At 59.9% G+C, this 920,511-nt stretch carries 818 protein-coding genes, 13 tRNA genes, 3 rRNA genes, 1 other RNA gene, 8 pseudogenes and 1 riboswitch (1 of these 844 running past the window's edge); of the genes and pseudogenes, 352 read left to right on the top strand and 491 right to left on the bottom strand.

The features are described from left to right. Positions 1 to 119: 119 nt before the first annotated feature. A complete protein-coding gene (locus tag AC0IYN_RS18155; RefSeq protein WP_457240223.1) occupies positions 120 to 866 on the top strand; it encodes a 3-oxoacyl-ACP reductase family protein in 747 nt (248 codons plus the stop codon). A gap of 93 nt (positions 867 to 959) precedes the next feature. Here AC0IYN_RS18155 and AC0IYN_RS18150 read toward each other — a convergent pair whose 3' ends face one another. After that, positions 960 to 1,646 (bottom strand): HAD-IA family hydrolase, encoded by a 687-nt coding sequence (locus tag AC0IYN_RS18150; protein ID WP_122687253.1) that lies wholly within the window; start codon positions 1,644 to 1,646, stop codon positions 960 to 962. Between the two features lie 109 nt (positions 1,647 to 1,755). On the opposite strand from AC0IYN_RS18150, the gene AC0IYN_RS18145 reads away from it, so the two are divergent. From AC0IYN_RS18145 to AC0IYN_RS18130, 4 genes and pseudogenes are all read left to right on the top strand, one after another. Continuing rightward, the gene (locus tag AC0IYN_RS18145) at positions 1,756 to 2,121 is read left to right on the top strand and encodes a DUF2784 domain-containing protein (RefSeq protein ID WP_406599518.1); all 366 of its coding nucleotides are present in this window, start codon (positions 1,756 to 1,758) and stop codon (positions 2,119 to 2,121) included. Between the two features lie 54 nt (positions 2,122 to 2,175). After that, complete coding sequence (locus AC0IYN_RS18140) at positions 2,176 to 2,754, top strand: DUF4337 domain-containing protein (RefSeq protein ID WP_471842400.1); 579 nt, start codon at positions 2,176 to 2,178, stop codon at positions 2,752 to 2,754. Positions 2,755 to 2,971: 217 nt separating this feature from the next. Beyond that, positions 2,972 to 3,488 (top strand): annotated as a pseudogene (locus AC0IYN_RS18135) (M24 family metallopeptidase). Positions 3,489 to 3,497: 9 nt separating this feature from the next. Then, positions 3,498 to 3,773 carry a gamma-glutamylcyclotransferase gene (locus tag AC0IYN_RS18130; RefSeq protein ID WP_471842399.1) on the top strand — a complete coding sequence of 92 codons (276 nt, stop codon included), beginning with the start codon at positions 3,498 to 3,500 and terminating at the stop codon, positions 3,771 to 3,773. A 163-nt stretch (positions 3,774 to 3,936) separates the two neighbouring features. On the opposite strand, the gene AC0IYN_RS18125 is transcribed toward AC0IYN_RS18130, so the two are convergent. After that, positions 3,937 to 4,026: transfer RNA gene (locus tag AC0IYN_RS18125), tRNA-Ser, on the bottom strand. 320 nt (positions 4,027 to 4,346) lie between these two features. Here AC0IYN_RS18125 and AC0IYN_RS18120 point away from each other — a divergent pair. The 3 genes from AC0IYN_RS18120 to AC0IYN_RS18110 all read left to right on the top strand — a co-directional run bounded on the left by AC0IYN_RS18120 (position 4,347) and on the right by AC0IYN_RS18110 (position 7,077). After that, on the top strand, positions 4,347 to 5,039 hold the full coding sequence (locus AC0IYN_RS18120) for a crotonase/enoyl-CoA hydratase family protein (protein WP_406599508.1): 693 nt from the start codon (positions 4,347 to 4,349) through the stop codon (positions 5,037 to 5,039). A gap of 212 nt (positions 5,040 to 5,251) precedes the next feature. Beyond that, the gene (locus AC0IYN_RS18115; RefSeq protein WP_457267399.1) at positions 5,252 to 5,974 is read left to right on the top strand and encodes a 1-acylglycerol-3-phosphate O-acyltransferase; all 723 of its coding nucleotides are present in this window, start codon (positions 5,252 to 5,254) and stop codon (positions 5,972 to 5,974) included. A gap of 131 nt (positions 5,975 to 6,105) precedes the next feature. Beyond that, entirely contained in the window at positions 6,106 to 7,077 is a 972-nt protein-coding gene (locus AC0IYN_RS18110; RefSeq protein WP_028617543.1) for a magnesium and cobalt transport protein CorA, read from the top strand. Here AC0IYN_RS18110 and AC0IYN_RS18105 read toward each other — a convergent pair. From AC0IYN_RS18105 to AC0IYN_RS18095, 3 genes are all read right to left on the bottom strand, one after another. Then, complete coding sequence (locus AC0IYN_RS18105; RefSeq protein ID WP_078049820.1) at positions 7,074 to 7,799, bottom strand: amidotransferase; 726 nt, start codon at positions 7,797 to 7,799, stop codon at positions 7,074 to 7,076. The two genes, AC0IYN_RS18110 and AC0IYN_RS18105, sit on opposite strands and share 4 nt — an antisense overlap. 84 nt (positions 7,800 to 7,883) lie before the next feature. Beyond that, positions 7,884 to 10,031 carry a 3-hydroxyacyl-CoA dehydrogenase NAD-binding domain-containing protein gene (locus AC0IYN_RS18100; RefSeq protein ID WP_471842398.1) on the bottom strand — a complete coding sequence of 716 codons (2,148 nt, stop codon included), beginning with the start codon at positions 10,029 to 10,031 and terminating at the stop codon, positions 7,884 to 7,886. 16 nt (positions 10,032 to 10,047) lie between these two features. Continuing rightward, a complete protein-coding gene (locus AC0IYN_RS18095) occupies positions 10,048 to 11,253 on the bottom strand; it encodes an acetyl-CoA C-acetyltransferase (RefSeq protein ID WP_406599505.1) in 1,206 nt (401 codons plus the stop codon). A 648-nt stretch (positions 11,254 to 11,901) separates the two neighbouring features. Here AC0IYN_RS18095 and AC0IYN_RS18090 point away from each other — a divergent pair. Then, on the top strand, positions 11,902 to 12,708 hold the full coding sequence (locus tag AC0IYN_RS18090; RefSeq protein WP_471842397.1) for a c-type cytochrome: 807 nt from the start codon (positions 11,902 to 11,904) through the stop codon (positions 12,706 to 12,708). Positions 12,709 to 12,772: 64 nt separating this feature from the next. Here the strand turns inward: AC0IYN_RS18090 and AC0IYN_RS18085 are convergent, their stop codons facing one another. The 14 genes from AC0IYN_RS18085 to AC0IYN_RS18020 form a co-directional block, all read right to left on the bottom strand. Then, positions 12,773 to 13,576: a transglutaminase family protein gene (locus AC0IYN_RS18085; protein WP_471842395.1), complete on the bottom strand. Its 804-nt coding sequence runs from the start codon at positions 13,574 to 13,576 to the stop codon at positions 12,773 to 12,775. Further along, positions 13,573 to 14,523 (bottom strand): alpha-E domain-containing protein, encoded by a 951-nt coding sequence (locus AC0IYN_RS18080; RefSeq protein WP_071493927.1) that lies wholly within the window; start codon positions 14,521 to 14,523, stop codon positions 13,573 to 13,575. Before AC0IYN_RS18080 ends, AC0IYN_RS18085 begins: the two co-directional genes overlap by 4 nt. 4 nt (positions 14,524 to 14,527) lie before the next feature. Further along, positions 14,528 to 15,937, bottom strand: a complete 1,410-nt coding sequence (locus tag AC0IYN_RS18075; RefSeq protein ID WP_406599503.1) for a circularly permuted type 2 ATP-grasp protein — start codon at positions 15,935 to 15,937, stop codon at positions 14,528 to 14,530. Between the two features lie 405 nt (positions 15,938 to 16,342). Next, the gene (locus tag AC0IYN_RS18070) at positions 16,343 to 16,684 is read right to left on the bottom strand and encodes a ribonuclease E inhibitor RraB (protein WP_010208429.1); all 342 of its coding nucleotides are present in this window, start codon (positions 16,682 to 16,684) and stop codon (positions 16,343 to 16,345) included. Between the two features lie 213 nt (positions 16,685 to 16,897). Continuing rightward, positions 16,898 to 17,134 (bottom strand): hypothetical protein, encoded by a 237-nt coding sequence (locus AC0IYN_RS18065; protein ID WP_100492315.1) that lies wholly within the window; start codon positions 17,132 to 17,134, stop codon positions 16,898 to 16,900. A 103-nt stretch (positions 17,135 to 17,237) separates the two neighbouring features. Then, entirely contained in the window at positions 17,238 to 17,843 is a 606-nt protein-coding gene (locus AC0IYN_RS18060; protein ID WP_214497322.1) for an START domain-containing protein, read from the bottom strand. A 41-nt stretch (positions 17,844 to 17,884) separates the two neighbouring features. Continuing rightward, a complete protein-coding gene (locus tag AC0IYN_RS18055) occupies positions 17,885 to 18,139 on the bottom strand; it encodes a YkgJ family cysteine cluster protein (protein ID WP_100492313.1) in 255 nt (84 codons plus the stop codon). 162 nt (positions 18,140 to 18,301) lie between these two features. Further along, the gene (locus AC0IYN_RS18050; protein WP_471842394.1) at positions 18,302 to 18,787 is read right to left on the bottom strand and encodes a translation initiation factor 2; all 486 of its coding nucleotides are present in this window, start codon (positions 18,785 to 18,787) and stop codon (positions 18,302 to 18,304) included. Positions 18,788 to 18,891: 104 nt separating this feature from the next. Next, positions 18,892 to 20,331, bottom strand: a complete 1,440-nt coding sequence (locus AC0IYN_RS18045) for an aminotransferase-like domain-containing protein (protein ID WP_078049829.1) — start codon at positions 20,329 to 20,331, stop codon at positions 18,892 to 18,894. A gap of 277 nt (positions 20,332 to 20,608) precedes the next feature. Beyond that, positions 20,609 to 21,424: an OmpA family protein gene (locus AC0IYN_RS18040; RefSeq protein WP_406599501.1), complete on the bottom strand. Its 816-nt coding sequence runs from the start codon at positions 21,422 to 21,424 to the stop codon at positions 20,609 to 20,611. Then, a complete protein-coding gene (locus tag AC0IYN_RS18035) occupies positions 21,421 to 21,783 on the bottom strand; it encodes a DUF4398 domain-containing protein (RefSeq protein WP_406599500.1) in 363 nt (120 codons plus the stop codon). Before AC0IYN_RS18035 ends, AC0IYN_RS18040 begins: the two co-directional genes overlap by 4 nt. Before the next feature lie 9 nt (positions 21,784 to 21,792). After that, on the bottom strand, positions 21,793 to 22,608 hold the full coding sequence (locus AC0IYN_RS18030) for a substrate-binding periplasmic protein (RefSeq protein ID WP_406599499.1): 816 nt from the start codon (positions 22,606 to 22,608) through the stop codon (positions 21,793 to 21,795). Positions 22,609 to 22,779: 171 nt separating this feature from the next. After that, positions 22,780 to 23,709 carry an electron transfer flavoprotein subunit alpha/FixB family protein gene (locus AC0IYN_RS18025; protein WP_458375780.1) on the bottom strand — a complete coding sequence of 310 codons (930 nt, stop codon included), beginning with the start codon at positions 23,707 to 23,709 and terminating at the stop codon, positions 22,780 to 22,782. A gap of 2 nt (positions 23,710 to 23,711) precedes the next feature. Continuing rightward, positions 23,712 to 24,461 carry an electron transfer flavoprotein subunit beta/FixA family protein gene (locus AC0IYN_RS18020; protein WP_028617555.1) on the bottom strand — a complete coding sequence of 250 codons (750 nt, stop codon included), beginning with the start codon at positions 24,459 to 24,461 and terminating at the stop codon, positions 23,712 to 23,714. Positions 24,462 to 24,983: 522 nt separating this feature from the next. On the opposite strand from AC0IYN_RS18020, the gene AC0IYN_RS18015 reads away from it, so the two are divergent. Then, positions 24,984 to 26,648: an electron transfer flavoprotein-ubiquinone oxidoreductase gene (locus AC0IYN_RS18015; protein ID WP_406599497.1), complete on the top strand. Its 1,665-nt coding sequence runs from the start codon at positions 24,984 to 24,986 to the stop codon at positions 26,646 to 26,648. Positions 26,649 to 26,694: 46 nt separating this feature from the next. On the opposite strand, the gene AC0IYN_RS18010 is transcribed toward AC0IYN_RS18015, so the two are convergent. Then, a complete protein-coding gene (locus tag AC0IYN_RS18010) occupies positions 26,695 to 28,026 on the bottom strand; it encodes an IS4 family transposase (protein ID WP_471841429.1) in 1,332 nt (443 codons plus the stop codon). A gap of 223 nt (positions 28,027 to 28,249) precedes the next feature. Continuing rightward, positions 28,250 to 29,143, bottom strand: coding sequence for an AraC family transcriptional regulator (locus AC0IYN_RS18005; protein ID WP_078049832.1), 894 nt, complete (start codon positions 29,141 to 29,143; stop codon positions 28,250 to 28,252). Positions 29,144 to 29,323: 180 nt separating this feature from the next. Here AC0IYN_RS18005 and AC0IYN_RS18000 point away from each other — a divergent pair, with 180 nt between their 5' ends. Continuing rightward, on the top strand, positions 29,324 to 30,376 hold the full coding sequence (locus AC0IYN_RS18000; protein WP_457249271.1) for an NAD(P)-dependent alcohol dehydrogenase: 1,053 nt from the start codon (positions 29,324 to 29,326) through the stop codon (positions 30,374 to 30,376). Here the strand turns inward: AC0IYN_RS18000 and AC0IYN_RS17995 are convergent, their stop codons facing one another. From AC0IYN_RS17995 to AC0IYN_RS17970, 6 genes are all read right to left on the bottom strand, one after another. Further along, positions 30,377 to 31,180, bottom strand: coding sequence for an IclR family transcriptional regulator (locus AC0IYN_RS17995; RefSeq protein ID WP_406598185.1), 804 nt, complete (start codon positions 31,178 to 31,180; stop codon positions 30,377 to 30,379). Positions 31,181 to 31,363: 183 nt separating this feature from the next. Next, positions 31,364 to 32,329, bottom strand: a complete 966-nt coding sequence (gene araH, locus AC0IYN_RS17990; RefSeq protein ID WP_028617559.1) for an L-arabinose ABC transporter permease AraH — start codon at positions 32,327 to 32,329, stop codon at positions 31,364 to 31,366. A gap of 17 nt (positions 32,330 to 32,346) precedes the next feature. Beyond that, positions 32,347 to 33,846, bottom strand: coding sequence for an L-arabinose ABC transporter ATP-binding protein AraG (gene araG / locus AC0IYN_RS17985; protein ID WP_457240069.1), 1,500 nt, complete (start codon positions 33,844 to 33,846; stop codon positions 32,347 to 32,349). Beyond that, the gene (locus AC0IYN_RS17980) at positions 33,843 to 34,823 is read right to left on the bottom strand and encodes a substrate-binding domain-containing protein (RefSeq protein ID WP_457267615.1); all 981 of its coding nucleotides are present in this window, start codon (positions 34,821 to 34,823) and stop codon (positions 33,843 to 33,845) included. The genes araG and AC0IYN_RS17980 overlap by 4 nt, the downstream gene beginning before the upstream one ends. Positions 34,824 to 34,855: 32 nt before the next feature. Next, on the bottom strand, positions 34,856 to 35,677 hold the full coding sequence (locus AC0IYN_RS17975) for an SDR family oxidoreductase (RefSeq protein ID WP_471842393.1): 822 nt from the start codon (positions 35,675 to 35,677) through the stop codon (positions 34,856 to 34,858). 172 nt (positions 35,678 to 35,849) lie between these two features. Beyond that, complete coding sequence (locus tag AC0IYN_RS17970; RefSeq protein ID WP_034099874.1) at positions 35,850 to 36,329, bottom strand: GNAT family N-acetyltransferase; 480 nt, start codon at positions 36,327 to 36,329, stop codon at positions 35,850 to 35,852. 195 nt (positions 36,330 to 36,524) lie between these two features. Between AC0IYN_RS17970 and AC0IYN_RS17965 the strand changes: the two genes are divergently transcribed. Genes AC0IYN_RS17965 through AC0IYN_RS17955 form a run of 3 tightly spaced genes read left to right on the top strand, consistent with a single transcriptional unit; the run spans position 36,525 to position 38,457 of the window. After that, a complete protein-coding gene (locus AC0IYN_RS17965) occupies positions 36,525 to 37,772 on the top strand; it encodes an MFS transporter (protein WP_368945027.1) in 1,248 nt (415 codons plus the stop codon). 34 nt (positions 37,773 to 37,806) lie between these two features. Further along, positions 37,807 to 38,139 carry a hypothetical protein gene (locus AC0IYN_RS17960; RefSeq protein ID WP_095017287.1) on the top strand — a complete coding sequence of 111 codons (333 nt, stop codon included), beginning with the start codon at positions 37,807 to 37,809 and terminating at the stop codon, positions 38,137 to 38,139. A 51-nt stretch (positions 38,140 to 38,190) separates the two neighbouring features. Continuing rightward, positions 38,191 to 38,457: a hypothetical protein gene (locus tag AC0IYN_RS17955; protein WP_471842392.1), complete on the top strand. Its 267-nt coding sequence runs from the start codon at positions 38,191 to 38,193 to the stop codon at positions 38,455 to 38,457. Positions 38,458 to 38,614: 157 nt separating this feature from the next. On the opposite strand, the gene AC0IYN_RS17950 is transcribed toward AC0IYN_RS17955, so the two are convergent. From AC0IYN_RS17950 to AC0IYN_RS17855, 20 genes are all read right to left on the bottom strand, one after another. After that, positions 38,615 to 39,532: a PfkB family carbohydrate kinase gene (locus AC0IYN_RS17950; RefSeq protein ID WP_471842391.1), complete on the bottom strand. Its 918-nt coding sequence runs from the start codon at positions 39,530 to 39,532 to the stop codon at positions 38,615 to 38,617. Next, on the bottom strand, positions 39,525 to 40,991 hold the full coding sequence (locus tag AC0IYN_RS17945) for a purine-cytosine permease family protein (RefSeq protein WP_025854160.1): 1,467 nt from the start codon (positions 40,989 to 40,991) through the stop codon (positions 39,525 to 39,527). Before AC0IYN_RS17945 ends, AC0IYN_RS17950 begins: the two co-directional genes overlap by 8 nt. Before the next feature lie 179 nt (positions 40,992 to 41,170). Further along, entirely contained in the window at positions 41,171 to 42,172 is a 1,002-nt protein-coding gene (locus AC0IYN_RS17940) for an ADP-ribosylglycohydrolase family protein (RefSeq protein WP_471842390.1), read from the bottom strand. Continuing rightward, entirely contained in the window at positions 42,169 to 42,882 is a 714-nt protein-coding gene (locus AC0IYN_RS17935) for a GntR family transcriptional regulator (protein ID WP_100492307.1), read from the bottom strand. Before AC0IYN_RS17935 ends, AC0IYN_RS17940 begins: the two co-directional genes overlap by 4 nt. 70 nt (positions 42,883 to 42,952) lie before the next feature. After that, positions 42,953 to 43,513 (bottom strand): DUF1285 domain-containing protein, encoded by a 561-nt coding sequence (locus AC0IYN_RS17930; protein WP_078049844.1) that lies wholly within the window; start codon positions 43,511 to 43,513, stop codon positions 42,953 to 42,955. A 16-nt stretch (positions 43,514 to 43,529) separates the two neighbouring features. Beyond that, positions 43,530 to 44,135 carry a DUF4823 domain-containing protein gene (locus AC0IYN_RS17925; RefSeq protein WP_099493648.1) on the bottom strand — a complete coding sequence of 202 codons (606 nt, stop codon included), beginning with the start codon at positions 44,133 to 44,135 and terminating at the stop codon, positions 43,530 to 43,532. A gap of 201 nt (positions 44,136 to 44,336) precedes the next feature. Further along, positions 44,337 to 45,305 carry a GTP 3',8-cyclase MoaA gene (locus tag AC0IYN_RS17920; RefSeq protein ID WP_078049846.1) on the bottom strand — a complete coding sequence of 323 codons (969 nt, stop codon included), beginning with the start codon at positions 45,303 to 45,305 and terminating at the stop codon, positions 44,337 to 44,339. A gap of 115 nt (positions 45,306 to 45,420) precedes the next feature. After that, positions 45,421 to 46,074: a TetR/AcrR family transcriptional regulator gene (locus AC0IYN_RS17915; protein ID WP_028617572.1), complete on the bottom strand. Its 654-nt coding sequence runs from the start codon at positions 46,072 to 46,074 to the stop codon at positions 45,421 to 45,423. Between the two features lie 445 nt (positions 46,075 to 46,519). Continuing rightward, positions 46,520 to 47,305 carry a TatD family hydrolase gene (locus AC0IYN_RS17910; protein WP_457240061.1) on the bottom strand — a complete coding sequence of 262 codons (786 nt, stop codon included), beginning with the start codon at positions 47,303 to 47,305 and terminating at the stop codon, positions 46,520 to 46,522. Between the two features lie 63 nt (positions 47,306 to 47,368). Further along, complete coding sequence (locus AC0IYN_RS17905) at positions 47,369 to 48,358, bottom strand: DNA polymerase III subunit delta' (RefSeq protein WP_214497331.1); 990 nt, start codon at positions 48,356 to 48,358, stop codon at positions 47,369 to 47,371. Beyond that, positions 48,351 to 48,983, bottom strand: coding sequence for a dTMP kinase (gene tmk, locus AC0IYN_RS17900; RefSeq protein ID WP_078049849.1), 633 nt, complete (start codon positions 48,981 to 48,983; stop codon positions 48,351 to 48,353). The genes AC0IYN_RS17905 and tmk overlap by 8 nt, the downstream gene beginning before the upstream one ends. A 19-nt stretch (positions 48,984 to 49,002) precedes the next feature. Continuing rightward, positions 49,003 to 50,148, bottom strand: coding sequence for an endolytic transglycosylase MltG (gene mltG, locus AC0IYN_RS17895; RefSeq protein ID WP_406598173.1), 1,146 nt, complete (start codon positions 50,146 to 50,148; stop codon positions 49,003 to 49,005). A 1-nt stretch (position 50,149) separates the two neighbouring features. Then, entirely contained in the window at positions 50,150 to 50,965 is an 816-nt protein-coding gene (pabC, locus tag AC0IYN_RS17890) for an aminodeoxychorismate lyase (RefSeq protein ID WP_406598172.1), read from the bottom strand. Continuing rightward, positions 50,965 to 52,209, bottom strand: a complete 1,245-nt coding sequence (fabF, locus tag AC0IYN_RS17885; RefSeq protein ID WP_068935423.1) for a beta-ketoacyl-ACP synthase II — start codon at positions 52,207 to 52,209, stop codon at positions 50,965 to 50,967. Before fabF ends, pabC begins: the two co-directional genes overlap by 1 nt. Before the next feature lie 128 nt (positions 52,210 to 52,337). After that, positions 52,338 to 52,574, bottom strand: coding sequence for an acyl carrier protein (gene acpP, locus AC0IYN_RS17880; RefSeq protein WP_003175607.1), 237 nt, complete (start codon positions 52,572 to 52,574; stop codon positions 52,338 to 52,340). A 191-nt stretch (positions 52,575 to 52,765) separates the two neighbouring features. Further along, positions 52,766 to 53,509, bottom strand: coding sequence for a 3-oxoacyl-ACP reductase FabG (gene fabG, locus AC0IYN_RS17875; RefSeq protein WP_005790544.1), 744 nt, complete (start codon positions 53,507 to 53,509; stop codon positions 52,766 to 52,768). 24 nt (positions 53,510 to 53,533) lie between these two features. After that, positions 53,534 to 54,472, bottom strand: coding sequence for an ACP S-malonyltransferase (fabD, locus tag AC0IYN_RS17870; protein ID WP_406598171.1), 939 nt, complete (start codon positions 54,470 to 54,472; stop codon positions 53,534 to 53,536). Positions 54,473 to 54,598: 126 nt separating this feature from the next. Next, on the bottom strand, positions 54,599 to 55,609 hold the full coding sequence (plsX, locus tag AC0IYN_RS17865) for a phosphate acyltransferase PlsX (RefSeq protein ID WP_406598170.1): 1,011 nt from the start codon (positions 55,607 to 55,609) through the stop codon (positions 54,599 to 54,601). Positions 55,610 to 55,613: 4 nt separating this feature from the next. Beyond that, positions 55,614 to 55,796 (bottom strand): 50S ribosomal protein L32, encoded by a 183-nt coding sequence (gene rpmF, locus AC0IYN_RS17860; protein ID WP_003179396.1) that lies wholly within the window; start codon positions 55,794 to 55,796, stop codon positions 55,614 to 55,616. A 13-nt stretch (positions 55,797 to 55,809) separates the two neighbouring features. Beyond that, positions 55,810 to 56,340 (bottom strand): YceD family protein, encoded by a 531-nt coding sequence (locus AC0IYN_RS17855; RefSeq protein ID WP_010566563.1) that lies wholly within the window; start codon positions 56,338 to 56,340, stop codon positions 55,810 to 55,812. Between the two features lie 105 nt (positions 56,341 to 56,445). Here AC0IYN_RS17855 and AC0IYN_RS17850 point away from each other — a divergent pair, with 105 nt between their 5' ends. Beyond that, positions 56,446 to 57,024 carry a Maf family protein gene (locus AC0IYN_RS17850; RefSeq protein WP_406598169.1) on the top strand — a complete coding sequence of 193 codons (579 nt, stop codon included), beginning with the start codon at positions 56,446 to 56,448 and terminating at the stop codon, positions 57,022 to 57,024. A gap of 133 nt (positions 57,025 to 57,157) precedes the next feature. On the opposite strand, the gene AC0IYN_RS17845 is transcribed toward AC0IYN_RS17850, so the two are convergent. From AC0IYN_RS17845 to rluC, 3 genes are read right to left on the bottom strand one after another with little or no spacing between them, the layout of a single operon-like run. Next, on the bottom strand, positions 57,158 to 58,141 hold the full coding sequence (locus tag AC0IYN_RS17845) for a S49 family peptidase (RefSeq protein WP_457231590.1): 984 nt from the start codon (positions 58,139 to 58,141) through the stop codon (positions 57,158 to 57,160). Positions 58,142 to 58,162: 21 nt separating this feature from the next. Beyond that, positions 58,163 to 58,825, bottom strand: coding sequence for an HAD-IA family hydrolase (locus AC0IYN_RS17840; RefSeq protein ID WP_406598167.1), 663 nt, complete (start codon positions 58,823 to 58,825; stop codon positions 58,163 to 58,165). Further along, complete coding sequence (gene rluC / locus AC0IYN_RS17835; RefSeq protein WP_028617584.1) at positions 58,812 to 59,771, bottom strand: 23S rRNA pseudouridine(955/2504/2580) synthase RluC; 960 nt, start codon at positions 59,769 to 59,771, stop codon at positions 58,812 to 58,814. Before rluC ends, AC0IYN_RS17840 begins: the two co-directional genes overlap by 14 nt. A gap of 759 nt (positions 59,772 to 60,530) precedes the next feature. On the opposite strand from rluC, the gene rne reads away from it, so the two are divergent. Next, entirely contained in the window at positions 60,531 to 63,707 is a 3,177-nt protein-coding gene (gene rne / locus AC0IYN_RS17830; protein WP_471842389.1) for a ribonuclease E, read from the top strand. Positions 63,708 to 63,871: 164 nt separating this feature from the next. On the opposite strand, the gene AC0IYN_RS17825 is transcribed toward rne, so the two are convergent. From AC0IYN_RS17825 to AC0IYN_RS17815, 3 genes are all read right to left on the bottom strand, one after another. Further along, entirely contained in the window at positions 63,872 to 64,462 is a 591-nt protein-coding gene (locus tag AC0IYN_RS17825; RefSeq protein WP_471842388.1) for a nucleotidyltransferase family protein, read from the bottom strand. Continuing rightward, positions 64,459 to 65,445, bottom strand: coding sequence for an XdhC family protein (locus AC0IYN_RS17820; RefSeq protein ID WP_471842387.1), 987 nt, complete (start codon positions 65,443 to 65,445; stop codon positions 64,459 to 64,461). The genes AC0IYN_RS17825 and AC0IYN_RS17820 overlap by 4 nt, the downstream gene beginning before the upstream one ends. A gap of 262 nt (positions 65,446 to 65,707) precedes the next feature. Continuing rightward, positions 65,708 to 67,039: a dicarboxylate/amino acid:cation symporter gene (locus tag AC0IYN_RS17815; protein ID WP_028617588.1), complete on the bottom strand. Its 1,332-nt coding sequence runs from the start codon at positions 67,037 to 67,039 to the stop codon at positions 65,708 to 65,710. 338 nt (positions 67,040 to 67,377) lie between these two features. Here AC0IYN_RS17815 and AC0IYN_RS17810 point away from each other — a divergent pair, with 338 nt between their 5' ends. After that, positions 67,378 to 68,376, top strand: coding sequence for an AraC family transcriptional regulator (locus AC0IYN_RS17810; RefSeq protein ID WP_368945035.1), 999 nt, complete (start codon positions 67,378 to 67,380; stop codon positions 68,374 to 68,376). Between the two features lie 55 nt (positions 68,377 to 68,431). Here AC0IYN_RS17810 and AC0IYN_RS17805 read toward each other — a convergent pair whose 3' ends face one another. Genes AC0IYN_RS17805 through AC0IYN_RS17795 form a run of 3 tightly spaced genes read right to left on the bottom strand, consistent with a single transcriptional unit; the run spans position 68,432 to position 70,779 of the window. Continuing rightward, on the bottom strand, positions 68,432 to 69,778 hold the full coding sequence (locus tag AC0IYN_RS17805) for an ATP-binding protein (RefSeq protein WP_406598163.1): 1,347 nt from the start codon (positions 69,776 to 69,778) through the stop codon (positions 68,432 to 68,434). Further along, positions 69,775 to 70,452: a response regulator transcription factor gene (locus AC0IYN_RS17800; RefSeq protein ID WP_015885446.1), complete on the bottom strand. Its 678-nt coding sequence runs from the start codon at positions 70,450 to 70,452 to the stop codon at positions 69,775 to 69,777. The genes AC0IYN_RS17805 and AC0IYN_RS17800 overlap by 4 nt, the downstream gene beginning before the upstream one ends. A gap of 18 nt (positions 70,453 to 70,470) precedes the next feature. Further along, on the bottom strand, positions 70,471 to 70,779 hold the full coding sequence (locus AC0IYN_RS17795; protein WP_471842386.1) for a hypothetical protein: 309 nt from the start codon (positions 70,777 to 70,779) through the stop codon (positions 70,471 to 70,473). Positions 70,780 to 70,916: 137 nt separating this feature from the next. On the opposite strand from AC0IYN_RS17795, the gene AC0IYN_RS17790 reads away from it, so the two are divergent. Further along, positions 70,917 to 71,633, top strand: a complete 717-nt coding sequence (locus AC0IYN_RS17790) for a 4'-phosphopantetheinyl transferase family protein (RefSeq protein ID WP_406598162.1) — start codon at positions 70,917 to 70,919, stop codon at positions 71,631 to 71,633. 77 nt (positions 71,634 to 71,710) lie between these two features. On the opposite strand, the gene AC0IYN_RS17785 is transcribed toward AC0IYN_RS17790, so the two are convergent. Then, positions 71,711 to 73,321, bottom strand: coding sequence for an ATP-binding protein (locus tag AC0IYN_RS17785; RefSeq protein ID WP_471842385.1), 1,611 nt, complete (start codon positions 73,319 to 73,321; stop codon positions 71,711 to 71,713). Further along, complete coding sequence (locus AC0IYN_RS17780; RefSeq protein WP_406598160.1) at positions 73,318 to 74,043, bottom strand: response regulator; 726 nt, start codon at positions 74,041 to 74,043, stop codon at positions 73,318 to 73,320. Before AC0IYN_RS17780 ends, AC0IYN_RS17785 begins: the two co-directional genes overlap by 4 nt. 717 nt (positions 74,044 to 74,760) lie before the next feature. On the opposite strand from AC0IYN_RS17780, the gene AC0IYN_RS17775 reads away from it, so the two are divergent. After that, the gene (locus AC0IYN_RS17775; protein ID WP_065909250.1) at positions 74,761 to 77,655 is read left to right on the top strand and encodes a ribonucleoside-diphosphate reductase subunit alpha; all 2,895 of its coding nucleotides are present in this window, start codon (positions 74,761 to 74,763) and stop codon (positions 77,653 to 77,655) included. Positions 77,656 to 77,757: 102 nt separating this feature from the next. Here AC0IYN_RS17775 and AC0IYN_RS17770 read toward each other — a convergent pair whose 3' ends face one another. From AC0IYN_RS17770 to AC0IYN_RS17740, 7 genes are all read right to left on the bottom strand, one after another. After that, on the bottom strand, positions 77,758 to 78,798 hold the full coding sequence (locus tag AC0IYN_RS17770; RefSeq protein ID WP_457239415.1) for a hypothetical protein: 1,041 nt from the start codon (positions 78,796 to 78,798) through the stop codon (positions 77,758 to 77,760). 175 nt (positions 78,799 to 78,973) lie between these two features. Then, the gene (gene flgE / locus AC0IYN_RS17765) at positions 78,974 to 80,278 is read right to left on the bottom strand and encodes a flagellar hook protein FlgE (RefSeq protein ID WP_471842384.1); all 1,305 of its coding nucleotides are present in this window, start codon (positions 80,276 to 80,278) and stop codon (positions 78,974 to 78,976) included. 31 nt (positions 80,279 to 80,309) lie between these two features. Next, entirely contained in the window at positions 80,310 to 81,035 is a 726-nt protein-coding gene (gene flgD / locus AC0IYN_RS17760) for a flagellar hook assembly protein FlgD (RefSeq protein ID WP_406598157.1), read from the bottom strand. Positions 81,036 to 81,051: 16 nt separating this feature from the next. Next, entirely contained in the window at positions 81,052 to 81,495 is a 444-nt protein-coding gene (flgC, locus tag AC0IYN_RS17755; protein WP_076949604.1) for a flagellar basal body rod protein FlgC, read from the bottom strand. 3 nt (positions 81,496 to 81,498) lie between these two features. Continuing rightward, positions 81,499 to 81,906 (bottom strand): flagellar basal body rod protein FlgB, encoded by a 408-nt coding sequence (gene flgB / locus AC0IYN_RS17750; RefSeq protein ID WP_010208346.1) that lies wholly within the window; start codon positions 81,904 to 81,906, stop codon positions 81,499 to 81,501. Positions 81,907 to 82,218: 312 nt separating this feature from the next. Then, a complete protein-coding gene (gene cheR / locus AC0IYN_RS17745; RefSeq protein ID WP_016979774.1) occupies positions 82,219 to 83,046 on the bottom strand; it encodes a protein-glutamate O-methyltransferase CheR in 828 nt (275 codons plus the stop codon). Between the two features lie 44 nt (positions 83,047 to 83,090). Next, entirely contained in the window at positions 83,091 to 84,023 is a 933-nt protein-coding gene (locus AC0IYN_RS17740; RefSeq protein ID WP_033901287.1) for a chemotaxis protein CheV, read from the bottom strand. Between the two features lie 81 nt (positions 84,024 to 84,104). On the opposite strand from AC0IYN_RS17740, the gene flgA reads away from it, so the two are divergent. From flgA to AC0IYN_RS17720, 4 genes are all read left to right on the top strand, one after another. Next, a complete protein-coding gene (gene flgA / locus AC0IYN_RS17735; RefSeq protein ID WP_078049869.1) occupies positions 84,105 to 84,869 on the top strand; it encodes a flagellar basal body P-ring formation chaperone FlgA in 765 nt (254 codons plus the stop codon). A gap of 142 nt (positions 84,870 to 85,011) precedes the next feature. Next, positions 85,012 to 85,335 (top strand): flagellar biosynthesis anti-sigma factor FlgM, encoded by a 324-nt coding sequence (flgM, locus tag AC0IYN_RS17730; protein WP_038846372.1) that lies wholly within the window; start codon positions 85,012 to 85,014, stop codon positions 85,333 to 85,335. Between the two features lie 48 nt (positions 85,336 to 85,383). Further along, the gene (locus AC0IYN_RS17725) at positions 85,384 to 85,854 is read left to right on the top strand and encodes a flagella synthesis protein FlgN (RefSeq protein ID WP_471842383.1); all 471 of its coding nucleotides are present in this window, start codon (positions 85,384 to 85,386) and stop codon (positions 85,852 to 85,854) included. 96 nt (positions 85,855 to 85,950) lie between these two features. Continuing rightward, positions 85,951 to 86,700, top strand: a complete 750-nt coding sequence (locus AC0IYN_RS17720; RefSeq protein ID WP_078049871.1) for a flagellar brake protein — start codon at positions 85,951 to 85,953, stop codon at positions 86,698 to 86,700. Between the two features lie 59 nt (positions 86,701 to 86,759). Here the strand turns inward: AC0IYN_RS17720 and AC0IYN_RS17715 are convergent, their stop codons facing one another. Together AC0IYN_RS17715 and AC0IYN_RS17710 are read right to left on the bottom strand one after the other, a co-directional pair. Then, a complete protein-coding gene (locus AC0IYN_RS17715; RefSeq protein WP_457239416.1) occupies positions 86,760 to 88,139 on the bottom strand; it encodes an MFS transporter in 1,380 nt (459 codons plus the stop codon). 269 nt (positions 88,140 to 88,408) lie between these two features. Then, positions 88,409 to 88,485 (bottom strand) — tRNA-Arg (locus AC0IYN_RS17710). Positions 88,486 to 88,810: 325 nt separating this feature from the next. Between AC0IYN_RS17710 and AC0IYN_RS17705 the strand changes: the two genes are divergently transcribed. The 3 genes from AC0IYN_RS17705 (at position 88,811) to AC0IYN_RS17695 (ending at position 89,948) form a co-directional block, all read left to right on the top strand. Further along, a complete protein-coding gene (locus AC0IYN_RS17705; protein ID WP_457239417.1) occupies positions 88,811 to 89,038 on the top strand; it encodes a hypothetical protein in 228 nt (75 codons plus the stop codon). Positions 89,039 to 89,049: 11 nt separating this feature from the next. After that, positions 89,050 to 89,229: a PA3371 family protein gene (locus AC0IYN_RS17700; RefSeq protein ID WP_406598137.1), complete on the top strand. Its 180-nt coding sequence runs from the start codon at positions 89,050 to 89,052 to the stop codon at positions 89,227 to 89,229. Between the two features lie 392 nt (positions 89,230 to 89,621). Continuing rightward, complete coding sequence (locus AC0IYN_RS17695; RefSeq protein ID WP_003175643.1) at positions 89,622 to 89,948, top strand: Arc family DNA-binding protein; 327 nt, start codon at positions 89,622 to 89,624, stop codon at positions 89,946 to 89,948. Between the two features lie 169 nt (positions 89,949 to 90,117). Here AC0IYN_RS17695 and mgtE read toward each other — a convergent pair whose 3' ends face one another. The 8 genes from mgtE to ltaE form a co-directional block, all read right to left on the bottom strand. After that, a complete protein-coding gene (mgtE, locus tag AC0IYN_RS17690) occupies positions 90,118 to 91,560 on the bottom strand; it encodes a magnesium transporter (RefSeq protein ID WP_058427502.1) in 1,443 nt (480 codons plus the stop codon). A 340-nt stretch (positions 91,561 to 91,900) separates the two neighbouring features. Further along, positions 91,901 to 91,977, bottom strand: a tRNA-Arg gene (locus AC0IYN_RS17685). A gap of 72 nt (positions 91,978 to 92,049) precedes the next feature. Beyond that, positions 92,050 to 92,126, bottom strand: a tRNA-Arg gene (locus AC0IYN_RS17680). 108 nt (positions 92,127 to 92,234) lie between these two features. Beyond that, positions 92,235 to 92,325 (bottom strand) — tRNA-Ser (locus AC0IYN_RS17675). Positions 92,326 to 92,387: 62 nt separating this feature from the next. After that, entirely contained in the window at positions 92,388 to 92,576 is a 189-nt protein-coding gene (gene csrA, locus AC0IYN_RS17670; protein ID WP_003175645.1) for a carbon storage regulator CsrA, read from the bottom strand. 174 nt (positions 92,577 to 92,750) lie between these two features. Next, entirely contained in the window at positions 92,751 to 93,992 is a 1,242-nt protein-coding gene (locus AC0IYN_RS17665; protein WP_010208327.1) for an aspartate kinase, read from the bottom strand. A 94-nt stretch (positions 93,993 to 94,086) separates the two neighbouring features. Further along, positions 94,087 to 96,705, bottom strand: a complete 2,619-nt coding sequence (alaS, locus tag AC0IYN_RS17660) for an alanine--tRNA ligase (RefSeq protein ID WP_100492277.1) — start codon at positions 96,703 to 96,705, stop codon at positions 94,087 to 94,089. Between the two features lie 146 nt (positions 96,706 to 96,851). Beyond that, positions 96,852 to 97,856 carry a low-specificity L-threonine aldolase gene (ltaE, locus tag AC0IYN_RS17655; protein ID WP_471842382.1) on the bottom strand — a complete coding sequence of 335 codons (1,005 nt, stop codon included), beginning with the start codon at positions 97,854 to 97,856 and terminating at the stop codon, positions 96,852 to 96,854. A gap of 191 nt (positions 97,857 to 98,047) precedes the next feature. Next, positions 98,048 to 98,217, top strand: a riboswitch (FMN riboswitch). Between the two features lie 96 nt (positions 98,218 to 98,313). Here ltaE and AC0IYN_RS17650 point away from each other — a divergent pair. Further along, complete coding sequence (locus AC0IYN_RS17650) at positions 98,314 to 98,826, top strand: 6,7-dimethyl-8-ribityllumazine synthase (RefSeq protein ID WP_078049878.1); 513 nt, start codon at positions 98,314 to 98,316, stop codon at positions 98,824 to 98,826. A 152-nt stretch (positions 98,827 to 98,978) separates the two neighbouring features. Next, on the top strand, positions 98,979 to 100,478 hold the full coding sequence (locus AC0IYN_RS17645; RefSeq protein ID WP_471842381.1) for a M91 family zinc metallopeptidase: 1,500 nt from the start codon (positions 98,979 to 98,981) through the stop codon (positions 100,476 to 100,478). Here the strand turns inward: AC0IYN_RS17645 and astE are convergent, their stop codons facing one another. The 7 genes from astE to AC0IYN_RS17610 form a co-directional block, all read right to left on the bottom strand. Continuing rightward, positions 100,479 to 101,483, bottom strand: a complete 1,005-nt coding sequence (gene astE / locus AC0IYN_RS17640; protein ID WP_406598134.1) for a succinylglutamate desuccinylase — start codon at positions 101,481 to 101,483, stop codon at positions 100,479 to 100,481. A gap of 11 nt (positions 101,484 to 101,494) precedes the next feature. Continuing rightward, positions 101,495 to 101,785, bottom strand: a complete 291-nt coding sequence (locus AC0IYN_RS17635; RefSeq protein WP_003214319.1) for a hypothetical protein — start codon at positions 101,783 to 101,785, stop codon at positions 101,495 to 101,497. Positions 101,786 to 101,823: 38 nt separating this feature from the next. Then, positions 101,824 to 103,170, bottom strand: a complete 1,347-nt coding sequence (gene astB, locus AC0IYN_RS17630; protein WP_471842380.1) for an N-succinylarginine dihydrolase — start codon at positions 103,168 to 103,170, stop codon at positions 101,824 to 101,826. A gap of 188 nt (positions 103,171 to 103,358) precedes the next feature. Next, complete coding sequence (gene astD, locus AC0IYN_RS17625; protein ID WP_458376826.1) at positions 103,359 to 104,828, bottom strand: succinylglutamate-semialdehyde dehydrogenase; 1,470 nt, start codon at positions 104,826 to 104,828, stop codon at positions 103,359 to 103,361. Continuing rightward, positions 104,825 to 105,850: an arginine N-succinyltransferase gene (gene astA / locus AC0IYN_RS17620; RefSeq protein WP_078049883.1), complete on the bottom strand. Its 1,026-nt coding sequence runs from the start codon at positions 105,848 to 105,850 to the stop codon at positions 104,825 to 104,827. The genes astD and astA overlap by 4 nt, the downstream gene beginning before the upstream one ends. A 51-nt stretch (positions 105,851 to 105,901) precedes the next feature. Next, a complete protein-coding gene (aruF, locus tag AC0IYN_RS17615; RefSeq protein ID WP_005790628.1) occupies positions 105,902 to 106,921 on the bottom strand; it encodes an arginine/ornithine succinyltransferase subunit alpha in 1,020 nt (339 codons plus the stop codon). Positions 106,922 to 107,127: 206 nt separating this feature from the next. Beyond that, positions 107,128 to 108,348, bottom strand: a complete 1,221-nt coding sequence (locus tag AC0IYN_RS17610; protein ID WP_406599870.1) for an aspartate aminotransferase family protein — start codon at positions 108,346 to 108,348, stop codon at positions 107,128 to 107,130. Between the two features lie 290 nt (positions 108,349 to 108,638). Here AC0IYN_RS17610 and AC0IYN_RS17605 point away from each other — a divergent pair, with 290 nt between their 5' ends. Then, on the top strand, positions 108,639 to 114,548 hold the full coding sequence (locus tag AC0IYN_RS17605; RefSeq protein ID WP_471842379.1) for a dermonecrotic toxin domain-containing protein: 5,910 nt from the start codon (positions 108,639 to 108,641) through the stop codon (positions 114,546 to 114,548). 3 nt (positions 114,549 to 114,551) lie between these two features. Here AC0IYN_RS17605 and AC0IYN_RS17600 read toward each other — a convergent pair whose 3' ends face one another. From AC0IYN_RS17600 to acs (AC0IYN_RS17570), 7 genes are all read right to left on the bottom strand, one after another. Next, positions 114,552 to 115,532, bottom strand: coding sequence for a GlxA family transcriptional regulator (locus AC0IYN_RS17600; RefSeq protein WP_016979802.1), 981 nt, complete (start codon positions 115,530 to 115,532; stop codon positions 114,552 to 114,554). Positions 115,533 to 115,759: 227 nt separating this feature from the next. Then, on the bottom strand, positions 115,760 to 116,524 hold the full coding sequence (locus tag AC0IYN_RS17595; RefSeq protein WP_008435257.1) for an ABC transporter ATP-binding protein: 765 nt from the start codon (positions 116,522 to 116,524) through the stop codon (positions 115,760 to 115,762). A gap of 27 nt (positions 116,525 to 116,551) precedes the next feature. Continuing rightward, positions 116,552 to 117,664, bottom strand: coding sequence for a succinylglutamate desuccinylase/aspartoacylase family protein (locus tag AC0IYN_RS17590; protein ID WP_471842378.1), 1,113 nt, complete (start codon positions 117,662 to 117,664; stop codon positions 116,552 to 116,554). Between the two features lies 1 nt (position 117,665). Continuing rightward, the gene (locus AC0IYN_RS17585; RefSeq protein ID WP_471842377.1) at positions 117,666 to 118,364 is read right to left on the bottom strand and encodes an ABC transporter permease; all 699 of its coding nucleotides are present in this window, start codon (positions 118,362 to 118,364) and stop codon (positions 117,666 to 117,668) included. After that, positions 118,361 to 119,050, bottom strand: a complete 690-nt coding sequence (locus AC0IYN_RS17580; RefSeq protein WP_010208305.1) for an ABC transporter permease — start codon at positions 119,048 to 119,050, stop codon at positions 118,361 to 118,363. Before AC0IYN_RS17580 ends, AC0IYN_RS17585 begins: the two co-directional genes overlap by 4 nt. Positions 119,051 to 119,141: 91 nt before the next feature. Continuing rightward, entirely contained in the window at positions 119,142 to 119,927 is a 786-nt protein-coding gene (locus AC0IYN_RS17575; protein WP_406599867.1) for an ABC transporter substrate-binding protein, read from the bottom strand. 650 nt (positions 119,928 to 120,577) lie between these two features. Next, complete coding sequence (gene acs, locus AC0IYN_RS17570; RefSeq protein ID WP_406599866.1) at positions 120,578 to 122,533, bottom strand: acetate--CoA ligase; 1,956 nt, start codon at positions 122,531 to 122,533, stop codon at positions 120,578 to 120,580. A 413-nt stretch (positions 122,534 to 122,946) separates the two neighbouring features. Between acs (AC0IYN_RS17570) and AC0IYN_RS17565 the strand changes: the two genes are divergently transcribed. The 3 genes from AC0IYN_RS17565 to AC0IYN_RS17555 all read left to right on the top strand — a co-directional run bounded on the left by AC0IYN_RS17565 (position 122,947) and on the right by AC0IYN_RS17555 (position 127,138). Further along, a complete protein-coding gene (locus AC0IYN_RS17565; RefSeq protein WP_471842376.1) occupies positions 122,947 to 123,216 on the top strand; it encodes a DUF2790 domain-containing protein in 270 nt (89 codons plus the stop codon). 565 nt (positions 123,217 to 123,781) lie between these two features. Further along, entirely contained in the window at positions 123,782 to 125,032 is a 1,251-nt protein-coding gene (locus AC0IYN_RS17560; RefSeq protein ID WP_032879817.1) for a ribonucleotide-diphosphate reductase subunit beta, read from the top strand. A gap of 603 nt (positions 125,033 to 125,635) precedes the next feature. Next, positions 125,636 to 127,138 carry a DNA cytosine methyltransferase gene (locus tag AC0IYN_RS17555; RefSeq protein WP_471842375.1) on the top strand — a complete coding sequence of 501 codons (1,503 nt, stop codon included), beginning with the start codon at positions 125,636 to 125,638 and terminating at the stop codon, positions 127,136 to 127,138. Between the two features lie 140 nt (positions 127,139 to 127,278). Here AC0IYN_RS17555 and AC0IYN_RS17550 read toward each other — a convergent pair whose 3' ends face one another. The 5 genes from AC0IYN_RS17550 to AC0IYN_RS17530 all read right to left on the bottom strand — a co-directional run bounded on the left by AC0IYN_RS17550 (position 127,279) and on the right by AC0IYN_RS17530 (position 137,056). Next, positions 127,279 to 129,051, bottom strand: coding sequence for an AIPR family protein (locus AC0IYN_RS17550; RefSeq protein ID WP_471842374.1), 1,773 nt, complete (start codon positions 129,049 to 129,051; stop codon positions 127,279 to 127,281). Next, entirely contained in the window at positions 129,048 to 130,055 is a 1,008-nt protein-coding gene (locus tag AC0IYN_RS17545) for a PD-(D/E)XK motif protein (RefSeq protein ID WP_078049893.1), read from the bottom strand. The genes AC0IYN_RS17550 and AC0IYN_RS17545 overlap by 4 nt, the downstream gene beginning before the upstream one ends. Then, complete coding sequence (locus AC0IYN_RS17540) at positions 130,039 to 132,915, bottom strand: Z1 domain-containing protein (protein ID WP_471842373.1); 2,877 nt, start codon at positions 132,913 to 132,915, stop codon at positions 130,039 to 130,041. The genes AC0IYN_RS17545 and AC0IYN_RS17540 overlap by 17 nt, the downstream gene beginning before the upstream one ends. Beyond that, on the bottom strand, positions 132,915 to 134,405 hold the full coding sequence (locus tag AC0IYN_RS17535; RefSeq protein ID WP_471842372.1) for an ATP-binding protein: 1,491 nt from the start codon (positions 134,403 to 134,405) through the stop codon (positions 132,915 to 132,917). The genes AC0IYN_RS17540 and AC0IYN_RS17535 overlap by 1 nt, the downstream gene beginning before the upstream one ends. A 164-nt stretch (positions 134,406 to 134,569) precedes the next feature. Then, positions 134,570 to 137,056 (bottom strand): sigma-70 family RNA polymerase sigma factor, encoded by a 2,487-nt coding sequence (locus AC0IYN_RS17530; protein WP_471842371.1) that lies wholly within the window; start codon positions 137,054 to 137,056, stop codon positions 134,570 to 134,572. Positions 137,057 to 137,680: 624 nt separating this feature from the next. On the opposite strand from AC0IYN_RS17530, the gene AC0IYN_RS17525 reads away from it, so the two are divergent. The 3 genes from AC0IYN_RS17525 (at position 137,681) to AC0IYN_RS17515 (ending at position 139,931) form a co-directional block, all read left to right on the top strand. After that, on the top strand, positions 137,681 to 138,130 hold the full coding sequence (locus AC0IYN_RS17525) for a very short patch repair endonuclease (RefSeq protein WP_471842370.1): 450 nt from the start codon (positions 137,681 to 137,683) through the stop codon (positions 138,128 to 138,130). Between the two features lie 358 nt (positions 138,131 to 138,488). After that, the gene (locus AC0IYN_RS17520) at positions 138,489 to 139,013 is read left to right on the top strand and encodes a BRO-N domain-containing protein (RefSeq protein ID WP_471842369.1); all 525 of its coding nucleotides are present in this window, start codon (positions 138,489 to 138,491) and stop codon (positions 139,011 to 139,013) included. A 273-nt stretch (positions 139,014 to 139,286) separates the two neighbouring features. Further along, entirely contained in the window at positions 139,287 to 139,931 is a 645-nt protein-coding gene (locus AC0IYN_RS17515) for an HAD-IB family hydrolase (protein ID WP_122728393.1), read from the top strand. A gap of 106 nt (positions 139,932 to 140,037) precedes the next feature. Here AC0IYN_RS17515 and AC0IYN_RS17510 read toward each other — a convergent pair whose 3' ends face one another. After that, positions 140,038 to 140,997 (bottom strand): LysR family transcriptional regulator, encoded by a 960-nt coding sequence (locus tag AC0IYN_RS17510; RefSeq protein ID WP_471842368.1) that lies wholly within the window; start codon positions 140,995 to 140,997, stop codon positions 140,038 to 140,040. A gap of 193 nt (positions 140,998 to 141,190) precedes the next feature. Between AC0IYN_RS17510 and argH the strand changes: the two genes are divergently transcribed. From argH to AC0IYN_RS17475, 7 genes are all read left to right on the top strand, one after another. Then, the gene (gene argH / locus AC0IYN_RS17505; RefSeq protein WP_457240546.1) at positions 141,191 to 142,618 is read left to right on the top strand and encodes an argininosuccinate lyase; all 1,428 of its coding nucleotides are present in this window, start codon (positions 141,191 to 141,193) and stop codon (positions 142,616 to 142,618) included. 114 nt (positions 142,619 to 142,732) lie between these two features. Then, positions 142,733 to 143,611, top strand: coding sequence for an amino acid ABC transporter permease (locus tag AC0IYN_RS17500; RefSeq protein ID WP_016979819.1), 879 nt, complete (start codon positions 142,733 to 142,735; stop codon positions 143,609 to 143,611). A 24-nt stretch (positions 143,612 to 143,635) separates the two neighbouring features. Then, a complete protein-coding gene (locus tag AC0IYN_RS17495; RefSeq protein WP_471842367.1) occupies positions 143,636 to 144,400 on the top strand; it encodes an amino acid ABC transporter ATP-binding protein in 765 nt (254 codons plus the stop codon). A gap of 25 nt (positions 144,401 to 144,425) precedes the next feature. Beyond that, a complete protein-coding gene (locus AC0IYN_RS17490) occupies positions 144,426 to 145,247 on the top strand; it encodes an ABC transporter substrate-binding protein (RefSeq protein ID WP_406599617.1) in 822 nt (273 codons plus the stop codon). A gap of 118 nt (positions 145,248 to 145,365) precedes the next feature. Beyond that, entirely contained in the window at positions 145,366 to 146,535 is a 1,170-nt protein-coding gene (locus AC0IYN_RS17485; RefSeq protein ID WP_406599616.1) for an MFS transporter, read from the top strand. Positions 146,536 to 146,589: 54 nt separating this feature from the next. After that, entirely contained in the window at positions 146,590 to 147,537 is a 948-nt protein-coding gene (locus AC0IYN_RS17480) for a hypothetical protein (protein WP_471842366.1), read from the top strand. Between the two features lie 94 nt (positions 147,538 to 147,631). Next, positions 147,632 to 148,012, top strand: a complete 381-nt coding sequence (locus tag AC0IYN_RS17475; RefSeq protein ID WP_457240093.1) for a helix-turn-helix domain-containing protein — start codon at positions 147,632 to 147,634, stop codon at positions 148,010 to 148,012. Between the two features lie 72 nt (positions 148,013 to 148,084). Here the strand turns inward: AC0IYN_RS17475 and AC0IYN_RS17470 are convergent, their stop codons facing one another. Continuing rightward, positions 148,085 to 149,023: a GlxA family transcriptional regulator gene (locus AC0IYN_RS17470; protein ID WP_406599613.1), complete on the bottom strand. Its 939-nt coding sequence runs from the start codon at positions 149,021 to 149,023 to the stop codon at positions 148,085 to 148,087. Positions 149,024 to 149,137: 114 nt separating this feature from the next. Between AC0IYN_RS17470 and AC0IYN_RS17465 the strand changes: the two genes are divergently transcribed. Continuing rightward, the gene (locus AC0IYN_RS17465; RefSeq protein WP_406599612.1) at positions 149,138 to 149,941 is read left to right on the top strand and encodes an SDR family NAD(P)-dependent oxidoreductase; all 804 of its coding nucleotides are present in this window, start codon (positions 149,138 to 149,140) and stop codon (positions 149,939 to 149,941) included. Here AC0IYN_RS17465 and AC0IYN_RS17460 read toward each other — a convergent pair. The 3 genes from AC0IYN_RS17460 to AC0IYN_RS17450 all read right to left on the bottom strand — a co-directional run bounded on the left by AC0IYN_RS17460 (position 149,925) and on the right by AC0IYN_RS17450 (position 153,450). Next, a complete protein-coding gene (locus tag AC0IYN_RS17460; protein WP_471842365.1) occupies positions 149,925 to 151,427 on the bottom strand; it encodes an amidase family protein in 1,503 nt (500 codons plus the stop codon). The genes AC0IYN_RS17465 and AC0IYN_RS17460 overlap by 17 nt on opposite strands. Positions 151,428 to 151,563: 136 nt before the next feature. Further along, positions 151,564 to 152,121, bottom strand: a complete 558-nt coding sequence (locus tag AC0IYN_RS17455) for a hypothetical protein (RefSeq protein WP_471842364.1) — start codon at positions 152,119 to 152,121, stop codon at positions 151,564 to 151,566. Between the two features lie 270 nt (positions 152,122 to 152,391). Beyond that, positions 152,392 to 153,450, bottom strand: a complete 1,059-nt coding sequence (locus AC0IYN_RS17450; RefSeq protein WP_406599609.1) for an MBL fold metallo-hydrolase — start codon at positions 153,448 to 153,450, stop codon at positions 152,392 to 152,394. 128 nt (positions 153,451 to 153,578) lie between these two features. On the opposite strand from AC0IYN_RS17450, the gene AC0IYN_RS17445 reads away from it, so the two are divergent. The 4 genes from AC0IYN_RS17445 (at position 153,579) to AC0IYN_RS17430 (ending at position 157,631) form a co-directional block, all read left to right on the top strand. Beyond that, positions 153,579 to 154,205, top strand: a complete 627-nt coding sequence (locus AC0IYN_RS17445) for a TetR/AcrR family transcriptional regulator (protein WP_078049908.1) — start codon at positions 153,579 to 153,581, stop codon at positions 154,203 to 154,205. A 189-nt stretch (positions 154,206 to 154,394) separates the two neighbouring features. Beyond that, a complete protein-coding gene (locus tag AC0IYN_RS17440) occupies positions 154,395 to 155,453 on the top strand; it encodes a diguanylate cyclase (RefSeq protein WP_099494354.1) in 1,059 nt (352 codons plus the stop codon). A 263-nt stretch (positions 155,454 to 155,716) separates the two neighbouring features. Beyond that, positions 155,717 to 157,036, top strand: coding sequence for a methyl-accepting chemotaxis protein (locus AC0IYN_RS17435; RefSeq protein WP_457240098.1), 1,320 nt, complete (start codon positions 155,717 to 155,719; stop codon positions 157,034 to 157,036). A gap of 76 nt (positions 157,037 to 157,112) precedes the next feature. Further along, a complete protein-coding gene (locus tag AC0IYN_RS17430) occupies positions 157,113 to 157,631 on the top strand; it encodes a DUF1003 domain-containing protein (RefSeq protein ID WP_406599607.1) in 519 nt (172 codons plus the stop codon). Here the strand turns inward: AC0IYN_RS17430 and AC0IYN_RS17425 are convergent. Beyond that, positions 157,628 to 158,506, bottom strand: coding sequence for a LysR family transcriptional regulator (locus AC0IYN_RS17425; RefSeq protein ID WP_406599606.1), 879 nt, complete (start codon positions 158,504 to 158,506; stop codon positions 157,628 to 157,630). The two genes, AC0IYN_RS17430 and AC0IYN_RS17425, sit on opposite strands and share 4 nt — an antisense overlap. A gap of 80 nt (positions 158,507 to 158,586) precedes the next feature. Here AC0IYN_RS17425 and AC0IYN_RS17420 point away from each other — a divergent pair, with 80 nt between their 5' ends. Both AC0IYN_RS17420 and AC0IYN_RS17415 read left to right on the top strand, forming a co-directional pair. Beyond that, a complete protein-coding gene (locus AC0IYN_RS17420) occupies positions 158,587 to 159,288 on the top strand; it encodes a CTP synthase C-terminal region-related (seleno)protein (RefSeq protein WP_406599605.1) in 702 nt (233 codons plus the stop codon). Continuing rightward, the gene (locus tag AC0IYN_RS17415; RefSeq protein ID WP_028617643.1) at positions 159,285 to 159,608 is read left to right on the top strand and encodes an antibiotic biosynthesis monooxygenase family protein; all 324 of its coding nucleotides are present in this window, start codon (positions 159,285 to 159,287) and stop codon (positions 159,606 to 159,608) included. The genes AC0IYN_RS17420 and AC0IYN_RS17415 overlap by 4 nt, the downstream gene beginning before the upstream one ends. Here AC0IYN_RS17415 and AC0IYN_RS17410 read toward each other — a convergent pair. Continuing rightward, complete coding sequence (locus AC0IYN_RS17410; RefSeq protein WP_032891062.1) at positions 159,605 to 159,928, bottom strand: DUF2025 family protein; 324 nt, start codon at positions 159,926 to 159,928, stop codon at positions 159,605 to 159,607. The two genes, AC0IYN_RS17415 and AC0IYN_RS17410, sit on opposite strands and share 4 nt — an antisense overlap. A 232-nt stretch (positions 159,929 to 160,160) precedes the next feature. On the opposite strand from AC0IYN_RS17410, the gene AC0IYN_RS17405 reads away from it, so the two are divergent. Together AC0IYN_RS17405 and AC0IYN_RS17400 are read left to right on the top strand one after the other, a co-directional pair. Further along, entirely contained in the window at positions 160,161 to 161,288 is a 1,128-nt protein-coding gene (locus AC0IYN_RS17405) for a glycerophosphodiester phosphodiesterase family protein (protein ID WP_471842363.1), read from the top strand. Beyond that, entirely contained in the window at positions 161,289 to 161,942 is a 654-nt protein-coding gene (locus tag AC0IYN_RS17400) for a helix-turn-helix transcriptional regulator (protein ID WP_406599603.1), read from the top strand. It begins immediately after the preceding gene. On the opposite strand, the gene AC0IYN_RS17395 is transcribed toward AC0IYN_RS17400, so the two are convergent. Continuing rightward, positions 161,934 to 162,797, bottom strand: coding sequence for a sterol desaturase family protein (locus AC0IYN_RS17395; RefSeq protein ID WP_457240101.1), 864 nt, complete (start codon positions 162,795 to 162,797; stop codon positions 161,934 to 161,936). The two genes, AC0IYN_RS17400 and AC0IYN_RS17395, sit on opposite strands and share 9 nt — an antisense overlap. A gap of 153 nt (positions 162,798 to 162,950) precedes the next feature. Here AC0IYN_RS17395 and AC0IYN_RS17390 point away from each other — a divergent pair, with 153 nt between their 5' ends. Next, positions 162,951 to 163,259, top strand: a complete 309-nt coding sequence (locus AC0IYN_RS17390; RefSeq protein WP_406599601.1) for a PepSY domain-containing protein — start codon at positions 162,951 to 162,953, stop codon at positions 163,257 to 163,259. Positions 163,260 to 163,433: 174 nt separating this feature from the next. Beyond that, positions 163,434 to 164,606 carry a GAF domain-containing sensor histidine kinase gene (locus AC0IYN_RS17385; RefSeq protein ID WP_406599600.1) on the top strand — a complete coding sequence of 391 codons (1,173 nt, stop codon included), beginning with the start codon at positions 163,434 to 163,436 and terminating at the stop codon, positions 164,604 to 164,606. Here the strand turns inward: AC0IYN_RS17385 and AC0IYN_RS17380 are convergent, their stop codons facing one another. After that, the gene (locus AC0IYN_RS17380) at positions 164,607 to 165,311 is read right to left on the bottom strand and encodes a methyl-accepting chemotaxis protein (protein ID WP_457232407.1); all 705 of its coding nucleotides are present in this window, start codon (positions 165,309 to 165,311) and stop codon (positions 164,607 to 164,609) included. 228 nt (positions 165,312 to 165,539) lie between these two features. After that, positions 165,540 to 165,650 (bottom strand): annotated as a pseudogene (locus AC0IYN_RS17375) (hypothetical protein); the annotation flags it as partial. An 846-nt stretch (positions 165,651 to 166,496) separates the two neighbouring features. Here AC0IYN_RS17375 and AC0IYN_RS17370 point away from each other — a divergent pair. Beyond that, on the top strand, positions 166,497 to 167,519 hold the full coding sequence (locus AC0IYN_RS17370; RefSeq protein ID WP_078049920.1) for a transporter: 1,023 nt from the start codon (positions 166,497 to 166,499) through the stop codon (positions 167,517 to 167,519). Positions 167,520 to 167,744: 225 nt separating this feature from the next. Beyond that, positions 167,745 to 169,361 carry an inorganic phosphate transporter gene (locus AC0IYN_RS17365; protein ID WP_457267625.1) on the top strand — a complete coding sequence of 539 codons (1,617 nt, stop codon included), beginning with the start codon at positions 167,745 to 167,747 and terminating at the stop codon, positions 169,359 to 169,361. Between the two features lie 125 nt (positions 169,362 to 169,486). On the opposite strand, the gene AC0IYN_RS17360 is transcribed toward AC0IYN_RS17365, so the two are convergent. From AC0IYN_RS17360 to AC0IYN_RS17350, 3 genes are read right to left on the bottom strand one after another with little or no spacing between them, the layout of a single operon-like run. Then, on the bottom strand, positions 169,487 to 170,461 hold the full coding sequence (locus AC0IYN_RS17360; protein ID WP_406599599.1) for a 5-oxoprolinase subunit C family protein: 975 nt from the start codon (positions 170,459 to 170,461) through the stop codon (positions 169,487 to 169,489). Further along, positions 170,458 to 171,336, bottom strand: a complete 879-nt coding sequence (locus AC0IYN_RS17355) for a 5-oxoprolinase subunit B family protein (protein ID WP_471842362.1) — start codon at positions 171,334 to 171,336, stop codon at positions 170,458 to 170,460. Before AC0IYN_RS17355 ends, AC0IYN_RS17360 begins: the two co-directional genes overlap by 4 nt. A gap of 57 nt (positions 171,337 to 171,393) precedes the next feature. Next, positions 171,394 to 172,152: a 5-oxoprolinase subunit PxpA gene (locus tag AC0IYN_RS17350; protein WP_457248883.1), complete on the bottom strand. Its 759-nt coding sequence runs from the start codon at positions 172,150 to 172,152 to the stop codon at positions 171,394 to 171,396. A gap of 213 nt (positions 172,153 to 172,365) precedes the next feature. Here AC0IYN_RS17350 and AC0IYN_RS17345 point away from each other — a divergent pair, with 213 nt between their 5' ends. Next, positions 172,366 to 173,283 carry a LysR family transcriptional regulator gene (locus AC0IYN_RS17345; RefSeq protein WP_406599725.1) on the top strand — a complete coding sequence of 306 codons (918 nt, stop codon included), beginning with the start codon at positions 172,366 to 172,368 and terminating at the stop codon, positions 173,281 to 173,283. Here the strand turns inward: AC0IYN_RS17345 and AC0IYN_RS17340 are convergent. Beyond that, on the bottom strand, positions 173,280 to 174,176 hold the full coding sequence (locus AC0IYN_RS17340) for a LysR family transcriptional regulator (RefSeq protein ID WP_471842361.1): 897 nt from the start codon (positions 174,174 to 174,176) through the stop codon (positions 173,280 to 173,282). The genes AC0IYN_RS17345 and AC0IYN_RS17340 overlap by 4 nt on opposite strands. Before the next feature lie 106 nt (positions 174,177 to 174,282). Here AC0IYN_RS17340 and AC0IYN_RS17335 point away from each other — a divergent pair, with 106 nt between their 5' ends. Together AC0IYN_RS17335 and AC0IYN_RS17330 are read left to right on the top strand one after the other, a co-directional pair. Further along, entirely contained in the window at positions 174,283 to 175,041 is a 759-nt protein-coding gene (locus tag AC0IYN_RS17335) for an SDR family NAD(P)-dependent oxidoreductase (RefSeq protein WP_471842360.1), read from the top strand. Positions 175,042 to 175,091: 50 nt separating this feature from the next. Then, on the top strand, positions 175,092 to 176,030 hold the full coding sequence (locus tag AC0IYN_RS17330) for a LysR family transcriptional regulator (protein ID WP_406599721.1): 939 nt from the start codon (positions 175,092 to 175,094) through the stop codon (positions 176,028 to 176,030). On the opposite strand, the gene AC0IYN_RS17325 is transcribed toward AC0IYN_RS17330, so the two are convergent. Further along, the gene (locus tag AC0IYN_RS17325; RefSeq protein ID WP_406599720.1) at positions 176,002 to 176,439 is read right to left on the bottom strand and encodes a multidrug/biocide efflux PACE transporter; all 438 of its coding nucleotides are present in this window, start codon (positions 176,437 to 176,439) and stop codon (positions 176,002 to 176,004) included. The genes AC0IYN_RS17330 and AC0IYN_RS17325 overlap by 29 nt on opposite strands. Positions 176,440 to 176,527: 88 nt before the next feature. Between AC0IYN_RS17325 and AC0IYN_RS17320 the strand changes: the two genes are divergently transcribed. Continuing rightward, positions 176,528 to 177,382 (top strand): LysR family transcriptional regulator, encoded by an 855-nt coding sequence (locus AC0IYN_RS17320; RefSeq protein WP_406599719.1) that lies wholly within the window; start codon positions 176,528 to 176,530, stop codon positions 177,380 to 177,382. A 111-nt stretch (positions 177,383 to 177,493) separates the two neighbouring features. On the opposite strand, the gene AC0IYN_RS17315 is transcribed toward AC0IYN_RS17320, so the two are convergent. After that, positions 177,494 to 178,336, bottom strand: a complete 843-nt coding sequence (locus tag AC0IYN_RS17315) for a LysR family transcriptional regulator (RefSeq protein WP_457240330.1) — start codon at positions 178,334 to 178,336, stop codon at positions 177,494 to 177,496. 111 nt (positions 178,337 to 178,447) lie between these two features. Between AC0IYN_RS17315 and AC0IYN_RS17310 the strand changes: the two genes are divergently transcribed. Beyond that, entirely contained in the window at positions 178,448 to 179,173 is a 726-nt protein-coding gene (locus tag AC0IYN_RS17310; protein ID WP_099494335.1) for an SDR family oxidoreductase, read from the top strand. 65 nt (positions 179,174 to 179,238) lie between these two features. Here the strand turns inward: AC0IYN_RS17310 and AC0IYN_RS17305 are convergent, their stop codons facing one another. From AC0IYN_RS17305 to AC0IYN_RS17290, 4 genes are read right to left on the bottom strand one after another with little or no spacing between them, the layout of a single operon-like run. Then, a complete protein-coding gene (locus tag AC0IYN_RS17305) occupies positions 179,239 to 180,462 on the bottom strand; it encodes an RNA polymerase sigma factor (protein ID WP_457240329.1) in 1,224 nt (407 codons plus the stop codon). After that, positions 180,459 to 180,938 carry an SRPBCC family protein gene (locus AC0IYN_RS17300; protein ID WP_078049934.1) on the bottom strand — a complete coding sequence of 160 codons (480 nt, stop codon included), beginning with the start codon at positions 180,936 to 180,938 and terminating at the stop codon, positions 180,459 to 180,461. Before AC0IYN_RS17300 ends, AC0IYN_RS17305 begins: the two co-directional genes overlap by 4 nt. Before the next feature lie 32 nt (positions 180,939 to 180,970). Continuing rightward, positions 180,971 to 181,315: a YciI family protein gene (locus AC0IYN_RS17295; protein ID WP_457249113.1), complete on the bottom strand. Its 345-nt coding sequence runs from the start codon at positions 181,313 to 181,315 to the stop codon at positions 180,971 to 180,973. A gap of 42 nt (positions 181,316 to 181,357) precedes the next feature. Next, positions 181,358 to 181,777, bottom strand: a complete 420-nt coding sequence (locus tag AC0IYN_RS17290) for a YybH family protein (protein ID WP_406599715.1) — start codon at positions 181,775 to 181,777, stop codon at positions 181,358 to 181,360. A gap of 147 nt (positions 181,778 to 181,924) precedes the next feature. On the opposite strand from AC0IYN_RS17290, the gene AC0IYN_RS17285 reads away from it, so the two are divergent. Next, positions 181,925 to 182,413 (top strand): GNAT family N-acetyltransferase, encoded by a 489-nt coding sequence (locus tag AC0IYN_RS17285; RefSeq protein WP_406599714.1) that lies wholly within the window; start codon positions 181,925 to 181,927, stop codon positions 182,411 to 182,413. A gap of 20 nt (positions 182,414 to 182,433) precedes the next feature. Then, the gene (locus tag AC0IYN_RS17280; RefSeq protein WP_406599713.1) at positions 182,434 to 183,039 is read left to right on the top strand and encodes a pyridoxamine 5'-phosphate oxidase family protein; all 606 of its coding nucleotides are present in this window, start codon (positions 182,434 to 182,436) and stop codon (positions 183,037 to 183,039) included. A gap of 43 nt (positions 183,040 to 183,082) precedes the next feature. Here AC0IYN_RS17280 and AC0IYN_RS17275 read toward each other — a convergent pair whose 3' ends face one another. After that, positions 183,083 to 183,565 carry a GyrI-like domain-containing protein gene (locus AC0IYN_RS17275; protein ID WP_406599712.1) on the bottom strand — a complete coding sequence of 161 codons (483 nt, stop codon included), beginning with the start codon at positions 183,563 to 183,565 and terminating at the stop codon, positions 183,083 to 183,085. A 196-nt stretch (positions 183,566 to 183,761) separates the two neighbouring features. On the opposite strand from AC0IYN_RS17275, the gene alaC reads away from it, so the two are divergent. Next, positions 183,762 to 184,973 (top strand): alanine transaminase, encoded by a 1,212-nt coding sequence (gene alaC, locus AC0IYN_RS17270; protein WP_406599711.1) that lies wholly within the window; start codon positions 183,762 to 183,764, stop codon positions 184,971 to 184,973. Between the two features lie 157 nt (positions 184,974 to 185,130). On the opposite strand, the gene AC0IYN_RS17265 is transcribed toward alaC, so the two are convergent. Together AC0IYN_RS17265 and AC0IYN_RS17260 are read right to left on the bottom strand one after the other, a co-directional pair. After that, positions 185,131 to 186,483 (bottom strand): GntP family permease, encoded by a 1,353-nt coding sequence (locus AC0IYN_RS17265; protein WP_069078116.1) that lies wholly within the window; start codon positions 186,481 to 186,483, stop codon positions 185,131 to 185,133. Positions 186,484 to 186,567: 84 nt separating this feature from the next. Beyond that, a complete protein-coding gene (locus tag AC0IYN_RS17260; RefSeq protein ID WP_406599710.1) occupies positions 186,568 to 187,101 on the bottom strand; it encodes a gluconokinase in 534 nt (177 codons plus the stop codon). A 223-nt stretch (positions 187,102 to 187,324) separates the two neighbouring features. On the opposite strand from AC0IYN_RS17260, the gene gntR reads away from it, so the two are divergent. From gntR to AC0IYN_RS17245, 3 genes are all read left to right on the top strand, one after another. Then, positions 187,325 to 188,356: an HTH-type transcriptional regulator GntR gene (gene gntR / locus AC0IYN_RS17255; RefSeq protein ID WP_471844799.1), complete on the top strand. Its 1,032-nt coding sequence runs from the start codon at positions 187,325 to 187,327 to the stop codon at positions 188,354 to 188,356. A 99-nt stretch (positions 188,357 to 188,455) separates the two neighbouring features. Continuing rightward, entirely contained in the window at positions 188,456 to 189,088 is a 633-nt protein-coding gene (locus AC0IYN_RS17250; RefSeq protein WP_406599709.1) for a glutathione S-transferase family protein, read from the top strand. A gap of 15 nt (positions 189,089 to 189,103) precedes the next feature. Beyond that, entirely contained in the window at positions 189,104 to 189,841 is a 738-nt protein-coding gene (locus AC0IYN_RS17245; protein ID WP_406599708.1) for an NAD-dependent epimerase/dehydratase family protein, read from the top strand. Positions 189,842 to 190,031: 190 nt separating this feature from the next. Here AC0IYN_RS17245 and AC0IYN_RS17240 read toward each other — a convergent pair whose 3' ends face one another. After that, positions 190,032 to 190,478, bottom strand: a complete 447-nt coding sequence (locus AC0IYN_RS17240; RefSeq protein ID WP_406599707.1) for a hypothetical protein — start codon at positions 190,476 to 190,478, stop codon at positions 190,032 to 190,034. Between the two features lie 282 nt (positions 190,479 to 190,760). Here AC0IYN_RS17240 and AC0IYN_RS17235 point away from each other — a divergent pair, with 282 nt between their 5' ends. The 4 genes and pseudogenes from AC0IYN_RS17235 to AC0IYN_RS17220 form a co-directional block, all read left to right on the top strand. Next, complete coding sequence (locus AC0IYN_RS17235; RefSeq protein WP_471842359.1) at positions 190,761 to 192,176, top strand: MFS transporter; 1,416 nt, start codon at positions 190,761 to 190,763, stop codon at positions 192,174 to 192,176. 271 nt (positions 192,177 to 192,447) lie between these two features. Continuing rightward, entirely contained in the window at positions 192,448 to 192,879 is a 432-nt protein-coding gene (locus AC0IYN_RS17230; RefSeq protein WP_471842358.1) for a hypothetical protein, read from the top strand. 141 nt (positions 192,880 to 193,020) lie between these two features. Beyond that, a complete protein-coding gene (locus AC0IYN_RS17225) occupies positions 193,021 to 193,542 on the top strand; it encodes a hypothetical protein (protein ID WP_406599704.1) in 522 nt (173 codons plus the stop codon). Positions 193,543 to 193,653: 111 nt separating this feature from the next. Further along, positions 193,654 to 193,878: pseudogene (locus tag AC0IYN_RS17220) on the top strand (glutathione S-transferase N-terminal domain-containing protein); the annotation flags it as partial. A 20-nt stretch (positions 193,879 to 193,898) separates the two neighbouring features. Here the strand turns inward: AC0IYN_RS17220 and AC0IYN_RS17215 are convergent. The 4 genes and pseudogenes from AC0IYN_RS17215 to AC0IYN_RS17200 form a co-directional block, all read right to left on the bottom strand. After that, complete coding sequence (locus AC0IYN_RS17215) at positions 193,899 to 194,321, bottom strand: hypothetical protein (RefSeq protein ID WP_457240278.1); 423 nt, start codon at positions 194,319 to 194,321, stop codon at positions 193,899 to 193,901. A gap of 263 nt (positions 194,322 to 194,584) precedes the next feature. Further along, positions 194,585 to 195,010: pseudogene (locus AC0IYN_RS17210) on the bottom strand (methyl-accepting chemotaxis protein); the annotation flags it as partial. A 117-nt stretch (positions 195,011 to 195,127) separates the two neighbouring features. Beyond that, positions 195,128 to 195,904 (bottom strand): annotated as a pseudogene (locus AC0IYN_RS17205) (PAS domain-containing protein); the annotation flags it as partial. A gap of 167 nt (positions 195,905 to 196,071) precedes the next feature. After that, on the bottom strand, positions 196,072 to 196,941 hold the full coding sequence (locus AC0IYN_RS17200) for a LysR family transcriptional regulator (RefSeq protein WP_471842357.1): 870 nt from the start codon (positions 196,939 to 196,941) through the stop codon (positions 196,072 to 196,074). A gap of 96 nt (positions 196,942 to 197,037) precedes the next feature. Between AC0IYN_RS17200 and gstA the strand changes: the two genes are divergently transcribed. After that, entirely contained in the window at positions 197,038 to 197,640 is a 603-nt protein-coding gene (gene gstA, locus AC0IYN_RS17195; protein WP_406599701.1) for a glutathione transferase GstA, read from the top strand. 76 nt (positions 197,641 to 197,716) lie between these two features. On the opposite strand, the gene AC0IYN_RS17190 is transcribed toward gstA, so the two are convergent. The 9 genes from AC0IYN_RS17190 to AC0IYN_RS17150 form a co-directional block, all read right to left on the bottom strand. Continuing rightward, positions 197,717 to 199,105, bottom strand: a complete 1,389-nt coding sequence (locus AC0IYN_RS17190) for an aromatic amino acid lyase (RefSeq protein ID WP_471842356.1) — start codon at positions 199,103 to 199,105, stop codon at positions 197,717 to 197,719. Then, positions 199,102 to 200,106 carry an ornithine cyclodeaminase family protein gene (locus AC0IYN_RS17185; protein ID WP_471842355.1) on the bottom strand — a complete coding sequence of 335 codons (1,005 nt, stop codon included), beginning with the start codon at positions 200,104 to 200,106 and terminating at the stop codon, positions 199,102 to 199,104. The genes AC0IYN_RS17190 and AC0IYN_RS17185 overlap by 4 nt, the downstream gene beginning before the upstream one ends. 2 nt (positions 200,107 to 200,108) lie before the next feature. Then, entirely contained in the window at positions 200,109 to 201,035 is a 927-nt protein-coding gene (locus AC0IYN_RS17180; protein WP_471842354.1) for an aliphatic sulfonate ABC transporter substrate-binding protein, read from the bottom strand. Further along, positions 201,035 to 202,048 carry an ABC transporter substrate-binding protein gene (locus AC0IYN_RS17175; RefSeq protein WP_406599874.1) on the bottom strand — a complete coding sequence of 338 codons (1,014 nt, stop codon included), beginning with the start codon at positions 202,046 to 202,048 and terminating at the stop codon, positions 201,035 to 201,037. The genes AC0IYN_RS17180 and AC0IYN_RS17175 overlap by 1 nt, the downstream gene beginning before the upstream one ends. A gap of 95 nt (positions 202,049 to 202,143) precedes the next feature. Next, a complete protein-coding gene (locus AC0IYN_RS17170; RefSeq protein ID WP_406599875.1) occupies positions 202,144 to 204,780 on the bottom strand; it encodes a TonB-dependent receptor domain-containing protein in 2,637 nt (878 codons plus the stop codon). A gap of 241 nt (positions 204,781 to 205,021) precedes the next feature. Further along, positions 205,022 to 205,966, bottom strand: a complete 945-nt coding sequence (locus AC0IYN_RS17165) for a FecR domain-containing protein (protein WP_471842353.1) — start codon at positions 205,964 to 205,966, stop codon at positions 205,022 to 205,024. Then, positions 205,963 to 206,472, bottom strand: a complete 510-nt coding sequence (locus AC0IYN_RS17160) for a sigma-70 family RNA polymerase sigma factor (RefSeq protein WP_406599877.1) — start codon at positions 206,470 to 206,472, stop codon at positions 205,963 to 205,965. Before AC0IYN_RS17160 ends, AC0IYN_RS17165 begins: the two co-directional genes overlap by 4 nt. Positions 206,473 to 206,580: 108 nt before the next feature. Further along, entirely contained in the window at positions 206,581 to 207,372 is a 792-nt protein-coding gene (locus AC0IYN_RS17155) for a phosphate/phosphite/phosphonate ABC transporter substrate-binding protein (protein ID WP_471842352.1), read from the bottom strand. Between the two features lie 9 nt (positions 207,373 to 207,381). Then, positions 207,382 to 208,311 (bottom strand): fatty acid desaturase, encoded by a 930-nt coding sequence (locus AC0IYN_RS17150; RefSeq protein ID WP_471842351.1) that lies wholly within the window; start codon positions 208,309 to 208,311, stop codon positions 207,382 to 207,384. 302 nt (positions 208,312 to 208,613) lie between these two features. On the opposite strand from AC0IYN_RS17150, the gene AC0IYN_RS17145 reads away from it, so the two are divergent. After that, a complete protein-coding gene (locus AC0IYN_RS17145; protein WP_471842350.1) occupies positions 208,614 to 209,051 on the top strand; it encodes a GNAT family N-acetyltransferase in 438 nt (145 codons plus the stop codon). A gap of 59 nt (positions 209,052 to 209,110) precedes the next feature. Next, on the top strand, positions 209,111 to 209,929 hold the full coding sequence (locus AC0IYN_RS17140) for a class I SAM-dependent methyltransferase (RefSeq protein ID WP_406599881.1): 819 nt from the start codon (positions 209,111 to 209,113) through the stop codon (positions 209,927 to 209,929). Positions 209,930 to 210,114: 185 nt separating this feature from the next. Here the strand turns inward: AC0IYN_RS17140 and def are convergent, their stop codons facing one another. The 3 genes from def to AC0IYN_RS17125 all read right to left on the bottom strand — a co-directional run bounded on the left by def (position 210,115) and on the right by AC0IYN_RS17125 (position 211,964). Continuing rightward, a complete protein-coding gene (def, locus tag AC0IYN_RS17135) occupies positions 210,115 to 210,654 on the bottom strand; it encodes a peptide deformylase (protein WP_028617688.1) in 540 nt (179 codons plus the stop codon). Between the two features lie 3 nt (positions 210,655 to 210,657). Further along, positions 210,658 to 211,608 carry a YihY/virulence factor BrkB family protein gene (locus AC0IYN_RS17130; RefSeq protein ID WP_034108996.1) on the bottom strand — a complete coding sequence of 317 codons (951 nt, stop codon included), beginning with the start codon at positions 211,606 to 211,608 and terminating at the stop codon, positions 210,658 to 210,660. 170 nt (positions 211,609 to 211,778) lie between these two features. Continuing rightward, positions 211,779 to 211,964 (bottom strand): CsbD family protein, encoded by a 186-nt coding sequence (locus AC0IYN_RS17125; RefSeq protein WP_122541624.1) that lies wholly within the window; start codon positions 211,962 to 211,964, stop codon positions 211,779 to 211,781. A 200-nt stretch (positions 211,965 to 212,164) separates the two neighbouring features. Here AC0IYN_RS17125 and AC0IYN_RS17120 point away from each other — a divergent pair, with 200 nt between their 5' ends. After that, the gene (locus AC0IYN_RS17120) at positions 212,165 to 212,542 is read left to right on the top strand and encodes a hypothetical protein (RefSeq protein ID WP_471842349.1); all 378 of its coding nucleotides are present in this window, start codon (positions 212,165 to 212,167) and stop codon (positions 212,540 to 212,542) included. Between the two features lie 138 nt (positions 212,543 to 212,680). Here AC0IYN_RS17120 and fadD1 read toward each other — a convergent pair whose 3' ends face one another. Continuing rightward, positions 212,681 to 214,372 carry a long-chain-fatty-acid--CoA ligase FadD1 gene (gene fadD1 / locus AC0IYN_RS17115; protein ID WP_078049961.1) on the bottom strand — a complete coding sequence of 564 codons (1,692 nt, stop codon included), beginning with the start codon at positions 214,370 to 214,372 and terminating at the stop codon, positions 212,681 to 212,683. 366 nt (positions 214,373 to 214,738) lie between these two features. Beyond that, the gene (fadD2, locus tag AC0IYN_RS17110) at positions 214,739 to 216,427 is read right to left on the bottom strand and encodes a long-chain-fatty-acid--CoA ligase FadD2 (RefSeq protein WP_406598775.1); all 1,689 of its coding nucleotides are present in this window, start codon (positions 216,425 to 216,427) and stop codon (positions 214,739 to 214,741) included. Positions 216,428 to 216,649: 222 nt separating this feature from the next. Here fadD2 and AC0IYN_RS17105 point away from each other — a divergent pair, with 222 nt between their 5' ends. Together AC0IYN_RS17105 and AC0IYN_RS17100 are read left to right on the top strand one after the other, a co-directional pair. Continuing rightward, positions 216,650 to 217,594: an alpha/beta hydrolase gene (locus tag AC0IYN_RS17105; RefSeq protein WP_406598774.1), complete on the top strand. Its 945-nt coding sequence runs from the start codon at positions 216,650 to 216,652 to the stop codon at positions 217,592 to 217,594. 69 nt (positions 217,595 to 217,663) lie between these two features. Then, positions 217,664 to 218,134, top strand: coding sequence for a MaoC family dehydratase (locus AC0IYN_RS17100; RefSeq protein WP_010208208.1), 471 nt, complete (start codon positions 217,664 to 217,666; stop codon positions 218,132 to 218,134). Between the two features lie 56 nt (positions 218,135 to 218,190). Here the strand turns inward: AC0IYN_RS17100 and AC0IYN_RS17095 are convergent, their stop codons facing one another. Further along, positions 218,191 to 218,658, bottom strand: a complete 468-nt coding sequence (locus AC0IYN_RS17095) for a ferritin-like domain-containing protein (protein WP_406598773.1) — start codon at positions 218,656 to 218,658, stop codon at positions 218,191 to 218,193. Between the two features lie 204 nt (positions 218,659 to 218,862). Here AC0IYN_RS17095 and AC0IYN_RS17090 point away from each other — a divergent pair, with 204 nt between their 5' ends. Beyond that, positions 218,863 to 219,099, top strand: coding sequence for a DUF3820 family protein (locus tag AC0IYN_RS17090; RefSeq protein ID WP_003213031.1), 237 nt, complete (start codon positions 218,863 to 218,865; stop codon positions 219,097 to 219,099). Between the two features lie 9 nt (positions 219,100 to 219,108). Then, positions 219,109 to 220,290 carry an aminotransferase class V-fold PLP-dependent enzyme gene (locus tag AC0IYN_RS17085; RefSeq protein WP_471842348.1) on the top strand — a complete coding sequence of 394 codons (1,182 nt, stop codon included), beginning with the start codon at positions 219,109 to 219,111 and terminating at the stop codon, positions 220,288 to 220,290. A 183-nt stretch (positions 220,291 to 220,473) separates the two neighbouring features. On the opposite strand, the gene AC0IYN_RS17080 is transcribed toward AC0IYN_RS17085, so the two are convergent. The 3 genes from AC0IYN_RS17080 to zwf are packed head-to-tail and all read right to left on the bottom strand — an operon-like array spanning position 220,474 to position 223,323. Beyond that, complete coding sequence (locus AC0IYN_RS17080; protein WP_026013852.1) at positions 220,474 to 221,139, bottom strand: bifunctional 4-hydroxy-2-oxoglutarate aldolase/2-dehydro-3-deoxy-phosphogluconate aldolase; 666 nt, start codon at positions 221,137 to 221,139, stop codon at positions 220,474 to 220,476. 17 nt (positions 221,140 to 221,156) lie between these two features. Beyond that, positions 221,157 to 221,870: a 6-phosphogluconolactonase gene (gene pgl / locus AC0IYN_RS17075; RefSeq protein ID WP_406598771.1), complete on the bottom strand. Its 714-nt coding sequence runs from the start codon at positions 221,868 to 221,870 to the stop codon at positions 221,157 to 221,159. Next, entirely contained in the window at positions 221,857 to 223,323 is a 1,467-nt protein-coding gene (gene zwf, locus AC0IYN_RS17070; protein ID WP_025858439.1) for a glucose-6-phosphate dehydrogenase, read from the bottom strand. The genes pgl and zwf overlap by 14 nt, the downstream gene beginning before the upstream one ends. 219 nt (positions 223,324 to 223,542) lie before the next feature. Between zwf and AC0IYN_RS17065 the strand changes: the two genes are divergently transcribed. After that, on the top strand, positions 223,543 to 224,403 hold the full coding sequence (locus AC0IYN_RS17065; RefSeq protein ID WP_174555598.1) for a MurR/RpiR family transcriptional regulator: 861 nt from the start codon (positions 223,543 to 223,545) through the stop codon (positions 224,401 to 224,403). 204 nt (positions 224,404 to 224,607) lie between these two features. Here AC0IYN_RS17065 and AC0IYN_RS17060 read toward each other — a convergent pair whose 3' ends face one another. From AC0IYN_RS17060 to AC0IYN_RS17015, 10 genes are all read right to left on the bottom strand, one after another. Next, complete coding sequence (locus AC0IYN_RS17060; protein ID WP_406598770.1) at positions 224,608 to 225,453, bottom strand: D-hexose-6-phosphate mutarotase; 846 nt, start codon at positions 225,451 to 225,453, stop codon at positions 224,608 to 224,610. Positions 225,454 to 225,629: 176 nt separating this feature from the next. Beyond that, positions 225,630 to 226,976, bottom strand: coding sequence for a carbohydrate porin (locus AC0IYN_RS17055; protein WP_406598769.1), 1,347 nt, complete (start codon positions 226,974 to 226,976; stop codon positions 225,630 to 225,632). Positions 226,977 to 227,109: 133 nt separating this feature from the next. Beyond that, the gene (locus AC0IYN_RS17050) at positions 227,110 to 228,273 is read right to left on the bottom strand and encodes an ABC transporter ATP-binding protein (RefSeq protein ID WP_406598768.1); all 1,164 of its coding nucleotides are present in this window, start codon (positions 228,271 to 228,273) and stop codon (positions 227,110 to 227,112) included. 2 nt (positions 228,274 to 228,275) lie between these two features. After that, positions 228,276 to 229,121: a carbohydrate ABC transporter permease gene (locus AC0IYN_RS17045; RefSeq protein ID WP_060754130.1), complete on the bottom strand. Its 846-nt coding sequence runs from the start codon at positions 229,119 to 229,121 to the stop codon at positions 228,276 to 228,278. Then, positions 229,114 to 230,022, bottom strand: a complete 909-nt coding sequence (locus tag AC0IYN_RS17040; protein ID WP_028617701.1) for a carbohydrate ABC transporter permease — start codon at positions 230,020 to 230,022, stop codon at positions 229,114 to 229,116. Before AC0IYN_RS17040 ends, AC0IYN_RS17045 begins: the two co-directional genes overlap by 8 nt. A gap of 178 nt (positions 230,023 to 230,200) precedes the next feature. Then, a complete protein-coding gene (locus AC0IYN_RS17035; RefSeq protein WP_061449338.1) occupies positions 230,201 to 231,487 on the bottom strand; it encodes an ABC transporter substrate-binding protein in 1,287 nt (428 codons plus the stop codon). 104 nt (positions 231,488 to 231,591) lie between these two features. Further along, positions 231,592 to 232,851 carry a D-mannose isomerase gene (locus AC0IYN_RS17030; RefSeq protein WP_471842347.1) on the bottom strand — a complete coding sequence of 420 codons (1,260 nt, stop codon included), beginning with the start codon at positions 232,849 to 232,851 and terminating at the stop codon, positions 231,592 to 231,594. A gap of 115 nt (positions 232,852 to 232,966) precedes the next feature. Next, positions 232,967 to 233,812 carry an ATPase gene (locus tag AC0IYN_RS17025; protein ID WP_457239820.1) on the bottom strand — a complete coding sequence of 282 codons (846 nt, stop codon included), beginning with the start codon at positions 233,810 to 233,812 and terminating at the stop codon, positions 232,967 to 232,969. Between the two features lie 114 nt (positions 233,813 to 233,926). Then, positions 233,927 to 234,925, bottom strand: a complete 999-nt coding sequence (locus AC0IYN_RS17020) for an NAD-dependent epimerase/dehydratase family protein (RefSeq protein ID WP_099494303.1) — start codon at positions 234,923 to 234,925, stop codon at positions 233,927 to 233,929. 52 nt (positions 234,926 to 234,977) lie between these two features. Beyond that, on the bottom strand, positions 234,978 to 235,871 hold the full coding sequence (locus tag AC0IYN_RS17015) for a LysR family transcriptional regulator ArgP (RefSeq protein WP_078049975.1): 894 nt from the start codon (positions 235,869 to 235,871) through the stop codon (positions 234,978 to 234,980). Positions 235,872 to 235,972: 101 nt separating this feature from the next. Here AC0IYN_RS17015 and AC0IYN_RS17010 point away from each other — a divergent pair, with 101 nt between their 5' ends. The 7 genes from AC0IYN_RS17010 (at position 235,973) to AC0IYN_RS16980 (ending at position 243,914) form a co-directional block, all read left to right on the top strand. Beyond that, a complete protein-coding gene (locus AC0IYN_RS17010; protein WP_457239819.1) occupies positions 235,973 to 236,374 on the top strand; it encodes an ACT domain-containing protein in 402 nt (133 codons plus the stop codon). Between the two features lie 5 nt (positions 236,375 to 236,379). Then, positions 236,380 to 236,979 carry a LysE/ArgO family amino acid transporter gene (locus tag AC0IYN_RS17005; RefSeq protein WP_457239818.1) on the top strand — a complete coding sequence of 200 codons (600 nt, stop codon included), beginning with the start codon at positions 236,380 to 236,382 and terminating at the stop codon, positions 236,977 to 236,979. A gap of 178 nt (positions 236,980 to 237,157) precedes the next feature. Then, complete coding sequence (locus AC0IYN_RS17000) at positions 237,158 to 237,754, top strand: superoxide dismutase (RefSeq protein WP_078049978.1); 597 nt, start codon at positions 237,158 to 237,160, stop codon at positions 237,752 to 237,754. 128 nt (positions 237,755 to 237,882) lie between these two features. Beyond that, entirely contained in the window at positions 237,883 to 238,086 is a 204-nt protein-coding gene (locus tag AC0IYN_RS16995; RefSeq protein ID WP_406598763.1) for a hypothetical protein, read from the top strand. Positions 238,087 to 238,313: 227 nt separating this feature from the next. Then, positions 238,314 to 240,365, top strand: a complete 2,052-nt coding sequence (locus AC0IYN_RS16990; protein ID WP_406598762.1) for a putative bifunctional diguanylate cyclase/phosphodiesterase — start codon at positions 238,314 to 238,316, stop codon at positions 240,363 to 240,365. 127 nt (positions 240,366 to 240,492) lie between these two features. Further along, on the top strand, positions 240,493 to 241,836 hold the full coding sequence (locus tag AC0IYN_RS16985) for an imelysin family protein (RefSeq protein WP_457239817.1): 1,344 nt from the start codon (positions 240,493 to 240,495) through the stop codon (positions 241,834 to 241,836). Between the two features lie 623 nt (positions 241,837 to 242,459). Further along, positions 242,460 to 243,914 (top strand): TrkH family potassium uptake protein, encoded by a 1,455-nt coding sequence (locus AC0IYN_RS16980; RefSeq protein ID WP_078049982.1) that lies wholly within the window; start codon positions 242,460 to 242,462, stop codon positions 243,912 to 243,914. Here the strand turns inward: AC0IYN_RS16980 and AC0IYN_RS16975 are convergent. Further along, positions 243,871 to 244,929 (bottom strand): AraC family transcriptional regulator, encoded by a 1,059-nt coding sequence (locus AC0IYN_RS16975; protein ID WP_406598760.1) that lies wholly within the window; start codon positions 244,927 to 244,929, stop codon positions 243,871 to 243,873. The genes AC0IYN_RS16980 and AC0IYN_RS16975 overlap by 44 nt on opposite strands. A 160-nt stretch (positions 244,930 to 245,089) precedes the next feature. On the opposite strand from AC0IYN_RS16975, the gene AC0IYN_RS16970 reads away from it, so the two are divergent. The 4 genes from AC0IYN_RS16970 to AC0IYN_RS16955 all read left to right on the top strand — a co-directional run bounded on the left by AC0IYN_RS16970 (position 245,090) and on the right by AC0IYN_RS16955 (position 247,238). Next, positions 245,090 to 245,401, top strand: coding sequence for an Mpo1-like protein (locus AC0IYN_RS16970; protein ID WP_471842346.1), 312 nt, complete (start codon positions 245,090 to 245,092; stop codon positions 245,399 to 245,401). A 147-nt stretch (positions 245,402 to 245,548) separates the two neighbouring features. Beyond that, entirely contained in the window at positions 245,549 to 245,677 is a 129-nt protein-coding gene (locus AC0IYN_RS16965) for a hypothetical protein (protein ID WP_256581662.1), read from the top strand. A 74-nt stretch (positions 245,678 to 245,751) separates the two neighbouring features. Further along, positions 245,752 to 245,934, top strand: a complete 183-nt coding sequence (locus tag AC0IYN_RS16960; RefSeq protein ID WP_406598758.1) for a hypothetical protein — start codon at positions 245,752 to 245,754, stop codon at positions 245,932 to 245,934. A gap of 107 nt (positions 245,935 to 246,041) precedes the next feature. Then, positions 246,042 to 247,238: an MFS transporter gene (locus AC0IYN_RS16955; RefSeq protein ID WP_406598757.1), complete on the top strand. Its 1,197-nt coding sequence runs from the start codon at positions 246,042 to 246,044 to the stop codon at positions 247,236 to 247,238. Here AC0IYN_RS16955 and arfB read toward each other — a convergent pair. Together arfB and AC0IYN_RS16945 are read right to left on the bottom strand one after the other, a co-directional pair. Further along, the gene (gene arfB / locus AC0IYN_RS16950) at positions 247,235 to 247,648 is read right to left on the bottom strand and encodes an alternative ribosome rescue aminoacyl-tRNA hydrolase ArfB (RefSeq protein WP_016975416.1); all 414 of its coding nucleotides are present in this window, start codon (positions 247,646 to 247,648) and stop codon (positions 247,235 to 247,237) included. The two genes, AC0IYN_RS16955 and arfB, sit on opposite strands and share 4 nt — an antisense overlap. Positions 247,649 to 247,757: 109 nt before the next feature. Continuing rightward, positions 247,758 to 249,179, bottom strand: a complete 1,422-nt coding sequence (locus AC0IYN_RS16945) for an amino acid permease (protein WP_406598756.1) — start codon at positions 249,177 to 249,179, stop codon at positions 247,758 to 247,760. Positions 249,180 to 249,817: 638 nt separating this feature from the next. Here AC0IYN_RS16945 and AC0IYN_RS16940 point away from each other — a divergent pair. Both AC0IYN_RS16940 and AC0IYN_RS16935 read left to right on the top strand, forming a co-directional pair. After that, on the top strand, positions 249,818 to 249,955 hold the full coding sequence (locus AC0IYN_RS16940; protein WP_003175756.1) for a hypothetical protein: 138 nt from the start codon (positions 249,818 to 249,820) through the stop codon (positions 249,953 to 249,955). Positions 249,956 to 250,028: 73 nt separating this feature from the next. Next, on the top strand, positions 250,029 to 250,988 hold the full coding sequence (locus AC0IYN_RS16935; protein WP_471842345.1) for a M29 family metallopeptidase: 960 nt from the start codon (positions 250,029 to 250,031) through the stop codon (positions 250,986 to 250,988). Positions 250,989 to 251,112: 124 nt separating this feature from the next. Here AC0IYN_RS16935 and AC0IYN_RS16930 read toward each other — a convergent pair whose 3' ends face one another. The 7 genes from AC0IYN_RS16930 to AC0IYN_RS16900 form a co-directional block, all read right to left on the bottom strand. Further along, entirely contained in the window at positions 251,113 to 252,042 is a 930-nt protein-coding gene (locus AC0IYN_RS16930; protein ID WP_471842344.1) for a tyrosinase family protein, read from the bottom strand. Between the two features lie 185 nt (positions 252,043 to 252,227). Further along, positions 252,228 to 253,439, bottom strand: coding sequence for a 23S rRNA pseudouridine(2605) synthase RluB (gene rluB / locus AC0IYN_RS16925; RefSeq protein WP_025858414.1), 1,212 nt, complete (start codon positions 253,437 to 253,439; stop codon positions 252,228 to 252,230). 144 nt (positions 253,440 to 253,583) lie between these two features. Beyond that, complete coding sequence (locus AC0IYN_RS16920) at positions 253,584 to 253,775, bottom strand: DUF1289 domain-containing protein (protein ID WP_406598753.1); 192 nt, start codon at positions 253,773 to 253,775, stop codon at positions 253,584 to 253,586. Between the two features lie 148 nt (positions 253,776 to 253,923). Next, positions 253,924 to 254,856, bottom strand: a complete 933-nt coding sequence (gene scpB, locus AC0IYN_RS16915; RefSeq protein ID WP_406598752.1) for an SMC-Scp complex subunit ScpB — start codon at positions 254,854 to 254,856, stop codon at positions 253,924 to 253,926. Between the two features lie 12 nt (positions 254,857 to 254,868). After that, the gene (locus AC0IYN_RS16910) at positions 254,869 to 255,567 is read right to left on the bottom strand and encodes a segregation and condensation protein A (protein ID WP_164365898.1); all 699 of its coding nucleotides are present in this window, start codon (positions 255,565 to 255,567) and stop codon (positions 254,869 to 254,871) included. Between the two features lie 120 nt (positions 255,568 to 255,687). Further along, positions 255,688 to 256,317, bottom strand: coding sequence for an L-threonylcarbamoyladenylate synthase (locus AC0IYN_RS16905; RefSeq protein ID WP_016975422.1), 630 nt, complete (start codon positions 256,315 to 256,317; stop codon positions 255,688 to 255,690). A 13-nt stretch (positions 256,318 to 256,330) separates the two neighbouring features. Further along, positions 256,331 to 257,194, bottom strand: a complete 864-nt coding sequence (locus tag AC0IYN_RS16900; protein WP_406598751.1) for a PHP domain-containing protein — start codon at positions 257,192 to 257,194, stop codon at positions 256,331 to 256,333. 87 nt (positions 257,195 to 257,281) lie between these two features. Here AC0IYN_RS16900 and AC0IYN_RS16895 point away from each other — a divergent pair, with 87 nt between their 5' ends. The 7 genes from AC0IYN_RS16895 (at position 257,282) to AC0IYN_RS16865 (ending at position 262,790) form a co-directional block, all read left to right on the top strand. Then, on the top strand, positions 257,282 to 257,878 hold the full coding sequence (locus AC0IYN_RS16895; RefSeq protein WP_078049991.1) for a septation protein A: 597 nt from the start codon (positions 257,282 to 257,284) through the stop codon (positions 257,876 to 257,878). A gap of 1 nt (position 257,879) precedes the next feature. Next, positions 257,880 to 258,179 carry a YciI family protein gene (locus tag AC0IYN_RS16890; protein ID WP_015885584.1) on the top strand — a complete coding sequence of 100 codons (300 nt, stop codon included), beginning with the start codon at positions 257,880 to 257,882 and terminating at the stop codon, positions 258,177 to 258,179. 106 nt (positions 258,180 to 258,285) lie between these two features. Continuing rightward, positions 258,286 to 258,693: an SH3 domain-containing protein gene (locus tag AC0IYN_RS16885; RefSeq protein ID WP_099494295.1), complete on the top strand. Its 408-nt coding sequence runs from the start codon at positions 258,286 to 258,288 to the stop codon at positions 258,691 to 258,693. Positions 258,694 to 258,700: 7 nt separating this feature from the next. Beyond that, positions 258,701 to 259,378, top strand: coding sequence for a response regulator transcription factor (locus tag AC0IYN_RS16880; protein ID WP_003193803.1), 678 nt, complete (start codon positions 258,701 to 258,703; stop codon positions 259,376 to 259,378). 145 nt (positions 259,379 to 259,523) lie between these two features. Next, the gene (locus AC0IYN_RS16875; protein ID WP_032890971.1) at positions 259,524 to 259,988 is read left to right on the top strand and encodes an LTXXQ domain protein; all 465 of its coding nucleotides are present in this window, start codon (positions 259,524 to 259,526) and stop codon (positions 259,986 to 259,988) included. Positions 259,989 to 260,056: 68 nt separating this feature from the next. Continuing rightward, positions 260,057 to 261,400 (top strand): sensor histidine kinase, encoded by a 1,344-nt coding sequence (locus AC0IYN_RS16870; RefSeq protein WP_406598750.1) that lies wholly within the window; start codon positions 260,057 to 260,059, stop codon positions 261,398 to 261,400. A 40-nt stretch (positions 261,401 to 261,440) separates the two neighbouring features. Then, complete coding sequence (locus tag AC0IYN_RS16865; protein WP_471842343.1) at positions 261,441 to 262,790, top strand: CoA transferase; 1,350 nt, start codon at positions 261,441 to 261,443, stop codon at positions 262,788 to 262,790. 97 nt (positions 262,791 to 262,887) lie between these two features. Here AC0IYN_RS16865 and AC0IYN_RS16860 read toward each other — a convergent pair whose 3' ends face one another. Further along, on the bottom strand, positions 262,888 to 263,751 hold the full coding sequence (locus AC0IYN_RS16860; protein ID WP_457267979.1) for a DNA-3-methyladenine glycosylase family protein: 864 nt from the start codon (positions 263,749 to 263,751) through the stop codon (positions 262,888 to 262,890). After that, positions 263,748 to 265,175: an arginine-ornithine antiporter gene (gene arcD / locus AC0IYN_RS16855; RefSeq protein WP_457240414.1), complete on the bottom strand. Its 1,428-nt coding sequence runs from the start codon at positions 265,173 to 265,175 to the stop codon at positions 263,748 to 263,750. Before arcD (AC0IYN_RS16855) ends, AC0IYN_RS16860 begins: the two co-directional genes overlap by 4 nt. 448 nt (positions 265,176 to 265,623) lie before the next feature. On the opposite strand from arcD (AC0IYN_RS16855), the gene arcD (AC0IYN_RS16850) reads away from it, so the two are divergent. The 12 genes from arcD (AC0IYN_RS16850) to AC0IYN_RS16795 all read left to right on the top strand — a co-directional run bounded on the left by arcD (AC0IYN_RS16850) (position 265,624) and on the right by AC0IYN_RS16795 (position 280,056). After that, positions 265,624 to 267,051 (top strand): arginine-ornithine antiporter, encoded by a 1,428-nt coding sequence (gene arcD / locus AC0IYN_RS16850; protein ID WP_406598746.1) that lies wholly within the window; start codon positions 265,624 to 265,626, stop codon positions 267,049 to 267,051. 33 nt (positions 267,052 to 267,084) lie between these two features. Continuing rightward, positions 267,085 to 268,341: an arginine deiminase gene (arcA, locus tag AC0IYN_RS16845; RefSeq protein WP_471842342.1), complete on the top strand. Its 1,257-nt coding sequence runs from the start codon at positions 267,085 to 267,087 to the stop codon at positions 268,339 to 268,341. A 69-nt stretch (positions 268,342 to 268,410) separates the two neighbouring features. Continuing rightward, positions 268,411 to 269,421: an ornithine carbamoyltransferase gene (locus tag AC0IYN_RS16840; protein ID WP_071484378.1), complete on the top strand. Its 1,011-nt coding sequence runs from the start codon at positions 268,411 to 268,413 to the stop codon at positions 269,419 to 269,421. A 140-nt stretch (positions 269,422 to 269,561) separates the two neighbouring features. Further along, positions 269,562 to 270,491: a carbamate kinase gene (arcC, locus tag AC0IYN_RS16835; protein WP_068935003.1), complete on the top strand. Its 930-nt coding sequence runs from the start codon at positions 269,562 to 269,564 to the stop codon at positions 270,489 to 270,491. Positions 270,492 to 270,509: 18 nt separating this feature from the next. Continuing rightward, on the top strand, positions 270,510 to 270,872 hold the full coding sequence (locus AC0IYN_RS16830) for a DUF5064 family protein (protein ID WP_406598744.1): 363 nt from the start codon (positions 270,510 to 270,512) through the stop codon (positions 270,870 to 270,872). Between the two features lie 184 nt (positions 270,873 to 271,056). Next, entirely contained in the window at positions 271,057 to 272,568 is a 1,512-nt protein-coding gene (locus AC0IYN_RS16825) for a sigma-54-dependent transcriptional regulator (RefSeq protein ID WP_406598743.1), read from the top strand. Positions 272,569 to 272,952: 384 nt separating this feature from the next. Beyond that, positions 272,953 to 273,336, top strand: a complete 384-nt coding sequence (gene gcvH, locus AC0IYN_RS16820; RefSeq protein WP_124387957.1) for a glycine cleavage system protein GcvH — start codon at positions 272,953 to 272,955, stop codon at positions 273,334 to 273,336. Between the two features lie 10 nt (positions 273,337 to 273,346). Beyond that, positions 273,347 to 276,193: an aminomethyl-transferring glycine dehydrogenase gene (gene gcvP / locus AC0IYN_RS16815; RefSeq protein WP_457240502.1), complete on the top strand. Its 2,847-nt coding sequence runs from the start codon at positions 273,347 to 273,349 to the stop codon at positions 276,191 to 276,193. A 132-nt stretch (positions 276,194 to 276,325) separates the two neighbouring features. After that, complete coding sequence (locus tag AC0IYN_RS16810) at positions 276,326 to 277,702, top strand: L-serine ammonia-lyase (protein WP_099494287.1); 1,377 nt, start codon at positions 276,326 to 276,328, stop codon at positions 277,700 to 277,702. A gap of 39 nt (positions 277,703 to 277,741) precedes the next feature. Continuing rightward, positions 277,742 to 278,866: a glycine cleavage system aminomethyltransferase GcvT gene (gene gcvT, locus AC0IYN_RS16805; protein WP_457268039.1), complete on the top strand. Its 1,125-nt coding sequence runs from the start codon at positions 277,742 to 277,744 to the stop codon at positions 278,864 to 278,866. A 394-nt stretch (positions 278,867 to 279,260) separates the two neighbouring features. After that, complete coding sequence (locus AC0IYN_RS16800) at positions 279,261 to 279,473, top strand: cold-shock protein (protein WP_003365337.1); 213 nt, start codon at positions 279,261 to 279,263, stop codon at positions 279,471 to 279,473. A gap of 94 nt (positions 279,474 to 279,567) precedes the next feature. Then, positions 279,568 to 280,056, top strand: a complete 489-nt coding sequence (locus AC0IYN_RS16795) for an RDD family protein (protein ID WP_457240542.1) — start codon at positions 279,568 to 279,570, stop codon at positions 280,054 to 280,056. Between the two features lie 75 nt (positions 280,057 to 280,131). Here the strand turns inward: AC0IYN_RS16795 and nadA are convergent, their stop codons facing one another. The 20 genes from nadA to AC0IYN_RS16695 all read right to left on the bottom strand — a co-directional run bounded on the left by nadA (position 280,132) and on the right by AC0IYN_RS16695 (position 296,837). Next, the gene (nadA, locus tag AC0IYN_RS16790; RefSeq protein WP_100492226.1) at positions 280,132 to 281,190 is read right to left on the bottom strand and encodes a quinolinate synthase NadA; all 1,059 of its coding nucleotides are present in this window, start codon (positions 281,188 to 281,190) and stop codon (positions 280,132 to 280,134) included. 256 nt (positions 281,191 to 281,446) lie between these two features. Next, on the bottom strand, positions 281,447 to 282,733 hold the full coding sequence (locus tag AC0IYN_RS16785) for an OmpP1/FadL family transporter (RefSeq protein ID WP_078050007.1): 1,287 nt from the start codon (positions 282,731 to 282,733) through the stop codon (positions 281,447 to 281,449). Positions 282,734 to 283,049: 316 nt separating this feature from the next. Then, positions 283,050 to 283,125 (bottom strand) — tRNA-Lys (locus AC0IYN_RS16780). A gap of 63 nt (positions 283,126 to 283,188) precedes the next feature. After that, complete coding sequence (gene queC, locus AC0IYN_RS16775; protein WP_406598825.1) at positions 283,189 to 283,878, bottom strand: 7-cyano-7-deazaguanine synthase QueC; 690 nt, start codon at positions 283,876 to 283,878, stop codon at positions 283,189 to 283,191. 1 nt (position 283,879) lies between these two features. Further along, positions 283,880 to 284,527, bottom strand: a complete 648-nt coding sequence (gene queE / locus AC0IYN_RS16770) for a 7-carboxy-7-deazaguanine synthase QueE (protein ID WP_010208116.1) — start codon at positions 284,525 to 284,527, stop codon at positions 283,880 to 283,882. 164 nt (positions 284,528 to 284,691) lie between these two features. After that, positions 284,692 to 285,525 carry a tol-pal system protein YbgF gene (ybgF, locus tag AC0IYN_RS16765; RefSeq protein WP_016975447.1) on the bottom strand — a complete coding sequence of 278 codons (834 nt, stop codon included), beginning with the start codon at positions 285,523 to 285,525 and terminating at the stop codon, positions 284,692 to 284,694. A gap of 6 nt (positions 285,526 to 285,531) precedes the next feature. Then, positions 285,532 to 286,032, bottom strand: coding sequence for a peptidoglycan-associated lipoprotein Pal (pal, locus tag AC0IYN_RS16760; RefSeq protein WP_003209827.1), 501 nt, complete (start codon positions 286,030 to 286,032; stop codon positions 285,532 to 285,534). 55 nt (positions 286,033 to 286,087) lie between these two features. Beyond that, positions 286,088 to 287,368: a Tol-Pal system beta propeller repeat protein TolB gene (gene tolB, locus AC0IYN_RS16755; RefSeq protein WP_033898484.1), complete on the bottom strand. Its 1,281-nt coding sequence runs from the start codon at positions 287,366 to 287,368 to the stop codon at positions 286,088 to 286,090. A gap of 17 nt (positions 287,369 to 287,385) precedes the next feature. Further along, entirely contained in the window at positions 287,386 to 288,459 is a 1,074-nt protein-coding gene (gene tolA, locus AC0IYN_RS16750; RefSeq protein WP_016975448.1) for a cell envelope integrity protein TolA, read from the bottom strand. Further along, positions 288,459 to 288,911 (bottom strand): protein TolR, encoded by a 453-nt coding sequence (gene tolR / locus AC0IYN_RS16745; RefSeq protein WP_161634127.1) that lies wholly within the window; start codon positions 288,909 to 288,911, stop codon positions 288,459 to 288,461. Before tolR ends, tolA begins: the two co-directional genes overlap by 1 nt. Positions 288,912 to 288,934: 23 nt before the next feature. Then, complete coding sequence (tolQ, locus tag AC0IYN_RS16740; RefSeq protein ID WP_010208111.1) at positions 288,935 to 289,630, bottom strand: protein TolQ; 696 nt, start codon at positions 289,628 to 289,630, stop codon at positions 288,935 to 288,937. A gap of 1 nt (position 289,631) precedes the next feature. Further along, positions 289,632 to 290,087, bottom strand: coding sequence for a tol-pal system-associated acyl-CoA thioesterase (gene ybgC, locus AC0IYN_RS16735; RefSeq protein WP_015885610.1), 456 nt, complete (start codon positions 290,085 to 290,087; stop codon positions 289,632 to 289,634). A 139-nt stretch (positions 290,088 to 290,226) separates the two neighbouring features. Continuing rightward, positions 290,227 to 291,285, bottom strand: a complete 1,059-nt coding sequence (gene ruvB, locus AC0IYN_RS16730; protein ID WP_003193867.1) for a Holliday junction branch migration DNA helicase RuvB — start codon at positions 291,283 to 291,285, stop codon at positions 290,227 to 290,229. After that, a complete protein-coding gene (gene ruvA / locus AC0IYN_RS16725) occupies positions 291,286 to 291,897 on the bottom strand; it encodes a Holliday junction branch migration protein RuvA (RefSeq protein WP_003175802.1) in 612 nt (203 codons plus the stop codon). Between the two features lie 65 nt (positions 291,898 to 291,962). After that, complete coding sequence (gene ruvC, locus AC0IYN_RS16720) at positions 291,963 to 292,487, bottom strand: crossover junction endodeoxyribonuclease RuvC (RefSeq protein ID WP_016975450.1); 525 nt, start codon at positions 292,485 to 292,487, stop codon at positions 291,963 to 291,965. 170 nt (positions 292,488 to 292,657) lie between these two features. Beyond that, a complete protein-coding gene (locus tag AC0IYN_RS16715) occupies positions 292,658 to 293,404 on the bottom strand; it encodes a YebC/PmpR family DNA-binding transcriptional regulator (RefSeq protein ID WP_406598826.1) in 747 nt (248 codons plus the stop codon). 148 nt (positions 293,405 to 293,552) lie between these two features. Beyond that, positions 293,553 to 295,328, bottom strand: a complete 1,776-nt coding sequence (gene aspS / locus AC0IYN_RS16710) for an aspartate--tRNA ligase (RefSeq protein ID WP_021491234.1) — start codon at positions 295,326 to 295,328, stop codon at positions 293,553 to 293,555. Positions 295,329 to 295,435: 107 nt separating this feature from the next. Then, positions 295,436 to 295,657, bottom strand: a complete 222-nt coding sequence (locus tag AC0IYN_RS16705) for an FmdB family zinc ribbon protein (protein ID WP_010208103.1) — start codon at positions 295,655 to 295,657, stop codon at positions 295,436 to 295,438. 208 nt (positions 295,658 to 295,865) lie between these two features. After that, positions 295,866 to 296,183: a ribbon-helix-helix domain-containing protein gene (locus tag AC0IYN_RS16700; RefSeq protein WP_406598827.1), complete on the bottom strand. Its 318-nt coding sequence runs from the start codon at positions 296,181 to 296,183 to the stop codon at positions 295,866 to 295,868. 180 nt (positions 296,184 to 296,363) lie between these two features. After that, on the bottom strand, positions 296,364 to 296,837 hold the full coding sequence (locus AC0IYN_RS16695) for a Dps family protein (protein WP_003193874.1): 474 nt from the start codon (positions 296,835 to 296,837) through the stop codon (positions 296,364 to 296,366). Positions 296,838 to 297,252: 415 nt separating this feature from the next. Here AC0IYN_RS16695 and AC0IYN_RS16690 point away from each other — a divergent pair, with 415 nt between their 5' ends. Further along, positions 297,253 to 297,855, top strand: coding sequence for a cold-shock protein (locus AC0IYN_RS16690; protein WP_025854767.1), 603 nt, complete (start codon positions 297,253 to 297,255; stop codon positions 297,853 to 297,855). Positions 297,856 to 297,934: 79 nt separating this feature from the next. Here AC0IYN_RS16690 and AC0IYN_RS16685 read toward each other — a convergent pair whose 3' ends face one another. Both AC0IYN_RS16685 and AC0IYN_RS16680 read right to left on the bottom strand, forming a co-directional pair. After that, the gene (locus AC0IYN_RS16685) at positions 297,935 to 298,141 is read right to left on the bottom strand and encodes a SlyX family protein (RefSeq protein ID WP_015885618.1); all 207 of its coding nucleotides are present in this window, start codon (positions 298,139 to 298,141) and stop codon (positions 297,935 to 297,937) included. 3 nt (positions 298,142 to 298,144) lie between these two features. Beyond that, positions 298,145 to 298,570: an HIT domain-containing protein gene (locus AC0IYN_RS16680; protein ID WP_406598828.1), complete on the bottom strand. Its 426-nt coding sequence runs from the start codon at positions 298,568 to 298,570 to the stop codon at positions 298,145 to 298,147. 873 nt (positions 298,571 to 299,443) lie between these two features. On the opposite strand from AC0IYN_RS16680, the gene AC0IYN_RS16675 reads away from it, so the two are divergent. Next, positions 299,444 to 300,742, top strand: coding sequence for an OprD family porin (locus tag AC0IYN_RS16675; RefSeq protein WP_406598829.1), 1,299 nt, complete (start codon positions 299,444 to 299,446; stop codon positions 300,740 to 300,742). A gap of 192 nt (positions 300,743 to 300,934) precedes the next feature. On the opposite strand, the gene AC0IYN_RS16670 is transcribed toward AC0IYN_RS16675, so the two are convergent. Both AC0IYN_RS16670 and AC0IYN_RS16665 read right to left on the bottom strand, forming a co-directional pair. Next, positions 300,935 to 301,777 carry a mechanosensitive ion channel family protein gene (locus AC0IYN_RS16670; RefSeq protein ID WP_100492222.1) on the bottom strand — a complete coding sequence of 281 codons (843 nt, stop codon included), beginning with the start codon at positions 301,775 to 301,777 and terminating at the stop codon, positions 300,935 to 300,937. A gap of 135 nt (positions 301,778 to 301,912) precedes the next feature. Next, the gene (locus AC0IYN_RS16665; RefSeq protein ID WP_010208088.1) at positions 301,913 to 302,398 is read right to left on the bottom strand and encodes a YajQ family cyclic di-GMP-binding protein; all 486 of its coding nucleotides are present in this window, start codon (positions 302,396 to 302,398) and stop codon (positions 301,913 to 301,915) included. A 123-nt stretch (positions 302,399 to 302,521) separates the two neighbouring features. Here AC0IYN_RS16665 and AC0IYN_RS16660 point away from each other — a divergent pair, with 123 nt between their 5' ends. From AC0IYN_RS16660 to AC0IYN_RS16650, 3 genes are read left to right on the top strand one after another with little or no spacing between them, the layout of a single operon-like run. After that, positions 302,522 to 303,439, top strand: coding sequence for a putative 2-dehydropantoate 2-reductase (locus AC0IYN_RS16660; RefSeq protein WP_471842341.1), 918 nt, complete (start codon positions 302,522 to 302,524; stop codon positions 303,437 to 303,439). Positions 303,440 to 303,485: 46 nt separating this feature from the next. Further along, entirely contained in the window at positions 303,486 to 305,522 is a 2,037-nt protein-coding gene (locus AC0IYN_RS16655; RefSeq protein ID WP_406598831.1) for a sensor histidine kinase, read from the top strand. Between the two features lie 2 nt (positions 305,523 to 305,524). Further along, on the top strand, positions 305,525 to 306,103 hold the full coding sequence (locus AC0IYN_RS16650) for a cob(I)yrinic acid a,c-diamide adenosyltransferase (protein ID WP_457267598.1): 579 nt from the start codon (positions 305,525 to 305,527) through the stop codon (positions 306,101 to 306,103). 126 nt (positions 306,104 to 306,229) lie between these two features. On the opposite strand, the gene AC0IYN_RS16645 is transcribed toward AC0IYN_RS16650, so the two are convergent. The 3 genes from AC0IYN_RS16645 to secA all read right to left on the bottom strand — a co-directional run bounded on the left by AC0IYN_RS16645 (position 306,230) and on the right by secA (position 311,271). Further along, positions 306,230 to 307,174: a Nudix family hydrolase gene (locus AC0IYN_RS16645; protein WP_471842340.1), complete on the bottom strand. Its 945-nt coding sequence runs from the start codon at positions 307,172 to 307,174 to the stop codon at positions 306,230 to 306,232. Between the two features lie 20 nt (positions 307,175 to 307,194). Continuing rightward, entirely contained in the window at positions 307,195 to 308,412 is a 1,218-nt protein-coding gene (argJ, locus tag AC0IYN_RS16640; protein ID WP_122685517.1) for a bifunctional glutamate N-acetyltransferase/amino-acid acetyltransferase ArgJ, read from the bottom strand. A 123-nt stretch (positions 308,413 to 308,535) separates the two neighbouring features. Further along, positions 308,536 to 311,271: a preprotein translocase subunit SecA gene (gene secA, locus AC0IYN_RS16635; RefSeq protein WP_406598834.1), complete on the bottom strand. Its 2,736-nt coding sequence runs from the start codon at positions 311,269 to 311,271 to the stop codon at positions 308,536 to 308,538. Between the two features lie 306 nt (positions 311,272 to 311,577). Between secA and AC0IYN_RS16630 the strand changes: the two genes are divergently transcribed. Continuing rightward, complete coding sequence (locus AC0IYN_RS16630) at positions 311,578 to 312,033, top strand: DUF721 domain-containing protein (RefSeq protein WP_471842339.1); 456 nt, start codon at positions 311,578 to 311,580, stop codon at positions 312,031 to 312,033. A gap of 4 nt (positions 312,034 to 312,037) precedes the next feature. Here AC0IYN_RS16630 and AC0IYN_RS16625 read toward each other — a convergent pair whose 3' ends face one another. After that, on the bottom strand, positions 312,038 to 313,516 hold the full coding sequence (locus AC0IYN_RS16625; protein WP_406598836.1) for a helicase HerA-like domain-containing protein: 1,479 nt from the start codon (positions 313,514 to 313,516) through the stop codon (positions 312,038 to 312,040). Positions 313,517 to 313,720: 204 nt separating this feature from the next. Here AC0IYN_RS16625 and AC0IYN_RS16620 point away from each other — a divergent pair. After that, positions 313,721 to 314,752: pseudogene (locus tag AC0IYN_RS16620) on the top strand (HAMP domain-containing protein); the annotation flags it as partial. Positions 314,753 to 314,845: 93 nt separating this feature from the next. Continuing rightward, positions 314,846 to 315,610, top strand: a complete 765-nt coding sequence (locus tag AC0IYN_RS16615; protein ID WP_457267539.1) for a methyl-accepting chemotaxis protein — start codon at positions 314,846 to 314,848, stop codon at positions 315,608 to 315,610. Positions 315,611 to 315,623: 13 nt separating this feature from the next. Here AC0IYN_RS16615 and AC0IYN_RS16610 read toward each other — a convergent pair whose 3' ends face one another. Both AC0IYN_RS16610 and purU read right to left on the bottom strand, forming a co-directional pair. Continuing rightward, positions 315,624 to 315,794: a hypothetical protein gene (locus tag AC0IYN_RS16610; protein ID WP_406598837.1), complete on the bottom strand. Its 171-nt coding sequence runs from the start codon at positions 315,792 to 315,794 to the stop codon at positions 315,624 to 315,626. An 85-nt stretch (positions 315,795 to 315,879) separates the two neighbouring features. Next, positions 315,880 to 316,728, bottom strand: a complete 849-nt coding sequence (gene purU / locus AC0IYN_RS16605) for a formyltetrahydrofolate deformylase (RefSeq protein ID WP_078050022.1) — start codon at positions 316,726 to 316,728, stop codon at positions 315,880 to 315,882. 350 nt (positions 316,729 to 317,078) lie between these two features. Here purU and mvaT point away from each other — a divergent pair, with 350 nt between their 5' ends. After that, the gene (mvaT, locus tag AC0IYN_RS16600) at positions 317,079 to 317,453 is read left to right on the top strand and encodes a histone-like nucleoid-structuring protein MvaT (RefSeq protein WP_005790963.1); all 375 of its coding nucleotides are present in this window, start codon (positions 317,079 to 317,081) and stop codon (positions 317,451 to 317,453) included. A gap of 90 nt (positions 317,454 to 317,543) precedes the next feature. On the opposite strand, the gene sbcB is transcribed toward mvaT, so the two are convergent. After that, positions 317,544 to 318,971 (bottom strand): exodeoxyribonuclease I, encoded by a 1,428-nt coding sequence (gene sbcB, locus AC0IYN_RS16595; RefSeq protein WP_457239267.1) that lies wholly within the window; start codon positions 318,969 to 318,971, stop codon positions 317,544 to 317,546. Positions 318,972 to 319,137: 166 nt separating this feature from the next. On the opposite strand from sbcB, the gene AC0IYN_RS16590 reads away from it, so the two are divergent. From AC0IYN_RS16590 to AC0IYN_RS16565, 6 genes are read left to right on the top strand one after another with little or no spacing between them, the layout of a single operon-like run. Next, complete coding sequence (locus AC0IYN_RS16590) at positions 319,138 to 319,830, top strand: RDD family protein (protein WP_100492218.1); 693 nt, start codon at positions 319,138 to 319,140, stop codon at positions 319,828 to 319,830. Continuing rightward, positions 319,827 to 320,807, top strand: coding sequence for a stage II sporulation protein M (locus AC0IYN_RS16585; protein ID WP_406598839.1), 981 nt, complete (start codon positions 319,827 to 319,829; stop codon positions 320,805 to 320,807). Before AC0IYN_RS16590 ends, AC0IYN_RS16585 begins: the two co-directional genes overlap by 4 nt. Next, entirely contained in the window at positions 320,794 to 322,323 is a 1,530-nt protein-coding gene (locus tag AC0IYN_RS16580; RefSeq protein WP_406598840.1) for a DUF4129 domain-containing protein, read from the top strand. The genes AC0IYN_RS16585 and AC0IYN_RS16580 overlap by 14 nt, the downstream gene beginning before the upstream one ends. Further along, complete coding sequence (locus AC0IYN_RS16575; protein WP_471842338.1) at positions 322,320 to 323,489, top strand: DUF4350 domain-containing protein; 1,170 nt, start codon at positions 322,320 to 322,322, stop codon at positions 323,487 to 323,489. Before AC0IYN_RS16580 ends, AC0IYN_RS16575 begins: the two co-directional genes overlap by 4 nt. Beyond that, entirely contained in the window at positions 323,486 to 324,481 is a 996-nt protein-coding gene (locus tag AC0IYN_RS16570; protein WP_471842337.1) for an AAA family ATPase, read from the top strand. Before AC0IYN_RS16575 ends, AC0IYN_RS16570 begins: the two co-directional genes overlap by 4 nt. Before the next feature lie 7 nt (positions 324,482 to 324,488). Continuing rightward, positions 324,489 to 325,820, top strand: coding sequence for a DUF58 domain-containing protein (locus tag AC0IYN_RS16565; protein ID WP_471842336.1), 1,332 nt, complete (start codon positions 324,489 to 324,491; stop codon positions 325,818 to 325,820). A 63-nt stretch (positions 325,821 to 325,883) separates the two neighbouring features. On the opposite strand, the gene AC0IYN_RS16560 is transcribed toward AC0IYN_RS16565, so the two are convergent. Then, positions 325,884 to 326,243, bottom strand: a complete 360-nt coding sequence (locus AC0IYN_RS16560; protein ID WP_457239263.1) for a PilZ domain-containing protein — start codon at positions 326,241 to 326,243, stop codon at positions 325,884 to 325,886. A gap of 226 nt (positions 326,244 to 326,469) precedes the next feature. Beyond that, positions 326,470 to 326,844: a tol-pal system YbgF family protein gene (locus tag AC0IYN_RS16555; protein WP_100492212.1), complete on the bottom strand. Its 375-nt coding sequence runs from the start codon at positions 326,842 to 326,844 to the stop codon at positions 326,470 to 326,472. Positions 326,845 to 327,017: 173 nt separating this feature from the next. On the opposite strand from AC0IYN_RS16555, the gene pyk reads away from it, so the two are divergent. Beyond that, on the top strand, positions 327,018 to 328,469 hold the full coding sequence (gene pyk, locus AC0IYN_RS16550; protein WP_406598845.1) for a pyruvate kinase: 1,452 nt from the start codon (positions 327,018 to 327,020) through the stop codon (positions 328,467 to 328,469). Positions 328,470 to 328,570: 101 nt separating this feature from the next. On the opposite strand, the gene AC0IYN_RS16545 is transcribed toward pyk, so the two are convergent. Together AC0IYN_RS16545 and AC0IYN_RS16540 are read right to left on the bottom strand one after the other, a co-directional pair. After that, the gene (locus AC0IYN_RS16545; protein WP_406598846.1) at positions 328,571 to 329,320 is read right to left on the bottom strand and encodes an enoyl-CoA hydratase-related protein; all 750 of its coding nucleotides are present in this window, start codon (positions 329,318 to 329,320) and stop codon (positions 328,571 to 328,573) included. A gap of 30 nt (positions 329,321 to 329,350) precedes the next feature. Then, positions 329,351 to 330,283: an iron-sulfur-binding ferredoxin reductase gene (locus AC0IYN_RS16540; protein WP_471842335.1), complete on the bottom strand. Its 933-nt coding sequence runs from the start codon at positions 330,281 to 330,283 to the stop codon at positions 329,351 to 329,353. Between the two features lie 228 nt (positions 330,284 to 330,511). Here AC0IYN_RS16540 and AC0IYN_RS16535 point away from each other — a divergent pair, with 228 nt between their 5' ends. The 5 genes from AC0IYN_RS16535 to AC0IYN_RS16515 all read left to right on the top strand — a co-directional run bounded on the left by AC0IYN_RS16535 (position 330,512) and on the right by AC0IYN_RS16515 (position 337,581). Then, complete coding sequence (locus AC0IYN_RS16535; RefSeq protein ID WP_027605509.1) at positions 330,512 to 332,035, top strand: fumarate hydratase; 1,524 nt, start codon at positions 330,512 to 330,514, stop codon at positions 332,033 to 332,035. A 103-nt stretch (positions 332,036 to 332,138) separates the two neighbouring features. Continuing rightward, positions 332,139 to 333,905, top strand: coding sequence for an ATP-binding protein (locus AC0IYN_RS16530; RefSeq protein WP_406598851.1), 1,767 nt, complete (start codon positions 332,139 to 332,141; stop codon positions 333,903 to 333,905). Continuing rightward, positions 333,899 to 335,224: a sigma-54-dependent transcriptional regulator gene (locus AC0IYN_RS16525; protein ID WP_100492209.1), complete on the top strand. Its 1,326-nt coding sequence runs from the start codon at positions 333,899 to 333,901 to the stop codon at positions 335,222 to 335,224. Before AC0IYN_RS16530 ends, AC0IYN_RS16525 begins: the two co-directional genes overlap by 7 nt. Before the next feature lie 255 nt (positions 335,225 to 335,479). Then, a complete protein-coding gene (locus AC0IYN_RS16520) occupies positions 335,480 to 336,799 on the top strand; it encodes an MFS transporter (protein ID WP_406598848.1) in 1,320 nt (439 codons plus the stop codon). A 149-nt stretch (positions 336,800 to 336,948) separates the two neighbouring features. After that, positions 336,949 to 337,581 (top strand): flavin reductase family protein, encoded by a 633-nt coding sequence (locus AC0IYN_RS16515; RefSeq protein WP_457268057.1) that lies wholly within the window; start codon positions 336,949 to 336,951, stop codon positions 337,579 to 337,581. A 125-nt stretch (positions 337,582 to 337,706) separates the two neighbouring features. Here AC0IYN_RS16515 and AC0IYN_RS16510 read toward each other — a convergent pair whose 3' ends face one another. Beyond that, positions 337,707 to 337,985: a hypothetical protein gene (locus AC0IYN_RS16510; RefSeq protein WP_471842334.1), complete on the bottom strand. Its 279-nt coding sequence runs from the start codon at positions 337,983 to 337,985 to the stop codon at positions 337,707 to 337,709. Positions 337,986 to 337,996: 11 nt separating this feature from the next. Continuing rightward, complete coding sequence (locus tag AC0IYN_RS16505) at positions 337,997 to 338,338, bottom strand: antibiotic biosynthesis monooxygenase family protein (RefSeq protein ID WP_065925866.1); 342 nt, start codon at positions 338,336 to 338,338, stop codon at positions 337,997 to 337,999. Between the two features lie 326 nt (positions 338,339 to 338,664). Between AC0IYN_RS16505 and AC0IYN_RS16500 the strand changes: the two genes are divergently transcribed. Continuing rightward, positions 338,665 to 339,594, top strand: a complete 930-nt coding sequence (locus tag AC0IYN_RS16500; protein WP_078050038.1) for an AraC family transcriptional regulator — start codon at positions 338,665 to 338,667, stop codon at positions 339,592 to 339,594. 93 nt (positions 339,595 to 339,687) lie between these two features. Here the strand turns inward: AC0IYN_RS16500 and AC0IYN_RS16495 are convergent, their stop codons facing one another. From AC0IYN_RS16495 to edd, 4 genes are all read right to left on the bottom strand, one after another. Then, positions 339,688 to 341,157 (bottom strand): ATP-binding protein, encoded by a 1,470-nt coding sequence (locus AC0IYN_RS16495; protein ID WP_457240352.1) that lies wholly within the window; start codon positions 341,155 to 341,157, stop codon positions 339,688 to 339,690. Next, the gene (locus AC0IYN_RS16490) at positions 341,147 to 341,881 is read right to left on the bottom strand and encodes a response regulator (protein ID WP_015885655.1); all 735 of its coding nucleotides are present in this window, start codon (positions 341,879 to 341,881) and stop codon (positions 341,147 to 341,149) included. Before AC0IYN_RS16490 ends, AC0IYN_RS16495 begins: the two co-directional genes overlap by 11 nt. A gap of 153 nt (positions 341,882 to 342,034) precedes the next feature. Further along, the gene (locus tag AC0IYN_RS16485) at positions 342,035 to 342,991 is read right to left on the bottom strand and encodes a glucokinase (RefSeq protein WP_471842333.1); all 957 of its coding nucleotides are present in this window, start codon (positions 342,989 to 342,991) and stop codon (positions 342,035 to 342,037) included. Next, positions 342,988 to 344,814, bottom strand: coding sequence for a phosphogluconate dehydratase (gene edd / locus AC0IYN_RS16480; RefSeq protein ID WP_471842332.1), 1,827 nt, complete (start codon positions 344,812 to 344,814; stop codon positions 342,988 to 342,990). The genes AC0IYN_RS16485 and edd overlap by 4 nt, the downstream gene beginning before the upstream one ends. Positions 344,815 to 345,035: 221 nt before the next feature. On the opposite strand from edd, the gene gap reads away from it, so the two are divergent. The 7 genes from gap to AC0IYN_RS16445 all read left to right on the top strand — a co-directional run bounded on the left by gap (position 345,036) and on the right by AC0IYN_RS16445 (position 353,984). Beyond that, positions 345,036 to 346,037 carry a type I glyceraldehyde-3-phosphate dehydrogenase gene (gene gap / locus AC0IYN_RS16475; protein ID WP_015885658.1) on the top strand — a complete coding sequence of 334 codons (1,002 nt, stop codon included), beginning with the start codon at positions 345,036 to 345,038 and terminating at the stop codon, positions 346,035 to 346,037. Positions 346,038 to 346,199: 162 nt separating this feature from the next. Further along, on the top strand, positions 346,200 to 346,718 hold the full coding sequence (locus tag AC0IYN_RS16470) for an RNA polymerase sigma factor (protein WP_314567128.1): 519 nt from the start codon (positions 346,200 to 346,202) through the stop codon (positions 346,716 to 346,718). Positions 346,719 to 346,792: 74 nt separating this feature from the next. Beyond that, positions 346,793 to 347,761: a FecR family protein gene (locus tag AC0IYN_RS16465; RefSeq protein ID WP_406599938.1), complete on the top strand. Its 969-nt coding sequence runs from the start codon at positions 346,793 to 346,795 to the stop codon at positions 347,759 to 347,761. A gap of 115 nt (positions 347,762 to 347,876) precedes the next feature. Further along, a complete protein-coding gene (locus tag AC0IYN_RS16460) occupies positions 347,877 to 350,441 on the top strand; it encodes a TonB-dependent receptor (RefSeq protein ID WP_406599939.1) in 2,565 nt (854 codons plus the stop codon). Between the two features lie 138 nt (positions 350,442 to 350,579). Further along, positions 350,580 to 351,188, top strand: coding sequence for a biliverdin-producing heme oxygenase (locus tag AC0IYN_RS16455; protein WP_406599940.1), 609 nt, complete (start codon positions 350,580 to 350,582; stop codon positions 351,186 to 351,188). 116 nt (positions 351,189 to 351,304) lie between these two features. Continuing rightward, complete coding sequence (locus AC0IYN_RS16450; RefSeq protein WP_406598663.1) at positions 351,305 to 351,706, top strand: YbaN family protein; 402 nt, start codon at positions 351,305 to 351,307, stop codon at positions 351,704 to 351,706. A 139-nt stretch (positions 351,707 to 351,845) separates the two neighbouring features. Then, positions 351,846 to 353,984 carry a methyl-accepting chemotaxis protein gene (locus tag AC0IYN_RS16445; RefSeq protein ID WP_471842331.1) on the top strand — a complete coding sequence of 713 codons (2,139 nt, stop codon included), beginning with the start codon at positions 351,846 to 351,848 and terminating at the stop codon, positions 353,982 to 353,984. 102 nt (positions 353,985 to 354,086) lie between these two features. Here the strand turns inward: AC0IYN_RS16445 and AC0IYN_RS16440 are convergent, their stop codons facing one another. Further along, complete coding sequence (locus tag AC0IYN_RS16440) at positions 354,087 to 354,650, bottom strand: NAD(P)H nitroreductase (RefSeq protein WP_053135698.1); 564 nt, start codon at positions 354,648 to 354,650, stop codon at positions 354,087 to 354,089. A gap of 139 nt (positions 354,651 to 354,789) precedes the next feature. Here AC0IYN_RS16440 and AC0IYN_RS16435 point away from each other — a divergent pair, with 139 nt between their 5' ends. From AC0IYN_RS16435 to AC0IYN_RS16415, 5 genes are all read left to right on the top strand, one after another. Further along, entirely contained in the window at positions 354,790 to 356,217 is a 1,428-nt protein-coding gene (locus AC0IYN_RS16435; protein WP_457239971.1) for a di-heme oxidoreductase family protein, read from the top strand. 31 nt (positions 356,218 to 356,248) lie between these two features. Next, positions 356,249 to 357,313 (top strand): imelysin family protein, encoded by a 1,065-nt coding sequence (locus AC0IYN_RS16430; RefSeq protein WP_071489310.1) that lies wholly within the window; start codon positions 356,249 to 356,251, stop codon positions 357,311 to 357,313. A 2-nt stretch (positions 357,314 to 357,315) separates the two neighbouring features. After that, complete coding sequence (locus AC0IYN_RS16425; protein WP_078050051.1) at positions 357,316 to 358,413, top strand: DUF1513 domain-containing protein; 1,098 nt, start codon at positions 357,316 to 357,318, stop codon at positions 358,411 to 358,413. Between the two features lie 204 nt (positions 358,414 to 358,617). After that, positions 358,618 to 359,748 carry an efflux RND transporter periplasmic adaptor subunit gene (locus tag AC0IYN_RS16420; RefSeq protein WP_471842330.1) on the top strand — a complete coding sequence of 377 codons (1,131 nt, stop codon included), beginning with the start codon at positions 358,618 to 358,620 and terminating at the stop codon, positions 359,746 to 359,748. Positions 359,749 to 359,751: 3 nt separating this feature from the next. Continuing rightward, a complete protein-coding gene (locus AC0IYN_RS16415) occupies positions 359,752 to 362,778 on the top strand; it encodes a multidrug efflux RND transporter permease subunit (protein WP_457239969.1) in 3,027 nt (1,008 codons plus the stop codon). A 60-nt stretch (positions 362,779 to 362,838) separates the two neighbouring features. Here AC0IYN_RS16415 and AC0IYN_RS16410 read toward each other — a convergent pair whose 3' ends face one another. The 5 genes from AC0IYN_RS16410 to colR form a co-directional block, all read right to left on the bottom strand. Beyond that, on the bottom strand, positions 362,839 to 363,066 hold the full coding sequence (locus AC0IYN_RS16410) for a hypothetical protein (RefSeq protein WP_406598639.1): 228 nt from the start codon (positions 363,064 to 363,066) through the stop codon (positions 362,839 to 362,841). After that, the gene (locus AC0IYN_RS16405; RefSeq protein ID WP_406598640.1) at positions 363,063 to 363,782 is read right to left on the bottom strand and encodes a lipopolysaccharide kinase InaA family protein; all 720 of its coding nucleotides are present in this window, start codon (positions 363,780 to 363,782) and stop codon (positions 363,063 to 363,065) included. Before AC0IYN_RS16405 ends, AC0IYN_RS16410 begins: the two co-directional genes overlap by 4 nt. A gap of 4 nt (positions 363,783 to 363,786) precedes the next feature. Next, entirely contained in the window at positions 363,787 to 364,467 is a 681-nt protein-coding gene (locus AC0IYN_RS16400) for a class I SAM-dependent methyltransferase (protein WP_078050056.1), read from the bottom strand. Positions 364,468 to 364,655: 188 nt separating this feature from the next. Beyond that, complete coding sequence (locus AC0IYN_RS16395) at positions 364,656 to 365,936, bottom strand: sensor histidine kinase (protein WP_099494256.1); 1,281 nt, start codon at positions 365,934 to 365,936, stop codon at positions 364,656 to 364,658. Then, positions 365,926 to 366,609, bottom strand: coding sequence for a two-component system response regulator ColR (gene colR, locus AC0IYN_RS16390; protein WP_406598641.1), 684 nt, complete (start codon positions 366,607 to 366,609; stop codon positions 365,926 to 365,928). The genes AC0IYN_RS16395 and colR overlap by 11 nt, the downstream gene beginning before the upstream one ends. A 201-nt stretch (positions 366,610 to 366,810) precedes the next feature. On the opposite strand from colR, the gene AC0IYN_RS16385 reads away from it, so the two are divergent. Beyond that, positions 366,811 to 368,760 (top strand): LTA synthase family protein, encoded by a 1,950-nt coding sequence (locus AC0IYN_RS16385; RefSeq protein WP_471842329.1) that lies wholly within the window; start codon positions 366,811 to 366,813, stop codon positions 368,758 to 368,760. A 70-nt stretch (positions 368,761 to 368,830) separates the two neighbouring features. Here AC0IYN_RS16385 and groL read toward each other — a convergent pair whose 3' ends face one another. The 5 genes from groL to AC0IYN_RS16360 all read right to left on the bottom strand — a co-directional run bounded on the left by groL (position 368,831) and on the right by AC0IYN_RS16360 (position 373,458). Further along, a complete protein-coding gene (gene groL / locus AC0IYN_RS16380; RefSeq protein ID WP_078050058.1) occupies positions 368,831 to 370,477 on the bottom strand; it encodes a chaperonin GroEL in 1,647 nt (548 codons plus the stop codon). A gap of 50 nt (positions 370,478 to 370,527) precedes the next feature. Next, positions 370,528 to 370,824: a co-chaperone GroES gene (locus AC0IYN_RS16375; RefSeq protein ID WP_071496483.1), complete on the bottom strand. Its 297-nt coding sequence runs from the start codon at positions 370,822 to 370,824 to the stop codon at positions 370,528 to 370,530. A gap of 246 nt (positions 370,825 to 371,070) precedes the next feature. Beyond that, positions 371,071 to 371,547, bottom strand: coding sequence for an FxsA family protein (locus AC0IYN_RS16370; RefSeq protein ID WP_025854816.1), 477 nt, complete (start codon positions 371,545 to 371,547; stop codon positions 371,071 to 371,073). A gap of 66 nt (positions 371,548 to 371,613) precedes the next feature. After that, on the bottom strand, positions 371,614 to 372,345 hold the full coding sequence (locus AC0IYN_RS16365) for a HugZ family pyridoxamine 5'-phosphate oxidase (RefSeq protein WP_471842328.1): 732 nt from the start codon (positions 372,343 to 372,345) through the stop codon (positions 371,614 to 371,616). Positions 372,346 to 372,450: 105 nt separating this feature from the next. Next, the gene (locus tag AC0IYN_RS16360; RefSeq protein ID WP_406598643.1) at positions 372,451 to 373,458 is read right to left on the bottom strand and encodes a DUF481 domain-containing protein; all 1,008 of its coding nucleotides are present in this window, start codon (positions 373,456 to 373,458) and stop codon (positions 372,451 to 372,453) included. A gap of 193 nt (positions 373,459 to 373,651) precedes the next feature. Here AC0IYN_RS16360 and AC0IYN_RS16355 point away from each other — a divergent pair, with 193 nt between their 5' ends. The 4 genes from AC0IYN_RS16355 (at position 373,652) to AC0IYN_RS16340 (ending at position 378,413) form a co-directional block, all read left to right on the top strand. Beyond that, a complete protein-coding gene (locus AC0IYN_RS16355) occupies positions 373,652 to 373,966 on the top strand; it encodes an MGMT family protein (protein WP_223204549.1) in 315 nt (104 codons plus the stop codon). A gap of 43 nt (positions 373,967 to 374,009) precedes the next feature. After that, positions 374,010 to 375,542, top strand: coding sequence for an AmpG family muropeptide MFS transporter (locus tag AC0IYN_RS16350; RefSeq protein WP_406598644.1), 1,533 nt, complete (start codon positions 374,010 to 374,012; stop codon positions 375,540 to 375,542). A 181-nt stretch (positions 375,543 to 375,723) separates the two neighbouring features. Continuing rightward, positions 375,724 to 377,439: a proline--tRNA ligase gene (locus AC0IYN_RS16345; RefSeq protein ID WP_078050063.1), complete on the top strand. Its 1,716-nt coding sequence runs from the start codon at positions 375,724 to 375,726 to the stop codon at positions 377,437 to 377,439. Between the two features lie 20 nt (positions 377,440 to 377,459). After that, on the top strand, positions 377,460 to 378,413 hold the full coding sequence (locus AC0IYN_RS16340) for a hypothetical protein (protein ID WP_471842327.1): 954 nt from the start codon (positions 377,460 to 377,462) through the stop codon (positions 378,411 to 378,413). Between the two features lie 130 nt (positions 378,414 to 378,543). Here AC0IYN_RS16340 and dinB read toward each other — a convergent pair whose 3' ends face one another. After that, positions 378,544 to 379,602, bottom strand: a complete 1,059-nt coding sequence (gene dinB, locus AC0IYN_RS16335; RefSeq protein WP_406598646.1) for a DNA polymerase IV — start codon at positions 379,600 to 379,602, stop codon at positions 378,544 to 378,546. A 279-nt stretch (positions 379,603 to 379,881) separates the two neighbouring features. Between dinB and AC0IYN_RS16330 the strand changes: the two genes are divergently transcribed. The 4 genes from AC0IYN_RS16330 to AC0IYN_RS16315 all read left to right on the top strand — a co-directional run bounded on the left by AC0IYN_RS16330 (position 379,882) and on the right by AC0IYN_RS16315 (position 384,436). After that, positions 379,882 to 379,958, top strand: a tRNA-Met gene (locus AC0IYN_RS16330). Positions 379,959 to 380,151: 193 nt separating this feature from the next. Beyond that, positions 380,152 to 380,228, top strand: a tRNA-Met gene (locus AC0IYN_RS16325). A gap of 279 nt (positions 380,229 to 380,507) precedes the next feature. Further along, a complete protein-coding gene (gene mprF / locus AC0IYN_RS16320) occupies positions 380,508 to 383,150 on the top strand; it encodes a bifunctional lysylphosphatidylglycerol flippase/synthetase MprF (protein WP_078050065.1) in 2,643 nt (880 codons plus the stop codon). Further along, positions 383,150 to 384,436, top strand: coding sequence for a virulence factor family protein (locus tag AC0IYN_RS16315; protein ID WP_471842326.1), 1,287 nt, complete (start codon positions 383,150 to 383,152; stop codon positions 384,434 to 384,436). The genes mprF and AC0IYN_RS16315 overlap by 1 nt, the downstream gene beginning before the upstream one ends. Before the next feature lie 77 nt (positions 384,437 to 384,513). On the opposite strand, the gene recJ is transcribed toward AC0IYN_RS16315, so the two are convergent. Then, on the bottom strand, positions 384,514 to 386,223 hold the full coding sequence (gene recJ / locus AC0IYN_RS16310; protein WP_406598648.1) for a single-stranded-DNA-specific exonuclease RecJ: 1,710 nt from the start codon (positions 386,221 to 386,223) through the stop codon (positions 384,514 to 384,516). Positions 386,224 to 386,421: 198 nt separating this feature from the next. Beyond that, a complete protein-coding gene (locus AC0IYN_RS16305) occupies positions 386,422 to 386,964 on the bottom strand; it encodes a YaeQ family protein (protein WP_003193952.1) in 543 nt (180 codons plus the stop codon). A gap of 148 nt (positions 386,965 to 387,112) precedes the next feature. On the opposite strand from AC0IYN_RS16305, the gene AC0IYN_RS16300 reads away from it, so the two are divergent. Further along, a complete protein-coding gene (locus AC0IYN_RS16300) occupies positions 387,113 to 388,312 on the top strand; it encodes a CaiB/BaiF CoA transferase family protein (RefSeq protein WP_406598649.1) in 1,200 nt (399 codons plus the stop codon). Further along, positions 388,312 to 389,184, top strand: coding sequence for a TIGR02285 family protein (locus tag AC0IYN_RS16295; protein ID WP_406598650.1), 873 nt, complete (start codon positions 388,312 to 388,314; stop codon positions 389,182 to 389,184). Before AC0IYN_RS16300 ends, AC0IYN_RS16295 begins: the two co-directional genes overlap by 1 nt. A 170-nt stretch (positions 389,185 to 389,354) precedes the next feature. Here AC0IYN_RS16295 and AC0IYN_RS16290 read toward each other — a convergent pair whose 3' ends face one another. Further along, positions 389,355 to 389,639, bottom strand: coding sequence for a DUF3509 domain-containing protein (locus AC0IYN_RS16290; protein ID WP_406598651.1), 285 nt, complete (start codon positions 389,637 to 389,639; stop codon positions 389,355 to 389,357). Positions 389,640 to 389,953: 314 nt separating this feature from the next. Here AC0IYN_RS16290 and AC0IYN_RS16285 point away from each other — a divergent pair, with 314 nt between their 5' ends. Beyond that, entirely contained in the window at positions 389,954 to 390,154 is a 201-nt protein-coding gene (locus AC0IYN_RS16285) for a hypothetical protein (RefSeq protein ID WP_406598652.1), read from the top strand. An 86-nt stretch (positions 390,155 to 390,240) separates the two neighbouring features. Here the strand turns inward: AC0IYN_RS16285 and thrC are convergent, their stop codons facing one another. The 10 genes from thrC to ffh form a co-directional block, all read right to left on the bottom strand. Next, positions 390,241 to 391,650, bottom strand: coding sequence for a threonine synthase (gene thrC / locus AC0IYN_RS16280; protein WP_099494250.1), 1,410 nt, complete (start codon positions 391,648 to 391,650; stop codon positions 390,241 to 390,243). Between the two features lie 67 nt (positions 391,651 to 391,717). After that, on the bottom strand, positions 391,718 to 393,022 hold the full coding sequence (locus AC0IYN_RS16275; RefSeq protein ID WP_010207988.1) for a homoserine dehydrogenase: 1,305 nt from the start codon (positions 393,020 to 393,022) through the stop codon (positions 391,718 to 391,720). Positions 393,023 to 393,151: 129 nt separating this feature from the next. Further along, entirely contained in the window at positions 393,152 to 393,883 is a 732-nt protein-coding gene (locus tag AC0IYN_RS16270) for a thioredoxin fold domain-containing protein (RefSeq protein ID WP_010207987.1), read from the bottom strand. 154 nt (positions 393,884 to 394,037) lie between these two features. Then, entirely contained in the window at positions 394,038 to 394,934 is an 897-nt protein-coding gene (xerD, locus tag AC0IYN_RS16265; protein ID WP_058423323.1) for a site-specific tyrosine recombinase XerD, read from the bottom strand. A 152-nt stretch (positions 394,935 to 395,086) separates the two neighbouring features. Next, positions 395,087 to 395,500, bottom strand: coding sequence for an acyl-CoA thioesterase (locus AC0IYN_RS16260; RefSeq protein WP_016977715.1), 414 nt, complete (start codon positions 395,498 to 395,500; stop codon positions 395,087 to 395,089). Positions 395,501 to 395,582: 82 nt separating this feature from the next. Beyond that, on the bottom strand, positions 395,583 to 395,933 hold the full coding sequence (gene rplS, locus AC0IYN_RS16255) for a 50S ribosomal protein L19 (protein ID WP_003175895.1): 351 nt from the start codon (positions 395,931 to 395,933) through the stop codon (positions 395,583 to 395,585). 45 nt (positions 395,934 to 395,978) lie between these two features. Further along, a complete protein-coding gene (gene trmD, locus AC0IYN_RS16250; protein ID WP_016977714.1) occupies positions 395,979 to 396,752 on the bottom strand; it encodes a tRNA (guanosine(37)-N1)-methyltransferase TrmD in 774 nt (257 codons plus the stop codon). Beyond that, the gene (gene rimM, locus AC0IYN_RS16245; RefSeq protein WP_053135622.1) at positions 396,734 to 397,270 is read right to left on the bottom strand and encodes a ribosome maturation factor RimM; all 537 of its coding nucleotides are present in this window, start codon (positions 397,268 to 397,270) and stop codon (positions 396,734 to 396,736) included. Before rimM ends, trmD begins: the two co-directional genes overlap by 19 nt. Positions 397,271 to 397,275: 5 nt before the next feature. Beyond that, entirely contained in the window at positions 397,276 to 397,527 is a 252-nt protein-coding gene (gene rpsP / locus AC0IYN_RS16240) for a 30S ribosomal protein S16 (RefSeq protein WP_003175899.1), read from the bottom strand. Between the two features lie 251 nt (positions 397,528 to 397,778). Continuing rightward, positions 397,779 to 399,155, bottom strand: a complete 1,377-nt coding sequence (ffh, locus tag AC0IYN_RS16235) for a signal recognition particle protein (RefSeq protein ID WP_003193965.1) — start codon at positions 399,153 to 399,155, stop codon at positions 397,779 to 397,781. Between the two features lie 220 nt (positions 399,156 to 399,375). On the opposite strand from ffh, the gene AC0IYN_RS16230 reads away from it, so the two are divergent. The 3 genes from AC0IYN_RS16230 (at position 399,376) to AC0IYN_RS16220 (ending at position 403,121) form a co-directional block, all read left to right on the top strand. Next, the gene (locus tag AC0IYN_RS16230) at positions 399,376 to 400,188 is read left to right on the top strand and encodes a cytochrome C assembly family protein (RefSeq protein ID WP_078050073.1); all 813 of its coding nucleotides are present in this window, start codon (positions 399,376 to 399,378) and stop codon (positions 400,186 to 400,188) included. 12 nt (positions 400,189 to 400,200) lie between these two features. Next, positions 400,201 to 401,439, top strand: coding sequence for a transporter associated domain-containing protein (locus tag AC0IYN_RS16225; RefSeq protein ID WP_406598655.1), 1,239 nt, complete (start codon positions 400,201 to 400,203; stop codon positions 401,437 to 401,439). A 371-nt stretch (positions 401,440 to 401,810) separates the two neighbouring features. Then, positions 401,811 to 403,121, top strand: a complete 1,311-nt coding sequence (locus tag AC0IYN_RS16220; protein ID WP_471842325.1) for an MFS transporter — start codon at positions 401,811 to 401,813, stop codon at positions 403,119 to 403,121. Positions 403,122 to 403,215: 94 nt separating this feature from the next. Here the strand turns inward: AC0IYN_RS16220 and purT are convergent, their stop codons facing one another. From purT to AC0IYN_RS16195, 5 genes are all read right to left on the bottom strand, one after another. Further along, positions 403,216 to 404,397, bottom strand: coding sequence for a formate-dependent phosphoribosylglycinamide formyltransferase (gene purT / locus AC0IYN_RS16215; RefSeq protein ID WP_122489091.1), 1,182 nt, complete (start codon positions 404,395 to 404,397; stop codon positions 403,216 to 403,218). A gap of 69 nt (positions 404,398 to 404,466) precedes the next feature. Next, positions 404,467 to 404,934, bottom strand: a complete 468-nt coding sequence (locus tag AC0IYN_RS16210) for a VUT family protein (RefSeq protein ID WP_010207975.1) — start codon at positions 404,932 to 404,934, stop codon at positions 404,467 to 404,469. 161 nt (positions 404,935 to 405,095) lie between these two features. After that, a complete protein-coding gene (locus AC0IYN_RS16205; protein ID WP_406598657.1) occupies positions 405,096 to 405,311 on the bottom strand; it encodes a DUF1289 domain-containing protein in 216 nt (71 codons plus the stop codon). Then, a complete protein-coding gene (locus AC0IYN_RS16200) occupies positions 405,308 to 405,832 on the bottom strand; it encodes a gamma carbonic anhydrase family protein (RefSeq protein ID WP_010207972.1) in 525 nt (174 codons plus the stop codon). Before AC0IYN_RS16200 ends, AC0IYN_RS16205 begins: the two co-directional genes overlap by 4 nt. Before the next feature lie 36 nt (positions 405,833 to 405,868). After that, complete coding sequence (locus tag AC0IYN_RS16195) at positions 405,869 to 406,471, bottom strand: CoA pyrophosphatase (RefSeq protein WP_071489281.1); 603 nt, start codon at positions 406,469 to 406,471, stop codon at positions 405,869 to 405,871. A gap of 146 nt (positions 406,472 to 406,617) precedes the next feature. Between AC0IYN_RS16195 and AC0IYN_RS16190 the strand changes: the two genes are divergently transcribed. The 7 genes from AC0IYN_RS16190 (at position 406,618) to nagE (ending at position 415,104) form a co-directional block, all read left to right on the top strand. Next, the gene (locus AC0IYN_RS16190; protein ID WP_252992998.1) at positions 406,618 to 407,166 is read left to right on the top strand and encodes an NUDIX hydrolase; all 549 of its coding nucleotides are present in this window, start codon (positions 406,618 to 406,620) and stop codon (positions 407,164 to 407,166) included. A gap of 20 nt (positions 407,167 to 407,186) precedes the next feature. Further along, positions 407,187 to 407,690 (top strand): L,D-transpeptidase family protein, encoded by a 504-nt coding sequence (locus AC0IYN_RS16185; RefSeq protein ID WP_078050079.1) that lies wholly within the window; start codon positions 407,187 to 407,189, stop codon positions 407,688 to 407,690. A gap of 263 nt (positions 407,691 to 407,953) precedes the next feature. Then, a complete protein-coding gene (locus AC0IYN_RS16180) occupies positions 407,954 to 408,712 on the top strand; it encodes a GntR family transcriptional regulator (RefSeq protein WP_016977704.1) in 759 nt (252 codons plus the stop codon). A gap of 10 nt (positions 408,713 to 408,722) precedes the next feature. Further along, the gene (gene nagA, locus AC0IYN_RS16175) at positions 408,723 to 409,829 is read left to right on the top strand and encodes an N-acetylglucosamine-6-phosphate deacetylase (protein ID WP_406598658.1); all 1,107 of its coding nucleotides are present in this window, start codon (positions 408,723 to 408,725) and stop codon (positions 409,827 to 409,829) included. Continuing rightward, positions 409,810 to 410,832, top strand: a complete 1,023-nt coding sequence (locus AC0IYN_RS16170) for an SIS domain-containing protein (protein ID WP_406598659.1) — start codon at positions 409,810 to 409,812, stop codon at positions 410,830 to 410,832. Before nagA ends, AC0IYN_RS16170 begins: the two co-directional genes overlap by 20 nt. 29 nt (positions 410,833 to 410,861) lie before the next feature. After that, positions 410,862 to 413,372 (top strand): phosphoenolpyruvate--protein phosphotransferase, encoded by a 2,511-nt coding sequence (gene ptsP / locus AC0IYN_RS16165; RefSeq protein WP_471844793.1) that lies wholly within the window; start codon positions 410,862 to 410,864, stop codon positions 413,370 to 413,372. Between the two features lie 25 nt (positions 413,373 to 413,397). Continuing rightward, positions 413,398 to 415,104: an N-acetylglucosamine-specific PTS transporter subunit IIBC gene (gene nagE / locus AC0IYN_RS16160; RefSeq protein ID WP_406598660.1), complete on the top strand. Its 1,707-nt coding sequence runs from the start codon at positions 413,398 to 413,400 to the stop codon at positions 415,102 to 415,104. A 98-nt stretch (positions 415,105 to 415,202) separates the two neighbouring features. On the opposite strand, the gene AC0IYN_RS16155 is transcribed toward nagE, so the two are convergent. Next, on the bottom strand, positions 415,203 to 415,514 hold the full coding sequence (locus tag AC0IYN_RS16155; protein WP_015885716.1) for a YqfO family protein: 312 nt from the start codon (positions 415,512 to 415,514) through the stop codon (positions 415,203 to 415,205). Positions 415,515 to 415,518: 4 nt separating this feature from the next. Beyond that, positions 415,519 to 419,415, bottom strand: a complete 3,897-nt coding sequence (gene purL, locus AC0IYN_RS16150; RefSeq protein WP_406598661.1) for a phosphoribosylformylglycinamidine synthase — start codon at positions 419,413 to 419,415, stop codon at positions 415,519 to 415,521. A gap of 287 nt (positions 419,416 to 419,702) precedes the next feature. On the opposite strand from purL, the gene mltF reads away from it, so the two are divergent. Then, positions 419,703 to 421,163: a membrane-bound lytic murein transglycosylase MltF gene (gene mltF / locus AC0IYN_RS16145; RefSeq protein WP_406598662.1), complete on the top strand. Its 1,461-nt coding sequence runs from the start codon at positions 419,703 to 419,705 to the stop codon at positions 421,161 to 421,163. A gap of 78 nt (positions 421,164 to 421,241) precedes the next feature. Here the strand turns inward: mltF and AC0IYN_RS16140 are convergent, their stop codons facing one another. The 5 genes from AC0IYN_RS16140 to treP all read right to left on the bottom strand — a co-directional run bounded on the left by AC0IYN_RS16140 (position 421,242) and on the right by treP (position 428,670). Further along, positions 421,242 to 421,532, bottom strand: a complete 291-nt coding sequence (locus tag AC0IYN_RS16140) for a PTS sugar transporter subunit IIB (RefSeq protein ID WP_457240132.1) — start codon at positions 421,530 to 421,532, stop codon at positions 421,242 to 421,244. Between the two features lie 2 nt (positions 421,533 to 421,534). Further along, positions 421,535 to 424,051, bottom strand: a complete 2,517-nt coding sequence (gene ptsP, locus AC0IYN_RS16135; protein ID WP_471842324.1) for a phosphoenolpyruvate--protein phosphotransferase — start codon at positions 424,049 to 424,051, stop codon at positions 421,535 to 421,537. A 49-nt stretch (positions 424,052 to 424,100) separates the two neighbouring features. Then, positions 424,101 to 425,321, bottom strand: a complete 1,221-nt coding sequence (locus AC0IYN_RS16130; RefSeq protein ID WP_457267318.1) for a maltoporin — start codon at positions 425,319 to 425,321, stop codon at positions 424,101 to 424,103. Positions 425,322 to 425,473: 152 nt separating this feature from the next. Next, positions 425,474 to 427,120: an alpha,alpha-phosphotrehalase gene (gene treC, locus AC0IYN_RS16125; protein WP_471842322.1), complete on the bottom strand. Its 1,647-nt coding sequence runs from the start codon at positions 427,118 to 427,120 to the stop codon at positions 425,474 to 425,476. A 107-nt stretch (positions 427,121 to 427,227) separates the two neighbouring features. Beyond that, positions 427,228 to 428,670, bottom strand: a complete 1,443-nt coding sequence (treP, locus tag AC0IYN_RS16120) for a PTS system trehalose-specific EIIBC component (protein ID WP_471842321.1) — start codon at positions 428,668 to 428,670, stop codon at positions 427,228 to 427,230. A 241-nt stretch (positions 428,671 to 428,911) separates the two neighbouring features. Between treP and treR the strand changes: the two genes are divergently transcribed. Beyond that, a complete protein-coding gene (gene treR / locus AC0IYN_RS16115; RefSeq protein ID WP_046035242.1) occupies positions 428,912 to 429,616 on the top strand; it encodes a trehalose operon repressor in 705 nt (234 codons plus the stop codon). A gap of 46 nt (positions 429,617 to 429,662) precedes the next feature. On the opposite strand, the gene AC0IYN_RS16110 is transcribed toward treR, so the two are convergent. Continuing rightward, the gene (locus AC0IYN_RS16110; RefSeq protein WP_471842320.1) at positions 429,663 to 430,388 is read right to left on the bottom strand and encodes a Fic/DOC family protein; all 726 of its coding nucleotides are present in this window, start codon (positions 430,386 to 430,388) and stop codon (positions 429,663 to 429,665) included. Beyond that, positions 430,381 to 431,178, bottom strand: a complete 798-nt coding sequence (locus tag AC0IYN_RS16105) for a hypothetical protein (protein WP_471842319.1) — start codon at positions 431,176 to 431,178, stop codon at positions 430,381 to 430,383. The genes AC0IYN_RS16110 and AC0IYN_RS16105 overlap by 8 nt, the downstream gene beginning before the upstream one ends. Positions 431,179 to 431,250: 72 nt before the next feature. Here AC0IYN_RS16105 and AC0IYN_RS16100 point away from each other — a divergent pair, with 72 nt between their 5' ends. After that, positions 431,251 to 432,021, top strand: coding sequence for an APH(3')-II family aminoglycoside O-phosphotransferase (locus AC0IYN_RS16100; RefSeq protein WP_471842318.1), 771 nt, complete (start codon positions 431,251 to 431,253; stop codon positions 432,019 to 432,021). A gap of 79 nt (positions 432,022 to 432,100) precedes the next feature. Here AC0IYN_RS16100 and guaA read toward each other — a convergent pair whose 3' ends face one another. From guaA to AC0IYN_RS16080, 4 genes are all read right to left on the bottom strand, one after another. Next, positions 432,101 to 433,678: a glutamine-hydrolyzing GMP synthase gene (gene guaA / locus AC0IYN_RS16095; RefSeq protein WP_028617834.1), complete on the bottom strand. Its 1,578-nt coding sequence runs from the start codon at positions 433,676 to 433,678 to the stop codon at positions 432,101 to 432,103. A gap of 80 nt (positions 433,679 to 433,758) precedes the next feature. Continuing rightward, positions 433,759 to 435,228 (bottom strand): IMP dehydrogenase, encoded by a 1,470-nt coding sequence (gene guaB / locus AC0IYN_RS16090; protein WP_252993003.1) that lies wholly within the window; start codon positions 435,226 to 435,228, stop codon positions 433,759 to 433,761. A 220-nt stretch (positions 435,229 to 435,448) separates the two neighbouring features. Continuing rightward, a complete protein-coding gene (locus AC0IYN_RS16085) occupies positions 435,449 to 435,997 on the bottom strand; it encodes a hypothetical protein (RefSeq protein WP_025859262.1) in 549 nt (182 codons plus the stop codon). 135 nt (positions 435,998 to 436,132) lie between these two features. Beyond that, on the bottom strand, positions 436,133 to 436,900 hold the full coding sequence (locus tag AC0IYN_RS16080; RefSeq protein ID WP_406599074.1) for a sulfite exporter TauE/SafE family protein: 768 nt from the start codon (positions 436,898 to 436,900) through the stop codon (positions 436,133 to 436,135). 99 nt (positions 436,901 to 436,999) lie between these two features. On the opposite strand from AC0IYN_RS16080, the gene AC0IYN_RS16075 reads away from it, so the two are divergent. The 5 genes from AC0IYN_RS16075 to leuA all read left to right on the top strand — a co-directional run bounded on the left by AC0IYN_RS16075 (position 437,000) and on the right by leuA (position 445,771). Then, positions 437,000 to 437,890 (top strand): LysR family transcriptional regulator, encoded by an 891-nt coding sequence (locus tag AC0IYN_RS16075; RefSeq protein WP_406599073.1) that lies wholly within the window; start codon positions 437,000 to 437,002, stop codon positions 437,888 to 437,890. A 30-nt stretch (positions 437,891 to 437,920) separates the two neighbouring features. After that, positions 437,921 to 439,300, top strand: a complete 1,380-nt coding sequence (gene xseA, locus AC0IYN_RS16070; RefSeq protein ID WP_078050094.1) for an exodeoxyribonuclease VII large subunit — start codon at positions 437,921 to 437,923, stop codon at positions 439,298 to 439,300. 3 nt (positions 439,301 to 439,303) lie between these two features. Beyond that, complete coding sequence (locus tag AC0IYN_RS16065) at positions 439,304 to 440,125, top strand: peptidoglycan DD-metalloendopeptidase family protein (RefSeq protein WP_406599072.1); 822 nt, start codon at positions 439,304 to 439,306, stop codon at positions 440,123 to 440,125. 91 nt (positions 440,126 to 440,216) lie between these two features. Further along, positions 440,217 to 443,726 carry a membrane-targeted effector domain-containing toxin gene (locus tag AC0IYN_RS16060; protein WP_471842317.1) on the top strand — a complete coding sequence of 1,170 codons (3,510 nt, stop codon included), beginning with the start codon at positions 440,217 to 440,219 and terminating at the stop codon, positions 443,724 to 443,726. Between the two features lie 365 nt (positions 443,727 to 444,091). After that, positions 444,092 to 445,771 (top strand): 2-isopropylmalate synthase, encoded by a 1,680-nt coding sequence (gene leuA / locus AC0IYN_RS16055; RefSeq protein WP_406599070.1) that lies wholly within the window; start codon positions 444,092 to 444,094, stop codon positions 445,769 to 445,771. A 164-nt stretch (positions 445,772 to 445,935) separates the two neighbouring features. On the opposite strand, the gene AC0IYN_RS16050 is transcribed toward leuA, so the two are convergent. The 21 genes from AC0IYN_RS16050 to trmJ form a co-directional block, all read right to left on the bottom strand. Beyond that, complete coding sequence (locus AC0IYN_RS16050) at positions 445,936 to 446,727, bottom strand: amidohydrolase (RefSeq protein WP_406599069.1); 792 nt, start codon at positions 446,725 to 446,727, stop codon at positions 445,936 to 445,938. Beyond that, entirely contained in the window at positions 446,715 to 447,863 is a 1,149-nt protein-coding gene (locus tag AC0IYN_RS16045) for a pyridoxal phosphate-dependent aminotransferase (RefSeq protein WP_078050097.1), read from the bottom strand. Before AC0IYN_RS16045 ends, AC0IYN_RS16050 begins: the two co-directional genes overlap by 13 nt. A 114-nt stretch (positions 447,864 to 447,977) precedes the next feature. Continuing rightward, positions 447,978 to 449,447, bottom strand: a complete 1,470-nt coding sequence (gene der, locus AC0IYN_RS16040; protein WP_078050098.1) for a ribosome biogenesis GTPase Der — start codon at positions 449,445 to 449,447, stop codon at positions 447,978 to 447,980. A gap of 134 nt (positions 449,448 to 449,581) precedes the next feature. Further along, a complete protein-coding gene (gene bamB, locus AC0IYN_RS16035; RefSeq protein WP_078050099.1) occupies positions 449,582 to 450,733 on the bottom strand; it encodes an outer membrane protein assembly factor BamB in 1,152 nt (383 codons plus the stop codon). Beyond that, positions 450,726 to 451,367: a YfgM family protein gene (locus AC0IYN_RS16030; RefSeq protein ID WP_078050100.1), complete on the bottom strand. Its 642-nt coding sequence runs from the start codon at positions 451,365 to 451,367 to the stop codon at positions 450,726 to 450,728. Before AC0IYN_RS16030 ends, bamB begins: the two co-directional genes overlap by 8 nt. Positions 451,368 to 451,408: 41 nt before the next feature. Then, positions 451,409 to 452,698: a histidine--tRNA ligase gene (gene hisS / locus AC0IYN_RS16025; RefSeq protein ID WP_471842316.1), complete on the bottom strand. Its 1,290-nt coding sequence runs from the start codon at positions 452,696 to 452,698 to the stop codon at positions 451,409 to 451,411. A 21-nt stretch (positions 452,699 to 452,719) separates the two neighbouring features. Beyond that, positions 452,720 to 453,829, bottom strand: a complete 1,110-nt coding sequence (gene ispG / locus AC0IYN_RS16020) for a flavodoxin-dependent (E)-4-hydroxy-3-methylbut-2-enyl-diphosphate synthase (RefSeq protein ID WP_025859271.1) — start codon at positions 453,827 to 453,829, stop codon at positions 452,720 to 452,722. Positions 453,830 to 453,831: 2 nt separating this feature from the next. After that, positions 453,832 to 454,839: a RodZ domain-containing protein gene (locus tag AC0IYN_RS16015; RefSeq protein WP_406599067.1), complete on the bottom strand. Its 1,008-nt coding sequence runs from the start codon at positions 454,837 to 454,839 to the stop codon at positions 453,832 to 453,834. Further along, positions 454,839 to 455,597, bottom strand: a complete 759-nt coding sequence (gene pilW / locus AC0IYN_RS16010; protein WP_471842315.1) for a type IV pilus biogenesis/stability protein PilW — start codon at positions 455,595 to 455,597, stop codon at positions 454,839 to 454,841. The genes AC0IYN_RS16015 and pilW overlap by 1 nt, the downstream gene beginning before the upstream one ends. A gap of 12 nt (positions 455,598 to 455,609) precedes the next feature. Then, complete coding sequence (gene rlmN / locus AC0IYN_RS16005) at positions 455,610 to 456,758, bottom strand: dual-specificity RNA methyltransferase RlmN (protein ID WP_025859274.1); 1,149 nt, start codon at positions 456,756 to 456,758, stop codon at positions 455,610 to 455,612. Positions 456,759 to 456,787: 29 nt separating this feature from the next. Continuing rightward, entirely contained in the window at positions 456,788 to 457,213 is a 426-nt protein-coding gene (gene ndk, locus AC0IYN_RS16000) for a nucleoside-diphosphate kinase (protein WP_003175956.1), read from the bottom strand. Positions 457,214 to 457,305: 92 nt separating this feature from the next. Beyond that, positions 457,306 to 457,506: a Fe-S cluster assembly protein IscX gene (iscX, locus tag AC0IYN_RS15995; RefSeq protein ID WP_003238461.1), complete on the bottom strand. Its 201-nt coding sequence runs from the start codon at positions 457,504 to 457,506 to the stop codon at positions 457,306 to 457,308. 14 nt (positions 457,507 to 457,520) lie between these two features. Beyond that, complete coding sequence (fdx, locus tag AC0IYN_RS15990) at positions 457,521 to 457,862, bottom strand: ISC system 2Fe-2S type ferredoxin (protein WP_015885743.1); 342 nt, start codon at positions 457,860 to 457,862, stop codon at positions 457,521 to 457,523. A gap of 3 nt (positions 457,863 to 457,865) precedes the next feature. Next, positions 457,866 to 459,728 carry a Fe-S protein assembly chaperone HscA gene (gene hscA, locus AC0IYN_RS15985; protein ID WP_457267312.1) on the bottom strand — a complete coding sequence of 621 codons (1,863 nt, stop codon included), beginning with the start codon at positions 459,726 to 459,728 and terminating at the stop codon, positions 457,866 to 457,868. 53 nt (positions 459,729 to 459,781) lie between these two features. Next, the gene (gene hscB / locus AC0IYN_RS15980; RefSeq protein ID WP_078050105.1) at positions 459,782 to 460,303 is read right to left on the bottom strand and encodes a co-chaperone HscB; all 522 of its coding nucleotides are present in this window, start codon (positions 460,301 to 460,303) and stop codon (positions 459,782 to 459,784) included. A gap of 8 nt (positions 460,304 to 460,311) precedes the next feature. Further along, entirely contained in the window at positions 460,312 to 460,635 is a 324-nt protein-coding gene (gene iscA, locus AC0IYN_RS15975; protein WP_003209680.1) for an iron-sulfur cluster assembly protein IscA, read from the bottom strand. A 28-nt stretch (positions 460,636 to 460,663) separates the two neighbouring features. Then, positions 460,664 to 461,050, bottom strand: a complete 387-nt coding sequence (iscU, locus tag AC0IYN_RS15970) for a Fe-S cluster assembly scaffold IscU (protein ID WP_003175965.1) — start codon at positions 461,048 to 461,050, stop codon at positions 460,664 to 460,666. 99 nt (positions 461,051 to 461,149) lie between these two features. Continuing rightward, positions 461,150 to 462,364: an IscS subfamily cysteine desulfurase gene (locus AC0IYN_RS15965; protein ID WP_017530022.1), complete on the bottom strand. Its 1,215-nt coding sequence runs from the start codon at positions 462,362 to 462,364 to the stop codon at positions 461,150 to 461,152. A gap of 50 nt (positions 462,365 to 462,414) precedes the next feature. Continuing rightward, a complete protein-coding gene (iscR, locus tag AC0IYN_RS15960) occupies positions 462,415 to 462,906 on the bottom strand; it encodes a Fe-S cluster assembly transcriptional regulator IscR (RefSeq protein ID WP_003194020.1) in 492 nt (163 codons plus the stop codon). A 287-nt stretch (positions 462,907 to 463,193) separates the two neighbouring features. Beyond that, a complete protein-coding gene (gene cysE, locus AC0IYN_RS15955) occupies positions 463,194 to 463,979 on the bottom strand; it encodes a serine O-acetyltransferase (protein ID WP_099494227.1) in 786 nt (261 codons plus the stop codon). A gap of 2 nt (positions 463,980 to 463,981) precedes the next feature. Beyond that, complete coding sequence (trmJ, locus tag AC0IYN_RS15950; RefSeq protein ID WP_406599064.1) at positions 463,982 to 464,752, bottom strand: tRNA (cytosine(32)/uridine(32)-2'-O)-methyltransferase TrmJ; 771 nt, start codon at positions 464,750 to 464,752, stop codon at positions 463,982 to 463,984. A gap of 145 nt (positions 464,753 to 464,897) precedes the next feature. On the opposite strand from trmJ, the gene suhB reads away from it, so the two are divergent. After that, the gene (suhB, locus tag AC0IYN_RS15945) at positions 464,898 to 465,713 is read left to right on the top strand and encodes a type III secretion system regulator SuhB (RefSeq protein ID WP_003175971.1); all 816 of its coding nucleotides are present in this window, start codon (positions 464,898 to 464,900) and stop codon (positions 465,711 to 465,713) included. A gap of 207 nt (positions 465,714 to 465,920) precedes the next feature. Here suhB and AC0IYN_RS15940 read toward each other — a convergent pair whose 3' ends face one another. The 6 genes from AC0IYN_RS15940 to queA all read right to left on the bottom strand — a co-directional run bounded on the left by AC0IYN_RS15940 (position 465,921) and on the right by queA (position 471,995). Beyond that, positions 465,921 to 466,463 carry a glycine zipper 2TM domain-containing protein gene (locus tag AC0IYN_RS15940; RefSeq protein ID WP_406599063.1) on the bottom strand — a complete coding sequence of 181 codons (543 nt, stop codon included), beginning with the start codon at positions 466,461 to 466,463 and terminating at the stop codon, positions 465,921 to 465,923. Between the two features lie 124 nt (positions 466,464 to 466,587). After that, positions 466,588 to 467,502, bottom strand: a complete 915-nt coding sequence (secF, locus tag AC0IYN_RS15935) for a protein translocase subunit SecF (protein WP_065908613.1) — start codon at positions 467,500 to 467,502, stop codon at positions 466,588 to 466,590. 9 nt (positions 467,503 to 467,511) lie between these two features. Next, a complete protein-coding gene (gene secD, locus AC0IYN_RS15930; protein ID WP_406599061.1) occupies positions 467,512 to 469,380 on the bottom strand; it encodes a protein translocase subunit SecD in 1,869 nt (622 codons plus the stop codon). A gap of 62 nt (positions 469,381 to 469,442) precedes the next feature. Then, positions 469,443 to 469,781, bottom strand: a complete 339-nt coding sequence (gene yajC, locus AC0IYN_RS15925; RefSeq protein ID WP_003175975.1) for a preprotein translocase subunit YajC — start codon at positions 469,779 to 469,781, stop codon at positions 469,443 to 469,445. A 43-nt stretch (positions 469,782 to 469,824) separates the two neighbouring features. Then, the gene (tgt, locus tag AC0IYN_RS15920; protein WP_003175976.1) at positions 469,825 to 470,940 is read right to left on the bottom strand and encodes a tRNA guanosine(34) transglycosylase Tgt; all 1,116 of its coding nucleotides are present in this window, start codon (positions 470,938 to 470,940) and stop codon (positions 469,825 to 469,827) included. A gap of 5 nt (positions 470,941 to 470,945) precedes the next feature. Then, a complete protein-coding gene (gene queA, locus AC0IYN_RS15915) occupies positions 470,946 to 471,995 on the bottom strand; it encodes a tRNA preQ1(34) S-adenosylmethionine ribosyltransferase-isomerase QueA (protein WP_457232694.1) in 1,050 nt (349 codons plus the stop codon). A 108-nt stretch (positions 471,996 to 472,103) separates the two neighbouring features. On the opposite strand from queA, the gene AC0IYN_RS15910 reads away from it, so the two are divergent. Next, positions 472,104 to 472,188: transfer RNA gene (locus AC0IYN_RS15910), tRNA-Leu, on the top strand. Between the two features lie 94 nt (positions 472,189 to 472,282). Beyond that, complete coding sequence (locus AC0IYN_RS15905; protein ID WP_457266759.1) at positions 472,283 to 472,612, top strand: hypothetical protein; 330 nt, start codon at positions 472,283 to 472,285, stop codon at positions 472,610 to 472,612. 6 nt (positions 472,613 to 472,618) lie between these two features. On the opposite strand, the gene AC0IYN_RS15900 is transcribed toward AC0IYN_RS15905, so the two are convergent. Then, positions 472,619 to 473,254 carry a LysE family translocator gene (locus AC0IYN_RS15900; RefSeq protein WP_457238767.1) on the bottom strand — a complete coding sequence of 212 codons (636 nt, stop codon included), beginning with the start codon at positions 473,252 to 473,254 and terminating at the stop codon, positions 472,619 to 472,621. Positions 473,255 to 473,411: 157 nt separating this feature from the next. On the opposite strand from AC0IYN_RS15900, the gene AC0IYN_RS15895 reads away from it, so the two are divergent. The 4 genes from AC0IYN_RS15895 to AC0IYN_RS15880 all read left to right on the top strand — a co-directional run bounded on the left by AC0IYN_RS15895 (position 473,412) and on the right by AC0IYN_RS15880 (position 475,998). After that, entirely contained in the window at positions 473,412 to 473,783 is a 372-nt protein-coding gene (locus AC0IYN_RS15895; protein ID WP_043046807.1) for a PH domain-containing protein, read from the top strand. A gap of 243 nt (positions 473,784 to 474,026) precedes the next feature. Beyond that, complete coding sequence (locus AC0IYN_RS15890) at positions 474,027 to 475,190, top strand: S-type pyocin domain-containing protein (RefSeq protein ID WP_471842314.1); 1,164 nt, start codon at positions 474,027 to 474,029, stop codon at positions 475,188 to 475,190. Between the two features lie 15 nt (positions 475,191 to 475,205). Continuing rightward, positions 475,206 to 475,493, top strand: a complete 288-nt coding sequence (locus AC0IYN_RS15885) for a colicin E3-like toxin immunity protein (protein WP_406599058.1) — start codon at positions 475,206 to 475,208, stop codon at positions 475,491 to 475,493. A gap of 4 nt (positions 475,494 to 475,497) precedes the next feature. After that, entirely contained in the window at positions 475,498 to 475,998 is a 501-nt protein-coding gene (locus tag AC0IYN_RS15880) for a hypothetical protein (protein WP_471842313.1), read from the top strand. A 10-nt stretch (positions 475,999 to 476,008) separates the two neighbouring features. Here the strand turns inward: AC0IYN_RS15880 and AC0IYN_RS15875 are convergent, their stop codons facing one another. From AC0IYN_RS15875 to AC0IYN_RS15865, 3 genes are all read right to left on the bottom strand, one after another. Continuing rightward, positions 476,009 to 476,584: a hypothetical protein gene (locus tag AC0IYN_RS15875; protein ID WP_406599056.1), complete on the bottom strand. Its 576-nt coding sequence runs from the start codon at positions 476,582 to 476,584 to the stop codon at positions 476,009 to 476,011. Between the two features lie 205 nt (positions 476,585 to 476,789). Then, positions 476,790 to 478,142 carry an ATP-binding protein gene (locus AC0IYN_RS15870; RefSeq protein WP_471842310.1) on the bottom strand — a complete coding sequence of 451 codons (1,353 nt, stop codon included), beginning with the start codon at positions 478,140 to 478,142 and terminating at the stop codon, positions 476,790 to 476,792. Then, on the bottom strand, positions 478,139 to 478,801 hold the full coding sequence (locus AC0IYN_RS15865) for a response regulator (RefSeq protein WP_457238763.1): 663 nt from the start codon (positions 478,799 to 478,801) through the stop codon (positions 478,139 to 478,141). Before AC0IYN_RS15865 ends, AC0IYN_RS15870 begins: the two co-directional genes overlap by 4 nt. Positions 478,802 to 478,948: 147 nt before the next feature. Between AC0IYN_RS15865 and AC0IYN_RS15860 the strand changes: the two genes are divergently transcribed. The 5 genes from AC0IYN_RS15860 to AC0IYN_RS15840 all read left to right on the top strand — a co-directional run bounded on the left by AC0IYN_RS15860 (position 478,949) and on the right by AC0IYN_RS15840 (position 483,751). Next, complete coding sequence (locus AC0IYN_RS15860; protein WP_033896240.1) at positions 478,949 to 479,215, top strand: PepSY domain-containing protein; 267 nt, start codon at positions 478,949 to 478,951, stop codon at positions 479,213 to 479,215. Next, entirely contained in the window at positions 479,215 to 479,760 is a 546-nt protein-coding gene (locus AC0IYN_RS15855; RefSeq protein WP_406599053.1) for a cytochrome b/b6 domain-containing protein, read from the top strand. Before AC0IYN_RS15860 ends, AC0IYN_RS15855 begins: the two co-directional genes overlap by 1 nt. A gap of 21 nt (positions 479,761 to 479,781) precedes the next feature. After that, positions 479,782 to 481,050, top strand: coding sequence for a sialidase family protein (locus AC0IYN_RS15850; protein WP_471842302.1), 1,269 nt, complete (start codon positions 479,782 to 479,784; stop codon positions 481,048 to 481,050). Continuing rightward, complete coding sequence (locus AC0IYN_RS15845) at positions 481,050 to 481,661, top strand: hypothetical protein (protein ID WP_471842299.1); 612 nt, start codon at positions 481,050 to 481,052, stop codon at positions 481,659 to 481,661. Before AC0IYN_RS15850 ends, AC0IYN_RS15845 begins: the two co-directional genes overlap by 1 nt. A 68-nt stretch (positions 481,662 to 481,729) precedes the next feature. Continuing rightward, on the top strand, positions 481,730 to 483,751 hold the full coding sequence (locus AC0IYN_RS15840; protein WP_458375876.1) for an LTA synthase family protein: 2,022 nt from the start codon (positions 481,730 to 481,732) through the stop codon (positions 483,749 to 483,751). Here the strand turns inward: AC0IYN_RS15840 and AC0IYN_RS15835 are convergent, their stop codons facing one another. After that, entirely contained in the window at positions 483,752 to 484,126 is a 375-nt protein-coding gene (locus AC0IYN_RS15835) for a c-type cytochrome (protein WP_457238758.1), read from the bottom strand. A gap of 183 nt (positions 484,127 to 484,309) precedes the next feature. On the opposite strand from AC0IYN_RS15835, the gene AC0IYN_RS15830 reads away from it, so the two are divergent. The 3 genes from AC0IYN_RS15830 to AC0IYN_RS15820 all read left to right on the top strand — a co-directional run bounded on the left by AC0IYN_RS15830 (position 484,310) and on the right by AC0IYN_RS15820 (position 487,740). Continuing rightward, a complete protein-coding gene (locus tag AC0IYN_RS15830) occupies positions 484,310 to 484,690 on the top strand; it encodes a response regulator (RefSeq protein ID WP_078050116.1) in 381 nt (126 codons plus the stop codon). Between the two features lie 195 nt (positions 484,691 to 484,885). Then, a complete protein-coding gene (locus AC0IYN_RS15825) occupies positions 484,886 to 485,500 on the top strand; it encodes a biliverdin-producing heme oxygenase (protein WP_471842291.1) in 615 nt (204 codons plus the stop codon). Next, on the top strand, positions 485,497 to 487,740 hold the full coding sequence (locus AC0IYN_RS15820) for an ATP-binding protein (RefSeq protein WP_458375877.1): 2,244 nt from the start codon (positions 485,497 to 485,499) through the stop codon (positions 487,738 to 487,740). The genes AC0IYN_RS15825 and AC0IYN_RS15820 overlap by 4 nt, the downstream gene beginning before the upstream one ends. Before the next feature lie 533 nt (positions 487,741 to 488,273). Here AC0IYN_RS15820 and AC0IYN_RS15815 read toward each other — a convergent pair. Then, positions 488,274 to 489,593, bottom strand: coding sequence for a sensor histidine kinase (locus tag AC0IYN_RS15815; RefSeq protein ID WP_471842285.1), 1,320 nt, complete (start codon positions 489,591 to 489,593; stop codon positions 488,274 to 488,276). Next, complete coding sequence (locus AC0IYN_RS15810; RefSeq protein ID WP_406598385.1) at positions 489,590 to 490,300, bottom strand: response regulator; 711 nt, start codon at positions 490,298 to 490,300, stop codon at positions 489,590 to 489,592. Before AC0IYN_RS15810 ends, AC0IYN_RS15815 begins: the two co-directional genes overlap by 4 nt. 164 nt (positions 490,301 to 490,464) lie before the next feature. Here AC0IYN_RS15810 and AC0IYN_RS15805 point away from each other — a divergent pair, with 164 nt between their 5' ends. From AC0IYN_RS15805 to AC0IYN_RS15795, 3 genes are all read left to right on the top strand, one after another. Beyond that, positions 490,465 to 491,253, top strand: coding sequence for an MlaA family lipoprotein (locus tag AC0IYN_RS15805; RefSeq protein ID WP_406598386.1), 789 nt, complete (start codon positions 490,465 to 490,467; stop codon positions 491,251 to 491,253). Between the two features lie 445 nt (positions 491,254 to 491,698). Continuing rightward, positions 491,699 to 493,588, top strand: coding sequence for an alkaline phosphatase D family protein (locus tag AC0IYN_RS15800; RefSeq protein ID WP_457266746.1), 1,890 nt, complete (start codon positions 491,699 to 491,701; stop codon positions 493,586 to 493,588). A 140-nt stretch (positions 493,589 to 493,728) separates the two neighbouring features. Beyond that, complete coding sequence (locus AC0IYN_RS15795) at positions 493,729 to 494,742, top strand: diguanylate cyclase domain-containing protein (protein WP_406598388.1); 1,014 nt, start codon at positions 493,729 to 493,731, stop codon at positions 494,740 to 494,742. 12 nt (positions 494,743 to 494,754) lie between these two features. Here the strand turns inward: AC0IYN_RS15795 and AC0IYN_RS15790 are convergent, their stop codons facing one another. Continuing rightward, entirely contained in the window at positions 494,755 to 495,783 is a 1,029-nt protein-coding gene (locus tag AC0IYN_RS15790) for an amino acid ABC transporter substrate-binding protein (protein ID WP_457238753.1), read from the bottom strand. 144 nt (positions 495,784 to 495,927) lie between these two features. On the opposite strand from AC0IYN_RS15790, the gene AC0IYN_RS15785 reads away from it, so the two are divergent. Further along, complete coding sequence (locus AC0IYN_RS15785; protein WP_252993018.1) at positions 495,928 to 496,821, top strand: LysR substrate-binding domain-containing protein; 894 nt, start codon at positions 495,928 to 495,930, stop codon at positions 496,819 to 496,821. Positions 496,822 to 496,910: 89 nt separating this feature from the next. Next, complete coding sequence (locus AC0IYN_RS15780; RefSeq protein WP_471842272.1) at positions 496,911 to 498,161, top strand: 2-aminoadipate transaminase; 1,251 nt, start codon at positions 496,911 to 496,913, stop codon at positions 498,159 to 498,161. On the opposite strand, the gene AC0IYN_RS15775 is transcribed toward AC0IYN_RS15780, so the two are convergent. Then, positions 498,158 to 500,182 carry a c-type cytochrome gene (locus AC0IYN_RS15775; protein WP_406598391.1) on the bottom strand — a complete coding sequence of 675 codons (2,025 nt, stop codon included), beginning with the start codon at positions 500,180 to 500,182 and terminating at the stop codon, positions 498,158 to 498,160. The two genes, AC0IYN_RS15780 and AC0IYN_RS15775, sit on opposite strands and share 4 nt — an antisense overlap. Before the next feature lie 229 nt (positions 500,183 to 500,411). On the opposite strand from AC0IYN_RS15775, the gene AC0IYN_RS15770 reads away from it, so the two are divergent. From AC0IYN_RS15770 to AC0IYN_RS15755, 4 genes are all read left to right on the top strand, one after another. Further along, positions 500,412 to 500,666, top strand: coding sequence for a type II toxin-antitoxin system prevent-host-death family antitoxin (locus tag AC0IYN_RS15770; protein ID WP_406598392.1), 255 nt, complete (start codon positions 500,412 to 500,414; stop codon positions 500,664 to 500,666). Beyond that, positions 500,663 to 500,917 (top strand): Txe/YoeB family addiction module toxin, encoded by a 255-nt coding sequence (locus tag AC0IYN_RS15765; RefSeq protein WP_135309690.1) that lies wholly within the window; start codon positions 500,663 to 500,665, stop codon positions 500,915 to 500,917. Before AC0IYN_RS15770 ends, AC0IYN_RS15765 begins: the two co-directional genes overlap by 4 nt. Before the next feature lie 69 nt (positions 500,918 to 500,986). After that, a complete protein-coding gene (locus tag AC0IYN_RS15760; RefSeq protein WP_406598393.1) occupies positions 500,987 to 501,490 on the top strand; it encodes a DUF6622 family protein in 504 nt (167 codons plus the stop codon). Positions 501,491 to 501,560: 70 nt separating this feature from the next. Then, positions 501,561 to 502,283: a hypothetical protein gene (locus tag AC0IYN_RS15755; RefSeq protein ID WP_406598394.1), complete on the top strand. Its 723-nt coding sequence runs from the start codon at positions 501,561 to 501,563 to the stop codon at positions 502,281 to 502,283. A gap of 47 nt (positions 502,284 to 502,330) precedes the next feature. On the opposite strand, the gene AC0IYN_RS15750 is transcribed toward AC0IYN_RS15755, so the two are convergent. The 10 genes from AC0IYN_RS15750 to hmpA form a co-directional block, all read right to left on the bottom strand. Further along, a complete protein-coding gene (locus AC0IYN_RS15750) occupies positions 502,331 to 503,530 on the bottom strand; it encodes an MFS transporter (RefSeq protein ID WP_458375882.1) in 1,200 nt (399 codons plus the stop codon). A 173-nt stretch (positions 503,531 to 503,703) separates the two neighbouring features. Next, positions 503,704 to 504,396, bottom strand: coding sequence for a helix-turn-helix transcriptional regulator (locus AC0IYN_RS15745; protein WP_406598396.1), 693 nt, complete (start codon positions 504,394 to 504,396; stop codon positions 503,704 to 503,706). Positions 504,397 to 504,538: 142 nt separating this feature from the next. Beyond that, entirely contained in the window at positions 504,539 to 505,630 is a 1,092-nt protein-coding gene (gene ptaA / locus AC0IYN_RS15740; protein ID WP_457248381.1) for a pyoverdine biosynthesis transaminase PtaA, read from the bottom strand. 144 nt (positions 505,631 to 505,774) lie between these two features. Next, positions 505,775 to 506,662 (bottom strand): heme o synthase, encoded by an 888-nt coding sequence (gene cyoE / locus AC0IYN_RS15735; protein ID WP_003194050.1) that lies wholly within the window; start codon positions 506,660 to 506,662, stop codon positions 505,775 to 505,777. 11 nt (positions 506,663 to 506,673) lie between these two features. Continuing rightward, positions 506,674 to 507,015, bottom strand: coding sequence for a cytochrome o ubiquinol oxidase subunit IV (cyoD, locus tag AC0IYN_RS15730; RefSeq protein ID WP_010206434.1), 342 nt, complete (start codon positions 507,013 to 507,015; stop codon positions 506,674 to 506,676). After that, the gene (locus tag AC0IYN_RS15725) at positions 507,015 to 507,641 is read right to left on the bottom strand and encodes a cytochrome o ubiquinol oxidase subunit III (RefSeq protein WP_010206435.1); all 627 of its coding nucleotides are present in this window, start codon (positions 507,639 to 507,641) and stop codon (positions 507,015 to 507,017) included. Before AC0IYN_RS15725 ends, cyoD begins: the two co-directional genes overlap by 1 nt. A 3-nt stretch (positions 507,642 to 507,644) precedes the next feature. Then, complete coding sequence (cyoB, locus tag AC0IYN_RS15720; protein ID WP_016979642.1) at positions 507,645 to 509,663, bottom strand: cytochrome o ubiquinol oxidase subunit I; 2,019 nt, start codon at positions 509,661 to 509,663, stop codon at positions 507,645 to 507,647. A 3-nt stretch (positions 509,664 to 509,666) separates the two neighbouring features. Further along, positions 509,667 to 510,608, bottom strand: a complete 942-nt coding sequence (gene cyoA, locus AC0IYN_RS15715; protein ID WP_135289859.1) for a ubiquinol oxidase subunit II — start codon at positions 510,606 to 510,608, stop codon at positions 509,667 to 509,669. A gap of 792 nt (positions 510,609 to 511,400) precedes the next feature. After that, positions 511,401 to 511,907, bottom strand: coding sequence for a disulfide bond formation protein B (locus AC0IYN_RS15710; RefSeq protein WP_406598398.1), 507 nt, complete (start codon positions 511,905 to 511,907; stop codon positions 511,401 to 511,403). A gap of 223 nt (positions 511,908 to 512,130) precedes the next feature. Further along, entirely contained in the window at positions 512,131 to 513,312 is a 1,182-nt protein-coding gene (hmpA, locus tag AC0IYN_RS15705) for an NO-inducible flavohemoprotein (RefSeq protein ID WP_406598399.1), read from the bottom strand. Positions 513,313 to 513,460: 148 nt separating this feature from the next. On the opposite strand from hmpA, the gene norR reads away from it, so the two are divergent. Next, a complete protein-coding gene (gene norR, locus AC0IYN_RS15700; protein ID WP_406598400.1) occupies positions 513,461 to 514,984 on the top strand; it encodes a nitric oxide reductase transcriptional regulator NorR in 1,524 nt (507 codons plus the stop codon). Positions 514,985 to 515,024: 40 nt separating this feature from the next. Here norR and AC0IYN_RS15695 read toward each other — a convergent pair whose 3' ends face one another. Next, the gene (locus tag AC0IYN_RS15695; RefSeq protein WP_406598401.1) at positions 515,025 to 515,927 is read right to left on the bottom strand and encodes a DMT family transporter; all 903 of its coding nucleotides are present in this window, start codon (positions 515,925 to 515,927) and stop codon (positions 515,025 to 515,027) included. A gap of 137 nt (positions 515,928 to 516,064) precedes the next feature. On the opposite strand from AC0IYN_RS15695, the gene AC0IYN_RS15690 reads away from it, so the two are divergent. Beyond that, a complete protein-coding gene (locus AC0IYN_RS15690; protein WP_471842249.1) occupies positions 516,065 to 516,940 on the top strand; it encodes a helix-turn-helix domain-containing protein in 876 nt (291 codons plus the stop codon). On the opposite strand, the gene AC0IYN_RS15685 is transcribed toward AC0IYN_RS15690, so the two are convergent. The 8 genes from AC0IYN_RS15685 to AC0IYN_RS15650 all read right to left on the bottom strand — a co-directional run bounded on the left by AC0IYN_RS15685 (position 516,937) and on the right by AC0IYN_RS15650 (position 527,324). Beyond that, positions 516,937 to 519,438 carry a LuxR C-terminal-related transcriptional regulator gene (locus tag AC0IYN_RS15685; protein WP_457238750.1) on the bottom strand — a complete coding sequence of 834 codons (2,502 nt, stop codon included), beginning with the start codon at positions 519,436 to 519,438 and terminating at the stop codon, positions 516,937 to 516,939. The two genes, AC0IYN_RS15690 and AC0IYN_RS15685, sit on opposite strands and share 4 nt — an antisense overlap. Before the next feature lie 258 nt (positions 519,439 to 519,696). Then, a complete protein-coding gene (locus AC0IYN_RS15680) occupies positions 519,697 to 521,055 on the bottom strand; it encodes a DUF1329 domain-containing protein (protein ID WP_406598403.1) in 1,359 nt (452 codons plus the stop codon). Between the two features lie 26 nt (positions 521,056 to 521,081). Further along, positions 521,082 to 522,872 (bottom strand): DUF1302 domain-containing protein, encoded by a 1,791-nt coding sequence (locus tag AC0IYN_RS15675; RefSeq protein ID WP_099492602.1) that lies wholly within the window; start codon positions 522,870 to 522,872, stop codon positions 521,082 to 521,084. A gap of 482 nt (positions 522,873 to 523,354) precedes the next feature. Beyond that, the gene (locus AC0IYN_RS15670) at positions 523,355 to 524,266 is read right to left on the bottom strand and encodes an SDR family oxidoreductase (protein WP_078050142.1); all 912 of its coding nucleotides are present in this window, start codon (positions 524,264 to 524,266) and stop codon (positions 523,355 to 523,357) included. 172 nt (positions 524,267 to 524,438) lie between these two features. Further along, positions 524,439 to 525,344 carry an alpha/beta fold hydrolase gene (locus tag AC0IYN_RS15665; RefSeq protein ID WP_471842242.1) on the bottom strand — a complete coding sequence of 302 codons (906 nt, stop codon included), beginning with the start codon at positions 525,342 to 525,344 and terminating at the stop codon, positions 524,439 to 524,441. After that, the gene (locus tag AC0IYN_RS15660; protein ID WP_406598406.1) at positions 525,344 to 526,126 is read right to left on the bottom strand and encodes a class II aldolase/adducin family protein; all 783 of its coding nucleotides are present in this window, start codon (positions 526,124 to 526,126) and stop codon (positions 525,344 to 525,346) included. Before AC0IYN_RS15660 ends, AC0IYN_RS15665 begins: the two co-directional genes overlap by 1 nt. A gap of 150 nt (positions 526,127 to 526,276) precedes the next feature. Beyond that, on the bottom strand, positions 526,277 to 526,963 hold the full coding sequence (locus AC0IYN_RS15655) for an LrgB family protein (RefSeq protein WP_406598407.1): 687 nt from the start codon (positions 526,961 to 526,963) through the stop codon (positions 526,277 to 526,279). Next, the gene (locus AC0IYN_RS15650) at positions 526,953 to 527,324 is read right to left on the bottom strand and encodes a CidA/LrgA family protein (RefSeq protein ID WP_406598408.1); all 372 of its coding nucleotides are present in this window, start codon (positions 527,322 to 527,324) and stop codon (positions 526,953 to 526,955) included. Before AC0IYN_RS15650 ends, AC0IYN_RS15655 begins: the two co-directional genes overlap by 11 nt. A 98-nt stretch (positions 527,325 to 527,422) precedes the next feature. Here AC0IYN_RS15650 and AC0IYN_RS15645 point away from each other — a divergent pair, with 98 nt between their 5' ends. Then, positions 527,423 to 528,319 carry a LysR family transcriptional regulator gene (locus tag AC0IYN_RS15645; RefSeq protein WP_099492597.1) on the top strand — a complete coding sequence of 299 codons (897 nt, stop codon included), beginning with the start codon at positions 527,423 to 527,425 and terminating at the stop codon, positions 528,317 to 528,319. On the opposite strand, the gene AC0IYN_RS15640 is transcribed toward AC0IYN_RS15645, so the two are convergent. Further along, positions 528,300 to 528,755, bottom strand: a complete 456-nt coding sequence (locus AC0IYN_RS15640) for a flavodoxin (RefSeq protein WP_406598409.1) — start codon at positions 528,753 to 528,755, stop codon at positions 528,300 to 528,302. The genes AC0IYN_RS15645 and AC0IYN_RS15640 overlap by 20 nt on opposite strands. 137 nt (positions 528,756 to 528,892) lie before the next feature. Here AC0IYN_RS15640 and AC0IYN_RS15635 point away from each other — a divergent pair, with 137 nt between their 5' ends. Both AC0IYN_RS15635 and AC0IYN_RS15630 read left to right on the top strand, forming a co-directional pair. After that, a complete protein-coding gene (locus AC0IYN_RS15635) occupies positions 528,893 to 529,360 on the top strand; it encodes a PAS domain-containing protein (protein ID WP_406598410.1) in 468 nt (155 codons plus the stop codon). Between the two features lie 62 nt (positions 529,361 to 529,422). Beyond that, positions 529,423 to 530,028 carry a hypothetical protein gene (locus tag AC0IYN_RS15630; RefSeq protein ID WP_406598411.1) on the top strand — a complete coding sequence of 202 codons (606 nt, stop codon included), beginning with the start codon at positions 529,423 to 529,425 and terminating at the stop codon, positions 530,026 to 530,028. 2 nt (positions 530,029 to 530,030) lie between these two features. Here the strand turns inward: AC0IYN_RS15630 and AC0IYN_RS15625 are convergent, their stop codons facing one another. Continuing rightward, on the bottom strand, positions 530,031 to 530,981 hold the full coding sequence (locus tag AC0IYN_RS15625) for a MerR family transcriptional regulator (protein ID WP_406598412.1): 951 nt from the start codon (positions 530,979 to 530,981) through the stop codon (positions 530,031 to 530,033). A 217-nt stretch (positions 530,982 to 531,198) separates the two neighbouring features. On the opposite strand from AC0IYN_RS15625, the gene AC0IYN_RS15620 reads away from it, so the two are divergent. The 6 genes from AC0IYN_RS15620 to AC0IYN_RS15595 are packed head-to-tail and all read left to right on the top strand — an operon-like array spanning position 531,199 to position 534,133. Beyond that, entirely contained in the window at positions 531,199 to 531,759 is a 561-nt protein-coding gene (locus AC0IYN_RS15620) for an antibiotic biosynthesis monooxygenase (protein WP_406598413.1), read from the top strand. 57 nt (positions 531,760 to 531,816) lie between these two features. Then, positions 531,817 to 532,527, top strand: coding sequence for a dihydromonapterin reductase (gene folM, locus AC0IYN_RS15615; protein WP_406598414.1), 711 nt, complete (start codon positions 531,817 to 531,819; stop codon positions 532,525 to 532,527). A 20-nt stretch (positions 532,528 to 532,547) separates the two neighbouring features. After that, complete coding sequence (gene folE / locus AC0IYN_RS15610; protein WP_025858052.1) at positions 532,548 to 533,108, top strand: GTP cyclohydrolase I FolE; 561 nt, start codon at positions 532,548 to 532,550, stop codon at positions 533,106 to 533,108. Between the two features lie 2 nt (positions 533,109 to 533,110). Further along, positions 533,111 to 533,482: a dihydroneopterin triphosphate 2'-epimerase gene (gene folX, locus AC0IYN_RS15605; protein ID WP_026140129.1), complete on the top strand. Its 372-nt coding sequence runs from the start codon at positions 533,111 to 533,113 to the stop codon at positions 533,480 to 533,482. Between the two features lie 23 nt (positions 533,483 to 533,505). Continuing rightward, a complete protein-coding gene (locus AC0IYN_RS15600; RefSeq protein WP_010206472.1) occupies positions 533,506 to 533,802 on the top strand; it encodes a DUF1244 domain-containing protein in 297 nt (98 codons plus the stop codon). Next, complete coding sequence (locus AC0IYN_RS15595) at positions 533,795 to 534,133, top strand: HopJ type III effector protein (RefSeq protein ID WP_406598416.1); 339 nt, start codon at positions 533,795 to 533,797, stop codon at positions 534,131 to 534,133. The genes AC0IYN_RS15600 and AC0IYN_RS15595 overlap by 8 nt, the downstream gene beginning before the upstream one ends. Before the next feature lie 187 nt (positions 534,134 to 534,320). Here AC0IYN_RS15595 and trxB read toward each other — a convergent pair whose 3' ends face one another. Continuing rightward, on the bottom strand, positions 534,321 to 535,283 hold the full coding sequence (trxB, locus tag AC0IYN_RS15590) for a thioredoxin-disulfide reductase (protein ID WP_016976180.1): 963 nt from the start codon (positions 535,281 to 535,283) through the stop codon (positions 534,321 to 534,323). Positions 535,284 to 535,566: 283 nt separating this feature from the next. Between trxB and cysZ the strand changes: the two genes are divergently transcribed. Next, positions 535,567 to 536,334 (top strand): sulfate transporter CysZ, encoded by a 768-nt coding sequence (gene cysZ, locus AC0IYN_RS15585; protein WP_028617904.1) that lies wholly within the window; start codon positions 535,567 to 535,569, stop codon positions 536,332 to 536,334. A gap of 54 nt (positions 536,335 to 536,388) precedes the next feature. Beyond that, complete coding sequence (locus tag AC0IYN_RS15580) at positions 536,389 to 537,591, top strand: glycosyltransferase family 4 protein (RefSeq protein WP_457238745.1); 1,203 nt, start codon at positions 536,389 to 536,391, stop codon at positions 537,589 to 537,591. On the opposite strand, the gene AC0IYN_RS15575 is transcribed toward AC0IYN_RS15580, so the two are convergent. The 7 genes from AC0IYN_RS15575 to rplU all read right to left on the bottom strand — a co-directional run bounded on the left by AC0IYN_RS15575 (position 537,560) and on the right by rplU (position 543,255). Next, positions 537,560 to 538,663, bottom strand: a complete 1,104-nt coding sequence (locus AC0IYN_RS15575; RefSeq protein ID WP_406598418.1) for an NADH:flavin oxidoreductase — start codon at positions 538,661 to 538,663, stop codon at positions 537,560 to 537,562. The two genes, AC0IYN_RS15580 and AC0IYN_RS15575, sit on opposite strands and share 32 nt — an antisense overlap. Positions 538,664 to 538,936: 273 nt before the next feature. Further along, positions 538,937 to 539,419 (bottom strand): glutathione peroxidase, encoded by a 483-nt coding sequence (locus tag AC0IYN_RS15570; protein ID WP_406598419.1) that lies wholly within the window; start codon positions 539,417 to 539,419, stop codon positions 538,937 to 538,939. A gap of 101 nt (positions 539,420 to 539,520) precedes the next feature. Next, complete coding sequence (locus AC0IYN_RS15565) at positions 539,521 to 539,985, bottom strand: CreA family protein (RefSeq protein WP_015885841.1); 465 nt, start codon at positions 539,983 to 539,985, stop codon at positions 539,521 to 539,523. Between the two features lie 15 nt (positions 539,986 to 540,000). Beyond that, positions 540,001 to 541,119 carry a glutamate 5-kinase gene (gene proB, locus AC0IYN_RS15560; protein WP_005791305.1) on the bottom strand — a complete coding sequence of 373 codons (1,119 nt, stop codon included), beginning with the start codon at positions 541,117 to 541,119 and terminating at the stop codon, positions 540,001 to 540,003. Between the two features lie 111 nt (positions 541,120 to 541,230). Next, positions 541,231 to 542,454, bottom strand: coding sequence for an Obg family GTPase CgtA (cgtA, locus tag AC0IYN_RS15555; protein ID WP_015885843.1), 1,224 nt, complete (start codon positions 542,452 to 542,454; stop codon positions 541,231 to 541,233). A gap of 194 nt (positions 542,455 to 542,648) precedes the next feature. Then, positions 542,649 to 542,906: a 50S ribosomal protein L27 gene (rpmA, locus tag AC0IYN_RS15550; RefSeq protein WP_003176049.1), complete on the bottom strand. Its 258-nt coding sequence runs from the start codon at positions 542,904 to 542,906 to the stop codon at positions 542,649 to 542,651. A gap of 34 nt (positions 542,907 to 542,940) precedes the next feature. Further along, the gene (gene rplU / locus AC0IYN_RS15545) at positions 542,941 to 543,255 is read right to left on the bottom strand and encodes a 50S ribosomal protein L21 (protein WP_007950961.1); all 315 of its coding nucleotides are present in this window, start codon (positions 543,253 to 543,255) and stop codon (positions 542,941 to 542,943) included. A gap of 239 nt (positions 543,256 to 543,494) precedes the next feature. On the opposite strand from rplU, the gene AC0IYN_RS15540 reads away from it, so the two are divergent. The 3 genes from AC0IYN_RS15540 to AC0IYN_RS15530 all read left to right on the top strand — a co-directional run bounded on the left by AC0IYN_RS15540 (position 543,495) and on the right by AC0IYN_RS15530 (position 545,403). Further along, on the top strand, positions 543,495 to 544,463 hold the full coding sequence (locus tag AC0IYN_RS15540) for a polyprenyl synthetase family protein (protein WP_406598420.1): 969 nt from the start codon (positions 543,495 to 543,497) through the stop codon (positions 544,461 to 544,463). 179 nt (positions 544,464 to 544,642) lie between these two features. Beyond that, entirely contained in the window at positions 544,643 to 544,984 is a 342-nt protein-coding gene (locus AC0IYN_RS15535; RefSeq protein WP_078050159.1) for a zinc ribbon domain-containing protein YjdM, read from the top strand. 161 nt (positions 544,985 to 545,145) lie between these two features. Then, positions 545,146 to 545,403: a PA4570 family protein gene (locus tag AC0IYN_RS15530; RefSeq protein ID WP_003194088.1), complete on the top strand. Its 258-nt coding sequence runs from the start codon at positions 545,146 to 545,148 to the stop codon at positions 545,401 to 545,403. A 138-nt stretch (positions 545,404 to 545,541) separates the two neighbouring features. On the opposite strand, the gene AC0IYN_RS15525 is transcribed toward AC0IYN_RS15530, so the two are convergent. Next, entirely contained in the window at positions 545,542 to 546,159 is a 618-nt protein-coding gene (locus tag AC0IYN_RS15525) for an FKBP-type peptidyl-prolyl cis-trans isomerase (protein ID WP_078050160.1), read from the bottom strand. A gap of 238 nt (positions 546,160 to 546,397) precedes the next feature. Between AC0IYN_RS15525 and AC0IYN_RS15520 the strand changes: the two genes are divergently transcribed. The 3 genes and pseudogenes from AC0IYN_RS15520 to AC0IYN_RS15510 all read left to right on the top strand — a co-directional run bounded on the left by AC0IYN_RS15520 (position 546,398) and on the right by AC0IYN_RS15510 (position 554,165). Next, complete coding sequence (locus AC0IYN_RS15520; RefSeq protein WP_471842215.1) at positions 546,398 to 552,091, top strand: membrane-targeted effector domain-containing toxin; 5,694 nt, start codon at positions 546,398 to 546,400, stop codon at positions 552,089 to 552,091. Positions 552,092 to 552,245: 154 nt separating this feature from the next. Continuing rightward, positions 552,246 to 553,310 (top strand): annotated as a pseudogene (locus AC0IYN_RS15515) (methyl-accepting chemotaxis protein); the annotation flags it as partial. Beyond that, positions 553,302 to 554,165, top strand: a complete 864-nt coding sequence (locus AC0IYN_RS15510) for a methyl-accepting chemotaxis protein (protein WP_371923957.1) — start codon at positions 553,302 to 553,304, stop codon at positions 554,163 to 554,165. The pseudogene AC0IYN_RS15515 and the gene AC0IYN_RS15510, both read left to right, overlap by 9 nt. A 179-nt stretch (positions 554,166 to 554,344) precedes the next feature. Here the strand turns inward: AC0IYN_RS15510 and AC0IYN_RS15505 are convergent, their stop codons facing one another. The 4 genes from AC0IYN_RS15505 to AC0IYN_RS15490 are packed head-to-tail and all read right to left on the bottom strand — an operon-like array spanning position 554,345 to position 558,444. Beyond that, positions 554,345 to 554,713, bottom strand: coding sequence for a glyoxalase superfamily protein (locus AC0IYN_RS15505; RefSeq protein ID WP_406598422.1), 369 nt, complete (start codon positions 554,711 to 554,713; stop codon positions 554,345 to 554,347). Positions 554,714 to 554,742: 29 nt separating this feature from the next. Then, positions 554,743 to 556,206 carry an N-acyl-D-amino-acid deacylase family protein gene (locus tag AC0IYN_RS15500; protein WP_471842210.1) on the bottom strand — a complete coding sequence of 488 codons (1,464 nt, stop codon included), beginning with the start codon at positions 556,204 to 556,206 and terminating at the stop codon, positions 554,743 to 554,745. Between the two features lies 1 nt (position 556,207). Next, positions 556,208 to 557,068: a MurR/RpiR family transcriptional regulator gene (locus tag AC0IYN_RS15495; RefSeq protein ID WP_406598424.1), complete on the bottom strand. Its 861-nt coding sequence runs from the start codon at positions 557,066 to 557,068 to the stop codon at positions 556,208 to 556,210. Between the two features lie 26 nt (positions 557,069 to 557,094). Next, the gene (locus tag AC0IYN_RS15490; RefSeq protein ID WP_099492621.1) at positions 557,095 to 558,444 is read right to left on the bottom strand and encodes a GntT/GntP/DsdX family permease; all 1,350 of its coding nucleotides are present in this window, start codon (positions 558,442 to 558,444) and stop codon (positions 557,095 to 557,097) included. Positions 558,445 to 558,692: 248 nt separating this feature from the next. Between AC0IYN_RS15490 and AC0IYN_RS15485 the strand changes: the two genes are divergently transcribed. Continuing rightward, positions 558,693 to 559,073 (top strand): lysozyme inhibitor LprI family protein, encoded by a 381-nt coding sequence (locus AC0IYN_RS15485; protein ID WP_406598425.1) that lies wholly within the window; start codon positions 558,693 to 558,695, stop codon positions 559,071 to 559,073. Positions 559,074 to 559,135: 62 nt separating this feature from the next. On the opposite strand, the gene AC0IYN_RS15480 is transcribed toward AC0IYN_RS15485, so the two are convergent. The 5 genes from AC0IYN_RS15480 to AC0IYN_RS15460 all read right to left on the bottom strand — a co-directional run bounded on the left by AC0IYN_RS15480 (position 559,136) and on the right by AC0IYN_RS15460 (position 564,190). Next, positions 559,136 to 560,581 carry a SulP family inorganic anion transporter gene (locus AC0IYN_RS15480; protein WP_471842200.1) on the bottom strand — a complete coding sequence of 482 codons (1,446 nt, stop codon included), beginning with the start codon at positions 560,579 to 560,581 and terminating at the stop codon, positions 559,136 to 559,138. A 209-nt stretch (positions 560,582 to 560,790) separates the two neighbouring features. Continuing rightward, positions 560,791 to 561,684: an NAD-dependent epimerase/dehydratase family protein gene (locus AC0IYN_RS15475; protein ID WP_471842196.1), complete on the bottom strand. Its 894-nt coding sequence runs from the start codon at positions 561,682 to 561,684 to the stop codon at positions 560,791 to 560,793. A gap of 103 nt (positions 561,685 to 561,787) precedes the next feature. Then, on the bottom strand, positions 561,788 to 562,684 hold the full coding sequence (locus AC0IYN_RS15470) for a LysR substrate-binding domain-containing protein (RefSeq protein ID WP_458375895.1): 897 nt from the start codon (positions 562,682 to 562,684) through the stop codon (positions 561,788 to 561,790). Positions 562,685 to 562,714: 30 nt separating this feature from the next. Further along, complete coding sequence (mdaB, locus tag AC0IYN_RS15465) at positions 562,715 to 563,305, bottom strand: NADPH:quinone oxidoreductase MdaB (protein ID WP_406598429.1); 591 nt, start codon at positions 563,303 to 563,305, stop codon at positions 562,715 to 562,717. A gap of 120 nt (positions 563,306 to 563,425) precedes the next feature. Then, on the bottom strand, positions 563,426 to 564,190 hold the full coding sequence (locus AC0IYN_RS15460; protein WP_471842191.1) for a sulfite exporter TauE/SafE family protein: 765 nt from the start codon (positions 564,188 to 564,190) through the stop codon (positions 563,426 to 563,428). A gap of 182 nt (positions 564,191 to 564,372) precedes the next feature. On the opposite strand from AC0IYN_RS15460, the gene AC0IYN_RS15455 reads away from it, so the two are divergent. After that, on the top strand, positions 564,373 to 565,263 hold the full coding sequence (locus AC0IYN_RS15455; RefSeq protein WP_406598431.1) for a LysR substrate-binding domain-containing protein: 891 nt from the start codon (positions 564,373 to 564,375) through the stop codon (positions 565,261 to 565,263). Here AC0IYN_RS15455 and AC0IYN_RS15450 read toward each other — a convergent pair. Together AC0IYN_RS15450 and kynU are read right to left on the bottom strand one after the other, a co-directional pair. Next, the gene (locus AC0IYN_RS15450) at positions 565,209 to 566,615 is read right to left on the bottom strand and encodes an amino acid permease (RefSeq protein WP_471842187.1); all 1,407 of its coding nucleotides are present in this window, start codon (positions 566,613 to 566,615) and stop codon (positions 565,209 to 565,211) included. The genes AC0IYN_RS15455 and AC0IYN_RS15450 overlap by 55 nt on opposite strands. Before the next feature lie 134 nt (positions 566,616 to 566,749). Next, on the bottom strand, positions 566,750 to 568,000 hold the full coding sequence (gene kynU / locus AC0IYN_RS15445; protein ID WP_457240500.1) for a kynureninase: 1,251 nt from the start codon (positions 567,998 to 568,000) through the stop codon (positions 566,750 to 566,752). Between the two features lie 144 nt (positions 568,001 to 568,144). Between kynU and AC0IYN_RS15440 the strand changes: the two genes are divergently transcribed. Continuing rightward, positions 568,145 to 568,618, top strand: a complete 474-nt coding sequence (locus tag AC0IYN_RS15440) for an Lrp/AsnC family transcriptional regulator (protein WP_016974903.1) — start codon at positions 568,145 to 568,147, stop codon at positions 568,616 to 568,618. A gap of 109 nt (positions 568,619 to 568,727) precedes the next feature. Here AC0IYN_RS15440 and catA read toward each other — a convergent pair whose 3' ends face one another. From catA to AC0IYN_RS15425, 3 genes are read right to left on the bottom strand one after another with little or no spacing between them, the layout of a single operon-like run. After that, positions 568,728 to 569,657, bottom strand: a complete 930-nt coding sequence (gene catA, locus AC0IYN_RS15435) for a catechol 1,2-dioxygenase (RefSeq protein ID WP_471842184.1) — start codon at positions 569,655 to 569,657, stop codon at positions 568,728 to 568,730. Between the two features lie 41 nt (positions 569,658 to 569,698). Then, the gene (gene catC, locus AC0IYN_RS15430; protein WP_457240496.1) at positions 569,699 to 569,989 is read right to left on the bottom strand and encodes a muconolactone Delta-isomerase; all 291 of its coding nucleotides are present in this window, start codon (positions 569,987 to 569,989) and stop codon (positions 569,699 to 569,701) included. Positions 569,990 to 570,001: 12 nt separating this feature from the next. Continuing rightward, positions 570,002 to 571,129, bottom strand: a complete 1,128-nt coding sequence (locus AC0IYN_RS15425; protein WP_471842182.1) for a muconate cycloisomerase family protein — start codon at positions 571,127 to 571,129, stop codon at positions 570,002 to 570,004. Positions 571,130 to 571,243: 114 nt separating this feature from the next. Between AC0IYN_RS15425 and AC0IYN_RS15420 the strand changes: the two genes are divergently transcribed. Then, entirely contained in the window at positions 571,244 to 572,134 is an 891-nt protein-coding gene (locus AC0IYN_RS15420; RefSeq protein WP_471842179.1) for a LysR family transcriptional regulator, read from the top strand. A 69-nt stretch (positions 572,135 to 572,203) separates the two neighbouring features. Here AC0IYN_RS15420 and AC0IYN_RS15415 read toward each other — a convergent pair whose 3' ends face one another. Continuing rightward, positions 572,204 to 573,187 (bottom strand): AraC family transcriptional regulator, encoded by a 984-nt coding sequence (locus tag AC0IYN_RS15415; RefSeq protein WP_406599927.1) that lies wholly within the window; start codon positions 573,185 to 573,187, stop codon positions 572,204 to 572,206. Between the two features lie 310 nt (positions 573,188 to 573,497). On the opposite strand from AC0IYN_RS15415, the gene antA reads away from it, so the two are divergent. The 4 genes from antA to AC0IYN_RS15395 all read left to right on the top strand — a co-directional run bounded on the left by antA (position 573,498) and on the right by AC0IYN_RS15395 (position 577,975). Next, complete coding sequence (antA, locus tag AC0IYN_RS15410) at positions 573,498 to 574,889, top strand: anthranilate 1,2-dioxygenase large subunit (RefSeq protein ID WP_406599928.1); 1,392 nt, start codon at positions 573,498 to 573,500, stop codon at positions 574,887 to 574,889. After that, the gene (gene antB, locus AC0IYN_RS15405; RefSeq protein WP_406599929.1) at positions 574,889 to 575,380 is read left to right on the top strand and encodes an anthranilate 1,2-dioxygenase small subunit; all 492 of its coding nucleotides are present in this window, start codon (positions 574,889 to 574,891) and stop codon (positions 575,378 to 575,380) included. The genes antA and antB overlap by 1 nt, the downstream gene beginning before the upstream one ends. Before the next feature lie 117 nt (positions 575,381 to 575,497). Continuing rightward, positions 575,498 to 576,505 carry an anthranilate 1,2-dioxygenase electron transfer component AntC gene (gene antC, locus AC0IYN_RS15400; protein WP_471842172.1) on the top strand — a complete coding sequence of 336 codons (1,008 nt, stop codon included), beginning with the start codon at positions 575,498 to 575,500 and terminating at the stop codon, positions 576,503 to 576,505. Positions 576,506 to 576,577: 72 nt separating this feature from the next. After that, entirely contained in the window at positions 576,578 to 577,975 is a 1,398-nt protein-coding gene (locus AC0IYN_RS15395) for an amino acid permease (RefSeq protein ID WP_471842170.1), read from the top strand. A 132-nt stretch (positions 577,976 to 578,107) separates the two neighbouring features. Here the strand turns inward: AC0IYN_RS15395 and kynA are convergent, their stop codons facing one another. Both kynA and kynB read right to left on the bottom strand, forming a co-directional pair. Further along, positions 578,108 to 578,965, bottom strand: a complete 858-nt coding sequence (gene kynA, locus AC0IYN_RS15390) for a tryptophan 2,3-dioxygenase (RefSeq protein ID WP_028617933.1) — start codon at positions 578,963 to 578,965, stop codon at positions 578,108 to 578,110. Next, positions 578,962 to 579,612, bottom strand: a complete 651-nt coding sequence (kynB, locus tag AC0IYN_RS15385) for an arylformamidase (RefSeq protein WP_308908003.1) — start codon at positions 579,610 to 579,612, stop codon at positions 578,962 to 578,964. Before kynB ends, kynA begins: the two co-directional genes overlap by 4 nt. A 375-nt stretch (positions 579,613 to 579,987) precedes the next feature. On the opposite strand from kynB, the gene AC0IYN_RS15380 reads away from it, so the two are divergent. After that, positions 579,988 to 580,332 (top strand): cupin domain-containing protein, encoded by a 345-nt coding sequence (locus AC0IYN_RS15380; protein ID WP_010206533.1) that lies wholly within the window; start codon positions 579,988 to 579,990, stop codon positions 580,330 to 580,332. A gap of 48 nt (positions 580,333 to 580,380) precedes the next feature. Here AC0IYN_RS15380 and mmsB read toward each other — a convergent pair whose 3' ends face one another. Together mmsB and AC0IYN_RS15370 are read right to left on the bottom strand one after the other, a co-directional pair. Next, entirely contained in the window at positions 580,381 to 581,268 is an 888-nt protein-coding gene (gene mmsB / locus AC0IYN_RS15375) for a 3-hydroxyisobutyrate dehydrogenase (RefSeq protein ID WP_338575286.1), read from the bottom strand. 15 nt (positions 581,269 to 581,283) lie between these two features. Continuing rightward, the gene (locus tag AC0IYN_RS15370) at positions 581,284 to 582,801 is read right to left on the bottom strand and encodes a CoA-acylating methylmalonate-semialdehyde dehydrogenase (RefSeq protein WP_471842166.1); all 1,518 of its coding nucleotides are present in this window, start codon (positions 582,799 to 582,801) and stop codon (positions 581,284 to 581,286) included. Positions 582,802 to 582,933: 132 nt separating this feature from the next. On the opposite strand from AC0IYN_RS15370, the gene AC0IYN_RS15365 reads away from it, so the two are divergent. Then, positions 582,934 to 583,884, top strand: coding sequence for a LysR family transcriptional regulator (locus AC0IYN_RS15365; RefSeq protein WP_123477878.1), 951 nt, complete (start codon positions 582,934 to 582,936; stop codon positions 583,882 to 583,884). Between the two features lie 205 nt (positions 583,885 to 584,089). Then, positions 584,090 to 585,007 carry an HNH endonuclease gene (locus AC0IYN_RS15360; RefSeq protein WP_471842162.1) on the top strand — a complete coding sequence of 306 codons (918 nt, stop codon included), beginning with the start codon at positions 584,090 to 584,092 and terminating at the stop codon, positions 585,005 to 585,007. Positions 585,008 to 585,105: 98 nt separating this feature from the next. Here AC0IYN_RS15360 and AC0IYN_RS15355 read toward each other — a convergent pair whose 3' ends face one another. Beyond that, a complete protein-coding gene (locus tag AC0IYN_RS15355) occupies positions 585,106 to 585,483 on the bottom strand; it encodes a hypothetical protein (protein WP_471842160.1) in 378 nt (125 codons plus the stop codon). A gap of 473 nt (positions 585,484 to 585,956) precedes the next feature. Between AC0IYN_RS15355 and AC0IYN_RS15350 the strand changes: the two genes are divergently transcribed. Next, complete coding sequence (locus AC0IYN_RS15350; protein WP_471842158.1) at positions 585,957 to 586,247, top strand: DUF3077 domain-containing protein; 291 nt, start codon at positions 585,957 to 585,959, stop codon at positions 586,245 to 586,247. A 160-nt stretch (positions 586,248 to 586,407) separates the two neighbouring features. Here AC0IYN_RS15350 and yfiB read toward each other — a convergent pair whose 3' ends face one another. From yfiB to mrcB, 20 genes are all read right to left on the bottom strand, one after another. Next, on the bottom strand, positions 586,408 to 586,899 hold the full coding sequence (gene yfiB / locus AC0IYN_RS15345) for an outer membrane lipoprotein YfiB (protein WP_471842155.1): 492 nt from the start codon (positions 586,897 to 586,899) through the stop codon (positions 586,408 to 586,410). Between the two features lie 4 nt (positions 586,900 to 586,903). Beyond that, complete coding sequence (dgcN, locus tag AC0IYN_RS15340) at positions 586,904 to 588,166, bottom strand: diguanylate cyclase DgcN/YfiN (protein ID WP_457240033.1); 1,263 nt, start codon at positions 588,164 to 588,166, stop codon at positions 586,904 to 586,906. Further along, on the bottom strand, positions 588,163 to 588,738 hold the full coding sequence (yfiR, locus tag AC0IYN_RS15335; RefSeq protein ID WP_406599923.1) for a regulatory sequestration protein YfiR: 576 nt from the start codon (positions 588,736 to 588,738) through the stop codon (positions 588,163 to 588,165). The genes dgcN and yfiR overlap by 4 nt, the downstream gene beginning before the upstream one ends. A 141-nt stretch (positions 588,739 to 588,879) precedes the next feature. Beyond that, complete coding sequence (gene recD / locus AC0IYN_RS15330; protein ID WP_471842148.1) at positions 588,880 to 590,949, bottom strand: exodeoxyribonuclease V subunit alpha; 2,070 nt, start codon at positions 590,947 to 590,949, stop codon at positions 588,880 to 588,882. Beyond that, a complete protein-coding gene (gene recB / locus AC0IYN_RS15325) occupies positions 590,946 to 594,620 on the bottom strand; it encodes an exodeoxyribonuclease V subunit beta (protein WP_471842145.1) in 3,675 nt (1,224 codons plus the stop codon). Before recB ends, recD begins: the two co-directional genes overlap by 4 nt. Next, complete coding sequence (recC, locus tag AC0IYN_RS15320; RefSeq protein WP_471842142.1) at positions 594,617 to 598,066, bottom strand: exodeoxyribonuclease V subunit gamma; 3,450 nt, start codon at positions 598,064 to 598,066, stop codon at positions 594,617 to 594,619. Before recC ends, recB begins: the two co-directional genes overlap by 4 nt. 143 nt (positions 598,067 to 598,209) lie before the next feature. Then, positions 598,210 to 598,325 (bottom strand): 5S ribosomal RNA (rrf, locus tag AC0IYN_RS15315). Between the two features lie 157 nt (positions 598,326 to 598,482). Beyond that, a 23S ribosomal RNA gene (locus AC0IYN_RS15310) occupies positions 598,483 to 601,374 on the bottom strand. Between the two features lie 249 nt (positions 601,375 to 601,623). Next, a tRNA-Ala gene (locus AC0IYN_RS15305) sits at positions 601,624 to 601,699 on the bottom strand. Between the two features lie 30 nt (positions 601,700 to 601,729). Next, a tRNA-Ile gene (locus AC0IYN_RS15300) sits at positions 601,730 to 601,806 on the bottom strand. A gap of 82 nt (positions 601,807 to 601,888) precedes the next feature. Beyond that, positions 601,889 to 603,425 (bottom strand): 16S ribosomal RNA (locus tag AC0IYN_RS15295). The 16S, 23S and 5S rRNA genes sit together here with 2 tRNA genes alongside, the layout of an rRNA operon. Positions 603,426 to 603,970: 545 nt before the next feature. After that, complete coding sequence (gene msrQ, locus AC0IYN_RS15290; protein WP_471842140.1) at positions 603,971 to 604,591, bottom strand: protein-methionine-sulfoxide reductase heme-binding subunit MsrQ; 621 nt, start codon at positions 604,589 to 604,591, stop codon at positions 603,971 to 603,973. Further along, positions 604,591 to 605,604: a protein-methionine-sulfoxide reductase catalytic subunit MsrP gene (gene msrP / locus AC0IYN_RS15285; protein ID WP_471842137.1), complete on the bottom strand. Its 1,014-nt coding sequence runs from the start codon at positions 605,602 to 605,604 to the stop codon at positions 604,591 to 604,593. Before msrP ends, msrQ begins: the two co-directional genes overlap by 1 nt. Before the next feature lie 63 nt (positions 605,605 to 605,667). Continuing rightward, positions 605,668 to 606,525, bottom strand: coding sequence for a CDP-diacylglycerol--serine O-phosphatidyltransferase (gene pssA / locus AC0IYN_RS15280; RefSeq protein ID WP_078050193.1), 858 nt, complete (start codon positions 606,523 to 606,525; stop codon positions 605,668 to 605,670). A gap of 144 nt (positions 606,526 to 606,669) precedes the next feature. Next, positions 606,670 to 607,686 (bottom strand): ketol-acid reductoisomerase, encoded by a 1,017-nt coding sequence (gene ilvC / locus AC0IYN_RS15275; protein WP_003176099.1) that lies wholly within the window; start codon positions 607,684 to 607,686, stop codon positions 606,670 to 606,672. 47 nt (positions 607,687 to 607,733) lie between these two features. Beyond that, the gene (ilvN, locus tag AC0IYN_RS15270) at positions 607,734 to 608,225 is read right to left on the bottom strand and encodes an acetolactate synthase small subunit (RefSeq protein ID WP_003176102.1); all 492 of its coding nucleotides are present in this window, start codon (positions 608,223 to 608,225) and stop codon (positions 607,734 to 607,736) included. A gap of 2 nt (positions 608,226 to 608,227) precedes the next feature. Further along, entirely contained in the window at positions 608,228 to 609,952 is a 1,725-nt protein-coding gene (locus AC0IYN_RS15265) for an acetolactate synthase 3 large subunit (protein WP_025857141.1), read from the bottom strand. A 431-nt stretch (positions 609,953 to 610,383) separates the two neighbouring features. Beyond that, positions 610,384 to 610,713, bottom strand: coding sequence for a YqcC family protein (locus AC0IYN_RS15260; RefSeq protein ID WP_078050194.1), 330 nt, complete (start codon positions 610,711 to 610,713; stop codon positions 610,384 to 610,386). Beyond that, positions 610,713 to 611,447 (bottom strand): tetratricopeptide repeat protein, encoded by a 735-nt coding sequence (locus AC0IYN_RS15255; RefSeq protein ID WP_099490967.1) that lies wholly within the window; start codon positions 611,445 to 611,447, stop codon positions 610,713 to 610,715. The genes AC0IYN_RS15260 and AC0IYN_RS15255 overlap by 1 nt, the downstream gene beginning before the upstream one ends. A gap of 16 nt (positions 611,448 to 611,463) precedes the next feature. Then, positions 611,464 to 613,788, bottom strand: coding sequence for a penicillin-binding protein 1B (gene mrcB, locus AC0IYN_RS15250; RefSeq protein ID WP_078050196.1), 2,325 nt, complete (start codon positions 613,786 to 613,788; stop codon positions 611,464 to 611,466). Between the two features lie 118 nt (positions 613,789 to 613,906). Here mrcB and AC0IYN_RS15245 point away from each other — a divergent pair, with 118 nt between their 5' ends. The 3 genes from AC0IYN_RS15245 (at position 613,907) to AC0IYN_RS15235 (ending at position 616,367) form a co-directional block, all read left to right on the top strand. Continuing rightward, positions 613,907 to 615,463: a bifunctional aminoglycoside phosphotransferase/ATP-binding protein gene (locus tag AC0IYN_RS15245; protein WP_406597551.1), complete on the top strand. Its 1,557-nt coding sequence runs from the start codon at positions 613,907 to 613,909 to the stop codon at positions 615,461 to 615,463. 93 nt (positions 615,464 to 615,556) lie between these two features. Further along, positions 615,557 to 615,901 (top strand): pentapeptide repeat-containing protein, encoded by a 345-nt coding sequence (locus AC0IYN_RS15240; RefSeq protein ID WP_406597552.1) that lies wholly within the window; start codon positions 615,557 to 615,559, stop codon positions 615,899 to 615,901. 193 nt (positions 615,902 to 616,094) lie between these two features. Continuing rightward, positions 616,095 to 616,367 carry a TfoX/Sxy family protein gene (locus AC0IYN_RS15235; RefSeq protein WP_071490018.1) on the top strand — a complete coding sequence of 91 codons (273 nt, stop codon included), beginning with the start codon at positions 616,095 to 616,097 and terminating at the stop codon, positions 616,365 to 616,367. A gap of 258 nt (positions 616,368 to 616,625) precedes the next feature. Here the strand turns inward: AC0IYN_RS15235 and AC0IYN_RS15230 are convergent, their stop codons facing one another. The 3 genes from AC0IYN_RS15230 to AC0IYN_RS15220 are packed head-to-tail and all read right to left on the bottom strand — an operon-like array spanning position 616,626 to position 619,305. Beyond that, positions 616,626 to 617,393 carry a heme ABC transporter ATP-binding protein gene (locus AC0IYN_RS15230; protein WP_471842123.1) on the bottom strand — a complete coding sequence of 256 codons (768 nt, stop codon included), beginning with the start codon at positions 617,391 to 617,393 and terminating at the stop codon, positions 616,626 to 616,628. Then, positions 617,393 to 618,430 carry a FecCD family ABC transporter permease gene (locus AC0IYN_RS15225; protein WP_406597554.1) on the bottom strand — a complete coding sequence of 346 codons (1,038 nt, stop codon included), beginning with the start codon at positions 618,428 to 618,430 and terminating at the stop codon, positions 617,393 to 617,395. Before AC0IYN_RS15225 ends, AC0IYN_RS15230 begins: the two co-directional genes overlap by 1 nt. Further along, on the bottom strand, positions 618,427 to 619,305 hold the full coding sequence (locus AC0IYN_RS15220; protein ID WP_457239935.1) for a heme/hemin ABC transporter substrate-binding protein: 879 nt from the start codon (positions 619,303 to 619,305) through the stop codon (positions 618,427 to 618,429). Before AC0IYN_RS15220 ends, AC0IYN_RS15225 begins: the two co-directional genes overlap by 4 nt. Before the next feature lie 157 nt (positions 619,306 to 619,462). Between AC0IYN_RS15220 and AC0IYN_RS15215 the strand changes: the two genes are divergently transcribed. After that, complete coding sequence (locus AC0IYN_RS15215; RefSeq protein WP_368982820.1) at positions 619,463 to 619,780, top strand: Rieske (2Fe-2S) protein; 318 nt, start codon at positions 619,463 to 619,465, stop codon at positions 619,778 to 619,780. Here the strand turns inward: AC0IYN_RS15215 and sfsA are convergent. After that, positions 619,777 to 620,487 carry a DNA/RNA nuclease SfsA gene (sfsA, locus tag AC0IYN_RS15210; RefSeq protein ID WP_471842119.1) on the bottom strand — a complete coding sequence of 237 codons (711 nt, stop codon included), beginning with the start codon at positions 620,485 to 620,487 and terminating at the stop codon, positions 619,777 to 619,779. The genes AC0IYN_RS15215 and sfsA overlap by 4 nt on opposite strands. Beyond that, complete coding sequence (locus AC0IYN_RS15205; RefSeq protein WP_457239934.1) at positions 620,487 to 621,659, bottom strand: pyridoxal phosphate-dependent aminotransferase; 1,173 nt, start codon at positions 621,657 to 621,659, stop codon at positions 620,487 to 620,489. The genes sfsA and AC0IYN_RS15205 overlap by 1 nt, the downstream gene beginning before the upstream one ends. A gap of 319 nt (positions 621,660 to 621,978) precedes the next feature. Here AC0IYN_RS15205 and dksA point away from each other — a divergent pair, with 319 nt between their 5' ends. The 14 genes from dksA (at position 621,979) to AC0IYN_RS15135 (ending at position 641,538) form a co-directional block, all read left to right on the top strand. Beyond that, the gene (gene dksA / locus AC0IYN_RS15200) at positions 621,979 to 622,422 is read left to right on the top strand and encodes an RNA polymerase-binding protein DksA (protein ID WP_025857127.1); all 444 of its coding nucleotides are present in this window, start codon (positions 621,979 to 621,981) and stop codon (positions 622,420 to 622,422) included. Positions 622,423 to 622,505: 83 nt separating this feature from the next. After that, positions 622,506 to 623,393 (top strand): tRNA glutamyl-Q(34) synthetase GluQRS, encoded by an 888-nt coding sequence (gluQRS, locus tag AC0IYN_RS15195; protein WP_406597557.1) that lies wholly within the window; start codon positions 622,506 to 622,508, stop codon positions 623,391 to 623,393. Between the two features lie 62 nt (positions 623,394 to 623,455). Continuing rightward, the gene (locus tag AC0IYN_RS15190) at positions 623,456 to 623,632 is read left to right on the top strand and encodes a hypothetical protein (protein WP_003176118.1); all 177 of its coding nucleotides are present in this window, start codon (positions 623,456 to 623,458) and stop codon (positions 623,630 to 623,632) included. Continuing rightward, complete coding sequence (locus AC0IYN_RS15185) at positions 623,616 to 626,570, top strand: sensor histidine kinase (RefSeq protein WP_177409493.1); 2,955 nt, start codon at positions 623,616 to 623,618, stop codon at positions 626,568 to 626,570. Before AC0IYN_RS15190 ends, AC0IYN_RS15185 begins: the two co-directional genes overlap by 17 nt. Positions 626,571 to 626,592: 22 nt before the next feature. Next, positions 626,593 to 628,023 carry a sigma-54-dependent transcriptional regulator gene (locus AC0IYN_RS15180; protein ID WP_034107044.1) on the top strand — a complete coding sequence of 477 codons (1,431 nt, stop codon included), beginning with the start codon at positions 626,593 to 626,595 and terminating at the stop codon, positions 628,021 to 628,023. 709 nt (positions 628,024 to 628,732) lie between these two features. Further along, entirely contained in the window at positions 628,733 to 630,136 is a 1,404-nt protein-coding gene (locus AC0IYN_RS15175; protein ID WP_457239933.1) for a polynucleotide adenylyltransferase PcnB, read from the top strand. Between the two features lie 2 nt (positions 630,137 to 630,138). Then, positions 630,139 to 630,624: a 2-amino-4-hydroxy-6-hydroxymethyldihydropteridine diphosphokinase gene (folK, locus tag AC0IYN_RS15170; protein WP_406597559.1), complete on the top strand. Its 486-nt coding sequence runs from the start codon at positions 630,139 to 630,141 to the stop codon at positions 630,622 to 630,624. Between the two features lie 366 nt (positions 630,625 to 630,990). Further along, positions 630,991 to 631,791 (top strand): 3-methyl-2-oxobutanoate hydroxymethyltransferase, encoded by an 801-nt coding sequence (gene panB, locus AC0IYN_RS15165; protein WP_368944935.1) that lies wholly within the window; start codon positions 630,991 to 630,993, stop codon positions 631,789 to 631,791. Then, on the top strand, positions 631,788 to 632,639 hold the full coding sequence (gene panC, locus AC0IYN_RS15160; RefSeq protein WP_406597560.1) for a pantoate--beta-alanine ligase: 852 nt from the start codon (positions 631,788 to 631,790) through the stop codon (positions 632,637 to 632,639). Before panB ends, panC begins: the two co-directional genes overlap by 4 nt. A gap of 224 nt (positions 632,640 to 632,863) precedes the next feature. Beyond that, complete coding sequence (gene pgi / locus AC0IYN_RS15155) at positions 632,864 to 634,528, top strand: glucose-6-phosphate isomerase (protein WP_471842105.1); 1,665 nt, start codon at positions 632,864 to 632,866, stop codon at positions 634,526 to 634,528. Between the two features lie 105 nt (positions 634,529 to 634,633). Then, positions 634,634 to 636,571 (top strand): acetate--CoA ligase, encoded by a 1,938-nt coding sequence (gene acs / locus AC0IYN_RS15150; RefSeq protein WP_471842103.1) that lies wholly within the window; start codon positions 634,634 to 634,636, stop codon positions 636,569 to 636,571. A 16-nt stretch (positions 636,572 to 636,587) separates the two neighbouring features. Then, entirely contained in the window at positions 636,588 to 637,457 is an 870-nt protein-coding gene (locus tag AC0IYN_RS15145) for an oxygenase MpaB family protein (RefSeq protein ID WP_471842101.1), read from the top strand. A gap of 57 nt (positions 637,458 to 637,514) precedes the next feature. Next, the gene (locus AC0IYN_RS15140) at positions 637,515 to 638,531 is read left to right on the top strand and encodes a class I SAM-dependent rRNA methyltransferase (protein ID WP_471842099.1); all 1,017 of its coding nucleotides are present in this window, start codon (positions 637,515 to 637,517) and stop codon (positions 638,529 to 638,531) included. A gap of 88 nt (positions 638,532 to 638,619) precedes the next feature. Further along, positions 638,620 to 641,538, top strand: a complete 2,919-nt coding sequence (locus AC0IYN_RS15135) for a DUF748 domain-containing protein (protein ID WP_457238887.1) — start codon at positions 638,620 to 638,622, stop codon at positions 641,536 to 641,538. 273 nt (positions 641,539 to 641,811) lie between these two features. On the opposite strand, the gene AC0IYN_RS15130 is transcribed toward AC0IYN_RS15135, so the two are convergent. From AC0IYN_RS15130 to rlmE, 16 genes are all read right to left on the bottom strand, one after another. Beyond that, positions 641,812 to 642,432 carry a BON domain-containing protein gene (locus tag AC0IYN_RS15130; protein WP_457247865.1) on the bottom strand — a complete coding sequence of 207 codons (621 nt, stop codon included), beginning with the start codon at positions 642,430 to 642,432 and terminating at the stop codon, positions 641,812 to 641,814. A gap of 295 nt (positions 642,433 to 642,727) precedes the next feature. Beyond that, positions 642,728 to 644,833 carry a polyribonucleotide nucleotidyltransferase gene (gene pnp / locus AC0IYN_RS15125; protein WP_017528788.1) on the bottom strand — a complete coding sequence of 702 codons (2,106 nt, stop codon included), beginning with the start codon at positions 644,831 to 644,833 and terminating at the stop codon, positions 642,728 to 642,730. 195 nt (positions 644,834 to 645,028) lie between these two features. Further along, positions 645,029 to 645,298 carry a 30S ribosomal protein S15 gene (rpsO, locus tag AC0IYN_RS15120; protein ID WP_003177875.1) on the bottom strand — a complete coding sequence of 90 codons (270 nt, stop codon included), beginning with the start codon at positions 645,296 to 645,298 and terminating at the stop codon, positions 645,029 to 645,031. A 115-nt stretch (positions 645,299 to 645,413) separates the two neighbouring features. After that, on the bottom strand, positions 645,414 to 646,331 hold the full coding sequence (gene truB, locus AC0IYN_RS15115; protein ID WP_025857114.1) for a tRNA pseudouridine(55) synthase TruB: 918 nt from the start codon (positions 646,329 to 646,331) through the stop codon (positions 645,414 to 645,416). A gap of 3 nt (positions 646,332 to 646,334) precedes the next feature. Then, positions 646,335 to 646,730 (bottom strand): 30S ribosome-binding factor RbfA, encoded by a 396-nt coding sequence (gene rbfA / locus AC0IYN_RS15110; protein ID WP_016973761.1) that lies wholly within the window; start codon positions 646,728 to 646,730, stop codon positions 646,335 to 646,337. 159 nt (positions 646,731 to 646,889) lie between these two features. After that, a complete protein-coding gene (infB, locus tag AC0IYN_RS15105; RefSeq protein WP_078050216.1) occupies positions 646,890 to 649,415 on the bottom strand; it encodes a translation initiation factor IF-2 in 2,526 nt (841 codons plus the stop codon). Positions 649,416 to 649,442: 27 nt separating this feature from the next. After that, the gene (gene nusA, locus AC0IYN_RS15100; RefSeq protein WP_025857112.1) at positions 649,443 to 650,924 is read right to left on the bottom strand and encodes a transcription termination factor NusA; all 1,482 of its coding nucleotides are present in this window, start codon (positions 650,922 to 650,924) and stop codon (positions 649,443 to 649,445) included. Between the two features lie 47 nt (positions 650,925 to 650,971). Continuing rightward, positions 650,972 to 651,430: a ribosome maturation factor RimP gene (gene rimP / locus AC0IYN_RS15095; RefSeq protein ID WP_003235029.1), complete on the bottom strand. Its 459-nt coding sequence runs from the start codon at positions 651,428 to 651,430 to the stop codon at positions 650,972 to 650,974. A 140-nt stretch (positions 651,431 to 651,570) separates the two neighbouring features. Continuing rightward, positions 651,571 to 651,647: transfer RNA gene (locus AC0IYN_RS15090), tRNA-Met, on the bottom strand. 96 nt (positions 651,648 to 651,743) lie between these two features. Further along, positions 651,744 to 651,829 (bottom strand) — tRNA-Leu (locus tag AC0IYN_RS15085). A gap of 21 nt (positions 651,830 to 651,850) precedes the next feature. After that, positions 651,851 to 652,234 carry a preprotein translocase subunit SecG gene (gene secG / locus AC0IYN_RS15080; protein WP_010206600.1) on the bottom strand — a complete coding sequence of 128 codons (384 nt, stop codon included), beginning with the start codon at positions 652,232 to 652,234 and terminating at the stop codon, positions 651,851 to 651,853. A 4-nt stretch (positions 652,235 to 652,238) separates the two neighbouring features. Continuing rightward, positions 652,239 to 652,994 carry a triose-phosphate isomerase gene (tpiA, locus tag AC0IYN_RS15075; RefSeq protein ID WP_003194193.1) on the bottom strand — a complete coding sequence of 252 codons (756 nt, stop codon included), beginning with the start codon at positions 652,992 to 652,994 and terminating at the stop codon, positions 652,239 to 652,241. A 66-nt stretch (positions 652,995 to 653,060) separates the two neighbouring features. Further along, on the bottom strand, positions 653,061 to 654,398 hold the full coding sequence (gene glmM / locus AC0IYN_RS15070; protein WP_078050218.1) for a phosphoglucosamine mutase: 1,338 nt from the start codon (positions 654,396 to 654,398) through the stop codon (positions 653,061 to 653,063). A gap of 16 nt (positions 654,399 to 654,414) precedes the next feature. Next, entirely contained in the window at positions 654,415 to 655,266 is an 852-nt protein-coding gene (folP, locus tag AC0IYN_RS15065) for a dihydropteroate synthase (RefSeq protein WP_471842079.1), read from the bottom strand. A gap of 8 nt (positions 655,267 to 655,274) precedes the next feature. Further along, positions 655,275 to 657,185 carry an ATP-dependent zinc metalloprotease FtsH gene (ftsH, locus tag AC0IYN_RS15060; RefSeq protein WP_010562674.1) on the bottom strand — a complete coding sequence of 637 codons (1,911 nt, stop codon included), beginning with the start codon at positions 657,183 to 657,185 and terminating at the stop codon, positions 655,275 to 655,277. Between the two features lie 200 nt (positions 657,186 to 657,385). Next, on the bottom strand, positions 657,386 to 658,036 hold the full coding sequence (gene rlmE, locus AC0IYN_RS15055) for a 23S rRNA (uridine(2552)-2'-O)-methyltransferase RlmE (RefSeq protein ID WP_010206606.1): 651 nt from the start codon (positions 658,034 to 658,036) through the stop codon (positions 657,386 to 657,388). Between the two features lie 106 nt (positions 658,037 to 658,142). Here rlmE and yhbY point away from each other — a divergent pair, with 106 nt between their 5' ends. After that, positions 658,143 to 658,451: a ribosome assembly RNA-binding protein YhbY gene (gene yhbY / locus AC0IYN_RS15050; RefSeq protein ID WP_028617972.1), complete on the top strand. Its 309-nt coding sequence runs from the start codon at positions 658,143 to 658,145 to the stop codon at positions 658,449 to 658,451. A 20-nt stretch (positions 658,452 to 658,471) separates the two neighbouring features. Here the strand turns inward: yhbY and AC0IYN_RS15045 are convergent, their stop codons facing one another. The 8 genes from AC0IYN_RS15045 to grpE all read right to left on the bottom strand — a co-directional run bounded on the left by AC0IYN_RS15045 (position 658,472) and on the right by grpE (position 668,940). Next, a complete protein-coding gene (locus AC0IYN_RS15045) occupies positions 658,472 to 658,876 on the bottom strand; it encodes an MFS transporter (protein WP_406597570.1) in 405 nt (134 codons plus the stop codon). 28 nt (positions 658,877 to 658,904) lie between these two features. Next, the gene (gene greA, locus AC0IYN_RS15040; protein ID WP_003235048.1) at positions 658,905 to 659,381 is read right to left on the bottom strand and encodes a transcription elongation factor GreA; all 477 of its coding nucleotides are present in this window, start codon (positions 659,379 to 659,381) and stop codon (positions 658,905 to 658,907) included. Then, positions 659,378 to 662,599: a carbamoyl-phosphate synthase large subunit gene (carB, locus tag AC0IYN_RS15035; RefSeq protein ID WP_010206612.1), complete on the bottom strand. Its 3,222-nt coding sequence runs from the start codon at positions 662,597 to 662,599 to the stop codon at positions 659,378 to 659,380. The genes greA and carB overlap by 4 nt, the downstream gene beginning before the upstream one ends. Before the next feature lie 105 nt (positions 662,600 to 662,704). Beyond that, positions 662,705 to 663,841 carry a glutamine-hydrolyzing carbamoyl-phosphate synthase small subunit gene (carA, locus tag AC0IYN_RS15030; RefSeq protein ID WP_025857106.1) on the bottom strand — a complete coding sequence of 379 codons (1,137 nt, stop codon included), beginning with the start codon at positions 663,839 to 663,841 and terminating at the stop codon, positions 662,705 to 662,707. Between the two features lie 259 nt (positions 663,842 to 664,100). Continuing rightward, a complete protein-coding gene (dapB, locus tag AC0IYN_RS15025) occupies positions 664,101 to 664,907 on the bottom strand; it encodes a 4-hydroxy-tetrahydrodipicolinate reductase (protein WP_406597571.1) in 807 nt (268 codons plus the stop codon). Between the two features lie 10 nt (positions 664,908 to 664,917). Beyond that, a complete protein-coding gene (gene dnaJ / locus AC0IYN_RS15020; RefSeq protein WP_016976814.1) occupies positions 664,918 to 666,042 on the bottom strand; it encodes a molecular chaperone DnaJ in 1,125 nt (374 codons plus the stop codon). Positions 666,043 to 666,360: 318 nt separating this feature from the next. Next, entirely contained in the window at positions 666,361 to 668,277 is a 1,917-nt protein-coding gene (gene dnaK, locus AC0IYN_RS15015) for a molecular chaperone DnaK (protein ID WP_406597572.1), read from the bottom strand. 102 nt (positions 668,278 to 668,379) lie between these two features. Next, positions 668,380 to 668,940, bottom strand: a complete 561-nt coding sequence (gene grpE, locus AC0IYN_RS15010; RefSeq protein ID WP_025857103.1) for a nucleotide exchange factor GrpE — start codon at positions 668,938 to 668,940, stop codon at positions 668,380 to 668,382. A gap of 254 nt (positions 668,941 to 669,194) precedes the next feature. Between grpE and recN the strand changes: the two genes are divergently transcribed. Then, positions 669,195 to 670,868 carry a DNA repair protein RecN gene (gene recN / locus AC0IYN_RS15005; protein WP_406597573.1) on the top strand — a complete coding sequence of 558 codons (1,674 nt, stop codon included), beginning with the start codon at positions 669,195 to 669,197 and terminating at the stop codon, positions 670,866 to 670,868. Positions 670,869 to 670,954: 86 nt separating this feature from the next. Here the strand turns inward: recN and fur are convergent, their stop codons facing one another. Continuing rightward, the gene (fur, locus tag AC0IYN_RS15000) at positions 670,955 to 671,359 is read right to left on the bottom strand and encodes a ferric iron uptake transcriptional regulator (protein ID WP_003194220.1); all 405 of its coding nucleotides are present in this window, start codon (positions 671,357 to 671,359) and stop codon (positions 670,955 to 670,957) included. 98 nt (positions 671,360 to 671,457) lie between these two features. Between fur and AC0IYN_RS14995 the strand changes: the two genes are divergently transcribed. Further along, positions 671,458 to 671,985, top strand: coding sequence for an outer membrane protein assembly factor BamE (locus AC0IYN_RS14995; protein ID WP_016976810.1), 528 nt, complete (start codon positions 671,458 to 671,460; stop codon positions 671,983 to 671,985). A 64-nt stretch (positions 671,986 to 672,049) separates the two neighbouring features. Here the strand turns inward: AC0IYN_RS14995 and AC0IYN_RS14990 are convergent, their stop codons facing one another. Together AC0IYN_RS14990 and AC0IYN_RS14985 are read right to left on the bottom strand one after the other, a co-directional pair. After that, positions 672,050 to 672,349: an RnfH family protein gene (locus AC0IYN_RS14990; RefSeq protein ID WP_078050225.1), complete on the bottom strand. Its 300-nt coding sequence runs from the start codon at positions 672,347 to 672,349 to the stop codon at positions 672,050 to 672,052. After that, the gene (locus tag AC0IYN_RS14985; protein ID WP_025857099.1) at positions 672,342 to 672,776 is read right to left on the bottom strand and encodes a type II toxin-antitoxin system RatA family toxin; all 435 of its coding nucleotides are present in this window, start codon (positions 672,774 to 672,776) and stop codon (positions 672,342 to 672,344) included. The genes AC0IYN_RS14990 and AC0IYN_RS14985 overlap by 8 nt, the downstream gene beginning before the upstream one ends. Positions 672,777 to 672,944: 168 nt before the next feature. On the opposite strand from AC0IYN_RS14985, the gene smpB reads away from it, so the two are divergent. Then, positions 672,945 to 673,427, top strand: coding sequence for an SsrA-binding protein SmpB (gene smpB, locus AC0IYN_RS14980; protein WP_005791513.1), 483 nt, complete (start codon positions 672,945 to 672,947; stop codon positions 673,425 to 673,427). 36 nt (positions 673,428 to 673,463) lie between these two features. Here smpB and AC0IYN_RS14975 read toward each other — a convergent pair whose 3' ends face one another. Next, positions 673,464 to 674,231 carry a GntR family transcriptional regulator gene (locus tag AC0IYN_RS14975; RefSeq protein ID WP_078050226.1) on the bottom strand — a complete coding sequence of 256 codons (768 nt, stop codon included), beginning with the start codon at positions 674,229 to 674,231 and terminating at the stop codon, positions 673,464 to 673,466. Between the two features lie 250 nt (positions 674,232 to 674,481). Here AC0IYN_RS14975 and AC0IYN_RS14970 point away from each other — a divergent pair, with 250 nt between their 5' ends. The 5 genes from AC0IYN_RS14970 (at position 674,482) to AC0IYN_RS14950 (ending at position 681,415) form a co-directional block, all read left to right on the top strand. Next, positions 674,482 to 676,176, top strand: coding sequence for a lactate permease LctP family transporter (locus AC0IYN_RS14970; protein ID WP_406597576.1), 1,695 nt, complete (start codon positions 674,482 to 674,484; stop codon positions 676,174 to 676,176). A 69-nt stretch (positions 676,177 to 676,245) separates the two neighbouring features. Then, a complete protein-coding gene (locus tag AC0IYN_RS14965; RefSeq protein WP_471842055.1) occupies positions 676,246 to 679,056 on the top strand; it encodes an FAD-binding and (Fe-S)-binding domain-containing protein in 2,811 nt (936 codons plus the stop codon). Positions 679,057 to 679,193: 137 nt separating this feature from the next. Continuing rightward, positions 679,194 to 679,472: a hypothetical protein gene (locus AC0IYN_RS14960; protein ID WP_010206635.1), complete on the top strand. Its 279-nt coding sequence runs from the start codon at positions 679,194 to 679,196 to the stop codon at positions 679,470 to 679,472. Between the two features lie 104 nt (positions 679,473 to 679,576). After that, positions 679,577 to 679,973, top strand: a transfer-messenger RNA (tmRNA) gene (ssrA, locus tag AC0IYN_RS14955). A 185-nt stretch (positions 679,974 to 680,158) separates the two neighbouring features. Beyond that, a complete protein-coding gene (locus tag AC0IYN_RS14950) occupies positions 680,159 to 681,415 on the top strand; it encodes an integrase domain-containing protein (RefSeq protein WP_471844789.1) in 1,257 nt (418 codons plus the stop codon). Positions 681,416 to 681,517: 102 nt separating this feature from the next. Here the strand turns inward: AC0IYN_RS14950 and AC0IYN_RS14945 are convergent, their stop codons facing one another. Next, positions 681,518 to 684,103 carry a DEAD/DEAH box helicase gene (locus tag AC0IYN_RS14945; protein ID WP_471842051.1) on the bottom strand — a complete coding sequence of 862 codons (2,586 nt, stop codon included), beginning with the start codon at positions 684,101 to 684,103 and terminating at the stop codon, positions 681,518 to 681,520. 247 nt (positions 684,104 to 684,350) lie between these two features. Between AC0IYN_RS14945 and AC0IYN_RS14940 the strand changes: the two genes are divergently transcribed. The 4 genes from AC0IYN_RS14940 to AC0IYN_RS14925 are packed head-to-tail and all read left to right on the top strand — an operon-like array spanning position 684,351 to position 688,159. Continuing rightward, positions 684,351 to 685,007, top strand: coding sequence for a hypothetical protein (locus AC0IYN_RS14940; protein WP_471842048.1), 657 nt, complete (start codon positions 684,351 to 684,353; stop codon positions 685,005 to 685,007). Then, on the top strand, positions 685,007 to 686,380 hold the full coding sequence (locus tag AC0IYN_RS14935) for a 7-cyano-7-deazaguanine synthase (RefSeq protein WP_471842045.1): 1,374 nt from the start codon (positions 685,007 to 685,009) through the stop codon (positions 686,378 to 686,380). Before AC0IYN_RS14940 ends, AC0IYN_RS14935 begins: the two co-directional genes overlap by 1 nt. Next, positions 686,377 to 687,546, top strand: a complete 1,170-nt coding sequence (locus tag AC0IYN_RS14930) for an XRE family transcriptional regulator (protein WP_218482295.1) — start codon at positions 686,377 to 686,379, stop codon at positions 687,544 to 687,546. Before AC0IYN_RS14935 ends, AC0IYN_RS14930 begins: the two co-directional genes overlap by 4 nt. Next, the gene (locus tag AC0IYN_RS14925) at positions 687,521 to 688,159 is read left to right on the top strand and encodes a PIN domain-containing protein (protein ID WP_397449922.1); all 639 of its coding nucleotides are present in this window, start codon (positions 687,521 to 687,523) and stop codon (positions 688,157 to 688,159) included. Before AC0IYN_RS14930 ends, AC0IYN_RS14925 begins: the two co-directional genes overlap by 26 nt. Positions 688,160 to 688,208: 49 nt before the next feature. Here AC0IYN_RS14925 and AC0IYN_RS14920 read toward each other — a convergent pair whose 3' ends face one another. From AC0IYN_RS14920 to AC0IYN_RS14905, 4 genes are all read right to left on the bottom strand, one after another. Continuing rightward, the gene (locus AC0IYN_RS14920) at positions 688,209 to 690,308 is read right to left on the bottom strand and encodes a UvrD-helicase domain-containing protein (RefSeq protein WP_471842039.1); all 2,100 of its coding nucleotides are present in this window, start codon (positions 690,306 to 690,308) and stop codon (positions 688,209 to 688,211) included. Beyond that, complete coding sequence (locus AC0IYN_RS14915; RefSeq protein WP_471842036.1) at positions 690,305 to 696,637, bottom strand: DEAD/DEAH box helicase; 6,333 nt, start codon at positions 696,635 to 696,637, stop codon at positions 690,305 to 690,307. The genes AC0IYN_RS14920 and AC0IYN_RS14915 overlap by 4 nt, the downstream gene beginning before the upstream one ends. 132 nt (positions 696,638 to 696,769) lie before the next feature. Then, entirely contained in the window at positions 696,770 to 701,692 is a 4,923-nt protein-coding gene (locus AC0IYN_RS14910; RefSeq protein ID WP_471842033.1) for an Eco57I restriction-modification methylase domain-containing protein, read from the bottom strand. Positions 701,693 to 701,706: 14 nt separating this feature from the next. Continuing rightward, positions 701,707 to 704,571: an SNF2-related protein gene (locus AC0IYN_RS14905; RefSeq protein ID WP_471842030.1), complete on the bottom strand. Its 2,865-nt coding sequence runs from the start codon at positions 704,569 to 704,571 to the stop codon at positions 701,707 to 701,709. Between the two features lie 853 nt (positions 704,572 to 705,424). Between AC0IYN_RS14905 and AC0IYN_RS14900 the strand changes: the two are divergent. Continuing rightward, positions 705,425 to 706,240, top strand: a pseudogene (locus AC0IYN_RS14900) (cache domain-containing protein); the annotation flags it as partial. Positions 706,241 to 706,309: 69 nt separating this feature from the next. Beyond that, positions 706,310 to 707,098, top strand: coding sequence for a methyl-accepting chemotaxis protein (locus tag AC0IYN_RS14895; RefSeq protein ID WP_471844787.1), 789 nt, complete (start codon positions 706,310 to 706,312; stop codon positions 707,096 to 707,098). 334 nt (positions 707,099 to 707,432) lie between these two features. Here the strand turns inward: AC0IYN_RS14895 and AC0IYN_RS14890 are convergent, their stop codons facing one another. The 5 genes from AC0IYN_RS14890 to AC0IYN_RS14870 all read right to left on the bottom strand — a co-directional run bounded on the left by AC0IYN_RS14890 (position 707,433) and on the right by AC0IYN_RS14870 (position 713,548). After that, entirely contained in the window at positions 707,433 to 708,338 is a 906-nt protein-coding gene (locus tag AC0IYN_RS14890) for a LysR family transcriptional regulator (protein ID WP_471842026.1), read from the bottom strand. 134 nt (positions 708,339 to 708,472) lie between these two features. Continuing rightward, complete coding sequence (locus AC0IYN_RS14885) at positions 708,473 to 709,810, bottom strand: OprD family porin (RefSeq protein WP_471842023.1); 1,338 nt, start codon at positions 709,808 to 709,810, stop codon at positions 708,473 to 708,475. Between the two features lie 381 nt (positions 709,811 to 710,191). Further along, positions 710,192 to 712,093 (bottom strand): solute symporter family protein, encoded by a 1,902-nt coding sequence (locus AC0IYN_RS14880; protein ID WP_471842020.1) that lies wholly within the window; start codon positions 712,091 to 712,093, stop codon positions 710,192 to 710,194. After that, positions 712,080 to 712,424, bottom strand: coding sequence for a DUF485 domain-containing protein (locus tag AC0IYN_RS14875; RefSeq protein ID WP_168426229.1), 345 nt, complete (start codon positions 712,422 to 712,424; stop codon positions 712,080 to 712,082). The genes AC0IYN_RS14880 and AC0IYN_RS14875 overlap by 14 nt, the downstream gene beginning before the upstream one ends. After that, positions 712,421 to 713,548, bottom strand: a complete 1,128-nt coding sequence (locus tag AC0IYN_RS14870) for a M20 family metallopeptidase (protein ID WP_218180479.1) — start codon at positions 713,546 to 713,548, stop codon at positions 712,421 to 712,423. Before AC0IYN_RS14870 ends, AC0IYN_RS14875 begins: the two co-directional genes overlap by 4 nt. Before the next feature lie 353 nt (positions 713,549 to 713,901). Here AC0IYN_RS14870 and AC0IYN_RS14865 point away from each other — a divergent pair, with 353 nt between their 5' ends. Next, a complete protein-coding gene (locus AC0IYN_RS14865; protein ID WP_177054715.1) occupies positions 713,902 to 715,242 on the top strand; it encodes an aminotransferase class I/II-fold pyridoxal phosphate-dependent enzyme in 1,341 nt (446 codons plus the stop codon). A gap of 90 nt (positions 715,243 to 715,332) precedes the next feature. Here the strand turns inward: AC0IYN_RS14865 and AC0IYN_RS14860 are convergent, their stop codons facing one another. Beyond that, on the bottom strand, positions 715,333 to 716,052 hold the full coding sequence (locus AC0IYN_RS14860) for a DJ-1/PfpI family protein (protein ID WP_177054716.1): 720 nt from the start codon (positions 716,050 to 716,052) through the stop codon (positions 715,333 to 715,335). A gap of 220 nt (positions 716,053 to 716,272) precedes the next feature. On the opposite strand from AC0IYN_RS14860, the gene AC0IYN_RS14855 reads away from it, so the two are divergent. The 8 genes from AC0IYN_RS14855 to AC0IYN_RS14820 all read left to right on the top strand — a co-directional run bounded on the left by AC0IYN_RS14855 (position 716,273) and on the right by AC0IYN_RS14820 (position 727,075). After that, a complete protein-coding gene (locus AC0IYN_RS14855) occupies positions 716,273 to 717,781 on the top strand; it encodes a sigma 54-interacting transcriptional regulator (protein WP_471842015.1) in 1,509 nt (502 codons plus the stop codon). A 322-nt stretch (positions 717,782 to 718,103) separates the two neighbouring features. Further along, on the top strand, positions 718,104 to 718,487 hold the full coding sequence (gene gcvH, locus AC0IYN_RS14850) for a glycine cleavage system protein GcvH (protein WP_177054718.1): 384 nt from the start codon (positions 718,104 to 718,106) through the stop codon (positions 718,485 to 718,487). Between the two features lie 9 nt (positions 718,488 to 718,496). After that, positions 718,497 to 721,346 carry an aminomethyl-transferring glycine dehydrogenase gene (gene gcvP / locus AC0IYN_RS14845; RefSeq protein ID WP_471842010.1) on the top strand — a complete coding sequence of 950 codons (2,850 nt, stop codon included), beginning with the start codon at positions 718,497 to 718,499 and terminating at the stop codon, positions 721,344 to 721,346. 20 nt (positions 721,347 to 721,366) lie between these two features. Further along, positions 721,367 to 722,623: a serine hydroxymethyltransferase gene (glyA, locus tag AC0IYN_RS14840; protein WP_177054720.1), complete on the top strand. Its 1,257-nt coding sequence runs from the start codon at positions 721,367 to 721,369 to the stop codon at positions 722,621 to 722,623. A 176-nt stretch (positions 722,624 to 722,799) separates the two neighbouring features. Then, positions 722,800 to 724,176, top strand: a complete 1,377-nt coding sequence (locus AC0IYN_RS14835; protein ID WP_177054721.1) for an L-serine ammonia-lyase — start codon at positions 722,800 to 722,802, stop codon at positions 724,174 to 724,176. Positions 724,177 to 724,210: 34 nt separating this feature from the next. Next, positions 724,211 to 725,335, top strand: a complete 1,125-nt coding sequence (gcvT, locus tag AC0IYN_RS14830) for a glycine cleavage system aminomethyltransferase GcvT (RefSeq protein WP_471842005.1) — start codon at positions 724,211 to 724,213, stop codon at positions 725,333 to 725,335. Between the two features lie 31 nt (positions 725,336 to 725,366). Further along, positions 725,367 to 726,347 (top strand): lipoyl synthase, encoded by a 981-nt coding sequence (gene lipA / locus AC0IYN_RS14825; RefSeq protein WP_471842001.1) that lies wholly within the window; start codon positions 725,367 to 725,369, stop codon positions 726,345 to 726,347. Positions 726,348 to 726,787: 440 nt separating this feature from the next. Further along, positions 726,788 to 727,075 (top strand): c-type cytochrome, encoded by a 288-nt coding sequence (locus AC0IYN_RS14820; RefSeq protein WP_177054724.1) that lies wholly within the window; start codon positions 726,788 to 726,790, stop codon positions 727,073 to 727,075. 88 nt (positions 727,076 to 727,163) lie between these two features. Here AC0IYN_RS14820 and AC0IYN_RS14815 read toward each other — a convergent pair whose 3' ends face one another. From AC0IYN_RS14815 to AC0IYN_RS14800, 4 genes are all read right to left on the bottom strand, one after another. After that, on the bottom strand, positions 727,164 to 729,341 hold the full coding sequence (locus tag AC0IYN_RS14815; protein WP_177054725.1) for a TonB-dependent siderophore receptor: 2,178 nt from the start codon (positions 729,339 to 729,341) through the stop codon (positions 727,164 to 727,166). Between the two features lie 97 nt (positions 729,342 to 729,438). Beyond that, positions 729,439 to 729,852: a DUF2946 domain-containing protein gene (locus AC0IYN_RS14810; protein ID WP_177054726.1), complete on the bottom strand. Its 414-nt coding sequence runs from the start codon at positions 729,850 to 729,852 to the stop codon at positions 729,439 to 729,441. Next, positions 729,852 to 730,490: a putative natural product biosynthesis protein gene (locus AC0IYN_RS14805; RefSeq protein WP_177054727.1), complete on the bottom strand. Its 639-nt coding sequence runs from the start codon at positions 730,488 to 730,490 to the stop codon at positions 729,852 to 729,854. Before AC0IYN_RS14805 ends, AC0IYN_RS14810 begins: the two co-directional genes overlap by 1 nt. 610 nt (positions 730,491 to 731,100) lie before the next feature. Continuing rightward, on the bottom strand, positions 731,101 to 731,832 hold the full coding sequence (locus AC0IYN_RS14800) for an SDR family NAD(P)-dependent oxidoreductase (RefSeq protein WP_025110493.1): 732 nt from the start codon (positions 731,830 to 731,832) through the stop codon (positions 731,101 to 731,103). Positions 731,833 to 732,587: 755 nt separating this feature from the next. Between AC0IYN_RS14800 and AC0IYN_RS14795 the strand changes: the two genes are divergently transcribed. Further along, positions 732,588 to 733,088 (top strand): GNAT family N-acetyltransferase, encoded by a 501-nt coding sequence (locus tag AC0IYN_RS14795; RefSeq protein ID WP_177054728.1) that lies wholly within the window; start codon positions 732,588 to 732,590, stop codon positions 733,086 to 733,088. A gap of 317 nt (positions 733,089 to 733,405) precedes the next feature. On the opposite strand, the gene AC0IYN_RS14790 is transcribed toward AC0IYN_RS14795, so the two are convergent. The 4 genes from AC0IYN_RS14790 to AC0IYN_RS14775 all read right to left on the bottom strand — a co-directional run bounded on the left by AC0IYN_RS14790 (position 733,406) and on the right by AC0IYN_RS14775 (position 740,899). Further along, positions 733,406 to 734,911 (bottom strand): efflux transporter outer membrane subunit, encoded by a 1,506-nt coding sequence (locus AC0IYN_RS14790; protein ID WP_471841996.1) that lies wholly within the window; start codon positions 734,909 to 734,911, stop codon positions 733,406 to 733,408. A 14-nt stretch (positions 734,912 to 734,925) separates the two neighbouring features. Further along, positions 734,926 to 738,111 (bottom strand): efflux RND transporter permease subunit, encoded by a 3,186-nt coding sequence (locus AC0IYN_RS14785; RefSeq protein WP_016973805.1) that lies wholly within the window; start codon positions 738,109 to 738,111, stop codon positions 734,926 to 734,928. A gap of 175 nt (positions 738,112 to 738,286) precedes the next feature. Continuing rightward, positions 738,287 to 739,462 (bottom strand): efflux RND transporter periplasmic adaptor subunit, encoded by a 1,176-nt coding sequence (locus AC0IYN_RS14780; RefSeq protein ID WP_080520268.1) that lies wholly within the window; start codon positions 739,460 to 739,462, stop codon positions 738,287 to 738,289. A gap of 162 nt (positions 739,463 to 739,624) precedes the next feature. Next, a complete protein-coding gene (locus tag AC0IYN_RS14775) occupies positions 739,625 to 740,899 on the bottom strand; it encodes an MFS transporter (RefSeq protein WP_177054729.1) in 1,275 nt (424 codons plus the stop codon). Positions 740,900 to 741,255: 356 nt separating this feature from the next. Between AC0IYN_RS14775 and AC0IYN_RS14770 the strand changes: the two genes are divergently transcribed. The 4 genes from AC0IYN_RS14770 to AC0IYN_RS14755 all read left to right on the top strand — a co-directional run bounded on the left by AC0IYN_RS14770 (position 741,256) and on the right by AC0IYN_RS14755 (position 744,705). Further along, positions 741,256 to 742,245, top strand: coding sequence for a GlxA family transcriptional regulator (locus tag AC0IYN_RS14770; RefSeq protein ID WP_016973808.1), 990 nt, complete (start codon positions 741,256 to 741,258; stop codon positions 742,243 to 742,245). 264 nt (positions 742,246 to 742,509) lie between these two features. Continuing rightward, positions 742,510 to 743,250, top strand: coding sequence for an SDR family oxidoreductase (locus tag AC0IYN_RS14765; RefSeq protein ID WP_016973809.1), 741 nt, complete (start codon positions 742,510 to 742,512; stop codon positions 743,248 to 743,250). A gap of 367 nt (positions 743,251 to 743,617) precedes the next feature. After that, on the top strand, positions 743,618 to 744,223 hold the full coding sequence (locus tag AC0IYN_RS14760; protein WP_016973810.1) for an SCO family protein: 606 nt from the start codon (positions 743,618 to 743,620) through the stop codon (positions 744,221 to 744,223). Further along, positions 744,223 to 744,705, top strand: a complete 483-nt coding sequence (locus tag AC0IYN_RS14755; RefSeq protein ID WP_177117560.1) for a copper chaperone PCu(A)C — start codon at positions 744,223 to 744,225, stop codon at positions 744,703 to 744,705. The genes AC0IYN_RS14760 and AC0IYN_RS14755 overlap by 1 nt, the downstream gene beginning before the upstream one ends. A gap of 339 nt (positions 744,706 to 745,044) precedes the next feature. On the opposite strand, the gene AC0IYN_RS14750 is transcribed toward AC0IYN_RS14755, so the two are convergent. Further along, positions 745,045 to 745,431, bottom strand: a complete 387-nt coding sequence (locus tag AC0IYN_RS14750; protein WP_016973812.1) for a nuclear transport factor 2 family protein — start codon at positions 745,429 to 745,431, stop codon at positions 745,045 to 745,047. Between the two features lie 433 nt (positions 745,432 to 745,864). On the opposite strand from AC0IYN_RS14750, the gene AC0IYN_RS14745 reads away from it, so the two are divergent. Next, positions 745,865 to 746,833, top strand: a complete 969-nt coding sequence (locus tag AC0IYN_RS14745; protein WP_016973813.1) for a GlxA family transcriptional regulator — start codon at positions 745,865 to 745,867, stop codon at positions 746,831 to 746,833. A gap of 296 nt (positions 746,834 to 747,129) precedes the next feature. Here the strand turns inward: AC0IYN_RS14745 and AC0IYN_RS14740 are convergent, their stop codons facing one another. Beyond that, positions 747,130 to 747,861 carry a DJ-1/PfpI family protein gene (locus tag AC0IYN_RS14740; protein ID WP_177117559.1) on the bottom strand — a complete coding sequence of 244 codons (732 nt, stop codon included), beginning with the start codon at positions 747,859 to 747,861 and terminating at the stop codon, positions 747,130 to 747,132. Between the two features lie 68 nt (positions 747,862 to 747,929). Between AC0IYN_RS14740 and AC0IYN_RS14735 the strand changes: the two genes are divergently transcribed. The 6 genes from AC0IYN_RS14735 to radC all read left to right on the top strand — a co-directional run bounded on the left by AC0IYN_RS14735 (position 747,930) and on the right by radC (position 753,544). Beyond that, positions 747,930 to 748,931: a helix-turn-helix domain-containing protein gene (locus AC0IYN_RS14735; RefSeq protein ID WP_310863768.1), complete on the top strand. Its 1,002-nt coding sequence runs from the start codon at positions 747,930 to 747,932 to the stop codon at positions 748,929 to 748,931. A gap of 557 nt (positions 748,932 to 749,488) precedes the next feature. Beyond that, positions 749,489 to 749,818: a hypothetical protein gene (locus AC0IYN_RS14730; protein WP_471841983.1), complete on the top strand. Its 330-nt coding sequence runs from the start codon at positions 749,489 to 749,491 to the stop codon at positions 749,816 to 749,818. Between the two features lie 66 nt (positions 749,819 to 749,884). Continuing rightward, a complete protein-coding gene (locus tag AC0IYN_RS14725; RefSeq protein ID WP_016973816.1) occupies positions 749,885 to 750,853 on the top strand; it encodes a DUF932 domain-containing protein in 969 nt (322 codons plus the stop codon). Positions 750,854 to 750,965: 112 nt separating this feature from the next. Beyond that, entirely contained in the window at positions 750,966 to 751,970 is a 1,005-nt protein-coding gene (locus AC0IYN_RS14720; protein ID WP_169893880.1) for a YqaJ viral recombinase family nuclease, read from the top strand. Positions 751,971 to 752,076: 106 nt separating this feature from the next. Then, on the top strand, positions 752,077 to 753,000 hold the full coding sequence (locus AC0IYN_RS14715) for a recombination directionality factor (RefSeq protein WP_169893878.1): 924 nt from the start codon (positions 752,077 to 752,079) through the stop codon (positions 752,998 to 753,000). Between the two features lie 46 nt (positions 753,001 to 753,046). After that, a complete protein-coding gene (gene radC, locus AC0IYN_RS14710; protein WP_016973819.1) occupies positions 753,047 to 753,544 on the top strand; it encodes a RadC family protein in 498 nt (165 codons plus the stop codon). A gap of 99 nt (positions 753,545 to 753,643) precedes the next feature. On the opposite strand, the gene AC0IYN_RS14705 is transcribed toward radC, so the two are convergent. The 3 genes from AC0IYN_RS14705 to AC0IYN_RS14695 all read right to left on the bottom strand — a co-directional run bounded on the left by AC0IYN_RS14705 (position 753,644) and on the right by AC0IYN_RS14695 (position 755,128). Then, on the bottom strand, positions 753,644 to 754,300 hold the full coding sequence (locus AC0IYN_RS14705) for a YagK/YfjJ domain-containing protein (RefSeq protein WP_047335636.1): 657 nt from the start codon (positions 754,298 to 754,300) through the stop codon (positions 753,644 to 753,646). Between the two features lie 358 nt (positions 754,301 to 754,658). Next, a complete protein-coding gene (locus AC0IYN_RS14700; RefSeq protein ID WP_008436723.1) occupies positions 754,659 to 754,859 on the bottom strand; it encodes a helix-turn-helix transcriptional regulator in 201 nt (66 codons plus the stop codon). 104 nt (positions 754,860 to 754,963) lie between these two features. After that, entirely contained in the window at positions 754,964 to 755,128 is a 165-nt protein-coding gene (locus tag AC0IYN_RS14695; RefSeq protein WP_177054734.1) for a hypothetical protein, read from the bottom strand. Positions 755,129 to 755,275: 147 nt separating this feature from the next. Here AC0IYN_RS14695 and AC0IYN_RS14690 point away from each other — a divergent pair, with 147 nt between their 5' ends. Continuing rightward, on the top strand, positions 755,276 to 756,124 hold the full coding sequence (locus tag AC0IYN_RS14690; RefSeq protein WP_177054735.1) for a hypothetical protein: 849 nt from the start codon (positions 755,276 to 755,278) through the stop codon (positions 756,122 to 756,124). A 300-nt stretch (positions 756,125 to 756,424) separates the two neighbouring features. Here AC0IYN_RS14690 and AC0IYN_RS14685 read toward each other — a convergent pair whose 3' ends face one another. Next, positions 756,425 to 756,577 carry a carbohydrate porin gene (locus tag AC0IYN_RS14685; RefSeq protein WP_471841975.1) on the bottom strand — a complete coding sequence of 51 codons (153 nt, stop codon included), beginning with the start codon at positions 756,575 to 756,577 and terminating at the stop codon, positions 756,425 to 756,427. 900 nt (positions 756,578 to 757,477) lie between these two features. Between AC0IYN_RS14685 and AC0IYN_RS14680 the strand changes: the two genes are divergently transcribed. Next, positions 757,478 to 757,729: a DUF6124 family protein gene (locus tag AC0IYN_RS14680; protein ID WP_471841971.1), complete on the top strand. Its 252-nt coding sequence runs from the start codon at positions 757,478 to 757,480 to the stop codon at positions 757,727 to 757,729. Positions 757,730 to 757,771: 42 nt separating this feature from the next. On the opposite strand, the gene AC0IYN_RS14675 is transcribed toward AC0IYN_RS14680, so the two are convergent. The 3 genes from AC0IYN_RS14675 to AC0IYN_RS14665 form a co-directional block, all read right to left on the bottom strand. After that, a complete protein-coding gene (locus AC0IYN_RS14675) occupies positions 757,772 to 760,180 on the bottom strand; it encodes a TonB-dependent siderophore receptor (RefSeq protein WP_471841968.1) in 2,409 nt (802 codons plus the stop codon). Between the two features lie 109 nt (positions 760,181 to 760,289). Continuing rightward, positions 760,290 to 761,258, bottom strand: coding sequence for a DUF4880 domain-containing protein (locus AC0IYN_RS14670; RefSeq protein ID WP_457266822.1), 969 nt, complete (start codon positions 761,256 to 761,258; stop codon positions 760,290 to 760,292). Next, complete coding sequence (locus AC0IYN_RS14665) at positions 761,255 to 761,764, bottom strand: sigma-70 family RNA polymerase sigma factor (RefSeq protein ID WP_457238870.1); 510 nt, start codon at positions 761,762 to 761,764, stop codon at positions 761,255 to 761,257. The genes AC0IYN_RS14670 and AC0IYN_RS14665 overlap by 4 nt, the downstream gene beginning before the upstream one ends. Before the next feature lie 406 nt (positions 761,765 to 762,170). On the opposite strand from AC0IYN_RS14665, the gene AC0IYN_RS14660 reads away from it, so the two are divergent. The 4 genes from AC0IYN_RS14660 to AC0IYN_RS14645 all read left to right on the top strand — a co-directional run bounded on the left by AC0IYN_RS14660 (position 762,171) and on the right by AC0IYN_RS14645 (position 765,837). Next, positions 762,171 to 762,758, top strand: coding sequence for a DUF433 domain-containing protein (locus AC0IYN_RS14660; RefSeq protein ID WP_457238890.1), 588 nt, complete (start codon positions 762,171 to 762,173; stop codon positions 762,756 to 762,758). Beyond that, a complete protein-coding gene (locus AC0IYN_RS14655) occupies positions 762,755 to 763,162 on the top strand; it encodes a PIN-like domain-containing protein (protein WP_071493603.1) in 408 nt (135 codons plus the stop codon). The genes AC0IYN_RS14660 and AC0IYN_RS14655 overlap by 4 nt, the downstream gene beginning before the upstream one ends. Positions 763,163 to 763,254: 92 nt before the next feature. After that, positions 763,255 to 764,280 carry a hypothetical protein gene (locus tag AC0IYN_RS14650; RefSeq protein WP_457238869.1) on the top strand — a complete coding sequence of 342 codons (1,026 nt, stop codon included), beginning with the start codon at positions 763,255 to 763,257 and terminating at the stop codon, positions 764,278 to 764,280. 123 nt (positions 764,281 to 764,403) lie between these two features. Then, positions 764,404 to 765,837, top strand: a complete 1,434-nt coding sequence (locus AC0IYN_RS14645; RefSeq protein ID WP_457238868.1) for an ArnT family glycosyltransferase — start codon at positions 764,404 to 764,406, stop codon at positions 765,835 to 765,837. 15 nt (positions 765,838 to 765,852) lie between these two features. Here AC0IYN_RS14645 and AC0IYN_RS14640 read toward each other — a convergent pair whose 3' ends face one another. Then, positions 765,853 to 766,341: a TIGR00645 family protein gene (locus AC0IYN_RS14640; protein WP_010206662.1), complete on the bottom strand. Its 489-nt coding sequence runs from the start codon at positions 766,339 to 766,341 to the stop codon at positions 765,853 to 765,855. Positions 766,342 to 766,504: 163 nt separating this feature from the next. Between AC0IYN_RS14640 and AC0IYN_RS14635 the strand changes: the two genes are divergently transcribed. Continuing rightward, positions 766,505 to 768,328, top strand: a complete 1,824-nt coding sequence (locus tag AC0IYN_RS14635; RefSeq protein WP_471841955.1) for a hypothetical protein — start codon at positions 766,505 to 766,507, stop codon at positions 768,326 to 768,328. A 3-nt stretch (positions 768,329 to 768,331) separates the two neighbouring features. Here AC0IYN_RS14635 and AC0IYN_RS14630 read toward each other — a convergent pair whose 3' ends face one another. After that, on the bottom strand, positions 768,332 to 768,640 hold the full coding sequence (locus tag AC0IYN_RS14630) for a PA4575 family protein (protein ID WP_457238866.1): 309 nt from the start codon (positions 768,638 to 768,640) through the stop codon (positions 768,332 to 768,334). 272 nt (positions 768,641 to 768,912) lie between these two features. Continuing rightward, positions 768,913 to 771,351, bottom strand: a complete 2,439-nt coding sequence (locus AC0IYN_RS14625; protein WP_457247877.1) for a Lon protease family protein — start codon at positions 771,349 to 771,351, stop codon at positions 768,913 to 768,915. 267 nt (positions 771,352 to 771,618) lie between these two features. Here AC0IYN_RS14625 and AC0IYN_RS14620 point away from each other — a divergent pair, with 267 nt between their 5' ends. From AC0IYN_RS14620 to AC0IYN_RS14605, 4 genes are all read left to right on the top strand, one after another. Next, positions 771,619 to 772,107: a DUF3015 domain-containing protein gene (locus tag AC0IYN_RS14620; protein WP_015885974.1), complete on the top strand. Its 489-nt coding sequence runs from the start codon at positions 771,619 to 771,621 to the stop codon at positions 772,105 to 772,107. A gap of 92 nt (positions 772,108 to 772,199) precedes the next feature. After that, complete coding sequence (locus tag AC0IYN_RS14615; RefSeq protein WP_471841947.1) at positions 772,200 to 774,053, top strand: Lnb N-terminal periplasmic domain-containing protein; 1,854 nt, start codon at positions 772,200 to 772,202, stop codon at positions 774,051 to 774,053. A 191-nt stretch (positions 774,054 to 774,244) separates the two neighbouring features. Next, positions 774,245 to 774,601, top strand: coding sequence for a hypothetical protein (locus tag AC0IYN_RS14610; RefSeq protein WP_406597603.1), 357 nt, complete (start codon positions 774,245 to 774,247; stop codon positions 774,599 to 774,601). A 70-nt stretch (positions 774,602 to 774,671) separates the two neighbouring features. Next, complete coding sequence (locus AC0IYN_RS14605; protein WP_457238863.1) at positions 774,672 to 775,169, top strand: GreA/GreB family elongation factor; 498 nt, start codon at positions 774,672 to 774,674, stop codon at positions 775,167 to 775,169. On the opposite strand, the gene gdhA is transcribed toward AC0IYN_RS14605, so the two are convergent. Together gdhA and ettA are read right to left on the bottom strand one after the other, a co-directional pair. Further along, a complete protein-coding gene (gene gdhA, locus AC0IYN_RS14600; RefSeq protein WP_457238862.1) occupies positions 775,166 to 776,503 on the bottom strand; it encodes an NADP-specific glutamate dehydrogenase in 1,338 nt (445 codons plus the stop codon). The genes AC0IYN_RS14605 and gdhA overlap by 4 nt on opposite strands. A 246-nt stretch (positions 776,504 to 776,749) precedes the next feature. After that, complete coding sequence (gene ettA, locus AC0IYN_RS14595) at positions 776,750 to 778,414, bottom strand: energy-dependent translational throttle protein EttA (protein ID WP_406597606.1); 1,665 nt, start codon at positions 778,412 to 778,414, stop codon at positions 776,750 to 776,752. Between the two features lie 159 nt (positions 778,415 to 778,573). Here ettA and AC0IYN_RS14590 point away from each other — a divergent pair, with 159 nt between their 5' ends. From AC0IYN_RS14590 to glyA (AC0IYN_RS14580), 3 genes are all read left to right on the top strand, one after another. Continuing rightward, a complete protein-coding gene (locus tag AC0IYN_RS14590) occupies positions 778,574 to 779,185 on the top strand; it encodes a LysE family translocator (RefSeq protein WP_406597607.1) in 612 nt (203 codons plus the stop codon). A 116-nt stretch (positions 779,186 to 779,301) separates the two neighbouring features. Beyond that, positions 779,302 to 783,153, top strand: a complete 3,852-nt coding sequence (locus AC0IYN_RS14585) for a bifunctional diguanylate cyclase/phosphodiesterase (protein WP_406597608.1) — start codon at positions 779,302 to 779,304, stop codon at positions 783,151 to 783,153. Positions 783,154 to 783,376: 223 nt separating this feature from the next. Beyond that, the gene (gene glyA / locus AC0IYN_RS14580; protein WP_017737423.1) at positions 783,377 to 784,630 is read left to right on the top strand and encodes a serine hydroxymethyltransferase; all 1,254 of its coding nucleotides are present in this window, start codon (positions 783,377 to 783,379) and stop codon (positions 784,628 to 784,630) included. A gap of 187 nt (positions 784,631 to 784,817) precedes the next feature. Here the strand turns inward: glyA (AC0IYN_RS14580) and yjiA are convergent, their stop codons facing one another. From yjiA to AC0IYN_RS14565, 3 genes are all read right to left on the bottom strand, one after another. Beyond that, positions 784,818 to 785,777, bottom strand: a complete 960-nt coding sequence (yjiA, locus tag AC0IYN_RS14575) for a GTPase (RefSeq protein WP_457240464.1) — start codon at positions 785,775 to 785,777, stop codon at positions 784,818 to 784,820. 125 nt (positions 785,778 to 785,902) lie between these two features. Then, the gene (locus AC0IYN_RS14570) at positions 785,903 to 786,100 is read right to left on the bottom strand and encodes a YbdD/YjiX family protein (protein WP_003176208.1); all 198 of its coding nucleotides are present in this window, start codon (positions 786,098 to 786,100) and stop codon (positions 785,903 to 785,905) included. Between the two features lie 15 nt (positions 786,101 to 786,115). Continuing rightward, on the bottom strand, positions 786,116 to 788,182 hold the full coding sequence (locus tag AC0IYN_RS14565) for a carbon starvation CstA family protein (RefSeq protein ID WP_471841934.1): 2,067 nt from the start codon (positions 788,180 to 788,182) through the stop codon (positions 786,116 to 786,118). Positions 788,183 to 788,356: 174 nt separating this feature from the next. Between AC0IYN_RS14565 and AC0IYN_RS14560 the strand changes: the two genes are divergently transcribed. Next, positions 788,357 to 788,725, top strand: coding sequence for a PilZ domain-containing protein (locus AC0IYN_RS14560; protein ID WP_406600004.1), 369 nt, complete (start codon positions 788,357 to 788,359; stop codon positions 788,723 to 788,725). A 100-nt stretch (positions 788,726 to 788,825) separates the two neighbouring features. Here AC0IYN_RS14560 and radA read toward each other — a convergent pair whose 3' ends face one another. The 3 genes from radA to katB all read right to left on the bottom strand — a co-directional run bounded on the left by radA (position 788,826) and on the right by katB (position 792,417). Beyond that, a complete protein-coding gene (gene radA, locus AC0IYN_RS14555; protein ID WP_016976768.1) occupies positions 788,826 to 790,193 on the bottom strand; it encodes a DNA repair protein RadA in 1,368 nt (455 codons plus the stop codon). 35 nt (positions 790,194 to 790,228) lie between these two features. Next, positions 790,229 to 790,768, bottom strand: coding sequence for an ankyrin repeat domain-containing protein (locus tag AC0IYN_RS14550; protein ID WP_406600003.1), 540 nt, complete (start codon positions 790,766 to 790,768; stop codon positions 790,229 to 790,231). 107 nt (positions 790,769 to 790,875) lie between these two features. Next, entirely contained in the window at positions 790,876 to 792,417 is a 1,542-nt protein-coding gene (katB, locus tag AC0IYN_RS14545; protein ID WP_457267957.1) for a catalase KatB, read from the bottom strand. A gap of 287 nt (positions 792,418 to 792,704) precedes the next feature. Here katB and mscL point away from each other — a divergent pair, with 287 nt between their 5' ends. Beyond that, positions 792,705 to 793,124, top strand: a complete 420-nt coding sequence (gene mscL, locus AC0IYN_RS14540) for a large-conductance mechanosensitive channel protein MscL (protein ID WP_078050265.1) — start codon at positions 792,705 to 792,707, stop codon at positions 793,122 to 793,124. Between the two features lie 44 nt (positions 793,125 to 793,168). On the opposite strand, the gene AC0IYN_RS14535 is transcribed toward mscL, so the two are convergent. Then, the gene (locus tag AC0IYN_RS14535) at positions 793,169 to 793,945 is read right to left on the bottom strand and encodes a ferredoxin--NADP reductase (protein WP_457267958.1); all 777 of its coding nucleotides are present in this window, start codon (positions 793,943 to 793,945) and stop codon (positions 793,169 to 793,171) included. A 378-nt stretch (positions 793,946 to 794,323) separates the two neighbouring features. Between AC0IYN_RS14535 and AC0IYN_RS14530 the strand changes: the two genes are divergently transcribed. Further along, a complete protein-coding gene (locus tag AC0IYN_RS14530; protein WP_457248712.1) occupies positions 794,324 to 795,034 on the top strand; it encodes a helix-turn-helix transcriptional regulator in 711 nt (236 codons plus the stop codon). A 157-nt stretch (positions 795,035 to 795,191) separates the two neighbouring features. Continuing rightward, a complete protein-coding gene (locus tag AC0IYN_RS14525) occupies positions 795,192 to 796,316 on the top strand; it encodes a methyltransferase (protein ID WP_471841928.1) in 1,125 nt (374 codons plus the stop codon). A gap of 65 nt (positions 796,317 to 796,381) precedes the next feature. Here the strand turns inward: AC0IYN_RS14525 and AC0IYN_RS14520 are convergent, their stop codons facing one another. The 3 genes from AC0IYN_RS14520 to AC0IYN_RS14510 are packed head-to-tail and all read right to left on the bottom strand — an operon-like array spanning position 796,382 to position 799,010. Next, complete coding sequence (locus AC0IYN_RS14520; RefSeq protein ID WP_010206690.1) at positions 796,382 to 796,549, bottom strand: DUF2474 domain-containing protein; 168 nt, start codon at positions 796,547 to 796,549, stop codon at positions 796,382 to 796,384. 12 nt (positions 796,550 to 796,561) lie between these two features. Continuing rightward, complete coding sequence (gene cydB, locus AC0IYN_RS14515) at positions 796,562 to 797,569, bottom strand: cytochrome d ubiquinol oxidase subunit II (protein ID WP_078050270.1); 1,008 nt, start codon at positions 797,567 to 797,569, stop codon at positions 796,562 to 796,564. A 1-nt stretch (position 797,570) separates the two neighbouring features. Further along, positions 797,571 to 799,010 carry a cytochrome ubiquinol oxidase subunit I gene (locus tag AC0IYN_RS14510; RefSeq protein ID WP_071489952.1) on the bottom strand — a complete coding sequence of 480 codons (1,440 nt, stop codon included), beginning with the start codon at positions 799,008 to 799,010 and terminating at the stop codon, positions 797,571 to 797,573. 318 nt (positions 799,011 to 799,328) lie between these two features. On the opposite strand from AC0IYN_RS14510, the gene AC0IYN_RS14505 reads away from it, so the two are divergent. Then, on the top strand, positions 799,329 to 800,567 hold the full coding sequence (locus AC0IYN_RS14505) for an MFS transporter (RefSeq protein ID WP_078050272.1): 1,239 nt from the start codon (positions 799,329 to 799,331) through the stop codon (positions 800,565 to 800,567). A 75-nt stretch (positions 800,568 to 800,642) separates the two neighbouring features. Here the strand turns inward: AC0IYN_RS14505 and AC0IYN_RS14500 are convergent, their stop codons facing one another. From AC0IYN_RS14500 to AC0IYN_RS14485, 4 genes are all read right to left on the bottom strand, one after another. After that, entirely contained in the window at positions 800,643 to 802,826 is a 2,184-nt protein-coding gene (locus AC0IYN_RS14500; protein ID WP_457239769.1) for a xanthine dehydrogenase family protein molybdopterin-binding subunit, read from the bottom strand. Continuing rightward, complete coding sequence (locus tag AC0IYN_RS14495) at positions 802,823 to 803,812, bottom strand: FAD binding domain-containing protein (protein WP_406599463.1); 990 nt, start codon at positions 803,810 to 803,812, stop codon at positions 802,823 to 802,825. The genes AC0IYN_RS14500 and AC0IYN_RS14495 overlap by 4 nt, the downstream gene beginning before the upstream one ends. Further along, positions 803,809 to 804,315, bottom strand: coding sequence for a (2Fe-2S)-binding protein (locus AC0IYN_RS14490; RefSeq protein WP_471841921.1), 507 nt, complete (start codon positions 804,313 to 804,315; stop codon positions 803,809 to 803,811). The genes AC0IYN_RS14495 and AC0IYN_RS14490 overlap by 4 nt, the downstream gene beginning before the upstream one ends. 96 nt (positions 804,316 to 804,411) lie before the next feature. Further along, the gene (locus tag AC0IYN_RS14485) at positions 804,412 to 804,858 is read right to left on the bottom strand and encodes a DUF4879 domain-containing protein (RefSeq protein WP_406599464.1); all 447 of its coding nucleotides are present in this window, start codon (positions 804,856 to 804,858) and stop codon (positions 804,412 to 804,414) included. Between the two features lie 173 nt (positions 804,859 to 805,031). On the opposite strand from AC0IYN_RS14485, the gene AC0IYN_RS14480 reads away from it, so the two are divergent. Together AC0IYN_RS14480 and trmA are read left to right on the top strand one after the other, a co-directional pair. Continuing rightward, complete coding sequence (locus tag AC0IYN_RS14480) at positions 805,032 to 806,327, top strand: NCS2 family permease (RefSeq protein WP_457239768.1); 1,296 nt, start codon at positions 805,032 to 805,034, stop codon at positions 806,325 to 806,327. Next, positions 806,324 to 807,403, top strand: a complete 1,080-nt coding sequence (gene trmA, locus AC0IYN_RS14475; RefSeq protein ID WP_406599466.1) for a tRNA (uridine(54)-C5)-methyltransferase TrmA — start codon at positions 806,324 to 806,326, stop codon at positions 807,401 to 807,403. The genes AC0IYN_RS14480 and trmA overlap by 4 nt, the downstream gene beginning before the upstream one ends. A gap of 89 nt (positions 807,404 to 807,492) precedes the next feature. Here the strand turns inward: trmA and AC0IYN_RS14470 are convergent, their stop codons facing one another. The 7 genes from AC0IYN_RS14470 to AC0IYN_RS14440 all read right to left on the bottom strand — a co-directional run bounded on the left by AC0IYN_RS14470 (position 807,493) and on the right by AC0IYN_RS14440 (position 817,117). Next, complete coding sequence (locus AC0IYN_RS14470; protein WP_458375949.1) at positions 807,493 to 808,809, bottom strand: TolC family outer membrane protein; 1,317 nt, start codon at positions 808,807 to 808,809, stop codon at positions 807,493 to 807,495. Beyond that, positions 808,806 to 810,131 (bottom strand): HlyD family type I secretion periplasmic adaptor subunit, encoded by a 1,326-nt coding sequence (locus AC0IYN_RS14465; RefSeq protein ID WP_471841916.1) that lies wholly within the window; start codon positions 810,129 to 810,131, stop codon positions 808,806 to 808,808. The genes AC0IYN_RS14470 and AC0IYN_RS14465 overlap by 4 nt, the downstream gene beginning before the upstream one ends. After that, entirely contained in the window at positions 810,128 to 811,864 is a 1,737-nt protein-coding gene (locus tag AC0IYN_RS14460; protein WP_406599469.1) for a type I secretion system permease/ATPase, read from the bottom strand. The genes AC0IYN_RS14465 and AC0IYN_RS14460 overlap by 4 nt, the downstream gene beginning before the upstream one ends. Positions 811,865 to 812,025: 161 nt before the next feature. After that, the gene (locus AC0IYN_RS14455) at positions 812,026 to 812,646 is read right to left on the bottom strand and encodes a heme acquisition protein HasA (protein WP_123475707.1); all 621 of its coding nucleotides are present in this window, start codon (positions 812,644 to 812,646) and stop codon (positions 812,026 to 812,028) included. 81 nt (positions 812,647 to 812,727) lie between these two features. After that, positions 812,728 to 815,385 (bottom strand): TonB-dependent receptor, encoded by a 2,658-nt coding sequence (locus tag AC0IYN_RS14450; protein ID WP_471841913.1) that lies wholly within the window; start codon positions 815,383 to 815,385, stop codon positions 812,728 to 812,730. 148 nt (positions 815,386 to 815,533) lie between these two features. Next, positions 815,534 to 816,532, bottom strand: coding sequence for a FecR family protein (locus tag AC0IYN_RS14445; RefSeq protein ID WP_471841910.1), 999 nt, complete (start codon positions 816,530 to 816,532; stop codon positions 815,534 to 815,536). A gap of 63 nt (positions 816,533 to 816,595) precedes the next feature. Continuing rightward, positions 816,596 to 817,117 (bottom strand): RNA polymerase sigma factor, encoded by a 522-nt coding sequence (locus AC0IYN_RS14440; RefSeq protein ID WP_471841907.1) that lies wholly within the window; start codon positions 817,115 to 817,117, stop codon positions 816,596 to 816,598. Between the two features lie 207 nt (positions 817,118 to 817,324). On the opposite strand from AC0IYN_RS14440, the gene aroQ reads away from it, so the two are divergent. Then, positions 817,325 to 817,774 carry a type II 3-dehydroquinate dehydratase gene (gene aroQ, locus AC0IYN_RS14435; protein ID WP_406599473.1) on the top strand — a complete coding sequence of 150 codons (450 nt, stop codon included), beginning with the start codon at positions 817,325 to 817,327 and terminating at the stop codon, positions 817,772 to 817,774. Beyond that, positions 817,771 to 818,619, top strand: a complete 849-nt coding sequence (locus AC0IYN_RS14430) for a shikimate dehydrogenase (protein ID WP_078050287.1) — start codon at positions 817,771 to 817,773, stop codon at positions 818,617 to 818,619. Before aroQ ends, AC0IYN_RS14430 begins: the two co-directional genes overlap by 4 nt. Positions 818,620 to 818,703: 84 nt before the next feature. Here AC0IYN_RS14430 and AC0IYN_RS14425 read toward each other — a convergent pair whose 3' ends face one another. Together AC0IYN_RS14425 and quiC are read right to left on the bottom strand one after the other, a co-directional pair. After that, positions 818,704 to 819,345, bottom strand: a complete 642-nt coding sequence (locus AC0IYN_RS14425; protein ID WP_078050288.1) for a TetR/AcrR family transcriptional regulator — start codon at positions 819,343 to 819,345, stop codon at positions 818,704 to 818,706. A gap of 77 nt (positions 819,346 to 819,422) precedes the next feature. Continuing rightward, the gene (gene quiC / locus AC0IYN_RS14420) at positions 819,423 to 821,324 is read right to left on the bottom strand and encodes a 3-dehydroshikimate dehydratase QuiC (protein WP_471841903.1); all 1,902 of its coding nucleotides are present in this window, start codon (positions 821,322 to 821,324) and stop codon (positions 819,423 to 819,425) included. Between the two features lie 221 nt (positions 821,325 to 821,545). Here quiC and AC0IYN_RS14415 point away from each other — a divergent pair, with 221 nt between their 5' ends. Next, a complete protein-coding gene (locus AC0IYN_RS14415; protein ID WP_099491020.1) occupies positions 821,546 to 822,880 on the top strand; it encodes an MFS transporter in 1,335 nt (444 codons plus the stop codon). A gap of 1 nt (position 822,881) precedes the next feature. Here the strand turns inward: AC0IYN_RS14415 and AC0IYN_RS14410 are convergent, their stop codons facing one another. Next, entirely contained in the window at positions 822,882 to 823,760 is an 879-nt protein-coding gene (locus tag AC0IYN_RS14410; RefSeq protein ID WP_034109392.1) for a DMT family transporter, read from the bottom strand. Positions 823,761 to 823,938: 178 nt separating this feature from the next. Between AC0IYN_RS14410 and AC0IYN_RS14405 the strand changes: the two genes are divergently transcribed. The 3 genes from AC0IYN_RS14405 (at position 823,939) to AC0IYN_RS14395 (ending at position 826,388) form a co-directional block, all read left to right on the top strand. Continuing rightward, the gene (locus AC0IYN_RS14405; protein WP_078050292.1) at positions 823,939 to 824,355 is read left to right on the top strand and encodes a membrane lipoprotein lipid attachment site-containing protein; all 417 of its coding nucleotides are present in this window, start codon (positions 823,939 to 823,941) and stop codon (positions 824,353 to 824,355) included. Between the two features lie 155 nt (positions 824,356 to 824,510). Beyond that, positions 824,511 to 825,398: a KPN_02809 family neutral zinc metallopeptidase gene (ypfJ, locus tag AC0IYN_RS14400; protein WP_400527381.1), complete on the top strand. Its 888-nt coding sequence runs from the start codon at positions 824,511 to 824,513 to the stop codon at positions 825,396 to 825,398. Next, positions 825,399 to 826,388 (top strand): alpha/beta hydrolase, encoded by a 990-nt coding sequence (locus AC0IYN_RS14395; RefSeq protein WP_457267613.1) that lies wholly within the window; start codon positions 825,399 to 825,401, stop codon positions 826,386 to 826,388. A 130-nt stretch (positions 826,389 to 826,518) separates the two neighbouring features. Here AC0IYN_RS14395 and AC0IYN_RS14390 read toward each other — a convergent pair whose 3' ends face one another. The 3 genes from AC0IYN_RS14390 to AC0IYN_RS14380 are packed head-to-tail and all read right to left on the bottom strand — an operon-like array spanning position 826,519 to position 828,580. After that, entirely contained in the window at positions 826,519 to 827,106 is a 588-nt protein-coding gene (locus AC0IYN_RS14390; protein WP_471841891.1) for an HAD family hydrolase, read from the bottom strand. Next, positions 827,103 to 827,972, bottom strand: coding sequence for an acyl-CoA thioesterase II (gene tesB, locus AC0IYN_RS14385; RefSeq protein ID WP_025858197.1), 870 nt, complete (start codon positions 827,970 to 827,972; stop codon positions 827,103 to 827,105). Before tesB ends, AC0IYN_RS14390 begins: the two co-directional genes overlap by 4 nt. Positions 827,973 to 828,010: 38 nt before the next feature. Then, positions 828,011 to 828,580 carry a GNAT family N-acetyltransferase gene (locus tag AC0IYN_RS14380; RefSeq protein ID WP_471841885.1) on the bottom strand — a complete coding sequence of 190 codons (570 nt, stop codon included), beginning with the start codon at positions 828,578 to 828,580 and terminating at the stop codon, positions 828,011 to 828,013. A 75-nt stretch (positions 828,581 to 828,655) separates the two neighbouring features. Between AC0IYN_RS14380 and AC0IYN_RS14375 the strand changes: the two genes are divergently transcribed. The 3 genes from AC0IYN_RS14375 to AC0IYN_RS14365 all read left to right on the top strand — a co-directional run bounded on the left by AC0IYN_RS14375 (position 828,656) and on the right by AC0IYN_RS14365 (position 834,429). Continuing rightward, entirely contained in the window at positions 828,656 to 829,576 is a 921-nt protein-coding gene (locus AC0IYN_RS14375; protein WP_457240356.1) for a histone deacetylase family protein, read from the top strand. Between the two features lie 229 nt (positions 829,577 to 829,805). After that, positions 829,806 to 833,129, top strand: coding sequence for a type III effector HrpK domain-containing protein (locus tag AC0IYN_RS14370; RefSeq protein ID WP_457240355.1), 3,324 nt, complete (start codon positions 829,806 to 829,808; stop codon positions 833,127 to 833,129). 73 nt (positions 833,130 to 833,202) lie between these two features. Next, on the top strand, positions 833,203 to 834,429 hold the full coding sequence (locus tag AC0IYN_RS14365; RefSeq protein ID WP_406596905.1) for a TIGR03862 family flavoprotein: 1,227 nt from the start codon (positions 833,203 to 833,205) through the stop codon (positions 834,427 to 834,429). Between the two features lie 132 nt (positions 834,430 to 834,561). On the opposite strand, the gene AC0IYN_RS14360 is transcribed toward AC0IYN_RS14365, so the two are convergent. After that, complete coding sequence (locus AC0IYN_RS14360) at positions 834,562 to 835,896, bottom strand: DEAD/DEAH box helicase (protein ID WP_406596904.1); 1,335 nt, start codon at positions 835,894 to 835,896, stop codon at positions 834,562 to 834,564. A 48-nt stretch (positions 835,897 to 835,944) separates the two neighbouring features. Then, positions 835,945 to 836,841 (bottom strand): drug/metabolite exporter YedA, encoded by an 897-nt coding sequence (gene yedA, locus AC0IYN_RS14355; RefSeq protein ID WP_406596903.1) that lies wholly within the window; start codon positions 836,839 to 836,841, stop codon positions 835,945 to 835,947. Positions 836,842 to 837,001: 160 nt separating this feature from the next. Here yedA and AC0IYN_RS14350 point away from each other — a divergent pair, with 160 nt between their 5' ends. Next, complete coding sequence (locus tag AC0IYN_RS14350; RefSeq protein ID WP_010174823.1) at positions 837,002 to 837,463, top strand: Lrp/AsnC family transcriptional regulator; 462 nt, start codon at positions 837,002 to 837,004, stop codon at positions 837,461 to 837,463. Between the two features lie 88 nt (positions 837,464 to 837,551). Here the strand turns inward: AC0IYN_RS14350 and AC0IYN_RS14345 are convergent, their stop codons facing one another. The 3 genes from AC0IYN_RS14345 to AC0IYN_RS14335 form a co-directional block, all read right to left on the bottom strand. Beyond that, entirely contained in the window at positions 837,552 to 838,163 is a 612-nt protein-coding gene (locus tag AC0IYN_RS14345) for a 3'-5' exonuclease (protein WP_406596902.1), read from the bottom strand. Between the two features lie 25 nt (positions 838,164 to 838,188). Next, positions 838,189 to 838,665 (bottom strand): LabA-like NYN domain-containing protein, encoded by a 477-nt coding sequence (locus AC0IYN_RS14340; RefSeq protein ID WP_010206743.1) that lies wholly within the window; start codon positions 838,663 to 838,665, stop codon positions 838,189 to 838,191. A 117-nt stretch (positions 838,666 to 838,782) separates the two neighbouring features. Continuing rightward, the gene (locus AC0IYN_RS14335) at positions 838,783 to 839,538 is read right to left on the bottom strand and encodes a DUF2076 domain-containing protein (protein WP_406596901.1); all 756 of its coding nucleotides are present in this window, start codon (positions 839,536 to 839,538) and stop codon (positions 838,783 to 838,785) included. Positions 839,539 to 839,714: 176 nt separating this feature from the next. Here AC0IYN_RS14335 and AC0IYN_RS14330 point away from each other — a divergent pair, with 176 nt between their 5' ends. Together AC0IYN_RS14330 and AC0IYN_RS14325 are read left to right on the top strand one after the other, a co-directional pair. Further along, positions 839,715 to 840,374 (top strand): YciC family protein, encoded by a 660-nt coding sequence (locus AC0IYN_RS14330; RefSeq protein ID WP_078050307.1) that lies wholly within the window; start codon positions 839,715 to 839,717, stop codon positions 840,372 to 840,374. Between the two features lie 40 nt (positions 840,375 to 840,414). Continuing rightward, on the top strand, positions 840,415 to 841,503 hold the full coding sequence (locus tag AC0IYN_RS14325) for an endonuclease/exonuclease/phosphatase family protein (protein ID WP_406596900.1): 1,089 nt from the start codon (positions 840,415 to 840,417) through the stop codon (positions 841,501 to 841,503). An 85-nt stretch (positions 841,504 to 841,588) separates the two neighbouring features. Here AC0IYN_RS14325 and AC0IYN_RS14320 read toward each other — a convergent pair whose 3' ends face one another. The 3 genes from AC0IYN_RS14320 to hrpB form a co-directional block, all read right to left on the bottom strand. After that, positions 841,589 to 842,233, bottom strand: a complete 645-nt coding sequence (locus tag AC0IYN_RS14320; RefSeq protein WP_457240168.1) for a DsbA family oxidoreductase — start codon at positions 842,231 to 842,233, stop codon at positions 841,589 to 841,591. Beyond that, positions 842,230 to 842,445, bottom strand: a complete 216-nt coding sequence (locus AC0IYN_RS14315) for a tautomerase family protein (protein WP_457240167.1) — start codon at positions 842,443 to 842,445, stop codon at positions 842,230 to 842,232. The genes AC0IYN_RS14320 and AC0IYN_RS14315 overlap by 4 nt, the downstream gene beginning before the upstream one ends. 147 nt (positions 842,446 to 842,592) lie before the next feature. Continuing rightward, positions 842,593 to 845,100, bottom strand: coding sequence for an ATP-dependent helicase HrpB (hrpB, locus tag AC0IYN_RS14310; RefSeq protein ID WP_457240166.1), 2,508 nt, complete (start codon positions 845,098 to 845,100; stop codon positions 842,593 to 842,595). A 226-nt stretch (positions 845,101 to 845,326) separates the two neighbouring features. Here hrpB and AC0IYN_RS14305 point away from each other — a divergent pair, with 226 nt between their 5' ends. Together AC0IYN_RS14305 and AC0IYN_RS14300 are read left to right on the top strand one after the other, a co-directional pair. Further along, positions 845,327 to 845,746: a polyribonucleotide nucleotidyltransferase gene (locus tag AC0IYN_RS14305; RefSeq protein ID WP_471841864.1), complete on the top strand. Its 420-nt coding sequence runs from the start codon at positions 845,327 to 845,329 to the stop codon at positions 845,744 to 845,746. Positions 845,747 to 845,761: 15 nt separating this feature from the next. Beyond that, the gene (locus AC0IYN_RS14300) at positions 845,762 to 846,655 is read left to right on the top strand and encodes a cation diffusion facilitator family transporter (RefSeq protein ID WP_099491063.1); all 894 of its coding nucleotides are present in this window, start codon (positions 845,762 to 845,764) and stop codon (positions 846,653 to 846,655) included. Here AC0IYN_RS14300 and AC0IYN_RS14295 read toward each other — a convergent pair. Beyond that, positions 846,652 to 847,728, bottom strand: coding sequence for a DUF6515 family protein (locus AC0IYN_RS14295; protein WP_471841861.1), 1,077 nt, complete (start codon positions 847,726 to 847,728; stop codon positions 846,652 to 846,654). The genes AC0IYN_RS14300 and AC0IYN_RS14295 overlap by 4 nt on opposite strands. A gap of 397 nt (positions 847,729 to 848,125) precedes the next feature. Between AC0IYN_RS14295 and AC0IYN_RS14290 the strand changes: the two genes are divergently transcribed. Further along, the gene (locus AC0IYN_RS14290) at positions 848,126 to 848,605 is read left to right on the top strand and encodes an Lrp/AsnC family transcriptional regulator (RefSeq protein WP_003194418.1); all 480 of its coding nucleotides are present in this window, start codon (positions 848,126 to 848,128) and stop codon (positions 848,603 to 848,605) included. Between the two features lie 191 nt (positions 848,606 to 848,796). Further along, positions 848,797 to 849,006: a DUF2788 domain-containing protein gene (locus tag AC0IYN_RS14285; RefSeq protein WP_025999909.1), complete on the top strand. Its 210-nt coding sequence runs from the start codon at positions 848,797 to 848,799 to the stop codon at positions 849,004 to 849,006. Here the strand turns inward: AC0IYN_RS14285 and AC0IYN_RS14280 are convergent. The 4 genes from AC0IYN_RS14280 to AC0IYN_RS14265 all read right to left on the bottom strand — a co-directional run bounded on the left by AC0IYN_RS14280 (position 849,001) and on the right by AC0IYN_RS14265 (position 855,353). Further along, positions 849,001 to 849,636: a pseudouridine synthase gene (locus AC0IYN_RS14280; protein WP_028618052.1), complete on the bottom strand. Its 636-nt coding sequence runs from the start codon at positions 849,634 to 849,636 to the stop codon at positions 849,001 to 849,003. The genes AC0IYN_RS14285 and AC0IYN_RS14280 overlap by 6 nt on opposite strands. Before the next feature lie 71 nt (positions 849,637 to 849,707). Beyond that, positions 849,708 to 851,180 carry an AMP nucleosidase gene (amn, locus tag AC0IYN_RS14275; RefSeq protein WP_161634128.1) on the bottom strand — a complete coding sequence of 491 codons (1,473 nt, stop codon included), beginning with the start codon at positions 851,178 to 851,180 and terminating at the stop codon, positions 849,708 to 849,710. Between the two features lie 66 nt (positions 851,181 to 851,246). Then, positions 851,247 to 852,893: an acyl-CoA dehydrogenase family protein gene (locus AC0IYN_RS14270; protein ID WP_471841856.1), complete on the bottom strand. Its 1,647-nt coding sequence runs from the start codon at positions 852,891 to 852,893 to the stop codon at positions 851,247 to 851,249. Positions 852,894 to 852,962: 69 nt separating this feature from the next. Next, positions 852,963 to 855,353 (bottom strand): hybrid sensor histidine kinase/response regulator, encoded by a 2,391-nt coding sequence (locus tag AC0IYN_RS14265; RefSeq protein WP_471841853.1) that lies wholly within the window; start codon positions 855,351 to 855,353, stop codon positions 852,963 to 852,965. Positions 855,354 to 855,630: 277 nt separating this feature from the next. On the opposite strand from AC0IYN_RS14265, the gene AC0IYN_RS14260 reads away from it, so the two are divergent. The 4 genes from AC0IYN_RS14260 to AC0IYN_RS14245 all read left to right on the top strand — a co-directional run bounded on the left by AC0IYN_RS14260 (position 855,631) and on the right by AC0IYN_RS14245 (position 859,151). After that, a complete protein-coding gene (locus AC0IYN_RS14260; protein ID WP_049711392.1) occupies positions 855,631 to 856,428 on the top strand; it encodes a hydroxymethylpyrimidine/phosphomethylpyrimidine kinase in 798 nt (265 codons plus the stop codon). An 18-nt stretch (positions 856,429 to 856,446) separates the two neighbouring features. Further along, on the top strand, positions 856,447 to 857,076 hold the full coding sequence (gene thiE, locus AC0IYN_RS14255) for a thiamine phosphate synthase (RefSeq protein WP_406596893.1): 630 nt from the start codon (positions 856,447 to 856,449) through the stop codon (positions 857,074 to 857,076). Positions 857,077 to 857,087: 11 nt separating this feature from the next. Then, entirely contained in the window at positions 857,088 to 858,371 is a 1,284-nt protein-coding gene (gene hemL / locus AC0IYN_RS14250) for a glutamate-1-semialdehyde 2,1-aminomutase (RefSeq protein WP_406596892.1), read from the top strand. A 225-nt stretch (positions 858,372 to 858,596) separates the two neighbouring features. Continuing rightward, on the top strand, positions 858,597 to 859,151 hold the full coding sequence (locus AC0IYN_RS14245; protein ID WP_010206766.1) for a tetratricopeptide repeat protein: 555 nt from the start codon (positions 858,597 to 858,599) through the stop codon (positions 859,149 to 859,151). 90 nt (positions 859,152 to 859,241) lie between these two features. Here the strand turns inward: AC0IYN_RS14245 and AC0IYN_RS14240 are convergent, their stop codons facing one another. Next, a complete protein-coding gene (locus AC0IYN_RS14240; RefSeq protein ID WP_003194436.1) occupies positions 859,242 to 859,568 on the bottom strand; it encodes a DUF1820 family protein in 327 nt (108 codons plus the stop codon). 131 nt (positions 859,569 to 859,699) lie between these two features. Between AC0IYN_RS14240 and miaB the strand changes: the two genes are divergently transcribed. The 5 genes from miaB to lnt all read left to right on the top strand — a co-directional run bounded on the left by miaB (position 859,700) and on the right by lnt (position 865,122). Beyond that, positions 859,700 to 861,028: a tRNA (N6-isopentenyl adenosine(37)-C2)-methylthiotransferase MiaB gene (gene miaB, locus AC0IYN_RS14235; RefSeq protein ID WP_100492092.1), complete on the top strand. Its 1,329-nt coding sequence runs from the start codon at positions 859,700 to 859,702 to the stop codon at positions 861,026 to 861,028. Positions 861,029 to 861,253: 225 nt separating this feature from the next. Continuing rightward, positions 861,254 to 862,258, top strand: coding sequence for a PhoH family protein (locus AC0IYN_RS14230; protein ID WP_406596891.1), 1,005 nt, complete (start codon positions 861,254 to 861,256; stop codon positions 862,256 to 862,258). Beyond that, positions 862,251 to 862,709, top strand: a complete 459-nt coding sequence (gene ybeY / locus AC0IYN_RS14225; RefSeq protein ID WP_126570779.1) for an rRNA maturation RNase YbeY — start codon at positions 862,251 to 862,253, stop codon at positions 862,707 to 862,709. The genes AC0IYN_RS14230 and ybeY overlap by 8 nt, the downstream gene beginning before the upstream one ends. A gap of 41 nt (positions 862,710 to 862,750) precedes the next feature. Next, positions 862,751 to 863,590 carry an HlyC/CorC family transporter gene (locus tag AC0IYN_RS14220; RefSeq protein ID WP_010206772.1) on the top strand — a complete coding sequence of 280 codons (840 nt, stop codon included), beginning with the start codon at positions 862,751 to 862,753 and terminating at the stop codon, positions 863,588 to 863,590. A gap of 8 nt (positions 863,591 to 863,598) precedes the next feature. Next, complete coding sequence (lnt, locus tag AC0IYN_RS14215) at positions 863,599 to 865,122, top strand: apolipoprotein N-acyltransferase (RefSeq protein WP_457239201.1); 1,524 nt, start codon at positions 863,599 to 863,601, stop codon at positions 865,120 to 865,122. 117 nt (positions 865,123 to 865,239) lie between these two features. Here the strand turns inward: lnt and AC0IYN_RS14210 are convergent, their stop codons facing one another. Then, positions 865,240 to 866,001: a YdcF family protein gene (locus AC0IYN_RS14210; protein WP_471841843.1), complete on the bottom strand. Its 762-nt coding sequence runs from the start codon at positions 865,999 to 866,001 to the stop codon at positions 865,240 to 865,242. A 114-nt stretch (positions 866,002 to 866,115) separates the two neighbouring features. Continuing rightward, positions 866,116 to 866,433, bottom strand: coding sequence for a hypothetical protein (locus AC0IYN_RS14205; protein ID WP_457249110.1), 318 nt, complete (start codon positions 866,431 to 866,433; stop codon positions 866,116 to 866,118). A 262-nt stretch (positions 866,434 to 866,695) separates the two neighbouring features. Between AC0IYN_RS14205 and leuS the strand changes: the two genes are divergently transcribed. The 5 genes from leuS (at position 866,696) to AC0IYN_RS14180 (ending at position 872,819) form a co-directional block, all read left to right on the top strand. Then, positions 866,696 to 869,302 (top strand): leucine--tRNA ligase, encoded by a 2,607-nt coding sequence (leuS, locus tag AC0IYN_RS14200; RefSeq protein WP_471841841.1) that lies wholly within the window; start codon positions 866,696 to 866,698, stop codon positions 869,300 to 869,302. 88 nt (positions 869,303 to 869,390) lie between these two features. Continuing rightward, positions 869,391 to 869,996, top strand: coding sequence for an LPS-assembly lipoprotein LptE (locus AC0IYN_RS14195; protein ID WP_406596887.1), 606 nt, complete (start codon positions 869,391 to 869,393; stop codon positions 869,994 to 869,996). Positions 869,997 to 870,035: 39 nt separating this feature from the next. Further along, complete coding sequence (gene holA / locus AC0IYN_RS14190; RefSeq protein ID WP_078050328.1) at positions 870,036 to 871,073, top strand: DNA polymerase III subunit delta; 1,038 nt, start codon at positions 870,036 to 870,038, stop codon at positions 871,071 to 871,073. 194 nt (positions 871,074 to 871,267) lie between these two features. After that, positions 871,268 to 871,432, top strand: a complete 165-nt coding sequence (gene arfA, locus AC0IYN_RS14185) for an alternative ribosome rescue factor ArfA (RefSeq protein ID WP_003176285.1) — start codon at positions 871,268 to 871,270, stop codon at positions 871,430 to 871,432. A 61-nt stretch (positions 871,433 to 871,493) separates the two neighbouring features. Then, the gene (locus AC0IYN_RS14180) at positions 871,494 to 872,819 is read left to right on the top strand and encodes a lytic murein transglycosylase (protein ID WP_078050329.1); all 1,326 of its coding nucleotides are present in this window, start codon (positions 871,494 to 871,496) and stop codon (positions 872,817 to 872,819) included. A gap of 103 nt (positions 872,820 to 872,922) precedes the next feature. On the opposite strand, the gene AC0IYN_RS14175 is transcribed toward AC0IYN_RS14180, so the two are convergent. The 13 genes from AC0IYN_RS14175 to AC0IYN_RS14115 all read right to left on the bottom strand — a co-directional run bounded on the left by AC0IYN_RS14175 (position 872,923) and on the right by AC0IYN_RS14115 (position 885,420). Then, the gene (locus AC0IYN_RS14175; RefSeq protein WP_471841837.1) at positions 872,923 to 873,840 is read right to left on the bottom strand and encodes a S66 peptidase family protein; all 918 of its coding nucleotides are present in this window, start codon (positions 873,838 to 873,840) and stop codon (positions 872,923 to 872,925) included. A 181-nt stretch (positions 873,841 to 874,021) separates the two neighbouring features. After that, positions 874,022 to 875,023 (bottom strand): lipoyl synthase, encoded by a 1,002-nt coding sequence (gene lipA, locus AC0IYN_RS14170; protein WP_057444888.1) that lies wholly within the window; start codon positions 875,021 to 875,023, stop codon positions 874,022 to 874,024. 26 nt (positions 875,024 to 875,049) lie between these two features. Then, positions 875,050 to 875,697 (bottom strand): lipoyl(octanoyl) transferase LipB, encoded by a 648-nt coding sequence (gene lipB / locus AC0IYN_RS14165; protein ID WP_010206783.1) that lies wholly within the window; start codon positions 875,695 to 875,697, stop codon positions 875,050 to 875,052. Continuing rightward, positions 875,697 to 875,972 (bottom strand): DUF493 domain-containing protein, encoded by a 276-nt coding sequence (locus AC0IYN_RS14160; protein ID WP_015886061.1) that lies wholly within the window; start codon positions 875,970 to 875,972, stop codon positions 875,697 to 875,699. Before AC0IYN_RS14160 ends, lipB begins: the two co-directional genes overlap by 1 nt. 84 nt (positions 875,973 to 876,056) lie before the next feature. Next, positions 876,057 to 877,214 (bottom strand): D-alanyl-D-alanine carboxypeptidase family protein, encoded by a 1,158-nt coding sequence (locus tag AC0IYN_RS14155; RefSeq protein ID WP_015886062.1) that lies wholly within the window; start codon positions 877,212 to 877,214, stop codon positions 876,057 to 876,059. A 180-nt stretch (positions 877,215 to 877,394) separates the two neighbouring features. After that, positions 877,395 to 878,393, bottom strand: a complete 999-nt coding sequence (locus AC0IYN_RS14150; protein WP_406596885.1) for a septal ring lytic transglycosylase RlpA family protein — start codon at positions 878,391 to 878,393, stop codon at positions 877,395 to 877,397. After that, the gene (gene mltB / locus AC0IYN_RS14145; RefSeq protein ID WP_078050334.1) at positions 878,393 to 879,403 is read right to left on the bottom strand and encodes a lytic murein transglycosylase B; all 1,011 of its coding nucleotides are present in this window, start codon (positions 879,401 to 879,403) and stop codon (positions 878,393 to 878,395) included. The genes AC0IYN_RS14150 and mltB overlap by 1 nt, the downstream gene beginning before the upstream one ends. A gap of 17 nt (positions 879,404 to 879,420) precedes the next feature. After that, positions 879,421 to 880,524, bottom strand: coding sequence for a rod shape-determining protein RodA (gene rodA / locus AC0IYN_RS14140; RefSeq protein WP_042570827.1), 1,104 nt, complete (start codon positions 880,522 to 880,524; stop codon positions 879,421 to 879,423). 31 nt (positions 880,525 to 880,555) lie between these two features. Then, positions 880,556 to 882,454 (bottom strand): penicillin-binding protein 2, encoded by a 1,899-nt coding sequence (gene mrdA / locus AC0IYN_RS14135; protein WP_406596884.1) that lies wholly within the window; start codon positions 882,452 to 882,454, stop codon positions 880,556 to 880,558. Positions 882,455 to 882,469: 15 nt separating this feature from the next. Further along, positions 882,470 to 882,937, bottom strand: a complete 468-nt coding sequence (gene rlmH / locus AC0IYN_RS14130) for a 23S rRNA (pseudouridine(1915)-N(3))-methyltransferase RlmH (protein ID WP_003176297.1) — start codon at positions 882,935 to 882,937, stop codon at positions 882,470 to 882,472. Between the two features lie 9 nt (positions 882,938 to 882,946). Next, on the bottom strand, positions 882,947 to 883,441 hold the full coding sequence (gene rsfS, locus AC0IYN_RS14125) for a ribosome silencing factor (protein ID WP_010206793.1): 495 nt from the start codon (positions 883,439 to 883,441) through the stop codon (positions 882,947 to 882,949). Positions 883,442 to 883,510: 69 nt separating this feature from the next. After that, on the bottom strand, positions 883,511 to 884,155 hold the full coding sequence (gene nadD, locus AC0IYN_RS14120; RefSeq protein WP_471841829.1) for a nicotinate-nucleotide adenylyltransferase: 645 nt from the start codon (positions 884,153 to 884,155) through the stop codon (positions 883,511 to 883,513). Then, complete coding sequence (locus AC0IYN_RS14115) at positions 884,155 to 885,420, bottom strand: glutamate-5-semialdehyde dehydrogenase (protein WP_471841828.1); 1,266 nt, start codon at positions 885,418 to 885,420, stop codon at positions 884,155 to 884,157. The genes nadD and AC0IYN_RS14115 overlap by 1 nt, the downstream gene beginning before the upstream one ends. 174 nt (positions 885,421 to 885,594) lie before the next feature. Here AC0IYN_RS14115 and AC0IYN_RS14110 point away from each other — a divergent pair, with 174 nt between their 5' ends. Next, positions 885,595 to 886,278, top strand: a complete 684-nt coding sequence (locus AC0IYN_RS14110) for a DNA-3-methyladenine glycosylase (RefSeq protein ID WP_471844783.1) — start codon at positions 885,595 to 885,597, stop codon at positions 886,276 to 886,278. Positions 886,279 to 886,383: 105 nt separating this feature from the next. Beyond that, positions 886,384 to 887,700: a bifunctional DedA family/phosphatase PAP2 family protein gene (locus AC0IYN_RS14105; protein ID WP_406596882.1), complete on the top strand. Its 1,317-nt coding sequence runs from the start codon at positions 886,384 to 886,386 to the stop codon at positions 887,698 to 887,700. On the opposite strand, the gene AC0IYN_RS14100 is transcribed toward AC0IYN_RS14105, so the two are convergent. Continuing rightward, the gene (locus tag AC0IYN_RS14100; RefSeq protein WP_406596881.1) at positions 887,694 to 887,909 is read right to left on the bottom strand and encodes a hypothetical protein; all 216 of its coding nucleotides are present in this window, start codon (positions 887,907 to 887,909) and stop codon (positions 887,694 to 887,696) included. The two genes, AC0IYN_RS14105 and AC0IYN_RS14100, sit on opposite strands and share 7 nt — an antisense overlap. A 98-nt stretch (positions 887,910 to 888,007) precedes the next feature. Then, complete coding sequence (locus AC0IYN_RS14095; RefSeq protein WP_457239207.1) at positions 888,008 to 888,598, bottom strand: LON peptidase substrate-binding domain-containing protein; 591 nt, start codon at positions 888,596 to 888,598, stop codon at positions 888,008 to 888,010. Between the two features lie 219 nt (positions 888,599 to 888,817). On the opposite strand from AC0IYN_RS14095, the gene AC0IYN_RS14090 reads away from it, so the two are divergent. Together AC0IYN_RS14090 and AC0IYN_RS14085 are read left to right on the top strand one after the other, a co-directional pair. After that, positions 888,818 to 892,279, top strand: coding sequence for a phage tail tape measure protein (locus tag AC0IYN_RS14090; protein WP_471841823.1), 3,462 nt, complete (start codon positions 888,818 to 888,820; stop codon positions 892,277 to 892,279). A 46-nt stretch (positions 892,280 to 892,325) separates the two neighbouring features. Then, a complete protein-coding gene (locus AC0IYN_RS14085) occupies positions 892,326 to 893,996 on the top strand; it encodes a hypothetical protein (RefSeq protein ID WP_471841821.1) in 1,671 nt (556 codons plus the stop codon). On the opposite strand, the gene AC0IYN_RS14080 is transcribed toward AC0IYN_RS14085, so the two are convergent. Beyond that, positions 893,993 to 894,709: an LrgB family protein gene (locus AC0IYN_RS14080; protein WP_457239210.1), complete on the bottom strand. Its 717-nt coding sequence runs from the start codon at positions 894,707 to 894,709 to the stop codon at positions 893,993 to 893,995. The two genes, AC0IYN_RS14085 and AC0IYN_RS14080, sit on opposite strands and share 4 nt — an antisense overlap. Continuing rightward, positions 894,706 to 895,059, bottom strand: coding sequence for a CidA/LrgA family protein (locus tag AC0IYN_RS14075; RefSeq protein ID WP_015886074.1), 354 nt, complete (start codon positions 895,057 to 895,059; stop codon positions 894,706 to 894,708). The genes AC0IYN_RS14080 and AC0IYN_RS14075 overlap by 4 nt, the downstream gene beginning before the upstream one ends. A 164-nt stretch (positions 895,060 to 895,223) precedes the next feature. Here AC0IYN_RS14075 and AC0IYN_RS14070 point away from each other — a divergent pair, with 164 nt between their 5' ends. From AC0IYN_RS14070 to AC0IYN_RS14060, 3 genes are all read left to right on the top strand, one after another. Further along, on the top strand, positions 895,224 to 895,679 hold the full coding sequence (locus tag AC0IYN_RS14070; RefSeq protein WP_010206803.1) for a MaoC family dehydratase: 456 nt from the start codon (positions 895,224 to 895,226) through the stop codon (positions 895,677 to 895,679). Between the two features lie 214 nt (positions 895,680 to 895,893). Continuing rightward, positions 895,894 to 897,612 (top strand): C13 family peptidase, encoded by a 1,719-nt coding sequence (locus tag AC0IYN_RS14065; RefSeq protein WP_406596877.1) that lies wholly within the window; start codon positions 895,894 to 895,896, stop codon positions 897,610 to 897,612. Between the two features lie 29 nt (positions 897,613 to 897,641). Beyond that, the gene (locus AC0IYN_RS14060; protein ID WP_078050342.1) at positions 897,642 to 898,283 is read left to right on the top strand and encodes an oxidoreductase; all 642 of its coding nucleotides are present in this window, start codon (positions 897,642 to 897,644) and stop codon (positions 898,281 to 898,283) included. 116 nt (positions 898,284 to 898,399) lie between these two features. Here the strand turns inward: AC0IYN_RS14060 and AC0IYN_RS14055 are convergent, their stop codons facing one another. The 5 genes from AC0IYN_RS14055 to AC0IYN_RS14035 all read right to left on the bottom strand — a co-directional run bounded on the left by AC0IYN_RS14055 (position 898,400) and on the right by AC0IYN_RS14035 (position 903,794). Beyond that, a complete protein-coding gene (locus AC0IYN_RS14055; RefSeq protein WP_406596876.1) occupies positions 898,400 to 898,684 on the bottom strand; it encodes a YceK/YidQ family lipoprotein in 285 nt (94 codons plus the stop codon). Beyond that, the gene (gene ubiX / locus AC0IYN_RS14050; RefSeq protein WP_028618086.1) at positions 898,677 to 899,306 is read right to left on the bottom strand and encodes a flavin prenyltransferase UbiX; all 630 of its coding nucleotides are present in this window, start codon (positions 899,304 to 899,306) and stop codon (positions 898,677 to 898,679) included. Before ubiX ends, AC0IYN_RS14055 begins: the two co-directional genes overlap by 8 nt. Beyond that, positions 899,303 to 900,652, bottom strand: a complete 1,350-nt coding sequence (gene mpl / locus AC0IYN_RS14045) for a UDP-N-acetylmuramate:L-alanyl-gamma-D-glutamyl-meso-diaminopimelate ligase (protein ID WP_471841811.1) — start codon at positions 900,650 to 900,652, stop codon at positions 899,303 to 899,305. The genes ubiX and mpl overlap by 4 nt, the downstream gene beginning before the upstream one ends. 97 nt (positions 900,653 to 900,749) lie before the next feature. Beyond that, positions 900,750 to 901,484, bottom strand: a complete 735-nt coding sequence (locus AC0IYN_RS14040) for a hypothetical protein (protein WP_406596875.1) — start codon at positions 901,482 to 901,484, stop codon at positions 900,750 to 900,752. Positions 901,485 to 901,868: 384 nt separating this feature from the next. Beyond that, positions 901,869 to 903,794, bottom strand: a complete 1,926-nt coding sequence (locus AC0IYN_RS14035) for a sigma-54-dependent Fis family transcriptional regulator (protein ID WP_458375964.1) — start codon at positions 903,792 to 903,794, stop codon at positions 901,869 to 901,871. 273 nt (positions 903,795 to 904,067) lie between these two features. Between AC0IYN_RS14035 and exaC the strand changes: the two genes are divergently transcribed. The 9 genes from exaC (at position 904,068) to AC0IYN_RS13990 (ending at position 913,495) form a co-directional block, all read left to right on the top strand. Continuing rightward, on the top strand, positions 904,068 to 905,588 hold the full coding sequence (gene exaC / locus AC0IYN_RS14030) for an acetaldehyde dehydrogenase ExaC (RefSeq protein WP_034109459.1): 1,521 nt from the start codon (positions 904,068 to 904,070) through the stop codon (positions 905,586 to 905,588). 224 nt (positions 905,589 to 905,812) lie between these two features. Beyond that, a complete protein-coding gene (gene eat / locus AC0IYN_RS14025) occupies positions 905,813 to 907,246 on the top strand; it encodes an ethanolamine permease (RefSeq protein ID WP_471841804.1) in 1,434 nt (477 codons plus the stop codon). 52 nt (positions 907,247 to 907,298) lie between these two features. Next, positions 907,299 to 908,693, top strand: a complete 1,395-nt coding sequence (locus AC0IYN_RS14020) for an ethanolamine ammonia-lyase subunit EutB (protein WP_099491085.1) — start codon at positions 907,299 to 907,301, stop codon at positions 908,691 to 908,693. Continuing rightward, positions 908,690 to 909,523: an ethanolamine ammonia-lyase subunit EutC gene (gene eutC, locus AC0IYN_RS14015; protein ID WP_078050351.1), complete on the top strand. Its 834-nt coding sequence runs from the start codon at positions 908,690 to 908,692 to the stop codon at positions 909,521 to 909,523. Before AC0IYN_RS14020 ends, eutC begins: the two co-directional genes overlap by 4 nt. Positions 909,524 to 909,615: 92 nt before the next feature. Then, the gene (locus AC0IYN_RS14010) at positions 909,616 to 910,074 is read left to right on the top strand and encodes a GNAT family N-acetyltransferase (protein ID WP_017528964.1); all 459 of its coding nucleotides are present in this window, start codon (positions 909,616 to 909,618) and stop codon (positions 910,072 to 910,074) included. Between the two features lie 311 nt (positions 910,075 to 910,385). Then, positions 910,386 to 911,042, top strand: coding sequence for a DedA family protein (locus AC0IYN_RS14005; protein ID WP_078050352.1), 657 nt, complete (start codon positions 910,386 to 910,388; stop codon positions 911,040 to 911,042). Positions 911,043 to 911,048: 6 nt separating this feature from the next. Then, positions 911,049 to 911,864, top strand: coding sequence for a M90 family metallopeptidase (locus tag AC0IYN_RS14000; RefSeq protein WP_457267326.1), 816 nt, complete (start codon positions 911,049 to 911,051; stop codon positions 911,862 to 911,864). A 109-nt stretch (positions 911,865 to 911,973) separates the two neighbouring features. Next, positions 911,974 to 912,501, top strand: coding sequence for an inorganic diphosphatase (gene ppa, locus AC0IYN_RS13995; protein ID WP_003219382.1), 528 nt, complete (start codon positions 911,974 to 911,976; stop codon positions 912,499 to 912,501). 214 nt (positions 912,502 to 912,715) lie between these two features. Further along, entirely contained in the window at positions 912,716 to 913,495 is a 780-nt protein-coding gene (locus AC0IYN_RS13990; RefSeq protein WP_406596871.1) for a LexA family transcriptional regulator, read from the top strand. Between the two features lie 326 nt (positions 913,496 to 913,821). Here AC0IYN_RS13990 and AC0IYN_RS13985 read toward each other — a convergent pair whose 3' ends face one another. From AC0IYN_RS13985 to AC0IYN_RS13950, 8 genes are all read right to left on the bottom strand, one after another. Then, positions 913,822 to 914,979 (bottom strand): glutathionylspermidine synthase family protein, encoded by a 1,158-nt coding sequence (locus AC0IYN_RS13985; protein WP_457239216.1) that lies wholly within the window; start codon positions 914,977 to 914,979, stop codon positions 913,822 to 913,824. A gap of 12 nt (positions 914,980 to 914,991) precedes the next feature. Continuing rightward, positions 914,992 to 915,702, bottom strand: coding sequence for a DUF1190 domain-containing protein (locus AC0IYN_RS13980; RefSeq protein WP_406596869.1), 711 nt, complete (start codon positions 915,700 to 915,702; stop codon positions 914,992 to 914,994). Between the two features lie 18 nt (positions 915,703 to 915,720). Further along, positions 915,721 to 916,149, bottom strand: coding sequence for a DUF350 domain-containing protein (locus AC0IYN_RS13975; protein WP_078050357.1), 429 nt, complete (start codon positions 916,147 to 916,149; stop codon positions 915,721 to 915,723). A gap of 15 nt (positions 916,150 to 916,164) precedes the next feature. Next, a complete protein-coding gene (locus AC0IYN_RS13970) occupies positions 916,165 to 916,839 on the bottom strand; it encodes a DUF2491 family protein (protein ID WP_457248389.1) in 675 nt (224 codons plus the stop codon). Next, positions 916,826 to 917,860, bottom strand: a complete 1,035-nt coding sequence (locus tag AC0IYN_RS13965; protein WP_457239218.1) for an ion channel — start codon at positions 917,858 to 917,860, stop codon at positions 916,826 to 916,828. Before AC0IYN_RS13965 ends, AC0IYN_RS13970 begins: the two co-directional genes overlap by 14 nt. A 72-nt stretch (positions 917,861 to 917,932) precedes the next feature. After that, a complete protein-coding gene (locus AC0IYN_RS13960; RefSeq protein ID WP_457248390.1) occupies positions 917,933 to 918,493 on the bottom strand; it encodes a rhomboid family intramembrane serine protease in 561 nt (186 codons plus the stop codon). Between the two features lie 85 nt (positions 918,494 to 918,578). After that, on the bottom strand, positions 918,579 to 919,277 hold the full coding sequence (locus AC0IYN_RS13955; protein WP_078050361.1) for a PspA/IM30 family protein: 699 nt from the start codon (positions 919,275 to 919,277) through the stop codon (positions 918,579 to 918,581). Positions 919,278 to 919,294: 17 nt separating this feature from the next. Next, positions 919,295 to 919,876, bottom strand: a complete 582-nt coding sequence (locus AC0IYN_RS13950) for a YjfI family protein (RefSeq protein ID WP_071493700.1) — start codon at positions 919,874 to 919,876, stop codon at positions 919,295 to 919,297. Positions 919,877 to 920,246: 370 nt separating this feature from the next. Here AC0IYN_RS13950 and ycaC point away from each other — a divergent pair, with 370 nt between their 5' ends. Next, positions 920,247 to 920,511: the 5' portion of an isochorismate family cysteine hydrolase YcaC gene (gene ycaC / locus AC0IYN_RS13945; protein ID WP_406596864.1), read on the top strand. It continues 368 nt past the right edge of the window; only the first 265 of its 633 coding nucleotides appear in the window; its start codon is at positions 920,247 to 920,249; the stop codon falls past the right edge of the window.

The following is a 920,511-nucleotide window of genomic DNA, read 5'->3' as shown; positions in this document are numbered from 1 at the left end:
CACTCTAAACTTTTGGTTTACACAGACTATAGCAATCACGGTCTACCGGGAGGGGCTGGCGAGGTCGATACTCGGTTCCAACAACAAGGCATCCCGCCTTGAACAGCTAGGAGATCGACATGACCACACAGAACCTCAGCGGCAAAGTCGCCTTGATTCAAGGCGGTTCTCGCGGCATCGGCGCCGCCATCGTCAAACGCCTCGCAGCACAGGGCGCCGCCGTCGCCTTTACCTACGTCAGCTCCGCTGCCAAGGCCGAAGCACTGCAGAACAACGTGATCAGCGAAGGCGGTAAAGCCCTGGCGATTCACGCCGACAGCGCCGACGCAGCGGCAATCCGCAATGCGGTCAACGCCACCGTCGAAGCGTTTGGGCGCCTGGACATCCTGGTGAACAACGCGGGCGTGCTGGCCATCGCGCCGCTGGAAGATTTCAAGCTGGAAGATTTTGACCAGACTCTGGCGATCAACGTACGCAGCGTGTTTATCGCGACCCAGGAAGCGGCCAAGCACATGGGTGACGGCGGTCGTGTGATCAATATCGGCAGCACCAATGCCGAGCGCATGCCGTTTGGTGGCGGTGGCCCGTATGCAATGAGCAAGGCGGCGCTGGTGGGATTGACCAAAGGCTTGGCGCGTGACCTGGGGCCGCGTGGTATCACCATCAACAACGTACAGCCTGGGCCGGTGGATACCGACATGAACCCGGCCAACAGCGATTTTGCCGAAAGCCTGATCGGGTTGATGGCGGTGGGTCGGTATGGGCATGTGGAAGAGATTGCCAGCTTCGTAGCCTACCTGGCTGGGCCAGAAGCCGGTTACATCACCGGCGCAAGCCTGACCATCGATGGTGGCTTCAGCGCCTGACGGAACTGTAGGAGCCCGGCTTGCCGGCGATGGCGTCTTCAAGACCGCCATCGCCGGCAAGCCGGGCTCCTACAGTTTTTTACCGCGTTTGATTCAGCGAAGAGGTGGCAGGCCGTAGGCTGCCAGGTCGAAGTCCGCAAGCTTGCGGATGATCTGGTCGGCATGGTGGTATTTGCTGTCGGCCATGGCTTCATCCGGCACGGCGATGGCAGTCATGTGCGCGGCTTTTGCGGCGGTGACGCCAAACGGCGAGTCTTCGAACACCAGGCAATCCTCGGGCGCAACGCCGAGGCGGCGGGCGGCGGTGAGGAAGATGTCCGGCGCGGGCTTGGCGGCGCCGACTTCCGGGTCGTCAGCGGTGACGATGGTGTCGAACAGGCCAAACCATTCGCGGTGCAAGGTGGTCTTGTGGCCAAACGAATTGCGCGACGAACTGGTGCCCACGGCAATCGGGATGTTATGTGCCTTCAAGTGCCGCACCAAGGCTTCAGCGCCGGGCATGCCCAAGGCTTTTGGGAAGCGCTCGCTCATCAGCGGTTCACGGATCGTCAGGAATTCGGCGGGCGTGATTGGAAGATCCAGCGCCTTCACCACGTAGTCAGCCAAGTCCTGGGCGCCGCGCCCGATGATGTGCTGCTTGATGCTCCAATCGTAGGTCCGGCCGTAGCGTTCGGCGATGATCTGCGTGACTTCGGTGTAGATGCCTTCAGTATCCAGCAACAACCCGTCCATATCGAAAATCACAGCCTTGATTGGGCCGACTCTACGCGGTGCGTTCATCAAAACAGATCCTTGGGAGGAAGGACTAAAAGGATTCAGCACAATAACGGCCACACTTGTCAGCAAGCAACCCTTTAGACTGTGAACCTCACCTTTCAAAGTACCCGCAATGCTTTATCGTCTAGCTGCCGACAGCCTCGTGCTATTTCACTTGAGCTTCATCCTCTTTGTCCTGTTCGGCGGGTTGCTTGCGCTGAAATGGCGCCCGGCGATCTGGCTGCACCTGCCCGCCGCGGCATGGGGCGTGGCGGTCGAAGTGTTCCACCTGCCCTGTCCACTGACTCGCTGGGAGAACCTGTTTCGTCACCTCGCCGGGCAGGACGGCTATGGCGGTGGATTTATCGAGCATTACATTCTCACGCTGATCTACCCCGCCGGCCTGACTCCGCAGATCCAGTTGGGCCTGGGCGCGTTGGTGCTGGTGATCAACATCGCAGTATACGGATGGTTGATCCGGCGTTATGTACAGGATTGAGACAGCTTCGCTGGTGAAGAATCAGAGTCCCTCAGTCCCTTCACAGACGCCCCCATGTCCGAAGCATTCGAAGTCCCCAGCCCCCACGAAAAACACCTCGAACACACCACCGAACATGCCCACGGCCGCGGCGACAATTTCGCCAGTCGCATCGCCGTGATGACCGCCCTCATGGCGACCCTTGGCGCCATGCTCAGCTACCAGGCCGGCTCGACCGAAAGCGAAGCGGCGATGGACAAGAACAACGCCGCCATCTTCAAGACCGAAGCCGCCAACCAGTGGAACTACTACCAGGCCAAGTCCAGCCGGCAAAACCTTGCGGAACTGGCCACTCACATTCCCGGTGTGGACGCGGTGCATTACAAGGAAGAAATCGAGCGCTACAAGAACCAGAAGGAAGACGTGCGCAAACAGGCCGAGAAGCTTGAAGCCACGTCGAAGGAATGGGATGAAAAATCGGAGCAGGCGCTGCACCAGCATCATCGCTGGGCCCAGGCTATGACTGCGATTCAGATCGCGATTTCGTTGGCGGCGATCACGCTGCTGACGCGCAAGGAACGGCTCAAACGCCTGTCGTACACCGCCGGCGGCGCCGCTGTAGTGCTGGGCAGCCTGGCGTGGCTGCATATCTAAAAACCCACCGAACGTAGGAGCCGGCTTGCCGGCGATGGCGGTGGTGCAGCAGACATTAGTGTTATCTGATCCACCGCGATCGCCGGCGAGCCGGCTCCTACAGTTGTTTTCAGCGGAAAAAGTCGTCGCTCAGTCGCTTTACGCTTTGGCTGGGCCAGCGCCGCGCTATATAGTAAAACGCATAACGAACGAGACTGCCCAATCCGAGGAAAAGCCGGTGACTGCACAACCCAAAGAAGCCGTGGGCGCCGACTACAGCATCGAATCCATGCGCTACGCCCAAGCCATGACTTGGCAAGCCATCGAGCAACTCTCTCAACGGCGACCCGGTGCTGGGCGAAAACGACATCTTCTTCATCGACATGGGCGCGGTCTGGCAAGGCCACGAAGGTGACGCCGGCGCCACCTTCGCCACCGGTAACGACCCGTAACTGCACGCCTGTGCCAGCGCCGCCAAGGAACTGTTCGACCGCGTACAGGCCCGTTGGAAAAACGACCACGTCGTCGGGCTGGAGCTTTATCGCTACGCCGAAGAACAAGCCCAGGCCATGGGCTGGCGACTCAACCTCGACATCAAGGGCCACCGCGTCAGCGACTTCCCCCACGCCATCCATCGCGGTGGCGACCTGGGTGATTTCGAACACTACCCGAATGCCGCGCTGTGGATCCTGGAAATCCAGATCGCCCACCCGAGCAAACCCTACGGTGCTTTCTACGAAGACCTTCTCGCTTAAGGAACTGAAATGAACCGCTCCACCGAACACCCCGTGCTGTTGTTTTCCTACGGCACGCTGCAAGACCAATCCGTACAACTGGCCAACTTCGGCCGCGAGCTCACAGGCCAACAGGATGCGATGCTGGGTTACTCGCAAAGCTGGGTGGAGATCACTGACCCGCAAGTACTGGCGAGCAGTGGCAAGACGCATCACCCGATCGTGGCGCCCAGTGCCGAGCATGGCGCCAGGGTTGAGGTGGGGTTGGCTTCGGGGTTGAGGGCTTGGGTGTATGTGAGGGCTTGAGGCGCTTAAATCCCATTGCGGCGTAAGGGCGACTTGCTGAAGGTCATAGAGCGACACACGGATGTGCCGAGCCCATGATTTGATAAAGGTAAGATTTTCGAACCCCAGAAATCACAAAACCCCTGGTTTCTCTCGAAACCAGGGGTCTTGTTTACATCGAATGTGGCGGTGAAGGAGAGATTCGAACTCTCGATACAATTTCTTGTATACACACTTTCCAGGCGTGCTCCTTAAGCCACTCGGACACTTCACCGTATCTCGTCAAACCAGTTCAGTCTGTCGAGGCGCGCTAATGTAGTCGAAAGCCTTTCTGATGGCAAAGGTTTTTTTCAGAATATTCATGCGGTTAGCCCGTTATGCCGTTCAACGCCCGGCAAGGGGTGGTGATTGTGCCATTCTCAGGCATCGGCGGTGTGCGTCTGGGACGGTGATTGCGCCCTGTGTCTGGCACTCCCACGCCCGGTGCGGGGGAAATCCCTGACTGGTCAGTCAGTCACAGCGCTTTACCGGGGCGGGCGTGGTGGGTAACGTCTGCTGCATACTTCTATAACAAGTCCTACAAGGAACCGCGTCATGAGTGACCTGATTGCCTACCACCTCGAAGACGGTATCGCGACCCTGACCTTGAGCAACGGCAAGGTCAATGCCATTTCTCCGGCGGTGGTCAGTGCGTTTAATGAAGCGCTGGACCAGGCGGAGAAGGACCGGGCGGTGGTGGTGATCACCGGTACGCCGGGGATTCTGTCGGGTGGTTATGATTTGAAGGTGATGACCGCCGGCCCTAAAGAGGCGATCGGTCTGGTGACTTCCGGCTCGACGTTGGCGCGTCGCCTGTTGTCGCACCCGTTCCCGGTGATTGTGGCGTGCCCTGGGCATGCAGTGGCCAAGGGCGCGTTCCTGCTGTTGTCGGCGGATTACCGGATTGGCGTGGAAGGTCCGTTCAGCATTGGCCTGAACGAGGTGGCGATTGGCATGACCATGCACCACGCCGGTATCGAGTTGGCGCGGGATCGTCTGCGCAAGTCGGCGTTCCATCGCTCTGTGATCAATGCCGAGATGTTCGACCCACAGGGCGCGTTGCAAGCCGGTTTCCTCGACAAGGTGGTGGCACCGGACGAGTTGCACGCCGCAGCGCTGGAAGCCGCGCGTCAGTTGAAGAAGCTCAATATGAACGCTCACAAGCACACTAAATTGAAGGTGCGTAAGGCGTTGCTGGAAGCCTTGGACGACGCCATCATCCAAGACCAAGGGCATATCCTGAGTTAAGCCCTACACCTGTTACGCCAGAGCCCGATCTTGAGTCGGGCTTTTTCTTACAAAGAATTCCGATTCTTCTACAGCCGCTCTAGCGTGCCCATGTCGGTAGATGTTGAAACATGCTCTTAAACATCGCCTATCTCCGAGCTGTACCGGGGTAATTGCCGAATACAGTGCACAACCGTACACTGCGCCACCTTTTGTCCCGATGGGCCGTGTCGATGCTTTTTCTGTTACGTATGTTGTTGATGGGCCTGCACTTTATGCTCGCCGGTGTGCTGGGCGTGCTGGTCGGTCTGTGCCGGCCGTTCAATCCGGACAACAGCCGTCTGTGCGCACGCCTCTACGCGTTGCCGGCCATGTGGATCCTGCGGCTGAACGTAAAGGCCGATGTGGACTCGCTGCGCAACAAGCCTGGCACCTGCGTGATCATCGCCAACCACCAGTCCAACTATGACCTGTTTGTGTTCGGTAACGTGGTGCCGCATCGCACGGTGTGCATCGCCAAGAAAAGCCTGAAATGGGTGCCGCTGTTCGGCCAGTTGTTCTGGCTGGCGGGCAATGTGCTGATCGACCGGGGCAATGCGCACAAGGCACGCCGCGCGATGCTCACCACCACCCACACATTGCAGCATGAGGACACGTCGATCTGGGTGTTCCCGGAGGGCACGCGCAACCTGGGTAAAGGGTTGCTGCCGTTCAAGAAAGGCGCGTTCCATATGGCGATTGCGGCCGGTGTGCCGATTGTGCAGGTGTGTGTCAGTAACTACGTGACACACATGCAGCTCAATCGCTGGAACAGTGGGGATGTGCTCATACGGTCGTTGCCGCCGATTCCTACGACTGGCCTGACTTCGGATGACATCCCGGCGTTGATGCAGGCGTGTCATGTGCAGATGGATGAATGCATCGCTCAGATGGACCGCGAGTTGCGAGCTGTCTGAACATTCTAGGGGCGCTTCGCCCCCCGGCGCGAGCAAGCTCGCTCACCACAAAAAAGCTTGGCGCTACGACGGAACGCCATTCAGGCTAAGCTGCCCAACACCTGTCCTCCCAATAAGAAGCGATCAGCACCATGGGTAGAGTTGTTGCAGCCGCCGTCTACAGCGCCGGTAAGAAAGTCACTGATATCACCCTTGATGAAGGCGCGGCCTGGGCCGCCAAACCCGACCACTTTGTGTGGATCGGCCTGGAAGAACCCGATGCCCAGGAGCTGGCCAACCTGCAACGCCAGTTCAACCTGCACGAATTGGCCATCGAAGACGCCCTGGAAAAACACAGCCGCCCCAAGCTGGAAACCTTCGGCGATGCGCTATTTATCGTCACCTACTCACCGGTGCGCGAGAACGGCAAGCTGGAGTTCATCGAAACCCATATCTTTGCCGGCAACGGCTACATCATCACCGCACGTAACGGTCACTCGGCGTCCTACGGTTTTGTGCGCCAGCGTTGTGAGGCGCGGCCGCTGTTGCTGGAGCATGGGGAAGATTTCGTACTCTATGCGCTGCTGGATTTCGTCACCGAGAACTACCAGCCGGTGAGCGAAGCGATCCATGCCGAAATCGATGAGCTGGAGCGCAATGTGCTGTGCAGTTCGTTGAGCGAGCGCGATATCCAGAAGATCCACGGCCTGCGCCGCGACGTGCTGCGGCTCAAGCGCTACGTGGCGCCGATGGTGGAGATCAGCCAGGAGCTGCAAAAGCTCAGCTTTCCGTTTATCGACAAGAACATGCGCCCGTATTTCCGCGACGTGCAGATTCACGTGACGCGCCAGATGGAAGACCTCACTACCCTGCGCGATATCGCCAGCCAGACCATCGAGATCGGTGTGCTACTGGAGGCTTCGCGCCAGAGCGTAGTCCAGCGCAAGTTCGCCGCGTGGGCAGCTATCCTCGCGTTCCCCACCGCGGTGGCGGGGATCTACGGGATGAACTTCCAGAACATGCCCGAGCTGCAATGGCACTACGGCTATTTTGCGGTGCTCGGGTTTATTGCGGCGGGCTGCACGGGTTTGTGGGCGAGTTTCAAGCGTTCGGGTTGGCTTTAAACCCGGGCCTCGGGCTTGTGTGCCACAAAACGCATCATCCATTCCGCCACGGTTGCACCGTGGTGGTCACGCTCCAGGCTGGCGACGCCGTTGGTGTAGACCTTTTCGCCCAAGGTTGTCTGAAGGATCTCCAGCAACTCGCGAGAATAGTCGTGGATAAATTCCGGATGCCCCTGGAAGCACAGCACCTGGTCGCCGATGTGGTACGCCGCAAACGGGCAGAACGCGCTGGATGCAATCACCGTGGCGTTCTCCGGCAGCGTGGTCACCTGGTCCTGGTGGCTGATCAACAGCGTCAGCTCTTCCACTTCCGGGCTCATCCACGGCGCCTTGGCATCGAGCTTGTAGTCGTGAATGCCCATGCCCCAGCCCTGGCCGGCGCGTTCGGTCTTGCCACCCAGCAGCAGTGCCAGCAACTGGTGGCCGAAGCAAATGCCGAGCAGCTTGTCGCCGCGCTCGTAACGTTCGAGCAGGTAGGTCTTGAGGGTCTGGATCCATGGGTCAGTGCCGAAGGAATCGGCCTTGCTGCCGGTCACCAAGTAAGCGTCGAACACTTCGTCGTCGGACGGGTATTCACCGTTCACCACGTTATAGACAACAAACTCGGCGGGAATCGGTTGCTTGGAGAACAGGCGCTTGAACATCTGCCCGTACCCTTGGTATTGATCGATCAAGCCTGGACGCAGGATATCGGTTTCCAGGATACAGACGCGTAGCGACATAAAAAATACCTGACACGGTGATGGGAATAATGCACACCCCAGAGCCTGCCTTGAAATGCCCCTTCAAGGCAAGCCCCTCCTGCGTCACCGGAACACGTCACCTTGCGCCGCTTTCTCCAGCAACAACGCCGGTGGCGTGAAACGTTCGCCATATTGCTCGGCCAGGTAACGAGCGCGGGCGATGAAGTCGTTCAAACCGTACTGGTTGATGAACTGCAACGCACCGCCGCTCCAGGCCGCGAAACCAATGCCAAAGATCGAGCCCACGTTGGCGTCCGCCGTGGACATCAACACCCCCTCCTCCACACAGCGCACGGTCTCGATGGCCTGGATAAACAGCAAGCGGTCGCGCACATCCTGTGGCGAGATGCGTTGGTCGGGCCGTTCAAAGCGGCTTTTCAGCTCTGGCCACAAGTACTTCTGCCCGCCGCTGGGGTATTCATAGAAACCGCCCCCCGCCGCCTTGCCCACGCGTTTGTATTCGTTGACCAACAGATCGATCACCGCCGTTGCCGGGTGTATCGGCACGGCCTTGCCTTCGGCCTGCAGATCCTTGGCCGTCTGCTGCCTTATATGGCTCATCAGGCTGAGCGAAACTTCATCCGACACCGCCAACGGCCCCACCGGCATACCGGCCTTGCGCGCTTCGGTCTCGATCATCGGCGCGGCAACGCCTTCGCCAAGCATGGCGATGCCTTCGTTGGTGAAAGTGCCAAACACCCGCGAAGTGAAGAAGCCACGGCTGTCGTTGACCACGATCGGGGTTTTCTTGATTTGCAGTACGAAATCGAAACCACGGGCCAGGGTTTCGTCGCTGGTGTGGGAACCCTTGATGATTTCCACTAGGGGCATCTTGTCCACCGGGCTGAAAAAATGCAGGCCGATGAACTTGGCTTGATCCGGCACTGCCGTGGCCAGGCCGCTGATGGGTAAGGTGGAGGTGTTGGAGGCGATCACGGCGTCGGCGCCGACTACGTTTTGCGCGGCGGCTGAGACCTTGGCCTTGAGTTCGCGATCTTCGAACACCGCTTCGATGATCAGGTCGCAACCGGCCAGGTCGTCATCGCTGGCCGTAGGAAGAATCCGCGCCAAGGTGATTTCCCGCTGTTCGGCGGTCAGTTGCCCACGGCTGACTTTCTTGTCCAGCAACGCCGCCGAATGCGCCTTGCCCTTCTCGGCGGCCGCAAGATTGATGTCCTTGAGCACCACCTCAATTCCCGCGCTAGCGCTGACGTAAGCGATGCCTGCGCCCATCATCCCGGCACCGAGCACGCCGACTTTGCGTGTAACGTTGGGCGCAAAACCTTGCGGCCGAGAACTGCCTGCGTTGATCTCATTGAGCTGAAACCAGAACGTGCTGATCATGTTCTTCGCCACTTGCCCCGTCACCAGCTCGGTGAAATAGCGCGTTTCGATCAGGTGTGCGGTGTCGAAATCCACTTGGGCGCCTTCGACGGCGGCGCAAAGGATTTTCTCCGGAGCGGGGAAACAGCCCTGGGTTTTACTGCGCAAAATCGAAGGCGCAATCGCCAGCATCTGCGCAACTTTCGGGCTCGATGGTGTACCACCGGGAATCTGGTAGGCCTTGTTGTCCCACGGTTGCTTGGCGTCCGGATTGGCCAGGATCCAGGCGCGGGACTTGGCCAGCAGTTCATCGCGATCCGCCGCCAGCTCATTCACCAGCCCGGCTTGCAGCGCTTGTTGCGGCCGCACTTTCTTGCCTTCCAGCAAATACGGCAGGGCCTTTTCCAGCCCCAGCATGCGCACCATGCGCACCACGCCACCGCCGCCCGGCAGCAGGCCCAGGGTGACTTCCGGCAAGCCAAGCTGCACCGACTTGTCGTCCAGCGCGACACGGTAATGACACGCCAGGCAAATCTCCCAGCCGCCCCCCAGCGCCGCGCCATTGATGGCGGCCACCACCGGTTTGCCGAGGGTTTCCAGGCGCCGCAGCTGTGCTTTCAACACCAGCACGCTGTCGTAGAATTCCTTGGCGTGAGCCTTGTCGACCTTGATCAGTTCATTCAAGTCGCCACCGGCAAAAAATGTCTTCTTGGCCGAGGTAATCACTACCCCGGCAAGGCTGTCTTTTTCCGCCTCCAGGCGCTCCACCGTGGCCGCCATGGCCTCGCGGTACACGCTGTTCATGGTGTTGGCGCTCTGGCCGGGCATATCGAGGGTCAGCACGACGATGCCGTCCTGGCCTTTTTCGTAACGAATGGCTTGGGTCATGACAGATTCCTTGGGCTCAGAGGCGTTCGATAATGGTGGCGATGCCCATGCCACCGCCGACACACAAAGTGGCCAGGCCATAGCGCTGCTGGCGCACTTCCAGCTCGTCGAGCAGGGTGCCAAGGATCGCGCAGCCGGTGGCGCCCAGCGGGTGGCCCATGGCGATGGAGCCGCCGTTCACGTTGACCCGCGCCGCGTCGATGCCCATGTCCTTGATGAACTTGAGCACCACCGAGGCAAACGCTTCGTTGACCTCGAACAGGTCAATGTCTTCAACACGCAGCCCAGCCTTGGCCAGGGCCTTGCGTGTGGCAGGCGCGGGGCCGGTGAGCATGATGGTCGGGTCGGTACTGGTGACCGCCGTGGCGACGATACGCGCGCGGGGTTGCAGGCCCAGTTCGCGGCCCTTGGCCTCGGAGCCGATCAACATCAACGCGGCGCCATCGACGATGCCGGAGCTGTTGCCCGGTGTGTGCACATGGTGGATGCGCTCCACATGGCTGTAGACCCGTAGTGCGGTGGCGTCGAAGCCCATCTGCCCCATCATTTCAAAACTGGGCTTGAGCTTGCCAAGGCCTTCGAGGGTGGAGTCGCCGCGAATGAATTCGTCGTGGTCGAGCAGCACAATGCCGTTCTGGTCCTGCACCGCAATCAGCGACTTATTGAAGGCACCGGCCGCGCGGGCCCTGGCCGCTTTCTGCTGCGAATGCAGGGCAAAGGTGTCGACGTCCTCGCGGGTGAAACCTTCCAGGGTAGCGATCAGGTCTGCACCGATACCCTGGGGGGTGAAATGGCTGTGCATATTGGTCTGGGGGTCGAGCACCCAGGCGCCACCGTCGCTGCCCATGGGCACGCGGGACATGGACTCGACGCCACCGACCACCACCAGGTCTTCGAAGCCGGAGCGCACCTTCATCGCGCCCAGGTTGACCGCTTCCAGGCCTGAGGCGCAGAAGCGGTTGATCTGCACGCCGGCGACGCTGATGTCCCAGTCCGCCACCAGCGCGGCGGTCTTGGCGATGTCGGCGCCTTGGTCGCCCACGGGGGTCACGCAGCCGAGCACGATGTCGTCGACCTGATGGGTGTCGAGGTCGCTGCGTCGGGCCAGGGCGGTGAGCAAGCCGGCCACCAGGTTCACTGGCTTGACGCTGTGCAAGGCGCCGTCGGGCTTGCCTTTGCCACGGGGCGTGCGTATCGCATCAAAGATCAAAGCTTGGGTCATGACGTCCTCGAACCGCTGTGCATGTGTGCCTCTACCTTAGGCCCGATTGACACGGTTTCAATGACGAATGCGCTCATTGCTTTTGACCCCCTCGCTCGGACGAACGGTAGCCAACGTGGGCGATTACCTGATTAATCGTTTTAGCTGTCTAGCCAAGGCATTGGCGCCAAGATGGCGATATGCCTCATGCCTTTTTAAGCTCAAAAGTTGATTAGCTGATATGAAATGGGTCTAAGCCACGAAGAACGAGGGCTCTAAGGTTCAATCAGTAAGAAGTTGCTGCCGGGTTTTGCTGGAGCAGCTGTAAGAAAAGCGACACGTCATCTCGCCAAACTGAAATAAAAACCGGCACGCATTTGACGCTCAGGAATAACAACAAAAGGCAGTCAGCCATGTTCAAACATTCGAAAGTACGTCAGGCGGGACTCATTCTGTTCGCCACCACACTGATTCTGATCTTGCCCAACTTAACCAAGGTTATTGGGTGACCCCTCCACGCCCACATTCCGTGCCATCACAGCACAGGGTTTGCAGCTTTTGGCAGCACCTGCCGGGACATTGTGCATAGCGGTCCTGCAGGGGCTGCCTTTTTGCGTGTCGAATTCCGGTATCGTTAGCCTAAATACACCTTTGATTCGAGCCTGCGTCTTGAAATCCATCCTCGCCCTCGTCGCTGTGCTGATCACGCTGCCCGCTGCGGCCGCGCAATTGACCATCGAACTCGACCACACCCGCAAGACCTGGCAGACCGCCGACTTGCTCAAGCACCCACAAGCGCAGTCGGTACAGATCGTTGATGACGTGTCTTACAAGCGCACCCTGACCTATCGCGCCGTGCCGCTGGCAGTGCTCCTACCGGGGTTGAAACCTGAGAGTCACCTGCAAGCCGTTGCCCTTGATGGATTCGCCGCCGAACTCACGGCTGCGCCGCTGCTGGAGACCCACGGTGCACGCGCCTGGCTGGCGGTGGAAGATCCCGCCCAGCCATGGCCTGCGCTGGCCGACGGTAAACCGAGTGCCGGGCCGTTCTACCTGGTGTGGACCGACCCGCAAGCCGGGCACATCAGCCCGGAGCAGTGGCCGTTCCAGATTTCGGCGATCAAGCAATTGAAGACCGTCGCGGAACGCTTTCCGGCGCTGCTGCCCGACCCGAAACTGGCGGCCAATGACCCGATCAACCAAGGCTTTGCGCTGTTCCAGAAGAATTGCCTGGCCTGTCATCGTCTCAATGGCGCCGGTGATGCTCAGGTGGGGCCGGACCTGAATATCCCCTACAACCCCACCGAGTATTTCGGTGGGGATTTCCTCAAGCGCTATATCCGTGACCCGCAGAGCCTGCGGCATTGGCCACAGGCGAAGATGCCGGCGTTTGCCGCCAGTGTGTTGCCCGACAATGAGCTGGATTTATTGGTGGGGTATTTGAAGCATATGGCCGGGCGCAAGCAACAACCCTGATCTTGACGTTGCCCCTGTAGGAGCCGGCAAGCCGGCGCCTACAGTTGATCTGCGGTGTTCTGGGTTATTGCTGCTGGACAGAAATCACCGGCGTCGGCGCCACGAACACCTTGGCATGCATCTGCTCATGCCCGCCGCCACGGCGCATGCCGCGTACCGGGCAGGCGTCGAGGTAATCCAGCCCCACCGCCAGCTTCAAATGCCGCTCCGGGCGGGCCAGTTGGTTGGTCACGTCAAAGCTGTACCAGGCGTCATCCAGCCAGGCTTCGGCCCAGGCGTGGCTGGCCAGGTGCGTGCTGTCCTCCGAGTACAAATACCCCGACACATACCGCGCCGGAATCCCCAGGCTGCGTGCGCAGGCCAGAAACGCATGGGTATGGTCCTGGCACACGCCTGCACGACCAGCGAAGGCTTGCGCGGCGCAGGTGTCGACCTCGGTCGCGCCAGGCATGTAGACCATCGTCTGGCTGAGCGCATGCATCAGGTCGATCAGCGCCGTACGGTCGCGACGCTGATGGCAATGCTGGTCGGCAAACCCGCGCAGGGCTTCATCGGGCTCGGTGAGGCGGGTACAGCGCAGGAATGGGAACGCCGATTGGCTCTCATGCTCGGCCTCGTGCAATTCGTCGATGTCCACCTGGCCACGGGCGCCGATGATTATGGCGTCATGGGGTTCATCCAGGGTCAACACATGCAGGATGTTGCCGAACGGGTCCACTTGGGCGCGCACCGGACGCGGCAGGTCAAGCTGCCAACTCAGTACGTGCTGGCGCTCGCTGTCGTGGGGCGTGAGGCGCAGGTATTGGATGCTGGCGCGCACTTGGTCTTCGTAGTGGTAGGTGGTTTCGTGGCTGATGGAGAGTCTCATGCCGCCTCCAGGTAGGAACTGTAGATGGCGTCGCCCAACTGGCGGACCAAGGGAATAAAGTCGGTCAGCCAGGCGTGCAGGCCTTCCTCAAGGATTTCATCGATGGCGGTAAAGCGCAGGCGCGCATCCATCTCGGCCGCCAGGCGCTGTGCTGGGCGGCCATTGATGCCAGGCAGGCTGGCGAGGATCTGGTCGATCTCCTCACTGCAGGCCCGCAGTGAGCGCGGCACATCGGCGCGCAGCAGCAACAACTCGGCGACTTGCCGCGCGCCGGGGGCGTCGCGATAAATCTCGGTGTAGGCCTCGAACGACGACAACGCACGCAGCAAGGCGCTCCATTGATAGTAGGCGTGGGCCGTGCCATCGGTGACTGCTTCGGCACGGTCACCGGCCATTTCGTAGCGGGCGTCCAGCAGGCGCAGGGTGTTGTCGGCACGTTCGATAAAGGTGCCCAGGCGAATGAAGCGGAAGGCATCGTTGCGCATGATGGTGCCGTAGGTGGCACCGCGGAACAGATGGGACCGCTCCTTGACCCACTCACAGAACCGGCTCATGCCATAGCGGCTCAGGCCTTGCTGGGCGATGTCGCGGATATCCAGCCAGGTCGCGTTGATGTTTTCCCACATGTCAGCGGTAATCCGCCCACGCACCGCATGGGCGCTGGCCCGCGCCGCGCCGAGGCAGCTGTAGATGCTGGCCGGGTTGGCCGCATCCAGGGCAAAAAAGTGCAACAGGCGCTCGGCGTGCAGTTCGCCGTGGCGTTCGTGGTAATCCTCCAAGGTGCCGGTGATCAACAGCGGCATGGCCAGTTCATGCAGGCCATCACCGCGCCCGTCCTGGGGCATCAGCGACAGCGAATAGCTGACATCGAGCATGCGCGCGAGGTTTTCCGCACGTTCCAGGTAGCGCGACATCCAGTACAAATCCGAGGCAGTTCTACTCAACATGGCATCAGTCCTCGACCACCCAGGTGTCTTTGGTGCCGCCACCCTGGGACGAGTTGACCACCAGCGAGCCTTCGCGCAATGCCACGCGGGTCAGGCCACCGGGGACCACACGGGTTTCCTTGCCGGACAACACGAACGGGCGCAGGTCGATATGACGTGGCGCAATGCCGTTTTCGACAAAGGTCGGGCAGGTGGATAAACACAGGGTTGGCTGGGCAATATAGGCGTGGGGCTTGGCCTTGATACGCGCACGGAAGGCTTCGATTTCCGCCGCTGTGGACGCGGGGCCGACCAGCATGCCGTAGCCGCCGGAGCCCTGGGTTTCCTTGACGACCAGGTCTGGCAAGTTGGCCAATACGTGGGACAGTTCGTCGGGCCTACGGCACTGGAATGTAGGAACGTTCTTCAGGATGGGTTCTTCGTCCAGGTAAAAACGGATCATCTCGGTGACAAAGGGGTACACCGACTTGTCATCCGCCACCCCAGTGCCGATGGCATTGGCCAGCACCACATTGCCGGAGCGATAGGCCGCGAGCAGGCCGGGCACGCCAAGCATGGAATCCGGGTTGAAGGCCAAGGGATCGAGGAAGGCGTCATCCAGGCGACGGTAAATCACGTCCACGGCCTTGGGGCCATCGGTGGTGCGCATGAAGACGCGGTCATCGCGCACGAACAGGTCGGCGCCTTCCACCAGTTCCACGCCCATTTCACGGGCAAGAAAGGCGTGCTCAAAGAACGCGCTGTTGAAGCGGCCCGGGGTCAATACCACCACACTGGGGTTGTCCAGGGGGCTGGAGCTTTTCAGGGTGTCCAGCAACAGATTGGGGTAGTGGTCGATGGGCGCGATGCGTTGGGCGGCGAACAGCTCGGGGAACAGGCGCATCATCATCTTGCGGTCTTCAAGCATGTAGCTCACGCCGCTGGGGGTACGCAGGTTGTCTTCCAGCACGTAGTACGTGCCGTCGCCATCGCGTACGAGGTCGATCCCAGAAATGTGGGAATACAGGTCGCGGTGCAGGTCCAGGCCCTGCATCGCCAATTGGTATTGCTCGTTGGCCAGCACCTGTTCGGCGGGAATGATCCCGGCCTTGATGATGCGCTGTTCGTGATACAGGTCGGCGAGAAACATATTCAGCGCCTTGACCCGCTGGATACAGCCGCGCTCGACAATCCGCCATTCGCTGGCGGGAATGCTGCGGGGGATGGTGTCGAAGGGAATCAGGCGCTCGGTGCCCTGCTCGTCCCCGTACAGGGTGAACGTGATCCCGGCGCGGTGAAACAGCAAATCGGCTTCGCGCCGGCGTTGAGCCAGCAATTCAGGCGGTGTTTCGGCCAACCAACGGGCGAACTCGCGGTAATGAGGCCGGACCTGCCCTGCCCCATCGTACATTTCATCGTAATAAGTGCGGATCATGCCGAACTCCTTGTCACCCGGGCGCAAGAACCATCGCAAGGCCCGTGCCAGCGGCATAAACACTTAAAAATCAGTGAGTTGAATTACAACGAGAATCCTCTCGCACCGTCCTGGTGCGCAGAATGCCCGGTGCATGGCGGCACGCTTCATCGTAATGCGGGCTTTGCCTATCAACAGCATAGTCAGAGTTGATTTCACTGCCCGCCGAAGTCTGCGGATAATCGGCCCCATCTGCTGAACAGGATGCGTCCTACAGTTTCAGCGAACCGCTCTTCCCTTTAAGCCACCCTCTTGGGTGGTTTTTTTTTGCGCGCTGAATGCGTGGGTGAAATTGTCAGTGCAGCACAAACAAAATCGGCCGACCCAAAAGGTCAGCCGATACGCTGTGTTGCTCATACATTGCCGCTACATGGGTAACCCACGCACCTCCTGCTTGACGCCCCATCCCTCGATGATCCCGCCCAGCGGCTCGACCACCGCCCCAAAGTCCTGCTCGAAGTCTCCTATGCCGTCGTAGGTGGCAGACATGATTTTGCTCAGCTCCAAGTACCAGGCGCCATCGTCGCGCGCACTGACCTGGGCATTCAGGGATTCCCCACGAAACTCACCCGCAGCCCTGCGCGCCCGTTCCTCATCCGGGAAAATGGCGTAGAACTCGATGGGGTGAAAACGCGAGAAGTCGAAGCCGCCCTCTTTCATGCGGCGCAGAACGTTGGTGCTGATGTCTTCTTGATAGGCTGTGCTCATGAAAAGTGCTCCTCGAATTGATGGATAGACTTTCCGTGCTTCCCGAAGCCCACGCCGTACTGGCGTGGGGGCTACGGCAACAACATCACCGCTGGAAAACAAGCATGTAGCTGACAAGACCAGACCTTAGCGATTCATTCGCTGATCTCACTTGCAGAGTAGCGCGAAGCTATCACCTCCACCAGAGGCGCTTTAAGTGTGTACAGGGAATGTTCAGGCGGCGGGAGAGATGTCGAGGATCTGGATACTGTTCTGGTCTTTGAGGATCTTGACCGTAGGCTCGGGCTTGCGGCCCTCCAGGTCATTGAGGTCCAGTTCAGCGGCGATGGGCACCAGTTTGTTGCGAATCATGTGTGCCGCATCTTCGAGGCTGGGCTTCTGATCGCAGGTGAACTGCTCTACGGTCTGAACGCCGTGATCATCAACGAAGGTAATCTGCCACTTTTGCATCGGTGCCTCCTCGATAAAACCCGTGTGTGGGCTTACCACTATCTGGACCTTGAGGGTTCGCCAAACGTTCCACTCAAGTCAGGAGGCACCGGATCAACTGCGCTTATTTTTCAGCGTGTTCTTTCAAGGCTTTCAAGGTGTTGAACGGCGCGTCCACCACAAACTTGTTGGCCAACCACGAAGGCACGCTGCCACCTGGCTCGGTGTGCACCTGGTAAGTGACTTCGGTCTGGTTGTCGCCTTTTGGCACGAGTTTCCAGAAGCCATCCACCTGGGCAACCCGTACGTAGCCTTTTTCTTCAGGCTTGTAGGTCGGGACGCCTTCGAGCTTACGGGTCAGCGTGCCGTCGGCCGCCTTGGTGGTGGTGATATGCAGGTAGGAATCACGGTCCGTCACGGGGAACGGGGCCTTGAATTGGGTGTAGGTCCAGCTCTCGTCACCTTTCTTGTCGACCAGCTTCTGGGACTTGCACTCGTGGATCCAGGCACAGGCACCGGCCACGTCTTCCTGCAGGGCGACGATTTTGGCCACAGGCGCCTTGATCACGGTCACACCGCGATAGGCCTTGTACTTGGAGCCGGCAATTTCGCTCAGGGACACCTTGATACCGTCTTCGTCCTTGGCGACTTGCCAATCCTCAGCCTGGGCAGTGGCAGCAAACAACATCGTAAAACCGCACAACACAGCCATTCGTTTCAGCGAACCCATTGTTGTATTCCTTATTGTTGAAGTTCCGATAGTAAAGCCCATCAAGCCGCCGTCATGTGCTCCCACCAGCCGATCAAACGGATCGCATCGGCCTGGTCGGAGCCGCACACCTCGATGTCCGCCTTGAAGTCACTGCACACCGCCGGTCGTTCCGGTTGCCCGAACAGCAGGCATAGCTGTTCGACCGACAGGTGCAGGCAGCGTTCGCCCGCAGGTTTGCCTTGTGGCATACCCGGTAACGGCGAACTGATGGAGGGGGCGATGCAGCAAGCGCCACAGCCTTCACGGCAATTCATGACCAGCAGGTCCTCGACGACTCAATGTGGATGGCCGGGCTAGAGTACGCCCTAAAACAGCCGTTTTAAAATGGTCTAACAGGGGTTTTTCGCAGAAAACAAAAGTGACTGACCAGTCTGCGACAGATGGTCGAAGGGACACGTCACGTTTGTGGGAAAAGTTTACTGCTTGAATTCGAAATCCAGCGCTGCACCTTCCACATCGCGCCGCTCTTCGTTGCGCAATTGCAGCCTCATCTCATTGCTGAGCAGGCGGCCGTTGATCTGGAAAGCACTGTTATCGGTGGGCTTCTCGCCGAACATCGGCGGCAGCAGGGGCACGCTCTTGGGCTTGGGCATAGTGCCAATGGGCTGCAAGTGCCTGACCATGTCCGACGGCAGTGACAAGTCCAACTGTGCCGGCGGCAGTTGGGTCTGTGCCACTTCTCGGGACGATTTTGACTTACTGGCCGCACGTTTTTTGGCTGCGGCGGCTGGCTTCTTCACCGCGGGCGCTTTTTTGACGGGTGCCGGTTTTCTCGCGGGAGTCTTCTGTTCGGAGTCAATAGCAGGCTTGGTTTCGCTCACAGGGGCCGCCGCCAGCGCCGTGCCGACGTTGCACAGGCCTAACAGGCCAATCACCAAAACAGCGCGAAAAATCCGAGTCATATTGCCTACAGCGTTAACGGCAGAGGGCCATATGCTCGCTTGTTGTGCACGGCATGACAAGCGCGGTGATTAGCCAGCTATCGGAGTTGTCCCTTTTTTGCGCCTCAGAGTCCAGCCGCCGTCTCCTGGCATAACTGGCTGGCCAGCATCCCCAGGGTCATCAGCGCCCGCTCTGCCTCGCGGTTCCACGGGGTACCGCAGTTGAGGCGGATGCAGTGGTTGAACTGCTCGGTATTACTGAAGATCAACCCTGGCGCAATGCTGATGCCCTGTTGCAGGGCACGCACGTGCAGTTCCTGGGTATTGACCCGTCCCGGCAAACTGACCCACAGGATAAAGCCGCCGGTCGGGCGGGTCATTTGCGTGCCTTCCGGGAAATACTGCTGCACCGCCAGCTGAAAGGCGCTGAGGTTCTTGCGGTACTCCTGGCGGATATAGCGCAAATGCCGATCGTAGCCCCCATTTTCCAGGTACGCGGCGACGCCCATCTGTGTGACGCTGCACGCGGAGTGGGTGCTGAACATCTGCAGGCGCTGGATTTCCTGCTGGTACTTGCCGGCGATCATCCAGCCGATGCGCACCCCCGGGGACAGCGTCTTGGAAAAGCTTGAGCAGTAGATCACTCGGTCAAGGCGGTCGTAGGCTTTCAGGGCTTTGGTGCGGCCCAGTTCGAACATCAGCTCGCCGTAGATATCGTCCTCGACAATCTGGATATCGAAATCCGAGGCCAGGCGCAGCAAGTGTTTCTGCCGTTCCTCGGGCATGGTGCCGCCCAGGGGATTGCTCAGGCGCGTGGTCAGTACCAGCGCCTTGATCGACCATTGGTTGGCCGCCAGTTGCAGGGCTTCCAGGCTCATGCCGGTGGAGGGGTCGCTAGGGATCTCGATGACTTTGAGGCCGAGCAGATCTGCCAATTGCAGCAAACCGTAATAGGTCGGTGACTCTGCAGCGATCAGGTCGCCGGGCCGCGTCAGCACGCGCAGCGACATCTGCAAGGCATCGACGCAACCGTGGGTGATGACCACTTCGGAAGGGTCCACCACCACGCCCGCATCGCGCATACGGATCGCCACCTGGCGGCGCAGCGGTTCGAATCCGGGGCTGAACATGTAGCTGAAGGCCCGTGGGCTCTGGAAGCGCGTGACCTTGGCCAACTGCTGGTGCAACGCGCGCACCGGCAAGTAATCCACGCTAGGCACAGCGGCGCCCAACGGGAATACGCCTTCGCGGCGCGACTCGCCCAACACTTGCTGGATGATACTGCTGCGGGTGACCAACCCCGGGCGCTCTACCCGGGCGATGTCCGGCGTTGGCGCGGTGAGCGCGGGTGTCTGGTGTACGTAATAGCCGGACTGCGGCCGCGCCCGGATCAGCCCCTGGTCTTCCAGGTTGGCGTAGGCCTGCAACACCGTGGCGTGGCTCACGTTCAACTGCGAGCTCATCTTGCGCACCGAAGGCACGCGCTCGCCCGGTTGATAGACACCGCGCCGGATATCCTCAGCCAGTTGCTGGGCGATACGTTGGTAAAGCAACAGATTGGTCATGACGCAGCACTCGATTTCACGGGTATTTTATTTTTGTGTGAAACATACCGGCACAGTTTAGAAGTGTACGGGGACAGTTGCCACAATAGTCGAGCGCGGGCGGGAGTGACAGTAAAAACTGTAATGCTAAGGCGCATAAAAAAACCGATCATTGACCGGCTTACGCAACCTGTAGGAGCTGGCTTGCCAGCGATGCAGGCAACTCGGTCTATCAGGTAAACCGAGGCGATGCTATCGCTGGCAAGCCGGCGCCTACAGGTTGATCTGTGTCAGGCGACTAGCGCGCGGCGCCGAGTTGGCCTTTCTCGTCCGAGAACACGATTTCGACGCGACGGTTCTGCGCCCTGCCCCGCTCGGAGGCGTTGGCTTCGACCGGGTATTGATCGCCGTAGCCTTCAACCTGGATGCGTTTTTCATCGATCCCCAAGTCCACCAGCACATCGGCCACCGACTGCGCGCGGTCGCGGGACAGTTTGAGGTTTTCCTGCTCGCCGCCAGTGTTGTCGGCATAGCCCTCGATACGCACGACGCGCTTGGGGTTCAGCTGCAGGAACTGCACGATTTTCAGCACGGTGCGGTTGGCGGAGTTCTTCAGCTCGGCATCACCGGTGTCGAACAGCACGTCACCCAAGGTCATCACCAAGCCGCGATCAGTCTGGGTGGTGGCCAGGCTGGCGATCTGTTCTTCGAGCCATTTGCCCTGCTGCTGCACGCTGATCAGCTTGCTTTCGCGCAGGGCCAGTTGCAGGCGCTGGCGTTCCAGTTCGAGCTTGGCACCACGTTCCTGGTTGAGCGCCTGCTCGGTGTGTTCGCGGGCAATGGCACTGTAGCGCTGGCTCAGGTAGGCGTAATGCACCACGTCGGCGCCGCTGCCCCAATAGCTGGACAAACGGTCGGCGCGGGCCAGGGATTCCCCGGCGCGAATCACGTCCTTGGGCGCGATGCGCAACACGTTGGCGTCTTCCTTGACCTTCTGGAAATCACTGCCCGCCTGCTGCAAGGCTTGCTCGCCATTGGGGTGGCTGGCGCAGCCGCCCAGCGCAGCGCTGCCCAGCAGCAACACGCAGCTCAGACCACGGATCATCGGGCTCATTGGGCTTCTCCCAACTGCAACTGCTTGCGCAAACGGGTGATGCGGGTGTTAAGCACGTTCAGTTGTTCCTGGCTCTTGCGGGTCAGCACGTGGGCTTCGGCCAGGCGTGCGTCCAGCTCGGCCTGTTCGGCCTGCATGCGCGCGTCCTTGTAGGACTGGTCGGCCATGTCGGCCTTGGCCTGGGCGAATTTGTCTTCGGCCAGTTTCAGTTCGGGTGATTCATCGGCACTGGCACCCACGGCGCTGGCTTGTTCCAAGGCTTGCTGGGTGAGGCGTATTTGTTCATTCGGCGCAGGATCGGCTGCACATCCCGCCAGAGCGACAACGGCGAGGGCCGCGAAAAGAGGTCGAAGAGTCACTGAAAATCCCTACTTTGTTGGGGTGCCGACGGGTTGCTGCAATTGCGCCTTCCAGCGCTCCAGATTGCTCTGCAACGCAGCTTGCGCCACACCGGACGCGGGCAATTCTGTCATCTTTTTGGCGAGCTGTCCGCGCAACCACGGATCATTGCAGGCCGAGTTATGGGAAATCGCCAGGTACAAGCCCGGCTGATCGATAGGCACATCGCGGGCCACCAGGTCATTGCTCATGCCCAAGGTCTGCGCCATGGCCATGCCGGAATAACGCCCGGCGAGCACGTAGTCCACCTCCCCCAGCAGCAGCTTCTGGAACGCTGGCGTCAGGGACGGCAGGCGTTGCAGGCTCAGTTGCTCGCCGGCGAAGGTTTCAAAGGCGGCGCTCAAGCGTGCACGCTCCGACACAGCACCCTTGTGCCCATGCAGGTCGGCAGCCGTGGTGTAGGCCAGCGCCGAATCCTTGCGCGTCCACACCAGGTAGTCGAGCTGCACCAAGGCTGGGTGAATGTAGTCGAGGGTTTCCAGCTCACCCAGGTTCAGCGGTGCATCGGCCAGGATATCCATGCGCCCGCTGCGCACTTCTTCCAGGGCCAGGGAGCGTTTTCCACCGTAGAGCAGGTCGATTTTCAACCCGAGGTCCTTGGCCACTTGCTGCAACACATCGGCGGTGGCGCCGATCAGGCGCGTGGGGTCTTGGGGGTCTCGCCAAAGCAGGGGCGGCGTGTCCGGGCTGCCGGTGATCACCAGCCGATCGCATTTGCCGGCGGCCAGCGTCAGGCCTGGCAACAACGTAAGGCCCAGCAGTACGCTCCAACGATACAATTGCATGACAGATTCTCCCAATAACAAACGCATCCCTTGTAGGAGCCGGCTTGCCGGCGATGGCGTCCGCACGATCAACACCCGTCTCAGGGCCGCATCGCCGGCAAGCCAGCGCCTACAGGGGCAAAAAAAAACCCGGTCACAAGGACCGGGCTCTTTATAAGTGAAGCGACTGGATTAGACCAGCTTCTCCAACTCAGGTACGGCTTCGAACAAGTCCGCCACCAGGCCGTAATCAGCCACCTGGAAGATCGGGGCTTCTTCGTCCTTGTTGATCGCAACGATCACTTTGGAGTCTTTCATACCGGCCAAGTGCTGGATCGCGCCGGAGATACCGACGGCGATGTACAGCTGTGGCGCAACGATTTTGCCGGTCTGGCCGACCTGCATGTCGTTGGGTACGAAACCTGCGTCGACGGCCGCGCGGGAAGCGCCGACCGCAGCGCCCAGCTTGTCGGCCAGGGCGTACAGGTGCTTGAAGTTGTCACCGTTCTGCATGCCACGGCCGCCGGAAACGACGATCTTGGCAGCGGTCAGCTCAGGACGATCCGACTTGGCCAGCTCTTCGCCAACGAAGCTGGAGGTGCCAGCGTCGTGGGCAGCCGCAACGGCTTCAACGGCAGCCGAACCACCTTCGGCGGCAACCGGGTCGAAACCGGTGGCACGTACGGTGATGACTTTGATCGAAGCGTTGGACTGTACGGTCGCGATGGCGTTACCGGCGTAGATCGGGCGCTTGAAGGTGTCGGCGCTTTCTACCGAAATGATCTCGGAGATCTGGTCAACGTCCAGCTGCGCGGCAACGCGTGGCAGGATGTTTTTGCCGTTGGAGGTGGCGGCAGCCAGGATGTGGCTGTAGCCAGCGCCCAGCTCAGCTACCAGCGGAGCAACGTTTTCTGGCAACTGATGCGCGTAGGCGGCATTGTCAGCGTTCAGGACTTTGCTCACGCCCGCGATTTTCGCAGCGGCTTCAGCCACGGCGCCAGCGCCCTGGCCGGCAACCAGTACGTGAATGTCGCCACCGATTTTAGCAGCGGCAGCCACGGTGTTCAGGGTGGCCGGGGCCAGCACCTTGTTATCGTGTTCGGCGATTACGAGGATAGTCATGATCAGATCACCTTCGCTTCGTTTTTCAGTTTCTCGACCAGTTCAGCCACCGACTTGACCTTGATGCCTGCGCTGCGAGCAGCCGGCGCTTCAACTTTTACGGTCTTGTTGGTAGAGGCGGTGGAAACGCCCAAAGCTTCAGGAGTGACCGACTCAAGCGGCTTCTTCTTGGCTTTCATGATGTTTGGCAGGGACGCATAGCGCGGCTCGTTCAAACGCAGGTCGGTGGTGACGATGGCCGGCAGCTTCAGGGAAACGGTCTGCGCGCCGCCGTCGATTTCACGGGTCACCGCTACGCTGTCGCCGCTGACTTCGACTTTGGAAGCGAAGGTGCCCTGGCCGTAACCGGTCAGTGCAGCCAGCATCTGGCCAGTCTGGTTGTTGTCGCTGTCGATCGCCTGTTTGCCAAGGATCACCAGCTGAGGCTGTTCCTTGTCGACAACGGCTTTGAGCAGCTTGGCAACGGCCAGGGAGGTCAGCTCTTCAGCGGACTCGACCAGGATAGCGCGGTCGGCGCCCAGTGCCAGGGCGGTACGCAGCTGCTCTTGAGCAGTGGTAGGGCCGATGGAAACCACGACGATTTCAGTCGCCACGCCTTTCTCTTTCAGGCGTACGGCTTCTTCCACGGCGATTTCGCAGAAAGGGTTCATCGACATCTTGACGTTAGCGAGGTCGACGCCGGAATTGTCCGCCTTGACGCGAACTTTCACGTTGTAATCGACAACGCGTTTGACAGCTACAAGAACCTTCATGGATTCCTCGTTACTCTCCGGTGAAAAGAAAGTCGCCTAGGCGAACCTGGCGGTTGATGCTCATCGGCACACAAGGGCACCTCCAAAAACGTCGGCGGATGACCTTGCTCACGGGAAATGATGACCGTTCGTCAGTGGTGACTGAGAGGTCATTCTTTATCGCAGCGTGTAAACTGCGCGCCAACGTCTGGGCACGCGTCACCTGTCTTGCTTTTGGACGTGCTCTTGAAACCTGCTGTCTGCCTACGGTAAGCGCAAAACCGACCGTATATTGACCGGAACACCTATTCTGGTCAATACGGCAAAATAGCCAGTCATAAGCCGCGCCTCTTTGATTTACCTAGCCTGCGGGCAATTCAAACAAACGTTTGTATTGGACGCTGACAGTGGTGTAGATATAATGCGCCACCTAGAGAGAAAGGTGGGTCATCCCTGCCATTTGGCACAGTGATGATGGATACGACACCGAACCTCCACCCATTAGAAAAAAAAGCCTGTTGAGCCTTGAGTAGGAGATAGCCTGTGGAACGCGAATACATGGAATTCGACGTGGTCATCGTCGGCGCTGGCCCGGCGGGACTGTCTGCCGCCTGCCGACTGAAGCAGAAGGCCGCCGAAGCCGGTAAGGAAATCAGCGTCTGCGTGGTCGAGAAAGGCTCCGAAGTCGGCGCGCATATCCTGTCCGGTGCCGTGTTCGAACCACGCGCCCTGAACGAACTGTTCCCGGACTGGAAAGAACTCGGCGCCCCGCTCAACACCCCCGTGGTGCGCGATGACATCTATGTACTGCGCAGCCCCGACGCCTCCACCAAGGTGCCTGATTTCTTTGTGCCCAAGACCATGCACAACGAAGGCAACTACATCATCTCCCTGGGCAACCTGTGCCGCTGGCTGGCCCAGCAGGCCGAGAACCTGGGCGTGGAAGTCTACCCAGGCTTTGCCGCCCAGGAAGCGTTGTTCGACGAAAACGGCGTGGTGCGCGGGATCATCACCGGTGACCTCGGCGTCGATCGCGAAGGCCATCCAAAAGAAGGCGTCTACACCCCGGGCATGGAACTGCGTGGCAAGTACACGCTGTTCGCCGAAGGTTGCCGTGGCCACATCGGCAAGCAGCTGATCCAGCGTTTCAACCTGGACAGCGACGCCGACGCCCAGCACTACGGCATCGGCCTGAAGGAAATCTGGGAAATCGACCCGGCCAAACACCAGCCAGGCCTGGTGGTGCACACTGCCGGTTGGCCGCTGGACATCATGAGCGCCGAAAACACCGGCGGCTCGTTCCTCTATCACCTGGAAAACAACCAGGTGGTGGTCGGCTTGATCGTCGACCTGTCCTACAGCAACACCTTCCTGTCGCCGTTCGATGAGTTCCAGCGCCTCAAGCACCATCCGGTGCTGGCCCAATACCTGGAAGGCGGCAAGCGCATCAGTTACGGTGCCCGTGCCATCTGCAAAGGTGGCCTGAACTCGCTGCCGAAGATGGTCTTCAAGGGCGGCGCGCTGATCGGTTGCGACCTCGGCACTTTGAACTTTGCCAAGATCAAGGGCAGCCACACCGCGATGAAGTCCGGCATGCTCGCCGCCGACGCCGTGGCCGACCGCCTGTTCGCCGAATCCGAAGGCGGTGATGAACTGACCGCTTACGTCGACAGCTTCAAGTCCAGCTGGCTGTACGAAGAACTGTTCGCCAGCCGCAACTTCGGCCCGGCGATGCACAAGTTCGGTCCGATCCTTGGCGCGGGCTTCAACTGGTTCGACCAGAACATCCTGGGCGGCAAGATGCCGTTCACCCTGCACGACACCAAGCCGGACTACGCCTGCCTCAAGCTGGCGAAAGACAGCAAGAAGATCAACTACCCGAAACCCGACGGCAAGCTGAGCTTCGACAAGCTGAGCTCGGTGTTCATCTCCGGTACCAACCACGAAGAAGAGCAACCGTGCCACCTGAAGCTCAAGGACCCGAGCATCCCGATCGGCACCAACCTTCCGCTCTACGATGAACCGGCGCAGCGCTACTGCCCGGCCGGCGTGTATGAAGTGATCACCCAGGAAGACGGCGAGAAGCGCTTCCAGATCAATGCCCAGAACTGCGTGCACTGCAAGACCTGCGACATCAAGGACCCTTCGCAGAACATCACGTGGGTCACGCCGGAAGGCGCGGGTGGGCCGACTTACCCGAACATGTAAGCCGGCTGCTTGAGTAAAAAAAGGCTCCCAAATGGGGTAATGCCAGTCAGTTAAGCTGACTGGCATTTTTATTTCTGATTGGATACTTCGGTGATTTGAGCCGGATGGCTCGGGGATAAATACGCTCCTCTCGCCGATGAGGCAGGACATAGTGCGGCGCTGAAGCATGAAGCTCGGCCAGGTATTTGGGGATGTTCCCGGAGCGGTCGGCCGAGACGCTGTTGATAAACCCTAAAATTGCCCAGGTACAGGCGGTAAAGCTCATTTCACATGGGTAAATACCCGGGCAGTGACGGCTCATTTCTACCATCTGATAGCGCAACAGGTTGTAGCCCAGCAACACGCCCCATAGTTCCTGCTCGATCATCTCGGGCGTCCTGCTACGCAAGGTATAGCTGCTGTTGAGCAGCGTCTGTTTCATCTCCCGAAAGCCCAATTCGATCTCCCATCGCTGGCTGTACAGGTCGACGATTTCATCAGACGGGAAGCGCAGCGGGTCGATCATTGACGTCAGGATCTGACACACCTTGCCCTTGACGGTTTTGCTCAGCAGTCGCGCAATCAGGCGCTCGGGCAGTCCCGGCCATTGCTTGCGGGCCTGCGGCGAAGTGCTTAACGAGACCACTGCATCCTGACGGCCCAAACGCTGAACAACTTCGTACTGCGCACCTTTGCGCAGTGGCATCAGCCAATGGCGCTCGGTGCCTGCTTGCTGCCATTGGTGCAGCAATCCCAAGGCGTAGAAGCCGCGATCGAAGAGGGTCAACGAGTGATCGGGCGTGGTCTCGATCAGTTGTTCGGCCAGTTTCATTTCGTTGCTGCGATAGCCATCAAATGCACTGCCGATCAACATGTGACTCGTCAATTCCATCTGACAGACCATGCGTACCTGGGGGAAACCGGTGTCGCCGTGCTGGTTGCTGGCCGAATCGTAGCGCGCTCGATTTTCGGGGGTGTCAGGCGTTCGCCAGACGACACCGTCGACGCCCAACAAGCGCAAACCGGCCCAAGTCGGATGGTTAGCTGCTTCATGCCAACTTTTCTGAGTCAGGTCGAAGACCTGTCGTACGGCTTCGCTACCGAGTCTCTGACGTGCCTGGACTACAGCGCTGGGGGCCACTAACGGGCGTTGACCCGGCAGCATGATGTTCATGCGACTGACCACATCCCACGCTGACATGCGCCGGAAGAACGCCATGGAAATCACGCACCAGAGCATCATTTCCAGCGGCAAGCGTCGCTTGCGCAGCGTCGCCACACCGGCCTGTTCAAGCGCCTGCTCGACCAAAGAAGGATCGAGCAAGGAATCCAATCCCTCGATTGAGTTTGGAGTGGAAGCGAAGTTGTGGGTCAGTTCCAGTGCCCGAGCGAGACGCATAAAAAAATCCGATGCCAGTACAGGCATCGGATTTTGATTTCTTGCGGCCAAAGGTCAAGCGAGATGGCTTAACTGATCGGCATTACCCAAATGGGGGCCTTTTTTATAGCCAACACAACCAACCCTGTAGGAGCCGGCTTGCCGGCGATGAGGCCTTCAAGTCCTGCAATGATCTTGCGGGCGCCATCGCCGGCAAGCCGGCTCCTACAGGGTTGGCGGTTGATCAGGCTGCGCGTTCTTCACCGGGATTGCGCAGGAAATAGCGCTTATATTCCCGACTGAACTGCGACGTACTCTGATACCCCACGTTATGCGCCGCCTGCGCCACGCCCATGCCTTCCACCAGCAGCAATTGCTGGGCCTTGAGCAGCCGCAAACGCTTGAGGTACTGCACCGGCGACAACAGCGTGCAACGCTTGAAATGCTCATGAAACGTCGACGCACTCATGTGCGCATACCCCGCCAGCGTCTCGATATTCAGCGGCTCGGCGTAATGGGCATGCAGGTGATTCAGCGACGTGGCGATTCGCGAAAACTGCCCCTGCTGTTCCACCAACGCGCGCAACACATCGGCCTGTGGCCCACGCAAGGCGGTGAAGAGCAATTCCCGCACCCGCGCCGGGCCCATGATCCGGCTTTCCAGCGGATCGTGCAGGCACTGCAACAGCCGCTCGACGCAACCGCGCATCGCATCGTCGAGCACCACCGAGCTCATTGACTCCAGCGTCTGCGCTGTCGGCGGTGGCCCGGCCTGCATCCCCATCGCCATCACCAATTCACCCAACACCACCCGATCAATGCCCACCGTCACCCCGTACAGCGGCGCATCGGCGCCCATGGCAAACGTCTCGCACTCGAACGGCACCGGCATTGCCTGGATCAGGTAATGCCCGGCGCCATACTCCAGCGTGCGCGGGCCCAGGTAGGCGACCTTGCTGCCCTGGGCGACGAACATCAGGCTCGGCTCGTAGATCTGCGGCCCGCGCGCCACGTCGCAACTGGCGCGCAGCACCTGCACGCCGGGCAGGTTCGTCGGTGAGAAACCGTCGCAAGGCGTAAGCCCTTCGATCAAGGAGACCAGCGTGGCGTTGGCATCGAGATGGCGGGTCAACAACATGGCAAAAAACTTCGCGAATAAGGGATGAGACCATCATCGCAGGTCTGGCGGTCGATGGATCCAAACCCGGGGCACTCCCGGACGAATAGGCATGAGACTCGGAGCATTTGCCATGTTCGCTCCCAGGGTCGGCGCGCAGAATGCGCCACCTCTCCTGTCCAAGCTTTTGCGAGGTTCCCCATGTACACCGCCATCGGTTATGCGGCCCAGTCGGCCACCACTCCCCTCGCCCCCATGTCCTTCCAGCGCCGCAGCCCGCGTGTGGATGACGTGGCCATCGAGATCCTTTACTGCGGCGTGTGCCACTCCGACATCCACCAGGCCCGCAACGAATGGGGTATCGCCGTGTACCCGCTGATGCCGGGCCACGAGATCGTCGGCAAGGTCACCGCCGTCGGCGCCAACGTCACCGCGCACAAGGTCGGCGACCTGGTCGGCGTGGGCTGCATGGTCGATTCATGCCGTCACTGCGACGCGTGCAAGGCAGACCTGGAGCAATACTGCCTCGAAGGCCCGACCATGACCTACGCCACCCCGGACCGCGTCGACGGCAGCAACACCATGGGCGGCTACTCCGACAGCATCGTGGTCAGCGAGCACTTTGTGGTCAAGATCCCAGCCAAGCTCGACCTGGCCAGCGCCGCGCCGATCCTCTGCGCAGGCGTCACCATGTACTCGCCGATCAAGCATTACGGCATCAAGGCCGGCGACAAGGTGGGTGTATTGGGCATGGGCGGCCTGGGCCATATGGGCATCAAGCTGGCCAAGGCGATTGGCGCTGAAGTGACCTTGTTCACCCGCTCCGCGAGCAAGGCCGAAGAAGGCCGTCGCCAGGGTGCCGATCACGTGATCGTATCCACCGACGCCGAGCAGATGAAAGCCGCCGCCGGGCACTTCGACTTCCTGCTGGACACCATCCCGGTGCAGCACGACCTGAACCCCTACCTCGACGTACTGCGCTTTGACGGCGTGCACATCCTGGTCGGCCTGATCGAGCCGGTCGACCCACCGGTCAACGCCGCCAAGCTGATCATGGGCCGCAAAGTCCTGGCCGGCTCCTTGATCGGTGGCATTGCCGAAACCCAGGAAGTCCTGGATTTCTGCGCCGAGCACGGCATCAGCTGCGACATCGAAATGCTCGACATCCGTAACATCAACGCGGCCTACAGCCGCATGATCGCCGGCGATGTGAAGTACCGCTTTGTCATCGACATGGCAACCTTGAAGGCCTGATCAGGTCTTCGCGCCCAACTCCGCTGACAGCCGTGCTGCGACCTGTTTGACCACAGGGATCAGCTCGGCCATTTTCTCCAGCGGCATATAGGGCACGGTACTGGCGATGCTGATGCCGGCGACGATTCGCCGGCTGGCATCGCGCACCGGTGCCGCCACACAACGGATCGACGGTTCGTTGTCTTCCAGGTCGAACGCATAACCGCCCACCACGTATTCACGCATGCGCTGCTCGAACTGTGCCCAGGACTGCTCCGGGTGCTGCGGCCATTGCAGGTTTTTCCCACCCGCCGGCAGGCTGACTTCGTACAGGCGCTGCCACTCTTCTGCCGAGTCATCCAACAGCAACGCCTTGCCGATACCCGTACGCGCCAGCGGCATGCGATGGCCGACCCGCGAGCGCATTTCGGGGCCATTGCGGCCAGGGTTCTTGTGCAGGTAAAGCACGTCGTCGTATTCGCGGATGGCCAAGTGGATGGTGTCGCCGGTCAACGCCGACAGCTCATCCAGGTACGGGATGGCCAAGGTCACCAGCGGCAGTTCTTCGCGCGCCTGGAAACCCAGCTCGATCAACTTCGGCCCCAGCAGGTAACCCACCTGCGGCACCACACGCAGGTAACGCTCTTCCACCAGGCAACTGGCCAGGCGGTGAGTGGTGCTGCGGGTGGTGCCGATGCGCTTGGCGATCTCTTTCAGATCCCGCGCACCGGCCGCCACCGCTTGCACCACGCCCAGGCCACGCAGCAGGGTCTGGGTGCCGGTGGGCGCGGCGTCTTTGACGGGGGTGTGGGCGTTTTCCTGCATATCGGGCCTATTGGGAAGTACGAAAACGGCGCCATTATGGCAAATCACGGACCTCAATACAGTGGAGATCCAAATGTGGGAGCGGGCTTGCTCGCGAAGGCGGTGTGTCAGTCAAAGATGTTCCTACTGAACCACCGCCTTCGCGAGCAAGCCCGCTCCCACAGGGGTTAGGCGATGTTCTTCCTAGCGTTGCTTCATGCGGTCGATGATGACCGCAAGGAGCAGGATCGAACCCCGGATCACATACTGGTAGAAGGTGTCGATGTTCTTCAGGTTCATCGCATTCTCGATGATCGCCAGGATCAACACCCCGGCAATCACATGGCGGATCATGCCGATGCCGCCGCTCAACGACACACCGCCCAGCACGCACGCCGAGATCACCGTCAGCTCAAAACCTTGCCCAATCATCGGCTGGCCCGAGGTCATGCGCGACGCGAGGATCACCCCGGCCAGGGCGCCGATCAGGCCGTGCACGGCAAAGATGATGATCTTGGTGCGATCAACATTCACCCCCGCCAGCAACGCCGCTTCCTGGTTACCACCGATGGCCATGGTGTTGCGCCCGTAGGTGGTGTAGTTGAGCAGCCAGCCGAAGAACACAAAGCACAGCACAGTGATGATGATCGGCACCGGCACGCCCATCAGTTGGCCGTTGCCGAACACGAAGAATCCTTCGTCCATCACCCCGACAGCCTTGCCGTTGGAGAAAATGTACGCCAGCCCGCGCACGATCTGCATGGTCGCCAACGTTGCGATCAAGGCGTTGATGCGCAGCTTGGCGATGACAATGCCATTGATCAGCCCCACCACCAGGCCCATGGCCAACGCAGCGGAAACGCCGAGCACCACGCTGTCGGTGTCGCGGATCACAATGCCCGCGACCACACCGGCACAGGCAATCACCGAGCCCACCGACAAGTCGAAGTGCCCCGACGCCAGGCAGAACAACATGGTGCACGCGGCGATGCCCACGGTGGAAATCGCCAGGCCCAGACCACGCATGTTCAGCGGCGACAGGAAGTTGTCGATAAACAACGCGCTGAGCACAAAGATGCTCAACGCGGCGAGCAGCATCACCCAATCGTCAAGGAACTTGCGCTGGTTGAAACCCGGCCAGAAGCCCTTTGCAGTTTTTACCTCAGACATCATTCACCTCGAATTCTTCAAGCCCGCGAACGCGGGAGAGCCAGTTGCAACAGCCGTGCTTCGTCCGCTTGATCGCGGGTGAGTTCGCCGGTCAGGGCGCCTTCGCTCATCACCAGGATGCGGTCGGAGATGCCCATCACTTCCATCAGGTCGCTGGACACCACGATCACCGCAATGCCACTGGCCGCCAGGTTATGGATGATCTGGTAGATCTCCGACTTGGCGCCGATATCGATGCCACGGGTCGGCTCGTCCAACAGCAGCACTTTCATCGGCATCGACAGCCAACGACCGAGAATGGCCTTCTGCTGGTTGCCGCCCGACAGGTACATGATTTTCTGTTCGGCGTTCGGCGTCTTGACCTTCATGGCTTTGATTTGGTGGTCGGCGTTGTGCTTTTCCCAACCGTCTCGCAGCAGCCAGCCAAACGTGGAATGGGCACCACGGGCACTGATATTGATGTTCTCCGCCACGCTGGACAGCGGGATGATGCCTTCCTTCTTGCGGTCTTCCGGGCACAGCAGCACACCGGCGGCGATGGCGTCGCGGGGTGACTGCAGCTGCAGTGTCTGGCCGCAGAGCTGAAGGCTACCTGCGGTGCTACGGGTCAAACCACTGAGCAGCCGGAACAGCTCCGTGCGCCCTGCCCCAACCAACCCGAACAGGCCAAGAATCTCGCCCTTGTGGACGCTCAGGCTGACCGGTTCACGCAACCCTGGACCGAGCAAACCCTCGACCTTGAGCGCGACCTCGCCCTGTTCACGTGGCCGGTAGTCATAGATGTCCTGGATATCGCGACCGACCATGCAGGTGACCAACTGGTCGTGAGTCAGCGCGCTCATGTCGTCGAAGGTGCGTACGTAGCGGCCGTCCTTGAACACCGTCACCGCGTTGCAGATGCGGAACACCTCCTCCATACGGTGCGACACATAGAGCACCACTTTGCCCTCATCGCGCAGCCGCGTGATGATCGCCATCAAGCGGTCAATCTCCCGCGCCGAGAGGCTGCTAGTGGGCTCGTCGAACGCAATCACGTGGGCACCGCGGGACAGCGCCTTAGCGATTTCCACCAGTTGGCGCTGGCCCAGGGACAGGCGGCCGAGCTTTTCATCGGGGTCGATTTCATCCGCCAGGCCCTTGAGGCAGGCCAGTGCCTGCTGGCGCAACTGGCGGCGGTTGACCACCCCGAAGCGCGTCGGCAAATGCCCAAGGAACAGGTTTTCGGCCACGGTCATTTCCGGCACCAGGTGCAGCTCCTGGTGGATCACCGCGACGCCACTGGCGATGCTGTCGGCGGCAGATTTGAAGTCCATGGTCTGCTCGCCGATCTGCAGTGAGCCGCTGCTGGGCAGGTAGGCGCCGCCAAGGATTTTCAGCAGCGTCGACTTGCCCGCGCCGTTCTCGCCCATCAACGCGTGCACCTCGCGCGGCCGCGCTTCAAAACTGATCTGCGCCAGGGCTTTCACACCGGGAAATTCCTTGCCGATGCCGTTGAAGCGCAAGGCCGCGCCGGTCATTTCCACAGCCCGATTTTGCTCAACTCTTCCTTGAAGTTGGCGCGGGTGATCAGGGTCACGTTGTCCAGGGCGGTGAACTTGGCCGGCTCGGTGCCTTTGGTGACCCACTCGAACATTGCGCTGGCGGTTTTGTAGCCCGATGCGTCAGGGCTCAACAGCATGGAGCCGTAGAAACCGGTGTCGGATTTTTTCAGTTCTTCGATGGCGTCAGTGCCATTGATGCCGACGCCAATCACATTGGCCGCCTTGAAGCCGGCGCTCTCGGTGGCGCGCACGCCGCCCAGTACGGTGCTGTCGTTCATGCCGCCGATGATCAGGTTTTTCGCGCCGCTGGGCAGCTTCACCAGGGCCGAGTTGGTGGCGTCCATACTGCCTGGCACGTCGAGGGTTTTCTGCGCGCTGAACAGGATGTGGTCAGCAGGCAGGCCGGCGGCCTTGAGGCCTTCTACCGAACCGTCGGTGCGTTTCTTGCCGGTTTCCAGCTCGTCGAAGGTGTTGATGACGGCGTAGGTTTCTTTCCAGTCCCAGTTGCGATGCTTGGCTTCAGCAGCCATGGCTTCGCCTTGTTTCTGGCCGATCTTGTAGGCGTCGAGGCCGACGTAAGGCACGTCTTCCATGGGCTTGCCCTTGGCGTCGACAAAACGGTCGTCCACCGCCAGCACCTTGAGGTTATTGAGCTTGGCCTTGGCCATGATTGCCGGGCCGAGGGACACGTCCGGCGGGCAGATGACAAAGCCCTTGGCGCCGTTGGCGGCCAGTGTGTCGATGGCCGACAAGGTTTTCTCACCATCGGGCACAGCGATCTTGATCACGGTGAAGCCCTGGTCCTTGCCGGCTTTTTCGGCGAAGGCCCATTCGGTCTGGAACCAGGGTTCTTCGGCCTGCTTGACCAGGAAGCCGATTTTCACTTCTTCGGCGGATACAACGCCGCTGAACGCGACCGCGAGGGCCAGGGTGCCGAGTGTCTTCTTGAGCATGAACCACCTCGTTCTTGTTATTGGAAAACGTCTTAGTCGTGGTACATCACAGACCGCCCGCCATCGATCATCAGGCAGGTGGCATTGATAAAGGGCGCCTCGTCGGTCGCCAGGAACAGTGCCGTCATCGCCACTTCAATCGGCTGGCCGATGCGTTTGGGCGGGTGCAGGTCAAACGCGCGTTGGCGCTCGGCGTGGGGGTCGGGGAAACCGTTCCAGTAGTCGACGTTGAGCTGGGTTTCGATATAGCCCGGCGCGATGGCATTCACGCGGATGCCCTTGGGCGCGTATTCGATACCAAGGGCGCGGGTAAGGCCGAGCAGGCCGTGCTTGGCCACGGGATACGGAAAGCAGCCGGGAATGATGTGGCTGGAATGGGTGGAGGCAATATTGATGATGTTGCCAATGCCCTGCTCGATCATGTGCGGCAACACCGTGCGGCAACCGAACCAGGCGCCGTCGAGGTCGATGGCGAAGCAGCGGCGCCAGTCTTCGTCGGTCATCTCCAGCGGGTCGCGGAACACGTTGACACCGGCGCAATTGACCAGCACGTCCACACGGCCGAAGCGCTCGATGGCCACATTTACCAGCGCCTGCCATTGCGCCTTGGAGGTGATGTCGATGGGTTGCGCGTAGATGTCGGCGCCGCGTTCGCGCCAATGGGCGGCGACTTGCTCGACTTTTTCGCCCTGGATATCGGCAATGACCAGCCGCGCCTGCTGGGCCTGGAAGCACGCGACGATCGCCTCGCCGATGCCTTGGGCGGCGCCGGTGATGATCACCACTTTGCCTCTGAGCCGCTCGCCATAGGTTGGCTCGGGCACGGCGGGGAGTGACAACGGTTGTGCCTGCATCGCTTCACCTGTTTTATTTTTGATAGTGAGTGCTGATGCGGATGACTATAAACCCATCATTTGAAATATCTCAATATATAAATTTACATCCCATATATTGAGCATAAATCAAAAAAATGGCAGGGGTTTTTCCCCTGCCACATTTGAGCTTCAGTGTTTACAGAATGGCGGGCTAGCCAAGGGCAAAATCGCGCAGTGCATCGCCTTCCATGCGATAGCGCACCCACTCTTCCTGCGGCTGGGCGCCGATGGATTTGTAGAACGCAATCGCCGGTTCATTCCAGTCCAGCACGCTCCACTCGAAACGCCCGCAGCCGTTATCGAAGGCGATCTTCGCCAGGTGGCGCAACAGTTTCTTGCCCGCCCCGCCACCGCGTTGTTCCGGGTTGATATAGAGGTCTTCGAGGTACAGGCAGTTGCTGCCCAGCCAGGTGGAATAACTGAAAAAGAACACCGCAAAACCAATCGGCACACCATCGCGCGAGCAGATCAGGCCGTGAGCGGTGGCGCCCTCGCTGAACAGGCTGCGCTCGATGTCCACCACACTGGCGATCACTTCATGCCGGGCCTTCTCGTACTCGGCAAGCTCAGTGATGAAAGTCAGGATCTGCGCAGCATCGCTGGGCACGGCGGGGCGAATCTCGATGGTCATGGGCGAGCCTTGGCAATTTCAAAGTTCACATACTAAGGCGCTTTGATGACTGATTGCAGTGCATTTTCACTGCACCTGCGTCGGGGGCCCTTACTCCGTCCACGGGTAACGCTGGCGCCAGCAACCACGTAACAATCAGCCAGGGCCTGCATGGTAAAAAGCCCGGCATAACGCCAACGACCTGAAGGCCGCCCCATGCATCCCAAGCCCCCGGTGAGCACCTCGCTGTTCGCCCTGTTCTGTCTTGCCAGTTTTCTGCTGTCGCTGTCTTACGGCTCGACCTTCCTGCTGTCGTTGCTGATTCACACACGCGGCGGCAATGAACAGGATGCGGGCAGTGTGATTTCCACGGCGATGCTGAGCACCTTTGTGGCCGTGCTGGTCTCCGGGCATTTGTCCGATGCATTGGGCGCGGCACGGGCGATTGCAGGCATGGGCCTGCTGCTGGTGGTGGCGTGCCTGGGCTTTGCACTGATGCCCGGCTTCGGCGAAGGCCTGATGCTGTTTGGCCTGGCCCTTGGGCTTGGGTGGGGTGTGTTCTACACGTTGGGACCGATCATCGTGGCCCTGCTGGTGGAGCCGCAGCATCGCGCCAAATATTTCGCGCTGCTGTCGGGCAGCATGATGAGCGGGATCGGTTCCGGGCCTCTGCTGGGGCGGGCGGCAAGCGCGCTGGGATTGCCGTTGACCACCGCCTTCTACATTGCCGCTATTGCCAGCCTGGTCGGCGTGCTGCTGTTTTGGCGCCTTGGTGCACAACTCAAGCAACAGGACACCGCGCCCGTGGCGAAAATCTCCTGGGTCGCCACCCGCCAGGTGCTGTCCTCCAAAGCGGCGTTCGCAATCCTGATGGTTGGCCTGGGCGGTTGCGTTTTTGGCGGGCTGTCCTCGTTCCAGACCAGCTATGCGGCGGCGCACGCGCTGGACTATTCGCTGTTCTTTGCGGGCTTCCTGAGCGCGGCGATCACCAGCCGTTTGCTGATCGCAGGATTTGTCGTCAAGCGCGATGCGTACCGCGCGGCGTGTGTGCTGTCGGGGCTGATGCTGCTGTCGGTGTTGATGTTCAGTTTTACGGTGTCCGGAACCCTCAGCTATCTGCTGGCCGCCATTACGCTGGGCGTGGGGTATGGACTGACCTATTCGGTGATCAACGGGCTGGTCGCCAATGAAGCACCCGGCGGCACGACCTCCCAGGCGCTGCTGTTATTCAGCCTGGCGTACTTCGTCGGGGTATTCGGTTTTCCGCTGCTCGCGGGGCAGATCATCGTCGCTTATGGCCTGCCGGCGCTGCTGTTGAGCCTGGTGGCGGTGGCGCTGTTCAACTGGCTGATAACCGTCGCGAGGCTGATCGCGCGACGCGCGTCCACACACAAAATCTTACAGGTCGACCAAGACCGTTCGTCGCCATCAAGGCACGAACGACAAACCCAGGCGGACCAATAGAGGGTAAGGACATTAATCATATGGAGACACCCTCATGAAAAATTCCAAGTTTGCCGCCCTCGCCCTCACCGGCCTGTTGTCTGCTGCGTCGCTGAGCGCCTTTGCCGCCAGCTCGACCACCGGGCCTACCGATCCAACGCCTAACGCCACCACCGAGTCGCAGAAATCCATGGGTACTGGCATGGATACCAATGGTGGCGCGGTCATTGAGCCCGGCGCTGACCCGCGCACCCAAGGCAACGATACCCAGCGTCAAGCGCCTGCTGCCGTCGGTAACGGCAAAATGGGCCCGGCGATCAATCAGCCGAACATCAACAAGGGCGATGATTCCAACGTCCCAGGTGCACCAAAACAACCTGCACCTTGATTCATCGCGCGCAGCACGAACACCCGATCATTTCCCAGTGAAGAGGTATGCATGAACGTCGATAGAAACCTTGAAAAAGAAGTCCTCACCCGCCTGCTGCACGCTCATCCGCAAGGCTTGGGCAAAGAGGTGCTGGATAACTACCGCGGCGAAAAAGAGGTCGCCAGTGTCTTGGCGTTCCTGCAGGACCGTGGGCTGATCAAGGATGGGCATGTGACCACCGACGACGCCGGTGAGTATTCGTTGAACCTGCCGATCAAGCTGACCGCATCCGGTGTGGATGAGGCGCGTAAGTTGGACAGTGCCGGCTCCCAGTAATACGTTGTTGGCTGGTCTGATCGAAGCAAAAAAAACCGGCTGAACACAAACCCACTGAAGGAGCCGGCTTGCCGGCGATGGCGGCGCATCAGTCACCGTAACGGTTGCAGATAAACCGCCATCGCTGACAAGCCAGCTCCTACATGTTTTGCTGCGTTTACTCTGTGAGGAGTGTGTCGACTTCGGCAGTGCCCGGGGAAGTTGCAGGTCCCCAGCGTGTCACCGCCAACGCCGCTGCCGCATTCGCACGGCGTGCCGCTTCAGCAGGTTTCAAACCTTTAGCAAGGCCAGCAATAAACACCCCTGCATGCGCATCCCCCGCCCCATTGCTGTCCACCGCTTTTACCTTGAAACCCGGCACATGCTCCGCCTGGCCATTGCGGCTCACCCAGCAACCATTCGGTCCATCCCGCACCACTAGCAAGGCATCAACGGGCAGGTGACGATTGAGATCGATCAGCGCATCCGCCAACGTACCCGCTCCGGTAAATGCCAGGGCTTCCGGGCCGTTACTGGTCCAGATATCGATGCGCGGCAACAACGCCATCATCAGCGCCGAATCCGGCGCCTTGACCAGCGGGCCTGGGTCGAACACCACGGTGATCGCTCGCGGCAGCGCCAGTAGCCAATCGAGCAATGCCTGCGCCTTGCCTTCCAATAAAAGGCTGTAGCCGCTGACATACACGTAATCGTCCGCTTGCGGAACCATTCGCGCCAAGTCATCGGCACTCAAGTCACCTTCAGCGCCGATATGGGAAATGAAGGTGCGCTCAGTGGTAGCCTCGGTCAGCGATACACACAAACCGGTGTCTTTTTCGGTGCTGGCCGTCTGGGCCATTTCCACCCCTTCGGCCTGCATCGCTGCGCGCGCCAGGTCGCCAAAACGCCCGTTACCGTGACGCCCCAGGTAGACCACTGGCAGCCCGTTGCGCCGAGCGGCGGCCATCACGTTGAAGCCGCCGCCAGCTTCAAAGCTGGCCGATTGCGCCAGTACGTCGCCGCCGGTGGCGGGCAAGGTATCGAGGGCCATGACCAGGTCGACGATGACCTGGCCGGTGTGCAGCAATCTAGACATTAGGGCTCTCGACTAAAGCCGGACGACGATCAGCTGCGCCGCCCAGTACCGCGTAAATCCCGCCGGCCACCAGGAAGGTGACGATCCAGCCCAGGCCGTTGTGGCCCAGCCAGGAGTCGGACAAAGGCCCGGCGAACCAGATGTTTTCGGCAGTGGTGCCGATGGTGGTGAAGCTGAAACCCAGCACGATCGCCACGGCCCAGGCGCCGAACGCACGCCACTCCACGCCGCCGCGATACCAGTAGGCGCTGCTTGGGCTCACGTCCAGCAGGTCCTTGGGACTGTAGTAGTGACGGTGGATCAAATCGACCACAAAGATGCCGACCCACGCAGTAATCGGCACCGCCAGCAGCGAAATGAAGGTGATGAACGGGCCATAGAAGCTGTCGGCGATCAACATGAAGTAGATCGAGCCGGCGAAGATCGCCACGATGTCGACGATCACCGCATGCACGCGCTTGACCTTCAAGCCGAGCGTCAGGGTGGTGAGGCCCGCCGAATACACCGACAGGTTGTTGGACAGCAGCAGCCCGCCGAACGCGGTGATCAGGTACGGCACCGCCATCCAGGTGGGCAACATGTCGCGGATCGCGACGATTGGGTCAGTGGCCGAGGCCAGGTCGTTGTTGCCCACCGACAGCAAGCCGCCGAGGGTAATCAACAACACCAGCGGAATGCCTGCACCAAACGCGGCGGAGGCCACCAGGCGCACGGCCTTGACGCTGCGGTGCTGGTAGCGCGACATGTCGGCGCCGGCGTTGGCCCAACCGATACCGGTACCGGCAGCCATGGTGCCGATGCCGATGATCATTGCACTGAGCGGTGCCGGCGTGGCGTTGAACACGGCGCTCCAATCGATGGTGGCGCAGAGGAAACCGCCGACCAGGATGTTCAAGGCGCCGAACACGTAAGTGGCCCACTTCTGGATCACCAGCAAGGTGGCGTGGCCCAGGCCTGACACCGACAAGGTCAGCAACACAAAGATGGCGATGAAGATCAGGGTGAGTACCGGCGCGCTTTTCGCTTCGACCGGCGACCCGAACAAAATCGAACACAGCGACAGCAGCACAAAGGCCGCAGTGGTGGTGTTGACGGTCTCCCAACCCAGGCGTGACATCAATGACACCAGCGTCGGCCCGATATTGCCGCGCACACCGAAGATGGCGCGGGACAGCGTCAGGCTCGGCGCACGGCCACGACGGCCGGCGATGGAGATGATGCCCACCACCGCAAAAGAGCCCGCAGCGCCGAGAATGGCGACGATGATCGCCTGCCAGATTGCCAGGCCTCGGAACGCGACCAGGGTCGCACCCAGCGGCAAGCCAAGAATGCTGATATTCGCCGCGAACCACACCCAGAACAGTTGCAGCGGGTGACCGTTGCACTCGCCTTCCGGAACCGGTTCGATGCCGCGTGTTTCCAATTGCCCGGCACTTTGGCCGGAAGAAGTCGTGCTCATGAGGGGGGTGCTCCAAGTGCCTGTATTGTTGTGGTTGTGGCAGAGAATCAAAGCGTCAACCGGTCATCCTGACTCGACGCGAACTCTGTAGGAGCTGGCTTGCCGGCGATTGCGGTGCTCCAGCCATTGCATCGCCAACTGACCAATCGCCATCGCCGGCAAGCCGACTCCTACAAGGTTCAGCGCAATTTGAGCAACCCTTGAACCAGCGGCTGCAACTCCAGGCCATTGACCGCTTTGACCTGTTCGATCATCGCGTCAGGCCAGCACTGCAGGCCCAGGCACGCACCGAGCATGGCGCCGAGAATGGCGGCAATCGTGTCTGTGTCACCGCCAAGGCTGGCTGCCAGGCATAGCGCTTCGAAGGCGTTCATCTCGCCCACCGCCACTTGCTGGGCCAGGGCAAACGACACCACCACCGATTCCTGGGAAGCGACGGAGGTGCCGATCAATTCGTACAGCAGGTCGGCGAACAGAGCCTTGTCGCCACTGCCGACACTCAAGGTCCGCGCCCAGCTGATGCGCGTGGAAATGCGCCCGCCGGCAATCCAGTGACCATGGCCTTCGGCCTGCTGAGCAACCTGGGTGCCGATATTCAGCGCTTCGCCCAGGTCCACGCCGTTGATGCCAGCCGATACCACCGCTGCCACCGCCGCCGCACTGGAAATACCCAGGGAGGTGTTATGGGTGACCTGGCATGCCTGGATCACCGCCTGGATAAACTGCGCCGGGTCGCTGACATCGGCGGCAATCCCCACCGGGGTGATGCGCATTGCTGCGCCATTGGTGGTGCCGTAGCGGCCGGACTCTTCCGGCGTGTGACCGGCAAGGATCATGTCGATCGCACGCTTGGTAGACGGCCCCAGCAGATCCTGCGAGCCCTTGGCGCGCATCACTGCCTCCCAATCGATCAGGCGCTGGGCCAGCACGGTAGGCTCGATTTTGCCTTGGCCTTCCACCAGCAATTCGCCGACCAGGATGGCCTGCTCGGTGTCATCGGTGATGGAGCCGGCGGGCATGTTCGGCGCGATGGGCTGGTGGGCGTCGGCATCTTCCAGGCCGATGATGGCACCGAAACGCGCGCGGACTTGTTCGCGACTCAGGGATTGGGTCGGCATGCCCAGGGCATCGCCCAAGGCCAGGCCGTAGAAGGCGCCGAGGGCGCGGTTGTGCGGGGTCATTTCGAGTTTCCAAACTGGAGGTGCAGGCGAAAGTGCAGTGGGTCGAGCAAGCTTTCGACGTACTCCATGAATCGCTCGCGACGGTCATAGGTGGTACGCGACGCCTTGAGGAACACCGTGCCTGCGGGGCGACCGAGCAATTCGGCATCTTCATCGCTGAGGGGTTCGGCGCCGATCCATTGGTCCCCTTCGGCGCCGACATAACCGTAGGCGGCCAGGGTGATGGTCAGGGAGTTATCGATCAGGCCCACGTCTGGCAGGCTCTCCAGGCCTCCGGAGGCTGGCATAAGCGAACGCTCCAACGACACGGCGGTGCCATCGGTGGTGCGACGGCGACGGTCGAGGGCGATGAATTGGTCACTGCCGAATCGGCTGAACAGGTCCGGGCGGGTAACGGCTTCCAGACGCAGGATGTCGGTATTCACCCGCGCGCCTGTGTCGGCCAGGGCCTGGGCCCAACCACTGCGCTGGTCGAGTACCATGCCGTCAAAGGTGACGATGGAGCCGACGCCGCTCTGGGTCGCGATGTAGTTGCGTCGCTTGAGTTCGGCGAGGGCTTCGCGCAGGGTGCCGCGGCTGACCGCGAACTCTTCGGCCAATTGGTGCTCGCCCGGCAGCAGGAAACCGTCAGCCATCACCCCACCCTCGATACGGCGGATGAGCTCGTCGACGACGCGTTTTTTCTTATCAAATCGAACATGTCTAATCATGTACAAATTGATAACCGAAAGCGCCCATTTGCAGCAAGCGAATTATTTCAGCGAATTGAAAAAACCGGCCTCAGGGCTCCAGGCCAATGCGGAAAAACTCCCCACCGCTCCAGACGCCGAGCCAGTTCTGACCGTTGATCGGACGGCTTACCGCCAGCTCCACCAATTGGTAGAACGCGTTGCGATGCACCAGGGCTTCGAGGTTGGTGCGAACCCGCAGATACGGCGCAGGTTCCTGTGTGACGGGGTCGATCACCACCCGCAACGGGTGTTCCAGGCCGGCTTCGATCTGGTCGTCAACATTGGTGGTAAAACGCAGCACTTGGTCTTCACCCTGCCCTTCGACTTCGAGGGTTACCGCGACAAACGGCGCATCATCGACGGTGATACCGACCTTTTCCACGGGGGTGACCAAAAAATAATCATCGCCGTCGCGGCGGATGATGTTGGAGAACAGCTTCACCATCGGCTTACGCCCGATCGGCGTGCCCTGGTAAAACCAGGTGCCGTCGCGGGCGATGCGCATGTCGATGTGGCCGCAGAAGTCCGGGTTCCACAGGTGCACCGGTGCCGGTCCCTTGCCTTTGGGCAGTTGGGCCAACAGGTCGTTGGCCTTGGCAGAATCGGTCATGGTGCTCTCCTGGTTCTTATTGATTACTCATCCCTAACAGGCCACGGGCGTACTGTGCCAGCGGGCGGGCAATCAAATCTTCTGGCTTGTTGTCGTGGAACGTCAGTAAACCGCCACGACTGCGAATACGTGCAGTATCAATCAAATACTGGGTGCTGGTCTCGATCAACATGATCTGGATGACGCCGCTGTCCAGACCGACGCGGTCGAGGGCTTCCTGATCGGCCCATTCATCGGCGTTGCCAATGCGGTCATCCGCCTTGGCAAAACGGCAGTACAGCAAGTAGTGAGCGCCCGCCGCACGGGCTTCGGCCATCGCCTGTTCCAGGCCTTCTGGCTGACGGGCACGGCGCACCATGGGGAAATATTCGACAAAGCCGTTGAACGCTTCTTCGGCCACCACGTTTGGTCGCGGATACGCGCTACCCGGTGGCACGAAGGCGCCCTGGGCAATAAAGATAAAGGAGTCCGGCTGCACGCGAATCGAGGCGGTACGGCGAGTATCGCTGTGGTCCAGCAAGCCGGCATCACTCATCTGATAACGGGTGCCTTCGGCCATATCGCTGACGGTCATGCAACCACTCAGCGTCAACGACGCCAGCAACAAAACCAGACTACGCATCCTAATCCTCCAGAAGCCGGTGACGGAAAACCGGCGAATGGGCGTGAGATGCAGAATCCAGGCCATTCATCTGGAATGCTGAACAACTGTGGGAGCCGGCTTGCCGGCGATCGCGGCGCATCAGCCATCGCATACGTGACTGACAGGGCGCTATCGCTGGCGAGTCAGCACCTACAAGGCCAACATCCACAAGGGGTGTGGTCAGCCGCCGATGATCTTCATGATGGTGGCGCCGCCAGAGAAGGCCACTTCCTGCTTATCGCCCAAGGCCTTCATCAACAGGCCTTGCAGCGCGGGCAACGCTTGATGGCGCGGCTTGTCGAGCAAGTCGCCGATGTAGTGACGGTTACTCGACGACAGGCAGCCATGCAGCCAGCCCGTGGACGACAACCGCAACCGCGAACAGGTACGGCAGAACGGCACGCTTTCGTTGGCGATCACCCCAAAGTAACCCTTGCCCGGCACTTCGTAGCGCACGGCCGTGGCGTCCACGGGGGCATTGGCTTGCAGGTATTCATACTGCTCGCCGATCAGGCCCAGCAGTTGTTGCAGGCTGACAAATTGCTGCAGGAACGCGTTGGAATCCTTGGCCAGGTGCCCCATGCGCATCAACTCGATGAAGCGCAACTCGTAGCCACGCTCCAGGCAGTAGTCGAGCAGTGGCATGACCTGGTCAAGGTTCTGGCCGCGCAACGGCACCATATTGACCTTGATCTTGATTCCGGCAGCGCGGGCCTGGTCCATGCCATCGAGCACGGTGGCCAGGTCGCCACCACGGGCGATGCTGCGAAAAGCGTCCGCATCCAGGGTGTCGAGGGAGACGTTGATGCGCTTTATCCCGGCTTCCACCAGCAATGGCAGCTTGCGCGCCAGTAACTGGCCGTTGGTAGTCAGGCTGATATCAGTGAGGCCCATGCCACCCACGGCGCCCATGAACGCTTCCAACTTGGGGCTGACCAGCGGCTCACCGCCAGTGATACGCAGGCGGTCGATGCCCGCGGCCTCAATCAGGTACGCCACGCCACGGGCCATGGCCTCGGCCGAGAGTTCGTCCTGGGCAGCCACCAGCCGCTTGCCGTTGGGCACGCAGTAGGTACACGCATAATTGCAGGCTGAGGTCAGGCTGATCCGCAAATTGCGAAAACGCCTACCTTGACGATCAACGATCATGGATCACTCCGGCAGAGGATGGTTCGGGCGCGCTAAAAGCTGACTGAAAAATCAGCTTTTAGCAAGGGTCCATGCCTGAGTATATTCCTGGGGTACTGCGCGCGGCAGCAAATCATTACGTGGAAGGCGATTCCAGCGGTGGATGCTCGGTACTGTGCTTGCGTTTGTTGCCCATGCGCACGCCGATGTCCATCAGGAACTGGAAGAAACCTTCCTGGTCTTCCAGCACATTGCTCCAGAACGGCGAGTGATAGAGCGCCACGGCGCCGTGCACCAAGGCCCAGGCGGCGCAGTAGTGGAAATACGGCGGCACGTCTTCCAGCTTGCCTTCACTGATGCGGCCCTTGATCAGCAGGGTCAGGCGTTCGAAGTTGGAAGCACGGATCTTGTGCAGTTCCTCGACCATCTCCGGCACCTGATGGCCCTTGACCACCTTCTCTTCCAGGCGGTCGAACAGGCGGTAGCGCTGCGGGTCGCGCATACGGAACTCGAAGTAGGCGCGGGACAGGGCTTCCTTGTCCTTGTCGACGTCGGCCGAATGCAGCAACTCGTTCAAGTCGCGCTCGTAGTCGAGCATCAGGCGCAGGTAGATCTCCGCCTTGGACTTGAAGTGCTTGTAGATCGTGCCTTTGCCGATACCCACGGCATCCGCGATCATCTCGACGGTGACGCTGTCTTCACCCTGTTCGAGGAACAGCTTGAGTGCGGTGTCGAGAATTTCCTGCTCACGGCGGCGAAACTCACGGACCTTACGGGGTTCTTTGTGCATGAGGAAGAGGTCTGCAAAGGTCGGAATAGGGAGGGTTGCGCAGTGCCACGGATACGTGGCGATACGATTTACCCGATGCGAGGGATTATCCCGACTGAACGGTCGTTGGGCAATGTCTATGTGAACCCGCAACGCACTTTACTTTCAACACGCCAACGTTTTCATGGATATCAGTCAGAAATAATACGCAACAACTGCACCCGTGCACCTGGCTGATGAGAACTCAAGCGAAGCGCGCGTATTCCAAATCTGTTTAAAAAACGACCAGTCGCGACTGGACTGAATCAGATACTGATCAATACTTGAACTGTCGGCGTGACATCTCCCCCAAGTGAAGCGCCGACCTGGGTACCAACGGACCGTGTGCCCTTGTTTTACTCCTAATGGTCTTAGCCCGGATTCACCCCCCAGAACCCGGGTTTTTTTTGCCTGCGATTTGGCCGCGTCAGCCAGCGACGTGAGCCAGCGGGAACAGGCGCTTGAAGTTCGCGGTGGTCTGCTCGGCAAAGCGCTCATAGGACTCACCCCGCAGCATCGCCAGGTAATCCGCCACATCACGCACGTACTCGGGCAGGTTGGGCTTGCCGCGATGAGGAATCGGCGCCAGGTACGGCGAGTCTGTTTCCACCAGCAGGCGGTCGGCCGGCACTTGGCGAGCGACATCACGCAGGGCATCAGCGTTGCGGAAGGTGACGATACCCGACAGGGAAATGTAGAACCCAAGGTCGAGGGCGGCCTTGGCCATGTCCCAGTCCTCGGTAAAGCAGTGCAACACACCGGCCTGCGGCAGCGCGGCTTCGCGCAGCAGGGCCAGGGTGTCAGCGCGGGCGCCACGGGTGTGGACGATCACCGGTTTGCCGGTCTGCCGGGCGGCTTGCAGGTGCAGGCGGAACGAGGCCTGCTGCAACTCGGCGGCTTCAGGCTCGTAGTGGTAATCCAAGCCGGTTTCGCCGATGGCCACCACGCGTGGGTGATTGAGTTCACCCAGCAACCAGTCAAGGGCCGGGGCTTCTCCGGGCTTGAGGTCCAGCGGGTGGATACCCACCGAACAATCCACATCGGCATAGCGCTCGGCCAGGGCTTTGACGTCGGCGGCGTTTTCGGCGCTGACGCCAATGCACAGGAAGTGCCCTACCCCGCGCTGGCGTGCGGCTTCCAGCGCGGCGTCCAGGGAACCGCCGTGCTGGGCCAGGTCGAGGCGATCAAGGTGGCAATGGGAGTCTACGAGCATAGGTATCTACAACTTCAGTCACGAAAAGTGTCTGGCCGACGATACACCCGCCGGCCACGGGAATTAACGGCGGCCGAGCAACCCGACCCACTGCACCAGCAGCGCTTCAAGCAGCAGCACGCGGTTGAGGTTGGCTTTGCCGAGTACCTTCTGGCGCTGGGCGAGGATCCAGTCCTGGATCGTCAGCACCTTGTCCTGAGCGCTTTTCTGCGCCAGGTATTGCACCACCTTGCGCATGTCCGGCAGGCCCAGGCCGTTTTCGTCCTGGGTCAGCTGGTAGCGCAGGATCAAGCTCGACCAGTCGCAGAACCAGTCGAACAGCAACAGCAGGGGAATATCTTTCCAGGCGCTTTCCGCCAGCTGAGTGGCGGACACTTCCTGCTTGATCAGTTTCTTTACGCCATCCACCACCAGCGCGCGTTGCTCACGCACGCCCTGGGCCTGCAGCTTCACCGCCGCCAACGGCGAGCCAGCCGCCAGGGTCAGCAGCTCGACGCGCTCGTCCTCGGTGCATGCCGGCAATGCCTGCGCCAGCCACTCAAGGCTCATGGCCTCGCTCGGCAGCGGGCATGCCTGCTGCACACAGCGGCTGCGGATGGTCGGCAACAGACGGCTGGATTGGTGGCTCACCAGCAACAACACGGTATCGCCGGACGGCTCCTCCAGGCTCTTGAGCAAGGCGTTGGCGGCGTTGATGTTCATCGCCTCCACCGGCTCGATCAGCACCACCTTGCGCCCGCCCATCTGCGCGGTCTGCACCACGAAGCTGACGAGGTCACGCACCTGGTCGACCTTGATCGCCTTGTCGGCTTCCTCGGGCTCCAGCAGGTAGTTGTCCGGGTGACTGCCGGCCTTGAGCAACAGGCACGACTTGCACTCGCCGCAGGCTTCCAGGTTGACCGGGCGCTGGCACAGCAGGCTGGCCATGAGTCGCTCGGCCAAGTCACGCTTGCCGATACCCACCGGCCCATGCAACAGGTAGGCATGAGCGTGCTGGGCACGGCCGGCCAGTTGCTGCCACAGGTTGTCCTGCCACGGGTAGGCTTCAGCCACGGGCGCGCTCCAGCAATGTTGGCAGCAGGGCATCGATGGCTTGCTGCACCTTGACCAACGGCTGGGCGGCATCCAGCAGGTGATAACGCGCAGGCTCGGCGGCGGCGCGCGTGAGGAACGCAGTACGTACGGCGTCAAAGAAGGCCTGGCCCTCCAGCTCGAAACGGTCCAGGCGACCACGGGCACTGGCGCGTGCCAGGCCCACTTCCACCGGCAGGTCGAACACCAGGGTCAGGTCGGGGCGCAGGTCGCCCTGGACGAAGGTTTCCAGGGTGGCGATGCGCTCCAGGGACAGCCCCCGGCCGCCGCCCTGGTAGGCATAGGTAGAGTCGGTGAACCGGTCGCAGATCACCACCGCACCGCGTGCCAGGGCTGGGCGAATCACTTCGGCCAGGTGCTGGGCACGCGCGGCGAACACCAGCAGCAGCTCGGTATCCGGGTTCATCTGCTCTTCACCTGGGGCCAGCAGCACCTCGCGGATACGCTCGGCCAGCGGCGTGCCGCCGGGCTCGCGGGTCAGCACCACCTCGATGCCTTCGCTGCGCAAACGCTCGGCCAGGTAATCGCGGTTGGTACTTTTGCCGGCGCCTTCGGGGCCTTCCAGGGTAATAAACAAGCCAGTCACAGGCAGTCCTTAGTCAGAATTATTGCGGGCTTTGCGGCGCGGCAGTGCCCGGCGTCGGTTCGGCCGGTTTTTCCACCGGCGCCTGCTCGGTCGCGTCCGACGAAGGCGCCGCGTCTTGCGCAGGCTTCACCACCGGTGCCGGGCTGGACCGGTAATCGGCACGGCGCTTGAGCTGGAACTCACGCACGGCGGCATTATGCGCATCCAGGTCATCAGAGAAAATATGGCTGCCGTCGCCTCGTGCGACAAAATACAGGCTGCTGCCCGGCACCGGGTTCAGCGCGGCGTGGATCGCCTCGCGACCGACCATGGCGATCGGCGTCGGCGGCAGGCCGGCGACCATGTAGGTATTGTAGGGGTTGGCTTCCTTGAGGTGGGCGCGGGTCAACTTGCCGTTGTAGCGCTCACCCAGGCCGTAGATCACCGTCGGGTCAGTCTGCAATAGCATGCCGACCTTAAGGCGCCGCACGAATACCCCGGCGATCTGCCCACGTTCTTCGGGTACGCCGGTCTCTTTCTCCACCAGGGAGGCCATGATCAACGCTTGATAAGGGTCGGTGTACGGCGCATCGGCAGCGCGCTTGCTCCACTCCTGGGCGAGTACATCATCCAGGCGGTTGTAGGCTTTTTTCAGGAATTCGACGTCGGTCATGCCACGCACGAAGCGGTAGGTATCCGGGAAGAACCGTCCTTCGGGAAACACGCCGGGGTGGCCGAGCTTGTCCATGACTTCGCTGTCACTGAGCCCCGAGAGGGTCTGCACGATCTTTTCATGCTTGGCCAGGGCCGAGCGCACCTGGCGGAAGTTCCAGCCTTCGACCAGGGTCAGGCTGTACTGCACCACTTCGCCACGCTGCCACAGGCCGATCAAACCCTGCGCCGTCATGCCGGGCGTCATGCGGTACTCGCCGCTGTGCAGTGGCTGGCCGTCGAGGTTGAAGCGCCAGTACAGGCGCAACCAGAAGGCGCCTTCCAGCACACCGTCGGCTTCCAGGCGATTGAAGGTACCGGTGGGGGTCGCCCCGGCCGGTACGTCGAGCAATTGCTCCTGGGTCAAGTTCAAGGGCTGCGTCAAGGCAGCGTCGAACTTCCAGGCCGAATAGCCCAACAGCAAAGCCGCCGAGAACAGACCAATCAGCAGCAGTACAACCAGTTTTCGTATCAACTCAAATTTCCAATAGCGCGCGAACAATGCCCTGCAGTTTACGGGTGAGCGGCCCAACCGACCAGCTCATCGCAGCGTACCCGCGCACCGGCCAAATGCCATAAACGCTGTTGCACACAAAGACTTCATCGGCTTGCTGCAGTTGCTCAAGATCGATGTCGGCCACGGCCACCGGGATGCCCAGGGTCTGTGCCTGGGCCAGAATCTCGGCGCGCATGACCCCGGCAACCCCACAACGGGTCAGATCAGCGGTTAGTAACAAGCCGTTGCGCACCAGGAAAACATTGCTGAATACCCCTTCGATGACACGACCGGACATGTCCAGCATCAAGCCTTCGGCATGCTCGGTATCCTGCCATTCGGCGCGGGCGATCACCTGCTCCAGGCGATTGAGGTGCTTGAGACCGGCCAGCAATGGCTGCTCGGCCAAGCGCGTGACACATGGAAACAGGCGGATGCCGTCAATTCCATGGGCGTGGGGATAGGTCGCGGGCGGATTGCCCTGCAAGATGCGGCGCACGGGTGCGCCAGGGTTGATGCCGTAACCGCGCAGGCTGTCGCCACGGGTCAGGATCAATTTGAGAACACCGTCACCCAGGGCGGCGGCATAGGCCAGCACTTCGCTGCGGATCAATGCATGATCCGCAACCAAGGCGAGGCGCCTGCACCCCTCATCGAGCCGGTGCAGGTGACGGTCGAGCAGCAAGGGCTGCCCGGCCTTGACCGCGATGGTCTCGAACAGCCCATCGCCATACGCCAGGCCGCGATCTTTCAGGGGCACGCTGTCCGCTGGCTGACCGTTGACCCAGCTGTGCATCACTCGGCGAACCGGCGGAACACCAGGGAACCGTTGGTGCCGCCAAAACCGAACGAGTTGGAGATCACCACGTCGATCGGCATGGGTTGCGCTTCGTGAGGCACGAAGTTCAGGTCGCAGCCTTCGTCCGGCTCATCCAGGTTGATGGTCGGCGGAGCGACCTGGTCCTTGATGGCCATGACGCTGAAGATCGCTTCGACCGCGCCCGCCGCACCCAACAAGTGGCCGGTCATGGACTTGGTAGAGCTGACCGCCAGCTTGTAGGCATGCTCGCCGAACACCGACTTGATGGCTTCGGCTTCCGCCAAGTCGCCTGTCGGGGTCGACGTGCCATGGGCGTTGATGTACTGCACCTGGTCCGCATTGACCTTGGCATCGCGCAGGGCGTTGGTAATGCAACGCGCAGCGCCGGCACCGTCGGACGGTGGCGAGGTCATGTGGTAGGCGTCGCCACTCATGCCAAAGCCGATCAGCTCGGCGTAGATGGTGGCGCCGCGCGCCTTGGCGTGCTCCAACTCTTCCAGCACCAGGGCACCGGCACCGTCGGACAGCACGAAGCCGTCACGGCCCTTGTCCCACGGACGGCTGGCACGGGTGGGTTCGTCATTGCGCGTCGACAGCGCACGGGACGCGCCGAAGCCGCCCATGCCCAGGCCACAGGCGGCCATTTCGGCGCCGCCCGCGATCATCACGTCGGCTTCGTCATAGGCAATGTTACGCGCGGCCATGCCGATGCAGTGCGTGCCGGTGGTGCACGCCGTGGCGATGGCGTAGTTAGGCCCCTGTGCGCCCAAGTGGATGGACAGGAAACCGGAAATCATATTGATGATCGAGCCCGGTACGAAGAACGGTGAAATTCGACGAGGGCCGGAATCGTGCAAGGTGCGGCTGGTTTCTTCAATATTGGTCAAACCGCCAATACCCGAACCCATGGCCACGCCGATGCGATCACGGTTGGCGTCGGTGACTTCCAGGCCGGCGTTACGCACTGCCTGAAAACCGGCTGCCAGGCCGTATTGAATGAACAGGTCGAGTTTGCGGGATTCTTTTACCGAGAGATATTCCTCGACATTGAAACCCTTTACCGAGCCGCCAAAACGGGTGGAATAGGCAGAAAGGTCCGTGTGTTCAATCAGACCAATACCACTGTGGCCAGCCAGAATGCCCTGCCAACTGCTTGGCACATCCGTGCCCAGTGGCGACAACATACCCATACCGGTGACTACGACGCGTCTACGCGACACAGCACTCTCCTTTTTCTAATGACGACACTTTTGCTTCAGCGCGTACTTTTCATCAGGGCTAAAGAAAAAACCGCACGCCGTTACAGCAGTGCGGTTTTTCCCTGACAGCAAGCGACGACTACAAACTATTACGCCTGGTGGCTAGTAACGTAGTCGATAGCAGCTTGAACAGTAGTGATTTTTTCAGCTTCTTCGTCCGGGATTTCGGTCTCGAATTCCTCTTCCAGAGCCATCACCAGCTCAACGGTGTCAAGGGAATCGGCACCCAGGTCTTCTACGAAGGAAGCAGTGTTGACCACTTCTTCTTCTTTAACGCCCAGTTGCTCGGCGACGATTTTCTTGACGCGCTCTTCGATGGTGCTCATACCTTGTTTAACTCCTAATGGACAAATTCAGGCAGCTGGCCAGTGGGTAAGTGTATAGAAAGCCTTTTCAGCTTTTCAACTGAAAGCTTCACCCTGTACCCGGTCGGCCACCTGCCTATAAATTAAGTTGCAGCTTTATAACGGATTTTAGACAGCTCGTATGACATTTTTTTGAAGCGATCCGTCACAATTTAACTCATGTACATCCCGCCGTTCACCGGGATTGTAGCCCCAGTCACGTATGCCGCACCGTCGGATGCCAGGAAAGTGACCACATTCGCGATCTCTTGAGCCTGGCCCAGACGGCCCAGCGGAATCTGCGTCAGCAACGCTTCACGCTGTGCTTCCGGCAGTTCGCGGGTCATATCGGTGTCGATGAACCCTGGGGCCACCGAGTTGACCGTAATCGACCGCGAGCCGACTTCACGTGCCAATGCACGGCTGAAACCTTCCAGACCGGCCTTGGCGGAGGCGTAGTTTACTTGGCCTGCGTTGCCCATGGCACCCACTACGGAGCCAATATTGATAATTCGGCCCCAACGCGCCTTGGTCATGCCACGCAAAACGCCCTTGGACAGGCGAAACAGACTGTTCAAGTTGGTGTCGACCACGTCGTACCACTCGTCGTCTTTCATGCGCATCATCAGGTTATCGCGGGTGATACCGGCGTTATTCACCAGAATCGCCGGCGCGCCGAACTGCGCGGTGATCTCAGCCAGTACGGCAGCCACGGACTCATCGCTGGTCACGTTCAGCTCAAGGCCGGTGCCTTGCACGCCGTTTTCCTTCAGGGTCGCGGCGATACGCTCAGCGCCCGAAGCGGAAGTGGCAGTGCCGATCACAACAGCGCCCTGACGGCCCAGTTCCAGGGCGATCGCCTGGCCAATGCCACGGCTAGCGCCAGTAACCAGTGCAACTTTACCTTGCAGACTCATGCAGGCTTCTCCTAAGTGCGGAAATCAGGCCAGTGCCGCGCGCGCGGCAGCGAAGGCATCCGGGGTATTGAGGTTGGCGGTCGACACACCGTCGGCGCAACGTTTGTTGAGGCCGGCCAGTACTTTGCCCGGGCCGCACTCGACCAGCTCGGTGGCGCCATTGGCCGCCAGGGTCTGGACCGACTCAACCCAGCGTACGGGCTTGTAGAGCTGCTCCAGCAGGTCGCGCTTGAGGGTGTCGAGGTCGGCGGCCACGGCTGCGCTGACGTTCTGCACCAGCGGGATCTGCGGCGCCTGCCAGTTGATGGCGGCGATGGACTCGGCAAAACGCTCGGCAGCCGGACGCATCAGCTCGCAGTGCGATGGCACGCTCACCGGCAACGGCAAGGCGCGCTTGGCGCCACGGGCCTTGCAGCCTTCGATGGCGCGCTCAACGGCAGCCTTGGCACCCGCAATCACCACCTGGCCAGGGGAGTTGAAGTTTACCGCGCTGACCACTTCGCCCTGGGCCGCTTCGGCGCAGGCTTCGATCACGACGGCATCGTCCAGGCCCAGGATCGCGGCCATGCCGCCCTGCCCGGCCGGAACGGCTTCTTGCATCAGTTGGCCACGACGCTCGACCAGCTTGACCGCTTCACCGAGGGTCAGGCTGCCCGCCGCCACCAGGGCGCTGTATTCGCCCAGGCTGTGACCGGCCACGAATGCCGGGCGCGCGCCGCCTTCCGCCAGCCACAAGCGCCACAAGGCGATCGAAGCGGTCAGGATGGCCGGCTGGGTTTTATCGGTTTGATTGAGTTGCTCTTCCGGCCCCTGCTGGGTCAGTGCCCACAGGTCGTAACCCAGGGCGTCGGAAGCTTCCTTGAAGGTGTCCAGGATCAACGGATAGTGCGCGCCCAGCTCGGCCAACATGCCGAGGGACTGCGAACCCTGCCCTGGAAAGACGAATGCGAGGGATGTAGACATGTAACAAGCCCCTAATGATCTGGTCGTCAAAAATGCGCACTCCTACGGTGGGAGCGCACGAAACTGACAGATTGGATGGTCAATTGAACTGGCCGGTCACATTTAAGCACTCCCGGGCCGATTCGCCTAAGGCAACAGGTCCTCTAGACGGCCATGCAAGCGTTGCGGCAGGTTTTCCTGGATCTCGATCAGGGCCCGCGCAATCGCGCTTTGAAAGCCTTCCACGCCAGCCGAGCCATGGCTTTTCACCACAATGCCCTGCAACCCCAGGAAACTCGCGCCATTATGCCGCGCCGGGGCCAGGTCAGCCTGCAGGCGGCGCATCAACGGCAGCGCCAGGGCGCCAACCAAGCGCGAGGCCAGGCTCTGCTTGAACAGTGCTTCGATACGCGTGGCGATCATGGTCGCCAGGCCTTCGCTGGATTTGAGCAGGATATTGCCGACAAACCCGTCGCACACCACCACGTCTGCCTCACCGCGATACAACCCGTCACCCTCGACAAAGCCGACGTAGTTCAGTCCGCGCGCACCTTGCAGCAACGTGGCGGCGAGCTTGACCTGCTGATTCCCCTTGATGTCTTCGGTGCCGATATTCAGCAAGGCAACGCGCGGGCGAGCCACGCCAAGCGCCTCGGCAGCCACCGAGCCCATCACGGCGAACTGGAGCAGATGCTCGGCGCTGCAATCGACGTTTGCGCCCAGGTCCAGCAACTGGCAATAGCCTTTCTGCGTCGGAATCGCTGCTACCATCGCGGGCCGGTCAATGCCCGGCAGCGTCTTGAGCACAAACCGCGACAACGCCATCAGGGCCCCGGTATTGCCGGCACTGACACAGGCTTGCACCTTGCCATCACGCAGCAACTCCAGGGCCACCCGCATCGAAGAATCAGGCTTGCCACGCAGGGCTGCCGCTGGCTTTTCATCCATGGTGATGGTTTCGCTGGCTGGCGTAATCGTCAGGCGCGCGCGATCCACCGCCGGGTGGCTGGCAATCAGTTCTTCAAGTAAGGAGGGTTGACCGACGAGGGTCAGGTGCAGCGAGGGTGTTGCAGACAGGCTGGCAATGCAGGCCTGAACAATGCTGCGGGGACCGAAGTCCCCGCCCATTGCGTCTATCGCGATGACTAGAGCAGACAAGTGATTACTCGTCAGCGCCCTTGTCGATCACTTTACGGCCACGGTATACGCCTTCTGGCGATACGTGGTGACGCAGGTGAACTTCACCGGTGGTCTTTTCTACGGACAGGGTGCTAGCCTCGAGAGCGTCGTGCGAACGGCGCATGTCACGGGCGGAGCGGGATTTTTTGTTCTGCTGAACAGCCATAATTGATTAACTCCTAAACGTTTGGGTCACGCTTTAACTGCGCCAATACACTGAACGGGTTGGACCGCGTTACCTCGTCCTCGCTCGGTTCGGGCTCGTCATCGAGGCCCGCCGGCTGCTGGCATTCTTCCGGATGATGAGCAGGCACAATGGGCAAGGCGAGCAAAAGCTCCTCCTCGATCAGTGCATGCAGATCCAAAGGATCTTCGCCCAGTTCCAGCACGTCATAACCTTTCGGCAACGACTGGGTATTCGCACCCTCCTTCACCACAGCATAACTGCACTCGCTGTGGATCGGCAGGGTGACCAGCTCAAGACAACGCTGGCAAACCATTTTGACTTCGGTGTCGATAAAGCTGTGGATTACCACAGATTTACGTTCATCTCGTTCAAAAACGAATTTGGCCTGCACCGTACCGACAGTGTCGGAAAGCGGGTCGCAGAGTCTCTCCAAATCGGCCAGCAGCAACTCACCTTGAAGGGAGGTGCCACGATCAGCCAATTTGCGCGGGTCAACGTGAGGTGGAATCGGGTCATTCAACATAGGCGCAGCATTATAGGGATGCACCCAGCCATGTCAAAGGAAATTCAGCCCTGTGCGTCAGCCGGTCGCCCCGCTAGAATCCCCCGCGGCCCTGAGGAGACGACCATGCTGCCTTTATTACTTGCATCCAGCTCGGTTTATCGCCGGGAATTGCTGAGCCGCCTGCACCTGCCGTTCATCTGCAGCTCGCCGGATATCGACGAGAGCCACCGCGAAAATGAATCCGCCATTGAACTGGTCAAGCGCCTGGCCGAGCAGAAAGCCCGCGCCCTTGCCGCCAGCCATCCAGGGCATTTGATTATAGGCTCCGACCAGGTCGCGGCGCTCGACGGCCGGATCATCGGCAAACCGCACACCTTCGAAAACGCTCGCGAACAACTGTTGGCCGCCAGTGGCAAGCGCGTCAGCTTCCTCACCGGGCTGGCACTGCTGAACAGCGAGACGGGGCACTGCCAGGTCGACTGCGTACCCTTTACCGTGCACATGCGCGAACTGGACGCTGAACGCATCGAGCGCTATCTGCGGATTGAGCAGCCGTATGACTGCGCGGGTAGCTTCAAGGCAGAAGGATTGGGTGTGAGCCTGTTCCAGAGCACCGAAGGGCCGGACGCGACCAGCTTGGTTGGCTTGCCGCTGATACGACTGGTGGACATGCTGCTGGCTGAAGGCGTGCAAATCCCCTAAGAACACCGCATAACCAAATGTGGGAGCGGGCTTGCTCGCGAAGGCGGCGCATCAGTCAGTACATCTGTGCCTGACCCACCGTCTTCGCGAGCAAGCCCGCTCCCACATTTTGAGCTATGTCAGCTTCAGGATGTCAGCGCAGGGACGGGCCTTGGAAGCCCATATAGAAGGCCAGCTTCTCGGCCACGCTGGCACCGAGCCGCTTGGAGAAACGATCAAACGGCGATTCTTCCACCGTGAAATCCACCAGCTCCTTCTCGCCAATCACATCCCGTGCGACCGAACTGGCACTGCCCAGGCCGTCGATCAAGCCCAGCGGCAACGCCTGCTCGCCCGACCACACCAGCCCGGAGAACAGCTCCGGGTGGTCTTTATCCTTCAAGCGATCGCCACGCCCTTGTTTCACGCTGGCAATGAACTGGCGATGGGTGGTGTCGAGCACGCCCTGCCAGAACTGGGTTTCATCCGCCTTTTGCGGCTGGAACGGGTCGAGAAAAGCCTTGTGCTCACCCGAGGTGTAGGTACGACGCTCCACCCCCAGCTTCTCCATGGTGCCGACAAACCCATAACCGGCCGCCGTCACACCAATGGAGCCCACCAGGCTGGCCTTGTCGGCGTAGATCTGGTCAGCGGCACTGGCGATGTAATAGGCGCCGGAAGCCCCCAAGTCGGAGATGACGGCGTACAACTTGATCTCCGGGTGCAGGCCACGCAGACGGCGAATCTCGTCATACACATAACCCGACTGCACAGGGCTGCCGCCCGGACTGTTGATGCGCAGGATCACGCCCTTGACCTTGGGGTCCTCGAACGCGGCACGCAGGCTGCTGACGATATTGTCGGCACTGGCGGATTCCTTGTCGGCAATTACCCCGCGCACTTCGATCAGCGCAGTGTAGTTGGCGCCACGGGTCGCGCTTTTTTCCATGTCCATCAACGGGCTGAACAGTGCCAGCATGGCGATAAGCCAGGTAAAGGTCAGCAGCTTGAAGAAAATCCCCCAGCGCCGCGCACGACGCTGCTCCTGGACACTGGCCAGGAGGGTTTTCTCCAGCAGCTTCCAGCTCTTGTCATCACTGCTTTCAGCCTTTTCGGGCGCTTTCCACTCGTCACTCATGCCATCAACCCCAGCAAAGACTTATTGAGCCCGGCTGAGCCAGGCCTGCAATTCGGAAAAATGATCAATCGTCAGCCTGGGCTCATATTGCTGCAAGGCTTCGGCCGCCTGGGCGCCATAGCTGACCGCCACGCTGTCCATGCCCGCATTGCGCGCCATCATCAGGTCGAAGGAGGCATCGCCCACCATCAAGGCCTGGCGTGGCGACACACCGCAATGGGCCAGGATCTGCTCCAGCATCAGAGGGTGAGGCTTGCTGGCAGTTTCATCGGCGGCACGGGTGATATCGAAATAATCTTCCCAACCGTGAGCCTTGAGCACACGGTCCAGCCCGCGACGCGCCTTGCCGGTGGCGACCGCCAGGTGATAACCCTCGGCGCGGAACACCTCCAGAGACTGCACCACACCGTCGAACAACGGCGAAGGCGTGGCCTCCAGGGCGATGTAGTGATCCGCATAGTGATCACGGAAGGTGACCAGCTCGGCGTCACTGATCTCGGGGTACAAGGTACGAATCGCCTCAGGCAGGCCCAGGCCGATGATGCCCTTGACCGCATGATCCGTGCACAGCGCAAACCCCGAGCGGGTCGACGCTGCGTGCATCGATTCGACAATGCGGCCAATGGAGTTGGCCAGGGTGCCGTCCCAATCGAAAATCAGCAGTTTGTAATCAAGGTGCGACACTCAAGCGCTCCACGGTCTTGGCCCACATTTCATCGACCGGCGCCTGCAGCTTCAACTCGCCACCATCGGGCAGCGGCACGGTGAGCATGTAAGCGTGCAGGAACAGACGCTTGCCGCCCAGGTCGCGGATCTCCTTGGAGAAATCCTCGTCACCGTATTTGGTATCGCCAGCGATGCAATGACCAGCGTGCAAGGTGTGCACGCGGATCTGGTGGGTACGCCCGGTCACCGGCTTGGCCTCGACCAGGGTGGCGAAGTCACCGAAACGGCGCAGCACCTTGAACAGGGTCAGGGCCTCTTTGCCCTCCTCGTCCACTTCCACCATGCGCTCGCCGGAACGCAGGTTGCTCTTCTGCAACGGCGCACGGACGCTCTTGATCGAGCTGGCCCAGTTGCCGCGCACCAGCGCCATGTAGCGCTTGTCCACGCCATCGCCACGCAGGGCGGTGTGCAAGTGGCGCAACATGCTGCGCTTCTTGGCGATCATCAGCAGGCCAGACGTGTCACGGTCCAGGCGATGGACCAGTTCCAGCTCCTTGGCATCCGGACGCAACTGACGAAAGGCTTCGATCACGCCAAAATTCAAGCCGCTGCCACCGTGGACCGCAATGCCACAAGGCTTGTTGATCACGATCAGCTTGTTGTCTTCGAAGACAATCGAGGCTTCCAGGCGCTGCAACAAGCCTTGGGCCAATGGCACGGGCTCATCACGTTCCGGCACGCGAACCGGCGGCACGCGAACGATATCGCCCGCCTGCAACTTGTACTCAGGCTTGATCCGACCCTTGTTCACCCGCACTTCACCTTTACGCAAGATGCGGTAAATCAAGGTCTTGGGCACGCCTTTGAGCCTGGCCAGGAGAAAATTGTCGATGCGTTGGCCGGCATATTCCGGCGAGACCTCGAGCAGCTGGACGCTGGGGGTCTGGGGGGCGGTAGTCGTCATGGCGGCGATGATAACAATTTTTTATGGAATTGAAGCACTTAATCATTGCTGCTATAGTCGCGAACGCCGCCAAAAGCGGCCTGGACAGAGGACATGCGGCAAACTGCCGGCCCTGACCATCGCAATTCATCAGGACGCGAGGCCGTCCTACGGGGCTTTCGCCACCCTGGAAGGCTCGAGATTGTAACAAGCGCAGGTGACATGAGGCCTGAAGCGAGTGCAGAAAGCAGAGTGAATACTCGCGTTTTGCGCCGATATTTACGGCCAGTTCACAAAGTGCAGTCAGTCTTGAGCCAGACCATGGCGAATGCTTCGGAAACAACGCCTGTTAAGAGCTGAGTGAGAGCGCAATCGCCCACACCTAGTCTTGTTTAGCCATGAGCGTGGACTCCCCATTGGAGAACACGGTAAATGCCAACCCGCTGCGGATTCTGCGCGCGGCAGCACCCGAATTATCAGGGATACGTGTAGGGTGGAGATGCACAACCGTCGGACCGTGTAGCACTAGGCTTATATTTAGACGCTTCATCTCGTCCACAGTCGCCGGTTGATTCCTCCTCCTGACCTTAGCTTTTGTTGAAGTGGTGCCTTTGTCACCACCGCTAACAAGCAGGACGCGTCCGTCGCGATACCGGCCCAATTGGCTCGTTATTGCTGGACACTGGAGTGGCCAACCACTCTTGACGCACCTGACACCGACCGTGAGAAGTCGTGTGTGCCGAACGCCGTTTCCGGCAGCCCGGAAACCGACGGTACAACATGAAAAGAATGCTGATTAACGCAACTCAACCCGAAGAGTTGCGTGTTGCACTGGTAGATGGCCAACGCCTCTACGACCTGGACATCGAATCCGGTGCACGCGAGCAAAAGAAGGCCAACATCTATAAAGGCCGTATTACTCGCATCGAACCAAGCCTTGAGGCTGCCTTTGTCGATTTCGGCTCCGAGCGCCACGGCTTCCTGCCCCTCAAAGAAATCTCCCGCGAATACTTCAAGAAAGCCCCCGAAGGCCGCGTGAACATCAAGGACGTCCTGAGCGAAGGCCAGGAAGTCATCGTCCAGGTCGAAAAAGAAGAACGTGGCAACAAGGGCGCCGCCCTGACCACTTTCATCAGCCTGGCTGGCCGTTACCTGGTCCTGATGCCAAACAACCCACGTGCCGGCGGTATTTCCCGTCGCATCGAAGGCGAAGAGCGCAACGAACTGCGTGAAGCGCTGAACGGCCTGATCGCACCGGCCGACATGGGCCTGATCGTTCGCACTGCCGGCCTGGGCCGCAGCAGCGAAGAAATGCAGTGGGACCTCGACTACCTGCTGCAACTGTGGACCGCCATCAAAGAAGCCTCCCTGGATCGTTCCGCGCCGTTCCTGATCTACCAGGAAAGCAACGTGATCATCCGCGCCATCCGCGATTACCTGCGCCAGGACATCGGCGAAGTGCTGATCGACAGCGTTGAAGCCCAGGACGAAGCCCTGACCTTCATCCGCCAGGTGATGCCGCAGTACGCCAGCAAGATCAAGCTGTATGAAGACAGCGTTCCGCTGTTCAACCGTTTCCAGATCGAAAGCCAGATCGAGACCGCCTTCCAGCGCGTGGTCGAACTGCCTTCCGGCGGCTCCATTGTGATCGACCCGACCGAAGCCCTGGTGTCCATCGACATCAACTCGGCGCGTGCGACCAAAGGCAGCGACATCGAAGAAACCGCCCTGCAGACCAACCTGGAAGCGGCTGAAGAAATCGCCCGCCAGTTGCGCCTGCGTGACATCGGCGGCCTGATCGTGATCGACTTCATCGACATGACCCCAGCCAAGAACCAGCGCGCCGTGGAAGAGAAAGTCCGCGAATGCCTGGAAGCTGACCGTGCCCGCGTGCAGGTTGGCCGTATCTCGCGCTTCGGCTTGCTGGAAATGTCCCGTCAGCGCCTGCGTCCATCCCTGGGCGAGAGCAGCGGCATCGTTTGCCCACGTTGCAACGGCACCGGCATCATCCGTGACGTTGAATCGCTGTCCCTGGCGATCCTGCGCCTGATCGAAGAAGAAGCCCTGAAAGACCGCACCGCCGAAGTCCGCGCGCAAGTGCCGATTCCGGTTGCCGCTTTCCTGCTCAACGAAAAACGCAACTCGATCACCAAGATCGAACTGCGCACCCGTGCCCGTATCGTCATCCTGCCGAACGATCACCTCGAAACCCCGCACTTCGAAGTGCAGCGCCTGCGTGATGACAGCCCGGAAGCCCACAGCGGCCAGTCCAGCTACGAAATCGCCGCTGCCGCCGCCGAAGTGGAAGAAGTCCAGCCAGCCGCCGCGACCCGCACCCTGGTTCGCCAGGAAGCAGCCGTGAAGACTGCGCCGGCCCGCGCCAACGCACCGGTTCCAACCGAAGCTGCAGCCCCTGTTGCCGCGCCGGCTGCCCTGCCTGAGCCAAGCCTGTTCAAAGGCCTGGTGAAGTCGTTGGTGAGCCTGTTCGCCACCAAGGAAGAGCCTGCCGCACCGGTTGTGGTTGAAAAACCAGCTTCAGAGCGCCCAGCGCGCAACGAAGAGCGCCGTAACGGTCGCCAGCAGAGCCGTAACCGCAATGGCCGTCGTGACGAAGAGCGCAAGCCGCGCGAAGAACGTGCGCCGCGTGAAGAACGCGCCCCACGTGAAGAGCGTGCGCCCCGCGAAGCCCGTGAAGAAACCCCGACCGTAGAACGTGCACCGCGTGAAGAGCGCGCCCCACGTACGCCGCGCGCTCCACGTGAAGACCGCAAGCCACGTGGCGAGCGCGAAGAGCGTGTACGTGAACTGCGCGAGCCGCTGGACGCTGCACCCGCCGTTGCCGGCGCTGCCGTTGTTGCTGAAGAACGCCCGGCCCGCCAGCCGCGTGAAGAGCGTGCGCCACGTGAAGAACGCCAACCTCGCGCCCCGCGTGAAGAGCGTCAACCGCGTGCCGAGAACGCTGCTGCCAGCGAAGAAGAAGTGCTGACCGGCGAAGAGCAACTGCAGGAAGACGGTCAGGAAGGCGCCGAAGGCGATCGTCCACGCCGCCGTTCCCGTGGCCAGCGTCGTCGCAGCAACCGTCGTGAGCGTCAGCGTGATGCCAACGGCAACGTGATCGAAGGCTCGGAAGAGACCGGCGAAAACGCAGAAGCCGCTACCGGCGAACCGACTGGCGCCGAACTGGCTGCCGGCCTGGCTGTTACCGCTGCCGTTGCCAGCTCGGTCATCAGCGCACCTGCTGAAGCCCAGGCACACGAGCAGGCTGAACGCGCTACCGCTGCTGTTGAAGAAACCGTCACCGTGGAAACACCTGCCGCCGAGACGCCAGTCGTTGAAGCACCTGCTGTTGAAGCGCCGGGTGCTGAAACTGCAGTCGTAGAATCGCCGGTTGTTGAAGCGCCTGTTGTCGAAGCCACCACCCCAATCGAAGCGCCGGTTGTTCCGGAAGTGGAAGTTGCCCCGGTTCAAGAAGCCCAGCCAGAAGTTGAAGTGGCAGCGGTTGAACCCGCCCCAGTGGTTGAGCCTCAGCCAGTGGTTGAAGCGGTGGTTGAAGCACCGGTTGTCGAAGCAGCGCCAGAAGTACGTGAAGTCCGCGAAGTTCGTGAAGAACAGACCGCCTTCCAATGGACTGCAGAACCAGCCGCTCCGGTTGAAGCGCCAGAACCTGCCCCAGCGGTAGAAGAAGCGCCAGCACCGGTTGCCGAAGTCGTGGTTGCCGAGCCAGCCCCAGTGGTTGAGCCTGCTCCGGTCGTTGAACCTGCGCCAGTGGTTGAAGCGCCGGTGGTTGCCGAAGTTGCCGCCCCCGTGGTTGAAGCAGCACCGGCCAGCGCCCTGACCGAAAACGGCCGTGCCCCGAACGACCCACGTGAAGTGCGTCGTCGTCGCAAGGAAGCCGAAGCCGCCGCCGCTGCTGCCGCAGCACAGGAAGCAGAGCACGAGAGCAAACCTCTCGCCTGATTCGCGCAGCGATTAAAAAGCCCCGCCTGAGTGATCAGGCGGGGCTTTTTATTGATTACTGGTACACATTCAACTGTAGGAGCCGGCTTGCCGGCGATTGCGGTCTATCCGCCACAGGTGTGTTGGCTGGCCTACCGCTATCGCCGGCAAGCCAGCTCCTACAGTTAGGGCGGGGAGTAATGTAAAGACTGTGGCAGGTCGACATCCCAGAGCACGCCCGGATCATCAACAGACACTTCACATACCTTCGCCTGCGCAAACAACGGCCTGGCACCACGATCACCTTTCAACGCCATCAGCCCTGGCCCAGATGCCCGGCTAAACGCCACAGGGTGCCCATACTGCCCATCCTGCACCGGCACACTGATGTCACCCGCCTCCAGCCCATCGATCACCTGCTCAACGCTGGACGACCAGATAAACGGCATATCTCCCAGCACCACCAGCCAGCCTTCCGCCGCCGCACTGGCTGCAACCGCCGCCGCAATACTGTCGCCCATGCCTGCTGAGCGCAGCAGCAAGACCTTGCAACCGTAGACCTCAGCCAAACGAATGACGTCGAGGCTGTCCGGCGACGTCACCACCCAGCGCTCAACCACAGCAGCCGGCAGATTCATCAGCACCTGCTCGATCACCGGCCGTGTTACGCCGTCCAGACCAACGCAATCAGCCAACAACTTGTCCTGGTCCGCCCCGGCTTCGGCGCGGAAGCGACTGCCCTGCCCCGCCGCGAGCACAATTGCAGTGACAGTCACTCAGCCACCACCGGCAATGGTTTCTTCTGCATCGGCGCCACGCCGTTCTTGATCGCGACAATTTCCGCCATCAGCGACAACGCGATCTCCGACGGAGTGTGGCTGCCAATATGCAAGCCAATCGGCCCATGCAGGCGTGCGATCGCCTCGGCGGACAGCCCCAGCGCGGCGAGGTTTTCCCGACGCTTCTGGCTATTGACCTGCGAACCCAGTGCGCCGATATAGAACGCCGATGAATTCAGCGCTGTCAGCAACGCCATATCATCCAGGCGCGGGTCATGGGTGAGGCACACAATGGCCGTGCGCTCATCGGTCTGGATGTTGAGCACGGCTTCATCGGGCATGCCCGGTACAAAGCGGCCATGCTGCTCTTCCCAGCCGTAGACGAACTCATCACGCGGGTCGCAGATCAATACTTCGAAATCCAGCAAACGCGCCATCTCTGCCACATAGCGTGACAGTTGCCCGGCGCCGATCAGCAGCAAGCGCCAGCGCGGGCCGTAGATGGCGCGCAGGCGTTCGCCGTCGAAGGTGACCACATCGGTCTTGCTTGCGCTGGTCAAGGTGACGTCACCACTGGCCAGGTCCAGTTCACGCGCGACGATCTGATGGTCTTCGCACCGCGCCAGCAACTCCGACACCCACGCCCAATCGCGCACACGCTCTTCGGTCAGGCGCAAGGTGCCGCCACAGGGCAGGCCAAAACGTGCGGCTTCATCGCGGGTCACGCCGTAGGTCACCAACTGGACCGGCGGCCCGTCTGCAGGCAACCGACCATCCTGCAGGCGTGCAATCAAGTCATCCTCGATGCAACCGCCCGACACCGAGCCGATCACCACCCCATCACCTCTCAGCGCCAGCATGGCGCCCGGTGGACGCGGGGCACTGCCCCACGTCTGAACAACGCTGTACAACACCACTTGCTGGCCGGCGCGACACCATTCGAGCACGCTGCGCAGGACATTCAAATCAACACTGTCCACATAACCTCCCGCACGCGCCCCAGCGCAAATGCTCATTTGATGATCGCATGTAGAGCGTGCCGCGCGGCGCAAATTTCATCTGCGAAGACCCGGTGCGACTAAATAGGCGTTGAAGTAAAAAAAGGCCTCATCGGCTGTTGATGAAGTACTCACTTAATTTAAATCAAAACACGGCAAAAGTGACCGGCCGGAAACGCAAACGCCCCGAACCAGTCGGGGCGTTTGTGGGCAGCAGTTGGCGTCAGGTCACGCCATCAGCTGTTTACTTGACGACAGGTGCAGGGCCTTCGGCTACGCCCAGGTCATCCAGCTCGCGGGTTTCCGAGATACCGGTACCGCCGGACGCCAGCTCGCTTTGCAGCTTGTCGGTGTCCAGTTCCTTGACCCACTTAGCCACAACGATGGTGGCAACGGCGTTGCCCACAAGGTTGGTCAGTGCACGGGCTTCGGACATGAAGCGGTCGATACCCAGGATCAGCGCCAGGCCGGCAACCGGCAGGTGGCCCACGGCCGACAGGGTGGCCGCCAGCACGATGAAGCCCGAACCGGTCACGCCAGCAGCGCCTTTGGAGGACAGCAGCAGCACCAGCAGCAGGGTGATCTGGTGGGTGATGTCCATGTGGGTGTCAGTCGCCTGGGCGATGAACACGGCAGCCATGGTCAGGTAGATCGAGGTACCGTCAAGGTTGAACGAGTAGCCAGTCGGGATCACCAGGCCTACTACGGACTTCTTGGCACCCAGGCGCTCCATTTTGATCAGCATGCGTGGCAGTGCGGATTCGGAAGACGAAGTACCCAGAACGATCAGCAGCTCTTCACGGATGTAGCGGATCAATTTGATCACGCTGAAACCGTGGGCGCGGCAGATACCACCCAGCACCACCAGCACGAACAGGATGCAGGTGATGTAGAAGCAGATCATCAGTTGGCCCAACTGCACCAGGGAACCCACACCGTAGGCGCCGATGGTGAACGCCATGGCACCCAGGGCACCGATTGGCGCGAGCTTCATGATCATGTTGATGATGTTGAACATCACGTGGGCGAAGCGATCGATGAAGTCCAGCACCGGCTTGCCGTAGGCACCCAGGCGGTGCAGGGCGAAACCGAAGATCACCGAGAACATCAGCACTTGCAGGATGTCGCCGTTGGCAAAGGCGCCGACGATGGTGTTAGGGATCACATTGAGGATAAAGCCGACGATGCTCTGGTCTTTACCGGCAGTGACGTAGGCCGCCACTTTGGAGGCGTCCAGGGTCGCTACGTCGATGTGCATGCCGGCGCCCGGTTGCACGACGTTCACCACGATCAGGCCGATCAGCAGCGCGATGGTCGAAACGATTTCGAAGTACAGCAGCGCGTAGCCGCCGGTCTTGCCGACCGATTTCATGCTTTGCATGCCAGCGATGCCGCTGACAACGGTGCAGAAGATGATCGGGGCGATGACCATTTTGATCAGTTTGATAAACCCGTCACCCAGTGGCTTGAGGGCCACACCGGTCTGCGGGTAGAAGTGACCGAGCAAAATACCGATAACGATTGCAACGATCACCTGGAAGTACAGGGATTTGTAGATTGGCTGACGAGTCGTCATTGCAAAGTTCCTCAATCGTCCCGTGTGGCAAATATCCGCCATTGCCCACGACACTTGAATTGCGAACCCTCCTGCACTGGAGGGATTTGTTGTTTGCGAGGCCTATAGGTTCAGGCCTGCGCTGTAGTCCTTATCGCAAACGCCGTGCCACTTCTCTCAAAATCCTTGAAGGCCTTTAGACATCAGGCCTGGGGCTTTACAGCCCTTCTTCCAAGCCCCCGATCGAGTGGCGGATTTCCGCCCAGCGACCCAATCCCGTCCTACAATTTGGCGGATATCCGCCTTGTGACCCTGTCCGGGGATGCTACGATCCGCCCTTTCATGGACGAGGCCTTCGCATGCGTGAACGTACCATCGCCAGTCATTACGCCCGGGCCGCACTCGGCGGGGCGCGTCGGGCCGGTTACGACTATTCGGGCCTGTTACAACAGGTGGGTATTACCCCGGAGCTGTTGACCGAACCCCGCGCGCGCATCGCGCCGGAGCAATTTACCCGGTTGCTGCAAATGCTCTGGCTGGCGCTGGACGACGAATACCTGGGCTTCGCCGACGGCCCGAGTAAACGCGGGACCTTCGCCATGATGTGTCATGCGCTGATCCACTGCCGCACCCTGGAGAAGGCTCTGGAACGCGGCTTATTATTTTATAGCCTATTCCCGCAAGGCCCGCGCTGGCAGCTGACACGCGAAGGCGAAATGGCCCGCTTGAGCCTGGACGACTCACAGCTATGGGACCCGGATCACTTCCTGAGTGAATGCCTGCTGGTGATCTGGCATCGCCTGGGCAGTTGGCTGATCGGCCAGCGTATCCGGCTGCACCAGGCCACTTTCAGCTACCCGCAGCCGGCTCACGCCAGCGAATATGACCTGCTGTTTCCCTGTGCCCAGGTATTCGGTGCACCGAACAGCAGCCTGGTATTTCCCGCCCGCTACCTGAGCCTGCCGCTGTTGCAGGATGAGCGCACGCTCAAGCACTTCCTGGAGCGCTCCCCCGCCGACTTGCTGTCGCGGCCGGACGAAGGCGACAGTTTGAGCAGCCAGCTACGCCGCTTGCTCAGCCGCGACCGCAGTCCCTGGCCGGACCTGGAAGCCGTCGCCCAGCACCTGCATATCAGCCCACAGACCCTGCGCCGGCACTTGCGCGAAGAAGGCACCAGCTTTCAGGCGCTCAAGGATGAGCTGCGGCGGGACATCGCCATCTATCATTTGGGCCGGGCGGATTTGTCGTTGCAGGAGATTGCCGAGCAGCTCGGTTTTTCGGAACCGTCGGCGTTTCATCGGGCGTTCAAGAAGTGGACGGGGTTGACGCCGGGGGCGTATCGCGCGCAGGAAAGTTAGAGCTATATTGCCTTTGTCGGCCCTTTCGCGAAGAGGCCAGTGGAGCCAACAAAGATCACAAGGCAGGAAAGTGAATCTTGAACGCAGCGCCGCCCAACGGCGAATCCCCCAGGGTCAGCCGCGCGCCGTAACTTTCAATGATGTCCTTGACCACCGCCAAGCCGATCCCCTGCCCTGGATGCTGACGGTCCAGCCGCTCACCCCTTTGCAGGATCCGCGCACGCTGATCCGGCGGCACGCCAGGGCCATCATCCTCAATGCACAACTCGGTGCCTTCGAGGCTTTCCACCAGGCTGATGCGCACCTCGCTCAGGCACAGGCGGTAGGCGTTCTCCAGCAGGTTACCGAGCAACTCCAGCAGAGCACCCTTCTCGATCGGCACGTCGCAGTCTTGCGGCAACTCAAAAGACACCGTGACGCGTTTGTCGCGGTAGACCTTGTCCAGCGTGTCGCACAGGCTTTGCAGCACGGGCTCCAGCCGCACCTGATGGCGCACCAGCCCGCTTTTGCGCAGGCTGGCCCGTTGCAACTGGTAGCTGATCTGCTGGCTCATGCGTTCGATCTGCGATTGCAGCACCCAGGCCTGGTCACGGTCTTCAGGGCGCTGGGCCATGTCTTCGCTCACGCCTTGCAACACCGCCAGCGGGGTTTTCAGGCTGTGGGCCAGGTCGTCGAGGGAGTCGCGGTAGCGCGCGCGTTGCTCACGCTCACTGTGCAGCAAGCGGTTGAGAGAGCCCGTGAGGCGCAACAACTCGCGGGGGTGTTGTTCGGAGAGGCTTTCGCGGGTACCGCCTTCAATCTGGTCAAGTTCCTGGCTCAGCCGCCGCAGCGCTTGCAGGCCCCAGGTCAGGCCCAGCCACAACAGGGTCAGCAGCACCAGCAAGGCCGCGCCGAAGCCCAGGTAGAGGTTTTCGCGCAGGCCTTCGAGGGTCAGCAGGTATTCGCGCACCGGTTGCAGCGCGACGATACTGAACGCCGCGCTCTTGCCGCCCAGCAGCTTGACCTCGACGTCATACACGAAGAATTCCTGGCCGTTGGCCTCGCGAATCCGTGCAAATTCATTACCGCGCCCGTCGTAGCGCGGTTTGTAGTTGATGTTTTCTTCCTTGGTCGCCCGCGAACGCCACACCAAGTGGCCTTCACGGTCGTAGATATAGCCGAGCAGGCGGCTATCGGTGAGGTTGAAGCGTTCGTCGGGCAACTGCGCCGGCATCAGCAGGCGGTTGTTCTCCACGCGCGCGGCAGAGATCAGGGTGGTGACATCCGACGCCAGGCGTTGCTCGATGGAGTCCTGCAACGCCAGGCTGAACGCGCCCTGCATGGCCGGTAACAAGCCCAGCATGAACAGCACGGCCAGGGTGGCGGCCGCCAGCATCAGGCGCACGCGTAGCGAGCGAATCAACGGCAGCGCTCATTGAACAGGTAGCCCAGGCCACGCACGGTGTCGATCGGCTTGAACCCTCCCGGGCCTTCCAGCTTGCGGCGCAGGCGGCCGACGAGCACTTCGATGACATTCGGATCGCGCTCGTCGTCATCGGGGTAGAGCTGCTCCATCAAGCGGTCCTTGGCGACCACTTGCTGGTGATGACGCATCAGGTACTCGAGGATGCGGTATTCATAAGCCGTCAGCGCCAGCGGTTGCTCATCGAGGGATGCCTGCTTGCGATTGAGGTCCAGCAGCAAGGGGCCGGCCACGATAGTCGACTGGGTAAACCCGCTGGAGCGGCGCAGCAAGGCGTTCATCCGTGCCTCCAGCTCTTCGAACTGGAACGGCTTGACCACATAGTCGTCGGCACCGGCCGCCAGGCCTTCGACCTTGTCCTGCCAGTTGCCGCGGGCGGTGAGGATCAGGATCGGGAAGGTCTTGGCCTGGGTACGCAATTGGCGGATCAGGTCCAGGCCGCCCATGCCGGGCAGGCCCAGGTCGATGATCGCCAGGTCGTGATTGAACTGGCCGGTCTGGTACAGGGCCTCTTCGGCATTGGCCACGGCTTCGACCACATGCCCGCTGTCGGTCAGGCGGGTCAACAGGTGATGACGCAGCAGCGCCTCATCTTCCACCACCAGCAATTTCATAAGGCTCTCCAAGGCAAATCAACTGTCCGACAGAGGGATATCATAGCGGCCCTGCAGGTCTTGCGGGCGCAGTTTAATGCCATTGTACTGTGCGGTCAGGTGTTCATAGCCGGCGCGGTAGGCCGGCTGCGGGGTTACAAGGCCCAGGGACTGTCCCCAGGGCGCGGGTTGGCTGCCAGACTCTTCGAAACTGACACGCTGGATCAAGGTGCTGGATTTCTTGGTCTTCTCACCACCGAATCCAGCAAAGGCACCGTCGGCGGCCTGCACCCCGGCAGTGGCACTGAGCATGCTTAACGCCAACATCAGCTGTTTGATCGCAGTCATGGTGTTACCTCTACGCGTTTGGCTGTGTATGCCCAAGGCTACGCAGGCGCCCCTGAACTCCTCCTGAACAGGCTCTGAACCGCACCTGAACCGCTGCGGGCTATCCTCACGCCCATCAACTCGGCAAAATACCGCCCATGAATCCCCTACCCGCTTGCTGCACCCCACTCGACGCCCACTGGCCCCTGCCTGAACCCTTGCCGGGCGCGGTGTTTCTCAGCACCCGCTTTGACCCTGCCTTAATAACGGCAGACGACTTCCTGCGCAGTGCCGTACCGCCACCGGCCAGCATCCAGCGCTCGGTGGCCAAGCGCCAAGCCGAGTTCCTCGCCGGCCGGCTGTGTGCCCGTGCAGCGCTGCAACAACTGGATCACCTCAACTGCATCCCCGCGATCGGTGAAGACCGCGCTCCGGTGTGGCCGGCGCACATCAGCGGCTCCATCACCCACAGTACCGGGCATGCCGCCGCGATTGTCGCGCACAAGGCGCAATGGCGCGGCCTGGGGATGGACCTGGAGAACGTGCTGGACCTGGAGCGGGCGGAACGGTTGGCGGGGGAAATCCTCACCGCCGATGAACTGCAGCGCATGGGCGCCCTCCCGCGCGAGCAGCACGCCCTGTTGGTGACGCTGACGTTTTCGGCCAAGGAGAGTTTGTTCAAGGCGCTCTACCCGATTGTGCAGAAGCGCTTCTATTTTGAGCATGCCGAGGTGATGGAGTGGACTGAGGCCGGCTATATAAGGCTGCGGTTGCTGACGGACTTGTCCGAGGAGTGGTGCCATGGCAAGGAATTGGCAGGGCAGTTTGCGGTGGATGATGGGCAGCTATTGAGCCTGGTGGCTGTCGGCGCCTGATAGGCCGCTATCGCCGGCAAGCCGGCTCCTACATTTGGAATGCATTTTCCTGTAGGAGCCGGCCGGCGATAGCAGTATCAGGGTTTCTCCTGATCCCTCGGCCAACTCAGGCTAAAGCACGCCCCACCCAAGTTATTGCTCTTGCTGATCAACGCCCGCCCGCCGTGCCAGTAGATAATCCGTCGCACAATCGACAACCCCAGGCCATGCCCACCGGAGGCGCGGGTGCGGCTGTCGTCCAGGCGCAGGAACGGCGTGAAGATGCGCTCCCAGGCACTCTCCGGCACGCCGGGGCCGTCGTCTTCGACATCGATGCGGCAGCGCACCTGCCCCACTTGATAGCTGATGAGCACCTGGCCCTGTGCGTGGCGCATGGCATTGCTCACCAGATTCTGCAGCGCACGGTGCAGGTAACGCGGCTCGGCATCCACCCAGGCATCATCCCAGTGCGCCGAAGACAGGCAAATCCCCCGTGCCACGTTGACCTGTGGACGCAGTGGCGATAATTCGCCGATCACCTGATCAAGCAGCGCATTGAGGTCGACCCGCTGGAAATTCAGCTCCGGCGAGCCCTGCTCCAGGCGCGCATAGGTGAGCATTTCGTCCACCAGGCCGTCGAGGTCCTGGATATCACTGTCCATGCCTTCCAGGTATTTGCGCCGCGCCTCGGCAGTGGTGGCATCGCCGACCATCTCCAGGCCGAAACGCAGGCGCGCCACGGGCGTGCGCAATTCATGGGACACCGCGCGCACCAGTTCGCGCTGGATCGCCAGCAACTGCTGCAAATGCTCGGCCATGCCATTGAACGCCGCAGCCAGGCGCCCCACCGAGTCAGCACCACGGGCGGGCACGCGCACTTCCAGATTGCCCTTGGCGATGCGGGTGGCGGCGGCTTCCAGGCCGCGCAGTCGACGCTCAAGCTGGCGCACCAGCAGATACACGATCAAACCGATCAGGGTCAGGCCGATCAAGGCGATCAGGATCAACCATTGCGGCGGGTAAGGGTTCATCTGATACAGCGGCCCGAGTTCCAGCACCCACGGCGTACCGACCATGCCGGCAAACACGCGGATCGAATCGCCGCCCTTGCCCAGGGCCATCACCGTATCGCCCTCCGAGACGCGGCGGCGCTGATCTTCGTCCATGTCGGCCTGGTCGAGGGTCATCAAATGCATATCGAAGCCAAAGCCCTTGGCTTCTTTGATATCCGCCAGGCGTTGCGGCTGTTCGGCAACGGGGAAGCGCACCAGCTCGTCGGCCAGCAGGTAAATGGTAGCGCGCGCCAGCTGTTCGCTGATTTGCTGCACTTCACCGGTAAGAACAAGCTGCTCCCGATCACTGACCAAGCGCAGTACCCGCGCGGCGTGCGGCCCGGTCTGCTCGACCAGCACCTGGCCGCGTTGCAGGCGAGTGCGCTGGCTCAGGTCCAGTTGCGCCTCGGCCAGCGGGCGCAACTCCAGCGGAATGCCCAACAGGCGTTCCCACACCGCCAGGGCGCGCTGGCGCTCAATGGCGCTCATGGGTTGCAGGTTATCGCCCATCAACGCGAAGGTGCCGTGGGCCAGGCGCTCGCGGTACTGGCCGCTGCGCACCTCGTTGAGCAGGTGCAGGGCCAGCACCCCGAGCAGCGCCACCAAGATCAGCGCCGCGCACATGCCGCCATAGATGCGCAGGAAGATCGAGTTCACAGCGACATGTCGGCGGCGGCTTCGGGGACGAACAGGTAGCCTTTGCTGCGGATCGTCTTGATCAGGCGCGGGTGGATCGGGTCATCGCCGATTTTCGGGCGAATGCGTGAAATGCGTACGTCGATGGAGCGATCCTGGCCGTCATAGCCAATGCCGCGCAGGGCGATGAAGATTTCTTCGCGGGACAAAATGCGCCCGGCGTTCGCCACCAACAGCCACAGCAGGTCGAATTCGGCGCTGGTCAGTTCGATACTTTCATTATTCAGCCAGGCCTCGCGCAATGCGCTGTCCACCACCAGGGGGCCGAACTGCAGGCGGCGCGGGCTCTCTGTTGTTGCCGGCTCCGCAGGCTCGCTGCGTCGCAACAGGGCCTGGATGCGTGCCAGCAACAAGCGCGGGCGCACCGGCTTACACACGTAGTCGTCGGCGCCCATGTCCAGGCCCAGCACCTGGTCCATGTCGTCGGTGCGCGCGGTGAGCATCAGGATCACGCCGTCATAGCGCTCGCGTACCTTGCGGCAGATGCTCAAGCCGTCTTCGCCGGGCAGCATCAGGTCGAGGATCACCAGGTCCGGCTGCTCGGCGATGATGCGCGCCGCCGCCAAGGCGCCATCGCCTTCCACCGATACCCGCAGGCCGTTGCTCTCGAGGTAATCACGGGTCAATTCGGCCAACCGCTGGTCGTCCTCGACTATCAATACCTGCCAGGCTTCTTGCTCCACGGGCGACCTCAATGTCTGTCATAAAAGGAGGGCATGATCTGAACCACATCACCGCCCATTGCGGCCGATTGTAGCCATGGGCCAGTCCCCAAACACAAGCCGGGAAATCCATTCGGTGATCGCGATTTTTTGTGATAGGGTTCGCGCCCTCAAAAATCCAACCGGCTGTTTTTGCCTTGGAATATTCGGTGACAAACGGCCGACTCCAGCAGTAATGCGGCCTACACGGGAGTTCCACGTTTCATACACATTTTACCCACAGCGTTATCCACAGGTAGTGCGTTGCTAAGCCCCCCAAAACGCATTATCTTGTAGGTCGGCGCTAAAAAAACCCTACATGTAGGGTTTTGAGCGAAAAGACCAAACACAGATCAGACAAGAAACTCAAGCCCTTTCTTGCTCTCGTTTGGTTGAACCAACGCATTTTTTGAAAGACCAAACCGCGCACGCGGATGGCAGCCGTTTTCACGCTCCAACAGCGCAAAACGGTACGGGTGTTGCAGTGCTTGAACCTGGCAACTGTTACCCACCAGGAATACGGCCAAGGGCTTTACAGCCCCTAACCGAAGACTTCGGCATGGAAGCGGCGCGAACAGCTCCCTTCCTCCTGTCCCGAAGTTGTTATGCCAGGCCCAGGCCTGCTGTAAGTGCTTCAGGACGGAACGGTGGGCACCTTGATGGTGCCCAAATAAATATAGAATGTGGAGACAACCCCCCATGCAAACCGACACAACTCGCGAGAACCCGCAAGGCTCCGTGCCGCAGGCCGCTGATTCGAACCTGGATCTGTCCGCCACTGCACCCGGCCAATTGCGCGTGATCAAGCGTAACGGCACTGTCGTTCCTTACACCGATGACAAAATCACCGTCGCCATCACCAAAGCGTTTCTTGCAGTTGAAGGCGGCACCGCTGCCGCTTCGTCGCGCATCCACGACACCGTTGCCCGCCTGACCGAACAAGTCACTGCGACCTTCAAGCGTCGCATGCCTTCGGGCGGCACCATCCACATCGAAGAAATCCAGGACCAGGTCGAACTGGCCCTGATGCGTGCCGGCGAGCAGAAAGTGGCCCGCGACTACGTGATCTACCGCGACTCGCGCGCCAAGGAACGTGCCGTACGTTCCCCGGCCGAAGAAGCCGCCGTACAGGCTCACCCGTCGATCCGCATCACCCTGGCCGACGGTAGCTTTGCACCGCTGGACCTGGGCCGCCTGAACACCATCATCACCGAGGCCTGCGAAGGCCTGGAAGAAGTCGATGGTGACCTGATCCAGCGCGAAACCCTGAAGAACCTGTACGACGGCGTGGCCCTGACCGACGTCAACACCGCCCTGGTGATGACCGCCCGTACCCTGGTTGAGCGTGAGCCGAACTACTCGTTCGTGACCGCACGCCTGCTGATGGACACCCTGCGTGCCGAAGGCCTGGGCTTCCTGAAAGTCGCCGACAGCGCCACCCACCACGAGATGGCCGACCTGTACGCCAAGGCTCTGCCGGCCTACATCGCCAAGGGTATCGAATTCGAATTGCTGAACCCGGTCCTGGCCACCTTCGACCTGGAAAAACTCGGCAAGGCGATCAACCACGAGCGCGACCAGCAGTTCACTTACCTGGGCCTGCAAACCCTGTACGACCGTTACTTCATCCACAAGGACGGTATCCGCTTCGAACTGCCGCAAGTGTTCTTCATGCGCGTGGCCATGGGCCTGGCGATCGAAGAGAAGCAGAAAGAAGACCGTGCCATCGAGTTCTACAACCTGCTGTCGTCCTTCGACTACATGTCGTCGACCCCGACCCTGTTCAACGCCGGCACCCTGCGTCCACAGCTGTCCAGCTGCTACCTGACCACCGTGCCGGATGACCTGTCGGGCATCTACCACGCGATCCACGACAACGCCATGTTGTCCAAATTCGCCGGCGGCCTGGGCAACGACTGGACCCCGGTGCGTGCACTGGGTTCGTACATCAAGGGCACCAACGGCAAGTCCCAGGGCGTTGTACCGTTCCTGAAAGTCGTGAACGACACCGCCGTCGCCGTGAACCAGGGTGGCAAGCGCAAAGGCGCTGTCTGTGCCTACCTGGAAACCTGGCACATGGACATTGAAGAGTTCATCGAGCTGCGCAAGAACACCGGTGATGACCGTCGTCGTACCCACGACATGAACACCGCCAACTGGATCCCTGACCTGTTCATGAAGCGCGTCTTCGATGACGGCAAGTGGACTCTGTTCTCGCCATCCGAAGTGCCAGACCTGCACGACCTGACCGGTAAAGCCTTCGAAGAGCGCTACGAGTACTACGAAGCCCTCACCGAGTACCCAGGCAAGGTCAAGCTGTTCAAGACCATCCAGGCCAAAGACCTGTGGCGCAAAATGCTGTCCATGCTGTTTGAAACCGGCCACCCATGGCTGACCTTCAAGGACCCGTGCAACCTGCGCAGCCCGCAGCAGCACGTGGGCGTGGTCCACAGCTCGAACCTGTGCACCGAGATCACCTTGAACACCAACAAGGACGAGATCGCCGTTTGCAACCTGGGCTCGATCAACCTGCCGAACCACATCGTCAACGGCAAGCTGGACACCGCCAAGCTGGAGCGCACCGTCAACACCGCCGTACGCATGCTCGACAACGTGATCGACATCAACTACTACTCGGTGCCACAGGCGCAGAACTCCAACTTCAAGCACCGTCCGGTCGGCCTGGGCATCATGGGCTTCCAGGACGCGCTGTACCTGCAGCACATTCCTTACGGTTCGGATGCTGCGGTCGAGTTCGCCGACAAGTCCATGGAAGCGGTCAGCTACTACGCGATCCAGGCTTCCTGCGACCTGGCCGACGAGCGCGGTGCCTACGAGACGTTCCAGGGTTCGCTGTGGTCCAAAGGCATCCTGCCGCTGGACTCGCAACAGATCCTGATCGAAGCCCGTGGCCAGAAGTACATCGATGTCGACCTGAACGAATCCCTGGACTGGGCGCCGGTACGTGCCCGTGTGCAGAAAGGCATTCGTAACTCCAACATCATGGCCATCGCACCGACCGCGACCATCGCCAACATCACTGGCGTGTCGCAGTCGATCGAACCGACTTACCAGAACCTGTATGTGAAATCGAACCTGTCGGGCGAATTCACCGTGATCAACCCGTACCTGGTTCGCGACCTCAAGGCTCGCGGCCTGTGGGACTCGGTCATGATCAACGACCTGAAGTACTACGACGGTTCCGTGCAGCAGATCGAGCGCATCCCGCAAGAACTCAAAGAGCTCTACGCGACGGCCTTCGAAGTGGACACCAAGTGGATCGTTGACGCCGCCAGCCGTCGTCAGAAATGGATCGACCAGGCTCAGTCGCTGAACCTGTACATCGCCGGTGCTTCGGGCAAGAAGCTCGACGTGACCTACCGCATGGCTTGGTACCGTGGCCTGAAAACCACTTACTACCTCCGTGCCCTGGCCGCGACCAGCACCGAGAAGTCGACCATCAACACCGGTAAGCTGAACGCTGTTTCCAGCGGCAACCACGGTGATGACTCGGTCCTCGCCGCTCCAGCCGGCCCAGCCCCAGTGCCAAAAGCCTGCGCGATCGACGAGCCGGATTGCGAAGCTTGCCAATAAGCTGAGCCCGCCTTGGGTTTAATCACCCAAGGCTGCAAAACCTCCGATATGCCTGCGGTGTATCGGGGGTTTTCTTTTGCCTGGAAAATGCACGGGATCTGCCTAGAACAGCACGGTTGCGGTACCCGACTGCGGCACTCCGCCTCGCCGCCCCCACAATTCAACGCGACCATCGATCACGGCCATCGAATGGCCGCCGTATTCCACAGTTCCCACCTTGCCGCTTCTCAACTCGGAATCCGTAGCAGACCTGTAGCGGCCGCTCAACCCAAGGCGATCCAGACCTTCACGGGAGTGTTCTCCATCATTGAGGCTGTTCATCGCGTCCATGAAACTGCGCCCCGCCGTGCCATCGTTGTTCTGCATCTGCGCCCGCTTGGCGCTCGCGGCATACATGAAGTTGGCATCCGTCATCATCGCCGGGTCATCCCCTTTGAATTGTGCATGCCGGGCCGCCTGCTTCACTTCCTCGTTGGTCAATGAAAGCTTGAAGCCATCGCGCATCGTCACGTCATAGCCGTTCGCTGTCGCCTTCACGTCTTTGAAGACATCGGTGGGCTTCTGGCCAAATTGCATCATTGCGGCTTTTATGGCGGAAACCGTGATGCAATTACCATCCGGCCCCTGGCTGAAGCCACTCCAGATATTGTCAGGCTTTTTGCCGGGGTTGCTGTTATCGGGCATGTAGTTGAAGTGTTTTGCACCCTCAGTAATCGGCTTGTTGCTCATGGACTCAGAGGGCCCGAAACCACTTCGAGGAACGCTAGGGCCGCGACCACCGCCGCCACCACCAGGCTGCACTGGTGGAGCAGGTGACGGTGCATCGCCGTCATCGGGAAACCACTGCATCAACAGCTGCCTGAGAAACGCGCGAAGTTTCTCATCAGCCTCCTCAATCATCTTTTTGAGGACGTCTTTGAACGCCTCGTCCCCCATTTTCTCGCGCAGCGCGTTCAACTTGTCGCGCGTATCCTGCACGGTTTGGCGCTTGCCGCTCTGCTGCGCATCGAACAGCTCGCCAAGCAACTGCCTTGCCGCAGACACTTCAGTCACCGGCGCAACCGCAGGTGTATCTCCACCGGCCAGGCCAGGCCTATACCCCACACGTCCAGCCCCTGGCCAGGACACTCCTGAATGCCACATACCCCTGCCCCCTTGCTTGGTGAGCCACCCAGGCTCCGGTCCAATCAGTGGCAAAATGGCTAAGGCACGTTCCTTCCCAGGATTGAAAGCGCGTAACCCGATATGTCGCAGGCACTTTTCCTACGCCCACAAAAAAGCCCCTCTTACGAGGGGCTTCTTGTGCAGCGCTACCGCATCAGGTCATCTGAATGATGGTCTGCATGATGGTGCTCTGGGTGGAGATGGTCTTGGCGTTCGCCTGATAGTTGCTCTGGGCCTTGATCAAGTCCACCAACTCGTTGGTCAGGTTGACGTTGGAGTTCTCCAGGGAGTTGGCCACGATCGAACCCAGGGTGCCGGATTGCGGCGCGTCATAACCCGGCTGGCCCGAAGCGAAGGTCTCTCTCCAGGTGGTGCCGCCCGACGGCTGCAGACCTTGTTCGTTGTTAAAGCTGGCCAGGGAGATCTGGCCGATGGCCTTGCTCTGCTGGTTGCTGAAGGTCGCGAACATGACACCGCTGCCATCGATTTTCAGGCCGGTGATCTGGCCAGTGGCGTAACCGTCAGTGGTCGGCGGGTTGCGGTAGCTGGCCGAGTTGTACTGAGTAACGTCGCCCATGTTGACCGCAATATTTGGCGCTGTCGCTTTGTTTGGCGTCCACGTCCCATTGGTCACGGAGCCCGGTATCCAGCCGGTCAGCGTCAGGGTCGTGCCGGTCACACCCGTACCGGCCATGCTCAGGAGCTTACCAGCGCCGTCAAAGGTAAAGGTCGCTGGCACGGGCGCGGTAGCACCGGTGGTTGTAGGCTTGGAGCCATCCAGGTTACGGCCGTCGATCAACGTGTAGGACTTCCAGACGTTGGCGTCGGTTTTCACCATGTACTGCACCATCTCATGGGCGTTGCCCTGAGAGTCGTATAACGTGGTGGCATTCTGGGTAGTGAAAGTGCTGGATTCGCTAGGGTCGAATGGTTTGGCGGTCTGGTCGATAACCGGCGACGACGAGTTCAGGTTACTGGTCGAGTCGACTTTGGTGGACGCCTTGGGTGCCAGGTACGACAGGTTCAGTTGCAGGTCGGTCAAGCCGCCCTTGATGATCTTGCCGTTTTCATCCGCCGCGTAGCCCTGCAGGCGCGAGGTACCGGTGTTGTTGGTGATGTAGCCATCTTTGTCGGCACGGAAGGCACCGCTGCGGGTGTATTCCAGCGAGCCGTCGCTGCCCTTCTGCACGAAGAAGCCACCGCCCTGGATCGCCATGTCCAGCACGCCGCCGCTGTTGTTGACGTCACCCTGGGTGAACTGCTGGGACACAGCCGCCAGGTTCACGCCGTTGCCGATGCTGTTCTGGCCAGTGCCCAGTTTGGAAGCGGCGTAGATGTCCGCGAATTCCGCACGGGACGACTTGAAGCCAGTGGTCGCGACGTTGGCGATGTTGTTGCCGGTCACGTCCAGTTGTTTGTTGGCCGCATAGAGGCCGCTAAGGCCGATGTTAAAAGACATGTTTCTCTCCCTCTGCCGTATTTAGCCGGCTCTATGTACCGATAGTCTGAATTTGCGACAGCTTGACGCTGCCCATGCCGCCAGCCAGGTTCAGCAGCATTTCGCCGCCGGTCTTGCTCAAGGTCACGCTCGTTACCGTCGCGGGCAGCGAAGTGGCCAGGGCAACGGAGTCGCCCTTGTCATTCTTGGTGGTGGCATTGAAGGTGTAGGTGCCCGCAGGAGCGACCTCACCCTTGTCATTCTTGCCATCCCATATAAAGCTCTGGGTGCCGGCGCTCTGGGCGCCCATGTCGATGGTGCGCACCACGTTGCCGTCTTTATCGGTGATCTTGACGGAGACGTTGCCCACCGCCGAGGTCACCGCTACCGAACCGGTCATGCTCTTGCTGGTATCAACCATGGCCTTGTCGGTCTGGATGATGATCGAGCGCCCTACCAACGACGACGCCTGCAGTGCCTGCGACGAGCTGAAGTTGCTGGAGATCGCATTCACCGAGTCGTTCAGGGTGTTGATGCCTTCCAGGCTGCTGAACTGCGCCAACTGGGCCACGAACGCGCCGTTGTCTTGTGGCGACAGCGGGTTCTGGTTTTTCAACTGGGTGACCAGCAGTTGCAGGAACGCATCTTTGCCCAGCGACTGCTTGCCCGTCGCCTTGTTGGCGGCGTCACTGACGCTGCTGTTGTCCTGGGCAGTCTTGACCTTCGAATTGAAAAGGTCCTGGACTGCCGTGTTGTTTGACGTATCAACGATGGCCATTATTTGGCGCCCCTTATCACTGACCCAGGGTCAGGACCTTCTGCATCATGGTTTTGGCGGTGTTCATCATTTCCGCGTTGGTCTGGAACGAGCGGCTGGCAGAAATCATGTCAGCCATTTCCTCGACCACGTTGACGTTCGGGTAGTACACGTAACCTTTTTCGTTCGCCGCCGGGTGGTTAGGCTCGTAGCGGGCCTCCAGATTGCTCTGGTCTTCAACCACACCGAGTACCTGCACGCCGGAGCCTGCGGCGCCTTGGTCCTGGAACAGCGAATCGCTGCCGCCGTTCTGGCCACCCTGGAACATGGTGGCGAATACCGGATGACGGGCGCGGTAGGTCTGGTCAATGCTCGAAGACACGGTCTCGGCGTTGGCGATGTTACTGGCGACGGTGTTCAAACGCGTGGTCTGCGCGCTCATGCCACTGCCGGCAATATTGAAAACACTGGACAGGGACATGGCTTACTCTCCACGCAGGGCTGACATCAGCCCTTTGAATTTGCTGTTGAGCAGGGTGAAGCTGGCTTGAAAGTTCACCGAGTTCTCGGCGTAGGCCGATTGCTCCAGCTGGGCGTCGACGGTGTTCTGGTCGATCGACGGCTGCATCGGTGTGCGATACAGCAACGACTCGTCACCATTGCTCAGGCCTTGCGCTTCAATATGACGGCTGTTGGTCATGTTCAAGGCGAAGGTGCCGTTCTTGGTCTTGTCCTGCTGTGCAGCGAGCACGGCGGAGAAGTCCAGGTCCCGAGCCTTGTAGTTCGGGGTGTCGGCGTTGGCAATGTTGTTGGCCAGGACTTCAGCACGCTGGGCGCGGAAGCCCAGGGCTTGTTCGTGGATACCGAGCGCTTTATCGAAGCTGATGCTCATGGCGGAAACCTTTAAGGGCTGACCTGCTGTTCGTTAACAGGGTTATAGCAAGGTGTGTGCCAGTTTGTGGGAAGCCCGTATTTAAAGGGCTTGTGGGCGGATTGCCGGGCGGCAATGCCAGAAAAGCGGCAACGGGTTTCCGCGTGGTGCCAGTAAAGCGGCAATCCGGGTTGCCGCTATTGAACGGTTTGCCGCAAAAACAAATGTGGGAGCGGGCTTGCTCGCGAATGCATTCTGTCAGTTGATACATGCATCAACTGACACTGCGCTTTCGCGAGCAAGCTCGCTCCCACATTGTTTACCGCGTACGGTTTACTTGGCCTGGTAAATGATCCCAGGGCTGCACTGCACCATCTGGTAATGGTCCGGCAAACCGTTCAGCGCCTCGGAAGCACCGAGGAACAGGTAGCCACCGCGCTTGAGCGTGCCGTGGATGCGCAACAGGATGTCTTTCTTCACCTCGGCCGAGAAATAGATCAGCACGTTGCGGCAGAACACCATGTCAAACTTGCCCAGGCTGGCGTAGCTGTCGAGCAGGTTGAACGAGCGGAACTCCACACGGCTCTTGATCGGCGCCTTGACCGCCCAACGCCCCGCCCCTTTCGGGTCGAAATAGCGTTGCAGGCGTTCCTGGGACAAACCACGGCCCAGTGCCAGGCTGTCGTACTCGCCGGTCTTGCAGTTGGTGAGCATGGTGCCGGACAGGTCGGTGGCCACGATTTGCGCCCCAGCCTTCAACTGGCCCATGTTGGTCCGCTCGAACTCATCGATCGACATCGAAATCGAGTACGGTTCCTGCCCCGAGGAACAGGCGGCCGACCAGATGCGCAGGCGCTGGCCCGGGCTGGCCTTGATGGCTTCCGGGAGCACTTTGCTCTTGAGCACTTCAAACGGATAGGTGTCGCGAAACCACAAGGTTTCGTTGGTCGTCATGGCATCGACCACCATTTCCTTGAGCCCGCTGCGCGGCTGCCCCTGGATGCGCTGGACCAGCTCACCCAACGACTTGATGCCCTGCTGCTCCATCAGTTTGTTGAGACGGCTGGATACCAGGTACTGCTTGTTTTCACCGAGCAATATGCCACAGGCTTTTTCCAGGAAGACCCGGAACTGTTCGAAATCCAAATTACCCGTAGACAATGATACCGCCTCTTAAATCGTGTGACCGCCAGGGGGAAATCCCCCTAGCCGTGATCTGCTGCCTTGATCCGGTCGACAACCCGGGATGCCAGGTCATCAGGACGGAATTTGGCCAGGAAGTCATCGGCACCGACCTTCTTGACCATCGCCTGGTTGAATACACCCGACAACGAAGTATGCAGGATGATATGCAATTTTTGCATGCGTGGATCGTTACGTATCTCGGCCGTGAGGGTGTAGCCGTCCATTTCCGGCATCTCGATGTCGGAGATCATCATCAAGAATTCTTCTTCCGGTTTCTTGCCGTCATCCACCAGCTTGCGCAGGTAATCCAACGCTTGGCGACCATCATTGAGGGCCACCACTTCCACGCCGACGGTTTGCAGGCAACGGGTCACCTGTTTACGCGCCACCGAGGAGTCGTCCACCGTCAATACACGCAGGGAGATCGCCTTATGCGCGGTTTCGGCGTCCACCACACCCACGGAAATCGATTCCGAGGTCGGCGCCACTTCGGCAAGGATCTTCTCCACGTCGATGATTTCCACCAACTGGTTGTCGACCCGCGTCACCGCCGTGAGGTAGTGATCGCGACCGGTGCCCTTGGGCGGCGGATGGATCTCTTCCCAGTTCATGTTGACGATGCGCTCCACCGAGCGCACCAGGAAACCCTGGGTCTTGGTGTTGTATTCGGTAATGATCACGAACGGGTTCTCGCGGTCCTGCAAACCTGCCGAACCGGTGGCCAGGGCCAAGTCAAGAATCGGGATCGTCGCGCCACGGATGTTGGCAACGCCACACACCACCGGGCTGGACTTGGGCATGATCGTCAGCTTGGGGCATTGCAACACTTCCCGCACCTTGAACACGTTGATGCCATACAGCTGCTTGCCATCCAGGCGAAAAAGCAACAACTCCAGGCGATTCTGCCCTACCAGCTGTGTGCGCTGGTTTACTGAATCCATTACTCCTGCCATGCCCAGACTCCTACGCTAAAACCTTAAAGGGTGCGACGCGCACCCAACGCTAAACGGCACGGCCTTTGCTATTTATTGGTCATGGATATTAAAACGACAGTTTCCCGACGCCCCATCCTGACACGGTACCGCAGATCGCTCTGCGCAGCGTTGGCGTTGCTTGCCTTGGGCCTGGGCGCCACGGCCCGCGCAGACAACGTCACCTTGCCTGATCTACTTATCGGCGTCACCCAGGGCTTTCTTGAGTTCACTGTAGAAGATTATCTGGCGACCACCCAGACGCCGGGGCGTTACGAAATCCAGGTCAACCAGCTGGACCCGCGCCTGCGCATGCCCATGTGCGACAAGGAATTGACAGCCACCTTGGAAAGCCCCGCTCAACCGATCGGCCGCGTGACGGTCAAGGTCCGCTGCGACGGCGCCTCGCCCTGGACGGTGTTCGTGCCCGCCCAAGTCAAATTGTTCCGCGATGTGGTGGTCGTTGCCCGCCCGCTCAAGCGCACTGGAATCATCGGTTTTGAGGACGTGGTGTTGCGCGAACGCGACATCAGCATGATCAGCCAGGGTTACCTGACATCCCTCGATCAGGCCGTCGGGCAGAAACTGACCCGACCAGTGGTCACCGATCAGGTCATCACCCTGGTGCATTTGGAACAGGCGGAGGTGATCCGCAAAGGTGATCAGGTGGTGATTTCCGCCAGCAGCGGTGCGCTGCAGGTCAAAATGCCGGGTGAAGCGCTGTCCAACGGCGGCATGAGTGAGCAGATAAGGGTGAAGAACCTCAACTCCAACCGTGTCATCAAGGCACGGGTCACTGCACCTGGCCAGGTGGAGGTGGCTTTATAGAACACTGGTATCGGGCGCCCGCTTTTCCTACACTGTCGACTGGATGTCGGCCTGTGCAGTTTATTGTCAATCGAGCCTAAAGTTTGTCCGGGTATGGCCGAAAACATGGCAAGCGTCCAAATACCCAGAGGTTTTTTTAATCATGGTCATTGATTTCAGTCGTTTGAATAACACCCCGACCACGTCGGCCCCTACGCGCGCCACCGGCACCAAGGACAGCGTAGAAGCCAAGGCCCAGCCACTGCCCGCCAAGGCAGAACAGGCCAGCGCCAGCCAGAGTGGGGAATCCGTACACCTGAGCAATGAGGCTCAACAGTTGCAGAAGGTCACTGACTCGCTGCGCGATCAACCGGTGGTCAATAAAGCCCGTGTGGCCGAATTGAAACAGGCAATCGCCGATGGCAGCTATAAAGTCGACAGCAACCGTGTAGCCAGCAAGCTGCTTAATTTCGAAGCCGAGCGCTAGGCTAAGGCCTGCGCCGGGCTTTTGGACGCTTAAACCCCAAGGCCAGCCATGCATCACGACGAAACCCTGCTTCAACTGATCATTGATGATCTCGCCCCGACCCAACAGCTGCTCGAGCTGCTCAGGGAAGAATCCCTGGCCCTCTACGGCCGGGACATGCCCCTGCTGGAAGAGATCCTGGCGCGCAAGCAGTCGTTGATTGTCCTACTGGAACAACACGGCAAGAAACGCAGCCAGATCCTCGTCAGCCTGGGCCTGCCCGCCGACCATGACGGATTGGCACAGCTGGCCAGCCATTCCTCGGTCGGCGATCAATTACTGGCCCAGAGCAAAGAACTCAATCAATTGCTCGCCCAGTGCCAGGAAGCCAACCTGCTCAACGGTCAGTCGATCCAGCTTCAGCAAGCTACGACCGCCAACCAGTTGCGTATACTTCACGGCGGAGAGCCTCCAGCGCTTTACAACGCTCAGGGCTCCACCTCACGCCTGGCCAAGCCAAGCACCCGCAGCCAAGCCTGACGCCGGATCACGGCGCGGCCTATCCAAGGCGCGTCACATACTGGCAGAATGCCTGCTCTTGCGTGTAGTCGTATTTTGTCTGGAGATGGAAGAACCGTGTTCAACGCCCTTAATGCGGAAGATGCCCCGCAGCCACCCAAGGTCCTCACCACCCCTCTGGAAATCGCCAGCACCTTGCGGATGCTGCAAGACAGCCATGACCCGCTGATCATTACCTTCCACGAACGCAGCCAGCGCTTCCAGAGCTACCTGGTGGACGTCAACCGGGACAGCGGCACCCTGGCCCTGGACGAAATGATCCCCCGCGACGGCGAACGCCACCTCGAAAATGGCGAACCCTTCCGCATCGAAGGCTTCCATGACGGCGTGCGCGTTGCCTGGGAAAGCAACGGCGGCATGAGCATCAGCGAAAAGGACGGCCACCGTATCTACACCGGCAGCCTGCCCGACGAAGTGGTCTACCATCAGCGCCGCAACGCCTTTCGCGCCGCCTTGAAGCTGGCCCAATTGGTCAATATCGAGCTGGGTGGCGAGAAGCTCAAGGCGCCTATCAGCGGCAAGCTGCTGGATATTTCTGCTACCGGCTGCAAATTGCGCTTTGAAGGGGACATCTCCGAGCGCCTGCAACTGGGCCAGGTGTATGACCGCTTCATCGCCGCCCTGCCCTTTGGCAGCATGACCACCTCGGTCGAGTTGCGTTACCTGCACTTCGAAGAGAAGATCAACACCACGTTTGCCGGCGTGCGCTTCCACAATATGAGTGGCTTGGTGCAGCGCCAGGTCGAACGCTTTGTGTACCAACTGCAACGCGAAGCGCGGCGCTTCGACAAAGACGACGATTTTTAAACCTTAAGATCGCGGCAAAAAAACGGGCAGCCCCTAAAGGGATCTGCCCGTTTTTTCTGTCAGGGGCGCGCCCTGCTCAGGTCGTGAGGGTGGTCGTCCGGCCCCAGGGGTTCAGGCGGCCCCTCAAAGGGCGGCTCATCCGAGGGCGGGGTCGGATCCGCTTCCGGCTCCGGGGCGGCGGTTTGCATCTGGTCCTGCACCACCTGCTCATCCACACGCGGGTCCAATGCGGCCACCAGCGGCGAGCTGGACATGCTGTCGGGCATCGCGACGTGATGCAGCGGTGCATCGTCCACCTGATGCAGGTTGGTCACGGCTTTTGGCCGGATACGCCACACCAGGATCAACGCGCACAGGCTGAAAAACGCATACAGCATGTGGCTACCGAACATCTTCATCACCACACCTGCCAGCAACGGCCCGACACTCGCGCCGACGCCGTAGGTCACCAGCAGCATCGCCGTTAGCGACACGCGGCGATCACCTTCCACATGGTCGTTGGAGAACGCCACCGCCAGTGGATACAGGCAGAACTGCACCAGCGAACACAGGAAGCCCGCCACGAACAGCACTTCGAGCGGCACCTGGGTCATTATCGCCAGCGGTAATGCAGCCACCGCCAGGCACAGGGCAAAACAACGGATCAGCAGCGCACGGTCATAACGGTCCGACAACCAGCCCAACGGCCACTGCACCAACAGGCCGGCAAAAATGCAGCTACCCATGAACAGACCCACCTGCTCGGTGGTCAGGCCTTGCTGGGAGGCATAGAGCGGCGCCAGGCCGTAGAACGAGCCCACGATCACACCCGCCCCAAGTACCGTACTCAACGACTGCGGTACGCGCTTGATAAAAAAGCGTGGTTCCATCGGCGCAGGGTGCAGGGGAGCCGGGTGAATACGACGAGTCATGGCCACCGGCACCAGGCACAGCGCAAAGCACAGCGCGACCAGCATCAGCAATTCGAGACCGAGCTGAGGGTGCATGACCAGAATCAATTGGCCGAGGACCAGGCCCAGGTAAGACGCGATCATATAGCCGCTGAATACCACGCCGCGCTGCTTGGCGTCCGCCTGCTCATTGAGCCAACTTTCGATGACCATGTACTGGCACATCATCCCCAAGCCCACGATCATCCGCAGCACGATCCAGGCCGGCAGCCAGTCGATCAGGCCATGGCCCAACACGGCTGCACCGACAATACCGGCACAGGTTGCATAGGCCCGAATATGCCCGACCCGTGCGATCAGGCGGTGCCCGATCTTGCCACCCAGCACCAGGCCAAAATAGTTGGCCGCCATCAGCGCACCCACCCACAGGCTGTCGACATGGTCAGCCGCCAGGCGCAAAGCCAGGTAAGTACTGAGCAGGCCGGAGCCGATCAGCATCATCAAGGAGGCGAAATAAAGGGCTCGAAAAGATTTCCAGATCTGGCGCATCGGCGTTCCGAGCGGCTCCTTGCAGTGAGAGACAGGCCTATCGGCATGATAGTCCGGGGTGACCGAGTCCGGACAGCCGGTAGGGGCTGTTTCCGGGGATTATTTTGCTTACGGACTCAGACGCTGTCCGGTGGCTTGCTGGATACACGAATTGCGATAAATACACCGCGTACGTGCTGTGAACCCTGTACACCCTCAAGGTTCGACTCAGGTTCGGAAAACGCCCACAAAAAAGCCCTGCCAGACTGTTCTGTGCAGGGCTTTGAATCTGGTGTCCCAGGGCCGGTTCGAACGGCCAACCTTCCCCTTAGGAGGGGGATGCTCTATCCAATTGAGCTACTGGGACAAATGACAGCCGTCGAACCATGGGCATGGCGACGGACGGCGTGCATGTTAACGGTCAGGGTAGGTTTTGTCATGTCGTCCGTGGGCTTTTTGAGTGTAGGCCTATACCTCTGTGAATGATCCTGGTTTGGCCCTGCAAACACGGGCGCCCATGGCCGTCGTGCAAATTGCACTCCCCCAAAACGCCATCATTGCAAATTGCAACCTTTCCACCCTATGAAGTAGACTCAACCTGTTGATTTTATTGAGTTATTGGATTGGCACGACACCTGCAATACCTCTCCTACAAACCCAACAAGCCACGGCGTTGAGCGGAGAACATAATCATGAACAGTGCCCTTCTGTTAGCCCTTAACACCGTAGCCTTGGCTGCATTGGTCACGTTTCACTTCCAGTCTACAGGCGCCAACGACCCGGCGCAGATCAGCCAGGCCGTGCCGCACCACCTGCAGCAACGTCCGCAACTGGCGGTCATGACGCCGAACGCGCAGTCGCCAATCCGCCTGGCCCAGGGCACCCAATCGGCACCTGCGTCTGAACACTGGGTTTTCTGAGGAAGTCGTTGATGAACAAATTCGCCTGGCTGTTTCTCTGCCTGACTGCGTTGGCCGTCGTTCTGGGCATGGGCACCGAGTCCACAGACAGCCAAACCACCGCATTCATCGCCAGCGGCGTATTTGCCAGCCTTCTGGTGCTGACCCTGATTCTAGGTCGTCGCATCAAATTCGATCCCGTCCTGCGCTAACCCCCCATCACCTGCCTCTCGCCTACCTTATGTCGCCTGACCCTCGCTAATCGGCAAATTGCCACTAGTCTTAAAACTAAGGGCAAAAGGCCACTTTGCGATAGGATGTGCGGCCTCAAACCCTGTGGTGGCCTGGACTGACGGGAAGTTCCCTCGCGGATTTACGCGTTGAAAAGTTTTCCAACCAGTCCGCAAAAATGCAAATGAGTGCTGGCATAAAGCCTTTAGGCAGTTCAATATTTGTCACAGAATTGACGCCAAGGAAATGTCAAATCTGAGGCATGATGCGGCCTCTTTGCAATTCAGGTTGAACTTTGGTCGTGAGCCTTGTCTTAACACTCATCTTGCGGCCAATTCCAAAAACCGCTCCCCTGAACTAACCGGTTAAATATATGCGCCCATTGAAACAGGCAATTTATTCCAGCCGTACGGCTGACAAGTTCGTCGTACGTCTGCCAGACGGAATGCGGGAACGCATTGCCGAGGTGGCTCGCAATCATCACCGCAGCATGAACTCCGAAATCATCGCTCGCCTGGAACAAAGCCTCATTCAGGAAGGTGCGCTGGGCGACGAGTTGAGCATGCGCCTGGACAGCCCAGAGCTGTCGCTGCACGAACGCGAACTGCTGCAGCGTTTTCGTCAGCTCTCCCACCGCCAGCAAAATGCTCTCGTCTCGCTTATCGCGCATGACGTTGAGGCGGCCGCAGAAGCCAATTGATTTGCAGCTGAAAGCCGAAGCCAGCCATGTGCTGGCTTTTTTTTGCCTGGGATTTTTTGTAGGAGCCGGCTTGCCGGCGATCCGAGCGATGCGGTCTATGAGTTAAACCGAGGGGATGCGATCGCTGGCAAGCCAGCTCCTACAGAGGAAGCCGGCGCGCCATGCAAGATCAGAGCAGGAAGATGGTTGCCAGGCCCAGGAAGATGAAGAAGCCACCACTGTCGGTCATGGCCGTGATCATCACGCTGGCACCCATGGCAGGGTCACGGCCAAGGCGGGCCAAGGTCATGGGAATCAACACCCCCATCAGCGCAGCGAGGAGCAGGTTGAGCGTCATGGCGGCAGTCATCACCACACCCAGCGACCAACTGCCATACAGCAGATAGGCCACCACACCGATAACCCCACCCCACACCAGACCGTTTATCAGGCCTACGGCAAGCTCCTTGCGCAACAGACGCGATGAGTTGGCCGTACTGACCTGATCCAGCGCCATCGCCCGTACGATCATCGTAATGGTCTGGTTACCCGAGTTACCACCGATCCCAGCCACGATCGGCATCAGCGCCGCCAGCGCCACCAGCTTCTCGATGGAGCCCTCGAACAGCCCGATCACACGCGAGGCAATAAAGGCGGTGATCAAGTTAACGGCCAGCCAGGCCCAGCGGTTATGCAACGAACGCCAGACCGAGGCAAAAATATCTTCCTCTTCACGCAGACCCGCCATGTTGAGGACTTCGGTTTCGCTCTCTTCACGAATCAGGTCGACGATTTCATCGATGGTCAGACGCCCGATCAGCTTGCCGTTCTTGTCGACTACCGGCGCCGAGATAAGGTCATAACGCTCGAACGCCTGGGCCGCGTCATAAGCATCCTCATCAGGGTGAAAGCTCACGGTGTCGCTGGCCATCAGGTCCGCAACTTTCTTTTCCGGATCATTCACCAGCAGGCGTTTGATCGGCAGCACGCCCTTGAGAATGCCTTCGTAATCAACCACGAACAATTTGTCGGTGTGGCCTGGCAACTCTTTGAGTCGGCGCAGATAGCGCAGGACCACTTCCAGGCTGACGTCTTCGCGGATGGTGACCATCTCGAAGTCCATCAGCGCGCCGACCTGATCCTCATCGTAGGACAGCGCGGAGCGCACGCGCTCACGCTGCTGAGTATCCAGTGCTTCCATGAGCTCATGGACAACATCACGGGGCAGCTCGGGAGCCAGGTCAGCCAGCTCGTCGGCGTCCATCTCCTTGGCCGCCGCCAGGAGCTCGTGATCGTCCATGTCGGCGATCAGGGTTTCACGAACCGAGTCAGAGACTTCGAGGAGGATGTCGCCGTCGCGGTCGGCCTTGACCAACTGCCAGAGGGTCAGTCGATCATCCAGCGGCAAGGCTTCGAGAATGTAGGCGACGTCGGCGGAGTGCAGGTCGTCAAGCTTGCGTTGCAGCTCGACGAGGTTTTGCCGGTGAACCAGGTTTTCGACCAGGTTGTTATTCGGGCCGTCCTGGCGATGCGTCAGGTCTTCGACCACGCGCTGGCGCTGCAGCAGCTCGATGACTTGAGCGAGGCGATCCTGCAGGCTTTCTTGTGTTTTCTTTACTTCTACTTCGGTCATAGGCGAACTCCACTCCCAGCAGCGGGGCACGCCGGAAGGATCAATCAGTCAATTCATGATTGGTAAAACGGGGTACTGAGTAACTACTGGGTAAGTCCATGGAGGTATTCCACAAGCCCCGGCGGGGCTGACGGGCGCAATGATACACCGCCCGGCCACTTTAAACGTTAAAAAACTGGAAAGAACAAGCGCTTGCGAGCCAAAGCTAAGCACTGGCTGCATCTAAGAACTGCGACGACGCAGCAGGAAAGGAAAACACATGGAGACAGGAGAAAAAGATGAAATCCTACACAAACCCCAGACGGCAAAAAGCCCGCACTAGGCGGGCTTTTTGTTTGTATGGTGCACTCGACAGGATTCGAACCTGTGACCGCTCGGTTCGTAGCCGAGTACTCTATCCAGCTGAGCTACGAGTGCATATTGTGTTTTTAGACCAGATCACAACTGGTTGTAACCGAATCACTTGCATTGCTGCAACTGACTCTTAAATGGTGCACTCGACAGGATTCGAACCTGTGACCGCTCGGTTCGTAGCCGAGTACTCTATCCAGCTGAGCTACGAGTGCATTTGTTGCCGCGCATTATAGGCCGTTCAATCTCTATGTAAAGCTATTTTTTCGTTAATTTTCAACAACTTAGCGAAAAAACCAGATTGCAACGTACTAAGCAAATAATGGCGGAGAACGGGGGATTCGAACCCCCGACACCCTTTTGAGGTGTACTCCCTTAGCAGGGGAGCGCCTTCGGCCACTCGGCCAGCTCTCCGCAACACGGGGCGTATATTAACCACGTTCATCCCCGTTTGCAAACATAAAAAACGATAAAAATTAAAGGCTTGGTTCTTCGTCCTTCTCTTTCTTGATCCGCAGGTAGATTTCCTCGCGGTGCACCGCTACCTCTTTCGGAGCGTTAACCCCGATACGCACTTGATTGCCTTTGACGCCGAGCACGGTCACGGTGATTTCGCCATCACCGATAATCAGGCTTTCTGCGCAACGACGAGTCAGAATCAGCATACCTTTCTCCTCACGCATTTCAGTTCAGGAACAACAGTCTGCAAAAAAAAGGCCTTCGACCTACAACCAAAAGGCCATAGCCCTACCGCCTAAGTATTGTCGAGCGCACGCAAAAGAACATACGCCCTACAAAAAAAGGAAAGGCGCGGTAAACCGCGCCTTCCTGGCACTGCATCACTCGCCCTGTCGGGCCGGAGCGTCCAACTCAAAAGCGGTGTGCAGCGCGCGCACGGCCAGTTCCAGGTACTTCTCTTCGATCACCACCGAGACTTTGATTTCCGACGTGGAGATCATCTGGATGTTGATGCTTTCCTTGGCCAGGGCTTCGAACATGCGGCTGGCAACGCCGGCATGGGAACGCATGCCCACACCCACGATCGACACCTTGGCAATCTTGGTATCGCCGACCACTTCACGGGCGCCGATTTCCTTCGCGGTGTTCTGCAGGATCCGCTCCGCCGCATCGTACTCGTTACGGTGCACAGTAAAGGTGAAATCGGTGGTGTTATCGTGCGAAACGTTCTGCACGATCATGTCGACTTCGATGTTCGCGCCGCTGATAGGGCCCAGGATCTTGAAGGCCACGCCCGGGGTGTCTGGCACGCCACGGATAGTCAGCTTGGCTTCATCACGGTTGAATGCGATACCGGAAATGATCGGCTGTTCCATGGATTCCTCTTCATCAATAGTAATGAGGGTGCCCGGACCCTCTTTGAAGCTGTGCAATACGCGCAGCGGAACGTTGTACTTGCCGGCGAACTCCACCGCACGGATCTGCAACACCTTGGAACCGAGGCTGGCCATTTCCAGCATCTCTTCAAAGGTGATCTTGTCCAGGCGCTGGGCCACGGACACCACACGCGGGTCAGTGGTGTAGACGCCATCCACATCGGTGTAGATCTGGCATTCATCGGCCTTGAGGGCCGCGGCCAGCGCAACGCCGGTGGTGTCCGAACCGCCACGTCCGAGGGTGGTGATGTTGCCCTGCTCGTCCACACCCTGGAAGCCTGCTACAACTACCACGCGCCCGGCCTTCAGATCCGTACGGATTTTCTGATCGTCAATCTGCAGGATCCGCGCCTTGGTATGCGCGCTGTCGGTGAGGATGCGCACCTGGCTGCCAGTGTAGGACACCGCCGGCACACCGCGCTTGTTCAGCGCCATGGCCAGCAAGGCGATGGTCACCTGCTCGCCGGTGGACACGATCACATCCAGCTCACGCGGCAGCGGCTGTTGATCACCACTGATTGCCTTGGCCAGATCGATCAGGCGATTGGTCTCGCCGCTCATGGCCGACAGCACCACCACCAGGTCATCGCCGGCATCGCGGAACTTCTTAACCTTGTCGGCCACCTGCTCGATTCTTTCGACAGAGCCGACCGAGGTGCCTCCAAATTTCTGTACGATCAAAGCCATTTCTAAGCCGCCTCAGCCCGTAAAGGGGCGCCTAATATCCAATCAACCAGCACCGAGCAGCCCGTGACTAGACCACGGGCCGGTTAACGGTGCCTTAAATACCTGCCTCGACAAACGGCACAGTCAGGGCCAGGGCCGCGTCCAGGGCGCCAGCGTCTACACCACCGCCTTGCGCCATGTCCGGACGACCACCGCCCTTCCCGCCCACTGCCGCGGCGGCTTGCTTCATCAAATCACCGGCTTTGAGTTGGCCAGTCAGGTCCTTGGTTACACCAGCAACCAGAACGACCTTATCCTCATGGACACCGCCGAGCAGGATCACTGCGCGGCCGAGCTTGTTCTTCAACTGATCGACCAGGGCCAACAGCGCCTTGCCGTCCTGGCCATCCAGGCGTGCAGCCAGGACTTTCACGTCCTTGACGTCCACGGCCGAAGCCGACAGATCGTCGCCTGCAGCGCTGGCCGCCTTGGCCTGCAACTGCTCCAGCTGTTTCTCCAGGGCGCGGTTGCGCTCCAGCACAGCGGACAGCTTGTCGATCAGGTTGTCGCGACTGCCCTTGACCAGGGTGGCCGCTTCCTTGAGTTGTTCTTCAGCCGCATTCAGGTAGGCCAGGGCTGCTGCGCCAGTCACCGCTTCGATACGGCGCACACCGGAGGCCACGCCGCCTTCGCTGACGATTTTCAGCAGGGCGATGTCGCCGGTACGGTTGGCGTGGATACCACCACACAGCTCCACCGAGAAGTCGCCGCCCATGCTCAGTACACGCACGCTGTCGCCGTACTTCTCGCCGAACAGCGCCATGGCGCCCTTGGCCTTGGCGGTCTCGATATCGGTCTCTTCGGTCTCTACCGGGGTGTTCTTGCGAATCTCGGCGTTGACGATTTCTTCCAGGGCCTTGATCTGCTCAGGCTTGATCGCTTCAAAGTGGCTGAAGTCGAAACGCAGGCGCTGGCTGTCGACCAACGAACCCTTCTGCTGCACGTGCTCACCCAGTACCTGACGCAGCGCGGCGTGCAGCAAGTGCGTAGCCGAGTGGTTCAGCGCGGTGGCGTGGCGCACGTCGGCGTCTACCTGGGTGTCCACCGGCGAACCGACGGTCAGGTTGCCCGAAGCCAACACACCGTGGTGCAGGAACGCACCGCCGGTCTTGGTGGTGTCACGCACGTCAAAACGCCCGGACGCCGCCTTGAGGAAACCGCAGTCGCCAATCTGGCCACCGGATTCCGCGTAGAACGGGGTCTGGTCCAGGACCACCACGCCTTCATCGCCTTCATTCAATACGTCAACCGACTGGCCGTCTTTATAGAGGGCAACCACTTTGGCTGCACCCTGGGTGGCCTTGTAGCCGGTGAACTCGGTGGCCACGTCAACCTTGACCAGGCTGTTGTAGTCCATGCCGAAGGAGCTTGCCGAACGTGCACGCACGCGCTGGGCTTCCATCTCGCGCTCGAAACCGGCCTCATCGAGGGTCAGGTTGCGCTCACGGGCGATGTCGCCGGTCAGGTCCATCGGGAAACCGTAGGTGTCATAGAGCTTGAACACCACGTCGCCTGGCACCACGCTGCCTTGCAGGTTGGCAAGGTCTTGCTCGAGGATCTTCAGGCCCTGCTCCAGGGTCTTGGCGAACTGCTCTTCTTCTGCCTTGAGCACGCGCTCGATGTGCGCCTGGTTCTGCTTGAGTTCCGGGAAGGCTTCGCCCATCTCGGCCACCAGTGCCGCGACGATCTGGTAGAAGAAGCTGCCGTTGGCGCCCAGCTTGTTACCGTGGCGGCAAGCGCGACGGATGATGCGACGCAGCACGTAGCCACGGCCTTCGTTGGACGGCAGCACGCCGTCGGCAATCAGGAAGCCGCAGGAACGGATGTGGTCAGCCACCACTTTGAGCGACGCCTGGTCTTCATTGGCGCAACCGATAGCCTTGGCGGCCGCGGCCAGCAGGCTCTGGAACAGGTCGATTTCGTAGTTGGAGTGCACATGCTGCATCACCGCACTGATCCGCTCCAGGCCCATGCCGGTGTCGACCGACGGCGCTGGCAGCGGATGCAACACGCCATCGGCGGTGCGGTTGAACTGCATGAACACGTTGTTCCAGATCTCGATGTAACGGTCGCCGTCTTCCTCTGGCGAGCCCGGTGGGCCACCCCAGATATCGGCGCCGTGGTCGTAAAAGATCTCGGTGCAAGGGCCGCACGGGCCGGTATCGCCCATGGTCCAGAAGTTGTCGGAGGCGTACGGCGCGCCTTTGTTGTCGCCGATGCGCACCATGCGCTCGGCCGGTACGCCGACCTGCTTGGTCCAGATGTCGTAGGCTTCGTCATCGCTGGCGTAGACGGTGACCCAGAGTTTTTCCTTCGGCAGTTTCAGTACGCCGGTGAGGAAGGTCCAGGCGAAGTTGATCGCGTCTTGCTTGAAATAATCGCCAAAGCTGAAGTTGCCGAGCATTTCGAAAAAGGTGTGGTGACGGGCGGTGTAGCCGACGTTTTCCAGGTCGTTGTGCTTACCACCGGCGCGCACGCACTTCTGGCTGCTGACAGCACGGGTGTAGGCGCGTTTTTCCTGGCCCAGGAAGCAGTCCTTGAACTGGTTCATCCCCGCGTTAGTGAACAGCAGGGTTGGGTCATTGCCTGGGATCAAGGAGCTGGAGGCGACACGGGTGTGACCTTGCTCTTCGAAGAAGCGAAGGAAGGCTTCACGGATTTCTGCGCTTTTCATTAGGTTCTTCCACGGAGGCTGCGGCCAAAGGCCAGTGCGCAACATCATCAGACGAAGCGACGGCAAAGGGCCGCATTATATCGGCCCTTTGCCGGTGGTACAGCGTGTTTATGCGATAGAAACAGTCAATTAGACGGTCTGCACTGTCATTTTCGGGAAAAGTCGACGAATGTCTGCACGACTTGCTCGATCTGCGCCCGGCTGACGTCCAGGTGCGTGACCATGCGCAAGCGCGATGCGGCGCTCAACTTGATCCCGCGCTCGGCGGCAAAGGCTTTCAAGGCCTGGGCCTGGTCACCGATGTGTACGTAGACCATGTTGGTCTGCACCGGCTCCACGGTATAGCCGGCCTTGCGCAGCTCATCCCCCAGCCACTGCGCGTTGGCATGGTCGTCTGCCAGGCGCTGCACTTGGTGATCCAGCGCGTACAGCCCCGCCGCCGCAAGCGAGCCGGCCTGGCGCATGCCACCGCCGACCATCTTGCGCAGGCGCCGTGCCTTGGCAATCAGCGCCGTGGAGCCAGACAGCACCGAGCCGATCGGCGCGCCGAGGCCCTTGGACAGGCACACCGACACCGAATCGAAGTGCTGGGCAATCTCGCGCGCATCCACCCCCAGCTTGACCGCCGCGTTGTAGAGCCGCGCGCCGTCCAGGTGCAGGGCCAGGCCGTGTTCGCGGGTGAACGCGCGCGCGTTTGCCAGGTACTCCAGCGGCAGCACCTTGCCCTGCATGGTGTTTTCCAGCGCCAGCAGGCGGGTGCGGGCGAAGTGGAAATCATCGGGTTTGATGGCTTCGAGCACGTGGTTCAGGTCCAGTGAGCCGTCCGCCTGCACTTCCAATGGCTGGGGCTGGATCGAACCGAGCACGGCCGCCCCGCCACCTTCGTATTTGTAGGTGTGGGCCTGTTGGCCGACGATGTATTCCTCGCCGCGTTCACAGTGGGCCATCAACGCCAGCAGGTTACTCATGGTGCCGGTGGGCACGAACAGCGCAGCGGCAAAGCCCAGGCGCTTGGCGAGTTCGGCCTCCAGAAGGTTGACGCTGGGGTCTTCGCCATACACATCATCGCCGCTGAGGGCGTTGGCCATCGCGTCCCGCATGCCGGGGGTGGGTTGGGTCACGGTGTCGCTGCGCAGGTCGATCACAGACATGAAGCACGCCTCTCAAGGGTTGAGTAAGTTCCTTTTGTGAGTGATTACTGCGGGCAAAGCCGCGCAATATCAAGCCCCAACTGCATTCAATCGAATACCAACCAAACAAACCGATATAGCTTATCGATACAGCGGTCGTGCAGTTTTCGAAAAACCGTGTTAAAAACTCTCCGCCGTCAGGGTTCTGGCGGCAACGTTCTCAGGGCGGGGTGCAATTCCCCACCGGCGGTAATTGCACGCAATGTGCATAGCCCGCGAGCGCTTGGCGCCTCGAACTGCTCACGCAGGACGGCGACAAGGTCAGCAGACCCGGTGTGATCCCGGGGCCGACGGTCATAGTCCGGATGAAGAGAGAACGGGATTGGCACCTAAGGGCCGCGCACGACGTGTGTTTGCGTACCCTTAAATCCCATTCGATTCATAACGCCCTGTTTTTTTCTTAAACAGGAGTCAGAACATGCAACCCACCGCAATCGACAGCAAAAGCAAACACCATCACGGCGAACGTATCGCGTTTATCCAGGCCTGCTGGCACAAGGATATTGTCGACCAGAGCCGTAAGGGCTTCCTCGCCGAAATCATCGCCCAGGGCTACCAGGAATCGGACATCGACTTCTTCGAAGTCGGCGGCGCCTTTGAAATGCCCCTGCACGCCAAGCTGCTGGCAAAGACCGGTCGTTATGCCGGCATTGTCGCCGCCGCGCTGGTGGTGGACGGTGGCATTTACCGTCACGAATTCGTCGCCCAATCGGTGGTCAGCGGCCTGATGCAGGTGCAATTGGAAACCGAAGTACCGGTGTTCTCGGTGTCCCTGACCCCGCATCACTTCCACGCCGGTAGCGAGCACCACACCTTCTTCTACGAGCACTTCGTGCACAAGGGCCAGGAAGCTGCGCGGACCTGCGCCGATACGCTGAAGAAAGTCCGCGCGATCCGTCGCAGCGAAGAGCCGCAAAAACTGGCGGTTTGATTCAACGCTCGTCCCCGCCGACCCAAGCGCCCCGCTCCCATGAGCGGGGCGTTTTGCTTCAATTAACTACCGCCCCGCCCTCCGCTACCTGCGGTCTAGTGAGTGCTGTGCCGAATAACGGCCACATCATTTTTCACTGGAGCGTAACGTCTATGAATCACACGCATCAATTTCACCGCCTCTCCGAACAAGACTTCGCCCGTGCCATACGTATCAACGGGGACACAACCTCCTCAACCCCTACGGTAATGACCGAACCCAATGGCGCCACAGGATCCATCACACGCACCACCCACCTGATTTACCAGGGTGAACGGCTGGAGGTTTCGCGATGCAAAGATGGATTGCGGGATATATTGGATTTCGTCGCCAAAACGCCTGTCAACCACATTAACGTTTACCCCAATCAATTTTCTAACGGCCCTTTTGCGAAAAAGCCCTTGATCGTCGACTTCGACGGCGAGTTGCTGCTGGTCGTCCCGTCCCATGACAGCCAAGTGATACGGTTCACGACCAGCGATGACGACGACCACATTCATATTCATCGACACTTACTCAATCCCGTTGAGATCCATACCAAAGACGGCAACGACCGCATCATTACTGAAGACGGATTCAGCGATATCTATGCAGGCGCGGGAGACGACGACATTACAGTGGCAGGCTACAGCCATGTCGAGGGTGGAGAAGGCAACGATGAAATCAACGCGGCGGGTCAGGGCCACTGCACCTTATATGGAGGACCGGGCGACGACACACTCAAGGGCAGCGACAACACTGCGGTGATCCTGGGGGGCGAGGGTAATGACACCCTGACTGGCGGCGGCGGACACAGCATTATTTGCGCAGGGCCAGGGGATGACTTCATTGAGGCGGGCACCGGCCACAACGTGATCTACACCGGTGAAGGCTCCAACGAGGTAGAGAAGCTCAAACCCACTGACATCACCTACCACAACGTGAAGAGCGAGCTGATCGTAGACTGTACGAACATCACGCCCGAGCAAATGGATGCCTTCCCGCCGGGGCAAATCGCGTCCCACGCTATTCAGCTTGAACCCAAACCGCTTGATCTATCGGCTTTCGTCATCAGCGGCAGTCCGTGGTTCGTTGGTCGGGCCAAAGATGACCTGTACCTGCTGAATGCTTCGCCCACCGGACAAAGATTGCTTTCAGTGCTGGAACAAGCCTTCAGAACCAGCGGCAAACCGATCACCATTACGGAGCTCGTACCACGCGTGAATGGTGAATTTATTCCGGATGACTCGTCAGCGGCTGAGCTGGCTTACATCGACCACCAAAAGGCCGGCAAACCAGCCTACGGCGGCCATATCTGGTACAGCGCCCGCAACGGGAGACTCGGGGCCCCGAGCGTCATCACGCTGTTTCACGAGCTGTGCCACGCCTACAACCATGTCACCGGCACAAAACTGCGCGGCACCAGTCTGGACGGGGTGGACCAGCATTACCCGAGAAACCAGATCGATAACACCGAACTGCAAGCCGTAGGGCTGCCGACAAGCGAGCAAGCCTTCGATTTTGACAACGATCCGAGCACGCCACCGACCAACACCAACCCGGAAACGTTCAGTGAAAACGGTCTGCGCAAGGAGCTGGGCTGGCCGCTACGTACGCAATACGCCATTGATTGATCACGCCAACGCACCATCGCCGCAGGGCACGATCAAAATCCCCGCCCGAAGGCCATTCTTTACCTTCGGGTTGGGGAAGATGATGCGCGCGCCCTCTTCCTCGATCACCCAGCGGGTCTTGGCCACGTCTTCGGCCAGCAGATAACCCTTGGCCAGCGGCGAAAAGTTTTCCACGTCTGCCGGCAGGTGCAGCAAGAAGGCATCGCTGTGCTTGATGACTTCGCGCGACACGGCGAACAGTTGCAAGCCATCGAGGCTGTCAGTCTCAGGCTCTGTGCCTTCGATGATCTGCTTGAGGCGTGTTTCCAGGCGCGACACATCCACGCCCTGGTTCTGCCCGAAAGGCCGGGCCTTGCCCAGTTCGAGGGTGAAGGCCTCGGCGTCGAGTTGCTCGTAGGTAAAGGCCGTGAAGGTGATCGAGGTCTTGTTCTGCAGCAGCACCGCTTGCATGCCGGCCGCGTTCAAGCGCGCCAGTTGGTGACGTGAATGCTGGCGACCTTCCTTCCACGGGTACAGGGCAAACTGCTCGATCTTCGAGCCGCGAATGGCCGTGTGCAGGTCGTAATGCAGGCGCGAACGGCCCGGCAGGCTGAAGAAACTGCGAGCCAATTGCTCCAGCTCAGCGGCGCGCATGGCTTCGGGGCCAATGTTTTTTTCATGCCGACCGTTGAACAACCGGTTGACGTCCAGTTCGAGGTAACGCTCGCCGCGGCGCATGGCCTCGGGGTTGCCGAACAGGAACAGAATACGGGAGCGGGGCTTGATCTCCCCACGGGCAATGCCATGCAACAGGCGGTCGAGCAGTTCGATCGGCGCGGTTTCGTTGCCATGGATGCCGGACGACAGCAGCAGGTCGCTGCCGTTGTCTTTCGCCTCAGGGGGGCGCACTTCGAGTGCGCCCTCGCTGAGCCAGCGCATCTGCACGCCGTCGACAGTCAGTTGAATTTTTTGCGCCGGTTCGCGACCGGCGAGGGTCAGTTCAAGCAGTTTGCCGAGGGCGAGCATAAGCAGCTTCCTTAGTGGTTGCAGCCAGGACCGTGGACGTGGTCGTCGTCATCACCTTCGACGTCGGCCGGCTCCATCTCCAGTTGCAGGCTCATCAGGTTGGTGGCCAGCGGGCGCATCAGCAGGTTGGCGTACTCGGCGTCGCCTTCTTCCACGTCCACGCCGATCAGCAGTTGGCCACGGCCGTCGTGCTGGATCCAGATTTCCTTGCCCTGCCAGACCACGGCGACGCGGGTGCAGGAAGTTTCCAGCTGGGTGCCGTCGGTGTCTTCAAGAATCAGTTTCAGGGTGTCGGTGGTCATAAAGTAGCTCTCGGCATTGGGCGTAAAAGAAGGTGGCGTTAATTGATCTGGAAAGGATAAACCGAGCCCAGTTTAAGGATTTGCGTCAGTTCATCCAGTGCCGTCCGGCACTCAAGCAGCAATTGCGGGTCCGCCAGGTCGGTTTCGCGCAGGCTGTCGCGGTAGTGCTTGTCGACCCACTGGGTCAGCGTGTCGTACAACGGCGCGGTCATGATAACGCCTGGATTCACCGCCGCCAGTTCCGTTTCGTTCAACGCCACACGCAAACGCAGGCATGCCGGGCCGCCGCCATTCTGCATGCTTTGCTTGAGGTCAAAGACGTTGACTTCGCGGATCAGCCCGCCAGAGGCCGTGAGGTTTTGCAGGTACTGCCAGACACGTTCGTTGGCGCGGCACTCTTCCGGCACGATCAGCAGCATCGAACCATCAGGGCGGCTCAGCAACTGGCTGTTGAACAGGTAGGAACGCACCGCGTCCTCGACGCTGACCTGGGCCCGCGGTACGCAGACGGACTGGAAGTTGCCGCCCAGCTTGGCCAACTTGCCATGCAGCTCGCCCAGCATCTGCTCGGTATTGAGGAACGCATCCTCGTGATAGAACAGCACTTCGCCGTTACCCACCGCGATCACATCGTTGTGGAACACGCCGGCATCGATCACCGCCGGGTTCTGCTGGGCATAGACCACGCCGTCATCCTTCAAGCCGTGCAGGCGTGCGACGGCCTGGGACGCTTCGAGCGTCTGGCGCGCCGGGTACTTTTGTGGCGCCGGGTAACGGGTGTCGAAGGCGCTGCGCCCGTACACGAAAAACTCCACGCCCGCCTCGCCATAGTCGCGGCAGAAGCGTGTGTGGTTGGCCGCGCCCTCGTCACCGAACTGCGCCACCGCCGGCAATGCAGCGTGATGGGCGAAGTGCTTCTGGTCGGCAAACATCGCCCCCAGCACGCGGCTGGTGGTTGGGTGTTCGATGCTGCGGTGGTACTTGCAGTTGAGGTTGGCGGCGGTGAAATGCACGCGACCGTCGAAGGTGTCGGCACTCGGGCTGACGGTGGCGGCGTTGGCCACCCACATGCTCGACGCCGAGCAGCTCGCGACCAGCAGCGGCATGGCGTGCTTGGCGGCCTGCTGGATGACCTTGGCGTCGGTGCCGCTGAAACCGAGGTTGCGCAAGGCCGCCACATCAGGACGTTCCTGGGGCGCCAGCACACCCTGCACAAAGCCCATGTCCATCAGGGCTTTCATTTTCTGCAGGCCCTGCAACGCCGCTTCCTTCGGGTTGGAAGACTGCTGGCTGTTGCTTTGGGACGCGACATTGCCGTAGGACAAACCGCCGTAGTTATGGGTCGGCCCCACTAGACCGTCAAAATTGACTTCATAGGATTTCATCGGCGAGGCTCCACGAACATCTGTATTTTTATAGGCATCAAATTACTTGAACACACCACCGACCTAATGTGGGAGCGGGCTTGCTGTGGTGAGGGGGCTTGCCCCCCGACGGGTACACCGCCGAATTCTGGGGCTGCTTCGCAGCCCAGCGCGGGGCAAGCCCGCTCACCACAAAACCGGCTCCTACATTAGATCAGCGTAATGCCGGGGGTCAGGGTTGCTGGCACCACCAAGGTCGGGGTTTCCAACGAGGCCACCGGGTACGCGCAATAATCCGCCGCGTAATAGGCACTGGCGCGATGGTTGCCCGACGCACCTACCCCACCGAACGGCGCGGTACTGGCGGCACCGGTCAGTTGTTTGTTCCAGTTGACGATGCCGGCGCGGCTTTCCAGCCAGAACTGCTGGTAGCGCGCTTCGGAGTCCGACAACAGACCAGCGGCCAAACCGTATTGGGTGTTGTTGGCCTCGGCAATCGCCGCTTCAAAATCAGCGTAGCGGATCACCTGCAACAGTGGGCCGAACAGTTCCTCGTCTTCACGCTCGGTCACGCCGGTCACGTCGATGATGCCGGGGGTCAGCAAGGCGGCCTGGTCCTGAGGCTGAGTCATTTCCAGCAGCGCCACAGCGCCATTGGCGAGCATCAGCTCCTGGGCGTCCATCAACGCTTTGGCGGCGGCGAGGGAGATAACCGAGCCCATGAACGGCGCCGGCTGCTGATCAAACGCGCCCACCTCGATGGTCGAGCTGACCGCCACCAGGCGGGCCAGCAACGCATCGCCCCAGGCGCCTTGCGGCACCAGCAGGCGGCGGGCACAGGTGCAACGCTGGCCAGCCGAGATAAACGCCGACTGGATAATGGTGTAGACCGCCGCATCCACATCGGCCACTTCATCGACCACCAGCGGGTTGTTGCCACCCATTTCCAGGGCGAGGATCTTGTCCGGGCGCCCGGAGAATTGCTGGTGCAGATGATTGCCGGTGCGGCTGGAGCCGGTGAAGAACAACCCATCGATACCTGGGTTGGCCGCCAACGCGATGCCGGTTTCCCGCGCGCCTTGCAGCAGGTTCAACACACCCGCCGGCAACCCGGCTTCGATCCAGCATTGCACGGTCAGCTCGGCAACCTTAGGGGTCAGTTCGCTCGGTTTGAATAGCACGGTGTTACCCGCCAGCAACGCCGGCACGATATGCCCGTTCGGCAAGTGGCCGGGGAAGTTGTACGGGCCAAATACCGCCACCACACCGTGGGGCTTGTGGCGCAACACGGCGGTGGCGTCGCCCAGGGGGCCGCTCTTCTCGCCGGTACGCTCGCGGTAGCTCTGCACCGAGATCGCGATCTTGTTGGCCATGCTGGTGACTTCGGTGGCCGACTCCCACAGTGGCTTGCCGGTTTCCTCGCCGATGCAGCGGGCGATTTCATCCGCACGGCTTTTCAGCGTGGCGGCGAAGGTCTCCAGCACACTGATGCGCTCTTCCAGCGGGCGCCGAGCCCAGGTCGGGAACGCCTGGCGCGCGGCCTGCACGGCGGATTCGACCTGCTCGACAGTGGCGCCATTGCCGGCCCACAGTACCTGCTGGGTCACGGGGTTGCGCGACTCAAACCGTTCACCCTGGCCAGCCAGCCAGCTACCTGCGATATACAGCGAATTCATTATTTCGACTCCCGAGCAGCGGACAACGGTACGGCACGCACTTGATCACCCACCACCAGTTGCAGGCGCTTGGCGGTCTGTTGATCGACCACCAGCGTGCCTGCGGCCAGGCGGGCCGGTGCGGCGGTAATGCGGCAATCCTCGCGCTTGCGGTTATGGATCAGGAACGGCGTGGCGTCGTCCCCGGGTGTGCCGATGGCCAGTACCAATGACTGGCTGTCGCGCACCGCGCGGATCTTGGTGGTTTCACACTCCACCGCCGGGCCGGCGTCGAAGATGTCGACATAGCCCTGGTAGCTGAACCCTTCGCTCTTGAGCATGCTCAGCGCCGGCTCGGTGTCCGGGTGGACCTTGCCGATCACGTTGCGCGCATCCTCGGACAGGAAGCAGCTGTACAGCGGAAACTTCGGCATCAGCTCGGCGATAAACGCCTTGTTGCCCACGCCGGTGAGGTAGTCGGCCTGGCTGAATTCCATCTTGAAGAAGTGGCGGCCCAGGCTTTCCCAGAACGGCGAGCGCCCGGCGTCGTTGGACACGCCGCGCATCTCGGCGATGATCTTATTGCCGAACAACTGCGGGAACTCGGCGATAAACAGCAGCCGCGCCTTGGCCAGCATGCGACCGTTAAGGCCGGTGCGGTAATCGGCGTGCAGGAACAGCGAGCACAGCTCGGAATTGCCGGTGAGGTCGTTGGCCAGGAACAGCGTCGGAATCTCGCGGTAGATGTTCAACTCTTGGGAGGCGCTGACCGTCAGGCCGACCCGGAAGTTGTACCAGGGCTCACGCAGGCCGACGGCACCGGCGATGGCAGAAATGCCTACCACGCGGCCTTCGTCGTTTTCCAGCACGAACAGGTAGTCGGCATCGCCGCGCCCGGCGTCGCCGCGAAAGGTTTTCTCGGCCCAGCCCACGCGGTGGGTCAGGCGCTCTTCGTTGGCCGGCAAGGTGGTGAGGCCGGTGCCGGTGCTGCGCGCCAGATCAATCAGGGCCGGTAAATCGCTGCTGCGTACGGGACGAACGATCATGCTATCTCCTCGAACGGGCCGCTGTTGTCAGCCACCCGCGAAACTCTCTTTTTAAACCGCTACCAGGCGCACGCTCGCGCCTTCGCCAACACCCAGTGCTTCGGCCGCTGCCAGGTCCAACGTCACCGGTTTACCCGGCGCGTAGTCCAGCTCCAGCATTACCGCGCGGTAATCCTGCAACTGCGCGTTGCTCACCAGGTACTGGCGACCGACACCCTTGACCATCTCACCGATCTTCACCGGCACCACACGGCTCTGGGCGATCGAGCGAATGCCCGATACCCGTGCGTGCAGCGTCGGGCCGCCGTCAAAGATGTCGATGTAATGGTCGGTCTCGAAGCCTTCACGCATCAGGATGTCGAAGGTGATCTGTGCACGCGGGTGCACCTGGCCCATGGCTTCCTGGGCTTCGTCCGGCAGCAGCGGCACGTAGATCGGGTAGTGCGGCATCAGCTCGGCGAGGAAGGTACGGCTTTTCAGCCCGCACAAGCGCTCGGCGGCGGCGTAGTTGAGGTCGAAGAAGTTGCGGCCGATGGCGTCCCAAAACGGCGAGTCACCGTTCTCGTCACTGTAGCCGACGATCTCGGTCACCACCGAGTCGGCAAAGCGCTCGGGGTGGCTGGCGACAAACAGCAGGCGGCCACGGGAATTGAGTTCCGACCACGGCGAACCGACCAGCTCGGGCACCACATAGAAACTGGTGAGCAGGCTGTTGCCGGTGAGGTCGTGGCACTGGGAAAGCACGTGGATCTTGTTGTGGATCTTCAGCTCGCGAGACGCGTGCACGAAGGTCTCGTTACGAAAGCTGTAGAACGGCTCCGAGTAACCGGCCGAGGCGACGATGGCCGAGCAGCCGGCGAGCTTGCCGGTGTCGGTGTCTTCGAGCACGAAGAAATAGCTCTCTTCACCGTTGAAGCTCACCTCTGCCGCGAAGGACGCTTCGCTGGCGGCGATCTTGTCGCTCAGGCGTTCCACATCATCCGGCAAGGAGGTGACACCAATCGGGCTGTCCGCAGCCAGACGCTGTACCTCGCCCAGATCAGCCATTTGCGCGGGGCGCATCACCAGCATGGTGTCACTCCTTAACTCGAAAAACTCACAGAGGGAAAAATGCCGGATTTTCCTTTGTAGGAGCCGGCTTGCCGGCGATCGCATCACCTCGGTGTGGTTGTTACACCGTGGTGCCTGGATCGCCGGCAAGCCGGCTCCTACAAGGACCGAGTCCGGCATGTAAAATTTGTGTTCGGTACCCGAATCGCCGGGCACCGAACGGCCCATCAGGCTTGCGTCAACGTCTTCACAGCACGTTCAAAACGGTCCAGGCCTTCCTGGATGTCCGCCTCTTCCACTACCAGGCTTGGGGCAAAACGCACCACGTCCGGACCGGCTTGCAGGATCATCAGGTTTTCTTTCTCGGCCGCGTTGAACACGTCCTTGGCCTTGCCTTTGAACGCATCGCTCAACACGCAACCGAGCAGCAGGCCCATGCCACGCACCTCGGTGAAGATGCCGTATTGCTTGCCGATCTGCTCCAGGCGCGCCTTGAACAGGTCGTGCTTGGCGTTGACGCCGGCCAGCACCTCTGGGGTGTTGATCACGTCGATCACCGCCTCGGCCACCGCGCACGCCAGCGGGTTGCCGCCGTAGGTGGTGCCGTGGGTGCCGACCACCAGGTGCTTGGCCAGCGCTTCAGTGGTGAGCATCGCCGCGATCGGGAAACCGCCGCCCAGGCTCTTGGCGCTGGTAAGGATGTCCGGGGTCACGCCGTAATGCTGGTAAGCGAACAGATGGCCGCTGCGGCCCATGCCGGTCTGCACTTCGTCGAACACCAGCAGCGCGTTGTTCGCGTCGCACAGCTCGCGGGCGCCTTGCAAGTAGGCCAGCTCGGCCGGTAGTACGCCGCCTTCGCCCTGGATCGGCTCCAGCACCACGGCGCAAGTCTTGTCCGACACGGCGGCTTTCAGCGCAGCCAGGTCGTTATAAGGCACGTGCGTGATGCCGGTGATTTTAGGACCGAAGCCATCGGAGTACTTCGACTGGCCACCGACGTTGACGGTGAACAGGGTACGGCCGTGGAAGCTGTTCAGCGCGGCGATGATCTCGTATTTCTCGCTGCCGAATCGGTCGAATGCCACGCGACGGGCCAGCTTGAACGCGGCCTCGTTGGCTTCGGCGCCGGAGTTGCAGAAGAACACGCGCTCGGCAAAGGTGGCGTCGATGAGTTTGTGGGCCAGGCGCAGGGCCGGCTCATTGGTGAAGACGTTGGAGACGTGCCACAGCTTGTTGGCCTGTTCGGTCAGTGCACCGACCAGCGCCGGATGGGCGTGGCCCAGTACGTTGACCGCGATGCCGCCGGCAAAGTCGATCAGCTCGCGACCGGCCTGGTCCCATACGCGCGAACCTGCGCCACGCACGGGAATGAACGCGGCAGGTGCATAGTTGGGAACCATCACCTGGTCGAAATCGGCACGTTGCACCGGGGCTTGCTCAACGGACATCGGAGTCTCCTGAAGAGGAACGCCTGCCTGGAACTGGCGGGCGATGCAGGGATTGTAAGGACAGTTTTCAGTGCGGCCTTGCCGCCAAGCGACAACTTCTTATAGCGCCAACCCGCGTTTTTGGCGGGTTTACGCCAATGCGACAATTACCGTCGCAAAGGCGCAGTTTAAACTGCCCAGCGGTTTTGCGGCAGGACCAAAACCAGGCGTACACGCATATCTATCTAAGCTCATCCGTCGCCAGGCGGCTGATCTACTGGCGTTTTCACGTCCATTGGAGATCAGCGCGCATGACCACCCCGTCTTCGTTATTGCCAGCAGCCTTCGGCAACCCCCAACCCGACAGCCACTATGAGGTGCTCAATAGCGCAATTCCCTCATGGCTGGGCCAGTCCTCACAGCAGGCACGCAATGCCCTAAAAACAGCCAAACTCTCACTGGGTCAGGCACTTGGCACAGCCCCCAGCCCCTTGAAATCGGCGTTCACAAAGGCAACGGCTGAGCATTGGACAGCACGCAACAAGGTCGAGCAAACGCTCAAGCAGCTTGAAGATGCCAAGGCATTCGCCAAGCCCATTCTTGAAGAAGCCCTGCTCAAGCGCTTCAACCTGGAGCTGGATTGCGAAACGACTTATCTACGCCTGTACATCCCACTGACCACCCCCTGGTTTACCGTGCGCACAGGGGCTGCGCGCACGTGGACGGTGTCGTTGCTCGATGCGGCCCTGCACAACTTCGAGAGCGCGGAGACCAAGGCCGACGCCTACGAGGCGGATTCAACGTTCATCACCCGCCCGTCCGCCAGCGGCCAATTCGATACATTGCCGGCGGTCAAGAAGGTGTTGTCGATTACGGCGTTCACTCAGCTGTGCCGCGAGTTGGACATCGGCGCCCAATACGCCCGTCATGTGCGCGAGGCATTAGGACTGGACGAGCCCGTGGCCGCCAGCGTACTGCAACACAAAGTCATAGCCAGCCACACTGCCGCCTTGCGCAATGCCTTGCACCTGGCTCGCATCAACGGGGACATTGCCGAAGACATGTGGCGTGCCATTGGCGAGCTGATCGAGGGCAAGCCTGCGCGGCTCCAGGACGGCCAGCCCCTGCGCGCCTATGATTTGCACATGATGGAGGCCCCGTTGAACGGCGTCCTGCTGTTTGCCGTTGAGCTCGAACACCCCCGTTCCGTGCAGAGCGTCGTCGCCTATGTGCCTGATGATCCTCGACACCCGATCAAGGAATACGCCTCATCACTGGCCTTCAAGCAAGCCCTGACCGAAAAGCTGCGCGATGAGCAATATCAGGGTTTTTTCAGCCGCTTTGTAAACCATGAACATCACGGGCCATTTTTTTCCGGGCTCAGCCAACGCCTGGCGCGCATTACCTGGCACCCACCGCAATCGGGAAGCAACCTGGCGCCATGGCGCAAGGAGCCCACCACGGATCCTCGTCTGAACTTCTCTGCGCACGCCATTGCCGGCGATCTCTGGGAGCACGTCTATGAGCAACGACTCAACCAGATCATCAATGATGCGCGCACACGGGCCATCTCCACTGCCGAGGCTGACCGCAAGGCGCGCTGGGCGGCCTGGGATGCCTTCGTCAACGAGGCGTCTTCGATCGTTAATGCGGTGGTGATGGTGGTGGCGCCGTTCATTCCCGGGTTGGGCGAGTTGATGCTGGGCTACATGGCCTACCAACTGCTGGATGAGGTGTTTGAAGGCATCATCGACTGGGCAATGGGTGAGTCCAGTGAAGCCTTCGGTCACTTGATGAGCGTGCTGGAGTCGCTGGTGCAAGTCGGCGCCTTTGCGGCCGGGAGCACGATTGGGGTGAAGCTGTTGCGCCAGGTCGCGCCGCCTGATGTGCTGGCGTTTATCGACGGTTTCAAGCCAGTCACCCTCGCCAATGGCGGCGAACGCTACTGGAAAAAGGACCTTAAGGCCTACCAGCAGAAAAAGGCCCTGCCGCCGCGCCTGGGGATCAATGAACAGGGCCTGCACACCCTACCCGGTGCGTCAGTTTTGCCTCTTGAGGGTGATCTGTACGCCGTGCAACCGCTGGCCGACAGCGAACAGTATGTAATCACCCACCCAACGCGCCCAGACGCCTACACCCCGCGGCTACAGCACAACGGCTCGGGAGCCTGGCACAGCGAGCTGGAAGACCCCTTGCGCTGGGACCGTACAACCCTGTTACGCCGTCTCGGCCATGACGTCAGTGAATTGAGTGAGGCCGACCGGGAGTTGGCATTGACGCTCAGTGGCGTCGATGACGACGCGCTGCGCAAAATGCATGTGTTGGGCGACCCCGTCCCCCCCTTGCTGGCCGACACCCTTGAACGTGTGCGTATCGACCGCAGCTTGCACACCCTTATCGACCGGCTTAACAGCGACGATCCGGCCACGTATCAGCTCGTCGATCCACAAGACCTGTTGCACCTGCTTATAACCCACGGCGAATGGCCCGAGACCCGCTGCCTGCGGATACTCGATGCCCAAGGCAATACAGTCTGGGAGTTTGGAGACACCGACAAACCGGCGGTGCAGATCCAGGAGGCGCAATTGACCAAGGACCAATTGCTCAAGGAACTGCTGAAAAGGCTGGCACCGGAAGAGATCCGCAGCCTGTTCGGCGAACGCGCGGCCGACCCTGAGCTGAGCCTGGACAACCGTGCCAATCAGTGGCGCAAGAAACTCGCGCGAGTGGCCGAGAGGCGTCGCGCCATGCTGTTCGATTCACGTTACGCCCAGCTGCAACCGACAGCGGACGCGCCTGCGCAACAATTGATACAGAGCGCCCCCGGCCTGCCGACCCAGGTCATCAATCACGTGCTCGACCACGCCAGCGCCGAGGAACTCACAGAGCTGGACAACCAAAACACCCCGCCGCGCCTGGCCGACCTTGCCCGCAGCACGCTGGATGAACTGCGGATCAACCGTGCCTACGAAAGTCTGCATCTTGAGACAATGCCCACTGTCGACAGCGAACGCCTGGCACTGAACACCCTGAGAATTCAGCCCGGCTGGCCGGGCAACCTGCGCATTGAGGCCAGGCACCTCACTGCCCAGGGGGAAATGTGGCTGCACGTTGGCGTCGAGGACGCCACGATTGTGCGCACGCTGGTGCTTACCGCCGACGGCCGTTACGTGCCCCACGATGAAAAAGGCCCGCTGTCAGGTGAGACCGACCTGTACACCGCCATACTCAATGCCCTGCCTGACGCACAACGCGACGCCCTGGGGCTCGGCGTCAATCAGGGGCCTGCGTTGCGAGAACAACTGCGACAACGACCGCTGCCACGTGAAGAGCTGCGCCAGGTACTGGACACCTACGTCATCAAACCGCCCACCCTGGAAACGCTGCGCCTGCTAGGAATGGATGCCGGTTACCCGATCCAGGACGCACCGCCTGCGCCAGTCGCGACCTTGGAGGAACGTGCACGCGCGATGTACCCCGCGCTCGATCAGCAGCAAATCCAAGACTTGCTCACCCACTTGCACACCCAACCAGGTGGCGCAGCCAATGGCCTTGCGGCACTGGCCGAGGAATACCTACAACTGTGCAACGACCTGACAAGGTGGCGGCGCCAAATCCCCGCCCTCCACCCCGAAACCGGCGTACAGCTATCCGAGGCCGAATGGCGCAATGAACGCCGGAATCGTCGCATGATCTCTAACCAATTGCGCCGATGCTGGCGCCGTGAAGAAGCCGCCGACCTCTTCCTGGACCCAAGCGTAGACGGCTACAGCCTGCGCCTGGAGTACCCGATTCTCGGCGCGTTGCCGGAACTGACGGCAAATTTCGATCACGTGTCGCTGCTGACCCTTAGCGGGCGCCCGCAAACCGCTAGCGCCCTTGCGTTCCTGGGGCGTTTCCAGAGCCTGCGCCACCTGATAATCAGGGGTTTGAACCTCGGCAGCGTGCCGGATCTCATTTTCAACCTGCCACACTTGAACTCCCTTAGCCTGGGCAGATGCAATCTCCGGCTGACGCCCGCAGACCAGGCACGTATCGCCTCGCTGCGAGGTTTACAATCCCTGGTTTTGCATGAAAACCCTCTGGACTTGGCGCCCAGCGTCGAAGCCATGACGAACCTGACTCACCTTGACTTATCCCACACCCAGATCGAACAGCTACCGGACGGTCTAGTCGACCGCCCCCACCTTATAGTTGCATTGCTCAGCAACGCGCGAATCCGCGAGCTACCGCCAGCCCTTTTTTCATTGCCGCCGCACAAGGGCAGCGCCTTCGACCTGAGCGGTAACCCGCTGTCGCGGACGGCAGTGCAGCAGATTAAATCCTACTATCAAGCCCACCGCGTCAGGTTTGGAGCCAACGCACTCCACAGTGATTTGCGCAAGGCACAACAACTCTATCCAAGCTTGCACGAGTCAGAGCTCAATCAATTGATCTACGACCTCCCCGGCACGGTCGAAGCTGGCCAGGTGGAATTGCAACGCAGGGCCGCCGAGCTGGAAACACTGCAAGCGCAACTCCAACAATGGCAGGACGCGACTGGCATTAGTGGTCAAGAGTTCGCCAGGCGAATCAGTCTGTGCATGCGCCTGGAAAGATGCTGGCGCCACCAATTGACCGAAACGGGAGTGGAACGCCATGCGCTGCTCATCCCACGCGAACTGACGGGCGCGCTGCCCGCTATTGACGCCTCGTTCGACCACATCAGCGTGCTGATCATGGAGGGCAATAACGCCCCAATGGATGTCGACAGCTTCCTCACCCGCTTCCCCGAATTGCTATCCCTCAGCCTCAGTCAGACGGTACTTGGCGACATCCCGCTCGAGGTTTTCTCGCGGGCCAAGCTGGTGCTCCTGCGCCTGGAAGCCTGCGCAATCCGCCTTTCAGCCAACAGCCGCGCACGCCTGGAACGCCTGTCAAATCTCAGTCACCTGAACCTGAACAGCAACCCGTTGGGCGCGCCCATTGATTTCAGCCGTCTGACTCAACTGACCACCGTGCACCTACGCGAAACCGGGCTCGACACGGTGCCTCCCACCCTGCTGACAGACGTCCAGCGCTATACCGTAGACCTCAGCGGCAACGCTATTACACAACTCCCTCCCGAACTGTTCGCCCTGCCAGAGCATCCGGGCCGAGTGTTCGACCTTTCCGCCAACCCCCTGACACCCCGGAGCCTTGATCTGATCAAAAGCTACTGCCAGCGCACCGATGACTGCTTCCACGTCCAGACATCCGCCGTGCACCGCAACAGGACCCGGCAGCTCTATCCAAGAATGAGCGAAGAACACATGGACCGGCTGATTTTCGGGCTGCCTGGAAGCATGGAGGACATTGATGCCGAACTGACTGAACTGGAGGGTGATTACACGCGATTGGTCGCCGAACTGCAGCACTGGGCGAACGATACGCCCGAGCAGCACCCGCTGACCGGTGGCGTCTTATCGGACGACCTGCGCAGTGCCGATGAGGTCAATCGTCGGCGGTTCAAGCGCCTGCTCCAAGAAGCCTGGCGACGCGAAAGTCCGATAGATGAAGATAGCCTGGATGACCGCACCACCTATGAGTTTGCGTTCAACCAACCCATCATCGGCACATTGCCGCAACTGAGCGTACGCCTGGACCATGTGACGTGCTTTGATCTCAGGGGAGCGTTCACCATCACCGAGATAAACGGCACTCTCGAAGCCTTTCCCAGCCTGCAAACCCTGATCGTGACGAATTGCACGCTCGGGAAGTTACCCCCTGCGATTTTCGCAATGCCCAAGCTGAGCGCCCTTGACCTTTCCGACTGCGAAATAGCCCTCACCCCAGCCGAAGCACGCTCTATCAGCGACCTGGACAACCTTGAGTTCTTGCATTTGGACAACAACCCACTGGGCAATGCGCCGGATGTCAGCGCCCTGCACCTGTTGAACACGCTGAAGCTGTCCAACACGCAGATCAGTCAGGTGCCCGACGGATTGTTTCAACTGCACGGGCTGCAAACCTTGGACCTGAGCAATAACGCGCTACGCGATATTCCTGCGGACATAATGGAAATACAGCAAGTGTTCGACCTCGACAGCGATTTGCAAAACAACCCCTGGACACCGGAAAGCATCAGGCTTCTAAGGGAGTACTACCTGCGAACCGGAAATGATTTCCAGATTCTGGAAGTCACTCTCGACGACCACGGCAACCCACTGGAGCCGAGGGCCGAGGAGCCCATAGAAGAATAACGCCTAGCCCCGCTCTGACGGCACCGAAGAGAGTTCGAACGGGCTGCTGCTGCGCCGCTGGTTGCGGTCTTCACGCGGGGTGGCGCCGAAGAAGTTGCGGTAGGCGCTGGAGAAGTGTGGCCCCGAGGAGAAGCCGCACGACAGACCGATCTGGATGATCGACTTGCTGGTTTGCATGAGCATCTGGCGCGCCTTGTTCAGGCGCAGTTCCAGGTAGTACTGGCTGGGGACGCGGTTGAGGTACTGCTTGAAGATGCGTTCGAGTTGTCGTCGCGATACGCAGACGTGCTGGGCGATTTCGTCGGTGGTCAGCGGCTCTTCGATGTTCGCTTCCATCAGCAACACGGCCTGGGTCAACTTGGGATGGCTGGAACCCAGGCGGTTTTGCAGCGGAATGCGCTGGCGCTCGCCACCCTCGCGGATGCGCTCCACCACCAGTTCTTCGGACACCGCACCAGCCAGTTCGGCGCCATGATCACGGGCCAACACTGCCAAGAGCAGGTCGAGTACCGACATCCCACCGCAGGCAGTGAGACGGTCGCGGTCCCAGTCGAACAGATGGCTGGTGGCGATGACCTTGGGGAAACGCTCGGCGAAATCGTCCTGCCAGCGCCAGTGCACGGCGGCGCGGTAGCCGTCGAGCAGGCCGAGTTGGGCCAGCGGGTACACACCGGCCGACAAGCCGCCGATCACACAGCCGGCGCGGACCAGTTGCTTGAGCGCGGTGCTCAGTTGGGAAGCGATGACCGTCGGCGGTTCATCCGCCAGCAGGAACAGTTTCTGAAAGCCTTCCAGTTTGCCCGCCCATGGCTCGCCCGGCAGTTGCCAGGCGCCTTCGGTCGCCGGCTCGGCTTGCAGGAACGACAGCTCGTAGACCACATCCGGATGCACCCGCTGGGCAACGCGCAAGGCCTCCTCAGCCAGCGCAAGCGTCAGGGCTTTTGTGCTGGGCCAAATCAGGAAACCAATTTTGTGGGCGGTCATGGAGTGCTATCCGAAGCCAGTAACAGTAATGAAGACAAGGGCTAATGCTAGCCCGTAAACCAACACAAATCTCAACACAAACGACGATCAACTGTAGGAGCCGGCTTGCCGGCGATCGCGGTGGGCCAGGTAGATCGCTATCGCTGGCAAGCCAGCTCCTACAGGGATTAGGGCAAGATTCCAGACCGCGAAGCATGCACCATTTCAGCGCACAAATGCAGCCTTGATTATTTCAGGCTGCCTGAGAGGAACTGCTGCAAACGCTCGGACTGCGGGCTCACCAGCACTTCACGCGGGTTGCCGCGCTCTTCGACGATGCCTTTGTGCAAAAACACAAGCTGGTTCGACACTTCACGGGCAAAGCCCATTTCGTGGGTCACCACCACCATGGTGCGGCCTTCCTGGGCCAGGTCCTGCATCACCTTGAGCACTTCGCCAACCAGTTCCGGGTCGAGGGCCGAGGTGGGTTCGTCGAACAGCATCACCTCCGGCTCCATCGCCAGGGCACGGGCGATTGCCACGCGCTGCTGCTCGCCGCCGGACATGTGACCGGGGAACGCATCTTTACGATGACCCACGCCGACCTTAGCCAGGTAGTGCTCGGCCTTTTCACGGGCGTCTTTCTTCGACATGCCCAGCACGTGCACCGGCGCTTCCATCACGTTTTCAAGCGCGGTCATGTGCGACCACAGGTTGAAATGCTGGAACACCATGGACAGGCGCGAACGCATGCGCTGCAGTTGTTTAGGATCGGCGGCCTTCATGGCGCCGTCCTTGTTGGCCACCAGCTTCAGCTCTTCATTGTTGAGCAGGATCTTGCCGGCGTGGGGCTGCTCCAGCAGGTTGATGCAGCGCAAAAAGGTACTTTTGCCCGAACCACTGGAACCGATGATGCTGATCACATCACCGGCTGCGGCGGCCAGGGACACGCCTTTGAGCACTTCATGACTGCCATAGCGTTTATGCAGGTCTTGGACTTCAAGTTTGTACATGCGGTCGGTTCTCACAAAAACAGGTGGTCAGTCGTTGAGCAAGCGCCCGTGACGCAGCGCTTCGCGCCCCGCCACCTTGGCCAGCCAGAAACCCGCTTGGGCATAACGTAGCCGTTCAACGGCAAACAACACCCCCGAAGTACCTGCGCAGATGGTGCTGACGCGGTCTTCCAAGGGATCAATCACTTCAAAAATCGGCTCGCCTTTTTCGACCACATCACCGGCTTTACGCAGGTAACTGATCACCCCGGCGTGGGGTGCGAACAACAATTCGGTGCCTTCAAACGGCAGGCCTTCACAGGGCTCGAACTGTGGCGCTGGCCACTCCCCCTTGATCAAGCCCTGCTCGGCGAGGAACGCGAGGATGCCTTCGGCGTGAAAGATCGCCTCGTCGCGGCCCGTATCGGCTTGACCACCCAACTCCAGCGTAGTCGCCAGGCAGGCCAGCGGGATCTGCGCCTCAGGGAATGCCTGGGACAAACGCAACCACGGCAGCGAACAGGCCTCATCGAACGAACTGCCGCCGGAGTCTTCCGCCAGCAGGCCGACTTTCACATTCAAGTGCGCCGACAACGAACGCCACTGCGGCCAGTGCTGCGGCAGTGCGTACATGTGCAGCGCAGCTTCGGCGTCGCAATGCAGGTCAAGCACCACATCGGCGGTGCAGGCGTGGCTCAGCAAGATGCGCTGCATGCCTTGCAACTGGCTGCTTGGCCCAGGCAATGCAGCGAGTGCATCACTCATGGCCTGGCGGATCATGCGCACGTTCGCGTGGGGATCATCGCCCAGCTTGCCTTCGAGCAGCTCGGCCACCGGCTCGCTCAGCTCGACGAAATCACGGTTGAAGTTCTTGCCGCTGCCCACCTCGAAACGGCCCTGGTGGCTGCCTTGCAGCAGCTGGCCCAGGCCCATCGGGTTGGCGACCGGCACCAACTCGATCACGCCGTTGAGGGCGCCTTGCTGTTCCAGTTCGGCGAGGCGCTTTTTCAGCTCCCACGCGGCGCGCATGCCGGGCAATTCGTCGGCGTGCAGGCTGGCCTGGATATAGGCCTTGCGATCGCCCTTGCCGAAACGGAACACGCTCAGCTGGCGCTCGCAGCCCAGGTGGCCCCAGGGCAACAGGTGATCGATACGTTCCATATCAGTGCTTCCTCGGCGCCAGGTAGCTCAGCCAGCGGCGCTCGGCCAACTTGAACAGGCGCACCAGGATGAAGGTCAGGCACAGGTAGAACACACCGGCGGTGATATACGCTTCGAACGGCAGGTAGAACTGCGCGTTCACCGTACGTGCAGCACCGGTGATGTCGATCAGTGTGACGATGGACGCCAGGCTGGTGGTCTGCAGCATCATGATCACTTCGTTGCTGTACTGCGGCAGCGCGCGGCGCAGGGCCGACGGCAGCAGGATGCGGCGGTACAGCTTGTAGCGTGACATGCCCATGGCCTTGGCGGCTTCGATCTCGCCATTGGGGGTGGCCCTGAGGCTACCGGCGATGATCTCGGCGGTGTAGGCGCTGGTGTTGATCGCAAAGGCCAGGCACGCGCAGAAGGTGGCGCTGGACAGCAGCGGCCACAGGAAACTCTCGCGCACCACCTCGAACTGGGCCAGGCCGTAGTAGATCAGGAACAGCTGCACCAGCATCGGTGTGCCACGGATCACGTAGGTGTAGAGCCAGGCCGCGCCGTTGACGATCGGCTGCTTGGACACGCGCATCAAGCCCAAAGGCAAGGCTGCGAGCAGGCCGAAGAACAGCGAGATGGCGAGCAGTTTCAGGGTGGTCAGCAGGCCGCCAAGGTACAGCGGCATGGCCTCCCAGATGACGTTGTAGTCGAAGATCATAGATCAGCCGCCCTTACGCCTACCGAGTAGCGCTTCTCAAGATGACGCAAGGCCAGCAACGACACACTGGTGATCACCAGGTACATCGCCGCCACTGCGAGGAAGAAGGTAAAAGGCTCGCGGGTGGCGTCTGCCGCCTGCTTGGCCTTGAACATCATGTCTTGCAGGCCCACCACCGAAATCAGCGCAGTGGCCTTGGTGAGGACCAGCCAGTTGTTGGTGAAACCGGGGATCGCCAGCCGGATCATCTGCGGCACCATCACCCGGAAAAACACCTGGAAACTGCTCATGCCATACGCAAGGCCGGCTTCGGCCTGGCCCTTGGGAATGGCCATGAAGGCGCCGCGGAAGGTTTCCGACAGGTAGGCGCCAAAGATGAAACCCAGGGTGCCGATACCGGCGGCCAAGGGGTTCAAGTCGATATAGTCGTCGTAGCCCAGCATCGGCGCGACGCGGTTGAGCAGGTCCTGACCGCCGTAGAAAATCAGCAGGATCAGCACCAGGTCGGGGATCCCGCGGATCACCGTGGAGTACAAATCACCCAGCCAAGCCAACCAGCGCACCGGCGACAGGCGTAACGCGACCCCGATCAGACCCAGAACAATGGCCAAGGCCATGGACGACAAGGCGAGCTGAAGCGTCAACCATGCGCCATCGAGGATGACGGCCCCGTAGCCTTTCAACATGATTCAGGTCCTCGAAAAAGGGGATGAAAAAATGGCGCAAACCTCAGGAATTCTGTTGCTTGCGCCATTGGGGACAGACAGCTACGACGATTTACTTAGGGTCAGCGCCGTAAATATCGAAGTCGAAGTACTTGTCCTGGATTTTCTTGTACTCACCGTTGGCACGGATCGCGGCAATGGCTGCGTTGATGCGGTCCAGGTTTTCCTTGTCGCCTTTGCGTACGGCGATGCCGATGCCGTCACCGAAGTACTTGGCGTCGGTGAACTGTGGGCCCACAAACGCGTAGCCTTTACCGGCCGGCGTCTTCAGGAAGCCGTCTTGCAGCAGGGTGGCGTCGGCCACGGTGCCGTCGAGGCGACCGGCTTCCACGTCCAGGTAGATTTCGTTCTGCGAGCTGTAAGGCACAACCGTGGCGCCTTTAGGAGCCAGGACTTCCTTGGCGAAACGATCGTGGATCGAACCGCGTTGTACGCCGATTTTCTTACCCTTCAATTCATCCAGGCTGTCGCTGACGGTGGTGCCTTCCTTCATCACCAGTTGCGCTGGGCTCAGGTAATAGCGGGTGGTGAAGTCCACAGACTTCTTGCGGTCTTCCGTGATGGACATGGACGACAGGATCGCGTCGATCTTGCGCACTTTCAGTGCGGGGATCAGGCCGTCGAACTCTTGCTCGACCCAGGTGCACTTCACGTCCATCTGCTTGCACAGGGCGTTGCCGATGTCGTAGTCAAAACCGACGATGCTGCCATCGGGCGCTTTGGAGGCAAACGGAGGGTAAGCCGCTTCGATACCAATTTTCAGGGGCTTGCCTTCAGCGAAAGCCTGCATGGACAGCACGGACAGCGCCAGGGCGCCCAACAGCACGAGTTTCTTCATCTTGGGACTCCATCGGTATAGGGCAAAACAGCAGTATGAGCCATGGCCCACGATGCGACTTAAGGGAAACCGAATTGCGGTGCTGCGTCCCACACCAGTTACACACTGGAGACGACGAGCGAGTGATCGGCATTCTAACGACAGGCCGGAAGCCGATATTTCCTCAATGCGACAACAATTTACAGAAGCACCGAGAAAGCGGTTCCAGCTCATTGACAGCCTCTGAATTTTATGCAGAGACAAAAGACATTAAACCTGTAGACGCTGCAAATTGCGGGCCTATTATTCGCAAACCCTTCTAGCACGGCAAGTCTGGCGTTTAATCTTATTTCCTGGGGTGTCTAAAACGCGGTTTTTCGGGGCATAGGCGTAGCGCTTTGCCTCATGTTTGGGCGGCGGGTTACACATTTGCGCTCGACGGTAACATTCAGAAACTTCCTGCGAGAGAAACCGATATTTATTGGCCTCTCACCTCACTCAGGAACACGGTTAACTGTAGGAGCCCGGCTTGCCGGCGATGGGGCCTTTGAATTCTGCGACTGTCTCGCGGGCCTCATCGCCGGCAAGCCGGGCTCCTACAGGGGATGTGGCGGGCATGAAAAAGCCCCACTCGGCCTACGCCAAGTGGGGCTTTATCCGACTATCCCGCCTTACGCGACGTTCATGGTCTTGTGCGTCTCAATCAAATGCGCCACCACGCCCGGGTCAGCCAGGGTGGAGATATCCCCCAGCCCATCGTATTCAGCCGTGGCGATCTTGCGCAGAATCCGCCGCATGATTTTCCCCGAGCGCGTTTTCGGCAAGCCCGGTGCCCACTGGATCACATCTGGCGAAGCAATCGGCCCGATTTCCTTGCGCACCCAGTTTTTCAACTCCAGGCGCAGCGCTTCGTTCGGCTCTTCGCCATTTTTGAGCGTGACATACACATAGATGCCCTGCCCCTTGATGTCGTGCGGCACACCCACCACCGCCGCTTCAGCGACTTTAGGGTGGGCGACCATGGCACTTTCGATCTCGGCAGTGCCCATGCGGTGGCCGGACACGTTCAATACATCGTCCACACGGCCAGTGATCCAGTAGTAGCCGTCCTCGTCACGGCGCGCACCGTCACCGGTGAAGTACATGCCACGGAAGGTCTTGAAGTAGGTATCGACGAAACGGTCATGGTCGCCAAACAGCGTACGTGCCTGGCCCGGCCACGAATCGAGGATCACCAGGTTGCCTTCGGCCGCGCCTTCGATCAGGTTGCCGAGGTTGTCCACCAGTGCCGGCACCACACCGAAGAACGGACGTGCCGCCGAACCCGGCTTGAGCGCATGGGCGCCCGGCAGCGGGCTCATCATGTTGCCGCCGGTTTCGGTCTGCCACCAGGTGTCTACAATCGGGCAACGGGATTGGCCGACGTTCTTGTAGTACCAGTCCCACGCCTCTGGGTTAATCGGCTCACCCACCGAGCCAAGCAGGCGCAAGCTACTGCCATCGGCGCCTTCACAGGCAGCGGTGCCGGAAGCCATCATTGCGCGGATCGCGGTCGGTGCGGTGTAGAGGATATTGACCTTGTGCTTGTCGACGATCTTCGCCACCCGCGTGATATCCGGGTAGTTCGGCACGCCTTCGAACAGCAGCGTGGTCGCGCCATTGGACAGCGGGCCGTAGACAATATAGGTATGCCCAGTGACCCAGCCGACGTCGGCGGTGCACCAGTAGATTTCGCCCGGGCGGTAGTCGAACACGCGCTCGTGGGTCAGGCCGGCGTACAGCAGATAGCCGCCAGTGGTGTGCTGCACGCCCTTGGGCTTGCCGGTGGAACCGGAGGTGTAGAGGATGAACAGCGCTTCTTCGGCGCCCATCTCTTTGGGCGCACACACGGTGCCCGCCACTTTCATCAGGTCTTCGTACCAGATGTCGCGATGCTGGTTCCACTTGATCTGGCCATTAGTGCGCTTGCACACGATGACCTTCTGGATGCTGCTGGTTTCCGGGTTGGTCAGGGCGTCGTCGACGTTGGCCTTCAGCGGAATCTTCTTACCGGCGCGGATGCCTTCGTCGGCGGTGATCACCACCTTCGACTTACAGTCGATGATGCGACCGGCCAGGGCTTCCGGCGAGAAACCGCCAAACACCACGGAGTGAATCGCACCAATGCGGGTACAGGCCAGCATGGCGACCACGGCTTCGGGGATCATCGGCATATAGATGGTCACCACGTCGCCGCGGTGCACATCCTGGCCGCGCAGGGCGTTGGCGAACTTGCAGACTTCTTCATGCAGCTCGCGGTAGGTGATGTTGCGGCTCTCGGCAGGGTCATCGCCCTCCCAGATGATCGCGATCTGGTCGCCGCGCTCGGCGAGGTGACGGTCCAGGCAGTTGTAGGAAACGTTCAGGGTGCCATCGGCGAACCACTTGATGTCGACATGGTGATCGTCGAACGAGGTCTGCTTCACCGTGGTGAAAGGCTTGATCCAGTCGAGGCGCTTGGCTTGCTCGCGCCAGAAGCCATCGGGGTTGACCACCGACTGCTGGTACATGGCCTTGTAGGTCGCCTCGTCGGTCAGCGTGTTGGCTGCTACTTCGGGGCGAACGGGGTACAGGGAAGCCGCACTCATCTTTCTTACCTCGGTGACATAGTTGTTGTTGTATGGCCCTGTTGTAGCCGGGGCGGGTCTATAGAACCATTCGACGATGGTAGTAACAAGCCCCTACAAATTGCCCTGATATGCCCCTGCACGGCTCTAGCCCGCGGACCGTGGCGCTTTGCGCCTTTGTGAAAAAAGCTTTACCACAGGATTGTTACAAAAACCGCCAATAGTGTTTATCAAAAGTACGGGTATATGAATATAACCTGAGGGCCTAAAATCAACTCCGCCAACAAGGCACTTTGGTTACATACCGCAGTGATTAACAACGCAACAGCCCCCACGAAGGCAACGTTAATCCGAACTTCAAAACCTTCAAGTTACACACGCGGCCTCATAAGGGCCCCGTGACCCCATTCGACCTAAATAAGGTAAATAGAGAAATGAAAGCTTTAGTAGTTATGGCCCTCAGCAGCTTTTGCGCAACCGCCGCCCTGGCCGACGAAGCCCCGACTGACGTAGCTGGCCGCAACACCCCGATTGTTGAAGACTACACATACAACACCCACTTGGATGTTGCCAAAGTACTGTCCATGAGCAGTATTCCGGAAGTGTGCGAAGTTGTACCGGTGAAGATGGAATATGAAGACTCACAAGGTCAGCGCCATATTCTTAATTACCATGTGATGGGCAACGGTTGCTCTAACGGGTAATAACTTCATTAGTGTGATCTTGTTCGCCGCAAGAAATCGTTCTTGCGGCAAAGAACCGGCCCTAGGACACCACGAACCCACTGTAGGAGCTGGCTTGCCAGCGATGGCGATTTCAGCCACACCCCCCCCATAAAGCGTCCCACGCGCCCCTCCCCCGAGCCCTACAAAAAACATCCCACCGCCCGTCAAAAAAATCCAACCCCAGCAAAGCCTTATAAATCCGCACTCTGGCCGAAAAACACGCCATTCTGGCCGGTCGCCGTGACCATCCGCCCCAACACAAAGCCGTTTTTTTCCCCTACAATGCGCGGGTAAATCGGGCCTGCAATATCCCTTTACACCGGGATGAAGAGCCAGACCTGAGGCCTCCGCTGGAGCAAGCACCTACCGCTCCGCCCCTCAAGCCTCACGCAGAGCACCCGTTACCCAATTCCGTTTAATGCCTGCGCTAGCTGTTGCAACAAACGATTCCTTAAGATCCACCGCGGCCCTAGGGCCGTGTGAACACCCAACCATCCGGTTTCACACGGGCACCTTTGAGCCCTCACGCAGGAGACGACACGTCATGCTGAGCTGGGACGAATTCGACAAAGAAGAAGAAGGCGAAGTTGCCGCTAAAGGCGCCAACGCCGGCCACGCCACCGAAGCCAACATGGACCGCCTCGACGGCGCCGGCGCTGCCGCCGCCATCGAAGCCCGCGCCGTCACCGCCAGTGACTCCGCCGCCATCGTCCGCGCCAAGGCCGCCCTCGACAAACTCGACGTCGCCGAAGGCCTCGCCGAGCTGGAAGGCTCCGCCGCCCGTGTCGCCGTTGACGAAAAGCGCATGATCAACTGCCGCGCCGACCTCAACCAACTCGTGCCGTTCAAGTACGACTGGGCCTGGCAGAAGTACCTCGACGGCTGCGCCAACCACTGGATGCCGCAAGAGGTCAACATGACCGCCGACATCGCCCTGTGGAAAAACCCCGAAGGCCTGACCGACGACGAACGTCGCATCGTCATGCGCAACCTCGGCTTCTTCTCCACCGCCGACTCCCTGGTCGCCAATAACCTGGTGCTGGCCGTGTACCGCCTGATCACCAACCCGGAGTGCCGCCAGTACATCCTGCGCCAGGCCTTCGAGGAAGCGATCCACACCCACGCCTACCAGTACTGCATCGAATCGTTGGCCATGGATGAAGGCGAGATCTTCAACATGTACCACGAGATCCCATCGGTCGCCAAAAAGGCCGCCTGGGGCCTGAAATACACCCGTTCGATCTCCGATCCGAAGTTCGAAACCGGCACCGTCGAAACCGACAAAGAGCTGCTGCGCAACCTGGTCGCCTACTACTGCGTCCTGGAAGGCATCTTCTTCTACTGCGGCTTCACCCAGATCCTGTCCATGGGCCGTCGCAACAAAATGACCGGCGTCGCCGAGCAGTTCCAGTACATCCTGCGTGACGAGTCGATGCACCTGAACTTCGGTATCGATGTGATCAACCAGATCAAAATCGAAAACCCACACCTGTGGGATGCCGAGATGAAGGAAGAAGCGACCCAGATGATCCTGCAAGGGACTCAGCTGGAGATCGAATACGCGCGCGACACCATGCCGCGCGGCGTGCTGGGCATGAACGCGGCGATGATGGAGGATTACCTCAAGTTCATCGCCAACCGTCGTCTGTCGCAGATTGGTCTGAAAGAAGAGTACCCAGGGACGACGAATCCGTTCCCGTGGATGAGCGAGATCATGGACTTGAAGAAAGAGAAAAACTTCTTCGAAACCCGTGTAATCGAGTACCAGACTGGCGGCGCGCTGAGCTGGGATTAATTTCCGAGCCAGCGAATTTGTCAGGCTTGAGCGAATAGCTAAGACCTGCGAGAAAGCCCTGATCTGTTCAGGGCTTTTTTGTATTCAACGAATAAACTGAAACTTCACGCGAACGTCACCCACAGAGTGACTGATGCAGACTTCCTACTGGAAGGTCGCGCCCGCAAAGACCTACACCTTACGCGCGAGCTAACCACAATCACAAAGCTATAGCTTTACCGGGCTTCGTCTCACGACTGTAGACCGGCGAATATTCGCAGGCGGGTCGGTAAAAGCAAGGTTTCAGTCCCTTATTGGTCGCTTGGATACTGGGGCGAACTCCACGCCCCGCCGTGCATCTGTACACGGTGAACCTCGGTCCCTCTTTCCGAGGTTCATTTCTTGCCGAGTACCTAGTGAACCGTTACCATTTATCGCCTATAAATGCGTGCCTCTCAGGTGCCGCAATTCTCCCGAGCGCTGCAATGCGCTTTTTTTATTTTTGTCTCAGGCGCATCGACTAAATCAATGAAATATAAGGAATCTATCCCGGTCATCGACCTCTTTGCGGGCCCGGGCGGACTAGGGGAGGGATTCTCTTCAATTGGCGGCCATGAGAAGGGAGTGCGTAAGTTCCAGCTTCGAGTCTCGATCGAGAAAGATCCTGTGGCTCACGCCACACTATCCCTCCGCGCATTGTTTCGCGCATTCCCAAAAGGTGAAGCGCCAGAAGCTTATTACCAATACATCCGGGGCGAAATTACTCGTGAAGCGCTTTTCAATCACCCAGACGTCCCGGCAGAAGCCGTAGCGGCCGCGCAAGAGGCTAAGCTCGCAGAGCTTGGTAAAATTTCGCCGGACGAAGTCGATAATTGGATCAAGGAAGCCTTGGTCGGCGCTGAAGATTGGGTGCTCATTGGCGGACCGCCTTGCCAAGCATACTCTGTCGCGGGACGGGCCCGTCGTACGCGCGAGAGCCAAGAGGAGTTTGAGAGCGACGAAAAGCACTTTCTCTATAAAGAGTATTTGCGGATTATTCGCAAGTTCAAACCAACGATCTTCGTAATGGAGAACGTTAAAGGCATACTGTCCTCAAAACACAGTGGCTCGCACATATTTCAGCAAATTTTAGAAGACCTCTCAGCTCCTGCCGGAGATCTCTCGTACAACATTCGCTCTTTAGTCGTCCCTAAAGACGTGGAAAAACCAGATCCACACGACTTTGTCATTCAAGCAGAACGTCACGGCCTTCCGCAGGCTAGACATCGCGTTATTCTGCTTGGAATTCGCTCTGACGTCGCCTCGAACTGTCCCGCTTTGTTGGAAAGTCCTCACAAGCTAGTAATGGAGCGCAGCAAAACTGTGTTTACAGTTGGGCAGGCTTTATCAGGGCTCCCTCCAATCAGGAGCAAGATTTCAAGAGGTGGAGACTCGCTCGAAGCCTGGTTATCAGCGCTGGATGAAGCCAGTTCCTTGCTTTTACGACCCTATGTAGCCGGCCGCAGTGAGTTAATCGATGCCATGAAAGATGCGGCGATTAAAGCACAAAGGCTTATTTCTAACGGCGGAGCATTTATACCGTGGACGGTAGTTCCAGAAATGAACGCCAAGCAGCGTGACTGGTTCCTCGATACCAAACTGAAAGGGGTGCTCCAGCATGAGGCAAGAAGTCATATGCGCTCTGATCTGCATAGGTACATCTTTGCAGCTAGCTACGCGAAGCTGAACGATGTCTCTCCAAAAATACACCAATTCCCAGTACAGCTCCTGCCAGCTCATGAGAATGTGTCCTCTGACTCGGTCCCCTTTAGTGACCGCTTTAGAGTTCAAATGGAAAATGGCCCATCTACGACGGTTGTCGCCCACATAGCTAAAGATGGCCATTACTACATACACCCTGATCCAAGTCAGTGCCGCAGCTTGACTGTCCGCGAAGCGGCCCGATTGCAGACTTTCCCTGACAATTACTTTTTCGAGGGAAATAGAACGCAACAGTACACACAGATAGGGAACGCGGTACCACCACTTCTTGCTAGGAAAATCGCAGCAGTAGTTGCAACGATAATAGACTCCTATAGATCAGGAAAAAATCGCCGAACATCGCCGCCCCCTGATCAAACCAAGTAATCTTTCGAGCAAAACATCCAACAGGTAGTATCGGGGCAGGCCCAAAGAAAAATGGCAAATTCCCTGCCTGCCCTCACCAACTAAAATTCGTGCTTTAGCAAATCTCGATTAAAATCTTAAATTGCATCTAACGCCTAGTGCTAAAGCGCTTCAGGCACATCTAACAAAGGTGGGGAGAACGGCCGGGAGAACATAGCCTCTCGACATTCTGGACGCTTTGCCCATTCCGAGATCATCTTGCCATTTGCGGTGTCATGAAGGCGATCATTGACCTCCCTAGCCCAGATTTCGATCTGCTTAACAAGTTGGGGAGACACACCTTGTCTATTCCAGATACGCTCATGATTAAATGAATCGCCGTAAGCATGAGAAATTACTGCAACCGTGTAAGCGGCAACGTTCGCGAGGAAGGCTGGAACCAATGGCCTGGCAACCTTGTGTACTGCTTTAAACAGCAGGGCTTTAGAAACAACAGCCTTAAAATAAGCAACATCTGGAGTAAAAATCGTTTCTTTAGAGTCCACCTCAGCCATATCAGACATAAAGCGATCAAAACACTTCTGCGCGCCAAGGCTAACAACATCAGCATGCCCTTCCCAAGCGGTGTAATACTTCGCCAACTCAGTCTTTGTGATCTTCCTTGAAGTGGGCACAGACTCCCTCAGGGCACGGAGCTTGGCTGGTGTTACACCATCACGGGCAAGAAGAGTATTATAACTTCCCGCGGCTCTCTCATAGAACCATCGACCCATACCATCAGGGCAATATACAGAGAGCGACAACCGCTCAATATCGACATGAAACGGCTTATTGGCCGATAGATCTGATTGCCTCACAGCATTTTGACTATTGGCATATCGCGAGATATCAGAAACAAGCGCTTCCTCCTTTGCAGGATCTTGCTCTTTCATAACGATAATTTTGGCTGGAACGCGGACTTTTCTCAAATCCGTGTCGGCATATTTCTTCTTAGCGAAGAAAATTGATGCCGTAGTTTGACCGCCATTAACAATTTGCATACCACGCAACCAAGCGATGCCCGGAGATCCGTCTACGGTACGATCCAACCGCATCTCGTCAGCGACTAATACAATTCCATTATTGTAAGCCATAAACCTTTCTGGAGAATTCCGCAAAGTATTTTGCAGTCCAGCATTCACCCCCTTGGACTTCACACTTAAAAATGAGCGCACATTGGCCTCAAGTAAGCGAGGACCGAATTTCTCATAAACAAAACGAAGCGCCTCCCCTGGGATTGCGGTAAGCGCGTAGTCATAGTCTCCTGTTTCACCTGGTACGAAAACGCATGGTAATGGGGAACCAGATACCTCGTTGAAGTCAATGACAAGCTCATCACGAGGCTTACCTTCAGAACGATGGCGAAATAAGCGTTCAATATCCATAACTTCAAGCTTCACATACTTTCCGCCAACGTCACGTGCTTTAAAGCTCTTCGACTTGGCTATACCGTCTGTGAGTACGTAAACACGAACCTGTTCAAGTCCGTCATAAATCTCTCGAATTGTCAGCGCGAGCGAATGTACGTCGCTTGAAGGATCGAGTTTTTCAGCAATACGCCCGGCTGCACAGAGCTCTAAGAAACGAACACATTGGGCCGCTGCGGTCTTGATGTCTTGGTCAGGAATAGGACAGAGGCTTTCGAAGCCTTCGTACAAACTTACGAACAGGTCAAGCTGGTCAGCGTCCTCAGACATGGCGTAGCCACTTAAACGCAAATTCGCATTGCCTACCTTCCCCTGAAAGTGGCAAACCACAGGATCAAAAGTCATTCCAGCATCAACAAGGTGCTGCATAACCACTTCGGAAAAAACGAGTTCGCCAAAGGGGGCGCCATCAGACATCTGAGTCGCTATCTCAACCTTGGTCTCCGCGAAAAACTCATCAAGCGTCATCCAGTTACTCCTAGTAGTTTTAGCGCCGCGTCGAGATCCGAAAGGAATTCACCAGCGTGGTCCAGATTAATTTCGTATAAAGCTCTCGTAACGCCTACAGGAGTGTTGCCCGTAGTAAGCCGAGGAAAGCCCTCGGACACAACGAAAATTCGCGTCTCCTTCAGCTCAAACCTGCGGGTGTAATGGGTAGAGTGGATCTCGGAATATCCGGCGACCATAAGCCTATCTTTGAGAAGATTAATCGCCCCTGGCTCTCCATCAAGGCGTTGCGTAGTGTCCGCGACCATTTCTGGAAGGGTGAGTCCGTCGTCAGAACTGAACCGTATCGCAGCAAGAAAAAGTGGCGACGCAATCGAGTCGTCCAACTGCTCAAGGGAGGCTATTTTCACTGGAAAACCAGACGAGGACATCGTTGCTTTCACCTCAATCGCTCCGTCACCCAACAGGTAATCCTGCAGAGCATCGTCGGGCCCAACCCAGCCTCTGAGCACTTCCTCAGTAGCAACTCCAGAGTCCATCAGAGCGACCATAAAGGTGAGCTCACCCATCAGGCCAAGCTCAGCCTCGGGACTGAGAGGAGCAGGCCCGCGGGACATGAATTGCTGCCACATACGAACCCTACGCAACATTGTCCGTAAAACAGCATCCTCGCCTTCTACTGCGGAAACATCCATGGCTCCAGCGACGTCACTGACCATTTCTGAGAACAGCTCGGAGCTGCCAGATTCCTTTCGTGATAACGCTATCCAAGTCTTCCCGTCGCCACGAGGATCCGCTCGGACTACTTCGAAGCCCCTACCCTCAGGAAGGCGCTCGGACGATCCGAGACGGGCCGTCGGGAAGCGAGCAAGAAGAGACTCTTCATTACCCGGGCAACGCCTGGCAGCCATGAGCTCGCACTTCCCGGCGGGAGTCACCGCGATGCCAAGCCAGCCTCCTACCTCACCTTGGCTCCCAGAAAGCGCACCCCAAGCTGCGACAAACTCATCAATAGGCCGGCGCATACTCAGTCTCCCAAAGCAGATGGTCCACTTCGTACTTGACCGTCGTCGTCGAGCGGCTCGCAGGGAAACTCACTCCGAAGCCTATGATGGGTGCAGAGTCTTCAGGGAATCCTGCATCTCTTGGGTCAATAGGATATATAAGTAGAAGACCTCGCTCGGGATGGCCGACGACGCCTTTTGCACCCAATCCGCGAACCTGTCGCACAAAGACCCCACTCGGTGCTCTAGGCTGATCTTTACCTGTTTCTTCGGTTCTTCGCGCTGGATCCATCATCCTATCGTCGATGGTGAGATCTAGAGCTGCCATCCAGGCATCCTCGTCGAGATCAATCGATTCATCTCTAGGCGAAAGAAGACGCCCGATGGAGTAATGCTCCCCTTTCGAACTTGGGTTTTGGCTTCGTTTAATCATGTTTTCCAGAGCATATTTTTCGCAGATCATGCAGTCCTTTCCGTCGCTACCGCCTACGAGTGCGACAGTCCAAGACGTGAGTTCCCCCTTGGCTGCCATCACCTTAACGAAGTCAGCCAGAACTGCACTGTTGACCTTCCGCGCGGCGGGGTGAGTCAGATATCCGGAAAAGAACTCGATGACGTGTTCTGCGGGGACGTTATTCCAGAGGAACCCTTTCCACTCCTGATCGCTTTCGCCTCGTCTTCGGACGATTGCATCTCTCTCCGCAGGTGTTCCGGCAGCGTCAAGGAGCCTCTCCATGACTACTAGATTTCGCTCAATGACAGATAAATCACGATGGAACGCGACGGTCTCAAGAACCGAGCCACAGAACGATACCTGCAGACTTTTAGCACTACGCATCTTGATAGGCGAGGTAACCATAAGGATGGGGTGCGATTGAACCTTCATGCCGTAGTTCTCTGGCGTAGCATGTACTTTGGCCATCGTGTCGAACTCTTGGCGAAGCTCCTCCGCAGCGTCGGCAATGTGCCCGAACCATTCGATGAGATCAGACGTCGTATAGAGGCGGCAGAGGTCAAGGTATCCTGGCCGGTATCCGAACCAGCGGCCCATCTGCATCAACGTGTCGTACATCTTCGTGGTTCTAACGAAATAGCTGACGCATAGACCCTCGAGAGTCAAGCCTCGGGCGAGTTTGTCTCCACCTACGGCAATGACCTTCAAGCCGGTCTCTTCGCGCTCCGCATAATCGAGGACGTCCCCGGCGGACCCGTTGATTGCCCTGACGCTATTGGCCAAATCGCCCAGTACATCCGCCAGAACATCCTCCACTTCCTCCCATTCCGGAAGGTGGAATTCACCGTCAGTCTCATCCATGGCCTTCGCCACGGTTGCCGACGTCGGGACGAAGTCAGACTCCCAGAGCTCACGCCACTCCGCCATCAATTTGTCTCTATCAAAGCCGCGCTCCACCCGTTGGCGATAGCCCCTCACCAGTTCCTCAACCTGACGACGAACCTCCTCCTGAACGGCGGTGTAGCGAGTGACGTGAATCAACATCGAGCAGTGCCTGCGTCCCTGTCCGCGTAGTACACGGACGGCGCAGGCTAGAACGAAGACCGAAACCGCCTCCCTGAGGGAAGGGGGCACCTCGTCACGCCCGTTGAACAGGGGTACGTGGTTCTTGCCGTGCTTGGGAGGCATCCAGCCAGCTTCTTCTGTCCCGGCCGCCTGATCCTCAACTTCACGAGTCAAAGGCAAACCGCCAGCCCGCCCTTCTGGCGCGCGTAGTCCGAAGACACGGGCAGGACCGATGTAATTTGACGGCGCAGAGATGTTGATGATGAATGACTGCGGGAACACGTCAGGCCCTTCCTCCTTCGTCGCCTTGCGCCGATCAATGAAGATGTTCGCGAACGGTGTAGCGGTGTATCCCACGTAGGCTTTTCGGGAGAAAGAATGGAGAATTTTCCGGATGCGACTATTGATGGCCTTAGGCTGGTACTCGTCATCCACAGAGCCATCCTTGCCCACCACTTGGTCCCCTGTATCGACAGAGGCGTGATCGGCTTCGTCGTCAATTAGAAGCAGAGGAAAGCCTGATACTAGGGGACGGCCATCAGAGTCCTTGGAATCCGCGACATGGTTACGAATCCATTTGAGGAGGCGATCTAGCACCGTCTTGTTCTTTTTGACGACAAATAGCCAAGGCCTCTGCTCTGGAGAGATAGCTAGATGTTTCGCGACCTTGGTATTGAAGTCGCCGTTATCCGAGCGGTTAGTAGCACAGTTGGGGCGGATCTCTGCGTCGCGCCCGTTCTCGCCCACTCCAATGTAGCGGACCAAATCGTTCTTCGCCGAGGTCTCATAGCCAAGGAAGCCCTCCTCTAAGCGAATTTGGGTCTGGGAGCGCAGATTGTTGTGCAGGCCAGCAAGCACAATAATGATCTTGTATCCAGCGTCGGCTGCTTTGCATATAAGCCCAGTGTAGTTACCTGTTTTGCCGGACTGGACATGTCCAACCACCAGCCCGCGCCTATCCCAGCCCCCCTCACGAAGTGGATCCTCAAGCAGTTCGAGAATTTTATTGGTCGCATCATCTAGGGCATCCACGGCCTTAATGGACATTTTGTTTTCTAGGAAATCACGGTAGCGCTGCCAGTAACGCCAGTCCCTTTTACGGGCGGTGTTAAGCCAATCCTTATGGCCAGTTCTATCCGATAATGTGGATGCCCCACCGATCCATAGGCTGAATCGACGAATAAGCTCTGCAACAGCCTCTTTCCGGTCGACACTTTCACCTGGGGCCATATGCGTCGCTACAAATTCGACTTTTTCGGCGATGAGAGTCGGCGTAATTGAGCCGTTCTCCATTGCCTCAACCAAGAATGTCTGAGCGACACTGACGACTCGCTGAAATACCTTGTTCTGCGCTTCCGTCATTATTCATTCCCTTCCAAGAGTGTAGCCGCGAGACTCGGAAGGGACGCGACAAGATTAGGGTAATTATGAAAAGGATCAGTCAAGGACAAGATCGTGACCGCTACTTCAGGACTCATCCCTCGTCGCCCCAACATGTCCCTAAAAAGCGTAAGGAGGACAGTTCGGACGCCGTCAGGAGCCGTCTCAGACTCTCCTGAGAAGCCGGTTATTGGGGTGTCTTTGTTCTCGGCTGTATCGAGCCATATTCGCTGGACAGGTACAGTTTCCTCAACAACGCGCAGCATGGCGCGAACAAGATCTGAACTACCGCCAGCAGCCTCAATTACCGCAGCAACTGCAGGGTGCCTCTCTTCAATACGATATCGGACACCCTCCTTGAGTCGCTCGACCCGCCATGCTTGTTGTTCAATCTTGAGACCTCCAGGACCAGGCATTGGCGCCCCCCGAAAAGCAAAGACTCTCCTAGCTCTTTCTCTAGTATCCTCAGCCAACTTCGTAAGCCACGGACGCACTGTTACAGGAGGCCGGGCTGTTGACTTCTTGACGTCGATCTTCCAAGCCGAATCGGCAGTATTGGGAATATCTAATCTGATCCTCGCTAGCCGGTGAGGCTCCTCTCGGTTCCATGCGCGTCCCTGTCCAAGTCCAAGCCATCCGCCAGCCAGAAGCAAGCGATGGTTCCGATATATGTAAAAACCTTGTTGAGAGGTCCATCCTTCTGCCCCCCCGGCCTTACGGAACTCATCTTCGGAGAGTCGATCTTTGTGTGGTAAAACGTGGCATTGAGCCTCCACGAGACCTGATGGAGTGAGAATTCGGGCGACTGGTGAATGCCACGGTTTCGCAGGATGCCCTGTCATAAAGGGATCCCACGGACTAACTAACTTTCCGTTAAGGAACAGCCGAATAACAGGGCTTGGCCCTTCTAAGAGACGATGAAAAACCATGGCCACACGTAGTTCAATATCGTCTACCAAGTCAGCGAAGTGATCGAGGGTATAGCCAGGCGTGACGACTCGATCCAACTGCTCCCAGAGGACTATTGTCCCGGAGTGGACCGCATTGACCGGGTTGATGAATGTTTCAGAGCCGCGGGCGGCCCCTTCAAACATCCTCCATCCAACATCCGTAGATGCGGCAATAGCATCTAGATCCCAACGCAAGCAAGAAACTGGGCCACCTATCTGTTTAGACGCAACAGTGAGACAGCGGCACTGCGAAAAGGATGCGGTCTTTAAGCCCATCCCAAAACGGCCGAGATCATTAGGCGCGCGGTCATCGAGAGGATTCTTGACGCCAAGCGTCATTGCCTCCTCTAACTCCGCATCGTCCATGCCTCGTCCGTTGTCCAATATGGAAATTCGACTTCTCTCACCATCCCAGTCGAACGTCACATGCACTTCTGACGCACCGGCAGAGACACCGTTATCAATCACATCAGCCAAAGCTGCAGCAGTCGAGTATCCGAGACCTCGTAGGGCTTCCAACATCGCGCCGGCTCGCGGCGGGGCATACCTAGTGCGTTCGTTCATTTGGCGTAAGTAGTTCCAGAAAGAAGTGTGAAACCGATATCAACCATTCTGCGAGCAAATTTACGAACCGGCGCATCTGGCTTTGCTGGCAGTAGTAAGCGAATCCGGCAATCATCCGAACCTTAATCCTCGACGGTAATGCCAAGAGCCCTGGCCTCATTAACACGATCGGAAAGCTGGGCCTTGAGAGGAGTGGCACTCGCCGCTACAGGAGACATGGAAGCCGCATCTTTACTAAAAACTTGGTACGCAGATGCCAAATCCTCGGGGCCCGATCGATGAGGCTCGACTTGACTGATATTTTCAGTAGTTTGAACCATCGCCCTCCTTGACGTGGCTTCAGGATAGAGGATTTCCTTTACCTCGAAGTGCTCGCCCAAGTACGAAGCTAACTTTTCCATTCTCATCGGTTGACGTAGCTTTTGAAGTGCTTTCGACTCTATTTGCCGGATCCGTTCACGTGTAACGTCGAATCGGAGCCCAATCTCTTCCAAGGTCATGGCTTCGTCTAAGCCCTGACCAAAACCAAACCGAAGGGTAATCACCTCGGCCGCGCGCTCGTCCAGCTCCCCAATCATGTAGAGCAAAATGGCTCGAAGAGAAGCCGATTCTGCAATCATCGCTGGGTCTGATGACTCCTCCTCCAACAGGAAATCGAGCAAGGGTGCAGAGGTGCCTTCAAGGTGCACATCCAAGCTGGTGACTTTCTCGGAAACAGTCAAAAGAAGCTTGAGCTTATCGAGTGCAATTCCCGTTCGATCTGATGTTTCACGCTCGGTTTCAGAACGCCCGATCTTAGCCTCGAACTCATCCCGCTCATGCAATGTACTTCTTGCCAAGCTTTGCATATGGACGGGGACCCGAACCGCTCGTTCCGTATTAGCGATTGCGCGCGAAATCTGCTGGCGAATCCACCATGTGGCATAGGTGGAGAATCTAAATCCCTTGCGCCAGTCAAAGCGCTCGACAGCTTTCATAAGGCCTATGTTGCCTTCCTGCACAAGATCGTCAAAAGGAAGTTCAGACCATAAATATTTTTTGGCTATGGAAAGCACCAGGCGAAGATTGGAGAGAGTCATCCTTTCCCGTGCAACTTCTTCGCGCCGAAGTGCAGACAAGAAGTCTCTACCTGCCGAATCACGGTCAGCCTTCCTCGATAGTTCGAGCAGGAAACATCGGCAAAGACTGGCCGCCACAAGTGCATCACGAACCTTAATCGAATCATTTCCGGCGGAGCGCGCCGCAGAAACAGCCGATACAAATGCCGCTGCGTCTGGATCAAGTCCGAATTTGTCTTCATCGAATTCGGCCTTATCAACGGACGACACCTCAGTGAAGCTCTCGTCGATACTCTCGCCGACAGCATCAGATCGAGAGGTAAAAGCTTCATGATCTACTTCTCCGCGGCTTACCTTCTCGGCTGCGTCAAAAATGATACTAAGGCCTAGCGGCCAACAAGATAGGGCATTTAATGCTTGGTTTCTTGCATCCTCCATCTCCCGCCCCAAAGCGATTTCCTCTGCTGCTTGGAGCAGGTCTTTTTTCAATCCCTTTACATAGAATCTAAGCGGCTCGTTCCGACCTGATGCCAAGTCCTCCACAAACTCCAAGGCCTCTGATAGCCTTTGCTCTTCATCAGTTGTTGGCTCAAGAAGATCCGACTGCTCCGCCAACCCAGTCCACTCATCGATCACTATGCCGAGATCGCCCAAAACAAAAGTCAGCAGATGTTCAGCTTCTTCATTGCGATTTCGGGAGATGTCGGCCTCTCGACATACATCGATAAGAGACGTCTCCGATACAGTGCCCTCGCGCAGCCCCCGAAAAAGCAAACCACGGACGCCCTCACTATCATCACTCGTTAGAGGACGCGCCCTTTCTGGAAGAAACAGCTCGATATCGTCCCACTCAATATCGGTGTCAATCGCCGTATGCCGACCAATAGTTCGTTGAAGCACGCTAGTTGCTTTAGCAACATTTACGTCCCCCTTCGGAGCAGTCGTCTCGGCCTCCGCCACCCATTCGCCCTCAAACCCAAAATCGAGAGGCTCGTCGTCAAGGTCGATGTGATTTGCTCGTGCATCCAACTCGATGGTCACAGCTATATGATCATACGAATTAAGAGAAACCTCATCATGGATAGCGGATTCAAGAACTGGGTGATGCTCAGATCTGACTAAGTCATCGCCGTGAGTCGCTACTTCAGTCGCGTCACCTTTCGCTTCGTGATACGTCGATTCACTCAAGAGCTCGGGGCGAAAAGGAGCGACCATCTCCGTACTCGCCAGAGACAAACCTTTGTCGGATGCGTAGGCTTCATTCGCTTGCCCGTTAGAGCCAAGGGCCTCTTTCAACAGATCGATACAATGAGCGCACTCAGCCTTCTCTGCATATGCGAGCGCATCCTTGCCTTCAGGATCGAGCAGCTCAGGCTTTGCGCCAGCAGCCAAAAGTAGCTGCACAACACCCTTTTTCCTTCGAGCAGAGGCCAACATCAAGGGAGTGGCTCCCCCTCTGTCGCGAGCGTCAAGATCATCGCCACGTGCGATGTGGAGCTTAACTGCGACCTCAACACCAGCAATAATCGCCATGCGGAGCAGTGGATTCATCTTAGCCACCGATCGGCCCGCATGCCCATTTCTTGGCCTCAAAAGTCGCTCTCGCAACGATGACTCGAAAAATGAGCTGGTTGCATATACCTGATTTCAGGGTCGACTCCTTGTCCATATCCTGCTCTCTAAAACTTGCTAACTCGACGTGACATTAAAAAATATTCACGAAAACTGATTGGATTTGATGTGAAATGATCAGAAAACCACTCATGTTGGAATATCATCAACCGTCTGGCAGTGGCGCAATGCCATTCACAATATCCACTTGTCACCAGCACGTAAAGGAACAGCAGTGCCACCGTGCGAGCCTTGGACAGTTGGCGCTTCATTTGCTGAGGTGCGCCCGATGGTAACGGTACATGCCAAATCGAGAACGTGGTATCTCAGCCTCTCGTCGACGGTACAGAGGTATCAAGTCCGATCCACTCATACCGTCGTCAACTTGGGATGTCGTCATGATATCAATGCTCCATTGATCACACCTAAAACGTGGATAACAATCACGTAGCAATGACTCCAGCCGGAAAACCCTGCTAGATTCTCTGAGGGGAATAGATCTACAAAAACCAAGGGCGAGGATCTGCCTCGTCTAAAAACATTTCTTCATTGGGCAAGCCCTGAATGAGTGCAGACATCGTCACACACGAACAACGCTCTCAAAACATGTCCAGAATTAAAGGAAAAAATACAAAGCCCGAAATGATTGTTAGATCGGCATGCCATGATCTGGGGTTTCGCTATCGTCTACACCGAAAGGATCTACCCGGTACACCAGACCTAGTATTCCCCAAGCACCGATTATGTTTGTTCGTTCACGGGTGTTTCTGGCATAGCCACCCTGGCTGCAAATACGCGTACACACCTAAAAGCAGACTGGATTTTTGGCTACCTAAGCTTGCAAAAAACGTTGAGCGAGACATGAAGACCAAACGAGCGCTTGAAGTATCAGGTTGGCGTGTATCAATTATCTGGGAATGCCGGACGAAAAATAGAGACACATTGCGGGCTGAAATCCAAAAATTGATCAACCCCAAAATCGATAGTCAGAACATCTCAACTGAAATGGAATGATAATTCTGAGAGCTTGACGACCTCCAATCGCCCACCTACCCTCACCACTCGGCGCCTAAGAAACGCCTCAACCAGAGCGGTCCTCCGCACCCGACAGCCATGCGGCTTTTTTTCGCCAGCGGTTTCTCTACGCCTGTGGAAAAATCCCCGTTATGTCGGGAGTGGGCGAATACAAGACCCGAAAGGGGAATATGTCCGGCCCGTCTCTGGTGGGTTTCTTAGCTCCCGACACCCATAACGCATGCCCTAAGAAAGCAACCAGAGGTAACGGAAATGCCTGGATACTCTGCATCCCCTGCGAAGGTTATTCGCAGTACCCGCACCATTTCTCAAACACGCTCCAGCTCGGAGGTGTGTCATGCATGAACCTGCTGTCTTTACCCGCCAAAACCTGCATCTGCACGCTCTGCTGCTGGAGAATCAGCCATGGTTCTGTGCTCGCGACCTAGGTCGTCTGACAGGACTGTATCTGGATGAACGAATGGTCAGCAAGCTCGATGAGGATCAGCGGCAAACGCTGGAAATCTGTTATCACGGTCAGCCTGAAAACATGCTGATGCTCAGCGAATCCGGCGTTTATGCATTGTTGGTGTATCACTACTCACCAGGGCATCGCCTGTTGCGCGAATGGTTGACCCATCAAGTCGTGCCAACCTTGCGTGACAAGCATCAACCACGCTCTAAAGACCGCCCGATGCTGAGCTTGCTGGATTGGCCGGAGATGTCGTTGAGCCTTTTGCATTGGCAGGATGAAGGCTGGATTCGGTTACGCGACATGCCGTATCTGTTGCTCAACAGGACCCGCCGACGGGCGCCACCGAACAAGACATGGTTTCAAAAGATGGCGGAGCTTTTCCAGCCGTCAAACCATTCAACACGCTGAAACTCAACAATAGTCCGTCCGGGCTGGCGCTTGGGCGGGCCGCAAATACGTGCATCCCAATCCTCGCTGTAACAATGCCGGATACCTCCGACGTTCATTCCTATGCCCGACCGGGTAAACTCCCTTGATCATTGCCAGTAAAAGCACAACATCAGTACCTCTGGCTGATCTGAATTGCATAACCGTTATCAGCCTGAACCCATGAAGTGGGCGCCAGTCACACAGTTATGAGAACCCGCTCCAAACGATCAAGGACCACCCGTGAACCCAGACATGCTCGAAGCCGGCCCCGCTGACGCCAAAGTACTTTCCGTCTTTGACTTCGACGGCACCCTGACCCACCACGACAGTTTCGTGCCCTTCCTCAAGTTTGCCTTTGGCCCCGGTGAGTTTTATGGCCGGATGGTCAAGCTGGCGGTGCCGGGGCTTCGCTTTTTGGTGCGGCAGATCAGCCGGGATGAGTTGAAGGCGCAGTTGATCCGCACCTTTATGACAGGAGTGCAGAAGACGTGGGTGCAGCAGAAGGCCGAGGAGTATTGCCAGCGCAATTGGGCGCGGTTGATGCGGCCGGCGGGGGTGCTTTCGGTGGAGCAGGAGTTGGGCTCCGGTGCGGAGGTCACGCTGTGTTCGGCGTCGCCGGCGTTGGTGTTGCAGCCGTTTGCGAATCGGCTCGGGATCAAGTTGATCGGGACTGAGCTTGAGGTGGTCGACGGGGTGTTGACCGGTAAGCTCACTGGGAACAACTGCCGTTGTGAGAACAAGGTGCTGCGACTTGAAGCGGTGTATGGGGATTTGGGCGAGTATCGGCTGCGGGCGTGGGGCGATACGCGTGGGGACCGGGAGTTGTTGGCGGCGGCGCAGGATGCGCATTTTCGGCATTTTCATGCGAAGAAGAAGCGGGCTCGGTTGCAGCGGTGATGCGGGTGGGTGGGGTTAGCGGATAACTCCTTCGCAGCCTCGCTGGGGCTCGACAGCTCCCACAGTTAATCTCTGTCGCTCGGAGGGACGGTGTTCGGCTGGGGTGTTATGCTGTGACTTTGAGGTCTACGCCCAGGGCAGTGGCGAAGGCTTTTACCATCGGGCTGCGCGGGGCGTTGTGGCGCAGGATGAGGTTGAAGGCGGTGCTCAGGTGAACGTGCTCCGGGCACAGTGCGCGCAGGCGCCCTACCCTTACCAATGGCGCGGCGTAGTGTTCGGGCAGGAAGCCGAGGAAGCGGCCGGTGAGAATCAGGATCGCGACGGCTTCGACTTGCGAGGCCGAGGCGGACTGGCTGTCGTAATTGACGAAGGTGGCCTTGTCGCGATGGATCGCATACCGGTGGTTCACCACTTCATATTGACGCAGCACCTCGGGCGTAATGTCGTTCGCGGTGAAGAGCGGGTGTCCTACGGCGCAGTAGGCGTGGGCCTTTTCTTCGTACAGCGGGAAATAATCGAATTCTTCGCGGCGCTGGTACACCGGCACGATGCCGACGATCAGCCGCCCTTCGACCACGCCACGCTCAACTTCGTCCAATTGTGAGGCGTGTAGCCGTAATCTGATTTTCGGCGACTCGCTATGTAACTTCCCCAACGCGGCAATTAGCGGGGAATTAACATCGGAGACGGTGTTATCAATAACGCCCACACTAAGGTCGCCAATAAGCTCGTTTTGCGCCGAACTAAGCTTGTCGCGAAAACTGTCCACCGACGTAAATAATTCGATGGATGCCTGATACACCAACTTGCCTTCTTCGGTCAGCCCGAACCCTTCCCTGCCCCGTGTGCATAGGCGCATGCCGATGCGAATCTCGAGGTCGGAGATTTGTTTGCTGATGGCCGCGAGCCCCACGTTCAGCTCGTTTTGCGCGGCACTAAAGCCGCCCGCTTCGACCACGGCCATGAACACGCGCAGCAATTTGAAGTCCAGCCCGCTCAACTGCAGGGGCAGTCTTGTGCCGGGTTTTGGCGGCAGGTTTCCAGAAGTGGAAAGTGGAGTTTCCATAATACGCGTTGACCTCAAGTGCCATATTCAACAGGCTTCAACCCAGTCCTTGAACATAGCCAGGCGGCGATAATGAACATAAACATCCGCCCTTGGCAACCTTGAATACGGCGCGTCAGACGCTGGTTCAGTCTAGTTGAAAACTTATTTTTACTGCCTCCGACTCTTCTAAAAACAAGCGTGAGGAACAACCATGTCCCAGCCCACCGACCGCCTTTGGGGCGCTCGTTTCAAGACCGGCCCGTCTGCTGCATTGGCCGCGTTGTCGCGTTGCCCCGAGCGCTATTTCCGCCTGACGCCCTACGACCTGGCCGGCTCCCGTGCCCATGCCCGTGAGTTGCAGCGCGCCGGGTTGCTCGATGAGTCGGAAACCCTGCGCACCCTCGAAGCCCTGGACCAGATCGGCCATGACTTCGCCGCCGGCCGCTTGCATCCGACCCTGGATGATGAGGACGTACACACCTTCATCGAGCGCGTATTGACCGAGCGCCTTGGCGCCTTGGGCGGTAAGTTGCGCGCCGGGCGTTCACGCAACGATCAGACAGCCAATGACCTGCGCCTTTTCCTACGGGACCACGCGCGCACCATCACCGCCGAGGTGCTGGGTTTGCAGCAGGCGTTGGTGGAGCAGGCCGAGCAGCATATCGAGAGTATCTGCCCCGGCTTTACCCATTTGCAGCAGGCGCAACCGATTGTGTTTGCCCATCACCTGCTGGCTCACGCGCAGTCCATGTTGAGGGATGTGCAACGTCTGGTGGATTGGGATGCGCGCACGGCCTTGTCGCCTTTGGGCGCTGCCGCGATGGCGGGTTCTGCGATTGCGCGCCAGCCTGAGCATTCGGCCAAGGAAATGGGCTACACCGGGCCGTGCGAAAACTCCATCGATGCCGTCGCCAGCCGTGACCATGTGGCGGAGTTCCTGTTTGTGGCGGGCATGCTCGGGGTGAATATTTCGCGCTTGTCCGAGGAGTTTTGCCTGTGGTCGTCGCGGCAATTTCGCTGGGTGGTGCTGGATGATGCCTACGCCACGGGTAGCTCGATCATGCCGCAGAAAAAGAACCCGGACATTGCCGAACTGACACGGGGTAAGGCTGGGCGCTTGATCGGCAACCTGACCGGGTTGATGTCGACGCTCAAGTCATTGCCGCTGTCGTACAACCGCGATTTGAGTGAAGACAAGCACAGTGTGTTGGACAGTGTGGATACCTTGTTGCTGGTGTTGCCGGCGATGGCAGGAATGGTTGCGACCATGAAGGTGCAGGTGCAAGAGCTGCGGCGTCAGGCGCCGATGGGCTTTACCTTGGCGACTGAGGTGGCGGATTGGTTGGCCACTCGCGGCGTGCCGTTCAAAGAAGCCCATGAGATCACCGGCGCGCTGGTACAGGCCTGTGAGAAGCATGAGATTGAGTTGTGGGAAGCCTCGCCGGCGATGTTGGCGGAGGTGGATGCGCGGCTCACACCCGAAGTGCGCGACTGCTTGACACTGGAAGCGGCGATTGCGGCGCGCAGTGGGTGGGGTGGGACGGCGCCGGAGCGTGTGAGAGAGCAGATCGGGCGGTTGAAAAGCGCATTGGCCGCGCAACGGCAATGGGCAGACAGTTACACCGGTTTTCGAATTTAACCCGTCCCCGTAGGAGCCCGGCTTGCCGGCGATGGCGTCCGTGAGATCGACATCGCCGGCAAGCCGGGCTCCTACAAGGTGGTTATTCAGTTAGATGTGTTTTGGAGTAGAAACATGAACCAAACCCCGGCAGAGCGCTTGGAAGCCGAGCGCAAGTTGTCCGAGAACCAGTTCGATATCACGCAGTACGAACACGTGCCGCGTCGCTATTACGGGCGGATGTTTTTTGCCACTTTGATCGTGATCGTGCTGGCCGCGCTGTTGCGCGCATTTGCCAATGGCCAGATCGAATGGTCCTACATCGGTCAGTTTCTCACGTCTGAGGCCATCCTCTGGGGTCTGGTGAACACCATTGTCATGTCGATTTTGGCGATGGCGCTGGGTGTGGTCATCGGGGTGATCACAGCCATCATGCGCATGTCGGCCAACCCGATCCTGCGGTATGTGGCCATCACCTACACCTGGCTGTTTCGCGGTACACCGTTGATCCTGCAGCTGCTGCTGTGGTTCAACCTGGCGTTGATTTTCCCGGTGATCGCGATTCCCGGCCTGTTCAGTATCGACACCGTCGACCTGATGACGCCGTTCGTGGCCGCCCTGCTCGGCCTGAGCATCAACCAGGGCGCCTACACGGCCGAGGTGGTGCGCGCCGGTTTACTGTCGGTGGACACCGGCCAGTACGAAGCCGCCAAGTCCATCGGCATGCCGAGCCTTCAGGCGCTGCGTAGGATCATTCTTCCGCAGGCGATGCGAGTAATTATTCCGCCTGTAGGCAACGAGTTCATCAGCATGGTGAAAATGACCAGCCTGGCCAGCGTAATCCAGTACTCGGAGCTGCTGCACAACGCGCAAAACATCTACTACGCCAACGCGCGGGTCATGGAGCTGCTGATCGTGGCCGGCATCTGGTACCTGGCGGTGGTGACTGTTCTTTCATTTGGTCAAAGCCGCCTCGAGCGTCGTTTTGCCCGCGGCGCTGGCAAGCGTTCGTAAGCCTGGGTTGAGGAGATTTGCCCCATGAGAAGCATCGTCAAGGCCGTCAACCTGAACAAGTATTACGACCAGTATCACGCGCTGCGCGACATCAATATCGAGGTCGAGCAAGGCGAAGTGATGTGCATCATCGGCCCGTCGGGGTCCGGTAAAAGCACGCTGCTGCGCTGCGTCAACCAGTTGGAAAAAATCGACAAGGGCGGCCTGTGGGTCGACGGCGAACTGGTGGGTTACCGCGTCGTCGGCAACAAGCTGCATGAGATGAATGAATCGCAGATCGCCCGCCAGCGCCTGGCCACCGGCATGGTGTTCCAGCGCTTCAATTTGTTCCCGCACATGACCGTGTTGCAGAACATCATCGAAGGCCCCTGCCAGGTGCTCAAGCGCTCGCCCAAGGAAGCTATCGAAGATGCGTTGGAACTGCTGGCCCGCGTCGGCCTGGCGGACAAGCGCAATGCCTACCCGGTGGAATTGTCCGGTGGGCAACAACAGCGCGTGGCCATTGCTCGCGCGCTGGCGATGCGCCCCAAGCTGATGCTGTTTGACGAACCCACGTCAGCCCTCGACCCGGAGTTGGTAGGCGAAGTGCTGTCGGTGATGCGCGACCTGGCCACCAGCGGCATGACCATGATCGTGGTCACCCATGAATTGGGCTTTGCCCGCGAAGTCTCAAACCGCATGGTGTTTATGGATGCCGGCCAGATTGTGGAAGCCGGCAGCCCCGAAGAAATTCTAATAAGCCCACAAAACCCGCGTACCCAAAGCTTTATTTCTGCCGTTCGCACTTAACTAAAAAACAAACGAGAACGCCCCCATGAAAAAATTGTTTATCCCAACGTTGCTCGCAGGCCTGATGGCCTCCTCCGCTGTATTCGCGGCCTTGCCGGCGGCAATCAAGGACAAGGGCGAGATCAGCGCGGCCATCGTGCCGAACTATCCGCCGATGGATTTCAAGGACCCGGCCACCAACAAGATCACCGGCTTGGACTTTGACCTGGGCAACGCCCTGGCCGAGCGCCTGGGCGTGAAGATCAAATGGCAGGAGACCGGCTTCGAGCAGATGCTCAGCGGCTTGACCACCAAGCGCGTGGACATCGTGTTGTCGGGCATGAGCGACACCGCCGAACGCCAGAAGGCCGTGACCTTCATCGACTACTTCACCAGCGGCCCGCAGTTCTACGCCCTGGCCAAACGTGAAGACCTCAAGGAATTGACTGACCTGTGCGGTAAAAAAGTCGGCACCAGCCGCCGTACCACCTGGCCGTCGGAAATTGCCGCATGGAGCAAGGAAAACTGCGAGGCGGCGGGTAAGCCGGCGATCGTGGTGATCGGGACTGAGGGCTCGGCGGATGCGCGGGCGCAGTTGCAGCAGAATCGCCTGGATGCGGCGATGCAGGGCAGTGAGACCATTCCTTATCTGATGTCGCTGGATAAGGGTAAGTACAAGCCGGTGGGCTTGGCGATTTCCAAGCAATTCACGGGGCTTGGGATTGAGAAGAGCAACACGGAACTGGTCACGGCGATCAGTGAGGCGTTGCAGGGCATGATTGATGACGGCACCTACGGCAAGATCCTGAAAAAGTGGGACCTGGAGCAAGGCGCCGTAGAAAAAATTTCCATCAACGCCGGCCAGTAACCCACAAACGTGTAGGAGCCGGCTTGCCGGCGATAGCGAGCTTACGGACGCCATCGCCGGCAAGCCGGCTCCTACACGGAATGTGTGCACTTGATCGAATAAGGACATCTGCCCCACCGTGGCCACCTACTCCCTGGTAATCCGCCGCCTGATGATCTGCTCGGTGACCATCGTGGTCAGCCGCGCCATGACCAGCCCGTTGCTGGCCCTGTTGCTGAGTACTCGCCTGGGCCTGAACCAGCAGGACATCGGCCTGCTGATGGGCATTGCCGTCTTTATCGCGACCTTGCTGGGCCTGTACGGCGGCTACATCATCGACCGCCTGGAAAAGCGCAAGCTGCTGATCCTGGCCATGCTCTCCAGCTCCATCGGTTTTCTGTTGCTGACTTTTGCCAGCAACCTCTACCTCACCACCCTGACCCTGGTCATCACCGAAGCGGCGTCGGCGCTGTTCCTGATTGGCTCAAAAGCCATCATCAGCGAGAACCTGCCGGTGGGTGACCGTGCCAAGGTGTTTTCCCTGCGCTACACCCTGACCAACGTCGGCTACGCCACAGGCCCGATGGTCGGCGTGGTGATCGCCGGCCACATGCAACTGGCGCCGTTCCTGATTGCCAGTGCGATCGCCTTTGGCAGCCTGTTCCTGATGATCGGCATCCCGCCCACCCAACGGGATGACAGCAACAAGCCCTTGAGTTTTCTCACCACCCTGCGCACGTTGCGCAGCGACCGCACACTCATCCTGTTCACCAGCGGCAGCTTGCTGAGCACCATTGTCCATGGGCGCTACACCCTGTATCTGTCGCAGTTCTTGCTGGTGGCCTACAAGCCCGCCGAGGCGCTGAGGATTCTGTCTGCGGTGCTGGCGTGCAATGCCATCACCGTAATTCTGATGCAGTACCAGATCGGCCGCTTTCTCAAGCGTGAACAACTGCGCTACTGGATCGTGCTCGGCACGCTGCTGTTCATTGCCGGGCTGATCGGTTTCAGCCTCGCGGACAGCCTGCTTACCTGGTGCCTGGCGATGTTCGTATTCACCCTCGGCGAGATGATCATCTACCCCTCCGAGTTCCTGTTTATCGACACCATCGCGCCGGATGCACTGCGCGGCAGTTACTACGGCGCGCAGAACCTGGCCGCATTTGGAGGGGCGATGAGCCCGGTGATTTGCGGCTATCTGCTGATCAATGCGGCGCCGGCCAGCATGTTTTATGCACTGGGGGCGCTGACTGCGGTCGGTGGAACGCTGTGCTTCTTGAGCGGGCGAAGGGTTGCAGGTTCTTGCTGATATTTGCGCTGGATCCCGCTATTAATAGCGAAACTTCTCACGGACCCGAGCCCCATGAAATTCGACACGGCCTACAGCCTGAGTCTCGACGACAAGCTGTCGATCTACGACGTACGAGACCTGAATTTCGACGAAACCGCTGATTTCGATTCCGACCAAGACAGCTTCCTCTGCCCCAACGATCAGTGCCGTGCAGCGTTTGATGCGAGCAACGCGCTGAGCACGTTCAACGCCAAGAACGTCAACTACCTGCGCACGCCGCACTTCAAGAACAAAACCAGTACCCGACACATTGACGGTTGTCGTTATGCCAGCACCCACAAGACCGCGAGCGGGGAAAGTGACGACGAGCGTGAGGACAATTTCCCCTCGGAATGGGTACTGGCTCGTAGACAGTACGTACGCAAGCCGCCCTTGGCTGGCACCGAGGGAGATATCCCTAAAGCCCCCGCAAAAGCATCTTCTTTGCGTGTCACTGCATCCCCCGGCAACCCCGACAGCACCCCGGACAAAACCAGCGTATTCGCCCACCCAGTGGAATGCTTTGTGTCCAACATTGATGACAAGGACAAACTCAAGTCCATGCCGTTGAAGATCGGCGAGCACACCGCGACCTACTGGACGTACTTCAAAAAGATCGAATACCTGCAGGACAACAAGGGCTTGATCTACTGGGGCAAGATCAAGGCGATCAAGGACTACACCAGCAGCTTTCGCATCGACTTCGAAAAGAAAGTGTGGCTCGACAAAAAGCCTTACTCGGTGAATGTCTACCTGAGCAAAAAACTCATCGACAACTACCGCAAGCGCAAGGCATTCCTGGAGCAGATCAAGGCAGCGGTAGACAGCGAGCGGGCGTTGTATTGCTTCTTCTATGGTGTAACGCCGGAACTCCAGCAGGTGTCCAGCAAGAAGAACCCCGAGCAGACGTTTGGGGTGTTCAGCGCGAATATCGAGAACCTGGATCACCTGATCATTCGCGAGGCTCCAGGGCTGGAATAGTGGGTCGTTGAGAATCCAGTTGATGAGCGGTCAAAACAACTGTACAAAAACACAGTATAGTTTGTCCTCCCCCGTCGAACCCTGGAGAAACCCCATGTCCTCCCTGGCAATGAGCTCTTTTGTAGAACAGCAGATCGTCCTGCATCAATTCACCGCCAAGCACAGCGCACAGGCCCGTGCGATGCTGGGCTGGAGCCGGGAACACCTGGCGCTTCAGGCTGGCGTGACGGTCGAAGCGGTTCAACAGTTTGAAAGCCAATGCGACGTGGGTGACGAAACCCGCCTGGCCCTGGCATTTCGGTTGGAGGCTGAAGGGCTGGTGTTTTTCCCAGGGTTTGCGCCGGGATGGGGCATGAGTGTGCGCCGCTTCGACACCGCCGCAGCCGAACCCGTAGCGCCAGGGATCATCTCTCGTTTAATCGGCACAACGTCCGCATCACTTGATTCACCCACCCCTCAACCGAATGGTGCGTAGCGCCCGGCCCTAACATCTTGCTGGCCAGCGTCTGCACTGCCCTCACTGCACGCACCTACCAACCGTGAAACGTCAGGCCTGCAATTGCAATGCCCGACGCATCATTTGCGGCGGTTGGCCGAAGGCGCGCAGGAAGGCGCGACGCATGCGTTCCGGGTCGCCGAAGCCGGTTTCACGGGCGATGATGTCGATGGAGTGGTCGCCGGACTCAAGCAGCAGGCGCGCCGCTTCAATGCGCAGGCGCTCGATAGCCTTGGCGGGGGACTGGCCAGTTTCGGCGCGAAACAGTCGGCTGAATTGGCGTGGGCTCAGGTGGGCGACCTCAGCCAGTTGCTCCACCGAGAGATCCTCCTGCAAGTGCTGCCGGGCGTAAGCCAGGGCGGTTTGCACGCGATCAGACTTGGGGTCGATCTCCAGCAGGGCTGAAAATTGCGACTGCCCACCCGCGCGGCGGTGGTAAACCACCAATTTGCGCGCCACCGCACGTGCAACCTCGACACCCAGGTCGTGTTCGACCAAGGCCAGCGCCAGGTCGAGGGCGGCGGTCAAACCGGCTGAGGTCCAGAGTGGACCGTCGACCGTGAAGATCCGATCTTCCTCCAGCCGTACATTGGGATAAGCCTGGCGAAAGGTGTGGGCGTGGTACCAATGGGTGGTTGCCTTGCGGCCCTCCAGCAATCCGGCGGCGGCCAGGTGGAAAGAGCCCGTGCAGGCCGATGTCACGCGGCGCGAAGTCAGCATGGCCTGCTGCAGGTAGGTGAGCATGCCGGACGTGGCTTGCAGCAATTCGTTGTCACCCACCACCAGCAAGGTGTCGTAGTGGTGTTGACCAAAAGGCACCGTATCGATGGCAAAGCCCATGGAGCTACGGATTGGCCCGCCTTGCTCCGACAGTAAATCCACACGATAGAAGGGTTGCTCCAACTCGAAGTTAGCGAATTCGAACACGGTACTGGTGCCCAGGCTAAGCATCTGGAACCCGGGGAACAGCAGAATACCGATAGACACCATGGCGAAACCTCATGTCCCAAAAGGAGGGATATACGACATTGCAGCCAATACATTACACCCATAATCTGGGCTCCAACAAGGCCGCCCTTCCACGGCCCTTCTGGAGCAACTGCAATGACTCAAGCAAACGGTTATGCCCTGATTACTGGCGCTTCGTCCGGGATTGGTGCCGTGTATGCCGACCGTCTGGCCCGCCAGGGCTACGACCTGATTCTGGTGGCGCGTAATCAACAGCGCCTGGATCTACTGGCGACACGCCTCAAAGCCGATACCCACCGGGATATCCAAGTGGTGGCCGCCGATCTGAACTTGCCTGCCGACCTGGCTCGCATCGAACAGATGCTGCATGACGACAGCCGCATCAGCCTGCTGGTGAACAACGCCGGCGTCGGCGCGACGGCTTCATTACTGGCCTCGGACTCAGACAAGATGGACGCGATGATCCTGCTCAACGTCCTCGCCCTGACCCGCCTGGCGAAAGCCGCCGCGACCAATTTTGCCGCCCAGGGCCGTGGCACCCTGATCAACATCGGGTCGATCGTAGCGGTCGCACCAAAGTTGTTGAATGGTGTGTACGCCGGCACCAAGGCTTTTGTGCAGGCATTCAGTGAATCGCTCGACCATGAATTGAGCGACAAGGGGGTGAGTGTACAAGTGGTGCTACCGGGGGCGACTGCCACCGAGTTCTGGGATGTCGCGGGCCTGCCGGTGAGCAACTTGCCGGACTCCATGGTGATGACCACGGAAAACCTGGTGGATGCTGCACTGGCAGGGCTTGCCCAGGGTGAAAAAGTGACGATTCCGTCACTGCCCGACCGCCTTGACTGGGACGCCTACGAACATGCGCGCCTGGCGCTCGGGCCGAACCTTTCACACCGCGCCCCCGCCCCACGTTACGGCGTCAAAGCCTCGGTTTGATAGCAGCCTGTGCTGCCTGCTCATACCCGTAGGCCACTGCGAGCAAGGTCGCTTCAGCCCAACGGGTTCCAAAAAAATAGGCACTGGTCGGCAACCCATCTTCATCCCTCCCGGAAGGGACTGTAATCCCCGGATAACCGGCCGCTGCCACACCGAAATAACTGTTGGTTTCGAAATCCGACACTATGGCGTCCAGATTCTGCGCATTGATCGGGTCATCTATGGTGCTGCGAAAGTTCCGGATGCACTCGTCCCACAGTCCTTTGCGCTGTTCCAACGTCAAGGTAGAGGCATCTACGTTCTTGAGAATTGGTTGATGATCCACCTCAGTACCATCACGCTCGTTGTTGAACTTGATCAGTTCGGCCACTGACTTGACCGGTAGGCCCGGACGCTTGCCGAGGTAACTGTTCAGCTCATCCTTCACATCAGAGAGCAGCAACTCGTCGTAGCGTGATGCATCGGCCAGCGCCAGGTTGACCGGTACCAAAACCGCGCCCTGCTCGCGTAGCACATCCAACGCCCGATTGAATTGCGCGCTGTTTTCCACTGGCAGGGTTTCGCCATCGTTGGAAAACGTCACGGGATAACCGATACGTTTGTCTTTCAACGCACCTGGAACCAATAACTGCGTGTAATCAATTCCTTGGGGTGCTCCCACGCTCGCCGGATCCTGTGGATCGCTGCCCGACATGGCGTTGAGCATCAACGCAGCATCAAACACCGAGCGCGCCATCGGGCCCGGTGTGTCCTGGTGCTGGCTCGCGGGAATAATCCCGTTGCGGTCCAGCAGGCCAACGCTGGGCTTGAGTCCGACAACCCCGTTTAGCGCTGCCGGCACAATGATCGAACCATTGGTTTCAGCTCCCACCGCCAAGGGTGCCAACCCTGCCGCGACTGCGGCGGCAGACCCTGAGCTGGAACCTCCGACGTCGGCATCCGCATGGTGCGGGTTACGGGTTTGTCCGCCCCGGCTGCTCCAGCCATCGGCCCCCCCACGAAACCCTGCCAGTTCGGTCATATTGGTTTTACCGAGGATCACCGCGCCCTGCTTGATCAGGTAGTCGACCAATGGGGCGTTCTTGCCGGCCGCTTCACCCACGAGCCCGAAAGCACCTGCACTGGTTTGCATGCCTTCTGTTTCGATGGTGTCCTTGAGCAAAATGGGAATGCCATGCAGCGCCCCGCGGACCTTGCCGCTGGCGCGCTCGCGATCCAGCTCGCGCGCGGCCTCGAGTGCCTTGGGGTTGAGTTCGATGACGGCGTTCAGTTGCGGGTCGACCCTGCGAATCCGCGCCTGCAGGTACGCGACCAGGTCGGCCGAGCTGAGCCCGCCTGGCCGGGCCATGTGCTCGCCAAGTTCTTTGACATTGAAGTACTCGGTCCCTAGGGGCACGGGCTTTGAAGCAACCGCTGAGTATTCTCCTGCGAACGACTGTACAACTTGCCGGACGACGGAGCCCATACCATATGCAATACCGAACATAAGACCTCTCGAAGAGTAAGACATGACGAAGGATCAACGCTGATCCGTGGGCCAGTCTAAAAACTCTTCTCCTGCCCGGCAGCGGGATGTGGGTCATTTACTGTGTGGGACAGTTCAACGCAGCGGGTAGCCTTTCCTATGGGGCCATCCGGCGAAAGATGTTTCGATATTCCCGTACCAGGGCCGCCAACCTTTCTTTTGCCCATCGCGCACCGTAGAACCACAGCGTCGCGCCATCATCGAGCGGCTCGCCAACCCCCGGGTACCCACTCCAGCAAGCCCCATGGAATGCAGTGCTGCGACTGTCGGATATCAAGGCATCCAGTCGGTACTCATGCACACGCTCATCGATTTCATTGTGGGCATGCAGGCTCTTGGTCCGGTGTGCATGCACCGGAACCAGTACGGCTCCGGAGCGGCGCAGGATGTCCAGCGCTCTCAGGAAGGACGGGGTGTGCTCAATCAACTGATGTTCCTGACCGTCCACCCATCGCTCGGCGAACCCCAGGCGCCTGCCCTCCAACGCACTGTCAGCCGTAAACGTGGTGTTGTTCTGTACCAGGGGCACTTCCACCATTACCGGCCCCGAGGGGTCAATGCCACTCAGCGCAATCAATGACAGCGACGGGTCGCGCTGGAGTTTGAGGGGTAATCCGGGGACGTCATACCCCGGGATCGGGACGCCGCCTCTCAAGCTGACAGGCGCCTGGGGATCGACGCCGAAAGCGATGCCACCCGGGCTCGCAGGCTCATGGGTCGTCGTTGCCAGACCTGACGATTCGGCAGGCCCAGGCACCGGTTGCCCCGTTGAGCAGGGCAAACCCGGCTGCCAATATTTCTTACACTTGCGCTCCATGAAACCCGCACCCGACAAATGACTTGCCGGGGATCATCGCACCGTTGCCTGGCGCCTGTCGCAGCACTGAAACAGTTTGAAAACTCCTTTTTTCCCACGCGCCTGCCTTCAGCCGGCGAGGTGCTCCTGCGCGCATTGGGTTTCCACTTCCAGCCACCAGGCCACCCCGCGCTCAGGTTGATTCAAGCTGAACACCTGCCCCATCTGCGGCGTGGTGATCGACACATTGCGCTCCCAAGCCAGGGCCATGATGCGGTCGAACGGTTCGTGCCAGGCATGGAAGGCCAAGTCGAAGGTGCCGTTGTGAATCGGCAGCAGCCAGCGCCCCTTGAGATCGATATGTGCTTGCAGGGTTTGCTCCGGCTGCATGTGCACATGGGGCCAATCAACGTTATAAGCACCCGTTTCCATCAGCGTCAGGTCGAACGGGCCGTACTGTTCGCCGATGCGTTTAAAGCCGTCGAAATAGCCGGTGTCGCCACTGAAGAAGATCCGTCGCGCGCCATCGATCATCACCCAGGAACACCACAGGGTCTGGTTGGCATCAAACAGACCGCGTCCGGAAAAATGTTGTGCAGGCGTGGCGACAAATCGAATGCCCTCCACTTCGGTACCCTGCCACCAATCCAACTGGCGCACTTTGCTGGCGTCTACACCCCACTTGACCAAAAGGTCACCCACGCCCAGCGGCGCCAGAAAATAGCGGGCCTTGTCGGCCAGTTGCACGACAGCCTTGCGGTCGAGATGGTCGTAGTGGTTGTGGGAAAGAATCACCGCTTCCAGCGGCGGCAACTCTTCAAGACTGATGGGCGGCTGGTGGAAACGCTTGGGGCCGGCCCAGCTGAACGGCGAGGCTCGCTCGGCGAATACCGGGTCGGTGATCCAGAATTTGCCGCGCATCTTAAGCAATACGGTGGAATGCCCGAGGCGGAACACGCTGTGATCCGGGGCTGCCAGCAGCTGTTCGCGGGTCAGTGGTTGCACCGGGATCTGCCCTACCGGCCGCGTGGTGCGCGGTTTGTTGAACAGCATGTTCCAGAAAATACGCAAGGTCTTGCCGAAGCCCCCGTGCTGCACAGGCGCCTCATTGCTGAAGTGCTTCTGGTCCTGCTCGGCAGGCTTGCGCGTGGCTGGCGATGAATCGACACGGGATGAGAGGGTGGCCATGACCGGGTGACTCCTACGGCTCGCTCATAAATTACACTGCACAGTGTAGTTTCAAGATTGCAACAAAATCCGGAGCAAGTAAACTACCGAGTGTAAGTTTCCCTGACCTGAAGAGCCGAGCGCCACCCATGACTGCCCCTCAACGCCTCACCGACCGCAAACGCGAAGCCATCGTGGCCGCGGCCATCGCCGAGTTTCGCGCGAACGGTTTCGAGGTGACCAGCATGGACAAGATCGCCGCCACCGCCGGCGTATCCAAGCGCACGGTGTACAACCACTTCCCCAGCAAGGAAGAATTGTTCGCTGAAATTCTCCATCAACTCTGGGCCAGCAGCGTCGCCCAACTCGACGTCAGCTACGCCAGCGACCGCCCGCTGCGTGACCAATTGCGCGGGCTGCTGGAGGCGAAGATGAAGATGATGTCGGACGCCAACTTCCTTGACCTGGCCCGGGTTGCCATCGCTGCCACCATCCATTCGCCGGAGCGTGCGCAAGACATGGTGACGCGCCTGAGCAAGCGTGAAGAAGGCTTTACCCAGTGGGTGCGCGCCGCCCAGGAAGACGGCCGGCTCAATTGCAGCGACCCCGCGTTTGCCGCGCACCAGATCCAAAGCCTGCTCAAGGCCTTCGCCTTCTGGCCACAGATCACCCTCGGCCAGCCCACCCTCGATGCCGCCTGCCAGGCCAGTGTCATCGAGTCTGCCATCGACCTGTTCCTGGCTGGCTACGAAGTCACCCCGCCCCACCCGCTGTAAAGCTGTTGTGCAAACGACATCCCAGGTCGTTTTTGACGCTTTCGCCTTCTGTTTTGCGCAAATGGCCTGGAAGGACACTGATTATTCCCACGCGAATAACTGACAATATTCATGGGTGTTATCCGATCAACGGTTAAGCCTGCGAACGCGTGTCGTCGTATCTGCACAAAAGAGCTGACCCTGGAATTTATGGAAAACAGACAAGGCAAAGGGCTTTCCTTTGCCCGGCGCATCTACAAGCCAAGGATCATCGGCACAGCCATGTGCTGCATCAGCGTGATAGCGGCGCTGTATCCATTGGCCAAGCCGGGCTGGATCTGGGCATTGTTGCTGGTCAATGGCTTCGTTTGGCCGCACCTGGCGTATCAATGGGCAACCCGCTCTAAATTTCCCTACGACGCCGAGCAACGCAACCTGGTGTATGACGCGCTGTTTAGCGGTTTCTGGGCCGCCACCCTGCAATTCACCCCGCTGACCACCGTGACCCTGCTGTCGATGGTTGCCATGAACAACGTGGCCGCCGGAGGCAAGCGCCTGTTGATACGCGGTGCCTGCGCTCAGGTGCTCGGCGCGGGTATCGGCGCCCTGCTGTTCGGCCTGCAGTTCAACCCTTCGGTCAGCCTGGTTCAGGTCTACGCCTGCCTGCCCATGCTCACGCTCTACCCCATGGCGATCGGCATGGTCTGCTATCAACTGGCGATCAAACTGTCGGAACACAAACGCGCCCTCAGCGCATTGAGCCGCATCGACAGCCTCACGGGCCTGCTTAATCATGGTTCCTGGAAGGACCTGCTGCACCTCAAGTTTCACAAGTGCCAGCAACAGCAAAGCCACGCCACCATCGCCTTGATCGATATCGATCACTTCAAGCAAATCAATGACACCCACGGCCATATCGTCGGCGACGCGGTACTGCGGCAATTGAGCCTGGAGCTGCGGCGCAACCTGCGGGAAAACGACTTGGCCGGGCGATACGGCGGCGATGAGTTCTGTGTGATTCTTCCGCGAATGCCCCTGGAACAAGCGGCCCAAGTGATGGAACGCATGCGCGAAACCTTCAGCAATTACCGCAACCCGCAGATCCCTGAATTGCGCGTAAGCCTGAGCATCGGCCTGGCGGGGTTCCAGCCGTCGTTTACCAATGCCGCCATGTGGCTCGATGCAGCGGACCGCGCGCTGTATGCGGCGAAGGACACCGGGCGTAACCGGGTCAACGTGAGCGACGAGAAGGTCGCCCACTCCGCCTGAAACGGTGGCACGACAGCTCGTCTGAATCTTCCTGCCTACACCCCGCAAGAAAGCATAATGCCACCATTGGTCGCCTACCCAAAAAAGGTCCTGCCCTTGGGGCGAACTTCTTGTCAGGCTGATCACTCTTAACCCGTTGTTCCACCCCCTCTGTCAGCACAAGGAAGCTGACAATGAGCAAGTCAACCGTATAGCGCACGCCTTACGGGGGCAGGCGCATACCCAAGGAAACTCCAGCAGTCTGCTTGCCCGAGCACCCGAACATGCTATTCAACGCGCACAAGAAAACCATAGAGTCCCTGCAACACACCCTTGCCCAACACACCAGCCTGCTGGACGCCATCGAGCGCTCCATGGCGGTGATCGAATTCGACCTGCACGGCAACGTGCTGCGGGCCAATGCCAACTTCCTCCAGACCATGGGCTACCGCGCCGATCAGATCGAAGGCCAGTCCCATCGCATGTTCTGTACCCCGGCGTTTGCCCGCAGTGCCGAGTACAGCCAGCTGTGGTCGAACCTGCGCAACGGCCTGTTCCAATCCGGCACCTTTGAACGGGTGGCCGGCGATGGCCAGTCAGTGTGGCTCGAAGCCAGCTACAACCCGGTGCAAGACAGCACGGGCCAGGTGGTCAAAGTGGTGAAATACGCCATGGACGTCACCCCGCGCCTGCAGGCCGAGAGCGAAGCCAACGCCAAGCTCGAAGCCATCGGCCGGGCCATGGCGGTGATCGAGTTCAACCTCGACGGTACTATCATCACCGCCAACGCGAACTTCCTGCAGCGCATGGGTTACACCCTGGCACAGGTCCAGGGCCAGCATCACCGCCTGTTCTGCACCACCGAGTTGGCCAACAGTTCGGCCTACAGCGATTTCTGGCGACGTTTGAACCAGGGCGAATTGTTCAGCGGCCAGTTCGAGCGGGTGGATAAAAAAGGCCAGACGGTGTGGCTCGAAGCCAATTACAACCCGGTGTACGACGCCAGTGGGCGCCTGTGCAAAGTGGTCAAGTTCGCCTCGGACGTCACTGCCAGGGTGCAGCAACATGCCGCCGATGCCGCCAGTGCCGCCCAGGCGTACCACATCTCACTGAACACCCGGGACATCGCCGAGAAAGGCGCCGAGGTTATCCAGCAGACGGCCAGCGGCATGCGCGAAATCGCTGCCGACATCGATGGCTCTTCGCAGAAGATCGCCAAGCTGGGCGAGCGTTCGCAGCAGATCACCACCATCGTCAACACCATTCGCGGCATCGCCGACCAGACCAACCTGCTGGCCCTCAATGCCGCCATCGAGGCCGCGCGGGCAGGCGAACAAGGTCGCGGCTTTGCCGTGGTGGCCGACGAGGTACGGCAACTGGCGGCGCGCACCAGTGGTTCCACGGCGGAAATCTCCAGCATGATCGCGATGATCCAGGATGAAACCCGTCAGGCCATCCACAGCATGGACGGCACCCGCGACCGTGCCGCGCAAGGCGTCGACCTGGCCAACCGCGCCGGCACGGTGATCCTGCAGATTCGCGAAGGCACCAGCGAGGCCGTGCAAGCGGTGAGTGCGTTTGCCAATGAGCGTGGGGCCAACTGACCCGATCTTCATGCGGGCGGCCGGGGGCTCGGTCTATAGTGCTTTACTGACTATTTGTTGATGACCCGAGCCCGCCATGACCCCAGAAAAGCCTGCAGCCGCCCCCGTCGACCACCTGCGCTTCCATCGTCCCCACGCCCACCTGGCACCGACCTTCGGCAATGACACCTTTGCCCTCAAGGCCGAAGCCTTCGCGCGCTTCTTCGGCACACCGACCTTCCTGGGCGCGCAAACCGCAATCGTGGTGCTGTGGGTGGTGTTGAACATGACCGGGGTCACGCACTTCGACGTGTACCCGTTCATCCTGCTCAACCTGGCGTTCAGCCTGCAATCGGCGTACGCCGCGCCGCTGATCCTGCTGGCCCAGACGCGCCAGGCGGCCCGCGACAAAGCCCAGTCCGATGCCGACGCCCAGCACCGTGAAGCCCTGGCAATTGCCAATACCGAACGCCAGGCCCAGGCCGCGCAGACCACCAAACAGCTGCTGGAGCTGCTGGAGCAGAACACTCGGCTCACGGAAATGACTAAGAAACTGACCGAGCATATCGAAAGCCTGACGTGCGAAATGCATGAGCACTTTGTGCGAAAAACCTAAGGCAACCGCAGGTGTCGCCCCAGCTCGTCAAACAGTGTCACCACCGAGCGCAGCGCCCGACAATCGGGGCGCGTGAGCAACCATAACGCCGTGTCGTGCCCCGCCAACGCGGGGCCCAGTGGTTGCAGGCGATCCCCGACTAGAAAGTCTGGCAACGCCGCCACCCCCAACCCTGCACGCACCAGTTCGGTCACCGACAACATGCTGTTGCAGCGATAGCTGGGACGCACGCCGGGCAGGTGCTCGCGGCGCCAGGCTACCGTGGGGTGGTCGGGCAGGAAGTCATCCGGGGCGATCCATGGCAGGTCTGCCAGCTCGCGGCCTTCGTGTTGTTGGGCGAAACCCGGACTGGCGCACACCCGATACGCCACATTGGCCAGGCGCCGGCCCACCAGATGCTCCGGCGGCGTGCGAGTCAGGCGCAGCGCGATATCCGCGTCGCGGCGGCTGAGGTTGGCGAAGTCATTCGACGTACTCAGTTCCAGGATCAACGCCGGGTACTGCGGCATGAATTGCGCCAGAGCCGGCAACAGCAAGCCTTGCAGCACAGAATCGGTACAGGTCAGGCGCACCGTGCCGCTGATCACTTCACCGCCCTGCTCCACGCCGATGCGCGCCGCTTCCAACGCCTGTTCGGCGCGTTCCGCCTGCTGCGCCAAATTGCTCGCCAGGCTGGTGGGCAAGTAACCGGCGCGGCTTTTTTCAAACAGCGTCTGGCCCAGTGCCGCCTCCAGGCGCCGCACGGCGCGGAACACCGTGGACACGTCCACCCGCAACAACGCGGCCGCCCGTGCGAGGGTGCCGCCGCGCACCAGGGCGAGGATCAGCGACAGGTCGGGGTAGTCAATTGAATAGTGCGCGGCTGCATTGAGCATGTGGGCAAACGCCAATATTGATTGCGTGAACGCCAATCTATAGTGCGCCTCAGGACACCACAAGCCATGGGATGTACACGATGAAAACCACGCCTTTGCACCTCGCCCTGATCGGCGATTACAACCCCGATGTCATCGCCCACCAGGCCATCCCCGTGGCGCTGCAACAGGCGGCCGAGAGCCTCGGCCTGGGGGTTCACGTGCGGTGGCTCGACACCGATAACCTGCCCCAATCACTGCATGACTTCGACGGTTTCTGGTGCGTCCCCGCCAGCCCTTACCGCGACACTGACGGCGCAATGCGGGCGATCCGGTTTGCCCGCGAGCAGCGCCGACCGTTCCTCGGCACGTGCGGCGGTTTTCAGCATGCCGTGCTGGAATATGCGCGCAATGTCCTGGGCTGGAAGGATGCCGAGCATGGCGAACTCGCTCCGCAGGCCAAGCGCGCCGTGATCGCGCCACTGAGCTGTGCCCTGGTGGAGGCCACCGACACCGTGCGCCTGGCGCCCTACACCCGGATCGCCGAGGCCTATGGCACCCTGGATGTGCAGGAAGGTTATCGCTGCCGTTACGGCGTGAACCCCGAGTTCCTCGATGCCTTGCTCGAAGGCGACCTGATTCCCAGCGGCCATGATTCGGCCGGCGACCTGCGCGCGGTGGAACTGCTCGACCACCCGTTCTTCGTCGCCACCCTCTTCCAACCCGAACGCGCCGCGCTGCAAGGTATTACCCCGCCCTTGGCGATGGCCCTGCTCAAAGCTTGTCAGGCGACGTCCGAATGATCGCCCGCACACCTTCGCCGCCCTATTACGCGGTGATCTTCAGCTCACTGCGCACCGAAGGCGATCAAGGCTACGGCCAGGCGGCCAGCCGCATGCTGGAACTGGCGCGTGAACAACCGGGGTTCATCGGCGTGGAGTCCGCACGGGAAGACGGACTGGGCATCACCGTGTCGTACTGGGAGAGTGAAGCGGCCATCCTGGCCTGGAAGCAGCAGGCCGAGCACCAGGCGGTGCGCGAACAGGGGCGCGCCACTTGGTACTCGGCCTTCCAGACCCGGGTATGCAAAGTCGAACGGGCCTACAGTTTTGAAGCGAGCTAGCTCACCAGACTGCGCAACGCACTGATCTGCGGGATCTCCACGCGCCGCATATACACCCGCAGCGGCTCGGTGATATTGATGCGGTCGTCGATGTTCTGGTCCAGCAGCAACTGGATGCGTTCGCGGGACAGCGTCATGGTCTGCTCCGGGGCCGGTAGCCAGACGAATTCGGCGGTGGGGATGATGCCGTCATCGGCCACGTCCATGCCGAAGGAATCTTCGCTGAATCGCACGATGTACTGGCCCGTCTTGCGGTTCAGGCCAACAAAACCGTGGAGTTGGTCGGCGGCCTGGCAGATAAGCTCGGAAGTGATGCGCATGGTAAACCTCACTGAAAAGTCCCACGGGGACTGGATAGATGGTTTACACGCGTGGCGGGAGGTACCGCCCTCTGACGGGGCAGCTGCGGCCAAGAATACTGCAATGCTTCCTTTAAAAACCCGAAAATTTTGCTCGTGCGCACGTTAATGTCGGTTTGGTGATAGCGCCTTTCGCAATCAATTGTTAAAAAGGAGGCCTTCTCAAAGCTACCTCCACGAAAGGACTTCGCATATGCCTGTCACGTTTACCAAGAGCGCCCTGCTGCTCGCCCTGATGCTCGGCCTTGGCCAGGCACATGCGCAAGACCCGATCAGCCCGGCTGAATTGGCGACAAACGAAGGCATTCCGTACCCGGCTGTGATCGCCCACCGTGGCGCGTCCTTTGATGCCCCCGAGTCTACCGCCGCCGCCTACAAGGTCGCTCGCGACCTGGGTGCCGACTACCTGGAAATGGACCTGCAGCGCAGCAAGGACGGCGTGCTGTTCGCCCTGCATGACAACAACCTGCAGCGCACCACCGACGTGGCCACCAAGTTCCCCGACCGCAAGGACGCCCCGGCCAACGAGTTCACCTGGAAAGAACTGCAAACCCTCGACGCCGGCAGCTGGTTCAACGCCGCCTACCCGGACCGCGCGCGCCCAGGTTTCGTCGGCCTGAAGATCCAGAGCCTGGACGACATCATCAAGATCGCCGAAGGCAACCCGCAGCACAAACCCGGCCTGTACATCGAAACCAAGGAGCCCAAGCAATTCCCGGGCATCGAAGCCGACCTCAAGAACAAGCTCCTGGACAAAGGCTGGCTGAGCTCCGCCGGCTCCAAGCTGGGCAAGAGCAACACCGGCGTTGGCCAGGGCAAGGGCCGCGTGGTCCTGCAAACCTTCGAGGTTGCCAGCCTCAAAGAGCTGCAGAACGAAATGCCCAACACCCCGAAAATCCTGCTGCTGTGGGTAGGCGAAGGCAGCATCGAGCCGAAAAACAAGCAGACGTTTGCCGAGTCCGGCGAAACCACCAAGGCCGCCTACTATGCCAAGCAAGAGCCGAAAGACGCCGCCGAGTTCGAAAAATGGGTCGACGAAGCCAAGAGCCTCGGCGCCATCGGCACCGGTCCATCGGCTGAGCTGACCCACCACGGCGACCAGAGCTACTCGGACCTGGTCAAGCCAGAAATGAACAAGCTGACCCACGACAAAGGCCTGCTGGTGCACGTCTACACCGTCGATGAGCCGGTGGACTTCGAGAAAGTGATGAAGGTCGGCGTCGATGGCATCTTCACCAACCGTGCCGCCGAACTGCTGAAGTTCTACAAACGCTGGCCGTCGTCCAGCGTGCAGGACCTGCTGAACGACTATAAGTACTGAGTGAAGGCCGAATGGTCAGGCCGCCTGTGGTTGGGGCGTGACTACGGCCTGATCGTCGGCGAGCTGGGGCGCACCGCGCCCCATGCGCACTACGCCCACCAGTTGATGGTCTGCCCCGGCGCGCCGATCACGGTCAGCCTGCAGGGGCAGGTCACTTCGGCCCATCGCCTGTTTATCCCTTCGCGACAGGCTCACGCCATTCTTGAGACTCAAGGTGAGGTCACGGTGCTATATGCCGAACCTGCCGTGTTTGATATCGCCCCTCTGCTGCACCAGGACCTGTCGCTTGAGGCCTTGCGCCAACTCCCCCGGCGCAGCCTGGATGATCCGCGCCTGGAGCGTGCGCTCGCCGCACTGGATCAACAACTCACCGGTAAAGTGTCAGCCCAGGCCGTGGCCCAGGCCGCGCACCTGTCATTAAGCCAACTGGAGCGGCTGTTCTCCGATCAACTCGGCTTGCCCGTGCGCCGGCTGGTGCTGTGGCGACGGTTGCGCATCGCCCTGCAACTGGCGCTGGCCGGCGGCACATTGACCGAGGCCGCCCACGGCGCGGGCTTTGCTGATTCAGCGCATTTCTCGCGGACCATGAAGCAGTTGTTTGGTGTGACAGCAGCCGCCTCATTGCGCCAGTTGGATGTTCAGCTGTTAACGTAAATCGTCCGGCAGTGGTGGTTCCTTGCTCAGGCCAACCGGCCTGAACGGATCACACAGCTGCGCCCCATACGCCCGCGGGAAATCCGGCCGGCTGCCAATCCCCAAGTCCCCCGGCCCCATCCGATAGCCCTCGCGATAAAACGCCGTGCCCAACAGCCAGTCCCACAGGTTGAAGAACAGCCCGAAATTCACGTCCCCGGCGCGACCGTACTTCATGTGGTGAAACCGGTGCACCGGCGCCCAGGCGAACACCCAGCGCAATGGCCCCAGGCGCATGTCCACGTTGGAATGCTGCAACAGCAATTGCAGGGCAATGGCCAGCGCCAGCAGTTGCGCAACGTCCAAGGGAATACCCAGCAGGATCAACGGCAACAGGCCTGCCGTGGCCTCGAGCATCTGGTGCAACGGGTGCTTCATCAAGCCGTTGAAGCCGTAGAGCCGCTGCACGCTGTGATGCACCGCATGCAGGCGCCACAGTGCGGCAATGCGGTGGCTGGCGTAATGCATCAAGGTGATACCGGCATCGGCGAGCACAATCGCCATCAGCAGTTGCTCCCACAGCGGCCAACCGCGCGGCCATAGGCCTTCAATCGCCAACAGCGCGGTGAGCCCCGGCAAGATCAACAAGCCCACGGCATTCAGGCTTTCATTGATCAGGGCGTGCAAGGTGTCGCGCCGACGATCGCCCAGGCTGCGATTCCACTGCGGTTCATAAGGCAACCACTGCTCCACCAGGAACGACACCCCAACCGCTGCAATGAACAGCAAAATCAGCGCGTGTGGCTGCCACAGTCCGCAGCCGATAAAGCCGAACAGAAATGCCGGCGCATAGATCCAACTCACTAACCGTTTCATGCCGAGTCTCCCTTCAAGTGAGCCTCCAGCATGAAATCCCCCGCGCTTGGCGGATTGAACAAACTGCGCAACTGTTTGAATTAATTAAGGGTGAATTAAGTTGCGCTGGTTAATCTGGCCCCACTTAAACAGCTCACCAGAGAAGGACACACCATGAAAACCTTGACCGCTTTGTTCGCCGCTACCGCCCTGACCCTGACCGCTGGCCTGGCCCAGGCCGATGTTCGCCCAGACCATATTGAAGGCCTGCTCAAGTCTGGCGCAGTGATGCCTTTCGACAAACTCAATGCTGCCGCCGTGGCCAAACACGCGGGTGCCACCATCACTGACACCGAGTTGGACCATAACAACAGCGGCGTACTGGTCTACGAAGTTGACCTGACCGACACCGCCGGCAAGAAGTTTGAAGTGAAGCTCGACGCCAAGACCGGCGCCGTGCTGGAAGACAAGATCGACAGCTGAGTCACCGCTTCATTCAACGCCGCGCGCCTTCGGGTAGCGCGGCTTTTTTGTGCCCGCGCATAGGAAAAATCCCTACTTAACGAATGAAATTACACCTACAACCCACAAGGTCGCTAAAATCCCACTCATTGGCCGGGGCATAACGCTCACCACCTTCTGGATCGAGAGTGCTGCATGGGGCAAAAAGCCGCCGACATCGCCACCATTGGCCGCATCAGTGCCGTCCCCGCGATGCTCAAGGTCATCAGCGACATGACCGGCCTGCGCTTTGCCGCCGTAGCGCGGGTGACCGACGACACCTGGACCGCCTGCGCCGTGCTCGACCAACTGGACTTCGGCCTCGGTGTGGGCGGTGAACTGGACCTCACCACCACGATCTGCCACGAAATTCGCGGCTCCCATGTGTCCGTGGTAATCGACAAGGCCAGTGAAGACCCGCTCTACCACGACCACCACACCCCGCGCCTCTACCAATTCGAAAGCTACATTTCGGTTCCCGTGTTCCGCACCGACGGCAGGTTCTTCGGCACTATCTGCGCCCTCGACCCCAACCCGGCCGACCTGCGCAGCAGCAGCATCCAGTCGACCATGGAGTCATTCGCCCGGGTGCTGTCCCTGCAGATCGAAGCCGAGGAAGCCGCGCTTCACACCCAAGCGCAATTGCAGGAAGAGCGGGGCACCGCCGAACTGCGCGAGCAATTCATTGCCGTGCTCGGCCACGACCTGCGCAACCCGCTGTTCGCGATCAACTTCGGTGCCGAGCGGCTGCTGCGCAAATTCCCCGACCCGGCCACCGACACCCTCGTACGCCATATCCTCGCCAGCGGTCGCCGCGCCGCGCAGTTGGTCGAAGACTTGCTGGACTTTGCCCGTGGCCGCCTGGGCAGCGGCATCCCGCTGAACATCAGCGATTGCCTGGGTTTGCAAGAGGCCTTGCTGCATGTGGTCTCGGAAGTGCAAAGCGTGCACCCGCAACGGCTGATCCACGCGGACATCGGCAACCTGCAGGGCGTAAGTGGCGACCGCGACCGCCTGGCGCAGTTGCTCTCCAACCTGGTCGCGAATGCTATCCACCATGGCCGTCACGATGGGCCGGTGGAAGTCACGGCAAAGATCGAGCAAGGCCAGTTCAACCTGACGGTCAAGAACCCCGGGCAAATCGACGCATTGGCCTTGCCCCGCCTGTTCGAGCCCTACTCACGCCCCGCCAAGGACACACCCCAGGCCGGCCTGGGACTGGGGTTGTATATCGTCAAGCAGATCGCCGACGCCCATGGCGGTGAGTTGAGCGTCTCCACCAACGCCGAGCACGGCACTGTATTTACCTTCCGCCTGCCAACGGCCTGATCAAGCGCCCAGGCGGGCCGTCACTTCATTCAACTCGGTCGATAATCCACGCAAGTTGTGGCTTGCCGCTTCGGTGCGCTTGACGTTGTCGAGGTTGGTCGTCGCCACCGTGGTGATCTGCGTGATGTTGCGCGAGATGTCTTCGGCCACCGAGGTCTGCTCCTCCGCCGCCGTGGCAATCTGGCGGTTCATGTCACGGATCGCCTCGACCGCCTGAGTGATGTGAGCCAGCATGGCGCCGGCCTGGGTGACCTTCTCCACACTGTCATCGCTGCACGACTGACCGCTCACAATCGCTTCGGCTGCATCCACCGCGCCGGTTTGCACCGCCTCGATAATCCCGTTGATCTCGATGATCGACGCCGCCGTGCGTTGTGCCAGGCTGCGCACTTCATCGGCCACGACGGCAAAACCACGGCCGGCTTCGCCTGCGCGCGCGGCCTCGATGGCGGCGTTCAGCGCCAGCAGATTGGTCTGCTCGGCGATGCCGCGAATGACTTCCAGCACCTTGCCGATGCGCACGCTGTCGGTTTCCAAACGACGAATGATGGTGCCGGTGTTGAGGATCTCGTTGCGCATCTGGCCGATGGTCGCGATAGTGACTTTCATCACTTCGCCGCCTTCACGGGCCGAGTGGTCCGCCTCATCGGCCGCACGCGAAGCACTGGCGGCGTGGCGCGCGACCTCCTGGGCGGTGGCCGACATTTCGGTCATGGCCGTAGCCACTTGGTCGGTGCGGTTGAACTGATCGTTGGTCCCCGTCGCCATCTGCCCGGCGATGGCATTCAACTCGCCGCTGGCGCCGACCAGGTCGGTGGCGCTGCGCTGCAAGCGGCTGAAGGTTTCGGCGAGGAAGTCGCGCAAGGTATTCGCAGCAGCGGCCAGATGACCGAGTTCATCCTGGCGCCGGCTGGCCACGCGCTCGGCGAAGCGGCCGTGGCTCAGTTGCGTCACGTAGTCGATCAGGCTGCGAATCGGCAGGATCAGGTTGCGGTTGATCAGCCACAAGCTGAACAAGCCGATCAACACACCGGACAGCAACATAATCGCCAGGCCCACCAGCACAGTGCGCTCGGCGTAGGCACTGATGGCCTTGGATTGCTGGCTGCCTTGTTCGCGCAAGTCACTGACCAGCGCACTCATCTGCTCACTGGCGGCGCGGTCCACGCCCTTGACCGCCGCGTCGCCGGCGGTTGCGTCGCCACCCGCTGCCACATAGGCATCGCGGCCCTTCTGGTAGGCCGCGCCCAGTTGTTGGTGTTCCTGGCGCAGGGTTTCGATGCGTCGGCTCAGGGCCGGGTCACTGTGGGTCTGGGTGACCAGTCGCGTGAGGATGCTTTGCACATCGCGCTGACGGTCCTGGAACTGGCCCCAGTATTTCTCCATGTCCTGGGGTTGTTTGCCGCGCAGCAAGACGTTTTTCCATTCCTGCACCTGAACCTTGAATTGCAGGTTGGCCTCGTCGATCAACTGTGAGGTCAGCAGTGGCCCCTCGATCAAACTGCGATAACTCTGAACCCCGTTGGACAGGAAATTGAAACAGGCCAGCGCGATCAACAGCATCGCCAACAGACTGCCGCCGAGCAGCGAGAGGATTTGTGCTCTCAAGGAGGTTCGCAAAACATTCATCGGGGAAAAGCCTCGATACAAGGAAGGGGTGCATGCACGCCGTAACTTCCTTGTCATCAAAAGCAACGCCCATCCACAGCGGTGCTTAATGCCTTGGATCGGCCGTGCTAGAGGCTTCTTGAACGGTTCCTGACAGACGGTCAAATAAATGTCACCTCAGAGAAATATTTCGCAAACCGTCACAAAACTGTCAAATCCCCTTGCAATGATTCGCTACGCGACCTGTGAAACGTCCTACAGGCCTTTTCTCTGCGAGCCCTCATGAACCACAGCATTGACCACAGCCACCAGGACTCCGACCTGTTTGGCTTGCTTTACGGTTTCCGTTTTCGCCCCGGTGAAAAGGGCGAGCAGATCGATTCGGCCACGGCGCTCCAGGCACTGCGGCAACCAGACGACCCGGAAGAGTTTTTGTGGCTGCACCTGAACCTCGCCCACGCGGCGTGCGAGCGCTGGATGCAGGCAAACCTGGACCTGCCGGAAGAATTCTTCGAAGCCCTGCATGAAGGCTCGCGTTCCACGCGCATCGAGCACGTCGACTCGGCCTTGCTGGCGGTGGTCAACGACGTGGTGTTCAACTTCAGCAGCATGGTCTCGTCGGATATTTCCACGCTATGGGTCTGCGCCCGCAGTCGCTTGCTCATCAGCGCGCGCCTGCAACCGCTGCACTCGGTGGACAAGCTGCGCTCGTCGGTGAAAGCCGGTGAAAGCTTTCGCTCGCCGCTGGCCCTGCTGGTGCACCTGCTGCGCGACCAGGGTGAGGTGCTGACCCAGATCGTGCGCAAGACCAGCATCAGCGTCGACCATATCGAAGACCAGTTGCTGTCTTCGCGCCTGTCTACCAACCGCGCCGAACTCGGTGCGGCGCGCCGGGTGCTGGTGCGCCTGCAACGCCTGCTGGCGCTGGAACCGGGCTCGCTGCTGCGCCTGCTCAACCGGCCGCCACAGTGGCTGCAGAAGGAAGACGTGAAGGAGCTGCGAAAATCCACCGAGGAGTTTGCGCTGATCATCAACGACCTGATGGCCCTGGGTGAACGCATCAAGCTGTTGCAGGAAGAAATCGCCGCCAACCTCAACGAGCAAAGCAACCGCACGCTGTTCACCCTCACGGTGGTGACGGTGCTGGCGTTGCCCATCAACATCATCGCCGGTTTTTTCGGCATGAACGTAGGCGGAGTGCCGCTTTCCCAAGACCCGGAAGGCTTCTGGATTCTGGTGGCGCTCGTCGCGACCTTCACGTTGATTGCCGGGCGCTGGGCCTTCAGAAAGCGCAAAGACTACTGAATTGAAGGGCTATCAATTGTAGGAGCCGGCTTGCCGGCGATGGCGTTCTGCCGGTAACCCTTCATTGCCTGATGCACCGCAATCGCCGGCAAGCCGGCTCCTACAGGGCGTGGTGTTTATGGACCGGCGGCATGGCGGATCGATGAAACACTGACCTGTGGCAGCATCTCTGTAACATTCTGCAATGAATATGAACGACATCCTCATCACACTGGATGCTCCGGCATGGCCACCCCTTCCCTGACTGCCTCCCCCCACTCCTCACCTGCTGCCCCCAAACCCAGGCTGGACAAGAAGCCCAGCCTGGTGACAGTGATCATCTTCTTCGCCGTGCTCGCCATGGGCTTGTTGTTCACCGCCTACAGCCTGATGCATGACATGCACGAAATGGGCGCCCAACTCACCACTTGGACGCCGTTCTTGCTGCTGGGTGTGGCACTGTTGATCGCCCTGGGGTTTGAGTTCGTCAACGGTTTCCACGACACCGCCAATGCCGTGGCGACGGTGATCTACACCAACTCCTTGCCGCCGCACTTTGCGGTGGTGTGGTCAGGCTTTTTCAACTTCCTTGGCGTACTGCTTTCCAGCGGCGCGGTAGCGTTCGGCATCATTGCGTTGCTGCCGGTCGAGTTGATTCTGCAGGTGGGCTCGTCGGCCGGTTTCGCGATGATCTTCGCCCTGTTGATCGCTGCAATCCTGTGGAACCTCGGCACCTGGTGGCTGGGTTTGCCGGCGTCCTCGTCCCATACCCTGATCGGCTCGATCATCGGCGTGGGCGTGGCAAATGCCTTGATGCACGGGCGTGACGGCACCAGCGGGGTGGACTGGAGCCAGGCGATCAAGATCGGTTACGCCTTGCTGCTGTCGCCGCTGATCGGCTTTGCCTTTGCGGCGATGCTGTTGCTGGCCCTGCGTGCCTTCGTCAAGAACCGCGCGCTGTACAAGGCGCCAAAAGGCGACACCCCGCCGCCGTGGTGGATCCGCGGCATGCTGATTGCCACCTGCACCGGCGTGTCTTTTGCCCACGGTTCCAACGACGGGCAGAAAGGCATGGGCCTGATCATGCTGATCCTGGTAGGCACCCTGCCGATGGCCTACGCGCTGAACCGCACCATGCCGGCCGAGCAGTCGTTGCAGTTCGCGGCCGTCGCCGAAGTCACCCAGGTCGCCCTGGTGAAAAGCGCACCACAAGCGCTGACCGGCGATCCGCGCCCGATCCTCTCGACCTACGTGCGTACCAAGGAAGCCACTCCGGAACTGGTCCCCGCCCTCGCCGCCCTGGCCGGGCAGATCGGTGATGAAGTCAAAGGCTACGGTTCCTTGGCCAAAGTGCCCGCCGAGGCCGTCGGCAACGTGCGTAACGACATGTACCTGACCAGCGAAACCATTCGCCTGATGGACAAGGGCAAGGTCGGCAACTTCGATGCCGACACCCAGGGCAAGCTGCAACTGTTCAAGCAGCAGATCGACAGTTCCACACGCTTCATTCCGCTGTGGGTGAAGATCGCCGTGGCCATCGCGTTGGGCCTGGGCACCATGGTCGGCTGGAAGCGCATCGTGGTGACCGTCGGCGAGAAGATCGGCAAGACACACCTGACCTACGCCCAGGGCGCCTCGGCAGAAATGGTGGCAATGCTGACCATCGGCGCGGCGGACATGTATGGGTTGCCGGTGTCGACCACCCACGTGTTGTCGTCGGGTGTGGCGGGGACCATGGTCGCGAACGGGGGCGGGTTGCAGATGCGCACGATCCGCAACCTGGCGATGGCGTGGGTGCTGACGTTGCCGGCGGCCATCCTGCTGTCAGGTAGCCTCTACTGGCTGTTCACCCAACTCTTCTGACACCACACAGGGCAACAATGTGCGAGCGGGCTTGCTCGCGAATGCGCAGTGTCAGTCAGCCTATTAATTGACTGATCCACCGCATTCGCGAGCAAGCCCGCTCCCACATTTGAAGTTGTATTTCTTCAGTGATTGAAGAGCCCAGTCATAGCCTTCAGCCGTTTTTTGTACACCCGCCGCGCCTCCAACGCTTCCTCCAGCGTCACCGCTACAAACCCCGCGCGCTGGTTCGGCTGCATTTGCCCGATCAGGTCCAGGTCGGCGCTGATCACCGTGCCGATCATCGCGTAGCCACCGCCCGACACCGCATCCCGGTGCAACACGATCGGCTCCAGGCCCGCCGGCACCTGGATCGAGCCAATCGGGTAGCAACTGTCGACGATGTTCGACGGATCCGACCCCGCGCCAAACGGCTGCTCACGTGGCTGGAAACTCAAGGCACTGCCACCTTTGAAGCGATAGCCGATACGGTCAGCTTCGGAACCCACGGTCCACGGCTCGGAAAAGAAGCTGCTCTTGGCCGCATCAGTGAGGCGCTCGTAATACAGCCCCGGCACCACGCGCAGGGTCACGTCACCACCCACTGACCGGCGCAACGCCATCGGCAGGCTGTTGCCCGCCCGGCCCGTGCCGCTGGCTTCACCGATGGGCAATTCATCGCCCTCCTGCAAGCGTCGACCGTGAAACCCGCCGAGTGCGCCGAGGGTGTAGGTGGAGCGGCTGCCAAGCACCAATGGCACGTCGATACCACCGGCCACTGCAAGGTAGGTGCGGGCGCCGGCCTTGGGAAACTCAAAGCGCAAGACCTGCCCGGCGCGCACCTGGAACGCGGTGTCCTGGTGCACCACTTCACCGTCCAGGCGCGGCGACATCAAGGCACCGCTGAGGGCCACCAGCGCGTCCTGCTGAAACTCCAGTTCGGGGCCGATCAGTGTGCATTCCAGGCCCGCCGCACCGGCCGGATTGCCCACCAGGTGGTTGGCCGCACTCAGCGCGTACTGGTCCAGCGCACCTGACGGCGGGATGCCCAAGTGGTAGTAACCTTCGCGGCCAAGGTCCTGCACGGAGGTGGCGAGGCCGGGTTTAAGGACCTTGATCATGCCAGTGCCTCCTGCAGGGATTTCGGATAACCGATGGGGTCGGCGAGAAAGGCGTCGAGGGAAAATTCCACGGGACGGATGCGTAGGTCGAAACGTCCTGCGTCCACTTCGGCCACTGCCTGGTCATACGCGTCACGGTCCATGGGTTTGAACTGCACGATATCGCCAGGACGGAAGAACACCATGTGTTCCTTGAGGTACGCCAACTGCTGCGCCGGGTCGTAGATCGGTGCTGGGGTCACGCCGAACATCTGGTAACCGCCGGCACCGCGTACCGAGTAGATGCAGCCAAAACAGCCGCCATGGCCGAGGGTGAGCTTTGGCGTGTCGGTGCGCGGGCGCAGGTACTTGGGCACCTGCAATTGGCGCTCGCGCTCGACCATCTGGAACATGAACGGCAAGCCCGCGACAAAGCCGACCATCGACACAAACCACGGCGCACCGCTGTGGGCGGCAATGAACGCGTCGACATCGGCCAGGCCGTTGATACGTGCGGCGTACTCCAGGTCGGTGCCGCTGGGGTCTTGATGGCGATCGCGAAAACGCATGAGGGTTTCATGGGTCCAGGGGTCGTTGTACAGCACCGGGATTTCGATGATGCGCGTGCTCAGGGTGCGTTCGGCCACGGCCTGGGCCTCGGCGGTCTGCACCGCATCGAGCAATGCGTGGGGCGCGATGCGGTCGGGGTCGAAGCGAATCTGGAACGACGCATTGGCCAGGCACACATCCAGCACGCCTTCCAGCGCCAGGCGCTCGACTGCACGGGTCACGGCCATGCCTTTGAAAAAGGCCTCCAGGGACATGCTGTCGCTGACCTCGGCAAACAGGTGTTCATCACCGCCGAAGCTGTAGCGGATGGGGGACGTTTCAGCCATGTCTGTTCCTCTTGGAATCATTGTAGAAAGGCAGGCGAAAAAATTGAGGAATCGTTTTTATTGTGGTGTTTTGACGGTGATGCCCGCTCGGTCCAACGCGTCGCGGGTCGCCTCTACCAACTCAAGGGCACCCGGCGTGTCGCTGTGCAGGCAGATGGAATCGAATTCAATAAACAGGTCTTCGCCTTCCACGGTTCGCACCAGCCCGGTCTGACAGGCGCGCAGGACGCGCGCCGCCACCGTTGCAGGATCCAACGCTCGCACATTGCGGGTAAACACGATGGAGCCGGTCAGATCGTACTCACGGTCGGCATAAAACTCCCGCACCACCGGCTGCCCCAGCTCCTTGGCCACGCGCCAGATCACCGAGTTGGGCATGCAGTACAACAACAGCGTCGGTTCGATGATTTGCAGGTTCTGCACCAGCAGCCGCGCCGCTTCTTCATCACGGGCCAGGTGCATGTACAGCGCACCGTGGGGCTTGATGTGTTGCAGGGTCAGGCCTTGGGCGCGGGCGATTTCGCGCAGGGCGCCGAGTTGGTAGAGCATGTCGTCGACCAACTCCTGGGCCGGGGCGTTGATGTGACGACGTCCGAAGCCGACCAGGTCCCGAAAGCCCGGATGCGCGCCAATGGCCACGCCCAGTTGCTTGGCGCGTTCGACAGTACGGCGCATGGTGCCGGGGTCGCCCGCGTGAAAGCCGGTGGCAATGTTGGCCGAGCTGATATAGGCCATCAGCTCCGCGTCGACGCCGTCGCCGATGGTCCAGGGGCCGAAGCCTTCGCCCATGTCCGAGTTGAAATCCACTGCCTGCATCAGAGTCGCTCCGCCTAAGTGATGCTGGAAAAGTAGGCTGCGGCTTGACCCCTTGGGAAGATCTATTATCAGATGGCCCATCTTCTGAAAATCAGATACCCCAAACCACCACCCACTGTAGGAGCCCGGCTTGCCGGCGATGGCGTCATCTGACCTATCACAAGGCTTGAGACCGCCATCGCCGGCAAGCCGGGCTCCTACGAGGAACGCGGCATGTCCCTGACCCTGCGCCAAGTGCGCTACTTCGTCGCCACCGCCGAAATCGGCCAGATTTCCCAGGCGGCCATCCACCTGAACATCTCTCAGTCGGCGGTGACCACGGCGATCAAGGAGCTGGAGGCGATGCTCGGCGTACAGCTGTTCGTGCGATCGGCCCAAGGCATGAACCTGACCGACGCGGGCCGGCACTTTCTCAACCGTGCCTACGTGATCCTGCGCAGTGTCGACGATGCCCTGAACAGCCCGCTGCCCGACTACCGCGCCAGCGGCGTGCTGCGCCTGGCCGCCAGCTACACGGTGCTCGGCTACTTCCTGCCGCACCACTTGCAGCGCATGGAACACTGGCACCCGGACGTGACCATCGAGGTTTTCGAGCAGGAACGCCAGGCCATCGAACAGGGCTTGCTCGACGGTCAATTCGACATGGCGGTGGTGCTCACCGCCAACCTCACCCACCCGGATATTGTCTCGGAAATCCTGTTCAATTCGGAACGCCGCCTGTGGCTGCCCAGCCATCACCCCCTGTGCGAACGCGGCGCCGTGAGCCTGGCCGACGTGGCCCGGGAGCCCTACATCCTGCTCACCGTCGATGAGGCCGAACACAGCGCCATGCGCTATTGGGAGCAGGCGGGGCAAACGCCCAAGGTGCGGCTGCGCACCAGCTCGGTGGAAGCGGTGCGCAGCATGGTCGCCAATGGCAGCGGTGTGGCGATCCTGTCAGACCTGGTGCATCGGCCCTGGTCGCTGGAAGGCAAGCGCATCGAAACCCTGACCGTCACCGACCCCGTCACACCGATGAGCGTCGGCCTGGCCTGGCACCGCGAACGCGCGTTCACCCCGGCGATGCAGGCGGTGCGGGATTACTTCCACGACGCCTTCCTGGCACCGCAGCAACTGTCGGCGCGGCGTTAGAGCTGGGCTTGCAAGGTGGCGGCGAGCCAATCCATGAACACCCGCACCCGTTGCGGCAAATGGCGTTGGCCGGCATAGAGCAGGGAGACCTCCAGCGGTGGCGCCAAGTAGTCCGGCAAGACGCTGACCAATTCGCCCCGGGCCAGTAAATCGCGCACACCCAGCAGCGGCACTTGGGTGATACCAAAGCCGCCCAGGCACGCCGCCTGATAGGCATCGGTGCTGTTGACGGTGACACGCCCATCCATCGGCACCCGCAGCACCTTGCCGCCCGCCTGATATTCGAAGCCCGGTGAACGCGCACCCAGCGGCCTTACGTAATGCACCAGTTGGTGGTTCGCCAAGTCAGCCAGGGAGTGCGGCACACCCTGGCGCTGCAGGTAGGCCGGGCTTGCGCAGTTGACCATCGGCATGCTGCACACCCGGCGCGCCACCACGCTTTGATCGGGCTGGGCGCCCACCCGCAAGACGCAGTCGAAGCCCTCGGCGATCAGGTCGACCTGGCGGTCCGAGCTGCTGATTTCCATCTGGATCAGCGGGTGGCTGTTCATGAACAGCGGCAGGTGCGGCAGAATCATGCCGCGCGCCATCACGTTGGGCATGTCCACGCGAATCCGCCCGGTCAGTTGCGCCTCATCCTGGCGAAACAACCCTTCCAACTCTTCCATGTGCGCCAGCAAGTCTTTGCTGCGCTCATACAGCACACGCCCATCCTGGGTCGCCTGCACCTTGCGCGTGGTGCGTTGCAGCAAACGCGCGCCGAGCAACTCTTCCAGCGCTTGCACATGTTCCGACACGGTAGAGCGCGGCAGGCCCAGGCTCTCGCCGGCCTGGGTAAAACTCGACAGTTCGGTGACGCGCACGAAGGTGCGCAGCAGCTCAAGTTTGTTCATGGGATTGTTCGCCTTATCCGGCCAGTGATTCCGGTATAGCGCTGTTTATCACGTTATGGGCGAATAAATACACTGGGCCCCACTGATCACCTGAGAGGACCGCACCATGACCCGTAAAATCGCACTCATCACCGGCGCCAGCCGTGGCCTGGGCAAAAGCGCCGCGTTGCACCTGGCGGCGCAGGGCGTTGACATCATCGGCACTTACCACAGCGCGGCGGCTGAAGCCCAAGCGGTGGTCGAACAGGTTCAGGCCCTGGGAGGCCGCGCCGCCATGTTGCAACTGGATGTGAGCCAGAGCAGCCGTTTCGATGCCTTTGTCAGCGAAGTCAGCACGCTGCTCAAGGATGTTTTCGCACAGGATCACTTCAACTTTCTGATCAACAACGCCGGCATCGGCGCCCATGCCAGTTTTGCCGAGACCACCGAAGCGCAGTTCGACCAATTGGTCGCCATCCACTTCAAGGCACCGTTCTTTCTCACGCAGAAACTGCTGCCACTGATCAGCGATGGCGGGCGCATCATCAATATTTCCAGCGGCCTGGCGCGGTTCAGCCTACCGGGGTATTCGGCCTATGCATCGATGAAGGGTGCGATAGAAGTGCTGTCGCGCTACCAGGCCAAGGAACTCGGCCCGCGCGGGATCAGCGTGAACACCCTGGCCCCCGGTGCGATTGCCACTGACTTCAGCGGCGGCGCGGTGCGCGATAACCCGGATCTGAATGCGATGGTAGCCAACAACACCGCCCTGGGTCGCGCCGGTTTACCAGACGACATTGGCGGCGCGATTTCCACCTTGCTGGCCGATGGCAGCAACTGGATCACCGGGCAGCGCATCGAGGCCTCGGGCGGCATGTTTCTTTAAACATTCTGCGCTAGCATCAATGCCTTCAGATCACTGACGGGCAATCATCGATGAGTTTTGATCCAGGCTTGGCCGGTGGCATGGGCGTGTTGGCAGCGGTGGTCGACAGCGGCAGTTTCGCCCGCGCCGCCGACAGCCTGGACATGACCCCCTCGGGGGTCAGCCGCGCGATTTCACGCCTGGAAAAACGCCTGGGCATCCGCCTGTTCGACCGCACCACCCGCTCGGTGCAATTGACCGATGAGGGGCGACGTTTCTATCAGGAAATCGCCCCGCTGCTGGCCGGCCTTGAAGAGGCCGCCAACGCCGCCGCCGACAGTGCATTGACCGTGCGCGGGCGCCTGCGGGTGAATATCGACCCCTATTTTTCGCGACTGGTCTTGGGCCCGGTGCTGGGCGACTTCATGCGCCAGTACCCGCACCTGCAACTGGACCTGCACACCCGCGACCAACTCGGCGACCTGGTGGCCGACGGCTTCGACCTGGCAATCCGCTTTGGCATCCCGCAATCGTCTTCGTTGATCGCACGCAAGCTGATGGAAGTGCGCGTGCTCACCCTGGCCTCCCCCGCTTACCTTGCGCACTACGGCCGGCCGAATACGCCGCAAGACCTGGAAACCGGGCACATGTGCCTGGACTTTCGCGACTCGCAGACCGGTCGCCCGTTTGCCTGGGAATTCCACCGGCCCGGCGAACAGGTGATCGTGCGCACCGATGGCCGCCTGGTGGTCAACGACGCCAGCACCCTGTACAGCGTGTGCGAGCACGGGCATGCGGTGGCGCAGATGCTCGACCTCGGCCTGGCGCCGGCGCTGAACAGCGGCGCCCTGGTGGAGTTGTTCCCCGACTGGCCGGACGAGCGCTTTCCGTTGTACGCCTACTACCCGTCGCGGCATTTGCCCGCCGCCAAAGTGCGGGCGTTCCTCGACTTCGTAGCCTCGCTCACGCCCTTGCCGGCGCCTACAGGGCCAGTGCGCGGCGCTGCATGAATTTTTCCCGCAGTACGTCATACCCCCAGTGATACACATAGGTGTACGGCAGGAAGAACAGCAGCACACCGATATCCAGCATGAACGCCTGCATCAAGCTGATGTTCAGCCACGCGGCGATCAACGGCACGGCGACAATGATCAGCCCGCCTTCGAACATCAGCGCGTGCAGCACCCGCGTCCAGCCCCCGCCGGAGAGTTGCAGGCGCACCTTGAGGCGGTCGAACAGGCTGTTGAAAATGATGTTCCAGGTCAGCGCCAGCAGGCTCAAGCCCAAGGTCACCGCGCCCATTTCCAGGGCCGGCCGGCCGGTGATCCAGACCAGCAGCGGTGTGCAGATCAACAAGGCCAGGCCTTCGAAACCCAAGGCTTGGCAAACACGTTCAGTCATCGACTTGGTGGGGTGCATAACCCGTCTCCGTGAGTGGTGATGGTTGCCATGATTACCCTTTGACTCGATACTTCATAACTAATAACCATCGATCAAGGCGATAGTCATGGCCTCCCACGAAGTGTTGCAAGCGTTTGTCCAGGCGGCCACCCAGGGTTCGTTTTCTGCGGCGGCGCGCAAGCTGGGCAAGAGCCAGTCGACCGTCAGCGCGGCGGTGGCAAGCCTGGAGATTGACCTGGATGTGGTGCTGTTCGATCGCAGCAGCCGCAAGCCGACCCTGACACCCGCCGGCCATGTGTTGCTGCAGCGCGCCGAGCAGGTGCTGGAGGCCAGCAGTCGCCTTGAGTTGGCGGCGAGCCAGTTGGCCCAGGGGTTGGAGCCGAAGGTCACGATCGCCATGTCGGATACGTACCAGTCGGAACGCTTTGAGCTCGCCCTCAAGGCCTTCGAACAGCGCTACCCAGACCTTGAGTTGGAATGGCTGATCGCCGAATGCGAAGACTTGATCGCCCTGGTGCAAAGCGGCCGCGCACAGATTGCCTTGATCGAAGCCCAGGAGGTTTACCCGCCCGACCTGACGCGCTCGCCTGTGGCCGAACGCACGGAAATCGCGCTGTTCGTCGCCCCCACTCACGCTTTGACCCGCGTCCAAAACATCGACCCGCAAGCCTTGCAGCAACACCGTGAACTGCGCCTGGGGAGCATCATCAGCCCCAACGAAACGCGCCCATCGGGCCGTGTATGGTCGGCGCCGAGTTTTCTGATGCTGATGGAGATGGCTCAACTCGGCTTCGGCTGGGCGGAATTGCCACGCTGGTTGGTGGAGCGTTTTGGTAATGCCGGGCTGGTTGAACTCAACGTCCGGGGTTGGCCACGCTCGGTGGCGGTGGATGCACTGTGGTCGCGGCAATATCCACCGGGGCCAGCCGGGAGTTGGATGTTGAACCAGATGCTCGAATAGTTCGCCACCCGTGTAGGAGCCGGCTTGCCGGCGATAGCGGTATCGACTGTTACGCCGCTATCGCTGGCAAGCCAGCGCCTACATTGGCAAACGTTGAACGTTCGATATGAGTCAAGCGGCTACGAGTTGCGGCGGGCGATTAGTCTGGAAATACTCGTGCAGCGCACGTAATGCGGGCGACTCCAAGGCTTGCGCGGCGAAGCACAATCCGACTCGGCGCGTGGGGGCCGGCAGGTGCCATTCGCGAATCACCACGCCTGCGCGCTCTGCCGCCAATGACTGCGGCAACATTGCCACGCCCACACCGGCTGCCACCATGTGCAAGGCCTGGGTCAGCGAGCCAGCATGCCCGGCCACTGATTGCGGCGAGCGACCGTACAGGGCCATCAAGCGTTGATGGGAATCGTGTTGCGGGCAGGTGATCCAGTCTTCAATCGGCGCCCACGCCTGTTCCGCTCCCGCCTGCGCCATCGGGTGCGCGGCAGGCAAGGCCATCACGTAGGACTCGTCCCATAGCGGCAGGAACAATTCGTCCTCGCAGCACATTTCCTCCACGGCCAGGCGCCCTTCGCCTTGGCAGCCTTCCTGCAAGGTCAGCAGTAGTCCGGGCAGGCCTTGGTGCGCCATGCGCAGGAAGGTTTCGATCTGGCTGTCGGCAATATCGCCCTCCACCCCCAGCTCCAGGGCGATGCGATTTTCGCCCCCGCGAAACAGCCGGCTCAACCCCTCGGCTTCCGCCACCATGCGCCGCGCCTGGGGGTACAACACCCGCGCTTCGGCGCTGACCTCCACACCACGCGGCTGGCGCAGGAACAGCGCCACGCCCAACTCCTCTTCCAGTTGCTTGATGGTCACCGACAGGGTCGGCTGGCTGATAAACAAACGCTGGGCTGCGGCGGTGATATTGCGTTCTTCAAAGACCGCGAGAAATGCCTTGAGGTGACGAACATCCATAGCTGAATCCGATGGCTGACAGAGGAATAAGGCATTTTTCAGCCCTGGCGGCGGTAAATATACTGCGCCCACGATCCAGTTATCGATTTTTCTTATTGCAGGAGTCCACCCATGAGCAAGCCATTGGTCATCATTACCGGCGCCAGTTCCGGCATTGGCGAAGCCACCGCCCGCCTGTTGTCAGCCGCCGGCCACCCGCTGTTGTTGCTGGCGCGTCGCATTGATCGCCTCAACGATCTGGGCCTGCCAAACACCTTGAACCGTGGCGTCGACATCACCGACCGCGCCGCCCTTGTCGCCGCGGTGCAGGAAGCCGAAGCCCAGTTCGGCCCCGCCGACGCACTCATCAACAATGCCGGCGTGATGCTGTTGGGCGCGGTCAGCGAGCAAGACCCGGCGCAATGGGAGCAGATGCTCGACGTCAACGTGAAGGGCCTGCTCAACGGCATTCACGCAGTGGCGGGCAGCATGGTTGCGCGCAAGGGCGGCACGATCATCAACGTCAGCTCGGTGGCCGGGCGCAAGACCTTCCCGAATCACGTGGCGTATGTAGGCACCAAGTTCGCCGTGCATGGGATTTCGGAAAACCTGCGCGAAGAATTGTCGCCAAGCAACGTACGCGTGATCACCATCGCCCCGGGTGCAGTGGAAACCGAACTGCTCAGCCACACCACCGACGAGGCGATCAAGAGCGGCTACCAAGCCTGGAAACAGGACATGGGCGGCACCGTGCTCAGCGCCGATGACGTGGCCTCGGCGATTGCCTATGCCTACCAGCAACCGCAGCATGTGTGCATTCGCGAGATCGTGTTGGCGGCGACGCGTCAGCAGCCGTAACCCGGATATTGCAAACAACGCGGTTCGATGTGGGAGCTGGCTTGCCAGCGCCTACATGCGGACCATCAGTGTTGGCGGGATTGCAGCTCGGCCAGGCGCTTTTCGAGAAAGCGTTTTTCCGGGGCTTGCCGGGTCAGTGACAGGGCTTTTTCATAGGCTGCACGCGCCTCCTCGACGCGCCCCAATTGCCGACAAAACTCCCCCCGCGCCGAATGTGCCAAGTGGTACTCCAGCAACTCGCCCCGCGCCAAAATCCTCTCCACCTGCTGCAACCCTGCCAACGGCCCATCCCGCATGGCCAGCGCCACGGTGCGGTTCAGTTCGATCACCGGTGAGGGCACTGCCCTGAGCAACACATCGTAGAGCCCGACGATCTGCGGCCAGTCCGTCTCATCTGCACGCGTGGCTTCGGCATGCACTGCCGCGATGGCCGCCTGCAAGCCATACGGGCCAAAGCGCCGAGTGCCCAGCGCCTGCTCTGCCAACGCGCAGCCTTCGGCAATCAGGGCGGCGTCCCACAGCGAGCGGTCCTGCTCATTCAGCAGCACTAACTCGCCGTTGGCCGAGGTGCGCGCCGAGCGTCGGGATTCATGCAGCAGCATCAGCGCCAGCAGCCCCATCACTTCCGGCTCGGGCAGCAACTCCATGAGCAAACGCCCCAGTCGAATGGCTTCGCGCGTCAACTCTTCACGGGTCAGGTCAGCGCCCATGGACGCCGAATACCCTTCGTTGAACACCAGGTAAATCACCCGTAACACGCTGTCCAGTCGCTCGGGCAATTCATCACGGGATGGCACCTGATAAGGGATTTTCGCCTCGCGGATCTTCCCCTTGGCTCGCACGATGCGCTGGGCAATGGTGGTGGGCGTGGCCAGGAATGCCCGGGCGATTTCCTCGGTGGTGAGGTCGCAGATTTCACGCAAGGTCAGCGCGGCCTGGGCATCCGCCGCCAGCGCCGGGTGGCAGCAGGTGAAGATCAGGCGCAGGCGGTCGTCTTCCACGTCTTCGTCACTCCAGTCAGCCGCCTCCAGTGCGTCGGCCTGCTCCTGCAACAGCGGGGTAAAACGGGACTGGCGGCGCAGTCGGTCGATGGCCTTGAAGCGCCCGGTGGACACCAGCCACGCCCGTGGATTGTCCGGCACACCGTCCAGCGGCCACCGTTGCACCGCGACCAGAAAGGCCTCGTGCAGGGCCTCCTCGGCCAAATCGAAGTCGCCCAGCAAGCGAATCAGCGTCGCCAGTACCCGGCGCGATTCGCTGCGGTAGAGAGCATCGATCGCGAGGGTCAATCGCCCATGCCCTGCGTCACCAGCGTCACCAGGCGGTCCAGGCTCTGGCCCCAGCCATCGTGAAAGCCCATGGCTTCGTGCGCCTGTTTGTCTTCGGCGCTCCAGTGCATGGCGCGGGCGGTGTAGAGAGTCTTGTTGCCCTCGACTTCCTGCAGGGTCACTTCGGCGGTCATGAACGGCTTGCCCGACGGAATCCAGCCCGGCGCGAAGGCGTCTGTGAACACCAGCCGCCGTGGCGCGACGATTTCCAGGAACACGCCCTGGGTCGGGTATTCGGCGCCGTCGGGCGCGCGCATCAGGGTGCGGAACAGGCCACCGACCCACAGGTTCATTTCGCACTCGGGGGTGGTCATGCCGTGGGGGCCCCACCATTGCTGGAGCAAGCTAGGCTCGGTCCAGGCACGGAACACGCGGCTGCGCGGTGCATCGATGACGCGGCTGATGGACAGTTCAAACTCGGCAGGTTGCGTAGACATGGGGTAAACCTCTTGAGTCTTATGGTTGTTGTTCAGAGATTCAATTCGCGCACGGGGCGCACTTCCACACTGCCAACCCGGGCAGCCGGAATACCGCCGGCCACCTGGATCGCTTCGTTCAAATCCCGCGCCTCGATCAGGTAGAAGCCGGCGAGCTGCTCCTTGGTTTCGGCAAACGGCCCGTCGGTGATCGACAGCTTGCCATTGCGCATGCGCACGGTGGTGGCGGTGGCGACCGACTCCAGCGCTTCGGCGGCCAGCATGCGCCCACTGCCGTGAACGGCTTCGGCGTAAGCGTGGCATTCCGGGTCCTTGGGGCTGTCGGGCAGGCTGTGCAGCAACGTTTCGTCGCTGTAGACCAGGCACAGGTATTTCATGGCGTTCTCCGTTTTCGGACTACTGACTATAGATCGCGGTGGTCAAGGTTTCAGGTCAAACAGACCGGCGCCGGTTTCCATGTCGAACGGTGCAGACCAGTGCTCATGCACCACCTTCCACTGGCCATTGATGCGCTGGTAACCAGCCGTCACGCGCATCCAGCAGGTCTTGAGCACGCCATCCGGCCCGGTGCCACCGCAGTGGGCGAGCCAGTGGGCAAAGGCACTGTCGTCTGCGGCGACGATTTGCAGCTCATGAAAGTCAAACACGCCGGGGCCAGGGCAGAACTCCATGCAGGCCTTCCAATGCGCCTGGTAGGCGGCCTTGCCCTTGAATTGCAAGGCGCTAACGGCGTCGAACGCGACGATATCGTCGGCGTAGAAGCTGACAATTTTGTCGACATCCTTGGCGGTGACGGCGTGTTTCCATTGCTCGATCAGGGTGTTGATGGCGGTGCTCATGGTGAGACTCCTTCGGGTGGAAAAGCGCGAAATACACCCTTAATCGAACAAGCCAGCGGCAAATCGACAAGCCACTGAAAAATAATTTCGCCCCCGGCAAACCCGCTAGAATCCAGGCCTCTTTGTAGGATTTCGGATGCGCCACCGATGGAAACCCGCCTCGTCCCCTATGAGACGCTGAGCCTTGTGCAGAAACAGCAACTCGACACCCTGCAAGTGCATCCCGAGCAACTGGCGTACTCCGGTGATATCTACTGTGCGCTGAACAGCCTGCTGGTCAACCCCAACCCCGGCGCCATCAAAGGCTTCGCCCTGCTCGCCGACGACCTGCCCGTGGCCTTCCTGCTGCTCAAACGCCCACCCTGCCTGCCCCATTGGGCCGATGAACACAGCGCGACCTTGCACGCGTTGCAGGTGGACCGGCATCAACAAGGGCGCGGATTCGGCAAGGCCTGCTTGCAAGCCCTACCCGCGGCGGCACTGGAAGCGTGGCCGCAAATCAAGGGCCTGGAATTGTCGGTGGACGCGGACAATGTGGCGGCGATGGGGTTGTATCTGAGAACTGGGTGGGTGGACAGTGGGGAGGCGTATAAGGGGCGTATAGGGTATGAACGCCGGCTGGCGTTAGTATTTTGAACGATAAGGAGGTGGTAAGCATGCTGACAACCCTCGAACAACTCGAAACCCTCTACGGCCTCCCCCACGAGCGTGCCGTGCGCAAGGAAATCCCGTTTCTCAACGAGGACTACCAGGCCATGGTGCGGGCCTCGCCGTTGGTGGTGGTGAGTTCGTCCGGGCCGGACGGTATCGACGGTTCGCCGCGCGGTGATGTGCCGGGGTTTGTGCGGATTGTGGATGAGCGCACCTTGGCGATCCCGGATCGGCCGGGGAACAATCGCCTGGATACCTTGCGCAACCTGGTGCAGGACCCGCGCATTGCGTTGCTGTTCATCATCCCGGGGGTCGGCGAGACCTTGCGTGTGAACGGCCGGGCGCAGATTTCCATCGAGCCACAGCTGCTGGAGAGTTTTGCAGTGAACGGCAAGCCAGCGCGCTCGGTGATTCTGGTGCAGGTGGAGGCCGCGTATTTCCACTGCTCCAAGGCGTTTGTGCGCTCGGACTGCTGGAACCCCGAAAAACATCTGGACCGCTCGGCATTGCCGTCGGCGGGGGCGTTTCACAAGCGTCTCAATGATGGGCAGTTTGACGCCGAAGCCTATGACCGGGAGATGCCCGAGCGAGTCAGAAGCACGCTGTATTGATACCACTGCAGGAGCCGGCCTGCCGGCTCCTACGCGGTCGTGGTCAGCCTCGTTCGCCCACGGGCAGCCAGATCTCTACCGTACCGGTGCCTTTGCGCGCGTCAAAGTCGGCGCTGTAGCGCTCGAAATCCGCGCCCATCACCTTGTAGCCTGAATGCGGCAGCCATTCGAACATGATGCGCTCGTACGTTTGCTCCAGTGCCTGCACCGGCCCGTAGTGCGGGAACACGGCATAGTTGAGCGGCGGAATCTCGATGGACTCGAAGTTGCTTGGTACGTCGCCTTTGGTGGGGACTTCGACCCCGGCCATGTAGTCGAATTCGCCATGCTTGGGGTTATGGCAAACGCCATAGGTCACACCGCCTACGCGCTTCTTGATGTCCTTGATGCAGGTGTCGAACAACTCCCACAGTTTGGGGATATCCCCCACCGTGGCCTTCGAATAACGCCCTTGCACCCCGGCGATCACCAGGGCTTTACCGGCTTCCATGCGTGGCTCTAACGGTTGTTTTATCTGCTGATCCATACGAACAGTCTCCTTCTTATGAGGGAACAAACCCGCATCGAGTATAGGGGCATATCCACGCTGTACTCCATGCAGAAAATTTTCCTGCGCATCTGGACAACTGGCCATCATCGACCGTATTGTCTGCCCCGCAGGCCACCGCAGTGGCCGACGTCGCTCGGACGGTTCCGGGCGCTTACGTACTCTCGAGGCAACAATGGCCGACCAAGGTTCGCCGCGCCGCTTTGCGCGCATAGATCGACTCCCCCCGTATGTTTTCAATATCACTGCCGAGCTGAAGATGGCTGCGCGTCGGCGCGGCGAAGACATCATCGACTTGAGCATGGGTAACCCAGACGGCGCCACACCTCCCCACATCGTGGAGAAAATGGTCACCGTCGCCCAACGCGAAGACACCCACGGCTACTCCACCTCCAAAGGCATTCCGCGTCTGCGCCGGGCTATTTCGCGCTGGTACAAGGACCGCTATGAAGTGGACATCGACCCCGAGTCGGAAGCCATCGTCACCATCGGTTCCAAGGAAGGCCTGGCGCACTTGATGCTGGCCACCCTGGACCAGGGCGACACCGTACTGGTGCCCAACCCCAGCTATCCGATTCACATCTACGGTGCCGTGATTGCCGGCGCCCAGGTGCGCTCAGTGCCGCTGATTCCGGGCGTGGATTTCTTCGCCGAACTGGAACGCGCGATTCGCGGCTCGATCCCCAAACCGAAGATGATGATCCTCGGTTTCCCGTCCAACCCAACCGCGCAGTGCGTGGAACTGGACTTCTTCGAGCGCGTGATCGCGCTGGCCAAGCAGTACGACGTGCTGGTGGTGCATGACCTGGCCTACGCCGACATCGTCTACGACGGCTGGAAAGCCCCGTCGATCATGCAGGTGCCCGGTGCCAAGGACATCGCGGTGGAGTTTTTCACCCTGTCCAAGAGCTACAACATGGCCGGCTGGCGCATCGGCTTCATGGTCGGCAACCCGGAACTGGTCAACGCCCTGGCGCGGATCAAGAGCTACCACGACTACGGCACCTTCACCCCGCTGCAGGTGGCAGCCATTGCGGCGCTCGAAGGCGACCAGCAATGCGTGAAAGACATCGCCGAGCAGTACCGCCAACGCCGCAATGTGCTGGTCAAGGGCCTGCATGAACTGGGCTGGATGGTGGAAAATCCGAAGGCGTCGATGTACGTCTGGGCGAAGATTCCCGAGCAGTATGCCACCCTGGGTTCGCTGGAATTTGCCAAGAAGTTGCTGCTGGAGGCGAAGGTGTGTGTGTCGCCGGGCATCGGCTTTGGCGAGTATGGCGATGATCACGTGCGCTTTGCGCTGATCGAGAACCAGGACCGGATTCGCCAGGCGGTGCGCGGGATTCGCGGGATGTTCCGGGCGGATGGGCTGGTCACCAAAGCCTGACGCCATCCACCTGTAGAAAGGTGATCAAAAATGTGGGAGCTGGCTTGCCTGCGATAGCATCACCTCGGTGTATCTGCTACACCGAGGTGTCTGCATCGCAGGCAAGCCAGCTCCCACATTTGAAGTGGGTTTTCACCCCAGTTTGATGGTGTGCCTGTTAGACCACCAACGACAACAACATGATGAAGATCAGGGCCACGATAGACAGGATGGTTTCCATCGCCGTCCAGGTCTTGAACGTCTCGGCCACGGTCATGTTGAAGTACTGCTTCACCAGCCAGAAGCCCGCATCGTTGACGTGAGACAGGATCAACGAACCCGCCCCCGTCGCCAACACCAACAGCTCACGGTTAACCCCCGGAATCATCCCCACCACCGGCACCACGATGCCCGCGCCAGTAATGGTCGCCACCGTGGCCGAACCGGTTGCCACACGGATCACCGCCGCCACCAGCCACGCCAGCAGGATCGGATTGATCTGTGCATTCACCGCCATGTGGCCGATCACATCACCCACGCCGCTGGTCACCAGCATCTGCTTGAAGCCACCACCGGCACCGATGATCAGGATGATCGCAGCGGTCGGCGCCAGGCTGGCGTCGAGCAGCTTGAGGATCTGCTTGGAATGGATGCCCTGGCGATGGCCAAAGGTGTACAGCGACAGCAGCAACGCCAGCAACAGCGCGGTGATCGGGTGACCGATCATGTCCATCCAGTTGCGTACCACATTGCCTTCGGCAAACGCGATGTCGGCGAAGGTTTTCAGCAGCATCAGGAACACCGGCAGCAGCACGGTGACCAGGGTGATGCCGAAGCTCGGCAGGTCTTTGTTCTCAGGCTCGCGGGCCAGTTGATCGACCAGTTCCTGGGACGGGTTGCCCGGGATGTACTTGGCGATAAACGTACCGAAGATCGGGCCGGCGATGATGGCGGTCGGCAGAGCGACGATCAGGCCGTAGAGGATGGTCTTGCCGATGTCGGCGCCAAACACGCCGATGGCCAGCAACGGGCCGGGGTGCGGTGGCACCAGGCCATGTACCGCCGAGAGGCCGGCCAGCAGCGGGATACCGATCTTGATCAGCGACACGCCCGTACGGCGCGCGACGATGAACACCAGCGGGATCAGTAGCACAAAGCCGATCTCGAAGAACAGCGGGATGCCCACCAGGAACGCGGCAAACATCATGGCCCACTGGACCTTCTCTTTGCCGAAGGCGCGGATCAGGGTCTGGGCGATCTGGTCGGCACCGCCGGATTCGGCCATCATCTTGCCGAGCATCGTGCCCAGCGCGAGGATGATGCCGACAAAGCCGAGCACCCCGCCGAAACCGTCCTGGAACGCCTTGATGATCTTGTCCACGGGCATGCCCGAAGTCAGGCCGAGGAAGCCGGCCGCGATGATCAGCGCAATGAACGGGTGCACCTTGAACTTGGTGATCAGAACGATCAACCCGATGATGGTAACGACTGCGTCAAGCAGTAGGTAGGACTCGTGGGACATGCCAAACATGGGGGGTCTCTCCTGTTTGTTGTTGTTATTAAAGCGGGTGTTGAATTTCCTGCCGGGGATAGCGCTATCTTTTCCGGCAAAAAATTATTTGGATGGTTCAAAACCGTGTTGCAGCCACCAGGCGTTGGTCTGCTCGGCCAGTTCCTCGACGCTGTCTTCACTGGCGTTGAGGGCCAGGGTCAGCGGCTCGCCCTTGGGCGATTCAAGGGTGGCGAACTGGCTGTCTATGAGACTTGCCGGCATGAAATGGCCGGGGCGGTGGGACACACGGTCGGCGGCCACGGCGCGGGTCAGCTCCAGAAACACGAAACCCAGGCCCGGCGCAGCTTCGCGCAGGTGGTCGCGGTATTTCTTCTTGAGGGCTGAACAGGTGAGTACGGGGTGCTCGCCCGCTTTGAGCGAACGGCGCAGTTCATCGCACAGGATGTCGAGCCAGCCGGCGCGGTCTTCGTCGTTGAGGGGGTGTCCAGCGCTCATCTTTTCGATGTTGGCGGCGGGGTGAAAGCTGTCGCCTTCGATGGCAGTAGCACCGTTCAGGCGGCACAGGGCCTCGCTGACGCTGGACTTGCCACAGCCGGAAACACCCATGATGACCAGGGCGGTAACAGGTTGACTCATGAAACACCTCAGGACGCAGATAGCGCTACCTTTGCACGCTGTAAGGCTAGTGCAAAAACAGGCTTTTCCCGCGCCGTCTTGTCTTTTTTTGGGAGTGACGCGTGCATCCTCTCCAAACGGCTTACTCAAATTCAGACCGGATCAGGCAACCCGTTATTCAAGAATTTGCAGCCCTCTGGAGACAGCGCTACCTTAGTGCCTCGATTTTTGTTTGGCAAGCCGCCTGATGACCTCCAAGAACGATAAAAAATTGCGCACCACGGGTCGCCCGACCCTCAACGAAGTCGCGCGCCTGGCGGGTGTCAGCCCGATTACCGCCTCCCGGGCCCTGCGCGGTATCAGCACCGTCGCCACCGAACTGGTGGAAAAAGTGCAACAGGCCGCCGCTGAACTCAACTATGTAGTCAATCCTGCCGCCCGCGCCCTGGCCTCTGCCCAGAGCCATTCGGTCGTGGTGTTGGTACCGTCGCTGTCCAACCTGCTGTTTATCGAAACCCTCGAAGCCATCCACCAGGTGCTGCGGCCCAAGGGCTTTGAAGTGCTGATCGGCAACTCCCACTATTCCCGTGACGAAGAAGAAAACCTGTTGCGCAACTACATGGCCTACCAGCCACGGGGGTTGTTGCTGACCGGGTTTGATCGCACCGAAAGCGCCCGACGGATGGTCGAGGCCAGCCATGTGCCTTGCGTGTACATGATGGATTTGGACCCGAACGCCGGCGTGAACTGCGTAGGGTTCTCGCAATTGGCGGCAGGCGAGACGGCGGCGGCGCACCTGCTGTCCCGTGGGCGCAAGCGCCTGGCGTACATCGGCGCGCAGTTGGACCAACGCACGCTGCTGCGGGGTGAAGGTTTCCGCTGCGCACTGCAACAGGCCGGTCTGTATGACCCGGCGCTGGAACTGCTGACACCGCGCCCCTCCTCCGTGGGCCTGGGTGGCGAGTTGTTCTTGCAGTTGCTGGCGGCGCATCCGGACGTGGACGCGATCTTCTTCGGCAACGACGACCTGGCCCAGGGCGCGCTGCTGGAAGCCCTGCGCCATGGCATCAAAGTGCCGGAGCGTGTGGCGGTGCTGGGCTTCAACGACTTGCCGGCGTCGTCGTTCATGGTGCCGCGCCTGAGCAGCATCAGCACCCCGCGTGAAGCGATTGGCCGGCGTGCGGCGGAGCATTTGTTGACGATCATGGCCGGCAACAAGATCGCCAAGCCGGTGGTGGATATGGGGTTTGAGTTGCAGGTGCGGGAGAGTACCTGACCTTCAAGCCGGCTCCTACAGGTGGCAACGTTCACGATTGGTTTCATCGTGTTGCTGGCACCTGCTAGATTGGTGCTTCTCCAAGGCTAGGAAAGCACCATGGGACACTCACTGAAAATCTTGGGTCGCACGTCCTCCATCAACGTGCGCAAAGTCCTCTGGACCTGCCAGGAACTCGGCATCGACTACCAGCGCGAAGACTGGGGCATCGGCTTCAAGCCCACCCAGTCCGCCGAATTCCTGGCCCTGAACCCCAACGCCCAGGTCCCCGTATTGATCGATGACCATGGCGTGCTGTGGGAATCCAACACCATCTGTCGCTACCTCGTGAACCTCTATCAGCGTCATGACCTGCTGCCCGCCGAGCCGGCACCGCGTGCCCGGGTCGAGCAATGGATTGACTGGCAAGCCATCGAACTCAACCGCGCCTGGGGCGACGCCTTCACTGCCTTGGTGCGCAACAACCCGGACGGCCTGGACGCAACGCAGATTGCCGCCGCCGTGCGGCGCTGGAATGACAGCATGGGCATTCTCGAACAACAGCTGACAAAGACAGGTGCCTACGTGGCCGGCGACGAATTCTCCCTCGCCGATATCCTTATCGGCCTCTCGGTGCACCGCTGGCAGGTGACGCCCATGGAGCGCCCGCCCTACCCCGCCATTGCGGCGTACTATCAACGCCTCGGTCAGCACGCTGGCTTCAAGACCTTCGCCCTCGACGGGCACAACTGACAACAAGGACTACACGTGAAAGGACTCAACGTACTGCTCACCGGCGCCTGCGGCAGAATCGGCAAGACGTTTTTCGAAGCGTCGAAAGACCGCTACCGCTTCACCCTCACCGACCGCGTCATGCCGGACTTCGACCTGGGCGAGCACCGCTTCGTCCACGCCGACCTCAGCGATCAATCCAGCCTGGCGGCATTGCTCGAAGGCATCGACGTGATCGTGCACCTGTCGGGCATCCCCCATGCCAGCGCGTCATTCGACGAACTGCTACCCAACAACATCCTCGCCACCACCTACCTGTTCGAAGCCGCCGTGGCCGCTGGCGTGAAACGCCTGGTGTTCGCCAGCAGCGCGCAAACCATCGAAGGCTACCCGGTGGACCGCCAGATCACGCCCGGCATGCCGGTGATGCCCGCCAACCTGTATGGCGTGAGCAAATGCTACGGCGAGGCGCTGTGTGGCTACTACGCGGCAAAAACGCCGTTGTCGACCATTGCCCTGCGAATCGGCGCCTTCGAATTCCCCGAAACTCACGACCTGAACAACGCCCGCGACCTCAGCGCCTGGCTCAGCCCGCGTGATGCGGTGCAGTTGCTGCAACGCTCGGTAGAAGCCGAGGGCGTCAAGCACCTGATCGCCCATGGCATTTCCAACAACCGCTTCAAACGCCTGGACCTCAGCGAAACCACGCGGGTGCTGGGCTACCAACCGGTGGATGACGCGTTTCAGGCATTTGATATTGCGATCCGTTACTAAGTCCTGTGTGTAAAACATTACTTCAGCCGGCCGAACAGGCAATCAATGATATTGCTCTGTCAGCATTTCGCTCGCCAAAGCAATCTCGGCAACCTTGGCATATCGTTTGAGTGTCATAACGTGCAGCGCAGTTACAGGATGAACCAAGCGCGAGGCTGAATGTACCCATACTGTGCCAAGAACCTGCAGACTAACGAAGATCCGGAATAAATAGCTCGCCATCCTTAACATATGTTTTTTCAGGAACGCCATGCTCAGGGATGGCAGCGCTCTCCCATTCGAAATGTCCATGCAAGGAGTTGCTCTGCTCATCCACAGTGATCGTCAAAAAGCCAACGAATGCATAAAAAGTCAGTTGCCCCCCTTCTCCTCCTAATATTGGCGAGAAAAAGTAGGCGGTGCCGCTACCATGTTCGATTTTTGGACCTACTCCTAACCGATAGCGCCCGCTCACAAGATCACTATTTACTACAAAATTAATAGATTTTGTTTTCTGACCTATTCCCTGACGCGCGTCGATAGAGAAATAATTAGGGGACTGTTGTAACGTTATTCTGTCAGCCTTGAACTTTAAACCGTCATAAGTAGTGTCCGCGCTCAATGACCTCTCAAGCATTGCTGACTGATTGGTAGACATAATAACTCTCCACTGAATGATCAAAATGTTAAGAGTCCATGAGCGAATGCGTGGCAATCCCCATGTGCGTCTCCATCATAAGACGAGGGCGAACAATAGATACTGTAAAAACTGACAGTTAATCGTTTCAGCAATCACTGAGCGGCCGCGCCAACAATTCGTGAATATGTCCGATTACGCGCAATAAACCAGCATATAAATGCCCAACCCGACATAACGTCACAAGTGCTGACTTCCGTTAGCCAGCTAAGATTTCCAATCACTACCCCTGGAATCGGCCTCATGTCCACACTCACCGCCTGCGCCACCGACGGCATCGACCCCCTCCGCGCCGCCCACATCAGCGCGCGCATCGACCGCCTGCCAGCCGTCGCCACTGTGTGGCGCCTGGTGGCGCTGCTGTCGATCGGCGGTTTTTTCGAGCTGTATGACCTGTTCCAGACCGCCTACATCAGCCCCGGCCTGATCAGCGACGGGATTTTCCACACCGGCAGCCAGGGCGTGTTTGGCTTCTCGGACCAGGCCGCCTTTGCCTCGGCGACCTTCCTGGGGCTGTTCCTCGGCGCCAGCCTGCTCAGCCCTATCGCCGACCGCTTCGGGCGCCGGGCGATCTTCACCTTAGCGTTGATCTGGTACACCGTTGCCACCGTGTTGATGGGCATCCAGACCTCTGCGCTGGGCGTCATCGGCATGCGCTTTTTGGTGGGCATCGGGCTGGGTATCGAACTGGTAACCATCGACGCCTACCTCTCGGAACTGGTGCCCAAGCGCATGCGCAGTTCGGCGTTTGCCTTTGCGTTTTTCATCCAGTTTTTGTCGGTGCCGGCGGTGGCATTGATGTCGTGGTGGCTGGTGCCCCAGGCGCCGTTCGGCGTATCGGGCTGGCGCTGGGTGGTGCTGAGCAGTGCGGTGTTTGCGCTGTTTATCTGGCAACTGCGCAAGCGCCTGCCGGAATCCCCGCGCTGGCTGGCGCAGAAAGGCCGCTTTGAGGAAGCCGGCACGATCATGGACAACCTGGAGGCGCGCTGCCAGAAAGATCACGGCAAACCGCTGGATGAGCCCGAGCCCGAAGCCGTCAGCGTGCAGGGCAGCGGCCGCTTTGCCGATATCTGGCAACCGCCGTACCGCCGCCGCGCGTTGATGCTGATCGTGTTCCATGTGTTCCAGGCCATCGGCTTCTTCGGCTTCGGCAACTGGCTGCCGGCGTTGCTGTCCGGCCAGGGTGTAAGCGTGACCCACAGCTTGCTCTACGCCTTCATCATCACCCTCGCCTATCCGCTGGGGCCGCTGCTGTTCGTGAAGGTGGCCAACCGCTTTGAAAACAAATGGCAGATCGTCGGCTCGGCCCTGGGCGCGATGATCTTCGGCAGCCTGTTCGCCCTGCAAACCACGGCGGTGGGGCTGGTGATCTGCGGCGTGATGATCACCTTCTGCAATGCCTGGCTGAGCTTCAGCTATCACTCGTACCAGAGCGAACTGTTCCCCACCAACATCCGGGCGCGGGCGGTGGGCTTCTGCTACTCGTTCAGCCGCTTGTCGACGGTGTTCAGCAGCCTGCTGATCGGCTTTATCCTCGAACACCTGGGCACGCCGGGCGTATTGGCGTTCATTGCCAGCAGCATGCTGATCGTGATGATCACCATCAGTTGGTTCGGGCCGCGTACGCGTAACCTGGCGTTGGAGAATATCGCTCACTGACGGTGAACGTTGGCCATCTCTAAGCTGGCACAATCCACCTACAGAGATACTGTGATAATTCACAGAGAACGGCTTCATCCTGACCTGACCTTCTAGCCGCAAGAGATGGCTGACCAACAGGCGGATAGCGTGTCATCTCCTGTGCCTTGCCCCTTCACTCAGGCGCTTACCTGTTATTTCTGACAGTAGACATCCCCTACTGGTCTCGCTCTACTAAGGTGTAGGCGCGTCCACCCAGGGCCGCCATTTTGTGAATAGCAAGGAGCTAGACATGCAAGAGAGAAAGGCGGGCCACCGCCAGGAACGGGCGTCAGCGGGGTGGTTGGTATCTTCAAGTTTCGAAGGTGATATCAACACCAACAATGTCAGCTATAGCCAATCATCTGATGATTTGACGTTGTATGGTCTACAGCAGACAGAAAGCGGCAGCTTTATAGGTGTCCATATCAATTTCCCCGTCAGCATAGGAACTGGCCTACATGAGCTACCTACCAGATCGATAGAAGTCGCGTATTTTCGCCAAACAAGCGGTGGCCACCGAACACGGTTCATTGCGAAAAGCGGCGAGCTCTTCCTGACTAAATGGGATGATCCTAATGCGCATGCGGAGGGAAAATTCCGTTTCAAGGCCGCTGTTGATGGCACAGACCACTTATTCGATGGATCATTTTCCATTCGTTGGGATGAGGCAGGAAAAACCTGATAACACCAGCGGCAAGAGTTGGCCTTAGTGAGGTCAGTTTTTGCCGCTTTAACCGCGCGCGCCCACGTAAATGCTGGATCAACTGGCCGGCACACTATTTGCTCCACCTGTGGCACCGAACATTTCCCCAGGTGACCGATCATGCTGGTTAACAACAACACCCAAGCCGTTTCGACTGTTCAACAGATTAAGCGGCCCGACATGGACCCCGCCAACGCCGCCGCCAGCGCGCTGTACAGCGGTGCCCTGCAAGCCGCGCAGCAAAGCGTGACCGTGCCCGCCGCGCAGAAGGAACTGGACAAGGCCGCCGACCGCATCGACGAAGCCTTTGCCAAGACCCGCGTGCAATTGCAGACCACCACAGAAGCCGTTACTGCCTCTACCGCGACGCCAGATGTCCCAAAAACCGGCTCGACCGCCAGCACCGCGCGCTCCGAGTTCACTGACTACATGAATAAATCCCCGGCCGAGCGTATCCGTGAGCAGTTGCTCAAGGAGCAGGGTTTGACCGAGGCGGACGTACAGAACATGTCCCAGGAAAAGCAGGACGCGATTTCCAAGCAAGTGGCTGAACGCCTGAAGCAACAACAAGAGCAGCAGGTAGCGGCCAAGACCGTTGACCCGCAGGCGCAGGCAGTGAAAGAAACCCTGGCTGCGATCTAAGCTACACCGCAGATCAACGGTGAAAACAGTGTTTTTTACTGTGCCCACTTGGAAGTATCGGCGTAGCCTTCTGCCCCTGCTAGATTGGCTGCTCTGCACCGCAAGGAAAGCATCCTAGGGCACTCACTGAAAATCTTGGCCCGCACGTCCTCCATCAACGTGCGCAAAGTGCCCTGGACCCGCCAGGAACTGGTCATCGACTACCTACCGGAAGACTGGGGTAGCGGCTTTAAGCCTACCCAGTCCGCCGACTTCCTCGTCCTGAACCCTGACGCCCATCTGCCGGTGCTGATCGATGACCACGGCGTGTTGTGGGAGTCCACAATCATCTGCCGCCAAGGTGAACGTCAGCCCTTCTAGCCTGGGTACACCCTAAAGGATCCGTTAATATCTGTATCAGGAAACTCGTCAGGGACGGCGGCGGAAAAGGACTTGAAGAAGCCATGCAGACCGCTTGCTTCCGCGACGAATTGCAGCTCCCCGCTATCGGAGCGAAAGTTGTATCTCCCCCCGAATGGGGAAGGACGGATATAAACCAACTGCGCCTCACCGTCTTTTGGGGAATGAGGGACCAAGCGATAGGTTTTTGTTATATCAAATTGAGTGGCGCAGAATATTTGCAGAATCTTTCTCTCTGAGTTGATCCTCCCCTCTAATCGAAATTGATGGTCGCTTTCATGGTAACCGTATCTTACGTTGCTGGTGGTGAAGGGGTCGTCCTCATACGAAATCTCAGCCTTTACGAACGCTTCGACAATTGGATCAGTGTTTTTGCTCATGCTCATTCTCCCTTGAAAGTACCTAGCGTGCTTTGCCATACAACTGCGAAGTCAGCTACTAAGATACTGGGAGAACTCACAGAGAAACGATTCAGCCTACATGCCCCCCTTGCCCTATGACGGTAAAAATTATCGCCAGAAAGACATGTACTGCCTCATGGACTCTCCCTACCTTTAATCACCTCGGTACATCAGAAACACTGAGTTTCCTGCATGGCAGGCAAGCCAGCCCACAGTGATCGGGTATCAAGCCGACAATGGGTTTATTGCAGCTGTAACGTCGAATTGAACTGACCGATCGCATCCACCACATGCCGTGACCCCTCCTGAATTTCCAGGATCACCTGCCCCGCTTCATTCGCCAATTCCACCCCCAGCCCCGTGCGGCTTAGGCTCGACTGCATGCTCGACACCGCGCTCAGCGACAGGTCGTGGTTCTTGCGCACCACATCGACGATTTCCACCGTCGCCTGACTGGTGCGTGCCGCCAGGCTGCGCACTTCATCGGCCACCACCGCAAATCCGCGGCCGTGCTCACCCGCCCGCGCCGCTTCGATGGCCGCGTTGAGCGCCAGCATATTGGTCTGCTCGGCGATGCTGCGGATGGTCTGCACGATGGCGCCGATGATGTCCGATTGCTTGCTGACCGCGTCGATACTCACGGCGGCCTGGTTCAGGTCGTGGGAAATTTCTTCGATGATCTGCACGGTTTGCTGCACTACCTCCGACCCCTTGCGGGCGCAGGCGTCGTTTTGCACCGAGGTGGCATGGGCCGAGTCGGCGGCGTTACGCAGGGTGGTGACCTGGTCGGTGATGTCGCTGGCGAACTTCACCACTTTGTACAGGCGGCCATTGGTGTCGAAGATCGGGTTGTAGGACGCTTCCAGGAACAGGGTCTTGCCGTATTTGTTTTTGCGCTCGAAGCGGTGCGAGTGGTATTCGCCGCGGTTGAGGGACGCCCAAAAGGCCTTGTAGGCCGGCGACTCAACTTCATTGCGGTGGCAAAACATACTGTGGTGCTGGCCGACAATCTCGTCCAAGGAGTACTGCACGGTTTTTAGAAAGTTGTCGTTGGCGTTGAGGATCTGGCCTTGGGGCGTGAACTCGATCACTGCCATGGAGCGGCCAATGGCATCGATCAGGCTCTGGTTTTCATGTTCGTGGTGGACCCGCGCCGTGATGTCCGACGCAACTTTGATCACGCTCTGCACGTGATTGTCTTTGTCCAGCACCGGCATGTAGCTGGCTTCGAGCCAGACTTCCTGGCCGTGCTTGTTCAGGCGCATGAAGGTGCCACTGAGCGCCTCGCCCCGCGCCAAGTCACGCCACAGCTTGGCGTAGGCGTCGGTATGGGTGTAGGCCTCTTCGCAAAACAGCCGGTGGTGCTTGCCGCGAATCTCCTCGGCGCTGTAGCCCATGGTTTTGCAGAAGTTGTCGTTGGCGTCGAGGATCACGCCACTAGGGTCGAACTCGATCATGGCCATGGAGCGGCTGATGGCGGCGAGTTTGGCGTTGGATTCGGTGAGTGCGCAGGAAAAACGTTCGATTTGTTGCAGGTCGGATTTGTGATGGCGGTTGAACATGGTCAGATCACCCTAGATTCCCGGCGCCTGGAAGGCGCATTCCATTCATTTGTTGGCTATTGCTGGCACACCTTCATGGGGAAATAACCATCCGAATCGCTTTATATGCCAAGCGTCATCAACGGTTCCGGGTGAGCATAGACACGGCTTGGCGCTATGCAAGGCCACTAGTCAGCCAGCATTTTTAACAATGCGAGGGCGGCGGCTGACAGTGGGCGATCCGGCGAGCCGACCAAGGCAAATTCGCGGTGCAGCGGCACATCCAACGCCATCACGCGCAGGCCCTTGCGCTGGGACGGCAAGGCCATTTCCGGCACCAGTGTGACGCCGACGCCCTCACGCACCAGGCTGAAGGCACTGTTCCATTCACGCACCTCAACGCGGACATCGCGCAAGGTCAGCCCGGCGGCGGCGCCCAGGCTGCGGGCATTGGCGGTGCAGCCACCGGTAGCCAGCACGAAAGGCTGCTCAAGCAACTCCTCAAGCGACACCGTGGCATCGGCCGGGCGTTGCGCCAGCGCATGCTCTATTGGCAGCACTGCCATCCACAAGTCACGGCCCAACACCGTCGCATTGCGCTCGGGCGTGGGGTTGAGGACCACGCCCAAGTCGATAAGGCCGGTGTCGAGCAGGGTGAGCACTTCGTTGTCAGTGACATCCAAGGTGGTGACGTCGATACCGGGATAGAGCTGCGCAAAACGCTGCAATGCGGGTGTCAGAAATGTCGCCAACACCATGGGGAAACTGGCGATGCGAATCGTCCCACGCAACATGGGCCTGGCTTCATCCACGGTGCTGCGAATTGCCTGCAAGGCCCCGAGCATAACCCGCGCCTGCTCGATCACACTCAAGCCCAGGGCGGTGGGCAAGGTCTTGCGCGGTTCACGGGTAAACAGCTGCGCCCCCAGGGTCGCCTCCATGCCGGCCATGGCCTGGCTGGCGGCGGATTGGGTCATGCCCACGCGCTCGGCGGCGGCGGTGATACTGCCGTGATCGGCCACGGCCACCAGCAAGCGCCAGTGCATCAGGTTCATCATGGCAGTAGCTGTCCTTATGGCAGGGGTCTGAACGTTTAATTTTACGCAAGGTGCCATGCCCGCGAGACTGGCGCAAATTCAACGGAGCTGCCGCAGATGAAACTGTATTACTTCCCCCACGCCTGTTCCCTCGCCCCGCATATCGTGCTGCGGGAATTGGCCTTGCCGTTCGATCTGGTACGGGTGGACAACCAGGCCAAGACCACCGCCGAGGGTGAGGACTTCCTGCAGATCAACCCCAAGGGCTACGTCGCCGCGCTGAAACTGGACAACGGCCAGGTGCTGACCGAAGCCAGCGCGATCCTGCAATACCTGGCCGACCTGAAACCCGCCGCAGGCCTGGCGCCGGCTAATGGCAGCTGGGAACGCGTGCGCCTGCAGGAATGGCTGAACTTCATTGCCACCGAGATTCATGGCGGCTTGGCGGTGTTCTTCAACGATGCGATCCAGGGCGAGGTGAAAGCTGCATTCCAGGCCACGCTGTTCAAGCGTTTCACGGTGCTGGTGCAGACGCTGGAGCGCCAGGATTACCTGTTGGGTGCGCAGTACTCAGTGGCAGATGCCTACCTGTTTGTGGTGCTGCGCTGGGCGGCGTTTCACGCGATTGATTTGGATAAGTGGCCGGCGCTGGCGGCGTTTCAGCAGCGGGTGGGTGAGCGGCCGGCGGTGATTGCGGCGTTGGCCGCCGAGAATCCATAAGGCAAACGCAGCCCCTGTAGGAGCCGGCTTGCCGGCGATGGCGTCCTCACGGGCCCTATCGCGGGCAAGCCGGCTCCTACAGAGGGAATGGGGTGGATTGTAGGAAGGTGCCCAGTGCCAGTACATCCACTGAGCCTGAGCGGTCTTCATCAAGATGAGCCACCTGGCTGCGCACGGCTTGATGGACCCGCCGCACACCTTGCCCCAGCCGCAGCGCCCCCCTTAAATCCACCGCCTGCGCGGCGACGATCAGTTCAATACTGGCCAGCCACAGCACCCGCTCGGTCAAGCGCCGTGTCTTGTCGATCACGGCCAGGGCCTGGCCCGCGTAGTCTTCAACCCGGTCCGCCACTGGCACGCTCACCGCCGGTAGCGGGTTGGCCAGATGGCCGATTTCTGCCACCAATGCCGAACTGGTGCGCTGCAACGCCGCCATGCCGACATGACCAGGCTGGGTGATCAGGAAGCGCGGCAGATCGCTGGAGGCCGGCGACAGCAATTTGGCAATACGCTCGGCGCTGCACGCGGCCACCCGGTTCAACGCCAGGCCCAGGCCTTCAGCGGCCAGCGCCAGGTGCGTGCTGTCGAAATTCGCCGTGGCCAGTACCATCGCCGCTTCGCTGATCAATGCCGGGTTGTCTGCACCGCTGCGCAGTTCCAATTCGACCAATTCATGCAGGGCGTGCAGCGCCTGCTGCGCCGCCGCCTGCACCACCGTGGCACAGCGAAAGCTCAAGGGGTCTTGCAGGCGACGCGGGCTGTCGGCCAGTTCGCCGCCCGACAGCAACTGCAACAACGCCGCCGACTGTTCGGTTTGCCCAGGTGCCGGCCGCAGGCGTGAAGCCCATGGCTGGAACGGACTGAGGTTGGCCCGGTAGCCTTCGCACGACAACGCCAACGCCGCCAGCAAAGCCTCCAAGGCCCGCTGCGCCTCAGCGACCAGCAATGCGCCCAGCCCGACACTGGCGGCATTCGCAGAGACCAGCGCCAGGCCGTCTTTACCGGTCAGCGGCACTGACAGCGCCAGGCTCAGGTGCGCCAGGGGCGCCAGGTCGCTCTCGCCCAGCGAGCCGAGCAATGGCACCTCGGGCTCAGCGCCCGAATTGAGCAACGCCAACAAGACATCCGCCGCACCCGGTGAAATACCCGAACGCCCCTGCACCAACCCGGCCAAACGCGCCGCCGTGATTGCGCGCAATTCCTGGCGATTGGCCAAGCGCCCGACCCCCACCGCACGCCCCAGCGGGATGCTCGCCTGCACCGGCGCCACCGGCGTATCCACCGCTGCGCCGAGGCCGGTGTTCACGCCATAGATCGGCGTGCCTTGCGCCGCCAGTGTCAGCAGCAGCCGATGGCCTTCGTCGATGCGTTGGCGTGCCTGCGCGGTGAAGTCCGCCGGTGCATCCTGCCGGGCAATCGCCAGCAAATCGGCAAGCGCCAAGCCTTCGGGATCGAAGTCAATCATGCCCAGCGCAACCGCTGGCCAATCCCCAGGCGCTTGGCTTTTTCCAGCAGGGCATGGCCCAAGGCGATATCACTGAGGCTCAGGCCACGGTGCCAGAACAGGATGGTTTCCTCGGGGGTTTCACGGCCGCTTTTCAAGCCGGCAACGATCTGGCCCAACTCGGCGTGCAGCGTCTCGGCGCTGAGTTTGCCGGCGTCGACATGCGCGCGCAGCGAACCGAACAGGCCGCCCTTGCACTGGCCCCAATCGTCCACCACCCGCTTGCTCATGATGTCGGTGAGCGACAGTTCCACCGCGCTCATGGTGCCGTATGGCACCACAAAAGCACCGGGCTTGATCCACTCGGTGCGCAGCAAGGGCTCGGGCTGATCCAGGCGCGAGGCTTCGACCACGATGTCGGCGCCACGCACGGCGGACTCCCAATCCTCGGTGACGATCACCGGTTTGCCCAGGTCCTGGCGCAAGCGCTCGGCGAAGGCTTCGCGGCTTTCACTGCGGCGTGAGTGCACGCGGATTTCGTCGAAGTCGAACAGGTGGTCGAGCAGGCGCACGTTCCAGTACGCCGTGCCACGCGCGCCAATGTGCGCCAGCACTTTGCTGTCGGGCCGGGCCAGGTATTTGGCGCCGATGGCAGTGATGGCGCCGGTGCGCATATCGGTGATCGCCGAGGCGTCGAGGATGGCCTTGGGAATGCCGGTCGCCGGGTCCAGCAGGTTGAGGATCGCCAGTTCCGAGGGCAAACCCTTGCGGTAGTTGTCGACAAAATCCCCCACCACCTTGACCCCGGCGTAACCGATATCGCCACCCAACACGCCGCGCAATACGTTGAAGTGACCGTTGATCCCGCCGCCGGGAATCAGGTGGGTACGCGGCTCGATCACCGCCTCGCCACGCCCCTGGATCGCCAGGCTCGCTTCGATGGCGCTGAGGATTTCGTCATTGGTAAGCCCCAGTTCGTCAATGTCGAGGCCGTTGAGAAAATCGATGTAGATCGGTTGCATGGTCATGGCGCCTGGAAGACAGCTTGCTGTACATCGGCCTTTTTTGGGATCAGGCCGTTGGCAAAGAACAGGTCGGCGGTGTGTTGCTGGGTGGCGATGTCGGCGGCTTGCAGCGGACGAATCGGCGTGGAGGACCGGTGCGAGAAGTAGCTTTTGACCACCGCTGGAGGCAGGCCCAGGGTCTTGGCCATCAGCGCGATGCTCTCGTCAGGCTGGTCCAGGGACAGACGCTGCGCCTTGGCCAATGTCTGGATGATCGCGCCAATGGACTGCGGATACTGCTTGGCAAACGGGCTGCTGACCACGAAGAAACTGCCCGCCGGGTTGAGGCCCTGGCCATCGCCCAGCACGCGGGCGGAACCGTCTACCACGGCCGCGGAGTAGTACGGGTCCCACACCACCCACGCGTCGACTTTGCCTTGCTCAAAAGCGGCACGCCCGTCAGATGGCGACAGGTACACCACATTCACGTCTTTCCATTGCAAACCGGCGCGCAGCAGGCTTTTAAGGAACAGGTTGTGGGCGCTGGAGCCCTTGAGCAGCGCCACGCGCTTGCCCTTGAGCTCGGCCACGTTGTGCACGCTGCTGTTCTTGGGCACCAGTACCGCTTCGGTCTTGCCCTCATTGGGCTCGACGGCAAAGTACTGCAACTCGATGCCCGCGGCCTGGGCGAAGATCGGCGGGATGTCACCGATATTGCCGATGTCCAGGCTGCCGCCGTTCAGCGCTTCGATCAGCGGCGGGCCGCCGAGGAATTCGATCCACTGCACCTGGGTGCCGGGCAACGCTTCCTCGAAGAGTTTGTGCTCACGGGCCAATACCATGCTCACCGAGCTTTTCTGGTAACCGATGCGTAACGTGGCAGGTTCGGCCGCCAGCACCTGACCGGCGACCAGCGAAAGTACCGCAGCAGCGAAGATTTTAAGCATCAGAGCGCTCCCTTGACCTTGGTCGCCACATCGATCGGCACCCATTGCTGCCAGACGTCTGGGTGGTCCTTGAGGAACGCTTCAGCGACCTGGCGCGGCGGTGTACGTTTCTCGCTCATTTCGCCGAGGATGCCATTGAGCAGATCAATCGGCAGGTCGACCTTTTCAAACACGCTGACCAGTTGCGGGTACTGCGCCTTGAACGGTGCCGACACACCAATCGCCAGCCGCGCCGGCATCGAACGGGTGCCGATGGGGTTGGGGTTTTTCGCGTCCGACAGGGTCTTCCAGGCTTCGGCGTTGAAGGGCGGTTCTTCCAGCTTGACCAGCTTGAACCGGCCCAGCAGCGGCGTCGGCGACCAATAGTAGAACAGCACCGGCTTGCCACGACGGATCGACGACGCCACTTCGGCATCCAACGCCGCGCCGGAGCCGGTGCGGAAGTTGACGAAGCTGTCGGTGAGTTTGTACGCCTTTAGCTTCTGGCTGTTGACGATCTCCGACGTCCAGCCCGTTGGGCTGTTGAGGAAGCGTCCACGGCTCGGGTCTTCGGGGTCGCGGAACACGTCCTTGTAGCGCGGCAGGTCGGCCACCGACTTCAGGTCCGGCGCCAGGGGCTTGATACCGCGCTCGGCATCGCCCTTGATCACGAACTCCGGCACCCACCAGCCTTCGGTGGCGCCTTTGACCGTGTCGCCCAGGCCGAAGACCTTGCCTTCGCTCTCGGCCTTGACCCACGCCGGACTGCGCCCGGCCCACTCTTCGCCGATCACCTGGATATCGTCCTTGGCCAGGGCCGCTTCCAGGCTCACGGTGCTGCCGGGCAAAGTGTCAGTCGGCAGGCCGTAGCCTTTCTCGACAATCAGGCGCAGTACCTCGGTGATCAGGCTGCCGCTTTCCCAGGTGATGTCACCGAAGTGGATGGGTTTGACGGTTTCGGCGGCCGTTGATGGCTGCGCCAAAGCGGCCAGTGCCAGCAGCGAGCCACCGAGCAGGTGTTTAAGTGTTTTCATGCAGAACCTCGTGGTGAATCATTTTCTAGAACACGGAAGATCCAGTGTGGGAGCAAGCCCGCTCCCACATTCGATCTCTGCGGATTCAAGATCGGTTAAAAGTCATAACTGAGCCGTGTGTAGTAAAACGCCCCTTCCGGCGCCGACGGCGACAGGTAGCTGTACTGCTGGCCCGGCGTCTGGCGCAGGCGGGTGTTGAAGTCGTCGGGCTTGCTGTCGAACAGGTTGTTGGCGCCGACTGACAAACGCAGTTGTTTAGTGAAGGCGTAGTTCACGTCCAGGTCGGTGTTCCATTGCGCCGCGAAGGTCTGGTCGTACTGGGCGTTGGCTTCGCTGGCGGCGTATTTGCGGTACTCGCCGTAGCGGGTTTCGCTGAGGGCAATGGTCCAGGCACCGATGCGGTGGGTGGCGCCGAGTACCAGCTTGTCTTCGGGGTAGCCGTGCTCAAGGAAACCACGGGCTTCGCGGGTGAGAATGTCGAAGCCGTTGGGGTTCTCGTGGACCTTCTCGATGGTGGTGCGAGCCTTGGTGTAGCCGGCCGACAGGCTCAACGCGCCGTACTGGGCCAGGTCCAGGTTGTATTTGCCGACGATGTCCACACCGCGCGTACGCGTGTTGGCGGCGTTGGTCATGAACTGCGCCCAGGTGTACTGGCCAAACCCGGCTTGCTGCAGGATCTGCTCGGCGCGCGGCCCGGAAATGCCGCCGCTGTAGAGCAGGCGATCACGGATCGAGATCTGGTAGGCATCGATGGTCAGCGAGGCGTTTTCGATTGGGCGCAGCACCAGGCCCAGGGAGTAGTTGGTGGATTTTTCCGGTTTGAGCGGCTCGGCACCCAGCGCACGGGCGGCCGGGTTGTCGGCGGGCAGCATGCGCGTCAACACCGGGTTGCCGTTGATGTCGACGTTGGTGGTGGTGGTCCACGACGTGCCGATCTGGCCCAGGGTCGGCGCACGGAAGGAGTTGTTCACCGTGGCGCGCAAGCCCACCTGCGGCGTGAAGTCATACCGCGCCGAGAGCTTGCCGGTGGTGGCCGAACCAAAGTCCGAATAGTGCTCGGTACGCCCGGCCAGGCCGACCTGGAATTTGTCGGTGAGCTGGTGCTCAAGACCGACGTAAACGCCGCCGACATCACGCTTGTAGGTGCCGGCGTCGTCTGGCGTGAGACCGGAGGCTTGCACCGCGCCAACCTGCACACCGTTGATGCCACCAAAGGAGTAGGACTCATAGTCGCCCTCCTCCAGCCGATACTGCTCATGCCGGTAGGCAATGCCCGCAGAGACAGTCAGCGGATGGCTTGACCAGTTGACGTCCAGATCCTTGGCGTAATCCAGGCCGATGTTGGTCTGGTCGTTGACCAGGGTGGCCACGTCGAATTTGGTCGGACTGTTCAGGCCATAGCTCGGGTTGACCGTGTTGAAGGCCAGCTCATCGTGCTTGTCGCGACCGTAGGTGGCACTGAGGTCGAAGCGCCCGAGGGTGTCGTCTTCGTAGCGGGTGCCGACGGTGAGCGCACCGTCTTCATAGCGGTAGCGGTATTTGGGAATGGTGCCGTTGGGGTAGATGCCCTGCACGTTGTTCGGGTTATTCGCCAGCAGCGGTGGCGTGTTGTTCACCGACTTGTCCTGGCCGAAAGTGGCGAAACTGTAGAGGCGCCATTGGTCACTCAGGCCGACTTCGGCATTCGCCGCCAGGTTGAATTTATCGCGCCCTGCACCGCCCCACCGTGGGTCTTGCAGTTGGCCGTCGGCGACGTATTTGTCGCCAATGTCGGTGGGTTTGTTGTTGAGGGTGTTGAAGCTCAGGGTAAGGAAGCCATCCCCCGGCAACCCCAGGCCGTACCAGCCGTCGGTGGTTTTGCTGAAGCCGTCGCCCTGGGCGTATTTGCCCAGTTGGGTGTTGACCTGGCCGCCGCTGTCACGCTCCTTGAGCACGATGTTGACCACGCCTGCCACCGCATCCGAGCCGTATTGTGCCGACGCGCCATCGCGCAGCACTTCGACGTGGTCGATGCTGCTGATGGGGATCATGTCCAGGTCCACCGGCTGCGCGCCAATGAACGGCACGCCACCGGAGATGTTCACCACCGCCGAGGCATGGCGGCGTTTGCCGTTGATGAGCACCAGCGTCTGGTCCGGCGCCAGGCCGCGCAAGGACGCGCCCTTGGGGTTCTGGCCACGGGTGGCGCTCTGGTTCTGCGGAAAGTTGAACGACGGCAGCAGTTGGAACAGCGCCTGGTTGAGGCTGGTGGCACCGGTCTGCTTGAGTTCTTCAGCGTTGATTACGTCTACCGGGGCGGCGCTGGTAAGGGCCGTGGCATCACTGCGCCGGGTGCCGATGGCGACTACGCGGTCCAGGGTCGGCGCTTGCGCTGCACTGGTTTGTGCCTTGACGTTGCTGGTCGCGTTTTTGCTCGCGCCTTCCTTGATGATGAACGCACCGTCCGGACTGACCTGGACCTGCAGGCCGGTGCCTTTGAGCGCGGCGTCCACTGCCTGTTGCGCCGACAGCGAACCGTCCACGCTGGCCGAGGAATAGTTACCCAATTGCGGCGTAAACGAGATCACCTGGCCGCTTTGGCGACTGATGTTCAGCAGCACCTCATCCAGCGGGCCAGGCGCGATGTGGTAGACCTGGCGCACCTCTTCTGCACCGGCGGCAAACGAGAAAAACAGACTGGCCAACGGCACCAGTGCAAAGGTTCGACGCGGCACACGGTTGAACTGATTCACTTTGGCTCCCCCCAAGGAAACACAAGAACGCTGCTCCCCGCAGCGCTTACGGGAGTGATGTGGGCCAGCGGGGGGAAAACTTGCAGATCGTTTGGTTATGTCCTTAGAACCCACACAGGCATAGCCCCCTCGCTCTCTGTGGGAGCTGGCTTGCCTGCGATGAAGTCGACTCGGTTGGACTGACAGACCGAGCCGCCCGCATCGCAGGCAAGCCAGCTCCCACAGGGACCGAGTGAATCGGCTATACCGCACTGACAGTCACCCACAAATCGGTGCGGCGGGTGATGTGGATCGGCAAGGTGCGCGCCAGGGTGTCGAGGATTTGCTGGGGGTTGTCCAGGCGGTAGAGGCCGCTGACGCGCAGGCCGGCCACGGACGGGTCCAGGCGCAGCACGCCGTTGTGGTAGGGCCGCAGCGCGTCGATGACTTCGGCCAGCGGCCGGTCGCGCACTTGCAGGAAGCCATCGACCCAGGCCGTGGCACCGGAGGAACTGGCCTGTACCGGGCCGAACCCGGCACGGTCGTAATGCACCTCATGGCCGACGGCGAGTTGCAGGCGTTCGCCGTTCTGGCCGTCGATTTCCACCGCGCCGTTAAGGGCGACCACCTGGCCCTGCCCTTCCCGCTCGCGCACCAGGAAACGGGTGCCATAGGCGCGCAGGCGGGCCTGCTCGGTCTGGATCAGGAATGGCCGGACGCGGTCGCTGGCGACCTTGGCCAACAACTCGCCTTCGCGAAGACGTATAAGGCGGCGTTGCGGATCAAACTGGATGTCGGCCGCGCTTTGTGCGTTGAGCAGCAATTCGCTGCCATCGTCCAACGTGACGGTACGGCGCTCGCCGGTGCCGGTGCGGATATCCGCCGTGAGTTCCGTCAATGGCACGCCGAGCGGTTTGGCCAGCAAGGCTGCGCCGACGGCCACACCGGCACCGGCCAACGCGACTTGCAAAACCTGGCGTCGACTGGATGGCGCCTCCAGCGCCTGCTGCAACACCTGGCCACTCACGCCTTGCGCCTGGGGTACCTGGAACACACCCAGGCGGGTTTCCAACTGTCGGCACAGGGCGTCATGCCGTGGGTCGGCGGCGCGCCATTGTTCATACTGCTGCCAGTCGCCCGCCGTGGCCTGGCCGGAACGCAACAGCACGTACCAGCGCGTGGCGCTGTCGATCAACTCGTCGTTCATTCCAGGCACAGCCGCAGGCAACGGTTGAAGGCGCGGGTCATGTAGTCGCTGACTGAACGCTGGGAAATCCCCAGCTCGGCAGCGATTTCCGGGTAGGTCAGGCCATTGAGCTGGGACAGCAGAAAGGTCGCCTTGACCTTGGCCGGCAAGCCGTCGAGCAGCTGGTCGATGGCTTGCAGGGCTTCGAGCATTTGCGCCAGTTCTTCCGGCGACGGTGCGCTGCTCGTCTCGTCGTTGTCGAGCGCGTCGAGGTAGGCGCGCTCCAGATCACGGCGGCGCCACAATTGATACATCAGGCGTTGGGCGATGGTGGTGAGCAGCGCACGCGGCTGGCGAATGGGCACGACACCCGGCGCACTCAGCAACTGGACGAAGGTGTCGGCGGCGATGTCTTCGGCGTGCGCGCGGGAATCGAGATGGCGGTGCAAACGGCTGCACAGCCAGTCGTAATGACTGCGGAACAATCCGCCCACGTAATCGCTGTGAGAAGTGTCGGCGCCGGACATAGTGGCTCCATCTGAGTAGGTTGCGCGTTATGTCCGGTGTTCCGGTGGAGCGATCCTAGCAAGGCCGCTTATTCTTTAATAATATTTAAAAGGTATTTTTATATAACCTTATTGAAGTTTCGGGAAACCGGCGTTTATGGCCTGTCGTTGGTAGTCCAGGAGCACTTCGTAGTCGGCTTCGCCGGCGGGTAGCACGGCCTGCAGGCCCAGCGTCTCGGCGACGTGCGGCAAGTCCTGCAACGCCTGATTCATGGCCTGGCGGAGTTGAATGACCTGTTCATCGCTCAAGCCCAATGGGCCGATGTAGGGCAAGGTCGGGCTTGGCGCGCTGCGGGTAACAATGCGCAGCCCCGCCACTTCCAGCGGCGCGAAACGGGCCAGGTAGTCGTAGGTGACGCTGTCGATGGCGGCAAGGTCGGCGCGGTTTTCACGCAGCCACCGCAGGCTCTCGCGGTGGGCGCCGCTGATGCCGACGCTGGCGAAGAAACGCCCGTCGCGCTGCAAAGGGGCCAGGCGCTCGCGCAGCAGGTTCATGCCGCTGTTGGAGTCGTGACCGTTGATAACGCCGCGGCTGTTGTAGAAGTCCGCCAGGGTTTGATGCGGGTTGTCGTCGCGGGTCAGCAGCAAGCTGCAATGTTCTCCATCGCTGCTGTGGGGCAGCTCATAACGCGGGCGACCGATCACGCGGACCTGTCCGCGCAATTGGGTTATCAGCGGATAGCCGCAGGTTTGAGTCAGCAGTAACTCAGGTGCGCGCCACAGGGCGTGCAGGTCGAGGTGATCGGCGTTGAGGCGGCGCAGCCCAAGGTGTTCCAGGATGCGCGTCAGCCATTGCTGGTTGGCGTGCTGGATCGGCTCGGGCGCGACATACATCAGCAGCTCGGCGTAGTGGTCACTCATGGTCATCTCTCACGCAAAAGGGTGCCGGGGGCTGTCGATGGCCTTGAGGCCGTGGCGGCTGATCAACTGGCCGTAGCCTTGCACCAGGAAGCCACCGCTGCGCGCCACCCATTGCTCACGTCGGGCGCGGTAGACCGTCGGCAGCAAGTACCAGGGCAGTTTCGGCAAGTCGTGGTGCACCAGGTGCAGGTTGTTGTTGAGGAACAGCCAGGTCCACGGCCAGGACGCTTCGTTGAGCACGGTGCGTTGCTCCGGCTGCGGGTGCGGGCGGTGTTCATAGTAGGAACGGATCGAGGCCAGGGACAAGGCCGGCACGCTGACCAGCAGCAGGTAATGCCACACCGACAGCGCACTGTAGTGGGCGATGAAACCCAGCATCAGCACAGTGACGGCGCTGTGGACCAGCCACATCGGCCACACCTGGGGCAGGCGTTGCAACTCATGGCGGGCCAAACGGCCAATCGCCAAGGGCGCCGCCAGCAGGAAGCGGCCGAGCACGGTCTTGGTCAGCCAATGCACGCCACGCTCGAACAGCGAGCTGGTGTCCCATTGCTGCTGGTTGAGGTAGCGGCTTTCCGGGTCGATGCCCGGCAGGGTCAAGTCTTTGTCGTTGTGGTGCAGCAGGTGGCTGTCGCGGTACAGCGTGTAGGGGTACCACACGGCGAAGGGGGCGTAGCCGAGGATTTTATTCAGCAGCGGCGAACGGGTGGGATGGCCATGCAGCAGTTCATGTTGCACCGACAGCCACAGCGTCACCAGCGGGATCAGCAACAGGGTGCTCAACCACGGGCCCAGCCAGTGGCTGGCGAGGATCACGGCGAACCAGCCGGTGTACACGCCGATCAACAACAGCCAGGTCGGCCATTCGGTTCTGGCGGTGAAGGTGGTGGCCAGGGCTTCGATTTCCCGGCGTTGGGTCGGATCAAGGTAGTTGGCCATCGGCAGCTCAGAGCAGGTGTTTCCTGCTCTGTGCAATGAGGCGCGAAAATCTTGCAGATCGTTTGGTTCTAAGCTTGTAACTCAGTGACCGAACAGGCCTGTTTCCGACTTCTTGGCCTTTTTGTCTGCGCGTTTTTCATCGGCGGTCTTTGCCGGTTTTTTCTTCGCGGCTTTCTTTGAATCCATACCTTTGGCCATGATGCATGCTCCACTGACAGGGGATGTAGCACTGGGTATACCACCTATTGCCCGGCAGAAGGCGCTTATAATCTCCGGCCCTTGATAACGCCTGCCTGAACACCATGCCCGAATTGCACATCGAACCCTTGGCAGAGCCGCTGTGGCCGCTGCTGAACAAGTTTTACCGCAGCCACAATTCCCCGATGAAGGCGCTCAAGGGCGGGCGTTTGTGGGTGGCGCGGGACGGTGAGATTGTCGCCGGGTTGTGCCTGACGCCGGTGGTTGGCGGGCAGTTCCTGACCGGGATGTTCGTTGACCCCGCCTATCGCGGCCAGGGGTTGGCGGCGCGGGTGATCGAGGCGGCGGTGGCCGAGGTGGAAGGAACGGTGTGGTTGCTGTGTCACCCGGACCTGGAACGGCTGTATCAACCCATGGGCTTCACCCAGGACACACCGCTGCCGCAGTCCCTCAGCGAACGGCTGGTGCGCTACAGGCGCAACAAACCGATGATCGCGATGGGCTTAGATCGTTTGGTGAGGTCGACCTCGGATAATGTGTGATCAGCACGTGCAGGGCCCATGCTAGCCTCGGCGGTACAGTGGCCCTTCACAGGATGATCATGAAAACGACGCTTGCAGTTCTCTCCCTCACCGCCCTGCTCACCCCGGTCTTGGGCCAGGCAGCCGACACCCCCATCACCGCCCAGCAGTATCAGAGCGTGCTTGCCGGCAACTGGCGCGACCCCGCCAACAGCGCCCGCGACGGCTATCGCCATCCGCAACAGACCTTGGCGTTTTTTGGCTTGGGCGCCAGGCAGACGGTGATTGAAATCACCCCCGGTGGCGGCTGGTACAGCGAGGTGCTGGCGCCGCTGCTCAAGGATCACGGGCAGTACGTTGCGGCCGTGCAAGCGGCGAGCAGCAGTGAGTACGCGCGAGCGTCCGAAGCAAATCTGAAGAAGAAATTCGCCGCCGACCCCGCGCGCTACGGCAAGGCCTCGGTGGTCGAGTTCGACCCCAAGGCCCCGGTGTTCGGCAAACCCGCGTCGGCGGATGCCGTACTGACCTTCCGCAACGTGCATAACTGGGTGGAGGCAGGCACTGCGCCGGCCACCTTCAGCGCCTTTTACGCCGTGCTCAAGCCCGGCGGCGTGCTGGGCGTGGAAGATCACCGGGCCAAGGATGGGGCGGATCTGCAGGCGATCAAGGACAGCGGTTACCTGACCACCGCGCAGGTGGTGAAGCTGGCGTCCGATGCCGGGTTCAAGCTGGCGGGACAGAGCGAGGTGAATGCTAATCCGAAGGACACCAAGGACTACCCGGCTGGCGTGTGGACGTTGCCGCCGACGCTGAGATTGGGCGAGCAGGATAAGGCGAAGTATGTGGCGATCGGGGAGTCGGACCGGATGACGTTGCGGTTCATTAAACCGACCCGATAACAATTATTGAAGTATCGCTTTTCTGTGGTGAGCGGGCTTGTCCCGCGCTGGGCTGCGAAGCGGCCCCTATCCAAGCCACCGCGGTGCGTCAGGCACACTGCGGTGACAGGTTTGGGTCTGCTTCGCAGCCCAGCGCGGGACAAGCCCGCTCACCACAACGAGCAGCCTCACATTCAGATGCAGGATCAATCGTCGGCCGTGGGGTCCAAGTCCGGGAACATGACTTCGATAAAGCCGAACTTGCTGAAGTCGGTGATCCGCGACGGGTACAACCGGCCGATCAGGTGATCGCATTCATGCTGCACCACCCGCGCATGGAAACCATCGGCAAAGCGCACGATGGGCTCACCCTTGGGATCAAAGCCTTCGTAGCGAATCTGCTGATAGCGATCCACCGCACCCCGCAAACCCGGCACGGACAGGCAACCTTCATAGCCTTCCTCCAGCACCGGACTCAACGGCGTGATCAGCGGGTTGATCAGGATCGTCTGCGGCACGGGCGGCGCGTCCGGGTAGCGTTCGCTGGCTTCGAAACCGAAGATCACCAATTGCAGGTCGACACCGATCTGCGGCGCAGCCAAGCCGACCCCACCCACATGTTCCATGGTCTGGAACATGTCATCGATCAATTGCCACAGTTCGGGGCTGTCGAACATTTCCGGCGGAACCGGAGGCGCGATACGCAGCAGGCGCTCGTCGCCCATTTTCAGGATTTCACGGATCATCGATCAGACTTCATCGGTAGTGGGCTTGGAGTGGTCCCGGCCAAGGCCTGAGACATGCTGTTTTTCATCGGTATGGCCCGGCTCTTCGAACTCTTTTTCGCCCGGGTCCTTGCCCTCGGCGGACATGTGTTCGATCACCGCGTTCATCTCCGCCCCAAGCAACAGCACGGCAGCGGAAATATAGAAATACAAGAGCAACACGATGATCGCGCCGATACTGCCATACATGGCGTTGTAGTCGGCAAAGGTTTTGACGTAGTAGCCAAAGCCCAGGGAGGCAACGATCCACACCACCACCGCCAGCACCGAGCCTGGGGTGATAAAGCGGAATTTCTGCTCGACGTCCGGCATCACGTAGTACATGAGGGCCACGGCGAACATCAGCAAAATCACGATCAAAGGCCAACGCAAGATGGTCCACAAGGTGACCACGAATTCCTGCATGCCGATCTGCCCGGCCAGCCATTCCATCACCTGCGGCCCGAGCACCATCAGCGCGGCAGCGGCCAGCAGCATGCCGGCGATGCCGACGGTGTAGAAAATCGACAGTGGGAAGCGCTTCCAGATAGGACGGCCTTCAACCACGTCGTAGGCCGCGTTCATCGCGCTCATCATCAAGCGCACGCCGGCAGAGGCCGTCCACAGTGCGATCACGATACCCACCGACAGCAGGCCACCCTTGGATTGCTGCAACTGGTCGATCACCGGGTTGACCTGCTCCAGGGCCTGGGGCGGCAACACCAGTTCCGATTGCATGCGCAGCCAGGTGAAGAAGTCCGGCAGATGCAGGAACCCGATCAGGGCAATCAAGAACAGCAGGAAGGGGAACAGCGAGAACAGCATCTGGTAGGCCAGTGCCGAAGCATAGGTGGGCATTTCGTCATCGACGAATTCCTTGACGGTGCGCACCAGCACTTTGTGCAGCTTGAGACCATCGAGAACCGGAAAAATCATAGCGTCTCCTTTCGCCGCAAAAAGGTTGAGTTCGTGGGCGACTCAGGGGCCGTTTTCTACATCAAGGTAGCCTATTTGGCGACCTCGAAACAATTTCGAAACTTTTATTCAGCGTCTGTGACACAAAAACGGCCATCCGTGGATGGCCGCTTGGTTGCGCACTGGCAGCCTTACTTGGTCGCTTTTTTTACCGCGTCCTTGGTGTCGCCTACCGCTTTCTGAACTTCGCCTTTCTTTTCCTGGACCACACCTTCAGCGCGCAGTTTGTCGTTGCCGGTGACTTTACCGACACCTTGCTTGATATTACCGACCGCCTCGTTTGCCACGCCTTTAGCCTTGTCAGATGTGCTGCTCATGGTATTTCTCCGAAAGAACAATCAAGGGTTTTGGGTCATTACGTAAAGATTGACCCGAGGCCGTTCAGCAGAGTTTCAATTATTTTGCCCACGCATTTCATCGCCGGCCGCAGGTTTGGCTTTATGTTTTGCCGCCAACCCCTGAGAATGCCCGGCACATTCAGGCTATAACGCTGAATAACAGATCCCGTAGGAAGGTTATGAAACTCAATAAAGCACAGGCCATCGCCCGCCGAAACACCGAACTGGGCGGTGCCGTACTCGGCGTCAACAACTGCCATTTCACCGACCTGGACCGCAAGCGCAACATCTGGTGGTTTGACCTGCGGGTGGGCCGTATTGCCGTGGGCCAGTACGAGTGGATCCACCTGTTGATGCACAACGCCGAGACCGACCAGTTGCTGCACCTGAAGGTGCCAACCGTGTTCCTGCGCGAGAAGCTCGAAGGCCTGGTGGTGCGCAATGCGGGCAAGCGCAAGCCGGAGATCACCCTGGAGCTGAGCGCGGACAAGGACTCGTTCCTCAAGGACGTCCGCCCTGCCGGCACCGGCGTCAGCTTCGCGCAGTTCGCCCTGTAGGATCTCCCCTTTTGCAGAAGCCCGGTTTGCCGGCGATGCGATCTCAAGGACGCCATCGCCGGCAAGCCGGCTCCTACAAGGGGATGCACTCCAATACAGGCAATAAAAAACCCCGCATCGGCGGGGTTTTTTATGGGGTTACTTTTTAAGACCGAGCTTCTTCAACTCTTCATCGCGCAATTCACGTCGCAGGATCTTGCCCACGTTGGTAGTCGGCAACGCATCGCGGAATTCTACGGCCTTGGGCACCTTGTAGGCGGTGACGTTGGCGCGCATGTGCTCCATCACCTGGTCCTTGGTCAGAGTGGCACCCGGCTTGACCACGATAAACAACTTGATGTGCTCACCGGACTTCTCATCCGGCACACCGATGGCCGCGCACTGCAGCACGCCTGGCAGGCCTGCCAGCACGTCTTCCAGCTCGTTCGGGTACACGTTGAAGCCCGAGACTAGGATCATGTCTTTCTTGCGATCGACAATGCGCATATAGCCGTCGGGCTGGATGATCGCGATGTCACCGGTCTTCAGCCAGCCTTCGCTGTCGAGCATTTCGTCGGTGGCGTCCTGGCGCTGCCAATAGCCTTTCATCACCTGCGGGCCCTTGACGCAGAGTTCGCCGGTTTCGCCCAGCGCCAGTTCGGTGCCGTCGTCGGCAATGACTTTGCACACCGTGGACGGTACCGGGATGCCGATGGTACCGATCTGGATGTGCTGGATCGGGTTCACAGTGGCCACCGGGCTGGTTTCGGTCATGCCGTAGCCTTCGCAGATGCCACACCCGGTCACGGCCTTCCAGCGCTCAGCGGCGGCCAATTGCAGGGCCATGCCGCCGGACAGGGTGACTTTCAGCGCGGAGAAGTCCAGCTTGCGGAACGCCTCGTTGTTGCACAGCGCCACGAACAGGGTGTTCAGGCCGACAAAGCCGCTGAACTTCCACTTCGACAGTTCCTTGACCATCGCCGGCAGGTCGCGCGGGTTGCTGATCAGGATGTTGTGATTGCCGATCAGCATCATCGCCATGCAATGAAAGGTGAACGCATAGATGTGGTACAGCGGCAGCGGGGTGATCAGGATCTCGCAACCTTCATTGAGGTTGGAGCCCATCAGCGCCTTGCACTGCAACATGTTGGCGACCAGGTTGCGGTGGGTGAGCATTGCGCCCTTCGCCACGCCAGTGGTGCCGCCGGTGTATTGCAGCACTGCCACATCACTGCTGGCCGGGCTCGCGTCGCTGACCGGTTGGCCATGCCCCTTGGCCAGCACGTCGTTGAACTTGATCGCCTTGGGCAAGTGATACGCCGGGACCATTTTCTTCACGTACTTGATGACGCTGTTGATCAGCAGACGCTTGAGCGGCGGCAACAGGTCGGCGACTTCGGTGACGATCACGTGCTTGACGGCGGTCTTGGGCACGACCTTTTCCGCCAGGTGCGCCATGTTGGCCAGGCACACCAGCGCCTTGGCGCCGGAGTCGTTGAATTGGTGTTCCATTTCCCGCGCGGTGTACAGCGGGTTGGTATTGACCACGATCAGGCCGGCACGGATGGCACCGAACACAGCGACCGGGTACTGGAGGACGTTGGGCAGTTGCACGGCGATGCGATCGCCAGGCTGCAGGTCGGTATGCTGTTGCAGGTACGCGGCGAAGGCGCCGGACAATTCGTACAGCTCACCGTAGGTGATGGTCTTGCCCAGGTTGCTGAAAGCCGGTTTGTTGGCGAAGCGCTGGCAGGACTGCTTCAGTACCGCCTGAATATTTGGATACTCGTCTGGATTGATTTCTGCAGCAATCCCGGCGGGGTACTTATCCTTCCAAAAGTCTTCGTTCATGGAAGCCCACTCCTCAGCGACGTCAGCGACGCGAATTCATCATCGCATTTGATGCGATTATTATTGGTGTATGTTTTTTTAGGTGAATCTGGCGCTTTCAAGCAGGCCGAGACGTCACAAAGCGCGCCGAGAGTAGCAGCTTTGCCAAAGGTCGCCTAGAGCCAAAGGAGGGCCCTGCGGTCATAAACGCGACTGTCCTACAATATTCGGTCACGGTTTAGACGAAGCCGAAATAACCCTGCAAAAGGCTCTGGAGCGGGCTTTACACCGATACAAATGTAGGAGCCGGCTTGCCGGCGATGGCGATCTCAGGGACGCCATCGCCGGCAAGCCGGCTCCTACAGTGTGTAGCATTTCAATTCGAGGTCAGGCGATGTCCCGCAGCTCCCGGCGCAAGATCTTGCCCACGGGCGTCATCGGCAACGACTCGCGCAACACGATATGTTTGGGCACCTTGTACCCGGTGAAGTTGGTCTTGCAGTACGCCTTCAACTCCTCAAGGCTCACCCCTTGCGCACGCGCCACCACGAACAGCTTCACCGCCTCCCCGGTGCGATCATCCGGCACGCCGATCACCGCGCAATTGGCCACGGCCGGGTGCGCCATCACCACGTCTTCGATCTCGTTGGGGTACACGTTGAAGCCCGAAACAATGATCAGGTCTTTCTTACGGTCGACAATGCGCACAAAACCATCGTCATCGATCACGGCGATGTCGCCTGTCTTGAGCCAGCCCTCGGCGTCCAGCGCTTCGGCCGTGGCGGCCGGTTGCTGCCAGTAGCCCTTCATCACCTGCGGGCCCTTGATACACAGCTCGCCGCGCTCGCCCAACGGCAGCTCGGCGCCATGGTCATCAATCACCTTCATCGCCGTCGCCGGTACGGGAATGCCCACGGTGCCCAGGCGGGATTTATTGCCGTAGGGGTTGGTGCTGGCCACCGGAGAGGTTTCCGTGAGGCCGTAGCCTTCGCCGATGGCGCAACCGGTGATCTGCTGCCAGCGCTCGGCAGTGGCCTTGATCAGTGCAGTGCCGCCGGAGTTGGTGAGCTTGAGGTGGGAGAAGTCGAGGGACTTGAAGTCAGGATGGTCCATCAACGCCACGAACAGCGTGTTGAGCCCCAGCAGCCCGGTGAAGCGCCACTTTTTCAGCTCCTTGATAAAGCCGCCGATGTCCCGTGGGTTGGTGATCAGCACGTTGTGGTTGCCAGAGACCATCATGCACATGCAGTTCGCCGTGAAGGCATAGATGTGATACAGCGGCAGTGGCGCAATCATCACCTCCTGCCCTTCCTTGATCAGCGGGTGGCCGTCATCGCCGGTCTGGGACATGCATGCACGCACCTGCTGCATGTTCGCCACCAGGTTGCCGTGGGTGAGCATCGCGCCCTTGGCCAAGCCGGTGGTGCCGCCGGTGTATTGCAGCACCGCGATATCGTCCAGGGTCACCGGGTGACGCGTGACGCCCAGGCCCGCGCCCATGTGCAAGGCACGCTTGAACGACACAGCGCGCGGAAGGCTGTAGGCCGGGACCATCTTTTTGACTTTGTCGACCAGGGTGTTGACCAGCCAGCCTTTGGCGGCAGGCATGAAGTCGCCCATCTTGGCTTCGATCAGGTAGTCGATCTCGGTGTCGCTGCACACCTCCTGCACCCGCGACCCGAACAGGTTGAGGTAGACCAGCGCACGCACGCCGGCGTCCTTGAACTGGTGGCGCATTTCGCGCGGGGTGTACAGCGGGTTGGTATTGACCACGATCAGCCCGGCGCGCAAGGCACCGAACACGGCAATCGGGTAATGCAGCACATTGGGCATCTGCACGGCGATGCGGTCGCCGGGCTTGAGGTCGGTGTGCTGCTGCAGGTAGCCGGCGAAGGCCGCGCTGTGGCGTTCCAGCTCGGCGTAGGTGAGGGTGATGCCCATGTTGCTGAATGCCGGACGGTCGGCAAAGGCCTTGCAGGAACGTTCGAAGACTTCGATCACCGACTTGTAGGCAGAGAGGTCGATGTCATTGGGAACGCCCGCCGCGCGTTTGTCATTCCAGAAATCAGGTTGCATTATTCTTGTCCTCTTACCTGAGTGTGTCCGGCCGCTGCAGGTGTAGAACCTCTACACCGATAAAAAGCGGAGCTTTGGGGACGTTAGCAGCTATGGCCAAACAGGCAAATACGGGAAAGAGCGTCATTAATTGCGTGAATCTTCCTACAAGGCCTTGCGCTGATCAGACGCTTCCCGTGGGATGAGCTATACACTGCAACGACCCTGAGCAAAGGAAGCGCCATGAACCACAGCACCTTCTGGCTGACCGCGAATGACCGCAGCCGCCTGTACGTCAATCAATGGATGCCCGACGGCCCGCCCAAGGCCCTGGTGATGCTGTCCCATGGCATGGCCGAGCACAGCGGGCGTTATGCACGCCTGGCCGACGCCTTGTGCGCCGCCGGCTACGGCCTGTACGCTCCGGACCAGCGTGGCCACGGCCGTACCGCCGACGAAGGCACCCTGGGCCTGTACGCCGAGAAGGACGGTTGGAACAAGGTGGTGGGCGACCTGGCGAGCCTCAATCAGCATATCGGCCAGCAACAGCCGGGGCTGCCGATCATTCTGCTGGGCCACAGCATGGGCAGCTATATCGCCCAGGCGTACTTGCTGCACCACAGCGCCAGCCTCAATGGCGCGATTCTCAGCGGTTCGAATTTCCAGCCGGTGGCCCTTTACCGCGCCGCACGGGTGATCGCCCGGGCCGAGCGCCTGCGCCAAGGTTTGCGTGGCCGCAGTGCGCTGATCGACTTCTTGTCGTTTGGATCGTTCAACAAAGCGTTTAAACCCAATCGCACTGCTTTTGACTGGCTCAGCCGCGATCCAGTGGAAGTCGACAAGTACATCAACGACCCGCTGTGCGGGTTCCGTTGCACCAATCAATTGTGGATCGACATGCTCGGCGGCTTGCAGCAAATCAGCAAAGCGTCCAATCTCGCCCAGATCGACCCAGGCCTGCCGATCCTGGTAATGGGCGGTGAATGTGATCCGGTCAGTGAGGGCAAGCGTCTCAAAAGCCTGGCCCACGCCCTGCGTGAAGCCGGCTGCCAGCACGTGCAATTGACGATTTACCCGCAGGCGCGCCACGAAGTGTTCAACGAAGCCAACCGTGACGAGGTCACAGGGGATGTGCTGGCGTGGCTGGATCAGGCCCTGACTTTGCGCAGGCCGGCCCGCTGCGAATAACTTTTCTTTTAAAATCAGCCGGTTAAAATCGGCTGATAATGACCGTTTAGCCACAGGATGCACCTTTAGATGACCCAGGTAACCAACACCCCGTACGAAGCCCTCGAAGTCGGCCAGACCGCCAGCTACAGCAAGTTGGTGGAAGAGCGCGATATCCAGCTGTTCGCCGCGATGTCCGGTGACCACAACCCGGTGCACCTGGATGCCGAGTACGCCAAGGCGACCATGTTCAAGGAGCGTATCGCCCACGGTATGTTCAGCGGCGCCCTGATCAGCGCGGCAGTGGCCTGCGAGCTTCCTGGGCCGGGCACGATCTATATCGGCCAGCAGATGAGCTTCCAGAAGCCGGTCAAGATCGGAGACACCCTGACCGTGCGCCTGGAAATCCTCGAAAAGCTGCCGAAGTTCCGCGTGCGCATCGCCACCCGTGTGTTCAACCAGCGCGATGAGCTGGTCGTGGACGGCGAAGCAGAGATCCTCGCGCCACGTAAGCAGCAGGTCGTGACCTTGACCGAGCTGCCACCGATCAGCATTGGTTGATCATCGCGCATAAAAAAAGCCCCGCATCTGCGGGGCTTTTTCCATTCAGCTACGGCTCAAGACTGAGCGCGAGCCTGGTTACGCAGGGCTTTCACCTGGTCATGGTTGCGTTGAGCGCCGCCGTACTGACGTTCAACCAAGTCACGGATACCCTGCAGGTTGTGCTTGTTGATCTTCTCGATCGCTTCCTTGTAAGCCTTCAGGGCATGGTCTTCACCGCGCTCGGCTTCGTTCAGCACAGCCTCTTCATCTTTACCGGTCACCAGCGACTTCACGTCGACCCAGCCACGGTGCAGGGCACCGGCAACGCTGCCGGACTCTTCCGGATCGCCACCCAGGGCGCGAACAGCAGTTTGCAGCTCGGCGGCTGCGGTGGCGCAATCGGCGGAGCGTTTTACGAACAGGGCTTTGAGCTCTGGATGCTTGATGTCTTCAGCACAAGTCGCGAAGCCTTTCTGGCCGTCTTTGCTGGTCTCGATCAGGTCGTTGAGTACGGAGATCGATTCTTTATTGATGTCAGTCATTTTTCAATTCCTTGTGCGGGTTAAGAAACGTGTATTAATGATTGCAGCGCCCGTGCCAGGTTTTGATAAACTTTTTTTCTTTGTATTTCAACTAGTTACGAATTATTGAACCATCTGTATGTACGTTATTTGCATGATCTGTCATTTGGCCTTCATGCAGAATGCCTGTATTTTCGAAGACCTCGCCTCTACCGCTAGAAGCTCATGAACCCGGAAAAACTCGAATTGCTGATCACCCGCGAAATGCCCTTCGGCAAATACAAGGGTCGGATCATCGCCGACCTGCCCGGCCCCTACCTCAATTGGTTCGCCCGTGAAGGTTTCCCCCACGGCGAACTGGGCGGTTTGCTGGCCTTGATGCAGGAAATCGACCACAACGGTTTATCCGAACTGCTGGAACCGCTGCGCGCCAAACATGGCAAACCCGCCCCTCGCCATTAAGAGCCCTCTATGCCACGGAATGCAGACAACGAACTTCACTGGCAGGCCATCGCTGAGCGCTATGCCCTGGAACCCGGCCCGATCAATCTGGAAAACGGCTACTTCGGCCGCATGAGCCGGGCGGTGCAAACGCACTACTTGGAGCAGGTCGCGTTTATCAACCGCAGTAACTCACTGTATGTGCGCCAGACGTTCGAGCAAGGCGAGAATATCGAGATTCGCCGGCAACTGGCCGAACTGATGGATGTCGACCCCGAATCGGTGGCCTTTACCCGAAACGCCACCGAAGCCTTGCAGTCACTGATCCGCAACTACAACCGCCTGCAACCGGGCGACCAAGTGTTGATCAGCGACCTGGAATACGACACGGTGAAGGGCGCCATGCGTTGGCTGGCGGGCTACCGTGGCGTGGAGGTGATCGAACTGTCCCATAGTCACCCGGCCAGTTTCGACAGCCTGGTGCAGACATATCGCGACGCGTTCGTCCAGTACCCGCGCCTCAAGCTGATGGCGCTGACCCATGTCACCCACCGCACCGGCCTGGTGATGCCCGTGGAAGCCATCGCCCAGGCGGCGCGTGAACATGGCGTGGACGTAATTCTCGACGGTGCCCACGCCTTGGGCCAGATGGAATTCAACCTGGCCGCGCTGGGTATCCAGTTCGCCGGTTTCAACCTGCACAAGTGGATCGGCGCGCCGCTGACCCTGGGCTTCCTGTACATCGCCCCGGAGCGCCTGGCCGATATCGACCCGGACATGGGCGAGTTCCACTACCCCACCACCGATGTCCGTGCCCGTACACCCTACAGCACGCCGAATTTCCCGGCGCTGATGACCTTGCCATTGGTCTTACAAGAGCATCGGCAACTGGGCGGCGCGGCGGCCAAGGGTGCGCGGGTGAACTACCTGCGCGACCTGTGGGTGAGCCAGGTGCGGACATTGCCGGGTATCGAGGTGCTGACGCCAGACGATCCGCGGCTGTATTGCGGGATCACCGCGTTCAAGTTCAGCGGGCGCGACCAGCAGGTGATGGTGGACAGGCTGCTCCGGGACTACAACCTGTTCACCACCACGCGCACCGGCGCGGCGTTTGGAACCTGTATCCGTGTAACGCCGGGGCTGCTGACGTCGGCAGCGGACATCAATGTCTTGGTTAAAGCCATTACCGAACTGAACACCCATACCTTGTAGGAGCCCGGCTTGCCGGCGATGAGGACCGCAAGACTTGCACCTACCTCGATGGCGCCATCGCCGGCAAGCCGGGCTCCTACAGGTTGTGTTGCACTTTTCTGCAGGCAAAAAAAAGCGGTACACCGACCAAGTGCACCGCAAAAATGCCGTTAAGCACAGCAACAACGATTCAGTAAAAGCAGATCAATCCAGCAGTGCCAGCGCCTGCGCAGTGACTTCCTGGATGCGGGCCCAGTCGCCGTTCTTGACCCACTCAGGGTCGAGCATCCAGCTACCGCCCACGCACATCACGTTTTTCAACGCCATGTAGTTTTTGATGTTGGCCGGGCCGACGCCGCCGGTCGGGCAGAATTTCACTTCGCCGAACGGGCCGCCCAGGGCCTTGATTGCAGCCACGCCACCGCTGACTTCGGCCGGGAACAGCTTGAAGCGGCGATAGCCCAGGCCATAGCCTTCCATGATGCCCGAGGCATTGCTGATGCCTGGCAGCAGCGGGATCGGGCTGTGCACCGAGGCTTCCAGCAGGTCGCGGGTAATGCCAGGGGTGACGATGAACTGCGAACCGGCCACTTCGGCGGCTTCAAGCATGTGGCGGTCGAGCACGGTGCCGGCACCGGTGCACAATTCAGGGCGTTGCTCGCGCAGGACCTGAATGGCCTTGAGGCCGAACTCGGAACGCAGGGTCACTTCCAATGCGGTCAAACCACCGGCTGCCAGGGCATCGGCCAGCGGCAGGATGTCCTGTTCGCGGGCGATGGTGATCACCGGCAGGATCCGCGCCTTGGCGCAGAGGCTGTCGATCAAGGCAACTTTATCCGCCATGGACACGGTCGGTTGAGGGCTTTTCATAGCGGCTGATCCTTGGCTCATGGGCACCAGTAAATCTCTAATGTAGGTTGCAAAAACGCGCGGATCGGCATGGCAGCAACATCGTCACTGGCCAGCGCGGCGCTCAAGGTAGTCAATTTCGAACTGCCGGAAATCGACAGCACGGTGTAGTTCGCCGTGGCCAACAACGCGCGACTCATGGTCAGGCGCTGGTGCGGCACGGTTGGCGCCAGCATCGGCCAGCAACGGCGGGTGCCGTCGGCCTTGAGTGCTTCGCTCAGGTTCGGGCTATTGGGGAACAACGACGCGGTATGACCGTCATCGCCCATGCCCAGGACCAGCACATCAATGGCTGGCAATTCGGCCAGCAGGCGATCGGCCTGCTCGGCAGCATCTTCGAGGTTGGCGGCAGCGCTGTACAGGCTCAGGAACTTGGCCTTGGCCGCCGGGCCTTGCAGCAGGTGCTGCTTCAACAGGCCAGCATTGCTGTCGGCGTGTTCCACCGGCACCCAACGCTCGTCGGCCAGGGTGATGGTGACCTTGGACCAATCCAGGCCCTGCTTGGCCAGCTGCTGGAAAAACGCCACGGGGCTACGGCCACCGGACACCACCAGGGTCGCTTCGCCACGGGCACTGATGGCCGTGCGCAACTGCTCGGCCACGTCATTGGCCAGCCCTTCCGCCAACAGCACCGGGGTGCGGTACTCATGGGGAGTGACGCCCTGGGGCAGTTTCAATTCAGATATCGCCATACCACGACCTCCCATCCCGCGTGATCAGTGCAATCGAGCTCATCGGCCCCCAGGAACCCGCCGCGTACGGCTTGGGCGCATCACCGGATTTTTTCCACCCGGCGATCAACTGGTCACACCACTTCCACGCGGCTTCGATTTCATCTTTGCGAACAAACAGGTTCTGATTGCCGCGCATCACTTCCAACAACAACCGCTCGTAGGCATCCGGGATCCGGGCGCTGCGATAGGTGTCGGAAAAATTCAGTTGCAGCGGACCGCTGCGCAGTTGCATGCCCTTGTCCAGGCCCTGCTCCTTGGTCATCACGCGCAAGGAAATACCTTCGTCCGGCTGCAGGCGGATGATCAGTTTGTTGCTGATCTGCAGGCGCTGCTCGGGAGCGAAGATGTAGTGGGACGGTTCCTTGAAGTGAATGACAATCTGCGACAGCTTCTGCGGCATGCGCTTGCCGGTGCGCAGATAGAACGGCACTCCGGCCCAACGCCAGTTGCGGATATCGGCACGCAGGGCGACGAAGGTCTCGGTGTCGCTCTGGGTGTTGGAATTCTCTTCCTCCAGGTACCCCGGCACCGGCTTGCCGGCGCTGTAGCCAGCGATGTACTGGCCGCGCACCACTTGGGTGGTCAGGCCGTCCGGGCTGATCGGCGCCAGGGCCTTGAGCACCTTGACCTTCTCGTCGCGGATGCTGTCGGCGGACAGGTCGGCCGGCGGGTCCATGGCGATCAGGCACAGCAGCTGCAGCAAGTGGTTCTGGATCATGTCGCGCAGTTGGCCGGCCTTGTCGAAATAGCCCCAACGGCCTTCGATACCGACCTGCTCGGCCACGGTGATCTCCACATGGGAGATGTAATTCTGGTTCCACTGGGTTTCGAACAGGCTGTTGGCGAAACGCAGGGCGATCAGGTTCTGGACGGTCTCTTTGCCCAGGTAGTGGTCGATGCGGTAGGTGCGGTTCTCCGGAAAGAACTGCGCCACGGCGTCGTTGACCTTGCGCGAGGACTCCAGGTCCGAACCGATGGGCTTTTCCAGCACCACGCGGGTGTTTTCCGCCAGGCCGACCTTGGACAGGTTCTCGCAAATCGCGCCGTACACCGCCGCCGGGGTGGCGAAGTAGGCGATCAAACGTTGTTCGGTGCCGGCGATTTCCGCCAGGGCCACGTAATCATCGGCTTTCATGAAGTCGACGTGAACATAGGTCAGCCGCGCCAGGAAACGCTGGGCGATGGTTTCGTCCAGTTCCTTGCCGACGTATTTACGCAGTTCTTTTTCAATGTGCGCCAGGTGCTGTTGCTCGGAACCGGCTTCACGGGCCAGGGCCAGGATGCGCGTGTCGTCGTGCAGGAGCGCGGCGCCATCGAGTTGATAGAGGGCAGGAAATAACTTGCGCAGCGCCAGATCACCCAAGGCGCCAAACAGGGCAAAGGTGCAGGGTTCTACGGTTATCGAAGGCATGATGTTTGTTCTTTTATCAAGTTAAGCTACAAATACCTTTTTTCAAGGCATCACTCAAGGAAAAATGTAGTAATAACCACAACATTTTCCCGAAATACGCATTCCGAGTGGTGGTGTTCAGCTACCCTCAGTAGGATAGGCCACCGCAAAAGACCACTCATCGATTGGTTGCCACCTTTTATTTGCATCGTCGCCCGAAGGAAAGACTGAATGGACCGCGTGCGAAATCTTCTGGAACAGATCCGGAACCGCCTCGAAGAATTGAACAAGGCCGAGAAAAAAGTCGCCGAGGTCATCCTGCTCAACCCGCAGCAGGCGACCCGCTTCTCTATCGCCGCCCTGGCCCAGGCCGCCTCGGTCAGTGAACCGACGGTCAACCGTTTCTGCCGTTCGTTCGGTGTCAGCGGTTACCCTGAACTGAAATTACAGCTGGCGCAAAGCCTGGCCAGTGGCGCGGCGTATGTCAGCCGTGCCGTGGAGGCCGATGATAACCCTGAGGCCTACACCCAGAAGATCTTTGGCAGTGCCATCGCGTCCCTCGACAGCGCCTGCCAGGCCCTGGACCCGAACTTGATCAGCAAAGCCGTGGACCTGTTGATCCAGGCGCGGCAGATCCACTTCTTCGGCCTCGGTGCTTCGGCCCCGGTGGCCATGGATGCGCTGCACAAATTCTTCCGCTTCAACCTGGCGGTGACCGCGCACGCGGACGTGCTGATGCAACGCATGATCGCCTCGGTGGCGCACACCGGTGAACTGTTCGTGATCATTTCCTACACCGGGCGTACCCGTGAGTTGGTGGAAGTGGCGCGTATCGCGCGGGAAAACGGCGCTTCAGTGCTGGGCGTGACTGCCGAGAACTCGCCGCTGGCCAAGGCCAGTACCGTGAGCCTGAATATTCCGCTGCCGGAAGACACCGATATCTACATGCCGATGACCTCGCGGATCATCCAACTGACGGTGCTGGATGTGCTGGCAACCGGCATGACCCTGCGTCGCGGGGTGGATTTCCAGCCGCATCTGCGCAAGATCAAAGAGAGCTTGAATGACAGCCGGTATCCGGTGGGGGATGAGTTCAACTAAGCCTGCAACACCGCTGCCGGTGAGAGGGAGTTTGTATGTGGTGAGCGGGCTTGCCCCGCGCTGGGTGGCGAAGCCGCCCTGAAAAACGGGCACCTCGGTACATCAGGTACATACACAGCGCCTGTAATGGGGCTGCTTCGCAGCCCAGCGCGGGGCAAGCCCGCTCACCACAACAAGCCCGCCCACAACAACCGCAATGCCACGCTAAACCCCCGCTCTTGCCTGCAGACTGAGATGCGCCCTCTCCCCCGGCGCCAGGCAGGCCCCCGCCATCGCCGACTCCACACACACAAACCCCGATGCCTCGTTGAAGCTCACGCCCAGCAGTGGCCGGCTGCCTGGGTGCCACACCACCGTGTCGGCGCTGTCGCCGGTGTCGATGCACAGTTCGCGCTGCCAGGCGTGGTCCTTGAGCTGCAATTCGCCCTCGTGCTGGAACACCCGCTGGCATCCGCCCTCCACCCTAAGCTCGCCTTCCTGCTGGCAAACCTGGCGATTGAGCTGGTCGTAACCCTGGGCACCGTCGAGCCCAGACAGCGCTATCTCATCAACGTGACCAATACGCCAGTAAGCATGCAAAGCGTGGCTCAACTGGCACGGCAGCTCGTCCTGATGCTCGGTGCTCAGGCGCAGTTCCAGGGTTTCGCCCAAGTGCGCGTGCAGGTCGACCTGCCAGTCGCACAGTTGCAATTGCCAGTGCAGGCGGACGCCGTCGTCGTCGGTGCTGCTGTCGAGCAGTTTCCAGTCAATCAGCCGCGCCCAGCCATGGGACGGCCAAGCGTTTTCGCTCGGGTGACGGCCATACCACGGCCAGCACACCGGCACGCCACCTCGGATGGCGCCGACTTGCGGCCACTTGGCTGCACACCACAGCCAGGGTTTCTGGCCACGGGGCTGGAAGTGCAACAGTTGCGCGCCCTGGCGACTGAACACCGCCTGGCACAGCGGATGGTCGATGACCAACACATCGCGCATCTGAAAGCGCTCCCAGGCGAACACCGGTCGCTCGCGCAGGGATTTGAAAAAGCGTTGCAGCGGATGCTCATGCATGTGCCACGGTCCTGAAATTCTTTGTAGGCGCTGGCTTGCCTGCGATGCAGGCAACTCGGTGCTTCAGATAAACCAAGGTGATGCCATCGCAGGCGAGCCAGCTCCCACACAAAAAAGCGGGTAGCCATGGCTACCCGCAAAATGCGCACAGAGAGAAGGAGCTTATCGCAACAGCGTTAGAACGTAGACTGGATTTTCAGGCCGGCCACCAACGCGTTGTCGACTTTGTCCACACCGCCAGGCTGGACGACGTACTGCAGGTTAGGACGCACGGTCAGCCAGTTGGTCACCTTGATGCCGTAGTTGAGTTCGACGTTGTACTCGGTCTCGCGAATCGGCGTGTACAGCGGGTTGTCATAGTCGCTCACGCCATTGGCGGCGTTGAGCAGTTCAGAGTTTTTCTTCACGTCATCATTCACGTGCAGGCGAGCCACACCAATACCGATGTCGTCTTTTGGACGCGCGTCGAATGGGCCCTTGTACACCAGCATGATCGACTGGTAGTTGTCGACCAGGTTGGTTTCCTTGTCGTGGAAGGTGGCGTTGGCCGCGATGTTCAGGCCGCGGGAAGCGTCGCCGTTATGCGTGGTGAGTTGCTGTTGGGCAACGAACCAGTAGCCTTTCTTGCTGCTGCGGGTACGGTAAGCCGCGCCAGTGGTAGCCGCATCGTTGCCGTTGATGTCTTCACGGACGTCAGAGGCATCAGCCGCGCTCTTGTAGTAACCCACACGGTATTCGCCCGGCAGGCTGTTGACCTTCGGCGACCAGACCAATTCCACCGGGATCACAGTGCCCTTGGTACCGCTGCCGCTGAGTTTGAAGCCGTTGCCGTGCTCCAGCTGCGAAGGGTTCTGGTTGTACGCACCGATCTGCGCATACAGCTCAGGCGTGATGTTGTACTTCACGCGGATCGCAGCCTGGCTGACGGGCCAGTTGTACCAAGTGTTGACGTAGTTACCCACTTGCGAGCCGCAGAACGACAGGTTCTGGAAGTCGCACGGGAAGGTGTTGAAGTCTTCGCCTTCGCCGAAGTAACCGAGCTTGACGTCCAACTTGTTGTCGAACATCTGGTGCTGGATCCAGAACTGGGTCAGACGCACCATGTGGCCACGGCCGTAGACTTCCATGGACGAACTCAGCGTGCCGGCACGCGGGTCGCCAATACGGTCGTTGGAGATGTTTTGGCCATTACGGTTGGTCAACTGGATCTTGGCCTGGGTGTTATCCCAGCCCCACAGCTTCTGCAGGTCCAGTGCCACACCGAGACCGAACTGGTCAGAGTAGCGACCGGTCTTGTCGTCGTTGTAACCACCTTTGGCGTTGTAGCCCATCTCCCCAACGTAGTCGGCCTTGATGTCGATACCTTGCTCGATCAGCTTGGTACGCTCGCCACCCCAATCGCCCGTCATCCACTTGGAACTGGAGCTGAATGCATCGTCTGCCATCGCATTGGCGGACAATACCAGGGCTGCTGCAGCTGACAGTTGGCAGATCAGCCGAGTGTTGTTGTGTTGCTTTTTCATCCCTACATCCTCGTCTTTATTGTTATTAAACTGTTTTTATCTAACGCGGTTTACTTTTTTTATCTAAAACAACAACTTATCTGCTTCTGTGGGAGCCGGGCTTGCCCGCGATGCAGGCAACTCGGTCCTTCAGTTACAACGCAGTGATGCCATCGCGGGCAAGCCCGGCTCCCACAGGGACAGGCTGTGACTGCACAGTGCCCAGTCGCTCGCCGGTGTTGGCGTCGAACAGCAGTACCTTGGAAGGATCGAATTGCAGGGTCAGGGTCTCGCCCACCTGCGGAGCCACGTCGGGTGCCAGGCGGCAGCAGACCTTGGTGTCATTGAGCTGCACGAACACCAGGGTGTCCGGGCCAGTCGGCTCGGTCACCTGGACTTCGGCACGAATGCTTGAGGCACTGTTGGCCTCGCCCGCCGCCAGCATGATTTGCTCCGGACGCAAGCCCAGGATCACGTCGCGATCTTCCAGGCCGGCGTCTGTGGTGTTCAGCGCCAGCTCGCAACGGGCCTGGCCGCTGTCGAGCAGGGCCACCAGGCGACCGTCCTTGCGTTGCAGGCGCAGGGGCACGAAGTTCATCGGCGGCGAACCAATGAAGCTCGCCACGAACTGGTTGGCCGGGTTGTTGTAGATCTCTTTCGGGGTGCCGAACTGCTGGATGATGCCGTCCTTCATCACCGCCACCTTGTCACCCAGGGTCATCGCTTCGATCTGGTCGTGGGTCACGTAGACCGTGGTGGTCTTGAGACGCTGGTGCATCAGCTTCATTTCAGTACGCATTTCGACACGCAGCTTGGCGTCGAGGTTGGACAGCGGTTCGTCGAACAGGTAGATCTTCGGCCGACGCGCCAGGGCACGGCCCATGGCCACGCGCTGTTGCTGGCCGCCGGAGAGCTGGCCCGGCTTGCGGTTGAGCAGGTGTTCGATCTGCAGCAGCTTGGCCACGCGTGCCACTTCAGCGTCGATATCCGCCTGGGGCATCTTGCGGATCTTGAGGCCAAACTCGATGTTCTCGCGCACGCTCATGGTCGGGTACAGCGCGTAGGACTGGAACACCATGGCGATGTCACGGTCCTTGGGGCTCATGCCGCTCACGTCCTGGTCGCCGATCATGATCGCGCCGCCGGTGATGGTCTCAAGGCCGGCGATGCAGTTCATCAGCGTGGATTTACCGCACCCCGAAGGGCCGACCAGGATCAGGAATTCGCCTTCCTTGATCGACAGTTCGATGTTCTTCAAGGTGTCGGGCAGGCCGGCGCCATAGGTCTTGTTTACATTGCGAAGTTCAAGCGTAGCCATGATTACCCCTTGACCGCGCCGGCCGTGAGGCCGCGCACGAAATACTTGCCTGCGATCACATAGACCAGCAGGGTCGGCAGCCCGGCGATCATCGCCGCCGCCATATCCACGTTATATTCCTTGGCCCCGGTGCTGGTGTTGACCAGGTTGTTCAGCGCCACCGTGATGGGCTGGGAGTCGCCACTGGAGAACACCACACCGAACAGGAAGTCGTTCCAGATCTGGGTGAACTGCCAAATCAGGCAGACCATGATGATCGGCGTCGACATCGGCAGAATGATCTGGCGGAAGATGGTGAAGAAACCGGCGCCGTCCAGGCGTGCCGCCTTGATCAGCGCGTCCGGAATGCTCACGTAGTAGTTACGGAAGAACAGCGTAGTGAACGCCAGGCCGTAGACCACGTGCACAAACACCAGGCCGGTGGTGGTGCTGGCCAGGCCCATTTTGCCGAGGGTGAACGACGCCGGCAGCAGCACGGTCTGGAACGGCAGGAAGCAGCCGAACAGCAGCAGGCCGAAGAACAGCTGCGAGCCTTTGAAGCGCCAGAACGACAGCACATAGCCGTTCAACGCACCGATAGCGGTGGAGATCAGTACAGCGGGAACGGTGATCTTGATCGAGTTCCAGAAGTAGCCATCCACGGTGGCCCAGGCCTTGACCCAGCCGATGCCGGAGACCACGGTCGGCCAGCTCAGCAGGTTGCCGGTGCTGATGTCTTCCGGGGTCTTGAAGCTGGTCAGCAGCATCACCACCAGCGGCACCAGGTACAGCAGCACGGCGAGGATCAGCACCGCGTAGATCGCGATGCGACTCAGGCTGATGGCAGGTTTGGAGGCGAGACTAGTCATTACGTTTGGTCCTCAGCTCGGAGTAGAGGTAAGGCACGATGATCGCGAGGATCGCACCGAGCATCAGGATTGCACTGGCCGAACCCATGCCCATCTGGCCACGGCTGAAGGTGAACGAGTACATGAACATCGCCGGCAGGTCGGACGAGTAGCCGGGGCCGCCAGCGGTCATCGCCGCCACCAGGTCGAAGCTCTTGATCGCAATGTGCGCCAGGATCATCACCGCACTGAAGAACACCGGACGCAGGCTTGGCAGCACCACGCTCCAGTAAATGCGCGGCAGGCTCGCACCGTCGATCTGCGCGGCACGCACGATCGATTGATCGACACCGCGCAGGCCAGCGAGGAACATCGCCATGATGAAGCCGGAGGCTTGCCAGACAGCGGCGATCACCAGGCAGTAGACCACGCGGTCCGGGTCGATCAGCCAGTCGAGACGGAAGCCTTCCCAGCCCCAGTCACGCAGGAGTTTGTCCAGGCCCATGCCCGGGTTGAGCAGCCATTTCCAGGCGGTACCGGTGACGATCATTGAGAGCGCCATCGGGTACAGGTAAATGGTGCGGATAAAGCCTTCGCGGCGGATCTTCTGGTCGAGGAAGATCGCCAGGGTCACGCCAATCACTAGCGTGATGCCGATGAACATCCCGCCAAACACGGCCAGGTTCTTGCTCGCTACCCACCAGCGGTCGTTGTCGAACAACCGCGCGTATTGCGCAAGGCCCGCCCACTTGTAGCTTGGCAGGAACGTGGAATTGGTGAACGAGAGTACAAACGTCCACAGGATGTAGCCGTAGAAGCCCACCAACACGATGAACATGCTGGGCGCCAGCACCAGTTTGGGGAGCCAGCGCTGCAGTGCATCGAACGGCGAGGCTTTGCTGAACACAGCAACAGAACTCATGGGGAAATCCAATACAGGGAAAAAGGACTACAGGGTGAGTCTCATGTGGAGCGCGCTTTATGTAGGAGCTGCCTTGTCGAATCGTCGCACCGCTGCGAAGGCATCACCTCGGTCTAACCGATACACCGAGGTGCCTGCATCGCGGGCAAGCCCGGCTCCTACAAAAGCGCTACCAGCCTTACTTGGCCGATTTGATCGCAGCGCCAAGTTTCTTGGCGGTGTCGGCCGGGTCGGCTTTCGGGTCGTTGATGTAGTTGGTCACGACATCAAAGAACGCACCTTGCACTGCCAGCGTAGTGGCCATGTTGTGCGCCATGCTTGGCTGCAGGCCGCCGGTCTTGGCGTCTGCCAGGAAGTCCTTGGCAGCGGTCTGGGCGCAGGAGTCGAAGCCGTAGGAGTCCATTTTGTTCAGCATGTCGTTGCGAACAGGGATCGAACCCTTGTTGATGCTGAACACTTTCTGGAAGTTTTCACCCAGCACGACTTTGGCGATGTCCTGCTGACCCGCAGCAGTGCCTTTGTCTTTCTGCTTGAACACCGCCAGGGAGTCGATGTTGTAGGTGAAGGCTTTGTCGGTGCCCGGGAAGGCTACACACTCGTAGTCTTTGCCGGCGACTTTCTTGGCAGCGGTCCATTCGGACTTGGCCCAGTCACCCATGATCTGCATGCCGGCCTTGCCATTGATGACCTTGCCTGCTTCGAGGTTCCAGTCCTGGCCTTTGCCGTCGACGTCCATGTAGGTCGCGACTTTCTTCAGCTCGGTCAGGGCCTTGACCATTTCCGGACCAGTCAGTGCGCCGTTATCCAGGTCCACCAGGGCTTTCTTGTAGCCGTCGGCACCCATCACCGACAACACCACCGCTTCAAACACAGTGCTGTCCTGCCAAGGCTGGCCACCGTGGGCGAGCGGAATGAAGCCTGCGGCTTTCAGCTTGTCGCCGGCTGCGTAGAATTCTTCGAGGGTGGTCGGGTTCTTGGTGATGCCGGCTTTCTTGAAGACTTCCGGGTTGATCCACAGCCAGTTCACACGGTGGATGTTGACCGGTACGGCGACGTAGTCACCTTCGTACTTCACGGTGTCGGAGACTTTCTTGTCGAGCAGGGAGTCCCACTTCTCTTCTTTGGCGACGTCTTTGAGCACGTCGGTGTCGAGCAGGCCAGTGGACGCCCATTCCTGGATGTCGGGGCCTTTGATCTGGGCAACGCCTGGCGGGTTGCCGGCAACCGCGCGGCTTTTCAGCACGGTCATGGCCGTGGCGCCACCGCCACCTGCGACGGCGCCGTCTTTCCAGACGAAGCCATCTTTCTCAACTTGGGCCTTCAGGACATCTACAGCCGCTTTCTCACCGCCCGAGGTCCACCAATGCACAACTTCAACCGTCCCTTTCGAGTCGGCGGCAAATGCACTGAGGGGAAACAACGAGGCAATGGAAATAGCAACGGCGAGGCGATTAATCGCGTTCATCTGAGTACCTTTTCTTGTTGTTATGCATGCAAGTCTAAGGCTTGCGCTGCACGGAGTTTAAACATGGATTTTTCAGGCGCAGGTAACAAAGGGATGCACAAATGTCACCAGCTGGTGACATAACGCCCAACCCCGATGGCACTGCACATGCTGGGTGCCAAGGGCAGTGCAGGCAGCACTACCGCTTGCCAGGCATGGTACAGGTCCGGCTTGCCGCCCCAGATATTGCTGCTCGGTTGATTGTGCGGGCTGAGTTCGTGGTGCCAACTGCCGTGGGTGCGGTCGATAAAGTGGGTTTCGCAAAACTCCCAGAACCGTCGGTACCAAGTCTCGTAGTGCAACTCGCCCGTACGCTTGAGCAAGGCCTGGGCAGCGGCGCTGGCTTCGGCATGGGTCCAGTGCAGGCGCTCGCGCACGACCGGGCAGTGGTTCCAGTCCAGGGTGTAGACGATGCCGGGGGCACCATCCACGGACCAGGCGTATTCACAGGCGCTGGCGAACAAGCCCTTGGCGTCCGTCACCAGCCACTCGGGCGTCGCCAGCACCGCTTGCAGGCGCGCAGCTTCCAGGTGCAGCACCAGTCGCGCCCATTCGAAGCCGTGGCCGGGGGTGATGCCGTACGGGCGAAAGCCGTCGGCGGGGTTGTCTTCGTTGTAGCCGAGCAAGGGTTGCCAATGAACATTGAAATGCTCGATCACCATGAACTGGTTGCCGGCGGCGTGGGAGTGGATCACGCGCTCGACGATACGCAGCGCGCGGTCCAGCCAGCGGGTGTCACCCGTTATATCGGCCAGGGCAAGAAAGGCTTCGGTGGCGTGCATGTTGCTGTTGGCGCCGCGATAAGCCTCGACGCCGCTCCAGTCCTGGGCGAAGGACTCGAGCATCACGCCCTCCTCCTCGCTCCAGAAAAACTGGTCGATGATATGGATGGCGTCATTGAGCAGGTTTTGCGCACCGGGAGCGCCGGCCACCACCGCAGAGCTGGCGGCCAAGGCAACGAAGGCGTGCAGGTAGGCAGCTTTGCCACGGTTGCCATCGAGGGCGTGGGGCGCGGCGAACCAGCCACCGTGCTCACTGTCGCGCAATGGGCCACTCAGGGCGGCCACACCGTGCGCCACCAGGTCGGCATACCCCGGCAAGCCCAAGGCGTGCGCCATGGCGAAGCTGTGGGTCATGCGGGCGGTGTTCATGGTTTCGGCGCGGGCGTCGGCGGGCAACTGGCCTTTATCGTCCAGGTTGCCAAAGCCATCGGGCAGTCGAGAGGCCTTGGCAAATGCCAGCAGACGCTGGCCTTCGGCGGCGAGCCAGGCGTGATGGGCAGGCGCGTTCAGCCAACTGCTGGCAGGCAGTGGTTGCGTGGTCATGGGTGGCCCTTATTATTTTTTGTGGGATGACCGGAGTCTAAACAAGGGCGAGGTGTGGGCAAGTAACGAAGGGGATGGGAAATGTCACCAGATGGTGACATTTCCGTCAGCGCCCTTATTGTCCGAGGGGGGTGATCTTCGCCGGCGCGTTGAGCTGTTGGTTGAGGGTCTGCACCTGGCTCTGCAACGTGGTGATGTTGCGCGTGGTCTGGATGCGGAATACGTCGAACTCTTTGTTGGTAGGCGCATCACTGTTGGCCGGCTGGTTGTCCTGGGCGCTCTTGAGTACCACAAGGTCCTGCTCGATACGGGCAATGGCCGCGCTCGGGTTGCCCTGTTTCTTCAAGGCGGCCACGTCAGCGGTCAGTTCCTTGATCTCGGTATCGCGCTTGCCTGCATCACCTTGCGCCGCCTTGAGGGTCGCCACGGCATCGGTCAACGCCTGGACCTGGCCTTGCAATTTGCTGTTGGCGTTGGCCAGCTCAGTGGTACTGGCGGTCATCTGGGCCAGGCGCTTGTCCAACTCGGTGGCCTGGCCGGCCACGCCGATTTGCTGCTTGCCCTGCTCCAGCAACTGGCTTTCGAGTTGCTTGATCTGCAGTTTCAGCGCTTCGCTGCCATTGTTGACGCTGGCTTCACTGGCCACCACCTTGCCGGAAATATCCTGCAGGCGCCCCGCCGCTTCTTCGCTGATGCGCGCAAAGCTTTCCTGGGTGGCAACCAACTGCTGGCCCATCAGGGAAATCTGCTGGAAGCTCCACCAGGCCAGGCCCGCAAAGGCGATGAGCAGCGCGCCGATCAAGGCCCACAATGGGCCGGTGCTGGCGCTCTTGACCTTGACCACCTTGGTTGTGCGCGAACGCACCGAGGTGGCGGGAGAAGGTTCGAAATCATCGTCATCCCCGACATCCGCCCGCAGGCTGGGAACGTTGTCGAAGTCGTCTTTAGCATCATTACGCATGAATCAACCCTGAATCGGTGAAGGGGCGAGCGACGGGAGTATAAACCGCCTTCCCGGCGCACTGATCGACCTGGAATGCCAAATTCGGTTCCCGAAGTGTTGCCTCTTGTGTGCTTACTTGAACCCCGGATCCTGGGCTTTCCACCAACTGCAGAACTCGTCGAGGGCGGTCCACAGGCTGACTTTGGGCTCGTAGTCCAGATAATGCCTGGCACGGCTGATGTCGAGGGTGAAATCTTTGTTCATCACCTGCATGCCCAGGCGCGACAACGCCGGTTCCGGGCGGCCGGGCCACATCGCGCAAAAGGCTTCGTTGACCGCCGCCACGCTGTAGGACAAACCGTAGGACCGATACCGCGTCACCTGCGGCAGCTCCATTTGGCGCATCACGTAGTTGACCACATCCCACACCGGCACAGGCGTACCGTTGCTGATGTTGTAGGCCTTGCCCAGCGCCGAGCCCGTGGCGAGCAGGCTGCTGAGCAGCGCTTCGTTGAGGTTGTGCACACTGGTGAAATCGACTTTGTTCAGGCCGTCGCCGACAATGGCCAGGCGGTTCTTGCGTTGCATTTTCAGCAGGCGCGGGAAGATGCTCATGTCGCCGGCGCCAGTCACGAAGCGCGGGCGCAGGGCTAGCACTTCGAGGCCGAACTCCTGGGCACCAAACACCTTCTGCTCGGCCAGGTACTTGGTGGCGGCATAGGGGTGCTTGAAACGCTTGGGTACTTGTTCTTCGGTCAAGCCCAGGTGGTCGCGGCCGTCAAAATAGATCGACGGCGACGACAGGTGCACCAACCGGCCGACACGCTCCTTGAGGCAGGCTTCCACGACGTTCTCGGTCACTAGCACGTTGCCTTGATGAAAGTCCTGGTACTTGCCCCACAGCCCGACGGCGCCGGCGCAATGCACCACCGCCTCGACATCGCGGCACAGGTCGCGCACCAGGTCAGCGTCATTCAAATCACCCTGGATAAACTCGGCGCCGCGCCTGACCAGATGCTCCACACCTTCAGCGCGTCGCCCGTTGACCCGCACGTCCAGGCCCTGCTCCAAGGCGAAACGCGCAAAGCGTCCACCAATGAAGCCGCTTGCGCCGGTGACCAGAATCTTCATGTATTACCCCGTGTTCTTTCGTTTTTCATCGCTGTTGCCTTGACGCACGCCATCACTCCAACGGCACCAACCATTGGCCACACGCCTGGGCCAGGTGGTCGGTCAACAAGCCCAGCAGTTGCCCGCCACTGCGCCAATGATGCCAGTACAACGGTACATCGATGGGCTTATCTGGCAATAACTCGACCAGAATGCCCTTTTCCAGTTGGTCGCGTACCTGCAATTCCGGTACCAGCCCCCAGCCAAGGCCGGCTTCGGTCAGGCGGATAAAGCCTTCGGACGATGGGCATAAATGGTGCTCGAAACCGCCGTCCACCCCGAGTGAAGCCAGGTAGCGGTGTTGCAGGAAATCGTCCGGGCCGAACACCAAGGCCGGCGTGCGCGCCAGTTGATCGGCGCGCACACCATCCGGAAAGTGCCGGGCGATAAAGGCCGGGCTGGCCAGCGCGCGATAACGCATGGCACCCAGCAACAGGCTGCGCGCGCCCGCCACCGGGCGCTCGCTGGCGCAGATACAGGCTGCTACCTCGCCGGCACGCATGCGTTTGAGGCCTACAGTCTGGTCCTCGACGACCAGGTCCAGCAGCAGATGCTGCTCGGCGCAAAAGTCGCTGACGGCCTCGGCCCACCAGGTGGCGAGGCTGTCGGCGTTCAACGCGATGCGCAGGCGTTCGGGCATGCCCTCCTCGTCCAGCGCGGGCACCTGGCTTTGCAGGTCACGTTCCAGCAAGCGCACCTGTTGCACATGGTTGAGCAGGCGCCGGCCAATATCGGTGGGCGTCGGCGGCGTGGCCCGCACCAATACCGGTTGGCCGATGCGCGCTTCCAACAGCTTGATGCGCTGGGAGATCGCTGACTGCGACAACCCCAGCACTTGAGCGGCGCGCTCGAAGCCCGCCTGTTCCACCACCGCCGCCAGGGCCGAGAGCAATTTATAGTCGAACATCAGTTTCTCTAATGAGCGATCAGCAATATTGGTTTTTCTTATACAGCCTGCACCCTGAGAATAGCCAGCAACGCTTCTTTCTTTATTAAAGGAACCTCCCCATGGCTGGCGAAACCGCCCTGGCAACCCTGCTGCGCAGCATGAGCCCCCACCTTAATGAAGGTGACTACGTGTTCTGCACCCTGCCCGATCACCAGATCCCGGCCGGGTCCGAGGTGATCGGCAGCTTCCGCGAGCAGGAAGGCCTGACCTTGATCGTCGAACGCAAGCAGGCGCAACAGGCCGGGCTGGCCTTTGATTATGTCGCCGCGTGGATCACCTTGAATGTGCACTCGGCCCTGGAAGCCGTGGGCCTGACCGCCGCCTTCGCCAGCGCGCTGGGCAAGGCCGGCATCAGTTGCAACGTGATTGCCGGCTACTACCACGATCACCTGTTCGTCGGCCGTGCCGATGCCGAGCGGGCCATGCAGGTGTTGCAACAACTGGCAGCAAACGCGGAGTAACCCCTATGTGGCAGAGTTATGTGAACGGGCTGCTGGTCGCCCTGGGCTTGATCATGGCCATCGGCACCCAGAATGCCTTTGTCCTCGCGCAAAGCCTGCGCCGTGAACATCATTTACCCGTGGCGGCGCTGTGCGTGGTGTGTGATGCCCTGCTGGTGGCCGCCGGGGTGTTCGGCCTGGCGACGGTGCTGGCGCAAAGCCCGATACTGCTGGCGGTTGCGCGCTGGGGCGGTGCGGCGTTCCTGATCTGGTACGGCACCTGTGCGCTGCGCCGGGCCTGTTCGAAACAGAGCCTGGACCAGGCAGACCATCTCAAGGTGCGCTCGCTGCGCGCGGTCATGCTGAGCGCGTTGGCCGTCACATTGCTCAACCCCCACGTTTATCTGGACACCGTGCTGCTGATTGGCTCCCTCGGTGCCCAGCAGACCGAGCCCGGCGCCTATGTGGCCGGCGCGGCCAGCGCTTCGCTGCTGTGGTTCTCCACCCTGGCACTCGGTGCGGCGTGGCTGGCACCCTGGCTGGCACGCCCCGCCACGTGGCGCCTGCTGGACCTATTGGTGGCCGTGATGATGTTCAGCGTGGCCTATCAATTGATCAGTGCCTGAGGAATATTCCAAAACGCTCTGGAACCTCTATCCCACACAGTTGTTGCGTGGTTTTGCCGCACCCCCGGTGCTATGATCCGGACCCTGCGCCGCAAAGAGTACAAACTCCCCGGCGCTTGTTTGGCCGCCCGTGATCGGCCTTGCGCTCACCGCAACTGACCTGATTAGGAGAATCATCATGGCTTTCGAATTGCCGCCGCTGCCCTACGCACACGATGCCCTGCAGCCGCACATTTCCAAGGAAACCTTGGAATACCACCACGACAAGCACCACAACACCTATGTCGTGAACCTGAACAACCTGGTGCCAGGCACCGAGTTCGAAGGCAAGACCCTGGAAGAGATCGTCAAATCCTCTTCGGGCGGTATCTTCAACAACGCCGCTCAGGTCTGGAACCACACCTTCTACTGGAACTGCCTGGCGCCAAACGCCGGCGGCCAACCGACCGGCGCACTGGCTGAAGCCATCAACGCTTCGTTCGGTTCGTTCGACAAGTTCAAGGAAGAGTTCACCAAGACGTCCGTCGGCACCTTCGGTTCCGGTTGGGGCTGGCTGGTGAAAAAGGCTGACGGTTCCCTGGCCCTGGCCAGCACCATCGGCGCCGGCAACCCGCTGACCAGCGGCGACACCCCGCTGCTGACCTGCGACGTGTGGGAACACGCCTACTACATCGACTACCGCAACGTGCGTCCAAAGTATGTGGAAGCGTTCTGGAACCTGGTCAACTGGAAGTTCGTGGCTGAGCAGTTCGAAGGCAAGACCTTCACTGCCTAAGCACTGCTTGCAGTAAAAAGAGCCCGGCATTCGCCGGGCTTTTTTGTGGGTGATGGAACCGAGCCGCGTGACGTTGCCACCCAGATAGGGAGAGGAATTCGCCACTCACCCCTGTCGGAGAAATAACCATGACTATTGGCGCACTCGCAGCACTGCCCATCATTGGCGACCTCGCCAAGGCCGCTGGAGAGATAACCAAAACGATCACCCCACTCATCCAACCCTTCGCGGATGCCGCCGCGAAGAAGCTATTTGCCGAAGACACCACCGATCAGAGCGAGCAGAAAAAAATTGAGTTCGCAAAGACCGTTGAGACAAAGATTTCCTTTTAGACTTCTAAGTGGGCGTAACCGCCTGCCCCCTGATAGGACCTGAGCGCCTGTTGTTTCTGGGCAGGCGGACGTAAATCCGCCTCGCCTATCGTAGACCTTGCTCCTCTTGAGCCGCCCCTTTGCGCATCAAGCCTGCCCTTGCCCCAATGTTCCTTTGACTGCCATGCCCAGATTGCCAATACTCATGGCATATTGAAGGCCACCCGCATGAGACAAGGAATGCCCCTTTGAAGCTGGAACTCAAGAACAGCTTGTCGGTGAAGTTGCTACGGGTTGTGTTGCTGTCGGCATTGATCGTGGGCGTGGCGCTGAGCGTGGCGCAGATCGTTTTCGATGCCTATAAGACGCGACAGGCTGTGGCCGGCGATGCCCAGCGCATCCTCGACATGTTTCGTGACCCCTCGACCCAGGCCGTCTACAGCCTGGACCGCGAGATGGGCATGCAAGTCATTGAGGGCCTGTTCCAGGACGACGCCGTGCGCATGGCGTCCATCGGCCACCCCAACGAAACCATGCTGGCGGAGAAAAGCCGCGCCTTGCAGAAGGCCCCCAGCCGCTGGTTGACCGACCTGATTCTTGGCCAGGAACGTACCTTCACTACCGCCCTGGTGGGTAAAGGCCCCTACAGCGAATACTACGGCGACCTGAGCATCACCCTCGACACCGCCACGTACGGCCAGGGTTTTATCGTCAATTCAGTGATCATCTTTATTTCCGGGGTGCTGCGCGCCCTGGCCATGGGCCTGGTGCTGTACCTGGTCTATCACTGGCTGTTGACCAAGCCGCTGTCACGGATTATCGAGCACCTCACCTCGATCAACCCCGACAGGCCCAGTGAACACAAGATCCCCCAGCTCAAGGGCCACGAACGCAACGAGTTGGGGCTGTGGATCAATACCGCCAACCAATTACTCGAATCCATCGAACGCAATACCCATCTGCGCCACGAAGCCGAAAGCAGCCTGCTGCGCATGGCCCAGTATGACTTCCTGACCGGCCTGCCAAACCGCCAGAAACTGCAGGAGCAACTGGACAAGATCCTCATCGACGCCGGCCGTCGGCAACGACGCGTGGCCGTGCTGTGCGTAGGGCTGGATGACTTCAAAAGCGTCAACGAGCAGTTCACCTACCAGGCTGGCGACAAACTGCTGCTGGCCCTGGCCGACCGTTTGCGCGCCCACAGCGGCCGCCTCGGCGCACTGGCCCGGCTGGGCGGCGACCAGTTCGCCCTGGTGCAGGCCGATATCGAGCAGCCCTACGAGGCCGCCGAGCTGGCGCAAAGTATCCTCGATGACCTGGAGGCGGAGTTCCCCCTCGACCATGAAGGCATCCGCCTGCGCGCCACCATCGGCATCACCCTGTTCCCGGAAGACGGCGACAGCACCGAAAAGCTGCTGCAAAAAGCCGAACAGACCATGACGCTGGCCAAGACCCGGTCGCGCAACCGCTATCAGTTCTATATCGCCAGCGTCGACAGCGAAATGCGCCGTCGCCGCGAGCTGGAAAAAGACCTGCGCGACGCCCTCGCCCGCGATCAGTTCCACCTGGTTTACCAACCGCAGATCAGCTACCGCGACCACCACGTGGTCGGCGTGGAAGCGCTCATCCGTTGGCAGCACCCGGAACATGGCTTGGTGCCGCCAGACCTGTTTATCCCGCTGGCCGAGCAAAACGGCACCATCATTGCGATTGGCGAATGGGTGCTGGACCAGGCTTGCCGGCAACTGCGCGAATGGCACGACTTGGGCTTCACCGACCTGCGCATGGCCGTCAACCTGTCCACCGTGCAGTTGCATCACGCCGAGTTGCCACGGGTCGTCAACAACCTGATGCAGATCTACCGCCTGCCGCCACGCAGCCTGGAACTGGAAGTCACCGAGACCGGCCTGATGGAAGACATCAGCACCGCCGCCCAGCACCTGCTGAGCCTGCGCCGTTCCGGTGCGTTGATTGCCATTGATGACTTCGGCACCGGCTACTCATCCCTCAGCTATCTAAAAAGCCTGCCACTGGACAAGATCAAGATCGACAAGAGCTTCGTGCAGGACCTGCTGGACGATGACGACGACGCCACCATCGTGCGGGCGATCATCCAACTGGGCAAAAGCCTGGGCATGCAGGTGATCGCCGAAGGCGTGGAAACCGCTGAACAGGAGGCCTACATCATCTCCGAAGGCTGCCATGAGGGTCAGGGCTATCACTACAGCAAACCCTTGCAGGCCCGGGAGCTGGCGGCGTTTTTGAAGCAGTCAGAGCGCAATAACGCAGCGATTCTCTGACACCGCAAAACGATACTGAATATTTCCCGCGTATAACCCTTTACACAAAATGCAAATCTTTCGCATTATGTCGCAGTTTTTGCGCTCCCCCGCGCGCCCTATCAACAACCGAAGCAGGATGTTCGCCATGATTCGTATGCCCCTGGCCACCGCCAGTCTGCTGGCCATTGCCATTTCTCTCGCCGGTTGCGGCGAAGGTAAAGACAAGGCCGCAGCGCCCCAGGCGCCGACCCCGGCCGCCAGCACTACCGCTCCAGCGGCTGCCACCCCTGCCGGCCAGGTCGACGAAGCGGCCGCCAAGGCCGTGGTCGCGCATTATGCGGACATGGTGTTTGCGGTCTACAGCGATGCCGAGTCCACCGCGAAAACCCTGCAAACCGCGATCGACGCGTTCCTCGCCAAACCGAACGACGAAACCCTGAAAGCCGCGCGCACTGCCTGGATCGCCGCCCGCGTCCCGTACCTGCAGAGCGAAGTGTTCCGCTTCGGCAACACCATCATTGACGACTGGGAAGGCCAGGTGAACGCATGGCCGTTGGACGAAGGCCTGATCGACTATGTCGACAAGTCCTACGAACACGCCCTGGGTAACCCAGGCGCCACCGCCAACATCATCGCCAACACCGAAATCCAGGTCGGCGAAGACAAGGTCGACGTGAAAGACATCACCCCGGAAAAACTCGCCAGCCTCAACGAGCTGGGCGGTTCCGAGGCCAACGTCGCCACCGGCTACCACGCTATCGAATTCCTGCTCTGGGGCCAGGACCTGAACGGCACCGGCCCAGGCGCCGGCAACCGTCCTGCGTCGGACTACCTGACCGGCGACGGCGCCACCGGCGGCCACAATGAGCGTCGCCGTGCGTACCTGAGCGCCGTGACCCAACTGTTGGTCAGCGACTTGGAAGAAATGGTCGGCAACTGGAAACCCAACGTCGAAGACAACTACCGCGCCACCCTGGAGGCAGAACCTGCCACCGACGGCCTGCGCAAAATGCTGTTCGGCATGGGCAGCCTGTCCCTGGGCGAGCTGGCCGGTGAACGCATGAAGGTTTCCCTGGAAGCCAACTCGCCGGAAGACGAACAAGACTGCTTCAGCGACAACACCCACTACTCGCACTTCTACGACGCCAAGGGCATCCGCAACGTCTACCTGGGCGAGTACACCCGCGTCGACGGCACCAAAATGACCGGCGCCAGCCTGTCATCCCTGGTGGCCAAGGCCGACCCGGCAGCCGACACCGCGCTCAAAGCGGACCTGGCAGCCACCGAAGCGAAGATCCAGGTCATGGTTGACCACGCCAACAAGGGTGAGCACTACGACCAACTGATCGCTGCCGGTAACGATGCGGGCAACCAGATCGTACGCGACGCCATTGCCGCACTGGTCAAGCAGACCGGTTCGATCGAAGCGGCCGCAGGCAAGCTGGGCATCAGCGACCTGAACCCGGATAACGCTGATCACGAGTTCTGATCAGTACGGTGATGAAAAAGGCGGCCTTCGGGTCGCCTTTTTTATGTCTGCCATCCGCTTCCCTGTAGCTGGCTTACCGGCGATGGCATCACCTGGGTGTGCCTGATGTACCGAACCGCCTGCATCGCCGGCAAGCCAGCTCCTACACCTACCTGCTTTTGATCCAACCACTCCGGCCGGCTGCCAGGCCGCCGTGCTCTTGCTTTTGATCTTAGGCGCCCCGTCAAACACGCTGGCCGGAATTCGACAGGGATTTGGGGGGTAAACCGGCAGGGATGCCGGTTTAGCCGCCCCGCGCCATGGATGGCGCGTGGCGGCGGCCCCCCAAATCCCTGTCGGATTACGGGCACACAGAGCCTAGGCGAGGTGCCGAGTGTTGGGGCAAGAGCGTTTTGCTTACTTTTGCGCTTTTCAAAAGTGAGCCGCCGTAAGGGCGGAACCCATAGTAGCCGTTACCCACATAACGGATATGTACCCGGTCTGCCCCCCCCCTGGTTGCCTGTCAGGCCGCCTTCGCAGGCAAGCCAGCTCCCACATTTGAACCGTGTCACCTCGGACACCCCGGTTTACAAGACCTGCACCGCAGGTAGAATGGCGCCACCCTCAACACCCGAGCTCACTTCATGGCGTTGCCGACCCTACGTATCATCGGTTTCATCATCGGCATCTTCCTGATCACCCTAGCGATCGCCATGGTCGTGCCTATGGCCACCCTGGTGATCTTCGAACGCACCAGCGACCTGCCCTCGTTCCTGTGGGCCAGCATGATTACCTTCCTCGCGGGCCTGGCCCTGGTGATTCCCGGCCGTCCCGAGCATGTGCACCTGCGCCCGCGGGACATGTACCTGCTGACCGTGACAAGCTGGGTGGTGGTGTGCATCTTCGCCGCGCTGCCGTTCCTGCTGACCCAGCACATCAGCTACACCGACTCGTTCTTCGAAAGCATGTCCGGCATCACCGCCACCGGCTCCACGGTGTTGAGTGGCCTGGACACCATGTCACCGGGCATCCTGATGTGGCGTTCGCTGCTGCACTGGCTGGGGGGCATTGGCTTTATCGGCATGGCGGTGGCGATCCTGCCACTGCTGCGTATCGGTGGCATGCGCCTGTTCCAGACCGAATCCTCCGACCGCTCGGAAAAGGTCATGCCCCGCTCCCACATGGTGGCGCGGCTGATCGTGGCGGCCTACGTGGGTATTACCATCCTCGGCAGCCTGGCGTTCTGGTGGGCCGGCATGGGCTTGTTCGATGCGATCAACCACGCGATGTCGGCGATCTCGACCGGCGGGTTCTCCACTTCGGATGAATCCCTGGCGCACTGGAAACAGCCCGCGGTGCACTGGGTGGCGGTGGTGGTGATGATCCTCGGCAGCCTGCCGTTCACCCTGTATGTGGCCACGTTGCGCGGCAATCGTCGGGCGCTGATCAAGGATCAGCAGGTGCAAGGCTTGCTCGGCTTGTTGCTGGTGACCTGGCTGGTACTCGGCACCTGGTACTGGTGGACCACCAATCTGCACTGGCTGGACGCCCTGCGCCATGTGGCGCTGAACGTCACATCGGTGGTGACCACCACAGGTTTTGCGCTGGGCGACTACAGCCTGTGGGGCAACTTCTCACTGATGCTGTTCTTCTACCTGGGTTTTATCGGTGGATGTTCGGGTTCTACCGCGGGCGGCATCAAGATCTTCCGTTTCCAGGTTGCCTATATCCTGCTCAAGGCCAACTTGAACCAACTGATTCACCCGCGCGCGGTGATCAAGCAGAAGTACAACGGTCACCGCCTCGATGAAGAAATCGTGCGTTCGATCCTGACGTTTTCGTTTTTCTTCGCCATCACCATTTGCGCCATCGCCCTGGCCCTGTCGCTGCTGGGCCTGGACTGGATGACCGCCTTGACCGGCGCCGCCAGTACCGTGTCCGGTGTCGGCCCGGGGCTAGGGGAAACCATCGGCCCGGCGGGCAACTTCGCCAGCCTGCCGGATGCGGCTAAATGGATTCTGTCGCTCGGTATGCTGCTGGGCCGACTGGAGATCATCACAGTCTTTGTGCTGTGCATTCCGGCGTTTTGGCGTCACTGACAGCCGGCGCTTCCAGCAACCGCGCCCGGTATTCGCCGGGCGTGGCATCGAACCAACGACGAAACGCGCGAAAGAAGTTGCTCGGGTCGGCAAAGCCCAGCAGGTAGGCGATCTCCAGCAGCGTCATGCTCGGCTGCGCCAGGTACTGCTCGGCCAGTTCACGGCGGGTGTCGTCGAGCAGGGTCTGGAAGCTGGTGCCCTCTTCCTGCAGGCGCCGTTGCAAGGTGCGCTGGGACAGGTGCAACGTCTGGGCCACCACCTCACGCTTGGGCTCGCCCTGGGGCAACAGGCGACACAACACTTGGCGCGCCTTGTGGGTCACGCGGCTTTCCGAGAAACGCGCCAGGTATTCACCGGCAAATCGATCATGCAGCAGGGCCATGGCTTCATTGGCCGTGGGCAATGGCGCGTCCATGTCCGCCTGTTCGAAAATCAGCGCGTCATAGGGCGCATTGAATTCCAGCGGCGCATGGAAGGCTTGTTTATAGGGCGCCAGGTCTGCCGGTTGCTCACCTTGCAACACCACCTTGCGCGGCTGCAGGGTACGGCCGGTCAGCCAGCCACACAGGGCCAGGGCGCTGGCCAGCGAGGCTTCGGCACTTTGGCGGGTGGGGGGCAGATGATCACCGTGCACCGTCAGAATCAGCGCATAACCTTCGGGGACCAATCGGAAACTCAGGTCGGCACTTTCGGCGATGATCCGCTGGTAGCGCACCAGGCGCATAAAGCCCTCGGCGAGGGTATTGCTGGACATCAGCGCGTAGCCGGCCACATGAAACGACGCCGGGCGCACCACTTTGCCCATGTTCAGGCCGATCGCCGGGTTGCCCGACACCTCCACCGCCCGTTGCCATAGCCGGGTCATGGAGTCTTGCGGGAACCGCGCATCCGGGTCATTGAGGGCGGCGTAGTCGAGGCCGAGTTGCTTGAACAAGACGCGGCAATCCAAGCCGTCCATTTCCAATGCCTTGACTATCCCCATCGCCCAGCTTGCAGAAGTTGTTCGTTCGCTCATGGCGTCTTCTTAAAAAAGCAGGCTCAAACGGCAGCCAGGAGGCCAAGGATACTAAAGTGGCATCTATTGTCACTGGCTGTTACCACTGATCACTCTAGACTTAAATAAGCTCCCCGCCGAACATCTGTTGGGCGGCATAACAATCAAAGGGCCGTTCACCGTGGAAAACGTCAGGCGATTCAATAGCTTTGCTGAGTTCTACCCCTATTACCTGGCCGAGCACGCCAACAGCACCTGCCGGCGCCTGCATTTTATCGGCACCACGCTGGTGATCGGCATTTTGGCCTATGCCATCGGCAGAGGTTCGTTGGGCTTACTGATTGCCTTGCCGATTGCCGGCTACAGCTTTGCCTGGATCGGGCACTTTTTCTTCGAAAAGAACCGCCCAGCGACCTTTCAGCACCCGTTCTACAGCCTGCTGGGGGATTTTGTGATGTACCGCGACATGATTCTGGGCAAGGTACCGTTTTAGACCGGCGGCCGTTTTAAGGATGAAAGTTCATACATCCGTCGACATAAAAATCTTTTTGTCATTTGCAGTGCTGTATCCTGCCAAGGCTTTTTGAGAGCGCGGAATCACCTGCGATTGAAAAAACAGACCTTGCGAGGAGCGACGACGATGCACGAAATACCTAATCTCCCCTTCCCAAGCCTGCACCCTACAGAGCAGCCAACACCGCAGCAGGCCAGCGACAAACAGCCTGAGGCCAAAGAAGCCAAACCAGTCGACAGCGAAAGCCAGGACTGACGCCGTACCAGACCGTGTGGAAAGCGCAACGTTGAGCGCTTTCCACACTGCCTGAATTCATCGAGACGCCCACCATGACCGATACCCTCCCCGACAATCCGGACACTGCCGTACTCGACGCTGCCCTGCAGATGGTCGACGTGTGGAACCGCCTCAGCCCAGACAAACAAGCCGCACTGCTCAAGCGCTTCGGCACCCAGGAAAACGCCTTGGCCGCCCTGGTGACCACCCGATTGATCACCCCCACACAGCCCTGATGCGCTGTTGATCGACCGTTTTTTTTAGTTTTAGCCGCACGGCCCGGCCAAAGCGCCGGTATCATTAGCAGCCTATCTTTACCTGCTGCGACAGTGGACCTCTCCCCATGCCAGATACCCAGCGCCCCATGGCGGTCACGCTGCAAGTTGTTTCCATCGTGTTGTTCACCTTCATCGGCTACCTGAATATCGGCATTCCCCTGGCCGTGTTGCCGGGCTATGTCCACAGTGAGCTGGGCTACGGTGCGGTCATTGCCGGCCTGGTGATCAGCGTGCAATACCTGGCCACCCTGCTGAGCCGCCCCTATGCGGGCAAAATCATCGATAACCTGGGCAGCAAGCGCGCTGTGCTGATCGGCTTGGTCGGGTGTGGCCTTAGCGGTGTGTTCATGCTGCTCGCGGCGTGGTTCTCGAGCCTGCCCGCGTTGAGCTTGGGCAGCCTGCTGATCGGCCGCCTGGTGCTGGGCAGCGCTGAAAGCCTGGTGGGCTCGGGCGCCATCGGCTGGGGCATCGGCCGGGTCGGTGCGGCGAATACCGCCAAGGTCATCTCCTGGAACGGCATCGCCAGCTATGGCGCGCTGGCCGTCGGCGCGCCGTTGGGCGTATTGCTGGTGAGAAATTTCGGGCTGTGGAGCATGGGCGTCAGCATCATCCTGCTGGCGGTCGTCGGCCTGTTGCTGGCGTGGAACAAAGTCGCCGCGCCGATTGTTGCCGGTGTGCGCCTGCCCTTCATGAATGTGCTGGGCCGGGTACTGCCCCACGGTTGCGCACTGGCGCTGGGGTCCATTGGCTTCGGCACCATCGCCACGTTCATTACCCTGTATTACACCACCCAGCATTGGGACAACGCGGTGTGGGCCCTGAGCCTGTTCGGCGCCAGTTTTATCGGTGCGCGGCTGCTGTTCGGTAATTTGATCAACCGTATCGGCGGGTTTCGCGTGGCGATTGCCTGCCTGTCGGTGGAGATCCTCGGCCTGCTGTTGCTGTGGCTGGCACCGGACGCAAACCTGGCCCTGGCCGGTGCGGCGCTGAGCGGGTTCGGCTTTTCCCTGGTGTTTCCGGCCCTGGGCGTCGAAGCCGTCAACCTGGTACCAGCCTCCAGCCGCGGCTCGGCGGTGGGCGCCTACTCGCTGTTCATCGACCTGTCGCTGGGCATCACCGGCCCACTCGCCGGGGCCGTGGCGGCAGGCTTCGGCTTTGCCTCGATCTTCCTGTTCGCCGCCCTCGCCGCCTTCGGTGGGTTGCTGCTGAGCCTGTACCTGTACCGCCAGGCCCCCAAGGCCCGCGAAGCACGCGGCGACTAGAAGTCGACCTTGCCGCGCCCGGCCTTGATACTGCCGCGTTTGGTCTTGGATTCGAGGCGACGCTTTTTCGAGCCCAGGGTCGGCTTGGTCGGGCGGCGCTTCTTCTCCACCTTGGTGGCACTGAGGATCAACTCCACCAGTCGCTCCAGCGCATCCGCGCGGTTCTGCTCCTGGGTCCGATATTGCTGGGCCTTGAGCACCAGCACGCCCTCGCTGGTGATACGACTGTCGCGCAGCGCCAGCAAGCGCTCCTTATAGAACTCGGGCAGCGACGACGCCGGGATATCAAAGCGCAGGTGCACCGCACTCGACACCTTGTTGACGTTCTGCCCACCCGCACCCTGGGCGCGAATGGCGGTCAGCTCGATCTCGGCATCGGGCAGGTGGACGTTGTTGGAAATCACCAGCATGGGCAGCGGGATCCTCTGTGGGGGCAACCAAGGATACGCGAATGCGCGCGCCCATTCCTGAAACAACAAACCCGGCGCAAGGCCGGGTTTGGTTTATCTCACGCACACCTCACTTCACTGTTGGAGCAGCCACCTCGAAGGCTCGCTGCGCACCGCGCTTGTTCTTGATGCCGTAACACACCCACATGAACGCCACCCACACCGGGATCGCGTACACCGACACCTGGATGCCCGGAATCATCAGCATGATCACCAGGATAAACACCACGAACGCCAGGCACACATAGTTGCCGTACGGGTACCAGAGCGCCTTGAACAACGGCACCTGGCCGGTGCGGTTCATGTGCTGGCGGAACTTGAAGTGCGAGAAGCTGATCATTGCCCAGTTGATCACCAATGTGGCCACCACCAGGGACATCAGCAGTTCCAGCGCGTGTTGCGGGATCAGGTAGTTCATCAGCACGGCAACCAGGGTGATGGCCGCCGAGGCGAGGATGGAACGCACGGGCACGCCGCGCTTGTCGATCTTCGCCAGGGCCTTGGGCGCATCGCCCTGCTCGGCCATGCCTAGCAGCATGCGGCTGTTGCAATAGGTGCCGCTGTTGTACACCGACAGCGCCGCCGTCAGCACCACAAAGTTGAGGATGTGCGCGGCGGTGTTGCTGCCGAGCATCGAGAATACCTGCACAAACGGGCTGCCGCTGTAGGCGTCGCCGGAAGCGTTGAGGGTCGCCAGCAGGCTGTCCCACGGCGTCAACGACAGCAGCACGACGAGCGCGCCGATGTAGAAGATCAGGATGCGGTAGATCACCTGGTTGATCGCTTTCGGGATCACGGTGCGTGGCTGGTCGGCTTCGGCTGCGGTGAAACCAAGCATCTCCAGGCCGCCGAAGGAGAACATGATGATCGCCATGGCCATCACCAATCCGCCGACGCCATGGGGGAAGAAACCACCGTGGTCCCACAGGTTGCTCACCGACGCCTGCGGCCCGCCGCTGCCGCTGACCAGCAGGTAGCTGCCCAGGGCAATCATGCCGACGATGGCCACCACCTTGATGATGGCGAACCAGAACTCTGCCTCACCGAAGACTTTGACGTTGGCCAGGTTGATCAGGTTGATCAGCACGAAGAACGCCGCGGCCGAGACCCAGGTCGGGATCTCCGGCCACCAGTAGTGCACGTATTTGCCGACAGCGGTCAGCTCCGACATGCCCACCAGGATGTACAGGATCCAGCAGTTCCAGCCCGACAGGAAGCCAGCGAAACCGCCCCAGTACTTGTGGGCAAAGTGGCTGAAGGAACCGGCGACCGGCTCTTCGACGATCATTTCGCCGAGCTGGCGCATGATCATGAAGGCAATGAAGCCGCAGATCGCATAGCCCAGGATCATTGACGGACCGGCGGACTTGAGCACCCCGGCCGAGCCGAGGAACAGGCCGGTGCCGATGGCGCCACCGAGGGCGATCAACTGGATATGCCGATTTTTCAGGCCGCGTTTCAGCTCGCCTGAAGAGGAATGGGGTCCACTCATGAAAAGGGTCTCACGCAAGGTTTGAGGATGTTGACTGCAGGTTGCTGCCTTGAATTACCGACTCAAGCAGCGCCGCTCAAACCCCAGCGCAGGCACCAGGAGTACAGCGTCTTTCTAACGGTCATGCGTCACCTGTTTGTTTTTATCTGTGACGAAATCGAACCCGTCCGGCTCGTGGCCAGGCGGAGTGATCAGGGTGGATAAACCCCGAGGTCTTGGCCTTTTGCGTGGTTACGCAAGGGGGTCACAGTAAAACGCGGCGGATTGTACACCGCTCGACAGCTTGAGGGCGCCCTCGAAAGAAGCGTGCGACGATCTGTCAGGTAATCCTTACAGAGCTGGATCGACCAATAATGTCGCCATTTACTCGTAAATTAATCGTTACAGCACGGAAAATTAACGTTACAGCCATGATCTCGATAAAAATTGGCGGTAGGAAATTTCCGAAAGATTAGTCGCGCCAGTTCCCTGTATTTATTCAAGAAATAGCCCGCCCAAAAAAACAGAACAAAAAATCCAAATGAAACCGTGTCAATAAAAATTTTGCATTTTGAAACACTCTCTCCTAGGTTCTTCCCACTTGCCAGCGAAGCCCGTTGGTAAGCCGTTCTCAAACAACGTCCTCTAGGAGATACACCATGCAAGCACTGGAAAACGACCTGGAAACCGAACTGCAACTCGACGATTGGTTTGAAGCGCCGACCCATGAGGCCGCCGTTGAAATGATGCAAGCCGATGCCGTTGTGCCTTTCGGCACTGCGATGTGGCCATTCTAATAACCGGCAGGCATTCGGCAGGTGCCGTGCACGGCACCTGCCCCCTTACCCAAGGCACAGAAGGAAGTACGTCATGGACAAGGCCCGCGCCGTCGAACACTTTCTCTACTACCTCGCACACCACCCGGCCCTCAACGGCTTGAGCCGCCCCACCGTGCTGCTGGGCCATACCGAGCGCTACGACGCCATCGCGCAGGCGATCACCCACAGCAGCGCCGCCCGTTTCAACTTCCAGCTGCAGCGCCTGGACCTGGCTGCCAGCGCCACCCTGGCCGAGGCCATCGAGGCCTGCGACCTGTACCTGTTTCTCTACGATTCCTCGACCTTGCCCAACCCACGCGCCGAAGGCCCGGACTTTATCCGCGCCCTGCAAGGCGTGATGGCCGAGCACTGGAAAAAGTCGCTGCTGTTCAAGGATTACGGTGACTACTTCTACGACACCTTCAGCGTCGAACCCCAGCGCATTGCCGACCTCAATGCCACGCTGATCCGGCGCATGTCCCAGGCCCAGGTGTTGAGCTTTACCGACAAGCATGGCTCACGCCTGGAAGCGCCAATGAGCAGCATCAAGAAGTGGACAAACATCAACGGCGTCGGCAACCACGACCTGGCCCCTGGCGAGATCGCCACTCACAGCGAAGCCATCAATGGCCAGGTGAGGTTTGTCGGTACCTTTCTCAGCACCATCCCGTTTGCGCGCAAATATGGCGTGCTGGCGTCACCGCTGGAGCTGTGGATCGAGAACTCGACCATCTGCAGCGTAGCCAGTGACGTACCGGGGCTGGCGGATGATTTCAATAAGTACCTGAACGCCAACCCGTCGAACCGGCGTGTGGAAGAACTGGGGATTGGCACCAATGAAGGCGTGAAGGACCTGTATGCGCGCAATGCCGGGTTTGAGGAGCGCCATTGTGGATTGCACCTGGGCCTGGGGGGCGGGCAGAAAGGCAGCCATCACCTGGATTTGATCTTTGCCAGCGGGGTGTTGGCGCTCGACGACAGGCCGGTGTTTGATGGGACTTTTGCGTTCTGATCAGTGGAGTGAAAATGATGCAGGTCCAACGCTTGGGCTGTTGCAGATAGCGATGCCCCAGCCGGCTAAGGCACCGCTATCGCTGGCCCGCGCGTTTGCAGGCGCAGGCTGATCTCAAATAGGATCAGGCATCTGGCTGGGGTGCCTGGCAGACCGGTACTGGCGCACAGGGAGGTATGGTTTTCGAGGTAAATAGACCATAGGTGTAGTCCAGGTCTTCAGAGTTGACCACCTGTTCAACAGTCCATTCACCTGGCCAAGGCGCAATATCGGACTGCGCGTGGAAAACCAGCGTGGACCGCAGGTCGAACCCGGGCACATCCGATACCGGTAGATACGGTATAGACGTAGGGTGCTGGCGTTTCCAGCGCTCCCACAGCAGATCAAGATAACAATGGTGCAGGAAAAATACCGGATCGTTGGGCGAAGTAGGCAGGGACATGTTCCCGCCCACCCACCGGTGCACGGGATCATGCAGCACGCCTTCGCAAAAATTGACCCAAGTGTCCGGACCTGGTCCATAGGGGGTCTTGGACAAGGCCATCAGCACCTGTTCGGAGTCTGGCAAGTGCGCGCCAGGTTCAGTGCCCAACTCGCGGCGCAGCCCCGCATTGCCCAATTCCATATCCCACAGGCGAATCTCAAACCGCTCGCCCTTAAAGGCGAATGGACCTGAAGTCACGCGCTGATCTTGAGCGCTGTCACCATTACCGCCCAAAAAGCTAGACGTGAACGGATTGCTTGGGCCATCCATCGACCAGTCCCAAAACGGTAGGGTAAGCGTCATGTCGCCAACGGCGCGTTGCAAGTCCTGCTCAAATTGGCGCAAAAATACGCGGTGCCAAGGGAAAAATAGTGGAGAGCGATGCGGCATTGGCATGAAAGCCCCGGGACCGCCCATAGCGCTGCGGTGCACTTGCACATAATCGTCATAGCGGTTTTGACGTCCAGGACGCAGTACGCTGTTGACGTCGTTTTTCAACACCAGGATGGCCTCGACCAACGTATCTTTCTGTTCGCGGGTCATAAAGCGGTGATTGATGCGGATGTCCATGTCTGTAACCTCGGGCAACACGTGAAAGGAGCCCACAATCTAGTGCGCCCTTCTTGAAAGCCGGTGGTAGCGGGTTACCCAATACAGGGCACTGATCACCAAGCAAACGAGATCCCGACACGTGTGCCCAGGCAAAAAAAAAACGCCAACCCGAGGGTTGGCGTTTTTGTGCAGCGCTTAGCGTATCACTGCGGCTTTTTGCGACCAAAACCTGGGCGCTGACCCGAACCGGCCGGGGCGCCACGGCGCTTGCCCGATGGCTCGTCCGCGACCAGTTTCGGGCCAGGGCGTTTGTTCGCTGCTGGCTTGGCTGGACGCTTGGTACTGGCGTTATCCGCTGGGCGATCGGCTTCACCGCGGTTGCTGCGACCACCCGACGGCGCAGGACGCGGCGCACGTGGCGCACGCTCGCCTTCCTGGCGCGACGGCGCGGTTGGGCGACGCTCACCTTCAATCTGCGGTTCACGGGAAATACGACCGCCGGTCGCCGGTGCATTCAGCGCCGGGCGCAGGGTGCGGGCAACCCGTTCGGTGCGCGCCACAGGGCGCGACGATTTACGCTGCATACGCTCAAGCTTGTCTTTGCTCTTGGCGTTCATCTGCGGCATAGCGACGGGCGTCAGGCCGACTTCGGCGCTGAGAATGTCGACTTCGTACTGGCTCATTTCGCGCCAGCGGCCCATCGGCAGGTCGGAGTTGAGGAACACCGGACCGAAACGCACGCGCTTCAGGCGGCTGACCACCAGGCCCTGGGATTCCCACAGGCGACGTACTTCACGGTTACGGCCTTCCATTACCACGCAGTGGTACCAGTGGTTGAAACCTTCACCACCGGGCGCTTGCTTGATGTCGGTGAACTTGGCCGGGCCGTCTTCCAGCACCACGCCAGCCTTCAGGCGCTCGATCATCTCATCATCGACTTCACCACGTACACGCACGGCGTACTCGCGGTCCATCTCGTAGGACGGGTGCATCAGGCGGTTGGCCAGCTCACCGTCGGTGGTGAACATCAGCAGACCGGTGGTGTTGATGTCGAGCCGACCGATGTTGATCCAGCGGCCTTCCTTCGGCTTAGGCATCTTGTCGAACACGGTCGGACGGCCTTCCGGGTCGTCACGGGTGCAGATCTCGCCATCGGGCTTGTTGTACATGATTACGCGGCGCACCGATTCGGCGGCCTCTTCACGCTTGATGACCTTGCCATCGATGGTGATTGCATCGTGCAGGTCGACGCGCTGGCCGAGGGTGGCCTCGACGCCGTTGACCTTGATGCGCTTCTGGGTGATCCAGGCTTCGACGTCGCGGCGCGAGCCCACGCCGATACGCGCCAGCACCTTCTGCAGTTTTTCGCCTGCTGGGCCGATTTCCTGGCTGTCGTTCTGGTCTTTGTCATTCATCTTAAGCACCTCCCGGTGGGTCGATTCAGGCGTGGCCTGAAGAATATTGAAAGCGGGGCTTTGGCCGAATAGCTCGGCAAAGGGTCGCGAATCATACGCGCATGACGCGCGTTGCGCATCACAGACTAGTCGATAAGCGCCAAGTCATTTGCTTTTCCGCCGACCGGTGGCGCCCAGGGCCAGCAATCGCAGCTCGGCTTCGGCCAGGACGCTGCGCTTGTCGGCTTTGTCGAGTTTCTTCCAGGCGCGGATCTCGCGCTTGCTGCGGCCGCAGCCGACGCAGATGTCATCGCTGAATTTGCAGAGGCTGATGCAGGGGTCTTTGGTGGAACTCATGTTTTGTCCCTGACACTGGAGATCAAAATGTGGGAGCAGGCTTGCTCGCAAATGCGGTGTATCAGCTTGCAGATGCATTGACTGAGCCACCGCATTCGCGAGCAAGCCCGCTCCTACAGGGGGTTTAGCAGTGTTTGGAAATATCGCGTCAGTCTTCGAACTGGCGGCGCTCGGCCTCGATGGCTTCGGCCAGGGCCCGGGCTTCGTCTTCTTCGTCGCTCAAAGGCGGTTGTTCAAGAGCGGCAACGGCGGCGAGGAGTTTTTCGCGGGCCTCAGCAACGCCAAGGATGTCTTCCTCTGGCTTAGCTTCTGCTTCGACTTCAGGCTCAGCCTCAACGTTCGGTTGAGTTTCAGGTTCGGCGACGCCGTCACGCAGCAGGTCATCGAAGTCAGTCTTGATGCCCTGTTCCATGTCGTCCAGTTCCAGCAACAGCGTATGGAAACTGGTCTCGTCCTTCGGTTCTTCCGGCTCGGCGGTGGCGTCGGCCAATTCCTGCAGGCTCGCGGGCACCGGGGCGTCGTCGAAGTCCAGCACCGGCTCGGCCTCCATCTCGCGCAGTTCGGCCAGCGGCGGCAGGTCGTCGAGGTTTTTCAGGTTGAAATGGTCGAGAAACACCTTGGTGGTGGCAAACATCGCCGGTTTGCCGGGCACGTCGCGGTAGCCGACGATGCGGATCCACTCGCGCTCCAGCAGGGTCTTGACGATATGGCTGTTGACCGCCACGCCCCGTACGTCCTCGATCTCGCCCCGGGTGATCGGCTGCCGATAGGCGATCAGCGCCATGGTCTCCAGCATCGCCCGCGAATAACGCTGCGGGCGCTCTTCCCACAAGCGGCCAACCCACGGGGAAAATTTCTCACGGATCTGCAGGCGATAACCCGACGCCACTTCGCGCAGTTCAAAGGCGCGGCCCTCGCAGGATTTGCGCAGGATCTCCAGCGCCTTCTTGAACACCGGCGGCTCGGGCCGCTCGGCCTCTTCAAAGAGTTCGAACAGGCGCTCCAGCGACTGCGGTTTACCCGAGGCCAGTAGGAAGGCTTCCAGCAGCGGCGCCAGTTCGCGGGGTTCAGTCAGATTCATCGATTCAGCTCTTTATTCGGCTCGCGCCCGCACGTGGATAGCCGCAAAAGGCTCATTCTGGACCAGCTCGACCAAGGACTCCTTGACCAATTCAAGGATCGCCATAAAGGTCACCACCACCCCCAGGCGCCCCTCTTCGGCGGTGAACAGCTCGACGAACGGCACGAACCCACCGCCCTTGAGGCGTTCCAGCACGTCGCTCATGCGCTCGCGGGTGGACAGTGCTTCACGGCTGACCTGGTGGCTTTCAAACATATCGCCCCGGCGCAGCACCTCGGCCATGGACATCAGCAATTCTTCCAGGCTCACGTCCGGCAGCAACTTGCGCGCGCGGGCTTCAGGCGCGTCGAGTTTCGGCACTACGACATCGCGGCCCACACGGCTCAAGCCGTCGATGCCTTCGGCGGCGGCCTTGAAGCGCTCGTATTCCTGCAGGCGACGGATCAGTTCCGCGCGCGGGTCGTCTTCTTCGGCTTCCACTGTCTCCGAGCGCGGCAGCAACATGCGCGACTTGATCTCGGCGAGCATGGCGGCCATCACCAGGTACTCGGCGGCCAACTCCAGGCGCACCGACTGCATCAACTCGACATAGCCCATGTACTGACGGGTTATTTCCGCCACCGGAATGTCGAGGATGTTGATGTTCTGTTTACGAATCAGGTACAGCAGCAAGTCCAGCGGGCCTTCGAAGGCTTCAAGGAAGACTTCCAGCGCGTCCGGCGGAATGTAAAGGTCCAGGGGCATTTCCATGACCGCCTGGCCATACACCATGGCAAACGGCAGTTCCTGCTGGGCGCCCGCCTGGCTGTCGACGGTTTCCACGGCCGACATTCAGGCCTCGACCATGAACGGGGCCGGGTCGCCGCAACCCACGCGGATCACTTCGGGTTCACCGTCGGCCAGGTTGATCACGGTGGAGGCTTTGTTGCCGCCGTAGCCACCGTCGATGATCAGGTCGACATGCTTTTCCAGCAGGCGGCGCATTTCGTAAGGGTCGTACAACGGCTCATCTTCGCCCGGCATGATCAGCGACACGCTCATCAAAGGCTCACCCAGCTCTTCGAGCAGCGCCAGGGCGATGGGATGTTCCGGTACCCGCAGGCCAATGGTGCGCTTCTTGGGGTGCAACAGCAGGCGCGGCACTTCCCGGGTGGCGTTGAGAATAAAGGTGTAGGGGCCCGGCGTGTGGGCCTTGAGCAGGCGGAAGGTGCCGGTATCGACCTTGGCGAACAGCCCGAGTTGGGACAGGTCGCTGCAGATCAGCGCGAAGTTGTGCTTGTCGTCCAACTGGCGCAGGCGTCGTACACGCTCGACCGCGCCCTTGTCGCCGATCTGGCAACCGATGGCGTAGGACGAATCAGTTGGGTAGATCACCACGCCGCCGGCGCGAATGATCTCGACGGCCTGTTTGATCAGGCGCGCCTGGGGGTTTTCCGGATGAATCTGGAAGAATTGACTCACGTGTTCTACCTGTTCAGACGGTGGCAATAATGGGGTCATGCTTGAATCGCCCCCACAAGAGCGGCAAGTCTTCCGGGACCGCGCGGTACTCGCCGATCTCGGACCAGCCGCCTGGGCCATGAAAATCACTGCCGGCGCTGACCAGCAGACCAAATTCGCGAGCAAGAATCGCCAGGCTGCCGACCTGTTCGGCGGGTTGATGCCCGTTGACCACTTCGATTGCGTGGCCACCCGCTCCAATATAGTCGGCAATCAGCTTGCGGCGCTTGCTGCGGGTGAAATCGTAATGCCAGGGGTGGGCCAGGCTCACCCAGGCACCGGAAGACCGCAGGGTCCCGACGGTGTCTTCCAGGGTCGGCCAATGTTGCTTCACATCGCCCAACTTGCCGGCGCCCAGCCATTTGCGAAAGGCTTCGGCGCGATCTTTGACAAACCCTTCGCGCACCATCCAGTCGGCAAAGTGCGGCCGGGCCGGCGCATTGCCGCTGTCGCCCAGCTCCTGCTGGATGGCGCGGGCGCCTTCGAGGGCGCCGGGCATGCCTTTAAGGCTGAGCTTGCGGCTTATTTCTTCGGACCGCAGCCAGCGGCCATCGTGCAATTGGGCAATGGCCGCGACCAAAGGCGCGGCTTGCTGATCGAAACCATAGCCGAGCACATGAATGGTGGCGCCGCCCCAGGTGCAGGACAATTCCACGCCGTTGACCAGCTGCATGCCTAGACTGTGGGCCGCGCCCCGGGCCTCGTCGAGGCCTTCGAGGGTGTCGTGGTCGGTCAACGACAAGACTCGCACGCCTTTTTCAAACGCACGCGCAACCAGTACCGCGGGCGCCAGGGCGCCGTCGGAGGCCGTGCTGTGGCAGTGCAAATCAACATTCACGGGGATGTGTAACCTCAAGTCAGCTGGCGCTTTCGCTACCAAGGATGTTTGTTATTATGCCGCCACATCCAGCTTCTGGCTCTTACTGTGAAACAATTCATCGACTTCATCCCGCTGTTGCTGTTTTTCATCGTCACCAAACTCGACCCCAGGGTCATCGAAATTGCCGGTCACGAGCTGTCGTTCGGAGGCATCTACAGCGCCACCGCCGTACTGATCATCAGCTCCATTGTCGTCTACGGCGCCATCTTCATCTCCCAGCGCAAGCTGGAAAAAAGCCAATGGCTGACCCTGGTCGCGTGCCTGGTATTCGGCGGCCTGACCCTGGCCTTCCACAGCGAAACCTTCCTCAAATGGAAAGCACCGGTGGTGAACTGGCTGTTCGCCCTGGTCTTTATCGGCAGCCACTTCATCGGTGACCGCCTATTGATCAAGCGGATCATGGGCCATGCGCTGACCCTGCCGGACCCGGTGTGGACACGCTTGAACGTAGCCTGGATCGTGTTCTTCCTGTTCTGCGGCGCGGCCAACCTGTTCGTGGCCTTTACCTTCCAGGACTACTGGGTCGACTTCAAAGTGTTCGGCAGCCTGGCCATGACCGTGTTATTCCTGGTCGGCCAAGGTATCTACCTGTCACGCCACCTGCATGACGCCGCCCCTACCACGCCTAAGACCGAGGACTGACATGCTCTACGCCATCATTGCCACCGACGTTGCCAACTCGCTGGAAAAACGCCTGAGCGTGCGCCCGGCCCATGTCGAACGCCTCAAGCAGTTGCAAGCCGAAGGCCGCATCGTGCTGGCCGGCCCGCACCCGGCCGTGGACAGCAATGATCCGGGCGATGCCGGTTTCACCGGTAGCCTGATCGTCGCCGAGTTCGCCTCCCTGGCCGACGCCCAGGCCTGGGCCAAGGCTGATCCTTATGTTGCGGCGGGCGTTTACGCCGATGTCGTGATCAAGCCGTTCAAGCAAGTCCTGCCTTGATTCCGGCCGCGCCGAACCTAATCGGTTCGGCGTACTGCTAATTGCTCATTATTCTCGGTAACCTGCCGACAACGTTCTGAATATTCGTGTGGAATCAGGAGTTCCGATGCGCTTACGTCAGTTGTGTCTGTTGGCAGTGGTAATGATCGGGGCTACGGCCCACGCTGAAGAAACCTCGAACACCGGCAGTTCCACGCCCCTGTCCTTGAGTGCCGGCGCCCAAATCACCGAGTTGCAGCAACGTTTGAAAGAAAGCGAACGCCAGCGTGAAGAATTGAGCAAGCAACTGCAAAGTGCGGATGCTGCCCGCGAAAGCGCCCAATTGAGTCGCCTTCGCCAAGAGAACCAACGCCTGGCCCAGCAACTCAAAGAGACACAGGGCGGTGCCTTGACCCGATGGCTGACCGAGCAACAACAGTGGTTCGTCACCGGCGGGGCCGTCGCACTGATCGCCCTGCTGTGCGGGATCTTCGCCAGCGGTGGGCACCGTCGCCGTCGACAATGGCTAAATTGAGTGAGTCATGAGCGAGCTGTTACTGATAGATGATGACCAGGAGCTCTGCGAGCTGCTGACCAGTTGGTTGAGCCAGGAAGGCTTCCAGGTGCGTGCCTGCCATGACGGCTTGAGCGCCCGCAAAGCCTTGGCCGACAGCGCCCCGGCCGCGGTGGTGCTCGACGTGATGCTGCCCGACGGCAGTGGCCTGGAGTTGCTCAAGCAATTGCGCAACGACCACCCGGAGCTGCCGGTGCTGATGCTCTCGGCCCGTGGCGAACCGCTGGACCGCATCCTCGGCCTCGAACTGGGCGCCGACGATTACCTGGCCAAGCCCTGCGACCCACGCGAGCTGACCGCCCGCCTGCGTGCCGTATTGCGCCGCAGCCATCCGGCTGCCGTGTCGACCCAGCTGGAATTGGGCGACCTGTGCTTCAGCCCGGTGCGCGGCGTGGTCAGCATCGACGAGCAGGAGTTTGCCCTGACTGTTTCCGAAAGCCGCCTGCTGGAAGCCCTGCTGCGCCAGCCCGGCGAACCGCTGGACAAGCAGGAACTGGCGCAGATCGCCCTGGGTCGCAAGCTGACCCTCTACGATCGCAGCCTGGATATGCACGTCAGCAACCTACGCAAAAAGATCGGCCCACACCCGGATGGCCGGCCACGAATCGTGGCGTTGCGTAGCCGGGGCTACTATTACAGCCTCTGAAATCGGGAGCCCCGGGGCTCCTGGTTTTGTCAGCGCCCGCCCAATCGTCTTTACCCAAGCTTTACCCACACCTGACCGCCGCTGACCTTGATCTCCGTAATCTACTCACATCCGGACTCACCGGAATAGAGACAGGAGAATCACCATGCGCAAGACCCTTATCGCTTTGATGTTCGCCGCTGCCCTGCCCACCGTTGCCATGGCGGCAATGCCTGAAGGCCCAGGCCCGATGGGCGGCCCGGAAGGCCACATGATGGGTGGCCCGGGCCACGGCGGTGAACACGGTCCGCGTGGCAAAGGCGGCCCTTTCAGCCAACTGGACCTGAGCAAGGAACAGCGCCAGCAGATCGGCAAACTGATGGGCGACCAATGGCACGCTCGCAAAGACCTGACCAAGAAGTACCTGGACAAACTGCCAGCCGCTGACCAGAAAGCCATGCAGGACGAAATCGCCGCTGGCAAGCAGAAAACCCAGGCTGACATCCGCGCCGTGCTGAAACCCGATCAACAGAAGAAATTCGACGAGATCGTCAAGAAGCAAGAACAGCGCCGCGCCGAATGGAAGGAATTCCAGGCCTGGAAAGCGCAACAGCCGCAAAAAGCGCAATAATGCCCACGCGTTAACACTCCCAGCCCAGTGGCTCGCGCCGCTGGGCTTTTCCTGTTTGAGGGTTTCCTGTGCGTTCATTGTTCTGGCGCATCCTGGCCAGCTTCTGGCTGGCCATCGCCTTGGTTGCCGGGTTGTCGATCCTGCTGGGGCACATGCTCAATCAAGATGCCTGGATTCTCAGCCGCCACCCCGGCCTCAATAACCTGGCCGAAGAGTGGACTCAACTCTACGAAGCCCAGGGTGAGGATGCTGCCCAGGACTTGCTGCAACAGCGCAAACGCCAGTACCACATCGACGTGCAAGTGCTGAATGAAAGCGGCGAGCCGGTGGTGCGCGGCACCTTTCCGCGCCGCGCCGCCGCCTTCGAGGCGCGCCAGAATGACAGCCAGGACGGCCATCTGCCCTGGCGTCGCCTGACCGCCGAGTACACCAGCGAAAAGACCGGCGACACCTACCTGCTGATCTACCGCATCCCCCACCCGGAACTCGACGCCTGGCACCGCAGCAGCCTTTTGTGGCCGTTGAGCGCGTTGGCGATTGCGCTGGTGGTGCTGACCCTGTTCAGCCTGTTGGTGACACTGTCCATCACCCGGCCCCTCAGCCGTTTGCGTGGCGCGGTGCATGACCTTGGCCAGGCCACCTATCAGCAAAACAGCTTGGCGCGCCTGGCCAACCGCCGCGATGAATTCGGCGTGCTGGCTACCGACTTCAACCGCATGGGCGCCCGCCTGCAAAGCCTGATCGGCAGCCAGCGCCAGTTGCTGCGCGATGTCTCCCACGAACTGCGCTCGCCCCTGGCGCGTCTGCGGATCGCCCTGGCATTGGCCGAACGCGCCAGCCCCGAAGAGCGGGAAAAGCTCTGGCCGCGCCTGACCCGTGAATGCGACCGACTGGAAGCCTTGATCAGCGAAATCCTGGTACTGGCCCGTGTCGATGCCGACAACGCCAGTGCCGAAGAGGTCGACCTCACTTCCCTGCTCAAGACCCTGCAAAAGGACGCCCAACTCGGCGCGCCGGACCAGCTAGTGCAACTGAACGCCGACACCGACCTGCACCTCAAGGGCTGGCCGACCATGATCGAACGCGCGGTGGATAACCTGCTGCGCAATGCCCAGCGCTTCAATCCACAGGGCCAGCCGATTGAACTGCACGCCCAGCGCCAGGGTGATCGGATCCTGATCAGCGTGCGCGACCACGGCCCCGGCGTTGAGGACGAACACTTGAGCCAGCTGGGCGAACCCTTCTACCGCGCCCCCGGCCAGACCGCACAAGGCCATGGCCTGGGCCTGGCGATTGCGCGTCGCGCCGCCGAACGCCATGGCGGCAGCCTGATCCTCGCCAACCATTCCGACGGCGGTTTTGTTGCCAGTATCGACCTGCCGTTGGAACCTGGGGTTGCCACACCGGCCTGAGGATCTTCTATAGTGGCCCTTCTCTTACGGAGGGCTTTTGATGACTGACCTGCTGACCCCCATCCAAGCCGCACTCGATCTACCGCACACGCCACTGACCTATACCGAAGCCGGCGCCCTGCCCTCGACCTTCGCCGTGACTGAGCTGGCCAGCGCCAGCATCGGCGCTGCCGGCCAGGCGGTGGCGCAACTGATCCAGCAACAGACCGGGCGCCTGCCCAGCGTCAGCGTGGACCGGCGCCTCGCCTCCTTCTGGTTTTCTTCTTCGATCCGCCCGGTAGGCTGGGAAACACCGCCGCTGTGGGACCCGGTGGCCGGCGACTATGCCAGCGCCGATGGCTGGATTCGACTGCACACCAATGCGCCCCATCACCGCGCGGCGGCTGAGCGTGTGCTGGGCAAGGTGACCGACCGGGCCGAAATGGCCGTCAAGGTCGCCAAATGGAACGCCGCCGAACTGGAGCAGGCGCTTGTCGATGAAGGGGGTTGCGCCGCGCAGATGCGTGACTGGCAAGCCTGGCAGGCACATCCCCAAGGGCTGGCAGTGAATGCTGAGGAGCTGGTGCAGCGCCAGACCTTTGCAACCACCACCCACAAGCCCTGGCTCGGCTCGGTTGCGCGGCCACTGGCGGGCCTCAAGGTATTGGACCTGACCCGCGTGTTGGCCGGCCCGGTAGCCAGCCGCTTTCTCGCAGGCCTGGGCGCTGACGTGCTGCGCATCGATTCGCCCACCTGGAATGAGCCCGGCGTAGTACCGGAAATGACCCTGGGCAAACGCTGCGCCCGCCTGGATTTGAAAAGCCCCGAAGGTCGGCAGGTTTTCGAAAACCTACTCAAGGACGCCGACATCCTGTTCCACGGCTACCGCGCCGACGCCCTGGAGCAATTGGGCTACACCACTAGCGCCCTGCAAACCCTCGCCCCCGGCCTGATCGACGTGAGCCTCAACGCCTACGGTTGGAGCGGCCCGTGGCGCAACCGTCGTGGTTTCGACAGCTTGGTGCAGATGAGCAGCGGAATCGCCGCCGCCGGCATGGCCTGGAAACAGGCAGATAAACCGGTGCCCCTGCCGTTGCAGGCGCTGGATCACGCGACCGGGTATTTGATGGCAGCGAGTGCGATCCAGGCATTCAGTGAGCGGGTGAAAACCGGGCGGGGTGGTTCGGCGCGGTTGTCATTGGCGCGTACGGCGAAGTTGCTGGTAGAGGCGGGACAGGTGCCGGAGCAGCCAGCGTTGCGCGCCGAAGAGCCGACAGATCAAGGCCTGTTGGCGGAGCAGACAGCCTGGGGCCAGGCACATCGATTGTTGCCACCGGTCGCTATCAGCGGCACGCCGTTGCAGTGGGACTTACCAGCTGGGGAATTGGGTTCACACCGGCCTCAGTGGTGACCTGTAGGCCGCCATCGCCGGCAAGCCGGCTCCTACAGGAATTCACATTCCAACTGTAGGAGCCGGCTTGCCGGCGATGAGGCCGTTACAGGCACTCTCAATCCGCCCGCTGCAACGACGTCCACAAATGCTGCGCCGCATACGCCCGGAGCGGTCGCCAAGCCTCAGCCCGCGCCAACAACTGGCGCGCTGAAACCGGCCCACCTTCCAACGCCGCCAGGGCATTGATCAACCCGATATCCCCCGACGCAAATGCATCCACCTCGCGCATCTGGCGCATGGCGATGTACTGCGCGGTCCAGTCTCCAATGCCCGGCAACGCCACCAAGCGCGCCACACCGGCCTGGAGGCTGGCCTGGGGTTCGAACAATCGGGGATCATCCAGCAACGCCTGGGCCACACCCGACAAGGTCCGCCCACGCGCCTTGGGCATGCCCAGCGTCGCCAGGTCCGCCGCCGCCAACACCTCGGCGGCGGGGAACACATGGGTGATACCAACGTGCGGCGTTGCCAACGGCTGACCGTATTGCGCCACCAACTTACCCGCCAGACGAATCGCGGCCACCACGGTGATTTGCTGGCCCAGCACCGCGCGAATCGCCAGCTCCAGACCATCCCAGGTGCCCGGCACACGCAAGCCCGGACGCGCTGCGACCAGTTGCGCCATCAATGGGTCCGTCGCCAGTTGCGGGTTGATCAACTGGGGCTGGGCATCCAGATCGAACATCGTGCGCAGGCGCCGTTCGATCTCAGGCAACGCCGCCGGGTCTGGAAAATCCACCTCCACGTCTAGCCAATCGCCATCCCCCATTGCCACGCTGATCCAGCCGTACTGCCCGCCGAGGCTGATACTGCGCCGGTACGCCCCCGCCTCGACCGTCTCCATCCCGCCGATCGCCCGCGCCGACAGAAACCCCACCATCGCCGCCCAGTCGTAGGGTGGCTGATACGCCAGTCTCACAACGACAACACCCCGCTGTACAACCCATACGCCGCCAGCCCCGCGCCGGCGATCACGCAGCTGAAAATGCCTTTTTCCATGTGGGTAAACAAGGGTTGGTCCTGCTCACGCTTGGCGAGGGCAAACAGGATCACACCCGGCGCATACAACAGCGCCGACAGCAGCAGGTATTTCAAGCCCCCGGCGTAGAGCAGCCATACGGCGTAGCCGAGGGCAATCAGACCCACCAGCAGATCCTTCATGCGCTGGCCGTGGGCGCCGTCATAGGTTTCGCCGCGCCCGCTCAACAGCACCGCATAGGCCGCCGACCACAGGTACGGTACCAGGATCATCGACGAGGCGAGGTAGATCAGGGTGGTGTAGGTGCTGTGGGAAAACAGCGTGATCACCAGGAAGACCTGGATCATCACGTTGGTCAGCCACAGCGCATTGACCGGCACCTGGTTGGCGTTTTCCTTTTTCAAAAAGGCCGGCATGGTCTTGTCCTGGGCCGTGGCGTAGAGGATTTCCGCGCAGAGCAACGCCCAGGACAGCAAGGCGCCGAGCAGCGAAACCGCCAGGCCGATGCTGATCGCCATCGCGCCCCAGGGGCCGACGATGTGTTCGAGCACACCTGCCAGGGACGGGTTCTGCAAGTGCGCGAGTTCCGGCTGGCTCATGATCCCCAGGGACAACACATTCACCAGCACCAGCAGTGCCAGCACGCCCAGAAAACCGATGACCGTGGCGCGGCCCACGTCCGAGCGTTTCTCTGCGCGCGCCGAGTACACGCTGGCGCCCTCGATGCCGATAAACACAAATACGGTGACGAGCATCATGTTGCGCACCTGGTCCACCACGCTGCCGATAGTCGGGTTGCCCGCGCCCCAGATATCACGGGTGAAGATTTCGGCCTTGAATGCCACGCCGGCAATCACGATAAACATCAGCAGCGGCACGATCTTGGCCACGGTGGTGATCTGATTGATAAACGCGGCCTCCTTGATCCCACGCAACACCAGAAAATGCACGGCCCACAGCAGCAAGGACGCGCAGCCGATGGCCACCGGCGTGTTGCCCTGACCGAATATCGGAAAAAAATAACCAAGGGTGCTGAACAGCAACACGAAGTAACCCACGTTGCCCATCCAGGCGCTGATCCAGTAACCCCAGGCTGACGAAAAGCCCATGTAGTCGCCGAAGCCTGCCTTGGCATAGGCGTACACGCCCGAGTCCAATTCGGGTTTGCGGTTGGCCAGGGTCTGGAACACGAAGGCCAGGGTCAACATACCCACGGCGGTGATCGCCCAACCGATCAGCACGGCGCCCACCTCGGCGCGTGCGGCCATGTTCTGCGGCAACGAGAAAATCCCCCCGCCGATCATCGACCCCACTACCAGGGCGATCAGGGCACTGAGCCGAAGTTTCTGGGCGGGTTGGGACATGAACACTCCTGAATGAATAAAACGCTTTTAGCTGACAACTGTGCACTCAACTAATTAACCCAGCGAGTGTAGCGTTTATTAGAGACCGCGATAAACACGGCGCTAATAACCCAAGGGCATGACAGTTTATAGGGTTTAGGCTTATTTAGAATTTAAATACGGCAACTACTTTGTCGTGTATTGGCCACTTATTGTCGCCTGTATGAAAAGTTTGCACATGCGGGAAAACGGACTAGCTTAAAACGTCCACACGTAGCACTAAATGATTAACCAATACCGCAGGGATCGCTCTGGAAAGCCCCTTTGCGCGGAAAACCATTGCCCACGGCTTTGCACCCTAAGTCATTAATTCACAATGGAATGTGCCAATGAAGTGATCTGAGTCAGCTGTTTGATTAGCGCACGGATTTATTCTGTGGTCTCTCTTCTCCTGCATTGGAGTTATGCGATGTCTGAATCTCCCGGAAAACTTCGATTGGGCGCACTGGTTGCACTTGTCGTCGGCTCAATGATTGGCGGCGGGATCTTCTCACTGCCGCAAAATATGGCCGCCAGTGCCGATGTCGGCGCCGTGTTGATTGGTTGGGTGATTACCGCCATCGGCATGCTGACCCTCGCGTTTGTGTTCCAGACCCTCGCCAACCGCAAGCCCGACCTCGACGGCGGCGTGTATGCCTACGCCAAGGCCGGCTTCGGCGACTACATGGGCTTCTCTTCAGCCTGGGGCTACTGGATCAGCGCCTGGCTGGGCAACGTCGGTTATTTCGTGTTGCTGTTCAGCACCCTCGGTTACTTTTTCCCGATCTTTGGCGAAGGCAATACCCCGGCAGCGGTGATCGGCGCGTCGGTGCTGCTGTGGGCCGTGCATTTCCTGGTGCTGCGCGGCATCAAGGAAGCCGCATTCATCAACCTGGTGACCACCGTCGCCAAGGTCGTGCCACTGGTGCTGTTCGTGTTGATCGCGCTGTTTGCGTTCAAGCTGGAGATCTTCACCGCTGACATCTGGGGCGTGAAAAACCCCGACCTGGGCAGCGTGATGAACCAGGTGCGCAACATGATGCTGGTCACCGTGTGGGTGTTCATCGGCATCGAAGGCGCGAGCATCTTCTCCTCCCGCGCAGAAAAACGCTCCGACGTGGGCAAGGCCACGGTGATCGGTTTTATCACCGTGCTGTTGTTCCTGATGCTGGTGAACGTGCTGTCCCTGGGCATCATGACCCAACCGGAACTGGCCAAGCTGCAAAACCCATCGATGGCCGCCGTGTTGGAACACGTGGTGGGCCACTGGGGCGCGGTGCTGATCAGCGTCGGCCTGATCATCTCGCTGTTGGGAGCGCTGCTGTCGTGGGTGCTGCTGTGTGCGGAGATCATGTTCGCCGCCGCCAAGGACCACACCATGCCGGAGTTCCTGCGCAAGGAGAACGCCAACCATGTGCCGGCCAACGCCCTGTGGTTGACCAACGCGATGGTGCAGATATTCCTGGTGATCACGCTGTTTTCCGCCAGCACCTACCTGTCGCTGATCTACCTCGCCACCTCGATGATCCTGGTGCCTTACCTGTGGTCGGCGGCTTACGCATTACTGCTGGCCGTGCGCGGCGAGACCTACGAAAACGCCCTGCGCGAGCGCAAGAAAGACCTGTTCATCGGCGCCATCGCGCTGATCTACGCGGTCTGGCTGCTCTACGCCGGCGGCGTCAAATACCTGCTGTTGTCCGCCCTGCTGTATGCCCCCGGCGTGATTCTGTTCGCCAAGGCCAAGCATGAGTTGGGCAAACCGATTTTCACCCACGTCGAGAAGCTGATTTTCGCCGCAGTGGTCATTGGCGCCCTGGTGGCGGCCTATGGGCTCTACGACGGCTTCCTGACCCTGTAACACCTGAATCTTTTGTTCACTGGAGGATCTGTAATGACCACGGAAAAAGTGAAGTACGGCGTACATTCCGAAGCCGGCAAACTGCGCAAAGTCATGGTGTGCTCCCCAGGCTTGGCCCACCAGCGGCTGACCCCCAACAACTGCGATGAACTGCTGTTCGATGACGTGCTGTGGGTGGCCCAGGCCAAGCGCGACCACTTCGACTTTGTGACCAAGATGCGTGAGCGGGATATTGATGTGCTGGAAATGCACAACCTGCTGACCGACATCGTTGCCATCCCCGAAGCGCTGGGCTGGATCCTGGAGCGCAAGATCACCTCCAACACCGTGGGCCTGGGCCTGGTCGATGAAGTCAGCTCGTGGTTGCGCAGCCTGGAGCCGCGCAAAATCAGCGAGTTCCTGATTGGTGGCGTGTCGGCCGATGACCTGCCGAGCAGCTTCGGTGGCAAGACCATCGAGATGTTCCGCGACTTCCTCGGCCACGCCAGTTTCATCCTGCCGCCGCTGCCCAACACCCAGTTCACCCGCGACACCACCTGCTGGATCTACGGCGGCGTGACGCTCAACCCGATGTACTGGCCGGCGCGACGCCAGGAAACCCTGCTGGCCTCGGCCATCTACAAGTTCCACCCGGAGTTCACCAACGCCGACTTCCAGATCTGGTACGGCGACCCCGACCAGGAGCACGGCGCCGCCACCCTGGAAGGCGGCGACGTCATGCCAATCGGTAACGGTGTGGTGTTGATCGGCATGGGTGAGCGCTCGTCGCACCAGGCCATCGGCCAACTGGCGCGCAACCTGTTCAAGAACAAAGCCGTGGAACGCGTGATTGTTGCCGGCCTGCCTAAGTCCCGCGCGGCGATGCACCTGGACACCGTGTTCAGCTTCTGCGACCGCGACCTGGTCACCATCTTCCCCGAAGTGGTCAACCAGATCGTGCCGTTCACCCTGCGCCCGGATGAAAGCAAGCCACACGGCATCGACATCCAGCGCGAGAAAACCAACTTCCTCGAAACCGTCGCCGCAGCCCTCAACCTCAAGGCGCTGCGCGTCGTCGAAACCGGCGGCAACAGCTTCGCCGCCGAACGCGAGCAGTGGGACGACGGCAACAACGTGGTCGCCGTGGAGCCGGGTGTGGTGATCGGTTACGACCGCAACACCTACACCAACACCCTGCTGCGCAAGGCTGGTGTGGAAGTCATCACCATCAGCGCCGGCGAACTCGGCCGGGGCCGTGGCGGCGGCCACTGCATGACCTGCCCGATCATCCGCGACCCTATCGACTATTAATTTCCAGGCCTTGGCCGTCGCCCATAAGGCGCCGGCCAAGGGGATAACCTAAACAGAAGGAGATCCATCATGGCTTTCAACATGCGCAACCGCAGCCTGCTGTCGCTGATGCACCACACCACCCGCGAGCTGCACTACCTGCTGGACCTGTCCCGCGACCTCAAGCGCGCCAAATACACCGGCACCGAGCGTCCGCACCTGAAGGGCAAGAACATCGCGCTGATCTTCGAAAAAACCTCGACCCGCACCCGCTGCGCCTTCGAAGTCGCGGCCCATGACCAGGGTGCCCACGTCACCTACATCGACCCGGTGTCGTCGCAGATCGGCCACAAGGAAAGCATGAAAGACACCGCCCGCGTATTGGGCCGGATGTTCGACGCCATCGAGTACCGTGGCTTCGAACAGGAAATCGTCGAGGAGCTGGCCAAGTTCGCCGGCGTGCCGGTGTTCAACGGCCTCACTGCTGAATTCCACCCGACCCAAATGATCGCCGACACCCTGACCATGCGCGAGCACAGCGACAAACCGCTGCATGACATCAGCTACGCCTACCTGGGTGATGCACGCTACAACATGGGCAACTCGCTGCTGATGATCGGCGCCAAGCTGGGCATGGACGTGCGCATCGGTGCGCCGAAAGCCCTGTGGCCGCACGAAGATTTCATCAAGCAATGCCAGGCGTTTGCCGAAGAAAGCGGCGCGCGTATCACCATCACCGAAGACCCGAAGGAAGCGGTGAAAGGCGTGGACTTCATCCACACCGATATCTGGGTGTCCATGGGCGAGCCGGTGGAAGCGTGGGACGAGCGCATCGAGCAACTGCTGCCGTACCAGGTCAACGCCAAGATGATGAAAGCCTCGGGCAACCCGCGCGTGAAGTTCATGCACTGCCTGCCGGCGTTCCACAACAGCGAAACCAAGGTGGGCAAGGACATCGCCGCGCGTTATCCAAACCTGGCCAATGGCGTGGAAGTGACCGAGGAGGTGTTCGAGTCGCCGGCCAACATCGCCTTTGAGCAGGCGGAGAACCGCATGCATACCATCAAGGCGATTCTGGTGTCGGCTCTCGCAGATATCTGACGGATCTTCTGTAGGAGCTGGCTTGCCAGCGATAGCCATGTACCTGCCGACATCCCTGTTGGAGGTACAGGCCCTATCGCCGGCAAGCCGGCTCCTACATGGACCGTGTTGTTCATGAGCTTTCTAGAAGGACATTCTGTATGCGCATCGTCGTAGCCCTGGGCGGCAACGCCCTGCTCCGCCGTGGTGAACCCATGACGGCGGACAACCAACGCGCCAATATCCGCATCGCCACCGAACAGATCGCCAAGATCCATGCCGGCAACGAGCTGGTGATCGCTCACGGTAATGGTCCGCAAGTCGGCCTGCTGTCGTTGCAGGCGGCGGCCTACACTCAGGTCTCGCCGTACCCGCTGGATGTGCTCGGCGCCGAGACCGAAGGCATGATCGGCTACATCATCGAACAGGAACTGGGCAACCTGCTGGACTTCGAAGTGCCGTTCGCCACCCTGCTCACCCAAGTCGAAGTGGACGCCAAGGACCCGGCCTTCCAGAACCCGACCAAGCCCATCGGCCCGGTGTACTCCAAAGCCGAAGCTGAAAAACTCGCCGCCGAAAAAGGCTGGGCCATTGCCCCGGATGGCGACAAGTACCGCCGCGTGGTCGCCAGCCCACGGCCCAAACGCATCTTTGAAATCCGCCCGATCACGTGGCTGCTGGACAAAGGCAGTATCGTGATTTGTGCCGGCGGCGGCGGCATTCCGACGATGTACGGCGAGGACGGCAAGCTGCGCGGCATTGAAGCCGTGATCGACAAAGACCTGTGTTCGTCGCTGCTGGCCAGCCAACTGGAAGCCGATTTGCTGGTGATCGCCACTGACGTCAACGCCGCTTTTATCGATTTCGGCAAACCCACCCAGAAGGCCATTGGCCAGGCCCACCCCGACGACATGGAAAAACTCGGCTTCGCCGCCGGTTCCATGGGTCCCAAGGTCCAGGCCGCCTGCGAGTTCGCCCGCCAGACTGGCAAAACCGCCGTCATCGGTTCACTCTCGGACATCGAAGCCATCGTCCAGGGCAGCGCCGGTACGCGCATCAGCACGGCAACACCTGGCATCACCTATCTGTGAAGTAGAGGAGATACGCCTATGGCCACCTTTGAACCGGGTCACCTGCACGTTGAACGTCACGCGCTGAACAAGGATGACTACAGCTACAACCTGTGCATCGACTACGAAGTCAGCCAGGATCCCAAGGAAGGCAAGGGGATGCTGTTCAAGCTGCATGGCTCGGTGCAGGGCAAGGAGCTGAAGGAGGAGTTTTTCCTGCCCAAGGACCAGGCGTTCGACTTTGCCCGGCATGCGATGAACATCGCGCAGAAATACGGCATGCCGAAGATTGCCGTGTTGAACGGCTCGATGCACAAGCAGTACGACCTGATGTTCGAGGATGTGCGGCATCAACTGGATGTGAAGGCAGGCGATCCGGTCAAGCCCGAACACCTCGAATAACCCGATTTCCCAGGCACCAACAATCAAATGTGGGAGCGGGCTTGCTCGCGAATGCAGTGTGTCAGTCAGCAATTTTTTCACTGACCCACCGTATTCGCGAGCAAGCCCGCTCCCACATTTTTGATCTCCATCACCTGTCAGGCATACTGGCCACCCTCAGTACGCCAGAACCAACAACCGCACCATGCGTATCCACGTCAGCTTCATCGACCGCGTCGGCATTACCCAGGAAGTCCTGGCCCTGCTCGGTGGGCGCAATCTCAACCTGGATGCGGTGGAGATGGTGCCGCCCAACGTCTACATCGACGCACCGACCCTCAGCGCCGAGGTGCTTGAAGAACTGCGCGATGCCCTTTTCAGCGTGCACGGCGTACAGGCCGTCACCGTGGTGGACATCCTCCCCGGCCAACGCCGTCACCTGCAACTCGACGCCCTGTTGGCCGCCATGACCGACCCGGTGCTGGCGCTGGACAGTGCGGGCAAGATCCTGCTGGCCAACCCGGCGCTCATCGCCCTGTATGGGCGTGAGCCAGCCGGCGAAAGCATCAGCGAGCTGTTCAATGACCCGAAGCTACTCGACACCCTGCTGGAGCAAGGCTTCCGCTTGCCGCTGCGCGAGATCAGCGTCAACGGTCAGACCCTGCTCTTGGACGCCACGCCGATCACCGACGCCGGCGCCCTGCTCACCCTCTATCAGCCCAATCGCATCGGCGAACAACTGTCGGCGCTGCACCATGACCATGCCGAAGGCTTTGACGCGCTGCTCGGTGAATCCCCGGTCATCCGCACGCTAAAGGCTCGCGCGCAGCGGGTGGCGGCGTTGGATGCACCGTTGTTGATCCAGGGCGAAACCGGCACCGGCAAAGAGCTGGTGGCGCGTGCCTGCCATGCGATCAGCGCGCGCCACAGTGCACCCTTCCTGGCGTTGAACTGCGCGGCGCTGCCGGAAAACCTCGCGGAAAGCGAGTTGTTCGGTTATGCACCGGGCGCCTTTACCGGCGCACAACGCGGTGGCAAGCCGGGGCTGATGGAGCTGGCCAACCAGGGCACGGTGTTTCTGGATGAGATCGGTGAGATGTCGCCGTACTTGCAGGCCAAGCTGCTGCGGTTTCTCAACGACGGTAGCTTCCGGCGCGTGGGCGGGGACCGTGAAGTGAAGGTCAATGTGCGCATCCTCAGCGCCACCCACCGCGACCTGGAAAAAATGGTCAGCGAAGGCACCTTTCGCGAAGACCTGTTCTATCGCCTCAACGTGCTCAACGTCGAAGTACCGCCGTTGCGCGCACGCGGCCAGGACATCCTGTTGCTGGCCCGCTACTTCATGCAGCAGGCCTGCGCGCAGATCCAGCGCCCGGTCTGCCGCCTGGCGCCCGGTACTTACCCGGCGCTGCTGGGCAATCGCTGGCCAGGTAACGTGCGTCAACTGCAGAACGTGATCTTCCGTGCCGCTGCCATTTGCGAAAGCAGCCTGGTGGACATTGGCGACCTGGACATCGCCGGCACGTCAGTGGCGCGCCAGAGCGACGGTGAAATCGACAGCCTGGAGCAGGCGGTGGAAGACTTCGAGCGCAACCTGCTGGAAACGCTTTACACCAGCTACCCCTCGACCCGCCAACTGGCCAGCCGCTTGCAGACCTCCCACACGGCGATTGCCCACCGTCTGCGCAAGTACGGCATCCCTACCAATAAACCCTGACTGGAGCCCGGCTTGCCGGTGATGACGCCTGTGAGATCGCCATCGCCGGCAAGCCGGACTCCTACGAGGAATGCGTTGCAGATTTCAGGCGTGCATTGTGAATTTTGGTCTGAGAACGACATCGGCCGTACTGAAAGCGCTACAGTGGAACGATATCGCTACAGCCTTGTTTTTTGCGCGCCATGCAAGGCTTTGATCCACATAGGCTTTTTTTCAGGTGCTCGATTGTAGCGAAATCGCTACAGCCCATCGGTATATCGTCATAACCATTTTATTTAACTCGTTGATTTATAACGACTTAACAACCTTGGCCGCGATATTGCTAAGCAACTCCCCATTATTCCAATCCCGTCCACCAGACGAATCTGGTCCCGAGGAGTTTCCATGAGCGAGTTGCGTTTCACTGAAGATCACGAATGGCTGCGCGCCGAAGCTGACGGCAGCGTCACCGTGGGTATCACCGCTTTCGCGCAGAACGCGCTGGGTGATGTGGTTTTCGTGCAACTGCCGGAGTTGCAGGCCTATGACAAGGGTGCCGAGGCGTCCACCGTTGAGTCGGTCAAAGCGGCCAGCGGCGTCTACATGCCTTTGGACGGTGAAGTCCTTGAAGTGAACGACAAGTTGGATGCCAGCCCGGAGCTGGTCAACGAAGACCCGATGGGCGAAGGTTGGTTCTTCCGCTTTAAACCGGCCGATGCTGGTGCGGTCGCTAAACTGTTGGATCAGGACGCGTATGACCGCCTGATCAAAGCCAACGCTGAAGCCTGAGGAGCGCGCCATGTCTATCAACATCAGCACCGCCAACGAATTCATCGCCCGCCACATCGGCCCGCGCCAGGAAGACGAGCAGCACATGCTCGCCAGCCTGGGCTTCGACTCCCTGGAAGCCCTGAGCGCCAGCGTGATCCCGGAAAGCATCAAGGGCACCAGCGTGCTCGGCCTGGAAGACGGCCTGAGCGAGGCCGAGGCCCTGGCCAAGATCAAGGCCATCGCCGGCAAGAACCAACTGTTCAAGACCTACATCGGCCAGGGCTACTACAACTGCCACACGCCGTCGCCGATCCTGCGCAACCTGCTGGAAAACCCGGCCTGGTACACCGCCTACACCCCGTACCAGCCAGAAATCTCCCAAGGCCGCCTGGAAGCGCTGCTGAACTTCCAGACCCTGATCAGCGACCTCACCGGCCTGCCGATCGCCAACGCCTCCTTGCTCGACGAAGCCACCGCCGCCGCCGAAGCCATGACCTTCTGCAAGCGCCTGAGCAAGAACAAGGGCAGCAATGCCTTCTTCGCTTCGGTCCACAGCCACCCGCAGACCCTCGACGTGCTGCGTACCCGTGCCGAGCCCTTGGGCATCGACGTGGTGGTGGGCGATGAACGTGAACTGACCGACGTCAGCCCGTTCTTCGGCGCTCTGCTGCAGTACCCGGCCAGCAACGGTGACGTGTTCGACTACCGCGCACTGACCGAGCGCTTCCACGCCGCCAATGCCTTGGTGGCCGTGGCCGCCGACCTGCTCGCCCTGACCCTGCTGACCCCACCGGGTGAGTTCGGCGCCGACGTGGCCATCGGCAGCGCGCAACGCTTTGGCGTACCGCTGGGCTTTGGTGGCCCGCACGCGGCGTATTTCTCCACCAAGGATGCGTTCAAGCGTGACATGCCGGGCCGTCTGGTCGGTGTGTCCGTGGACCGTTTCGGCAAGCCGGCCTTGCGCCTGGCCATGCAGACCCGCGAGCAACATATCCGCCGCGAGAAAGCCACGTCGAATATCTGCACCGCCCAGGTGCTGCTGGCGAACATCGCCAGCATGTACGCCGTGTACCACGGTCCCAAAGGCCTGACCCAGATTGCCCAGCGTGTGCACCAGCTGACCGCGATCCTGGCCAAGGGCCTGACCGCCCTGGGCTTGAAGGTCGAGCAGGAAAACTTCTTCGACACCATCACCCTCAACACCGGCGCCAACACTGCCGCGCTGCACGACAAGGCCCGCGCCCAGCGCATCAACCTGCGTGTGGTAGACGCCGAGCGTCTGGGTGTGTCGGTGGACGAAACCACCACCCAGGCCGACATTGAAACCCTGTGGGCGATCTTCGCCGACGGCAAGGCCCTTCCGGACTTCGCCGCCAGCGTGGACAGCACCCTGCCGGCCGCGCTGCTGCGCCAGTCGCCAGTCCTCAGCCACCCGGTGTTCAACCGCTATCACTCCGAAACCGAGCTGATGCGCTACCTGCGCAAGCTGGCCGACAAGGACCTGGCACTGGACCGCACCATGATCCCGCTGGGCTCGTGCACCATGAAGCTCAACGCTGCCAGCGAAATGATCCCGGTAACCTGGGCCGAGTTCGGTGCCCTGCACCCCTTCGCCCCGGCCGAACAAAGCGCCGGCTACCTAGAGCTGACCTCCGACCTGGAAGCCATGCTCTGCGCCGCCACCGGTTATGACGCGATCTCGCTGCAACCGAACGCCGGTTCCCAAGGTGAATACGCCGGCTTGCTGGCCATTCGTGCCTATCACCAGAGCCGTGGCGATGAGCGCCGCGACATCTGCCTGATCCCCTCGTCGGCCCACGGCACCAACCCGGCCACCGCCAACATGGCGGGCATGCGCGTCGTCGTGACGGCCTGTGACGCCCGTGGCAACGTGGACATTGAAGACCTGCGCGCCAAGGCCATCGAGCACCGCGACCACCTCGCGGCATTGATGATCACCTACCCGTCCACCCACGGTGTGTTCGAGGAAGGCATCCGCGAAATCTGCGGCATCATCCACGACAACGGCGGCCAGGTGTACATCGACGGCGCCAACATGAACGCGATGGTCGGCCTGTGCGCACCGGGCAAGTTCGGCGGCGACGTGTCCCACCTGAACCTGCACAAGACCTTCTGCATCCCTCACGGCGGTGGCGGCCCGGGCGTTGGCCCGATTGGCGTCAAGTCGCACCTCACGCCGTTCTTGCCTGGCCACGCGGCCATGGCGCGCAAGGAAGGCGCGGTGTGTGCAGCGCCGTTCGGCAGCGCGAGTATTTTGCCGATCACCTGGATGTACATCAGCATGATGGGCGGCGCAGGCCTCAAGCGCGCTTCGCAGCTGGCGATCCTGAATGCCAACTACATTTCCCGTCGCCTGGAAGAACACTACCCAGTGCTCTACACCGGCAGCAACGGCCTGGTGGCGCACGAATGCATCCTCGACCTGCGCCCACTGAAGGACAGCAGCGGCATCAGCGTGGACGACGTGGCCAAGCGCCTGATCGACTTCGGCTTCCACGCGCCGACCATGTCGTTCCCGGTGGCCGGCACCTTGATGATCGAGCCGACCGAAAGCGAATCCAAGGAAGAACTGGACCGCTTCTGCAACGCGATGATTGCCATCCGCGAAGAAATCCGCGCGGTGGAAAACGGCACCTTGGACAAGGACGACAACCCGCTGAAGAACGCGCCGCACACCGCTGCTGAATTGGTTGGCGAGTGGTCGCACCCTTACAGCCGCGAACAGGCTGTGTACCCGGTAGCGTCGCTGATCGAAAGCAAGTACTGGCCTCCGGTGGGTCGTGTCGACAACGTGTTTGGCGATCGCAACCTGGTGTGCGCCTGCCCGTCGATCGAGAACTACCAGGAAGCGTAATGCAACCTTCCCTGTAGGAGCCGGCTTGCCGGCGATGGCGGCCTTGAGGCCCTCATCGCCGGCAAGCCGGCTCCTACAAGATCGGGTGCACCCGTGAATGCGTGCCCAATAATAAGAAACCGGAGAACAACCATGTCTTTAAGCGTGTTCGACCTGTTCAAGATTGGCATCGGCCCCTCCAGTTCCCACACCGTCGGCCCGATGCGCGCCGCCGCCCGATTCGTCGAGGGCCTCAAGCGCGACAACCTGCTGGGCACCACCACCAGCATCAAGGTGGAACTCTATGGCTCGCTCGGCGCCACCGGCAAAGGCCACGGCAGTGACAAGGCCGTGCTGCTTGGGCTGGAAGGCGAACACCCGGACACCGTGAATACCGAAACCGTGGCCACCCGCCTGGCGCAGATGCGCAAGGACGGCCGCCTGAATCTGCTCGGTGAACACAGCATTGCGTTCAACGAGAAAGAACACCTGGCGATGATTCGCAAACCCCTCGCCTACCATCCCAATGGCATGATTTTCCGTGCCTTCGACGCCGCCAATATCCAGATCCGCAGCCGCGAGTACTACTCGGTCGGTGGTGGATTTGTGGTGGATGAAGACGCCGCCGGCGCCGACAGGATTGTCGAGGACGCCACACCGCTGACCTTCCCCTTCAAGCATGCCAAAGACCTCCTCGGCCACTGCACCACCTACGGGCTGTCCATCAGCCAGGTGATGCTGACCAACGAGAGCGCCTGGCGCCCGGAGGCGGAAACCCGCGCCGGGCTGCTGAAAATCTGGCAAGTGATGCAGGACTGTGTGGACGCCGGCTGTCGCAACGAAGGGATTCTGCCCGGCGGCTTGAAGGTCAAGCGTCGCGCCGCGGCCCTGCATCGCCAGTTGTGCAAACACCCGGAGTCGGCGCTGCGCGATCCTCTGTCGGTGCTGGATTGGGTCAACCTCTACGCCCTGGCGGTCAACGAGGAAAACGCCAACGGCGGGCGCGTGGTCACGGCGCCGACCAACGGGGCCGCCGGGATCGTGCCGGCGGTGCTGCATTACTACATGCGCTTTATCCCGGGTGCGAATGAAGACGGCGTGGTGCGCTTCCTGCTCACCGCCGCCGCCATCGGCATTTTGTACAAGGAAAACGCGTCGATCTCCGGTGCCGAAGTCGGCTGCCAGGGTGAAGTCGGCGTGGCCTGCTCCATGGCCGCCGGCGCGCTGTGCGAAGTGTTGGGCGGCAGTGTTTCCCAAGTGGAAAACGCCGCCGAAATCGGCATGGAACACAACCTCGGCCTGACCTGCGACCCGATTGGCGGGCTGGTGCAGGTGCCCTGTATCGAGCGCAACGCCATGGGCTCGGTCAAGGCTATCAATGCGGTGCGCATGGCGTTGCGTGGTGACGGGCAGCACTTCGTCTCGCTGGACAAGGTCATCCGCACCATGCGCCAGACCGGCGCCGACATGAAAAGCAAATACAAGGAAACCGCCCGTGGCGGTTTGGCGGTCAACATTATCGAGTGCTGACGCCCAACGGCGCGCCAGCACGTTTTTCAGGAGCTGAATATGTCCACCGAAACCCTGTTGAAAACTCCATTGCACGCCCTGCACATCGAACTGGGCGCACGCATGGTGCCCTTCGCCGGCTACGACATGCCGGTGCAATACCCACTGGGCGTGATGAAAGAACACCTGCACACCCGTGATCAGGCCGGGCTGTTCGACGTGTCCCACATGGGCCAGATCCGCCTGACGGGCGCAAACGCCGCCAAGGCCCTGGAGACCTTGGTGCCGGTCGACATCATCGACCTGCCGGTCGGCATGCAGCGCTATGCGATGTTCACCAATGACCAGGGTGGCATTCTCGACGACCTGATGGTGGCGAACCTGGGCAACGACGAGCTGTTCCTGGTGGTCAACGCCGCTTGCAAGGACCAGGACCTCGCGCACCTGCGTCAGCATATCGGCGACCAGTGCACCATCGAGCCGTTGTTCGAAGAGCGCGCCCTGCTGGCCCTGCAGGGTCCGGCGGCGGTCAAGGTGCTGGCGCGACTGGCGCCGGAAGTCACCAAGATGACCTTTATGCAGTTCGCTTCCCTGCGCTTGCTGGGCGTGGACTGCTACGTCAGCCGTTCGGGCTACACCGGTGAGGACGGCTTTGAAATCTCCGTGCCCGCCGCCAACGCCGAAAGCCTGGCCCGCAGCCTGCTGGCCGAGACCGAAGTGCAGGCCATCGGCCTGGGCGCCCGCGATTCGCTGCGCCTGGAAGCCGGCCTGTGCCTGTACGGCCACGACATGAACACCGACACCACACCGATCGAAGCCAGCCTGCTGTGGGCAATCTCCAAGGCCCGCCGCGCCGACGGCGCGCGCGCTGGCGGCTTCCCAGGTGCAGACAAGATCTTCACCCAGCAGCAAGCCGGTGTGAGCCGCAAACGCGTAGGCCTGTTGCCACAGGAGCGCACGCCGGTGCGTGAAGGCGCGGAGATCGTCGACGCAGACGGCACCGTGATCGGCAGTGTGTGCAGCGGTGGTTTCGGCCCGACATTGGGCGGCCCGCTGGCAATGGGTTACCTGGACAGTGCATTTATCGCACTGGACACCGAAGTCTCTGCGCTGGTGCGTGGGAAAAAGGTGCCACTTCGTGTAAGTAAAATGCCATTTGTACCGCAACGTTACTTCCGCGGCTGAGTGGATGTTTCTATAAGTAACGCGGTTGCGTTAACGTGCACTAATCTGTAACGCAACCGCCATAAAACAGTGCACTGCCGATAGTCTTCCTTATAAGGGCCAACCTATAACAAGTGATCAACTCTATCGAATAAGTGGGGATCCACAACAGTCACCCAAGTGTCATAAGCCCCAGCAAACGCTGGGCTTTTGGCAGGGCTTGTTTTTTCTCTATTAGTTGGCGTAGAGTTTGCCCACTGTGTTTGCATGGGTCGCTTGGAACCTGGACCTGGGCAGTAGCTGAAGTAGTTGCGCTACAACCCGTTCGACGTCTCTTACTTTCCTGCAACCCAGCCCAGTACTCTTTCATGCGAAAGGGGCTGTCATTAATTTTTAGCGTCAAGGAAATAAGAAAATGGCTGAACGTCAGAGCGGTACCGTCAAGTGGTTTAACGACGAGAAAGGGTTTGGTTTTATCACTCCAGAAAGCGGTCCGGATCTGTTCGTGCATTTCCGCGCTATTCAGGGCAACGGCTTCAAGAGCCTGAAAGAAGGCCAGAAAGTGACGTTCGTTGCTGTGCAAGGCCAAAAAGGCATGCAGGCTGACGAAGTACAAGCAGAAGGCTGATCCCTCCTGCGACAAAAAGCCCCTGATGGTGACATCAGGGGCTTTTTTATGTGCGTTTGCTCGTAAAATGGCTTTTTAACAAGAGAGCCCTGCCATGTCAAAACCCCTGCTGAGCCCCCAAGGCGAGTTCCCCGCCGTTGGCCTGGGCCGTCGCCTGGCAGCGATGTTCTATGACTTCCTGTTGTGCACTGCCCTGCTGATCGTCACGGCGTTTATCTACAAGCTGATCTGGATCGCGTTTGTCGGCGAGGCGAAGATGCGCACCCTCACCGAATCCGGCGCGCTGGACGGCGATCCGTTGCTGTCGACGATCCTATTGTTTGTACTGTTTGGTTTCTTCGCCAAGTTCTGGACCCATTCCGGGCAGACCCTGGGCATGCAGGTGTGGGGCGTGCGCGTACAGAACGCTGACGGCACGCGCATCAGCCTGTGGCAGGCGCTGTTGCGCTTTGTGGTGTCGATTGCGTCGTGGTTGTGCGTGGGGCTGGGGTTTATCTGGTCGCTGTTTGATAAGCGCAAACGCAGCTGGCATGACATCTATTCCGACAGCCAGCTGGTTCGTATCCCCAAACAGAAAAAGTAACCGCTTTGTAGGAGCCGGCTTGCCGGCGATGGCGATCTTAAGGACGCCATTGCCGGCAAGCCGGCTCCTACAAGGTTAGGCGTTGCCGGCGAGCTTGAGGCGGGCAGCCTGGGTGAAATCCAGCATGCGCTTGAGCGGGCGCACCGCGTGGGGGATCACGGACGGCTCGACGAAGATCTCGTTGCTGCCCTCACGCAGGCACTGCAGCGTGCGCTCCAGGGTGTTCATCGCCATCCACGGGCAATGTGCACAACTGCGGCACGCGGCGCCGTTGCCGGCAGTAGGCGCCTCGACGAAGACCTTGTCCGGGCACAGCTGCTGCATCTTGTAGAAGATGCCACGGTCGGTGGCGACGATGAAGGTCTTGTTCGGCAGGCGCTGGGCAGCGGCAATCAGCTGGCTGGTCGAACCCACGGCGTCCGCCAGTTCGATCACTGCCGTCGGCGACTCAGGGTGCACCAGGATGGCGGCATCCGGGTACAGCGCCTTCATGTCCTCCAACTGCTTGGACTTGAACTCTTCGTGGACGATGCAGGCACCGTCCCACAGCAGCATATCGGCACCGGTCTGGCGCTGGATGTAGGTGCCCAGGTGCTTGTCCGGCCCCCAGATGATCGTCTCGCCGTTGTCCATCAGGCTTTCGACGATTTCCAATGCACAACTGGAAGTCACCACCCAATCCGCCCGGGCTTTGACCGCCGCGGACGTGTTGGCGTAGACCACCACGGTGCGCTCGGGATGCTGGTCGCAGAACGCCGAAAACTCATCGACCGGGCAACCCAGGTCCAGGGAGCACGTGGCTTCCAGGGTCGGCATGAGGATGCGTTTTTCGGGGGTGAGGATCTTGGCGGTCTCGCCCATGAAACGCACGCCAGCGACCAGCACGGTCTTGGCCGGGTGGGCGGCGCCGAAGCGCGCCATTTCCAGGGAATCGGAGACACAGCCACCGGTTTCTTCGGCCAGGGCCTGGATTACCGGGTCACAATAAAAGTGGGCAACCAGCACCGCGTCCTGAGCCTTGAGCTCGGCGGCGATGGCGGTACGCAAGCTCGCCTCTTCGTCAGCGCTGAGAGCCTTGGGCTGCTTGGCGTCGAGATGGGCTTGAACCAGAAGGCGTTCGGAAATTTGCGTCATGTTCGCAAGACCTGCAGGCGCAGTTGCGCGAAAGTCGAGTGTACCACCGGCTCTGGAGCCCTTCGGGCGCCGCCGGACGAAGTGATTGTGTTCATCAAGCACGGGTTAAAGTGAAGCTGCGCAAGGCTACAGAATATCCAAGGGTTTCAAAAGCCAAATCTGGAATTCACCGGCGTATCTGTCGGGCAAAAAAAAGGGAAACGCCAGGGCTAGCGTTTCCCTTTTTTACAACAGGCTCTTTGCTGTTTCGCAGAGATCAGAAGCGGTAAGTCACCGACCCACCAAAGCCATTGGCGCTGTTTTCATATTTGGCATCGTAGGTCAGGCCAACCTGGGACAGGTTCTGTCGCACCTTGATCGGTTCTTCCTTGAGGTAGGAATACGCCACGTCGAAGGTCAGGTTGTCGACGGGCGTCCAGCCCGCGCCCAGGCTGAACACCGTGCGGTCACCCGTAGGAATCCGCACGGAGCGGTCGGTGTTGTTGGTCGGCGTCTGATCCACCGAGAAACCGGTGCGCAGCACCAGCTCTTTGTTGACCCGGTACGCCGCGCCGATGGCGTGGGACCAGGTGTCATGCCAGTGCTGTTGCTCGGTGATCGAGCCCAGGCCGCCGAATTGAGCGGTGAGGTCGGAGACACCGTCGTTGTTGATGGTGATCTTCTTCAACTGGCTCCAACGCGTGTAGGTGCTGCCGAGGTAAAGGGTCCAATCGTCATTCAATTGATGGGTGACCGAGAAATCCACGGACGAAGGCGTGGTCACGTCCAGGCTGGCGTCATACTTCTGCGGCCCGCCGTCGAATGCATCGGAAATCAAGCCGGACGCATGGGTCTTGCCGCTGAGGTGATACACCACCTGCGAGTGGTAGGTCACGCCAATGCGCGTGCTGTCGAGGGGTTGCACGAGGATACCGGCGTTGAACCCGGTGGCGTTGTCATCACCTTTGACTTTCACGCTTTCGCCAGCGCCGCCACCCAGTGGCACATTGGAATCCAGCTCGCCGCTGATGCGGTTGAAGGTCGGGCCAAAGCCTACCGAAATCTTGTCGTTGAACGCGTAGCTGACGGTGGGCTGCACGGTAATGACCGACACCTTGCTCTTGTTGCCAAAGCCATTGCCCTGGAAGCTGTGCTCATAGTCGGTCACCAAGCCGAACGGCGCGTAGATGCCCAGGCCGAACGCCCAGTGTTCATCGATGGGCGTGACCAGGTAGCCCATTGGCACGGCAATGCCGGGCACCATGTCGCCCTTGTTGGTGCCTGGGTTGTTGGCACCGAACTGCGAGGAGCTGGCGTCCTTGATGTTGGTTTTGGCATCGAGGTAAGTCGCGCCGAGGCTGACTTCATTCTGCTTCAGGCGCGACATGCCGGCGGGGTTGCCGAACACTGTACTGGCGTCTTCGGCCGAGGAGGAGCGACCCGCGTAGCCCGTGCCCATTGAACTGATGCTTTGTTCATTGAGCGCGAAACCACCGGCAAGCAGTTGGGTTGAGGCAAGGGAAACGGCGAGCGCCAAGGCGCCTTTAAGAGTTTTGTTATTCATTATTAGGACTCGAATTGTGGGGCAGCGACGAGGAAGCTACCAACGTTCGAGCGAGTGGTTTATGAAGAGTTTTTCATGCGGGTGATTGTCGGACAATCCTAGGAAATTCAAAGACTTTAGCTGTTTTTCATCCCCAATAATGACCTTGAAGCCTGATCATGACCCATTGGTTTTGAACAGAGCCTGACAATGGCTCGGATACAAAAAACCCCAGGCACTTCGTATGCCTGGGGCTTTCTCTGTATTCCAACAGGCAAAAAAAAACCCGGAAATCCTCACTTGCGTGGGCCTTCCGGATTTTCTAAACCGCCAAAAATGGTGGGTCGTGTGGGATTCGAACCTACGACCAATTGGTTAAAAGCCAACTGCTCTACCAACTGAGCTAACGACCCGCTGTGTGGTGGCGCGTATAATACTGATTTCTAAGGATTATTCAACACCTTATTTGAAATAAATCAGAAATAACGCGTTGGGTCAGTAATTCCGGCGGCTTGGAAGCCTTCTGCACGCAGTCGGCAGCTGTCGCATTTCCCACAAGCACGGCCGTCATCGTCTGCCTGATAGCAGGAAACAGTCAGCGAATAATCGACGCCAAGTCCTATGCCCGCCTTCACGATATCGGCCTTGCTGAGGTTTTGCAGCGGCGCCAGGATACGGAAGCCCTGCCCTTCTACACCGGCCTTTGTCGCCAGGTTGGCCATGCGCTCGAACGACTCGACAAACTCCGGGCGGCAGTCCGGGTAGCCGGAATAATCCACCGCGTTGACGCCGATAAAGATATCGCGGGCGTTGAGCACTTCTGCCCAGCCAAGGGCGAGGGACAGGAACACGGTGTTACGCGCAGGCACGTAAGTCACCGGGATGCCTTCGCCGGGGGTTTCCGGCACATCGATGCTGCTGTCGGTCAGGGCGGAGCCGCCAATACCGTTGAGGTTCAGGCCGATCACCTTGTGTTCGACCACCCCCATGTCACGGGCGACACGGGCAGCCGCGTTCAGTTCGGCGCGGTGACGCTGGCCGTAGTCGAAGCTCATGGTGTAGCAGCTATAGCCTTGCGCTTGCGCCATGGCAACCACCGTGGCGGAGTCGAGACCGCCAGACAGCAGGATTACCGCGCGTTTTTGATCCGTGGTGTGTTCAGTCATATCAGCGTCCTGGCTCGTCGTTCCAAAGGTATTTATGCAGCTGCAGTTGCAGGCGCACCGGTAGGTTGTCCGCGACCACCCAATCGGCGAGGTCACGGGCATTCAAGTCATGGTGGCTGGGTGAAAACAGCACTTCACCCGCGCGACGGTCCAACCCGTATTGAATCAGCTTGGAATTCGCCCAGTCGTAGTCATCGCGCGAACAGATAACAAACTTGACCTGGTCATTGGCCGTCAGCAGCTCGATGTTCTCGTAGCGATTGCGGTGCGCTTCCTTGGAGTCGGGGGTCTTGAGGTCGACCACGCGGCTGACACGGGGATCGACCGCTGAGATGTCCAGGGCGCCACTGGTCTCCAGGGAAACCTCGTAGCCGGCATCACACAGCTGCTTGAGCAACGGGATGGCATTGGGCTGGGCCAACGGCTCGCCGCCGGTCACACAGACGTAGCGCGGCTTATAGCCGGCGACCTGCTCCAGAATGTCATCGAGGGTGCGCACCGTGCCGCCACTGAAGGCGTAGGCGCTGTCACAGTATTGGCAACGCAAAGGGCAACCGGTCAGGCGCACAAATACTGTGGGCAGGCCAGCCGTCCGCGTTTCACCCTGCAACGAGTAAAAAACTTCGGTAATACGTAATGTGTCTTGCATAGTCGCCACGGGCGTAACAGCTAAACAGGCTGTCCGCCTCCGTCAGGCACTTCGAGGGACCCCGCCAACGCGTAGACCCCAAAAAGCGTGTTTCATAAAAGGGCGTGGATTCTAACGAAAAAACCCGCGCCAGGCGCGGGTTTCTTCTAAACGGGCGGCATTGCTTACAAGCGTTGCAGGTCCCGCTGGGCCAACTGGGCAGCGGAAGTCCCAGGATACTGGGCCACCACCTGCTGCAGAATGCCTTTGACCTTGTCGGTATGACCCAGGCGGCGTTCTACGTCAGCGAGTTTATACAGCGAATCCGGCACCTTGGCGTGCTTGGGGTACAGCTGGCTGACCTTGGCAAATGCCTGGCCCGCGCCCTGTAGATCACCCTTCGCCAGGTTGACTTCACCCAACCAGTATTGGGCGTTGCCCGCATACTGGCTGTTCGGGTATTTGCGCAGGAATGCGGTAAATGCCTGGCTGGCCTTATCGAAATCCTTGGCTTTGATCAGGTCGAAGGCTGCATCGTAATACAGCTTCTCCTTCGCCGGATCACCCGGTTCGCTGCTCGCGGCAGGGGCTTGGCTGGCAGCGGCCCCTGCTGCTGCACCACCGGCAGCAGCGCTTGGCGCGCCACCGGCAGAAGAATTATCAGGAGTTGCGGCAGGTTGAACGCCGGCTCCAATGCGTCGATCAAGATCCTGGTAACGCTCCAGGCCTTCTTGCTTCAGCTGGTTCACTTGATTCTGCAGTACTTCAATGGTGCCTTGTTGCTGCGCCAATTGATCCTGCATGCGTTGCAGCTGGTTGAACAGTTCGCCCTGTGCCGAGGGAGCGGACGTAGCCGCTCCCCCCGCATAGGCGCCGTTCGTGCCATAACCCGCTGGCGGATAACTGCTCCCGCTATTGTTATAGCCAGAGTTGCTATCTTCCACAGGAACCGCAGCCCACACCGCAAGCGGTGCGAGGCTGAGAGCCAATACAGTTAGAGCACGACGGCACGTTCGCATGACGAATTACTTACGCAGTTCGACGCGACGGTTTTGAGCCCAGGACTGCTCGTCGTGGCCAGTAGCAACTGGACGCTCTTTACCGTAGGAAACCAGTTCCAGTTGGCCTGGAGCAACACCTTGCAGTACCAGGTAGCGCTGAACGGCTTTCGCACGACGCTCGCCCAGTGCCATGTTGTACTCACGAGTACCACGTTCGTCGGTGTTACCTTCCAGAACAACGCGAGCGCCGTTAGCTTTCAGGTCCTTCGCGTGAACGTCCAGAGCGCGCATGGCTTCTGGTTTCAGGTCCGAACTGTCGTATTCGAAGTAGAAAGTGGTGATAGCGCGCAGAGCAGCTTCTTCGCTCAGGGAGCCGTCAACCGCACCAGTGTTAGCGCCGTAACCAGCGTTTGGATCAACAGCTGCGCCTTCACCGGCATTGTCGCCGCCTTTAGACGAGCAACCAACGGCTACGGACAGAGCCAGAGCCAGAGCAGCAAACTTACCAAACTTCAGCATTTCCATCGTGAAACTCCTAATGAACCCCAGTGTGTTAAGTACTTCTTTTTGTAGCGCCGCGTCAGTTCAGGTAAGGGGACCAGGATGGTTCTCTGACTTCGCCTTGTGCGGTAGGAAGTGGGAGCCTTACGCGTCCATTTATGGACACGAGCATCAAGACTCCCCGGCCCTGCTGGCGGGTGGCGTAGATTACCATGGTGCCGTTGGGCGCAACAGTGGCTGACTCATCAAGGTTGGTATCTGTGAGGATTTTTACGGTTCCGCGCTGCAAATCCTGGGCCGCAACCCGGAAATTAGTGAAACCATCCTGACGGTGAATCATCACCAACGTCTTTTCATCGGCCGAAAGCTTAGGGTTGGCGTTGTAGTTACCGATAAAAGTAACACGCTCTGCCCCACCACCATTCACGTTCGCCTTGTAGACCTGTGGCTTGCCGCCTCGGTCAGAGGTGAAGTAGATGGTCGAACCATCCTTGCCCCAGAACGGTTCGGTGTTGATGCCCGGGCCGCTGGTTGCGCGAGTGATCTGGCGCGAAGCCATGTTCATCACGTAGATGTCCGGGTTGCCATCCTTCGAGAGCACGAACGCCAGGCGCGAACCGTCCGGCGACCAGGCCGGTGCGCCATTGAGGCCTTCGAAGTTGGTGATCTGCTCACGACGGCCAGTATCGATGTGCTGGACGAAGATACGCGGACGCTTCTGTTCGAAAGACACGTAGGCAATACGCTTGCCATCCGGCGCAAAACGCGGAGACAGGATTGGCTCACGGGATTGCAGCAAAGTCACAGCCCGTGCACCGTCGTAGTCCGAGCGCTGCAAAGTGTAACGAGTGTTGTCTACGGAGAAGCGTTCAGCCGTTACGTACAGCAGACGCGTCGAGAAAGCACCCTTGATACCGGTGAGTTTTTCAAACGACTGGTCCGAGATGTAGTGGGCCATGTCGCGAATCTGCTCGGCAGTGCCCGAGACGCTGCCGGTCAAGACCTGCTGCTCAGTCGCCACGTTGAACAAGGTGTAGGTGATTTGCAGACGACCGCCGGCCGGCGTGATATTGCCGACCATCAGGTACTGCGCGCCCACCGCCTTCCAGTCACGGAACACGACTTCGCTGGCCTGGTTTGGCTGGCTGATCATGTTGCCTTTCGGAATCGGTGCGTAGTAACCGGAGTTGCGCAGGTCGTCGCTGACGATCTGGGCCATGTCGTCCGGCAGCACGCTGCCGCCCTGCCAGCCGAACGGTACTACGGCGATCGGGGTGGCCCGATCGCTACCGCTGGTAACCAGGATGTTCTTTTCATCCGCCGCCGCTATCCCTGCCATACAGCAAATAACGACAAGCATTCCTCGAAGAAGGTTTCTCACAAGGCTAGATCCTCAGGTGTGAATGTCATCTTGAATGAACGATAGGGAGCGAAGTCGCTTGGTTTCATTCCCTGCATCTCGGTCAACCGGCCAATGTTCTTGACCGCGGCAACCGCCGAACTGTCGAACGAACCGTCACCACTGGACTTGGACACGCTGACCGAAGTCACCGTACCGTCCGGCAACATGCCGATCTGCAGCACTACTGTCATGCCTTTGCGCGCCGAAGGTGGACGTGTCCAGCCTTCTGCTGCCCGCGCTCGAATCAGGTCATCGAAACTGCCCGCGACTTCATCACCACGCTCATCGGCCAAGGCTTGCTGACGCTGCGGCGTGTCGGAGAGCAAATCTGCCAAGGCCTGGGCCTTTTTCTCTTCGGCGGATTTACGCGCTGCTTCCTGGGCCTTTTTCTTCTGGGCGTCGGCGGCAGCTTTCTTCTTCGCGTCGTCGGCGACTTTTTTCTTCGCCTCGTCTGCTTCAGCTTTTTTCTTGGCGTCTTCGGCGGCTTTTTTCTTCGCGTCTTCGACTATTTTCTTCTTGGCGTCTTCAGCGGCCTTTTTCTTGGCCTCTTCTTCAGCCGCTTTTTTGGCTTCTTCTTCAGACTTCTTCTTGGCTATATCAGCCAATTGTTTCTCTTCGGCCTTTTTCGCTTCGGCAGCTTTCTCGGCTTTCTTGGCTTCATCAGCCTTTTTCGCCTCGTCAGCCTTCTTGGCTTCGTCAGCCTTTTTCGATTCCTCGGCCTTTTGAGCCGCCTCTTCTTTCTTTTGTTCCGCAGCAGCCTTCACCGCTTCCTGCTCGACCTTCTTCTGTTCCATCTGCTCGACTTCAGTCTGGCGCGCAGCCGACTTCTGGGCCTCACCCGCAATCTTCTGATTGGTCTGGGTGGTGGCCTGACTTTTCGATTTCAGCTGATACAGGGTCGCCTGCACGATCGGCTTGGCTGGCGGCAGGTCCGGGGTCATGGCAAAGCTGACGAACAGCATGCCAAACACCAGGACGTGCAGGGCAATTGCCCAGACGCTAGGCCAGAAGTAGCTTTCCGAGGCGGACGGCTCTCGCTGTTGCTGCATCAGGGCGCCTCGGTAATCAAGCCAACGTTACCCACGCCGGCCTTCTGCAGCCCGCCCATGGCGCCCATGACGGAGCCGTAGTCGACCGCCTTGTCACCGCGGATGAAGACCTGGGTGTGCTTGCCGCCTTCGTTGCCAGAGCGAATGATCTTGGTCACCGCGTCGGTCATCGCCGGCAAGGTCAGGGCCTTGTCCTGCTGCTTCTGAGTGTCGACTTCGCTGCCAAGGTTCCAGTAATAGGTCTTGTCGGACTTGATCGAAATGGTCAGCACCTGGGTGTTGTTGTCCTGGGGCAAGGCTTCGCTGGAAACCTTGGGCAGGTCAACCTTCACACCCTGGTTGAGCATCGGCGCGGTCACCATGAAGATAACCAGCAGCACCAGCATCACGTCGATGTAAGGCACTACGTTCATCTCGGCGACCGGCTTGCGCTTGGTTCGAGCTCGAGTGATTAAAGCCATCGGGAGGTACCTGCTTATTCTTCGCTGGTGTGCACTTTACGGTGCAGGATCGCCTGGAATTCATCGGCGAAGGTGTAGTAACGGCCAATCAGGTTTTCGCCGCGGGCGGCAAAACGGTTGTAGGCAATTACTGCGGGGATAGCAGCGAACAGGCCAATCGCGGTGGCGATCAGGGCTTCGGCGATACCCGGGGCTACGGTGGCCAGGGTCGCTTGCTGCGCCTGGGCCAGGCCACGGAAGGAGTTCATGATCCCCCACACAGTACCGAACAGACCGATGTACGGGCTCACGGAACCAACGGTGGCGAGGAACGGCAAGCTTTGCTCAAGCTTCTCTTCTTCGCGGGAAATGGCCACGCGCATGGCACGGGCCACGCCTTCCATGACCGCTTCCGGGTCAACGCCTGGCTGCTGGCGCAGACGGGAGAATTCCTTGAAGCCGGCGCGGAAGATCTGCTCGACGCCCGAATCCGGGTCCGGGTTGCTGCCGGCCTGGCGGTACAGCTTGGACAGGTCGATACCCGACCAGAAGCGCTCTTCAAAGCTCTCCAGGGCACGTCGACCGGCGCGCAGCAGGTTGCTGCGCTGAAAAATCATGACCCAAGAGGTAACCGATGCGGCTACCAGGGTCAGCATGACCAGTTGAACCACAACACTGGCATTGCTGACCAGGCTCCACATGGAGGAATGGTCGACGACGGTAGGTTCCACGCTAAATCTCCTGCTTTGATTGTTTACCCGCGCCGCTTACGTCGGCAAAGGCCGCACGTAGAGCTTCGGGAATGGCCCGGGGTTTCAAACTATTGGTGCGCACACAGGCCACCAGAAACTGCCCCTCACAGAGCAGCGTTGCATCCGTTGCCCGCCTGACCTGCTGCTTGAAACGCAGGCTGACACGGTTCAATTCGATTACTTCAGCGCTGACCAACAGTTCGTCGTCCAGCCGCGCCGGCGCGTGATAGCGCGCCTCGCTGGAATGCACGACGAATAACAGGTCCTCCCCTGCCAGCTGGGATTGGGCAAAGCCCAGCTCCCGTAGCCGCTCGGTTCGAGCCCGCTCCATGAACTTGAGGTAGTTGACGTAATACACGATGCCGCCCGCATCGGTGTCCTCGTAATAAACGCGACAGCGATGTGCGAACGACTGATCCCCGTTTTGCGCGCGCATACTCTAGTGCTTACTCCTCAGGTTGCCAATCCGGCTGGGCAACTGTTTTTTAATCCATCGAAACATTTCGAGTGACTGAATGACGACACCAGCCACTAGGACAGCACAAACCTCGGATAAATCGTCTGGCGTGAAGCTTTTAATCGTCCACTGCATCGAGGAATTCGTCTACTACAGGCATCTCGCCCAATCGTGACGGAATGTTTAACCCGAAGTGCAGATAGGCGTGGCGCGTCACCACCCGCCCCCGTGGCGTGCGCATGATGTAGCCCTGCTGGATCAGGTACGGCTCCAGCACATCCTCAATGGTGTGGCGCTCCTCACTGATGGCCGCCGCCAGGCTATCGACACCCACCGGGCCACCGTCGAACTTCTCGATCATGGTCAAGAGTAGACGTCGATCCTGGTGATCGAAGCCGTGCTCGTCCACATCCAGCAGGTTCAACGCCAGGTCGGCCACGGCCTTGGTGATATGCCCTTTGGCCCGAACTTCGGCAAAATCGCGCACGCGGCGCAGCAGACGGTTGGCGATCCGAGGCGTACCACGGGCCCGGCGGGCGATTTCAAACGCGCCTTCCGGGTCCAGCGGCAAACCGAGAATGCTCGCCGAACGACTGACGATGGTCGCCAGGTCCGCCGTGCTATAGAACTCTAGACGTTGAACAATGCCGAAACGGTCTCGCAACGGGTTGGTCAACATACCGGCGCGGGTGGTGGCCCCCACCAGGGTGAAAGGCGGAAGATCGAGCTTGATCGAGCGGGCCGCCGGGCCTTCGCCGATCATGATGTCGAGCTGGAAGTCCTCCATTGCCGGGTACAACACTTCCTCGACGATCGGCGAGAGCCGGTGGATCTCGTCGATAAACAGCACGTCATGGGGCTCGAGGTTGGTCAGCAACGCCGCCAGATCCCCCGGACGCTCCAGCACCGGGCCGGAGGTGGACTTGATCGATACGCCCATTTCCTGGGCGATGATGTTGGCCAGGGTGGTCTTGCCCAACCCAGGCGGCCCGAAGATCAGCGTGTGGTCCAGGGACTCACTGCGCCCGCGCGCAGCCTGGATGAACAACTCCATCTGCTCGCGCACGGTGGGCTGGCCGATGTATTCGGCCAGGCTCAGGGGGCGGATGGCGCGGTCCTGGACCTCTTCACGGTCGCGCGGACCGGTGGCTGCAATCAGACGATCAGCTTCAATCACTTAAATCATTCCCTTCAGGGCGCGGCGGATCATGTCTTCACTGCTCAGGTTCTTGTCCTTGATGGCCGATACGGCCTTGCTGGCTTCCTGCGGCTTGTAGCCCAGGGAAATCAGCGCGCTGACCGCATCGCTTTCGGCACTGGCGACCTGGCCAGCCGGCATGTCCGGCTGGTTCGGCACCAGGGCAAACATGCTCGGCACGACTTCCCAGGCCTTGAAGCGGTCCTTGAGCTCCACCAACAGGCGCTCGGCGGTCTTCTTGCCGACGCCCGGCACCTTGGTCAGCGCCGAGGTGTCCTGGGCCGAGACGGCACGCACCAGCTCATCCACTTCCAGGCTCGACATCAGGGCCAGGGCCAGTTTCGGGCCGACCCCATTGAGGCGGATCAGCTCGCGGAAGAAGTCGCGGTCGCGCTTGCCAATGAAACCATAGAGTAGTTGCGCGTCTTCGCGCACCACCAAATGTGTGTGCAGCGTTATCGGCTCACCGACCGACGGCAAGCGATACAGGGTGGTCATGGGCACTTCCAGCTCATACCCCAACCCATTTACATCCAGAATCAGGTGCGGCGGCTGTTTCTCAGCCAGGGTGCCGCGCAAGCGTCCAATCACGGTTCAGATCCTTAAAGCTTGGGGTCAGAGCACGGCCCGACCGGAAAACGATTGCGCTGATGCTATCAGAGACGCAGGCGCCCGCCACGACTGCGTGCCGTGCCCAGGCCATGAGGCAGCAAGCTTGAGCGAGTGTGCGCATGGCAAATGGCGATAGCCAGGGCGTCAGAGGCGTCGATCTGCGGTTTTGACGTGAGCTTGAGCATGTGCATGACCATCATCTGCACCTGCTCTTTGTTCGCCGCGCCGGTACCGACCACGGCCTGTTTGACCTGGGTGGCGGTGTATTCGGCGATCTCCATGCCCTCCTCGGCGCCCGCAACGATGGCGGCGCCACGGGCCTGGCCGAGCTTGAGGGCTGAGTCGGCGTTCTTGGCCATGAACACTTTTTCGATGCCCATGGTGACCGGCCCGTAGGTCTGGATCACTTCACGCACGCCGCGATAGACGATCTGCAGGCGCTCGGCCAACTCGCCCGCACCGGTGCGGATGCAGCCCGACGCGACATAGACACAGCCGCGCGGGGTCTGTTGCACCACGCCAAAACCGGTGATGCGCGAACCGGGGTCGATACCTAGGATTAAAGTCATAACGCCTGCGGGTTGGGTTTACAGCGGTGCGTGCCAGGCACACATTTGTGTAACAGCTTAGAACCCTGTGGGAGCTGGCTTGCCTGCGACGCAGGCACCTCGGTGTGTTAGTTGCACCGCGGTGATGCCTTCGCAGGCAAGCCAGCTCCCACATTGGATCTCTGTCGTACTTAAGTCAGTTGTTCGGCTACAGATTCCGGGATGTCGGCGTTGGAATACACGTTCTGCACATCATCCAGGTCTTCGAGCATGTCCAGCATCTTCAACACTTTCTGCGCTCCGTCCAGGTCCAGCTCGGCACTGGTGGTCGGCAGCATCACGATTTCTGCATCGGTGCCCTTGAAGCCAGCGGCTTCCAGCGCGTTGCGCACGGCGTAGAAACTGGCAAACGAAGTGAACACATCGATGGAGCCATCTTCGTTGGTCACCACGTCGTCGGCATCCGCCTCCATCGCCGCTTCCATCAGCGCGTCTTCATCGGTGCCCGGCGCGAAGGAGATCTGTCCCTTGCGCTCGAACAGGTAGGCCACCGAACCATCGGTACCCAGGTTGCCGCCGCACTTGCTGAACGCATGGCGCACAGCCGCCGCGGTGCGATTGCGGTTGTCGGTCATGCACTCGACCATCACTGCCACGCCGCCCGGGCCGTAGCCTTCATAGCTCAGCTCGACCATATCGTCGGTATCGGCAGCACCGGCGCCACGGGCCACGGCACGGTCGATGATGTCGCGGCTCATGTTGGCGCCAAGCGCCTTGTCCAGCGCCAGGCGCAGGCGCGGGTTAGAGCCCGGGTCGCCACCGCCCTGGCGGGCAGCGACGGTCAACTCGCGGATCCACTTGGTGAAAATCTTGCCTTTCTTGGCATCCTGACGCTCTTTGCGGTGCTTGATGTTCGCCCACTTGGAATGGCCAGCCATAACACAACTCCGAAATTCTGTAGAAACCTTGTCAATCCCGCTGGGCAGGACTTCTCTCTTTAAATCACAGCCCTTGTAACGCAAAGGCGCATCCGAAGATGCGCCTTTTTAGACTGCGTAAACCTCAGTGCAATTTCACGCAGCAGCCTTACTCAGCCTTCGGCGTCTCGCGCAGGCGGATGTGCAACTCGCGCAATGCCTTGGCATCCACTACACCTGGAGCCTGGGTCATGACGTCCGCAGCACTCTGGGTTTTCGGGAAGGCGATCACTTCACGGATCGACTGGGCGCCGGTCATCAGCATTACCAGGCGGTCCAGGCCGAATGCCAGGCCACCGTGCGGCGGCGCACCGTATTTCAGGGCATCGAGCAGGAAGCCGAATTTCTCTTCCTGTTCCGCTTCGTTGATGCCCAACAGGCGGAAGACCGCTTGCTGCATCTCTTTGCGATGGATACGGATCGAACCGCCACCCAGCTCGGTGCCGTTGAGCACCATGTCGTAGGCGCGGGACAGGGCGCCTGCAGGGTTGGCTTCCAGCTCGGCCGGCGAGCACTTCGGCGCGGTGAACGGGTGATGCAAGGCGCTGAAGCTGCCGTCGTCGTTCTCTTCGAACATCGGGAAGTCAACGACCCACATCGGGGCCCATTCGCAGGTCAGCAGGTTCAGGTCGTGACCCAGCTTGATCCGCAGCGCGCCCAAGGCTTCGCTGACGATCTTGGCCTTGTCGGCGCCGAAGAACACGATATCGCCGTCGACTGCACCGACGCGGTCGAGGATCGCGTTCAGGTTGTCCAGCGGAATGTTCTTCACGATCGGCGATTGCAGGCCGTCAACACCGTTGGCGCGCTCGTTGACCTTGATGTACGCCAGGCCCTTGGCACCGTAGATGCCGACGAACTTGGTGTAGTCGTCGATCTGCTTGCGCGGCATGCTCGCGCCGCCAGGCACGCGCAGGGCGGCAATGCGGCATTTCGGGTCGTTGGCTGGGCCGCTGAACACCTTGAAGTCGACTTCCTTGAGCTGGTCGGCCACGTCCACCAGTTCCAGCGGGTTACGCAGGTCTGGCTTGTCGGAACCGTAGCGGCGCATGGCTTCTTCGAAGGTCATGTGCGGGAAATCGCCGAATTCCAGGTCCAGCACTTCCTTGAACAGGTTGCGGATCATCTGCTCGGTCAGGCCCATGATCTCTTTTTCATCGAGGAAGCTGGTCTCGATGTCGATCTGGGTGAATTCCGGCTGGCGGTCGGCGCGCAGGTCTTCGTCACGGAAGCACTTGGCGATCTGGTAGTAGCGGTCGAAGCCAGCCACCATCAGCAACTGCTTGAACAGTTGTGGCGATTGCGGCAGGGCGAAGAACGAACCGGCGTGGGTACGGCTCGGCACCAGGTAGTCACGCGCGCCTTCCGGGGTGGCCCGGGTCAGGATCGGGGTCTCGACGTCCAGGAAGCCGTTTTCGTCGAGGAAGCGGCGGATACTGGTGGTCATGCGCGAGCGCAGGCGCAGCTTCTCGGCCATCTCCGGACGACGCAGGTCCAGGAAGCGATAACGCAGGCGGGTTTCTTCGCCGACGTCGGAGTATTCGTTGAGCGGGAACGGCGGGGTTTCCGATTCGTTCAGCACTTCCAGTTCATAGCCCAGCACTTCAATGCCGCCGGACGCCATGTTCTTGTTCACGGCACCGGCCGGACGCAGGCGCACCTTGCCGGTGATCTTCACGACGTATTCGCTGCGCACGCGGTCGGCGGCGGCGAAGCTCTCGGCGCGATCCGGGTCGAACACCACCTGGGCCAGACCATCACGATCACGGATATCGAGGAAGATCACCCCGCCGTGGTCGCGGCGACGGTGAACCCATCCGCAAAGGGTGATTTCCTGACCTTCCAGGGTCTCGTTCAGTTGGCCGCAATAGTGGCTGCGCATCATGGTAGTGGTTTCACTTCTCGTAATTCGAAATTCGGTGGAGGCCTGCCTCGTCACCGTACATTAAAGCAGGGGACGGATAATGCAGGAGCCTGCGCGTAGAGTTCAACTCAGTCTGCTTTGTCGCCGCCCGCCAGGTTCTTCTTCGAGCCGGTCTTGAAGTCGGTCTCGTACCAGCCGCTGCCGCTCAGGCGGAAGCCTGGCATGGACAACATCTTCTTGAGCTCCGGCGCCTGGCAGGCTGGGCAATCGACCAGCGGCGCGGCGCTGATCTTCTGAATGGCTTCCAACTGATGACCACAGGAAGCACATTGATAGTCGTACATGGGCATGGAGATGTCTCGGCAATCAGATCGTTACTGCGCCACGCCTGGCCTACGGGTGGGTGGCATGCGCAGCAAAGCGCGGGATTATATCTGGTAAATCGAGGCAGCGCAGCCGGCTTTCGCCCCGGAGCCTTGCCCTCCATGAAGGAGGGCCGGCCCCGAAGCCCGGTGGCTAGACCACCAGGGACTACACCGGTAAACAGGTAGGTTCAACTCACCCTTTCAAGGCATGAGCCACACACACCACCCTGACCAACCCACTGAAGTTCGTCACACCGCCATGACGCAGGTGCACTTCCCGATCGACGTCAGACAGCAACGCACTGACTGAACAGGCATTGATCCTGGCTATATCCGTGAGGATATTCCAATAGATCTGCTCCAGCCGCAGGCAAGTGGAAAACCCGTTGAGCCTCACTGACCGGGACAATGGCTTGGACAATCCCATATCGAACTCTTTTTCAAAGGGGTCGATCTTTTTCTTATGGAAACCACGGGTTTCCATCACTCCTTTACCCTTTCCGCGTGACATATACCTGACACTCCATTGCCAAACAGCAGCCCATGGGTTGTTCCATTGGGCAGTCGCCCTATAAAACAGCAAGCAGAGGCAGGCAACCAGAAGACGCGGCGTTGATAAACGTAGGACAACGCCAGGAAATGCGCGGAAACAAGCGAGCGGCGCCAGGACGGCGCCACTCAGGGTCGGCGTTTACTGATTTTCGAGCAGCGAGCGCAGCATCCACGCGGTTTTCTCGTGAACCTGCATGCGCTGGGTCAGCAGGTCGGCGGTCGGCTCATCGCTGACCTTGTCGAGCAGCGGGAAGATGCCGCGCGCAGTGCGAGTGACCGCCTCCTGGCCGGCGACCAACTGCTTGATCATCTCTTCTGCGCTGGGTACGCCTTCCTCTTCCTTGATGGACGAAAGTCGGGCGTAGATGGAGTAGGCACCCGGCGCGGGGAAGCCCAGGGCACGGATACGCTCGGCAATGGAGTCGACGGCCAGCGCCAGCTCGTTGTACTGCTCCTCAAACATCAAGTGCAGCGTGCGGAACATGGGGCCCGTGACGTTCCAATGGAAATTGTGGGTCTTCAGATACAGAACATAGGTATCGGAAAGCAGCCGTGAAAGCCCGTCGACGATGGATTTACGATCTTCTTCACTGATACCGATATCGATTGCCATGTTTATCCCCTTCAATTGACAAGCATTCATTGATCAGGTGCAGGACCACTCTAGCAAGAGTGCCAGCGATGCGCAGCCCGGCGCGGCAATTCGCCCCGGCGTGGCCGGTCAAACGGTGTGGCCGAAGCCTTTGGCCCGAGTAGGAAATATCCTTGCAACCCCGCCTGAATCACCTGCACGTGTCTAGGACAAGCGTTTGACGCAGAAATGCCATGCCCCTTGCAACACCCCGAAATGCTTGATTTGAGTAGGCACAGCCTTTGCTGTTAAATAGGCGGCGTGTCGTCGCCGTTACTTTCTGCGGCAGCGGCATAGGCTGATACCTCGCGCACGTGCCCAACGCCTCCCATTGTTCAGAAGCGAACCGTGCCAGTCAGCTCTTCCTTGTGATCCGTCTTAACGTGAGTTAATCAAAATGTTGAAAATCGTCCACCTGCTAACGGGCGTTGCAGCTTTGCTGCTGTCCTTTATACCGAGCTTGCAACAGGGAAGTCCTCCCTACCTGGAACAACACGACGCTCTGTACCTGGCCTTGTTCGGCCTTCTTAACCTGACGCTGGCACCGGTGATCCCTTACTGGAACAAAGGCACACGTCATCAACTGCAAAACCTGGTCAGCGCGCTGTTGGTACTGACCGTTGTCGTACAAACCCTCACCCTCCTGGCACCCATGCCTGAAGTCGGCGGCCACCCGGCCATCCTGCTCAGCCTGGTGATTGCTGTGGTCGCCATCGTTCTTCACCTGGCCATCAGCTTCTACCGTTCGTCCCCTGCGGCCTCGTCGCAAACCTACGACATGACCAATCGGGATACCGGAACCGTCAAGTGGTTCAACACGTCCAAAGGCTTCGGCTTTATTTCCCGTGATTCGGGCGACGATATCTTCGTCCATTTCCGGGCCATCCGCGGCGAAGGCCATCGCGTACTGGTGGAAGGCCAGCGCGTGGAGTTCTCCGTCATGAATCGCGACAAAGGCCTGCAGGCCGAAGACGTGATTGCTGCACTGCCGCGTCGCTGATACCCGCGCTCGCAGCAAAAAAAACCGCGAACCAGCCTGGCTGGTTCGCGGTTTTTTTATGCGCAGCCATTAGCCGCTCTCAATAGTGAGGCGGCGGCGCTTCTTCTTCGGACGTTTCAAATTGGCCGCCCATTTCTTCCTGGCGCTTTAGCAGTGCGGTCATCTGCAATTGCAGGCGCTCGACGGCCCGTTGCTGGGTGACGAGGATATCGTTGAGGGTTTCGATGGTGTCGTCCTGGAAGGCCAGGCGGCTCTCCAGGTCAGTGACGCGGTCTTGCAGATCCATGATTCAACCCTGGGTAAAGACAAAGTCAGCAGGCAACAGCTCGCGCAGACGGGCGCGGATGGCTGCCACTTGCGCATCGGTGTAAGGCTGCGCCGGATGCTTGCCCCATACCGGCGCCGGCCAGGCGGCATCGTCGCGCTTGCGCACGATCACATGCACGTGCAACTGGCTGACCACATTGCCCAGCGCGCCGATGTTCATCTTGTCCGCCGCCAGGCCCTCATTCAGCACCTGCGCCAGGGCCGTTGTCTCTTGCCACAACTGTTGCTGATCGGCGACATCCAGTTGAAACACTTCGCTGATACCGTTGATACGCGGCACCAGGACGAACCAGGGGTAGTTCGAGTCATTGGACAGCAGAAGTCGGCACAGGGGGAAGTCCCCCAGGGTCAGCGTATCTTGTTGAAGGCGTTGATCTAAAGCGAACACCGCAGGCACTCCGTTCGGCAGGTCAGGTTCAAGGCCACCAGCATACCTGCGAATCGCGCACGCTTCACGCCAGCCCCTGCGCGCCCGCTCAAAGTGCGATGAAAAAAAGCGCACCATTTAGAGACAAACGAATAATTCGACTTCGCTCAATGACCAATCCAGCCGTGAATAAATGAACACTGAGCAAACGATTACGACGAGACCCGCGACACAGAGGCTTCACGAGCCAAGGCATTGAGCCATCACTGCAGTCGAGCGTCATCGGGGGCCTGCACCAAAATGACCCATTTATGCCTCAAAGAGATCCGCCGATTACCCACTGGGCGGGGTGAACCGGTAACGTTTTACCCAGGTTCGGGATTTATGCACCCCACACCAAGGAAAGGAAGCGTGCGTCAAGGCCAAACCAATCGGCGTAAAAACCCCGTGCTTATGCGGTTTTCACGAAGCCACGACGTTTTTCACGAAAAAATGACATTCGAATTCCAGTTTGGGCACGCTTGCTGCATTCATCCCTTTATCGTCGGCAACGGCACCGGTAGGGACGCGGGTGTTTCGCGATGAAAAACAGCAGCGGTTCAATGCGCGCCAAGGATGATTTCAAACTTCGAAAGTAACGTTTTTTGCGTTCTTTTAACGGTTTAGAAACAGTATTGAAGTTGTCAGCCTCGTTACAGTGGGGCTGTGAATTTGCGACATGGATATAGCAATCTACGACAAGCTCGTAAAGAAGCTGAAAGGAAAGTTGGGCAAGTATCGCCAATATTGTCAGCGTGATATAACTTTGCGCCGACACAAAAAAGAAAGAGCCGCCCAGACAAAAATACAGGTGGGACGGCAGTACTCTTCCTAAAACCAAAGGAGCAAATCACGATGCGCGTGATGAAGTGGAGCATGATCGCCCTGGCTGTTTCAGCAGGCACTACGCAGTTCGCAATGGCGTCCTCTCAGGACGATTCCAAGGGCTTTGTTGAAGGCAGCACTTTCAGCATCAACACTCGCGCTCTGTACTTCAGCCGCGACTTCCGCAACAACCCGTCGGGCCCAGACTCCCAGAGCCGTGCAGAAGAGACCGGCCTGGGCTTCAACGCCCTGTACGAATCGGGCTTCACCCAGGGCACCATCGGCGTCGGCGTCGACGTGATCGGCCTGCTGGGCGTCAAGCTCGACAGCGGCAAGGGCCGTGCTGGCACGGGTCTGTTCCCAACCGGTTCCGACGGTCGCTCGCAAGACGACTACTCCAAAGGCGGCGGCGCGGTTAAATTCCGTATCTCCGATACTGTCCTGAAAATCGGTGACCAGTACACCACAGCCCCTGTATTCGCGTCTGACGACAGCCGCTTGCTGCCAGAGCTGCCACAAGGTATCTCGATCACCAGCAACGAAATCAAGGGCCTGAAGCTGGAAGGCGGTCACTTCACTTCCAGCATCGCGCAGAACCAGACCTACCATGACAGCCTGGGCCTGACCAAAACCGACTTTGTCGGCGGCGTGTACTCTTTCACTCCTGAGTTCACCGGTAGCCTGTACTACGCGAAAACCGAAGATTACTTCCGTAAGTACTACAGCAACCTGAACTGGACGCACGCGCTGAGCGACGACCAGTCGTTCGCCTTGGACTTCAACATCTACGACACCAAAAGCGAGGGCGAAGGCCTGCAGCGCGCTTCCAAGGACAGCGCCCTGCCGTTCGCAGAACGCACCAAGCTCGACAACCGCGCGTTCAGCTTGCAGGGTGCGTACACCATCGGTGCACACACCTTCACCCTGGCAGCCCAGAAAGTCACCGGTGACGGCGACTACGGCTACGGCGTAGATGGTGGCGGCACTGTGTTCCTGGCCAACTCCATCGCTCGTTCCGACTTCAACGCCGAAGGCGAGAAGTCCTACCAGGCGCGTTACGACATCAACATGGCAACCTTCGGCATTCCTGGCCTGAGCTTCATGACTCGTTACGTGACCGGTAGCGGCGCCAACACCGCCACCACCTCGAACGGCAAAGAGTGGGAACGCGACATCGAAGCCAAATACGTTGTACAGAGCGGCCCAGCGAAAAACCTGAGCTTGCGTCTGCGTCAAGCCACTTATCGCTCCGGCGATGGTGTGTACTACGGTTCGCCTTCGATCGACGAACTGCGTCTGATCGCGAACTACCCGCTGAACATCTTGTAATTGACGCTTTAATTACAACGATGACTTAAGGCTTCGGCCTTAAACAAAAAGCCGCTCCCTTGCTTAGCAAGGGAGCGGCTTTTTTATGGCTGTAATGTTTCAGCATCGGAATAACTAGCAAGCTAACTAACGAGATTAGCGCTTGCAGCTTGAACCTGACCTAACGGCCAAGTTCAAGAGTACGACCCCACATTACTTGGCAGCAGTTTCTTGCATTACGCGAATGACCCGCTGCGGAAATGGAATATCAATCCCCGCCGCCTTCAAGCGGTCACGTGCAAGTTCGTTCAACATGAACACCACGTCCCAATAATCCGCCGTCTTGGTCCAGCAACGCAGGGACACGGTGATCGAACTGTCACCCAAGGTCGAAACCACCGCGACAGCAGCAGGGTCTGCCAATACACGTGGGTCTTTCGCCAGTTCCAGCAACACGTCACGGGCTTTTTGCAGGTCGGCCTCATAGTCCACACCCACATCAAACACCACCTTGCGGGTCGGCTGACGGTTGGTGTTGGTGATAAGGCCGTTGGACAGGATGCCGTTCGGCACGATCACAGTCTTGTTGTCGCCGGTACGCAGCACGGTGTGGAAGATCTGGATGCTATCGACGGTACCCGAAGTGCCTTGGGCTTCGATCCAGTCACCAATACGGAACGGGCGGAACAACAGAATCAGCACGCCACCGGCGAAGTTCGCCAGGCTACCTTGCAATGCCATGCCAATGGCCAGGGTGGCGGCACCGATCGCCGCAATGAACGAGGTGGTTGCCACGCCGATCATCGAGGCCACGTTGACCACCAGCATGATTTTGAGCGCGACGTTCGCCAGCCTGGTGATGAAATGTTGCAGCGCCATGTCGGCATTGCGCAGTGCCAGCAAGCGCCCCACGCGGTGGGTCAACACGTTAATCAGCCACCAACCGATGACCAAGGTGACCAAAGCCAGCAAGAACCGGCTCCCGTATTCCATGATCATCGGCAACCACGATTCCGAGGTCTTGATCAGGTGATCCATTTCAGCGTTCAAATCCATCTACATTCTCCTGTTAACCGGATGTTCGGCGTAATGAGCGGCCATAAATGCAATTGAGCCCCGTAGGGCTCAATAGTCGGCGCAGGTTCTGGGGCGTGGGACGTCAAAAACGCCGACAGGTTCCCCAATGTGCCATCAGTCGCGGAAGTTGTTGAACTGCAGCGGCATATCGAAGGTCTTGGCGCGCAGGGCCGCAATGGCCTCTTGCAGGTCGTCACGTTTCTTGCCAGTGACGCGAACCTGCTCACCCTGGATCGCGGCCTGGACTTTCAGCTTGGCGTCCTTGATGTGGGCGACGATTTTCTTCGCCAACTCCTTATCGATGCCTTCCTTGAGGATGGCTTCTTGCTTCATCAGCTTGCCGGAAGCGTAGGCGTCCTTGATTTCAAGGCACTGCGCGTCGATCTTGCGCTTGACCAGCGACAGCTTGAGGATCTCGATCATCGCTTCCAGCTGGAAATCGGCTTCAGCGGTCAGGTTGACGGTCAGCTCTTTTTCCTTGAATTCGAAGCTGCCCTTGCCTTTCAAGTCATAGCGACGGTCCAGTTCCTTGACGGCGTTCTCGACGGCGTTGGTGACTTCGTGTTTGTCCAGTTCGGATACCACGTCGAACGAAGGCATGTCATTTCTCCAATATAAGGGGCGGGCTCAGTAGAGATGGAGCGCGCCCAAGCTAAAATGCCGAGGCATTATAGCGGTTCTTTCGCCGCATTCACTGTGAGCGACCCCAAGGAGCACAAACTGATGTCGACCACCTGGCATATTCTCGGCGCCGGCAGCCTGGGCACACTCTGGGCCACCCGCCTGGCGCGCGCGGGCAGGCCCGTCAGGTTGATCCTGCGTGATAAGGCGCGCCTGGCCAGTTATCAGGCGAGCAAGGGACTGACCCTGGTGGAACAAGGCATTGAGCAGACTTACCCCGTGGCAGGCGAAACACCTGACAGCCCTGGGCCGATTCATCGCCTGTTGGTGGCGTGCAAAGCCTACGACGCTCAAGGCGCCGTCGCACAGTTGCAACACCGGCTAGCTCCAGATGCCGAGCTGATCCTGCTGCAGAACGGCCTTGGCAGCCAGGATGCGGTCGCCGCGCAATTGCCCCAGGCTCGCTGCATCTTTGCCTCCAGCACGGAAGGCGCCTTTCGCGATGGCGACTGGCGTGTCGTGTTTGCCGGCCATGGCTACACCTGGCTGGGCGACGCGAGCCACCCTACCCCGCCGCTGTGGCTGGATGACCTGCACGCCGCTGGCATCCCCCACGATTGGAGTACCGATATCCTTACGCGGCTATGGCGCAAGCTGGCCCTCAATTGCGCCATCAACCCGCTGACCGTGCTGTATCAATGTCGTAACGGCGAATTGCAGGCCCATCACTGCGAAGTCGCCACCCTGTGCGCAGAGCTGGCTGAACTGCTGGAATGCTGCGGCCAGCCTGCTGCCGCGCTGGACCTGCAACACGAAGTAGAACGGGTGATCCAGGCCACCGCCGCCAATTACTCTTCCATGTACCAGGACGTGACCGCCGGCCGTCGCACCGAAATCAGCTATCTATTGGGCTATGCTTGCCAGGCGGCCGCCCGTCACCAACTGAACCTGCCGCATTTGCAGCAGTTGCAGGTGCGCCTGGTCGAGCAGTTACTTGCACGCGGATTGCCCCGCGACTGAGCCACGCGCTACCCTGCCCGCCTGTCTATCACCTGGGAAAACCCTGATGCCGCTGCGCCAGCGTCTTGAAAACCTACCGGTCGGGCAGAAACTGCTGGCCGCCCTGCTGGTGCTGTTGACCACCGTATTGTTGGTGGCCAACCTGACCTTTATCAGCGCCGCCTACTGGATCTCCCAGGAAAGCATGGCCCCCCAAGCCTTGCAGGCAATTGGTCGCCTGGTGTCCAACCCCGCGCTCGCCGCCGAAGCCCTCGAATCACCCGCCAAGGCGGACGCCCTGCTCAATGAGCTGACCAGCTATTCCCCCTTGCGCGCCGCCGCCCTGTACGACGGTGAAGGCAACCGCCTGGCGCAGATGCAACACGGCGACCGCCTGCACCTGCCCGACAACTACCGGCATATCGAAGCGTGGCGCGTTACCGAGTTTCGCAGCAACCAGATCATCACCCTGCCCCGTGCTGGCCAAGCGTCCGGGCACCTGCTGCTGGTGGCCAGCAGTGAGCTACCGGTGGCGTTCTACACGGGCACGCTGACGGCCAGCCTGGGCATCCTGATTTTCAGCGTGCTGCTGTGGTTGATCATCGCCCGCCAGATCAAACGCCTGATCACCCGGCCGATCCACGAACTCGAAGAGTTGTCGCGCCAGGTCACCCGCGAAGAGAACTACGCCCTGCGCGCCGGCCGTGGCAACCACGATGAAATCGGCAGCCTGGCCGAAGCCTTCAACACCATGCTGTCGCGCATCGAAGCCCGCGAGCAGCAACTCAAGCGCGCACGGGACGACTCCCAGGCGGCCTACGACCAAGCCCAAGGCCTGGCCGAAGAGACGCGCCACACCAACCGCAAGCTGGAACTTGAAGTCCAGGTTCGCAGCAAGATCGAGAAAAAACTCACCGGCTTCCAGAATTACCTGAACAGCATCATCGACTCGATGCCCTCGGCACTGATCGCCCTGGATGAACAGCTCTACGTGACGCAGTGGAACCAGGAGGCCAGCGCGCTTTCCGGTACCCGCCTGGATGAAGCGCTGAACCAGCCGATCTACCTGGCCTTCCAGCCGCTCAAACCCTACTTGCCGCAGATCAGGGCAGCGGTCGAGCAACACACCGTGGAGCGCATCGAGCGGGTCACCTGGTTCAAGGACGAAGAACCCAAGCATTACGCCCTGACCTTCTACCCATTGATGGGTGGCGCCGGGCGTGGCGTTGTGATCCGTATCGATGACATCACCCAGCGACTGTCCCTGGAAGAGATGATGGTGCAGTCCGAGAAAATGCTGTCGGTGGGCGGCCTGGCCGCCGGCATGGCACACGAGATCAACAACCCGCTGGGGGCGATCCTGCATAACGTGCAGAACATCCGCCGCCGCCTGTCTCCCGACCTGCCCAAGAACCTGGAGCACGCTGAGCAGGCCGGCATCGAGTTGGAAACGGTCAACCACTACCTGCAAAGCCGCGAAGTGCCGCAACTGCTCGATGGCATCCAGCAAGCCGGGGCGCGGGCGGCGAAGATCGTCACCCATATGCTCAGCTTCAGTCGTCGCAGCAACCGGCAGATGGCACCGTGTGACTTACCGGCGCTGATCGACCAAGCGGTGGAAATCGCCGGTAACGACTTCGACCTCACCATCGGCTTTGACTTCAAGGGCCAAGCGATCATCCGCCAGTTCGACCCACAGTTAGGCCCGGTACCCGGCACCGCCAACGAACTGGAACAGGTCCTGCTCAACCTACTGAAAAACGCCGCCCAGGCCATTCACCTGCGTGAAGATGACAGCGAACCTGGGCGCATCATCCTGCGCACCCGCCTCAACCCGCCGTGGGCAGAAATACAGGTGGAGGACAATGGCATCGGCATGAGCGAGAACGTGCGCAAACGCACCTTCGAGCCATTCTTCACCACCAAGGAAATCGGCCAGGGCACCGGGCTCGGGCTGTCCGTGTCGTATTTCATCATCACCAACAACCACAAGGGCCAGATGGAAGTGCACTCCACCCTGGGCCAAGGCACGTGTTTCACCTTGCGCCTGCCACTGGCCGGCAGCCAACTGCCGCCTTACGACCTCACCCAACTGGAGCAATGACCATGGGCTTTCGCCTATCGAAGATCTACACCCGCACCGGAGACAAGGGCGAAACCGGCCTCGGTGACGGCCGTCGTGTGCCCAAGGATCATCCACGGGTGGAGGCGATTGGCGAAGTCGATACGCTGAACAGTCAGCTCGGCTTGCTATTGGCCTATCTCGAAGCACTCGGCGGACAGCATCCCGGCTTGCAGGACGTGATTGAGGTGCTGACGCCTTGCCAGCATCGGTTGTTCGATCTGGGCGGCGAGTTGGCAATGCCGGAGTACAAGGCGTTGAATGCGGCCGAGGTGGATCGTCTGGAAGCGGCGATTGATCGCTGGAATGAAGAGGTCGGGCCGCTGGAGAACTTCATCCTGCCCGGTGGTTCAGCATTGATCGCCCAGGCCCACGTGTGCCGCAGCGTGGCGCGCGGCGCGGAGCGGCGGTGTCAGCAGTTGAATGCGATTGAGCCGCTGGAGGGTGTTGGTTTGGCGTATATCAATCGGCTGTCGGATTTGCTGTTTGTGGCGGCCAGGATAATCGCCAAGCGCCAGGGGGTTGCGGAGATTTTGTGGCAGGCGGCCGCTAAGCCACACTGATGTTTTTTGGGTGATTGATCTGGCCCCTTCGCGAGCAAGCCCGCTCCCACATTCGACCGCATTCCAACGCTGGAATGCATTCAAATGTGGGAGCGGGCTTGCTCGCGAAGAGGCCCGTCAGAAACATCAAACCTGCGGCCAGAACGCGCGAATGCCCGCCACACCTTGAGCCCCGGCTTCCCAAGCCTGCTCCCTCTCGGCAGGCCCTACCCCGCCCAACAGAAACACCGGCTTGCTGAACCCTCGGATCAACTCCGCCGCCTGCTCCCAACCCAACGGCTGGGCATCGGGGTGAGTCTGGGTCGGCTGCACCGGCGACAGCGTGACAAAATCCACGTCCATCATTTCCGCCAAGGCCAGCTCTTCTGCGTTGTGACACGACGCCGCCAGCCAGCGGCCCTTTGGCAGTGGTCGGCCCTTGCTGGCGTATTTACGCAATTGCGCCGCCGTCATGTGCCAGCCGGCTGCAGGAAAATCCCCCAACCATTCAAACGGCCCCTTGAGCATCAACTGCGCCTTGCCCGCGCACAGGCCCACCGCATCCACCGCGAGGTCTCGGTATTTGGGGTCGTAGCCGTTGGGCGCGCGCAGTTGCACCAGCTTGATGCCGCCAGCGATGGCTTTCTGGATACCGCGCAGTAACACCGGGGTTTCCAGCTCGCCAGGGGTGATCAGGTACTCAGCAGGCAAGCGCGCAGCGGCAACAATCGGCGCGTTGGCCGCCGGGAATTCATAGTTGAGCAAATCCCGCGGGGCAACCCATTCCAATGGCTGCCCCTCGGCACCATGAGGCTCGCCGGTAAACGCCGACACTTCCCAGACATCCAGCAACACCTGTTTGTCCGGGTAATCATGCTGCACCTTGATCAGCGGTCGCGCGGCAGTGACCTGGATGCCCAGCTCTTCCTGCAATTCGCGAGACAGCGCGCCAGCGACCGACTCCTCGGCCTCCACCTTGCCACCGGGAAACTCCCAGAGGCCGCCCTGGTGCTGGGTATCGGCGCGGCGCGCCAACAGGATCCTGCCGTCGACACCGCGGATCACCGCGGCTGCTACATGAACTCGTTTCACCGCGCTTTTCCTCTTGGCGATCAGGTACGGTATTCCGCGTTGATCTTCACGTATTCGTGGGACAGGTCGGTGGTCCAGATGGTTTCGCTGCACGCGCCGCGACCCAGCTCGATGCGAATGGTGATTTCTTCCTGCTGCATCACCGCCGAGCCTTGGGCTTCGGTGTAGGTCTCGGCACGGGCGCCACGGCTGGCGATGCACACGTCGCCGAGGAACACGTCAATCTTGCTCACGTCGAGGTCAGGCACGCCGGCACGGCCCACAGCGGCCAGGATACGGCCCCAGTTCGGGTCAGACGCAAACAGCGCCGTCTTGATCAGCGGCGAATGCGCTACGGTGTAGCCAACGTCCAGGCATTCCTGGTGATTGCCGCCGCCATTCACTTCAACGGTAACAAACTTGGTGGCGCCCTCGCCGTCACGCACGATGGCCTGGGCGACTTCCATGCACACTTCGAACACCGCCTGCTTCAACGCCGCGAACAACGGGCCGCTGGCCTCGGTGATCTCCGGCAGGTTGGCCTGGCCGGTGGCGATCAGCATGCAGCAGTCGTTGGTCGAGGTGTCGCCATCGATGGTGATGCGGTTGAACGACTTGTTGGCGCCGTCGAGGATCAGGCTGTGCAGCACGTCGCGGGAGACTTTGGCGTCGGTGGCAATGTAACCGAGCATGGTCGCCATATTCGGGCGAATCATGCCCGCACCCTTGCTGATACCGGTCACGGTGACGGTCACGCCGTCGTGTACGAACTGACGGCTCGCGCCTTTTGGCAGGGTGTCAGTGGTCATGATGCCGGTGGCCGCAGCCGCCCAGTTATCCACAGACAGGTCGTCGAGCGCGGCTTGCAGGGCGCCTTCGATTTTTTCCACAGGCAGCGGCTCACCGATCACGCCGGTGGAGTATGGCAGCACTTGGCTGGCATCCACGCCTGTCAACTGGGCCAGCTTGGCGCAGGTGCGCGCGGCCGCCACCAGGCCGGGCTCGCCAGTGCCGGCGTTGGCATTGCCGGTGTTGGTCAGCAGGTAGCGGATCGTGCCGGCCACGCGTTGCTTGGCCAGGATCACCGGCGCAGCGCAGAACGCGTTGAGGGTGAACACACCGGCGACGGTCGAGCCTTCGGCACAGCGCATTACCACCACATCCTTGCGCCCCGGGCGCTTGATGCCGGCCGAAGCGATACCGAGTTCAAAACCGGCAACCGGGTGCAATGTGGGCAAAGGACCAAGACCAACAGCCATGAATGCGCTCCTTAAAAATAGGTGATGTCTGTGCCGTCGTGATCGACGGTGAAATTAATGGCAAAACGCCGCGACGGCAGAGGCCGGTCGCGGCGCAGGGTGTTGCAGCGTCAGGCAAAAATCTTAGTTGATTTCGCCGTGGCAGTGTTTGAACTTCTTGCCCGAACCGCACCAGCACAGCTCGTTACGGCCCAGCTTCTGATCATTGCGTACCGGGGTTTGAGCCAGGGCCACATCGACCTCTTCGCCCAATACCTCAGGGGCTTCCAGGCCCGGCGCTTCGTCGTGCTGGAACTGCATGCGCGCTGCCAGTGCCTCGGCTTCCTGGCGCAGGCGAGCTTCTTCCTCGATCGGGTCTTCGCGACGCACCTGAACGTGGGACAGCACGCGGATAGAGTCGCGCTTGATCGAATCTAGCAGCTCGGAGAACAGCGTGAACGACTCGCGCTTGTACTCCTGCTTCGGGTTCTTCTGGGCGTAGCCACGCAGGTGGATACCATGACGCAGGTGATCCATGGTCGACAGGTGATCTTTCCACAGGTCGTCCAGCACGCGCAGAACGATCTGCTTCTCGAACGTGCGCAGCGCCTCGGCACTCGCCTGCTCTTCTTTCTCGTTGTACGCGGCCAGCAATTCGGCCATCAGTTTTTCACGCAGGGTTTCTTCGTACAGGTGATCGTCTTCGTCGAGCCATTGCTGAACCGGCAAGTCGACACCGAAGTCGCTCTTCAACGCGGCTTCCAGGCCGGCAACATCCCACTGCTCTGGCAGGGACTGTGGCGGGATATGTGCGCTGACGGTGGCGTTGAGTACGTCCTGACGGAAGTCAGCGATGGTCTCGCCAATGTTGTCGGCGGCCAGCAACGTGTTACGCATGTGATAGATCACTTTACGCTGTTCGTTGTTGACGTCATCGAACTCGAGCAGTTGCTTACGAATATCGAAGTTGCGGCCTTCCACCTTGCGCTGGGCTTTCTCGATGGCGTTGGTCACCATGCGGTGCTCGATCGCTTCACCGGACTGCATGCCCAGGGCCTTCATGAAGTTCTTCACGCGGTCCGAGGCAAAGATGCGCATCAGGCTGTCTTCCAGGGACAGGTAGAAGCGGCTGGAACCGGCGTCACCCTGACGGCCGGCACGACCACGCAGCTGGTTGTCGATACGGCGCGATTCATGACGCTCGGAAGCGATCACCTGCAGGCCACCGGATTCCAGCACGGCCTGGTGACGCTTCTGCCAATCGGCCTTGATCTGGGCGATCTGCTCGGGTGTCGGGTTGTCCAGGGAAGCCACTTCCACTTCCCAGTTACCGCCCAACAGGATGTCGGTACCACGACCGGCCATGTTGGTGGCGATGGTCAGTGCGCCTGGGCGACCGGCCTGGGCGATGATCTCGGCTTCTTTTTCGTGGAACTTGGCGTTGAGGACCTTGTGCTCGATGCCTTCCTTGTTGAGCAGGTTGGACACGTGCTCGGAAGTCTCGATGGTGGCGGTACCCACCAGGATCGGACGACCCTGGGCCATACCGTCCTTGATGTCGTTGATGATGGCCGCGTATTTCTCTTCGGCCGTCAGGAACACCAGGTCGTTGAAGTCTTTACGCGCCAACGGCTTGTTCGGCGGAATGACCATCACGGCCAGGTTGTAGATCTGGTGGAACTCGAACGCTTCAGTGTCGGCCGTACCGGTCATGCCGGACAGTTTGTTGTACAGACGGAAGTAGTTCTGGAAGGTAGTGGACGCCAACGTCTGGCTTTCAGCCTGGATGTTGAGGTGCTCCTTGGCTTCGATGGCCTGATGCAGGCCTTCGGACAGGCGGCGACCCGGCATGGTACGGCCGGTGTGCTCGTCGACCAGCACGACCTGGCCGTCCTGCACGATGTATTCGACGTTGCGGTGGAACAGCTTGTGGGCGCGCAGGCCGGCATATACGTGGGTCAACAGGCCCAGGTTGTGTGCCGAGTACAGGCTTTCACCCTCGGCCAGTTCCCCGATCTGGGTCAGCATTTCTTCGACGAACTGGTGACCGGCTTCGTTGAACTCGACCTGGCGGGTCTTCTCGTCGATGGTGAAGTGACCTTCTTTGGTCACCACGCCTTCCACTTCCTCGATATGCTGCTCCAGGCGCGGGATCAACTTGTTGATCTCGGTGTACAGGCGCGAGCTGTCTTCGGCCTGGCCGGAGATGATCAGCGGGGTACGGGCTTCGTCGATGAGGATGGAGTCGACTTCGTCGATCACGGCAAAGTTGAGTTCGCGCTGGAATTTTTCTTCCATGCTGAACGCCATGTTGTCGCGCAGGTAGTCGAAACCGAATTCGTTGTTGGTGCCGTAGGTGATGTCGGCAGCGTAGGCGGCGCGCTTCTCTTCCGGCGGCTGGAACGGCGTTACCACGCCGACGGTCAGGCCGAGGAATTCATACAGCGGGCGCATCCAGTTGGCGTCCCGGCGAGCCAGGTAGTCGTTCACCGTCACAACGTGCACGCCCTTGCCGGACAGTGCGTTGAGGTAAACACCGAGGGTTGCCACCAGGGTCTTGCCTTCACCGGTGCGCATTTCGGCAATCATGCCTTCGTGCAAGGTCATGCCGCCAATCAACTGGACGTCGAAGTGGCGCATGCCCATGACACGCTTACCGGCTTCACGGGCGACCGCGAAGGCTTCGGGAAGCAGCTTGTCGAGGGTTTCACCTTTGGCTATGCGGGCCTTGAACTCTTGGGTCTTGGCGCGCAATTGCTCGTCCGAAAGGGCAACCATCTGCTCTTCGAAGGCATTGACCAGCTGCACCGTCTTGAGCATGCGTTTGACTTCGCGCTCATTCTTGCTTCCAAAAAGTTTCTTTAACAAAGGCGCAAACATATCGGCAGGTTCTTCCACACATAGGGATGGAGGGCGCACCGTCAGTGGCCCGAGCAGCCCTCACGGCCGCATGCGAACGCGCATTCTACCCGGATTCGTGGGTGAGGAAAGTGGCGTTGTTCCCCGATGCTGGCATGGGGCTGTGAGAGGGCTTGTTTAAAATAAGGGCTTTTGCCGGAACTTCAACCCATGGAACGCAGAAGTTACCTATTGATTTCACCTACGAAGCCCGGTGGAGGCACGACCTGGGGGCGTACAGGTGCTTTCTGCTAAGATGGCGGCTCTGTTACTTAAGGTGTCTCAATAATGGCATTTCGCCCCCTGACAGCCCGCGCACCCGGCGTGTTGCTTCGCGATGCCAAGCCGCTGAAAGCCATCTTTGGTCATGCGCAACGCATTGGCCTCCTGCAACGCCTGCTCGAAAGTCAGTTGCAACCGGCCGCACGCGAACACTGTCGCGTGGCATCCTGGCGTGAAGGCAACCTGCTACTGATTGTCACGGATGGCCATTGGGCCACGCGTTTGCGCTACCAGCAAAAACGCCTGCAGCGTCAATTGATGGTCTTCGATGAATTCGCCGGCTTGACGCGTATCCAGTTCAAAGTGCAACCGCCCACCACCCTGCCTGGCGTGGCGGAGCATACCCACGACCTCTCGGCGAATGCGGCCGAAACCATCCAGGCAACGGCCGACGGGATCAGCAACCCAGGCTTGCGCGCGGCGCTTGAAAGGCTGGCCGCCCACGCCAGGCCCAAGCCCTGACTCGCTATTTGCGCTTGCTGCCGCCCAACAGCGACCCCAACAAGCCGCGCACCAATTGCCGCCCCATCTGATTGGCAGCCTGCTGCATCGCAGATTTCAGCGCCTTGCCCGCCGTGGTGCCCAGGAAAGCCCCGGCCTTGTCGGTGAAACTCGGCTCTTCACTGGCTGGCTTGGTTTCCTCGGTCGGCCCCAGCTCCTTGCGAGACATCAGCACTTCATAAGCGGATTCACGGTCAATCGGCTTGTCATAACGCCCCTGCAGCGGTGAACTGGCCACCAATGTCGCGCGCTCGGCGTCGCTGAGTGGCCCGATCCGCGATTGCGGCGGTGCAACCAGCACGCGCTGGACCACTTCCGGCGTGCCCTTTTCCTGCAAGGTGCCCACCAAAGCCTCACCCGTGCCCAGTTCGGTCAAGATCGACAAGGCATCAAACGCCGGGTTTGGCCGGAAACCGTCCGCGACGGCGCGCAGGGATTTCTGTTCCTTGGTGGTGAACGCCCGCAGGCCATGCTGGATGCGCAGGCCGAGCTGGGCCAGCACGCTGTCCGGCAGGTCGCCGGGAGATTGGGTTACAAAATAAACGCCAACGCCTTTAGAACGGATCAGCCGCACCACCTGTTCCAGACGCTCCTGCAACGCTTTGGGCGTGTCGGCAAACAGCAAATGCGCCTCGTCAAAAAACAGTGCCAGCAGCGGTTTGTCGGCATCACCGCGTTCGGGCAGTTGCTCGAACAGCTCTGCCAACAACCACAGCAGGAAGGTCGCGTACACCTTCGGTGCCTCGTGAACCAGGCGGCTGGCGTCCAGCAGGTGGATGCGCCCGCGCCCATCGGGGGTGGGCTGCAGGATGTCTTCCAACTGCAGGGCCGGCTCGCCAAACAAGGCTTCGGCGCCCTGCTGCTCCAGCACCGCCAGGCGTCGCAACAGCGCCTGGCTGGAGCCGGTGGTCATCAGCGCCGCGTCTTCTCCCAGCAACTCAGGGTGGTAGCGCAGGTGGTTGAGAAGCGCCTTGAGGTCCTTGAGGTCCAGCAGCAACAAGCCTTCGCGATCCGCCACCTTGAAGGCGGCGTAAAGCGCTGACTGCTGGCTGTCGGTGAGTTCCAGCAAACTGCCAAGTAACAGTGGGCCCATTTCGCTGATGGTGGTGCGCAATGGATGACCGGACTGCCCGTGGATATCCCACAGCGTGACCGGATAAGCCTTGGCCGTGTAATTGAGGAAAGGCATGCCAGCGATACGCTCGGCGACCTTGCCCTGTGGGTTGGCAGCCGCTCCCAGCCCGCACAAGTCACCCTTGATGTCGGCAGCAAACACCGCAACGCCAGCATCACTGAACGCTTCGGCCAGGCGCTGCAACGTGACGGTCTTGCCCGTGCCGGTCGCGCCGGCGATCAACCCGTGACGGTTGGCCAGGCGCATGGCCTGGGCAATAGGCTGGCCGGAGAGGTCGGCCCCGATAAGCAGTTGCGAGGAGTCAGGCATTTCGTCACCCATGGTTAATCTTTAATGTCGCCAGGTCGATACAGGCTTATGTGAGACCCACAAAGTCTAAAAATAGGTCAGATAGTTCCTACAGGGACCCCCAGAGCTATCACAAGAAGTATCACACCTTTTTTGACACTGCCATTTTGCGCCTCCCATAAGGACGCGCTTCGGATATTAAGACCTTAGCGGACCCTACAAGCCATGAATAAAAATCTGCGCTTCAGCCACAAAATCCTGCTTGCAGCCTCCCTTATCGTCATCGCCGCTTTCGCGCTGTTTACCCTCTATAACGACTACCTGCAACGCAACGCCATTCGCGACGATCTCAACAACTACTTGCATGAAATGGGTGATGTCACCGCCAGCAACATACAAACCTGGCTCACCGGGCGCATTGCCCTGGTGGAAAACGCCGCGCAAAACATTGCCATCAACCCCGAGCCTTCCGCGGTTGCCCGCCTGCTGGAACAGAAATCCCTGACGTCTGCATTCATGGCAACTTACGTCGGCGACAGCAAGGGCGCCTTCACCATCCGCCCTGATACCAAGATGCCGGACGGCTTCGACCCGCGTGTACGGCCTTGGTACACCGGCGCCCAGAGCAGCAACGGCTCAACCCTGACCGAACCCTATATCGATGCCGCCACCGGCAAGCTGATTATTTCCGTTGCCACTCCGAGCACGCAGGGCACCCAGAGCATCGGCGTGGTCGGCGGCGACCTGAGCCTGCAAACCCTGGTGGATAACATCGGCGCGCTGAACTTCGGCGGCATGGGCTACGCGTTCCTGGTCAGCGCTGACGGCAAAGTGTTGGTACACCCGGACAAAAACCTGGTGATGAAGACCCTGGCCGACGTGTACCCGAAAAACACCCCAAAGATCAGCGCCGATTTCAGCGAAGTCGAGGCTAACGGCAAGGACAACATCGTGACCTTCACACCGATCAAGGGCCTGCCCTCGGTGAATTGGTACCTCGGTATTGCAGTAGACAAAGACAAGTCCTTCGCCATGCTCAGCGAATTCCGCACCTCAGCGGTCATCGCCACGATCATTGCCGTGGTCATCATCATCGCCCTGCTCGGCATGCTTATCCGCATCCTGCTGCAACCGCTGCATGTGATGACCCGCGCCATGCAGGACATCGCCGACGGCGAGGGCGACCTGACGCGCCGCCTTACAATCCAGAATCATGATGAATTCGGCACGCTGGGTAACGCCTTCAACCGCTTCGTGGAGCGGATTCATACGTCGATCCGCGAAGTGTCCTCGGCCACCGAACAGGTCAACGAAGTGGCACTGCGTGTGGTCAGTGCGTCCAACTCGTCGATGGTCAACTCCGACGAGCAGGCCAACCGTACCAACAGCGTTGCCGCCGCCATCAATGAGCTGGGCGCCGCCGCACAGGAAATCGCGCGCAATGCCGCGCAAGCCTCCCATCAGGCCAGCGACGCACGCCACCTGGCCGAAGACGGCCAGCACGTAGTGGAGCGCAACATCAAGGCGATGAACCAGCTGTCAGCGATGATCAGTGCTTCCAGCAGCAATATCGAAGCGCTCAACAGCAAGACGGTGAACATCGGGCAGATTCTCGAGGTGATCACCAGTATTTCCCAGCAAACCAACCTGCTTGCACTGAACGCCGCAATTGAAGCGGCCCGTGCGGGTGAGGCCGGACGCGGGTTTGCAGTGGTCGCGGATGAAGTGCGCAACTTGGCGCATCGCACTCAGGAGTCGGCGCAACAAGTGCAAAAGATGATCGAGGAGCTGCAAGTCGGCGCCCGGGATTCGGTCAGCACCATGAGTGAAAGCCAGCGCCACAGCCTCGACAGCGTGGAAATCGCCAACCTGGCCGGCGAACGCCTGAACAGCGTGACCCAACGCATCGGCGAGATCGATGGTATGAACCAGTCCGTCGCCACCGCTACGGAGGAACAAACCTCGGTGGTGGAGTCGATCAACATGGACATCACCGAGATCAACACCCTCAACCAGGAAGGCGTGGAAAACCTGCACTCCACGCTACGCGCCTGTGCCGACCTGGAGCAGCAAGCCGCGCGACTGAAGCAACTGGTGGGCAGTTTCCGGATCTGATCCTGGCGGGCAATCACTCGCTCTCGGGCTTGGATCGGCCCTGCTCGCGCTCCCACAATTGGGCGGCACCGGGGAAATCGGTGCCGTCTTCACTGTCCAGGTCATCCGGGTCAAATCGACTCAAGCAGCCTTCCCCCAATGTTGCCGGGGCTTTTGACGTGGCTTTGTCCAGCGGATCACTCATAGCTCAATCCTCAACGGCGCACAAAAAAAAGGGCCTGGAACGATTTAACGCCCAGGCCCTTCTTTGTTCAATCACAACGCGTCGGTTAGAACACCACCGTCTTGTTGCCGTGCACCAGCACGCGGTCTTCCAGGTGGTAACGCAGGCCACGGGCCAGCACCATCTTCTCGACGTCGCGACCGAAACGCACCATGTCTTCGATGCTGTCGCTGTGACTGACACGCACCACGTCCTGCTCGATGATCGGGCCGGCGTCCAGCTCTTCAGTGACGTAGTGGCAAGTTGCGCCGATCAACTTCACACCACGCAGGGAAGCCTGGTGGTACGGCTTGGCACCTACGAATGAAGGCAAGAAGCTGTGGTGAATATTGATCACTTTGCCAGCGTATTCACGGCACAACTCCGGCGGCAGGATTTGCATGTAGCGTGCGAGCACTACAACGTCGGCTTCATGCTGCTTGACCAGGCGGGAGACCTCGGCGAACGCCGGCTCTTTGTCCTGCGGGTTGACCGGCACGTGGTAATACGGGATGCCATGCCACTCGACCATGCTTCGCAGGTCATCGTGGTTGGAGATCACGCAAGCGATCTCACAGTCCAGTTCGTCGCTGTGCCAGCGGTGCAGCAAATCCGCCAGGCAGTGGGATTCGCGGCTGGCCATCAACACCACGCGTTTTTTCTGCTCGGTGTCGGTGATGTGCCAGCTCATCGAAAACTCTTCGGCGATCGGCGCAAAGGCCTCGCGGAAGGCTTCGAGGCCAAAGGGCAGCGTATCGGCACGGATCTCATGACGCATGAAGAACCAACCGCTCAGATTGTCCGAGTGATGACTCGCCTCGGTGATCCAACCGTTGTGGGACGCCAGAAAGTTACTGACTTTGGCAACGATACCAACCCGGTCCGGGCAAGCAATCACCAGCCGAAAAGTGCGCATTAGGGGGAAACTCCAGAACTTCGCAAAGGCCGCCATTCTAGCGATTGCGCAGCAAAACTGCAGTATTCCTTGACGCTTATTCTGATCACCGGCCGCAGCCTTGCCCCTTAATAGCCTATGGTTTTACCCCCTTTATATGAATCCATCACGTTACCCTAAAGCTGTTTCATGCATTTCAAGGAGATTATCTTTAGGTCTACGCCCTAGTAATTAACTCGAATGCATAGCCAGGCTACAAACATTCAAAGTAATTCACATAAATTCAACCTTAAATGTTTACTTGGGGAAACCGCCTGACTATTATTGGGCCACTATCCCTGTCAATCAGCGCTCTACATAAGGTAGTCCACATGTCTCTGATCAACGAATACCGTGCCACCGAAGAAGCTATCAAAGAGCTGCAAGCCCGTTTGAAGAACCTGTCCCAAGACGACAAACTGCAAACCGAGCTGGAATTCGAAGGCAAATTGCGCACCCTGATGGGTGAATACTCCAAATCCCTGCGTGACATCATTGCGCTGCTGGATCCAGAGTCGAAAGTTAAAGCACCACGCGGCGCTGTGAAAACTACCGGCACCAAGCGTGCTCGCAAGGTTAAACAATACAAAAACCCGCACAACGGCGAAGTGATTGAAACCAAAGGCGGCAACCACAAAACGCTGAAAGAGTGGAAGGCCAAGTGGGGCGGTGACGTGGTTGAAGGCTGGGCTACCCTGCTGGGCTAAGCCTCGCCAGGCTCTCGCCTGATAAGCGACACATTAAAAAACGCCAGCTTGCTGGCGTTTTTTATTGCCTGCCTATTCTGCGAAAAACGACTACAGATTCATCCGCACGGCCAGAGAGTCCGCATATTCCTGCCACTGCTCGAGCACCCCTTGCTGAAACGGCGTTGCACTAAGAATAAACTCCTGCCGGGCTTGCTTAAATGCCTCAAGGGTATTCGGCGCCCCCCACTCCGGGTTCGACAAACGCTGCTGACAGAAAAGTTTCCAGCGTTGTTGCTCCTCTTCGTTCAACGTATCGGGGAAGTTACGCGCACGGTAGCGAAACAATAATTCGGGCAAACGATGGTCATCAAATGGCCACTGCTGGCGTGCTAATTGCGCGGGCTCAGCCGCCCGGACCTGTTCGCATAAACGCCGATCACGGTCTCCGATAAAACCGTCGTACAGCTGTTGTTCCGGGTCGGCAATCGCCGCGAAATCTTCTTCGGCGTAAATGGCCGCTAACTTATCGCGCCAAAGTTCCTGTGCGTCAGTTAGTCGCAGCGCCCGTTCCTGATAAACGTTCATGTCCAAGTGCAGACGTTCACGGTCTTCTGCCCGCAGCACATTCAAGGGAGCAACCACGGGACAGCGATTGATATGCACCAATTTGAGCGGTACCGGCAGTTCGCCCTCGACCAATTCGTCACGACGTGTGTAAAGACGCTGGCGCAAGGCATCCGCGTCAAGGTCCAGCAGCCCTTGCGGATCGAGCCCCAGGTCGCAGACGATCAAGGCGTTGCGATTGCGCGGGTGCCACGCCAGCGGCAACACAACCCCCAAGTAATGACGCTCGGCGGAAAACCGCCCGGAGATATGCACCATCGGTTGCAGCAAGCGCACCTGGTCCATCACCCGCTGTTTACTGCGCAACTGAAACAGCCAGTCATACAGCTTGGGTTGTTTCTCACGCACCAGTCGCGCCAGGGCAATGGTGGCGCGCACGTCGGACAGTGCGTCGTGTGCCTGCCCATGGTCGATACCATTGGCTTCGGTCAGGCGCTCCAACTTGAGCGTGACGCGTCCATCCTGCTGCGGCCATTCAATGCCTTCCGGGCGCAGCGCATAGGCGGTGCGAACCACATCGATCAAATCCCAGCGACTGTTACCGCCCTGCCACTCACGCGCATAAGGGTCGAAAAAATTGCGATACAGGCTGTAGCGTGTCATCTCATCATCGAAACGCAAAGTGTTGTAACCGGCGCCACAAGTCCCCGGTGCGGCGAGTTCAGCGTGCACACGGGTCATGAAATCGGCCTCGGCCAAGCCTTTTTCCGCGAGTGTCGCGGGGGTGATACCGGTAATCGCGCAGGCCACCGGGTGAGGCAGGATATCGTCGCTGGGCAGACAATAAAGATTGACCGGCGCGCCGATCTCATTGAGGTCGAGGTCCGTGCGAATGCCGGCTACCTGGAGGGGCCGATCGCTGCGCGGGTTGATGCCGGTGGTTTCATAGTCGTACCAGAAAATCGAGGTCACGGGCTGATCCTGTACTGAAGATCGACAAAGTCTAGGCGCTGAACGGTATCCGCGACCAGCAGCAAATACACTGTACAAACATCCAGTAAAGTCTTGAATGGTTGCTTCCATCACCGACACTGCTAGCATCCGTGTCTCCAGCCATTCAGCACTGCCAAGGATCGCGATGCCGTCAACCCCATTGGACACCCGCTACCAGATCGAGACCCCGGAGGGCATCGACCTGCCCCTGCGCCCTGCCGGCCTGGTGCCACGCGTGTTGGCCTTTACCTTTGACCTGTGCCTGCGTGGGGTGGTCATGGGTGTTCTGCTGGTGCCATTGGCCTTGCTGGGCAACGTCGGGATCGGCCTGGGCTCGCTGCTGCTGTTCCTGATCAGTTGGTGGTACATGGTGCTGTTCGAGGTGCTCAACCAGGGTTGCTCGCCAGGTAAACAGGTCATGGGGTTGCGTGTCGTACAAGATGACGGCACCCCGATTGGCTGGTCCGCGTCACTGATCCGCAACCTGCTGCGGTTTGTCGACATGTTGCCGTTCGGCTATTTTCTCGGCGCTATCAGTTGCCTGCAGCATCCTCATTTCAAGCGCCTCGGCGACCTGGCCGCCGGTACATTGGTGATCTATCGGGAACAGCCACTGGTGCGTCCCCAGATTCCTCAGGCTGCGGCCTTGCGCCTGCCCTTTGCCCTGGACCTGAGCGAGCAACGGGCCATCCTTGGCTTCGCGGAGCGCCAGGGTGAACTGTCCACGGAGCGCGTTCACGAGTTGGCCTCGATTCTCGCCACTCCGTTGCAGGTATCCCCAGCCCGAGCCGCGGAACAACTCAATGGCGTGGCCCGTGGCCTGTTGGGGCCGACATGAAACAGAGCCTCTTCGAAGCCCGTCACCAGCCCCAATGGCACGCCTTTGCCGAGCGCCTGCAACAGTTGGAACAGGGCAAGGTCAAGGCCAGTGACGTGTCTGACTTTCCCCATCAGTACCGGCGCCTGTGCCAGCACCTGGCCTTGGCACAGGAGCGCGGCTATAGCAGCTACCTGGTAGACCCCTTGCAACAACTGGCCCTGCGCGGCCATCAACAGCTTTACCGTCATCGCAGCCAATTGGCGGCAAATGTGCTGGGTTTCGTACTCGCCGATTTTCCTCGCCTGGTGCGGGAACAGTGGCGTTTCGTACTGATAGCCAGCCTGCTGTTCTTTGGCAGCCTGGTAGGTATCGCACTGCTGGTGTACCTGTTTCCCGACCTTATCTACAGCATCGTCAGCCCGCAACAAGTGGCCGAGATGCAGGGCATGTATGACCCCGATGCAAGCCGCCTGGGTCGCGCCGCCGAGCGCGCCTCGAGCGAAGACTGGATGATGTTCGGCTACTACGTCATGCATAACATCGGTATCGCGTTCCAGACATTTGCCGCCGGGCTGTTGTTCGGGCTGGGCAGTGTGTTCTTCCTGATTTTCAATGGCCTGGTCATCGGGGCCGTTTCAGGGCACCTGACCGAAATCGGCTATGGGCAAACCTTCTGGTCATTCGTCATCGGCCACGGTGCATTCGAACTGACGGCGATCGCCCTCGCCGGTGCCGCTGGCTTGCAGCTGGGCTGGGCACTGATCGCTCCCGGTCAGTTGACCCGTGGAGAATCATTGCGGCGGGCAGCCCGCAAGAGCGTGCAGATGTTGTGCGGTGTAATGATCTTCTTGCTGATCGCAGCCTTTATCGAAGCCTACTGGTCCTCGACCACCCTGATCGCGCCCTGGGTCAAATACCTGGTCGGCGCAATCTTATGGATCCTAGTGGCTGCTTACCTGAGCCTTGCAGGAAGGGCTTACCATGCGCCTCAGTGATGCCAGCGTGGTCATACGCCCACGTACTGCCTGGGAAGCCATGGATCTTGGCGTATTGATGGCCCGGCAAAACCGCGTGCTGTTGATGAGCAGTTGGGCGCTGGTGACCCTGCCAGTGTTCGCGTTGCTCACTGCACTGCTGTGGAAGTCTCCGTCCACGGCGATGTTTCTGTTCTGGTGGCTCAAGCCCGCGTTTGACCGCTTGCCGCTGTACATCCTGTCCAAAGCCTTGTTTGGCGAAACACCCAGCATCAAACAGGCCGTGCGCCAATGGCCGCGCCTGCTCAAGGGCCAGCTGTTGGCCAGCCTGACGTGGCGGCGGCTCAGCCTGAGCCGTAGCTTTGTGATGCCGGTGAGCCAGCTCGAAGGCCTGGATGGCCCGGCACGCCAGAAACGCCTGGGCGTGTTGCAGCAACGCAATGCCGGCGCCGCGCGTTGGTTGACTACCGTCGGTGTGCACCTGGAGATCGGGCTGTGGTTCGGTTGCATGGCGCTGTTCTATCTATTTATTCCGCAGAACGTCGAGATGGATTGGGACTGGCAACGCCTGGTACTGGCAACCAGCTCGGAAGGCTTGTGGCTGGAACACCTGGGCAACGCGTTCTACGCCTTGATCCTGGTGTTCTGGGAGCCTATCTATGTCGCCTGCGGATTCAGCCTCTACCTTAATCGCCGAACCGTGCTGGAGGCCTGGGACCTGGAATTGGTCTTTCGCCGCCTTCGTGAGCGCCTGAGCGGTGTGGCGCCGATGTTATTGCTGGTGATCGGACTGACATTGCTGCCGCTCAGCCCACCCGTCATGGCTGATACGTCCCCGCCCCCAAGACCCCTGAGCACCCAAGGCGCGAGTCAGTCGATCAAATCACTGCTGGAAAAACCGCCTTTCAAAAACCCGGAGACCGTTACCCGCTATCGCTTCGGCGAAGAAAAGCCTGCCGTTAAAGCCAAGGCCCACGGCGACGTCCAGCTTCCCGCCTGGCTGAAAGCGCTGCTGGACAACCTCAACAGCAACACCTTCAAGCACATCGCACAAGGCGTTGAGGTGCTGTTGTGGGGCCTTCTGATCGGTGGCCTGATCATGCTTGCGTGGCGATATCGCGAATGGCTGCGCACCTTCGTCAGTCGGCGCGGGCCTCGCAAAACCCAAACCATCAAACCCGTGCCCACGCAACTATTCGGCCTTGAACTGGGTACCGATACCCTGCCCGACGATGTTGCCAGCGCCGCCGAGCGCCTGTGGGCAACGCAGCCAAGGGAAGCACTCGGACTGTTGTATCGAGGTCTGCTCAGCCGACTGCTGCATGACTTCAACCTACCGCTGAAAAATGCTGACACTGAAGGCCAGGTCCTGGAACGGGTTCACCAGTTGCAGCAACCACAACTGCTGGCTTTCAGTGATGAATTGACCCGGCACTGGCAAAACCTCGCCTACGGTCACCGCTTTCCTCCCCTCTCTGCTCAGCAAAAACTGTGCAGTGATTGGCGCACCCTGTTCCGCTCGGGGAGCAATCAATGAACCGGCTATTGCTGTGGGTGGGGCTTCTACTGGCGTGCTTGCTTGGAGCGGGCGGTTACTACGCGTGGAGCAAGGCGATTCCCTACGATGAAGTGGTGGATCGCGGCCCCTCACCAGAAGCCTTGGCCAACCCCTACCTGGCGGCCGAACACTTCCTGCGCGAACAAGGCCTGACAGTTGAACACGCCAATAGCCTGGAGCGGCTGACCACCTTGCCGTCCAAGGGCAACAGCCTGTTGCTGCTCGGTGAGCGCAGTAATATGACGCCACGCCAAGTCGAGCAACTGCTGGCCTGGGCCAAGTCCGGTGGCCATCTGTTGCTGGTGGCCGAGGCGCTTTGGGATGAGGAGACTGGCAAAAGCGGTGACCTGTTGCTCGACCGCCTGTATATCCATCAAACCTTGAGTGACGAACCTGAGGAGCCTGCCGCTTCCGCTAAACCGCCGCGCAAAAAGACAGCGCCGGACTTGACCAAACTCTACGTCGACAATGAAACCCCATCGGCGTATTTCAGTTTCGACACAGACTTCAACCTTACCGACCCCAGGCACCTGGCACAGTTTTCGGCCAATAGCGCACGGTCGAGCCACCTGATGCAACTCGACCTCGGGGAAGGTAGCGTCACGGTGATCACAGACAGTGACCTGTGGAAAACCCCCAACATAGGCCAGCACGATAATGCCTGGCTGCTGTGGTACCTGAACCAGGGCACCGCCGTGACGATGCTGTTCAACAGCGATTTCGACGACCTGTTTACCTTGCTGCTGCGCTACTTCCCCCAGGCCTTGGTGGCACTCATTGCCCTTGTCGCCCTGGCATTCTGGCGGGCAGGTATGCGTCAAGGCCCAATCCAACCGCCCGCACCCAACGCCCGCCGCCAATTGCAGGAACACCTGAAAGCCAGTGCCGACTTCCTGCTGCGCCGTAGCGGCCAGGGCACGCTGCTGCAAGCCCTGCAGCGCGATATCTTGCGTGCGGCCCGGCGGCGTCACACTGGCTTCGAACACCTCGATAGCGCAGAACAACGGCGGGTGCTTGAACGCCTGACGCGCCAGCCCCCTCACATCATTAACCAGGCCCTTGGCCCACTCCCGGCGAAACGGCTTTCCAGCGCCGATTTCAGCCGTCAGGTGGCGTGCCTGCAAACCCTCAGGAATGCCTTATGAGTGATTTCCCAAGCGCCACTGCCTTGACCAGCGAATCCCTACAACACGCCAGTGGGCAAGCCCAGGCCCTGCGCACTGAACTGCGCAAAGCGGTGATTGGCCAGGACGCCGTGATCGACGACGTCCTGACCGCATTAATCGCCGGTGGCCATGTGCTGCTCGAAGGTGTGCCGGGGCTGGGCAAAACCCTGTTGGTACGTGCCTTGGCGCGCTGCTTCGAGGGTGACTTCGCACGGATCCAGTTCACTCCGGACCTGATGCCCAGCGATGTCACCGGCCACGCCGTGTATGACCTGCATACCGAACAGTTCAAGCTGCGCAAGGGGCCGGTGTTCACCCACTTGTTGTTGGCCGACGAAATCAACCGCGCTCCAGCCAAGACCCAGGCAGCCTTGCTTGAGGCCATGCAGGAACGGCAGGTGACCCTCGAAGGCGAGGCGCTGCCCATCGGCCAGCCGTTCATGGTGCTGGCGACCCAGAACCCCATCGAACAGGAAGGCACCTACCCCCTGCCGGAGGCGGAACTGGATCGCTTCATGCTCAAAGTGCGCATGGATTACCCCGACGCGCAGCAGGAACTGGACATGGTGCGCGAAGTCACGCGCTCGTCGCGGGCCGACATGCTGGATGTACACCCATTGCGTACGGTGTTGCAGGCCGGGGATGTGCTGCAACTGCAGCAGGTTGCCAGTGATCTGGCCCTGGACGAACAAGTACTCGACTATGCCGTGCGCCTGGCACGCGCCACCCGTAGCTGGCCAGGGCTGGCCATCGGCGCCGGGCCGCGCGCCTCGATTGACCTGGTACGTGGCGCCCGCGCCCGCGCCTTGTTGCGCGGTGGTGAATTCGTCACTCCGGACGATATCAAGGGGTGCGCCTTGGCCGTATTGCGCCATCGGGTGCGTATCGCGCCAGAGTTGGATATAGACGGGCTGGAGGTTGACCAGGTGCTCCAGCAACTGCTTGATCAGATTCCGGCACCCCGGCAATGACTCGCCCATGAAACCGACCCGGCTGCTGTTGAACTGGCTTGGCGTATTGCTGGGCCTGGGCATCCTACTGGGCGCGGCATCCGCGCTGCAGTTCAAAGTGCCCGACACCTTGCACTCGGTGGCGTGGGGCTTGCTGCTGGCGCTGTTGTTGTTGGCGATGCTGGATGCGATGCGCCTGCGACGCCGCCCATCCCCCCGTGTGCAGCGGCAAATGCCCGGGAGCCTGGCGCTGGGCCGCTGGGGCGAGGTACGCCTGGCCTTGGAGCATGACTTCCTGCAGCCACTGACAGTGCGGGTATTCGATCATGTCCCCGACGGATTGAACGTAGAAGACATGCCCCAAGCCATCGAGCTGCGCCCCGGTGGGCGCAGTGACCTGGGTTATCGCCTGCGTCCCCTGCGGCGCGGGCACTTCAGCTTCAGCCGCTGCGAAATCCACTTGCCCAGCCCAATGGGGCTGTGGTCAGCACGCCGCTCTATCGAGGTGAGCGACACCACCCGCGTCTACCCGGATTTCGCCCGACTGTACGGTGCACAACTATTGGGCGTGGACAACTGGCTGAGCCAACTGGGTGTACGTCAACGTCAACGGCGTGGGTTGGGGCTGGAGTTCCATCAGCTACGCGAATTTCGCGACGGCGACAGCCTGCGCCAGATCGACTGGAAAGCCACCGCCCGACAACGCACGCCCATCGCCCGTGAATACCAGGATGAGCGCGACCAACAGATCGTATTCATGCTTGATTGCGGCTGGCGTATGCGCAGCCAGGATGACGAACTGTCCCACTTCGACCACGCCCTCAATGCGTGCCTGTTGCTCAGCTACGTTGCCTTGCGCCAGGGAGATGCAGTGGGGCTGTGCACCTTTGCCAACGACCAACCGCGCTACCTGGCGCCGGTCAAAGGCAGTAGCCAGTTGAATCTGCTGCTCAACGCGGTGTACGACCTGGATACCACCCGAAAGGCTGCTGATTACCAGGCGGCGGCCAGCCAGTTGCTGGCTCGGCAAAAGCGCCGCGCATTGGTGATCGTGGTCAGCAACCTTCGGGACGAGGACGACGAAGAACTGCTGACCGCCGTCAAGCGTATCAGCCGCCAGCATAGGGTGCTGGTGGCCAGCTTGCGCGAAGAAGTACTCGATCAATTGCGCCAGGCCCCTGTGCAAACCCTGCCCGAAGCCCTCGCCTACAGTGGCACTATCGACTACTTGAATACCCGTGACGAACTGCACGAGCGCCTCAGCGCCCAAGGCCTGTCGGTCGTGGACACCTTGCCATCTGAACTGGGACCAGCCCTGGTGACACGCTACCTGGGCTGGAAGAAAGCCGGCATGCTTTGAAAAACGGCGCACGACCATGGCCTGGGCAGTAACTCCCTCGGTCGGGTCGACAGCGCGCCGTGCCTAGGCCGAAGCCTGCAATGGATCAAAACTGAAGTAATGCAACAGTACGTCGATGAGTTGCCCATAGGCCTCAGGCGCCTGGAGCACACTGAACCCGGAGTCGTAGTGCTGCGGGTTGACATCCTCATGACTCCACAGGCAGCTCGCCGTAAGATCAATGGGATGGAAGGTGCCGTCAGCGGCGGGGATTTTCAAACGCAGCTCGAAGTCCACACCGACCATCATGGGCAATTGGCTGATCAACATCAGCCCATCTCTCGAGACATTGCCCAAATAGCCGATGGGTCTATCGGTGAGCCGGTTAAATACTTGCAGAAAACAAGGTAGCTGATGCCGCTCGATCCGTCGGTCGGTAAACATGGTGTGATCGCCATCCAGTGGCCATGACTAAGGCCGTGCCAGTGATGCGGAACAAGCAAAAAACGCCCGTTCCCCCTGGATCTCGGTGCGACATCAGGCAACAGTTTGCCGCCAGACAGCCGCCGAGCCCGGGCCCCACATCCGTTTGCATTGAAACTTGTACAAACGGACATTCAAAGGATAGCCCAAGACTGGCAACGGGCCAGTTATGAGATGACGAATATCATCACAAAGACGCTGGACGCGGCTGAGCGATACTTGCACCGGGGTAATGCCCCAGTTGTTGCAGGGTGTCGAGCCTTGCGCGAGCACGGTAGGCGTACTCGCTCGACGGGTATTGATTGATGATGAATTGATAGGTCTGCACGGCGTCGACGAACAGCTTTTGCCGCTCCAGGCATTGCCCGCGCAACATCGACACCTCTGGTTGCACATACCGTCGGGTGCGGCTTTCACGGTCGACCTGGGATAACTCCAGCGTGACACGCTCACAGTCACCGACCTTGTAGGCGCGGTAGGCATTGTTCAAATGATGGTCCATCGACCAACGGGTGCAGCCGACAACACTGACGGCCAGGGCAGCAATGAGCAAAATTCGCATGAGGGTTCTCCTGTCTTGTGCAGTGTATCGACCCCTCGCCCAAAATCTTCAAGGATGTTCATATTCAGCCGCAGCGAAAACAAGTCAATCATCGATAAGTAGTGCAAACGAACAATGACTACAACGAAAGAGCATAGTAGCCTTCCTCAGCGCTTGAACTCAGGAGTCTGTGCATGTCCGTCCGTCGTACCAAAATCGTCGCCACCCTTGGCCCGGCCAGCAACTCGCCGGAAGTCCTCGAACAGCTGATTCTGGCTGGTTTGGACGTTGCCCGTCTGAACTTCTCCCACGGCACCCCGGACGAGCACAAGGCTCGCGCCAAGTTGGTGCGTGACCTGGCCGCCAAGCACGGCCGCTTCGTGGCACTGCTGGGTGACCTGCAAGGCCCGAAAATCCGTATCGCCAAATTCACCAACAAACGGATCGAGCTGAAGATCGGTGACACCTTCACCTTCTCCACCAGCCACCCGCTGACCGAAGGCAACCAGCAAGTCGTGGGTATCGACTACCCGGACCTGGTCAAGGACTGCGGCGTCGGTGACGAGCTGCTGCTGGACGATGGCCGCGTGGTCATGCGCGTCGACACCGCCACCGGCACCGAGCTGATCTGCACCGTGACCATCGGCGGCCCGCTGTCCGACCACAAAGGCATCAACCGCCGTGGTGGTGGCCTGACGGCTCCAGCCCTGACAGAAAAAGACAAGGCCGACATCAAGCTCGCCGCCGAAATGGAAGTGGACTACCTCGCCGTGTCCTTCCCACGTGATGCCGCCGACATGGAATACGCCCGTAAGCTGCGCGACGAGGCTGGCGGTACCGCCTGGCTGGTGGCGAAGATCGAACGTGCCGAAGCCGTGGCCGACGACGAAACCCTCGACGGCCTGATCAAGGCTTCCGATGCGGTCATGGTTGCCCGTGGCGACCTCGGCGTGGAAATCGGTGACGCCGAGCTGATCGGTATCCAGAAGAAGATCATCCTGCACGCACGCCGCCACAACAAAGCGGTGATCGTGGCGACCCAGATGATGGAGTCGATGATCCAGAACCCTATGCCGACCCGTGCCGAAGTGTCCGACGTGGCCAACGCCGTGCTCGACTACACCGACGCCGTGATGCTCTCGGCCGAAAGCGCCGCCGGCCCGTACCCGTTGGAAGCCGTGCAAGCCATGGCGCGTATCTGCCTCGGCGCTGAAAAGCACCCGACCAGCAAGACCTCCAGCCACCGCATCGGCAAAGAGTTCGAAAGCTGCGACCAGAGCATCGCGCTGGCCGCCATGTACACCGCGAACCACTTCCCGGGCGTTAAAGCGATCATCGCCTTGACCGAAAGTGGCTACACGCCGTTGATCATGTCGCGCATCCGTTCGTCGGTGCCGATCTACGCGTTCACCCCGCACCGCGAAGCCCAGGCTCGCGCGGCGCTGTTCCGTGGCGTGTACACCATTCCGTTCGACCCGGCTTCGCTGGCACCGAACGAAGTCAGCCAGAAGGCTATCGACGAGCTGGTCAAACGCGGCGTCGTAGAGCAAGGCGACTGGGTCATCCTCACCAAGGGCGACAGCTACCACACCACCGGTGGCACCAATGGCATGAAGATCCTGCACGTGGGCGACCCGCAGTACTGAGTAACACGTTGAAAAACAAAAGCCCCGCCCTGTGAATGGCGGGGCTTTTTGCATTTCAAGCATTCGTGCCGAACTCGATCAAGCCCGCTCCCACAGGTTGATCAGCGCCGAGCGATAAACTCCGACAACGCCGCAATCGCCTCAGGCGATCTCAAGCGCTGGGTAAACAGCGCCCCCTCCTCCTCGATCACCTGCCGCAACTGCTCACGATCAACACTTTTCATCAATTGCTTGGTCACCTGCACTGCCCCCGGCGCCAGGGTTTCGAAACGCTCGGCCACTTCCCGTGCCTTGGCCAAGGCCGCCTCGCCGCTGCCCAACGCCTCGGTGGCAATGCCCCACGCCGCCGCCTGCTCACCCGTAAACCCTTCACCCAACAGCAACAATTCAGCCGCTTTCGCATGCCCCAGCAATCTCGGCAGGATCAGGCTCGACCCAAACTCCGGGCACAGCCCCAGGTTGACGAACGGCATGCGCAACCGCGCATCGCGGCTGATGTACACCAGGTCGCAATGCAGCAACAGGGTCGTACCAATGCCCACCGCTGCGCCCGCCACCGCAGCAATCACCGGCTTGCGGCAGTTGAGCAGGCTTTTCATGAAGTAAAACGGGGGGCTGTCGAGATCGCTGGGCGGCTGTTCGAGAAAGTCGCCAATGTCGTTGCCGGCGGTGAAACAGTCACTGCTGCCCTGGATCAGCACGCAGCGCAGGTCTGTGTCCGCGTCCGCCTGCTCCAGTGCCTCGGCCAGTTGCGTGTACATGGCGCGGGTCAGGGCGTTTTTCTTGTCGGGGCGATTGAGCTGCAAGGTCAGCAACCCGCGTTCGCGGTGTTGCAGGATGGCATCGGTCATGGCGAATCTCGCGGCTGTAGAGTTCAGCGCTCAACCACGGGGCAGGAACACATCGGCCAGCAGTTGATTACGCGGCAGTCCCGCCAGGAACAGACGCTTGGAAAACGCCTCGACACTGACAGGGTGCCCGCAGAGTAAAGCCAGAGTTTGCCGCGAAACAAGCCGCAGTTGCGCCAATGCCTGGGCCGCCTGCGCCGCCGTCCACAGCTCCACCGTCACGTTGGGATGCTGTGCAGCCAGCTGCGCCAGGGGTTCGGCCAGGTAATGCCCCTCAGCATCATGAGCCAGGTGAATCACGCGGATGTCGCCCTGATGATCCTGGCGCAAGGCCTCACGCAACACGCCCCAAAGAGGGCCAAGGCCGGTGCCGGACGCCAGCAGCCACAGCGATCGGCTTTGCCAGTCAGGATCGTATTGCAGCGCGCCGCCGCGCAGTTCGCCCAGCCGCAAACGGTCGCCCAGCTGCAACTGGCGGGCAAGATCACTGAATTCGCCAGGCAGTCGGCAATCGAGGTGAAACTCCAGGAATGGGTCATCCTGGGGCAAGCTCGCCATGGAATAGGGCCGCGCCACTTGTCCCGCCCACAACACCAGATGCTGCCCAGCCCGGTAGCGTAGGCCTTGCTCGGGTTGCAGGCGCAGGCGCAACACGCTCGGGCTCAACCAATCGATACCCACCACCTGGGCCGGCAACCCATCACGCGTAGGATCAAAGGTTTCGACGCGCAGGTCCCCGCTCACCTGGCACTGGCACGCCAAGCGCCAGCCGTCCTGACGTTGCGCCGGGCTCAAGGCCTCGGGCTGCTTGTCCTCGACCTCCCCCTGGCATCGCACCAGGCACGCATGGCAACTGCCGGCGCGGCAACTGTAGGGCACGGCCACACCCGCCTGGTTCAAGGCATCCAGCAGGTTGCTGCCGGCCGGTACCGACCAATGGCGTTCGCCGACGTACAGTTCAGGCATATAAGGACTCATCACAAGGGGCGTGCACAGGGAATCATGCCTGCGACAGTTTGACCATAGTCGGGTGTATCGGCCACCGCGCCGGGTTATACTGCCGCGCCTTTTTAGCGTCGCGCCAACAATACTTGCTCTTCTTGGCGACGCGCCTTGGAAAGGTGGGCTCAGCCGACCGATGCACTTCACTGAGCCCACCTTTATTGAATGTTCCCTTGTAGAGGAGCGCGACTCATGACCGTGATCAAGCAAGACGACCTGATTCAGAGCGTTGCCGACGCCCTGCAATTCATTTCCTATTACCACCCCGTTGATTTCATCCAGGCTATGCACGAAGCCTACCTGCGCGAAGAATCGCCAGCGGCCCGTGACTCCATCGCCCAGATCCTGATCAACTCGCGCATGTGCGCCACCGGCCATCGCCCGATCTGCCAGGACACCGGTATCGTCACCGTGTTCGTGCGCGTGGGCATGGACGTACGTTGGGATGGCGCCACCATGGGCCTGGACGACATGATCAACGAAGGCGTGCGTCGCGCCTACAACCTGCCAGAAAACGTCCTGCGTGCCTCAATCCTGGCCGACCCGGCAGGCGCGCGCAAGAACACCAAGGACAACACCCCAGCGGTGATCCACTACTCCATCGTCCCGGGTAACACCGTGGAAGTGGACGTGGCAGCCAAGGGCGGCGGCTCCGAGAACAAGTCGAAAATGGCCATGCTCAACCCGTCCGACTCGATCGTCGACTGGGTGCTCAAGACCGTTCCGACCATGGGCGCCGGCTGGTGCCCACCGGGCATGCTCGGCATCGGCATCGGCGGCACCGCCGAGAAAGCCGCGGTGATGGCCAAGGAAGTGTTGATGGAGTCCATCGACATCCACGAGCTGAAGAAGCGCGGCCCGCAGAACCGTATCGAAGAGATGCGCCTGGAGCTGTTCGAGAAGGTCAACCAACTGGGCATCGGCGCCCAGGGCCTGGGTGGCCTGACTACCGTGCTCGACGTGAAGATCATGGACTACCCGACCCACGCCGCCTCCCTGCCGGTGTGCATGATCCCCAACTGCGCCGCCACCCGTCACGCGCACTTTGTGCTCGACGGCTCGGGCCCGGCGTCGCTGGAAGCGCCACCGCTGGACGCCTACCCGGAAATCGTCTGGGAAGCCGGCCCATCGGCCCGCCGTGTCAACCTCGACACCCTCACCCCGGAAGAAGTGCAGAGCTGGAAGCCGGGCGAAACCGTGCTGCTCAATGGCAAGATGCTCACCGGCCGCGACGCTGCGCACAAGCGCATGGTCGAGATGCTGAACAAGGGCGAAAGCCTGCCAGTGGACCTCAAGGGCCGCTTCATCTACTACGTCGGCCCGGTTGATCCGGTGCGCGAAGAAGTGGTTGGCCCAGCCGGTCCGACCACCGCGACGCGGATGGACAAATTTACCCGTCAGATCCTCGAGCAAACCGGCCTGCTGGGCATGATCGGCAAATCCGAGCGCGGCCCAACCGCTATCGAAGCGATCAAGGACCACAAAGCCGTGTACCTGATGGCCGTGGGCGGCGCCGCTTACCTGGTGGCGCAAGCCATCAAGAAATCGCGGGTTGTTGCCTTCGCCGAACTGGGCATGGAAGCGATCTACGAGTTCGACGTGAAAGACATGCCGGTGACCGTTGCAGTCGATAGCAAGGGCGAATCCGTGCACATCACCGGTCCTGCCATCTGGCAGAAAAAGATCAGTGAAAGCCTGGCGGTAGAAGTGCAGTAAGCGCTTCCCCTGCAAACATAAAGGCGACTGTGGCCATGGCCCAGTCGCCTTTTTTATGGCACATGGTATGGTGCACTCCCTTACCGTGCCTGCCCATCACCGTATGATCGTCATCCCTCGCCCACTGCGCCTGACCTTCTATTCCCTGCTGATCATCGCTGGCGCGCTACTGGCCGCGGCCTTGGCCACGCGCCATGCCGAACGCCAGGCCCTGGTAGACGATGCTGCCCGCGCCAATCAGCAGCTCACGCTGTATGGCAACTCCCTGCACACCCTGATCGAACGTTACCGCGCCCTGCCCGCCGTGCTGGCCTTGGACTCGGAAATGATCAATGCCTTGAAGGGCCCGCTGGACGCAACCACCCAGGACCTGCTCAACCGCAAGCTGGAACGCATCAACGGCGCCGCGCAATCCTCCACCCTGGAACTGATGGACCGCACCGGCCTGGCCGTGGCCGCCAGCAATTGGAACCTGCCGAGCAGTTATGTGGGACATAACTACGCGTTCCGGCCCTACTTCAGCCAGACCTTGAGCCAGGGCACCGGGCGGTTTTATGCAGTGGGTGTGACCACCGGCATCCCCGGTTACTTCCTTTCGAGCGCAGTGCTGGATGAACGCGAACAGTTCCTCGGCGCCATGGTCGTCAAGCTGGAGTTCCCCGAGCTTGAGCGCGAGTGGGCCCAGGGCAATGACCTGCTGCTGGTCAGCGATGCACGTGGCATCGTGTTTATCGCCAATCAACCGGGTTGGCGTTATCGCAACCTGCGGCCGTTGTCGGCCAGCGACCTCGCCGAATTGAAGGCCACGCGCCAATACGACAAAAAACAACTGCAACCGCTGGAGACTAAGGTCCTACGGCGTTTTGACGAAAACAGTCACCTGATGCGCGTCAACGGCCCCGATGGCAGCGCCAACTACATCTGGGAATCCCTGCCACTCAAAGCCGAAGGCTGGACCCTGCACCTGCTGCGCAAGCCGCAATTCGCCTTTGAGGATCAGCGCAACGCTGGCCTGGCCGCCGCCGGATCCTGGCTGGCGCTGGTGTTCCTGGTGCTGTTCCTGACCCAACGCTGGCGCCTGGCCCGCTTGCGCCAGCGCAGTCGCGAAGAACTCGAACAACTGGTGGAAGAACGCACCCAGGCGCTGCGCACCGCCCAGGATGGCCTGGTGCAATCGGCCAAGCTGGCAGCGCTGGGGCAGATGTCTGCGGCCCTCGCCCACGAAATCAATCAGCCACTCACTGCCCAGCGCATGCAGCTGGCCACGCTGCGCCTGCTGCTGGATCACGGTCGCGTCGACGACGCTTACCAGGCGCTCACGCCACTGGACGACATGCTCACGCGCATGGCCGCACTCACCGGCCACCTCAAGACCTTCGCGCGCAAGAGCCCGAGTGGCCTGCGTGAACGCCTGGACCTGGCCACGGTGGTCGATCAATCCTTGCACCTGCTCGACGCGCGCTTGCGTGATGAAGCCATCGGCGTGGTGCTCGACCTGACCCGCCCTGCCTGGGTGCGCGGTGATGCAATCCGCCTGGAGCAGGTGTTGATCAACCTGCTGCGCAATGCGCTGGACGCCATGGCCGACAAGCCGCGCAAACGCCTGGAAATCCGCCTGCATGCCGATCAACAGCTGTGGCAACTCACCGTCAGCGACAGCGGCGGCGGGATTGCCGAGGAGCATTTGAATAGCGTGTTCGACCCGTTCTTCACCACCAAGCCCGTGGGCGACGGGCTCGGCTTGGGGCTGGCGGTGTCGTACGCTATCGTGCACGAATTGGGCGGACGCCTGATCGCCGGCAACCGTGGCGACGGCGCGGTGTTTAGCCTGACCCTGCCTATCGCGCTGGAGACGCCCGACCTATGTTGAACGCGGTGATTGTGGTCGATGACGAAGCCAGCATTCGTACGGCTGTCGAACAATGGTTGAGCTTGTCCGGGTTTGAGGTGCAGTTGTTCAGCCGCGCCGAGGCGTGCCTGGCGCAACTGCCCAAGGATTTTCCCGGGGTCATCTTGAGCGATGTGCGCATGCCCGGTCTCAGCGGCCTGGAGCTGTTGGCCGAAGTGCAGCGCCGCGATGCTGATTTGCCGGTGATCCTGCTCACCGGCCATGGCGATGTGCCGATGGCCGTCGAAGCCATGCGCGACGGTGCCTATGATTTCCTGGAAAAACCCTTCAGCCCCGACGCCCTGCTCAACAGCTTGCGCCGTGCCCTGGACAAGCGTGGCTTGATCCTCGAAAACCGCCGCCTGCATCAGCAGGCCGACCATCGGGCACAGCTGGAATCGACGCTGTTGGGCGTGTCCCGGGGTTTGCACACCTTGCGCCGCCAGGTGCTGGACCTGGCGAGCCTGCCGGTCAACGTGCTGATCCGTGGAGAGACCGGCAGCGGCAAGGAGCTCGTCGCCCGCTGCCTGCATGATTTCGGCCCGCGGGCGAAGAAGCCTTTTGTGGCGCTCAACTGTGCTGCGATCCCCGAGCAACTGTTTGAGGCCGAGCTGTTCGGCCATGAAAGCGGCGCGTTCACCGGCGCCCAGGGCAAGCGCATCGGTAAACTGGAATACGCCCACGGTGGCACGCTGTTCCTGGACGAAATCGAAAGCATGCCCCTGGCCCAGCAAGTGAAATTGCTGCGCGTGCTGCAGGAACAGAAACTGGAGCGGCTGGGCTCCAACCAAAGTATCCACGTGGACCTGCGCATCATCGCCGCCACCAAGCCGGACCTGCTGGAAGAGGCCCGCGCCGGGCGTTTTCGCGAAGACCTGGCCTATCGCTTGAACGTCGCGCAACTGCGCCTGCCGCCCTTGCGTGACCGTCGCGAAGATATCCCCCTGCTGTTCGACCATTTTGCTCAGAGTGCTGCCGAACGCCTGGGCCGCAGCGTTGAGCCCCTGAGCGGCGCGCAACTGGGGCGCCTGCTCAGCCATGACTGGCCAGGCAACGTGCGTGAACTGGCCAACGTCGCCGAACGCCAGGTGCTGGGACTTGGCGAACCGGAACCGGAAGGCATCGAGGCCGGGCAGTCCCTGGCGGCGCAGCAGGAGGCCTTCGAGGCTCACTGCCTGAAAGCGGCGTTGACCCGGCACAAGGGCGATATCAAGGCCGTATTGGCCGAGCTGCAACTGCCACGCCGTACCTTCAATGAAAAGATGCAGCGCCATGGGCTCGTGCGGGAGACCTTCCTGTAGGACCCGGCTTGCCAGCGATGGCGTACTTGAGGACGCCATCGCTGGCAAGCCAGCTCCTACAATGGGCAGTGCGCGCCCGCGCCAATAAGCGGATTTCCGCTCACCCATCGAAAATCATCAGCGGCTTTCCGCTCAAAAAAATCCTCTAACCCCTCTAGACCGGGCCTTCATCCACCTGGCACAGCTCCTGCTATAGCCCCAGCCAGGCAGTGCTCAAGCACGCTCCATAAAAACAACTAGATGAAGGATCCTTCAATGGATAACTCCAACACCTTGCCTCTGGGGTCGGCGGCCGCGCCGGCGAAAGAACGCACCACCTCCAGCCGTATCAAATCGATTTTCAGTGGTTCCGTCGGCAACATGGTCGAGTGGTACGACTGGTACGTCTACGCCGCCTTCTCGTTGTACTTCGCAAAAACCTTCTTCCCGAAAGGCGACACCACCGCCCAACTGCTCAACACCGCCGCGATCTTTGCCGTCGGCTTCCTGATGCGCCCGATCGGTGGCTGGCTGATGGGCCTGTACGCTGACAAAGTCGGGCGTAAAAAGGCCTTGATGGCCTCCGTCTACCTGATGTGCTTCGGCTCGTTGCTGATCGCCCTGAGCCCTGGCTATGAAGCCATTGGTATCGGCGCACCGGTCTTGCTGGTATTTGCCCGTTTGCTGCAGGGCCTGTCGGTCGGCGGTGAATATGGCACCTCCGCCACCTACCTCAGTGAGATGGCAACCAAGGAACGCCGTGGTTTCTATTCCAGCTTCCAATACGTAACCCTGATCTCTGGCCAGCTCATCGCCCTGGGCGTATTGATCGTGCTGCAACAATTGCTCACCACCGAGCAGCTGTATGCCTGGGGCTGGCGTATCCCGTTTGCCATCGGTGCCCTGTGCGCAGTGGTTGCGCTGTACCTGCGTCGCGGCATGGAAGAAACCGAGTCGTTCACCAAGAAGGAAAAAGCCAAGGAAAGCGCGATGCGCACCTTGATGCGCCATCCCAAGGAACTGCTGACCGTGGTCGGCCTGACCATGGGCGGTACGCTGGCGTTCTACACCTACACCACCTACATGCAGAAATACCTGGTGAACACCGTCGGCATGAGCATTTCCGACTCCACCACCATCTCGGCGGCGACGCTGTTCCTGTTCATGTGCCTGCAACCGATCATCGGTGGGCTGTCGGATAAAGTCGGTCGTCGGCCGATCCTGATCGCCTTCGGCATCCTCGGCACCCTGTTCACCGTGCCGATCCTCACCACCCTGCACACCATCCAGAGCTGGTGGGGCGCGTTCTTCCTGATCATGGCGGCGCTGATCATCGTCAGCGGCTACACCTCGATCAACGCCGTGGTGAAAGCCGAACTGTTCCCGACCGAAATCCGCGCCCTGGGCGTGGGCCTGCCGTATGCCCTGACCGTCTCGATCTTTGGCGGTACTGCTGAATACATCGCGCTATGGTTCAAGAGCATCGGCATGGAAACCGGCTACTACTGGTATGTGACGGCGTGTATTGCGGTGTCGCTGGTGGTCTACGTGACCATGAAGGACACGCGCAAGCACTCGCGGATCACCACCGACTAACCGTTGAACGCAGTTCAAAATGTGGGAGCGGGCTTGCCCGCGAAAGCGGTGTGTCAGTCAACGATTGTAGAGACTGAACCACCGTATTCGCGGGCAAGCCCGCTCCCACATTGGGTATGATGCTGGTCCCGAAACCGAGAGCAAAGGCCATGTCCGACGATATCCATTTCTACGAACCCGCCAACGGCCACGGCCTGCCGCATGACCCGTTCAATGCCATTGTCGGGCCGCGTCCGATCGGCTGGATTTCGTCCCACGACAGCGAAGGCCGCCTGAACCTGGCGCCCTACAGTTTCTTTAATGCGTTCAACTACATTCCGCCGATCATTGGGTTTTCCAGTGTCGGGCGCAAAGACAGCCTGAACAACATCGAACAGACCGGCGAGTTTGTCTGGAACCTGGCCACCCGCCCGCTGGCCGAGCAGATGAACCAGAGTTGCGCCGCCGTTTCCCCCGAGGTCAACGAGTTCGAGCTGTCCGGCCTGACGCCGGTGGCGTCGAAGATCGTTGGCGTACCACGGGTGGGCGAGAGCCCGGTGTCGTTCGAGTGCAAGGTCACGCAGATCATCCAGCTTCAGCGCGCCGACACGGCATTGGTGCCTAGCTGGCTGGTGTTGGGCGAGGTGGTCGCGGTGCACATTGCCAAGTGGCTGCTCAAGGATGGGGTCTACGACACTGCCGCCGCCGAGCCGATCCTGCGCGGTGGCGGCCCGGCGGATTACTTCCAACTGGGCCCCGAAGCCCTGTTCAAGATGTATCGCCCAGGTGCAACACCACGCTAACTGAAAGGCAATAAACCTGTGGGAGCGGGCTTGCTCGCGAAAGCGGTGGATCAGTCACAGCCGTATCGACTGACACGCCGCATTCGCGAGCAAGCCCGCTCCCACATTTGAATCAGCAGCGTTCTTTAGTTGGCAGCAGTGGCCCAAGAAAGTTGACCGTCTTCATCCACATCGACCAAGCAATCAAGCTGCAGGGTCGCCGCATCGTCGGCATCGGAGGCGGTCTTGAACTTTTGTCCATCAAGGATCTTGTGAAACTGCGGTGCGCCCATGCCATCCAGTGCCTTGACGGCGACGGCGGCGCTGTAGCCACCCTCCCCCGGCACTACCGCGGAAACGGCTTCGTGGTGGGCAAATTGTTTACGTGCCATGTTGCAGGTCCTGGCCAATGGAAAGTCGGCCATTCTAAACCTGATCAGCCGGCGAGTTGCAGGTACTCGCCGTAGGCATTGGCGGCGGATGCGTCGGTGAAGGTCTGGAAGTCCATGCTGCGCACGACCATGTCGTTCAACAACTCGGTGAAGATCATCAGCGCTGGAGAGTTGAAGTAGGCGCTCATCGCCTGCTCGCTGCTCCAGAAGCCGGAGATCAACCAGACATCGGGATCGACCTGGGAATGCTGCAACGAGAATTGCAGGCAACCCTGAGCCTGACGGCCCGGTTCGATCAAACTGCTCAAGCGTGCACCGAGTTCGGTGCTGCACCCGGTGCGGGCGCGGATAAAGGCCATATGGCTCGCGGGAATGGGGGTGGACATGTTCGACTCTCCCGTTGAGAAGTGATGCTCGGCAAGCACTGTGAGGGCGTGTTGCCACAGGATCAAAGATAACGGCGCGGGTATGGACGCGGTTAGTCGATTCCTGCCGGCTTATTGCACAATCCTGCGAATAGCGTAGACAGGACGTTCGGCCACCGGTTTTATTCCACCGGCAAACGCCTTGTTTCACGGAGATGACAGGCCCGGTGCTTGCCTGATTCACGATGTGTCGCAGGATCAGGCAAGGATTGTGCAGAATCGACATAACACTCTCTAACCGCCACCGCTAAGCTGAGCCCATCAAAAAAGTGTGTAGAGGACGCCCCATGCCGTCGCCCGAAACCAAGTCCATTCCCCTCGATGCCGAAATGGAAAAGCAACGCGCGGAGCTTGCCGGCATCGTGCATCGCCATACCTGGGAAGACGGTTCCTATGGCACGGCGATCACGACCTTGTACCTGAACCGCCACAACACACCGCGCGATTTCATGCCGGTACTGGTCGAGCCAGCCCTGTGCATTCTTGCCAGCGGCAGCAAGGAAGTGCGCCTGGCGGATGAAATCTTCGCCTACGACCCACTCAACTACTTGGTGTTCTCGGTCGCCATGCCGGTGGCCGGCCGGATCATCGAGGCCACGCCGGAGGACCCGAACCTGTCGGTGCGCATCAATATCGACCCGGCGCAACTGACGGCCTTGATCGCCGAGGCAGGCCCAATGGGCGTGCCGTCACGACCGACGTCACGTGGCATGTACGTCGACCGCATCGACAACCAATTGCTCGACGCGGTGCTGCGCCTGGCGCGCCTGCTCGATACGCCCAAAGACATCGCCATGCTCGCGCCCCTGATCAACCGCGAAATTCTTTATCGCCTGTTGCGCGGCCCGCAGGGTTATCGGCTATACGAAATTGCCGTGGCCAACAGTCAGAGCCACCGCGTCAGCCAGGCGATCAAGTGGCTCAATGGCAACTACGAACAACCGCTGCGCATCGATGACCTGGCCAAGGAAGTCAACCTCAGCGTCTCGACCCTGCACCACCGTTTCAAGGCGATCACCGCCATGAGCCCGCTGCAATACCAGAAGCAACTGCGCCTGCAGGAAGCGCGGCGATTGATGATTGCCGAAGGGCTGGAAGCGTCGGCGGCCGGGTATCGGGTGGGGTATGAAAGCCCGTCGCAGTTCAGTCGGGAATACAGCCGGTTGTTCGGCGCGCCGCCGCTGAGAGACCTGGCCCGATTGCGCCAAAGCATCTGACCACCGCCTAACTTGTAGGAGCCCGGCTTGCCGGCGATGGCGCCCTTGAGATCGCCATCGCCGGCAAGCCGGGCTCCTACAAGGGAGTCGTGATTAATCCAGGGTTCGAGGTAGTTGCAAGGTGACTCGCAAACCACCCTCGCGCAAATTCTGCAAACTCACTTCACCGCCATGGCTATGGGCAATGTTGCGCGCAATCCCCAATCCCAGGCCGTAGCCCTGTTGCTGCCCGGCCAGGCGGAAGTGCGGTTCGAACACCTGCTCAAGACGCTGCTCCGGCACACCGGGGCCTTCGTCATCCACATGCAGGATGAACTGCGCGCCATCATCTTCGATATGTAAATGCGCGTTCTGCCCATACTTCAAGGCGTTGTCGATCAGGTTGCCGATGCAACGCTTGAGCGCCAGCGGTTTGCCCGGGTAAGCCGCCAGCGCCGCGCCATCGAGGGTCACGCGGCCATTGCCGTTGGGCGCCAGGTAAGGTTCCACCAGGCATTCGAGTACGTGGTTGAGATCCACAGGCTGGATGTTCTCGTGGATGTCGGTGTCTTTCACGCATTGCAGCGCACCTTTGACCAGCAACTCCAACTCATCCAGGTCACGGCCGAATTTGGCTTGCAGGTTCTCGTCTTCCAGCAATTCCACACGCAGGCGCAGACGGGTGATGGGCGTGCGCAAGTCGTGGGAAATCGCGCTGAACAACTGGCTGCGTTCGGTCAGGTAACGGCTGATGCGTTCGCGCATCGCATTAAAGGCGCGGCCCACTTCCACCACTTCACTGCCACCGCCTTCGGCCACCGGTTCTACATCGGCGCCCAGGGACATATCCCGCGCCGCCCGCGCCAGGCGCTTGAGCGGCCGGCTCTGCCAGTGCACCAGCAAACCGATGAACAGCAGCAGGAAACCGCTGGTGAGCACGATGAACCACACTTGCTGGGATGGCAGGCCCTGCTCTTCAAGACTGGTATAGGGCTCGGGCAACAGCGAGGCGATGTACAGCCATTCGCCGGGGGCAAGCTGGATCTGGGTGACCAATACCGGTGGGTTCACCGGTTCCAGGGTCAACGCATAATGGGCCCAAGAGCGTGGCAGCTCATCGAGTTTGAGCCCGGCATTGAAGATCCGCAGGTCTTCGGCGCTGACGAACTCCACCGAGATGTGCACGTCGGCACCCAGGGTCTGGCGCAGCACTTCGTCCACCGCGACCAGTACCGCCTGTTTGCGTGGCGTTTCAGGTAATACCTGCATGTCCAGCGGGCGATCATTGAGGGTCACGACAAACCGGGTGCCGCCCATGCTGCGCAATTGGTCCAGCACCAACGGCCGATAGGCCACCGGCAATGAACGGAAATAACTCACGCTGGCCGTCATCGAATGCGCCAGGCTACGGGCGCTGGTGACCAGGCCTTCGAGCTGGGTGGCGCGCAACTGCGACACCCAGATCACGCTGGACAGCGCCTGGGCAAACAACACGGCCAGCAGCGTCAGCATCAGCATGCGTCCCAGCAACGAGCGCGGCACCGGAAAGCGACGGCGGTGCTCGGTCAGGTGTTCAGTGGGCATTGCCGGCAACCACGCTGGCTGCCAGTTGATAACCACTGCCGCGCACCGTGCGGATCAGCCGAGGGGGCTTTTCGGTATCGCGCAGGCGTTGGCGCAGGCGGCTGACGGCCATGTCGACGATACGGTCCAGCGGCATCAGGTCGCGACCACGGGTAGCATTGCCGATAGTGTCGCGGTCGAGGATCTGTTGCGGGTGGTCGAGAAATAATTTGAGCAGGGCAAAATCGGCGCCGGAGAGGATCACTTCTTCGCCGTCTACATGGAACAGCCGGTGGCTGATCATATCCAGGCGCCATTCATCGAACACCAACACGTCGCCCCCACTGCTGCGTTCCTGGCCAAACTGGCAGCGACGCAACAGGGCCTTGATCCGCGCCTGCAACTCGCGGGGGCTGAACGGCTTGCCGATGTAGTCGTCGGCGCCCAGTTCCAAGCCAATCACGCGGTCGGCCTCGTCGGAACTGGCAGTGAGCATGATGATCGGCACCTGCGCCTGGCGCGGGTGTTGGCGGATCCAGCGGCAAAGGCTGAAACCGTCTTCGTCCGGCAACATCACATCGAGGATGACAAGGTCGCACGGCGCCTCGTTCATCGCCTGGCGGAACCCCGCGCCATCCGGCACGCCACGTACCTGGAAACCGGCGCGACTGAGGTAGGTCTGCAGCAATTCGCGGATTTCCTGGTCGTCGTCGACGAGGAGAATCGATTTACTGATTACGCTCACGGGGTCCTCCTTGTTGTTATGGCCAAGCTTAAGTCATTTGTTGCCCTTGAGGCCCCCTTCGCGAGCAAGCCCGCTCCCACATTTGCCTGCATTCCAACATTGGAATGCGATCGAATGTGGGAGCGGGCTTGCTCGCGAAGGGGCCATAACTCACTACGCAAAGGCCTGTTCGAGCGCCACCCCAGCCCCGGTCAACCCGGAATACGGCGCGGTCACCAACCACACCGGAATACCTTTGAAGTAGTCGCTCATGCAGCCTTTGTCGCTGAAGCTCTTGGCAAAGCCGCTGTTGATAAAGAAGTCGGCAAACCTCGGTATCACCCCGCCCACGATGTACACGCCACCGCGTCCACCAGTGGTCAGTACATTGTTGCCGGCAACGCGGCCCAGCCAGATGCTGAACTGGTCCAGGACTTCCATCGCGATCGGGTCGCCGGCCAGTCCGGCAGCCGTAATGGCTTCGGGCGTGTCCAGTACCGGGGTGTGCCCGTCGACCGCACAAATGGCGCGGTACAAACGGGGCAGCCCACCACCGCTCAGCGCGGTCTCGGCGCTGACATGGCCGATCTCAGTGTAAATGTGCTGCCACAGCTGGGTTTCCCGCGGGCTGCTCAGGGGCAGGTCGACATGCCCGCCCTCCCCCGGTAGCGCCGCAAAGCGGCCAGCACCGAGGTCCAGCAGCGTCCCGACACCCAGGCCAGTGCCTGGGCCGATCACCACCGCCGGACGCAACGGCTCCGGCGTGCCCGCGCAGACCACGCGGAATTCATCGGGCTTGAGGCGGGTCATGCCCAAGGCCATGGCCGAGAAGTCATTGACCAGCAGCAGTTCATCGACCTGCAACGTCTTGCAAAACGCAGTCTTGCTCAGGCGCCAGTGATTGTTGGTGAATTTAAATTCATCGCCGCTTACCGGCCCGGCCACCGACAGGCACACCGCACCGATGTCGCCGATTTCCAGGCCTTCCTCTTTGAGGTAGACCTTGATCGCCTCTTCAGGACTCGTGTGATCCACCGTGGCATGCACACGGATCGAATGCAGCTCCTGATCGCGCCACAACGCAAAACGGGCGTTGGTACCCCCGATATCACCGACCAGCGCAAGCTTCACTTAAGCGTCTCCAAGGCAGAGGTAAAGGCGCTGGCGCCTTGCTCTGCAGAGCTTGCGGCCAAGCGCATAAATGCAAACAGCTCGCGACCGGCCCCCACGTTATTGCCCAACAGGCCCGTGGCAGGCGCGCGCGCCGCAAATTCGTCGGCGTCCACCTTAAGCTCCAAGGTGCCCTTCACGCCATCCACGCGAATGATATCGCCATCGCGCACCCGCGCCAGTGGCCCGCCGCTCTGGGCTTCGGGGTTGACGTGGATCGCGGCGGGGATCTTACCCGACGCGCCGGACATACGCCCGTCTGTTACCAGTGCGACTTTGAAGCCACGGTCCTGCAACACGCCGAGGAACGGCGTCATCTTGTGCAATTCGGGCATGCCATTGGAGCGCGGCCCCTGGAAGCGCATCACTGCAACAAAGTCTTTTTCCAACTGACCGGCCTTGAACGCGTCGGCCAGATCTTGCTGGTCCTGGAACACCACCGCCGGCGCTTCAACAATTTGATGCTCCGGCGCTACGGCAGACACTTTCATCACGCCGCGACCGAGGTTGCCTTCCATCACACGCAAGCCACCTTCCGGCGAGAACGCACGGGCCACTGGCCGCAGGATGGTTTCATCGAGGCTTTCGATGGGACCGTCGCGCCAGATCAGCTCGCCGTCGACCAGGAAGGGTTCCTGGGTGTAACGGCTCAGGCCCTTGCCGGCCACCGTGTTGACGTCTTCGTGGAGCAGGCCGGCTTCGAGCAGCTCGCGGATCAGGAACGACATGCCGCCCGCCGCCTGGAAGTGGTTGATGTCGGCCTTGCCGTTTGGATACACGTGGGACAGGGTCGGCACCACCTCGGAAAGGTCGGCCATGTCGTCCCAGGTGAGGATAATGCCCGCCGACATGGCGATGGCCGGCATGTGCAGGGTGTGGTTGGTGGACCCGCCCGTGGCGTTGAGGGCAATGATCGAGTTGACGATGGATTTCTCATCGACGATCTCGCCGATCGGCGTGAAGTTGCCGTTGGCCTTGGTCAGGCGCGTGACCTGGTGCGCGGCTTCGCGGGTCAGGGCATCACGCAGCGGTGTGTAGGGGTTGACGAACGAAGCGCCCGGCAAGTGCAGGCCCATGACTTCCATCAGCAATTGGTTGGTGTTGGCGGTGCCGTAGAAGGTGCAGGTGCCAGGGCTGTGGTAGGACTTCATCTCCGATTCCAGCAGCTCTTCGCGGGTGGCCTTGCCTTCTGCGTAGCGCTGGCGCACGTCGGCTTTCTGTTTGTTGGAGATACCCGACGGCATTGGGCCGCCCGGTACGAAGATCATCGGCAGGTGGCCGTAGCGCAGCGCGCCCATCATCAGGCCGGGGACGATCTTGTCGCAGATGCCTAGCATCAGCGCGGCGTCGAACATGTTGTGGGACAGCGCTACCGCTGTGGACATGGCAATCACTTCACGGCTGAGCAGGCTCAGCTCCATGCCAGGTTCGCCCTGGGTCACGCCGTCACACATGGCGGGGGTGCCGCCGGCGAACTGGCCGACCGAGCCGACTTCGCGCAGGGCTTTCTTGATCTGTTCAGGGAAATGTTCGTACGGCTGGTGCGCCGAGAGCATGTCGTTATATGAAGAAACAATTGCCACGTTGGCGGCATTCATCATGCGCAGGCTGTTTTTGTCTTCGGTGCCGCAACCGGCCACGCCATGGGCGAAGTTGGCGCATTGCAGCTTGCCGCGCATCGGACCGTCGCTGGCTGCGCCGCGAATGAGCGCAAGGTAAGCCTCGCGGGTGGCGCGGCTGCGGGCGATAAGCCGTTCGGTGACCTCAAGGACGCGGGGATGCATGTGTAGAACTCCAGGCTAACGGATGTGGCGACCTGAGTGTCTATGCTGATCAAACGCCCGCAGCGCATGGGATGGCAGGGAGTCGTTTGGATCATCGGACCAGTTGATTCAGGTCACTCGTTGTAGATTGAACAAAATATTGCCACTAAAAAGGCTTGTTTTCTATTTTTATGCGAATAATCTTGTAATTCTTACAACAAATCGACGACAGGCACTTTCCAATGACTCTTCGTATCGCAATCAATGGTTTTGGCCGTATCGGCCGTAATGTCCTGCGCGCACTGTATACCCAAGGCTACCGCCAGGATTTGCAGATCGTCGCCATCAATGATCTGGGCGACAGCTCGATCAATGCCCACCTGCTCAAATACGACACCGTACATGGCACTTTCGAAGCAGAGGTCGCTCACGATCAGGAAAGCCTGACCGTCAATGGCGACCGGATTGCCGTCAGTGCCATTCGCAACCCCGCCGACCTGCCTTGGGCCGCGCACAAGATCGACGTGGTGTTCGAATGCACCGGCCTGTTCACCGACCGTGACAAGGCTGCCGCCCATATTACCGCTGGCGCGCGCAAGGTGATCATCTCGGCCCCGGCCAAGGGCGCGGACGCCACTGTGGTTTATGGCGTAAACCATGACATTTTGCGTCAGTCCCACCAGATCATCTCCAACGCCTCGTGCACCACCAACTGCCTGGCGCCAGTCGCCCAGGTGCTGCACCGTGAGCTGGGTATCGAAAGCGGCCTGATGACCACGATTCACGCCTACACCAACGACCAGAACCTGACCGACGTCTACCACACCGACCCGTACCGCGCGCGTTCGGCCACCCAGAACATGATCCCGAGCAAGACCGGCGCCGCCGAAGCGGTAGGCCTGGTGCTGCCGGAATTGGCGGGCAAGCTGACCGGCATGGCCGTGCGTGTGCCGGTGATCAACGTGTCGCTGGTTGACCTCACCGTACAACTGAAGAAAGAAGCCACTGCCGAAGAAGTCAACGCGCTGCTCAAAGAAGCCAGCCAGCACTCGAAGATCCTCGGCTACAACACCCTGCCGCTGGTTTCCAGTGACTTCAACCACAACCCGCTGTCGTCGATCTTCGACGCCAATCACACCAAGGTCAGTGGCAAGTTGCTCAAAGTGCTGGCCTGGTACGACAACGAGTGGGGCTTCTCCAACCGCATGCTGGATAACTGCCTGGCGCTGTGCAACGCCGAGTAATCCTCGCCCAAGTAGGAGCTGGCTTGCCAGCGATAGCGATCTCACGGCGCTATCGCCGGCAAGCCGGCTCCTACAAGGTTTCGCGACACCGGGCAACGTGTCACTTGCCATTTGAGTTGATGATAAGCATTATCATTAACTGCAAACCGGTCTGGTATCACTGTGAGCCAATCTCGCTTCAACCACGTCTTTCTCACCCAACGGGTGATTCTGCTTCGCACCTTGCAGCGGATGGTGAATAACCACAGCACCGCCGAGGACCTGTTGCAGGAAACCTACCTGCGCGTCACCCGGGCCCTCAGTGAGCGACCGATCGATCACCTTGAACCCTTCGTCTATCAAACCGCGCGCAACCTCGCGCTGGATCATCTGCGTGCGCGTCGGATCCAGGCTCGTACGCTGCAGGAAGATGTCCCGCTGGACGTCCTGCAAAGCGTCGCCGCCCCGATCAGCACGCCCGAAGATGCCACCCAGGCCGAGCAGATGCTTGAAGCCCTCAGCGTCAGCCTCGGCCAGTTGAGCGCCCGCCAACAGCAGATTTTCATCCTCAGCCGCCTGCATGGTTGCAGTTACCAGGAAATTGCCGATCAGCTCCAAGTGTCCTTGAGCACGGTGCAAAAGGAACTGAAATTGATCATGGCCATCTGTGTAGGTGTGGCCGAACGGCTGGATCGGCCTTAAGCTTCACTCGACAGAATCGTCGACCCAAGCTGTAGGAATGTTGAATAGAACGTGGCGAAGACCCGAGGAACACCGTGACGGACCCGAATAAACTGCGCCCCCATGAGCTGGCTCATGAGGTGTTGCAAGACACGGCTATGGACCAAGCCCTCGACTGGCTGATCGCCCTGCAGTGCCCGCAGCCCGGGCAACAGGCCGAATTCGAAGCCTGGCTGGCCAGCGACCCCGCCCACGTCCACGCCTTCGGCAAGGCCCAGGCTGCCTGGGGTGGCGCGCCGGTGCACAGCGCCGCCGTCGCACTGGCGGTGCCACGCAAACCCAGCGCCTGGCGCCGGATCAAGCCGCACTGGAAGCCACTGGCCACCGCCGCCGTGTTGTTGATCGGCCTGTTCAGCTTCAGCAATTTGCCGGTACGCCTGCAAGCCGACCACCTCACCGTGGTGGGCGAACGCCAGCGCCTGCAATTGGACGACGGCTCCAAAGTGTTGCTCAACACCAACTCGGCGTTTTCCAGCAGCATCAAGGACCACCAGCGCATCGCCCGCCTGTACCAGGGCGAGGCGTTTTTTGAAATCGTGCCCAACCATGGCCTGCCCCTGGAAATCGACGCCGGCCCCGTGCGCGCCAGCGTGCGTGATACCGCGTTCGCCGTGCGCTACCTCAATGGCGAAGCGCAGGTGCAAGTGCAGCGCGGCGATGTCGACCTGAGCAACACCTTCGATGATGCCCGCGTGCGCCTGCGCGCCGGTGAAAGCATCCGCATCGGGCCCAAGGGCTTCGGCCAACCCGCCAAGCTGGACGCCAACAAGGACCTGGCCTGGGTGGAAGGCCGGCTGATCTTCGAAAACTGCCCCATGAGCGAAGTGCTTGCCGAACTGCGCCGCTATTACCCTGGCTGGATCGTCAACACCAACGATCAACTCGCCAGCGTCGCCGTCACGGGCAATTACCGCCTCGACCAGCCCCTGGACGTGGTGCGTTCACTGGCGCACATCACCTCGGCCAAGCTGTCGGAATACCCGGCGCTGGTGATCCTGAACTAAATGAGAATTATTTTTACTCGATAGCCAACGATGGTACGTCTCGTCTTAGCCAATGCAACTGATTCCTATTTGTTTCAGTTCGCAACTATAAGATTCGTACCCCGGAGCGCTCTCGATGTCCTCTTGTTTCAACCGCCGGTCCTCTTCGCCCGTCCTGTCCTTGCTGACTGCAGCCATCCTGCTGGCCGGTGCGCCAGTGATGACGGCCACCGCCGCAGAACCCGCCCCGCGCAGCCACGGCAACTACAATTTCAGTATCGAGCAGCAGCCGCTGGTCTCGGCACTCAACGCTTTTACCGCCGTGACCGGCTGGCAGGTCGGCTTGCCGGCCGAGCTGGGCCAGGGTGTGTCGTCCCCTGGCGTACGCGGGCCGTTGTCGCCGGAAAAAGCCCTGGACCGGCTGTTGGTGGGGACCAACCTGAGCTACCGCAAACTGGGCAGCAACAACATCGTGCTGGAGAAACGCGCAACGGGCGGCACCCTCAACCTGCAGCAGGTGACCATCAGCGCTACCCGTAACGAGCAAAACATCGGCAGCGTGCCCAGCACCGTGACCGTGCAGGAACGCGAGGAGCTGGACCGCCAGAACGTGAATACCATTCGTGAACTGGTGCGTTATGAACCTAACGTCTCGGTCGGCGGTGCGGGTGGCCGCTCAAGCAATTCGGGCTACAACATTCGCGGCATCGACGGCGACCGCATCCTCACCCAGGTGGATGGTGTGGAAGTGCCGGACAACTTCTTCAACGGCCCCTACGCCAAGACCCGCCGCAACTACGTCGACCCGGAAATCGTCAAGCGCGTGGAAATCCTGCGCGGCCCGGCCTCGGCCCTGTACGGCAGCAGCGCGATCGGCGGCGCCGTCAGTTATTTCACCCTCGACCCGGATGACATCATCAAGCCCGGCCAGGACTTCGGCGCCCGCCTCAAGACCGGCTACAGCTCCGCCGACGAAAGCTGGCTGACCTCCGGCACCGTCGCCGGCCGCGTGCAGGACTTCGACGGTTTGCTGCACTTGAGCCAGCGCAATGGCCATGAGATGGAATCCTACGATGGCAACAACGCCACGGGCCTGGCGCGCACCGGCGCCAACCCCGAGGACGCGCGCACCACCAACGTGCTGGCCAAGCTGGGCTGGAACTACGGTGACGACAATCGACTGGGCCTGACGTACGAGAAGTTCAAGGATGATCGCGACGTCAATCTCAAGAATGCCGTGGGTGGCCCGTTCACCGGTGGGCGCGGCTTCAACTTCTACCGTGCGCGGTCGGGCAACGACACCATCACCCGCGAGCGTTTCGGCATCGAAAACCGCTTCGCCCTTGACTCGCCGATTGCCGACCAGATCAAGACCAGCCTCAACTACCAGATCGCCAAGACCGACCAGTCCACTGCCGAAATCTACCAGCCGTCCCGCCGCGTCCTGCGTACCCGCGAAACCCTCTACGAGGAAAAACAGTGGGTATTCGACGCACAGCTGGACAAGGCGTTCAGCGTGGGCGACACCGATCACCAAGTCACCTACGGCACCACCCTCAAACAGCAGAAAGTCACCGGCTCCCGCGAAGGCGGCGCCACCTGCCTGGCGGTCGGCAGCGGTTGCACGGCCATCGGCGCGCCCAGCCCGATTGCCAGCGACAGCGTGAAAAAGGCCAGTGACTTCCCGGACCCGACCATCAACACCTACTCGCTGTTCGCACAAGACCAGATCACCTGGGACAAGTGGACTTTCCTGCCCGCTGTGCGCTACGACTACACCCAGCTCAAGCCCAAGTTGACTGAAGAGTTCCTCAACACTGTCGACCCGACGCGGATCTACGCCCACAGCGACAAGGAAAAAACCTGGCACCGCGTGACGCCCAAATTCGGCCTGACCTACGCACTGACCGATCACTACACCTGGTTCGGCCAATACGCTGAAGGCTTCCGCACACCGTCGGCCAAAGCCTTGTATGGCCGCTTTGAAAACCTGCAGCAGGGCTACACCGTCGAGCCCAACCCAGACCTCAAGCCGGAAAGCAGCAAGGGCGTGGAAACCGGGATTCGCGGCAACTTCGATTCCGGTTCGTTTGATATCGCTGTGTTCTACAACAAATACCGCGACTTCATCGACGAGGACGCCTCCGTCGCCGGCGGCACCTCACAGCAATTCGAAGCCAACAACATCAAGCACGCCACCATCAAGGGGATAGAAGCCAAAGGGCGCCTGAACCTCGATGCCTTCGGCGCACCGCAAGGCCTGTACACCCAGGGTTCGGTTGGCTACACCTATGGCCGCAACGACGACAATGGCGAAGCGCTCAACAGCGTCAACCCGCTCAAGGGCGTATTCGGCCTGGGCTACGACCAGGACACCTACGGTGGCCTGCTGAGCTGGACCCTGGTGAAAAAGCAGAACCGCGTCGACAGCACCACCTTCCACGCGCCTGACGGCAGCACCACTGGCCCGTTCAAGACCCCAGGCTTCGGCGTGCTTGACCTGACCGCCTTCTACAAGGTCACCAACGACGTGACCGTCAACGGCGGCCTCTACAACCTCACCGACAAGAAGTACTGGAACTGGGATGACGTGCGCAGCTACGACGGCGTCGGCGAAGCCGGTGTGACCTCCCCGGCCAACCTCGACCGCCTGACCCAGCCGGGTCGCAACTTCGCGATCAACGTAATCTGGGACATCTGATGAAACCCGCCTCACCCCGGCGCCTTTATTCAACGTCGGGGGTGAGGATTTTTTACTGTGCCGCGTCTTCTTGTTCGTCTAGTTGATAACAGCTCTCTTTCGGGCACCAAGGCGCTTCCCTTCTCAAGGACTTTTTTCATGACCGCTTCCCCAACCGCAGAACGTGCAAGCCTGCGCTCCCAGCGCCTGAACCAGATCACCAACGAGCCACATACCAAGCTCGACGCGCTGGTCAAGGCCCACGCCCCGTTTGAAACCCAGGCCAACTTCGCCCGCTTCGTGGTGGCGCAGTATCTGTTCCAGTCGGAACTGGTAGCCCTGTACAACGACCCCGAGCTGATCAAGATCGTGCCGGACCTGGCCGAGCGCTGCCGCGCCGAAGCCGCCAAGCTGGACCTGGGCGACCTGGACACAGACGTACCGGCACCGGTCGCCGGCGCCGTGAAGAACCCGAGCAAGGCCGAAGCCCTGGGCTGGTTGTTTGTCTCCGAAGGCTCCAAGCTGGGCGCCGCGTTCCTGATCAAGCGCGCCGTCGGCCTGGGCCTGAGCGAAACCTTCGGTGCCCGTCACCTGGGTGAGCCGGCCGGTGGTCGTGCCGAAGGCTGGAAAAGCTTCACCCGTACCCTCGACGCCCTGGAATTCAGCGCCGAAGAAGAAGCCGCGGTGGAAAAAGGCGCGATCGACGCGTTTGTGCGCTTCACCGTGCTGCTGGAACAGGCGTACGCTAGCGCCCCTGAACTGGCCTGACCCTCACCTCCCCCTGTAGGAGCCCGGCTTGCCGGCGATGGCGTTCGTGAAAGCGCCATCGCCGGCAAGCCGGGCTCCTACAGGGGGTGAAACCCCTTCTCGTGCAAATCGCTCCCATGACCGGCAAAACCCAATCCACCTCGAAAATCGCCCGGATCCTCTTCGGCCTGCTGGCCTACGTCAGCCTGGGCATCGGGCTGGTGGCGATTGTCATCCCGGGTTTGCCCACCACCGAATTCATCCTGCTCGCCGCGTGGGCCGCCACCAAAAGCTCTCCGCGCCTCAGTGCCTGGCTGGAAAACCACCGGCTGTTTGGGCCGATCCTGTTCAATTGGCGCAACGGCAAGATCATCGCCCGTCGTGCCAAAGTCAGCGCCACCGTGAGCATGCTGCTGTGCGCCCTGTTGATGCTGGTGATGCTCGATCATGGCTGGCCGATCTACCTGGCCATTGCTGGGATGAGCCTGGGCAATCTGTGGATCTGGTCACGCCCGGAACGGCTTGCAGCGCCCGTATAATGCTGCTTGTAGGGTTTTTCCTACCGCTCATCGCCTCTCTCTCATGAATTGAATCATGACGCCGATGTTTCAGACATAGCGCTGAATGGACTTGGCCTGCACTGCGTGCCTTCAAACAAGTCCATTCGTGAGTGAACCTATGTTCGACACCCTCTCCATTCGCTTGAAAATCGTGTTGCTGTCGGGCCTTTGCCTGTTGGGGGTGATCGCGCTGGTCGTCGGCATCAACCTCTACAACACCAACCAGAACGATCAACTGGTCAGCGACTCCAGCTCGCGCATGCTCACCGCCAGCGTGGAACAACTGCTGCAGGCCAAGGCCGCCGAGCAAGCGGTGCAGTTGCAGAAAACCTTTGGTGACAGCCTGGTGGCCGTGACCGCCCTGGCCGATCAGATCAAGGACCTGCGCAACCTGGCCGCCCAGCGCGGACTGGAGCCTGGCGCACTGCGCGAAGCACTTAACCAGAGCCTGAAAACCGCCTTCGAACGCAATAGCAAAGTGTTGGGCATCTGGCTTTCATTCGAACCCAATGGCCTGGACGGCAAGGACAGCGAATTCATCGACGACAAGGCTCGCGTCTCCAACGAAAAGGGGCGGTTCTCCAGCTACTGGAGCCGTGCAGGCGGCGAAGGCTTGAACACCATCATGGTCGAGGACGACCTGACCAAGACCACCCTCAACCTCAGCGGTACGCCCTACAACATCTGGTACACCTGCCCACGCGACACCCGTAGCACTTGCCTGCTGGACCCGTACGAAGACACCGTGGCCGGCAAACCCGTGTTGATGACCACCATCTCCCTGCCGCTGATCGTGGACGCGAAAGTCATTGGCGTGGTGGGCGTCGACATCGCCCTCAACGCCTTGCAGGCCAGCACCGACGCGGCACAGAAAGACGTGTTCAATGGCGCTGCGCACCTGGAAATACTTTCCAGCACCGGTCTGATTGCCGCCTACAGTGGCGAGCCGGCCAAGGTCGGCAAGAACCTGATCGACACCCTCGGTGCCGAAGGCAAGGAAATCGTGCAACTGCTGGCGAGCGACAACCGCATGATTCGCGAACAGGACGGCACCATTCGCGCGGTGTACCCGGTGAAGCCGATTGCCGATGCCAAATCCTGGGGCGTGGTGATCAAGCTACCAAAAGCGGTGATGCTCGCCGACAACGTCAAACTGCAAGCGGTACTCGATGACGCTCAGGAAGCCGGCACCCTCAAGGCGCTGCTGGTGGCTGCCGCCGCCGGCCTGCTGGGCTTGTTGCTGATCTGGCTGACCGCCACCGGCGTCACCCGCCCAATCAACAGCGTGGCAGCCATGCTCAAGGACATCGCCAGCGGTGACGGCGACCTCACCCAACGCCTGGCCTATGCCAAGAAGGATGAACTGGGCGAGTTGGTGAACTGGTTCAACCGCTTCCTCGACAAGCTGCAACCGACCATCGCGCAGATCAAGCAAAGTATCACTGAAGCCCGTGGCACCGCTGACCAGTCCTCCGCCATCGCCCGCCAGACCAGCGAAGGCATGCAGGTACAGTTCCGCGAAATCGACCAGGTGGCCACCGCGTCCAACGAGATGAGTGCCACTGCCCACGACGTCGCCAACAGTGCCTCGAATGCCGCCAGCGCGGCACGCGGGGCTGATCAGTCGGCGCGCGAAGGCATGTCGATCATCGAGCAGAGCACTCGCGACATCACCACCCTGGCCGAAGAAGTCAGCAAGGCCGTGGGCGAAGTCGAAGCCTTGGCGGTCAACAGCGAACAAATCGGTTCAGTGCTGGAAGTGATCCGCAGCATCGCAGAGCAGACCAACCTGCTGGCGCTGAACGCCGCCATCGAAGCCGCACGCGCCGGGGAAAGCGGCCGTGGCTTTGCGGTGGTGGCCGACGAAGTGCGCAACCTAGCCAAGCGCACCCAGGATTCGGTAGAGGAAATCCGCCTGGTGATCGAACGCATCCAGAGCGGCACCCGTGGCGTGGTGGCCACTATGCATTCAAGCCAGAGCCAAGCCCAGAGCAATGCCGGGCAGATTCATCAGGCGGTGCAGGCCTTGGGCAAGATCAGTGACGCGGTCACCGTGATCAGCGACATGAACCTGCAGATCGCCAGCGCCGCCGAACAACAAAGCGCCGTGGCCGAAGAGGTCAACCGCAACGTCTCGGCGATCCGCACCGTAACCGAGACCCTCACCGGCCAGGCCACCGAGTCGGCGGCCATCAGCAGCCAACTGAATGCATTGGCCAGCCAGCAAATGAAGTTGATGGATCAGTTCAGGGTCTGACAGCTTGCACAAAACCCTGTAGGAGCCGGCTTGCCGGCGATGGCAGCCTTGAAATTGATGCCACTCTCAAGGGCCTCATCGCCGGCAAGCCGGCTCCTACCATTAGAGACCAGTCCAAGCCTGGACAAACGCCGCCACATCCTCTTTAGCCGCGGTACGCGGCGGGTTCTGCGGCGTGCCCAGGTAAAGGAAGCCAATCACTTCCTCATCCGCCGTCAGCCCCAGGCCTTTGGCGACATGGGCCGAGTAGGACAATTCGCCCGTGCGCCACACCGCGCCGATCCCCTGGGCATACGCGGCCAACAGGATGCCGTGGGCGGCGCAGGCGGCGGCCAGCAGTTGCTCGGATTTCGGCACCTTGAAATGTTCTTGCAGGCGGGCAATCACCACCACCACCAGCGGCGCGCGCAACGGGCCGTTCTGGGCCTTGTCGATGGCGGCTTGCGGCGCATCGGCGTCCTGCAGGCGTGCGGCTTCGGCCAGCAGCGTGCCCATCTGCTCACGGGCAGCCCCTTCAACCGTGAGGAAACGCCAAGGGCGCAGTTGGCCGTGGTCGGGCGCGCGCATGGCGGCGGCGAACAGCACGTCGCGCTGCTCCTGGGTCGGTGCCGGTTCCAGCAGGCGTGGCACGGAAACACGGTTGAGCAAAGCGTCGAGAGCCTGCATTGGCCACCTCCAGAAAAAAATGTGCGGTCATTCTAGCGGGAATGAATCGGATTCGACCAAACGATAATTGCTCTTATTCATTGCGCCCCGCCCTGTTAGACTTTGCGACCTTATTTTTCGTCTTCGTCCGGGAAACTCGATGTTCCGTTCGCTTTTTCGCCTGTCCGCAGCCGTGCTGGCCTTGAGCCTGAGCGCCTGCGATGACGCGCCCAGGTTTACCAAGGCCGAGCCGGGTGAATCACGGGCGGGCGGCGCTGCGACGGTGAACAAGCGTGACCAGAACGCGTTTTCCCTGCCTTCGGCCAACCTGTCGCCCACCCGGCGCCTGGATTTCAGCGTCGGCAACAGCTTCTTCCGCAGCCCCTGGGTGATCGCGCCGTCCACCACCACGGCGCGTGATGGCCTGGGCCCGTTGTTCAACACCAATGCCTGCCAGAACTGCCATATAAAGGACGGTCGCGGCCATCCGCCGCTGCCCGACGCCCCCAATGCGGTGTCAATGCTGGTGCGCCTGTCCATTCCGGATACCCCGGCCTACGCCAAGCTTATCGAACAGGTCGGCGTAGTGCCCGAGCCCGTCTACGGCGGGCAACTGCAAGACATGGCCGTGCCGGGCGTCGCACCTGAAGGCAAGGTGCGCATGGATTACACACCGGTCAACGTGACGTTCAAGGACGGCACCGTAGTCGAGTTGCGCAAGCCAGACCTGCAGATCACCCAGCTCGGTTATGGCCCCATGCATCCAGAGACACGCTTCTCCGCACGCATCGCCCCGCCGATGATCGGCCTGGGCCTGCTCGAAGCCATCAGCGACGCCGATATCCTGCGCAACACCGACCCGAAGACTGCCGACAAGGAAGCCATCGTTGGCCGCGCCAATTGGGTCTGGGACGATGCCCAGCAAAAAACCGTGCTCGGGCGTTTTGGCTGGAAAGCCGGGCAACCCAACCTCAATCAACAAAATGTTCACGCGTTTTCTGGTGATATGGGCCTCACCACCTCGTTGAGACCCTTCGATGACTGCACCGATGCCCAAGTCGCCTGCAAACAGGCCCCCAACGGCAATGGCGCCGATGGCGAGCCGGAAGTCAGCGACAACATCCTGCGCCTGGTGCTGTTCTATACCCGTAACCTCGCCGTGCCGGCGCGCCGGGGCGTCAACACGCCGCAGGTGCTGGCCGGCAAAAACCTGTTCTATCAAGCCGGCTGCCAGGGTTGCCACACGCCCGCGTTCACCACGGCCGCGAATGCCGCTGAACCTGAGCTGGCCAACCAAATGATCCGCCCCTACAGCGACCTGCTGTTGCACGACATGGGGCCGGGCCTGGCCGACAACCGCAGCGAATTCAAGGCCGGTGGCCGCGACTGGCGCACCCCGCCGTTGTGGGGCATTGGCTTGACGCAAACCGTGAGTGGCCACACCCAGTTTCTGCATGACGGCCGCGCCCGCAACCTGCTCGAAGCCGTGCTGTGGCACGGCGGCGAAGCACAAGCGGCGCAGCAGCATGTGTTGTCCTTTAATGCCGAGCAGCGCGCAGCGTTGCTGGCGTTCCTGAATTCTTTATAAGCTTCGCCCCAATTACAGAAGGGAGCTCGACATGTTCCGTCCCAAGTTGTTGTTCACCAGCCTGGCCGCCCTCGCCCTTGGCGCCTGCTCGCCCCAGGACCCGCAAGCGGTGACCTCGGCGGCCATCGCCAAGCAAGTGATCCTGCCGACCTACAGCCGTTGGGTTGAAGCCGACCGTCAACTGGCCGTCAGCGCCCTTGCCTACTGCCAGGGCAAAGAGAGCCTGGACACCGCCCGTGCAGACTTCCTCCACGCCCAAAAAGCCTGGGCCGAGCTGCAACCTCTGCTGATCGGCCCGTTGGCCGAAGGCAACCGTTCGTGGCAGGTGCAGTTCTGGCCAGACAAGAAGAACCTGGTCGGCCGCCAGGTCGAGCAGTTGGTCGCCAGCCAGCCGCAGATCGACGGTGCCGCCCTGGCCAAGTCCAGCGTGGTGGTACAAGGCCTGTCGGCCTACGAATACATCCTCTATGACGCCAAGACCGACATTGCCGACGACGCCCAAAAAGCCCGTTATTGCCCGCTGCTGGTCGCCATCGGCGACCGTCAGAAGGCCCTGGCCGAAGAGATCCTGGCCAGCTGGAACAGCACCGACGGCATGCTCGCGCAGATGACCAAGTTTCCTAACCAGCGCTATGCCGATTCCCACGAAGCCATCGCCGACCTGCTGCGCGTCCAAGTGACCGCACTGGACACCCTGAAGAAAAAACTCGGCACGCCGATGGGCCGCCAGACCAAGGGCATCCCGCAGCCATTCCAAGCCGATGCATGGCGCAGCCAGTCGTCCCTGCAAAGCCTCGAAGCCAGCCTCGCCGCCGCCCAGACCGTATGGGTCGGCGTCGACAACAAAGGCCTGCGTGGCCTGCTGCCGTCCGAGCAGAAGCCATTGGCCGACAAGATCGACGCTGCCTATGCCGCGTCCCTGAAACTGTTCGCCAGCAACCAGCGCACCCTCAACGAACTGTTGAACGATGACGCCGGGCGCCAGCAGCTCAACGATATCTACGACAGCCTCAACGTCGTCCACCGCCTGCACGAAGGCGAACTGGCCAAGGCGCTGGGCATCCAACTGGGCTTCAATGCCAACGACGGTGACTGATGATGCTCAGGCGACAGGCTTTGGCGGTTGGCAGCGTGCTGCTCAGTGCACTCACTCTGGGTGGCTGGACGCTGTTCAAAAGCAAGGACAAGGGTCCGCTGCTGCTGTCGGCGCGCGATGATGCGGACGGCAAGCACTACGCCGTCGGCTACCGCCTGGACGGCAAGCCGGTGTTTGCCACCCAGGTCGGCCAGCGCTGCCACGACATCATCAACCACCCGACGCTGCCAATCGCGCTGTTTGTCGCCCGTCGCCCGGGCACCGAGAGTTACCTGATCGACCTGCGTGATGGCGCGCTGCTGCAAACCATCACCTCCCACGCCAATCGCCACTTCTATGGCCACGCGGTCATCCACAAGAGCGGCGATTGGCTGTACGCCACCGAAAACGACACCTCCGACCCCGGCCGTGGCCTGCTCGGCGTGTACAGGTTCGAAGGCGAGCGGCTGGTACACAGCGGTGAGCTCTCCACCCACGGTATCGGCCCGCACCAGGTGTCGTGGATGCCCGATGGCGAAACCCTGGTGGTGGCCAACGGCGGCATTCGCACCGAAGCCGAAAGTCGCGTGGAGATGAACCTCAACGCCATGGAACCGAGCTTGGTGCTGATGCACCGCGACGGCACCTTGATCAGCAAGGAAACCCTCGGCCAGCAGATGAACAGCGTCCGCCACATGGGGATCGCCAGCGATGGCACCATCCTCACCGGGCAGCAGTTCATGGGGCCGTCCCAGGAGCGCTCCGAGTTGTTGGCGATCAAGCGCCCAGGGCAGCCGTTCGTGGCCTTCCCGGTGGCCGATGAGCAGTTGCAGGCCATGGGGCACTACACCGCCAGCGTGGCGGTGCACAGCGAACTGCGCCTGGTGGCGTTGACCGCGCCGCGGGGCAATCGCTTCTTTATCTGGGACATGGACAGCGGCGCGCTGCGCCTGGATGGGCCGCTGCCTGACTGTGCTGGTGTGGGTGCCGTCGAGGACGGCTTTGTCGTCACGTCCGGCCAGGGTCGTTGCCGCTTCTACGATTGCCGCCAGAAACAACTGGTAGCAAAACCGTTGGAGTTGCCCGCAGGGCTCTGGGACAACCATCTCCACCTGATCTGACGCAATTCCCTGTAGGAGCCCGGCTTGCCGGCGATAGCGTACTTCACATCGCCGCAAGGCTTGAGGCCCTCATCGCCGGCAAGCCGGGCGCCTACAGGTCCGTTTACCTGTCAGAAATACCGAGTGGAATACCCCCAATACTCGGAGTAATGTTCCGACAATCGTCTGTCTTCGTCTGTCCCAGTTTTTCCAAGGAATCGGAATATGCTGCGCCGTCGCATGCTGATCATGTTGGGTGTCGTCCTGTTAATCGTCCTGCTGTTGGCGGGCTATAAAGCCTTTTCCATCTATCAGCAGATTCAGGTCTTTTCCAAACCCAAGCCGCCGGTCAGTGTGGCCGTCGCGACGGCGGCTGAGCAGCCCTGGCAACTGCGCTTGCCTTCGGTGGGTACGCTCAAGGCGTTGCAAGGGGTGAACCTGAGCCTGGAGGTGGCCGGCACGGTCAAGGACGTGCAGTTCGAGTCCGGGCAGAAGGTCAAGGCCGGGCAACCGCTGGTGCAACTCGACAGCGCAGTGGAAAGCGCCCTGCTGGAAACCGCCCAGGCGGATCTGGGCCTGGCCCAGCTGGATTACGGTCGCGGCAGCCAACTGGTGGGCAGCCAGGCCATCTCCAAAGGCGAGTTCGATCGCCTTTCCGCGCAGCTGCAAAAGAACAAGGCCACGGTCAACCAGCTCAAGGCGTCGCTGGCGAAAAAGCACATCGTCGCGCCGTTCAGCGGCACCATCGGCATTCGCCAGGTGGACGTGGGTGACTACCTGGCCAGCGGCACAGTGATCGCCACCCTGCAGGACATCAGCAGCCTCTACGTTGATTTCTATATCCCCGAACACTCCGTGCCCAAGGTCGCCCTCGGGCAGGCGGTGCAGGTGGAAGTCTCGGCTTACCCTGGCGAGCAATTTCCCGGCAACGTCAGTGCGATCAACCCCAAGGTGGAGAACAGCACGCGCAATGTGCTGGTGCGCGCTACCCTGGCCAACCCGGAGGGCAAGCTGCTGCCCGGCATGTTCACCAGCCTGGACGTGCTACTGCCCAACCCCGCCCCGCAGATCGTGGTGCCTGAAGGCGCGATTACCTACACCCTCTACGGCAACTCGGTGTACGCCGTGGCCGAGAAAAAAGCCGAGAGCGGCGAGGTGGAAAAGGATGCCGATGGCAAGCCCCTGCTGATCGCCGAACGACGCTTTGTCGAAACCGGTGAACGGCGCGGCGGCGTGGTACGGGTGAACAAAGGCTTGAAAGCCGGCGAGCAGGTGGTCAGCGCCGGCCAGCTAAAGCTGGACAACGGCACGCCCATTGCCATCAGCCCGGACAAAAACCTGCCGGCAGGGCACTGAGCCATGAAGTTCACCGACGTCTTTATCCGCCGACCCGTGCTGGCCATGGTGGTCAGCCTGCTGATCGTGTTGCTGGGCTTCCAGGCCTACAGCAAGCTGCCGTTGCGCCAGTACCCGAGTATGGAAAACGCCCTGATCACCGTGACCACCGCCTACCCTGGTGCCAACGCGGAGACCATCCAGGGCTATATCACCCAGCCCCTGCAGCAAAGCCTGGCCAGTGCCGAAGGCATTGACTACATGACCTCGGTGAGCCGCCAGAACTTCTCGGTGATCTCGATCTACGCGCGCATCGGCGCCAACAGTGACCGGCTGTTTACCGAGTTGCTGGCCAAGGCCAACGAGGTGAAGAACAAACTGCCGCAGGACGCCGAAGACCCAGTGCTGAGCAAAGAGGCCGCCGACGCCTCGGCACTGATGTACATCAGCTTCTCCAGCGGGGAACTGAGCAACCCGCAGATCACCGACTATTTATCGCGCGTGATCCAGCCCAAGCTCGCCACCCTGCCCGGCATGGCCGAAGCGGAGATCCTCGGCAACCAGGTGTTTGCCATGCGTATCTGGCTAGACCCGGTCAAGCTCGCGGGCTTCGGCCTCAGTGCCAGCGACATCACCGACGCCGTGCGCCGCTACAACTTCCTGTCCGCCGCCGGCGAGGTGAAGGGCGAGTTGGTGGTCACCAGCATCAACGCCAACACCGACCTCAAGTCCGCCGAGGCCTTTGGCGCGATCACCGTGAAAACCGACGGCGACAGCCGTGTGCTGCTGCGGGACGTGGCACGGGTGGAAATGGGCGCAGAAAACTACAACGCGATCAGCTCGTTTGGCGGCACGCCGTCGGTGTACATCGGCATCAAGGCCACGCCCAGCGCCAACCCGCTGGATGTGATCAAGGAAGTGCGCAAGATCATGCCGGAGCTGGAATCCCAGCTGCCGCCCAACCTCAAGGCAGAAATCGCCTACGACGCCACGCTGTTTATCCAGGCCTCCATCAACGAGGTGGTCAAGACCCTGTTTGAAGCGGTGCTGATCGTGATCGTGGTGGTGTTCCTGTTCCTCGGCGCCCTGCGTTCGGTGGTGATCCCGGTGATCACTATCCCGCTGTCGATGATCGGCGTGCTGTTCTTCATGCAGTTGATGGGCTACTCGATCAACCTGCTGACCCTGCTGGCGATGGTCCTGGCCATTGGCCTGGTGGTGGACGACGCCATCGTGGTGGTGGAAAACATCCACCGGCATATCGAGGAAGGCAAGACGCCCCTGGACGCGGCGCTGGAAGGTGCGCGGGAAATCGCCTTGCCGGTGGTGTCGATGACCATCACCCTGGCGGCGGTGTATGCGCCGATTGGTTTTCTCGAAGGGCTTACCGGCGCCTTGTTCAAGGAGTTCGCGCTGACACTGGCCGGGGCGGTGATCATCTCCGGCATCGTCGCCCTGACGCTGTCGCCGATGATGTGCGCGCTGTTGTTGCGTCACGATGAAAACCCTTCGGGCCTGTCTCACCGTCTCGACCGGATTTTCGACGGCCTCAAGCGCCGCTACCAACGCATGCTGCACGGCACCCTGAACACGCGGCCGGTGGTGATCGTGTTTGCGTTGATTGTGCTGTGCCTGATCCCGCTGTTCCTCAAGTTCACCCAGTCGCAGCTGGCACCGGACGAAGACCAGGGCATCATTTTCATGATGGCCAGCGCGCCGCAGCCGACCAACCTCGACTACCTCAACACCTACACCGACGAATTCATCCAGATCTTCAAAGAGTTTCCGGAGTATTACTCGTCGTTCCAGATCAATGGCTTCAACGGGGTGCAGTCGGGCATCGGCGGGTTCCTGCTCAAGCCGTGGAACGAGCGCGACCGCACGCAGATGCAAATCCTGCCCGAGGTGCAAAAGCGCCTGGAGCAGATACCCGGCCTGCAAGTGTTCGGCTTCAACCTGCCCTCCTTGCCCGGTACGGGTGAAGGCTTGCCGTTCGGATTCGTCATCAACACGGCCAACGATTATGAGTCGTTGCTCGAGGTGGCCAACCGCGTGAAAAAGCGCGCGATGGAGTCGGGCAAGTTTGCCTTTGTGGACATCGACCTGGCGTTCGACAAACCTGAAGTGGTGGTGGATATCGACCGCGCCAAGGCGGCGCAGATGGGTGTGTCGATGCAGGACCTCGGCGGCACCCTGGCAACCTTGCTGGCGGAGGCGGAAATCAACCGGTTCACCCTGGACGGGCGCAGTTACAAGGTGATCGCCCAGGTCGAACGTGCTTACCGCGACAACCCCGAATGGCTGAACAACTACTACGTAAAAAACGCCAGGGCTGAGCTGTTGCCACTCTCCACGCTGATCACCGTCACGGACCGCGCCCGCCCTCGGCAGTTGAACCAGTTCCAGCAACTCAACTCGGCGCTGATCTCGGGCTTCCCTATTGTCAGCATGGGCGAAGCCATCGACACGGTGCGCCAGATTGCCGTTGAAGAAACCCCGCCCGGCTATGCGTTCGACTACAGCGGCGCATCCCGGCAATTTATCCAGGAAGGCACGGCGCTATGGGTCACCTTTGGCCTGGCCCTGGCGATCATCTTTTTGGTGCTGGCGGCGCAGTTCGAAAGCTTCCGTGACCCGCTGGTGATCCTGGTGACGGTGCCATTGTCGATTTGTGGGGCGCTGATTCCGCTGTTCCTGGGGTGGTCGAGCATGAACATCTACACCCAGGTCGGTTTGGTCACGCTGATCGGCTTGATCAGCAAGCACGGGATCCTGATCGTGGAGTTCGCCAACCAACTGCGCAAGGACAAGGGCCTGACGCCCCGCCAGGCAGTCGAAGAAGCCGCCGCAATTCGCCTAAGGCCGGTGCTGATGACCACTGCGGCGATGGTGTTCGGCATGGTGCCGCTGATTTTCGCCACGGGCGCTGGCGCGGTCAGTCGGTTTGATATCGGTATGGTGATTGCGACGGGGATGTCGATCGGCACGCTGTTCACGTTGTTTGTGTTGCCGTGCGTCTACACCTTGCTGGCCAAGCCGGACAAGGCCTGACACGCAGGCAAAAAAAAGGGCCTCGCATCGCAAGGCCCTTTTCCGGGGGTTTGAATCGTTTCAACTCTGCGGCCTCATGCCTTGAGACATGCCAAACATGAACAGCAACAGCTCATGATCAGGCTTGACCGCAGTGCTCGCCTTGGCAACGCGCGGCAACAGGCATTGCCCGCCACCCTGCGTTGCGCTGAGCACCTGTGTGCGAGGCTGTTCCCACGCCGCCAGCGCCAGGGCTGCAACGCCCAACGCCCCGACCAAGAACAGACCTCGTGCTATTTCTAGCTTCATCTGGTTAAACCCTTGATAGCGCTGCCAAACGCCGTCTCGTAAAAGTAGCTGAGTTTCGCCCAGTCGGTAGCATTCCACGACGAATGGCGACGCAGTTGCAGCATGTCATGGGAGGCGGCCCGATAAGCGGTCAAGCGCTGGCGGCATTTCTCGAAATCCAGCAGTGCCACTTCAACGTTAGCGGCGTCACCTTCGCCCGTCACCCGCACGAAAATATGCTTGATATACAGGCAACCGTGCTGCCAGCGCCCGCGGTGCATGCGCGCCAGGGTGCCGGCCAGTTCCTTGAGCACGCGCTCGTGCACCCGCTCACCGTACTGCTCACGGCCACCGGCGGCGTACCAGTTTTCAATTTCATCAAAGCCATCCAGGGCGGCGGTCACCAACAGTGCCTGCCAGCGCTGCTCGGAGTCGCGGCGCGCCTCGCAGAAGACCATCTCCGGCACGCGGACATCCAACAGGCGCAGGCCCTTGATCGCGTCCCGCTCGCGCAACACAGTGGGGCGGCCAAACGGATGCAGCCAGCTGCGGTAGATATGCCCGGTCTGGCGCTTGGCGTAGAGCAAGCGTCCATTGGTGCCCATCACGCGCTGCACGCCGCTTTCACCACCACGCCGGCGATTAGGCTCTTCGACCCACTCGCCCTGCTGGCGCCAGAAATAATCAAAACGTTCTTCGGGCGCTACATGACTGCCTGCTACGCACTCAACTGCCATCCTGTTACCTCTTGCGTAATACGTACACTCGCCACATGGCATAGAGCGGAATGAAGTCCAGGGACTCCTGGACTCGAAAACCGGCTTCCTCGAACTCGGCTTCAACAGTAGCAGCCGGTAACACAAATCTATTTTGGTAACCTTCCTGCTCACCCTTCTTGCGACGCTGACCTTCGAGACGCTTGCGTTTCCAGGCTTTGAAGTTGCCATCGACCCACAATGAAACGATCACGCTGTCTCGAGTAACACGCTGAAACTCCCGCAATATCGCCAGCCGGTGCGCCGGATCACCAATGTGGTGCAACAAGCGCATGCAGAAAATGCTGTCGACCGCGTTATCTGGCAAATCGATATCAAAGGCAGATGTCTGCAAGGGCCGTACCCGTTTCACCACATCGGCGGGCTGGGCGACGGTTGCCACCTTTAACATCGACGCCGAATTATCGGCACCGATGATCACGCGGTTGGGCTTTTCGGCCAGCAACGGCCAGAAACGCCCGGCGCCGCACGGCAAGTCCAGCACCAGGCCAGGCTCACCGGCCATCGCCAACGCGCCACGGGCTAATTGCTCGTCGCGTTTGTGGGACAGCCGGCGAGCGAGATTGTCCTGATGCTTGAGCAAATATTCGTGGGCGTGTTCGTCGTCGTACTTTTCGGAAAATTCGAGTTTGATCGGGGTAGACATCAACGGATCTCCAGTAGCTGATGCCTACAACCTTAGGCATCGCGCTGTGATCAACTGGTCAACCCGTTGTGAAAAACTTGTCCTGTCCAATCCCATACATTTCAAGACTTTACAGAGACAAGCAATGGCATGGGGCCATCTTCGCCGAATAGCGGTGATCTCTGGCAGGATAGCGGCAGGGGGTGGAGTCAGGCGTTGACCTGACTCAATTGCACATGAAACCGGCAGCCATTGGGTTCCATGGTGCTGAGGCTCACGCTCCAGCCCTGGTTTTCGCAGATGCGCTGGACCAGCGACAACCCCAGGCCCAGGCCCTCGCCCCGCTTCTCGTTGCCGCGCACAAACGGCTCGAACATCGCTTCGCGTTTGTCCTCGGGGATGCCCACACCGGTGTCTTCCACCACAAAACCGCTCGGCTCCAGCGTCAGCCGAATAAAGCCCTGCTCGGTGTAATGCAGCGCATTGCGCAACAGGTTGCCCATCACCGCATGAAGGAACGTGGCGTTGTAGCGGGTATCCAGCGGGCTGCCCGGCTGGTAGATCAGCTCCAGGCCCTTGCGCTCGATAGGGTCGCGCCAGATACCGAGCAGGTCGTCAGCCACCTGCTCCAGGCTGACCTGGGGCGACATGGTGCTTTCGTCATGTTCGGCACGGGCCAGCATCAGGAAGGTCTGCACCAGCTCGCGCATTTCTTCACAGGCACGGGCAATGCGCTCGACCTGGTTACGCCCACGCTGATCGATGGCCGGGTTTTCCAGCAGCAATTCGCAGGAGCTGGCCAGCACCATCAACGGCGTGCGCAATTCGTGGCTTACATCACTGGTAAACAACTGCTCGCGAGACAGCGCCTGGCGCAAGCGCCCCAGCGTGGCATCGAAGGCCACTGCCAGCTCACCCACTTCGTCGGCCGCGTAGTCCGGCGCCAGCGGCGGTGCCAGGCCCAGCAGTTGGTCACGATGACGGACCTGGCGCGCCAGGCGTACAACCGGCGCCATCACTTTGCGCGCCAGCACCCAACCGAGGAACACCGCCAGCGCCAGGCTCAGTACGAAGCCCACCAGCACCACGGCAAACAGCACGCGCTCGCGCTCTTCGAAATCGCTTTGATCCTGCAGCAGCACATAGCGCCGACCGTCGACCACTTCGACCATGGCGTGGTACGACAGCGACTCGCGGAATACCTCATGGAAGCCAGGTTCCAGGTGTCGCAGATCCTTGGGCAACTCGAAGTCGCCGGGCCCACCGCTGAAGTAAAACAGTTGGTCCGGCTCAGGCCGGTGCCGCCAGTCCTCGACGGTGTCCATCAGCAGCAGGCGTTGCAAGTCGCCGCCCAGGCCCGCCGAGATCAACTTCTCTTCCACCAGGTGCACGGTCGCGACGATGCCCATGGCAAAGGCGCCCGCCACCAACGCACTCATCAAGGCAAAGGCGATGATGATCCGTTGGGCAAGGCTTTGCTTAAACTCCATCTCGACCCTCGGCCAAGCGATAACCAACGCCGTGCACCGTTTGCAGCAACGGCTTGGCGAACGGCTTATCGATCACTTGGCGCAATTGGTGAACGTGGCTGCGCAGGCTGTCGCTGTCCGGGCAGTCATCACCCCACAAGGCTTCTTCGAGAATTTCGCGGCGCAGCACGTGCGGGCTCTTCTGCATCAGCACCGCCAGCAGCTTCAGGCCAACCGGGTTGAGCTTGAGCAGGCGCCCCTCGCGGGTCACTTCCAGGGTGTCGAGGTCGTAGCTCAGGTCACCCACCTGCAGGGTGCGGCGTCCGCCACCCTGGGCTCGGCGCAGCACGGCTTCGATGCGCGCGGCCAGTTCCGACAGGGCAAACGGTTTGAGCAGGTAATCATCGGCGCCGGACTTGAAGCCCTGCAGCCGGTCATCCAGTTGATCGCGGGCGGTGAGCATGATCACCGGCGTGTCGCGGCGTGCGTCTTCGCGCAGGCGCTTGCACAGGGTGTAGCCGTCGATGCCGGGCAGCATGATGTCGAGCACGATCAAGTCGTAATGCTCGGTGGCGGCCAGGTGCAGGCCTGATAAACCGTCCTGCGCACAGTCGACGGTATAGCCCTTTAGCCCCAGGTAATCGGCCAGGTTGGCCAGAATATCGCGGTTGTCTTCAACCAATAGAATTCGCATGGGCAGTGTCTCCGTACGCGGTAACGGCCGTGTTGGCTCGCGCAGCTTAAGGCGAAGTGTGGCTCAGGGATAGAGCTGAAAGCCCCGCAGATACAGGTTTTCAACTGATTGTATTGTCGAACGGGATTTTCACTATAGCTTCACAAGCTGACTACAGTGTCAGGGCGAAGATCGCCCCCCATTGATATAAGGAACGTTGACATGGGCTTTATCAAAACGGCGCCAATGCGCTATTTGCTGTTGATAACCGGTGCCTGGTTATTGGTTTTCCTGCTCACCCGCAGTGTGCTACTCATTACTCACCTGGACGAAGTCGGCGGCAACCTGCTGCCGGTGTTTGGCGTGGGCCTGCTCTACGATCTGGGGTTCCTGGCCTATGCAGCACTGCCGTTGGGGCTGTATTTACTGCTGTGCCCGCCAGCGCTGTGGCGCCGCCGTGGTCACCGCTGGTTCCTGCAAGCCGTGCTCACCGTCAGCCTGTTCGCCATGCTGTTCACCTCAGTCGCCGAATGGCTGTTCTGGGATGAATTCGGTGTGCGTTTCAACTTTATCGCCGTCGATTACCTGGTGTATTCCGATGAGGTGTTGAACAACCTGCTGGAGTCCTATCCGATCGGCAAGCTACTCAGCTTGCTGGCTATGCTCGCGATTGTGTTGAGCCTGGCCTTGCGCAAACCATTCAAGGCCGCGATGGATGCGCCGCTGCCACCGATACGGGGTCGCCTGGTCAACGCCTTGGGCCTCTTGATCGTTGCGGGCCTCAGCTTGCAACTGATCAGCCAGGACAGCCCGCGCACCCAAGGCGGCAACGCCTACAAGAACGAACTGGCCAGCAATGGCCCGTACCAGTTTTTCGCCGCGTTTCGTAACAACGAACTGGATTACACCCAGTTCTATAAAAGCTTGCCGGCGGAAGTGGTTGCCAAGCTGTTGCGTGCTGAACTCAGCGAACCCAACGCGCGATTTGTCGACCAGGACCCGCTGGATATCCGCCGCACTATCAGCAACCCAGGCACGTTGCGTAAACCCAATATCGTGCTGGTAACCATCGAAAGCTTCAGCGCCAAATACATGGGCAGCAATGGCGATGGCCGCAACCTCACACCCAACCTGGATGCGTTGCGCAAGCAGAGCCTGTATTTCAACAACTTCTATGCCACGGGTACCCGCACCGATCGCGGCCTGGAGGCAATCACCCTGGCGATTCCGCCTACCCCCGGCCGCTCGATCGTCAAACGCATCGGTCGCGAAAGCGGTTTCGCTAGCCTCGGCCAACAGCTCACCGCCATCGGCTACGACAGTGTGTTCGTCTACGGCGGACGTGGTTATTTTGACAATATGAACGCGTTCTTCAGCGGCAACGGTTATCGGGTCGTCGACCAGAGCAGCGTGCCCGAAGCGCAGATCTCGTTTAAAAACGCCTGGGGCATGGCCGATGAGGATCTGTATAAACAGACCCTTGAACTGGCCGATGCCGACTACGCCAAACAGCAACCGTTCTTGCTGCAACTGATGACCACGTCCAACCACCGTCCCTATACCTACCCGGACGGGCGCATCGATATCAAATCCGGCAATGGCCGTGATGGCGCAGTGAAGTACACCGACCACGCCATCGGCGAATTCCTCGACGCCGCGCGCCAGAAGCCCTGGTTCGATAACACGATCTTTGTGTTCGTCGCCGACCACACGGCCGGCAGCGCGGGTAAGGAAGACTTGCCCATCACCAACTACCAGATTCCACTGTTCATCTATGCACCCAAGCTGATCGAGGCCCGGGAAACGGCGCAACTCGCCAGCCAGATCGACCTGGCCCCTACGCTGCTGGGGTTGCTTAACCTGAGCTACGAATCAACCTTCTTCGGCCGCAACCTGTTGCAGGACAACCCGTTGCCGCCGCGCGTGGTGGTCGGTAACTATCAACACCTGGGTTTGTTCGATGGCACTAACCTGGCGATTCTCAGCCCGCGCCAGGGTCTGCGTCGCCACGATCAGGCCTTGGGTGAGAGCCAGGAGTCGCGGGTGGGCAGCGACGATCCCTTGATCCAACGGGCGATCACCTACTACCAGGCCGCCAGTTATGGGTTCAAGCAGCAACTACTGAGCTGGAGGCCCGGCCAGCAAGCCGCTCCACAGTTGAGCACGCGTTAAACCCGAGGCATGAAAAAGCCCCGCCTGCATCACTGCAGGCGGGGCTTTTTAGTCGCCGGGTAAGGCTGGCTTACATCATGCCGCCCATGCCACCCATGCCGCCCATGTCTGGCATACCGCCGCCAGCCGAGCCTTCAGGCTTAGGCTTGTCAGCGATAGCAGCTTCGGTGGTCAGGATCAGGCCACCGATGGAGGCTGCAGCTTGCAGCGCGGAACGAGTCACCTTGGTAGGGTCCAGGATGCCCATTTCGATCATGTCGCCGTAGACGCCAGTCGCAGCGTTGTAACCGTAGTTACCTTTGCCGTTCTTGACTTCGTTGACCACAACGCTTGGCTCGTCGCCGGAGTTGGCAGCGATCTGGCGCAGTGGTGCTTCAACAGCGCGACGCAGTACGGCAATACCGACGTTCTGGTCAGCGTTGTCGCCGGTCAGGTTGGCCAGGGCTTCCAGAGCACGGATCAGCGCAACGCCACCGCCAGGTACCACGCCTTCTTCGACGGCTGCGCGGGTTGCGTGCAGGGCGTCTTCAACGCGGGCTTTCTTCTCTTTCATTTCAACTTCGGAACCGGCGCCAACCTTGATCACTGCAACGCCGCCGGACAGCTTGGCCAGGCGCTCTTGCAGTTTTTCACGGTCGTAGTCGGACGAAGTTTCGGCAACCTGGGCACGGATCTGGGTGATACGAGCCTGGATGTCCTGCTCTACGCCAGCACCGTCAACGATGATGGTGTTTTCTTTGGAGATGGTCACGCGCTTGGCACTGCCCAGGTTTTCCAGGGTAGCGCTTTCCAGGCTCAGGCCGATCTCTTCGGAGATAACGGTACCGCCGGTCAGAACGGCGATGTCCTGCAGCATGGCCTTGCGACGGTCGCCGAAGCCTGGCGCCTTGACGGCTGCAACTTTGACGATGCCGCGCATGTTGTTCACAACCAGAGTCGCCAGGGCTTCGCCTTCAACGTCTTCGGAAACGATCAGCAGTGGGCGGCCGGCTTTGGCAACGGCTTCCAGCACTGGCAGCATTTCGCGGATGTTGGAGATCTTTTTGTCGACCAGCAGGATCAGCGGGCTGTCCAGCTCGGCAACCATGGTTTCTGGCTTGTTGACGAAGTACGGGGACAGGTAGCCACGGTCGAACTGCATGCCTTCTACAACCGACAGTTCGTTTTCCAGGCCAGTGCCTTCTTCAACGGTGATCACGCCTTCTTTACCGACTTTTTCCATGGCTTCGGCAATGATGTCGCCGATGGAGCTGTCGGAGTTGGCAGAGATGGTACCTACCTGGGCGATAGCCTTGGTGTCAGCGCATGGCTTGGACAGGTTTTTCAGCTCGGCGACGATGGCGATGGTTGCCTTGTCGATGCCGCGCTTGAGGTCCATTGGGTTCATGCCGGCAGCGACGGCTTTGTAGCCTTCGTTGACGATGGCCTGAGCCAGAACGGTAGCGGTGGTGGTGCCGTCGCCTGCGTCATCGTTGGCACGGGAGGCAACGTCTTTGACCAGCTGCGCGCCCATGTTCTCGAAACGGTCTTCCAGTTCGATTTCTTTGGCGACGGAAACGCCGTCCTTGGTGATGGTCGGAGCGCCGAAGCTCTTCTCGATGATCACGTTACGGCCTTTCGGGCCCAGGGTCGCTTTTACTGCGTCAGCCAGGATGTTGACACCGGTGAGCATTTTCTTGCGGGCGGAATCGCCGAATTTAACTTCTTTAGCAGCCATGATCGATAATCCTTAAATACTTTGGAGTAACGGGAAAATGAGCGGGGAAATTACGCTTCCAGTACGGCGAGAATCTCGTTCTCAGCCATGACCAGCAGGTCTTCGCCGTCGATTTTCACAGTGTTGCTGCCGGAGTAAGGGCCGAATACAACCTTGTCACCGACTTTAACGGCCAGAGCACGCACTTCACCGTTTTCCAGGGTTTTGCCTGGGCCAGCAGCGACGATCACACCGTGGTTGGCTTTCTCGGCAGCCGAACCTGGCAGAACGATCCCGCCGGCGGTTTTCTTTTCTTCTTCGCTGCGACGGATTACGACGCGGTCGTGCAGAGGACGAAGCTTGCTCATTGTCGATCTCTCCTAATTGTGTTTTTCATCGGCCGGTGTCTGTACCGGCGGGTTGTAGTCCGGCTGTGCCGGTCGCGTCTCGCCAAGCAAGACGCGGAAGTCTGTCTGGTGTCGCCACCAGAAACCTTGCGGTGACCGTTACATAAGGGCGCATAAGCTTATTACAAGGGGCCGGGGATGAAATTTTTTGCGTCTGCCGCCCCGTAAATGCAACACGGCACCGGAAGGTGCCGTGCCAGTGAAGCGTTACTTGCTGTCGCGGTGTTCGAACTCGCCTTCGATCACATCACCTTCACGCCCCAGCGGCTGGCGCGGGGCCGGGCCGCCACGGGGTTGCAGGTCGTCGGCGAACGCACGCTGACGGATGGCAGCCTCTTCGGCACGCTGGCGCATCTTGCCCGCCAGCAGCTTGCGGGTGACGGGCAGCAACATGACCAGGCCGACCACGTCGCTGATGAAGCCAGGCAGGATCAATAAGCCACCGGCCAGGGCCATCATCAGGCCTTCAAGCATGGTCTGGGCAGGCAGTTCGCCGCGGTTCAGGCTTTCACGGGCACGCAGCGCCGTGGCCAGGCCGGCGACGCGCAGCACCAGGACGCCGAGCATCGAGCCGAGAATGATCAGCAAGAGGGCCGGGAAAAACCCGATCGCACCGCTGACTTGAACGAATACGAACAGCTCCAACACCGGGAATAGCAGAAAGAGCAACAAAAAAGGGCGCATCAAATGGTTCCTCAACGCAAGAATGCCTTGCCAGTCCACCTTAGATGACGTCGCCATTTCGTGAATTCAAGCGTCGGCGGCCTCTTTTTTCGGCCAGACCTCGGCGTGGGCCAATGAAACCAGGGCTTCGCGCACTTGTGTCGGCGTGTTGCAAGACGCTGCAAATGGCAACCAGTACAGCGACTGGCCAATGCGCAGGTGCATGCCTTCACTGTCGATACCCGTCAATTGTGCAGGCTCGGAGGTTGGCAAGCCGGTCAGCTTAACGTAGTGGGCAATGGCCTTGGTGTGATCACTGTTCATGTGTTCGATCATGCTGCGTTCCGCCTTGCCGGCGAACGGGTTGGCCAGGGTCAATTGGTCGACCCAGTGGATCGCGCCAAAGCCGCCGATGTAACGGTGACGTACGGGCTTGAGCACCCAGAAGTCGAAGTCGTGCGCCTTGTGGTAGTTGGCAGAATCGGGGAAGTAGCGGTAATAACGCTCGGCCGCCGCCTCGATGGCAGCGCCCTCCTCCAGTTTTTCGGCTTCGGCCAGGTAGGTCAGGCGCCCGACGGCCTGCACGTCGTCGGCCTCGCGCTCACCCACCAGCAGCGAGCACTTTGGGTCTTTCTGCAGGTTATGGGTGTGCTGGGCGATACGGCTGATCAGGATCAACGGGCGACCCTGCTCGTCGAGGCAATACGGCACGACCGACCCGAACGGAAAGCCGGGCATGGCCTTGGACAATGTGGAGAGAGCCCCACGGTATTCCTTGAGCAACAGCTCTCGGGCGTTCTTGGCAACCTGTGCGCTCAACGTATGACTCCTCGGATAATCAGCCGCCCATGGCATATGGGAATGGATCTCAACGCAAGGTAATCATATCCGCAAAGGTTGCCAAGCAGGTTTTGTACGCCCGTGTTACCAGGCCACGCCGAAGCCTGCGGTATAGCGGGTCTTGCTCAGGCTGCTGTCGGAGTCGCCGCTGATAATGTCGCGCTCGGCCTTGAGGTTGAGGGACGCCCACTCGGTGACTTTGTAGCGCAGGCCCATTTCGGCATCCAGGGAATACTCCGCCGGACCGTCGATGGGCTTGCCCACTTCGCCGTTGGTGAAGAATTCGACGGTCTTGCCCACCAGGTAGCGGTTGTAGTTCCACTTCATGGCCAGGGAATAGAAGTTGTCCTTGCCGCCATCGGCGTATTCGTAGTCGGTGCGGTTGACCAGCGAGCCCAGGGAGAACGCGCCCAGCTCATCGTCCCAGAACTGATAGCCCGGGCCGGTACCGACGGTGCGCTGCCGGGAGAGGTCTTCAACCTTGTCGCGCTTGTAGGTCAAGCGCCCTTGCCAGAACCAATGCTCGGTCAGGAAGCGGTCGAGGTCATATTCCAACGCCCAGTTGTCGGTGGTGGTGACATCGTCCTGGAACTCGCGGTTGTATTCGCCCTGGCCGGTATGGCGCCATTGGCCATGACGGGCCGTGGTCTTGAAGTCGATGTCGTAGTCGTTGGTGTCCTTGTCGGCGCGTTTATAGTCCAGCGCCATGTCCACATTACCTTTCCACACCAGGTCTTCGATCACAGGCTTGGGCTTGATGATCTGCTGGATGCTGGCCAGGTCGACGGTCTTGGGTGCTTCGCCATTGGCCAGCACCACCTTGCCGTCATCTGCCGCCTTGAGGGACTTGGCCTTCTCGCCGATGTAGGCGTCCTGCTTGACCAGCAGTTCCTGGTCGCTTTCCAGGGTTTTCACCTGTTTCCAGTCCACAGGGATGGCGCCGGCATAATCGGTCTGGATCAGCAGCTTGCCACCGTCGAAGACCTTGATCTTGCCGGTCAGGCGGTCACCGTTCTTCAACCAGACGGTATCGGCCAGCAAGGGCGTGGAGGCGCTGAAAACAGCGAGGCACAGCAGGGTTCTGGACAACATAAGCGGATTAGGAGCTCAAGGTTGGCGAAAAGGGGCGAATATCGTGTTAGATAGCTAGGACTGACTCAAGGATTAATGTTGAGTTCAATTCTCACTGGCATGTTTACAGACGTTTCTTACAGTTAGACCGACATTTCAAACGGATCGACCCACCGTGAACCCACCCGCCGAAACCCCGCAAACCCCTGCCGAAATGCGCCGTACTGCGCTGTACCTGACCTTGGCGCAAGTGCCCGAAGGCTGCGTGGTGAGCTACGGCGAGCTGGCCCAACTGGCAGGCCTCGGGCGCGCCGCGCGCTGGGTGGGACGCACGTTGAGCCAGCTTCCCGAGGACACCCGGTTGCCCTGGCACCGTGTGTTGGGTGCCGGTGGTCGGATAAGTCTGCCGGTGGGCAGTGCCTCGGGTGACGAGCAACGCGCGCGTTTGCGCGATGAAGGCGTCACTGTCCGCAACAATCGCGTGGATATTCAGCGCCATGGCTGGCGCCCGGTAGAGCACAGCGGTTAGAGTGCGCGCTTTGTTTCCGTGAATCTGAGGCAGACTCCAGCCCATGCCCCGTAAAACCTGGCGCGCCGCGCTCGCCGCCTATGCCAGCCCCTCGACGTTAGTGCTCTTGTTGCTCGGCTTTGCCGCCGGCTTGCCTTACATGTTGGTGTTCTCGACGCTTTCAGTGTGGTTGCGTGAGGCCGGTGTGGCCCGCGAGACCATCGGCTATGCGAGCCTGATCGGCCTGGCGTATGCCTTTAAATGGGTGTGGTCGCCGCTGCTCGACCAATGGCGCCTGCCGCTGCTCGGTAAACTCGGACGTCGTCGCTCCTGGCTGGTACTGGCCCAATCGTTGGTGATCCTCGGATTGATCGGCATGGGCTTTTGCGACCCGCAGAAACACCTGTCCTGGCTGATTGCTATCGCCGTCATCGTCGCCTTTGCCTCCGCTACCCAAGACATCGCCGTCGACGCCTATCGCCTGGAAATCGCCGACGACAGCCGCCAGGCCGCACTGGCCGCCAGCTACATGTCCGGTTATCGCATCGCCGCCCTGCTGGCCACGGCGGGCGCCCTGTTTTTTGCCGAAGGGTTTGGTTCCACCGGCTTCAACTATAAACACTCGGCCTGGACCGGCACCTATGTGTTGTTTGGCGTGCTGATGATCCCGGCGCTGCTGACCACCTTCTTTATGCGCGAGCCGAATGTGCCACTGCGCACCCAACTGCAGGCCGGGCGCTACAGCTTTGTGCATCAACTGGTCTCGGTGTTTGTACTGATCGTGCTGCTGGTGTCGGTGCCAGCGATGTTCACCCAACTGTACAACACCGATTTCGCCAGTGTGCTGTTCCACGGCGTGAGCCTGTGGGAGTTGCTGATGGAGGACCGCGCCTTCCTGCGGGCCATCCTCTATATCACCCTCACCGCCCTGTGCCTGTCTGCCATGGGTCGCCGTGGCCTGGCGCCCGTGCTGACGCCGGTCAACGACTTCATCCTGCGCTACCGCTGGCAGGCGTTGCTGCTGTTGGGGCTGATCGCCACCTACCGCATGTCGGACACCGTGATGGGCGTGATGGCCAACGTGTTCTACATCGACCAGGGTTTTACCAAGGACCAGATCGCCGGGGTCAGCAAGATCTTCGGCCTGATCATGACCCTGCTGGGCGCCGGCATGGGTGGCCTGCTGATCGTGCGCTTCGGGATCCTGCCGATCCTGTTCATCGGCGGTGTGGCCTCGGCCGGCACCAACTTGCTGTTCGTGATGCTCGCCGACATGGGCCCCGACCTGCAGATGCTGATCTTCACCATCTCCCTGGATAACTTCAGCTCCGGGCTGGCGACCTCGGCGTTTGTCGCCTACCTGTCGAGCCTGACCAACCTGAAGTTCTCCGCCACTCAATACGCCTTGCTCAGCTCGATCATGCTGTTGCTGCCGCGCTTGATCGGCGGGTACTCGGGTGTCATGGTCGAGAAGTTCGGGTACCACAATTTCTTCCTGATCACCTGCATGCTGGGTGTGCCGACCTTGCTGCTGATTGCCTTGCATTGGTATCAGGAAAATCGGCGAATTCGGTTGAATCCACCCGCTGAAGACTGATCCCCCTGTAGGAGCCGGCTTGCCGGCGATGGCGTCATAGAATTCTATGCAAGGCTTCAGGGCCCCATCGCCGGCAAGCCGGCTCCTACAGGTACATGTCTACCTCGCGCCTGTACTCCAGCGACAACCGCCCGTACAATCCCAAGTCATTTCAAGTCCAAGCAACCGACAACGGCCTACCATGCGTACCAGTCAATATTTGCTCGCCACACAGAAAGAAACGCCTTCCGACGCGGTCGTGATCAGCCACCAGCTGATGCTGCGTGCCGGCATGATCCGCAAACTGGCCTCCGGCCTGTACACCTGGCTGCCCATGGGCTTGAAGGTGATGCGCAAGGTCGAAGCCATCGTTCGTGAAGAAATGAACGCCGCCGGCTCTCTGGAAGTGTTGATGCCGAGTACCCAACCGGCTGAACTGTGGCAGGAATCCGGGCGCTGGGAAGAGTACGGCCCTGAGTTGCTGCGCTTCAAGGATCGTCATGGCCGCGACTTCTGCGCCGGCCCGACCCACGAAGAAGTGATCACCGACCTGATGCGCAACGAGCTGAGCAGCTACAAGCAGCTGCCGTTGAACCTGTATCAGATCCAGACCAAATTCCGTGACGAAATCCGCCCACGCTTCGGTTTGATGCGCGGCCGTGAATTCATCATGAAGGACGCCTACTCGTTCCACGCCGACCAGGCGTCGCTGCAGGTCACCTACGACCGCATGCACCAGGCCTACTGCAACGTGTTCACGCGCCTGGGCCTGAAATTCCGCCCGGTTGAAGCGGACAACGGCTCCATCGGCGGCGCCGGCTCCCACGAATTCCACGTGCTGGCCGAGTCCGGCGAAGACGATATCGTGTTCAGCAACGGTTCCGACTACGCGGCGAACATCGAGAAAGCCGAAGCCGTGCCGCGGGAAACCTCCCGTCCAGCACCGACGCAAGAGCTGCGCCTGGTGGACACGCCAGAGACCAAGACCATCGCGGCCCTGGTGGAAAAATTCAATCTGCCGATTGAAAAGACCATCAAGACCCTGATCGTGCGCGCCGAAGAAGAAGGCAAGCTGATCGCCCTGGTGATCCGTGGCGACCACGAACTCAACGAAATCAAGGCAGCCCAGCAACCTGGCGTGGCCAGCCCGCTGGTCATGGCCACCGACGCCGAACTGCGTGACGCCATTGGCGCCGGCGCCGGCTCGCTGGGCCCGCTGAACCTGCCGTTGCCGATCATCATCGACCGTTCGGTCGAGCTGATGAGCGACTTCGGTATCGGCGCCAACATCGACGACAAGCACTACTTCGGCGTGAACTGGGAGCGTGACCTGCCGGTTCCGACCGTGGCCGACCTGCGTAACGTGGTCGCCGGTGACCCAAGCCCGGATGGCAAGGGCACCCTGGAAATCAAGCGCGGTATCGAAGTTGGGCACATCTTCCAGCTGGGCAACAAGTACAGCAAAGCGATGAAGTGCGAAGTGCTGGGCGAGAACGGCAAGCCGATCACCCTGGACATGGGCTGCTACGGCATTGGCGTATCCCGCGTGGTGGCCGCTGCCATCGAGCAGAACAACGACGAGAAAGGCATCATCTGGAGTGACGCCCTCGCGCCGTTCCAGGTCGCCCTGGTACCGCTGCGTTATGAAACCGAGCAAGTACGCGAAGCCACCGACAAGCTGTATGCCGAACTCACGGCTGCTGGTTTTGAAGTGCTGCTGGATGACCGGGACAAGAAAACCAGCCCGGGCATCAAGTTCGCCGACATGGAATTGATTGGCATCCCGCACCGGATCGTGGTCAGTGACCGCGGCCTGGCCGATGGCAATCTGGAATACAAGAGCCGGACCGAAGCCGAAGCCCAACCGTTGCCGGTGGCTGACGTGCTGTCTTTCCTTCAGGCGCGTATTCGTCGCTGAAAACCAGATCAAGAGAAGTCATGTTCAAGCGAAACACCAGAGCCCTGGGGGGCGCCGCCTTGTGCGGCGCCCTGCTGGTCAGCGGCTGCGCCAACCAGATGTCGCAACGCAGTGAGCACGAGGAGCGGGTCGAGCGTAAGTTGCTCGACCACAGCCTGCAGATCGATGTAGGCGACCCCAAAGTGCTGGAGCTGCCGCAACGCCGGGTTCGCATTCACGAGCAGAAGACCTTCGAGGTCACCGAGTTCGAAGTCACCCGCCGTTACGATCGCTACACCCCCTACCAACCCTGGCGCAAACTCTATGAGATGCCATTGGGGGCGGTCGCCTTGGTGGCGGGCGCGGGCGCCAACGTGGCGAACATCTTTGCCCTCGGCAACCTGCCCACCAGCATGACCCACGACTGGCTGACCTACGGCGTGGACGGCCTCAACCCGTTCATGAACGTGCAATCCCATGGCCGTGCGCAACAAAACCTGGCGGGTATCGATGAAGTCCAGCACGACAAGCGTGTGGAGTATTCGAGCCTGCCCTGGAGCGAACGCCCGGTGCAGGTTACCGCCGGCAAGCAAGTGCATGAGCTGACCACCGACCGTAACGGCGTCCTGCGCCTGAACCTGTTGGACAGCCCATTTGCCGAGCAAGACCTGAACCGCGTCACGACCCTGAAGATCAGCGTGGAAGATGGCCAGGACGACGTGCATTCGGACTCGACCCTGGCGATCAGCAACACCCTGCGCGGCAAGTTGCTGGAAGCCCACGGCCTGATCTACGACGACCTGGAAGACGACGAAGTCAGCCAGTGGGTGCACCGGGTCAAACGCCTGTCGGAGCTGGGCCTGGAAGAAGAAGCCAGTGAACTGGAACAAAGCCTGATCGAACTGACCCGCAATGATCCCGAGTTGCAGCAGGAATTCCTGCAGGCGTTGACCAAGGATGCAGGGCGGTTGGTGGCGGACCCTGGCGCTCGCTAAGACTTCAAAAATGTTGTAGATCTAATATGGAAGCGGGCTTGCTCGCGAATGCGGTAGATCAGTCAATGCATCTGGTGACTGACACTCCGTATTCGCGAGCAAGCCCGCTCCCACATGTGGTTCTCGGTTTCTACCAGCAGAACTCGAGCTGCTCGTTGCCATTGCTTAAATCCAGCAACCGCACACCAATCCCCAGCAACCGCACCGGTTTCCCGCCGCGATTGAACGCCTGCGTCAGCAGCTGTTGATAACTCTCCAGGTCCCGCCCTGCCCCCGCCTGCTCCAGTGTGGTCTGGGTAAAATCGTGAAACTTCACTTTAACGAACGGCTTGCCCGCCCGGTAACTGCTGTCGATGCGCGCCATGCGCCCGGCCAGGGTGTCCATCAGCTCAGGGAGTTTGGCCAGGCAGCTTGAGAGATCCGGCAGGTCCACGTCGTAGGTGTTTTCCACACTGATCGATTGCCGGCGACTGTCGTTCTGTACCACGCGATCATCGATCCCACGCGCCAGGCTCCACAGTCGCTCGCCAAAACTGCCGAATTCGCGCACCAACGCCAGCTTGTTCCATTCGCGCAGTTGCAGGCAGTCCTCGATCCCCAGACGCGCGAGCTTGTCCGCCGTGACCTTGCCCACGCCGTGCAACTTGCTTACCCGCAGCTGCGAGACAAAGTCTTCGACCTGGTCCGGGGTAATCACGAACAAACCGTTGGGTTTCTTCCAGTCGCTGGCGATCTTGGCCAGGAACTTGTTCGGCGCCACACCGGCGGACACGGTGATGTGCAATTGGTTGGAGACGCGGCGGCGTATGTCCTGGGCGATGCGCGTAGCGCTGCCGCCAAAATGCGGGCTGTCAGACACGTCCAGATAGGCTTCATCCAGCGACAGGGGTTCGATCAGGTCGGTGTAGTCGCGAAAGATCGTCTGGATTTCCTTCGACGCTTCTTTATAAGCATCCATGCGCGGCTTGACGATGGTCAGGTCCGGGCACAGCTTCAAGGCATGGCGTGACGACATGGCCGAGCGCACGCCATAGGCCCGCGCCTCGTAATTGCAGGTGGCGATCACCCCGCGCCGGTCGGCCGAGCCACCCACCGCCAGTGGTTTTTGCGCCAGGCTCGGGTCATCGCGCATCTCGATGGCGGCGTAGAAGCAATCACAGTCGACGTGGATGATTTTGCGCTGCGTCATATAAACGGGGGTGTGTACCTACGGGTGGCCAGTATCGCATTCACACCTGTATATAGCACCAGTAGTTTGATTCTTCCGCTTGAGCGGTAGGAAAATTCCATGATGAATTTATTTTCTCAATCGAATTTGACCTTCCGATAGAGCTGAAAGCCCTAGCCAGACTGGGCCCGAGCCCTATCAAGGGACCTTATGGAGAGCTAAGCGATTGAAGCACAAGCGCTTTTCTTCAATTCACAGGTTGACACACTGGCGTTCCTCTGTAGAATGCCGACACACAGACGCGGGATGGAGCAGTCTGGTAGCTCGTCGGGCTCATAACCCGAAGGTCGTCGGTTCAAATCCGGCTCCCGCAACCAAACATCAAGAAAGGCTACTCGAAAGAGTGGCCTTTTTTGTGCCTGTCTGTTTTTTATTGTCGGACAAAAATCCAAGCCCACCGCGCACTTAGCGTACTCAGCCGTCGCCCAGCAGTTAATTCACACTTATTTGACCGATACATCTATTAACGGTTGACACCCCGCCGTTGGGCTGTAGAATGCCGCCCACAGACGCGGGATGGAGCAGTCTGGTAGCTCGTCGGGCTCATAACCCGAAGGTCGTCGGTTCAAATCCGGCTCCCGCAACCAAACATCAAAAAAGGCTACTCGAAAGAGTGGCCTTTTTTGTATCCGGTGAAAAAGTTCTTCTGAAACAATGGCATGGCATCTTTCATGAAACCCTACACGGTTTGTTGAGTCCATCTCTTTGCAAGCTATGCTCAATGCTCAATCGCTACCCTCTACGACCAATGGCCGCTGTCGCCGCACCCGGTGATACGCGTTAATATTTGTAATTATTTTGTCCATAGGGATTGGTAACTTGGCTGGATACCTCCATCCTGTCGCGCACAATCCACGAGGTGATTGATGCGCGCCAACTCGTCTGAACCACAAGACACTGTCACAGCAGAACAACCGATCACACCCACTCGTTTACGTTGGCTGGATCTGGTGAGCAAGTATCGGCAACCCATCGGGCTGGCCGTCACGTTGCTGCTGTTTGCCATCGCTCTGATCGCCTGCCGCCACTTGCTGCTGGAACTGGACCTCTACGCCCTCCACGATTCGATCCTGGAAGTGCCCAAGCCCGCGCTGCTCGGCGCCTTTGCCGCCGCCGTCGCCGGTTTTGTCATTCTATTGGGCTATGAATTTTCCGGCGCACGCTACGCGGGGGTCAATCTGCCCGCCAAGACCCTGGCCCTCGGTGGCTTTACGGCGTTCGCCATCGGCAATGCGATTGGCTTGTCGATGCTCTCGGGCGGTTCGGTTCGCTACCGTCTATACGCACGCCATGGCATCGGGGCTTCGGAAGTCGCCCACATGACCGTGTTTGCCAGCCTGGCCCTCGGCACTGCCCTGCCACCACTGGCGGCACTGGCCACATTGAGTAACTTGCCGGCGGCGTCCACCTACCTGCATCTGTCGCAAGGCCTGCTGGGCGGCATTGCCGGCGCCGTGCTGCTGTTGTCGGCGGTGCTGTGCATCGGCATTTATCGCCGACGCCTGCCGGAACAACCCTACCCGGATAACCTGCTGGTAAAAGCCGGTCGTCGCACTCTGCGCCTGCCGGGTCGCCGTCTGACCTTCCTGCAACTGATCATTACCGCGCTGGACGTGGCCGCTGCCGCCACTGTCCTCTATATGCTGCTGCCGGAAGCGCCGCCGTTCGGCCCCTTCCTGCTCGTGTACCTGCTGGCCTTGGCTGCCGGCGTGCTCAGCCACGTACCCGGTGGCGTCGGCGTGTTCGAAGCGATTCTGCTGGCGGCCTTCGCCGATAAACTCGGTGCCGCGCCGTTGGCCGCTGCCCTGTTGCTGTACCGCATGATCTATGTGGTACTGCCGCTGCTGATCGCCTGTGTGTTCCTGCTGGTCAACGAGGCCCAGCGCCTGTTCCAGACCCAGCAAAGCCTGCGGGTCGCCTCGGGGCTGGCAGCGCCAGTACTGGCCGTCCTGGTTTTTTTGTCTGGCGTGGTCCTGCTGTTTTCTGGCGCCACGCCCGAAATCGACTCACGCCTGGAAAACATCGGCTTCCTGATTCCCCACCGCCTGATTGACGCCTCGCACTTTGGCGCGAGCCTGATCGGCGTGCTTTGCCTGTTGCTGGCCCAGGGCCTGCGCCGACGCCTGTCGGCCGCCTGGATGCTGACCATGGTGCTGCTGCTGGTGGGCGCCCTGCTCTCGCTGCTCAAAGGCTTCGACTGGGAAGAAGCCAGCCTGATGACCATGACCGCCATCCTGCTGGCGATCTTCCGACGCTCGTTCTACCGCGCCAGCCGCCTCACCGAACTGCCCTTCTCGCCGCTGTACCTGGTGGCCAGTGTCTGCGTGCTCGGGGCTTCGATCTGGCTGCTGCTGTTCGCTTATCAAGACGTGCCCTACAGCCACCAACTGTGGTGGCAGTTCACCTTGGATGCCAACGCTCCGCGCGGCCTGCGCTCGCTGCTGGGCGCCGCCGTGCTGCTGGTGATCGTGTCCCTGACCTGGCTGCTGCGCACCGCGCGCCCGGTGATCCACCTGCCGACCCCGGACGAACTGGAGCGCGCCAGCAAGATCCTGATGGCCTCGTCCCAGCCCGACGGTGGCCTGGCGCTCACCGGCGATAAAGCGCTGCTGTTCCACCCCAACGATGAAGCCTTCCTGATGTACGCCCGTCGCGGGCGTAGCCTGGTGGCCTTGTATGACCCGATTGGCCCGACCCAACCACGGGCGGAGATGATCTGGCAGTTCCGCGACCTGTGCGACATCCACCATGCGCGCCCGGTGTTCTACCAGGTCCGCGCGGAGAACCTGCCGTATTACATGGACATCGGCCTCACCGCGATCAAGCTGGGCGAAGAAGCCCGCGTCGACCTCAAACGCTTTGACCTGGAAGCCAAGGGCAAAGAGATGAAGGACCTGCGCTACACCTGGAACCGCGGCTCGCGGGACGGCCTGTCCCTGGAGATCTTTGAACCGGGCACGGCGCCGATGGACGAACTCAAGGTGATCTCCGATGCCTGGCTGACCGGCAAAAACGTACGGGAAAAAGGCTTTTCCCTGGGACGTTTCAGCGACGACTACCTCAAGCACTTTCGTATTGCGATCATTCGCTTCGAAGGGCGCCCGGTGGCCTTCGCCAACCTGCTCGAGACCTACAACCACGACCTGGCCAGTCTCGACCTGATGCGCGCCCACCCGGACGCGCCCAAGCTGACCATGGAATTCATGATGGTCGGCCTGATTCAACACTATAAGAGTCACGGCTACGCCCGCTTCAGCCTCGGCATGGTGCCGTTGTCGGGCCTGCAACCACGACGCGGCGCCCCGCTGACCCAACGCCTGGGCTCGATGGTGTTCCGGCGTGGAGAGCAACTGTATAACTTCCAAGGTTTGCGCCGCTTCAAAGACAAGTTCCAGCCTGACTGGGAACCCCGTTACATGGCCGTGCCCGCAGGACTTGATCCGCTGGTGGCACTGGCCGATACCGCCGCCCTGATCGCGGGCGGCTTGACTGGATTGGTGAAACGCTGATGATTCGACGCTCCTGGCGGTATGTGTTGGCCTTTGTAGTGCTGCTCGCCCTGATCCTGGGTGGCGGCTATTGGTACTGGAACCGCCCTGCCCCGCAGCCGACCCTGGAGCAACTGCCCCAGGCCGACGGCTCGGTCATGACCCGTGTAACGCCCTACGGCACGCCTAAAGCCCGTGTCGCCGTGGCCGTGCTGGCCGATGCAACCCTGACCGACAGCCAACTGATTGCCTTGAGCCAGGGCGGCAAGGCGCAGCTTGTCCAAGTGATCCTGCCCAAGGACGACTGCCAGCTGCAGGAACAGGCGCTGCAAAGCGCCCTGGGCCAGCTCAAGGGCCCGGCCACCCTGGTCAGCGGCATCGGCCCTGGCGCAAGCCTGGCCTGGCGCTGGCTGGCGGCACAGACCGACGACAAGGCCAACGCCATCTCCGTCGGTTTCGCCATGACCCAGGAAGGTTGCAAGGACCCGCTGCCGAAAACGGCCGCCCACGGCAACTGGCTGGTGGCCTGGAACGACAACCCTGACGACGATGCCGCCAGTTTCGTACGCGACACACCGCGTGCCACCACCAGCATCAGCGACTACGACATTCACTACCCGCAAGTGCTGAACAACGAGTTGCGCAAGCAACTGGTGGGTTCGGACAATGGCGGCCTGGCGATTCCGGTGGTTGAAGTACCGGCGGGCCAAGCCAAGGACACCGTCACCCTGTTCCTCTCCGGTGACGGCGGTTGGCGTGACCTGGACCGCGACGTGGCGGGTGAAATGGCCAAGATCGGCTACCCGGTGGTCGGTATCGACACCCTGCGCTACTACTGGCAGCACAAGACCCCGGAACAAAGCGCCAAGGACCTCACCGAACTGATGCAGCACTACCGTCAGAAGTGGGGCACCAAGCGCTTCGTGCTGACCGGTTACTCGTTCGGCGCCGATGTATTGCCGGCCATTTACAACCGCCTGCCGGAAAACGAGCAGCAGCGTGTGGATGCAATCATCCTGCTGGCCTTCGCCCGTACGGGCAGCTTCGAGATTGAAGTGGAAGGTTGGCTGGGCAACGCCGGCAAAGAAGCCGCCACCGGCCCGGAAATGGCCAAGCTGCCCCCTGAGAAAGTGGTGTGCATCTACGGCGCGGAAGAAGTCGACGAGAGCGGCTGCACCGACAAGACAGCCGTGGGTGAGGCGTTGAAGCTACCAGGCGGGCATCACTTCGACGAGAACTACCCGGCGCTGGCCAAACGGTTGGTGGATATCATCGTGAAGCACCAGGCCAGGGATAAAGCCGAGTAACTCCAGCTATTACATGGCTTAGAATGTGGGAGGGGGCTTACCCCCTCCCACATTTATATGTGCAGTGTTGTTTAGATTCAGCGCGGTTCGATATGCGCAATCATCAACTGCACAGTCTCATTCCCACGAAACTCGTTCACATCCAGCTTGTACGCCAACTCCACCCAACGCACGGTTGGGTTCGGCCAGACCTCACGGTCCACTCCAAAGGCAATGCCATCGAGTTTCACTGACCCGCATTCAGTCTTGAGCACCACCTTCAGGTGCCGCTCACCCACCACGCGCTGCTCTACTAACTGGAATACACCGTGAAAGACCGGCTCGGGAAAGTGCTGACCCCACGGCCCGGCGTGCCGCAATGCGCGGGCCAGCTCCAGATGAAACTCTTCCACCGCCAGGGTGCCGTCGGACAGCAGGCGCCCGGTGAGGTCTTCTTCGCGCAGTTGCCGGCGCACTTCAGCGTCAAACGCTTCGGCAAACAGTGGGAAGTTTTCCTCGCGCAGTGTCAGGCCAGCCGCCATGGCGTGGCCGCCGTATTTGGCGATCAGGTTGGGATGCTGGCTCGCGACCACCGCCAGGGCGTCACGGATATGAAAACCCTGCACAGAGCGCCCTGAGCCCTTCAACAGGCCATCACCGGCATCGGCAAAGGCGATGGTCGGTCGGAAATACCGCTCCTTCATGCGCGACGCCAGAATGCCGATCACACCTTGGTGCCATTCCGGGTCGAACAGGCACAAGCCATAGGGCATCGACTCCACCGGCAGGTCCTTGAGCTGGGCCAGGGCCTCGCGCTGCATGCCTTGCTCGATGGATTTACGGTCCTGGTTCATGCCATCCAGTTGCGCAGCCATTTCACGGGCAGCGGCAACGTCGGTGGTCAGCAGGCATTCGATCCCCAGGCTCATGTCATCCAGGCGCCCGGCGGCATTCAGGCGCGGGCCGAGGATAAAGCCCAGGTCAGTGGAAGTGATGCGTGCCGCGTCGCGCTTGGCCACTTCCAGGATCGCCTTGATCCCTGGCCGCGCACGACCGGCGCGGATACGCTCCAAGCCCTGGTGCACGAGGATGCGATTGTTGGCGTCCAGGGGCACCACGTCGGCGACGCTGCCCAGGGCAACCAGGTCGAGCAACTCGCCGATGTTGGGTTGTGGCTTGCTTTCGTACCAGCCCAAGCTGCGCAGGCGCGCGCGCAGGGCCATCAGCACGTAGAAGATCACGCCGACACCCGCCAGGGCCTTGCTCGGGAACTCACAGCCGGGCTGGTTCGGGTTGACGATGGCGTCCGCTGCCGGCAACTCATCGCCGGGCAAGTGGTGGTCGGTCACCAGCACTTGCAGCCCCGCCGCTTTCGCCGCCGCCACGCCTTCGACGCTGGAGATGCCGTTGTCCACGGTAATCAGCAGTTGAGGCTCGCGCTGCAGCGCAACGGCGACGATCTCCGGAGTCAGGCCATAGCCGTATTCGAAGCGGTTGGGCACCAGGTAGTCGACATGCGCCGCACCGAGCAGGCGCAAGCCCAAGGTGCCCACGGTGCTGGCAGTGGCGCCGTCGGCGTCGAAGTCGCCGACGATGAGGATGCGCTGGCGCTGCTCCAACGCGGTCACCAGCAAGTCCACCGCCGCGTCGATGCCCTTGAGCTGCTGATAGGGAATCAACCGCGCCAGGCTTTTATCCAGCTCGGCCTCGGACTGCACCCCGCGCGCGGCGTAGAGACGGGTCAACAGCGGTGGCAATTCACCGAGAAACGGCAGGACAGCGGGCAACGGGCGAGGATCGATACGCATGGGGTGACGGGAGCTTCTCTTCTATTCGACAGTTAGTTAGCAATGCTAAGGGCAACGCAGATCAAATGTGGGAGCTGGCTTGTTGTGGCGAGGGAGCTTGCTCCCGTGGGCTGCGTAGCAGCCTCTCGCTTTTTGGGGGGCGCTTCGCACCCCAGCGCAAGCAAGCTTGCTCACCACAACAAGCCGGCCCCTACAGGTTTAGCCGCGTTCGCCGACCAGCCATTGCAGTTGGACTTCATGCTGGCCGCGATCATCGGTGACGAAGATCGTGCCTTCGCTGATCATCACGTCCCACTTGATAACACGAGGCATGTCCTTGGCCAGGGTCTCGAGGACTTCCTGGGGCACGGCGGCGATGTGCACGTTTTTCAGGTTATTCGCCACCGGCACTACCTTGCCTTCCCACACGCGCAGGCTGCCATAGGCCAGCAGGCTGGTGCGTTCGGTGCGGCGCGAGCACCAGGTGAGGCGGTCGGCGTCGGGCTGGCCGACTTCGATCCAGTGCAAAACCCGATCATCCAGGCTTTTTTCCCACAGGGCTGGCTCGTCTACATCTGACAGGCCACGGCCGAACGCCAACTGCTCGTTGTACCAGAGGGCGTACGCCAACAGACGCACGGTCATGCGCTCTTCGGTTTCCGAAGGGTGGCGGGCGATGGTCTGTTTGACGCTCTCGTACACCGAGCGATCGAGGTCGGTGAGGTTGAGTTCGAATTTGTAGGTCGTGGACGGCTGGGCCATGAACGGACTTCTAGAGACAGGGAAAGGCGGCCAGTCTAACCGATGGCGAGGTCATTCAACGAATCCTGCGCTGCATCATCCTTATCCCTGGGCCGCTCGCCTATGTTAAAAGGCATCACACTACCGCTGCGCGCAGACAAGGATCCCCATGTCGTTTAATGCCAAACCGCTTGCCGGCCTGAAAGTCATCGAACTCGGCACCCTGATCGCCGGCCCATTCGCCTCCCGCATCTGCGCGGAATTCGGCGCCGAGGTGATCAAGGTCGAATCACCCGACGGCGGCGACCCGCTGCGCAAATGGCGCAAGCTGTACGAGGGCACGTCGCTGTGGTGGTTTGTGCAGGCGCGCAACAAGCAGTCGCTGACATTGAACCTCAAGCACCCGGACGGCCTGGCCATCCTCAAACAACTGCTGGCGGACGCCGACATCCTGATTGAGAACTTCCGCCCTGGCGTGCTGGAAAAGCTCGGCCTGAGCTGGGAAACCCTGCACGCCCTCAACCCCAAGCTGGTGATGGTGCGCCTCTCCGGCTTTGGCCAGACCGGGCCAATGAAAGACCAGCCAGGGTTCGGTGCGGTGGGTGAGTCCATGGGCGGCCTGCGCTACATCACCGGTTTCGAAGACCGCCCGCCGGTGCGTACCGGCATTTCCATCGGCGATTCAATTGCCGCGTTGTGGGCGGTGATCGGCGCGCTGATGGCGCTGCGTCATCGAGAGGTTAACGGCGGCCTGGGCCAGGTGGTGGATGTGGCGCTGTACGAAGCCATCTTCGCCATGATGGAAAGCATGATTCCGGAGTTCGATGTGTTTGGCTTCATTCGCGAACGCACCGGCAACATCATGCCCGGTATTACGCCGTCCTCGATCCACACCAGCGCCGACGGCAAGCATGTACAGATTGGCGCCAACGGCGATGCGATCTTCAAGCGCTTCATGTGCGCCATTGGCCGTGAAGACCTGGCCAATGACCCTGTACTTGCCAGCAATGACGGCCGCGATAGCCGCCGTGATGAGCTGTATGGGGTGATTGATCGCTGGGTGAACTCGCTGCCGCTGGACCAGGTGGTCGACCTGCTGAATAAGGCCGAGGTGCCTGCCAGCCGGATCTACAGTGCCGAGGACATGCTCGGCGACCCGCAATTCCTCGCCAGGGAAATGTTCCTCGAGGCCAAGCTGCCCGGTGGCAAGGACTTCAAGATGCCCGGCATCGTGCCCAAGCTGTCGGACACGCCGGGCAGCTGCGAATGGGTGGGGCCGCAGTTGGGCGAACATAACAGCGTGGTGCTCGGCGGGCTGGGCTACGACGCGGCCGCCATTGTGCGTTTGCGCGAGGAAGGCGCGATCTGATGGCGCGTCGGCTCGTTCAGCTAGGCCTCGGCGCCCTGCTCGCCTGCGGCTGGCCCCTGGCCGCCAGCGCCGCAGACACGCTGATCTGGCTGTTGCGTGACCTGCCGCCCCTGACTATTTTCGAAGGCCCACGCAAAGGCCAGGGGGCGTTGGACGAATTATTGCCGAGGCTGATCGAACGCCTGCCGGAATATCGGCACCAGGTGCTTCACGTCAATCGCGCACGGGGCACACAAATGCTGCGTGAATCCTCGTTCACTTGCGACCCCTCGCTGCTGTGGACGCCGGAACGGGCCACGTACGTAGTGTTTTCTCGCCAGGCGTTTGCCGTTCCCAGTAATGGCGTCACGATCCGGCGCAGCCAGCAGGAAGCCATGGCGCCCTTTATCGTGGATAGCCAATTCGACCTGCAGGCGTTTCTCGACACCCCTGGAGCACGCGTAGGCGCCACCGCAGAACGCAGCTACGGCCCGGTTATCGATGAGCAACTTAAACACGCCGACGCGCACAAGCTGGCGCTCCATTACGGCAATGATGCGCTGGGCAGCTTGTTACAAATGCAGCGCCTGGGACGGCTGGAAGCGGTGCTGGGTTACTCGCCGGAAATTCGCTACCACTCGCTGCAACAAGGAATCGCTGCCGACGACCTGCATTTTTACCCGATCAAAGGCACAGCGTCCTACCAACGTACGCATATCGCCTGCTCGGATACGCCCCAGGGGCGCCGTGCCATCGAACGAATCGACCAAGTGCTGCGTGACATCCCTCTGGAAGACGTGCAGCAGTCCTATGCCAAGTGGCTGGACCCGGTCATGCGCGAACAGTACCTGCGCGACAACCCGCAGTTTTTCCAGGACTCACCAGCGCCGTGACAAATTGCAGGCAAAAAGAAACCCCGAGGCGTGGGGAGACACTTCGGGGTTAAACGTGGCCAACAAAGACCAGTACAGCAAGCCACAAACACCGGAGCACAATGTTTGCTCTTGCTGTTACGAAATCTGACCGGCCACGCTGTAGGAAGTTTCCACACTTAAACAATTCTTCATGCGGCAGCGGGGCTGCGCGTCTGGGCCGCGTTACGCAAGGCCGCAATGACCGAGGGTTCCAAGCGCCCTTCGGCAATCTTGATATCGCGCAGCAGGCAATCCACCACATCTACCAGTACGCGCTTGTCCATCAATTGCGCGCGATCGACTTCACGTTCGACCACGATAGCACCGGCAGGATTCTTCACCGTCACCAGGCACTCGTCCTGCACACCGGAGGTGGTCAGCGTAACCTGATAAGGGCTCAGTGCTTCTTCGAGCAATAGGCTGATACTTTCCATCTCGATCACCACTCAATAGTTCGGGAACAATCGTTTCAACGGGAGCTGCATCTATCCTAAGTGACTGGTTGTTACGTAGGAAAGTTCGCTTTTTCGTCTTTATGGGGCCGTCAGGGAGTGACGTGGACCAGCATGCGCTTGCAACATGACAACGAAAAAACGGCCGCACATAAGTGCTTACGCAATGGGTCGCTGTTTTCAGGGTTTCCGGGCGCTGAGGCCCAGGGTGAATCCTATACTCGGTGGGCGCTGATCACTTCGCCTTGCAGGCAGGAGCGCAAGTCAAAAGGCCCTTATTGCGAAGGAAAAAAACGATGCTGGAACACGATAAAGAGCGAGCTGCGTTAGAGAAGATTCACGCCGACATATCTCGCATCTACGCGGAGCAACGCAAACTCACTGCCGAGACACACAAGATAACTCGTGAGAATTTCTGGTATCCCTTGGGGGTCGTCATGGCCATGTTTACGGCGTTCAGCACCGTGCTAGCCATCGCGCAGAAACTACTCGCGTAGCCGCTTACACCAAGCGGGCCTGCCAGAACAAAAAACGCCGCTGACCCAAGGAAGGGAAAGCGGCGTTTTTGTCTACGCGGTGTGCCTTACAGCGGCTTACCCCGGTTGCCATGCTGGCTCACAAACGCCTGCACAGCCTTCAGGTCATTGGCCAACACGGTGCAACGCTCTTCACGCTCGAACAGGTCTGCCAAGTGCACCGGCAGCTCCAGCGCCTTGCCAACACCAGCCTTCTCTACCGCTTCCGGGAATTTAACCGGGTGGGCGGTGCCGAGGATCACCATCGGAATGTCCAGGCTGCGGCGGCATTCGCGGGCGGCCTTCACACCGATAGCGGTGTGCGGGTCGAGCAGCTCGCCGGTCTGGGCATAGACTTCAGCAATGGTTTCGCAGGTCTGTGCATCGTCCACGGCCAGGGAGTCGAACAGCTTGCGGGTTTCGGTCCAGCGCTCTTCATCAACGCTGAAACCGCCACCGCTCTTGAAGGTATCCATCAAGCCGGCAATGGCCGCGCCGTTGCGACCGTGCATGTCGAACAGCAGGCGTTCGAAGTTCGACGAGACCATGATGTCCATTGACGGCGACAGGGTCGCGTGCAGGGTTTCCTTGACGTACTGGTTGCCGCTCATGAAGCGGTGCAGGATGTCGTTGCGGTTGGTGGCGACGATCAACTGGTTGATCGGCAGGCCCATGTTGCGCGCCAGGTAACCGGCGAAAATGTCGCCGAAGTTGCCGGTCGGCACCGAGAACGACACCGAGCGCGCCGGGCCGCCCAGCTGCAGCGAGGCATGGAAGTAGTAGACGATCTGGGCCATGATCCGCGCCCAGTTGATCGAGTTCACTGCCACCAGGCGTGTACCCTTCAGGAAGCTCTGGTCGGCGAAGCTGTTCTTGACCATTTCCTGGCAGTCATCGAAGTTGCCCTCGATGGCAATGTTGTGGATGTTCTCGCCGAAAATGGTGGTCATCTGCCGGCGTTGCACTTCCGACACGCGCTTGTGCGGGTGCAGGATGAAGATGTCGACATTTTCGCAGTGCTTGCAGCCTTCGATGGCGGCCGAACCGGTATCACCGGAGGTGGCGCCGATGATCACCACGCGCTCTCCGCGTTTCTCCAGCACATAATCCAGCAGGCGACCCAGCAGTTGCAGGGCGAAATCCTTGAACGCCAGGGTCGGGCCGTGGAACAGCTCCAGGACCCATTCGTTGCCGTTCAACTGGCGCAGAGGTGCAATGGCGTTGTGGGAAAATACGCCGTAGGTCTCTTCCAGGATCTTTTTGAAGTCCGCATCCGGAATGCTGCCGGTGACGAACGGGCGCATCACCCGGAACGCCAGCTCGTGGTACGGCAGGCCGGCCCACGAAGCGATTTCTTCCTGGGTGAACCGTGGCAGGTTTTCCGGCACGTACAGGCCGCCGTCGGTGGCAAGGCCTGCCAGCAGGACGTCTTCGAAATTCAGGGCCGGTGCCTGGCCGCGGGTGCTGATATAACGCATGACTGGCTCCTCTAGAGCATTCTTGGACAAGGGCCGCCGAACCTGCGGGGCCCTTGCCGCAAAACCATTAGTTCAGGTGTTCGACGCGAATCCGCACCACCGGGCCGACCACGCCTTGCAGGGCTTCCAGGGCGGCGATGGCATCGTTGATGTGCTGTTCGAGCACGCGATGAGTCAGCAGGATCATCGGCACCTGGCCGTTTTGCTCCTCGACTTCCTTCTGCATGATCGACTCGATATTGATGCCGCGCTCCGACAGGATGCTGGCGACCTGGGCCAATACGCCGGGATGATCCTGGGCCTGGATGCGCAGGTAGTAGGCGCTTTCGCAGGCTTCAATCGGCAGGATCGGATGGGCCGACAACGAATCCGGCTGGAAGGCCAGGTGCGGCACACGGTTTTCCGGGTCGCTGGTCATGGCGCGGACCACGTCCACCAGGTCGGCGATCACCGACGAAGCGGTCGGTTCCATGCCGGCGCCGGCGCCGTAGAACAGGGTCGAACCCGCCGCATCACCGTTGACCATCACGGCGTTCATCACGCCATTGACGTTGGCGATCAGGCGGTCGGCCGGGATCAGCGTCGGGTGCACACGCAGCTCGATGCCCGCAGGTGTGCTACGCGCCACGCCCAGGTGCTTGATGCGGTAGCCCAGGGCTTCGGCGTAGTTCACGTCGGCGGTGGTCAGCTTGGTGATGCCTTCGGTGTAGGCCTTGTCGAACTGCAGCGGGATACCAAAGGCGATGGACGCCAGGATGGTCAGCTTGTGAGCGGCGTCGATACCTTCCACGTCGAAAGTCGGGTCGGCTTCGGCGTAACCCAGGGCCTGGGCTTCGGCCAGCACGTCTTCGAAGGTGCGGCCCTTTTCGCGCATTTCGGTAAGGATGAAGTTACCGGTGCCGTTGATGATGCCGGCCACCCAGTTGATGCGGTTGGCGGACAGGCCTTCACGGATCGCCTTGATCACCGGGATGCCACCGGCCACGGCGGCTTCGAACGCGACGATCACGCCCTTCTCACGCGCCTTGGCGAAGATCTCGTTGCCGTGCACGGCGATCAGCGCCTTGTTGGCGGTCACCACGTGCTTGCCGTTCTCGATGGCCTTGAGCACCAGCTCACGGGCCACGGTGTAGCCGCCGACCAGCTCGATGACGATATCGATTTCAGGGTTGGTGGCAACGGCGAAGACATCGTTGGTAATCGCAATACCGGTCGTTTCGAACTGAGGCTTTGGCGAACGCGTGGCAATTTGCGCCACTTCAATCCCGCGACCTGCACGGCGGGAAATTTCCTCAGCGTTACGCTGAAGTACGTTAAAGGTGCCGCCACCGACGGTCCCTAACCCACAGATGCCTACTTTGACCGGTTTCACTGAAGAACTCCCCATGAAACGGCCGACGCTAGGTCGGCCGTGGAAAACAGCCGCACGACTGCGGCTTGCAATTAACGACCCGCCGACGTGTCAGCGAGCCTTGATCGTCGACGTTTCGACGATACTGATTTATTTGGCACTGAGCGCCAGTTTGGCAACTTGTGGTGCCGGCTGGTAGCCCGGAATCACTTGGCCGTCAGCCAAAACGATGGCCGGTGTACCGTTCACGCCGATGGACTGGCCCAGGGCGAACTGCTTGGAAACCGGGTTGGCGCATTTGGCCGCCTTGATTTCCTTGCCGTCGACCATCTTGTCCATGGCTGCCTTCTTGTCGGCCGAGCACCACACCGCTTGCAGCTGCTCGTCACCCGGCGAACCCAGGCCCTGGCGCGGGAACGCAACGTAGCGCACTTCCACACCCAGCTTGTTCAGCGCCGGCACTTCGGCGTGCAGCTTGTGGCAATACGGGCAGGTGGTGTCGGTGAACACGGTGATGTGGGTCTTGGTCTCGCCGATGGCCGGGTAAACCACGGTTTCTGCTACCGGAATGCCATTGATCAGCTTGGACACGCCCAGGCGCTCGGCTTTCTCGGTGAGGTTGACCGGCTTGCCGTCCTTCAACTGGAACAGGTAACCCTGGACGATGTACTGGCCGTCGGCACTGGCGTACAGCACGCGGCTGCCCTTGAGCTTGACTTCATACAGGCCGGCCATCGGGCTGGCGCTGATGCTTTCGATCGGGGTATCGAGTTGCAGGTTGGCCAGGCTCTTGCGGATGGTCTGCTCGGCAGCGTCATCGGCAAACGCAAAGGTGGAAACCAACGCAATGGCTGCGGCGGCAATAATCTGGGTCAAGCGCATGGGAACTCCTGAAGGCAGATGCAGGGACGGGAGCAGTAGCACCGATGTGGAAACTCGGGCATGGGCCGTCCCCTTTGCTAACCGGCAAAGCCTACCACAGTTGGGCCGCAGGGCAGCCCGTGACGGGATAAATTGGCCTTTTACAGGATGTTTTTCAGCCTCGCGGGTGATGCTTGGCGTGCATATCCTGCAAGCGTGCACGCGCCACGTGGGTGTAGATCTGGGTAGTGGATAAGTCGCTGTGCCCAAGCAGCATTTGCACCACACGCAAATCCGCCCCGTGGTTGAGCAAATGCGTGGCGAACGCATGGCGCAACGTGTGGGGCGACAAGGCCTTGCCGATTCCAGCGACCTTGGCCTGATGCTTGATGCGGTGCCAGAAGGTCTGCCGGGTCATCTGCTCGCCACGCAGGCTCGGGAACAGCACATCGCTGGGGCGCCCGCCGAGCAGCTCGCTGCGGGCGTCTCGCATATAGCGCTCGACCCACACAATCGCCTCCTCGCCCATCGGTACCAGCCGCTCCTTGCTGCCCTTGCCCATCACCCGCAGCACGCCCTGACGCAGGTTGACTTGCTCCAGGGTGAGGCTAATCAATTCGGTCACCCGCAGGCCGCAGGCATACAACACCTCCAGCATGGCACGGTCGCGCTGGCCGATGGCCTCACTTAAATCCGGCGCGGCGAGCAAGGCCTCCACATCGGCTTCCGACAGGGATTTGGGCAATGGCCTGCCGAGTTGTGGCATGTCGACTTGCAGGGTGGGATCGAGGGCGATCAGCTTTTCCCGCAGCAGATAGCGATAAAACCCACGCACACCGGAGAGGAATCGCGCGGTGGAGCGTGGCTTGTAGTTCTGTTCCAGGCGCCAGGCCAGGTGATCGAGGATCAGCTCGCGGCCGGCGTTGATCAATTCGAGGTTTTTTTCCTGCAGCCAGCCGTTGAACAGCGCCAGGTCGCTGCGGTAGGCCTGGCGCGTGTTGTCTGACAGGCCTTTTTCCAGCCACAGTGCGTCGAGGAAGCGGTCAATCAAGGGGTGGTCAATGGCAGGCATGGAGGCTCAGGCGGATTTCTGTAATGTCTGTTAGATCCTATCGCAGTTCAAGCCAGCTCCCACAGGGGTTTTGTGTCGGGCGCTGAGATGTGCCCGACACCGATCAAATGTGGGAGCTGGCTTGCCTGCGAAGGCCGCAACTCGGTCCCAGCTCAGTCGGCAAAGCCAGGTAACACCGGCACTGGGCGTTTGTCCGCATCAATGGCCACAAAGCTGAACACGCCCTGGATTGCTTTTTCGCGGCCATCGGCGCTCATGCTCTCGACGAACACTTCCACCTCGACCTTGAGACTGGTGTTACCAACCTTGATCACACGGCCGATCAACTCGACGATGGAGCCCGCCGGGATCGCGTGGTTGAAGTCGATACGGTCGGTAGACACCGTCACCAGCGGCAAGCGGCAAAAGCGCGTGGCGGTAATGAACGACACTTCATCCATCCACGCCAAGGCGGTGCCACCGAACAGGGTGTTGTGGTGGTTGGTAGTCGGCGGGAACACGGCCTTGGTCACGTGGGTCACGGACAGGTCAGTGCGGCGCTGGATTTCTTCAAGGCGGGTGGTAATGGACAAATACCGGCAAATGGACAAATTTCAGGCACAAAAAAGCAGCCCGTAGGCTGCTTTTTTCTGCATCGGGAAGCTGGACTTAAGCCAGTTTTTCCTTGATGCGAGCTGCTTTACCGGACAGGTCACGCAGGTAGTACAGCTTGGCTTTACGTACGTCACCGCGACGCTTGACGGCCATGCTGTCGATTTGCGGGCTGTAGGTCTGGAAAGTACGCTCTACGCCAACACCGTTGGAGATTTTACGAACAGTGAAAGCACTGTTCACACCACGGTTACGCTTGGCGATTACCACGCCTTCGAACGCTTGCAGACGCGAACGGTCGCCTTCCTTCACTTTCACCTGAACGACAATGGTGTCGCCCGGGGCAAAGGTAGGGATCTCTTTGGTCATCTGCTCTGCTTCGAGTGCAAGGATGATTTTGTTAGTCATGCTGTGCTCCTAAGGTAAGTCAATGGACCTACCATCGATACGTTGTTAACTATCGTCCCGCGCGAGGATGTATTCCTCGAGCAGCTTCTTCTCTTCTCCAGAAAGCGAGCGGCTTTCCAGAAGATCGGCGCGTCGTTCATAGGTCCGACCAAGGGACTGCTGTAAACGCCAACGCCGGATGTGTGCGTGATTGCCACTTAGCAATACGTCGGGAACACGCTGATCCGCATACACCTCCGGTCGGGTGTAGTGCGGGCAATCCAGCAAACCATCCGTGAAGGAATCTTCCTCCGCGGAGTCCGCATGCCCTAAAGCTCCAGGCAGCAGTCGTGTAACCGCATCTATCAGGACCATCGCCGGCAGCTCGCCGCCAGACAGGACATAGTCCCCAATCGACCACTCTTCATCGACATGAGCTTCAATAAAACGCTCGTCAATGCCTTCATAGCGACCGGCAATCAGGATCAGTGCTTCCTCATTCGCCAGTTCGCGGACCCCAGCCTGTTTCAGCTGACGGCCTTGAGGGGACAGGTAAATTACCTTCGCCTTCTCCCCGGCGGCGGCCTTGGCCTGAACCAACGCGTCTTCCAGGGGCTTGATCTTCATCACCATGCCCGGACCACCGCCAAATGGGCGATCGTCTACAGTGTGATGTCGATCCGTCGTGTAGTCTCGCGGGTTCCAACAGGTGAGCTGCAACAGCCCCTGTTTCACCGCCCGACTGGTGATGCCGTACTCGCTGATGGCGGAAAACATCTCGGGAAACAAACTGATCACTTCAATGCGCAAATTAGCCACGCTTAGAAGTCCGCGTCCCATTCCACCTTCATCTCGCCCGCTGCCAGGTCGACGGCCAACACGCATTGCTCGGTATAGGGCAACAGGCGTTCGCGATCATCCAGGCTGCCAGCGCAAGGCTTGACCACCATTACATCATTGGCGCCGGTTTCCAGAAGATGATCGATTTTCCCGAACAGTTGCCCGAGTTGATCAATAACCTTCAGACCTTCCAGCTGGTACCAGTAGTACTCGCCGTCGGTCAATTCAGGGAACAGGTTGCGCGGCACGCAGATCTCATAACCGGCCAGAAGACGAGCTTCTTCACGGTCATCAAGACCCTTGAGCTTTGCGACCAGGAACTTATCGCTCCCGCGTCCACTGACCAGCTCGACCTGTTTAACACTACCTTCGCGCTTGAGCGTCCAGGTCTTGTACTGCAACAGGTTTTCAGTCGGATCAGTAAAGGAATACACCTTCACTTCGCCGCGAACGCCATGAACAGAGTAAATCTTGCCGATAACGATCAAATCATCAGCAACAGCTGGCGTCGCGTTCATATTGCTCAGGCTGCGGCCTTAGCCGAGTCCTTCAACAGTTTTGCTACGCGCTCGGATGGCTGTGCACCCACGCTCAGCCAGTAGGCTACGCGCTCTTGGTTCACGGACAGACGAACTTCTTGACCACGAGCAACAGGGTTGAAGAAACCAACCTGTTCCTTGTGCGAACCGTCGCGCGGGTTGCGGCTGTCGGTTACGGTCAAGTGGTAAAACGGGCGCTTTTTGGAGCCGCCAAGGGCAAGACGGATTGTTAGCATGTGAACATCGTTCCTGTAGTCGGTGCTGCAAATCTAAATGCACAGCGGGCATAGGTGCCCGAAAGGCCGCATATTCTAAGGAATATCCGGACTTTTGCAAATGTCTTTTTCTGGCGCCTATCAGCGTGCCATTCAGATCTGCTATAGAGCCGTCGGTTAAAACGGCGAGTCAGCGCCCGCCAATGGCGGGTTTGCTGGAGATCCCACATCCCTGTGGGTCGGAGCAGGAGCTGGGCTCCCGCTCGAATACTTTACATTTTCGGCATGCCGCCGCCGGGCAACATGCCGCCCATGCCGCGCATCATCTTGGCCATTCCGCCCTTGGCGGAGAATTTCTTCATCATCTTCTGCATCTGCTTGTGCTGCTTGATCAAGCGACCGATGTCCTGCACCTGGGTGCCGGAACCCATGGCGATCCGACGCTTGCGCGAACCGCTGATCAGCTCAGGGTCGCGGCGCTCGGCCGGGGTCATGGAGTTGATGATGGCTTCCATCTGCTTGAACTGCTTCTCTGCCGCGCCCTGGGCATTGCCCATTTGCGCCAGGTTCACACCGCCGATGTTCGGCAGCTTGTCCATCAGGCCGCCGAGGCCGCCCATGTTCTTCATTTGTTGCAGCTGGTCGCGGAAGTCTTCGAGATCGAAGCCCTTGCCCTTCTTCAGCTTCTTGGCCAGCTTGTCGGCCTTGTCCTTGTCGAGCGTGGCTTCGGCCTGTTCGATCAGGCTGAGCACGTCACCCATGCCGAGGATGCGCGAGGCGATACGCTCAGGGTGGAACGGCTCGAGCGCTTCGCTCTTCTCGCCCATACCGATGAACTTGATCGGCTTGCCGGTGATGGCACGCACCGACAGCGCGGCACCGCCACGGGCGTCACCGTCGACCTTGGTCAGGATCACGCCGGTCAGCGGCAGTGCGTCACCAAAGGCCTTGGCAGTATTGGCCGCATCCTGGCCGGTCATGGCGTCGACCACGAACAGCGTCTCGACCGGGTTGATCGCGGCATGCAGCGCCTTGATCTCGCCCATCATCTCTTCGTCGATGTGCAGGCGACCGGCGGTATCGACGATGACCACGTCGATGAACTTTAGCTTGGCTTCTTTAATAGCGGCGTTGGCGATGTCGACCGGCTTCTGGCTCAGGTCGGACGGGAAGAAGGTCACGCCCACTTCGCCCGCGAGCATTTCCAGCTGCTTGATGGCCGCCGGACGGTACACGTCGGCCGACACCACCATCACCGACTTCTTCTTGCGCTCTTTAAGGAAGCGCGCCAGCTTGCCGGCAGTGGTGGTCTTACCCGCACCCTGCAGACCGGCCATCAGCACGACGGCCGGTGGCACGGCGCTGAGGTTCAGGTCTTCGTTGGCCGCGCCCATCAGGCTTTCGAGCTCGGCCTGGACGATCTTCACAAAGGCCTGGCCCGGCGTGAGGCTGCGAGACACTTCGGTGCCTACCGCGCGCTCTTTGACCGAGTTGACGAAGTCCTTCACCACCGGCAAGGCCACGTCGGCTTCCAGCAACGCCATGCGCACTTCACGCAAGGTGTCTTTAATATTGTCCTCGGTCAGCTTGGCCTTGCCGGTTACGTGGCGCAGCGTCTGCGAGAGACGGTCAGTCAGATTTTCAAACATGCGCGATCCTTTCAGGCCCTATTCATAGACCGAGGTAATGGCGGCCCAGGCTGTGGTAAATCGCTATTAAAAACAGCGCTCGGCGAGCCTGCGGCGTGGGCAGGTCGCGGATTATAGCGAAGACTGCCGCCATGCACACCCGCTGTCTGGCTTGAGAGTCTTTCGTGTTACGCGGGGGTATGCCAAACTCAGCGCCTTTCGGGCCTGCTTAACAGGATTTATGCTCCCTTTGTCACCCAGTTTGCTACCCAGCCTCGCCGCCGCCATCTTGTATGCCGCTGCGACTCTCTACCAGGGCACTCGTCTGGCCCAAGGCGCCAAGGCGGACAAACGCCTGCTGGTAGGCCTTGGCGTCCTCGCCCTGCTGGCCCATGCTGCCAGCCTGTTTACCCATTTGATGACGCCCGTCGGCCTGGGCCTGGATTTTTTCAGCGCCGCCAGCCTGATTGCTGCCGCCGTTATCGCACTGACCCTGATGGCCTGCTACCGGATTCCCGTCGAGAACCTGCTGGTACTGTTGTTCCCGCTGGGCGTGCTGACGGTGCTACTGGCGCAATTCGCCCCCACCGGCACGGTGCAGGTGATTGATGAAGAGCCCGGCATCCTCGCGCACATCCTGCTGTCGATCCTGGCCTACGGCATGTTCACCATCGCGGTGTTCCAGGCCCTGCTCCTGCTGCTGCAGGACCACCAGCTAAAGCACAAGCATCCGTCCGGGCTGATCAAGAACTTCCCGCCGCTGCAAACCATGGAGAGCCTGCTGTTCGGCTTCCTGTGGGCCGGCTGGACGCTGCTCTCGCTGTCGCTGATCTCCGGCTGGCTGTTCGTCGAAAACCTGTTCGCCCAGCACCTGGTGCACAAGACCCTGCTGGCGTGCCTGGCCTGGGTGGTGTTCAGCGTCTTGTTGTGGGGCCGCAACCGCCTCGGCTGGCGCGGGCACAAGGCGATCCGCTGGACCCTGGCCGGTTTCTGCCTGCTGATGCTGGCCTATTTCGGCAGCAAGCTGGTCCGCGAATACATCCTGCATATCTGACGGGCAGCGATCATGGACAACCTGCCACTGGAGCCGATGCTCGCGGTAATCGCCCTGCTGGTCCTATGGGCCGCACTGTTCACCGCCATCGAAGCCGCGCAACAACACCTGCTGGCCCTGCGCCCCGGCACACGCCAGGGCGACAAGGCGGCCGCCCGCCTGAGCTTCCCGCGTAACAGCCTGATCCTGTGCAACAGCCTGTGTCGCGCCGCCGTGGTGATCCTCTGCACGCTGCTGGCCATCTATGCCTGGGCGCAGAACGGGCCCTGGCTGGGTTGGATGATCTCCTGCGCGATCCTGTTGGTTCTGGCCGATTACCTGCCCCGCGCCCTCGCCGTCCGCCATCCGCAGGCCGTGCTGGGCTTTGGCAATACGCTGTTGGGCGTGCCGCTGAAAATCCTCTACCCGCTGGCCTGGCTGCTCAATGGCATCAGCCTGTTGCTGTTGCGCCCCTTTGTGCGCAAGGCCGGCGCAGTGAAAAAGAGCGACGAGCCGCTGCCCGGCCACGACGACGAGCCGGAACCCGAGACAGACGAAGGCCGCACCCCAGGCATGCCTGGCATCCACGCGCTGGACAACATCACCGTCAATGACATCCTGGTGCCACGCAGCGAAGTGGACGGCATCAACCTGGATGACTCGGTCGAGGACATCATCGAGCAACTGCGCACCTCCCAGCGTACGCGCCTGCCGGTGTTCCACAGTGATATCAACCAAGTGCAGGCCGTGCTCAACACCCGGCAGATCCAGCACCTGCTGCCCGACGCCAGCCTGACCAAGGAAGCGTTGCTCGCCGCCTGCCACGAACCTTACTTCGTCCCGGAAAGCACGCCCCTGCAACTGCAACTGCTGAACTTCCACAAGCAACAGCGGCGCCTGGGCATGGTGGTGGACGAGTATGGCGAAGTGCTCGGCATTGTGACGCTGGAAGATATTCTCGAAGAAATCGTCGGTGAGTTCGAAAGCGAACAGAGTGCCGACAACCCGCATATCGAGGCCCAGCCCGATGGCCGCTACATCATTGATGGCGCCGCCTCGATCCGCGAACTGAACAAGAGCTTGAGCTGGCACTTGCCCAGCGATGGCCCCAAGACCCTCAACGGCCTGGTCACCGAAGCCCTGGAGACCATCCCGGACTGCGCGGTGTGCCTGAAAATCGGCCGCTACCGCCTGGAAATCCTTGAGACCGAGGACAACCGGGTGAGCAAGGTACTGATCTGGCACACCAGCCGAATGCCCGTCGCCGCCTGAATCAACTCGGTTCATGTGGGAGCTGGCTTGCCTGCGATAAAATCGCCTCGGTTTCACTGAATGACCGAGGTGCCTGCATCGCAGCGGTGCGACGACTCGACAAGCCAGCTCCCACACAGACCCAGTTCCAAACCTTAGATCCTCACCAGCCCCCTTGTTGTATGTTCAAACCCCTTCCTATAATCCCAGCGGCTTACCAAAGCCCCGCCCGACCGCGTGCTACCCGCACTCAGCGCGTCCAGGCACCGCTTTACCGTGTCTGACCGGTGTTCGCTCCCATCCCGAGCCGCCCCGCGCACACCCCTGATCCATGGGTGCTCGACCAATAATAATCCGCGTCCAAACGCGCAATGACCGTCAGGGATACCGCCATGAGCACCACCTACAACGAGGCCGCGACCGCCGCCCCGACCAACTCGACTGCACGCGTCGCCACGGCGAGCATTGTCGGCACCGCCATCGAGTTCTACGACTTCTATATCTACGCCACGGCCGCTGCGCTGGTGATCGGCCCGGTGTTCTTCCCGCAGACCTCCGGCACCGCGCAGATGCTGGCGTCGTTCCTGACCTTCGGTATCGCGTTCATCGCCCGCCCAATGGGCTCGGCGCTGTTCGGCCACTTCGGTGATCGCATCGGGCGCAAATCGACGCTGGTGGCCTCGCTGTTGCTGATGGGCGTGTGCACCACGCTGATTGGCTTGCTGCCCGGCTATGACAGCATCGGGGCCTGGGCACCGATCCTGTTGTGTGTGCTGCGTTTCGGCCAGGGCCTGGGCCTTGGCGGCGAATGGGGCGGCGCGGCACTGCTGGCGACCGAGAATGCGCCCAAGGGCAAACGCGCCTGGTTCGGCATGTTCCCGCAACTCGGCCCGTCGATCGGCTTCCTGGCCGCCAACGGCTTGTTCCTGATCCTGGCCATGAGCCTGAACGACGAGCAGTTCCGCAGTTGGGGCTGGCGCATCCCGTTCATCCTCAGCGCTGCGCTGGTGATGGTTGGCCTGTACGCGCGACTGAAGCTGCACGAAACGCCAGTGTTCGCCAACGCCGTCGCCAAAGAAGCGCCGGTCAAGGTGCCACTGGTGGAATTGTTCAGCCAGCATTGGCTGCCGGTACTGCTCGGCGCTGCGTCGATGGTGGTGTGTTACGCGCTGTTTTATATCACCACCGCGTTTTCCCTGAGTTATGGCGTTTCAACCCTGGGCTACAGCCGCGAGACCTTCCTCGGCCTGCTGTGCTTTGCAGTACTGTTCATGGGGCTGGCGACGCCATTGGCGGCGCTGGCCAGTGATCGCTACGGGCGCAAGCCGGTGCTGATCGTCGGCGCGATCCTGGCGATCCTGTCGGGCTTCACCATGGAGCCGCTGTTGACTCACGGTTCGACTTGGGCCGTAGCGCTGTTCCTGGCCTTGGAGCTGTTCCTGATGGGCGTGACCTTCGCGCCGATGGGCGCCATGCTGCCGGAACTGTTCCCGACCCGCGTGCGTTATACCGGTGCTTCGGCAGCGTATAACCTGGGCGGGATTGTCGGCGCATCGGCCGCACCGTTCTTCGCGACCAAGCTGGTGGCGATGGGCGGCCTGAGTTATGTCGGCGGGTATGTGTCGGCGGCAGCATTGCTCAGCTTGATTGCTGTGCTGTGCCTGAAAGAGACGCGGGATAATGATTTGAACAAGGTCGCCTGATAGACCGCTATCGCCGGCAAGCCGGCTCCTACATTTGAGGGTATTCACCATTCAAATTGTAGGAGCTGGCTTGCCGGCGATAGACGCGACGCGATTACAGCTCTACAACAACAGCCTTCGAAGCACGGGTAGCCTTCGCCCGAGCCGCTTCAATCGACTCATCCCGCGCCAACGCCACACCCATCCGACGCTGACCGTTCACCTCTGGCTTGCCAAACAGACGCAACGCCGTGTCCGGCTCGCTCAGCGCAGCACCGAGGTTGGCGAACGCAGTCTGGGTCGACTGGCCTTCTACCAGGATCACCGCCGAGGCCGAAGGCCCGAACTGACGGATCAACGGGATCGGCAGGCCCAGGATGGCGCGAGCGTGCAAGGCGAACTGCGACAGGTCCTGGGAAATCAAGGTCACCAGGCCAGTGTCATGCGGGCGCGGCGACACTTCGCTGAACCACACCTGATCACCCTTGATGAACAGCTCTACGCCAAACAGGCCACGGCCCCCCAAGGCCTCGGTCACCGCTTTGGCAACGCGCTCGGACTCGGCCAGGGCAATCGGGCTCATGGCCTGCGGCTGCCAGGATTCCTGGTAGTCGCCCTTCTCCTGACGGTGACCGACTGGCGCGCAGAAGGTGGTACCGCCGACGTGACGCACGGTCAGCAGAGTGATTTCGTAGTCGAAGTCGATAAAGCCTTCGATGATCACGCGGCCTTTACCGGCACGACCACCTTCCTGGGCGTAGTCCCAGGCTTTCTGCACGTCATCAGCGCTGCGCAGCAGGCTCTGGCCCTTGCCCGACGAACTCATCACCGGCTTGACCACGCAGGGGAAGCCCAGGTCCTGCACGGCCTTGCTGTAGTCTTCGAAGGTATCGGCAAAGTGGTACGGCGAGGTCGGCAGGTCCAGCTCTTCGGCGGCCAGGCGACGGATGCCTTCACGGTTCATGGTCAACGAGGTGGCGCGCGCGGTCGGGATCACGGTGAAGCCTTCGGCTTCCAGTTCTACCAGGGTCGCGGTGGCGATGGCTTCGATTTCCGGCACGATGAAGTGCGGCTTCTCGGCCTCGATCACCGCACGCAACGCAGCGCCGTCGAGCATGTTGATCACGTGGCTACGGTGCGCCACCTGCATGGCTGGCGCGTTGGCGTAACGATCCACGGCAATCACTTCGACGCCCAGGCGTTGCAGTTCGATTACCACTTCCTTGCCCAGTTCACCGCAGCCACACAGCAAAACGCGGGTCGCGGTTGGCGACAATGGAGTTCCGATTCGGGTCATCTCAGGTCCTCAGGGGAGCGGATCATTGGGAGAAAGGCCGGCATTTTACATGAACTGCAGCAATTGGCCTCAGTTGACGACGGCGCGCTTGCGGATGCGCCACGCCATGATCAACCACACCACCGTGACCCCGGCGAACTTAGACACCAACGCAGTGCCCGCCACAGCCGGGGTGAGCGCGCCGATCAGGCCGAAGAAGATAAAGGTGTCGAGGGGAATGCTCAGGGCCGAACTTATCCACAGGCGGTCATGCAGCGGGCGTTTAGTGATGCTGAACACCAGCCAGTCAATGCACTCGGACACCGCAAACGCCGTGGCGCTGGCCAGGGCGATGGCTGGGTCGGACGTGACATACGACAACACCAGTGCAGCCAGCATGGCGATGATTGCACCGTGGCCGAAGCGGGTTTGCACCATGTCGCGCAGGATGAATACCAGGCCACCCCAGGCGGACCAGATAACGTCCAGGTGCGGGGCAGTGGAGAAGGCGAAATTGATCAGCACGACGCTGCTGATGTAGGCGATCAGGAAGAGCATGGGGGATGGACCTGTGAACAAGGGGCACAGGGTACTTCACATTTGGAAATATGTCGTCTGGGAGGGCCCTATCGCGGGCAAGCCCGGCTCCCACAATTGTCCGAATTGTCTTGGCTGGCGTCGAACAATGTGGGAGCTGGCTTGCCTGCGATAGCGGTGGTTCAGCCGCCAGATTTTCCGGAAACCATAAACACCATCCCACTCGCCACCGCCCGCTCATGACACAACCCCAACACCACCCGGCGCTCGGCGTTATCCATGCGGCTCCAACGCGTGATCTCATCCACCGTGCGCTGGCAGCCCGTACAAATATCATCGTCATCCAATGCGCAAATGCTCACGCACGGCGAGGCGACGGGGCGCTCAGTCGGGTTCATTCTTCCTGCTCAACCAAGTCACGCGCATAACGCTGCGAGTTATGCACATAGTGCGCGGCGCTGGCTTCAAGCATGCGTTTCTGTGCGTCGGTCAACTCGCGCACCACCTTGCCCGGCGAGCCCATCACCAGCGAACCATCCGGAATTTCCTTGCCTTCGCCAATCAGCGAGTTGGCGCCAATGATGCAGTGCTTGCCGATCTTGGCGCCGTTGAGGATCACCGCGTTGATACCGATCAGGCTGTAATCATCCACCGTGCAGCCATGCAGCATGGCGTTGTGGCCAATGGTCACGCCGGTGCCCAGGGTCAGCGGGTAACCCATGTCGGTGTGCATCACGCTGCCGTCTTGCACGTTGCTGTTCTTGCCGATCAAGATCAGTTCATTGTCGCCGCGCAACACCGCGTTGAACCAGACGTTGGCGCCCTCCTCCAGCTTGACCTTGCCCACCAGCGTGGCATTCGGTGCCACCCAGCTCTGCGGATGAGTCTCGACGCGCGCGTCGCCCAGGCGGTATTTCATGGTTTTTCCTCACGGCGTTGCCATTCAAGTGATGGCTTAGGTATTGATGAAGCTCTTGGGTGGCTGGTGCAGGCTGATCTTGGCGTCGTCATAGAGCAGATTGATCAACTCGACGATCATGATTGCCGTAAGCCCCCAGATCTTGTATTCGCCGAACCGATAGCTGGGCACATACCAACTGCGGCCCTGGTAATCGATCCGGTGGGTATGTTCCCGTGGGTCCTGTCGGAAGAAGTCCAAGGGCACGCTGAAAACAGCGGCGATTTCGGCATCGTTGGCCAGGTATTCGACGTAATCGGGGATGACGCCGACATACGGCGTAACCCGAATGCCATGCAGGGAGATCAACGGGCTCAGCGGGCCGATCACTTCGACCAGTCCGGGCGGCAGGCCGATTTCTTCTTCGGCTTCGCGCAGCGCGGTAAAGATCAGGTCCGGGTCTTCGGGGTCGCGGCGCCCGCCAGGGAAGGCCACTTCGCCACCATGGGTCGAGAGGCCGCTCGCGCGCAGGGTCAGGATCAACTCAGGTTCGTCACTGCGGGTAATCGGCACCAGCACCGCGGCCTCGGGGAAACGCCCGTCGGTTTCCAGCGTGTGGGGGGTGTGATTGCTTACCCGGCGAAGTAGCTCGTCCAGCATGAGTCATCTCGGTCTGTTGGCTACCTTGCATCATGCACCAAAGCGTGCGGGTGCCCAACCCCAAAACCCGCGCCGTGTCGCTAAACGACAACTTGCAGCGCCCTGCCCGTCACGCCAAGATAGGCGCACTTTCCAGGAACCCCAGCATGAATTTCTGCAGCCAGTGCGGTAAACCGGTTACCCAGCGCATCCCCGAAGGCGACGGCCGCCTACGCTTTGTGTGTGATCACTGCTCGACCATCCACTACCAGAACCCCAACATCGTCGCCGGCACCGTACCGGTGTGGGGCGATAAAGTGCTGCTGTGCCGTCGCGCCATCGAGCCACGCCTGGGTTACTGGACCCTGCCCGCGGGCTTCATGGAAAACGGTGAGACCGTGGAGCAGGCCGCCATGCGCGAAACCCTGGAAGAAGCCTGCGCCCGCGTGCACAACCTGAGCATCTACACGCTGATCGACGTACCGCATATCAACCAGGTACATATTTTCTACCGCGCCGACCTGCTCGACCTCGACTTCGCCGCCGGCCCCGAAAGCCTGGAAGTCCAGCTGTTCGACGAAGCCGACATCCCGTGGTCCGAACTGGCTTTCCGCACGGTCGGACGTACCCTGGAATACTTTTTCGCCGACCGCAGGCAACAGTCGTTCCCGGTGCGCAGCGAGGCCGTGCCACCCATGGGCAAGCCCGCGCCATGACCCAAGGGATACCTGTCTTGATGCGTTGGTGGCTTGCACTGCTCTGCCTGTCGTTCGCCACACTGGCGCCAGCCGCCACGGTGCAGACCCTGGGCGGTAAAACGGTCGAGAAAGTGCTGGTGCTCAAGTCCGCCCACCAGTTGCAGTTGATCAACGACGGCAAGCCGTTCAAGACCTACCGCATTTCCCTGGGCAAGAACCCCAAGGGCCACAAGCTGATCGAAGGCGACCGCCGCACGCCAGAGGGCCTGTACTGGATCGACTGGCGCAAGACCAGCGACCGCTTCAACCTGGCCATGCACATCTCCTACCCAAACATCAGCGACGCCGCCCGCGCCCGCCGCGAAGGCGTGAAGCCCGGCAGCATGATCATGATCCACGGCACGCCCGACACCGAGGACTACCCGGAACAGTGGTTCCACACCCTGGACTGGACCGACGGCTGTATCGGCATGCGCAACGTGGACATGCGCGAAGTGTGGAACCTGGTCAAGGACGGCACCCTCATCGAGATTCGTCCGTAATCTCGTACCGTTCGTAAAATAATTCGAAGAAAATTCCTGCCCTGCCCCGCGCCCGCCGGTGAATACCAGTTCACCCCCGCGGGCTGCGCAGTTCTGCGCGCGATAAAGACCTCTCTAATACCACTTGATACCAAGCCCCATTACAGGGCCCTAAAACCAATGCCTGCACCATTTTGACTGCATTGACATGGTATTTAAGTGGTATTAATTTCCGGCCCATACCGGGCGACAACACTCCAATAACCGCATCGGAAACCTTAACGATGAATCCCATCCTGGCCTTGCGCCCCGACGACAAACAATCCACGCCGCTGTACCTGCAATTGGCGCGCAAACTGGAAGCGGCGATCCATGCCGGCCAGTGGACGTCCGAGCAGGCACTGCCGTCAGAACGCGTACTCAGCGAGCAATTGAGCATTTCGCGCGTCACCGCACGCAAGGCGTTGGAAGTGTTGTTTGCCCAAGGGCTGATCCGCCGCAACCAAGGTTCCGGCACCTACATTTCGCCACGCTTGGAACAGCCGCTGTCGCGCCTGTCGGGGTTCAGCGAAATGCTGCGGCTCAAGGGTTTTGTGCCCAGCTCCCAATGGCTGGAGCGTGAACTGACCCAGCCGACCCACGAAGAGATGATCCGCCTGGGCCTGTCGCCCGCCGACAAAGTGGCTCGCCTCAAGCGCTTGCGTAAGGCGGATGACACGGTGATGGCAATTGAAATGACCACCATGCCCGCCTCGGTGCTGCCACAGCCACAAGCCATCGGCCACTCGCTGTACGAATACCTGGAAGGCATCGGCAAACCGGTGGTACGCGCCCTGCAGCATATCCAGGCGATCAATGCCTCGGATGAGTTCGCCAAGCTGGTGGGCATCGCCCCCGGCACCGCCATGCTGCTGATGACCCGGGTCGGCTACACCGCCGACAACACCCCCATCGAAATCACCGACACCTACTGCCGCAACGACTACTACGACTTCGTCGCAGAACTGCGTCGCCACGACTATTCCGCTGAACTGCGAATTTAGAGAACTGCCCATGTCCGAAGACAACATCCTCACGCCCAACGGCTGGATTCGCGGCCGCCTGGTGCACGCGCACGGCAAGGTGGTCGCCATCGAAGGCACGCCCTGCGACCCGGCTGAAAACGAGTTGCCCTACCTGCTGCCGGGCTTTATCGACCTGCATGTGCACGGCGGTGGCGGCGCGGACATCATGGAAGGCCGCGATGCCTTCGAGACGATCACTCGCACCCATGTGCGCTTTGGTACCACCTCGTTGCTGGCCACCACCATGACGGCTCCGGTGGAGGAAATCTCCAGCGTGCTCGGCCAGCTCGGCACGTTCTGCGAGCAACGTCCTACCGGCAGCGCCCGTGTGCTCGGCGTGCACCTGGAAGGGCCCTACATCAATCCCGGAAAACTCGGCGCCCAACCCAACTTCGCCCACACCGCGTTGATGGCCGAAGTGGAAGCCTACCTGCGCCTGGCGCCAATCCGCGTGATCACCATCGCGCCGGAAATCGCCGGCCACGACGCCCTCATCCGCGCCCTCAGCGAACGCGGCGTGCGCATGCAGATCGGCCACACCCTGGGCAGCTACGAAGAAGGCGTCGCCGCCCTCGCCGCCGGCGCCACCAGCTTTACCCATTTGTACAACGCGATGAGCCCGTTGCATCACCGCGAGCCGGGCATCGTCGGTGCCGCGTTGGCCCACGCCAAATACGCCGAACTGATCCCGGATCTGCTCCACGTTCACCCCGGTGCCATGCGCGTGGCGTTGCGCTCGATCCCATGCCTGTATTGCGTCACCGACTCCACCGCCGCCGCCGGCATGCCCGACGGTGAATACAAGCTGGGCAGCCACACCGTGACCAAATGCCTGGGCGGCGTGCGCCTGGCCGACGGCACCCTGGCCGGCAGCACGCTGACCATGGACCAGGCGCTGCGCAACCTGGTGAAGATCGGCCTGCCCATCAGCGAAGCCTCACAACGCCTGTCGCAATTTCCTGCGGACTACCTGGGCCTGGAAGAACGCGGCCGCCTGCAACCCGGCAGCTTTGCCGACTGCGTGCGCCTGGACCGCTCCCTGACACTCACCGACGTAATGGTCGAAGGAGACACCATTGACTTCAAAAATGCTTGAAGAGGCCCTGGCCTCCTGCGACGCCGTGGCCGCCCAACTGCAACGCCTGGACCCGGCGCTGGAAGAAATCGCCGGCCGCCTGCGCCGTCAGCCGCCGCAGGTGGCGATGACCATCGCCCGGGGCAGCTCGGACCATGCCGCCAGCTATTTCGCCTACCTGACCATGCAGCACGTCGGCATTCCGGTGGCGTCGTTGCCGATGTCGGTAGTGACCCTGCTGCAAGCGCCGATGAAAGTCAGCGGCCAGGTCGTATTTGGTTTCTCCCAGTCGGGGCAAAGTCCGGACTTGGTGAACAGCCTGCGTCTGCTTCGCAAACGCGGAGCCCTGAGCATTTCGCTGGTCAACGCCGAAGACTCGCCGCTGGAAGCCGCCTGCGAATTCCATGTGCCGCTGTGCGCCGGGCCGGAACACAGTGTGGCCGCGACCAAAAGCTTCATCGCCACCCTCAGCGCCAGCGCGCAGCTGATTGGCCACTGGAACCAGGAAACCGAGTTGCTGCAAGCCTGCCGCGCCCTGCCCGATGACCTGCGTGCCGCCGCCCAGCAAGATTGGACGGTTGCCATCGACGCCCTGCGCGACTGCCAGCAATTAATGGTCATCGGTCGCGGCGCCGGTTTCGCCATCGCCCAGGAAGCGGCACTCAAGCTCAAGGAAACCTCGGCGATCCAGGCCGAAGCCTTCAGCAGCGCTGAAGTGCGTCACGGACCGATGGCCCTGATTGGCGACAACTATCCCCTGCTGGTCTTCGCCCCGCGCGGCGCCGAGCAAGCCGGCCTGCTGAGCCTGGCCGCCGACATGCGCCAGCGCGGCGCCCGTGTATTGCTGGCTGCGCCGGACGACATCGCCGAGCGCGACCTGACCCTGAGCCGCGCCGAACACCCGACCCTGGACCCGATCCTGGCGATCCAGAGTTTCTACGTGATGGCGGCAGGATTGGCGCAAGCCCGGGGCATGGACCCGGACCAGCCGCGTCACCTGAGCAAAGTTACCCGCACTCACTGAGTGGCGTTTTCCTGATGAGTACCGTGCCCATGTCCTACAACAATAATGAATTGACCCTCAGCGCCCCGTTAAGCGGGCCCGTGCTGACCCTGGGCGACGTTCCTGATGAAGTGTTCGCAAGCCACGCCATGGGCGATGGTATTGCCATCGACCCCCTGAACGATTGCCTGCATGCACCCTGTGACGGCGTGATCATCCATGTCGCACGCACCGGGCACGCCCTGACAATTCGCGCCGAGAACGGTGCCGAGGTGTTGATGCATGTGGGCATCGATACGGTGGAACTGAACGGCGAAGGCTTTGCCTTGCTGGTGAAGGAAGGCGCGAAGGTGAGCAAGGGGCAAGCATTGGTTCAGTTTGACCTGGACCGCATTGCGCGTCAGTGCAAGAGCTTGATCAGCCTGATCATCCTGACCAATGGCGATCGTTTCGAATTGCGTTCGGTAGCCGGGCAATCGATCAAGGTCGGCGAGCCGTTGTTGCAGGTCGTGGCGCGTTCGGCGGCAGCGGTTCAAACCGCTGTGGATAACTCGGACGCTGAAGTCAGCGCCAGCGTGCGCATCACGCATCGCGGTGGTTTGCATGCGCGTCCGGCGGCGTTGATCCGCAAGACGGCCCAGGGTTTCAGCAGCCAGGCACAGCTGCATTTCGGTGATAAATCAGCTTCGTGTGACAGCTTGATTGGCTTGATGGGACTGGGTATTGGCGAAGGGGATGAAGTGCATGTGAGCTGTCGCGGCAAGGATGCGGAGGCGGCGTTGCAGGCACTGGTCGCGGCCTTGTCCGCCGCCATCAAGGAAGAACACTACCCCCCCGTCGTTGCCACCCCACGCCGAGCCAACACCGAAGCCGGCGTGTTGCAAGGTGTGTGTGCTGCTCCGGGTCTCGTATGCGGGCCGCTGTTCCGCCTGACGGGTATCGAATTGCCGGCAGACGCCGGCCACCATGCTGCCGACGAACAACTGCAACGCCTGGACACCGCCCTGGAGCAAGTGCGCAGCGAAATTCGCATGACTCTGGAGCAAGCGCGCCAACGCAAGAACGTCGAGGAAGAAGACATCTTCGCCGCCCACCTCGCGCTGATGGAAGATCCTAACCTGCTGGAAGCCGCGACCGGCTCCATCGAAAAAGGCAGCGCAGCGACTCACGCTTGGCGCGATGCAATCCAGGCGCAATGCGCGGTGTTACTGGCCCTGGGTAAACCACTGTTTGCCGAACGCGCCAACGATCTGCGTGATTTGCAACAACGGGTACTGCGTGCGTTGCTGGGTGAAGCCTGGCATTTCGAATTGCCCGCAGGGTCGATTGTAAGCGCCCATGAACTGACCCCCTCAGACCTGCTGCAACTCAGCGCGCAACAGGCCGTGGGCATTTGCATGGCCGAAGGCGGTGCCACCTCTCACGTGGCGATCCTGGCTCGCGGCAAGGGCTTGCCCTGCGTGGTGGCGTTGGGTGCCGAAGTCCTCGATGTGCCCCAAGGCCAACGTGTGGTCCTGGACGCCGCCAACGGCCGCCTGGAACTGGCACCCAGCGACGCGCGCCACGCCGAAGTGCACCAGATTCGTGACGCGCAGAAACTGCGTCGCCAGCAGCAACAGGCCCAGGCTCAACAGCCGGCGCGCACCAGCGATGGCGTGACCATCGAAGTGGCCGCCAATGTCGCGTCCAGTGCCGAAGCCCAGGTGGCGTTTGAAAACGGTGCCGATGGCGTCGGCCTGCTGCGCACCGAATTCCTCTTCGTCGACCGCCGTACCGCACCGGACGAGCAGGAACAACGCCACGCCTACCAAGCCGTGCTGGATGCCATGGGCGACAAGTCAGTGATCATCCGCACCATCGACGTGGGCGGCGACAAGCAACTCGACTACCTGCCACTGTCCGTCGAAGCCAACCCGGTGCTGGGCCTGCGCGGTATCCGCATGGCCCAGGTGCGCCCGGAACTGCTCGACCAGCAACTGCGCGCGCTACTGCAGGTCTCCCCACTGGAGCGCTGCCGCATCCTGCTGCCGATGGTCAGTGAAGTGGATGAGCTGCTGCAGATCCGCCAGCGTTTGGATGAGTTGTGCGTGGAGCTGGAACTGACCCAGCGCCCCGAACTGGGCGTGATGATCGAAGTGCCCGCCGCCGCGCTGATGGCCGAGCAGTTGGCCAAGCACGCGGACTTCCTGTCCATCGGCACCAATGACCTGTCCCAGTACACCCTGGCCATGGACCGCGACCACGCCGGCCTTGCCGCACGGGTCGATGCCTTGCACCCGGCGCTGCTGCGGCTGATCGCCCAGACCTGCGCGGGCGCTGCAAAACAAGGGCGCTGGGTCGGCGTGTGTGGCGCCCTCGCCTCCGACCCGCTGGCCACGCCAGTGCTGGTCGGCCTGGGGGTCGGCGAGCTGTCGGTGAGCCCGCTGCAGATCGGAGAAATCAAGGACCGCGTCCGCCATTTGGACGCGGCGCACTGCCGGCAACTGAGCCTCGGGCTGCTCGACCTGAGCAGCGCCAAGGCCGTTCGCCAAGCCTGTCAACACCACTGGCCGCTGAGCTGATAACAACAACAAAAGGAGACACGCCATGTACCAACATTTCATCGAGGGCCTGCAACGCCTGGGCCGCGCACTGATGCTGCCGATCGCAATCCTGCCGATCGCCGGCCTGTTGCTGCGCCTGGGCGACACCGATCTTTTGAACATCGCGGTGATGCACGACGCCGGGCAGGCGATCTTCGCCAACCTGGCGCTGATCTTCGCCATCGGCATTGCCGTGGGTTTCGCCCGCGACAACAACGGCACGGCGGGCCTGGCCGGGGCGATTGGTTACCTGGTGATGGTCTCCACGCTCAAGGTGATGGACACGTCCATCAACATGGGCATGCTTGCCGGTATCGCCAGCGGCCTGATGGCGGGCGGGCTGTACAACCGCTTCAAGGACATCAAGCTACCGGAGTACCTGGCGTTCTTTGGTGGCCGGCGGTTTGTGCCGATTGTCACGGGTTTCTCGGCAGTCGCCTTGGGCGTGATCTTCGGGCTGATCTGGCCGCCGATCCAGCACGGCATCAACAGCTTTGGCGTGCTGCTGATGGAAAGCGGCAGCCTGGGCGCCTTTGTGTTCGGCGTGTTCAACCGCCTGCTGATCGTCACCGGCCTGCACCACATCCTCAACAACATGGCGTGGTTTGTGTTCGGCACCTTTACCGATCCGGCCACCGGCGCAGTGGTGACGGGCGACCTGACCCGCTACTTCGCTGGCGACCCCAAAGGCGGCCAGTTCATGACCGGCATGTTCCCGGTGATGCTGTTCGGCCTGCCTGCCGCGTGCCTGGCGATGTACCGCAACGCCTTGCCCGAGCGCCGCAAAGTGATGGGCGGGATTTTCCTGTCGATGGCGCTGACCTCGTTCCTGACCGGAGTGACCGAGCCGATTGAGTTCGCGTTCATGTTCCTCGCGCCGTTCCTGTACCTGATCCACGCGGTGCTGACCGGCCTGTCGATGGCGGTCACCAATATGCTGAATATCCACCTGGGCTTTACCTTCTCCGGTGGGTTTATCGACATGGTGCTGGGTTGGGGCAAGTCCACCAACGGCTGGCTGGTATTCCCGGTCGGCCTGGCCTATGCGCTGATCTACTACAGCGTGTTCAACTACTGCATTCGTCGCTTCAACCTCAAAACGCCGGGGCGTGAAGATATCCAGGTGGTCCAGGCCGAAGTGATGAGTGATAACCAGCGGGCCACGGCTTACATCCAGGCGCTGGGCGGCGCGGAGAATCTGCTGAGCGTCGGCGCCTGCACCACGCGCCTGCGGTTGGACATGGTGGATCGCAACAAAGCAGTGGACGCGGAGCTGAAAGCCCTGGGTGCCATGGCGGTCGTCCGGCCAGGTAACGGCGGCAGTTTGCAGGTGGTGGTCGGGCCGATGGCAGACAGCATTGCCGATGAGATTCGCTTGGCCATGCCTTCGTTTGTTGCCAGTGCACCCGTGCAGCTGGCGCCTGTGGATAAGCCCGTAGCAGTGAATGTGCAAGAGGCCGAGAAATGGCTGAATGCCTTGGGTGGCCGAGGCAATGTTCGCCAACTGGACGCCGTGGCAATGACCCGGCTGCGGGTGGAATTGGGGGATGATTCGGTGTTGTCTGAAGCGGACCTGACTGCGTTGGGCTGCCAGGGTGTGAGCCAACTCGACAATGGTGTTTGGCACCTGTTGATTGGTGACAAGGCATCGGGGTTGGGTGAGGCGCTGGAGCGACTGGTCAGTGGCCGTGAGGTCGGCGCCAGCGTTTAGAAATGTAGTGACTGTTTTAGCCCATGGGCCTTCACAGCCAACAAAAAACCCGCTGGCCAAACTGGCCCAGCGGGTTTCTTGTTTTCACAGCCGACGAATCAAAAATCCGCCAACTGCCACACCTCATACGCCGGCGTCTCATATGGGTGACTCAGTTTCAAAGCAGCCACTACAGCCACGATCAACTCGTCCGCCACCACCAGCTCAACCTTCCATTCTTCAACCACTTCAACCTGGCCCACCTGCCCGATAAACGGCTGGCTGCCGTCCAACGCGCGGAATTGGCCCTGGCCCAGCACTTGCCAGGCGCAGCTGTCGTAGTTGCCGATGCGCCCGCCGCCAGCGGCAAAGACGGCGGTTTTCACCGTCTCCACATGGCTGTCGGGCACAAAGAAGCTGAGCTTGTACATTGCCTTAGTTCACCCAAACGCGGGCGTTGCGGAACATGCGCATCCAGGCGCCGTCTTCGTTCCACTCTTCCGGACGCCACGAGTTCTGCACGGCGCGGAATACACGCTCCGGGTGCGGCATCATAATGGTCACGCGACCGTCGCGGCTGGTGAGGCCGGTGATCCCACGCGGCGAGCCGTTCGGGTTGGCCGGGTAGGTCTCGGTGACCTTGCCGTGGTTGTCGACGAAACGCATGGCCACGCAACCGGACAGGTCGGCTTCGAGCAAGGCTTCTTCGCTTTCGAACTCGGCATGGCCTTCACCGTGGGCGATGGCAATTGGCATGCGCGAACCGGCCATGCCTTGCAGGAAGATCGAGTTGGATTCCTGCACCTGCACCATGGCGACACGGGCTTCGAACTGCTCGGAACGGTTACGCACGAAGTGCGGCCAGAACTCGCTGCCCGGGATCAGTTCGCTGAGGTTGGACATCATCTGGCAACCGTTGCACACACCCAGGGTGAAGCTGTCGTTGCGCTCGAAGAAGCCTTGGAACGCATCGCGGGCACGGCTGTTGAACAGGGCCGACTTGGCCCAGCCTTCACCGGCACCCAGCACGTCGCCGTAAGAGAAACCACCGCAGGCCACCAGGCCTTTGAACTCATTGAGGTCAACGCGACCGGCGAGGATGTCGCTCATGTGCACGTCGATCGCATTGAAGCCGGCGCGGTCGAACGCGGCTGCCATTTCCACCTGGCCGTTAACGCCCTGCTCACGCAGTACGGCAACCTGTGGGCGAATGCCTTTCTTGATGTAAGGCGCGGCGATGTCCTGGTTGACGTCGAAGCTGAGCTTGGTGCTCAGGCCCGGGTTGTCTTCTTCCAGGATCACGTCGAATTCCTGCTCGGCGCAGTCGGCGTTGTCACGCAGGCGTTGGATCTGGTAGCTGGTCTCGGCCCACTGGCGTTGCAGCAGACGACGCTGGCCAGCAAATACCGTGTCGCCGTTGAACGAGATGTTGATCTCGCCATTGTTGATCGGCTGGCCGATCACCGCCACGCAGTCGTCCAGGCCAGCGGCGCTGAATTGGGCGAGTACATCCGGGGTAGCGTCCTGGCGAACCTGGATCACCGCGCCCAACTCTTCGTTGAACAAGATGCCGTTGATTTCGGCAGCATCCTCGGCAACGCTGTCGAGCACGATGTTCAGGCCGCAGTGACCGGCGAAGGCCATCTCGACAACGCTGGTCAGCAAACCACCGTCGGAACGGTCGTGGTAAGCCAGCAGGTGGCCGTCGGCGTTCAAGCCCTGGATCACGGCGAAGAAGGCTTTGAGGTCTTCGGCGTCATCGACGTCCGGTGCCTGCTTGCCGAGCTTGCCATGGGTCTGCGCCAGGATCGAGGCGCCCATGCGGTTCTGGCCACGGCCCAGGTCGATCAGGATCAGGTCGGTGGTGCCCTTGTCCATGCGCAGTTGCGGGGTCAGGGTCTGGCGGATGTCGGTGACCGGTGCGAAACCGGTGACGATCAGCGACAGCGGCGAGGTGACGCTCTTGTCGGTGCCGTCTTCGTTCCAGCGGGTGGCCATGGACATGGAGTCCTTGCCCACCGGAATGGTGATACCCAGTTCCGGACACAGCTCCATGCCGACCGCTTTGACGGTGTCGTACAAGCGTGCATCTTCGCCTGGGTGACCCGCTGCCGACATCCAGTTGGCCGACAACTTGATGTCGGACAGCTTGCCAATGCGCGAAGCGGCGATGTTGGTAAGGGTTTCACCAATGGCCATGCGGCCCGACGCCGGAGCGTCCAGCAGGGCCAGCGGTGTACGCTCGCCCATGGCCATGGCTTCACCGGTGTAGACGTCGAAGCTGGTGGCGGTGACGGCAACGTCAGCCACCGGAACCTGCCACGGGCCGACCATTTGGTCACGGGCCACCAGGCCAGTGATGGTGCGGTCGCCGATGGTGATCAGGAAGCTTTTGCTCGCCACGGCCGGGTGGTGCAGTACGCGTTCGATGCTGTCGGCCAGTTCCAGTGTGCTTGGGTCGAAGTCATCGCCCAGCTCGGCTTCACGGACCGCCGAACGGTGCATGCGCGGGGCTTTGCCCAGCAGCACTTCCAGCGGCATGTCCACCGGGCTGTTGCCGAAGTGGCTGTCGGTAACCGTCAGCTGTGGCTCGGCAGTGGCTTCGCCGACTACCGCAAACGGGCAACGCTCGCGTTCGCAGATGGCCTGGAAGCGTGCGAAGTCTTCAGCGCCGACTGCCAGAACGTAGCGCTCCTGGGATTCGTTGCTCCAGATTTCGTGCGGGGCCATGCCCGGCTCGTCGTTAGGAATGTTGCGCAGTTCGAAACGGCCACCACGGTCGCCATCGTTGACCAGTTCCGGGAAGGCGTTGGACAGACCACCGGCGCCGACGTCGTGGATGAAGCTGATCGGGTTCTTGTCACCCAACTGCCAGCAACGGTCGATGACTTCCTGGCAGCGACGCTCCATCTCTGGGTTTTCGCGCTGTACGGAAGCGAAGTCCAGGTCTGCCGAGCTGGTGCCGGTGGCCATGGAGGAAGCCGCGCCGCCGCCCAGGCCGATCAACATCGCCGGGCCGCCGAGCACGATCAGCTTGGAGCCGACCAGGATCTCGCCTTTCTTGACGTGTTCTTCACGGATGTTACCCATGCCGCCGGCCAACATGATTGGCTTGTGGTAGCCGCGCACTTCATCGCCACGCGGGGTGGTGATGGATTGTTCGAAGGTACGGAAGTAACCGGTCAGCGCCGGACGCCCGAATTCGTTGTTGAACGCGGCGCCGCCCAGCGGGCCTTCGATCATGATGTCCAGCGCGGTGACGATGCGCTCAGGCTTGCCGTATGGCACTTCCCATGGCTGTTCAAAGCCTGGGATCTGCAGGTTGGACACGGTGAAACCGGTGAGGCCCGCCTTTGGCTTGGCGCCTCGGCCGGTAGCACCTTCGTCACGGATTTCGCCGCCGGAACCGGTGGCTGCACCCGGGAACGGGGCAATCGCAGTCGGGTGGTTGTGGGTTTCAACCTTCATCAGGATGTGCACCGGCTCCTGCACCGCGCCGTACTGGCGGGTCTCAGGGTCCGGGAAGAAACGGCCGGCGACGGAGCCGACGATGACCGAGGCGTTGTCCTTATAAGCAGAAAGAACGCCTTCGCTGTGCATCACGTAGGTGTTCTTGATCATGCCGAACAGGCTTTTTTCCTGGCTTTCGCCGTCGATGTCCCAACTGGCGTTGAAGATCTTGTGACGGCAGTGCTCGGAGTTGGCCTGGGCAAACATCATCAGTTCGATGTCGTGCGGATTGCGCTTCAAGCCGTTGAAGGCGTTGACCAGGTAGTCGATCTCGTCTTCGGCCAGGGCCAGGCCCAGTTCGGTGTTGGCCTTCTCGAGGGCGGCGCGGCCACCGCCGAGCACGTCAATCGCGGTCAGCGGCTTGGGCTCGGCGTGGCTGAACAGGCCAGCAGCCTGTTCCAGCTGGCTGACGATGATCTGGGTCATGCGGTCATGCAGGCTGCTGGCGATCAGCTCGGCTTCGGCATCGCTGAACTGGCCGGCGACGTAGAAAGCGATACCACGCTCCAGGCGCTGGATTTTGTCCAGGCCACAGTTGCGGGCGATATCGCTGGCCTTGCTCGACCAGGGCGAGATGGTGCCGAACCGCGGCAGAACCAGGAACAAGCGGCCGTTAGGCTCTTGAACCGGAACGCTTGGGCCGTACTTCAGAAGGCGTGCCAGCACTTGCTGTTCGTCGGCGGTCAACACGCCGGTAACGTCGGCGAAGTGAGCAAATTCAGCGTACAGGCCTGTAACAGCTGGAACCTTTTGGCTCAGTTGCTCAAGGAGTTTGCTGTGGCGAAAGGCAGAAAGGGCAGGAGCGCCGCGCAGGATCAACATCTTCGGGACAGCCTCGGGAAGGGGGTGTGCTTTGAGGCCGTGCATTCTAGCGTAAACCGCCGCCAACGGCACCCGAAACGCTACCGGTGGCTGCTGCCGGACGTCAGTTGGCTGGATTACGCCCCTTTCGTGAGGGTGAGCAGGGTATTCGGCGCAGTTATTTTAACCGTCACAATCCCTCGCCAAGCCGCGTTTCTGCGGGCTGCAGCACAGTTTTACCGGCGCTAGCAGACAAGACCCGCGCTGTCGAGATATGGCGCCGTGGGCCGTTTGCGTATACTGCGCAGATGTTCTCCCCAACTGCTTTGCGCCCGCGATGCGCCAAATGGCTCATCGCCACCGGACTCTTCCTGATGCTCAGCGCCTGTGTTGATAAACCCAGCACGCTCGAGCGAATCAAGGAGGATGGCGTATTGCGGGTGGTCACCCGGAACAGCCCGGCGACTTATTTCCAGGACCGCAACGGTGAAACCGGTTTCGAATACGAACTGGTCAAGCGCTTCGCCGACGACCTGGGCGTGAAGCTGGAGATCGAGACTGCCGACAACCTCGACGACCTGTTCGGCCAGCTGGGCAAACCCAACGGCCCGGTCCTCGCGGCGGCCGGCCTGGTCAGCAGCGAACAGCGCCAGCAACAGGTGCGTTTCTCCCACCCTTATCTAGAAGTCACCCCGCAGATCATCTACCGCAACGGCCAGTCGCGCCCCACCAATGCGGCGGACCTGGTGGGCAAGAAGATCATGGTACTCAAGGGCAGCACCCACGCCGAGCAGCTGGCAGCGCTTAAAAAGCAGAATCCTGCAATTGAATACGAAGAATCCGACGCCGTTGAGGTCGTCGACCTGCTGCGCATGGTGGACGAGGGGCAAATCGACCTGACCCTGGTGGACTCCAACGAAGTGGCGATGAACCAGGTGTACTTCCCCAACGTGCGCGTGGCGTTCGACCTGGGCAATGCCAGCAACCAGAGCTGGGCCGTGGCTGCCGGTGAAGACAACAGCCTGCTTAACGAGATCAACAGTTACCTGGATAAAGTCGAGAAGAACGGCACGTTGCAGCGTCTGAAAGACCGCTACTACGGGCATGTCGATGTTCTGGGTTATGTAGGCGCCTACACCTTCGCCCAGCATCTGCAGCAGCGTTTGCCCAAGTACGAGAAGCACTTCCGCGCCTACGCCAAGGAAGAAAAGGTCGATTGGCGCCTGCTGGCAGCCATCGGCTATCAGGAGTCACTGTGGCAACCCGCCGTCACCTCCAAGACCGGCGTGCGCGGCCTGATGATGCTGACCCAGAACACCGCCCAGGCGATGGGCGTGTCCAACCGCCTGGACCCCAAGCAAAGCATCATGGGTGGCGCCAAGTACCTGGCCAAGATCAAGGATGAATTGGACGACAGCATTGCCGAGCCGGATCGCACCTGGTTTGCCCTCGCCGCCTACAACGTCGGCACCGGTCACCTGGAAGACGCCCGCACTTTGGCCAAACGTGAAGGCCTGAACCCGAACAAGTGGCTGGACGTAAAGAAGATGCTGCCGCGCCTGTCGCAGAAGCAGTGGTACAGCAAGACCCGCTATGGCTATGCCCGTGGTGGGGAGCCGGTGCACTTCGTAGCGAACATCCGCCGCTACTACGACATCCTCACCTGGGTGACCCAGCCGCAGCTGGAGGGCAACCAGGTGGTCGAAGGCAACTTGCATGTGCCGGGTGTGGACAAGACCAAGCCGCCAGAAGATAACCCGCAGCTCTGACCCCCTATCCCGCTCTTGTAGGAGCCCGGCTTGCCGGCGATGCGATTTCAAGGGCCCCATCGCCGGCAAGCCGGGCTCCTACAGGTGTGGGGACAGGCCAGTGATCAGGTGTACAACGCCGCCGGCGAGTACCATCACTGCCGGAACACCCGCTACTTTCAACGCCGTAGCATCCACCTTCGCCACATCCTGCAACTGCACCCGCACCCGCGTCAGCGCCACACGCTGCTGCGACTTGAGGTTATCCGCCCCTCCCAACGCGTTCAGCACCTCGGCCGACAGCAGGCTCTGCGTCGGCGCAGTGACCGTCTCGGCAATCAAATCCGGCGTCAGGGCCTTCCAGAACGCCCGCTGCAATTTCTCGAACATACTCAGTGCTCCACGACAGGTGAGGTTTCTACGGTGGCCGCGTGATATTGGCGCAAGGCCTCACGCACCTGGGCGGCTTCTTCCAGGCCCAGGACCTGGCGGGCGATGATCTGGCAGTCAGCCAGGTCCAGCTCGCGCACGGTGGCTTTGATGGTGGGGATCAACGGCACGCTGACCGACAACTCGTCCACGCCCAGCCCGATCAATACGGGTACCGCCAGCGCCTCGGACGCCAACGCGCCGCACACACCCACCCACTTGCCATGGGCGTGGGCGGCCTTGACCGTGGCGGCAATCAGGCGCAATACCGCCGGATGGAAGCTATCGGCCTGACTGGCCAGGCGCGGGTGGTCGCGGTCCATGGCGAGCGTGTATTGGGTCAGGTCGTTGGTGCCGATAGAGAAGAAATCCACATGGGGCGCGAACACATCCGCCATCAGCGCGGCGGACGGCACTTCAATCATGATGCCCAGCTTTGGCAACTCAATGAGCCCCAGCGCCAACGCTTCCTCTTCAAGGATCCTGCGCGCCAGGTGCAGTTCCGACAGCAGGCTGATCATCGGCAACATGATGTGCAGCCGTGCAAAGCCGGCGCTGGCGAGGATCGCGCGGAATTGTTCGCGCAGCAGTTCCGGGCGTTCCAGGCACAAACGGATGCCGCGCAGACCGAGGAAGGGGTTGGTCTCGGCGTCCATCGGCACATAGGCCAAGGGTTTGTCGCCACCCACGTCGAGGGTGCGCACCACCAGGTTGCGCTCGGTGCCCAGGGCACGGGCGATCGCGGTGTAGGTCGCTGCCTGTTCGTCGGGACTTGGGGCACGGTTGCGATCCAGATACAGGAACTCCGATCTCAGCAGGCCGACGCCTTCGCCGCCGAGGGCCAAGGATTGCTCGACTTCCTGCAACGAAGCCACGTTGGCAGTGACTTCAACATGATGACCATCGCGGGTAGTGGCGGGTAACGACGCCTGCGCCACATCGCGCTGATGGCGGAGCACCTGTTGCTTACGCGCAACGTCCAGCTGCTCGATTTCGGCCAGGTTCGGGTCGAGGTGCAGCTCGCCTTTGTCGGCGTCGAGCAGCACCTGCTTGCCATTGGCCACCGCCAACACCTGAGCCGAAACACCGCAGATAGCCGGCAGGCCCAGGGCACGAGCGAGGATTGCGACGTGGCTGGTCGCACCACCACCAACAGTGACAAACCCCAGCACCTTGCGTGTGTCCAGGCTGGCGGTCTGTGAAGGCGTCAGTTGTTCGGCGATCAGGATCGCGCGCTCCGGCAACTCCCAGGCGCTGTCTTGGATGCCCAGGATCAGTTTCAGCACGCGCTGGCCGACGTCCGCCAAGTCTGCCGCACGCTCAGCGATCAGCGCGTTGCCCAACCCCTGGAATAGCTTGATGGTCGCGAGCGTCGCGCTGTTCCAGGCAAACGCGGCACTCTTGCCTTCAGCCAGTAGGCGGTGGGCATGTTCCAGCAAGGTCGGGTCTTCGAGCAACTCCTGATGCGCGCGAAAAATCTCGGCCTGAGCGCTGCCAGCCGCCTTGTCCTGCAACACCTGCAATGCTTCAGTGGCGGCGAGCAAGCCGCGCGTCAAAGCAGCGCGTTCTGTTGCTTCATCCATGCCTTGCGCCGTGATGATCAGCTCCGGTTCGGTCACTTGAACGACCTGACCAAACGCCGAGCCCGGTGACGCACACACGCCCCGCAGCAAGGTTGCCGGCGACTGCGTTGCGACCGGCTCGGCAATGCTTGCCACTACCTCGCCACAGCCTTCGGCCAACAAGACCACCAGCGCCTTGATCGCCGCCTCGGCGTCCTCGCCCGCCGCGCTCACTTGCAAGGTATCGCCCTGCACGGTTTGCAACGCCATGATCGCCACCAGCGATTTGGCGTTGGCGCTCTGGGTTTGCTTGTGCAGGTAAATGCTGGCGTTGAAACCTTTCGCCGCCTGGGCAAATACCGCTGCCGGGCGGGCATGCAGGCCGTTGGCGTTGGGCAAGGTCAGCGGCTTGGAGAACAATGCATCGCCCTCCTCGTCGTCCGCTGCTTCCACGACCGCACGTGGGGATAACTGCAACAGCGGCTGGCCCATTTCCACCAGGCCGTCCGCCAACAGGCTGAAGGGCTCGCCGCTGACCACCAGCATCAAGGTCAGCAAACTGCGTGCGTTGAGTGCCACGTAGTCGGCATCGAATTCGATCAACGGCTGCCCGGCCTCCACCCGCTGGCCTTCCTGCACCAATCGGGTGAAACCCTGGCCCGCCAGGTTCACGGTGTCCAGGCCGATATGCATCAGCACCTGGACGCCGTTGTCGTCGGTGACACTGACCGCATGCCCACTGTCCTGGATATTGCTGATCACCCCGGCCAGCGGCGCGCAGAGCGCCTGCGACGTGGGGTCGATGCACAGGCCATCGCCGATCAGGCGGCTGGAGAAAACCGGGTCCGGCACCTTGTCCAGCGCCAGCAGCACACCCGACAAGGGCGCCAGCAATTCCAGGGGTTGAGTTGTGGTCATGACTTCACCTGTTGTTTTGTTCTGTAGATATCATTGAGTGGAGGAAGGATTACTTCCACCAGTACTCAACCTGCACGCCAAAGTTCGACCCATGCCGCGCCGTGCCATAGGAGCCGGTATCAGACAACGCCGACCCCGCCGCCAATTCATTCGCCGCACGCTTGGCCGCTTCGTTCCAGGTTGCATAGGTGTAGTACAAGCGCACCTCCGGCCGCGCCCAGAATTCCGGGCCTTTGGGTGACCAGGTCGGGGCGAAGGTAAATTTGCTCAGTTTGCGTGTACCGCCGGTGGCGTCGACCTGATCATGCCCAAGTTCGGTGACCAGTTTGAACTGCTCGCTGATGGCATACGCCGGGCGCACACCGATGGACATCCAGGTCTGGTCGCTTGAGCCTGGGCGAATGTCTTTCTGGTACACCGCCTCGACCTGCCCACCAAAACGCGGCGTCACCTGCCAGTCGAAAAACTCCACGGCGCGGTAACTTTTGCTGCTGTTGTCCAGGAAGGTATTGCCGGTGTAGCCCAGGCCGGTGCCGGGGCCTTCGCCGTACTGCAAGGCGAACTTGTTCTTGCCGCCGAGGAAAGGTTTTTGCACGTGCTGCGCAGTGATCGCCCAGCCGCTGTGGGTGTCACGCCCGCCGGCTTTTTCGATGTGGCTCAGGCCCAGTTCCAGCTCGCCGCCAGGGTTGGTCTTGAAGCCCGCGACGTTGAAGTCGTGACGGGTGGCGTATTCCTTCTGGTACAGGTTGTCCTTGCGCGAAATCGCGTAGCTGTATTTGAGGTCGCCGATCAGCACGTCCTCGATACCACCGCCCGTGGCGCTCTGGTTCCAGTAGTAGAAGTCGGAGATATGGATGTCGTTACGTTTGTAGTAACGCCGACCGGCCCATACCGAACCGCCATTGAGCGCTGGCAGGTTGGACCACTGCGCATACATCTGCGGCATGCGCGCGGTGCCGTTGTTCTCGCCTTGGAACTTCAGCTCGCGGTCGTATTTGTTATAGAGCGACGCCATTGCATCGACGCTGAGCACCGAGCCGTCGTCCAGGGTGAGCAGGTCTTGGCGCAGCTCCAGTTCGGCGTATTGTTCGCATTCGTTACCCAGGCGGTATTTGGTTTGCGCCCCCGGCAGTTGGAAACACTGCTGTGGGCCGCTACCGGTTGAAGTGCCTGCGCCGCTGCGCAAGTAACCGGCAAATTCCAGTGCTTGAGCGCCAAAGGGCAAGCCCAGGCAAGACGCAACGAGGCCCAGCTTTATTGTTGTTCTCATGAAACGCTCCTTTTATTTTTATTGTTTTCTTACTTTTTTGCTCGACACGATCCCTTGTAGGCGCCGGTTTGCCGGCGATAGCAGTCCGCAGGGCGATAGCGGTCTTGAGGGCGCTATCGCCGGCAAGCCGGCTCCTACAGGGGCGCGTTGTTTCAGTCTTTCAGGTGCAGGACGAAGGATTCATAGGGGCGCAGTGCGACGGTGGCGTTGCGGTGCTGGCAGTCGGGGTAGTTGCTGATCAGCAGGCGCTGCTCGCTGGCCGAGTTGATGACGCCATCCGGCAGTTGGATTTCGCAGGGCGTGCCGTAGAAGTTGTTCAACACCAGCAGGCGTTCGCCATGGCCCTCACGCAGGTACGCCCAGACCTGCAAATGCTCTTGCAACAGTTGGCGATAAACGCCTTCCTGGATCAGCGGCTCATGGCGGCGCAACGCGATCAGCGCACGGTAGTGATGCAGCACCGAATCCGGGTCGTCCAACTGGCTCTCGACATTGATCTGCGCCGCATTGGCCGGGATCCCTATCCACGGCTCCCCCCTGCTGAAACCCGCGTTCGCCCCGGCATTCCACTGCATCGGCGTGCGGCCGTTGTCGCGGGACTTCTGCATGATCGCGGCCATGCTCGACGCCTCGGACTCACCCGCATCGCGCTTGAGCCGGAAGATGTTCAGGGTCTCTACATCGCGGTACTGCTCGATCCTGTCGAAGCCCGGATTGGTCATGCCCAGCTCTTCGCCCTGGTACACAAACGGCGTGCCCTGGAGGAAGTGCAGCGCGGTCGCCAGCATCTTGGCCGAGATCCCCCGATGCTCACCGTCATTGCCGAAGCGCGAGACCACCCGTGGCTGGTCGTGGTTACACCAGAACAGCGCGTTCCAGCCGCCACCGGCCTGCATGCCCAGTTGCCAGTCGGAGAAAATCTGCTTGAGCTGCAAGAAGTCGAAGTCAGCCTTCACCCACTTCTGCAGGTTCGGGTAATCGACCTTCAGGTGATGAAAGTTGAAGGTCATCGACAGCTCTTTCGACTCAGGCCGTGAGTAGCGGATGCAGTGTTCGAGGCTGGTGGACGACATCTCGCCGACGTTGATCAGGTCATGCCCTTCGAACACTTCGCGGTGCATTTCCTGCAGGTAGTCGTGCACGTTCGGGCCATCGGTGTAGAAGCGCCGACCGTCGCTGGTGTCCTCGGGGAAATCGGCAGGCTTGGAGATCAGGTTGATCACGTCCAGGCGGAAACCGCCCACGCCCTTGTCGCGCCAGAAGCGCATCAGCTTGAACACTTCGGCGCGCACCTTGGGGTTGTCCCAATTCAGGTCGGCCTGGGTGTGGTCGAACAGGTGCAGGAAGTACTGTCCGGTTTGCGCCTCGTATTCCCAGGCCGAGCCGCCGAACTTGGATTCCCAGTTGTTCGGCTGGTCGCGCCAGATGTAGAAGTCGCGGTAAGGGTTATCGAGGCTGCTGCGCGCCTGCTGGAACCATTCGTGTTCGATCGAGGTGTGGTTGACCACGATATCCAGCATCAACTTGATGCCGCGCTTGGCCGCTTCACTGATCAGCAGGTCGCAATCGGCCATGGTCCCGTAGCTGGGGTCGATGGCGTAGTAGTCGCTGATGTCGTAGCCGTTGTCCCGTTGCGGCGAGCGCAGGAACGGGGTGATCCACAGGCAGTCGACGCCCAGCCATTTGAGGTAGTCAAGTTTGTCCACGATGCCCAGCAGGTCACCGGTGGCGTTACCCGCGTGGCTGTGGAAGCTTTTGGGGTAGATCTGGTAGATCACCGAGTGTTGCCAGTCTTGCATGGTGGGTTCCTTCAGTTGATTTTTGTACAGGCCTCTCGGGCCTCATCGCCGGCAAGCCCGGGACGCGTTTCAAATGTGGAAGCTGGCTTGCCTGCGATGGCGTCGGGTCAGGCGACCCTGTACCCAGGCCGAACAATCTTCATGCTCAACGCACAGGTCAAAACAAACGGCACCACCATCGCGATGACCATGCCAATCACAAACACCGCGATGGATTGCGGCACGATCGAGATAAACCCAGGCAAGCCTCCCACCCCGATGGCCGAGGCCTGCACCTTGTTCAGCGCGAGGAAAATGCTGCCCAATCCCGAGCCCACCAAGGCCGCATAGAACGGAAACTTGAAACGCAAATTCACCCCGAACATCGCCGGCTCAGTAATGCCGAAGTAAGCCGAAATCGCCGAGGTCGACGCCATGCTCTTATCCCGCGCATTGCGGGTCATGTAGAACACCGCGAGCGCAGCGCTGCCCTGGGCCAGGTTGGACATGACGATCATTGGCCAGATAAAGGTGCCGCCCTGAGTAGAAATAAGCTGCAGGTCCACGGCGAGGAACATGTGGTGCATTCCGGTGATCACCAGCGGTGCATACAGCAGGCCGAAAATCGCCCCGCCGACCATGGGAGCCAGGTCAAACAGCGTGACCACGCCTTCTGTGATCAGGATGCCGAGATGACGGGTCACCGGGCCAATGATCGCCAGGGCCAACACACCCGTGACGACGATGGTGGTGATGGGTACGACGAGCAGTTGAATCGCGTTGGGCACTCGCGCCCGCAACCATTTCTCGATCACGCTCATCACATAGGCGGCCATCAGGATCGGTAGGATCTGCCCCTGGTAGCCGACTTTTTCAATCTGGAACCAGCCGAAAATATCGAAGTACGGCAGGCTCTGGCCGTCGAGACCGGCGACCGCCTTGCCGTAGTTCCAGGCGTTGAGCAAGTCCGGATGCACCAGCATCAGGCCAAGTACGATGCCGAGGATTTCGCTGCCGCCAAAGCGCCTGGCTGCCGACCAGCCCACCAATGCCGGCAGGAACACAAACGAGGTGTTAGCCATCAGGTTGATCAGGCTCCAAAGGCCATCCAGGTTCGGGTAGGCCTCCAGCAGCGTCTTGCCCTCGATGAACATGCCCTTGGCGCCCATCAGGTTGTTCACGCCCATCAACAGGCCGGCGATGATCAACGCGGGCAGGATCGGCATGAACACATCGGAGAACACCCGCACCAGGCGCTGCATGGCGTTGGTCTTGTCGGCGCCCTTCTTCTTCACGTCAGCGATGGTGGCGGCGGCGAGGCCGGTCTGTTCGCGCAGGGCGGCATAGACCTTTTCCACTTCGCCGGGGCCGATCACCACCTGGAACAGGCCACCGGTGAAGAACGAACCCTTGACCAGATCGACCTGGTTCAGCGCGCTGCCGTTGACCCGGCTCGGGTCCTTGAGCGCCAGGCGCAGGCGGGTCACGCAGTGGGCAGCTTGCTCAAGGTTGTCGCTGCCCCCGAGGTTCTCGAGAATCTCGCGGGCAATCGTCGAATAGTCGTGGCTCATGCTTGGTTTCCACTTTGATTTTTTTATTTGGGGGCAGTCATTGGCAGCACGCCGAAGGCAAAAGTACTCGTCTGTACGAGTTAAAGCAACAACTCGTCTGTACGAGTTACAATTTGTTTATTTTCTGTAGGTGTCGGCATGCCGGCACCTACAGAAGGATCGTTCTCCGCAAGCCCAATGGACAAACCCCACCTGTGCCACTAAGGTTCCTGCCTGAACGCAAAGGCACAGAGCCATCCCCATGAGCAAATACAACCAGATCTATACGGATCTGCTTGCCAGCATCACGACTGAACGCCTGCAGCGCGGCACACGCCTTCCCTCCGAAACCGAATTGATGGACAGCTACCAGGCCAGCCGAGGCACCGTACGTCGGGCCATCGAGCAGTTGCAGGAGCGCGGGTTTGCACAAAAGATCCACGGCAAAGGCACCTTCGTGTTGTCGCCCAACCCGATCGAGTTCCAACTGGGCGGCATCGTCAGCTTCCACGAAACCCACGCCGACCTGGGCGATGACGTACGCACCGAAGTGGTCGAATTCACCCAGTTCCCGCTGGAAGGCTCACTGCTGCAACACATCGAAGCCGAACCCGGCACCCTGATCACCCGCATCAAACGGGTACGGCGTATTGGCGGCAAAAGGGTGATCCTCGACATCAACCACTTCGTGGCCGATGTAATCCCCGGCCTGGACCGCGCGATTGCAGAGCAGTCGATCTACGCGTTTATCGAACAGACGTTGCAACTGCAAATTGCCTACGCGCAACGCACCATCGAAGCCCTGCCGCGCGGCAAAGACGACCAGACCCACCTCGACCTCGAAGGCCAGAGCCATGTGATCGTGGTGAGTAACCAGACGTTTTTGCAGGACGGGCGGCAGTTCGAGTACACCGAGTCGCGGCATACGTTGGATAAGTTTTATTTTTCGGATATTGCGCGGCGGTGAAAGGTACGCGCAGGGTTGGGGGCTAGAGGCTTGAGAGCCGCGCCCCTTAATCGATGGTGTAGCCCCGACGCTGATCAAATGCCTGATATTTTCGGGAGATCGCAGGATCGTCTGAAAGCCCCTCGACAGTGTCCGTCGTCACTAAGCCATTCAGGCCGCGGACGGAATGAATAGCGGCTTCCCATGCGCCCGGCTCAACCGGTGGCTCGATAAATTTCTTTAAGTACGTATCCAGAATGCCCTTACCAGGCGCCTCGATCTCTTGACTCAAGGCAGATAGGTAGGCCGACTTATCCGTCAGGCTCCAATTGATCGAGAACCCCGCGCGATGACAGAGGACTGAATGAACCACCAGCATCGTTCTTCCATTGCCATCAAGGAATGGATGCCCGTAAGCGAAAAAGCCCATCACCAGCCCCGGTGACTTTTTAAGAACGGCCTTGTCCTGCCCCAAGCGAAGCCCTTCTTCAACGGCTCTTTTGGCTTCGTACGGAAGGCAAAAACAGGTGCCTGCTTTAGAGATCGCCAAATCAGGAGATGTCGTCATCCTGTCCCTGCCTGCCCACGGATAAAGATCGCCAAATAGAAGCGCGTGGACGTGTAGAAAATCGCGGTACGTGATCGTGCGTTTCTTGGCCAAATAGGCCATCGCGTCAGCAAGGTTCGCCGTAAACAGGTCATGTTCAAGCTGCTTGACGATGCTGAGGTCTTTTTCACCCACAACGTTTCTGAGATAGCCCTTCGCGTAAAAGTCCTTGAATGGGTCAAACACGCTGCTTTTCCCTCAAGTAGTTGGTGAGCAGGTGAACCGCTTCCAGACCGGTGACTTTTTTCTCTTTCTTCAGCGCAATGACCAAGTTCTCTATGACGTCAGTGCGAACATCATCTCCCGCCAGACGGGAAACATTTTCTGCCCACTCATCTGCGTAAGTCCTGATATAAGCGACCTGGCACGAGTCCGCCAGATCCATCACATAACGTCTTAGTCCAGACTTAGGAATGATCAACGCACCCGTTGTCGGATGACGCCGTACCGAGCTCTTTGGTTTCCGGGGAGAGGCGGGTTCATTGACATAAACCACTGACCGTCCCCCGAGCGATAACTTGCGTCGAATTCGGCGGCTACCTTTCACGCAGATTTTTGCGTTTTTTGACACGGCTGAACGCCCCGATCCGGATTTGGCGACTTGCGCAGACGCACTAACGCCCAGCCGCTGAAACACCTCAACAGCGAGTGTTTCAAGGTCAGCTACAGGAGTGACAACGCCTGTATCAGGGTGACGCGAAGCTTTCGCATAGATGCCAATGCCCATGCGGACGATCACGCCTTTGCGCATTAGCTCATCCAACGCAACAGAAACCTGCGAATGCCCGCCAAGCGCAGCAACATCCATGCGCAGGATCACGTTCTCCAGCATGCCATCAATGGCACTCTGCATACGCTCTTCCAGCTTCATGTACAGGCCTCCAAGATTGCGACCGCTCACAGTGAGCAATGGCATCAGCGTGTTAATTCGATCAGAAGCAATAAGGTAGCGTTGCTTCATTTCGATTATGGGCAAGCCTAGGAAATCCTCCAACCCTTCCCGGCTTGAAGTAGAGTTTGTACGGGTCTCAACTGGAAAGAAAGCACCGTGAATATTCCAAACAAATGGCGTGGACAATACCCCCATGCACTCATCGAGCAGCAAGCCATCGGCGAGTCGCGCGCAGATGTCTTTCGCCTGCGCCAGGACGACGGCACGGATCTGTTCCTGAAGTCCGAGCCCCTTGAGGAACACGGTGAGTTGGCGGATGAAATCGAGCGGCTGCAGTGGCTGCGGCAGATTGATCTGCCTGCGCCTGTGGTCCTGGATGAAGTGCAAGAAGACCATCGCCATTGGCTGCTGATGACCACCGTACCGGGACAGGACCTGGCCAGCGCCAGCGAGCTTTCTGCCGCGCAGGTCATCAACCTACTAGCGACGGCGCTGCGTACGTTGCATCAAATTCCTGTCGTACGCTGCCCCTTCGACCATTCACTTGAGCAACGCATCGCACGCGCCCAGGCACATGTCAGCGCGGGTCGGGTGGACGAGTCGGACTTCGACAACGAGCGACTGGGGCGAAGTGCTGAGGACGTGTTTGCCGAACTGTTGTCGATTCAGCCAAAGACCCATGATCGGGTCGTCACCCACGGCGACGCCTGCCTGCCGAACTTCATGACGGCAGAGGGTCGCTTCAGTGGCTTCATCGACTGTGGTCGCCTGGGGATCAGTGACCGTTATCAAGACCTTGCCCTGGCAGCGCGAAGTATTGAACGCAACCTGGGGCAGGCATGGGTTAAACCCTTTTTTGAGGTTTATGGTGTGGAGCCCGATGAGCAGCGGATGAAGTTCTATTGTTTGTTGGATGAGTTTTTCTGACCTGGCCTGCAGCCTAAAACACAAAACCCCGGCACATGGCCGGGGTTTTGTTATTCAACGCTCACCTGCTAACGCAGGATCACTCCCACTCAATCGTCGCCGGCGGCTTGCTCGACACGTCATACGTCACGCGCGAAATACCTTCGATCTCATTGATGATACGGCCGCTGACAGTTTCCAGCAGTTCGTACGGCAGGTGTGCCCAGCGGGCGGTCATGAAGTCGATGGTTTCCACCGCACGCAGGGCCACGACCCAGGCGTAACGACGACCGTCACCGACCACGCCAACCGATTTCACCGGCTGGAAGACCACGAATGCCTGGCTGACTTTGTGGTACCAGTCGGCCTTGCGCAGTTCTTCGATGAAGATGTGGTCGGCGCGACGCAGCAGGTCGGCGTATTCCTTTTTCACTTCACCGAGGATACGCACGCCCAGGCCCGGGCCCGGGAATGGGTGGCGGTAGACCATGTCGTACGGCAGGCCGAGTTCCAGGCCCAGACGGCGGACTTCGTCCTTGAACAGTTCGCGCAGCGGCTCTACCAGCTTGAGGTTCATTTCCTCAGGCAGGCCACCCACGTTGTGGTGGGACTTGATCACGTGGGCCTTGCCGCTCTTGGCGCCGGCCGACTCGATCACGTCAGGGTAGATGGTGCCCTGGGCGAGGAACTTGATGTTGTCCAGTTTGTTGGACTGGGCATCGAACACGTCGATGAAGGTGCGACCGATGATCTTGCGCTTCTTCTCTGGGTCGGACTCGCCGGCCAGGTTGTTGAGGAACTGGTCCTCGGCGTTGGCGCGGATTACCTTGACGCCCATGTTCTCGGCGAACATGGCCATCACTTGCTCGCCTTCGTGCAGGCGCAGCAGGCCGTTGTCGACGAACACGCAGGTCAGTTGGTCGCCAATGGCTTTGTGCAGCAAGGCTGCTACCACGGAGGAGTCAACGCCGCCGGACAGGCCGAGCAATACGTTGTCGGTGCCGACTTGGGCGCGCACCTGGGCGATGGCGTCTTCAGCGATCTTCGACGGGGTCCACAGGGCCTCACACTCGCAGATGTCGAGGATGAAGCGCGACAGGATGCGGCCGCCTTGCTTGGTGTGGGTCACTTCCGGGTGGAACTGCACGCCGTAGTAGCGGCGCTCGTCGCTGAACATGCCGGCGATTGGGCAGCTCGGGGTGCTGGCCAGGATGTGGAAGTCTTCCGGCATTTTGGTGACCTTGTCACCGTGGCTCATCCACACATCGAGGCCGAACAGGCCGTCGGCGTCGACGTGGTCTTCGATGCCGTCCAGCAGGCGGCTCTTGCCGACCACATCGACACGGGCATAACCGAATTCACGCAGCTCGGAACCTTCAACCTTGCCGCCCAGTTGCTCGGCCATGGTTTGCATGCCGTAGCAGATGCCGAAGACCGGTACGCCCAGGTCGAATACGGCTTGCGGGCAACGCGGGCTGTTGGCTTCGTGCACGGACTCGGGGCCACCGGCGAGGATGACGCCTTTCGGTGCGAATTCGCGGATCGCTTCGTCGTCCATGTCGAACGGATGCAGTTCGCAGTACACGCCGATTTCACGCACGCGGCGGGCGATCAATTGGGTGTACTGGGAACCGAAATCGAGGATCAGGATGCGGTGGGCGTGAATGTCGAGGGCCATGAAGTCAGTCTCGTCTAATGAATCAGAAACAACTCGGGGCTGAAGAACAGCCCCGGTTACTTAACATTTTGCTGGAAGCCTCAACCTACGCGGTAGTTTGGCGCTTCCTTGGTGATCTGCACGTCGTGGACATGGGATTCAGCCATGCCGGCGCCGGTGATCCGTACGAACTCTGGCTTGGTGCGCATTTCTTCGATGTCGGCGCTGCCGGTGTAGCCCATCGAGGAACGCAGGCCGCCCATCAGTTGATGGATGATCGCGCTCAGGGTGCCTTTGTACGGCACGCGGCCTTCGATGCCTTCCGGAACGAGCTTCTCGGCGCCTGCCGAGGAGTCCTGGAAATAGCGGTCGGAAGAGCCTTGCGCCTGGGACATGGCGCCCAGCGAACCCATGCCACGGTAAGCCTTGTAGGAACGGCCCTGGAACAGTTCGATCTCGCCTGGCGCTTCTTCAGTACCGGCGAACATCGAGCCCATCATCACGCAGGAAGCACCGGCTACGATGGCCTTGGACAGGTCACCGGAGAAACGGATGCCGCCGTCGGCGATCAACGGTACGCCGGTGCCTTCAAGGGCTGCGGCGACGTTGGCGATGGCGCTGATTTGCGGCACGCCCACACCCGCTACGATACGGGTGGTGCAGATCGAGCCCGGGCCGATACCGACCTTGACCGCATCCGCGCCCGCTTCGGCCAGGGCCTTGGCGGCAGCTCCGGTGGCGATGTTGCCGCCGATCACCTGTACTTCAGGGAAGTTCTGCTTGACCCAACGCACGCGGTCGATCACGCCTTTGGAGTGACCGTGGGCAGTGTCGACCACTACCACGTCAACACCGGCAGCGACCAGGGCCGAAACGCGGTCGCCGGTGTCTTTACCGGTGCCGACCGCAGCGCCCACGCGCAGACGACCTTGGTCATCCTTGCTGGCCAGCGGGTAAGCCTTGGCTTTTTCGATGTCGTTGACGGTCATCATGCCTTTGAGGGCGAATTTCTCGTCGACGATCAGCACGCGCTCGATGCGGTGCTTGTGCAGCAGTTCGCGCACATCGTTCTTGTCGGCGCCTTCCTTGACCGTGACCAGACGCTCTTTAGGCGTCATCACTTCACGGACGGTGACTTCAAGACGGTTCTCGAAACGCACGTCACGGGAAGTGACGATGCCGACCAGGTCGCCATCGTGCAGTACCGGAACGCCGGAGATGTTGTGCAGGCGGGTCAGGTCGAACAGGTCGCGCACGGTGGCGTCGGCTTCGATGGTGATTGGATCTTTCACCACACCGGCTTCGTAACGCTTGACCTTGCGCACTTCGGCAGCTTGCTGCTCGATGGTCATGTTCTTGTGGATGATGCCGATGCCGCCTTCCTGAGCCATGGCGATGGCCAGACGGGCTTCGGTGACGGTGTCCATGGCAGCGGAAACCAGGGGAATATTCAGCTCGATGCCACGGGTTAGGCGGGTCTTGAGACTGACTTCGTTAGGAAGCACCTCGGAATAACCGGGCACTAGGAGAATGTCGTCGAATGTCAGAGCTTCTTGGCTGATACGCAGCATCGCGGGGGCTCCCGAGCGGGAAAATGGAAGCGCGCCATTATATACATGCACCCTGTCGGGCTCAATGTAAAACTCTGACAAACTTGGTAATACTGATAGATGGAGAAAAACAGCCACTGTAGGAGCCGGCTTGCCGGCGATGAGGCCCTTGAGCCTGGCGCTCGACCATTGGGCGCCATCACCGGCAAGCCGGGCTCCTACAGGGGGGCGCCGCAGTGAGTTACAACTCGACTTTGACCCAGCTCATCTTCTGGTCCAGCCAGTCGGCAAATTCATCGATAAAGCTCTGTTTGAAGCCCGCCTCCGCCCAGTTGTTGAAGATGAAGCCCAGGTTGGAAAACCCGCATTCCTGCAGGAACAGGAAGCCGTTGATGTCGTCTTCATGCCCACACAGCGGGCAGGTGAAGTTGTCGGTGTGGCCGGGCATCCAGTCTTCCAGGCTTTCGAACAGGGCTTCGCCGACTTCCTTGAGGCACTCCGGGCAGCCGGCTTCTTCGAGAAAGCCCTTGGCGGGGGTGTAGATGCAGCGCTTGTAGATGATCTCCAGGCCGTTGATCGGCTCGTTGAACGGCAACGCCTCGGGGTGCAGCACCACCGCGCGGGCACCGTCGGCCAGGGCATAGCCCATGCGATTGCCGGTGCGGCCACAGGTGGTCAGCTCTTCCTTGATGATGTTCTTGCGCACCAGCCAACGCACGATTGCCCGGGCGCGGGGTTCGTGGACGGGCAAAGTGGAGATTTTCGGGACAAGGATGCTTTGGGAGTTCATGAGAGTCCTGCGGTGTGGCCACTGGCGCCATCGCCGGCAAGCCGGCTCCTACAGTTGATCGCATTCCAATGTAGGAGCCGGCTTGCCGGCGATGAGGCCCTGAAGGCTGGCAGCTTAATCCCTGCCCCACACAGGTCAAGTGCTCAGGTAGCGCCCGATCAGTGCAATACCGCTCGCCAGCACCAGCCAGGTCACCAATCTTACAAATGCCTCACGGGACATGCGCATCGTTAGCCTGCGCCCACACCACAGCCCGAGGGCCATCGCCGGCAGCAGGCACACCGCCAACATCAACAGCGGCAAATCAGCATACACCCCGGCCACCAGGAACAGGCTCAGCCGCACCACCGTGCTGCAACTGATCAACGCACTCTGGGTGGCGCGCGCGGCGTCCTTGGGCAGGCGGCTATTGAGATAGATCGCATAGAGAAAGCCGCCACTGCCAAACAATGCGCCGAACAAACCACCGACGGTGCCCATGGGAACCGACCAACCCGCCGCCAGTTGGGCTGGCCGTGCCTTCACTGCCAAGCTGTAGACCGCATAGACGCTGATAAACAAGCCCATCAGCAGCAGTAACAGGTCCGAATGCAGATTGAGCAAAAACACCACGCCCAGTGTGCAACCGATCGCCATGCACGGCAGCAAGCGCAGCAGCTCCGGCTTGTTCACGTCCCGCCGCGATTGCAGCAGGTTGCCAAACGCTGCGACAAAATCCAGCAGCACCAGCAGTGGGATGATCTTCGACAGCGGCATGAACAGGATCAGCAGCGGCCCCGCCACCAATGCGGTGCCAAATCCCGCGATACCGAACACGATATAGGCCACGACAATACCCAGGCCGATCACCAGCCAATCCACACCACCAAACGACCACTGACTCATCAGCTCAACCGGGCTCATCGGGAATTCCTTGTTAGAGATGGCCATCACTTTAGCCATCGGCGAGGGATGCGACTAATATCTTCAAAGCCCTCCACCCATCTCGAAAAGGCATGACGCGTGATCTCTACCCGCCAACTGCGCTACTTCGTCGAAATCGCCGACAGCGGCAGTTTCAGTGCCGCTGCCGAACGCCTGTTTGTGGCGCAATCGGCCCTGAGCCGGCAGATCAAGGAGCTGGAAACCCAACTGCACACCCCGTTGTTCGAACGCACCGCACGTCAACCACGCCTCACCGCTGCCGGCGAAGCCTTTTATCCGCGAGCCCGCAACCTGCTGAGCGAACTACTCAAGGCCAGCGAGATGGCGACTCAAGTGGGCAATGGCAAGCTCGGCACGCTGCGCTTGAGCCATTCGAGCACCGTGCCCATGAGCGGCTCGCTGCTGCAAGGCATCAGCACCTGGCTGGAGCGTTGCCCTGGGGTGTCGATGGATATCGCCAAACTATCTTCCGAAGCACAACTGGACGAAATCGCCGACGGTCGCCTGGAAGTCGGGGTGTTGCGCTTGCCCGTGCTGCGCCAGCGCGAGGGCGTGCGGGTCTTGCCTCTGTACAGCGAGCAACTGCTGCTGGCCGTGCCGCCGAATCATGCACTGGCGCGCAGTCAGGTGCCTATCGAGCTGGAGCAACTTAGAGACGAAGCGTTTATCTCGATCCCTCACCCCCAGCGTGGCGGCCTCAGTTATCTGTCAGCCGAGTTGTGCATGCGTGCGGGATTTTTCCCCAAGGCTGCACGAGTGATGTCACGCAAGACCACCCAGTTGCAGTTGATCCAGGCCGGCTTCGGTATTGCCTTGTTACCAAAATCCATGCAGGACATTGCGCCAGCCAACGTGCACTTTTTACCCCTGGCCGACCCGGACTGCCTCAGCACCGTGGCCCTGGCCTGCGCACAGGCGCCGAGCGCGCTGGTGGAGCAATTCTGCCAAACCTTGCGCGAATGCCTATAAACTGCCGACCATGATTAAAGATCGCCTCTCATGATTAAAGACCCGTTTGCCCGCCTGGGCCTGGACCGCGAAGTCCTGACTGTCAGCCAGCTCAACGGCCGCGCGCGGGTGTTGCTGGAAGACGTGTTCACCAATATCTGGGTCGAAGGCGAGATCTCCAACCTCGCCCGTCCGGCCTCTGGCCATGTGTACTTCACCCTCAAGGACAGCGGCGCACAGGTGCGTTGCGCACTGTTTCGCAACAATGCTGCGCGCGTGCGCCAGGCACTCAAAGATGGGCTGGCCGTGAAAGTGCGTGGCAAGGTCTCGTTGTTCGAGGGCCGTGGCGACTACCAGTTGATCCTCGATACCGTGGAGCCCGCCGGTGATGGGGCGTTGCGTCTCGCGTTCGATGCACTGAAGGAAAAGCTCAGCGCCGAAGGCCTGTTCAGCGCCGAACGCAAAGTGCCACTGCCCGCACACCCTCGGCGCATTGGCATTATCAGCTCACCGACCGGTGCAGTGATCCGCGACATCATCAGCGTGTTCCGCCGTCGAGCGCCGAACATTGAACTGACACTGATCCCCACGGCCGTGCAGGGTCGCGAAGCGATTCCCCAGATTGTTCGCGCGTTGAAACTGGCGGATGCGCGCGGCTTCGATGCACTGATCCTGGCCCGTGGCGGCGGTTCACTGGAAGACCTCTGGTGCTTCAACGAAGAAGCCGTGGCCCGTGCGGTGGATGCGTGCATCACGCCGATCGTCAGTGCCGTCGGTCATGAAACTGATGTATCGATCAGCGACTTCGTGGCGGACGTGCGTGCCCCTACCCCCTCCGCCGCGGCTGAATTGCTTGCGCCAGACGCCAGCCACCTGGTGCGCCAGGTCGAAAACCTGCACCGCCGCCTGGTGATGCTGATGCGCAACCGCCTGAGCCACGACCGCCTGCGCCTGGAAGGCATGGCCCGGCGCCTGCGTCACCCCGGCGAACGCCTGCGCCAACAAGCCCAGCGCCTGGATGACCTGGACATGCGCATGCGTCGCGCGTTCGAACGCAGCCTCAATACCCGGCGCGAACGCCTGATCCGCTTGGAAACCCGCCTCGCCGGCCAACACCCCGGCCGCCAACTGGCGCTGCTGCGCCAGCGCCTGGAGAGCCTCGCCGAACGCCTACCCCGCGCCATGCGTGAAGGCCTCAAGGCCCGGCGCCTGCAACTGCAGAGCCAGGTGCAGACGCTGCAGGTGGTCAGCCCGCTGGCGACCCTGGGCCGTGGCTACAGCATCCTGCTGGACGAGCGCGGCCAGGCCATTCGCAATGCCGCGCAAACCCACACCGGCCAGCGCCTGACCGCGCGCCTCGGTGAAGGCCAATTGCAAGTGCGGGTGGAAGACAACCACCTGACACCCGTCACCCTTTCGTTATTGGATTGATTGATGCCACGTCTCTTTAGCCTGCTGATGTTGTTTTGCCTCGCCTTCAACGCCAACGCCGACAGCTACATTTCCCGCACCTTGAACAAACCGGTGCCGGGTGGTGTTGCCGTGGTTGAACTGGGCCCCGCAGCAGCGGCGCCGAAAGCCACCTATCAGGGCAAGCCGGTACTGGTGGTGAAAGAGGCGGACAACTGGCTGGCGATTGTCGGTATTCCATTGACGGTCAAGCCAGGCAACGAACGCATCAGCAGCGGCGGGCGCAACCTGCCGTTTATCGTTGGCTACAAGAAGTACCCGGAACAACGCATCACCCTGAAAAACAAAAGCCAGGTAAACCCCGACCCGGCGCAGCTCAAACGCATCGAAGCGGAGCTGGCGGTGCAGATCAAGGCCTACCGCAGTTTCAGCCCGAACCTGCCGAGCAACCTGGTGCTGGACAAGCCGGTTAACGGGCCGCTGTCGAGCAAGTTCGGCGTGCGGCGTTTCTTCAACGGTGAAGAGCGCAACCCCCATTCGGGCCTGGACTTCGCCGTGCCGGCCGGCACCCCTATCAAGACCCCGGCGAACGGCAAGGTGATTCTGGTCGGTAACTACTTCTTCAACGGCAACACGGTGTTCGTCGACCATGGCCAGGGCTTCATCAGCATGTTCTGCCACATGTCGAAGATCGACGTGAAAGTCGGCCAGCAGCTGGCGCGCGGAGCGGTGGTGGGCAAGGTCGGTTCGACAGGCCGTGCGACCGGGCCGCACATGCACTGGAACGTCAGCCTGAACGACGCACGGGTCGACCCGGCGATCTTTATCGGTGCATTTCAGCCCTGAGGCAGCACTCCCACAAACAACCCACAGTGGCGTCTTCAAAGGCGCGCACGCAGGGCCAGATAACACCCAGTGACACACTCACTGGAATCAAATGCTCGGTTCTCAATACATAAATGGCGACACGGCTCATACGGAGTGCCGTGCAGCCATCATTCACGTTATGAGAACCGACAGCATGCAGCTATCTAGCACTCAACGACGCTCGCCGCACTTTCAACAGGGAAGTCAGTCCCCCGCTGAACCCGATAGCGAATCACGCACATTACCTGCCTCACCGCCCGAGTCCAGCGCAGCAACGAACCCCCATGAAACAGAACTACTCAAGGCCTACCTTTCGGCCATACAGAGCCCCGCGTCGGACGCCTCGTCCGTCATTGTAAATGTGCCCCTGCAGAGCACACTGGGCCAATGGCTAGCGCTTTATCGTGCACAAATAGAACACCCTGTCGTTCAACGCTGGCTAAACGCACAAAACATCGATCAGTCCGCCCTGCTTACCATCAACCCAACGTCTGGCACGTTAATAGCCCAGGTGGGCGCAGAAAAGAAACATTTCACTCTCACGGACACGTCCGGATGGGGACAGGTCTCGGCTCCGCTCCTGGCAGCCGCCAGGGTCATTGCACCTGGCAACGTTGATGAGCTCCAGGTGCAATTCGGGACTGGCTCAATACACGTCAACGCAACGGTAGTCTCACATTTCCAGGGTGAAACACCCCCAAAGACGCTGGCCCAAACCCGGACGTTGATCAGGCGCCTGTACCACAACCAAGCGTTTGACCCCATTCCCAACGACGACCGCCTGCGCCCGGCCAGTAGCCGCTCAGCACAAGCCCTGGAACAGCATAAACAAGATGCCGCCAAGTTCTACATCGGCGCACCTCAAGCACTGGCTTACACACGCCTGGCAGTCGATGTGGCCAACACGCTGCCTGATGTGCGGGCAGAAGCCAAGAAATGGGCAGAAAGCCTTATCTTCCAGCTGACCGGCAAGTATGTGGATGCCGACACGATTTACTTAAATCGGTTCAAGAGTTCAAGCACGCCGCTCAGCCGAGAAACCGCCACGGTGACCGGTTGGGAGCATCCCAATGAGGAACCCTATTCGTCATTGCGCCTACCGGACGCCCTGTTGAAGAACTTCTCCGAGCACGACTGGGATCCCGGCAGCCTGGACTTGGAAGCCGGTCTATACATGGACGGCCCCGGCAAAAGTCAAAAGGGTGGATACGGTTCCCACAACCAATTCCCTCTGGCACCTTCCACTGTGATGCACGCGAGTTGGAAAACCGACTTTCAGGCTCAGATGAGCAAAAAAATAGATACATTTTGGAAAGACCAGCTGAATGACTATGAGGTAGCGCTCAAAGGAGAGTTCGTTTTTCAGGCCCGCAAGCAACTGAAAGCGTTTGAGCGCAAATCACCCGCAGAGCAAGCCCTTCAAGCGCCTGAGCATGGTTTCACCCGCGACGATTATCGAATGGTGATGGCAGCGGCGCCCCACTTGCCACTGGATGAAAATGCACCACTGACCGTCGAACAACTGAAGGCCAAGGCCCCCGTAAAAGGCAACGTTCAGGTCCATGCGCTGGATATCGGTGGTTTCCCGTCGAGCGATATTCTGCGATTTACCGATCTTGGCAACCACCAGCAAATTCTCTACATACCAGGTGCTGAACCGGCTTTTCTCAAGTTTGCCTCTGTCGAAGCACTGGACCAGTGGATCGCAGAGCAGACCAAGAACGTAAAAATAAGCCAGGCGCTGCTTGCCCACTTCCCGCTGCTCACCCGGCAGAACCACGAACCCGGCACTCTGGAATACATCGGGACGGCGCTCGCGCCACAACTCTCATTGTTCCTGAAGTTATTCATTGGCTCGCCCAGCAAAGTGGCGGGGCTCGACTCCATCTTCCAAAAACTGTCCACGGGCAAACTGGAACCCGGCGCAGCCGAGCACAGCTCGCTGCACACAATCAAGGGAGATGCTTTTGCCAGCATCGCGCACGCAAGCAAAGTCCGCATGGCCAGTGACGCCGATAGCGTCATTAAGTCCAACAGTGAAGTCACACGCGACACCTGGCTCAACGACGTGACCGTAGCGGCGGGCTTACTGGCCAAGCTTGCCCCCATCGCCGCCCCGGTTGCTGCCGCGGCGGTAGTGACAGGCTTGACGGAATTCGCACTGGGCGCGGAAAAAGAATATTCCGGGGACACCGAAGCGGAACGCAAAGACGGAGCATCCAAGGCGTTCGATGGTTTGCTCAATACGCTATTCTCTGTAGGCGCAGAGGCGCCCCTGAAAGATCCGCTCATTCCTCCTGAAGAAGAACCACTTGCCTCGATACCAGGCAAAAGCCCTCGGATCGTCGAGCCGGAAGCAAACCGGCTACGACCCAGCCAAGCAGGCAATATCAGCCAGCATGCAGTAGCCGACGGTGAGCAGTTGATTGAAAACGCTACGTGTAACGCGAAAGGCATCTATCAGGTCAAGGATGCAACAACTGGGGAAGATCACTGGTTCATCCGTTTTACCGACACGACCGGCGTTCGGCAGGTGAATGAGATCAAGGGCAATTTCAAACTCAGCAATGAGTATGTGCAGATCATTCAAAGAGAAACTGGCAAGCCCGTGTTAACCGTGTACCCCACTGCCGATGGGGAGTGGCGAGTATATGAGATACTTGGAGGTAAGCGACATCGGGGCAGGGCCTTACCCGCCGAGTGCGACACTTACATGGATCGGATTCTTTCGGGCAATGCGGCCAATGACGTCAACGGTGATCCGGCGGTAACCGGGCAGATCCGACGCTGGTTCAGGCGCGACATGGACATTTTTTACAACAATCTGGAAACAAATGGGATGCCGGCGCGTCCTTCGCCTCCCGTAATGACCATCAACAGTACACCGGAGTCGGCCATTCAAAGCACGTTATCGCAACCCGGCGTGCGTGGGCTGGTACTGGGAGAAATACATGACGAACCTGCGGCGTATCAACTGGTCATCGATCAGATGCAGGAGTTCCAGGACAGCGGCGTCACCACCATTTACGTTGAAGGTGCGCCCTTTATCCAGGGTTCGTCGAACATCGCCGACGCGGCGCTGCTCCCTTCAGATGCGCCCTATTTTGGTCAACACCCCTACGACCCGGCCTACACGGGTGGCCCTACGCTGGTAGACATCATCAACGAAGCAAAAAAGCATGGGATAAAGGTCATTGGGCTTGAACACCTGCAATTGACGTGGCGCACCGACAATCCGATGAAAATGAGTTTGCTCACACACCCTCGGGGAGCAGAGTTCCGACTGAAGGAGTTCAATTACTTCGCGGCAAAGATCATCGACCAAACACCACCCGGCGAAAAGTTCGTGGCCATTGTCGGGAAATCCCATATGAATACTGATTACGGGGTCCCCGGAATCGCAGAGCTGACCGACGGGGTAGGAATGTCCGTGACGCCCTCTCTCAAAGGCAGCTCCAGCATCGTGAGCCAGCCCCCTCATACACCTGCACCGACGCTGAAACTCCTGCGTGGCACCAGTATCCCTGAGCCTTACGGTGATATTCATGTGAATTACAATATTGACGCACTGACCGATTGACGCGGACGCGATATCCAGAGCCCGCAAGCGCATACGCTGCGGGCCAACCGATTGCGCACCGCCAGACCAATAGCGCAACAAATCCCCACAAAACAAAAACAAACAACAACAAAAATCAATAAAAAAGTAAAAACAGGAAATTATCTCAATTTTTTTTCGTAACTTGCCATCTTTCCGCCACGCGGTTAGGGTTGGGCCTATGAAAACCTCTCACACCCTCATTCAGCTCCGCCAGCACCGCAGCCTGTGCCTTGTCAGCGCACGACTGCCAGGCTGAATCGATCTGCCTCGTCTTTACGTTTTATCCCTAAAAACAGTTATACGGCAGGCCGCCTTTTCTCGGCCCCTACAACAAGGATTTCCCGATGAGCATGCTCAAAGACCCGTCTTCGAAGTACCGCGCGTTCCCGACCATCGATATCCCGGACCGCACCTGGCCATCGAAGACCATCACCGAAGCGCCGATCTGGTGCAGTTCCGACCTGCGTGATGGCAACCAGTCGCTGATCGAGCCGATGGACGCTGTGAAAAAGCTGCGCTTCTGGAAGACCCTGGTCGCCGTTGGCGTGAAGGAAATCGAGGCCTCGTTCCCGGCGGCGTCGCAAACCGACTTCGACTTCGTGCGCACCCTGATCGAAGATGGCCACATCCCCGAGGACACCACCATCCAGGTGCTGACCCAGGGCCGTGAAGACTTGATCGCCCGCACCTTTGAATCCCTGCGCGGGGCCAAGAAGGCCATCGTGCACTTGTACAACGCCACGTCGCCGTCCTTCCGCCGTATCGTGTTCAACCAGGACAAGGAAGGCATCAAGGCCATCGCGGTCAACGCGGCCAAGCTGTTCGTCAAATACGCCGCCCAGCAGCCGGAAACCCAGTGGACCTTCGAATACTCCCCGGAGACCTTCAGCGCCACCGAGCTGGAGTTCGCCAAGGAAGTGTGTGACGCGGTGATCGAGGTGTGGAACCCGACGCCTGAGCACAAGATGATCCTCAACCTGCCGGCCACCGTGGAGTGCGCCACGCCGAACATCTATGCCGACCAGATCGAGTGGTTCGGTCGCCACATCAACCGCCGTGACAGCGTGATCATCAGCCTGCACACCCACAACGACCGTGGCACCGGCGTGGCCGCCACCGAGCTGGGCCTGATGGCCGGCGCCGACCGTGTCGAAGGCTGCCTGTTCGGCAACGGCGAGCGTACCGGTAACGTCGACCTCGTGACCGTCGCGCTGAACATGTACACCCAGGGCCTCGACCCACAGCTGGACTTCTCCGACATCGACGGCGTGCGCAAAGTCGTCGAAGAGTGCAACCAGATCCAGGTTCACCCACGTCACCCGTACGTCGGTGACCTGGTGCACACCGCCTTCTCCGGTTCGCACCAAGATGCGATCCGCAAGGGCTTCTCCCAGCAGAAAGACGATGCGCTGTGGGAAGTGCCGTACTTGCCGATCGACCCGGCCGATATTGGCCGCAGCTACGAAGCGGTGATTCGCGTGAACAGCCAGTCGGGCAAGGGCGGCATCGCCTACCTGCTGGAACAGGAATACGACATCAGCTTGCCGCGTCGCATGCAGATCGAGTTCAGCCAGGTGGTACAGGCCGAAACCGACCGCGTCGGCCTGGAGATGACCGCACCGCAGATCTACGCTTTGCTGCAGCGTGAATACCTGCAAGCCAACACCCCGTATGCGTTGGTCAGCCATCGCCTGCAGGAAGAAAACGGCAACAGCTTTGTCGAGGTGGAAGTCTCGGGCAAGGGCCAGGGCGAAACCAACCTGCACTGGAAAGGCAAAGGCAACGGCGCGCTGGAAGCGCTGGTAGCGGGCCTGCCGATTGGCGTGGAGATCATGGACTACAACGAACATGCAATCGGTGCGGGCACCAACGCCAAGGCCGCCGCCTACATCGAGTTGCGCGTGAACGGTGAGCGCCCGGTGCATGGCGTGGGTATTGATGAAAACATCACCACCGCCAGCTTCAAGGCGCTGTTCAGCGCGCTGAACCGCTCGTTGAGCCAGCAGGAAGCGAAAGCCGCGTAAGCCAGTTCGTAGGAATGCAAAAGGCCCCTGGGTGAGAACTCAGGGGCCTTTTTGTTGGCTATCAGATTTGTGTAGCCTGTGAGGGCCTCATCGCGGGCAGCCCGGCTGCCACAGGTAATCGCGCTCCAAGTGTGGGAGCCGGGCTTGCTCGCGATGGCGGTGGGTCAGACAAACTGAAAGCTATCGGCATCCAGGTTGGCCGGGAACTTAGTGCGATATGCCGCCAATTCCGCCGCATCCAGGTTCACCTGGAATACCCCATCCGCCTCCCCCGCACTCAGCAGCGTCTCACCCTGGAAGTCCAGCACCTGGCTGTCCCCGGTGTAGGCAAACCCCTTACCATCCGTGCCCACGCGGTTCACCGCCGCCACGTAGCACAGGTTCTCGATGGCCCGTGCCGGCAGCAGTCGGTTCCAATGCAGGCGCCGCGCACCCGGCCAGTTGGCGGTGTACAGCAGCAGGTCGGTGTCCTGAGCATCGCGACTCCACACCGGAAAGCGCAGGTCGTAGCAAATCAATGGGCGTATACGCCAGCCCTTCAACTCGAACTGCACCTGGCGTTCGCCGGGGGTGTAGTGGTCGTGCTCGCCGGCCATACGGAACAAATGGCGCTTGTCGTAATGCAGCACCTCGCCATCCGGCCGTGCCCATAGCAGGCGATTGCGGTGGCTGCCGTCGGCGGCCTGGATGATCACACTGCCAGTGATCACCGCGTTGTACTTCGCCGCCTGGGCCTGGAGCCAGCGATGGGTCGGGCCGTTCTCTGGCTCTGCGAGGGTTTGCGACGCCATCGAGAAACCGGTGGTGAACATCTCCGGCAGCACGATCAGGTCGGCACCTTTGGCCTGCTCCAACAGCAGCTCGAAATGTTCGAGGTTGGCTTGGCGGTCATGCCAGGCCAGGCTGGTCTGGACCAGGGCGAGAGTCAGGTTCGGCAGTGCACTCAGATCACGCATAGTTTCTCCGCCGCTTGTTGCAGCGTTTCCTCGCGTTTGGCAAAGCACAGGCGCACCAGGCGCTGGCCTTGGGGTGGGGTTTGGTAGAACACCGAGACCGGGATGGTGGCCACGCCGTGTTCGCGGGTCATCCAGAGAGACATGGCGACGTCATCCAGGTCTGGGCGGATCTGTGAGTAATCCACCAACTGGAAGTAGGTGCCAGTCACACGGGTAAAGCTGAAACGGGAGGGAGCGAGCAAATCGCAGAACAGGTCGCGCTTGGCCTGATAGAACGCCGGCAGTTCCTCGACGTGTTCCGGGTGTTCGGCCATGAAGTCGGCCAACGCATACTGCAGGGGGGTTACGCCGCAGAAGTTGACGTATTGATGCACCTTGCGCAGTTCGGCGCTGAGGGCCGGCGGCGCGACGACGTAGCCGGTTTTCCAGCCGGTGACGTGGTAGGTCTTGCCGAACGAGCTGACCACGAAGGCGCGCTGGTACAACTCTTCATGGGCCAGCACGCTGACGTGGGGCACGCCGTCGAAGACCAGGTGCTCGTAGACTTCATCGCTGACCAGGTAGATATCACGGTCGCGGATCAGTTCGGCCAATTGGTCCAGTTCGGCGCGGCTGATCAGCGCACCCGTCGGGTTGTGGGGGGAGTTGAGGATGATCATGCGCGTGCGCGGTGACAGCGCGGCCTTGATCTTCTCGAAGTCGAGGGCAAAGCCGTCCAGGCTCAGTTGCACATGCACGCAACGACCGCCGGCCAGCTCCACTGAGGGCTCGTAGCTGTCGTAGCTGGGGTCGAACACGATCACTTCATCGCCGTTGCGAATCACCGCCTGGATCGCACAGAAGATCGCCTCGGTGGCGCCAGGGGTGATGGTCACCTCACTGTCGGCATTCACCGTGGCGCCATAACTGCGGGCGATCTTGGCCGCCACCTGCTGACGCAGCACCGGCAGGCCGGTCATGGGTGCATATTGGTTGTGACCGAGGGCGATATGTTTGCCCACCGCATCGAGCAAACCCTGGGGGCCATTGAAGTCCGGGAAGCCCTGGGACAGGTTGAGTGCGCCGGTTTCGGCAGCGAGTTGCGACATGGTGGTGAAAATGGTCGTGCCGACATTCGGCAGCTTGCTGGTGATCATCGGAGGCCCCTGCAGGTGAGCCCCAAGTTTTAAGCTGCCGGCCGCACCGGGTCAAGGCACAAACGGTCGCGCACAAAAAAGGGCTCTTCAAGAGCCCTTTTCGCGAGGTCGAAATCAGCGCTTGTCGCGGCGCTTCTTATCGGCCTTCTTGTGGTGAGTCATCAAACGACGCTTCTTGTTCACCTGACGGTCAGTCAAGGTGTTCTTGTTGCCTTCGTATGGGTTCTCGCCACCCTTGAACTCGATACGGATCGGCGTACCGACCAGTTTCAAGACACGGCGGTAGGTGTTCTCCAGGTAACGCACGTAGGACTTCGGCACCTTCTCGATCTGGTTACCGTGGATCACGATAATCGGCGGGTTGGCACCACCCAAGTGGGCGTAACGCAGTTTGATCCGGCGGTTGTTGACCATCGGCGGCGCGTGCTCGCCAACGGCATCTTCCAGGATCTGGGTGAGGCGGTTGGTCGGCCAGCGGGTCACCGCAGACTTGAACGAGTTCTGCACGGAGGCGTAGAGGTTGCCCACGCCGGTGCCGTGCAGTGCCGAGATGAAGTGGATGTCCGCGAACTCGACGAAGAACAGCCGACGTTGCAGCTCGATCTTGACGAAATCGCGCTCGCTCGGCGTCATGCCATCCCACTTGTTGATCGCGATCACCAGGGCACGACCGGCCTCGAGGGCAAAGCCCAGCAGGTTGAGGTCGTGGTCCACCACGCCTTCGCGGGCGTCCATCACGAAGATCACCACGTTGGCGTCTTTGATCGCCTGCAGCGTCTTGACCACCGAAAACTTTTCAACTTCCTCGTGGATCTTGCCGCGCTTGCGCACACCGGCGGTGTCGATCAGCGTGTACTTCTCGTCGTTACGTTCGAACGGGATGTAGATGCTGTCACGGGTGGTGCCGGGTTGGTCATAGACGATGACCCGGTCTTCACCAAGCATGCGGTTGACCAGGGTCGACTTGCCGACGTTAGGGCGGCCGATGATGGCGATCTTGATACCGTCTTTTTCGCTCGGGCCAGGAATGCGCTTGGCTTCCTCACCTTCGGCGACGATCTCTTCCTCACCCTCTTCTTCCTCGACGTCATCCTTGGGGAAGTCGCGCAAGGCGACTTCCAGCATCTGGGTGATGCCGCGACCGTGGGCACCGGCGATTGGAATCGCGTCGCCCAGGCCCATCGGGCTGAACTCGGCACGGGCCTGCTCAGGATCGATGTTGTCGATCTTGTTGGCGACCAGATAAGAACGCTTGTTGCGCTTGCGCAGGTGCTCGCCAATCATCTGGTCGGCAGCGGTGTAGCCCGCACGGGCGTCCACCAGGAACAACACGACATCGGCTTCTTCAATGGCCAGCAGCGACTGCTCGGCCATCTTTTCGTCCATGCCATGCTCGTCACCGGAGATACCACCGGTGTCGACAATAATGTAGGAGCGCCCTTGCCACTTTGCCTCACCGTATTGGCGATCACGGGTCAGACCGGACAAGTCGCCGACAATGGCGTCGCGAGTCCTGGTCAGGCGGTTGAACAAGGTGGACTTGCCGACGTTAGGTCGGCCCACCAGGGCGATTACGGGAACCATGCGGCTCTCCACTTCGTTATTTCAGAAAATACAAAAGCCGCTGCAAGGCAGCGGCTGGTGCTCGGGGCAGCATAATCAAATGCCGCATGCCCCGCCGAAGCGGGGCCGCCTGGGTGTTACCCCAAGCATAGTTCTTACTTGATGGTCAGGGCTTCCAGCTTGCCGCTGTTGCCATACACATAAAGCATGTTACCCACCACCAGCGGACGCGCACGCAGGCCGTCGCTGTCGATACGCTCGCGACCCACGAAGCGACCATCCACCTGGCTCAGCAGATGCAGGTAGCCTTCGAAGTCACCGACCGCCACGTAGCTGGAGAATACTTCCGGCGCCGACAGTTGGCGGCGAGCCAGGGAGTCGTTGCTCCACAGTGCAGTGGTGGAACGCTCGTCGACACTTTCAACGGTGCCGGACGAGAGGCTTACGTAGACGCTGCCAAACCCTTGGGCGACACCGGCGTAGCTGGAAGCATCACGCTGCCAGTTAACGCGGCCGCTCTGCAGGTCCAGTGCCGCAACACGGCCCTGGTAAGTGGCAACGTAGAGGGTTTCACCGGACAGCAGCAAGCCGCCATCGATGTCCACTACGCGGTCCAGTTCGGAACGACCTTGAGGGATGGCCACACGGGTTTCCCAGGCCGGCACGCCGTTCTGGGTATCCAGGGCGACCACTTTACCGGTCGACAGGCCTGCAACGGCCAGATTGTTGGTCACAATCGGACCACTGGTACCGCGCAGCGTCAGCACCGCCGGGGTGCTGTCGTACAACCAGCGCTGTTCGCCAGTGCTGGCGTCGAGGCCGATCACGCGGTCGTCCTGGGTCTGCACCACGACGATATCGCCGTTGGTGGCAGGCGGTGCGAGGACTTCACTGGTCACGCGAGCGCGCCATTTCTCTTCACCGGTGCTGGAATCCAGCGCCACGACTTCGCCTTTCAGCGTGCCGAGCAGGACCATGCCGTAACCCACGCCGACGGCGCCGGAGACAGGCAATTCCAGGTCTTTCTTCCACTTCACGTCGCCGTTCATGCGATCCATGGAGATCACCACGCCGGTCACGTCAGCGGCCACAATGCTGTCACCGTCGATTGCCGGTACCAGCATGTTGTAGGTTTCACCCTGGCCGTCACCGATGGAGCGGCTCCACTGCTTTTGCAGGACCACTTCTTCCTTGAAGCTGGTCAGCTCCGCAGGCGGCAGTTCTTTCTTACTGTTGCTGCTGCAACCCGCGGCCAGAACGGCCAGAGCCAGCAATGCTGCATGTTTCCAACGGATCACGTCACGCATCCCCTTTGGCCAAGTCGTCCAGCTTGATTTGTAAGCCACCGACCGCCGCTTCATCAGACAGCGCCGCCTTGGCTTTTTGGTACGCAGCATTGGCTTCGTCGGTACGACCCAATTGGACCAACAGGTCGCCCTTGAGCTCTTCGCGAGTGGCTACAAATGCCTTGTCAGCATCGCCGTCGAGCAGTTTGAGTGCTTCGTCAGCCTTGTTCTGTGCCGCCAGTACCTGAGCCAGGCGCTGACGTGCGATTTCACCCAGGGTCGGGTTGGTCGGCTTGTCGGCGATGGCCTTCAGCTCAGCGGCTGCGTCATCCAGCTTGCCGGTGTCGACCGCGACTTTCGCGACAAACAGGCTGCCGTATTGGGCGTAGGTGGTACCGCCGAATTCGTTCTTCAGCTTGCCGGCCAGGTCTGCAACCTGCGCAGGATCAGGCTTGCCGTCCGGCGTCAGGGTGGTTTCCAGCAATTGCTGATAGAGGATCGAGGCGCCTTGGGACTGGTTGGCCTGATACTTGGTCCAGGCTTGCCAGCCGAACACCACCACTAAAGCCAGCAGGCCGCCAGTAACCAGGGGCTTGCCGTTGCGCTGCCACCAGTCCTTGAACTCGGCCAGTTGCTCATCATCAGTACTCGACACCCCAATACTCCTTAATCGCTAAATTCGGCTGTTCGACAGCTTCAACCCTGCACGACGCAGGTGGCCAAGTGCGCAGCGAGCGCATCAAAGGCAATGTTCTGTTGCTCACCCTGGCCACGCAGGGGTTTGAAACCTATTACTTGCTGGGCCAGCTCGTCTTCGCCGAGGATCAGTGCATACAGCGCACCGCTCTTGTCGGCCTTCTTGAACTGGCTCTTGAAGCTGCCGGCGCCGGCATTGATCTGCAGGCGCAGGTTCGGCAGTTGGTCGCGGACTTTTTCGCTCAGGGCCAGGGCCGCCAGTTCGGCCGCCTCGCCAAAGGCGCACAGGTACACGTCCACCTGACGGGAGATCTCTTCCGGGACCTGCTCCAGGGTTTCCAGCAGCAGGATCAGCCGCTCGATGCCCATGGCGAAGCCCACGCCGGTGGTCGGCTTGCCGCCCATCTGCTCGACGAGGCCGTCGTAACGACCACCAGCACACACGGTGCCCTGGGCGCCGAGTTTGTCGGTGACCCACTCGAACACGGTCTTGCTGTAGTAATCGAGGCCGCGCACCAGCTTGGTGTTGATCACGAACGGAATACCGGCCGCATCCAGGCGAGCCTTGAGGCCCTCGAAGTGGATACGGGACTCGTCGTCCAGGTAGTCGGCCATTTTCGGCGCATTGACCAGCACGGCCTGGGTATCGGCGTTCTTGGTATCGAGGACGCGCAATGGGTTGGTCTTCAGACGGCGCTGGCTGTCTTCGTCCAACTTGTCCAAGTGGGCGGACAGGTACTCGACCAGGGCCACTTTGTAGCGGCCGCGGGATTCACTGGTGCCCAGGCTGTTGAGTTCAAGCTTGACCGCATCGCGGATGCCCAGCAGGCCCCACAGGCGCCAGGTCAGCACGATCAGCTCGGCGTCGATGTCCGGGCCGTCAATGTTGAACACTTCCAGGCCGATCTGGTGAAACTGGCGATAGCGGCCTTTCTGTGGACGCTCGTGGCGGAACATCGGGCCGATGTACCACAACTTCTGCGGCTGGCCAGCACCGGTGAGGCCATGCTCAAGCACAGCGCGAACGCACGCGGCAGTGCCTTCCGGACGCAGGGTCAGGGAGTCGCCGTTGCGGTCTTCAAAGGTGTACATCTCTTTTTCGACGATGTCGGTCACTTCACCAATAGAGCGCTTGAACAGCTCGGTGAATTCGACAATCGGCATGCGGATCTGCTTGTAACCGTAGTTATCCAGCAGGCGCGCGACAGTGCCCTCGAAATAGCGCCACAGCGGCGTCTGCTCCGGCAGGATGTCGTTCATGCCACGAATGGCTTGCAGAGTCTTGCTCACATCAAATCCTTAAATTCGTTCTTAGCCGCGCGCGATCAGCGCTGCGTCAGCCGCGACCTTCTCGGCCGCTTTCTCGCGGATCAGTCTTTCGAGCTCATCCACCAGATTGTCATTCGTCAACTTCTGCGACGGCTTGCCGTCGATGTAGATCAGGTTCGGTGTACCGCCAGTCAGGCCGATATGCGCCTCTTTGGCTTCACCCGGGCCGTTGACCACGCAACCGATCACCGCCACATCCAACGGAACCAGCAGGTCCTCGAGGCGCCCTTCCAGTTCGTTCATGGTTTTCACCACGTCGAAGTTCTGCCGCGAGCAGCTCGGGCAGGCAATGAAGTTGATGCCACGGGAACGCAAATGCAGGGATTTGAGAATGTCGTAACCGACCTTCACTTCCTCTACCGGGTCTGCCGCGAGGGAGATGCGGATAGTATCGCCAATCCCTTCGGCGAGCAGCATACCGAGACCCACCGCAGATTTCACTGTGCCTGAGCGTAAACCGCCAGCTTCGGTGATACCCAGGTGCAATGGCTGCACGATTTCCTTGGCCAGCAGCCGATAGGCTTCTACCGCCATGAACACGTCGGAGGCCTTTACGCTGACCTTGAAGTCCTGGAAATTCAGGCGCTCCAGGTGTTCAACGTGGCGCAGCGCCGATTCAACCAGCGCCGCCGGGGTAGGCTCGCCGTATTTCTTTTGCAGGTCTTTTTCCAGGGAACCGGCGTTGACGCCGATACGGATTGGAATGCCACGGTCGCGCGCAGCGTCAACCACTGCGCGCACACGGTCTTCGCGACCGATGTTGCCCGGGTTGATACGCAGGCAGTCCACGCCCAGTTCGGCTACGCGCAATGCGATCTTGTAGTCGAAGTGAATGTCGGCCACCAACGGCACTTTGACCAGTTGCTTGATGCGGCCGAACGCTTCGGCAGCGTCCATGTCCGGCACGGAGACGCGCACGATGTCCACGCCAGCAGCTTCCAGGCGGTTGATCTGGGCAACGGTGGCGGCCACATCATTGGTGTCGCTGTTGGTCATGCTCTGTACCGCGATGGGGGCGTCGCCACCCACCGGCACGGAGCCGACCCAGATCTTGCGCGATACGCGACGTTTGATTGGAGATTCGCCGTGCATGACTATTGTCCCAACTTCAGGCGAGCGGTCTCGCCACTGGTGAACGGCGCTACGTCCACAGGCTGGCCGTTGTAGGCCACTTGCGCGCCACGGGCAAAGCCCAGACGCAGCGTCAAAGGAGGCTTGCCGCCTTGGTCGAGCGTATCTCCCTTACGCTTCAGACCGCTAAACAGCACTTTGCCATTGCCATCGGTGACTTGCGTCCAGCAGTCAGCGATGAAGGTAATCTGTACGCGGCCATCACCAGCGATCAGGGCTGGGGTGGTGGGCGGTGAAATCGCAGGGGCTGCCGGCGCGGCTGGAGCGGTGGTAGCAGGCACCTGCGCAGGAGCGGCCGGCGTATGGGCCTGGGCGACCGGGGCTGCCGGGGTGTGAGCCGGCGCAGCCGGCGTCGCGGGGGCCGGTGCGGCAGCGGTGGCGGCAGGTGCGGTTTCCGTTGCTGGCTGCTCTGTGGCAAGCGGCGCTTCAGGCGCGGCCTGGCCTTCAGCCACAGCCTGGTCTTCCGGCTCATCCAGTGGATGAATCTGGGTGGTGCCATCGGCGCTTTCGACTTCGACGTGCTCCATGGCGTTGCTGGTGAGGTCCTTGGAGCGCTGGGAGGCCTGGTCTTGCCACCAGACGAAACCGCCACCAATGACCGCGATCAGCAGCAACAGGCTGACAATTCGCAAAATCGTGTGGGAAACCCGCACCGGCTCTTCGATGCGACCCAGGCCATGCACATTGCTGCCCTGGGAGTCGGTACCGGTGAACTGGTCGAACTCCTGGACCAGTACGGCCTGGTCGATACCCAGCAACTTGGCGTAGGCACGGATATAGCCACGGGCGAAGGTGTGCCCCGGCAGCTTATCGAACGCGCCGGCTTCCAGGTTGCCCAGGGACGTGGTGGTCAAATTGAGCTTGAGGGCCACTTCTGCCAGCGACCAACCATTGCTTTCGCGGGCCTGACGCAAGGTGTCGCCTGGGTTTACGCGATTAGCTGCTACAACTTCCGGGTGCGCCGCTTTCATCATTGCTCCGACAGGTATTGCTGATATTCCGGCGTACCGGGATAGAGTCGTTCGAGTTGCTGGCCAAAAAGTGCAGCCGTGTCGCGTTCTTCATGAACCGTCGCCAGGCGCACACCGAGCAATAGACTACGTGCATTTTGCCCGCTGAGCAGGCTAAAACGCTCGTAATAGTCACGTGCCGGCACATAATGCCTGTCTTCGTAGGACAACTCAGCCATTTCGAGCAATGCCCGAGGCTGGTGACCGTTCAAATGCAGGGCTTTTTCCAGCTGCTGGCGAGCGCTATCACGCTGGCCAAGACGCATCGAGGTGACCCCGAGGTTCTCGAACACCCGCGAACGCTCAGGATAGAGGGTATCGGCGCCGGCTTGCTGGAAATAAAGGGCGGCCTGGTCATAACGTTTCTGCTCGAACAGGAAGCTGCCGTAGTTGTTCAGCAGCCGAGGGTCGGCAGGACGGGAGGCCAGGGCCTTGTGAAAATACTGTTCGGCCAGCTCCGGCTCGGCCTGGGCCTGGAACACCAGGGCCAGTGCAGCATTGGCGTCGGCATCGTCGCTGTCCAGCACCAGGGCCTTCTTCAGCGGCACCTTGGCCTGTTCACTCATGCCTTGTCGAAGGTAGCCCAAGCCCAATTGCACATAGGCAACTCGCGCCTCATCACGGCCTTTACCGGTTTGCAAAGGGCTGTCATGGCCCGATGAAACACAACCGGCCACTAGACCGGTAACAAGCAAAAGCAGCGCAAGGCGCAAGGGCATAGAGATCCTCTCTCAGATTCGATTCACAGCAATTTGCGGCAGATCGTCGGCGGCGTTCAGTTCACGCACGGCGATATAGCGCTCGCTGCGGCGGGTGCGGTCCATCACCTGCCCTACCAATTGGCCACAGGCGGCGTCGATGTCTTCACCACGGGTGGTGCGTACGGTGACGTTGTAGCCGGCCTGGTGCAGTTGATCCTGGAAACGGCGGATGGCGTTGTTGCTCGGCCGCTCGTAGCCAGAATGTGGAAACGGGTTAAACGGAATCAGGTTGATCTTGCACGGGATGTTCTTGAGCAGCTCGATCATCTCGACCGCGTGTTCAACCTTGTCGTTGATGTCTTTGAGCAAGGTGTACTCGATGGTCAGCACGCGCTTTTCGCCCAGGGACGACATGTAGCGCTGGCAAGATTCGAGCAGCATCTTAAGCGGATACTTCTTGTTGATCGGCACCAATTGGTTACGCAATGCGTCATTGGGTGCGTGCAGCGACAACGCCAGGGAGACGTCGATGTGTTTGGACAGCTCATCGATCATCGGCACCACGCCGGAGGTCGACAGGGTCACACGGCGCTTGGAGATGCCATAGCCAAGGTCGTCCATCATCAGATGCATGGCCGAAACGACGTTGTCGAAGTTCAGCAGCGGCTCACCCATGCCCATCATCACCACGTTGGTGATGGCACGGTCGACGGTTGCCGGGACGCTGCCAAAGGATTTGTTGGCAATCCACACCTGGCCGATCACTTCGGCGGCGGTGAGGTTGCTGTTGAAGCCTTGCTTGCCGGTGGAGCAGAAACTGCAGTCCAGGGCACAGCCTGCCTGGGACGAAACGCACAAAGTGCCGCGCTTGCCCTGGGGAATGTAAACAGTCTCGACGCAGCTGCCAGACGCCACGCGCACCACCCACTTACGGGTGCCGTCGCTGGAGATGTCCTCGCTGACCACTTCGGGACCACGGACCTCAGCAATGGCCTTGAGCTTGTCGCGCAGGGCCTTGCTGACGTTCGTCATGGCGTCGAAATCGTCGACGCCAAAGTGGTGAATCCATTTCATTACCTGACCGGCACGGAAACGCTTCTCCCCGATTGAGTCGAAGAATTTCTCCATTTCCGGCTGGGTCAGCCCCAGCAGGTTGGTTTTTACAGTCGATGTCGTCATGGATTCACCCTCACTCTTTAAGCCGATGCTTAGCGAGCGGTTACTTCAGTAGCTGCGAAGAAGTACGAGATTTCGCGAGCAGCAGCGGCTTCGGAGTCCGAACCGTGTACAGCGTTGGCGTCGATGGACTCAGCGAAGTCAGCACGGATGGTGCCGGCAGCGGCTTCTTTAGGGTTGGTAGCGCCCATCAGCTCACGGTTCAGAGCGATAGCGTTTTCGCCTTCCAGAACCTGGACAACAACAGGACCGGAGATCATGAAGGCAACCAGGTCGCCGAAGAAGCCACGAGCGCTGTGCTCAGCGTAGAAGCCTTCAGCTTCAGCCTTGGACAGTTGCTTGAGTTTCGAAGCTACAACCTTCAGGCCGGCTTTTTCGAAACGAGTGGTGATCTCGCCGATGACGTTTTTTGCAACAGCGTCAGGCTTGATGATGGAGAAAGTACGTTGAACAGCCATGGTGTAACTCCAGAAACGGTAATTTACGAAAAATTAAACCCGCGAATTATACGCGGGTTATTGGGTATTGCCTAACTGCGTAAAAAGGCGGCTCAGTCTGCTTCTTCGATCCACAGGCCTTGAATCGCCTCCAGGACCTTCTCGCCACCCCGATCAGGGATGTCATCGAAGTCCGGCAGCTCCATCACCAGATTGCGCAGCTTGACGAAGTTGACCGTAAGAGGATTGACCTCCGGATGAGCTTCAGCAAGTTGTATAGCGATTTCTTGTACATCAACCCATTTCAGGCTCATGACATTTCCTTGAATCAATGCGGCGCTTCGGCTGCATGGTTGAGGGAATATTTCGGGATTTCGACGGTGATGTCTTCAGTTCCGACCTTTGCCTGACAACTTAGGCGAGAAGTCGCCTCCAGGCCCCAGGCGCGGTCCAGAAAGTCCTCTTCGAGCTCATCCGCTTCTTCCAGGGAGTTGAAACCCTCGCGGATCACGCAATGGCACGTGGTGCAAGCGCACACACCGCCGCAGGCGCTTTCGATCTCGATGTGGTTGTCATGGGCAACTTCGAGGATGGACTTGCCGGTCTCAGCCTCCACGACCATACCGTCCGGGCAGTGCTCGGCGTGTGGCAGAAAAATGACCTGCGGCATTGATTATTCCTCGATTTCATTCAGGTTGCGCCCGGCCAGTGCGGCTTTCACCGTCTGATCCATGCGGCGGGCGGCAAAGGCATCAGTCACCTGCGACAAGCGCTTGGTCTGTTGCTCGATGGCATAGCCATCGTTGCCTTTCATCAGTTCAGCCAATTCCTGCATCTGCAGGTCGATGACCATGCGCTCCTCGTCATCCAGCAGGCGCTCGCCGTCGGCCTCAAGGGCGCCCTGCACCGCTTCGAGCAAGCGCTGGGCGTCTACTTGCTGCTCACGCAATACACGGGCGACCTTGTCGTCACCGGCATATTGGAACGAGTCCTTGAGCATCTTGGCGATTTCGCCGTCGGTGAGGCCGTAGGACGGCTTGACCTGGATGCTGGCTTCAACACCGGAGGCCAATTCACGCGCGGCGACGCTGAGCAAGCCGTCGGCGTCGACCTGGAAGGTCACGCGAATCTTCGCCGCACCCGCCACCATCGCCGGAATGCCGCGCAATTCAAAGCGCGCCAGGGAGCGGCAGTCGCTGATCAGCTCGCGCTCACCTTGCAACACGTGAATCATCATGGCCGTCTGGCCATCTTTATACGTGGTGAAGTCCTGGGCGCGGGCGACGGGGATGGTGGTGTTGCGGGGAATCACCTTCTCCATCAAGCCACCCATGGTTTCCAGCCCCAGGGACAGCGGGATCACGTCGAGCAGAAGCAGTTCGCCACCATCGCGCTTGTTACCGGCCAGGGTATCGGCCTGGATCGCAGCGCCGATGGCGACCACTTGATCCGGGTCGATTTCAGTCAGCGGCTGACGACCAAAGGCTTCGGCGACAGCTTCACGCACGCGTGGCACGCGGGTGGAACCACCGACCATGACGACGGCACCGACCTCTTCCAGCTCAATACCGGAATCGCGCACCGCGCGGCGACAGGCTTTCAGGCTGCGGGCAACCATTGGCTCGATCAACGCATCGAAGGCTTCGCGAGTCAGTTGGGCCGACCAGGTGCCGTAGGAAACTTCAACACTTGCAGCATCGGTCAGCGCTTCCTTGGCCGCGCAGGCGGTTTGCAGCAGGTTGCGCTGCGCGCCTGGGTCCAGGTCGGCAGACAAGCCGGCGCTGGTGATGATCCAACCCGCAATGGCGTGGTCGAAGTCATCGCCGCCCAGGGCGCTGTCGCCGCCGGTGGCGAGCACTTCGAAGACACCGCCGGTCAGGCGCAGGATCGAAATATCAAAGGTACCACCGCCCAGGTCGTAAATAGCGACCAGGCCTTCTGCATGCTGGTCCAGGCCATAGGCCACGGCCGCCGCAGTCGGCTCGTTGAGCAGGCGCAGTACGTTCAGGCCGGCGAGTTTCGCTGCGTCCTTGGTGGCCTGGCGCTGAGCGTCATCGAAATAAGCCGGAACGGTGATTACGGCACCGACCAGTTCACCGCCCAGGGTTTTCTCCGCGCGTTGGCGCAGCACCTTGAGGATATCGGCCGACACTTCCACCGGGCTTTTCGGGCCTTGGACAGTGTCGATGAACGGCATATGGGATTCGCCGCCAACAAAGCGGTAGGGCAGTTGGTCGCCCAATTGCTTGACGTCGGACAGACCACGACCCATCAAGCGCTTGACCGACAGCACGGTGTTCAGAGGATCGCTAGAGGCTGCCAGCTTGGCTGACTCACCGACTTCGGTGCGATCAGCGTGATAGCGCACGGCGGACGGCAGGATCACCTGGCCATCAGCGTCGGGCAACGGCTCGGACAGGCCGCTGCGCAAGGCAGCAACCAAGGAATTGGTGGTGCCCAGGTCAATCCCGACCGCCAGGCGACGCTGGTGAGGTTGAGGGCTTTGGCCGGGTTCGGCGATTTGCAGTAGGGCCATGGTAATCAGGTCTTATCTGTCTATCAGGCGTGCATCACGGGCAGCACACTGGGTTAATCGTCGAGGCGCTCTTCTAGCTGGCGCACTTCGTAGGTGAGCTTGTCGAGGAACTGCATGCGCCGCATCAGGCGTTCGGCCTGTTCGCGTTGCGCTGCATCGTTCCAACAGGCTGCGAAGCTTTCGTTGAGCTCATCCTGGGCGGTTTTCAGACGACGCTTGAAGACTGCGACGCCGGCCAGATCGGCCTCGTCCTGCAAGTCTTCGAGTTCTTCGCGCCACTGCATCTGCTGCATCAGGAAGTCGGGGTCATGAACCGTGACTTCAAGCGGCAACTCGCCACCATTCATCGCGAGCAGGTAACGCGCGCGCTTGGGGGGGCTTTTGAGCGTCTGATAGGCTTCGTTGAGGCTGGCCGATTGCTCCAGCGCCAAGCGTTGCTCACGCTCGGAGGCGTCAGCGAAGCGGTCCGGATGCACGCCACGCGCCAGTTCTCGGTAGCGCGTGGCAAGCTGCTCAAGGTCCAGCCGAAAGCTCGGCTGCAGCTCGAATAAAGCGAAATGACAAGGAGTACCCACGAATAGCCTCAGATGTTGAAGCTTTCGCCGCAGCCACACTCACCGCGTACGTTGGGGTTGTTGAACTTGAAGCCTTCGTTCAACCCTTCCTTGACGAAATCGAGTTCGGTGCCGTCCAGGTAGGTCAGGCTCTTGGGGTCGATGATCACTTTCTCGCCGTGACTTTCGAACACCTGGTCCTCTTCAACCACCTCGTCGACAAACTCCAGCACGTAGGCAAGGCCGGAACAGCCCGTGGTGCGAACACCCAGACGAATCCCCTCACCTTTACCGCGCCCATTCAGGGAGCGGCGAATGTGCTGCGCAGCCGCTTCTGTCATGCTGATAGCCATCGTTGACTCCTTACTCGTCGCCAAATGCTTAGATCAAGCCTTTCTTCTGCTTGTAGTCGCGAACGGCCGCCTTGATGGCGTCTTCTGCGAGTACCGAGCAGTGGATTTTCACGGGCGGCAAGGCCAGTTCTTCGGCCAGCTGGGTGTTGCTGATAGTCACAGCCTCATCCAGGGTCTTGCCTTTCATCCATTCGGTCGCCAGGGAGCTGGAGGCGATGGCCGAACCGCAGCCGTAGGTCTTGAACTTGGCGTCTTCGATAACGCCAGCGTCGTTGACCTTGATCTGCAGGCGCATCACATCGCCGCACGCCGGAGCGCCGACCATGCCGGTGCCGACATCAGGGTCTTCCGCGTTCATCTTGCCGACGTTGCGCGGGTTTTCGTAGTGGTCGATGACCTTTTCGCTGTAAGCCATGGTACTGAATCCTCACTCATCAGGGCCGCTCTGGAACCCTGTAGAAACGCCTGCGTTTTCCGCCACGTTCCTACAGAGCTTGGGTGGCGGCTTCTATATTTAGTGTGCCGCCCACTCGATCTTGGAAATATCGACACCGTCTTTGTACATGTCCCACAGCGGCGACAGAACGCGCAGCTTGTTGACGGCTTCGCAGACTTTCTGCGCGGCGTAGTCGACTTGCTCTTCGGTGGTGAAACGGCCGAACGTAAAGCGGATCGAGCTGTGTGCCAGTTCGTCGTTGCGGCCCAGGGCGCGCAGTACGTACGAAGGCTCAAGGGACGCCGAGGTGCAGGCCGAACCGGACGAAACCGCCAGGTCCTTGAGTGCCATGATCAGCGACTCGCCTTCGACGTAGTTGAAGCTCAAATTCAGGTTGTGCGGTACACGGGCGGTCATGCTGCCGTTGATGTACAGCTCTTCAAGGTTCTCGACCTGCTTGTAGAAGCGATCGCTCAGGGCCTTGATGCGCACGTTTTCGGCAGCCATGTCTTCCTTGGCTACACGGAAGGCTTCGCCCATGCCAACGATCTGGTGGGTCGCCAGGGTGCCGGAACGCATGCCACGCTCGTGACCGCCGCCGTGCATGGTGGCTTCGATGCGCACACGTGGCTTGCGGCTCACATATAGCGCGCCGATGCCTTTAGGGCCGTAGGTCTTGTGGGCAGAGAACGACATCAGGTCGACTTTCAGTTTCGACAGGTCGATATCGACCTTGCCGGTAGACTGAGCAGCGTCGACGTGCAGCAGGATGCCCTTCGAGCGGGTCAGCTCGCCGATGGCCGCGATGTCGTTGATGGTGCCGATTTCGTTGTTCACGTGGATCACGGAAACCAGGATGGTGTCTTCACGCAGCGCGGCTTCGATCATCGCCGGGGTGACGATACCGTCGGTGGTTGGCTCGAGGTAGGTGACCTCGAAACCTTCACGCTCCAGTTGGCGCATGGTGTCGAGGACAGCCTTGTGCTCAATTTTTGTGGTGATCAGGTGTTTGCCCTTGGTCGCATAGAAATGCGCCGCACCCTTGATTGCCAGGTTGTCGGACTCGGTGGCACCGGAGGTCCAGACGATTTCACGCGGGTCTGCGCCAACCAGGTCAGCAACCTGGCGACGAGCGTTCTCGACCGCTTCCTCGGCTTTCCAGCCGAATACGTGGGAACGGGAGGCCGGGTTGCCGAAGTTTCCGTCAACCAGCAGGCATTCGCTCATTTTTTGCGCGACACGCGGATCAACCGGGGTAGTCGCTGAGTAATCAAGGTAAATCGGCAATTTCATGGACTTTCTCCTAAATCAGGCGGGCTGGCGTGCCGTTAGCTCTTCGGCTGTCACTCGACGGCGGACGCTTCGATCTTGTCCAGACGCGGCGCCTTGGTGTTGCAACGGCGCTGGTCCTGACGCTGGGCTACTTCTTGCACCTCACGGCGAGTCACAAGATCAGCCAGGCTGATACCACTCAAAAACTCATGGATCTGCAGGCTCAGATCGCACCACAAATGGTGCGTCAGGCAGGTGTCGCCGGCGTGGCAATCACCCAGGCCCTGGCATTTTGTAGCGTCGACGGATTCGTTGACCGCATCGATCACCTGGGCTACCTGGATGCCCTGCATGTCGCGGGACAATTGATAGCCGCCGCCTGGACCGCGAACGCTGGAAACCAGATTGCTGCGGCGCAATTTGGCGAACAACTGCTCGAGGTAGGACAGGGAAATGCCTTGGCGCTCGGAGATATCGGCCAGGGACACCGGCCCAGTTTGCGCGTGCAAAGCCAGGTCAAGCATGGCGGTCACCGCGTATCGGCCTTTTGTAGTCAGTCTCATGGACAATTACCAAGGTGTTTCAGAATGTGGGCAAGTATGCGATTCCCGAGTATTTAAGTCAACTATAAGACCTAGTACTTTAGTCAGGATTACCCGTAAAAAGGGCGCGCGAATCATAGCAGGATGGGGTGGGGACGAACAGCGGCATCAGGCAGGGGCGGAGATGGTGAGACCAATGGAGATTAATTGTGGGAGCTGGCTTGCCTGCGATAGCGGTGGATCAGCACTACATGGGGTGGCTGGCATACCGCTATCGCAGGCAAGCCAGCTCCCACAGGGGACCGCGTTCAGCCCGCCTTGGTGGTGGCGGTTTCGTCTTTGATCTCGGCAAAATCCTCTTCGCGCAATTCGGGCAGATCTTTGGCGCAGTAAGGGCTACCCAGATCCTTCAGCGCACCGCACATGCCATCCAGCTTGCCGTCCACCGCTTGCAGGTGGTCAAGCAACTGGCCAATGGCGCGCGCTACAGGGTCAGGCATGTCTTCGCTGACACCGTAGGCATCAAAGCCGATCTTCTCGGCCATGGCCTTGCGCTTGGCCTCCTGCTCGTCGCCGACTTCCGGCTTGACGATGATTCGGCCAGGAATACCGACCACCGTTGCGCCAGGCGGCACAGCCTTGGTCACCACGGCATTGGAGCCCACCTTGGCACCTGCGCCGACGGTGAATGGGCCGAGCACCTTGGCGCCCGCCCCTACCACCACGCCATTTTCCAGTGTCGGGTGGCGCTTGCCTTTGTTCCAGCTGGTGCCACCCAAGGTCACGCCCTGATAGAGCGTCACGTCATCGCCGATCTCGGCGGTCTCGCCAATCACGATGCCCATGCCATGGTCGATAAAGAAGCGACGACCGACCTTGGCCCCCGGATGAATCTCGATCCCGGTCAACCAGCGCCCAAAGTTCGACACCAACCGCGCCAGCCATTTCCAGCCCATGCCCCACAAGGCGCCGGACAGGCGGTGGATCCAGATGGCGTGCATGCCCGGGTAGCAGGTCAGCACTTCAAAGGCATTGCGCGCCGCCGGATCACGGTGGAAAACACTCTGGATATCTTCTCGCAAACGCTCGAACATTTTTAATCCTTCCGCTTAAGAAGCTCGCCACGGGCCGCTTTCTGGGTTTCCGTGAGGATGCCACGCAATATATTCATTTCTGCCCGGCTGACCGAGCTGCGTCCGTAAAGGCGACGCAGGCGCGCCATCAAGTGCCGCGGTTTTTCCGGATCGAGGAATTCGATGGCCACCAGGGTTTGCTCCAGGTGCTCATAGAACCGCTCCAGCTCGTCCATGGTGGCCAACTCGCCACTTTTGGTCGACGCCACTTCATCCTTTTCTACCTTGCTCGGCTGACCCTCAGCGGCCAGCCAGGCCATGCGCACCTCATAACTCAACACCTGCACCGCTGCCCCGAGGTTCAGTGAGCTGAACTCAGGGTCTGATGGGATGTGCACGTGGTAATGACATCGCTGCAGCTCTTCATTGGTGAGGCCGGAGTCTTCACGGCCAAAGACCAAGGCGATTTCAGCGCCACCGGCGGTCTCCTCCACCACTTTGGTGCCGCACTCACGCGGGTCCAGCAGTGGCCAGGGGATACGGCGGTCGCGGGCGCTGGTGCCGAGCACCAGGTTGCAGCCGACCAAGGCGTCTTCCAGGGTGGCGACAACCTGGGCTTTTTCCAGGATGTCATTGGCGCCGGACGCACGGGCATCAGCCTCGTGGTGCGGGAACACACGCGGTTCGACCAGCACCAGGCGCGTCAGCCCCATGTTTTTCATGGCTCGCGCCACCCCGCCGATGTTGCCGGGATGACTGGTATTGACCAAGACGACACGAATGTTTTGCAGCAAGGGAGGCGCTCTCGGACACGGGAAAGGGGAGCAAATCTTACAGAACAGCCTAAGGTTATGCCATGAAAGCTAACGTCGTCCTTCACCTGAAGAAAGTTTCTGCTAGAATGCTCGGCTTTCTTTAACAACCTTAGGTGACACATCCATGCAGCCCATGCTGAATATCGCGCTGCGCGCCGCCCGCAGCGCCAGTGAATTGATCTTCCGCTCCATCGAGCGCCTGGATACCATCAAGGTCGACGAAAAAGACGCCAAGGATTACGTATCCGAGGTGGATCGCGCCGCCGAACAGAAAATCATCGACGCTCTGCGCAAGGCCTACCCTACCCACGGCATCCTCGGTGAAGAAACCGGCCTGCACAAAGGTAGCGGTGAAGGCGAAGACTACTTGTGGATCATCGACCCACTGGATGGCACCACCAACTTCCTGCGCGGCATCCCGCACTTTGCCGTGAGCATCGCGTGCAAATACCGTGGTCGCCTGGAACACGCCGTTGTCCTGGACCCAGTGCGCCAGGAAGAATTCACCGCCAGCCGTGGCCGTGGCGCCCAGCTGAACGGTCGCCGCCTGCGTGTCAGCGGTCGCACCAGCCTGGACGGCGCCCTGCTGGGTACCGGCTTCCCGTTCCGTGACGACCAGATGGACAACCTGGAAAACTACCTGGGCATGTTCCGCGCCCTGGTTGGCCAGACCGCTGGCATCCGTCGCGCCGGCGCAGCGAGCCTGGATCTGGCTTACGTGGCTGCCGGTCGTTTCGATGCGTTCTGGGAGTCGGGCCTGTCCGAGTGGGACATGGCTGCAGGCGCGCTGCTGATCCAGGAAGCGGGCGGCCTGGTGAGCGACTTCACGGGCGGTCACGACTTCCTTGAGAAGGGCCACGTGGTTGCCGGCAACACCAAATGCTTCAAGGCAGTACTGACGGCGATCCAACCGCACCTGCCGGCCTCGCTGAAGCGCTAAGCGAGCGAGCACAAAAAAAGCATCCCGAGGGGTGCTTTTTTATGCCTGGAATTTGGGAAAGAACCCATACCACTGACGCAAACACAATCAACTGTAGGAGCCGGCTTGCCGGCGATGGCGTCGCGCCAGGCGCCGACTGAGCCAGCTGATCCAGCTGATCCAGCGCTACCGCCGGCAAGCCGGCTCCTACGGGTTTTGCGGCGTGAGTTACTGCTGGTTCTGGCCCAGGATCAGGCGACCTTCTTTGTCGACCGGAATCTGGCCACCCGGGTCACGCTCCATACGCACGGTACCTTCCTTGCCATCCAGGTTGTAACGCACGTCATACCCAACCACCTTGTCGCTGATGTCGTTGACGGTGTTACAACGGGTTTGCGTCGTGGTGTAGGTATCGCGGTTCTGCATGCCTTCCTGAACCTTGTTCCCGGCGTAACCGCCACCCACCGCGCCGGCTACGGTAGCCAGCTTCTTGCCATTACCGCCACCAACCTGGTTGCCCAGCAGGCCACCGGCCAGGGCACCCACGACGGTACCGACGATCTGATGTTGATCCTGAACCGGCTTCTGCCGGGTCACGGCGACGTCCTTGCAGACCTCGCGAGGCGTTTTAATCTGGGTTTTCACCGGCTGCACCGCCAGCACTTGCGCATACTCAGGGCCGCTTTTTACCAGGCTGTAGGTGGCAACAGCACCCCCGGCAGTAACACCGACAGCACCCAATACCGCACCAACCAGTAACGACTTGTTCACGTTGAACCTCCTGACCATCACAAGCGGACTGAAACGTCCGCGCTATACCCAGCCTTGGAGCAAAAAAAAAGGCGCGAGTTCAATACTCGCGCCTTTCTTGTAACAGCGGACCGACAAACACCCCTCAAGGGCGGTCGTCGACCTCCTTGCCAGTAGCGGCCGGAGGAATCAGGTCTTCGCTGTTGAGGTTCAGCCAGATCAGCACCACGTTGGCGATGTAGATCGACGAGTAGGTACCCGCCAGTACGCCGATGAACAGTGCCAGGGAGAAGCCCCACAGGTTGTCGCCACCGAAGATCATCAGTGCCGCAATCGCCAGCAAGGTGGAGATCGACGTCGCCATGGTCCGCAGCAGGGTCTGGGTGGTCGAGACGTTGATGTTCTCGATCAGCGACGCCTTGCGCAGTACACGGAAGTTCTCGCGAACCCGGTCGAATACCACGATGGTGTCGTTGAGCGAGTAACCGATGATCGCCAGCACCGCTGCCAACACCGTCAGGTCGAAGGTGATCTGGAAGTACGCCAGGATGCCCACGGTCACGATCACGTCGTGGATCAGCGACACAATGGCGCCGACACCGAACTTCCACTGAAAGCGGAAGGCCAGGTAGATCATGATACCGACCAGCGCCATCAGCATGCCGAGGCCGCCCTGGTCGCGCAGTTCTTCACCGACCTGCGGGCCCACGAACTCGACGCGCTTGACCGACGCCGGGTTGTCGCCGCCGACCTTCTGCAAGGCCTCGGCCACCTGGTGACCCAGTTGCGGGTCTTCGCCCGGCATACGCACCAGCAGGTCGGTCGTTGCACCGAAGCTTTGCACGATGGCTTCGTGATAGCCGGCCTTGACCAGCTCGTTGCGCACCAGGGTAACGTCGGCGGGCTTCTCGTAGGTCAGCTCGATGAGCGTACCGCCGGTGAAGTCCAGACCGTAGTTCAGGCCCTTATGGAACCAGCTGAACAACGCCAGAACGGTAAGGAGCACGGTGACGCCGAACGCAACGTTGCGAACGCCCATGAAGTTGATTGTACGTAACATGGCAGCCCCTTAAATCCACAACTTCTTGAAGTCACGCCCGCCAAAGATCAGGTTGACCATTGCGCGGGTCACCATGATGGCCGTGAACATCGAGGTAAAGATACCGAGGGACATGGTCACCGCAAAACCTTTGACTGGGCCTGTGCCCATGGCAAAGAGAATCCCGCCGACCAGCAAGGTGGTCAGGTTGGAGTCGAGAATCGCGGTAAATGCCCGGCCGAAGCCTTCATTGATTGCACGCTGTACGGTCATGCCCGCTGCGATCTCTTCACGGATCCGCGAGAAGATCAGAACGTTGGCGTCTACCGCCATACCCATGGTGAGTACGATACCGGCGATACCTGGCAGGGTCAGTGTAGCGCCCAGCAGCGACATCAAGGCCAGCAGCATCACCATGTTGCCCGCCAGGGCCACGGTGGCGATGATGCCGAAGAAGCGGTAGATGGCGATGATGAACAGCGACACGAACAGCATGCCCCACAAGGCCGCGTCGATACCCTTGGTGATGTTGTCGGCACCCAGGCTCGGGCCGATGGTACGTTCTTCAGCGAAGTACATCGGTGCAGCCAGGCCACCGGCACGCAGCAGCAGGGCCAGTTCCGAGGACTCGCCCTGGCCGTTCAGGCCAGTGATACGGAACTGGGCACCCAGCGGCGACTGGATGGTCGCCAGGCTGATGATCTTCTTCTCTTCCTTGAAGGTCTGGACCGGTACGTCTTTTTCGACGCCGTTGACCATCTGCTTGGTGTAGGTGGTGATCGGGCGTTGCTCGATGAAGATCACCGCCATGCTGCGACCGACGTTGCTGCGCGTGGCGCGGCTCATCAGTTCGCCGCCATGGCCATCCAGACGGATGTTCACTTCAGGGGTACCGTGCTCGCCGAAACCGGCCTTGGCGTCAGTCACCTGGTCACCGGTGATAATCAAGCCACGCTCGATCAGCGCTGGAGGACGATTGCCTTCGCGGAACTCGAACTCTTCGGCAGTGGCACGGGTAGCACCCGGCTCAGCCGCCAGGCGGAATTCCAGGTTAGCGGTCTTGCCCAGGATACGCTTGGCTTCAGCAGTGTCCTGCACGCCCGGCAGCTCAACCACGATGCGGTTGGCGCCCTGGCGCTGAACGATCGGCTCGGCCACACCCAGCTCGTTGACGCGGTTACGTACCGTGGTCAAGTTCTGCTTGATGGAGTATTCGCGGATTTCCGCCAGCTTGGCCGGGGTCATCGCCAGACGCAGTACAGCCTGGCCATTGAGGTCAGCCGGTACGATGTCGAAGTCGTTGAAGTTCTTGCGGATCAGTGCACGAGCCTGTTCGCGGGACGCTTCGTCAGAGAAGCCCAGCTGGATGGCACCGTTGAGCTGCGGCAGGCTGCGATAACGCAGGCGCTCTTTACGCAGCAGGCTCTTCACGTCGCCTTCGTAGACCTTCAGGCGGGCGTCGAGGGCTTTGTCCATGTCGACTTCCAGCAGGAAGTGCACACCACCGGACAAGTCCAGGCCCAGCTTCATCGGGTGCGCGCCGATCTTGCGCAGCCAGGCTGGCGTGGTCTGTGCCAGGTTGAGTGCGACCACATAGTCGTCACCCATGGCCTTGCGCACGACATCTTTGGCCGGCAATTGGTCTTCTGCCTTGGTCAGGCGCAGCAAGCCGCCTTTCGCATCAGCCGCCAACGTTGCCGCCTTGACCTGGATACCCGCGTCATTGAGCGCTTTGCTCGCGCGTTCCAGATCAGCCTGATTGACCTGCAGCGAAGTGCTGGCGCCCGTGATCTGGATCGCCGGGTCATCAGGATAGAGATTGGGAGCGGAATAAATAAAACCGATCGCCAGCACCGCCAGGATCAGTACGTATTTCCACAGAGGGTATTTGTTCAGCATCACGCCGCCCGCTTATAACGCGGGGCGCCTTGCGCGCCCCGTCGATTGGTAAAGGTTGTTACTCAGATCGCTTTGAGCGTGCCTTTTGGCAGCGTGGCGGCGATGGCGCCCTTCTGGAACTTCATTTCTACGGTGTCGGAGACTTCCAGTACCACGAAAGCGTCGGAAACCTTGGTGATCTTGCCAGCGATGCCGCCGGTGGTCACAACTTCGTCACCTTTTTGCAGGCTGCCGAGCAGGTTCTTCTGCTCTTTGGCGCGCTTGGCCTGTGGACGCCAGATCATCAGGTAGAAGATAACCAGGAAGCCGACCAGGAAAATCCACTCGAAACCACCGCCCATAGGACCGGCAGCGGCAGGCGCAGCGGCGTCAGCCATGGCGTTAGAGATAAAAAAGCTCATTTAGCACTCCAGTTGCAAATAGTGAATCTTAGGGTCGGAAAACTCAGTCCAAGGGCGGCACAGGGAGCCCGCGCTTGGCATAGAAGGCATCGACGAAGGCGGCCAATGTACCCTGTTGAATAGCCTCGCGCAAACCAGCCATCAGGACTTGGTAGTGACGCAAATTGTGGATGGTATTCAACATGCTACCCAGCATTTCCCCACACTTGTCCAGATGGTGCAGATAAGCACGGGAGAAGTTCTGGCAGGTGTAGCAATCACAGGTGGGATCCAGCGGCGAATCATCATGGCGATGGAACGCGTTACGGATCTTCAGCACGCCTGTATCAATGAACAGATGCCCATTGCGGGCATTACGGGTTGGCATCACGCAATCGAACATGTCCACACCGCGGCGCACACCCTCTACGAGATCTTCCGGTTTGCCAACGCCCATAAGGTAACGAGGTTTGTCAGCCGGCATCAGGCCTGGCAGGTAATCCAGCACCTTGATCATCTCGTGCTTGGGCTCGCCCACCGACAAACCGCCGATGGCCAGGCCGTCAAAACCGATCTTGTCGAGGCCTTCCAGCGAGCGTTTGCGCAGGCTTTCGTGCATGCCGCCCTGGACGATACCGAACAGCGCCGCGGTGTTGTCGCCATGGGCGTTCTTTGAACGCTGGGCCCAACGCAGGGACAGCTCCATGGAGATGCGCGCGACGTCTTCGTCAGCCGGGTACGGCGTGCACTCGTCGAAAATCATCACGATGTCGGAGCCCAGGTCGCGCTGCACCTGCATCGACTCTTCCGGGCCCATGAACACTTTGGAACCGTCCACCGGCGAGGCGAAGGTCACGCCCTCCTCCTTGATCTTGCGCATGGCGCCCAGGCTGAACACCTGGAAACCACCCGAGTCGGTCAGGATCGGGCCTTGCCACTTCATGAAGTCATGCAGGTCGCCATGCTTCTTGATCACTTCCGTGCCTGGGCGCAGCCACAGGTGGAAGGTGTTGCCGAGGATGATCTCGGCGCCGGTGGCGACGATGTCACGCGGCAGCATGCCCTTGACGGTGCCGTAGGTGCCCACGGGCATGAACGCCGGGGTCTCGACGGTGCCGCGCGGGAAGGTCAGGCGACCACGACGGGCTTTGCCGTCGGTGGCGAGCAATTCAAACGACATACGACTCATAGTTGTTCCTCTGGGCCGCGTGGCGCCGGGTTACGGGTGATAAACATCGCATCACCGTAGCTGAAAAAACGGTACCCATTGTCGATGGCGGCTTGATAAGCGGCCATGGTCTCGGGATAACCGGCAAATGCCGACACCAGCATCAACAGCGTGGATTCCGGCAAATGGAAGTTGGTGACCAGGCAATCGACCACATGGAACGGCCGGCCTGGGTAAATAAAGATATCGGTGTCGCCACTGAACGGCTTGAGCACGCCATCACGCGCCGCACTCTCCAGCGAGCGTACGCTGGTGGTGCCCACCGCGATCACCCGCCCGCCGCGTGCCTTGCACGCTTGAACCGCGTCCACGACGTCCTGGCTGACTTCCAGCCACTCGCTGTGCATATGGTGGTCTTCGATCTTATCCACACGCACCGGCTGAAACGTACCGGCCCCCACGTGCAGCGTCACATAGGCGGTCTCGACGCCCTTGGCGGCAATCGCGTCCAGCAGCGGCTGGTCGAAATGCAGCCCGGCAGTCGGTGCAGCGACGGCGCCCAAGCGCTGGGAGTACACCGTCTGATAGCGCTCGCGGTCCGAGTCTTCGTCGGGGCGGTCTATATAAGGAGGCAACGGCATATGGCCGACACGCTCCAGCAACGGCAACACCTCTTCGGCGAACTTGAGCTCGAACAGCGCATCATGACGCGCCACCATCTCGGCTTCGCCACCGCCATCGATCAAGATGCTCGCCCCCGGTTTCGGCGACTTGCTTGAGCGTACATGGGCCAGCACGCGATGGCTGTCCAGCACCCGCTCTACCAGGATTTCCAGCTTGCCGCCGGACGCTTTCTGGCCAAACAGCCGCGCCGGAATCACCCGGGTATTGTTGAACACCATCAGATCGCCTGGGCGCAAATGCTCAAGCAAATCAGTGAATTGACGGTGTGCGAGGGCACCGCTCACCCCGTCCAGGGTCAGCAGTCGACTGGCGCGACGCTCGGCCAAAGGGTGGCGAGCGATCAGCGAATCAGGGAGCTCAAAAGTAAAGTCAGCAACGCGCATGATGGGGTTCGTCTAGCAGGGCCGGGAAGTCTAGCGGAAATAGTCAAAATTGACCATGAAACGTGATTGACCAACGGTAATCTCATCTCTATACTTCGCCGCCATTGAGCCCTGATGGCGGAATTGGTAGACGCGGCGGATTCAAAATCCGTTTTCGAAAGGAGTGGGAGTTCGAGTCTCCCTCGGGGCACCATCTTAAAAAAAGACCTTGAAATTCAAGGTCTTTTTTTTCGCCTGTCAAAAAGTGAGTAGGCACAGGCGAACGCAGAAATTGAGGAGCCGGGACCATGGAGTTGACGCTGGAAGCTGTTGCGCTTTTTGCTCTCAAGCTGGTGCATGAAACCGAAGGCGTGAGCCCGATTCTGCGCGATGACCCGCTGATGGAGGGGTATGACCGTGAAGTGTTTGGGCTGCTGATACGCAAAGGCGATCTGGCCGGGATTCAGCAGAAGCTTGACGAGTGTGTGATGCTTGCACTCGAATCCTTGGGCGGCGCCGATACCGTACTGGGTCGCGAGTTACAGCGGCTCGCGGTGGACGTGCGCCAAGCCTCGACACTTGAAGCACTCGATGCCCCGCTCAACGCACTCAAGGACTACCTAAAAGCCATCCTGTAAAGCGCCCTACCGCCGCCCTTCCACCGCCATCCGCACCGCCAGCCCCATCAGCACCGACCCCATCAGCCAGCGCTGCACCACCTGCCAACCCGGCCGGGTGACGAAAAACACCGCGATCGACCCCGCCATCGTGGCAATCACCGCGTTTACACTCACACTGATAAAAATCTGCGTAAAGCCCAGCACCAGGGATTGCGCCAGCACACTGCCATGGCCGTTCGGATCGATGAACTGCGGCAGCAGCGACAAATACATCACCGCCACCTTGGGGTTGAGCAGGTTGGTCACCAGGCCCATGGTGAATAGCTTGCGCGGGCTGTCCTTGGGCAAGTCCCGCACCTGGAACGGCGAGCGCCCGCCCGGCCGAATGGCCTGCCAAGCCATGTAGGCCAGGTACAACGCACCGCCGAAGCGCAGCGCGTCATAGGCAAACGGCACCGCCATGACCAAGGCCGTGATCCCCAAGGCCGCGCACACCATGTAAACCAAAAAACCCAACGCCACGCCGCCCAGGGAAATCAGCCCAGCCGTGCGCCCCTGGCAAATCGACCGCGAGATGAGGTAAATCATGTTCGGCCCGGGCGTGAGCACCATGCCGAGTGAGATCAGCGCATAGGCCAGCCAGCTGGACACTTCAGGCATTGTTCGGCTCCTTGGTCGTTTTTCTGTCGACGTGAAACATTTGGCCAACGTTGTAGGCTTGGATGCCATGGTAGGGCGTTCAAAATGCGCGCGTTAGATACAGATCCGCGAGCAAAACGTCATACACCCACCGCACCACCCACCCAAGGGCAGGCCCATGATCGACTTCAATAACAAAGGCTTCTTCAAGCTCAAGCAAAACAACGAATACGCCGAACGCGTCTCGGCCCTGCTGCTCGACGGTGAGGAAGTGGTCGACGCCTACAAGGCCATGCGTGACGGCGTGGTGTTTACCACCAAGCGGATTATTGCGGTGAACGTTCAGGGCATTACCGGCAGCAAGAAGGACTTCACGTCGCTGCCGTATAAAAACATCGTGGCGTATTCGGTGGAGACGTCCGGGACGTTTGATCTGGACTCGGAGTTGGAGATTTACTTTTCGTCGTTGGGCAAGGTGAGGTTTGAGTTCACGGGGAAGACGTCGATTGTGGAAATCTCACGGTTGATTTCCAAGCATCTGCTGGGCTGATCGGCGGGCCAAAAAAGACCTTGGCGTCCCGAGGTCTTTCTTGGTGCATGCAATGCTGATTCAACGGATGTACACCTGCCCTTGTAGGCGCTGGCTTGCCAGCGATGACGCCAGTCCCAGCGCCTTCAATCTGTTCGGCAATAACCTGCTGATTTTTCCCACAATCACCATCGAATAAAGCCGATATCAGGTTCCGACACCCCTCTCGTAGGCTCACTCCTCACACAAGGAAGTGAGCCCGTCATGTCAGAGCGCTTTTACCCACCCACCGAAGAAGACTTACGCAAACGACGGATCCTGACCCCGCAGCCGTCGCGTGTGCCGTATTCGCCGTTTGTTGATTATTTCGAGCCACCCCCTGCCCCGACACCCACGCTAGCCAAACCTTGCGGCTGCGTTTTCATCAAGCCCTGCCAACTGCCTGACGGCATCACCCATTACTTCAAGCCAGCCGGGTATATCCCGTTGGAACTCATCAAGGAGTACGCCCACTTAAGCCTGCTGGGTGGGCGTGAGGTGGACGGGCGGGGCGCGGTTGCCCTGCGCAAGATCGGCGGCAGCGCATTGCCCGCAGGTTTGGGGCAGTTGGCATTACGCTCGGCGGTTTGGGAGTCGGCGGCCACTGCCGTCGGGTCCGTCGCCGGTGGCCTGTTGACGGGGTTGGTGGCGCTGGCCTGGCCGTCGGAACTGGGTGACAGCGCGCTCTACAGCGAAGAGCAATTGCGTTCGATGCAACGGGCGCGGTCGCAGATGCGGCTGCATATTGAGCAACGCGGGGACGGAACGCTCAAGGGGTATGGGTTTTACACGGGTAACCATGCCGATTGGCAGATGATTGATGTGGTGCAGTTTCAAAGCCGTGGCGATCAGTTTGTGGCGGACTTGGACGAGGGCGTGGAGCTGATCTGGACGCCCGCCGTTGATCCAAGTGACACGCTGGGTATTCCGGCCTTGGAGGCTGCGCCGCAGGCTCCGGTGATCTGGATTTATCCGCCGACGGAGAAGGCTGCGCAGATTCTGGTGAACCCGATTTATCCGCCGGAGTATCGGGATTTTATCCTGGTGTTCCCGGTGGAGTCGGGGGTTCGGCCGCTGTATGTGGTGGTAAACCAGCCAAGGAAAGGGCTTAGAAACCCAGACCATGATTACTTTTCTCCACCCGAAACCGAAGACATAACAGGCTTCCCCGGTCTGATTCCCCAAAAGCCTGTGACACCAAGAAAAGGCGGAGCCGGCTTACGTGAACGTTGGATAGACGCAAAAGGAAGAAAAATATTTGAATGGGACTCCAAAAAAGGCGAGCTGGAAGTCTATCGAAACAGCGATTTGGCACACCTCGGCGCATTTGATCCTTATACCGCCGAGCGTCGAGGGCCGGCGGACCCGAAACGTCGTATTTACAGATAAAAAGGAACTCGGAAAATGCTGATGAAAATCAGACTGCGGTGGTACGAAAAACACAGCAATGACTTGAAGGCGGATGAGTACTCAGCGGATATCGCAGATCCAGACAATGTTTTTGAAGCATTGGGTTTAGGCGAAGAAACCGCGATATACGCCGACGTATTCAACGTTCAGCCTAACTGGATTACGATTATTCAGCCGTACTTCCAGCACATGATCGAACCCGACCATCACGACTACCAAATGTCCTTCCGCTACCAAGGCGCCTGGCCACCGCCCCCAAAGCAACCCCAAAAGGCGTCCTAATGCGATGAAACCCACACTGCAAAAGCCCGTCCTCTACCGCTCAGTCAACACCCGAACCCACGGCGTGCGCCACGGCAGTTGTCGCGCCTACCGGTACGAGCGGCACACCAATAGCGAAAAAGACAAATTATCAAACCGCGGCTCGATGCACAGCCATCAACGACACGGGTTTGATTACACTCCGCTATTCCGATTTCTCCTATCCAAAGTCGGCCACCCGTGGGATCAGGTTTTCAGCGAAGCCAAAGCCCGCCTGGATCGCCCAGAGCCCCTCTTCTGGATCGTTGCGATGCATGAAAGTGACAAGGAGGAGTCGGTGAGAACGGATGAGAACAGCTACTACAGCGGCTTGTATGTCGACGAAACGGGCCTGCTACAAAAGGTCAACCCACAGCTGACGCCCGAGCAGATGAAACCCTATTGCGATTGCTGCACCCACACTTTCAACGGGGTGGTACTCGCCCACCCTTTACCACCAAAACGCCGGGCAACACCCACCGCTTAATCCACCCTACTCATCCCGCCTTCGCTTCACTCCCCGCCCCACCAATCAACACACGATTCCCCGGATCCGTAATATCAAACACCTGCAGCGCACACGCCGAAGGCTCCAGCTTGAACTGAAACTCCACCAGGTACACCTTGGCCTTCTCCGGGCTGAAGGTGCTCATCACCGGCCCACAGCTGTAGTAAACCCCGTTGCCCCGGTTGTTCGCCGTGCTGGCGACGGTGAGTTGCTTACCAGGATCGGCTTGGATTTCCAGCTGTGGAAAACGCTTGAACCCTGCACTGGCAACGGTCTGGTTGAGCTTGGCGATCCAGTTGAAGACGCGGCCTTCGCCCGTGTCCATCACGGTGCCGAGGGTTTCCATGCGCTGGTCAGGGTCGCCTTCGCGGCGGATCGAGAATTCCACGGGGGCGGTGCCGCCGTAGGCTTTCATGATGACTTTGGCGTGCTCTGCATCAACCGCCACGGTTTTCTGGCGAAGTTGGACGCCATCCTTGAGCAGGCTGGGCGATGAATCGCGTTGGTTGGATTGGCAGGCGCACAGGGCAAGAGTGACGAGGGAGAGCAGCGCGATTCGCTTCACGGGAGGATGTCCTTATCAAGGTGAAAGTGAGTGATGACTGGACCCGAGTTTGAACGGAATGTTCCGCAGTTTAAACGCCGCTGTCGGGCATTCGGAGGGCTGCGATGCCGATGCTTCGGCAGGTAGGTATACCGAGGTAATCCCATCGCAGCCTCGCTGGGGCTCGACAGCTCCCACATTTGATCGGCGTCGCTCTGCGCTCCCCTTAGGGCGCGTTAAACACCAACCGCGCACACAACCCGCCCTTCTCCCGATTATGCAGCGCCAACCGACAGCCGATCTTGCCGACGATCATCTGCACGATCGCCAACCCCAAGCCCGCGCCATTGGCGTTGCCCCTGCTGTAAAACCGCTCGAACAGGCGCTCCATATGCATCTCATCAATCCCCGGGCCTTGGTCTTTCACGCTCAGACAATGAGCGCCAATCACCACTTTTACTTCGCTGCCCACTGGGGAAAAGTTGAGGGCGTTGGTCACCAGGTTCTGGAACGCAATGGCCAGCGCCACCGGCTCGGTTTCGACCCAGCAATCTTCATTGCCTTCGAGCACCAGCTCCACACCTTTTTCCATGGCCAAGGGGGTCAACTCGGCGAGCTCTTCGCGCACCAGCTCGGTCAGTTGCACACGCTCACACACGGGGTTGTTCAGTTGCGGCTCGATGCGCGCCATGGTCAGCAGTTGGCTGCCGATGCGGGTGGCGCGGTCGACGCCGTTGACCAAAAAATCCAATGCCTCGCGACGCTGCTCCTCGGTGACGGCCGTCTGCGCGTTCTGGGCATGGATGCGCAGGATTGCCAAGGGTGTGCGCAGTTCATGGGCGGCGTCGGCGATGAAACGGCGTTCGCGTGCAAGCAGTTCATCGACTTGAACCAGCAGCCGGTTAAGCGCGGTTTGCATGGGTTCCAGGTCGGTGGGCAGAGGCTTGAGGTGCAGCGGCTGCAACGTGTCGGTGTTGCGCCCACGAATGGACAGTACCATGGCGCGCAAGGGCTTGAGGCCCCAGCCGATGGTCAGCCAGATCAACAGCGCCAGCAGCGGCACGCCGATCAACGTCGGCCAAAGGGTGTGGCGCACGATGCGCTGGATCAGATCCTGGCGAATGTCGTCACGCTCGCCCACCCAAATCAGCACGCCCTGTTGCGGGTCGGCGAGAAGGAAGGCGCACCAGTCATTGCCGTTGTCCATCAGGTCGTGGGAACCGAGAGTCGTCGGCGGTGCCGCCAGCACCGGCGCTTCGGCGGAGCGCACGAGCAATTCACCCGCGCTGTTCCATACCTGGAAGGTCAGGCGGGTTTCATAGGGGTGGGCCACGCCGTCCTCGCCGACGCGACTCATGGCCTGGTCGAATGCCTGGTACAAACGCTCCCAATCCGCCTCCCCAGGATCACGTTGGCGCAGCACGCCTTGCAGCAAGCGCGCACTCTGGGCGAGCTGGGCGTCGTAGACTTCTTCGATTTCATGGTGGCTGTCGCGCAGCACCAGCCAGCTGATCAGGGCGTCACCCGCCAATATCAGCAGCAAGACGGGGATGAGGATGCGCGCGCGAACCGAGGTCATGGTTTGAGCGCCAGTACATAGCCCACACCGCGCACGGTGCGGATCAGCTCGGTGGATAACTTTTTGCGCAGGTTGTGGATCAACACTTCCAGGGTATTGCTTTCGACCCGATCCTGCCAGCCATACAGCGCGCGCGACAATCGCTCGCGGGTCACGACTTTGCCGGGGCGCACCATCAGTTGGTGCAACAGTTGGTACTCCATCGGGGTGACGATGATGTCGGCGTCCTGGTAGCGCACTTGCTGGGTGGCAGGGTCGAGGCTGATGCCGGCGTGTTCCAACATCGGTTGCGCGCGGCCTTGGCTGCGGCGCAATAGGGCGCGCACACGGGCCTTGAGTTCTTCAACGTCGAAGGGTTTGACCAGGTAGTCGTCGGCACCGGCGTCCAGGCCGGCGATGCGCTCGGCGGTGCCGTCGCGGGCGGTGAGGATCAGCACCGGCACGTCATGTTGCTCGGCGCGCAGTTGCTGCAATACGTCGAGGCCATCGAGGCGCGGCAGGCCGAGGTCGAGCAGCAACAGGTCGAAGCTTTCCGTGCGCAGGGCATGCAGGGCCGCGAGGCCGTCCTGCAACCAATCGAGGGTGTAGCCTTCGGCGCCCAACGCCACGCGTATGCCCTGGCCGAGGGCTCGGTCATCTTCGACAAGGAGTAGGCGCATAGCAGAATCTCTGTAGGAAACGGCGGCATCATGCCGGGTTCTGACTCCGGCCATTTCGGCAAAGATGTTACGGCGCGTTGCCAACTAAGGTTGCGCTAAGGTTGGTTTTGCACTGTGAAACCTCCCACATCTGCTGAGAGCTTTTCCATGCGCAAAATTCTCCTGCTGTCCCTGATTCTCGCCAGCCCCCTGGCCATCGCCGGCCCGCAGTGCACCACCGCCGAGCGCTCGCAATGGCAAGACGAAAAAGCCTTCCAGGACAAGCTCAAGGCTGAAGGCTACACAATCAGCAAGTTCAAGGTCACCGACGGCAACTGCTACGAGATCTATGGCTTCGACAAGGACAAGCGCAAGGTCGAGATCTATCACGACCCGGTCACCGGCAAAGCTGTGAAGACTGAGATCAAGGGCTGATGCCAGGCGAATCCCTGCGCCTGTGGGACCCGTTGGTGAGGCTGTTTCATCTGTCAATCGCCGGGGTCTTTGTTGCCAATTACTTCTTTAACGAAGCGGGCGATGACTGGCATGTCTGGCTGGGCTACTACGCCATGGCCTGGGTGCTGGTACGTGGAGTGTGGGGATTTGTCGGACCACGCAGTGCGCGCTGGGTGGACTTCTGGCCGACGCCGAAGCGCCTGACGGCCCACTTGCGCTCGCTGTTCAACGGTCGGCCGCTGCACCGCCTGGGCCATTCGCCGATTGGCGCGCTGGTGATGCTGTTCATGTTACTGGCACTGCTGACCATCGGCACCAGCGGCTTCCTGATGGAGGAAGTCGACGCTTTATGGGGCGCCGATTGGCCGCTGCAAATCCACGAAACCGCCGCCAACGTGCTGCTCGGCCTGGTCTGCGTGCATGTGCTGGCGGCGGTGTTCGAAAGTATCCAGGTGCGGGACAACCTGCCGTTATCCATGCTCACCGGTCGCAGGAAGCGCCTGCCGGATGAGCATGCGCAGTAATCCTTTATCCACAGGTCCCCTATGCGCTCCGCCTTATTGATTTGCAGCCTGCTGGCCGTGTTTTTTGCCGCCTGGCAGAGCCATCCGCCCCATGTATTGGCGCCGTTTGCCCAGGCCAGCCCGAACACCGCAAACATGGCAACGCCTGCGCAGTACAGCAGCCGGTTCGTGTCTACCCAGCTCACCGACTTCGTGCACTCCTCGTCCGTCACCGCCCTGCCTGGCGGCGGCTTGATGGCGGTGTGGTTCGCCGGCTCCCGCGAAGGCGCGGCCGATGTGCAGGTGCGCACTGCGCGCTTTGATGCACGCAGCGGCGAATGGGGCGCCGAGCAGGTGCTGGCCACGCGGGAAAGCACACGCGACGGCACCCAGCGCTATATCCGCAAGCTGGGCAACCCGGTGATCGCCCTGGGCCCGGATAAACGCCTGTGGATGTTTTACGTGTCAGTGTCGGTCGGCGGTTGGGCCACCAGTGCGATCAATCTGATGGTATCGGACGACATGGGCGCCAGTTGGTCGTCACCAAGGCAACTGGTGACCTCGCCGTTCTTCAATATCAGCACCCTGGTGCGCGCCGCACCGGTGTTCCATGCCGACGGTTCCATCGGCCTGCCGGTGTACCACGAGTTCATGGGCAAGTTTGCCGAATACCTGTACCTGAGCGCCGATGGAGTGGTGATCGATAAATTCCGCATCAGCCGCGGCAAAAACTCACTGCAGCCGACCATCGTGCCACTGGATGGCCAGCGCGCCGTGGCGATGTTGCGCTATGCCGGCGACACCCATCACCGCGTGCTCGCCAGCCGCACCGAAGACGCCGGGCAAACCTGGAGCGAGCCTTACCCGCTGGAGCCGGCCAACCCCAATTCCTCGCTCGCGGCGGTGGGCACGCAGGACGATGGCTTACTCGTGGCCCTCAATGACCTGCAGGACGGCCGCTTCAAACTCAGCCTATACGGTACCGACGCCCAGCTCAGCCAATGGCGCACGGTGGTGCAGTTGGACGAGTCACCCGACCCCCTCGGCCAACCGTTCTCGCCCGAGGCCTATAAGGAAATCATCGGCGAAGGTTTCCGCGCTTCCAGCGGCGCCAGGCGTCTGCCGCTGGAGCAGCGTTTTCTCAGCAACCTCGACTACCGCGTGTGCAAACCCCAAGGCTGCGATTTCGAATACGAGTACCCGTACTTCAGCCGCAGCCCGGACGGCATGTACCACGTGGTGTACTCATGGAATAACACCTTCATCAAACATGTCAGCTTCAACGAAGCCTGGCTGGCGGAGCGGCTGTGATGGTTCCTTTATGGCAGGCCCATTTGAGCTTTGTGCTGCTGGGGTTTGTGCTGCTGAGTGCGTTTCGATTCAGCGCGCCGTGGCGCCCGTGGCTGTTGCCGCTATTGGCGGCGCTAAGTTTTTTCCCGGTCAATGAGCTGCCGCTAGCGGCCTATGTGCGCAGTTTTACCGATGATTTGGCGATCAGCATGTTGGTGTTGCTGGCGTGGGTCGCACTCGGTCGGTTGGGCGCGGTGCAGCCGATCAGCCGCCAACATCAGGTGCAGATGTTGCTGATGTTTGGGGTGTTAAGCCTGGTGTTGTACCCGGCGACGCTGGGGCTGACTTATTTCGACCCCTATCGCTGGGGCTTCAACCCGCGACCGATGATTGTGCTGGTAGGTGCCTTGGCGCTACTGATGGTGTGGCTGCGCAATGGGTTGGCGGTGTGGATGCTCGCGGTCGGCACCCTGGCCTTCGCGCTGCGGCTCAAGGCGTCGGAAAACTACTGGGATTACCTGGTTGATCCGCTCTTGGCGGGTTACTGCGTGGTCGCTGGATTAATGCAATTCAAACTGTGGGAGCGGGCTTGCTCGCGAATGCGGAGTGTCAGGCGGCATACCTGGCACTGAACCACCGCTTTCGCGAGCAAGCCCGCTCTCACATTTGATGTGTGGTGTTTTTGAGAATGGGGAAAACAATGGGTGCGTTGCAATCACGCCGCCTGCGCTACGGCGTGGGCGCGATCGGGTTGGTGTTTGCCTTGCTGGCGGCGCTGCGGCTGGTGTTTGTGCTGGCTTTTTCCGGCCTTGATTTGAGTACTCCGGCACTCCTGGAAACCCTCGGCATCGGCCTGCGTTTTGACCTGCGCCTGGCCGTGTTGCTCCTGCTGCCGCTGGCACTGCTCGCCTGGATTCCACGCTGGAACCTGACCACCCGCCCCGCCCTGCGCTGGCTGGCCCGCGCCTATCTGGGGGTGGCCCTGGCCGTGGTTGGCCTGGTGTACATCATCGACTTCGGCCACTACGCCTACCTCGGTGTGCGCATCAATGCGACCGTGCTGCGTTACCTTCAAGACGCGCAGATTTCCCAACAGATGGTGTGGGAAACCTACCCGGTGCTGTGGATAACTGCATGCTGGCTGGCGGCGGTGGCCTTGTGGGTATGGGCGTTGGCGTGCCTTGAGCGCTTGACCCTGGACCGCCCACGCACCGCCAGCGGCACTCTGTCATTGGCGGCTGTTGCGGTGATCGGCATGGTTGGCGTGCTGCTGGCCCTGCTTGGCCGCGTCGCCAACCTCAACCTGGAGAACCCGGTGCCATTGCGCTGGAGCGATGCGTTTTTCTCCGGCAACCCGCAGGTGGCCGCTGTCGGCCTGAACCCGGTGCTGTTTTTGTACGACACACTCAAGGTCGGCCAATCGCAATTCGATGAGGCCCAGGTGCGCAAGCATTACCCGCAAATCGCCCAGTACTTGAGCATCGAGCAGCCCGATGCCCAGCAACTGAACTTCACCCGCGCGCAAGGCGTGCAGCCTTATCGACTGACCGGCGAGCGCCCGCCAAATGTGATTTTCGTGATGCTCGAATCCCTCGGCACCAGCGCCGTCGGCGCCTACGGCAACCCACTCAACCCCACGCCGAACCTGGACAAACTGGCGACGCAAAGCTGGTTCTTCAAACACTTCTATGTGCCTGTCACCGGCACCGCCAAGACCGTGTGGGCGAGCATCACCGGGGTGCCGGATGTCACCCGCCAGGAGACCGCCACACGCAACCCGCTGATTACCCGGCAACACACACTGATCAACGCGTTCGAGGGTTACCAGAAGTTCTACATGATCGGTGGCAACGCCGGCTGGGCGAATATCAATGCCCTGATCCGCCAGAGCATCGACGGCGTGCAACTGTTTGAAGAAAGCGATTGGCGCTCTCCTCGGGTAGACGTGTGGGGTATTTCCGACCTCGACCTGTTCAAGGAAGGTGACGCATTGCTGCGCGCGGTCCCTAAGGCGCAACCTTTCTTTGCCTACCTGCAAACCTCCGGCAATCATCGCCCGTTCACTATTCCCAAGCACAACGATGGCTTCAAGGTCAGCAACGTGACGCTGGCGCAGGCCCAGGCCGCCGGCTCGCGCAGCGTCGAGCAATACAATGCCGTGCGCCTGCTGGACTACAACATCGGTCGGCTGATGGAAATCGCCAAGGCGGGCGGTTACTACGACAACAGCATCTTTGTGTTCTTCGGCGACCACAACACGCGCATCAGCCAGATCCCACACATGGCCCCGGCCTTCGAGCAACTCGGGCTGGAAAGCAACAATGTGCCGCTGCTGATCCATGCGCCTGGCCTGCAACCCCGCGTGATCGAGGAAGCCGTCGGCCTGGCGGACCTGTTGCCCACCGTCGCCGGGATGGCGGGCGTACCGTTTCGCAATGGCGCAATGGGCCGGGATATCCAGCAACCGGCACCGGAAGGCGAACGCATGGTGCCGCTGGTACTGCAGGAAGGCACCTTCCCGATCATCGGCGGTGTGACCCAGGACTTCCTGTTGCAGATGCAGCATGACGGCAGCTCACCGACCTTGCATGACCTGGCCTCGCAAACCCCGCGGGAAGACGTCGCCGCGCAGCACCCCGAGGAGTTTCAGCGCCTGCAGGGCCTGACGCGAGGGCTGCATGAGACTGCACGGTTGATGCTGTTCAGGAATGTGCGCGAATGATTATTTGGGCTGGAACGTTTCGAGGTACGCCAGGATGTTTTCAATTTTTTCCTGGTCACTGATGCCCCAGAAGATCATGCGCGTGCCGCTCACCACTTTTTTTGGTGCCTCGATATAGGCGGCGAGTTTGTCGCGGGTCCAGACCACACCGGAGTTTTTCATTGCGTCGGAATACTGGTAGTCGGTGGTAGTGCCGGCGGGCCGGCCGATGATGCCGTTAAGTTCCGGGCCGAAGCCACCGCGTGCGCCTTCACCGATGCTGTGGCAGCCGCCGCAGGTCTTGGCGAAGAGCTTGCCGCCCGCCTCAGCATCGCCTGCGGCAATGGCCGAGTGGGTGTTGAGTGACAGGACGAGGGCGAGTAATGCGTACTTCATGATGGCTCCGCATCGGGCAAGGAGGGGCCAATTATGCCTGGATCCGCTGCACCGCGTCGCCCAAGGAAACGCTCTGGAAAGCGCTCCAGGACGACCATCCATCGCCCCCATAAACATCTAATCGAACCTATTCCAGCCCATCCCACTCCACCTTACTGAATCCCTGATGGAGGAGTAAGGATCATGGCTCAGCCATCGATTTTGGTACTGGAAGACGACGAAATCATTCGCGCGTTAATGGTGGACGTACTGGAAGATTTCGGTGCAGTCGTTACGTCTTTTCCTTCGGCGGATGAGGGGATGATTTACTTGGAGCGGGCCGACGATCCAGTCGACCTGATTGTCAGCGATATCCAGATGCCGGGCCTGCTCAATGGCTATGACCTGAGCAAAGTGGTGGCCCATCGTTGGCCGACGGTGCCGGTGGTGCTGACCTCGGGCAATACCAAGCTGGCGGCGCAACTGGGCGGCTCGGTGCGGTTTTTGCCCAAGCCGTGGAGCACCGAGCATCTGATTGAGTGCGTACAAACGGCATTGACCCAACAAGGCTTGTCCATGCACTGATAGCGTCGCGATATCACTTAAACCGAACTTCGTGGTGCCGTTTAGGGTCATTATGGGAGCAAGGAGCGACTTTTCTGATCCGCTGGTCAGCCTTTTCGCTCTGTGCGTTCAGATGATGGCCATGAGTTGTGTAGAATCGTCGCCCATTTCCACGCGTCATTCATGGCCGAGAGGCCCACAGTTCGAGCTTATTGAATGCATTCACAGGCCCATGACGTTGGTGCGCCCTCATTGCTGGAAGCGTTGCGCACCGGCACGGCCCTGCTGCACGTGGCGTTGGAAAAGCGCTTGCCGTTTTTTTCCGAGCGCCTGGATGCCGACTGGTACCAACGCTTGCTTCAGACGTATTACGGCTTTTACGCGCCGATGGAAGCAGCCCTGTACGACTGTGATTTGATTCCCGAAGGCTTCGACCGGGTGCTTCGTGTGAAAACGCCCACCTTGGTGAACGACCTTCGCGCCCTCAGCCTGAATGACCACGCCATCAACGCCCTGCCCCGCTGCGCCAACCTGCCCGTCCTGGATACACCCGCTGCCTGCCTCGGAGCGCTCTATGTGCTCGAAGGCGCGACCTTGGGTGGCCAGGTGCTACGCCGAGAAATGGCCCAGCGCCTTGGTGTGAACGCCGACAACGGCGGTGCGTTTCTTGACGTGTATGGCGCCGAGACCGGGCGGCGCTGGAAAGATTTTCTCGACTATCTGGGCCGCCAACCGCTCGACGCTGACGACAAACAGCGCGCGGTGACTGCAGCCTGTTCGACATTCAGCTGCTTTGAGCAATGGCTCGACGGCCAGGAGGTACTGCTATGAAACCCGAAGATTTTGAAGAGCTGCTTGCCAACTGCGCCGACGAGCCAATCCGCTTTCCGGGGGCGATCCAACCCCACGGTGTACTGCTGACGTTATCGGAGCCAGACCTGAAGATCATCCAGGTCAGCGCCAACGTCGACACGCTGTTCGGCCATGCGCCCGAGGCGTTGCTGGGCCAGCCGCTGCACGCACTGGTAGGCGCCGAACACGCCAAGGCTGTTGCCGCCATGGCCGAGCACAACACGTTTTTCGATGCCCCACCGTTGCACGTCACATTTAACGGCGCGGAGTTCGAAGGCCTGCTGCACCGCCATCAAGGTGTGCTGGTGCTGGAATTCGAGCCGCGACTCAAAGACTTCCGTCCACGGGCACTGAACGGCCGCACCAGTGACCTGGGCAAGATGCTGCAACGTTTGCAGTCGGCGAAAACCCTGCAAGCGCTGTACGAAATCAGCGTGACTGAAATCCAGGCCATGACCGGCTACGACCGCGTGCTCATTTACCGTTTCGAAGACGAAGGCCATGGCCAGGTGATCGCCGAAGCGTCGGCGCCGTCCATGGAACTGTTCAACGGGCTGTTCTTCCCTGCGTCCGACATCCCCGAGCAGGCCCGTGAGCTGTATCGCACCAACTGGCTGCGCATCATCCCGAATGCAGCCTATGAGCCGGTGCCCCTGTTGCCCAAACTGCGCCCGGACACCGGTCAACCGTTGGACTTGAGCTTCGCCACGCTGCGCAGCGTGTCGCCGATTCACTGCCAGTACATGCAGAACATGGGCGTGCTGTCGTCCATGAGCATCTCGCTGATGAAGGGCGACAAACTCTGGGGCCTGATCAGCTGCGGCAACCGCGAACCGCTGCTGGTACCGAATGACCTGCGCACGGCCTGCCAGACCATCGGCCAGGTGCTGTCGTTGCAGATCAGCGCCATGGAAGCACTGGACCTGAGCCGTCAACGCGAGGAGAAAGTCGAGGCCCTGGCCCGCCTGGATAAGGCCATGAAAGCGTCGGAAGAAAACGTGTTCGACGGCTTGGCCCAGCAACCGCAATTGCTGATGGACCTGACCCTGTCAGGCGGCGTGGCGATCATCGAAGACAAGCAATTGCACCGCTACGGCAACTGCCCGGAACCGGCGCAGATCCGTGCGCTGCACAAGTGGCTGCAGGAAGGCGGCGAGCCGGTTTTTTCCAGCCACAACCTGGCCTCGGTCTACCCGCCGGCCGCCGAGTTCCAGCAGGTCGCCAGCGGCGTGTTGGCCATGAGCTTGCCCAAGCCTGTGGATAACGGCGTGCTGTGGTTCCGTCCGGAAGTCAAAGAGAACATCAACTGGAGCGGCGACCCGAAAAAGCCACTGGATCTGGAAAACTCCGACGCCGGCCTACGCCTTCGCCCACGCACCTCTTTTGAAATCTGGAAGGTGGAAATGGCCGGCATCTCCACCAAGTGGAGCCACGGCGACCGCTTCGCCGCCAATGACCTGCGCCGCTCCGCGCTGGAAAACGACCTGGCGCGCCAAGTGTTGCGCGAGCAACAGGCCGTGCGCGCCCGCGATGAACTGGTGGCGGTGGTGTCCCACGACCTGCGTAACCCGATGACCGTGATCTCCATGCTCTGCGGCATGATGCAAAAGGCCTTCAGTTCCGATGGCCCACACACTTCGCGGCGGATTTCCTCGGCTATCGACACCATGCAACAGGCTGCCGGACGCATGAACGTGCTGCTGGAAGACTTGCTCGACACCTCGAAAATCGAGGCCGGACGCTATGTGGTCAAGCCCGTGGCGCTCGACGTGAGCCAGATGTTCGAAGAGGCGTACTCACTGCTCGCACCGCTGGCGATGGAGAAAGGCATCGACCTGTCGTTCAACGCCGAGCCTGGCCTGCAGATCAATGGCGACCCCGAGCGTCTGTTCCAGGTGCTGTCGAATCTGATCGGCAACGCCATCAAATTCACACCGCGCCAGGGCAATATTGGCATCAGTGCGATGAGCAACGGCGAAGAGATTGTCTTCTCGGTGCGTGACTCCGGTGAGGGTATTGCGCCGGAACAACTGCCCCACGTGTTTGATCGGTATTGGACCCAGGCGGAAAACAACCCGACCGGCAGTGGGCTGGGGTTGTATATCACGCAAGGTATTGTCCAGGCCCATGGCGGCAAGATTGTTGCCGAGAGTGAGGTGGGCCGGGGTAGTGAGTTTCGCTTTACAGTGCCGAAGGTGGTTGAAGACTCGCATACCTGAGGCGGTAGTGGCGGCCTGACAGCCGGCCACACTCTAACTGTCACCCCGCGATTCAAAAATGTGGGAGCTGGCTTGCCTGCGAAGACAGCCTAACAGCCGACCGCGCTCTGACTGTTGCCCCGCGATCCAAATGTGGGAGCGGGCTTGCTCGCGAAGGCGGCCTGACAGCCGACCAGAATGTTGGATCAGACCAGGTACATATCCGTTATTTAGGTAACGGCCGCTCATGGTTCCGCCCTTACGGCGGCTCACTTTTGAAAGGCCCAAAAGTAAGCAAAAGGCTCTTGCCCCAACACTCGGCACCTCGCTCACGCTCGGTGTGCCCGTAATCCGACAGTGATTTGGGGGGCCGCCGCCACGCGCCATCCATGGCGCGGGGCGGCTAAACCGGCATCCCTGCCGGTTTACCCCCCAAATCCCTGCCGAATTCCGGCCAGCGTGTTTGACGGGGCGCCTGAGATCAAAAGCAGGATCAAGGTCAAGGTCAACGGCGACTCGCTTCGCATCGTGGTTAGTGGTGGTTGTATTGCCCGTCACACCGGCAGCACCACCACCGCCTCCAACCCTCCGCCCTGGCGTTCTGTCAGGGTTAGTGTTCCGCCGTGCTCCAGCACAATCGCCCGCGCGGTCGATAACCCCAGCCCAACACCGCCGGTGCTTTTATTGCGTGAACCTTCGAGGCGATAAAACGGCAGGAATACCTGTTCCCGATATTCAGCCGCGATACCTGGGCCTCTATCCAGCACCCGAATGACCACCTCTCCCGACTGTTGCTGTAACTCGACCTCCGGCGCCACGCCGTAGTGGATGGCGTTGTCCATCAGGTTGGTCATCACCCGCTTGAGGCCCAGTGGTCGACCGAAGTACACCAGGCGCGGTGGGCCGTGAAAGGTGAGGTCGATGGACTGGTCGCGGTAGTCGTCGATCAGGGTTTGCAGCAATTCCGCCAGGTCCAGTTGGGTGGCTTGCTCCAGCCGGGCGTCGTCGCGGAAGAATTCCAGGGCGGTGTTGATCATGGCCTGCATTTCGTCGACGTCGCGGAAGAGTCGTTGTTGCTGGTCGGCATCTTCGATGAACTCACCGCGCAGGCGCAGGCGGGTTAATGGTGCTCGCAGGTCGTGGGAGATGGCCGCCAGCATTTGGGTGCGGTCCTGGATGAAGTGCCGCAACTGCGCCTGCATGCTGTTGAAAGCAAGGATCGCCTGGCGCAGTTCGTGAGGGCCCATCGGTTCGATGGGCGGCGCGCGAAAGTCGGCACCGAAGCGTCGCGCGCCCAGGGCGAAGTGCTGCAGGGGCCGAGCCAGGCGGCGGGTCGCGATCAGGGTGACCAGCGCGGTGGAGATCAGCACCAACAGCACCACGATCAGGCTGCGCGCGCCATCATCCAGCCCCCAACTGCGCGACGACGCGCTGAACATCAGCCAGGATCGGTCAGCCAATTGCACCAGCAGCGCGTAGTGGCCGTTACCGTCTGGCCAGTCTGACGGTTCATAGGCCTCCATCGAACGCGGCGGCCCCTGTAGCAAATGCTTGAAGACCTGCTCGCCCGAGTGGAAGTCCGGGTCGTCCAGAACCGGTAGGCCCAATGCCTGCCGCTGGGCCGCCCACGTCACGTTGAACCCGTCATCACCCACCGCCTGGGCCAGGCGCGACCGCTGCGAGGGCTCCGAGGCCTCGACCACGCGTACCACCACGGCGATTTTTTCCAGTAAGCCGGTTTCCGTCAGCGGCGGCCGTGCCCACACACCTGCCAACTGCACGAACAACGCGTTGAAGGCCAGCGCGGTGATCATGGCGATCAGGATGGTCAGGGCGATCCAGCGGGCCACGGTGTCACGGGGGCGCAGGCTCATGAACGGGTCACGCTGGCGGTGAACTGATAACCGCCATTGCGCACCGTGCGGATCATCGCCGGGCGCTTGGTATCGAACTCCAGCTTGCGGCGCAGGCGGCTGACTTGCACGTCGATGCTGCGGTCGAATGCGTCATGGCTGTGGCCTCGCGCCAGGTTCAACAGTTGCTCGCGGGTCAATACGCGTTGGGGGTGCTCGGCGAACACCAGCAGCAGGTCGAACTCGCCGGACGACAGCGGGATCATCACCTGGTCGGGCGAGCGCAACTCGCGGCGCGTGAGGTCCAGCTGCCAGCCCGCGAACCGGATCAACGGGCGCGCGACCTCGCCCATCGGCGGTCGGCTTTCGCCCGCGCGGCGCAGTACGGCACGCACCCGGGCCAGCAATTCGCGTGCGTCGAAGGGTTTGCTCAGGTAGTCATCGGCGCCCATTTCCAGGCCAACGACGCGATCGCTGAGTTCGCCCATAGCCGTGAGCATGATCACCGGCGTGGCGTATTGCTGGCGCAGGCGCTGGCACAGCAGCAGGCCGTTATCGCCCGGCAACATCAGGTCGAGGATGATCAGGTCGGCCGGCTGGCGCTCCATTGCCGCCCACAGGTCGGCGCCACTGGCAGCCGTCTCGACCCCATAGCCGTGTTGCAGGAAAAATTTCTTCAGCAGCGCGAGGACCTCAAGGTCATCGTCCACGATCAACAGGTTGCTCACCGGCGGTCTTCACTGGGTTGGGTCGAGGTGCCATCTAAAACCATTCGGCGCGGCCCGTCATATATTTCAATCGTGCAATAAAGCGTCAATCACGCAATAAACCAGACATCTTTGCGCAAGACGGCAATGCCAGGATCGGCCTCCTTTTTGCGGAGACTGTGCCCATGCGCTCGCTGACGTATCCCCAGCATCTGGCCCGCCAGGCCGTGCTGTTGCTGACTGTGTCCTACCTGACGGGCTGTGCCAGCCCGGCCCCTGTAACGCCCATCACTCGCTGCGCGCCTGTGAACGACTCGGTGTACGACCCCGCCGAACCGGTCAACCGCAGCGTGTTTGCGTTTAACCGGGCGGTGGATGACTACGCTTTGGCACCGGTGGCGCGGGGTTACCGTTACCTGCCAGACTTTTTGCAACAGGGTGTGCATAACTTTGCCAGTAACTTCAGCGAGCCGAAGGTGTTTATCAACGATCTGCTGCAAGGCAACCCGCGGCGCTCGGTCAATACCCTGGGGCGTTTTGCCGTGAATACCACCGTGGGCGTGGTGGGGCTGTTCGACGTGTCGGACCGCCTGGGAATCCCACGGCACAACGCTGACTTCGGTCAGACATTCGGCGTGTGGGGCGTGGGTAACGGGCCGATCGTGGAGTTGCCATTGCTAGGCACCAGCAACAGCCGGGATGCGGCAGGCAAAGTGTTGAGCTTCCTGATTTCGCCGCTGGGGGACAGCGATACGGTGCAGACGTTGGGCACTGTCAGCCTGGTTGGTGGCACTGTCGATACACGGGCATCACTGTTGCCGCTGACCGACAGCCTGCAAAAACTGCCGGATTACTACAGCGCATTACGCAACGTGGTGGCACACAATCGTGCGGCGTTTGTGCTGGAAGGCAGGGACGGGGCGGCTTCACCCGAAGACAGCGAATGTGCAAAAGGCGCGAACGACGACTTCTGAAGTCCGCCGCAAGCGGCTGTCATATCTTGCAGCAGGCAGCTTATAGCGCGGCCTTTTTGCCTTCTATAACGTTGATTTTGCTTCGCCCAACAGTGCGAAGCATCCTTTACTTACTAGAAGGAAACTCCAATGTTTATCTCAAACCTCCAAATGTTGGGCATCTTTTACCACTCCATACTGCCGCAGGATGCCGGAGAGTCACAGCGCAAGGAGCGCAGTATTGAGGACAAACATTCGCAACGGAATACCGGGGACAACGGCGGTGCAGCAGCCAGTGACAGGCGCAGGAAGGGCCTCGGCAACACAGACAGCCTGGGCGGGGGCCACTTGCTTTAACCCGAATCATACGAAGGGCTGTGCACGGTTCTTCGTATTCCCCCCTTAACAAAACACTGACATTCACTGCGTTAATCTTGCCGGTTCATTCCGCCTGGACCTTGCCTGCATGCCGCACCTCGACACACTGCCCGCCGTACTGGCCGGCCCACTGCTGCGACGCCTCGAACCTCGGCGCCTGGTGTTGTGGCTGGTAGGCAGTCGAGCCCTGGAGTTGACCCTGAGGTTGCACCTGCCAGCCGAAACGCTGGAGATCACCCTCGACCAATGCCAGGTCGTGCCGGTGGGGCGCCATGCCTTTATCCACCTGATCGACGTCCCGCTGGATGATGCGCTGCCCCTGGACGTGGAGATCCGCTACGACCTGGTGTTCGACGACATCGGCATTGCCGACTGGGCACCGCACTTGCTGTATGCCAACGCGCAACTTCCAAGTTTTGTTTTGCACAGCCGTATCCATCAGTTGGTACACGGCTCCTGCCGCAAACCCCATCACAGCGCTGGCGAAGGCCTGCTGTGCGTCGACCGCCTGCTGGCTGAAGCCCACCCCCCGGCTGACCGCCCGGCCCTGCTGATGATGAGCGGCGACCAGGTGTACGCCGACGATGTCGCTGGGCCAATGCTGCGGGCGATCCATGCGTTGATCGCACGCCTGGGCTTGTTCGATGAATACCTGGAAGGCGCCGTGGTGGACGACAGCGCCAGCCTCTATGGACATCGCGCCAGCTACTACCACCGCGCCGACTTGCTGCCGGCACTGGACAGTAACGAGACCCTGCGCGAACGCTTCTTTGGCGGAGTGAAAAAACCCATTTTCACCAGCAGTACTGCCGACAATCACCTGGTGACCTTCGCCGAAGTCATTGCGATGTATCTGCTGGTGTGGTCACCCACGCCCTGGACGCTGATCACGCCTAAAGCGCCGCAGCTGAGTCCTGAAGAACAGCAACGTTATGCCCGCGAACAGGTACAGATCGATATATTCCGCGACGGTTTGCCTGGCGTTGCGCGGGTGTTCGCCCACCTGTCCACCTTGATGATCTTTGATGATCACGACATCACCGACGACTGGAACCTCAGCGCCCAGTGGGAGGAAACCGCCTACGGTCACCCGTTCTCCAAGCGCATCATCGGCAATGCCCTGCTGGCCTACCTGCTGTGCCAGGGCTGGGGCAACCAGCCGGATGCATTTGGCGAATTGATCAGCCAAAGCCAGGCGCTTACCCGCAAGCCCCAGGCCAACCATCTGGATGCCGCCGCGCTGGATGAATTGATCGAAACGCTGCTCAAGTTCCAGCAATGGCATTACGTACTGCCCACCACCCCTGCCCTGGTGGTGCTCGACACCCGTACCCGGCGCTGGCGCAGCGAGTTCACCCTCAAGCAGCCTTCCGGCCTGCTCGACTGGGAGGCCTTGAGCGAACTGCAACAGGAACTGCTCGACCACCCCTCGGCCATCATCGTCTCGCCCGCGCCGATCTTCGGCGTGAAGCTGATCGAGACGGTGCAGAAGGTCTTCAGCTGGTGCGGCCACCCCTTGCTGGTGGATGCGGAAAACTGGATGGCCCATCGCGGCGCGGCCCAGGTGATCCTCAACATCTTCCGCCACTCGCGCACGCCGGGAAACTACGTGATCCTCTCAGGTGACGTGCACTACTCATTCGTCTACGAAGTGCTGATCCGCCATCGCAACGCCGGCCCCAGGATCTGGCAGATCACCAGCAGCGGTATCAAGAACGAATTCCCCCCGAGGCTGCTGGAATGGTTCGACCGCCTCAACCGCTGGCTCTACTCGCCGCGCTCGCCCCTCAACTGGTTCACCCGCCGGCGCACCATGCAGGTGGTGCCGCATATTCCCGAGCATGCAGAAGCGGGCGAACGGCTATGGAATTCGGCGGGGATTGGCCAGGTGTTCTTCAACGAACAGGGCCAGCCTGAAGCGATTTACCAGCACAACGCGGATGGTAAGGCGCGGACGAGGATGGTGGCGCCGCAATAATAGCCAATCGCCATCCACCTCTAGCCGTACATCTGCCCTATTCAACGCCACCAAGCCCCGTTGTACAGTAGCGCCAGCCACGGAGTATCGGCGTCAACAACGACAGGCATTGAGCGCCTGTTCACGCAAGGAACGCGAAGATGAACGATACCTCCGACAACAATCCGTTGAAGCAAGACTTCTCCCACTTCAACGCCGACATGCTGCACACCGTTCTGGAGTTGGTCAGCGACGGAATTTGGGACTGGAACGCCAATACCGGGTTCGTCTACCGCAACCCGGGGTGGTACGAAATGCTCGGCTATCACCGCCATGCGCTGGAGAACAGCGTGTTCACCTGGGAAAACGTGATCCACCCGGATGACTACCAACAGGTGATGAAGCTGTTTGACGACTACATCCACCGCCGCGCCCCTCACTATCAGGCCGAGTACCGTTGCCGCAAGAAAGACGGCAGCTACCTGTGGATCGAAGACCGGGGCTACGTGATTGCGCGTAATGCCGACGGTTCAGTGGCGCGCATGGTCGGCGCGCACCGTGATATTCACCTCAGAAAATGCTCCGTCGAACAATTGGAACGACGTAATCAATCCCTTGAGGCCCTGGTGGCTGAACGCACACGCGAGCTGTCGCGGGTCAATCAACAGTTACAACTTCAATTGGATGAAAACCGCTCCTTGGCCGAGAGGGATGCCCTGACCCTGGTCGCCAACCGTTATCGCCTGGAGAAAGTGCTGCTGGAAGAGTGCGAGCGTGCCCAACGCTTTCGCCTGCCGCTGGCGCTGATTGCGATGGATATCGATGACTTCAAGCCGATCAATGACCGCTACGGTCATGGCGTGGGCGACCGCACATTGGTGCAGGTGGTGGAATGCCTGGAAAGCTGTATTCGCCCCCATGACGTGCTGGCCCGGTGGGGTGGCGACGAGTTTGTACTGGTGCTGCCCAAGACGTCGCTGGAGATGGCCACGGCGCTGGCAGAACGCATTTGCCAGGCGCTCAGGAAGCATCCGCACAGCGGCAACTTCAAGATCACCCTCAGCCTCGGCGTGGCCGAGCGTCAAAGGGATGAAACCCCCACAGCCCTGATGGCGCGTGCCGACCAGGCGTTGTATCGCGCCAAGGCTGCGGGTAAGGATGGGGTGTCGCAATAACACCCCTGCGGGTTATCGAACCGGCGGCGCGTACTGGATGCCGCCGTTGTTCCACAGTGCATTGAGCCCGCGCTTGATCTTCAGCACGCTGCCCTGGCCAATGTTGCGCTCGAACACTTCGCCGTAGTTGCCCACCTGCTTGACGATCTGCACCACCCAATCCTTGCGCAGTTTGAGGTCCTTGCCGTATTCGCCATCAGCCCCCAGCAACCGTGCAACGTCCGGGTTCTTGGTGGTCTTGGCCTGCTCTTCGACGTTCTGCGAGGTGATGCCCATTTCCTCGGCATTGAGCATGGCGAACAGGGTCCACTTGACGATGCTGAACCACTCGTCATCGCCCTTGCGCACCAACGGCCCCAGCGGCTCCTTGGAGATCACTTCCGGCAGCACCACGAACTCGTCCGGGTGGGCCATCTTGATGCGCTGGGCATACAGGCCCGACTGGTCGGTAGTCAGCACGTCGCAACGCCCGGCCTCCAGGCCCTTGGCGCTTTCGTCGGCGGTGTCGAAGGTAATCGGCGTGTACTTCATGCCGTTGGTGCGAAAGTAATCGGAGACGTTCAGCTCAGTCGTAGTACCGGCCTGAATGCACACCGTGGCGCCGTCCAGTTGCTTGGCACCGGTGACGCCCAACTTGTTATTCACCAGAAAGCCGATGCCGTCGTAGTAGGTCACACCGGTGAACACCAGGCCCATGCCCGAATCACGGGAACTGGTCCACGTGGTGTTGCGAGAGATCACGTCGATCTCGCCGGACTGCAGCGCGGTGAAGCGTTCCTTGGCGGTCAATTGGGTGAACTTCACTTTCGACGCATCACCAAACACCGCCGCCGCCACCGCGTGGCACACGTCCACATCGATGCCGGTCATCTTCCCTTTACTGTCCGGCACGCCAAAGCCCGGCAGGCCATCGCTGACGCCGCATTGGATAAAGCCTTTTTTCTGGATCGCGTCCAGGGTCACGCCCGCATAGGCGGAGCTCGCCAGGCCAAGCGCGGCGGTGGCGCCCATCGCGGCCAACGTCATTTTGAATCGGTTCATGCAAGGCTCTCCCTGTCATTCCTTATTATTCGGCGCCGCATAGCCCGCGCCGGTTTATAGTGCTGCCGGGCAGTATCAACGGCTTTACACACCTGCCACAAACGACCTTTAGGCAAAGGCTCCTTCCGATTTGGAATGAACTGCATGATTTCAAAACGCTTGACCCCTTCGATGACGGCCTTGCAGTGCTTCGAAGCCGCCGCCCGACATTTGAGCTTCACTCGCGCCGCCGAAGAGCTGCACCTGACCCAGAGTGCAGTCAGCAAGCAGGTGGCGCAGTTGGAAGAGATGCTCTGCCACAACCTGTTCGAACGGGTGCGTCAGCGCCTGTACCTGTCGCCAGCGGGGTCGTTGTACCTGGCCGAAGTGCACAAGATCCTCACTCAGGTGGACATCTCCAGCCGCTACATCCTCACCTACGGCGGCGAAACCGAAGTGCTGCGCATCGCCACCCAACCGACCTTCGGCGACCGTTGGCTGGTGCCCAAGCTCAAGGATTTTGCGGCGAAACACCCGAACATCCACTTGGATGTGCGCAACGAACTGGAGCCCTTCGATGTGCTGCAGGCCAAGGCCGATATCGCGTTTTTCTTCGGCCAGGGCTCATGGCCGGGCGCGACGTGCATCGAGTTGTTCCGTGAGGCGGTGGTGCCGGTGTGTGCACCGGGGTTTGTGGCCGAGGGCAGCGATGCTTCCTCACGCCACACCTTGCTGCAATGCACCTCGCGCCCGGAAGCCTGGCACGAATGGTTCCTGGAACAGGGGCTGCACTCGCAGAACAGCTACCACGGACCGCGCTTCGACACGTTCTACATGTGCATTCGCGCGGCGCAATCGGGCTATGGCGTGGCGTTGGTGCCGCAGTATCTGGTGGCCGAAGAACTGGCACAGGGCAGCCTGATGATTCCGTGGGACTACGCAATGCCGAGCAGCGGCGCGCACTTTATCGCTCACGCCGAACATGCCGGCGAGATTCCCAAGGTGAAGGCGTTCCTGAACTGGATGGTGGAGTACATCCGCGCACATCCCGACTTTTAATAATGACCCGGCGACTTTATTTCGTTTGCGGCAAGGGCGGGCGCCCGGCTTAGATAAAAACAAGCCCGTCACTGCCGAGTCCCCGATTCATGAGCCGCGAAACCATCAGCCAGTCGATTTCCATCGTTCACCCTATCAGCCTCAGCCACGGTAAAAACGCCGAGGTGTGGGACACCTCGGGCAAACGCTATATCGATTTTGTCGGCGGTATTGGCGTGCTCAACCTTGGCCACTGCCACCCCGGCGTGGTCGAGGCGATTCGAGAGCAGGCCACCCAGCTGACCCACTATGCGTTCAATGCCGCCCCGCATGCGCCCTACATCGAGCTGATGGACCGCCTGACCGCGTTCATCCCGGTGGACTACCCCGTCAGCGGCATGCTCACCAACAGCGGCGCGGAAGCGGCGGAAAACGCGCTGAAGATTGTGCGTGGTGCCACCGGCCGTACGGCAGTGATCGCCTTTGACGGCGCCTTCCACGGCCGCACCTTGGCCACGCTCAATCTCAATGGCAAGGTGGCGCCCTACAAACAAAAGGTCGGGGTACTGCCGGGCCCTGTGTATCACCTGCCCTACCCCAGCGCCGATAACGGCGTGACCTGCGCCGAAGCACTGAAGGCCATGGACCGTCTGTTCAGCGTCGAAATCGACGTCAACGATGTGGCCTGCTTCATCATCGAGCCGGTACAGGGCGAAGGGGGGTTTCTTGCCCTGGATATCGAGTTTGCCCAAGCCCTGCGGCGCTTTTGCGATGAGAACAAGATCCTGCTGATTGCCGATGAAATCCAATCGGGCTTTGGCCGTACCGGCCAGCGTTTTGCCTTCTCGCGCCTGGGTATCGAACCGGACTTGATCCTCTTGGGCAAGAGCATCGCGGGCGGCGTACCGTTGGGCGCAGTTGTCGGGCGCAAGGCACTGATGGACAACCTGCCCAAGGGCGGGCTTGGCGGTACCTATTCCGGTAACCCCATCGCCTGTGCGGCGGCATTGGCCACGCTGGATGCAATGACCGATGAACACCTGGAAGCCTGGGGCTCATACCAGGAAGAAGCCATCGTTCGCCGTTATGACACCTGGCGCGCACAAGGCCTCACACCTTACCTCGGCCGCCTGACCGGCGTCGGCGCCATGCGCGGTATCGAGTTGGCCAACGCCGACGGCACACCCGCGCCGAAACAACTTGCCCAACTATTAAGCCTGGCGCGGGACGCCGGTGTGTTGCTGATGCCCAGCGGCAAGGCGCGGCACATCATCCGTTTGCTGGCGCCGCTGACCATCGAGCCCGCAGTGCTGGAGGAAGGCCTGGATATTCTCGAGGCCTGCCTCAAACAGCTGGACTAGTAACGCGCATCGACAGGTTTACCGCCGTTCGGCCAGTCCTTGACCTTGTCCGGGAAGTCCGGGCGCGGTTGCCCCGAGAAATACGCAGCCACGTCCACGGCTTCCTGGTCCGACAGACCGCCCTGCCCCAGCGGGAATTTCTCGTGGAAGCCGATCGGCATGTTGCGTTTGACGAACGCCGCTGCCGTGTAGGTGCGGGCCATGCCGGCGCCGATATTGAAGGATTGCTCACCCCACAACGGTGGGTAGATCAGCTCGCCATCCGCCCGCGCCAAGCCCTGGCCGTTGTCGCCATGGCACACCGCGCATTGCTTGGCGTAGACCTGCTTGCCATTGGCCAGGTCCGGCTTGATCGCCGGGTCGACCTTGCCTACGCCGCGCCCGGCGACTTTGTCTTCGGGGCGGGTGTTGTTTTTCATCCAGTCGAAATACGCGACCATCGCCTGCATGTCCGCCGATTGCGGCGGCAGCGGCTTGCCATTCATCGAGCGACGGAAGCAGCCGTTGATCCGCTCTTCCAGTGTCACCACCTTGCCAGCACGCGGCGCATAGCCGGGGAAAAAGGCGGAGACGCCCACAAACGGCGAGCCGTCCGCCACGGTACCCGCGTTGAGATGGCAACTGGTGCAATTGAGCGAATTGCCCACGTTATTGGGCAGCAGCGCCTTGGTTTGCAGGTGCAGGCGCATGCCGCGAATGACCTGGTCGGCGTTGGGAGCCGCGAGCAGATCGGCCAGGCGCGGGGTTTCGAAGGTGGACGAATCGGTCGTGACCGGGTTGAGTTGGTCACGCAGTTTCTTCACCTGGCCGGCGCTGATCGGTGTGCCTTCGTTACCCCAACGGGTACGTACGAAACTGAGGATTTCAGCGATTTCCTGATCGTTCAAACGGGCGAAACCCGGCATGGTGTAGACCCGTGGGTGGGTCGCTGTTTGTGCAGTTTCCCAGCCCGTGAGGGTGATGTGCAGCAATGAGGTTGGGTTGTTGGATGCAATACTCGGGTTGCCCGCCAGGGATGGAAACAGGCCTTTTACGCCCGCGCCGTCACTGCGATGGCAGTCGCTGCAGAACTGCATGTAACCCAGGCCGCCACGGCTGGTGAACAGGTCGGCGGGCGGCGCGGCGGCGGGCCTGGGCACAGCCGGCATGGGCAGGTCGTCCTTACCGGGCGGCAGTGACTTCAGGTAACTGGCAATGGCGGTCAGGTCGTAGTCGCTGAAGTGCTGGGTACTGTGGTGAATCACATCGGCCATGTTGCCGGCGACCGTGGCAAAGCGGTTTTGCCCGGTCTTGAGCAGTTGCACGGTGTCTTCCACCGTCCACAGGTTGCGCAGGCTCAAAGCCCGCCAATGCTCGACGGTTTCGCCGGCCAGGTAGTGCTGGCCGCTGGAACCCTCGTCGCTCATGGCTTTTTCCTGGAACGCAATGCCCCGTGGCGTGTGACAGGAGCCGCAGTGGCCCAGGCCCTGGACCAGGTAGGCGCCACGGTTGAGTTGTTCATCGCGTGCAGGATCCGGCTTGAAGGGTTGTTTGTCGAGGAAGACAAAATTCCACAACGCCAGCCCCCAGCGCTGGTTGAACGGGAAGCCCATGTCCGCCTCAAGATTGGCCTGCTGCACCGGCTCGACGCCTTGCATCAAATAAGCGAACAGGGCACGCATGTCGGTTTCGCTCATCTTGGCGTAGGACGGGTACGGCATCGCCGGGTACAGGTTCATGCCCGTCGGCGTCACGCCTTCGCGCATGACGCGGTCGAACGCTTCGAAGGTGTAGGCGCCAATCCCTGTCTCTCGGTCCGGCGTAATGTTGCTCGAATAGATCGTGCCCATCGGCGTGCTCAGCTCCAGGCCGCCGGCCATCACCTTGCCTTGCTTGGCGGTGTGGCAGGCGATGCAGTCGCCCAGTTGCGCGACGTATTTGCCTTGCTCGATCAGCGAAGCGTCGGGAACGTTGGCGTGCAGGGGAAGAGACAGGCAAAGCGTCGCCCCCAGCAAGGCCAGGCGGGAAAGGGAAAGCGCCATCGCATTAGTCCTTTAATAACCTGGCATGGGGCGGTCCCCTCGGCGCAGGTCAGTGGTCGTTTTTATGGGTTCATCAGGCCTCTGTGTTGTAACGGTTTTGTGGGCGGGGAGTGTTGATGTGGGTCAGGGGCAGATCGCCGACACGTAACTCGCTCGACCGTTGATAAGATGCCCCTTGAAGGCATGTACGTATTTCTGTACGTTTAAGCCATCAAACGAGGACACCATCATGGAAACCATCAACTACACCAATGCCCGCGCTCATCTGGCCGAAACAATGGACCGGGTTAACGAAGATCACATTCCATTATTGCTGACCCGGCAAAAAGGTGAGCCCGTGGTGATGATTTCGCTGTCAGAATTCAATGCCCTTGAAGAGACTGCCTATCTGCTGCGCTCGCCCAAAAATGCCGAACGCCTCATCAACTCAGTCAATAGCCTGAAAGCCGGTAAAGCGAAGCCAAGGCGGTTAATTGAAGAATGAAAATACTCTTTACCCCTGAGGGCTGGGACGACTATCTGTGGTTTCAACAGAACGACAAGGCAGGGCTCAAGCGTATAAACCTGCTGATCAAAGCCATCCAGCGGGATCCATTCGACGGCGTTGGCAAGCCTGAGCCGCTCAAACACAACCTGAGTGGTTTCTGGTCTCGACGGATCACGGCAGAGCATCGTCTGGTCTATGGCATTGAAGACGACGAAGTACAGATACTGATGTGCCGTTATCACTACTGACAGCATTTGCCAGCAGTAACCTGATACATTCCGAAATCTAGCCAACGCATCTCTGCACGGACGCACACCATGCTCGACATCCTCCAAGGCACGCCCATTTGGGTCTACGCCATTTACCTGTGGATTTGCTACTACGGCATCAAGGCCTGCCTGGGCGGACGCGAAAATCGCCGCTCGCTGGTGATCCTGCCGGTGGTGTTGGTGGTGTGGTCGTTGATGTCGTTGGCGCCTTCAATCTTGTCGAGCGGCGCCTGGGTTGCCGGCGCGGTGCTGGGCAGCCTGGTGGGGATGGTGCTGTTCAACGTTGAAGGGGCGCGGCTGGACGCCAATGGCGACACCCTGGTATTGCCGGGCACCTGGAAAACCCTGCTGATCTCGCAACTGTTCTTTGCGGTGAAGTACTACTTCGGTTACCAGCAAGCCGTGCATCCGCTGCTGCTGAGCACGCCGTCGATGTTGATGGCAGTTGGCGGCGTATCGGGGTTTACCGTAGGTCTGTTTTGCGGACGAGCCGTAAGGCTGCAGCGGGCGCTGGCGGCGTTGCGTCGGGATAAGGGCATTGTGCTGCCTTGACCTGACCTCCCTCCCCCCTGAAAATGCCCGACGCTTTTTTGTCCTCGTTTACTGAAGTAGTGAAATTTCAATGTCCGATTCTTACACCGAAATATCCGCCCCCGAAGAATCCGTAGCCGCGTTGCAATCCAAAGCCGAATACGAAAACGCCATCAATCTTTCACAGCATCTGCCAGCGGCCAAGATCATCAGCGAGATGGTGCTGGACGCGTTCCACACGTCCAAGGAAAGCGACCAGATCCGCGAGCTGCGCGTGGCCATCCGCCAGGCCCATGACGCCTTCGACGACGACAAGGCCTACGACCTGATGGGCCAGCTCAAGCAACTCAAGGACGCCGAAGCCGCCGATAACGCCGCTTTGGAGAACCTGAGCAGTCAGTTTTCCATCAGCCGCATCCTCTCCAGCTTCAAGGACGACCCTGAATTCCAGGAGTTGGTCTACGGCCTGGCGTTGAAAGTGCTGAACCAGAGCCACCAGGCCATCAGCAACCCGAGCGCCGGCAAGAGCAAGGCCTCGCGGCCCAAGAAAGAGGCCGAAGTGTTTGTGATCAGCAAGGATGGCATCAGCGTCACCTTGCCGCTGCGCACGCCGCGCTCCAAGCTGAACGTCGACCGTGAAGCGTTCGAGTTCCTGGGCTTTGCATTCGTGGGTGAAGGCAGTGAAGCAGAGCTGGAAAATGAAACCTTCGTCGACAACAGTGGCACGGAGCAACCGGTCACCCGCAAGAGCATCGTGACCGCGCTGCAGCAACAAAGCGCCTTCGACGGCTATGCCATCAGCGCCCAGTCATGACGTAATGCAACAAGGCGCCCGCACACTGCGGTGCGCCTCGTTCCCCCTCAGGCTTGCTTGTTCCATAGGACCGTCGACGTTTTCATCACACCGACGGCGACGGCAAACAGCAGCAAGATAAACCCTGCCAACAACCATGGCGACGGCAAGGACGGCCGGGACACCAGCATGAACGCCAGCGCCGGCGCGATCATGACGCCGATATTGACCCCTGCCGAGTAGTAGCCAAGATTGCGGTCTACCGTGCCACGGCTGGAAATACTACTGATGTAATGAGTAATGCCGGGGAACACGATCATCTCGCCAAGGCTCCACAACACCGTGGCCACCATCAACAATGCCCCCACCTGCCCGAATCCCATCAGGAAGAAGCCGACGCCCGCCAGCAAGAACCCTGCGACCAGCGAGCGGCTACTGGACACCTGCGCCATACGCAGGTTGATCGGCACTTCGAACACAATCACTAACAGCGCATTGATAAAGAAAATGACGCCCACGTAGTACGTAGGCAGCGAGGTGTAATGGATGATGAATGCCGACAGAAACGTAGGAGGCAACGCGTAAGCCACATGCACCGGCAGTGCCGCCAGCAATATCACCAGCAGGCGTGAGCGTTCATGGGGCGCCACCTCGGGCAACCCCTCACCTTTGCCGGCGACAGGCAAACCCGACGTCGTGGGTGTTGCTCGCCCGAACACCAGGCACGCACCGAGGGCCAAGAGCGACAAGGCCGCGTTGATGTAGAACACCGCATCGGCATTGCGCAGGAACACCAGGCTTCCCAGCAAGGGCCCGATGGCCATACCGATATTGATCGCCAGGCGGTTACAGGAAAACGCTACTTTGCGAGCATCCAGCGAACTGTGAGCCACTGTTTCGGAGTAGGTCGCGGGCGTAAACGCTTCGTAACAGGCGCCCCAAAGAAAAGACAGCAGCAAGAGTGCAAGTGTGTTGCCCACCGAAGGGATGATCAGCAGCAGTAACGCATTGAACAGCAGTGAAGCCAGGATCACCCGATGCGCCGAGAAACGCTTGATGACCGCACCAATGACCAGGTCGGTGCACAACGCTCCAGCACCGTACAGCCCCACCAGCAGCCCGGCAGTGCTCGACGATACGGCGTGTTGCTGGATCAGGTACGCCGCGTAGAAGGGAAACGCAAGGGTCCCCATACGGAACACCAAGGTGATCATGAACAGTGACTGCAGCCGAGTGTTCAGGCTGCGCAAGGCTCGGTAAGTGCCCATCATCGGGACACCTTGCAACCGGTTTCGCAACGTTTCATGGAACCGCTCCCTCGCCATGACGATGCCGGCTCATCCGGCACCAAACTCAATAGCGGGAAACGTAATGCACCTCTGGCCGGCCAACAAGCTGCCCATATGGACAGGTAGACAGCCGCCCCAGACCCACTCTGGGCTTATGACGGGGAACGTATGTAGCCCAGTTCCAAGGCCTTGCGAACCGCTGACTTGCCGTTGGTGACGTCCAGCTTGGCGAAAATGTTCGTCATGTGAAACTTGACCGTGTGGGACGTCATGCTGGTCAGGAGCGCCACTTCGTTGTAGGTCTTGCCCAGGCTCGACCAGGACAAGACTTCAGTCTCCCGGGGAGTCAGCACGTTAGGCGGCTCGACGGGCGGGCGGTTTTCCAGTGCCTCGTCATAGACCGAAACCAACAACATTTGCAGCTCACTCTGGTTCGCCAGCACTGTCTCGCGAAACTGCTGGCCTTCCCCGAAGCTGCAAAGATTAAGCACCGAATAAAACCCCTGATTGCCATGCACGATAAAACTGGCGCCTTCGCCCACCGGCTTGCACGGGCCCGGCACAGGCACCGCATCGGCGGCAGGTTTGAGCAGGTTTTCGTCACTCCAGAAAAACGGCTTGATGCGTTTGCGAGTGAGAGATACCAGCCGGTCGCGCCGATAAAAATCATCAGCCGTGTCGGACTGCTCCAAGGCTTCGGGGTAGTTGGAAATGATCTCTGCTTCATCCAGCGTCGGCCCGCACTGGTAGACCTCGAAATGTCCCAGCCCGCGCCGGCTCAGCTCGACGTCGAGTAATTGCCGCACGGAGTCGGGCGCATCGTTGGGTAGGGGATCGCGTCGCATAGGTATCGTCCTTGATCGTTGACTACGGAATGAGGCCGGCGACGTGAGCTGAAGGCTTCTATCCCGAAGCGCTTGAGACAACGTCGACTCATCGCGTAAAAAATACGCTGTAAAGGACGAGAATGAAACAGGCCTCAGGGGCTTAAATGTTCACGACCTGCTGCGCGAACACCTCGCGAAAACGCTGCATTTCCTGCTTGTTACCCACCGTCACCCGAACCCACTGCGGCCAGTTTTTAAACACACGGCCGATCAGCACGCCTTGGGCTGCCAGTTTCTCGATCACCTGCTCGGCCGGTTGCTTCACGTCGATCATGAAACAGTTGGCCTGTGACGCCGTGCAGGTGAAGCCACGCCCCTGCAGCCAGGCCACGGTCTCATCGCGCAGCTGTTTATTGAGCGCCTTGCGTTGTGGCAACAGCTTCACGTCCTCCAAGCTGGCCAGGCCGCCGAGCAAGGTGGTGCCGGCCGGCACGTTGTCGCCGCCAAATACGGCGAGGCGTTCCAGCAACGCCGGGTGGCCGATCGCCAGGCCCAGGCGGGCGCCGGCCAGGCCGTAGATTTTCGAGAAGGTGCGCAACACCAGCAGGTCGTCGTGATCCTTGACCCAGCTGACGACGCTGGGCACGTCGGCGAAGTCGATGTAGGCCTCGTCCACCACCAGCACACTGCCTTGGGGTTTGTTCGCCAGGGCATGGCGGATCGCATCAATCGGGGTGACGGTGCCAGTGGGATTGTTGGGGTTGCACAGGTAGAACATGCCGGCCTGGGGATCGGCGGCGAGCATGGCAGGGATGTCGTGGGCGTGGTCGGCGTCGAGGCTGACTTCCTTTACCGGCGCCTTGTTCGATTCGGCGGCCTGGCGCGGCACTTCGTAGGACGGCGTGGGCATTACCAGGCCACGGGTCTCGCTGGTAAACGCCAGTACTGCGTAACGCAGGGCGGCCATGGAGCCTGCAAACACGGCCACCTGTTCCTCGGCAATGCCTTGCTGCTGGGCAAATAACCCGGCCAGCGCGTACATGTGTTTGTAAGGGTAACGCCCGGACGTGGCGATTCCCTGCTGCATTGCCTCACGGGCGGCCCGTGAGGGCCCGTAGGGGCTTTCGTTGTAGTTGAGCAGCACCTTGTCAGGTTGGGTCGGCGGCGGGCTGGCAACGGCCCAATCGAGGCGCCCCAGCAATGGCAGGGCTGCGCCCAGGGCGAGAAGGGACCGGCGACTGACGCTGACCATAGAGCTACTCCTTGTAGACGGGTAATGGATTCGCACAACGCGTACAGAGGGGTATGACGAGAAAAACAGCCGCAGATTTAAAACCGCGCCCAAGAAAAAGCCCCGCGCTTCTCTCGAAGGCGGGGCTTTTCACTGCAGGACCACTCAGTGAGCGTAGGTCAGCAACAGCTCTTTCGGCACTTGGAAATCCAGGGACATCATCACGCTGAGCGCGGTGATGGTGAAGATCGAGAACACGAACAGCTTGCGCGCCCAAACGGTGTCGTCCACCGCCTTGTAGCCGGTCCAGGCCATGTACAACCAGTACATGCCCATGGCGGCTGCGACGGCGAGGTAGCTCATGCCGGCGTAGCCACTGAAGGTCAACATCAAGGTCGCCACGAGGAAGGCCAGGATGTACAGCAGGATGTGTTTCTTGGCGACCTGGATGCCACGCTTGACCGGCAGAACCGGAATCGAAGCAGCCAGGTAGTCATTGAAGCGGAAAATCGCGATGGCGTACGAGTGCGGCATCTGCCACAGGCTGAACATCACCAGTAGCGTCAGCGCGGCCATGTCGAAGCTATTGGTCACAGCCACATAACCAATCACCGGCGGCATCGCCCCCGACAGACTGCCGACCAGCGTGCCGTGAACCGACTTGCGCTTGAGGTACAGGCTATAGAGGCCGACGTAGATGACAAAGCCGATCACGGCAAACAGCGCCGCCAGCGGGTTGGCCACCTTGTACAACAACGCCACACCGGCAACACCGAGGACGGTCGCATAGATCAGTGCCAGTTTCAGGGAAATGAGGCCCTGGACCAGCACGCGATTCTTGGTGCGCTCCATCTTGATATCGATGTCACGGTCGATGCAGTTGTTGAACACACATCCGGAAGCTACCACCAGGGAAGTGCCGATCATTGCAGCCAGGAAGATGGCCAGATCGACATGTCCCTTGGAGGCCAGGAAGAAACCGCCCGCCACAGAAAGCACGTTACCGAAAATGATCCCCGGTTTGGTGATTTGGATAAAGTGCTTAAGCGACATCGGGTCTTACCTCACTTCGCCATCATGAACGTATGGATGCTGAACATGATCCATATCGACAGACCAACCAGCAGCAGGATCACCAAGCCCGCGAACACGAACGCAATCACGTTATCGCGCTGCTCTTTGGAGCGATCCAGGTGCAGGAAGTACACCAGGTGAACCAGAACCTGAATCACCGCGAATGCCAGCACGATCATCAAGGTGATCGACTTAGGCAGGGTCGGGTACATCACCAGACCGAACGGGATGAGCGTCAGGATTACCGACAGGATGAAGCCGATGGCGTACGACTTAACGCTGCCGTGGCTTGCATCATGGCTGTCATGGTCATGGGAGTGTGCATTAGCCATTACAGAGTCCCCATCAGGTAAACAACGGTGAAGACGCAGATCCAGACCACGTCCAGGAAGTGCCAGAACAGGCTCAGGCAGCTCAGGCGAGTCTTGTTGGTGTTGGTCAGGCCGTGTTTATTGACCTGATACATCATCACCGCCATCCACAGCAGGCCAGCCGTTACGTGCAGACCGTGGGTGCCTACCAGCGTGAAGAACGCGGACAGGAAGCCGGAACGGTGCGGGCCGTAGCCTTCGGAGATCAGCAGGTGGAACTCGTTGATCTCCATGCCGATGAAGCCCAGGCCGAACAGGAAGGTCAGTGCCAACCAGCTCAGTACGCCTTTCTTGTTGCCCTTGTAGAAGGCCAACATGGCGAAGCCGTAGGTGATCGAACTGAACAACAGCAAGGCGGTTTCGCCGAGCACGTAAGGCAGTTCGAAGATGTCGTGGCCCGACGGGCCACCCGCTACGTTGTTTACCAGTACCGCGTACACCGCGAAGATCGACGCAAACAAGATGCAGTCGGTCATCAGGTAGAGCCAGAAACCGAAAACGGTCATCGGCCCCGAGTCGTGGTGATGGTCATCGTGCCCATGGTCATCGACATGGGCGTGTCCAGCATTGGTCACTAAGTTCGACATGGTTTAAGCCTGTTCCAACGAGGTTTCTACACGGTTGGCCGGGATTTTCTTCTCGGCGACCAGGCGAGCGTGTTGCTCGGCTTCGATGCGTTCGATCGTCTCGACCGGCACCATGTAGCCTTGATCATCACGTGCAGCGTGGACAATGAAGTAGCCGATGGTGCCCACCAGGCTCGCGATTGCCAGCCACCAGATGTGCCAGATCATCGCGAAACCGAACACGGTCAACAGCGCGCCCATCACCACGCCAGTGGCGGTGTTGTTCGGCATGTGGATCGGCTCGTAGTGCTTAGGACGCTGGTACGCAGTACCGTCTTCCTTGGCTTCGGTGAACGCATCAATGGTGTTCGCAGTAGGGATCACGGCGAAGTTGTAGAACGGTGGTGGCGACGAAGTCGACCATTCCAGGGTGTGGCCATTCCATGGGTCACCGGAGTCGCAAGCGTTCTGCTTACGGTCACGGACACTCACGTACAGCTGGATCAGCTGGCAGGCAATACCCACAGCGATCATCACCGCACCGAACATGGCGACGTACAGGTACGGCACCCACTCAGGGTTGGTAGTAGCGTTCAGACGACGGGTCATGCCCATGAAGCCCAGAGCGTAGAGCGGCATGAACGCGACGAAGAAGCCCGAGATCCAGAACCAGAATGCAGCCTTGCCCCAACCTTCGTGCAGCTTGAAGCCGAACGCTTTCGGGAAGTAGAAGCTGAAACCAGCGATGTAACCGAATACAGCACCACCGATGATCACGTTGTGGAAGTGAGCGATCACGAACAGGCTGTTGTGCAGTACGAAGTCAGCACCCGGGATGGCCAGCAGTACGCCAGTCATGCCGCCGATGGCGAAGGTCACCATGAAGCCCAGGGTCCACAGGACCTGGCTGGTCATGCGCAGACGACCGTGGTAGATGGTGAACAGCCAGTTGAATAGCTTCACCCCCGTCGGGATGGAAATCAGCATCGTCGCCAGGCCGAAGAAGGCGTTGACGCTGGCCCCCGAACCCATGGTGAAGAAGTGGTGCAGCCACACCATGAAGCCCAGTACCGAGATTGCGCCCGATGCGTAAACCATCGAGTGGTGACCGAACAGGCGCTTGCCGGTAAAGGTCGAGATCACTTCGGAGAAGATACCGAACGCTGGCAGGATCAGGATGTACACCTCAGGGTGACCCCATGCCCAGAACAGGTTCACGTACATCATTGGATTGCCACCAAGCTCGTTGGTGAAAATGTGGAAATCCAGGTAACGGTCAAGCGACAGCAGCGCCATGGTAGCGGCCAGGATCGGGAACGAAGCCACGATCAGGACGTTGGCCCAGGTGCAGGTCCAGGTGAAGATCGGCATGTCCATCAGTTTCATGCCAGGGGCGCGCATTTTCAGGACGGTGGCCAGGAAGTTGACCCCCGTCAATGTCGTCCCGAGTCCTGATAACTGTAGCGCCCAGATGTAGTAGTCCACACCCACGCCAGGGCTGTATTGCAGGCCCGACAATGGCGGATACGCAACCCAACCGGTCTTGGCGAATTCGCCGACGCCCAGGGACACGTTGATCAGCACCACGCCGGAAACCAGCAGCCAGAAGCTCAGGGAGTTCAGGAACGGGTAGGCAACGTCACGCGCGCCAATCTGCAGCGGCAAGGCAAGGTTCATCAGGCCGGTGAAGAATGGCATCGCCATGAAGATGATCATGATCACACCGTGAGCGGTGAAGATCTGGTCATAGTGTTCAGGTGGCAGGTAGCCAGGCGAACCCTCGGTGGCCATGGCCAACTGGGTACGCATCATGATGGCGTCGGCAAAACCACGCAGCAGCATGACCATGGCAACGATGACGTACATGACGCCGATTTTCTTGTGGTCGACCGACGTCAGCCACTCGGTCCACAGGTAGGTCCACTTCTTGAAGTAAGTGATACCTGCAAACAGTGCCAGACCACCCAGCGCGATCATGGCGATGGTCACCATTACGATCGGCTCGTGGAACGGGACCGCATCCCAACTTAATTTACCAAACATCGTTTACTCCTCTGCCCCAGCAGTTGAATGCGAGCCCGTGTCAGAACCTTCAACCGCGGCCACTTCTTTCTTCTCGTGCTTGACCGGCTTGCCTGGCTTCATACCTTCGTACTTGTCGACGATTTTCTGAAACAGGTTCGGCTCATACGTGGAGTACAGGGCGACTGGGTTGTTTTGGCTTGGTTTGGTCAGGGCGTCGTATTCAGCTTGATCAAGCTGTTTAGGTGCGGCCTTGACTTCGGCTACCCAGGCGTTGAAATCTTCCTGGCTCGTCGAGATCGCTTTGAATTTCATGCCGGTGAAGCCAGCGCCGCTGTAGTTCGCGGAGATGCCTTCCATTTCAGCTTTTTCGTTGGCGATCAGGTGCAGGCGGGTCTGCATGCCTGCCATCGCGTAGATCTGGCCGCCCAGGGCTGGGATGAAGAACGAGTTCATCACGGCGTCGGAGGTGATCCGGAAGTTAAGCGGAGTGTTCTCTGGGAACTGGATTTCGTTGACGGTGGCGATACCCAGGTCCGGGTAGATGAACAGCCACTTCCAGTCCAGCGCGACCACTTCGATGTTGATCGGCTTGACGTCGGATTCCAGCGGACGGTACGGGTCCAGCTCGTGGGTCGACTTATAGGTGATGTAACCCAGGGCGATGATGATGAGGATCGGGACCAGCCACACCGCGATTTCGATCTTGGTGGAGTGCGACCACTTCGGCGCGTAGGTCGCGCTGGTGTTCGACGCGCGGTATTTCCAGGCGAAGGCGAAGGTCATGATGATCACAGGGACCACGACCAGCAGCATCAGCAGGGTGGCGGTGATGATCAGGTTTCGTTGATCCAGACCGATCTGTCCTTTCGGGTCCATCAAGGTCCACTTGCAGCCTCCCAGCATTAACATCATGCCAAGCAGCGGCAAAAAGCCTAGTAATCGGGGGTACCTGTTTTTACTCATCTCACGACCTCTAAAGCAGCTTGCGCAATGCAGTTGGGTTTTGATCGCCAACACTTCACCCTGCCAAGGGTTGGCATTTCTCTTCGATTGAATAAGAGCCTGCCCATCACGCCATAAGGTGGCGTTTCACGGACCTGCGGTGAGTTCTTATTCGATTTCGTGGTTAAAGGCCTTGTTACAGACCAATTCCATTTGGTGCGGATAGTTGAAAGGCTGCCGGAACCTTGGGGTCGCACAGAGCCATCCATCTGCCCCTCGACCGCTCCAGTGCTCAAATATTGAACAGCACCGGACATTCAGTGCGGGCGATTGTAGTTAGCTAGCGATGTATAAACCATGTCTTATAAAGAAATAATTTTTATCGATTACAGCAATAATCCTTCACCATTATTGCAACGGTTCGCGATCTTATCGCGTTCGATTCTCAACAAAAACCACAAAAATTGCCGTGTTATAGGGCAATCCACCGCAGTCCTTACAGCCTGTAAGGGCATGCCAAACCGATGCAACCCCCCATAAAACAAGGCATTCGGACATCACAGAATCGCTGGCGCGGCGCGAGGTTCACAGACTCGCCAGAACCACGAACTGACAGCACATCTTGGTCATCCGATGCAAATTTAAGCGGCCGTTAGGCGGGTCGGAAACGTCCTGCGCCGGCTTCCGTGTGACAACATGTCGCACGCTGCGCGCACCCAAAATTGCCCCGCGTCACGTTCCGTTCACAAATCCCTACAAGCAAAAACGCCCCGGCCTTCATTCAGGAAGGACCGGGGCGTTTGCGCGATCGGCTCAGCCTTGGCGCTGGCGATTGCGGTAAATGCCCAGCGGCACCAGGATCACCGTCAGCACGAAGGCAACCAGCGCCCACTGTGCCAGGGACAGGCCGAGTACGGGCGGGTACGGGGTGCTGCAGAAGCCATCGACCTGGAAGCCCAGGGGAAACACCTTGGCCAGCGGCAGGTCATCGACGATCGGTTGCAGCACATCGATGCCGCAGCTGACTTGGGGGAAGAACTGGGTGTAAACATGATGGCCGGCAGCAGCCACCCCGCCGAGGGCGCTGAGGATCACCAGGCCTTCAAACAGCGTGAGCGCGCCCTTGGTGCGCATGGCCGCGCCGATGAACGCGAAGATCGCGATCAGCAACAAAGCGTAGCGTTGCAGGATGCACAGCGGGCATGGCGCCTCGCCCAGCACCACCTGCATGTACAGCGCACCGCCAATCAGCGCCAGGCAGATGATGCCCAGCAACACCAGAAAGCGCCGCTCCCTGCCTAAACGCAATTCGTCACTCATCTCCGTTTCCCTTTGTTTGGTTGTGCCAATGGCCGCAAGTTTACACACAGGGGATGGTTTAAACAGAGGGGGGTTAACGGGGGATTAATCGTGGGAAATGTTGTGACTGTATGGACGCCATCCCTGTAGGAGCCGGCTTGCCGGCGATGCAGGCGACTCGGCACATCAGGTGTACCCAGCGGATGCCATCGCTGGCAAGCCAGCTCCTACCTACTTGAGGGTGTTATTCCAAGGCAGCAGCCGGGCCAAAGAACTCGTAGCGGCTTTGTTCCTCGGGTACGCCCAGGGCCTTGAGGTGGCGTTTGATCGCAGCCATGAAGCTTTTAGGGCCGAGGAAGTAGGCATCGATGTCGCGCTGCTCAGGCAACCAGGCGGCCAGTTGGTCCTGGCTCAGCAGGCCGACCTTGTCCGCTGCCGGGCTTACGCCGTCGTCTTCGGCGTAGCAGTAGTAGCGCTTGAGCTGCGGATGCTTGGCCGCCAGGGTGTCTACCCAGTCGCGGAACGCATGTACCCCGCCGTTGCGTGCGCAATGGATGAAGTGCACGGGGCGCTGGGTAGCCAGCGCGGCTTCGAGCATTGGCAAAGTCGGCGTGATGCCTACGCCGCCACTGATCAGCACCAACGGTTTATCGCTGGCCGCCAGGGTGAATTCGCCCGACGGTGGGAACAGGTCGATGGTCGCGCCGACATGCATCTGGTCGTGCAAATAGTTGGACACTCGCCCACCGGCCTCGCGCTTGACGCTGATGCGGTACAGGCCCGAATCGGTAAGCGCCGACAGGGAATAGTTGCGGCGCACTTCCTCGCCCTCCAGCACCAGTTTCATGCCGATGTATTGGCCTGGCGCGGCGTTGAGGATCGGGCCATTGTCCACCGGGGCGAAGTAGAACGAGATGATCTCGTCGCTCTCCTCCACACGCTTGACCAGCAGGAACGGCCGCGCACCGCGCCAGCCACCGGGCGCCTGGGCTTTCTCTTCATAGATCGCCGCCTCGGCGCCGATCAGGATGTCTGCCAGCTGGCCGTACGCCGCGCCCCAGGCGCTCATCACTTCTGGGGTGGCGATTTCGCTGCCCAGCACTTCGGAAATCGCCCGCAGCAGGCAAGCACCCACGATCGGGTAATGCTCCGGCAGGATCTGCAGGGCCACGTGCTTGTTGATGATCTTGGCCACCAGGTCGCCCAGCTGGTCCAACTGGTCGATATGCCGCGCGTACATCAGCACACCATTGGCCAGCGCACGGGGCTGGTCGCCGCTGGCCTGGTGGGCCTGGTTGAACAGCGGGCGAACCTCTGGGTATTCCGAGAGCATCATGCGATAGAAGTGGGTGATCAGCGCTTCACCGCCGCTTTCCAGCAGGGGCACGGTGGATTTGACGATGGCACGGTCTTGGGCACTAAGCATGGGGAGCCTCCTGGGCTTCTTCACTGATTACCCTTGAATACTCAGTATTCGTGCCAACTAATAAATCGTTTATTTTCAATGAGTTAAATTAAATGTAGTCAGTATGACTTCCTGCACCTTATAGTCACAAAGACTACAAGGAGTCATTATGACTGCACAATCACTGCTCACCACCCTGCTGCCCCTGGTCGCCGACCTGTCCCGCGAGCTGCCTGAAGGCGAGCGGTACCGCCGCCTGCTGCAAGCCATGCGCGCCCTGCTGCCCTGCGATGCCGCCGCGCTGCTGCGCCTGGACGGTGAGTGGCTGGTGCCGCTCGCCGTGGACGGTTTGAGCGCAGACACCTTGGGCCGGCGCTTCAAGGTCAGCGAACATCCGCGCTTTGCCGTGTTGCTGAGCAGCCCCGGCCCCACACGCTTTGACAGTGACAGCGAATTGCCCGACCCCTACGACGGCCTGGTCGATGGCCTGCACGGGCACCTGGAAGTCCACGATTGCATGGGTTGCCCGTTGTTCGTCGACGATCAGCCCTGGGGCCTGCTGACCCTTGACGCCCTCGACACCGAGCGCTTCGAACGCGTGGAACTGGACGCCCTGCAAGCCTTCGCCAGCCTCGCCGCCGCCACCGTCAACGTCGCCGAACGTATCGAACGCCTGACCCTGCGCGCCGAAATCTATCGCGAGGCCAGCGGCCAGCAGCACAAGGAGATGATCGGCCAGAGCAAACCCCACAAGCGCCTGGTGGAAGAGATCAAACTGGTAGGCGGCAGCGACCTCACCGTACTGATCACCGGCGAAACCGGAGTGGGCAAAGAGCTGGTCGCACAGGCCATTCATGCCGCTTCGGCCCGTGCGGATAAACCATTGATCAGCCTCAACTGCGCCGCCCTGCCGGAAACCCTGGTGGAAAGCGAGCTGTTCGGCCACGTGCGCGGGGCCTTTACCGGCGCGTTGAACGAACGTCGCGGCAAGTTCGAACTGGCCAATGGCGGCACGCTGTTTCTCGATGAAGTGGGCGAACTGTCGCTGACCGTGCAGGCCAAGCTGCTGCGAGTACTGCAAAGCGGTCAATTGCAACGCCTGGGCTCGGACAAGGAACACCAGGTGGACGTGCGTCTGATCGCCGCCACCAACCGCGACCTCGCCGACGAAGTGCGCAATGGTCGCTACCGCGCCGACTTCTACCACCGCCTCAGCGTGTACCCGCTGCAAGTGCCGGCGCTGCGTGAGCGCGGGCGCGATGTGTTGCTGCTGGCCGGCTTCTTTCTCGAACAGAACCGCTCACGCATGGGCCTGGGCAGCCTGCGCCTGACCAGCGAAGCCCAGGCAGCGCTGCTGGCCTATAACTGGCCGGGCAATGTGCGGGAGCTGGAACATTTGATCGGACGCAGCGCACTCAAAGCCCTGGGAAACTGTCGCGAACGTCCGAAGATTCTGAGCCTGAACGCCCAGGACCTGGACCTGCCCGATGTCAGCGCGCCGGTGATTGACGAACCGGTCGATGCGGTGCCCAGCGTGACCGGCGACCTGCGCCAGGCCACCGAACACTATCAACGCCAGATCATCAGCGCCTGCCTGGAACGCCACCAGCACAACTGGGCCAGCGCCGCCCGCGAACTCGGGCTGGACCGCGCCAACCTAGGCCGCATGGCCAAGCGCCTCGGACTGAAGTAGTAAGATCAGCCCAATCGAAATGTGGGAGCTGGCTCCCACACTAGACAGCCTTCGCGTTGAAAACCGGGCTCGTAACCTTAGGCTTACGAAACACCAACACATTCCCTAACATCACCAACACCAACCCCGCCAGCGCCGGTGCAGTCCACTGGTACCCTTCGGCAAACGCCGAGACGTTCAGCGCTACAACCGGGAACAGCACCGTGCAATACGCCGCCCGCTCCGGCCCCATGCGCCCGACGAGCGTCAGGTACGCGGTAAAGCCAATCACCGACCCCGGAATCACCAGGTACCACAGCGCGCCGAGGTAGCGCGCGCTCCAGTCCATCTCAAACGGAATACCGCGCACCAGGCAGTAAGTCGCCAGCATCAACGCCCCATACAACATGCCCCAGGCATTGGTGGTGAGCGGCTTGAGCCCGGCCTTCTGCTGCAGGCTCGAGAGCATATTGCCGGCCGAGAAACACATAGTCCCCAGCAATGCCAAACCCAAGCCGAGCAGGGTCTGCGGACTGGCGGTGTGCCCGGCCAGCTCCGGCCAGAACAGTAGGCCCAAGCCCGCCAAGCCCAGGCCGCCGCCCATCAACACATTGCGTGCCACGCGCTGGCCGAAAAACACCCGGGCGTTCAGCGCGTTCCACAAAGTCGCCGTGGAAAACACCACTGCCACAAGGCCGCTGGGGATCCACTGGCTCGCCGTAAGAAAGCACATGAAGTTGACGCAGAACAGGCACACGCCCTGGGCCAGGCAGATCAGGTGCCCGCGTCGGTTCATCACCTGCAACTTGCGGCTGAGCAGCAACAGCACAAACAGCACCAGCGCCGCCAGGCCGAAGCGATAGACGATGGACACAGGAATCGCCACCACGCCCAATTGCCACTTGAGGGCAATCCAGGTGGTGCCCCAGATCAGCACAGTGAGTAAATACAAGGAAAGGTTCATAGCGGGCTCCATCGATTGAGCCACAGTGTGCCTCCCAACCCAGGGCGCGCTCTTGCACAATCTTGCGCTTTTGTCGGGTGGTGGGCTCACAGCGCCAGCCGCGGGGAGTAGGATGCAAGCGTCGGAGAGTACGAACCATGCCTGATCTGGAATCCCTGCAAGTCTTCCAAGCCCTTAACCGCTCGCCCAACGCACGCCTTGAAGCCTGTGCCGAGCTCGGTGACGGCTTGTCTGCGGCCTTGTGGAGCAACCACCACGACTCGCAGGACTACCAGGCGCCGACACACCACACTTTGTCGTGCTACATCGGCGGCGGCACCGGCACGTTTCGGCGCGACCAGCCCGGCACTAAGGGCGGACCCGACAAGCTGTGCATCCTGCCAGCCGAGCATCAGTCGGCGTGGGTGATCAACGGCGAGATCCGCCTGGCCCACGTGTATTTCAGCCCGGAGCAATTTGCCCTGGGTTGCGTCACCCTGCTCGACCGCGAACCGCGCACTCTGCAATTGCGCGAAAGCACCTTCCTGGAAGACGCCCGCCAGGCCCGGCGCTTTCACCAGTTGATCGCGCTGAACTGGCACGAACCCGCCGAGCGCCTGCTGACCAGCAGCCTGGCCCATGAAATGCTCAGCCATACCTTGCTCAGCCAAGTCGGTGCCCGCGAAGGACTGCGCCTCAAAGGCGGGCTGGCGGCGCACCAGCGGCGGCTGTTGGTGGAGTACATCGACCAGCACCTGGAAGACCCGATCAGCCTGGGTCAACTGGCCGGGATGTGTGCGCTGTCGGAATACCATTTCGCGCGGATGTTCCGCCAAAGCTTCGGCCTGCCGCCCCATCAGTACTTGCTGGCACGCCGCCTTACCCGCGCCCAAGCCCTGTTGCGCAGGGGTGCCCTGCCCTTGAATGAGATCGCCCTGATGTGCGGTTTCTCCAGCGCCAGCCACTTCACCCATCGCTTCCGCCAAGCCACGGGCGCGACACCCGGCGAGTATCGCCAGGCGTTCTGCGCTTAAGTCATCAGCCCCAGGGTCTTGGCCTTGGCCACCGCTTGCGTGCGTCGCTCCACGCCCAGCTTGCTGTGGATGCGCCGCGCGTGGGTCTTGACCGTGTGCAGGGAGATAAACAGGCGGTCGGCAATTTCCAGGTTGGAGTTGCCGAGGGCGATCAACTGCAGCACTTCCAGCTCGCGCTGGCTCAGGGGGTTCTCCACGGTGCCTGGCGTGGACGCCTGGGGCTCCATGCCCAGTTCACTCAGCAACCCCGGCGAGCGCAACCGCAACTCGCGGATCGCCTGTTGCACCTGGCAGCGCGCTGCCAGCTCCAGCCCCGTTTGCAACGAACGACGCGCCAGAACAGGGTCGCCGACTTGCCAGGCGACCTCACCGAGGACCAAGTGCAGCTCGGTTTCCAGGCAGAGCATGCCGCGCTGGTGGGTGGTTTCCAGCAAGGCCGTGAGCCGGGCCACGGGTTGATCGGCGCAGCCCAGTTTCACCTCCGCCAGCACCAGCAGGTATTCCAGGCGTGGGATCAGCTCCAGGGTGGCCGGTGGCGCCTGCTTGGCCTGGGGCCCGCGGAAGTGGCGAAGCACACGCCGCACTGCTTCTACCGTCAGTTCGGCGCGGCCCTGCTGCAGCCAGAAGTGCCCGCTGACCAGCAGCAACACCGCGCGGTACACGGTGTCGGGCACTTGGCGTTGCTGCATCAAGCGTTCGGCCTCGCGCAATTGCACAAAGGCCTGGGCGTAATCACCCCGGTTGGCGGCCAGTAGCGCCAGGCCGAGAAACCCGTAGAGCACGCGTTTGTCCTGGCTGTGCAGGCACAGGGTCAAGCCGGTCTCGAAGCAGTCGGCGGCCAGGTTGTCTTGCCCCTGGCGCAACGCCAGATGCCCGCGCCGCAAGGCAATGCGCCCGACCAACGGCCCAGCCGTGAGCCGCTGCTTGAGCAGCATCGCCTGCACGTTTTCCAGCAGGCTTTGCGCCCGATAAGGGGCGCCGCGCTGTTCCAGCAATTGCGCATGGTCCAGTTCAAGCAACGCCTCCAGCAGCAGCGAGCCATGGGCCCGCGCCAGGCACAACGCTTCACGGCTCAGGGCCTGGGCAACATCCAGCTCGCCGCGCAGCAAGGCTTGCTGAGTCAGGCCGGACAGGCACATCAGCCGCGAGGTCCAGGCGCTGTCGGGCAAGGCGTGCAGTGCTTCAAGGAAATGTTCGCGAGAACGCTCGGCATCGCCGCCCAGGTGCAGCAGCCAGCCCCACTGTGCCTGCCAGCGCGCCAGCAGGTAGCGCTGCTGCGCCGCCGTCGGTTGCGGGGCAAACCGCGCCAGTTGGTCGATGCATTGCGCGGCCTGGTCGAAGCGCCCGGCGAACAGCAACGCCGCCGTCACCAGCCCCACCAGTTGCGCCGAACCGAGCATCAATTCATCGCCATGCTGATCATGCAGGCGCAACAGCAGCACCGCATTCTGCTGGCGGAACAGGTCCTCGAAACTGAAATGCTGCAACAGGCTCACGGCCACTTCATATTCTTCGGCCAGCAACGCGTGCTCAAACGCGGCCTGCCAGTCCTGTTCGGTGGTGAACCATTGGCAGGCCCGTCGGTGCCACGAGCGCCTGGCCGGCCAGGGTTCATCCCGCAGCAATCGGCCCAGTGGCGCAAAGACCTGCAGCCAGTCGGTGTCCTCCCAGGGCTGGATGAACGCGCCAAGGGCCTGCAGATCGCGCAGGTACTGGTCACCGTCGCCAAAACCGAACAGGTGCTCGCACAGCCCTGGGTTGAAGCGCGGCAGGTGGGCCAGCACGCGCCAGGCTTCGGCCAATTCGGGGGGCAAGGTGCTGAACAGCTCGTGCTGCAAGTAATCGAGCAAGGTCTTTTCCGGGTGGGCATCGCCGAGCAAGGCAATGCGCACACCCGCGCACCAGCCGGCACTGAACTGCAACACGCTGTCGACGGTTTGCCCCGGCGCGTGGATGAGCAGTTGCTGGATCTCGGCCGGGGTGAACGCCAGGTCGGCGCCGCACTCCAGCAGTTCATCGTCCAGCAGCAACCGAGGCCAATTGCACAAGGGGCGCCGCCGCGCGCCGAGCCACCAGGTCAATGCCGGGCTGCCAAGGGTGAGCAGGCGGTCAAGCAAGGCATCGGTGTCGGGCGTGGGCAAGCGGCAGAAGTCATCGATAAACAACCACGCCGGGGCCTGCCAGCGCGCAAGGTCCGCCAGCAGTGTTGCTTCGTCGGTGAACGCCAGGCCAAGGCTCTGCGCCAGACGCTGGCAGAAATCGCTCGGGCTCAGGGCCGCACCATTGAGCGGCAACCAGTACACCTGGCACCCCGCTGGCGCCTGCAACGCGCATTCGGCCAGCAACGCACTCTTGCCGCTGCCACCCGGCGCGCAGAGCAACTTGACCCTGGCCGGCGCCGCCAGCAAAGGCTCGGCCAGGCGTGGGCGCAGCAGATGGTGGGCGGACAGCCGAGGCATGAATCCAGGACGGTCCAGGCAGCGTGTCATGGCGGTCATTGCTGCATCCTGCGTTCTTATTGTTATGCAACCTGACGCCTACCCTAGTCCTGTGGTCGGCGGTTGTTGAAGAAGTATTCAGCGGGGTGATTGATGGGCATAAAATTCAAGGCATTCACACCCCAATGTGGGAGCGGGCTTGCCCGCGAAAGCGGTGGATCAGTCTAGGCATTCCGTGACTGATACGCCGCATTCGCGAGCAAGCCCGCTCCCACAGTGGAGTTGCATTTCATATCGGGATTGCATTTCACATCGGGGTCAGCGCACGCCTTCTGCCCTCAACGCAGCCGGCGTGTAGTCCGCCGCCTTGGCATTGAAACCGAACACAAAACTGCTCTTCTCCTCGTTCTTCATGCCCAGCGCGATGTAGCGCCCGGCGATGATGTCGTACAGGGTTTCCACGGTATAAGCCGGGGTCTGGTGGTTGTAGTAGAACTGCGCATGCCCCTCCGCCACCCGCCACAGTTGGCCACGGCCATCGTAGTGGTCCACCAGCGCCACCTGCCAGCTGTCTTCGTCGATGTACATGTGGCGCTTGGCGTAGATATGCCGCTCGCTCGGTTTGACCGTGCCCACCACTTCCCACACGCGGTGCAGCTCATAGCGGGTCAGGTCCTGGTTGATGTGGCCGGCCTTGATGATGTCGTCGTACTTGAGCGTCGGCTGGTCGAGCTTGTAGCTGTTGTAGGGAATGTACATTTCCTTCTTGCCCACCAGCTTCCAGTCGTAACGGTCCGGAGCGCCGGAGAACATGTCGAAGTTGTCGGACGTGCGCAAGCCATCGGACGCGGTACCCGGCCCGTCATACGCCACCTGCGGCGCCCGGCGTACACGGCGCTGCCCGGCGTTGTAGATCCACGCCAGGCGCGGCTCCTTTACCTGGTCGAGGGTTTCATGCACCAGCAGCACGTTGCCGGCCAAACGCGCCGGTGCGGTCACCGACTGCTTGAAGAAGGTCAGCACGTTGGCCGCCTTGGCCGGGTCCATGTCGGGGATCAGTTGCGGCACGGCCACTTCCTCCTCGAAGCGGATCGGCGTGTAGCTGCCGTTGGTCTGCGGAGTGGCCTGGGTGATGATGCGGCGCAGGTTGCCGCCGTGATAACGGGTGATGTGGTTCCACAGCACCTCCACGCCATTTTTCGGAATCGGGAACGCGTAGTAGCGGTTGCCGGTGAAGTTTTCCAGGCCGTTGCCGTCGTTGATCGGCTTGACGTTCAGTGCACTGCGCTTGATCGATTCGTAGATCTCCGGCGGCAGGTTGACCGTACGGTGGGTCGGGTACACCGGGATCTTGTAGGTCTCGGGGTAACGCTTGAACATCGCCACCTGGCCATCGGAGAGTTTGTCCTTGTACTTGTCGACGGTGGCGGCGGTGATCACGAACAGCGGTTTTTCACTGGCGAACGGGTCAGCCAGGAAGCCCTTGCTGTCCACCGCGCCGGCGTTCTTCGGGATGCCGCCGGTCCAGGCCGGAATCGAACCGTCGGCGTTGCCGGCTTTTTCGGCGCCTACCGGGGTCAGCGTGGTGCCGAGCTTGGCAGCCTCGTCCGGTGACACGGCAGCCATTACGTTGACCGCCAACAGGCTGAGGGCCATTACCGCAAATATCTTACGCATAGAGTCTTGTCCTTCTTTAAGCCAGATCAGAAGTTCACGCCGAAGCTGAGGGCGAGGAAGTCGCGGTCGGTCAGGGTGTTGTAGTCGCCGCCAAAAAAATCGGTGTAGCTGAGACTGGCGGTGTAGGTGTTGCGGTAGTCCGCATCGACACCCGCGCTGATGGCCTTGGCGCCCTTGTTGAACAGGCCGTTGGGGCCGTAGCCGGCGACGTCATGGGACCAGGACAGGTTGGGCTTGAGGTTGATCCCGGCAATCACGTTGTTGTAGTCGAGGATCGCGCGCGCGCGGTAGCCCCAGGAGGTGGAGGTGACGAAACCGTCGGTGTCACCCTGGAAACCATAGGCGCCATACACCGAGTCGCGGCCGTAGCGCAGTTTGGATTTATCCTCCAGGCCGGCGACGTGCACGATCGCCGCTTCACCCACCAGTGTCAGGCGCTCGGCGCCCAGGACCTGGTCGAAGAACTGGGTCATGGAGCTTTGGATCTGGGTGATTTCTTTACGGCGATAGCCTTTGTTGTCGTCGCCGAAGTTGCTGCGGATGGGTGAGGCCAGTTGGCCGGCGACGGGGTTGATCAGGGCCAGGGTCAAATCGGTGGTATTGAGTTGCACCGGGGCATTGGGCCGGTAGCTGATCTCACCGGTCCACGCGGTGCCGGTGGGCAAGGTGGTGGAGAAGCTGGCACCGAACAGGCGGATATCTTCCGGGTAGTCGAGGTAATACTGGCCGCGACCGAGCATCAGGCTTTGCACCAGGCCCGCGCCGGAGCCCGGCGCCAGGCCGTTGGCGGTACCGGCGATCGCGCCGAGCGTGGCCAGGCTGGTGTTGTTGGTGATGGTGCCCACCGTCGGCGTGCGGCTGTGGTAGTTCATGAAGTACAGGCCGTACTCGGTGTCGTCCCCCAACCAGCGCAACGCGGCGCCGAACTGACCGGAATCACGCGCGTCGCGGTCGCCGGCGCGGCGTACGATCACCCCTTCATTGGTCACGCCAAACCCTTGGCCGAATGCCGCCGCCACCGGTTGCAAGGGGGCAATCGCCGGGTTGCCCACGGTGTAGTTATTGGTGCACCCGTCCGCCGCCACATCGCCGCCGAAGAAGGTGCCGCAGTTATCCAGCACCGTCTGGTCCCATTCCAACTGGTAGAAACCTTCTACGGTCAGTTGGTTGGTGAGGCTCTGGGACGCGAACAGCATGTTGACCGGGATCAGCCCTTCCTTGATCTCGGCACCCGGACGGCGGAACGCAGACACGTCGATCGGGTTGATGCTGTTGATGGAGTTACCAATGAAGGTACTTTCGCCCCAGCTCACGACCTGCTTGCCCGCACGCACAGTGCCCGGCAGATCCCCCAGCGAGTAGTTGTGGTACACGAATGCATCGAGGATCTGCGCACCGCTGGATTTGGCGCCTTCCTTGCGGTTGTGGTCGCTGATCGGTTTGAACTCGCGGTCTTCGTCCTTCAGTTCGAAGTCGTACCAGTACTTGCCCCGCACGAACACGCCCGTGTCGCCGTACTTCAGCTCAAGGTCGTGCAGCCCCTTGAAGATCTTGGAGAAGGTCTCGCCCTTTTTGAAGTTCAAGCGCCCGTCATCACCAGTAGACGCCTGGCCGGTACCGCCGTTGACGGTGCCCACCAGCTTCTTGTCGGCATCGCGCATGCCCCAGCTCGCGCCCACCGACAGCGAGGAATCGAATTGCCCTTCGATCTCACCAATGTTGAATGAAACAGCCTGTGCCTGGGCACAGCATCCCAACGCAACTGCAGCGGCCAGCGCCTGTGGCCTGAAGATGGCGCGCATTGTTGTTCTTGTCATGCGTCTTCCCCGGTGAGTGACAGAAGGCCCCACCCTACTGCCGCCCATCAGGAGCGATAAGCGCACCAAGGAGGGATTCGTGTTGTCGCTCGAAAGGATGACAAGCCGCTCTGGCCGGGGTCTGGACGCAGGCATGCATCGGGTGGATGGTGGGTTATCAGGAGAATGGATAGCGGGCCAGGCCACTGTTGCTGATTCGGCAACAGTCCTTGTCATGAATCGGCATTACTCATCTTGTTACAAGCAGCTATTCTTACCGGGCTTTCAGGGCAAACGGCCCGCTTCCCCAACCGGAAGGAAAGCCTTTTTTAGATGGATTGATGCCTGTTTTCAATCTGTTACCGGTGTTCACTGACGTTGATTTATCGCTCCTTGATCCAACGTCTGACTTCAGCCGCTGCGTTTGCAGCGGCTTTTTTTTGCCCAGAATAAAACGGGGCGCCATCAGCGCCCCGTAGGATTCAAGCTTTTTCAGGCAACGATCACAGGCTGTACTTCTGCAAATTGGCCATCATCTCCTTCAACGCCTCGATGTTGTCCTTGGGGTGAGCCGCACCGTCGAAATCGCAAATCTGCTGCCAGTGTGCCGCCACATCTTCTGGCGAGAAGCCGGCCTCCGGGTCAAAGCCCACGCCCAGGCTGCGCTCCCAGCGGGTCTTGCCGATCCAGCCGCCGCCCACTTCAAACAGCCCCGAGGTTTCCTGGCAGGCGTCGCTGCCCAGGTACACCACCAATGGGCTGACCAGCTCTGGCTTGAGGCGCTCGAACACTTGCGGCGGGATCAGGCCTTCGGTCATGCGCGTGCCGCCTGTTGGCGCGATGGCGTTGACCAGGATGTTGTTCTTGCGCCCTTCCAGCGCGAGGGTGCGGGTGAGGCCGTACAGGCCAAGCTTGGCCATGCCGTAGTTGGACTGGCCGAAGTTGCCGTAGATGCCCGAGGTCGACGCGGTAAAGATCACCCGGCCGTAGCCTTGCTCGCGCAGATGGGGCCAGGCGGCGCGGGTGACTTTGTAGGCGCCTTCAACATGCACCCGGTAAACCAGGTCCCAGTCGCTGTCTTCCATTTTGTGGAAGGTCTTGTCGCGCAGGATGCCGGCGTTATTGACCACCACATCGATTCGGCCGAAGGCATCGAGGGCGTTCTGCACGATCTTGTCACCGTCGGTGACAGAGTCATGGTTGGCCTCGGCGATACCGCCCGCTTCACGGATCTCGGCTACCACCCGGTCGGCGGCCGAGGCGTTGGCGCCTTCGCCCTGGGTGGAGCCCCCCAGATCGTTGACCAGTACTTTGGCGCCATGCTTAGCGAACAACAGCGCATGGGCCCGGCCCAATCCGCCGCCGGCACCGGTGACGATCACGACCTTATCCTGGAACTGCACTGACTCACTCATACCGAACTCCAATGGCGACAATGGGAATAGGTCGAGTGTCAGGCACGGGGGCCAGGGTCACAATAACCACGATTGAGCCTGAATAGTGCTCGATAAGGCAGAGGGATGATCATGGGGGAGCTGCCTTGCCGGCGATGCAGCGCCTCGGTCTTTGCGTTGAGGCGCAGCGATGCTATCGCAGGCAAGCCAGCTCCAAGACCGGGCCAGCAAGACGCTCGCGAAACGCCAGGTAGTGCTTGAGCACCTGCACCGGCGCCTCGATCTGCGGGTAGTGGCCGATATTGGCCAGCAACACCGTGTCGGCGTGGGGCACCAACTCGTGATAACGCTCGACCATGTGGGCGCCGGAAATCGGGTCGAGCTCGCCATCGATCACCCGCAGCGGCACCTCACCCTGCTGCATCGCGTACACCCATCGCTCACGCAGGCCCCGACGCTGGGGGATATAGGCGATGAGCTTGTGCAGGATGCGCGTGCCTTCGTGGCAGTCGATCAAGCTCCAGAAATCATCCAGGGCGCTTTCGCTGGGGCGAGTCGTGGGGCCGAAAATCTGATTGAAGCTGTTCGCCAGGGCGTTGCGCCCGAATGCGCGGCCGATCATCCAGCCCAGTGGGCTGAGCAAGAGTTTTTGCACCAGGGCCGGGCGATGGGTTTCGGGGAACAGCCCACCGTTGAGAAACACACAGCTGGCCATGTTGAAGCGACCTTCATAGTGCCGGGCCAGCAGTTCCTGGGCGACGCTGTCGCCGTAGTCATGAGCCAGCACATGCACCGGCTGCTCCACGCGCAGGTGCTCCAGCAGCGCCTGTTGCAGATCCGCCTGTTCCAGCAGGCAGTAACCATGGTCCAGGGGTTTGGCCGAATCGCCAAAGCCGAGCATGTCGCAGGCGATCACCAGGTTGCGCTGGGCCAGGGGCTGCCACAGGTAATGCCAGTCCCAGCTGGCCGTGGGGAAGCCATGGATCAACAGCAACGGTTCACCCTGCCCCGCCACCCAGTAGCAGATGGTGCGGCCGTTGACGTCGAACGTCTGGCTGCGTTTGCGCCAGACACTCAGCGGGATCTCGGCGAGTGGCATCAGCTTCTATACCCAGGGTCTTGAGTGTCCAATGTGCGCAGCAACGCCGGCCAGGCCAGCGCGCCCCCCATACCTTGTGCGCTCTTTGTGACAGCCGCCACCATCGCCTTGGCACCGGCGAGAATCTGCGGCCCGATGGCGATCAATTCGGCACCGCCGTTTTGCGCCAGCACCTGGATATCGCAGGCACGCTGGAAGGTAAACATCATCAAGAAGGTGTCGGCGATGGTGCTGCCACAGGTCAGCAGCCCGTGGTTGTGCAGCATCAGGAAGTTGTTTTCACCCAGGTCGGCCTGCAGGCGGGCCTTCTCTTCGTGGTTCAGCGCCACGCCTTCGTAGGCGTGATAGGCCAGGCTCGACAGTACGAATATCGATTGCTGGCTGATCGGCAACACGCCTTGCTTCTGCGCCGCCACCGCAACACCGGCGGCGGTGTGGGTATGCAGCACGCAGGTCACGTCGTGACGCACTTCGTGGATGGCGCTGTGGATGGTGTAGCCCGCAGGGTTGATCTCGTAGGGGCTGTCCATCAGTTTGTTGCCGGCCTGGTCGACCTTGACCAGGCTCGACGCAGTGATCTCATGGAACATCAGCCCATACGGGTTGATCAGGAAGTCATCAGTGCCCGGCACCTTGGCCGAGATATGGGTGAAGATCAGGTCATCCCAACCGTGCATCGCCACCAGGCGATAGCAGGCTGCCAGGTCGACGCGGGTTTGCCATTCGGCGGCGCTGACCTGATCTTTGACATTCTGTGGCGATAGAACGGTAGCTAGGCTCACGGCAATGACCTCCTTGGCGCACTTTGTTATTGTTTTTTTGAGTGAAGGGCCAGTCTAGTCAGACCGCGAGGCCGCCGGAGTTGCCTTGGCAGCCAGCTTGATGACCGTACGAGTCAGCGTTGAGAATAGTTGAAATCCACACAATCGGCGTCAGAGAAGTGCCGCCAATAAAGGCGCTGCGAACAGGTTGAGCAAGCCGGTCAGGACCATCACCAAACCGGCGACCGAGCCTTCTTCGCCACCCACCTCATGGGCGCGACTCACGCCTGCACCGTGGGCACCCACGCCGAACAGCGCGCCGCGTGCAAGGGGGGTGCGCAGTGGCAGCCACTTGAGCAGCACTCCGCCGAGCATGGCGCCGAACACACCGGTGAACATCACGAACACGGCGGTCAATTCGGGCACGCCGCCAAGGTCGGAAGACACCGGCATGGCGAACGGTGTGGTGATGGAGCGCGGCACCAGGGACATGGTCACAGAGCTGTCCAGGGCCAGCGCCCTGGCCAAGCCGAACGAGGTGGCGATGGACGCCGCACTGCCCGCGACCATCCCCAGCAACAACGCCGACCAGTGCCGCGCCAGCAAGCGGCGCTGCTGCCAGATCGGCACGGCAAACGCCACGGTCACCGGGCCCAGCACCAGCATCAGCCAGTGGGTGTCGGCGGAATACTCGGCGTAAGCGGTGTTCATCGGCACAGCCACCGCCAGCAACAGCATCGGCACGAGGATCAACGGCGACAACAGGTAACGCCCGGTGCGGCGATAGATCCAGCGGCTAAAGATGTAGGCGCCCAGAGTGAGAGCGAGCCAGAACACCGGCATCAGCTCAAGCTTCATGGCGCAACCTCCAGCGGCACACCAGTTCCACGGTGAACGCCGTGACCAGCATCACCGCCAGGGTGCTCAGGCCAATGACCAGCAGGATCCGCCAGCCGTCGTTGCGTAGCAGGCCGCCATAGTCCAGCAGGCTCATCAGCGCAGGGATAAAAAACAGCAGCATCTCGGCCATCAACACACCGGCTCCCAATTGCAGGGCTGCCGGTTTGACCAGGCCACTGGCGAAGGTTGCCAGCAGCAAGCCCAAGCCCACTACTCCGCCCGGCACCGGCCATGCCAGCCATGTCGCCAGTTGGCAGCCGAGCAGGTAAATGGCCAACAGCACGACCAGTTCAATCATCAGACGGGTGAAACGTTTCATGGGCTTTGGGTCCTCGCAGGCCTTCATTTTAATGAGGCCTGCCCTATCCCCACAGCGAATTGTTAGACTGCCAGCTATTCCAAACTGGAATTCAAGCCATGGAATTCAAGCAACTGCGCAGTTTTGTCGAAGTCATCCACCGGGGCGGCTTCACCCAAGCCGGGAAAACCCTGCATATCAGCCAGTCCGCCGTCAGCAAGCAAGTGGCCCAGCTGGAACAAAGCCTCGGCACGCCACTGCTGGAGCGTACGGGATCGCAAATACGCCTGACCGCCACTGGCGAGGTGGTGCTGCAGCGAGCCGAAGCCATGCTGCGCCTGCAAAGCGAGTTGCTCAGTGAGCTGGATGATATGCAGCAACTGACCCGTGGCGAGTTGCGCCTGGGCTTGCCGCTGTTGGCGGGCGATACATTGTTCGCCGGGCTGTTTGCCGAATACCGCAGGCGCTACCCGAAGGTCACTATCCAGTTGCTGGAAGGCGGCAGCCGCACCATTGAACACGCGATTCTCAATGGGGAGCTGGATGTGGGCGGCTGCCTGATGTCCAGTGACCCGGCATTCGCCCGGCAGGCCTTCTGCGATGAACCACTCGACGCCCTGCTGCCGATGGATCACCCCCTGGCGCACAACGCACAGGTGCGCCTGGAAGAACTGGCGGACACGCCGTTCCTGATGTACCAACGCAGCTTTGTGCTCAATGACCGGTTGATCCAGGCCTGCCAGCAGGTGGGCTTTACCCCGAGGGAGATCGGCCGCAGTGGCCAGGCTGACTTTCTCGCCGCGCTGGTTGCGGCCGGCCAGGGCGTAGTGTTGCTGCCCAGCGTGGTCGCCCGTGGGCTGGTGCGACCGGGTGTGGTGCGCCTCACTTTGAAGGCGCCCGATTACCTGCGCTGGGACATTGCATTTACCTGGCGTGAGGGCGCCTATCTGTCGAAAGCCGCCCAGGCCTGGCTGGCGTTATTGCGCGAGTTTCCGGTCAGCCGCGCAGTGCAGTGACCAGCTCGGCCAACCACGGTTCGGCGTCGGCTTCAGGGGTGACGCTTTCGCTGGCGTCCAGGCGCAGCATCGGCAGCACTTCGCGCACGCCCAGCTCGGCAAACAGCTCGCGCATTTGCTCGCCACCGCCGCAGAAGGTGTCGCCATAGCTGGCGTCGCCCAGGCCAATCACCGCACCCGGCAGGCCACGCCAGGCGGCGGGCAGTTGGTCGCGAATGCTGGAGTACAGCGGTTGCAGGTTGTCGGGGAGTTCGCCCATGCCGGTGGTGGAGGTCACTGCCAGAAATGCATCCGGCGCAAACGCCTGTACATCCGCCAGGCTGGCGCGAGCGTTGTGCCAGGCCTCGAAACCGGCGGCATTGAGAATCTCGGCAGCGTGGCGAGCGACTTCTTCAGCAGTGCCGTAGACCGAGCCGGAAAGGATGGCGACTTTCATCAATCTGATCCTGTAGTTGAGCGAAAGCGTGGGATATTAGCAGCTCGACCGTCCCCTACAAAAAAACGTCACGCCCGATGGAAACATTGCCACGGTGACTTAGACTTGCGGCACCTCAAATGGATGGATCCCCCTGCATGATTAACGCCCAATTGATGCAAATGGTCATCGACGCCTCGAATGACGGCATCGTTATCGCTGAACGGGAAGGCAAGGACCTGCCACTGATCTACGTCAATCCGGCCTTCGAGCGCCTCACCGGCTACACCCGCGACGAAATTCTCTACCAGGATTGCCGTTTCCTGCAGGCCGGTGACCGCGACCAACCCGCCCTGATCGCCATTCGCGAAGCCCTCAGCGCCGGCGCCAGCTGCCGCGAAACCTTGCGCAACTACCGCAAGGACGGCACGCATTTCTGGAATGAGCTGTCGCTGTCCACCACTTACAACCCGGCGGACAAACAGACGTACTTCGTTGGCGTGCAAAAAGATGTGACGGCTCAAGTCAAAGCCCAGCAGCGTGTGATGCAACTGGAGGCGCAAGTCGCGGAGCTCAAGGCCGAACTGGCGTCGCTCAAAGCGACGAGTGGATCTAACAAAAATTAGAAAAAATAGTCATTAAGAGGATAATGGCGTTTTAATACCTACCCGCCCCGTTGAGCAAGCCCATGCAACGCGATGCACTCCTGACGCAAGACGAGCTGGATTTCATCCAGACCATGCAGCACAACCCGCAATTGAACCTGCGTGATGCGTCGTCGAGCTTGACGGTCAACGGCGGTGCGCAGATTCGTGACCTCCTGACTCGCCTGGCTGCCCACGACCACGTCACCATCCAGGCACAGTTCGACAACCAGCAACTCACCTTCCCGCTGCACCTGGTGGAAGATGAGTTTCATGCCGTTCACCTGCGCCTGGGCGTGCCGAGCATTTTCGAAGACGGGCCGATGATCCGCCCGTGGCGACTGGCGCTCGAAACGCCGGTGGCCCTCGAAAATATCAAGGGCAACCCGGGCGCACTGTGGGTACATGAGGTGTCGTTCAAGGGTGTGCTGGTCGAGATTCGCGGCCGGATCAAGCCGCCGAAAACCTTTTCCCTATGGTTCAGCCCTTCGGGTTACGAACGCATCGCGGTGCGCGGAACCTTCGAACGGGAAACCGCACGCGGCCTGTTCGCTTATCGGCTCAGCCAGGGCGATGCGGATGAAACCGAGCGCCTGCGCCAGTTTATCCTGCACCAACACCGCCTGGCCCACCCTGAAGTGCACGCCTGAAATCAGGTGTCCAGGCCGCCGCTCAAGAATTGGTGCAAGCGGCGCTGCATCAGCCGCCCCTCATTGCCCAGGCAACCGACTGACGAACCGGCGAGGCTGTCCTGCGCCAAATCCGCAGCATCACCCGCCAGCAGCAAGGGGCAATCGAGGGTCAGCGCCAGCCGCTTGAGCCGCAACGGCAGCTCACTGCCGGGGGCACGATTGGAAAACAGCACCAAGGCTTGCGGTTGGGTCTTCTCGCAGACCAGTGTCAGTTCATCAAAGGGCTGGCCCACACCCAGGAGCTTGACGGCGAGTTTTTCACCCGTCAGCAGCAGGCCCGCGACCAACAGCTCCAGCTCGCGACATTCTCCGGCAATGGCTGCCAACAGAACCCGTGGCAGCGGCGTGGCGGCGATCACCTGCAGCCGTTGCGCGGTGCGCGAGCGCAGGAAGTTATCGAAAAACAACCACTCGCTGGCCTGGCCGAAGCGCCCTTGATGACGCAACAACGCTTGCCAGAGCGGCATGAGAATGTCTTGAAAGACCACGGCAAGCGGATAGGCAGAAAAAATCTGGCCGTACAGCCGGTCCAGTTGGCGGTCATCGAAGGCGCTGATTGCACTGCGCAATTGCCCGTGCCACTGAGCCCACTCCAGGCCGTCTCCAGGAGCCGCGCCGGTTTCGCCGAGCGGCTCGCCGCGCGCGAGGATCTTGCCGACTTTGCTCACTGCAACGCCGCGTTCGATCCAGTCGAGAATACGGTGCACCGTGTCGATATCGGTGCGCGAATACAACCGGTGCCCGCTTTCGGTGCGGATAGGCTGGATGAGACCGTAGCGCCGCTCCCAGGCACGCAAGGTGACCGGGTTGACGCCCGTCAGCCGAGCGACTTCGCGAATCGGCAAAAGGTCATCGGAAACAGCAACGCGGTCAGGGGTCGTTTCGCGCTGCAGAGCAATAGTTTCGGGCATCAGAGGTCAAGAACATCCGTGTCGATTTGGATCCTATTTAACGCTTATTCGGTCGAACGATTCAAGCCGCGTGGCGAACCGACAGAAGTGTCTGGCGTATTTCAATAAAACAGGAATAATCCTTGCCTGCTTTTTCAAGGCGCAGCCGCATCACCCCGCGGCTGCACCTGGTGCCGTACCTACCCGGTCACGTGCCCCCTTTATTTGGAGATACACAATGTCTACCTCTCCCGTCACCTTGATGGTTGCGCGCCGCGTGGCCAAAGGGCGCTACGAAGAACTGATGGCCTGGCTGCGCGAAGGCGAGCAATTGGCCACGGACTTTCCCGGCTACCTGGGTTCAGGCGTCCTGGCACCGCCGCCCAATGATGATGAATTCCAGATCATTTTCCGCTTCGCCGATGAGAAGACCCTGCATGCCTGGGAGTTTTCCGCCTCCCGCAGCGCGTGGCTGAGTCGTGGCAGCGATCTGTTTGCCGACCCGTCGGAGCACCGCGTACGTGGCATCGATGGCTGGTTCGGCGCGGTGGGCGCACGTCCGCCACGCTGGAAACAGGCGGTGGCGATCTGGTTGGCGTTTTTCCCAGTGTCGCTGCTGTTCAACTTTGTCCTGAACCCACTGCTCAGCGAACTGGAGCTGGCGCCGCGCGTGCTGGTCAGCACCCTGGCGCTCACGCCTTTGATGGTTTACTGGTTCATCCCACTGTCGACCCACCTGTTGGCAAACTGGCTGCATCCAGCTCCGGCACCACGCAAGGCCACCGAAGCCGCAGCGTGAATACAGGGGCGGCCGCTCGCTGGTATAGTTTCAATCTGCCAGCGACGCGAGCCTCCCATGACTGCAACAAACGCCCCGATCCTGATCACCGGCGCCGGCCAGCGTGTCGGCCTGCATTGCGCCATGCGCCTGCTGGACGACGGTCACCCGGTGATCTTCAGCTACCGCAGCGAACGCCCCGGCGTGCAGGCCCTGCGCGAGCGCGGTGCGATCGGTGTGTTTGCCGACTTCTCCAGCGAGGCCGGGATTCTCGCGTTTATTGCCGAGCTGAACACCCATGCGCAAAGCCTGCGCGCGATCATCCACAATGCCTCCGCCTGGATTGCGGAAACGTCCGACGAGCACAGCCACGCTTTTACCGACATGTTCAGCGTGCACATGCTTGCGCCGTACTTGATCAACCTGCATTGTTCACCTTTGCTGCAACGCTCTTCACCCGCCGACATCGTGCACATCAGCGATGACGTGGTGCGCAAGGGCAGCCGCCAGCACATCGCCTATTGCGCCACCAAAGCCGGGCTCGACAGCCTCACGTTGTCGTTTGCCGCGCAGTTCGCGCCGCTGATCAAGGTCAACGGCATCGCCCCGGCGATGGTGATGTTCAACGACGCTGACGACGCAGCCTACCGCGCCAAGGTGCTGGCCAAGTCGGCACTGGGCATCGAGCCCGGGCCCGAGGTGATCTACCAGAGTGTGCGTTACCTGCTGGATAACCCTTATGTCACCGGTACCACCCTGACCGTCAACGGCGGGCGGCATATCAAGTAAGCCGTTTGTGAGGATGTTGTATGACCTTATCCCTGCCCCACCACTACCGCGAGATCCTCAAGGGCTTGGGCGAAGACCCCGAGCGCGAAGGCTTGCTCGATACGCCCAAGCGCGCCGCCAAGGCCATGCAATACCTGTGTCATGGCTACGAGCAGAACCTGGAAGAGATCGTCAACGGCGCATTGTTTGCCTCTGACAACGACGAGATGGTGATCCTCAAGGACATCGAGTTGTACTCGCTGTGCGAACACCACTTGCTGCCCTTTATCGGCAAGGCCCACGTGGCCTATATTCCGACCGGCAAGGTACTGGGCCTGTCGAAGCTGGCGCGCATTGTCGACATGTTCGCCCGCCGCCTGCAGATCCAGGAAAACCTCACGCGGCAGATCGCCGACGCCATCCAGGACGTGACCCAGGCGGCTGGCGTGGCAGTCGTCATCGAAGCCAAGCACATGTGCATGATGATGCGCGGCGTGGAAAAACAGAATTCAACCATGAACACCTCGGTGATGCTCGGCGCGTTCCGCGAGTCGAACACCACGCGCATGGAGTTCCTGCAACTGATCGGACGGAGCAAGTAGCAATGCCACAACTTCAACCAGGCATGGCGCGTATCCGGGTCAAGGACCTGTGCCTGCGCACCTACATCGGCATCAACGAGGACGAGATCCTCAACAAGCAGGATGTGCTGATCAACCTGACCATCCTGTATGCCGCCCAGGACGCCGTGCGCGACAATGACATTGACCATGCGCTGAACTACCGCACCATCACCAAGGCGATCATCGCCCACGTCGAGGGCAACCGCTTTGCCCTGCTGGAGCGCCTGACCCAGGAACTGCTGGACCTGGTAATGAGCAATGAGTCGGTGCTGTACGCCGAGGTCGAAGTGGACAAGCCCCATGCGCTGCGCTTTGCCGAATCGGTTTCGATTACCCTGGCGGCCAGCCGCTAACCCCTGAATTGTCAGTGAGCCCTATGAACGACCAACAACGCCTCGAACTTGAAGCCGCCGCCTTTCGCCGGCTGGTGGCCCACCTGGACAGCCGCAAGGATGTGCAGAACATCGACCTGATGAACCTCTCGGGTTTCTGCCGCAACTGCTTGTCCAAGTGGTACAAGGCCGAGGCCGACGAGCGCCAGATCGAGCTGAGCCTCGATGACGCCCGTGAAGTGGTGTACGGCATGCCGTACGCCGAGTGGAAAGCCCAATACCAGAAAGAAGCCAGCGCCGACCAACAGGCCGCGTTCGCCAAAGGAAAAACCCATGACTGATTTGAACACCCTGCGCGCCAGCCTCAACAGCGGCGAACATGTTTTTGCCGATACGCTGGCGTTTGTGGCTGCAGGTTATGAGTACCAGCCCCAAGCCTTCACCAATGGCGACGTGGAAAACGCGGCCGGGCAGAACGAGGGTTCGTGCAAGACCCTGGGCCTGGCGCTGTTGGAAGGCCTGAGCGACCAGGAAGCACTGCTGGCGTTTGGTGAGCATTACCGTTCGGTGGTGGCGACGCCTGAGGGCAGTGACCATGGCAACATCCGTGCGTTGATTGCCCATGGGTTGGCCGGTGTGAAATTCACCGCACAGCCCCTGACCCGCCGCTGATTTAACTTGTAAACCCGGTCACTGTGGGAGCCGGGCTTGCCCGCGATAGCGGTGGTAACTGACACACCGCTATCGCAGGCAAGCCAGCTCCCACAGGGGTTGGGTTAACACTTCATGACCTGGGTGTTAGTTAAATTGCGGACATAAAAAAACCGGCCTCGCAGCCGGTTTTTTTATTTCAACGGGTTCAGAACGAAGCGTTCTGCAGGCCGTCGAGGTAACGCTCGGCATCCAGTGCCGCCATGCAACCGGCGCCGGCCGAAGTGATGGCCTGGCGGTAGACGTGGTCAGCCACGTCACCGGCAGCGAAGATACCTTCGATGTTGGTGGCAGTGGCGTTGCCTTCACGGCCGCCCTGCACCACCAGGTAACCATCTTTGGCTTCCAGCACGCCTTCGAACAGCGAAGTGTTCGGCGTGTGGCCGATGGCGATGAACACGCCATCGACTTTCAGCTCGTCGAAGCTGCCGTCGTTGTTTTTCAGGCGCGCACCGGTCACGCCCATGTTGTCGCCCAGGACCTCGTCCAGGGTGGCGTTGAGCTTGAGGATGATCTTGCCCTCAGCGACACGGGCGTGCAGCTTGTCGATCAGGATCTTCTCGGCGCGGAAGGTCTCGCGACGGTGGACCAGGGTCACGGTGCTGGCGATGTTGGCCAGGTACAGGGCCTCTTCCACGGCAGTGTTGCCACCACCGACCACGGCAACCGGCTTGTTGCGGTAGAAGAAACCGTCGCAGGTCGCGCAGGCCGAAACGCCTTTGCCCATGAACGCCTCTTCCGATGGCAGGCCGAGGTAGCGGGCGCTGGCGCCGGTGGCGATGATCAGCGCGTCACAGGTGTACACGCCGCTGTCGCCGGTCAGGCTGTAAGGCTTCTTGGAGAAGTCAACCTGGTTGATGTGGTCAAACACGATTTCGGTTTCGAAACGTTCGGCGTGTTCTTTCATGCGTTCCATCAACACCGGGCCGGTCAGGCCGTGGACGTCGCCCGGCCAGTTGTCGACTTCCGTGGTGGTAGTCAACTGACCGCCCGCCTGCATGCCGGTGATCAGCAGCGGCTTGAGGTTGGCCCGGGCAGCGTAGACGGCAGCGCTGTAACCGGCAGGGCCGGAACCGAGAATAATCACTCGCGAATGACGGGTATCAGACATGACTCACTCCTATCGACCGCCCGGACTACAAGGCGGCTGGAATAAAAAAGGGACTACGAAGCACTTGGGGAAGGCTTGAACTCGCAGGCCCTGAAAAATAATGGGTGCAGCGTATCGAGGGGGGCAAGATTAAGGAAATACGGAATAACAATCCAGCTCATAGGTGGTCTCTATGCAGTCGGTCCAGTTGATCGACGCGTTTGTTACCGTTGATGTCGCCGCTTTCGTCTCCGATACAAAGTCGGTAAGGTCGGCGCGTTCGCCCCTCTGCTCGGAGTTCTCCATGCCCGCCCCCGCTCTTTCTGGCCCGCAATACCTGCGTGAAGGCCTCAAACTGGTGCTGAGCCCCGGCCTGCGCCTGTTCGTGCTGCTGCCGCTGGCGATCAACCTGGTGCTGTTCGTCGGCTTGATCTATTTCGCCGGCCATCAGTTCAGCCTGTGGGTCGATCATTTGATGCCGACGCTGCCGAGCTGGCTGAGCTTTCTGAATTACCTGCTGTGGCCACTGTTTGTGGTGCTGGTGGTGCTGATGGTGTTTTTCACCTTCACCATGCTAGCCAATATTATCGCGGCGCCCTTCAACGGTTTTCTTTCAGAGAAAGTCGAGGTGGTGGTGCGAGGCACCGATGACTTCCCGGCCTTCAGTTGGGGCGAGTTGATCGCCATGGTCCCCCGCACCCTGGCGCGAGAAATGCGCAAGCTCGGCTACTTCCTGCCCCGGGCCATCGGCCTGTTTATCCTGTCGTTCATTCCGGTGGTCAACCTGATCGCTGCGCCGCTGTGGCTGTTGTTTGGCGTGTGGATGATGGCGATCCAGTACATCGACTACCCGGCGGACAACCACAAGCTTGGCTGGAACGAGATGCTCGCCTGGCTCCGGCAGAAGCGCTGGCAGAGCATGAGTTTTGGCGGGATCGTTTACCTGGTGTTGCTGGTACCCGTGGTCAACCTGCTGATGATGCCAGCGGCGGTGGCCGGGGCCACGTTGTTCTGGGTGCGCGAGCAAGGTGCCGAGGCGATGGCACAGCAGCAAAAGATAACCCAGTCATAAATCCATCATCTCGATGACACAATGACGACATGGCCTACGGTGACACTGTGGGTCATGACGACAGCTTCGCTTCACATCACCCTCATTACCGAAACCTTCCCGCCAGAGATCAACGGGGTGGCCAATACCCTTGGTCGCCTGTGCGAGGGTTTGCGCGCTCGCGGCCATCAAGTCGAGTTGGTGCGCCCGCGCCAGGGCGTTGACCAGAGCCGGCCCAGTGACGATGCACTGCTCCTGTGTCGCGGTTGGCCGTTGCCGGGTTATCCGGGCCTGCAATGGGGGCAGTCGTCGATGCATAAATTGCTGCGGCGCTGGACGCGCCAGCGTCCGGACGTACTGTACATCGCCACGGAAGGGCCGCTGGGATTGTCGGCCCTGCGCGCCGCACGTCGCCTGGGCATCAGTGTAGTCAGCGGCTTTCACACCAACTTCCAGCAGTACTCGAACCAGTACGGCTTGAGCCTGCTGAGCCGGATGGTCACTCATTACCTGCGCTGGTTTCATAACCGCTCGACCCTGACCCTGGTGCCCAGTGCCAGCCAGCGCCTGGAATTGGAACGCCGGCACTTCGAGCGCCTGGGGATGTTGGCGCGCGGCGTGGACAGCCAGTTGTTCCATCCGGCCAAACGCGACAACGCGCTGCGGGAAAGCTGGGCATTGAACAGCGAGCAGACCGCCGTGCTGTATGTCGGCAGGTTGGCACAGGAGAAAAACCTGGGCCTGCTCAAGCGCTGCTTCGAGACCTTGCAGGACGCGTATCCACTGCGCCAGATGAAATTAATCATCGTCGGTGATGGCCCGCAACGCGCAACGATGGAAAAAGAACTGCCAGAGGCGATCTTCTGCGGCACCTTGCGTGGCGAAGAACTGGCGCGGCATTACGCTTCGGGCGATGTATTCCTATTCCCAAGCCTGACCGAAACGTTCGGCAACGTGGTGCTGGAAGCGATGGCATCCGGATTGGGCGTGGTGGCCTATGACCAAGCGGCGGCGACCCAGCATATTCGCCACGGCTACAACGGCGTGCTGGCAATGCCGGGGGATGAGAACGCGTTTTGCGAGGCCGCCAACTGGTTGCTGGAAGACGCCGAAAGCCTGCGCCGCATGCGCTTGAATGCGCGGCAACACGCGAGCCGCCAGGGTTGGCCGGCGATTATCGAGCAGTTCGAGCGCCAGCTGCGCGGGGTATGCAAGGACGGGCACCCGGTGCCCGCCCTATCGCCGCTTACACCAGGGTCGTCAACGCCTCACGACTGAACGGCAGGATGTCGCTCTCGCGGCCTTCGCGCACCTTCACGGCCCAGTCCGGGTCCACCAGCAGGGCACGGCCCACGGCTACCAGGTCGAACTCGTCGTTGTTCAGGCGCTCCAGCAACTTCTCCAGGCTCGCCGGTTGCGCGACCTTGTCGGTGTTGACCATGAACTGCAGGAACTCGCCATCCAGGCCGACGCTGCCCACGGTAATGGTCGGCTTGCCAGTGAGCTGACGGGTCCAGCCGGCCAGGTTGAGGTCGGAACCTTCGAACTCTGGCTCCCAGAAACGACGCGTGGAGCAGTGGAAAATATCCACACCGGCATCGGACAACGGCTTGAGGAACTCGCCCAGGGCCTCGGGGGTGTTCACCAGACGTGCGGTGTAATCCTGCTGTTTCCACTGGGAGAAGCGGAAGATGATCGGAAAGTCCGGACCCACCGCAGCACGCGTGGCCTGGATCAGCTCAATGGCGAAGCGCGAGCGGTTGGCCAGGCTGCCTCCGTATTCGTCGGTACGCTGGTTGCTGCCTTCCCAGAAGAACTGGTCGACCAGATAGCCATGGGCGCCGTGGATCTCAACGCCGTCCATGCCGATGCTCTGTGCATCCTTGGCGGCTTGGGCGAAGGCGTTGATCACCTCCTTGATGTCTTGCTGCGTCATGCCATGCACGACCACATTACCGTCCTTGAGCTTCTCCATCGGACCGTAGGCCGGCACGCTGGCGTCAGGCTCGGTGCCGATGCGGCGCACGCTGCCCACGTGCCACAACTGCGGGACGATCTTGCCGCCTTCGGCATGCACGGCGTCGACCACCTTTTTCCAGCCGGCCAGTGCGGCCTCACCGTAAAAGTGCGGGACATTGGGGTAGCCATTGGAGGCCTGGTGGCCGACCACCGTGCCTTCAGTGATGATCAGGCCCACGCCTGCGGCGGCGCGGCGGCGGTAGTACTCGATCACTTTGGAATTGGGCACGCCGCCAGGGGAGAACGAGCGGGTCATAGGCGCCATGACGACGCGGGTCGACAGTTGCAATGCACCGAGCTGAAAGGGTTTGAACAAAGCTTGGACGGGCATGGGAGCACTCCACGGAAGACGGGGTTTATGACGTGGATAATATGGGGAGCACAAAGCGCTGGGTAGCACTATTGATCGGGGTGATTAAGGGGTAAAAGTGGCACAACCTGTTGCCGCTAACCTGTAGTGAGCGGGCTTGCCCCGCGCTGGGTGGCGAAGCCGCCCCAGTAAAAAACGCCGCGTTCTGTCTAGAAATGCGGCGTCTGATTTTAGGGCGGCTTCGCCACCCAGCGCGGGACAAGCCCGCTCACCACGAAAGCCTCCTGGACGTCTTCAGGCCAGGGCTTTTTCGATGGCCTGGACGATCGTCGGGTCATCTGGCGCGGTGCGCGGGGAGAAGCGTGCGAGCACCCGCCCATCCTTGCCCAGCAGGAACTTCTCGAAATTCCAGGTGATATCCCCAGGAAACTCGGCACCCTCGCCCGCCAGCAGGCGGTACAGCTGATGACGATCAGGCCCGTTGACCTCAAGCTTGCTGCCCAACGGGAAGGTCACCCCGTAGTTCAGGCTGCAGAACGCCTGGATATCCTCCTCGGTCCCCGGCTCCTGGCCTGCAAACTGGTTGCACGGCAGGCCGAGCACGGTAAAGCCCTGATCCTTGTACTGCTGGTAGAGGTTTTCGAGCGCGGCGTATTGCGGGGTCAAGCCACATTTGGAGGCCACGTTGACCACCAGCACCACTTGCCCCTTGAAGGGCGCCAGCGGTAGCTCTTGTCCGTCCAAAGCTTTGAGTTTCAGGTCGTGGAAAGCACTCATGACGAACTCCAGATATCCCATGTTCTTCGCATTGCGGTGCTTCGAGATTACAACCCGCAAGCCTGCAATCATAGACGCCGATTGCAAAACTCGCCTGCGAGTTACTGAGCGGTCGGCCAGGGCAAAATCGGAATGGCCGTGACGGCATTCTGCGGGCTGCCTTCGATCAGGCGGTCGCTGTAGACCAGGTACACCAGGGTATTGCGCTTCTTGTCGAGGAAGCGCACCACCTGCATGGTCTTGAACACCAGCGAGGTGCGCTCCTTGAACACTTCGTCGCCGTCCTTGAGCTCACCCTTGAAGCGGATCGGGCCCACCTGACGGCAGGCAATCGAGGCTTCGGCGCGGTCTTCGGCCAGGCCGAGGCCACCTTTCACGCCGCCAGTCTTGGCGCGCGACAGGTAGCAGGTCACGCCGTCGACCTTGGGGTCGTCAAAAGCTTCAACAACGATCCGGTCGTTGGGGCCGACAAACTTGAACACAGTCGAGACCTGACCAATTTCCTCGGCCGAGGCCAGCAACGGCATGGCCAGCAGCAGGCCGAGCAATCCCTTCATGACACGCATTGTGTATTCCTTTGGTTAGACCAGGATCAGGTTATCGCGGTGAACCAGTTCCGGTTCGGCCATGTAACCCAAGAGTCCGACAATCGCATCGGACGATTGTCCAATGATTTTCTGTGCTTCGAGGGCGCTATAGTTAGCCAGGCCACGGGCGATCTCACGACCGTCCGGCGCCACGCACACCACCATCTCGCCACGGCGGAAACTGCCCTGCACCAGCTTGACGCCCACCGGCAGCAGGCTCTTGTTGCCTTGGGACAACGCCGACACCGCACCCTCGTCCAGCACCAGCGTGCCACGGGTCTGCAGATGACCGGCCAGCCACTGTTTGCGCGCCGCGAGCATGCCGCGTTCCGGCGACAGCAGCGTGCCGATGCGTTCACCGGCCTTGAGGCGATCCAGCACGCGCTCCAGGCGCCCGCCGACGATGATGGTATGCGCGCCGGAACGTGCGGCCAGGCGCGCTGCACGCAGTTTGGTCTGCATCCCGCCACGGCCCAGGGCACCGCCGACGCTGCCGGCCACGGCGTCCAGCGCCGGGTCATCGGCGCGAGCCTCGTAAATAAGCTGGGCATCGGGGTTGTTGCGCGGGTCGGCGTCGAACATGCCGTCGCGGTCGGTGAGGATCACCAACAGGTCGGCTTCCACCAGGTTGGCAACCAGGGCGGCCAGGGTATCGTTGTCGCCGAAGCGGATTTCGTCGGTGACCACGGTGTCGTTCTCGTTGATCACCGGAATGACCTTGAGCTCGACCAGGGCGCGCAAGGTGCTGCGGGCATTGAGGTAGCGCTTGCGGTCGGACAGGTCGTCGTGGGTCAGCAGGATCTGCGCCGTGTGGCGGCCGTGCTCGGCGAAGCTGGATTCCCAGGCTTGCACCAGGCCCATCTGCCCGATGGCGGCGGCGGCTTGCAGTTCGTGCATCGCGCTGGGTCGCGCGGTCCAGCCGAGGCGGCTCATCCCGGCGGCAACGGCCCCGGACGACACCAGCACCAACTCCACACCGGCCTCATGCAAGGCCACCATCTGCTCGACCCAGACGCTCATGGCTGCGCGATCCAGCCCCTTGCCATCCGCCGTCAGCAACGCACTGCCGATCTTTACGACCCAGCGCTGCGCACCTGTCACTTTGCTCCGCATCATCTTCAACCTTAGATTGAGGGCTGCGCGACCCAGCGCGGCCCATAACGTTAAACCCGGATACTAAAACGCCGCTCTATAAGGAGCGGCGTTCAAGTTTATCGCAACGGATCAGTCACGCACGTAAATGATTTCCGGACCGTCTTCATCATCCACGTCTTCTTCGTCCCAATCATCGTCACCGATGTCGTGGACCGACTTCACGCCGCTGCGGCGCAGGGCACGTTGATCGTCCAGGGCCTGCAGCTGGGCGCGGGCTTCGTCTTCGATCTGCTGGTCGAGCTCGGCGAGTTCGGCCTTGAAAACCGGGTCGGCCGCCAGGCGATCGGCGCGGTCTTCCAAGTAACGCATGATGTCGCGGGTCAGGCGCTCGGTGCCTTCTTTGGCGATGGCCGAGATCACGTAGACCGGACCGGTCCATTCCAGGCGATCAACGATTTCCTTGACGCGCTCCTCGTGCTCTTCTTCGAGGATCTGGTCGCACTTGTTCAGCACCAGCCAACGATCACGCTCGGCCAAGGCCGGGCTGAACTTGGTCAGTTCGCTGACGATCACTTCGGCGGCGTCCGGTGCGCTGGTGTCATCCAGCGGCGCCATGTCCACGAGGTGCAGCAGCAAACGGGTACGCGACAAGTGCTTGAGGAAGCGAATCCCCAGGCCGGCGCCATCGGAAGCGCCTTCGATCAGGCCGGGAATGTCGGCGATCACGAAGCTTTTCCAACGGTCGACGCTGACCACACCCAGGTTGGGTACCAGGGTGGTGAACGGGTAGTCGGCAACTTTCGGCTTGGCGGCCGACACCGAGCGGATGAAGGTACTTTTACCCGCGTTTGGCAGGCCCAGCAGGCCCACGTCGGCGAGTACTTTCATTTCCAGCTTGAGGTCACGCTGCTCGCCCGGCTTGCCTGGCGTGGTCTGGCGTGGCGCACGGTTGGTACTGGACTTGAATCGGGTGTTACCCAGACCGTGCCAGCCGCCCTGCACAACCATCAGTTTCTGGCCGGCCTTGGTCAGGTCGCCGATTACTTCCTGGGTCGCCGAGTCGATGATCGTGGTGCCGACCGGTACGCGCAGTACCAGGTCTTCGCCTTTTTTACCGGTGCAGTCGGTGCTGCCGCCGTTGGAGCCACGCTCGGCATCGAAGTGCCGGGTGTAACGGTAGTCGACCAGGGTGTTGAGGTTTTCGTCGGCCATCATGTAGATGGAACCGCCGTCACCGCCGTCACCGCCGTTGGGGCCACCGTTTTCGATGAATTTTTCGCGACGGAAACTCATGCAACCGTTACCGCCGTCGCCTGCTTTTACTCGGATGGAAACTTCATCAACGAACTTCATAACAAAACGCCTCTCGCCGCACGGACGAGCTTAAGAAACCAAGACATAAGACTCTTGCAAAAATGAGCGCAGCGACCTCAATCAACGACCGCAAAATCCAGCGCTTGAGCCCATCACAAACAGCTTTGCAAGAGACTCACCCCACAAACGAAAAAGCCCCGTCGCAAGACAGGGCTTTTCCAGCGATCTCGCAATTAAGCTGCGACAACGCTCACGTAACGGCGGTTGAACGCGCCTTTTACTTCAAACTTGATCACGCCTTCGATTTTCGCGAAGAGGGTGTGATCTTTACCCATGCCTACACCGTAACCGGCGTGGAATTGGGTGCCGCGCTGACGCACGATGATGTTGCCCGGAATGATTTTCTGGCCGCCATACATCTTAACGCCAAGGCGTTTGGCTTCTGAGTCGCGACCGTTACGGGTACTACCACCAGCTTTTTTGTGTGCCATGAGTCAATTCTCCTAGTGAGGAATTAGGCTGAAATTAAGCCTGAATACCGGTGATTTTGATCTCGGTGTACCACTGGCGGTGGCCCATACGCTTCATGTGGTGCTTACGACGACGGAACTTGATGATGCGGACTTTATCGTGACGACCTTGGGAGATCACTTCAGCCACAACGGTAGCGCCAGCAACAACTGGAGCGCCGATGTTCACGTCATCGCCATTGGCGACCAACAGAACGCGATCAAAAGTAACGGATTCGCCGGTAGCGACTTCCAGTTTTTCGATCTTCAGGTATTCACCTGGGGCGACTTTGTATTGCTTGCCACCAGTAACAATTACTGCGTACGACATGGTATTTCTCCGATAATCCTGCTCACCCAGCGCTTTATAAGAAGAGGTATTGGCTGGCATGGCTGCATGGGATGGACGTCCCGAATGCAATTGCGTAAGGCAGGTGCTGCCCAGGAAGTTCAGGGTGCGCGATTGTACGCAAGGCAACGAGGTGTTGCAAGAGGCCGTCTATCGCGCCTTGACACCATGGGGCCTGGGTCCTAGCATGCCGCGCAACCCTTCTGGAGCGACTGTCGCTGATGCAACCCCAAGCTTTCTACCGCGCGGTCGCGGACGATTTTAGCGCCGTCGACGGCATCATCAAGAAGCAGCTGACTTCTAAAGTGCCGCTGGTCTCCAAAATTGGCGACTATATTACGTCGGCGGGCGGTAAACGCCTGCGTCCTTTATTAGTGCTGCTGTGTGGCAAGGCCCTGGGTCGCGAAGGCGATGACTTGCGCCTGCTGGCGGCCACTATCGAATTCCTGCACACCGCCACCCTGCTGCATGACGACGTGGTCGACATGTCCGGCATGCGCCGTGGCCGCGAGACCGCCAATGCCATGTGGGGCAACGCCCCTAGTGTGCTGGTGGGCGACTTCCTGTACTCGCGCTCGTTCGAAATGATGGTTGAACTCGGCTCGATGCCGGTGATGAAGATTCTTTCACAGGCCACCCGCATCATCGCCGAAGGCGAAGTGTTGCAACTGTCGAAGGTCCGCGACGCCAGCACCACCGAAGAAACCTACATGGAAGTGATTCGCGGCAAAACCGCGATGCTCTTCGAAGCCTCCACCCACAGCGCCGCTGCGCTGTGCGGCGCTACGGCCGAACAGGCCGAAGCCCTGCGCACCTTTGGTGACCACCTGGGCGTGGCGTTCCAACTGGTGGACGACCTGCTCGACTACCGCGGCGACGCCGAAACCCTGGGCAAGAACGTCGGTGACGACTTGGCCGAAGGCAAGCCGACCTTGCCGCTGATCTACACCATGCGCGAAGGCACGCCGGAACAGGCCGCCCTGGTGCGCAAGGCGATCCAGAAAGGCGGGATCGAAGACCTGGAGGCCATCCGTGCCGCTGTCGAAGCGTCGGGCTCCCTGGAGTACACCGCGCAACTGGCACGCGACTACGTGGCCCGTGCAATCAAATGCCTGGAAGCCCTCCCCGCCAGCGAATACCGGGATGCCCTGGTTGAGCTGAGTGAGTTTGCGGTCGCGCGCACTCACTGATTCCGCACCGGTTAATGTGGGAGCTGGCATGCCTGCGATGACGGTAGTGAACTCACCATCGCTATCGCAGGCAAGCCAGCTCCCACGTTTAAACCGCATTACCAACTGAGCGCCCGCGCCCGACGCAAAACCCTATATAATGTGCGACTTTTAGCCATCCTGACTCTCAAGGAGCTTTAGTGAGCACGTTGCCACCCTGCCCGAAATGCAATTCCGAATACACCTACGAAGACGGCGCCCAGCTGATCTGCCCGGAATGCGCCCATGAGTGGTCCGCCAATGGCGAGGCCGAAGCAGCCAGCGACGACACCGTGAAGAAAGATTCTGTGGGCAACGTCCTGCAGGACGGCGACACCATCACCGTGATCAAGGACCTGAAGGTCAAGGGCACTTCCCTGGTCGTCAAGGTCGGCACCAAGGTCAAGAACATCCGCCTGTGCGACGGCGACCACGATATCGATTGCAAGATCGACGGTATCGGCCCGATGAAGCTCAAGTCCGAGTTCGTGCGCAAAGTCTGAACCTGCTACCTCCATCCCGCGCCCGCTGCGGGATGGCGTTTCGCCCTCTCGGTTGATTGAACGCAATATCCACACAGAAAAAACCAGAAACCGCCAATAGGCACTTGCTATTCCACGAATAAGAATTATTCTCATTGAAACCCATCAAGGAGATGCGACCCATGACTTATTTGATAGATGCCTGGCTGGACCGCCCACACCCTTACCTGCGGATCCTGCATCGGGAAACCGGCGAAGTCTGTGCGGTACTGGAAGAAGAAGCGCTGAATGAACTGCAGGACCAGGGCGACTTGGACGTCAACGGTCTGAGCTCGAGTGAACCTGGGGTGTTGAAGGAGGTGGTGCGTAATCTGTTTCTGTTCTGCTATGCCCGAGCGTTGCGCCCGGCGACGGAGCTGAATGGCAAATTCCATCCATGAGCGAGGTTGAATGCACCTGCTTTATGTGGGAGCTGGCTTGCCTGCGATGGCATCAACTCGGTAAGACATCAGACCGAGTCGCCGGCATCGCGGGCAAGCCCGGCTCCCACATAAGCCAGGCGCAGTAATCAGCAGGCCTTACAGAACGTCGAGCAGCTCGACGTCGAACACCAGGACGCTGTGCGGCGGGATGCTGCCAACGCCTTGAGCGCCGTAGGCCAGTTCGCTCGGCACGTACAGGCGCCATTTGCTGCCGGCATTCATCAGTTGCAGGGCTTCGGTCCAACCGGCGATCACGCCGCCCACTGGGAATTCTGCTGGCTGGCCGCGCTCGTAGGAGCTATCGAACACAGTGCCGTCGATCAGGGTGCCGTGGTAGTGAGTGCGCACTTGGTCTTCACGGGTCGGCTTGGCGCCATCACCTGCGGTCAGCACTTCGAATTGCAGGCCGGAAGCCAGGGTAGTGATGCCATCACGCTTGGCGTTTTCAGCCAGGAACGCCAGGCCAGCGCCTGCCGCTGCTTCAGCCTTGGCAGCCGCTTCGGCTTGCATGATTTCGCGGATCACCTTGAAGCTGGCAGCCATTTGCTCTTGGTCAACGCGGCTTGGCTGGCCGGCGAACGCATCGGTCAGACCAGCCAGGATCGCGTCCAGGCTCACGCCCGGTGGTGGGTTGTCGCGCAGTTGGTCGCCCAGTTGACGGCCAATACCGTAGCTGACGCGGGTTTCGTCGGTGGACAGATTAACTTCGGACATGAAGAGGCTCCGCTGTAGGACGGCACCGAAAAACGCCACACATGCAGGGTTTTTCGTCGCGCCCAAAACTAAAAGGGCCAGCAGACTAGCACACAAGGCCACCCTGTGATGAGTCCCCGACCTACCCGCACTGCAGCGACCAGGCTGCGGGAATCTTGACCTATACCTATCTACTGCCGAGAGCCGCGGGCCTGCTCCCATGCTGCTGGATTATTCCATCATCATGGAGGCTGTGCCCATGCGGACGCCAAACCCTCAACCCTCCTCATTGACGCCTGAGGAGCTTTACACCCAACTGCTGGAAATCGACCCGACCCTGCGTCAGAAACCCCCGCGCCCCGCCGTGTTGCCAGAGGCACTGGTGCGCCTGGAACGTATCAATACCACCCTGCAAGCCGCCAACACCCTGTTCTTGGATCAAGCCCGTGCGCTGTACCAGGCGCTGCACGGCAGCGATCTCGCAACGGCTGAAGGCCAAAGACTGCTCGCTCGTCTGAAAACTGACCTGAACAGACAACTGCAAGCCCTGGACGAAACCAGCACCGTAGAGGGCCAAGGCCGCAAGTCCTATATGACCTACACCGCCGCAGGCCAAGCCCTTGCCTTGCAAACCGCGTTGGACGTCAAGGACTACCTGCTCGCACCCGCTGACCAGCGCATGCTCGAAGATTGTTCGCGCGGGCCGGCATTTCGACCTGGGATGTATGCACTGACGTTCAACTACCAGGACGTGACCGTTGCGTTCGCGGCGGCATTTGTACTCACACGTCAATCCAGCCCGACTGTTGACAGCCTGACCACGGAACACGCCCTCGGCCCCGTGCTGTTATTCACCCCATCCCGCGGCCTGGAGGCATTCGACTCCCTGGCCAGCCTCGACCTAGCGCTACAAGCCGTCATGCAGTCACCCGCAGGCCGCCAGGAATTCACTCGCCACTTGCCCGTGCGCTATCAACACCTGGATGTCGCCAGTATCTGGCCCCTTGAGCTGCAGCCCATCACTGGCGAACCGCTGTTTGAGCACACCTACGCCGCACTGCTCGATAAACGTCGCCAGGATGTCGAACTGGCCTTCACGCACACCGATACCGCAGCGGTGTTACAGGCGCTGGACGACGCCATCAAAGACGCCCTGCCCGACCTGTCCTTGCGCCTGGAATTTCGCGCCCAGCGCTTGCTAAGTGGCCAGCTGTATAACAGCCTGCCCGACTGGTATCGCAATGCCGAACAGACGCGCCGCGAAACCCTCGGGCAGCACCTGCATCGCTACAACCAGGTCCGCCAGTCGCTGCTCAGCGTGCTTGAACCTGCCACGACACCGCGCGCGCTGGCCTACCACCAACTCCTGGAACAACTGGCCGACGAACTGGACATCCACGACCTGGACCCAAGCCAGCTGCACCTCACCACCCGTCGCCCCATCCCTCCGGCAGACGCGTATGAACAACACCGCTCCTTGGTCGACCTGGCGCTGGCGGGCTTGCACACTGGCGATGAACTGCCTGGCTCGGCCTTCCTGGCCAACACCACGCTGACCTATGCCGGCGGACCACTGACGGACCTGAGCCCGCAGGACCTGCTCCCCCTGATCCAGGCCCTGCAACCACGCCTGGACCTGGCCACTGTCCAGAAGAACATCCTCGGCAGACCCCAGGTCAAGTTGGCCGCCAGGCAGTTTTTCGATCAGCGCCTGGTCGTCCTGGCGTGCATCGCCAGGATGCAGGGGCACCTGAGTTCAGTGGACTTCCACCGCTTCGAACAGCTACGCGCCAACCCTCCTCCTCACTTGCGCGCCCAAACTGTCGCGCTGCACGGCGCGCAGCTCAAGGATCTGTGGGTCTTGCGTGAAGAAGACGCCGCGGGCCAAGTCAGCCGCCTGTTGCTGTGCACACCCGAAGCGCCCGACGGACAGTACTTCGCCGCCTTTAATAGCCTGCAGGCATGCCAGGTTCATGTCCTTGCCTGGGCCGCCAACCGCGCCCAGTTCAAGGGCCGCTCGATGCGTGACTACCTGTTGGAGCAAGTCCCCCAACGCTTTCGCCCAAAAATGGCCATGTTCCTTGACGCCCTCGGCTTCAAGCCCGAGGCTCAGGAGTACCTGGAGGTGACCTTCGGCAAGGCATGCAACCACGCCGATTGCCTGGATGCCATGTCGGCTCACTTATTGGCTGCCCTGCAAGACGACTATCAACACGGTACCCCCCTGTGGTATCGCTCGGCTCTGGACGTTGAGCGCACCCGACTGTGCACCCTGGCCGAAGACGCCGCCGGCACCTTGGAGCGCTATGACGCACGGCCAGACTCCGAGGCCCGTTTTTCCAGCTTCGACGCTTTTGTGCATACGCGCGCGCGGCTCAGGCTCAATGCACTATTAGGCCGTGCACAAAACGATGTCGACCCAGATAGCGTGTTCGCCTATTCGCCCAAGCCGCTGATCAGCCCGCCCCCAGTTCCCATCTCCTACACCCGGCTGTTTCGGGACGGCTATGAGGATGGCATCGGCTTTATCAACAATACGTTTTCCACGTCGGCCACCTTTCGCGGACCTCCCGGCATCGACCTGAGCCCATTGACGCCGCTGACCGTCGCACGCTCCGTGACCGGTGTGTGGGTCGGGCAACATTACATCGATGAAATCCGCAAGTATTCGCTCGACGCCACCGACACCGGGTATGCCGAGCGCCGCGACATGACCTTGCGGATCAACCAATTGATGATCAAAAACGCTGCGCTGGAATCGCGTTTGCAAGGGCATATCGCCAGCGCGGACCAGGCCTGGCTCGAACGGGCCATCGACAGTTTGTCCGATACCCGTCCTGCCACGCGCATCGCCTACAAGGTGCACCGCCTGGTGATCGACGGCGACTGGATCATGGGCGTCTACCTGTTCAGTCACGCTGACAGCCCCACACTGCTCTATACCCCCAATGCCCCGGACGGAATTCAGTTACGCGAAGCCCGACTGTTCAACTACCTGCTGAAAAAAGTCGAAGGGATGCAGGCGTACTTGTGCGCGCGGGCGCCGATTCAGTCTCAAGGGCGCCTGCGGCAATTCCTGGAAAACGCCAGCCACGGCTTGCCCAGCGATATCAACCGTTCAACGCCAAGCCCGCCACGCCATGCCCCCATCAACCGGGTGCCGCCCCTGATGGATCTGCGTCACGAGTTCTACGCCATGCGGTTACAGCGCAAGATCGATGATGTGACGGCGACTACCGTCAACCGTACACAGATGATCTCAGGCATTCTCTGGACCTGCGTCGAGTGGGTTACCGCCATTGCCACTGCGCCCTTTCCAGCCCTGAGCCTGAGCCTGGGCGGCCTGCTGGCGTTCAAGGACGCGATGCTCGCGCTCAATGCCTACCATCAGGGCGACAAGAGCGGTGCCCTGCAACATTATCTCGGCTATTTGGCGAACCTCGGCGGGGCCCTGCTGTTCGACTTGCGCCCGACGTTAAAGGCGGCCTTTGCCCCCGTACGGCCCATGGCTCAAACCGCGGAAGACGCCGCGGAAAGCGCATTGATCAAGCAAATCGATGGCTTGCGTCCAGAGAGTATGCGGCCGGTGTTCTACGAGGGCCGGCAACTGTGGACCGAGCAGACGCCGGATGCCCTGGGCCGCCATTTGTTGTATCGCCAGGACCCCGTGTCCGGACAGTTGCTTTCGACGGGGCGCCTGGTGAACCAGAGCACCGATGGGCGATGGGTGCGCAGCGGGGATATCGGCGGCGGGCGCAAAAGGTATGAGTCTTTGGAAGACAATCTTGGCAATCCCTTGGCGAAATATGAGATTGATGCCGAGCAGGGGACGAATTTCAGGGCCGTGCTCGACCCAGAATTCAAGCAAGCACTGAACCAGGAATGGGAGATAAGTGCTGCCGGAGCCTCACGCAGCGCCGCCTATGATCAGTTGTTTCCCCTGCGCAAAAATTACCCCGCGCAAGTCGCTAACTTGACTCGCGATACCGATGCCTTCTTTAAGGCTCCACCCCAAACCTCTCGGCCCGCCGTGCCGACGTTGATGCCAGACGCACCTCCCGCCACCGTACTCAGTACGCTGTTTGGCCAGAACAAGCGCCTGATTATCGGCGCCGTCAATAATTCCATCGCCAGCAAGCAGGTGTTGATCGAACACCTGCCGGATCTGGCCAACCAGGGCCTCAAGCGCCTGTACATCGAGAACCTGCCCAGGGACGTATTCCACAAAAAACTGAAAGTGCTGAACAAGGAAATCTCCGGCAACAAGACCCGCGCCCTGAAACAGATCGAAGAACACCTGGCCCGGGTAGACCATGCCCTGGGCTACGCGCCGGATGCCCCGTTCACTTACCGCAAGCTGATGCTCCAGGCCCGCCAGCATAATGTCGCCATCGACGGGCTCGATGCGTCCAGTTCATACCATATGGAACATGTTCTGGCCTTGGGCGACGGCGAGCGCTTTATCCCGCGTGCCAGCACCCTGAGAAACTTCTACTCCCACACGCTGATTGAGCTCAACGGCACGCGTCATCCCGGCGAAAACTGGATCGCCCTGGTCGATCACAATCGCCTCGGAAGCTACCAGACGGCGCCGGGACTGGCTGATCTACAGGGCACCCTGGCGCTTCGTGTGGAAGATGCAGTACCTGGCCAGCCTATCGGCGTCTTGCCGGATACCGCGCGACCTAGCCAGTCACGGGGTGACTACCGGTTGAAGGTGCCTACGGCCCACCATCGTCTGGTCCAATCCACAGGTGCGCCCCCCGTGCTGAGTCCCCCAAGCCATTACAGCGCGTACGACATGCCAACGGAATTCAAAAAAAACCTGATGCAATTGGCCGACGAGCCCCGTGGCCTGCACACCTCATACGAGTCGCCACCGGACAGCCCTCACCGGGCGGCGCTCGATCGCTTCATCGAGATCCGGCAGCGCCTGCATGACGCCGCCAAGGCTGCTTTTGCCGATTACACATGGGTTAAGCGTCCATCGCTGACCTACCTGGGGCTGGTCGAGACGGAACAGGCGTTTATCGAGCGGTTCTTCAAGCAAAGGCTGGGGCTGATTGTCGGAGAAAGCCATTCCGCCCAGTCCAGTAAGCAGTTCCTGATAAAGCACATGAAGCTGTTGAAAAAACAGGGGGTCAAGACGCTCTATGTCGAACACCTGCTGACCGACATTCACCAAGCGGACCTGGACCTCATGTACAAGGGCGGCAAAATGTCCGGCGACCTGAAAAACTACCTGAAACGCCAGGATCGCGGGCACATGCCGCATTACAACGGGCACCACACCTACACCCGGGTAATCAGCGTCGCCAACAAATACGGGATACGCATCCGCGCGCTGGACTGTGCGGCCAGTTACCACATCAAGGGCATCAAAGACCGTGAGACGCGCAACCTGATGTTCAATTATTTTGCCAATGAAGTGATCAAGGCCGATCAAGTGGCACAGGGCCCGGACAAATGGGTGGCCTTCATGGGCAGTGCGCATACCGATCCACACCACCTTGTGCCCGGTATTGCCCAACTGCAGGACGCCGTCAGTCTGCATGTGCGTGATGTCGCGCCCGAACTGGCCCGCCCCCTGCACGCCGGTGCCTGGGAAACCGTGGATGAATCCGGCGGGTTGGCCTTGCGCAGTGATTTCAAGGTGGAAGTTGGCGTGACGGGCACCCGTTCCTTCCCAAGGCGCCCCACGCCTGACCGCTCCCGCCTGAACGCCATTGGTAGCTTTATGATTGATTATCGCTCGGCCACCGAGACCAACCTGGTGCATCACTCCAACAGGGGGGAATTGATCACCACACCGATTCAAATCGATGATCGAGGCCGTTTCTTCATTGATCGCTGGGAAAAAATGCGCGATCTGCGCTTCACCTATCTCTTTCAACTGACCGAGGTTTTGAAAGCTCCCGCACCAGGCGGCATGGGCATGCGCCACATTTCCTGAGGCCGGGCACCTAAAGGCCCTCCCGTCTTTATTGGGGGGCCTTGATAAAAGCCCTTCAGATTCGCCCAGCGCCGCCGATAAAAACCTACACATTCGGCTGGCCTCAAATAACAACACCGCCCAGCAAACAGACATCATTCTTGCGGAGCTTTCGATGAACAGCTGGTTCGGTAACATCAGCGTCAACCTCAAACTGGGCCTGGGCTTTGGCCTGGTACTGGTCCTCACGTCTATTCTGGCCCTCACCGGCTGGACCAGCCTGGGCGGCCTGATCGACCGCAGCAACTGGATGAGCGACATCACTCAGCTCAATGCGTCGTTGACCAAGCTACGTATCGTGCGCCTGCAGTACATGCTCGCCAACGGCGATGAAGCCGTGGCCCAGAATGTACAGACCAACCTGGATGCGTTCGCTGCCCAGCAACAGAAGCTGCTCGACAGCTTCAAAAGCCCGGAAAACCTCAAGCTGCTCAACGAGCAAAAGTCCATCATCACCGCTTACCAGCAGTCGCTGAACAAAATGCGCGAGGCCTACCGTAACGGCAATGCCTCGCGCCAGGTGATGGGCGACAAGGCGGATATCGCCAATGCGCAAATCGATGCGCTGGAAGCCAGCGTGAAGCAAATGCCCGACAGCTCGGAGCACCTGGCCCAATTCCAGGCCGTGGCCGACGCCAAGATGCAGTTCCAGTTGGCCCGCTACGAAGTGCGCGGCTACACCGGTAACGTCAACCCGGAGACCGAAGCCCGCGCCGCCGCACAGATTGAAAAAGCCATCGCCGGCTTGAAAGGCCTTAGCACCGTCTTTGGCGCCAGCCAGCAAAGCGCACTGACCGCACTGGAAACGGCCCTGGGTGCCTATCGCAGCGCCGTGCAGAACTACAAGGCAGCCAACGCCAACATCGTCACCGCCCGTGCCGAGATGACCACCCAGGGTGCCGATATCGTCACCATCAGCGACAAGCTGTACGAGATCCAACTGACTCGCCGCGACGCCGAAAGCGCCCAGGCCCGTAGCCTGCAGTTGATCAGCACATTGCTGGCCCTGCTGGTGGGCATCATCGCAGCATGGGTCATCACCCGCCAGATCACCCGCCCGATCCAGGAAACACTGGCGGTGGTGGAGCGCATTGCCTCCGGCGACTTGAGCCACAACATCCAGGTCACTCGTCGCGATGAACTGGGCGTGTTGCAACAAGGTATCCAGCGCATGGGCACCACCTTGCGTGAGTTGATCAGCGGTATTCGTGACGGCGTGACACAGATCGCCAGCGCCGCCGAAGAACTGTCGGCCGTGACCGAGCAGACCAGCGCCGGCGTAAACAGTCAGAAGATCGAGACCGACCAGGTCGCCACCGCGATGCACGAAATGACTGCCACCGTGCAGGAAGTGGCGCGCAACGCGGAGCAAGCTTCCCAGGCCGCCGCCGATGCCGATGGCCAAGCCCGCGCAGGCGACAAGGTGGTGGCCGAGGCCATCGCCCAGATCGAGCGTCTGGCCGCTGAAGTGGCGCGTTCCACCGACGCCATGACCCACCTGCAGCAAGAGAGCAACAAGATCGGCAGCGTGATGGACGTGATCAAGGCCGTCGCCGAACAGACCAACCTGCTGGCCCTCAACGCGGCGATCGAAGCCGCGCGGGCTGGTGAAGCCGGGCGTGGGTTTGCCGTGGTCGCCGACGAAGTGCGCGGCCTGGCCCAGCGTACGCAAAAATCCACCGAGGAAATCGAAGGCCTGGTCGCCGGTTTGCAGAACGGCACCCAACAAGTGGCCAACGTGATGAACAACAGCCGCAGCCTCACCGACAGCAGTGTCGAGCTGACGCGCAAGGCCGGTGTGTCACTGGAGAACATCACCCGTACGGTGTCGAATATCCAGTCGATGAACCAGCAGATTGCCGCCGCCGCCGAGCAGCAAAGCGCCGTGGCTGAAGAGATCAGCCGCAGCATTGTGAATGTGCGGGATGTGTCGGAGCAGACCGCTACGGCAAGTGACGAGACGGCCAAGTCGAGTGTGGAACTGGCGCGGTTGGGTAGCCAGTTGCAGCAGATGGTCAGTCATTTCCGGGTGTAATAAAACGCCTGAAAACCCTTCATGTCGGTTATCGTTCGGTCTTGCGTGGTGACATGACCAGCGTTAATATCGGCTTGCAGGTCGAATGCGTCCTTTGAGATCGCAACCCCAGCCACTAACTGGGTTTGCAAAAAAAACCGCCCTACTAAGGCGGTTTTTTATTGCCTGCGATTTACCCCTCAGCCCTCGCCTTCCTCAACAAACACCACCCGATTCCCAAACGGGTCCTTGATGCTCATCTCCCGCGAGCCCCATGGCGTTTCCTCAACCCCAGGCTTGGCATACCGGTAATCCTTGCCTACCAATTGCTGCTGGTAAGCGTCCACACCCTGAGCCTGAATCCGCACCGCTGCGCCTGGAGATGCGTCACCATGATGCTCGGTCAGATGCAACACACACTCACCCAACGACACCTGCAAATACAACGGAAAATTCGCCTCAAAACGATGCTGCCAATCCACCTTGAACCCCAGGAAGTCGACGTAGAATTCCAAGGCCTTGGCCTCGTCGAAGATCCGCAAGATGGGGGTGACTTTTCCTAAGTACATGGCAACCGCTCCGTCTAAATAAGCGTCCACTATAGAGACGAAAACCCCCGACGCAAATCCCCACTGCGCGCCAGGAACCGACCCGGCCGCTGACCATTCGCCTGCCCGTCGCTGTAGCTCAACACCCCGTTGACCCACACCCCATCGATGCCCTCGGCCGCGCGTTGCGGTTCCTTGAAATCCGCCACATCGCGCACGCGCAGCGGGTCGAACAACACCAGGTCGGCCCAGTGCCCTTCGCGGATTTCACCCCGCTCCGCCAGGCCAAAACGCGCGGCAGAAAGGCCTGTCATCTTGTGTACGGCGGTATGCAATGGGAACAGCCCGACATCGCGGCTGAAATGCCCCAATACCCGTGGAAATGCACCCCACAAACGTGGATGTGGAAACGGGTCCTCGGGCAACCCATCCGACCCGACCATCGACAACGGATGCGCCAGGATCCGTCGCACATCCGCTTCATCCATCCCGTAGTACACCGCCCCTGCCGGTTGTAGCCGGCGTGCGGCGTCCATCAACGAAACATCCCACTCAGCGGCAATATCCTGCAAATCGCGCCCGCCCATTGCCGGGTGCGGCGTCGACCAGGTGATGGTGATACGAAACGCATCAGTCACCTGCTTGAGGTCCAGGGTCGAAGAACTTGCGGCATAGGGGTAGCAATCACAGCCTACCGGATGGGTCTTCGCCGCCAGTTCCAACGACGCCAACAGCTGCGGACTGCGCCCCCAATTGCCGGCGCCGGCACATTTGAGGTGGGAAATGATCACCGGCGCCTTGGCATGCCGGCCGATCAGGAACGCCTCGTCCATCGCCTCCAGCACCGGCTCGAATTCACTGCGCAAGTGGGTGGTGTACACCGCACCGAACGCGGTGAGTGCCTCACTCAGTTGCAGCACCTCGTCGGTCTCGGCGTTGAATGCACTGGCGTAGGCCAGGCCTGTGGATAAACCGAGGGCGCCGGCTTCGAGGCTCTCGCGCAACTGCGCGCGCATGGCGGCGATTTCATCCGCCGAGGCGGTGCGGTGCAGGTCGTCCATATGGTTGCTGCGCAACGCGGTATGGCCGATCAACGCCGCGACGTTCACCGCCGGATGCGCGTTCTCCACCGCCGCACGGTAATCGGCAAACCGCGGGTAACTGAACGCCTCACGCGTGCCCAACAGGTTCATCGGGTCTGGCGGATCACTGCGCAAACTCACCGGCGACGCACTGATGCCGCAGTTGCCGACAATCACCGTGGTCACGCCCTGGCTGAGCTTGGGCAGCATCTGCGGATGGCGGATCACCACCGTGTCATCGTGGGTGTGCACGTCGATAAAACCCGGCGCCAGCACGCGCCCCGCCGCTTCGACGTCATGCTCGGCGACCGCCGCCGACAAATCGCCAATCGTCGCGATGCGCCCGTCGCGCAATCCCACATCGGCCACATAGCCCGGGGTGTTGCTGCCATCAATGATCAGCGCCTGGCGTATCAGCGTGTCGTACTTCATATCAGTCTCCAAGCGGCAGGCTGTCTGGGCCTCCGCGATAATCGTCCAGGGCCAGCTTGATGCGGCGCAGGCGTTCCTGGTTGTCGTCCGGCAGGGCCAACGCCAGCTCAGTGGCGAGCAGGTCGATGGCCAGCAGCATGCCGTAGCGGGCCGCCGTGGGTTTGTAGATAAAACTGGTTTCGGCCGGTTGCAGGGGCAGCAGTACATCCGCCAACTGCGCCAAGGGCGAATCCGCCAGGGTGATGGCGACAATGCGTGCGTCGTAATTGCGCGCCAGCTCCACCACGTCCAGCAGCTCCGGGGTCAGGCCGGTCAACGAACACACGATCAGCGCATGCTCCGGCCCCAAGGTGGCGGCCGTGACACGCATCATCACCGGGTCATGACTGGCAGCAATCGGATAGCCCAGGCGTACCAGGCGCACCTGCAGCTCGTCGCTGCACAGGCTCGATGGGCCGCCCATGCCGAATGCGTGGATCATCCGCGCCTTGCCCAACAGGTTGACCGCATCGATGAAGCTCGCCTGGTTGAACCCCGACAAGTGTTGGCGCAACGTCGCTTCGATATCCCCCAGGATCTGCCGATGAAACGCCGACTGCTCCGGCAACCCTGAAGGGTCGAGGAAGCGACTGCCCACCCCACTCGCCTGGGCCAATTGCAGGCGCAGGTCGCGCAAGTCCCGGCAACCGACACTGCGCGCGAACCGCGACAAGGTGGCCGTGCTGACCTCGGCCCGTTGGGACAATTCTTCCAGGCTGGCCGACGCGGCAAAGCCCACGTCATCAAGCATCAGCTTGGCGATACGCCCTTCGCCAGCGCTGAACGAGTCCTGGCGGGCGCGGATCTGGTAGAGGATGTCCATGGGGTCTCCGGGTTACAAAATGAGGCTCATAAAACAAGAGACAGGCCGTAGGTGAGACCGAAGGCCACCACAGAAATCAAAGTCTCCAGCACGGTCCAGGTCTTGAAGGTCTGGATCACCGTCATATTGAAGTATTCCTTGATCAGCCAGAAGCCGCCGTCATTGACGTGGGAAAAGATCACCGAGCCCGCACCGGTGGCCAGCACCAGCAATTCGGGGTGTGGATAACCCAGGCCCATAGCGACCGGCGCCACCACGCCGGACGCGGTGGTCATGGCAACGGTCGCCGAACCCGTGGCAATACGCATCAACGCGGCAAACAGCCAACCCATCACCAGTGGCGACAAGTGGAACGCGTGGGCCAGGCCCAGAATTTCGTTAGTCACACCGGCGTCCACCAGGATCCGGTTCAAGCCGCCCCCCGCCCCCACCAGCAAGGTGATGCTCGCGGTCGGCGCCAGGCATTCATTGGTGAACTTGAGGATCGACTCGCGGTTGAAGCCCTGCGCGATCCCCAAGGTCCAGAAGCTCACCAGTGTCGCCACCAGCAGCGCAATCACCGAGTTGCCAATAAACAGCAGGAACTGGTTGAAACCGGTACCGGGCGTGGAGATCACGTTGGCCCAACCGCCGATCATCATCAGCACCACCGGCAACAGGATGGTGCCCATGGTCAGTGTGAAACTTGGCAAGCGTGTACGCGGTTCGCGCTCGATGAACTGGCGCTCCAGCGGGTTCTCCGCCGGCAGGTGAATGCGCGGCACGATGAATTTGGCATAGACCGGGCCGGCAATGATCGCCGTAGGAATGCCGATCAGAATCGCATACAGCACGGTCTGCCCCACCGACGCGTTATACGCCAGCACCGCCATCATTGCCGCCGGGTGCGGTGGCACCAGCGCATGCACCACCGACAGACCGGCGACCATCGGCAAACCGACCATCAGGATCGACACGCCCACCCGCCGTGCCACGGTAAACGCGATCGGCACCAGCAACACAAAACCGACTTCGAAAAACAGCGGCAGCCCCACCAGGAAGGCAATGCACACCATGGCCCAGTGCGCGTTGCGCTCGCCAAACCGATTGATCAAGGTGCGCGCCACCTGCTCGGCACCGCCGGACTCGGCCATCATCTTGCCCAGCATGGTGCCCAGCGCCACGACCAGGGCGATATGCCCCAGGGTCTTGCCGACACCTGCTTCGTAGGAACCCATGATGGTGTCCGCCGGCATCCCGGCCATCAGCGCCAGGCCGATGGATACCAGGGTGATGACGATAAACGGATTGAGCCGGTAACGTGCAATCAGCACGATCAAAGCAATGATGGCGATGGCAGCGTATGCCAATAGCCCGAAGCCCGGTGATGCGGCCATGCGGTACTCCTCGGAAAGGGTCACGTCGAATTGGTTGTGAAACTCATAAATCATTACCAAGGCGTATTTTCAAATTTTATGAAAGTAATTTTCGCCCTCGGATAAGCGCTGTCGCGCTGGGGTATGCCCGACAGGAGTGGATGAAAATTCGAGGGGTGTTCTTACATGAAGATCAGACGATGCCGGAAACTCAACGGGCGCCATTGAGTCTTAAAATGCGCCCCCACTCATGCCCAGGAAAACCGACCATGATTCGCACCTCCCTTGCCGCCAGCGCCCTGTTTCTAGCCCTGTGTGGCACGGCCTCGGCCGCCGACAACGCCGCCCTGAAAAAATGCATGGACAGCGCCAACACAACCGCCGACATGGTCAGTTGCAACGCCAAGGAAGCCAAGGTGCAGGACGCGCGCCTGAACAGGGCCTACAAGACTGCCCTCGCCGCCCAGGAAGGCGCGCGCAAGCAGAAACTGCAGGACGTTCAGCGCCTGTGGATAAAATACCGTGACGCCAATTGCGGCTTCGCCGGCTCCGCCACCGGCGGCACCATCGACCAGGTCAACGGCTCCGGCTGCGTGCTGGACATGACCCAGACCCGCGCCCAGGAACTCGAAGACCTGGTCGGGCCATAAACGCCCCCTGTAAGAGCCGGCTTGCAGGCGATGGCGATCCCAAAACCGCCATCCCCCCAAGGTCAGTCGTGATGAACCTTGGCCCGCTTGAGCAACTTCTTGCAACGCTCCGACAAATGCAGCACCCGCAGGTGCTTGCCGGCCTTGCTATAACGCTCACGCAGGGTCATCAGCGCAGCAATTGCTGAGTAATCGACAAAGCTCAGGTGACGGCAATCCAGCGTCACCTGGGCCGGGTCGCTGGCCGGGTCGAATTGATTCAAAAACGGCGTGGTCGAAGCGAAGAACAGGGTGCCATGCAGGCGGTAAAGCTTGCTGCCATCGGCCTCCATATGCTCATCCGCATACAGCTCCCGCGCTTGTTGCCAGGCGAAATTCAGCGCTGCAATCACGATCCCGCACAGCACTGCGGTGGCCAGGTCGGTGAACACGGTGATGACCGTCACCGCTATGATCACCAGCACGTCATTGAGCGGCACCTTGTTGATCACCCGCAGCGACGCCCAGGCGAAGGTCTGCTGTGACACCACAAACATCACGCCCACCAGCGCCGCCAGCGGAATCCGCTCGATCAACGGCGACAGGAACAAAATGAACAACAGGATCATCACCCCGGCGAACACCCCGGAGAAACGCCCACGCCCGCCGGAACTGAGGTTGATCACGGTCTGCCCGATCATCGCGCAGCCGCCCATGCCGCCGAACAGGCCCGAGACCATGTTCGCGGCACCCAGCGCCACGCTTTCGCGGTCGGGGTAGCCACGGCTCTCGGTGATTTCATCGGTGAGGTTGAGCGTCAGCAGGGTTTCCAGCAGGCCGACCATCGCCATCAGGAACGCGTAGGGGGCGATGATGCCCAGGGTTTCCAGGGTCCATGGAACCTGCGGCAGCGCGAAGGTCGGCAGGCCGCCGGCGATGTGGGCCATGTCGCCCAGCGTGCGAGTGGGCAGGCCGAGCAGGTACACCGCCAGGCCCACGCCGAGGATCGCCACCAATGCAGGCGGCACGGCGCGGGTGATGCGTGGCAGCAGGTAGACGATGGCCATGGTCACCAACACCAACCCGGTCATCACGTACAGCGGCGTGCCGCGGAGCCAGTGTTCACCGTTCTTGAAATGCTCCAACTGCGCCAGGGCAATGATGATCGCCAGGCCATTCACGAACCCTAGCATTACCGGGTGCGGCACCATGCGCACCAGCTTGCCCAGGCGCAGCAGGCCGAAGGCGACCATGATCAGCCCCCCCAGCAACACCGTGGCTAGCAGGTATTCCACACCGTGTTGCACCACCAGCGCCACGATCACCACCGCCATCGAGCCGGCCGCACCGGACACCATGCCGGGTCTGCCGCCGAACAATGCCGTAAGGGTGCAGATGATAAAGGCGCCATAGAGCCCCATCAGCGGATTAAGGTGGGCCACCAGGGCAAAAGCGATGCATTCGGGCAGCAGCGCAAAAGACGTGGTGAGGCCGGCCAGGGCATCGGCGCGCAGACGGGTGAGATTCATGAGGTACCAGGGCATTGCGGGGGATAAGGCGGGGAATGGTACGGAATTGAGGGGAATGGGGCTAGTCTCGAAGACCGTATCGTCCCCTTCGCGAGCAAGCCCGCGCCCACATTTCACCGAGTTCCAGCTTTGGAATGCAGTCAGTGTGGGAGCGGCGGTGCGACGATTCGACTTGCTCGCGAAAGAAGCGCCCCGGTATCAAGCGAACATCACACCATCTCGTGGCGTATCCACTCCACCACCGACGTACGCTTCGGCGCCCAGCCCAGCAACTCACGGGCATGCTTGCCACGCACCCGGCTGTTGGAGCCCAGGCCATAGTTGGCCATTTCATAGCCCCACTCGGCTTCAGCATCGGCCAATGGCCAATCCTGGGGTTTGCCCAGATCCAGGGCTTCGGCGATGGCGGTGGTCATGTCGATAAACGCCGCCTCGCTGCTTTCCACAAAGTAGAAGGTGCCCGGAACGTTTTTGGTCAGTGCCAGCAGGTACAGCGCCACCACGTCTTCAATGTGCACGTTGGACCAGATGTTCTGCCCGGTGCCCACATGGCGCACTACGCCGCTTTTGCGTGCTTGTTTGAGCAGACGCGGCAATTGCACGCTGTCGCGCTTCACACCCAGGCTGTGGCCGTAGATCAGGGTGTTGCAGATCACCGCCGAGTTCACGCCTTCTTTGGCGGCCGCCAGGATCAGGTTGTCGATGGCCACGCGGGCGGCCTTGTCGACCGTCGGCTCCGGCAAATTGTCTTCGAAATAGATGACATCGCTGGCCTTGCCACCCGACGCATCACCGACAATGCTCGAACCACTGGTGTGCAGGAACGGCTTGTTCGAGCCCTTCAAGGCCGCCAACAAGGTTTCCACGGCAGCGCGATGGTCGCTGCTCGCGGCGTTGATCACTGCATCGGCCTCGTGCGCCTGCTCGGTCAATACAGTGGTGTCATCCAGAGTGCCGATCACTGGGACGATGCCCAGCGCAGTCATTTCAGCCGCTTGCTCGGCGCTGCGCACCAGGCCGGTCACGGTGTGGCCAGCCTTGACCAGGCCAGTGGCGATGGAACCGCCGATAAAACCTGCGGCGCCGGTTACGAATACGTTCATGGAGAGTGCTCCTGACTGGGTAAGTGATGGGCCCAGTATCAAGGGCTCACCCTTGACGAATAAGCCCCTGTTGCCCAATTGACTCTTGCGCCAAAGTCACGAATCAGCAGGCATACCGCGCCAGCTTGGCCTGGATAAAGTCCAGGAAGCACTGGATACGCAACGCCAACTGCGAGTTGCGATAGAACACCGCGTGGATCGGCTGGCGATAACCACTGTTGAACGCCTCCAGCACTGGCACCAGGCGACCGGCGTCGATATCGTCGATGGTCATGAAGTTCGACAGGCAGCAGATGCCCTGCCCCTCCAGCGCCAACTGGCGTACGGTTTCGCCACTGGACGCCGCCACGCTGGGCTGGATCAGCCAGCGGTCGCCTTCCACATGGCGCAGCGGCCAGTGGTTGAGGTTTTCGGTCTGGGTGAACCCCAGCAAGGTGTGGTCCGCCAACTCGGCCACTGTGGTCGGCGTGCCGTACTGCTTGAGGTACCCAGGGCTGGCGAGGATATGCAACGGCGTACAACCGAGCGAGCGCGCGTGCAGGGTGGAGTCGGCCAGGGCGCCGATGCGAATGGCGATGTCGGTGCTCTGTTCCAGCAGGTCGATGATCAAGTCATCGCTGTTCAGCTCCAGCTGGATGTCCGGGTAGAGGCTGCGAAACTCGGCGATGTACGGCACGATCCCATGCAGCATGAACGGCACGGCCGCGTTGATGCGCAGGCGCCCCGCCGGTTTTTTCTGGCGTGACGACAGGCGCTCTTCCAACTCGTCCATCTGCGCCAGGATCACCTTGGCCTGTTCGAAGAAGTACTTGCCCTCCTCGGTCAGGTCCATGCGCCGCGTGGTGCGGTTAATCAGCGTGGTGTCGAGCTTGGCTTCCAGGCGCGACAAGGTGCGACTGACCGCCGAGGGCGTCTGCCCGACCTGCTCTGCGGCAGCGGAAATCGAACCGCATTCAATCACGCTGACGAAGATCTGTAGCTCATCGGATCGGGCTTTCACAGGCGCTCCTCGTTATCGGTTCACAGCAGCTTACACCGAGAAATTGAACACCTGCGCCAGATGCTGCTCGTAGCGTGCTACGTCAGCCTCGATCGCCGGGCGCTTCATCACGTCCACGCACAAGAAGGTCGGCAGGCCGGTCATGCCAAGGAATTCGTTGGCCTTGTGGAACGGGAAATACACCGCGTCCACGCCCTTGGCTTCGAAGAAGTCGGTCGGGTCGTCGAACGCTTGCTGCGGCGCGTTCCAGGTCAGCGAGAGCATGTATTGCTTACCCTGGATCAGGCCGCCGCTGCCGTATTTCTGCGACGAGTCGGAGCGCGTGCGGCCGTCGCTGGCGTACAGGCTGCCGTGGCCTTCGGTAAAGACTTCGTCGATGTATTTCTTGACGATCCACGGCGCGCCCATCCACCAGCCGGGCATCTGGTAGATGATCACGTCGGCCCAGAGGAATTTTGCGACTTCTTCGGCCACGTCGTAGCCTTCGTCAATGTGGGTGACTTTGACGTCGAGGCCGGCGCGGTCCAGCACGGCCACGGCGGCATCATGCAGGGTGGTGTTGTAGCGGCCATCGGAGTGAGCGAATTTTTTGCCGCCGTTGAGCAGGAGGATTTTTTTCATGGGAGGGCATCCAGAAGGGTTAAAAATGTCTGCCGGCAGGCTATCGACATTGGCCCTTCGGAATAAGCGGCGGCACGGCAAAATACATTTGACCGTAACGCAAGAATGCCCTATCCATTATTAACCGCTGATCAGCAGATGCGCGCCCAACAAGGCCATGCCGACGAAAAATACGCGCTTGAACAACACGGCACTGATGCGCTGACGCACCGCCTGGCCCAGCCACATGCCCAGCAGTGCCGGCACCAGCGCCAGCAGTGACGCGTTGATTTCACCCCCACCGAGGGTGCCGCGCCAGGCCAGCCCCGCCGCCAAGGCCAGGGTGGAAGCCGTGAACGACAACCCCAGCGCCTGTACCAACTGATCACGGTTCAGGCCCAGGGCCTGCAGATAGGGCACGGCAGGAATCACGAACACACCGGTCGCTGAAGTGATGACTCCCGTGATGACCCCACACAGAGGGCCCAGCCAACGTTCAGTCTCAGGGTTTACCTTGAGTGTCGGCAGGAACAATCCGCTCAGCGCATATCCCAGCAAAGCACCGCCCAACGCATGGCCCACCCAGCTTCCCCCGCTCATGCCCAGCCACAGCGTGCCAAACCCGGTGCCGAGGAAGATCAGCAGCAGCATCGGCCACAGGCGTTTGAGCAGTGCACTCAGATGCCCACCGAACGCCAATTGCCACAGGTTGGTGATCGTGGAAGGGATGATCAGCAACGCCGCAGCCTGCGCCGGTAACATAGCCAGGCCGAGCAAACCCATGGAGACTGTCGGCAAGCCCAGGCCGATCACACCCTTGACGGTGCCGGCCAGCACGAAGGTGCCAATCACCAGCAGGGTCAGGGCGGGGCCGATTTGTTGGTAGAACGCGAGGAAGGTATTCATGGGGGGATTGTGCGGCTTTTCGATGAAGGCTGAAATTCGCCATATACTGAGGCAGCCTCTTGTTTTTTGAGAGGCTGATGCCGCCTTAGCGAGCAAGCCCGCTCCCACATTTGAAATGCGTTCCAAGTGTGGGAGCGGGCTTGCTCGCGAAGGGGCCAGTCCAGCCACCCGAGAACCCCGGCATGCACTTTGACCTGATCGACCTGCGCCTTTATCTCCACATCCTCGATACCGGCAACATCACCGCCGGCGCCGGGCGCAGCCATCTGTCCCTGGCCGCCGCGAGTGCGCGTATCCGGGCGATGGAGGCTTCGCTGGGTATCGATTTCCTGGAGCGTAACCGTCGAGGTGTCACCCCAACACCCGCCGGCAAAGCCCTGGCCCGCCACGCACGCCTGTTACTGCAACAGGCCGAGCACCTGCAGCAGGACTTGGCGGAATACGCCAACGGCGTCAAAGGCCAGGTGCGCCTGCTGTGCAATACCACCGCCCTGAGTGAATACCTGCCGGAACTGCTGGCGGACTTTCTGTGCGAGCACCCCAATCTCGATATCGACCTGCAGGAGCTGCCCAGCCTGCGCATCACCCAGGCCTTGCGCCAGGGTACGGCGGACCTTGGGATCATTTCCGACGCCGTAGACACCCACGGCCTGCAGACCCTGGCGTTTCGCGATGACCCGCTGGTGCTGATCTCACCGCAGGATCATCCGTTCACCGAAGGGAGTTTTGTCGACAGCTTGCAATACGACTTTGTCGGCCTCGCCCCCCACAGCGCATTGACGGTGTATCTCGAAGAACAGGCATTGCACGCTGGTTTTCGCCTGCAAACACGCATCCGTGCCGAAGGCTTTGATGGGGTGATTCGCATGGTCGCCCGCGGCGCTGGCCTGGGCATCGTGCCCCAAGCCGCGCTGGAGCGCTGGCCCTTGGAACGCAGCTTCAAGGCCCACCCCCTGCAAGAAGAGTGGGCCCGCCGAATGCTGCTGCTCTGCGCGCGCTCGTTCGAGCAATTGCCCGGTTACGCCAGGGCCTTGTTCGACGCCTTGGCCCTGCCCTTGCGGAAGAACCCGTAATACACCGCCGACAGAATCAGCAGGAACGGCACACCAAACACCAAGGTCATCTTGAACGCCTCGGTGAAATACGTGGTGATCATCACCGCGCCCATCAGCACCAGGCCCAGCAGCGTGCTGTAGGGAAACAGCCGCAGTTGGAACGACAGCTTCGGCCCACCATGACGCTTGCGGTAGCGACGGAAAAACAGGTGGGTGAGGAAGATCATGAACCAGGTGAAGATCGCGCCAAACATCGAGATCGCCATCATCAGGGTGAACGAGCTTTCCGGGTACACCACGTTCAGCAACGTCGCCAGGGCAATACCCGAGCTGGACAGCAGCAACGCGTTCAGCGGAATACCACTCTTGCTCAACGCACCCATGGATTTGGGGGCAAAGCCGGCGCGGGACAGGCTGAACATCATGCGGGTAGTGATGTAGAGCTGGCTGTTCATCGCCGACAGCGCCGCGATCAGGATCACAAAGTTCATCACCCCGGTGGCCCCCGGAATGCCGATGGTCTGCATCACCGTCACGAACGGGCTCTGGGTTTGCCCGGCCTGGTTCCACGGCACGATGGTCAGCATCAGCGCCAGGGTCAGCAGGTAGAACACAACCAGGCGCACGATGGTGGCGCGGAAGGCTTTCTTCACGGCTTGCTCTGGGTCAGCCGCTTCACCGGCGGCCACGGCAATCATCTCCACGCTCAGGTAGCTGAAGATCGACACGATGACCGCGATCCACATGCCGCTCAGGCCATGGGGGAAAAAGCCGTCGTGGGCGGTATAGTTCTGCACCCCGTACTCCGGGTTGCCGGAACCGAACACCACGTACACGGCGAGGATGATGAAGCCAACGATGGCGCTGATCTTGATCGTCGAAAACCAGTATTCGAAGTTGCCGAAGGTCTTCACGCTGATGGCGTTGAGCAGGATCAGCACGCTGGAAAACGACACGATCCACACCCATTCCGGCACGTTGGCGAACCAGTATTTCATGTACATCGCCACCGCTGTGACCTCGGCGCCCACCGCCAGCACAATCGCCGCCCAATAGGCATAACGCACCAGGAACCCGGCCAGCGGGCTGATGTAGAACTCGGCGTACGCGCCAAAGGAGCCCGAGGTGGAATGGGCCACCGTCATCTCCGCCAGGCAGCCCATCAACAGCAAGGTGATCAATGCGCCAATGGCGTAGCTCACCAAGACGCTGGGCCCGGCATAACCGATGGCGTAGGCGCTGCCCATGAACAGCCCGGTGCCAATGGCGCCGCCGATGGCGATCATGCTCATCTGGCCGGAAGTGAGCTGGCGCCGCAGGCCCAGTTCGCGGTGGGTGATCTCTGCAAAGCCGTTGTCTGGCGTGGTCACGTGGTGTGCCCCTTTATTATTGTGATTGCACAAGAAATTTGCGCCGTCCTTTGTAGGAGCCCGGCTTGCCGGCGATGGCGATCTCAAGGCCGCTATCGCCGGCAAGCCGGGCTCCTACAAGGGAGGGGTCGTTCTTAAGTGACGCTGTTGCGAACTTTGAATTGCGGCTGGTCCCAGGTGTGGTGGTCGAGGATCTCGCCGAGGATTTCTACGGCGTCGAACACCTCGGTAAAGCTGGTGTACAACGGCGTAAAACCAAACCGCATGATGCGCGGCTCACGGTAGTCACCGATCACCCCACGGGCGATCAAGGCCTGGATCACCGCGTAGCCTTCGGGGTGCTCGAAGCTCACATGGCTGCCGCGCTTGGCATGCTCACGCGGGGTGATCAACACCAGCTCGTGGGCCGCACAACGGGCCTCCACCAACGCGATAAACAGGTCGGTCAACGCCAGGGACTTGCTGCGCAAACTCGCCATATCCGTCTGGGCAAAAATCTCCAGCCCACATTCAACCATCGCCAGCGAAGTGATCGGCTGCGTGCCACACAGGTAGCGAGCGATGCCGGCACTCGGTGCATAAGTCGATTCCATGGCGAACTGCCGGGTGTGCCCGAACCAGCCTGACAACGGCTGACGCACCACATCCACCAACGCCGGGTTGACCCACACAAACGCCTGGGAACCCGGGCCGCCGTTGAGGTACTTGTAGGTGCAGCCGATCGCATAATCGGCGCCCGCCTGATGCAGGTCGATGGGCACCGCGCCGGCCGAATGCGCCAAGTCCCAGATGCTCAGCGCGCCGCACTCATGACTCAGGGCGGTCAGCGCCTGCATGTCGTACATGTAGCCGGTCTTGTAGTTGACGTGGGTGAGCATCACCACCGCCACGTCCTGGTCGATAGCCTGGGGCAGTTCATCCGGGCTGTTCACCAGGCGCAGGGAATAGCCCTGCTGCAGCAGTTCGGCCAGGCCCTCGGCGATGTACAAGTCGGTAGGGAAGTTGCTCGCCTCGCTGACGATCACCTTGCGCCCAGGCTGGCGTTGGCGCTGCACAGTCAACGCGGCGCTGAGTACCTTGAACAGGTTGATGGAGGTGGTATCGGTGATTACCACTTCGTTGTCGCGCGCACCGATCAGCGGGGCCAGGCGGTTGCCCAGGCGCTGAGACAAATCCGCCCAACCGGCGCTGTTCCAGCTGCGAATCAAGCCATTGCCCCACTCTTCGGCAATCACCGCCTGCGCCCGCGCCAACGCCGCCACCGGGCGCGCACCGAGGGAGTTGCCGTCGAGGTAGATCACGCCCCGCGGCAGGGCGAACTGGGTGCGCAAGGGTGCCAGCGGGTCCTGTGCGTCGAGGGCTTGGCAATGGCTTCGAGTGGTCATGGGTTGTCCTGGTTTTTATAGGTAAGAATGGACCAAATAATGAACGAAGTTTTAGAGAATTTTCGTGCAAAGTGGGAGGTAACAGGCTAATTAAGCTGTAGGAAATTCGAATTTAACCTCCAAACACGCGGATTTATTCTAACCATGATTCTTGACGCCACCGACCTGCGCCTCCTGCATTTCCTGCAACAGGATGGCCGCATCAGCAACCAGGAACTGGCGGAAAAAGTCGCGCTGTCGCCGTCCGCGTGCCTGCGCCGTCTGCGCCTGCTGGAGAGTGAAGGGATCATCAGTGGCTACCGCGCCGTGCTGAATGCCGAGCAGCTGGGGATCGAGCTGGAGGCGATCGTCCACCTGTCCTTGCGCCAGGATGTGGAGGATTGGCATGAGACGTTCATCAAGAAGGTGCAGGGCTGGCCAGAAGTGGCCAGCGCCTATGTGATCACCGGCGCCAGCAACTATGTGCTGCGGGTGCAGGCACGCAATCTCAAGCACTTCTCGGACTTTATCGTGAACCACCTGAACCGCACGGCAGGGGTGATGGATATACGCTCGGAGATCGTGTTGCAGAAGATCAAGGATCGCGATGAGGTGCTTGACCTGGTCATCCGCAAATAACCCACCTACCTGTAGGAGCCGGCTTGCCGGCGATCGCGGTGGGTCAGTCAGCTGATACAACACTGATAAACCGCTATCGCCGGCAAGCCGGCTCCTACAATGAGGTGTGTCAGTCTTCGAGGGCGCGCACGCGCTGCATGCGTTTTTGCTCCACCGGCGCATCGGCTGCCTGCAACTCAAAGTCAAAATCGATCTGAGCAAATCGCCCTTCCACGCCAAACTCTCGCGCCAGCTGCGGATCTTCACTGAAGCGAATCTCGGCGATCAACTCATCCCGCGTCGCATAGGCAAAATCATCATGCAGGTACGGGTCATCCGACAGGTTGATCTGCGTGGTCAGGTGCCGATGCCCCGGCGCGGAAATGAAGAAGTGAATGTGCGCCGGCCGCTGCCCGTGGCGTCCCAGTTGATCAAGCAACTGCTGAGTCGGCCCGCTCGGCGGGCAGCCGTAGCCGGATGGCACGATACTGCGGAATCGGTAGTTGCCCTGGGCATCAGTCTCGATGCGTCGGCGCAGGTTGAATTCGGATTGTGTCGGATCGAACCACGAATACGTACCGCCGGTATTGGCCTGCCACACATCCACAATCGCCCCCGCCAGCGGCTTGCCATCGGTACCGCGCACCTGTCCGCGCATGAACAGCGGCACCGCGTCGTCCGTGCCATCGTCCAGCCGCGCCTCGTACTGGCTCAACGGCGCCCCGGCCACATACAGCGGGCCTTCGATGGTGCGCGGGGTGCCACCGGATTTACCGGCCTCTTCATCAGCGGCGTCCATTAACAAGTCCAGGTAATGCTCCAGGCCCAGCCCGGCGGCGAGCAGACCGGCTTCCTGGTTCTTGCCCAACTCGTTGAGGTAGTTGACCGCCTTCCAGAACTCTTCCGGGGTCACTTCCAGGTCTTCGATGATGTTCACGGTGTCGCGCAGGATCCGGTAGATCAGTGCCTTGGTACGCGGGTTGCCACCGTCATTGAGGTTGCCGCTGGCTTCTTCGAGAAACTGTTGGGCGTGGGCAGTCTGGGACAGTCGGATGGACATGGTGCATTCCTCATCTTGTAATTATTGGGTGCATGACAGGCTTAACGGTCGTCCTCATGGATCGACGAAGGGTGCCGGCACAGGGCGTTCACTTCGATGGCCATGTAGGGGAAAAGCGGCAGTTGCATCAGCAGGTCGTGCAGTGCTTGCACGCTCTCTACGTCGAACACGCTGTAGTTGGCGTAGTGCCCGGCAATACGCCATAGGTGGCGCCATTTGCCTTCCTGTTGCAGACGCTGCGCCAAGGCTTTTTCTTCGGCCTTGAGGCCAGCGGCGCGCTCGGGGTTCATGTCGAGTGGCAGGTTCACGGTCATTTTTACGTGGAACAACATGGCAGGTGCCTCTTAGTGTTTGTCACGACGCAAGAACGCCAGGCGCTCTTCATCGATGGCCAGGCCCAGGCCCGGTGCGGTGGAGACATGCAAATGGAAATCGCGGTACACCAGCGGCTCGATGAGGATGTCTTCGGTGAGCAGCAACGGGCCGAACAGTTCGGTGTCCCACGCCAGCGTGTTCAATGTGAGGAAGGCATGCGCGGACGCCAGGGTGCCGATACCGCCCTCCAGCATGGTGCCGCCATACAGGCCGATCCCCGCAGCCTCGGCAATCGCCGCTGTACGCAGCACTGCACGCGGGCCGCCGTTCTTGGCGATCTTGAGGGCGAAAACCGAGGCCGCACCTTCGCGGGCCAGGTTGAACGCATCCTCGACACACTCGATGGACTCATCCGCCATGATCGGCGCCGGGCTCGACAGGTTGAGCCGCGCCATGCCGCCCCGGTTGTTGCGTGAAATGGGCTGCTCGATCAGGTCGATGCCGTTGTCGCCGAGCACCTTGCACGCCCGCAATGCCACCGCCTCGTCCCAGGCCTGGTTGACGTCGACGCGCACACTGGCACGGTCGCCCAGGGCTTTTTTGATCGCGATCACATGGGCCAAGTCGTGGCTGACTTCACCGGCGCCGATCTTCAATTTGAAAATGCGGTGGCGGCGCAGGTCGAGCATTTTTTCGGCTTCGGCAATGTCCTTTTCGGTGTTGCCGCTGGCCAGGGTCCAGGCCACCGGCAAGGCATCGCGCACACGTCCGCCGAGCAGTTCGCTGACCGGCAGATTCAGGCGTTTGCCCAGGGCATCGAGCAAGGCGCTTTCGATCCCGGACTTGGCAAAGGTGTTGCCGCGAATGCTGCGCTCCAGGCGCAACATGGCGGCGTTGATATTGCTCGCGTCTTGGCCAATCAGCAGCGGCGCGAAGTGGCGGTCGATGTTGACCTTGATACTGTCGGGGCTTTCGTTGCCGTAGCTCAGGCCGCCAATGGTGGTGGCCTCGCCAATGCCTTCGATGCCGTCGGCGCAGCGCAGGCGGATGATCACCAAGGTCTGGTTTTGCATCGTGTGCATCGCCAGCTTGTGCGGGCGGATGGTGGGGAGGTCGACGATGATCGTGTCGATCGACTCGATGGCGCAAATCGGCATGGCTATACCCGTTGGGTTCTTTATAGGTTTGAGCCGATTCTGTGCCGTATCTTTCAAGGGTTCCAATATAGAATGGGTCTCGATCAATACCCTGAAGGTATGAAAGGAGCCGTCATGGAACTGCGTCACCTGCGCTATTTCCAGGTGCTGGGGGAGACCCTCAACTTCACCCGCGCTGCCGAACGCCTGCACATCGCCCAGCCGCCGTTGAGCCGGCAGATCCAGCAATTGGAGGATGAGTTGGGCGTGATCCTGCTGGAACGTGGCCGGCCGCTGCGGTTGACCGAGGCCGGGCGATTCTTCTATGAACACGCCAATGTGCTGCTGGAACAACTGAACAAGGTCTGCGACAACACGCGGCGCATCGGCCAGGGCGAGAAGACTTGGCTGGGCATCGGCTTTGCACCATCGACCCTCTACGGCGTGCTGCCGGAACTGATTCGCCGGCTGCGCACCCATGAGGCGCTGGAGTTGGAGCTGGGGTTGTCGGAAATGACCACCTTGCAGCAGGTCGAAGCACTCAAGGCCGGGCGCATCGATGTGGGATTCGGGCGGATTCGCATCGACGACCCGGCCATTGTCCAGCGCGTCTTGGTCGAGGATCGGCTGGTCGCTGTGCTGCCTGCCGGCCATCCGTTGCTGGGCGCGCCTGCCACCCTCGCCCAACTGGCCGCCGAGCCGTTTGTGCTCTACCCCGGCAACCCGCGCCCCAGCTACGCCGACCATGTGATCGCACTGTTCGACGCCCATGGCTTGAGCCTCAAGGTGGCGCAGTGGACCAACGAATTGCAGACCGCCATCGGCCTCGTCGGCGCCGGCATGGGCGTGACGCTGGTGCCCGCGTCGGTGCAGGTGCTGCACCGCGCGGACATCGGCTACACGCCAGTTTTGGAGGCCACGGCGACGTCGCCGATCATTCTGAGCCGGCGGGTAAATGATCAGTCGCCAGGACTGAGTCATTGCCTGCAACTGGTGGAAGAATTGATCCACGCACCTCCCCTGTAGGAGCCCGGCTTGCCGGCGATGGCGATCTTGAAGGCCTCATCGCCGGCAAGCCGGGCTCCTACAGGGAGGTCAGCGTTGGCGGCGCGCATTGTTGCGCTGCAAGGTGTGGCTGGGCGACTCGTCGAACAGCCTGCGGTACTCCGCCGAGAACCGCCCCAGGTGGGTAAAGCCCCAACCCAGGGCGATCTCGGAGATGGTACGGGTAGAGCCGTGTTCGAGGATTTCCTGGCGCACCACGCCCAGCCGGTACTTCTTCAGATAGGCCATGGGCGACAGCGCGAAGTATTTGCGAAAGGCATCGAACAGCTTGAACCGCGACACCCCCGCAGCGGCTTCCAGGTCTTCCAGGTGCACAGCTTCGCGGGCGTTGTCGTGGATGTACTGGCGGGCACGGATCAGGTAGTGCGGCAGCTTCACGCCGAGGACATCGCGCAGTTCTTCGGAGTAGTTGTTCGGCTGGGCCAGGATAAGGCCCTTGATCAGCGAGCTTTCCAGGTCGCGGGTAAAGGCGGCCTGCTCGTACAACTCGCTGCCGTGCTCCAGTTCGGCGATGAAGTAGCGCGCCATGCGCCACCACGCCGCCGAGGCGCCGTCTACCGCGTCCATCACCGATTCAAAGCGCAGCGGCGCATCAATCGGCCGTTGCAGCAAACCTTCCAGTGACTCACTCATGGCCGCCCGCGTGATCACCACCTGCAATTTGCGGCAGTCGCCAGAGATCGCCAGCACCTGATGCTCATTGGGCGAGATGATCACGCCCTGGTCGCGGTTGGAGCTCAGGCGCTCACCGTTCTTGCTCAACTCCTGCTCGCCCACCAGGGGCAGGCTCAGGCTGTAGCTGCTGAAGTGCTCGGCATCTTCGATGTCGATGGTCACGTCAGTGCCGTATTCGATCACGCCCAAGGTGGTGGCGCGCGACTTGAACATATTGGCACTGTGGTGGAAACGCAGGCGCTCGGGCGTGGCGGTGGCCAGGCGATGGGGCCCGCAGATGCCGGACATCCAGCTGCGGGCGCCTTCCAGGTCGAAGCGTTGAATCGTTTGGCTGCTCATCAGGGTGCACCCACGGCGGTTAGGCTGTTGCGCGCTCTGGCGGCGCGTCGTTGTTGTTCGACAGCAAATAATGCGCCACGCCGACGCAATGGCCAGCGGGTGGATAGCAATGGTCGACTAAGTGGATAAGATGCCGACTTTTACGGCCATTGCCCTGCCAGACAGTAGCGCATCCCGTCACCACTGCGCACCGGGTTGGGTATTTGCTGCCCAATTATCCGGCGCAGGTTCCCCCACTAAGCGGATAGCCCGCGCCCTGCCCCGCTGCCTCTAATAAACCACCGATTAGCCCTATCAAAAGGTGCCTCCCATGAGTGGTGCAAGAAGCGTCGAGCAGTGGAAAACATTTATCGAAGGTTGTCTGGATTTTCGCCCGGCGGATGAAGTGTTCCGCATCGCCCGTGACATGTTCACCGAGCCGGAGCTGTTCGATCTGGAGATGGAACTGATCTTCGAAAAGAACTGGATCTACGCCTGCCACGAAAGCGAACTGGCCAACAACCACGACTTCGTGACGATGCGCGCCGGGCGCCAGCCGATGATCATCACCCGCGACGGCGAGGGCCAACTCAACGCGCTGATCAATGCCTGCCAGCATCGCGGCACCACTTTGACGCGGGTCGGCAAGGGCAACCAGTCCACCTTCACTTGCCCGTTCCACGCATGGTGCTACAAGAGCGATGGCCGGCTGGTGAAGGTCAAGGCGCCGGGGGAATACCCTGAGGGTTTCGACAAGGCGACGCGCGGGCTGAAAAAGGCACGCATCGAGAGCTACAAAGGCTTTGTGTTCATCAGCCTGGATGTGGCGGGCACCGACAGCCTGGAAGACTTCCTGGGCGACGCCAAAGTGTTCTTCGACATGATGGTCGCCCAGTCCGCTACCGGTGAGTTGGAGGTATTGCCAGGCAAATCCGCCTACACCTACGACGGCAACTGGAAGCTGCAGAACGAAAACGGCCTGGACGGTTATCACGTCAGCACCGTGCACTACAACTACGTGGCCACGGTGCAGCATCGCCAACAGGTGAACACCGAAAACGGCACCGGCGCAGGTAGCACCCTGGACTACAGCAAGCTTGGCGCGGGTGACGCCAACACCGATGACGGCTGGTTTGCCTTCAACAACGGTCACAGTGTGTTGTTCAGCGACATGCCCAACCCCAGCGTGCGCTCCGGCTACGCCACCATCATGCCGCGCCTGGTGGAAGAACACGGGCAGCCAAAGGCCGAGTGGATGATGCACCGCCTGCGCAACCTGAATATCTACCCGAGCCTGTTCTTCCTCGACCAGATCAGCTCGCAACTGCGCATCATCCGCCCGGTGGCGTGGAACAAAACCGAGATCATCAGCCAGTGCCTGGGGGTGAAGGGCGAATCCGACGCGGACCGTGAAAACCGCATTCGCCAGTTTGAGGATTTCTTCAACGTGTCGGGCATGGGCACGCCGGATGACCTGGTGGAATTTCGCGAAGCCCAACGCGGTTTCCAGGGCCGACTGGAACGCTGGAGCGATATCTCACGCGGCAGCCATCGCTGGGAAACCGGCCCCACGCCGAACAGCGAAGCCATCGGCATTCAACCGGCCATGACCGGCACCGAATTCACCCATGAAGGCCTTTACGTGAACCAGCACCGCAACTGGCAGCAATTCCTGCTCAAGGGCTTGGACAAGCAAGCGCTGACACTGCGGGAGGTGGAATGATGAATGCGCAACTGCAGTACCAGATCGAGCAGTTCTTCTACCGCAAATCCGAGCTGTGCGACGCCCAGGACTGGGACGCTTATGTGCAGCTGTTCGACCCGCAGAGTGAGTTCCACCTGCCGCAATGGGACTCGGAGCACGTCTACACCCGTGATCCCAAGCGCGAGATGTCGTTGATCTACTACGCCAACCGCTCGGGCCTGGAAGACCGTGTGTTCCGCCTGCGCACCGGCAAAGCCGCGTCGGCCACACCGATGCCGCGCACCTTGCACCTGATCAATAACGTGCGCATTGCCGATCAGGCGGATGGAACGCTGGAGGTGAAATTGAACTGGCACACGTTGTTCTATCGATTGGCTACGTCGGAGCAGTTCTACGGACAGGCTACCTACAGCCTCAAGCCCCATGACGACAGTTGGTTGATCACCCGCAAACACGCGTTGCTGCTCAACGACACCATCAACTCGGTGCTGGATTTCTATCACCTGTAACCCTGTAGGAGCCGGCTTGCCGGCGATGGCGTCTGACCTGTTGAACACTGTCGCCCGACAGACCGCTATCGCTGGCAAGCCAGCTCCTACAGTTATTGAATCCATGGAGAATGGTGGATGAATCACAAAGTGGCCTTCAGCTTTGCCGATGGCAAGACCCTGTTCTTTCCCGTCGGCGCCCATGAAATCCTGCTGGATGCGGCGCTGCGCAACGGCATCAAGATCCCACTGGATTGCCGTGAAGGTGTGTGCGGCACCTGCCAGGGCCGTTGCGAGTCCGGCGATTACAGCCAGGACTATGTGGATGAGGAAGCCCTGTCCAGCCTCGACCTGCAACAGCGCAAGATGCTCAGTTGCCAGACACGGGTGAAGTCTGACGCAACGTTTTACTTCGACTTTGATTCGAGCCTGTGCAACGCGCCGGGGCCGGTGCAGGTGCGTGGCATGGTGAGCGCGGTGCAGCACGTGTCGACCAGCACCGCGATCCTGCAGGTGCAGTTGGATAAGGCGCTGGACTTTTTACCCGGCCAGTACGCGCGCCTATCGGTGCCCGGCACAGACAGTTGGCGGTCCTATTCTTTCGCCAACCTGCCGGGCAATCACCTGCAATTTTTGGTGCGCCTGTTGCCCGATGGGGTGATGAGCAACTACCTGCGCGAGCGCTGCCAGGTGGGCGATGAGCTGGTGATGGAAGCGCCCCTCGGCGCCTTCTACCTGCGCCACGTCACCAAGCCATTGGTACTGGTGGCGGGTGGCACTGGGTTGTCGGCACTACTGGGCATGCTCGATGAACTGGCCGCCAATGGTTGCGACCAACCGGTGCACCTGTATTACGGCGTGCGCGGTGCCGAGGACGTGTGCGAAGCGGCGCGTATCCAGGGTTATGCTGCGAAAATCGCAGGCTTTCGCTACACCGAAGTCCTCAGCGCCCCCTCCGACGATTGGCCCGGCAAGCGCGGCTACCTCACCGAGCATTTTGACCTGGCCGAATTGCGGGACAGATCGGCGGATATGTACTTATGCGGCCCCCCTCCAATGGTCGAATCCATCCAGCAATGGCTGGCGGATCAGGCACTTGATGGCGTTCAGCTGTATTACGAAAAGTTTACGCAGAGTAATATCTGACCCCTCAGCACTTCTGAGGGGCTGATGCGGCGTGCACTCAACCCTGAGAAAAACAAGTAGAAGGGAATGTTAATGGCGGATGACATGGTTAACCCGGTAGGCCTCAAGCGTGGCCTGAAGAACCGGCACATTCAGCTGATCGCCTTGGGAGGGGCGATCGGCACGGGGTTGTTCCTCGGCTCGGCCGGGGGACTCAAGTCGGCGGGGCCGTCGATGATCCTGGGCTACGCGATTGCGGGTTTTATCGCGTTCCTGATCATGCGCCAGCTCGGCGAGATGATCGTCGAAGAGCCGGTGGCCGGCTCCTTCAGCCACTTCGCGCACAAATACTGGGGCGGCTACGCAGGCTTCCTGGCGGGCTGGAACTACTGGGTGCTGTACGTACTGGTGGGCATGGCCGAACTGACGGCGGTGGGTAAGTACATCCAGTTCTGGTGGCCGGAGATCCCGACCTGGGTCAGCGCGCTGGTGTTCTTTGTCGCGGTGAACCTGATCAACACCCTGAACGTGAAGTTCTTTGGTGAAGCCGAGTTCTGGTTCGCGATCATCAAGGTGGTGGCGATTGTCGGCATGATCGTGCTCGGTTGCTACCTGCTGTTCAGCGGTACCGGCGGCCCGCAAGCCACGGTCAGCAACCTGTGGAGCCACGGCGGGTTCTTCCCGAATGGCGGCATGGGGCTGTTGATGTCCATGGCGTTCATCATGTTCTCGTTCGGTGGCCTGGAACTGGTCGGCATCACTGCCGCCGAAGCCAGCGAGCCGCGCAAAGTGATCCCGAAAGCGATTAACCAGGTGGTCTACCGGATCCTGATTTTCTACGTCGGCGCCCTGACCGTGCTGCTGTCGCTGTACCCCTGGGACCAACTGCTGCAAACCCTCGGCGCCTCGGGCGATCCCTACAGCGGTAGCCCGTTCGTGCAGATTTTCTCGCTGATCGGCAACGACACTGCCGCGCACATCCTCAACTTCGTGGTGCTGACCGCGGCGCTGTCGGTGTACAACAGCGGCGTGTACTGCAACAGCCGCATGCTGTTCGGCCTGGCCGAGCAAGGTGATGCACCCAAGTCGCTGATGAAACTGAACAAGCAAGGCGTGCCGATCCGCGCCCTGGCGATTTCGGCCTTGGTGACCATGCTGTGCGTGGTGGTCAACTACGTGGCGCCGCAGAGTGCCCTGGAGTTGCTGTTCGCGCTGGTGGTTGCCTCGTTGATGATCAACTGGGCGCTGATCAGTATCACCCACATCAAGTTCCGCAAGGCCATGGGCGAGCAAGGCGTGACGCCGTCGTTCAAGACCTTCTGGTTCCCGTTCAGCAACTACCTGTGCCTGGCGTTCATGCTGATGATCATCAGCGTGATGCTGGCGATCCCGGGTATTCGCGAGTCGGTGTATGCGATGCCGGTGTGGGTGGGGGTTATCTACATTGCCTACCGTTTGCGGGTGAGAAACGCAAAAGCCGTGACCGCATAAAACCTGTAGGAGCCGGCTTGCCGGCGATAGGCCTCAAGCCTTGCGGTAATTTTGAGGACGCCATCGCCGGCAAGCCGGGCTCCTACAGGTTTGGCGCATATGAAAAAGCCCCGGTCATCCGGGGCTTTTTGTTTAGAGCGTTGAGCGCACTCGCCACAACTCGGGGAACAACACTGTGTCGAGCATCTTGCGCAAATACCCCACGCCTTCCGTGCCGCCCGTGCCGGGCTGGAAGCCGATGATCCGCTCTACCGTCGTCACATGCCGGAAGCGCCATTGGCGGAACGAGTCCTCCAGGTCGATAAACTTCTCGGCCAACTGATACAGGTCCCAGTAGCGGTTCGGGTCGCGGTATACCTCACGCCATGCCGCCTCCACGGACTCATCGTGAACCGTCGCCGCCGTCGGGTCGCGCTCGGCACGTTTCGGGTCAATCGCCAGGCCGGCCTTGATCATCAGGTTGATCGCTTCGTCGTACAGCGACGGCGTGGCAATCGCCACTTTCAACTCGTTCAACAGCTCTGGCCGATGGGCGTGAGGCCGCAACAGCGCCGCGCTTTTGTTGCCGAGGATAAATTCGATCTCACGGTACTGGAACGACTGGAAACCCGACGACTGCCCCAGGAACGGACGAATCGACTTGTACTCCGAGGGCGTCATCGTCGCCAGCACGGCCCAGGCATGCACCAGTTGATCGAAGATCCGCGACACTCGCGCCAGCATCTTGAAGGCTGGCGGCAACTCGCCGAGGCGCACGTGTTCGCGGGCGGCCTTGAGTTCGTGGAGCATCAGTTTCATCCACAGCTCGGACGTCTGGTGTTGGATGATGAACAGCATTTCGTTGTGGTCCGGCGACAGCGGGTGCTGGGCGCTGAGGACTTTGCCCAGGTCCAGGTAATCGCCGTAGCTCATGGACTCGGAAAAATTCAGTTCGGCGTTATGCCATTCTTCAGGCGGCTGGTAGTCAGCAGAGAAAGGACATTGGCTCATCGCGTGGGCTCCTTGAGCGGACGGAGAATGGCGCGGACGGGGCTCGCGTCGAGGTTGGCGAAACGCAGCGGCAGGGCGATCAATTCATAGTCGCCCTCCGGTACGTCATCGAGCACGATGCCTTCGAGAATCGCCATGCCATGGCGGGCCACGGCGTTGTGAGAATCCATAGTCTTGGACTGCTGCGGGTCCAGGGATGGCGTATCGATGCCGATCAAGCGCACACCCAGGCTGGCAAGCAGCTCGATCGTTTGCGGGGCGATGGCGGTGAAATTCGAATCCCATTCAGTCAGCGGCGCTTGTGGATAAGTGCGCAGCAACACACGCTCGGGCAGGTTATCCACACGACCTTGCAACTGATGCGGCTGCACCAGCGCGCCGCTGTCCAGGCAATGCAGCACCCGGCATGGGCCCATGTACACATCCAGCGACACTTCGCCAATCGGCGCACCGTCCGCGCTGTAATGCAGCGGCGCGTCCACATGGGCGCCGGTGTGCGGCGACAAGGTGATACGCCCGACATTCACCGGACACTCCGGGCCAAACTGCCACACGCGCTCTTCCTGGAACGGCGTATCTCCCGGCCAGGTCGGGGTCGCCGTACTCAAGGGCGGGCTGATATCCCACCACGTTTTTATTGGGTTCATTTCAAGGCTCTCGGCGGTTACTGGGGTGAATGATACGAGGGCCGGCTGCGAATTTTCTTGCGAATTCTGGCGTGAGACGGGAAATCTTTCGCACTTACTGCGAAGAACGGACGAGAAATCGCACAAATATATCGTCCGGATGCGCCACCGTGCCCTGTGGGAGCCGGGCTTGCCCGCGATGACGGTGGCACTGCTTGCATCTTCATAGCCTGACACTCCGCTATCGCGGGCAAGCCCGGCTCCCACAGGGGTTCGCGGTAATTTCCGGATCATCACACCGCTGCGCTTCTGGGCATCCCGATGTCGAGTTCAGACCACTGACGCAACGCCCGAGGCCTTAGGGTGCACCCTTCCATTCCCTGCCTCGGAGTCATCATGTCCAAGCCCATCACCGTACTGCGCGACACCCACCCCCTGCCGGTCCTGGACGCGTGCAAATGGGAAAAACTCGAAGGCGACCCGCACACCGTCAACCTCAACGCCTACACCAGCGAAGACGGCAGCAAAATCATGGGCACCTGGATCTGCACCCCGGGCAAGTGGTATGTGGACTACGTAAAGTGGGAATACTGCCACTTCCAGGAAGGCTACTGCATCATCACCCCGGAAGGCCTGGAGCCGATTCACCTGCGGGCTGGGGATATCTTCGTGGTGGAACCGGGGATGAAGGGGACGTGGGAAGTGGTCGAGACAGTGCGTAAGTATTTTGTGTTTGCTTGAGCCGCAAAAACCCGGGAGCCCACTATTAGCAGGCTCCCGGAAACGCCCCTATTTGGGCTTGCGATAGCTGTTGATAATCGCCGAGAAGTCCTTGCCCCCTTCCCCACGCTGGCTCATCGATTGATACAACTGCTGGGCCACAGCGCCCAGAATCACGGGTTGCTTTGCCTGGCGCGCGGCCTCGGTAGCCAGGCCCAGGTCCTTGAGCATCAGGTCAGCCCCAAACCCACCGGTATAACCACGCGACGACGGTGCGGTTTCGATCACCCCCGGCCATGGGTTGTAGGTATCGGAACTCCAGCAACGTCCGGTGGAGCTGTTGATGATCCCGGCCAGCACCTGTGTGTCGATGCCCAGCGCATCGCCCAGGGCCATGGCCTCGCTGACGCCGACCATGCTGATGCCGAGCAACAGGTTGTTGCAGATCTTGGCGATCTGGCCGGTGCCGACGTCGCCGCAATGCACGATATTGCGGCCCATCTGCGCCAGCACCGGTTGCAGGGTGGCGAACAGTTCCGGGGTGGCGCCGACCATGAAGGTCAGCGTCCCTGCGCTAGCACCGCCGGTGCCGCCGGAGACTGGAGCATCAGCTATCACCACACCTTGCTTGGCCGCCGCAGCGGCAACCTCGCGGATGGTTTGCGGGTCGATGGTGCTGCAATCCACGGCCGGTACGCCTTCACCAATTCCGGCGAGCACACCGTCTTCATTCAGCCACACGCTGTGCACATGGGCAGCGGCGGGCAGCATGGTTATCACCAGCTCCGCGCCTTGTGCCGCTTCACGCGGTGAGCCTGCGACGGTGGCGCCCAGTTCTGCGAACGCCTTGAACACGCCTGGATTTACGTCGAACACGTTCAGCTTATTGCCAGCCAAAAGCAGGTTGCGGGCCATGGGCGCGCCCATGTTGCCCAAGCCGATAAATGCAATCTTCATGGTCGTCTCCCGGAATCAGCGCAGGTTGATGGTGGTGTTGACGCCATCGTTGACCGTGTCGTCGTCGAACCAGCGGCTGGTGACGGTCTTGGTCTGGGTGTAGAACTGCACCACTTGCTTGCCGTACGGGCCCAGGTCGCCGAGCTTGGAACCACGGGAGCCGGTGAAGCTGAAGAACGGCACCGGCACCGGGATCGGGATATTGATGCCGACCTGGCCTACGTCGATTTCGCTCTGGAACTTGCGCGCCGCCGCGCCGCTCTGGGTGAACAGGCCGGTACCGTTGCCGAACGGGTTGGCGTTGACCAAGGCGATCGCCTCGTCGAGGGTCGCGACCTCCAGCACCACCAGCACCGGGCCGAAGATTTCCTGGGTGTAGATCTGCATATCGGTGGTCACGCCCGAGAACAGGGTCGGGCCGACAAAGTTGCCTTGCTCGAAGCCCGGCACCCTGATGTCGCGGCCGTCCAGTTCCAGCTTGGCGCCTTCTTTCACACCGCTCTCGATGAGTTCCAGGATACGTGCCTTGGCGCGCTTGGAAATCACCGGGCCGACATCGGTACCGGCTTCGCTGCCCGCGTTGACCTTGAGCTTTTGCGCAAGCGCTTTCAGGTCCGGCAGCCATTGCTTGGACGCGCCCACCAGCACCACCACCGAGGTGGCCATGCAACGTTGGCCCGCCGCGCCGAAACCGGCACCGACCAGGGCATTGAGGGTGTGTTCACGGTTGGCATCCGGCAGCACCACGGCGTGGTTCTTGGCGCCCATCATCGACTGCACGCGCTTACCGTGTTTGCCGGCCAAGTCGTAGACATGAGTGCCCACGGCGGTCGAGCCCACGAAGGACACAGCCTTGATGTCTTTGTGGGTGCACAGTGCATCCACCACATCCTTGCCGCCGTGCACCACGTTGAGCACGCCAGCCGGCACGCCAGCTTCCAGCGCCAGCTCGACGAGCAGCATGGTCGACAGCGGGTCCTGCTCGGAGGGCTTGAGGACGAAGGTGTTACCGCAGGCGATCGCCATCGGGAACATCCACAGCGGGATCATCGCCGGGAAGTTGAACGGGGTGATGCCGGCGCACACGCCGATGGGTTGGCGCAGGGTGTAAGTGTCGACGCCACCCGCAACGTTTTCAGCGAACTCGCCCATCTGCAGCGTGCCGATGGAACAGGCGTGCTCCACCACTTCCAGGCCACGGAAAATATCGCCCTCGGCATCGGCAATGGTCTTGCCCTGCTCGTTGCTGAGGACCACGGCGATGCGCTTGGAATGTTCGCGGATCAAGGCTTGCAGCTTGAGCATGATGCGCATGCGCGCGCCGATCGGCGTCAGCTTCCAGGTCTGGAAGGCGCGGTGGGCAGCGTCGATGGCAGCGTTGACTTCATCGGCAGTAGCGAACGGGACTTTGGCCAGCACCTCTTGGGTGGCCGGGTTGACGATGTCTTGCCACTCGGAGGTCTTGGACTCGACCCACTCGCCGTTGATCAGCAACTTGACCTGTTGCACGGAAATATCGGCAGATGCGTTCATGTGGTCTCCAAATCTTATAGTTATGCAGAGAACCAAGGCGTTGAATCGCCTTGAAGAATGAGGCGTTCGGACTGTTTTTGGAGTATAGATGTGCAAATCTCTAATAAGAACGCACATAAAAGCCGGACCAATATGCAAAAAAACATCACGTCCCTGGGCTCCCTGAACTGGGATGACCTGAAGTTTTTCCTCGAAGTGGCCCGCACCCGCAAGGCCAGCGTGGCCGCCAAGCGCCTGGCGGTGGACTACACCACCGTGTCGCGGCGCATCAGTTCACTGGAAGTGTCACTCGGCACCCTGCTGTTCGAAAAATCCCGGACCAACGGTTTCGTGCTCACCACCGAGGGCCAGCGTCTGCTGGGTTATGCCGAGTCCATCGAAAGCACCCTGCACATGGCCTGCGAGCAAGTCTCCGGCTCCGGCGTGGCGCTGTCGGGCCATGTGCGCATGGGCTGCACCGAAGGGTTCGGGAGCTTCTTCGTCACCCCGCAGTTGAGCCACTTCGTCGACACCTACCCGGCCATCTCGGTGGACATCCTGCCCCTGCCCCACTTCATCAGCCTGTCCAAGCGCGAAGCCGACATCGTCATCGCCCTGGAACGGCCGGAACACGGGCCGTATGTGTGCTGCAAACTGTGCGACTACAAATTGCAGCTGTACGCGACCCAGGAATACCTCGACCAGCACCCACCGATCCGCAAACCGGCGGATTTGGCCGAGCATCCGTTTATCAGCTATGTGGATGACTTGGCGTTCAGCTCGGAGTTGTTGTACCTGGCGAATGTGGTGCCCGGCGCCAGCGCCAGTTTGCGCAGCACCAGTGTGATCGCGCAGTACGTGGCGGCGCAGCAGGGCCGGTCGATGGCGATATTGCCGTGTTTTTTGGCGGCGCAGGATCCACGGCTGTTACCGGTGCTGGGGGAGCAGATTTCCATCACTCGCCAGTTTTGGATGTATTGCCGGGAGGACTTGAGGAAGTTGAAGCGGATTACATTGCTGTGGGACTACATCAGGGAAGTGACGGAGCAGAATCAGGGGTTGTTGATGGGGGAGACGCGAGAGATGGTGTATTCGGGTATGTAGTTTGCCCCATTAAAGGTCAAAATGTATCTCTAGAATCCTACTCCCGCTTCTGCAATTCGGTGGGTGGCCCATTATAAAAAATCTTTGGAAGGAGCCCTCAGCTACGTAACGCAACCTGTATTCTGCCAAGGTAAAATTAGACCTTTACCCAACCTAATAAAAACTCTAGACGTTCAGAGTCACTCAGCAAGGGGCCTATATTTGTATGAGCTATGGACCAACGCACATTCCTTCACGAGGCTTCTGTATTTACTGCAAAGCCTCAGGTGTGAGATTGACTGACGAACATATCATGCCTTATTTCATAGGAGGCTCCCACGTACTTAAAGAGGCAAGCTGTGATAATTGCGCAAAAATAACGTCACGATTTGAAATGGATGTTTCTAGAGAGCTTTGGGGCGATGCAAGAATAGTCTACAACGCGCCCTCACGCCGCAAGAAAAAAAGACCTAAATACATACTTATGCGCGACGAGAAGAATCCAGGCTATAAAATTAAAATCCCAACAAAAGATTGTCCTGCCGTAATGGTGTTTTACAAGATGCCAAAGGCCGGAATTTTACAGGGGCTCCCAGAGTCCGTTGATCTTTCACAAAGCTGGGAATTAGTGTCACCCGTCGACGAGGAAAAAATAAATAGTTTCACCGCTAAGTATGGGCAGCGCCCCGTAATGAGCTTTAGACATGTACCGGACAGTTTTGCACGACTACTGGCAAAAATAGCTTATGGGCAAGCGCTATGCACTTTGGCTCCAAGCGACTTCCACCCAATCTGCTTGCCATATATTCTTGGTCAAAAGAAAAATTTATCTTACATAGTTGGCGGCAGAGGAAGCTACTCTGATATGAAATTAGAGCTAGGTTATGAGATGAAAACAATTTATCTCAAAGCCCCGGGCAAGCTATTAATTATAGTGGAAATCAGGATACTCCCCAACAACTCAACCCCGACCTATCATATTGTAGTTGGTTATGTAGACGGAGAAGAAAACTCAGATCAACTCTATGAAAAATTCAAAACAACAGATTCATTTGAAATCCCCAATCGTAGCCCGAACCACTCAATTAATAATGACGACCTCCATTGGATGCCTTCAATATGGCCATTACCAGGCCTACCATAATAATTACTTCAAAGTAATCAAATACAAAATATAACCAATCACAGCTTATCTAGCGGAATAACCCCCCCAAAACAAACACAAATCTCCTCTATAAAAAGTCAAAACAAAATTTTATAAATCCCAAATAGGCCAAGAGCAACAAAAATATAGAAAATAACCTGAACGCTTTTCTTGGTTACCTTTTGATTAATTACGCCAAGCTCATCAAAAAACAAACCCACAAACTCATGCTGCTCAATATCCATCTTCATCCCGAGAGACGGAAACAACTCTTTTGCCTCTAAATACTTAAGCCTAGCCAAATTAGCAATCAATTCATTATCATCAGCAAGCTTCAACCTATCATCCTCGAAGGCTCCCCACGCCATCATTCGCGCTGCTTTCTCTCCCTCTGATGGTAATAAATCGATTACAGCCACCCGTAGATGGAGTTCTGTATTCACTTTTTGGTTTCCGTATAGGTCTAAATTTCGCATGCGGAGCTCCGTCCTTTGATTGCAAAATCTTAGCATTTCAAGAGAGCACGTGAAGGCCAACGTTAAAGTACACAGGTGATATGAACTTCATCTGTAAGCTGCGCGGGGCTGAGCGAAGACTCACTACGCAGGACGTAGGTCAAATTTTTACGGCATTAAAGGGCTATCAACGACGATTCTCTTTAAATTGCAGGACGTTTCCTAGAGAATCTCCGACCTATTGTGCCTTAGGGTTCGAGTCATTAGCCTCCGTATTTCGCTGACATCAGCGAACGGGTTTAGCGACCCGAACCCGGACACAGCCTCCAACGTCAAGCGCTTCATGCTCGTCGTTGTCGTGTTATGGCGGCTGTGCGTGGGAGACCTTCGGGTCTGCCGGGTCCTGGGTCCGGTTCGCTAACCTGCGTACAGCTGCCACCCTTTCATGTTTAGCGACATGAGTGGGTGGCTCCCTAAACTCCCAGGTATAGATCATGACTAAAATCGTCCCCGATCCACCGCTCTCCTCCATCACCACCCTCGGCGTAGTCACCTTCGGCGACTACGGCGAAAACCAAAAACCGCTGTTCCGCGTCAACGCCGGCATGCCCATTGAGGAAGCTTTAGAGCACGCCTCCACCCTGCTTTTTTACTCCAAGAAACTCGCAATGGAAGCCGCCATGGATGTGCGCGGCGAACAATACGCGTGGGCCGCGCATTACCTGTGTGAGATGGGTAAGGCCGTGGTTGATGACCTGACGCAAGCGATGACGCCGGGCCGTTAAGCGAACGAGGTCTCAAGCACACCGCAAAACCCACTGTGGGAGCTGGCTTGCCTGCGATGGCTGTGTATCAGCCAGTACATCCGGTACTGAGACACCGCTATCGCAGGCAAGCCAGCTCCCAAAGTTGATTGGGTTTCACATTGAGATTGGCGGGACGGGTTCAGTCCGACTTCACCACGATCGACACCCGCCGATTCTCGGTGCGCCCCGCCACCGTGGTGTTCGGTGCCACCGGCTCGCTGCTGCCCAGCCCGCGCAGCTGGATGTTCTCTTCCTTCATGCCCACACCGGTCAACACCGTCGCCACGCTTTTTGCGCGGCGCAGGGACAGTTGCTGGTTGTAGGTTTCCTTGCCCGACGCATCGGTGTGGCCGTCGACGCGGACGCGTTCGATGCCGACGCCCAGCAGGGCCTTGCCGATGCGTTGGACGATCTCGGTGCTGGGTGGGTTGAGCGTCTCGACGTCGCTGCCGAACAGTACTTTGCCGGACAGGCCGAATGCCCAGCCTTCGTCGGTCAGTTCAAAGCCTTGCTGCTTGAGGACCGCTACTTGCGCCGGGGTAAGGCCTTTGGGGGGTGGCGTCTGGCAGCCGCCGAGGGCGAGCAGTGCCACCAGCAGGGGGATAAACATGAAACGCACGGTCGAGAACAAGGGATCAGCTCCTGTGGTGAACGTTGGCGGCGGAGGGCTCCGACTCTGCCGTTTGCTGGCCGCCCGAGGACAAACGTTTGGCCTGGTACATCGCCGCGTCGGCAGCATTGAGCAAGGTGCCGGGTGTGGCGCCATGATCAGGGTAGATGGCGATGCCAATACTGAGGGAGGTCAATACCTGGGTGTTGCCGGGCACGGGGATCGGCAGGTCCATGCTGGCGATGATCTTGTCGGCGATGCGCTGGGCGTCTTCTACCTTGTGCAGCGGCGCCAGCAGGATGGCGAACTCGTCACCGCCCAGGCGCGCCACCAGGTCATCCTCACGCAACTGGGCCCGTACACGTTCGGCGACGGCCACGAGCACGGCGTCACCGGCAGCGTGGCCAAAGCTGTCATTGATCTCTTTGAAGCGATCGCTGTCGAGGTACAGCACTGCCAGCTGCTCTTTGGCCTTGGCCGCGCTGCGCAGGGCACGGATCAATCGGCCTTCGAAGAACGCGCGGTTGGGCAGGCCGGTGAGGCTGTCGTGGTTGGCCTGGTGGGCGAGGGATTCGTTTTCGCTTTGCAGGTGGTTTTGCCAGGCCTCCATCTCGCCGAGCAGGGCGTTGAAGTCACTGCCCAGGCTGTCGAGTTCGGCGATTTTTGCCGGTGGTACGCGGCGGTCGAAGTCGCGCTCGCTGCGGGCGGCGTGGGCCACGGCGGCGAGGCTTTGCAGTGGGCCGGTGATACCGCGCAACAAGCGTCGCGCCAAGTGCAGGGCGATCCACGCGCTGAGCGCGGTGCAGATGAGGATCCCGGCCAGGCCGCTGAGCAGGAAGCGCAGCAGGCTGCCACCGTGCCCCGTGAGGTGAGTACTGCCGATGGCTCGCCCTTGGTGGAGGATCGGCTGGCTGATGGGTTGTTCGAGCAAGGTGTGCGCCAGTTCCAGTTCAACCCGCGAGAGCATGCCGGTATCCGGGCGTATCCACTGCGCCAGCAACTTGCCATTGGCGTCGAAGACTTCGGCCTGGGCCACCTCTTCGGTGGAAGCGATCAGGCTGAGGGCTTCGGTGGCTGCCGCGCTGTCGTTGAACACCACCGCCGCTTCCACGGTGTAGTTGATGGAGCGCGCGATCAGGTGCAGGTTGTGTTCGGCATACACCCGCAGCGCCAACACCCCCAGCAAGGTCAGCGAGACGCTCGCCAGGATCACGGCTACCAGCGCCAGGATCAGGTGCCCTCGGCCGATGACCGAGCGCAATGTCGGTCGCACTTTATCGACCTTCATGGCGCAGGCGCTCGGCGACGGGACAACTGCAGCACGCTGGGGTGAATGCGCACGCCGCTGCGCGCCACGGAGTCGAGGTTGACCTCGAAGGACACCTGCTCATCCCCCACCCGCAGGCAGAACAGGCTGCCCACCGTACACTGGTCGCCGCCTTCGCTGATGCTGAGCACCGGATGACCGATCAACGAGGTAAACAGCTGGCCACGCTCATCGGCACTGAGTTTGCCGATGTACACCGCATCGCACGCGTTGACGATATCCGAATGGCTGGCCAGCAGACGCTGCACCACGACCGGACGGCCGGTGGCCTGTGTGGTGCCTTTGATCAAGTCGTCGGTGTATTGGGTCGGGCCGACGATACACAGGCGCAATTGCGCAGGCTCAACCGGCCAGCGCGCATAACTGAGGATACCCAATACCACTTGGGTGACCGCCTGGGCGCGTTGCGCAGCAAGGCCTGCGGGGTCGGATGCCTGGGCAGAAGCGTGCGGCGTAAGCACACACAGGACCGCCACCAGCAGCAGGCGTCTCCAGCTCAAACTGCGCTCTGTGGGCGAGACAGCCACGTTCATGCAGCGATTCTCTCAGGTATTTTTTAAATGATGCCGCAACGATAGCACAGCGGCGGAAAACCCCGCGAAGACGGGTCTTCGCGGGGGCCGCTATTTTTTCAGAAAAATCAGACGCCTGAATCAGAAATATCACATGACCTGTCAGTCAGTTTTTTCAGGCTCGTGACCCAACTCCAGCATCAACCCACTCAAGCGCTTGACCTTGCGCCTCACGGCTTCTTCGAACACGCCGCCACGGGGCTCGATCAGGCTGAACCAGCGCTTGGCTCGGGTGATGCCGGTGTAGATCAACTCTTTGGTGAGCACCGGGTTCAAGGCATCCGGCAGGATCAGCGCAGTATGGGTGAACTCCGAGCCCTGGGATTTATGCACGGTCATGGCGTACACGGTTTCCACATCATTCAGACGGCTGGGCAGCACAAATCGCACGCCGCCTTGGCCATCGTTACGTGGGAAGGCCACGCGCAGCACCTGGGGGCCTCCGTCGCTTTCGGGCAATTTGAGTGCAATGCCGATGTCACCGTTCATCAAGCCCAGGCCGTAATCGTTGCGGGTCATCAGCACCGGGCGGCCTTCGTACCATTGCTCGTCGCCTTCGATCAGCCGCACCTTGCGCAAGGCCGCGGTCATGCGCAGGTTCAGGCCTTCCACGCCCCAGGGGCCTTTGCGTACCGCACAGAGCAGTTGGAACGCGTCGAAGGCTTGCAGCAGCTGCTGCGCCCAGAGGGTCCAGGCGGGGTCTTCACGTGGGGTGCCGGGGGCTGGCCGCGCGCTTTGCAACAGGTTGAGGTAATAGCGATAACCCTGGGCACCGCCACCTTGTCCGTCCAGTACCAAGCGCTCCAGGGCATGGTCATGCTCGCCCTTGAGGCTGACACAGAACAGGTCATCGTGACTGCGCGCCGCCAACAGCTTGCGGGCTTCTTCGGCGTTTTGCTGGTTGACCCAACGTGCCAGTTGGCCGATGCCACTGCCTTCGCCAAAACGTCGCGAGTAGCGCAGCATCACCACTTGCTGTGCCAGGGGATGGGTACCGTCGAGATCTTCTTGCAGGCCACTGGCGCTGAGGTCTTCACCGCTGACGGTTTGCAGCCATTGGCGGGTTTCGGCGCTGTAGAAGCCGGCTTCGGCGTCACGGCACAAATCACCCAGTACCGCGCCCGCCTCTACCGACGCCAGTTGGTCCTTGTCGCCCAACAGGACCAGGCGAGCATGGGGCGGCAAGGCGTCGAGCAGGTTGGCCATCATTTCCAGGTCGATCATCGAGGCTTCGTCGACGACCAGCACATCCAGGGGCAATGGGTTGCCAATGTGATGACGAAAATGCCGCGTGCCCGGGCGACTGCCCAGCAAGCGGTGAACGGTGGTGACCTGGGTCGGGATCTTTTCCTTCACGCTGTCCGGCACTTTCAGCGACAGCACTTGTTGGCTGATGGACTCGGTCAGGCGTGCGGCGGCCTTACCGGTGGGGGCGGCCAGGCGAATGCGCAATGGACCGCCGGTTTCCACCGCCGGCGCCTGCAACAGCGCGAGCAGGCGCACCACGGTGGTGGTCTTGCCGGTACCGGGGCCGCCGGTGACGATGCTGAATGCACCGCGGGTAGCCAGTGCGCAGGCGAGCTTTTGCCAGTCGATCACACCATCGGGCGGCGGTTGGTCGAACAGGCTGTCGAGGCGCTGCGGCAAATCGGCGGCGACGCTTTCCTGAGTGGCAAGACGCAGGCGCAAGGCGGTGTCGATGCGCCGCTCGTAAGTCCAATAGCGGCGCAGGTACAGGCGCTTGCCGGACAGGACCAAGGGGCGACTCTGGGCGGCTTCGCTGCCATCAACTGCCAACGCCACCAGATGGCTGGCGGCCAGCGCATGGCACCAGTGGGCGCCGTCGAGGCCGTCGAGCAACTGCGACGGCAGCAGCATGGCGCCGGTTTGCAGGTCGCCTTCAGGCGGCAACGACAGGGCAAAGTCCGGCGCCTTGAGGGTTTCGAACAGGTCGAGGCAGACGTGGCCATGGCCCAATTGATGGCTGGTCAGCGCCGCAGCCAGCAGCACCAGCGGGTCAGCGTGGGGATCCAGTTCGTGCAGGAAGCCGACGAAGGCTTTGTCCAAGGCACGCAACCAACCGCGATCGACCCAACGCTCCAGCAGTTGCACCAGGTCGGCGGCCTTGCTGAGGGGCATCAGCGCCTCCAGCGGTAACGGCGACAGGCTCATAACAACACTCCTTGTTCCCAGGCGGGCTCAACCTTGGGCGGGATGGGCTTGCCCTGGAACAACAGGTCCAGGCCTTCGATCAGTTCCCGTGGCGGCCGGGTGAAATACGCACCCTGGCTCGCCGACTGGGTGCCGCGCAGGAACAGGTACAGCGCGCCGCCGACATGGCGGTCGTAGTCGTAGTCCGGCAGGCGCGCCTTGAGTTGGCGGTGCAGGGCCAGCAGGTAAAGCACGTATTGCAGGTCGTACCGATGATCGAGGATCGACTGTTCCATGGCGTCCGAGGTGTAGGCCGAATCGTCGGGACCGAGCCAGTTGGATTTGTAATCGGCCACGTAATAGCGGCCGTCATGTTCGAAGGTCAAATCGATGAAGCCCTTGAACATGCCGTTGAGCAGCACAGGCTCGGCGGCGACGCGGGAAACGCCGTTGTGGGTGTATTGGCACACCAGCTTATCGAGGGCGAGTACGTCGACCTTGTGGCTGGCGAACCAGAACTCCATCTCGATCTGGTACTGCTGCAAAGCGCTCAGGGGGACGTAGCCGTTATCCACAGGCAGTGGCGTTTGCAGCAGGTGGCCGAGCCAGCCGCTGAGGGTGATGATCCAGCCTTCCCAGTTGCGCCGATTGCAGCGGGCGCCCACGGCCTTTTCGATGGCCTCGGGCGTGACGTTGAAGCCCTCCTCCCCCGCCCATTCCAGCAGACCGTGCAGGAAGGTCCCTGGGTTCGGGCCGCGTGGGAAACGGTGAATATCGCCGCCGGACGCCGCCACTTCGCGCGGTGCATCGGGGTCGAGGCGCTCGTCATCGAAGAGCTTCTGGGCCTGTGGACTCTCCGGCGCTTCGAGCGTGGCGGCGCTCATGCTGTCGCCGATGCGCAACGCGCTGTAGGAGGCAATCCACCAGTTTTCTGCAGCCTTGCGCTTGGGCAGCAAGGGCGCCCGCAGCCTGGCTTCGTTGCGAGGTGGGTGAAAGACGATGTCTTGCGCGTCGGGCACTTGGTTGTAGTCGATGGCGGGACACCCTGCTTGCAGGTCCAACAACCAGCGCGCCAAACCGGCAGACTCCGCCAACGACGCGCCAGCGCCGAGCAAATAGCCCAGCGCTGAGAGGTGCAATACAGAGCTATTGCTGTTGCCGCGCTTGAGGTCGGCGATGCCCAGCCAGCATGCATGCTTGGCGCGGGTAAGCGCTACATACAACAGGCGCAGGTCTTCGGCCAGGCGCTCGTTATCAGCCTGGACGATCAACTCAGGCGTAGGGCGCAGGCTGACGTGGGATTTGCCGTGTTCATCGTGGTAGTGCAGCGGTAAACGGCTGCCGTCCACTGGTTTGGCCGAGCAGATAAACGGCAGGAAAACCAGGTCGTACTCCAGGCCTTTTGACTTGTGGATCGTCACCACCTTGACCAGTTGTTCATCACTCTCCAGGCGCAGGATTTGTTCTTCACCCGCTTGGCCGGAGAGTGCCAGGTGTTCGGCCAGATGTCGGATCAGTGCCTGTTCGCCGTCCAGTTCCGATGCCGCTTGTTGCAGCAATTCGCTGAGGTGCAGCAGGTTGGTCAGCACGCGTTCGCCATCGCTGCGTGCGATCAGGGTTTGCGGCAATTTAAAGTCGTGCAGCAGGCGGCGCAGCATCGGCAGCACGCCTTGGGTCCGCCATATCGCGCGGTAGCCACGGAACTGCATGACGCGGCTTTCCCACGCCAGTTCATCCTGGTTCAGACGCTCCAGTTCCGGCAACGACAGGTTCAGGGTGACGCACGCCAAGGCGGCGCGCAGCGGGCGCTCGACATCCGGCTCGGCGCAGGCCTTTAGCCAGGCGAGCAGGTCGTGGGCCTCTTGGGCAGCGAACACCGAGTCCTTGTCGGACAAATACACACTGCGCACACCACGGGCAGCCAGTTCGGCACGTACGGCCTGGGCCTCCTTGCCGTCGCGCACGAGGATGGCGATGTCTGACGGGCGCACGCCTTTGAAGCTGCCGTCCGGTTGTAGGAAGCCTGCGCTGCCTTGCTGCCCGCCGTTGAGCAATTCAACGATGTGCGTGGCACAGGCCGCCGCAAGCTGCTGACGATACAGCACGTTGGAAACCGGCTGGTCAGTAGGCAACTGCCAGAGGTTCATGGCTGGCAGTGTCTGGCCATCCACCTGAAGTTGCTCCTTGCGACCCTGGGACAGCACCGAATGGAAAGGCACCGGGTTTTCACCGTTCGGCTCGCGGAACAGGAACGCGCCGCGACCTGTTTCTGCACGCTGGAACACGTGGTTCACGGCCTCCACCATTGCGTGGCTGGAGCGGAAGTTGGTGCCCAAGGTGTGGTGACGACCGGTGGTGGACTGACGGGCGCGCAGGTAAGTGTAGATATCGGCGCCACGGAAGGCGTAGATCGCTTGCTTGGGGTCGCCGATCAGGAACAGGCCACTGTCGAGGTGGTTTTCTTCGATGCGATAGATGCTGTCGAAGATGGCGTATTGCACCGGGTCGGTGTCCTGGAACTCATCGATCAAGGCCACTGGGAATTGCTCGCGGATCACACTGGCCAGGCGTTCGCCGCCGTCTGCCTGGAGCGCAGCGTTGAGGCGGATAAGCATGTCGTCGAAACCCATTTCGGCGCGGCGACGCTTTTCTTCTTCAAAGCGTTTGCCGACCCAGCCAGCGGCGTGCTGCAACACGGCGGCGTCGGGGGTCGGCAGCGCATCAAGGGCCGCCTTGAGTCCGGCCATGGCGTCGATAGCGGGATGCTGCGGCGGCTCGCCTTTCCAGGCTTCGGCCATGCCGTCGGGCGTCAGGCGGGTGAAGCCGGTGCCGATGTCCAGTTGCTCAAGGGATTCGTCAGTGGCCCAGGCGCTGATCTTTTCGAACCACGGCTCGAAGAAGCGTGCTTGCATCTTGCGGCCATCGACGGCCTTGGCGGCCACGGCTTGCAGGCAGATATCGCGCAGCTCGGCGGCCCATTGTTGCCAGGGGGCCTTGAGTGTCTGCAGTGCTTCGCGGCGCTCTTGCAGGCAGGCGTTGATTAGCTCGGCGGGCTCGCGGGTTTCATCCGTAGGCCGTTCGCTGCCGAACAACGCGCGTACCCGTGGCATCAGCGCGGCAGGGCCGCTCCAGTTATTGCGTACCCAGTTGAGCGCATCGTCGTGCATCGGGTAGCAGAACAGCCGCCAGTAATCACGCAATACTTCGCCGAGCAAGTCAATGTGATCGGTTTCCAGGGTCTGGGTGAACAGGCTGCCACTGTCGAAGGCATGTTCGCGCAGCATGCGCTGGCACCAACTGTGGATGGTCGAGACGGCGGCTTCATCCATCCATTGGGCGGCGATGTCCAGGCGATTGGCGCAGGCGGGCCATTGTTCGGCTAGGTAATCGGCGCGCAGATCGGCGATCAGGGCGTCTGGCTGTTCAATCTCTTCACGAAAAAACCGCGCGGCTTCGGCCAGGCGGATGCGGATGCGTTCGCGCAGTTCTTTGGTGGCGGCATCGGTGAAAGTCACTACCAGGATTTGCGGTGGCAGCAGTTCGCGGCCAAAGCCTGATTCATCGCCTCCATGGCCGAGGACCAGGCGCAGGTAGAGGGCGGAGATGGTGAAGGTCTTGCCGGTGCCAGCGCTGGCTTCAATCAGCTGGCTGCCTTTGAGCGGGAAGGCCAGGGCCAAGGGTTTGCTGGTCATGCGCCGTCCTCGCCAGTGAGTGATCGCCATGGGGCGTTGAGCAGCGGGCGATAGAGGGTTTCGCACCACCCTTCGAACTCTTCGCTGGCGATGAGTGTGGCGTAGTCGGGAAATTGCCGGGTGAGCGCCGGGGTTTCGCGACGCTCGCCATCGGTGGTCAGGCCGTCGCCTTCGTAGGCTTTACTGGCAGCTGCTTGCGCCTTGGCAGGATCGGTTTGGCTGAGCCACGCGAAAGCGGTTTTCACGGCAACGGGCAGTGGCTGGCTCATTCCGACTTGCCAGGCGAGCAGCAGGTTGCCGAGGATTTCCTGGGCATTGGATCTATCCAGTGGTGGCAGGAGCAGGGTGTCGTCGCTGGCGACCAAGCCGGTGCTTAACGGTAGACCGCAGGCACAGGCGACCACGTGATTGACCCAGGGGCGAATCAGGCGATGCCATTTGCGGGTCTTGATCGAGCCGATACTGTTGGGAATAGTGGTGACGCTGAGTAAACCGCCATCACTGCGCCGATGCAGACTGCTGACCCAGCCTTCCAACTGAACGCCATGATGCTCAAAACTGACGGGTTCGGCGCCGGGGTGCGGGGTGGGCCAAAGGGCCAGCAACTGCTGGTAGCGTCGCAGCAGATCGGGCAAGGGCTCGATCAGCTCGTTGCGCAGGCACTCACCGAAACCCACCATCGGCAACAGGCCACTGCCTTGTAAACGCAGGGCCTGGGCATTCAGCGCCTGGTCGAGGTGATCGGGTTGTGTGAGTGCGGCGCTGAGCAGGCTGTCGCTCAGGCTATAGCGTTGCAGTGCATCGAGAACGAAGGGCTCTTCGTCAGCCAGCGGCACCTCGGCGGCTTCGAAGAACACTTTCAGGCGTTGGCTGAAGAAGTGTTTGACTGGGTTGCGCAGGAAGTCTTGAAGCTGGCCGAGACTCAGGGGTTCTTCCTGTTGATGGGGAGCCAGGTCGTGTTCGGCTGGGATGGCATCGGAGGCCTCGTGGAGCAACTGCCATTCGCGCGCGTAGCTGAACAGCGCATCGCCCTCATGGAAATAACGGGCGCTGAACGGTTGCAGCGGATGCTCTTGTGTCATGGCGTCAATCAGCGGCGTGTCACTGTTTGCGAGGTGCCAGCCGCTGGCGAGATGGTCACGCAGTTGACCGATCAGTACCGAGGCCGGGCGGTCACTGTTGTCACGGATGCTGCGGCCGACCCAGCTGATATAGAGCTGGTCACGTGCTGAAAGCAGCGCTTCGAGCAGCAGGTAGCGGTCGTCTTCACGGCGTGAACGGTCGCCGGGGCGGTAGTCGCTGCCCATCAGGTCGAAGTCCAGCGGTGGTTGCGCGCGCGGGTAATCACCGTCATTCATGCCGAGCAGGCAGACCAGCTTGAAGGGGATCGCACGCATGGGCATCAGGGTGCAGAAATTGACAGCTCCTGCGAGGAAGCGCTGGGACAGGCGACCTTGGTCGAGGCCGGCGAGCCAAGCTTCACGGACGACAGTGAGCGGTAACTCATCCTGCAGACCCACGGACTCGCAGGTTTCTAGCCAAGTCTCCCTGAGTTGTTCTAGTTGGCCTAGCAGGTAGTCGTCGTGTTCGCTGCTCGGCAGGAAGAACAGTTGCATCAGGCGTTGCAGGCGTTCGCCCCACTCTTTGGGCGATGCGGGCTGCGACAAAGCTTGATGGGCGTCGTTGAGTGCGTCGAGCAAGGCAACCAGTGGACCGATCAGGGCGGCGTCGAGGCCACCGATTTCGTCGTAGGGCTCGATGCCATCACACGCGGCGCCGGTGCCTACGGCGTAACCGAGCAACATGCGGCGCAGGCCGAAACGCCAGCTGTTTTGTTCCAACGCCTTTGGCAGGCCCAGGCCGGCACGTTGTTCGGCGTTGAGACCCCAGCGGATGCCGGCACCTTCTATCCAGCGATGCAGCGTAGGCAGGTCGCGCTCCTTGATGGCGAAGCGTTCGCGCAGGGCCGGAACGTCGAGCAGGTCGAGGATCTCGCTGACAGGGAAGCGGCTATCGGGGAGTTTCAGCAAGTGTTCGACGGCAATGAGCAGAGGGTCGCGACCGCGCTGGCCTTGGTCAGTCAGGGTGAACGGAATGAAGCGTGGGTCGTTGCGCTCAAGCTGGCCGAATACGGCGCGGATGTGCGGTGCGTAGCTGTCGACGTCGGGGACCATGACGATGATGTCCCGGGGGCGCAGCGTGGGGTCGGCGCTGAAGCGCTGGAGCAGTTGGTCGTGGAGGATTTCCACTTCGCGTTGGGCGCTGTGTGCAATGTGGAAGCGGATTGAGGTATCGCGGTCTAGATCGACAGCAGGCCATAGTTCGCGGGTTTCGTTGAGTGGGCGCAGTTCGAGAATATCGTCCTGGAGCTGGTTGAGCAGTGTGGTCGGTTCGCTGTCACTGAACAGGTCGATGCGGCCGTCACGGAATGCGGCGCGGTAGCTGTTGGGATCGTCGTAGCTGTCCAGCAGGCTGATGTAGTCACGGCCTTGTTTACCCCACGCGGCCAATAATGGGTGAGCGTGCTGGTGCAGGGTTTGTGGGTCGATGGTAACTGGCATGCCCGCTTTGCGGGCCTGACGCTTGTATTCGTTACGTAGTAGGTCTTTGTCGGCGACGATGTCGGACCAATGGTGGCGACAAGGGTTGTGTACGCAGAGCAAGACTTGGCTGAATCGCGCGAGACCGGCGAGGGCTTCCAGTGCCTGTGCCGGCAACGAGGAGATGCCGAAAACGATGACTCGGGATGGCAGGCCCTCGGGTGCTGTTTCCACTGTATTGATGCGCTCGATAAAGCGTTGGTGAACGCCGGCGCGACTTTCGGCCATGCCTTCTTCACCGACATCCAGCAACAGTGCGCGCCATAGTTCAGCTTGCCAGCAGTTGGCTGGGTTGAGCGGTTTTGATTCGCCTCGACCGTTGCGCAGTTGGTGGCGGCCGGCAGCCCAGTCTTCGAGCCAATCGGCGCGGTAGACCTGATATTGGTCGAACAAGTCAGCCAGGCGCTCGGCGAGTTGGTAGCGTTTGCGCAAATCGGTGTCGTGGGTGAGAAAACGCTGCAGCGGTTCGAAGTGCGGTTGATCGATAAGCTCCGGCAGCAGTCGCATGAGGCGCCAGGTCAGCGGGGCTTTGTCGAGCAGGGACTTGGGCGGAATTTCATCTTTGCCCAAGACCATACGATATAGCTGCCACATAAAGCTGCCAGGCAATTGAACATCGATTGCTGCGGCTATTCCGCAGCCGCCCATGTCGTCTTTTTCCGGATCTTCAGCCAGGGCCAGCTTGAGCCATTGAGCGATGCCGTTGCTTTGTACCAGGGCAATTTCGTTTTCCAGGGGCGCCAGGGGATAGCGGCGCATCCAGCTGACCACCAGGCTGCGCAGTTCATCCAGGCGGTTGCCGTGAACCACCATGAATCCAGCACTGAGGGACGTCGCATCCGGCATAACGGCTTCCTTGGGAAAAGCAAAATCGAGGGTGCGACTTTAGCACTGTGGGCAGTTTTTGGCGGAACTCGGATGTTAGCTGTCTTTTCGACCGCCCAAAACAAAACCCCATCTGCTTTCGCAAATGGGGTTTCGGAATTTAATCTTGACGATGACCTACTCTCACATGGGGAAACCCCACACTACCATCGGCGATGCATCGTTTCACTGCTGAGTTCGGGATGGGATCAGGTGGTTCCAATGCTCTATGGTCGTCAAGAAATTCGGGTACTGAGTCGTGACCAGTTGGTCTCGCTTCAGCAAATTGGGTATGTGATAGTTTTCGGTGTTTTGTGAGCGTCGAACTTTCGGTTCATTTCGTCTTCACACACCGCAATCTGATGCTCGTTAGAGTAGTCAAATTGCTTGGGTGTTATATGGTCAAGCCTCACGGGCAATTAGTATTGGTTAGCTCAACGCCTCACAGCGCTTACACACCCAACCTATCAACGTCGTAGTCTTCGACGGCCCTTCAGGGAACTCAAGGTTCCAGTGAGATCTCATCTTGAGGCTAGTTTCCCGCTTAGATGCTTTCAGCGGTTATCTATTCCGAACATAGCTACCCGGCAATGCCACTGGCGTGACAACCGGAACACCAGAGGTTCGTCCACTCCGGTCCTCTCGTACTAGGAGCAGCCCCTCTCAAATCTCAAACGTCCACGGCAGATAGGGACCGAACTGTCTCACGACGTTCTAAACCCAGCTCGCGTACCACTTTAAATGGCGAACAGCCATACCCTTGGGACCGGCTTCAGCCCCAGGATGTGATGAGCCGACATCGAGGTGCCAAACACCGCCGTCGATATGAACTCTTGGGCGGTATCAGCCTGTTATCCCCGGAGTACCTTTTATCCGTTGAGCGATGGCCCTTCCATACAGAACCACCGGATCACTAAGACCTACTTTCGTACCTGCTCGACGTGTCTGTCTCGCAGTCAAGCGCGCTTTTGCCTTTATACTCTACGACCGATTTCCGACCGGTCTGAGCGCACCTTCGTACTCCTCCGTTACTCTTTAGGAGGAGACCGCCCCAGTCAAACTACCCACCATACACTGTCCTCGATCCGGATAACGGACCTGAGTTAGAACCTCAAAGTTGCCAGGGTGGTATTTCAAGGATGGCTCCACGCGAACTGGCGTCCACGCTTCAAAGCCTCCCACCTATCCTACACAAGCAAATTCAAAGTCCAGTGCAAAGCTATAGTAAAGGTTCACGGGGTCTTTCCGTCTAGCCGCGGATACACTGCATCTTCACAGCGATTTCAATTTCACTGAGTCTCGGGTGGAGACAGCGCCGCCATCGTTACGCCATTCGTGCAGGTCGGAACTTACCCGACAAGGAATTTCGCTACCTTAGGACCGTTATAGTTACGGCCGCCGTTTACCGGGGCTTCGATCAAGAGCTTCGCGTTAGCTAACCCCATCAATTAACCTTCCGGCACCGGGCAGGCGTCACACCCTATACGTCCACTTTCGTGTTTGCAGAGTGCTGTGTTTTTAATAAACAGTCGCAGCGGCCTGGTATCTTCGACCGGCATGAGCTTACGGAGCAAGTCCTTCACCCTCACCGGCGCACCTTCTCCCGAAGTTACGGTGCCATTTTGCCTAGTTCCTTCACCCGAGTTCTCTCAAGCGCCTTGGTATTCTCTACCCAACCACCTGTGTCGGTTTGGGGTACGGTTCCTGGTTACCTGAAGCTTAGAAGCTTTTCTTGGAAGCATGGCATCAACCACTTCGCTAACTAAAAGTTAGCTCGTCATCAGCTCTCGGCCTTAAGATCCCGGATTTACCTAAGATCTCAGCCTACCACCTTAAACTTGGACAACCAACGCCAAGCTGGCCTAGCCTTCTCCGTCCCTCCATCGCAATAACCAGAAGTACAGGAATATTAACCTGTTTTCCATCGACTACGCTTTTCAGCCTCGCCTTAGGGACCGACTAACCCTGCGTCGATTAACGTTGCGCAGGAAACCTTGGTCTTTCGGCGTGGGTGTTTTTCACACCCATTGTCGTTACTCATGTCAGCATTCGCACTTCTGATACCTCCAGCAAGCTTCTCAACTCACCTTCACAGGCTTACAGAACGCTCCTCTACCGCATCACTTACGTGATACCCGTAGCTTCGGTGTATGGTTTGAGCCCCGTTACATCTTCCGCGCAGGCCGACTCGACTAGTGAGCTATTACGCTTTCTTTAAAGGGTGGCTGCTTCTAAGCCAACCTCCTAGCTGTCTAAGCCTTCCCACATCGTTTCCCACTTAACCATAACTTTGGGACCTTAGCTGACGGTCTGGGTTGTTTCCCTTTTCACGACGGACGTTAGCACCCGCCGTGTGTCTCCCATGCTCGGCACTTGTAGGTATTCGGAGTTTGCATCGGTTTGGTAAGTCGGGATGACCCCCTAGCCGAAACAGTGCTCTACCCCCTACAGTGATACATGAGGCGCTACCTAAATAGCTTTCGAGGAGAACCAGCTATCTCCGAGCTTGATTAGCCTTTCACTCCGATCCACAGGTCATCCGCTAACTTTTCAACGGTAGTCGGTTCGGTCCTCCAGTTAGTGTTACCCAACCTTCAACCTGCCCATGGATAGATCGCCCGGTTTCGGGTCTATTCCCAGCGACTAGACGCCCTATTAAGACTCGCTTTCGCTACGCCTCCCCTATTCGGTTAAGCTCGCCACTGAAAATAAGTCGCTGACCCATTATACAAAAGGTACGCAGTCACAGAACAAAGTCTGCTCCCACTGCTTGTACGCATACGGTTTCAGGATCTATTTCACTCCCCTCTCCGGGGTTCTTTTCGCCTTTCCCTCACGGTACTAGTTCACTATCGGTCAGTCAGTAGTATTTAGCCTTGGAGGATGGTCCCCCCATATTCAGACAAAGTTTCTCGTGCTCCGTCCTACTCGATTTCATGACTAAGAGATTTTCGCGTACAGGGCTATCACCCACTATGGCCGCACTTTCCAGAGCGTTCCGCTAATCTCAAAGCCACTTAAGGGCTAGTCCCCGTTCGCTCGCCACTACTAAGGGAATCTCGGTTGATTTCTTTTCCTCAGGGTACTTAGATGTTTCAGTTCCCCTGGTTCGCCTCTTGCACCTATGTATTCAGTACAAGATAACCATCTTATGATGGCTGGGTTCCCCCATTCAGACATCTCCGGATCAAAGTCTGTTTGCCGACTCCCCGAAGCTTTTCGCAGGCTACCACGTCTTTCATCGCCTCTGACTGCCAAGGCATCCACCGTATGCGCTTCTTCACTTGACCATATAACCCCAAGCAATCTGGTTATACTGTGAAGACGACATTCGCCGAAAATTCGAATTTCTCAACTAAGAGAACTCACAAATTTTACCTTAGCCTGATCCGTTACCAGTGAAAGTAACGTTCAGTCTATCTTTCTATCACATACCCAAATTTTTAAAGAACGATCTAATCAAAGACTAGAAATCAACATTCACCATCAACCTGATGGAATGCTCATTTCTAAGCTTTCATAACTTTCAGAAGCAGTAGTGGTGGAGCCAAACGGGATCGAACCGTTGACCTCCTGCGTGCAAGGCAGGCGCTCTCCCAGCTGAGCTATGGCCCCGTATTTCTACAGGCGTTTCCCACACAAAATTGGTGGGTCTGGGCAGATTCGAACTGCCGACCTCACCCTTATCAGGGGTGCGCTCTAACCAACTGAGCTACAGACCCAATTTCGGGCTGCTTCTTATCGTCTTCTTCAATGAATCAAGCAATTCGTGTGGGAACTTATGGAGCAGCTGATGTCGTCGATTAAGGAGGTGATCCAGCCGCAGGTTCCCCTACGGCTACCTTGTTACGACTTCACCCCAGTCATGAATCACACCGTGGTAACCGTCCTCCCGAAGGTTAGACTAGCTACTTCTGGTGCAACCCACTCCCATGGTGTGACGGGCGGTGTGTACAAGGCCCGGGAACGTATTCACCGCGACATTCTGATTCGCGATTACTAGCGATTCCGACTTCACGCAGTCGAGTTGCAGACTGCGATCCGGACTACGATCGGTTTTATGGGATTAGCTCCACCTCGCGGCTTGGCAACCCTCTGTACCGACCATTGTAGCACGTGTGTAGCCCAGGCCGTAAGGGCCATGATGACTTGACGTCATCCCCACCTTCCTCCGGTTTGTCACCGGCAGTCTCCTTAGAGTGCCCACCATTACGTGCTGGTAACTAAGGACAAGGGTTGCGCTCGTTACGGGACTTAACCCAACATCTCACGACACGAGCTGACGACAGCCATGCAGCACCTGTCTCAATGTTCCCGAAGGCACCAATCTATCTCTAGAAAGTTCATTGGATGTCAAGGCCTGGTAAGGTTCTTCGCGTTGCTTCGAATTAAACCACATGCTCCACCGCTTGTGCGGGCCCCCGTCAATTCATTTGAGTTTTAACCTTGCGGCCGTACTCCCCAGGCGGTCAACTTAATGCGTTAGCTGCGCCACTAAAAGCTCAAGGCTTCCAACGGCTAGTTGACATCGTTTACGGCGTGGACTACCAGGGTATCTAATCCTGTTTGCTCCCCACGCTTTCGCACCTCAGTGTCAGTATTAGTCCAGGTGGTCGCCTTCGCCACTGGTGTTCCTTCCTATATCTACGCATTTCACCGCTACACAGGAAATTCCACCACCCTCTACCATACTCTAGTCAGTCAGTTTTGAATGCAGTTCCCAGGTTGAGCCCGGGGATTTCACATCCAACTTAACAAACCACCTACGCGCGCTTTACGCCCAGTAATTCCGATTAACGCTTGCACCCTCTGTATTACCGCGGCTGCTGGCACAGAGTTAGCCGGTGCTTATTCTGTCGGTAACGTCAAAATTGCAGAGTATTAATCTACAACCCTTCCTCCCAACTTAAAGTGCTTTACAATCCGAAGACCTTCTTCACACACGCGGCATGGCTGGATCAGGCTTTCGCCCATTGTCCAATATTCCCCACTGCTGCCTCCCGTAGGAGTCTGGACCGTGTCTCAGTTCCAGTGTGACTGATCATCCTCTCAGACCAGTTACGGATCGTCGCCTTGGTGAGCCATTACCCCACCAACTAGCTAATCCGACCTAGGCTCATCTGATAGCGCAAGGCCCGAAGGTCCCCTGCTTTCTCCCGTAGGACGTATGCGGTATTAGCGTCCGTTTCCGAACGTTATCCCCCACTACCAGGCAGATTCCTAGGCATTACTCACCCGTCCGCCGCTCTCAAGAGAAGCAAGCTTCTCTCTACCGCTCGACTTGCATGTGTTAGGCCTGCCGCCAGCGTTCAATCTGAGCCATGATCAAACTCTTCAGTTCAAACATCTTTGGGTTTTTAAGAAACCCTAAACTTGGCTCAGCAATCGTTGGTTACATCTTTGATTTCTCGCGGAGTAACTTGTGATGCTGATAATCTTGTTGACTATCAGTCTGACTCCACAAGCACCCACACGAATTGCTTGATTCAGTTGTTAAAGAGCGGTTGGTTAAGATCTTTCGTCTCAACCGAGGCGCGCATTCTACAGCAGCCTCATTTGCTGTCAAGTGATTATTTTCAGAAGTTTTCGAAGATTTCTTCAATAACTTCAACCACTTGCGCTTCCGATCTCTCGTTAGCGGGAGGCGAATTCTACAGCGTTACACGCTGCTGTCAACACCTCTTTTTCTCCGCTTTCGACCGAGAAGATCGAAACGTTAATAGAGCCAAACAACACTGCTCTACCAACTCCTTCTGGGCTTCGATGAACTGAAGCAAGTCGCTGTCGAATTCTGCGTAACTCTTTGTTTACCAAGGAGTTTTCCGTTTCGACTGCGCCGGAAGTGGGGCGAATTATAGACTTCCAGAATCTGCCGTCAACCCCTAATTACATTTTTGTTGCAGAAAGTGGTTTTTTCGCAATAAGCCTTGGGATTCGTCGCATCACGGGGGGTAGCCGCAATACCAAAAGCAACGCACCTATAGACGCATAGATAGCCCACTCCTTCAGATCAGCTCGCACGATCCACAGCATATGCAGCAAGCCAAGTCCAAGAATCACATACACCAGGCGGTGAAGCTTCTTCCAACGACTTCCCAAACGACGCTGACTGTAACGATTCGACGTCACAGCCAATATCAACAGCAACAGGAAAGCCAACGCCCCGACAATAATGTAGGGCCGCTTGCGCAACTCCACACCCAGCTGAGACCAGTCCAACCCAAGCACAAAAACGCAGTATGCAGCCAAGTGCAGCACGACATAGGCAAAGCACCACAACCCCAGTTGCCGACGCACCGTTATCCACCCCGCCCAACCACTGAGTTTCTGCAGCGGCGTCATTGCTAAGGTGATCAGCAAAAGAATAAGAGTACCGAGCCCCAGCCTATCAACTAGCACCTTGCCCGGATCCGGCCCCAGGGCAGAACTCCACGCCTCATAGAGCCAGAACAGTGGCCACACCGCCGCCGCTATAAAGACGCCAACACGCCAGATCGGGTAACGCATCAATAGTTTTTCCGCAGATCGAGATCGGTATAAAGAGACGCCACCTCATCCGAGTAACCGTTGAACATCTGCGTCTCACGCACATTGGGACTGAACAAGCCGCTCGGCAGGCGGCGCTCCCGGGCCTGGGTCCAGCGTGGGTGATCGACCGTCGGGTTCACATTTGCATAGAACCCATACTCATTGGCAGCAATGCTTTGCCAGGTGGTTTTGGGCTGCTCGCTCACGAGACTGATACGCACAATGGACTTCACACTCTTGAAGCCATACTTCCACGGCACCACCAAGCGCAGCGGTGCGCCGTTCTGGTTAGGCAATTCGCGCCCATACATGCCTACCGCCAGGATCGCCAAAGGGTTCATCGCCTCATCCAGACGCAAGCCCTCTACATAAGGCCAGTCGATCAAGCCAAAACTCGAACGCTGCCCCGGCATGCTCTTCGGGTCCTGAAGGGTTTCAAAACGGATGTATTTGGCTTTGGAGGTCGGCTCGACCTGCTTGAGCAACGCTGAGATCGGGAAACCGATCCAGGGGATCACCATGGACCACGCCTCAACACAGCGTAGACGGTAGATGCGCTCTTCCAACTGATAAGGCTTCATGAAGTCTTCCAGGGCATAGCGGCCTGGCTTCGCGACCTCGCCATCAATGACCAGACTCCAAGGCTCGGTCTTGAGTGAGCCCGCATTGGCTGCCGGATCGCCCTTGTCGGTACCGAACTCATAGAAATTGTTATAGTGCGTTGCGTCCTTGAAGGGCGTGATCGCCTCGTCCTTCACGGTAACGGCCTGCCATTTGGTGCCCGGCAGCTTCTCGGCAAACCAGCCCGGCGCCCTGCCCGCCTCAACATCGGCATAACGCGAGGCCTCGTCAGCACTGGCCCAACGCGGCAAGCTGCTGGCTGCAATACCGGCAAGCGCACCACCGAGCAGGCTGCGGCGAGAGAGGTAGAAGGATTCAGGCGTGACATCCGATTCGTGGCAATCGGACGTTTTAGGCAATTTGATTAACATGGCAACTCCGCAGCATTGGAGAACTGATGCACCAATAGACTGCGGAGTATGAGGGAAATTACATTAAGGCAATGTTTTGTCGCGGCGCAGATGCAGCAAGTACTGAACCGGCCCCGACGCGGCGTAAACCAGGAACGCCAGCAACAGAATTCGCGGCGGATCACTGAACACCACGGCAAATACCAGCACCACCGCCAGAATCGCCACGAAAGGCACACGCCCTTTCAGGTCCAGTTCCTTGAAGCTGTTGTACTTGATGTTGCTGACCATCAGCATGCCGGCGGCAGCCACCATCAAGGCAACCAGGAACGACATCTTCGACCCCTGGATGCCGTAATCACTGAACGCCCAGACGATACCCGCCACCACACCTGCAGCAGCAGGGCTGGCCAAACCGATGAAGTAACGCTTGTCGGCGGTCCCCACCTGGGTGTTGAAGCGCGCCAGACGCAAAGCAGCGCCCGCGACATAGATGAAGGCAACCATCCAGCCGACCTTGCCCATATCACCCAGCGCCCAGGCAAATGCCAGCAACGCGGGGGCGACGCCAAACGCAACCATGTCGGACAACGAGTCGTACTCGGCACCGAAGGCACTTTGCGTATTAGTCATGCGTGCAACACGACCATCCAGGCCATCGAGCACCATGGCGACGAAGATGGCGATTGCAGCAAAGCCAAAATACTTGCTGGCATTCGCCGCATCGCCTGCCGCCAGCGCACTTTGGGCGCTCATGGAGTTGATGATGGAATAGAACCCGGCAAATAGGTTCGCCGTGGTGAACAGGTTGGGCAGCAGATAGATGCCACGATGCCGGACCTTGCGGCCTTCAGCGTCATGCCCTTCTTCGACATGCTCATCGATCGGTAGCAGGCTTTCGGCGTCAGGAGCCTGGTTTGGCTCTTCGGGACGTTCGCTCATGGACTTTACCTTGCAACGGTGTGAAAAAATTCGACAAATACTTGCGGCGAGTGTTCGCCCGCAAACGATGCAGCTTTATACCAGAACCCGCCGCCCAAACGAAAAAACGCGGCCTAAGCCGCGTTTTCTCTTGATTCGTACGACTTAGTTCTTGGCTTTGTCGACGATCTTGTTGGCACCGATCCACGGCATCATGGAGCGCAGTTGCTCGCCGATGACTTCGATACCGTGAGCGGCGTTGTTACGACGCTTGGCGGTCATCGAAGGGTAGCCGGTAGCGCCTTCACTGATGAACATTTTGGCGTATTCGCCGTCCTGAATACGTTTCAGGGCGTTGCGCATGGCCTGACGGGACTCGGCGTTGATCACTTCCGGGCCAGTCACGTACTCGCCGTATTCGGCGTTGTTGGAGATCGAGTAGTTCATGTTGGCGATACCGCCTTCGTACATGAGGTCAACGATCAGCTTCAGTTCGTGCAGGCATTCGAAGTAGGCCATTTCTGGCGCGTAGCCTGCTTCAACCAGGGTTTCGAAACCGGCTTTAACCAGTTCGACGGTACCGCCGCACAGTACGGCTTGTTCGCCGAACAGGTCGGTTTCGGTCTCGTCCTTGAAGGTGGTTTCGATGATGCCGGTACGACCGCCACCGACGCCAGCAGCGTAGGACAGTGCCACGTTCTTGGCGTTGCCCGATGCGTCCTGGTAGATCGCGATCAAGTCAGGGATACCGCCGCCTTTGACGAACTCGGAACGTACAGTGTGACCCGGCGCTTTTGGCGCGATCATGATCACGTCCAGGTCAGCGCGTGGCACAACCTGGTTGTAGTGAATCGCGAAGCCGTGGGAGAAGGCCAGGGTGGCGCCCTTCTTGATGTTCGGCTCGATTTCGTTCTTGTACAGCGCGGACTGGAACTCGTCCGGGGTCAAGATCATGACCAGGTCGGCAGCAGCAACGGCGGAAGCAACGTCAGTCACTTTCAAGCCATGGGCTTCAGCCTTGGCAACAGTGGCCGAGCCTTTACGCAGGCCAACGGTCACGTCAACGCCGGAATCTTTCAGGTTGCACGCTTGAGCGTGGCCCTGGGAACCGTAGCCGATGATGGCGACTTTCTTGCCCTGGATGATCGACAGGTCACAATCTTTATCGTAATAAACTTTCATGAGGTTCCTCTATATATCCAGGCCGTAAGGCCATTCGCTAATTTGGGTTAGATGCTGAGTACTTTGTCGCCACGGGCAATCCCGGTGACACCACTGCGTACGGTTTCCAGAATCGAGGCCGTCCCGATCGACTGGATGAAGCTGTCCAGCTTGTCGCTTGTACCGGTCAGTTGAACGGTATAAACGCTGGCGCTCACATCGACGATCTGCCCGCGATAAATGTCGGTAGTGCGTTTGATCTCGGCACGTTGGGCACCCGTGGCCTTGACCTTCACCAACATGAGCTCGCGCTCGATGTGGGCACTTTCCGACAGGTCGACCAGCTTGACCACTTCGATCAGCTTGTTGAGGTTCTTGGTGATCTGCTCGATCACCTCATCGTGGCCAACAGTCGTCAACGTCAGGCGCGACAGTGTCGGGTCTTCGGTCGGAGCCACGGTCAGGCTTTCGATGTTGTAGTTGCGCTGCGAAAACAGGCCGACAACACGAGACAGAGCGCCGGGCTCGTTCTCCAGAAGCAGGGAGATAATGTGCCGCATGATTAAGTACGCTCCGTCTTGTTCAGCCACATGTCGCGCATAGAGCCGTCTTTGATCTGCATCGGGTAGACGTGCTCGCTGGTATCCACCTGAATATCAATGAACACCAGGCGGTCCTTCATGGCGAACGCCTCTTCCATCTTCGGCTTCAGATCTTTCAAATCGGTGATGCGAATGCCGACGTGGCCATAGGCTTCAACCAATTTTACGAAATCCGGCAGCGACTCCATGTAGGAATGGGAGTGACGGCTGTTGTAGCTCATGTCCTGCCATTGACGAACCATGCCCAGCACGCCGTTGTTCAGGCAGACAATCTTCACCGGAAGGCCGTACTGCAGGCACGTCGACAGTTCCTGGATGTTCATCTGGATGCTGCCCTCACCGGTGACGCACGCGACGTCGGTGTCCGGGAAGCTCAGCTTCACGCCCATGGCCGCAGGGAAACCAAAGCCCATCGTGCCCAGGCCGCCGGAGTTGATCCAGCGGTTAGGCTTGTCGAACTTGTAGTACTGCGCGGCGAACATCTGGTGCTGGCCCACGTCGGAGGTCACAAAAGCGTCGCCCTTGGTCACTTCGCACAGGGTCTCGATCACGGTTTGTGGCTTGATGATGCTGCCGTCGCCCTTGTCGTAAGGGAACAGGCCGCGATCACCGCGCCATTCGTCGATCTGCTTCCACCAGCTGGCCACGGATTCTTTGTTTGGCGTCTCGCCGATGTCCTTGAGTGCAGCGACCATTTCGGTCAATACGCTTTCAACAGGACCTACAATCGGCACGTCGGCCTTGATGGTCTTGGAGATGGACGCCGGGTCGATGTCGATATGGATGATCTTGGCATTCGGGCAGAATTTGCTCGCGCCGTTGATCACGCGGTCATCGAAACGCGCGCCCACTGCCAGGATCACATCGGCGTGGTGCATCGCCAGGTTGGCGGTGTAGCTGCCGTGCATGCCGAGCATGCCGACGAACTGACGGTCCGAACCCGGGAAGGCACCGAGGCCCATCAAGGTATTGGTCACCGGCAGGTTGAGCAGCTTGGCCAGCTCGGTCAACGGTGCAGAACCACCGCCCAGAATCACGCCACCACCCGAGTACAGCACTGGACGCTTGGCCGCCAGGAGCATTTCTGCGGCCTTGCGGATTTGCCCCGAGTGCCCACGGACGGCCGGGCTGTAGGAACGCAGCTTGGCTTTCTTCGGGAAGACGTATTCGAATTTCTCGGCCGGGTTGGTCATGTCTTTCGGGATATCGACCACCACAGGACCCGGACGACCGGACTGTGCGAGGTAGAACGCCTTTTTCATGACTTCCGGGATTTCCGACGCGTGCTTGATCATGAAGCTGTGTTTCACGATCGGCCGGGAGATACCGATCATGTCGGTTTCCTGGAATGCATCGGTACCAACCATGGTGCTAGCCACCTGGCCGGAAATGATCACCATCGGGATGGAGTCCATATACGCAGTCGCGATGCCGGTAATGGCATTGGTTGCGCCTGGGCCGGACGTTACCAGTACCACGCCGGCTTTACCGGTGGCACGGGCATAACCGTCAGCCATATGGGTCGCGGCCTGTTCGTGGCGAACCAGGATGTGGGTAACAGCCGGTTCCTTGAACAGTGCGTCGTAGACATGCAGCAGAGCACCACCTGGGTACCCGTAGATATAGTCGACGCCTTCGTCACGCAAAAAGCGGACGAGCATCTCACCGCCAGATAAAAGCTCCACGTTGTTCACCTCTAAAACGCCAGAATACCGTCCGTTGAAAACCGACGGGTCTTAATAGGTTTACTTCTCAACAGAGCATGAGCGACGGTGGTCGCCGACTACGTCAGCACTGACTGAGCAAGTATTGGGATCGTCCCAAGTGTTGCGGGCTTTTCCCACCCAGCGCGAGGTAACGCGTTGCGGGTGTTACAGGTCGGCGCGGATGTGCGCCTCATGATCTGCTGAGCGGGCCTGCTTCTGGCAGTCCCGATACAGCGGACTTTGGATTCTTCTGTTTCAGGCCCTTCAAGTCAAGCAATAATTGCGCTTTTTTCCAACTAAGCGCATGAGAACGTAGAAGAAAGGGCTCTGAGGAGGGATAAAACTCGCCTGAATGTCGTCAAGCGGTAGAAATGTGCGCAAGACTGCCGGAAAAACCGGCAGTCAGGCAATTAACGAGCGTCGACGATCAATTGGTCGAACTTTTTCAGCGCATTACGCAAGCCAAGGCTTTCCAACGGGCGGTCGGCATAGACCATCTCGGCCATTTCCAGGATGCCCGACGCATTGGGCAGCGGCAGGTCCTGTTCGAGGATCTGCTTCATGCGCACCAGGAATATCCATTGCAGCCACTGGTGAAAATCCAGGGTGTCCACCGAAAACGGCTCGACACTGCTGAGCGCCTCGACGCTGGGGGACACATCGTCCCACCAGCCCTGCACGCGCAACTCTCGCTCAATCAGCAATAACTGTTCGGCAATGGCGGGAAAACGTGCATCCATCAGAGGCTGACCTTGGCTTTCTGACGTGCCTGGGCAGCACCGGCAGCATCACCTTGTGCGGCACGCGCGTCGCCAATCAGCGCCCACAAGCTGGCTTGCAGGTCGGGACGACCGCTGGCCAGGGTCAAGCCACGACGAGCGAACTGCTCGGCCTGGGGCGCATCACCCTGGGCCATGCGTACCTGGGCCAAGCGATACAACACTTGCGGCTCGCGCGGAGCAACACGCTGGGCACGTTCGAGACTCGACGATGCACCGTTCAGATCACCACCCGCCTGTTGTTGCTGGGCAGTGGTCAACAGGGCCAGCACCGGCCCGTCCAATTGCTCGTCAGCCGACAGGCCGCCGCCGCTGGAGGACGAGGGAATGCCACTCGGCGTCGATGGCATGTTGTAGGTGCCCTGGGTGACCGGTGCCGTCTGAATCGGCGTGGTATCGATCGGGGCAGAGTTGCTCGGCCCCGGGGTCCACGGCTCGGCGCTGATTGGCGCCGATGTGGCCGCACCACCGCCAGGCACCATCACCACCACGCCCGAATCCTGCGGCATGGCTTGTGGCTTGGCTTGGGCGGGACGATTGGTCACGGTCTGGCGGAAACCGCCATTGGCCGAGATCCTGTCGTTATTGGACACGGCTGTGCTCGAGTCCACCACGGGAATGGAGCCGCGCTGCACACTGGCGCAACCATTGAGCAAAGCCAGAGCTGTAATAGCTGGAATCCACCACTTGTTCACTTGAAACCCTCTTTGCTTAATTCATCCAGCCCTTGACCCAATCCATCACCGATTCCGCGTCAGCAGGGGCACTGCCACCGCATGCGGCGCCGGGTGGCGGTTCGCTGCCGCGAATATACGGCATCTGCACCGCGCCCGGACAGTTGGCATCAGAGCCCTGCCCGGTGTGCGGATCAATCCACGCCTGGACGATGTTATCCGGCTGCGGCATGTTCAACGGCAGCGGGTCGGCCTTGCGCATGAAGCTGGTCCAGACCTGCAGCGCACCGGTGGCACCGGTGAACGGCGTCTTGCCGTTATCGTCGCGCCCCAGCCACACCACCGCCAGCACATCCTGGCCGAAACCTGCAAACCAGCTGTCACGCGAATCGTTACTGGTACCGGTCTTGCCCGCCAATGTCAGGTTCGCCGGCAGCACGCTGTAGACCGAACGCCCGGTACCTTCACGCATCACGCGCTGCATGGCGTTCTGGATCAGGTAGATGGAGCCGGCGTCAAAACGCTGCTGAATCTGGAACGGGTAGCGCTTGAGCGGCTCGCCCTCGGCGGTCAATACGCTGCGGATCCCGCGCATGGGAGTATTGAAACCACCGTTGGCGAGGGTCTGGTACATGGTCGCGACTTCCATCGGCGTCATCGCGCCAGCGCCCAGCAGGATCGACGGGAAAGCTGGGAATTCACGATTGACACCCAGCCGCGCGATCGTCTTGAGGACGTTCGGCACGCCCACTTCAAGCCCCAGCCGCGACGTGGAGATATTGTAGGAATGCGCAATCCCCTGATACAGGAACACCGTACCGTGGGAGCGACGATCGAAGTTCTGCGGCGTCCACACCTGGCCATCGGCACCTTTGACTGACAGAGGGTCATCCGACAGCCAACTGGTGAGCGTGTATTTGCTCGGCTTTTCCAGCGCGGTCAAGTAAACCGCGGGCTTGACCAGCGAACCAATCGGCCGCACTGCGTCCAGCGCACGGTTGAACCCGGCAAAACTGGCTTGTCGACTGCCAATCATGGCTTGCACTTCACCGGTCTCCGGGTTGGTCACGACCATGGCCGCTTCCACTTCATCGGAACCCTTACGGCCTGTCAGGCGCTTGAAGGTGTCATTGACCGACGCTTCGGCTTTCATCTGCAGGATCGGGTCGAAACTGGTGAAGATTCGCAGGCCTTCTTCGGTCAAGTCTTCGTCGCGGTAGTCTTCACGCAATTGGCGCTTGACCAGGTCGATGAAGCCTGGGAACGAGCTGTCCGCCAGCTTGCCACGGGTGGTAACCCCCAACGGCATCTTCTTCGCGGCAGCCACTTGCTCGGCCGTCGCAACACCCTGCTGCTCAAGTACATCCAGCACCAGGTTGCGGCGTTCCAGTGCACGCTCTGGATTGCGGCGCGGGTTGTAGTAGGAAGGCCCCTTGACCATGCCCACCAGCAACGCGACCTGATGCAGCTTCAGTTCGGACAGTGGCTGACCAAAGAAGAACTGGCTGGCCAAGCCGAAACCATGCACCGCGCGCTGGCCATCCTGGCCGACGAAGACCTCGTTGAGGTAAGCCTCAAGGATTTCCTGCTTGCTGTAGTGCAGTTCCAGCAGCATCGCCATCATCGCTTCGGTGAGCTTGCGGGTCAGGCTGCGCTCGTTGGTCAGGTAGAAGTTCTTGACCAATTGTTGCGTCAGCGTACTGCCGCCCTGGGTCATCTTGCCACCGGAGGTGTTCACCCAGACCGCGCGGGCAATCGACTTCGGCGAAACGCCCCAGTGATGGTAGAAATCACGGTCTTCAACGGCAACCAGGGTTTCCAGCAGGTACGGTGGCACCTGATCCAGTTTGATCAGGATGCGATCTTCAAGGTTTTTCGGGTAAATGCCACCGATCATCAGTGGTTCAAGGCGCACCACAGGCAGCTTCGAACCATTGAGGGACGACAACTCGGCGACGTAATCGCCAGAAAAGCGCACGCGCACCGGCTGGGCTTTTTCCAGGCCTTCATAGAACTGGAAGCCGCGGGTATTCAGGTCGACCGTGTTACCGCTGACGGCGGCCGCACCCGGGCCGTTGCTCACGGGTTCGCGGCGATAGCCCAAGGCGTCGAGCTCGGTAAGGAAGTCATCCTTGCTGAGCTTCTGGCCGGTGAACAATTCAAGCGGGCGCGCGTACACCTTGGCCGGAATGGTCCAGCGCTTGCCGGAGAACTTCTCCTGCACCACGGCGTCGAGGTACACCGCAAAGCCGGCGAGCACCACGAGGCCTACCAGGCCTAGCTTGAGCGCCCAGCCCAGCCAGGGGCGCAGGCCACGGGAAGGAGGTTTTTTACGGGAACGGGGAGATCGGGTTCGAGTCATGGCGGCGGATTATACGCACTTTATTGATGATCAACATGAGCCGGACAGCGGTTTGCACGACCGGCTGCAACCGCCATAATGCCCGCCATGTTTTCCCACCGACTCCGAAGGATCGCCCGTGAGCCAGTCCCTGATCGCCGCCCTGCAAAATCCGGCTTTATACCCCCATCCGGTTGAAGCGTTCCAAGTCATCGAAACCCATATTTCCTGGGTCGTGCTGACGGGCCCCTACGCTTATAAATTGAAGAAACCGATGAACTTCGGTTTTCTGGATTTCACCGACCTGGAAAAACGCGGTCACTTCTGCAATGAAGAGCTGCGCCTCAACCAGCGCTTGACCGAAGATTTGTATCTTGAAGTGTTGCCAATCACCGGCACTGCCGAGGCCCCGCAGTTGGGTGGCGACGGCCCGGTCATCGAATACGCGCTGAAAATGCGCCAGTTCCCGCAGAGCCAACTGCTCAGCACGTTGCAGGCCAACGGTGAACTGACCAGCGCCCACATCGATGAAATGGCCAAGCAGATCGCGCAGTTCCACCTCGCTGCGCCCAAAGTCCCACAGGACCACCCCGCCGGTACGCCAGACGAAGTGATGGCTCCGGTGCGCCAGAACTTCGACCAGATTCGTCCGTTCCTCAGCGACAAGGCCGACCTGGCGCAACTGGACGCTCTGCAGGCCTGGGCCGAAAGCAGCTTCGAGCGCCTCAAGCCGCTGTTCTCGCAGCGCAAGCAGGAAGGCTTCACCCGTGAATGCCACGGTGATATTCACCTGGGTAATGCCACCTTGATCGATGGCCACGTGGTGATCTTCGACTGCATCGAATTCAACGAGCCTTTCCGCTTCACCGATGTGTACGCCGATACCGGTTTCCTGGCCATGGACCTTGAAGACCGTGGTCTCAAATCCCTGGCGCGCCGCTTTATCAGCCAGTACCTGGAATTGACGGGCGACTATCAAGGCCTGGAAGTACTGAACTTCTATAAGGCCTATCGCGCCCTGGTACGCGCCAAGATCGCGCTGTTCAGCATGCCGAGCGAAGCCAGCCCGGTGCAACGCGCCACCACCCTGCGCCAGTACCGCAACTACGCCAACCTGGCGGAAAGCTACAGCACCATTCCGTCGCGCTTCCTGGCGATTACCCACGGGGTGTCGGCCGTGGGCAAAAGCCACGTGGCCATGCGCCTGGTAGAAGCCTTGGGCGCCGTGCGCCTGCGCTCGGACGTGGAGCGCAAGCGTCTGTTCGGTGAGCAACAGGTGGATAACACACCACAGGCCGGTATCTACGCAGCCGACGCCAGCGCAGCGACCTACGCGCGCCTGAATGAAATCGCCGACACCGTATTGCGCGCCGGTTACCCGGTTGTGCTGGATGCGACTTTCCTGAAACGCGAACAACGCGACGCAGCCGCCAAGGTTGCCGAAGCCACCGGCGCGCCGTTCCTGATCCTGGATTGCAACGCCCCACAAGCCGTTATTGCCAGTTGGCTGGCACAACGTCAGGCGGACAAAAACGATCCTTCCGACGCCACGCTGAGTGTTATTGAACAACAGCAAGCCAATCGCGACCCGCTGACCGCCGAGGAACTGCTCCTCAGCAAGCGCGTCGAAACCAATGAAAGCGGAACCCTCGATGCATTGGTGGCGCATATTCGCCAGCGCTTGCCAGGCCTGTAAGAAAAATTTCTTGGTCGTGTCGCCTACTTAGGGCGCACGACCGAGCAATAGTGGCACTATAATGGCGTCATAAATCCAACAGGAGTCGCCGTCATGAGTCAGCCCAAGCTTCTTGATACTCCGCTCTACTCGCTCCTGCACAAAGACGATATCCGAGGCTTCAATCAGGAACGCCCTAAAGACGGCGTCATCGACATGCGCGGTGGCGACTTCCGTGGATTGGACCTGCGCGAGCTGAACGCCACCGGCGTGGATTTTACCGACGCCTATTTTCGTTCCGCCGATTTGCGCGGCCTGGATTTGCGTGACTGCCCGCTGGAAGGTGCAAGCCTGGCCCATGCGCAGATTTCCGGGACCTACTTCCCGCCAGAACTGACCGCCGACGAAATCCTCATGTCGGTCAATTTCGGCACTCGCCTGCGCTACCGCACTCGCTGACCCCCTCTGCAACAGCCCCGGTTTCGCGTAAGCGAACCGGGGACATCCCGCCTGCCTGATCTGCCCATCCTTATATGTCTTTAGGCCGATTCCGACTAAAGAACTACGCTTTTCCTACTGAGCGCTACACTCCTGTTCAGGCTTGCCTGGTCACGATACCCACCGCACCATTCGGCCGTCGCAAGGAGGCTTGATGAACGATGAGCTGCAACACCTGAAAAACCTTGGCAAGACGTCAGCACAGTGGCTGCATGCGGTGGGCATTCACAGTGCGTCCGACTTGCGTCGCCTGGGTGCCGTCGATGCGTACAGAGCTGTGCGCACTCGCGGGTTTCGCGCCTCTAAAGTGCTGCTATATGCCATCGAAGGGGCGTTGATGGATGTGCACTGGAACGATATCCCGGCCGAGCGCAAGGAGGCGCTGAACCGACAATTGGACGCGATATCGACGCGTCAGAAAAATTAGATCGCCCACAAAACCCAGCATTCACAGGCATTACGAACACCCGTTTGAGAAAACGCGGAGATCATGAAAAACAAATGTTGACTCTCAAATGAGAATCGTTATGATTATCACAACTGGTCGCGAGATCAGCCGATAACTGAAAGACCATTGGTTCGGACTCTCAGATTATCTCCTCATCAGGCTAATCACGGTTATTTGACCCGGCTCTTGCCGGGTCTTTTTTTGCCTATGGAAAAGCTGTCTAGAGAAAAACCGATTTCAGCGCGCGATGATCAGCGGATGCCCGCGCTCCGGGTGGGGTTGTACAAGCACATCCAGGCCAAACACAGCCTTCAGCGGCTCAGGCTGCAGGACTTGCGCCGGCGTATCCAGCGCGCGGGGGCGCCCCGCCTCCAGCAGCAAGATACGATCACAGTAACGCGCAGCCAGGTTCAGGTCGTGAAGGATCACCAGCACCGCTGCGCCGCGATCGGCAAAGGTACGAATGGCCCGCAGGGTTGTGTGCTGATGCAAGGGGTCCAGCATCGAGGTGGGCTCATCCAGCAACAATGTTTGCCCCACTTCGCCCGGCCATAACTGCGCAAGTACCCGCGCCAAATGCACCCGCTGTCGCTCGCCACCGGACAAGGCCAGGTAGCTGCGACCGCTCAGGTGGCTGACATCTGCCGCCTGCAGGGCCGCCTCGATAATCTCGTCATCACGCGCCTGCCCAGTCTGGTGGGGCAAGCGTCCCATGCCGACAACCTCTTCTACACGGAAAGCGAAGTCCAGCGTCGAGCTCTGCGGCAATACCGCCAGGCGCTGCGCCCGCTGCGCCCCACTCCACTCACTCAACGGGCGCTGATCCAGCCACACATTGCCGTGGTCGGGTGGCAACTCACCGCACAATGCCCCCAGCAACGTACTCTTGCCCGCACCATTGGGGCCCAGCACTCCGAGCACTTGGCCTGGCAGTAGATCAAGCGTGACCGCTGCCAACACTGTCTTTCGGCCGCGACTGATCTGCAAGTCTTCCACACGCAGCATCAGGCACGCCCCCTCAGTAACAGGTAAAGAAAAAACGGCGCGCCGATAAACGCCGTGACGATACCGATTGGCAATTCGGCCGGTGCCAAGGCGAGGCGCGCAACCAGATCGGCAAACAACAGCAGGCTCGCACCTGCCAGGACCGACGCTGGTAACAGCACGCGATGATCAGGCCCCGCCAGCAAACGCACCAGGTGCGGAACCACCAGCCCAACGAAACCGATCATGCCCGCGGCGGCCACTGCGGCGCCTACACCGAGTGCCGTGCAGAGGACCAACTCGCGCTTGAGCCCTTCCACGTCGATACCGAGGTGATTGGCCTCTGACTCGCCGAGCAGCAACGCATTCAGCGCTTTGGCCCGGCGCGGCAACCACAGCGCCACGCCAGCACTCACGAGCAGCAGGGGCCATAACCGCGAATAGCTGGCGCCGTTGAGGCTGCCCAGGTTCCAAAATGTCAGGGTACGCAAGGTGGCGTCGTCGGCGAGGTAGGTAAACAAGCCCACTGCCGAACTGGCAAGGGCTGTCAGGGCGATGCCGGCGAGCAACATGGTCGCGACGTTGGTCTGGCCGTTGCGTCGGCCCAGTCGATAGACCAGCGCAGTCACCCCCAGGCCGCCGAGGAATGCGCACAGTGACAAAAGATATGGCCCGAACGCATCCGGCAAACCACCGAAAACCGAACCACCGACAATCGCCACCGCCGCCCCTAGCGCGGCACCGCTGGACACCCCGACCAACCCGGGGTCAGCCAAAGGGTTGCGGAACAACCCCTGCATTGCCACGCCCGACAGAGCCAACACACCACCGACGGCCAACCCCAGCAACGTACGGGGCAAACGGATCTGCCCCAGGATCAACTCGGCTTGCTCCAGCCCTTGGGCTTCGATCGGCATGCCCAGCAACCGCAACGCCGCCTTGAGCGTATCCAGCAAAGGCAGGCTGACCGGCCCCAACGCCAGCGAGAGCCAAATAGCCAATACACACAGCAGCGCCAACCCAATAAACAGCGTCTTCGGTTTAACCAGAGTGGTCATGGGGCAGGCTTGGCCTGGGACGGATAAAAGCCGGCAGACAGGTCCGCGAGACGTTGCGGCAGGCGCGGTCCAAGCCCGCCGACCAGCAGGGTGGGATCGACCTCAAACACTCGTCCGCTCTTGGCTGCCGGCGTGGACGCCAAAATCGGGTTTTCCTTGAACAGTGCGGTCCGCGCCGCATCACCGGTCAGCGCACGATCGGCAAACACCAGCACATCCGGGCTCAACCCTGCCAACGACTCCACCGAAAACGGCTTGTAGCCAGTGTGGGTCGCCAGGTTGCGCCCGCCAGCCTGTTGCAACATCCAGTCAGCCGCCGTGTCTTTGCCCGCGATCAGTGGCTTGCCGCCTGCATGGCCGAGCAACAGCAACACGCCTGGCGCCTTTTGCGTGGACTGGGCCTTGGTCACCCAGCGTTTCTGCTGGTCCAGCGCCTGCTCATATCCAGTAAACAATTCGTTGGCCTTGGCTTCATTACCCAGCAACTTGCCCAAATGCAGAAGGTTGCCTTTCAACGTCGGCAGGTCCGGCTGCGCCGAGAACATTTCCACCTGCACACCCGCGTTGCGAATCTGCGCCAGCACCGGCGGCGGGCCCATTTCCTCAGTACCGACCAGTACCTGCGGGCGCAGACTCAGAATGCCCTCCGCCGATAACTGCCGCTGATAGCCAATGCTCGGCAACGCCTTGAGTGACGCCGGGTGTTGACTGGTGGTATCCACGCCCACCAACTTCGACTCACCGCCCAGGGCCGTCACCCATTCCGACAGCGCCCCACCGGCACTCACCCAGCGTTGTGGCAGTTCAGAGGCTTGAGCCCCATGGTTGACCAGCAGTCCGACAACAAGCGCGATAGCGCTGGCACTCAGGCGCATAACAGGGTTTCCTTCCAAGGGCAGGGCCGCTCAAGCACTCATCGATGTGACAGGAAACGCCCGCCTGGCATCGTATAAAGCGCCCGGTCAGCTAACGGGCGAAGCCGGCATTTGATAATTGTTTGCATTTGAACGTCAAGGCACTTAAAGGATTGAAATGAAGTTTCTCTGCCACTCCGACGACCTCGCACCCAACTGCAGCCTCGGTTTTGATATCGACGGTTGCAAGCTGTTGGCCGTGCGCCGGGACGGCGTTGCCTACTTCTACATCAACCGCTGCCCCCATCGCGGCATCCCACTGGAATGGCAACCCGACCGGTTTCTCGACGCCAGCGCCAGCCTGATCCAGTGCGCCACCCACGGCGCGCTGTTCCTGATCGAGAGCGGCGAGTGTATTGCCGGCCCCTGCGCCGGCCAAAGCCTCACCGCCCTGCCCGGCCGCGAAGACGCCCAGGGCCTGTGGGTCGACCTCTAGTCGATCAACACGTCCAACCGCCGGTCCACACAGATTTCTTCGGCTGTCACCCGCACGCCATACGCCAGCACTTCCACTCCCGCCGCCTTGGCTTCGCGCAGGGCAGCAGCATAGCCGGCATCGATTTCCACCGCCGGGCGCACGGCGTCAATCCCGGAGAGATTGACGCAGTACAACTGCACCGCACGCACGCCCTCCCGCGCCAGATGGGCCAGTTCGCGCAAATGCTTGGCACCGCGCTGGGTCACTGCGTCGGGAAAAGCTGCAACCGAAGAACCATCAAACCCCAGGGTCACACTTTTAACCTCGACGTAGGCCGCGCCGTCGGGATAGTCCAGGCGAAAGTCGATGCGGCTTTTCTCCTGACCGTAAGGCACTTCACGCTTCAACGCGGTAAAGCCGTTGAGTTCAGTGATGACCCCAGCCAGCAACGCCTCCTCGACCAACTGATTGGCACGCGCCGTGTTCACGCACGCCAAGCGGCCGTGAGGCGTCTCGGCAATTTCCCAGGTGCCGGGCAACTTGCGCTTGGGGTCATTGGAGCGACTGAACCACACCTGCCCGCCTTCGACCATGCAATTGAGCATCGAGCCGGTGTTGGGGCAGTGAATGGTGAGGAACTCGCCGGTAACGGTTTCGATATCGGTAAGAAAACGCTTGTAGCGACGAATCAACCGCGCTTCTTCGAGGGGAGGATTAAAGCGCATCAGCCTTGCCAGCTCCGCAAGCCACGGGCGATTCGCTCTACCGCCTCCTGTAGCCGATCGAGGTTTTGGGTGTAGGCGAAGCGCACATGATGGCCCGCTTGATAGCGACCGAAATCCAGGCCAGGGGTAAAGGCCACATGCTCGGTTTCGAGGAAATGCCGGCAGAATGCGAAGGCATCACCGCCAAACGCGCTGATATCAGCGTACAAATAGAACGCCCCTTCCGGCTCGACGGCAATGCCAAACCCCAGTTCGCGCAAGGCGGGCAGCAAGAAGTCGCGGCGACGTCCGAATTCGGCGCGGCGCTCTTCCAGAATGCTCAGTGTCTGCGGGGTAAAACAAGCCAGGGCCGCGTGCTGGGCCATGCTTGGCGCACTGATGTAGAGGTTTTGCGCCAGTTTCTCCAACTCCCCCACTGCGGCCGGGGGGGCGACCAGCCAACCCAGGCGCCAGCCCGTCATGCCGAAATACTTCGAAAAACTATTCAGCACGAACGCCTCGTCGTCGACTTCCAGCACGCTGGCCGCGTCCGTGCCGTAGGTGAGGCCATGGTAAATCTCGTCCACCACCAGGTGGCCATTGCGTGCCTTGATGGCGGCAGAGAGCCCGGCCAATTCGTCACGGGTGAGGATCGTCCCGGTCGGGTTGGCCGGGGAGGCCACCAACGCGCCGACGCTGTCCTGATCCCAGTGCTTTGCCACTAGGTCGGCAGTCAACTGGTAACGCACATCTGGACCGACCGGCACCAGCTGGGCTGCGCCCTCCACCAGGCGCAGGAAGTGACGATTGCACGGGTAGCCGGGGTCGGCGAGCAGCCAATGCTTGCCTGGGTCCACCAACAGGCTGCTGGCCAGCAGCAATGCGCCAGAACCACCGGGTGTGATCAAAATGCGCTCGGGGTCGACGTTAAGACCGTAGCGCTGCTGATAGAAACCGCTGATAGCTTCGCGCAGTTCCGGCAGGCCACGGGCCGCAGTGTAGCGCGTCTTGCCGTTGGCCAACGCTGCCTGGCCGGCCTGGATGATGGGCTCGGCGGTGGTGAAATCCGGCTCGCCGATTTCCAGGTGGATCACATCATGGCCGGCGGCCTGCAGCTCATTGGCCCGCGCCAGCAATGCCATGACATGAAAAGGTTCGATGGCGCGACTGCGCGCACTGTAGGGCTGAGCCATTAGCCTTCCTTAACGGTGAGGACAAAATCTGGATTCTACCGAACCCGCGCCGTAAAACATGCTCTATTGCCTGCCCGGCGGCATGTGCCGGCCGGGCAAGCGCCGGCAAAACGACTAAAATCAACATTCGAGGCACCACATACCCAGCAACGACGGGCTGATGCAGTTTGCAACCCCATTGCCGTGGGCCTCGACAACCGGGAGTGGCGCACCCCGAATCTATCTGGTAAGTTCGCCCGCTTGCAGCCGCAGGGCCGGCAGGTGTCGGTGACGTTGCAATCCTGCGCAATGGATTAGAAGAGTGAGAGGCGGTCTATTCATGTCCACCCAAGCAAAGCAACAGCAGACTCAAGGCCTCAACGGCTTCGAACCTTACGTAGAAAAGAAAGGTGAGGAGTACATGGGCGAGCCCATGCGCGAGCACTTCACCAAAATCCTGAACAAGTGGAAACAGGACTTGATGCAGGAGGTCGACCGTACGGTTGACCATATGAAGGACGAAGCAGCCAACTTCCCTGACCCGGCCGACCGTGCGAGCCAGGAAGAAGAGTTCGCCCTTGAACTGCGCGCCCGTGATCGCGAGCGCAAGTTGATCAAGAAGATCGACAAGACGCTGCAGCTGATCAAGGACGAAGAATACGGCTGGTGCGAATCCTGCGGCGTCGAGATTGGTATTCGTCGCCTGGAAGCCCGCCCAACCGCGGACCTCTGCGTAGACTGCAAGACCTTGGCCGAAATCAAGGAAAAACAGGTCGGCAAGTAATCCAGCCGAGCTGAACGAATGGGGCGTGCAAACGCCCCATTTTTGTTTCTGGCGTTTACCGAATTTCCAGTAGTATCCGGCCCATGACAGCCTCTACCTATATCGGGCGTTTCGCCCCCACACCCAGCGGCCATTTGCATTTTGGCTCCCTGGTCGCCGCCCTCGCCTCCTACCTCGACGCCCGCGCCAACCAAGGCCGCTGGCTGATGCGCATGGAAGACCTCGACCCGCCCCGTGAAGAACCCGGCGCCCAGACGGCGATCCTGCATGCCCTGGAAAGCTATGGCTTCGAGTGGGACGGTGAACTCGTCCGACAAAGCGAGCGGCATGAAGCCTACGCCAAAGTGCTTAACGACCTGTTCAACCACGGCCTGGCCTACGCCTGCACCTGCTCGCGCAAACAGCTGGAGCCCTACAACGGCATCTACCCGGGCCTATGCCGCAATGCTGGCCACGACCAGCAAGACGCCGCCATCCGCTTGCGCGTGCCTGAGCTTGAGTACCACTTTACCGACCGTGTACAGGGCGAATTCCGACAGCACCTGGGCCGCGATGTAGGCGATTTCGTCATCCGTCGCCGTGACGGCCTCTACGCCTATCAACTGGCCGTCGTGCTCGACGATGCGTGGCAAGGTGTGACCGATATCGTGCGCGGTGCCGACCTGCTGGACTCGACGCCACGCCAGCTCTACCTGCAAGAACTGCTCGGCCTGCGCCAACCGCGCTACCTGCACGTGCCGCTGATCATCCAGCCGGACGGCAATAAACTGGGCAAATCCTACCGCTCCCCGCCGTTGACACCCGACCAGGCCACGCCTTTGCTATTGAGAGCCCTGCGCGCCCTCGGCCAGCAACCCGGTGACGAACTGTTGCACGCCAACCCACGGGAACTGCTGGATTGGGGCATCCGGCACTGGGATGCCACGCGGATACCGCGCACACTCACGCTGGCCGAAGCGCAATTGAGCTGAAGGCGCTTGCAGCTTGCCAAGCATCCATTACCATCGCCGCAGTTTTTCAATCAGAGGCCAACATGTACATCTATCGATTGGTCCTGCTGCTGGTCGTCGGGATCTACCTGTTTTCTCCCGCCATCATGGATTGGTGGATCGACGCCACGGGCGCCTGGTATCGCCCCTATCTGCTGTGGTTGATCCTGATCGTCGTGACTTTCATCCTGCAGAGCCAAAAAGATGCCGATGAGCTTTAGCCTCACCCAGATGCTGTTGATCAGCGCCGCCTACTTGGCCGCGTTGTTCGGAGTCGCCTGGATCAGTGAGCGCGGAATGATTCCGCGGGCGATCATTCGCCATCCGCTGACCTACACCTTGTCCCTGGGCGTGTACGCCAGCGCCTGGGCGTTCTATGGCACCGTGGGCCTGGCCTATCAGTACGGGTATGGCTTTCTGTCGAGCTACCTCGGCGTGTCTGGCGCGTTTCTGCTGGCGCCGGTGCTGCTGTACCCGATCCTGAAAATCACCCGTACCTACCAACTGTCTTCCCTCGCCGACCTGTTTGCCTTCCGCTTTCGCAGCACCTGGGCCGGCGCGCTGACCACTGTCTTCATGTTGATCGGCGTGTTGCCGTTGCTGGCCCTGCAAATCCAGGCCGTGGCCGACTCCATCAGCATCCTGACCCGCGAGCCGGTACAGCATCGGGTCGCCCTGGCCTTCTGCGCACTGATCACGTTGTTCACGATTTTCTTTGGCTCACGCCACATCGCCACCCGTGAAAAACACGAAGGCCTGGTGTTTGCGATTGCCTTTGAGTCGGTGATCAAGCTGATCGCCATCGGTGGCGTCGGCCTTTATGCGCTGTACGGCGTGTTCGACGGTCCGCAACAGCTGGAACTGTGGCTGCTGCAAAACCAGACCGCCCTCGCCGCCCTGCACACCCCATTGCAGGAAGGCCCATGGCGCACACTGCTGCTGGTGTTCTTCGCCTCAGCGATTGTGATGCCGCACATGTACCACATGACCTTCACCGAGAACCTCAACCCGCGCTCGCTGGTCAGTGCGAGCTGGGGCTTGCCGTTGTTCCTGTTGCTGATGAGCCTGGCAGTGCCGCTCATCCTGTGGGCAGGCTTGAAACTGGGCGCCACCACCAACCCCGAATACTTCACCCTCGGCATCGGTATTGCTGCGAATAGCCCGGCCTTGGCGCTGCTGGCGTATGTAGGCGGGTTGTCGGCGGCCAGCGGGCTGATCATCGTGACGACCCTGGCGCTGTCGGGCATGGCACTCAACCACCTGGTATTGCCGCTGTACCAGCCGCCGGCTGAAGGCAATATCTACCGCTGGCTGAAATGGACGCGCCGCGCGCTGATCGTCGCGATCATCATGGCCGGCTATGGGTTCTACCTGTTACTGGGCGCCGGGCAGGACTTGGCCAACCTGGGCATCGTTGCGTTTGTCGCCACCTTGCAGTTTCTCCCAGGCGTGCTGTCGGTACTGTACTGGCCGACCGCCAATCGCCGTGGCTTCATCGCCGGTTTGCTGGCCGGAATCCTGGTATGGATCGTGACTATGCTGTTGCCGCTGGTCGGCAATCTGCAAGGTTTCTACATCCCGTTGCTGAACATGATCTACGTGCTGGACGACACCAGTTGGCACATGGCGGCGATTGCGTCGTTGGCCGCCAACGTCTTGATGTTCACCCTGATCTCCCTGTTCACCAACGCCAGCCCGGAAGAAACCAGCGCCGCCGAAGCGTGCGCGGTGGATAACGTGCGCCGTCCGCAACGCCGCGAACTGCACGCGGCCTCGCCCCAGGAGTTCGCCACGCAACTGGCCAAACCTTTGGGCGCAAAGGCCGCGCAAAAGGAAGTCGAACAAGCGCTGCGCGACCTCTACCTGCCATTTGACGAGCGCCGCCCCTATGCGTTGCGGCGGCTGCGTGACCGCATCGAGGCCAACCTCTCCGGCTTGATGGGGCCGAGCGTGTCCCAGGACATGGTGGAAACCTTCCTGCCCTATAAGGCCGGCGGTGAAAACTATGTGACCGAAGACATCCACTTCATCGAAAGCCGGCTGGAGGATTACCACTCACGCCTTACCGGTCTCGCCGCCGAACTCGATGCCTTGCGCCGCTACCACCGCCAGACCCTGCAGGAATTGCCCATGGGCGTGTGCTCCCTGGCCAAGGACCAGGAGATCCTGATGTGGAACAAGGCCATGGAAGAACTCACCGGTATCGCGGCACAACGGGTGGTCGGTTCACGCCTCAATACCCTGGGCGACCCGTGGAAAGAATTGCTGCAAGGCTTCATCAACCTGCCTGACGAGCACTTGCACAAGCAGCACCTGGCCCTCGACGGCCAGACCCGTTGGCTCAACCTGCACAAAGCCGCCATCGACGAACCCCTGGCGCCCGGTAACAGCGGCCTGGTGTTGCTGGTGGAAGACCTGACCGAAACCCAGATGCTCGAAGACAAGCTGGTGCATTCCGAGCGGTTGGCCAGCATTGGCCGACTGGCGGCGGGTGTGGCCCATGAAATCGGCAACCCGATCACCGGTATCGCCTGCCTGGCGCAGAACCTGCGGGAAGAGCGCGAAGAAGACGGCGAGATCACCGAGATCAGCGGGCAGATCCTCGAACAGACCAAGCGCGTTTCACGCATCGTGCAGTCGCTGATGAGCTTTGCCCACGCCGGCGCCCATCAGAACCAGGACGAAGCCGTGTGCCTGGCCGAAGTGGCGCAGGATGCCATTGGGCTGCTGGCCTTGAACCGGCGCAATTTCGAAGTACAGTTCTTCAACTTGTGCGACCCCGACCATTGGGTCGACGGCGACTCACAACGCCTGGCCCAAGTGCTGATCAACCTTCTGTCCAACGCCCGTGACGCAACCCCTGCCGGCGGTGCTGTACGCGTCAAGACCGAGGCTTTCGAACATACGGTCGATCTGATCGTCGAAGATGAAGGTAGCGGTATTCCACAGAACATCATGGACCGATTGTTCGAACCCTTCTTCACCACCAAGGACCCAGGTGAAGGTACCGGTCTGGGCCTTGCACTGGTCTATTCCATCGTTGAAGAGCATTATGGACAAATCACCATCGACAGCCCGGCTGACACCGAAAGCCAACGCGGCACCCGTATTCGGGTGACCTTGCCGCGTCATGTCGAAGCGACGTCCGCTGTGAACTGAGACCGTCGAGAGAATTGAATCAATGCCGCACATTTTGATCGTCGAAGACGAAACCATTATCCGCTCTGCCTTGCGTCGCCTGCTTGAACGTAATCAGTACCAGGTGAGCGAAGCCGGCTCGGTGCAGGAAGCCCAAGAGCGTTTCAGCATTCCCACGTTCGACCTGATTGTCAGTGACCTGCGCCTGCCTGGCGCGCCTGGTACCGAGTTGATCAAGCTTGGCCAGGGCACCCCTGTGCTGATCATGACCAGCTACGCCAGCCTGCGTTCGGCGGTGGACTCCATGAAGATGGGCGCGGTGGACTACATCGCCAAGCCTTTCGACCATGACGAGATGCTCCAGGCCGTAGCGCGCATCCTGCGTGACCGCCAGTCGGCCAGCAGTGCGCCAGCCGAACAGCGCCCGGCCGGAAAAACGGCCGACAAGCCAGGCGTCGACAACAGTAACGGCGAGATCGGCATCATCGGCTCCTGCCCACCGATGCAGGACCTCTACAGCAAGATCCGCAAAGTCGCACCCACCGACTCCAATGTATTGATCCAGGGCGAGTCAGGCACCGGTAAAGAACTGGTGGCCCGCGCCCTGCACAACCTGTCCAAGCGTGCCAAGGCGCCGATGATCTCGGTGAACTGCGCGGCAATCCCTGAATCCCTGATCGAGTCCGAACTGTTTGGCCACGAGAAAGGCGCGTTCACCGGCGCCAGCGCCGGGCGTGCGGGCCTGGTAGAAGCTGCGGACGGCGGCACGTTGTTCCTTGATGAAATCGGCGAGCTGCCACTGGAAGCCCAGGCGCGTTTGCTACGCGTACTCCAGGAAGGTGAGATTCGCCGCGTAGGCTCGGTGCAGTCGCAAAAGGTCGATGTGCGCCTGATCGCGGCCACTCACCGTGACCTCAAGAGCCTGGCCAAGATCGGCCAGTTCCGCGAAGACTTGTACTACCGTCTACACGTGATCGCGCTCAAGCTGCCGGCCCTGCGTGAGCGTGGCGCCGACGTCAACGAGATCGCCAGCGCATTCCTGCTGCGCCAGAGCGCACGCATCAACCGTACCGACCTGAAGTTCGCCCCGGACGCCGAGCAGGCCATTCGGCATTACTCGTGGCCGGGTAACGTGCGGGAGCTGGAAAATGCGGTCGAGCGTGCGGTGATCTTGTCCGAGAGCCCGGAAATTTCCGCCGAACTGCTGGGTATCGACATCGAGCTCAGTGACTTGGAGGATGACGACTTCATCGGCCTGGCCCCTCAACAGGGCGGCGGTAGCAATACCAGCCATGAGCCAACCGAAGACCTGTCGCTGGAAGACTACTTCCAGCATTTCGTCCTTGAACATCAGGACCACATGACCGAGACCGAACTGGCGCGCAAGCTGGGCGTGAGCCGCAAATGCCTGTGGGAACGCCGCCAACGCCTGGGTATTCCACGGCGCAAGACGGGTGTGGCCAGCGAGAGCTGAGGGCGCGCCCCCACAGGTAACACCCACCGATGTGAAAAAACTGTTACCGCGGATATTTCGCGTAACAAAAGCCGGGGCTTACGGTAACGAAGCCCCGGCTTTTTTTGGCCCGTCAAAAACCCGAAACCACCTCAACCCCCCGGTTTTGCTGGGTGGCGCAAAAGTTGGCACGCACCCTGCTATATGCTTAGTACAAAAACAATAACAAGCTTTGTACAAGACAATAAAAATAAGACGAATCGACTCACGCATAACAAAAACAACACGGCGGAGGCGCAGCTAACTGATTCTTTTGGAGAGGCGTTGCATTTGGGGCTTGCCCCGCAACCAGGCCGAGAACAACAAAAACTGCCCTAAGGCAGAGCCTGAACTGGTTGGATCGTAGATCAGCAACACAGCGACCAAAGCAATCCGTTTGCTCTTGACTCCCGATTGGGAGTGCCATGAAGGTGAAGCTTCGTGGCGAGGGCGATCAACAAAAACAAGAAGCCCGAAACCAATAATAAAAATAGAGCACGCAACTACTTCTGGGGGAGCTTCGGCTCCCCTTGTAGTTTCCGGGATTTGGCTTTCGTGACTCCCCGTAAAGGCTTATGGCGCAATGCCTGTAGCTTGTTCCTACACCATCCCCTGACTAAATGCTAGAATCCCGGCCCATCATGCGGTCATTCTTCGTTATGGCCGAACATTCCTTCAAACAGTGCATCCCATGCTGAAGAAGTTGTTCCAGTCATTCCGTTCTCCCTTGCGTCGTACGCAACACAAACGCAGCACGCCTGAAGTGCTCAATAGCAGCCAGCATTCGCTGCAACGCGCTCAGTTCAGCCGTTATGCAGTGAACATCGTCGAACGTTTGCAGAACGCCGGCTACCAGGCTTATCTGGTGGGCGGTTGCGTACGCGACATGTTGCTCAATATCACGCCCAAGGACTTCGACGTCGCCACCAGCGCCACACCCGAGCAGGTACGCGCTGAATTCCGCAACGCGCGGATCATCGGCCGGCGCTTCAAGTTGGTGCATATCCACTTCGGTCGCGAAATCATCGAAGTCGCGACGTTCCGCGCAGGCCACCCGCAAAACGATGAAGAGGAAGACACTAACCAGTCCTCCCGCAACGAAAGCGGACGCATTTTGCGCGACAACGTCTACGGCACCCTGGAAGAAGACGCGCAGCGCCGCGACTTCACCATCAACGCCCTCTATTACGATCCGGTCAGCGAGCGCATCCTCGATTACGCCAATGGCGTACACGATATCCGCAATAACCTGATCCGCCTGATCGGCGACCCGGTCCAGCGCTACCAGGAAGACCCGGTGCGCATGCTGCGGGCCGTGCGTTTCGCCGCCAAGCTGAACTTCGGCATCGAGAAACACACCGCTGCGCCAATTCGCAACCTGGCACCGATGCTGCGGGAAATTCCCTCGGCACGCCTGTTCGAAGAAGTGCTCAAGCTGTTCCTCTCGGGCTACGCCGCCGACACCTTTGAAATGCTGGTGGACCTGCAGCTATTCGATCCACTGTTTCCGGCCAGCGCCGAGGCCTTGGAATACAACCCGACGTACACCCACACCTTGATCAGCGAGGCGTTGATCAACACCGACCTGCGCATCAAGCAGAACAAGCCGGTTACCCCGGCGTTCCTGTTTGCTGCCCTGTTGTGGCCAGCCCTGCCAAAACGTGTACTGCGCCTGCAGGAACGAGGCATGCCGCCGATCCCTGCCATGCAGGAAGCTGCGCATGAGCTGATCGCCGAACAGTGCCAGCGCATCGCTATTCCGAAACGCTTCACTATGCCGATCCGCGAGATCTGGGACATGCAGGAACGCCTGCCGCGTCGCAGCGGCAAACGTGCCGACCTGCTCCTGGACAACCCGCGTTTCCGCGCCGGCTATGACTTCCTGCTGCTGCGTGAAAGCGCCGGAGAGCAGACCGATGGCCTGGGCGAATGGTGGACCGACTACCAGGACGCCAACGACAGCGAGCGCCGCGATATGATCCGCGACCTCGGCAGCAAGGGCGATGGCGCCGGCGAAGGCCCGAAGAAGCGCCGTCGCAGCGGTGCCAAGCGCAAGCGCAGCGCCGCTGATGCCTCGGGCGCAGCAGGCGAATAAACGTGGAACGCATCTACGTCGGCATGGGCAGCAACCTGGCGGCCCCGGATCAGCAATTGCGCAGCGCTATTGACGCGCTGGCGCAATTACCGGGCACCACCGTCGCCGGTGTCTCGGCCTTCTATCAAAGTGACTCCCTGCTCCCGGGCCAGCCGCGCTACACCAATGCGGTTGCCGCCCTGGACAGTCGCCTTGCGCCCCTGGAACTGCTGGATGCGCTGCAAGCCATCGAGAACGACCAAGGCCGTGAACGCCTTGAGCGCTGGGGCCCACGCACGCTCGACCTCGATATCCTGCTGTTTGGCGATCACCTGATCGACGAACCGCGCCTCAAGGTCCCGCACTACCAGATGCACCTGCGCGCATTTGTGCTGTATCCACTGGCCGAGCTAGCGCCCGCATCGCTGCAAATGCCCAACGGTCAAACGCTCAACGACTTGCTGACCGCCTGCCCGTTTGTCGGCCTGGAACGCTTGCCCCAAAACTGACTCAATCAAAGTGGGAGCTGGCTTGCCTGCGATAGCATCACCTCGGTTTCACTGAAAGACCGAGGCGCCTGCATCGCAGGCAACCCAGCTCCCACATTTTGTTCACCTACGCCCTCAAAATCGCTTTCCCACTTGCTGAATCGCGTCAGTAACAGCGGTAACACCGCCATCGTAACAATGCGGTAACACATCCAATTGACTTCCCGTGTCCTCCTCACGACTATAGGCGTCCCGCTGCCGCCAACCCGGCGCTAAAGGGCGCAATCCAGGCCTTATAAGCACTGCTCTCAAGACAGTGCGCCTGTATAAACGAAGACTCACGCGCGTTACTCGCTGTTTCCAAGCGCCTGAACGAGGACCCTTTTCATGCCAGACATTACCCTGACCACCTTGCAGAGCCTCAAGCTCAAAGGTGAAAAAATCGCCATGCTGACCTGCTATGACGCCACCTTCGCCCACGCCAGTTGCCAGGCCGGGGTTGAAGTGCTGCTGGTAGGCGACTCCCTCGGCATGGTTCTTCAAGGGAATGACAGCACCCTGCCCGTCACCACTGATGAACTTGCGTACCACACCGCCAGCGTCAAGCGCGGTAACGATGGCGCCTTCATCATCGCCGACCTGCCATTCATGGGTTACGCGACGCTCGAACAAACCTTCCAGAATGCCGGCAAGCTGATGCAAGCCGGTGCGCACATGATCAAAGTCGAAGGCGCGGTGTGGCTTGCCGAGTCGATCCGCCTGCTGGCCGAACGCGGCGTACCGGTCTGCGCGCACATGGGGCTGACGCCGCAGTCGGTGAACATCCTCGGCGGCTACAAGGTTCAGGGCCGCAATGAGGCCCAGGCGCGCCAGATGCGTGCCGATGCCATCGCCCTGGAGCAAGCCGGCGCGGCGATGATCCTGCTGGAATGTGTGCCGAGTGAGCTGGCGGCAGAGATCACCCAGGCCGTGAAAGTGCCGGTGATCGGTATCGGCGCAGGTTCCGCCACCGACGGCCAGGTGCTGGTGCTACACGACATGCTCGGCCTGTCGATCAGCGGCCGCGTACCGAAGTTCGTGAAAAACTTCATGGCCGGCCAAGCCAGCATCCACGACGCATTAAGCGCTTACGTCGCCGAAGTCAAAGGCGTGACCTTCCCTGGCGCCGAACACGGATTTTCTGCATGAACACCGTAAAAACCGTACGTGAACTGCGGGCCGCTGTTACCCACGCCCGCAACGCCGGCAAGCGCATTGGCTTTGTGCCGACCATGGGCAACCTGCACAGCGGCCATGCCACGCTGGTGACCAAGGCGGCCCAGCAGGCCGACTTCGTGGTGGCCAGCATCTTCGTCAACCCGCTGCAGTTTGGCGCCGGCGAAGACTTGGACAAATACCCGCGCACCCTCGCCGCCGACCAGGAAAAGCTGCTGCAAGCCGGCTGCAACCTGCTGTTCGCGCCCACCGTCGACGAAATGTACCCCGGTGGCATGACCGGCCAGACCCGCGTCAGCGTGCCGCAATTGTCTGAAGGCCTGTGCGGCGCCAGCCGTCCGGGGCACTTCGAAGGCGTGGCGACCGTGGTCAGCAAGCTGTTCAACATGGTCCAGCCGGACATGGCGGTGTTTGGCCAGAAGGATTACCAGCAACTGGCCGTGATCCGCGCCATGGTCCACGACCTGAACATGCCGATCCAGATCATCGGCGAGCCCACTGTGCGCGCCGACGATGGCCTCGCGCTGTCGTCGCGCAATGGCTACCTCACCGACGAGCAACGGGCCATTGCGCCGGTGCTGTACCGCAGCCTCAGTCGCATTGGCGCAGCAATCAAAGCCGGTGACCACGACTTCGCCAAGCTGCGTGCCGAGCAGGTGCTGCAGATCGAAGCCGCCGGGTTGCGCCTGGACTACCTCGAAGTGCGCCAAGGCGTGCATTTGCGCCCCGCCACACCCGAGGACCGCGATATCGTGATCCTGGTAGCCGCCTATCTGGGAGCCACCCGCCTCATCGACAACCTGCACCTGACCCTCGACTGACCCCTCCCCACTGCCCTCTTCATTGCGTGAATAAAAGTGCCGGTATAAAAAAGTACCGGCCTTAGCGCAGACAAAGCCAAGACATATCGACACGCTAGGTTTAATGTAATCGCCCTGCGCTATGGTTAGCGCTGTCCGGAACCCATTGCTTGATAAAAGACTGGACGTTCCGGGCTTAGAAGTGTCCTAAAGGCAGTCCCCGTAATAAAAGGAAACCCGCAGCGATGGCGTACTACCGCACTCCTCATGACGTTACCGCTCTGCCCGCCTGGCAAGCGCTCAATCAACATCGCCAAGCCATGCAGGATTTCAGCATGCGCGAAGCGTTCAATGCCGATCCTCAGCGTTTCTCCCAGTTCACCCTGAGCAGCTGCGGACTTTTCCTCGATTACTCGAAAAACCTGATCACCAGCGAAACCCGTGACCTGCTCGTGGGCCTCGCCAAAGAAGTCGGCCTCAAAGACGCGATCGACTCGCTGTACGCCGGCGAGCCCGTCAATTCGTCCGAAGGTCGCCCGGCCCTGCACACCGCCCTGCGCCGCCCGGTGGGCGACAAGTTGTCGGTGAACGGCGTGAACATCATGCCGGACGTGCACAAAGTGCTGAACCAGATCACTGACCTGGTCGGCCGCATCCACGACGGCCTATGGCGTGGCTACACCGAGAAGCCGATCACCGACGTGGTGAACATCGGTATCGGTGGCTCGTTCCTCGGCCCGGAGCTGGTCTCCGAAGCGCTGTTGTCCTACGCCCACAAAGGCGTGCGTTGCCATTACCTGGCGAACATCGACGGCAGCGAGTTCCACGAGCTGACCATGAAGCTGCGCGCCGAGACCACGCTGTTTATCGTCTCGTCGAAATCCTTCAACACCCTAGAAACCCTGAAAAACGCCCAGGCCGCCCGCGCCTGGTACCTGGCCCAGGGTGGCTCGGAAGCAGAGCTGTACCGTCACTTCATCGCCGTCTCCAGCAACAACGCGGCAGCCGTGGCCTTCGGTATCCGCGAAGAAAACATCTTCCCGATGTGGGACTGGGTCGGCGGTCGTTACTCGCTGTGGTCGGCCATCGGCTTGCCAATCGCCCTGGCGATCGGCATGTCCAACTTCAAGGAACTGCTGTCCGGTGCCTACACCATGGACCAGCATTTCCAGAACGCGCCATTCGAACAGAACATGCCGGTGCTGCTCGGCTTGCTGGGTGTGTGGTACGGCAACTTCTGGGGTGCCCAGAGCCATGCGATCCTGCCGTACGACCACTACCTGCGTAACATCACCAAGCACTTGCAACAGTTGGACATGGAATCCAACGGCAAGAGCGTGCGCCAGGACGGCACCCCAGTGGCGACCGATACCGGCCCAGTGATCTGGGGTGGCGTAGGTTGCAACGGTCAGCACGCGTATCACCAGTTGCTGCACCAGGGGACCCAACTGATCCCGGCCGACTTCATCGTGCCGATCGTCAGCTTCAACCCGGTGTCCGACCACCATCAGTGGCTGTACGCCAACTGCCTGTCCCAGAGCCAGGCACTGATGCTCGGCAAGACCCGCGCCGAAGCCGAAGCCGAGCTGCGCGACAAAGGCATCCCGGAAGACGAAGTGCAGAAGCTGGCACCGCACAAGGTGATCCCGGGCAACCGTCCGAGCAACACCATCGTGGTCGAGCGCATCAGCCCGCGTCGCCTGGGCGCCCTGGTCGCCATGTATGAGCACAAAGTATTCGTACAGAGCGTGATCTGGGGCATCAACGCCTTCGACCAATGGGGCGTGGAGCTGGGCAAGGAGCTGGGCAAGGGCGTCTACAGCCGCCTGACCGGCGCTGAAGAAACCTCGGCCGAAGATGCTTCGACCCAGGGCCTGATCAACTACTTCCGCGGTCGCCACCGCGGCTGATCCAGGTATCGCAGGGCCAACGTCCGTTTGGACGTTGGCCTTGAACCCTCCCCTTGCAGGGTGCATCTTTATCACTTGTTGCCAAAACAAGAATAAGGATCGCTCATGTTCGATATCAGCACGTTCCCCACCGCCGATGCCGTCCGCCGGGCTGCGCAACTCAGTCAGGAGGACTACCAGCGCCTCTATCGCCAATCCATCGATCAGCCGGATACGTTCTGGGCTGAACAGGCCAAAAGCTTTCTCGACTGGATAACCCCGTGGCACACCGTCCAACGCTCAGACATCAAGACCGGCGCTGCGCAATGGTTTGCCGGCGGCCAACTGAATGTCAGCTACAACTGCATCGACCGTCACCTCGCCCTGCGTGCCGATCAGCCGGCCTTCATCTGGGAAGGTGATGATCCGACAAAATCTTCCAAAATCACCTACCGCCAACTGCACCAGAACGTCAGTCGCCTGGCCAATGTGCTGAAAAGCCGTGGCGTAAAGAAAGGCGACCGGGTGTGCATCTACATGCCGATGATCCCGGAAGCCGCCTACGCCATGCTCGCTTGCACGCGGATCGGCGCGGTGCATTCGGTGGTGTTTGGCGGCTTTTCGCCGGATGCCTTGCGTGACCGTATTCTCGACGCCGACTGCCGCACCGTAATCACTGCGGACGAAGGCGTGCGCGGTGGTAAACCGGTAGCACTGAAACAGAATGTCGACAAAGCCCTGGCCAGTTGCCCGAATGTGAGCACGGTGCTGGTGGTAGAGCGCACCGGAGCGACCGTTAACTGGAGCGAAGGCCGCGATCTCAAGTATCAACAAGCCCTGGATGCGGCCAGCGACGACTGCCCGCCCGAGCCAATGGACGCCGAAGACCCGCTGTTTATCCTCTACACCTCTGGCAGCACCGGCAAACCCAAAGGTGTGCTGCACACCACGGGTGGCTATCTGCTGCAAGCGGCGATGACCTTCAAATACGTGCTCGACTACCGCGAGGGCGAAGTGTTCTGGTGCACCGCCGATGTGGGCTGGGTCACCGGCCACAGTTACATCGTGTACGGCCCGCTGGCCAATGGTGCGACATCGCTGATGTTTGAAGGCGTGCCGAGCTACCCGGACAGTTCGCGCTTCTGGCAGGTGATCGACAAGCACAAGGTCAACATCTTCTACACCGCGCCCACCGCCTTGCGTGCATTGATGCGCGAAGGCCACGGCCCGCTGGAGAATACCTCCCGCGCCAGCCTGCGCTTGCTGGGTAGCGTCGGCGAACCGATCAACCCGGAAGCCTGGGACTGGTACTTCAACGCCGTAGGCGAGCAGCGCTGCCCGATTGTGGATACCTGGTGGCAGACCGAGACCGGCGGCATCATGCTCAGCCCCTTGGTCAGCGCGCAGCGTATCAAGCCTGGCTGCGCCACCCAGCCGATGTTCGGCGTGCAACCCGTGCTGCTGGATGAACACGGCAAGGAGCTCAGCGGGGCCGGCAGTGGCGTACTGGCGATCAAAGCGAGCTGGCCGGGGCAGATCCGCAGTGTGTACGGCGATCCGCAGCGCATGATCGACACCTATTTCAAACCCTACCCCGGCTACTATTTCACCGGTGACGGCGCACGGCGCGACGAGGACGGCGACTACTGGATCACCGGGCGCATCGACGACGTGATCAACGTGTCCGGTCACCGTATCGGCACCGCCGAGGTGGAGAGCGCCCTGGTGCTGCATGACCAGGTCGCCGAGGCCGCCGTGGTGGGGTATCCCCATGATGTCAAAGGCCAGGGCATCTACGCCTTTGTCACGCCGATGAATGGCGTGGAACCCGACGACGCGCTGAAAAAACACCTACTGGACCTGGTCAGCAAGGAAATTGGCAGCTTCGCCAAGCCGGAACTGATTCAATGGGCACCGGCCTTGCCGAAAACCCGCTCCGGCAAGATCATGCGCAGGATTTTGCGCAAGATCGCCTGCAACGAACTCGACAGCCTCGGTGATACCTCGACGCTGGCCGACCCGAGCGTCGTAGAAGGCTTGATCGACAAGCGCCTGAACCGATAGGAGCCCCCACGTCGCCATGGAATTTATCCGCAGCCGTATTGAAACCCAGTTGATGAGCCTGACCGGCCTGTCGCTGGGCCAACTGGACCTGGAAAACCCCAAGGGCGACCCAGGCCTGTTCGGACCCGACTCGGTGAGCTGGCAAGTCCATGGCGACTTCAGCAGCATGCTAATCGGCGGCATCAGCGCCTTGATGCTGCAAGCCTTGCACCCACTGGCTCTGGCGGGCGTGTGGGACCATTCCAACTTTCGCCAGGACATGCTCGGGCGCTTGCGGCGTACCTCGCAGTTCATCTCCGGCACCACCTTCGGCTCGCGCAAAGATGCCGAATGGCTGATCGAAAAAGTCCGCACCATTCACCTGCAGGTGGTCGGCCATGCTCCGGACGGGCGACCTTATGCGGCCAGCGATCCAGAGTTGCTGACCTGGGTGCATGTGGCGGAGGTCAGTAACTTCCTGGCCGCTCACTTGCGCTACCGCAACCCACACCTGTCCGGTCGGGACCAGGACCGGTACTACAGTGAAATTGCCCTGGTGGCGGAACAGCTGGGCGCGCGGCATGTTCCGCGCTCTCGGCAGGAAGTTTCGGATTATCTGGCCCGTATCCGCCCACAATTGCTGTGCGACGATCGCAGCCGCGAAGTGCTGCGTTTACTCCTCAATGCGCCCTCCCCCAGCCTGCTGGCCAAGCCATTTGGCGCGTTGATGATGCAGGCCGGGATTGACCTGTTGCCCGAGTGGGCCAGCACCCTGCTCGAACAGTACCAGAGCCCGCTGCAACGCAAGATGATCCGTGCCGGGGTCAAACGCAGTGCGCCGATGCTGCGCTGGGCGATGCGCAACGGTTCGGTGCAACGCGCCCATCGACGGATGGGGTTGATGTAGGCGACGGTGCATAGCTGTTAAACTTCGCGCCCTCAATTCCCCAGCAAGGCGCGCTCCATGTCTTCCCTGAATCAGGCGCTGCGCGCCGCCCTCGATCATCGCCAAGACCTGATCAGCGAACTGCACGCCCAAGGCACAGACTGCTACCGACTGTTCCATGGCAGCCAGGAAGGTGCCGGCGGCCTGACCATCGACCGCTACGGCCCGCAATTGCTGGTGCAGAGCTTTCACCAAACCCTGGAAACCGAAGAGCTGCTGGCGCTGCATCAACAGGTCAACCAGTCCATGGGCCTGGAATTGTTGCTGGTGTACAACGACCGCTCCCGTGGCAATTCGCGCATCGACCGCGAAGACACAGTGTATCGCGCCGAACCCGCTGCACTGGAAGACCTGGTTGGCCACGAGTGGGGCCTCAATTATCGCGTGCGCGGGCGCCATGCCGGGCAAGACCCGCTGCTGTTCCTGGATCTGCGCAACACGCGGGGCTGGGTCAAGGCACACAGTGCCGGCAAAAGCGTGCTGAACCTGTTCGCCTACACCTGCGGCGTGGGCCTGAGCGCCGCCGCCGGGGGCGCCCGTGAGGTGTGCAACCTGGACTTCGCCGAGGGCAACCTGGCGGTCGGGCGCGAAAATGGGCTGCTGAACCCGCAGTTGCCGACTATGGAATTTGTGCAGTCCGACTATTTTCCGGCGATTCGCCAACTGGCCGGCCTGCCAATCACCCAGCGACGTGGGCACAAGCTGCCGAGTTATCCGCGCCTGGAGCCGCGTCAGTACGACGTGGTACTGCTGGACCCTCCGGCCTGGGCCAAGAGCGCATTTGGCACCGTCGACCTGTTGCGCGACTACCAAAGCCTACTCAAGCCGGCATTGCTGGCCACCGCCGACGATGGCGTGCTGATCTGCTGCAACAACCTGGCAAAAGTCAGCATGGATGATTGGCGCGAACAGGTCCTGCGCTGCGCGGAGAAAGCCGGACGCCCCGTACGTGACTGGACAATCATGACGCCAGGCGCGGACTTCCCCTCCCAGGATCAACAGCCACCGCTGAAAACCCTGATACTCCAGCTGTAAGACGTTTCTCAAAGGGCCTTGCTCTTCGGAACCGAAAACCCGTGCCATACTCCAAGGCACTCCTGTTTGACATAGATGGCGTCACCCCATGCCCAAAGGATTGATTCGCGCCGCCGGCGCCTTGTTGACCGCCCTTGCCCTGTACAGCTTGCTGGGCTTTTTGATTCTCCCCGGTATCGCGCTTCGGATTGCCAACCAGCAACTGGCCAATTACGCCACGGTGCCGGCGCGGATCGAGCGGATCGAGCTCAACCCGTTCAGCCTGGAAGTGACGGCATGGGGGCTCCAGATCGGTGAGCCCGGCAAGGAACAGGTGGGTTTCGAACGCCTCTATGCCAATCTTCAGATCGATAGCCTCTGGACCCGCGCCTTGCACCTCGCCGATGTGCAACTGGACAAGCCGAAGACCGAGCTGTTGTTCGACAAATCCGGCCAGTTGAACCTCGCACAGTTGTTCAAGCTGCCCCCCAGCGAGCCAACGCCCGCCGATCCGGATGCCAAGCCCTTCCCGTTGCGCATCGACAGCATCAAGCTGGCGGGCGGCTATGTGCACTTTCAGGACCTGCGCCCCAGCGAACCGATCGAATTTCTCTACGACACCCTCGACTTCGAGCTGAAGAACCTCAGCACCTTGCCTGAAGACAATGCCGACATGACGTTGGTGGCGGCCGGGCCTGAAGGTGGGCGAATCGACTGGAAAGGTAATTTCAGCCTGGTGCCGATGCTCTCTGAAGGCACGTTGAAGGTCACCGACGGCAAGATGAAAGCCTGGTGGCCCTATGTCCGTGATGCGCTGCCACTGGTACTTGAAGACGGCGTGCTCAACTTCAGTACCGAGTACAAATTCAGCCTGGCCAAAGAGACCGAGCTGAACCTCAGCAACACCGCCGCCAGCATCGCGCCATTTGCCATCAAGGCACCCGACGGTCGCCCACTGGTGCGCCTGGAACGCCTGGACGTCAGCGAGACCACGGTAGACCTGGCGAAACAGCAAGTGGTGGTGGGCAAGATCCGCAGCAACAAACTCGAAACCTGGGCGGCCCTTGAGGCTGACGGGCAACTGGACTGGCAGAAACTGTTCGCCAGCCAACCGAGCAAACCGGCCAAGGCGCCGGAGCCTGCCACCGCACCGGCCACCGCCGACTCGCCAAAAGCCGAGCCCGCCGCGCCGAGCAAGCCTTGGCAAGTACTGCTCAAGGACGTGCAACTGCGCAACTATCAGGTGCACCTGGCCGACCGCCAGGCCAAACCGGCGGTCGCGCTGGAAGTGGGCCCGCTGAACGTCGACCTGCAGAACTTCGATAGCCTCAACCAGAGCCCGTTTACCCTGAAAGTCGACTCAGGCGTGGGCAAGCAAGGCAAAATCCAGGCGACCGGCGAGGTCAACCTCAACCCGGTCAGCGCCAAGCTTAAAGTGAACACCCAGGACATCGACCTTCGGGTTGCCCAGTCCTACATCAGCCCGTTCATCCGCCTGGAGCTGCGCAGTGGCATGCTCGGCAGCAACCTCGATGTAAACCTGAAAAGCACTGACCCTCTGAAACTGCAGGTCACTGGCCGCGCCCAAGTCGACCAATTACACACGCTGGACACCCTCAAGACCCGCGACTTCCTCAAATGGCAGCGCCTGGTGCTCGAAGGCGTCAACTACCAGCACGGCGACAGCCTGTCGATCGACAAGGTCAACCTGCTGCAGCCGTATGCGCGCTTCATGATCAACGATGACCGTACCACCAACGTTGATGACCTGTTGATTCCGCAAGCTCCCGACAAAGGGCCCAAGCCCGCCAGCAAGGACAAGCCCTTGGGCATTCGCATCGGCCAGATTGCGATCAACGACGGTTCCGCCAACTTTGCCGACTTCAGCCTCACCCCCAACTTCGCCACGGCGATTCAGCAGCTCAACGGTCAGATCGGTACCATCGACAGCCGCCAGGCCAAACCAGCCAGCGTAGATATCAAGGGCAAAGTCGACCGCTACGCGCCGGTTACGATCAAAGGCAGCGTGAACCCGTTTGATCCGATGGCGGCGCTGGACATTGCCACCAGTTTCAAACGCGTCGAGCTGACGACCCTGACGCCCTATTCCGGCAAATTCGCCGGGTTCCGTATCCGTAAGGGCCGTCTCAACCTCGACCTGCACTACGTGATCACCAAGGGCCAGTTGAAGGCCGAGAACAAGGTGGTGGTCGAGCAATTGCAATTGGGTGAGAAAGTCGACAGCGCCGATGCCGTGGACTTGCCGATTCGCCTGGCGATCGCGCTACTCAAGGACAGCGACGGCAAGATCTCCATCGAACTGCCGGTAACCGGCGACCTGAATAACCCGCAATTCAGTGTGATGCCCATCGTGTGGCAGACCCTGCGAAACCTGGTGGTTCGCGCAGCGACAGCGCCCTTCAAGTTCATCGGCGGGTTGGTGACCGGCGGCGGTTCGGAAGACCTTGGGAATGTGTCGTTCGCCCCAGGTTCCAGCGAGTTGAACAAAGACGCCGAAGGCGCCTTGAACACGCTGGCCAAGGCACTGAAAGAGCGTCCTACCCTGCGCCTGGAAATCGAAGGCACTGCCGCTGCCAGCAGCGACGGGCCTTTCCTCGCTGCGCAGCGCCTGGAACGTGAATACCAATACAACTACTACAAAATGCTCCAGCGCCGGGGTGACAAGGTGCCCGCACAGGCGTCGCTGCTGGTCGTCCCGGACGGTGAAAAGGCGCCTCTGCTTGAAGGCATTTACCGCACCCGTTTGAAACAGCAACCGCCGGCGGAATGGAAAGACCTGAGCCGCGATGACCGCACGGCGAAGCTCAAGGACGGCGTGATCAAGTTCTGGAGCACCAGTGATGTGTTGCTGCGTCAACTGGGCCAGGACCGTGCCAGCACCATCAAGGACTACTTGGTGGATAAGGGCCAACTGGAAGACGACCGGGTGTACTTCATTGATGCCAACCTGGGTCAGGCTGAGAAGGACGGACGGGTCGTGACGCCCATGCATCTGGACGCCGAATAGACTCCACACATCTATAGGAGCTGGCTTGCCGGCGATGCGGGCACCTGGGGTTTTCAGTTGAACCGAGGTGACGCTATCGCCGGCAAGCCAACGCCTACAGGCGGTTTGTATTGGCGTGAGATTGCATGCAGCGCGAAATAGAAAAGGCCCCGACACGAATGTCGGGGCCTTTAATGACCACATCCTTGTGGCCGGTCGCATGAACCTGTGTGGTGCGTTGAGTGGATAACTAGCTCACTCTCAGCCGCCTAGTTCAGACGAATTCCTACAGCGTTACTCTGCTTTCAGGCCGTCGGCCGATACAGCTTTAACGCCTTTGATTTTCTTGGTGATGTTCACCGCGGTAGTTTTCTGAGCTTCAGTGACCGCTACGGTCGAAGACAGGGAAACTACACCTTTATTGGTTTCGACTTTGATGTCGGTACCAGGAATGCCTTTCTCGGTAACCAGGTCAGCTTTCACTTTAGTGGTGATCCAGGTGTCCGAAGTGGACTCTTTGGCACCCGCGGCTGCACTTTTGGTTTTGTCGACGTTGTCTGCTTTAGTAGCACCGCCAGCCATCAGGCCGTCAGCCGATACAGCGGTTACGCCTTTGATTTTTTTGGTGATCGCTACAGCAGTGGCTTTCTGCGAGTCGGAGATAGCGACTGTCGAGGACAGGGAAACCACACCTTTGTTGGTTTCAACCTTGATGTCCGAACCAGGAATGCCCTTTTCGGTCAGCAGGTCGGATTTAACCTTAGTGGTGATCCAGGTATCCGAAACGCTTTCTTTAGCCTTGGTAGCTTCACCGGCCGCCAATGTCATAGGGGCTTGGGAAGTCTGAGCAAAGGCTACGTTAGCACCCATGGCCAGAGTCAGAGCGGTAGCAGTAGCGAGAGCGAACTTCTTCATACGAGTAACTCCTGTTTTATTAAAAGTCTGCAGTGTGTGGACCTTGATGCTGCAGCGTTAACAGGGATATTGCAGGCAGTGTGCCAAGTCTGAACCCTCGGATAAATCCTTACAAAACAATATGTTATGAAATGCGGTGATTTTCGGAATCGTGCAACTTGCATGAAGTCATGCGCACCTGCATGCAAGTTGCGGCTTTTGCGATCTAGTAACCGTCTGATAATTCGGCATTTTCTCGCCGGCATAAAAAAAGGACTCCGAAGAGTCCTTTTTTCAGCGTGTAGCTTGCGGGTGATTAAACGCCCGAAGCCTTGGCTGCTGCTACGTCCTTGATGGACAGCTTGATACGGCCGCGGTTGTCCACGTCCAGTACCAGCACTTCCACTTCCTGGCCTTCCTTCAGAATGTCGGTCACTTTCTCAACGCGAGCGTCGCTCAGCATGGAGATGTGAACCAGACCGTCTTTGCCCGGCAGGATGTTGACGAATGCGCCGAAGTCGACGATGCGCTCAACCTTACCGACGTAGATCTTGCCGATCTCGGCCTCAGCGGTGATGCCCAGTACGCGCTGACGTGCAGCTTCAGCCGCTTCCTTGGTTTCGCCGAAGATCTTGATGGAGCCGTCGTCTTCGATATCGATCGAAGCCTTGGTCTCTTCACAGATCGCACGGATGGTCGCGCCGCCTTTACCGATAACATCACGGATTTTGTCGGTGTCGATTTTCATCGCGATCATGGTCGGAGCATTTTCCGACAGCTCGGTACGGGACTGACCAATGATCTGGTTCATCTGGCCGAGGATGTTCAGGCGCGCTTCCAGGGCTTGGCCCAGGGCGATTTCCATGATCTCTTCGGTGATGCCCTTGATCTTGATGTCCATCTGCAGCGCGGTCACACCTTTGGCGGTACCGGCTACCTTGAAGTCCATGTCGCCCAGGTGGTCTTCGTCACCCAGGATGTCGGTCAGGATGGCGAACTTCTCGCCTTCTTTAACCAGGCCCATGGCGATACCGGCAACCGGCGCCTTCATTGGCACACCAGCGTCCATCAGTGCCAGGGAAGCACCGCAAACGGAAGCCATCGAGCTGGAACCGTTGGACTCGGTGATTTCCGACACAACACGGATGGTGTACGGGAACACGTCAGCAGCCGGCAGCATGGCCTGGACCGAACGACGGGCCAGACGGCCGTGACCGATTTCGCGACGACCAGCACCGCCCATGCGACCACACTCGCCCACCGAGAACGGAGGGAAGTTGTAGTGCAGCATGAAGGGGTCTTTTTTCTCGCCTTCCAGGGTGTCCAGCAGCTGTGCGTCACGGGCAGTGCCCAGGGTCGCAACAACCAGTGCCTGGGTTTCACCACGGGTGAACAGGGCCGAACCGTGGGTCTTCGGCAGAACGCCGACTTCGATGTTCAGCGGACGTACGGTGCGGGTGTCGCGACCGTCGATACGTGGCTTGCCGTTCACGATGTTTTCGCGAACGGTGCGGTATTCGATTTCGCCGAATGCAGCCTTGACGTCGCTGGCGGAAGGCTGGCCTTCTTCACCGGACAGCTTGGCTACAACCTGGTCCTTCAACTCGCCCAGGCGAGCGTAACGGTCGGCCTTGACGGTGATGGTGTAGGCGTCGGAGATGGCAGCGCCGAACTCGGAGCGGATAGCGCCCAGCAGTTCGGTGGCTTCCGGTGCAGCAGCCCAGGTCCAGGTTGGCTTGGCAGCTTCGGCAGCCAGCTCGGTGACAGCCTTGATGACCGCCTGGAACTCGTCGTGGGCGAACAGTACAGCGCCCAGCATCTGGTCTTCGGTCAGCTCTTTGGCTTCCGATTCAACCATCAATACGGCTTCCGAGGTACCGGCAACGACCATGTCCAGGCTCGATGCTTTCAGTTGCTCGTAAGTCGGGTTCAGCAGGTAGCCGGTGCTTTCGTGGAAGGCAACGCGGGCTGCGCCGATCGGGCCATCGAAAGGAATACCGGAGATGGCCAGGGCAGCCGAGGTACCGATCATCGCAGCGATGTCCGGATCGGTCTTCTTGCTGGTGGAAACGACGGTGCAGACAACCTGCACTTCGTTCATGAAGCCTTCTGGGAACAGCGGACGGATCGGACGGTCGATCAGTCGGGAAGTCAGGGTTTCTTTCTCGGAAGGACGGCCTTCGCGCTTGAAGAAACCGCCAGGGATCTTACCGGCAGCGTAAGTCTTTTCCTGGTAGTGAACGGACAGAGGGAAGAAGCCTTTGCTCGGGTCAGCGGTCTTGGCGCCAACAACGGTTACCAGTACGGTAACGTCGTCATCAACGGTAACCAGCACTGCGCCGGAGGCTTGACGGGCGATACGGCCTGTCTCGAGGGTAACGGTCGACTGACCGAACTGGAATTTTTTGATAACCGGGTTCACGGTGTCCTACCTTCTTTGTGGCTCTTGGGGGAACTTGTCTTCTTGCGAAATTCTTGGGCAATGCCGGGAATCGGCCCGACGCTAGTCCAGGGTAAAACGTGTATCCAGATAAAACTTGAGGCTGGGAGCCTGCCATGGGCCAGCGGGAATCCCACTGACACACGGCAGACAACCAACCTCTAGCGCAATCGCTTATTAGCGACGCAGACCCAGGCGACCGATCAGAGTCTGATAACGACCCAGATCCTTGCCTTTCAGGTAGTCCAGCAGCTTACGGCGCTGGTTTACCATGCGGATCAGACCACGACGGGAGTGGTGATCTTTACCGTTGGCCTTGAAGTGACCTTGCAGCTTGTTGATGTTGTGGGTCAGCAGTGCAACTTGCACTTCTGGCGAACCAGTGTCACCAACAGCTTGCTGATAGTCAGCAACGATTTGTGCTTTTTCTTGAACGTCGAGAGCCATGAGGCAATCCTTTTTTCAGGAAACCACCCAAAGGGCAGTTTCAACAGGCCAGGGACAAATCCCTGTATCTAAAAATGAGTGTTGACCGTGCCTGTTAACAGCCACACTCGTTCGGTCATTCTGACCGAATCAGTCGACGCGGCGCTATGCGCCCGTCTTCGCTCACTTCACCGATACCGATAAAGCGACCGTTATGATCCTGTACCCGCACCATGCCGAACTTCGGCGCATCCGGGGCACGCACCGGCTGGCCGTTTAGCCAGTAGAACGCGCTGTGTTCCGAGAAGTGCAGCAATGGCCAATCGAGCAAACCGCTGTCCGATGGCATCAGGAAGCGATCAACCGCTTCATTGCCGCCTTCGGCGTGTACAGCTTCCAACTCTTCCAGCGTGACCGTCTGGGCCAGGCTGAAAGGACCGGCCTGGGTGCGTCGCAGTTCTGCAACGTACGCGCCGCAACCGAGCTTCTCACCGATATCTTCCACCAGGGTACGAATATAGGTGCCTTTGCTGCAGTCCACGGCCAACCGGGCGGTGTCGCCTTCACAGGCAAGCAATTCCAAGCGCGCAATAGTAACAGAACGCGGTTCGCGCTCCACTACTTCGCCCGCACGTGCCAGCTTGTAAAGAGGCTGGCCATCACGCTTGAGCGCCGAGTACATCGGCGGTATCTGACTGATTTCCCCACGAAAACCGGGTAAAGCAGCTTCAATATCAGCACGACCAACGGTCACGTCGCGAACCTGCAGAACATCACCTTCGGCATCGGCCGTGGTGGTGGTCTTGCCCAGTTGCATCAGGGTTTCGTAACCCTTGTCGGAATCGAGCAGGTATTGCGAAAACTTGGTGGCCTCGCCAAAGCACAACGGCAGTACACCGGTGGCGAGGGGGTCGAGACTACCGGTGTGCCCGGCCTTTTCGGCGTTGAGCAGCCAGCGGACCTTCTGCAATGCGGCATTGGAGGTAAAGCCAATGGGCTTGTCGAGCAGGATTATGCCGCTGACGTTGCGACGGATACGTTTGACCTGAGCCACCGCTTACTCCTTGGCGTCTTCAGGTGTGGACGGGTGCTGGCTGTCTTCAGCCACGGCGCGCTCGATCAGTGCCGACAGGTGCGCACCCCGCACGACGCTTTCATCGTAGTGAAAGTGCAACTGAGGAACACTGCGCAGCTTCATTTCACGGGCCAATTGCATACGCAGGAAACCTGCCGCCGAATTGAGCACCTTGATGCTTTGCGCGATTTCTTCGCTGCTGTCCTGCCCCATCACGGTGATGAAGATCTTGGCGTGACCCACGTCACGGCTCACTTCAACGGCGGTGATGGTGACCAGGCCAACGCGTGGATCTTTGACTTCGCGACGGATCAGTTGGGCCAGCTCGCGCTGCATCTGATCGCCGATACGCTGGGTACGGCTGTATTCTTTTGCCATGTCTTGTTACCTGTTACTGCCACACGGTGAAACCCGTGGGGTCTGAAAGCGGCAAACGCCCGGCCTGACAAAAGCCAGACCGGGCGTTGCGTTTAGAGTCCGTACGCGGTGCGGGGCATCTGCATGCCCACACGCCGCGTGGCTCCGGAAGTGCGCGAGTTAGAGGCTGCGAGCAACCTGAACCTTCTCGAAGACTTCGATCTTGTCGCCAACCTTGACGTCGTTGTAGCTCTTGACGCCGATACCGCATTCCATGCCGGCACGTACTTCGGAAGCGTCATCCTTGAAGCGGCGCAGGGATTCCAGCTCGCCTTCGAAGATAACGATGTCTTCACGCAGTACACGGATTGGACGGTTACGGAACACGGTGCCTTCGACAACCATGCAGCCGGCGATCGCGCCGAATTTCGGCGAGCGGAACACGTCACGTACTTCGGCGATACCCAGGATGTTCTCCCGGACGTCGCTGCCAAGCATGCCGGTGAGGGCTTTCTTGACGTCTTCGATGATGTCGTAGATGACGTTGTAGTAACGCATGTCCAGGCCTTCCTGCTCGACGATCTTGCGAGCGCCAGCATCGGCACGCACGTTGAAGCCGAACAGTACAGCGTTGGAAGCCAGTGCCAGGTTGGCGTCGGATTCGGTGATACCACCGACACCGCCACCGACAACGCGCACTTGCACTTCGTCGTTACCCAGGCCGTTCAAGGCGCCGTTCAACGCTTCGAGGGAACCACGTACGTCAGATTTGAGGACGATGTTAAGCGTCTTCTTCTCTTCCTGGCCCATGTTCTCGAAGATGTTTTCCAGCTTGCCGGCGTGAGCACGGGCCAGCTTGACTTCACGGAACTTGCCTTGACGGAACAGAGCCACTTCACGGGCTTTCTTCTCGTCGGCAACTACGCTCATCTCGTCGCCAGCGTCCGGGGTACCGTCCAGGCCGAGGATCTCGACCGGGATAGCAGGACCTGCTTCCTTGATTGGCTTGCCGTTCTCGTCGAGCATGGCACGTACACGGCCGTAGTTCGAACCGACCAGTACCATGTCGCCTTGGCGCAAGGTACCGTCTTGAACCAGAACGGTCGCAACCGGGCCACGGCCCTTGTCGAGACGGGACTCAACCACCACGCCACGGCCTGGAGCCGATGGAGTCGCGGTCAGTTCCAGAACCTCGGCTTGCAACAGAACGGCTTCGAGCAGTTCGTCAACGCCGGTACCCATCTTCGCGGAGACCGGTACGAATGGCGTGTCGCCACCCCACTCTTCGGATGTCACGCCGTGAACCGACAGTTCGCTACGGATGCGATCGAGATCGGCGCCCGGCTTGTCGATTTTGTTCACTGCAACCACCAACGGAACGCCAGCTGCCTTGGCATGCTGAACGGCTTCGATGGTTTGTGGCATCACGCCGTCGTCGGCTGCAACCACCAGAATCACGATGTCGGTCGCCTTGGCACCACGGGCACGCATTGCGGTAAACGCGGCGTGACCAGGGGTATCGAGGAACGTCACCATGCCACGGTCGGTTTCAACGTGGTACGCGCCGATGTGCTGGGTGATACCGCCGGCTTCGCCCGCAGCCACCTTGGCACGACGGATGTAGTCGAGCAGGGAAGTTTTACCGTGGTCAACGTGGCCCATTACGGTCACAACCGGTGCACGGGAAACAGCCTCACCTTCAAACTTCAGGGACTCGGCCAAGGAATCTTCCAGGGCGGTGTCGCTGACCAGGGTCACTTTGTGGCCCAATTCTTCAGCCACAAGCTGGGCAGTTTCCTGATCCAGTACCTGGTTGATGGTGGCTGGAGTGCCCAGCTTGAACATGAACTTGATGATTTCAGCTGCCTTGACCGACATCTGCTGGGCCAGATCGCCCACAGTGATGGTCTCGCCGATCTTCACTTCACGCACGACAGGGCCGGTTGGGCTCTGGAAACCGTGGGCGTTGCGTTTCTTCAGCTTGGCCTTGCCGCGACCACCACGACGGAAGCCATCGCTTTCTTCGTCGGTAGTACGTGGCGCAACGCGTGGAGCAGGCGCTTTCTCTTTGACCGAAGCACGATGTGGAGCGTTTTTGCGCTCGCCATCGCCACCACCACCGCGACGATTGTTATCGTCAGCACGTGGCTTATCCGGACGACGAGGTTCGTCGCGTTTACGGGCGTCAGCAGCAGGTGCTGGTGCAGCGGCAACCGGAGCGGCCTCACGCACAGCTTCTACCGGCGCGCTAGGCGCCGCGACCGCTTCAGTGGCAGCGGGTTGCGCAGCAGCAGGCTGGCGACGCGCTTCTTCTTCGGCGCGACGCTTGGCTTCTTCTTCAGCCTTCTGACGTGCAGCATTTTCTACTGCGCGACGTTCTTCCAGTTCGCGTTTGCGCTCGGCTTCGATTTCTTCCGGGCTGCGCTGTACGAAGACTTTCTTCTTGCGTACTTCAACGCTGATGCTCTTGCTACCAGCAACACGCAGGGTGCTGGTGGTTTTGCGCTGCAATGTAATCTTGCGCGGTTCTTCCACTTTCGCCTTGTGGCTGCTCTTCAAGTGAGTCAGCAAAGACTGCTTCTCACTATCGCTCACACCTTCATCGGCGGCGGTGTGCGGCAGACCTGCCTCACGCATCTGCTGCAACAGGCGCTCTACCGGTGTTTTGACCTCATCGGCCAGTTGTTTCACCGTGACTTGCGTCATGCACTTCTCTCCTCAGGCCGCGCCTAGTTACTCGAACCAATGGGCTCGGGCGGCCATGATCAACTTGCCGGCACGATCATCGTCAATGCCGTCGATGTCGAGCAGATCGTCAATAGACTGCTCGGCCAGGTCTTCGCGGGTAATTACGCCGCGCACCGCCAGTTCCATCGCCAAATCCTTGTCCATACCCTCAAGCGAGAGCAGGTCTTCGGCCGGATGGGCGTCTGCCAGCTTTTCCTCAGTAGCGATGGCTTTAGTCAACAAACGATCCTTGGCCCGAGCGCGAAGCTCGTTGACGGTGTCTTCGTCAAAGCCGTCGATGTTGAGCATTTCTTCCAACGGTACGTAGGCAATCTCTTCCAGGCTGGTGAAGCCTTCATCTACCAGCACCTGCGCCAGGTCTTCATCGACTTCCAACTCTTCGATGAAGTTGCGCAGGATGTCACCGGTTTCAGCTTGCTGCTTAGCCTGGATGTCCGATTCGGTCATCACGTTCAGGGTCCAACCGGTCAGTTGGCTGGCCAGACGCACGTTCTGACCACCACGACCAATGGCCTGAGCCAGATTGTCTGCGCCAACGGCGATGTCCATTGCATGGGCATCTTCGTCAACAATAATTGCCGCCACTTCAGCCGGCGACATGGCGTTGATCACGAACTGCGCCGGGTTATCGTCCCACAGGACGATGTCCACACGCTCACCGCCCAATTCGCCCGACACTGCCTGGACGCGCGAACCGCGCATACCGATGCAAGCGCCTTGCGGGTCGATGCGTTTGTCCTTGGAGCGGACCGCGATCTTGGCACGCGAACCCGGGTCGCGGGACGCAGCCATGACTTCGATCAGGCCTTCGGCGATTTCCGGCACTTCGATACGGAACAGCTCGATCAGCATTTCCGGCGCGGTACGCGACAGGATCAACTGAGGGCCGCGGTTCTCGGTGCGGATTTCCTTGAGCAGCGCACGCAAGCGCACGCCGACACGGAAGGTTTCGCGAGAGATGATGTCTTCACGGGCCAGCAACGCTTCGGCGTTGTTGCCCAGGTCGACGATCACGTTGTCGCGGGTGACTTTTTTCACGGTGCCGGAGATGATTTCACCCAGGCGCTCGCGATAGGCGTCAACGACTTGAGCGCGCTCGGCTTCGCGAACCTTCTGCACGATGACCTGCTTGGCGGTCTGTGCAGCGATACGGCCGAATTCGATCGATTCGATCTTTTCTTCGACGACATCACCGACCTTGGCGCCAGGATGCGTTTCGGCAACCTTGCTTGGCCAGGTTTCGATGGCCGGATCATCAAGATCGGCTTCTTCGACGACCGTCCAGCGACGGAAAGTCTCATAGGCACCGGTGTGGCGGTTGATTTCCACACGCAGATCAACTTCGTCTTCAAAACGCTTTTTGGTAGCAGTGGCCAGGGCCAGCTCCAGCGCTTCAAAAATCACGTTTGCCGGTACGCCCTTTTCATTGGATACCGACTCAACAACCAGCAGTACTTCTTTGCTCATCGTACGCCTCGCCTTTCGCAAGCCATTGGATCCGCGGGATCCGCGTCTCAGTCAAAACTGGGAATAATGTTGGCCTTGTCGATCATATCGATCGGCAACAGGAACTCATGGTCTTCTACCTGCACCACGACATCCTGTTCTTCTACACCGCGCAGAAGGCCCTGAAAGTTGCGTCGCCCTTCAAAGGGAGATCGCAGCTTGATCTTCACTTGTTCACCGGCAAATTTTGCAAACTGATCAATAGTGAACAGTGGGCGTTCCATGCCTGGCGAGGAAACTTCGAGGGTGTATTCAACGGAGATCGGATCTTCAACATCCAGCACACCGCTGATCTGACGGCTGACAATGGCACAATCGTCCACCAGCACGCCGCCCTCTTTATCGATATAAACGCGCAACATTGAGTGGCGACCTTGAGCCGAAAACTCAATACCCCAGCATTCATAGCCTAGGGCCACGACCACCGGGGCCAACAAGGCCTGCAACTCTTCTAGCTTGCTCGACACCTGAACCCCCTCGTGCATGTATGTGCATGCTGTGCAAAATAAAAAAATGGGCGAAACGCCCATCCTTGAAACGCCGTCGAACAGCGGCGTTGAAAGTGTCCAGCTAACAAAAAGCCCCTTAAAAGGGGCTCCGCTAAAACTGGTTGCGGGGGCCGGATTTGAACCGACGACCTTCGGGTTATGAGCCCGACGAGCTACCAGACTGCTCCACCCCGCGACAAAGCTGGGGCGGAAGTATACGACCGATCCCTTACAGGGTCAATGTAACCTTCCACCTACAAGAAAGCCCGCAACAGCGGGCTCTCCTGATAATTGGTACCGAGAAGGGGACTCGAACCCCTACACCCTATGGGCACAACCACCTCAAGGTTGCGTGTCTACCAATTCCACCACCTCGGCAATACAGCGTTTACAACCTTCTTACTTCTGCTCTTGAGCTGGAGGTACGTCAGTCGCTGGAGTAGCCGACTTTTGCTCTTGAAGCACCGGGACATCATCAGAAGCCGGTTTTGCTTTTGGTACTTCCAACACTGCTGGGTTTGGGAGACCTACTTGAGTCAGCACATGAGCTTTCTCTTTAGCAAAGTAACCTAACCCCAAGCTGGTTATGAAGAAACCGGCGGCAAGTATAGCAGTAAACTTACTAAGAAAGGTAGAGGAACCTTGGCTTCCGAACACAGTATTTGAAGCACCTGCACCGAAAGACGCACCAGCATCCGCACCTTTACCCTGTTGCAACAAAACCAGGGCAACTACGCCCAGGGCAGCCAACAGATGAAAAACGACTACGACTGTTTCCAGCATTTTTTCAGTTTCCCGCGGCGCGACAGATCGCACCGAACTCATCTGCATTCAGGGAAGCTCCACCAATGAGCCCCCCATCGATATCCGGCATGCCGAACAGTTCGACCGCATTGGCCGCCTTCACGCTGCCGCCGTATAGAAGACGCACACCTTGTGCGACTTCAGAATTCTCTGCCGCCAACTGCGCGCGGATGGCTGCGTGCACATCCTGCGCCTGCTGCGGTGTAGCAGTCAGCCCGGTACCAATGGCCCAGACCGGCTCGTAAGCAATAACTGCCTTTGCAAACGCACCAACACCCAGCTCCTCGATGATGCTGCCCAGCTGACGCGAGACAACCTCAAGAGTCTTGCCTGATTCACGCTGCTCCAGGGTCTCCCCTATGCACAACACTGGAATCAAGCCACAAGCCTGTGCCGCTGCGAACTTGCGATTGAGTGTCCCATCACGCTCGCCCATCATCTGACGGCGCTCGGAGTGCCCGACAAGCACATAGGAACAACCCGCATCGACCAACTGACTCGGCGAAATTTCACCGGTCAACGCACCTTGCATCGGTTCCACCGCAGAGTTCTGCGCGCCGACCTGAATCGACTTGCCTTTCAAGCCATCAACTACTTGGTTGATATGCAAGCAAGGCGGAAAAACCGCAACATCAACACCGCTAGGCAAGGCCAAGTGACGAAGGCCATTGATCAGCTCAGCGACACTGGCGCGGGTACCGTGCATCTTCCAGTTACCAGCTACCATAGTGCGACGCATGCTGTACCTCGTCGGTCAAAGTGGGCGCAGATGTTACCCAACCACATCACCACTGGCAAGCCGAATTCAGGCGCAAACTTCAGTTACCAGTTTTGCCAGGTCTTCGGCATGGCCGCGAACCTGTGTTTCGTCGTCACCTTCGACCATGACGCGCACCAGCGGCTCTGTGCCGGACTTGCGCAACAGCACGCGGCCACGCCCCGCCATTGCCAGGGTCACGCGCTCGCACGCCTCTTTGACAGCCGGGTGCTCGATCGGGTTTTCGCCGCCGGCAAACCGCACATTGAGCAGCACCTGCGGACATTTGCGCAGCGCCTGGCGCGCCTGGGCCAAGCTCTCTTCGCGACGGCGCAGCGACAGCAGAACCTGCAGCGCAGCAATGATCGCATCGCCCGTGGTGGTGTGCTGGAAGCAGACAACGTGACCGGAGTTCTCGCCACCCACCTGCCAGTTACGCTCGAGCAGCTCGGCGATCACATAGCGGTCACCGACATTGGCGCGCACAAACGGAATACCCAGGTCCGCCAAGGCCAATTCAAGCCCCAGGTTACTCATCAAGGTACCGACAACACCGCCTTGCAGCTTGTTACGCTCGTGCAAGTCGCGGGCAATGATGAACAAGAGGTCATCGCCATCAACGATGGCCCCGGTGTGATCCACCATCAGCACACGGTCACCGTCACCATCAAAAGCAATGCCCAAGTCGGCATGTTCGGCAAGGACGGCGGCCTGCAGTTGCTCCATGTGTGTGGAGCCGCAGTTGTCATTGATGTTCAGCCCGTTAGGCTGGGCCGACAGGACTGTAACGTCCGCACCCAATTCCTTGAAAACGCTTGGCGCCACTTTGTAGGTCGCGCCATGAGCGCAATCGACCACAATCTTCAGGCCGGCGAAATTGGTGCTGCTGGGCACACTGCTTTTGCAAAATTCGATATACCGGCCAGAGGCGTCGTTGATACGTGACACCTTGCCCAGCTTGCTGGACTCAACCACCGTCATCGGCGCATCCAGCAGCTCTTCGATCATCAATTCGATCTCGTCCGGCAGCTTGGTGCCCTGCCCCGAGAAGAATTTGATGCCATTGTCATCATGAGGATTGTGCGAAGCACTGATCACAATACCGGCTTCAGCGTGAAAGGTACGCGTCAGGTAAGCGATCGCCGGCGTCGGCATAGGCCCCAGCAGCATCACATCGGCACCCGCAGCGGACAGGCCTGCCTCCAGTGCAGATTCAAACATGTAGCCCGAAATACGGGTGTCTTTACCCACCAGGATGCGGCAAGCGCCCATGCTTCGGAACGCCATGCCCGCAGCCCAACCCAGCTTAAGCATGAAATCAGGAGTAATCGGGTATTCGCCGACCCGACCACGGATACCGTCGGTGCCAAAGTATTTCTTAGTCATAAGTGCTCCATCATTCTTATTCGGCTGATTCTACTGCGGCAATCATGCGCACCACATCCACTGTTTCGGCAACATCGTGCACACGCAAGATACGCGCGCCTTTGCTGACTGCAAGCGCTGCCAGTGCAAGACCACCGTACAGCCGCTCACCCACCGGGCGATTCAGGGCCAGCCCTATCATGCTTTTGCGCGAAACGCCGACCAGAATAGGTCGACCAAGGGCATGCAGGGATTCCATATGTTTGAACAGACTTAGATTGTGCTGCAGGGTCTTGGCGAAGCCAAAGCCGGGATCGAGGATGATCTTTTCCGCAGCAATCCCCGCGACGGCACATTGAGCGACCCGCTCAGCGAGGAAACCGCTGACTTCGCCGACAAGGTCATCATAGTGAGGATTGTCCTGCATATTGCCGGGTTCTCCGAGCATATGCATCAGGCACACCGGCAAACCGGTCGCGGCAGCAGCATCAAGGGCACCGTCGCGCTGGAGGGAGCGCACATCGTTGATCAACCCCGCGCCCAGCCGCGCAGTTTCGCGCATCACTGCAGGCGTCGAGGTGTCCACCGAGATAATCACATCCAGCTCACGCGCAATGCGCTCGACTATTGGCGCCACTCGCTCCAGCTCCTCCAAGGGAGAAACCACGCGTGCGCCAGGACGAGTCGACTCACCACCGACATCAATCAGCGTCGCCCCTGCGGCGACCATCGCCTCTGCATGACGCAATGCAGCATCATGCTGGCTGAAGCGGCCACCGTCGGAAAAGGAGTCGGGGGTTACATTAAGAATGCCCATGACATGTGTATGGGCCAAATCAAGAACCCGGTTGCCGCAAGGCAACCGGGTGGAGGACAACGCAGAAGTCATTTCAAACCTTAGTGGTCGGCTGCAGGGCCGCCGATCGGGGTTTCAGGGCGTTCGTTCTGAACCACCGGCGGAGTGCCAGAAGTGCCCGAACCGCCTTCCCAATCGCGAGGCTCACGCGGCGTGCGACCGGCCATGATGTCGTCGATCTGGTCGGCATCAATGGTCTCGTACTTCATCAGCGCGTCGGCCATCGCGTCCAGCTTGTCGCGGTTGTCAGTCAGGATCTGCTTGGCCGTGCCGTAGCACTGGTCAATGATACTGCGCACTTCGGAGTCGATCAGCTTGGCTGTCTCACCGGAGAAACTGGCGTTTTGACCGCCACCGCCACGACCCAGGAACACTTCGCCTTCTTCCTCGGCATACATCAGCGGGCCGAGTTTTTCCGACAAGCCCCACTTGGTCACCATGTTCCGTGCAATCTGGCTGGCACGCATGATGTCGTTGGAAGCGCCGGTAGTGACGCCATCGAAGCCCAGGGTCATCTCCTCAGCAATCCGGCCACCGTACAGCGAACAGATCTGGCTGATCAGTGCACGCTTGGAGAGGCTATAGCGATCCTCTTCCGGCAGGAACATGGTGACACCCAGCGCCCGTCCACGAGGAATGATCGACACTTTGTAGACCGGGTCGTGCTCAGGCACAACGCGACCGACAATGGCGTGACCGGCTTCGTGATACGCAGTGTTCTGCTTCTCTTTCTCGGACATGACCATGGATTTGCGCTCGGCGCCCATCATGATCTTGTCTTTCGCCAATTCGAACTCTTTCATCTCCACGATGCGCTTGCCGGTACGGGCAGCAAACAACGAAGCCTCGTTGACCAGGTTGGCCAGGTCGGCACCGGAGAAGCCCGGAGTACCACGGGCAATCACGGCCGGAGCCACGTCGTCCCCCATTGGCACTTTGCGCATGTGTACTTTCAGGATCTGTTCGCGGCCACGGATATCCGGCAAGCCAACCACAACCTGGCGGTCGAAACGGCCTGGACGCAGCAGCGCAGGGTCCAGAACGTCCGGACGGTTGGTTGCAGCAATCACGATGATGCCGTCGTTCATTTCAAAGCCGTCCATCTCAACCAGCAACTGGTTAAGGGTCTGCTCACGCTCATCATGACCGCCGCCCATGCCGGCGCCACGGTGGCGACCAACGGCGTCGATTTCATCGATGAAAATGATGCAAGGCGCATGCTTTTTAGCCTGTTCGAACATATCGCGAACACGGCTGGCGCCCACGCCGACGAACATCTCGACGAAGTCAGAACCGGAAATGGTGAAGAACGGCACCTTGGCCTCACCAGCAATCGCCTTGGCCAGCAAGGTTTTACCGGTACCCGGAGGACCAACCATCAGCACACCGCGAGGAATGCGGCCGCCCAAGCGCTGGAATTTGCCCGGATCGCGCAGGAACTCGACCAACTCGCCCACTTCCTCTTTGGCTTCGTCGCAACCCGCAACGTCAGCCAGGGTGGTTTTCACCTGATCTTCGGAGAGTAGGCGTGCCTTGCTCTTGCCAAAGCTCATCGGCCCGCCCTTGCCGCCCGCACCGCCTTGCATCTGGCGCATGAAGAACATGAACACGGCGATGATCACCAGGATCGGGAAGCTGGCTACCAGCAACTGGGTCCAGATGCTCTGCTGCTCTGGCTGCTTGCCTTCGACAACCACGTGGTTATCCACCAGGTCGCCGATCAGACCGTTGTCCTGGATTGCCGGACGAATGGTCTTGAAGCTATCGCCATCGTTGCGTTTGCCGGTGATCACGTAGCCATCAACCGCTACGCGCTCGACCTTGCCATCCTTAACTTGCTGGATGAAGTCGGAATAGTTGAGGGTCTGCGGCTCGTTAGGGCTGGAGAAGTTGTTCATCACCGTCACCAGGACAGCCGCGATGATCAACCACAGGATCAGATTCTTTGCCATATCGTTCAATTAACTACCCTCTGAAGCAAGCTCCGCTACTGGCGCGCGCTTCGCATGATATTCACCGGCCTAACTTACTACATTACCTACAACACTGGCAGGCGCCGTCTGTAACCCTTTGTGAAACTTTGACTACACAATATTCGTAAAGCTTCGTGACGAAAGCGATATAAAAAAACCTATCGACTCCCTTCAAACCTTCAAAGACGCTCATCACTGGCGGCGCCTTCGATCCCGCGGAACCCCCGCGCCAACAGATACTGCTCGCGAGACCGGTCACGAGAAGAGTCCGGTTTGCGCATCTGTACCTTGTCGAACAGCTTGCGGATGTTCTTGTGGTACTCGTCGAAGCCTTCACCCTGGAAGACCTTGACCAGGAAATCACCACCCGGACGCAATACCCGACCCGCCAGATCCAGTGCCAACTCGCAGAGGAACATGGCGCGCGGCATATCAACAGCCGGTAATCCACTCATATTGGGGGCCATGTCGGAAATCACAAGGTCCACTTGCGAATTTCCTACAGCTTCCAGGATCTCAGCCAGGACAGCGTCCTGGGTAAAGTCACCGTGAACAAAGGTCACGTCCGGGATGCTGTCCATCTCCAGGATGTCGGAAGCGATCAAGCGGCCTTGCCCACCAATCAGACGACTGGCCACCTGGGACCAGCCACCCGGGGCGGCGCCCAGGTCGATCACGCTCATGCCGGGGCGAAACAATTTGTCCTTGTCCTGCAGCTCCAGCAGTTTGTAGCTGGCCCGGGAACGGTAGCCGTCCTTTTGCGCCTTTTTGACGTAAGGATCGTTGAAATGTTCTTGTAGCCACTTAAGGCTGGTTTTGGAACGGGCCACGGGCCACCTCGAAAAATAAAACGGGTCGTGATTAACTGGGCGGTCCCGGACTCGCTCGGGTAAACTGGCCGCCGCTTTTTACAAGATCAGACGCAGGGGTCAGATTATGCCGCTCACTCAAGAGCAGAAGAAACAGTACAAATCCATTGGCCACCATCTGAAACCAGTTCTGATTGTGGCAGATAACGGTTTGACTGAAGGTGTGTTAGCCGAATTCGAACGTGCACTGAACGATCATGAACTGATCAAGATCAAGGTCAACATCCTTGACCGCGAAGCGCGCCTGGCCGCCATTGCAGAACTGTGCAAGGCGGGCAAAGCGGACCTGGTCCAGGTCATCGGCAAGATGGCGCTGCTTTATCGCAAGAACTTCAGCGTCAACAAGCAACTGTCGAACGTACACCGCTTCAAGTAGCTTTTAAATTACAAAAAGGGTCATGGGCGTGCTTCGCGCGCCCTGCCACTCCATCCCGGTGCAGGCTGCATGACCAGCACCAGGCCGGAGAACCCTAGCACAAGATAGCTGAACAGCTGCCAGCGCAACGCCTCCGGCAGCCAGACATGCACCACGCAAAACATTGCGCACGCATACAGCGCCATCAACAGCAGTTGCCCGCGAATATCCCGCCATAGACTCCCCAAGCCCTCGGCCTTGACCAGCACCAACGCCTGGAGCATCACGCACGCCGCCGCAAAACCCACCAGCAACGCACTGAGTAATCCATCGATCTCATCGATCAGCAACGGTGCCAGGCCAATCAGGCCCAGCGCCGGCAGTACACCAATATGCAACAACCACAGGCCGCCGACCCAAAGCATCTGGGAAAGCTGCCAAAGCATGGCGCCCGCACGAAGCGGGCGCCGCCTTTCAGACGTGACGAACTTCAACGATCTCGTACTCGATTACGCCGCCTGGCGTCTTCACAGCCACCACATCGCCCTCTTCCTTGGCAATCAAGGCACGGGCAAGTGGGGAACCGACAGAAATCTTGCCGAGCTTGAAGTCAGCCTCATCTTCACCAACGATGTGGTAGACCACGCTTTCGTCAGTCTCGACGTTGGCGATTTCCACAGTCGTGCCGAAAATCACCTTGCCGGTCTTCGGAATGGTCGTCACGTCGATGACCACCGAGTTCTGCAGGCGGCCTTCGATGTCACGGATCCGCGCCTCGACCATACCTTGCTGCTCGCGGGCAGCATGGTATTCGGCGTTTTCCTTCAGGTCACCCAGTTCGCGGGCCGTACCGATGTCCTGGCTCAGCTTTGGACGTACGACCTTGGTCAGGTGGGCGTGCTCCTCTTCCAAGGCCTTGAAGCCCTGGACGGTCATTGGGTATTTGGTCATGCCTTCAATCCTGCGTGTAGATCCTGCAAGCGACGCACGGTCTTTTCCGGACCGAACTTGAGCGCTTCGCAGATGGCTTCGCCAGCAGCAATGGTGGTGGTGCAGTAGATCTTGTGCTGCAAGGCGTTACGACGAATGGAGTAGGAATCCGCGATCGATTGACGACCCTCGGTGGTGTTGATGATCAGCGTGACTTCGTCATTCTTGATCATGTCGACCACGTGCGGACGGCCTTCCGTCACCTTGTTCACGCGACGCACTTTCAGGCCGGCAGCTTCGATCAGCTTGGCGGTCCCGGCAGTGGCCACGACTTCGAAGCCCAAGTTGATCAGATCACGAGCCACACCTGCAACCAGTGGCTTGTCGTCATCACGCACGCTGATGAAGGCAGTACCGCCGGTCGGCAGTACTTCGCTGGCGCCCATCTGGGCCTTGGCGAAAGCTTCACCGAAGGTATCGCCCACACCCATCACTTCACCGGTGGACTTCATCTCTGGGCCCAGGATCGGGTCCACACCCGGGAATTTGGCGAATGGGAACACCGCCTCTTTCACGCTGTAGAAGTTCGGAATGATTTCCTTGGTGAAGCCGATTTCCTTCAGGGTCTTACCAGCCATCACGCGGGCAGCGATCATGGCCAGGGAGACACCGATGCACTTGGAAACAAATGGCACGGTACGCGAAGCACGCGGGTTGACTTCAATGACGTAGATGTCTTCGCCTTGCAGCGCCAACTGTACGTTCATCAGGCCGACTACGCCCAACTCCAAGGCCATTTTCTTGACCTGTTCGCGCATCTCGTCCTGGATGTGCGCCGGCAGCGAGTACGGCGGCAGCGAGCATGCAGAGTCACCGGAGTGAACGCCCGCCTGTTCGATGTGCTGCATGATCGCGCCGATCACCACGTCGGTACCGTCGCAGACCGCATCCACGTCCATCTCGATGGCGCAGTTGAGGAAGTGGTCAAGCAACACCGGGCTGTCGTTGGACACTTTCACCGCATCGCGCAGGTAACGCTTGAGCTCTTCTTCTTCGTAGACAATTTCCATCGCACGGCCGCCCAGTACATAGGACGGGCGCACCACCAGCGGGTAGCCGATCTTGCTGGCTGCACGGATGGCTTCGTCTTCGCTGCGCACAGTGGCGTTTGGCGGCTGACGCAGGTTCAGGCGCTCAACCATTTGCTGGAAGCGCTCGCGGTCTTCTGCACGGTCGATAGCGTCCGGGCTGGTGCCGATGATCGGCACGCCGGCGGCTTCCAGGGCACGCGCCAGTTTCAGCGGGGTTTGGCCGCCGTACTGGACGATCACGCCTTTCGGCTTCTCGACACGTACGATTTCCAGCACGTCTTCCAGGGTCACTGGCTCGAAGTACAGGCGGTCGGAGGTGTCGTAGTCGGTAGAAACGGTTTCCGGGTTGCAGTTGACCATGATGGTCTCGTAGCCATCTTCGCGCAGCGCGAGGGCGGCATGGACGCAGCAGTAGTCAAACTCGATACCCTGGCCGATACGGTTTGGACCACCGCCCAGGATCATGATCTTGTCGCGACCCGACGGTGCGGCTTCGCACTCTTCCTCATAGGTGGAGTACAGGTAGGCGGTGTCGGTGGAGAACTCGGCCGCGCAGGTGTCAACGCGCTTGTAGACCGGGAAGATCTCCAGCTTGTGGCGATGGGTGCGCAGGTTCTTCTCGGTCACACCCAGCAACTTGGCCAGACGCTGGTCGGAGAAGCCCTTGCGCTTGAGGCGGAACATCATGTCGCGGTCGATGCTGGCCAGACCCAAGGTCTTGACCTTCTCTTCTTCCTTGATCAGATCTTCGATCTGTACCAGGAACCACGGATCGATCATGTTCATGCCGAAGATGTCTTCGACGGTCATGCCGGCGCGGAAGGCGTCAGCCACGTACCAGATACGCTCGGCGCCCGGCACGGTCAGCTCGCGCTTGAGCACGCTCATGCTTTCCGGGTTGCTCAGGTCGAGCTTCTCATCCAAGCCGCAAACGCCTACTTCCAGGCCGCGCAGGGCTTTCTGCAGGGATTCCTGGAAAGTCCGGCCGATGGCCATGACTTCACCCACAGATTTCATCTGGGTGGTCAGGCGTGCATCAGCCTTGGCGAATTTCTCGAAGGCAAAACGTGGGAGCTTGGTCACAACGTAGTCGATGGACGGCTCGAAGGACGCCGGGGTCTTGCCGCCGGTAATGTCGTTCGACAATTCGTCCAGGGTGTAACCCACGGCCAGCTTGGCCGCGACCTTGGCGATCGGGAAGCCGGTGGCTTTCGAAGCCAGGGCCGACGAACGGGATACACGCGGGTTCATCTCGATCACGACCATACGGCCAGTGTTCGGGCAGATACCGAACTGAACGTTGGAACCGCCGGTTTCCACGCCGATCTCGCGCAATACCGCCAGGGAGGCGTTACGCAGGATCTGGTATTCCTTGTCGGTCAGGGTTTGTGCCGGCGCCACGGTGATCGAGTCACCGGTGTGCACGCCCATCGGGTCGAAGTTTTCGATGGAGCAGACGATGATGCAGTTGTCCTTCTTATCGCGGACAACCTCCATCTCATATTCTTTCCAGCCGATCAGGGATTCGTCGATCAGCAGCTCTTTGGTCGGCGACAGGTCCAGGCCGCGGGCGCAGATCTCTTCGAACTCTTCACGGTTGTATGCGATACCGCCACCGGTGCCGCCCATGGTGAAGGACGGACGGATGATGCACGGGAAGCCCAGGGTCTCGAGGACCGCATTGGCTTCTTCCATGCTGTGGGCGATACCGGAACGCGGGCAAGCCAGGCCGATGGATTTCATGGCCTTGTCGAAACGCGAACGGTCTTCAGCCTTGTCGATGGTGTCGGCATTGGCGCCGATCATCTCTACGCCGAACTTTTCCAGGACGCCTTCGCGCTCCAGGTCCAGGGCGCAGTTCAGTGCAGTCTGGCCGCCCATGGTTGGCAGCAGTGCGTCTGGACGCTCTTTTTCGATGATCTTGGCAACGGTCTGCCACTTGATCGGCTCGATGTAGGTAGCGTCGGCCATGGCCGGGTCGGTCATGATGGTGGCTGGGTTGGAGTTCACCAGGATGACGCGGTAGCCCTCCTCGCGCAGGGCTTTACAGGCCTGGGCGCCGGAGTAGTCGAATTCACAGGCCTGGCCGATCACGATCGGGCCAGCGCCGAGAATCAGGATGCTTTTTATGTCTGTACGTTTTGGCATGGGTTTGTCACTCAAATCCGCAGGTCAGTCGGCAAGCCGTCTTGAACAATCTTTGAAGAGCCTGCGGGGGCCACCGGAGTCCGGGGCCGCCCGCAGGCCGCTCAGTCAGCGTCGCTTGGCCATCTCATTGATGAAACGGTCGAACAGCGGCGCTACGTCGTTCGGGCCCGGGCTGGCTTCAGGGTGGCCCTGGAAGCTGAACGCGCTCTTGTCGGTGCGCTCGATACCCTGCAGGGAACCGTCGAACAGCGACTTGTGAATGGCGCGCACGTTGCTCGGCAAGGTGGCTTCATCTACCGCAAAACCGTGGTTCTGGCTGGTGATCATCACAACGCCGGTGTCCAGGTCTTGCACAGGGTGGTTGGCACCGTGGTGGCCGTGACCCATTTTCAGGGTCTTGGCGCCAGAGGCCAGGGCCAACAGCTGGTGGCCGAGGCAGATACCGAATACTGGAATCTCGGTTTCCAGCACGTCCTTGATCGCCTGGATGGCGTAGTCGCAAGGCTCTGGGTCACCCGGACCGTTGGACAGGAACACGCCGTCCGGTTGCAGGGCGAGCACGTCGCTGGCCGGGGTTTGCGCCGGCACCACGGTCACGCGGCAACCGCGCTCGACCAGCATGCGCAGGATGTTGTACTTCACACCGTAGTCGTAGGCGACCACGTGGTAAGGCAACTCGGCAGCATCGATGGTCGCGTGGCTGTCCGTCTTCAAGTCCCAGACCGTGGAGCGCCACTCGTACTTCTCTTTGACGCTGACGACTTTCGCCAGGTCCATGCCCTTCAGGCCAGGGAAGCCTTGCGCTGCGGCAATCGCCGCCTCTTCGGAAATATTGTCACCGACCATGATGCAGCCGTTCTGCGAGCCTTTTTCACGCAGGATGCGTGTCAGGCGGCGCGTATCGATACCAGCGATCGCCACAACATTGTTGGCTTTCAAGTAATCGGACAGCGACATCGTGTTACGCCAGTTGCTCGCAACCAGTGGCAGGTCGCGAATCACCAGACCGGCCGACCAGACACGATCAGACTCGACATCTTCCGGTGTAGTACCGGTGTTGCCAATGTGCGGATAGGTCAGGGTAACGATCTGTTGGGCGTAGGAAGGATCGGTAAGGATTTCCTGATAGCCGGTCATGGCAGTGTTAAACACCACCTCTCCAACGGTCTGACCGTCGGCTCCAATGGCTTCGCCGCGAAAAATGCTGCCATCAGCAAGGGCGAGTATGGCTGGCTTAGTCAAGAAGACCTCCCGTAAATAAAGCCTGAAAGGGCGATCGCAGGTTGTAAAAAAGCGGAGTGACGTATGGACACGTCACCCCGCTTCTTCACCGAATTATTCTGCGCGCTTTTAGTGGACACACTAAAGCTGTAGCTTACAGAAAAAGGCTTTTTTGGTCCACCGCTAATGAGCCTTAAAGGCAGGGGAATGCGACAGGACGTCGCTTAGCGGGTAAAAACGGGGCCCAAGCATAAGCTTGAGGCCCCTTTTTAGCTACAGATTAGTGCAGATCCAGCACGTCGCGCATGTCGTAAAGGCCCGCCTCGCGACCTTCCAGCCAGAGCGCAGCACGTACCGCCCCCTTGGCAAACGTCATGCGACTGGACGCCTTGTGCGTGATTTCCAGGCGTTCACCCTCAGTGGCGAACAACACGGTGTGATCTCCCACCACATCACCACCGCGCACGGTTGCAAACCCAATGGTGTCACGCGCACGCGCACCGGTATGACCTTCGCGGCCGTACACCGCCACTTTCGACAAGTCGCGACCGAGCGCATCGGCAATCGCCTCGCCCATGCGCAGCGCGGTACCCGAAGGTGCGTCGATCTTGTGGCGATGATGGGTCTCGATGATTTCGATATCCGCTTCATCCCCAAGCACACGAGCCGCCAGATCAAGCAGCTTGAGCGACAGGTTCACACCCACACTGAAGTTGGCCGCGAAGACGATAGGAATGTCCTTGCCCGCCTCTACCAGCAACTGCTTCTGCTCAAGCGTCAAACCGGTGGTGCCGATCACCATCGCCTTGCCCGCCTTGCGGCAAAAAGCCAGGTTCTTCAGCATCACGTCCGGCAGGGTGAAATCGATCAGCACGTCAAACTCGTCAGCCACCTGCTCCAGGTTGCCAGACAACGAAACACCGATACGCCCCAACGAAGCCAACTCACCGGCATCCGCACCAATCAACGTGCTGCCCGGACGAACGATCGCCGCGGTCAGCCCGGAGGCCGGCGAGCGCTGCTGCACCGCTTCGACCAGCGTCTTGCCCATGCGCCCGGCAGCGCCCATTACGGCTATACGTCGCATACTCAATTCCTTACAGGTCGCCGAAGAAGCGCTTCACGCCATCGAAAAAGCCCGCGGTTTTCGGCGAGTGGGAGTCATCACCCTCCATCGAACTGCGGAATTCTTCCAGCAGTTCGCGCTGACGGCGATTCAGGTTGACCGGCGTTTCCACCGCCACACGACACATCAGGTCACCAGCGCCACCACCGCGTACCGGCGCAACGCCTTTGCCACGGATGCGGAACTGCTTGCCGGTCTGCGTGCCTTCAGGGATCTTGAGCTTGACGCGACCATCAAGGGTCGGAATCTCCAACTCACCACCCAGCGCCGCATCAACAAAGCTGATTGGCACTTCACAGAACAGATGCTTGCCGTCACGCTGGAAGATCGAGTGCTCGCGCACGTTGATCACCACGTACAGGTCGCCCGTAGGCCCACCCTGAGTACCCGCCTCGCCTTCGCCGGACAGGCGAATACGGTCACCGGTATCCACGCCAGCCGGCACTTTTACCGACAGGGTTTTGTACTCTTCGACACGACCTTCGCCGTGGCAGGAGTCGCACGGATCGGAAATGATCTTGCCCTGGCCATGGCAGCGCGGGCAGGTCTGCTGCACCGAGAAGAAGCCCTGCTGCATGCGGACCTGACCAATACCACCACACGTCGGGCACGTGATGGGCGAAGAGCCCTTCTTGGCGCCCGAGCCATCGCACGGCTTGCAGTTGACCAGCGTCGGCACACGGATATTGACGCTGGTACCGCGCACGGCTTCTTCCAGGTTCAACTCCAGCGTGTAGCGCAAGTCACTGCCACGCTGGGCGCCGCCACGCTGACCACCCCGGCCACCGCCGAAGAAGTCGCTGAACACGTCACCGAAAATATCGGAGAAGTTCTGACCGCCAAACCCAGCACCGCCGCCACCCATGCTCGGGTCGACGCCGGCGTGGCCGTACTGGTCGTACGCCGCACGCTTGTTGGGATCAGACAGACATTCGTAGGCCTCATTGGCCTCTTTGAACATTTCTTCGGATTCTTTGCTATCCGGATTACGGTCCGGGTGGTGCTTCATCGCCAAGCGACGGTAGGCCTTCTTCAGGTCCGCCTCGCTGGAACCGCGCTCCACACCCAATACTTCGTAATAGTCACGCTTTGCCATAAGTCTTTGCACTCTTAAGGACGTTCAGCCAGACCCTCCTGAGCCTTGCCAAACTCGTTGAGCCCCAATACAGGCCCGGACCCAACTCACGTCAATTCAACGATCCTGGTCGTTACTACTTTTTAGCCAGGGACCCGGCCAAAAGTGCGGTATTTACTGCTCGGAAAGCAGGAGCATTCCCGATCACACCGCCAGCATCCGAACTCTGTCGCATGCTGTAAAAATTCGCATACCCCAGACACGCCAACGCGGGAGCAAGCTCCCGCGCGGCGACATCCTACCAGTCACCGCTTGATAGCGGTCAACCGGGCGACCAACTTACTTCTGGTCTTTGACTTCTTCGAACTCGGCATCGACAACATCGTCGTGCTTGGCTTCAGGCTCTGCCTGCTGCGCAGCACCGTCAGCTGGCTGACCTTGTTCGGCGTACATTTTCTGAGCAACCGGTGCAGAGACTTTCGACAACTCTTCGATCTTGGCTTCGATAGCGGCCTTGTCGTCGCCTTTAACAGCGGCTTCCAGGGCAACTACAGCAGCTTCGATAGCAGCCTTCTCTTCAGCAGTCACTTTATCACCAGCATCAGCGACCATTTTGCGGGTCGAGTGAACCAGTGCATCACCCTGGTTACGGGCGCCAGCCAGCTCGGCAAACTTCGCATCCGCATCAGCGTTGGCTTCAGCATCACGAATCATCTGTTGAATTTCTTCATCAGACAGACCGGAGTTGGCCTTGATGGTGATCTTCTGCTCTTTGCCAGTCGCCTTGTCTTTCGCGCCGACGTGCAGGATACCGTTGGCGTCGATGTCGAAGGTGACTTCGATTTGCGGCACGCCACGTGGTGCTGGTGGAATCTCGGCCAGGTCGAACTTGCCCAGGGACTTGTTCTGAGCAGCCTGCTTACGCTCACCTTGCAGCACGTGAATGGTCACAGCGCCTTGGTTGTCATCGGCAGTCGAGAACACTTGGGATTTCTTGGTAGGAATCGTGGTGTTTTTCTCGATCAGCGCAGTCATCACGCCACCCATGGTTTCGATACCCAGGGTCAGCGGGCTAACGTCCAGCAGCAACACGTCTTTTACGTCACCAGCCAATACCGCGCCCTGGATGGCAGCACCCATTGCAACCGCTTCGTCCGGGTTCACGTCTTTACGTGCTTCTTTGCCGAAGAACTCGGTCACTTTCTGCTGAACCAGTGGCATACGGGTCTGACCGCCCACCAGGATCACGTCGTTGATGGAACCCACGTCGATACCGGCATCTTTCAGGGCGATGCGGCAAGGTTCGATGGTGCGCTGCACCAGGTCTTCAACCAGTGCTTCCAACTTGGCGCGAGAGATCTTCACGTTCAAGTGCTTAGGACCGGTGGCGTCTGCAGTGATGTACGGCAGGTTCACGTCGGTCGACATGCTCGAGGACAGCTCGATCTTGGCCTTCTCGGCAGCTTCTTTCAGGCGCTGCATGGCCAGCGGGTCACCCTTGAGGTTCATGCCGCTTTCTTTCTTGAATTCGTCAACGAGGTAGTCGATCAGACGAATGTCAAAGTCTTCACCACCGAGGAAGGTGTCGCCGTTGGTGGCCAACACTTCGAACTGGTGCTCGCCGTCAACTTCAGCGATCTCGATGACCGAGACGTCGAAGGTACCACCACCCAGGTCATAAACGATCACAGTGTGGTCGCCCTTGGCCTTGTCCATACCGTAAGCCAGAGCAGCTGCGGTTGGTTCGTTGATGATACGTTTTACGTCCAGGCCCGCGATGCGGCCGGCGTCTTTGGTCGCCTGGCGCTGGCTGTCGTTGAAGTAGGCCGGAACGGTGATCACCGCTTCGGTCACTGTTTCACCGAGGTAGTCTTCGGCAGTCTTTTTCATCTTTTTCAAGACTTCAGCCGAAATCTGCGGTGCAGACATCTTGCTGCCATTCACTTCAACCCAGGCGTCACCGTTGTCAGCCTTGGCGATTTTGTAAGGCACCATCTTGATGTCTTTCTGTACGACTTCTTCGTCGAACTTACGGCCGATCAGACGTTTTACCGCGTACAGGGTGTTGTGCGGGTTGGTGACAGCCTGGCGCTTGGCCGACTGACCAACCAGGATCTCGCCATCATTTGCGTAAGCAATGATCGACGGCGTAGTACGCGCGCCTTCGGCGTTTTCGATAACTTTGGCTTTGCCGTTTTCCATGACGGAGACACAGGAGTTGGTGGTCCCCAGGTCGATACCGATAATTTTGCCCATGATTTACTCTCCCGAAACTTGAATTTGGATGCCGCAGCAGTGGTGGCTAACTGCGGTAGCACTTAAACGCTTGACTTATAGATGGGGGCCTTGCGACGTATTTCAAGCCTGCTCATCAATAGAAGGCGAAACCGGTGCAGGCGCCTTGCTCACCACGACCATCGCCGGGCGCAACAGGCGACCATTGAGCTGATACCCCTTCTGGAACACTTTCAACACGCTGTTAGGCTCCAGGTCATGGCTTTCCTGCATGGCCATGGCTTGGTGATGCTCAGCGTTGAACGGTTCGCCGCCGGTTGGATCGATAGCTTCCAGCTGATAACGCTTCAGGGTGTCCTGGAACATTTTCAGGGTCAGCTCGATCCCTTCGCGCATCGGACGGATGTTTTCGTCATCCGGGTTGGACAACTCGAGACCACGCTCCAGGCTGTCGATAATCGGCAGCAAGTCACTGGCGAATTTTTCCAGTGCGAATTTGTGAGCCTTCTCTACATCCTGCTCAGCACGGCGGCGGACGTTCTGCAGATCGGCGGCAACACGCAAAGACTGGTCCTGCGCAGCGGCCAATTGCTCTTCGAGCACCTGCACACGAGTTGCCAGCTCATCGCCGACAGCCGAATTGGCGTCTGGAGTTTGCGTATCCTGCGTCTGTTCGTCAGCCATAGATTTCTCCTTTCAAAATCATGCGCGAACTCAACTCGCGCTTCTGTTCCGGTATATGGGGCCACAATTTCCAGGTTCAAGGGCGCAGGCGTTACCAAAAGTCTTTCCTATGACCGGGATCAATTCCTGCCTCCACATTCCTCATTGCGCTAAAAAAGATGCCTATTCAAGCAAATCGAGCTAAGCGCCAGGATTGTCAGCCCCAAACAAAACACTGTATAAATAACCAGACCTAAAGCCTGGGAGCGGCCGTCATGCTCGTGCACCTGTCCGTACATAACTACGCCATTGTTGAACACCTGGATCTCGAACTGGATCGCGGGATGAGCGTAATCACAGGCGAAACCGGCGCCGGCAAGTCGATCATGCTCGACGCCCTGGGCCTGACGCTCGGGGATCGCGCCGACAGCGGCGTGGTACGCCCCGGAGCGGACAAGGCCGATATCCTGGCCACCTTCGACCTGGCGGATATTCCCGAGGCAGAGGCCTGGCTGGTAGAGCGCGACCTTAATAATGACGGCCCGTGCATCCTGCGCCGAGTCATCACGGCAGAAGGTCGCTCGCGCGGCTACATCAACGGTACGCCCTGCCCACTGGGCGACCTGAAGGCCCTTGGCGAACTGCTGATAGATATCCACAGCCAGCATGAACACCAGTCCCTGCTGAAAACCGACACTCATCGCCGCCTGCTCGACGAATACGCGGGCGCGACAGACCTCGCCCGCCAGGTGCAACTTGCCGCCCAACGCTGGCGCCAGACGCGGCAGGAACTGGAACGACTCTCCAACTCCGGTGACGAGCAACGCGCTCGCCATCAACTGCTCAGCTATCAACTCGAGGAGCTGGAAAGCCTGGGCCTGGGCGAGACCGAACTGGAGCAGCTTGAGCAGGAACACAAGAATCTCACCAACGCGGAAACCCTGCTGGGTATCTGCCGCCAAGTGGTGGAGCAGTGCAGCGAGAGCGACTCCGGCAACGTACTCAATGCGCTGACGGCGAGCCTTAATCGCCTGTCCAGCGTGAACAACGCCTCCGGCTCCCTGAGCGAAGCCACCACCCTGCTCACCAGTGCACAGATCCAAGTAGAAGAGGCCGTCGGCGAATTGAACCGCTTCCTGGATCACTTCGATGCAGACCCGGCACGCCTGCAGGAAATAGAAGAACGCCTGGACACCATCTATACCCTGGCGCGCAAACATCGAATCCAGCCCACCGAAGTGGCAACGATGCAGCAAAAACTGCTGGATGAAATCGAGACCCTTAACGCCAACGACGAATCCATCGAGCGCCTGGGTGAAGAACTCGCCTCCTTCGCCCGTCACTATCAGGAGAAGGCACGCGAACTCAGCGACCTGCGCCAGCAAGCTGCGACGAGCCTGGCCAGCGCGGTGGAGGTGGAAATCCAACGCCTGGGCATGCCTGGCGGGCGCTTCACCATTGAATTACGCGCCAACGCCAGCAACGAACTGCAGCCCCACGGTTTGGAGCAGGTCGAACTACTGGTCAGCGCCAACCCCGGGCAACCGCTCAAGGCCCTGGCCAAAGTGGCATCCGGCGGCGAGCTGTCGCGGATCAGCCTGGCGATCCAGGTGATAACGGCGCAAACCTCTCGGGTACCGACGCTGGTATTCGACGAAGTCGACGTAGGGATCGGCGGGCCAACGGCGGAGATTGTTGGCCAATTGTTGCGACGTCTCGGGGATCGGGGCCAAGTGCTGACGGTCACCCACTTGCCGCAAGTGGCAGCGCAGGGTCACCAACACCTGTTCGTGCACAAGGTACGCGGCAGCGATGCAACGCACACAGCCGTGTCCAAGCTGAATAAGTCGGAACGGGTGGAAGAAGTGGCACGCATGCTCGGCGGCATTGATCTGACCAAGGAGTCCTTGGCGCACGCGAAGAAAATGGTGGTGGCAGCGAAAGCTTGAGCTGACGACTTTCTCCCTTATAGAAAGCACGAAGGCGACCCTAGGGTCGCCTTCAATCGTTTTGCAGAGCGAATCTGCTTCGATTTTTACTTTTTCTTACGGATGTACAACACAAGATTGTGATCAACCAAATCGAAGCCATGCTCCTCAGCAATCTTGTGCTGCAGCGCTTCGATCTCTGGGCTGGTGAACTCGATTACCTCATTGGTATCCAGGTCAACCATGTGATCGTGATGACCACCGTCAGCCAATTCGAACACCGCATGACCGCCGTCGAAATTATGACGAACCACCAGCCCTGCGGCTTCAAACTGGGTCAGCACACGGTAAACCGTGGCCAGGCCAACGTCCTCGTTAGACTCCATCAGCGCCTTGTAGACATCCTCGGCACTCATGTGGCGCTGCTCAGCAGAATCGAGCATTTGTAGAATCTTGACTCGTGGCAGAGTCACTTTAAGACCGGCTTTGCGTAGTTCGCTATTTTCAACCATGGTTAGCTTTCTCGCGGATGCTGCTTCGCAGCTTCTCTTAATACGGGTATGATCGGCGTTTACGTTGTCCCAGCCAAGATAGTGGAAGTCGCCCACCGATGCAAAACACCAAGCTCTTGCTAACCAGTTTCACCTTTGTGGGACTGCTCGCACTCGCCGGTTGTTCATTCCCCGGGGTTTACAAAATCGACATCCAGCAGGGCAATGTCGTCACGCAGGACATGATAGACCAGTTACGCCCCGGAATGACCCGACGGCAAGTACGGTTTATCATGGGCAACCCCCTGCTGACCGACACTTTCCATGCCGATCGCTGGGATTATCTCTACAGCCTGCAACCAGGTGGCGGTGAACGCCAGCAGGAGCGCGTCAGTGTCATCTTCAATGGCAATGACCAGCTTGTCAGCCTGTCCGGCGACTTCATGCCCGGCGTGAGCCGTGATGAAGCCCTGCTCGGCAAGGATAACGGCACCAACGTGACCGCCCCTGCGCAGGAAGGTGAAAAGCCGAAGTCCGAAGTACCGGCCAAGCCAGGCTCACTGCTCGACAAGATCCAGAAAGACGTCGACGGCGTGGAAACGGTTCCTGTCCCGACGCCACAACCTCTGGACACCAGCCCGCAGTAATTTTGCGGCGCCCAGCAAAAAGCCCGGCATGCCGGGCTTTTTTGTTGCCTGCCATTTGGCGAGCCTAGGAATTCTGCTTGGCCAGGGCCGCCTTGGCCGCGCGCAGTCGGCGCACCTCTTTTGGGTCCGCCAGCAACGGCCGGTAGATCTCAATACGATCACCGGCCTGCACGGCACGCACCTCAGCATCCGCTACCACTTTGCCGAATATACCCAAAGGGCAATCAGCCAGATCCAGCTCGGGAAACTGCACTGCAATACCTGACGCCTGCACCGCAGCACGCAGATTCATGCCCGCCGGCACCGTCACCGCCAGCAACACCTGACGATCCACGGCGGCATACACCACCTCAATCTCAACCATGCAGTTGCTTGGCTCGCTGGCAAAACGCGTCCACCAACGTATTGGCGGCTTGGTTGAACAACGGACCCAAGGTTGCTCGCACGATAGGTCCGGCGTAATCGAAAGAAAGATCTAAGCTGATTTTGCAGGCCTTGTCTGTCAGCGCCTTGAATACCCACACGCCATGCAGCTGAGTAAACGGCCCTTCCTGCAAATTCATTTCAATGGATTTACCAGGCACCAGCACATTGCGCGTAACAAAGTGCTGGCTAAGGCCGCCTTTCGCGACCCCAACACTGGCAACCATATGCTCATCACCGCTTTCCAGCACCTCGGCCGTTGAGCACCATGGCAGGAATTCCGGGTAACGCGCCACGTCGTTGACCAGGTCATAGAGCGCCTGTGCCGGATAGGGCAACAGCGCTGAACGTTGAATATGCGTCGTCATGTGTGCGTTATTTCCACAGCTGAGCGGCAAACATCGCGAAAGAACAGCCCAATCCGCGAAAGAAAAAAACCAGAGAACTGCCCGCATTGTCCGGGATTCGTCCAACACGCTCAAGCACGCAGGTTGACCGTAGCCGACACGCTCGCAACTCCCTATAATGCCGCCCCTATGGCTAAACAAAAGAAACACCCCACAGGGACCATCGCGCAAAATAAAAAGGCGCGACACGATTACTTCATCGAACATCGGTTCGAGGCTGGTCTGGTCCTGGCCGGCTGGGAAGTAAAGAGTCTGCGTGCCAGCAAGCTGCAGCTGGTCGACAGCTACGTGCTGCTCAAGGATGGCGAGGCATGGCTGCTCGGCAGTCATATCACCCCGCTGACCACCGCGAGCACCCACGTGATTGCCGACCCGGTGCGCACGCGCAAGCTGCTGCTCAATGCCCGCGAACTGGAAAAGCTCGCTGCCGCGGTACAGCAGAAGGGCTACGCCTGCGTCTGCCTGTCCTGGTACTGGAGCAAGCACCTGGTCAAGTGCGAGATCGCCTTGGGCAAGGGCAAGAAGGAATACGACAAGCGTGATACCGAGCGCGAGCGCGATTCCAACCGCGAGCTGCATCGCGCCGTGCGCAACAAGGGCAAGGAAGACTGATCCTTGCAGTGATGCAGCCGCGGGAGCTTCCCTCGGCTACATCCCCTTGCGCCGCTCCGCACGCGCCACACGCTGTACTTCCTGACGCACCTCCTCCAGCACTTCCTGCACATACAGCAGGTGACGCGTTGAAACCTCCCGCGCCTGCTCGGCCCGCCCTTCGATAATCGCCAGGTACAAATCCCGATGCTGATTGATCAGCATGTCGCGGGTTTCCGTGCGCTGCTGGTACATGCCACCAATGTTGGTGACCACGTTGCGTTTCAGCAGGTCGAACAGGCCGCGAATGGTGTGCAGCAGCACAGCATTGTGGCTGGCCTCGGCAATTGCCAAGTGAAACCGCGCATCCGCCGCACCCTCTTCCGCTCGACTCACTTCATCCGAGCGGGTGTAGCAATCCTGTAACGCTTCGAACGCTGTCGTAAGCCGCTCGCGATCGACTTCGGTGGCGCGCAGTGCTGCGTAATAGGCACAAGAAGCTTCCAGGGTCTGACGAAACTCCAGCAGATCACGTTGCGCCTCGGGATTGTTCTCCAGCAGATGCAGCAGCGGATCACTGAAGGTGGAACCGAGGGACTCCGCCACGTAGTTACCACCACCCTGACGACTGACGAGCAAACCTTTGGCCGCCAACTTCTGGATCGCTTCACGCAAAGAAGGACGCGACACACCAAACTGCTCAGCCAAAGCGCGCTCAGCCGGCAAGCGCTCACCTGACTTCAGCGTGCCCTCGAGGATCATGCCCTCAAGCTGCTCGACGATATCGTCAGACAAACGGCGCTGACGCACCTGATCAAATGCCATAACTCACTCTCCACCATCCCGACCACCCGCCGGGCCCTCTATTCTCGCCTATCGCAGCCATTGCAGCACCTATCAGAACGCCCTCATTCCAACCGATCAGCCACTTCTCCTGCGCACCTAAGACCAAAGTTTCTCGGGCGGCAAATTGACACACCCCCGCCAAGGCTTTTACTCTAGCCCACAGCGATTGTAAATTGGTATTACCAATTATCCAAGCTGACCAAACAACAACAATCAGGGGCCACCCCATATGCAAACCTGGCAACAGCTCTACAGCCCGCTCGGCAGCCTCGGCCTGTCCGCATTGGCGGCCGTCATTCCGATCGTGTTCTTCTTCCTGGCCCTGGCCGTGTTTCGCCTCAAAGGCCACGTGGCGGGCAGCATCACCCTGGCGCTGTCGATCCTGGTGGCAATCTTTGCCTTCCAGATGCCAGTAGACATGGCACTGGCTGCCGCCGGCTATGGCTTTGCCTACGGTCTATGGCCGATCGCGTGGATCATTGTGGCTGCGGTGTTCCTCTACAAACTCACGGTCAAAAGCGGTCAGTTCGAGATCATCCGCAGCTCGGTACTGTCGATCACTGACGACCAGCGCCTGCAGGTGCTGCTGATCGGTTTCTGCTTCGGCGCTTTTCTGGAAGGTGCGGCCGGTTTCGGCGCGCCCGTGGCGATCACTGCTGCGCTGCTGGTCGGCCTGGGCTTCAACCCACTGTACGCCGCCGGCCTGTGCCTGATCGCCAATACCGCGCCCGTGGCGTTTGGTGCACTGGGCATCCCGATCATCGTTGCTGGCCAGGTGACTGGCATCGACGCATTCAAGATCGGCGCCATGACCGGTCGCCAACTGCCGCTGCTGTCGCTGTTCGTGCCGTTCTGGCTGGTGTTCATGATGGACGGCGTGCGCGGCGTGCGTGAAACCTGGCCTGCTGCGCTGGTCGCAGGCTTGAGCTTTGCCATCACCCAGTACTTTACGTCCAACTTCATCGGCCCGGAGCTGCCGGACATCACCTCGGCCCTGGCCAGCCTGATTTCCCTGACACTGTTCCTGAAGATCTGGCAGCCCAAGCGCACCGCCGGCGCCCAGATTGCCGGCGCTACTTCCAGCGCAGCGGTGACCGCCAGTGCCGGCGGCTTCGGCCTGCCACGAAACACCATCGTCTCGCCCTATAGCCTCGGGCAGATTTTCAAGGCCTGGTCGCCGTTCCTGATTCTCACCGTACTGGTCACTATCTGGACCCTCAAGCCGTTCAAGGCGATGTTCGCTGCCGGGGGCTCGATGTACAGCTGGGTGTTCAACTTCGCCATCCCGCACCTGGACCAACTGGTGATCAAGGTCGCGCCGATCGTGACCAACCCCACCGCGATCCCGGCCGTGTTCAAACTGGACCCGATCTCCGCAACCGGCACCGCGATCTTTTTCTCTGCGCTGGTCTCGATGCTCGTGCTGAAAATTGACATAAAAACTGGTCTTACCACTTTAAGAGAGACCTTCTACGAGCTGCGCTGGCCGATCCTTTCCATCGGTATGGTGCTGGCCTTCGCGTTTGTCACCAATTACTCCGGCATGTCCTCGACCATGGCGCTGGTATTGGCCGGCACCGGTGCAGCCTTCCCGTTCTTCTCGCCGTTTCTCGGCTGGCTGGGGGTTTTCCTGACAGGCTCTGATACATCGTCCAATGCCCTGTTCAGCTCGCTGCAAGCCACCACCGCGCACCAGATCGGCGTCAACGACACCTTACTGGTTGCGGCGAATACCAGCGGTGGCGTCACCGGCAAAATGATCTCGCCACAATCCATCGCCGTAGCGTGCGCCGCTACCGGCCTGGTGGGCAAGGAATCCGACCTGTTCCGCTTTACCCTCAAGCACAGCCTGTTCTTTGCCACGATCGTCGGGCTGATCACCCTCGCACAGGCCTACTGGTTCACCGGTATGCTGGTGCACTGAGACCTGCACGCAATAGGGTAAGAATCGACGCCGGATACGATTCCGGCGTCAGCTATTTCTGGAGGACCGATGAGCCTGCCTGCTGCTTTCCTGAGCGACGTCGCACAACTGATCCCGAAAAATCGGCGTTTCGACGATCCGCTTTCCACCCTCGCTTTCGGCACCGACGCCAGCTTTTACCGACTGATCCCACAGTTGGTGATCCGTGTGGAGTCGGAAGACGAAGTCGTTGCATTGCTGCAACTGGCTCAACGTGACCATGTACCGGTAACCTTTCGCGCCGCCGGCACCAGCCTGTCCGGGCAAGCCATCAGTGACTCGGTCCTTATCGTCCTGGGTGACAACTGGAACGGCCGCGAAATCCGTGGGCAGGGCACTCAAATCCGCCTGCAGCCCGGTGTCATCGGCGCTCAGGCGAATGCGTGGCTGGCGCCATTCGGGCGCAAGATCGGACCGGACCCGGCGTCGATCAACGCCTGCAAAATCGGCGGTATCGTCGCCAACAATGCCAGCGGCATGTGCTGCGGCACCGCGCAGAACACCTACCACACACTGGCCGGGATACGCCTGGTATTGGCTGACGGCAGCCGCCTGGATACCGAAGACGCAGCCAGTGTGACGGCGTTTCGTGAACAGCACGGGACGCTGCTTGAACGCCTGGCGACACTGGGTCGTGAGACCCGCGCCAACGCTGAACTGGCGGCAAAAATTCGCCACAAATACCGTCTGAAAAATACTACCGGGCTGTCACTCAATGCCCTGGTGGATTTCGATGAGCCGCTGGATATCCTCAGTCATCTGCTGGTGGGCTCCGAGGGTACCCTTGGGTTTATCAGCGCCGTCACCTACGACACCGTGATCGATCACCCGAACAAAGCGTCGGCGCTGATTGTGTTTCCGGATGTCGAAACCTGCTGCAACGCAGTCACCGTCCTCAAAACCCAACCGGTCTCGGCCGTCGAACTGCTGGACCGGCGCAGCATGCGCTCGGTACAGGACAAGCCGGGCATGCCCGCTTTCGTACAGCAACTATCGGAAAATGCCTGCGCCCTGTTGATCGAATCCCGTGCGGCGTCGTCGTCCCTGCTGCACGAGCAACTGGCGCTGATCATGGCCTCCCTGGCCCCATTTCCGGTAGAGAAGCAGGTCGACTTCACCGAAGACCCGACAGAGAACGCTCGCCTGTGGGCGATCCGCAAAGACACCTTCCCTGCCGTCGGCGCCGTGCGCAAGACCGGCACCACCGTGATCATTGAGGACGTGACCTTCCCGGTTGAGCAACTGGCAATCGGCGTCAATCGCTTGATCGAGCTGTTCGACAAACATCATTACGACGAAGCGATACTTTTCGGACATGCACTGGAAGGTAATCTGCACTTCGTGTTCACCCAAGGCTTCAACAGCGCGGAAGAAGTCACGCGCTACCAAGCGTTCATGGACGACGTGGCGCAATTGGTGGCAGTGGAGTTTGGTGGCTCGCTGAAAGCCGAACACGGCACCGGGCGCAATATGGCACCGTTCGTGGAACTGGAATGGGGCAGCGACGCCTATCAATTGATGTGGCAACTCAAGCGCCTGCTGGACCCCAACGGTATTCTCAACCCGGACGTGGTGCTCAGCGAAGACCCGCAAATCCACCTCAAGCACCTCAAGCCGCTGCCCGCCGCCGACGAGATTGTGGATAAGTGCATCGAATGTGGCTTCTGCGAGCCGGTGTGCCCGTCTAAAGGCCTGACGTTGAGCCCGCGCCAGCGCATCGTAATCTGGCGCGACATCCAGGCAAAGAAACGCGCCGGTGTCGACACCACTGAGCTGGAAGCTGCGTATCACTACCAGGGCATCGACACCTGCGCCGCGACCGGCCTTTGCGCTCAACGCTGCCCTGTAGGAATCAATACCGGCGACCTGGTGAAAAAGCTGCGTAGCCGCGATGCCGACCGTACGAAAACGGCCGAATGGCTCGCCACTCATTTCGCCACCGTACTACAAGGCGCGCGTTTTACGCTGCATGTGGCCAATGGCGCACGCATGCTGCTCGGCGCGCCTCGCCTGGAGAAGCTGTCGGCTAGCGTGACCAGGCTGTCCAAGGGGCAGATTCCACAGTGGACCAACGCCATGCCGCAGCCGGAAAAAGCCATTCGCTTCAGCCCGGCCGTGACGGACGAGCGCCCACGTGTGGTCTACCTGGCCGCCTGCGTCTCACGCGCCATGGGCCCGGCGGCAGGTGATAAAGAACAGATGTCGCTGTACGACAAAACCCGCAGCCTTTTGGAAAAAGCCGGTTACCAAGTCGTGTCTCCCGACAATCAGGACAGCCTGTGCTGTGGCCAGCCATTCGCCTCCAAAGGCTATGCCGAACAGGCCGAGCACAAACGCCAGGAATTGATCGGCGCGCTGCTTCACGCCAGCCGTGGCGGGCTTGACCCGATCTACTGCGACACCAGCCCCTGCACCCTGCGCCTGGTGCAAGACCTGGGCGAAACGCGCCTGGATCTGTACGACCCCGTGCGCTTTATCCGTACACACCTGATGGACCGCCTCGACTTTACGCCCCAGGAAGCGCCGATCGCCGTGCACGTCACCTGCAGTACCCAGCACCTGGGCGAGAGCCAGGCGCTGATCGACCTGGCCCGACGCTGCTCCAACACCGTAGTCATCCCGGAAGGCATTCATTGCTGTGGCTTTGCCGGCGACAAAGGCTTCACCACGCCGGAACTCAACGCCCACTCACTGCGCACCCTCAAGGATGCAGTGCAATATTGCAGCGAAGGCATCTCCACCAGCCGCACCTGCGAGATCGGCCTGAGCCAGCATGGCGGCATTGATTATCACGGGTTGGTCTACCTGGTTGACCGCGTCACCCAAGCCCGCGTCCATTAATACTGCGAAAAAAACAGAACCCTCGCGCGCCGGCGTAGTCATCTGCATAGGCCTCGACAATCGAGGTTCATCAGTGATGTCGCTGGCAGCCGTTGAACGCCAGCAGCGTCGAGCCCTTTTGCGCAAGGAGATACCCTATGAAGCGTTCCGCTCTTGCTGGCTTGTTCATTACCGCTGCTATGCTGGCTTCCCCCGTGTTCGCTGCGGGCGAACCAGATCTGTGCAAAATCAATCTGGACAAAATCAACAACGGCAAAGCGCTGCTCGCCACTGACACCAGCGGTAAAAGCGGCGAAATCGACACTGCCGTCTCCCAGGCCAAAGCGGCCCACGCCGCGGGCGATGACAAAAAGTGCATCGAGATCACCTCGAAGGCGCTGCAGGACTTGCAGAACAGCGAAAAAGGCGGCCAATAAGCTGCTCAGTCACGGAAGGCCCACCTTCGGGTTGGCCTTCCGTGACCGTTTGGCGTACACTGCACAGGCTTGTCACTCACTAAGAAACAACGAGTTACAAGCACGGGGCCGTTTAGGATTCGACGCCGGTCGCGAAACTTTAGGTGCATGCCGAGTTGGTAACAGAACTCGTAAATCCACTGTTGCAACTTCTTATAGTTGCCAATGACGAAAACTACGGCCAGGAATTCGCTCTCGCTGCGTAAGCAGCCTTAGCCCTGAGCTTCTGGTACCTTCGGGTCCAGCAATCACCAGGGGATGTCTGTAAACCCAAAGTGATTGTCATATAGAACAGAATCGCCGTGCAGTACGTTGTGGACGAAGCGGCTAAAACTTACACAACTCGCCCAAAGCACCCTGCCCTTCGGGTCGCTGAGGGTTAACTTAATAGAAACGGCTACGCATGTAGTACCGACAGCGGAGTACTGGCGGACGGGGGTTCAAATCCCCCCGGCTCCACCACTTCAACATCTAAAGACGTCCACGGACGTCTTTTTTTGTGCCTGAAATCCAGTAAATACGGGGCTTTCAGGGCCATCAGCGTCCAAAGACGTCCGATACAATCTACAACCATTGGTATTCCACATGGTATTCCAAGCCCTTCAGTGGTAATTTTTGGAATACCGAACGATGTCGTGGACTACCTCATGTGCGCCCAAGCCACCCGCCTCTCTGATCGTCAGCTCAAAGCTATCAAGCCGAAAGATAAAGATTACGTCCTCAGCGATGGCGACGGCCTTCAATTGCGAGTGAGAATCAATGGCTCTACGCTATGGAACTTCAACTACCGTCATCCGATAACGAAGAATCGTATCAACATGGGACTCGGCACCTACCCGGAACTCTCTCTCGCCCAAGCCAGAAAGAAAACGGTCGAGGCTAGAGAATTGCTTGCACAGGCCATCGACCCGAAAGAGCAACGCAATGCGATGGAGCAAACAAAAAAGGCTGCAACTGAGCACACGTTCGAGAACGTAGCTGCTACTTGGTTTGAGCTGAAGCAGGATGTCGTGACACCGGCCTATGCCGAAGACATATGGCGCTCTCTTACCCTGCACGTATTTCCAAAACTCGGAACTGTACCCCTCTCGCAAATCACTGCGCCGATGGTCATCGAATTGCTCCGCCCCCTGGAAACGAAGGGCAGCTTGGAGACAGTGAAGCGACTGACTCAAAGGCTCAATGAGATCATGATCCATGGCGTGAACTCGGGAATAATCTTCGCCAATCCACTCAGCGGCATCCGGGGCGTTTTTAAAAAGCCGAAAAAACAGAACATGGCCGCCCTCCGCCCCGAAGAGCTGCCAGAGCTAATGGTAGCCATCGCTAATGCGAGCATAAAAAGAACAACACGTTGTCTGATCGAATGGCAGCTCCACACCATGACCCGTCCAGCGGAAGCCGCCACGACTTCCTGGGCCGACATCGACCTCGACAAGAAAACGTGGACGATCCCAGCGGAGCGTATGAAAAAACGACGCGCTCACGTCATACCTTTGACCGAACATGCACTTGCCCTGCTAGAGACAATCAAACCCTATAGCGGCCATAGGGAGTACGTATTCCCTGCAGACAGAGATCCTCGAACTCACTGCAATAGCCAGACGGCAAACATGGCCTTGAAACGTATGGGCTTTGAAGGTCGTTTGGTAAGCCACGGCATGCGGTCCATGGCCAGTACCATCCTGAACGAACAGGGGTGGGACTCGGAGCTGATCGAAGTCGCACTTGCGCACGTAGATAAGGACGAAGTGCGTAGCGCCTACAATCGTGCAGATTACATTGAGAGAAGACGCCCGATGATGATCTGGTGGAGCGAGCACATTCAGCATGCAGCTACCGGTAGTTTGTCGATCGCAGCCGTTCAGGGGACAAGGGGGCTGAAACGAGTATCGACCGGTTAACCACACCTCACATGCCCAAAGTCAAGGAGCGGGAAGGAGAGACAAGAGTCGTGAGAATTGAACAAGCGCCCCTGCCTCAAATCAGGGACGCTTCAGATACAGCTATACCTCTTCCATGTATTTCACAGCAGGTCTACTTCGTAGGTACTTGCAGATCGAGGCGAAGTCGATACCACGCTGCTTGAGTACATCAGCTGCTTCCGCCTGCCACACCAGATCGCCTTGCTCATAGAAGCTTGCGCGGAGCTCCCGTACCGTCTGCAAGGCGTGCTCTGCAAACCTGCGAAAATCACTGAGCTCCCAGTACAGCAGCCCATCGGCGTGAACCACTGCAGCCTGTCGGATTTTCCGCGCCGGAGTCACCAGTACGGTCAGGAAGTCGCAGCCCTTGGACTCCTCGACATTCAATCTCATCCAATCCGGATGGGAGGTTGCCTGCCGAGCCTTGTTCACAGCAAGGGTACCGTCTGTAGTGTCGACATAGTCTTCAAAAACGATGCACTGCGAGTCGGAAATCCACCAAGGATCAGGTGAGCCATCTGATTCGATTTTTCCGGCACTGAACCCGAGCAAGCTTCCCAAGTCTTTTTGCGCCAGCTCGAAAGTATCAGGATGCTGAAGCCCTTCAAGGATCAACTTTTCTTTCTTTGCGAATTCACGGTCATGAGTTGCTCCAAGGCGGGTCAGCTCAGCGCCGACCCGTTCAACCTGACGCTGCAGCGCGATGTCATCGGACTGAGCCGTTACAGCGTCGTTGACCTCTCGGCGAGCGAAGGCTGTGAGCCAGGTGATGTTGGGAGCGCATTTATGAGCGTCTCGAAAGTACTGTCTGGCCTTTGCGGCGAGCGAGGTAATACCGCTTTGCGCACCAAGGTGACAAGCCGAGCCAGCTAGGTAGTTCCAGAGTGCACGGTAGCCTCTGAGCTCCGGTGCAATGAGGACACCTAGCACCCGCTCAGCAGAACTAACCGCACTTTCATAGTTGTGGTGCCAAAGCGCCGTCTGGTAGTCGATTTCCCATCCCACCGCCTGGTGCAACTCTTCGATCGCAGGTAGGAATTTCTGCTGGGCGCGCTTACGCTCTTCGACGATCTGATTGTTGGCTTGCTCCCAATCCAGATCGTTCTTCAAAAACATCTCAAAGTTTTCGATCAGATCGGCCAAGGTTGCGTCTTTGGACTGCAAGGCGCCGAAGGAAATCTCGGCCTGAAGCTCGGGATGGAAGAAGGGTCTGCGCCGAACGTCCGCCAGGTAGTCAGGCAATTCCTCCCCCGAAACCACGACCGCGGAATAATCTTCCAGTGACCGTGTGCAGCGGCCGATTGCCTGAACAACACGTGTCTGAATTCGCTCGTTATAAAGCGCATTAGCCCCCATCCGAGTCATTAGGAATCGTTCCTGAGAATTCACCGCTTTCGGCAGCCCCTCAATAAATAGCAGTCGGCATTCGTCGCCAGCGAAATCTATCCCGTCATACCGGTTTGCCACGACAGCCACTGCGTGATCGCAGTTAATGAAATCCGCCTTGGACTCCTCGATATCACCTGCGTGATAGACGGGATACTTCAATGAAGTATCGACCTGCTCTGCGATGGCATCCTCTGCCCGGTCACTGGGTACCAGGACGACGCTACGCCCAGCACGCTTCATCAGCTCAGTTCGCAGGACAGTTGTTTCGTCCGTTGTAAGAGACATTTCGGGAAAAATGAAGAAACGGCGCCCGACCCCTTGTGTGTCCCATCCTGCAGGAGCTGGCAGTCGTTTTATTGCCTTACGGCCGGTCAATCGCTCTAGGTCACCGCCCGCCCCCAAAGTGGCGGACATGTAGATCCGTTGCTTTGCGGCCCCAAACGCTGGGTGCGAGAACGTCGGAGGGAGAAGAGGACGTATCAGGATCTCCTGAGACGATAGATACACATGACAGGCATCGATGTGGTCACGCAGTAGCGACCATGGATACTTCAGGTCGCAGCCAGCGGTGTGTGTATCCAGTATTTCTACCAACTGAGGGCTGAGCAAAGCAAGCGTTGGAGTAGCGAGCTTATCTACCCAAGTACGATCTACAACATCCTCCCAGACTCCGCGCAGCCGGGACAGATCTGTCGGTGTCAGATATGGCGTAAGTGCGTTAGCCAGGGCTTGATGCAGCACGCTGTGATTCGGTTCGAGACGGCTTATGCGCAATGTCCAATGCGAAGCGATATAGTTTTCGCTGGCATGCGCATCATCGACAAGAATGATGTCAGCATTGTCGAAATACGGGTTGGTGTTGAAGAGGCCAGAGTAGGTCGTAATCGCGATTTTTTCTGCCTGCTGGTAATCAGCTTTTGCGGAGGGCGAATACTCGCGCTGCTTGCCTACGAAAGTAGCGACGGAGAGCCCGTATTTGTCGTTCGCCTGCTCTGCCACTTGGTGAACCAGCTGCCTAGTAGGGCACAGGTAGACCACGCGCTCTTTGTATTTCCTTCGACGCCACTCCGCGATCAGCAGACCCACAAGGGTCTTCCCACTTCCCGTCGGTAGCTGCAGCGCGACGTCTGAATGATCAAGGGCCGAGGCTGCATAGGCTTGCATCATCTCAGCCTGATGGGGCAACACATCTGGGAACTTGCGTCGTGTAAGTTCACGGAACAGCTTGTCTGGTGTCTCCGGCACTGACCCTCCGGTCGGCGGCGTCTTGAAAGCCATATTTTTCAATCCTTTTAGTTGATCCCCAGTGATATTTACTACCGACGAACAGACCCGACAGTTGACTGCGTCATCTGTATGACGGACGGGTCTTTATCTCAAGGTTTGAGCAACGGCTCAAGCCTGCTCGCAATGCATCCGGCCTTCGCAAATTTTGGTCGAGCCATGATATTGCCCTATGCGCCCCTCACCCTGGGACGCCCAAAAACAGGAACTCTAGTGGACTGAAGCTCAATCAGGATATTTCTTGGTTTCAAAGCATCTTGACAATGTCAGATTTATTTTTGCATTATCTGACAATGTCAAAACCGGTATTCACTGGGGGCTGCACGAAATGAGCGATGGGCCACATAGAAGCTTGAAGTTGCGAAAGCCATGGAAAGAACTGGCAAAGCGTGCGGACCAAGACACCTACGATGCATCCCAGATCGCAGAGGCAACGACGCACGCAGTTGCCAGCGACTTCAAAATGGAGGTCTCGTGGCATCTGATGGAAGCCTTGAAAGCAGTCTTCACGGGCTGTGATAACTCTCTGGAAATGCCGGAACTTGCGCTGGATCAACTCGAAAATGCGAAAGCCCTAGCAGCAGCCTCCGTTTTTGGAACGAATCTTGTGGAGTGGAGCATCACCCTCATCCATGAAGGCAAATTTGGAATTGAAGCATTCCATGAGGCGGTAGGCCTCGCCGCCAAGGACCGCTGCCACGCAAACATACGGTCGATCGAAGAACACTACCTTCGCGACTCGAATGAGCAAAGAGCAGAGCACGTGAGTAAGAGACTCCAGAATGCCATGTCTACTCTATCGAGCACCCAACTCGGTCTGGATCTTGTGGGCCCAGAGGCCACTCGAATCCTCCCCCCTAGGAAGATGGAAGGTCTTGATGACGGGGTATCGTTGTGATGAACACCTTGCAGCCTAAGGAAATAGCTGTAGATATACTTGAACCTGGCGCCCGCAAAAGAAACGGTGTGGTCCCGTGTTACATCGAGAAGAACATCGAGTTCGACCTCGAGGCTCTCGCATCCTTCTCATCCCATGACAAGTGGGAGCCCGTAACTCATGACGCACTACTTATAGCCGCTGCAGTCGAGTTCTGTGATCGCATCCTTGTCCGTAGCACCATGAGTTGGGGCAGGCGGTTCATCGTGCATGTTCCAGTACACGACGTTGAACGGTGGTCGAGTAACAAGGTAGATCGAGCGCTCGTCAACGCGCTGAACCTCCTGACCGGCGACGACTGGCACTTCAACTATCGATCTCGAAAACAAGCCGCACAGAGACCGCCACAAAGCCAAATAGCTTTTCCTTCCGATGCAGAGGCGGTCATTGCCTTCAGTGATGGAATGGACTCACGTGCGGTCTCTGAGCTTGAGAGCAAACGCCTAGGTAAACGCCTGATTCGACTTCGAATAGGGAGCAAACAACACGACATTTCAAAAAAGGAACGCCAAAGGATTCCATTCACGGCCATCCCATATTCAGTCAAGCTTGATGATGCAAGAAGCGCCGAGAGAAGTGCACGCAGCCGCGGATTCAAATTCAGCATCATATCGGCAGTTGCGGCGTATCTGATTGATGCTCCAATGGCCATCATCCCCGAAAGCGGACAAGGTGCACTTGCACCTGTGCTCCTTCCTGTTGCACATGGGTATGAGGACTATCGAAATCACCCCGTCTTCACCAAGCTGATGGAGCGCTTTATCGAAGCACTTCTTGGTTACCGATTCCAGTACACCTTTCCCAGGCTTTGGATGACGAAAGGCGAGACCCTGCGCGAGTTTGTGGAAACCTGTGGCCCTAACGTGAATTGGATAACGACCAGGTCGTGCTGGCAGCAATCCCGACAGGTAGCCGTTTCAGGCGCAAGAAGACAGTGCGGCATATGCGCCGCGTGTATGCTTCGCCGCCTTAGCGTTCACGCTGCAGGATTGGAGGAGCCACCAACGAACTATGTATGGGAATCCCTAGACAGCCCGACCTGGGAAACAGGCGCAGCAAAAGAATTCACCAGTTTTACTAAAGCCTTGCGACAATACGCTATCGCAGGGGTGCTTCATTTTGAACACCTTTCTTCGATTCGGGAATCTTCGCAGTACGAACTGATCAAACGCCGCAGAACGAGCGAACTGGCTCGAGCTCTGGCCGAGTCGCCACATACCGTGGCGCAGAACCTTGACAGGCTCTTGCAGCAACATGCCAAGGAATGGTCAGCGTTCACGGGCGATATGAGATCAGAGTCGTTCGTGAGGAAGTGGATAGATGGCGCATCATGACCAAACCAAACTTTGAACTGAACCCAGCTGAACTGGGTGAACGACTGAAGGTCGCGCGCGAAACCGCGGCCATGACCCAAGACGCAGCGGCCAAAGCAGTTGGCTTTGCTCGAACCACTCTGGTGGCCATTGAAAAAGGACAGCGCTCTGCAAAGCTTGACGAGATCCAGATGCTTAGCCGCTGTTATGGAGTATCTGCTAACTCTTTGCTACGCCGAGAAGCGGTCCATGTGGACCTTGTTCCTCGCTTCCGCTCACTCCCAGACACTGGTGATGCAGGCATCGACCAAGCTGCTCGGATGCTGAATGATCTCGTCAGGGCAGAAGTAGAACTTGAGAACATTTTAGGTGTTCGGAAAACCTCAAATTATCCGACCGAAAAAAGCATCTTACCTGGCGATGTACGCAAACAAGCAGAGCACGATGCACATAGCCTCCGAAGCTGGCTAGGGCTCGGCGAGAGCCCGATTCAAGATCTGTTTTCACTCATAGAGATGCAACTTGGAATTCGTGTCTATAGCCGGAGACTTGAATCGAAAGTGTCTGGGCTGTTTGCCTATGACGACGCCGTTGGCGCCTGTATGCTAATAAATGCAGTACATCGGAAGGATCGTCAAACTCAGACTGGCGCCCACGAGCTCGGGCACTTTATAGCGACGCGGCGTCAGCCCGAGATCTATCAAGCCGAAAAGTATGAAAACTCGCGTGAAGAGCGTTACGCGAACGCTTTCGGAAGCGCGTTTCTAACGCCAGCCCGTACTGTCATGGAAAAGTTCAAAGAAGTGACCATTGGATCAACTCACCTCACTCGTCGGCACATCATCCTGCTCGCTAGTTTCTTTGGTGTTTCACGCCAGGCGATGGTGTTGAGGCTTGAAGAATTGGACCTGACGAAAAAGGGTACTTGGGATTGGTTCATGGATAATGGCGGTATAACCGACGACCAAGCCCAGCAGGTACTAGGCCCGATAGCTCACGATTCCACGCCTACGGAAGGCGCGCAATCAACGAGGCTTTTTTTATTAGCTATCGATGCGTGGAAGAAAGATTTAATCAGCGAAGGGCAAATGTCGGATTTGCTTAAGCTCGATAGGGCAAAAGTACGCGAGTTGCTTGATGAGGCAGAAGAGGATGAGGTTGATGACCTTTTCAAGCTGTCTCACTGATCGAGATAGCATTCTCGTTCTAGACGCCAGTGTCATCATAAACTTGCTGGCAACTGGCTATGCAGGCGCAATCCTGCAAGCAGTTCCGGCTCCTATTGTCGTCACCGACAATGTAATACGGGAGATTGAGCAAGGAGCAGTAAACGGCCGGCCTGAGCCGAAACAGCTTTCGGAGCTAATCCATAATCAAACTTTAAAGAGAGAAGAGCTTTCTGGCATTGCACTAGAGCACTTCTTTGACTTGGTATCCGGATCCACAGCGGCCTCGCTCGGAGACGGAGAAGCCGCGACACTCGCGCTTGCACATAGCAACGGGTTCACAGCTGTCATTGATGAAAAAAAAGCAACTCAGATTTCCTCCCAACGCTTTGGAACACTGAGACTAATTACAACAGTCGATATTCTTGCTTACGAGCCCGTGCGTATATCAATCGGAGATAAAGCCTTAGCCGATGCAACGCTTCAAGCGCTGAAACACGCCAGAATGCAAGTCCGAGACAGCCAATTCGACTGGATTGAAAAGGTGATCGGATGCGAAAACGTAGGTTTATGCCCAAGCCTTAGGAGGCTTGCAAAGCTTAAGCTGGCAGAGCGCCGCAATGTTAGCCAGTAATGCTGGACCAACTTATACAGCTAGTTTTTAGCTGTATAAGTCTGAGAATTCAGTCACCAGAGGGCCGCACTAGGAGAAACAAATTTCTCTTTGCTCGAGTAGCAGCAACGTGCAGCAAGCATCTTTCAGAAATTTCAGTATCTTCGGTTACCCCTGCATCCTCATCACGGCTTAATTGGTCGGCGTAGGAAGCGGCTCCTCTGTAGGCGGCAACAATCACTACGCTAAACTCAAGCCCTTTGATGCGATGCATGGTGGCCAGGCGAACGCCCGGCTGTGCCGAATCGTCAGAGGTTGAGTTGTCCAGTTTCAAGTGAACAATACCTGCCTGCTGCAGAGCCCGAGCGACATTATCCAGATCGTCATTAGTACGCGCAGTGATGCAAACCTGTCGAGGCTCCATCCCATCGTCCTGCAATTGTTTAAGGATCGCCTTTATATGCGGCATATCTTCGTGTGCGGAAGACGACTCGATGATATCCGGCACATCACCATGCGTCAGAGACCGATAACCGCGCAGAGAGTCCACGTTGCCATCCAAGTCATCGACAGCACATCCTTCGAGTTGAGCGCAGGCCCATTGACGGATTTCGTCGGTGGTTCGGTAATTCACCTTCAGGTTATGGCTACGGCCGCGAACCTCGATGCCCACCCGACTAAGCACGACTTTGTGCCGGTAGATACGCTGGTGGGCATCACCAACAATAAACAGGTCGTTTTCGGCTACCTTTACTGCCGTACGAATTAGCTCAAAGCCCGCGTTGCTGATGTCCTGGGCTTCATCCACCACCATGGAGCGGATACCCAGTGCAGGCTGCTCCTTCCTTAACAATTGAGAGGCCTCACGGAAAGCTTCTTCTGGCTCGCGCAAATTGGCAGCTTGCAGTTGGGCCCGGTATTCGGCAAACACCGGCCAGATAGACTTACGCATCGCACGGCCAAGCTGACCGCCGCGGCCTACTCGACTGGCACGCATATAGTCCTCAACAGTTTCGCAGGCTTGAGGAAGCACCACCCGCTCATATTCGGCACGCATGAACTGCAAGCTGAGATCAACCGATGCGGGCATCGCCGATAAGGCTGCTTGCCAGAAACGGCGACGGTCGCCTTCGTTATACAACAGGTTATGTGGGTAACCAAAACGACGCAGAAGACTGGAAGCCCACTGATCCAGGTTCACCACCTGAATTTTCTCCAGCTCCTGCGGTGTGCACAGCAGAGCCAAATGCTGGCGAATGTCCTCAGCCAGGGTTTTGGTGAAAGTGGTAAACAACACCGGACGACCTGGCAAATCCGAGTATTGTCGTGCAAGTCTTGCAGCGCGATGCATGGCTACAACAGTTTTACCAGTACCTGCGCCACCGGTCACCTTCACAGGGCCACTCCAGTCACGCTCAACCAACTTACGCTGGCTTGGGTGCAGGAAGACCCTCCAATGCTCTAGAGGTGCCGCCAGTAAAGCTTCTAGATCGCTGTCGTCAGTAAGCACCACGAAATGACGGCGTGAGCTATCACGCTCCAGCGCAGCACCGAAGTCTGTAGGGTCGACCGCCGCCGGCGCGGATTGATCACTGATAATCTTGTCGAAAGTCTCGCCGGCAGCAAACAGATACAACGCTTCGTATGCCTCGTCGGGCAATTGCGCTTCCAGCGCCTCAAGTTCGCCTTCATTAGTTACGGCACGCACCGCTTCCAGCCGATCATCGGGTACGCCCAGCCGGCGAATCTCACGATCCTTGAGGGCATCGAACAGCCCCACTGCACGCACCTCGGCCGAGGCGTCAGATGCTTTCGTGTTAGCCACCTCCTGCACTGCATAAACCTGGATGCTGCCAACATCCGGATGGATCGCGACTCGATGGCGACGTGCCCACTGATAGGCATCGTCATGCTGGTCAACCCACAACAGGCAGTAGACGTTGCCCACATCAGGTTTAAGCACGATTCCACGCATATTTTCGTTAATCCGAACCGAGCGCATGTTCGGATCGGCGGCATCATGAATGCGCTCATAATTGATGCCGGTCGCCATTGGGTTCTGACGAAACTTTGCAACGAAGGTCAGTACCGCCTGCTGATGAGAACGTGGAACTACCGAAAACGACTTCAGAAAGTCATCAGACATTGCAATCTTGAGTGCCAGCGTCATGCCAGTGTCTCCATCAAAAGTGTTCTCAGTTCATCAGGCAACTCGCTACCGTCAGCGGTATAAGAATGCCAACCTTGGCCAGCAAAAAGCGCAGCCACTGACCCAGTATCAGACAGTAGTACGGCGGTACGAACATCTGGCCAGGCCAATTCGGCTTCTGCTATTACGCGGCCTTTTTCATCCATCAACTCATAGCCCACTTCTGGGGCGGTTATGCCCAAACCAGCCAGAGCCAAGCTCCAAGACTGTACTTCATGTGCAGCCAAACTCAGCGCTTCCTGCCAGGCTTCAGACAACCCGCCGGATTTTGCTTTGAGCGCAGAACAATCCTGCAGCGCAGATAACCCCGGCATTTCAGCGTTGCCAACCCAAAACTGACTCAGCGGCAACAATAAGTTAAGTGCCTGCCAAAGTTGCTGCCAGCGTAACTGAAGCTCGCTTTCGGGCAGGCCATCTTCTTTCCACTCGCCAACCAAAAGAGGTTCAGTGTCTGCCGAGCCATTACCCGTCATCACTTGCTTCAGATGCTCCGGGCGCATGGCAATAGCCAGCATCCAGGCTTTACCGAGCTGACGCAGGCTCAATCTATGCAGCTGCAGGTCAGGTAGCAGACCCAGCTCATCTAAACGCTGCCAGAAAGCCCCTTCGCGCAGGACTTGAAGTGCAGTAGTGTCCCCCGGCGGCATCAACATTCCCGCAGCCAGGGAGACGGCCAATTTGCCGAGCGCTTGGTGTTGCCCACGGGCTAAACGCTGATGCAGCTGGGTAAAGGACGGCAGCGATTTGAAACTGGAGAGTGTTGCGATGCCCTGCGCCGCACACAGCTTCTGCACTACCTGCTGCGGATCATCATTAAGCAATGTTGGCCAAGGCGATGGTGTAGGTAATACCTGGTTTTGCAAGGCGCATTCGACATCATCCCAGGTCAGCGTCCAGACTGAGAACTTCCCGCTCTTGGCCACCGCCATACGTTTGGCCAGATCGGTAGTAATGATGTCTTTGTGGTACTGCCAACCATCAACAAAGACCGCCACGGGCAGGTCGTCGGCAGCATCGTCCGGCCAGAACACGAAGTCAGGCTTGCACGGAATCAACACACCATCGCTGGCTCCAAGACTGACCTGCAACTCCATCCGCCAGCGACGCGAACCAGCCTGTATCTGATAGCCCGCCTTGCCCTTGAACAACAGCTCGGTCAGCTTGAACTTCTCACCTTCATGCTCACGGCGCAGCGCTTCGACAAACCGCTTCTCCAGCATGCTGTCCAGTAACTGGTTAGCTGGCTGCGCGTCGGCCAGATGGGTAACAGGCTTCAATGCTCCCTTGTATTGCATCACCTCGCCCAACAACTTCTGTGCTGTACGTCGCGAGATAGACTTACGATCATGACTGTTGCGATAGCGGTACACGCAGCGATAACAGCCATCGGTGTCCGCATTCTGGTTGCAAGTACAGCTATTGAGGGCTTGCAGTGCAATGTCGAATACGTCCAACAGCGGTTCGGGCGCGCGCATTAACTCCTTCAGATAGCCGGTGCCACCCGGCACGCTGTCGTAGATCACCAGATAACAACGCGGCGTATCTGAGCCCGCAGCCATACGCATATCTAGGGCAATGCGCAAATGGTCCACCGCCCCCCTAAAACGCCGCGCCAACCCCAATTCCAGAGCCGACACAAAGCTCAGCAAGGCCTCGTTGGTATCGGCAAAACCTACCTCGGGCAAAAACAGACGAATGCCCTCACTAGTGAACTCGCGGTAGAGGAACACGCACTGCTGCGTGCTCGCCTCAGGGTTCTTGCGCTTTGCGCACCAGGACGAATGGTTGCGATACAGCTCCTCCGACTTGCGTTTGCGCTGCAAGGTGCCGCACTCAGGGCAGATGCTAAAACCAGGGCGGCTGAGTTCCTTCCCGCCGATCTCCATCGGTATGCCTTCCGCAGACTGCTCGCCAAAGTTCACCTCGCGAAAAGTCACCCGATCGAGAAACTCGAAGCCGAAGGGAAATGTCTGCTCGTCAATCACAAAAGCCTGACGCACCGCATCAGGGGGGCTATCCACCAAAGCCTGGCGCACATAAAAGCCGCGCTGACGCTCGTCTGAGTCGTCAGCAATACGGCTATCGCGATCCAGCGTGCGGGCAAATACCGTGGTCAATCGCAGCATCTCGTGTACGCGCCCACTGTCGCGCCACAGCGTATCGCCACATCGTGGGCAGTTAGGGTGCTGATCACCTGATGACAGCGGCTCGGTATAGGAGCACTGCCTACAAAAACGCCAGTGTTCCGGTTTGATCTTCGATACGTCAATCTGGTTGATCACCACCCGCCGGCCTTCGGCATAAAAGGTGTTGTTCGGTGCCAACTCAGTGATAGCCGTTGATCCAGGTCGCTCATATTCGAAGGTCAGCGGATCAGGAGCGGATGTTCCAGGCTTTGAATCGCGCACAATAATCGAGCGCAACAGCACGCCTTGCTCCGGGAACGCATAGTTGGGCAACAAGCCCTCATCAGTCAGCACGTTGAGCGTAGCCTTACCCTCAATGCTGCCAATCAAACGCGAAAGTGCAGTTCGATCCTGAAGCAATCGTGCCAACTCCAGATCCTGATCCTCACCACGTACCGTCAACGCCTGCAGCTTATCTATCTCCTTCACTGCGGCCTCACGTTTGCGCTTGATGCTTTCAACATCACCAGCAATGCCCTGCAAACGGTTGACGATCTTGTACGCCAACGGACTGCTATCACCGCTGCTGCCCTGAATGAAATTAGCAAGCCATTGGCACGTACCGTCGCTCAAAGGGCACAACTCCCCCTGATTGAATAAGCGCAGGAACCGGTCAAGTAGCGATGCCTGGTGCTGTTCCACATAGCTCAACCAAGGGTAAGGAAATTTGCTGGTGGTCTGATTATTGATCGCAGTGAACACCCCACGAATTTCCGAAGGGATCTGCGCCGACCGCCCGTTCTCATGCACCCAACAATCTAGAGTGAACGCTGTAAGTTGACGCTCAAGTACCGCCGAAGCGTTAAGAAAAATCCCAGGTGCCTGCACGGGACCTGCAATCATGGTTTTCGGGTCATCCCAGAAATACAGGTCATGCGGCTTGCTGGTCGCCATGCTCATCAGCAACGCATTACCCGTGCTACGCCCTGCCCGTCCTGCTCGCTGAATGTAGTTTGCCTGCTGTGGAGGAACCGAACATTGCAGAACGCTGGACAAGTCGCCGATATCGATACCCATCTCAAGAGTGGGTGTCGCGGAGAGCACATTAATGCCCCCGGGGCGATCACTGTTGGATTTAAAGTTGCGCTCTACCGCCTCGCGCGTTTCGCGCGGCAGTAAACCAGTATGCTCGTGTGCCACTACCCGCCGAATGTCCGCATTCAGGTAGAGCTTGCGATAAAAATCACCGGGTACATCTAGTGCGTGCAACTCGCCCCGGCAATCAACGCGGCGACACGCTTGCTCAGAAAAATCATCCTCTGGGCCAGAGAGTGTTGTGCTATGGCAGCTGGCACACCGCCACACCTTGCCCCCCAAAATAATGTGGAAAGCAGAGGGCTCCAGCCCCCATACACGGATATCCGGCTTCTCGGTGGCCTCCTCAAAACCTGCTAAGCCAACGCTTTCCAATGCCTCAAGAGCAAGCCGATAAAGGGGGGCAATCAAGGCATCCGTGCCCAGCGCCAGTTCATGCAAAGCAGGCAATGCCTTGAAAGCCCAGTCGCTAAACAAACGGGCATGGCTCTTAGTAACACTGACGCAGCGACCAAACTCTGCCAGTGTCAAAAACCTCGGAGGCCGAGGGCTGGTTAGAAGCTTAAACTGGCTTGGATTCTTCTTATACCCCCAAGGGCTGCTACCCATTCGCGCATAAAACCCTAGCTCCTGATCACGCCAAGCCCCGATGCGCTGCATGTTTTCCAGTAGCCCGCGCAGTAAAACAACAACTTCGTCCAGCTGCGCGGCGGCTAACGGTTCAAGCGTGTCACGTAGACGTGGCAACAGCCATTGAGCGGCTTCGTCTAACTTGCCTGCAAGTGGCACTACGCAAGCAGTTCCCGTCGCTACCAGAGTACGACCAATATGAGCATCCTGGCCAAATTCTGCATTGAGCACCCAAGGCAACACCCTCGCCAACTCGCCAGGTAGGTTGCTGCTTTCAGGCAGCGCCCCCTCTTCCATCAGAGTCTCGTAATCACGTAGCCACTGCATTTGCGGCGGCAGGAAGTTAGCAATGTAATGACCATCACCTAGCGCCGTGCGCCAACGTTGCGCGAATGCTGTTGGCAAATTTTCCAATGTCACAGGTCGTCCAGCTGCATAGGCATCAGCAATTACCTGCGCCAACGCCGGGCGTAAGTTCATTCGCCAGGTTCGTGCGGCAAGGAACCCTGCACGATGCGCCGCATCCTGTACCGAGTCAGAGAAAGCAATCAGCTTCTTGTCCGGATTGAAGCGCGTTGCAAACAACTGTCCCACCATCACCGCCGCCAGACTGGCCGCTTGCGAACCAACAATCGTCAGCGTTTTATAACCGGCACAGAAAGGACAATCATGGTGCGACTTGGTGTACTTCGCGCCATTGCGCGTACCTTCACGCAGGTTGCTGGCAATATCTACAGCCAGCAAAGGCTGATCCTCACAGTGTGAGCATTCGGTTTGCGATGCCTGATGCAAGGAGCCGCAGACAGGGCATACCTGCTTGCGCTCAAACACCGCGGGGTTTGTCCCCGCACTGGAAGGAAAGATAAAACGGGTACTCACATCCTCGGCGAAGAAGGCGCTGTAAAACGCCTGCAAATCATGGGTGAGTTGATTGGGGCTGATCTTTTGCTGCGTAGAACCCCAGCCGGTGGCGTGGCACTCGCGACAATGGATCACCGGCAGATGCAGCCGGTCCATATCGGCTTTACGCAAGTCATCATGATGCCGAAGCTGCGGCTCAGCATCCAGCACAGCCACCATGCGGCGCAGCTCACGTAGCCAGATTTCTACCTTCACCTGCAAAAAGAACTTCTGGTGAGAGTCCTGCCGTGCATGTGCCACCAGCGACAGCAAACTCGAAAGCCACAGCAGTGCAAAGCGCTCATCATCACAGCAAGGCAAGCGACGCTTAAGCAACACCAACAAATCATCCAGCAGGACAGACTTTGGCCCAAGACGCTCCAAATCACGCAAAAGATTCTGGAAGGCGAAGTGGCTCTTCAGGTCCTTACCCAAGCCACAGCGCCAAGCAAAATCCTCTGCCTGCGTGACCGAGCAAGGCTCACCGAACCACAAGGGTGCTTGGGCCGCAAGGTAGGCATGCAGGTCGTCATAGTTCTCGGGGGCCAAGGTATCCAGATCACTGGGCTGCGGGCATTGAGTGAACTCAACCAGAGCTTCAGCGAGATAATCCCCAACCGACTCGCGATCCTCGGCGATAACCGCACGGTCATCCAACACTTCACCAAACACATCACCGGCAAAGGCCAGCAAATCGCTAACGCCATCATCGCCCAAGGTTGCCGAAGTACCGACGCACACCAACTGGCCCGGTGGCGCATTCAGCCGCCCCTTGAGGCGGCGAATCAGACAAGCCAGATCGGTACCCTGTGCACCATCAAAGGTATGCAGCTCATCCACCACCATATAACGCAGCGTGTCCGGTCGCTGATGCGCCCACAAAGGGGCATCAGCTGCACGCAGCAGCAGAAAGTCCAACATCTTGTAGTTGGTCAGCAAAATATCCGGCGGATTTTCACGCAGGGCATTGCGGTCGGTAATCACCGAATAACTGCCGTCGCTCAATTGGGCGACCGTTTGCGACTCGACGGCCGGTGCATCGCCCACATACAAGCCTGCACGAATCCCATTAAGGCCAGCAGCCTTAACTATTTCCTTGGACACGCGCCCAGATTGGTCGCTGGCCAATGCATTCATGGGATAGAGGATGATCGCCTTGATGCCACGCCGCCCCTCGGCACGCGCCACGCGACAATGCTCAAGGATCGGATATAGAAAGCACTCGGTCTTACCCGACCCCGTACCCGTTGCCACCAACGTGGATTGAGCCTCTGAACCCGCAAGCCGCGCAAAAGCCTTGGCTTGGTGTGCGTGGGGCACAAAGCTGGCGGGTAACCAAGGGAAAGCCGGTAGACCGTCATTCAGCTGCTTGCGAAATGGCAGTGGCAACGTCAGATACGGCCCTTTGAAGATATTGCTGCGCTCAGCCAAAAAGCGCTCCAGCAAGCCCTCAAAACCAGAAGTAGTGGACGGGAATGCTGTACGCAGAAAATCTGCGACGCCCTGAGTGACCTGCTGAGAAACGATAAGTGGCTGCATATTTTTTACTCGGCAAAATCAACTTCAGTGAGGGGCCATTTTTTCACTGAGAACCTGGCAAACTCGACGCTGCGGCAGCTGGAACAGCAAATGGGACAGTTATCGCTCATGATCGCGAACGGATTGCCAGAATCAGTCATGATCACTCGCCTCTTTGTCGAAATGGGCCCAAGCCAGGCGGTAGTCGGCCTCGCGGTCAGCCAAGGTGAAGGGGGCAATGTATTGAATGGTGCGTCGAACCGGGCCGCCTGGGTGGGTATCGTCAAGTATGGGGCGCTGGATGACGGTGCCGTCGGGGACTTGGGTTTGGCCGTCTTTGGGCTGTACATCTTCCCAGCCGAAGCGGAAGGTTTTCTCGATGCCGTCGGGGAAACGAACAGTGCAATTGGCATCACGCTTGCCGGCCTTGCGCGGCAGGCCGATGCCGACCAGGCCTTTGCTAGTGGTGAAGACAATGCGCCCGTTAGCGTCATACCAGGTATCGCGTTCGTACTGTCGCATCACCGGGAACTGCACGCGATAGATCGTCAGCAGCTCCTCTAGGGTAAGGTTCAGGGCTTGGGCCACGAGTACATCAATTTCCACTAACGCCTGTCGGCGGGCGAAGTCGCTACGCACAGCGCAGTTTCTTTGCCATTCGTGGGTAAGCTCGGAAAAGAAGCTCTGAGGCAAGCGCGGATCATTACTAGCCCATCGGTCTTGGGCGAAATCAGGATGCCAGCACTCACGCCAAAGATCGGCGTAGTTAGTGGTAAGCGCTGATAGAACTAAGCAACGGCTTTGGAATTTTCTAATACTCGTCGAAAAATCGGGAAAGGGATAATCTTCAAGACTTTGAGCAAGATTAGTGCGGCCTGAGATTTTCATTGCAAAGTCATATAGCAACGAAAAAGTTAGTCCGGAAAAGGTCACTAAGTCGTCGGACTGTCGGAAAACATAGGAGCGAACGCCATGCGTATGAGCTACACCTTTAGGGAGAATTGCTGAGATTAGGCCTCTTTCTGCACCAATGCTGATCATCGCCCTGGCACCAAAACGGTAGTACTCCGTTACCGGACTAGCGCCCTCCATCCCATCATCCACCCAACTCACTTGCGGTGTACGAGCAGCGTAGACGCGGGCATCGGGGTTGGGTCGATAGTTACTGCGCGGTAGGTAATTTTCGGTTAGACGTTCGAGGTCGAGAGTGTCGTAGTGACCTTTCTCAGTACAAATGGCGCGCGGCGTTTTACCTAAGGGGTTGCCAACGTAGAAATGTGGACCGGAAAGCACTAACTCAGAGGAGGATTCAACAAAATTGGTTTCACGATAAATGGTACCGTCCTTCTGCGCACCAGTTTCGTGCCACATTTCCAGCGTAAAGTAGTTATCTTTTAAGTCCCCTAGACGACGAGGCTCACGAGCAAACTTCTCTAACACTGACATGAGCTCTCTGCTATGCACCGCAGGAAGACGTGCCTGGTTGAAAGGTGTTCCTGGAGCGTCGTAAAGTAAAGCGAATGTGGCTAGCAGCGACTCCGTAACCTCAATAAGCCGATTGCGGTGGCCTCTAAAATCCCAGCCTCCCTCATCACGCTTAATGGCTGGCGTAATACCGCCGCCAAGGTGTACCAAACTAGAATCAACGGTTGAAGGATGAAACAAATTGGCCAACGACTTGAAATGAGGAGTCGCCAATGCAGATCGGTAGATATTGATGCTGTACTTGGCCCGATGAGCTACTTCGGCGAACAGCATAAGCTGGTTCTGGAATTGATAATGCGCCCGCAACCGATAATATAGAGCAGCGCGCAATTCACCACCTTTAGGATCGTCATACACGCCCTCTGGATGCAACAACGCTTGAACGCCACAGCCTAACTGCCACACCAGCGGCAAAAAGCATTTATACAGGTTGCTCTGCTGCCCCCTCAGTAGTGGGTAATTCTGCTGCGCGTTCAGGAACTGTCCCATCCCCTCCGTGGCCACACACTCAGCCAGGTAATCTGCCTTGGCCATCGGCAACGCGGCAAAAACAGCCTCGCGCTGCTTTGCCGCATCTGATGCGCTGAGCTTGCGAATGGCAAAGCGTGGGTCAAAATCTGACAGCAGAGCCTGCTCGTTCCACTCCACCTTGATCCACGGCGGGTTACCGAGGATCACATCAAAACCGCCCCTAGACTTAAACACATCAGCAAATTCCAGTGGCCAGTGAATAAAGTGCTGCTGACTAGCCACCTGCTGGGCGACCTGCAGTTGCGGCAGGGCGCTTATAAGCGCGGCAATATCGACATGGCCGTAACGGTCTCGCTCGGGAGCAAAATCCAGCCCCTGTTGCGGCTGGGTTTCCGGGAACAGATCATCCGAGGATGCGTTGCTCAGGCTTGCATTGCCGAGCAGCACGGTTTCCAGCACAAACCACCAGTGCTCGCGGCTGGGCAGCTCACCGGCCTTATCCAGCGGCCAGAACCACAGGGCACACCAGGCATCCATCACCAGTTTGAGGCGACGGTAGGGGCTCGCGTTTTTCTGCGCTTCGCTAAGCATTTCCCGCTGATAGGCGGCATCTTTCTGCGCGGTGCTGGTGGGGGCTCGGTTGGCGGCCGGGTCGGGCCACACGTGCAGTTCATCGCAGGTGCCGGCGCGCACACGAGCCAGCTCTAGGGCATGCTGCTGCCAGAGCTGTTCGGTAGCCAGACTTAAGGCCTCTACGCGACGAATTTCGTCTTTGGTGAGCGGCGCGGTAAAAGCTTTGCGCCACTGTTTGAATTGCTCGAAGGCGGCTGGTTCGAGCGCCTTGACGACCTTATCGCTAACCATGCCCATGCCTTCAGCAGGCAACAAAAAGTGGAACACATCGGTAGCCGCCAGCGTTTGCGTCAACGGCAAGGCACGCGGCGCGGCGGCGCGCCAGTCTCTTTCAGGCTGGCCGTTTTCACCTTTGCCCGGGCTGAGCTGGGCGGTGCTAAAAAGCTCGCGCCGCGCACCCACCAGGGAGTTACCATTATACAGTTGCAAGCCAAACCACGGCACATGGCTGCCTTTGAAAATGGCGTTGAGCCACAAGGAGACTTCAGCTAGCTCCACCGCAATGGGGTTGAGGTCCACACCGAAGACATTGCTGTCGGCAATGAACATCTTCACCCGCTGTTTTTCTTCGGTGTACTGCTCGTGCGGGATAGTGCGGCCCAGCTCCTTCTGCTTGGCCTGCAGATAAGCTTCAGCCAATTGGCTGACAGCCTCGTTCAAGAACGCAGCGCTACCCATGGCCGGCTCGCACACGGTGAGCTTCAGAATTTCATCTGCCGACTTGCCGGGGAGAATCTCCTTCAGCGCATGCTCGACCAGGCATTTGGTCAGCACTTCCGGGGTGTAATAGCTCGCCGATTTTTCGCGGGCACGACCGGCCAGGCGATAGATAAAACTGCCCTTAGGATGAATCTTCGTATTGCCGCCAAACAAGCGTTCAGCGTCGGTGTACTGGCAGATGCTACTGGCAGGTACAAAATACGCCGCATCCAGCGGGTTGACCTCGGCATCTTTTTTCTTGTCGGCGGCGCTGGGGGTATCGAGGCCTTCCTCTCTGTCCGTATCACTCTCGCTCGAATCGTCTTCTTCGCTCTCGTCGCCCGTACTTGCCTTCTTACCCTTGGGGTCAGGGCGTACCTCGTAGAGATCTTCTTCGGCGAAAAAGCCACGGAAGGACAGCAGCGATTCGTACACCGCACCCAGCTGGTTGATACCGAGGGTGCCATAGCTGATACGCCCACGACGGCTCTTGCCACCGCCCCGGGACAATGACATTAGCTCGATCACTTTCTGCAGCACCGAGTTACGCAGCTTGACGCTACCCAGTAGCGGTGTGCGCGTAGGGTCAAACAGGTGGCCTTGTAGCGGCGCGATGGTGAAGCCGTTGTCGAGCAAGCCATCACGACTGCCACCTAGGTCGAGCTGACTCGCCGTAGCATCCTGGCGCGGATAGCCTTGCCAGATCAGGCCAAACAATTGCTTGAGGCTATCGTTAAAATAGAAACCTTCCTGAGCTTCGCAGGTGGTCAGCGGGGTTTGTTCCAGCTCGCGCAGGTGCTCGATGCTATAGCCCTTAAGGTAAGCCTCGGCATCGATGGGCGCATAGCCCAGCTCGGGCCGCGCCTCGATATAGAACATAAACAGCAGACGGTACATGTAGCGCAGGCTTTCACGGCTGAGCTGGTCGGCCAGGTCGGTATCGTTACGCTCGAACACCTTCTCTTTGGCCACCGTGCGTTTGTACCAAATGGCCTCGTTGGCAATCAGCTCAATGCATTCACGCAGGGCGTATTTGAGATCAGTGGATACCTCAAAGGCATGCTTATGCGAGCTGTCGTCCAGGCTGTCGAGCAGCGCCACCCCGCCTTCTACCGGCAGCACCGACTGGCTGCCTAGCAGCGCGGCCATAGCGCGGAACTGCTTGTCATCACGCGGGCCGAACAGTTCCGGCAGGTTGAAGCGGAGCAATGCCTTGCGCCCCCATTTGCTGCGCTCGATCAGCAACCACTCTTCATGGTGTAGCAGCAACACCCAACGTGGCGGGTGGTCGTCGGCAAACAGGCGTTTGCTGAGGGTTTCTTCCCAGTCGCTGTGGGCATATTTACCTTTACCTTGCTCACTGGCCGCTGGCGCAAGCAATTGCAGCGGGCTGCTGTCTTCGTCTTCCGCATTAGCAATAGCTGCCGCAATGACCAAAAGCGGCTGGTGTTTGGCATCGCGATACACCGCGAGCACCGGCAATTCGCCTTCGGCCAAGACTAGGTTCTGCGGCACCAGCTCGAAACCCAGGGCAGCGAGCAGAGGCTGCACCAGGTCAATAAACAGGCTGGCGCGCTCGCTGGTTTTGCGCTCATTCAGAAAGCGCTCACGGGCGCGAAAGTAACCATTAGCCCCCGCGGCAGTGCGCAGACGAGCGACGGGGCTTTGCGCGCCCTGCTCTTTCCATTGATCAAACAGCGGCTTGAGGTCTTTTTCGAGGATCTCGTCCAGGTAGTGCTGGCTGTAGAACTCGTTGGCATTGGTGAGGCCGGTGATGGCAAAACTCATGCTGTATTCCTTCCTTAAGCCATCAGTGCGGCGACAACGGTGAACTGAGCGCGGTCATCCAGTTGCAGGGTGTCGCGTATCCATTGTTGGTAGTTGCTGAACAGGTCGGCGGTGGCGCTTTCTTTCTGCATACGTTTGGCTGCGATCACCTGTTCGATACCTTTGGCGAAATCGATTTCCAGCTGTACCTTGTGTTTGAGCTGCAGGGTTTTCAGCTTGGCCAACTCGCGCTCCAGACGCTGGCGACAGCTGGCATCGAAGGCCTGCTTGATCGGTTTGATGTGTTTCTCAGCAGCCTGAATAACCGCGGGTAGTGCACTTTGCAGGGTACTGCTGTCCGGCGCCTGGCCATAGTTGGCCTGCGCTTTTGCAGTGCTGTTGAGCCCTGTACGGTGCAGTGCTTCCTCCAGGCTGATGACGCTCTGTACTTGCCCAGCAGCATCGAGCTGTACCCCCAGCCACTCGGCTAGCACGGCTTGACCACGGCGGTTAGGCACCTGGGCGAGCACCAGCACGATGGCTTCGCCTGTGGCCAGCCCCTGTGCAACCCGCAGCAGCGGCGCACGCTGGCGGCGGAACAGCGCCATAAGTTTGTAATCGAGCCACTGGGCAATGGGGTTGAGCGCCCAGAGGTAATGCAGCTGCGGCCAGGCATTGGTGTCGCGGGCCTGTTTGATGGCCTCTTCAACCACAGCCTTGTCGGCGCTCAAGGCAAAGGTGTTATCGGTCGGCCACATTTCGCTGGCCAGATCACGCTGAAGCACCCGAGCAAGGTCGCGACTGGGCTGGAAGCTTAGCGTACGGCTGGCATCATCCGTTTTGATTGCAGCATGTTCGCGTGGCGACTGTTGCGCCAGCCAACGCAAGGCATCGCGAAGGTAAATGTAGCTGTCGTTAAACAGACTGGTGAGTTCAGCCGTGGGCGCCACGAGCGCTGCTGTGCTGGCGGGTGCAACGCTATCATTGCTGGGTACGTTCGCGCCCCACAGGGCTTCGAAAGGGTCGATGTCATCCCCAGCCAGTAGCGCGGCGAATTCATCGACAGTGCGGTTGCCTTCAATGGCCTTGGCTACTTCGACGGTTTCCAGCTCCTCGTCATATAGCCCCATAAAGGCTGATGGATCGCCGATATTCTTTGCCGCCTGCTCGTCCTTATCGATCAGGATTTCCAAGTAGCGCAAGTCACCGCGAATTCTCTCGTGGCGAGGTTCGGTCAGCAGATAGCCGATTTTCGGGGCATGCAGTTGACCATAGCGATCCACACGACCATTGCGCTGCTGGAACACCATCAGCGACCAGGAAATATCGAAGTGGATCAGCCGATGAGCTTGGTAGTGCAGGTTAAGACCTTCGGAGGCTACATCCGAAGCAATCAGCAGGCGCAGGGGCGAATGGGTTTTGCCGAAATCTTCGACCGTTTGCTGGATGTCCAGATCAGGCAATTGGCCGTGCAGAATGGCTATGGCGTTATCTTTTAAACCCAGGGCCTTGGGCAGCTCTAGCTGGAGGAATTTCAGTGTTTCCACCCGCTCGGTGAAGATCACCAGACGGTCACTGGGGTCTTTGCCATCCCAACGCCAGTGCTGACCTTGTTTGAGCTGGCTAATGAGGTGCTGCAATTTGCTGAATTTGTCGGCACTGATGCCCTGCACCAGAACTTGAAGATGGCGCAGCCCCTCAAGATCAGGATGGCGTGCGTCTTTTACCTCGAGCTTTCGGATGCGCTCTTTCAGCGTTTGTAAGCAGGCTGCCGGGGAAGAGAAAAGCGCCTTTTCCAGCACGGTGCGGAACAACATCGCACCGTCGCGCGCGCCGGCCCCGTCGCTATTAAGTTTGAGCTCGGCTAGGGCATCGAAGGCGAGGTTTTCCGCCTGGCTTGCGGCGCATGCCAAACGAAACACTTCGCGCTCGGGGAACTCTTGCTTCATCTGCTCGCGCACATCTTTCTTGAAACGGCGAACAAAAAGGTGATCGACATCCTCGCGGGTGTAATCGGCCCCTGCTGGCAGCACCGTGGGGTCGAGCATGCGCACGAGGCTGGCGAAGCTGTCCTTTTTGCCATTGTGTGGGGTGGCGGTGAGCAAGATCAGTGCATCGGAGCGTTGCGAGAGTAACTCGGCCAAGCGATTACTCTGAGTGCGATTGCCCTTGTAGGAAACGTTGTGGGCTTCATCGATGATGATTAGATCCCACCAGGCGCTTTCCAGGTAGTGCCGGTACTCACTGTCGCGCTTCAAGGTATCGACCGAGATTATGGTGCGGTCGTAGTAGTTAAAAGGATTGTGATTGGCTGGGATATCGCGACGAATGCGCTGAATACCGGCTGAGTCCAGGCGGGTGAGCGGGATGGTGAAGCGGTTCCAGAACTCCTGTTGAAACTGGCGCATCATACTTTTGGTGGTGACCACCAAAATGCGGCGAGCTTTACCTCTGCGCATCAACTCGGCGGTAAGGATGCCGGCCTCAAGGGTTTTACCCAGACCTACTGTGTCCGCAATGAGCAAGCGTGGGCGCAGTTGCTGCAAGACCTGATGAGCGGGCTGCAACTGAAACGGCAGTGCATCCATCACACCATGCTGACCAATCACCACCGATTCGTTTTGCAGCGCCGACTGACGCAGACGCGCCTCGATAAACAGCCGCGAAGCGATAAATGTGGGCGAGTCGTCGTACACCAGCTCAGTTTTTGCTGGATCAATCAGGGTAACGTCTTCGAGCTGAGTGAGGAAAAGAGCATGACGATTGCGCACGGTTTCCGACACACCGATACAGGAGAGCTGCCAGCCACCAAGATTGCATTGGTCGGCGTTCTGGATAATCCACTCTTCATCGCGGATTAGTGCACGGGCACCGGGGGCCGGGGCTTGGGTCAGTTGCATGGTGCAATCCTTGTCAGGGCTTTAGGTGCGCAGCGAGCACTGGAAAACGGAAGGCAATCACCACATCGGCCTACCCGTATCGGCACTGTCATCGATATTGAATTAATCGTCTGTCGCGAGGGTAGTTATGTCACCCAAGGGGGGCATAACGAGGTATAGGACACAACGCATATTGCCCCCAAGCAATCGGCTTTACGATTTTCACCACAGCGATGCGGCGGGTGGCACTTTACCAGCTTTTTAACCCAGAACTGGGCGAATGAGTTGTGACGGACGTACTCATCCCAACACGCAGCGCCATGCAATACAGTACATACGGCTGGACTCGAAGCTACCGTTACGCCAACAGATGCAGACCATTCCCCATAGCAGATCTGACATTTTTACGCGCGAGTAATAGATGGAGTGGCTACCTGCCAAATGCTGGAGTAGCCGTCCTACATACCTTGCGTGGTCAAACGGGTGCCATCTGTGCGGCAGCAGTAGCTAATCTCGCATAGTAGATATCAAAGCGCCGCATCGAGCAGAGAGTAGCGTTATCGAAAATATCGGCTCTGCACTTATCCCCCCTCTGTCGTCACTCTTAATACACTCCCAGTAGCTATACGAAGAGCGATTCAAGTGACGGCCCACTGCAAGTGGTAATTGCATTTTTGCAATACTGATTGCGAAAACGCCGGTTATGGCAAACGCTTTATGCCGCCGATACTCCGTGAGTCAGCGCCTTAACTTTCGGAAAAATAATGACTAGAAGCTACTTTGACAGCAGGCTCCTGCAATCTATCGATACCCCTCAACTGCATGACTTGCAGAAACGGAATTGGACCACGCACCAATTCGGGGGTTATGTCATATGAAACTTCGTAGCAAGGTCATCCTTCTGGCGCTTGTCCCTACCTTTGTTCTTGCCGTGGCAGTGAGTGCGGTCTCAATAACCGTGCTATTTCGCTTGGCTCAGGAGGAGGTCGAGCAAGCCCGGCAACTACTGTTAAAAGAACGTAGTGCAGCGCTCGAAAACCATGTCCAGATGGCTGTCTCTTCCGTAAAAGCCATCTATGACAGCTCGAGCTTTGGCGACGTGGAGGCCAGAGATCGCGCAGTACAGATCCTGCGCAAGCTCTCCTATGGAGAACAGGGCTATTTTTTTGGATATGACCGAGACATCGTGCGACTGTTTTGGGCTGACAAGGATATCGACATAGGTGTTAGTTTTTATAACGCAATGGACGCAAACGGTGCTTACGTTATCCGTGAACTGAACCGGCTAGCGCGTGAGGGTAAACATTTCCTGCGCTACGACTGGCCCATACCAGGCAGCGACAAGCCGGTTCCGAAGCTCGGTTACTCAGTGCTCCTAGACAAGTGGGACATGATGATCGGTTCCGCGGTAAACCTCGATGACATTGAGGAGGAAGTCAGTCGCATTGCGCAAACCCAATACGCTCGAATCTATACTCTAGCCAAAGGTATTGTGATTGCGGACCTGGTGTTACTGCTCTTGATTGCGGTGATCGCTGTGCTCTTGGGTAATTCGATTATCAAACCTGTCTTGGTTATCCAATCCAATCTAGATGATATCGCCGCCGGTGAAGGTGATTTGACTCGTCGCCTTCCTGTCACTAGCAAAGATGAACTTGGAGCCTTAGCCGACTCCTTCAACCGGTTTGTCGAAAAAATTCAAGGGGTGGTGAGGCAAATCGCTGAGGTTACTCGCGATCTTACTGAGCATTCAAAGGAAATGGCCGCCCAGGCACAACAAACTGAGCTCGTGATGGATCGCCAAAAACTGGAAACAGATCAAGTCGCGACGGCGGTGCAAGAAATGTCTGCTGCGTCACACGAAATCTCTCGTAGCGCTCAAAGCGCTGCTACTGCCGCTAAAGAAACAGACGAGGTGGGGGCTGCTGCCCGGAATGTCGTAAACGGAGGGATCGCGAGCATTCATTCGCTGATTGAGGACGTGAATGTGACGAGCATGTCGTTAGACCGGCTTCAGCACGATGCGCAGTCGATTGTCGGTGTGCTTGACGTCATACGCTCAATCGCCGAGCAAACCAATCTGTTAGCGTTGAATGCTGCTATTGAAGCGGCTCGAGCAGGAGATGCTGGCCGTGGTTTTGCAGTGGTCGCGGATGAGGTTCGAGCTCTCGCAAGCAGGACACAAAACAGTACCCAAGAAATTCAAAGCATGATCAATCACCTTCAATCAGGTACCTCCGCGGCCGTGAAAGCGATGGTTAGCTCCAGTGAAAAAGGCAAAATTTCCGGAGGCCAAGCTAACGAGGCAGGTGATTCGTTAGACGCTATGGCTCAGCTAGTCAGTACGATCAATGGCATGAGTGCTCAGATTGCCACCGCTGCCGAGGAGCAAACAGCAGTCGCTGAAGAGATCAATCAAAGCATGACCAGTATTGCCCTCGCAGCTGAAATGGTCGCACAAGAAACTCAGAAGGGTGCCGCTACCGCTAGAAGTGTCGCTGGACTTGGTGACAGGCTTGACGCGCTCGTTAAACAATTCCGAATCTGATCCCGCTTTCTTGCAGCAGTGAGGGTCATTGGCCTGCCCCAGTTCTACTGAAGACGTTGCCTGGTGCTTCGATGCACGGAGTCAGTACTCAATATACCCAGTGATTGGGGCAATACAATGACCGAGGCTAGCCCTTCAGCGACGTAGAGCGTAGACGTCACAACCCTCCTCGACGGGGTTGCATTTGAGCAGGCTGGTATCGGCAACATCGGTGCGTTGTGTCCGATCAATTTCAGGATGTCCTGGGAAGCTTGAATTGCTGGGAGATCTTTACTTCAGGGTAGTCGGCATCGTGACGGAGTCTGGAGTGAAACCGATGTCAGATGCCGGACTATCAATCGGTTTGGGCGAATAGTGGATCCTTAAGAAGGAGATTCTCGAGGAAACTGACCGTCGCTTTAACGCGAGGTATGTATCGTAGTTCATGGTGTACGCCTAGCCATAAGTCTCGGGTTACGCGGATGTCTTCAGCTAATAGCCGAAGTAGCCCGAAGCGGCTAGCGTCCGCGAACTCGGGTAGTAGCACTATTCCGACGCCCGCCGCGGCAGCAAACATTTGCGCGAGCATGCTGGAGGATTGGAAAGCGTAAGTCGGTTTATCCACTACCTCTTCAAGCCAACGAACAGCATTGATATGAATCAGATCACCGATATAGCCCACAAATTTGTGCTGAGATAATTCCCCGGCGTTCTCAGGGGCGCCGTATTGCTCGATATAGCTGGGGGCAGCATACAGATGGAGTGAAAACCGCCCCATATGCTCAGTGTCGAGGCCTTTTCCATGAGGCTTGAAAAAGCCCAGAAATACATCAGCTTCTCGGCGAGTGACATACAGCTGCTGCGCAGAGGTGACAAGTTCGACAGTTATGGCTGGAAATTCACGATTGAGGTCCACCAATCTGCTGCTGAGGTATAGCGATGCAATGCCCTCCATGGTGCCAATGCGCACTGGACCATGCAGAGTATTTGATCTCCGTTCAAGCGCCGCGGTCAGCGCCGCAAAGCCGTTGTCCATTTCTTGCACCGACTCAAGCAATTCTCCGCCAAATCCATTTAGAGCAAACCCCATGTGATTTCGCTCGAACAAACTGCCGCCAAGAATGTATTCAAGCTGAGCAACGCGCCGACTGACCGTGGATTGGTCGATGCTCAGCTTGCGTGCTGCCTTCAGCAAGTTGCCAGTTCGCGCAACGGCCAGAAAGATCCTCAGATCGTTCCAGTTAAGATGGTCTAGAGACACAGAGTACCCTCGGTTACAGATTGAGTAGGACAAAGCACAAAGGTCCTGAAACAGGCCGAGCTTTTTGGAACAAAAAATTGCGCAAAAAAAAAAGCCTCACCAACAGGCAAGGCTTTTTCTCGCAGAGATGTCGATTACATTAAGCTGTAGGTGTAATTGAAGATCAGACGGGTCTGGTCCTGGGCATTGATATTGGTATCGCCACGATACGTGCCGTGACGCAGTGTCGTACCAAACCCTTTCAACGCTCCTGTTTGAATCACGTAATCAACGCGCAGGTCGCGCTCCCACTCGGATTGGTCGTTACCTATTCCATTGGTAGCTTTGATGTTTTCACCGCGCAGATAGGCGGCCGAAGCCTTCAGGCCTGGAATGCCCAGCGAGGCGAAGTCGTAGGTGTACTGACCGAAAGTGGTGTTTTCACCGGCACGGACGAAGCTGTTGATCATGGCGTCGGTGAACAGGTAGAAACTTGCACCACCGGCACCGTAATTGTGGCCGCTGTTATTGAGCAGGCTTCCCTGATTCAAATAGACGAAGCCGCCGTCATCGTTGACGCGCTGATGACCGACCAGGAAGGCGTTGCCACCCAGGGTGTAAGTGAACATGGCGCTCCAGGTCTTGTTATCGACCTCGCCTGGGTTCTTGGCGAACCCACCGTTGTTATTGAATGTGTAACCTGGATCGCCGTTCTTGCCATCGGAACTGCTATCGAAATAGCGAATGTCGGTCTTGAACGACTGGTTTGTGCTGATCGGGTAAACGTGCACCAAGCCAAGGAAGTTCTGCTTATAGTAGTCTTCTAGGTTCGCATAGTAGTACTGCAGGGTCAGGTCCTTGGTGAGCTTCCAGTCAGCACCGGCATAACGGAACTGGTTACTTTCCTGGGTACCACCATTCACCGCCAGGCCGGTGCTGTTGCTCGAGGCGCGGCCTGTCGCGTGCTCCAACTGACCCACGTTGAAGGTCACGTTGTCGATTTCCTTCGAGGTGACGGTGCCCCCCTCGAAAGTTTGTGGCAGCACGCGAGTGTCGTTAGCAATTAGGATCGGCATGTTTGGCTGCAGACCACTACCGTAATGGGCCTCTGTCTTGGAGAAGCGAGCTTTGACGTTGCCCGCAAGGCGACTCCATTCATCCACTGCCGAGCCATCAGAATCGCTAGGAGAGAAAGAGTTATTGTCCGGGTGATGGCCTTTGCCACCGTCCAGTTGGATACCGACCAGCGCTTGGGCGTCAAAACCGAAACCGACGACACCTTGGGTGAAGCCTGACTGGAAATCGAACTTGAGTCCCTCAGCGGTTTCTCGCTGATTGTTAGCAGGAGTACTCGGACCTTCGCGAGCATCGGCGTTGTAATACATGGTTCGCGAACTGACGGATACCTTGCTGTCTTCGATGAAGCCTGCAGCGACTGCCTGCTGCGTCAAAACCCCCGCAGCCACGGCTAGGGTCAAGGTGAACTTGCTCATTTTGAAGCTCCTCTCGTTTTTATAGTTGTGTTCTTGGCCCAGATTCATTTCCACCGGTTCAGTGATTGGCTCTATTGCGTGAGTTATAAGTCTCTAGTTTTTACTTTATAAACCTATGGCATTAGTCAAATCAGCTGCCACTTGCCTTTAGGGTGTGATGAATCCGAAATAATTGGCTAGACAAGTTTTGATTTGTGTGTCGAGACGCGTGAAAAGGTGCTGGCTCCTTAAAGGATCGGGAGCCAGCATCGATGCCAAGTGGTAATTCGAGAGTGCGGTTGTGGTGCGCTTTGGGGATGCGGCCCTTCAGCTACCGCACTACAACAACTTCCATGTGATTTTTGTCGCTAAGAGTACAATGATGAAACATATTAAATCATGTTAATGATTAACAGCCTCTTCCACTCCGATACCACTGTCACGTCGAAACACTAGAGCCCGCCATTTCTCATCAGCATCTATCCGCCGCCGGTAGAGCAAAGATCCCAACACTAGAAAGAGTGCGCCGAGTGGAACAGAAATTATTCCTGGGTTTCTCAAACTGAGCAGCGGCTTTTCCAAACCAACCAAACTTGTTGTTTGTGTGCCAGTAGCGTCAAATTTATCCTTGTTCGCCTGTAGATTTACGCGTGCCTTGGAAATTTTTGAAGTAAGGGCATCGATTTCGTTCTGGTTGAGGTTTGGCTCATCAAGATGCAGTTTTAGCGTCCGAATTTCCTCAGTTAGGTTATTCATAGCTAACGTAGTATCTGCTCGAATGGCCGATGGGTATTGCATGTTAGGCGAAACGAGTACAAGAGCTATTGCAGTTAACGTTCCACCAAGTACTCCACAGATAACACCAAATATGTTGCAGTGTTTCCAGTAAAGCGTACCTATCAAAGCGGGAAGGTTGGCAGATGCTGCAACGGCATAAGCAAGCGCGACCAACTGTGCCACATTTTGCCCTTTGGCTAACAGGCTCGCGAAAATAGCAACTGCACCTACAATAATCGCTGCAAGTTTCCCTGCAATCATCTGCTGCCGGTCTGTAGCTTCGCCCTTCTTGATTGCTCCTACGTAGATGTCGTGCGCCAGCGACGATGCAGCTGCGAGGGTTAATCCTGCAACGACCGCAACAATTGTAGCGAACGCAACTGCAGCTACTAGGCCAAGCAGTATGTTGCCTGATGCCGTAAGTGATCCGCCTCCGAGGAACTGCGCCAGTAACGGAGCTGCCAGGTTGCCGCCTTTCTCACCAGCGATGATGTTCGAGCTTCCCACATAATAAGCCGCGGCGAAGCCCAGGAAAATTATGAGTAAATGACATGCCCCAATCGCAATCATGGCCCACAGCACAGACTTACGTGCGGTTTGTGCGTCACGAACAGTGAAAAACCGCATGAGAATATGAGGCAATGCGGCGGTACCGAGCGTAAGCGCCAAACCTAACGAAACTTGCTCCATTGGGTTTTTCAGGTACAAGCCCGGCTCGAAGAATGTTTTCGTGACGAGCTTTGCATCCTCACCCGTAACAAGTGCGCGACCATGCGCAAGATAATCGAATAGCGTAGTTTGATTTATCAGCGACTCGAAAAAGGCTGCGATATTGAGATGGAACGGTAAAAGCGCCAGAATTGTTAGCCCTGCACAAGCGGTAAGCAGCAGGCCAGCCTTGATAATTTGTACCCAAGTTGTTGCCGTCATCCCGCCAAGTGTAACGTATGCGAGCATCAGTACCCCAACGACGACGACGGAAACCTCATACTTCACGCCTAGCAAGGCATAGAGCAAGACCGCGCCACCAACAATTTGGGGGATCATGTAAGCAATTACAATTACCACGCTTGACGTAGCGGCCAGGATCTTAGACGTGCGAAAGTCATAACGATACGCAAGTACATCGCCAAATGTATAGCGACCAAGATTTCGACATGGCTCAGCAACAAATAGAAGAACAGGCATTAATGCTACAAAGAAACCTACAAGGTAAATGATGCCGTCAAACCCATAGAGTGCGATTAGACCTGATACCCCAAGAAACGCCGCGGCAGATAGATAGTCGCCAGCAATCGCCAAACCATTCTGAATCCCAGAGATTCCTCCGCCAGCGGTGTAGAAATCACGGGTGCTTTTTCCTTGCTTTGAAGCCAGCCATGTGATGATTAGCGTCAGTAAAATGACCGTCAAAAACGCAGAAAACGCATGAGGCTTGTATTCTTCTGGTACCAAATCTGCTGCATTTGCATGGGCTGTTATTAGCATAACGCCACATCCGGCAGTACAGTGTTTAATTATGTTCATGGTCTGCTCTCCAGGTGCTGGCAAACAACTTTATCTGAGCATCAATGCGCTTCATGCGATATGCATAAATCAACGCGAGACCTCCAACAAAGAAATATTGCGACAATGCAAAGGCAGTTCCTATATTAAGCCCTCCTATCAGCGGTAATACATAGATATCTCGAAACCAGCCTGCGCCAATGATGAAAGCAAAATAGTAAGTGAAGAAGACCGCGCTGAGCGTTATCAACATTCTATTTTTCTCAGCCATGCACTTTTCGAATGAATCGACTGCTGACGATTTTTCGCCCATCCGTAAATCCGCTTGGAATACTTGATGAATGGTGTTCACGATTGCCAGTCCTCCAGAATTCTGGAATAAATATTTACGCACTCATGAATGCGCTCCACGCTGCACCATTCATCTGTTTGATGCGCACAACAGGGCTCTCCGGGGCCTAGTACAATTGCTGGTACGTCGCCAAATACCTCTCTGAGGACAGGGCCGTCGGTAAAGAAGGCAACGGTTCGTGCCTGTGATTTCTCACCAGTAACTGACTCGACAGTTTCTGTTACCTGGCGAATCCATAGGTTGGAAAGATCGTTCGAAAGTGCCGGAACGTCGACATCCGCTGAGAGCTGCACTTTATCGCCGATATGGGCTCCAACCTTTCCGCATAGGTCGTGATGCGAGATCCCGCATACGGTGCGAATATCGATGGTGAAGGCGGAGATGTCGGGAACTGAGTTGACATTCATGCCTCCCGTGATCGTGCCAACATTCAAGGTCGGGTTGCCGAGCAATGGATCGACCGGAGTGTCAAAGTCGAATTGCCGCAATTTTTGGATCGCATCTACAGTGTGGTAGATAGCGTTATCACCAAGTTCAGGCATGGCGCCGTGCGCAGTTTTCCCGTTTGCTTTGCCTGTTAGCCAGAGTGCGCCTTTGTGACCAACAACACATCGGTTCGAGGTGGGCTCACCGATGAGTAGTGCACCAACGTCCATGCCGGGCAGGTCAAGCTCACATAAGCGCTTAGCCCCTTCGCAGCCAGTCTCCTCACCAGCGGTCAGTACGACCAAGACTGGTGGCATAAAACCATTCGTAGTCTTGAATCTTTCCAGCGCGCTAAGGAACGCTGCAATACCGCTTTTCATATCTGAAGAGCCGCGACCGTAAAGACGATCGCCTATCACCTCGCCACCTAATGGCTTTTGGGTCCATGGGGCAGCCCCCAATGGGACTGTGTCGAGATGGCCTGTGAAACACAATCTCGATCCGGACGCCGTAGCGTTCCATGCGAGAAGATTAGACCGTCCCTTACCAATCGATTGGACCAGCGTTGCAAGTCCCAATGAGTTTAGAGCCAGCTCCAAAGCATTTACGAGCTCGCCTTCATTGCCGGGGGGATTGATCGTGTTGGTGCAAACCAGGTGTCGCGTCAGTTCTATGGGGTCACGCAGACTTAGGGGCACGATGGGATTCCTATGTTAGGAAACAAGAAGCCGAACCTAGACATGACGGCAGGAATAGCCATGTACTGGTACGTTATTTTTTTTGTACCAGCAGAATTTATAGCGGCACGCCATTCAGGTCAACAGAAAAGGTACAAATGGTCGTCATCAAATACGACCGTATGTCTTAGGCATGAGTCGTGCACCTTTTTTGTCCTAGCATTTTGGCTTCATGCATCTGAACAGTGCGTCATTGTGTGTAGGTTTGTCCCAGTTCGAGTTAGAGTATGTCTACGTGCCTAGGAGTCAGTCGTTCGCTAAACAAAATCCCCCGAGTGGGTTAAGCGATCGCAAAGAGTTAGTCGAGGATTTGTATGTTCAAGCTGCAACCCCATGAAATTGCTGAAGGCAAGGCAGAGTCGATTCGGCGTGCGATTGAGCAGGCCATCCTGGATGATCGTCTTAAGCCTGGTGAAAGCCTTCCCACAGTGCGCAGCCTTGCCGCTGACCTAGGCGTCAACAAAAACACTGTGGTTGTTGCTTATCGTCAATTACAGATGACAGGCTTGGTGGTGTCTGATGGGAGACGCGGTTCGATCGTCGCGAACCAGTCTTCGCCCGGCCCATCTTCCGAATCCGGCCTCCCTCAGATGATGTCGGTGCGTGACGGCAACCCTGATATAGCCTTTCTTCCCGACGAAAACGATATTCGCGACGCGTTCTCTCGTATGAATCTGGAGAATCACCTTTATGGTGAGCAGCGGAATAACCCAGGATTCGTGAAGTGGGCAGTGGAATGCTTCTCGGCTGACGGTGTACCCGTGGATAAGGGCATTTTTGTTTCCGCCGGCGCTCTCGATTTGATCGAGCGCGCCCTTGACGCGGCCGGGCTCGTTCCGGGTGACAAGGTTGGTGTAGAGGATCCCGGCTATATGAGTTTGCTAGCCTTGACGCGCTTGATGGGATTTGAACTGGTACCGCTTACGCTCGATCAGCACGGAATCCTGCCAGAAAGCTTGCAGTCAGCGCTTGATGGGGGCGTAAAGGCCGTTTTGTTTAGTAGCCGTGCACAGAATCCAACCGGCATCTCGACCTCGAAAGAGCGCGCATTGGCACTGAAAGAGATCGCTGCCAATGCCGATGATGTTCTGTTCATAGATGACGATCATTCCAGCCTTCTACAGCTTGCCCCTTACAACTCTTGGCATGTTCGGGATGATGGACCCTGGCTCGTTGTCAGGTCGTTATCCAAATTTTTGGGGCCTGACTATCGACTCGCAGTTTCAACTGGGGACGTTCAGACAATAGAGAGCCTCGAAAACAGACAGGCTGTTGGAATGGGCTGGGTCAGTACGTTCTTGCAACGTTTGGCTCTGCAGCTTCTCACTAGCCCAGCGATGCGCAGAAAATTCAGCTCAGGTGGCGCAGCTTATATCGAGCGCCATACAGCGCTGCTTACTTTGCTGAGGAAAAAGGGTTTTCGCGTGCTTGGGGGGGCAGGGCTTAATCTGTGGTTACCCATCGCCGATGAGCGTGCAGTTGCTGAGCGGCTGTTTGATGCTGGTTGGCTCGTGCGTACGGGGCGTGATTTCTGTGTCGCCCCCCAGTCGGGCATTAGGATCACTTCCTCAAAAATGACTCCGCAACAGAGCATTGTGTTTGTTGACGCACTTCTCGCTGCGCGCCACGCAGTGGCAACGACACTCTCCGCTTGAGCTAGAAGCAACGATCAATGCCACCAAGTACTTTGGTTGGCATTGATCGCCTCGCTCTCCGTGTAGAAAGCTAACCCCCCCGCCGTGAACCTACGCTTCGGCCGATGCTTTATTGGCTCGTGCGGCTTGATAAGCGCGAGCAGTTCCGAGACGCTTGGCCGTTATTGGCCCTGCCCGCTCTGTGACCGCGCGCAAAACATTTGAGGGGGCGCTTTTTGGTGAGCCCGCCTGAAATGGCGGTTCCGGATCGTAAGCCATATAGAGTTGTAGCTCTTGGGCTACCGTGTCTCCTCGCAACAACGAAGCCAGTACCAGCGAACCATCTATCCCGGAAGTCACTCCGCCAGCGCTGACAAATTTCCCGTCAATGACAACGCGCTCATCACTTGGGATGGCTCCAAAATACGGGAGTGTTTCCATGGCAGTCCAATGGGTTGTCGCGCGCTTCCCCTCAAGCAGTCCAGCCCCGCCGCACAACAATGCGCCGGTACAAACTGAGAAAACGTACTTTGCGTTTGCGGCTTGCTTTCGGAGAAAAGACAGCACGACCTCATCGTGCATTAAGTCTTCCTGGCCATATCCGCCTGGAACAAGCAGCACGTCGAGTTGTGGAGCCTCATCCAACGTCGTGTCAGCCAGCAACAGCATTCCGAAAAGATCACGAACCGGCTCCTTGTCCTTCCAAATAGTCAAAAAGGTCGAATTTGGCACACGCGCCAACGCTTCGAACGGGCCGGTGAAGTCGCACTGATCCATGTTCGGAAAAATCAGGCCGCCGATAGTCAGATGGGTTTCTAGTGGAATGGTCATGCTTACTCCGACATCATTAAGGTTGTGGTACAACGTTGGTTATGTACCAGTACAATTATAGTCTATTGTCTTACCTGTCAATAAATTTTGGCTCGGCAGCATGGCGTACCAGAGATTTCGGCATGAGGTTTTGCCTCTCAGATCACTGAGGCTGGGCTACTACCCCGGAATATCGGTAACAGCTTTTCGCCCAGTCAAACGCACCCTCGTTAGGTCACTTATGCGCATCCACGTCACTTTCATCGATCGAGTTGGTATCACCCAGGAAGTCCTAGCCCTGCTTTGCGGGCGCAGTTTCAATTTGGATGCTGTGGAGATGGTCCCGCCGAACGTTTACATTGATGCTCCGACGCTTGGTGTCGAGGTGTTGGAAGAGTTGCGAGAGGCCCTTCTCGGAGTGCAAGGCGTTCAGGCGGTGAAAGTGGTCGACATCCTTCCTGGACAGCGTCGACACTTGCAGCTTGATGCGTTGCTTGCCGCCAGTTCCGACCCGGTGCTGGCGGTGGATAAATGCGGCCATGTGCTGTTGGCCAACGCTGCGCTGATTACTTTGTGCGGGTGCGAGCCTGCGGGTGAGTCACTGACCAAGCTGTTCAATGATTCTGATTTGTTGACTTCGCTGATCGAACACGCTTTTCGCTTGCCGATGCGAGAGGTTAGCCTCGGTGGGCAGACCTTGTTGCTCGATGCCATGCCGATCACTGAGGCAGGCGCTTTAATAACGCTCTACCAGCCGAGCCGAATCGTCGAGCGTCTGTCGGCGCTGCGCCATGACCATGCCGATGGGTTTGATGCGCTGCTCGGTGATTCCCCTCCCATTCATCTACTCAAGGCTCGCGCCCATCGCGTGGGAGTGCTCGATGCACCGCTGCTGATTCAAGGCGAAACTGGCACTGGTAAAGAGCTGGTGGCCCGCGCCTGTCATGCGAGCAGCAGTCGGTGTGACGCGCCGTTCCTCGCCTTGAACTGCGCGGCATTGCCAGAGAACCTCGCCGAGAGTGAGCTGTTCGGCTACGCCGCGGGCGCCTTCACCGGCGCGCAACGGGGCGGGAAGCTTGGCCTGCTGGAACTGGCCGATCAAGGTACGGTATTCCTCGACGAAATCGGGGAAATGTCGCCGTATCTGCAAGCTAAGCTGCTGCGTTTTCTGAGCGATGGGTGTTTCCGTCGGGTTGGCGGGGATCGAGAGGTCAAGGTCAACGTAAGGATCCTCAGTGCGACACACCGCAACTTGGAAAAAATGGTTAGCGAAGGCCATTTTCGCGAGGACCTGTTCTATCGCCTCAACGTGCTCAACCTGCAGGTGCCGCCGCTGCGCGAGCGCGGCAACGACATCCTGTTGATGGCCCAGCACTTCATGCGGCAGGCCTGTGCGCAGATCCAGCGTCCGATTTGCCACCTGGCACCCAGCACCTTTCCCGCCCTGCTCGGCAATCGCTGGCCGGGCAACGTGCGACAACTGCAAAACGTGATCTTCCGGGCGGCAGCCATTTGTGAAACCCCTCTGGTGGATCTCGACGATCTGGACATTGCGCGCACGGCGGTGGAGCGGCAGAGCACTGCAGAGGTAACGAGCTTGGAGGAGGCTGTCGCAGGTTTTGAGAAAAACCTCCTTGAGCAGCTTTACAGCAGCTATCCCTCCAGCCGGCTACTGGCGGTGCGTTTGCAGACTTCACACAGTGCGATTGCCATCCGACTGCGCAAGTACCGTATTCCCGGTAGGCCTTGAAGTCTTGGGCGGGGTGCATGTTCGTTGCTGCCAAAAGAACACTGTACGCAAATCATTACGCAGTATCGAAATCACGACAAAACCTTTGCGACCTGTCTACCTCGGCTTTCGCTTTCTGCCAGCCCGGACTATTGTATTTATTTCAATACGGCTAATTCTAATTAATGCCTTTAAAAACTCGTAACCATATGATTTAAAACAACTAATTTTAGTTGGCATTGCCCTTGCTAATTCCTCATTGGACGCGCTCGCTACCGAAGTCGAGCCTGCCTATCGCCATCCACCACCCGCCGTGGATGAGTCAGAACAATGAGGATTAGATATGAGCGAATTGCGTTTTACTGAAGATCACGAATGGCTGCGTATCGAAGCTGACGGCACTGTCACCGTCGGTGTCACCGCCTTCGCCCAGCAGGCGCTTGGGGATGTGGTATTCGTCCAGGTCCCGGAGTTGGGAAGTTTTAAAGCCGGTGCTGAGGTCTCGGTGCTTGAATCCGTCAAAGCTGCTAGCACCATCGGCATGCCACTCGCCGGCGACATCGTCGAAGCCAATTCAAAGCTCATTGATACCCCAGAACTGGTCAACGAAGACCCGTTCGGCGAAGGCTGGTTCTTCCGTTTTCAACCTGCTGATCCGGCTGCGCTTGCACGAATGCTTGACCAGGTCGCCTACAACCAACTGATCCAAGACCAGGCCGACGAGTGAGGATGCCCCATGACTGCGCTCCTCGACACCCGTAATGAATTCATCGCTCGCCATATCGGCCCTCGTGCCGATGACGAGCAAGCCATGCTCCTCAGTCTCGGTTTTGAATCCCTGGAAGAGCTGACTGCGAGCGTGATTCCGGACAGTATCAAAGGTACCAGCGTGCTCGGTTTCGAGGACGGCCTGAGCGAAGCTGACGCCCTCGCCGCAATCAAGGCCATCGCTGGCGAGAACCAGTTGTTCAAGACCTTCATCGGCCAGGGTTACTACGGTACCTACACGCCGTCGCCGATCCTGCGCAACCTGCTGGAGAACCCGGCCTGGTACACCGCTTACACCCCATACCAGCCGGAAATTTCTCAGGGTCGTCTCGAAGCGCTGCTGAACTTCCAAACCCTGATCAGCGACCTGACCGGCCTGCCAATCGCCAACGCCTCGCTGCTCGACGAAGCCACCGCTGCTGCTGAAGCGATGACCTTCTGCAAACGCCTGAGCAAGAACAAAGGTAGCCAGGCGTTCTTTGCCTCCGTGCATTGCCACCCGCAAACCCTTGACGTGCTGCGCACCCGTGCAGAGCCGCTGGGCATCGACGTAGTAGTTGGTGACGAGCGTGACCTGAGCGACGTAACACCGTTCTTCGGCGCATTGCTGCAATACCCGGCGAGCAATGGTTACCTGTTCGACTATCGCGAGCTGACCGAGCGATTCCACGCCGCCAACGCGCTGGTCGCGGTGGCCGCCGACCTGCTGGCCCTGACCCTTCTGGCCGCGCCGGGCGAATTTGGCGCTGACGTGGCCATCGGCAGCGCGCAACGCTTCGGTGTGCCACTGGGCTTCGGTGGCCCGCACGCCGCGTACTTCTCCACCCAGGAAACGTTCAAGCGTGACATGCCGGGCCGTCTGGTCGGTGTCTCGGTGGATCGCTTCGGCGAGCCGGCGCTGCGCTTGGCGATGCAAACCCGCGAGCAACACATCCGCCGTGAGAAAGCCACTAGCAACATCTGCACCGCGCAAGTGCTGCTGGCCAACATTGCCGGCATGTACGCCGTGTACCACGGCCCGAAAGGCCTGACGCAGATCGCTCAGCGTGTGCATCACCTGACCGCGATTCTGGCCAAAGGTTTAAGCACTTTGGGTTTGAACGTCGAACAAGCCAATTTCTTCGACACGCTGACGATCAAAACTGGCGGGCAAACCTCATCCTTGCACGTGCGGGCTCATTCACAACAGATCAACCTGCGCGTCGTGGACGCTGAACGTCTGGGCTTGTCTCTCGATGAAACCAGCACCCAGGCCGACGTTGAGAATCTGTGGAGTTTGCTGGCTGAAGGCAGCGCGCTGCCGGACTTCGCCACTCTTGCTACGAGCGTGCAAAGCACCATCCCGGTGGCCTTGGTGCGCAAATCTCGAATCCTCAGTCACCCGGTGTTCAACCGTTATCACTCGGAAACTGAGCTGATGCGCTACCTGCGCAAGTTGGCGGACAAGGACCTGGCATTGGATCGCACCATGATCCCGCTGGGCTCGTGCACCATGAAACTCAATGCTGCCAGTGAAATGATCCCTGTGACCTGGGCCGAGTTCGGCGCCCTGCACCCGTTCGCTCCGGCCGAGCAAAGCGCCGGCTACCAGCAACTGACCGATGAACTGGAAGCGATGCTCTGCGCTGCCACCGGTTACGACTCGGTCTCGCTGCAACCGAACGCCGGTTCCCAAGGCGAATACGCCGGCCTGCTGGCCATCCGCGCCTATCACCGGAGCCGTGGCGAAGACCGTCGCGACATCTGCCTGATCCCGTCGTCTGCCCACGGCACCAACCCGGCCACCGCGCAAATGGCTGGTATGAGAGTCGTGGTGACCGCCTGCGATGCTCTTGGCAACGTCGACATCGAAGACCTGCGCGCCAAGGCCATCGAGCACCGCGAACACCTCGCCGCGCTGATGATCACCTACCCGTCGACCCACGGCGTGTTCGAAGAAGGGATCCGCGAAATCTGCGACATCATTCATGACCACGGCGGTCAGGTGTACATCGACGGCGCCAACATGAATGCCATGGTCGGTCTCTGCGCGCCTGGCAAGTTTGGCGGCGACGTCTCGCATCTGAATCTGCACAAGACTTTCTGCATTCCCCACGGCGGTGGAGGCCCAGGCGTCGGCCCGATTGGCGTCAAGTCGCACCTGACGCCGTTCCTGCCGGGCCACGGCAAGATGAAACGCAAGGAAGGCGCGGTCTGTGCGGCACCGTTCGGCAGCGCGAGCATTCTGCCGATCACCTGGATGTACATCCGCATGATGGGTGGCGCGGGTCTCAAGCGCGCTTCACAGTTGGCGATCCTCAACGCCAACTACATTTCTCGTCAGCTCGAAGAGCACTACCCGGTGCTGTACACCGGTAGCAACGGTCTGGTGGCGCACGAGTGCATCCTGGATCTGCGCCCGCTCAAGGACAGCAGCGGTATCAGCGTCGACGACGTGGCCAAGCGCCTGATCGACTTCGGCTTCCACGCCCCGACCATGTCATTCCCGGTGGCCGGCACGTTGATGATCGAGCCGACCGAAAGCGAATCCAAGGAAGAACTGGACCGTTTCTGCGACGCCATGATCCGCATCCGCGAAGAAATCCGTGCGGTGGAAAACGGCACCCTGGACAGGGATGACAACCCGCTGAAAAACGCCCCGCACACCGCTGCGGAACTGGTTGGCAAGTGGTCGCACCCGTACAGCCGCGAGAAGGCGGTTTACCCGCTCTACACCTTGGTCGACGGCAAGTACTGGCCGCCGGTTGGCCGGGTGGACAACGTGTTTGGCGATCGCAACCTGATCTGTGCCTGCCCGTCCATCGCCGACTACGCCTGAAAACAACAGAGGATCACACCATGTTTAGCAAACACGACCAGATCAAAGGCTACGACGACGAACTGCTAGCCGCGATTAATGCCGAGGACGTGCGGCAAGAACATCACATCGAGTTGATCGCCTCGGAAAACTACACCAGTCAACGGGTGATGGAGGCGCAAGGCAGTGGTCTGACCAACAAGTATGCCGAAGGCTATCCCGGCAAGCGCTATTACGGTGGTTGCGAGCACGTCGACGTGGTCGAACAACTGGCCATCGACCGTGCAAAGCAATTGTTCGGCGCCGATTACGCGAACGTCCAACCGCATTCCGGCAGCCAAGCAAACGCGGCAGTGTTCTTGGCGCTGCTCCAAGCCGGTGACACTGTGCTGGGCATGAGCCTGGCCCATGGCGGGCATTTGACCCACGGCGCCAAAGTGAGTTTTTCCGGCAAACTCTACAACGCTAAGGAGTACGGTATCGACGTCCGTACCGGACTGATCGACTACGATGAAGTCGAGCGCTTGGCCGTCGAGCACCAGCCGAAGATGATCATCGCCGGCTTCTCGGCTTACTCCAAAACCCTGGACTTCCCGCGCTTCCGCCAGATTGCCGACAAGGTCGGTGCTTACTTGTTCGTCGATATGGCCCATTTCGCCGGGCTGGTGGCGGTCGGGTTGTACCCGAGTCCGCTGCCTTACGCCGACGTGGTCACCACCACGACCCACAAGACTCTGCGCGGACCGCGCGGTGGCTTGATTCTGGCCAAGTCCAATCCTGACCTGGAGAAAAAGCTCAATGCCGCCGTATTCCCCGGTGGCCAGGGTGGCCCACTGATGCACGTGATCGCCGCCAAAGCCGTGTGTTTCAAGGAAGCGTTGGAGCCGGAGTTCAAGTCCTATCAGGCGCAGGTGATCCGCAATGCCCAAGCCATGGCGAACGTATTTATCGAGCGCGGTTATGACGTGGTGTCTGATGGCACCGACAACCATCTGTTCCTGGTTAGCCTGATCCGGCAGCGTCTGACCGGCAAGGACGCCGATGCGGCCCTAGGTCGCGTCGGCATTACCGTGAACAAGAACGCCGTGCCCAACGATCCGCAATCGCCGTTTGTGACCTCCGGGTTGCGCATCGGCACGCCAGCGATTACCAGCCGCGGCTTCAAAGAGGCCCAGAGTATCGAAGTGGCTGGCTGGATTTGCGACATCCTCAACCACCTCGGCGATGCTGATGTCGAGGCCCACATCGCCCGACAAGTCGCTGCCTTGTGCAGCGACTTCCCGGTGTATCGCAGCTGAGTTACTGAACTCCATAAGCGCAGGAACGAGTTGAGCCGTTCCTGCACTCGAACTTCATTTTGGAATTATTCGATGCCACGAATCATCAAGCGTGAGGCGGTTAATCCGCTCCCACAAAAATATGGGTCAAACCGAAGATTGCGCCAATTCCTCTAATAAGAAACCGGAGAACAACCATGTCGTTAAGCGTGTTCGACCTGTTCAAGATTGGCATTGGCCCCTCCAGCTCCCACACCGTCGGCCCGATGCGCGCGGCTGCCCGTTTTGCCGAAGGCTTGCGCCGTGAAGGGCTGCTGGCCGCTACCACCTGCGTCAAGGTCGAGCTTTACGGCTCACTCGGCGCCACCGGCAAAGGCCACGGCAGCGACAAGGCTGTGCTGCTCGGCCTGGAAGGTGAACACCCGGACACCGTGAACACCGAAACCGTCGCCGCCCGTCTGCAAGGGATTCGTGGCAACGGACGCTTGAGCCTGCTCGGCGAACACAGCATTGCGTTCAACGAGAAAGAACACCTGGCGATGATTCGCAAACCGCTGGCTTATCACCCCAACGGCATGATCTTTCGCGCCTTCGACGCGGCTGGCCTGCAAATCCGCAGTCGCGAGTATTACTCGGTGGGCGGTGGTTTCGTGGTCGATGAAGACGCCGCCGGCGCCGATCGCATCGTCGAAGACGCCACTCCCCTGACCTTCCCGTTCAAAAGCGCCAAGGACCTGCTCGGTCATTGCGCCACGTATGGCTTATCGATCAGCCAGGTGATGCTGACCAACGAAAGTGCCTGGCGCCCGGAAGCGGAGACCCGTGCCGGCCTGCTGAACATCTGGCAAGTGATGCAGGACTGCGTCGACGCCGGTTGCCGCAACGAAGGCATCCTGCCCGGCGGGCTGAAGGTAAAACGTAGAGCGGCGGCGTTGCACCGGCAACTGTGCAAGACCCCGGAATCGTCCCTGCGCGATCCGCTGTCGGTGCTCGACTGGGTCAACCTGTACGCCCTCGCGGTCAACGAGGAAAACGCCAACGGCGGGCGCGTGGTCACGGCGCCTACCAACGGCGCAGCGGGCATCATCCCGGCCGTTTTGCACTACTACATGCGCTTCATTCCCGGCGCCAACGAAGACGGCGTCGTGCGTTTTCTGCTGACCGCCGCCGCCATCGGCATTCTCTACAAGGAAAACGCCTCGATCTCCGGTGCCGAAGTCGGCTGCCAGGGTGAAGTCGGCGTGGCTTGCTCCATGGCGGCCGGTGCCTTGTGCGAAGTGCTGGGCGGCACCGTGCAACAAGTGGAAAACGCCGCCGAAATTGGCATGGAACACAACCTCGGCCTGACCTGCGACCCGATCGGCGGGCTGGTGCAAGTGCCTTGCATCGAGCGCAACGCCATGGGTTCGGTGAAAGCCATCAATGCGGTGCGCATGGCGTTGCGCGGCGACGGTCAGCACTTTGTCTCCCTCGACAAGGTCATCCGCACCATGCGCCAGACCGGCGCCGACATGAAAAGCAAATACAAAGAAACCGCCCGTGGCGGATTGGCGGTCAACATTATCGAGTGCTGATGCGCGCATCAGCCAACTTTTTCAGGAGCTGGATATGTCCACCGAACAACTGTTGAAAACCCCGTTGCACACACTGCACCTCGAACTCGGCGCCCGCATGGTGCCGTTTGCCGGCTACGACATGCCGGTGCAATACCCGCTAGGAGTGATGAAAGAACACCTGCACACCCGCGACCAGGCCGGGCTGTTCGATGTCTCGCACATGGGCCAGATCCGCCTCACCGGCACCAATGCCGCCAAGGCCCTAGAAACCCTGGTGCCGGTGGACATCATTGATCTGCCGGTGGGCATGCAGCGCTACGCCATGTTCACCAACGAGACCGGCGGCATCCTCGATGACCTGATGGTCGCCAACCTCGGTAACGACGAGCTGTTCCTGGTGGTCAACGCCGCCTGCAAGGATCAGGACCTGGCGCACCTGCGTCAGCACATCGGTGATCAGTGCACCATCGAGCCGCTGTTTGAAGAGCGCGCGCTGCTGGCGTTGCAAGGTCCGGCCGCCGTCACCGTGCTCGCGCGCCTGGCACCGGAAGTGGCGAAGATGACCTTCATGCAGTTCGCCCGCTTGCAACTTCTGGGTGTGGAGTGCTTTATCAGTCGCTCGGGTTACACCGGCGAGGACGGTTTCGAAATCTCCGTACCGGCCAATTACGCTCAGCATCTGGCCCGCGCCCTACTGAATGAGCCGGAGGTTGAGGCCATCGGCCTTGGCGCCCGCGACTCATTGCGCCTGGAGGCCGGCCTGTGTCTCTACGGTCACGACATGAGCATTGATACCACCCCGATCGAAGCCAGCTTGTTGTGGGCCATCTCTAAGACGCGACGAGCCGATGGCACCCGTGCCGGTGGCTTCCCGGGCGCTGAAACCGTATTCACCCAACTGCAAGCCGGTGTCAGCCGCAAGCGCGTAGGCCTCTTGCCGCAGGAGCGTACGCCAGTTCGTGAAGGGGCACAGATTATCGATATAGCTGGCAACGTTATCGGGATAGTTTGCAGTGGAGGTTTCGGCCCAACGCTAAATGCTCCTTTGGCGATTGGCTATGTGAACAGCGCCCACTTGTTAAGCAACGACGATGTCTGGGCGGTAGTGCGCGGAAAACATGTTCCGATGAAAATTGCCAAAACACCGTTTGTACCACAACGCTACTTCCGAGGCTGATGCCTCATTGTTATGAGTTGATGGAGAGCGTATGAGCACACTACAAAAAACATCCCAAGCGTCCCAAGTGAAAGTGGAGGTAGGGGTTAAATTACGTGGCGCGGAAAAGGTCGCTCGAATTCCGGTTAAAATCATTCCAACCGATGAATTTCCACGTAAGCCGGATTGGATACGAGTACAAATTCCGGTCAGTCCCGAGGTAGAGCGTGTTAAGCAAATTCTTCGTAAGCACAAACTACACAGTGTGTGCGAAGAAGCGTCCTGTCCGAACTTGGGTGAGTGTTTTTCTGGAGGCACGGCAACCTTCATGATCATGGGTGACATCTGCACCCGTCGCTGTCCGTTCTGCGATGTCGGTCACGGTCGCCCAAAGCCCTTAGACGCTGATGAACCCCGCAACTTGGCGATTGCCATTGCTGACCTGCGCCTGAAGTACGTGGTCATTACCTCGGTCGATCGCGATGACTTGCGCGATGGTGGCGCCCAGCACTTTGTCGATTGCCTACGCGAAATCCGTAAGCTATCGCCAGGTGTTCAGCTGGAGACCTTGGTCCCGGATTATCGTGGCCGTATGGACGTCGCCTTGCAGATAACAACCAGTGAGCCACCCGACGTATTCAACCACAACCTCGAGACTGTACCGCGCCTGTATAAAGCGGTACGACCGGGTTCGGATTTCGAGTGGTCCCTGGATCTCTTGAAAAAGTTCAAGCTGCTAGTACCGAATGTACCGACCAAGTCAGGCCTCATGCTGGGGCTTGGGGAAACCAATGAGGAAGTCATCGATGTCATGAGACGCCTGCGTGAGCATGACGTTGACATGCTTACCCTTGGCCAGTACTTGCAGCCTTCGCGTAATCATTTGCCAGTTCAGCGTTTTGTTCATCCGGACGAATTTGCCTGGTTCGCGGAGGAAGGTAGCCGGATAGGCTTCAAGAATGTTGCATCCGGACCGTTGGTGCGCTCGTCCTACCATGCCGATCAACAAGTTGAAAAAACCAAGAATCGATAGCCTGATTTGCCATTAATTTTCTCGGGTTAATTGTATAGATCGGTTGCTGCGACGCTCACAGCCAAGCTACACATGCGAGTGCTGTGGGGGGGGGCCAAAACCGCCGCCCCTGGCTACCCGTCACATGAAGTTAGTCCAGCTAAGAAAAATTACCTCGCCTACAAATAAACGCGGCACGCATCGACATAAAGAATCACCTGCGACAACTCGCCACAGATAGCGCGCCTGGCTCTCAGGCGCACCTCACCTCAAAGATTAGGCCGTCTGGTGCGGCGGCCTGTCGCACTTGGGGTGTCAAAACACTCTTATTAAACTCAAAACGCCTTCGTGATGTGCTTTCTGCCAAGCGGAGAATGAACTGGTAATGCTCATCCGCAACGGATTGACTCTGCCCCTGCGAAGGCGTCGCGTGATTATAAAAATGCCCAACGAGGTCCACCGTGAAAAAAATATTGGCAGCTGTTTGTTTACTCGTACTTTCAAATGCTTATGCCGCCCAAGAGCCTGAAGCGGTGTTCAGCCGCTCCTGCACTATGTGCCATAACGGCCAGTCACCCATGGCTCCAAAAAAAGGTGATCAAGTGGCTTGGAAACCACGCTTGGAGCAAGGCACCGACGTATTGGTCAAGCACGTGACCGAGGGTTTTAAAGCCATGCCACCACGGGGATTGTGCACGGACTGTAGCGCCGAAGATTACAAAGCCGTGATTGCCTGGATGTCCAAGTAGGGTTAGCGGTAGGGATGGCAGCTTGCTGCCACCCACTCGCTAATATCTGTGACTGCGGAATTACCGCGTATCGATCATGATGGTGTCCTTAGAAACTGGCCGTCAGCGTCAGGTACGCTGAACGTGGTTGAGTGGGTAGAACCACTGGGGAGCCCATATATTGATAGGTTTCAAAGACTTTGCGACCTGTCAGGTTTACCGCCGAAACCGAGATCGTGTAGCGGTCGAAATCGTAGGAAGTCTGCGCATCCAGCAGTGCGTAGCCTGGTACGGATACCGTATTAGGCAGGGTCAGCTCACGCGCACTGACTGCCGTAATACCGGCACCGAAGCCCAGTCCTTTAGCGGCGCCATCAAGTATCCGATAGCGGGCTGCGAGGCGACCACTGTGCCGTGGTACGCGAGGCAGTCCATCACCGACCGGAATCGAGTTGTCCTCTGTGATTTCTGCCTGGGTGTAGGCGTAGTTACCCAGCAATGAAAAATCGGGGGTCGGTTCCCAAACCAGATCCGCTTCTACCCCGCGAGCGCGTTGTTCGCCGCTCTGTACCGAGTAACCCAGAATCGCGTAGGTAGGGTCAGGATCAGGGGTGGACACATTACGACGCGTCTGCTCGAACATGGCGAGAGTGCCAGAAATGCCCAGATCGTTGAACGCCAGTTTGACGCCCGCCTCATAATTGCGAGACAGCTCAGGCTTGGGTGTCTCGTTACCAGTGAAGTTGAACGCCCCCCTGAAACCGGTGGAATACGACGTGTAGAGCGCAAGACTTTCGGTCAGGTCATAGCTGATGCCAAACCGTGGTGTCAAACGACGATATGAAGTATCTACACCTTGCTCTTGTTGGTTGATGTCGAGCTGGGTCAATCGCAACGACTCCAACAAGTGCAAACGGCCATAGGTCGCTTGATCCTGAACGTATAAGGCCTTCGTCTCGTAACGGTTGGTCTGGGACACGATTGTTTCGGGCGTCGCGCCGTAGGAAATCCCATATCCCGGATTGGCAAGGTCAAGCTCACCGATGGGTTCAACGCCGGACATCCCCGAGTTGAAGTGAGTGTTGTCGTAATTGATACCAACCAGTAACTCATGATCTCCGCCCAGTGCTTCGACTTTGGAGCCTAGGTTGGTATCCAGTGTGCTTTCCCGGATGTTCGTGGGCAGGTAAAGCTTGAATATCGGGTAAACCGTGGGTGTCGTGGGATTCGGTCCCAGAAGGTCCGGATATACAAGGCTGCCATAATCACGAACTTTGCCCTCGTAATACTGAGCGCTGACGGTCAGTCGTGTGTCGTCATTAAGCTCATGCGTGAGCTCGGCGGTGGTTGTTCGATTCTCGATAGTGGTGTGAGGCTGTCCGTTGGTCGCTCCTGGGAAGGCGTTGCGATCAATCTGCCCGCTCAATGCTTGGGCGGCTGGCAGGCCGGAATATTCGAGCTGGCTGCGATTCTCGTATTGGCCGCGCAGTAACAGTTCAGTCTCTGGCGATAGCTGGAACGCGATGCTTGGTTGTATCGACCACTGATGGCCGTTGACGTGGTCAATCCAGCTGTCATTTTCTTGATAGTCAGCGGCAATCCGTGCGGCGACCTTGTCGCCGATGGGTGTGTTGAGATCCAGCGAAGGATTCACTGTGCCGAAGCTACCGGTGCGCATCGACAGCAGTGCACTTGGCTCGGTCTCGGGCCGTTTAGACACTACGTTGATCAAACCACCCAGCGGTGCGCCGATACCCCCGCCGTACAACGCTGATGTTGGGCCTTTGAGTACCTCAATGCGCTCGGTGCCTATGAGGCTGGTCGGGTCGATGCTCGCTGCCGTGCCGCCAAATGCAGGCAGCCCGTTCATGTAAATTTCCGCCGGAAAACCGCGCACAATTGGCTGAGCGAACAGTGCCTCTTGCGGCTTGGTTGCTCTTACCCCTGAGACGTTAACCAGCGCGTCAGCAAGCGAATGACTGTCCTGCTCCTTGAGCATCGTTTGCGTTACAACTTGAACGGATTGCGGGACTTCGACCAGGGGCGTGTCGGTACGAGTGGCCGACGCAGAAGATGGTGCGCTGTAGCCTTCACGCGCCCCAGAAACGTTTATGGTTTCCAACGTCCAAATCTGTGATTGATCGGATGTTGGGGGTACATCCACGGCACCGTCTTGTGGGTGCGCAATGACCGGTAATGCTAGCCCCAGAAACACGCAAAAGGCATGGCGCCAACGCAGACGCGATGGATCAATGTAAAACAGCGGCCCGTTCTTGTCCGAGTACATGGGATCTTCCGATAAAAGTCATTTGAAGCAGAACGCGCAGAGGGATTCGGCGTCGGCGGACTCAAAAGCCGGTCGATGCAGAGTCGGCAATGCGCGTTCAGCCAAAAGTGGGTATGACGTTCAACGATCGAATCGGTGGCGCTCGGCTTCTTGCACCGAGGAATATCGGTGGCGCTGCTTGCTGGGGAATTAAGTGAGTAGAAAAAAGCTGTAACGGTGGAACATTAAGTTGAAACCTGGACAGGTTTGACTCGGCGAGAGCGGGATGCTGGAACAGAAGAGAGCAATATCCGCATTTTTCCCACACGACCAGATCATGGGTCTTGCCGGCAGAAGCATGGTGAGACTTCTGGCTCGTGCCAAGCATGTCGTGGCACTCCATGCCAGCCATGCTCATTGGTTGACTTTTGCCATGGGAAAGGCTGATCCCCTGACTGATCAGGGGGCCGGCAAAAATCATCAGTATGGCGAACAGGCTCAGCCATGCTCCGATAATGTGACGCTTACGCATTAGCAGGGCTTCTGCTCATCACGCGCAGCCTTCGATACCTGCGTCTGCCGCTCGTATTCGGGGATGGGCAACCACCGTCGAAACCCGGCACCCCCTTTCCCCGTCAGAGGACACCAGGAAAAATCCCAGAGTGCCGGTGGGAAATCCTCTTTTTCAGGGTCAACACCAGCGATAGAACGAGGCGCTACTTTCCAGTCAAACACCCTCATCGGCGAGCCTTGCCAAGCCAACACCAGTCCTCGTGCTTGGCTATCGTCAGTATTTATCCACCGGGCCGCTGCCGCAGTCATGAAGGCATCAATGTGTTCTTCGTGGATGTGCGCCCGATAGGTCGACGTGAGTAACCAACGGCAGACACTCAGGTAGTAAGTCCAATTCAGCGACGGATGATTGCGGTACGCCCAGGTCATAAAACTGCGAAATATGTTCAAGCCGTCTGGTGGATCTAGCTTGAGCAGCCCCGGACACACATCGAACAACGTATGCCAATAAGGCAGCAATCTGGCATCCAGTTGAACAAAGCTGCGTGCGTTGCAGGGATAGTCTGGAAACGGCAATAGGTAGTCGCCACGACTGTTTATGCGCGACGTTTTGCTAACCAGCCGCGAAACGCCTGAAGGAATAACTACAGAGCGCATAGCAGCCTCCATGCCATCGCCGCTTGCGATTTATTGAATGCAGGAAAACTGAAAGTCAGACCTTCGGGAGCACTGGAACTGCAACCGGAGTGATTAATAACGCGAGACATACTGCCTTCTCTACAAGACGATTGGAGGGCGTTCAACGGCAGTCGCTGCAGCGACGACCTAGCGTAAACGGACGACAACAAACGAGCGGTGGCGGACAAATCGAGCCAGCCCCCGTGGAAGCGTTAACTGAGGGAAAGCTCGAGGATGGGCTGAGGATCAGGAGTATCCAGAGGGTTGCCTTGCAGTGCATCTCGCGACTAGAGCGCGGCTTCTGTCCAATTCGTAGTAGCGAGGTCAGGCAGAAAAGTAAGGCGATGCTCAACTTCGCCACAGGACAGAATAGACAGCAAAGACTACCGGCCCAACCACGGGTTGAACGGTCAGTGAAGTCCATGCTCTGTGCCGGATTATGGCTGCCCGATGCAGAGCAAACTGACCGCCACCAACAAGTTCGAGCCCTATCATCTGCTATGCCCTAAGCCGAATCACCACGTGGAAAACTGCTGCTACAGGACCTTTTTTCACTATGGCTTAACACCCTCAGATCCGGCCATTAACGTTAGACATGCTGGCCACCGTTAACGTGAATCTCTGCGCCGTTTACATAAGAAGCGCCACCGGTGCAAAGGAAGTAGACGAGCGAGGCAACTTCTTCAGGTTTGCCCAGCCGGTTCATCGGCACTAGCCGTTCAACGATTTCCGCAGTGCCTGCGGACAGTATTGAGGTTTCGATTTCTCCAGGTGCGATAGCGTTGACCCTTACGCCATGTCGGCCAAAATCAAAGGCCATTTCCCGAGTCAGGGCGGAGAGCGCAGCTTTGGATGTGGAATAAGCGACACCTGCGAACGGGTGCACTTTGGATCCTGCAATAGAGGTAACGTTGATGATGCTGCCTTTTGCAGCTTTCAATTCATCAAACAGCCCCCGCGCAAGGAGGGCCGTAGAAAACAGATTGACATTGAAGACCTTGATCCAGGTTGCATAGTCGGACTCCAGAACACCAAGGCGTGTCCCCTCCGGCCCCTTTGGCGAAACTCCGGCATTGTTTACCAATGCATCCAAGCGCCCGCCCAATTTTTCCCTGATGGCCGCCAGGCTGTCACTGACGCTATCAATATCTTCGAGATCAAGATGAATGTGGTTGAGTAAGCCCTCGGCCCATGGGCATTCAGCGACCCAGTCCTGGCGAGAGGCGGTGAAAATCCTCCACCCAGCGGCTTGAAAGTGTTTGACGGTGGCATGGCCTATGCCACGACTGGCACCGGTCAATAACAATGTCTTCTCGCTCATACATGCATTTACCTATTAGAAAGTTTCGCTTTTTTTTTAAACGGTCTAGGTCAAAAAATCGCAATCTTCAATGTGCTACTTTTTGGCAGGGTGTCATGAGTGGCCATGACTCTCAGAGCCGCTTTTGTTCGCTGCAAACATCGGGTGATCCGCTGGGCCCCCAAGCACTTTTTGGCCATTTCTCGTTTCCTTGCGTTGAAGCGCCTGAACGGCGATGAGCGTCCTTCTCCTGGATGAGGATGAGTCAATCTTACTGTTCGAACGTTCGACTCTACGTCTGACTACAGGAGGCGGAAACGACATTTTTCCCTCATTACCGGTCACGGGATGGCCCACTTACGGCGGCACCAAACTGCAGGTTTCTTCCGTCAAGAATCCGTGCTTCGAGGAGCTGAGCCCTAGCTCAGAATCGTAAGTTCGCGAAGGGTCCAAGACCAGTTCCGGCTGGCTGCGGTTTGTTAGGCACGGCACTCGATTGGCGGCTTGTACGAAGTTGAGCTAATCGCCCGGGATATGAGAATGAGGATCGGCGGCGCATATCTGCTTAGTCATGCAACGTGACTTCGGCGGACGCATACGAACTGACCTCACAGCTCTGTTGTAGTCCGGCCGAGGCTCCTTGCTTGATCATTATTCGTGCTCATGGACTCTCGACAAGCTTGCATTCCATAGGCTCACTTCGTAACACTTGAGTTGCGTAGCTGCCACCTCAATGGTCGGTACGCGCTAATATTTGCCAATCCAAGGAGCGATGAATGCGTGTGCGTCCAGCGATAACGGGTGACTCTGAGAGCATGAGTAGAATCGCAAAGGCTACCTTTTCACTGGCGTGCCCAGCAGACACTCCAGCAGAAGAATTGGAGCGCTACATCAGCGAAAATCTGACCGCGCGTTGTTTTCAGGCCGCGCTGGATACGTCAAGCCAAGAGGTGCGAGTGTTGGAGGAAGCCGGAGATATCGTGGGTTTCAGTTTGGTCGACTACAAACCAGATCGATTAAACATCCCACTGGCGGATGGCATCCCTGAGTTAAAGCGATGCTATGTCGATTCAAAACACCATGGAACCGGTGCCGCACAACTCCTCTTAACTGCGACGCTTACTGGTATTTCAGATCGTATCCGGCTCACGGTGAATGATCAGAATGCCCGTGCAATAGGCTTCTACCAACGTAATGGATTTTTTACAGTAGGAGAAACCAGTTTTCAATGCGGCGATGATGTCCACCGAGACTTGGTGATGGTACGTGAACTGTAGGGTTGCGGTTTTTGCGTAGGCGTTCCGGGAAAACAGATTGCGAGAATCCTGCATTCAGGCGATCGGTGCCGAGTACCTAGGTCAGGTCGCCGGATGCTCACAATGAAAGGTCAAATCGAATGCAAACGCGTAGTCAACTGGAGTGCAATCTTGCGACAGGTAGGCACCCGTCTAATTAGGCAAGGTGTGTTGAGCGGACGCTTACTGCGGTTTGGCTCTGGCCGGGAAATTTCCGTTGGGTTTGAAGCATAAAAAGCGGGTCAAGTTGACCCGCTTTTTATGAGCAATTCAAAGCCGTTCAGGCTGCGTGATCACCGCTAACGCCCATTGGAGGCAATGTTAGCGTCGGCTCGGTCCCACCCCCCACCTAAGGCTCTAATCAGGCTCACCGTTGCAATGGCCTGAGTGCCCGTCAGACGGCTCAGTTGCAGTTCGGTTTGTAAGACCTGGCGCTGAGCATCGATAACTTCCAAATAGCTAATTTGCCCCTCTTCATACTGAGTTTTAGAAAGTCGCTCTGTCCGTATTGATGCTGCAACAGCTTCGCTTTGATTACCTTTCTGATCATCGAGCAACCTCAGATCTGCCAGGTTGTCCTCTACCTCTCTAAACGCCACCAATACTTGCTCCCGATACTTCGCAACCTGCTCGTCGTATCGAGCCCTTGCAGAGGCGAGATCTGCTTTCCTCCGACCACCATCAAATATCGGTAACGTCAGCGCCGTTCCCGCAAGGGGGCCTAGTAGAAAAGACCGAGTCGACCAGTCGAACAGATTCCCCAGCGATGACGACTCGAAGCCGGCGGCGGCATTTATGTTAAGCCGCGGGAAAAATGCTGATTTCGCCAATCCGATTTGTGCGTTAGCCGCGGCCATAGCTCTCTCGGCGGCAGCAATATCTGGACGGCGCTCCAGTAGGGCTGATGGTAACCCGATAGGCACCTGGGTCGCGATGGGCTCTATAGGTGAGTCAGGGAAGTCGAAGTCGGCAGGAGACTTACCCAACAACACTGCAAGACTATGTTCTGACGTCGCACGCAGCCGTGCGATCCCTACCGAGTCCGCCCTCGCGGTAGATAGTTCGTTGCGCGCTCGCGAGAGGTCAAGTTCGCTTATGTCGCCCTCTTTGAATCGCCCCTCTACTAATTTCAGGGTGTTTTCACGCAGGGTGACCGTGCGACGAAATAGTCGAAGTTGGTTGTCGTACTCACGCAGCTCGAAATAATTTTTAGCCACGTCAGCTTGGAGGGCTAACAGCACAGAACGATACAGCGCCTCGTTCTGTGCTTGATTAGCGAGCGCGGTGTTCACTTGTGAATCCACCTTCCCGAACAGGTCTACCTCGTAAGAGGCTGTCGCCTGCGCCCGCCAAAGAGTCTGCGTGGACCCACTCGCATCGTCAGACAACAATTGTGAGGCAGGAGACAGGCGTTCACGCGTAGGACCAAATCCCGCATCTAGGGACGGGAACCATCCCGCTCGGGCTGATTGGGTCAAGGCTCTCGATTGCTGTACTCGTGCGGCAGCCGCCTTCAGATTCTGATTAGCCTCTGCGGCTTGCCGCTCCAGGTCGTTTAGCACCGGATCGCCAAAGACTAGCCACCATTCCCCACGATGCTCGGCATCGGCTGGTTCAGCGTTTTTCCAGGCGCTATCTTTGGGCAATGATGCTTGCTTCTGTTCAGTCGAAGCTTCCTTGAACGCCTGCGGAGTCGGAACGTCGGGGCGGTTGTATGTCGGATCCACAGAGCATGCTGATAGCAGCGAAAGCAGCGCTGAGGAAGTTAGCAGTCCAAAAATAGACTTTTTGGGTAATTGGATCATTCGTTTGGCTCCGATCATGCGTCCAATGCTTCCGTTGTCAGGTGAGGCGCGTCTTTTTGAGCCACGTGTACTTTGCCACCTGCCAGCGTACGCAGGACTACGTAGAAGACAGGTGTCAGTGCGAGACCGAACAGGGTCACGCCCAACATGCCGAAAAACACCGAGATCCCCATGGCTTGGCGCATTTCTGAGCCCGCACCAGTGGAAAACACCAGTGGAACAACGCCCATGATGAAGGCGATCGAAGTCATGAGAATTGGTCGGAGACGCAAGCGGCTCGCTTCAATGGCTGCCGTCAGCGGCGTGTACCCGTCATGCTCTAGTTCTCTGGCGAACTCGACGATCAAGATGGCGTTTTTAGAAGCCAATGCGACCAATACCATCAACCCGATCTGGGTAAAGATGTTGTTGTCTCCCTGCGTGAGCCACACCCCCGTGAGTGCGCACAAGATGCTCATGGGAACGATCAGGATTACCGCCAAAGGGAGGGTCAAGCTTTCGTACAGTGCGGCCAGTACGAGGAATACGAGCAGGACGCTGACAGGGAAGACCCACATACCGGCATTACCTGCCAAAACCTTTTGGTAAGTCAGCTCAGTCCACTCGAATTTTACGCCTTGAGGCAACACCTCGGCTGCAATGCGCTCTGCTGCTGCTTGGGCCTGGCCAGACGAATAGCCCGGCGCTGGGCCGCCGTTAATATCCGCTGCGGTGTAGCCGTTATACCGAACCACCATGTCCGGACCGTAGGTTGGGGTGATACGAACCAGAGACGATAGGGGCACCATTTCTCCACGGTCGTTTCTGGTTTTCAGCTGAAGGATGTCATCTGCTCGCTGACGAAACGGTGCGTCGGCCTGCACTCGTACCTGATATACACGGCCAAAACTGTTGAAGTCATTCACATACAAGGAGCCAAGGTATACCTGCATGGTCTTGAATACATCGGTAACGGACACGCCCAGCTGTTTGGCTTTCACACGGTCTAGCTCGACGTTTAGCTGCGGGAAGTTGATCTGATAGTTTGTCAGTGACCCACCAAGCTCCGGGGTCACTGCAGCCTTGGCCATGAATGCTTGAGCGGCCTTGTTAAGCTCCTCATACCCGAGGCTACCTTGGTCTTCCAGCTGCATTTTGAAGCCACCCAGTGTGCCAAGCCCGAGTATTGGAGGCGGTGGAAAGGCTGCGACATAGGCTCCTTTGATACTGGCGAACTTTTGGTTAAGGGATGCGACGATGGCCGCGGCGGACTCATCTTTCGATGTACGTTCGCTGAGAGGCTTGAGGGGGACAAAGACAATCCCTGCGCTAGAACTGTTCATGAATCCGTTAACGGACATGCCAGGGAAGCCGACTGCGTGAGCTGCGCCCGGCTGCTTCATGACTATTTCGCTCATCTGGCGAATCACTTCTTCCGTACGGTCAAGAGAAGCGCCATTGGGAAGCTGGGCGATGGTGACCAAGTACTCCTTGTCCTGCATGGGAATGAACCCAGCAGGCACAACGTTCCCCATAACCGCCGTGAGTCCCAGAAGAACCACATAAACAACCAGCATGCTGCCCTTGCGCTTAAGGACGCCTGTTACGCCTTTCGAGTATTGCTCCGAGCCACGATTAAAAACCTTGTTGAATGCTCGAAAAAAACCGCCCAGTAGCTTATTCATCACCCGCGTTAAGGCGTCTTGCTTAGCGTCGTGGCTACGCAAAAGTAGTGCGCTGAGGGCTGGAGAGAGCGTGAGTGAGTTGAAAGCAGAGATCACCGTAGAGATCGCAATGGTCATTGCAAACTGCTTGTAGAACTGGCCCGTGAGACCGCTCATAAATGCCAACGGTACAAATACAGCAACCAACGTGAGTGCGATAGCAATGATGGGGCCGCTGACCTCTTGCATGGCTTTATACGTGGCGTCCCTCGGGGTCAGACCGCTGGCTATGTTCCTCTCCACGTTTTCAACCACAACGATGGCATCGTCAACGACGATACCAATGGCTAACACCATTCCGAAAAGCGACAGGGCATTGATCGAGAAGCCGAAGGCCAGCAAGAGCGCAAAGGTACCGATGATGGACACCGGTACAGCGATCAAAGGAATGATCGCTGTACGCCATGATTGGAGGAACACAATGACGACCACGACCACCAGTGCGATGGCTTCGAGCAGTGTTTCTATAACCGCCTGAATGCTCGACTTCACGAAGCGAGTGGGGTCGTAGATAAGCCTGTAATCCAGGCCGGGAGGGAAATCAGCGCTGAGATCTTTGAGTGCAGCGCGGATTTGATCAGAGATCTCCAGCGCGTTAGCGCCAGGCAATTGGTAGATGGCGAGGGAGACGGCGGGTTTGTTGTCCAGCAGCGCACGCAATCCGTATTCAGCCGCAGAGAGTTCGACTCGGGCGACATCCCGCAGATGAGTAACTGCGCCATTCGGGCTAGTTTTGAGAACGATGTCGCGGAACTCGTCGACGGTCTTCAAGCGACCCTGGGCATTGATTGTCAGCTGTACTGCAGTACCCGGCGAAGAGGGCGCAGCACCAACGGCACCCGCAGCAACCTGAATATTCTGTTCTTGAATGGAAGTGACAATCTCCGAGGCGGTGAGATTACGCTGTGCTACCTTCTGCGGATCAAGCCACACACGCATTGCGTAGTCACCTGCCCCCCACATATCGACACGGCCAACGCCAGGTATCCGCTCAAAGCGCGTTTTGACGTTCCGTAGGCCGTAGTTTCTCAAATACGTTGTGTCGTACCGATCATTCGGCGACACGAGGTGCAGAAAAAGAACTAATGAAGAAGAGCTTTTGAGCGTAGTAACACCCAATCGTTGTACATCTTCGGGCAGTCGTGGCAATGCTTGATTGACTCGGTTCTGTACCAACTGGGTAGCCAAGTCCGGGTCAGTTCCTAATGCGAAAGTTACAGTGATGGTCAGGTTACCGTCACTGTTCGCTTGAGACTGCATGTACAGCATATTCTCAACGCCGTTGATTTTTTCCTCAAGCGGCGCAGCAACTGTCTCGGCAATGACTTTTGGGTTCGCTCCAGGATACTGTGCGCTGATTGTGACCGAGGGCGGAACGACCTCTGGATACTCAGAAATCGGCAGTTTAAATATTGCTATCAACCCTGCAAGCAGGATCACCACGGATAGTACGCCCGCAAAGATCGGACGATCAATGAAGAACTTTGATATGTTCATTAATGACTCTTTAAGTGAGGCGGCTACTTTCTCTCAGCGCTGCTTGAGGGTTAAAAAGACAACAGGACGCTTAAGGATGCACTCTGTTTTATAATCAATGCACGGACCAATAAATCCTAAGTGCCTGAGGGGCATTCATTGTTTATTGGTGAATTTTAGTTAGTGCTGTCGTGGGTCAGTGAGCGTTTCTAGCCTGAGCGTCACTTTGGGGAATTATCTTTCCTAGAACCTGCTCCCCTGGACGGACTCGCTGAATACCGCCTACCACCACCCGTTCGCCCTCTTCGAGTCCGGACGTGATAATGCGATCATTGCCTTGTAGATTTCCCAGCGCTACCGGGCGATAAACAATATGGTCATCCTTTCCCACGACCAAGACAAATCGCTTATCTTGATCGGTGCCAATTGCCGCATCATCAATAAGGAGGGCCGCGTATGGCTCACTGCCGCCCACTTTTACACGCGCATATAGCCCCGGGACCATGGTGCCATCAGCGTTGTCAAACCGTGCACGCATGCGGATAGTGCCTGAGGTAGTGTCGAGTTCATTGTCTACGGATTGGATGACTCCCCGGCGCGAATACCCTGTCTCATCTGCAAGCCCTAGATCAACCGGAACAGTAGCCTTATTGCCGAGTCTGTTGATGTACTTAAGATAAGTCTGCTCATCAGCGTTGAACTCTGCATAAATGGGGTTCACAGAGACAAGCATCGTTAAAGGCGCCGCGCCTGCTCCGGCGTTTACGATGTTTCCAAGTGTTATTTCTGCCCGCGATACGCGACCAGAAATTGGAGCTGTAATCTGGGTATGGCCGAGATCAATTTTAGCGGCATCCAGCGCCGCTTCAGCAGTCTTAAGATTGGCACTGGCCTCCAATGCTGCGTTGTTTTTTTCATCGTAGTCACGTTTCGCTATTGCATTTTCGGCAATTAGGCGCTGTGCCCTCTCCCAGTCGCTTTTCGTGTACGCGGCGCGAGCCTGAGCTGCTGCAACCTGCCCCTTAGCTCGTTCGACTTGTGCTTGGTAAGGTCGTGGATCGATGACGAACAGAGTGTCCCCTTTTTTAACCAATTGGCCGTCATGTATGTTGACGTCCGTTATGGTTCCTGCCACCAGCGGCCTAACCTCAACTTTTTCCACCGCTGCTAATCGGCCAGAATAGATTTGCCAGTCGGTAACGGTTTCTCTTTTAACGACCGCGACATCTACCTCTTGGATTGGGAGCGGGCCTTCCTGTGCTACAGCTTTCTCTGAGCTATCGACCACACTAAAGGCAATGACTCCGGAAATACAAAGCATGCCTGCCGAATAAAGTGCCAGCCTAATGCGGGGTTTGGAATTAGCGCTCATAATTACTCCGAATTTATTCCTGTTCTAGCTTGACTGTTGTGTGAATGCCAACTTCCGATGGCTAATTCGCATGAAATATGAAATGGCGCTTCTTGGAAGCCAAGGTTTTTGCTTCTCCAGCAACACCGCGACTTTTTTACAGTGCACGGCATGCGTGAAAAATCACGTCATCGACCTGTTTTCATTGTCTAGAACGCGTTCGCCATTGGCGATTTTTGTTCTGCGGTCGGCACGCATCCACCTTAAGGTAATAACCGCGGATACCGCGATTAGCGGAAAAACAATATTATTCATGCCCTTCCAGCCAAGTAATTGCAATATGGGGCCGGCGGCCAAAGTGGAAAATGCAGTGAATGTATATTGAATAAACTCTGCCACTCCCTGCACCCTGGCCTTTTCGGAGGGGTGGTAGGAGGAAGTCAATAAGGTTGTGCCACCAACAAACATAAAATTCCACCCGACGCCTAAAAAAAGAAGCGCGATATAGAACGCGGTCAAGCTGTCCGAAAACTGTGCAATCAATCCGCAAGCTGCACTTAGTGCCATTCCCAGGAATAAAATCGGAGGCAATCCGAATAGGGCAATCAGGCGCCCAGCGAATAGTGACGGCGCGTACATACCCACTAAATGCCATTGAATAATGCTGGCGCCATCATTTATGGAGTGATTGCTGGCGACAGCAGCCAGCGGTGTCGCGGTCATGATGAACATCATCACCACGCCGCCAATAACGTTATTCGAGAGTGCCGCTAGTGAAATAGGTTGCTTGAATATTGTGAGTAATTTGCGTGGCGGCTGTTCGTGGTCATGCAGTTCCAATGGTTCTGGAAGTGCATCTTGGTAACCCAGCCAAAGTAATGCTGCGGAGGCAAGGCCCAGCAGGCATACCATCAAGTACGAGCCGGCGAATAGGACTGGGAACAAATCTGTGCTCCAACTCGCCAACAAAGGCCCAAGAAAAGCGGCGATCACTCCGCCCGCAAGCACCAACGAGATCGCGCGCGCTTTGCGATTGTCAGGTTCCGAATCTGTCGCAGCCAATCGGTAATACTGGGCAAACGCTTGAAAAATACCTACGGCGGCTGTCCCCATGCAAAACAGCCAGAAAGAGTTTAGGAAAACTGCCCATACGGAAATCAATCCGCCTATCGCGCCGGTGAGGGCACCTAGTACAAATCCACGCCGCCTACCTATTTTCTGCATCAGAGTAGAGGCGAAATATGTCGCAATCGCGCCTGCTACGGTGATGAGTGCAAAGGGCAGAGTCGCAAGCGATTTATCGGGTGCGAGCTGATATCCCGTCAAACCGGTCAACGTGAGATCGATTGCGATGGCTGCCGTGAACAAACCCTGGGCTATTGCCAGCACAGCCACATTCGACGGGCTTGATGACTTTTCTAACGCTGAAATGTCTTCCGATAATTTTGATGTGCTCATTGTGTCCGCCTCCAGTCAAGACGGTTCGAGCTGTCTGCCCTTACAACCATGACGACTCTCCTGTTGAGAAACTGGAGCATTCTCTACGTCACTTATGGCGGGAGAAAGGACTTAGTTCCCTCCTTTTTGGTCGTCGGATTACATTAGGAGCAGGTGTCACAAACAGGAAGGCTGATAGCGAAGCGGGACTGAGAGGCGAACAAAAACGATGACGTTTTTTGAGGGTTTTTTGCTCTTTTCGCCATAAAATTTTTAGAGGATGATTTGGGGCCAGCGTTACGAAAATCGGCCAATAGGACGCTGGCGGGGAACAGTAATTCCGAGCAGGATCTATGATTTTTTAAGAAGGTAATTCCATGCGTGACATCGCTTTCCTGGTCTTTCCCGAGTTTCAGATTCTGGATCTCAGCGGTCCGCTGGCGGCCTTTGAGATCGCTAAAGAGATTGGGGTACCAGATCCCTACTGCTGTTCGGTGGTTTCGTTGTCGGGCGGTCCTGTGATGAGTTCGTCTGGTCTAGAAGTAAGGAGTCAGAAGATCAGATCAAGCCCGTACGATACGTTGATAGTGGTCGGCGGTAAGGCTTTTTCCAAACCCTATGACCTCCCCATGGTGTCGGACCACCTCGCTAATGCGGCCGCGAAAGGTACTAGGCGAGTTGCGAGTGTTTGCACCGGGGCTTTTCTATTGGCTTCGGCGGGCCTGTTAGACGGTCGCAGGGCTACTACACACTGGAGGCAGACCGCGCGACTGCAACGCAATTTTCCGAAGGTGCGGGTACAGCCCAATCATATATTTACGAAGGATGGTGGCATCTGGACGTCTGCTGGCATCTCTGCGGGAATCGATCTGGCGCTGGCCATGATTGAGGAAGATCTGGGAAATGCTGTTTCCCATGAGGTCGCCCGCGCCATGGTCGTGTACCACCGTCGGCCAGGAGGGCAGTCACAATTTTCGGCCATGGCCGATATGGAGCCGACGACGGATCGCATGAGGGAGGTGCTTTCCTACATGCGAGAGCATCTAAACGAACAGCTATCAACAGAGCATTTGGCATCAATTGCTTGCCTCAGCTTGCGCCAATTTGGTCGAGCCTTTCTGCTGGAAACGGGGGAAACACCCGCTAAAGCTGTGGAGCGTTTGCGTGTCGAGGTCGCGAGGCTGCGCGTTGAACGTGGGGCGGAACCGATCGAACTGATAGCACACTCGGTTGGCTTCAAGGATCCGGAGCGGATGCGCAGAGCCTTCATCAGAGTTATCGGGCACCCTCCTCAAAGCATCAGACGGCTGGCCGCACATCAGGGTGTTAGCGCTTATGAGGTTACGGTTGAGGCTGAAGTGTCTTAACTGCCCGCTCAGGGTTCATTGCGCTCGGCGCAATCCCCGTTGCAACGGCGTATTTGAGCGCTGTACCGAAAGTCTATTCCTCTTAAAGCCGCCTCATCAGTAGATTCTAATTTCGGAAGGGGAAACAAGTTCGACTAAACCGTATGGCGTAAATCGAGGGGACTAAGTCGTTTTGCAAAGCGCTAGTGACGCTTAAGCTTCAGCTTCTGGGTTTAGTGACCCCGAATGGTCGCGGTAAATCTCAAATCTACTAATGGGACAGTCATGAAAGAACTTTCAGGCAAACGTGCATTCATCACTGGCGCTGCACGTGGTATTGGCGCAGCTATCGCTATCGAGTTGGCAGAAAAAGGAGCTGATATTGCTTTCAGCTATGTTCGCTCTGGGGATGCGGCGGAGGAACTGGCCAGAGAAATTGAGGGATTGGGTGTTAAAGCCTTCCCTATCCAGGCCGATAGTGCGGATCCCCAAGCAGCTACGCGTTCTGTACATGAGGCAGCTAGGCTTTTAGGAGGGTTGGACATACTAGTAAACAATGCGGGCGTCGCTTTTATTTGCCCGCTAGAGACAATGCCGCTGGATCAGATAGACCAGATCATCGCCGTAAACATTAGAGCAGTGATCTTGGCTTCTCAAGCAGCCATTACCTATCTTGGAGAGGGCGGAAGAATCATCAATATCGGTTCCTGTCTGGCGGAGCGTGTGGCCTTCGAATCGGTCACAGTCTATTCCATGTCCAAGTCCTCCCTACTTTCCTTTACACGAGGACTTGCTCGTGAGCTAGGACCGCGTGGCATCACCGTTAATACTGTGCATCCTGGACCTACGGACACTGATATGAACCCAGCCGATGGTGATGGTGCCGATGCGATGAGGGCTCATTCAGCATTAGGCCGATACGGTACTGGGAAGGATGTCGCAGTGGCGGTCGCGTTCATCGCAAGCCCAAGCGCTAAACACATCACCGGCACCGGGTTAAGCGTGGACGGGGGCGTAAACGCGTAGTCCTGATTTATCTACCTACAGACTCTCTGACTAGTTACCCCAGGCACCTTGCTAGTAAGACTGAACGCCATTACGGGGCTAAAGAACTTGGTAGTTCGGGCTGATTTCCAGCAGTCATTCTAGTTGGGTGGCCGGCGAACTTAAATCTTCTTTTCGCGAACGCCTGGTTAGACGAACCACGTTTTACAGTTGAGGCGCCGTCAAAAGCATTAGAGACAACACCCTCAATTCAATCGCACTAGTGATCAGCTCGACCTGAACCGATGTATTTATCCATCGGCAGCACATGATCAATGTATGAAGTAATAATTCAAAGAAGACTTGCTAATCCAATTTTTGGTTTTTTTGTATAAAGAGGCTTGAATCAATGAGCGTTTTGTTGACTCGCCGCAAGGTGATTTCAGGTATGGGACTTCTAGGTATCGGCATGCTGGCAGGATGCGATACCCGAGGTGAGCTATCGTACAAATACGGCAAAGACTTAAGCAATAAAATTCTTGGGCGCACATTCCGGCTAAAAGACACCGACGGCGAGGTAAGAACGCTTTCAAGCTATCGAGGCGTGATGCCCATGATTTTTTTTGGATTCACTCAATGTCCGGCAGTCTGCCCCACCGCCTTGGCTCGTGCAGTTAAAATCAAAAAAATGATGGATAAGGACGGCTACTTTCTTCAGGTTATCTTTATTACGCTCGATCCCGAGCGGGATTCACCAGCCGTCCTAGACGCCTATGTAAAAACTTTTGATCCGTCATTTATCGCTCTTTACGGAACGCTAGAAGAAACAGCGGCTACAGCCAAAGAGTTTGGCGTGTTTTACGAGAAAGTACCGATTGGGTCAACATATACACTTACTCATTCATCGACAAGCTATGTGTATGACTACCAAGGAACGCTACGCCTTGGATTTTCTCAAGCACTTTCGGCACAACAATGTGCAGAAGATCTGATTACACTCATGGAGATTTGCTAATGTATTCAGGTCCAGATTTGACCAATATAAATCAACACGTTAAACAGATCGTACTTGGGTTTTCTCTACTAGGGCTGGCTTTCCAGGTTTCAGCCCAAACGCAGATAGAGGGCGCATGGGTTCGCGCGACAGTGCCAGGACAACAAGCGACTGGTGCGTTCATGACGATAACTGCAAGCAGCGACAGCAAGCTGCTCAGTGCCCAGTCACCGGTGGCGAAAATCGTGCAAGTTCACCAGTCGACAATCAAGAACGACGTGATGCGCATGCAACCAGTAGAGTTCGTCGCCTTGCCTGCTGGCAAAGCAGTCATCCTGGATCCCCACAGCTATCACATTATGCTTATTGACCTGGTGAAACAGGTAAAAGAAGGTGACCAGGTGCTTGTGAATCTTACGGTAGAGAATGCCAAGGGCGAGAAGGAATCGATCAAGGTTGAGGCCACCGCGCGAGCTTTAAATATGGCTGATGACGCAAAATGAATCGATAGTTTCAACGATGAGCGCCAGTAGATAAAAGTGGCTGACCGTGACGAGCGTTTAAACTGGGCGACGCCGCCAGCCACGTTGTCGGATTCGCTGGCCGCGTTTATCGAGTAGATTCGGCATGAAGCTAAGGCAAAGAGTTTTTTTGCCTTAGCTACCTTCGTGCGTGTAACACAACAAAAAATTGCTGGCTTATCTCAGGTGACCTCGCGCGCGACCCTTGTCTGGTTGCGATGCACCTCAGGTTAGCGCGTTCAAGCCTTTTAGCATCGGCTTAGAGGAAGAGGATCTTGCATCTGACGGGCTAAATTTATCCGATGCGGCTCCGTCGCTTGCTTAGGCGTATCGTTGGAATATCTTCGAGATTATTTTCCACTGACCGTCGATCTTGAGCAGCGAAAGAAAGTCGTGGAAGCTCGCGCCCAAAACGTCATTCTCCATGTCCACTCGGACAACTGCAGCTGTGGGTGCGATAGCCAAGATATCCAGGCGACTGCGGGTGTTCGGCGAAGCGCCCAGTGCTTTGAAGAAACTAGCAAATACAGGAACAGCTGGACCTTGAAGCAGCTCATCGCCGGTGTAGCCCCACATTATCGCGTCTTCGTGGAAGGCTTTCTCAATTCCAGCGATGTCCCCAGAGCGATAACCGTCAATATAAGCTTGAGCTGCCTGAATTACATCGTCGTATTCAGTCGTGGCGACTGGTTTTATATGCAAAGTCATGTTGAACCCTCGTAGCTGCCTAGCGAAATGTGCGTGTTTATGGGCCTCGCAGAGTCACGTACCGCGATCACCAAAATGTTTGCTACAACGAGTGCTCCTCCCCTGGCTTGGAGACGATGCATTCATACGTAGCGGGCCCACTCCTGAGTAAGCGTACTCAAGCCGTTGCCTTACGAGCATTGGACTAAAACATTGGTGATTCTTAGTGCTCTACTGCGCCGCCTGCGAACCTGTAAAAGCGAGCATTACAACCGTCGCTCATGGTGTGCGTGTCACCAACTTTACGTAGGAGTATGGGAAACGAAAACGACGTTTATCCCTCACTTTAAGCCAATAAATCTCGCTACTAAAAGCCATGAAGGGCGCCAGGCTCCGTGGTATTACACTAGGGTTCCCGTTAATCTGAGACTTAAAACGCTGGAGCTGAGCTGCGATGTACCGAATTGGATTTTTTGTCTGCCCTGGTCATGATGCCCTCGATCTTGCTGGGCCACTGTCTGCATTCAATCAAGTGGCGACGGCTGTTGGTCATAAGCCGTATGAGCTTCGTGTCGTATCGCACTCCGGAGGATCGGTTATTGGTAATTCAGGCCTTCCGGTCGAAACTACTCCAGTTTGCCAGCACACCTTTGACACCGTGATTTTTGTGGGTGGCGAAGTCGAGCCAATGCTGACAGCAGAGAATCTCGCCGCAGCAAGGCAATTGATCGTCAACGCTTCGCGAGTCGCCAGCGTGTGCACCGGGGCGTTCTTGCTTGCGGAAATCGGGCTGTTGAACGATCGGCGGGCCACGACGCACTGGAATCACACCGCACTACTGCAATCGCGTTTTCCCCGCATCAAGGTTGAGGGGGACAATATTTTTATTGAGGACGGGCACATCTGGACGTCGGCCGGCATCGCTTCCGGGATCGATCTGGCCCTCGCCCTGATTGAGAAAGATATGGGCGTGAATGTAGCGCGCGATGTCTCCAGATTGCTGGTCGTTCCATATCGACGGCCTGGTGGCCAGTCACAGTTTTCCGCGATGTCACAAATGGAGCCAGAGTCAGATCGCATCCGTATTGCGCTGAAATTCGCGAGAGAGCATCTGGCCGAGGAGTTGCCCATTGAGAGACTCGCCGATGCGGCGAGATTGAGCCTGCGACAATTCGGACGAGCGTTCCGCCGAGAGACAGGTGAAACACCAGCTAAAGCAGTGGAACGCTTGCGCGTCGAAGCGGCGTGTTTACGTCTGCAAGAAGGCAGCGAGCCGATCGAGCAGATTGCTCAGGCGGTCGGTTTTACTGACCCAGAACGAATGCGTAGGGCGTTCGTTCGACTGCATGGATATTCACCGCAGTATGTCCGCCGCGAGAATCGGTTGAGTGTTGAGTGCTCGATAATCAATAGCGGTACATAGCGAAGCCGAACTCATCCTGGATGCACCCGCTGACTTATGGCTCTTGAGAATGCTGAATCCATTCATTCAAAAGGAGCCGAAACGTGCGAAGGATTGTAAAGATGGCATTCACGTGGGTGCTTACAAGTGGGCCACTAATGAGCCAACTCTAAACGTAAACCCCCCGTGCGTAGGTACGCGCGGGGCTATATGCTTGAACTTGACGCCAGCTTAGGAACTGACCCTAGAGCGACCCCGCGGCATGGCGCAGAAATGACTGATCAAGGTCCGCCGAGAACAATGTTACAGAGCAACGATCACGCGGGAGCTAGTTTTGATAACTGCGCTCGACGCTTCATATGCTCATTCGCGACTCTCACAGCCTCGTCAGTTCTCCCCCACAGCCCCTTTATCTGTGCGACGATCTCCGGCCGCGCGGTACGTGGATTCCCCGAGTTCATTGTCGGCTGCGGGTCGTACTCGAGCACAAGCTGAGTAAACTCTGCCGCATCCTGGCCTTTAAGCTCGGCGATGACCTTCAGCGCAAAGTCGATACCTGCCGTTACACCGCCACCTGTGATTCGGTTCCTGTCGACGCATACCCGTTCGTAGCTCGGTTCGATACCCAGTGCGATAAGGGGTTCGTAGAAAGGCCAATAGGTCGCTGCACGGTAGCCCTCCAATAGTCCCGCCATAGCAAGAAGTACAGAGCCTGTGCATACAGCGGTTACATAGGTGGCAGTCTTGCCTGCGCGAGCAATAAAATCGAGCAGCTCCTGGTCCTTCATGATTTCAGGCGTTCCTCCGCCACCTGCGACAAACAGCACGTCCAGGTTATCTGGAACGTCATCAATCGTGATCGTGGGGTTCATGGTGACGCCCATATCCGTGGGAACGGGCTCCAGGGTCTTCCAGATTATGTGGGTTTTGGCATGAAGGCCGAATGCCGTCTGTGGGCCGGCCAAGTCCTGCAGAGTGAAACCAGGAAAAATCACCATGCCAATCTGCAGTTGGCGGCCTTCACTCTCATTGCTCATCTCATCAGACATTACCGTTTCCTCTCTTCGTACTTGACTAAAAGAGTATTCCTGCCGGACGCTGCACGTGAGTGGCTTAAATGACATCAAGCGATCGTTTTCTGCCAGTTATTTTGATTGTGAGAGCGGAGGTCGACGCCGTGCATAAAATTGCGGTTCTGGTATTGAATGACGTGGTGCCGTTGGACTTTGGTATCGCTTATCAGGTTTTCGCTTTGGCTTCTCAGGTTGATGGGAGCAAAGCTTACGAGGTGGAGGTGTGCGCACCCGAGCGGACAATTCGGGCCACTGGTTTTGATATGCATGTGCGGTACGGCCTCGACCGTCTTGAGCTGGCCCACACCATTGTCATTCCCGGGTGTGAAGACCCGTTTGGAGAGGTTCCAGAGGCGGTAAGAATTGCTCTTCGCCAGGCACATGCTCGTGGTGCAAGATTAGCGTCAATCTGCACAGGAGTTTTTATCCTTGCCGCGAGCGGTCTTCTAAGCGGAAAGCGCGTCACGACGCATTGGCGCTTCGCCGAGGACTTGGCCAGGCTTTACCCAGAGATAACAGTAGAACCTAATGTTCTATTCGTTGATGAAGGTAGCATCGTGACTTCGGCGGGTGCGTCAGCAGGATTGGATATGTGTTTGCATCTCGTGCGACGCGATTATGGTCAGTCTGTTGCGGCAAATACTGCCCGTCTAGCGGTCGCGCCACTGTACCGTGATGGTGGTCAGGCCCAGTTTATTCGTCAGGAGCTTCCAGGCTCTCCTACGAGCTTGGCGCCGTTGATCGAATGGATACGGGACAATTTGAACAGTTCGCACACGGTCGATAGTCTTGCGGCTCGCGCCAACATGAGCTCCCGCACCTTCGCTCGGCGATTTCAAGAACAGACTGGTACTACTCCTTTACAGTGGCTTCTGACCGCTCGTATTGATCGAGCGCGTGCATTGCTTGAGGAGAGCGAGATATCGATTGATCAAACGGCATTTCTTTCCGGATTCGGGTCTGCGGTGACCTTCCGGTCGCGGTTCCGAAAAGTCGTTGGCCTCACGCCAACTGAGTACCGTCGTCGTTTCAGCTCAGTAAACTAAAATCCAAATACCCGCAGACCATGGGTTTGGATTTTCAGGACGACCGACACGCTCACATTGATGCGTCAATCGCCAATCCCGCTGGCGATCAATGACAGTACCTCGCTCGGCACATTTTTCGGGGCACAACAAATTCGGGATGGGAGCGCTGTAGTTTCACTACGGCGAATCAAGAACTTCCCATGGACAAATGCTAGAAAATCATGCCCATATGCCAGCACCTTAGCCTGAGTCTTTACTGTCGTAACGCTGGGCGCTATCAATGGATTTCTGGTCCGAGAGACCCGATAGTCGGTCAGTTGTAGGGCGGGTTTGCCTCATACTCCCTCCTGCTCGAGTGTCGCACTGTTCAACTGCTGATCTTGCCAGGCCGCGCAGGTCAGCCCAGTGCCTTTCCACCGTCCATTCTGTATGACCATTGGCTGTGCGCCCGTGGATAATCAAAAATATTTCAGACCTATATCACCTCTATGAACGCCCGCCTGTATCGACTGCAGTTGGGATTTTGGCGTGCCTGCACTTCGCTTAGCACGCTCATCATTTGAGAGGATCTGCGTATGTATAGCCCTTGCCCAAGTTGTAACTCTGGACGCATCGTCACGAAAAATATTGGGAAACAAGCAGGCGGTTTGATCGGTGCCGCAGGCGGCGCCGCCAGTGGTACAGCTGGCGCTCTGTCCGGCGCCGAAGCTGGAGCTGTTTTAGGTGTCGCCGGAGGCCCAATAGGCATCGCGATCGGGAGCGTCGCTGGGGCGATTTTAGGGGGGTTTTTTGGAGGGGTCGCTGGCGGTATCGCCGGGGCCACGCTCGGTGAACAGATCGATGACAAGGTACTGAATAACTATCAATGCCTAGAGTGCGGTTACAGCTTCAGCGCTAATCGCTAAATCATCGAGTCAGCCCCTGTTTCTCATGCAAACAGGGGCTTCCCCTTTGTCAAAGGACCTATTCCCATGGCTCATCTCATTGAACAAATGGCTTATGTTGGCGCAACTCCCTGGCACGGTCTGGGTAGTCGCCTTTCTCCGAAACAACCCATCGAAATCTGGCAGCGCGAAGCGGGTATGGACTGGAAGATCCAGGACAGCCCGGTGCATTTCAAATCCGATAGCATCGGTGCACTTGGCTCAATTCACACCTTCCCTGACCAGAAGGTTCTCTACCGCTCCGATACTAAGGCCCCGTTGTCCGTGGTTTCTCAGCGCTACCAAGTCGTGCAGCCGCGCGAGGTCTTGGAGTTCTATCGGGACCTCACTGAAGTATCGGGCTACGAGCTGGAAACGGCCGGCGTACTCAAAGGCGGTCGCAAGTTTTGGGCGCTGGCCCGCACTGGCCAAGGAACGACCTTGAAAGGCAACGATCAGGTCAATGGTTATCTCCTGCTGGCCACCTCCTGTGACGGTACCTTGGCTACCACGGCCACACCTACAACTGTGCGGGTAGTTTGCAATAACACGTTGACTATTGCGCTGGACGGTTCGTGCAAAGCGATCAAGGTGCCGCACAGCACGCGCTTCGATCCACAGGCAGTAAAAAAGCAACTCGGTATCGCTGTCTCGCAATGGGACAACTTCATGCACCGGATGCGAATGCTATCTGAACGCAAAGTTCAGTGGCATGAAGCCATGGGATTCTTCATGAACGTGCTGTGTGATGCCAATCCGAACATGCCACTACCGGCAGTACTTCCCAACGAGCGGGCACTACGCAAGGTGCAATGCCTGTATGAAGGTCAGGGTCGCGGGTCAACCCTGGAGTCAGCTCAAGGAACCGCCTGGGGCCTGCTCAACGCCGTGACGGAGTACGTCGACCACGAACGCCGTGCGAGAAGCATCGAGTACCGTATGGACTCTGCCTGGTTCGGGCAAGGAGCACAGCTCAAGCAACGGGCGCTGGAGGCGGCGCTACAACTTGCAGCTTAGGCCTAGTTTTCACTGTCCTCATAAACCCCTTCCCCATTCTGTTCTTCCACTCCCTAAACGCCTGATCAGCTTCGTGCTGGTTGGGCGTTTTTTATGCCTCAAGGAAATGATTATGAGCACTCAATCCCTACTACATCTCAGAACTAAACCCCGTCCTGCCTTACGCTTGGTCGGCACCAAACAACTGCCGCGTGAGGACTGGTTGACCGTGCGCAAGCAAGGCATCGGCAGTTCGGATGCCGCCGCCGCTGTGGGCCTGAACCCTTATAAATCACAGCTGGAACTCTGGATGGAAAAAACCGGGCGTGACACTTTACTGCCCATGATCGATCCGCAGGATGAGGAAAACCCCGCGTACTGGGGCAACATCCTGGAGCCGATTGTCGCATCCCATTACACCCGGCGCAGCGGTCATCGGGTCCGCCGGGTCAATGCGGTTCTGCAGCATCCTGATCCCAAACTGGCCTGGATGCTGGCCAATATCGACCGTGAGGTTATCGGTGCGTCAGAAGTGCAGATTCTCGAATGCAAAACCGCCGGCATAAACGGCGCACGTCTCTGGAAAGAAGGCGTGCCCGAGTATGTGCAGTTGCAGGTCATTCACCAGTTGGCCGTGACTGGCAAGCAGGCGGCGGATGTGGCGGTACTGCTCGGAGGTCAGCACCTGGAAATTCATCGCATTGAACGCGATGAGTCACTGATAGCTCGGTTGATTGACCTGGAACGGCTCTTCTGGGATTACGTCGTCAGTGACACCCCGCCGCCAGCAGACGGTTCTGCCTCGGCGGAGCAAGCTTTGCGCTGTCTGTATCCGCATGACAATGGACAAATCCTGGATTTTAGCCACGACACACTGCTCTGCACGGCCTTTACCGAACTGCAGAACGTGCGCAAGTCGATTGCTCTGCAGGAGAAGCAGGAAGCTCAGCTCAAGCAAACGTTGCAACAGGCCATGGGCGATGCCAGTCGGGCGACCTTCGCAACCGGCAGCATCACGTGGAAGAAAGCCAAAGACAGCACGGCCCTGGATATCCCCCGCCTGCTGAAAGAAAAACCCCACCTGCAAGTACGCTACTCGACCACAAAAACCGGCAGTCGACGTTTTCTGCTGGCCTGAACGCTCGCTCGCGCTTCCCTTATTCCCATGCCCTTTCTCTCCAACGCCACCCTGGCCGTTTACGCGGTCTCGGTGGCATTTTTATTTCAGATACAGGAGAACTCCCATGCTCAAAGGTTTAGCCATCACTCCGCCGATTTTGGGCCGAATATCCATTGGCAAGCTCGTCGAAAAGAACGGCAAGCGTCTACCGGAAAAGGACGATCAATTCACCCTTACCTCCCAAGTACAGAGCCGTGACGGCTGGCTGCTGCACCCCCTCAATGAGGAGCTGCGTAATGGCCAGGACGGCAAACTGCGCAGCATTCCGATCCGGCTGCTGTTCAACGAGCCGGACCTCAACTTTCGAGCCGACTACAGCCTGTTCGACCGCAACACTGGTCGCCCGCTGTGCGTCGGCAATGGTGAGACCTGCAAGCGTCTGACCAAGGATGGCATTCAGTCGTTGCCCTGCCCTTCCCCGGATGGCTGTTCACTGGCCCAAGGCAGTGCCTGCAAACCTTACGGCCGGCTCAACGTGGTGATTGGCGATGACGATCCACTTGGCAGCTTTGTCTTTCGCACTACCGGCTACAACAGCATCCGCACCCTCGCAGCGCGACTGCATTATCTGCAAGCCATCTCCGGCGATCGACTGGCCTGCTTGCCGCTGGAGTTGCGTCTTCGCGGTAAGTCCACTCGCCAAAGCCACGGTGTACCGATTTTCTACGTAGACATCACGGTACGCAGCGGTCTGGGCATGGAGGATGCCTTACTTGCAGCCAAGCAATTGGAGGAGACCCGTCAAGCCGCAGGCTTTGACCAGAGCGCCTTGGATCAAGCGGCACGGCAGGGTTTTAACAATGGGGCCTTTGAGGACACCGTGGAGGACACAGGTGCCATCGTCGAGGAGTTCTTCCCTGTCATTGAAGATCAGCCCAGCCGTATAGAACTCAACCCCCCTCCACCGGCAGCGCCTGCCAAACCCTCACTTGCCCAGAAGCTGGAATCGCGAGCCTCGCAGCACAAAAGCAGGTCTTCGGTTCAGTAGCCATCAACTCTTCTGCGTTCTTCCCTATTCGCTCAGGAATACCCGAATGAAATATCACAAGCTGATAGCCGGTGAAACAATCGGTACCTATGTCATGGAATCCCCGGTTACCGAGGCTGACATCCTGCAGATGGCACAACAATTGGCAATGAGCCGTCTGTCTAAAGGCCGGGCATTAACGGAGCCAAAGCAGGTTTTTAGCCACCTGCAAACACTGCTGCAGTACCACGAGCACGAGGTCTTTGCGCTACTACTGCTCGACAGCAAACATCGAGTGATTGCCTTCAGGGAGCTATTCAGAGGCACACTGGATGGCGCCAGAGTCTACCCGCGAGAAGTGGTCAAGATTGCGTTGGAGCACAATGCGGCAGCGGTGATTTTGGTACATAACCATCCATCCGGCGACCCTGAACCCAGCCAAGCTGATCGCACGCTAACCCAGGCGCTCAAGAACGCCCTCAGCATGATTGGCACCCAGACGTTGGATCACATCGTTGTAGGTCATGAAGGCTGCGTATCGCTGGCTGAACGAGGTTACCTTTAACTCCAATGTACACACCGTCCGATGGACCGCCTTTGGCATTGCCAGGGTGGTCGTCGGCACGGTGTCCTTCTATTTTTTTGTCGTGATTCAGCGTTGTGCTCAGGTTCTGCTGCACCCGAAACCATGGGAACCATCCCCAAAAACCTTCGTGCTCGACTTACACAGGTAGCTCGCACGATGGAAGAAGGCTGCCTGTCCGGCTATCTCGTCGCGATACAAGTGATAGTAAGGATTTTGTGGAATCTCGACCAATCCCCTGACAGCCTCTACTGATAACCCTAAAGCGCTTGCCCACGCTCCTTCCAAGCGATTAAACATGTTGTCTCTGCCTGATTCGAGCTTACCCAGCGCATTGAATGCATCGTAGTTCAGCAAGATCGCAAAGTGATGATGTGGTCGCGCGTGCTGCCCTTGTTCCCTAGCCCAGACGTAACGCACCTTGGTGTCGTGAGCGTACTTATTCACAAGTTTCGCCATTTGGCGATTGTGCTTGATTTTGGCTTTAAAGGATTCGATGAAGCGGTCAATAACTTCGTTCGTGAAAGCGTAATCGGGCAATTGATTGTTAGCTGGTAGCCGCAGGTCAAACCTGAATGCGAACACACGAGGGTACTGATTAAGCGCTCGAGATACCGTCTGATGAAGACGGTTTAGGTACTCTTGGATGAAGGGTCCCTTATCCACTTGCACGGTCAGGCCTTGATAAGAACCTTCGTAATGAAGGGTTAAGTTCGTGTTGCCTGGATATCTAGCCATGATGGAGCTCCGAGTATTTAGTTTCATATAGTCAGGCCCACTAGTACATTTTTACTTACACCTAAGAATGTAGAGCACAGTACTGCTCTGCTTAGAGTGCCTACCTTCCCTCCGACACACCCCTACACCTAACCAGTACAGACAAGCCAAACTCACAATAGAGATACTGTATAAGCATAGTACCAATACCGAAACTTTCTGACGGCACGACACTAGATAAAACACCCACAAGCCCTGTTAAAAAAGATACATTACAGAGAAACAACAACTCTGGAAAAACACCATGAAGGATAAGTTCCTTCATGGTGTTAACTAGAACCGAGCCAGTGAAATTCACAAAGGCAAACGCAGCAGATCCTCAAGCATCATTCTTCACCAACTGATCCCGCTCTTTAACTTTACTTAGTATCCAATCGTGAACTTCACTTTCCAGCCAACCTACACAACGGTCCCCCAAGGAAATAGGTTTGGGAAATGAATCTCCCGAAATAAACTTGTAAATCGTAGATCTAGCAAGGCCAGTTAGATCCATGACCTCTTTCAATCGAATTATCCTCATGAACGCATCTCCTGTATTCGTCCAGAGGATTGGCAAGGTCAGTAGAACTTTACTGAGGGCCACGAAACTCCTGTCTACTGGCGAGTCAATGAACCACTCAGAGGCTAGAGAACGGACATGGTAAGAAGCGACCCTTCCTTGCCATGGGCGGCGGCGTTGACGGATTTTTGAAGACCTTTCGGCAGCCGCCCCTTGTTGACCTCAAGGCGGTTCAGGCCCAGCAGCACTTCAGCGGCTTGTTCACGGGTGCTCAGTTGGGCGACCTCCATGGTGCTGATGCCTTAAACACCGCATAATTTCGGCCCTATCATCAAAAATATCTACTATAAATATTCTAGCTAAACACTATAAAACTCATGCAAAATCTCTATGCTTGTGCTATAACGCTACTGAATTTTTTCTAGAAGACTTATAAAATGGCCATCAGAATCAATGATAATCTTTCTCAGCTCTGGGGAGACAATTTAGTCAATGACCGCAGGGATATTTGGCTATGGAAACGCCTCCAAGAATACGGGCTCAATATTGGCCCCCTCGACAGAGCGCCGCGAGAGATGCGCAACATAATCGCAGAGTGCTTGAGCTTAAACCCACACATCGCTGAGACTTTGAAACAACAGGAAGCGGCAAAACTACTTCATCAGGATCACTTCAAGTGGATACATGAGGGCAAACGCCAAATCTCATGGGTAAGTAATCGATTACTTAGCGCTTCAGGACTTATTCCATTCATGATCCCAACAAACCTACATGGAATAGACAGGCTGTATTACATCGCAGACTGCTGGGAAGCCGACATCACCTACAAGCGTATTGAACTAAAGAACATAGAGGAACTGTGGAGATCACAAAAAAACACTGACAAACCTTTCAGATGGTTTAAAGACGACAACCAAAAAATCTTGCTCGCGTGGGAATGGCTTACAAAGAACACTCAACTCAATCTCTCACGCCCCCCATTTGAAGACTATGAAGACCTTTTAATATATTTTGACGAAAACCTTATCATCAACGAACAAAGAGAGCTCTACCTTACTAAAATTAAAGCACGATGGAGCCAGCAAAAATACAGAAGCAACCTATCAGGAAAGTCTCAGTACAACTTTATACTTTCCGACAAGGCCATTCGAAGTTTAGACAAAATATGCGAACAACATGAAATCAGTCGTGCTCGAGCAATAGAAATCCTCATAGCGCAAGAAGAGATAAACGCTACGTACATTGCTGAAAAACTGAAAAACTCCAAACTACTCAATCAAGATTAGTGGACTTTGCAGAAATAGATACCTGATAGATCTCCGGTCAAGACCCGACCTCACTCTCGGATTATTTTCCGCCCCAGCAGGATCTAGCTCAAGAGAGCGATACAATGGCTGCTCTCTATTTACATGCTCTACATCGTGCCAATCCATGCTGTGACGCAGCTGTTATGCAGAGCATATTGTACGGCCTGGGTCCGTCCTCCCCGACTGAACTAGTATGGGCTCTCATAACTCACGCAGGCAAAGAAACTGGGCCCAGCGCCAAACCTGGCACATCTTGCACTACAACGTAGTTTCAAACTTCTAACCGGCAATCCAGGCATTGTCGACATCGTTGACGCCAGGACTCACCACGTATTGAATGTTTGGCCGCGCTGTCAGCCACTTGCTGACCAGGAAGTCGTAGTAAAGCTCCACTTTGGATGTAGCGATCGATCTTGTTGGTGGCCTTGTCATGCACAGTGGCGTCGCTAAACAAGGTCAGCGCCCGTGCCGGGTTGGTCGCATCCTTGTAGACCTGATGCTGCACCACCCACTAGGCGCCGTGTTTGTTGTTGTGGGATTTGAAGCCTGTATCGCTCAGCGGCTCCTGTGCCACGTCCGCAGCAAGATAGAAATCGTCAGCCTTGGTGGTACTGTAGTAGCCGCCGACGCGGTATTCGCCGGGCGTTGGAGCAGGAAGTAGTAGAGACCGCCCATTTGCCGTACTCGAAGGCAATATGGCATGTGCTGACTCGCCAGAGCGAGTGAAGGAATGCACAATCGCCAGCAATGGCTATCAGAAGCCGTTGGCTCCGCTCAAAAGTGAGATCCGACGAACAGCTGTGGAATTGAGCATTGATCGACGCAAAGGTAGGAATTTAAGAAGATTCGCGAATGGTATTCCAAAAGGTATTCCAATAAAAAATTTAACCGAAAACAATCTATAATAATCAACATGTTATAGAATCAATTCAGATTACCCCGGCCCACCAATTCGAAGCATCAACAGAACCCGCCCAGTACGGGTTTTGTTGTATCTAGGGCTTGGAAAGCCCGACAGGACGAACCTTCAGGATTTTCCTTCAAACTACCGCGCCATTGATGAACTAGCGCAACCCGCGTCACAACGCTAACTTCCTCCCGTCGCTGCTCATCAGCGACCGGCTTTGACAGGCCGAAAAGTGTAACCTTTCACACCCCTTGATAAGACGGCATGCTTTACGCGTTCCGCCTCGTTCATGGCGGCTGTGCGTGGGGCATCTTCGGGTGCGCCGGGTTCCTACACTTCCGGTCTGTCAACCCGCGTACAGCTGCCACCCATTCCTGTTTGACAGCAGGGGGCGGTAGCTCCTTAAACAGTGTGGGAGCTTCATCATGAAAAAGATCACCCCCAATCCCCCCTCCGCAAACCTCTTTACAATCTCTTCGGACATCACCTGCGAAACCCTGCTGATCCAAGCCAGCGAAACCCTCGCCTCACTCAACGCCATGACCACCGACCTGGCCTTCGAACTCGAAGGTGCCAGCCGTCATAAGCTGCTGGCCAGCCAGCAATTGATCGTGCTGAGCGAACTGTTGGTAGAGCGAGTACTGGTCCTCACCCAAGACACCCCAGCATTCCAATAATAAAAAAGGCCGAGGGAACTCGGCCTTTTGCTCTCATCTGCCTCAGAAATCCCAACGCGTCGTGACCATCACGTTGCGCGGGTCACCGTAATACGCCGAGTCATAGAACCCGATATTGGTGAAGTACTTCTTGTCGAACAGGTTGTTGACGTTCAGCGTGGCCGACAGGTTCTGGGTCAGTTGATAGCGCGCCATCACGTCCACCAGCCAGTATGGGTCTTGGGTAAATTTTTCCGAACGGCCGCCACCGGGATAGCCCCAGTTGCGCACGGTTTGCCAGCCCGCGCTCTGCCAGCGCGTGCCACCACCCAGGGTGAGTTTGTCCAGGCTGCCTTGGAGTTTGTAGCTGGTATAGAGGGTGACCTGATCCTCGGGCTCCCAGGTCGCCACTTTCTTACCATCAGCATCGCGGGCGATCTTGTGGGTGTAACCGGCCTGCAACTGCCAGCCTGGCTCGAGTTCGCCGGAGATTTCGGCTTCGTAACCTTTGGTTTTGCTCTCGGTGCCCATGTACGCGTAATCAACGGCCGGCTGCGAGTTCCAGACGGTATCGGCGATTGGGCGATTGGTTTCGTGCACTTCAAAGTAGGCGAGGCTGGCATTCAGGCGGCCATCGAAGAATTCGCCCTTGAGGCCTATCTCGTAGTTTTTGCCCTCGTCGGGTTGAAGCATGGTGTTGGTTCGATCGCGGTACTGGGTCTGCGGCTTGAAGATTTCCGTGTAGCTGGCGTAGGCGGTGAGGTTTTCGTTGAGGTCGTACGTCAGGCCGGCGTACGGCACTACTTTGCCGCTTTCTTCGGTGTCGCTGGTGCCGGTGACTTGATAGTTGGCAACCCGCGTGCCCAGCAACAGGTGCAGCGCATCGGTCAGGCTGAAGCGTCCGGTGACATAGGTGCCGGTCTGGCGGGTGATTTCATCACTGAAGCGGGATGCCTTACCCCACGCAGGCTCGATAGCCTCACCGTGCCAGTTGTAGAAATCATAGGAATTGTCGAAGTAGACGGGATTACGGTAGTCCTTGCCCTTCCACCGTGAGCTGGAAACGGACTGCCCGATCACCAGTTCATGCTCACGTCCGAACAGCTCAAACGGCCCCGACGCGTAAACATCCAGGCTGTCGCTGGTGGTGTCGCCGGTGTATTTGGCCGCATAGATCGAACTGGCTGTCGCCGAATCCTGGGAGATGTAGCCCAGTGGCGCGTCATAGCCGTTGACCTGATGGTTGTACTGGCCTTTGGTGACCCAGCCGTTGTCGAAGCTATGCTCCAGGGTGGCGAAGACAGTGTGGCTGTATTGTTGCCATGAGCCCCATTTCGGCCCGTTGTTGAACGAGCGCGGCAAGTCGAGTTTGTTGCCGGTGGCGTCGAAGATGGTACGGGTGCCAGTCCAGCTGGAACCTTTGGGGTCGCTGTCCTGGTAGTCGGCGCCCAGGGTCAGCAGGGTGTCCGGGGTCAGGTCGACTTCGAGAATGCCGTAGAGCACGCGGGTCTTGCGTGAGTAATGATCAAGGAACGATTTTTTGTCCTGATAGGCGGCCACTGCGCGACCGCGCACGTTCCCGGTTTCAGTCAGGGGACCGCTGACGTCGACCTGCGAACGGTAGTTATCCCAGGAGCCCGCGCCCAGTTCGATGCTGCTCTTGAACTCGGAGGTCGGCTTCTTGCGGATCAGGTTGATAGTACCGCCAGGGCCACCGGCACCGGTCAGCAGGCCGGTAGCGCCCTTCAGCACTTCGACACGGTCGTAGATCGCCATGTCCGTCATGGTCTGGCCCGCCGAGTATTGAGCATCACGCAGCGTCGGTATGCCGTCGTACTGGAAGTTCTCGATGGAGAAACCGCGCGAGTAATAGTTGGTGCGCTCGGTGTCGTAGGTCGACACGGTGATGCCCGGCGTGTGGCGCATCACATCGTCGATGGATTTGAGACCGAAGTCATCCATGACCTGGCGGGTGACCACCGAGATCGATTGCGGAGTTTCCCGCGGCGTCAGCACCAGGCGCGTGGCCGTGGCAATGGTGCCAGGGGTATACGAACCCGTGCCTTCAGTGACCGTGCCCAGTTGGTTGGCGCTGACTTGGGTGGTTTGCAATTCCACCTTGCCGTCCTGGGAGCCCGGTTTGGCCACCACGCGATAGCCGTCCGGCTCACGCTCTGCCTGTAAATTCGCCGAACCCAGCAGTCGCTCAAGACCTTCATCCACAGAGAAACTGCCCTTTAAACCCTTGCTCTGAATGCCGGCAGCCAGCGCGGAATCGATACCGATCATCACACCCGCTTGCTGCCCAAACGCACCCAACACACGGTCAAGACTGCCGGGCGAAATGTCATACGCGTGCGGCTGGGATTGTTCCTGGGCGGGCGCCGCCGTGGCGGCCATGACACTGTGACTGGCGGTTGCCACCGATAAACCGAGGATAACGGTGCGCAAAGCGCTGACGCGGCTGAGCATAAAGACTGTCCTGTCGTGAAAGGGTTGGGTGGACGCTTTTTTCTGCGTCTTACCTGTCTTGATGCTCGAGACGGAAAAACCTGCCACGCGATGTAAAAATAATTTCAGGTCAGGCCGGCACGACAGTGGCCAGGTACCCAAACACCCGCTGCACGCGGACGGGCAACACTTTGGCCAGCAGGTCCAGGCTGGCCTCAGGCTGGTCCAGCGAGAACGAACCTGACACCTGCAAACCCGCCACGGCGGGGTCACAGCGCAGTACGCCGCGTCGGTAGCGGTCGAGTTGCTCAAGCACTTCGACCAGCGGCGTGCGTTCGGCGATCAACAGGCCTTGGGTCCAGGCGTCTGCGCTGAATGACACGGTGGCGAGCGGCCCGCCCTGCAAACGGTCGAAACTCAATTGGCGGCCCATGCCGAGCAGGAGGCTGGCGCCGTGCGAAGGTTCGATGGAGGCGCTGCCCGACAGCATCTGCACCTGTGTGCCCTGCTGGCGAGGCAGGTCGTGGCTGATGACCATCCGCGACAGCGCCGCCGGTCGTATCCAGCCATTGGCCGTCTGGACCGCAGTGCCAGCGCTTATGCCAGTAGTCAACAGCAACCTGCCGAGGTTAAGCGTCAGGTGGGCACCACGGATGTCCACCGCGGTGTGGGTATCCAATTGCAACTCGCCGTTATCGGCCAAACGCAGATGCCGTCGCTCCCCGGTAGCGGTGTGGTAATCGCTGAACAGCTCCGGCAACAGGACCCGCTCTCGTACGCTAAAGCCAAGCGCGGTAGCCACGCTCAAACCAGCGAAACCCTTGAGGACCGTGCGCCGCGACGGAACACTGCGCGCCTGCAGCAATTGCCTGGCACTGGACGCGGACAGCGCGTGGGTGTTGACGCGCATGTCGCGGCTGAGTCCGGCCAAGCGCTGCCAGGCCAATTCATGCTGCGGGTGCTCGTTGCGCCATTGTTGGCAGGCGTGCTGCTCGGCGGCGCCGCTGGTACCGGATTGCAGGACGACCATCCAGTTAAGGGCCTGGTCCAGCACCTGCTCGTCCAGGGGGTGATCGTTGGCTAGCTTGAAGCGATTCATGCCGCGTACACCGCCAGGTAGCAATGGCGATAGGCTTTGAGCATGGCCTTTTGCACCACATTCACGCTGAGGTCCATCCGTTCGGCGATCTGTGGATAAGTCAGGCCATCGAGCTGCGAGAGCAGGAAAATCTCGCGCACCTTGTTGCCCAGCCCGTCCAGCACCTGGCCTACTGCATCCAGCGCTTCGAGTACCAGCAAGCGGGTTTCCGGCGAAGGCATGTGTTCGGGTTCGAGGGACGTCAGCGACTGCTCATAGGCGCGCTCCAACGCCTGACGACGGAAATACTGCCCGCACAATCGACTGGCAACCGTCGTGAGGTAAGCACGCGGCTCACGGAAAACCGGCACGGTGCCGCTGCTCAAGATCCGCACGAAGGTATCCTGCGCCAGGTCCAGGGCCTGCTCCTGCCCGCCCAACTTGCGCCGCAGCAACTGCAGCACCCAGCTGTGATGTTGGGCGTAGAGTTCGCCCACGACCTGATGGGCAGAAGAAGATGAGGCCATCGGTGTGATATCCAGGGGACGGCTAACGAAAGTCACACATGATAATACTTCTCATTAGAGACGGGTTAGGAGTTTCTTCCCTGCTTTAACAAGGTGTTTAGCTGTCACGGATTATCGACACAGACTACTTGCGCCGACGTAAGCCGCCGGAAAAGTCCTGCACATTGGCGCGACTGGGATGAACTGGCGCGGATTGAATTGCTCGAATACGCTTCAAACGACTGCTCGTCTGCCGATGATTGAACGCGATCACTTGAGCACGCACACTCCAGCACGCCAACCCACGACAAGGAGGCCGTTCATGCAAAGCATCATTTCGCCCAGCCCCCTGGTGGGTGTTGGTCTCTATACGCCCAGTGAAGCGTCCCTCTACACCGGCATTCCTGCCTCAGATATTCGTAGATGGTTGTTTGGCTATCGTGCCAATGGCATTCATCATCCAGGCCTCTGGCAGTCGGAACTCAGGGATGTGAACGATTGCATACTGAGTTTCCACGACCTGCTCGAAATCCGCTTCGTGCACGCATTTCGTCAGCATGGAGTGAGCTTGCAAGCCATTCGCTGCGCCTCTCGGCAAGCCTCTGAACTGTTTGGCCAATCCTATCCATTTACCTGCAAACGCTTCCAAACAGACGGCCGCAACATTTTCGCCACTGTTCTGGATGAAACAGGCGACGAGACACTGCTGGACCTGATCAAAAAACAGTACGCGTTCAAGCAGGTGATCAGCCCATCGTTGTACGAAGGGATCGACTACACCGGCAAGGGCTCTGCCCAGCGCTGGTATCCGATAAAACGCAGCAAGGCAATCGTCCTGGACCCCGCCAGAAATTTCGGGAAACCAGTACTGACGGGGGCCGGTATCGACACAGCCGCACTGTTCAGTGCTTATGAGGCGGAAGAACAGGATACGAAACGTGTTGCCCTGCTCTATGAGATCCCCACATCTGCTGTAAAGGCCGCTATCGACTTCGAACAAAGGCATGCGGCTTGAACTTCCTTCTGGACCACAACCTGCCACCTGCGCTAGCGCGAGCCTTGAATGAGCTTTCACACGTCCATGAGCATGGCGTAGTCCCACTCAAGGATAAATTCCCTCAGAGTGCGAGTGACATTTCCTGGATATCAGTGCTTCGCGATGAAGGCGACTGGGTTGTTATCTCTCAAGATCGATTTACCAAAGGGCATGCTGAAAAGCAGGCATTCCGAGACTGCGGGCTGCCCATTTTTTGCCTAGCGAAACATTGGAGCAGCGAGACCTACTGGAATAAAGCACACAATCTTGTTCGCTGGTGGCCGGCAATCATGAAGCAATCAGCGTTGATAAGGGGAGGCGCCGCGTTCAGCGTGCCGTGGCGTTTTTCTGCGCCGGGTAAATTTGACCAGATAAAGATGTAAAGCCTTCAGCGCAAAACAGTCCCTGTCTGGAATCCCTCCGCAGTTCCCATTACCCTGACCCCCTCTATCAGACAACCGGAAGTCCGATACCCGTGTTCAAGCCACTCGCCGCTCTCGCCCTCGCCTGCACTCCTCTGCTTGCCACCGCCGCCGACCTGGCCGGTGTCTGGACGGGCACCTTGGGCAAGTCCGCGATCACCGCCTGTTTCAACGGGGCCCACGGTGCCAATGGCAGTTATTACTACCAACGGATTCTTACGCCCATTCAACTGACCCAAGCCAACGCCAGTGAGCCGTGGGTGGAGGACGGGCAAACCGGGTTCTGGCAGTTGGATGATCCGCAAGGCGATACGCTGACCGGCAGCTGGAGCAAAGCCCTGGGCGGTAAAAGCCTGGCGTTGGTGCTCAAACGTGCAGACGCCGATGGCTGCGCCAGCGACACCTACAACAACCCGCTTGAAGCCGTGCCGCCTGCGGTAAAGGTCGAGAGGAAGACCTTCGCCGAGCACGCCTATCAAGTGAAGACCCAAGGTGGGCAGGTCATCCTGAAACTGGAAGGCGACGGCGCGGCCATCGACGAGATAAACCGCGACCTCGCGCGCCTGGCCATCAACCCGGAAGGCCAGGCCGATTTTTACAGAGAGCGGCGCAACTCACTGGACCAGAGTGGCAGCACCACGACCAGCGAGATCACGGTGGAGCCGTACTACTGGTCATCGCACTGGATCACCGTGCGTTTCTATCGCTGGTCGGCTGGCTACGGGCGCGGGGGCATCAGTTGGGGCCTGCACAGTTGGAACCTGCAAACCGGTGAAAAGGTTGACCCTTGGACGTGGCTGGGAGGCCATGAGCAATGGGACAGCCCCTACTCGGGCCAGGTCAAACTGCCCGCTACGTTCAGCGCCTGGCTTTCCAAGCAAACCACTGTCGACGAAGGGTGCCCGGCGGTGACGAGCTACTCCACCTTCGACTTGAGTTTTAACACCCAGGGCCTGCAGCTCTCGACGCCCGCGCAGGGCGATGGCTGTGATAACGAGCTGAGCTTTACCTGGGAGCAATTGGAGCCGGTGCTGACGGCCCAAGGCAGAGCTGCCGTGCCCAGTTTGAAAACGCCATAACGGCAAAATCAGCCGTACAAAAATCCAACACTCGTTCACGAAATATTCAGAAACACCAACGGATACTAGCCCATTGCAATGACCGTTCCCCCGGACGGTCCTCCTGCCTTGGTAGCCACATTCATGACGCGTCCCGCTCCCCTGCTGCTCCTGCTTGCTGGTCTGTTGTTCTTCTTTGCCCTGGGTAACCACGAGCTGCAAGGCTCCACCGAAGCCCGCGTGGCCGGGATCGCCATGGCCATGCACCTGGACAACAACTGGGTGGTGCCCCAGTTGTTTCGTGAACCTTTCCTGGAAAAACCACCCCTGAGCCTGTGGATCGATGCCGGGGCGATTCGTCTGTTTGGCGGCACCACTTGGGCGGTGCGCCTGGCCTCGGCGTTTGCCGGGTTGTTCAGCGTGATGCTGCTGTATGGAATGCTGCGCAGGTTCGGGCGCCCGCAGACGCTGGCGTTCAGCGCCGCCTTGATTCTGGCGACCATGGCCAGCTACTGGAGCAATGTGCGCGGTGTCGGTGAGGACTCATTGCTGACTCTCGGCGTGACCACCGCGTTGCTGGCGTTCTACCAGGCCGTGCGGCCTGATCGCCAGGGCCCCAGCACAGGCGCCTGGGCACTGTTTACCGCCGGGATGGTGGTCGCCACCCTCAGCAAAGGCGTGCTGGGCTTGGCCATGCCGGGCATTGTGATTTTTGTGTACCTGGCCAGCACCAGCCTGATGGATAAACGCCTGCAGATTGGCAACTGGCTCAAGCCAGCGCTGTTTACCTTGCTGGCGCTGGTGCCGCTGGTGATCTGGCTGGGGTTCCTGTTCCAACGCGGCGGGATGCAAGCGGTGGCCGAAGTACTGCTGACCAACAGCGTCGGCCGGTTCAGCGGTTCGTTCGTCGAAGCCGGGCACTACGAGCCGTTCTACTACTACATCGCCAAGCTGCCCGAAGCGTTCCTGCCTTGGAATATCCTGGTGTACCTGGGCTTGTGGCACTTCCGCAAAAGCCTGGTGCGCAATCGTTACCGCCTGTTCTTCAGCGTGTGGCTGGTGGCGCAGTTCACCTTGCTGACCCTGGCGTCGAGCAAACGCACCGTGTACCTGATGGCACTCACACCCGCCGCCGCCGTACTGGCCGCAGAATATGCGCGGGTACTGCTGGACTGGCTGAAAACCCACCAACCCGCGTTGCACAAGCATCACAGAAGCGTGGTGGGCGGCGTGTTCACCCTGGCCGTGGGTTGCTACCTGATCGCGGCCTTCTGGTTTGCACCCAAGGCCGACGTGCGCCAGTCGTTCGTGCCGGCGATCAGCCAGGTCCAGGCGTTTAAAGACGAAGGCAGGGAAGTGGTGTTGTTCCAGCCCAACGAACGTATCGCCGGCGCCAGTGTGTTTTATCTGCGGGCCTACTTGCCGATCCTGCAGACCGAGGCTGAGCTGCACAGCTACCTCGGCGCCAAGCCCGGCAACATTGCGTTGCTGGACCATACCAACGGCCTGGCCACCCCGGTGAAGGTGATCAAGCAGATCTCGATCAACCGCCAGCCTTACTATTTCGTGGAGCAGTAAGGCTGGCGCAGGGCATCAGTGCTTGGTGACCTTGTCCAGGTAACCCATGGCAAACGCCGAGACCACGAAGGTCATGTGGATGATCACGTACCACATCAGGTGCTGCGGATCGACGTTCTTGGCGTCCATGAAGATGCGCAGCAAATGGATGGAGGAAATCGCCACGATGGAGGCCGCCACTTTCATCTTCAACGACGAAGAGTCCATGGTGCCCAGCCAGTTGAGTTTCTCTTTGTTGTCATCGATATCCAGCTGCGAGACGAAGTTCTCGTAGCCGGAGATCATCACCATCACCAGCAAGCCACCGACCAGGGCCATGTCGATCAACGACAGCAGCACCAGGATCAGCTCGGACTCAGCCATCGAGAACACGCTCGGCAGCAAGTGAATCACTTCCTGGAAGAATTTCAGCGCCAGCGCCAGCAACCCCAGGGACAGGCCGAAATAGATCGGCGCCAGCAGCCAGCGCGAGGCGTACATAGCATTTTCGATAAAGCGTTCCATTGGATCTCACACAGCTTGGCTAAAAATGGCGGCGAGTATACCAGCCACTACAAGACACCTGTAACCACGAGAAAACTGACCTGTGCGGCATCTGTAAGGGAATTTTTCTGCTAGTGTCGAGCCCAATAAATCGGCTCGATGACGTCGGACAGGAAAAACTCAGATGATGGATGTGCGATCCCCTTTGGCCACTATCGGCCTGTGCGCGGCATTGCTGCTGGCTGGCGGCTGCTCCCCCAGCGACGAGCAGAAGCAGACCACCCTCGAAGAGAAAACCGCCAAGTTCGAACAATCCCTCGACAGCATCCAGGACACCAAGCTGCGCGACGCCGTCGCCGACCTGGGCGGTTCGCTGCTGTTACTGGAACGGGCGCGGGTCAAGCTCGCCACCAAGCCCATCGAAGCCGAGTACGGCGAAGACACCCTGGCCCTGCTCAAGCACTACCCCACGCCCCAAGCCCTGGTCGACACCTATATCAATGGCCTGTTCGTGCTGCGCAAGACGTCCCATTCCGACTACCTGACCGACTTGCAGCCGGTGTTCCCCTTCAACTTCAACATCCCCGACCAGTTCCCCTTCCCCCACGGCCTGGAATGGCAGTCGGTGACCTTGAGCAACAACAAGGTCATCCCCTTTCAACCGGAATGGTCGGAAACCGATCCGGGCATCCAACTGAGCCCCAGCAGTTCCAACCTGACCAACCCCGACGACCTGACGGTGACCTATCCCTTCATCGACGGCATCGAGACAGAAAACAAGAGCCAGCCGCAGCCTGTAAGCCTCAAAGGCACAGTTGAAGTGGTCGCGCCGGGCAAGGTGCTGACGTTTGACCTGTCGAAAAAGGACGTGGGCCACAAGCGAACCGAAGGCAACATCACCCTCAATCTGGTCTTGCTGGAAAAAAACTACGCCGAGATCGAGTTGACCAACAGCCAGCCACTGGCATCGGAAGTCGGCGACGAATCGCCCAACCCGCTGCTGGTACAGGCGCGGGACAGCACCGGGCAATTCCTCACGCGTTCGGGCTCGATCAACGAAAGCAGTGCGCAAGTGGCGTTCTACGAGAAACAACTGGCCGAAATGCAAAAGCAGAAGGCTTGGTCGGAGGCGTTCGAAAAACAGCTGACGGATGAGCAGAAAGCCTTCGAACGCAAGCAGAGCAGCCATTACGCCAAGGTGTACTTCAATGGTGTGATCGACAACCTGCAAGTCAACGTGCTGGATTTTTCCACCGCCACACGCACCCGCAAAGACCTCGACCTGCCGGTGCTGCGCTTCGACAAGAACAGCCTGCAGAAAACCGTGCAGGCCCTGCCAATGCCAGTCACCGTGTATGACGACAGCGCCGCCAACTGGCTCAAAGACGCGAGCATGACCGAGGACCAGCTGAAAAACAGCGTCACCATCAGCCAATCGGTCGAAGACGCCAGCGCGGCGCACATCGTGTTTGACCACCCATTCACCTTCAATGATGACCTGGTGGGCAGCGAGCGCAACAGCAGTGAATCACCGGTGACCTTCTTCACCGCCGACGAAAAAGGCGAGCGCGGCGAGCCGATCGAACTGCCGACCGAGGCCTTTGAGCTGAACCCGGCACGCGGCACCCTGACTTATGACCTCAACCTGTTCCCGGAAAATCCGGCCTTTGTGGTGGGCTCGATTCCGCTGTTCCTGGCGACCATCGATAAAAACGAGATTGACGCGAGCAAGCTGCCCAAAGGGCTCGAACTCAAAGACAACGCGCTGATCGTCGACCAGAAGGCCTTTCCCGCTGACAGCTGGCGCTTCTACGCCAAGGACGCCAGCGGCAATTACCTCAAGGAAATCCTCGGGGTCAGCCACCGCGCCGAGGAATACGGCACAGCGATGTTTGACGTGCATTACTTCTACGGCCAGCCGACCACCCTGGAAAGCTACCAGCGCACCGACCTGAGCACCGTGCAATATGGCTTCGAGGTCAAGCTGGACAAGCCCGAGAGCAAGTAGCGGTCAGTGGTGGGTGTCACCATTGAGCTGTCGCAGATGGGCCTGCATGTGCAGGCACCAGATCTGCGGGTCACCCGCCTTCTCGTAGCCGTGCTGGGTCAGGCTGTCCACAATGGATTGCAGAATATTTTCCGCCGCGAAGGGCCCGGGGAACGGGCCTTGGGACTTGATGGTGGAAGGTTGTTCACCGGTCATTCCGGCGGCAAACAACAACGTCCACATCCCGTTATCCCCCGCAAGAGGGCGAATGGAACATTCGATACGGGTGACCAGGCCGAAGCACTGGCGAGTAAGGCAGAGGTTGCGCGGCATGGCGGCGACCCTCGGTAGATCGGTGTTCAACCTGCGCCTGGGCGAGGCTGTTTCTATCCAGCGACTCCTGTGGATATCCCTTGAGCACAGAATAGAAGAAAACCAAAACAAACCAAGGTTGTAGGGACCAACGGGCATTGGTCCCCAACCCAAGTCAATTTAATGACGAACTCACTGTAGGAGCGGGCTAGCCGGCGATCGCGGTGGTCAGGCTGAACATTTTTGACTGACAGGTCGCCATCGCCGGCAAGCCGGCTCCTACAGGTGTGGTGTCAGGTGGGCTTGGCTTCGGCCAGGGCCTGTTGTGCCAGCTCCTTTTCGGCCTCCTTCAGGTCTTCCTCGCTGATCATCTCGGCAATAGCGCGCAACCGCTCCACCACGCGCGCGTTCACCGAGCCTTCCGGGAATTGCCCCTCGGCATCCGGCTCACCCGCCGGCTCGCCCACCAGCAGGCTCAATGCTTCATCCGCCTGACGCACGGCATAGATATGAAACTGCCCGGCACGCACGGCCTGCAACACCTTCTCATCAAGCATCAGCGTGGCCACGTTGGCCTGGGGAATGATCGCCCCCTGCTCACCGGTCAGCCCGCGCGCTTCACACAGGCGGAAGAAGCCTTCGATCTTCTCGTTGACCCCGCCCACTGCTTGCACTTCACCAAACTGGTTGATCGAACCGGTGATGGCAAAGCACTGCTTGAGCGGCGTTTTCGACAGGGCCGAGATCAAGGTGCACGCCTCGCCCAAGGACGCACTGTCGCCGTCCACATAACCGTAGGACTGCTCCAGTGCGATGCTCGCGGAAATCGCCAACGGGAATTCCTGGGCATAGCGGCTGCCCAGGTAACCCGTGAGGATCATCACGCCCTTGGAGTGGATCGGCTGGCCGAGGTTAACCTCGCGCTCGATATCGACAATACCGCTGCCGCCTGGGTACACCGTGGCGGAAATCCGCGCCGGCACGCCGAAGGCCGAATCACCGACCTCCAGCACCGTCAGCCCGTTGCACTTGCCCACTGCCGCACCGGCGGTGTCGATGAGGATGACCCCGGCGAGCATGTCGTCGAGAATCCGCGCCGACACCCGCCCAGTGCGCGTGGCCTTGGCCTTGAGTGCGCGTTCGATATGGCCGGCGTCGGTCATCTCGTCACCCGCCAGGTGTCGAATGAAATCCGCCTCGCTGACCAGTTGGAACAAGTCACCAATACGCGCCGACAAACGCCCCTGGTGCTCGGCCAGGCGTGCGCTGTAGGTCGCCAACCGCGCCACCGCATCCGACGTCAGCGGCGCCATGCCCTCCTCCGACGTACGGGTTTTAAGCAACTGGGCAAACTGCTCCAGGCTTTCGTCGACCATCGGGATGTCTTCGTCGAAGTCCACCAGCACCCGGAACATCTCCTGGAAGTCCGGGTCGGCGTCCTGCAACGCGTAGTACAGCTGGCGCGAACCGATGATGATCACCTTGACCTGCAACGGGATCATCTGCGGGTTGAGGGTCACAGTGGCCAGGCGGCCCAGCTCGCCCAGCGGCGATTCCATTTTCAGCTTGCGCGACTGCAGGGAACGCTTGAGGGCGTCCCAGACAAACGGCTCGCCGAGCATTTTTTCGGCTTCCAGGATCAGGAAACCGCCATTGGCACGGTGCAAGGCGCCGGGGCGCAGCTGCCGATAGGTGGTGTAGAGCGCGCCCTGGTCAGTGCTGTACTCGATACGGCCGAACAGGTTGTCGTAGGTCGGGTGCGGTTCAAACACCACCGGTGCGCCACCGTTGACCGGATGGCCGACCACCAGGCTGGGGCAGTACTGCTCTTCGAGCAGCTTGCGCGCCTGGGCGTCCGTCTTGGCGTCGTCGACCAGTTGCTCCACCACGGTTTTGAGCAGGTACACCTGCATGGCCTGCAGGTAACCGCAGACGGCAGCGTTTTCCGCGTACTTTTCCGACAGCGGTGCCAGCAACGGCTGCAGGGCCAGGGTGATGGTTTCTTCGTTGAACTGGCGCAGTTGGTTATTCGACTCACGCTTCCACTGCGGCAGGCTGGCCAGTTCTTCGTTGAGGCGTTCTTCGAGCTCGGAAATATCCGTGTGAAAACGCTCGCGGTCGGCTTCCGGCAACTGCGAGAACTCGGCCTCGTCCAGCGCCTTGCCGTCGAGCATCGGCGTGAATGCGATGTTGGAGCTGTCGCGGTACAGCGCCACGTCTTTTTCCAGGGCCAGGCGCTCGATCACGTCCAGGGCCTTGTCGTAGCGCTGGTTGAACGCCCGGTCGATGGCGCTTTTGCGCTGTTGATACGTCGGGTGCTCGAAGACCGCCGGGAAGGTGGCCACCAGGTTGTCGACCAAACCGTTGATATCGGCAATGAACGCCGCCGCCGCGCCGCCCGGCAATTCCAGGGCACGAGGCTCGCGAGGCTCATCGAAATTATTCACATAGACCCAGTCCGCCGGGGTCTGCAGGCGCTTGCCTTCGGCCTTCAGGTAGCGTTTGACGAACGAAAAGCGGCCGGTACCCGGCTCGCCCATGACAAATACGTTGTAACCGGGGCGTGGCATGGCCACACCGAACTGCAAGGCTTCAACCGCACGTTCCTGGCCAAGCACACCGCGAAAGGGCTCCAAATCATTGGTGGTCGAGAAGCTGAACTGTTCAGCGGAGAAAGGGCGAGTCAGCGCTTCGGGCGCTAGACGCAAGCTGGCAGCAACAGGATCAGGCATCGGGCTTCCTTACATCAGGCGGGGCAGATGACGGCATTCTGGCTCCCGGTTACGCACCCTGGCAAGGCGCGCTTGTGGGAAAGCATAGACAGGGGATGCGTCCTACAAAAAAATCGCGACAACTCTGATTGTTTTATAAAAACACACGGAACCCTTGGAACGTGCCTAAACTCCAAACTGCGCGGGTTGGACTAATAACCGATCCCTAGGGCGCTATGAAGTGCCTGAACCCTTGTCCATTGGTTTGCACACAAAGAGAACAAAGCTATGAAACGGATCCTTCTCGGTACTCTCTTCACCGTCGTCTCCCTCAATGCAATGGCAGAAGCACCAGGTGGCCCGAACTGTGGTTGGGGCAACATGTTGTTTGAAGGCCAGCGCGGTACTCCAGCTCACTTCCTGGCTTCCACCACCAACGGTACTTCGGGTAACGCCACCTTCGGCATGACCTCGGGCACCAACGGTTGCAGCACCAACAGCGCCCTGACCTATGGCGGCAAGTCCTGGATTGCCATGAATGGCATGATGAACGAGCTGTCCGAAGACATGGCCAAGGGTAACGGCGAAGCGCTGACTACCTACGCCGTGGTACTGGGTGTTGCACCGGAAGATCGTGAGCACTTCGCTGCCGTGACCCACGAGCACTTCCAGCAAATCTTCAGCAAGGCTGACGTGACCGCTGATGATGTGCACAACAACACCATTGCTGTACTGAAAAGTGATGCCCGTCTGGCGAAATACGCTACCCAGGCTTAAGCTCGACCAGCCCGCGCCTACCAAGGCGCGGGTTTTATTTTTGGACCCGCCTCCTCCTTGGGTCTTTATTATTTCCGACTTAAGTTGCCCCTATGCTCAAACGCTTTGCCTGGATGGCACTCTTTGCCTGCGCCCCGCTGTACGCGGCCCCGCATCTTGATGATCAACGTTTGCAGCAATTGGCCAACGATCCGTTCTGGCTGTCCCTCGGCCACTACGAAGCCGGCAAGATCAGTGGCTGGCGCAGCTATGTCAGCGACAAGAAATTTTTCCTCGCAGCCGACGGTGCCCACCACCCGGACGCCGAACTCAAGGCCACCATTGACGCGCTCTACGCGCCGGCCAGCCTGGGTGAAAAACACGCCCAATGCGTCTACCCCGCACGTACCCGCTGGCTCAAGGACCAGTTTCACCTCACTGACCTGCCTGCCGTGGACTGCACAGAATTCAAGCAATGGTTCAAGGACGTCGCCCCCCACAGCGCGGTGATGATCTTCCCGGCGGCCTACCTCAACAGCCCGTCGTCGATGTTCGGCCACACGCTGCTGCGCATCGACCAGGCCGATGTGCAAAGCAACAACACCGCCCTGCTCAGCTATGCGATCAACTTTGGCGCCTACATCGAAGGCTCCGACAACAGCATCCTCTACGCCTGGAAAGGCCTGATGGGTGGCTATCCCGGCCTGTTCGCCCTGGTGCCTTACCAGGAGAAGCTGTCGGAATACCGCAGCCTCGAAAACCGTGACCTGTGGGAATACCGCCTCAACCTCACGCAAGTCGAGACCGAGCGCATGGTCGAGCACGTGTGGGAACTCAAGCAGATCCAGTTCGACTACTTTTTCTTTGACGAAAACTGCTCCTACCGCTTGCTGGAACTGCTGCAAGTGGCACGTCCCGGCCTGCGCCTGACCGAACAGTTCCCGCTCACGGCCATCCCGACCGACACGGTCAAGGCCGTGAAAGACGCCGGCCTGGTGGAGAAAATCGACTACCGGCCCTCCCGTGAACGCGAGCTGCTGGAGCGCGCCAAGCCGCTGGACAGCGACGAGCAGCAATGGGTACTGAAAGTCAGCGACGACCAGAAGCAATTGCAAGAGCCGGCCTTCAAGGCCCTGCCCCGCGACCGCCAGGCCCTGATCATCGACGCCGCCTACCGCCTCGGCCGCTACCGCGCCAACGGCCTGGAACGCGACACCGAACGCTCCCAGCGCAGCTTCGAACTATTGCGCGCGATCAACCAGAACCCGGCGCCCGACCTCAAGATCACGCCCCCTGGTCTCCCGGAAAACGGCCATGAATCGCGCACCTGGCAGGCCGGCATCGGCACCCGTGGCGACAAGGCCTTCGGCGAATACGGCCTGCGCATGGCCTATCACGACCTCAACGACAACGCCGAAGGTTTCCCCCTTGGCGCACAGATCGAGATCCTGCAGATGAAACTGCGCCAGTACGAAGGCAACCACTGGCAACTGCAGCAACTGGACCTGGCCACCATCCGCTCCCTGACCCCGCGCAACGCCCTGCTGCAGCCGTGGTCATGGCAAGTCACCGGCGGCCTGGAGCGGGTACCGGGCAAGCACGACGACGAAACCCTGGTCGCCCACGTCAACGGCGGCGCCGGCGGCACCTGGCAACTGCGCGACGACATGCTCGGCTTCGCCCTCGGCACCGTGCGCGTGGAACACAACAACGACTTCAACGAAGCCATCTCCCCAGCGGCCGGCTTCAACACCGGCGTGCTGTGGAAAAACCCACTGGGCAACCTGAGCCTGGAAGCCAAGGGCGACTTCTTCACCAACGGCGAAGTACGCCGCAGCATCAGCCTCAACCAGCAATGGGAACTGTCCCGCAACCTGGGCCTGCGCCTGAGCGCACAGCGCGAGTACAGCCATTTGTCGACACCGGTGAATGAAGTGATGCTGGAAGTGAAGTGGTATCACTACTGACCATAGGACCTGTAGGAGCCGGCTTGCCGGCGATCGCATCACCTCAGAGCAACTGATACACCGAGGTGCTTGCATCGCCGGCAAGCCAGCTCCTACACAACAACACCTTTCTCACCTCCCTTTCACACCGCCCCGACAAATCCCCTTCTAGACTCTTCCCTATCAGCCGTGAAACGGCCAGGGAGTACGCCATGTGGCGGTCTGCAGTAATGCTGTGTGCGGTGCTGGGGTTGGCGGGTTGCCAGTCGACCCATCAGGATTTGCTGGCCAAGGGTTATCCACCGGCGTTTGCCGACGGTTTTGACGACGGTTGCAGCAGTGGTCGCCAGGCGGCGGGGGTGATTACCGGGGAGTTTCGCAAGAACGTGCCGCGGTATCTGAAGGACCGCCAATACGCCGAAGGCTGGGAGGATGGTTTTCGCCAATGCAAGGCCATGCGCGAGAACGAGGAGTTGCGCGATTACAAGGAGCACCACTGGGACGACCGTGATCGCGAATGGCAGCAGGAGAAAGACCGCGACGCAGCCCGGGCCTATCGCTCGCAATAGGTCGCTTTCAGACATCCATCGAAACTAAAGCGCGGCGACCATGGCCCAAACTCCATAGAGGGAGAACACCATGAGCCGAGCTTTTGTAAACGAAGACAACGCCGCAGCCCAGGCCGACCAGCCGGTGGAGCGCCAGGTCAGTGAGCAGCCTAACCGCCTCACCGCGCAAGGGCTGGCGCAGTTGCAGGCCAAGGTTGCGCAGTTACAGCAGGAATACAGCGCCGAATCCGCCAAGGGTGAGCACGCTGATAAACAGCGCCAGGCGGACCTTGAGCGGGATTTGCGCTACTTCAATCAACGGGTGCAGAGCGCCCAGGTCGTGGCGCCCGTCACCTCCACCGACAAGGTGCAGATCGGTAGTTGGGTGACGTTCGCCAATGAGCAGGATGAACAGCAGCGCATTCAATTGGTCGGCGAAGACCAGGCCGATGCCGGCGCAGGCTTGATCAACTGGGGCTCGCCCCTGGGACGCGCCTTGTTGGGCGCCCAGGTCGGCGACGAGGTGCTGTGGCAACGCCCCGTCGGCGATCAGTTGATCGAAGTGCTGCGTATCGAGGCCGAGGCTTAGACGATGCCTTGAGCCAGCATCGCATCGGCGACTTTCACGAACCCGGCGATGTTGGCGCCTTTCACGTAGTTGATCCGGCCGTTTTCTTCACCGTAATGCACGCAGGCATGGTGGATCGACTGCATGATGTTATGCAGCTTGCTGTCCACCTCGCCCGCCGTCCACAGCAGGCGCATGGCGTTCTGCGACATTTCCAGGCCGCTCACGGCGACGCCGCCAGCGTTAGAAGCTTTACCCGGCGCGAACAGGGTGCCCGCCTCGATAAAGATATCCACAGCCTCGAGCGTGGTCGGCATGTTGGCGCCTTCCGCCACGCAGATGCAGCCATTGCGCAGCAAAGCGCGGGCGGCGTCGGCATCGAGTTCGTTCTGGGTCGCGCAGGGCAAGGCGATGTCGCACGCCAGTTCCCATGGCGTCTGGCCTTTGCGGAATTCCAGGCCGAAACGCTCGGCCAGTTCGCTGATGCGGCCGCGCTGGACGTTTTTCAGCTCCAGCAGGGCCGACCATTGCGCTTCGGTCAAACCGCTTTCGGCGTACAGGGTGCCTTCGGAATCGGACAGGGAAATCACCTTGCCGCCCAGGTCCATGACCTTGCGCGCCGCGTATTGCGCCACGTTGCCGGAGCCGGACACCGCCACACGCTTGCCCTCAACCCGCTGGTTGTTGCGCTTGAGCATCTCTTCAGCGAAGTACACGCAGCCGAAACCCGTGGCTTCCGGGCGGATCAGGCTGCCGCCATACGTCATGCCCTTGCCGGTCAACACGGAGGTGAACTGGTTGCTCAGACGCTTGTACTGACCGAACAGGAAGCCGATCTCACGGGCGCCCACGCCGATATCGCCGGCCGGCACGTCCACGTCCGCGCCGATGTGGCGATACAGCTCACTCATGAAGGCCTGGCAGAAGCGCATGACTTCAGCATCGCTCTTGCCCTTGGGATCGAAGTCCGAGCCGCCTTTGCCGCCGCCCATGGGCAGCGAGGTCAGGGAGTTCTTGAAGGTCTGCTCGAAGGCGAGGAATTTCAACACGCCCAGGTTCACCGACGGGTGGAAACGCAAGCCGCCTTTGTAGGGGCCGATGGCGCTGTTCATCTGGATACGGAAACCGCGATTGACCTGGACCTTGCCGTGATCATCCACCCACGACACCCGGAAGGTAATCGCGCGTTCCGGCTCGCAGATGCGCTCCAGGATGCCCGAGGTCAGGTAGTGGGGGTTGGCTTCCAGAAACGGCCACAGACTGCGTAGGACTTCTTCTACGGCCTGGTGGAATTCCGGCTGGTCCGGGTCGCGTTTCTTGAGGCGGGCAAGGAAGGATTCGACGGATTCGATCATGGAAAGTCTCGGCAAATTGATTGTTTTTAAAGGAGATTGAGCCGGACCTTAGCAATTCGCGCCGCACCTGAAAAGCGCAAAATGTCGCCTTTATGAATTTAAATGGTGCGTTTTATATAACTGTATCCAATTTTAAGGGCTTTTATGCACCCTTTCAGGGATTCAAATCAAACCGCGCGCACCATCAAATTCCAGGCAAAAAAAACGGAGCCCGAAGGCTCCGCTCTTTCAAACCACCAACCCGAATCAGGCCAGTTTTTTGTGACGCACACGGTGCGGCTGCGCAGCGGCTTCGCCCAAGCGCTTCTTACGGTCCGCTTCGTACTCGGTGTAGTTACCCTCGAAGAACACCGCTTGCGAGTCGTCTTCGTACGCCAGGATGTGAGTCGCGACGCGGTCAAGGAACCACCGATCGTGAGAGATCACAATGGCGGCGCCCGGGAAGTCCAGCAGGGCTTCTTCCAGGGAACGCAGGGTTTCAACGTCGAGGTCGTTGGACGGTTCGTCGAGCAGCAACACGTTGCCGCCCTCTTTCAGGGTCAGGGCCAGGTGCAAGCGACCACGCTCACCACCGGACAGGTCCTTGACGAACTTCTGCTGATCGCCGCCCTTGAAGTTGAAACGACCGACATAAGTACGCGACGGGATTTCATAGTTGCCGATGCGGATCTGGTCGGAACCGTCGGAAATCTGCTGGAACACGGTCTTGCTGCCGTCGAGGTCGTCGCGGCTCTGGTCCACACAGGCCAGTTGCACGGTTTCGCCGATCTCGATGCTGCCGGAGTCCGGGGTTTCCTTGCCCATCAGCATGCGGAACAGCGTGGACTTACCAGCACCGTTACCACCGATAACGCCGACGATTGCGCCTTTTGGCATGGAGAACGACAGGTTGTCGATCAGCACACGGTCGCCATAGCCTTTGGAAACGTTCTTGAACTCGATGACCTTGTCACCCAGGCGCGGGCCGGCCGGAATGTAGATCTCGTTGGTTTCCGAACGTTTCTGGAATTCCTGCGACTGCATTTCTTCAAAGCGTTGCAGTCGGGCCTTGGATTTGGACTGACGGGCCTTGGCGCCTTTGCGCACCCACTCCAGTTCTTCCTTCATGGCTTTTTCGTGGGCCGATTGTTGCTTGGATTCGGCAGCCAGACGGTCGGACTTGGCTTCCAGCCAACCGGAGTAGTTGCCCTCGTAAGGGATACCGGCGCCACGGTCGAGCTCGAGGATCCAGCCGGCAACGTTGTCCAGGAAGTAACGGTCGTGCGTGATCGCAACCACGGTGCCCGGGAAATCGTGGAGGAAATGCTCCAGCCAGGCGACGGAATCGGCGTCCAAGTGGTTGGTTGGTTCGTCGAGCAGCAGCATGTCGGGGGCCGACAGCAGCAGGCGGCACAGGGCCACACGACGCTTTTCACCACCGGACAAGTGTTCGACCTTGGCATCCCACGCCGGCAGGCGCAGCGCGTCGGCGGCGACTTCCAGCTGGCGTTCCAGGTTGTGACCGTCGCCAGCCTGCAGGATGGCTTCGAGCTTGGCCTGTTCGGCGGCGAGCTTGTCGAAGTCGGCATCCGGTTCGGCGTAGGCGGCGTAGACCTCGTCCAGGCGCGCCTGGGCGTCCTTGATCACGCTGACGGCCTCTTCAACCACTTCACGCACGGTCTTGGTAGGGTCCAGCTGAGGCTCTTGCGGCAGGTAGCCGATGTTCAGTTCTGGCATCGGGCGGGCTTCGCCTTCGAACTCGGTGTCGACGCCGGCCATGATTTTCAACAGGGTGGATTTACCCGAACCGTTGAGGCCAAGCACGCCGATCTTGGCGCCAGGGAAGAAGGACAGCGAAATGTTTTTCAGGATTTCCCGCTTCGGAGGGACAACTTTACCCAGCCGATGCATGGTGAAGACGTATTGAGCCAAAATGTGGACCTCATAAAAGTAAGAACAGGCCTACGTAGCGTCATGGCGCTGTACATAGTGTTGCGAATCTTCAAGGTTAACCTAAGTGACCGAGCGTATCGAAGCCTATCTGTTAGATTAGCCGGCCAAAACCCTCAGGGGTTCCAGGAGACACCCTTCATGCTTGGCGTCCTATCCGCACTCGGGCTACTGCTATTAATGCCGGGGCCTACCAACACACTGCTGCTGCGCTCGGGATTACTCGCGGGTTTCCGGCGCGCCTGGCCGCTGAGCCTGCTGGAGTGCCTGGCCTACCTGACGCAGATCTCGTTCTGGGGCTACTTGCTCAGCCATATCGGCGACAACGCGCCCTGGAGCCTGAAGCTCGTGCAGTTCGCTTCGGTCTGCTATTTGATCAGGACTTGCTACTTACTGTGGTGCCATCCCGACGAAACACTCCACACCGAGGCCGAGGCACGGGTCTCCACGCTGAATTTCTTTTTGCTCACACTGATCAACCCCAAGGGATTACTGATCGTGTCGTTTATCGTCCCAATGCACACATTTATCGACTTGACCTTGTACGTGCATTTCGTCGCACAGTTCAGCGCCGTGGTGATACCGGTGGGCTGCGTCTGGGTGCTGCTGGGGGCCCGCATCAAACGAGGCGGGTACGCGTGGTTGACGCCGCACACCATCAACCGCACGGCCTCTGTGGTTATCAGCCTGTTCACGCTGGCGATCCTGACCCGGCTGGCGGACAGCCTGATCCACACCGGCGGCGCCCTCTAGTGCCCGCCAGGCGGGGCTGGCACTTTGCCACAAGTCAAGGCATGCTAGCCGCCCTCCGGGCGTCCGGCTTATAGTGCACGTCGCGCGCCAGTCCAGCCAAACCGCAGGATCACAGCTTGTCCAAAGTCACGCCGCCAACTCCTCTGCGCGCCGCTCATATTGCGCCGGGAGCGCCCCTGCACGGCACCCTCAAAGGCGCATTGGCGACGCTTGTCCTCATGCTGCTCGCGTTATTGTTCTGGCAGTTGCTGGACCAGTTGCAGCAAAACCAGAAGAACCAGCAGCAATACACTATCGACTACAGCGCCGACCTGGCTGAACAGATCAGCCTGAACATGGCCCTGAGCGCAAAGATCGCCCTGAACCTGCTGCCGATGGTCGAGCCACCGCGCGACAGCGAACAACAACAGGCGTTGATGCGCACCTTGCAGCGCTCGCTGCCGGAACTGCGCAGCGTCGCCCTGCTCGCTCCCAGCGGCGCAATGATCAGTGACAGCGCCACCGACAGCCAGGACAGCGCCTGGCTGGAAGAATTGGTGCAGCGTAGCCACGCCCAGTCCTATTACCTGAGCAACAGCAACGACGGCACCATCATCTATCTGTTGCTGCACCAGCCCAGCGGCGGTTCACGCCTGTATTGGGCGTTGCGCCTGGCGCCCAACTACCTGGCCAACCTCACCCGCCAGGACGGTGAGGGCCAGCGCCCGATGTGGGTCATCGAGAATCGTGTCAACCATCGCGTCATCAGCCGTGACAGCGGCATGCCAGCCCAATGGGCCGGCGCCCTCACCCCGGACGAACTGAATAAAAGCGTACTGGTCACGCCCCTGAGCAAAAGCGACTGGCAATTGCGCGGGCTGTTCGACCGCACGGCCGTGCTGGAGCAATTGCTCCCGGCCTTCATCGGCAAGTGCCTGCTGGGCCTGGCGTTCTCACTGGTCCCGGTGATCGTGCTGCTTAACATGCGCCGTCGCCAGCGCCAGGTGCACGAAGGCCGCCGGCGCTACCAGGACATTTTCGAAGGCACCGGCGTGGCCCTGTGCGTGCTCGACTTGTCGGGCCTGAACGCTTTCTTCGACAAGACGCTGCTCGAAACCCGCGAGCAGTTGCACGCCTGGTTGCAGGACAACCCCGACCAGCGCCAGCAACTGCTCAAGGAACTGCGCATCACCGAGGTCAACCAGGTGGCGGTGCGGCTGCTCAACGTAGGCTCCTGCGAGGAGGCCTGGGAACGCCTGATTGATGACTGCCCGCGCAATGCCACGTCCATCGGTTACCAGATTCTCGAAGCCGTGCTGACCCAACAGAACCAGTTGGAGCTGGAAATCCAGCTCAAGGACGTGGCCGGCAACGAACAATACCTGTGGCTGGTGATGCGCCTGCCGGAGCAGCAGGACGACTTCAAGGCCGTGATCCTCAGCATCAGCGATATCACCAGCCGCAAGCTGATCGAGCTGTCGCTGGTGGAGCGTGAGAGCTTTTGGTCGGACGTGGTGCGCACTGTGCCCGACCACCTGTACGTGCAGGACGTGATCAGCCAACGGATGATTTTCAGCAACCACCATTTGGGGCACACCCTCGGCTACAACAAGGCCGAACTGCAGCAAATGGGCGAGTACTTCTGGGAAATCCTGCTACACCCTGAAGACGCCGAGCATTACCACGACTTGCGCCTGGCGCAACGCCAGGTCGGCTATACCACCCAGTTGCAATGCCAGCTGCGTTTCCGTCACCGCAACAACCAGTGGCGGCGCTTTGACATCCGCGAACAGGCCCTGGCCCGCGACAAGTCCGCGCAGATCACCCGCATCATCGGGGTGGCCAAGGACATCACCGATCAGATCGAAGCCAGCGAATCCCTGCGTGACAGCGAACAACGCTACCGCATGCTGGCCGAAAGCATCAGCGACGTGATCTGCTCCACTGACAGCCAGTTGGCCCTCAACTACATCAGCCCCTCGGTCAACGCCGTGCTGGGCTATGACGTGGACTGGGTGTTCAAGAACGGCTGGCAGTCGATCATCGCCAACCCGCAGCAACTGACCGGCATTTATAGCCTGGTGGAACAGGTCAGCCGTGCATTGGGCGATGTCGAGGCACTGAACACCCTGCGCGACGAAGTGCAGACCCAGTTGTTCCTGTTCGACTGCCTGCGCGCCGATGGTCGCAAAGTGCCGATCGAGCTGCGCCTGGTGCTGGTGTGGGACGAACACGGCGCCTTCGAGGGCATCCTCGGCGTGGGCCGCGACATCAGCCAGCAACGCCGCGCCGAGAAAGACTTGCGCATGGCGGCCACGGTATTCGAGCACTCCACCTCGGCGATCCTGATTACCGATCCTGCGGGTTATATCGTGCAGGCCAACGAGGCCTTCAGCCGGGTCAGCGGCTATGCGGTCAGCGATGTGCTCGACCAGTTGCCGAACATGCTCACCGTCGACGAACAACAGGAAGCCCACCTGCGCTACGTGCTCAAGCAGTTGCACCAGCACAGCACCTGGGAAGGCGAAGTGTGGCTCAAGCGCCGCAATGGCGAGCATTACCCGGCGTGGGTCGGCATTACCGCCGTGTTCGACGACGAAGGCGACCTGGCCAGCTATGTGTGTTTCTTCAGCGACATCAGCGAGCGCAAGGCCAGCGAGCAGCGCATCCACCGCCTGGCCTACTACGACGCCCTGACCCACCTGCCCAACCGCACGCTGTTCCAGGACCGTCTGCACACCGCGCTGCAGTCGGCCGAACGGCAGAAGTCGTGGGTGGTGCTGATGTTCCTCGACCTCGACCGCTTCAAACCGATCAACGACTCCCTCGGCCACGCCGCCGGCGACCGCATGCTCAAGGAAATGGCCACGCGCCTGTTGGGCTGCGTGGCCGAAGACGACACCGTGGCGCGCATGGGCGGCGACGAGTTCACGCTGCTGCTGCAACCGCGGGTCAGCCGCGAGATGGCGCTGAACCGGGCGATTCATGTAGCCGAGCAGATCCTCGCCAGCCTGGTGAAACCCTTCGTACTGGAAGGCCGCGAGTTCTTTGTGACCGCCAGTATCGGCATCGCCCTCAGCCCGCAGGACGGCAATGAGCTGAGCCAGCTGATGAAAAACGCCGACACCGCGATGTATCACGCCAAGGAGCGCGGCAAGAACAACTTCCAGTTCTACCAGGCCGACATGAACGCCAGTGCCCTGGAGCGCCTGGAGCTGGAAAGCGACCTGCGCCACGCCCTGGACCAGAACGAATTCGTGCTCTATTACCAACCGCAGTTCAGCGGCGACGGCAAACGCCTGACCGGCGCGGAGGCCTTGCTGCGCTGGCGCCACCCGCGTCGTGGCCTGGTGCCGCCGGGGGACTTTATCCCGGTGCTGGAAGAACTGGGCCTGGTGGTGGACGTGGGTGACTGGGTGATCAGCGAAGCCTGTCGCCAGCTCAAGACCTGGCACCAGAACAAGGTGCGCGTGCCGAAAGTCTCGGTGAACATCTCTGCGCGGCAGTTCTCCGACGGCCAGTTGGGCACGCGCATTGCCACCATCCTCAAGGACACCGGGCTGCCGCCGGCGTGCCTGGAGCTGGAGTTGACCGAAAGTATCCTGATGCGCGAAGTCAACGAGGCCATGCAGATCCTCGACAGCCTGAAAAACCTGGGCCTGAGCATTGCGGTCGACGACTTCGGCACGGGCTATTCGTCGCTCAACTACCTCAAGCAATTCCCCATCGACGTGTTGAAGATCGACCGCACCTTCGTGGATGGCCTGCCCTCCGGCGAACAGGATGCGCAGATTGCCCGCGCCATTATCGCCATGGCCCACAGCCTGAACCTGGCGGTGATCGCCGAGGGCGTGGAAACCCATGAGCAGTTGGACTTCCTGCGTGAGCATGGGTGTGACGAGGTGCAGGGTTACCTGTTCGGGCGGCCGATGCCGGCGAACCGGTTCGAGGCGCAGTTCAGCAATGATGCGCTGTTCATGTTCGACTGAAATGTTGCGGTGAGGCGACTGGCCTCATCGCCGGCAAGCCGGCTCCTACAGGTGATCGCATTCCAACTGTAGGAGCCGGCTTGCCGGCGATGGCGGCCGTACCATCACCGCTTATCCCCAGATGAGCCCCGCTTATCCGCGACATGATGTCCTTTCATATGCCATCTAAAACCCATTGGGTTAGAATGCCCTCCTTTTCTGCCCCCGATCCTTGAGGACCGCCATGTTCAGCCGTGATTTGACTATTGCCAAGTACGACGCCGATCTCTTCGCCGCCATGGAGCAAGAAGCCGTGCGCCAGGAAGAGCACATTGAGCTGATCGCTTCGGAAAACTACACCAGCCCTGCGGTGATGGAGGCTCAAGGTTCGGTTCTGACCAACAAGTACGCCGAAGGTTACCCAGGCAAGCGCTACTACGGTGGTTGCGAGTACGTCGACGTGGTTGAGCAGCTGGCCATCGACCGTGCCAAAGAACTGTTCGGCGCCGATTACGCCAACGTCCAGCCGCACGCCGGTTCCCAAGCCAACAGCGCCGTGTACCTGGCCCTGCTGCAAGGCGGCGACACCATCCTGGGCATGAGCCTGGCCCACGGCGGTCACCTGACCCACGGCGCCAGCGTTTCCTCCTCCGGCAAGCTGTACAACGCCGTTCAATACGGTATCGATGCCAACGGCCTGATCGACTACGACGAAGTCGAGCGCCTGGCGGTTGAACACAAGCCAAAAATGATCGTGGCTGGTTTCTCTGCCTACTCGCAGATCCTGGACTTCCCACGTTTCCGCGCAATCGCAGACAAAGTGGGCGCGTACCTGTTCGTCGACATGGCCCACGTGGCCGGTCTGGTCGCCGCTGGCGTCTACCCGAACCCGGTGCCTTACGCTGACGTCGTGACCACCACGACCCACAAGACCCTGCGCGGTCCACGTGGCGGCCTGATCCTGGCGCGCGCCAACGCTGACATCGAGAAGAAGCTGAACTCCGCTGTATTCCCAGGCGCCCAGGGTGGCCCGCTGGAGCACGTGATCGCCGCCAAAGCGATCTGCTTCAAGGAAGCCCTGCAGCCTGAGTTCAAGACCTACCAGCAACAAGTGGTCAAGAACGCCCAGACCATGGCCAGCGTGTTCATCGAGCGCGGCTTCGACGTAGTCTCCGGCGGTACCGAGAACCACCTGTTCCTGCTGTCGCTGATCAAGCAGGACATTTCCGGTAAAGATGCTGACGCTGCCTTGGGCAAAGCCTTCATCACCGTGAACAAAAACTCCGTGCCGAACGACCCACGTTCGCCGTTCGTCACCTCGGGCCTGCGCTTCGGCACCCCGGCGGTGACCACTCGCGGCTTCAAGGAAGCAGAGTGCAAGGAACTGGCAGGCTGGATCTGCGACATCCTGGCAGACCTGAACAACGAAGCCGTGATCGACGCGGTGCGTGAGAAGGTCAAGGCCATCTGCAAGAAGCTGCCGGTGTACGGCGCTTGATTGCAGTTGCTTGAACAAGAAGCCCGGCTCTAGAGCCGGGCTTTTTTATGTGCAAAATTTGAGTTGAGATGCAATCAATGTGGGAGCGGGCTTGCTCGCGAAAGCAGTGGTTCAGTCAGCACATGTATCCACTGAAAGACCGCTTTCGCGAGCAAGCCCGCTCCCACATTTTTGATCGTATTTCAATTCAGGATTCGTAAACCCGTGCAAATCCTTCGCGGATTTTGTCTTCCGGTAACTCATCGGCAATAAACACAATCACGCTCTCGCGCACCTCGCCTTCGGCCCACTCGGTATCCCAATCGAAACCGTAGAGCTTCAGAACACCCTGGAACACCATGCGCCGGTCTTCGCCGGCAATGTTCAGCACGCCCTTGTAACGCAGCAATTGCTTGCCGTGGTCTTCCAGCAGCTCGTTCATAAACTCGCTGAGCCGGTCGATATCCAGCGGCTCCTCAGTCCGCAGCACCAGGCTGGAAATGCGGTCGATGGACGGCGCAGCACTGACCGGGCGCAGGCTCATGCCAGCGTTGAGGTTGAAGCCGCGTACATCGAGCAATTCCGCCAGGTCGATGTTGCCATGGTCCACCACACGAATCGGCGCACGGCGGTTGATGCGGGTGAGGCGCTCGCTGAGTGCATCGAAGGTGGCGTCATCCACCAGGTCGCGCTTGCTCACCAGCAGGCGGTCGGCAAAGCCGATCTGGGCCTGGGCGATGGTCTGGGTCAGGTGGTGCTCGGCGTGGGCGGCGTCCACCAGGGTGATGATGCCGTCGAGGATGTAGCGCTCGCGCAGCTCCTCGTCGATGAAAAAAGTCTGGGCCACGGGTGCCGGGTCGGCCAGGCCGGTGCACTCGATCACCAGGCGGTCGAAGGCGATCTCGCCGCTGTCCAGGCGTTCGAGCAGCAGGTAAAGGGCCTTGGTCAGGTCGGTGTGGATGGTGCAGCACACGCAGCCGTTAGACAGGGTCATGACTTGCACAGGCTCGGCACCCAACAGCTGGGTGTCGATGCCGGCGTCACTGAATTCGTTTTCGATCACGGCGATTTTAAGCCCGTGCTCGGCCTTGAGCAGGTGGCGCAGCAAGGTCGTTTTGCCAGCGCCAAGGAAGCCGCTGAGTACGGTGACGGGAATGGGGGTCAACAAAACACAAATCTCCCATGCGCTGAAAAAACTGTAGGAGACCGGCTTACCGGCGATGGCGGTGTTGAAATCGCCATCGCCGGCAAGCCGGGCTCCTACAGTGAGGTGTTGTGATCAAGTGCGTCGTTTCAACAGCACTTGGGCCCACCCTTACCGCCGTAACGGGCCTCTTGGCGTTCCCGGAAGAACGCCTTGTAGTCCATCATCGGCTTGTCCGGGTGTTTGGTTTGCATATGCTCGACGTAGGTGTCGTAGTCGGGCATGCCGACCATCAGGCGCGCGGCCTGACCGAGGTATTTACCGAGGCGACTGATGTCATTGAACATGGTTGCAATCCTCGATCACGCGTCCGGTACCGCCTGGAACGGGGCTTCTTTATCCGTACGCTCTTTGTTGCCCCAGGCGGCGACGCCGACCTTGAGCGCATAGAACAGGATGCTGAAGACCACGAACAGGAACAGCGCCGTCAGCGTTGCGTTGGTGTAGGCGTTCCAGATCACGTGCTGCATCTGGTCGATGCTCTTGGCCGGGGCCAGGATCTGGCCGTTGGCCAATGCATCGCTGTACTTCTTGGCCAGCGACAGGAAGCCGATCGCCGGGTTGGCGTCGAACAGCTTGATGAAGCCCGCGGTGGTGGTGCAGATCAGCAGCCAGACGGCCGGCAGCATGGTCACCCAGATGTAGCGTTGGCGTTTCATTTTGATCAGCACAACCGTTGCAAGCATCAGCGCGATACCGGCCAACATCTGGTTGGAGATACCGAACAGCGGCCACAAGGTGTTGATGCCGCCCAGTGGGTCGATCACGCCTTGGTACAGCAGGTAACCCCACATCGCCACGCAACCGGCGGTCGCGATCAGGTTGGCGGTCCACGACTCGGTGCGTTTGAGCGCCGGCACGAAGGAGCCCAACAGGTCCTGCAGCATGAAGCGACCGGCACGGGTACCGGCGTCGACGGCCGTCAGGATGAACAGCGCTTCGAACAGGATCGCAAAGTGGTACCAGAACGCCATGGTGTTCTGACCCGGCAGTACGCTGTGCAGGATCTGCGCGATACCCACCGCCAGGGTCGGAGCACCACCGGCGCGTGCCAGGATGGTGGTTTCACCGATGTCATGGGCCACGGCAGACAGCGCCTCGGGCGTAATCGCAAAGCCCCAGCTGCTGACAGTCTGTGCCACGGTGACCACGTCGGTACCGACAATCGCGGCCGGGCTGTTCATGGCGAAGTACACGCCCGGCTCGATCACCGACGCGGCAACCATCGCCATGATGGCCACGAACGATTCCATCAACATGCCGCCGTAACCGATGTAGCGGGCATGGCTTTCACTGGCCAGCAACTTCGGCGTGGTGCCCGAAGAGATCAGCGCGTGGAAACCCGAGACCGCGCCACAGGCAATGGTAATGAACAGGAACGGGAACAGGCCGCCCTTCCACACCGGGCCGGTGCCGTCGATGAACTGGGTCAGTGCCGGCATTTTCAGGTCGGGCATGGTCACCAGGATGCCGATGGCCAGGGCGATGATGGTGCCGATTTTCAGGAAGGTGGAGAGGTAGTCACGTGGCGCCAGGATCAGCCACACCGGCAGCACTGCGGCGACGAAACCGTAGCCGATCAGCATCCAGGTTATTTGAATGCCGGTGAAGGTGAAGGCCTTGGCCCAGACCGGATCAGCGGCAATCTGCCCGCCCAGCCAGATCGACCCCAGCAGCAACAGCACGCCGATGATCGAAATTTCACCGATGCGGCCCGGACGGATGTAGCGCATGTAGATGCCCATGAACATCGCGATCGGGATGGTCGCCATCACCGTGAAGATGCCCCACGGGCTCTCGGCCAGGGCCTTGACCACGATCAGCGCCAGCACCGCGAGGATGATGATCATGATCAGGAAGCAGCCGAACAGCGCGATGGTCCCCGGGATGCGGCCCATCTCTTCGCGAACCATGTCGCCGAGGGAACGGCCGTTACGACGCGTGGACAGGAACAGGATCATGAAGTCCTGCACCGCGCCGGCCAGCACCACGCCGGCAATCAGCCAGAGCGTGCCGGGCAGATAGCCCATTTGCGCCGCCAGCACCGGGCCGACCAGCGGGCCTGCACCGGCAATCGCCGCAAAGTGGTGACCGAAAAGGATGTGTTTGTTGGTCGGCACATAGTCCAGACCGTCGTTGTTGATCACTGCGGGGGTGGCCCGCCGTGGATCGAGTTGCATCACGTTATTAGCGATGAACAGACTGTAGTAACGGTACGCAACCAGGTAGATGGCCACAGCAGCGACCACAATCCACAAGGCGTTGATCGCTTCGCCGCGGCGCAAGGCCACTACGCCCAGGGCGCACGCTCCTACAATTGCCAGCACCAGCCAGGGTAGGTGGCGTAGCAGGCTATTATTATTTTTCATTTTTATATTCCAGCCAGGGTGGACAGAAAGGACAGCCATCCGGAGTTTAGCGCTACTGGCCTTAAAGGCCACCCCCCTACGTTGGTCTAGAGCCTTGCGGCGGCAAAAAAAGCAGAAATAAAGGCCCGATGATGGCTCGGGGCTACAATCCCTCTATCCACAGAGGATTTGACCATGAGCGAGCAACCCTCAGATCGCCGACGTTTTCGGCGTATTGCCTTTGATGCGCGCACGACCATTGCACAGGACGGCTGGAATTGGCCGGTGCAACTGGTGGATTTATCGCTGAAAGGTTTACTGGTGAAACGGCCCGACGACTGGCGGGGTAATCGCGCGGAGTTCTTCGACGTGGATATTCGCCTCGATCCGCAGGCGCATATAAAGATGCAGGTCAAACTCGCCCATGACGATCATGGCCAGTTGGGCTTTGAGTGCGAGCACATCGACGTGGAGTCGATCAGCCATTTGCGGCGGCTGATCGAGCTGAACCTGGGTGATGAGGAGGAACTGCACCGGGAGTTGGCGGCATTGCTGGAAACCTGACGGCCCGCGCAACCCTGTAGGAGCCGGCTTGCCGGCGATCGCGATGGGTCAACTGACAGTCCGCCATCGCCGGCAAGCCGGCTCCTACAAGGGTATGCGTTTACTCGAACAGTGCGTCCAACGCCTGTTCCAGTCGCGTCACGCCAATGATCTTTATCCCAGGCGGCGACTCCTTGGGCGCATTGCCTTTAGGCACGATCGCTCGCTTGAAGCCATGCTTGGCCGCCTCTTTCAAACGTTCCTGCCCACTCGGCACCGGGCGCACCTCGCCCGACAAACCGACCTCGCCAAACACCAGCAAGTCATGGGGCAATGGCCGGTTGCGCAGGCTGGACATCACCGCCGCCATCAATGCCAGGTCGGACGCGGTCTCCAGCACCTTGACGCCGCCGACCACGTTGAGGAACACGTCCTGGTCGTGGGTGGGAATACCGCCGTGGCGGTGCAAAACGGCCAGCAGCATCGCCAGGCGGTTCTGATCAAGGCCCAGGGTCACGCGGCGCGGGTTGGCCAAATGGCTGTCATCCACCAACGCCTGGACTTCGACCAGCATCGGCCGGGTGCCTTCCCACGTGGCCATCACCACACTGCCCGGGACTTCTTCCTGGGCGCGGGTCAGAAAGATCGCCGACGGGTTGGAGACTTCTTTCAGCCCACGGTCAGTCATGGCAAACACACCCAACTCGTTCACCGCGCCAAAACGGTTCTTCACCGCCCGCAGCAAACGTAGGCGGCCGTCGGACTCGCCTTCGAAATACAGCACGGTGTCGACCATATGTTCCAGCACCCGTGGCCCGGCCAGTGCGCCCTCTTTGGTCACATGGCCGACCAGGAAAATCGCCGTGCCGCTCTGCTTGGCGTACCGTACCAGCAGCGCCGCACTCTCGCGCACCTGGGACACGCCGCCCGGCGCCGACTGCAATTGTTCAGTGAAAATCGTCTGGATCGAGTCGATCACCATGACCTTGGGCTTCTCGATACGCGCCGTGGCGATGATGCTTTCGATGCAGGTCTCGGTCATCACCCGCAGTTGGTCCTGGGGCAACCCCAGGCGACGGGCGCGCATGGCGACTTGCTGCTGGGATTCTTCGCCGGTGACATACAGCGCCGGCATGCGGCTGGCGATGCTGCACAAGGTTTGCAGCAGGATGGTCGACTTGCCGATGCCCGGATCGCCGCCGATCAGCACCACTGAGCCGTCCACCAGGCCGCCGCCCAGCACCCGGTCCAATTCGCCGGACGCGGTGGAGAAACGCGGGATCTCTTCGACGCTGACTTCGGCCAGGGTCTTGATCTGTGCCTGTTGCCCGGTCCAGCCGGCACGACCGGTGGGGGCTGCGGCGCCGCCACTCTCGATCATGGTTTCAGTCAGGGTGTTCCACGCGCCGCACTCGGTGCACTGGCCGGCCCACTTGGGAAAGGTCGCGCCGCACTCCGTGCAGCCGTACATGCGCTTGGCCTTTGCCATTTGAGAACCTCCAACTGAAAAACCGCGATGATAGCTCAGCGCGGCGCCGGGGTCCGGATTTCACCGCTGGCCAATCGTGAAGCACTGTTGCCGACCGGGTCTTCGGCGTTGAGATCGGCGCCTCTGGCTTTCAGTTCGTCCAGCAACTCGACCCGCTTGAACAACCCGGCGTACATGGCCGCCGTCTGCCCGGCACCGTTGCGTTGGTCGGGGTTGCAGTCGGTGGTCAGCAAGCGTTGGGCGATTTTCAACTCGCCCTTGAAGATCGCACCCATCAGCGCCGTGTTGCCGCGTTTGTCCTGCACGCAGGCGTCGGCACCGGCGTTGAGCAGGCGCTCCACGAACGGGCCCTGGCCGTGGTAGGCGGCGAGGATCAACGCGGTGTAGCCCTTATCGTCTTGGGTGTTGAGGCTGTAGCCGGAGTCGATGAAGGTGTTGAGCATGTCGAGGTCGCCACGGCGGGCGGCGTCGAAGTAATAGTCCTGCAGTTGTGTCTTGAGCTTCGCAGGGTCGGCCGGTTCGGCCCACGCGCCGAACGCCAGGCATGCCAACACAGCGCCTATGAAAATTCGCATAGCCAATCCTCCGTATTACCCCCTTTTGTAGGAGCCGGCTTGCCGGCGATGGCGTATTCGAGGACGCCATCGCCGGCAAGCCGGCTCCTACATAGGGGGTTGCGTGGTCAGTCGGTGAGTTTTGCCGCCAGCGCCTTCACGCGTGCCAGGTCACCCTTGGCAACCTTGGTCACGCCAGTGCCGTACTCGGGATCGGCCTTGTAGAGGAACGACAGGATGATGTGCTTGCTCTCGTCATCGGTAGTCGCCAGCGAGCCGCCGAAGTTGTCGATCAAGTCCTGGCGCTCTTTCTTGCTGAAAGAACGGTACAGGTCACCGGCCTGCTTGAAGTTCTGCTCACGCTGGATCTTCGCCTGCTGGGTGCTGCCCGACAGTGGCGACTGGCTGTAGCGTGCGGGTTGCGGCTCTTCCCGTGGCAACAGGCGGCTTGGCTGGTAGTTCACGCCGGTCGTGGTCTTGCCGAAGTTCATCGCGCCGTCCTGGTTGCCGTTATTGACGGTCACCCGTGGGGCGTTGATCGGCAGTTGCAGGGCATTGGCGCCCAGGCGGTACATCTGGGTGTCGGCGTAGGAAAATACGCGGCCTTGTAGCAAACGATCTTCCGACGGTTCGATACCCGGCACCAGGTTGGCCGGGGCCATGGCCACTTGCTCGGTTTCCTGGAAGACGTTGGCCGGGTTGCGGTTCAGCACCATTTGCCCGACTTTGCGCTCAGGCACATTCGGCCAGATCTTGGTGGCGTCCAGCGGGTCGAAATCGAACTTGGCCAGGTCTTCAGGCTTGAGCACCTGCACGTACAGGTCCCACTTGGGGAAGTCGCCCTTGTTGATATGGGTGACCAGGTCGTTGGTCATGTGGCTGTAGTCGCGGCCCTGGACTTCGGTGACCTGCTTGGCGTCGAGGTTCTTGATGCCTTGCAGGCTCTTCCAGTGGAACTTGACGTAGTGCACTTCGCCTTTAGCGTTGATCAACTTGTAGGCATGCACACCGTTGCCGTCCATTTCCCGGTAGCTGGCCGGGGTGCCGGAGTCGGAGTACAACTCGGTCAGCGTACGAGTGGCTTCGGGCACATGGGAGAAGAAGTCGAAGCGACGAGAGTCATCGTCCAGGTTGGTGCGTGGGTCCGGCTTGAAGGCGTGGACCATGTCCGGGAACTTGATGGCATCGCGGATAAAGAACGTCGGGAAGTTGTTGCCTACCAGGTCCCAGTTACCTTCTGCGGTGTAGAACTTGGTGGCGAAGCCGCGTGGGTCGCGCAGGGTTTCCGGGGAGTGGTTGCCGTGGACCACGGCGGAGAAGCGTACGAATACCGGCGTGGCTTCGCCGGCGGCGAACACCTTGGCCTTGGTCAGGTCGCTGAGGTTGTCAGTGACGGTGAAGGTGCCGTGGGCGCCGGTGCCACGCGCGTGCACCACCCGCTCAGGGATGCGCTCGCGGTCGAAACGCTGCAGTTTTTGAATAAGCTGTACGTCTTGCAGCAGCACCGGGCCAGTAGCGCCGGCGGTCTGCGAGTTCTGGTTGTCACCCACGGCAGCGCCATTATCGCGGGTCAGGTTGGCGGCTTGCACAGACAGGGAAAGCAGGCTGGCAGTCACCAGCACCAACGCAGATCGCGCTGAAACAGGCCTGCGGCTCATTGGATTCTTCATCGAGGTTTCCTCTGGTTTTTTTGGTGCACATTCAGTTGTGCTTGCCAGAGGCTAGTGACCCGAGCGTCAGAAGATAAATAGAAAAGCCGTACCAACCCGATTAATAAAATAATGTGGTAACCCACTGATATAGCGGGTATTTCGCGCGCGATTGGTGGCACTTTGCAAACTATTTGCGATTTAATGTGTCGATAAAAACTAACAGTGTTAACAGTTGTGTCGGGCAAGCCCGCTATGACTGAATTACACTGGGTTCCACCCTTCTCATCTGTAACAAGGAATAACCTATGGGCGTGATCAGTGAGTTCAAGGCCTTCGCGGTCAAAGGTAATGTGGTCGACATGGCCGTCGGTATTATCATCGGCGCAGCCTTCGGCAAAATTGTTTCCTCGTTTGTAGGCGACGTGGTGATGCCACCGCTCGGTCTGCTGATCGGGGGGGTGGACTTCGGCGACCTGGCGATAACGCTCAAGGCAGCGCAAGGCGATCTGCCTGCGGTTGTCCTGGCGTACGGCAAGTTCATCCAAAGCATCATCGACTTTGTCATCATCGCGTTTGCGATCTTCATGGGTGTGAAGGCAATCAACCGCCTGAAGCGTGAAGAGGCCGTGGCGCCGAGCCTGCCACCGACGCCGAGCAAGGAAGAAGTGTTGCTGGGTGAGATCCGCGATCTGCTCAAGGCACAGAACGACAAGCCGCTGCAGTAAATATCGGCTTGAAAAAAAGGCGCCTGCTTGAAGCGCCTTTTTTATTACCAGTAGTTTTCCACCGCCACCTGGCCGGGGCGGCGGCTCAAGCTCAGGTTCATGTCGCGCTGTTTGAGTAACTGCCGCGTGTCATCGACCATCTGCGGGTTGCCGCAAATCAGCACGCGCGAATGTTCCGGGGTCAACTCGACGCCGGCTGCGCGCTCCAACTCGCCGTTCTCGATCAGTGTGGTAATGCGCCCGTTGAGCGCCCCCGGATGCTGTTCACGGGTGACGGTCGGGATGTAGGTGAGCTTGTGTGCGTATTCAGCCAGGTACTCGCGTTCGCCCAGTTCCTTGATCAGGGTTTGGTAAGCCAACTCCTTGGCCTCGCGCGCGCTGTACACCAGGATGATGCGTTCGAATTTCTCCCAGGCCTCGAAGTCCTGCAGGATCGACAGAAACGGCGCTACCCCGGTGCCGGTGCCCAGCATCCACAAGTCACGGCCATCCACGAATCGGCTCAACGTCAGGAACCCGGTGGCCTGGCGCTCCACCATCAAGGTATCGCCCACCCGCAGGCGGCTCAGCTCGCTGGTGAACTCACCGTCCGGGACGACGATGGAGAAGAAGTCCAGATGCTCGTCAAACGGTGATGACACCAAGGAGTACGCACGCCATACGGTGCTCCCATCCGCCTTGGTCACCCCCAGGCGCACGAACTGGCCCGCGGTAAACCGAAAGCCCGGGTCACGAGTGGTGCGCAAGGTAAACAGGCTGGGGGTCAGCGATTGCACGTCGAGCAAGGTCTGGCGGGTAAATTTCTCAGCACTGGCCGTCATGGGGGGCTCCGTTCTACAGGTGCCCTAGTGTCCCTCAAAGTCGCGCGCGGAAACACCCACGCAGGGTAGTGGCATCATCAACGTACACGATGATGGCAACATAATTGCACCACTAATCAATTCGCTATTAGCGTTCCAGGCAGTTTTATAAACAGGTTGTTAGTTGGCCGCTACAGCATCTTCAAGCCCCTAAAAAGCCGGGACTTTCCAACTAGCAGCTAGCAGCGCCAACTTACCCCTGGCAGAAAAATTCTTAAACCCGCCCGCGCAAGAACGAAAATTTTCTCTCGCAATGTAGTCCGTGTCCTACACTCACTTTCGTGCGGTTTTGGGGGTTCAGGACGTACCCCAGGCCATGAAAACCATGGAGAGTGACCAATGATCAATTGGCGAAATACCCGACTCCGTAAGCTGGAAGGCGAGAACGAGATCACCAGTGTGTTTGAGATGGTCATCAACCAGGCGTATGAGCTGGGCTTTCAATACTGCTCTTTCAAGATGACATCCCAACAGCCAAACAACCAAACCAATCCATTTGAAATCAGCAACTACCCAAACGAATGGACAACTTTATATAAACAGGCACGCTTCTTCGATGTAGACCCCATTGTGAAACGCTGCAAAGAGTGTGTATTGCCTATTGTCTGGGAGGAAAAGACCTTTAAGGACGCACCCAGCCTCTGGTCGCTGGCCCAGACCTTGGGCGTGAACGTGGGGTGGACCCAGGCCGTACATGATTTCCAGGGTGTGTTCAGCATGTTGACCCTGGCACGTGGCAAACACGACGTCAGCCCGCAAGAGCTTTACGAAAAAGCCGGCCAGGTATTGTGGCTGTGCCATGCAATGCATGCCGTGGTGGCGCAGAAGTATGCCGAGACCCCGGACGTCAGCCCGGCCAGCAAATTAACCTCACGGGAAAGGGAGATCCTCATGTGGTCCGGCAAGGGCAAGACCGCAGCAGACATCGCCACCATCCTGTGCTTGTCCGAACGAACGGTTGGCTTTCATATCTGCAGTTGTTTCAAAAAGCTGGGGGTCAATAACAAGATTGCCGCCGTGCTCTGCGCCGCACGCAGCGGGATTATTTGACTGGCAAAGAAACACCGCATGTATTCCCGCTGAAAAAAACGTAACATTTACGGCCAATTCTGAGTGTTGAGCAGCCCCCGGGGCCGCCCGTTGTTCACTCAGACGGTTTGGCCGAAGACTGCCGAACACCCATCGTTTACCCAGAGCCTCCCCCGCCATGCCCCTGCTCGAAAGCCCCTTCGCCCAGCTCGATCTGATTCGCCAGCCAGAGCAACATAACGATCCGCTGCAAGCCTTCGATGCCGCCGACGAGTACCTGCTCAGTCATCTGGCCGAACAGCAGCCGACGGTGACGACGCGCGTGCTGGTGCTTAATGACAGCTTCGGCGCCCTGGCTGCCAGCCTTCAAGGCCAGGTGCAAGTCACGTCCAGCGGCGATTCATTCCTGGCCGCCCAGGGCCTGGAGAAAAACCTGGTGCGCAACGGCAAGGCCTTTGATGCGGTGGCCTTTATTCCCGCCAGCCAGTTTCCGGTCGGCCCTTTTGATCGTGTGCTGATCCGTGTGCCGAAAACCCTGGCCTTGCTGGAGGAACAGCTGATCCGCTTGCAGGGCCAATTGGCGCCGGGCGCAGAAGTGATCGCCGGGGCAATGATCAAGCACTTGCCACGGGCGGCGGGCGAGTTGCTGGAGCGTTACATCGGGCCGATGCAGGCGTCGCTCGCGGTGAAGAAAGCGCGGTTGCTGATCGCCACTGTTGAAGATCGCCCCACCGCCGTCTCGCCCTACCCCACCCGCTACACGTTGGACACCCCGGCCATCGAGCTGCTGAACCACGCCAACGTGTTCTGCCGCGAAAGCCTGGACATCGGCACCCGCGCCTTCCTGCCACACCTGCCGAAAAACCTGGGCAGCGCACGCGTGGCGGACCTGGGTTGCGGCAACGGTGTGCTGGCGATTGCCAGCGCCCTGCAAAACCCCGAAGCGCACTACACCTTGGTGGATGAGTCCTACATGGCCGTGCAGTCGGCAGCCGAGAACTGGCACGCCGCACTCGGTGAACGCGATGTCGTCGTGCGCGCTGCCGACGGCCTGGCCGGGCAAGAGCCGCAATCGCTGGACGTGGTGCTGTGCAATCCGCCTTTTCACCAGCAGCAGGTGGTGGGCGACTTCCTCGCCTGGCGCATGTTCCAACAGGCGCGCGAAGCCCTGGTGGTCGGTGGTGCCCTCTATATAGTAGGCAACCGTCACCTGGGTTATCACACCAAGCTGGCGCGCTTGTTCCGGGGTGTCGAGCAAGTCGCCACCACGCCTAAATTCGTGATCCTCAAAGCGCGCAAATAAAAAAACCCTGCTTCTCTGGCGAAAAGCAGGGTTGAAAACCGGGCTGCACAGCCCGGATCGGGATGTCAGTGGGTGGTCAGGCCGGCCGCATTCATGAACATGCGCATCAGGCTGGCCACGACGAACAGGGCCAGCACGCTGCCAGTCCAGATCATCGCCAGCCACCCCAAGCGTCGCCACAATGGCTGCTTCTCGGCCTGTTCAATCTCGTGCAACGAAGGTTTACCGGACATGGGACGACCCTCCTAGTGATAACCGTCTTCGTGGGTGACCTTGCCGCGGAACACGTAGTAGCTCCAGAAGGTGTAGCCCAGGATGAACGGGATGATGAATAAGGTGCCCACCAGCATGAAGCCCTGGCTTTGCGGTGGCGCGGCAGCGTCCCAGATCGATACGGATGGCGGAATGATATTCGGCCACAGGCTGATGCCCAGGCCGCTATAGCCCAGGAAGATCAGCACCAGCGTCAGCAGGAACGGCGTGTAGTGCGCATTACGCGCCACCGCGCGGATCAGCCCATACATGGTCACCAACACCAGGATCGGCACCGGCAGGAACCAGAACAGGTTCGGCAGGGTGAACCAGCGCGAGGCGATTTCCGGGTGCGTCAACGGCGTCCAGATACTCACGATGCCAATCACCGCCAGCACCACGAAGGCCAACGGCCGTGCGAGGTTGTGCATCTTCTCCTGCAGCGGGCCTTCGGTCTTCATAATCAGCCAGGTGCAGCCGAGCAACGCGTAGGCGATGATCAGCGCCACGCCGCAGAACATCGTGAACGGCGTGAGCCAGTCCAGCGAGCCGCCGGCAAACTGGCGATCCACCACCGGGATGCCGTCGATAAACGCCCCCAGCGCCACGCCCTGGAAGAACGTCGCTGCCAGCGAGCCGCCGATGAAGGCCTTGTCCCACAGGTGACGCTTGTGATCCTTGGCCTTGAAGCGGAACTCGAAGGCCACGCCACGGAAGATCAAACCGATCAACATCAGGATCAGCGGCAGGTACAGCGCCGACAACACCACTGAATAGGCCAATGGGAACGCGCCGAACAGCGCCGCGCCCCCCAGCACCAGCCAGGTTTCGTTACCGTCCCACACCGGGGCCACGGTGTTCATCATCACATCACGGTCGGTCTTGCCGGGGATAAACGGAAACAGGATGCCGATACCCAGGTCGAAGCCGTCCATGACCACGTACATCATGATGCCGAAGATGATGATCACGGCCCAGATCAGCGGAAGATCAATACCCATCTCAATGCCCCTTGTGCTGGATGTGCGCGTGATCGTCGTCGCTGCCGTCATCGGCTGCAGACAACGGACGAGCCGGTGTGCGTTTCTGGCCAGGGCCACCGTGGGTAGGTTCGCTGCCTTCGTGGGTCTGAGGCCCTTTGCGCACCAGGCGCATCATGTAGCCCAGGCCCGCACCGAACAGCGCGAAGTACACCACCACGAACAACACCAGGGTGATCGTCATCTGCGCCAGGCTATGCCCGGAGGATGCGTCCGCCGTGCGCATCAGCCCGTAGACCACCCACGGCTGGCGACCGATCTCGGTGGTGAACCAGCCGGCAAGAATCGCGATCAGGCCGGACGGCCCCATCCACAGCGCCAGGTACAGGAACGGCTTGGACGTATACATCTTGTCGCCCCGGCGCAGCCAGAGGCTGAACAGGCCGGTGAAGATCATCAGGAAGCCCAGGCCGACCATGACCCGGAACGACCAGAACACAATGGTCGAGTTGGGACGGTCCTCGGGCGGGAACTCCTTGAGCGCCGGTACCTGCTTATCCAGGGAGTGGGTGAGGATCAGGCTGCCCAGGTACGGAATTTCAACCGCGTACTTGGTTTTCTCGGCCTTCATGTCGGGCCAGCCAAACAGGATCAGCGGCGTCGGCTCGTTGCCGATGTTTTCCCAGTGGCCTTCGATCGCGGCGATCTTTGCCGGTTGGTGCTTCAAGGTGTTGAGACCATGGAAGTCGCCAATCACCGCCTGGATAGGCGCAACGATCAGGGCCATCCACATGGCCATCGAGAGCATTTTGCGGATCGCCGGGTTGTCCTTGCCGCGCAGCAGGTGCCAGGCCGCCGATGAGCCGACGAAGAACGCCGTGGCCACAAAGGCCGCCGTGGCCATGTGCGCCAGGCGATACGGGAACGACGGGTTGAAGACCACGGCGAACCAATCGGTGGGAATCACGCGGCCATCAATGATTTCGAAGCCCTGGGGCGTCTGCATCCAGCTGTTGGACGAGAGGATCCAGAATGTGGAAATCAGCGTGCCCACGGCCACCATCACGGTGGAGAAGAAGTGCAGGTTGCGCCCGACCTTGTTCCAGCCGAACAGCATCACGCCGAGGAAACCAGCCTCGAGGAAGAAGGCCGTGAGCACTTCGTAGGTCAGGAGCGGGCCGGTGACGGCGCCGGCGAAATCCGAGAAGCGGCTCCAGTTGGTGCCGAACTGGTACGCCATGACCAACCCGGAGACCACGCCCATGCCGAAGTTGACGGCAAAGATCTTCGACCAGAAATGGTAGAGGTCACGGTAGGTGTCGTTATGGGTCTTGAGCCACAAGCCTTCCAGCACCGCGAGGTAACTGGCCAGGCCGATGGTGATCGCCGGGAACAGGATGTGGAAAGAGATGGTGAACGCAAATTGAATTCGGGCGAGATCTAGCGCCTCCAAACCGAACATAAGTCTTCCTCTGTCAGGTAATACCGGCTGCTGGCGGGAGCCTGCACCCACTGCCCCCACGGATATGGAGTCTGGCGAATTTCAATTCGTTTCTTTTTTTAACCCACCGCGTAGGGAATCTGGCCCTGGGGCCGCCAGGCCAACGCCCGGGCGGGCATTGATCTGGATCAAGCATTGCTGAAAGAGTAGTCCCATTTTCAGGAATGAACTGTGTGGTCTTTTGCCGCGTGACAGACTGCCTCAGCTCAGTTGTTGCAACTATCTGTTACAACTTAATGATAATCTCGGCGCTCCCTCCGGCCCTGACCTGAATTCCCGATGCCTAGTGAACCCGCGTTGCTGTTGCGTCATCACCGCCCTTTCATCGCGTTCTGGCTGGCGCGCATCTTTACCGCCAGTGGTTTCCAGATGCTCACCGTGGCCATCGGCTGGAACCTCTACCAACTGACCGGCAATGTGCTGGACCTGGGGTTGGTCGGGCTGGTGGAGTTCGTGCCACGGGTGCTCTTCATGCTGCACACCGGGCACGTGGCCGACCGCTATGAACGGCGCAAAGTCGCGGCCATCTGCCAGACCGTGCAGGCACTGATTGCCCTGTCCCTGGCCATAGGCGGCCTGACCGGCAACGTGACCCGCGAGATGATCTTTATCCTCGCGTTCCTGCTGGGCGCCGCGCGCTCGTTTGAAATGCCCACCACCCAGGCGCTGTTGCCGAGCATCGTGCCCAGCGCACTGTTCCCACGGGCCGTGGCTTCATCGCAGTCGGCCCAGCAACTGGCAACCATCGTCGCGCCGGCGCTCGGCGGTTTGCTCTACGCCTTTGGCAGCGTGTGGGTGTATGGCCCCACCGTGGTGCTGTACCTCATCGCCTGCGTGCTGACCCTCAACCTGCCCGCCCGCCAGACGCCGCTCAACAAAGGCAAGGCGACCCTGGATTCACTGTTGGCCGGCATCCGTTTTATCCGCAGCCGCCCGGACATCCTTGGCGCCATCTCCCTCGACCTGTTTGCCGTGTTGCTGGGGGGCGCCACCGCGTTGTTGCCGGTGTTCGCCAAGGACATCCTGCTGACCGGCGCCTGGGGCCTGGGCCTGCTGCGTTCGGCGCCGGCCGTGGGTGCGTTGTTGATGTCGCTGTGGCTGGCGCGGTTCTCGGTGGACCGGCATGTCGGTCGCGTGATGTTCACCGCCGTCGGCGTGTTCGGCGTGGCGACCATTGCCTTCGGCCTGTCCACCTCGTTCTGGTTTTCCCTGGCGGTGCTGGTGGTGCTGGGGGCAGCGGACATGATCAGCATGGTCATTCGCGCGTCGTTCGTGCAGTTGGAAACGCCGGATGAAATGCGCGGGCGCGTCAGTGCGGTCAACGGCTTGTTTATCGGGGCGTCCAACCAATTGGGTGAGTTCGAGTCGGGCATTACCGCCCACTGGTTCGGCACCGTGCCCGCCGTGGTGATGGGCGGGATCGGTACGCTGGTGGTGACGGGGGTGTGGATCAAGCTGTTCCCGACCCTGGCGAATCGCGACCGCATGCATGTGCCGGTGGAAGAGCCCAACGTCTAAGGTGTGCCTCAATACCTGTGGGAGCTGGGCTTGCCCGGCTCCCACAGTTGATTTTCAGTGGGTCATAGGTCCGGGTCAGAGCACCTTATCCAAGGTAATCGGGAACTCACGCACCCGCTTGCCCGTGGCGTGATAAATCGCATTCGCCACCGCCGCTGCCACCCCGACTATCCCGATCTCCCCCACGCCCTTGGACCCCAGGGCATTGACGATCTCGTCATGTTCCTCGACAAACACCACGTCGATCTCGCCAATATCCGCGTTAACCGGGATGTGGTACTCGGCCAGGCTGTGGTTCATGTAGCGCCCCAGCTGATGGTCGATCTGGGTTTCTTCGTGCAGGGCCATGCCGATCCCCCACACCACGCCGCCAAGGATCTGGCTGCGGGCCATCTTCGGGTTGACCACACGCCCGGCGGCAATCGCACTGACCACGCGGCGCACCTTGATGGTGCCGAGGTCTTCGTCCACCTGTACCTCGACAAATACCGCCGAATGGGTGGCAGTGCTGTAGCCTTCGCGTTTTTTATCGGGCTCGCTGTCGACCTGCACCTCCAACCCATCCTCGCCGCTGTCCTTGACCAACTGCGCCAGCGACACACTCACGTCCCCGGTATGCAGGTGGCCGTCTTCGAAGCGCACGGATTCGGCCTCCTTGAAGACCGGGTACGTCTGCCGGGCAATGGCCAGCAGTTTGCCGGTCAATGCTTCGCAGGCTTGCTGCACGGCCGTGCCGACCGAGGACACGGTAAACGACCCGCCCTGCAACGGCGCGGTGGGTAATGACGAATCGCCAAGCAGAAACACCACGTCCTCGACGGCCACACCGCTGGCTTGCGCCGCGATCTGGGTCATCACCGTGTAAGTGCCGGTGCCGATATCGGTGGTGGCACTGCTGACCGTCAGCTTGCCTTGCGCGTCGATCCGCGCCTTGGCGCTGGCCTTCATCTGCATGGCTTCCCACACCCCGCCGGCCATGCCCCAGCCGATCAACTGGCGCCCGTCACGCATGCTGCGCGGCTCGGGGTTGCGCTGGCTCCAGCCGAAACGCTCGGCACCTGCGCGATAACACTCGCGCAGGGCCTTGCTCGACCAGGGTTTGTCTTCGTTCTGGTTGCGCTCGGCGTAGTTGATCAGCCGCAGTTGCACCGGGTCAATGCCCAGGGCGCAGGCCAGTTCGTCCATGGCGCACTCCAGGCCAATCACGCCGAGGGCAGCACCGGGGGCGCGCATGTCCAGGGGCGTGAATACATCCAGTGGCACCAACTTATAAGTAAGCTGCACGTTATCGCAGTGGTAAAGCATGCCGCTCCACTCCACCACATGCTCGCTGAAATCCTCGAACCGCGAGGTCTGGCCGATGGCGGTGTGCCCCAATGCCGTGAGGCGTCCATTCGCGGCGGCGCCCATTTGCAAACGCTGCAAGGTGCGCGGGCGGTAGCCGAAGGTGAACATCTGTTGGCGGGTCAGGGTGACGCGCACCGAACGCTTGAGCGCCAGGGCGGCCATCACCGCCAGCGGCAACTGGTACTGCGGGCGCAAGCCAGAACCAAAGGCGCCACCGACGAACGCGGCAAAGATACGCACCTGGCTTTTATCCAAGCCGAAGACCTTTTGCACATAGGCCTGGCAATTCTGTGGGCCCTGGGTCTTGTCATGGATGTGCAGGGTACCGTCCGGCTGATACAGCACGGTGCTGGCGTGGGGCTCCATCGGGTTGTGGTGTTCGATGGGCGTGCTGTAGTGCAAGTCCAGGCTGACCGCAGCGCCGGCCCATTCGGCCTGGAAGTTGCCGCGCGGCGCGGGCGGGGTCTGCGGCGAGGCATGCGCCTGCTCTTGCTGGGCCAACAGGTCGGTTTCGAAGGCTTCGGTTTCGTACTCGATGTCTACCAGGGAGCCGGCATGCCGCGCCAGCTCGAGGTTGTCGGCGATCACCAACGCCAGGGGCTGGCCGCTGTACAGCACGCGGTCGTTGTACAGCGGGCGAAACGGCGAGCCGTCGGCGGCGTCGTCGTCCTGGAAAGCATCGTCATAACTGGCGATTTTTGGCCGGTTGAGGTGATGGATAACCGCCACCACACCCGGCAGGGCCAGCGCCTTGGAGGCGTCGATGCGCAGCACACGGCCCTTGGCGACGGTGCTGGACACCACACTGCCATGCAGCAGGCCATCCTCGGGAAACTCACCGGCATAACGCGCTTGGCCGGTGACCTTGAGCAGACCGTCGACGCGGTCCAAGGGTTTGCCGATTGCGGTCATGAGCGTTCTCCTGCGACAGCGGCGTCACTCAGGGCACGAATGATCCCCCGGCGTGCCAGCTTGATCTTGAACCCGTTGTGTTCCAGCGGCTCGGCGTCTTGCAACAGGGCATCGGCGGCGTGGCCGAAGGTTTCGCGGCTGACCACCTGGCCGATCAGCCCGGCTTCCACTGCGCGGTCGCGCCAGGGTTTGTGGGCCACGCCGCCAAGGGCCAGGCGGGCATCGACGATGATGTCGCCGTCCAGCTCAAGCGCTGCCGCCACCGACACCAGGGCGAAGGCATAAGACGCGCGATCGCGGATTTTCAGGTAGTTGCTATGGTGCGCCAGGTTGTCGGCAGGCAGCTCGACAGCGGTGATCAGCTCATCGTCGGCCAGCAGGTTGTCGCGTTGCGGCGCATCACCGGGCAAGCGATGAAAATCGGCAAACTCGATGATCCGCGCACCACCACGGCCTTCGACATGCACCCGCGCCTCCAGCGCCGCCAGGGCGACGCACATATCGGAGGGGTGGGTGGCGACGCACTGCTCACTGGCGCCGAGGATCGCATGGATACGGTTCAAGCCGGTGCGCGCAGGGCAGCCACTGCCGGGCTCGCGCTTGTTGCACGGCACGGTGGCATCATAAAAGTAGTAGCAGCGGGTGCGCTGCAACAGGTTGCCGCCAGTACTGGCCATGTTGCGCAGTTGCGGCGAGGCGCCGGCGAGGATGGCCTGGGACAGCAGTGGGTAACGCTGTTCGATCAGCGGGTGCCAGGCCAGGTCGGCGTTACTCACCAGGGCGCCGATCAACAGGCCCCCGTCGGTCGTCTCCTGAATGTCATGCAACGGCAGGCCGGTGATGTCGATGAGGTGCTCGGGGCGGCTGATGTTTTCTTTCATCAGGTCCAGTAGGTTGGTGCCCCCGGCAATAAAGCGCGAGGCGCCACTGCTCAGGTGCACGGCCTCCTGTACATCGACGGGCTTGCTGTAATGGAAGGGGTTCATTGCTCACCTCCCACGACTTCCACGATGGCGTCGCGGATATTGCTGTAGGCGCCGCAGCGGCACAGGTTGCCGCTCATCAGCTCCTGGATTTGCGCGCTGTCGTTGGCACGACCTTCATTGGCCAGGCCCACGGCCGAACAGATCTGGCCGGGGGTGCAGTAACCGCACTGGAAAGCGTCGTGCTTGATGAACGCCTGCTGCATCGGGTGCAGTTGGTCGCCGTTGGCCAGGCCTTCGATGGTGGTCAGCTCGGCGCCGTCGCACATCACCGCCAGGGTCAGGCAGGCATTAATTCGTTTGCCGTCGCGCAACACCGTGCAGGCGCCGCATTGGCCGTGGTCGCAGCCTTTTTTACTGCCAACCAGGTCGAGTTGCTCGCGCAACAGGTCGAGCAGCGTGGTCCAGGGCAACACATCCAGTTGGCGGTCCTGGCCGTTGAGGCTCAGGCGTATCGAGTGGCTGGCGAACGGTTGGGCCGCCGCGCCATTGGGGGTCGCGCTCATAAACACCTCACGGGTTGGTGGACATCCGCGGCGTTCAGGAAAGTCGCCGTCTCAGGGGTACGACTTCCCGGGGTATTGAGCGTTCAAGGTGATTGATCAGCGGATATTGAGCTGCGTCGACAAGGTGTTGCGCGGCGGGTTGATGGACGAGTTGCTGTATTGGAACCAGCCCTGGGCCTCGACATTCAAGTCAAACACATAGATGTAGCCCATCAACGTACCGGCGCCACTGCAGGCTTCGCTAACGTTGCCGACCTGGCACACCGCCGTGCGCTGGCCATTCAACACCGCGCCATTGAAGAGGCCGACCGGGTTATTCCCCAGGCCCACTTCCATCACCGACACCTTGGTGGGGCCGCGGTGTGTGCACATCGCGGTGTCCTGCGCGCGCTCGGGAATGGTTTCCGTGCAACCGGCCGACTCAACCTTGAACACGCGCACTTCGCTCAAGGGCGGTGCAGTCGCGCCCCACGCCGGTGCTGCGCCGAGCAACAGGCTGATACAGGGGATCAGGGCTAGACTCCACGGGCTGGTGTTTTTCATGTTGCAGGTGACCTTCGTTTAAACGTCGGCGCAGTATGCCTCAAGGCCTCGGCTGCTGGTATGATGCGCCGCTTTTTCCGATCCTCTCTGAAACCACAGGCGCTTGGCGCAGTTTGTGCTTTGACTTAGAGGTCAACAAATCACGACGCCACAGAGCGTCACAGGGAGCAGGCATGCTGGAAAAGCTGTTTCAACTCAAGGCACACAACACCAACGTGCGCACCGAGATCCTCGCGGGCATCACGACATTCCTGGCCATGGCCTACATTCTGTTCGTGAACCCGAGCATCCTCGGCGAAACCGGCATGGACAAGGGCGCCATCTTTGTCGCGACGTGCCTGGCAGCGGCCATCGGCTCGACCGTGATGGGCCTGATCGCCAACTACCCGATCGCACTTGCGCCGGGCATGGGCCTCAACGCCTTCTTTACCTACACCGTGGTTCTGCACATGGGCCACACCTGGCAGGTTGCACTGGGCGCGGTGTTTATTTCGGCGGTGCTGTTTTTCATCCTGTCGATCTTCCGCATCCGTGAGTGGATCATCAACAGCATCCCGCTGCCGCTGCGTTCGGCGATTGCCGCCGGTATCGGCCTGTTCCTGGCGCTGATTGCCCTGCACAACGCCGGTATCGTGGTCGGCAACCCGAACACGCTGGTGGGCATGGGTGACCTTAAAAAGCCCGCAGCGATCCTCGCCACCCTCGGCTTTATGCTCATCGTGGCGCTGGAAGCGCTCGCCGTGCGCGGTGCAGTGCTGATCGGCATTCTGGCCGTCACCCTCGTGTCCATCCTGCTGGGCGTTACCGAGTTCGGCGGCGTTGTGTCGATGCCACCGTCCCTGGCCCCCACGTTCCTGCAACTGGACATTAAAGGCGCGTTGGACATTGGCCTGGTCAGTGTGATCTTCGCGTTCCTGTTCGTGGACCTGTTCGACAACTCCGGCACCCTGATTGGCGTTGCCAAGCGCGCCGGCCTGATGGGCAAGGACGGCCACATGCCGAAAATGGGCCGTGCGCTGATCGCCGACAGCACCGCCGCCATGGCCGGCTCCTTGCTGGGTACGTCGACCACCACCAGCTACATCGAGTCCGCCGCAGGTGTGAGTGCCGGCGGCCGTACCGGTTTGACCGCCATCGTGGTCGCGATCCTGTTCCTGTTGGCTTTGTTCTTCGCGCCGCTGGCCGGCAGCGTTCCCGCCTTCGCCACCGCGCCAGCATTGCTGTTCGTGGCGGTGCTGATGACCCAGGGCCTGGCCGAAATCGACTGGGATGACATCACTGTTGCAGCGCCGGTGGTGATCACCGCCCTGGCGATGCCGTTCACTTACTCCATCGCCAACGGCATCGCCTTCGGTTTCATCGCCTGGACCGCCATCAAGCTGCTTTCGGGCCGCTACCGCGAGCTGAACCCGGCGCTGGTGATTCTGTCGATTCTGTTTGTGATCAAGCTGGGCTGGTTCAACGCATGACTTTTGACGCCGCACGCTACACCGCTCAACTGCAAGACAAGGTCACGCGCTTGCGTGACCTGCTGGCACCGTTCGACGCGCCAGAGCCGCAGGTCTTCGACTCGCCGCTGCAGAACTTCCGCCTGCGCGCGGAGTTCCGCCTGTGGCGCGAAGGCGGTGAGCGCCACTACGCGATGTTCTCCCAGGACGACAAGCGCACGCCGATCCTGATCGAAGCGTTCCCCATCGCCAGCCAGCGCATCAACCAGTTGATGCCGCAGCTCAAGGCCGCCTGGCAAGCCAGCGCCGCCCTCAGCCATAAGCTGTTCCAGGTGGAGTTCCTCACCACCCTGGCCGGCGACGCGATGATCACCCTGTGCTATCACCGCCCGCTGGATGAGCACTGGCACACCGCTGCAAACCAACTGGCAGCCGACTTGAATGTCAGCATCATCGGCCGTTCCAAGGGCAAGCGCGATGTGATCGGCCATGACTACGTGGTGGAAAAACTCGACGTCGGCGGCCGCACCTTCAGCTACCGCCAACCCGAAGGCGCCTTCACCCAGCCCAACGGCACGGTGAACCAGAAGATGCTCAACTGGGCATACGACGCCCTGGGCGATCGCCCGGATGATTTGCTTGAGCTGTACTGCGGCAACGGCAACTTCACCCTGCCCTTGGCTACGCGTGTACGCAAAGTACTGGCTACCGAAATCAGCAAGACCTCGGTGAACGCGGCCCTGAGCAACCTCGATGAAAACGCGGTGGGTAACGTCACGCTGGTGCGTCTCTCCGCCGAAGAACTCACCGAAGCGCTGAACGAAGTTCGCCCGTTCCGCCGCCTGCACGGCATCGATTTGAAGAGTTACGAATTCGGCAGCGTCTTCGTCGACCCGCCGCGCGCCGGCATGGACCCGGACACCTGCGAACTGACCCGACGCTTCGACAACATCCTGTACATCTCCTGCAACCCGGAGACCTTGGCGGCGAACATTGCGCAACTGCATGACACCCACAAGATCACTCAGTGTGCGATGTTTGACCAGTTCCCGTGGACGCACCATATGGAATCCGGGGTGCTGTTGACCCGGCGCTAACCCCGCAAAACCTGCAGGAGCCGGCTTGCCGAAGCGGTTTTACAGATGAGTAAGCACAAAAAACCCGGCGAATGCCGGGTTGTAACCACTCATGCCGAGGGCTGGAAGTACCCCGCCAAGGCCCGCAAGTCCTGCTCGCTCAGCAACCCCGCGTAATACTTCAGCTGAATCCTCGCCAGCAGATACGCATGTCGCGCATTCGCCAAATCGCGGCGGGCGGTGAAGAGTTGTTGTTCTGCGTCGAGCACGTCGAGGTTGACCCGCTCACCGCCGGCCACACTCTTTTTCGTCGCAGCGACTAAAGCCGTGGCAGAGCTGACGGCCATTTCATAAGCACGCACTTTGGCCGCGCCGCTGGTGTTGAGGTTGAACTGCTTGCGCAACTCCACCAGCGTGGCCGAGGTTTGCGCGTCCAGCTCGTACTGGGCTTGGGACAGCTGGTTCGCCGCCTGCCGCGTGGAGGCCGATACGCCGCCACCGGCAAACAGCGGCAGGCTGACCTGGATGCCGACAGTGTTGGTGTCGTACTTCTGGTTGTAGCTGCTTTCCGAGTCGGAGTTGGTCTGGCGGCTGGTGGCGTACAGGCTGACCTTGGGCAAGTGACCAGCGCGTTTGCGCTCCACTTCATAGGAGGCCACGTCCAGGGCGTGGTGCTGGGATTTGAGTTCAGGGTTGTTGGCCATGGCCATCTCGCGCCAGGTTTCGAAACGATTGGGCTCCAGGGGCGCAATCTCGAATTGGCGCGTCAGCGGCGCCAGTTCTTCGATTTGCAGCGGTTGGCCGACGATGGCTTCCAGCTCGCGCAGGGCACTGTCCTGGGCGTCTTGCGATTCGATTTCTTCGGCCTGGGCCAGACTCAGGCGCGCCTGGGTTTCAAGCACATCGGTGCGCGTGCCTTCGCCGCCTTTGAGCAGGCGGTCATTGAGTTGCAGGCGCTCGGCATACGCGCGTTTCTGTGCACGGCTCAGCTCGATACGCTCCTGGGCCAGCAACGCCTGGCTGTAAGCATTGAGCACCCGCACCGCCAGTTCCTGGCTCTTGCCGCGAAAGCGCTCGTCGGCCATCAACGCCTGCGCGGTGCCCTGACGAAAACGCGCGTAGGCTTCGTAATCCAGCAGCGGTTGCTGCAACGTCAGGGTCGACGCATAACTGCGGTAATCACGGTCGCTTTTGACATCCCCCGCCGTCACTTCGGACTCGTTGCGCGAGTTGTTATAGCTCCACGACAAGTTCGGCAACAACGCGGCCCGACCGATCACACGGTTTTCTTCACCGCCTTCACGCTCCTGGATCGCGGCCTGAAACGTCGGATCATTGCGTAGGGCCAAGTCGTAGGCATCCAGCAAACCCAGGGCGTGCGCCGCCGAGGAACAACCGAAACACAGGGTCAACAACAGCGCCTTCATTCTTCCACCAGGGCCATATGGGTGCGATCCATCAGGGGTTTGAACAGGTAGTTGAGCATCGAGCGTTCCCCCGTCTTGACGAAGGTTTCCACCGGCATGCCCGGGCGGATCTGCACGCCGTCCAGTTGTTGCATGCCGGCCGCGCTGACCTGGGCACGCAGCGTGTAGTAAGGCTCGTCGGTGCGCTCATCGACCTGGCGGTCTGCCGAGACCAATGTCACCTCGCCGGCCACCCGGGGTGTGGTGGACTGGTTGAAGGCCGAGAACATCAGTTCCACCGGCAGACCGGGGTGCACCTTGTCGACCATCTGCACCGGCACCCGCGCCTCCACCAGCAAGGGCTCGCCCTGAGGCACGATGTCCATCAGCGCCTGGCCGGGCTTGATCACACCGCCTTCGGTGAACACGTCCAACCCCACCACCACGCCGCTTGCGGGCGCACGCACCCGGCTGTTGGCCAATTCGAACTCGGCCGATGCCAGGCGATTGCGCAGGTCATCGCTGCGGGTGCGGGTCTCGGCCAACTGGCCGCGCAGGTCTTTCTGGAAGTCTTCGCCGAGCTGGCGGATGCGCAGGCGCAGTTCCATCACCTGGCGTTGCAGTTGGCCGATGCGACCGTAGTCCTCGGCGATGGCGCCGTCGATCTGTGAGTACAGTCGCTCACTGTCGAGCAAGCGATTACGTGGAATGTAACCCTCGCGCGCCAACTCACGCAGCCCCTGCAGTTGCTCATTCAACGCCGCGCGCTGCTGGACTTTGCTTGCTTGCGAATCCCGCGTGCCCCGCAGTTGCGACTCGGCCCCGGCGATGGTTTCACGCAGGCCTTGTTGCTCGGTGGCCAAGGCCTGGGCGCGACTATTGAACAACTGCCGTTGCAGGCTCAGGGTGCCCGCCGCCTCCGGATCGTTGAGCAATTCGGGGCCGAAGGTGATCGCCGACAACCCTTCACTTTCGGCACTCAAGCGCGCCTCGCTGGCCAGGGACGCCAAGTACTGGCTGCGCAGGGACTGCATCTGCCCGCGCAACGGGGTTTCCTTCAAGCGCAACAACACCTGGCCCGCGCTAACCACGTCACCGTCGCGCACGTCGATACGCTCGACAATGCCCCCGGCCGGGTGTTGCACGGTCTTGCGATGGCCCGACACCATGACCTTGCCCGGCACTGCCACGCCCTTGTCCAACGGCGCCAACGCGGCCCAGCCGAGGAAGCCGGCAAAACCGCCGAGTACCAACAGCCAGCCCAGGCGCGAGTACTTTTTGTCATCCAGCGCCAGCACGTTGCTTGGTGTGTCGCTGACCAACACAGGTTTGCTCTGGTTCATGCCTGTTTTCCTTCACCGAGGCGGTAGCTCATGCTCATGGTCGATACCGGCTTGGGCGTTGCCGGTTTCTGCCGTGCCTCCAGCACACGCGCCGTCGGCCCGAAGGCCTGCAGCTGACCTTCCTTGAGGATCAGCAACTGGTCGGTCAGCGTCAGTACGTTGGGTTTGTGGGTGATCAGGATCACTGTTCGGCGCTGCTGCTTGAGCTGGGTGATCGCTTGGAGCAGAGCTTGCTCGCCGACTTCATCAAGGTTGGCGTTGGGCTCATCCAGCACGATCAGCGCGGGCAGGCGGTACAGCGCACGCGCCAGCGCGACGCGTTGTTTCTGGCCGCCGGACAGCCCGGCGCCGCCCTCTCCCAATTGCGTGTCGTAGCCTTGGGGCAGTTGCAGGATCAGCTCATGCACGCCGGCCATTTGTGCAGCCGCGAGGACTTTATCCGCATCGACCTCAGCAAACCGCGCGATGTTTTCCGCGATGCTGCCGGCGAATAGCTGGATGTCTTGAGGCAGATAGCCGATGTGCGGGCCCAATTGCTGCTTATCCCACAAGGCCAGATCGGCACCGTCCAGCCGCACCTTGCCGGCCAGGGGCGCCCAAGCGCCCACCAGTATCCGCGCCAAGGTGGATTTGCCGCAGCCCGACGGCCCGATCACGCCCAGGACTTCGCCGGCGGCCAGATTAAAGCCCAGATTGGCCAGCGCGGGCCGACGGCTGCCGGGGGCACAGGCGCTGATTTGTTCGACGCTCAGTTGGCCTTTGGGCACGGGCAGCGCCATGCGCTGCGGGCGCGCGGGATTCGCCGCCAGCATCTGCGACAACCGATCGAAGGCCAGGCGCGCCGAACCCCACTGTTTCCACACGCCGATCAACTGGTCGATGGGGCTCAGCACGCGGCCCATCAGGATCGAGCCGGCAATCATCATCCCCGGCGTGATTTCGCCCTGCACTGCCAGCAAGGCACCCAGGCCCAGTACCAGGGACTGCAACGCCAGGCGCACGCCCTTGGACCACGCGGTAACGGTGGCGGTCTTTTCACTCGCCAGGTTCTGCTGCGCCAAAAACGCCTGATGCTGGCCGAACCAACGCGCACGCAACGTGGCGAGCATGCCCATGGCCTCGATGGTGTCGGCATTACGCAGGTTGGCCGTGGCCTGCTGGCTGGCGCTGATGGACAGTTGGCTGGCCAAGGCCATCGGCGCCTGGCTGACGTGATGGTTGACCCACGCCAGCACGATCAATAGCAGCGCGCCGACCAGCGCCAACACACCGAGCCAGGGGTGGAACAGGAAAATCACCAGCAGGTACACCGGAAACCAAGGCGCATCGAAAAACGCGAACAACGCCTGGCCGGTGGCGAACTGGCGCAGCGTGGTCAGGTCATGCAGCGCCTGGCCCGCCGCCTGGGTGCCGCCCTTGAGTTGCGCTTCGAACGCGGCGTCGTACACCCGCTGGTTCAAGCGCATGTCCATCTGTGTGCCGAGGCGGATCACCACCTGGCTGCGCACCCATTCCAACGCGCCCATCAGGCCGAACAGGCCGAGGATCATCAGCGTCAGCATCAACAGGGTCATCTCATTGCCCGAGGCCAGCACCCGGTCGTACACCTGTAACATGTACAGCGCCGGGGCGAGCATCAGCAGGTTGATCACCGCCGAGAACAGGCCGATGTTGAAGAAGCCACTTTTATAGGCCGTGAGGGCGGCCAGGGTTTCGTTGCCGGCGTGGCGCATCTGGGGATTCTCATGGGGTTGAGCGGGCAGCGCCGCCGCGTTGACAGGCAAAGCGACGCTGCGCAGAATTCGGCACCGCCGTCGCTGAAGAGTTAGAAGGCTTGGCGACAGCGGTGTGTAAAACGGCGAATGGGAGAGCGATCTGCCATTCGCTTTTTTGCTTAAGCGGCCAGGGCGAAGTCCTGAGGCACATCTTGCACGCCCACCAGCGCCACATCGGACGCTGCGACCGCAGCCGAGTCCACATGGGCCACACCGGCAGCCGCCAGCTGGTCGAACGTCGAGTTGATCGACAGGCTTGGGTCGATGTCCTTGAGCAGGGAGTCGATCGCCGACGCCAGTGCCGAGCTGTCGCCGCTCATCAGGCCGTACACGATTTTGTGCACCTGGCCGTCACGGCCTTCGGATTGCAGGCTCGACAGGCCCAGGTTGGTGAAGCTGACTTCCTGCTCGGCGAGGCTGTAGGTACCGCCCGCCGCACCGCCCGTCAGGATAGTGCCCAGGTCCAGGGAGTCGATCGAACCCCACAAGGTGTGCGACGGCGGATTGAACAAGGTGTAATGCAGGTCACCGTTAGCAACCACTGCCGCGTTGCTGACAGTGCTCGACACACCGTATTGGGTGCCGTCGAACGGGCCAGGATTGAAACCACCAGTGTTCGAACCTTCTTTGACCGAACCCTCACGGTGGTTCAGGTCACCAAAGTAAGCCGACCAGTCGCTCAGGTACTGGGCAACGGTGTTAGTGGCGTAGGCCGTGCTGTATGAAATAGAAATGCTCATGCAAAACTCCAAGTCATGGGGTGGTATCTCCACAGCAAGCCACTGCCTGCTGTGGTTTTGCCCGTCACTGGGCAAAATCGGTCAGAACTGATATTCAACGGTGCCCTGCAAGGTGCGCCCACGCCCCAGGGTGAAGGCCAACACGTCGCCCAACGGCACCAGATAGGCGCGGTCGGTGACGTTTTCCATGGCCAGGCGCAGGGTCAACTGGTCGGTGGCGCGGTAGCTGCTGTAGAGGTCATAGACGGTGTAGGGCTTCCAGTCGGCCGGGTAAACGCCGGTTTGCGAGGTGGTCACACCCGCGCCGCCTTTGACGTAGTAACCGCCGCTGTAGCGAGCGCGAACGCCCACATCCAACTTACGCTCAAGGAAGCGCGCGCCCAGCGTCGCAGTGCCGCGGTCCATCGGCATGTGCTCGGAGGAGCCCAGGATCGCACTGCAGCTCTGCCCCGCATTGGCCACATCGTCGGGCACCATCGCAGTGACTGGCGCCCGGCTGCCGGGCCCTTTCTGGATCTTGGTCACACCGCCCAGCCACGCGGTCTTGCTGCAGAATTTATTGCTGCCGAGCATGCGCGTGTAGTTGAACTGGCCGTAGGCGAACCCGGCGTCGTAATCCAACTGGTATTCAAGGCCGCGAAAACGGGTGGTCTCCAGGTTATTCACATACGCCGCATTGCCGATATTGGCGATGCCATAACCTGGCGGCTGCACCCCCAGGGCCATATAGGAAAAGTCGTCCACGCGGGTGTTGAAGTAGGACACTTTCATGCCCACGCGGTCTTCGGAGAACAGCAGGTCCTCCCTGAACACATTGAAGCCAACCTCCCAGGACGTGGACGTCTCAGGCTTCAAGTAGGGGTTGGGGAAAATCGACTCGGAGCCCCCGCCATGGGGCCGACCGCTCACCAACGATTCGGTGACTGCCGGCGGGCGCCAGCCCTTGCCGTACGTGGCGAAGAGTTGCAGCCAATCCACACCGGGCTTGATCGACAGGCCGAAGGTCGGCGAAAAATGCCCCTCTTCCCGATCCACGTCATACGTCATGGGCAAGCCAACTTGCCGCGTGGTGCCAATGATGAACGTACGGGTGTTCAAACCGGTTTCGCCTCGCAGACGATAGCGGTCGTAGCGCAACCCGGCGTTGAGGTTCAGCCAATTGTCGTAGTCGTAGTCCAGGCGAGTGAACAGGCTGCCCATCGCCCGGTCGCCCCTGGGCGTGATGCTTTCCGCCGCCGAGGCCGTCACGGCCGAGTCGGCGGCCACCATTTGGTTGGAGTCCGGGCGGACCTTGTCGTAGAAAAACTCCAGGCCATAGTTGGCCTTGATCACGGACAGTTCGCTCAAGGCAAAGGTCGAAATATTCTGCGCCTGGAAACCATAGGTGTTGGTCTGGTAGGTGACGTCGTAGCCCTTGCTGCTGCCACGGGTCAGCGTGGTTTGATCATTGCGGGTATCGACGTAATACAGCTTGGCCTTGAAATCGATCAGCGGGTTGTCCGGCGTGTAGCTGTAGTCCAGCGCGAAGTTCTGTGCCGTGACATTGCTGCTGCCGAGCTTCTCCCAGAGCTGGGCTTTTTCGGCGGTCATCATGTTGACGTCGTCGTAGCCGACTTCGGTGGTCAGGTAGCTCAGTTGCAAACGCTGATCCACCGGCAAGTTGAGACCCAGCTTGAGCAGTCGCGAACGCATGACCGAACCGGTGTATTCCACAGTGGAATGCTTGATCCGGTCTTCACTGGCCGGCAGGAAGGAACTGCCGGTGCGCAGCTCGCCAATGCTGCCCTTGGTGCCGGGCTTATAGTCACCGAGGTGGCGCTCACTGGCCGCCACCAACATGTCCCACACGTCGGTGCCCACAGCAAACGCCGAGCTGCCGATAAAGTGCGTGCCGTTGCTGCGCCCGCCCAGCCCCGTAGTCAAGCGGATACGCCCGCCGATTTCCTTGCCGCCCTTGAGCAGGTCCGCCGCTTCCACGGTGCGAAAGTTGGCGACCCCGCCGATCACTCCCGCCCCGCCCATCGTCGAAGTGGCGCCCTTCTCGATCACCACTTCAGACAGCAACTCCGGGTCGACATACAGCGTGCCGTTGCGTTGCTGGTGGCCACTTTGCTGATAGTTCTGGCGCATGCCGTCCACCGACATGTTGACCCTGCCGTAGTCCTGGATGCCGCGAATATTCACCGACAAGCCAGGGTCTTGCTGGCTGACCGCCGAGTAGACGCCCGGTGCCTCCTCCAGCATTTCAGCGGCGTGCCGGGGCGGGTTTCGGTCCAACTGCTCGCGCCCGACCACACTCACCGAGCGGGGCGATGAATACACCCAATCGTTGGGGTGCAGGCCGGTGATCGTGGTGGTTCCCAGCGCCAAGGCGGCGCCGCTCTGCTCAACGCGGGTCAGGGTGACTTGGCGCTCGCCGTTGAAGCGGTACTCCACCGGTGCATTGCCCAACAAACGCGCCAAGCCTTCCTGCACGCTGTACTGCCCTTTCACCGCCGTACTTTGCAAGCCTTCCAGGCGCTGGCTGTCGAACAGCACTTGCAGGCCGGCCTGGTCGGCGAACGCCAGCACCGCACTGCCCAAGGATTGCGCAGGGATATCGATCATCAGCACGGCCGGTTGTGCAGCCTTCGCCTGAGGTTGCGCGGCGTACACCGGGGCCGCAGCGGCGAACAGGCCCAAGTGGATGGCCAGGGCTAACCGGCTAACGGTGATACGCCCCTTGTTGAGTGCTGACATTTCTGTTGTTCCCTGCGCTAAGCGTTTTTTGTTTATGCGAATGCTTCTCAACTAGCAAGACGTGCGAGGCGCGGGAAGTCAGTAAGGGTTTTTGAAAGTTTTTCAGGAAGGGGAATTTCAGGCGGTGGAAGCAGGTCCCACCGGGTCATCAATAGATCAGGCTGAGGCCAGCCAGGTCCAGGCGTTGCACCTGGAGTTCCTGGGTCAGTGTGGCAAGGGCGGTGTCGAGCATATCGAGGCGGAACACGCCGCTGACTTCACGCTCGCCCAATGCCGAGTCGGCCAGCACCACACGCCCGGGACGGTAGCGGTTGAGTTGCTCGATGACGCTGGCCAACGGCTGGCGATCAAAGATCAACACACCGCGCCGCCAACTGGTGGCGCGCGCAACATCGAGTTGGTCCAAGAGGACGATGCCTTGCTGAGGGCTGTAGCGTACGGCCAGGCCTTCCTGGACCACCCTGTCGGACGGCCCCTTTTTCGGCGTTGCGCTCAGGGACACCTCAACACTGTGTTCCAGCACGCCGACCCACGCTTGGCTGTCGTCTTCACGCTCCACCACAAACCGCGTGCCCAGCGCGCGGGTCTGCCCGCCTGCGCTCTGCACCACGAATGGCCGGGTTTCCTCGCCCACCCTCGGCGCCACATCAAAGATCGCCGAGCCCTGGAGCAGGCTGATACGGCGTTGCACACCGTCGTAGTCCAGGCGGATGGCACTGTCGGAGTCCAACTCCACCTTGCTGCCATCGGCCAGGTGCACGGTGCGCACCTCGCCTTTCTGGGTGATGTAGTCGGCTTGCATCCGCAGCACCATGTCCGGCCCGCGCACCCAGCCAATACCCGCCACCACCACGACCAGCGCGACGGCGGCCGCACGCTGCCATGGCCGGCGCCGCGTGGAACGGCGCACGGGTGGCGTCGCCGCTGGCGGGCGCTGACGGTGCACCGGTTCGTCCCCGTACACGTCACCCAATGCCGCCCAGGTCTGCTCGGCAAAGCGCAATGCCGCTTCATGGCGGCTGTCGCAGGCGATCCAATGCTGCAGCTCGGCCTGCTCCTGTTCGGTCAGGGCACCGGCGTGCAAGCGCACCGCCCACTCGGCGGCCGCCTCGGTAATGCTGTGCTGTTGCGGACCCTGGCTATTCACGTGTGAATCTCGAATTTTTCGTTATATAACGCTGTGACGTCTGACCTGGTGAATTTCGGTAACTCATTCGTCGGATGGCGCCACCTCGCCTTCCTGCAGGCGCCGCATCACGTAGGCCAACGCCTTGGCCAGGTGCTTTTGCACCGAGCTGTCAGAAATGTCCAGGTGCCGGGCGACCTGGGCGTGGGTCATGCCTTCGATGCGGTTGAGACGGAAAATCTGCTGGGTGCGTTCCGGCAACTCCGCCAGTGCCTGCTTCAATGCCTGTCGCTGTTGCTGCGCCATTGCCTGAGCCTCCAACCCGGCCACTTCATCTTCAATCTCGGCCAGCGCCTCATGGGGCACGGAGTCTGTCTTGCGCCGCGCTTCCTGGCGAATATGGTCGATCAGCAGATTGCTCGCCGTTCGATAGAGATAGCCCTGGGAGTTGTCGATGCGCTCGCCGGCCGGTTTTTCCGCCAGGCGCAGGAAACTCTCCTGCACCAGGTCTGCGGCCAACTGCGGGTCCCGCACCTTGCGCGCCAGATACCCGCGCAAGGTATCGGCGTGCTTGAGAAACAGGCCTTTGAGATCCACGTCCGACAAACCGACTCCCTGGAATGTTAAGGAAACAGGCGGGCATCTTAAGCGTTGTCGAGAATGATTTTCAATTGATATCTAATCTGATCCGCCTGTGCGAAAGGCCTGATTAACAGTTCGGTAATCGAACACATCCGCCGCCATCAATTGACCAAATTAACCAACCAGTACATTTTATCCACACAACTAACAAGAACTGTGGAGATCCACCCTATGCCGCCCATCGTGCTGGTGCTCAACGGCCCCAACCTCAACCTGCTCGGCACCCGCGAGCCCGCCACCTACGGCCATGAAACCCTCGCCGATGTCGCCGCCCTGTGTGGACGAAGCGCCGAACAGCTCGGTTTGAACATCGAATTTCGCCAGACCAACCACGAAGGCGAATTGCTCGACTGGATCCACGGCGCCCGTGCCCGCTGCGCTGGCATTGTGATCAACCCCGCGGCCTGGACCCACACCTCGGTGGCGATTCGCGACGCGCTGGTGGCCAGTGAAGTCCCGGTGATCGAAGTGCATCTCTCCAATGTGCATGCCCGCGAAGCCTTCCGGCATCACTCGTTTGTGTCGCCCATCGCCAAGGCGGTGCTCGCAGGGTTCGGCAGCCATGGTTACCACTTGGCCCTGGAACATTTCAGCCAGTTGCTCAAAGGGTCGTCCCGATGAAACCGCGCATCCTCGCCGGCCTGATCGGCGCCGGTATCCAGGCTTCCCGTACACCTGACCTGCATGAACAGGAAGGTGATGCCCAGGGCCTGCGCTACTTGTATCGCCTGATCGACCTCGAACCGCTGCGCCTGGACATCAATGCCCTGCCCGACCTGTTGGACGCCGCCGAACTCATGCACTTCACCGGACTGAACATTACCTACCCGTGCAAACAGGCAATCCTGCCGTTGCTCGATGAATTGTCCGACGAGGCTCGCGGCATTGGCGCGGTCAACACGGTGGTGTTCAAGGACGGCAAACGCATCGGCCACAACACCGATTGCCTGGGGTTCGCCGAAGGCTTTCGGCGCAACTTGAATGACGTCGCCCGCGAGCGTGTGGTGCAGATGGGTGCCGGCGGTGCCGGCGCGGCGGTGGCCCATGCGCTGCTGGCGGAAGGTGTGCAGCACTTGAGTATTTTCGACGTGGACGCCAGCCGCGCCCGCGACCTTGTGGATAACCTAGCGCTGCGTTTCGGCGCTGGTCGGGCCCAGGTGGGCCAGCACCTGGAAAACGCGATGGCCGAGGCCGATGGCTTGGTCAATACCACGCCGATGGGCATGGCCAAACTGCCAGGCACGCCGGTGCCTGCAGCGTTATTGCGGGCGCAATTGTGGGTGGCGGAGATCGTGTATTTCCCGCTGGAAACCGAACTGCTGCGCGACGCCCGCGCCTTGGGTTGCCGCACCCTGGATGGCGGCAACATGGCGGTATTCCAGGCGGTAAAGGCGTTTGAGTTGTTCAGCGGGGAAGTGCCGGATGCGCAGCGTATGTTGGCGCATTTCCAGGCCATGAATACCTAACTGCCGAAACCGGATCAAAAAATGTGGGAGCGGGCTTGCTCGCTCCCACATTGATTGCATTTCAGTTTTGAGAACCGCGCTTACTCAAGCCTGCAAGTAACGCATCACCGACTCGCAAATCATGTCCCGATGCCGCTGTTTAACCGCCTCATCCGACAGATCGATCTGAAAAATCTCACTGAATGTATGGCGGTTGGACACGCGGTAAAAGCTGAACGAGTTGATCAGCAGGTGCACGTCCAACGGCTCCAGCCCTTCCCGGAACAAGCCCAGCTCGGCACCACGGCGCAAGGTTTCGCCCAGCCCTTCAAGGATCTTGCTGTTCATCGCCTTGATGGTGTCGGTGCGCTTCACATATTCGGCATTGTGGATATTTTCGATGCTGACGATGCGCACGAAATCCACGTTCTGGTCATGGTGATCAAAGGTGAATTCCACCAGCCGGCGGATCGCCTCGCGCGGTTCCAGCGCCGTGAGGTTCATGCGCGTTTCGGTGTTGCGGATGTCGCCGTAGAGTTTCTCCAGGACCTCGACGTACAACTGCTCTTTACTGCCGAAGTAGTAATAGATCATGCGTTTGGAGGTGTGGATACGCTCGGCGATCGCGTCCACGCGAGCGCCGGAAAGGCCCTGCTGGACAAACTCGACGATGGCTTCCTGGAGTATGTTCTCGCGGGTCTTTTCCGGATTGTTCTTACGACTCTTGCGGGGTGCCTCGGAGGTCATGGTGCGCTCACGGCCAGTGTTATGCAGGCCGTGATTATGGGCCGCGACGCTCGCCGAAGGAAGCACCCGACCCGCCGTTATAAACGTGCCTGGCGCGCCGCACCGCTGCGCGATTTGGCCATCGCCGCCAGGCGCACTGCCACGTTGGCCGCGCCGTAGCCGGCATAGCCGTTCTTGCGCTGGATGATCTCAAAGAAAAACCGCCCTTCGAAGGGTTCGGTGTACACGTGAAACAACTCACCGCCCTGGGCGTCGCGGTCGTACAGCACGTTGTAGTACGCCAGTTCGCTGAGGAACTCATCGTCAAAGTCGAAACGCGCCGCCAGGTCATCGTAATAGTTGAGCGGGATATCCAGCAGCGGCACCCCGGCCTCTTTGGCGCGGCGCACTTCGGCGAAAATATCCGCGCAGTCGAAGGCAATGTGGTGCACGCCCGAGCCGCGATAGCTCGATAGCGCGTGGGAAATCGCCGTGTTGCGGTTTTCGGAGATGTTCAGCGGCAGGCGGATCGAGCTGCAACGGCTGCGCAGGGCGCGGCTTTTCACCAGGCCGTAAGGGTCGGGCAGCACCACTTCGTCATCGGCTTCGAAATCCAGCAGGCTCTTGTAGAACAGCACCCAACTGTCGAGGCTGTCGGCCGGCAAGGCCATGGCCATGTGGTCGATGCGCAGCAAGCCGCCGCTGGACGACGCGGCAGGCTGCAGGTTGAAGTCGGTGTCGTACAAGCCGCCTTCGCTTTGATCCACCAGGTAAATCAGGCTGCCATCTGGCGCGCGCACCGCCGCCAGTTCCAGCTCGTTGGGCCCGACCAGGCCGCGATACGGCTGGCCTTTGTACGCCACCGCCCGTTCCAGGGCCTTGGCGCTGTCCTTGACCCGAATCGCGGTGGCGCACAACGACGGCCCGTGGGCCTCAAAAAAGTTGTGCGCGAACGAATAGGGCTCGCAGTTGAGGATCAGGTTGATATCACCCTGGCGCAACAGGCTCACGCTCTTGGAGCGATGCTGCCCGGCCTTGACGAACCCCAGGCGTTCCAGCCAATGGGTGAGCTTAGCGCCGAGGCTTTCGTCCACGGCGAACTCGAGGAACTCGATGCCGTCGTATTCGCTGGCGGCCGAGGTATCGAACAGAATCTCTACAGGCTGTGCAGGGGCTTCCTGCTTAAGGCGCTCGCGGGTCTTCTCTTCCAGGTACAGCAAGGAGCGCAAGCCATCCGCCGCGTTTGCGCGGGTGGGTGCAGCACGGAAGCCGTCGTTGAAAATCTCCAGGGACAATGGCCCGGTGTAGCCACTCTTGATGATCGGCGCGAGGAACCCCGCCAGGTCAAATTCGCCTTGGCCGGGGAAGCAGCGAAAATGCCGGCTCCACTCCAGCACGTCCATGGCCAGGATCGGCGCGTCGGCCATTTGCACGAAGAAGATCTTGTCGCCGGGGATCTCGGCGATCGCGCTCGGGTCGCCTTTGAGCGACAGGGTGTGGAAGCTGTCGAGCAGCACGCCAAGGCTCGGGTGATCGACCTGGCGCACCAGGTTCCATACCTGCTGCCAGGTGTTCACGTGCTTGCCCCAGGCCAGCGCTTCATAGCCAATGCGCAGGCCACGGCGGCCGGCGTGCTCGGCCAGCAGGCTGAGGTCGTCGAGCAAAATGCGTTCGTCACCCACGCAGTCGGCCGAGGCATTGCTGCACACCAGCACCAGGTTGGTGCCCAGTTCCTGCATCAAGTCGAATTTGCGTTCGGCGCGCTCCAGGTTGCGGGCCAGGCGGTCACGGCGGCAGCCTTCAAAGTCGCGAAACGGCTGGAACAAGGTAATGGCAATGCCGAGGTCGGCGCACATCTGCCTGACTTCGCGGGGGCTGCCATCGTAATACAGCAGATCGTTTTCGAAGATTTCGACACCGTCGAACCCGGCCGCCGCGATGGCTTCGAGCTTTTCTGGCAGGGTTCCGCTCAAGGAAACGGTGGCAATGGAGCGTTGCATGGGCGACTCCCGGCATTTGAGGATGGTCTTATTTACGGCAAATTATTGGCCGCTAAACTGTCGACAGCAATTAAAATGTACGAACCGGTTAGTTTTTGGTGCGATTATCGAACACTATGCCGCTTTGGCGAATTGACGATTTTTTAACCGCTGCTCACCATCGATCCGGTAACAAAGACCCAGAACACACCATAAAAATTTCAAAAAACGGGTACGACCTCATGCCTCTGCAAAACTCCGCCCTGGCCGCGCGCCCGGGCAACCCGCACGCCGGTATCGGCGACAAGATCCGCGGCGCCCTGGCCGTGGGTAAAACGCGCTGGGGCATGCTGGCCCTGGTGTTCTTCGCCACCACCCTCAACTACATCGACCGCGCCGCGCTCGGTGTGATGCAGCCGATCCTCGCCAAGGAGATGAGCTGGACGGCGATGGACTACGCCAACATCAACTTCTGGTTCCAGGTCGGCTACGCCATCGGCTTTGTGCTGCAGGGCCGCTTGATCGACCGGGTGGGCGTGAAACGCGTGTTCTTCTGCGCGGTGCTGTTGTGGAGCCTGGCGACCGGCGCCCACGGTCTGGCCACCTCGGCGGTAGGCTTTATGGTGTGCCGGTTTATCCTCGGGCTGACTGAAGCGGCCAACTACCCGGCCTGCGTCAAGACCACACGCCTGTGGTTCCCGGCCGGCGAACGGGCGGTGGCCACCGGTATTTTCAACGCCGGTACCAACGTCGGCGCGATGATGACGCCGATGCTGCTGCCGTTGATCCTGCACGTGTGGGGCTGGCAGGCAGCGTTCCTGTGCATGTCGGCGCTCGGCGGGATCTGGCTGGTGTTCTGGGGCTTGAAGTACTTCAACCCGGAAGACCATCCCACCGTCAAACAATCCGAACTGGACTACGTGCAGCAGGAAGTCGAACCGGAACAACCCCGCGTACCCTTCAGCCGCATCCTGCGCATGCGCGGCACCTGGGCCTTCGCCCTCGCCTACTCGATGACCGCACCGGTATTCTGGTTCTACCTGTATTGGCTGCCGCCGTTCCTGAACCAGCAATACAACCTGGGCATCAACGTGACCCAGATGGGCATTCCGCTGATCATCATTTACCTGACCGCCGACTTCGGCAGCGTGGGTGGGGGGATTCTGTCGTCGTTCCTGATCGGCCGTGGCATGAACTCGATCAAGGCGCGGTTGCTGTCGATGCTGCTGTTTGCCTGCTGCATCGTCGGCGTGATCATGGCCGCCGGCTCAAGCCAGCTGTGGGTCGCGGTGTTTGCCATCTCCCTGGCGATTGGCGCGCACCAGGCCTGGACGGCCAATATCTGGAGCCTGGTGATGGACTACACGCCCAAGCACATGATGAGCACGGTGTTCGGTTTCGGCGGCATGTGCGCGGCCATTGGCGGCATGTTCATGACCCAGATCGTCGGCCACATCCTGACGGTGACCAACAACAACTACACCGTGTTGTTCACCCTGATCCCGGCGATGTACTTCATTGCGCTGACTTGGATGTACTTCATGGCCCCGCGCAAGATCCCGACCGTAGACGTCTAAGCTATCTGCGCCGCTGCTGCCAGGCAGCGGCCAGCCCGCTCATGCAGATCACCCCGATACCGACCACCGTGGTCAGGTCCGGGGTGTGGTTGAACACCAACCAGCCCAACAACCCCGCGAACACGATCTGGCAATAGCCGAACGGCGCCAGCAAGGCCGGCGCCGCAAAGCGGAACGCCTGGGTCAGCATCAAGTGCGCGGTCATCCCGCACGTGCCCAGGGCCAGCATCAACACGCCATGCCACAGCGTGGGGACCTGCCAGAAGAACGGCACCATCGCACTCATCACCAAGGTATTGCACAGGCCGGCGAAGAAGTTGCTGGTGGTGGGCGTGTCGTATTGGCTGAGGATGCGCGTGAGCAGTTGGTAGAAACAGAAGAACAGCGCCGAACACAGCGGCAGCAACACCGCCGGGGTGAACAGTTCGCCGCCGGGGTGGATGATGATCAGCACGCCGACAAACCCGCAGATCACCGCCAGCCATTGGCCACGCGTCACGTGCTCACCCAGCAGTGGCACCGAGAGCGCCGTCACCAGGATCGGTGCCAGGAAGTTCACCGCCGTGGCTTCCGCCAGGGGGATGTAATGCAGCGCCGCGGTGAAAAACAGGCTGGTGCCCAACAGGCACAGCGCCCGCACCACCTGCATCCCCGGCCGCTTGCTGCGCAACACCCGCAGGCCCGATTGCGGCAGGAAGATGCCTGCCATCAACAAGGTGTGCACCAGGTAACGGGCCCAGACCACCATCACGATCGGGTAGAACCCCGCCAGGTATTTGGACAAGGCGTCATGGCTGGAAAACAGAAACGTCGCCACCACAATCAGCAAAATGCCTTTGAAGGGGTGGTTGACGCCGGAAAGCGGGGTACTGACAGTCATTGAATTCTCTTGCGTGGCGCACGGTAGGACTCAACCCGGTAATCTAGCAGCCGGGCCGGCGTCTGCCCCAAGAGCATAACCAAACACCGTGCGAACAGCGCACTAAATCACCGGATTCGAGTCCAACGCTGCACCTTAGCCCCTGCGTTGTACACTTTTTAACCAAGGCCCTGCCGCTATGAAAAAAATACTCTTTGTTCTTTCTGCCCTCGCACTGCTCACCGCCTGCAACCAAGAAGCCAAGGACGCGCCCAAGCCCGCGCCGGCTTCCGTACAGGCCACCCTGGTGCCGCAAACCCCACCCACCGACAAATGGGTCGGCAAATGGATCGGCGTTGAAGGCCTCAACCTGACCATCGCCAAGGACGACAGCATCGGCCGTGGTCACTACATCCTCACCATGCAATACGGCCTCGACGCCGATGACTCGGGCACCTTCAAGGGCGAAGCGGCCGAGGACGGCATCACCTTCACCCGTCCGGACGGCCCGCAACTGCTGCGCGCCGGCGACGGTGCCGCCACCGGGCTGAAATGGCTGGCGGATAAAAAGGATTGCCTGGTGGTGGATACCGGCGAAGGTTACTGCCGCGACTGAAGCGGTTTTGCTGACACACGTTTCATCTGGCGCCCCTGCCGGGACCGGGCGAGAGCAGCGATACTACGCAGCTCTCGAACCTGTCGGACAGCCGGGCTGGCGCCATTCCTACGCACCAACAACACTGTTCCAGAGTTCATCGAGAGGATTGCCCCATGCTATGGAAAAAAGGCCGACGCAGCGACAACGTGGTGGATGCCCGCGATGACAGTGGAGGCGGTGGTGGCGGCATGCGCTTTGGAGGCGGCAAGGGCCTGAGCCTCACGGCCATCGTGCTGATCGTCGGCATCGGCTGGCTGACCGGCCAGGACCCCATGCAGATCCTCGGCCAACTGACCGGCCAGATGGAACAGGCGCCGTCGGTGAGCACGCAGTCGCGCCAGGCCCCTCCGGCCAACGATGAGCAAGCTGATTTTGTCCGCGCCGTACTGGGCGACACCGAAGACACCTGGGGCCAGGTGTTCCAGGAAAACGGGTTGGCCTACAAGAACCCGAAACTGATTCTGTTCCGCGGCCGGGTGAATTCGGCCTGCGGCGGCGCCACCTCGGCCAGTGGCCCGTTTTATTGCCCGGCAGACCAGCAGGTGTACCTGGACCTGGATTTCTTCCGGGAAATGTCGCAACGCTTCCAGGCCGCCGGAGACTTTGCGCAGGCTTACGTGATCGCCCACGAAGTCGGGCACCACGTGCAGACGCTGCTGGGTATCTCGTCGAAGATCCAGGCGGCGCGCCAGCAGGGCCGGCAGATGCAAGGCGACGGCGGCCTGCTGGTCCGCCAGGAGCTGCAAGCCGACTGTTTTGCCGGGGTATGGGCCAACCGTGCGCAAAAGCGCCTGAACTGGCTGGAGCCTGGCGACATTGAAGAAGCACTGAATGCGGCCAACGCCATTGGCGATGACCGCTTGCAGCAACAGGGTCAGGGGCGTGTGGTGCCGGACTCGTTTACCCACGGCACCTCGGCACAGCGGGTTCGCTGGTTCAAGACCGGCTTCGCCCAGGGCCAGATCACTCAATGCGACACCTTTACCGCCAAGAGTCTTTAGATGAATAAACGATTGGGATTGCTGCTGGGTTTGTTGGTCACCTGTTCCGCCTTGGCCGCCGGGCCTGTCGTAAAAGAGCATGGCGTAAAAGAAGTCAGTCCCGATCGTTTCCACCTGGAGGCCGGCGACCTCAGTCTGGGTTTAAGCCAGGACTGGACTAAACCGCTGCCCCAGGTCACCCGTGCCTTGATCATCGTGCATGGTCGCCTGCGCAATGCGCAGACTTACCTGCAAAGCGGTGAAGACGCCGCCGAGCATGCGGGCCAGGCCGCCCATACACTGGTGATTGCGCCGCAGTTTCTAAATGAATCCGACGTGAAGCGTAACCACCTGGACAACCAACTGCTGCACTGGAATGGCAACGACTGGATGGCCGGCGAACCCTCCACCGGTCCGGGGCAGATCAGCTCCTATGGCGCTCTCGACCAGATCATCAAGCACTTGGGCAACCGCAAGCTGTTCCCGGCGCTCAAGGAAATCGTGGTCGCCGGTCACTCCGGCGGCGGCCAGGTGGTGCAGCGTTTCGCGCTCACCGGACACGACCACCCAACCCTGCAAACCGAAGGCATCAGCCTGCGTTACGTAGTGGCCAACCCTTCGTCCTACGCTTACTTCACCCCGCAACGCCCGGTGAAGTTCGACGCCGCCAGTTGCCCCGGTTTCAACGACTGGAAGTACGGCATGCAAAACCTGCCGGCCTATGCCAAGGGCCAGAGCGCCGAGCAGCTTGAGCAGGCCTACGTGTCCCGCAACATCACCTACCTGCTGGGCCAGCAAGACACTGACCCGAACCACCCGGCGCTGGATAAAAGCTGCGCAGCCGAGACCCAGGGCGCGTATCGCCTGATTCGCGGGCACAACTATTTTGACTACCTCAAGCAGCGTCACCCGCAGTTGAGCCATCAACTGGTGGAAGTGCCGGGGGTGGGGCATAACGGGGATGGGATGTTTACGTCGCCGGAGGGCCAGCGGGTGTTGTTCGTCCAATAACTGACGGAACCGGATAAAACTGTGGGAGCGGGCTTGCTCGCGAATGCGGTGTGTCAGTCACTGAAAATGTTGACTGGCACATCGCATTCGCGAGCAAGCCCGCTCCCATATTTGATCTACATCGATTGAACTAGATCATCCGGCGCAAAACCGCACAATCCTCGGCATGCCAATCGGCCAACTCCGGCCAAGGATTCTCCGGCAAATTCACCAACACCGTGCGCGCCCCCGCCGCTCGGCCACAGTCCAAGTCGAAGCGATAATCACCGACCATCACCATCTCACTCGGTGCCACGTCCCAAGCGGCCGCCAGCTTCAGCAAGCCATCCGGATCGGGCTTGGGTTGCGCATCATCACGCCCGAGCACGTCCTCGATGGCAAAGCAGTCCGCCAGGCCGATCGCTTCCAGGGTGATATGCGCCAACTCGCGCGCATTACGGGTCAGGATGCCCAGGCGATAGCCACGTCCGGCCAGCTCGCGCACCAGCTCAACCGCGCCTTCTGCCGCAACTGAACCCAGCGCCAACTCGCGCTCATGCTCCAGCAACCAGGCATGCTTGGCCGCCGCAACAGCGGCAGGCAACGCCGCCAGGTGAGTGAGTATGTCGTCCTCGGGCGGAATCTCCAGGGCCACGCGAATGGCTGCGAAATCATGCACGGCCACTGTGAGGGTGCCGTCCATGTCGAACACCCAGTGCCTGACGTCCGCCAGGCTCATGCCCAATCCTTGCGATGGCGAATCAGGCCTTCCTGGGTCACCGAGGCCACCAGTTGCCCGGCGCGGTTGTACACGCTGCCACGGGAGAAGCCACGGGAATTGCCGGCCCATGGGCTGTCCATGGCGTACAGCAACCAGTCGTCGGCACGCAGGTCGGCGTGGAACCACAGCGCGTGGTCGAGGCTGGCGACCTGCATGTCTTTCTGCCACACGGTCTTGCCATGGGGCAGCAGCGAGGTGGTCAGCAAGCCGAAGTCCGAGGCGTAGGCCAGCAGGTATTTATGCAGCGCCGGCGCATCAGCCAGGGCGCCGTCGGCGCGAAACCACACGTATTTGACCGGGTCGGACGGTTGCGGGTTGAACGGGTCTTTCTCCGTCACCGGGCGCACTTCGATCGGCTTGGGGCACAGCAGTTTGTCGCGCATGTGCTCGGGGATCAGGTGCGCGCGCTGCTGGGTCAGTTCCAGCTCCGACGGCAGGTTTTCCGGGCCGACCACCACGGGCATGGTGGTCTGGTGATCGAAGCCCTGTTCGTCGTACTGGAACGAGGTGGTGCAGGTGAAGATCGGGTGGCCCTTCTGGATCGCGGTCACGCGGCGCGTGCTGAAACTGCCGCCGTCGCGCACGCGGTCCACCGAGTACACCACCGGCAACTTCGCGTCGCCAGGGCGCAGGAAATAACCGTGCAGGGAATGCACATGCCGCGCTTCTTCTACGGTCTGGCTGGCTGCCGACAACGACTGGCCGAGCACCTGGCCACCGAACAATTGGCGAAAGCCCAGGTCCTGGCTGCGGCCGCGAAAGAGGTTTTCCTCGATCGGCTCCAGGGTCAGCAAGTCCACCAGATCTTCCAATACTTGGCTCATAGAGCAACTCCTAAAATCTACGGGGCATTCCGGGCTGCCTATCCGTGCAGCGTGTCCAACCATTGGGCGCGGGTGATGCGGTACAAAACATGATGGCGCAGCGGGTCATCGGCTGCGACCTTGGGGTGTTCAAAATCTGCCAGCGGATCGTAATGCATACCGATGGCTTGCATGACTTTTTGTGATGGCAGATTGGCTTCCGTGGTGAAGGCAACAATTTCGTCCAGGCTCAAGCGATCAAACCCACAGCGCAATGCGGTCCACGCGGCCTCGCTGGCGTATCCCAGGCCCCAGTGTTTGCGGGCCAGGCGCCAGCCGATCTCCACCGCCGGGGTGAAGTCGGCGTCGAAGCTGACATTCAGCAGCCCGGTAAGGCCGATGAATTCGCCGCTGTCCTTGCGCTGCAACGCCCACAGGCCAAAGCCGTATTCGGCGAAGTGGCCGCGAATGCGGCCGATCAACGCGGCGCTTTCCAGATGGCTCAGTTTGGCCGGGAAATAACGCATCACCTGCGGGTCGGCGCACATGCGCGCAAACTCCGGCAAGTCGCTGTCGCGCCATTGGCGCAGCACCAGGCGTGCACTTTCCAATTCCAGTATCGGCTCCATGGGTCCCCTCCCTTGCCATGTGCGTGAGTGTACAGCGCTGTTAAGATCCGTCGCAGGTTCCCGTCAGAAAATCCCATGCCATTGCCATTGATCTACCACGATGACTACAGCCCCGAGTTCCCGGCGGACCATCGGTTCCCCATGGACAAGTTCCGCCTGCTGCGCGACCACCTGGTGGACAGCGGCCTGACCCAAGACAACCAACTGCTGCGCCCGCAACTGTGCCCGCCAGAGATTCTGGCCCTGGCCCATGACAGGGGCTATATCGAGCGCTACATGGGCGGCGAGCTGTCTCGCGAAGACCAACGTCGCCTCGGCCTGCCGTGGAACGAAGCCCTGGCCCGACGCACCGTGCGTGCGGTCGGCGGCTCGATCCTGGCGGCGGAGCAGGCGCTGGAACACGGCCTGGCCTGCCACCTGGCGGGCGGCACCCACCACGCCCACTACGATTACCCGGCAGGCTTCTGCATCTTCAATGACCTGGCGGTGATCAGCCATTACCTGCTGGCCAGCGGCCGGGTTAATCGCGTGCTGATCTTTGATTGCGACGTGCACCAGGGCGACGGCACCGCGCGCATCCTCCACGACACGCCGGACGCCATCACCGTGTCGCTGCACTGTGAAAAAAACTTCCCGGCCCGCAAGGCCCAGAGTGACTGGGACATCCCGTTGCCGATGGGCATGGGTGATGCCGACTACCTCAAGGTGGTGGACGACGCGCTCAATTACCTGCTGCCGCTCTACCAGCCCGACTTGGTGCTCTACGACGCCGGCGTCGACGTGCACAAGGATGACGCCCTCGGCTACCTCAAGCTGACAGACGAAGGCGTGGCCGCCCGCGATGAAAGCGTGATGCGCCACTGCCTGGGCCGCGACATCCCGGTGATGGGCGTGATCGGCGGCGGCTACAGCAAGGACCGCCCGGCCCTCGCCCGCCGCCATGGCATCCTGCACCACAGCGCGCAACGGGTGTGGACGTCATCAGGCTGTCACTGAACTGTGAGCGTTACCCACAATGCCTGTGGAACCACCTGTGGATAACTTGAGCGTAAGGACCTGAAAGCCCATAGCGGTATGGCCTGCAAGAAACTGTACGTTTTTTGATCAGATAGTTGTCCACACGCGTGAAACGTTGTGGAACCTGGCGTCCGTGGCCGTTTTGCAACAAAACTGCCGCACGCTGGCGTCACCTTGAAGGCCTCTCCCGCTTTCAGAGTACCCCGCGATGGCAACGTACAAGATCGGCAGCAACTCGACACCCGGCAATGACGACGCCCTGAAGAAAGTCGCCGCCACCTTCGACGCGGCAATGTCCCGCGCCCTGTCCGGCTTCAAGGAAGCCGCCCACCCCGGCAACTTCAAAGTGCTGGCCGTGACCGACAACACCAAGGACCAGAAGATCGCCGACGTCAAAGCCACCGGCGACCAAGAGGCAATCAAGCGCCTCAACGACCCGAACCTGGCCGACATCAGCAATACCGGCGTGCCCCTGGCCAACATCGCCAGCATCACCAAGATCTCCGATAACGTCCTGGAGCTGAAAACCCGCGACGGCAAGGACATCATCATTATCAAGCAGATGACCCCGTACCTGTTTGACGGCATGGCCGGCAAAGTCGACGCCGTGGACGCGCTGAACAAGAGCAAGGCCGACGGCTACCGCATCGCCCAGGCCGGCGACACCGCGCCGGGCCTGGACACCTACAAAGCCATCGGCCCGGCGGACGAAGTGGGGCCAGGAATGATTCGCTACGAAACCCTGTCGGGCGACAAGGTGGTCGTCAGTAAGGAAACCAACAGCGACCTGTATGAAAAGGTTAAGTCCGACGGCGAAACCTGGGGCCTGATCAACGACAGCAAGAACGAAGGCTATCGCCTGGTCGGCGCGGATGAAGCCGGCAGCGTGAGCCTGGTGGGTACACCGGAAGAACTCGGTCACGGGCTGATCCGCTACGAAACCGCTTCCGGCGACAAGATCATCGTGTCCCAGGCCATCAGCCCCGACCTGTACGCCTCGGTGGTGAAAGAATCCAACGGTATTTTTGGCGTCGACGGCGCCGTGGACACCCACTGGATCGACAACTCCAAGTACGCGAGCGCCAAGGACTGGGACAAGATCGTCGGCAACACCAGCGGCACGCCAACCCAGGAAGAACGCGACCTCGACCGCCCGCGCGCGGCCTCGAAGATGCTCAGCGACAACTGGGACAAATGGGGCCTGCACGACCGCCCCATCGATTTCTCCAACCCGCCCGCCGATCTGCCGCCCGAAGCCCAGGCCTGCCTCAAGTACCTGGCCGGCAGCCCGAGCCTGATGAACGCCCTCGACAGCGGCGGCCTGGGCAAAAGCGATGGGGTGATAACCCACGCCGATGTGGATAAGTTCATCAGCCAATCGAATAAGGATCTGTCAGCCGCCTCGAAGTCCTACGGCACCTTCCTCAGCAAGAACCCAGACGCCACCGGTTTGGCCAAGGAAAACGCCAAGTCCGCCGCCATCGTCATGGCCAATATTTCCCTGGTGAGCAGCGCCGGCCCGGAAATGCAGGGGCCCAACCAGCGCGCCAACAACGGCAGCCTGAACACCGCCAATCTAAAGGCGATCAAGGATGACTCGGGCCTGAGCCCCGAGTTGACCGGCGCTGCAGGCTATTGGTCCACCCCCGGCATGCTGCGCACCCTCGACATGGCCGGCGACCTGCCTGCCACTGCCAAGGCCGACGGCATCACACAGCAGAAAAACCTCGGCGCGTGGCTGGAAAACCAGGCGCCCAAGGACGACCACGGCGTGTTGATGATGCTCAGCAACGCCGCGGTACGCAGCTCGGTGGCCGACGTCGACACCTCCAAACTGACCAAGGACGTGCTCGAACACCCGGAGAACTACGACGGCAAGACCAAAGCCGCCGTGATGATGGAAATCAGCGACGCCCGCGCGCGCATGGCGGCCAGCGACAAAGTGGGCGACGGCGATCTGTACGCGGGGATCACGGCGGACACCGAATACCACCTCAACCCGACCAAATCCAAGGTCACCGACCAGCTCGACGCCGCCATTGGCAAGTTGTCCAGTGACCCGGATGTGAAGACCTTTCTCTCGCAAAACCAAGCGTCCGGCATGCACGATATCGTCAACAGCGACCCGGCGATCAAGCATGAACTGCAGGCCTACCAGGACGGCCAGATCAACAGCGGCAATGTGCTCAACACCGCGCTGAACACCAAAGGGGCTGATGGCAAACCGCTGTCGCTCATGGACGCCCTGAGCCTGGCCGGCACCGACGCCACCCTCACCGACCTGGCCCTGGGTGGCGACGGCCATGTGGACCTCAGTGTCATCGCGCAAAAGTCCGGCAAGTCCGGGGACATCGAGCAGTTCTTCAAGGACCACATCCTCAACGGCAAGGACCTGGAAGACGCCCTCGCCCAGCCGAACGCCGACCCGATGACCGCCATCGGCCAGTACGCTGCCCACGCGGAATTGCTCAAAGAGTTTCTCGGCGACAAAGTCTCGGCCCAGGATTCGTCGACCGTGCAGCAATACGTCAACCAGGCGGTGTCCGACTCCCTGGTCAACGGCGCCAACGACGACGTGCTCAAGGGTGCGTTCGGCGATGCGAATGGCAACTTTGATGAGGCCAAGACCACGGCCATCATCGAGAAAGCCATGGCCGACGACCCGCAGATGTTCAAAGACGCCACGGGGGCGCAGATCAAGCCACAGGACGTGATCTCGTTGATCCGCTCGATGTGGGACGTGAACCGTCAAGGCCAGAAGATCAGCGACGTACTGCCCAAGGCCGTGGACGGGCTGAAACTCAACGCCAGCGATTCTTACAAACAAGGCCTGCTGCACATCGGTAGCGCCTTGCTGGCCGGCGGCGTACTGGCGGCGCGCTCGGCCACAGGCGGCAACAGCCCGGCGGACAACGCCGGGCGCGTGGCGGCGGGCATGCAGTTTGCCGGCCTGATTACCGAGGGCGGCACCAAGTACGCCAAGGAAGCCGGCTACGGCATGACCTGGAAACCCACCCCGATCGACCCGAACAAACCCCAAGGCATCGGCGACTTCCCCACCGGCAAAATGGTGCAGAACACCGACGGCCTCAACCGCCTGGGCAACCTGGGCAAGATCGTCGGCGGCACCGGTAGCTTTATCGGCGGTGTGTTCGGCCTGATCAGCGGGGTCAACAGCGCCTTTGCCGGGGACAAACTCAACGCCGGTTTCTCACTCACCAGCGGTGCCCTGGGCACCGGCGCGGCAGTCGCCTCGATCATCGAAGGCGGCGCGGGCCTGTTCGGCATTGCCGACGCGGCGGCCATCGCCGGCACCTTCGCCGGCGTACTGGGTTGGGCCACCGCCGGTCTGGGCATCGTGACCAGCTTTGTGTTCCCGATCATCGAGGTGGTAAAGCGCGAAAAACAACAGGACGCGTTCTTTGGCAACCTGGTGCCGACCCTGGATAAATATGGCCTCACCGGCGGCCCGATCACCGACGCCGACCGTGCGGACGAGTACCCGCCGTACGCCAACACTGGTTTTGCCTGAGTACGTTTTGCCTAACGGCACGGGGCGCGCATTGCTTACAATGGGCGCCCTTTGTTTTTGACCAGGCCTGCCGATGTCCGCTACTGCTCCTTCCCACGTTGCCATTATCGGCGGCGGCCCTGCCGGGCTGATGGCCGCCGAAGTCCTGAGCCAGGCGGGCGTGCGGGTGGACCTGTACGACGGCATGCCCTCGGTGGGACGCAAGTTCCTACTGGCCGGCGTGGGCGGCATGAACATCACCCACTCCGAAGCGTACCCGGCATTCCTGTCACGCTACGCCGAACGCGCGCCGCACATGGCGCCGTTGCTGCGCAGTTTCGGGGCTGAGGCGTTGTGTGAATGGATTCATGGCTTGGGCATCGAAACGTTTGTCGGCACCTCCGGTCGTGTGTTTCCCACCGACATGAAAGCCGCGCCCCTGTTGCGCGCCTGGCTCAAGCGCCTGCGTGACCAGGGCGTGGTTATCCACACCCGTCATCGCTGGCTGGGCTGGAATGCCGAGGGCGACCTACTTATCCACAGCCCCGACGGCGAAAAAACGGTCCACAGCGATGCCGTGCTGCTGGCCCTCGGTGGCGGCAGTTGGTCGCGCCTGGGTTCCGACGGTGCGTGGCTCAAGTTGCTGGAAGACCGCGGCGTGCCCTACGCCCCGCTGCAACCGAGCAACTGTGGCTTCGAGGTGTCGGCCTGGAGCGAGCTGATGGTCAGCAAGTTCGCTGGCGCACCGTTGAAAAACGTCGCCATCGGGCTGGGGGATGACAAGCCTCGCCTGGGCGAATGCGTGGTCACCGCGACGGGGATCGAGGGCAGCTTGATCTACGCGCTGTCGGCGCCGATCCGGGAAGCGATCAACCGCGATGGTTCAGCCACCGTGCATATCGACCTGTTGCCGAGCAAGCCATTGGACAAAGTCCAGGCAGCCTTGGCAAAACCCCGTGGCTCTCGCTCGATGAGCAAGCATCTGCACAGTCAGTTGGGGTTGGACGGCGTGAAGGCCGCGCTGCTGCGTGAGTTGACGCCTGCCGAGCACTTCACCGATCCGGCGCAATTGGCGGTGGATATCAAGGCGCTGCCGTTGACGCTGGTAAAGACCCGGCCAATGGATGAGGCGATCAGCACCGCAGGCGGCGTGCCGTTCGAGGCGCTGGATGAGCGATTGATGCTCAAGCCATTGCCGGGGGTGTTCTGTGCGGGGGAGATGCTGGATTGGGAAGCGCCAACGGGCGGGTATCTGTTGACAGGGTGTTTTGCCAGTGGCAGAGCGGCTGGGCGGGGGATGTTGGAGTGGCTTAATCGCTGAGATTTGCGGTGAATTCCGAGCCGCCTTCGCGGGCAAGCCCACTCCCACCTTTGACTGCATTCCAATGTTGGAACTCGGTCAAATGTGGGAGCGGGCTTGCCTGCGAAGAGGCCATCAGCAGCGCTGAAAAACTTACTTCTTCTTGCGCGGCCCGGTATTAAAAACAGGCACCTTGCGCACCGGCTTGATCGACGGCTCCGACGGCGCCACTTCTCCGCTGTCCACCCACTTGCCCAGGTTGCGCTTACCGCCACCACCCGACGCTTTAGGCTTCTTCGGTTTTTTCGGTTTCTTCACCACCTGCCCGCTGGCATCGGTGTCCGGCACACGATGCTCAGGCTCGAAGTCCGGCTCCATCTTGCGGGTCAAGGTCTGGCGCGTCAGCATTTCGATCGCCGACAGCATGTTCACTTCATCGGCACACACCAGGGAAATCGCTTCCCCGGTGTTACCCGCACGCCCGGTACGACCGATGCGGTGGATGTAGTCCTCGGCCACGATCGGCAAGTCGAAGTTGACCACCAGCGGCAGGTCTTCGATATCCAGGCCACGGGCCGCCACGTCGGTGGCCACCAGAATCTGCACTTCGCTTGATTTGAATCGGTCCAGCGCGCGTTGGCGTGTGGCTTGTGGCTTGTCGCCATGGATGCCGTCAGCATTGATGCCCAGGCCCTGCAACTTATCCACCAGCGCGTCCACGCCGTTACGGGTCTTGGCGAACACCAGCACCTGCTTCCAGCGGCCTTTGCGCATCAGGTGCACAAACAGCTCAGGCTTGCGCTTCTTGTCCACCGGCACCACCCATTGCTTCACGGTGTTGGCAGCGACGTTGCGCGGGCTGACTTCGATGCTCAGCGGGTCATTGAGCATCTGCCCGGCCAGCGTGCGGATCTCATCGGAGAAGGTCGCGGAGAACAGCAGCGTCTGGCGCTTTTTCGGCAGCATGCGATAAATGTTGGCAAGCTCTTCGGAGAAGCCCAGGTCGAGCATGCGGTCGGCTTCGTCCAGCACCAGTGTTTGCAGCTGGTTGAGTTTCAGCGCGTTCTGGCGGAACAGGTCGATCAGGCGGCCAGGCGTGGCAACCAGAATGTCGACGCCCTTGCGCAACTTCATCATCTGCGGGTTGATGCTCACGCCGCCGTACACCGCGTAAGTGGTCAGCGGCAGGTGTTGCGCGTACTCGGCAACGCTGGCGTGCACCTGTTCGGCCAGCTCGCGGGTCGGGCACAGGATCAGCGCGCGCGCCGAGTTGGCGGCGACTTTCGGCCCTTCCATCGTCAACAGTTGCAACAACGGCACGGCGAAACCGGCGGTCTTGCCGGTGCCGGTCTGGGCGGCGGCCATCAGGTCGCGACCGGCCAGCACCGCCGGAATGGCTTGCGCCTGCACCGGCGTCGGGGTCTGGTAGCCAAGCGTCTCAAGGGCGCGCAGCAAGGGTTCGATCAGGCCAAGGGTGGCGAAAGTCATGTGTTTACCGTAGGAAAAATTCAGCGCAAGGTCGCAATGCGCCGCAGTTTACCTTATTTCCGCCTTCGGCTTGCGCCACTGGGGCAGGCTGATCAACAGCACGGCGCTGATAATCACCAGCATGGCCAGGGCTTCTTCCAGGCCGATGGTCTCGCCGATGAACACAATCCCCAGCAACACCGCGACCGCCGGGTTGACGTAGGCATAGCTGGTCGCCGCCGCCGGGCGCACGTGCTTGAGCAGGTACATATAGGCGTTGAAGGCGATGATCGAGCCGAACACGGCCAGGTACGCCAGGGCCAGCCAGCCTTCCAGCGGCGGCATGGCTTGCAGGTGTTCGCCAGTGAGCGCGCTGGCGATCAACAGCGTCACGCCGGCCACCAGCATTTCTGCGGCACTGGCCATGGCCCCCGGCGGCAACGGCAGGCGCCGACTCCACACCGAGCCAAACGCCCACGACGCCGCAGCAAACAGCAGCAACGCAGCCCCCATCGGGCTCGACTGCAACGTGCTGCCCATGTTGAGCATGGCGATGCCGATCATCCCCAGGATCACGCCCGCCCACTCCAGCCGGGTATTGCGCGCGCCCCAGAAATACCCGCACAGCAACGTGAACAGCGGCACGGTCGCCACCGCCAGCGCCGCCACGCCGGAAGACACACCGGTGTGCTCGGCCACACTCACCGCGCCATTGCCGAAGGTCAGCAGCAAGATGCCGATCTTGGCCGCCGCCTTCCACTGCTCCCAGGTCGGCGCCGGCGCCCCACGCCAGCGCAAAAAGCCATACATCGCCGCCCCGGCCACTAAAAAGCGGATCCCGCCCAGCATCAGCGGCGGCCAGTACTCCACGCCAATGCGGATCACCAGGTAGGTAGACCCCCAAATCACATACAGCGCAAAGAAGGCAGCGATCAGCGGTAAGGGGAAGCGACGTGGGCCAGGCATTGGGCGGCTCTATGGCAGGAGATGGGAGGCTTATTCTAAAAAGGCAGGTCGGTAAACATAAGTTACAAAACCTGTTTAAAACGCCGTTACACTTTTCAAAGCATGGTTGTGAAGGCTATAAACCGTGTTTTCGAAAGCCACGCGCAACCGGAGCCTTCTCATGGACAAATACGACCGCATGCTCCTCAGCGCCCTGCTCGAAGACGGCCGCGCGTCCTACGCGCAACTGGCCCGCACGGTAAACCTCTCCGCCCCCGCCGTGGCCGAGCGCGTGGCCAAACTGGAGGCCAGTGGCGTGATCACTGGGTATCAGGCCAAGGTGGACCTGTCCAAAGTGGGCTTGCCGATTCAGTGCGTGATTGAGCTGCGGTTGACCAATCACGGCAGCCAGAAGGTATATGACGCGTTGGCGGAAATCCCTGAATTGACGGAGTGCCATCGGGTGACCGGCGATCCGTGCGTGATCATGCAGGCAGCCGTGGGGTCGATGCCCGAGTTGGAGAGCTTGATCAACCGCGTGGCCAAGTTCGGGTTCAGCAAGACCTCGATTATTTTGTCGAGCGCGATAGAGCGGCGGGTGCCGTTGGGGCAGTTGGAGGGCAATGGGAAAAATGGTGGCTGAACCGCCGCCATCGCCGGCAAGCCGGCTCCTACAAAGGTTCGCGGCGCACCACACTCCTGTAGGAGCCGGCTTGCCGGCGATGGCGCCTTCAGAACCCGCGATATTTCTTCAGGTGCTCATTGATCTTCGCCGCCGGCACTTTCTGCAAGGTGCACAGCAGGTCGTGGGACAGTTCACGCAAGCCATGGGCCCCGCGCAGTTCCTGGGCCAGATGGGCCGTGAGGTTGGCGGCCATCTCCGCATCCGCCATCGCCCGGTGAGCCTTGCCGGTGTGGGGCAGTTGGGCGTAGGCGTTCAACGTGCCGAGCTTGTGGTTGGGCGCCGATGGCATGAGGCGACGCGCCAGCAGCAGCGAACAGGCGAACTTCTGCAAACGGGTGCGGCGGATCAGCCCCAGCTCATAATCCCAGAACTTCTGGTCGAACGCGGCGTTGTGCGCCAGCAACGGCGTGACGCCGACGAATTCATTGACCTCATTCATCACCCGCTCCGCCGGCGGTGCGCTGCGCAGCATGGCGTTGCTGATGCCGGTGAGTTGTTCGATGAACGCGGGCACGTGCACACCGGTTTTCATCAGGCTCTGGTAGCGGTCCACAATCTGGCCACGCTCAAGGATGACCACCGCGATTTCCGTGGCCCGGCAACGGCTGCTCGGGGTGATGCCGGTGGTTTCAAAGTCGATGACCGCTATACGTTCCAAACCTGTTCCAACTCCGTCTTAGCATTTATTTGAGCAACAACGCGCCTTCAATCGGCACATACCGGCTGGCGGCGCGTATCAATGAATTGGCCGTCAGCCCCGGTACACCATAGGCCACGGCCTCGACGCCATGCTTGTGGATAACCCGGTCGAGCAGCATGTCGAAATCACCGTCGCCGGAGGCCAGCACGATTTCGTCGACGTGGTCGGCGGCGTCCATGATGTCGAGGGTGATGCCCACGTCCCAGTCGCCCTTGGCCGAGCCGTCGCTGCGCTGGATGTAGGGCTTGAGTTTTACCGTAAAGCCCAGGTTGCGCAGGATCTGCTGGAATTGCTGCTGCTTGCTGTCGCCACGGTCGATGGCATACGCGTACGCCTCGACGATCTGCCCGCGCGAGCTGATGTCAGCCCACAACGCGGCGTAGTTGAAGTGGCAACCATAGGCCTGGCGGACGGTGTAATAGAGGTTTTGCACATCGGCGAACACTGCAATTTTCTTCACCGCACTTCCTCATGACAGCCAGGCGCCAGGGCCCGGAAAGGGTGCAAGTATGCCAGCCGCGAGAAGGTTTCCGGGAAAAATCAGACCGGGGCGACGAAGCGCCCCGGCCGAGGTGGGTCAGACGAAGGAATCGTCGTCGCCGAAGGAAGAGGAATCGTCGGAATAATCGCTGTCGGTGAAGCTGTCCGAGTTGTCGCTGCCCCAGCTGTCATTGCCGGCGTACTGCTGGTCGTCGCCGCCCCAGCCGCCCTGGTCACTGGCGGGCGCCGGCTGTTCGATGATTTCCTCGACCACCTGCGGTTGCTGGTTGTGATGGAACAGGCTGCTGATGCCTTCGGCCAGCAACACACCACCGGCCACGCCGGCTGCGGTTTTCATCGCGCCGCCGAGGAAACCGCTGCCGATAGGGGCTGCCGGCGCTTGTTGCGGCTGTTGGTAGTTCTGCTGGGGCGCGCCGTAATTCTGCTGCGGCGCAGGCTGGCTGAACCCAGGCCGCCCCGGTTCACGCCAGCCGCCACCGGAAGACGCCGGGGCGCTCTGCGCAGGTTGGGGGTCGCGGGATCCACCACCAAAGATGCTCGACAAGAACCCACCACTGCTCGCCGGAGCGGCTGGCGCGGATTTCGCCCGCTGCAGCTCATCCTGCAACTGCTGGATCTGCTGCGCCTGCTCCTTGTTTAGCGCGTCGAGACTTTTGAGCGCGTGCTCCTGCACCAGGATCGACTGGGTCATGTAGTACCCGGCTGCCGGTTGGCGAGTCATGTGCTCCTTGATCCGCGCTTCGGCCTGGGCGTCGCGGGGGGCTGAGTCCGTTTCGGCTTGTTGCAACCGTGAAAACAGTCCATCGATCAGGGTTTGCTCTTCGCTGTTCATGGCGACCTCGTTAGATTGCCGGTAGAAATCGTGGTCTCGCCTTTAATCAGGCGCCGTCCTAGTTATGGGGGTGTTACGAGTTGTTTCAATGGTCTTTACTCAAGGTTTACGTTTGCTTACCGCCCGTGATGATCGGTTAAAGTGTTGCCCTTGCTTTCAGGCCTGCGATGAACTTGATGAATCCGTTAGACGTGCTGCGCGACTCCTTCCGTTTCACCCAACGCAACCTGGGCGCTATCGTCCAGCTGTGTTTGCCGTTGGTGATTTTCGAAGCCCTGCTGCAACAGGTGCTCAACCACGTGGTGGGCCCGGATGCATTCCCTGGCTACAGCGTGGTGGTGGGGTTGCTGGTGTACCCGCTGTACACCGGCGCGTTGATCCTGTTTCTGGATGCCCGCACCCGTGGCGAGTCACCGACTACCAAGGATGTATGGGCCATGGCCCTGACCCTGTGGCCGCGCTTTGCCCTGCTGACGGCCATGAGCACGCTGCTGATCCTGCTGGGGCTGTCGCTGTATTTCCTGCCGGGCCTGTGGCTGATGGTGGTGCTGGCCTTCGCCGAGTACCTGCTGGTGCTGCGCGGCATGCCAGCGCTGGAGGCGATGAAGGAAAGCTTTCGCCTGAGCCGTGGGCATTTCTGGCTGATCCTGGTGTGCCTGCTGTGCGTGATGACGCCACTGTGGCTGCTCAAGGGCGCCAGTGTTGCGGCCTACCCCACGCCTGCGCCGCTGCTGGGCCTGTTCCTGGACAGCGCCCACAGCTTCCTGCAACTGTTTACCAGCGTGGTGCTGTTCCGTTTATTCATGCTGATCGGTGGCGATGCCGACGCGCGGTGATATGCTCGGTGCCACTCCTGAAACGCTATAAGCCGAGCCGATGACCCGTTTATTGCGCATAACCTTGCTGGGCCTGCTGATCATTGCAGGCTTGCTCGCCGCCCTGATCTACAGCCTGACCTGGCGCCCCGAGGCGAAGGAAACCCTGCCGGTGAGTTGTGTCGCGCCCCGTGCGCCCACGCTGCTGCCGGGGCAGGCGCTCAAGGTCATGACCTGGAACGTGCAATACCTGGCCGGCAAGAACTACGTGTTCTGGTACGACACCGCCGACGGCAGTGGCCCGGACGACCGCCCCACCGTGGAAGACATGGCCGCCAGCCTCGACGAAGTGGCGCGGGTGATCCGTGACGAACAACCCGACATCCTGCTGCTGCAGGAACTCGACGAAAACGCCAAGCCCTCCCATTACCAAGACCAGCTTGCCCTGTTGCAAGAGCGCCTGGTCGACCTCTACCCCTGCAGTGTCCAGGCCTTCGACTGGAAAGCCGACTTCGTGCCCGACCGGCATATCTTCGGCAGCGTCGGCCGTAAGCTGGCGACCCTCAGCCGTTACCAGATCGAACACGCCGAACGCCTGCAATTGCCGGCGCCCGAGGCGAACTTCATCAGCCGCCAGTTCCAACCCAAGCCGGCCTTGCTGTTGACCTACCTGCCGCTGAGCGACGGTGGCCAGCTGGCCGTGCTCAACACCCGCCTGGACGGCGACGCCCCTGGGCGCAGCGCGGTGCAGGAGCAGGTCCAGACCACGGTCAAGCTGCTGGATAAATTCGAAGGGCGCGGCACGCCCTGGCTGATCGGCGGCGACTTCAACCTGCTGCCCCTGGGCCAATTCCTGCGGCTGGACGCCGGCAAGCGTGGGCAATATTCGCCGGACAGCGAGCTGCATTTGCTGTGGGACAAATACCCAATGATCCCGAGCAACAGTCAATCCAGCGGGATTGACCGTGAGAAGTGGCTGACTCACTTCCCCAACGACCCAAGCGTCGACGGGCCGGACCGCACGCTCGATTACCTGTTCTACAGCCCGCGAATCAAGCGGGTGGAGGCGAAAGTGCGGCAGGAGGACACGTTGCGCATTTCCAATCACCTGCCGGTGATCGCTCGGTTCCTGCTGCCCGCCGCACAATAATCCCTGCCGGGCTCCTAACGGGGTACGCGCGTCTAGATCCACACCCTTGTTGCGCGGTGTCTTGAGCCAGCGATCAGATTGAGGTTCAGTCCTGCGCCAGTTGCCGCAGGACCTGCTCATACTCCTCGACCGTTTGCGACCCGGACAGTACCTGACGCCCGTTCAACACCATGGCCGGGACCGAATTGATCCCGCGTTCAAGGTAAAAGCGCTGAAGTTCGCGGACTTCAACTGCGAACGCCTGGGTAACCAATACTTCGCGGGCACGGGTGGTTGAAAGTCCTGCGTCACCCGCCAGGCGCACCAGTGTCTCGTGGTCGCTGGGGTTCTGACCGTCGGTGAAATAGGCCTTGAGCAGGATGTGCTTCAGTGCAACCTGGCGACCTTCTGCCCCTGCCCAGAGCAGAAGGCGATGGGCATCGAAAGTGTTGTAGAAATGGCTGCGTTTTTCCAGGTCGAACTGAAAGCCGATGGCTTTGCCAAGTGCGATCACCCTCTTGTTGCGGGAAGCGACTTCTTCGGCGCTGCGACCATATTTACGCATCATATGTGTAACTGCCTGCTCGCCTTCTGCCGGCATGTCCGCGTTCAGTTCGAAGGGCTTGAACGTCAGCTCAACGGCAACCTCGCCGGCAAGATTCGCAATGGCCTGCCTTAGTGCTGTTGCGCCAAGCGCACACCAGGGGCATACGACATCCGACACAAAGTCGACTCTGACGGGGACGGTCACTTTTTGGACTCCGCCAGGCTTTTACGGTACTCGGTGGTGGTGATTCCCGCGTAGCCCCAGTTATCCGTATCCACCTCTTCGATGACGATGTGGGTAAGGTGCGGGTCCTTATTGAGCACGGTTTGCATGGTGTTGGTTATTTCGGCGATGACCTGGGCTTTCTGCTCCTGGGTGACACCATCACGGGTAATACGAACGCTGATGAAAGGCATGGAAAAGTCTCCACTTCGCCCCTCATCGACATGATGAGGCGGCAAGTGTGGAGACTTTAGAATGTTGCCTTGGGCAGATAAATGCGGCGGCGGGAACATCATTTGTTATGCCGCGTAATGAATAAAGGCACTTTCTGTAGGCGCTGATTATTTACGCGGTTTGATTCGCGCGGTTGCCTCGGCCACCAGCGGATCATCCGGCCAGTAATGCTTGGGATACCGCCCTTTCAAATCCTTTTTTACCTCGGCGTAGGTGCTGCGCCAGAAGTTCGCCAGGTCCTGGGTCACTTGCACCGGCCGGCGTGCCGGGGACAGCAGGTGCAGCTTCACCACCTGGCGCCCGCCGGCAATGCGCGGGGTGTCGGCCAGCCCAAACAGTTCTTGCAGGCGCACTGCCAGGATCGGCGGCTGTTCGCTGTAGTCCAGGCGCACCGACGAGCCCGAGGGCACTTTCACATGCTGTGGCGCCAGTTCGTCCAGGCGCTGGGGCAGCGGCCAGGGCAGCAGGTTGTGCAGGAAGCTGGAAATGTCCAGGTTGGCGAAATGGCTCAGGCGCGAGACTTTACCCAGGTAGGGCATCAGCCAATGTTCAAGGCTGGCGAGCAACGCCTTGTCGCTGATATCGGGCCACTCGCTGGTTTTGCCAGCATCGAGCTGCCGCAGCAGCATGACCCGCGCCTGCCATTGGCGCAGCTCGGGCGTCCACGGCAGTAGCTCGAGGCCTTTGCGGCGCACCAAGTTGACCAGCGCCTGGCTGCGCGCGGACTCGTCCAGGCCGGTCAGGGGTTCGCGGCTCAGTACCAGCTCGCCGACTTTGCGCTGGCGCTCGGCGCGCAGTACGCCTTCGCGTTCGTCCCAATCCAACTGGTCGACGTTGCGCACTTGTTCGGCGAGCACCGTGTCGAACAGCGCCGGATCAAAGTCCGCCGCCAGGTAGATGCGTTCCTCACGCTGGCCCTGGCGGCTCCCCAGGTCGGCGATGACCAGCCAAGGCTGCTTCATCAGGCTGTCGGCTTCGGCGAACAGCGCCGCGCGGCCGTTGGCCAGGCGGTATTCAGCGCCGCCGGCGCGACGCTGTTGAGCGACACGGTCCGGGTAAGCCAGGGCGAGCAAGGCGCCGAGCCAGCGCGAGTGGTCGGGGTCGGCCACCGGTTGCGTGGCCTGCCCTCTCAAGTAGCCGCGATACTGTCGCGCCAGTTGCTTGGCCCGCTGCACCCCGCCTTGAGTGCCACGCGCACGTGCTTCGCCGGACAACAGCGCCAGGCGACTGTGCAGATCCGCGCCGCCGCCGCGCAGGATATCGCGCTCGCCCAGCAGGGCCGCGACATCGCAGGCGGTGGCAGCCAACCCCAGGTCCTGCCCGCGCAACAGCAGGTGGGCGATACGCGGATGGGCCGGCAGTTCGGCCATTTTCTGCCCGTGGGCGGTCAGTTTGTCGTCATCCAATGCGCCGAGGCGCACGAGCAAATCCTGGGCTTGGGCATACGCGGCGGTGGGCGGCACGTCCAGCCACACCAGCTGCGTGGGCGTAACGCCCCAGCGTGCCAACTGCAGGGCCAAGCCGGCCAGGTCGGCCGCAAGGATTTCCGCACTGCCGTAGGCGGCCAGGCCTTCATGCTGGTCCTCGGACCACAAGCGATAGCAAACGCCCGGCTCCAGCCGCCCTGCCCGGCCGGCGCGCTGAGTGGCGCTGGCGCGGGAAATACGTTGGGTGTCGAGACGGGTCATGCCGCTGCCCGGGTCGAAACGCGGCACCCGCGCCAACCCGGCGTCGATCACTACGCGCACGCCGTTGATAGTGAGGCTGGTCTCGGCGATGTTGGTCGCCAGCACGACTTTGCGTGTACCTGCGGGCGCCGGGTCGATGGCGGCGCGCTGGGCGGCAAGGTCCAGCTCGCCATGCAGCGGGCACAGCAGCACATCACTGCGATCGCCCAAGGCCTCGGCCAACTGCTGGTTGACCCGGCGAATCTCCGCCTGCCCCGGCAAGAACACCAGCACGCTGCCGGTTTCGTCATGCAGGGCTTCGAGGATGGTTTGCACCACACGCGGCTCGATGAACTCACCGGGCTGGTAAGGCCGGCCCCAGCGCATCTGCACCGGGAACATGCGCCCTTCGCTGCGCAGGATCGGCGCGTCATCCAGCAGGCTGGCCAGGCGCTCGCCTTCGAGGGTGGCGGACATCAGCAGGATTTTCAGCGGCTGCTCATCGCGAAACAGCTCGCGGCCGTTCAGGCTCAGGGCCAGCGCCAGGTCGGCGTCGAGGCTGCGTTCGTGGAACTCGTCGAAAATCAGCAAGCCCACGCCGTCCAGCGCCGGATCGTCTTGCAGGCGGCGGGTGAGTATGCCTTCGGTGACCACTTCGATCCGCGTGTTGGGGCCGACTTTGCTGTCGAGGCGAATGCGATAGCCGACGGTTTCTCCGACCTTCTCGCCCAGTTCACTGGCCAGGCGTTCGGCCGCCGCGCGGGCTGCCAGACGGCGGGGTTCGAGCATCAGGATGGTCTGCCCGGCCAGCCACGGCTCATTCAATAACGCCAAGGGCACGCGGGTGGTTTTACCGGCGCCGGGGGGCGCTTCGAGCACGGCTTCATGGCGATTCGCCAAGGCGTCACGCAGTGCAGGTAAAACTTCATCAATCGGCAACGAATTCATACTGGCTCCAAAGCAGAGCGGCGAGTATAACGGCGAACTGCCAAGTGCCGACGATGGTCTGAAAGATCACGCGTTCCCTTGTAGGAGCCGGCTTGCCGGCGATGAGGCCCTTTAGCCTTGCGTTGCTCTCCTGGCCGCCATCGCCGGCAAGCCGGCTCCTACAAGGTGCGCAGATATCGGTTCCTATCTATATAGTCATCCTAAAATCGTGTTCAGGAGAGTTTCCATGCGTATCGCTTCCCGTGTCATTGGCGGTGTCCTCGCCGTCACCCTGCTGAGCCAATTGACGGCCTGCGGTTCGATCTTCTACCCGGACCGCCGTGGCCAGATCGACGGCAAGATCGACCCGACCATTGCCGTACTCGATGCCATCGGCCTGCTGTTCTACGTCATCCCCGGCCTGATTGCCTTCGGCGTGGACTTCGCCACCGGCGCGATCTACTTCGAGCCGGGCAAGACCGCCCAGGTCGACCCGCAAAAACTCCACGAAGCCATCGGCGCCGACGGCCAGGTCGACAACGCCAAGCTGCAAAGCATCATCCAGAAAGAAACCGGCCGCAGCCTGCCGCTCGACGACCCGCGCATGATCCAGTTCAAAGGCAGCGTGCAACAACTCGCCAGCCTGGGCCTGCAACCCGCCGCTTAAGGATTCGACCCGCCTATGACCAGCAGCCCCGAACACGCCAGGCTCTTGCGCCTGGCCACCCGCGCGTCGGTGGGTGTGGCCTGTGTGCTGATTGTCACCAAGGCCATCGCCTGGTGGTTCAGTGGCTCGGTGAGCATGCTCGCCGGCTTGACCGACTCATTGCTGGACGGCGTGACTTCGCTGCTCAACCTCGTCGCCGTGCATTACGCCCTGCGCCCCGCCGATGACGATCACCGTTATGGACATGGCAAGGCGGAGTCGCTGTCGGGCATGGCCCAGGCGCTGTTCATCGGCGGCAGTGCCGTGTTGATCGCGTTCCAGGCCTACGAGCGCCTGCAGCATCCGGAACCGGTGGGCGCGCCGTGGTTGAGCATCGGCGTGATCATCTTTTCCCTGGTGTTGACCGTGGCCTTGTTGATGCTGCAACACCGGGTGATCCGCGAAACCGGCTCCAATGCCGTGCGCGCCGATTCACTGCACTACCGCTCAGACTTGATGCTCAACGGCAGCATCCTCGTGGCGCTGGTGCTGGCTGGCATGGGCTTTCACCAAGTCGACGCCTGGTTCGGCCTGGGTATCGCCGCCTACATTTTGTGGAGCGCGATCCAGATCGCCCGGGAAAGCTTTGCGGTGTTGATGGATGAAGAGCTGCCGCCAGACGTCAGCCAGCACATGCTGGAACTGGCGCGTGGTGTACCAGGGGTGTTGGGTGCGCATGATTTGCGCACGCGGATTTCCGGCAGCCACTGGTTTGTACAGTTGCATTTGGAATTGCCTGGGGAATTGACGCTGTCAGTGGCCCACGGCATCAGCGACCAGGCCGCCGATGCCATCCACAAGGCCTACCCGCGCGCCGAAGTGCTGGTGCACGCCGACCCGCGGGAAGTGGTCACAGGCAACAAAACCTAGTACTGCACCTGATAACCGCGACTGCTCAGGCAGTTGCCCTGGGCCTGACGGTAGGTTTGCACCACCGCCGGGTCGGGGGCGTAGGTAACTTGCTGCGGGTCGAAACCACTTTGCTGCACAGCCCAGCGATAACAGTCGTAGCCGTCCTGCTGCACCTGGGCTGGTGACTGGCCGTTGGCGGGGTACGCCACCACGTCATAGCCATTGCCTTGCGGCGCGGGCTGAGGTGCCGGTACGGCGGCTGGCGGTTGCACCACCACGTATTGTTGGGAGCTGCTCTCGTAGGTGTAGTAGGAACCCGCCGCGAGGAAGAACAGCGCGCTGCCGATCCACACTTCACGCGCGTAGTCCGGCAGGTAATGCACACGGATGCCATAGGGCGGCGTTACCACCACATAGCGCGGGCCTTGCGGGCGATACCAATAGCCGCCGGAGTAGAAGTAGTCCTGGCCACGGTAAGGCACGCGGTAATTGCGGTCGGGGAAACGGTCGATCACGTAACCCGGACGATGTTGCGGGCCCGGGCCCCAACCATTGCCATGGCCGTCGGGGCGACCTGGCCAGCGGTTGTCGCCGGGATGGCCATTGCCATTGTTGTACCCGCCGCCATTGTTACCGGGCCGGGAGCCTGGGCCGCCGGCTTCCCAGTGTTGGTTGCCGTCATTGCGTCGAGGGATGTCACGGTAATAGCCCTGGCGCGGTTCCTGGGTCTGGCGCACGGTGTCGGGCCGACTCTGGATCGGCAGGTTGTTCGACGGCTGTGGTTGTGGTTGTGGCTGGGGCCGCCCCTGCTCATTGCCCTGGGGACGCCCTTGCCATTGGCCACCCCCGTTCTGGCCACCGCGATCAAAATGCTGATTCTGCGGGCGCGGCTGGTTGTTGTCCTGACGTGGTGGGTTGTTCTGCGGACGCGGCTGTTCATTACCGCCTCCTGGCCGTCCGCCCTCCGGCCCTCGTTCATGCTGACCACCGCCTTCACCGCGCGGCGCATTTTCACGCTCGTCGGCCATTGCCTGGGCGCCAACGGTGACCATCAGCAAACCTACACCTGCCAAACGCCAGATGCGCTTCATGCTATTCCTCACTGCGGATTAGGGCCTGTCCATGAGACTGGAAAAGCGAGGCCCGGTTCTCGCACAGGTTATCAGCAGGCAAAAGAAAAGGGGTGACCCGTCGGCCACCCCTTGAGAACTTCGTCCTGGCTCAACGCTTTTGACGTTGGCTCACCTCACGCCGTCTTGTGGACAGTGTGCAGCCTGGAGGCCGGCTCAACCCTGCTGGGGTGGCGGCCGCAGCGGGCCTGATTGGGCGGGCTGCTTTGGACTGTTGTCCAGGCGGTGATTCTGTTGATAAAGATACCCGCCAGCGCCCGACAGATGATTGCGAAGATTGCGTCAATAAACAGTGCTTGCGCAATTTTTAACCCTTCATGGATAATTCACCGCAATAGTTACGACAAAGGCCAACCCAATGAGCAAGCTTGACCGATACGACCTGAGTATTTTGGCGGAATTGCAGCGCGACGCGAGGATCTCCAACCAAGAGTTGGCCGAACGCATCGGCTTGTCGCCATCGCCGTGCTCGCGCCGCGTCAAGCAGTTGGAAGACGACGGCTACATCGCCCGCCAGGTCGCCTTGCTCGACCGCAAGATGCTCGGCCTGAGCCTCACGGCCTATGTGCTGATCGGCATGGACCGCCACACCCCCGAGCGTTTCGAGAACTTCGAAGCGGCCATCCGCACCCTGCCTCAGGTGCTGGAATGCAGCTTGGTGACGGGGATGGATGCGGACTATCAGTTGAAAGTGGTGGTGCCGGACATGGATCACTACCAGAAACTGCTGCTGGGCCACCTGACCCGCATTGAAGGCGTGACCAGTGTGCGTTCCAGCTTTGTGCTGAACCAGGTGCTCAACAGCACCGAGTTGCCGCTGACTCACCTAAGAACCTGACCCCCCAACCTGTAGGAGCCGGCTTGCCGGCGATGAGGCCCTTGAACCAAGCGCCTATCTTTCGGACGCCATCGCCGGCAAGCCGGCTCCTACAAGGGAGCGTGCGTCGCACCGACGCAGGTCAACCTTGAGCGCATCGCGTGGCCTTATACTGCCCGCCTGCCTTTGTCGGGAAATTCGCCATGAACAACATCGACCCCGCCCTCTTTGAAGAATGGATGATGACCGGCCTGGTCACGATCCTGATCATTTTCATGGGCTTTATCGTCTGGGACCTGGCGAAGAAGTCCAAGGCTGGGCGCTTTGGCTCGTTCATCCTGTTCTTCGTGCTGGGCCTGGGCGTGGCCGCGTTCATCATCAAGAGCGTAGTGATCGGCCTGATCGAGTCCGGCGCCTTATAAGCGCGCCGGCACTTCCTTCCACTGGCCTTGATCCAGGCCGTCAATCGTCCAATCGCCAATGCGCACGCGCACCAGCCGCAACGTGGGCAAACCCACGGCGGCGGTCATGCGCCGCACCTGGCGGTTACGCCCCTCGCGAATCACCAATTCAAGCCAGTAAGTCGGTATGTTTTTGCGAAAGCGCACCGGCGGGTTACGCGGCCATAACTCGGGCTCATCCAACTGCCGCGCTTGCGCAGGCAAGGTCTTGCCGTCATTAAGCTCCACGCCCTCGCGCAAGCGTTGCAGCTGCTCTTCGGTCGGCTCGCCTTCGACCTGCACCCAGTAGGTTTTCGCCAGCTTGTGCTTGGGGTCGGCAATCCGCGCCTGCAGCTGGCCGTCATTGGTCAGCAGCAACAGGCCTTCGCTGTCACGGTCCAGGCGGCCCGCCGGGTAAATGCCGGGGATGTCGATGAAATCCTTGAGCGTCGCGCGCCCGCCTTCGTCGCTGAACTGGGTCAGTACATCGAACGGTTTATTGAACAGGATCAGCTTCGGCTCGGCAGGCGGTGCCTTGGCGACACGTCGAGCAGCGGAATACGGAGGTTTCACGCCAGGGCGGCGCGAATCGGGACGAGTGGGACGGGACATGGCAAAGGAACATCTAACGGTCAGGACCGACAATGCTAGTGGCCTGACCGTTAAATGACCATCCCAACCGCTTAGCGGAACGGCGGCTCGTCGAAGCTGCGCAGTTTGCGCGAGTGCAGCGAGTTGAGTTCGGTGCGCAGCAAATCCACCGCTTCGATGCCGATCTTCAAGTGCTGGCTCACCGCACGCTCATAGAACGCGTTGGCGGAGCCTGGCAGCTTGATTTCGCTGTGCAGCGGTTTGTCCGACACACACAGCAAAGTGCCGTACGGCACCCGCAAGCGATAACCCTGGGCGGCGATGGTGCCGCTTTCCATGTCCACGGCCACGGCGCGGGACAGGTTGATCAGCGGCCGCTCCTGGGCCCAGCGCAGTTCCCAGTTACGGTCGTCGTAGGTCAACACGGTGCCGGTGCGCAGGCGTTTTTTCAGCTCTTCGCCTTTTTCGCCGGTGACGTTGGCGGCCGCTTGCTGCAAGGCCAACTGCACTTCGGCCAGGGCCGGGATCGGGATGTTCGGCGGCACGACGCGGTCGAGAATCCCGTCGCGGCGCATGTAAGCGTGAGCCAGCACGTAATCGCCGATGGTCTGGGATTGGCGCAGGCCGCCACAGTGACCGATCATCAGCCAGCAATGCGGACGCAGCACGGCCAGGTGATCGGTGATGTTCTTCGCGTTGGACGGGCCGACGCCAATGTTGACCAAGGTCACGCCGTGGCCGTCAGTGGCTTGCAAGTGATAAGCCGGCATCTGATAACGGTGCCACACCACCCCGGCAGCAATCGCGGAGGCTTCACCGTGGTCCATCGCTTTGTCGATCACTACGTTGCCCGGCAACACCATGCGGATAAAGCGCGGGTCGCTGCGCAGTTGCTCCAGGCCATGCAGGATGAACTGGTCAACATAGCGGTGGTAGTTGGTCAGCAGGATCCACGGCTGCACATGGCGCCAGTCGCTGCCGGTGTAGTGCACCAGGCGGCGCAGAGAAAAGTCCACGCGCGCCGCATCGAACAACGCCAGGGGCAGCGGGTCAGTGTTTTCCCAGTCGTACAGGCCATCGGCGATGCCGTCGGTGGCCGCCGACAGGTCGGTGCTGGGGAACACACGGGCCAGGGTCGCGGCAGTTACACCGGAACCGGCCAACTCATCGCCCTGCTCCACCACGTAGGGGTACGGGATGTTTTGCTGGCTGACACCGACTTCCACCGTCACGGTGAAGTCGTGCATCAGCGGCACCAATTGCTCCAGCAGGTATTTACGGAACGCCGCAGGATGGGTAACGGTGACGCTGTAGGTCCCCGGCAACTGGACCTTGGCATACGCCCGGGTAGTCTGTGGGACTTCGCCGTGGCAGTGGTAGGTCAGGCGCAGTTCCGGGTAGCGAAACAGCGCACGTTGTTCGGCGTCGGGCTCGACGCGGTCTTTGAGGTATTGCTTGAGGGCTTGATTGAGCGCGCCAGTGGCACGCTCATGCAGGGCCGCCAGCCGGTCCACGGCTTCTTCAGCGGTTTGAACGACAACAAAAGCTTCGGTCACGGTAAGCATCCTGTGTTCTGACGTGCAGGCCTTTATCTTGCCTGTATCCCCGTCAGACGCAAACTTTGAATGCAATCAACAAGGTGTGGACCTGGCGACAATCGCCGCCACGTCCACGCCACGCGGCAGGGTGCCATACACCCGACCGGACGATTCGCCCAAGCGACTGGCGATAAACCCATCGCTGACCGCCGCATTGCCGGCTTCCAGCAACAGCTTGGCCTGCAACGCCACGGCGATGTCTTCGGTGAGCTGGCGCGCACGGTATTGGATGTCCTGGGTGTCCATAAAGGCTGACTTCAATTGCTCGATATTCCGCGCCAGTAGCTTGTCGCCATGCCCATCCCCCAGCTCGACAAACAGTGCCTCCAACACACCCGGCTCTTTGGACAGCGCCCGCAGCACGTCCAGGCACTGCACGTTGCCAGAACCTTCCCACGTCGAATTCACCGGCGCCTCACGGTACAGGCGCGGCAGGATGCTGTCCTCGACATACCCGGCACCGCCCATGCACTCGGCGGCCTCGTTGATCATCGCCGGGGCGCGTTTGCAGATCCAATACTTGCCCACCGCCGTCACCAGCCGGGCGAACTTGGCTTCCTGCTCATCCCCCAGATGATCCAGCGCCCGGCCCATGCGCAGGCTCAGGGCCAGCGCGGATTCGCTTTCCAATGCCAGGTCAGCCAGCACGTTTTGCATCAGCGGTTGCTCACTGAGCACCCGGCCACCCACGGAGCGATGGGCACAATGATGGCTGGCCTGGGTCAGCGCCTGGCGCATCAATGCGCTGGAGCCGACCATGCAATCGAAGCGGGTCATGGCGACCATCTCGATGATGGTCGGCACACCACGGCCTTCTTCGCCGATCATCCAGGCCAGGGCGCCACGGAACTCCACTTCGCTGGAGGCATTGGAGCAGTTGCCCAGTTTGTTTTTCAGGCGCTGGATATAGAACTCGTTGCGCGTGTCGTCCGGGCGGTGCCGGGGCAGCAGGAAACAGGTGAGGCCCTTGTCAGTCTGGGCCAGGGTCAGGAACGCATCGCACATCGGCGCCGAGCAGAACCACTTGTGGCCCACCAGCTCATACGCCTGGCCCGGGCCGCCGGCGCCCACCGGATAAGCACGGGTGGTGTTGGCGCGCACGTCGGTGCCGCCCTGCTTCTCGGTCATGGCCATGCCGATTGTAGCGCCGGCCTTGTGGGCGATGCCGACGTTGCGTGGGTCGTATTGGGTGTTGAGGATTTTCGGCAGCCAGGTGTCAGCCAGGTCCGGCTGCAAACGCAGGGCAGGCACGCAGGCGAAGGTCATGGTCAGCGGGCATCCGGTGCCGGCTTCGGCCTGGCTGTGCAGGTAGGTCATGGCGGCGCGGGCCACATGGGCACCAGGCTGCGGGTGCGCCCAGGGTAGCGACGGCAAGCCATGTTCGACGGCGGTGCGCATGAGTTCGTGGTAAGCCGGGTGAAACTCCACCAGGTCGATGCGATGGCCATAGCGGTCATGGCTGCTGAACACCGGTTTGTTCTGGTTTGCCAGGAACCCGGCTTCCATCAACGGCCCGCCGGCCAGTGCACCGTAGGTATCGATGCGCGCCTGCGCCCAGCCGGCGCCAAAGCGGCGCGACCATTCCTGCAGAGGCAGATCGATACGGTACAGGTTGGTGCCATCCAGGGACGGCGGCTGGTTGGTGACGTCGTGGGTTTCGGCAAACTGATGCAGGTTCATGACGGGACTCCTGAAAAAAAGGCCACGTTCAGTTGAGGCCCGAATTTCAGTTAAGCACCGTCATACCGCTTAAAAAAGTGGCATACCCGCCGAATGTCCGGCGCTTTCGCCCTCTACCGGGCCCAGCAACCGGCGCTCCAGCACCGCCTGCAGTGCCTCGAAACGCACCGGTTTGGCCAGGCGGTCCGAGACACCGACGCCGTGACAATGCTCGCGCTCCGACACATTCAGCGAGGTACTCAAGGCGATCACCGGCAGCTCACCGCAGCCAGGCAGTGCACGAATCTGGCAGCACAACGAAAACCCACCTTCGGGAATATCCAACAGCACCGCGTCGAAATTCCCACTCTGCAAGGCAGCCAAGGCGTTCGCGCCGCTGTCCACGGTTTTCACCCGGTAACCCAGTTTGAGCAGCATGCCGCGCACAACCAGTTGGCCGACGCTGTTGTCATCCACCAACAGCACTGAGCACTCCTGTGGCGCGCGTTGCCGATGGGGCACTGGTTTGGACTCGGTTGGCACCGGGCTGACTTCCACTTCCAGCTGGAAGCGGCTGCCTTTGCGGGGCTCGGAATGATGGGTAAGCCGCCCGCCCAGCAACTCGATCAGTTGTCGGCAGATGGCCAGGCCGATACCCAGGCCGCCGTACTCGCGCGTGGTGGAACCATCGAGCTGGAAGAAACGCTGGTACAGGGTCGCTTCATCGAGGAAAGCAAAGCCGATACCCGTGTCGGTGACGATAAAGCTCAGGCGCAAGCGACCGTCACTGTGGGGCACGCCGACCACACGCAGGCGAACCGAACCTTCGTGGGTGAATTTGAACGCGTTATCCAGCAGGCAGTCCAGGCATTGCAGGAGTTTGTCGACGTCACCTTGCACGCGGTCTGGCAGTTCGTCCGCCACGTCGATGGAAAACGCCAGGCCTTTGCTCTGGGCGCTGGCGCTGAACTGCTGGCGCAGCGTGTCGAGTGCGCCGCGCAGGCTGAATACTTGGGACTGGGCGCTCAGGCGTCCGGCCTGCAGCTCGGTGAGGGTGAGGATGCCGTTGACCATGCGCATCATGTCCCGCGCCGAGCCGGCGGCGGTTTGCTGGTACTGCGCCAGGTCCGCATCCAAAGGCACGGTCTGCATCAGTTCGAGAGAGCCGATCACGCCGTTCATGGGGGTACGCAGTTCGTGGGTCAGGGTGGCGAGGAATTCATCCTTGAGCCGGTTGCTGCGGGCCAGTTGCTGGTTGAGCACTTCGAGCTTCTGGCTGGCATCGAAGAGGATCTGCGCCTGTTGCTCGCGCATGCCGTTGATGCGGTCCGCCAGGGCCAGGGACAGTAGGGCCACTTCAATGGCCGAGCCGATCTGGCTGGCGTACATCGTCAGGAACATATTCGGCAGGTAGCCCAACACCATCATCGTGTTGACGACCCCGCCCAGCAGGAACGCCGACCAGGCGATGATGAAATAACGCGCCATGCGCTGCCCGCAATACCAGGCCTTGATGGCGGCCACGAAGATGGTCACGGTAAACACCAGCGCCAGGCCAGTCGCCAGGCGCAACGCCAAGGCGTAACTGGTCATCAGCGCCAGCAGCATCACCACGGCGCCGCAGCCCACCAGCCCGAGCAACAGACGATTGATCCAGCGGCTGTGCTGGGCGGTGTGCAGGAAGCTGCGCGCAAACAGGCTACCGAACAGCGCCGCCGAGCCAATCAGGAACGGCACCGCGGCGTTGGTCCACCACGGGTTGTTCGGCCAGAAATACTCCGCGGCCACGCCGTTGACCGACAACTGGTACAGGCCGAACGAGGCGATATAAAGGATGTAATACAGGTAACTGGTGTCACGCACGCTCAGGTAGATGAACAGGTTGTAGATCAACATCCCCAGCAATACGCCGTAGATCGCTCCCAGCACGTACAGACGCAGCGGCTGCTCTTCCAGGTACGCGGTGCCGGACCAGAGCGTCAAGGGTGCCTGGATCGAGCCTTGGCTCTGGAGGCGCAGGTAGACGGTTTCCTGTTGGTCGGGCACAAAGTTGAGCTTGAACAAATAATTGCTCTGGCGCACTTGCCGGCTGGAAAACGGCAATGCGCTGCCGGTGCGGGCGGTGAGTCGATAGTTGCCGGTGGTGTCGCGCTGGTACAGGTCCAGGCGGTTCAACGGCGGGTAGGCCAGCTCCAGGAACCAGGTGCGCGGGGAGCGCGGGTCTTTGGCCAGGTAATGCAGGTCGACTTTAAGCCAGAACACCGAGCGTGAATAACCGGCATTGAGGGTGGCTTTGTCGTGAGTCTTGAACTGTGCGCCGTAGGTGGGGGATGTGACATCGGCGATGGTCAGGGCATCGGTCGGGTCTTCGAGCACTTGCATGGCTCGGCCCAACGGCAGGCTTCGCGTGTCCTGAGTGAACTCGATGGCGCTGGCGAGCATCGGCAGCCCGCACAACAATAAAATCAGCAAATAGCGCATAGAGCCCCAGCGTGGCCTGTCCGGTTATGTCAAAAAGCCCCCCATTCCTTTTGAGAAGACGTACACCGGCAATACAGTAAGTAGTTTGGATCCACTCTAGCATAGCCACTAAAGGCTATTGGACACCATTGAAATAATTTTTTGAAAGGCTCTAGAACAGGCCTTACAGAGGATTTTTGACGTCAAGTCACGCGCCAAAAAATCGTCGCTCGCCCGGCAAAATTCAACCATCGCCAGACGGCCCCGCCAAAAGCGTTTGGTGGTAAGCTCGCGCACCATGAATATCTACAGCTCTCGCCCCGTTGTCCTCTGTCTCTCCGGCCATGATCCCAGTGGTGGCGCCGGCTTGCAGGCAGATATCGAAGCCCTGCTCGCCCAGGGTTGCCATGCGGCTCCAGCCGTCACCGCCCTGACCGTGCAGAACACGGTCAACGTCAGCGATTTCCGCGTGCTCGACCGCGAATGGGTACTGGCCCAGGCCAATGCCGTGCTCGGTGACTCCGAAGTGGCGGCGGTCAAGCTGGGCATGCTCGGTTCCACCGCGATGGTCGACACCGTGGTCGAACTGCTGCAGGCGCACCCGCACCTGCCGGTGGTGTGCGACCCGGTGCTGCGTGCCGGCGGCGGTGGCAGCCTGGGCAAGGATGAAGTCGGCTATGCGATGCGCGAGCGGTTGTTGCCGCTGTCGCTGATCGCCACGCCGAACCTGCCCGAGGCACGCATCCTCGCCGAGCTGCCTGAGGGCACCGCAGACGAATGCGCCGAGAAGCTGCTGCCCTACATCAAGCACCTGTTGATTACCGGTGGCCACGGCGACGAGCACGAAGTGCACAACCGCCTCTACAGCCGCGATGGCACACGCCAGACCTTTACCTGCCAGCGCCTGCCCGGCAGTTATCACGGTTCGGGCTGTACGCTGGCCAGCGCACTGGCGGGTCGAATTGCCCAGGGCGAAGGGCTGGTGAGCGCCGTGCAATCGGCCCTCAACTACACTTGGCGCACCCTGCGTGACGCTGAACAACTCGGCCAGGGCCAATTTGTACCGCGCCGGTTGCCGCTGGATTTCTGCTCTTAAGACCAAGAGGCCTGCCCGATGAAACTACGTGGCCTTTACGCCATTACCGACAGCCAACTGTTGGCCGGCAAATTCCTCGCCTACGTCGAAGCGGCGCTGGACGGTGGCGTGACCCTGCTGCAGTACCGCGACAAAAGCAGCGACGAAGCCCGACGCCTGCGCGAAGCAGAAAAGCTGCGGGAACTGTGCTCGCGCTACAAGACCCAGTTGATCATCAACGACGACGCTGAATTGGCCGCGCGCCTCGGTGTCGGCGTGCACCTGGGCCAAACCGACGGCCCACTGACCCCAGCCCGTGCGCTGCTCGGCTCCAAGGCCATCATCGGCTCGACCTGCCACAGCCAGATCGAACTGGCCGAGCAAGCGGCCAAGGAAGGTGCCAGCTATGTCGCCTTCGGCCGCTTCTTCAATTCCAACACCAAGCCCGGCGCCCCCGCCGCCACCGTCGAGATGCTGGCCCAGGCCCGCGCGCGCTTGCACTTGCCAATCTGTGTGATCGGCGGCATTACCCTTGAGAACGCCGAACCCTTGGTGGCCCACGGTGCCGACCTGCTGGCGGTGGTGCACGGCCTGTTTGGCGCCGACACGACCCAGGAAGTCACGCGCCGCGCGCGCGCGTTCAACGATCTGCTTAAAATTTCAGTTTAGAGAGCCCCATCATGTCCCGTTCCGAAACGCTGTTTGCCAATGCCCAGAAACACATCCCCGGCGGTGTGAACTCCCCCGTGCGTGCGTTCAAGAGCGTCGGCGGCACGCCGTTGTTCTTCAAGCATGCCGAAGGCGCCTACGTCACCGACGAAGATGACAAACGCTACGTGGACTACGTGGGTTCCTGGGGCCCGATGATCCTCGGCCACAGCCACCCGGACGTGCTGGACGCGGTGCGCAAGCAGCTGGAACACGGCCTGTCCTACGGTGCGCCGACCGCCATGGAAACCGAAATGGCGGATTTGGTATGCAGCATCGTGCCGTCGATGGAGATGGTGCGCATGGTCAGCTCCGGCACCGAAGCCACCATGAGCGCGATCCGCCTGGCCCGTGGCTTCACTGGCCGTGACAGCATCATCAAGTTCGAAGGCTGCTACCACGGCCATTCCGACAGCCTGCTGGTCAAGGCCGGCTCCGGTGCGCTGACCCAAGGTGTACCGAGCTCGGCCGGCGTGCCGGCTGCGTTTGCCAAACACACCCTGACCCTGCCGTTCAACGACATCGCCGCCGTCGAGCAGATGCTCAGCGAAGTCGGCCAGGACGTGGCGTGCATCATCGTTGAGCCGGTGGCGGGCAACATGAACTGCGTACCGCCAGCGCCGGGCTTTCTAGAAGGCCTGCGCGAGCAGTGCGACAAGCACGGCGTGGTGCTGATTTTCGACGAAGTGATGACCGGTTTCCGTGTCGCCCTCGGTGGCGCACAGGCGCACTACGGTGTCACGCCAGACCTGAGCACCTTCGGCAAGATCATCGGCGGCGGCATGCCCGTGGGCTGCTTCGGCGGCAAGCGTGAAATCATGCAGCACATCGCGCCACTGGGCCCGGTGTACCAGGCCGGTACTTTGTCGGGTAACCCGCTGGCCATGGCCGCCGGCCTGACCACCCTGCGCCTGATCAGCCGCCCGGGCTTCCACGCCGAGCTGACCGACTACACCACACGCCTGCTCGACGGCCTGCAACAACGTGCCGATGCCGCCGGTATCCCGTTTGTTACCACCCAGGCGGGCGGGATGTTCGGCCTGTACTTCAGCGGCGCCGACGACATTGTCACCTTTGATGACGTAATGGGCAGCGATGCCGACTTGTTCAAACGCTTCTTCCACCTGATGCTGGAAGGCGGCGTGTACCTGGCACCTAGCGCTTTCGAAGCCGGCTTCACCTCGATCGCCCATGGCGACGTCGAGTTGAAACTGACCCTCGACGCCGCCGAACGCGCCTTCGCCGCACTGAAATAAAAGGCCGAAAAAATCAGGCACCGGCCAAACGGTGTCTGATTTGCTACTTTGCTTACAGAGATTTCCGAGTTTTTTCGAGAATTCACCTGCAATCCGGCAGATAACTTGCCCAAGCAGCAGAAAAACGAGTAAAGACTTTGTAAGCAGAGGCCTGCTTATTTCATAATGCGCGCTTATTGGATCCCCCGAGGGTCCGCGTGCCCCGTCAGAGGTAAGTCGATTCCCATGAAACGCACCGGCCGCACCCTGGTTCTGGGCTGCCTGTTGCTCCTTCAGCCGCTGCTGGCACATGCACAAGCAGGCGGCAACTCGTTGTTAATCCCAGCGATGGGTCGTTGCACCCTCAATACCCAGCCAGACAGCCAGGCCGAAGCGCTGAGCGCGTGCCAGAAACAGGCCGATGGTGGGGATGCGCAGGCGCAATACGAGTTGGGCGAGTACTTCCACGACAGCAAAAACCCTGCCCGCGACCTCAACAAAGCCTTGAGCTACTTCGAGAAAGCCTCGTTGCAGGGCCACGCCCAGGCGCAATTCGAATTGGGCAACATGTTCTTCAAAGGCGAAGGCGTGCCGGCCAATAACGTCCAGGCCTACATCGTGCTGAAAATGGCCGCGGTCAACGGCGCCGAAGACGCACTGGACACCGCCGACGAAGTCGCCGAGCACATGCAGCGCGATGAGTTGGAAGTGGCCACCCAGGTACTGGGCCAGATTTTCCGCAACTACCTGCAGGAATTGCAGAGTGCCGATGGGCGCTCGCCCTTCTCACCCCTTCCTTGAAAACACCGTTACCTTGTAGGAGCCCGGCTTGCCGGCGATAGCGCCCTTACGATCGCCATCGCAGGCAAGCCGGCTCCTACACATGGAGTGTTATTTTTCAGGCATCGGCATCGGGAATGGCATCACATTGCTGGTGCCCCGTGCCTCGCTGATCTTCGGCGTGCCCAAGCGCTCGACTTCATCGATGCGCACAATCGAATGCATCGGCACAAAACTGCGCACCACGCCTTCAAACTGAGCCTTGAGTTTCTCTTCGCCCGGGTCGACGACCAATTGGGTGCGCTCGCCAAAGACGAACTCTTCCACCTCCAGGAAACCCCACAGATCGCTCTGATAGATCTGCTTGGCGTACATTTCGAACACCTGGCCCTGGTTGAGGAAAATCACCTTGTAGATTGGAGCTTCACGTTTGGTCATGGTGGGCGAACAACACATCGGGGATATAAAAGAGGGCGCGAACTATAGCATGGCACCCGATGCACAACGCTAGGAACCAATGGGCATGCCCCCTATAATGCGCGGTTCTTTACCACCAGTTGACGATCCCCATGGCCAAGAAGCTTTACATCGAAACCCACGGTTGCCAGATGAACGAGTACGACAGCTCGCGCATGGTCGATCTGCTGGGCGAACACCAGGCCCTGGAAGTCACCGCCCGCGCCGAAGATGCCGACGTGATCCTGCTCAATACCTGCTCGATCCGCGAGCGGGCCCAGGACCGTGTGTACTCGCAGCTGGGCCGCTGGCGCGAATTGAAACTGGCCAACCCGGACATGGTGATCGCCGTCGGCGGTTGCGTGGCCAGCCAGGAAGGCGCCGCGATCCGCGACCGCGCGCCCTATGTCGACGTGGTCTTCGGCCCGCAGACCCTGCACCGCTTGCCGGAAATGATCGACGCCGCACGCTTCACCAAGCTGCCGCAGGTTGACGTGTCGTTCCCCGAGATCGAGAAATTCGACCACTTGCCCGAGCCACGTATCGATGGTCCAAGCGCCTATGTGTCGGTCATGGAAGGCTGCAGCAAGTACTGCACCTTCTGCGTGGTGCCTTACACCCGAGGCGAAGAAGTCAGCCGGCCGTTTGACGACGTACTGTCGGAAATCATCCACCTGGCCGAAAACGGCGTGCGTGAAGTGACCCTGCTGGGCCAGAACGTCAACGGTTACCGTGGCCTCACCGACGATGGCCGCCTGGCCGACCTGGCGGAGCTGATCCGCGTGGTGGCCGCCGTGGACGGTATCGAGCGGATTCGCTACACCACCTCGCACCCGCTGGAGTTCTCCGACAGCCTGATCCAGGCCCACGCGGAAGTGCCGGAACTGGTCAAGCACCTGCACCTGCCGGTGCAATCGGGTTCGGACCGCATCCTGGCGGCCATGAAGCGCAACCACACCGCCCTGGAATACAAATCCAAACTGCGCAAATTGCGCGCGGCGGTGCCGGGCATCTGCATCAGTTCGGACTTTATCGTCGGCTTCCCCGGTGAAACCGAAAAAGACTTCGAGCAGACCATGAAGTTGATCGAGGACGTCGGTTTCGACTTCTCTTATTCATTCGTCTACAGCCAGCGCCCCGGCACCCCGGCCGCCGACCTGGCGGATGACACCCCGGAAGCGCTGAAAAAAGAGCGTCTCAACGCGCTGCAACATCGCTTGAACCAGCAGGGTTTCGAGATCAGCCGACAAATGGTCGGTTCCACCCAGCGCATCCTGGTCACCGACTACTCGAAAAAAGACCCGGGCGAGCTGCAGGGCCGTACCGAGAACAACCGAATCGTAAACTTCCGTTGCGATAATCCGACCCTGATCGGCCAGTTTGCCGACGTGCACATCGATGCGGCGCAGCCCCATTCGCTGCGTGGGTCGTTGATCCCGTAACCCATCGGTATCATTGACTGACGGAGATCAAAATGTGGAAGCGGGCTTGCTCGCGAAGGCGGCGGTTCAGTCGATACACGCATTGGCTGACCCAACGCCTTCGCGAGCAAGCCGCTCCCACATTTAGACCGCGCAGCATTCCGATAACGTAAGTGCTTTCGTACCCGCGCCACTGGCGTTATTCTCTCTTTCACCTTAACAGCCAAAGGGCGGCTAAAAGCGACCTTGAACGCACCCATAGTAGAACCCCATCGTTTTATCCTCGAGCCCTTTGAGGCTCTCCGTTTCGCCAACCTGTGCGGACAGTTCGACGAGCACCTGCGCCTGATCGAACAACGCCTGGGCATCGAGATCCGCAATCGCGGCAATCAGTTCGAGCTCATTGGTGAGGCCCTGCACACTAAATCTGCAGAAAATCTGCTGCGCCGTCTCTACCGCGAAACCAAGGGTAGCGAGCTGTCGCCAGAAATCGTGCACCTGTATTTACAGGAATCGGCTGTGGAAGACTTGGCCAACAACCCAGTAGCTGAAGCCAGCGTGGCCCTGCGTACCAAGAAAGGCATGATTCGCCCAAAGGGCTTGAATCAGCAGAAGTACGTCAAGGCAATCCTCGGTAACGATATCAATTTCGGCATCGGCCCCGCCGGTACCGGCAAGACCTACCTGGCCGTGGCCTGCGCGGTCGACGCGCTGGAGCGTGAGCAAGTACGCCGCATCCTGCTGGTGCGCCCAGCGGTCGAGGCCGGCGAAAAACTCGGCTTCCTGCCCGGTGACCTGGCCCAGAAGATCGACCCGTACTTGCGCCCGCTCTACGACGCGCTGTACGAGATGCTCGGCTTCGAATACGTCGCCAAGCTGATCGAGCGCCAGGTGATCGAGATCGCCCCGCTGGCCTACATGCGCGGCCGCACCTTGAGCAACAGTTTCATCATCCTCGACGAAAGCCAGAACACCACCGTCGAGCAGATGAAGATGTTCCTGACCCGCATCGGGTTCGGCTCCACGGCCATTATCACCGGCGACATTACCCAGGTTGACCTGCCCAAGGGCACCAAGTCGGGCTTGAGCCATGTGATTGAAGTACTCAAGGACGTGCCGGGCATCAGTTTCACGCACTTCTCGCCCAAGGACGTGGTGCGTCACCCGCTGGTACAGCGCATTGTCGAAGCCTACGAGCGCTTCGAACACCGCGATGACGGGCTGTCCAAGGACGTTCGCCGCGATGCTTGAGCTTGACCTACAGCTGGCCACCGATGCGCCCGCCCCCAGTGAAGCCCAGTTCCGCCAATGGTGTGCCCTGGCCCTGCGCCAGCGCACCGCCGACTCGGAACTGACCATTCGACTGGTGGACGAGCCCGAGGGCCGTGAACTGAATCACACCTGGCGCCAGAAAGACTACGCGACCAACGTGCTGTCCTTTCCCGCCGATGTGCCGGATGAACTGCTGGATATCCCGCTGCTGGGCGATCTGGTCATCTGTGTCGCCGTGGTGGAGCGCGAGGCAAAGGAACAAGGCAAGGAACTTGAGGCCCATTGGGCCCATCTAGTCATCCACGGCTGCTTGCATCTCTTGGGTTACGACCATATAGACGATGACGAAGCCGAGGAAATGGAAACACTGGAACAAACGTTGCTTGCAGAATTGGGTCATCCGGACCCGTATGCAGACGACGACGTTTAAAAACACTCAACTGTAACAATAAAGGATTCAGAGTAATCGCTATGAGCGAAGACCGATCGAGCAACGGGCAGAAGTCATGGCTGGGTAAACTGACCCAGGCTTTTGCCCACGAGCCGAAAAACCGCCAGGAGCTGCTTGAGCTGCTGCGCGAGGCCCATCAGAACAAGTTGCTGGACAGCGAAGCGCTGGCCATCGTCGAAGGCGCCATCCAGGTGGCTGACCTGCAAGTACGCGACATCATGGTCCCGCGCTCGCAGATGATCAGCATCAAGGCGACCCAGACCCCACGGGAGTTCCTCCCGGCCGTGATCGACTCGGCGCACTCGCGTTACCCGGTGATCGGTGAAAGCCATGACGACGTCATGGGCGTCCTGCTGGCCAAGGACCTGCTGCCGCTGATCCTCAAGGAGAACGGTGACAGCTTCAACATCAAGGACCTGCTGCGTCCGGCCACCTTCGTGCCTGAATCCAAGCGCCTGAACGTGTTGCTGCGTGAGTTCCGCGCCAACCACAATCACATGGCCATTGTGATCGACGAATACGGCGGCGTGGCCGGCCTGGTGACCATTGAAGACGTGCTGGAACAGATCGTCGGCGACATCGAAGACGAACACGACGTTGAAGAAGACAGCTACATCAAGCCGCTGCCCAGCGGTGACTTCCTGATCAAGGCGCTGACGCCGATCGAGAACTTCAACGAGTTCTTCGACAGCGAATTCTCCGACGACGAGTTCGACACCGTCGGCGGCCTGGTGATGAGTGCATTCGGGCACCTGCCCAAGCGTAACGAAACCACCGAGATCGGCGCTTATCGCTTCCGCATCCTGAATGCCGATAGCCGCAGGATCCATCTGATTCGCCTGACACCCATTGCCCGCTAAGGAATGACATGCAGCGCCTAACCCGCCCCGGCTGGCCCGGTAATTTGCTGGCCGTGGTGGCCGGCGCCATCACCACCCTGGCGCTGGCGCCGTTCGACCTGTGGCCGTTTGCGCTGGTCGCGGTCGGGGTGTTCTACGTAGGGCTGCGGGACCTGAGCCCGCGCCAGGCCCTGGGGCGTGGCTGGTGTTTTGGTTTCGGCCTGTTCGGCGCCGGCACCAGCTGGATCTACTACAGCATCCACCATTTCGGCGGCGCTTCGGTGCTGCTGGCCGGGTTCTTGATGCTGTTGTTCACCGCCGCGATTGCCTGGTTCTTCGCCCTGCCCGCCTGGCTGTGGGCCCGCTGGTTGCGTCGCAATGAAGCGCCATTGGCCGATGCGCTGACGTTTGCTGCGCTGTGGGTGGGCCAGGAAGCGTTTCGCGGCTGGTTCCTCACTGGTTTCCCGTGGCTGTACTCCGGCTACAGCCAGCTTGACGGCCCGCTGACGGGCTTGGCCCCAGTGGGTGGCATGTGGCTGATCTCCTTTGCCCTGGCACTCACGGCAGCCTTGCTGTGCAATCTGCCGCGCCTGCTGGCTGGCAAGCGCAACGCATTTATCGGTGCGGGCCTGGTGTTGCTGGTTGCGCCCTGGGCGATCGGCCTGGCGCTCAAGCACCACGCCTGGACGGCGCCTTCGGGTGCGCCACTGACCGTGGCGGCCATCCAGGGCAACGTCGAACAAAGCATGAAATGGGACCCGGAGCAGCTCAACGCACAGCTCGCGCTGTACCGCGACATGAGCTTCACCTCCAAGCCCGTCGACCTGCTGGTGTGGCCGGAAACCGCCGTGCCGGTGCTCAAAGAGTCTGTCGAAGGCTACCTGGGCATGATGGGCAAGTTCGCCGCCGACCGGCACACCGCGCTGATCACTGGCGTACCGATCCGCCAGGAAGTGCATCACCAGAAGCGCTACTTCAACGGCATCACCGTGGTCGGCGAAGGCGACGGCACCTACCTCAAGCAGAAACTGGTACCGTTCGGCGAATACGTGCCGCTGCAGGACATGCTGCGTGGCTTGATCGCCTTCTTCGACCTGCCGATGTCGGACTTCGCGCGCGGCCCGTCCGACCAGGCGATGCTGCAGGCCAAGGGCTATCAGATTGCGCCGTTCATCTGCTACGAAGTGGTGTACCCGGAGTTCGCCGCAGGCCTGTCTGCGCAGAGCGATTTGCTGCTGACCATCAGCAACGACACCTGGTTCGGCCGCTCCATCGGCCCGCTGCAGCACCTGCAAATGGCGCAGATGCGTGCACTGGAAGCCGGTCGCTGGATGATCCGCGCCACCAACAATGGCGTGACCGGGCTGATCAACCCTTTTGGGCAGATCACCGCGCAGATCCCGCAATTCGAGCGCGGCATCCTCTACGGCGAAGTGGTGCCGATGCACAACCTCACGCCGTACCTGCAATGGCGTTCGTGGCCGTTGATCATTGTGTGCCTGGGGCTGTTTGGCTGGGCGCTGCTGGCGGGCCGGATGTCCAAGACCGTCTGACCGTCATGCACATGACAATGTGGGAGCTGGCTTGCCTGCGATAGCGGTGGGTCAGCCAGCAAATGTGCCGGCCGGCAGTCTGCCATCGCAGGCAAGCCCACATTTGCATGTGCGGTGTTATCGGTAGAACAATCGGTAACCTATCTGCCCCGCCGCTTCATTGATCAACTGCCCGCTGCGCCACACCGCTACAAACTCCGGCATCCAGCCGCCCAGCGGCCTGGCGTTGTCCACCCCCAGAAACCCCACGGGCGCCGGCACCACGGTAAAGCCGGCTTTCTCGAAGCTCCACACCGAACGCGGCATGTGCCAGGCCTGGGTCACCACCACCACGCGCTTGATCCCCTCCGGCAGCAGAATCTCGGCGCTCATCTGCGCATTTTCCCAAGTGGTCCGGCTGCGTTCTTCCTTCCAGCGCACCGTCACGCCGAAGTCATCCTGCATCGACACGGCCATCAACTCGGCCTCGCTGGGCGGCGTGCCGTAATGCAGACCGCCAGTGGTCAGCACCGGCAGCCCGGACGCCTTGGCCAGTCGTGCGGCGTAGCGCTGGCGCTCCAGGCCGATACCAGTGGGTTGGTCGGAGCCCCACGCCGGGTCACCACGCTCACGCCCCGAACCCAACACCACGATGGCATCGGCACGCTGGGCCAGGGTGCTCCAGTCCTCGCGGGCCAGCGGCGGCTCGGTTTCCAGGGCTCGAGCCCCCCACTCCACCATCACCGGCAGGCTGATCAGCCACATGCCGCCCAGGCCCAGGGCAAAGCAGCACGCGGCCAAGCGCGGGCGGCTGCGACGAAACCACCAGGCAAGGGCCAACAGCAGCAAGAGAATGCCGGGCGGCAGGAGCAGTTGTTTGATGAAGTAACGAATAGGCATCGGGCATCTCCATAGATGCCCGAAGCCTAAGGTGTAACGGGGTTTAGCGACAATCTTTACGGTGACCTGTCTTGCGGTGACATAGAGCGATGATGCAGTTCAGGGGGGAGTGAATTACTTGTAGCGGGCGGACCGGAGCTTTTCCGGGCCACGACCGGCCGACAAGTCCTTGAGCCACACCACCTTGGCTGAATGCGTGGGCTCCTTGATTGGCGGGGTTGCCACCCAGGGAGGCGCACTGCGCCCATTGCGTTCCAGATAAGCGTTGATCAGTTCCAGCTCCGCGCGGCTAAGCCCACGCAGTTCCAACTCAACAGGCCGTTCATCACGCAATCGGCCCGCTGTCCTCGCTGCATCCAATGCACGACCCAATCGGTCGATCAGTCCTTCGTAGATATCCGGTTTCGTTGCGATTCGCTGCGATTCAACCATCCCCTCACCTCATTGAAGATATGACTCACTCCCCAATAAACAGCGTAGCCCCCATGGCTGCACCTGCCTGGCGCCGCGACAGACGGCCCTGCCGGCGCAATCAGGGTTTCCCTCGATAGAGTGGGGTCATGTATGCTACGGCGCTTCCTGTAACTCCACTTCCCGCAGGGTTTGGGCACGGACGCGCCGCTTTTTGGTGTCGATCAACCTGAACGTTGCACCGAAGAGGATTAGGCCACCCCTATTCAGTTCAAAAGTAGCCATGCACGAACAATATCAGCCCCGTGAAATAGAAAATGCCGCCCAAACCTTCTGGGACGAGCAAAAGTCCTTTGAAGTCAGTGAACAGCCAGGCAAGGAGACTTACTACTGCCTATCGATGTTCCCTTACCCCAGCGGCAAGCTACACATGGGGCACGTGCGTAACTACACCATCGGCGACGTGATTTCCCGTTACCAGCGCATGCAAGGCAAGAACGTCCTGCAACCCATGGGTTGGGACGCCTTCGGCATGCCGGCGGAAAACGCCGCGATGAAAAACAACGTGGCCCCCGCCAAGTGGACCTACGAAAACATCGCCTACATGAAGACCCAGCTGCGCAGCCTGGGCCTGGCGGTGGACTGGTCGCGCGAAGTGACCACCTGCAAGCCGGACTACTACCGCTGGGAACAGTGGCTGTTCACGCGCCTGTTCGAAAAAGGCGTGATCTACAAGAAGAGCGGCACCGTGAACTGGGACCCGCTCGACCAGACCGTACTGGCCAACGAACAAGTGATCGACGGTCGCGGCTGGCGTTCCGGCGCGCTGATCGAAAAGCGCGAAATCCCGATGTATTACTTCAAGATCACCGCCTATGCGGATGAGCTCTTGTCGAGCCTCGACGACCTGCCGGGCTGGCCTGAACAGGTCAAGACCATGCAGCGCAACTGGATCGGCAAGTCCAAGGGCATGGAAGTGCAGTTCCCGTACAACGTTGACTCGATCGGCGAAGCGGGCGCACTCAAAGTCTTCACCACCCGTCCGGACACCCTGATGGGCGCGACCTACGTCGCCGTGGCCGCCGAACACCCGCTGGCCACCCAGGCTGCACAGAACAACCCTGAGCTGCAGGCGTTCATCGCCGAATGCAAAGGCGGCAGCGTGGCCGAGGCCGACGTCGCCACCCAGGAGAAAAAAGGCCTGCCGACCGGCTTGTTCGTCGAACACCCGCTCACCGGTGAAAAGCTGCCGGTATGGGTCGCCAACTACGTGCTGATGCACTACGGCGATGGCGCCGTCATGGCTGTGCCGGCTCACGACGAGCGCGATTTCGAATTCGCCACCAAGTACAGCCTGCCGATCAAATCCGTGGTGCGCACCAGCTCCGGCGACACCAACCCGGCACCGTGGCAAGACGCCTACGGCGAGCACGGTGAGCTGATCAATTCCGGCGAGTTCGATGGCCTGGACTTCCAAGGCGCTTTTGACGCCATCGAAGTTGCACTGATCAAGAAAAACCTCGGCGCCTCGCGCACCCAGTTCCGCCTGCGCGACTGGGGCATCAGCCGACAGCGCTACTGGGGCTGCCCGATCCCGATCATCCACTGCGAAAGCTGTGGCGACGTGCCAGTACCGGAAGACCAACTGCCAGTCGTCCTGCCGGAAGACGTGGTGCCGGACGGCGCCGGTTCGCCATTGGCGCGCATGCCCGAGTTCTACGAGTGCAACTGCCCGAAATGCGGCCAGCCTGCCAAGCGTGAAACCGACACCATGGACACCTTCGTCGAGTCCTCGTGGTACTACGCCCGCTACGCCTCGCCGCACTATGAGGGCGGCCTGGTAGAAAAATCCGCGGCTGACCACTGGCTGCCGGTGGACCAGTACATCGGCGGTATCGAACACGCCATCCTTCACCTGTTGTACGCGCGCTTCTTCCACAAGCTGATGCGTGACGAAGGCCTGGTGAGCTCCGATGAGCCGTTCAAGAACCTGCTGACCCAGGGCATGGTGGTCGCCGAGACTTACTATCGCCGTGAAGCCAATGGCGCCTACACCTGGTTCAACCCGGCGGACGTTGAGCTTGAGCGCGACAGCAAAGCCAAGGTCATCAGCGCCAAGCTGATCGCCGACGGCCTGCCGGTGGAAATCGGCGGCACCGAGAAGATGGCCAAGTCGAAGAACAACGGCGTTGACCCGCAGTCGATGATCGATCAGTTCGGCGCCGACACCTGCCGCCTGTTCATGATGTTCGCCTCGCCGCCTGACATGAGTGCCGAATGGTCCGACTCCGGCGTTGAAGGCTCGCACCGTTTCCTCAAGCGCGTCTGGCGCCTGGCGCACGCCCACATCAGCCAGGGCCTGCCGGGCAAACTGGACGTGGCAACCTTGAGCGACGAGCAGAAGCTCATTCGCCGCAGCACCCACCTGGCCATCAAGCAAGCCAGCCAGGACGTGGGCCAGAACCACAAATTCAACACCGCCATCGCCCAGGTGATGACGCTGATGAACGTGCTGGAAAAAGCGCCGCAGGTCACTGAGCAGGACCGTGCGCTGGTACAGGAAGGCCTGGAAACGGTCACCCTGCTGCTGGCCCCGATCACGCCGCACATCAGCCACGACCTGTGGAACCGCCTGGGCCACAGCGACGCCGTCATCGATGCGCGCTGGCCGGTACAGGATGACAGCGCCCTGGTACAGGACACCCTGCAACTGGTGATCCAGGTCAACGGTAAACTGCGTGGCCAGATCGACATGCCGGCCATCGCCAGCCGCGAAGACGTCGAGGCGGCTGCCCGCGTCAACGAGAACGTGCTGCGCTTTACCGAAGGCCTGACGATCCGCAAAGTGATCGTGGTGCCTGGCAAACTGGTCAATATCGTCGCTAGCTAATCGGATCGGGCGCAGGGCTTGAGCCCTGCGCCGAACAAAGCCTTCAGGGCCTCGATAAGGCCCACATGGTTTCAAGGGGAGCAACAAAATGATCAAACGCAATTTGCTGGTGATGGGCCTTGCCGTGCTGCTGAGCGCTTGCGGCTTCCAGCTGCGCGGTACCGGCACCAACGAACTGGCGATCAAGGAACTGGACCTCAGTGCCCGTGACGCCTACAGCGAGACAGTGACCCAGCTGCGTCAGGTCCTGGAAAACAGCGGCGTTCACGTCTACACCGGCGCGACCTACAAGCTGTTCCTGGCCAATGAAAAGCAAACCCAGCGTAACCTGAGCTACGCCAGCGCTGGCCGTGCGTCCGACATCGAACTGAGCACCGTGCTCAGCTTTGAAATCCAGGGCCGCGACCACTTGCCATTGATGAGTGACGACGTCCAGATCCAGAAAATCGTCAGCCACGACGGCAACAACCTGGTGGGTTCGGATTCCGAAATCATCCAGGTGCGCAAGGAAATACGTCGCGAGCTGGTACAGCGCATGGTTCTGCGCCTGTCGATGATCACTCCGGAACAACTTGAGACCTTGCAGCAACAAGCTGACAACAAGGCCAAGGCCGACGCCGACGCGCTGAAAGCTGCCAAAGAGTACGAAGACAACACGCCGAAACAGTCGCCTGTTGAAGTCCCTGTCGAGTAAGCCAAACGGGGCGCCTCAAGCGCCCCGTTTACCCTGCCTATGAAACTCGCCCCCGCCCAACTCGCCAAACACCTGCAAGGTGGCCTTGCGCCTGTCTACATTGTCAGCGGTGATGACCCGCTGCTGTGCCAGGAAGCCGCCGACGCCATTCGCACCGCTGCACGCCAGCAAGGTTTCGACGAACGCCAGGTCTTCAGCGCCGACGCCAGTTTCGATTGGGGCACGTTGCTGCAAGCCGGCGCGAGCATGTCGCTGTTTGCCGAAAAACGCCTGCTGGAACTGCGCCTGCCGTCGGGCAAGCCTGGCGACAAAGGCGCCGCCGCCCTGATGGAATACTGCTCGCGACCGGCCGAGGACACGGTGCTGTTGATCAGCCTGCCCAAGCTCGACGGCAGCGCGCAGAAAACCAAATGGGGCAAAGCCCTGGTGGAAGGGGCGCAGACCCAGTTCATCCAGATCTGGCCGGTGGACAGCAGCCAATTGCCGCAATGGATTCGCCAACGCCTGTCCCAATCCGGGCTGTCGGCGACCCAGGATGCAGTGGAGCTGATCGCGGCTCGGGTCGAGGGCAACTTGCTGGCCGCCGCCCAGGAGATCGAAAAGCTCAAGCTGATGGCCGAAGACGGGCAGATTACCGTCGAGACCGTCCAGGGCGCCGTGGCGGATAGCGCACGCTTTGATGTCTTCGGGCTGGTGGACGCGATTCTCAATGGCGAACCCGCCCACGCCCTGCGCATGCTGGAAGGCCTGCGCGGCGAAGGCGTGGAGCCGCCGGTGATTCTTTGGGCCCTGGCCCGGGAACTGCGGGTACTGGCCAATATTGCCCTGCAATACAGCCAGGGCACACCGCTGGACAAAGCCTTCAGCCAAGCCCGGCCACCGGTATGGGACAAGCGCAAGCCGCTGATGAGCAAAGCGCTGCAACGGCACTCGGCGCAACGCTGGGCGCAATTGTTGCTGGAAGCGCAGCGGATCGACGCGCAGATCAAAGGCCAGGCGGCGGGTTCGCCGTGGATGAGCCTGAGCCGTTTGTCGCTGTTGATGGCCGGCCAGCGCCTGACCCTCCCCGCCGAATAACCAACGCCCTCTGTAGGCGCCGGCTTGCTGGCCATGGGGCCGTTGACGGTAACGGTGATCCCAAGACCGCCATCGCCGGCAAGCCGGCTCCTACAGGTGATGCGTGACTTTCCTACCTATCGCCGGGCTTTACAGCAGCCCAACTTCGGCAGATGATTTGCACCGCCTCATCCCACCTGCCGAGAGTACCGATCATGAGCAAAAAGCCATCCAAGCATGGCCCCAACAAGGCCAAATCCATCATCGCCCAGCCACTGTTCCGCAGCCGTCAGGAACGCGCCGGCAAGGGCAAAGGCAGCTACCGCCGCGAAGCCTTCCAGTCTAATAGCTGGGAGGCTTCTTACTTTCTGGCTGCCTGAAGGCAAGCGCCCCTCTGGCATGATAAGGTCTGTACCTGATTTGTAATCCCTGGACCTGTGCATGCCCTCTAGTCTTTCCCGTCGTTGGCACCTTCGCCAACTGATCGCTGCCTCCAGCCTCATTTTGCTTGTCGCCTGTGCGGAGAAACCCACCGCCGCCGACGCTCAACCGCTGCCCAAGCTCCAGACCGCACCTGTGGTAGCGCCCGCCGTCGTGGCCCCGCTGGCTGTGGATAACCTTGATATCCAACCGACCCAGACCTTCGCCGAATGGCAGGCCGCCTTTCGTGTGCAGGCCCTGCAGGCCGGTATCACCCCTGCCGTCTTCGACACGGCCTTCGCCGACGTCACCCCCGATATGGCGGTGATCCGCGCCGACCGCAGCCAGCCGGAATTTTCCCGTCCGGTATGGGAATACCTCGATGGCGCCCTGTCGCCCGTGCGCGTGCGTAATGGCCAGGCATTGCTGGTCAAGTACGCCGATATCCTGCAAAGCATCGAACAACGTTATGGCGTCGACCGCCAGGCGCTGGTATCGGTATGGGGCATGGAGAGCAACTTCGGCCAATTCCAGGGCAACAACTCGGTGATCCGCTCCCTCGCGACCCTGGCCTACGAAGGCCGTCGCCCGGCGTTCGCGCAGGCGCAGTTGCTGGCGGCGCTGCAGATCATCCAGCACGGCGATATCCAGGCCGACCAGATGAAAGGCTCCTGGGCCGGCGCCATGGGCCAGACCCAATTTATCCCGACCACCTACAACACCCACGCCGTGGACTTCGACGGCGACGGTCGCCGCGATATCTGGAACAGCCCGTCCGATGCCCTCGCCTCCACCGCACACTACCTGCAAAGCTCCGGCTGGCAGAAAGGCCAACCGTGGGGCTTTGAGGTGAAACAACTGCCGGCGAACTTCGATTACGCCCTGGCCGACGGCGGCATTCGCAAGACGGTCGCTGAATGGCTGAAACTGGGCATCCAACTGCCACCGGGTGCAAGCATGCCGCCCAACGTCGACCAACTGTCCGCCGCCCTGCTGCTGCCGGCGGGTTATCGTGGCCCGGCGTTCCTGGTGCTGGATAATTTCCGCGCGATCCTCAAGTACAACAACTCGTCGTCCTATGCACTGGCGGTAGGCCTGTTGTCGGAACGCTTCGGTGGCGGTGGTGTGATTCGTGGCGATTGGCCAAAAGATGAGCTGCCGCTGAGCCGCTCGCAGCGCATCGACCTGCAGACGGCCCTGAGTGCCAACGGCTATGACGCGGGCAACCCGGACGGGATTATCGGCGCCAACACGCGCAAGGCGATTCGTGCGGCGCAGCAGGCGCTGGGCTGGCCGGCGGATGGGTATCCGACGGTGAAACTGCTGGAATCGCTGCAGAACCGCTGAGTTCTCCTGTAGGAGCCCGGCTTGCCGGCGATTGTGGCCTAAAGTCGTCCATTGGACTTAAGGGCCCCATCGCCGGCAAGCCGGACGCCTACACGTTGTGCATTTAGCGGAAGACTACGTCCTGCTCAAGCACCAACCGCTGCTCCCCCGCATCCAACCGTACCAACGCACCCATCGGCAGCGTCAGGTTCGGATCGCAATGCCCACTGCGCCAGCCGGACAGCACCGGAATGCGCAATGGTTCGAAGGTCTGCTTGAGCAGGCGCTCCAGCGCGGCACTGTCCACGCCCGCCACATCCCCGACCAGCACGCCGGCCACCTGCGCCAGCTTGCCCGCCAGGCGCAGGTGCGTGAGCAGGCGGTCGATGCGATAGATCGGCTCGTTGACGTCCTCGATCAGCAAGATGATCCCGTCGGCGTCGATTTCGTAAGGCGTGCCCATCACCGCGGCGATCATCGACAGGTTGCCGCCCAGCAAGCGCCCGCAGGCGATGCCAGGCTCGATGGTGGTCAACGGGTAGGCCACCGGGTGCACCAACTCGCTACCGGCGCCCAGTTGGCCGCGCAGCAGGCTGAACAGGGAGGACTCGGTGGGTTGTTGCTTGCCGCCGAGCAGGTCGGCATTCAGCATCGGGCCATGGAAGGTCACAAAACCTGCGTAGCGGCTGATTGCCAGGTGCAACGCGGTGATGTCGCTGTAACCCACGAAGGGTTTGGGGTTGGCCCGCAGCAGGTCGAAGTCCAGGCTGTCGAGCAAGCGTGGCGTGCCATAGCCGCCGCGCAGGCAGAAGATCGCATCGATTTCAGGGTCGGCAAAGGCTTTGTGAAGGTCGGCGAGGCGGGTTTTATCGCTACCGGCGAGGTAGCCGTCGCGCTCATAGACGCCGGGGAAGATGCGCAGGTCGTAGCCGCGGGCGCGCATCCATTGGCCGGCTTTTTCGACGTCCAGGGTGGCGGGGCCGGCGGGGGCGATCAGGGCGATGGTGCCTTCGGGTCGCAAGGCAGGTACGGCGACAGTCATCCACAATTCTCCTTACCCAACGCAGAACCAAATGTGGGAGCGGGCTTGTGTGGGAGCTGGCTTGCCTGCGATGGCATCACCTCGGTGCATCTGTTGTACCGAGGCGTCTGCATCGCGGGCAAGCCCGGCTCCCACACAAGCCCACTCCCACATTGGATCAGCGGTGTTGCCCGGATCTGTATTACGAAACCAGGCTCGCCTTGACCAGCTTGGCCTGCTCGTCCGCATGGTACGAGGAGCGCACCAGCGGGCCGGAAGCCACGTTCTTGAAGCCCATCTTGTAGCCTTCCTCGGCGAACCAGGCGAAGGTGTCCGGGTGCACGAAACGCTGTACCGGCAAGTGGCTGCGCGACGGTTGCAGGTACTGGCCCAGGGTCAGCATGTCGATGTCGTGTTCGCGCATGCGCTTCATGACTTCGATCACTTCTTCGTCGGTCTCGCCCAGGCCCAGCATCAAGCCGGACTTGGTCGGAATGTGCGGCATCATCTGCTTGAATTTCTGCAGCAGGGTCAGCGACCACTGGTAGTCAGAACCCGGACGCGCGGCCTTGTACAGGCGCGGCACGGTTTCCAGGTTGTGGTTGAACACGTCCGGCGGCTCGGCGGCGGTGATTTCCAGCGCCACGTCCATACGGCCACGGTAGTCCGGCACCAGGGTTTCGAGCATCACGTTTGGCGACAGCTTGCGGATTTCGCGGATGCAGTCGGCAAAGTGCTGGGCACCGCCGTCACGCAGGTCGTCGCGGTCAACCGAAGTGATCACCACGTACTTGAGTTTCAGGTCGGCGATGGCGATGGCCAGGCTTTCCGGCTCGTTGACGTCCAATGGCTTCGGACGGCCGTGGCCGACGTCGCAGAACGGGCAACGACGGGTGCAGATGTCACCCATGATCATGAAGGTGGCGGTACCGCCGGAGAAGCACTCGCCCAGGTTCGGGCAGGACGCTTCTTCGCACACGCTGTGCAGCTTGTGCTTGCGCAGCAAGGCCTTGATACGGTCGACTTCCGGCGAAACCGGGATGCGCACGCGGATCCAGTCAGGCTTCTTCGGCAGTTCGGTGGTCGGAATGATCTTCACCGGGATGCGTGCAACCTTCTCGGCGCCGCGCAGCTTGACGCCGGCTTCCACCTTGGCACGCGGGGCCGGGGCCGGACGCTCGGTGATGTCCAGCGTCGGGATCATGGTTTGCACTGCATCAGTAGTCATAATCAGTCGATTCCGCCCGTAAGGGTCGTCTGCTCAGCATAGTCGAGGTGTTTGACGAGCTGCGCACGCAGCCGGGCACTTACCTCGGCAAATTTAATCGGTGTGGCGTGGTCGCTCAGTTGCGTCATCGCCAACCCGGCATAGCCACACGGGTTGATGCGCCGGAACGGTGCCAGGTCCATGTCCACATTCAGGGCCAAGCCATGAAAGGAACACCCGTGGCGAATGCGCAACCCCAGGGAGGCGATTTTCGCGCCGTCCACGTACACACCGGGTGCATCGGGCTTGGCCGCGGCGCTCACGCCGTAACTGGCCAACAGCTCGATCAGGCAAGCCTCCATACGGCTGACCAGGTCACGTACGCCAAACCCAAGCTTGCGCACGTCCAGCAGCAGATAAGCCACCAGTTGACCCGGCCCATGGTAAGTCACTTGCCCCCCACGGTCGACCTGCACCACCGGAATATCCCCCGGCAGCAACAGATGCTCGGCCTTGCCGGCCTGACCCTGGGTGAAGACGGGCGGATGTTCCACCAGCCAGATCTCATCGGGGGCCGACGTGCCGCGCTCATTGGTGAAGCGCTGCATGGCGTGCCAGACGGGCTCGTAGTCCATCCGGCCGAGCTCGCGAAAGCCCAGGACGTGAGACATCACAGCACCATGTGCACGAAGCCGGTGGCCCGCAGTTCGCTGTTGATGTTGTAAAGCTGGTCTTGATCAGTCGCAACAATGTGCAACTGGATCGTCGTGTATTTGCCGGTAGAGCTGGATCGCTCATCCACGCGCTGATCGTTGATCGTCGCGTGTTTACGCACGATCTCGAGAATCAGGTCTTTACGGCCGACACCGGTATCGCTGATCACCTTGATGGGATAGTCCACCACCGGGAATTCGATCTTTGGCGCCTTTACTTCTTTATCGGTCATGGCGTAACGGCCTCGTAAGCGTAAGCCGTGGCGACGGGCAAAGCCCCGCGTCGGATCAACACGGGGCTTTGCAGGTGCACACAATCAGTTGAACAAGCTGTAGAAGAATAGACGGATGCTATCCCAGACGCGGCGGAAGATACCACCTTCGTCGACGGCGTCCAGCGCGATCAGGTCGGCACTGTGAACCACTTTGTCGTCCAACTTCACTTCGACCTTGCCGATCACGTCACCCTTGGCGATTGGGGCAACCAATTGCGGGTTCATGGTCATGCTGGCTGCGAGCTTCTTCAGCTGGCCTTTAGGCATGGTCAGGGTCAGGTCTTCAGCCAGGCCGGCTTTGACTTGGGAGGTAGCGCCTTTCCACACGGGCGCGGTCGCCAGTTCAGCACCCTTCTGATAGAAGGTCTGGGTTTCGAAGAAACGGAAACCGTAGGTCAGCAGTTTTTGTGTCTCAGCCGCACGGGCCTGCTCGCTGTTGGTGCCGAAGACCACGGCGATCAGGCGTTGGCCATCACGTACAGCGGACGACACCATGCAGTAGCCGGCTTCGTCGGTGTGGCCGGTTTTCAGGCCATCGACGGTCTTGTCGCGCCACAGCAACAGGTTGCGGTTAGGCTGCTTGATGTTGTTCCAGAAGAACTCCTTCTGGGAGTAGATCGCGTAGTGCACCGGGTCGACACGGATGATCGCGCGCGCCAGGATCGCCATGTCATGAGCCGACGAGTAGTGCTCTGGGTTCGGCAGACCGGTCGGGTTCATGAAGTGGCTGTTGGTCATGCCCAGGTCGGCCACGGTTTTGTTCATCATGTCGGCGAATGCGTCTTCGCTGCCGGCGATGTGCTCGGCCAGGGCGACGCTGGCGTCGTTACCGGACTGGATGATGATGCCGTGCAGCAGGTCGCTCACGGTGACTTGCGAGCCGACCTTGATGAACATCCGCGAACCGCCGGTGCGCCAGGCGTTTTCGCTGACAGTCACTGGGTCGTTCTCGCCGATCTGGCCGCGACGGATTTCCAGGGTCGCGATGTAGGCGGTCATCAGTTTGGTCAGGCTGGCAGGCGGCAGGCGCTGGTCACCGTTGCTCTCGACCAGCACGTTGCCACTGGCGGCATCCATGAGGACCCAGGACTTGGCGGCCAGTTGCGGTGAAGCCGGCACCATTTCAACCGCCCAGGCGGCCGGGGTGATGATCAGCGAGATAAGCAGGCACGTGCGTTTGGCTAAGGTGGTGATGTTCATCCGTCTCTCGAAATTGCTTATGGAAACTTGCCCTCGCGGGCAAAACTTATTCAGACAGCCCGCTTCCAGACTGTCACGTGTTCGGTTGCCCGCTCACCCCTTGCCCCTGGGTTTTTATTGTTCAACGAGCCAACAACCAGGGTCCGAGCCCGCGCACGAGCTTGAACCATCAATGCTTACTTATTCTGCTGTGACCACGCTGGGTTGCCCCAGGTTGGCCAGGCGCACGCTGTTCTGCACTTGCGCGACCTCGCTCGGCGAGCCGATCGGGCCCATGCGTACACGGTGCAACGTCTGTTGGTTACGCACGATGGAGCTGATAAATACCGGCGCATTGACCATGCTGCTCAGCTTGGACCTTAACAGTTCTGCCGCATCCGGGTTGGCGAAAGCGCCCACCTGCAAATATTGTCCGCCTGCCAGCGAAGCGCCCTGGGCGGCTTGTGGCACGGCCACGGTGTCCGGGGCGTGCTGCTGTGGCGGCGGCGTCCACTGCTCGACCTTGCCGGCCGACGCGGTGATTTGCGGTTGCGGAGTCTGCGGTTCGTTGAGCATCAACGGCGCCGGCTTGCCACGCTGGGCCCAGTACTGCGCCGGGTCGATGCCTTCGACCTTGACCCGCGCGGTGCCGGTTTCGGCGTAACCGAGTTTCTTCGCGGCGGCGTAGGACAAGTCGATGATGCGGTCCGAATAGAACGGCCCACGGTCGTTGACCCGCAGGATGACCGTGCGGTTGTTGTCCAGGTTGGTCACCCGTACATAGCTGGGCAGCGGCAAGGTCTTGTGCGCCGCGCTCATGCCGTACAGGTCATACACTTCGCCGTTGGCGGTGTTCTGGCCATGGAACTTGGTGCCGTACCAGGACGCTGTGCCCGATTGCACGTAGGTCTTGGATTCCTGCAGCGGGAAATAGGTCTTGCCCAGCACGGTGTACGGGTTGGCCTTGTAGGCGCCGGTGTGCAGGGTTGGCGTGGCATCCGGGATCTTCGACACGTCGACGTCCCACCACGGCGCGCCGTCTTTGTGCGCGCGGTTGATGTCCAGGCCCGGCTGGGAACGGACGGCCGTGCCCCCCGGCTTCTGCGCCGGACCGCGGCTGGTGGAACAACTGACGACCAGCAGGGACAACGCGGCGAACGCCACCAGCTTGAGCGGTTGATTGAACGGCGATGCCCGCATTACTTGTTGCCCCGTGCTTGGACCAGCATGTCTGACAGCTGATGCACGGCCATGGCGTACATCACACTGCGGTTATAACGCGTGATTGCGTAGAAATTCTTCAGGCCCATCCAGTATTCCGGGCCGTTTTCGCCTTCGAGGCGGAATGCCGTGACCGGCATATCATCAGGCAGCGCATTCTGACTCGACCAGCCCAGCGCCCGCAACTCCCCGACCGTCTTGGCCGGCTCGATGCCCTGGGTCAGGCCTTCGTCGGCGCGATCCCCGGCGACATCGGCGCGGATCACCACCGGCTCGCCGGCGACCCAGCCATGACGCTTGAAATAGCTGGCCACACTGCCGATGGCGTCGTCAGGGTTGCTCCAGATATTGATATGCCCGTCGCCGTCAAAATCCACCGCATAGGCGCGGAAGCTGCTCGGCATGAACTGCGGCAAGCCCATCGCACCGGCGTAGGAACCCTTGAGGGTCAGCGGGTCGACCTGTTCTTCACGGGCCAGCAGCAGGAACTCGCGCAGCTCCTTGCGGAAGAAGTCAGCGCGCGGCGGGTAATCAAAGCCCAGGGTCGACAAGGCATCGATCACCCGGTAACTGCCGGTATTGCGCCCGTAAAAGGTTTCAATGCCAATGATCGAGACAATCACCTGGGCCGGCACGCCGTATTCCTGCTCGGCGCGGGCCAGTACCGCCTCGTGCTGGCGCCAGAAGTCCACACCCCGCGCCACGCGGGCGTCGGTGAGGAACATCGGGCGGTATTCCTTCCACTGTTTCACGCGTTCGGCTGGGCGTGAGATGGCGTCGAGGATCGCCTGCTTCTTCTGGGCTTCGCGGAACACGCCCATCAGCTGTTCACCGGCGAAACCATAGTCGCGGGTCATTTCACCGACAAACTCGGCGACCTGGGGTGAACCATCGTAGTCACCGGCCTGCGCCTCTTGCGTTGCGCCCAGCAGCCCAATCAGGCCCATCCAGGACGCGTGCCGAGTCGCCCAGCCGCGCATTACTTGCATTGACATCTTCACCTTATTCAAACCTGTGCGATCCATTTGCGATGCGTATGAATCGACATCAAAACCCCAAACGCTGACAGCAATGTCACCAGCGAAGTTCCGCCGTAGCTAATGAACGGCAACGGCACCCCAACGACCGGCAACAGGCCACTGACCATACCGATGTTGACGAAAACGTAAACAAAAAAAGTCATGGTCAGGGCGCCGGCCAGCAATTTGCCGAACAGCGTCTGCGCCTGTGCGGTGATCACCAGGCCGCGACCGATCAACAGTAAATAGATCAGCAACAGCGCGCAAATGCCCACCAGGCCGAACTCTTCGCCCATTACCGCAATAATGAAGTCGGTGTGGCTCTCGGGCAAAAAGTCCAAGTGCGACTGGGTGCCCAGTAACCAACCCTTACCAAATACGCCACCGGAGCCGATGGCGGCCTTGGACTGGATAATGTTCCAGCCAGTGCCCAGCGGGTCGCTTTCGGGATCGAGGAAGGTCAGGATCCGCTGCTTCTGGTAGTCGTGCATAAAGAAGAACCACATGGCCACGGCCACGGGCACGGCGGCGGCCAGCACGCTGAGGATCCAGCGCCAGCGCAGACCGCCCATGAACAGCACGAACGCACCGCCCGCCAGGATCAGCAGCGAGGTGCCGAGGTCGGGCTGGCGCACGATCAGGATAAACGGCACGCCAATCAGGATCAGGCTGATCCCCACGTGCTTGAGCTGCGGCGGCAAGGTGCGCTTGGACAGGTACCAGGCGATGGTCGCCGGCATCAGGATCTTCATGAATTCCGACGGTTGGAAGCGAATTACCCCCGGAATGTTGATCCAGCGGGTCGCGCCCATGGCGTTGTGGCCCATCACGTCCACCACCACCAAAAGCAACACGCCGGCCACATACCCGAGCGGCACCCAACGGGCCATGAAACGCGGCTCAAGCTGGGCAATCACCACCATCGACAACAAGCCCAGGCCGAACGACGAGGCCTGCTTGATCAACAGGTCCCAGTTCTTGCCGCTGGCCGAATACAAGACAAACAGGCTGCCCGCCGCCAGGGTCAGCAGCAGGATCAGCAACGGGCCATCAATGTGCATGCGCTGCAGCAACGTCGCACGGCGACGCATCACATCTTCGCTGGAGAGGATGCGGTCAAAATTACTCTTCACGGGCCGTAACCTCGGTGCTTGAAGGGGGGCCGCCATATTCGGGCTTGAGCCTGCCGTCGTCGGCCAACAGCCAGGCGTCCATCACTTGGCGCACCACGGGCGCCGCGACGCCGGAGCCGGACTCGCCGTTCTCGACCATCACCGCCACCACGATTTTCGGGTCGTCCGCCGGGGCAAAGCCGACAAACAAGGCGTGGTCACGGTGGCGCTCCTGGACCTTGGTGCGGTCGTATTTCTCGCCCTGCTTGATCGCCACGACCTGGGCCGTACCGCTCTTGCCGGCGATGCGGTATTGCGCACCGACCGCCGCCTTGCGCGCAGTACCACGGGCGCCGTGCATCACTTGCTGCATGCCGTGGTTGACCTTGGTCCAGTCCGACGCATCGCGCAGCACGATGTCCGGAATCGGGTTTTCATCCAAGGGTTTTTCGCCTTCGATGGTCTTGGCCAGGTGCGGACGGTTCCAGATGCCTTTGTTGGCCACCAGTGCGGTGGCTTGGGCCAGTTGCAGCGGTGTGGCCTGCATATAGCCCTGGCCGATACCCAGAATCAGGGTTTCGCCCGGGAACCACGCCTGGCGGCGGGTCGCACGCTTCCATTCCCGCGACGGCATCAGGCCGGGGGATTCTTCGAACATGTCAAGGGAGACCTTCTGGCCGAGGCCGAACTTGCCCATGTAGGCGGACAAGCGATCGATACCCAGCTTATGGGCCAGGTCGTAAAAATAGGTGTCGTTGGAGCGCATGATTGCGGTGTCCAAGTCGACATAGCCGTCACCGGTGCGGTTCCAGTTACGGTATTTGTGATCGTAGTTGGGCAGCATGTAGTAGCCCGGGTCGAACACGCGGCTGGAGGCCGTGACCACACCCGCGTCCAGACCGGCAATCGCCACCGCCGGTTTGATAGTCGACCCTGGCGGATACAGGCCCCGCAGTACGCGGTTGAACAGCGGCCGGTCGATGGAATCGCGCAACTCGGCGTAGGCCTTGAAGCTGATGCCCGTCACGAACAGGTTGGGGTCGAAGCTTGGCTGGCTGACCATCGCCAGCACTTCGCCCGTCTTCGGGTCCAGCGCCACCACCGCGCCGCGACGACCGCCCAGGGCCATTTCCGCCGCTTCCTGCAGCTTGATGTCCAGGCTCAGCACGATGTCCTTGCCCGGCACCGGGTCGGTGCGCTTGAGCACCCGCAGCACGCGGCCTCGGGCGTTGGTCTCGACTTCTTCGTAACCCACCTGGCCGTGCAGCTCGGGCTCGTAGAAGCGCTCGATGCCGGTCTTGCCGATATGGTGGGTGCCGCTGTAATTGACCGGATCGAGGGTTTTCAGCTCTTTCTCGTTGATCCGCCCCATGTAGCCGACAGAGTGGGCAAAGTGCGGCCCTTGCGGGTAATGGCGCACCAACTGCGCCACCACTTCCACACCCGGCAAACGAAACTGGTTCACCGCGATCCGCGCGATCTGCTCTTCGGTCAGCTCGAACAGGATCGGCACCGGCTCGAAAGGCCGGCGCCCCTGCTTCATGCGTTTCTCGAAGATCACCCGGTCTTCCGGCGTCAGCTGCAGCACCTCGACGATCACATCGAGGATCTGCTGCCAGTCGCCGGAACGCTCGCGGGTCATGCTCAGGCTGAAGCTGGGCCGGTTATCCGCGACCACCACGCCATTACGGTCGAAAATCAGCCCACGGGTCGGTGGGATCGGCTGCACATGCACCCGGTTGTTTTCCGACAGCGTGGAGTGATAGTCGTACTGGATCACCTGCAGGAAATACAGGCGGGCAATCAGCACGCCCAACAACGCCACCACCATGATCGCGCCAAACACCACACGCGCGCGTACAAGACGTGCGTCTTTCTCGTGGTCCTTGATGCGGATCGGCTGGGTCATCGGGAGGGGCGCAGATTATTTGTGGTAAGGGTGCCCGGACAGAACTGTCCAGGCGCGATACAGCTGTTCACCGATCAGGATCCTTACCAGCGGGTGCGGCAGCGTCAGCGCCGACAGCGACCAACGCTGGTCCGCCCGCGCACAGACTTCCGGTGCCAGCCCTTCAGGGCCGCCGACCATGAAGTTGACCGTACGCGAGTCCAGGCGCCAGCGATCCAGTTCCACCGCCAACTGCTCGGTGCTCCAGGGTTTGCCGTGCACTTCAAGGGTGACGATGCGCTCGTTGGGGCCGACCTTGGCCAACATGGCTTCGCCTTCCTGACGGATAAAGCGCGCCACATCGGCATTCTTGCCCCGGGTATTGAGCGGTATCTCTACCAGTTCCAGCGAAAGCTCAGCGGGCAGACGCTTGGCATACTCGTGCCAGCCTTCTTCCACCCACTTGGGCATGCGTGAACCGACAGCAATCAGACGCAGGCGCACAGCCGTTCCTTATTCCTGGTCTTTGTTCAGCTTGTCGAAGTGCGCGTGGCCCACTTCCGGGCTGTGGTGCTTGCCATCGGCGGCACGGCTCTGCTCGGCGCCTTTCCACAGACGCTCCAGGTCGTAGAACTGACGGGCGTTGGAGGTCATCATGTGAACGATCACGTCGTCCATGTCCAGCAGCACCCAGTCGCTGTCGCCCTTGCCTTCTTCACCCAGCGGCTTCACGCCTTGGGCCTTGACGGCTTCGCGGACCTTGTCGAGCATCGCGCCGATCTGGCGGTTCGAAGTACCGGTGGCGATGATCATGTAGTCGGTGATGCTCTGCTTGTCACGCACGTCAAGCACCTGGATATCCTGGGCCTTGACGTCTTCCAGGGCCGCCACGGCGACTTTTACCAGCTCTTCGCCAGCCAGCTCAGGGCCGGTGTGGGCTTCTACTGGCAGCGGGGCGCTTTTGAAGGTGCCTTTGCGCTTAACTTTGCTTACGTCTTTGTTCGTCATATAAAACTCGTTTTGCTCGTATGTTCGGGCGCTCGCTGCACATTGATTCGTGCGTTCAAGCGCGCCTTTTCAGTTCGACGCACGGTAAAGCCCGTGCGCATCGATGTAGGCCAGGACCGCGTCAGGCACCAGGAAACGTACCGACTTCCCGCTGGCCAGCAGTTGACGGATCTGGGTGGCGGACACCGCAAGCGGGGTCTGCCAGACGAATGCAATATTCCCGTTCGACCCGGTCAGGGCCAAGGGGTCACTTACCGACCGCGCGGCCAGCAGGTTGCGCAAGGCATCCGGCGGTTCGCTGTCGGCATCCGGGCGTTGCAAAACCAGGATGTGGCAATGCTGGAGGAGTTCCTCCCAGCGGTGCCAAGAGGGCAGGCCGCAAAATGCGTCCCAGCCCAAAAGCAGAAACAACTGGTCATCCGCGGCCAACTCGGCGCGCATCAGTTCCAGGGTGTCAACAGTGTAGGACGGTTTATCGCGCTTGAGCTCGCGGTCGTCAACCACCAGCGGCGCTATGCCGTCCACCGCCAGGCGCACCATTTCCAGGCGCTGCTGCGGTGACACCTGCGGCGTATCGCGATGGGGCGGCCGTGCGTTGGGCATCATGCGCAACTCGTCGAGCGCGAGGGCATCCGCGACTTCCAGGGCACTGCGCAAATGGCCGATGTGCACGGGGTCGAAAGTACCGCCGAGCAGCCCGATGCGTTTACCCATCAAGTGCGCACATGACCGTCGCCGAACACCACGTACTTCTCGCTGGTCAGGCCTTCCAGGCCAACCGGGCCACGGGCGTGGAGCTTGTCGGTGGAAATACCGATCTCCGCCCCCAGGCCGTATTCGAAGCCGTCGGCAAAGCGTGTCGAAGCGTTGATCATCACCGAGGCGGAATCCACTTCGTTGAGGAAGCGTCGCGCATCGCTGAAATGCTCGGAAACGATAGCGTCAGTGTGCTTGGAGCCGTAGGTGTTGATGTGTTCGATAGCTTCGTCGAGGTCGTCGACAATCTTGATCGACAGGATCGGCGCGGTGTATTCGGTGTACCAGTCCAGCTCGGTCGCCTCGATCACGTCCGCGCCCAGCAGCGCACGGGTACGCCCGCAACCGCGCAGCTCGACGCCCTTGTCGCGATAGATGGCAGCCAGCGGCGGCAGCACGCGATCGGCAATGCCGACGTGCACCAGCAGGGTTTCCATGGTGTTGCACGGGGCGTAGCGGTGGGTCTTGGCGTTATCGGCGATGCGGATTGCCTTGTCGATGTCGGCGGCCACGTCGATGAACACGTGGCACACGCCGTCCAGGTGCTTGATGACCGGCACCTTGGCATCACGGCTGACGCGTTCGATCAGGCTCTTGCCACCGCGCGGCACGATCACGTCGACGAACTCCGGCATGGTGATCAGCGCGCCAACGGCGGCGCGGTCGGTGGTTTCCACCACTTGCACCACTTCGGCAGGCAATTCGGCCACGGCCAGGCCCTGCTGGATGCAGGCCGCGATGGCGCGGTTGGAATTGATCGCCTCGGAACCGCCACGCAGGATGGTGGCATTGCCAGACTTGAGGCACAGGCTCGCGGCGTCGATAGTCACGTTCGGACGCGACTCATAAATGATGCCGATCACGCCCAGGGGCACGCGCATCTTGCCGACCTGAATGCCGGACGGCAGGTAACGCATATCGCGGATTTCACCGATGGGGTCAGGCAGCTTGGCCACCTGACGCAGGCCTTCGATCATGTCGTCGATACGTGCCGGGGTCAGCGCCAGGCGGTCCAGCAGGGCCGGCTCCAGGCCATTGGCGCGGCCGTTGGCCAGGTCTTGCTCGTTGGCGGCGGTGAGCTCGGAGCGCGAAGCATCCAGAGCATCGGCGGCAGCCAGCAGGGCACGGTTCTTCTGCGCGGTGCTCGCACGGGCGATCAACCGCGAGGCCTGACGGGCAGCGCGACCCAGGCGGGTCATGTAGTCAAGAACGGACTCAGTCATGGTCAGGGAGTCTTGGCAGGGAGGAAAGCGGCAGATTATAGCTGTGACGCCGCCCGACTGACAGCGGTGAGGGGCGGATGGTCGAAATGAACTGTAAAAACCTGGGGTTCAGCGGTAATTAAGGTGGGAGTTGTTATGATTCCGTCACATTTAGCCGTATTTACCCTGACCGCCATGCCCAGTTCATCGCCGCAACTCCCCGCCAGCGCCCTGCCCGACAGCTTCTTCGACCGTGACGCCCAAACGCTCGCGCGCGATTTGCTCGGAAAAGTCATACGCCATCGCGTGGGAGAAATCTGGCTTTCGGCGCGAATTATTGAAACCGAAGCGTATTACGTGGCCGAAAAAGGCAGTCACGCGTCATTGGGCTACACAGAAAAGCGTAAGGCTTTGTTTCTGGATGGTGGCCATATCTACATGTACTACGCCCGTGGCGGCGACTCCCTTAACTTCAGCGCCCATGGGCCAGGCAATGCCGTGTTGATCAAATCGGCCTATCCATGGGTCGATGAATTATCCGGCCCGGCCAGCCTGGCGCAAATGCTGCTGAACAACCCGAATGCCGACGGCAGCCCGCGCGCCGCGCAAAAGCTGTGTGCCGGCCAGACCCTGCTGTGCAAGGCCTTGGGCCTGAAGGTGCCGATGTGGGACGCCAAGCGCTTCGATCAGGAATTGCTCTACGTTGAAGACGTGGGCCAGGCACCGAGCCAGATCATCCAGACCACCCGCCTGGGCATCCCCAGCGGCCGCGATGAGCACCTGATGTACCGCTTCGTCGATGCTGGCTATGCGCCTTATTGCACGCGGAACCCGGTGCGCCGGGGCCAGGTCGAAGGCCGCGACTATTTTTTGACTTAACACGACCTGTAGGAGTCCGGCTTACCGGCGATGGCGATCTCAAGGCCGTCATCGCCGGCAAGCCGTACTCCTACAAGCTGTACGAACTTGGATGGAGTGGATTGTATGGGCCAATGGCTCGATAGCATTACCGGCTGGTTGACCCTGAACCCCGAATGGCTGGCGGTCGCGGTGTTTATCGTCGCCTGCGTGGAATGCCTGGCCATCGCCGGGCTGATCGTGCCGGGCACCGTATTGTTGTTTGCCATTGCCGCACTCGCTGGCAGCGGCGCGCTGTCCCTGAGCGAAACGCTGCTGCTGGGCTTCCTGGGCGGGCTCTTGGGTGACGGCGTTTCCTACTATCTGGGGCGACATTTCCACCAGAATATCCGGCGTTTACCTGGCTTGCGTCACCACCCCGAGTGGATGAACAGCGCCGAAACCTACTTCCACAAATACGGCATCGCCAGCCTGCTAGTGGGGCGTTTCATCGGCCCGCTGCGGCCCATGCTGCCGATGGTGGCCGGAATGTGCGACATGCCCTTCCCGCGCTTCGCGGCGGTGAGCATTGTTGCCGCGGCCGGCTGGTCGGTGGCCTACCTGTTGCCGGGCTGGGCGACCGGCGCGGCCTTCCGCCTGCCGCTGCCTGAGGGTTTCTGGCCTGAGGCCGGCGTTGTGGCGGCCTGTATCGCGGTGGTGGTGGGCCTGAGCCTGAACAGCAGCCTGCGCGGCCATCGTCGCGCCACCTTGTGGATCGGCTGCGCTAGCCTGACGGTATTGATCGCCCTGTTTATCGGCTACCCCCACCTAAATGACTTCGACCAGGGCCTGAGCGCCCTGGTACAGGAACACCGCAGTCCCTGGCTGGACGAAGTGATGGTGCGCATCACCCAACTGGGCGAGTTCAAGAAGATGTTCGTGGCCAGCGCCATCTTTACCGGCCTGCTGCTACTGGCGCGGCAATGGCGTCATGCGATTTTTGTTGGCGTGACTCTCGCCGGTGCGGCGGTGATCAACACCGGGACCAAGCTGTTCTTCGCCCGTGGCCGTCCGGAAATCCTCACCGACCCGCTGACCAGCTTCAGCATGCCCAGCGGCCACGCGTCCGGCGCGTTCGCGTTTTTCCTGGCGCTGGCGATCCTGGCCGGTCGCGGGCAACCGATCCGGCTGCGCCTGACCTGGATGCTGCTGGGCTGCATCCCGGCGGCCTTTATTGCGCTGTCGCGGGTCTACCTCGGTGCCCACTGGCCCACGGACATCCTCGCCGGCACGCTGTTGGCGATGACGGTGTGCGCGTTCAGCCTGGGCATCAGCCAATACCGAAGCCCGCTGCCGGCGATGTCGCGAAAGACCTGGTGGCTGTTGCTGCCGGCATTGGTCGCGGTGCTGAGCTTCATCGCGTTGACCGGCACACCCCATGCCTTGCTCCGGTATGCCTACTGACCCTTGGCCGGACCGATCCAGTCGACCGAGGCGGCTCGGCGCTCAACGTAGCGCTCACGCCGCTCCAGCAACATCTCATCGGCGATTCCCGCCGCGCGCTCGGCGATGTACTCCGGACCGCGGTTTGCATCTTGCTGGATCAGTTGCGCGGTCACACTGACGAGAAACCCGTCCCAGACCGCCTGCTCCGATTGCGTTAGCCGAATCATGTTCACCCCCCGACCCTGTGTGTGATCGGAGACTAGTTCAGGCCCTGCGCACGGGACAACACAGGAACTTCTGACAACAACGCCGGATATTTCCGAAATCAGCTGAACAACTCACCCTGCAACTCGTCGAGCAACATCTGGATCGCATCCAGCCGCTGCTGCGGGTCGTCGAGTTGCAGCAGGTCGATCTTGTCGGCTTCGGTGAAAGGCAGCAGATACGCCAGCTGATTGCCCAAGGCTTGCTGCCCCTCGGCATGGGCGTCCATGTCCAGCGAAGCCACCATCGGGTGCTCGGCCAATGCCTGCAGCAGTGCCAGCAGGTCGGCGTCCTCTTCTTCCAGCGGCTGGTCCGGCAGGTCTTCGAGCCACTGCACGTCGGCCACCAGCAACTGGTCCTTCTGCACGCCGGCGTCCCGCACCCGGAACCTACGACCGCCTTCGACACGAATGCCCAGCAGGCCGTTGTCCTGCTGCTTGAAGTCGCGAATCAGCGCTTCACAGCCGATCAGCGCGTAGCCGTCCGGGGCCATGCCCACTTCCTTGCCGTCGAGGATGCACACCACGCCAAAGCCTTCGCCCTTTTTCATGCAGCGACTGATCATGTCCAGGTAGCGCGCCTCGAATATCTGCAGGTCGAGGGTGCAGCCAGGGAACAGCACGGTATTGAGCGGGAACAGCGCCAGACTCATAGAGGTTTCCTTAAAACCGATTAAAACGATTACCCACACAGCCACTGTCTTGCAGGCCGTGACCATCATGCCTCAGCACCATTCTAGCCGCCCCCTGCCCTCTCGATATTTTTTGCAACCTTGCCTATTTATCCCCCTACATATTCAAAGACACCCTCCAGCACATGCCCCCGACAATCAGCCGCACGACCAACGCAATGCGTACATGAGGGCAAATACGTGGCAAATCCTTTTAGTCAGGACCGCACGGAAACACTTCCCGCGGCCTCTATATTTATCACTGACGTCGTCAGCGCCAGTCAGTCATCCGCAGTACTTGCACCCAATACCGAAACGCCAGCCTCCACAGGTAAAACCCCTAGCCTGGACGATGTCGACGCCTTGTTCGGCCCCTTGCGAATCGGCGAGTACACGGTGACCCGCAAAACACTCCACGCCATGAGCGCCACCCTCTACGGCGAGGCGATCACGGCAGCCAACACCTACTTTGCCAGTCCCGACCAACCCTTCATCGATGCCCTGGAATTTGACCCCACCCACCTAAAACGACGCCTGACATCGGCGGTTGCCCAGGAAACCACACAGACTGCCAGCCTGATGTATGAAATAGCCACCCATCGCTCCCCCGAGGCCCCACCCCTGTTTCGCGAGATAGCACAAAGCCCCACCGATGCCGACCTGGGTGCGGTGGGCAAAGTGTTGGACGCCGTACAGCAACTGGACATCACCCGCGCGCCCATGCCCGACCAACTTCCCAACTGGGTGAATCGGGGCAAGACCCGCACCATGGCCGTCGTCGGCGTGGGCATGCAGCTCTACGGGTTGTACAGCGCCTATCGCGGGGCAATAGAAGCGCTCAAGCAAGGTGATCTGGGTGAGGCCGCGATCAACCTGGGCGGCGCCGCCACCGAAATCACCTCGATCGGGGTCGAGTACGCAATGACCAAGACTGGCCAAGGCATGATCCGGCAGGGTTCGCAGAACCTGGAGCTGTTCAGCAAAACCTCTGCTGGCAAGTGGCTGGCGCGTAGTTCCGGGATAGTTGCTGCGGTGCTGACACTGCCATTTGATCTCTACACCGCGATCAAGTCCTTCAACGATGCGGCCAAGGCTGAGGGTAAAAAAGCCCAGGACCTTTACGTCACTGGGGGCTTGAGCGTGTTCAGCGCCACGCTCTCACTGGCCCTCGGCTGCGCTGCCCTGGCGGGGTTGCAGTTTGCCGGCCCCATCGGGCTTATCGCGGCCGGCCTGATGATCGCCGGGGCTGCCATTTACCAGGCAGCACGTGTGGTCGACGACATCGATGACTACATCGAACTGACCGTCGGCGAACGCTGGCGCGCCGGTTGGCTTGCCTTCTGGGCATGCGAGCAGGACACGGAACTCATGGATCGCTTCAATGTGGCCAAAACCTACAGTGACTATGAAAAGCTACTCAAGAACAGGAGCCTGAAGTGGCTCAACAACGAATTCAAGAAGAGCTTCGAGGCCGTCTATATCGGACGTTTCGAGGTGAAATCCGAGCCGCGCGAGATACATCGCTTCGAATGGGCCGTGGGTGAAGAACCCTACACGGTGGTCAACATGCCGGCCATCAAGGACACCAACGACGTGTTCGCCGCCTGGGACGGTATCCCCGTCGATAAGGAGCACGTGATACTCGGCCATCGCGCCCCGAACAAAGGCGTGTTCTGGCAGCTCGGCGACGGTGACGACCAGATCCTCGGCGTTGGCGAGCAACCCAACCATTTCAGCCTTGGCGCAGGGCGCAAGCGCCTGAAAGCAGGTAATAAAGATGATGCGTTTGTCTTTCAGGTCGCAGCCCAGACGCTGACATCCAACTACAAGGACCAACCGGGATTACTGGATGGTGGGGATGGTACCGACCTGCTCTGGCTGCAGGGTAAGCACAGGGCTGTGGTTCACGGGGCCAATCCCACGCCCTATCGTGGGTACAACGTCGATCTGAAGCAGCAACGCCTCGAACTGCTTCCCGTTGATAACACTGCGGAGCCCGTGCTGCAGGCGCGCCTTTCCTCTATCGAAAAAGTCGAGACGCTGGCCGGGGCAAGCAACAAGGTGGTTGGCAGCGACCAGGCCGACATGATTGCCGCCAATGGCAACGATACGGTCGAGGCCGGCGATGGCGATGACCATATCAGCCTGCGCGGCCTTTTCTGCCGGGCCGATGGCGGACCAGGCATGGATACCTATTACCTGCACAAGGCGAGCCGCCAGATACAGCTCAACGAGGATGGGGGAGCCGAAAGCCTGGTGTACCTCGGAGTGTCACTGGAGTGTGTGCAAACCTGGACGATTCAGGGGGAAGCCCTGGTGATTCACTCGTTGATCGATCATTCAGCGCGTTCACCGCTGCGGGAAGTGCTCATCAACACTGTCTACAAGGCGCATGCAGGCAAACGCACGTTGCACAATGCCAAATGGCTGTTTGTCACCGAAGACGGTTACTACCTTCAACCCGACTTACCCAGCGAAATAGCCGGCAGCGATGACGCTGAGGTTGAAGTACTGGTGATCGTGCCAGGCACCTCCAAGACCTCCCCCGTTGTGCTGAACGACAACCGAGAAATCAATGCCACAGAATATTATCTGGACCGTGGTAGGACGAGTCGGTCCCTGAGTGTCGGTCGAACGCCCGCCCAACAGTCCTGCACCCTGTACATCGACTTCGACAGCAGCGAAATCACCGGTGTCGACGCCACTTACAATGTGGACGTCAACCGCCGTATCAATACGGTTCTCAGTTACACGCGACTGTCCTACAGGATCTACTTCACTCAAGGGACGCTGTTTATCCACGACCCGATGATCGAAAACCCGGTCACTAAGTCCGACATGGGTGGCGGGGTCATGAGCTCATCCTGGAAGTCCCTTACCGACATCACGCTGGTGATGCGCGACGGGGTGGCCTACGACTTGGACTTTCCTCTCAACAACTATCATCAAGATGCGCGAAACCCTGGCTATAGACGCGTTGAAAGCCGAGGCTCATTACGTGAACGCGCGGGCCGATATTTGTGCGTCAAACCCACGACCGCCCGATACCCGTTAAAAGCGACCCCGCAGAAAATCAGTTTTCCGGCCGTGGACTTTCGCTCCCTTTATCACCTTGAGGGGCGGTCGAGCTACTACGAGCTCTACCCCAGCACAAACATGTCACTGCAACTGTCCACCGTCGAGGGCAGCCAGATGTCCTCCATCTGGAATATCTATATGGAGAAAGTCGATGGCCAGATTCAGCGCAACGAACTGAGCCTTGAAAACAACTTGCTGGAGATCGGCACTGTGCACGTGCTCTTCCCCGGCAGTGAAACGCCGAACGTTCCGATTGAAAGCGTTTATGTGTTCCTGAAGTCAGGCATCACCTACAAAATTCATTCCTTGTTTGACTGGATTGAACTGTATGCCATCGATGCCGCAGCTTTCCCGTCGATCCCAGCCATGGTCGAAGAAATCCACCAACACAGACAGTACGAGCCGAACCAGACATTCACCGGGACGCGTGTACTTATTCATAACCTTCAATTGAATGACGCCCCGGCCAGCGCGCTTTACTACGTCGCCGATACGGACACTTGGGAAATCGATAGCGACCGCGCCAGAGCCATCAAGGCCGATGACCTGACGATCAAAAACCCCTCGAGCGCCGAGCAAGGTTGACACAGCGCGATGGCTCAACTCCTCAACTACGTCACGGAAAGACAAAATGCCCAAACACCCTCGCCCCAACCTGCCGCCAAGAATAGACAACGTGGGTCCTCACACCAGCCGCCCCCCTGAAGCCAAAGTGCCGGCGTTTCGTCCACCTGACCTTGCCCCAAACCTGGCGGTGGATACCGTAGCCCCCCCCAACACGCGATTCGGCCTGTCACCAAGCAGCGAGCAAAACAGTCTCAGCCCCATAGCGGCTCAAATCTCGGTTTCGCCGGTCGTGACCGGCAGCCCACCCGTCCATGCCGCAGTCAACCCCTTGGCTGACTACCTGCTCAAACCCGCCATGTTGCGAGGCATGCAGCCGGCGAACGCAGAAGGTTTTCGCTACATTGTCGGGCGCACATTTGCTGACGTGGAAAACATAGGCACGGTACACATCGAGTTCGACCAGGCACTCAAAGCCTACCGGATGACCGACCTGTACGGGCGGTTGCCGCCGGGCCCGGTACTGTTCAAGAACGCCACAGAGCCAACCTGGTGGGCCCAGGACACAAACCCACTGAAACGGCCGCCGCCGCGCCCCGCCCTTCCCCCCGATCCGTCCCCCCAAGCCGGCGATGCCTGGGCCGCCCTGCTCGATGGTCCGTTCAAATCACTCCATCCCGGCAAAACGCCTGACGAACTTGCCGAGTTGTTGCGCGCATACAACCTGTCGCCTGCCCAGCATGCACGCCTGTTCGGCGACCTGCGCCAGCAGGCCGGCATTCCGCAATGGGCGATACAGCACAAACTGCAGAGCGAAGACGCGAGTAACCCGCGGCGCTTCGATCAATTGCGCCAGGAAATCGAGCCATTGATCCCGCACTTGCGCAATCAGAGCCTCGGCAACCTGGTTGACTTCGAAGACAGCATGAGCCGCGCGTTTCTCGATGGATTCCTTGAAACGCTGGGCTATCAGCAAAATATCCACAACATGTTGTACCGCACCGACATTCCCGCTCTGTTCCGGGGTGATGACAGGACACCGTTTGAATTAGCGCGAGACCAAAAGATGCTTCCACGCATGAAACACAAAGCGGGCACGACAACTGATACGCCCATCAGCGCCTCCTTGAGTTTTGACGAGGCGGTAACGATTTACGCAGGTTTCAAGCCGCCGCCCGAATACCTGAAATACAACTACCAGACAGACACTCGACCGCCGAGAAATCCGAACAAGCCGCAGGCAGATTCCGAATCGTCTGAAAGCGAAAGTTCCGACTCATCTCAGACATCCGGATCCGACAACAGCGATATGATTCGCCGCAGGCAGCGTTTCATGTTCACCTATGTCATCGACACCCGTGGCATGGAAGTGGTGCTCAGTCACGAAAATGCGGTTTTCAACTCCAAAGGCAAGAACAAGGACGCCTGGCTGCCAGAGGACGCCTTCGAAGCCCACCTGTCCGTGCCGAAGCGCGATGGTATTCCCAGCAATCGACTCTGGGTGGTGAATTCGACCGGGACACGGGCTGCAAATATCTTAGACCTCAACCGAGAGGCCGGCGTCAGAGGGGTGCGTATCGAGTCCGATACCCTCGGTGGCGCAAAAAACAAGTATGAGTACGATGCCCTGATCGACCAGGTGGCTGCAGCGGGCAAACCGATTCTGCAGGTGAAGAGGGGCATGTTCGCAGATGACATTGCCTGGCCAGAGACAGCGGAGTTCTCAAACCCGGTCTAAACGATCACCGACACAGCCAACGGCAGGAATACAGCGGTGGCCACACCCATCAGGCTCATGGCCAGCGCCGCGAAAGCCCCGCACTCCTCGCTTTCCTGCAGGGCCACCGAGGTGCCGACGGCGTGGGCGGTCATGCCCAGCGCCATGCCGCGCGCCTCGGGGCTGTGCACGCCCAGGCGTGACAGGTACGCCGGGCCGATCATCGCACCGATCACGCCGGTGATCAGCACAAACACCGCCGCCAGCGCGGCCACGCCACCGATCTGCTCGGCCACCAGCATGGCGATCGGCGAGGTCACCGACTTGGGCGCCATGGTCATCAGCATCATGTGTTCGGCGCCGAACCACCAGCCCAGCAGCACACACAGGCCGGTGGCCAACACCCCGCCTATCACCAGCGTAGTAAAAATCGGCCAGAACAATTGGCGAATACGCCGCAGGTTCAGGTAAAGCGGCACCGCCAGCGCCACCGTCGCCGGGCCGAGCAGGATGCCCATGATCTCGGTGCTCTTGCGGTACTCGGCGTAGCTCAGGCCACAGCTGATCAGCACACCGATCACCAGCAACATGGAGACCAGCACCGGTTGCAGGAAAATCCAGCGGGTTTTCTCGAAGCCTGCGAGCACCAGTTGATACGCACCAAGGGTGATTCCGATGCCAAACAAGGGATGGTGAATCACCGCCGTCCACGCGCCGTGCCAGTCGAAGTTCATTGGTCCTTCTCCTTGCGCTTGACCATCTGCTGCATCAGCACGCCGACAAAGCCCATGGCAATCACCAGCGACAGCACCAGCGCGCCGACAATGGCCCAGAAGTCAGCGGCGATGTCCTTGGCATACACCATCACCCCCACCGCGGGCGGCACCAGCAGCAACGGCAAGTAACGCAACAAGCTGCTGGCCGCCAGGCTCAGCGGCTCGCCAACTTCGCCTCGCCACACCAGAAAGCCGAGCATCAGCAGCAGCCCGATGATCGGCCCCGGCAGCACCGGCAACAGCAAATGGTTGATCGCGGTGCCGATCAGTTGAAACAGCACCAGCCAGGTCAGGCCACGTAACAGCATCCGTTCTTCCCCCCTCAGGACTCGCCCGCATTATAAGCACGCCAGCCCTATGCACCGGCATTCGCCAAAAGCATGGTGGGTTGACCGGGCTGATTGGCCATGATGATCTACATTGGTTCTCTGTAACCCATAAAAACAGCACCGATGAACCAAGGAGAGACGCAATGCCCTATGTACCCGTAGCGCAGCTCAAAGATTATGTCGGCAAGGAACTGGGACGTTCCGAATGGCTCACCATCGACCAGGCGCGTATCAACCTGTTCGCCGAGGCCACGGGCGATCATCAGTTCATCCACGTCGACCCGGTCAAGGCCGCACAAACCCCGTTTGGCAGCACCATCGCCCACGGTTTCCTCTCGCTGTCGCTGATGCCCAAGCTGATGGAAGACCTGCTGATCGTGCCCGAAGGCCTGAAGATGGCCGTCAACTATGGCCTGGACAGCGTGCGCTTCATCCAGCCGGTGAAGGTCAACTCCAAGGTGCGGCTGAACGTGACCCTCAATGACGTCACCGAGAAAAAACCCGGCCAATGGCTGCTCAAGGCCACCGCCACCCTGGAAATCGAAGGGCAGGAAAAACCAGCCTACATTGCGGAGTCGTTGTCACTCTACTTCGTGTAACCCCCCGCCCCCTCTGTAGGAGCTGGCTTGCCAGCGAAAAACGCACAGCCGCCGCATTCCCCCCCGAATGCCTGCGCCATCGTTAACGTCCATCGCCGGCAAGCCGGCTCCTACGGGTCTGTGGAGAGGCAAAATCCTCACCACCGCGTATGTAAATTTATGTATGAAACTCGCAGCTGCGGCATACTCGGCGCTCAATTATCCGGATCCCGCTATGCGCCCACTCGCTCCCCTCGCCCTTGCCCTGTTGCTCACCGCTTGCGGAGACGGCGAATCGCTGTTGCCGCCCGATGCGCGCCTGCCCGACGGCGGCCGTTACCGGGGCGATGTGGTCGATGGCTTGCTGCAAGGCCAGGGCCGCGTGGACTACCCCAACGGCAGTTGGTACGCCGGTCAGTTCGACAAAGGCCAGTGGCACGGCCAGGGCGAGTGGCATGGCAGCAATGGCGAAGTCTATAAAGGCCAGTTCCAGCAGGGCCTGTTCGATGGCCAGGGCAGCCTGACCACGGCAGGCAGCCACTATGTGGGCGGCTTCAAGAACGGTCGACGCAACGGCGAAGGCACCCTCAAAGAGGGCCAGATGACCTATCGCGGCGAATTCAAGGACGACCAGTATTCCGGCCTCGGTCGCCTGGAGCTGGCGGACGGCAGCCAGTACCAGGGCCAGTTCGCCCACGGCAAGCCGAATGGCGAAGGCCAGCGCAACGACGACAGCGGCAACCAGTTCAGCGGCCATTTCGTCGATGGCCAACTGGAAGGCAACGGCACCTTCAACAGCGCCGATGGCGATATTTATGTCGGCCAGTTCAAGCAGAACCAGCTCAACGGCAAGGGCCGCTACGAGAACGCCGACGGCGACGTGTGGATCGGCCAGTTCAAGGAAGGCGCGCTCAGCGGCAAGGGCGAGTTGATCGGTGTCGACGGCAGCCACTATGTCGGCCAGTTCAGCGATTGGCGCTTTACCGGTGAAGGCCGCCTGAACCTTACCGACGGCAGCTTCTATATCGGTGGTTTCGACAGCGACAGCTACCAAGGCAAAGGCACCCTGGTGCTTACCGACGGCAGCGTGCAGGCCGGCACCTGGGTGAACGGCCTGCGCGTGCGTGACGCCGATGGCAAACTGCTGCCCGACCCACTGGAGATCGGCGTGCTGGCCCAGGGCCGCCTGCTCGACACCGCCCTCGCCGCCGTACCCGCCTCTACCCCCGCCGTCGAGCTGTACACCCTGGCCGTGGCCGGCGATGGCAAGCAGAGCGTGTTCCTGCGCGAAGCCGATTACGTCAGCAACATGCTCACCACCCGCTTCGGCGCGCGTGGGCAGATTCGCCTGGTCAATCACCGCGACCACATCGCCGACCGCCCCTTGGCCACCCGCGAAAGCCTGCGTCGCGCCGTGCTCACCCTGGCCGAACGCACCGGCCCGGAAGACCTGGTGTTTATCTACCTGACCAGCCACGGCACCCACGAACACGAATTGGTGCTGGACCAACCGCGCATGGAGCTGGCCGACCTGCCCGCCGATGAGCTGGCCGCAGTGCTGGCGCCGCTGAAGAACCGCGACAAGATCGTGGTGATTTCCGCCTGTTACTCCGGTGGTTTCATCCCAGCCTTGAAAGATGAACGCACCCTGATCATGACCGCCTCCCGGGCCGACCGTGTGTCCTTCGGTTGTTCCGAGGAAGCCGACTTCACCTACTTCGGCGACGCCCTCTTCGCCCAAGCCTTCAACCAGACCGACGACTTGCAGCAAGCCTTCAAGCTGGCGCAACTGCATGTGGCCGAACGCGAACAGGCGGACAACTTCGAAGCCTCCGAGCCGCAGATCTGGGCCCCCAAGGGTGTGATCGCCCATTGGCAATTATTACGCAAACAGCAGGCACGAAAGGCGCTCGAAAGCGTCTCAATGAATAGCAAGGAAGCCAAAGGCAACTAAGCTGAACTGTGTAACAAGGGGGAAACACCATGTACCTGACGCCTCAGCATATCTTGCTCGCCGGAGCCTCCGGCCTTACCGGCGAACACCTGCTCGATCGCCTGCTCAACGAACCCACCGTGACCCGCGTGCTCGCACCCAGCCGCAGGCCATTGGCCGAACACCCCCACCTGGAAAACCCGGTGGGCGACCCGGCGGTGTTCCTGCCGCAACTGAGCGGCCCGGTGGACCTCGCCTTTTGCTGCCTGGGCACCACCATCAAACAGGCCGGCTCCGAAGCCGCCTTCCGCGCCGTCGACCTGGACATGGTCGTGGCGTTCGCCAAGCGTGCGCGGGAAATGGGCGCGCGTCACCTGATCGTGATCAGCGCGATCGGCGCAGACCCGAAGTCTTCGATCTTCTACAACCGCGTCAAAGGGGAAATGGAAGAGGCACTCAAAGCCCAGGACTGGCCACAACTGACCATCGTGCGGCCATCGTTGCTGTTGGGGGAACGCTTGGAACCACGCCTGGCAGAACAACTCGCCGGCCCGTTGTCGCGGCTGATTCCCGGCAAATACCACGGCATCGAAGTGTGCGAACTGGCCCGCGCCATGTGGCGCCTGGCGCTGGAAGAACAGGATGGGGTGCGGGTGGTGGAGTCGGATGAGTTGCGCAAGCTCGGCAAATAATTGGCGGTGACGGGGCTGACGCCATCGCTGGCAAGCCAGCTCCTACAGGGGAGTTGCGGCAATCCCATTGTAGGAGCTGGCTTGCCTGCGATGAGGCCAGCACAGGCAATACACCTCTACAGGCCGCCTGTAGCATTGAAGCCAACGCCCAACACCGTCAACACCGACAGCGGCAACAACAACGTATCGAGCAACGCACTCGCCGGCAGGTCCACACCCGGATAAGCCGGCGCCTCGGCACCAAACCTGTCCATGGCGCAACAGCCGCCATTCATGGCATACAAGTCCAACCGCGTGCCGGCATACACCACCGGCGCGTTTGGTTTAGCTGCGTCCAGGGTGCGCGCGGTGGCGCAGCCCGTGAGGTGCAACGCCAACACCACCAGCAACGCCTTATTCATCGCTGCTCAAATGGTGTTCGCCCCAACGTGGCAGCATGTCCTGAGGGATGTTCAGCAAGTTGAGAATGCGCGCCACCACAAAGTCCACCAGGTCATCGATGGTCTGCGGCTGGTGATAGAAACCGGGCGAAGCCGGCAAAATCGTCACGCCCATGTTCGACAGCTTGAGCATGTGCTCCAGGTGAATGCTCGAATACGGCGCCTCACGTGGCACCAGGATCAACTGCCGGCGCTCCTTCAAGGTCACGTCCGCCGCGCGTTCGATCAAGTTGTTGCAGGCCCCCGTGGCAATCGCCGACAAGGTGCCCGTGGAACACGGCACCACCACCATCGCCGCTGGCGCGCCCGAGCCGGACGCCACAGGTGACATCCAGTCTTCTTTACCGTAGACCTTGATCTGCCCCGCCGCCGCACCGGTGTATTCGGTGAGAAAGGCCTGCATTGTCTGCACCTTGGGCGGCAACGCGACATCAGTCTCCGTGGCCATCACCAACTGCGCGGCCTTGGAGATCAGGAAGTGCACCTCACGGTCTTCACGCACCAGGCAATCGAGCAGGCGCAAACCATAGGGCGCGCCTGAGGCGCCGGTCATGGCCAGGGTGACGCGTTCCGGGCCGCTCATTTCAGCGCCTCGGCCAGTTTGCCGTGCAGGCCACCAAAGCCGCCGTTACTCATCACGACCACATGGGTGCCCGGCTTGGCTTGCTGCTTGACGTGTTCGATGATGCCTTCGATGGAGTCGCATACGGTGGACGGCACCGTGCACAGCGCGGCAATCCCCGGCAGGTCCCAGCCAAGGTTGGCCGGTGCGTACCAGACCACATGGTCGGCGTCGTTGACGCTTTCCGGCAGGCCGTCGCGGTGGGCGCCGAGCTTCATGGAGTTGGAACGCGGCTCGATAATCGCAATGATCGGCGCGTCGCCAACCCGCTTGCGCAGGCCATCCAGGGTGGTGGCAATGGCCGTCGGGTGGTGGGCAAAGTCGTCGTAGATGGTAACCCCATTCACGTCGGCGACTTTTTCCATGCGCCGCTTCACGCTCTTGAAAGCGCTGAGCGCGGCGATGCCCATGGACGGCACCACGCCCACATGCCGCGCAGCCGCCAGGGTGACCAAGGCGTTGGCGACGTTGTGCTGGCCCGTCATGTCCCACTCGACAATGCCTTGGGCCGCGCCTTCGAACAGCACTTCAAAACGGGAACCGTCTTCGCTGAGCAGCTTGACCTGCCACTGCCCGCCCGCGCCGGTGGTTTGCACCGGGGTCCAGCAGCCCATCTCGATCACACGCTGCAGGGCAGGCTCAGTGGTCGGGTGGATCACCAGGCCTTCGCTTGGAATGGTGCGTACCAAGTGGTGGAACTGCCGTTCGATGGCCGGCAGGTCGGGGAAGATGTCGGCGTGATCGAACTCAAGGTTGTTCAGGATCGCCGTGCGCGGGCGGTAATGAACGAACTTGGAACGCTTGTCGAAGAAGGCGCTGTCGTATTCATCCGCCTCGATCACGAAGAACGGCGTATCGCCCAGGCGCGCCGACACCGAGAAGTTCTGCGGCACACCGCCAATCAGGAAGCCCGGGCTCATGCCCGCATGCTCAAGCACCCAAGCCAGCATACTGCTGGTGGTGGTCTTGCCGTGGGTACCGGCAACCGCCAGTACCCAACGGCCTTGCAGCACATGGTCGGCCAGCCACTGCGGGCCAGACACATAAGGCAAACCTTTATTGAGTACGTATTCGACCGCCGGGTTGCCGCGCGACATGGCATTGCCGATCACCACCAGGTCCGGGACCGGGTCGAATTGCGCCGGGTCGTAGCCTTGGGTCAGCGCGATGCCCTGGGCCTCGAGTTGCGTGCTCATGGGCGGATAGACATTGGCGTCGGAGCCCGTGACATGGTGGCCCAGCTCTTTGGCCAGAACCGCCATCGAGCCCATGAACGTGCCGCAAATACCGAGAATATGAATGTGCATAGTCGACCTCGTAAAACATCGAGGCAGGTTAGCGCAGGGGGGCGAAAATCGCACTCTTTAGCTGTGGGGCGGCGGCCCCGCAGGGCCGCCCGGGGAATTAGACAGTCGTCGTATCCGCCGTTGTTTCGTTCGGCAACTCGGTTTCCTTGAACTTGATCATTCTGCCGATGAACGTGTTCATCGCCTCAAAACGCTTGTCCAGGCTGTCCAGCCGCCTGATGTCGGTAACAGTTGCGCTGGAAGTACCGGCGTAAGGCCGGAAGATCAGGCCGCATTCCTCACCGATATCCTTGAGGTATTTTTCGGCCGCATCGTACGACGTCTCAAGCATTGTCAGTCGTTCACCCGTGGCCAGTGACCCACGCTTCGTCATCTCAAGGGCGGATGCCCCCGTCCCCTGCAGTATTGCCATGATGCTATTGGCCACGACTTCGATACGCAGTTCGGCCAGCGCCAATCGCGTGTCCACATTGGCGCTCTGTACCGCAACACTGTCTGGAGGCATTGCCCCCTGAGTGCTGGGTGCCGGCTGGTGAACCGGTGGAAGCAGGGGGGTCTGGGCGGCGTACTGGCCCTTGATCGCCTCCCCTGTCCAGGCAGACCCCGCGTACGTTGCGATGCTCATGGGCGCGCTGACAAGTCCGTTAATGCCCGCGTTGACAAAGGCATCGCGGGCAACGGTTCCCAGTTGAGGGGTATTGGAAAACACACCGGCCTTGTGCAATCGGTCCGCAACCATCAGGTTTTGCGTGACTTCAGCCAGAGACTTGGGGGCGGCATGGCTTTGGGAAGGAAGGGTATTGGCCACTGGATGGCCGGTGATCGTCGACACGATATCCTTGAAGCCGTCCCGCCCAACCCTCGTCGGCGGCTTTGGGCTTGGCGGCGCAGGAGCAGTTCGAGGCAGAGTGCCCGTAGACGGCCCACCACTGGGTACACGCAGCGGGGGAGGTGGTTGGCGCCTGAACATGTTGAAAAACAGCGCTGTAGGCGTCGGCGGAATCGGACCGGTTATACGCATAATATTCACCTTAATGACTTCTGATACGGAGAGTGGTTGAGTCAGGCAACGCCAAATTGCACGTTGCCCGTCTCTTCTGCGTCTCTAAAAAACCATCACCCGTTCCAGAAAATCAACGCCTCACAAAAACTCGGATCTGTCGTGCGATAAGTCATTACCGCGACTTACAATCCTCTGTTAAAACGCGTCAGGCAACTAACACTCTTGGTGCAATTGACGGGCAATGCCGTACTTTCGCAACTTTCTGTACAGCGTATTTCGACTGACACCCAGAACAACTGCCGTCTGGCTCATGTGCCAATGTTGCTGCGCCAACGCGGCCAACAAAGCACCCCGCTCGGCGGCATCAAGGGATGAATCGGCCAGTGGCACGGCGCTGACCGTTGCGGGCTGCGAAACGCGAACAGTGGCGGGCAAGTCGTCAAACCGGACAAGACCGTCGGCGCACAACGCGATCAACGTGCGCAGCACCATGCGCAGTTGCCGCACATTGCCCGGCCAGGCGAAGGCCAACAACGCCCGACGTGCCGCGGGATCGAGGCTGACCTGCTGCTCACCCGCTTCCTGGGCCAGCAGAAAATCCAACAGCTGTGATTTATCTGCGCGATCCCGCAGTGCCGGCAGGGGGATTTCCAGGCCATTGAGGCGGTAGTAGAGGTCCTCGCGGAAACTGCCGTCCTGCACACGTTCGAGCAAATTACGGTGGGTGGCGCTGACAATGCGTACGTCCACCGCCTGGGGCTCACCGCCGAGCGGCACCACCAGCCGGTCTTCCAGCACCCTCAACAGACGGGTTTGCAGCGCCAGCGGCATATCGCCGATTTCGTCGAGGAACAGGGTGCCACCGTCGGCCTGCTGCAACTTGCCTTGCATGCCCTCTTTGCGAGCGCCGGTAAAGCTGCCGCCACGGTAGCCGAACAGTTCGCTTTCGATCAGGCTTTCCGGGATGGCAGCGCAATTGAGCGCAACGAACGCCTTGTCGGCACGCTGGCTGGCCTGGTGCACCGCCTTGGCGAAGGCTTCTTTGCCGGAACCGGTCTCGCCATTGATCAACAACGGCACATCACGCTCGAATACCCGCAGCGCCTTGCTGAAGTCTTGTTGCAACGCCGGGTCGCCGAGGCAGATGCCAGGCAAGCGCGGCCGCTCCACCACGGCTGGCTTGACGACCGCTGCAGGAATGCTGCGCACCTGGCCGCGCAACGCCGCGAACAAATGCCGGCCATCGCGGGTGCGTAATGGCCAACTGGCGGTGGCATTGGCGCTGGCGCGTCCGAGCAATTGATCCAGGGAGCCTTCGAAAAACGCCTCCACCGGCTGCCCCAATAAGCCGCCACGCTGCTGCCCCAACAGGTTCAGCGCGCTCTGGTTGACTGCACAGATGCGCCCTTCGCCGTCGAATGCCAGCAAGCCTTCGCTGAACAGCCCCACCGACTCCGCCTGCAAATGAAAGCGCAGCAGCCAGTGGTTTTCAAAATGCCGCAGGAAGTAACAACTCTCGATCATCTTCGCCGACAGATTGACCAGCGCCATGGTGTGGAACTGACTCTGGCGCGACACGGCCTCCCGTGCGGAGGACACATCCAGCACCGCCAGCAAATCACCATGGGGGTCGAACACCGGGCTCGCCGAACAGGTCAGCCCGGTGTGCCGGCCACGAAAGTGTTCATCACGGTGAATGGTCAGTGACTGGCGCTCCACCAGGCAGGTGCCGATGCCGTTGGTGCCCTCGCACGCTTCGCTCCAATCAGCGCCCAGCCACAGCCCGGCGCGCTCGAAGATCTTGCGCTCGGCCGGCGCGGTGACACAGTTGAGGATCACGCCCCGCGCATCCGTGAGCAGCACCGCGTGCCCGGCCCCGGAGAGTTGCTGATGCAGGCTGTTCATCTCGCTGCCGGCGATGTGCAGCACCTGCTGCAGACGCTCGCGGCTTTCCAGCAGGCGCCCGTGTTCCAGCACGGTGGGGGCGATGGTTTGCGCGGGGTCGAGGTGGTAGTCCTCCAGGCAACGCAGCCAGGAGCGGGCGATGGACGGATCGCTGGCCGGTCCGTGGGCCAGTGCTTGACCACGTGCCACGGTGAGCACCTGCTGGGCATGGCGGCTGAAATGATCGTTGTGCATTTCTTATTATTCTCCCTGCGTGAGAACGCCCAGCATCCCCCAGCGACCCAGGCAATGCAATCCCAGGCCGACCCACCGGTCACAGGCTGTACCGTTTGTGGCACAAACTGTCACATGGCCTGTACCCGCCCTGCTACAGCAACGCCTTGCAACAATGCCCAACCCCTTGATTTCCCTGGCCCACGAAGCGGTGGCCCAACCTTTGCTCTACGCTTTATCAAGCGCTTGCTGCGCTGCGCTCCCAATAAACATAAAAGCCAGGAGATACCCACCATGCGTTACGCACACCCCGGTACTGAAGGCGCCATCGTTTCGTTCAAGGCCAAGTACGGCAACTACATCGGTGGCGAATTCGTTGCGCCGGTCGATGGCAACTACTTCACCAACACTTCGCCGGTCAACGGCAAGCCCATCGCCGAATTCCCGCGCTCCACGGCCAAAGACATCGACAAAGCACTGGACGCCGCCCATGCCGCCGCCGACGCCTGGGGCAAGACCTCGGCCCAGGACCGCTCGCTGGTCCTGCTGAAAATCGCCGACCGCATCGAACAGAACCTCGAATTGCTGGCTATCACCGAAACCTGGGACAACGGCAAGGCCGTGCGTGAAACCCTCAACGCCGACATTCCACTGGCCGCCGACCACTTTCGCTACTTCGCCGGCTGCATCCGCGCCCAGGAAGGCACCAGCGCCGAAATCAACGAACACACTGCGTCGTACCACTTCCACGAGCCACTGGGCGTGGTCGGCCAGATCATTCCGTGGAACTTCCCGCTGCTGATGGCCGCGTGGAAACTCGCCCCGGCCCTGGCCGCCGGTAACTGCGTGGTGCTCAAGCCTGCCGAGCAAACCCCGCTGGGCATCAACGTGCTGCTGGAAGTGATCGGCGACCTGCTGCCACCGGGCGTGCTGAACGTGGTGCACGGTTTCGGCAAGGAAGCCGGCGAAGCGCTGGCGACCAGCAAGCGCATTGCCAAGATTGCCTTCACCGGCTCAACGCCCGTGGGCTCGCACATCATGCATGCGGCGGCCGAGAACATCATTCCATCCACCGTAGAATTGGGCGGCAAGTCGCCGAACATCTTCTTCGCCGACATCATGAAGGCCGAACCTTCGTTCATCGAAAAGGCAGCCGAAGGCCTGGTGCTGGCATTCTTCAACCAGGGCGAAGTGTGCACCTGCCCTTCCCGCGCGCTGGTGGAAGAGTCGATCTACGACGACTTCATGAAAGTGGTGATGAAGAAGATCGAGTCGATCAAACGTGGCGACCCGCTCGACACCGACACCATGGTCGGCGCCCAGGCGTCCGAGCAGCAGTTCGACAAGATCCTCTCCTACCTGGAAATCGCCAAGGGCGAAGGCGCGCAACTGCTGACCGGCGGCAAGGTCGAGAAGCTCACCGGTGATATGGCTGGCGGCTATTACATCCAGCCGACCCTGCTCAAGGGCACCAACGAAATGCGCGTGTTCCAGGAAGAAATCTTCGGCCCAGTGGTGAGCATCACCACCTTCAAGGACGAAGCCGAAGCCCTGGCGATTGCCAATGACACCGAGTTCGGCCTGGGCGCCGGGGTGTGGACCCGCGACATCAACCGCGCCTACCGCATGGGCCGGGCGATCAAGGCGGGCCGCGTGTGGACCAACTGCTACCACCTGTACCCGGCGCATGCCGCGTTCGGCGGTTACAAGAAGTCCGGCGTCGGCCGTGAGACGCACAAGATGATGTTGGATCACTACCAGCAGACCAAGAACTTGCTGGTGAGCTACGACATTAATCCGCTGGGCTTCTTCTAAACCGTTAATCCGCTATCGCCGGCAAGCGGGCTCCTACAGTGGGTCGCATTTCAAGTGTAGGAGCCGGCTTTCGGCGATAGCGGTGTGTGATCCAACATCAGTAGTGACTGGGCGGATGCTATCGCTGGCAAGCCAGCTCCTACAATGATCTTTGTAAGTACTTGCGAAGTGCATTCGGCACACAGAGGCCGAGTTAAAACAATAACAACGGACGGTACTTTCCCATGCCTAACGAACCCACAAGTTCATCGGTCGACTTCGAAAAAGTCGACTCCCAATACTTCCAACAACGCGAATTGAAAAAAGGTGCTGCCGGCTGGGTGCTGTTAGTTGGCCTCGGCGTTGCCTACGTGATCTCCGGCGACTACGCCGGCTGGAACTTTGGCCTGGCCCAAGGCGGCTGGGGCGGGATGTTCCTCGCCACATTGCTGATGGCCACCATGTACCTGTGCATGTGTTTTTCCTTGGCCGAACTGTCTTCCATGATCCCCACCGCCGGCGGTGGCTACGGCTTTGCCCGCAGCGCCTTTGGCCCCTGGGGCGGGTTCCTCACCGGCACCGCGATCCTGATCGAATACGCCATCGCCCCCGCCGCCATCGCGGTGTTTATCGGCGCGTATTGCGAGTCGCTGTTCGGCATCGGCGGCTGGATGATCTACCTGGCGTTCTACATCATCTTTATCGGCATCCACATCTTCGGCGTCGGCGAAGCCTTGAAGTTGATGTTTGTGATTACCGCCGTGGCCGCGATTGCCCTGGGCGTGTTCCTGGTGTCGATGGTGCCGCACTTCAATGTCGCCAACCTGCTGGACATCCCGGTGACCGAAGCCAAGGGTGCCAGCACCTTCCTGCCGTTTGGCTACGTGGGTGTGTGGGCGGCGATTCCCTACGCCATCTGGTTCTTCCTCGCCGTAGAAGGCGTGCCCCTGGCCGCCGAAGAAACCAAGAACCCCAAGCGTGACCTGCCGCGCGGCTTGATTGGCGCCATTGTGGTGCTGACCAGTTTTGCCCTGCTGATCCTGGTGATCGCACCGGGCGGCGCCGGCACTTACGCGCTGATCAAGTCCGGCAACCCGCTGGTGGAGGCGCTGGCCTTGTCCTATGGCGGCTCGACCTGGATGGGCGGCTTCGTCAACCTAGTTGGCCTGGCCGGGCTGATCGCGAGCTTTTTTTCGATTATCTACGCTTATTCGCGGCAGATCTTCGCACTGTCCCGCGCCGGTTACCTGCCGCGCAAACTGTCCCAGACCAACAAAAGCAAGGCACCCGTGCTGGCCTTGGTGATCCCCGGCATCATCGGTTTTGGCCTGTCGCTGACCGGCCAGGGTGACCTGCTGATATTGGTGGCGGTATTTGGCGCGACTATTTCCTACGTGCTGATGATGGCCGCGCACATCACCCTGCGCATCCGTCGCCCCAAAATGGAGCGTCCGTACCGCACGCCGGGCGGCATCTTCACCTCCGGCATTGCCCTGGTACTGGCCTGCGTGGCCGTGGTGGCGGGCTTTCTGGTGGATCCACGGGTGGTGATTGGCGCCGCGATCATCTATGGAGTATTAATTGCTTACTTTGCTTTCTACAGCCGGCATCACTTGGTAGCGGGCACGCCCGAAGAGGAATTCGCGGCGATCCAGGCCGCAGAGGCCGCCTTGCACTGATAGCCGTAAACCTCGACGCAGGCGCGTGCCTGCGTCGCCAAGGAGACACTGTATGGCAAGTTTTTCCCACGCGGTGGGTGCTCAAACCTACCGCTTCGACAGCCTCAAGGACGTGATGGCCAAGGCCAGCCCCGCACGCTCCGGGGACTTTCTCGCCGGCGTCGCCGCACAGAACGACGGTGAACGCGTGGCGGCGCAGATGGCGTTGGCGAATATCCCGCTCAAACACTTTTTGGAAGAAGTGCTGATCCCCTATGAAAGCGATGAAGTCACCCGACTGATCATCGACACCCACGATAAACAGGCGTTTAGCGTGGTCAGCCACCTGACCGTCGGCGGCTTGCGCGACTGGCTGCTCAGCGACGCGGCCGACGAGCATTCCCTACGCGCCTTGGCGCCAGGGCTGACACCGGAGATGGCCGCCGCCGTGTCTAAGATCATGCGCGTGCAGGACCTGGTGCTGGTGGCGCAGAAGATCCGCGTGGTCACGCAGTTTCGCGGCACTATGGGCCTGCGCGGGCGTTTATCCACGCGCCTGCAACCGAACCATCCTACAGACGAACCGGCGGGCATCGCCGCGAGCATTCTCGATGGCCTGCTGTACGGCAACGGTGACGCCATGATCGGCATCAACCCGGCTACCGACAGCATCGCCTCCATCTGCGCCATGCTGGAGATGCTGGACGCGATCATCCAGCGCTACGAGATCCCGACCCAGGCCTGCGTACTCACCCACGTCACCACCTCCATCGAGGCCATCAACCGTGGCGTGCCGCTAGACCTGGTGTTCCAGTCGATAGCCGGCACCGAGGCGGCCAATGCCAGTTTCGGCATCAGCCTGAGCGTGCTGCAGGAAGGCTACGAAGCGGGCTTGAGCCTCAATCGCGGCACCTTGGGCCAGAACTTGATGTATTTCGAGACCGGCCAGGGCAGCGCCTTGTCGGCCAATGCGCACTTTGGCGTCGACCAGCAAACCTGCGAAACCCGCGCCTATGCGGTGGCCCGGCACTTCAAACCGTTTTTGGTCAACACCGTGGTCGGCTTCATCGGCCCCGAGTACCTGTACAACGGCAAGCAGATCATCCGCGCCGGCCTCGAAGACCACTTCTGCGGCAAGCTGCTCGGCGTGCCCATGGGCTGCGACATCTGCTACACCAATCACGCCGAAGCCGACCAGGATGACATGGACACCCTGCTGACCCTGCTGGGCGTGGCCGGGATCAACTTCATCATGGGCATCCCCGGCTCCGACGACATCATGCTCAACTACCAGACCACTTCCTTCCACGACGCCCTGTACGCCCGCCAAACTTTGGGTTTAAAGCCGGCGCCGGAGTTTGAACAGTGGCTGGCGAAGATGGGTATCTTCACGCAAGCCGACGGCAAGGTGCGCTTCGGCAACAGCCTGCCACCGGCGTTTCGCCAAGCCTTGGCGCAATTGGGATGAAGGAGCCGCCTGTGCAACTCGACCTGCCTGACAACCCTTGGCTGGAACTGCGCCGCCTGACGCCAGCGCGTATTGCCCTGGGCCGCACCGGCACCAGCATCCCCACCAGCGCGCAGCTGGATTTCCAGTTCGCCCACGCCCAGGCGCGGGACGCGGTGCATTTGCCCTTCGACCATGCAGGCCTCAGTAGCCAGTTGGCCGAGCGTGGGCGTGACAGTCTGTTGCTGCACAGTGCCGCCACTGACCGTCACATGTACCTGCAACGCCCGGACCTGGGGCGGCGCTTGAGCGATGAGTCGGCCCAGTTGCTGCGCGATCATGCATCGGCCAACCCCGGCGGCGTGGACTTGGCGGTCGTGGTCGCTGATGGCCTGTCGGCGCTGGCGGTGCATAAACACACCTTGCCGTTTCTGACACGCCTGGAGGAACAGAGCAGCGCTGACGGTTGGTCCTTGTCGCCGGTCATCCTGGTGGAACAGGGCCGCGTGGCGGTGGCGGATGAAGTGGGCCAGTTACTGGGGGCCAAGATGACCGTCATTCTGATCGGCGAACGGCCCGGCCTCAGTTCGCCGGACAGCCTGGGCCTGTATTTCACCTACAACCCCAAGGTCGGCCTCACCGACGCCTACCGCAACTGCATCTCCAATGTGCGCCTGGAAGGCTTGAGCTACGGCATGGCCGCCCACCGCCTGCTTTACTTGATGCGAGAGGCGTGTCGCCGGCAGCTGTCGGGGGTCAATCTCAAGGACGAGGCGCAGGTTCAAACCATCGAATCGGATGATCCGGACCTGATGAAAGGCAATTTCCTGCTCAGTTCACCGGATGACTGAACGCTGCACGATTGCGCTTTTTCGCGCCATTAGGCAGCATCGAGTCACGGCCGCTTGTGTGGTCATCCCCCATTTGGAAGTTGAGGCCTGGCATGCGGATTACTCAAGCGACCCTGGAACACCTGGACCTGTTGACCCCGCTGTTCGTCAAATACCGTGAGTTCTACGGCGCCCTGCCCTTTCCGGACTCATCGCGGGCCTTCCTGGAAAAACGCCTGCGCCGCAAGGAATCGGTGATTTACCTGGCCTTGGCGGATGACGATGACAAGAAATTACTGGGGTTTTGCCAGCTCTACCCGAGCTTTTCGTCGCTGTCGCTCAAGCGCGTGTGGATCCTCAACGACATCTACGTGGCCGAAGACGCCCGCCGGCAACTGGTGGCGGACAACCTGATGCGCACGGCGAAGAAAATGGCCAAGGAGACCCACGCGGTACGGCTGCGGGTGTCGACCAGCAGCGACAATGAAGTGGCGCAGAAGACCTATGAGTCGATCGGGTTCCGCGAAGACACCGAGTTCAAGAACTACACGCTGCCGATCAGCGAAGATTAACCCCACACCCCCATCTAATGTCGACGCAGGCTTCTGTAGGAGCCGGCTTGCCGGCGATGCAGGCACCTCGGTGTATATCAGTGAGACCGAGGTGATGCTATCGCCGGCAAGCCTGCTCCTATAGATAGTGTTGTGCCTGCGAATGCCTTTGCACGACATCCCCCGCTACAAAACCAACACGCTTTTCACCTCCCAATCCGTATAATGCGGACCTTTCAGGGTTGTAAGAAATGCGGCATACACTTGTAGCCTTATTAACCCGAGCTTCCGCACAGGCCTGCTGAGCCGGGCCATTCACACAGGTGCCATCCATGGATTTCAACCCGCTCGACCTTATCCTGCATCTCGACGTTTACCTCGACCTGCTGGTAACCAATTATGGTCCGTGGATCTACGCCATTCTGTTTCTGGTCATCTTTTGCGAAACCGGCCTGGTGGTCATGCCGTTCCTGCCAGGTGATTCGTTGCTGTTCATCGCCGGCGCTGTGGCGGCAGGTGGTGGCATGGACCCCGTATTGCTGGGCGGCCTGCTGATGCTGGCGGCCATCCTGGGTGACAGCACCAACTACGTGATCGGGCGAACGGTGGGCGAACGCCTGTTCAACAACCCCAACTCGAAAATCTTCCGTCGCGACTACCTGCAAAAAACCCACGACTTCTATGACAAGCACGGCGGCAAAACCGTGACGCTGGCGCGCTTCCTGCCGATCCTGCGCACCTTTGCACCGTTCGTGGCCGGCATCGCGAAAATGCCTTACGCGCGCTTCTTCGGTTTCAGCGTGCTGGGTACCATCCTCTGGGTCGGCGGCCTGGTGACCCTGGGCTACTTCTTCGGCAACGTGCCGTTCATCAAGAAAAACCTGTCGCTGCTGGTGGTGTTCATCATCCTGCTGTCGCTGGTGCCGATGATCATAGGCGTGTTCCGCAGCCGTTTTGGTCGCGCGTCGTCCCAAGCCAAGTCGCAGTAAGCGCCCATGTGGTCCCTCAGCGCCTGGCGTCGCCAGCGCTTGCTGGCCAAGCACCCGATTGCCGATGACACCTGGCAGCGGGTGCGCCGCCACCTGACCTTCCTCGACGGCCTCACCGCCGAGCAGGACCAGTGGCTGCGCGAAGCCTGCGTGGTGTTCCTCGCCGAGAAACACCTCACTGCCCTGCCCGGCGTCGAACTGCACCAGGAACAACGCCTGCTGCTCGCCGCCCAGGCGCAACTGCCGCTGATGAACCTCGGCGACCTCGACTGGTACCAGGGTTTCCACGAAATCGTGCTGTACCCCGACGACTTCGTCAGCCCCCAGCGCCATCGCGACAGCAGCGGCATCGAACACGAATGGGACGGCGAGCACAGCGGCGAAGCCTGGCAACAAGGCCCGGTCATCCTCGCCTGGCCCGGCGTGCTCGCCAGCGGCAATTGGGAAGGCTACAACCTGGTCATCCACGAACTGGCGCACAAGCTCGACATGCTCAACGGCGACGCCAACGGCCTGCCGCCGCTGCACAACGACATGCGCGTTCAGGAATGGGCCAGCGTGATGCAAGGCGCCTACGACGACCTCAACCGCCAGTTGGACGCCAACCCGGACGCCGACACCGAGATCGACCCCTACGCCGCCGAAAACCCTGCGGAATTCTTTGCCGTCACCAGCGAATATTTTTTCAGCGCCCCGGATTTGCTGGTCAGCAGTTATCCACAGGTGTACGCCCAACTCAGCCGCTTTTATCGCCAGGATCCCCTGGCCCGCCTCACCCAACTGCAAGCCAGCGACCCGCGTTATCAGTCGCAAGGCGAATGACCGTACGACGTCTGGCGCATGGCATCGGCGGCGGAATGTGCCTATAATCGCCGCCACTTTTAGGCCAATCCGGCCAAGTTTCTTGGCCAATTAACGGGGGCAACGCCCAATGAGCTACAGCAAGATTCCGGCTGGCAAAGACCTGCCGAACGACATCTACGTCGCCATCGAGATTCCGGCCAACCACGCGCCGATCAAATACGAAATCGACAAAGACAGCGACTGCCTGTTCGTTGACCGTTTCATGGCCACCCCGATGTTCTACCCGGCCAACTACGGTTTTATCCCTAACACCCTGGCTGACGACGGTGACCCCCTCGACGTGCTGGTCGTGACCCCTTACCCGGTTACCCCAGGTTCGGTTATCCGCGCACGCCCGGTCGGCATCCTGAACATGACCGACGATGGCGGCGGCGACGCCAAAGTGATCGCAGTTCCCCACGACAAGCTGTCCCAGCTGTACGTGGACGTGAAGGAATACACCGACCTGCCGCCACTGCTGCTGGAACAGATCAAGCACTTCTTCGAGAACTACAAAGACCTCGAAAAAGGCAAATGGGTGAAGATCGACGGTTGGGGCAACGCAGACGCCGCCCGCGCCGAGATCCTGAAGTCGGTCGCTGCCTACAAAGGCTGATACCCGCTCCTCATTGCCTCGGCAATTGAAAAAGCCCCGATCATTCGGGGCTTTTTTTGTGGGAAAAATTAAACGGTAAGTTCACCATTTTATAAACAACGTTTAACTAAGTCTTTAATACGACGTATCAGGCTACAACTAAGTAAAGGCCTACACGCGCAACTCAACGCATAGTTTATTTGATCTGTAATTCCGGCCAGTAAACTCTGCGTTTATGAATACATCAGGTGATCGTTTAAAAGCGCTACTACGGGAAGTTCATCTTTCCGCCTCCGACTTCGCCAAGAACCGCGGTGTCACGCCTCAACACGTGAACAACTGGTTCAAGCGCGGCGTGCCCATGGGCCGACTCAACGAGATCGCAGAACTGCTGTGCATCTCCAGCCGTTGGCTGCGCACCGGCGAAGGCCCCAAGCACCCACCGGCCAACTTCCTGCTGGAAGGCCCGGACACCCGAAAAGGACTGCCCGCACCCACCCGCGAAGGACGCGGTAAATACCTCGCAGACCCCGCCTGCCACCCGGAAAAAATCGACGTGGAGATCGACCTCCACCCCTCATTCACCTCCACCGAATGCATCCGCATCACCCTGCACACCCTCCAGGCCCTCAACGTAAAACCCGACCGCGCCCTGGGCGCCTACATGGTCGACAACAGCATGATCGACATCATCCAACAAGGCGCCACCCTCGCCATCGACCGAGGCCGCACCCAAATCATCGACGGCGAAATCTACGCGGTAGAACACGACGGGATGCTGCGCATCAAATACCTCTACAACCGACCGGGGGGCGGTTTGCGCATGCGCAGCCACAATGCCAGCGAACATCCCGACGAGTACCTGACATACGAACAGCGCTTCGAACAGAACTTCCAGATCGTGGGCTGGGTGTTCTGGTGGTCCACGTTGAATAACCGCAGGCCACCGGTGCCGCTGGATGAGCACTTATTGGGCTGGGAAGGCTCTAAATCGGATCCGGAGGTGGGCATTTGAGGTGAATGTGGGTATCATGCCGCCCACATTTGGCAGGGGATGGCTTCGCGCTATCCACCTTGCCTGGCGAAGCGGAGGAGTTCCCGCGGATGCCCCTACTATTCAGCCCGACGCAACGTGGGCTGAGCGATTTGAAGGCTGGTGAGGTTTGTCAAAAACAAGCTGAAGCAGTCCCCGAGAAGCCGGCCACAAGCCGGCTTTTTAATGCCCGTTAAAACCCAAAGTCAATTGTCCAACAAGCTGTTGGACAATTGAGTGACCAAAAGCGGGCGGTTTACAGCCCCTCGTCTTCATGTTGTTTATTCCAAATGATGACGATAAGACGCTCAACCTAATATCAAATGCGGCAAAAACCGACTCGAATCCTTGGTAATCAAACTATTGTCCTCCCGCACTCCAATCCCCGCCGCCTGATCCCCAATCACCCAAGACCCGATCAACGTATAGCTGTCCCCAAACCGTGGCAGCGGTGCAAATTCCTGAAGAATAAACGGCGCATCCGTATAAGGGCCGTCCTCTTTCACAATCAGCCCATCAGCGGTTTGCAGTTCAATGTTGGCCCCTTCCCGCGAGAAGAACGGCTTGCGCACCCAACCCTTCGGCACGGCTTTACCCGGTTCAGTGTCCAGGTGCGACGCAAGCAAATTCGGGTGCCCTTTGTTGAATTCCCACAGCAGCGGCAGGATGCCTTTGTTGGAGAGGATGGCTTTCCACGCTGGCTCGAAAAACTGTGTGTCGCACTGGGCAATCGCAGCGCCGAAGGGTTCGTGGAAGATGAATTCCCAGGCGTGCAGTTTGAACAGGTGGGGGATCCAGCGATCTTCGAGGTCGACGAAGCGGCCTTCGGCGGTCAGGCCGATGTCTTCGATGTCGATGTGGCGGGATTCGATGCCGACTTTTTCTGCGACGAGGCGCAGGTAGTCGGTGGTGCCTTTGTCTTCGACTGAGTCTTTCATGGAGGCGAAGTAGAAGGGCTGGTTGACCTGGAGTTGGGCGAAGGCCTGGTGCAGTTTGGTGTCGATGCTGTTGAATTGGTCGGCGTGTTTGGGCAGCAGGCCGCGTTCGATGCATTGTTCCAGCCAGCCCCATTGGAACGCCGCGGCTTCGTAGAGGCTGGTGGGGGTGTCGTAGTTGAGTTCGAGCAACTTGGCGGGGCCGGTGCCGTTGTAGGAGAAGTCCATGCGCCCGTACAGGTGCGGGTGGCCTTCCAGCCATGAGGTGCGGATCATGTCGTAGAAGGACGCGGGAATGCTCAGGCGGTCGAGCAGTTCTTCGCTGTGGACCACGCGCGCGACGAGGTCCATGCACATGTCATGGATCTCGGTGGTCGGGTCTTCGAGGTCGTGCTCGATTTGCTTGAGCGTGAACTGGTAGTACGCGCTTTCGTCCCAGTAGGGCTCGTTGTCGATGGTGTGGAACAGAAAGCCGAGGCTGTCGGCGGTCTGTTTCCAGTCATGACGTTCTGCGCAGTGGATCTTCTTCATGGCCCGCTTTCCTTAACTGCTCGACCCGCCGCCGCCCCAGCCGCTGCGTGCGCTGGCCTTGCTGCCGAAGCCGCCACGGGAGGTGGCCGAAGCGACGGAGCTCGACTTGGCGGAGGTGCGCAGCGTGTTGGTGTAGTTGCTGCTGCCGTAGCGGGCCTGGTTCGAGCGGCCAAAGGTGGCGCCATTGGAGACGCGCTGGTTGAGCGTCGAGGAGCCGTAATTGCCGCGATCGTCGCGGTAGCGATACACCGGCTCGGAGCGGTAGCTGTTGCGATTGTTACTCAGCATGTTGCCGATCAGCAGGCCGGTCAGCAGGCTGCTGGTGGAGAAGCCTGAGCCGCCACTGTTCGCTTGTGAGTTGGCTTGAGCATTGGCCGCATCGACCTGGGACTGTGTCACCTGGCCTTCGGCGGTCAGTTCGAAACCGCCCAGGCGGGGGATGAACTTGCCGGTGGAGTCCTGCTGGCACCAGTCGGCGACGAAATCGGCATCGCAATCGGCCTGGCTGTCGTACACCGGCGCTATGCGGCGATGCTCGGCCATGGCGGTCATGTAGGCGTCCGAGCAGACATCTACCGGAAGTTTTTCATCGGCGCACTGCTGGACGGACTGGAAGTTGTATTTCTTCTGCAGGTCGTAGGTTTTTTCCGTCGGGCCACAGCCGGATATCGCCATGGCGACCGACGCTGCCAGCGACAGCTGGACGTACTTGCTTCGTTTCATCGGGAGCTCCGGGCGCGATCAGTTCTGGGTAGGCGTCATGCACGCGGCATTCAACATGCCGACGCTGATGGCCACGGCGGCGACGTAGATGCCGGCCGCGAGTTCGCCGTTCTTGATGCGCTCGGACGTGCCTTTGAGCACCAGGCTGGTCAGCAGGAACGCCAACAGTTGGACGACGGCGGCGATCACTGCCCAGACCACGAAGTCGAGGAGGTTGATGGAGTAGGCAATCACGTTGCTGGCCGGAATGGCGAAGCCGACGATAGCGCCGCCCAGGGCGACCGCCGCAGAGACGTTGCCCGCACGGATCAGCTCGAACTCCTTGTGCGGCGTGATGCGGGTGTAGATGAACTGGAACACCGCGAACAACACCGCAGCCCCGAGGATGTAGATGACAAACCCGAACACGGCCGCTTTGTTCAGGGAGATGGAGAGAGCTTCTAGCATGTGTTTCGTCCTTTTTTAGAGCGCGTTCAAGTCGGTTGTGTACAGCGAAATGCCCAGCGACGTGCTCAGGCTGATGGTGCCTTCCGCGTCTTCTTCGACGGAAAACAGCAGGAACTCCCGTCGGTCGGTCAGGCCTGTGTCACGGGCATATAGCATTGAGCGGTGCTCGACGCTGTAGGAATCCTCGGGGTTTATCACGTGCTCGCTCATTGCCACCAGTTCAGTCTGGCCCTCCTCGCTGCCCCATACGCGCGTGTATTCGACGCCGTTGTGGGTGTAGGTCGGCAACCCGATCAGGCTCTGGGGCCCCGCCAGCCGGCGCAGTTCAGCTTCGCTGCTGAGGGTGACGTAACTGAGGTAGTTGAACAGGATGACGGACTCGACCTGCCCGGCGATGTCGCCGGTGGTGTGCACCTGCAACCAGTAATCTTCGTCGTTCATGTAGTAGCGCGACAGCCAGGTCGACTGCCCGAGGTCGACGGTGCCGTTACTCCAGATTTCCTGGGAGCCGGGGATCACCACCGAGGTATGCCCGTCGAGCAACAACTTCAGGGTGGTGTCGAACATCACGCCTTTGCCCGGTGCCAGGCCCAACGGGCCGGTGGTCGGCAGGGCTTCGACGGCCGGCCGGTTCGACTGTGGGGTCGCGTTCGGGGCCTCAAGCCCCATCAACTGTTTAAACCATCCCATTGGAGATTTCCTTGAGGCGGGTGGAGGCGATGTAGAAGAGTTCGCCACCTTCAACGCGCGTGGCGCTGGGCGGGTTGATCGACGGTTGCTGGGCGCCTTTGGCGCGATAGCCGATGAGGGTGGCGTTGTGGTGTTCTTTCATCCGGGTGTACAGGTCGCCGAAGGTGGCTTCAAAGGCCTCGGGCAATTTCATCAGGTATTGGGTGGCGCCCTGCCCCACGCACAGTAGCTCATTAATGACCACCGATGAGCCCGGGTCTTGCGAGGCGCGCACCAGCATTTCGATGGCCATGCTGGAGGTGCATTCCAGGCGCGGCGCGTAGGAGCTGGCCAGTGCGGCAATTTCACTTTCATTGAAGTGCGCGACCACATGCCCGACAGGATTCAACTGATTCACTGCCAGCACGGTGGCCAGGGTCAGGTCGTCCGACGGGGTGCGCACCAGCACACGCTCGGCGCCGGGTACACCGGCACGCAGCAATAACGCCGTGGAGGACAGGCTGTCACCGCGAATGAACGCCGCTTTGCCCGGCATCGGGTTTTCGTCGAGGGTGCAGTCGCAGATGACGATCAGGTTGTCGTTCGAGGTTTCGTCTTGCAGCAACAACTCAATGACCCGCTCACTGGACGCGCCTTCCCAGCCAATAAGCACGGTATGACCGACCTTGCCGGTGAAATCGCCTTTGCCCTTCATGCCTTTTCTCCATGCATCGATGACACTGCTGGTGGTTTTGCCGATGGCGGCGGTCAGCAGCGCAATGCCGCCGAGCATGACCCAGGCCGCCACGAACACCCGGCCTGCCGAGGTCTGCGGGGCAAGATCACCATAGCCGACGGTCAGCGTGGTGGTGAGATAGAAGTAAACAAATGTGGCGGCCGCAGTGAGGTGTTGCTCGCCCAGAAGCATCAGGCCCAGGTAAGCCGTGCTCAGGTGTACACCCAAGGCGATGACCAGGCCTGCCCAGCCGAAGCGGTGAAAGAGGGAGGACGCGTAGAGGCGCAACAGAAGAAAAATCGACATTTCGTCCCTGACTCCCTGGGTACTTGATTCCTGATGACGTCTTCGCCTCGACATCTGGATGCTCAAGTGCGCTCAGCCGGCATTAAACCTGCTGCGTGGTTTGGAGAGAAGTACCTTGGCTGCAATAAATCCGGCGAATGCACCAAACAGATGCCCTTCGAAGGAAACGCCCTGGCGAGGAAGAAAGCCAAGGACCAGTCCGCCATACAGTACCGCCACGACACCGGCTGTTATCAGGTTGCTCCAGCTCCGGTGGAACCAGGCGCGCGATAACAGGTAGGCCCACAACCCGAAGACCCAACCGCTGGCCCCCACGTGCACGCCCGCAAAACCGAACAGCCAGACCAAAGAGCCGCCCAGCAGGATGATGATCGCGCTGACGGTCACGAATCGGTTGAACCCTTCGACAATGACCAGGGTGCCCAGGATCAAGAAGGCAATCAGGTTGGCGCTGAGGTGCGCAAAAGAGCCGTGCAGAAACGGTGAGGCGAGGATCCCGAACAGCCCCTGCAGCGTCCGTGGGACCAAGCCGAAGACCAAGAGGCTGTAACCGGTCGCCGCATTGAGCACTTGCAGCGCGACCATGAACAGCGCCAGGCCTGCGATTGTCTTGAAACCCTTCAGGGCGTCCATCCTCACCTCGAGGTCACAATAAATACCATCCGGGCGATCGGTAACCTGTGGCGAGGGAGCTTGCGCCCTCACCACAGGTGCAGTGTTACTCGGCCGACTTTTGCTTCAGGCGTTCCAGAATCGCATTGGCGCTGCCCTCGTTCGGCGTGATGCCGGCTTCACGCAGCTTGCGTTCCAGGTCGGTACCGGTCGACGCCTCGGCCAGTTCATCCTGGGCTTGCAGTTCCGCAGCGCGTTGCTGCTGCTTGGCCTGCAGGCGATTCAGCGTACCGACGGCGGTTTCCAGCTTGCCGTTGGCACCACCGCTGGCGATAGAGGCGCTGACCTGGGCTTTCTGTACGCTTTCGCGCGCCTTGGCCATGTCCACTTGCTGGCGCAGGCTTTTGATCCGGCTTTCGGCCTTGGTGATGTCCTTGCGCATGCTGTCGGCGTAGGCGCCGAACTCAGTGGCCTGCTTGTGCTCGGCGTCGCGCTCGCTGGTCAGGGTCGAAATGGCTTCGGCCACTTCCAGGGCCAGGTCTTCGCGATTGGCCTGCAGGGCAGCCATCGCCTTGGACTCCAGGTCCTTGATCTTGGCGTCGTACTCGCTGACGCGATCAGTGGCCAGTTTGTGCTTGGCCATGATGCTGACCAGCTCACGCTTGGCGTTGGCCAGCGCGGTGTCCGCATCACGAATTTCCTGATCAAGAATGCGCAGGGCTTGTTGGTCGACGATCGATTCGCCGACTTCGCTGGCACCGCCGCGCAGCGCGGTGAACAGTTTGCTCCAGATGGATTGAGTCATTGGATACTCCCGAATGCTTAATTGAAGAAACGTTCAAAGGCTTCGCTGGCGCGTTGCACGTTGTCGACCAGGGTTTTCACCTCGGTCACGATGTTGGTCAGGCTGGAGTCGGAGCTCAACGCGCCGAACATGTTGTAGACCACCTGCCCGTTAGGCATGGACTCGATACCGATGGAAGACAGCGGGAACATTTCCCGGCTGCGCAGTACCGCATCATTGAATTTCGCGACATCGTTGATGGACTCGACATCGACCAGCACGGTGTCGACGATGATCTGCTCGCCCACCACGGCGATGTAAATCGGCAGGCCACCGAAGTCGTTCATCTCCAGCTTGATGCTCGACTCGGAGCCTTGAACCAGAGAAAGCGTAATGTCGTTGGAGACCACCTCGTCCAGGGCCTGAAGCGCCGTGAAGAGGCGATCGATATTCCAGTTGTTACCTGCGCTCATGAAATTCTCCGACATGAATGAGCCAGCCAGGATCGGCTGGCGAAGCTGTTTCTCCATCTGCTTGAGCAGGCTTCGGTTTTCGGGAAGCACCCAAGTCTCGTGTTTCACATAGCCGGCGGCCGCCAGGCCCGCGCGCATCTGCTTCATGTAAAAGCTCGATGGCTTTTTCGCGGACGGCTTCAAGCGCTCTCCCGGAAGGCTGGCTGAATCGGTATCGGGCCCTGCTGGCGGGCTCGATGGAGAGCTGCTTTTCATGGTACTGACCTCGCTGTGAAAAACTCACGCGTGAGAAAATCTACAGGCTATTTTCGCCACACTCAATAGCTCACGCGTGAGATTTTTTTCCTTACATTTTCCTGTCACGAAACAGAGCTGTCCTCTTGCCAGCTCAACAATTGTCTCGTCTGAGTTGACGGCATTACCTATCCCAGCCGATTTATCCCCCGCAGGCCACCCATTAATCTGTGCCCATGTTGAACGCAACGCCCAACCAACCTAAACAAAAAAGGATTCAACCATGAGCACTGCAACCTACAACCGCTTGAACAAAGACGACGCCGTAGTTCTGCTGGTCGACCACCAGACCGGCCTGATCTCCCTGGTGCAGGACTTCTCGCCCAACGAGTTCAAGAACAACGTCCTGGCCCTCGCCGACCTGGCCAAGTTCTTCAACCTGCCGACCATCCTCACCACCAGCTTCGAGCAAGGCCCCAACGGCCCGCTGGTGCCAGAGCTGAAGGAGATGTTCCCGGACGCGCCCTACATCGCCCGCCCTGGCCAGA

It is taken from the genome of Pseudomonas sp. AC112 (genome assembly GCF_979253545.1).
This window is presented reverse-complemented; position numbering and strand designations above follow the sequence as displayed.

Bases quoted from the DNA above. Each gene is read 5' to 3' on its own strand.
- AC0IYN_RS17060 (WP_406598770.1), bottom strand. From the start codon at position 225,453: ATGCATGAGCATCCGCTGCAACGCTTTTTCAAATCCCTGCGCGAGCGA.
- AC0IYN_RS17330 (WP_406599721.1), top strand. From the start codon at position 175,092: ATGAGTTTTGATCCAGGCTTGGCCGGTGGCATGGGCGTGTTGGCAGCG.
- exaC (WP_034109459.1), top strand. From the start codon at position 904,068: ATGCGTTACGCACACCCCGGTACTGAAGGCGCCATCGTTTCGTTCAAG.
- dksA (WP_025857127.1), top strand. From the start codon at position 621,979: ATGTCCACCCAAGCAAAGCAACAGCAGACTCAAGGCCTCAACGGCTTC.
- AC0IYN_RS13975 (WP_078050357.1), bottom strand. From the start codon at position 916,149: ATGCTAGAAGCTCTCTCCATCTCCCTGAACAAAGCGGCCGTGTTCGGG.
- AC0IYN_RS16450 (WP_406598663.1), top strand. From the start codon at position 351,305: ATGACCGGCAAAACCCAATCCACCTCGAAAATCGCCCGGATCCTCTTC.
- AC0IYN_RS15880 (WP_471842313.1), top strand. From the start codon at position 475,498: ATGAAACCCACACTGCAAAAGCCCGTCCTCTACCGCTCAGTCAACACC.
- pgl (WP_406598771.1), bottom strand. From the start codon at position 221,870: ATGGCGATATCTGAATTGAAACTGCCCCAGGGCGTCACTCCCCATGAG.
- AC0IYN_RS14835 (WP_177054721.1), top strand. From the start codon at position 722,800: ATGTCGTTAAGCGTGTTCGACCTGTTCAAGATTGGCATTGGCCCCTCC.
- yhbY (WP_028617972.1), top strand. From the start codon at position 658,143: ATGCCGCTCACTCAAGAGCAGAAGAAACAGTACAAATCCATTGGCCAC.
- AC0IYN_RS17975 (WP_471842393.1), bottom strand. From the start codon at position 35,677: ATGCAGGCACAACCGTTGTCACTCCCCGCCGTGCCCGAGCCAACCTAT.
- AC0IYN_RS14995 (WP_016976810.1), top strand. From the start codon at position 671,458: ATGCAAAACACCAAGCTCTTGCTAACCAGTTTCACCTTTGTGGGACTG.
- dapB (WP_406597571.1), bottom strand. From the start codon at position 664,907: ATGCGACGTATAGCCGTAATGGGCGCTGCCGGGCGCATGGGCAAGACG.
- AC0IYN_RS17190 (WP_471842356.1), bottom strand. From the start codon at position 199,105: ATGATTGACTTCGATCCCGAAGGCTTGGCGCTTGCCGATTTGCTGGCG.
- AC0IYN_RS16400 (WP_078050056.1), bottom strand. From the start codon at position 364,467: ATGTCTACCCCGATCAAACTCGAATTTTCCGAAAAGTACGACGACGAA.
- rplU (WP_007950961.1), bottom strand. From the start codon at position 543,255: ATGTCGTACGCAGTAATTGTTACTGGTGGCAAGCAATACAAAGTCGCC.
- AC0IYN_RS17955 (WP_471842392.1), top strand. From the start codon at position 38,191: ATGAACGTCGATAGAAACCTTGAAAAAGAAGTCCTCACCCGCCTGCTG.
- AC0IYN_RS13965 (WP_457239218.1), bottom strand. From the start codon at position 917,860: ATGTCGATTTTTCTTCTGTTGCGCCTCTACGCGTCCTCCCTCTTTCAC.
- AC0IYN_RS14380 (WP_471841885.1), bottom strand. From the start codon at position 828,580: ATGGAGCCGATACTGGAATTGGAAAGTGCACGCCTGGTGCTGCGCCAA.
- AC0IYN_RS16440 (WP_053135698.1), bottom strand. From the start codon at position 354,650: ATGCAGGCTCTCGACGCTTTGCTCAACCGTGTTTCCGTGCCACGCCTG.
- AC0IYN_RS16590 (WP_100492218.1), top strand. From the start codon at position 319,138: ATGCCGTCAACCCCATTGGACACCCGCTACCAGATCGAGACCCCGGAG.
- kynA (WP_028617933.1), bottom strand. From the start codon at position 578,965: ATGAGCCAATGTCCTTTCTCTGCTGACTACCAGCCGCCTGAAGAATGG.
- AC0IYN_RS14175 (WP_471841837.1), bottom strand. From the start codon at position 873,840: ATGACTGTCGCCGTACCTGCCTTGCGACCCGAAGGCACCATCGCCCTG.
- AC0IYN_RS14485 (WP_406599464.1), bottom strand. From the start codon at position 804,858: ATGAAAAACACCAGCCCGTGGAGTCTAGCCCTGATCCCCTGTATCAGC.
- AC0IYN_RS14510 (WP_071489952.1), bottom strand. From the start codon at position 799,010: ATGTTCGGTTTGGAGGCGCTAGATCTCGCCCGAATTCAATTTGCGTTC.
- AC0IYN_RS17355 (WP_471842362.1), bottom strand. From the start codon at position 171,336: ATGGCTGAAACGTCCCCCATCCGCTACAGCTTCGGCGGTGATGAACAC.
- AC0IYN_RS18085 (WP_471842395.1), bottom strand. From the start codon at position 13,576: ATGAGACTCTCCATCAGCCACGAAACCACCTACCACTACGAAGACCAA.
- gap (WP_015885658.1), top strand. From the start codon at position 345,036: ATGACTCTTCGTATCGCAATCAATGGTTTTGGCCGTATCGGCCGTAAT.
- AC0IYN_RS14080 (WP_457239210.1), bottom strand. From the start codon at position 894,709: ATGAACTTCGACTGGCACGGCGCGTGGACGGCGGTGATTCACCATCCC.
- iscX (WP_003238461.1), bottom strand. From the start codon at position 457,506: ATGAGCCTGAAATGGGTTGATGTACAAGAAATCGCTATACAACTTGCT.
- AC0IYN_RS14670 (WP_457266822.1), bottom strand. From the start codon at position 761,258: ATGAATCGCTTCAAGCTAGCCAACGATCACCCCCTGGACGAGCAGGTG.
- AC0IYN_RS15900 (WP_457238767.1), bottom strand. From the start codon at position 473,254: ATGCCTGAAGTGTCCAGCTGGCTGGCCTATGCGCTGATCTCACTCGGC.
- cyoB (WP_016979642.1), bottom strand. From the start codon at position 509,663: ATGTTTGGTAAATTAAGTTGGGATGCGGTCCCGTTCCACGAGCCGATC.
- rlmN (WP_025859274.1), bottom strand. From the start codon at position 456,758: ATGACGACATCGACTGTAAAAACCAACCTGCTGGGGCTGACCCAGCCG.
- AC0IYN_RS17550 (WP_471842374.1), bottom strand. From the start codon at position 129,051: ATGACGCTTGATGAGTTTTTCGCGGAGACCAAGGTTGAGATAGCGACT.
- AC0IYN_RS17545 (WP_078049893.1), bottom strand. From the start codon at position 130,055: ATGCGCCGGCCTATTGATGAGTTTGTCGCAGCTTGGGGTGCGCTTTCT.
- gcvH (WP_124387957.1), top strand. From the start codon at position 272,953: ATGAGCGAGTTGCGTTTCACTGAAGATCACGAATGGCTGCGCGCCGAA.
- AC0IYN_RS16295 (WP_406598650.1), top strand. From the start codon at position 388,312: ATGGCGCGTCGGCTCGTTCAGCTAGGCCTCGGCGCCCTGCTCGCCTGC.
- AC0IYN_RS14550 (WP_406600003.1), bottom strand. From the start codon at position 790,768: ATGCGAATTTTCATAGGCGCTGTGTTGGCATGCCTGGCGTTCGGCGCG.
- AC0IYN_RS14910 (WP_471842033.1), bottom strand. From the start codon at position 701,692: ATGAGTTTTGCCATCACCGGCCTCACCAATGCCAACGAGTTCTACAGC.
- dinB (WP_406598646.1), bottom strand. From the start codon at position 379,602: ATGACGCAGCGCAAAATCATCCACGTCGACTGTGATTGCTTCTACGCC.
- groL (WP_078050058.1), bottom strand. From the start codon at position 370,477: ATGGCTGCTAAAGAAGTTAAATTCGGCGATTCCGCCCGCAAGAAAATG.
- AC0IYN_RS13960 (WP_457248390.1), bottom strand. From the start codon at position 918,493: ATGGACGCCCTGAAGGGTTTCAAGACAATCGCAGGCCTGGCGCTGTTC.
- AC0IYN_RS14070 (WP_010206803.1), top strand. From the start codon at position 895,224: ATGCCCTATGTACCCGTAGCGCAGCTCAAAGATTATGTCGGCAAGGAA.
- AC0IYN_RS16830 (WP_406598744.1), top strand. From the start codon at position 270,510: ATGGCCACCTTTGAACCGGGTCACCTGCACGTTGAACGTCACGCGCTG.
- AC0IYN_RS17140 (WP_406599881.1), top strand. From the start codon at position 209,111: ATGAAAACGACGCTTGCAGTTCTCTCCCTCACCGCCCTGCTCACCCCG.
- AC0IYN_RS14335 (WP_406596901.1), bottom strand. From the start codon at position 839,538: ATGAACAGCGAAGAGCAAACCCTGATCGATGGACTGTTTTCACGGTTG.
- AC0IYN_RS18075 (WP_406599503.1), bottom strand. From the start codon at position 15,937: ATGATCCGCACTTATTACGATGAAATGTACGATGGGGCAGGGCAGGTC.
- mgtE (WP_058427502.1), bottom strand. From the start codon at position 91,560: ATGACCGAAGTAGAAGTAAAGAAAACACAAGAAAGCCTGCAGGATCGC.
- tolA (WP_016975448.1), bottom strand. From the start codon at position 288,459: ATGCAGCAACAGCGAGAGCCGTCCGCCTCGGAAAGCTACTTCTGGCCT.
- AC0IYN_RS14100 (WP_406596881.1), bottom strand. From the start codon at position 887,909: ATGATTCGGCTAACGCAATCGGAGCAGGCGGTCTGGGACGGGTTTCTC.
- radA (WP_016976768.1), bottom strand. From the start codon at position 790,193: ATGGCAAAGGCCAAGCGCATGTACGGCTGCACGGAGTGCGGCGCGACC.
- lnt (WP_457239201.1), top strand. From the start codon at position 863,599: ATGCAGCGCCTAACCCGCCCCGGCTGGCCCGGTAATTTGCTGGCCGTG.
- AC0IYN_RS14075 (WP_015886074.1), bottom strand. From the start codon at position 895,059: ATGCTGTTACGTGGCCTGACCTGGCTGGTGCTGTTTCAACTGATCGGC.
- AC0IYN_RS15240 (WP_406597552.1), top strand. From the start codon at position 615,557: ATGAGTCAGCCCAAGCTTCTTGATACTCCGCTCTACTCGCTCCTGCAC.
- der (WP_078050098.1), bottom strand. From the start codon at position 449,447: ATGGTTCCCGTAATCGCCCTGGTGGGCCGACCTAACGTCGGCAAGTCC.
- AC0IYN_RS14505 (WP_078050272.1), top strand. From the start codon at position 799,329: ATGCCTAGTGAACCCGCGTTGCTGTTGCGTCATCACCGCCCTTTCATC.
- AC0IYN_RS15230 (WP_471842123.1), bottom strand. From the start codon at position 617,393: ATGCTGCGTGTGGAAGACTTGCAGATCAGTCGCGGCCGAAAGACAGTG.
- AC0IYN_RS16065 (WP_406599072.1), top strand. From the start codon at position 439,304: ATGCCACGTCTCTTTAGCCTGCTGATGTTGTTTTGCCTCGCCTTCAAC.
- AC0IYN_RS17965 (WP_368945027.1), top strand. From the start codon at position 36,525: ATGCATCCCAAGCCCCCGGTGAGCACCTCGCTGTTCGCCCTGTTCTGT.
- gstA (WP_406599701.1), top strand. From the start codon at position 197,038: ATGAAACTGTATTACTTCCCCCACGCCTGTTCCCTCGCCCCGCATATC.
- AC0IYN_RS15620 (WP_406598413.1), top strand. From the start codon at position 531,199: ATGTCTACCTCTCCCGTCACCTTGATGGTTGCGCGCCGCGTGGCCAAA.
- AC0IYN_RS17430 (WP_406599607.1), top strand. From the start codon at position 157,113: ATGACCCCAGAAAAGCCTGCAGCCGCCCCCGTCGACCACCTGCGCTTC.
- iscU (WP_003175965.1), bottom strand. From the start codon at position 461,050: ATGGCTTACAGCGAAAAGGTCATCGACCACTACGAAAACCCGCGCAAC.
- AC0IYN_RS14800 (WP_025110493.1), bottom strand. From the start codon at position 731,832: ATGAGCGAGAAGACATTGTTATTGACCGGTGCCAGTCGTGGCATAGGC.
- AC0IYN_RS15785 (WP_252993018.1), top strand. From the start codon at position 495,928: ATGATTTCAAAACGCTTGACCCCTTCGATGACGGCCTTGCAGTGCTTC.
- AC0IYN_RS16625 (WP_406598836.1), bottom strand. From the start codon at position 313,516: ATGCCTGACTCCTCGCAACTGCTTATCGGGGCCGACCTCTCCGGCCAG.
- AC0IYN_RS14965 (WP_471842055.1), top strand. From the start codon at position 676,246: ATGAGCCTGCCTGCTGCTTTCCTGAGCGACGTCGCACAACTGATCCCG.
- AC0IYN_RS16340 (WP_471842327.1), top strand. From the start codon at position 377,460: ATGTTCAAGCGAAACACCAGAGCCCTGGGGGGCGCCGCCTTGTGCGGC.
- gcvP (WP_457240502.1), top strand. From the start codon at position 273,347: ATGTCTATCAACATCAGCACCGCCAACGAATTCATCGCCCGCCACATC.
- AC0IYN_RS15710 (WP_406598398.1), bottom strand. From the start codon at position 511,907: ATGAGTGACGAATTGCGTTTAGGCAGGGAGCGGCGCTTTCTGGTGTTG.
- arfA (WP_003176285.1), top strand. From the start codon at position 871,268: ATGAGCAAAAAGCCATCCAAGCATGGCCCCAACAAGGCCAAATCCATC.
- ndk (WP_003175956.1), bottom strand. From the start codon at position 457,213: ATGGCTGTTCAACGTACTTTCTCCATCATCAAGCCTGACGCTGTTGCA.
- AC0IYN_RS17510 (WP_471842368.1), bottom strand. From the start codon at position 140,997: ATGGAAACTCCACTTTCCACTTCTGGAAACCTGCCGCCAAAACCCGGC.
- AC0IYN_RS18155 (WP_457240223.1), top strand. From the start codon at position 120: ATGACCACACAGAACCTCAGCGGCAAAGTCGCCTTGATTCAAGGCGGT.
- mpl (WP_471841811.1), bottom strand. From the start codon at position 900,652: ATGCACATTCATATTCTCGGTATTTGCGGCACGTTCATGGGCTCGATG.
- AC0IYN_RS17635 (WP_003214319.1), bottom strand. From the start codon at position 101,785: ATGACCACCGACACCCTGAAACTGATTCTTGAAGACACCGACGGCACC.
- AC0IYN_RS14060 (WP_078050342.1), top strand. From the start codon at position 897,642: ATGTACCTGACGCCTCAGCATATCTTGCTCGCCGGAGCCTCCGGCCTT.
- AC0IYN_RS15630 (WP_406598411.1), top strand. From the start codon at position 529,423: ATGCAACGCGATGCACTCCTGACGCAAGACGAGCTGGATTTCATCCAG.
- AC0IYN_RS15765 (WP_135309690.1), top strand. From the start codon at position 500,663: ATGAAAATACTCTTTACCCCTGAGGGCTGGGACGACTATCTGTGGTTT.
- AC0IYN_RS16045 (WP_078050097.1), bottom strand. From the start codon at position 447,863: ATGATCACCAGCAAGCTGCCGAATGTCGGCACGACCATTTTCACCACC.
- AC0IYN_RS18080 (WP_071493927.1), bottom strand. From the start codon at position 14,523: ATGTTGAGTAGAACTGCCTCGGATTTGTACTGGATGTCGCGCTACCTG.
- guaB (WP_252993003.1), bottom strand. From the start codon at position 435,228: ATGCTGCGTATCAGCCAAGAAGCTCTGACATTCGACGACATTCTCCTA.
- AC0IYN_RS17410 (WP_032891062.1), bottom strand. From the start codon at position 159,928: ATGCGCATCACTTCCGAGCTTATCTGCCAGGCCGCCGACCAACTCCAC.
- queA (WP_457232694.1), bottom strand. From the start codon at position 471,995: ATGCGCGTTGCTGACTTTACTTTTGAGCTCCCTGATTCGCTGATCGCT.
- AC0IYN_RS17165 (WP_471842353.1), bottom strand. From the start codon at position 205,966: ATGAACGACGAGTTGATCGACAGCGCCACGCGCTGGTACGTGCTGTTG.
- AC0IYN_RS15260 (WP_078050194.1), bottom strand. From the start codon at position 610,713: ATGGATGCACGTTTTCCCGCCATTGCCGAACAGTTATTGCTGATTGAG.
- AC0IYN_RS14205 (WP_457249110.1), bottom strand. From the start codon at position 866,433: ATGGTTGAATCGCAGCGAATCGCAACGAAACCGGATATCTACGAAGGA.
- AC0IYN_RS16515 (WP_457268057.1), top strand. From the start codon at position 336,949: ATGTCCGACGATATCCATTTCTACGAACCCGCCAACGGCCACGGCCTG.
- AC0IYN_RS14110 (WP_471844783.1), top strand. From the start codon at position 885,595: ATGCCCAGTTCATCGCCGCAACTCCCCGCCAGCGCCCTGCCCGACAGC.
- AC0IYN_RS15420 (WP_471842179.1), top strand. From the start codon at position 571,244: ATGGAACTGCGTCACCTGCGCTATTTCCAGGTGCTGGGGGAGACCCTC.
- AC0IYN_RS15895 (WP_043046807.1), top strand. From the start codon at position 473,412: ATGATCGACTTCAATAACAAAGGCTTCTTCAAGCTCAAGCAAAACAAC.
- ybeY (WP_126570779.1), top strand. From the start codon at position 862,251: ATGCTTGAGCTTGACCTACAGCTGGCCACCGATGCGCCCGCCCCCAGT.
- AC0IYN_RS16190 (WP_252992998.1), top strand. From the start codon at position 406,618: ATGAATTTCTGCAGCCAGTGCGGTAAACCGGTTACCCAGCGCATCCCC.
- AC0IYN_RS17650 (WP_078049878.1), top strand. From the start codon at position 98,314: ATGCAACCCACCGCAATCGACAGCAAAAGCAAACACCATCACGGCGAA.
- ybgC (WP_015885610.1), bottom strand. From the start codon at position 290,087: ATGCGCGCGCAAAACGGGGATCAGTCGTTCGCACATCGCTGTCGCGTT.
- AC0IYN_RS18065 (WP_100492315.1), bottom strand. From the start codon at position 17,134: ATGCAAAAGTGGCAGATTACCTTCGTTGATGATCACGGCGTTCAGACC.
- lipA (WP_471842001.1), top strand. From the start codon at position 725,367: ATGAGCACACTACAAAAAACATCCCAAGCGTCCCAAGTGAAAGTGGAG.
- cydB (WP_078050270.1), bottom strand. From the start codon at position 797,569: ATGGGTATTGATCTTCCGCTGATCTGGGCCGTGATCATCATCTTCGGC.
- AC0IYN_RS17155 (WP_471842352.1), bottom strand. From the start codon at position 207,372: ATGAGTGACCACTACGCCGAGCTGCTGATGTATGTCGCGCCCGAGCCG.
- rsfS (WP_010206793.1), bottom strand. From the start codon at position 883,441: ATGACGAACAAAGACGTAAGCAAAGTTAAGCGCAAAGGCACCTTCAAA.
- AC0IYN_RS14180 (WP_078050329.1), top strand. From the start codon at position 871,494: ATGCCCTCTAGTCTTTCCCGTCGTTGGCACCTTCGCCAACTGATCGCT.
- eat (WP_471841804.1), top strand. From the start codon at position 905,813: ATGCCTAACGAACCCACAAGTTCATCGGTCGACTTCGAAAAAGTCGAC.
- AC0IYN_RS14775 (WP_177054729.1), bottom strand. From the start codon at position 740,899: ATGAGCACATCAAAATTATCGGAAGACATTTCAGCGTTAGAAAAGTCA.
- AC0IYN_RS17515 (WP_122728393.1), top strand. From the start codon at position 139,287: ATGCTCGAAGCCGGCCCCGCTGACGCCAAAGTACTTTCCGTCTTTGAC.
- AC0IYN_RS15780 (WP_471842272.1), top strand. From the start codon at position 496,911: ATGAGCCGCGAAACCATCAGCCAGTCGATTTCCATCGTTCACCCTATC.
- leuS (WP_471841841.1), top strand. From the start codon at position 866,696: ATGCACGAACAATATCAGCCCCGTGAAATAGAAAATGCCGCCCAAACC.
- AC0IYN_RS16650 (WP_457267598.1), top strand. From the start codon at position 305,525: ATGGGCTTTCGCCTATCGAAGATCTACACCCGCACCGGAGACAAGGGC.
- yedA (WP_406596903.1), bottom strand. From the start codon at position 836,841: ATGCCTGGCCCACGTCGCTTCCCCTTACCGCTGATCGCTGCCTTCTTT.
- AC0IYN_RS16575 (WP_471842338.1), top strand. From the start codon at position 322,320: ATGAACCGGCTATTGCTGTGGGTGGGGCTTCTACTGGCGTGCTTGCTT.
- glyA (WP_177054720.1), top strand. From the start codon at position 721,367: ATGTTTAGCAAACACGACCAGATCAAAGGCTACGACGACGAACTGCTA.
- AC0IYN_RS15680 (WP_406598403.1), bottom strand. From the start codon at position 521,055: ATGCGTAAGATATTTGCGGTAATGGCCCTCAGCCTGTTGGCGGTCAAC.
- AC0IYN_RS16630 (WP_471842339.1), top strand. From the start codon at position 311,578: ATGGCATTTCGCCCCCTGACAGCCCGCGCACCCGGCGTGTTGCTTCGC.
- AC0IYN_RS14760 (WP_016973810.1), top strand. From the start codon at position 743,618: ATGAGCGTTTTGTTGACTCGCCGCAAGGTGATTTCAGGTATGGGACTT.
- AC0IYN_RS16500 (WP_078050038.1), top strand. From the start codon at position 338,665: ATGCCGTCGCCCGAAACCAAGTCCATTCCCCTCGATGCCGAAATGGAA.
- leuA (WP_406599070.1), top strand. From the start codon at position 444,092: ATGAGCATGCTCAAAGACCCGTCTTCGAAGTACCGCGCGTTCCCGACC.
- treP (WP_471842321.1), bottom strand. From the start codon at position 428,670: ATGAGCCACGACTATTCGACGATTGCCCGCGAGATTCTCGAGAACCTC.
- AC0IYN_RS16200 (WP_010207972.1), bottom strand. From the start codon at position 405,832: ATGAAATACCGCCTGGGCGACGCGCGCGTCGAGACTCATCCGCAGAGC.
- AC0IYN_RS14490 (WP_471841921.1), bottom strand. From the start codon at position 804,315: ATGAGCGCGACCCCCAATGGCGCGGCGGCCCAACCGTTCGCCAGCCAC.
- AC0IYN_RS14780 (WP_080520268.1), bottom strand. From the start codon at position 739,462: ATGAGCGCTAATTCCAAACCCCGCATTAGGCTGGCACTTTATTCGGCA.
- AC0IYN_RS17315 (WP_457240330.1), bottom strand. From the start codon at position 178,336: ATGGATGTTCGTCACCTCAAGGCATTTCTCGCGGTCTTTGAAGAACGC.
- AC0IYN_RS16875 (WP_032890971.1), top strand. From the start codon at position 259,524: ATGCGCAAGACCCTTATCGCTTTGATGTTCGCCGCTGCCCTGCCCACC.
- flgC (WP_076949604.1), bottom strand. From the start codon at position 81,495: ATGTCCCTGTCCAGTGTTTTCAATATTGCCGGCAGTGGCATGAGCGCG.
- tolB (WP_033898484.1), bottom strand. From the start codon at position 287,368: ATGCTTGTCGTTATTTGCTGTATGGCAGGGATAGCGGCGGCGGATGAA.
- AC0IYN_RS17800 (WP_015885446.1), bottom strand. From the start codon at position 70,452: ATGAAATTGCTGGTGGTGGAAGATGAGGCGCTGCTGCGTCATCACCTG.
- aroQ (WP_406599473.1), top strand. From the start codon at position 817,325: ATGCCGCCCATCGTGCTGGTGCTCAACGGCCCCAACCTCAACCTGCTC.
- AC0IYN_RS15845 (WP_471842299.1), top strand. From the start codon at position 481,050: ATGGTTCCTTTATGGCAGGCCCATTTGAGCTTTGTGCTGCTGGGGTTT.
- alaS (WP_100492277.1), bottom strand. From the start codon at position 96,705: ATGAAAAGCGCAGAAATCCGTGAAGCCTTCCTTCGCTTCTTCGAAGAG.
- AC0IYN_RS17390 (WP_406599601.1), top strand. From the start codon at position 162,951: ATGAAAACCTTGACCGCTTTGTTCGCCGCTACCGCCCTGACCCTGACC.
- AC0IYN_RS13955 (WP_078050361.1), bottom strand. From the start codon at position 919,277: ATGACTCAATCCATCTGGAGCAAACTGTTCACCGCGCTGCGCGGCGGT.
- rpmA (WP_003176049.1), bottom strand. From the start codon at position 542,906: ATGGCACACAAAAAAGCTGGTGGTAGTACCCGTAACGGTCGCGACTCA.
- AC0IYN_RS17795 (WP_471842386.1), bottom strand. From the start codon at position 70,779: ATGACTGCGATCAAACAGCTGATGTTGGCGTTAAGCATGCTCAGTGCC.
- AC0IYN_RS16865 (WP_471842343.1), top strand. From the start codon at position 261,441: ATGACTGACCTGCTGACCCCCATCCAAGCCGCACTCGATCTACCGCAC.
- AC0IYN_RS17770 (WP_457239415.1), bottom strand. From the start codon at position 78,798: ATGTGGCATTCAGGAGTGTCCTGGCCAGGGGCTGGACGTGTGGGGTAT.
- AC0IYN_RS18000 (WP_457249271.1), top strand. From the start codon at position 29,324: ATGTACACCGCCATCGGTTATGCGGCCCAGTCGGCCACCACTCCCCTC.
- proB (WP_005791305.1), bottom strand. From the start codon at position 541,119: ATGCGGAGCAAAGTGACAGGTGCGCAGCGCTGGGTCGTAAAGATCGGC.
- gcvP (WP_471842010.1), top strand. From the start codon at position 718,497: ATGACTGCGCTCCTCGACACCCGTAATGAATTCATCGCTCGCCATATC.
- pyk (WP_406598845.1), top strand. From the start codon at position 327,018: ATGTCCGTCCGTCGTACCAAAATCGTCGCCACCCTTGGCCCGGCCAGC.
- ltaE (WP_471842382.1), bottom strand. From the start codon at position 97,856: ATGTCTGTGATCGACCTGCGCAGCGACACCGTGACCCAACCCACCCCC.
- AC0IYN_RS14470 (WP_458375949.1), bottom strand. From the start codon at position 808,809: ATGAAGGCGCTGTTGTTGACCCTGTGTTTCGGTTGTTCCTCGGCGGCG.
- AC0IYN_RS16670 (WP_100492222.1), bottom strand. From the start codon at position 301,777: ATGGATTTGAACGCTGAAATGGATCACCTGATCAAGACCTCGGAATCG.
- AC0IYN_RS16395 (WP_099494256.1), bottom strand. From the start codon at position 365,936: ATGGAGTTTAAGCAAAGCCTTGCCCAACGGATCATCATCGCCTTTGCC.
- AC0IYN_RS15595 (WP_406598416.1), top strand. From the start codon at position 533,795: ATGACTGATTTGAACACCCTGCGCGCCAGCCTCAACAGCGGCGAACAT.
- AC0IYN_RS15225 (WP_406597554.1), bottom strand. From the start codon at position 618,430: ATGACCACTCTGGTTAAACCGAAGACGCTGTTTATTGGGTTGGCGCTG.
- pssA (WP_078050193.1), bottom strand. From the start codon at position 606,525: ATGAGCGAACGTCCCGAAGAGCCAAACCAGGCTCCTGACGCCGAAAGC.
- AC0IYN_RS16425 (WP_078050051.1), top strand. From the start codon at position 357,316: ATGCTCAGGCGACAGGCTTTGGCGGTTGGCAGCGTGCTGCTCAGTGCA.
- AC0IYN_RS14610 (WP_406597603.1), top strand. From the start codon at position 774,245: ATGTGGCGGTCTGCAGTAATGCTGTGTGCGGTGCTGGGGTTGGCGGGT.
- AC0IYN_RS14880 (WP_471842020.1), bottom strand. From the start codon at position 712,093: ATGAACATAATTAAACACTGTACTGCCGGATGTGGCGTTATGCTAATA.
- AC0IYN_RS14750 (WP_016973812.1), bottom strand. From the start codon at position 745,431: ATGACTTTGCATATAAAACCAGTCGCCACGACTGAATACGACGATGTA.
- AC0IYN_RS14300 (WP_099491063.1), top strand. From the start codon at position 845,762: ATGACCAGCAGCCCCGAACACGCCAGGCTCTTGCGCCTGGCCACCCGC.
- ispG (WP_025859271.1), bottom strand. From the start codon at position 453,829: ATGCACGGCGAATCTCCAATCAAACGTCGCGTATCGCGCAAGATCTGG.
- AC0IYN_RS15755 (WP_406598394.1), top strand. From the start codon at position 501,561: ATGTCCGATTCTTACACCGAAATATCCGCCCCCGAAGAATCCGTAGCC.
- AC0IYN_RS17700 (WP_406598137.1), top strand. From the start codon at position 89,050: ATGAACAAATTCGCCTGGCTGTTTCTCTGCCTGACTGCGTTGGCCGTC.
- AC0IYN_RS15360 (WP_471842162.1), top strand. From the start codon at position 584,090: ATGAGCTATGGACCAACGCACATTCCTTCACGAGGCTTCTGTATTTAC.
- holA (WP_078050328.1), top strand. From the start codon at position 870,036: ATGAAACTCGCCCCCGCCCAACTCGCCAAACACCTGCAAGGTGGCCTT.
- AC0IYN_RS17960 (WP_095017287.1), top strand. From the start codon at position 37,807: ATGAAAAATTCCAAGTTTGCCGCCCTCGCCCTCACCGGCCTGTTGTCT.
- AC0IYN_RS16345 (WP_078050063.1), top strand. From the start codon at position 375,724: ATGCGTACCAGTCAATATTTGCTCGCCACACAGAAAGAAACGCCTTCC.
- csrA (WP_003175645.1), bottom strand. From the start codon at position 92,576: ATGCTGATTCTGACTCGTCGTTGCGCAGAAAGCCTGATTATCGGTGAT.
- AC0IYN_RS15570 (WP_406598419.1), bottom strand. From the start codon at position 539,419: ATGAGTGCTTTCCACGACCTGAAACTCAAAGCTTTGGACGGACAAGAG.
- AC0IYN_RS15695 (WP_406598401.1), bottom strand. From the start codon at position 515,927: ATGAACCTTTCCTTGTATTTACTCACTGTGCTGATCTGGGGCACCACC.
- mprF (WP_078050065.1), top strand. From the start codon at position 380,508: ATGCGCGCCAACTCGTCTGAACCACAAGACACTGTCACAGCAGAACAA.
- AC0IYN_RS14105 (WP_406596882.1), top strand. From the start codon at position 886,384: ATGGGCCAATGGCTCGATAGCATTACCGGCTGGTTGACCCTGAACCCC.
- mvaT (WP_005790963.1), top strand. From the start codon at position 317,079: ATGTCTCTGATCAACGAATACCGTGCCACCGAAGAAGCTATCAAAGAG.
- AC0IYN_RS18140 (WP_471842400.1), top strand. From the start codon at position 2,176: ATGTCCGAAGCATTCGAAGTCCCCAGCCCCCACGAAAAACACCTCGAA.
- AC0IYN_RS14155 (WP_015886062.1), bottom strand. From the start codon at position 877,214: ATGAACATCACCACCTTAGCCAAACGCACGTGCCTGCTTATCTCGCTG.
- AC0IYN_RS16920 (WP_406598753.1), bottom strand. From the start codon at position 253,775: ATGAGTTCCACCAAAGACCCCTGCATCAGCCTCTGCAAATTCAGCGAT.
- gcvT (WP_457268039.1), top strand. From the start codon at position 277,742: ATGTCCACCGAAACCCTGTTGAAAACTCCATTGCACGCCCTGCACATC.
- AC0IYN_RS17790 (WP_406598162.1), top strand. From the start codon at position 70,917: ATGAATCCCCTACCCGCTTGCTGCACCCCACTCGACGCCCACTGGCCC.
- AC0IYN_RS15135 (WP_457238887.1), top strand. From the start codon at position 638,620: ATGCCCAAAGGATTGATTCGCGCCGCCGGCGCCTTGTTGACCGCCCTT.
- AC0IYN_RS16885 (WP_099494295.1), top strand. From the start codon at position 258,286: ATGCGCTTACGTCAGTTGTGTCTGTTGGCAGTGGTAATGATCGGGGCT.
- AC0IYN_RS17970 (WP_034099874.1), bottom strand. From the start codon at position 36,329: ATGACCATCGAGATTCGCCCCGCCGTGCCCAGCGATGCTGCGCAGATC.
- AC0IYN_RS14810 (WP_177054726.1), bottom strand. From the start codon at position 729,852: ATGCGTAAGCGTCACATTATCGGAGCATGGCTGAGCCTGTTCGCCATA.
- arcA (WP_471842342.1), top strand. From the start codon at position 267,085: ATGACCACGGAAAAAGTGAAGTACGGCGTACATTCCGAAGCCGGCAAA.
- AC0IYN_RS15835 (WP_457238758.1), bottom strand. From the start codon at position 484,126: ATGAAGTACGCATTACTCGCCCTCGTCCTGTCACTCAACACCCACTCG.
- AC0IYN_RS18105 (WP_078049820.1), bottom strand. From the start codon at position 7,799: ATGTCGCTACGCGTCTGTATCCTGGAAACCGATATCCTGCGTCCAGGC.
- AC0IYN_RS14410 (WP_034109392.1), bottom strand. From the start codon at position 823,760: ATGACTGTCAGTACCCCGCTTTCCGGCGTCAACCACCCCTTCAAAGGC.
- AC0IYN_RS16305 (WP_003193952.1), bottom strand. From the start codon at position 386,964: ATGGCCCAGCCGTCCACGACCTACAAATTCGAACTCAACCTCACCGAC.
- fur (WP_003194220.1), bottom strand. From the start codon at position 671,359: ATGGTTGAAAATAGCGAACTACGCAAAGCCGGTCTTAAAGTGACTCTG.
- AC0IYN_RS15215 (WP_368982820.1), top strand. From the start codon at position 619,463: ATGAAGTTTCTCTGCCACTCCGACGACCTCGCACCCAACTGCAGCCTC.
- rplS (WP_003175895.1), bottom strand. From the start codon at position 395,933: ATGACTAACAAAATCATCCTTGCACTCGAAGCAGAGCAGATGACCAAA.
- AC0IYN_RS17995 (WP_406598185.1), bottom strand. From the start codon at position 31,180: ATGCAGGAAAACGCCCACACCCCCGTCAAAGACGCCGCGCCCACCGGC.
- AC0IYN_RS14315 (WP_457240167.1), bottom strand. From the start codon at position 842,445: ATGCCTTTCATCAGCGTTCGTATTACCCGTGATGGTGTCACCCAGGAG.
- AC0IYN_RS18055 (WP_100492313.1), bottom strand. From the start codon at position 18,139: ATGAATTGCCGTGAAGGCTGTGGCGCTTGCTGCATCGCCCCCTCCATC.
- AC0IYN_RS14375 (WP_457240356.1), top strand. From the start codon at position 828,656: ATGCCATTGCCATTGATCTACCACGATGACTACAGCCCCGAGTTCCCG.
- AC0IYN_RS14295 (WP_471841861.1), bottom strand. From the start codon at position 847,728: ATGAAGCGCATCTGGCGTTTGGCAGGTGTAGGTTTGCTGATGGTCACC.
- hrpB (WP_457240166.1), bottom strand. From the start codon at position 845,100: ATGAATTCGTTGCCGATTGATGAAGTTTTACCTGCACTGCGTGACGCC.
- tgt (WP_003175976.1), bottom strand. From the start codon at position 470,940: ATGTCGTTTGAATTGCTCGCCACCGACGGCAAAGCCCGTCGTGGTCGC.
- AC0IYN_RS15440 (WP_016974903.1), top strand. From the start codon at position 568,145: ATGATTCTTGACGCCACCGACCTGCGCCTCCTGCATTTCCTGCAACAG.
- xerD (WP_058423323.1), bottom strand. From the start codon at position 394,934: ATGCCTGCCATTGACCACCCCTTGATTGACCGCTTCCTCGACGCACTG.
- AC0IYN_RS18045 (WP_078049829.1), bottom strand. From the start codon at position 20,331: ATGACCAATCTGTTGCTTTACCAACGTATCGCCCAGCAACTGGCTGAG.
- flgA (WP_078049869.1), top strand. From the start codon at position 84,105: ATGGATATTAAAACGACAGTTTCCCGACGCCCCATCCTGACACGGTAC.
- AC0IYN_RS16940 (WP_003175756.1), top strand. From the start codon at position 249,818: ATGCAAGCACTGGAAAACGACCTGGAAACCGAACTGCAACTCGACGAT.
- sfsA (WP_471842119.1), bottom strand. From the start codon at position 620,487: ATGCGCTTTAATCCTCCCCTCGAAGAAGCGCGGTTGATTCGTCGCTAC.
- fabD (WP_406598171.1), bottom strand. From the start codon at position 54,472: ATGTCTACATCCCTCGCATTCGTCTTTCCAGGGCAGGGTTCGCAGTCC.
- recJ (WP_406598648.1), bottom strand. From the start codon at position 386,223: ATGCGTATCGATCCTCGCCCGTTGCCCGCTGTCCTGCCGTTTCTCGGT.
- AC0IYN_RS15495 (WP_406598424.1), bottom strand. From the start codon at position 557,068: ATGGACATCCTCTACCAGATCCGCGCCCGCCAGGACTCGTTCAGCGCT.
- AC0IYN_RS16350 (WP_406598644.1), top strand. From the start codon at position 374,010: ATGCCCCGTAAAACCTGGCGCGCCGCGCTCGCCGCCTATGCCAGCCCC.
- AC0IYN_RS16080 (WP_406599074.1), bottom strand. From the start codon at position 436,900: ATGAGCCCGGTTGAGCTGATGAGTCAGTGGTCGTTTGGTGGTGTGGAT.
- flgD (WP_406598157.1), bottom strand. From the start codon at position 81,035: ATGGCCATCGTTGATACGTCAAACAACACGGCAGTCCAGGACCTTTTC.
- AC0IYN_RS17575 (WP_406599867.1), bottom strand. From the start codon at position 119,927: ATGAAGAAACTCGTGCTGTTGGGCGCCCTGGCGCTGTCCGTGCTGTCC.
- AC0IYN_RS17300 (WP_078049934.1), bottom strand. From the start codon at position 180,938: ATGTCTACGCAACCTGCCGAGTTTGAACTGTCCATCAGCCGCGTCATC.
- AC0IYN_RS17535 (WP_471842372.1), bottom strand. From the start codon at position 134,405: ATGTTGGAAGCCCTACGAGGTCTCGGATACTCGACTGCTGCAGCTTTG.
- recB (WP_471842145.1), bottom strand. From the start codon at position 594,620: ATGACCAGCAAACCCTTGGCCCTGGCCTTCCCGCTCAAAGGCAGCCAG.
- AC0IYN_RS14520 (WP_010206690.1), bottom strand. From the start codon at position 796,549: ATGTCCGGTAAACCTTCGTTGCACGAGATTGAACAGGCCGAGAAGCAG.
- argJ (WP_122685517.1), bottom strand. From the start codon at position 308,412: ATGGCTGTTGGTCTTGGTCCTTTGCCCACATTGCACCCGGTTGCCGGT.
- AC0IYN_RS14770 (WP_016973808.1), top strand. From the start codon at position 741,256: ATGCGTGACATCGCTTTCCTGGTCTTTCCCGAGTTTCAGATTCTGGAT.
- AC0IYN_RS17810 (WP_368945035.1), top strand. From the start codon at position 67,378: ATGCGTGAACGTACCATCGCCAGTCATTACGCCCGGGCCGCACTCGGC.
- AC0IYN_RS14465 (WP_471841916.1), bottom strand. From the start codon at position 810,131: ATGAACCAGAGCAAACCTGTGTTGGTCAGCGACACACCAAGCAACGTG.
- folM (WP_406598414.1), top strand. From the start codon at position 531,817: ATGACTGCAACAAACGCCCCGATCCTGATCACCGGCGCCGGCCAGCGT.
- AC0IYN_RS14065 (WP_406596877.1), top strand. From the start codon at position 895,894: ATGCGCCCACTCGCTCCCCTCGCCCTTGCCCTGTTGCTCACCGCTTGC.
- ilvN (WP_003176102.1), bottom strand. From the start codon at position 608,225: ATGCGGCACATTATCTCCCTGCTTCTGGAGAACGAGCCCGGCGCTCTG.
- AC0IYN_RS18050 (WP_471842394.1), bottom strand. From the start codon at position 18,787: ATGACTCGGATTTTTCGCGCTGTTTTGGTGATTGGCCTGTTAGGCCTG.
- gluQRS (WP_406597557.1), top strand. From the start codon at position 622,506: ATGACAGCCTCTACCTATATCGGGCGTTTCGCCCCCACACCCAGCGGC.
- gdhA (WP_457238862.1), bottom strand. From the start codon at position 776,503: ATGATCGAATCCGTCGAATCCTTCCTTGCCCGCCTCAAGAAACGCGAC.
- AC0IYN_RS18020 (WP_028617555.1), bottom strand. From the start codon at position 24,461: ATGAAGGTTCTTGTAGCTGTCAAACGCGTTGTCGATTACAACGTGAAA.
- recD (WP_471842148.1), bottom strand. From the start codon at position 590,949: ATGAGCCTGTCGCCGTTACCGCTGGAGGCGCTGATGCCCCTCAGCAAG.
- AC0IYN_RS17740 (WP_033901287.1), bottom strand. From the start codon at position 84,023: ATGGCAGGAGTAATGGATTCAGTAAACCAGCGCACACAGCTGGTAGGG.
- def (WP_028617688.1), bottom strand. From the start codon at position 210,654: ATGATCCGTGAAATCCTGAAAATGGGCGACGAGCGCCTGCTGCGTATC.
- AC0IYN_RS17435 (WP_457240098.1), top strand. From the start codon at position 155,717: ATGCTATTCAACGCGCACAAGAAAACCATAGAGTCCCTGCAACACACC.
- AC0IYN_RS16980 (WP_078049982.1), top strand. From the start codon at position 242,460: ATGGCGTTGCCGACCCTACGTATCATCGGTTTCATCATCGGCATCTTC.
- AC0IYN_RS16405 (WP_406598640.1), bottom strand. From the start codon at position 363,782: ATGGCAGTTGAGTGCGTAGCAGGCAGTCATGTAGCGCCCGAAGAACGT.
- nagA (WP_406598658.1), top strand. From the start codon at position 408,723: ATGTCCGAAGACAACATCCTCACGCCCAACGGCTGGATTCGCGGCCGC.
- AC0IYN_RS14560 (WP_406600004.1), top strand. From the start codon at position 788,357: ATGAGCGAGCAACCCTCAGATCGCCGACGTTTTCGGCGTATTGCCTTT.
- AC0IYN_RS17035 (WP_061449338.1), bottom strand. From the start codon at position 231,487: ATGAACGCGATTAATCGCCTCGCCGTTGCTATTTCCATTGCCTCGTTG.
- AC0IYN_RS17530 (WP_471842371.1), bottom strand. From the start codon at position 137,056: ATGAATCCACTGCTCCGCATGGCGATTATTGCTGGTGTTGAGGTCGCA.
- AC0IYN_RS14245 (WP_010206766.1), top strand. From the start codon at position 858,597: ATGAAACGCACCGGCCGCACCCTGGTTCTGGGCTGCCTGTTGCTCCTT.
- AC0IYN_RS14395 (WP_457267613.1), top strand. From the start codon at position 825,399: ATGAATAAACGATTGGGATTGCTGCTGGGTTTGTTGGTCACCTGTTCC.
- AC0IYN_RS15460 (WP_471842191.1), bottom strand. From the start codon at position 564,190: ATGAATACCTTCCTCGCGTTCTACCAACAAATCGGCCCCGCCCTGACC.
- AC0IYN_RS16935 (WP_471842345.1), top strand. From the start codon at position 250,029: ATGGACAAGGCCCGCGCCGTCGAACACTTTCTCTACTACCTCGCACAC.
- AC0IYN_RS16015 (WP_406599067.1), bottom strand. From the start codon at position 454,839: ATGAAAGCGGCGCACCCGGAAGTTGTAGCAGCTAATCGCGTAAACCCA.
- AC0IYN_RS16385 (WP_471842329.1), top strand. From the start codon at position 366,811: ATGGGCTTTATCAAAACGGCGCCAATGCGCTATTTGCTGTTGATAACC.
- AC0IYN_RS14970 (WP_406597576.1), top strand. From the start codon at position 674,482: ATGCAAACCTGGCAACAGCTCTACAGCCCGCTCGGCAGCCTCGGCCTG.
- AC0IYN_RS16050 (WP_406599069.1), bottom strand. From the start codon at position 446,727: ATGCGTGATCTGAGTGCACTGCCGAACCTGACTCTCGCCCTGGTCCAG.
- AC0IYN_RS17150 (WP_471842351.1), bottom strand. From the start codon at position 208,311: ATGGCCAACTACCTTGATCCGACCCAACGCCGGGAAATCGAAGCCCTG.
- AC0IYN_RS15485 (WP_406598425.1), top strand. From the start codon at position 558,693: ATGATTCGCACCTCCCTTGCCGCCAGCGCCCTGTTTCTAGCCCTGTGT.
- AC0IYN_RS13985 (WP_457239216.1), bottom strand. From the start codon at position 914,979: ATGAAGAAGATCCACTGCGCAGAACGTCATGACTGGAAACAGACCGCC.
- AC0IYN_RS15235 (WP_071490018.1), top strand. From the start codon at position 616,095: ATGAACGATGAGCTGCAACACCTGAAAAACCTTGGCAAGACGTCAGCA.
- AC0IYN_RS16930 (WP_471842344.1), bottom strand. From the start codon at position 252,042: ATGGACATCCGCATCAATCACCGCTTTATGACCCGCGAACAGAAAGAT.
- AC0IYN_RS16510 (WP_471842334.1), bottom strand. From the start codon at position 337,985: ATGGCCGACTTTCCATTGGCCAGGACCTGCAACATGGCACGTAAACAA.
- AC0IYN_RS14495 (WP_406599463.1), bottom strand. From the start codon at position 803,812: ATGAACCCCTTCCATTACAGCAAGCCCGTCGATGTACAGGAGGCCGTG.
- mmsB (WP_338575286.1), bottom strand. From the start codon at position 581,268: ATGAAGATTGCATTTATCGGCTTGGGCAACATGGGCGCGCCCATGGCC.
- AC0IYN_RS16695 (WP_003193874.1), bottom strand. From the start codon at position 296,837: ATGGCAATCGATATCGGTATCAGTGAAGAAGATCGTAAATCCATCGTC.
- rluB (WP_025858414.1), bottom strand. From the start codon at position 253,439: ATGAATGACAAAGACCAGAACGACAGCCAGGAAATCGGCCCAGCAGGC.
- AC0IYN_RS15805 (WP_406598386.1), top strand. From the start codon at position 490,465: ATGCGCTCGCTGACGTATCCCCAGCATCTGGCCCGCCAGGCCGTGCTG.
- AC0IYN_RS14985 (WP_025857099.1), bottom strand. From the start codon at position 672,776: ATGACGACGCATATTCAACGTTCAGCGCTGTTGCCCTATCCGGCACAG.
- AC0IYN_RS17325 (WP_406599720.1), bottom strand. From the start codon at position 176,439: ATGCACCCCACCAAGTCGATGACTGAACGTGTTTGCCAAGCCTTGGGT.
- AC0IYN_RS14785 (WP_016973805.1), bottom strand. From the start codon at position 738,111: ATGAACATATCAAAGTTCTTCATTGATCGTCCGATCTTTGCGGGCGTA.
- AC0IYN_RS14535 (WP_457267958.1), bottom strand. From the start codon at position 793,945: ATGACGGCCAGTGCTGAGAAATTTACCCGCCAGACCTTGCTCGACGTG.
- AC0IYN_RS14695 (WP_177054734.1), bottom strand. From the start codon at position 755,128: ATGGAGGTCGCCCAACTGAGCACCCGTGAACAAGCCGCTGAAGTGCTG.
- AC0IYN_RS17175 (WP_406599874.1), bottom strand. From the start codon at position 202,048: ATGAAAACACTTAAACACCTGCTCGGTGGCTCGCTGCTGGCACTGGCC.
- AC0IYN_RS14290 (WP_003194418.1), top strand. From the start codon at position 848,126: ATGAGCAAGCTTGACCGATACGACCTGAGTATTTTGGCGGAATTGCAG.
- AC0IYN_RS17450 (WP_406599609.1), bottom strand. From the start codon at position 153,450: ATGGCCACCCTCTCATCCCGTGTCGATTCATCGCCAGCCACGCGCAAG.
- arcC (WP_068935003.1), top strand. From the start codon at position 269,562: ATGCGCATCGTCGTAGCCCTGGGCGGCAACGCCCTGCTCCGCCGTGGT.
- AC0IYN_RS14480 (WP_457239768.1), top strand. From the start codon at position 805,032: ATGCTGGAAAAGCTGTTTCAACTCAAGGCACACAACACCAACGTGCGC.
- folE (WP_025858052.1), top strand. From the start codon at position 532,548: ATGACCTTATCCCTGCCCCACCACTACCGCGAGATCCTCAAGGGCTTG.
- alaC (WP_406599711.1), top strand. From the start codon at position 183,762: ATGGCCGACCAAGGTTCGCCGCGCCGCTTTGCGCGCATAGATCGACTC.
- AC0IYN_RS17595 (WP_008435257.1), bottom strand. From the start codon at position 116,524: ATGTACAAACTTGAAGTCCAAGACCTGCATAAACGCTATGGCAGTCAT.
- AC0IYN_RS14405 (WP_078050292.1), top strand. From the start codon at position 823,939: ATGAAAAAAATACTCTTTGTTCTTTCTGCCCTCGCACTGCTCACCGCC.
- AC0IYN_RS17215 (WP_457240278.1), bottom strand. From the start codon at position 194,321: ATGAGCAAAAACACTGATCCAATTGTCGAAGCGTTCGTAAAGGCTGAG.
- AC0IYN_RS17090 (WP_003213031.1), top strand. From the start codon at position 218,863: ATGAACCCGGAAAAACTCGAATTGCTGATCACCCGCGAAATGCCCTTC.
- gcvH (WP_177054718.1), top strand. From the start codon at position 718,104: ATGAGCGAATTGCGTTTTACTGAAGATCACGAATGGCTGCGTATCGAA.
- AC0IYN_RS15500 (WP_471842210.1), bottom strand. From the start codon at position 556,206: ATGAAGTACGACACGCTGATACGCCAGGCGCTGATCATTGATGGCAGC.
- rimM (WP_053135622.1), bottom strand. From the start codon at position 397,270: ATGAACGCGACGCCAGCTGTTGCTGATGATTTGATCGTTATCGGCAAG.
- hmpA (WP_406598399.1), bottom strand. From the start codon at position 513,312: ATGCTTAGTGCCCAAGACCGTGCCATCGTCAAATCCACCGTGCCCCTG.
- AC0IYN_RS17565 (WP_471842376.1), top strand. From the start codon at position 122,947: ATGAAAGCTTTAGTAGTTATGGCCCTCAGCAGCTTTTGCGCAACCGCC.
- AC0IYN_RS14500 (WP_457239769.1), bottom strand. From the start codon at position 802,826: ATGACCGCAATCGGCAAACCCTTGGACCGCGTCGACGGTCTGCTCAAG.
- AC0IYN_RS15565 (WP_015885841.1), bottom strand. From the start codon at position 539,985: ATGCGTGTCATGAAGGGATTGCTCGGCCTGCTGCTGGCCATGCCGTTG.
- AC0IYN_RS14885 (WP_471842023.1), bottom strand. From the start codon at position 709,810: ATGAGCAAGTTCACCTTGACCCTAGCCGTGGCTGCGGGGGTTTTGACG.
- AC0IYN_RS18150 (WP_122687253.1), bottom strand. From the start codon at position 1,646: ATGAACGCACCGCGTAGAGTCGGCCCAATCAAGGCTGTGATTTTCGAT.
- eutC (WP_078050351.1), top strand. From the start codon at position 908,690: ATGAAGGAGCCGCCTGTGCAACTCGACCTGCCTGACAACCCTTGGCTG.
- AC0IYN_RS16455 (WP_406599940.1), top strand. From the start codon at position 350,580: ATGACCGCTTCCCCAACCGCAGAACGTGCAAGCCTGCGCTCCCAGCGC.
- AC0IYN_RS16540 (WP_471842335.1), bottom strand. From the start codon at position 330,283: ATGCCTGAACTGTACGTCGGCGAACGCCATTGGTCGGTACCGGCCGGC.
- treR (WP_046035242.1), top strand. From the start codon at position 428,912: ATGAGCAAATACAACCAGATCTATACGGATCTGCTTGCCAGCATCACG.
- ptaA (WP_457248381.1), bottom strand. From the start codon at position 505,630: ATGGTCAGCGTCAGTCGCCGGTCCCTTCTCGCCCTGGGCGCAGCCCTG.
- AC0IYN_RS17520 (WP_471842369.1), top strand. From the start codon at position 138,489: ATGCATGAACCTGCTGTCTTTACCCGCCAAAACCTGCATCTGCACGCT.
- AC0IYN_RS14690 (WP_177054735.1), top strand. From the start codon at position 755,276: ATGGCCATCAGAATCAATGATAATCTTTCTCAGCTCTGGGGAGACAAT.
- AC0IYN_RS15525 (WP_078050160.1), bottom strand. From the start codon at position 546,159: ATGTCCGAAGTTAATCTGTCCACCGACGAAACCCGCGTCAGCTACGGT.
- AC0IYN_RS17930 (WP_078049844.1), bottom strand. From the start codon at position 43,513: ATGACCGATTCTGCCAAGGCCAACGACCTGTTGGCCCAACTGCCCAAA.
- AC0IYN_RS16270 (WP_010207987.1), bottom strand. From the start codon at position 393,883: ATGCGCTTGACCCAGATTATTGCCGCCGCAGCCATTGCGTTGGTTTCC.
- AC0IYN_RS16410 (WP_406598639.1), bottom strand. From the start codon at position 363,066: ATGAAGCTAGAAATAGCACGAGGTCTGTTCTTGGTCGGGGCGTTGGGC.
- AC0IYN_RS17040 (WP_028617701.1), bottom strand. From the start codon at position 230,022: ATGAGTTCTGTTGCTGTGTTCAGCAAAGCCTCGCCGTTCGATGCACTG.
- AC0IYN_RS16205 (WP_406598657.1), bottom strand. From the start codon at position 405,311: ATGAACCCGACTGAGCGCCCCGTCGCCTCGCCGTGCGTGAGCATTTGC.
- AC0IYN_RS15855 (WP_406599053.1), top strand. From the start codon at position 479,215: ATGCCAGGCGAATCCCTGCGCCTGTGGGACCCGTTGGTGAGGCTGTTT.
- rluC (WP_028617584.1), bottom strand. From the start codon at position 59,771: ATGACGACTACCGCCCCCCAGACCCCCAGCGTCCAGCTGCTCGAGGTC.
- AC0IYN_RS16420 (WP_471842330.1), top strand. From the start codon at position 358,618: ATGCTGCGCCGTCGCATGCTGATCATGTTGGGTGTCGTCCTGTTAATC.
- AC0IYN_RS16890 (WP_015885584.1), top strand. From the start codon at position 257,880: ATGCTCTACGCCATCATTGCCACCGACGTTGCCAACTCGCTGGAAAAA.
- AC0IYN_RS17585 (WP_471842377.1), bottom strand. From the start codon at position 118,364: ATGATCTTCGACTACAACGTCATCTGGGAGGCCATGCCGCTGTACCTT.
- AC0IYN_RS15510 (WP_371923957.1), top strand. From the start codon at position 553,302: ATGGGCACCACCTTGCGTGAGTTGATCAGCGGTATTCGTGACGGCGTG.
- ilvC (WP_003176099.1), bottom strand. From the start codon at position 607,686: ATGAAAGTTTATTACGATAAAGATTGTGACCTGTCGATCATCCAGGGC.
- mscL (WP_078050265.1), top strand. From the start codon at position 792,705: ATGGGCGTGATCAGTGAGTTCAAGGCCTTCGCGGTCAAAGGTAATGTG.
- queE (WP_010208116.1), bottom strand. From the start codon at position 284,527: ATGCAAGACACATTACGTATTACCGAAGTTTTTTACTCGTTGCAGGGT.
- AC0IYN_RS17085 (WP_471842348.1), top strand. From the start codon at position 219,109: ATGCCACGGAATGCAGACAACGAACTTCACTGGCAGGCCATCGCTGAG.
- AC0IYN_RS17080 (WP_026013852.1), bottom strand. From the start codon at position 221,139: ATGAAAAGCCCTCAACCGACCGTGTCCATGGCGGATAAAGTTGCCTTG.
- trxB (WP_016976180.1), bottom strand. From the start codon at position 535,283: ATGTCTGATACCCGTCATTCGCGAGTGATTATTCTCGGTTCCGGCCCT.
- AC0IYN_RS14270 (WP_471841856.1), bottom strand. From the start codon at position 852,893: ATGAACCTGCATCAGTTTGCCGAAACCCACGACGTCACCAACCAGCCG.
- AC0IYN_RS16060 (WP_471842317.1), top strand. From the start codon at position 440,217: ATGCTCGGTTCTCAATACATAAATGGCGACACGGCTCATACGGAGTGC.
- AC0IYN_RS14220 (WP_010206772.1), top strand. From the start codon at position 862,751: ATGAGCGAAGACCGATCGAGCAACGGGCAGAAGTCATGGCTGGGTAAA.
- AC0IYN_RS18060 (WP_214497322.1), bottom strand. From the start codon at position 17,843: ATGGGTTCGCTGAAACGAATGGCTGTGTTGTGCGGTTTTACGATGTTG.
- AC0IYN_RS18010 (WP_471841429.1), bottom strand. From the start codon at position 28,026: ATGCGTCTCGCTCGGGCACTGGAACTGACCCACAACTTCGCTTCCACT.
- AC0IYN_RS14150 (WP_406596885.1), bottom strand. From the start codon at position 878,393: ATGCGGGCATCGCCGTTCAATCAACCGCTCAAGCTGGTGGCGTTCGCC.
- AC0IYN_RS14960 (WP_010206635.1), top strand. From the start codon at position 679,194: ATGAAGCGTTCCGCTCTTGCTGGCTTGTTCATTACCGCTGCTATGCTG.
- mrcB (WP_078050196.1), bottom strand. From the start codon at position 613,788: ATGACTCGAACCCGATCTCCCCGTTCCCGTAAAAAACCTCCTTCCCGT.
- AC0IYN_RS17445 (WP_078049908.1), top strand. From the start codon at position 153,579: ATGACTGCCCCTCAACGCCTCACCGACCGCAAACGCGAAGCCATCGTG.
- AC0IYN_RS15425 (WP_471842182.1), bottom strand. From the start codon at position 571,129: ATGCCGATTTGCGCCATCGAGTCGATCGACACGATCATCGTCGACCTC.
- mltF (WP_406598662.1), top strand. From the start codon at position 419,703: ATGTTCTCCCCAACTGCTTTGCGCCCGCGATGCGCCAAATGGCTCATC.
- AC0IYN_RS15650 (WP_406598408.1), bottom strand. From the start codon at position 527,324: ATGAAACGTTTCACCCGTCTGATGATTGAACTGGTCGTGCTGTTGGCC.
- AC0IYN_RS15840 (WP_458375876.1), top strand. From the start codon at position 481,730: ATGGGTGCGTTGCAATCACGCCGCCTGCGCTACGGCGTGGGCGCGATC.
- AC0IYN_RS17030 (WP_471842347.1), bottom strand. From the start codon at position 232,851: ATGACCACGCAACCACTGCCTGCCAGCAGTTGGCTGAACGCGCCTGCC.
- AC0IYN_RS16785 (WP_078050007.1), bottom strand. From the start codon at position 282,733: ATGAATAACAAAACTCTTAAAGGCGCCTTGGCGCTCGCCGTTTCCCTT.
- AC0IYN_RS16130 (WP_457267318.1), bottom strand. From the start codon at position 425,321: ATGAGAACAACAATAAAGCTGGGCCTCGTTGCGTCTTGCCTGGGCTTG.
- AC0IYN_RS15815 (WP_471842285.1), bottom strand. From the start codon at position 489,593: ATGAGCCTGCGCCCCCGTGACACCGTGGCCCGCTGGATCGCCCTGACC.
- purT (WP_122489091.1), bottom strand. From the start codon at position 404,397: ATGACCCGAATCGGAACTCCATTGTCGCCAACCGCGACCCGCGTTTTG.
- AC0IYN_RS17715 (WP_457239416.1), bottom strand. From the start codon at position 88,139: ATGCGCCAGATCTGGAAATCTTTTCGAGCCCTTTATTTCGCCTCCTTG.
- AC0IYN_RS14415 (WP_099491020.1), top strand. From the start codon at position 821,546: ATGCCTCTGCAAAACTCCGCCCTGGCCGCGCGCCCGGGCAACCCGCAC.
- cyoD (WP_010206434.1), bottom strand. From the start codon at position 507,015: ATGGCTAATGCACACTCCCATGACCATGACAGCCATGATGCAAGCCAC.
- AC0IYN_RS14640 (WP_010206662.1), bottom strand. From the start codon at position 766,341: ATGGAACGCTTTATCGAAAATGCTATGTACGCCTCGCGCTGGCTGCTG.
- AC0IYN_RS16545 (WP_406598846.1), bottom strand. From the start codon at position 329,320: ATGACCGATGCCATCCTGCAACACCGCGAACGCGGGTTGCTGACCTTG.
- zwf (WP_025858439.1), bottom strand. From the start codon at position 223,323: ATGCCTTCGATAACCGTAGAACCCTGCACCTTTGCCCTGTTTGGCGCC.
- mrdA (WP_406596884.1), bottom strand. From the start codon at position 882,454: ATGACCCAGCCGATCCGCATCAAGGACCACGAGAAAGACGCACGTCTT.
- AC0IYN_RS14975 (WP_078050226.1), bottom strand. From the start codon at position 674,231: ATGGCATTTGATCAGGTGCGTCAGCGCCGTTTGTCTGACGATATCGTC.
- AC0IYN_RS15795 (WP_406598388.1), top strand. From the start codon at position 493,729: ATGAACGATACCTCCGACAACAATCCGTTGAAGCAAGACTTCTCCCAC.
- glmM (WP_078050218.1), bottom strand. From the start codon at position 654,398: ATGACTAAGAAATACTTTGGCACCGACGGTATCCGTGGTCGGGTCGGC.
- aruF (WP_005790628.1), bottom strand. From the start codon at position 106,921: ATGCTGGTGATGCGCCCCGCGCAAATGGCTGATCTGGGCGAGGTACAG.
- purU (WP_078050022.1), bottom strand. From the start codon at position 316,728: ATGCGCACTTTTCGGCTGGTGATTGCTTGCCCGGACCGGGTTGGTATC.
- AC0IYN_RS14350 (WP_010174823.1), top strand. From the start codon at position 837,002: ATGGACAAATACGACCGCATGCTCCTCAGCGCCCTGCTCGAAGACGGC.
- kynU (WP_457240500.1), bottom strand. From the start codon at position 568,000: ATGACCACTCGAAGCCATTGCCAAGCCCTCGACGCACAGGACCCGCTG.
- AC0IYN_RS16580 (WP_406598840.1), top strand. From the start codon at position 320,794: ATGCGCCTCAGTGATGCCAGCGTGGTCATACGCCCACGTACTGCCTGG.
- AC0IYN_RS15625 (WP_406598412.1), bottom strand. From the start codon at position 530,981: ATGCCCGAAACTATTGCTCTGCAGCGCGAAACGACCCCTGACCGCGTT.
- AC0IYN_RS17395 (WP_457240101.1), bottom strand. From the start codon at position 162,797: ATGAAACGGTTAGTGAGTTGGATCTATGCGCCGGCATTTCTGTTCGGC.
- AC0IYN_RS17850 (WP_406598169.1), top strand. From the start codon at position 56,446: ATGCTGCCTTTATTACTTGCATCCAGCTCGGTTTATCGCCGGGAATTG.
- lipB (WP_010206783.1), bottom strand. From the start codon at position 875,697: ATGTCTCACGTCCTGGGCTTTCGCGAGCTCGGCCGGATGGACTACGAG.
- AC0IYN_RS16155 (WP_015885716.1), bottom strand. From the start codon at position 415,514: ATGTACAAGCTCAGCTTCTTTGTGCCCGACAGCCATGTGGAGACGGTG.
- AC0IYN_RS14195 (WP_406596887.1), top strand. From the start codon at position 869,391: ATGATCAAACGCAATTTGCTGGTGATGGGCCTTGCCGTGCTGCTGAGC.
- AC0IYN_RS15185 (WP_177409493.1), top strand. From the start codon at position 623,616: ATGCCGATGAGCTTTAGCCTCACCCAGATGCTGTTGATCAGCGCCGCC.
- AC0IYN_RS17250 (WP_406599709.1), top strand. From the start codon at position 188,456: ATGGGACACTCACTGAAAATCTTGGGTCGCACGTCCTCCATCAACGTG.
- hscA (WP_457267312.1), bottom strand. From the start codon at position 459,728: ATGGCCCTACTGCAAATCGCCGAACCCGGCCAAAGCCCTCAACCTCAC.
- thrC (WP_099494250.1), bottom strand. From the start codon at position 391,650: ATGCGTTATATCAGCACCCGCGGCCAGGCACCGGCCCTGAATTTCGAA.
- greA (WP_003235048.1), bottom strand. From the start codon at position 659,381: ATGACCAAATACCCAATGACCGTCCAGGGCTTCAAGGCCTTGGAAGAG.
- AC0IYN_RS14815 (WP_177054725.1), bottom strand. From the start codon at position 729,341: ATGTACTCGGACAAGAACGGGCCGCTGTTTTACATTGATCCATCGCGT.
- AC0IYN_RS14085 (WP_471841821.1), top strand. From the start codon at position 892,326: ATGCCCAAACACCCTCGCCCCAACCTGCCGCCAAGAATAGACAACGTG.
- AC0IYN_RS18110 (WP_028617543.1), top strand. From the start codon at position 6,106: ATGGGTAGAGTTGTTGCAGCCGCCGTCTACAGCGCCGGTAAGAAAGTC.
- amn (WP_161634128.1), bottom strand. From the start codon at position 851,180: ATGCTTACCGTGACCGAAGCTTTTGTTGTCGTTCAAACCGCTGAAGAA.
- AC0IYN_RS15380 (WP_010206533.1), top strand. From the start codon at position 579,988: ATGTCCAAGCCCATCACCGTACTGCGCGACACCCACCCCCTGCCGGTC.
- acs (WP_406599866.1), bottom strand. From the start codon at position 122,533: ATGAGTGCGGCTTCCCTGTACCCCGTTCGCCCCGAAGTAGCAGCCAAC.
- ppa (WP_003219382.1), top strand. From the start codon at position 911,974: ATGAGCTACAGCAAGATTCCGGCTGGCAAAGACCTGCCGAACGACATC.
- AC0IYN_RS17275 (WP_406599712.1), bottom strand. From the start codon at position 183,565: ATGGATCAGCAGATAAAACAACCGTTAGAGCCACGCATGGAAGCCGGT.
- AC0IYN_RS16585 (WP_406598839.1), top strand. From the start codon at position 319,827: ATGAAACAGAGCCTCTTCGAAGCCCGTCACCAGCCCCAATGGCACGCC.
- AC0IYN_RS15790 (WP_457238753.1), bottom strand. From the start codon at position 495,783: ATGAACCGATTCAAAATGACGTTGGCCGCGATGGGCGCCACCGCCGCG.
- AC0IYN_RS17380 (WP_457232407.1), bottom strand. From the start codon at position 165,311: ATGTCGGCCACCGCCCAGGAGGTCGCGCGCCACGCCGCCAGTGCTTCG.
- AC0IYN_RS17480 (WP_471842366.1), top strand. From the start codon at position 146,590: ATGAAATTCGACACGGCCTACAGCCTGAGTCTCGACGACAAGCTGTCG.
- AC0IYN_RS15600 (WP_010206472.1), top strand. From the start codon at position 533,506: ATGAACGACCAACAACGCCTCGAACTTGAAGCCGCCGCCTTTCGCCGG.
- fabG (WP_005790544.1), bottom strand. From the start codon at position 53,509: ATGAGTCTGCAAGGTAAAGTTGCACTGGTTACTGGCGCTAGCCGTGGC.
- AC0IYN_RS17360 (WP_406599599.1), bottom strand. From the start codon at position 170,461: ATGATCAAGGTCCTTAAACCCGGCCTCGCCACCTCCGTGCAGGACCTT.
- AC0IYN_RS16520 (WP_406598848.1), top strand. From the start codon at position 335,480: ATGGATAACTCCAACACCTTGCCTCTGGGGTCGGCGGCCGCGCCGGCG.
- AC0IYN_RS16615 (WP_457267539.1), top strand. From the start codon at position 314,846: ATGGTCAACTCCGACGAGCAGGCCAACCGTACCAACAGCGTTGCCGCC.
- AC0IYN_RS16290 (WP_406598651.1), bottom strand. From the start codon at position 389,639: ATGGAAAGTATCAGCCTATTGCTCGAAGAAGCACTGAGCCCTTATCAG.
- AC0IYN_RS17775 (WP_065909250.1), top strand. From the start codon at position 74,761: ATGCAAACCGACACAACTCGCGAGAACCCGCAAGGCTCCGTGCCGCAG.
- AC0IYN_RS14720 (WP_169893880.1), top strand. From the start codon at position 750,966: ATGAGCACTCAATCCCTACTACATCTCAGAACTAAACCCCGTCCTGCC.
- AC0IYN_RS14265 (WP_471841853.1), bottom strand. From the start codon at position 855,353: ATGCGCTATTTGCTGATTTTATTGTTGTGCGGGCTGCCGATGCTCGCC.
- smpB (WP_005791513.1), top strand. From the start codon at position 672,945: ATGGCTAAACAAAAGAAACACCCCACAGGGACCATCGCGCAAAATAAA.
- AC0IYN_RS16530 (WP_406598851.1), top strand. From the start codon at position 332,139: ATGATCGTCATCCCTCGCCCACTGCGCCTGACCTTCTATTCCCTGCTG.
- trmA (WP_406599466.1), top strand. From the start codon at position 806,324: ATGACTTTTGACGCCGCACGCTACACCGCTCAACTGCAAGACAAGGTC.
- AC0IYN_RS16960 (WP_406598758.1), top strand. From the start codon at position 245,752: ATGACCGATACCCTCCCCGACAATCCGGACACTGCCGTACTCGACGCT.
- AC0IYN_RS18130 (WP_471842399.1), top strand. From the start codon at position 3,498: ATGAACCGCTCCACCGAACACCCCGTGCTGTTGTTTTCCTACGGCACG.
- AC0IYN_RS14000 (WP_457267326.1), top strand. From the start codon at position 911,049: ATGTGGTCCCTCAGCGCCTGGCGTCGCCAGCGCTTGCTGGCCAAGCAC.
- AC0IYN_RS16825 (WP_406598743.1), top strand. From the start codon at position 271,057: ATGCGTATCCACGTCAGCTTCATCGACCGCGTCGGCATTACCCAGGAA.
- AC0IYN_RS18040 (WP_406599501.1), bottom strand. From the start codon at position 21,424: ATGAGCCCGATGATCCGTGGTCTGAGCTGCGTGTTGCTGCTGGGCAGC.
- AC0IYN_RS15965 (WP_017530022.1), bottom strand. From the start codon at position 462,364: ATGAAATTGCCGATTTACCTTGATTACTCAGCGACTACCCCGGTTGAT.
- AC0IYN_RS17945 (WP_025854160.1), bottom strand. From the start codon at position 40,991: ATGAGCACGACTTCTTCCGGCCAAAGTGCCGGGCAATTGGAAACACGC.
- catA (WP_471842184.1), bottom strand. From the start codon at position 569,657: ATGTCCATCCGACTGTCCCAGACTGCCCACGCCCAACAGTTTCTCGAA.
- glyA (WP_017737423.1), top strand. From the start codon at position 783,377: ATGTTCAGCCGTGATTTGACTATTGCCAAGTACGACGCCGATCTCTTC.
- miaB (WP_100492092.1), top strand. From the start codon at position 859,700: ATGGCCAAGAAGCTTTACATCGAAACCCACGGTTGCCAGATGAACGAG.
- panC (WP_406597560.1), top strand. From the start codon at position 631,788: ATGAACACCGTAAAAACCGTACGTGAACTGCGGGCCGCTGTTACCCAC.
- AC0IYN_RS15770 (WP_406598392.1), top strand. From the start codon at position 500,412: ATGGAAACCATCAACTACACCAATGCCCGCGCTCATCTGGCCGAAACA.
- AC0IYN_RS16700 (WP_406598827.1), bottom strand. From the start codon at position 296,183: ATGTCACGCGGAAAGGGTAAAGGAGTGATGGAAACCCGTGGTTTCCAT.
- ubiX (WP_028618086.1), bottom strand. From the start codon at position 899,306: ATGAGCGGCCCGGAACGCGTCACCCTGGCCATGACCGGCGCCTCAGGC.
- AC0IYN_RS15760 (WP_406598393.1), top strand. From the start codon at position 500,987: ATGCTCGACATCCTCCAAGGCACGCCCATTTGGGTCTACGCCATTTAC.
- yfiR (WP_406599923.1), bottom strand. From the start codon at position 588,738: ATGAACGTGGCTGTCTCGCCCACAGAGCGCAGTTTGAGCTGGAGACGC.
- AC0IYN_RS15825 (WP_471842291.1), top strand. From the start codon at position 484,886: ATGCATTCACAGGCCCATGACGTTGGTGCGCCCTCATTGCTGGAAGCG.
- rbfA (WP_016973761.1), bottom strand. From the start codon at position 646,730: ATGGCAAAAGAATACAGCCGTACCCAGCGTATCGGCGATCAGATGCAG.
- antB (WP_406599929.1), top strand. From the start codon at position 574,889: ATGAATGCGCAACTGCAGTACCAGATCGAGCAGTTCTTCTACCGCAAA.
- pal (WP_003209827.1), bottom strand. From the start codon at position 286,032: ATGGAAATGCTGAAGTTTGGTAAGTTTGCTGCTCTGGCTCTGGCTCTG.
- AC0IYN_RS17340 (WP_471842361.1), bottom strand. From the start codon at position 174,176: ATGAACAAACTTGAGCTGCTGCGCACCTTCGTGCGCGTCACCGAACTG.
- AC0IYN_RS17845 (WP_457231590.1), bottom strand. From the start codon at position 58,141: ATGAGTGACGAGTGGAAAGCGCCCGAAAAGGCTGAAAGCAGTGATGAC.
- mdaB (WP_406598429.1), bottom strand. From the start codon at position 563,305: ATGAAAAAAATCCTCCTGCTCAACGGCGGCAAAAAATTCGCTCACTCC.
- AC0IYN_RS14795 (WP_177054728.1), top strand. From the start codon at position 732,588: ATGCGTGTGCGTCCAGCGATAACGGGTGACTCTGAGAGCATGAGTAGA.
- AC0IYN_RS14730 (WP_471841983.1), top strand. From the start codon at position 749,489: ATGTATAGCCCTTGCCCAAGTTGTAACTCTGGACGCATCGTCACGAAA.
- flgE (WP_471842384.1), bottom strand. From the start codon at position 80,278: ATGTCTTTTAACATCGGCCTTAGCGGCCTCTATGCGGCCAACAAACAA.
- AC0IYN_RS17440 (WP_099494354.1), top strand. From the start codon at position 154,395: ATGGAAAACAGACAAGGCAAAGGGCTTTCCTTTGCCCGGCGCATCTAC.
- AC0IYN_RS13950 (WP_071493700.1), bottom strand. From the start codon at position 919,876: ATGAAGCAGATGCGCGCGGGCCTGGCGGCCGCCGGCTATGTGAAACAC.
- recC (WP_471842142.1), bottom strand. From the start codon at position 598,066: ATGCCGGATGCGACGTCCCTCAGTGCTGGATTCATGGTGGTTCACGGC.
- rne (WP_471842389.1), top strand. From the start codon at position 60,531: ATGAAAAGAATGCTGATTAACGCAACTCAACCCGAAGAGTTGCGTGTT.
- AC0IYN_RS15130 (WP_457247865.1), bottom strand. From the start codon at position 642,432: ATGAAGAAGTTCGCTCTCGCTACTGCTACCGCTCTGACTCTGGCCATG.
- AC0IYN_RS17950 (WP_471842391.1), bottom strand. From the start codon at position 39,532: ATGTCTAGATTGCTGCACACCGGCCAGGTCATCGTCGACCTGGTCATG.
- AC0IYN_RS14685 (WP_471841975.1), bottom strand. From the start codon at position 756,577: ATGACAAGGCCACCAACAAGATCGATCGCTACATCCAAAGTGGAGCTT.
- araG (WP_457240069.1), bottom strand. From the start codon at position 33,846: ATGACCGGCGCGGCCTTGCGCTTCAACGGCATCGGCAAGGAATTTCCC.
- AC0IYN_RS17920 (WP_078049846.1), bottom strand. From the start codon at position 45,305: ATGATCGTTGATCGTCAAGGTAGGCGTTTTCGCAATTTGCGGATCAGC.
- AC0IYN_RS17645 (WP_471842381.1), top strand. From the start codon at position 98,979: ATGAATCACACGCATCAATTTCACCGCCTCTCCGAACAAGACTTCGCC.
- bamB (WP_078050099.1), bottom strand. From the start codon at position 450,733: ATGCGTGACGTGATCCGTTGGAAACATGCAGCATTGCTGGCTCTGGCC.
- AC0IYN_RS15640 (WP_406598409.1), bottom strand. From the start codon at position 528,755: ATGAAAGTCGCCATCCTTTCCGGCTCGGTCTACGGCACTGCTGAAGAA.
- AC0IYN_RS15355 (WP_471842160.1), bottom strand. From the start codon at position 585,483: ATGCGAAATTTAGACCTATACGGAAACCAAAAAGTGAATACAGAACTC.
- nadD (WP_471841829.1), bottom strand. From the start codon at position 884,155: ATGGGTAAACGCATCGGGCTGCTCGGCGGTACTTTCGACCCCGTGCAC.
- AC0IYN_RS17560 (WP_032879817.1), top strand. From the start codon at position 123,782: ATGCTGAGCTGGGACGAATTCGACAAAGAAGAAGAAGGCGAAGTTGCC.
- AC0IYN_RS16300 (WP_406598649.1), top strand. From the start codon at position 387,113: ATGTCGTTTAATGCCAAACCGCTTGCCGGCCTGAAAGTCATCGAACTC.
- AC0IYN_RS14935 (WP_471842045.1), top strand. From the start codon at position 685,007: ATGAACACCTTGCAGCCTAAGGAAATAGCTGTAGATATACTTGAACCT.
- arcD (WP_406598746.1), top strand. From the start codon at position 265,624: ATGTCTGAATCTCCCGGAAAACTTCGATTGGGCGCACTGGTTGCACTT.
- AC0IYN_RS14390 (WP_471841891.1), bottom strand. From the start codon at position 827,106: ATGAGCCTGGCGGACGTCAGGCACTGGGTGTTCGACATGGACGGCACC.
- AC0IYN_RS14635 (WP_471841955.1), top strand. From the start codon at position 766,505: ATGATGGATGTGCGATCCCCTTTGGCCACTATCGGCCTGTGCGCGGCA.
- quiC (WP_471841903.1), bottom strand. From the start codon at position 821,324: ATGCAACGCTCCATTGCCACCGTTTCCTTGAGCGGAACCCTGCCAGAA.
- AC0IYN_RS14725 (WP_016973816.1), top strand. From the start codon at position 749,885: ATGGCTCATCTCATTGAACAAATGGCTTATGTTGGCGCAACTCCCTGG.
- AC0IYN_RS15350 (WP_471842158.1), top strand. From the start codon at position 585,957: ATGACTAAAATCGTCCCCGATCCACCGCTCTCCTCCATCACCACCCTC.
- hemL (WP_406596892.1), top strand. From the start codon at position 857,088: ATGTCCCGTTCCGAAACGCTGTTTGCCAATGCCCAGAAACACATCCCC.
- cysZ (WP_028617904.1), top strand. From the start codon at position 535,567: ATGCCCGCCCCCGCTCTTTCTGGCCCGCAATACCTGCGTGAAGGCCTC.
- astE (WP_406598134.1), bottom strand. From the start codon at position 101,483: ATGCTCGCCCTCGGCAAACTGCTTGAACTGACCCTCGCCGGTCGCGAA.
- AC0IYN_RS17295 (WP_457249113.1), bottom strand. From the start codon at position 181,315: ATGAAATACCTGTGCCTGGTCTACAGCGACGAAACGTTGCTGCACAGC.
- nagE (WP_406598660.1), top strand. From the start codon at position 413,398: ATGTACCAACATTTCATCGAGGGCCTGCAACGCCTGGGCCGCGCACTG.
- AC0IYN_RS15850 (WP_471842302.1), top strand. From the start codon at position 479,782: ATGCGCTCCGCCTTATTGATTTGCAGCCTGCTGGCCGTGTTTTTTGCC.
- guaA (WP_028617834.1), bottom strand. From the start codon at position 433,678: ATGGCCCTCGACATTCACGCCCACCGCATCCTGATCCTCGATTTCGGT.
- AC0IYN_RS14020 (WP_099491085.1), top strand. From the start codon at position 907,299: ATGGCAAGTTTTTCCCACGCGGTGGGTGCTCAAACCTACCGCTTCGAC.
- AC0IYN_RS16220 (WP_471842325.1), top strand. From the start codon at position 401,811: ATGAGCACCACCTACAACGAGGCCGCGACCGCCGCCCCGACCAACTCG.
- katB (WP_457267957.1), bottom strand. From the start codon at position 792,417: ATGAAGAATCCAATGAGCCGCAGGCCTGTTTCAGCGCGATCTGCGTTG.
- recN (WP_406597573.1), top strand. From the start codon at position 669,195: ATGCTCGTGCACCTGTCCGTACATAACTACGCCATTGTTGAACACCTG.
- AC0IYN_RS16415 (WP_457239969.1), top strand. From the start codon at position 359,752: ATGAAGTTCACCGACGTCTTTATCCGCCGACCCGTGCTGGCCATGGTG.
- AC0IYN_RS15365 (WP_123477878.1), top strand. From the start codon at position 582,934: ATGCAAAAAAACATCACGTCCCTGGGCTCCCTGAACTGGGATGACCTG.
- AC0IYN_RS14675 (WP_471841968.1), bottom strand. From the start codon at position 760,180: ATGCTCAGCCGCGTCAGCGCTTTGCGCACCGTTATCCTCGGTTTATCG.
- AC0IYN_RS17590 (WP_471842378.1), bottom strand. From the start codon at position 117,664: ATGGAACGTATCGATCACCTGTTGCCCTGGGGCCACCTGGGCTGCGAG.
- AC0IYN_RS17815 (WP_028617588.1), bottom strand. From the start codon at position 67,039: ATGACGACTCGTCAGCCAATCTACAAATCCCTGTACTTCCAGGTGATC.
- AC0IYN_RS14925 (WP_397449922.1), top strand. From the start codon at position 687,521: ATGACCTTTTCAAGCTGTCTCACTGATCGAGATAGCATTCTCGTTCTA.
- AC0IYN_RS17500 (WP_016979819.1), top strand. From the start codon at position 142,733: ATGAACCAAACCCCGGCAGAGCGCTTGGAAGCCGAGCGCAAGTTGTCC.
- AC0IYN_RS15775 (WP_406598391.1), bottom strand. From the start codon at position 500,182: ATGGCGCTTTCCCTTTCCCGCCTGGCCTTGCTGGGGGCGACGCTTTGC.
- araH (WP_028617559.1), bottom strand. From the start codon at position 32,329: ATGTCTGAGGTAAAAACTGCAAAGGGCTTCTGGCCGGGTTTCAACCAG.
- AC0IYN_RS15830 (WP_078050116.1), top strand. From the start codon at position 484,310: ATGGCTCAGCCATCGATTTTGGTACTGGAAGACGACGAAATCATTCGC.
- fadD1 (WP_078049961.1), bottom strand. From the start codon at position 214,372: ATGAACGAAGACTTTTGGAAGGATAAGTACCCCGCCGGGATTGCTGCA.
- AC0IYN_RS16525 (WP_100492209.1), top strand. From the start codon at position 333,899: ATGTTGAACGCGGTGATTGTGGTCGATGACGAAGCCAGCATTCGTACG.
- tpiA (WP_003194193.1), bottom strand. From the start codon at position 652,994: ATGCGTCGCACTATGGTAGCTGGTAACTGGAAGATGCACGGTACCCGC.
- AC0IYN_RS17350 (WP_457248883.1), bottom strand. From the start codon at position 172,152: ATGCAGGCAGTGGATTTCAACTCGGACATGGGCGAAGGCTTCGGCCCC.
- AC0IYN_RS16285 (WP_406598652.1), top strand. From the start codon at position 389,954: ATGCTGGAACACGATAAAGAGCGAGCTGCGTTAGAGAAGATTCACGCC.
- AC0IYN_RS14645 (WP_457238868.1), top strand. From the start codon at position 764,404: ATGACGCGTCCCGCTCCCCTGCTGCTCCTGCTTGCTGGTCTGTTGTTC.
- AC0IYN_RS17260 (WP_406599710.1), bottom strand. From the start codon at position 187,101: ATGAGTCAACCTGTTACCGCCCTGGTCATCATGGGTGTTTCCGGCTGT.
- AC0IYN_RS17420 (WP_406599605.1), top strand. From the start codon at position 158,587: ATGAAAACCACGCCTTTGCACCTCGCCCTGATCGGCGATTACAACCCC.
- AC0IYN_RS17000 (WP_078049978.1), top strand. From the start codon at position 237,158: ATGGCTTTCGAATTGCCGCCGCTGCCCTACGCACACGATGCCCTGCAG.
- AC0IYN_RS17320 (WP_406599719.1), top strand. From the start codon at position 176,528: ATGGCCTCCCACGAAGTGTTGCAAGCGTTTGTCCAGGCGGCCACCCAG.
- AC0IYN_RS17705 (WP_457239417.1), top strand. From the start codon at position 88,811: ATGAACAGTGCCCTTCTGTTAGCCCTTAACACCGTAGCCTTGGCTGCA.
- AC0IYN_RS18030 (WP_406599499.1), bottom strand. From the start codon at position 22,608: ATGCAATTGTATCGTTGGAGCGTACTGCTGGGCCTTACGTTGTTGCCA.
- AC0IYN_RS13990 (WP_406596871.1), top strand. From the start codon at position 912,716: ATGAATACATCAGGTGATCGTTTAAAAGCGCTACTACGGGAAGTTCAT.
- AC0IYN_RS14360 (WP_406596904.1), bottom strand. From the start codon at position 835,896: ATGACTTTCGCCACCCTTGGCCTGATCGAACCCTTGCTGCGCGCCCTT.
- AC0IYN_RS14805 (WP_177054727.1), bottom strand. From the start codon at position 730,490: ATGCGCTCTGTAGTTATTCCTTCAGGCGTTTCGCGGCTGGTTAGCAAA.
- AC0IYN_RS15690 (WP_471842249.1), top strand. From the start codon at position 516,065: ATGCCTGATCTGGAATCCCTGCAAGTCTTCCAAGCCCTTAACCGCTCG.
- AC0IYN_RS14035 (WP_458375964.1), bottom strand. From the start codon at position 903,794: ATGCACAACGATCATTTCAGCCGCCATGCCCAGCAGGTGCTCACCGTG.
- treC (WP_471842322.1), bottom strand. From the start codon at position 427,120: ATGCAAGACTGGCAACACTCGGTGATCTACCAGATCTACCCCAAAAGC.
- secG (WP_010206600.1), bottom strand. From the start codon at position 652,234: ATGCTGGAAACAGTCGTAGTCGTTTTTCATCTGTTGGCTGCCCTGGGC.
- ruvC (WP_016975450.1), bottom strand. From the start codon at position 292,487: ATGACTTTAATCCTAGGTATCGACCCCGGTTCGCGCATCACCGGTTTT.
- AC0IYN_RS17910 (WP_457240061.1), bottom strand. From the start codon at position 47,305: ATGCTCGTAGACTCCCATTGCCACCTTGATCGCCTCGACCTGGCCCAG.
- dnaK (WP_406597572.1), bottom strand. From the start codon at position 668,277: ATGGGCAAAATTATCGGTATCGACCTGGGGACCACCAACTCCTGTGTC.
- AC0IYN_RS14665 (WP_457238870.1), bottom strand. From the start codon at position 761,764: ATGGCCTCATCTTCTTCTGCCCATCAGGTCGTGGGCGAACTCTACGCC.
- AC0IYN_RS14755 (WP_177117560.1), top strand. From the start codon at position 744,223: ATGTATTCAGGTCCAGATTTGACCAATATAAATCAACACGTTAAACAG.
- rpmF (WP_003179396.1), bottom strand. From the start codon at position 55,796: ATGGCTGTTCAGCAGAACAAAAAATCCCGCTCCGCCCGTGACATGCGC.
- AC0IYN_RS15220 (WP_457239935.1), bottom strand. From the start codon at position 619,305: ATGCGCCTGAGTGCCAGCGCTATCGCGCTTGTTGTCGGACTGCTGGTC.
- AC0IYN_RS17370 (WP_078049920.1), top strand. From the start codon at position 166,497: ATGAACCACAGCATTGACCACAGCCACCAGGACTCCGACCTGTTTGGC.
- AC0IYN_RS14240 (WP_003194436.1), bottom strand. From the start codon at position 859,568: ATGACCAAACGTGAAGCTCCAATCTACAAGGTGATTTTCCTCAACCAG.
- AC0IYN_RS14860 (WP_177054716.1), bottom strand. From the start codon at position 716,052: ATGACCATTCCACTAGAAACCCATCTGACTATCGGCGGCCTGATTTTT.
- dnaJ (WP_016976814.1), bottom strand. From the start codon at position 666,042: ATGGCAAAGCGTGACTATTACGAAGTATTGGGTGTGGAGCGCGGTTCC.
- AC0IYN_RS15890 (WP_471842314.1), top strand. From the start codon at position 474,027: ATGTCAGAGCGCTTTTACCCACCCACCGAAGAAGACTTACGCAAACGA.
- AC0IYN_RS17265 (WP_069078116.1), bottom strand. From the start codon at position 186,483: ATGTTTGGCATGTCCCACGAGTCCTACCTACTGCTTGACGCAGTCGTT.
- AC0IYN_RS17695 (WP_003175643.1), top strand. From the start codon at position 89,622: ATGCGCCCATTGAAACAGGCAATTTATTCCAGCCGTACGGCTGACAAG.
- AC0IYN_RS16375 (WP_071496483.1), bottom strand. From the start codon at position 370,824: ATGAGCAAGCTTCGTCCTCTGCACGACCGCGTCGTAATCCGTCGCAGC.
- kynB (WP_308908003.1), bottom strand. From the start codon at position 579,612: ATGAACCCAATAAAAACGTGGTGGGATATCAGCCCGCCCTTGAGTACG.
- ypfJ (WP_400527381.1), top strand. From the start codon at position 824,511: ATGCTATGGAAAAAAGGCCGACGCAGCGACAACGTGGTGGATGCCCGC.
- AC0IYN_RS17665 (WP_010208327.1), bottom strand. From the start codon at position 93,992: ATGGCTTTGATCGTACAGAAATTTGGAGGCACCTCGGTCGGCTCTGTC.
- xseA (WP_078050094.1), top strand. From the start codon at position 437,921: ATGATTAAAGACCCGTTTGCCCGCCTGGGCCTGGACCGCGAAGTCCTG.
- AC0IYN_RS16690 (WP_025854767.1), top strand. From the start codon at position 297,253: ATGTTGAAAATCGTCCACCTGCTAACGGGCGTTGCAGCTTTGCTGCTG.
- AC0IYN_RS14565 (WP_471841934.1), bottom strand. From the start codon at position 788,182: ATGAAAAATAATAATAGCCTGCTACGCCACCTACCCTGGCTGGTGCTG.
- ybgF (WP_016975447.1), bottom strand. From the start codon at position 285,525: ATGCGAACGTGCCGTCGTGCTCTAACTGTATTGGCTCTCAGCCTCGCA.
- AC0IYN_RS16210 (WP_010207975.1), bottom strand. From the start codon at position 404,934: ATGCTCTTCCTGATCGCCTACATCAGCAGCGTCGTGCTGATCAATTTC.
- AC0IYN_RS17095 (WP_406598773.1), bottom strand. From the start codon at position 218,658: ATGACTGACATCAATAAAGAATCGATCTCCGTACTCAACGACCTGATC.
- gcvT (WP_471842005.1), top strand. From the start codon at position 724,211: ATGTCCACCGAACAACTGTTGAAAACCCCGTTGCACACACTGCACCTC.
- AC0IYN_RS16565 (WP_471842336.1), top strand. From the start codon at position 324,489: ATGAAACCGACCCGGCTGCTGTTGAACTGGCTTGGCGTATTGCTGGGC.
- AC0IYN_RS17470 (WP_406599613.1), bottom strand. From the start codon at position 149,023: ATGGTGTCTATCGGTATTCTGCTGTTCCCCGGGTTCCAGATGCTTAGC.
- AC0IYN_RS15655 (WP_406598407.1), bottom strand. From the start codon at position 526,963: ATGAAGCTTGAGCTGATGCCGGTGTTCTGGCTCGCTCTCACTCTGGGC.
- AC0IYN_RS14990 (WP_078050225.1), bottom strand. From the start codon at position 672,349: ATGGTTGAGATTGAGGTGGTGTATGCCGCCGTGGATCGTCAGGTGTTG.
- AC0IYN_RS16880 (WP_003193803.1), top strand. From the start codon at position 258,701: ATGAGCGAGCTGTTACTGATAGATGATGACCAGGAGCTCTGCGAGCTG.
- AC0IYN_RS16705 (WP_010208103.1), bottom strand. From the start codon at position 295,657: ATGCCCATGTACGACTATCAATGTGCTTCCTGTGGTCATCAGTTGGAA.
- AC0IYN_RS15635 (WP_406598410.1), top strand. From the start codon at position 528,893: ATGATTAACGCCCAATTGATGCAAATGGTCATCGACGCCTCGAATGAC.
- AC0IYN_RS16610 (WP_406598837.1), bottom strand. From the start codon at position 315,794: ATGAGTGATCCGCTGGACAAAGCCACGTCAAAAGCCCCGGCAACATTG.
- AC0IYN_RS14210 (WP_471841843.1), bottom strand. From the start codon at position 866,001: ATGCCTATTCGTTACTTCATCAAACAACTGCTCCTGCCGCCCGGCATT.
- AC0IYN_RS17525 (WP_471842370.1), top strand. From the start codon at position 137,681: ATGAGTGCAGACATCGTCACACACGAACAACGCTCTCAAAACATGTCC.
- thiE (WP_406596893.1), top strand. From the start codon at position 856,447: ATGAAACTACGTGGCCTTTACGCCATTACCGACAGCCAACTGTTGGCC.
- AC0IYN_RS15370 (WP_471842166.1), bottom strand. From the start codon at position 582,801: ATGAACGCATCTGCCGATATTTCCGTGCAACAGGTCAAGTTGCTGATC.
- flgM (WP_038846372.1), top strand. From the start codon at position 85,012: ATGGTCATTGATTTCAGTCGTTTGAATAACACCCCGACCACGTCGGCC.
- ffh (WP_003193965.1), bottom strand. From the start codon at position 399,155: ATGTTTGAAAATCTGACTGACCGTCTCTCGCAGACGCTGCGCCACGTA.
- AC0IYN_RS14450 (WP_471841913.1), bottom strand. From the start codon at position 815,385: ATGTCAGCACTCAACAAGGGGCGTATCACCGTTAGCCGGTTAGCCCTG.
- AC0IYN_RS15395 (WP_471842170.1), top strand. From the start codon at position 576,578: ATGGCGGATGACATGGTTAACCCGGTAGGCCTCAAGCGTGGCCTGAAG.
- AC0IYN_RS15175 (WP_457239933.1), top strand. From the start codon at position 628,733: ATGCTGAAGAAGTTGTTCCAGTCATTCCGTTCTCCCTTGCGTCGTACG.
- AC0IYN_RS14455 (WP_123475707.1), bottom strand. From the start codon at position 812,646: ATGAGCATTTCTATTTCATACAGCACGGCCTACGCCACTAACACCGTT.
- AC0IYN_RS14605 (WP_457238863.1), top strand. From the start codon at position 774,672: ATGAGCCGAGCTTTTGTAAACGAAGACAACGCCGCAGCCCAGGCCGAC.
- AC0IYN_RS15905 (WP_457266759.1), top strand. From the start codon at position 472,283: ATGGAGTTGACGCTGGAAGCTGTTGCGCTTTTTGCTCTCAAGCTGGTG.
- pabC (WP_406598172.1), bottom strand. From the start codon at position 50,965: ATGCACAGCTGGGTCAACGGTCAGCCAGCGGACAGCGTGCCCCTGAAA.
- AC0IYN_RS16715 (WP_406598826.1), bottom strand. From the start codon at position 293,404: ATGGCTGGCCATTCCAAGTGGGCGAACATCAAGCACCGCAAAGAGCGT.
- grpE (WP_025857103.1), bottom strand. From the start codon at position 668,940: ATGGCTGACGAACAGACGCAGGATACGCAAACTCCAGACGCCAATTCG.
- queC (WP_406598825.1), bottom strand. From the start codon at position 283,878: ATGACTGAACACACCACGGATCAAAAACGCGCGGTAATCCTGCTGTCT.
- AC0IYN_RS16665 (WP_010208088.1), bottom strand. From the start codon at position 302,398: ATGCCTTCGTTCGACGTGGTATCCGAACTGGACAAACACGAAGTCACC.
- AC0IYN_RS17130 (WP_034108996.1), bottom strand. From the start codon at position 211,608: ATGATTTTTCCGGTTCTCGATGGTCTCAAGCTGCACAAAGTGCTGGTG.
- AC0IYN_RS15750 (WP_458375882.1), bottom strand. From the start codon at position 503,530: ATGGGCACTTACCGAGCCTTGCGCAGCCTGAACACTCGGCTGCAGTCA.
- norR (WP_406598400.1), top strand. From the start codon at position 513,461: ATGACTGCACAATCACTGCTCACCACCCTGCTGCCCCTGGTCGCCGAC.
- AC0IYN_RS15180 (WP_034107044.1), top strand. From the start codon at position 626,593: ATGCCGCACATTTTGATCGTCGAAGACGAAACCATTATCCGCTCTGCC.
- infB (WP_078050216.1), bottom strand. From the start codon at position 649,415: ATGACGCAAGTCACGGTGAAACAACTGGCCGATGAGGTCAAAACACCG.
- AC0IYN_RS14630 (WP_457238866.1), bottom strand. From the start codon at position 768,640: ATGCCGCGCAACCTCTGCCTTACTCGCCAGTGCTTCGGCCTGGTCACC.
- AC0IYN_RS15140 (WP_471842099.1), top strand. From the start codon at position 637,515: ATGTCTTCCCTGAATCAGGCGCTGCGCGCCGCCCTCGATCATCGCCAA.
- AC0IYN_RS17980 (WP_457267615.1), bottom strand. From the start codon at position 34,823: ATGCTCAAGAAGACACTCGGCACCCTGGCCCTCGCGGTCGCGTTCAGC.
- AC0IYN_RS17125 (WP_122541624.1), bottom strand. From the start codon at position 211,964: ATGAGCAGCACATCTGACAAGGCTAAAGGCGTGGCAAACGAGGCGGTC.
- AC0IYN_RS18145 (WP_406599518.1), top strand. From the start codon at position 1,756: ATGCTTTATCGTCTAGCTGCCGACAGCCTCGTGCTATTTCACTTGAGC.
- ptsP (WP_471842324.1), bottom strand. From the start codon at position 424,051: ATGACCACAACTCAACCCCTGGAATTGCTGGCGCCCTTGTCGGGTGTG.
- cgtA (WP_015885843.1), bottom strand. From the start codon at position 542,454: ATGAAGTTCGTTGATGAAGTTTCCATCCGAGTAAAAGCAGGCGACGGC.
- AC0IYN_RS17365 (WP_457267625.1), top strand. From the start codon at position 167,745: ATGGCCACCCCTTCCCTGACTGCCTCCCCCCACTCCTCACCTGCTGCC.
- AC0IYN_RS17145 (WP_471842350.1), top strand. From the start codon at position 208,614: ATGCCCGAATTGCACATCGAACCCTTGGCAGAGCCGCTGTGGCCGCTG.
- AC0IYN_RS14945 (WP_471842051.1), bottom strand. From the start codon at position 684,103: ATGGCTTTCAAGACGCCGCCGACCGGAGGGTCAGTGCCGGAGACACCA.
- AC0IYN_RS17540 (WP_471842373.1), bottom strand. From the start codon at position 132,915: ATGACGGAAGCGCAGAACAAGGTATTTCAGCGAGTCGTCAGTGTCGCT.
- AC0IYN_RS14010 (WP_017528964.1), top strand. From the start codon at position 909,616: ATGCGGATTACTCAAGCGACCCTGGAACACCTGGACCTGTTGACCCCG.
- yajC (WP_003175975.1), bottom strand. From the start codon at position 469,781: ATGAGCTTTTTTATCTCTAACGCCATGGCTGACGCCGCTGCGCCTGCC.
- AC0IYN_RS17010 (WP_457239819.1), top strand. From the start codon at position 235,973: ATGGCTGGCGAAACCGCCCTGGCAACCCTGCTGCGCAGCATGAGCCCC.
- AC0IYN_RS15580 (WP_457238745.1), top strand. From the start codon at position 536,389: ATGACGACAGCTTCGCTTCACATCACCCTCATTACCGAAACCTTCCCG.
- panB (WP_368944935.1), top strand. From the start codon at position 630,991: ATGCCAGACATTACCCTGACCACCTTGCAGAGCCTCAAGCTCAAAGGT.
- AC0IYN_RS16985 (WP_457239817.1), top strand. From the start codon at position 240,493: ATGATTCGTATGCCCCTGGCCACCGCCAGTCTGCTGGCCATTGCCATT.
- AC0IYN_RS14115 (WP_471841828.1), bottom strand. From the start codon at position 885,420: ATGACTGAGTCCGTTCTTGACTACATGACCCGCCTGGGTCGCGCTGCC.
- AC0IYN_RS14160 (WP_015886061.1), bottom strand. From the start codon at position 875,972: ATGACCGATAAAGAAGTAAAGGCGCCAAAGATCGAATTCCCGGTGGTG.
- secA (WP_406598834.1), bottom strand. From the start codon at position 311,271: ATGTTTGCGCCTTTGTTAAAGAAACTTTTTGGAAGCAAGAATGAGCGC.
- nusA (WP_025857112.1), bottom strand. From the start codon at position 650,924: ATGAGCAAAGAAGTACTGCTGGTTGTTGAGTCGGTATCCAATGAAAAG.
- AC0IYN_RS14570 (WP_003176208.1), bottom strand. From the start codon at position 786,100: ATGTTCAATGACATCAGTCGCCTCGGTAAATACCTCGGTCAGGCCGCG.
- rodA (WP_042570827.1), bottom strand. From the start codon at position 880,524: ATGCGTCGCCGTGCGACGTTGCTGCAGCGCATGCACATTGATGGCCCG.
- AC0IYN_RS14280 (WP_028618052.1), bottom strand. From the start codon at position 849,636: ATGTCCCGTCCCACTCGTCCCGATTCGCGCCGCCCTGGCGTGAAACCT.
- AC0IYN_RS14625 (WP_457247877.1), bottom strand. From the start codon at position 771,351: ATGCCTGATCCTGTTGCTGCCAGCTTGCGTCTAGCGCCCGAAGCGCTG.
- AC0IYN_RS15745 (WP_406598396.1), bottom strand. From the start codon at position 504,396: ATGCGACGCGATCCCCTACCCAACGATGCGCCCGACTCCGTGCGGCAA.
- AC0IYN_RS17240 (WP_406599707.1), bottom strand. From the start codon at position 190,478: ATGTCTACCAATCAGTCAGCAATGCTTGAGAGGTCATTGAGCGCGGAC.
- AC0IYN_RS16315 (WP_471842326.1), top strand. From the start codon at position 383,150: ATGATTCGACGCTCCTGGCGGTATGTGTTGGCCTTTGTAGTGCTGCTC.
- AC0IYN_RS17225 (WP_406599704.1), top strand. From the start codon at position 193,021: ATGCTGGTTAACAACAACACCCAAGCCGTTTCGACTGTTCAACAGATT.
- AC0IYN_RS15675 (WP_099492602.1), bottom strand. From the start codon at position 522,872: ATGACAAGAACAACAATGCGCGCCATCTTCAGGCCACAGGCGCTGGCC.
- folX (WP_026140129.1), top strand. From the start codon at position 533,111: ATGCCACAACTTCAACCAGGCATGGCGCGTATCCGGGTCAAGGACCTG.
- AC0IYN_RS15415 (WP_406599927.1), bottom strand. From the start codon at position 573,187: ATGAGCAGCCAAACGATTCAACGCTTCGACCTGGAAGGCGCCCGCAGC.
- iscR (WP_003194020.1), bottom strand. From the start codon at position 462,906: ATGAGACTGACTACAAAAGGCCGATACGCGGTGACCGCCATGCTTGAC.
- AC0IYN_RS18095 (WP_406599505.1), bottom strand. From the start codon at position 11,253: ATGACCCAAGCTTTGATCTTTGATGCGATACGCACGCCCCGTGGCAAA.
- AC0IYN_RS14325 (WP_406596900.1), top strand. From the start codon at position 840,415: ATGACCCGTTTATTGCGCATAACCTTGCTGGGCCTGCTGATCATTGCA.
- AC0IYN_RS17465 (WP_406599612.1), top strand. From the start codon at position 149,138: ATGACTCAAGCAAACGGTTATGCCCTGATTACTGGCGCTTCGTCCGGG.
- AC0IYN_RS14615 (WP_471841947.1), top strand. From the start codon at position 772,200: ATGCTCAAACGCTTTGCCTGGATGGCACTCTTTGCCTGCGCCCCGCTG.
- AC0IYN_RS14930 (WP_218482295.1), top strand. From the start codon at position 686,377: ATGACCAAACCAAACTTTGAACTGAACCCAGCTGAACTGGGTGAACGA.
- AC0IYN_RS15865 (WP_457238763.1), bottom strand. From the start codon at position 478,801: ATGCGCCTACTCCTTGTCGAAGATGACCGAGCCCTCGGCCAGGGCATA.
- AC0IYN_RS17235 (WP_471842359.1), top strand. From the start codon at position 190,761: ATGTCCACACTCACCGCCTGCGCCACCGACGGCATCGACCCCCTCCGC.
- AC0IYN_RS14680 (WP_471841971.1), top strand. From the start codon at position 757,478: ATGAAAAAGATCACCCCCAATCCCCCCTCCGCAAACCTCTTTACAATC.
- fdx (WP_015885743.1), bottom strand. From the start codon at position 457,862: ATGCCGCAGGTCATTTTTCTGCCACACGCCGAGCACTGCCCGGACGGT.
- AC0IYN_RS14330 (WP_078050307.1), top strand. From the start codon at position 839,715: ATGAATCCGTTAGACGTGCTGCGCGACTCCTTCCGTTTCACCCAACGC.
- AC0IYN_RS15800 (WP_457266746.1), top strand. From the start codon at position 491,699: ATGCCGCACCTCGACACACTGCCCGCCGTACTGGCCGGCCCACTGCTG.
- AC0IYN_RS14430 (WP_078050287.1), top strand. From the start codon at position 817,771: ATGAAACCGCGCATCCTCGCCGGCCTGATCGGCGCCGGTATCCAGGCT.
- AC0IYN_RS18005 (WP_078049832.1), bottom strand. From the start codon at position 29,143: ATGTTGTTGACCCGCCATCTCGATGCCAACGCCACGCTGGTCTCCTTG.
- colR (WP_406598641.1), bottom strand. From the start codon at position 366,609: ATGCGAATTCTATTGGTTGAAGACAACCGCGATATTCTGGCCAACCTG.
- AC0IYN_RS14790 (WP_471841996.1), bottom strand. From the start codon at position 734,911: ATGATCCAATTACCCAAAAAGTCTATTTTTGGACTGCTAACTTCCTCA.
- AC0IYN_RS15685 (WP_457238750.1), bottom strand. From the start codon at position 519,438: ATGACCGCCATGACACGCTGCCTGGACCGTCCTGGATTCATGCCTCGG.
- AC0IYN_RS16555 (WP_100492212.1), bottom strand. From the start codon at position 326,844: ATGCGAATTTTGCTCATTGCTGCCCTGGCCGTCAGTGTTGTCGGCTGC.
- cyoE (WP_003194050.1), bottom strand. From the start codon at position 506,662: ATGTCGCTTAAGCACTTTATCCAAATCACCAAACCGGGGATCATTTTC.
- AC0IYN_RS17855 (WP_010566563.1), bottom strand. From the start codon at position 56,340: ATGTTGAATGACCCGATTCCACCTCACGTTGACCCGCGCAAATTGGCT.
- AC0IYN_RS17045 (WP_060754130.1), bottom strand. From the start codon at position 229,121: ATGACTAGTCTCGCCTCCAAACCTGCCATCAGCCTGAGTCGCATCGCG.
- AC0IYN_RS14865 (WP_177054715.1), top strand. From the start codon at position 713,902: ATGTTCAAGCTGCAACCCCATGAAATTGCTGAAGGCAAGGCAGAGTCG.
- AC0IYN_RS17605 (WP_471842379.1), top strand. From the start codon at position 108,639: ATGACCACCCCGTCTTCGTTATTGCCAGCAGCCTTCGGCAACCCCCAA.
- AC0IYN_RS17495 (WP_471842367.1), top strand. From the start codon at position 143,636: ATGAGAAGCATCGTCAAGGCCGTCAACCTGAACAAGTATTACGACCAG.
- AC0IYN_RS18120 (WP_406599508.1), top strand. From the start codon at position 4,347: ATGAGTGACCTGATTGCCTACCACCTCGAAGACGGTATCGCGACCCTG.
- AC0IYN_RS14525 (WP_471841928.1), top strand. From the start codon at position 795,192: ATGCCCCTGCTCGAAAGCCCCTTCGCCCAGCTCGATCTGATTCGCCAG.
- AC0IYN_RS18100 (WP_471842398.1), bottom strand. From the start codon at position 10,031: ATGACCCAAGCCATTCGTTACGAAAAAGGCCAGGACGGCATCGTCGTG.
- AC0IYN_RS17100 (WP_010208208.1), top strand. From the start codon at position 217,664: ATGACCCAGGTAACCAACACCCCGTACGAAGCCCTCGAAGTCGGCCAG.
- AC0IYN_RS15820 (WP_458375877.1), top strand. From the start codon at position 485,497: ATGAAACCCGAAGATTTTGAAGAGCTGCTTGCCAACTGCGCCGACGAG.
- AC0IYN_RS15505 (WP_406598422.1), bottom strand. From the start codon at position 554,713: ATGTACTTAGGAAAAGTCACCCCCATCTTGCGGATCTTCGACGAGGCC.
- AC0IYN_RS14715 (WP_169893878.1), top strand. From the start codon at position 752,077: ATGCTCAAAGGTTTAGCCATCACTCCGCCGATTTTGGGCCGAATATCC.
- AC0IYN_RS14905 (WP_471842030.1), bottom strand. From the start codon at position 704,571: ATGCAACTGACCCAAGCCCCGGCCCCCGGTGCCCGTGCACTAATCCGC.
- acs (WP_471842103.1), top strand. From the start codon at position 634,634: ATGTTCGATATCAGCACGTTCCCCACCGCCGATGCCGTCCGCCGGGCT.
- cysE (WP_099494227.1), bottom strand. From the start codon at position 463,979: ATGTTCGAGCGTTTGCGAGAAGATATCCAGAGTGTTTTCCACCGTGAT.
- AC0IYN_RS17415 (WP_028617643.1), top strand. From the start codon at position 159,285: ATGATCGCCCGCACACCTTCGCCGCCCTATTACGCGGTGATCTTCAGC.
- antA (WP_406599928.1), top strand. From the start codon at position 573,498: ATGAGTGGTGCAAGAAGCGTCGAGCAGTGGAAAACATTTATCGAAGGT.
- AC0IYN_RS14590 (WP_406597607.1), top strand. From the start codon at position 778,574: ATGCTTGGCGTCCTATCCGCACTCGGGCTACTGCTATTAATGCCGGGG.
- AC0IYN_RS15645 (WP_099492597.1), top strand. From the start codon at position 527,423: ATGGAATTCAAGCAACTGCGCAGTTTTGTCGAAGTCATCCACCGGGGC.
- AC0IYN_RS17055 (WP_406598769.1), bottom strand. From the start codon at position 226,976: ATGAAAAAGCAACACAACAACACTCGGCTGATCTGCCAACTGTCAGCT.
- AC0IYN_RS17200 (WP_471842357.1), bottom strand. From the start codon at position 196,941: ATGATGAACCTGATGCACTGGCGCTTGCTGGTGGCCGTGGCCGATCAC.
- AC0IYN_RS17105 (WP_406598774.1), top strand. From the start codon at position 216,650: ATGAACCACAGCACCTTCTGGCTGACCGCGAATGACCGCAGCCGCCTG.
- suhB (WP_003175971.1), top strand. From the start codon at position 464,898: ATGCAGCCCATGCTGAATATCGCGCTGCGCGCCGCCCGCAGCGCCAGT.
- AC0IYN_RS14620 (WP_015885974.1), top strand. From the start codon at position 771,619: ATGAAACGGATCCTTCTCGGTACTCTCTTCACCGTCGTCTCCCTCAAT.
- AC0IYN_RS15480 (WP_471842200.1), bottom strand. From the start codon at position 560,581: ATGAATCTCACCCGTCTGCGCGCCGATGCCCTGGCCGGCCTCACCACG.
- AC0IYN_RS14920 (WP_471842039.1), bottom strand. From the start codon at position 690,308: ATGACGCTGGCACTCAAGATTGCAATGTCTGATGACTTTCTGAAGTCG.
- AC0IYN_RS16370 (WP_025854816.1), bottom strand. From the start codon at position 371,547: ATGCGCCCTTTTTTGTTGCTCTTTCTGCTATTCCCGGTGTTGGAGCTG.
- AC0IYN_RS17050 (WP_406598768.1), bottom strand. From the start codon at position 228,273: ATGGCTACGCTTGAACTTCGCAATGTAAACAAGACCTATGGCGCCGGC.
- AC0IYN_RS16225 (WP_406598655.1), top strand. From the start codon at position 400,201: ATGGACAACCTGCCACTGGAGCCGATGCTCGCGGTAATCGCCCTGCTG.
- AC0IYN_RS16535 (WP_027605509.1), top strand. From the start codon at position 330,512: ATGACCGTGATCAAGCAAGACGACCTGATTCAGAGCGTTGCCGACGCC.
- AC0IYN_RS14700 (WP_008436723.1), bottom strand. From the start codon at position 754,859: ATGAGGATAATTCGATTGAAAGAGGTCATGGATCTAACTGGCCTTGCT.
- AC0IYN_RS17310 (WP_099494335.1), top strand. From the start codon at position 178,448: ATGAGCAAGCCATTGGTCATCATTACCGGCGCCAGTTCCGGCATTGGC.
- pgi (WP_471842105.1), top strand. From the start codon at position 632,864: ATGGCGTACTACCGCACTCCTCATGACGTTACCGCTCTGCCCGCCTGG.
- AC0IYN_RS17025 (WP_457239820.1), bottom strand. From the start codon at position 233,812: ATGCGTAATGATGCTAAAGACGACTTCGACAACGTTCCCAGCCTGCGG.
- edd (WP_471842332.1), bottom strand. From the start codon at position 344,814: ATGCATCCCCGCGTCCTTGAGGTCACCGAACGGCTTATCGCCCGCAGC.
- argH (WP_457240546.1), top strand. From the start codon at position 141,191: ATGTCCCAGCCCACCGACCGCCTTTGGGGCGCTCGTTTCAAGACCGGC.
- AC0IYN_RS17915 (WP_028617572.1), bottom strand. From the start codon at position 46,074: ATGCACAAAGAACCCCGTAAGGTCCGTGAGTTTCGCCGCCGTGAGCAG.
- AC0IYN_RS15520 (WP_471842215.1), top strand. From the start codon at position 546,398: ATGCGGACGCCAAACCCTCAACCCTCCTCATTGACGCCTGAGGAGCTT.
- AC0IYN_RS14915 (WP_471842036.1), bottom strand. From the start codon at position 696,637: ATGCAGCCACTTATCGTTTCTCAGCAGGTCACTCAGGGCGTCGCAGAT.
- AC0IYN_RS16810 (WP_099494287.1), top strand. From the start codon at position 276,326: ATGTCTTTAAGCGTGTTCGACCTGTTCAAGATTGGCATCGGCCCCTCC.
- AC0IYN_RS16435 (WP_457239971.1), top strand. From the start codon at position 354,790: ATGTTCCGTTCGCTTTTTCGCCTGTCCGCAGCCGTGCTGGCCTTGAGC.
- AC0IYN_RS15670 (WP_078050142.1), bottom strand. From the start codon at position 524,266: ATGAGTGAGTCAGTGCAGTTCCAGGATAAGGTCGTGATCGTCACCGGT.
- msrQ (WP_471842140.1), bottom strand. From the start codon at position 604,591: ATGCGTTACCCGATCTGGCGTGTTGGCGTCTTTATAGCGGCGGCGGTG.
- AC0IYN_RS16430 (WP_071489310.1), top strand. From the start codon at position 356,249: ATGTTCCGTCCCAAGTTGTTGTTCACCAGCCTGGCCGCCCTCGCCCTT.
- pilW (WP_471842315.1), bottom strand. From the start codon at position 455,597: ATGCCCTTGCGCCTTGCGCTGCTTTTGCTTGTTACCGGTCTAGTGGCC.
- AC0IYN_RS16085 (WP_025859262.1), bottom strand. From the start codon at position 435,997: ATGAACTCCCAAAGCATCCTTGTCCCGAAAATCTCCACTTTGCCCGTC.
- fadD2 (WP_406598775.1), bottom strand. From the start codon at position 216,427: ATGCAACCTGATTTCTGGAATGACAAACGCGCGGCGGGCGTTCCCAAT.
- iscA (WP_003209680.1), bottom strand. From the start codon at position 460,635: ATGGCTATCAGCATGACAGAAGCGGCTGCGCAGCACATTCGCCGCTCC.
- AC0IYN_RS17385 (WP_406599600.1), top strand. From the start codon at position 163,434: ATGGGGCAAAAAGCCGCCGACATCGCCACCATTGGCCGCATCAGTGCC.
- AC0IYN_RS14740 (WP_177117559.1), bottom strand. From the start codon at position 747,861: ATGTCTGATGAGATGAGCAATGAGAGTGAAGGCCGCCAACTGCAGATT.
- AC0IYN_RS17935 (WP_100492307.1), bottom strand. From the start codon at position 42,882: ATGATTAGACATGTTCGATTTGATAAGAAAAAACGCGTCGTCGACGAG.
- acpP (WP_003175607.1), bottom strand. From the start codon at position 52,574: ATGAGCACCATCGAAGAGCGCGTCAAGAAAATCGTCGCCGAGCAACTG.
- AC0IYN_RS16945 (WP_406598756.1), bottom strand. From the start codon at position 249,179: ATGAGTGGACCCCATTCCTCTTCAGGCGAGCTGAAACGCGGCCTGAAA.
- rpsO (WP_003177875.1), bottom strand. From the start codon at position 645,298: ATGGCTCTCGACGTTCAAGAAAAAGCACAAATCGTTGCTGACTATCAG.
- astB (WP_471842380.1), bottom strand. From the start codon at position 103,170: ATGAAATCCTATGAAGTCAATTTTGACGGTCTAGTGGGGCCGACCCAT.
- AC0IYN_RS17940 (WP_471842390.1), bottom strand. From the start codon at position 42,172: ATGACCCCGCACAACCGCGCCCTCGGCGCCTTCTACGGCCTGGCCTTG.
- AC0IYN_RS14055 (WP_406596876.1), bottom strand. From the start codon at position 898,684: ATGAATAAGGCGTTGCTGGTGGTGTTGGCGTTGCACCTCACGGGCTGC.
- AC0IYN_RS15490 (WP_099492621.1), bottom strand. From the start codon at position 558,444: ATGGCCGCATCACCGGGCTTCGGGCTATTGGCATACGCTGCCATCGCC.
- AC0IYN_RS16975 (WP_406598760.1), bottom strand. From the start codon at position 244,929: ATGAGCGAACGAACAACTTCTGCAAGCTGGGCGATGGGGATAGTCAAG.
- AC0IYN_RS14365 (WP_406596905.1), top strand. From the start codon at position 833,203: ATGTCCGCTACTGCTCCTTCCCACGTTGCCATTATCGGCGGCGGCCCT.
- AC0IYN_RS17185 (WP_471842355.1), bottom strand. From the start codon at position 200,106: ATGCAACCGATCTACATCGATTTTCTCAACGGCCTCGACATTGACGAA.
- AC0IYN_RS16230 (WP_078050073.1), top strand. From the start codon at position 399,376: ATGCTCCCTTTGTCACCCAGTTTGCTACCCAGCCTCGCCGCCGCCATC.
- AC0IYN_RS16840 (WP_071484378.1), top strand. From the start codon at position 268,411: ATGGCTTTCAACATGCGCAACCGCAGCCTGCTGTCGCTGATGCACCAC.
- AC0IYN_RS17285 (WP_406599714.1), top strand. From the start codon at position 181,925: ATGGAAACCCGCCTCGTCCCCTATGAGACGCTGAGCCTTGTGCAGAAA.
- AC0IYN_RS14260 (WP_049711392.1), top strand. From the start codon at position 855,631: ATGAATATCTACAGCTCTCGCCCCGTTGTCCTCTGTCTCTCCGGCCAT.
- AC0IYN_RS17290 (WP_406599715.1), bottom strand. From the start codon at position 181,777: ATGAGCACCGCCATCAACACCCTGATCGAGCAATGGAAACACGCCGTC.
- AC0IYN_RS16965 (WP_256581662.1), top strand. From the start codon at position 245,549: ATGCACGAAATACCTAATCTCCCCTTCCCAAGCCTGCACCCTACAGAG.
- antC (WP_471842172.1), top strand. From the start codon at position 575,498: ATGAATCACAAAGTGGCCTTCAGCTTTGCCGATGGCAAGACCCTGTTC.
- AC0IYN_RS14895 (WP_471844787.1), top strand. From the start codon at position 706,310: ATGGCCGCCCAGGCACAACAAACTGAGCTCGTGATGGATCGCCAAAAA.
- mltB (WP_078050334.1), bottom strand. From the start codon at position 879,403: ATGCAAGTAATGCGCGGCTGGGCGACTCGGCACGCGTCCTGGATGGGC.
- radC (WP_016973819.1), top strand. From the start codon at position 753,047: ATGAAATATCACAAGCTGATAGCCGGTGAAACAATCGGTACCTATGTC.
- AC0IYN_RS15575 (WP_406598418.1), bottom strand. From the start codon at position 538,663: ATGCCCGTCCAAGCTTTGTTCAAACCCTTTCAGCTCGGTGCATTGCAA.
- secD (WP_406599061.1), bottom strand. From the start codon at position 469,380: ATGCTGAACAAATACCCTCTGTGGAAATACGTACTGATCCTGGCGGTG.
- AC0IYN_RS17610 (WP_406599870.1), bottom strand. From the start codon at position 108,348: ATGTCCGTTGAGCAAGCCCCGGTGCAACGTGCCGATTTCGACCAGGTG.
- AC0IYN_RS15665 (WP_471842242.1), bottom strand. From the start codon at position 525,344: ATGCCACTCGCCGAGATCCCGCTGAGTGTCTGGCGCAAACGCAGCCAG.
- AC0IYN_RS17015 (WP_078049975.1), bottom strand. From the start codon at position 235,871: ATGTTCGACTATAAATTGCTCTCGGCCCTGGCGGCGGTGGTGGAACAG.
- AC0IYN_RS15190 (WP_003176118.1), top strand. From the start codon at position 623,456: ATGTACATCTATCGATTGGTCCTGCTGCTGGTCGTCGGGATCTACCTG.
- AC0IYN_RS17020 (WP_099494303.1), bottom strand. From the start codon at position 234,925: ATGAAGATTCTGGTCACCGGCGCAAGCGGCTTCATTGGTGGACGCTTT.
- AC0IYN_RS16495 (WP_457240352.1), bottom strand. From the start codon at position 341,157: ATGCCCACTGAACACCTGACCGAGCACCGCCGTCGCTTTCCGGTGCCG.
- AC0IYN_RS16795 (WP_457240542.1), top strand. From the start codon at position 279,568: ATGTCAAAACCCCTGCTGAGCCCCCAAGGCGAGTTCCCCGCCGTTGGC.
- astA (WP_078049883.1), bottom strand. From the start codon at position 105,850: ATGATCGTTCGTCCCGTACGCAGCAGCGATTTACCGGCCCTGATTGAT.
- AC0IYN_RS16360 (WP_406598643.1), bottom strand. From the start codon at position 373,458: ATGTTGTCCAGAACCCTGCTGTGCCTCGCTGTTTTCAGCGCCTCCACG.
- AC0IYN_RS16185 (WP_078050079.1), top strand. From the start codon at position 407,187: ATGCGTTGGTGGCTTGCACTGCTCTGCCTGTCGTTCGCCACACTGGCG.
- aspS (WP_021491234.1), bottom strand. From the start codon at position 295,328: ATGATGCGCAGCCACTATTGCGGCCAACTGAACGAGACCCTGGAAGGT.
- AC0IYN_RS14765 (WP_016973809.1), top strand. From the start codon at position 742,510: ATGAAAGAACTTTCAGGCAAACGTGCATTCATCACTGGCGCTGCACGT.
- trmD (WP_016977714.1), bottom strand. From the start codon at position 396,752: ATGGGACGCGGACTTCTAAGCGTGGCTAATTTGCGCATTGAAGTGATC.
- AC0IYN_RS16560 (WP_457239263.1), bottom strand. From the start codon at position 326,243: ATGTTTACCGACCGACGGATCGAGCGGCATCAGCTACCTTGTTTTCTG.
- AC0IYN_RS17600 (WP_016979802.1), bottom strand. From the start codon at position 115,532: ATGACCGCCCACAAAATTGGTTTCCTGATTTGGCCCAGCACAAAAGCC.
- AC0IYN_RS17725 (WP_471842383.1), top strand. From the start codon at position 85,384: ATGCATCACGACGAAACCCTGCTTCAACTGATCATTGATGATCTCGCC.
- AC0IYN_RS14305 (WP_471841864.1), top strand. From the start codon at position 845,327: ATGCGTATCGCTTCCCGTGTCATTGGCGGTGTCCTCGCCGTCACCCTG.
- AC0IYN_RS15540 (WP_406598420.1), top strand. From the start codon at position 543,495: ATGCAACCCCAAGCTTTCTACCGCGCGGTCGCGGACGATTTTAGCGCC.
- AC0IYN_RS16570 (WP_471842337.1), top strand. From the start codon at position 323,486: ATGAGTGATTTCCCAAGCGCCACTGCCTTGACCAGCGAATCCCTACAA.
- AC0IYN_RS16460 (WP_406599939.1), top strand. From the start codon at position 347,877: ATGTCCTCTTGTTTCAACCGCCGGTCCTCTTCGCCCGTCCTGTCCTTG.
- AC0IYN_RS14530 (WP_457248712.1), top strand. From the start codon at position 794,324: ATGATCAATTGGCGAAATACCCGACTCCGTAAGCTGGAAGGCGAGAAC.
- AC0IYN_RS16140 (WP_457240132.1), bottom strand. From the start codon at position 421,532: ATGTTCGAGAAATTGCAGCGGGCGTTCTGGAAGGCCCTGACGCCGGAT.
- rpsP (WP_003175899.1), bottom strand. From the start codon at position 397,527: ATGCTAACAATCCGTCTTGCCCTTGGCGGCTCCAAAAAGCGCCCGTTT.
- AC0IYN_RS15885 (WP_406599058.1), top strand. From the start codon at position 475,206: ATGCTGATGAAAATCAGACTGCGGTGGTACGAAAAACACAGCAATGAC.
- AC0IYN_RS14705 (WP_047335636.1), bottom strand. From the start codon at position 754,300: ATGGCTAGATATCCAGGCAACACGAACTTAACCCTTCATTACGAAGGT.
- dgcN (WP_457240033.1), bottom strand. From the start codon at position 588,166: ATGAAGGTCGATAAAGTGCGACCGACATTGCGCTCGGTCATCGGCCGA.
- AC0IYN_RS14855 (WP_471842015.1), top strand. From the start codon at position 716,273: ATGCGCATCCACGTCACTTTCATCGATCGAGTTGGTATCACCCAGGAA.
- AC0IYN_RS15725 (WP_010206435.1), bottom strand. From the start codon at position 507,641: ATGTCGAACTTAGTGACCAATGCTGGACACGCCCATGTCGATGACCAT.
- AC0IYN_RS15205 (WP_457239934.1), bottom strand. From the start codon at position 621,659: ATGGCTCAGCCCTACAGTGCGCGCAGTCGCGCCATCGAACCTTTTCAT.
- AC0IYN_RS17580 (WP_010208305.1), bottom strand. From the start codon at position 119,050: ATGTTGAAAGGCTACGGGGCCGTCATCCTCGATGGCGCATGGTTGACG.
- AC0IYN_RS16445 (WP_471842331.1), top strand. From the start codon at position 351,846: ATGTTCGACACCCTCTCCATTCGCTTGAAAATCGTGTTGCTGTCGGGC.
- AC0IYN_RS16955 (WP_406598757.1), top strand. From the start codon at position 246,042: ATGCCAGATACCCAGCGCCCCATGGCGGTCACGCTGCAAGTTGTTTCC.
- AC0IYN_RS13980 (WP_406596869.1), bottom strand. From the start codon at position 915,702: ATGAAACGAAGCAAGTACGTCCAGCTGTCGCTGGCAGCGTCGGTCGCC.
- AC0IYN_RS15870 (WP_471842310.1), bottom strand. From the start codon at position 478,142: ATGACCTCGGTTCGCGCGCGCATCCTCATCCCCGTCTTGCTGCTGATA.
- AC0IYN_RS17335 (WP_471842360.1), top strand. From the start codon at position 174,283: ATGACCCGTAAAATCGCACTCATCACCGGCGCCAGCCGTGGCCTGGGC.
- AC0IYN_RS14745 (WP_016973813.1), top strand. From the start codon at position 745,865: ATGTACCGAATTGGATTTTTTGTCTGCCCTGGTCATGATGCCCTCGAT.
- ftsH (WP_010562674.1), bottom strand. From the start codon at position 657,185: ATGGCAAAGAATCTGATCCTGTGGTTGATCATCGCGGCTGTCCTGGTG.
- AC0IYN_RS16195 (WP_071489281.1), bottom strand. From the start codon at position 406,471: ATGCTGGACGAGCTACTTCGCCGGGTAAGCAATCACACCCCCCACACG.
- msrP (WP_471842137.1), bottom strand. From the start codon at position 605,604: ATGTTAATCAAATTGCCTAAAACGTCCGATTGCCACGAATCGGATGTC.
- AC0IYN_RS14370 (WP_457240355.1), top strand. From the start codon at position 829,806: ATGGCAACGTACAAGATCGGCAGCAACTCGACACCCGGCAATGACGAC.
- AC0IYN_RS16685 (WP_015885618.1), bottom strand. From the start codon at position 298,141: ATGGATCTGCAAGACCGCGTCACTGACCTGGAGAGCCGCCTGGCCTTC.
- cyoA (WP_135289859.1), bottom strand. From the start codon at position 510,608: ATGAGTAAAAACAGGTACCCCCGATTACTAGGCTTTTTGCCGCTGCTT.
- flgB (WP_010208346.1), bottom strand. From the start codon at position 81,906: ATGAGCATCAGCTTCGATAAAGCGCTCGGTATCCACGAACAAGCCCTG.
- AC0IYN_RS16800 (WP_003365337.1), top strand. From the start codon at position 279,261: ATGGCTGAACGTCAGAGCGGTACCGTCAAGTGGTTTAACGACGAGAAA.
- arfB (WP_016975416.1), bottom strand. From the start codon at position 247,648: ATGCTGGTGATTTCCAACAACGTCCACCTGCCCGATGCCGAGATCGAG.
- AC0IYN_RS17460 (WP_471842365.1), bottom strand. From the start codon at position 151,427: ATGTTCGGTATTGCATATGGTATGGGCTCCGTCGTCCGGCAAGTTGTA.
- AC0IYN_RS16355 (WP_223204549.1), top strand. From the start codon at position 373,652: ATGCGCCGTACTGCGCTGTACCTGACCTTGGCGCAAGTGCCCGAAGGC.
- AC0IYN_RS15045 (WP_406597570.1), bottom strand. From the start codon at position 658,876: ATGCTTTGGCAGCTTTCCCAGATGCTTTGGGTCGGCGGCCTGTGGTTG.
- AC0IYN_RS16660 (WP_471842341.1), top strand. From the start codon at position 302,522: ATGTCGACCACCTGGCATATTCTCGGCGCCGGCAGCCTGGGCACACTC.
- AC0IYN_RS15860 (WP_033896240.1), top strand. From the start codon at position 478,949: ATGCGCAAAATTCTCCTGCTGTCCCTGATTCTCGCCAGCCCCCTGGCC.
- AC0IYN_RS14735 (WP_310863768.1), top strand. From the start codon at position 747,930: ATGACATCAAGCGATCGTTTTCTGCCAGTTATTTTGATTGTGAGAGCG.
- AC0IYN_RS17345 (WP_406599725.1), top strand. From the start codon at position 172,366: ATGTCCCTGACCCTGCGCCAAGTGCGCTACTTCGTCGCCACCGCCGAA.
- AC0IYN_RS18025 (WP_458375780.1), bottom strand. From the start codon at position 23,709: ATGACTATCCTCGTAATCGCCGAACACGATAACAAGGTGCTGGCCCCG.
- AC0IYN_RS15455 (WP_406598431.1), top strand. From the start codon at position 564,373: ATGCACTTTGACCTGATCGACCTGCGCCTTTATCTCCACATCCTCGAT.
- AC0IYN_RS17280 (WP_406599713.1), top strand. From the start codon at position 182,434: ATGCTGACAACCCTCGAACAACTCGAAACCCTCTACGGCCTCCCCCAC.
- AC0IYN_RS17005 (WP_457239818.1), top strand. From the start codon at position 236,380: ATGTGGCAGAGTTATGTGAACGGGCTGCTGGTCGCCCTGGGCTTGATC.
- AC0IYN_RS17230 (WP_471842358.1), top strand. From the start codon at position 192,448: ATGCAAGAGAGAAAGGCGGGCCACCGCCAGGAACGGGCGTCAGCGGGG.
- AC0IYN_RS17475 (WP_457240093.1), top strand. From the start codon at position 147,632: ATGTCCTCCCTGGCAATGAGCTCTTTTGTAGAACAGCAGATCGTCCTG.
- AC0IYN_RS17180 (WP_471842354.1), bottom strand. From the start codon at position 201,035: ATGCTTAAAATCTTCGCTGCTGCGGTACTTTCGCTGGTCGCCGGTCAG.
- folP (WP_471842079.1), bottom strand. From the start codon at position 655,266: ATGACTTCTGCGTTGTCCTCCACCCGGTTGCCTTGCGGCAACCGGGTT.
- AC0IYN_RS13970 (WP_457248389.1), bottom strand. From the start codon at position 916,839: ATGGGATGGTTTAAACAGTTGATGGGGCTTGAGGCCCCGAACGCGACC.
- AC0IYN_RS17425 (WP_406599606.1), bottom strand. From the start codon at position 158,506: ATGCTCAATGCAGCCGCGCACTATTCAATTGACTACCCCGACCTGTCG.
- lipA (WP_057444888.1), bottom strand. From the start codon at position 875,023: ATGATCCCGACGCTGGACATCACCGAGCGTCCGGCCCCGGCCCCGCGT.
- secF (WP_065908613.1), bottom strand. From the start codon at position 467,502: ATGTTACGTACAATCAACTTCATGGGCGTTCGCAACGTTGCGTTCGGC.
- tesB (WP_025858197.1), bottom strand. From the start codon at position 827,972: ATGAGCCAAGTATTGGAAGATCTGGTGGACTTGCTGACCCTGGAGCCG.
- arcD (WP_457240414.1), bottom strand. From the start codon at position 265,175: ATGTCCCAACCCGCCCAGAAACTTCGGCTCAGTGCCCTGATCGCCCTG.
- AC0IYN_RS17160 (WP_406599877.1), bottom strand. From the start codon at position 206,472: ATGTCCGGCGCCGACACTTCTCACAGCGATTACGTGGGCGGATTGTTC.
- catC (WP_457240496.1), bottom strand. From the start codon at position 569,989: ATGTTGTTCCACGTAAAAATGACCGTGAACCTGCCACTCGACATGAAC.
- AC0IYN_RS16995 (WP_406598763.1), top strand. From the start codon at position 237,883: ATGACTATTGGCGCACTCGCAGCACTGCCCATCATTGGCGACCTCGCC.
- nadA (WP_100492226.1), bottom strand. From the start codon at position 281,190: ATGACGCAAATTTCCGAACGCCTTCTGGTTCAAGCCCATCTCGACGCC.
- scpB (WP_406598752.1), bottom strand. From the start codon at position 254,856: ATGAATCTGACTGAACCCCGCGAACTGGCGCCGCTGCTGGAAGCCTTC.
- AC0IYN_RS16655 (WP_406598831.1), top strand. From the start codon at position 303,486: ATGCCGCTGCGCCAGCGTCTTGAAAACCTACCGGTCGGGCAGAAACTG.
- ptsP (WP_471844793.1), top strand. From the start codon at position 410,862: ATGTCCTACAACAATAATGAATTGACCCTCAGCGCCCCGTTAAGCGGG.
- AC0IYN_RS15475 (WP_471842196.1), bottom strand. From the start codon at position 561,684: ATGAACGTATTCGTAACCGGCGCCGCAGGTTTTATCGGCGGTTCCATC.
- AC0IYN_RS17405 (WP_471842363.1), top strand. From the start codon at position 160,161: ATGCCTGTCACGTTTACCAAGAGCGCCCTGCTGCTCGCCCTGATGCTC.
- AC0IYN_RS14950 (WP_471844789.1), top strand. From the start codon at position 680,159: ATGTGCGCCCAAGCCACCCGCCTCTCTGATCGTCAGCTCAAAGCTATC.
- carB (WP_010206612.1), bottom strand. From the start codon at position 662,599: ATGCCAAAACGTACAGACATAAAAAGCATCCTGATTCTCGGCGCTGGC.
- AC0IYN_RS15145 (WP_471842101.1), top strand. From the start codon at position 636,588: ATGGAATTTATCCGCAGCCGTATTGAAACCCAGTTGATGAGCCTGACC.
- purL (WP_406598661.1), bottom strand. From the start codon at position 419,415: ATGTTGATCCTGCGCGGCGCTCCTGCCCTTTCTGCCTTTCGCCACAGC.
- AC0IYN_RS14005 (WP_078050352.1), top strand. From the start codon at position 910,386: ATGGATTTCAACCCGCTCGACCTTATCCTGCATCTCGACGTTTACCTC.
- AC0IYN_RS18070 (WP_010208429.1), bottom strand. From the start codon at position 16,684: ATGAGCACAGCCTATCAAGAAGACATCAGCACCAACGTTCTGCGCCGC.
- AC0IYN_RS17925 (WP_099493648.1), bottom strand. From the start codon at position 44,135: ATGCGTAGTCTGGTTTTGTTGCTGGCGTCGTTGACGCTGAGTGGTTGC.
- AC0IYN_RS14095 (WP_457239207.1), bottom strand. From the start codon at position 888,598: ATGAGTCTGGCGCTGTTCCCGCTCAATACCGTGCTGTTCCCTGGCTGC.
- AC0IYN_RS16675 (WP_406598829.1), top strand. From the start codon at position 299,444: ATGCGCGTGATGAAGTGGAGCATGATCGCCCTGGCTGTTTCAGCAGGC.
- AC0IYN_RS14425 (WP_078050288.1), bottom strand. From the start codon at position 819,345: ATGACCTCCGAGGCACCCCGCAAGAGTCGTAAGAACAATCCGGAAAAG.
- AC0IYN_RS17490 (WP_406599617.1), top strand. From the start codon at position 144,426: ATGAAAAAATTGTTTATCCCAACGTTGCTCGCAGGCCTGATGGCCTCC.
- AC0IYN_RS18115 (WP_457267399.1), top strand. From the start codon at position 5,252: ATGCTTTTTCTGTTACGTATGTTGTTGATGGGCCTGCACTTTATGCTC.
- AC0IYN_RS14460 (WP_406599469.1), bottom strand. From the start codon at position 811,864: ATGCGCCACGCCGGCAACGAAACCCTGGCCGCCCTCACGGCCTATAAA.
- AC0IYN_RS16505 (WP_065925866.1), bottom strand. From the start codon at position 338,338: ATGTCCACCCCCATTCCCGCGAGCCATATGGCCTTTATCCGCGCCCGC.
- AC0IYN_RS16180 (WP_016977704.1), top strand. From the start codon at position 407,954: ATGAATCCCATCCTGGCCTTGCGCCCCGACGACAAACAATCCACGCCG.
- AC0IYN_RS15530 (WP_003194088.1), top strand. From the start codon at position 545,146: ATGACTTATTTGATAGATGCCTGGCTGGACCGCCCACACCCTTACCTG.
- AC0IYN_RS17120 (WP_471842349.1), top strand. From the start codon at position 212,165: ATGAAACTCAATAAAGCACAGGCCATCGCCCGCCGAAACACCGAACTG.